Source organism: Streptomyces sp. 1331.2 (assembly GCF_900199205.1).
Taxonomy (GTDB): Bacteria; Actinomycetota; Actinomycetes; order Streptomycetales; family Streptomycetaceae; genus Kitasatospora.
Genome location: NZ_OBMJ01000001.1, coordinates 1084466 through 1857500, shown reverse-complemented (window position 1 = coordinate 1857500; position 773035 = coordinate 1084466). Strand labels below are relative to the sequence as shown.

Genomic DNA, 773035 nt, shown 5'->3' with positions numbered 1-773035 from the left:
ACATCTCAGTACCCGCAGGAAGAGAAAACAACCGTGATTCCGGGAGTAGTGGCGAGCGAAACTGGATGAGGCTAAACCGTTTTGGTGTGAGACCCGGCAGGGGTTGCCATTGCGGGGTTGTGGGAATGAGCTTCAGTCGTCTGCCGGCGGCTGGGCGAGTCAGAAACCGTATGGGTAGTCGAAGGACATGCGAAAGGTCCGGCGTAGAGGGTAAGACCCCCGTAGACGAAATCTGTACGGCTTGCTTGCTCATCTCCCAAGTAGCACGGGGCCCGAGAAATCCCGTGTGAATCTGGCGGGACCACCCGCTAAGCCTAAATATTCCCTGGTGACCGATAGCGGATAGTACCGTGAGGGAATGGTGAAAAGTACCGCGGGAGCGGAGTGAAATAGTACCTGAAACCGTGTGCCTACAAGCCGTGGGAGCGTCGTTCATCAGCTTGCTGGTGGGCCGTGACTGCGTGCCTTTTGAAGAATGAGCCTGCGAGTTTGCGGTGTGTAGCGAGGTTAACCCGTGTGGGGTAGCCGTAGCGAAAGCGAGTCCGAATAGGGCGTTTGAGTTGCATGCCCAAGACCCGAAGCGGAGTGATCTAGCCATGGGCAGGTTGAAGCGCGGGTAAGACCGTGTGGAGGACCGAACCCACCAGGGTTGAAAACCTGGGGGATGACCTGTGGTTAGGGGTGAAAGGCCAATCAAACTCCGTGATAGCTGGTTCTCCCCGAAATGCATTTAGGTGCAGCGTCACGTGTTTCTTGCCGGAGGTAGAGCACTGGATAGGCGATGGGCCTTACCGGGTTACTGACCTTAGCCAAACTCCGAATGCCGGTAAGTGAGAGCGTGGCAGTGAGACTGTGGGGGATAAGCTCCATGGTCGAGAGGGAAACAGCCCAGAACACCGACTAAGGTCCCTAAGCGTGTGCTAAGTGGGAAAGGATGTGGAGTCGCAGAGACAACCAGGAGGTTGGCTTAGAAGCAGCCACCCTTGAAAGAGTGCGTAATAGCTCACTGGTCAAGTGATTCCGCGCCGACAATGTAGCGGGGCTCAAGCACATCACCGAAGTCGTGTCATTGCAGCATTGAGGGCCAACGCCTGCTGTGATGGGTAGGGGAGCGTCGTGTGCCGGGTGAAGCGGCGGTGGAAACCAGTCGTGGACGGTATACGAGTGAGAATGCAGGCATGAGTAGCGATACAAGAGTGGGAAACTCTTGCGCCGATTGACCAAGGGTTCCTGGGTCAAGCTGATCTGCCCAGGGTAAGTCGGGACCTAAGGCGAGGCCGACAGGCGTAGTCGATGGACAACGGGTTGATATTCCCGTACCCGCTTTGAAGCGCCAACGCTGAACCTCTTGATGCTAAGCCCGTGAAGCCGGCCCGGAGTCTTCGGACAATGGGACGTGGTGGAGCCGGTGACCCAACGGGGTAGTAGGTGAGCGATGGGGTGACGCAGGAAGGTAGTCCAGCCCGGGCGGTGGTTGTCCCGGGGTAAGGGTGTAGGACGAACGGTAGGCAAATCCGCCGTTCACATAGTCTGAGACCTGATGCCGAGCCGATTGTGGTGAAGTGGATGATCCTATGCTGTCGAGAAAAGCCTCTAGCGAGTTTCATGGCGGCCCGTACCCCAAACCGACTCAGGTGGTCAGGTAGAGAATACCGAGGCGTTCGGGTGAACTATGGTTAAGGAACTCGGCAAAATGCCCCCGTAACTTCGGGAGAAGGGGGGCCATTCCTGGTGACGGGCCTTGCGCCTTGAGCTGGGGGTGGCCGCAGAGACCAGCGAGAAGCGACTGTTTACTAAAAACACAGGTCCGTGCGAAGCCGTAAGGCGATGTATACGGACTGACGCCTGCCCGGTGCTGGAACGTTAAGGGGACCGGTTAGCTTGGATTCGTCCAGGCGAAGCTGAGAACTTAAGCGCCAGTAAACGGCGGTGGTAACTATAACCATCCTAAGGTAGCGAAATTCCTTGTCGGGTAAGTTCCGACCTGCACGAATGGCGTAACGACTTCTCGACTGTCTCAACCATAGGCCCGGTGAAATTGCATTACGAGTAAAGATGCTCGTTTCGCGCAGCAGGACGGAAAGACCCCGGGACCTTTACTATAGCTTGATATTGGTGTTCGGTTCGGCTTGTGTAGGATAGGTGGGAGACTTTGAAGCGGCAACGCCAGTTGTTGTGGAGTCGTCGTTGAAATACCACTCTGGTCGTGCTGGATGTCTAACCTGGGTCCGTGATCCGGATCAGGGACAGTGTCTGGTGGGTAGTTTAACTGGGGCGGTTGCCTCCTAAAGGGTAACGGAGGCGCCCAAAGGTTCCCTCAGCCTGGTTGGCAATCAGGTGTTGAGTGTAAGTGCACAAGGGAGCTTGACTGTGAGACTGACGGGTCGAGCAGGTACGAAAGTAGGGACTAGTGATCCGGCGGTGGCTTGTGGAAGCGCCGTCGCTCAACGGATAAAAGGTACCCCGGGGATAACAGGCTGATCTTCCCCAAGAGTCCATATCGACGGGATGGTTTGGCACCTCGATGTCGGCTCGTCGCATCCTGGGGCTGGAGTAGGTCCCAAGGGTTGGGCTGTTCGCCCATTAAAGCGGTACGCGAGCTGGGTTTAGAACGTCGTGAGACAGTTCGGTCCCTATCCGCTGTGCGCGTAGGAGTGTTGAGAAGGGCTGTCCCTAGTACGAGAGGACCGGGACGGACGAACCTCTGGTGTGCCAGTTGTCCTGCCAAGGGCATGGCTGGTTGGCTACGTTCGGGAGGGATAACCGCTGAAAGCATCTAAGCGGGAAGCCTGCTTCGAGATGAGCACTCCCACCTCCTTGAGAGGGTAAGGCTCCCAGTAGACGACTGGGTTGATAGGCCGGATATGGAAGCCCTGTGAGGGGTGGAGTTGACCGGTACTAATAGGCCGAGGGCTTGTCCTCAGACGCTCGCGTTCACTGTGTGGTTCCCGGGTAGCGAACAGCTATCGCCGGCGAACACAAGAAACACTTATCAACTGAAAAGTGTGTTTCGCTGAATACCCGATAGGGTTTCGGTGGTCATAGCGTGAGGGAAACGCCCGGTTACATTCCGAACCCGGAAGCTAAGCCTCACAGCGCCGATGGTACTGCAGGGGGGACCCTGTGGGAGAGTAGGACGCCGCCGAACAATTATTCAAGGCCGCGGCCCCAGCGACTCGCTGGGGCCGCGGCCTTTTTGTGTTTTGCGAACGTGAAGAAGTCCGACATGACGGGACTTCCGCCCAGACGCGGAGGGTCCCGGCATGCCGGACAATGGAGAAGGTGCGCGGGCCAGGAGGCCGGCGCCGAAACCGCGTGACGGCAACGGAGTTGCACGCACGGCCCGCGCGGTGGAGCTGAAGCAGCAGAAGGAGTCACCACGATGTCGAACCAGCCCCAGGACCGTCCCGAGCGTCGATCGGACGACGGCCGAGGCTACGAGCCCCGGTCCCGTGGGGGCTGGTCCAACGACCGTGGCGGCAACCGCCGCGACGACCGCCCCTCCGGCGGCTTCCGCCGTGACGACCGCGATGACCGTCCGCGTCGTGATGACCGTCCGTCGGGTGGCTACGGCCGTGACCGTGACGACCGTGGCGGCGACCGCGGTGGCTTCCGCCGTGACGACCGTCCGGCCGGCGGCGGCTACCGCCGTGATGACCGCCCCTCGGGTGGCTTCAACCGTGACCGTGACGACCGTGGCGGCGACCGCGGCGGCTTCCGTCGCGATGACCGTCCGGCCGGCGGCGGCTACCGCCGTGATGACCGCCCCTCCGGTGGCTTCCGCCGCGACGACCGCGATGACCGTCCGCGTCGTGACGACCGTCCGTCGGGTGGCTACGGCCGTGACCGTGACGACCGTGGCGGCGACCGCGGCGGCTTCCGCCGTGACGACCGTCCGGCCGGCGGCGGCTACCGCCGTGATGACCGCCCCTCGGGTGGCTTCAACCGTGACCGTGACGACCGCGGTGGTTTCCGCCGCGATGACCGCCCCTCCGGCGGTGGGTTCCGTCGTGACGACCGTCCGTCGGGTGGCTTCAACCGTGACCGCGACGACCGTGGCGGCGACCGCGGCGGCTTCCGTCGTGACGACCGTCCGGCCGGTGGCGGTTTCCGTCGCGATGACCGTCCGGCCGGCGGTGGGTTCCGTCGTGACGACCGCCCCTCCGGTGGCTTCCGTCGTGACGACCGTGACGACCGTCCGCGTCGTGACGACCGTCCGTCGGGTGGCTACGGCCGTGACCGCGACGACCGTGGCGGCGACCGCGGCGGCTTCCGCCGTGACGACCGTCCGGCCGGCGGCGGCTACCGCCGCGATGACCGCCCGGCCGGTGGCGGCTTCCGTCGCGATGACCGCCCGGCCGGCGGTGGGTTCCGTCGTGACGACCGCCCCTCCGGTGGCTTCCGTCGTGACGACCGTGACGACCGTCCGCGTCGTGACGACCGTCCGTCGGGTGGCTACGGCCGTGACCGCGACGACCGTCCGCGTCGTGACGACCGTCCGTCGGGTGGCTACGGCCGTGACCGCGACGACCGTGGCGGCGACCGCGGCGGCTTCCGCCGTGACGACCGCCCCTCCGGTGGCTTCAACCGCGACCGCGGTGACCGTGGCGGCGACCGCGGTGGCTTCCGTCGGGACGACCGTGGTGGAGACCGTGGCGGCTTCCGCCGTGACGACCGCCGTGACGACCGCGGCCGTCGGGACTACGACGACCGCCGGGGCAACTACGAGCCCGTCAAGCGTCTGCCGATCCCGGAGGACGTCACCGGCTTCGAGCTGGACGCGGACGTGCGCCAGGAGCTCAAGAGCCTGCCCAAGACTCTCGCGGACGACGTCGCCCGCAACCTGGTGATGGTGGCCCGCCTGCTCGACAGCGAGCCGGAGGAGGCCTATCAGTACTCGCGTGTCGCCCTCCGTCTGGCCTCCCGCGTGCCCGCCGTCCGCGAGGCGGCCGGTTTCGCCTCGTACATGACCCAGCGGTTCTCCGAGGCGCTGACCGAGTTCCGCGCCGCCCGTCGGATGACCGGCCGGGCGGACCTGTGGCCGGTGATGGCCGACTGCGAGCGCGGTCTGGGCCGTCCGGAGCGGGCCCTGGCGATGGCCGGTGAGCCCGAGGTGAAGCAGCTGGACAAGGCCGGTCAGGTCGAGATGCGCCTGGTGGCGGCCGGTGCCCGCACCGACATGGAGCAGTTCGACGCCGCCGTGGTGACGCTGCAGAGCCCGGAGCTGGCCTCCAGCGCCGTGCACCCGTGGACCGCGCGTCTGCGGTACGCCTACGCCGAGGCGCTGATCGCGGCCGGCCGCGGCGACGAGGCCCGTGACTGGTTCGCGAAGGCGGCGGAGGCCGACACCGACGGCTCCACCAACGCCTCTGAGCGGCTCGCCGAGATCGACGGCGTGGAGTTCACCGACGCGCTCGACCCCGAGGCGGCCGACGAGGACGCCGACCAGTCCGAGGCGGCCAAGAAGCGCAGCGGGGACGTCGCCGACGACCGCGTGATCTTCGAGGACGAGGAGGACGTCGAGGAGTTCTACGACGAGGACGACCTCGAAATCGACGAGGACTTCGACGGCGTGGTGCCCGAGCGTGCCAAGGACGCCCAGGACTCGAAGGGTGCCGACGACGCCGAGGCCGGCGACGCCAAGAGCTGAGCGCCCGCAACAACGCCGTGAGGCCCTGCCGTTCCCCGGGAGATCCGGGAACGGCAGGGCCTCACGGCGTCCGGGCCGACGGGGGCGTCAGCCCAGCGCGAGGTTGCGCAGCACCAGCCCGGTGGCCGGCTTCGGCCCGAAGGAGGTGGACTTGCGCGGCATGGTGACGCCCTGTTCGGCCAGTCGTCGTACCACGCTCTCCCGGACCGGGTGCAGCAGGACGGCGGTGCCGCCGGAGCGGGCGGCCTCCCGTTCGGCGGCCGCGGCGGTGTGCAGGTAGCCGATGTCGTCCGGGCCGTCGGGGACGCGCCAGGTGTGGTCGAGCAGGGTGGCGTGCAGGACGGTGGCGTCCAGGTGGCGCCACTCCTCGGGCCGGTCGTGTGGCACGGTCGCGTCCAGCAGGGCCTCCTCGGGCTCGCCGAGCAGCCAGAAGACGCCGTCGCCGCCGGTCAGGACGAAGCCGTTGCCGCCCTGCCGCTTCTGCTCGGCGAGGGCCTGGAGGGCGGCGGGCAGCGGGCCGGGGACCTCCTTGACCTTCCAGTGGTCGCCCAGCTTCTCCAGCGCCTCGGCCACCGGCAGCCGGTAGAGCACCCGGTGGATGGCGCGGACCCGCAGCGGGTAGCGGGCGGTGTCCACCAGGAGCACCATGCCGCGGTCCCACGGGCTGCGCGGCAGGTGGCGGTGTTCGCGCTGGAGGCGCAGGTACATCTCCCAGCGGTGGTGGCCGTCGGCGATCAGGGCCCGGCAGGTGGCGAGGTCACGGCCGATCTCGGCGATGTCGGCCGGGTCTGCGACGGCCCACAGGCGGTGGTGGGTGCCGTCGGTGGTCGCCGTGGAGACCAGCGGCTCGCCCTCGACCGTCCGCTCGATCACGCCGGAGGCACCGCCGTTGCCGCGGTAGGTGAGCAGCAGCGGTTCGAGGTTGGCCCGGGTGGTGCGCATCAGGCCCACGCGGTCGGCGACCGGCCGCGGCATCACGTCCTCGTGCGGGAGGACGACGCCGACCTCGGGGCCGCTCACCGCGAGGGCGCCGATCAGGCCGCGCTGGAGGAGTTCGGGGGAGTCGGCGGTGGCGGGCACCCGTTGCTCGTAGACGTAGATCGCGGGATCCGGGTCCGCGGCGAGGATGCCCTCGCGCTGCCAGGCGGCCAACAGGCGGGCGGCGTGCCGGTACCGGGTGTCCCGGTCGGGGCGGTCACCGGCGTCCTCGGGCTCGGGCCTGGGCAGGATCAGCCGGACCACGTTGTGCGGGTCGGCGGTCTCCAGGTCGAGCCTGCGGCCCGGGTCGACGACGTCGTACGGCGGTGACATCACCGCGGCCAGGGCGCCGACCCGGTCGGGGACGTAGCGCAGGCCGCGGAAGGGGGACAGGGACAGGCCGGCGGTGGCGACGTGCCCGGGATCACCGGGGCCGCCCTCGGGAGTCTCGACTCCGTCTTCTGCACTGGGTGTGCTCATTCTGGGCATCGTAACCGGGTACGCGTTGTTCAGAGATCGGAATACCCGTGCCGACTCGTGGGGCGGGTGCGCTACCGAGGGCGAGGTACGGCATGGACGACGGGCAGGAACGGGTGGACGGCGGCGCACCGGCCGAGTCGGGTGGCGCGGCCGGTGCCACCGGCACGGACGGCCTGGCCGGCGGTGCCCCGGCCGGCGGGATCCCGCCGCAGAGCCGGTCCGGGGAGCCCGCCGGGGACGTGTACGACTGGTTCCGCCGGGGCGCGCAGCTCCTGGCGCAGGGGCACCCGGCGGCCGCCGAGCAGCTGCTGTCCCGGGCGGTGGCGGCCGAGCCGCACTCGCGCAGCATCCGGGAGGCGCTGGCCCGGGCGCAGTTCGACGCGGGTTCGTACGCGGCGGCGCTGGAGAACTTCCGGGCCGTGGCGCTGGCCGACCCGGCGGACGACTACGCTCAGTTCGGGTGGGGGGTCGCGGCGGCCCGGCTGGGCGACTTCGAGACCTCCGCCGAGCACCTGTCACTGGCCGTGGCGATGCGGCCGGAGACCGACCACTACCGGGCGGCGCTGCGGCAGACCCGGGCGACGCTGGCGGCCCGTGCCGGGGCGTACGGCCCGCTGCTGCCCGGGGCACCCGGGTACCTGGCGCCCCCGCCCGGTGCCGCGGACCCCGCTGGATCCGCGGACCCGACGGGGGGAGAGCCGGACGGCGCCGAGGGCGACGCCTGACCGGCGGCCCGGTGAGCCGGTGCGGACCGGTGAACGACCTGACGGACGACATACTGAATGACGACGCAGTGAATGAGGTAGCGCAGCCATGACCGAGACGGCCACCCCCGTGCGACGGACCACCCCGGGCGGCAGCGAGCGGCCGCTGACCGAGGCGTACGACACGGCGCTGCTGGACCTGGACGGCGTGGTCTACGCCGGGGCGCAGGCGATCGAGCACGCGGTGGCCTCGCTGGACGCCGCCCGGACGGCCGGGATGCGGCTCGCGTACGTGACCAACAACGCCTCCCGCCCGCCGCGCGTGGTGGCCGAGCACCTGACCGAGCTGGGCGTTCCGGCCGAGCCCACCGACGTGATCAACTCGGCCCAGGCGGCCGCCCGGGTGGTCGCCGAGAAGGTGCCGCCCGGCGCGAAGGTGCTGGTGGTGGGCGGTCTCGGGCTGGAGGAGGCGCTGGCCGAGCAGGGGTTGGTCGCGGTCCGCTCGCTGGCCGACCAGCCGCTCGCGGTGGTCCAGGGCTTCGATCCCTCGGTGGGCTGGACGGACCTGGCGGAGGCCTCGTACGCGGTGCAGAGCGGGCTGCCCTGGGTGGCGTCCAACCTGGACCTGACGGTGCCGCGGGCGCGGGGCATCGCGCCGGGCAACGGCACGCTGGTCGCGGCGGTGCGGGCAGCGACCGGGGTGGAGCCGGAGGTGGCGGGCAAGCCGCTGCCGCCGATGCACCGGGAGACCGTGCTGCGCACCGGCGCGAAGCGGCCGCTGGTGGTCGGGGACCGGCTGGACACCGACATCGAGGGCGCGTTCAACGGCGGGGTGGACAGTCTGCTGGTCTTCACCGGGGTGACCACCCCGGAGCTGCTGCTGGCGGCCCCGGCCGAGCACCGGCCGACCTACCTGGCGGCCGACCTGCGCGGACTGCTCGTCCCGCACGCGGCGGTGACGGTCGAGGGCGACGGCTTCGGGTGCGGCGGCTGGGCCGCCCGGGTCGAGGGCGGCGCGCTGCACGTGACCGGGGCCGGGGACAGCTGGGACGGTCTGCGGGCGCTGTGCGCGGCGGCGTGGACGGCGCTGGACACGGACGGCGCGCCGGTGGAGGGGCGGAAGGCGCTGGCCGAGCTGGGCTTCTGACGGATCTCCGACCGGGGTCTTCGAGGGCCCGGATCTTCGAGGCCCCGGGGCCTTCGGGCAGGGCCGACGGCCGGGTTCAGAGCAGGGCGCGCAGCCGCAGCAGGTCGCGGAAGCCCGCCTCCAGCCGGACCCGGCCGCTCGCCCAGGCGGACGCGAAGTTCAGCCGGCCGCCGACCAGGGCGACCAGGTCGTCGCTGCTCATGGTGAGCCGGATCTCGGCCTTGCCTGCGGGCGCTCCCGGTGTGACGACCACGTCCTGGATCCGGCCGTCCCGCAGCTGCCCGGTGAAGGTCAGGTCGAGGTCGGTGATCCGGCAGCTGACCGAGCGGTCGAGGGCTGCGGCCTTGTGGACGTCACCGGTGGACTTCGCCATGTTCCGGCTGAGCTGCTCCAGCGCCTCGCGGCACTCCTCGGCGTTCGCCATGGGCGGTGGCTCCATCCCCTGGTCGCTACGGTGCTGACTGCGGGCCCACGGTACCTCAGCGGGGTTTTGGCGGTAGCGTCGTCCGTGGGGTGCCCGGAACGGCCCGGGTGCCGAGGGCGACGCAGGGACGCGCGCAGGCGATTGGGAGGCACCCGGATGCTGCCGAGGACGGTTCGGGGAGTGGTGGAGACCGCCGCCGGGGTGGTCGAGGAGGTCGGCAAGCGGGTCGTCGGGACGGCGGCCGTGATCCTGGAGAAGGCCGGGGTCGACGTCGCCGACGTCGAGCGCCGGTTGGGCGGGCAGTTCCCGCCGTCGGCGAAGACGCTGCAGACCCTGGCCGAGGAGGCGTTCACCGCCGGGCGGGCCGGGGTGGACCTGGCGGTCGGGGTGGCGCGCAACGAGGCGGAGAAGGTCTTCGAGAAGGTCGGCGACCAGGTCACCAAGGTCGGGGTGGTGCTGGCGTACCTGGAGAGCAAGCTGAGCGAGGTCGAGGAGGAGGCTCCGGCGGCGGAGCCCGGGACGGGTGCGTACGGGGCGGAGGAGCCGGTGCCGGCGCCGCGGGCGGACGACCTGTTCGGGCGCGGGTGGGAGTTCGAGGAGGAACGTTCGGCGGGCCGCTCGGTGGGGGAGCCGATAGTCGCCGAGCGGGTGGAGGTGGACGAGCCGGTCGAGGTCGATCCACCGGTGCCGCCGGCCACCCCGGCCGCCCCGGCCGTGCCCGCTGTGCCGCGGAAGGCGCCCGCGCGCCGGACCGCGGCGGAGAAGGGAGCGGGGAAGGAGGCCGGGAAGGAGAACGCGGCGGCCGGGAAGCCGGTCGCGAAGAAGGCCCCGGCCAGGAAGGCCACCGCCGAGAAGGCCCCGGCCGAGAAGACCGCCGGGAAGACCGCTGCGAAGGCGGCCGCCGGCAAGGCGGCCGCCAGGAAGACGACGACCGTCAAGAAGAGCGCCACCGCCAAGCAGGCCGCCGCACAGCCCAAGGCGGCCACGCAGCCCAAGGCCGCCGCGAAGCGGACGGCGACCAAGCGGACCACCGTCCGCAAGGCCACCAGCACGAAGAAGCCCGATGCCCGAGACGAGTGAGACGAGCGAACCGACCGGTGGTCCGTCCGACGCGGGCGCACCGGCCGGGCAGGTGGAGCCGTTGGGCGTCGAGCTGGCCCCGACCGGCCACCCCGCCGTGGACGCCGGGCTGGCCCGGCTGGAGGCCCTGGACGGGGTCCCGGCCGAGGCACACGTCGCGGTGTACGAAGATGTTCACCAGCGGTTGGCCGACACACTGGCCGCGCTCGACCAGGAATGACCCGTAGGACCGGTAGGAGCTGAAACACCAGTGGCAGTGGCACGACGCCGACTCGACGCGGAGCTGGTCCGCCGCAAGCTGGCCCGGTCGCGTGAGCACGCGTCCGAGCTGATCGCGGCCGGCCGGGTGACCGTCGGCGGCACCACCGCGACCAAGCCGGCCACTCAGGTGGAGACCTCGGCGGCGGTCGTGGTGGCCAAGGACGACAACGACCCCGACTACGTCTCGCGCGGCGGCCACAAGCTGGCCGGGGCCTTCGCGGCGTTCGTGCCGCAGGGCCTGGTGGTCGAGGGCCGTCGGGCGCTTGACGCGGGCGCGTCCACCGGCGGCTTCACCGACGTGCTGCTGCGGGCCGGGGCGGCCGGCGTGCTGGCGGTGGACGTCGGCTACGGGCAGCTCGCCTGGTCGCTGCAGAGCGACGAGCGGGTCACCGTGATGGACCGCACCAATGTGCGCGAGCTGACCCTGGAGCTGATCGGTGGCACCCCGGTGGACCTGGTGGTGGGCGACCTGTCGTTCATCTCGCTGGGCCTGGTGCTGCCGGCGCTCGCGTCCTGCGCGGCCGAGGACGCGGACCTGGTGCTGATGGTCAAGCCGCAGTTCGAGATCGGCAAGGAGCGTCTGGGCAGCGGCGGGGTGGTGCGCAGCCCGCAGCTGCGCGCCGAGATGGTGCGCCAGGTCGCCGGGCAGGCGTGGGAGCTCGGGCTGGGCGTGCGGGCCGTGACCGCGAGCCCCCTGCCGGGGCCGTCCGGCAATGTGGAGTACTTCCTCTGGCTGCGCCGGGACGCCCCGCAGCTGGACCCCGCGGAGGCGGACCGGGCCGTGGCGGAGGGGCCCCGATAGGGTGCTCTGCGGACGTCCGGCCCGTCATGCTGTATGGCGGCCGCACCGGGGCCGAGGGCGACCCGGCCGGCGTTAGGGAGAGGGCAGCGGCATGAGCGATGAAGCACGTACGGTCTTCCTGATCGCGCACACCGGCCGGGAGGCGGCGCTGCGCAGCGTCGAGAGCCTGGTGCACGGGCTGCTGAAGGCAGGGCTCCGGATCCGGCTGCTGGAGGCCGAGGCGGTCGACCTGGACCTGCCGGACGGCGTCGAGAAGGTGGCCGAGGGCCTCGGGGCGGCGGACGGCTGTGAGCTGATCCTGGTGGCCGGCGGGGACGGGACGCTGTTGCGCGGCGCGGAGCTGGCCCGTTCGCACGGGCTGCCGATGCTCGGGATCAACCTGGGCCGGGTGGGCTTCCTCGCGGAGGCCGAGCGGGACGACCTGGCGGTGGTGGTCGAGCGGGTGGTCGACGCCGACTACGAGGTCGAGGAACGGATGACCCTCGACGTCATCGTCCGCACCAACGGCGACGTGGTGCACCAGGACTGGGCGTTGAACGAGGCGTCGATCGAGAAGGCGTCCCGGGAGCGGATGCTGGAGGTGGTCACCGAGGTGGACGGCCGCCCGGTCTCCAACTTCGGCTGCGACGGCGTGGTGTGTGCGACGCCGACCGGTTCCACCGCGTACGCGTTCTCCGGTGGCGGCCCGGTGGTGTGGCCGGAGGTCGAGGCGCTGCTGATGGTGCCGATCTCGGCGCACGCGCTGTTCGCCCGCCCGCTGGTGACCTCGCCGGAGTCGGTGCTGGCCGTCGAGGTGCAGCCGAAGACCCCGCACGGGGTGCTCTGGTGCGACGGGCGGCGCTCGGTCGAACTGCCCGCCGGGGCCCGGGTGGAGGTGCGCCGGGGGCAGACGCCGGTGCGGCTGGCCAGACTGCACCGGGCGCCGTTCACCGACCGGCTGGTGGCCAAGTTCGCGCTGCCGGTGACGGGTTGGCGCGGCCGGGCCGACCACCACTAGGACGAGCGCCAGGGGTTGGACGCCAGGACCGGCTCGGGGCAAGGTGATTGGCGGTCCGTCAGACCGCCAGCGGCTGGGCTTCCTCGGCCGGGCCGAGCCGGGAGCCGGCCGCCGCGCGGGCGGCCAGCCCGGCGAGGCGTTCGACGGCGGCGGGGACGGTCGCGGCGGGCACCGTGAGCGGGATCCGGATGTGGTGCTCGAAGGCGCCGTCCGAGCCGAAGCGGTTGCCCGAGGCGATCCGCACCCCGTCGCGTTCCCCGGCCAGGGCCAGCGCGGCGCCGGACACCCCGGCGGTGGAGACCCAGAGCGCGAGCCCGCCGGGGGGCAGGTGGAAGCCCCAGTCGGGCAGGTGCGCGGGCAGCGCGGTGGCGAAGGCGTGCGCGGTGGCCCGCAGCCGGGCCAGCTGGTGGGCCCGTACGGCGGGCAGCGGCTCGCCGAGCAGTTCGGCGGCGATCAGCTGGTCCAGCACCGGGGTGCCGACGTCGCTGTAGACCCGCTCGCTCGCCAGCCGGCGCACCAGCGCGGGCGCGGCCCGGACCCAGCCGATCCGCAGACCGCCCCAGAGCAGCTTGCCGGCCGAGCCCACGGTGACCACCTGGGCGGACCGGTCCAGCGCCGCCACCGGGCGCGGCAGCGGCGTGGACTCGGCCACGCCCCAGCCGAGTTCGGCGGTGGTCTCGTCCACCAGGACGACCGTCCCGGCGGCCCGGGCGGCGGCCAGCAGCTCGCGGCGCTGCTCCTCGTCGATCAGCGTGCCGGTCGGGTTGTGGAAGTCCGGGATGACGTAGGCGAGCTTGGGTGCGGCGCCGCGCAGCACCCCCTGCCACTCCTCCTCGTCCCAGCGGGGGCCGGCGGCCCAGGCGTACGGCACCGGGACCAGGCGGGCGCCGGTGAGCCGCAGGGCCTGCAGGGTGTGCGCGTAGCTGGGCGCCTCGACGGCGACCCGGTCGCCGCGGCCGACCAGCGCCCGCTGGACCAGGTGCAGGGCGCCCATCGCGCCGGTGGTGACCAGAACCTGGTCGGGGGTGGTGGGCAGGCCGCGCTCGGTGTAGCGGCGGGCGACGGCCTCGCGCAACACCGGGACGCCGGTGGGGTAGTGGCCGTGCCCGGAGGCGTAGTAGGGCAGCTGCTCGACGGCCCGGGCGGCGGCGGCGCCGAGCCAGGGCTGCGGGGCGGGCAGGGCGGCGACGCCGAGGTCCAGGGTGCGGTCCTGCTCGTCCGGCGGGACGGGGTGCAGGGCGTCGCCGGGCGGCGGGGCGCCCTCGGGCAGGGCGGTCCAGCTGCCCGCGCCGCGCCGGCTGTGCAGGTAGCCCTCGTCGCGCAGCGTCTCGTAGGCGGTGGCGACGGTGGTGCGGCTCAGTTCCAGGGCGGAGGCCAGCTCGCGTTCGGCGGGCAGGCGGGCGCCGACCGGCAGCCGGCCCTCGGTGACCAGCAGACGGATGCGGGCGGCGAGGGAGCGGTAGGCGGGGCGGCGGGTGGCGGCCGACTCGGGGAGCCGGGCGGTGGCGAGCAGCCGGGCCAGTGCGGGCGGGGTGACGGTGGTGTGCCAGTCGGCCATGGCGATCAGTCCACTTGCTCGAGATTGGCCCTGGAGCGGGCCGTTTTGGCCCGGCCATCATGGCAGGGCGGCCGTACCGTCCGCCACCACCGGGCCGCCCGGAGGTGCAGCACCATCGCAGGAGCACCGTTGGCCACCACGACCACACCCGAACCAGCCACCACGTCCAAGCCCGTACCGGCCGCGGCGCCCGTACCGGCCGGCATGACCGCGCCCGTACCGGCCACCGCGGAGAGCACCCTCGTGGCCCGCGTCCTCGGCGACACCGGTGCCCTCGGCCGCCGGATCCCGCAGCTGTTCGCCGGCCTGGCGCTGTACGGCGCGAGCATGGCGCTGATGCTCCGCTCCGGCCTCGGCCTGGACCCGTGGGACGTGCTGCACCAGGGCCTGCAACGCAGCATCGGCCTCTCGGTCGGCACCTGGGTGACCATCTGCGGAGCCCTGGTCCTGCTGCTGTGGATACCGCTGCGCCAGCGCCCGGGCCTGGGCACCGTCGCCAACGTGCTGGTGATCGGCGCGGCGATGGACCTCACCCTGCGGTTCGTCGGCGACCTGCCCGGTCTGCCGGTCCGGATCGCCGGGGCGGTTGCCGCGATCACGCTCAACGGTCTGGCCACCGGCCTCTACATCGGCGCGCGCCTGGGTCCCGGGCCGCGGGACGGCCTGATGACCGGACTGCACCGGCGCACCGGCCGCTCGCTGCGGCTGATCCGCACCGGTATCGAACTGGCCGTACTCGCCGTCGGCCTGTTGCTCGGCGGCACCGCCGGGATCGGCACCGTCGCGTACGCGCTGGCCATCGGCCCGCTGGTGCAGTTCTTCCTGCCCTGGTGCACCGTGCCGGTGCCCTCGCGAAACGCCCGGAAGGAGTGAGTTTCGGGGCGCGGAATTGCCGCGCGCCGTTGCCGCTCGTCGCGCGCCGGGGGCGGAACCTCGTAAGGTCGTCTCCGTGTTGGACGAGATGCGGATACGGGATCTTGGGGTCATCGACGACGCGGTGGTCGAACTCGCCCCCGGCTTCACCGCCGTGACCGGTGAGACCGGGGCCGGCAAGACCATGGTCGTCACCAGCCTCGGCCTGCTGCTCGGCGGGCGCGCCGACCCGGGCCTGGTGCGCAACGGCACCGGACGCGCCGTCGTCGAGGGCCGGCTGGAACTGCCCGCCGACTCCCCGGCGGCGGCCCGCGCCGTCGAGGCCGGGGCCGAACTGGACGACGGGGCCCTGCTGATCAGCCGGACCGTCTCCGCCGAGGGCCGCTCCCGCGCGCACGTCGGCGGGCGGGCCGTCCCGGTCGGGCTGCTCGCCGAGCTCGGCGAGGACCTGATCGCCGTGCACGGCCAGACCGACCAGCAGCGCCTGCTGCGCCCGGCCCGCCAGCGCGGCGCGCTGGACCGGTACGCGGGCGAGGCGGTGGCCGAGCCGCTGGCCCGCTACCGCGAGACCTACCGCGCCCTGCGCGAGGTCTCCGCGACGCTGGAGGAGCTGACCACCCGGGCCCGCGAACGCGCCCAGGAGGCCGACCTGCTGCGCTTCGGCCTGGACGAGATCACCGCCGCCGAGCCGGTGGCAGGCGAGGACACCGAACTCGCCGCCGAGGCCGAACGGCTCGGCCACGCCGACGCGCTCTCCTCCGCCGCGACCCTCGCCCACGCCGCCCTGGCCGGCGACCCGGCCGACCCGGAGGCCCTGGACGCGGGCACCCTGCTCGCGCAGTCCCGCCGGGCCCTGGACGCCGTACGCCACCACGACGAGCGGCTGGCCGCGCTCGCCGACCGCCTCAACGAGGTCGGCTACCTGCTCGCCGACGTGGCCGGCGACCTGGCCGGCTACGCCGACGACCTGGACGCCGACCCGGTGCGCCTGGCCGCCGTCGAGGACCGCCGGGCCGTCCTGGCCCAGCTGCTGCGCAAGTACGGCGGCGAGGAGAACACCCTCGCCGAGGTGATCGCCTGGGCCGAGGCCGGGGCCGTACGGCTCGCCGAACTCGACGGCGACGACGACCGGATCGACCAACTGGGCGCCCGGGAGACCGAGCTGCGCACCGAACTGGCCGAACTGGCGGCCGAGGTGTCGCAGGCCCGGCAGGCCGCGGCCGGCCGCTTCGCCGAGGCCGTCTCCGCCGAACTCGCCGAACTCGCCATGCCGCACGCCCGGGTGACCTTCTCGATCAGTCAACTCGACGACCTGTCCGGGATCGAGATCGACGGCCGTACCGTCGCCTACGGCCCGCACGGCGTGGACGAGGTCGAGGTGCTGCTCGCCCCGCACCCGGGCGCCCAGCCCCGCCCGATCGCCAAGGGCGCCTCCGGCGGTGAGCTGTCCCGGGTGATGCTCGCCGTCGAGGTGGTCTTCGCGGGCGCCGACCCCGTCCCGACCTACCTCTTCGACGAGGTGGACGCCGGCGTCGGCGGCAAGGCCGCGGTCGAGATCGGCCGCCGGCTGGCCAAACTGGCCGAGTCCGCCCAGGTCGTGGTGGTCACCCACCTCCCGCAGGTCGCCGCGTTCGCGGACCGGCACCTGGTGGTGGAGAAGACCAACGACGGCACCGTGACCCGCAGCGGCGTCAAGGTGCTGAACGACGAGGAGCGGGTCCGCGAACTCTCCCGGATGCTGGCCGGCCTGGAGGACTCGGAGCTGGGCCGCGCCCACGCCGAGGAGCTGCTGGCCGCCGCCCGCGCCCCGCGCCGCCGGTAGCCGCCGTCGGCGGCCCCCGCGGGCAGGTCGGCGACGCGCCCCGGTGCCGCCGACTGTCCAAGAGGGCCGCCGACCTGGCATGGTGGCGGCTGGACACTGGCTTCCCAGCCCCGAGCGCCGCCCGGCGGGCAATCCTCGCGAAGCGGCGCGCGAACCTGATCGAGTCGGATGCGAGACGACGTGGACCATTCCGCCGCCCGTGCCACCGCGGCCGCCCCGGAACCGGGGCAGCTGCACGTGGTACTCGTCCTGGCCGCCAGCACCGGCGGCATCGGTGCGCACGTGCGCTCCCTGGCCCACGGCCTGGTCGCGCACGGGGTGACCGTCACGGTCTGCGCACCGGCCGGCACGGACGCGCTGTTCGGCTTCTCCCGGACGGGCGCCCGGTTCCACACCGTCGACATCACCCCCACCGCGGGCGCCCGCAGCGACGCCACCGCGATCGGCGAGCTGCGCAGGGCCTTCACCGGCGCCGACGTGGTGCACGCCCACGGGCTGCGCGCCGGACTGCTCTCCGATCTCGCGCTGCGCACCGCCGGCCGTTTCCCGGGCCTGCGCCCGGAGACGCCGCTGGTGGTCACCTCGCACCACGCGCTGCTGGCCACGGGCATGGAGCGCCGATTGCAGCGGCTGATGGAACGCCGGGTGGCCCGCGCCGCCGACCTCGTCCTCGGCGCCTCCTCCGACCTGGTCGCCCGGGCCCGCGAACTGGGCGCCACCGACGCCCGGCTCGGCCCGGTGGCCGCCCCGCCGATGCCCGAGGGCCGGCTCGGCCGGGCCGAGGCGCGCGCCGCGCTGCTCGGCGACGGCGACGGCCCGGACCGCCCGCTGGTGCTGGCGATCGGCCGGCTCGTCCCGCAGAAGGCCTTCGGACTGCTGCTGGACGCCGCCCGGGAACTGTCCGCCCTGGACCCGGAGCCGTTGGTGCTGCTCGCCGGGGACGGCCCGGAGGCGGGCCCGCTGCGCGAGCGGGCGGCCGCCGAGAAGCTGCCGGTGCGGCTGCTCGGCTACCGCACCGACGTGCCCGACCTGCTGGCTGCCGCCGACGTGGTGGTGGTCTCCAGCCGCTGGGAGGCCCGCTCGCTGGTGGTGCAGGAGGCGATGCGGGCCGGCGTGCCGGTCGTCGCCACCGCCGTCGGCGGCATCCCCGAACTGGTCGGTGACGCCGCCGTGCTGGTGCCCGCCGGTGACCCGGCCGCGATCGGCGAGGCGGTGCGTGCCCTGCTGGCCGACCCGGCCCGGCGCGAGCAGCTGGTGGCGGCCGGCCGGCAGCAGGCCGAGACCTGGCCGGACGAGGCCGCCACCGTCGCCCAGGTGCTCAGCACCTACGACGAACTGGTCCAGCGCGCCTGAAGCACGTCCTCGCCGCGGCTCAGACGGTGGCCTGCTCGGCCCGGTCGGCGGCCAGGCCGTCCGGCTGGGCGGACAGGTAGGCGGCGCCGCAGGCGGTCAGCCGCAGGGCGGTGTCGATGAGCGGGACGTGGCTGAAGGCCTGCGGGAAGTTGCCGACCTGGCGCTTGAGCCGCGGGTCCCACTCCTCGGCGAGCAGGCCCAGGTCGTTGCGAAGCGCGAGCAGCCGGTCGAACAGCTCGCGGGCCTCCTGGACCCGGCCGATCATGGCGAGGTCGTCGGCCAGCCAGAACGAGCAGGCCAGGAAGGCGCCCTCGTGGCCGGAGAGGCCGTCCACGTTGTTGCCCGACTCGTCGTGGGTCGGGTAGCGGAGCACGAAGCCGTCCTCGGTGGACAGTTCGCGCTGGATCGCCTCGATGGTGCCGATCACCCGCTTGTCGTCCGGCGGCAGGAAGCCGACCTGGGGGATGAGCAGCAGCGAGGCGTCCAGCTCCCGGCCGCCGTAGTACTGGGTGAAGGTGTTGCGCTCCGGGTCGTAGCCCTTCTCGCAGACGTCCCGGTGGATGGTCTCGCGCAGCTCGCGCCAGCGCTCCAGGTGGCCGTCGGCGGGGGCGTCCTCGGGGGTCTGCTCCAGCAGCTTGATGGTGCGGTCGACGGCGACCCAGGCCATCACCTTCGAGTGGACGAAGTGCCGGCGCGGGCCGCGGACCTCCCAGATGCCCTCGTCCGGCTCCTGCCAGTGGTCCTCCAGGTAGTCGATCAGGCGCAGCTGCAGGTGGTGGGCGTGGTCGTTGCGGACCAGGCCCGTCATGTGGGCCAGGTGCAGGGCCTCGACGACCTCGCCGTAGACGTCGAGCTGGAGCTGCCCGGCGGCGCCGTTGCCGACCCGGACGGGCTGGGAGCCCTCGTAGCCGGGCAGCCAGTCCAGCGAGGACTCGGTGAGCTCGCGCTCGCCCGCGATGCCGTACATGATCTGCAGGTTCTCCGGGTCGCCCGCCACGGCCCGCAGCAGCCATTCGCGCCAGGCGCGGGCCTCGTCGCGGTAGCCGGTGCGCAGCAGGGAGGAGAGGGTGATCGCGGCGTCGCGCAGCCAGGTGTAGCGGTAGTCCCAGTTGCGCTCGCCGCCGATGTCCTCGGGCAGCGAGGTGGTGGGGGCGGCGACGATGCCGCCGGTGGGGGCGTAGGTGAGGCCCTTGAGGGTGATCAGGGAGCGGACCACGGCCTCGCGGTAGGGGCCCTGGTAGGTGCACTGGTCGGCCCACTCGTGCCAGAAGTCGGCGGTGGCGTCCAGCATCTCCTCGGCGTCCGGGGCGGTGGGCGGGTCCAGGTGGGAGGCCTGCCAGGTGAGGGCGAAGGCGATCCGCTCGCCGGCGGTCACGGTGAAGTCGGCGTAGGTGGTGAGGTTGCGGCCGTAGGTGTCGGCCTCGCCGTCCAGCCAGACCGAGTCGGGCCCGGCCATGGCGACGGTGCGGTGGCCGCCGTCAGCCTGCTCGACGCGGTGCACCCAGGGCACGATGCGGCCGTACGAGAAGCGCATCCGCACCGCCGAGCGCATCCGGACGCTGCCGGCCACGCCCTCGACGATCCGGATCACCTGGGGGACGGCATCCTTGCCGGCCAGCGGGCGCGGCGGCATGAAGTCGATCACCCGCACGGTGCCGCCCTGGGTGTCCCACTCCTGCTCCAGGATCAGCGAGTCGCCCCGGTAGCGGCGGCGGTCGGCGGGCACGGCGGGGGCGGCGGCGGTGGGCGGGGGAACGCGCAGGTCGGCGGTGTCGGCGATGCGTACCCGGCCCGCGGTGGTGGGGGCCGTGGCGGCGGCGGGGACGGGCACGGGCATGGGGACCGAGGACACGACGGCTTCGGCCGGGCCGATCCGCCAGAAGCCGTGTTCATCGGTGCCGAGCAGGCCGGCGAACACGGCCGGCGAGTCGAAGCGGGGGAGGCAGAGCCAGTCCACCGCCCCGTCCCTGCTGACCAGGGCAGCGGTCTGCATGTCCCCGATGAGTGCGTAGTCCTCGATACGGCCGGCCACGTGGATCTCCAGTTCGCAATGTGGTCAGGGCATCGGCGAGCGGAGGGAGCGAGCGGTCTGCGGGGCCGGGGGTCCACCCCGGGACGTCCGGACTGCCGGGGGTGGTGGCAGGCCTTGCTGGAGTGTCCGCGCGGGGCTCGGTCGAGCCCCTGGAGTGGGTGGGGAGGAGCTGCAATACGGGGAGGTCCGGTCGCGCATCGGGGACCGGGAGTGTCCTGACCCTCCCACGCCCTCCGCGTGCTCGTGCTGTCGGCGATGCGTCCGTGCAGCTTACGACGGACGAAAGGGGCGAAGCACGCGGGCGAGGCCCGGTGTGGCGCCGCAATTCGGCGGAAATGCCGTGCATCGCGGGCGTGTGGCGAAGGATGGTCCGGAAGGATCACCTCCGGGTGGCCTGCCAGGAGGATCCGGCATGGCCCGGCCGGACGCCCCGGCCTGGCCCGGTCCGGTGGGTCGTGCGACCGGTGTGACTCATGCGGCGGATGATGCGCGGGTGGTGCGCCCGGCGCGCGCCCCCGGTGCGGCGCGCGCGGCCCGAACGGCGACCCGGTCGGGTCACTGTTACCCTGGTATCCCGTGGACCGGCGGGATCAAACGCCCCGGACCAGCCGAACCGACGACCCTTCGAGCGCCGCGCACCCCGCCGGCCTCCCGTCGCCCGGCGAGCCGAGAGCTTCCCGCCCACGTCACCTTCGACACACGACCCACGGGAGCCCCCTCTTGGCACAGCCCCATTCCGGCAAGGCAGCGAACGGCCGCGCCGTGACGACCAAGCACCTCTTCGTCACCGGGGGTGTCGCCTCTTCGCTCGGCAAGGGGCTCACCGCCTCCAGCCTCGGCGCCCTGCTCAAGGCCCGCGGCCTGCGTGTGACGATGCAGAAGCTCGACCCGTACCTCAACGTGGACCCGGGCACCATGAACCCGTTCCAGCACGGTGAGGTCTTCGTCACCGACGACGGGGCCGAGACCGACCTGGACATCGGCCACTACGAGCGGTTCCTGGACACCAACCTGCACGGCTCGGCGAACGTCACCACCGGCCAGGTGTACTCGACCGTCATCGCCAAGGAGCGCCGCGGCGAGTACCTGGGCGACACCGTCCAGGTCATCCCGCACATCACCAACGAGATCAAGTCCCGGATCCGCCGGATGGCGACCGAGGACGTCGACGTGGTGATCACCGAGGTCGGCGGCACCGTCGGAGACATCGAGTCGCTGCCGTTCCTGGAGGCCGTCCGCCAGGTCCGCCACGAGGTCGGTCGGGACAACGTGTTCTTCGTGCACGTCTCCCTGCTGCCGTACATCGGCCCCTCCGGCGAGCTGAAGACCAAGCCCACCCAGCACTCCGTCGCCGCGCTGCGCAACATCGGCATCCAGCCGGACGCCATCGTGCTGCGTGCCGACCGCGAGGTCCCGCAGGCGATCAAGCGCAAGATCTCGCTGATGTGCGACGTGGACGAGGAGGCCGTGGTCGCGGCCATCGACGCCAAGTCGATCTACGACATCCCCAAGGTGCTGCACGGCGAGGGCCTGGACGCCTACGTGGTGCGCCGCCTGGACCTGCCGTTCCGCGACGTGGACTGGACCACCTGGGACGACCTGCTGCGCCGCGTCCACGAGCCGCAGCACATCGTCAAGGTCGCCCTGGTCGGCAAGTACATCGACCTGCCGGACGCCTACCTGTCGGTGACCGAGGCGCTGCGTGCCGGCGGCTTCGCCAACAACGCCCGGGTCGAGATCAAGTGGGTCACCTCGGACGAGTGCGAGACGCCCGAGGGCGCCCGCGAGCAGCTCGGCGACGTGGACGCGATCTGCATCCCCGGCGGCTTCGGCGACCGCGGCGTCAACGGCAAGGTCGGCGCCATCACCTACGCCCGTGAGAACAAGGTCCCGCTGCTGGGCCTGTGCCTGGGCCTGCAGTGCGTGGTCATCGAGGCCGCCCGCAACCTGGCCGGCCTGCCCGAGGCCAACTCCACCGAGTTCGACGCCGCCGCCAAGCACCCGGTCGTCTCCACCATGGCCGAGCAGCTGGCCATCGTCGACGGCAAGGGCGACCTGGGCGGCACCATGCGCCTGGGCCTGTACCCGGCCAAGCTCGCCGAGGGCTCGATCGTCCGCGAGGTCTACGGCGGCGAGCCGTACGTCGAGGAGCGCCACCGCCACCGCTACGAGGTCAACAACGCCTACCGCGCGGACCTGGAGAAGACCGGCCTGACCTTCTCCGGCCTCTCGCCCAAGGGCGACCTGGTCGAGTACGTCGAGTACCCGCGCGAGGTGCACCCCTACCTGGTGGCCACCCAGGCCCACCCGGAGCTGAAGTCCCGCCCGACCCGCCCGCACCCGCTGTTCGCGGGACTGGTCAAGGCTGCCATCGAGATCAAGACCGCTGCCTCCGAGTAGGTCTTCCCCTCCTCGGCCTCGGTCGTTCACCGGACGGCGGCCCCGCGATTCCCGCGGGGCCGCCGTTCGGCGTTAGATTGTGTCGTACTGACGAAAAGGGGAGAGCGATGGACGAGCAGAGCGACCGGGTGATCACCGACGTGGCCGAGGAATGGGAGGTCCGGGCCGGTCGGACGCCGTTCCAGGGCAAGGTCACCGGCGTGCGCAGCGAAGAGGTCCGGATGCCCGACGGCAGCTGGGCCCGCCGTGACTACCAGACCCACCCCGGCTCGGTCTCGGTGCTCGCCCTCGACGACCGCCGGCGGGTCCTGGTCCTGCGCCAGTACCGCCACCCGGTGCGCCAGCGGCTCTGGGAGCTGCCAGCCGGCCTGCTCGACGTCCCCGGCGAGAACCCGTGGCACGCCGCCCAGCGCGAGCTGTACGAGGAGGCGCACTGCAAGGCCGACACCTGGCGGATCCTGGCCGACTACTACACCTCCCCGGGCGGCACCGACGAGGCGCTGCGGATGTTCCTGGCCACCGACCTGTCGGCGGCCGAGGGAGAGCGCTACGCGGCCGAGGGCGAGGAACAGGAGATCGAGGTCGCCTGGGTGCCGGTGCCGGAGCTGATCCGGCTCATCCAGGGCGGCCACCTGCACAACCCGACCCTGATCACCGGCACCCTCGCCGTGCACGCCGCGCTCACCGGGCCGGACGGGCTGGACGCGCTGCGCCCGGCGGACTCGCCCTGGCCGGCCCGGCCCTTCGAGGCCTGAGCGGTCGGTCCGCCCGGCCGGACCGGCTGGCCCGGTTTCCCCGGGTTCGTCCGGACGGGGGCGGTGCTCCGGGGTGCCGACGGCCGTACCGGTTGATTCGACCGAGTGATTCGCCGGTTCGTACGACCGGATGTCACCTCGGCCGAGCCGGACGGTCGAACTACGCTTCGCAGACAGGGCGCCCGTCCCGGGCCGCCTCCGCTGGGCACCGGACCTCCGAGCACCGTCCGAGCACCGGACGTCGAGTCCGGATGCCGAGCGTCGGATGCCGAGCGGGATGACGTCGGGAGTGGCACGGGTGGCGAGGAAGACGGCGACGATGGACCCCGGCCCCGGCGCGCCCGCCGGGGCCGTCCCGGGCCTGGACCGGCTGCCGGCCGGGCCCGCACTGTTCGTCGGGCGGCGCGCCGAACTGGCCGCGCTGCGGGCGGCCGCCGCCCGCCCGGCCAGCGGCCGCTGCCCGGTCCTGGTCCTGGCCGGGCGCCCCGGCTCCGGGCGGACCGCGCTGGCCGCGCGCTTCGCCCGCACCGTCGCCGCCGACTACCCGGACGGCGTGCTGTTCGCCCGGATGTCCGCCGCCGACGGCGGCCGGGTGCCGCCCGCACGGGCCGCCCGGCTGCTGCTGGAACAGCTCGACCCCGAGTCCCCCGTGCCGCTGCCCGGAACGGCCGGGGACGGGCGCGACGAGCCGGGCTGCGTCGCGCTGCGCGAGGCGCTGGCGGGGCTGCGGGTGCTGCTCGTCCTGGACGACGTACGGGACGCCGGGCAGGTGTGGCCGCTGCTCGCCGACGAACCCGGCTGCCTGGTGCTCGCCACCACGGCCGGGCCGCTCACCGGGATCGAGGACATCGACCCGGTGATCCTCGGCGGGCTGGACCGGACGGCCTCCGGCGAGCTGCTGGCCGACCTGGTCGGCGGCACCCGGATCTCCTGCGACCCGGTCGGCGCGGCCGACCTGGCCGAGGCCTGCGCCGCCCGGCCGGCCACGCTGCGGCTGATGGCGGGGTGGCTGCGCGGGAGCCCGAAGAGCGCGGTGACCGACGCGGCGCGGGAGCTGAACCTGGTGGTGGGGGAGGAGACGGCGGCTGCGGCGGGGGCCAAGGACGGTTCGAGGAAGGCGGGGGGGACGGCGGCTGGGAAGACGGCCGGGGGCGCCGCCGGGAACGCGGCCGGGGCGGTGGCCGGGAACGCGGCCGGGAAGGCGCTCGGGAAAGCGGAGGCGACGGCGAAGCCGTCGAGGGTCGCGCAGAAGTCCGTGCCCGAGAGCGGGCCCAAGGACGCGCCTCGGAGCACCGCCAAGAAGAAGGGGGAGAAGGCGGCCGCCCCCGGCGCCGAGTCGGCGGGCGACCCGGCGGCCTGGGTCAAGCCCGGCCCGGAGCCGGCCGAGCCGGTGCCCGTCCCCGACAACGACCCGTTGCTCGGTGCGTTCGCCCTGCTCTACCGCGCACTGCCGGCCGCCCAGGCACGGATGCTGCGCACCCTCACCCTGGCCCCGGCCCAGACGGCCGACCCGCGCACCGCCTCCGCCCTGGTCGGCTGTCCGGTGCCGGAGGCGGCCGCCACCCTGGCGGCGCTCGCCGAGCGGGAGCTGCTGGGCGAGGAGGCACCCGCCGCCGACGGCACCCCGCGCTACCGGGTGCCCGGGCGGCTCTACCCCCGGCTGGTCAGGCTGCGGCAGCAGGAGGACCGGCCCGCCGAGACCGAGCTCGCCAGGGCCCGGCTGCTGGAACGGCTGGTCCGGCTCACCGAGTCAGCCCGGGCGCTGCTCGAACCGGCCGACGGCGCCGGCTCGGGTGCAGGAGCCGGTGCGGCCCCTGAGCCGCTGCCGGCCGCGCTGCGGCTGCGCTCGGCGGCGCACGCCCGGGAGTGGCTGCTCGGGGAGCGGGAGCTGCTGCTCGGCGCGGTGGCCGACGCGATCGGTCAGGGCGACCTGGACGGCTCGGCCGGGAGGTTGGTCACCGCGCTGCTGCGCGCGCTGCCGCTGACCGGCGCCGCGGCACCCACCGACCTCTACCGGCTGCACGAGCTGGTGCTGACCGTCGCCGAGCGCAACCGCCGGCCCCGCCGGGCCTCCGCCGCCCTGCTCAACCTGGGCGACCTGCAGGTCTCCGCGGGCCGCTGGGAGCAGGCTGCCGCGCACTACCGGGCCGCCCTGGAGCACGCCCGGACCGCCGACGACGAACCGCTCTGCGCGCGCGCCCTGGAGGGCGCGGCCGGCTGCCACCGGGCGCTCGGCGACGCGGTGCGCGCCGCCGACTGGTACGGGCGGGCGCTCGGCCTGCGGCAGTCGCTCGGGGACCACGCGGCCGAGGCCCGGCTGCTCGCCCGGGTGGCCGAGGCGCACACCGCGCAGCGCCGCTTCGACGAGGCCGACCGCGAGTACCGGGCGGCGCTGGCGGTCCTGCGCAGGCTCGGCGACGAGCGCGGCCTGGAGGCGGTCGGGGCGGCCCTTGCGGACCTGCGGGAACGCGTCGACGCCGGGTGGTGACGGGCAGGTTCGGAGGTATTGTCGAAGATGCCTGGTTCCGACGTCTTTGGCGGGTAAGTCGCAGGGGAAGCCTACGAACCTGCCAATGTGTGCGGGAAAATTATTCACTTTGGAAGGCTGACACGCCGACTGGGCTTCATTACACTCGGACCTAGTCGCGCAGCGATCCCCGCCCCGGGCTGCCCGGAGGCTTCCCCACGTGCGCGTCGCCCACCGGTCTTCTCCGGTCGGGACCCCCATGGCAAGAGGACGTGTTCAGTCGTGAAGGTCGGCATCCCCCGCGAGGTCAAGAACCACGAGTACCGCGTGGCCATCACGCCCGCCGGCGTGCATGAGCTGGTCCGCAACGGACACGAGGTCTACATCGAGGACAACGCCGGTCTCGGCTCCTCGATCCCCAACGAGGAGTACGTGGCCGCCGGCGCCACCATCCTCCCCACCGCCGACGAGGTGTGGGCCACTGCCGACCTGCTGCTGAAGGTCAAGGAGCCCATCGCCTCCGAGTACCACCGGCTGCGCAAGGGCCAGACCGTCTTCACGTACCTGCACCTGGCGGCCGACCGGGCCGGCACCGACGCGCTGGTCGCCTCGGGCACCACCGCCATCGCGTACGAGACCGTCCAGCTGGGCAACGGCGCGCTGCCGCTGCTCGCCCCGATGTCCGAGGTCGCGGGCCGCCTGGCCCCGCAGGTCGGCTCGTACCACCTGATGCGTCCGGCCGGCGGCCGCGGCGTGCTGCCCGGCGGCGTGCCCGGCACCCACCCGGCCAAGGCCGTCGTCATCGGCGGTGGCGTCTCCGGCTGGCACGCGGCCACCATCGCCATCGGCATGGGCTACGACGTGACCCTGCTGGACCGCGACATCAACAAGCTGCGCGAGGCCGACCGCATCTTCGGCACGAAGATCAAGGCCATCATGTCCAACTCCTTCGAGCTGGAGAAGGCCGTCCTCGACGCCGACCTGGTCATCGGCGCCGTGCTGATCCCGGGCGCCAAGGCCCCGAAGCTCGTCACCAACGAGCTGGTCTCCCGCATGAAGCCGGGCTCCGTGCTCGTCGACATCGCCATCGACCAGGGCGGCTGCTTCGAGGACTCGCGCCCGACCACGCACGACGAGCCGACCTTCCAGGTCCACAACTCGGTCTTCTACTGCGTGGCCAACATGCCGGGCGCCGTCCCGAACACCTCCACCTACGCGCTGACCAACGCCACGCTGCCGTACGTCATCGAGCTGGCGAACCGCGGTTGGAAGGAGGCGCTGCGCCGCGACCCGGCGCTCGCCAAGGGCCTGAACGTGCACGAGGGCCAGATCACCTTCCCGGCCGTGGCCGAGGCCTTCGGTCTGGAGTCGGTCTCGCTGGAGAGCGTGCTCGCCTGAACCCCCTGACCGCACGGCGGTCGTTCGCCCCCGACCCGATGACTTCGGGTCGGGGGCTTCGCCGTGCCCGTGAACGGCGGGCGGACCGGGTAGGTCGCTCTGTCGTCAATTTCGGTCGGTCATGTCACCCGCCCGCAGAAACGTCGGGGTAGATGACCCACTCATCCCTTGACAGCAGCCCGCCCGATAGTCGACACATCCTGCCCACTACCGTGGATTGTGTTGCTGCGAACGCCTTGAACGGCCTAGAGTCGCAAACCGTCGGCATGCTGCCACGCTGACGAATCGACATAGAGTCCTGGATGCCCAAGGAGGTAAGACGACTTGTGAATGAGTCGACAATTGCTCCCGGGGGTGGTCAGCCAGGACTGGCGCAGTACACCGCCGCCCAGCCGAGTGAGGAGCCCGGGGCCCGGCAGCCCTCCGTGGGCTCGGCCGAGGTCGGCTCGGTCGCACTCCGCACTTTCGAAGCACGCCAGAACACAGCGCAGGTGACCACGGTGACCGATCACGACGCCGACTTGGCGGCCTACGGCCTGGCCTACGGCGAGTTCGCCTACGGCGCCTACGACGACCCGGACGCCGAGTACGAGCCGGACCCGGAGTACGCCGCCACGCTGGCCCCCGACGCCGCGCGCCAGCGCCGCGAGCGGGTCGGCCCGACCGGCCGTCCGCTGCCGTACTTCCCGATCCCCGCGCCGGTCGCCGAGCACGGCCCCGCCCAGATCATCGCCATGTGCAACCAGAAGGGCGGCGTCGGCAAGACCACGTCGACCATCAACCTGGGCGCGGCGCTGGCCGAGTACGGCCGCCGGGTGCTGCTCGTCGACTTCGACCCGCAGGGCGCGCTCTCGGTCGGCCTCGGGGTCAACCCGATGGAGCTCGACGTCACCGTCTACAACCTGCTCATGGAGCGGGGCCTGACGGCCGATGAGGTGCTGCTCAAGACGGCCGTGCCGGGCATGGACCTGCTGCCGTCCAACATCGACCTCTCCGCCGCCGAGGTGCAGCTGGTCAGCGAGGTGGCGCGGGAGTCCGCGCTGGCGCGCGCCCTGAAGCCGCTGCTGCCCGACTACGACTACGTCATCATCGACTGCCAGCCCTCGCTGGGCCTGCTGACGGTCAATGCGCTGACGGCCGCTCACAGCGTGATCGTGCCGCTGGAGTGCGAGTTCTTCGCGCTGCGCGGTGTCGCGCTGCTGACCGAGACCATCGAGAAGGTGTGCGAGCGGCTCAACCCCGAGCTGCGCCTGGACGGCATCCTCGCGACCATGTACGACTCGCGCACCGTGCACAGCCGTGAGGTGCTGGCGCGGGTCGTCGAGGCGTTCGGCGAGCACGTCTTCCACACCGTCATCGGGCGGACCGTGCGCTTCCCGGAGACCACCGTCGCCGGCGAGCCCATCACCACGTACGCGACCAACTCGGTCGGTGCCGCCGCCTACCGTCAGCTCGCCAGGGAGGTGCTCGACCGGTGCCGCCCCGCCGAGTGAGTCTCCCGGGTGCCGACGAGCTGTTCCGGACCACCGGCGGGATGGCGCTGTCGCCGTCCCTCGCGCCGCGTCCGGCTGCCGAGGCATCCAGACCGGAGACCGCGCGGACCGTCAACGGCCAGGACGGTGCCGAGGGCGCCGACTCCGCCCAGGGCGCCCAGGACGACCGGCAGCTGACGCCGGAGCAGTCGATGACCGGCACCGTTCCGGCGCCGGCGCAGCCGGCCGCCCAGCGGCCCGGTGGGGTTGCGGGGGGCACGGGGGTTCCGGGCGTCGCGGGTGGTGCGGGTGTCGCCGGCGTCGCAGGCGGCCGGGGCGCGGCCGCTCCGGCGGGCCGTACGCACGCGGGTGCCGTCGAGGAGCAGACCGCTGCCGCCGGGCGCGCCCGGCCGCGTGGGCGCGCGCCGCGCAGGCCCAGCGGGCGCGAGCGGCACGACGAGAAGATCACCGTGTACGTGTCCGCCGAGGAGCTCATGGACCTGGAGCACACCCGGCTGGTGCTGCGCGGCGAGCACGGCCTGGCCGTGGACCGCGGGCGGATCGTCCGGGAGGCCATCGCGGTCGTCCTGGCGGACCTGGAGCAGCGCGGCGAGGCGTCCATCCTGGTTCGGCGCCTGCGCGGGCGGTAGGGCGGCGGCGCGGCGGTAGGGCGGTCTACCAGTAGCCGGTGGCCGGTAGTTCGGTAGCCGGTGGCTGTGGGGCCTCGGTCATGAGTCGGGCTCATGGGGCTGTCTGCCTCGGGGGCACCGAGGGTCATGAGCCGGGCTCATGGGCGGCGGCGTGGCGCGAGGGCCGTTGTCGGCTGTTGCGGGGCCGTGGGGCGATCGGGGGGCGTCCGGGCCGGTGGCCCGGGCCTGAGGCTCGTGACGGTGCCCTGGAGGGCCGTCTCCGCAGGGCGCCGGGCCGTCCGAGGGGCCCGGTGACGCGGCGTGTCGGTGGCCCCGGGGCGTGGCGGGGTGCGGGGACGGGTGAAGATGGACCGTCATGCCGAGCACCGCAGAACCAGCCGCCACCGCCGAGAGCGCGACCGAAGCCGAGTCGCGGGGCGGCTTCCGGGTGCGGCTGGACAACTTCGAAGGCCCCTTCGACCTGCTGCTCAGCCTGATCGCCAAGCACAAGATGGACGTCACCGAGGTGGCGCTGGCCACCGTCACGGACGAGTTCATGGCGCACATCCGGGCGATGGGCCCGGACTGGGACCTGGACGCGACGACCGAGTTCCTGGTGGTGGCCGCCACCCTGCTCGACCTCAAGGCCGCCCGGCTGCTGCCCGCGGCGGAGGTCGAGGACCAGGAGGACCTGGCCCTGCTGGAGGCCCGTGACCTGCTGTTCGCCCGGCTGCTGCAGTACCGGGCGTACAAGCGGGCGGCCGCGCTGTTCGGCGAGCGCTGGGCCGCCGAGCTGCTGCGCCGGCCCCGGACCGTCGGGCTGGAGCCCCGGCACGCGGAGCTGCTGCCGGAGGTGGTCATCACCATCGGTCCGCAGCGGCTGGCCGAGCTGGCGGCCAAGGCGATGGAGCCCAAGCCGAAGCCCGTCGTGTACGTGGACCACATCCACACGCCGCCGGTCAGCGTGCGCGAGCAGGCCGAGCTGGTGGTCGGGCTGCTCACCGAGCTGGGCGAGGCGTCGTTCCGGCAGCTGGTCGAGGACGCGCCGGACTCCCTGGTCGTGGTCGCCCGCTTCCTGGCGCTGCTGGAGCTGTACCGGGAGCGGGTGCTCGCCTTCGAGCAGCCGGAGGCGCTCGGCGAGCTCCGGGTGCGCTGGGTGGCCGAGGAGGGCCGGGGCGTGATCGAGGTGACGGACGAGTTCGACCGGCCGGCGGGAGAGGGCCCGGGAGCGGCCTCGGGCGGCAACGGCTCGGGCGAGGGCTCGGGCGAGGTGGAGGAGGGCGAGCGGCGATGAGCGGCGGGAACGAGGGCGGGCGGCCGGTGCGGCGTCCGCTGGGGCTGCCCGGGCAGCCGCGGGCCGAGGAGTGGCTGGAGCCGGCCTTCGCGCTGTTGCCGGACCCGGCGGAGCCGGTGGGGTCGGTGGTGTCAGCGGAGCCGGTGGGGTCGGCGGAGCTGGTGGAGCCGGTGGGCTTGGCGGGCCCGGACGCGCGGGTGGTGCACCAGAAGTCGGCTCCGTCGACTTCCGGCGCCGAGGGGCCGGCCGATCCCGGGCTGCGGGCCGAGCTGGAGGCGGTCCTGATGGTCGTGGACGAGCCGGTGGCGGCGGAGCGGCTGGCCGGCGTGCTGGAGCGGCCCCGGGCCGAGGTGGCCGCGGCGCTGCGCGAGCTGTCCGCCGAGTACACCGCCCAGGGCCGCGGCTTCGACCTGCGGCTGGTGGCCGGCGGCTGGCGGTTCTACAGCCGGGAGACCTGTGCCGGAGCCGTCGACCGCTTCCTCCTGGACGGCCAGCAGGCCCGGCTCACCCAGGCCGCGCTGGAGACTCTGGCGGTGGTCGCCTACCGGCAGCCGGTGTCCAGATCGCGGGTTTCCGCCGTCCGCGGTGTGAACTGTGACGGCGTGATGCGTACCCTGGTACAGCGAGGACTGGTGGAAGAGGCCGGATCCGAGCCCGAAACAGGTGCGATCCTGTATCGGACGACGAACTACTTCCTGGAACGGATGGGGCTCCGCGGCCTGGACGAGCTGCCGGAGCTTGCTCCCTTCCTGCCCGAGGTCGACGACGTGGAAGCGGAGTCCCTGGAGGGCACGATGATCGCGGAGGCGGTCGCCGCCGCTGCCGTGCAGGCCGCGGACGGCAGTGGCGAGGCCGGTCGGGCCGGGCCCGATCGGTAGGGGGCGGTGAGGTCGGCCGAAACGACCGCACATCCCAGACGGAACGACGTACGGACACTTTGATGCGTAGCAGTGGCAACGGCAGGAACAGCAGCGGCGGCGGTAGCGGTCGCGGCGGACAGGGCGGGGGCCGGGGCGGCGGCTCCTACGGCGGCGGCAGCGGTGGCGGCCGCGGCGGCTCGGGCGGCGCGCGCGGGGGTTCGTACGGCGGTGGCTCCTACGGGGGCGGCGGCCGTGGCGGCTCGGGTTCGGGCTCGCGCGGCGGCTCCGGTTCGTACGGGCGGGACAGCCGCCGGGACGACCGGCGCGACGACCGCAGGGACGACCGGCGCTACCCGGACCGCCCGCTGCGGCCCGAGGAGCGCAAGTACGACCGCCCCGAGTACGGCGGCGGCCCCAACGCCACCCCCGCCCGCGGCGGCTTCGCCGGCCGGCGCCCCGGCCCGGCCCCGCGTCCGCGCCGTGAGGGCCAGCCGGCGCCCGGCGACCCGCGCCGCCAGCCGCAGCGCTCGCGCGAGCTGCAGGCCAAGATCGAGGACGCCGTCCTCGCCCGGCACGACAAGCCGGCCGTCAAGCTGCCCAAGACCTTCGGCGAGCCCGAGGGCGAGCGCCTGCAGAAGGTGCTGGCCCGGGCCGGCATCGGCAGCCGCCGCGCCTGCGAGGAGCTGATCGAGCAGGGCCGGGTCGAGGTCAACGGCAAGCTCGTCACCGAGCAGGGCAAGCGGGTCGACCCGCAGAACGACGAGATCAAGGTGGACGGCCTGACCGTCGCCACCCAGTCCTACCTGTTCTTCGCGCTGAACAAGCCGGCCGGCGTGGTCTCCACCATGGAGGACCCGGACGGGCGCCAGTGCCTGGGCGACTACGTGACCAACCGGGAGACCCGGCTGTTCCACGTCGGCCGCCTGGACACCGAGACCGAGGGCATCATCCTGCTCACCAACCACGGCGAGCTGGCCCACCGCCTCACCCACCCGCGCTACGGCGTGACCAAGACCTACCTGGCCGCCATCCAGGGCCCGATCCCGCGCGACCTGGGCAAGCAGCTCGCCCAGGGCGTGGAGCTGGAGGACGGCTACGCCCGCGCCGACAGCTTCAAGGTGATCTCCAACGTCGGCAAGAACTACCTGGTCGAGGTGACCCTGCACGAGGGTCGCAAGCACATCGTCCGCCGGATGCTGGCCGAGGTCGGCTTCCCGGTCGAGAAGCTGGTGCGCACCCACTTCGGCCCGATCGCCCTGGGCGACCAGAAGTCGGGCTGGCTGCGCCGCCTGACCAACCCGGAGGTCGGCCAGCTGATGCGCGAGGTCGGCCTGTAGGCCGCAGTTCGCCCGTGGTCCCGAAGGGCCCCTGGTCGCCGTGGTGCGGCCGGGGGCCCTTCGGGGTCGTGCGGGGACGCCGGCGGCTCTCCGGACGCTCTGCGGGTCTCTGGGATCTCTGGGGGCCTCTGGGGCCTCTGGGGTCTCTGTGGGGCGGCTGGGGCGTGCGGGGCGTGTGAGCCGGGACGCAACCGCTGGTCACGGCCTTGTCAGCGTCATGATCCGTGGCAGAGGATGGCCACCGGGTCACCACCCCGTCGTATGGCGGGACTGCGCCAGCACGGGCGCCGGTGGGGGCGGATCAGGGGCGAACAGGGGGAGAGGGCGTCGTGTCCGATGCACCACTGGGGCGGGCCGGCGGACAGGCCCTCGGCGCGCTGGGGCTGGCCGAGCCGGACGGGCAGGTGTACGCGGCGCTGGTGGCCAACCCGCAGTCGACCGCGGAGGAGCTGGCGGAGGGCTGCGGCCTGACGCTCCAGCAGAGCGTGCGCGCGCTGGAGCGGCTGTCACAGCACGGCATGGCCACCCGGGCGCCGGTGGACCGGCAGCGGTTCCTGCCGGTCGCCCCGGACGTCGCGATAGGCACCCTGATCGGCCACCGGGAGTCCGAACTGCGGCACGCCCGGGCCGAGATGCACCGGCTGATGGACGCCTTCCGGGAGGCCTCGCGCTACACCGACCCGGCGCACTCGGTGGAGGTGCTGACCGGCGGCGAGGCGATCGCCCAGCGGCTGGAGCACATCACCGAGACCAGCCAGTACCAGGTACGCGGCTTCGACCGCCCGCCGTACATCCAGGACCCGGTGGCTCCGATGCCGCTGCAGCGGCACCGGCTGCGCGAGGGCGTGAAGTTCCGGACGATCTACGACCGGGAGGCGGTGGCCTGGCCCGGGCGGCTGGAGAGGAACATCCTGGTCGGTGTCGCCGACGGCGAGGAGGCGCGAGTCCGGCCCACGCTGCCGATGAAGATGATCATCTCGGACGACCGGATGGCGATCATCCCGATCAGCGTCGGCGACAGCGTCCTGGACGCCGCGTACGTCATCCACCCCTCGGCGCTGCTCCAGGCGCTGGACACGCTGTTCGAGGCGGAGTGGGAGCGCGCGGTCCAACTGCAGGCCGCGATCGGCACCGGGGACGCGTCGCTGGAGCCCGAAGCCGACCACCGCAAGCTGCTGGGGCTGCTCGCCGCCGGGCTCACCGACGAGTCGATCGCCCGCTCGCTCGGCTGGAGCGCCCGGACCACCCAGCGGCGGCTGCAGAGCCTGATGCGGTCGCTGGGCGCCACCACCCGCTTCCAGGCCGGCATGGCGGCCCGGGAGCGGGGGTGGCTGTGAGACGGGTGCGGTCGTGAGCCGGGCTCCGTGGGGAGCCGGGGGCGTGGGGCTCGGCCGTCGCGGCGTTCAGCTCCAGGGGGTGAGAGAGGCCCAGCGGCCGTCGGGGCCGCGTTCGACCTTCTCCAGGCCGACCACGGCGGAGCGGTTCAGCCGCCCGTAGATGTGCGGGAACAGCACGTCGGGGGTGGCCCCGGGCGGCGGGGCGCCGTGCGGGGCCTCCCACTTGACCATCGGCTCCACCAGCGACTCCTCGATCAGCAGCACCATCAGCGGGTCGGGGGTGTCGGCGAAGAAGGCGTTGGCCACCGCGAGCGCCGTCTGCTCGTCCGCCGAGCAGTGGATGAACCCGTCGGTGAGCAGCGAGGCGGTGGCGTACGGGCGGCCGGGGTCGGCCAGCCAGTCGTCCAGGGGGGCGAGGTGGAGGATCATGGTTCCTTTTCTACCCGTTGTCTCCGGGTTGGTCCTGAGCGGTCGTCATCGGTGGGGCGATCGTCATCGGTGGGGCAGTGGGTCCTCGGTGGGCACGGGATCAGAGCCCGGCCACCTTGGCGGAGGCGGAGATCTCGTACACCAGTGTGAGGGTGCGGCGGGCGCCCGGGCCGAGCGGGACGTCCCAGCGGACGATGCCCTCGGTGTCGAAGGAGTCCGGCGCCGGGGAGCACTCCTCCTTGCGCAGTCGCACCTCGACCGCCGACACCTCGGAGACCGGCACCCGCTCGCGCACCGTGACGATCCGCTCGTCGTGCTCCTCCGGGCCGGAGAAGCGGGACAGGTGCAGCCGTACCGTCCGCGTGGTGGTCTGGCGGCCGGTGAGCCCGGCGGTGGCCTGGCGTTCCTCGGTCTCGCGGACCACCCGGTAGCCGTCCGAGCTACCGAAGGACAGTTCGGCGTCGGCGCCTGCGGCGGTGAAGCGCAGCTCGCCCCGGCCGGTGAAGCCGCTGTCGCGGACCAGCTCGACCGGGCCGGCCAGCAGCGGGTGCCCGGCCGCGTTGCGGAACCGGACCACCTGGGTGACCAGCGCGGACAGCTCCGGGGCGCAGGCGTACTCGCTGCTCGCCGGGCCGGTGAAGGCGCCCAGCGGCACCCGGTGCGCCCGGCCGTCGGAGGGCACGTTCGCCGGCGCGGGGGCGGGCAGCACCCGGACCTCGCCGCCGTCGTCCACCCCGGGCACCTCGGCGGACGGGCCGAGGCTGCTGATCGCCTCCTCGCGCAGCTCGACCTCGACCGTGCGGCGCTCCTCCTCGGTGCGTTCGCGCAGCGTCAGGACGTCCTCGACGACGGCCGGCGGGTCGGTGGCGAGGGCGGAGCGGGCGGTGGAGAAGGTGAGCCGGACGTTCGGCCAGTCCTCGCCGGTGCGCTGCCAGACCACCGCCTCCGACTCCAGCCGCAGGGCGCCGCCGTCCAGCGTCGCGCGGTAGGACGGGCGCCAGAGCGCGCAGGGCACCAGGTGGGAGACGGTCAGTGCGGCCGGGCCGGGCTGCGCCGCCTCGACGGTGAGCTCCAGGTGGGCGGTCAGCTCGGCCGGGTCCTCCTCGGCCTCGTCCAGGGCGATCAGGGCCTGTGAGCGCTCCTGCTCCAGGCGGCGCAGCCGGGAGTGGGTGGCGCGCAGCTCCTCGGCGTAGCGCTCGCGTTCGGCGTCCACCCGGCCCAGCTCGCGGGCCCAGCGGGTGCGTTCGAGCTCGCCGACGCCCGCGCCCTCGCCGATCTCGCGCAGCAGGTCGGCGGAGAGCTGGGCGAGCAGGGCCAGCCGGGCCTCCAGCCGGGCGCGGGCCTGGTCGGCCAGGCGGCTCTCGGCGTCCAGCCGGTGCAGCCGGTGGCGCAGCTCGGAGTCGTCCGGGCCGGGCGGCTGCGGGGCGCGCGGGGCCCAGCTGCGGACCAGCCGGGCGTCCAGGACGCGTACGCCCGCGGTTGCCGACTCGGCGCGCAGGGTGCGGTCGACGGCGAGGGCAGTGAGCGGGCCGAGGCGCAGCCGCTGGACGCCTGCAGCGAGGTCGACCGTCGTCGCGCGCTCGACCTGGCTGCGGTCCTCCAGGCAGGTGACGGCGGTGACGGGGAGGGGGTGGGGCGTTCCGCGGGTGGGGGTGGCGCCCGGGTCGTGGTAGGTCGGGTGGGCGCCGGGCTTGTCTGCGGTCGTGGGTCCGGTCATGGTCAGTTCCTCCGGTTTCCGCCGACGATGGCCTTTCCGGCCGGGATCTTGATCAGGTAGCCGCCGTCCAGCTCGGTGCGGCCGCCCGGCGGCAGGTCCACCCGCCAGAGCCGGGTGCCGGTCGGGCACTCCGGCGTGGGGACGGCCGGCGCGTGCCAGTCGGCCCGCTCCTCGATCCGGATCTCGGCGTCGGAGGTGACCGGCACGCGCTCGCGGACCTCCACGGTGACGGGGCGGCCGAGCCGGTTCGCCAGTTCGACGTGCACCCGGTGGTCGAGCACGGTGCTGTTGCCCTTCAGCATGCCGGTGGTGGACTCGCGCAGCTCGGTGCGGCGCGCCACCTCGATGCTCTCCGTGACGCCGATGCCCAGGCGCCGGGTGCCGCCGGGCGCCAGGGTGGGCAGGGCGGCGGTGAGCAGGAACTCGTCGTCCACGGTGACCTCGACCGGGCCGGCCAGGACGGCGCGGTCGGTGCGGTTGGCGAGCACCAGGGTCGCGTACACCTTCTCCTCGACGGCCGGGACGGTGACGTACTCGGGGAGGACGGCGAGTGGGATCTCGTCCACCGTCACGGTGTGCCAGGTGCCGTCGGACGGGATGTCGGCGGGGGCGACGGCGTCGAAGCGGTGGTCGAAGGAGCCGGCCGACTCGCGGGGCGGGACGGCGTGGCGGGGGAGCGGGAGGCGGCGAACCTGCTCGCCCGGGTTGCCGCCGGGGAGGACCCGGTCCAACTCCTCGCGTTCGAGGCGTTCGGGACGGGGGTGCAGGGTGCCGCGCCGGGCGGGCGGTTCGTCGGGGCCGGCCAGGACGAGGTCGGGGTAGTCGAGCAGGGTGGCGTCCGGGGCGAGGCCGGGGGGCGGGGGCGGGGCGGGGAGGGCTGCGTGGCCCGGGTGGCCTGCCTGACCTGCCTGGCCTGCCTGGCCTGCGTAGCTCGCGGTGCGGCGGGCGCGGAGGCCGCCGGGGGCCTGGGGGAGTGGGGCGGCAGGGGCGGTGGGGGCGGTGGCGGCGAAGGTGGTGGGGGGCGGGCCGCCGTAGCCGGCGAAGCCGCCCGGGGCGGGTGGGGGCGCCGCCGCGGACGGTGGCTCGTCGACGTTCAGGGTGCCGCCGCCGTACGGGCCGGAGGGGCCGGGTGGCGGGCTCTCCTGCGCGCTGAAGAACTCGGGGCGCGGGCCGGTCGGGCGGGCGCCGGCGCGGTGGGCGGCTCGGGGCGCGATGCCGGCCGACACCGGGACCGGGTGGCGCCCCTCGCCGTGCGGGGCCGGGCGGTCGGCGGCGGCCGACTCGTAGCCGGTGAAGAGGTCGGAGAGGCCGGCCGGGGGTTCGCGCCAGCCGGAGGGCGGCGGGGCGGGCTGGCTGCGGCCGATCCGCAGCGAGGCGAGCCGGGGCAGGTCGGTGCGGCGGTCGAGGTCGGCGGTGGAGAGGGCGAGACGCACACCCGTCCAGTCCTCGCCGGTCCGCTGGACGACACCGGCGCGCAGGACCAGCCGGCCGGTGTCGGAGCCGCTGCGGTGGGAGAGGCGGTAGGAGGGCACCCAGCGGGCGGCGGGGACGCCGTACTCCAGTTCCAGTTCCAGCTCCAGTTCTGGGGCCGTGTCGGAGTCGAGGGTGGTGGGTCCGAGGTCGGGGGTGGTCAGGGTGAGCAGGGCGGTGGCGGAGGTCGCGATCGGTTCGGCCCGGTCGGCGGTGGATGCCCGATCGAGCCGGTCGGCGGCCAAGTCGCGCTCGTGGTCGGCGAGTTCGACCTCGCGGTTGAGCTCTTCGGCGCGCTCCTGGAGGGCGGCCAGCCGCTCGTCGACGAAGTCGGCGAGCTCCAGCCAGGCGTCGGCGGGCGTACGGCGCAGCGGTTCGTCGCGCCGGCGCTGCGGTGGTACGGCGCGCAGGGCGGCGGTGTCGGCGATCGCGGCGAGGACCAGTCGGCGGCGCTCGGTGAGTGCGCTGAGTCGTTCGGTGGCCTCGTCCAACGCCCTTTGCAGGTCCGGGAGTTCGTCCGGGGTGCGGAGTTCCGCCCGCGGCTCCAGCCGGGCCTCGGTGACGGCCGTGCCGGCCGGTCCGGCGATCACCCGGGCGCGCAGCGAGCGGCCGTCCAGGGTGGTGGGCAGGCCGGTGAGGCGCAGCCGTCCGCCGGGCGGGACCGGGACGGTGGCCCGGCGGCGGCACAGCGCACCCTCCGCGTACACCAGGACGGAGTCCAGGACCGACGGGTGGGCCGGTACGGTCGGCGCTTCCGCCGGCGGTTCCGTCGGCGACTCGGTCGGCGCTCCCGTTGGCGGTTCGGTCGGCGACTCGGTCGGCGCTCCCGTTGGCGGTTCTGTTCGTCCGGTGCGGCCGCTGTGCTGGTCGTCCATGCGCAACCCCTTCGTTCGCGTGTTGCCTGCCGCCTGCCGCTTCTTGTGGCGTGCGGATTGCCCGTGGGCGTGTGGGTCGGTCTGTTCGTGTGTCCGGGTGCCGGCGGGGCCGCTCGTCGGGTGTCGGGTGGCGGGTGTTCGAGCGGTCGCCTGGTCCGTTCGTGCCTGCCTGGGCGGCCAGTCTGCCCGGGTTCGGTGCGGGCGTCGTCGGATTTCCCGGGTACGGCGTGTGCACTGTGTGGGACGGGGGCCGGGCCGCTCCGGTTGCCGGTGCCGGGTGCTGCCGGGCGGTGCCGCCGTGGTTGCCGGGCGGTAAGTGGGGACTTCGGCGCAGTGGATGAGGGAGGATGGGGCCCGGGTGCTCCCGGACGGTCCCGGCACCTGTCGAGAATCGTGATGAGGAGAGCGACCCGCCATGCGCACTGCCGTCGTCGTCGGCACCGGACTGATCGGCACCTCCGCCGCGCTCGCGCTGACCGCTCGTGGGCTGACCGTCCATCTGGAGGACGCCGACCCGGACGCCGCCCGCACCGCCGAGTCGCTCGGCGCGGGCACCACCGAGCCCGCCGACGGCCCGGTGGACCTCGCGATCATCGCCGTCCCGCCCGCTCTGGTCGGCAAGGTGCTCGCCGACTGCCAGCGCCGCAACCTGGCGCACTGGTACACCGACGTCGCCAGCGTCAAGGCCGGCCCCGGCAGCGAGATCGCCGCGCTCGGCTGCGACACCGTCCACTACATCGGCAGCCACCCGATGGCCGGCCGCGAGCGCTCCGGCCCGCTGGCCGCCCGCGCCGACATCTTCGAAGGCCGCCCCTGGGTGCTCACCCCGACCGCCGACACCGACACCGAGACGCTCAACGCGGCTCTGGAGCTGGTCGCGCTCTGCGGCGCGATGCCGATCGTCATGGACGCCGCCGAGCACGACCGGGCCGTCGCCCTGGTCTCGCACGCCCCGCAGCTGGTCTCCTCGCTCGTCGCGGCCCGGCTGGAGAATGCCGACGACACCGCCATAAGGCTCTCCGGCCAGGGCGTGCGCGACGTCACCAGGATCGCCGCCTCCAACCCCGGCATGTGGGTCGACATCCTCTCCGCCAACGCGGGCGCGGTCGCCGACGTCCTGGAGGCCGTCGCCTCCGACCTCGGCGAGACCGTCACCGCGCTGCGCGCCATGGAGGCCACCGAGGAGGACGAGCGCCGGTCGGGTGCGGCCGGGATCACGGCGGTCATGCGGCGCGGCAACGCCGGCCAGGCCCGGATCCCCGGCAAGCACGGTGCGCCACCCACCCGGTACGAGACGGTCGCGGTCGTCCTCGGCGACCAGCCGGGCGAGCTGGGCCGGCTCTTCGGGGAGGTCGGCGACGCCGGGGTCAACATCGAGGACGTCGTCATCGAGCACTCGACCGGGCAGCAGGTCGGCTTCGTCCAGCTGTCGGTGGCGCCGGTGGCGGTCAAGCGGCTGGTGAAGGCGCTGCGGGCGAGCGGGTGGAACGTGCGGGACTGAGGTCGGGGGCGGGCGGCTGACGTTGCGGGCCGGTCGGCTGAGGTCGCGGGGTGGGGAGCGTGGTGGGTGTGATCGTCGAATTGCCGCTGGGGGAGACCCGGCACGGGTTCGCCGGGATGCCGGTGGACCTGGGGAACGAGCGGTTCCTGCGGGCCGTCCTCGGGCGGGACCTCCGGATCCACCACCGCAGCGTCGCGGCGATGTACGAGCGGCCCCGGCCGGAGCCTGCGAATCAGGGGTTCGGGGAGCCGGGGTTCGTCCAGCCGGAGCCGACGTTCAGCCTGTTGCTGCGTGCGGCCCATGCCGCCTTCGCCGAGCACCTGCCGCTCAGCCTGTCGCCAGACGTGCTCTGGTACGCGGTGGTGCACGAGGTCGCGGTGCACGTACGGATGTACCCGCCGCGGTACCGGGCGCTGTTCGGTGCCGCCGACGGCCGTAAGGCCACGATCGTCGTACAGGACGACAGTCTGCTCGGGCCCGGTCCGGACTGGTCGCACTCGATCCGATTGGTGCGGGAGCCGCTCGCGGCCGAGGTGGGAGAGGAGCTGGTGGACCTCTTCCGGCCGGCCTTCTCGACCACGACGCCGGAGGACGCGGCCTCGGCCCTGGTGGCGCTGATGGACGTGGTCAGCCCGTACTACGACTTCCGTTGGGAGACCCGCTGCGGGATCCCGCGGATCCGGCTGGAGGGTACGGCCGAGGACTGGGCGCGGCTGGCGGCGGGGATCGGCGCGCTGGCGGAGCGCTTCGACTGGCTGGCGCCGTGGTTCGCGGAGCTGCGGCCGGTGGTGGAGGAGATCGCGGCGATGGCGGCCGGGGAGCCGGTGGACGAGGAGTTCTGGCGCTCCTTTTTCAAGTGGCGCTCGATGTCCGGCGGCCCCCGGGTGACCGGCTGGCTCACCGCCTTCCTCGCCCACACCCAGACCCCGGACGGGCCCCGGCTGCGCCGCTCCTTCGGCTGGCGGGAGGCGGCGAACAGCGATTACCACCGGGAGGCGTTCGAGGTGAACGACTTCCCGTCGCACGTCTCGCGGGTGCCGTTCGTGTGGGAGGTCTTCGGCCGGGAGCTGCCGATGACCTTCGTCGGTGGGGTGCTCGGGATCGAGTGGGACGGGGAGTACCTGCGGCCGCGGTTGGGGAACGCGGTGGTGGAGGGGGCAGGCGAGGTTGCGGGGTAGCCGGAGGCGGCGGGATTCGGGGCGGGATTCGGGGCGGGACAGGCGGCGGAGCGTGTGATGTCGGCGGTCCATTAACCTTGAGGGAGACAATCCCCGGCCGTCCGCCCACGCAGGCTTCGGCTCCCATGCTCAGAGAGAGGTTCGCCCCCGTGGACACTGCCGACCGAGCGCACGCCCCGGTCGTCGTCGCCATCGACGGACCCTCCGGCTCCGGCAAGTCGACCGTCTCGCGGGCGGTCGCCGCCCGGCTGGGCCTGAGCTTCTTGGACACCGGTGCGATGTACCGGGCGATGACCTGGTGGATGCTGGCCAACGAGGTCGACGTGAACGACACGGAGGCGGTGGCCGTCGCGTGCGGCAAGCCGGTGATCGTGTCGGGCACGGACGCCGACGGCCCCACCATCACGGTGGACGGCCAGGACGTCTCCGGCCCGATCCGCGGCCCCGAGGTGACGGCGCAGGTCAGCGCCGTCGCAGCGGTGCCGGCGGTGAGGTCCCGGCTGGTGGAGCTGCAGCGCGGCTGCGCCGAGGTCGCCGAGCGCGGCATCGTCGCCGAGGGCCGGGACATGGGCACCGTGGTGTTCCCGGACGCCACCGTCAAGGTCTTCCTGACCGCCTCCGAGGAGGCCAGGGCCGCGCGCCGGGCGGCCGAGCTGCGGGCCAAGGGGGTGGACGAGGCGACCATCACCGCGATGGCCGCCGACCTCGCCCGCCGGGACGCCGCGGACTCCTCCCGGAAGACGGCCCCGCTGACCCAGGCCGCGGACGCGGATCTGGTGGACACCAGCGACCTCACCCTGGACCAGGTGATCGACCGGATCGCCGTCCTGGTGGAGGAGCGGGCCGGGCTGTCCTCGGTCTGACCCGGCCTGGGCCGATCCGACCTGGGCCGACGGTCTGGTCTGGTCCGGCCTGGTCTGGTCCGATCAGGTTGGACCGGGCCGACGGTCTGATCATCGAATGAGCCGTGGTGCCGCCGAGGCACTGCGGAGAACACTCGCGCTGCCCCGAGCGGGGCAGGTACGCACGGCACGCCCCTGGGAAGGGCCGGGCCGGGAAACGGAACAGACGAACATGACCGCAGAGCACTCCGCCACCGACCTCGGTGGACTGGACGCCGCCGACTACGCCGAGTTCATGGCCCTCGCCGCCGAGGAGGGCTTCGACGTCGACGGCGTCGACGGCCTGGACGGCGCCGAGCACGTCCGACTGCCGGTGCTGGCCGTGGTCGGCCGCCCGAACGTCGGCAAGTCGACCCTGGTGAATCGCATCATCGGCCGCCGTGAGGCCGTCGTCGAGGACAAGCCGGGCGTCACCCGCGACCGGGTCACCTACGAGGCCAGCTGGAACGGCCGTCGCTTCAAGGTGGTCGACACCGGCGGCTGGGAGATCGACGTCCTCGGCATCGACGCCATGGTGGCCGCCCAGGCCGAGCTGGGCATCGAGCAGGCCGACGCGGTGCTGTTCGTCGTGGACGCCACCGTCGGCGCCACCGACACCGACGAAGCCCTGATCAAGATCATCCGGCGGGCGGGCAAGCCGACCGTCCTGTGCGCCAACAAGGTGGACGGCCAGTCCACCGAGGCCGAGGCCGCCTACCTGTGGTCGCTGGGCCTCGGCGAGCCGTACCCCGTCTCCGCCCTCCATGGCCGCGGCTCCGGCGACCTGCTGGACGCCGTCATGGACGCCCTGCCCGAGGCCCCGCCGCAGACCTTCGGCGACGCCGCCCCCGGCGGCCCGCGCCGCGTCGCGCTGATCGGCCGGCCGAACGTCGGCAAGTCCAGCCTGCTGAACAAGGTCGCCGGCGAGGAGCGCGTCGTCGTCAACGAGCTGGCCGGCACCACCCGCGACCCGGTCGACGAGATGATCGAACTCGGCGGCAAGACCTGGAAGTTCGTGGACACCGCCGGTATTCGCCGCCGGGTCCACCTGACCGCCGGCGCCGACTTCTACGCCTCGCTGCGCACCTCCTCCGCGCTGGAGAAGGCCGAGGTCGCCGTCGTCCTGATCGACGCCAGCGAAACCCTCGCCGAGCAGGACACCCGGATCATCTCGATGGCCGTCGAGGCCGGGCGTGCCGTCGTCATCGCCTACAACAAGTGGGACCAGCTGGACGAGGAGCGCCGCTACTACCTGGAGCGCGAGATCGAGCGCGACCTCGTCCAGGTGCAGTGGGCCCCGCGCGTCAACGTCTCGGCCAAGACCGGCCGGCACATGGAGAAGCTCGTTCCGGCGATCGAGACCGCGCTGGAGGGCTGGGAGACCCGCATCCCGACTGCGCGACTGAACGCCTTCCTCGGCGAGCTGGTGGCCGCCCACCCGCACCCGATCCGGGGCGGCAAGCAGCCCCGCATCCTGTTCGGCACCCAGGCGGGCACGCGTCCGCCGCGGTTCGTGCTGTTCGCCTCGGGCTTCCTGGAGGCCGGTTACCGGCGCTTCATCGAGCGTCGGCTGCGCGAGGAGTTCGGGTTCGTGGGGACGCCGATCTCGATCTCGGTGCGGGTTCGGGAGAAGCGGAAGAAGAAGTAGCAGTCGGGAGTCGGAAGTCGTAGGTAGGTGGAGTGGAGCGGCTGGCGTAGCCGCTGCTCTGGCTGCTGGACGACTGGACGACTGGACGACTGGACGATTGAGCGGCTGAGCGGCTGAGCGGCTGAGCGACTGAACGGCCTGAGGGCCCCGTCACGGTGGTGGCGGGGCCCTCAGGCGTTTCCGTGCGGTGGACGGACCACGGTGGTGGGCGCCGGTGAACGTCAGTGGTGGTCGCCGTTGCGACCTGGGGGGAGGGAGAGCATCTGGCGGTGGCGGCCACCGGTGGCCGGAGCGGTGGCGAGCCCGGTGGCCGTACCCATCACCGGGGAGGGGCGGGTGGCGCGGGCGGTGCGGGAGCGGGGACGGGCAGGGTCATGGAGTGCGGGGGCGGGCCGAGGTAGCCGGCGGCGACCCAGCCCTGGCCGTTTGCGAACTGGGGTGCGGAATTGGCGTGTTGGGGGTGGGCGGGGGAGTGCGCGCTGGCGGAGGCGAGGGTGGGGGACGGACCGGGGGCCGGGGTGGTGTGGCCCGGGCCGTCGCTGGTGGGGGCGGTGGGGACGTGGTGGTGGCCGGTGTGGGTGGCGTGGCTCGAATGGCCGGTGTGCGCGGAGTGGGCTCCGGGGTGGTGGCTGCCGTGGTGGCCGGTCTGGTGACCGGAGAGCGAGCCTGAACCGTGCAGGTGGGGTGACACGAACTGGGGGAGGCCCGGCATCTGGCCCGCGAGGGTGTGGAAGGCCTGGTGCTGCGGCGGGTGGGAGTGCGGCTGCTGGTGCTGGGGCGGGCGTTGCTCGCCGAGCAGCGGGTAACTCTCGCGGACCGCGAAGCCGGTGAACATGAGGTCCTCTTCACCCGAGCGATCGCCGGGCAGGGCACGGAACAGCCGTCGGTACTCGGAGTACAGCTCGTCGTAGATCGGCGTGGTGGAGTGCGGGTGCTCGGCGTCGTACGACGGACGCATGCCGGGGATCGAGCGGGAGGCGGTGGTGGACCGGCTGGGGGACGCGGAGACGTCGTAGCTGTACACGTAGGGGCCAACGAGCGAGAGGGGCGGGGGATGCGGGGCGTGGGGGCGGCGCTCACGTGGGGTGTCATGCGAGGTGCTCATGTGCGGCGGCCGATGAGAGTTGCTCATGGGCGGGGCCATGAGCAACTCTCACGTGTGTTGCCCATGAGACTTGCTCATGGATGGCGCTCATGAGACTTGCTCATGGACGGAGTGCATGAGAGGTGCTCATGCCCGCTGCCCATGAGCTGCGCTCATGCCTCGTGCTGCTCATGAGGGCCGTTGATTGTCGCGGTGGTCATGAGGCGGGGTCATGAGCTGTGGCCGCGCCGGAGGCGGCCCGGAGTGGAGCGGGCGGCCGCCGTCCGGCGCGTCGGGGTGGGGCGGTCGATCAGGTGCCGGCGAGCGGGAGGGAGGCGGCGACCACCTGGCCCAGCGCCACGGCCCGCTCCAGGGCCTGGCGCAGCAGGTCCTCGCGGGGCTGGCGGCCGACCATGCCGGCCGGGACGGCGTACATGGTCACCTCGGAGAGCTGGCTCGCCGCCATTCGCCAGGCGTCGGTGACCTGGAGCGGCTGGTGCGCCTGCCACCAGCCGGTGCTGCCGCCGGCCGCTGCCGGCTGGAGGATCGCGTGCAGCTTGCCCATCGCGACCAGGACCGACCAGCCGGGCAGCTGTTCCGGGGTCTCGTCCAGGTCGGTGACGGCCTGGAAGCCGGCGTCCTGGAGGAGGTCCAGGAACTCGTCCTCGCCCGAGGTGCTGCCGGGCCGGCCGACCGGGCCGGTGGGTTCGACCACCAGCGAGGCGTGTCCGACCTTGCCGTGCAGGATGAGGCCGCAGGTGATGCCGAGGATGGCGGCCTGGCCGGGGGCGGTGGGCTGGCTCACGCCGCCGGCGGGGGCGCCCGGCGTCGGGGCGATCGGCGCGGGCGCGGGCGCGGCGGGTACGGCGAGGTCCGGGGCGCCGGTCTGGGACTGGCTGATGCTGCGGACGGCCCCGGCCAGTTGCTCTTCGGAGACCGGCACCACCTGGGAGGGGATGCAGCGGGCGTGCGCGAAGGCGAGCACGGCGGTCTCGTCACCGACGAACAGCACGGTGCTGGTCGGCTCCACGTGCGTGTCGCCGGGGGTCCGGCAGGAGGTGCACTCGTAGCTGTCAGGGGCGCGGTCGCCGCCCAGGAGGCGGTCGGCCTCGTCGTCGCCGATCTCGGACCGGACCTCGTCGCTGACGTCGAGCATGCGCGGCACAGGGTCTCCTCGGATGGATGCGATTGGGGCTTCGGGGGCGGACACGGGAGGTCGGCATGACCAACGGGCCCTTGTGTCAGGCGTCACGGGTGCCGGTCGAGGGTGACGGGAATTGCTCCGGATCCGATCGCACCACGTGTTCTCGTGGTCGCAATCTGTCGATGTCGGTGACGGGACTGCCGGAATGAAACCGTGAGGTGGGTCACGCGGCAGCGGTGTTTGATCTAGGAATCAATGGCTAAATCCGACATTTCGGACAGGATTGTGTGGGTCTTACCGCCGGTAACCCTTGGCTGAGCTGGGCGGACCACCGGAGTTTTGGTTTCCCCGCCGACCGGCTCGTAGCTTCTTGGTCGGCGCAACGAGCGCCACCCGGGCTCACCCCCGACGCACAGCCCCCCGGTCCGCCGGGTGCGGCAGGTGCCCGCCGACGCGATCGCTCGAACAGGTCGCCGGCGAGCGGCTGGGTGGCCGGGGCGGCAGCGGCACGTCCGACACGTGCACGGCCGTCCGACGGACGCGGCAAGCGAACGCGGCCCTCTCCAGGGTCTGGTTCCGCATGCCCGCCCGGGGCTGTCGAGAGGAACCTCATGACCTTCCGTAACGAGAACGCCGCTGCCACCACCTCCACCGCCACCAAGCGCAACCGCGTCCGGATGGCTGTCGTGGCGGGCGCCGCTGTCGCGGCCCTGCCGGTGGCCGGCCTCGTCACGGCCACCTCGGCCTCCGCCGCCTCCGTCTCCACCTGGGACGCTGTCGCCCAGTGCGAGAGCGGTGGCAACTGGGCCATCAACACCGGCAACGGCTTCTACGGCGGTCTGCAGTTCACCTCCAGCACCTGGGCCGCCTACGGTGGCACCGCCTACGCCTCGCAGGCCAACCTGGCCACCAAGGCGCAGCAGATCGCCGTCGCCGAGAAGGTCCTCGCCTCGCAGGGCCCGGGCGCCTGGCCCGTGTGCTCCGTCAAGGCCGGCCTGACCAAGGGCGGCGCCCCGGCCGCCGTCGACACCTCGGCCGCCACCAAGCCGGCCGCCCCGGTTGCCAAGCCCGCCGCCCCGGCCGCCAAGCCGGCCCAGGCCCCGAAGGCCGACGCCGCGCCGAAGGCTGCCGCTGCTCCCAAGGCTGCCGCCGCGCCGAAGAACGACGCTGCGCCGAAGGCCGACAAGGGCGTGAACGCCTGGACCGGCTCGAACGACGCCAAGCCGGCCAAGGGCGGCAACTACACCGTCAAGTCCGGTGACACCCTGAGCTCCATCGCTGCCGCGCAGGGCCTGGACTGGCACGACCTGTACAAGAACAACACCAAGGTCGTCGGCGGCAACCCGGACCTGATCTTCCCGGGTCAGGTCCTGAGCATCTGAGGCTCCGAGCCTTCCTGAACCACTGTCAGCCGGGCGTTCGGTCCGGCCGACAGCGGCTCCGGCTTCCGGCCGCTTCTCCACCCGCGCGGGTCCTCCGCCGAGTGGGGGAGCGGCCGTCGGCGTTTCGCGGTGTTCCACGGCGTGTCTGGGCAGGTGGGGGCGAGTGGGTGCGCGGCGTGCCTAGGGTCGGCTGCCATGCCGCAGTCGTGTGATGAACGCATTGGTCGGGCCGTGGTGCGGGCGGGTTCCGCGGTGGCGCTGGTGCTCGCCGCCGCCGCAGGAGGCGTACGGGCCGGCGCGGCCTTTCCGGTCGCGGCCCGGGTGGTCGCGGACCTGGTGTGGGACGCGCTCGCCGACTGCGAGAGCGGCGGCGACTGGCAGGCGGACACCGGCAACGGCTACTACGGCGGGCTGCAGATCCGGCCGTCCACCTGGGAGGAGTCCGGCGGCCTGCGCTTCGCCGACCGCCCGGACCATGCAGGCCGGCGGGAGCAGACCACCGTCGGCGAGGAGATCGTGCGGCGCCAGGGGTGGGAGGCGTGGCCGTCCTGCGCTCGGGAGTTGGGCCTGATCGGAGGCGGCGCGGGGGCCGGTGGGCGGTGGGCCGGGCAGGAGCGGGGCTGGTAGGGCTCGGGGGCGGCGTCGGGTGAGCACCGGCTCTACTTCGGGCAGGAGCTCGGGCAGGGGCTCGGGCGGGGGTGGTGAGGGAGGATGGTGGGGTGGTCCAGGGAGAGCTGTTCGGTGATCTGCCCGGGGACTCGGGCTCCGCGGGTTCCGTGGGTTCCTCGGGCTCTTCCGGTCCCTCAGGGGCCTCCGGGGTGCGCGGGCGGTCGGAGCCCGCCCCCGGTGCCGTCCTGCTCCCCGGCTGGCTGGGCCTCGACGCGCAGCTGCGCCTGATCGCGTCCTGCCGCGAGTGGTCCCGCCCGCCGGCCGGCCTGCACGCGGTGCGGATGCCCACCGGCGGGATGATGTCCGTACGCATGGTGAGCCTCGGGTGGCACTGGTACCCGTACGGGTACCGGCGGGTCGCCGAGGACGGCGCGCCGGTCAAGCCGTTCCCGCCCGAACTGGGCCGCCTCGCCCGGCAGGCCGTCACCGGGGCGTACGGGGCCGCGCTCCCGGAGATCGAGGGCGCCGCGTCGTACGAGCCGGACGTCGCGATCGTCAACCACTACCCGCACGGCGCGAAGATGGGCCTCCACCAGGACCGCGACGAGCGGACGGACGCGCCGGTGGTGTCGCTCTCGCTCGGCGACCGCTGCGTCTTCCGGCTCGGGAACACCGAGACCAGGACCCGGCCATGGACGGACCTGGAACTGTCCAGCGGGGACCTGCTGGTGTTCGGCGGCCAAGCCCGCTTCGCGTACCACGGGGTGGTGCGCACGCTGCCGGGGACGGCGGATCCGGAGCTGGGGCTGGTCGGGCGGCTCAACATCACGGTGCGCCAGTCGGGACTGGTGGCGTAGCCGCGGCCGGTCGGCGACTCGATCGGCTCGACCACTCGGCGACCCGGTGGCTCGGACACTCGACGACTCGACCACTCGTTCGAGTGAACTGGAGGTGTGGGCCCGGTGAGCGGGAATGACCCGGGTCGCCGGAGAATTCGAGTGAGCTGGAGAATTCGATCGGAGTCCGCGCCCCGGAGGCCGGAATCCGGAGAGGAAGCGTGCTCATGGGTACCCCCGTCGACGACCTCGTCGATCTGCTCGACCTGGAGCAGATCGAACTGAACATCTTCCGCGGGCGCAGCCCCGAGGAGGCGCTACAGCGGACGTTCGGCGGCCAGGTCGCCGGGCAGGCGCTGGTCGCGGCGGGCCGCACCGTGGACGACGCGCGCCCCGTCCACTCGCTGCACGCCTACTTCCTGCGCCCGGGAGTGCCCGGCGTGCCGATCGTCTACCAGGTCGACCGGCTCCGCGACGGCCGTTCGTTCACCACCCGCCGGGTCCTCGCCATCCAGGGTGGCCGGTCGATCTTCGCCCTGACCGCCGACTTCCACAGACCCGAGGAGGGCGGCATCGAGCACCAGTACCCGATGCCGACGGTCGCCGCCCCCGAGGACCTGCCCAGTGCACTGGAGGAGGTCGGCTCCCGGCTCGGCGAACTGCCCCCGTTCATCTCCCGCCGCCAGCCCTTCGACGTCCGCTACGTCGACCGGCTGCGCTGGACCAAGGAGGAGCTGACCGACGTCGAGGCACGCAGCGGGGTCTGGCTGCGCACCAACGGCCCGCTGCCGGACGACCCGCTGATCCACGTCTGCGCCCTCACCTACGCCAGCGACATGACGCTGCTGGACGCCGTCCGCGCCCCCGTCGAGCCGCTGTGGGGCGAGCGGCACTTCGACATGGCCTCGCTCGACCACGCGATGTGGTTCCACCAGCCGTTCCGGACCGACGACTGGTTGCTCTACCAGCAGGAATCCCCGATCGCGCACGGCGGGCGAGGCCTGGCACGCGGACAGATCTTCGACCGGCACGGGCAACTGGTGGTCTCCGTGGTCCAGGAGGGGCTGTTCCGGCCGCTGAAGCGCCGGGACGGGTAGGCACAGATGCCCTGCGGCCTTGTGCGCGGCCCGGTGCGCGGTGTCGTGTTGTCCTGGACGTCGATTGCGTGTGTGGCAGGGTGCGTTGCCGGGCGTGGCCGGTTGTGGCCGCGTGTTGAGCGCCGTGTCGGTGCGTTGCCGCGGTGTTGCAGTTTCGGCGGCTTCGGGCCGGCGGGAATGATCCGTCCGAGCGGGCGGTGTTGTGGATGACCGAGACGGGCGGCCCGAACGGCGGGCCGTCCGCGGACCGACCGGGAGGGTGGACCGATGACCGCGACGGCCGCGGAGGACTGGAAGCACTGGAGCGACGGGCGGGCAGCGGCCGTGAGCGCGCCGCACGGCCAGCTCGCGCTCACCGGTACGCACTGGCTGGAGCCCGAGCCCACCGAGATCCCCGGCCTGCCCGGGCGCTGGTGGGCCGACGCCGAGGGCATCCGGGTACGGGCAGCGGCCGGCGACGGCATCACGGTCGCCGGAGCGGACGGGCCGGTGGACGGTGAGGTGCTGCTCCGCCCGGACAGCGACCCGGCCGCCGACACCGCGACCCTGGGCGACCTGCTGCTCGTCCCGATCGAGCGCGAGGGCGAACTCGCCCTGCGGGTTTTCGACCCGGCCGCCCCCCGGCGATCCGCCTTCGCGGGGATCTCCGCCCACCCCTACGCGCCGGAGTGGGCCGTACCCGCCGTCTTCACCCCGTTCGAGGACGAGACGCAGTCGGTCGTCGTCCCCAACGCCGACGGCAAGGAGCGCCCGCTGGCCGTCAGCGGGCAGATCGCCTTCACCGTGGCCGGCGAGCACCGCACGCTGACCGTCAGCCGGTCGGGTAAGGGACTCAGCGGCGTGATCGCGGACGCGAGCAGCGGCAGCGACACCTACCGCTTCCGGTTCATCACCCTCCCGGAGCCTGACGCCGAGGGCCGTACCGTCCTCGACCTCAACCGGGCCTACCTGCCGCCGTGCGCCTTCTCGGACCATTTCATCTGCCCGTTCCCGCCGCCGGGCAACCGGCTGGACTTCGTGGTGGAGGCGGGGGAGAAGCAGGTCCTGAGCCGGTAGCGGTCCGCCCTGGTCCGGGGGCGGTGCGGGCCCGGCCGGGGGCGGGGCGGAGCATGGGGAACTATGTCGAACGATCAACATTCCGCTTCCACCGCGTCGGCCGCCTCCTCAGGTGCCGGTGTTGGTACCGGCACCGGCAGCGTCGGCGATGCGGGTCCGGCACCAGGTGCCGGACCCGCATCAGTGCCGGTGGACGATGTGGCGGTGCCCGAGGCCGAGGCGAGCGCCGCCGCGGCCACCGCCGCCCTGCCCGCGGACCCGGTGGCCGCCCCCGGGCCGTGGTACCGGCGTGCCTTCGCCGACCTCAGCCCGCTGCGCGACCACCCCGACTACCGCCGGGTCTGGCTCGGCCAGGCCATCTCCTCCATCGGGCAGCAGATGACGGCCGTCGCCGTCTCCGTCCAGGTCTACGACCTGACCGGCTCCGCCTTCGCGACCGGCCTGGTCGGCATCTTCTCGCTCGTCCCACTGGTCGCCTTCGGCCTTTACGGCGGCGCGATCGCCGACACCGTCGACCGGCGCCGACTGGGCCTGATCGGCTCGGGCGGCCTGGCCGCCGTCTCGGCCGTCCTGGCGGCACAGGCACTGGCCGGCCTCGGCATGGTCGCCATCCTCTACGCCGCCGTCGCCGTCCAGGCCGGCTTCTTCGCGGTCAGCTCGCCCGCCCGATCCGCGATGATCCCCCGGCTGGTGCCCACCCGCCAGCTCCCGGCCGCCAACGCCCTGAACACCGTCAGCATGAACCTCGGCCTCACCGTCGGCCCCATGCTCGGCGGCGTCCTCATCGGCGCGTACGGCTCCCAGGCCGCCTACCTCGTCGACACCGTCGCCTTCACCGGCACCCTCTACGCGATGTGGCGCCTGCCGGCCATGCGCCCGCTCGGCGAACGCAAGGGCCGCGCCTCCGTCCTCGACGGCCTCCGCTTCCTGCGCGAGCAGCCCAACCTGCGCACCAGCTTCCTCGCCGACCTGGCCGCGATGGTCTTCGGCATGCCCCGCGCCCTCTTCCCCGCCATCGCGGTCACCTTCTACGGCGGCGACGCCGGCACCGTCGGCCTGCTGGTCTCCGCCCCGGCCGTCGGCGCCCTGACCGGCGCGCTCTTCTCCGGCTGGGTCGGCCGCGTCCACCGCCAGGGCGTCGCCATCCTCACCGCCGTCGCGGCCTGGGGCCTGGCCATCGCGGCCTTCGGCGCCCTCCACAACCTCTGGCTCGGCCTCCTGCTGCTCGCGGTCGCAGGCTGCGCCGACACCATCAGCATGATCTTCCGCAACACGATGATGCAGGTCGCGGCTCCCGACGAGATGCGCGGCCGCCTCCAGGGCATCTTCATCGTCGTGGTCGCCGGCGGCCCCCGCCTCGGCGACTTCGAATCCGGCACCGTCGCCGCCCTCACCAACCCCGCCACCTCCGTGATCATCGGCGGCCTCGCCTGCGTCGCCGCCGTCCTCCTCCTCGCTGCCCGCCGCCCCGCCTTCCTCACCTACGACGCCCGCCACCCGACCCCCTGACCCTCACCCCCAAACCTGGCAGCGAGCACCCCCCGACGTGCTGTATTGTTTTCCACGTCGCCGGGACAACCGGAGACAAGGTCGAGAAGCCCACAGCAGAGCCCCCCAGGCCCTGACTGCAGGCACCGAGACCACGGGACGTGGCGCAGCTTGGTAGCGCACTTGACTGGGGGTCAAGGGGTCGCAGGTTCAAATCCTGTCGTCCCGACCGGCGTTTTCGCAGGTCGGAGGCCGTTTTCGCAGTGATGCGAAAACGGCCTTGATGCGTTTTCGGGGCCGTGTGAGTGCATGGTGATATCGGGGATCTGGGATGGATCTTCTCGCCCTTCGGGCGTAGGCATCAACTTGCCTTCTGTGTCGGGTTCTTGTCCGTGGCGCGTTGTCTGGGGATCCGAGATGCGTGAGTCCCTGGTGTTCTCGGGTGGGGGAGCCGGATGGGGGTGGGCGCCGGCTGGTCGGCGGTGGTGAGGGCGCGATCGATGGTGTCGACGGCGTCGCGGGCGGCCTGGGTGGTGAGGTGGCCGTAGATGTTCGCGGTGACGGACAGGGTGGCGTGCCGCAGGGTCTTGGAGACGACGGTGAGGGGGACGCCGGCGGTGATCGAGATGGTGGCGGCGAGGTGGCGTAGATCGTGGATGGTGGTGCGGGGGACGCCGAACTCGCGGCAGAGCTGGTGGAAGTGGTTGAGGACGTATTCCGGGTGGAGGGGCCGTCCGTCGGGGCGGTGGAAGACGAAGCCGCCGTGGATCGACCGAGTGGGTGAGGGGTTCTTGTCCTCGGCGCGGTGGCGCAGGGCGACGGCGACACGCGGGGAGAGGGCGACCCATCCCTTGCTGCTGCGGGTCTTCGGTGAAGTGATGATCAGGCGGTTGTTGTCGACGGCGGAGAGCGTGTACCGGATGTAGAGGACGCGTTCGGGTAGGTGCACGTCGTTCCAGTGCAGGGCGAGGGCTTCGCCCTTGCGGATGCCGGTGCCGATGAGGACTTCGATGAGGTCGGCGAAGGCCGGATCGGCGGCCCGGCAGGAGTGCAGGAAGCGGATGGCGTCCTGGACGGTCCAGATCTGCCGTTCTGCTGCGGCGGGTCTCGGGATGACGGTCGGGCGTGCCGGGTTGTAGGGGAGCCGATGGTGGCGGACGGCGTCGCCGAGGGCGCTGGAAAGTGTCGCGAGGCAGCGGTGGACGGTCACCTGGCCGCGGCCGGCGTCGAGTTGGGCGTGGACGAAGGCGGCGATGTGGGAGTGGCCGAGATCGTCGAGCCTGACCTGGCCGAAGGCGGGGATCAGATCGTTGGTGACGTAGTCGCGGTAGCGAACGTAGGTGGTGGGCTTGAGGGTGAGCTTCTTGTCCGTGAGCCAGGCGGTGAGGTAGTCGGCGATGGTCTGGTTGGGGTCGGCGTTGAAGCCGCCGGCGTGCCCTTCGATCATCCGGCGAAGGGCGGTCCGGGCGGCCTCGGGGGTGGGGTAGCCGCCGCGGCGGACGATGTTGCGGTGCCGGTCGGGGGAGGGGAGGTCGAGGGAGAAGGTCCAGGTGCCGTGATCGGGGTCGGTGGCGAGCTTGGGGCAGCTGGCTCCGAGCTGCTTGCCGTTGTGGTCGCGGCAGCCGCACCGGCGGAAGACGTGCCCGGTGTGGGCTGCGGAACGCATGGTGATCGCCCCCAAAGGAGGTCGTGCAACTTTGCCATGCTCATGCTCTCGCGCTGCGGACCGAAGGTCGAGCGATGTCGCACTCACCCCGCTCTCACCAGGGAACGCAAAGGAGGTCTGACCTGCGGCGATCCCTTGTCGTGGCGACAAGTGCTCGGGAGGCGCAGGTGAGGTGATCCCGCGGGTGGGTGTTGCGCTTGCCGTGACCTTGACCCGGCTTGGAGGGCGTTGACACGGAGCGAAGTCGGATCGTTGCGCTTCGGGAACCCGCGACCAGCGATCACGCCCCGAGAGCGTTCACCGGCAAAGCCGCTGCTCAGCAGCTGTGCATCTCAAAGGCACCCTTCAGGCAGCCGGAGCAGGTCGACGCCGCCCGGCTCGGACAGCCCCTGTCAGCCGGACGACGGTGCCTTCCCGATGGTCAGCTGCCCGTTCATCAGATAGAGGCTTAACGGCAGTCCGCTGTCAAGCACGGCGAGAACGTCGACCTGGTGCTGGACCTGGATGTATCCCGCCCAGAGCTGCCCGACGAAGACGCTGAGCGTCGGCGAGTTGGGGCTCGGCCGCACCAGAGTGGCTTCGCCCGCTGCTGGTTCCTGCCACGGGTCGAGGGCCACCTCCACAAGGGGGGTGCGGTCGGCCATGAGTTCGCCGATCAGGTCCCGTGGCTGGCGGACGTACTCCAGCAGTTCGTCGATCTCCCGCGCCGTGGGCCCAAAGAGCGAGATCCAGCCTTCCATCTGCCAGGCGGTCACCCACTCCTTCATGTCTGCGGATGGGATCCGTTGCTCGGCCGCCACGGATCCCATGGCATGGGCGAGACGGCGCGAGGTTATGCCGGAGGTGAGTAGTTTCAGGGCTTGCGCCGTGTCGACGCCGTGCCGCAGGTACCAGCTGGTCTCGGGGTGGAGGCGAGTGTTGGAGCCGGCGTCGCCGAGCCGCGTGTTGACCAGGTGGACCAGCGCCCCGAGCGTCCAGGACAGGGCGTGCTCGAAGGTGCCGCTGATGTTGTCGACGGTCTGCTCCAGTGCCCACACTCGGTCCACGGCCGGCAGCCAGCGCTGCGCGAGGCGGGGGATGGGCATGCCGGAGATCCAGTCGGTGATCGCTTGGCTGACTGGCACCTGTAGGGGTTTGCCCCGGTGCTCCTGGTCGGTGAACTTCCAGTTTCCCTCGACCTCGGGCAGACGGAGCAGCATGTCGAGCACGTTGTGTTGGGTGAGGAAGTCGAGTGTGCGGCGAAGCGACCACTCCTCCACGGCCAGCGGCCACCCTTCGAAGTCGCCTTCCCACTGTGCCTCGTCGCGGTGTGCCGTCAGGGCGCGGACCTCGCCGGCGAGCCAGCGGGCGACCTCGTCGAGATTGCGGGCGCTGAACAGGCTGGTACCGGTGGTGGCCCAGCGCCTGCGGGTCGTCGGGCTGGTCACGGCGTGCACTGCAGCGACCTTCTCGGCCAGTGACAGCCACCTCGCGCGCTCCTGCGGGTCCTCCACCAGCTGGAGCGCGGGCAGGTTCTCGACGGCTTTGAGCGGGGTGCTGTTCAAGGCGGGCATCGAGCCGAGAGCGTCCACGGTGAACCACACATAGGCGACGAAGTCCGCGACCAGCGTGCCCGCGAGCATGAGCACCTCGTCGGCATCGTCCCGGACCCTGTTCTCGGCCTCAGCAAGTTGCTCCAGGACCTCGGCGTCCAGCAGGGCCGAGGTGACGCGCAGCTGGTCGTCGCCCGGGGCGAGCCGATCGAAGTCGGCATTGGCGGGTGTGACCGGCCGGGTAAGCAGGATCCATCCCTCGCTCTCACGCCCGGCGCGCCCGGCCCGGCCGACCGCGTTGAGCAACTCCGCATCGCTCATCTGCCGTTGCCGTTCGTAGCTGAGAAAGTCCCCGCTGATCGAGTGATGGACAATGACCGTGCGCACAGGCAGGTTGACGCCGTCGGTCAACGTGCTAGTGCTGGCGATCGCCAGGAGCTGCCCGGCCCGCAACGCGTCCTCGACCGCCTCCAGGACATCGTCCGGCAGCGCACCGTGATGGTAGGCGACGCCCTTGCGGGCGCACGACACCAGCGGGTGTTCCGACCCCAGAGTTTCGGATAGGTACGTGACCAGGGACTCGGCCTCGGCCCGCTCCTCCAGGTGCTCGGCTATCGCGCGCGCGGTGTTGCGGGCCTCCTTCTTCGTGGCGACGACCACGAGGACGCTGCCCTTGGTCGTCAGGTAGGCAGCGCCCGCCGCGAACAGCCGGTAGCTCGCGGTACCGCCTGCGAGCAGGGTCTCACGGCTCCAGTCCCCGGGATACGTCTCGGCGTACGACCGCCGCCCGAGCTCCCGGGTGAGCAACACCGTCGGCTTGGACGCCGTAGTGGGGCGCAGTGCCATCCGCAAGGCCATCGGCACCACAGCCTTGACGCGCCCTCGCGCCTTCTTGGTGGGCTTGCGCGCAGTCCGCTCCACCCGATCTCGCATGTAGTGCGGGGACAGCAGCCCGTGCAGACGCCGTGGCCCACGCCAGGTGTCGCTGAAGTACACCTCCTCGGGCGGACGGGACGGGTCCAACCAGGATGCCAACGACGCCCGGTTCCCCACCGCCGCGGACAGCAGCACCAGCCGCGGTGCACCCGGGTGAACCTGGCAGAACGCCAGCAGCCCCTCCAACACGAAGCCCCGCTGAGCCCGCGCCATGTGATGGGCCTCGTCCACCACGATCAGCCCGACGCCGTCGAGCGACTCCACCGGATCGTGGCGCAACATGTGCAGCAGCCGCTCCGGGGTGAGGATCTCCACGTCGTCGTTGAGATTGCCCAGCCCCCGTTCGCCGATGGGGAAGTCCGGCAGCTCGGCGGCCAGCCGCCGACCCAGCAGCCGCAACCGCCCACGCAGCGCCTGCCGCATCTCCCGCCCGAGACTGCGCATCGGTGACACGTACAGCACCCGCCCAGAGGCCTGCGCCAGATGCGCGCAAATCACCAGTTGCGCCATGAGCGTCTTGCCCGCGCTCGTGGGCACGCTGATCAGGCTGCGCGGGGTCGCGGGGTCGACCGGGTTCCCCCGTTCGAGTTCGAGCAGCTTGCGCTGCGGCGGCCACAGCGTGAGCACCGGCGGGCTGGAGAGCGCGAACGTGCGTGCCACGGCTGGCGGGGTCCCCGGTGGCAGCAGGTTGTAGAGGCTGCTGGCGGACAGGTCTTCACTCAACTCCAGCAGATGCGAGGCCACCCAACGCGCCAGCAAATCGCCCGAACCCACCTGCTGACCCACGACGCGACCGAGGAGTTGCACGGCGCTGTCCAGGTCCTCTGGGCCGCCGAAGGCGAGGTGCTGGTGGAGGTGGTGGACCGCGTTGACGACGGCCTCGGCCGGCCCGTACATGGTGCCAGCCAGGGTGTCCGGCCGATCGAAGCGGCGGCCGAGAAGCGTGCGGAGCTGAGCTAGCTGGCGGCGCCAGGCTCGCAGCGCCGTGGTGAGTGCCGGACGGTCCATGCCAAGGAAGGCCACGCCCGCTTCGAGAGCGAGGGTTTCGACGTGGTCGGGGAGCTCCACATCGGTTCTTACGAGCCGTTCGACGGCGCGGTAGACGGCGGTGGCGTTGGGGTCCTGCTCGCATCGCCGGTAGCCGGCCTGCGCGGCGAAGGCCATCTTCAGACGCTCGGTGTCATCGTGCGCGCCAGCGAGGGCGAGGTCCAGGACGTGCGCACTGACGGCGAACGCGTGACGGACTTGGGCTGGGTTGTAGTCCGCCGCGCCGGGGCTGACCGCGGCCAGGCCGTGGAGGAGCCACGCAGTGTTCAGGACGTCCTCCGGAACACCGGAGTCGGCCCGCAACGCGTCTATTTCCAGCTGCGTCAGGAGGTTGAGAAGCTCTGCCGGGGTGGGGAGGATCGCACCGCTGTGATCACCAAGGGCATGGGTGAGGACCTGCAGGTCTAGAGTGCGCTCCACACATAGCTCCTCACGTCCTTGGCGAACTCACCGAGTTCATCAATGCCGATGATCAGCCCTGCCAACGCGCCGTCATGCGTGTGTGAAGTGAAGTGCGTGTGAGACAGGTGGAACGCCTGCTGCGGAACTGCGGTCTCGTCGAGCGCCACGCTCACCCCCGCGTTGCTGGAAGGAGCCGCCTGCACCCACTGTCGCACGAGGGTGCTGACGAACGCGTGCGAGTCCTTGGAAAGGTGCTTGTCGGCGAACGACATCATCGCCAGGTACTCGGCTCCGCTCGTGCCGAGCTGACGCCACGCGTTCCGGATCGTTGCCCCCACATCGCTCGATTTCGCAGGGTCGGCCGTGAACTTCTTCATCTCCCACAGCCTGAAGGAGAATTCGCCCTCCGTACCTGTCAGACGGTGGACGACTATCCCATCACCACCGCTGTCCGTAACCGTGCCACTTGGCGAGTTGATGATCTCGATCGTCCGGTCGGCCTCTGGAGGTAGTTCGCGCGTTGTCAGGTACCACAGCCACTCGCCGACGTACCCGATGAGAGCGTTGGTCGCCTCCTCGCCCGCTGCCTTGAACACCGGTATGGCGAAGGCGAGCACCTCCGCGCGGTCATCGCCGGCCAGCTTCGTCCCCGAGAGCACAGCATTGCGCCACAGGCCGTAGGCCGCCGGCTGATTCCCAGTGCGATCCTTCATGACCGAATCGGCCACGATCCAGGCTGCCGCAGCCCGTGCCGCCTCGCTCAGGTCGTTGAAGACCACCAGCTCCCACGGACAAACCTGCCCGATACCCTTGCGCGAGCGGTCGAACAACGCAGTCAGCCGCCCACCAACAGCATCAGCCCGCCGCTGTGCGTCGTGGGCCGGTATAGAGGCCACTCCAACTCCTCACGCGTCTAGGAAGCACATCCGTTGTGCGATCAGGACTCGGCGGCGGTCCCACCGTGGAAGCGGGCGGTCTTCTCATCGACGACGCGGAGCTGACCGGTTCGCTGCTCAACCGTTTCTCTCGAGGCTCCGTCGGCGTAGAGCTCAGTGGGGTTGGGGGCCGGTCGTGGGGATGCAGGAAGCAGACATGGCGGCCGCCTTCCCAGATCCGGCGCTTGGTGAGCGGGAACGGCGCGGCGAGGTCGCGCTCGTTGCCGCCGCCGTCCCAGTTGTCGGGGAGCGCAAGTGCGGCATCGGGAAGGACGAACCGGACATCGATCCGCTTCCCGTCGTGGGTGGGTGCGCCGCAGCAGACGCAGGCGACGGGGGAGTGGTTCGTGCTCACGCGGGCAGAGTACGGCGGCGGTTGCTCAGGTCGGCGCGCGGGGTAGCGGTCCGGGCGGCTGAGCGCGGGGTCATGGGTGGGGCACATAGCGGGCGTTGGGTCCCGGCCAGCTTGCGTCCATGAAGTCGGGGCGATCGATGCGGTGGAAGCACCGAACCAGGAACTCGGTGAACGTCCCAGCGGTCTCGAACCACTCGCCCTCGTCGCTGCTGATGATGATCCGCCACTCGGCGGGATCGTTATCGACCGCGCGGAAGAAATACCGGCTGCCGTGCTCATCGCTTCCCCACAGCAGCAGAACGCCCGATTGGACGTCCGACTCGTCGACCTCCCACCAGCCCTCGGCGATCTCGCCGTACCAGGCCGGACGCTCAGGTGGCGGTCCCCAGCAGCGCTCCAGCTCGGCCGGCGTGGTTTCCATCGGCCGGTCGATCGTCAGATAACCGTCCACCGAGCCAGGGCCGTACAGATCGAGGAACGCCTTGAAGTCGGTCGGCAGCCGGAAACCGAGGTACCGCTCACTTGCATCCCAGATCACGGGCCTGGCCCAACCCCAGGACTCCGGTTCCCCAAGGTGCGCGCGTAGTTGCTCGAGCGCGGTCTGGCTCTCCGGATGGGGGCAGAAGATTGCTGCGGTCAGCACTGCCACAGGAACACGGCCTGTGTGCAGGGCTCGCACGCGAAGGCGTAGGCCTCACCACGACCTCCGAAGTTCATCGCGGTGGCGTGGTCCCGTCCTTCCTCGAGCTGAACGACGAGCCTCATCTCCCGTGTGCAGGTCGGGCAGGCCGGGGTCTCGTCGTTCTGCAGCCACGCGGGCTGCCCGCCGAGCTGACCGAGGGCGTCAAGAGGAGTTCGGCCCGGCTGCCTCGCCCACTCCGTGTAGGCCTGGCCGTAATCGGCCGTGGTGGACGCAGTCTCGTACGCGACGGCGCTCACCGCGCCGAGCAGAACCGGCTCCTGGTCGTCGTCCTCGTCCAGCACGGGCACCGGGATCGGCTGGAGTGCGGCCGTAGGGAACAGCAGTGCGCGGTTGCCGCCCGCCTGCGGGTCCCACTCCTCGCACATGCCCGGGTCGTTCTGGCACATGAACAGGGCGAGCACGTCCCGCCCCTCGACGGCGCCCTGGCCGGCGTGGCGGCCGAGATCGTCGAGGAGCACCTGCGCCAGGAACTGCATCGGCCCGTCGCACGTGGAGCACTGAGGCCACGAAGTCCCGGCTGGGGCCAGCGGCACCCCGCCGGTGCGGGTGACAAATGCGGTGGGCTCGGTGGTGCCCGCGTACGTCATCAGGGTCGTCGTCACAGCCGGCGACTCTACGACAAGCCGCTGACACCTCGGCCTACCGCGGCCCGTGGTCACGACTCCGCCCAGACCCGGCCTGGACGAAGTGGATCGGGCACGTCAGTTGGCAGGGGCACCCGATCATCGCGGCTACGTCTTTCGGCGAACGGAACGCCACACGTGCTGCGCCCAGGGCAGGCATCCGGCTCTTACACGGGGAGCCTACGGAGGTGTCCGTGCCAGCTGACATGGGGGTGAGGGGCCGGGCCACTGAGCCTGGGCGCCCGTACCGGCTGTCGGGGGTGGCTGGGACGATCAAGCCATGGGAAACCTCTACGACTACTATGCGGCCGCCGACGACGCACAGGCCTTGGGCATCTTCGAGGACGGCCGGGTCGACGACCGGTTCGGCACGGTCGGCCTCAAGGGCGTTGACCCCTACGCCCTCCTCGGTGTGGTCGAGGCGGCCCTGAGGGGAGTTCCCGAGGAGCAGGTGGAAGCCGACCCGCGCTTCTGCGAGCTGCTGAGCGATCCGCAGCACGAGGGCCACTGGCTCGTGTCGATTACCGACAGCCTTCGTGACGCGCTCGCGATGGCCGGCAGCGGCCGACTGGAGGAGGCCGCGTCCGGGTGGACGCTCACCGAGGACGGCGCGGGACAGGACGCGGAGCTGATAGCCGACTTCCTGGAGCGGCTGGCCGGCCTCGCCCGTGACGCCGGTCGGTGCGGCCTGTACTGCGGTGTCGCCCTGTAGACGTGCCGAAGTCGGGCTGCTCGGCTGGCGCCCTCGACTGCCGGGATGCCCAGCGTTCGGCTTCCGTCACCAACGTTCGTCCCGTTGTCAGCCCGATCCGCCACACTGCTGCCCGTGATCACTCCTGGTGAGCCGCCTGCCGGCATCGAATCGGTCCCGCACCCCAAGGCCGTCCTGCTCGACACGCCCTGGGCGGAGCTCAGCCACGCGTACGGATCGGCCGAGGACACACCCACCCCGCTGGTCGGCCTGCTGGACGACGACCCCGAGGTCCAGGCCCATGCCCTGGGCCACCTGCAGATGTCGGTCCTCCACCAAGGCTCGCTCTACAGCAGCACCGCGCCGGTCGCACTGTTCGTGGCCGGCATCCTGGACCATCCGCGCACCTCGGCCGCGCACGAGAGCGAGTACCCGTGGGACGACCGGGCCCGCCCACTTCGCGCCGCGCTACTGGAGTGGCTGGGCGAGATCGCCGAGTCGGTCGGCTACTACGACGACCGCGAGCAGGATCCCGAGTACGACGACCCGGCCGACATCGCTGCCTGCCGCGCCGCCCGTCCCGCGATCCACCAGGCGGTGGCTCCCTACCTGAGCGATCCCGACCCTGTGGTTCGCGAGGCCGCTGTCGGCGCTGCCGGCCACCTTCTCAAGGCCCCCGAACTCCGGGACCGGATACCCGACGCAGCCGCTCGGCTGCGCATCACCCTGACCGCAAGCGGGAACCGGCGCGAGCGCGCCGTGGCCGTTCTGACCCTCGTAGCCTGGGCGCAGGACACCAGCGACCTGCTCACCGACCAGGATCCGGCAATCCGTGCCTGCGCCGCCCTCGCCCCACTCCCCTCCGCCGACCCGCGCCCCACCGCCATCCTTCTGGAGGCACTGTCGGACCCGCACACCGCCGACCACTGGTTCGACGCTGAACCCCTGCCCCAACTCGACGGATGGTTCCGCTTCACCCTCCTCCACGCCCTGCTCGCCCGCACCACCACCCTGGAAGAAGTCCTTGATGCCTCCTTGGCCTTGATGCCCATGGCCAACGACTTCACCGTCGAACGCGACTGGGGACCGCTCCTTCTGCGCGCCTTCCCCGACGGCAACGCCGACGAGGTGGCCCTCACCGACGCTCAGTACCGACTCCTCAGCGCCATCGCGGCCAAGGACGACTGCTGGGGCAACATCGGTAACAAAATCACATGGCTGCGCCGAGCTGGACTACCGACAGAACGAGAGTACTTCCGCGCGCTCCTGACAAACCGCGACCGGGCCCCCGACTTCTGACGGCTCGCGGAGAGCTCGGATCCTCGCGGCCCCTGCTGCCTGTCGGAGGCCTCGGCCGAGTTCCGGAACCCTCACAAGGCTCATCCGATGCCGGGCGCGACCGGGTGCTCAGCTTGGAAGGCCAGCCTGCGTTCGGCATCCTGCGCGATGTGGTCGAGAACATCGTCGAGTGCTGCGAACGCTTCCCACAGCTGCTGGCGGCCGGCTTCGGCAAGGCGCTCGATCAACAGTTGTTCGAGATCAGTGACGCGCTTGCCCTTCCAGACCTTGTCGGCGAGGCTCACCAGCAGGTCGTCGGTGCTGATGCCGGGGGCGTTCCACGATGCGTGGCTGCGGGCGAAGCGGGCGAGATCCTCGGTGACTCCCCGGGCGATCAGCAGGTCGCGCCCGGCCATCTCGTGCGCGGAACCGGGCCGGGAGAGCTCCTCGGGGTGCAGGATCTTCCCGATGTCGTGGGTGGCGGCGCCGAAGAGGACGGCATGCCGGTCGAAGTCCAGCTGCGGGTAGTGCCGTTCGACCCAGACGACCAGTTGGTGGGCGACATCGTGGACGGCCCGGAGATGGGCCGCGAGCCTGGGCGGGGCCTGCAACTCTTCGAGGAGGACGGCGACCTGGCACGGGAGCGGTCGCAGTACGGGATCGCCGGGCAGGGTGAGCGCTCGCTGCAGAGCATTGAGGGTCATCCGGGACACGGTAGACCTCACATGTCGGACCCTGCTGCAAGGGTGGATGGTCATGGACATCGACGGGTTCTGGAATGTGATCGGGGTAGCGCGGTCCCAAAGCAGCGGTCCGCATGGTAAGTCGTTCGCCGAGGCGTTGGTCGACCAGCTGGCGGGGCTCTCGCAGGAGGAGATCCTCGGCTATCAGGAGCGATTCGACGAGGTGCACGGCGCCGTGTACCGCTGGGACTTGTGGGCTGCCGCCTATCTCATCGGGGGAGGCTGCTCGGATGACAGCTTCATGGACTTCCGGGCTGGCCTGGTTGCCCTCGGGCGGGACTGGTACGAGCTGGTAGCCGCTCGCCCGGACGCTCTGGCGGATTACCCCGCAGTGATCGAGGCCGCGGCCCGGGGTGACGACTACGTGATCTTCGCCGAGGACGTGAACTACGCGGCCGGCTACGCGTTCGAGCGCCTGACGGGTGACGCCGATGCCTTCCACGGGGCGTGGAAGCGCCATCGGGCAGGGCAGGATCTGGATGCGGAGCTGGGGTGCGACATGGGTGAGGACTTCGACTTCGACGACGCTGACGAGATGCACCGTCGCCTTCCCCGCCTTGCTGCCCTCTACCTCGGCGCAGCCGCCGGCTGAGATGTGTAAGTGCCTCGAAGGGCGTCGCCACCCGGGTGGGGTCGCTATCCCGGTTGGTTGCCGACGTCCCTTGTGCGGCGGTCTGGCGGGCGACCGTGCGGGTTGTCACTGGGGTCCGCTTGGATGGTCGGCATGACCGTCAACGATGTCGCCCGTTCTCTGCCCGATCCCGATGTCTTGCGGGACCACTGCCGGGCTTTGGCGATGCTGGATGCGATCCTCAGTCCCGATTGGTCCTCGCGCTACTACTCCTTCGATGCGCGGTGGTCGCCGACGGAGGAGATGGCGTCGATGCGCAACGGTTCGGGGGACGAGCACTCGATCGTCTTCGCTCCGGCCGGTGTGTACGTTCGGGGCTTTGACCACGAGTCGCCGATGAGCCCCTACGTCGAGGACGGAGTGTGGCCGGGCGTGGTGGACTCTGTTCCCGAAGAGTTCCGGTCGTGCGTGGAGGATCCTGCGTTCAGCGACGACGGCGTTACGACGGTGACGGCCTGCCTGTGGCGCAGGACGACTGACGAGAGTTGGCAGACGGGGGAGATTGATTTTCCGGAGGGACACGTCGACCCCGACGGGGCCGACTGGTTGTTCGACCTCCTCGTCGACCGATCTCCGGAGGCGTACGTGAGCTTCGCCGTCGACTACTACGAGGTACCAGTCGACCTGGATTCCGTCAGGCACGTCTGTGCACTGCGGCCACTCACCGATGACGTGGTCCGTGCCCTCAATACCGAGCTGACTCTCGCGGACCTTGCTGAGGACATCGCCGGGATCGGCTACCCCGCGACGTAGGGAAATTGGTGGGACGAGTAATCCGCCGCGGAGTGGCGCGCGCCGAGATGTCTGCCGTCCCGCGCGTGACTGGGAGCACCGCGGGGTGCACGTCGTGGCCGTCGGCTTCCGATATCCCGGAGTCGCTACGCGATGCCGGGCGCGAAGTTGCCCTGCTGCCGCGAAAGCGTGGTGTTCGTAGGGGTGAGTGAGTTCTGGAATGCGACCGTGAGGCAAGTCACTCTCGAAGCCCCGGTCATTGGGCGCCTCTCACGCGGCTCTCACGGACTGGGTGTCATGAAGTGTCATCAGGCATCATGCGGCCTGGATGTGGCAGGCCCTGACCTGCGGTTTCTGGACTGAGCGGACTGTCCGCCCTGGGGGTCAAGGGGTCGCAGGTTCAAATCCTGTCGTCCCGACCGGCGTTTTCGCAGGTCGGAGGCCGTTTTCGCAGAGATGCGGAGGCGGCCTTTTTGTCGTTCCGTCAGACTGTGGTCGCATTGTGGTCGCAGGTCTCTCTGGAGCAGCGCGAGCAGCGGTCTAAGCGGCGGCTGCCGCAGGGAGTTTGACGTTTCTCGGCTGCTTTGGGAGCTGCGTCGGGTGGTCGCGGTGTGGTCGCAGCCAGCGGGGCCAGCGGCTGTGGGCGGCGTTCTTGTCTGCTGCGGCGAGGATGGCGGCGATGGTGTCGACGGCGTCGTGGGCTGCCTGTCGGGTGAGGTGGTCGTAGATGTTGGCGGTGGTGGAGAGCGTGCCGTGCCGCAGGGTCTTGGAGACCGTGACGAGGGGGACGCCGGCGGTGATGGGGAGCGTGGCGGCGAGGTGGCGCAGGTCGTGGACGCGGATGGTGGGGACGCCGGCTTGGGCCGACAGTTGACGGAGCCGGTCCAGGATGCGTTGCGGGCGCAGTGGTTGGCCGTCCAGCTTGCAGAAGACCAGGGCGCCGGGCGGGATGGGGCCTTGGGTGGCGGCGCGGTGCCGGAGCGCGGTGCCGACCCGCGGCGAGATGGCGACCCAGTTCTTGCTGCTGCTGGTTTTCGGTGCGGTGAGGACGGTACGGGCGTTGTCGATGGCGGAGAGCGTGTAGCGGACATAGAGGACGTGCTGGTCGAGGTGGACGTCGTCCCAGTGCAGGCCGAGGACTTCGCCCCTGCGCATGCCGGTGCCGATGAGGACTTCGAACAGGTCGGCCAGGAACGGGTCGGCCTGGTGGCAGTAGCGCAGGAACCGGGCGGCTTCGTCCGCGGTCCAGATGCGCCGCTCGGGTGACGCTGGCCGGGGCAGGACGCTCGGGCGGGCGGGGTTGTGGGGGAGGCGGTCTTGTCGGACGGCGTCGCCGAGGGCACTGGAGAGGGTGGCGAGGCAGCGGTACAGGGTCACCCGGCCGCGGCCGTGGGCGATCTGGGCATGGGCGAAGTCGGCGACGTGCCAGTGACTGAGCTCGTCGAGCCTGATGCGGCCGAGGTTCGGGATGAGGTCGTTGGTGACGTAGTCCCGGTAGCGGACCAGGGTGGTGGGCTTGACGGTGAGGGCCTTGGTCTGGAGCCAGGCCGTGAGGTAGTCGGCGACGGTCTGGTTGGGGTCGGCGCTGAACCCGCCGTCCTGGCCCTCGAGCACCCGCCGGAGGGCGGTGCGGGCGGTCTCCTCGGTAGGGAAGCCGCCGCGACGGAGAGTGTGGCGGTTTCCGTTGGCGGGGAGGTCGACGGCGAAGGTCCAGGTGCCGTGGTCGGTGTCGGCGGCGAGGCGGGGGCAGCGGGTGCCGAGTTGCTTGAGCTGTGGGTCGCGGCAGCCGCATCGGCGGTAGACGCGGCCGTTGCGGGCTGAGGAGCGCATGGTGATCGCATCCTGAGGTTGGAGGGTTCTCCTGATCCGTTCAGTCTGCTCTCACCTGCGACCACGAGCGGTGCTAAAGGCAGTCTGACCTGCGCGAACCCCTTCGTGGCGACAAGGGCTTCGGTGGCCGATAGACGATCCTGCTGGGGGGATGCGGGAAGGCGACTGTGGTTCAGTTCGACCGCCGCTACGTCCAGGCGCCGGCCAGTTTTCGCCGGCAAGGCCGGCAGCAGCGGCCTCGGCCGCCGTTGGGTGGGCACGAGTGGTTGTTGTGCCGCTGCGGCGCAGTTGACTCGGGCAATGAAGTCTTCGCGCTGTCTGTGTGGGCGTGAGTCGAGCCCGGGTGGCGCCAACCGAACGCGGGGCTACGGTGTTTGTAGGGCCTGTCGGTGTGTTGAGCCGTCCTGAGCCGGGCTGACGTCTACCGAGCGACTCGTGTTCTGGGAGATGCCATGCAGAAACCTGTCTTTCTCATCTGTTTCGTCGATGAGCCGTTACCGTCCGACTTGGAGCGATTCCAGCTTGAGGGGTCTGTACCGGGTCCTGGGGAGCACCCGCTCTGGATGTCCTATGGCCCGCCTGCTGAGCTAGGGCGCTTGCTGTTCGACGCGCTGCTCAGTGAAAGAGTGCGAAGCGCCGCTTTTCTGCCGGGCATTCCGCCGGAGGATCTTCGTTGGCTTGCCACCGAGTGGTGGGGCGCGCTTGTCATACATCTCGACCTTGTGGATCTCCTTGGCAGCATGATCGGGATCGGGTGGCATCAGACGGACACTAATGAGAATTTGAGAATCGCTGTTCTGCGGCCACAGCGGGAGCGCCCGGAGGGCGAGCAGCACAAACCGCCGGTTCGCGTCCTAGCGGGCACGGCAAGCGCGTATCTGGAGGAGCTCTTTAGCGACTTACCTGCTGTAATGCATGTGCGGCTGAGCGAGGTTGGGCAGGACCTGAGTTCCTGGTTCGGTGACCTTGCTGACCCCGATGTTGGCGGGGCAATAGCCCTGCTGACCCTCTCGGGCGCATGCCAGGGCTCGGACGACCTCGTGCTGAGGAATCCTGCGGCCTTGGGCCTGGTCTGTGAGTATCCGGAAGATTCGCTTGCCGCTTATCGACGGGACGCCAGCCTGCATGTGTCGGGAGTCGCTACGACCTTGCGGGAAGCCCACGATCACGTGGCCGAACTCAGAGCTTCGGCCGACGACTGGGCTCACGAGTTGCGGGGGCTCTCTGGAGCAGACTGCGCCGCCAACTACGTAGCCCTTCTTGAACTTACCGCGCGGCGCGATCCCGAGATCGTAATTGGTGAAGGGACTGTGCTGGAGCAGACAGCGATCACCGGGGCTCAAACCTTGAGCGTGGCCCGAACCCGCTCGGTGACCGTCAACGCCGACGACATCATTCCCGTTGCCCTGCCAGCATGGTGCCTGAACGCCACCCTGAGAGCACCCGGCGGTGAGCCGGTAAGGCCAACGCCGCTGCGCTTTTCTGCAGGTAGTTCTCAGTCGGAGGTATGGGAAACCATCTCAGATCTTCTCGAGCGGAGTCAGGCATGAGGGACCAGCATTTTATCCCACGGTCTTTGCGAGACGAGATCCGCCGACATGTCGTGGGATATCAGGTGAGTCGCCTGGCGCATCTGGCTAAGGAAAGTATGGACGAAGACGGTAAGGCTCCGTTGGCTATCAAGTACACCTCGGCCATGTATGCGAGAGGCTACCGCAACGGAATGGGGCGCCTTCAGATCTCAGCAACCCCCGGGTTCACGTGGGGTGATGCAACCTACGTTACTCCGCTGGCCTTCCCCATTTCATCGGCCATCTTCGGCCGAGTGGGCGTGGTGGCGGGATTCGATCCAGAGTACTGGCTGGTCTATGACGCGACCGAGCGGCTCCCGCAAGAGCTGTACATGGCGTGGGTTGGATTTCAGCCCCGCCGAAATCAGCTATTACTCACTTGCCACTCGCAGTTGGCTAACCAATTCATGCGGAACCTCTTCAGAACTGCGTTCCAAATTGACTGCGTACTGTTCCGGCCGGATCAGCGAAATCGATGGTATTCGGGTCCGAACGACGTGTGGATGGCTGTGTCAGACTGGGACGGCAACCGTGAGCTCGTAAAGGAGGGAGGCAGCTCCTGTTTTTCCCATGAGCGTATCGCGGTGATCGTGGAAGAGGAATTTAAGGAAGTCCACCATGATCTCAGGCGTAATGCGCTGATTGGGCCCATTTCTCGTAGGGAGCCTGATCGGGATCTGATGCTAAAGATCCGCGGGGCTTACGCTCGAGGCGAATATGTTCATCTGTATGCGTGAGGAAGCTCTCCATGAAGGCGTTCCTGGGCCTGAGTGCCGACTTCATTGATCGCATGGCGAATCCCGTATATGGGGCGGGCGTTAATCAGGCGTACGCCTCCCGGTTCGCTGATCTCCTTCGACGTGACGAGAGACTGCCCGCTCAGCTCTCGGCTGATGATCTGTCCGAAGTTGACACAGATCTGCTCTCCATGCAGTCCTGGATCTGGTACCTCAAATGGCTGACAAAGCAACAGGAATTACCTCGGGATGAATTTCTTGACGCCCTCTATGAAGACGCCGGCGATTCCCTACTCCGCCTCATCATATTCGAATCGGTGATGACCAACCCAGTGGTGGTGCGCCGCTACAGCAACATCCATGAGCAGTGGGCAGTGCCTTTGGAAGAACTCCCGCCCTGCTGGCCGCGCAACCTTGTCCTTCATCTGGTTTCGGCAGAGCCAGCGGGGGCGCGCGACATCGAAAGCAGGCCGACCGAACAACTGCCGGAAGTTCTGGAGTTGGCATTCTCCCTGCTCCAGGTGGGCAACGCCGCCGCTCTGGCGATGCTGCGCGGGCTTCTGGCGTATCAGTGGCCAATGCGGGGCGAATTGATCAGCCTTGTCGACACAGCGCTCTTGCAGTCCTCAGGCTTGGAAGCCTCAGAGTTGGATCAATGGAGGCGTCGGCTGGGACTCCTGTGAGCAGGGCCCGCGACCTGCGCGTATTCGTGGATGAGGCCTCCGAGGCGGATACGCCTGGATGACACGCGATGGAGCATCGACGGCGGGCGGTTCGGCGCGCCGACACCGTCGGGGCATCGCTGTCCAAGTGATCGGTGGGCCGATATTGGCGCACCCTGGGTGGCCCACTTGGCGGTGACGATCCCGGTGGCATAGGCGATGTGCACCCGTCTGGTGCCGTGCTCGATGAGGCGATCGCCCCGCACCCGGGTCTCACCGAGGACCAGCTGCTTGCCATGATCAGCCGTCATGGTCCCCGCGTGGCCGCGAAGGCCGCCACGAACCCTGGCGCGCCTGCGATGGTCCTGGAGCACCTGACCCGTCAGCCCGCATCCGCGCGCAAGGCCCTCCGCGAGATCGCCCGCCACCTGAACGCCTCGCTCCCGACGCTTCTCGCCTGTCTGGCGGACCCTCAGGCCTGCCCCGTCGTAGCCACGCGTCCGGAGCTTCCTCGCGCCGTCCTCGTCGACCTGCTGGCCGACCAGGACTGGCAGGTCGCGGCGGCGGCCGCCGCCAACCTTTCCCTCCCCACTGACGCGATGAGTGCGCTCCTGCCGTGAGTCGCGGACTGCTCGTGCTCGTCGGGCTGTCGGCGGCGGCCTGTTCAATGTCCGCCATGAACGTTCACGAGCTGGTGTCCGCGTTGGCCGATCCCGATGTCCTGCGTGCCCGCTGTCGGGCGCTGACGCTTCTCGACGTCGTGCTCGACGGCTTCGCTCCGAAGCACGGCTACTTCCCGGGCTGGCGTGAGGGCGTGGACCTGGCCACGATGGAGAGTGGTTCCGGTGATCTGTACGGGATCGTCTTCGATCCGGCCGGGGTCTTTCTCTACGGCTTCGACCATGAATGCGACGCCACGCCGTGGAGGGAGTGGCCCAGGGCGCACTGGCCTGGGCTGCTGGAGGGCCTGCCCGCCGCGCTGGCGCGCTACCCGGCTGATCCGGAGCTGCAGTTCGAGGGCTTCTTCGACGTGACGGTGTGTGCCTGGCGCGAGACGGGCGCGACCTCGTGGCAGTGCGGTCCTGTGGTGTTCGGGCTGGGGGAGTCCGATGGAGCTGGTTGGCTCTTCGGGGTGCTGACCGACGGCAGTGCCGAGGCCGTCTGCAGTGACGCGGAGGACTACTACGAACGGCCCGTCGACCGGCAGGCTGTCGCTGCGCTCCTGGCGGGCGCCCCGCTGGACCCTCGGACGGTCGGTGCGCTCAATCCGGCGGCGGACTTCGAGGCGATGGCCGAGCGTGCTCGCCTACTCGGCTACGCGGTGGCGGACGCCTGAACGGGCGGACGGCTGTGCCTCCTCTTGTCGGTGCTCGTGAGTAGGGTGCGTCCCCAACGTGGCTTCACTGTAAGGAGGATCTTTGGGAGCCAAGACTGGTCTGCTTGTGTACGCCGACGGGGACGTGCCTTGTCGCCTGGGGGAGGTGGGTGAGGCGGACCTGGGGCGGACGACCGCCATGATGCGGTGCCTGTACCCGGGCTGGGTGATCGAAGCGGCTGCCGGCTCGAACCTGTGGGACGGGGTCTACCCTCCGGACGGTCGGGCCTACGCGGGGAGCTGGCCAGGGGTGGAGTTGGTCTGCGATCGACGTGTGATGGTCGATCTGCCGTCTCAACTGCCGGATGAGCTGGTGGCGGCAAGCGCGGGCCGGCGGATGGTGCTGCACGCCATGCACAGCGTGGTTGACTGGCTGGCCTTCGGTGTGTGGGAGGACGGGCGCCTCATCCGCTCGCTGAGTCTGTCCCCGGACAGCGGGATCGTCGAGAACATCGGCGAGCCGCTGCCCTTCGAGGTGCCCTACTGGGCTGGGGAGCGCCGTGCGGAGGTCATCCCTTGGCCGGACGAGGATGACGAGCCGTACGCGCTACCGTTTCACCCGCTGGAGATGGGCGAGGACGCACTGCGTGCGCTCTGCGGGTTCATCGTGGAAGGCCGCCCGGATCCCGGTGACGTGGATGCGGACGCCATCGGGCTTCACGGTTTCCTCGTGCGGGATCCAGATGCTCCGGATCCCGCAGTGAAGGAGGCCGCGCTCAGGGCCGCGGCAGCCATGGGGCCGCCGCGTACCTATGTGCTGGGCCCTGACGGCACGTTGATCAAGCGGGATGCTCTCTGACCCATGGCTCCACCGTGACCGTGGCACCGGCTGCGCGCAGATCCTCGGCATGCCGTCGCGCGGCCTTCTCCTCTATCCCTTCGAAGAGCAGGACCGGGGGTGTGTCGGTCACGGTCTGCTTCGCGTGCCACAGGCCGCCGCCTGTCACTGTGCGGAACGTCTTCGCGACCTCCAACGGGCTGGGGCCGGCGCCGAGGAGCACCACGTTGTGGGGGATGTCGTCGCAGACGAGCGTGAAGTAGGCGGTCATGTGTGCCGCTCCTCGGGCTGGTAGCGGCGCACGCAGCGGAAGTCCGTCACCGCCTCGCCTCCGCGTGAGGCTGCGGTCGGAACTCGTGGACCACCTCGATGCGGCCGACGATGTGCCGGTTGAACCCCTCCAGCTCTTCCGCCGGTACCCACAGCTCGAGGATCGTGCGTCCGCCAGCCTGCTGGACCGGGTAGCGGGCGGCAAAGTTGGCGTCGATCTCGAACCTGGTGACGTAACCGACGCCGGAGGCGGGCATGTTCCAGTCCCGGGCGATGCGAATCGCGTAGTCCTCGTTCAGCACCGGGTAGAAGATCGGCTGCTCGGGCAGGCGAGGCGGCCAGGCCCGCCAGCCCGATGCCTCGACCAGGGCCAGCTCCTGCGGGCCGGTCGGACGCCAGAGCGTCAGGGTCTTCGCCCGGGACATTGCGTGCTCTCCTTGATCCTCTGGGTGGGCGCTCACCGTAACCGCGTCGGCGGCCCGGCGGCGAATGGTTTCGGTTCCCGCGATTGGACACTCGCGCGCAGTGGGCAGCTCACTTTCGATATTCGCTCGCACTGCCTGCCGGAAGCCTCCTACGATCGGTGCATCACCAAGCGTTGAGCGCTGGGACGCAAGCGGGGCTGTAACCCCTGCTCCCTTAGGGATAGCGAGGTTCGATTCCTCGGCAACGCACTGGTCCGTAGCTCAGTTGGAAGAGCAGCCGTCTCCAAAGCGGCGTGCCGCAGGTTCGAGTCCTGCCGGACCAGCAAAGAACTAACCGTTTTCGCAGAACTCCCGAAATGGGCGACCAGCACAATCCGGCAGGCAAGAGAATTAGAAGCTGTGGCCGTGTTCACCTGGGCGAGCAAGGCTACAATGAGGTTGTGAGGAACGTCACAGCTGAGATCGTCATCGCGAACCGCTTCTCACGCGCTTCTCACGGATTGGGCGTCATGAGGCGACATCAGGTGTCATGCGGGGTGGACGAGATAGGCCCTGACCTGCGCGATTCGGACTGGTGAACATCAGTCAGACATCCGTTCGACCGCTGGGGGTCAAGGGGTCGCAGGTTCAAATCCTGTCGTCCCGACTTGCATCACTGCAGGTCGTAGGCCGTTTCCGCTTCTGGCGGGAGCGGCCTTTTTGATGTTCCGTCGGCTGGTGGTCGCAGTGTGGTCGCATCCGCCTGGCGGTGGTTGGGCGTTGTTCTGGTAACTCGGTTCTCCTTCCGACCTCTTGATGAGGGTGAGCTGGTTGCGGAGCTGCGGATTGTGGTCGCTGGGTGGTCGCGGTCTGGGTATGCGGGTTTCCGGGGTGCCGGTTCTGTCGATGGCGGTGAGGGTCTTGTCGATGGTGTCTACGGCGTCGCGGGCGGCCCGGGCGGTGAGATGGCTGTAGATGTTCGCGGTCGTCGACAGGGTCGAGTGCCGCAGGGTCTTGGAGAGCACGGTCAGAGGGACGCCGGCGGTGATGGAGATGGTGGCGGCGAGGTGGCGTAGGTCGAGGTGGCGTAGGTCACGGACGGTGGTGCGGGAGACGTCGGCAGCGCGGCTGAGGTCGTGGAAGTGGTTGAGGACGTATTCGGGGTGGAGCGACCGGCCGTCGGGGCGGTGAAAGACGAGACCACCGCCGGGGGCTCCGGCGGGTGCGGGGGCTCGGTCGTCTGCGCGGTTGCGGAGGGCAGTGGCGACGCGTGGCGAGATGGCGACCCAGTTCTTGCTGGTGCGGGTCTTGGGTGGGGTGAGGACGAGGCGGTTGTTGTCGACGGCGGCGAGTGAGTAGCGGACGAACAGGACGCCGTGGTTGAGGTGGACGTCGTTCCAGTGGAGCGCGAGGGCTTCGCCTTTGCGCATGCCGGTGCCGATGAGGAACTCGACGAGGTCGGCGAAGGGCGGGTCGACGGCGTGGCAGTAGCGGAGGAAGTGACGGCTTCGTTCGTCGTCCAGATGTGGCGTTCGGCGGCGGCTGGGCGGGGGATGACGGCTGGCCGGGCGGGGTTGGTGGCCAGGCGGTGGTGTCGGACGGCGTCTCCGAGCGCGCTGGAGAGGGTGGCGAGGATCTGGTGGGCGGTGACGTGGCCTCGTCCGCGGGCGAGTTGGGTGTGGACGAGGCCGACGATGTGGGGGTAGCTGAGGTCGTCGAGCCTGATATCGCCGGGGGAGGGGATGAGGTCGTTGGCGACGTAAGCGCGGTAGCGGGCCATGGTGGTCGGTTTGAGGACCAGAGCCTTGGCCCTGAGCCAGGCGGTGAGGTAGTCGGCGACAGTCGGGTTGGGGTCCGCGGTGAAGCCGCCGTTGTGGCCTTTGAGCCAGTCGGCGCAGGGCGGCTCGGGCTGATTCCTCGGTGGGGTATCCGCCGCGGCGTACGGTGTGGCGGCCGGGGGTGGGTGCGGGCAGGTCGACGGCGAGGGTCCAGGTGCCGTGCCCGGGGTCCGAGACGAGAGCCGGGCAGCGGGCTCCGAGCTGGTGGTGGTGAGGGTCGCGGCAGCCGCAACGGCGGTGGACACGTCCAAGACCGACGACGGGGCGCATCGTGATCGCTTCCAAAGATCAGGCAGGGATCTGTGCATCCATTGTCGGTCGCTCTTTGTCGAACCCTGCGACCACAGTGCGACCACCTTGCCGTCATTTGGGGCCCTGAGCTGGGGCGATCCCTTAATGCGGCGACAAGTGCGATGACCGTGCCTGTTTGGCGATCCGGTCGAGATCCTCCTGATCACCGACACCGGGCGCGCCTTCCACGAATAGATCGAGGTGCGCACCCACACTCGAACGGCCCGTCCTGGACGCCCTCCGCGACGACCTCGAATGGACTGCGCGGGCCTGGGTGTCCTCGTCGGGGCCCGCAACCAGGCCGACCGCAGCGGCGGGTGCCTGGTCTTCGCGGGGCCGGTCGGTTCGTGGCCAGGCTGCTGAAACTCACCGGCCTCGACCGGCGCCTGACCGTCGAGCCCTGACCGGGCCACCGACGGCGTTCGCGCCCACCCACGGGACGGAGGGAGACACACGGTGACTCTTCGATGGGAGGCGTTCCCGGACCAGGTCCAGGAACGCGGCGAATACGACGCACCCCAGGAGGCGGAGCGGGCGGCCCGCGTCGTCTTGGCCCTGCTCGGCGCCCACCTGGTCGGCGACGTACGCGCCGAACTGGCCGCGCGCCTGCCCGAGACCCTCGCTCTGATCCTGCTCAACCCCCTGCAGGCCGCCGAATCGCTCAGCCCCGAACGGTTCGTGCGCGCCACCGCGGCCTGGATAGGAGGCGCCACCGAGGTCACCGCCCTGTGGGACATCGGAGCCGTCCTCAGTACCGCAGCCGATGCCGCCGGCGACGACCTCATGAATCAGGTACTGCTCCAACTGCCGCCCGGCTACGACCTCCTGTTCGGCCGCCCCGCCCCCGGCCAACGCCCCTGACCCGACCGCTCCGGGCCGCCGCGCTGCCCGCGGCGGCCCGCCCGGAAGGCCATCGCCATGACCCGGCACCGCCGCCCGATCCAGCAAGTCCGCACCCTCGGCCGCTACCCCAGCGAGGAGGAAGCCGAACGCGTCCTGGATGCGGTCCTCGCCGTGCTCGGCTCCCAGCTCACCGGCGACGAACGCTGCGACCTCGCCACAGCACTGCCAGGCCAGGCCCGCGCCACCTTCGCCTTCCAGATCCCGCTGCCCGAACCCGTCGCAGCTCCCTTCGTCGAAGCCGTCGCCCGCACCCTGAACACCAGCCTCACCGCAGCCCGGTGGAACGCCTCCTCCGTCCTGGCAGCCCTGGCGGACCTCGCAGGCGAACGGCTCACCGACCGCCTCCTCGCCCACCTGCCCCGCGGCTACGCGCTCCTGTTCGGCCGCGCCGACCTCACCACCGCCGCGTAGCGGCAGCGCAATGTCAGCTCGCCCAGCGGGCGACGCCGCCACACGCCGACGGCGGGGTTGTCCCGTCCACTTCCGGCCTGCGCCTTCCCACTACGCGGCACTGAGCGTCCTCGAATGGAAGGGGTGCTTGCGTTGGCCTCGGCGCTCAGACCGAGGCACGCTGAAACTTGCAAGGCCCCACGACACGGGCCAGGTGAGCCTGCCGGTCCGGGTAGGCCCGCGCCCGGGGACCGGGCCGCGCGAAGGGAGCCATGATGATCCAGATAGGGGACATCCGCGAGTGGCGTACCCACGACGTCGTCGATGCCGACGGGAGCAAGATCGGGACGCTGGAGGCGATCTACGTGGACACCAGCACGGATGAGCCGGCCATGGCGACCGTCCAGATCGGCATGCCCACCCAGCACCGGCTGGTCTTCGTCCCCTTGAACGACGCGAGCGTCGGACCGGGCTATCTCAAGGTTGCCTACGACAAGGCGCTCGTGAGGGACTGCCCTGCCATCGGCATGGATGACATCCTGCCTGCTGAGGACGAGGACGCCGTCTTCCAGCACTACGGCCTGGCCTACCAGAAGGGTGCCGGCGGCGAGCGGCAGCTCGCCCGCCGCTGAGCGCCCATACGCGGCCGAGGAGGCTCGTCATGGTCCTGATCCTGGCTCTGGTTATCGTCGCGATCGTGCTGGGCATCATCGGCGCCGTCGCTCACGGATGGGTTTTCCTCCTCGTCATCGCGATCATTCTCTTCGTCGCCGACATGGCCTACGCCGGCATCCGCTGGTCCCGGCGCTCAGGCCGACACCCGACGCGCTGAACCACCACCTGCCCGGCCGCGGTGCGGCGGAAGACCGCAACCGCTGTCACCCACATGTGCGGGCATGCCGCGTGGATGCAGCCCCGGCTGCCGCCGCCACCGCGTCCCGGCCTTCCTCCGTCTCGTTGGACGAGAATGCGGATGCCGCAGTTGCCCGTCGCACCTCGGACGCCATCACCCGACCTCCTTCACCACCCCGATCGTGGCGGCCCCTGACCCGATCCAGCCCTTCCTCGCTCTCCTGCCCCGCCCTCTTCCGGCGGCGAGGAGGAGCGGGAGTCAGTGACGGGGTCTGTCGTGATGGTGTGGGGTGTCGGGCGGTGGTTTGCGGGTGTCGCGGGGTTCGGGGTGGGGCTCTTCCTCGGGTGGGTGACCGGCTGCGATGCCTCGTCCGCGTTCCAGCTCGAAGTTGAACTCCAGGCCCAGCAGGATCGCGACGTTGGAGACCCACAGCCAGAGGAGGAAGAGGATCACGGCTCCGATGCTGCCGTAGGTGCTGTTGAGGCTGCTGAAGTTGGCGACGTAGAGGGCGAACGCGCCGGAGGCGATGATCCACAAGGCTACGGCGACCAGGCTTCCGGGCAGGATCCAGCGCAGCTTCGGTCGTTTGGCGTTGGGCGCGGCCCAGTAGAGCAGGGTGACCATCGCAGTGACGATGATGACGAGGATCGGCCATTTGGCGATGCCCCAGACCTGTACGGCGTTTTCGCTGACTCCGAGGAGCTTCCCTGTCTTGGTGGCCAGGGTGCCGGTGAAGACGACACCGGTAGCGGTGAGGGCGAGGAGCACGACGAGGACGATGGTCAGGGCGAGTCGTGTGGGCAGGGTCTTCCAGAGTGGGCGGCCTTCGTCGATGCCGTAGACGTGGTTGGCGGCGCGCATGAAGGCCGCGGTGTAGCCGGAGGCGGACCACAGGGCGAGGATGATTCCGATGGCCAGTGCGATGCCTGCCTTGCCCTGGGCGTTCTGGAGTTGCTGCACGACGGTGGTGAGGATCTGGCGGGCGGACCCGGGGCCGAGGTCACGAATGTGGTCGAGCAGCGGCTTGGTGGCGGAGCTGCCGATCAGCCCCAGGATCGACACCAGCGCGAGCAGGGCGGGGAAGATCGCCAGCAGGCCGTGGTAGGTGAGCGCGGCTGCGGCGTCGCTGAGGCTGTCGGCCTTGAACTGCTTGGTGGTGCGTTTCAGGACTCCCCACCACGACCTTTTGGGCAGGTCGGTCGGGCTCTCGGCAGGGCTGGCGCCACGGGTGGCGGGCCTGGTCTCGTCAGCTGTGCTTGTGTGCCGGTGTTCGTTCTCGTGTCGTGACATGGGTGCCAACCCGGCGTGCGGAGTGCCTGTGTTCGGGGCGGGGCCTCAGTCCTTCACCACCTGGTAGATGCCGTAGATGACCCCGGGCACGTGGCCGCACAGCTGGAGGAGGAAGGCCCAGAGCACCTTGATACTCGGCCCGTCCTTGATCAGCACTGCCAGGAACGGCAGGACCAGGCACAACAGCACCAGAAGGACCTTGACCATGATCATTCCTCGTTTCGAGGTGCGATGGCCGGCGGCGCGGTAGCCGCTTCTTCATCGTCTCACCGTCGGCCGCCCGGCGGGGAGGCGCCGAGCCGGAACGGCGGGTACGTGTGGGTGGACAACCCAGGGTGTCCGCGCGCATGGGCCCTACCCCGGTCGATCCTGCCGTCCCTGTTCGCGCTGGTATCCCGGGCGGCGCGGTTCGACTGTGGGTCTGCAGCAAAAATTTCCGGAGCGCGCCATGATCATCATCATCGGGCTCATCATCCTGGTCGCCGCGGTAGTCGTCGGCGTGGCGGGCATTCTCACCAACACTGGCAGCGGACACGCGCTCACAGGCGGGTTCGAGGTGTTCGGCTCCACGTCACCGGCTCCACCGGCACGCTGTTTATCGTCGGGGCCCTGGCCACGCGACACACCCCCGCGCGGAGACCGCCGCCGGCAGGGAGCGCGACGACCTGATCGGCCAACGCGACACCGCCCGCGTGGAGACCGCCGCACAGCGGAACGACTCACCTCCAGACGACCCGCATCCCAGCCCCGGCGACGGTCATCGGAGCTGGACGCACCCGTTCGGGCACCGAGCCGCCCATCGGTAGATCGCCGCCACCACATGCGCAGACCACTGACGGGCCACCGCCCCGAAGCGCCCGCCACCCTCGAAGGGCAGCCCCGATGAGTATCGCCAAGAAGATCGCGCACCAGGCCGAAGCGGTCAAAGGCGGCGCCAAGAAGACCGTCGGCCGCGTCACCGGGAACCGGCGCCTGCAGGCCGAAGGCCGCGGTGACCAGGTCAAGGGCAACACCAAGCAGGCCGGAGCGAAGATCAAGGACGCCTTCAAGCACTGATCACCGCGCCCCGCAGGCCCGCCGTGGCGCGCGGGGCACGGCGCTGCCCCGACTCCACTCCGGCTGCGCCATTTGCTCGGCGACGGCATCGACCGTGGTAGTCAGCATCCATGCCGATGCAGTCTCCCGATGCCGAAGGCCGTCCGTCCCTGTTCGGGCGGCTGCGCCGGATAGTCCGCCGTTCGCCGGCCGGACGCGGATGGAGGCAGGGCAGCACTCTCGAACTGTGGCAGCGGTCGCTCGGCTTCGCGGCGCTCGGGTTCCTTACGCTCGTGCCGCTGCTGATCGTCATTTCAGCGGCCGATCCGGCGCACGGACAGGGCTTCGCACAATGGCTGGGCGAAGGACTCGGAGTGTCGGCGCCCTCAAGGAAGAAGGTCGAGCAGCTGATCGCCCTGCCCGGCCAGACACTGCGGACCACGACGGCGTTCAGCCTCGCCGCCCTCGCCGTCTTCGGCCTCTCTTTCGGGGCGGCGGTGCAGACCACCTACGAGAAGGTCTGGGGCCTACCACCGGCCCGCTGGTGGGCCAGGTGGCGGCACCTCGTGTGGCTCGCCGCCCTCATCGGGCTCCTCCTCCTGTCCGCCACCACAACCCTGTGGCGGCAGACCCCGGCCGGCGGCCTCGCCGCAGTGCTGAGCGCCACCCTGTTCCTCTGGTGGTCACAGCGGTTGCTGCTCGGCGGACGGGTCCGATGGAGCGCCCTGCTGCCCGGCGCCGTGGCCACGACCGTCGGGCTGCTCGGCCTGAGACTCTTCTCCCGGCTCGTCTTCTCGCCGCTGATCGCCACCAACACCCTCGCCTACGGACCGATCGGCACCGTCTTGGTCATCCAGTCCTGGCTCGTCGGCGTCGGCGCCGTCGTGTACGGCGGCGCACTGACCGGCCGGCTGCTCCACGAAGAACTCCCGCGCGTGGCACGTGCGCTGAAACGGCGAAGGTGAGATCCGAAAATCCCACTTCGAACTTCACCTCGGTGAGGTAGGGCTTCTGCTGTTGCTACCTGAAACCGTGTCACGGGTTGTCACACGCCCAGCCTCACTTGCTCGCGCGGCAAGGATCCCGCCGGCCACGGCTGGGTTCCAGGAACAGACATGCCGGCAGCTGTTCGGTTCACAAGATCAACCAGAGGCCTTCCCGCGAGGAAGTCCATCAGCAGGTGAGTCGAGACGACCTGAGCAGGCTCGTTCACCACCTGCTTGCACTCTGGGGGGGTGGACATCAGGAGCGACGAAAGCATGCACGACCGGCGCCGACCACCGGCCCCAGCCGGACCCGCCAGCGGCGGTATCGACGGTATGCCCGGACGGACAGGGCTCCAGTCGTGACAACTGTCCAACAGGGCAGCGGTTCCAGTCGCGTTCGTCCATTGGCCGCCCCGTGCGGCAGGCTGCCGCTGCGGCCCGGCTTCTCGAGCGGCACCGCACACTCATGTCGATGGGGCGGCGCACCGATCGTGGGCGTGCGCATCGCCGGGGGTTGGCCTACTTCGTCCGGGGTGGGAGGCGGAGGGTGAAGCGGGCGCCGCCGCGCGGGTTGGTGCCGACGTCGAGGGTGCCGCTGTGGGCGTGGGCGACCCAGGAGGCGATGGACAGCCCGAGGCCGGTGGAGCCGGAGCCGCTGTGGAAGCGCTGGAAGAGGGAGTCGGCGAGAGCCGGGGGGATGCCGGGTCCGGCGTCGTCGATGGTCACCGTTCCGTCGGCGGCCACGGTGACGTCGACTTCTGCGGGCAGGCCCGGGGCATGGCCGTGGAGGAGCGCGTTGCCGAGCAGGTTGGCCACCGCCCGCCGGAGCAGGTCGGGATCGGCGACCACGACGACCGGTTCGGTGTGGACGCTCACGTGGTGCTCGCCGGTTTCGACGTCGTCGACGACCACCTCGACGAGCTGGTCCAGGCGTAGCGGCTGGCTGGCCAGGGTGCCGACACCGGCCATCAGCCGGGCCCGGGTGAGCAGGCCGTCGATCAGGTCGCCCATCCGGGACGCCAGGCGCACGGTCCGTTCGAGCGCGGCGGTGCGGTGCTCGTCGTCGCGCAGCGCGGTCTCCGCGAGGCCGCGTAGCGATGCGGTGGGTGTGCGCAGGTCGTGGGCGGCGTCGGCGAGGAACTCCTCCTGTTGTTGCAGCGCTGTCAGCGCCGGCCGGATCGCCCGCCCGGAGAGCAGGTGCCCGGCCACGGCGGACAGGGCAACCAGGACCGCACAGCCGGCCACCAGGAGCAGAGCCAGTTTGCGGTGCGCGGCCCGGTCACCGGTGGTGTCGTCGGCTGCGACCACCGCGCCGGCCGTCGACTGGCCGTTGGCTCCCGCGTAGGGCTCGGCGAGTAGCCGGATCCGGTGGCCGTTGTCGCTGCGTGCGTCGACCACGACGGCCGATCCCTCCCGCATCGCTTCCGCGGCCACCGCTTCCAGGTCCTCGGTGTGGGCTCGGATGCAGGGCTTGCGCGGGGTGTATGAGACGGTGGGCTGGTCGGCCGTGCCGGTCACCACGGTCACCGGCGGGCAGTCGGTCTCCGTCCCGTCCTGCAGGTACTGCGTGTCGAGCCGGCCGTTGTCGTCGAAGCTCAGGAGCAGGGTCGCCTGGCGGGTCTGCAGGGTGAGCGCGTCGTCGAGCCGGTCGCTCCAGGAGTTGTCGTCGGTGTGGATGGCGAACGCCGCCAGGCCGATCAGTCCGATCGCGCTGGTGAGAGAGAACAGTGCGGTGAGTCGCCGGCGCAGCCGCCGGATCCGGGCCGCTGCCGTCATCCTCGGCCGCCGACGCCGCTGCCGGGCGGCGCCAGTCGGTAGCCCACCCCGCGGACCGTGTGGATCAGCGGCGGGTCGCCGAGCTTGCGGCGCAGCTGGGAGACCAGCACCTCGACGACGTTGGAGTTCGGCTCGGTCATCTCGTCCCAGCATTTCTCGATCAGGTCGGCGCGGGGTACGGCCTGGTCCGCCCGGGCCGCGAGCAACTCCAGTACGGCGAACTCCTTGCGGGTCAGCATCAACAGCACGCCGTCCCGGTGCACCTGGCGGCGGGCGGTGTCGATCTCCAGGTCGGCGAACCGCTGCACCGGGGGCCGGACGGTGGCCGCCCGTCGGCACAGGCTGTGCACCCGGGCCGCCAGCTCGGGCACCGCGAACGGTTTGACCAGGTAGTCGTCGCCGCCGACGGCGAACCCCTCGACCCGGTCGGCGACCGTGTCCCGGGCGGTGAGGAACAGCACCGGGACGGTCCGCCCGGCTCGGCGCAGCTCGCGCACGTACTCGACGGCGTCCCCGGAGGGCAGCATCCGGTCGAACACCGCGCAGTCGTATTCGGTGACGAACAACGCCTCGTCGGCGGCCGGCAGATCGGCCACCTCGTCGACGGCCAGCCCCTCGCTGCGCAGTGCTGCGGACACGGCAAACCGCAGGTCATCGTCGTCTTCGGCCACCAGTACTCGCACGGCGGTCAGGATAGCCCGATGTGCGGCCCGGGCCGCCCTCATCAAATCCTCAGCTTCGCCCGGCAATCATCTGTGAGGTCACAGCGGAGCGAACCGGCAGGAGCCGAGTAGCGCGGCCGTTCGCCCGGGAGATACGTGGGCGGACCGGCACGCGGCGCCGTGAGACACCCCCGGGCGCGATCCCCCACGCGCCCGGGGACCGCCAGCGGCCCGGCGGATGGAGCCCTCGGCCCAGCCGCCCCGGGCCGCCGAGGTGGTGCCGGTGCCGCTGACCACTGCGGGCGTCGTGCGCAACAACCCTGCCAAGTCCCTCTGGAGTACCCCCATGAAGCACCCGACGAGCAAGCGTGCCGGCCTGATCCTGGCCTTGGCCGCACTCGGCGTCACGGCACTTGCCGGATGCATCCCGGCGTCCGGGGACACGGCTGCGGAGGGCGCCGACACGGCGCCGACCGATTCCGCGCAGCAGAGCGCTTTGCAGACCTTCTACCGGCAGAAGCCGACCTGGACCACGTGCGGCGAGCTGCAGTGCGCCACGTTGACCGTCCCGGTGGACTACGCGCACCCGGAGACCGGCCAGACCTTCACCCTGCCGCTGGCCAGGTCCGTCACGGCGGATCCCGCCCAGCGCATGGGCTCCCTGGTCTTCAACCCCGGCGGACCGGGCGAATCCGGGGTCGAGCAACTGAAGTCCGGCGGCCTCTCCTCCTTCAGCGAACGGGCGCGCGCCCGCTTCGACATCGTCAGCTTCGACCCGCGGGGCGTGGCCGGCAGCAAGCCGGCCATCGACTGCGGCTCCTCCGACTCCTCCGACCAGGACCAGCCCGAATCCGACTCCGCCTCGACGAGTGCGTATCCGAAGACCGCCGCCGAACGCAGCGCCGCGCTCGCGGACGCCGAGAAGCAGGTTGCCTTCTGCAAGGCCCGCAGCGGAGCCATCCTGCCGCACGTCGGGACGCTGGACGCGGCCCGCGACATGGACGTGCTGCGCGCGGCTCTCGGCGACGAGAAGCTCAGCTACCTCGGCTGGTCCTACGGCACCTACCTCGGCACCGTCTACGGCGAACTGTTCCCGCACCGGGTCCGCGCGCTCGTCCTCGACGGCGCCGTCGACCCCTCGCTCGACTGGTCCGAGGCCGCCCTCCAGCAGGGCAAAGCCTTCCGGAAGTCGGTGGACGACTACGCTCGGCAGTGCGCCACCGTGGTCCACGACGCCTGCCCCGCCACCACCCCGGACGGAATCCACAAGGTGATCACCGACCTGCACCGGCGGACGGCCAAGCACCCGCTGCGGATCAGGGGCACCACCGAGCGGCTCGACCAGAACATGCTGCTCGCCGCCCTCACCAAGTCGATGTACTCACCCGAGTCCCAGTGGCAGGACCTGTCCGAGGCGCTGCGCGCCGCGCGGGGCGGCGACGGGACGAAACTCGCCGAGATCGCCAGCCCCGGTATATCCGGCCAGCCCGCCCAGGCCGGCAGCTCCGACCCGGGCAGCTCCGGCGAGCAGGCCCCCGACAACTCCTCCGTCGCCATCACCGCCGTCAACTGCCTCGACCAGCCACACTCGAGGGACGCGCAGCCCTACTGGGAGCTGCTGGAGCGCGCCAACCAGGAGGCCGGAGTCTTCGGCACCTCCGCCGTGCTCGCCGAACTCACCTGCAAGGGCTGGCCCGCCGGACACCAGCAGCCGCACCGCGTGAACGCCAAGGGCCTGCCCCCGGCCCTGGTCGTCGGCACCACCGGCGACCCGGCCACGCCCTACCAGTGGTCGCAGGGTCTCGCCGACCAACTGCCCGGCGGCATGCTGCTCACCTTCAAGGGGACCGGCCACACCGCCTACGGCCGCAGCAACGCCTGCGTCAACGACGCCGTGGACGCCTACCTCATCGACCTCAAGCCGGTCCCGAGCGGCAAGGCCTGCTGAACGGCCGGCACTCCCGTCGCGCCACCCTCGCCCCCGCTCACGGCTCGCACCACTGGAGACCTTCCACATGCCCATCGACATGTCCCTGGACTCCTTGCCCGCGTCAACGCTTTACCAGCCCCTGCAGCCCGACGATCCGGCCGAAGTAGGCGGCTACCGGTTGCACGCCCGGCTCGGGGCAGGCGGCATGGGGCGGGTCTACCTGTCCTACACCCCCGGTGGCCGGCCCGTGGCCCTCAAGACGGTCCGGCCGGAGTTCGCGCAGGACACGGAGTTCCGGGGGCGCTTCGCACAGGAGGTCACCAACGCCCGGCGGATCCATGGGCTGTACACCGCCCAGGTGATCGACTCCGGCGCGGACGACGACGTGCCGTGGCTGGCCACCGCGTACGTTCCGGGCCCGTCGCTGCAACAGGTGGTCCGGGAACACGGCGCGCTACCGGTGCGCACGGTCCTGCTGCTGATGGGCGGGATCGCGGAGGCGCTGCAGGCGATCCACGGCGCCGGAGTCGTGCACCGGGATCTCAAGCCCGCCAACGTGCTGCTCGCGGCCGACGGTCCGCGCGTGATCGACTTCGGCATCGCCCGCGCGGCCGACGCCGTCGCGCTGACCGGCACCGGTTTCCGGATCGGTTCGCCCGCCTTCATGGCGCCCGAGCAGGCCCTGGGCAGGCCGGTCACGTCCGCGACGGACGTCTTCGCGCTGGGTTCTCTGGCGGCGTACACCGCCGGCGGCACCCAGCCGTTCGGCGAGGGACCGGAGACCACGGTGCTGTACCGGGTGGTGAACGAGCAGCCGGATCTCGGCCGTGTCCCGGGCGACCTGCGCGCGCTGCTGCTGCGCTGCCTGGCCAAGCAGCCCGAGGACCGGCCGACCCCCGCAGAGATCATCGAGGCCGCCCGCAACCACCCCGCTGCGGGCGGCGGGCTGCGCTTCGCCGACGACTGGCTGCCCACTCAGGTCAGCACCGACATCACCCGCCGCTCCGACCTGCCGCAGGACTTGGCCGCCGCGTTCTCCCCCGACGTCGTCGCCGCCCAGGCCCCGCCCGGCTCCTACGGCGCTGCGCAGCCCCTGCCCGAGGTGCCGACCGCTCTGCTTCCGCCCCCACTGCCGACCGTCGCCGCTCCCGCGATACCCGCGGTGGGCAAGCCCTACCGCAAGGGCGCGACCTGGAAGACGGTACTGCTGCTGTCGGCGTTGGTGGTGGCTCTCGGTGGCACGGTCGGCGGCGTGCTCCTGTCCCACAAGCTCGACCGGATCCTCGCAGCCACGGGATTGGCCGGCGACAGCCCGACGGCCGGTGACACCGGCCCGGACACGCCGGCACCGGCGGCCGACGGCCCGGGGCCGACCGACCCGGCGAGCCCGGCCACGTACACCGCGGCGTACACCGATGCAATCCTGACCGCACCCGACGACTCCTACGACTTCGACATCGAGACCGGCAAGTTGATCCCCGCGCAGTCCACCGAGTGGTCCGTAGGGCACAACGCCAACGAGTTCCTGATCCCGACGGGAAGCGACGCCGCCATCACCCCCAGCGGGCGGCCAACCCCGGGCGATTGCTCGACGGCCATCGACCGGCAGCCGGCGACGGCCCTCGACTTCAGTGACCTGCCGGCCGGCCGAGCCTTCTGCGTGCGATCGAGAAGCACTCACGCCATCGCGATCGTGCGGGTCATCTCCGTGACCGGCAACGGCCCGGTGAAGGTCTCGATGGACCACTACCGCAGCGACAGCTGACCTCCGCTCCCCATCCGGCGGCCGTCGCTGGAGCATGAGCGCCGCGAACGCGGGCGGGCGTGTGCGGTGAGGAGGCTCCCGTCCTGAGACGGCTCCGGTCATCGGTTGCTCGGCCGCCGAGGAGCCGGGCTTCATCCGGGCACGCGGCGGCGTATTCCGGGGTGATGTCCGCGCACCTATCCGCCGGATCAGGGGTGCCGCCGGGTGCGGGAGCCGACGGCGGGAAGTCAGGGTCGGGGCCGGCGGCGAACGGCCTGGTGTCGTCCGCTGCCGACCGTTGTCATCCGTCTGCCCGCGGGTCTGCGGTCGGCGCGCCCGCGGCTGTCAGGAGGTCGGTGCCGGTACGTGTGTTGGCCGGGTCGGACGCCGCTGTCATCAGCCACTCGGCGGCGGAGGCCTCGGCCTCCGGGGGAATCACCAGGAGCTCCAGGCGTAGAGGGGTGAAGGAGCACACGATCACCTCGTCCGCGTCCTGCTCCTGTTCGAACCACCCGACGTGGATGACATGGCCTGCGACCGGGACGCGCCGGGGGATGGCCGGCCAGTGCGTCGGATTCACGGTGACACGGGTGACCTTCCCCCACGTGGGGTCCAGTGCCGTCGCCAGTGGGGGAAGTTCGCGCAGGAGGTCGTGCGAGCGCGGCCACCAGGCCCCGTCCAGCCGGCCGCGCGTGGCGCCCTCGGGTGTCAGTGAGAGGCGGACCGCCGGCTCCGGCCCCGGTGGCTGGGCGGCGGCGGGATCGGAGGTCGCGGTCATGTCGAAACACCTGCCCTGGGCTCGTCCTTGGACGGCCTCGTGCTGCCGCCGGGGCACGGCAGTAGCTCGCAGGCCGTGGACGGTGCTCTCTTCCACCGTACTCCGGCCACAGCCCCGGCATCCGGGGTGAGCAGGGGCGGTCGGTGGGTTGCCGTTGGTCGACCTGCGTCTTCGTGAAGGCCGGCTCGGAGGCCGGGGGAAGTCGCCGGAAACGTCCGAACAACGCCTGTACGCATGGGCGCAGAGTGTGCGCACCGTGGTGCCGGGTAGGGCTGCGGCCGGTCACTGCCGAGGGGGCGCCCGCCGTTCTGGCGTGGCGAGGAGGCCGGCGTCGGCCCATCGCAGAGCCCGGTCCAGCAGATGACCCAGGAGCCGCTCACCGAAGCCCTGCATTTCGACCGGTCCACCGCAGTCGTGCGGTTCTTCCGTGCGAACTCCGCCACGAACCACGGTTTTCCCGCAGCAGTACTCTCCGTCGGCCGGCTTCCTCGCCCGGCCTCCACGTGGATCGGCGCAGGACTCCCCGGCACTTCCCCTGTCCCGGCATGGCGCCGGCCCTCACCTGCGACACCTCGGCCAGGATGGATCCTGTGACCGTGGGGTGAGCCACAGGAAATATCTCGGGTAGATATTCTGGTCAAACGTCACGCAGGGGAATTTTCAGATACTGACTCATGTGCGCGGCGGACTCGAAGTCTCACATTAAGGAGTATCCTGGAAAATACCGGAAGAAGTTACCGGTAGGACGATCGCGAGGAGGCGAATATGCTGATCACTGAGGCAGGATCCCCGGCTCTGCGACCCGTGATCGAAAAAATGTCCGCCTTTTCGGTGGGAAAGATCACAGGGTGAATGGGGGTCAGGGGGGGTGCAGATTCAGATCCTGTTGCCCCGGTCGGCGCTACGTTCATGCAGGCCGGAAAGCCGTTCCCCGCAGGAATGCGGGGAACGGCCTTTTCTGGGGCGGGCCGTGTGCCGTGGTTCGGCGGAGGACGGGTTGTGAAGTCTCCCCTTGAGGTTGGACACGTGGAGACTGGGCGATGCAAGCCCGGAGGAAGCAGCACCAGGTGGGAATCAAGAGCAACATGGCCAAGCGGTACACGGCGGAGTTCAAGCGGGACGCGGTCGCGCTCGTCCGGTCCTCGCCACACCGGAACGTCACCGAGATCGCCCGGGAACTGGGGGGTCAGTCCGGAGGGGCTGCGGGGCTGGGTCAAGCAGGACAGGACCGACCGGGGCGCGGGCCGGCCGGGCGAGCTGACGAGATTGTCCGGAACGGCGTCGTGGCAGCGCGCTCTTGCTCCTGCTCACGCCGGTGTCTGCGGATCAGTCCCATGCCCCGCGTGTTCGCACCGACTGCCACCCGAACCGGCCAGTGGACCGGGCCGGAAAACGGCCTCGATCCGCGCGACCCCAACGCGGGAAAGTGCTGCGCGACGGCGCCCGCGACCGCCACGCGCAACCGCCTGAGGCCCTGCGCCAGGCCTCCTGCGGCGAGGCCGTCGGGAGGCGGCTGCGCCGGGCGAGATCGAACAGCGCAGGTCTGATGGCCGGGTCGTTACCGACGCACCCCTACTGATGTGGGACTGATCTCCGTAGCATCTCGCCATGGAGCTCGAATTCCGGCACCTCCGGATCATCTGCAGCATCGCGGACAGTGGCAGTTTGACGCGGGCCGCCGCGTCGTTGCGGCTGACCCAGCCCGGTCTCAGTGCCCAGTTGACGCGGATCGAGCGGGCGCTCGGCGGTGAGCTGTTCAGCCGCGCGCAGTCGGGTGTCGTCCCGACCGCCTTCGGGGAGGTGGTGCTGAGCCGGGCACGGGCGCTGCTGCCGACCATTGACGAACTGTTGGAGGCCTCCGCTCTCGCCGCGCGGAGGAGCTGTTCGCCGCACCGTTTCCGGCTCGGTTCCGTCAACGCTCCCCTGCTCGGCGGGTTGATCACGGCGATCAGGTCGCACCATCCGGAGGCCGAGATCAGTTCGCGGGGCCACGGATGCCCCGTCCCGCTCGTCGAGGACATCGCGGGCGGCCGTCTTGAGGCGGCCGTGGTGGGCGACAGCCCCGGTTATGAGCTCGTGCTCCCCCCTGGAGTCACCGTCGAGCCGATCGCCACCGAGCCGCTCTTCGTGGCACTGCCGGCAGCCCATCCGCTGGCGGCGCTGGAGGAGGTCGCGCTGGAGGATCTGGAGGAAGAGGACTGGGCCGCTCCTCGGCCGGACAACGACCGGATCCGTGAGTACTGGTCCAGGACCCTGCTCGTCCTGGGGCATCGCATACGCGTCGTCCACGAGGCGGAGGGCCGACTCCTCCTGGACATCGTTCGCCACGGCCACGCGGTGAGCTTCTGCCAGGCCACCTTCGAGGAGGTCCCGGGCATCGCCGTACGTCCGATCGCCGGGAATCCGCTCTGGTACCGGCATCTGCTCGCCTGGTACGAGGAGGGGCCGTTGGAAACGTTGGGCCCCTCCCTCGTGCAGGACGTCATCGAGGCGTACCGGACGGCGTGCGCCCGCAGCACGGTCTACCAGGGCTGGCTCGAAAGGCACGACGGCGCAGTGCCGCCGCAGCGCACTGCGGTGGGCGTGTTGAGCAGTGGCGTGCCTCGCTCTGGGTGAGGCGCCCGGTGGTGTGACACGATCCGCGCGGTGGAGCCTGCGGCGGTGCGATGCGGTCGGCGCCTGTCGCACCGGCCGCACCGCCCGTTGGTCGGAGGCGTTCCGGTGCTACGGGGTCACCACTTGTACGTCCAGAGGGTGTCGGTGGACGCGTCGGAGGCGTTCACGTAGATCCGGATGCGGGCGGTGTCGTCCTGGAACCACTGGCCGGGTTGCCAGGTCTGCATGTCCAGCGTGGCGCAGTTCCCGGTGGGTGGGACGGCTTTGGGGTTGGTGACCACCTGGATCGGCCCGTTGCCGGTGGTGATGGAGGTGTCGACCTTGTAGATGACGACGCCGGTGGCGCAGGCGCTGGAGTCGTTGTAGGCGGCCTTGCGGGACTCGGCGACGTAGGCGGTGGTGGCGCTGGTCTTGATCACCGCCAGCCGGTAGCCGCTGCCCCCGTACTCCAGCCCGGTCAGGGTGGTGGTGTACGTGTTCGCCGTGTCCAGGCAGGACACCTGGCTGTCGGTGATCCACCCGAACTTCCACGCCTCCCAGCCGAAGTTCAGCGGGGCCGGTCCGGAGATCTTGCCCATGAGGTCCCAGCCGCCGACGTACTGGTTCAGTTCCCCGCTGAAGGCGTACAGGTCGGGCAGGCCGAAGGTGTGGCTGGTCTCGTGGTCGGCGACCTTGTATCCCCAGGACCACATGTCCTGGCCGAAGGTCACCGCCCAGTGGATCAGTACCCAACTGCTCGTCGGCGGGTTCCAGACCCAGGTCGGGGAGGCGGGGTCCTGGATGAAGGTCGGGGAGTGGCCGATCGCGGTCGCGGTGGTGGTGGGCACGACGTAGAACATGTCGTACTGGGAGAGGTCGACGCCGGCGTTGGCCGCGGCGGTGAGCGCGTCCTTCACGTAGACCTGGTGCGTGGACCAGGAGAAGCCGCGTTCCCAGTTGTAGTCCGTGGAGTTCTTCGGCATGTGGACCCAGTTGGCGTACGGGACCTGGATGTCCAGCGTGGTCTGGCCGTAGGAGGCGTTCCGCATCCAGTCGTTGGCGCCCTTGAGCGTGTCATAGTACGACGTGAGGGGCAGGGCGGTGCCGGCGGCGTCGGGGAAGTCGACGTAGATCAGGCCGATGCGCTTGATGCCGATCGGGTTCTGGAACCGGGTGTAGTCGGTCTGCTGGCCCTCGTCGGTGTACCCAGTCGTCCCCTGTAGCGCGCAGGCGGAGGTGCTGCCGTTGTACGCGTGGGCGGGGTGCGCGGGGACGACGACCAGGGCCAGCAGGGCGGCCAGGACGAGGATGAGCGCTGCCGACAGGGGGCGCCGGGGTCTGACTGAGGGGTCCATGGGGGCCTCCGAAGGGATCGATCCGGTGACGAGCCCTGCTGGCTGTGCCCTGGCGGGTAGTCAGCCGGGTGTCCTGTGCGCTCCCGGGTACGGTCGGCTACTGCCGCCGTGCGGGAAGCGTGCAGGCTATCGTCCGGATCGATCATTGCCTTCGGTAGCTCCCAGCCCTCCATCACGTTGCGTTATGGAATCGGAGACCTCCCTTCCGAAGCCCTCTGGGCGTGATCACCTGGGTGCTCCGCCGGGCGGCATCGTGACGGTTCGCTCGGCGGTGAAGAACTGCAGCGCGGCGGTGCCCTGTTCGCGGGGCCGTGGATGGCCGCCTTGGCGCCGCCGAACGGCAGGTGGAAGTCGACACCGGTGGAGGGCGCGTTGACCCGGATCATGCCTGCGTCCGGGCGGTCGACTGCGGTCAGCGCCAGGTCCAGGTCCTGGGTGTGCACGGAGGTGGCGAGGCTCTGGGGACTGGAGTTGGCCCTTGTGATCGCCTGGTCCAGGTCCGCCGCGGGCAGCAGGACGGCCAGTGGGCCGAAGAACTCCTCGGTCAGCAACGGGTGCTCCTCCGGGACGCCGGTCAGCAGGGTCGGCTCCAGGAACCATCCCGGCGCGTCGATCCGCTGTCCGCCGGTCACCGTCTCGGCCCCGGCGGCGCGGGCCGAGTCGACCGCGTGGGTGAGCCGGGAGAGCGCGGACTCGTTGATCACCGGGGCGAGTTCGACGTCTGCCAGGGCCTTGGCGATCGCGGCGCGCAGCGGCCGGTACGCGTCACCGACGGCGATCACCCTGCTGGTAGCGGTGCACTTCTGCCCGGCGTATCCGGCGATCGCGGCGGCCAGGTGGGCGGCGGCCTGCTCGATGTCGGCGTCGGGCAGCACCGGCGCGGCGTTCGCGCCGCCCAGTTCTGCCTGTACCGGTACTCCGCGGGCAGTCGTGGTGGCGACGACGGCCCGGCCCACGGCGGTCGAGCCGGTCGCCAGGTCCCCGCTGACGGCCGCCTTGTAGAGCGCCACCGTGGCGTCGGGCAGGGCGTTGGGGTAGCCGGCGATCCAGCCGACGGCGCCGGCCAGGGCCAGCTCCAGCAGCACGTCGTCGGAGCCGATCAGCAGGTCCAACGCGGGGGCGAGTTCGGCGAGTTGGTAGGCGCGGCGGACATCGCCGGTGAACTCCTTGACCGCGACGATCGAGCCCTCTGCGTGCAGCTGGGCGAGCAGCGTGGGGACCAGGTCGACCTTGGTGTCGACGGGGTTGTTGTAGGCCATGCCGTCGTGCAGCCAGGCGGTCCAGCCGGTGCCGGGGCAGTGGGCGGCGCCCATGAGTTCCGCGAAGGCGCGGCGGCGGGCGCGGTGGCGGCGAGCGGCAGCCGGCGCCGGGCGTGCGGCCACTGCGTACGCGGCCAGTTCGCCCTCGGCGATCGCCAGGTCGGCGCCGCCGATGCCGCAGGTCTCGCCAGCCGCGTACGGGCCCGGCAGGCTGGTGCGCTGCCGGTCGTCCACGGCCAGGGCCCGCACGCCATCCGCGGTGATTGGCGAGCAGAGGTAGTCGCTCGCCTCGATGACCGAGGGCACGTCGGCTCCGGCCGCTGCCAGGGTGGCCACGACGGCGAGCAGCAGCGGCCCGCTGCCGGCGACGACGATCCGTCGGCCGGGCAGCGCGAGGCCGCCCTTGAGCATGGCCTGGGCGCCTCCTGCGGTGACCGCGCCGGGCAGGGGAACGATGCCCGGCGGGCCGGGACCGGCTCCCGGCCAGGTGTCAATCCTGGCCGGGAGTGTTCGCGCCGGTCGGAGCGAAGCTGCTGTGGGGGTCTCCCTGCAGCGTCACGGCGCGAGCTGAGGGGCGGTCACCGCCGACTCTACTGCTTGGTGACCTGGATGGTGTCGGAGAGCGGACCCTTGCGCAGCACGTCGATCTTCACCCCGGTGGCGGGGTCGGTGAAGGACTGGCCGGGCTGGTAGGCGGCCATGTCGAGAGCGGTGCAGCCGCTCGGCGGGGTCGCGCCCGGGTTGCCGTTGACCACCTGGACGGGCCCGTATCCCGTCTGGGTGGAGGTGTCGACCTTGTAGATCAGCACGCCGGTGGAGCAGGCTTTGGCGTCCCCGGCGACGGCTCGGCGGGATTCCGCGACGTACGCCGTGGCCTCACCGGTGCGGACCATGGCGATCTTGGTTCCGCCGGGGCGTTCGACGGCCTTCAGGTGGACGGTGCGACTGCCGGAGGCGGGCAGGCAGGCGACCTGGCCGTCGTCGATCCAGCCGAACTTCCAGCGCTCCCAGCCGGTGTGCTGCGGCGCCGGGCCGGCGATGTTACCCATGAGGTCCCAGCCGCCGACGTAGGGGTGGACGTCGGTGCCGGTGAAGGCGTAGAGGTCGGGCAGTCCGAAGGTGTGGGAGGTCTCGTGGTCGGCGACCTTGTATCCCCAGTGGTACATGTCCTGGCCGAAGGTGATCGCCCACTTGATCCGGGTGCCGTCGGCGGTGATGCCGGCGGTGGTCGGGTCGTAGAGGTAGGTGGGCGAGAAGGTGATCGCGGAGGCGGACTTGGTGGGGACGATGTACAGCATGTCGTACTTGGAGAAGTCCACGTACGGATCGGCGGCCTGGACGGCCTGCTTCACGTACAGCTCCTGCTCGTCGAACGTGATGCCGCGCTGGAATCCATAGGAGGCGGAGGTCTGCGGCATGGTGATCCACCGCTTCAGCGGATCGATGTCGAGGCGGAGCTTGCCGTAGGAGTCCTGCTTCATCCACTCCTGCGCGGGGGCGAGTTCGCGGTAGTAGTCGTCGACGGATCCGGCGGCCGGTGCGTCGGAGAAGTCGACGAACAGCATCAGCACGTGCTTGGTGCCCAGGGGCTGCTGGAACTGCGTGTGGTCGGTGTTGTGGCCTTCGTCGGTCCAGCCGGTCTTCCCAGGCAGGGCGCAGCCGGAGGCGGGCGCGACGGTGGTGGCCCGGGCGGTATCCGCAAGGGCCGGGGTGGTGGCGACCAGGGGGAGGGTCGCGGCAAGTACGGCGGCGAGGGACTCGAGTCTCATCTCTTCGTTCCTTTCCCACCGCGGGGGCGGGGTGGTGGGGGATCAGATGCGCGCGGCGGCAAGGTCCATCAGGCGGGCGAGGACGCGGTCGCCGGAGGCGGTGACCCCGTCGTGCTCCCACTCGTTGGTGACCCAGGTGCGCAGGGAGCCGACCGTGCGGGCGGTGCGCAGGGACAGGCCGGCGTCCACGTACATGTCGTCGTGGTAGATGGCGGCGGCGATCGGGACCCGGTTCGCGGCGAGTCGGACCGGGTCGTACAGGGCGGGCCAGTCGGTGCGTTCGGCGAGCAGGTGGACGGCCTCGGCGAACGGGCGCAGCCCGGTGATCTCCTCGAACGTCCAGGGGTGGAACATCTCGCCGGTGAACAGCAGGGGGTCGGCGTCCTCGGCGAACTCGGGACGGGTGGCCATCGCCCGGGCGGCGGCCCAGCCGGTGGCGGCTCCGGGGCGGCCGTAGATCGACTCCTGGAGGGCGGCGAAGAGCGGGTTGTCGGTGAAGGCGGTCAGGTTCATCACCTGGTGCAGGAAGGTGGCCGAGGGCTCGCCGTCGAGGTCGAGTGCCTCGTCGAGCAGCCAGTGCAGGCGCTCGAAGCCGTCTCCCATGCCGAGCATCAGGCCGAGGGTGCGCAGCCGTCGTACCGTGAGCCGGTCGCCGTCGGGCAGGTGGACCGGGCTCCGGTCGAGGAGATCGGCCAGCCTGCACACGAGTTGGCGGTCGCCGGGGTAGCGGGCGTAGTACGCGGTCGTCTTCTCCCGGACCCGGGGGTACGTGGCCGCGTAGACGTCGTCGGCGGTGGTGTCGAGGCCGGGCAGGCCGCCGGTGATGTAGCAGGCGCGCAGGCCTTCGGGGGCGAAGGAGAGGTAGCTAAGGGTGACGAAGCCGCCATAGCTCTGTCCGAGGGTCTCCCATGGCTCGTCGCCGCATAGTTGGCGGCGGATCAGTTCGGCGTCGGCGACGATCGAGTCGGCGCGGAAACGGGCGAGGTGGTCGGCCAGCGCGCCGGCCGAGGGGAACCGGGCGGCGGTCCTGGCGGTCAGCGGTGTGGAGCGGCCGGTGCCACGTTGGTCCAGCAGCAGCACCCGGTGGCTCCTGAGCGCGTGGCCGAGCCAGCCGGAGGTGGCGTTCAGCGGGCGGGGGGACTTCCCGCCCGGGCCGCCTTGGAGGTAGAGCAGCCAGGGCAGCCGGTCGTCGGCCCGCGCCGGATCGACGACCTCCCGGGCGAACACCTCGGTGGTTCCCCGCGCGGGGTCGGTGTGGTCGAGCGGCACGTCGAAGGCGTGGTCGGTGATGGCGAGCCCGGACAGCCGGTACTGGGCGCGGATCACGGCGTCCTCTCGGGGTAGTGGCAGGCGACTTGCTGTCCGAGGGCGATCGTCCGCAGCTCGGGGCGTTCGGCGGCGCAGAGTTCACCGGCCTTGGGGCAGCGGGTGCGGAAGCGGCAGCCGCTGGGCGGGTCGAGCGGGCTGGGCAGGTCGCCGTGGAGCACGATCCGCTCCCGCCCGCGTTCGGCGTCCGGGTCGGGCAGGGGCACGGCGGACAGCAGGGCGTGGGTGTACGGGTGCGCGGGGTGGGCGAACAGGGTGTCGCGGTCGGCGGTTTCGACGACCGATCCGAGGTACATCACGGCGATCCGGGTGCTGATCTGGCGCACGGCGCCGAGGTCGTGCGCGATGAACAGGTAACTCAGCCCGTACTCGTCCTGCAGGTCCTTGAGCAGGTTGAGGATCTGCGCCTGGACCGAGACGTCGAGGGCCGAGACCGGTTCGTCGCACACCACCAGCTTCGGGCGCAGGGCCAACGCCCGTGCGATGCCGATGCGTTGGGCCTGTCCGCCGGAGAACTCGTGGGGGTTCCGGTCTGCGTGTTCCGGTCGCAGCCCGACCCGGGTCAGCAACTCCTCGACCGGTTCGCCGGGTTCGAGGCCCTGGTAGCGGGAGGGTGCGGTGAGGATCTGGCGGACGCTCTGGCGGGGGTTGAGCGAGGAGAAGGGATCCTGGAAGACCATCTGCAGCTCGCGGCGGAGCGGGCGCAGGGCCGTCTCGTCCAACCCGGCCAGGTCTTGCCCGGCGAAGTGGATACTGCCCGAGGTGGGCCGTTCCAGGCGGGTGATCAGTTTGGCGACGGTGGACTTGCCGCATCCGGATTCGCCGACCAGGCCGAGGGTCTCGCCGGGCCCGACGGTCAGGGAGACTCCGTCGACGGCTGCGACGTGGCCGGCCAGCCGCCGCGTCAGACCGTGGCGGACCGGGAAGCGCTTGACGAGGTTCCGCGTTTCGAGCAGAACGGTGCGACCGCCTCCTTCCGCTGCCCGCCGGTCCGCCTCACTCACCGTGCTCCTCCTGATGGCTCGCTCGCTCATGTGGTGGCTCCCAGGGTGGGCAGCCGGTCCGGCAGGGGTCCGTCGATGCGCGGGACGCAGGCGAGCAGGCCGCGGGTGTACGGCTCCCGCGGCCGCTGGAAGACGTCGCGCACCGGGCCGCGTTCGACGGCGCGGCCCTGGTGCATCACCACGACTTGGTCGGCCAGCCCGGCGACCACGCCCATGTCGTGGGTGATGAGCATGATGGCCGTGCCGGCCTCCTCCCGTAGCTCGCGCAGCAGTTGGAGGATCTGCGCCTGCACGGTGACGTCGAGCGCGGTGGTCGGCTCGTCGGCGATCAGCAGGTCGGGTTCCAGGCACAGCGCCATCGCGATCATCACGCGCTGGCGCATTCCGCCGGAGAACTCGTGCGGGTACGAGCGGGCCCGTCGTTCCGGCTCGGGGATGCCGACCCGGTCCAGCATGCGCACCGCGACCCGGTGCGCCGCTCTGCGTCCGGCGCGGTGGTGCGCCCGGTAGGCCTCGGCGATCTGGAAGGCCACCGAGTAGTACGGGTTGAGGCAGGACAGCGGGTCCTGGAAGACCATCGCGATCCGGTTGCCTCGCAGTCGGCGCAGCGAGCGCTGGTCGAGTGCGGTCAGCTCCCGACCGTCGAAGTGGATCTCGCCGCTGACTCGGGCGTCACGCAGCAGGCCGAGGACGGCCAGGCTGGTGACCGACTTGCCGCTGCCGGACTCGCCGACCACGCCGAGCACCTGCCCCGCGTCCAGGTCGAGGTCGAGACCGTCCACGGCGCGGACTCCGGAGCGGAACTCCACGGCCAGGTCACGTACTGTCAGCAGGGTCATCCGAGGGCCCTCACTCTCGGGTCGAGCACCGCGTACACCAGGTCCACCAGCAGGTTGGCGAGCACCACGAAGGAGGCCGCGAACAGGGTCACCCCGAGGATCACCGGCTGGTCGGCGGAGGCGATCGCATCGGCCGCCAGCTTGCCGACGCCGGGCAGGCCGAACACCGACTCGGTGATCAGCGCGCCGCCGAGCAGCGCGCCCAGGTCCATGCCGAAGATGGTCACGACCGGCATCAGGGCGGGCCGCAGCGCGTGCCGCCGTACCACGGTGACTTCGGCCAGACCCTTGGCGCGGGCGGTGCGCACGTAGTTCTGGCCGAGGCTCTCCAGCATCTCGCTGCGGGTGACCCTGGCGTAGATCCCGGCGTACAGCATGGCGAGGGTGATCCAGGGCATCACCATCGACCGCGTCCAGCCGACCGGGTCGGCGGTGAACGGCACGACCTGCGGGTACGGCAGCAGTTCGAGCCGCAGCACCAGCAGGTACTGCAGCACCAGGGCGGTGAGGTAGATCGGCAGCGACACCCCGCCGAGGGCGGCCGTCATCGCGGCCCGGTCCCACAGGCTGCCGCGGCGCAGGGCCGAGACCACCCCGGCGCCGACGCCGACGGTGAGCCACAGCACGGCGGCACCGATGGCGATCGAGAAGCTGACGGGCAGCCTGCTGGTGAGCAGCTGCCACACCGGCTGGTCGGTCTGGAAGCTGAAGCCCAGGCACGGGAAGGGGCAGTTGACGGCCTGCGCGCCGCTGCCGTACGTCCGGCCGGAGACGATGCCGGCCAGGTAGTCGCCGAACTGGGTGAGCGGCGAGTGGTTCAGCCCGAGGGTGGTGCGGATCTCGGCGATCCGCTCGGGGCTGCACGCCTTGCCGCAGGCGCCCTGCGCCGGGTCGGCGGGCATCAGGTAGAAGACGGCGAAGGTGGCGGCGCAGATCACCAGCAGGATGGCCGCCGTGACGGCCAGTCTGCGCAGGAGGTAGAGGATCATCGTCGCTGGCTCCGGGGGTCGAGCGCGTCACGGACGGCGTCGCCGAGCACGTTGAAGGCGAGCACGGTGACGAACAGGAAGACGCCGGGGATCAGGAAGTAGGCAGGGTCGGCGGCGTACCAGGGCACCGCGGTGGCGATCATCTGGCCCCAGGAGGCGGTGGGGGCCTGGACGCCAACGCCGAGGAAGGACAGGCCGGCCTCGGTGGCGATGTAGCCGGGGATCGACATGGTCGCCACCACCAGCACCGGTCCGGTCAGGTTGGGCAGCACCTCGCGCAGCAGCAGCGCCCGGCGGGAGGCGCCGAGCACCCGGGCGGCCGCGACGAACTCGCCCCGCGCGAGCACCATCGCCTGCCCGCGCACGATCCGGCCGACGTACGGCCAGCCGAAGAAGCCGAGGACCACGACCAGCAGCAACCGGCGGTCCGTGCCCGGCGCCGCCGAGATCAGCGCGATCATGAAGATCAGGCTGGGGAAGGACAGCAGCAGGTCCATGGTGCGTCCGATCGCGGTGTCGACCCACCCGCCGAAGAACCCGGCGACCAGGCCCAGCGCCGTGCCCACCACCACCGAGAACACGGTGGCGAGCACGGCGATCAGCAGGGACACCTGTGCGCCGTACACCACCCGGGCGAGCACGTCCCGGCCGTTGACGGGCTCCACGCCCAGCCAGTGCCGGGCGCTGATCCCGCCCGCCGCGCCCCGCGGCAGGCCGCCGAGCGCCGGGTCCACCGCGTCGCCGTGGAAGGCCGTCGGCGAGCTCCCGGCGATCCAGGTGATCAATGGCGCGGCGAGCGCGACCAGGACCAGCCCGGCCACCACGGCCAGCGCCAGGACCGCCGAGCGCTGGGCCAACAGCCTTCGGATGACGGTCACTTGCGCAACCCCAGGGAGACCAGGTCGAGCCTGCCGACATAGGCGACCTGCCCGTACGCTCCGGTGACGTTCGGACCGACGAGGATCGGCGCCTTGTCCCACAGGAACGGCACCACCGGGGCGTCCCGCATGATCTGCTCGGCCAGCTGGCCGTACGCCGCCTGGGCCGCGGCCGGGTCGCCCATGGCGGCGATCGTGTCGATCTGCGCGTCGACGGTCGGGGAGTCGTACTGCGCGTAGTTGTTGTTGCCCTGGGCGGTGATCAGGCGGCCGTCGAACACGATCGGCAGGTACGTCGAGGCGCCGGGCCAGTCCGGGGACCAGCCGGCGATCACCAGGTCGTGCTCCTGGGAGGTGTTGCCGACGGTGCTGTAGAAGGCGGAGGAGCTGATCTCGTTGATCTTCACGGTGATGCCGGCCCGGCCGAGCGAGGCCTGGACCGCCTCGGCCTGTGCCTTGCCGGTGGCCGTGGCGGGGGCGTCGAGGGTCAGGGTGAGGTCGGAGGCGTGGCCCGCATCGGCGAGCAGCGCCTTGGCCTTGTCCGGATCACCCTTGCCGTCCTTGCTCGGGTAGGGGTCCTCGGCCGGGTAGCCGAGGGACGGTGGCAGTAGGCTGGTCGCCAGGTCGCCGGCGATCGGGCCGCCGCGGGTGGTGCGCAGGGCGTCCTTGTCCAGCGCGTAGGCGACGGCCTGGCGCACCCGGACGTCGTCGAGCGGCTTGTGCCTGGTGTTGATGCTCAGGTAGCGGGTGTTGATCGAGTCGCCGGTGACCAGCCGGCTCTTCAGCCGCGGGTCGTTCAGCACCCGCCCGACCGAGGCCGGGCCGATCGGCTCCATCGCGACCGCGTTCGCGTCCTCCCCCTGGCCGGCGATCAGCCGCTGGTCGACCACGGCGGCGTCCAGGCCCAGGTCGATGACGACCTTGTCGGGCATGGCTTTGCGGACGGTGTCGGCGGCCGGGTCCCAGTCGGTGTTGCGGACCAGGGTGAGCTGCTTCTTGGGGTCGAAGCCGTCGATCTTGTACGGGCCGGAGGAGAACGGGCGGGAGTCGTAGTTGACGCCGGTGTCCTTGTCCTGCGGTACCGGGGCGAACATCGGCAGCGACGCCGCCGAGCCGAAGTCGGCCACCGGCTGCTTGAGATGGAAGACGACGGTGTTGTCGTCGGGGGTCTCGATCGAGGCGAGCCCGGCGGGATCCTTGTACGGCCCCTTGTAGCTGTCGCCACCCACCAGCCACATCCGGGCGTACGGGGGGCCTTCGGGCAGCTCGGCGGCGAAGGTCCGCTCCACGCCGTACTTGACGTCCGCGCTGGTGATCGGCCGGCCGTCCTCGAACTTCACACCGGGCTTGAGCGTGAAGGTCCAGGTCCTGGCACCGTCGCTGGGGCGCCCGGTGTCGGTGGCCAGGTCGGGCACGATCTTCCCGCCCGCCTGCCCCGGCGCGGCGGCGAAGGTGGTCAGCGTCCGGTAGATCAGCCGGCTCACGTCCTGCGAGGACGTGACGTAGTTACGTGCCGGGTCGAGATGCTCCAGGTCGAGGGTGGACAGCACGTGAAGCGTGCCGCCCTTCACCGGGGCCGCACTCGGTCCGCCGGCGACGCCGCTGTCGGATCCCGTGCACCCGGCAACCGACAGCAGCCCCAGGGCCGCACCGAGGGCCAGCCCGACTCTTCGCTGTCTCACGTCTTCTCCTTGCACGATGTGACATTTCATGCGTGGGAGAAGAGTGACCGACCGGGGGACGTCCCAGAAGATCCCAGTGCACCATCACATCGTGTTATGGCCTTCGCACGGGACCTCGCCGTAGATGTCGTAGACGTGCCCGGGGTCGAACTGTCGCTGCCGAGGCCTGAGTTATCGGGCGGGAGGGTTCGGTGCGTTGACGGCGTACCAGGCGTGGCGGTGGTAGTTGGTGGTGATGCGGTTTCCAAGAGCCGGCTCACCGAGACCGCCCGCAAGCTGAGCTTCCTCGGACACGTGCGTTCAGCGGGTGTCCGAGTAGTCGGGGCGGGGGCGGGGTCGGGACGGCGGGGCGCCTCATAACACGTCGTTATGGGGAAATGGATGCTGGCGGAGCCACCCGCCTGCTCAGCATCCTGTCCTGGAGGCCGCCACCCACCCATGGAAGTGATGATGATGCGTGCGAGGAAATGGGCCACCGTCTGCGCAGGATTCGTGACGTTCGCGGCGTCGATACTCGCCGGCACCACGGCCAAGGCCTCCGTGAGCCCCGGAGGTGGGGCGGACAAGGCAGGTGGCACTGCGGGATCGGTTCACAACCAAGGCCGGGTGAATCTCTATACCCCGGCCTCGAACCAGATCGTCGGGCTGTCGACCAGCTTCGTGGTCCCGCCGATGCCGTCCAAGGTCGGCACCACCTTCCTCTGGCCCGGACTCGAGCCCGTCGACAACGGGGTGAACTTCGAGCCGATTGGCAAGGGGGTGCTGCAGCCGGTCCTGACCTGGGGGCCGAGTTGCGCGCCTGCGGCGGGCAAGCCTGCTGAAGCGTACTCCTCGTGGTGGATCTCCGGACAGTATGTCAACACGCTGGGGAGCCAGCCCGGGGACCAGGGATGCTTCTCGGGAGCGGCAATGCTGGTGAAGCCCGGTGACAAGTTGGAGGTCGACCTGAAACTGGAGTCGGCCAGTGGCCAGTGGGTCCAGACCATCGGCGACAAGGGGAAGCGAGTCTCCTTCAGCTTCGACCTCCAGGGCCAGGCCCAGGACCGCGTGATGTTCTACATCGAGAACTACGACGGCGCTCCGTACGCCGGTCCGCTCTCCTTCTCGCACACGACGGTCACTTTCGCGAAGGCGGACAGCAGCACCTGCCTCAGTTGGGCTGCGGTGCCCGGCGTGCGGTCAGCCAAGCACGGCCGCAAATGCGTCATCAACACCGCGACCGTCGCCCTCTGACCGGTTTGCTCGCCAGGCGGCCATCCCCGAAATCGGCCACCCGCGCTCATGGCCTCGTCAGAGTTGCTCACCTTGGTTCCCCGCCTGTGGGCGGCTGGAGCCACGCAGCCTGGGCTCGGCCGACCCGCATGTCTGGGTGATCGCCGGCGGCCATACCGTCTCGATGGCTTCGGGCAGGCCCGTCAGGCCGTCGCAGACGACCATGCACACGTCCTGGACGCCGCCTGGACGCCCCGGTTCTTGATCTCTGTCAGCACCTGGAGCCAGTACTTGACGCCCTCGCCGCCGTCGCCGGCCCACAGGCCGAGGATGATGGTGGAGATGGTGTCTTGGACACGCTCGCGCCGTAGACCTCCGCCAGGTGGGCGGAGATGTCGCCGTGCGTCAGGCCGGGCGCGGACAGCGACAGCACCATCTCTCGTCCACGCCGGTCAGGCGGCGCTGCCGCTTCTTGACGATCTGCGGCTCGAAGCTGCCCTCCCGGTCGCGAGGCACCTCGATCTCGACCGGGCCGACCTCGGTCAGGACGGTCTTCGGCCGTACTCCGTTGCGCGAGTTCCCGCTGCCCGCCCCGGCCGGGTCGTGCTTCTCGTATCCGAGGTGGTCGGTGATCTCGCCCTCCAGGGCGGACTCCAGCACGCGCCTGGTCAGCTGCTGCGGCAGCCCGCCCTCACCGGTCAGCTGCAGGCCACCCGCCCGGGCCCGGTCGACCAGCTGGGCGATCAACTGGTCGTCCAACAGGTCCGCCGGCGGCTCGACCGGCCGGACCTCTTCAACCGCCTCAACGGAGACAGTCACGTCGCTCATCAGGTGCTACTTCCATGATCGGGAGTTGCACCGTTCAAAGTGCAGACCCTGTCTGGCCGGTATCGCCGACTCCTGTCTACGAGCGAAACGCTAGACCCGCCCACAAGGAATGTCTACTCCGGCGAGCATAGATTTTGCGGCGTCCGGGTGTGAGGTAATCTGTCGCTGCGCGGCGGCGGCAACCCCCCCGGGCCGCCGCCGCGCGCGCCAGAATCGCGACCCTGCCCGACCAGGCGTTCAGGTCGACCCTGAACCTGGCGTGGCGGCCGCTGCGAATGCGCGGTGCTGCCCGTTGGGCGAGCTTCCGCACGGTACCGGTGACGGCCATTGCCCGGTCCGGGTCAAGCCGCGGTGGTGAGGTCGGCGCGGCCGAACAGCGGCGCGTAGCCGTGGGGAAGGTCGGCGAGGAGACGGTCGTGAGCTGGTCGCCTGCCAGGGCGGCGAGGGCGCAGGAGACGTCCCCGCGGGCGCCGTGAGGCTGGTGTTCAGGGCTCGGGCGACGGCTTCGACGACCCGCATGCGCGCCGACCTGTCACTGGACGCGCTGGAGACGGCGTTGTGGCGGCGGAAGATATTCATCGACATCGTCGGACTGGCCGGCGTACTGGTCGTGCTCCGCCGTCCGGTTCCGGCACCCGCGCGGGCCATCGCGGCCAGGGCCGCCTCCAGGCTCGCCTGCGGGGGGACGGCGAGCAGGCTGAAGTGATCGCGGTCGCCCCGCGTGACGATCACGGTGTCGTCGCCGACCCGGATACCGGTCGATGTGCACCGACCGGCCGTCGACGACCAGGCGGGCCGGGACGTCGTCCCAGGCTTCCGCGTCCAGGCCGACGCTCGCCGCGGGCCGGAGTGTTCAGTCAACGCCCTTACCAAACCGGGGAGTTCGGCGCCGACGTCCCGTGACCGCGGCCACCATGCGCCGTCGAGCACACCCTCGCGCGACTGTGTGGTCTCCAGACGCAGCAGGACGGTCCCCGGCTTCGCGGCCTGCCGGAACCGGTCCGGCAGAAGTCCCGGGAACACGGCACCGGTTTCGTCCGACATGGCGCGCCATCTGTCCGTGGACGCACGCCGGCCCCGCCGAGCGAGGGCCGACCAAGGGGAACGGCGGCCGGGCCGTCCCATATCCCCACGGTACCCCGCCCGTACCCCGCCGACCCGGCCGGTGGGGACAGCCCGTGCGGGGTGCCGGTCTCTCAACGCCATTCGATCGCGAACAGGGCGGCATCGTCGCTCGTGCGACCCGCTGCTCGATGAGCGGTCCCGGAGACGTGAGCCCATATCCACGGCGAGGAGCGGACCCCCGGCGTCTAGGAAGCAGGCTCGCCCCAGTTGACGCGTTCTACGGCATGAGGCGGGAACGACACCCGAGATCCGTCCGCCTGAGTGACGTGCACCCATCCGCGCTCGTCGATGCGAACTATGCCCTTGACCGACTCGCCCAGCGCGACGCCGGGGCTGACATATCCCGCCTCGTGGGCCAGATGCACCGTCCCGGGGTTCGCTTCGAGGCTTGCCATGACCCGATTGTCCAGGTCCGATCCCGGGTCCGCCACCGGAGCCCTGTCGTGCCGTGCACCCGTCCGACCCTCGCGGCCCGCCCCCAGGGGGCCCGGTGCCCACCCCCGTGCCCTGGTCAGGCCGGGCCGCCGTCCGGTGCGCCCGACCGCATCCGAGCGGAGCGCTGCGGATGCGTCGGTGCCGGTGCGGGCATTGGCCGGGGCGGGCGCCGAGGTCGTCAGCCACTCGGCGGCGGCCGAGGCCTCGGCCTCGGGGGAATTACCAGGAGCTCCAGGCGGAGCGGGACGAAGGAGCACACCATCACCTCGTCCGCGTCCTGCTCCTGCTCGAACCATCCGACGTGGATGACGTGGCCTTCGACGGGACCCGCCGGGGGATGACCAGCCGATGTGTCGGATTCACGGTGACAGGTGTGATCTTCCCCCATGTGGGGCCAGTGCTGCCGCCAGCGGGGGGAGTTCGTGCAGGAGGTCGTGCGAGCGGGGCCGCCGGGCGCCGTCCAGTTGTCCCGGGGTGGCTCCTTCCGGTGTCAGTGCGAGGCGCACCGGCGGTTCCGGCCCCGGTGGCTGGGCAGTCCTTCCACCGTCGGCTCCCTGCCTTGCCTCAAGATGGACCGGCGAACGTCTCACCAGCACTTCCCCTGTCCCGGCATGGCGCCGGCCCTGGCCCGCGGCACTTCAGCCAGGCAGGATCTTGCCGCTGTCGGGTGCGGCCCAAGGTATTTATCGGATGACGGTCAAACATGAGCGTGCGGTAATTTTTGAAAAAGAATTCATGTGCAAGAGGTGCTCGGATTCCAGCAGTGCGGAGTATTCTGGAAAGTGCCGGGAGAAGTAACCGGTGGGACGATCGCGAGGAGGCGAATATGTGGATCAATGAGGCAGGATTCCTGGATCCGCGACTCGTGATCTCGCGAGTGTCTGCCCTTTCGGTGGGAAGATCGTAGGGTTGCGGGGGCGTGGATTCAGATCCTGTTGTCCCGGTCGGTGTTACGTTTGCGCAGGCCGGAAAGGTCACCTCCGCAGCAATGCGGGGGCGGCCTTTTTTGTGGGGCGGTCGAGCGTAATGGTCTGCGTGGGAGGCCGGTGGCTCCCGTCACTATGTCTGTCGGTGGACGATGCAGAATTCCTTGATCTGGAGCCGACCGTCGCGGCCGCGCTGTTCCGAAGAGCGACATCGGGGGCTCTGGAGCGGAGGAAGTCTCATTGTCCTGGGTGAGCGGATCACTTTCGATCTCCCGCTCGCGTGCTGGCTCTCACGCGCTTCTCACGGATTGGGTGTCATGGGGTGGCATCAGGCGTCATGGAGGTTGGACGTGAAGGGCCCTGACACACTTCATTCCGTCGATCAAGTGCGCGCCGACAGACCCGCTTCTGAAGTCAGGCAACCAGCCGCCCACCTCGCCTGGCACCGGGCTCGATAGCTGGTCGCCGCCCACGACGACTTCCCCGGTGGGCGGCGGATTCTGCGGCGCTAGTGCAGGCCCGCGGGGGTGCTGGGGCTTCGGAACAGGTGTCGGTGGTGGCCTCGGCGGTGCCGGCGGGAATGTCGGCACGGGCGGCAAATCCACCGGGCTGTTCCGCCGCTCCGGCGGGCCGTCAACCGCCCGTGGTCGAATGACAGCCCCGCATCGGGACCTCGGCCTGGTTGCTTCAGCTCGCCCGTAGCGACCAGGCCTCGTCTTGCAAGCAGGACGAAGTCACTTTCGACAGAGCGGTACTCCCGGTTGCCACTCGGACCGAAGGGGCCGATCTGCGTATCCGTCTCAGGTTTCAGAGGCTCACTTCGGACGGGCGGTGAGTAGCCACTGAGGCGGTAGAAGGTCCTTGGCGTCGTCGAGCACGAAGCCGTAAGTGTCGAGGAGCTTCTCCCACTCGGGCAGCGTGTGTACGCGCCCTCCGCAGTTCACCATGACCTCGATGTCGACGAAGCGTCCCCAGTCGTACTCGTTGCCCGGGGTGATCACGGACTCGATGAGGAAGAGCCGGGCGTCCTTCCGGTCGCCGATGGCTGCGCGGATGCTCAGCAGGGTCTCGGCGGCCACCGTTTCGTCGAAGCAGTGCAGGGTGTTCTTGATCAGGTAGGCGTCCGCCTGGGTCGGGATGTCCCGAGGTAGTGCTCCGGCGAAGAGCTCGACCCGCTGGGACAGCTGGCCCTGCGTCAGGCCGGGATGGGCCTCTTCCAGCACCTTCGGGCGGTCCATGAGGACGCCCTTCAGCGACGGGTGGGCGTCGAGGATCGCTCGGAGGAGGGTGCCGTTGCCGCCGCCGAGGTCTGCCACGGTGTCGAACTGGGCGAAGTCGACGGCCTTGAGCAGAGCTAGCCCCACCCCCGCGGTGAGCGGCGCCCAGGCCCCCTGGTAGATGGTGCCCAGCTCGGGTGATCGGTCGAGGTAGTCGAAGAACGCCGTACCGTTGGCGGTCTGGAAGCTGGGCCGGCCCGTCTTGAGCACGTCCAGGATGCCGGCGAACGATCGGGTGGTGGGCTCCGATCCGAGCAGCAGGGTGAGGTCGCGCAGGCTGAGGTCGACGCCGCTGCTCAGGTGGTGTGCCATGGGGGTGAGGGTGAAGCAGCCGTCCTCCGTTTCCGCGAAGACGCCGACGCCGGCTGCGGCGCGCAGGCAACGCCGGAGCGGATCCGTCAGGACGCCGCAATCCTGCGCGAGGTCCTCGACCGTGCGGGGGCCGGCCTGGAGTAGGTCTGCCACTCCGAGATGGGTCAGGGCGAGCAGTGGCTGGGTGATCCACTTGGCTGCGATGAGTTGCATCAGGCGTAGATGCGGGGGCATCCAGGCGGGGAAGAGCAGGTCGGCCGGGGTAGCCGGGTTGGTGTCCTGGTGTGCGGGCACAGTGACTCCCTGAGTACGTCGGGCTGTCGTTACGCGTTGCATGGTGGGCTTGCATCGATGGCTGGTTCCCGGGCGGCTTGGTGCTCGGCTGCGCGGGGTGTACGGGCGAGTGCGGCCTCGGGGCGCGGTCAGCGGGAGAGCACGACCGGGAGCCGGCTCATGCCTCGCATCACCATGTTGTGCCGCCAGGGGAGTTCCTCGTACGGGCCGTCCAACTGCACGTCCGGGAAGCGGGAGAAGAGTGAGAGTACGGCGATCTTCGCTTCCATCCGCCCGAGGGCGTGACCCAGGCAGTGGTGCGCGCCGTGGCCGAAGGACAGGTGCCCGGTGGAGGTGCGGCCGAGGTCAAGCCGGTCCGGGTGGTCGAACTGTCGCGGGTCGCGGTTCGCCGCGCCGAAGAGTACGAGCACGGGATCTCCGGCCGGGATGAGGACGCCTGCAACCTCGATCGGTTCGGTGGGGAAGCGCCAGGTGGCGGACTTGACCGAGCCTTCGAACCGCAGTAGTTCCTCGAGCGCGCCGTCGATCAGCTCAGGGTCCTGCCGCAGCCGGGCCAGCTCGGTGGGGTGCTGCAGGAGGGTGGCGATCGCGTTGGCGATGAAGTAGCCGGTGCTCTCGTGGCCGGCGAAGAAGAGCTGGAAGAGCAGGGAGTTGAGCTCGTCGGTCGAGATCTCCATGCGCCTCTCCGCGGCGAGCAGCAGCGCCATGAGCCCATCGGGGGAGACAGCCTGCGGATCGGCCATGAGGTCGCCGAGGTACGCCGCGAGCGACTGGATGACGTGGAGGAAGACGCCGTCGTGCTCCGCGTCGCCGCGCAGGACCTGCAGCCCGAGATCGCGGAACAGGACGGCCCCGTCGGTGGGAAGGCCGATGAGCTCGACCAGGACCAGGATCGTCAGCGGGAGAGCGAAGTCGGTGAGGAGGTCGGCGCGCTCACGGTCGGCGAGATCGTTGAGTAGCGCGTCGGTGATCTCCTGGACGCGGGTCTCCAGCGATCGCAGCCGACGAACCGTCAGAGCGGCCGACATGACCTTGCGCATGCGAGTGTGGTCCGGCGGGTCGGTCGCCAGCAGATGGCGGCCGTACAGCGACTGCTTCTCCTCCGTGGCCAGGGACAGCAGCACCCCGCGGACTTCCGAGGTGGTGGAGGCTGGTTCGATGCTCAGCCTGCGGTCGATCAGGAGTGCGCGAGCCTCCTCGTAGCCGCAGACTGCCCAGGCCAAAAGGCCAGGAGCGACCTCCAGTTGGTGGATCGGCCCGGCCTCGATCAGGCGGCGGTACGCGACGTACGGCGCTGCGGCGAACTCCCTCCGGAACGGTTGCGGTAGCACAGGGACGGGCGAGGCCATCTGAGTCTCCTTCGTCTGGGAGCACGGGGGAACCGGACGGTTCGAGTGCGGTGAGCTGCAGGCGCATGCCGATCAAGGGCCGGAAGTCCCGAGCTGGGCGATCCGGGCCGGCACGCAGGCCCGACCGCGCGATGCCACAGATATTCGTCTATCACGACCAGTCGAGCGCAGGTCGGCGTAAGCATTCGAATGATCTTCGATTCGCATATGTTGTTCATGGCCCGTTGACCACAACCTGCGTTCGTTAGAGAGTCATTCCGGGCGGTCCGCGAAGGACTGATCGCCCAGGAACACGGCTCGCCGAATCAGGGATTCCGTTTACGGGTGCATCCCGTGGTAGCCGTTTCCTCAGGACAGGCCGTCAGGCCGATGTTTCCGCCACAAGGAGGTGAAACAAATGGAGCTTCGTTCTCAGGCCAGGGTCGAGCACCGCAACGCCACGGCGCAGGTCACCCTCACTGGTGGGCGTGACGAGGAGATCGTGATTCCGGGCACCTGCTGCTGCTCGGCCGCGATCGTCCGCGAGAGCTGAGCCGGCCCAGCCGGGTGAGGTAAGCCGAGCAGGCCAGGGCCCGGCCTGCTCGGCCTTGCCCGAATCCTCCAATCAGCCCGGCCTGACGTCAGCTGCACCCGGCCGGGTAACTGAAAAGGTGATCCCGATTGTCTGATACTTCTCCGGGCACCGCCTCCGGGGTGCGCGATTCCCTGATAACGACGGAAACCCGCGAGGTCAGCCCCGGCGTCCGTTCTGTCGGACTGCGAACGCACCCGCTTCGCTTCGACAACCTGTCGAGTGCGAATGTGCTCCCGCGTACCGCCGAGGAATTCCTCATAGCCAGCAGGAATGTTCGGCACGACCGGGAAACGCAGCTCTCCGTCGCCCACTATTTCTCCGATCCCGTCACCATCGCACTGGCCCAGGCCTCCAAGAAACCTGGGGATGGCTCGGAACGCATCGCCCTGCCCGAAGCACAGCCACCGGCGGCGGACCTGGCGGACGCGATCGCAACCAGGCGCAGCGCCCGGCAGTTCGCGAGGGGACCGCTCTCACTGGAACAGGTCGCGACCCTGCTGCGCTACGGCAACTCCGAGACAGCGGAGGTCCTCGCACCGCTCGACGGCGGCGGCGAGGCAGTGCTGCGTCTACGGACCGCTCCGAGCGCCGGCGGCCTGTATCCGGTGGAACTGTGGGTCGCGGCCCTGGATGTCACCGGTCTTGCGCGCGGTGTCTACCGCTATCTTCCCCACGAGGACGCACTGGAGTTGTGGGCCGGCGCGGACACCCTGCAGCCGCTGCTCGACTCGTGCGTCGACCTGGGCCCCGGCGGGCTGACTGCCTCCGGCTCGGCGGTTCTTCTCTTCGTGGGGAGCCCCTGGCGCTCGATGCGGAAGTACGGTCCGCGCGGCATGCGCTTCCTGCTGCACGAGACCGGGGCGATCTCCCAGAACGTTCACCTCACGGCCACCGCGCTCGAAGTCGGCAGCCTGGACTACTCCGGCTACTTCGACGACGAGACCCACCGGGCACTGGGCGTCGACGGCGTGTTCCGAGCCGTCGTCCACCTCGTGCTCCTCGGCGCCGTCGCCCAGTAGCCCCTGACCGTAGACCTGTTCACCCACCATGGAGTCCCGATGCCCGAAGCGGAGGCGCGTCTCAAGCGCGCGATGACAGTGATCGGCCACAGCCCTGATGTCGTGGAGCTGCGGGTCGGAGTATGGAACCCGAAGTCGTTCACGATCACGGACGAGTCCGGCAAAGGAAAGCTGTTCGGCCTCGTCGCCGGCCTCGACGGCACCACCAGCCACCGCGATCTCGCCCGCGCCCACGGGGTCTCACGGTCCACCGTCGAGGCCGTCGTCGATCACCTGCGCACGCTCGACGCCATCGAGTGGGGCTCCACGAACGCGCTCGACGCCTACCTCGATCACGTCAACGCCCTCCGGGTCGACGACGGGGCCCGCCAGCAGACCGACCGCGCCGTGCTGATCGGCGACCCCGTGCTCACCGACGGGATCGCCGGGCTGCTCGGGGACGCCCAGGTCGCCAAGATCGAACGGATCGGACCCGAGGACGCCCTGGCCCGCGACCTCGCCGCCACGGACCCGGCGATGCTGCACGACGGCCTGCGCCTGGCCGAACTGGCCGAGCGGTTCGCGCAGTTGCGTGGCGCCTACGTTGTATGGGCGCAGCAGACGGTCAACCCCGTCCAGTCCCAGGTGTTCAACCGGATCGCTCTGGAACTCGGCGTGCCGTGGACGCACGCGGCCATCGACGGCCCGTTCCTCTTCGTCGGCCCGACGATCGTGCCGGAGAGCTCCCCCTGCTACGAGTGCTTCGAGACCCGGGTCACCATGAACCTGCGGGAGAGCGCGAGCTACCTGAAGTACAAGACCGCGCTGGCCGAGGGACAGGTGGTCCCGGGCACGCCGCCGATGCTCGCCGCTTTGCGGACGACGCTCGCCGGGCACACCGCGCTGGAGGCGGTCAACTTCCTCAAGACCGGCAGCACCTTCACGATCGGCAAGACCCTGGGGATCTACCTGCCCACCATGGAGATCGCCCACCACGAGTTCCTCCGGCTGCCAGGCTGCCGGGCGTGCGGCTCCCTGCGCGGGCGCGACGACTCCAGTCTGTACTTCGACGCCAGGGCGTGGATCAATGAGTGAGGCAACCACCCTGGCACCGCGTGTCTTCCGCGACGAGGACGAGCGGGCGTGGTCCCTACAGGCCCGGATGCACAACCGGCTGTGTGGCCTGATCACCTCCATGGGCGGCTTCAACCGTCACCTGCGCGCCCCACGACTGTTCGTGGAGGGCGCCGAGTTGACCGGTGTACACCTGTGGCAGGACCGGTCCGCCCCCAAGCCCGGCTCGTACCACATCGGCGGGTACGGATTCGTCCCCTTCGAAAGCCGCATCCGGGTGCTCGGCGAGACCCTCGAACGCTACGCCGGCCATGCGGTGGTCGCCGAGGGCCGCCTGCCCGTCACCATCGCCAGCCACACCGAGATGGTCCGGCGAGGCGAGCCGGTGCTGGAGGCCGAGGCGTTCGCGTTCTTCGAGCGCACGCAGCTGTCCAGGAAGGACTTCCTCTACCAGGCCTTCGACCCGGCGGCCCCGATGGGCTGGATCCGCGTACCGTCGCTGACCGACGACACCGAGGCCATGGTACCGGCCCAGCAGTTCCTGCTCGGCTACCTCCCCGCCGCCGAGGAGCCCTGGCTGGTGTCCGCGGTCACCACCGGCACGGCCGCGCACACCTCTCCCACAGCCGCGCTCAGCGGGGCGCTGCACGAACTCGTCCAGATCGACACGGCCGTCGGGCACTGGCACGGGACGATGACGAGCGTGCTTATCGAACCGGACCACCGGCTCGGAGCTCTTCAGGCCTTCATCAACCGGCACTACCAAGGCACGGTCGCCCCCGAGTTCCACTACCTGCCGAACCCTGATCTTCCCGGTTTCACGGTGGCCTGCCTGCTGCGCTCGCGGGCAGGTGTGGTCCCGGCGGTGAGCGTCGGCCTGGGCAGCGGCAGCAGCCTCCAGAGGGCCGTCTACCGCTCGCTCCTGGAGACCGTGGGCGTCCAGGCGCTGGCGAACTGGTCCTTCTTCCAAGCGCAGTTGGATGCTGCCGACGGCAAGCTGGCGGCCGGTGAAGAGCGACTGGACACCATGTTCGACCTGGAGTCCAACGTCGGCTACTACGCGAGCCCCGAAGGGGCACAGAAGGTGGAGGAGCGGTTCGCCCGCAGCGTTCGCCTGCCCGCGAACGACCTTCCGGCGGACGACGCACGGTCCTCTCGCGAGATCGTGCGGGAGGTCGTGGACGCCTTCCGCCGCACCGGCAAGCGGCTGTACTGGAACGACCTGACCTCACCGGACATCCGCGACCTGGGCTTCACCGTGATGCGGGTATGGTCCCCGGACACCTTGAGCCTGCCGCTGCCCAGCGCGCCTCCCGCCGCGCATCGCCGGTTCGCGGGCTATGGCGGCTTCGTCAATCCGCTTCCGCACCCGTACCCGTGACATGCGCGCCTACCTCCTCGCCGTCCTGGTGCTGTGGGGACTCGCGCCGATGGTCCTGGCTTCCCACGTCCACGGCCGGTGGATCGAGACCAGGTCCCGCAACCTGCCGACGCTCCCCGTCTACTTCGTCCTGATGACCGGGCTTACCGGGCTTGCCCTCGCGGTGCTCGGGCCGGGCATGCTCTGGGAAGGCCGATGGCCCTGCCTGGCCGCTGCCGCGCCGGGCGGAATCGTGCTCGCCGAGATCACCTGGCGAGCCGACCGGTACCTGGTCAGGAAGCTCGGCAGGCGGCCGGGACGGCCGGCGCCGAACACCGCCCGGGTCGTGCGGCACACGCGCCCGGTGGGGATCGCGGCCCGAGGGGCGCGCCCGGCGACGGCTGCGCAGCGGTCAATGCCCGCGAACCGGTGGGGCACGACGGAACGGCAGCGTGAGATCCACGTCGGCCTGCCTTGGCTCGTGGCCGGTGCTGTGCTGGAAGAGGCCTGGTACCGCGGGGCGCTCGGGCACCTCGCACTGTCCGGGATCCCGCTCCCGGTCGGGGTGCTGCTGTTCGTCGGCGCGACGGCCGCGTTCGCTCTCTCGCACCTGCCGTTCGGCTGGCGGCAGGCCGCAGCCAAGCTTCCTCTGTCTGTACTCGCCCTCGCGGCAACGCTGACCACCGGAACCGTGCTCACCGCCGTCATCGGCCACACGCTGTTCAACATCCGCGTCTGGCGCCTGTACCAGCGCACCACGGCCGCCCGCGCGAAGGCGGCCACCGGATGAGCACGCTGCTGGAACCGCTGCTGCGCGGTGCCGTCGCACTCGCCGTCCTCGGCGTGGGAGGTCGCTACGGCGTCCGGGCGCTGAACGTACGGCTGGTTGCGGTGGTCGGCGGTGAGGTCATTTCGCAGGTGGCGACCTGGTGCGTGGTCCTTGGGCTCCTTCTGCCGCTGTGGTGGCCGGCCAGGACAGGGATCGGCTCCGGCGCGAGCACCATCGTGCTCGTGCCCTTGGGCGCGGCCGTCGGCGCAGGGGAGCTGGCAGTCGCGGGGCTGCTGTCGACCATGGTGGCGAGCGCCGTGCGCCGCGAATCGGTGGGAAGCCACAACTGGATGGCGGTGCTGCACAGCACAGCTGTCCGGCCCTACCGCCGACTGGCACAGAGACTGCCCTGGCCGGCAGCGGCCGGAGTGTTTCTGCTGGTCGGGCTCGCCCAGGAACTACTCCTGCGGGGAGCCGTCTTCGGTTTGGCCAGGGGCGGCGGCGCCGGTCTGGCGGTCGCGCTGTCGGCGTGCTGCTCGCTGCTTGCCGCTGTACTGCCCGTGCGCGACAGGGACGGACGGTACCTCGCCGGCGTCGTGGGCGTGGTAACCGGCGTGGTCCATGGCCTCCTCTATGCACACACGCACAGTCTGATCCCCCTCGCCGTGGCACAGGGCACTTTCCTCGCCCTGGCTGTCCTGTAACTACCCAACCTCGTACACCTGTTGAGGAGGAACATCATGAAGTACGGGATATCTCTCCTGCCCGACTGCCGGCCGCATCTTCGCTCCGCGGCCCAGTACTACGCCGACGTGCTGCGAGCGTCTCGGCTGGCTGACCAGCTCGGCTTCGAGTACGTGAAGATGACCGAGCACTATCTCAAGGACTACGGCGGCTACTGTCCGAGCCCGCTCGCGTTCCTGACTGCGGTCGCGGCCCAGACCAGCAGGATCAGGCTGATGACCGGCGGCATCCAGGCCTCGTTCCACCACCCCATCCAGCTCGCGGCGGACACCTCCCAGCTGGATGCGATCAGCGGCGGCCGTTTGGACGTGGGCTTCGCGAGGGCCTGGCTGCCGTACGAGTTCGAAGCATTCGGCATCGACCTGGACGAAAGCCGCGCGAGGTTCACCGAGACGATCGAGGCCGTGGTGCGGCTGTGGACCGAGGACAAGACCTCCGAGGACACGCCGTTCTTCCGCTACACGGATGCCACCTCCCTGCCGCCGGTGACCCAGACACCGCACCCGCCCGTGTGGGTGGCGGCTGTCCGGTCCAGGGAGAGCTTCGCCTGGATCGGCGAGAAGGGCTTCTCACTGCTGATCGCCTCCCCGCCCCGAGAGGAGGAACTCCCGCGTATGCGGGAGATGGTGGAGGTCTACCGCGAGACCTTCGAGGAGGAGCACGGCGCATCGGGGCGCAAACCGCGGGTCGCCCTCAGCGTCCCGCTCCACGTGGCGGAGACGGACGACGAGGCGTACACGGCCGGGGCGCCGTTCCTGCGGGAGTACCTGCAGGTCTGGGGAGAGGCGGCCGACTCCTGGGCCGGCGTCACCTCCTCCGCCTACCCGGGCTACTCCGCGGCCGGGAAGACCTTTCTGAACACGTCGGAGGCCGACCTGCGCTCCACGGCGACCGGCGTGCTCGGATCCCCGGGCACCGTCGTCGAGAAGATCCATGCACTGCGCGATGCCCTGTCGCTGGACACGATGCTCTGGCAGATCGACTTCGGCGGGCAGAACGCGGAGTCCATGGAGCGCAACCTTCGGCTCTTCGCGCAGGAGGTCTGGCCCAAGGTCCGCTGACCCACGGCAACCTGCGATGACGACCGCTGCGGTCGGGAGTGAGCCCAACAGCCTCCCGGCTGCAGCTCCGTTGTGTCCCTGCCCATTGGCTGGCTAACAAGGTTAGTTAGGTGGCCTGATGATAGGCTCCGAGGGCGCGAATGGAGGACGGGGTGGCGACAGGGTCAGAGGCCCGGAAGCGGGAATCGCCGCGACGGCGGAAGGAATCGCCGCGCGCCGATCGGGCTCCGGTGACCCTGGACCGGGTCGCCGAGGCAGCCTTCCGGCTCATCGAACGGGACGGGCTGGAAGCCCTCACCATGCGGAAGGTTGCCGACGAGCTCGGCATCCAGGCCGCCTCCCTCTACTGGCACGTCCAGGACAAGCACGACCTCGTCGACCTGCTCGCCGACGCCCTCTTCGCAGACTTCGACCTGGAGGCACTGCCAGACGCGGAGTCCGGCGACTGGAAGGCCAACCTGACAGAGTTCGGCCACGCGTTCCGCCGATACCTGCTGAGCAGACGGGATGCCGCGCAGATCCTCGTCAACCGCTTCGTGCTCGGGCCTCACATGCTCAGTAACCTGGAGCGGCTGCTCGGCTGGCTGCGAGGCTCCGACCTCGGCGACCGGGAAAGCTCGTACGCGCTGATCACGTGCCTGGTCTACATCCACGGCTTCGTGCTGTGGGAGACCACGCCCATGTCCGGCGCGGTCGCCCGCGGTGAGGCCCCTAGGGAGTATCTCGACGAAGTGCGGGAGGAACTGGAGGAGTTGTCGCCGGAGGAGTTCCCCCACACCGTCGCGCTCGCGGAACAGCTCACCGGGCCGAGCAACGACGCCCGCTTCGAGTTCGGCCTGTCGTGCCTGCTGGACGGTCTCGCTGCGCAGGCGGCAGGCGGGGCCGGCGCATGAGGACCAGCTGAGTCCTCATGCGCCGACCCCGCCGGGCTCAACGATGGCGATCAGTCGGCACGAAGGACAGGATCTTGTAGCCGGCCAGGTACCGGGGGACGGTCTCGACCACCGTGACGCGCGGACCCCACACCCGATGCCGGAACGGGCGAGCGGGCACCGGGCGAATCAGAGGACGAGTCGACAGTTGCGTCCACAGCCTGTGCACGCGCGGGTCGAGGGCGACGTTCCGCACCAACGCCTTCGGCCACTCAGCGTCTGGGTACACCTCGCAGGCCGTCCTCAGATCGTTCAACAGCGGAGTGGCCCACGCCTCGTCCCAGTCGCCGAGCAGGGTGTCACGAAGCCGGGGCGCCAGGAGCACCTGCCGCAGGAGATTCTCCCGGCCGTGTCGGTCCGGAGCGGCCGCGTGAAAGATGCTCTGGTAGGCGCCGTTGGCGGACACGACCTGCCAGGCCTGGTCGATGATCACCGCAGGGCAGGCTTGCATCGACAGCAGGTCCGCCCAGGTGGACTGCTCGTCGAGGGTCGCGCCGTCCAGCGGCGGCGGATCGTGGCGGACGGTGAGCATGTACAGCCTCCAACGCTCGTCAGGGCTCAGCTCCAGCAGACGTGCGAGCTCGTCGAGCACCGCGGCGCTCGGGTTGCGGATACGGCCTTGCTCAAGGTTCCAGTAGCCACGCGGGGACAGATGCAGTTGCTTGGCGACGTCCTCCTGGGAGACGCCGGCGCGCTCGCGACATCGGTGGAGAAAAACTTGCAGCTCGCCGCGCGTCTTGATCGCCGACTGCACCGCCATGATCGTCACCCTCTCTGCTCGGTGAGTGGATTCGACCGGGGAAGTCGAAGAGCTGGGTAAGTTGCTTATGGCCAGGCACGGTTGCGCCAGGACCGGGCGAGGCTGGGTTGGGCTCGCCGGTGGGAGCGCTCCTGATGGGCGGGTGCCAGGGTGTTGCGGGATCTGGGGCCTTGCCTGTTCCGGCCTGCGTCAGCTTGCTCGCCGCCCCCCGGCGCATGCCGAACGCTGCCCGGCCTCTAGCTTCGACGGCCGGCATCTCCACCCTTGTCGAAGATCATTTCTGTCTTATCTCAACCACAGTGGAGTTGCTTGCGGGGAGTCTATTCTTGGAGTGGACATGATTCAACTGTCGTGCAGGGCTGGGGCTTGAGGTAGATTGACGGTAGTCGAGACCAGGCCGTTGCCGCGAGGGGGCCGCTGTGACCGAGCCGGTGGGCCGTAGCCTGGCGGACAAGCTGAACCACTTGTTCGCGACCGTCAAGCCCCGTGGGGGCCAGGAGTACAGCAACGAGTACGTCGCCGGCGCCATCGGCAAGGCCGGCGTCGCGATCTCGCAGAGCTACATCTGGCAGCTGCGCAAGAACAAGAAGACGAATCCGACTCTCCGGCACCTTCAGGCACTAGCAGACTTCTTCGGGGTGCCCGCGGCGTACTTCTTCGACGACGAGGTGACAGACCGGGTCGAGGGCCAGCTGAGCCTCCTGCGAGCGGAGCAGGAGCGCCTCGACAAGGCGGTCGGCAGCGGCGACGTGAAGGTCATGGCTATGCGCGCGGGCGAGCTGTCGCCGGAGCGACGCAAGCAGGTGATGGATCTCCTCGACGTGGTCTACCAGTTGGAGCAGGCGGAACGACGGGGCTTGTGACTGGTCGACATCGTCGACGCCGCTGACGTCCGGAGGGGAACCGGCTGCCGCGGGACAAACTGATATCGAATCTGATCGGGGTGGGCAGATTGAAGGAACGGGAGCTGCGGCGTCGCTGTAGGCGCGAGCTGCGGGCACTGGGTATCCAGCCACCGTTACAGGTGGACGTCCTGTGCCAGCTCCTCGGGGAACGCCGCGGGCGTCCCATCCGGCTCGTGCCCTACTCGCTGCCAGTGCCCGGGCCCTTCGGTGTTTGGCTGGCTACCACCTCGGCCGACTACATCCTGTATCAGCAGGAGACCAGCAAGATCCACCAGGACCACATCATCCTGCACGAGGTCGGACACATTCTGGCGGATCATCAGAGCGATGAAGCAGATGACGAGTTCTGGCGGCAGATGACGCCGGATCTCTCGCTCGAAGCCGTCAAACGGGCACTTCGGCGGACCTCCTACGACCAGGACCACGAACGTGAGGCCGAACTGGTCGCCACGATCATCCTGGAATGGGCCTCCGTGCTCGATCGCGTGACGCCGCGCAGGTCGAACAACCCCTCGGTCCAGCTGGTGCAGACCGCCCTGGGTGATCGGCAGGGATGGCTGTGACGGTCCCTCTCGGCGTGGTTCTCGTGATCGCCGTGGCCTGGAAGCTGTACCAGCTCATCAAAGCTCCTCACGATCGCCCGCTTCGGGCAGTCACCCTGTGTCTCGTATGTGCGGGCATGGCCTTCCCGTTCGGCCAAGCAGCCGGCAGGCGGGTAGTCGACAGCGCCGCAGGTCCCGGCACGGCCCTACTTCTGCAGAATGTGCTGCTGCTCGGGGCCGTCTACTGGCTGATGTGCTTCTACCTCCACTCGGCCTCGGATCAGCACCAGGGGCGAGTGCGCGCCAGATGGGAAGCTGTCCCACTGGTCGTCGCCGTCGCCGTCATCTCGATCGCGGCGGTTGCCACTCCGCGAAGCGTCGAAGACCGCATGTATGAGACCGCAGACATGCGGGTGACGCCCGTGGCGGTCTTCTACGTGGTCGCCGGGCTGTACCTGGCCTACGCACTCGCCTCGGCACTGCCCTGGACCTGGCGCTATGCCCGGATGTCCACCCGGCAACTGGCCACCGGGCTATGGCTGGCAGCAGCGGGTATGGCGGGCATGGTAGCCGCCGACGTGATCCGCCTGGTGCTCGTCGTCTTCCGATGGCGAGGCAACCCGGTCCCACCGGTGCTTACCTTCAGCGCGGGCTTGCTCCTCGCGATCGCCATTCCACTGTTCGTGATCGGCATCACCTACCCCGGTCTCGTCACCCGGATCGCTGCACTGCGCATCTGGCGGAATCACCGTCGCGTGTACTGGCGGCTTCATCCGCTCTGGACAGCACTGCACGAGGTGTACCCCGAAGACGCCCTGCACCGCGTACCCGTCGGCCTCTGGAGCGACAGACTCTCGCTTCGAGGCGTCCACCGCCGCTACTACCGACGCGTCATCGAATGTCGTGACGGGCTCGTCCGAATCAGCCCGTACGTCGCACAGCTCGGCGTCCACGACGACAAGACCGGGACGTCTTCGCCGGCGCTACTGGCTGAGCATCTGCGGACCGCGCTCCGGACCTACGCGGCTGGCCGCCCGACGCCTTCGACTGCGGTTCCCATGGCGATGCCGCACACCGATGACCTGGATGCTGACGTGCAACAACTCGTAGTACTCGCAGACGCGTTAAGGCAGGAATAGCGCGTCATTCCTGAGGCCGTGTGAGCCTCAATCCTGCGTCGACGGCGCGGGCGACTCCCCATACCTATTGGATCAAGGAAAACGAACGATGGAGCTGCTGATCTCAGCGGGACGGGTCCTCACGGGTCCCGGTGGCGAACTCGTGGACGACGGGGCGGTACTGGTCGGCAATGGTGCAATCGTCGCGGTCGGGACCCGAGACGAGGTGGAGAGGCTTGCTCCGGACGGCGTGCGGAGGGTTTCCTTCCCCGAGGGCACTGTGCTCCCCGGATTGATTGACTGCCACGTGCATCTCGCCTTCGACGCCTCGCCGGATCCGGTAACTGCCGTGCGCGACGCGGATGACGCGAGCCTCCTTCTCGGTATGGCTGGCCGGGCACAGCAACTCCTGGCCACTGGGGTGACCACGGTGCGGGATCTGGGAGACCGGGGCGCGCTTTCCGTGCGGCTACGCGACGCGATCGCTGCGGGCGTACTGCGCGGTCCGCGGATCATGGCCGCGACGGCGCCGCTCACCTCACCCGGAGGGCATTGCTGGTTCCTGGGCGGCGAGGTATCCGGTGAGGAAGCCATCCGGGAGCAGGTGCGGCGCAACGTGGAGAGCGGCGCCGACGTGATCAAGGTCATGGCCACAGGCGGTGGAATCACCCCGGGCGGACCTGCGACTTGGCAATCCCAGTTCACGACCGAGGAGCTGCAGCTGGTCGTGACCGAAGCCGGGCGGGCGGGCCTGCCTGTAGCGGCCCACGCCCACGGCGCGGATGGCATCGCCAGCGCCGTGGCCGCTGGAGTGAACACGATCGAGCACTGTACCTGGATGGTCGAGGGGGGCTTCGAGATGCGGGACGAGGTAGTCACCGACCTCGCCGCCAAGGAGATCCACGTTTGCCCGGCAGCCAGCCCGAACTGGCGGGGTTTCGCCGAGCGGTTCGGGAGGGAACGGGCCGAGGAGGTCTTCGCGCGGGTGCGCTGGATGGCCGAGCGGGGAGTCCGCCTGGTGGCGGGAACGGATGCCGGCGTGCCGAACGCGGTCTTCGACGGGTTCGTGAGCAGCCTCGAGTTCTACGAGTATCTGGGCTTCCCCCGGGACCGCGTCATCGATATGGCCACCATCGACGCTGCCCGCGCCCTCGGTATCGACACCGAAACTGGACAGCTTGCCGCCGGCTACCGTGCCGACCTGCTCGTCGTCGACGGCGACCCGCTCCGAGACCTGAACGCCCTGCGTGCCATCCGCCTCGTGCTGGCAGGAGGGCGCCCATGCGGCAACGGCAAAGGTGAGAGTTGGTGATCGCGTCGGCTCTGATCCTCATGTGACGGCCTGACCGGGATCCACGTGCGCCCGGGTCAGTCAGCGAGTTCTGCTGACTGACCCGGGCGCACACGTATGTCGGGGGGCGGTGAGGAGCGGCGGGCGGAGCCATGCGTGAGCATCGAGCCGTGAACACCCTACCTAACGTTGATAGATAACCCTAACGGCGTTAGGGTGTGAGGTGTCGAAGTCGCCACAACCCTTGGGAGAGGCCATGGTTGAGCTTGGCAAGGGGGAAGTGCCGGCACGAGCCGTGCACACTAAACCTGCCGGATCGCGCAGCTGGATCGCGCTCGCCGTCGTGCTGACGGCCGCGTTCATGCAGCTGATCGATGTCAGCATCGTGAACGTTGCCGTTGCCGCGATCCAGAACGGGCTGGGGGCGAGCTACTCCCAGATCCAGTGGGTGCTGGCTGGGTACACACTGGCGTTCGCGGTCCTGCTGATGGCCGGAGGGCGACTGGGAGACCGTGCCGGGCGAAAGCGGATCTTCCTGGTCGGAATGATCGCCTTCACCGCCGCCTCGTTGTTGTGCGGAGCCGCCGGCAGCGCGGAACTGCTGGTGGTCGCCAGGCTCCTTCAAGGGCTCGCCGCCGCATTGATGTACCCACAGGTCTATTCCGTCATCCAGGCGACCGTCCCGCCGGAGCGACGAGGTGTCGTGCTCGGCATCCTCGGGGGCATCATCGGCCTCGCTGCGATCACTGGCCCGCTGGTCGGCGGCCTGCTCATCCAGGCCGACTTGTTCGGCTGGGGCTGGCGGCCCATCTTCCTGGTCAACGTACCGGTTGGCATCCTGGCAGTGCTGCTCGCTCTCCGCTACCTTCCGGAGTCCCGTGTGGAGAACCCTGGTGCCGTCGATCTGCCGGGAGTCCTCCTGGTCACCGCAAGCCTCGCGCTGATCGTCTATCCGCTCGTTCAGGGGCGTGAACTCGACTGGCCGAAATGGCTGTTCGCCCTGATGGGCGCCGGTGTCGCTCTGTTACTACTCTTCGCGGTCTACGAGCAGTATCGCGCACGGTCAGGCAGCAGTCCGCTCGTCCGGATGAGCCTGTTCCGCAACCGCAGCTTCACCGGCGGACTGGTCGTGGTCATCCTCTTCTACGGCGCCTTCCTGCCCTTCTTCCTGGTGTTCAGCCTCTACGTCCAGGCGGGTCTCGGCTACACGGCTCTTCAGGCGGGCGTGGCTCTGGTCCCCTACGCGCTGGGCTCGGCGATCGGATCCGGGACCTCGATCGCGCTGGCCCCTCGGCTCGGTCGTCCGATCCTGCACCTGGGGTTGGCTCTCCTCATCCTCGGCACCGGCGCGACCATCTGGGTCGTGCACCGCTGGGGCACCGACCTCCACACTCTCCAACTGCTGCCCTCCCTCGTCCTCTCGGGTATCGGCTTCGGGCTGACCGTCACCCCGCTGGTCACCCTCGTCCTGGCCAAGGTGCCACTTGATCAGGCCGGCGCAGCCTCCGGCGCACTTACCACCGCGCAGCAGATCGGCAGTGCTGTCGGCATCGCGGTCCTGGGCACATTCTTCTTCGGATTGCTCGGCAGCCATGCGGACTCCGTCACCGAAGCTCAAGTCCCGAAACTCAAACGGGAGCTGGTCGTACTTAAGCTGGACGAGTCGGTGGCTGACCGGATGATCCAGCAATACCGCGCCTGCTTCCACGACCGGGCCAACGAGAAGGACCCCGCCGCCGTCCCGGCCAGCTGCCAGGCCGAGAGCAATCCGCCGGGCGGAAGCAGTCAGATCCAGCTCGCCGCGAAGGTGGCAGACGTCCTCCAGGCCGAGGCGACCCGCGACCTACGCACCGACTTTGCCGAGGCGGCAGAGCGAACCCTCTTCCTGCAAGTCGGCCTGTTCGTCGCCTGCTTCCTGCTGGTGTTCGCCCTTCCCCGGGTCCGCGGCCAGGAGCTGAGCGAATTCGAGGAGCGAAGCCGCGACACGGTGATCATCGGGTGATCTCCTGGCCTGGCGCTTGCGGACCGAAGCGCCGCGATCACCGCAACATGCCGCCATACCAGCCCTGACGAAGAAAGAGGAGAGATCGCGCGCAGGTTCAAGAGCGCAGCCTCACTGGTCTTGCTGGTCGCCTTGTCCGCGACCGCCGTCGGATGCGGGGAGCCCGACCACGCCGTTCTCGGCTCCACCCCGAGAACGATCTGTGCCGACCGGCCAGGTGGCGCCGCCTGTCGGCCGGGCCGCCAGATCGGCCGACACCCCGTTCCCGGAGCACCACTGGCCCGCGCGTTTCACTTCGAGGTGCGTCCGGATCACGACCAGAAAAGCAGAAGTGCCTTCTGAGCTGGGACGATGAGGCCTGTCCAAGGTCTCCGTCGTACCAGCGGGAAGGCACTTTCCGCGTGCACACCACCCGGTCTCGCCCCGACCCCGTGCCCGTCAGCGCTGACGGGCACGGGGGCGTTACCCGCGCTGGTTCGCGCCTGCCGGCGGATCTGGCCGATGCCACCACACGGACCAGCGGCTTCTCCGAGGCACTGCGGCGGCTGCGTCCGGTGTCGTCTTCCGAGCCGGCCGCGTTCTAGGAGTGATGGCTCCGTCGGGCCCGGGAGGGGGCGGCGCCGTGTTCCTCCTGCGGCGCGGGCCACTGGGGCCGGGGCGGCGACTGCCGTGCGTGCGGGGGGTCCGTGCGGTGCCGGTCGGTGGGTCGGGTGGTCGTGCGTCCGGGGCGCAGGGGCCACCACAGGCTGCGGCCGAGGATCGCGGCCAGGGCGGGCACCAGCACGATGGACAGCAGGAACGCGGAGAGCAGGATGCCGAGCGCGGTGGCGAAGCCGATCTGCTGGGTGGAGGGTTGCGGGGTCACCGCGAGGCTGGCGAAGGAGCCGGCCAGGACGAGGCCCGCCGTCGCGATGGCCGGCGCGGTGTGCCGCAGGGCGCGCGCGACTGCTGCCCGGGGCGGCCCGGGATGTTCCATCTCCTCCCGGATCCGGTCGCTGATCAGGATGTTGTAGTCGGTGCCGAGCGCGACCACGAACAGGAACAGGACCAGGGGCAGCGTGAAGTTGACGCCCGGCTTGTCCATGGCGTGCTGGAACAGCAGGGCGGCCGCGCCGAGGGTGGCCGCGAAGCCGAGGCCGACGGAGAGCATCAGGACCACTGGTGCCAGCAGGCTGCGCAGCAGCAGGAGGAGGATCACCCCGATCAGTGCCGCCGCGACCGGGAAGACCAGCCGAAGGTCGCGCCCGACGGCGGTGGAGACGTCGGCGAAGACGGCCGGGGTGCCGCCGACGTGCGCGGCCAGGTCGGCGGGGGTGCTCTGGGCGACGGCTTCGCGGATCGGGCCGGAGACCAGGTCGCGGGCCCGCTGGGACTGCGGGTCCTCGGTGAGGAACAGGTCGATCCGTGCGGCCTGCCGGTTCTCGCTCAGGACCGGCTTGGCCACCTGGCCGACGCCGGCGACCCGGGTGAGGCGCTGGGCCAGGCCGTCCAGTGCGCCGGCGGAGAGGGGGCCGGCGTTCTTGGTTTCGACGTAGACGCTGGTCGGGTCCGCCACGCCGGCGGGCAGGGCATGGGCGATTTCGAGGGCGGTGGTCTGGGACGCGGTGCGTGGGCCGCCGCCCACGCCGTAGTCCATCCTGATCCCGGCCAGCCCGCCGGCCAGGGCGCCCAGGAGGGCGAGCGAGGCGAGGACCACGGTCAGCGGGCGGCGGGCCAGCAGGCCGGCGAATCGGGCTGCGGTGCCGGCGCGGGGTTCGGCGTCGAGGGCACGTGAGGGCCAGAAGAGTTTGCGTCCGCAGGCCGCGAGCACGGCGGGCATCAGGGTGAGACTGGCCAGCAGCATGACCAGGACCGAGACCGCGACGGCCGGGCCGAGCACCCGGAACTGGCCGAAGCCGGCGATCCCGAGGGTGGCGAAGGCGGCGACGATGGTCAGTGCGGCCGAGGTGACCGCGGTGCCGACCTTCTGACTGACCTCGGCGGCGGTGGTGCGGTGGTGGCGATCGGGTCGGGCCCGCAACTGCTCGCGGAAGCGGAACATCAGGAACAGGAAGTAGTCGATGCCGATGCCCAGGAGTACCACGCCGATGAGGCTCGGTACGGAGGGGTCGAGCTTGATGCCGGTGAGCAGCGCGGTGCCCACGACCGCGCCGCCGGCCACGCCGCTGATGAGGGCCACCGAGACCAGCGGCAGCAGGGCGGCGAGGACGCTGCGGAACACCAGGACATGGAGCAGCACGATCAGGGCGACGGCGCAGGCGGAGGCGATGGTTGCGAGGGTCTTCCCGTCGTCGGCGGAGTCGACCTGGTCGGCGAGTGCGCCGGTGAAGCCGGTTCGCAGGCCCTGGGCGGCGAACTCCGCCCGGGCGTTGTCCCGGAACGCCCGGAAGGTGTTCTCCAGGCCCGGGTCGGCGGGGTTTCCGGTGAGGTTGGCGGAGAGCAGCTCGAAGGTCCCGTCAGGTGCCGCCATGGCCGGGCTGACCTGGGGGATCTGCGAGTAGTCCCGCTGAAGGAGCGCCTCGTCCTTGGGCTTGGGCATGGCGACCCTGAGGCTGCTCAGCCGCTTCGCCCCGGCGTCGATCTGCTCCCGGTCGGTGGGAGTCAGTGCCCGGCCGTCGGTCCGTGCGACCAGGACGGTCACCGGGTTGGCATCGGGCTTCGCCCCGAACCGGTCGTGGGCGATCGCCATGGCGGCGGCCGAGTCGTAGCTCTTGGGTAGGAAGTCGGCCGTCTGCGTCTGGGTCACCCGGTAGATCAAGGTCTGGCTCAGGATGGTCAGGAGCATTCCCAGGACCGCCCACGCGGCGATCACCTTCCACGGATTCCTGGTGGAGAATCCGGTCAGGGCACGGATCACGCTGTCCTCCGGTTGTGGTGCTGTAACCGGGAGTTCCGGCACGTCTCCAGGCCATCACGGGGTACCGGGCCTTCTCGTCCGAGCGGGGGAGGAGAACGCCGTCGGGACCAGGGCCCGGCACACGGTCCTGACCAGGACCAGGGGCCTGGTCAGGGATCGGTCCGGGGTGCCTGCCCGGGGCCGGGAGCCGCTGCGAGGATGGACCGCGGAGGCTCCCCCGGGCGGGGGCCGCAGGCCGTTGCCGGAACGGCACCCGACTCCGAGATGCGGCCGCGGTGAACCGGCGAAGGCCAGTGCCGACCGGCCACGGAAAGGACCAGCACCAGCATGTCGACGCCCCACCGGCCCGTGCCGCCGCCGAGAGCCGACGGCCTGCCCTGGACGGCCAGTGACGCGCTGGTGGCCGTCGGGGCGGCCGTCCTGGACCTCCTCGGCTATTCGATCGGCAGTCCGGACGGAAGCCAGCCGATCGCCCTGACCGCGCTGGTCATGCTCGTACTGGCGGCCATGCCGCTGCTCGCCAGGCGCCGCTACCCGCTGGCGTCACTGGCCGGTGTGCTGGTCCTCGGCCTGGCACTGAACCTGCGCGTGCCGGTGCCGAACCACTTCAACGCCACCCTGTGCGTCGCGCTGTTCGCTGTGGCCCGCTCCAGCGGCATCGCGGTGGCGGCGCCGGCCGCCCTGGTGGCGGCCGGCGTGCCACTGCTGGGCCGGGGGCATCCGCTGCCCCCTCCGGCGGCGGACGTGGCGGCCAACGTGCTCGCTGCGGCGCTGGTCATCGTCGCGGCCGAGGTTCTGAGGCGTTGGCAGCACGAGATGGAGGTCAGGCGCAGTCTGCTGGCCGACCGCGCGGTGGCGCAGGAACGGCGCCGCATCGCACGGGAGTTGCATGACATCGTGGCCCACCACATCACCACCATGCAGCTGATGGCCGGTGGTGCCCGAGCGAACCTCGGGGGTGACACCGAGGTGGTGCGCGACGCCCTGGTCACGCTGGAGGGCTCCGGGCGGATGGCGCTGCGCGAGATGCGCCAGCTGCTCGACGTACTCCGGGCCGGCGACGTGCCGGAGGAGGCGGCAGGGGCCGGGGCGCCGTCCGCGCCGCAGCCCGGCGTCGGGGACCTCGCAGGGCTCGTCGAGGAGTCCCGCAGGGCCGGTCTGCCCACGGAGTTCGCCGTCCTGGGGCAGGAGCGTCCACTGCCGCCGAGCACCAGCCTGGCGGTGTTCCGGATCGTCCAGGAGTCCCTCACCAACACCCGCAAGCACGCCGGCGGTCGGGCCCGGGCGCGGGTTCACCTGACCTACCACCCGGACCGGGTCACCGTCGAGGTGTCCGACAACGGCTCCGCCGCGCCGACCGATGCCCGGGTGGGCACCCTGACGGGGACGGGCGGTGCGGCCGGACCGCGGGCGGGCCGCACCGGGTACGGTCTGATCGGCATGCGCGAACGCGTCGCGCTGCAGGGCGGCAGCATGGTGGCCGGCGGCGTCGACGGTGGTGGCTTCCGGGTGGTGGCCGGCCTGCCGACGGCGCCGCCCGACGGAGAGGACCGGCTCGGATGACGGGAACCCCGGAGCGGATCAGGGTGCTGATCGCGGACGACCAGCCGCTGGTGCGGCGGGGCCTGGCCCTGATCCTGGCACCGGACCCGGCGTTCGAGGTGGTGGCGGAGGCGGACGACGGGCAGCAAGCGGTCGACCTCGCGCACCGGCACCGGCCGCACGTCGTGGTGATGGACATCCGGATGCCGGTCCTCGATGGCGTCCAGGCGACCGAGCGGATCACGCGGGAGCTGCCCGCATGCCGGGTCCTGGCGCTGAGCACCTTCGACATGGACGAGTACGTGGTGGCCGCCCTGCGCGCCGGCGCCTCCGGGTTCCTCCCCAAGGACGTCTCCCCGGAGGAGCTCTCGGCGGCCGTGCGCACCGTACACACCGGGGAGGCGGCGGTGGCGCCGCGCCTGCTCACCCGGCTGATCTCCACCTACGTCACCACGCCCCACCGGCCGCAGTCGCCGCCGTCGGTGCCGGTGTCCGATCCGGGTGAACTGACGCCCCGCGAGATCGAGGTGTGGCACCTGCTGGCCACCGGCCTCGACAACGCCGAGATCGCGTCGGCGATGGGCATCAGCGTCTCCACGGTCAAGAACTACATCACCAGCATCTTCGCCAAGCTGAGCGTCCGCGACCGGGCTCAGGCGGTGATCGCGGCGTACGAGTCGGGCCTGGTGGAGGCCCGGTCCACGAACCCGGCGGGCTGAAGCGGGATCGAAGTGGGCTGGGGGTGGGGGGAGTTGAGCCGGGCCTGGCCAGCGACCCCCACCGGGCTCGTGTCCTGGTGGGGTCGATGGTCGAGCCCGGTCGGTTGTCCGCCGTGGGCGGGTCAGCGGCAGAGGGCCGCGTCCAGGGCGTCCGCCATGTGCTGCGCGGCGGCCTCGTCCGGGATGGTGGTGACTGTGATGGTGGCGGCGCGGCCGTCCTCGGTGACCCCGCCGCGGGAGCGGTAGCCCGGGGTGGTCCCGCCGTGGCCCCAGAGGAGGCCGCCACAGGAGAGCGGCTTGCTCTGCAGACCCAGCCCGTAGCGGACCCCCGGGCCCAGGAGCTCGGCGGGGACGGTGGTGCGCATCTCGGCGAGCTGCGCCGCGGGCAGGAGCCGGCCGCCGACGAGCGCGGTGAAGAACGAGTTGAGGTCGGTGTTGGTGGAGACGACCGCCCCCGACGCCCAGGCCATCGAGGAGTCCATCTCGGTGTAGTCGATCGGGGGTGCGTCCGGCGCGCTGCGGTAATAGCCGTGCGGGTGGGCCTCGTGGATGGTCGTGTCCCCCGGGGTGGGGAAGTAGGTGTGGCGCAGGCCGATCCGGTCGATGACGCGCTTGGTGATCTCCTCGCTGACGGGCCGCCCGGTGACCTTCTGGATGAGGAGTCCGGCGACGATGTAGTTGGTGTTGCTGTACGCCCAGCTGGTGCCCGGGGGGAAGACGGCCTTCTGGGCGAGGGCGCCGTCGAGGAGGTCGCGGGGCTCGAAGTAGCGGTGCTGGATCGTGGTGAAGTCCGAGAGCGCGGGGGCGCTCATGTAGTCGGGCAGGCCGCTGGTGTGCTGGAGCAGCTGACGGACGGTGATGTGGCGTCCGTCGATGCCGTCGCCGCGCAGCAGGCCGGGGAGGTAGGTGTCGACGGGCGCGTCAAGGCCGATCTTTCCTTCGGCGACGAGCTGGAGGACGACGACGGCGGTGAAGGTCTTGGTGTTGCTGCCGATCCGGATCTGCCCGTCGACGGGGACCTTGGCCCCGGTGGCGAGGTCGCCGACGCCGGCGGTGTAGGTGCGGGTGCGGCCGTCGCGGCCCTTGACGGAGGCCAGCGCGGCGGGCAGGTCGTCGTCCTTCACCAGCGCGTTCAGGCTCGACTGGACGCTGTCCGGCCTGCCGCCCGCGAACGCCGCAGTCGGTGCCAGCGCCCCGGCCGTCATGACCCCGGCGGCCACGGCGGTCACGACCGCCACCGCCCGGTGTCGGCTGCCCCGGCGGGAGAGCGGGAAGCGGCTGTGAGGTGCATGCTCGAACACGAAAGGACCCCTCCGATGAATGGCGCCGGTGATCCCGGCCTTGATCAAGAGGACCATTCGGAGGCAGGGGAGTTCGTCCGCACCCAGGACGAAACCGCGCCCGGGAGTGGACTCCGGGAGTCGCCCCCGGCCAGGACCGTACTCCTGGCCGCCGGTGCTGATCGGCCCGCTTGGGGAGGCGCGGGATTCGGGGACTCACCGGGGACCAGGCGTCGTTCATCGCCGCCCCTGAGATGCGGACACTCGCCGCGGTCGCCGGGTCGCGGTTCCGGGCGGGGGTGTGGCCCGCGCCGGGGACGGCGACCGGACCGACGCGGCCGGGCCGGGCAGTCACGGGCGGGGGGGGGGAATGCGATCGCGGGAAATCAGGACCTGCCGGTGTGCAGGGTGCCGTGATCGGGGCAGACGCGCGCCATGGTGAAAATCGGATACACGATGATGACCGAGCAACGGGGCCCGCGCGATCTGGTCGCGGACGTCGTACGTGCCGAAGGCGCCGGTTTCGACTTCTCGGTGATCTCCGACCACTCCTTCCCCTGGCTGGACGAACAGGGCCACGCCCCGTACGCGTGGGCGGTGCTCGGCGCCGCCGCGCAGGCCACCTCCCGCATCCCACTCATGACCTACGTCACCTGCCCCACCTTCCGCTACCACCCCGTCGTGGTGGCGCAGAAGGCCGCCACGCTCCAGCTCCTGTCCGAGGGCCGTTTCCGGCTCGGCGTGGGCAGCGGCGAGAACCTCAACGAGCACGTGGTCGGCCAGGGCTGGCCGGCGGTGGCGGTGCGCCAGGAGATGCTCGACGAGGCCGTGCAGATCATCCGGGCGCTGTTCGCCGGCGAGTACGTCACATGGCACGGCCACCACTTCGACGTCGAGGGCGCCCGGCTGTGGGACCTTCCCGACCGGCCGCCACCGATCGGAATCGCCGTCTCGGGGCCGCGCTCCTGCGAACTGGCGGGTCGCTCGGCCGACCTGGTGATCGCCGTGGAGCCCGACCCGGCGCTGGTCGCCGGCTTCGCGGAGCACGGCGGGGCCGGGAAACCGGCTGTGGGCCAGCTGCCGGTGTGCTGGGACCCGGACCGGGACACCGCCGTACGGCGGGCCCACGAGCAGTTCCGCTGGTTCGGCGGCGGCTGGAAGGTCAACGCCGAACTTCCCGGGACCGCGGGCTTCGCCGCCGCGAGCCGCTTCGTCCGCCCGGACGACGTCGCCGAGGCCATCCCCTGTGGCGACCGGGTCGAGGACTTCGTCGAAGCGGTACGGCCGTTCTCCGACGCAGGATTCGGCGAGGTCGCTCTCGTCCAGGTCGGCGGCGACAGCCAGCCCGCGTTCCTCGACTGGGCCGGCAGCACCCTGCTGCCGGCGCTGCGTGCGGCATTCCGGGCCTGAGGGGGCCTGACGGGGCCTGACGGGGCCTGACGGCACCGCCACGGCCCGGCCTGTCACGGCCGCGCGGGGGAGCCGGTCGCTGGGCCACCACCCGGAAGCGAGGCGCTTTCACCCGACTGTCAGGCATCCCGCAAGCGGGGCGGCTGCCCGGGTTCCCGCCCGGCGGCGGGTGACGGCAACTCGCCGTAGGTTGCGGACATGACCAGTGACGAGACGACGATCCCCGCCGTCACCGCCTTCATCGCCTTCATCGCCCTGCCCTACGGCGAGGAACTCCTGCGCTGCGCCCGCGCCCGGACCGGCCACCACCAGAACCGCATGTAACCGGGAGAGGATCCGTTGACGACGAACAATGGCGCACCGGGCCGGGACGAGACACCCCAGGAACGGGCCGACCGCCTGTGGACCGACATGCTCCAGGAAGTGCGCGTGTGCCAGACCGGTGCACAGATCCTCTTCGGCTTCCTCATCGGCGTCGTCTTCACCCCCCGCTTCGCCGCCCTGCCCGACTTCGACAAGAACCTCTACACCGCCACCGTGATCCTGGGCGCCGTTGCCACCGGCGCCCTCATCGCACCCGTGGCCTTCCACCGCCTCCTCGCCGGCCACGACATGAAGCCCGAACTCATCCACGTCGCCGGCCGCCTCATCGCCACCGGACTCGTCACCCTCGCCCTGACCATCGCCGCCGCCCTGCTGCTCCTGCTGCGCACGGCGACCGGCAACCCGGCCGCCGCATGGATCATCAGCGCCACCGTCCTGCTGTGGTTCACCACGACCTGGCTCGTCCTGCCCCACGTCGTACTACGTCGAACGGCGGCACGCCAGGCGACCAAGGGTGACAGCGGCGAGGAGGGCGGTAACGGCCGGTCCTCATGATGCATGCCCCCGGGCCGACAGGCCCACGCTGACGGGGGCGGCGGTCATTGTGGTCACCGCCGTAAGGCCCGCTCCGAGCTGCCGTGGGGTCGCGGGCCCGGTCGACCAGGCCGACGCCGGGGGCGAGCAGCTTGCCGGCCGTCGGGGAGTCGGGCGCGGCGGGGTGCGGGCGGGTCGGCGCGGGGCGGCGGAGCCTGCGGCGCGCATGGGATGACGAAACACGGGCAAACGCCTCGGCGTAGCGCCCCACCCGGTCCCTGCCGGGCACCTCCCGGGGCGCCGGACTGTGTCGGAAATCTGCGAACGGGCCGCGTCCTGGGGTCGAGGCAGACTACGCGGCCCACAGCAGAGGCGGCACACCACAGAGGAGGAAACATGCCTGCGGGTTCGAGCAAGAAGCGTGAACGGCAGTACGAACACATCAAGGACAGCGCGCTGGAGCGCGGAGAGAGCCAGAAGCGGGCGAAGGAGATCGCTGCCCGGACCGTGAACAAGGAACGGGCCCGGCACGGTGAGTCGAAGACCGCCAGCCGCTCGTCCATTCACGACATGTCCTCCTCCCGGCGAGGCGGGCAGCGCTCGCACTCCGGCTCCCAGGGACCGACGAAGGAGCAGCTGTACAACGAGGCCAAGCAGCGGAACATCCACGGCCGCTCGAAGATGAACAAGAAGGAACTCGCCAACGCCCTCGGCCACTGACCGAGTGCGGCGACGGCGTCCGGTGTGCGCCGACCGTCAGGACGAGGGACGCAGACGGGCCTGCAGGAGGCCCAGTGCCTCGGCGACGCACTCCTGCTGAATGGCGAACCGGTCACCGTGCAGGTTCGGCGAGATGACGCGCGTGCCGTCAGCGTCGGCAAGCGCGATGAACACGGTGCCGACCGGCCTGCCGTCCTGCGACTGCGGGCCGGCCACTCCGGTGGTCGAAAGGGCGTACGTGCTGCCCATCAGTCGCCGCACACCGTCCGCCATCTGCCGGGCCACCTCGGCATCGACCGCACCGCGCCGCTCCAGCAAGGCACGCTCGACACCCAGAACACCGTGTTTGACCTCGTCGGTGTAGGCCGTGACAGAGCCGACGAACACCTCGCTCGCCCCGGGCGGCTCGGTGAGCACGAGCGCCAGGAGGCCACCCGTCAGGGACTCCGCCACGGCCACGGTGCTCCCGGCCGCTCGAAGCGCCGCGGTCAGCTCGCGCGCCATCCGGTCCTGGCCCGCCTCGCCCACGGGCGCGGAGCTGTTCACCGGGAGGTGCCCGAGCCGGCGCCAGGCCGCTCCGTACCGGGCCGGTGGGCACCGACGGCGGCGCTGACCGCCCCGGTCGGGTGGTCGTTCAGGTAGACGGGCAACGGCTTGGCCAACGGCTGGGGGGACATCGCCATTCCTCCGGATCAAGGGTGGTAGCGCAGGACCGGCCGTGCGTGGGGCGCAGCGGCTCCGAGCCTGTCCCGACCCGAAACAGTCCGGCCGTTTCATCGTGCCGCGATCCGCACTCAAGCGCGCACGGAACGGAGCAGGACGGGCTTTCGGAAAGCTGCAGCACGGCATTCCCGGAGATCACCGGAGCCGTTGAGGGCGGCGTGGGACACACCGGAGAGCAGGGCGCGGACTGCGTCCTCGACCATCTCCGGGCCGTGGGGGCCGGTCCGGTCGCGCTGGACCGGCCCCCGGGTGTGGAGCGAGGCGCGGTTCAGCCGGTGACGGCCGGCTCGGGAACCGTGGCTGCCCTGGCGGTGAGGGCGAGGCCGTAGCGGCGCAGCAGGAGGACGGCGGTGGTGGCGAGTCCGATGAGCAGGCCGAGCCACAGGCCGCGGGTTTCGCCGCCGAGGGGGTAGGCGAGGAGCCAGGCGGCGGGCAGGCCGACGAGCCAGTAGCCGATGAGGGTGATGCGGAAGCCGCTCTTGGTGTCGTCGAGGCCGCGGAGCAGGCCGACGCCGATGTTCTGGGCGCAGTCGAAGAACTGGAGCACGGCGACGACGGCGAGGAGGCCGGTGGCGATGTGCAGGCCCTGCTGGTCGGTGGCTGTGTCGGGGTCGAAGTAGGGCCGCAGGACGAGGTCGGGGACGGCGAGGTAGGCGATGCCGACGAGGGCGGTGACGACGGCACCGCAGGCGAGGGCGGTGTTCTTGATCCGGCGGGCGGCGGTGTACTCGCCGAGGGCGAGTTCGCGGCTGACGTTGATGGAGGCGGCGTGGGAGAGGCCGACGGCGACCTGGAAGACGATGTAGATCAGCTGGTTGACGGCGGTGTGGGCGGCGAGGGCGGCGGCGCCGAAGCTGCCGGCGAGCAGGGCGGTGACGGAGAAGAAGCCGGCCTCGGAACCGTAGGTGGCGGCGATCGGGGTGCCGAGGCCGAGCAGGCGGCGCACGGTGGGGGCATCGGCGCGCCAGAAGTCCAGGCTGAGCAGGGGTGCCAGCTGGGGGTCGCGGCGGGCGGAGGCGTAGAGGGCGAGGAAGGAGAGCAGGTAGACGCTGCTGGTGGCCACCCCGATGCCGGTGAGGCCGAGCTTGGGCAGGCCCCAGGTGCCGTGGATGAAGACCCAGTTGAGTGCGGCGTTGATCGCGACGGAGGCGATGGTGATCCGCAGCAGGGCCTGCGGTCGGCGCATGCCGACGGTGAACTGGCGGATCGCCTGGAACCAGAGGCAGGGCAGCAGTCCCGGCGCCAGGGCGGCGAGCATGCCCTGGGCACGGTGGGCGACGTCCGCGTCCTGGCCGAGGAAGGTGGCGGCCTGCCCGATGAGGACCATGAGGACGGCTCCCACGAGGCCGGCGAGGGTGGCGACGGCCATGGCCGCCCTCACCAGGGCGCGTACTTCCTCGCTGTCGCCGGTCTCGGTGTCCTTGTCGGGGTGCTCGGCCTGTTCGGCTCGGGCGGCGGCGGCCGCGACCTGGTTGCCGACGGAGGTGACGAGGCCGACGCCCATGGTGCGCAGCTGGTTGAAGACGACCAGGGCGAGGCCGCCGGCGGCGAGGGCCTCGGTGCCGAGGGCGCCCATCATGACGGTGTCGGTGGTGGTGAGGGCGACCTGGGCGAGCTGGGTCAGGGCGAGCGGGACGGCGAGGACGGCGAGGGCGCGGCCGTCGCGGGCGAGGGTGGTCAACTGCTGCATGGTGAGGCTCAGTTCCTGCGGAGTTTGGTCAGCGTCTCGTCGATCCCGGCTTCGACCGTCGGGTCGAGGAGGTCGCGGGCGGTCATCCAGTCGTCGTTGAAGACGGTGTCCATGTACTTCTCGCCCCCGTCATTGATGAAGGCGACCACAACGGTGTCGGGAGCGAGCCGGGGCAGCCGGTCCAGTGCCTCGTACACGACGCCGCCCGCGGAGCCGCCGATCAGCAGACCGGTGCGGCGGGCGACGGCGCGGGCGGTGGCGAAGGCCTCGACGTCGCCGACCTTCACCCCCTCGTCGATGAGGTCGTAGTCGACGAGCAGGCCGATGGTGGCGCCTTCGGGGTGCCGGTGCCGGACTGGTAGTAGTCGTGGGCGGGCGGGCCGAAGGCGATGGAGCCCTTGGGCTCGACGCCGACGACGGTCACGTCCGGGACGCTCTTCTTCAACTCCCTGGCGGTGCCGCACAGTCCGCCGCCGGTGCCGACGGCGCCGATCAGCACGTCGACCCGGTTGTCGAGGGCCTGGGCGATCTCGCGGCCGACGGCGTGGTAGCCGACGGCGTTGCTGGGGTTGTTGTGCTGCTCGGTGAAGAAGGTGTTGTCCTTGCCGCGGGCCATGTCCTCGGCGAGTTCCTCGCGGGCGGCGGTGTGGAGTTCCTCGCCGTCGGTGTCGGCGTCGACGTAGACGAGTTCGGTGCCCATGGCCCTCATGCCGCGCAGTTTGTCGGCGGCGGCGTGGTTGTCGACGACGGCGGTGAAGCGGTAGCCGCGCTCGGCGGCGACGACGGCCAGGCCGAGGCCGGTGTTGCCGGAGGTGGACTCGATGATGTGGCCGCCCTCGCGCAGTTCGCCGCGTTCCTCGGCGTCGAGGACCATCTGGCGGGCCATGCGGATCTTCGCGCTGCCGGTGGGGTTGAACATCTCCAGTTTCAGCAGCAGGCGGGCGCCGTTGTCGGCTCGGGCGAGTTCGAACAGCGGGGTGTAGCCGATGAGGTCGGAGATCCGGCTGACCACCGGGGGGCGGGTCAGGGCGTCGGTCATGGCGTGTGGCTCCGTGGGGGTGGGGCAGTGCGGACGGGGCGGTCGGTCAGGGCAGGGTCAGCGGTCGAGGCGCCAGCGGGGTCGGCTGCTCTCGTGGGGGTGGTCGATGACGATCTTCGGCGGCAACGGCAGCTCGTGGAAGGGGGATTCGTTGGAATCCATCTGGTAGCCCGCGGTGTTGGGGTAGACGAGGAGGTCACCGACCGCCGGCCGGGCCGGGAAGGGGACCTTGCGCCAGGTCAGCAGGTCGGAGTCCAGGCAGCTCGCGCCGCCGACGCAGGCCTCGTACGGGCCGTCCTCGCGGTCGCCCCGGGTCAGCAGGACGGGTTCGGGCAGGTACTCGCTGTTGAACCACTGCTCGGACAGGCTGAGGCTGGTGCCGTCGACGGTGACGATGCCGTACCCGGTGCGGTCCTTGACGCCCTGGATGCGGAAGACCGAGGATCCCGCCCGGTCCAGCAGCGCGCGGCCGGGCTCCAGCAGCAGCATCACCCCGGCCTGGCGCAGGCGCTCTGCCAGGCTCGCCCCCGATCCGTCCGGACGGGCGGCGAGGATCGCGCGCAGCGCGTCGGCGCCTGCGACGGGGGAGTGGTAGGGGTAGAAGTCGCTTGCGGCGAAGGACTTGTGGCCGTGGTAGTGCGCTGCGTCGTTCTCGGCGAGGAAGGTGTCCCAGGCGTCGGCCGGGACGTAGTCGACGGGGAAGCCGCCGCCGATGCTGATCCGGTCCGCCTGCAGGCCCAGCGTCCGGGCCTTGAGGCAGAGTTCGACGAGGTCGCCGGCGAGGTCGGCGCGTTCCTGGATCTCGTAGCCGGAGAGGTGGAAGCTGAACCCCTCCATCCGGACGGCGTCGCCGGCTTCGGCGCACCGCCCCAGCGCCTCGTGCAGCTGGGCGTCGTCGAGTCCGAAGCGGCTGCGGCGCTGGGAGGGCGGGTGGCGGCGCAGCAGTACTCGGGCGGGACGGTGGTCCGCGCGGGCGAGGAGGCGCTCCAGTTCGTCGAGGGCGTCGACGGCGATCAGCGCGCCCTGCCGCACGGCCACGTCCAGCAGCTGCCCGGACTTGGCGGGGCCGGTGACGACGAGGTCCTCGCCGCGTACGCCGTGTCCCAGGGCCTCGCGCAGCTCGCCGAGCGAGGCGACGTCGACTCCGGCGCCCGCGGCGGCGCAGCGGTCGATGAGGACCGAGGCCTTGTTGGCCTTCTTGGCGTAGTAGACGCGGCCTTCGACGGCGGCCTCGGCGAGGGCGGCGCGGAAGTCGGCCAGGTTGGCGTCGAAGCGTTCGGGCAGCAGGTAGTGGAAGGGGCCGCCGAGGCCGTGGGCGAGTTCGTGGAGCAGGCCGCTGGTGTGCAGGCGCTCGGCGAGCGGGTCGGGGTGGGCGGGCAGGGTCAGCGCCACAGGGCCACCTCGGTGCCGAGGTTCTGGTCGGTGGCGAGCTGGGCGAAGCGGTGGCCCAGTGCGATGTCGGTGACGACGAGTCCGCTGTTGTAGGCGAAGATCCGCTGCTCGGGGGCGGTGCGGGCCTTGGAGACGCCGGAGATGACGACGGGCAGCTCCAGGTCGACGGCCGGGAGGTTGCCGTCCGCGTCGGCCATGTCGGTGCCGGTGACCCGCATCTGGGCCTCGCTGGTGGCGATCACCCGGTCCGCGCGGTGGAGCGTGGAGGGGGCGAGGCCGTGGCCGACGAGTATCGACACCGCGCCGGGCCTCAGCCAGTCGGCCTCGACGGCGGCCGGGGTGTGGGCGCCGGCGGTGGCGACGATGACGTCGGCGTCGCGGGCGGCGGCCCTGAGGTCGGTGACCAGCTCGATCTCGCGGTCGGGGAAGTGGCGGGCGAGTTCGGCGCGGACGGCGGCGATGCCGTCGGGGTGGGTGCCGGACAGCAGCAGGCGTTCCAGCTTCGGCAGGGTGGTGAGCAGGAACGGCAGGGCGAGGCGGCCCTGGGTGCCGGTGCCGATGACCAGCGCGGTCGAGGCCTCGGGGGTGGCGCACTCGCGGGCCAGCAGCGCGGAGACGGCCGGGGTGCGCAGGGAGCCGATGCGGGAGCAGTCCATCATCGCCACGGGCAGGCCGGTGACGTCGTCGTAGATGGTCAGCGTCGTGTAGTAGTGCTGGTTCTCGCGGCTCTCGTGCAGGCCGTGCTTGTACGAGGTCTTGATCGCGACGACGTTGCGCACGCCGTCGCGCCCGAGCATGGCGTAGGAGACGGAGTGGCCGTCGGCGGGCTTGACGGTGAGCTTGCGGGGGTTGTCGGACTGGCCGGCGGCCAGGGTGCGGTAGGCCTGTTCGACGGTGTCGACGACGTCGGCGAGGGTGATGTCCAGGCCGGCGAGGTCGCTGGTGGACAGTACGCGCAGGGTGGTGTCGTCCCGGTCCATGAGGGGGCCCTTTCGAGGTGGTGAGGCGGCGTCGGTGGCGGTGGTTCAGGCGGCCCAGGCGGTGAGGGCGGCCTGGCCGTAGCCGTGTTCGTCGTGCTCGGCGAGCGGGCGGGTGGGGCGGTCCTCGACGCGCACCGAGGCGCGCTTGAGCCAGCGGTCGGTGCCGTCGTAGCGGGCCTGGAAGGGGACGCGTCCGTGGACGACGATGTCGTTGTCGACGACGAGGACGTCACCCGGCTCCAGGCTCACCGCGACCGAGACGCGGGCCAGCTCCTCGCCGAGGCGCCCGTAGGCCTCGCGCCACGCCTGGTCGGTTCCCTCCAGCGGGGTGTAGGCCGGGTCGTAGCGCATGGTCAGGCCCTCGGGCGAGTCGAAGAGGGTGGGGACCGGCGCGGGCCGGCCGCCGAACTTCCGGGCCTGCTCGTAGGCGTCGTCGGGCAGGATCGGTGCGACGGGCCGCTTCAGCTGCTCCAGGTCGGCCTGCGCGAGCTCGGTCAGCCGCACGCTGGCGGCGGTGGTGGCGATGTTGTCGTGGTTGCGCATGCAGCACAGCAGCAGCAGGTGCGCGCGGCCCGGGTGGAAGGCGTCCTCGGTGTGCGGGGTGAGCAGAACCGAGCTGGACGCGCCGGTCTGCTCGCTCTCGTGGCCGGGGGAGGGAACGATGTTGTGCACGAACCGGCCGTCCTGCTGGCCGTCCCAGGCGATCGGTGTGCCCATCAGCGTGGAAACCAGCAGGAGTGCGACGTCCCACACCGCACCGGCGTCGGCGACGGTCGACCAGTGACCGGGAGTGGGGCCGAGCTCGGCGTCGTCGATGTCCAGACCGCGGAGCACGAACAGGCCGTCGGCGGTGTCGACGGGGCGCAGCTGACGGCGCAGCGGCTCGCTGAACCGGGCACACACGACGGGCAGGTCGGCCAGCAGGGCGGGGCTGGTCGCGGAACCGTGGAAGGCCAGCAGCTTGGCGGCGGTGGTGGTGAGTTCCTCCGCGGCGGCGGTGTCGAGGCGGCGTACCGGGGCAGGGCAGGTGGGCACGGTGGGGCCTTCCGGGGACAGGAGGGGAGAAGAGGGGCCGCGGGCACGTGGCATCACCGCGCCGGTGCGGGACGGCGGCGGGAGCTTCGCGTGGGGCGTGGTCCGGGGCGGCTCGAACGGCCGGACGACAGGAAAGGTAACAACGACTCCGAACTAAGGCAAGCCTTACCTGACTGGATGTCTCCGTTTGCGTGGCCGGTTCCCGGTGGCGGCGCATGTGCCGCGCAGGGCCAACCTGCCTGTCCAGGAGGAACTTTGTGGAATGAGGGGCGCATGGCCGGGAGGGTGGTGCGCCCCGTCCGGCGGCTTGCGCCCTGACTGAAACTTAGGATAGGTAAACCTAAGCACATCGAGTATGACCCGAAACGAGGATCGAACGTGGGCGTCACCAGACGACAGCTGCTGTGGGCCGGTGCCGGCATCGGGGCGGTCGGCGCACTCGCTGCCTGCGGCAGCGGCACGGGAGGATCCAAGGACACCGCCCCCTCCGGCGGGGACTCCCAACAGCCCCGCACCGGAGGCACGTTGAAGGTCGGCGCGCTCGGCAAGGCCTCCGCCGTCACCCGTGACCCGCACGGCACCCAGGCCAACGAGAGCGACTACCTCATCATCAGCCTGCTCTACGACACGCTCGCGATACCCGGGGCCACGGCCAACACCGCACCCCGCCTCGCCGCCTCCTGGAAGCCCTCGGACGACCTCAAGACCTGGCGCTTCACCCTCGCCGACGGCGCCACCTTCCACGACGGCACCCCCGTCACCGCCGACGACGTCGTCTGGTCGCTCAAGCGCCTGCGCAACACCCCGGCCGGCAAGAGCCGCCTGCCCGGCATCCAGCCCGAGGGCATCACGGCCGAGGACGCCAGGACCGTCGTCCTGGTCTCCGACTACGCCAACGCAGACCTGCCGCTGCTCACCCGCCTGACCACCTTCGTCCTCAAGAAGGACACCAAGGACGACGCGATCGCCGGCGCCCCCGGCACCGGCCCCTTCAAGCTCGACTGGTACCGCGACGGCAACGCCCGCCTGGTGCGCAACGACAACTGGTACGGCGGCAAGGTCCTCCTCGACGCCGTCGAGGTCCGGCTGTTCGAGAGCCCCCAGGCCATGGCCAACGCCCTGCTCGCCGGGCAGATCGACCTCGCCTCCAACGTCGGCGCCGTCGCCGCCCGCACCGCCGAGGCCCGCAAGGACGTCCGGATCGTGCGCCGCCCCAACGACATGGCGATGCCCATCGTCATGCGCACCGCCGACGGCCCGTTCGCCGACGCGCGGGTGCGCGAGGCCCTCAAGCTCGCCGTCGACCGCGACGCCATGGTCAAGCAGGTCCTCTCCGGCTACGGCAGCATCGCCAACGACATCCTCGGCACCGGCGACCCGGCCTTCGCCAAGGACATCCCCCAGCGCACCCGCGACCTCGCCAAGGCCAAGCAGCTGCTCGCCGACGCCGGCTTCGACACCTCCAAGACCTACGACCTGATCACCACCGAGGACATCGCAGGCCTCGCGGAGTCCGCGACCCTGTTCGCCACCCAGGCCCGCGAGGCCGGGGTGAAGATCAACGTGGTGAAGCAGGACTCCAAGGTGTTCTGGGACGCCACCTGGCTCAAGGGCACCCTCTACACCACCTACTGGGGCACCAACGACTCGGTGGTCTTCTTCGCCTCCAAGACGATGCTCTCCGACGCCGGGCAGAACGAGTCCGGCTGGAACGAGCCCACCTTCGACGAGACCTACCGCAAGGCCATGGGCGCCGCCGACGCCACCGAGCGCGGCAAGCTGCTCCACCAGCTCCAGGAGACCGAGTTCGCCAAGTCCGGCTACCTGCTGTGGGGCATGGCCGACGGCATCGACCTCGCCGGCGCTGCCGTGCGCGACCTGCCCAAGCTCCCCGGCTACGGCCGCGTCCAGCTCGAAAAGACCTGGCTGGCGCGTTGACCACCCGTCACCCCGCGGGTGCGCCGACGTTCCGAAGCCTTCCGGCCCGCATCCTCCCCGGTGCGGGCCGGGTCGCCCGGCAGGCCGCACGGCGCCTGGTGCTGCTCGTCGTCCTGCTCGCCGCCGTCTTCGTCGCTGTCGAACTGCTGCCGGGCGACGCCGCCGGTGCGACCTCCGACCGGGGCGTCACCGCAGCCGACCTCGCCGCCCGCCGCACCGCCATGGGCCTGGACCGCCCGGTCGCCGAACGCTTCCGGGACTGGATGACCGGCCTGCCCACCGGCGACCTCGGCACCACCGCCCGCGGCCGACACGTCACCGACGTCCTGGCCGGCCCCTTCCCCAACACCCTCCTGCTCGGCGGCCTCGCCCTCGCCGTCAGCACGGCCGGCGCCCTCGCCCTCGGCGGCTGGGCCACCCTGCGCCCGGGCGGACGCACCGACCGCGCCGTCGACGCCCTCTCCACCGCCGCGTACGCCCTGCCGGAGTTCGTCGTCTCCGTGGCCCTGCTCCTGCTGCTGTCCCAGTGGACCGGCTGGCTGCCCGCCGTCACCCTCACCGGCCCGGACGGCAGACCCGAGTCCTGGACGATGATCGTCCTGCCGCTGCTCTCCCTGACCGTCCCCCAGATCGGCTGGAACACCCGCATCGTGCGCGGCGCCCTCGCCGACCAGGCCGCCCTGCCCCACGTCCAGGCCGCCATCCTCGACGGCCTGCCCCGCCGACGCATCCTCAGCCACCACATGCTCCCCGGCGCCCTGCCCGCCATCGCCGTCGGCATCGCCACCTCCGCCGGCATGCTGCTGGGCGGAACCGTCGTCGTCGAGACCCTCTTCAACTATCCCGGCATCGGCGCCGTCCTCGCCGGAGCCATCACCGACCGCGACACCCCCCTCGTCGCCGGAGTCGTGGCAGTGGCCGGCGCCTCCATCAGCCTGCTCCTGCTCCTCGCCGACACCGTCCGCACCACCGCCCTCGGAGACGAGCGCCGATGACCGCCCCGACCACGAACGTGCCCACCACCCGCCGAACCCGGCGTGTGCTCCTGCGTGCCGTTCCGGCCCTCCTGCTCGTCCTCCTCGCCCTCACCGGGCCGCTCCTGGCCCCGCACCCGATCGACGCGCCGGTCACCTTCCCCTACGCCGAAGCCGGAGCCGGCGCACCGCTGGGCGGAGACCAGCTCGGCCGCGACGTCCTCAGCCGCCTCCTGAGTGGCGGCGCACCCCTGATCGCCACCGCCCTGGTCATCGCCCTCGTCGTCACCGCGGCCGCCACCGCCATCGGCATCATCGCCGCACTGCGCCCGGTGCTCGGCCGGTGGATCGAACGCGCCGCCGACCTGACGATCCTGCTGCCCTCCGTCCTCGCCATCATGCTCATCGCCCTGGCCTGGCCCGCCGGAGGACGCCTGGCCGTCGCAGCCGCCGCCACCCTCCTCGGCATCCCGTACGCGGTCCGGATCGTCGCCGCCGCGGCCGCCCCCATCGCCACCACCGGCTACATCGAAGCCGCAGCGGCAGGCGGCGAGAAACTGTGGCACCTGACCGTGCGCGAGGTCCTTCCCAACCTGCGCTCCACCGTCCTCGCCCTGTTCGGCCTGCGCTTCGTCGAAGGCATCTACATCGTCTCCGTCGCCGCATTCCTCCAGCTCGGACCCCAACCCCCCGAAGCCGACTGGGCACTGATGATCCGCGAGAACGCCGCCGGCATCACCCTCAACCCCTGGGCCGTCGGCGCCCCCTGCCTGGCCATCGGCCTGCTCGCCATCAGCGTCAACCTCGCCGCCGAAGCCCTCGCCCCCGCCCGGCCCACCCCGGAGACCCCGCTGTGAGCACCCCCGCCCCCGCCGCCCACGCCACCGCACTGTCCATCGCCCTGCACGGCGCGCAGCTGCTCACCGACGCCACCCTCACCCTCACCCCGGGCCGCATCACCGCCATCACCGGACCCTCCGGCGCCGGCAAGACCACCCTTCTGCGCGCCCTCACCGGCGCCCTCCCACCCGGCGCGCACGTCACCGCCGGACACCTCACCGTCCTCGGCCACGACATCCTCACCCTCCCGCCCGAGGAACTGCGCCGCCTGCGCCGCCACCAGCTCGCCTACGTCGGCCAGGACCCCGGCTCCGGACTCAACCCCCGCATGCGCGTCGACCGCCTCGTCACCGAGACCGCCGCCGACCGCCGCAGCACCTCCGTCCCGGAGCTGCTGCGCACCGTCCACCTCCCGCTCGGCGAAGGCCTCGAACGCCGCCGCCCGGCAGCCCTGTCCGGCGGACAGCAACGGCGCGTCGCCCTCGCCCGCGCCCTCGCCCGCCGCCCGGCGATCCTCCTGCTCGACGAACCCACCGCCGGCCTCGACCCCGCTCTGCGCGACGACATCGCGGAGCTCCTGCGCGACATCGCGGCCTCCGACGACATCGCCATCGCCCTCACCAGCCACGACCCCGACTTCGTCGCCCGCTGCGCCGACCACGTCCTCGCGCTGTGGCCGGCCCGCCCCACCACCGCCCCGGCCGTCTCTCCGGCCCCGGCCGAGCGCCGTCACACCCCGGCCCCCGGGACCGAGCCCATCGTCGAGGTGACGGCACTGCGCGCCACCGTCGGCACGGGCCGCGAGCGCCACCACGTCCTGACCGCCTTCGACCTCAACCTGCCGCCCGGCACCCTCACCGGCATCACCGGCCCGTCCGGCTGCGGCAAGACCACCCTGCTACGCACCCTTGCCGGCCTTCACCGGCCCGACGCCGGCAGCATCACCCTCGCCGGCGAAGCCCTGGCACCCTCCTACCGGCGCCGTACCCGCGACCAGCGCCGCCGCATCCAACTCGTCCCCCAGAACCCGCTCGGCGCCCTCAACCCCGCCCACACCGTCGGGGTCACCCTCACCCGCCCGCTGAAGCTCCATTTCGCCCTGGCCGCCGACCGCTGCGCCGAGCGCGTCGCCGACCTGCTGACCTCCGTGGGCCTCACCCCCGACCACGCCGCCCGCCACCCCCACGAACTCTCCGGCGGACAGCGCCAGCGCGTCTCCATCGCCCGAGCCCTGGCCGCCGAACCCGACGTCCTGCTCTGCGACGAGATCACCTCCGCCCTCGACGCCGACACCGCCGACGGCATCATGGAACTCCTGCGCGACCTACGGGACACCCGGGGCCTGGCCGTCGTCCTCGTCAGTCACGACCTGCCCCTGGTGTCCGCCCACGCCGACACCGTCCTGCCACTCGGGCGTCCCGAGGTGGCGTCGCCCATCGGCCACCACCCGGCGCCGAGCCCGGTCCCGAACTGACACGCGCCCGCCGTGCACGTCGGCGGCGGACCGCCGGCGCGCAGGCCGGCTCGGCGGGGACTGCCCAGCTCGGCAACCTGCCTCAAGGAGCCCCGAACCCGTCAGCCGCTGGTCGGCCGCTCGCGCGCTGCCGCGTCGAAGGCCGCCAGTGCCGCCCGCAGCATCGGCAGCTCGCCGCTCCGGGCCGGGTCCAGGCCGGTGAGCGCGGTGGCCTTGCGCAGCCGGTAGTCCACGGTGTTCGGGTGCACCCGCAGCCGGGTGGCCGCCTGGCGCCGGTCGAACCCGGCGGCCTGGAACGCGCGTAACGTCTCCAGCAGCTCCGGGCGCCCGGCCAGTGGCGCGAGCAGCGCGGCCAACCCGTCCCGGGCCGGGCCCGGGCGGCTCAACTGGTACTCCAGCAGCACGTCGTCCAGCCGGTACAGGCCCGTACCGAGCCCGGCCGCCTGCGCCACCTGGCGCACCTCCCCGACCAGCCGGGCCGCCTCGGCCACCCCGTCCGGCGCGGCGGCGGCCGCGGCCACCAGCAGTTCGGCGCCGCAGATCCGGCCGAGCTGCTCGACCAGGGCGCCCAGCCGGACCCAGTCGGCGTCGCCGAGCCCGGCCACCGGCGTCTCCTGCGGGAGCAGCGCCAGGCCGCCCTCCTCGGACAGCGCGGTCAGCGGCACCCCGCGGCTCTGCCGCTCCAGCTCGTGCCGCAGCCGGCGGACCTTGCGGCGCGCCGCGACCGAGCGGTTGACGCCGGGCAGCAGCTCGTCGGGGTGCGGTCCGGCCGCGATGCTCAGCACCAGGTAACTGGGCGGCAGCGGCAGGCCGGCCCGGTCGGCCGCGGCCTGCGGGCTGCCGCCCTCCAGCAGCCGGGAGAGCAGCGCCTGCCGGGCCACCTGCTCCTCGCCGAGCGCGGCCTGCCGCTCGCGCACGTAGCCGGTGGCCACCGCACAGCTGACCAGCCGTAGGTAGCCGAGCAACCGGTGCTGGGCGCGCAGCACGTCCGGCAGGTCGCCGGGTTCGGCGGTGGCCAGGATCCGGGTGGCGCACTCCTCGGCGCCCAGGTGGTAGGCGCCGACCACGGCCTCCAGCGGGATCCCCTCGTCCGCCCGCTGGGCCGAGGACTCGCTGATCTTCTCCAGCAGTTCCCGGCCCGGCAGTTCGCCGGTGCGCAGGACCTCGACGAAGTGCCGGATCCCGTGCTCGGTGGCCCGGGTGATCTCGCCGCGCACCTGCTCGGGCGGCATGGCGGCGTACGCCGGCAGCTGGTCCAGCAGCCTGGTCAGCACCGCGGGCACCAGGAGCGGCAGGTCGGTCAGCAGTCGCTGATGCAGCGGCTGCCCGCCGCACCGCGGCGCCGAGTCGCCGGTCGCGGCTCCGCGGGAGCCGACCGCGTCCCCGAGGGAGCCGGCCAGGGGCGTGGGGGAGCCGGTCGCGGTCTGGGGTGCGATCACAATCCACCTCGCGAAAGTTTGTGAGCGATGCCCAGGAGCGGACCGGCGGCCGGACGGCCATCATTGTCATCCGAAGTTACCCACCAGTTGACAACGGGATCGTCCTCACGACACCCGGCAGCGGGCCCGCGCCTGACGCCCGCTCAGCCGCCCCACCCGGCGGACCCACCTGTGAATCGGGGAGACATGTCCACAACCGCCGCTCGACTCCTGGCCACCGCCCTCGCCGCGGCGGTGGCCGTCACCGCCGCCCCGGTGGCCGGCGCGGTCGCGAGCACGCCGAGCGCCACCGACCGGTTCTACGTCTACGACGGCAGCGCGCCGCTCGCCTCGCTGTCGCCCGGCACCGTGCTGAAGACCCGCCAACTGCCCTACCACCTGGTCGGCATCCCGACCCCGGTGACCGCGATCCAGCTGCTCTACCGCAGCACCGACGCCCAGGGCCGACCGTCCGCCAACGTGACCACCGTGCTCCGGGCACCGGGCGGCGACGGCCGCAGGGCGGTCTCCTACCAGTCGTTCTACGACTCGCTCAACCCCGCCGACGGGCCGTCCCGGGCGATCGCCGGCGATGTCACGCTGGGCGGGGTGATCGCCAACTCCGAGGCGATGTTCGTGGTGCCGTTGCTGCTCCAGGGCTACGACGTGGTGGTTCCGGACACCGAGGGCCAGTCGGCCGACTTCGGGGCCGGCCCCGAGTACGGCACCAACACGCTGGACTCGATCCGGGCCGCGACCAACTCCGCCGCCACCGGCCTGGGCGCCGACACCGAGTTCGGGCTGATGGGCTACTCCGGCGGCGCCGTCGCCACCAGCTGGGCCGCCGCGCTGGCCCCGAGCTACGCCCCCGAGGTGAACCGGCACCTGGTCGGCTTCGCCGAAGGCGGCCTGCTGGTCGATCCGGCCCACAACCTCAAGTACGTCGACGGCGCGCTGGTGTGGAACGGCCTGATCCCGTTGGCGTTGATCGGCGTTTCCCGCTCCTACGGCCTGGACCTGACGCCCTACCTGAGCGACTACGGCCTGCAGGTCCACCAGAAGCTGCAGAACGGCTCGATCGTCAACGCGCTCGGCCAGTACCCCGGGCTGACCTGGGCGAAGATGGCCAAGCCGGAGTACGCCGACCCCGACTCGGTGCCGCCGTTCGTGGCCGCCGTGAATCGCGTCAACCTGGGCAGCGCCGGCACGCCGACCGTGCCCGGCTACATCGCGCAGGGCGGTGGCGGCTTCTGGGAGGGGACCTTCAACAACCCGGCCGGCATCGGCACCGGCGACGGGGTGATGGTCGCGGGCGACGTGCGGGCGCTGGCTCGGCAGTACTGCGACAGCGGCAACGGCGCGATCAAGTACGACCAGTTCGACCTGCTCAGCCACGTCGGCGTGCCGGCGCCCTGGGCGCCGCTGGCACTGGGCTGGCTGAACGACCGGTTCGCGGGCCGGCCGGCACCCTCGGACTGCGGCTCGATCCCGGGGGGCAACTCGCTGGCGCCGGAGGCGGTGCGGTCCTGACGGGCCGCCTGCGGCAGCCCCGGCACGCGCCGAGCGTGTCGGGGCCCGCCGCGCTGCCGGCCGACGGACGCGTTGCCTCAGGGGCGACCGGTGCCGTGCGTTCAGTCCTGAAGGACCGAGCGCCGGTCGAGGACGCGTAGGGCGGTGTCTCCCCAGCTGAGGTTCTCGCGTTCGAAGGCCATGCCGCGCAGGAGCGTGAGGTAGGGGCCGATGCGTTCGGCGTGGGCGAGGTACTGCTCCTCGGTGCGGCCGTCGAGCAGTTTCACCTGGAGGCGTTCGTAGCGGGCGAGCTTGGCGCGGGCCCATTCCATGCGTTCGGCGACGGCGGCGCGGACGGCAGCGGCGTCGCCGGCGTCGACGCTCTGGACCTTGACCAAGAGCTCGTCGCGGATGGTGCTCGGCTTGCTCGGGAGTTCCTCGGTGTAGGCGCGGACGGCGGTGCGGCCGGCCTCCGTGAGGGAGAAGAGGCGTTTGTTGGGGCGCTTCTCCTGGTGGATGACCCGGGCGGCGATCAGGCCGTCGGCCTCCATGCGCTCCAGTTCGCGGTAGAGCTGCTGGGGGGTGGCCATCCAGAAGTTGGCCACGGAGGCGTCGAAGCCCTTGGCGAGGTCGTAGCCGGACGCCTCGCCCTCCAGGAGGGCTGCCATCAGTGCGTTCCGCAGAGCCATGCGGGCAACGTAGCACCCCCACTGTCTAGTCAACAATGCGAGTATTCGGGGGTTGTGGACACCCCGCCGCCGCCTGCTCCATACTCACGGATGCATCTATTCAACTATGTGGGTATGGAGCGAGTCGATGCATCCCTTCCGCAAGGCCGTCGAGGACCGCGACGAGCAGGCCATCGCCGATCTGCTCGCCGAGAACGTCGTGTTCACCAGCCCCGTCGCGTTCAAGCCCTACCCGGGCAAGGCGATCACCGCGGCGATCCTGCGCGGCGTGCTGCGTGTCTTCGAGGACTTCGCCTACGTACGGGAGATCGCGAACCCCGACGGACGCGACCACGCCTTCGTCTTCACCGCGACCGTCGGTGGCCGGCAGGTCCAGGGCTGCGACTTCCTGCACTTCGACGAGGACGGGAAGATCGACGACTTCACCGTCATGGTGCGGCCCCTGTCGGCGGCCCAGGCGCTGGCCGAGGCGATGGGCGCCCAGTTCGACCGCATCGCCGCCGAAGCGGCGGCTGAGACGGCAGGGACGGCTGAGACCGACGTGATCGACGTGATCAACGGCCGCTAGGCCTGTCCGGCAGGATCCGCCGGAAGGGCCGTAGGCGTGAGCGGCCCTGGGGCCCGCCGGGTTGGCGGGCCCCAGGGGTGTCATGCGGCGGCTGCCGGGGCCACGGCCGCCTTCGGCTCGTGCTCCCGGTGCAGGCCCCGGCGGTCGTAGAAGCGGGTCATGCCGAATCCGAGCGCCAGCGCCCCGGCCAGACCGGCCGCCATCATGGCCCAGCCCCGGGCGAGACCGGCCTGCGCCTGGGCGTCGTAGTAGAGGATGGCGCGCACGCCCGCGGTGATCTGCCGCAGCGGTTCGAACTCCGCCAGGAACCGGAAGAAGCCGGGCAGCGCCTCGACGGGCGTGGACGCCCCCGCGGTGGGCACCGCCATCGCGATGAACACCAGCGTCACCAGCAGCATCCCGGGCGTCCCGAACGCCGAGAGCAGCGCGAGCGCGCCGAGCCCGACCGTGGCCACCGTGCCCACCGAGTACAGCCACAGCAGCGGCAGGTGCGGGGCATCCATCCCCAGCGGACCGGCCGCGACCGCCAGCACCAGCGTGGCCATCACCACCGACAGGCCCGCGATCAGCGCGCTGCCCACCGTGAGGGTCTGCACCCGCGACGCCCGCAGCAGCGGACGGCGTCGGCGCCAGGGCCCGATGTCGCTGTGCGCGTACCCGAGGGCCACGTCCACCTGGCTGTTCACCACGTTGGCGCCCAGCATGCCGCACACCACCAGCACCAGTGCGTAGTAGAAGGCGCTCAGCCCCATGCCGCTGTGCGACCCGAGCGGATGCCCGTCCTGGACCTGCACCGCCACCGGATCCGCCAGCAGCAGCCGCTCGGCCGCGCCCGACTGCCCGCCTTGCGCCTGGGCTCGTTGGGAGAGCTTGGTGCCGAGGGCGAGGGAGAAGGAGTGGGCGGCCTGCTGGGTGATCCGACTCGCCATGCCGGAGCCCATGCTGCTCGCCGACGGGTTGGTCAGCACCGTCAGCGCCGGGCGGGTCGGCGGGCCGGCCGCCGCGGGCCCGCCCAGCGCGGCGATCGAGGCGGAGAAGCCCTCAGGAATGACGAGCGCGCCGTACAGCCGCCCCGACCCCAGACGCTGCTCGGCCTCCTTCTGGTCCAGGACCTGCCAGGACACCTCGCGGTGGGCCTCCTTGGTGATCGCCGTGACGGCCTGCTCGCCGAAGGCGAGCCGCTTCCCGTCCACCGTGATGCCTCGGTCGGCGTTGACCAGGCCGACCGGAAGGCCGCGTACCGACCCCGACGGGTTGATGTTCGCGCCCAGGTAGAAGAGGGAGAAGAGCAGCGCGACCGCGCCGAGGATGACGCCGGTGCCGGCCCACAGGGGCCTGGTGCGCAGCACCGCGAACGGATGGGTGGGGGACATGGACGACCTTCCGCAGTGCCTGCCGAGTTGCCTGCCGAGTACATTACTCAACTAATTTACTACCTGCGGATCGGAGCATGCCATGGCGGGGGCCACAGCGGACTTCTCGGCGGAGCCGACGGAGGAGGGTGGATGGCGTCGAAGGCGCCGGCTCCCCAGTCGGCCCTCGCGGCTCGGGCGACGGTCGTGGCCCGCCGACGGGGTCGGGCGGAAATTCCCGAAACCGCCCGCAGGGCGGCGCAGTTGCTTTGGCGTGCAACTGTTTGACCCCTTCGAACGGCGGCTCCTAGGGTGAAGTCCGTGGAGAGAGCGGGGGCTCTCGGCAGGTGCCGTGCCTCGAAGACGGCCGTTTCGTTCGTGTGACAAGCGGCCGGCCCCCATGCCCTCCTGAACGGACGTTGCGAGTCGAGCAGCAGGGGGAATTGTGCCGAGTACGCCTGTCAATGATCCGTCCGCCGTCATCACCGTGCCCGCCGGGGCGAATGCACTGCCCGAACAGGCGGCGCGAAAACCGTCCAGCGGGGAAATCGAGAGCATGCTGCTGGAGGCCCGCCGACTGGTCGAATTCGCCGTCGACCGGCACCGCAGCGAGGGCAGGCTGCTGACCGCGCTGGGGCCGGAGGAGGGCAGCGAGACCACCGAGCAGCTGGTGGGGTCGGCCGCCCGTTCCCTGGCCGTGGTGCTCTCGGGGCACCACGACGAGGAGATCACCCGGCTGGTGTCCTGCCTGGGCCGGGCCGCGGCGCGCGGGGTGGACGTCCGGCTGCTCGCCGGGGTCGGCCTGCTGGAGAACCGGCTGCTGCTGGAACGGCTGGAGAAGTACGCGGCCGGCGTCGAAGTCCGGCTGGTGGGAGCGGTGTTGCAGGACATGGTGCTCGCCGACGGCCTGGTGAGTGTGGTCTGGTCCCGGGCGGCCGGGCCGTCCCGGGAGGCCATCCTGATGCGGGCCCCGGCCGTGCTGCGCAACCTGCGCACCCTATTCCTGGCCTCCTGGAACGGCAGCGCCCCGCTGGCCGACCACCGGCGGCTGAGCGAGCGGACCCGCAGCGCCCTGGCCCGGCGGATCCTGCTGGCGCTCAGCTCCGGACGCACCGACGAGGTCGCCGCCCGGGACCTCGGCATGTCCGTGCGCACCTACCGGCGCAACGTCGCCGAGATCACCCGCGAACTCGGCGCCAACTCGCGGTTCCAGGCCGGCGCCCGCGCGGTGGAACTCGGCCTGCTGCCGCCGGTGACGAGTGACCACCCCACCCGGGCCGCCGGATGAATGGCAGCTTGCTGTAGCGCTCCTTGCCGCGGAAAGTCCGGGGACGGTACGAATTCCGGGAACCCCGCAATCCGTACCCGCCCGCTCCCTGCGAGGAATGACGTCCGGTGAACAGCGTGATGATTGAAGCAATGGACATCAGCCGGTCCTTCGGCAGCACGCAGGCACTCGGCGGAGTCAGTTTCGCGATACCGAAAGGGGAGGTGCTCTGCCTGCTCGGGCACAACGGGGCGGGCAAGAGCACACTCGTCAGCATTCTGGCCACCGCGCTGCCGCCGACTTCGGGCACGGCCAGGGTCGCCGGGTACGACGTGGTGCGGGAGGCCCGCGAGGTGCGCCGCCGGATCGGACTGACCGGCCAGTTCGCCGCCGTGGACGAGAGCCTGTCCGGCCGGGAGAACCTGGTCCTGGTCGCCAGGCTGCTCGGAGCGAGCCGGGCCCAGGCCCGCGGCCGGGCGGACGAACTGCTGCAGGCCTTCGACCTCACCGGCGCGGCCGAAAGGACGGCGGGCACCTACTCGGGCGGGATGCGCCGGCGCCTCGACCTGGCCAGCAGCTTCGTCGGCAGCCCGCAGGTGCTCTTCCTGGACGAACCCACCACCGGGCTCGACCCGGTCAGCCGCAGCGGCCTCTGGGAGCTGGTCCGTTCCTGCGTGGCCCAGGGCACCACCGTGCTGCTGACCACCCAGTACCTGGAGGAGGCCGAACAGCTGGCCGACCGGGTCATCGTCCTCGGCCGCGGCCGGACCATCGCCGACGGCACACCGGCCCGGCTCAAGGCCAGGCTGGGTGGCAGCACCGTGCGCGCACAGCTCGCCGAACCGGCCCGGCTGCCCGCCGCGCTCGACGCCCTGCGCCGGGCCGGCCTGGACGCCGGACCGGGCGAGCCGGACGGCAGCGTCGCCGTCCCCGTCCGCGAGTCCGCCGCCCTGGCCGCGGTCGTCCGGGCCCTGGACGAGGCCGGCCTGGGCATCACCGGGATCTCGCTGACCGAGCCGAGCCTCGACGACGTCTACCTGGCCCTCGCCGAGAGCGCCGGGCCGCTGCCCGGGAGCCCCGCGGCACCGCCCGCGCACGCCGTGCCCCGGCCCGGTGTCTCGGTGCCCTCCTGACGGCCGGCCTCGGCCGCAGCCCGCACCGACCGGGAGAGCGCACCCGTGAACCTGTGGATCCTCTACCGGATCTCGCACCCAACCCCTGTCCCCGTCGGCCTGCCCCCGGATTCCGGACCGGGCACGCCGGTCCCCACCGAATCCCTGGGAGCTCCGCATGACGGCGACCACCGCGCCGTACCGCTCGATCACCGAGGCGCAGATGATCCCGCGCCTCGTCCGGCTCGGCCCCAACCTCTACGGCGCCGTCTACACCCTGATGAAGCTGCTGCCGGCCCACTACATCCTCCGGCAGGCCGACCGGCGCGGTGCACTCGGCGACCGCACCACCGTCGTCGAGACCACCTCGGGCACCTTCGGCCTCGCCCTGGCCATGCAGTGCGCCCTGATGGAGCGCCCGCTGATCCTGGTCAGCGACCCGGCGATCGACCCCAACCTGTACCGCAGGCTCACCGACCTCGGCGCCCGGGTCGAGATCTGCCGGGAGCCCGCGCCGGTCGGCGGCTACCAGGAGGCCCGGCTGCGCCGCCTGGCCGAGATCCGCGCCGAACTGCCCGACACCTTCTGCCCCGAGCAGTACGGCAACCCCGACAACCCCCGCTCGTACGGGGTGGTGGCCGACCTGCTGCACCGCACCCTCGGGGACGTCGACTGCCTCGTCGGACCGGTCGGCTCCGGCGGTTCGATGTGCGGCACCGCCCGCGGCCTGCGTGAGCACACCCCGCACACCCTGGCGATCGGCGTCGACAGCCACCGCAGCGTGCTCTTCGGCCAGTCCGACGGGCCGCGCGGACTGCGCGGACTCGGCAACAGCCTGTGGCCCGCCAACCTCGACCACCGCGTCTTCGACGAGGTCCACTGGTGCGACGCGGCCGAGGCCTACGCCCAGACCCGGGCCCTGCACGCCCGCCACGCCCTCTTCCAGGGCCCGACCAGCGGCGCCGCCCACCTGGTCGCCCAGTGGTGGGCCGACCGCCACCCGGACCGGCTGTGCGTCGTGATGCTGCCCGACGAGGGCTACCGCTACCAGGCCACCGTCTACGACGACAGCTGGCTCGCCGACAACGGCCTGCTCCTGGACGCCCTGCCCGCCGAGCCGGTCACCGTCGCCTCGCCCGCCGAGGCCGGGCCGGGCTGGAGCCGCTTCGACTGGGCCCGCCGGCCCTACGACGAGGTGCCCGGCACCGTCCCGCGCACCGGCCGGCCGCTGCCCGAGCAGGCCCTGTCGTGACCGCCACCGGACGCCTCACCCGCACCCTCGGCGCGCGGACCCGACGGGTGGTCTACGGCGAGTCCGGCCCCGAGGACATCCGCCAGGAGCTCGGCGCCACCACCACCGTGGACCTGGCGCACGTGGTGATGCTCACCGAGAGCGGACTGCTGCCGCGCGAGGCGGCCGCCGCCCTGCTGCGCCGGATCACCGCCCTGCGCGCCGACGGCTTCCGCGAGCTGTACGAGCGGCCGGCCCCGCGCGGCCTCTACCTGATGTACGAGGGCCACCTGGTGGCCGAGCTCGGCCCGGAGGTGGGCGGCAAGCTGCACACCGGCCGCTCCCGCAACGACCTCAAGGCCACCGTCACGGCGCTCCGGCTGCGCGCCGAACTGGCCGACCTGCTCGGCGAGTTGCTGCGCCTCCAGGCGGTGCTGCTGGCCCGGGCCCGGGCCCACCGCGGCGTGGTCATGCCGGTCTACACCCACTTCCAGCCCGCGATGCCGGTCAGCTACGGCTACTACCTGGCCGGGATCGCCACCGCGCTCGACCGCGACGCCGAGGCCCTGCACCAGGCGCTCGACCAGCTCGACCGGTGCCCGCTGGGCGCCGGGGCGGTGGCCGGCACCGACCTGCCCATCGACCCGGCCCGCACCGCCGAACTGCTGGGGTTCCGGGACGGCCCGCTGCACGCCACCGACGCCGTCGCCGCCCGCGACACGATGCTGCGCGCGGTGGCGGTGGCCGCCTCGGCCGCCCTGACGCTCAGCCGGCTGGCCACCGACCTCCAGCTGTGGAGCACCCAGGAGTTCGGCTTCGTCGAGTTCCCCGAGCGGCTGGTCGGCGGCAGTTCCGCGATGCCGCAGAAGCGCAACGCCTTCCTGCTGGAGCACGTCAAGGCCAAGGCCGCGGTGGCGGTCGGGGCCTGGACGGCGGCGGCCTCCGCGACGAAGTCGACGCCCTTCACCAACTCCATCGAGGTCGGCACCGAGGCGGTGGCCGCCGGCTGGCCCGGGCTCGCCGCCGTACGGGACTCGGTGCTGCTCGGCCAGGCCCTGGTCGGCGGCGCCCGGCCCGCCCTGGAGCGGATGGAACAGCGGGCCCGGGAGGGCTTCGTCACCGCGACCGTGATCGCCAACCGGCTGGTGGCCCGCGGCGTGCCCTTCCGCACCGCGCACCACGTCGTGGGCGAGGCCGTGCGGGAGGCCGTCGAGGCCGGCGCCACCGAGCTGGCCGCGATCCGGCTGCCCGACGGCACGGACGCCGACGGTGCGGCCGTCGACCTGGGCGCCGAACTCCCCACGCTGCGCGAGGTGGTGGACGACCACGACCGCGGCGGCGGCCCGGGCGAGTGCGACCGGACGGTGCGGGTGCTGCGGGACCGGCTGGCCGGGCACTGCGACCGGCTCGCCGCCCACCGCGCCCGCACCGACCGGGGGCGGCAGCGGCTGGCGGAGGCCGTGGCCGAGCTGACCGGGGCACCGGCCGGCGCAGGAGGACACGCAGACGGACACGGAACGGAGAGTGCGCCGTGAGCGCGACCGGACGAGAGCACCATGACGTGGACGAACTGATGCCCGCCGGACCGTGGTTGGCGTTCCTGGAGAGCAACACCACCGGCACCGGACGGGAGTTCTGCACGGCCGCCCGGGCCCGGGGACTGCGGCCGGTCCTGCTGACCCGGGATCCCGGCCGCTACCCCTACGCGGCCGAGGACCGGATCGCCACCCGTCTGCTGGACACCGGCGACCCGGACGCCGTCCTCGCCTGCTGCGCCGAACTCGCCGAGGACAGCGCCGGGTTGGCCGGGATCGCGTCCAGCTCCGAGTACTTCGTCGCGGCCGCCGCGCGCACCGCCGGGAAGCTCGGCCTGCCCGCCGCCGACGGGGACGCCGTCGACCGCTGCCGCGACAAGGAGCAGCAGCGCGGCGCCCTCGCGGCGGCCGGCGTGCCGGTGCCCGCCTTCGCGCGCGCGACCGACGCCCCCGCGGCGGTCCGGGCGGCCGACGCGATCGGCTACCCCGTCGTCCTCAAGCCGGTCAGCGGCTCCGGCTCGATCGGCGTGCGGCTCTGCCGGGACGGCGCCGAGGTGCTGGCCTGGGCCGCGGAGCTGCTGGGCCGGACCACCGACGAGCGCGGCACCCCGGCCGTGAGCCGGATCCTCGTGGAGGCGGCCGTCCGCGGCCCCGAGTTCTCCGTCGAGACCTTCGACCGCACCGTGGTGGCCGTCGTGGCCAAACACACCGGCGCCGAGCCGTACTTCGTGGAGACCGGGCACGACGTGCCCGCGCCGGTGCCCGCCGAGAGCGCCGACGCGCTCGCCGGCACCGCCCTGCGGGCCCTTTCCGCGCTCGGCCTCGGCTGGGGCGCGGCCCACACCGAACTGCGGCTGACCGACGCCGGGCCGGTGGTGATCGAGGTCAACCCGCGCCTCGCCGGCGGGATGATCCCGGTCGCCGTCCGGGCCGCGCTCGGCACCGACCTGATGGACGCGGTGATCGCCCGGGCGGCCGGGCTGCCGGCCGGGCCGTCCGGTGGCCTGCCCGGCGCTCCGTCCGGCCCGGGCGGCGGCGGGCATGCGGCGATCCGCTTCCTGCCCGCCGAGCGCGAGGGCGTCGTCACCCGGATCGCCGGCCTCCCGGACGCCCAGGCGGCGCCCGGCGTGGTGGCCGTGACGGCCGGGACCGCCGAGGGCCGGACGGTACGGATCACGCACTCGTTCCAGGACCGGCTGGCCTGCGTGGTCGCCGCCGGCCCGGACACGCACCAGGCAGCACAGCGCGCGGCGGCCGCCGCGCGGCTGATCAGGATCGAGCTGGCGGAGCCCGCAGCGCCGGGAGAAGGAGTCGGGGCCCGATGACAGAGCACGCGGACGACCAGGCGTTCACCAGGATCCCCCGGTGGACCGCGCCGACCGCCGGGGAGGAGGGCCACGCGGTCCACGACACCCGGCTCGCCGATGACCTCACCCGGAAGCTGGAACACCGGGCCGTCGAGCTGGGGGCCGCGCTGCCGGCCCTGCTGACCGCCGCGCACGCCCGGGTGCTCGCGACCGTGGCGGCCGAGCGGGCGCTGCTCGTCGGGTACCTGCCGCCGGCCGGTGCCGGTGCCGACACTGGTGCCGGTGCCATTGCCGACGCCGGTGCTGTCCGGCCGCTGCGCCTGACCGTCGAGAACTCCACCTGGGCGGAGCTGGTCGCCGGGACGGCCGCCGCCGTTGCCGCCACCGCGGACGCCGCCTCCGCCGCCGCCGGGGGAGAGCCGGGGCTGGTCCTGGACTTCTCGGGCCTGACCGCCCGGGCACCGCACGCCCGGGCACCGCACGCCGAGCCCGCCGACGGCGCCGCGCTGCGGCTGGCCTGGCACCGCGACGGCAGCGGCCTCACCCTGCGCCTGCGGTACGACCGCGCCTGCTACGACGCGGGCTATGCCCAGCGCCTGGCCGGCTACCACCTGGCGGCGCTCGGCCACCTGGCCGACGGCCCCGGCGAGCGGCACGACCGGCAGAGCCTGCTGTCGGACCGGGAGGTCGAGAAGCAGCTCTACGGCCTGGCCGGGCCGCGCGCCGAGCTGCCCGACCGTACCTTCGTGGACCTCTTCGAGGAGCGGGCGCGGGCCGTGCCGGACGCCGTCGCGGCCGAACACGCGGGGGTGCGCTGGACCTACCGGGAGCTGGGCGAACGGGCCGACCGCGTCGCGCACGCCCTGGTCGCGGCCGGCGCCGCCGCCGAGGACGTGGTCGCCGTCGTGATGGACCGCACCCTGGACTGGATCGCCGCCGCCCTGGGCGTGTTCAAGGCCGGCGGTGTCTACCTGCCCGTCCGCCCCGACTTCCCGGTGGACCGGGTGGCGACCCAGTTCGAGCGCAGCGCCTGCCGGTTCGTGCTGACCGGGCCGGGCAGCGAGACCCTGGTCGAGGAGGCGTCCGCGGTCGTGCCGCAGCCGCCCGCCGCCCTGTCGGTGGCGGAGATCCGGACCCGGCCCGACCTCCCGGCCGGCCCGACCGGGGTGACGGTGACGCCCGGTCAGGCGGCGTACATCTACTTCACCTCCGGCTCCACGGGCGCGCCCAAGGGCGCGGTGTGCGAGCACGCGGGGATGCTCAACCACCTCCTCATGAAGATCGAGGACATGGAGCTGGCCGGCGGGGCCGACGAGGTCGTCACCCAGACCGCCTCCCAGTGCTTCGACATCTCGCTGTGGCAGTTCGCCGCCCCGCTGCTGGTCGGCGGCACCGTGCGGATCGTGGACACCGACACCCAGCTCGACGTCACGGGCTTCCTGGACGAGATCGCCGACGGCCGGGTCACGGTGATCCAGGTCGTCCCCTCCTACCTGGAGGTGCTGCTCACCCACCTGGCCCAGCACCCGCGCCCGCTCGGCCGGCTGCGCACGGTCTCGGTCACCGGGGAGGCGCTCAAGTACGAGCTCGTCCAGCGCTGGTTCGCCGCCTACCCGGGGATCGCCCTGGTCAACGCCTACGGCGCCACCGAGGTGTCCGACGACACCATGCACGAGGTGCTGCGCGGCCTGCCCGACCGGGACTTCGTGACGGTCGGCCGCTCGCTGCGCAACGTCAACACCTACGTGCTCGACGAGAACCTGGCGCTGGTGCCGCTCGGCTCGCCCGGCGAGATCGCCTTCTCCGGGGTGTGCGTCGGCCGCGGCTACATCAACGACGAGGAGCGGACCCGGCAGGCCTTCGTCCCCGACCCGTTCCGGCCCAACACCCGGATGTACCGCACCGGTGACTTCGGCCGCTGGCTGCCCGAGGGCCGGATCGAGTTCCTGGGCCGGCGGGACGAGCAGGTCAAGATCCGTGGCTTCCGGATCGAGATCGGCGAGATCGAGAACAAGCTGCTGGCGATGCCCGGCGTGCGGGAGGCCGCGGTCGTCATCGACGGCGGCGCCGGGGACCTGCGCAACCTCGTCGCGTTCTTCGCGGGCGAGGAGGACCTGCCGGCCGAGCGCGTCCGCGACTTCCTGGCCACCCTGCTGCCCGACTACATGGTGCCCACCTACTTCCACCAGGTGGAGCGGCTGCCGCTCACCGAGAACGGCAAGGTCGACAAGAAGGGCCTGGTCCGGATCGCCGGGACTCTGGGCCACGGCGGCGCCCCCTACGCGGCCCCCCGCACCCCCTCCGAACAGCGGCTGGCCATGCTGTGGGCCGAGGTGCTGGGCGTACCGCTGGAGCGGATCGGACGGGCTGACAGCTTCTTCGAGCTCGGCGGCACCTCGCTGGCCGCCGTACGGCTGCTGGTCCACCTGGACCGGGCGCTGTCCCTGAAGGACCTCGTCGGCCGGCCGGTACTGGCCGACCTGGCCGCCGCCCTGGACGCCCGGGACCGCGGCGACACCGCCCCGGCGGCCACCGGCCTGCTGCAGCCGCTCTCCGCGGCCCGCGCCCCGCACCACACCCTGGTCTGCTTCCCCTACGCGGGCGGCAACGCCGTCAACTTCCGTTCGCTGGCCGCCGAGTTGGAGCGGGACGGCTTCGCGGTGGAGGCGGTGGAGCTGCCCGGGCACGACTTCCCCGGTACGGCCGGTGAGACCGGCGAGGGAGGTGGGGCCGAGGCGATGCCGGACGTCCCGGAGCTCGCCCGGCGGGTCCGGGACGAGATCATCGGGCGGATCACCACGCCGGTGCTGATCTGGGGCCACTGCGCGGGCGCTGCGGCGGCCCTGGAGACGGCCCGGCTGCTGGAGGAGGCCGGTCGCCCGGTCGAGCGCGTCTTCGTCGGTGCCCTGCTGCTGGCCGACACCGGGGCGCTGCGCGCCGAGATGGCCGAGGTCTCCGCCGCCGACAACCAGGCCCTGCTCGCCCAACTGCGCGCCGACAACGCCTACGTGGAGCTGGATGCGCTCAAGCCGGAGCGCGCCGACGTGGTGGGCCGGGCCTACCGGCACGACGTGCTGACCGCCAACCGCCAGTTGATCCGCCTCCGGGAGGACGGCGAGCGGTACCGGCTGGACGCGCCGGTGGACGTCGTGGTCGCCCGGGACGACGCCTCCACGGCCGGTTTCGAGGCCGGCCACGGCGACTGGAAGGCGGTCTCGGACCGCGTCACGCTGCGCGAACTCGCCCAGGGCGGGCACTACTTCATCAGCACCCGGCCGGGCGAGACCGCCGACGTGGTGCGCGGCGGCTGCCGGCCGCCCGAGCAGTGGGACGAGGAGGATGCCGGATGACGACCGAGACCATCACCCCGGGGCCGGCGCGGACGGGGGCGGACTCCGGGGCCGGCGCCGGGGTGCCCGCCGGGGTGAGGCCGGGGGTGAGTACGGGGGTGAGCACCGCCTTCGGCACCTTCGGCGAACTGCTCCAGGGCGTCCTGCCCGAGGAGGACGGGGACTTCCTGGTCACCCTGCCGGTCGCCCGCTGGGCGATGGCCAGGTTCGAGCCCGACCCGGACTCCGACCTGCTGCGGGTCTGGCCGCCGCACAAGAAGAAGGCGCTCCGGCTCACCTCGATGATCATGGGGGACGCCGGCCGGCCGACCGGCGGCCTGCTGAAGATCCACAGCACCCTGCCCGAGGGCAAGGGACTGGCCAGCTCCTCGGCGGACCTGGTGGCCACCGCCCGGGCCGTGGCCAACGCCCTGGACGAACCCATGCCGCCGCGCCGCATCGAGTCCTACCTCGCCCGGATCGAACCGACCGACGGCGTGCTCTACCCCTCGATCGTGGCCTTCCACCACCGCACCGTGCGGCTGCGGGCTCGGCTGGGGTCGCTGCCGTCGATGGCGGTGGTCAGCGGCGACGAGGGCGGCGCGGTGGACACCGTCTCCTTCAACGCGATCCCCAAGCCGTTCACGGCGGCCGACAAGCGGGAGTACGTGCGGCTGCTGGACCGGATCACCGGTGCCGTCGCCCGCCGGGACCTCGCCGAGGTCGGGCGGGTCGCGACCGCCAGCGCCCGGATGAACCAGGTGCTGCGCCACAAGTGGTCGCTGGAGGGGATGATCGGCATCTGCCGCGAGGTGGGCGGGCTGGGCGTGGTGGTCGGCCACAGCGGCACCACGCTGGGCATCCTGCTCGACACCGCCTCCCCGGACTGCCCGGCGCAGCTCGCCGCGGCCGCCCAGGCCTGCCAGGACCTGGTCGGCAACGTCACGGTGTACCGCACGCTGAGCTTCGACTGACCGTCCGTCCGACCGCCCTTCCCCCGACGACCGAGCGGGGCCGCACCCGGAACACCAGGGTGCGGCCCCGCTCGGTCGTACGGACCACCGGTGGTTCAGCCGCCGGCGCGGGGGCGGAACGGCTCGCCCAGCCCGACGACGATCTCCCGCTCGCCCCGGTAGGGCTCGCGGCTGTGCGCGGTACGGACGTTGTCGACCACCAGCAGGTCGCCGCGCTGCCAGGGCTCGCGCACCGTGTGGCGCTCGTAGACCTCGTTGACCGCGTCCACCGTGACGCGGTCCAGGGGGGTGCCGTCGCCGTGGAAGGTGTTGAACGGCAGCCCCTCGGGCCCGAACTCGGCGGTCAGGAACTCCCGGACCTCGGGGGCCATCGTCCACTCGTTGAGGAAGGCGATCTGGTTGAACCAGCAGCGCTCGCCGGTGTCCGGGTGGGCCACCACGGCGGGCCGGGTCTGGGTGGTGCGCAGGGCGCCGTCGGGGCCCCAGTCCGTGTCGATGCCGTGGGTCGCGCAGTAGCGCTCGACCTCGGCGCGCTCGGCGCTGCCGAAGGCGTCCTGCCAGCCGATGCCGACGAACGGGTTGTAGTGGCGGGTCAGCCGCCAGCCGTCCCGCTCGAAGCGCTCGACCAGCGCGGCCGGCAGGTCCTCCAGGACCCGGCGGGCGTCGGCGAGCGCCGTCACCCCGCCGCTCGTCGGTGGGGTGACGCAGGCGAAGGCGAGCAGCCGCGGGGCCACGGCCGCGTAACTCAGCTCGTGGTGCATGCACATGGGCTGGTCCGCCGGCCAGTGCGAGGAGGAGTACACGCCGGGCGCCGGGTACGGGTCGCGCGGGGCGAACCCCTCGCGCTCGGTCAGGCCCTCGCCGAGCACCTCGGACACGACGGCGGCGGCCCCGTCCCGGCCGCCCGGGTCCAGCCCCCGGACCAGGACGGCCCCGTGCCGGGCCGCCAGTTCGCGGATCTCCGCACGGTGCCGGGCCGTCCAGACCGCGGCGTCGGTGCCGGGGTCGGGTGCCGCGTCCAGGCGGACCAGGGGGTGTGCGCGCAGTTCGGTCATCGTCGCTCCGTTTCGTAGGGCGGTGGCGGGGTCAGGCGGTAGCGGGGTGGGGTCAGGCCACCGGGCGGCGGAACGCCCGGACGGCGGCGGCCGAGGCGACCAGGGCGACGAGCGCGCTGGTGCCCAGGGCGGCCCACACCCGGGTGCCCAGCGGCAGGTCGAGGGCGAGCGCCCGGGCCGCGTCCATCGCGTACGACAGCGGGTTGAGCCGGGCCAGCAGCTGGAGCCAGCCCGGCAGCCGGTCCGCCGGCACGAACGCGCTCGACGCGAACATCAGCGGGAAGGTCACCAGGTAGCCGGCGCTCTGCATGGCCTCCGCGTTGCGCAGCCACGCGGCCAGGGCGAGGAAGATCCAGGTCATCGCCCACACCACCGTGCAGGTCAGCAGCAGCGCGGCCAGCAGCCCGAGCGGGCCGCCGGCCGGATCGGCGTCCAGCACCACCACGGCCACCACCAGCAGGATCACCAACTGGACGGCGGTGCGCAGCAGATCGGCCAGGCTGCGGGCGATCAGCAGCAGCGGCGCGCGGATCGGCAGCGTCCGCAGCCGGGCCACCGCGCCGTTGTCCATGTCCCGCACCAGCCCGATGCCCGAGGCCACCGCCGGGCCGATCCCGGTGGTCACCAGGAGCGCCGGGAGCAGGTAGTCGAGGTAGCCGACCCCCGAGGGCAGGTGCCCGCGGTCGACGATGCTGCCGAAGACCTGGCTGAGCAGCAGCAGCATGAACACCGGCTGGAGCATGCTGAGGACCATCGCCCTGCGGTGCGCCAGATGCGCCCGCACCGAGCGGCCGGTGAGGATCAGCAGTTGCGCGGGTGCGCTGCTGCCCTGCCAGAGCGCGTCGGCGGGGCGGTCCGGCAGCGGGGTGGTGGCGGTCACCGGGGGCCTCCTGGGTCGTAGGTCCGCTGGACCTGGGTCAGTGCGGTCAGCAGGTCGGCGGAGGTCAGCTTGCGGGCGGCGGCCACGGCCGAACCGGTCAGCGGCAGCCGCCCGGTGTCCGACCAGCGCAGCCGGCCGTCCGTGTCGATGAAGCTCCGGGCCCGTCCCGCGTTGTCGGGGTGCAGGCAGAACGGGATGTCGAGCAGGCCGCGCCGGAAGGCCAGCAGCAGCGCCTCGCCGACGTCCTCGTGCAGCGCCAGCACGGTGTGCACCAGCAGCCGGGCCTCCTCGTACACCTCGGAGCGCGGCTCGGTACCGGGCGGCTCCGGCCGCCGGACGGTGCCGCGCGCCGCCCGGGCGGCGGTCTCCAGCGCCTCCACGTTGTCGGCGATGGTGGGGATGCGGTGCGCCTCGGCCGCGGTCTTGACGATCAGTCGGGCCGCACCCGACTCGACCGACAGCCGCGCCGCCGCCTCCAGCAGCCGCAGCGCGCCGGCCCGGGAGCCCGGGTACACGCCCATGTAGGCGTAGACCACCAGGTGCCGGTCGATGCCCGGCAGCAGTTCGTCCGCGAGCGCGCGCAGGGCCGCCACCGCCTCCCGGTCCTGCTCCGCACTGGTCTGCTGGGCGTAGCTCAGGGAGACGCTGCGCAGGCCGTGCCGGGCGAAGAACACGCCCTCCAGGACACTGAGGGCCACCAGCATCGACGGCGGGCACAACTGCCCGAGCATGCAGCCGCCGAAGCTCTCCAGGTGCGGCACCCGCCCGCCGCCCTGCGCCCGGGCCAGCATCCGGCAGGCCGTCCGCCAGCTGGCCACCGCCTCGCTCAGCGGCGTACGGCTGTACGGCAGGCAGTAGGAGACCGGGCCGCCCTCGGTGGCGTCGAGCCCCACGGACAGCAGCGCGGCCACGATGTGCTCGGGCTGCGCCGAACCGTGCCGCACCTGCACGGGGAAGGAGTCTGCGTGGACGCCGTCCAGCACGGTGCGCGTCACGGCGGGGGAGTGGGTGCAGATCGGGTAGCCGTTCAGCCGGACGCCCTCGGCGACGGCCCGGGCGGCCGCCGCCAGGTCGTTGACCCGGGTGTAGCTGTCCAGGGTCAGGGTGCCGACGGTGACGGCCTCGGCCGCCCGGGTCCGCTCCAGGCCCTCGCGCATCAGCCGCGGGTCGCTGAAGCCCATCCGGGGCTGCACCACGAGCGCGCCGCGGGCGTGGGCCCGGGCGACGAAGCCGCCGAAGCCGCCGGTGCTGGTGGTGCCGGGGGCGCCGACGGCTTCGGCGGAGCCGCGGGAGCCGCCGGAGCTCTCGGAGCTGTCGGAGCTGTCAGAGGACGCCGGTGTCACGAGACAGCCCGGTACACCGACCGGGCGGCCAGGGAACGGAACGCGGGCAGCTCCCCGTCGTCGAAGACCCGGTCGTAGCCGGCCGCCGTCAGCCGGCGGATCATGCCGACGTTGCGCAGGCCGTCGGTGCCGAGCTTGCCGCCGATGACCACGGTGGCGGAGGCCAGCTCGGGCCGCGCCCGCAGCTCGCGGATCAGCCTCAGACCGTCGTTGAAGCCGTGGCCGTTGACGCTGCTGACCACCACCAGCCTGGGCCGCAGCTCCAGGCAGGACCGCACCACCAGCTCGTCGGGCGCGCACGGGCCGAGGTTCGCCACGGTGTGGCCGACCTCCTCCAGCACGAGCTGGAGGTAGACGAGATTCCAGGTGTGGGCGTCGGACGAGGTGCCGGTCAACAGCACGGAAGGGGAGACGGAAGGCGAGTCGGTTCCAGGTGAGGAATTCATGGGTCCAGGTGTCGAATTCATGGCAGATCCGGTCTCGGGAGAACCGGCGCATTCCGGCGCCAGGACCGGAACGCCGATCACTCGGCGGATGGGGAGGAGTCCGAAGCCAGCGGAAGGAAAACGGCCGCGCGGGCGGCCGCGCGCTGACGGTGCCTCGACCCTACTGCGCGCCGGTCCCACCGGACCGGTCCCCAACTGGCCGGTACCGGAGGGCAGAAGGCCCCGGAACGGCCCGCGGTGCAGGAAACCGGGCCGCCGCCGGGCACCGGTGCGCCGCGTCCTTGCAGTTTGCTGTCATTCGCCTTCCGCGGCCCGCCGGAGCGTCGTTAGAAAGAATCCCGCGGTGCCGACCGGCGCGGCGGGAATTCCCAGGAGCGAAGGCGAAGGGCAGGGCAACCAGATGGCGGAAATCGTCACCGCCCCCAGTGTCACCGCAGTTCTCGTCCGGCATGCGGAGAACATTCCGGAGAAGGACGCGCTGACCTTCGTCACCGATCCGCTCCGGGCGGACGGGGCGAGCCGGCTGACGTACGCCGAACTGGACCGGCAGGCCCGGGGGATCGCCCGGCGGCTGCACACCGCCGGCATCGGCGCGGGCGACCGGGCCGTCCTGCTGTACCCCGCCGGGCCGGCCTTCCTGACCGCCTTCCTCGGCTGCCTGTACGCCGGCGCCGTCGCCGTCCCCTCCTCCCTGCCGGGCCGCTACCGCCACGAGCGGCGCCGGGTCGTGCGGATCGCCGCCGACGCCGGGGCCGTCGCGGTCCTCACCGACACCGCGACCCGCGGCGACGTCGAGACCTGGACCACCGAGGAGGGGCTCGACCACCTCCCCGTGCTGGTCACAGACGACGGCACCGGACCGGGCCCGCAGGGCTGGACGATGCCGCTCACCACCCACGACACCGTCGCCGTGCTCCAGTACACCTCCGGGTCCACCGGCGACCCCAAGGGCGTCGTCATCACCCACGGCAACCTGCTGCAGAACAGCTCCACCCTCATCGACCGCCTCGGGCTCGACGAGCACACCCCGCTCGGCGGCTGGATCCCGCACTTCCACGACATGGGGCTGATGGGCATCATCCTGCCGCCGCTGATGAGCGGCGCCGGGACCGTCCTGATGAGCCCGGCCACCTTCCTCAAGCGCCCGCACCTGTGGCTGCACATGATCGACCGCTTCGGCATCCACACCTCCGCCGCCCCCGACTTCGCGTACGAGCTGTGCACCCGGCGGATCACCGACGAGCAGGCCGAGGGACTGGACCTGTCCCGCTGGAAGCACGCCGTCGACGGCTCCGAGCCGGTCCGCGCCGCCGTCCTCGACCGCTTCCGGCAGCGCTTCGCGCCGTACGGGCTGCACGCCGCCACCCTGAGCCCCTGCTACGGCATGGCCGAGGCCACCCTCTTCGTCTCCGGCGCGCTCGACGGCCCGCCCACCGCGCTCGACATCGACCCCGAACTCCTCGAACAGCACGAGTTCCGGCCGGTGGCCGGCGACCGGCCCGGACGCGCCGTCGTCAGCTGTGGGCCCGTCACCGGCGCCGAGATCCGCATCGTCGACCCCCGCACTCACCGCGTCCTGCCCGACGGCGGCGTCGGCGAGATCTGGCTCCGCGGCCCCGTCATCGGCCACGGCTACTGGAACCGCGAGGCCACCAACGAGGCCGAGTTCCGCGCCACGACCGCCGACGGCGACACCGGCTACCTGCGCACCGGCGACCTCGGCACCCTGTACGAGGGCGAGCTGTACGTCACCGGCCGGCTCAAGGACGTGCTCAACCTGCGCGGCCGCAACCTCTACCCCCAGGACATCGAGCACGAACTCCGCCTGCAGCAGCCCGAACTGGGCAGCCTCGTCGGCGCCTGCTTCGCCGTCCCCGGCGACGGCCCGCAGCCCGAGGACGTGCTCGTCGTCACCCACGAGGTGCGCGGCATCAAGGAGGAGGAACGACTGCGCCGGCTCGCCGCCGACATGCGGCTCACCGTCGCCCGCGAGTTCGGCGCCCCCGTCGGCGCCGTCCTCCTGCTGCGCCCCGGCGGGGTCCGGCGCACCACCAGCGGCAAGATCCAGCGCTCGGCGATGCGCGAACTGTTCCGCTCCGGTGCGCTCGACCCCACCTACGCGGACTACCAGGAGGGGCTGCTGCGCCCGGCCGCTCCGGCCGCCGGTGTCCCCGCCGGCACCGATGTCCCGACCGCAACCGGGGCGCCGACCGCAACCGGGACGGTGGGCGCATGACCGCCGCGGCGCCCCCCGCCCGGAACACCCAAGCGGCCGACCCGGTGGAGCGGTTCACCCGGCGGCTGCGCGAACTCGGCGGCCCCGGACAGCCCTTCGACCAGGTCGGGCTGGCCGCCCTGGACCGGGCCGACGAGTTCCCCGCCGACGCCTGCCGGGCCCTCGACGCGACCGGCCTGCCCCGCTACTACGTGCCCGCCGAACACGGCGGCGCACTCGACGACTTCACCGTCGTCCTGCGGCTGCTGCGCGCCGTCGCACGGATCGACCTCACCGTCGCCGCCGCCCACGGCAAGACGTACCTGGGCGCCGTGCCCACCTGGATCGTCGACGCCGCCGAACCCGCCCGGTGGCTCGGCCGGCGGATCGCCGCCGCCGAGGTCGTCTCCTGCGCGCTCACCGAACGCCACCACGGCAGCGACCTGCTCGCCGGCGAGGTCGTCGCTCGCCCCGCGCCCGACGGCGGCTGGCTGCTCGACGGCGAGAAGTGGCTGATCAACAACGTCACCCGGGCCGGTCTGGTGACCGTCCTCGCCCGCACCGACGACGCGGGCGGCCCGCGCGGCTTCAGCCTCTTCCTGGTCGACAAGGCCCGGCTGGCACCCGGCGCGCACACCGCCCTGCCCAAGGTGCCCACCTACGGCATCCGGGGCGCCGACATCAGCGGAATCGCCTTCCACCAGGCCTGGCTGCCCGCCGACGCCCTGATCGGAGCGACCGGCCAGGGCGTCGAGATCATCGTCAAGGCCTTGCACATCACCCGGACCTGCTGCGCCGCCATGTCGCTCGGCGTGGGGGACCACGTCCTGCGGCTGGCCGCGGACTTCGCCGCCGCACACCGCGCCGGCGGGGCACCGGTCGGACCCGGGGCGCAGGGCACGGCGCTCGCGGCCGGCGGGGGCGGCGCACCGCTCGTGGCCGACGGGCAGGGCACGGCGCTCGCGCAGCTGCCGCACGTCCGGCGCGAACTGGGCGAGGCCGCCGCCGGGCTGCTGCTCGCCGAGGCCACCGGCCTGGTCGCGGTGCGCTCCCTGCACGCCCTCACCGGCGAGATGAGCGTCATCTCGGCCGTCGCCAAGGCCTACGTCCCGGCGCAGGTCGACGCCGTGATCGCCCGGCTGCTGCACCTCCTCGGCCCGCACGGGCTGCTCGGCCCCGGAGACCCGCACGGCCTGTTCGCCAAGGCCGAGCGGGACCACCGCATCATCGGGATCTTCGACGGCAGCAGCCTGGTCAACCGCAACGCGCTGATCGAGCAGTTCCCGCGGATCGCCCGCGGCTACCGCAAGGGCCGCCTCGACGCGGACGGCCTGGCCGAGGCGGCCGACCTGTACATCCCGCCGCGGCCGTTCCGGCCGGCCTCGCTCGGCCTGCTCTCCACCGGCGGCTGCTCCGTCTCGGCCGGGCTGCCGGGGGCCGTCGCCGAGCTGCGCGAGCGGGCCGAGGCGGCCGAGCGGGCCGACGGCGGCAACTCGGCTTCGCTGCGCCCGCTGCTCTCGCTCGGCGAGCGGCTGCTGGACGCCACCGAACGCCTCCACGAGGCCATGGCGGCCGTCCGGTTCACCCCCCGGGCCGTACCGGCGGAGGCGTTCGACCTCGCCGAGCGGTACGAACTGTGCTTCGCCGCGGCCGCCGCCCTGCACCTCTGGCTGCGCGGGACCTCCTCCGGTGCCGGCCCGGTGCCGGACGGATGGCTGCGCGGCTGCCTCGTCAAGGCGCTCACCGACCTCGGTGAGCCCGTCACGGAGGCGGAGTGTGAGGTGCTGGACGAGCTCGCCGACCACCTGTCGGCCTGCCCGCCCGGCACCTTCCTCTCCCTGCTGGACCAGCTCGACCCCCGGAAGGCGGAGGCCTCGTGAACACCGGTACCGCAACCCTCGCGAACGCCCTGGAACAGCGCCTGGGCGACCCCTTCGACTCCGCCAACCCGTACGGCTTCGCCGCCCTCCTCGCCGCCGCGGAGGCAGGCCGCACCCCGGACGGGGAGGCCTGGCACGTCCCCGCGGGTGACCCGGAGCCGGTGCTGCACGCCCTGCGGGCCGTCCACCGCCGCTCGCCGGCCTCAGGCCCGGCGCCGGTTCCGACTTCGGCCGCCTTCGCCGTCGGCGCCTGCGTCGGCGCGCTCGACTCCGCCCTCCGGATCACCCTGCGCCACCTGCGGGCCCGCCGCCTCTACGGCGCCGCGGCGATCGACCTGCCCGCCCTGCGGGTGCTGCTCTCCGGCGCCTTCGCCGACCTCCTGCTCTGCGACACGCTGGCCACGCTCGCCGTGCGCGGGACGGACGCCCTGCCCGCACGGCCCGGAGCCGCCGGACAGGCCCTGGCGGCGCTCGGCCCGCGCGCCCTCCAGGGGGCGCTGGACCGCCTCTCGGTGGTGATGGGGTCGCGCTTCTACATCCGGGTGGGCGAGCACGCGGCGTTCCAGCGGCTGCTGGGCGAGACCCAGCGCGCCCTGTTCGCGGCGGCGGACCGGACGGCGACACCGGAGCCCGACCACGCCCCGGCAGCGCTCTCCGACCTGCTCTCCGACCTGCTCGCCACCCCCGCCGTCGCGGCCCTCTGCGACCCGCAGCTGCTCGCCGCGGCCCCCGGATGCGGGCTGACCGGCCGCGCCCGCCGGGCCCCGCAGCCGGCCGGACCGGTCCACGAGCGGCTGTACGGGGACCTCCTCGACCGCTACGAGAGCGGGCGCTCCTTCGACCTGACCCGGCGCGCCCTGCCCGACCGGCCCTTACCGCCACCACCACCCATGCCACAGGAGAACCGCACATGACCGACATCGGCACCGACACCGGTACCCACACCGTCGAGAGCCTGCGCAGCTGGCTGGTCGACTGCGTCGCCGCCCATCTGGAGCGGCCCGCCGACACCGTCGACCCCGCCGCGAAGCTCTCCGACTACGGCCTCGACTCGCTCTACGTCCTCTCCGTCGCCGCCGAGTTGGAGGACCACCTCGACATCTCCCTCGACCCGACCGTCATGTGGGACAACCCCACCATCGACGCCCTCAGCGCGGCCCTGATCCGGGAACTCGCCCAGCAGGACTGACACTTCGCCCCGCAGGCTCCCGCTTCGCCCACCCGTCCCGCGCCGCAGTCCGCCACCCCGCAGATCCGAGAGGACCGCTCGTCCATGTCCGACGACGCCCGTACGCTCCGTCGACCCGTCAGCGCCGCCCAACTGGGCATCTGGGTCGCCCAGCAACTGCAGCCGGACAGCCCCCTCTACAACTGCGGTGGTTACTACGAGATCGACGGCCCCGTCGACCTCGACGTGCTCGCGGAGGCGGTGCGCCGCGGCGTCGAGGAGACCGAGGCGCTGCGTTCGCACTTCGTCGAGGACACCGGCGCGGGCGACGCGCGCGCAGACGGGCGGGGCGACGGGCTCGGAGACGGCGGGACGCGGCTCTGGCAGGTGGTCACGCCGGCCGAGGAGCGGCCGCTGCGCGTGGTCGACCTGCGGGACGCCCCGGACCCGGAGGCTGAGGCGCAGCGGTGGATGGCCAAGGACATGGCCCGGACCTTCGACCTCGGCCGCGGCCCGCTCAGCGCCCAGACCCTGATCCGACTCGCCGACGACCGCTCGTTCTACGTGCACCGCTACCACCACGCGGTGCTCGACGGCTTCGGCCACTCCGTCTACACGGCCCGGGTCGCGGCCCTCTACACCGCCCTCGCAGCCGGGCAGGAGCCCTCGGCGTCCCCCTTCGCGACGCTGGACCGGGTGGTCGCCGACGAGGCCTCGTACCCTGACTCGCGCCGGCGGCGCCAGGACCGCGCGTACTGGCTGGACCTCTTCACCGACCTGCCGGACCCGATCAGCCTCGCCGACCGCTCGGCCGCGAGCACCCACAGCAGCCTGCGCCTGGTCCGTACCCTGCCGTCCGAGCTGGCGGCCCGACTCGCCTCCCTCGCCGCGCAGTCGGGCGTGCCGTGGCCCGCGCTCGCGATCGCCGCCACCGCGGCCTGCTACCACCGCATGACCGGCCGGACCGACTTCACCTTCGCGCTCCCCCTGGCGGGCCGCACCGGCCGTACCGGGCTGACCACGCCGAGCGCGATGGTCAACGTCCTGCCCATCCGGGTGACGCCCGATCCGGACCGCAGCTTCGCCGAGCTGGCCGCCGACGTCGCCCGCTCGCTGGCGGACGTGCTCCGCCACCAGCGGTTCCGCGGCGAGGACCTGGTCCGGGAACTGGGCCTGTCGGGCGGCCGCCAGGCCCGGCTCGGGCCGACGGTGAACGTGATGGCCTTCGCCGGCGAACCGGTCTTCGGGGACAGCCCCGCCACGGTCCACCCGCTCTCCACCGGGCCGGTGAACGACCTGAAGGTCAACTTCTACGGCAGCGCCACCTCGCGCGGGGGGATCCGCCTGGAGCTCGACGCGGACCCGGCCCTGTACCGCGAGGACGAGCTGACCGCCCACCAGGACCGGCTGGTCCGGGTGTTGGAGCAGATCGCCGACGACCCGGCGGCGCCCGTGGGTGGGGTGGATGTGTTTGTTGCGGGTGAGCGTGAGCGGGTGTTGGTGGGGTGGAACGGTGCGTCGCGTGAGGTGCGTGGGGTGTCGTTGCCGGTGTTGTTTGCGGAGCAGGTGGAGCGGACGCCGGATGCGGTGGCGGTGGTGGCGGATGCCCGGTCGTTGACGTATCGGGAGTTGGATGCGTGGTCGAACCGGGTGGCTCGGTGGCTGATCGCGCGGGGGTGGGCGCGGAGTCGTTCGTGGGGGTGGTGTTGCCGCGGTCGGTGGAGTTGGTGGTGGCGTTGCTGGGGGTGGTGAAGGCCGGTGGTGCGTATGTGCCGGTGGATGCGGGGGTGCCGGCGGAGCGGGTGGCGCAGGTTTTGGGTGATGCGCGTCCGGTGTTGGTGATCGATGACCTGGCGGTTCTGGCTGGTGTGTCCGGTTTTTCGGATGGGCCGGTGTCGGATGGGGATCGTCGGGTGGGGTTGTCGTTGTCGCATCCGGTGTATGTGATTTTCACGTCGGGTTCGACGGGGCGGCCGAAGGGTGTGGTGGTTGAGCATCGTTCGGTGGGTGCGTATTTGGTGCGTGCTCGTGAGGTGTATGGGGATGCGGCGGGGTTGTCGTTGTTGCATTCGTCGGTGGCGTTTGATCTGTCGGTGACGGGTTTGTATGCGCCGTTGGTGAGTGGTGGGTGTGTGGTGCTGGCGGAGTTGGATGAGCGGGCGGGGGTGTGGGGTCGTCCGTCGTTCATGAAGGTGACGCCGTCGCATTTGGGGTTGTTGGAGGTGTTGCCGGCGGGGGTGTCGGCGTCGGGGATGTTGGTCACGGGTGGTGAGGCGTTGGTGGGTGAGGCGCTGGATTCGTGGCGGGGGTTGCATCCGGGTGTGGTGGTGGTGAATGCGTATGGGCCGACGGAGGCGACGGTCAATTGCACGGATTTCCGGATCGAGCCGGGGCAGGTCGTCGGTTCGGGTCCGGTGCCGATTGGGCGGCCGTTCTGGAATACGCGGGCGTATGTGCTGGATGGGGATTTGCGTCTGGTGCCGCCGGGGGTTGCGGGTGAGTTGTATGTCGCGGGTGTGGTGCTGGCGCGTGGTTATTGGGGTCGGCCGGATCTGACGGCGGAGCGTTTTGTCGCGGATCCGTTCGGTGGTCCGGGTGCGCGGATGTATCGCACGGGTGATGTGGCGCGGTGGAATGCGGATGGTCAGCTGGTGTATGTGGGCCGGGTTGACGATCAGGTGAAGGTTCGGGGTTTCCGGATCGAGTTGGGTGAGGTGCAGGCCGCGGTCGTCGCCCACGAGGGTGTGGCGCGGGCTGCGGTGGTGGTGCGGGAGGACGAGCCGGGTGACAAGCGTCTGGTGGCGTATGTCGTGGCGTCCGGTTCGGTGGAGGGTCTGCGGGAGTTCGTGGCGGGCCGGTTGCCGGAGTACATGGTGCCGTCGGCGTTCGTGGAGCTGGACGTGCTGCCGCTGACGGTGAACGGCAAGCTGGACCGCCGTGCGCTGCCGGCCCCGCAGTACGTGGTGGAGGCGGTGGGCCGGATGCCGCGGTCCCCGCGTGAGGAGGTGCTGTGCGGTCTGTTCGCGCAGACTCTGGGGGTGGAGTCGGTCTCGATCGATGACGACTTCTTCCGTCTCGGCGGGCACTCCCTCCTCGCCACCCGTCTGGTCAGCCGCATCCGCAGCGTCCTGGACGTGGAACTGCCGATCCGTCAACTCTTCGACACCCCAAGCATTGCCGCGCTGACCGATGCCCTGGACGCCGCCGAGGGCGTCACCCGGGGTGCCGTCGTCGCGGTCGTCCCGCGCCCGGAGCGGGTCCCGCTCTCCTACGCCCAGCAGCGGCTCCGCTTCCTCCAGCTGCTGGACGGCGGCAGCACCGCGTACAACGCGCCCGGCGCTTTGCGCCTGCGCGGTCCGCTGGACCGGGAGGCGCTGCGGCTGGCCCTGGCCGACGTCGTCGCCCGCCACGAGAGCCTGCGCACCGTCTTCGGTGAGGACGAGGAGGGGTTCACCCAGCGGATCCTGGCGCCGTACGAGGCGCCCGTGGGGATCGACGTCCGGGAGACGGACGAGGCCCGGCTGCCGGCCGAACTCGCCGCCGGGGCGGGCCACCTCTTCGACCTGTCCACCGAACTCCCGCTGCGCGCCGCCCTGTTCGCCCTCGCCGAGGACGAGCACGTGCTGCTGCTGCTCCTGCACCACATCGCGGGTGACGGCTGGTCCCTGCGCCCGCTGGCGCGGGACCTGTCGCTGGCCTACGCGGCCCGCACCGGGGGAGGGGAGCCGGCCTGGCCGGCCCTGCCCGTGCAGTACGCCGACTACACCCTGTGGCAGCGCGAGACGCTGGGCTCGGAGGACGACCCCGAGAGCGAGATCGCTCGCCAACTCGCCTACTGGCAGCAGGCCTTGGACGGCCTCCCGGAGGAACTGGCGCTGCCGGTGGACCGGCCGCGGACGCCGGACCTCGCGAGCCACGGCGACCGGGTGACTTTCCAGGTGCCCGCCGCTCTCCACCAGGACCTGCACGCGCTGAGCCGGCGTACGCGGGCCAGCCTGTTCATGGTGCTGCAGGCGGCGCTGGCCGCGCTGCTGACCCGGCTCGGCGCGGGCGAGGACGTCCCGCTGGGCACGCCGATCGCCGGGCGGACCGACTCCGCACTGGAGGAGCTGGTCGGCTTCTTCGCCAACACCCTCGTGCTGCGGACCGACACCTCCGGCGATCCGGCCTTCACCGAGCTCGTCGCCCGCGTCCGGGAGGCCGACCTCGGTGCGTACGCCCACCAGGACCTGCCGTTCGAGCGGCTGGTGGAGGCCCTGAACCCGGAGCGTTCGCTGGTCCGCCACCCGCTCTTCCAGGTCTGCCTGACCCTGCACAACGCCGACCCGCGGGCCACCGTGGCCGAGGTCGCCCGGCTGCCGTGGCTCGCCGTGGAGCTGGAGCGGCTGCCGATCGAGGACACCAAGTTCGACCTCAACTTCGAGCTGACCGAGAGCTTCGACGCCCAGGGCCGCCCTGCGGGCATCGTGGCCGACCTGGAGTTCAACACCGGCCTCTTCGCCACGGAGACGGCCCGCTCGATCGGTGCGCGGCTCCTGCGGCTGCTCGCCGCGGTGGCCGCCGAGCCGGGCAGCCCGCTGTCCGCCGTCGAGCTCCTCGACGCGGACGAGCGTGCCGCCGTCCTGGAGCGGTGGAGCGACACCGCGCGCCCCGGGGTGTCCGAGGCGCTGTCCCGGGCCGGGCTCCCGGCTGCCCTGAGCCCGACCCGCGCGTGGGTGCTCGACGCGGCCCTGCAGCCGGTGCCGCCCGGCGTCCCCGGCCGGCTGTACGCGGCGGGCGGCACGGTGGTCGGCGCCGCGGGCGACACGGCGGTGGTCGACGTTGCGGAGGGCGCTGCGGACGGCGTCGACCCGGACCGGCTGCTGCCCTCCCCGCTGCCCGGCGCGTCCTGGCTGTACTGCCTCGACCGCACCGCCCGCTGGGGCCGCGACGGCGAACTGCGGCTGGACGAGCGTCCCGAGCAGCCCGAGCACCCCGAGCATGCCGCCCCCGGCCCGGCCGCCGCCGTGCTGCCCGCCCGCGCCCGGGGCCCGCGCAGCCCGCTGGAGCAGATCCTGTGCACCCTGTTCGTCGAGGTGCTGGGCGTGCCCTCCGTCGGCATCGACGACGACTTCTTCGACCGCAGCGGCCATTCGCTGTCGGCCGTCCGCCTGCTCAGCCGGGTCCGGTCCGTCCTGGGCGCGGAGGTCTCGATCCGCACGTTCTTCGAGAACCCCACCGTCGCCGGGCTGGCCGAGGCGTGCGGCCGCGCCGCCGGTGCCCGTCGGCCGCTGCTGCCCGTCGAGCGCCCGCGCGTGCTCCCGCTGTCCTACGCCCAGCAGCGGCTCTGGTTCCTGCACACCCTGGAGGGCCCCGACGCGACCTACAACATCCCGGTCACCCTGCGGCTGACCGGCGACCTGGACCTCGCCGCGCTGCGTGAGGCCCTGGCCGACGTGGTGGTGCGGCACGAGAGCCTGCGGACGGTGTTCGCGGACGACCCGGCCGGCGCCCGGCAGGTCGTCCTGCCGGCCGCAGACGCGCGCCCGGTGCTCACCGAGGAGCGGGTCGGCGCCGAGGAGTTGGCCGCGCGGGTGCGCGCCGCCGCCTCGCACCCCTTCGACCTGGGCGCCGAACTCCCGATCAGGGCCTGGCTGTTCGGCACGGATGCCGGGGAGCGGGTACTGACCCTGGTGGTCCACCACATCGCGGGCGACGGCTGGTCCATGGGACCGCTGGCGCGGGACCTGTCGCTGGCCTACACGGCCCGCGCCCGGGGTGCGGAACCGGGCTGGGCGGCGCTGCCCGTGCAGTACGCCGACTACACCCTGTGGCAGCGGGAGACGCTGGGCTCGGAGGACGACCCGGACAGCGAGATCTCCCGCCAACTCGCCTACTGGCAGCAGACCCTGGCCGGTCTGCCCGAGCAGCTGGAGCTGCCCGCCGACCGGCCCCGCCCGCCGAGCCAGTCCCACCGCGGGGGCCGGGTCGCCTTCGAGGTGCCCGCCGCCCTGCACACGGCCCTGGCGGACCTCGCCCGGGAGACCCGCACCAGCCTGTTCATGGTGCTGCAGGCGGCGCTGGCCACGCTGCTGACCCGGCTCGGCGCCGGTGCGGACGTCCCGATCGGCACGCCGATCGCCGGCCGGACCGACACGGCGGTGGAGGAGCTGGTCGGCTTCTTCGTCAACACCCTCGTCCTGCGCACCGACACCTCCGGCGACCCGTCCTTCACCGAGCTCGTCGCCCGCGTCCGGGAGACCAACCTCGGCGCGTACGCCCACCAGGACCTGCCGTTCGAGCGGCTGGTCGAGGTGCTCAGCCCCGTCCGGTCGCTGGCCCGCCACCCGCTCTTCCAGGTGCTGCTCGGCCTCGACAACAACCAGGAGGCCATCGAGGTCCTGCGGCTGCCGGGCCTGACCGTCGACGTGGCCGCCCCGGAGACCGGGCGCGCCAAGTTCGACCTGGCCTTCTTCCTGGACGAGACCCACGGCCCCGACGGCGAACCGACCGGCCTGCACGGCGCGGTCGAGTACAACGCCGACATCTTCGACCGGCAGACGGCCGGCGGCTTCGCCGAGCGGCTGCTGCGGCTGATCGGCTCGGTCGCCGCCGATCCGCACCGCCCGATCGGGCAGCTCGACCTGCTGACGCCCGACGAGGCCCGGCAGCTCGCGCAGGGGAACCGCACCGCGCACGAGGTGGCGCCGGCGTTCGTCCCCGAGCTGGTCGAACGCCAGGCGGCCGAGGTGCCCGACGCCACGGCCGTCATCTCCGAGCGGACCACCCTCTCCTACCGGGAGCTCAACGCCCGCGCCAACCGGCTGGCCCGCCACCTCGCGGCCCGCGGTGTGGGCGGCGAGTCCGTGGTGGCCGTCGCGCTGCCCCGGTCCGCCGAGATGATCGTCGCACTGCTGGCCGTCCTCAAGACCGGCGCCGCCTACTTCACCGTCGACACCAAGGCCCCCGAGCAACGGCTGCGCGCCGTCCTCGCCGACTGCGGCCCCGCCGCGGTCGTCACCGACACCGCCCACCGGCCGCTGCTGGGCGAGCCGCGGGAACGGGACGTCGTCCTGGACGACCCGGCCGTCGCCCGTTCCCTCGCCGCCCTCGCGGACACCGACCTGACCGACGCCGAGCGCGTCCGGCCGCTCGACCCCCGCCACCCGGCGTACGTCGTCTACACCTCGGGCTCCACCGGCACCCCCAAGGGGGTCGTCATGCCGATGGGCTCCCTGATGAACCTCCTCGCCTGGCACACCGGCACCTACTGCGGGGGCGTCGGCACCCGCACCGCCCAGTTCCTCGCCGTCTCCTTCGACTTCGCCGTCCAGGAGATCCTGCAGGCGCTCGTCGTCGGCAAGACCCTCGTCCTGCCCGAGGAGGACGTCCGCCTCGACGGCCGCGAACTGGCGGCCTGGATCGCCCGCTACGGCATCAACGAACTCTTCGCCCCCACCCTCGTCATCGACTCCCTGCTCGCCGCCGCCGCGGACCTCGGCGAACCGCTGGACTCGCTCACCGACCTCTTCCAGGGCGGCGAGCAGTTCCGGCTCGGCAGCGACCTGCGGGCGTTCTGCGCGGGCGGCCGGCGGCGCATGGCGCACAACATCTACGGCCCCGCCGAGGTCGCCGCCATCACCTCGGCGACGCTGCCCGAGGACACCGACGAGTGGCCCGCCTCGGCCTCCATCGGCGAACCCATCTGGAACGCCGCGGTGTTCGTCCTGGACGAGCGGCTGCGGCCGGTCGCCCCGGGCGTGCGCGGCGAACTGTACGTCGGCGGCTCCCAGATGGCCCGCGGCTACCTCGGCCGGCCCGACCGCACCGCCGAACGCTTCGTCGCCTCCCCGTTCGGCCCGCCCGGCTCCCGGATGTACCGCACCGGGGACTTGGTGCGCCGCAACGCCGGCGGCGAACTGGAGTTCCTCGGCCGCTCCGACCACCAGATCAAGATCGGCGGCTTCCGGGTGGAGCCCGGCGAGGTCGAGGCCGTCCTCGCCGAGCACCCGGCCGTCGACACCGCCGCGGTCCTCGCCCGCGAGGACACCCCCGGGATCCTCCGGCTGGCCGCCTACGTGGTGCCCGAGCGCCCCGGCCGGGCCGAGGGCGCGGACGAGGGCGGGGACGAGGGCGGGGACGAGGGCGCGCACGGCGGGCAGGACCAGGAGCAGCACGAGGACCGGGACCGCGAGCTCGCCCGCACGCTGCGCGCCCACATCGCCCGGCAGCTGCCGCACTACATGGTCCCCGCCACCGTCACCGTCCTCGCCGAACTGCCGCTGACCGCCAACGGCAAACTGGACCGGGCCGCCCTGCCCGCCCCCGAGGCGCCCGCCGAAGGGACCGGCCAACAGCCGCGCACCGGACGGGAGAAGGCCCTGTGCGCCCTGTTCGCCGAGGTCCTGGGCGTCCGCGAGGTCGGCATCGACGACGGGTTCTTCGACCTCGGCGGCGACAGCATCATGTCGATCCAGCTGGTCGGCCGCGCCCGCCGGGCCGGACTCGCCCTGTCCGTCCGGGACATCTTCGAGCACCGCACCGTCGCCGCCCTCGCCACCGTCGTCACGGAGACCGCGGGCCCGGCGGCCGAGGAGCCCGGCGCCGGCCTCGGCGAGGTGCCGCTCACCCCGATCAAGCACTGGCTGCTGGCCCGCAGCGACGACCTGGACGGCTACACCATGTCCGCCGTCCTCCAGGCCCCCGCCCGGCTCGACCCCGGCCACCTGACCCGCGCCGTCCAGGCCCTCCTGGACCACCACGACGCGCTGCGGGCCCGGCTCTCCCCGGCCCCCGACCGGCGCCTGGTGATCCCGGCCCCCGGCGCCGTCGACGCCGCCACCGCCGTCCACCGGGCCGACGCCACCGGACTCGACGGCCCGGACCTGATCCGGCTCGTCCACGCCGAGGGCGAAGCCGCCCGCGACCGGCTCGACCTGGCCGCCGGCCGCCTCGTCCAGGTGGTCTGGGTCGACCGCGGCCCCACCACCCCGGGGTTGCTGCTCCTCGTCATCCACCACCTCGTGGTCGACGGCGTCTCCTGGCGGATCCTGCTGCCCGACCTCGCCGAGGCCCACCAGGCCGTCGCCGCCGGCCGGGAACCGGAACTCCAGGCCGTCGGCACCTCCCTGCGCCGCTGGGCCCAGCGCCTGACCGAGGAGGCCGCGACGCCCGCCCGGATGGCCGACGCCGCCTGGTGGCAGGACGTGCTGCGCACCCCCGACCCGCTGCTGGGCCGCCGCGCCCTGGACCCGGCCCGGGACACCCAGGCCACCGCCGGCCGGATCGAGACGGTGCTGCCCCCCGAGGTGACCGAAGCCGTCCTGACCAAGGTCCCGGCCGCGTTCAACGCCGAGGCCAACGACGTCCTGCTGACCGCCTTCACCCTGGCCTGGGCGCGCTGGCGGGGCAGCACCGGACTCCTCCTCGACCTGGAGGGCCACGGCCGCGAGGAACACCTGGTGGACGGCGCCGAACTGTCGCGAACCGTCGGCTGGTTCACCAACCTGTACCCCGTCCGCCTGCACACCGGGCGCGCCGACCTCACCGAGGCGCTCGCCGGCGGCCCGGCCGCGGGAACCGCCCTCAAGGCCGTCAAGGAACAGCTCAGGGCCGTCCCGGACAAGGGCATGGGGTACGGACTCGTCCGCCGGCTCAACCCCGCCACCGCGCCCGGCTTCGACGGACTGCCCGACCCCCAGGTCGCCTTCAACTACCTCGGCCGGTTCACCACCGGCGGTGCCGGACCGGTCGCCGACTGGACCCCGCTGAGCGGCATCGACGCCGTCCCCGGCGACCCCGCGCACCTGCCCCTCGCCCACCCCCTCGAACTCAACGCGCGCACCGAGGACGGCCCCGACGGACCACGCCTGGTCGCCTTCTGGACCTGGGCCGGGGACGTCCTGGACGAGACCGAGGTCCAGCAGCTGGCCGGGCTCTGGTTCCAGGCGCTCGAAGCCCTCGTCACCCACGCGCACGACCCCCTCGCCGGCGGACTCACCCCCTCCGACGTCTCCCTCTCCTCCATCACCCAGGACGAGATCGAGGCCTTCGAGGACGAGCTGGACGACCTGTACGGCGACGAGCTGTACGGCGACGACCTGTACGGCGACGACCTGTACGGCGACGACGAATTCGGCGACGACGAGGACGGCGACCACGGGTCCGCCGCCTCCGACGACGCAACCGCTGCTGAAGACGATGAAGAAGAGGCCACCAAGTGAGTCGTAACCCGCGGAAGATCGAGGACATCCTGTCGCTGGCCCCCCTCCAGGAGGGCCTGCTCTTCCACAGCGTCTACGACGAGGAAGGCCTCGACCCCTACGTCGTCCAGATCTCCTTCGACATCGAAGGCGCCCTCGACCCGACCGCCCTGCGCGCCGCCGCCGAGAAACTGCTCGCCCGCCACGCCAACCTGCGGGTCGCGTTCCGCCAGCGCAAGAACGGCGACTGGGCCCAGCTCGTCATGCGCGAGGTCCGCCTGCCCTGGACCGAGACCGACCTGACCGGCCTGCCCGAGGACCAGCGGTCCGCGGCCGCCGACGCGGCGGTCACCGCCGACCGCACCGCCCGCTTCGACGTCGCCCGGCCCCCGCTGCTGCGCTTCACCCTGCTGCGCCTCGGCCCCGCACGGCACCGCCTGGTGCTGACCAACCACCACCTCCTGATGGACGGCTGGTCCCTGCCCGTCCTCATGGGCGAGCTGTTCACCCTCTACGACACCGGCGGCGACACCACCGCGCTGCCGCCCGTCCGCCCCTACCGCGACTACCTCGGCTGGCTGGAGCGCCAGGACGCGGACGCCGCCCGCGCCGCCTGGCGCGAGGCCTACGCGGACCTCGCCGAACCCACCCAGGTCGCGCCCGGCGCGGGCCGGGCAGCCGTCGCCGGCGCCGAGGTGCAGGCCGTCCTCGACCGCACGGACACCGCCGCGCTGGGCGAGCTCGCCCGCAGCCGCGGCCTCACCCTCAACACCGTCGTCCAGGCCGCCTGGGCGATCGCCCTCGGCGTGCACACCGGCCGCGACGACATCGTCTTCGGCACCACCGTCTCGGGCCGCCCCGCGGAGCTCGACGGCGTCGAGCGGATGGTCGGCCTCTTCATCAACACCCTGCCCACCAGGGTCCGGATCCGCCCCGCCGAACCCCTCGCCGCCCTCCTCGCCCGCGTCCAGGACGAGCAGGCCCGGCTCACCCCGCACCAGCACCTCGGACTCGCCGAGGTCCAGCGGGCCGTCGGCCACGGCGAACTCTTCGACACCTCCATGGTGTTCCAGAACTACCCGGTCAGCCGCACCGGCACCGCCGGCACCGGCATCGGCGCCGCCATCAGCCTCGCCCCCGGCAAGAACCGCGAAGCCACCCACTACCCGCTGCTGCTGATCGCCTCCGCGCGCGACACCCTGCGGCTGCGCCTCAACTACCGGCCCGACGTCTTCGACGCCCCCACCGCCCAGCGCGTGCTCGACCGCTTCGTCCGGGTCCTGCACGGCCTGATCGCCGACCCCGACCAGGCCGTCGGCCGGCTGGCACTGCTCGGCGACGACGAGCGCGACGAGGCCCTGCTGCGCTGGAACGACACCGCGCACGACGTCCCCGAGGACACCACGGTCCTCGACCTGTTCCGGGCCCAGGCCGCACGCACCCCGCACGCCCCCGCCGTCAGCGGCCCCGACGGCACCCTCGACTACGCCGAACTCGACGCCCGCTCCAGCCGCCTGGCCCACCTGCTCGTCGCCCGCGGCGCCGCCCCCGAGCGCTTCGTCGCCATCGCCCTGCCCCGCACCGCCGGCATGGTCGTCGCCCTCCTCGCCGTCCTCAAGACCGGCGCCGCCTACCTGCCCGTCGACCCCGACTACCCGGCCGACCGCATCGCGTTCATGCTGGACGACACCCGGCCCGCCCTGCTCCTCACCACCGGCGACCTGGCCGCCGCCCTGCCCGACAGCGACACCCCGCGCCTGCTGCTCGACGACCCGGCGCTGGCCGCCGAGCTCGACGCCCACCCCGCCACCGCGCCCACCGACGCCGAGCGGCACGGCGCCCTGCTGCCCGCGCACCCGGCGTACGTCATCTACACCTCGGGCTCCACCGGCCGCCCCAAGGGCGTCGTGATCGAACACCGCTCCCTCGGCGCCTACCTGCAGTGGGCCCGCGAGGCCTACCCGGCGATGACCGGCACCTCGCTGCTGCACTCCCCGATCTCCTTCGACCTCACCGTCACCGCCCTCTACACCACCCTCGTCTCCGGCGGCCTGGTCCGCGTCGCCGACCTGGACGAGAGCGCCGCCGACGGCCCCGCCCCCACCTTCCTCAAGGGCACCCCCAGCGTCCTCGCCCTCCTGGAAGCCCTGCCCGCCGACGCCTCCCCGAGCCGGCTCGTCATGCTCGGCGGCGAACTCCTCCTCGGCGAGGTCATCGACCGCTGGCGGGCCCGCCGCCCCGACGCCGACGTGCTCAACGTCTACGGCGCCACCGAGGCCACCGTGAACAGCGTCCAGTACCGCATCCCCGCCGGCAGCCCCTCGCCGACCGGACCGGTACCCGTCGGCCGCCCCTTCTGGAACACCCGGGTCTACGTCCTCGACAGCGCGCTGCGCCCCGTCCCCGCCGGCGTCCCCGGCGAGGCCTACATCGCCGGAACCGGACTCGCCCGCGGCTACTGGCACCGGGCCGGCCTCACCTCCGAACGCTTCGTCGCCGACCCGTACGGTCCGCCCGGCTCCCGGATGTACCGCACTGGGGACGTCCTGCGCTGGAACCACGACGGGCAGCTGGAGTTCGTCGGCCGCGGCGACGGGCAGGTCAAGCTCCGCGGCTACCGCATCGAACTCGGCGAGATCGAGGCGGTGCTGGCCGCACACGAACACGTCACCCAGGCCGCCGTCCTGCTCCGCGAGGACCAGCCCGGTGACAAGCGCCTGGTCGCCTACGCCGCCACCGGCGGCCGCCCCGTCACCCCCGAGGACCTGCGGGCGCTGGCCGCGGGCCGGCTGCCGGAGTACATGGTCCCGTCGGCGTTCGTCGTGCTGGACGCGTTCCCGCTGACGCCGAACGGCAAGCTGGACCGGCGTGCCCTGCCGGCACCGGAGTACGGGGCGGGCTCGACCGGCCGGGCTCCGCGCTCGCCGCGCGAGGAGATCCTGTGCGGGCTGTTCGCCGAGACCCTGGGCGTGGAGTCGGTCTCCATCGACGACGACTTCTTCCAGCTCGGCGGCCACTCCCTGCTCGCCACCCGCCTGGTCAGCCGCGTCCGGTCCGTCCTCGGCGCCGAGCTGGCCATCCGCCAGCTCTTCGACACCCCCACCGTGGCCGGCCTCTCCGGCGCCCTCGACACCGGCAACGGCAGCGCCCGCGCGGCCCTCACGGCCGCCGTGCCGCGCCCCGAGCGGATCCCGCTCTCCTACGCCCAGCAGCGGCTCTGGTTCCTCAACCGCTTCGAGGGCCCCAGCGCGGCCTACAACTCGCCGGTCGCGCTGCGGCTCACCGGCACCCTCGACCGGGCAGCCCTCGGCCTGGCCCTCGGCGACGTGGTGGGCCGCCACGAGTCGCTGCGCACCGTCCTCGCGGAGGACGCCGAGGGCCCGTACCAGGTCGTCCTCGACGCCGACGCCGACGCCGACGGCGACCGCACCGAGCACCGCACGGTGGACCTCACGGTCGTACGGACCGACGAGGCCGGGCTGGACGAGGCCCTGCTGACTGCGGCCCGGCACACCTTCGACCTGACCAAGGACACCCCCCTGCGGGTCTGGCTCTTCGAGCTCGGCGAGCAGGACCACGTCCTCCTGCTGCTCACCCACCACGTTGCCACCGACGCCTGGTCCCGCGCGCCGCTGGCCCGCGACCTCACCAGCGCCTACGCGGCGCGCGCCGCGGGCGGGGCCCCGGCGTGGCAGGCGCTGCCGGTGCAGTACGCCGACTACAGCCTCTGGCAGCGCGAACTGCTCGGCTCGGGCGACGGGGAGGGGGACGGCGACGGGCCGATCGATCGTCAACTCGACTATTGGACGCGCACGTTGGCCGACCTCCCGGAGGAGCTGGCGCTGCCGTACGACCGGCCGCGGCCGGCGGTCGCCTCCTACCAGGGCGACACCGTCACCTTCGAACTCACGCCGGAGCTCCACCGGAGCCTGGTCCGGGTGGCGCGCGAGCAGCGGGCGAGTCTGTTCATGGTGCTGCAGGCGGGGTTGGCGGCGCTGTTGAGCCGGCTGGGGGCGGGGGACGACATCCCGCTCGGTACCCCGATTGCGGGCCGTACCGATGACGCGCTGGACGACCTGGTCGGCTTCTTCGTGAACACGCTGGTGCTGCGGACGGATGTGTCGGGTGACCCGACCTTCGCGGAGTTGATCGAGCGTGTCCGGGCCCGGGACCTGGAGGCGTACGCGCACCAGGACCTGCCGTTCGAGCGGCTGGTGGAGGCGGTGAACCCGGAGCGCTCGCTCTCCCGGCACCCGCTCTTCCAGACCATGCTCAACCTCAACAACGCGGGCCCGGTGGAGGCGCTGGACGAGATCGCCGAGCTTCCCGGCCTGACGGTCAGCCACAAGTCCCTGGAGACCAACCGGGTCAAGTTCGACCTCGGCTTCTCCTTCGCCGAGTCGCACGGCACCACCGGCACACCGGGCGGCCTGCGCGGCGCACTCCAGTTCAGCACGGATGTGTTCGACCGGGGGACGGCGGAGGCGCTGGTGGAGCGTTTCGTCGGGGTTCTGTCGGCGTTGGCTGCTGATCCGCAGGGTCGGGTCGGTGGGGTGGATGTGTTTGTTGTGGGTGAGCGTGAGCGGGTGTTGGTGGGGTGGAACGGTGCGTCGCGTGAGGTGCGTGGGGTGTCGTTGCCGGTGTTGTTTGCGGAGCAGGTGGAGCGGACGCCGGATGCGGTGGCGGTGGTGGCGGGTGCCCGGTCGTTGACGTATCGGGAGTTGGATGCGTGGTCGAACCGGGTGGCTCGGTGGCTGATCGCGCGGGGGGTGGGCGCGGAGTCGTTCGTGGGGGTGGTGTTGCCGCGGTCGGTGGAGTTGGTGGTGGCGCTGCTGGGGGTGGTGAAGGCCGGTGGTGCGTATGTGCCGGTGGATGCGGGGGTGCCGGCGGAGCGGGTGGCGCAGGTTTTGGGTGATGCGCGTCCGGTGCTGGTGATCGATGACCTGGCGGTTCTGGCTGGTGTGTCCGGTTTTTCGGATGGGCCGGTGTCGGATGGGGATCGTCGGGTGGGGTTGTCGTTGTCGCATCCGGTGTACGTGATTTTCACGTCGGGTTCGACGGGGCGTCCGAAGGGTGTGGTGGTTGAGCATCGTTCGGTGGGTGCGTATTTGGTGCGTGCTCGTGAGGTGTATGGGGATGCGGCGGGGTTGTCGTTGTTGCATTCGTCGGTGGCGTTTGATCTGTCGGTGACGGGTTTGTATGCGCCGTTGGTGAGTGGTGGGTGTGTGGTGCTGGCGGAGTTGGATGAGCGGGCGGGGGTGTGGGGTCGTCCGTCGTTCATGAAGGTGACGCCGTCGCATTTGGGGTTGTTGGAGGTGTTGCCGGCGGGGGTGTCGGCGTCGGGGATGTTGGTCACGGGTGGTGAGGCGTTGGTGGGTGAGGCGCTGGATTCGTGGCGGGGGTTGCATCCGGGTGTGGTGGTGGTGAATGCGTATGGGCCGACGGAGGCGACGGTCAATTGCACGGATTTCCGGATCGAGCCGGGGCAGATCGTCGGTTCGGGTCCGGTGCCGATTGGGCGGCCGTTCTGGAATACGCGGGCGTATGTGCTGGATGGGGATTTGCGTCTGGTGCCGCCGGGGGTTGCGGGTGAGTTGTATGTCGCGGGTGTGGTGCTGGCGCGTGGTTATTGGGGTCGGCCGGATCTGACGGCGGAGCGTTTTGTCGCGGATCCGTTCGGTGGTCCGGGTGCGCGGATGTATCGCACGGGTGATGTGGCGCGGTGGAATGCGGATGGTCAGCTGGTGTATGTGGGCCGGGTTGACGATCAGGTGAAGGTTCGGGGTTTCCGGATCGAGTTGGGTGAGGTGCAGGCCGCGGTCGTCGCGCACGAGGGTGTGGCGCGGGCTGCGGTGGTGGTGCGGGAGGACGAGCCGGGTGACAAGCGTCTGGTGGCGTATGTCGTGGCGTCCGGTTCGGTGGAGGGTCTGCGGGAGTTCGTGGCGGGCCGGTTGCCGGAGTACATGGTGCCGTCGGCGTTCGTGGAGCTGGACGTGCTGCCGCTGACGGTGAACGGCAAGCTGGACCGCCGTGCGCTGCCGGCCCCGCAGTACGTGGTGGAGGCGGTGGGCCGGATGCCGCGGTCCCCGCGTGAGGAGGTGCTGTGCGGTCTGTTCGCGCAGACTCTGGGGGTGGAGTCCGTCTCGATCGACGACGACTTCTTCCGTCTCGGCGGGCACTCCCTCCTCGCCACCCGCCTGGTCAGCCGCATCCGCAGCGTCCTGGACGTGGAACTGCCGATCCGTCAACTCTTCGAGACGCGAACTGTCGTAGGCCTCTCGGGAGCCATCGACCGGGCGGACAACAGCGTGCGTCCGGCCCTCACCGCCGTCATGCCGCGCCCGGAGCGGATTCCGCTCTCCTACGCCCAGCAGCGGCTCTGGTTCCTCCACCAGTTCGAGGGCCCCAACGCCACCTACAACGCCCCGGTGGCGCTGCGGCTGCACGGTCCGCTGGACCGAGAAGCCCTGCGGCTGGCCCTGGCCGACGTCGTCGCCCGCCACGAGAGCCTGCGCACCGTCTTCGCCGAGGACGCCAAAGGGGCCGGCCAGCTCGTCCTTCCGTTCGAGGAAGTCCACCTGCCCCTGGACATCGTGGAGACGGACGAGGCACAGCTGGCGGATCGGCTGGCCGAGGCGGCAGCCCGCCCCTTCGACCTGGCTCGGGAGATCCCGTTCCGGGCGACGCTCCTCGCCCTCTCGGTCGAGGACCACGTCCTGCTCGTCCTGACCCACCACATCGTGAGTGATGCGTGGTCGCGTGGTCCGCTGGCGCGGGACCTGACGGCGGCGTACGCGGCGCGTGTCGCGGGCGAGGCCCCGGCGTGGCAGGCGTTGCCCGTGCAGTACGCCGACTTCAGCCTGTGGCAGCGCGAGACGCTGGGTGCGGAGGACGACCCCGAGAGCGAGATATCCCGCCAACTCGCCTACTGGAAGCATGCGTTGGCCGGGCTTCCGGACCAGCTGGAGCTGCCCTTCGACCGGCCGCGGCCGGCCGTGGCGTCCTACCGGGGTGAGCGGATCCCGTTCGAGGTGCCGGGTGCCCTGTACGAGCGGGTGGTCGCGCTGGCGCGGCACACCCAGTCGAGCCCGTTCATGGTGCTCCAGGCCGCGCTGGCCGCGCTGCTGACCCGGCTCGGCGCGGGCGAGGACATCGCGATCGGCACGCCGATCGCCGGCCGGACCGACGACGCGCTCGACCAGCTCATCGGCGTGTTCATCAACACCCTCGTCCTCCGCACGGACACCTCGGGCAACCCCTCGTTCGGCGAGCTGGTCGACCGGGTCCGCGAGACCAGCCTCCGCGCCTACGCGCACCAGGACCTGCCGTTCGAGCGGCTGGTGGAGGCGGTGAATCCGGAGCGCTCACTCGCCCGGCACCCGCTGTTCCAGGTGCTGCTGACCTTCAACAACACCGACTACCAGGGCGCCCTGGACTCCCTCGACGGCCTGCCCGGGCTCACGGTCGCCCGGCAGTCGGTCGACACCTCGGCCGCCAAGTTCGACCTGGCCTTCGGCTTCAGCGAGCAGTACGACGGACAGGGCCGGGTGAACGGGCTCGCCGGCGTGCTGGAGTACAGCACCGACCTGTTCGAGCACGTGACGGCACGCACCCTCATCGACCGGCTCCTCCGCCTGGCGGCCGCCGCGGTGGCCGAGCCGTCGGCACCCATCGGCTCCATCGATCTCCTGGGCGAGGTCGAGGCGGGTCTGGTGGTGGAGGGGTGGAACGAGACGGCGTGTGTGGTGCCGGGTCGTTCGGTGGTGGAGTTGTTCGCGGAGCGGGTGGCGGCGTCGCCGGGTGCGGTGGCGGTGGTGGCCGGTGAAGTGTCGTTGTCGTATGCGGAGTTGGATGCGCGTGCGGAGCGGTTGGCCGGGTTGCTGGTGTCGCGTGGTGCGGGGCCGGAGCGGTTCGTGGCGGTGGCGTTGCCGAGGTCGGTGGATCTGGTGGTGGCGCTGTTGGCGGTGTGGAAGGCGGGGGCGGCGTATCTGCCGTTGGACACGGAGTACCCGGTGGAGCGGCTGGCGTTCATGCTGGCGGACGCGGATCCGGTGTTGGTGCTGACCACGAGCGAACTGCTGGGCGAGCTCCCCGAGTTGTCGGTGGAGTGCGTGCTCCTGGACGCTCCCATGGGCTCTGCTCCGAGGCCCGAACCGATGGTTCCGGCACCATCGTCCGGGTCGGCGTATGTGATCTATACGTCGGGTTCGACGGGGCGGCCGAAGGGTGTGGTGGTTCCGCAGGGGTCGTTGGTGAACTTCTTGTTGGCGATGCGGGATCGGTTGGGTCTGGGGGTGGGGGATCGGCTGTTGGCGGTGACGACGGTCGGTTTCGACATCGCGGGCCTGGAGTTGTTCGTGCCGTTGCTGAGTGGTGCTGCGGTGGTGGTGGCTGCTCGGGATGTGGTGCGGGATCCGGTGGCGTTGTGTGCGCTGGCGGGGTCCTCGGGTGTGTCGGTGATGCAGGCGACGCCGAGTCTGTGGCGGGCGGTGCTGGCGCAGGACGCTTCGGTGGTGGAGCGCCTGCGGGTGCTGGTCGGCGGTGAGGCCCTGCCGTCGGACCTGGCAACCGAGTTGGCGGGTCGTGCGGTGTCGGTGACGAACATGTACGGCCCGACCGAGACGACGGTGTGGTCGACTGCATGGGACGTACCCGAGTCGGTGGCGGTGTCGCCGAGGATCGGTCGTCCGATCGCGAACACCCGGGTGTACGTGCTGGATTCGGGTCTGCGTCCGGTGCCGGCGGGTGTGCCGGGCGAGTTGTACATCGCCGGGGACGGGGTGGTGCGCGGCTACTGGCGCCGTCCGGAGCTGACGGCCGGGCGCTTCGTCGCGGACCCGTTCGGTGTGCCCGGTGCGCGGATGTACCGCACGGGTGACCTGGCGCGGTGGACGCGGGATGGGGAGCTGGAGTACCTGTCGCGGGTCGACGACCAGGTGAAGCTGCGCGGTTTCCGTATCGAACTGGGTGAGATCGAGGCCGTGCTGGCCGCTCACCCGGGCGTGGCCCAGGCGGCGGTGCTGGTGCGCGAGGACCGCCCCGGTGACAGGCGCCTGGTCGCCTACGTCGTGGCGTCGAATCCGGTGGCCGCCGACCTGCGGGCGCTGGCCGCGGGCCGGCTGCCGGAGTACATGGTGCCGTCGGCGTTCGTCGTGCTGGACGCGTTCCCGTTGACGCCGAACGGCAAGCTGGACCGGCGTGCTCTGCCCGCTCCGCAGTACGCGGCGGAGTCGGTGGGCCGGGCGCCGCGATCGCCGCGCGAGGAGATCCTGTGCGGGCTGTTCGCCGAGACCCTGGGCGTGGAGTCGGTCTCCATCGACGACGACTTCTTCCAGCTCGGCGGGCACTCCCTGCTCGCCACCCGTCTGGTCAGCCGCATCCGCACGGTGCTGGACGTGGAACTCGCCGTCCGACAGGTCTTCGAGGCCCCCACTATCGCCCGCCTGGCCGTCGCGCTGGACGCGGGGGCCGCCGGACGCCTCCCGCTCCGTGCCGTCGAGCGGCGACCGGAGCGCCTGCCGCTCTCGCTCGCCCAGCAGCGGCTCTGGTTCCTGCACCAGTTCGAGGGCCCGAGCGCGACCTACAACGTCCCCGTGGCGCTGCGGCTTTCCGGCTCCCTGGACGTGGAGGCGCTTCGCCGGGCGCTGGCCGATGTCGTGGCCCGCCACGAGAGCCTGCGGACCGTCTTCGCCGAGGACGGCGAGGAGGGCGGCCCGTACCAGGTCGTTCTCGATGCCGAGCGTGCCGCCGAGATCGGGTTCCAGGTGGTCGGCGTCGGCGCCGACGACTTGGACGAGGAGCTGAAGCGCGCGACCAGGACGCCGTTCGACCTGACCAGTGATCTGCCGCTGAGGGCTTGGCTGTTCGAGCTCGGCGAGCAGGAACACGTCCTGCTGGCGGTCGTCCATCACATCGCGGGCGACGCCTGGTCGATGGGCCCGCTGGCCCGTGACCTGGCAGCCGCCTACACGGCGCGAGTCGCGGGGGAGGCGCCGGCCTGGCAGGCGCTGCCGGTGCAGTACGCGGACTACGGCCTCTGGCAGCGCGAGCTGCTGGGGTCGGAGGACGACCAGGACAGCGAGGTTTCGCGCCAACTCGCCTACTGGAAGCGGGCGTTGGCCGACCTTCCGGAGGAGCTGGCGCTGCCCTTCGACCGGCCGCGGCCGGCCACCGCCTCCTACCGGGGCGACCGGGTGACCTTCGCCTTCCCCGACGGCCTGCACGAGGACCTGGTCCGGGTGGCGCGCGAGCAGCGGGCGAGTCTGTTCATGGTGCTGCAGGCGGGGTTGGCGGCGCTGTTGAGCCGGCTGGGGGCGGGGGACGACATCCCGCTGGGCACGCCGATCGCCGGTCGGACGGATGACGCGCTGGACGACCTGGTCGGCTTCTTCGTGAACACGCTGGTGCTGCGGACGGATGTGTCGGGTGACCCGACCTTCGCGGAGTTGATCGAGCGTGTCCGGGCCCGGGACCTGGAGGCGTACGCGCACCAGGACCTGCCGTTCGAGCGGTTGGTGGAGGCGGTGAACCCGGAGCGCTCGCTCGCCCGGCACCCGCTCTTCCAGACCATGCTGGTCCTCAACAACACCGACCAGGGCGCCGCGTCCGCGGTCGCCTCCCTGCCCGGTCTGACCGTGACAGGCCACCCGCTGGACGGCGGGTCCGCCAAGTTCGACCTCTCCTTCCGCCTGTCGGAGGGCGGAGGTGCCCTGGACTTCAGCACGGATGTGTTCGACCGGGGGACGGCGGAGGCGCTGGTGGAGCGTTTCGTCGGGGTTCTGTCGGCGTTGGCTGCTGATCCGCAGGGTCGGGTCGGTGGGGTGGATGTGTTTGTTGTGGGTGAGCGTGAGCGGGTGTTGGTGGGGTGGAACGGTGCGTCGCGTGAGGTGCGTGGGGTGTCGTTGCCGGTGTTGTTTGCGGAGCAGGTGGAGCGGACGCCGGATGCGGTGGCGGTGGTGGCGGATGCCCGGTCGTTGACGTATCGGGAGTTGGATGCGTGGTCGAACCGGGTGGCTCGGTGGCTGATCGCGCGGGGGGTGGGCGCGGAGTCGTTCGTGGGGGTGGTGTTGCCGCGGTCAGTGGAGTTGGTGGTGGCGTTGCTGGGGGTGGTGAAGGCCGGTGGTGCGTATGTGCCGGTGGATGCGGGGGCGCCGGCGGAGCGGGTGGCGCAGGTTTTGGGTGATGCGCGTCCGGTGTTGGTGATCGATGACCCGGCGGTTCTGGCTGGTGTGTCCGGTTTTTCGGATGGGCCGGTGTCGGATGGGGATCGTCGGGTGGGGTTGTCGTTGTCGCATCCGGTGTATGTGATTTTCACGTCGGGTTCGACGGGGCGGCCGAAGGGTGTGGTGGTTGAGCATCGTTCGGTGGGTGCGTATTTGGTGCGTGCTCGTGAGGTGTATGGGGATGCGGCGGGGTTGTCGTTGTTGCATTCGTCGGTGGCGTTTGATCTGTCGGTGACGGGTTTGTATGCGCCGTTGGTGAGTGGTGGGTGTGTGGTGCTGGCGGAGTTGGATGAGCGGGCGGGGGTGTGGGGTCGTCCGTCGTTCATGAAGGTGACGCCGTCGCATTTGGGGTTGTTGGAGGTGTTGCCGGCGGGGGTGTCGGCGTCGGGGATGTTGGTCACGGGTGGTGAGGCGTTGGTGGGTGAGGCGCTGGATTCGTGGCGGGGGTTGCATCCGGGTGTGGTGGTGGTGAATGCGTATGGGCCGACGGAGGCGACGGTCAATTGCACGGATTTCCGGATCGAGCCGGGGCAGATCGTCGGTTCGGGTCCGGTGCCGATTGGGCGGCCGTTCTGGAATACGCGGGCGTATGTGCTGGATGGGGATTTGCGTCTGGTGCCGCCGGGGGTTGCGGGTGAGTTGTATGTCGCGGGTGTGGTGCTGGCGCGTGGTTATTGGGGTCGGCCGGATCTGACGGCGGAGCGTTTTGTCGCGGATCCGTTCGGTGGTCCGGGTGCGCGGATGTATCGCACGGGTGATGTGGCGCGGTGGAATGCGGATGGTCAGCTGGTGTATGTGGGCCGGGTTGACGATCAGGTGAAGGTTCGGGGTTTCCGGATCGAGTTGGGTGAGGTGCAGGCCGCGGTCGTCGCGCACGAGGGTGTGGCGCGGGCTGCGGTGGTGGTGCGGGAGGACGAGCCGGGTGACAAGCGTCTGGTGGCGTATGTCGTGGCGTCCGGTTCGGTGGAGGGTCTGCGGGAGTTCGTGGCGGGCCGGTTGCCGGAGTACATGGTGCCGTCGGCGTTCGTGGAGCTGGACGTGCTGCCGCTGACGGTGAACGGCAAGCTGGACCGCCGTGCGCTGCCGGCCCCGGACTACGGCCTGCAGCACGCTACCGGCCGTTCGGCGCGTTCCCCGCGTGAGGAGGTGCTGTGCGGTCTGTTCGCGCAGACTCTGGGGGTGGAGTCCGTCTCGATCGACGACGACTTCTTCCGTCTCGGCGGGCACTCCCTCCTCGCCACCCGCCTGGTCAGCCGCATCCGCAGCGTCCTGGACGTGGAACTGCCGATCCGTCAACTCTTCGAGACGCGAACTGTCGTAGGCCTCTCGGGAGCCATCGACCGGGCGGACAACAGCGTGCGTCCGGCCCTCACCGCCGTCATGCCGCGCCCGGAGCGGATTCCGCTCTCCTACGCCCAGCAGCGGCTCTGGTTCCTCCACCAGTTCGAGGGCCCCAACGCCACCTACAACATCCCGGTGGCGCTGCGGCTGCACGGTCCGCTGGACCGAGAAGCCCTGCGGCTGGCCCTGGCCGACGTCGTCGCCCGCCACGAGAGCCTGCGCACCGTCTTCGCCGAGGACGCCGAAGGCGCCAGCCAGGTCGTCCGAGCCGTGGACGAGGCCCGGCCGGAGCTGCCCGTCGTGACGGTGACCCCGGAGGAGGTCGGACTGCGACTGCACGAAGCCGCCCGCCAGGGCTTCGACCTGTCGGTCGCGTCGGGTCAACTTCCCCTGCGTGCCACACTGTTCGCCGTCTCGACGGACGAGCACGTGCTACTGCTCCTCCTGCACCACATCGTGAGTGATGCGTGGTCGCGTGGTCCGCTGGCGCGGGACCTGACGGCGGCGTACGCGGCGCGTGTCGCGGGCGAGGCCCCGGCGTGGCAGGCGTTGCCCGTGCAGTACGCCGACTTCAGCCTGTGGCAGCGCGAGACGCTGGGTGCGGAGGACGACCCCGAGAGCGAGATATCCCGCCAACTCGCCTACTGGAAGCATGCGTTGGCCGGGCTTCCGGACCAGCTGGAGCTGCCCTTCGACCGGCCGCGGCCGGCCGTGGCGTCCTACCGGGGTGAGCGGATCCCGTTCGAGGTGCCGGGTGCCCTGTACGAGCGGGTGGTCGCGCTGGCGCGGCACACCCAGTCGAGCCCGTTCATGGTGCTCCAGGCCGCGCTGGCCGCGCTGCTGACCCGGCTCGGCGCGGGCGAGGACATCGCGATCGGCACGCCGATCGCCGGCCGGACCGACGACGCGCTCGACCAGCTCATCGGCGTGTTCATCAACACCCTCGTCCTCCGCACGGACACCTCGGGCCGGCCGTCCGCCCGCACGCTCATCGAGCGCGTCCGTACCCGGGACCTGGAGGCCTACGCGCACCAGGACCTGCCGTTCGAGCGGCTGGTGGAGGCGGTGAATCCGGAGCGCTCGCTCGCCCGGCACCCGCTGTTCCAGGTGCTGCTGGCGTTCAACAACACCGACGAGGCCGCGATCGACCGGAGTGCCCAGCAGCTGCCGGGGCTCACCGTCTCCCGGGCCGTCGCCGAGACGGGCGTAGGCAAGTTCGACCTGTCCTTCGCCTTTGCGGAGCAGTCCGGGGCGGACGGTGCGCTGAACGGCGTGCTGGAGTACAGCACGGACCTCTTCGACCGGACCACCGTCGAGGCCCTTGGCGCGCGTTACCTGCGACTGCTGCAGGGCATGGTGGACGCCCCGGACCTTCCGCTCGACCGGATCGACCTGTTGGGCGAGGTCGAGGCGGGTCTGGTGGTGGAGGGGTGGAACGAGACGGCGTGTGTGGTGCCGGGTCGTTCGGTGGTGGAGTTGTTCGCGGAGCGGGTGGCGGCGTCGCCGGGTGCGGTGGCGGTGGTGGCCGGTGAAGTGTCGTTGTCGTATGCGGAGTTGGATGCGCGTGCGGAGCGGTTGGCCGGGTTGCTGGTGTCGCGTGGTGCGGGGCCGGAGCGGTTCGTGGCGGTGGCGTTGCCGAGGTCGGTGGATCTGGTGGTGGCGCTGTTGGCGGTGTGGAAGGCGGGGGCGGCGTATCTGCCGTTGGACACGGAGTACCCGGTGGAGCGGCTGGCGTTCATGCTGGCGGACGCGGATCCGGTGTTGGTGCTGACCACGAGCGAACTGCTGGGCGAGCTCCCCGAGTTGTCGGTGGAGTGCGTGCTCCTGGACGCTCCCATGGGCTCTGCTCCGAGGCCCGAACCGATGGTTCCGGCACCATCGTCCGGGTCGGCGTATGTGATCTATACGTCGGGTTCGACGGGGCGGCCGAAGGGTGTGGTGGTTCCGCAGGGGTCGTTGGTGAACTTCTTGTTGGCGATGCGGGATCGGTTGGGTCTGGGGGTGGGGGATCGGCTGTTGGCGGTGACGACGGTCGGTTTCGACATCGCGGGCCTGGAGTTGTTCGTGCCGTTGCTGAGTGGTGCTGCGGTGGTGGTGGCTGCTCGGGATGTGGTGCGGGATCCGGTGGCGTTGTGTGCGCTGGCGGGGTCCTCGGGTGTGTCGGTGATGCAGGCGACGCCGAGTCTGTGGCGGGCGGTGCTGGCGCAGGACGCTTCGGTGGTGGAGCGCCTGCGGGTGCTGGTCGGCGGTGAGGCCCTGCCGTCGGACCTGGCAACCGAGTTGGCGGGTCGTGCGGTGTCGGTGACGAACATGTACGGCCCGACCGAGACGACGGTGTGGTCGACTGCATGGGACGTACCCGAGTCGGTGGCGGTGTCGCCGAGGATCGGTCGTCCGATCGCGAACACCCGGGTGTACGTGCTGGATTCGGGTCTGCGTCCGGTGCCGGCGGGTGTGCCGGGCGAGTTGTACATCGCCGGGGACGGGGTGGTGCGCGGCTACTGGCGCCGTCCGGAGCTGACGGCCGGGCGCTTCGTCGCGGACCCGTTCGGTGTGCCCGGTGCGCGGATGTACCGCACGGGTGACCTGGCGCGGTGGACGCGGGATGGGGAGCTGGAGTACCTGTCGCGGGTCGACGACCAGGTGAAGCTGCGCGGTTTCCGTATCGAACTGGGTGAGATCGAGGCCGTGCTGGCCGCTCACCCGGGCGTGGCCCAGGCGGCGGTGCTGGTGCGCGAGGACCGCCCCGGTGACAGGCGCCTGGTCGCCTACGTCGTGGCGTCGAATCCGGTGGCCGCCGACCTGCGGGCGCTGGCCGCGGGCCGGCTGCCGGAGTACATGGTGCCGTCGGCGTTCGTCGTGCTGGACGCGTTCCCGTTGACGCCGAACGGCAAGCTGGACCGGCGTGCTCTGCCCGCTCCGCAGTACGCGGCGGAGTCGGTGGGCCGGGCGCCGCGATCGCCGCGCGAGGAGATCCTGTGCGGGCTGTTCGCCGAGACCCTGGGCGTGGAGTCGGTCTCCATCGACGACGACTTCTTCCAGCTCGGCGGGCACTCCCTGCTCGCCACCCGTCTGGTCAGCCGCATCCGCACGGTGCTGGACGTGGAACTCGCCGTCCGACAGGTCTTCGAGGCCTCGACGGTCGCCGAGCTCGCCACCGCACTGGACGCGGGGGCCGGTTCGCGCAGCCGGGTGGTCCGCGCGGTCAGGCCGGCCCGGGTGCCGCTGTCGCACGCCCAGCAGCGTCTCTGGTTCCTCCAGCACCTGGAGGGCCCCAGCGAGGCCTACAACATGCCGGTCTCGCTGAACCTGACCGGCCCGGTGGACGTGGAGGCGCTTCGCCGGGCGCTGGCCGATGTCGTGGCCCGCCACGAGAGCCTGCGGACGGTCTTCGCCGAGGACGCCGACGGTGTCGCCTACCAGGTGGTGCTGGCGCCGGAGCAGGCGCCGGTCCCGTTGGCCGTCGAGCAGCTGGACGACGATGACGACGCGGTCGTGGACCGGCTGATGCGGCGCGCGGCCGGGTACGTCTTCGACCTGGCCCGGGAGGTCCCGCTGCGGGCCGCGCTGTTCAGGCTCCCGCCGGAGCCGGGCGGCGAGGGCCGGGAGCGCAGCACGCTCCTGCTGCTGACCCACCACATCGCGGGCGACGCCTGGTCGCGCGGTGTCCTGGTCCGCGATCTGACGGCCGCCTACACGGCGCAGGCCGTGGCGGGTGCCTCCCCCGCGTGGGCGGCGCTGCCGGTGCAGTACGCGGACTACGGCCTCTGGCAGCGCGAGCTGTTGGGGTCGGAGGACGACCAGGACAGCGAGGTTTCGCGCCAACTCGCCTACTGGAAGCGGGCGTTGGCCGACCTTCCGGAGGAGCTGGCGCTGCCCTTCGATCGGCCGCGGCCGGCCACCGCCTCCTACCGGGGCGACCGGGTGACCTTCGCCTTCCCCGACGGCCTGCACGAGCGCCTGGTCCGGGTGGCGCGCGAGCAGCGGGCGAGTCTGTTCATGGTGCTGCAGGCGGCGCTGGCCGCGCTGCTGACCCGGCTCGGAGCGGGCGAGGACATCCCGCTCGGTACCCCGATTGCGGGCCGTACCGACGATGCCCTGGACGACCTGGTCGGCTTCTTCGTCAACACCCTCGTCCTGCGCACCGACACCTCCGGCGACCCGACCTTCGCCGAGCTGATCGAGCGTGTCCGGGCCCGGGACCTGGAGGCGTACGCGCACCAGGACCTGCCGTTCGAGCGCCTGGTGGAGGCGGTGAACCCGGAGCGCTCGCTCGCCCGGCACCCGCTCTTCCAGACGGCGCTCAGCTTCGACAGCGGCGCCCGGGAGACCGCTTCCCGCGGTGCCGCCCCCGGCGCTCCCGCCGGCCTCACCGTGACCGGCCGCCCGCTCGGCGCGCCCTCCGCGAAGTTCGACCTCTCCTTCGAACTCGCCGAGCACACCAGCGACACCGACCACCGCACCCCGCTCCTCACCGGCGCGCTGGACTTCAGCACCGAGCTGTTCGACCACGCCACCGCCCGGAGCATCGCCGACCGCTTCGTCCGCGTCCTGGCGGCCCTGGCCGACGACCCGGACGCCCGGATCGGCGCGGTGGAGGTCCTGGACGCCGACGAGCGGCGCCGGATCCTGGTGGAGTGGAACGACACGGCCGTCGAGCACCGCGACCGGACGCCGGTGCACGTGCTCTTCGAGGAGCACGCGGCGGCCCGCCCCGAGGCGGTGGCCCTCGCGGGCGCCGACGGGCCGGTCACCTACCGGGAGCTGAACGAGCGGGCCAACCGGCTCGCCCACCACCTGATCGGCCTCGGCGTGGGCGCCGAGAGCCGGGTCGCCGTCCTCCAGGAGCGTTCGGCGGAGCTGGTGGTCTCGACGCTCGCCGTGCTGAAGGCCGGCGGCGCGTACGTGCCGATCGACCCGCACCAGCCTGCGGTCCGTTCGGAGTTCATCCTGCGGGACACCGCGGCGGTGGTCCTGCTGACCGACCGGGCCCCGGAGGCCGTCGGCTTCGCCGTGGACGTCCCGGTGCTGCGGGTGGGGCCGCAGGGCGCGCTCGACCTGGCGGCCGAGCCGGCCACCGATCCGGGGGTGGCCACGGACGCCGGGCAACTGGTCTACGTCATGTACACGTCGGGCTCGACCGGCACCCCGAAGGGCGTCGGCAACACCCACCACAACGTGGTGCACCTGGCGGCGGACCGGTACTGGCGCGGCGGCCACCACGAGCGGGTGCTGATGCACTCCCCGTACGCCTTCGACGCCTCCACCTTCGAGATCTGGACCCCGCTGCTGACCGGCGGCACCGTCGTGGTGGCCCCCGCCGGGCGGCTCGACGCCGGTGACCTCGCGACCGCGATCGCCGAGGGCGGGGTGACCGGACTGTTCGTCAGCGCCGGCCTGTTCCGGGTGCTCGCGGAGGAGCGGCCCGAGTGCTTCCGGGGCGTGCGGGAGATCTGGGCCGGTGGTGACGTGGTCTCCCCGGGCGCCGTGCGGCGGGTGCTGGAGGCCTGCCCCGGCACCGTGGTGGCCAACGAGTACGGGCCGACCGAGACGACGGTGTTCTCCACGGTCAACCCGCTGCGGACGCCGCAGGAGGTGCCGGAGGCGGTCGTCCCGATCGGCCGGCCGCTGTGGAACACCCGGGTGTACGTCCTGGACGCGCGGCTGCGGCCGGTGCCACCGGGCGTCGCGGGCGAGCTGTACATCGGCGGTGCCGGTGTCGCCCGCGGCTACCTGGGCCGGGCCGGGCTCACTGCCCAGCGGTTCGTCGCCGACCCGTTCACCGGCGGCGGCGAGGCCGGCGGCGGGGCCGGCGGCGAGCGGATGTACCGCACCGGCGACGTGGTGCGCCGACTCGGCGACGGGCGGCTGGAGTTCCTCGGCCGCGTCGACGACCAGGTGAAGCTGCGCGGCTTCCGGATCGAGCCCGGCGAGGTCGAGGCGGTGCTCGCCGCCCCCGACGAGGTCGCCCAGGCGGCCGTGGTGCTGCGCGAGGACCGGCCCGGCGACAAGCGCCTGGTGGCGTACGTCGTCCCGGCCGCCGGGGCGCCGGTCGACGCCGCCGCCGTGCGCGCCCGCGCCGCCGCCGCTCTGCCGGACTACATGGTGCCCTCGGCCGTGGTCGTGCTGGACACCCTGCCGCTCACCCTGAACGGCAAGCTCGACCGGCGGGCCCTGCCCGCGCCCGCGTACGGGACCGACCGGGACGGCAGCGGCGGGCGCGGGCCGCGCACCGAGCGCGAGAAGGCGCTGTGCGCCCTGTTCGCCGAGGTGCTGGGCCTGGACGGGCCCGGGACCGGGGCAGGGGTCGGGGCCGGGACCGGAGCCGGGGTCGGTATCGACGACAGCTTCTTCGACCTCGGCGGCGACAGCATCATGTCGATCCAGCTGGTCAGCCGGGCCCGCCGGGCCGGACTCGAACTGTCGGTGCGCGACGTCTTCGAGCAGCGGACGGTGGCCGCCCTGGCCGAGGTCGTCCGGGAGACCGGCGGCACGCCCGCCGAGGAGCCGGGCGCCGGCGTCGGCGAGGTGCCGCTCACGCCGATCATGCACTGGTTCCTCGAACGCGGCGGCCCCGCCGACCAGTACAACCAGTCCCGACTGGTGCAGGTCCCGGCCTCGCTGAGCCCGGAGCACCTGGCGGCGGCCGTCGGGGCCCTGATCGACCACCACGACGCCCTGCGGGCCCGGCTCTCCCCGGCGCCCGGGCGGCGGCTGGAGATCCGCGCACCGGGTGCCGTGGACTCGGCCGCGCTGGTCCGCCACGTCGACGCGACCGGGCTGGACGAGCAGGCGCAGCGGGACCTGGTGGCCCGCGAGACGCGGGCCGCCCGCGAACGGCTCGACCTGGCCTCCGGGAGCGTCGTCCAGGCCGTCCGGTTCGACCGCGGCCGCGAACTGCCCGGGCTCCTGCTGCTGATCGTCCACCACCTGGTCGTCGACGGGGTGTCCTGGCGGATCCTGGTGCCCGACCTGGCGGAGGCGTACCGCGCCGTGAGCGCCGGGCACCGGCCGCAGCTGCAGGCCGTCGGCACCTCGCTGCGGCGCTGGTCGCAGCGGCTTTCCGAGGAGGCGGCGAAGCCCGCCCGGGCGGCGGAGGCCGGCTGGTGGCAGCAGGTGCTGCGGCCCGGTGACCCGCGGATCGGCCGGCGGGCCCTGGACCCGGAGCGGGACACCTACGCGACGGCGGAGCACCTGACGGTGACCCTGCCGACGGAGGTGACCGAGCGGGTGCTGACCCGGGTGCCCGCGGTGTTCAAGGCGGAGGTCAACGACGTGCTGCTGGCCGCGTTCGCGCTGGCCTGGGCGCGCTGGCGGGGCAGCCCGGCGGACGCCGCCCTGATCGACCTGGAGGGCCACGGCCGCGAGGAGGAGGTCGTCGGCGGGGCGGACCTGTCCCGCACGGTGGGCTGGTTCACCAGCCTGTACCCGGTCCGGCTGGACCCGGCCGCCGCCGACCTGGCCGAGGCCTTCGCGGGCGGCCCCGCCGCCGGCACCGCGCTCAAGCGGATCAAGGAGCAGCTGCGGGCGGTGCCGGACAAGGGCATGGGCTACGGCCTGGTGCGCCACCTCAACCCCGCGACGGCCCCCGGCTTCGCCGACCTACCCCGCCCGCAGGTGGCCTTCAACTACCTGGGCCGCTTCACCACCGCGGGCCCGCAGGACGCGGGCACCGCCGCCGTCCCCGACTGGACGGTGCTGTCCACCGCAGCCGGCGCCGGCGGCACCGACCCGAGGGTGCCGCTCGCGCACCCGCTGGAGCTCAACGCCCGCACCAACGACGGGCCGGCCGGCCCCGAGCTGGCGGCCACCTGGACCTGGGCGCGGGACATCCTCGGCCGCACCGACGTCCAGGAGCTGGCCGACCTGTGGTTCCAGGCCCTGCGGGCGCTGACCGAGCACGCTGAACGTCCCGACGCGGGCGGGCTGACCGTCTCGGACGTCTCGCTGAGCCTGCTGAGCCAGGACGAGATCGAATCGCTGGAAGACGAGTGGAGGACCTGGTAATGGCGACGCAGTCCGGACTGCAGGACATCCTGCCGCTGGCCCCGCTCCAGGAAGGGCTGCTGTTCCACAGCGTGTACGACGAGGCGGCACCGGACGTGTACCTCGTGCAGCAGGCCATCGACCTGGAGGGCGCACTCGACACCGAGGCCCTGCGGGCGGCCTGCCGGACCCTGCTGCGGCGGCACGCCAACCTGCGCGCGGCCTTCCGGTACACGGGCGTGCAGCGCCCGGTGCAGCTCATCCCGCACGAGGTGCGGCTGCCCTGGGAGGAGCTGGACCTGACCGGGCTCCCGGAGGTGGAGCGCACGGCCGCCGCGGACCGCGCGGTGGAGGAGGACCGGCTGCGCCGGTTCGACCTGGGCCGCCCGCCGCTGATGCGGTTCACCCTGATGCGGCTGGGCGAGCGGCGGCACCGCTTCGTGCTGACCAACCACCACATCCTGCTGGACGGCTGGTCGCGGCCGATGCTGGTGCGCGAACTCCTCGCCCTGTACGCGGCCGCCGGCGACGACCGCGCCCTGCCCGGGGTCCGGCCGTTCCGCGACTACCTGCAGTGGCTCGCGGGCCAGGACAAGGCGTCGGCGCTCGCCGCCTGGCGCACGGCCCTGGCCGGGCTCGACGGCCCCACACTGGTCGCCCCGCAGGCGGGGGAGCGCGCCCCGGTCGTCCCGGGCCGGCTGGAGACCGAGCTGGACCGCGACACGTACGAGGCGCTGACCGCCCTCGCCCGGGAGCGGGACCTGACCCTCAACTCGCTGGTCCAGGGCGCCTGGGCGGTGGTCCTGGGCGGGCTGACCGGCCGGGACGACGTGGTCTTCGGCAGCACCGTCTCCGGCCGGCCGCCGGAGGTCCCCGGGATCGAGACCATGGTGGGGCTGTTCATCAACACCCTGCCGGTGCGCGTCGTCCTGCGGCCCGAGGAGTCCCTGCCGGACACCGTCCGCCGGGTTCAGGAGGAGCAGGCCCGGCTCCAGCCCTACCAGCACACCGGCCTGGCCGAGGTGCAGCGGCTGGCCGGGGCCGGCGAACTCTTCGACACCACCATGGTGTTCGAGAACTACCCGGTGGACATCGGCGCCGAGAACGACCGGCCCGGCGGCATCCGCGGGGTGACCGTCACCGCCAGCCGCAACCGCGACGCCACCCACTACCCGCTCGCCCTGGTCGCGGTCGGCCGCGGCGGACTGCGGCTGCGCCTGGACCACCAGCCGGACCTGGTCCCCGCCGGGACGGCCCGCGCCGTCATGGACCGGCTGGTCCGGGTGCTGCGGTCGGTCGCCGCCGAGCCCGCCCGGCCGCTGGCCCGGCTGGACCTGCTCCCCGAAAGCGAGCGCCGGGCCGTCCTGGACCTCGGCCGCGGCGCGGACACCCCGGTGCCCGCGGGCGGCCTGCCCGAGGCGTTCCGTGCCCAGGCCCGGCGCACCCCGGACGCGATCGCCGTACGGTGCGGGAGCACCGCGTACGACTACGCCGCGCTGGACGCCCGCTCGGACGCGCTGGCGCTGCGCCTGGCCGGGCTCGGAGTGACGGCCGAGTCGCCGGTGGCGCTGCTCATGGACCGCTCGGCGGAGCTGGTGGTGGCGGTGCTCGCCGTCCTCAAGGCGGGCGGCGCCTACGTCCCGCTGCGCCAGGGCGACCCGGTGGACCGGCTGCGCCGGGTCGCCGCGCTGGCCGGGACCGCCCTGGTGCTCACCGACCGGGGCCACGCCGGCCGCGCCGCGCAGCTCGACGCCGGCCCGGTGGTCACCGTGGAGGAGGACGGCGGGCCGTCCGCCGCCCCGGCCACGCTGGCTGCCCCGGCCGCTGCGGCGGAGCTGCCGCGGCACATCGCCGGGGACCGCCTCGCCTACCTGATGCACACCTCCGGCTCGACCGGCACGCCCAAGGGCGTCGCCGTCACCCACCGCGACGTGCTCGAACTGGCCCACGACCGGTCCTTCGCGGGCGGCGCCCACCGGCGGGTCCTGGTCCACTCGCCGCACGCCTTCGACGCCTCCACCTACGAGCTGTGGGTGCCGCTGCTGTCCGGCGGCACCGCCGTCGTCGCCCCGCCCGGGGACCTCGACACCGAGGTGCTCGGCAAGCTCGTCGCCGAGCACGAGCTGACCGGGCTCTGGCTGACCTCCGGCCTCTTCCAACTCGTCGCCGACGAGGCCCCCGAGGCCCTGGCCGGCGTGCGGGAGGTCTGGACCGGCGGCGACGTGGTGCCCGCCGCGTCGGTGCGCCGGGTGATGGCGGCCTGCCCCGGCACGGCCGTGGTCGACGGCTACGGCCCCACCGAGACCACCACCTTCGCGGTCCGGCACCGGCTGCCCGCCGACGGCCCCGTCCCGGCCGCCGTCCCCATCGGCACCCCGCTGGACAACACCCGGCTGCTGGTCCTGGACGCCGGGCTGCGGCCGGTGCCCCGCGGCATGGCGGGCGAACTGCACATCGCCGGGGCCGGCCTGGCCCGCGGCTACTGGCGCCGCCCCGGGCTCACCGCGGAACGCTTCGTCGCCGACCCGTACGGCCCGGCCGGCTCCCGGATGTACCGCACCGGCGACCTCGTCCGGTGGACGCCCGAGGGCACCCTGGACTACCTCGGGCGCGCCGACGAACAGGTCAAACTGCGCGGCTTCCGCATCGAACTCGGCGAGATCGAGGCCGTCCTGGGCCGCCACCCGGACGTCGCCCAGGCCGTCGTCACCCTCCAGGAGCCCAACCCCGGCGAGCCCAGCCCCGGCGACAAGCGGCTGGTCGCCTGCGTCGTCGCCGAACGCGACGCCGAACCCACCCCGGCCGCGCTGCGCGCCCACGTCGCCGCCGAACTGCCCGACTACATGGTGCCCGGGGCGTTCCTGCTCCTCGACGCGCTGCCGCTGACCGGCAACGGCAAGGTCGACCGGCGGGCGCTGCCGACCGCGGAGGCGGCCCCCGCCGCCGCGGCGCAGCGGCGGGCGCCCCGCACCCCGCAGGAGTCCATCCTGTGCGGCCTGTTCGCCGAACTCCTCGGCGTGCCGCAGGTCGGCATCGACGATGACTTCTTCGAGCTGGGCGGCCACTCGCTGCTCGCCACCCGGCTGGTCGGCCGGGTCCGCTCCGTGCTCGGTGCCGAACTCGCCGTCCGCGGACTCTTCGAGCACCCCACCCCCGCCGCGCTCGCCCGGGCGCTGTCCGCGGCCGGCGCCGCCCGGCCGGCCCTGGAGCGGGCCCGGCCCCGGCCGGAGCGCGTCCCGGCCTCGTTCGCCCAGCGCCGGCTCTGGTTCCTGCACCGCTTCGAAGGGCCCGGCGCCACCTACAACATCCCCTTCGCGCTGCGGCTCACCGGGAGCCTGGACCGGGAGGCCCTGCGGGCCGCCCTCGCCGACGTCGCCGAGCGGCACGAGTCGCTGCGCACCGTCTTCGCGGAGGACGCCGAGGGGCCGTACCAGATCGTCCGGCACGGTGCGGACGCCCGCCCCGAGCTCACCTTCGTCCCCGCCGTGGCAGCCGACCGGCTGGCGGCGGAGCTCGCCGCGGCCGCCGGGCACGGCTTCGAGCTGGACCGTGAACTCCCGCTGCGGGCCTGGCTGTTCGACACCGGATCGGCCGACCGGGAGGAGCACGTGCTGCTGCTGGTGGTGCACCACATCGCGGGTGACGGCTGGTCCGTCCCGCTGCTCGCCCGCGACCTGGTCACCGCCTACACGGCCCGCCTCGGCGCCGCCGCCCCCGCCTGGCGGCCGCTGCCCGTCCAGTACGCCGACTACAGCCTCTGGCAGCGCGCCGTGCTCGGCTCCGAGGACGCCGAGGACAGCCCGGCCGCACGCCAACTCGCCTACTGGAAGCAGACCCTGGCCGGCCTGCCGGAGGAACTGGCGCTGCCCGCCGACCGGCCCAGGCCCGCCGTCGGCAGCCACCGCGGGGACCGCGTCCTCTACCAGGTCCCGGAGGCGCTGTACGCACGGATCCGCGGCCTCGCCAGGTCCGCCCAGGCCAGCCCGTTCATGGTGCTGCAGGCCGCCGTCGCCGCCCTGCTGACCCGGCTCGGCGCGGGCGAGGACATCCCGCTCGGCACCCCGATCGCCGGCCGTACCGACGACGCCCTGGACGACCTGGTCGGGTTCTTCGTCAACACCCTCGTGCTGCGCACCGACACCTCCGGCGACCCGACCTTCAAGGAGCTGGTCGCCCGGGTCCGCGAGAGCGACCTGGCGGCCTACGCCCACCAGGACCTGCCCTTCGAACGGCTGGTGGAGGCGGTCAACCCCAAGCGGGTGCAGTCCCGCCACCCGCTGTTCCAGACCATGCTCACCTTCAACAACACCGACCAGCGGAGTGCGGCGGCCGACGGCGGCCTGCGGCTGCCCGGTCTCACCGCCGAACCGCTGCCCGCCGCCACCGGCTCGGCCAAGTTCGACCTGCTGCTCTCCTTCGCCGAACGGCACGGCCCCGACGGCACCCCCGACGGCCTCGGCGCCGGCCTGGAGTTCAGCACCGACCTGTTCGACCCCGGTACGGCCCGCGCCCTGGTCGACCGGCTGCTGCGCCTCCTCGACCAGGTGACCGCCGACCCGCAGCGCCGCCTGGGCGAACTGAGCCTGCTCGACGGCCCCGAACGGGACCGGCTGCTGGCGGCGGGCCGCGGCCCCGACCGCCCCCGCGCCCGGGACCTCGGGCCCGCCGCCCGCTTCGAGGCCGCCGCCGCCCGCAGCCCGCTCGCCACGGCGGTGGAGGCCCCCGAGGGCGCCGTCGGCTACCGGGAGCTCAACGCGCGGGCCAACCGCCTCGCCCGGCTGCTCCGGGAGCGCGGCGCGGGCCCCGAGGGCCTGGTCGCGGTGGTGATGCACCGGTCCGTCGACCTGGTCACCGCCCTGCTCGCGGTCCTCAAGACCGGTGCCGGCTACCTGCCGGTGGACCCGGCCTACCCGGCCGACCGGATCGCCCACATGCTGGACGACGCCCGGCCGGTCTGCGTCCTGACCACGGCCGAGCCGGTCGGCATTCTCCCGGACCGGGCCGCGGCGGCGGCGCTGCGGGTCGACTCCCCGGACGTCCTCGCCGCCCTCGCCGCCCACCCCGACACCGACCTCACCGCGGCCGAGCGCCCCACCCCGTACCGCGGCGCCCACCCCGCCTACGTCATCCACACCTCGGGATCGACCGGCCGCCCCAAGGGGGTGGTGATGCCGGCCGACGCCCTGCTCAACCTGCTGGACTGGCACGACCGGGAGCTGCCGGGCGGCCCCGGCACCCGGGTCGCCCAGTTCACCGCCGTCAGCTTCGACGTGTCCGTGCAGGAGATGCTCTCCGCGCTGCTCGCCGGCAAGACCCTGGTGGTCTGCCCGGAGGACGTCCGGCGCGACCCGGCCCGGCTGGCCCGCTGGCTCCAGGACCGGCAGGTCCACGAGCTGTACGCGCCCAACCCGGTGCTGGACGCGGTGTGCGAGGCGGCCGTAGCCCAGCGGCTCGCGCTGCCGGAGCTCACCGACCTCGTCCAGGCCGGCGAGGCCCTGACCCCGCACGGCTCCATCCGGGCGTTCTGCGCGGCCCGCCCCGGCCGGCGCCTGCACAACCACTACGGCCCCGCCGAGACGCACGTCGTCACGGCCGTCCGGCTCCCCGCGGACCCGGCCGACTGGGCGCCTACCGCGCCCATCGGACGGCCCGTCGACAACACAGCGGTCCGGCTGCTCGACGGCCGGCTGCGCCCCGTGCCGCCCGGCGTCCCCGGGGAGCTCTACATCGCCGGAGCCGCCCTGGCCCGCGGCTACCTGCACCGCCCCGACCGCACCGCCGAGCGGTTCGTCGCCGACCCCTGGGGCCCGGCCGGCACCCGGCTGTACCGCACCGGCGACCTGGCCCGGTGGACGGCGGACGGGCAGCTCCTCTACCTGGGGCGCGCCGACACCCAGGTCAAGGTCCGCGGCTTCCGGATCGAACCGGGCGAGATCGAGGCCGCCCTGGTCGCCGCCCCCGGCGTGGCGCAGGCGGCCGTGGTGGTCCGGGAGGACCGGCCCGGGGACCGGCGCCTGGCCGGGTACGTGGTGGCCCAGGACGGCGCCCGGCCGCTCCCGGGCGAGCTGCGGGCGCACCTGGCCCGCCGGCTGCCCGAGCACATGGTCCCGGCCACCTTCACCGTCCTGGCGGCGCTGCCGCTGACCCCCAACGGCAAGCTCGACCGGGCCGCGCTCCCGGCCCCCGACCGCGGCAACGAGGAGCGCTCGCGCCCGCCGGCCACCCCCGGGGAGCTCGCGCTCTGCGCCCTGTTCGCCGAGGTCCTGGGGCTGGCGGAGGTGGGCGCCGAGGACGACTTCTTCGAGCTCGGCGGCCACTCCTTCCTCGCCGCCCGGCTGGTCGGCCGGATCCGCGCGGAGCTCGCGGCGGACCTGCCGGTCCGTACCGTCTTCGACACCCCGACCCCGGCGGGCCTGGCCCGGGCCCTCGACGGGGAGGCGGCCCCGGGGGAGGAGGCGGCCGGGGCCGGCCGGGCCACCCGGCGCCTGCTGCCGCTGCGCGCCCGTGGCACGGCCGCGCCGGTGTTCTTCCTGCACCCGGGCGGCGGCTTCAGCTGGTGCTACGCGGGCCTGGTCCGCCACCTCGGCCCCGACGTGCCGGTCCACGGCATCCAGGCCGCCGGGCTCGACGGCAGGGGCGTCCTGCCCGACTCGGTCGAGGAGATGACGGAGGACCACCTCGCGCTGGTCCGCTCCGTCCAGCCGACCGGGCCGTACCGGCTGGCGGGCTGGTCCTTCGGCGGCCTGACCGCCTTCGCGCTGGCCACCCGGCTGCAGCAGGAGGGCGAGCAGGTCTCGCTGCTGGCGCTGCTCGACGCCTACCCGCCGGCCGCGGACGCCGTCACCGCGGAGCCGGTGCCGCACGAGGTCGTCGCGCACAACCTGCGGGCCATGGGATTCACCTTCGACGAGGCGGAGCTCATAGCAGACGAGAAGGCGGTCCTGCTGCGTTTCCGTGAGTTCCTGCAGACCGGGAACCAGAACCTCCGGCACCTGGAGGCCCAGGACATCCTGGCGCTGAAGGACGTGTACGTGAACAACGTCCGGCTCATGCGGCGTTTCCGGCCCGGATTCTTCGACGGTGACCTGCTTTTCGTCTCCGCCGAGGAGAAGTCGGAAGCCGACCGCTCGGGCCGTCTGGATGTCAGCTTGTGGCAACCGCTGGTGGGTGGTTCGGTCGAGGTCTGCCCGATAGAGTCGACGCACGGAAATCTGCTGGCGGACGACCGCCATACGGCCCGCATCGGGCAATTCCTCGCGGAGCGGCTGTGACCTGCGAGTGGAAACCGTCGGAAGAAAAAGAATTCTCCGGAATCTTCGGAAAAGGAGCGATCGCATGAGCAGCAACCCCTTCGAGGACCCCGAGGGCAGCTACCTCGTGCTCGTCAACGACGAGGGCCAGCACTCCCTGTGGCCGGCGTACATCGACGTGCCCGAGGGGTGGCGCACCGCCCTGGAGGCGACCGCTCGCGACGCGGCCCTCGACTACATCAACACCCACTGGACGGACATGCGCCCCGCCAGTCTCGTACGGGAGATGGAAGGCGCCGACGCCTCCTGAAACTCCCCGTGTGGCCCGCCCGCGAGCGCTTCCCGGCGCCCGGGGGCGGGCCACCCGGCTTTTCTGCGGAAAGTACGCCGTCGCCCGGCCAGGGCGGCGCCAGACCACACCGAAGGGGGAATCCCGGATGCCGGTCGTCCCGGTCAACGGAATACGCCTGCACTACGAGGACACCGGCGCGGGTGAGCCGGTCGTGCTGATCCAGGGGACGGGGGGCGGGGCCACCGTGTGGCAGCTGCACCAGGTGCCCGCGCTCACCGCCGCCGGATTCCGCGTGATCACCTTCGACAACCGGGGCATTCCGCCGTCCTCGGAATGCCCCGAGGGCTTCAGCATCCGGGACCTGGTGGGCGATGTCGCCGGCCTCGTCGAACGGCTCGACCTGGGCCCGGTCCGGGTGGTCGGCACCTCGCTGGGCGCCTTCGTCGCCCAGGAGCTCGCCCTGGCCCGGCCCGACCTGGTGCGCCGGGTCGTGCTGATGGCCACCCGCGGCCGCACCGACACCCTGCGGGCGGCCCTCAACCGGGCCGAGATCGAGCTGCACGACGCCGGGGTGTTGCTGCCGCCGCGCTACGCCGCCGTCCTGCGCGCGCTGAGGTCGCTGTCGCCGCGCACCCTGGACGACGACGCCGCGCTGGCCGACTGGCTGGACCTGTTCGAGCTGGCCCCGGCGGGCGGCCCCGGCCTGCGTGCCCAGATGGAGCTGAGCATGCTGGACGACCGTCTGGAGGCCTACCGGGGCATCCGGGTGCCCTGCCAGGTGATCGCCTTCGCGGACGACGTGGTCACCCCGCCGCACCTGGGCCGGGAGGTCGCGAACGCCGTGCCGGGGGCGGTGTTCGACCTGGTCGAGTGCTGCGGCCACTACGGCTACCTGGAGGACCCGGACACCGTGAACAAGCTCCTGGTGGAGTTCCTGAGCGCGGCGACCGACTGAGCACGACCACCGGCCGAGCACGACCACCACCCGGCCGCAGCGACCGCCCGGGCGCACGCACGCCTCCGGCCGGCCCGGGGGAAACCGGAGCCGGCCGGAGGCGCGTGCGCCGTGCCTGCACACGGGAGGGGGGAGAGGTGCCCGACGGGGGCCCGGGCGCCTCTCCCCCCTCGTTCGGGGGACCTGCCCTACGGCTGGTAGGAGTCAGGTCGGCCGTCGTGGCCCTGGGGCCGCGGCGGGGGCCAGGCCTGCGTCAGGTGGGGCGCCCGGCCGTCGCCGGTCGTCCCGTACGCCTGCTCGGCGGGGTGGTAGGCCGGGGCGCCGTAGCCGTTCGAGGCGGTGGCGCTGCGGTCCGGCACGGCGTAGGGGACGTACTGCTCGGCGAACGGCGGCTCCTCCACCAGCACCGGCTCCCGGTGGCCCTGGCCGGCGCCCGCGCGCTGTCCGCGGAGGCCGCCGGGCAGGCCGCCCGGCCACCAGTTCCACTTCCCGAGGGCCGCCATCAGGGCCGGCAGGACGAAGATCCGGATGACCACGGCGTCCAGCAGGATCGCCGCCGCCAGGCCCACGCCCAGCTGCTTGAACTCGACCATGCTCAGCGTGCCGAAGATCGCGAACACCCCGACCATGACGACCGCCGCGCTGGTGACGACCCCGGCGGAGCGGGAGATGCCGTCGCGGACGGCCTCCTTGACGCTCGCGCCGGTGAGGGCGGCCTCGCGGATCCGGCTCACCACGAACACGTGGTAGTCCATCGAGAGGCCGAACAGCACCACGAAGAGGAACAGCGGCAGCCAGGAGACCACGGCGCCGGTGCTGTGGAAGTCCAGCAGCTTCTCGGCCCAGGTGTGCTGGAAGACCGCGACGAGCACCCCGAAGGCGGCGCCGGCCGACAGCAGGTTCAGCAGGATCGCGGAGAGCGCCACGGCCAGCGAGCGGAAGATGAAGGCCATGGTGGCGAAGGTCAGCAGCAGGATGAAGCCCACCACCCACGGCATCCGGTCCTTCAGATGGCCGGTGAAGTCGATGCCCTGCGCCACCTTGCCGCCGACGCCGCTCTCGACACCGGGGACGCCCTGGACGGCCTCGGGCACCCAGGCCCGCAGCAGTTCGAGGGACTGCCGGGCGCCGTCGCTCTTGGGCGAGTGCGGCGTGCCGACCTGCACGACGTGGACGGTGCGGTCCTGCGACTCGCGGATCTCGGGCGTCCGGTCGTGGGCGAAGACGGCGTCGGCGGAGGTGCGGGTGAGCAGGGTGGTGAGGGCGCCCTTGACCTTGTCGGCCTGGTCGGCGGGGGCGCGGACGGCCACCTGGTGCACGGTGCCCTTGCTCGGGAAGGCCGCGGTCAGCCGGTCCATCGCCTGGACGACGGGGATGTCGCGGGACAGGTCGTCGGAGCCGGGCTGCTTCAGGCTCATGTCGAGGGCGGGCACGGCGAGCGCGAGCAGCGCGCCGACGGAGACCACGAGGGTGAGCACGGGCTGGACCAGGGCCGGCTTCAGCAGCGCCCGCCACAGCTTGGACTCGCCGGAGCGCATGGTCAGCCGCCACAGGAAGGGGACCTTGGGCCGGTCCACCCAGCGGCCGAGCTTGGCGAGCAGCGCGGGCAGCACGGTCAGCGAGGCCAGCACGGCGACGGCCACGACGATGATGGAGCCGGTGGCCAGCGAGGCGAAGGTGGCCTCCTGGGCCAGGTAGAGGCCCGCCATCGACACGATCACGGTGGCGCCGGACACCAGGACGGTGTGCCCCGAGGTCTCCGCGGCGATCTCGATGGCGTCGATCCGGGAGGCGCCCTTCTGGCGTTCCTCGCGTTCCCGCTTGAGGTAGAAGAGCGAGTAGTCCACGCCGACGGCCATGCCCATGAGCAGGATGACGTTGCTCACCGCGCTGGTCTCCGGCAGCACGTGCGAGGCCAGCGCCGACAGGCCGGTCGCGGCGCCGACGCAGGAGATGGCGAGGACCACCGGCACCCCGGCGGCGATGATCGCGCCGAAGACGACCAGCAGGATCAGCATGGTCAGCGGAAGGCTGATGAACTCGGCCTTCTGGAAGTCCTTGCCCAGGGTCTCGGTGAGCCCCTTGGCGGTCGAGCCGGTGCCGACCTGGTCGATCCGCAGGCCCTGGTGGGCGTCCTGGGTCGCCGCGCTCGCGTCGAGCAGCGGCTGGATGCGCCGGTCGGCGTTCTCGGTGTCGCCCTTCATGGTCACCGGGAGCAGCAGGGCCTTGCCGTCGGGGGAGGGGACGGCCTGGCCGACGCTCTCCACCTCCGGCAGCGCCTTCATCCGGCCGGCGAGCTCCTGGGCCGCCTGCTGGGCGGCCTTGAGGTCCAGCGCCCCGCCGGCCTGGGCCGTGATCAGGACGTTCTCCTCGGGCTTCTCGGTGAAGTGGCCGGAGGCGACGATCCGGCCCGAGCGGCCGGACTCACCGACCCCGGACTCCGAGTCGCTGATCTTGTTGCTCCCGGCCGCCCCGCCCAGGAAGAGGCAGGCCACGACGAAGACCACCCACAGTCCGATGGCGGACCACGGATGCGTGGCACTCCATCGCGCGACCCTTACCGTTGCCGGCTTCTTTCGCACGTTCTGCTTCCTTCCATTGCTGCGGAAACCGCGCGGGCGGCTGCCGTCGTGGCGATGGGGAAAACGTTAGTGACGGGCGCCGGGCCGGGACACGAGGTAAACCGCCCTGGTATCCCCGGGTTTCCGCAGTCCGCGGCCTGGGGGTTCCCGTAACGCGGGCCGTGCGGTTTCCCGTAAGGCTCCCGGCCGGAATCTTGACCCGACGAATTCCGGCGGCTAGCTTCATTTTCCGGTTCGCCCTTTCGGATCGCACGGCTCGGCAAGCCCGTCGACAGGAAGATGTCATTCGTGGCATTAGGCAAGGGGAAATAATGGAAACTGTGGTCCTCACCCGGCAGCATATTGCCAAGATCGTCAAGGAAAAGGGTTTCGACCATTTCATGGACCGGATGATCGCCCGGCTGGGCGACGTGTTCCGGGACGGCGGGCGCGGCGGTGTGACCCCGGCACGGGAAGGATTCCTGCGCGGCCCGGGGGACACCGCCATCCTCGAATGGATGCCGCACCATCGGCCCGGCGACTCGATCACCATCAAGACCGTGGGCTACACGCCGTCCAATCCGCAGGAGCACCGGCTGCCCACGATCATCGGGTCCATGACCCGGTACGACGACGTGACGGGCCGTCTGCTGGCGGTCTGCGACGGGATCCTGCCCACCGCGATCCGGACCGGCGCCGCCTCGGCGATCGCCAGCCGGCTGCTGGCCCGCCCGGACAGCCGGGTGCTCGGCCTGGTCGGGGCCGGCGCGCAGGCCGTCGCCCAGGCCCACGCCCTCAGCCGGGCCTTCCCGCTGGAGCGGATCCTCGTCCACGACGTCGAGCCGGGCCACGCGCGGTCCTTCGCCGAACGGGTGGAGTTCCTCGGGCTGGACGTCCGGGTGGCGACGGTCGCCGAGATCGAGGCCGCGGCCGACATCATCTGCACCGTCACCTCGGTGGCGGTCGGCGCCGGCCCGGTGCTGCTCGGCGAGCACCTTCGCCCGCACGTGCACATCAACGCCATCGGGGCGGACCTGATCGGCAAGTTCGAGGTGCCCCGGCACGTGCTGGAGTCCGCCTTCGTCACGGCCGACCACCGCGGCCAGGCCCTGCGCGAGGGCGAGTCCCAGCAGCTGGCGGAGAGCGACCTCGGGCCCGACCTGATGGAGCTGTGCGCGGACCCGGCCCTCGCGGCGGCGCACCGGGACGGCCTGACCGTCTTCGACTCCACCGGCTTCGCGCTGGAGGACCACGTGGCCTTCGACGTCCTGCTGGAGCTCGCCGCCGAGGCCGGGATGGGCGACCACGTCCAGATCGAGCACCTGCCCGAGGACGCGCTCAACCCCTACGCCTTCGCGTAGGGCCGGTCCCAGGGCCCGTCCCGGCGGCGCGCCCCGCTCCCGTGCCTTGCGCCTCCGGCACGGGAGCGGGGGCTCAGCCCTCCGGGCTCAGGATTCGAGGTAGCGCAGCACCGCGAGGATGCGCCGGCTGTAGCCGGTGGTGTGGCTCAGCTCCAGCTTGTCGAAGACCGTGTTCAGGTTCTTCTCCACCGAGCTCAGCGAGATGTGCAGCTTCTGCGCGATGGCCGTGTTGGTGTGCCCCTGGGCCAGTGCCTCCAGCACCGTGCGCTCGCGCGGGGTGAGCCGGGCCAGCGGATCGCCGTGCGTGGTGCGGATGACCAGCTGGCGGATGACCTCCGGGTCGATCGCCGCCCCGCCCGCGTGGATGCGCTCCAGCGCGTCCAGGAACTCCTCGACCTGGGCCACCCGGTCCTTGAGCAGGTAGCCGACCCGCTCCGCGTTGGACGCCAGCAGCTTCGCCGCGTAGTTGCGCTCGATGTGCTGCGAGAGCACCAGCACGCTGACCTCCGGCCAGCGCTCGCGGATCTCCACAGCCGCCCGCAGCCCCTCGTCGGTGTGCGTCGGGGGCATCCGGATGTCGACCACGACGACGTCCGGCTTGCGCGCCTCCACCTCCTGGAGGAGCGTCACCGCGTCGCCGAGCGCCGCCAGGACCTCGTGGCCCTCCTCGACGAGCAGCCGGACCAGGCCCTCCCGCAGCAGGGTCGAGTCCTCGGCGAGGATTACGCGCATGGGATCTCCGCAGTGATGGTGGTCGGTCCCCCTGGGGGGCTGTCGACGTGCAGGACGCCGTCCAGCGCGGCCACCCGGCTGAGCAGCCCGGTCAGGCCGCTGCCGGCCGGGTCCGCGCAGCCGGTGCCGTTGTCCTCGACCCGGACGGTGAGCAGGGCGCCGTCGAGCGTCACCCGCACCGAGATGGCCGAAGCCGAGGAGTGCTTGGCGGCGTTGGTCACGGACTCGGACACCACGAAGTAGGCGGCCGTCTCCACGGGTTTGGGCAGCGCCGCGCCGACCTCGAACCGCGTCCGCAGCGGGATGCTGCACCGCTCGGCCACCCCGCCCAGCGCCTCTTCCAGGCCGAGGCTGTCCAGCGCCGAGGGGTAGACCCGCCAGGCCACCTCGCGCAGCTCGGTCAGCACGCCCTGGGACTCCTCGTGGGCCTGCAGCAGCAGTGCGCTCGCCTGTTCGGGGTTGCGCCCCCGGCGGGCCCGACCCAGCAGCATCCCCAGGGCCACCAGGCGCTGTTGGACGCCGTCGTGCAGGTCGCGCTCGATCCGCCGGCGCTCGGCGTCCACGGCCTGGACCACCGCGGCCCGGCTGGTGGCGAGTTCGTCGATCCGGCGCTGCAGCAGCTCCCGCTCGGAGGGGCCGAAGCACTCTCGGGCGATCCGGGTGTCCAGCGCCGCCAGCGAGTACAGGCCCTGCAGGTCGAGGAAGAGCAGGACGCCGCCCAGCAGTGCCTGGGTGAGGAGTTGGTCCCAGTCGAGGGTTCCCCGGGTCGCCCCGTTGACCATCAGCCCGGCCAGCATGGCGCCGAAGCCCAGCAGTCCGATCACGACGGCGCAGAGCAGACCGGTGTAGCAGCGCACCGCCAGGTAGCGCAGGAGTTTCTGGTCGGACGCCTTGTAGTGCTCGGGGAAGCGGTCGCCGAAGAAGACCGAACGCCGGTTGCGCTCCAGGGCCGTCAGCCGGCGCGCCCCGGCCACCAGGACCTCCAGCGCGCTCGGCCGGCTGCGCGGCCAGAGCAGGAAGGGACCGAAGGCGGCGCCGACGACGAGGAAGTACAGCGCGCCGACCAGGGCGGTCAGACAGCCGATCAGCACTCCCAGGCTGCGCCGCGGCCAGGAGGGGGGCGCCGTGGCGGCCTCGTCCTCAGCGGTGCCCTGGCCACCCGGGAACCCCGTCGGGTGGTGGGATGCGGCGCCCGCTGAATCTCCTCGCACGAGCCCCGAGCCTAGTGCGGCCGCGCAGCCCGGGCAAGATCGCCAGGACTGCGCGGCGGCCCGGGCCGTACGGTCGGGAAGAGCGGTTCCGGTCATGAACTGCGCCGCTGCTGCGCCTGGTTGCGGTTGCGCACCCGCACGGCCGGGCAGCCGGGGCCGCCCAGGGGGTCGACGAGGTCGGCGGCCCGGCCCGCGACGCCGTCCGCGGGTTCCTGGGGCAGCGCCGGGAGCATGAGGTGCACGGTGGTCTCCAAGCCTGCGGGGTCGGTCGGCCGGGGCGGGCGCCCCGATGCCCTTCCACGCTAGGAAGCGCTGCTCGGCGGCGGTATGAGGATTGCCGCCCGGTGCAGTGGTGTTCTCCGCAGTGCCGCTCCTGCGGAAACCCGCAGGGTCCGCGCAATGCCCGGCAAACGCCGGTGACCCTTTCCTGCCAACCCGCCGGGATTTCCTTTTCCGGGTTGTCGGACCGGGGCTACGTTGGGATCCGTTCGAGCGAATCGCCCGAACGAATCCCCACTCACAACCGGAGGTAGCCATGGAGAAGGAAATCGAGGCCGGCCTGGTCTACGAGGCCCCGGAGCTCTCGGAGCTCGGCGACTACGACGAGCTGACCCGTGGTGTCGGCTTCCCGCTGGCGGACTTCTTCATCCACTTCGACTAAGTCGAATCCGCGCCGACCGCGTCGAATCCGCTTCGACCGCGTCGGAACGGCCGGTCGCTGACCGGATGAACTGAACGACGTCAGGCGGCGGCGGAATGCGGGGGAATCACCCCCCGCATTCCGCCCTGCCGCTGCCCGCGGAATTGCGGAATCGCGGAATCGCGGAGGAACCGTGCTGGAGGAACCATGCTAGAGAACCCGGATCCCCCTGGTCCCTGGTTCGTCGCCCTGCCCGACTGCCCGTCCGCGGTCCGGGTGGCCCGGCGACTGGGCGACCACGTCGGATTCACCCTGACCCACGCCTCGGGGCGCCCCTGGGTGGTCGGACAGTCCCCGGACGGGAGCACCGGCATCGCCACCGCCGTCCACGCCCGGCACGGCACCACGGCGCTGCTGGTCACCGGCACCCACGCGCTGACCGGCAGTCAACTCGAAGACCGGGCGCGCCGGGTGCGGCACCACGCCGATCTGGACGGGTTCGCCGACTCCCTCGCCGGCAGCGCCCACCTGGTCGCGAGCATCGACGGCGCGGTCCGCGTCCAGGGCACCGCCTCGGGCGTGCGCCGGGTCTTCACCGCCACCGTCGACGGCTGCACCATCGCCTCCGACCGCGCCGACCTGCTCGCCACCCTGGCCGACGCCCCCCTGGACCCGGTCCGCCTCACCGCACGGCTGCTGGCCATGACCCCGTCCTCCCTCACCGAACCGCTCTGGTCCGGCGTCGACCTGGTGCCCGCGGACAGCTGCCTGCTGATCGGCGCGGACGGCCGCTCCCGGATCCGGCCGTGGTGGCAGCCGCCGCCGCAGGAGCTGGACCGCGCCCAGGGCGCGCCCGCCCTGCGACGGGCCCTCGCCGAGGCGGTCGCGGTGCGGGTCAGGGACCGCGCCGTGGTCGGCTCCGACCTCTCGGGCGGCCTGGACTCCACCCCACTCAGCTTCCTGGCCGCCGAGGCCACCGGCCGCGCCCGCGGCGGCCTGGTCACCGTGCGGATCGGCGTGGCCGACCCCACCCACGACGACCACGTCTGGGCGAGCAAGGCGCAGGACCTGCTGGACGGCGACCACATCACGCACACCGTCTTCCGGCCCGGCGAACTCCCTGACATGTTCGAGGACGTGGCCCGCCCCATCACCGGTCTGGATGAGCCCACCCGCTGGATCCGCCCGGTGGCCAGGCTCAAGGAGACCGCCCGCCGGCTGGCCGCCGCCGGCGCCTACGTGCACCTCACCGGACACGGCGGCGACGAAGTCCTCGCGGTCAAGCCCAGCTACCTGCACGACCTGACGCGCCGGCGCCCCGGGCTGGCCCGCGAACACCTCGCCGGCATGCGCGCCATGCGCCGCTGGTCCGCCTCCGCAACCCTGCGGGCCCTGGCCGACCGGCGTCCGTACGGCGTCTGGCTGGCCGCCGAGGCCGAGGACCTGACCAAGCCGTTCCCGCCGGCCAACCAGCCGCTGTTCGGCTGGGAGTACCCGCTGCGGCTGCCGCCGTGGGTCACCGCCGACGCCGCGTCCGGCCTCATCGACGAGCTGCGCCGGCGCGCCGGCGCAGCGCAGCCCTACGCCCCGACCCGCGCCGCGCACACCACCATCGACCTGGCCCGCCAGCTCGGTGCGGCGGTGCGGCTCGCGGAGACCGTCACCGGCGCCGAGGGCGCGGTCCTCCAGGCCCCCTACCTGGACGACCGGGTGCTGGAGGCCTGCCTGGCGGTCCGCCCCGAGGAGCGCAGCTCCCCGTGGACGTACAAGCCGCTCATGGTCGAGGCGATGCGGGGCACGATGCCCGAGGGGTCGCTGAACCGGGCCACCAAGGGCGAGTTCTCCGACGACTTCTTCCGCGGCCAGCAGCGCCACCGCGGCCAGCTCGCCGAGCTGTTCGAGCAGCCGCTGCTGGCCGGGCTGGGCCTGGTCGACGGCCCGACGCTGCGCCACATGGCGCTGTCCGCCTACCCGCCCGGCCTGCCCTGGGGCGCCCTCGACTCCACCATGGCCGTCGAGAACTGGCTGCGCGCCCGCGCCCGGTGGGGCCTGGCGCCCGCCGATGCGCCCGCCGACGCGCCCGCGACCGAACCGGCCGGTGCGAACCACGCGCCCGGCCACCAGCCCAGCCACCAGCCCGGCCACGAGCCGAACCACGGGAAGGACCGCCGTGCCCCTCAACCTCGCTGACGGTGTGTCGATCGCCGAGACCGACGACGGCGCGGTGCTGCTCGACGAGAGGTCGGGCCGCTACTGGCGGCTCAACGGCTCGGGCGCCCGCGTCCTCCAGGGCCTGCTCGCCGGCCGGGGCGCCCGGGAGGCAGCGGTCGAGGCGGCGGCCGGTGCCCGGGTGGCGCCCGAGCAGGCCGAGCAGGACGCCGCCGCCCTGCTCGCCAAGCTGCGCACGGCCGGGCTGGTGACGCCGTGAGTTCGCCCGTCGCCATCACCCACCGTCCCCGGCTGGCCGCGCACCGGCGGGTGCTGCCGTGGCTGGCCACGGCGGCGGCCCGGGTCCTGATGCACCAGCCGCCGGCCCGGATCCGTACGGTCCTGGAGTTCCTGCGCCGGGGCGCCCGGCCGTCCACCGCCGAGGAGGCGAGCCGCAGCCGCAGCGCGGTCGTCGCGGTGAGCGTCAGCTGCGCCGGCGAGGGCTGCGTCCAGCGCTCCCTGGCCACCGCGCTGCTCTGCCGGGTGCACGGCCACTGGCCCACCTGGTGCTCGGGCGTGCGGGTGGTCCCCTTCCTGGCGCACGCCTGGGTGGAGGTCGACGGCGAGCCGGTCGACGAGCCGTACCCGCGCGGCTACCACACCACCCTGATCCGGGTGCCCCCGCAGGAGCGGTCCGGGAAGCGGCCGGGAAGGCGGCCTGCCGCGCGGTCGGGAGCGCGGCGATGAGCGAGGCGACGAGCGCGCTCCCGAGGGCGGCGGAGACGACGGAACTGACCGGCTTCGGCCTCGGGCTGCGGATCGACGGCTTCGCGCCCGGCGACCACGGCCCGCAGGAGCTGCGCGCCCTGCTCTGGGAGTACGGCGTGCTGCACCTGACCGGCTTCCCGCGCGACCCGGCGGAGTTCACCGGGCTGGCGCGCTGGTTCGGCGAGCCCGAGACGGTCTTCCCCGCCGAGCACCGGGCGCCCGGGCACCCCGAGGTGCGCCTGCAGACGAACGTCCGCGGGCTCGGCGCCAACGCGGGCGGGCAGTACTGGCACGCCGACGGCTCCTTCGCGCCCGATCGCTCCCTGGTCACCCTGCTCACCTGCGACGAGGCCCCGCAGGAGGAGGGCGAGACGCTCTTCGCCGATCTGCGCGCCGGGCTCGCCGCCCTGCCCGAGGAGGTCCGGGCGGAGGTGTCCGGCCTGAACGGCAGCTTCCCGTGCCGGCAGATCGCCGAGCAGGACATGCGGCGGGCGACGGCGATGCGGACCGTCGTGCTGTCCGAGGAGGAGCGGCAGCGCAAGCTCGCCGAGCTGACCGACTTCGTCCGGCCCCTGGTGGCGCCGCACCACGCCACACGGCGCCCGGCCCTCGTCCTCAACGAGCACTGGCTGCGCGACATCCCGGGCCGCCCGGCGGCCGACAGCCGGCAGCTGCTCGCCCTGCTCTACGACACGGTGACGCGGCCGGCGAACGTCTATCGGCACCGCTGGACGGTCGGGGACGTCCTGGTCTGGGACAACGCCTCGGTGCTGCACAAGGCCGTCCCGGCCGCACCCGGCCACCGCAAGGTCACCCGGCGGATCACCAGCGTCGTGCCGGCCGCCCGCGCCTGAACTGCCCAGCCGGGCAGGGTGGATGTGAGATCTTCATGCGCACGCCGTGAGCGCGGACATGTCCGTGGTGATCCGGCCGCGCCATAATTTCTTCACACAGACATCTGTTCCGGCCGGGAAGGCCCCATTGAGCGACACGAGTGAGCATCAGGTGGTGCACCTCTGGTCGCTGGACGAGGACGTGGTCGTCGTCCCGGGCGACGGCGCGACGGAGACCGTGCTCAGCGGCCGGTGGGGCGTCCAGCGGCTCCCGGTGGACGGCCACGGCCTGGTGCGCGAGGCGCTGCGCCGGATGGAACTCGGGCCGGTGAACCTGACCAACGTGGACCGCGTGCCCGGTACGGGCGGCCGCGTCCCGACCGACCTGGTCCTGCTGCCGGCCCTGCGGCAGGTGGCCCACCTGGTGGTGCGCACCCTGGCGATGGACGACCTGGTGGGCCCGCTGCTGTCGGTCTACCCGTTGACCCGGAACGCGGCCTTCACGCTGGCCGGGCGTCCGGTGCGGCGGCTGCGGCTGGTGGTCGGCGCGACCCTGGTGGTCCGGACCGAGGGCGTGGTGCTGGAGACCCCGGCCAGCCCGTACCGGGTGGTGGTGCACCGTCCCGAGGCGTTCTGGGTCATCGGCATGCTGGTCCGCCCGTGCCTGCCGGAGGACGCGGTGGCCGCGCTCCCGCTGCCGCCCGGCGTCACCCGGGGGGTCATCGGCTACCTCCGGGCGGCCGGGATGGCCGTTCCGGCCGACCCGGTCCGCCCGGGCGCTGCCCGCTGACGGCGGATCAGGACAGCCGTCACAGCAGCCAGCCCGCCTCGCGGGCGGCGCGGATCGCGTCCACCCGGTTGCGCGCGTTGAGCTTGGAGACGATCGTCGTCAGGTAGTTGCGCACGGTGCCGGGGGAGAGCCGCAGCAACGTGGCGATCTCCGCCGGGTCGTGGCCCTCGGAGGCGAGCCGGAGGACCTCGGTCTCGCGTTCGGTGAGCGGGGTCTCCTCGCTGTTCCAGGTGTCCAGCGCGAGCTGGGGGTCGATCACCCGCTGTCCGGCCGCCACCCGGCGGATCGCGCTGGCCAGTTCGCCGGGCGGCGCGTCCTTGAGCAGGTATCCGGAGACCTGGGCCATCAGGGCCCGCCGCAGGGTGCCGGGCCGTCCCAGGTTGGTCAGGATCAGCGCACGGCACTCGGGCAGCCGCTCGCGCAGGCGGGCGGCCGCCGTCAGCCCGTCGACGCCCGGCAGGTCGATGTCGATCACGGCGACGTCCGGCCGGTGCTCCAGCGCCGCGTGCACGATCTCGTCGCCGCGGGCGACCTCGCAGACGACGCTGAGGTCGTCCTCCAGGTCCAGCAGTGCCACCAGGGCACCGCGCACCATGTGCATGTCCTCGGCCAGCAGAATGCGGATGTCCATGTCGAAGCTCCTCTGAGGCCGGGTGGGCCTGCGGTGGGGGACGGGAGGATGCGGACGGCGGGAGCGCCGGACGGACCCGGAGGTGGGGTCCGGGGCGGGTGGGGCCGGTGGTCAGGCCGCCGGGCCGCTGTGCGGCAGCACGGACGGTTGCCCGGGCTCCCAGGTGTCCGGGCCCTCGGTGGCCTCCCGCTGCTCGGGGGCGACGGAGACCGGGGCCTCCGCGGTCAGCTGAAACGTTCCGTCGGACAGATGGGCGACGGTCAGCCAGCCGGAGACGGAGTGCACGCGCATCCTGAGGTTCTCCAGGCCTGCGCCGCTGTGCTGCGAGGCGTCCCGGTAGCCCGGGTCCACCCCGTCGTTGGTCACCGTCAGCCGCACCCGGTCACCGCTCTGGACGGCCTCGATGGAACAGCGGCCGGCCCGTGAGTGCCGCAGCAGATTGGTGACCGCCTCGCGCAGGACGGCCGCGAGGACGGTGTTGACCTGCGGGCCCAGCTCGCCGAGCCGCACGGTGGTGGTCAGCTCCACGTCGGTGGCCTCCAGTACGCCCGCGACCGAGGAGAGTTCGCTCTCCAGGGACATCTCGCGCAGGCCGCGGGAGACCCGGCGGACGTCGGCCAGGGACTGGCGGGAGAGGGCCAGGACGTCCTCGACCTCCGTCTTGGCGCGCTGCGGCTGGATCAGGACGAGGCGGTGGATCAGCTCGCTCTTCAGGGTGATCGCGGACAGGCTGTAGCCGAGCAGGTCGTGCAGGTTGCGCGAGATGCGCAGCCGCTCCTGGATCACGGCGAGCCGCGCCAGCTCGTTCTGCGTCTCGTGCAACTGCCGTACCAGCGCGGTGAGTCTGGACAGTCCGTAGACGACGAGGCCGGTCAGCAGCGTCGACTGGGAGAGGTAGAGGCTGTCCAGCAGCGAGCGGTCGTCGAGCGCGGGGGGCACCAGCATGCTGAGTCCGACCGCGCCGTACAGCGGCCAGCCGAGCCGGGGCGGCAGGAGCAGCAGCAGCGAGCCCGCCAGGAACCCCGCCATGGCGCCCCACTGGGCGTCGAAGAGCGGCACCGGCAGGTAGGTGAGCAGCGCCTGGACGCCGAGGGTCGCCCACTTCCGCGCGGCGGGTGCCTGTTCGGCGCCCGGACGGGAGTGCTTCAGCTGGAGGAGGAAGATGGCGATCAGGAGGATCAGGCAGATCGCCATGTGCGCGGGTGACAGGTCGGTGCCCGCGATGTTGAGGGCCGTGATGCCGAGGTAACTCAGGAGCGCCGAGGTCAGGATGAGCAGCGCGAAGCGCGGGGCGAGTGGTGTGCGGTAGCCCCTCTCCGTTCCCTGTCCTCCGCCGCCGTCCGGTCGACTGGAGTCGTCGTGGCTGAGTTCATCGGGAACTTGCATCGTCTCCGCGGCCTTCTCTGCTCGCATCCCCCTGCGCGCACTTGTGTCGATCATATCTTGGCGTACGGAGGAAAGTTGAATGTCCGTCACACTCGACCGCCCTGCCTGGTACGCCGACCGCCGGTGGCCGGGGGAACCGGTGGCCGGGGCGGGGAGGCGCAGGCCGCGCCTCCCCGCCCCGTTCCTGACTGGGGCCTGCCCCTAGACGAACAGCGGTACGGGGTTGAGTTGTTCCCGTGGGAGCGGTGAGTTCCGCAGCCCCAGCGCCACCGGGACGTCGAAGAGCCGGCCCGGCGCGAACCGGGCCCAGAACTGCCGCATCCCGGGAACGATCACCTTCACGACCGGGATCCCGAGGTCCGCCCTCGTCTGGTCGAGCACCAGGAGCTCCATGCCGCGCTCCCGCACCAGCCCGGTGATCGCGGTGACGTCGTCCAGGAGGTCCCCGGTCGGCGTGTACGCCCAGTCGCCGGGGCACCGGGGAGCCGCCGCCGGGTCGGGCGTCAGGTAGGCGCAGCGGGCGAGCGTGGCGGTGCGCCACCACTCCAGCGCCTCCGGGTCGTCGACCCGGTACCCGGTGCCGCCGGCCGTCACCGCGCCGACCGCCGGCAGGAGTTGGCCCAGCTCGGTCAGCGCGCGGCGCAGCGCCAGCCGGGGGTCGAAGTGGGCGCCGAACCCGAAGACCACGTCCTCGGCGGGCTTGTCGGTGCGGCGCGACAGCGCCGCCATGACCGGGATCCCGAAGTCGGAGGTGAGGTCGAGCACCCAGAGCGAGCGGTTCAACCCGCGGTAGCCGTCGAGCAGTTCCGGCAGGTAGTCGGCGTCGAAGGCGGTGAGGTCCACTCCGGGCCGGCGGCTGCGGTTGTACCACCACAGCGCGACGGCGTCCCGCTCCACCAGCTCCAGGAAGCCCTGGACGAGCGCGTCCTCGGGCGAGCTGCCGGCCGCGTTGCCGTTGGAGTCCGCCCACAGGCCGTCGGGCGCGGCCTCCGCGGCGAAGTACAGCATCGACGTCGGCAGCAGCCGGTGCACACCCCCGGTCAGCGACCAGACCGGCGTCCAGTCGGTGGGCCGGTCCGGGTCTAAGGGCGGCGGCACGTACTGGAAGCGCGAACCCCGCGCGTTCCACCGCTCCCGCTCGCGGAACTGCTCCTCGCCGTACAGCTGGACGGCGTTGGGGTGCAGGGCGGCCGGCGCGAGGCCGCGCAGCGAGCCGCGGACCACCGGCTCGTCACCGTGCCGGGTGCCGCTGTACCGCTCCACGGCCTCGCACAGGGCGCTCACCCGAGCCTCGGTCTCGGTCAGGCCCTTGCCGCCGCTCAGGCTGCGCAGCCCGGCCCGCAGCCCGGCGAGCGAACGGCCGGGCATGGCGAGGTTGGGCCCGGACAGGAAGGCCTGGAGGAAGTCCGGGCTGCCGGGGGCCCGCCGGAGCTCCTTGACCACCCCGGTGACCGGATCCACCAGGTCGCGGTGGCGCTCCAGCATCTGCTCGGGCGTCAGGGCGCGGTGGCCGTTGCCGGTGCCGGCGGCCTTGGGCCGCGAGACCGGCCGGAAGGGCGCCCGGACCCGCCGGGCCACCAGGCCGCCGTCCCCGCAGGACGGGCACTGCGGGATCCGGGGGACCGGATGGGCGCCGGTGGCCATCGTGACGGTGTCCAGGGTGCGCACGGTGGACTGCTCCGGGCCGCGCAGCCCGCCCAGCCACTTCGCGGCCTCCAGCGCCGCCAGGTTCAGGGCGAGCCGGCGGACCACGGGCAGGGTCGCGGGCGGCAGGGGCACGGGGTCGGGCCGGCCGAGAGCGTGCCGGAGCACCTCCTCCGAGGTGCGGTGGCCGCGCAGCCGGGACGCCAGGCAGTGCCAGCAGGGGCCGTCGTCCGGGCGGAACACCGGGCCGAACCACGGGTTCGACCAGCCCAGCCGGACCGGGAGCCAGGGCGTCCCCTCCCGGCGGTGCGCGGCGTCGACGTCCGCGAGCCGGGGGGAGAGGTAGTCGTCGCAGAGCACCACGGACAGGTCCGCGGGGGCGCCCGGGTCCGTCACCGGGTGCAGGCCGGCGCCGGCCAGCGCCGTGCGGGCCTCGTCGGGGTCCGTGTCGTTCAGGGCGAGGACGCGTACCCGGGCCCGGGCGAGGGCGGCCGGCACCTGGCCGCCGTCGAGGCCCAGCAGGTCCCAGAACGCTTCGGCGGCCGGGCCCTCGGTGTCCTTCCCGGTGCGGTGCCGCGTCCGGTCCTCGGGCCGCTGCGGTGTCCGGCGGGCGGATCGGCAGGCGGGGCGCACCCGCAGCAGGCCCGCCGAGTCGAGCGCCCGCAGGGAGCAGAGGGCGTCCTCGGCGGCGAGCGCCGGTGCCGCCTCCCGCAGGACGGCGTCGGTGGTGCGGGTGCCGTCCAGGAGGGGCGCCAGCACCTCGGCGGGTACTCCGCGCAGTGTGGTCAGCCCGCGTTGGGAGACCAGGTACACCGCCTGCCCGGGCACGGTTTCGGGCCGGAGATGGCTCTTGAAGCCTACCCGGCCGGTGTCGTCGGTCGTCGTTGTCGGTTCGTTCCCCCGTGTGATGGTCATGCGCCGAGCTGACCCCCGGTGGTCGACGTGGGCGCGGGCTGGGCCGACATGACGCAGACGGTGAACAGGGCCACGCCCTGCGGCGCGACGGTGTCGAGGTCCTCGATCACCAGGTCGGTGGCGGCGGTGCCGAGGGCGGCGTTGCCGGTGACGGTGCGGATGGTCGGAAGGGTGTTCATTGCTGCCGGTTCTCCTTCTGTTTCTGACGAAACGTTTCGGCCCGCGGTGGGGTTCGCGCCAAGATTCTGCGAAAACGGTAAAGGAAAGGGAAAGTGTTGCCATCACTTCCGGAGTGTGAAGACGTCATGCCGCCGGGCTCGTGACGTCACGCCACCGAGCTGGTGAACGGCACGACCCGGCGCGACTGCCGCCCGAGCAGGGCCATGCCCAGCGGGGTCACCGTGTGCAGGGCGCTGCTGCCCACCCGCCGGGTGCTGATCAGCCCGGTCTCCCGCAGGACCGCGGCATGCCGGCTCGCGACCCCCGGCGTCACCCCCAGCCGGGCCGCGAGCTGGGAGTTGGTGGAGGTGTCGGTCAGCACCCGCAGGGCCGCGGCCCTGGTCTGCCCGACGAGGGCGCTCAGCGCCTGGGACTCGCCCTCCGCACCGCCGTGGCCGTCCGCGACCGGGGCGTCGTCCCAGCCGGCGACCAGCTCGGGCGCGGCCGAGAAGACCAGCACGGTCTGGCCGCTGTCCCGTTCCCGGGTCACCACCCGCCCGGTCTCGCCGGGCAGGAACACCGAGGGCTTGAGCACCAGGCCCCGCCCGTCGAGGGCGACGTCCAGGTCGGGTCCGTCGTCCACCTCCAGGACCGGCGCCTTCCAGGAGATCCGCGGGTGCAGCGTCGACAGCAGCTGCTCCACCCCGCCGGCGGCCGCGATCCTGCCGTGCGCGTCGCAGACCGCCTCCAGCCGTTGGAGCATCCGCCCCCAGTACGGGGCCACCCCGGCGCGCCACATGTCGAGCGCCAGCCGGGTGTCCTCCTCGCCGGCGCCCGGTGCCCGCTGCGCCGCCTCCTCGTGCGCCGGCCGTTCGAGCAGCCGCAGCGGCACGTTCTCGGCGCCCCGGGTGAGCGGCACCGGCAGCGCCGCCCGGGTGCTGCCCCGCAGGGCGTTGCGGACGGCGACGGACCACCGTACGTTCACGTCGGCGGGCCAGGGCCGGGTCAGCAGCCGCAGCGCGAAGACGCCCTCCAGCAGGGGCCCCAGGCTGCTCTGCAGCCGGACGCGCGCCAGATCGGTACCCGTGAAGTGAACCCGCTGCATCGATGCCGCCCCCGAACGTCGGTGTCATGACACTTCGACAGTGGGCTCGCGGCGCCCGCGGGAACAGTGCCTGGCTCCCGTGGGCCGTGTGCGTGCGTCATGCGGCGGACCGTGAGAATCTCAGGGATCGGCGGCGGGCGGTCGGCGGGGGCGGTCCGCGGGGGTGGTCGGAGGCCGCGCCCCGTGGTTACGGAAAACCGCAGCGGGACTGGGCGGTTGACCGCATGGTGGCGGCCGAGCGGGTACTCCTAGCCTGGACGGCATGATCGCAACGTTGGCTTCCGTGTCGCTCGCCTCCCCCTCCGCCGAGCCCGTGGGCGGCATCGCCGGATGGGCCGTCGACGTCATGTCCACCCTCGGTGCCGTGGGCTCGGGCCTGACCAACCTGGTGGACACCGTTCTGCCGTTCATCCCCAGCGAGATCATCCTCCCCGTCGCCGGGTTCGCGGCCGGACAGGGCAAGCTGAGCCTGCCGGCCGTCATCCTCTGGACCACCATCGGGTCCATCGTCGGCTCCTGGATCGTGTACGCGGTGGGCGCCCTGCTGGGGCGCGAGCGGACCCGGGCGCTGGCCGCCCGGATCCCGCTGCTCAGCGCGCACGAGATCGACAAGGCCGACGCGTGGTTCGAACGGCACGGCCGCAAGGCCGTGTTCATCGCCCGCATGGTGCCGGTGGTGCGCAGCCTCATCTCGGTTCCGGCCGGGATCCAGCGGATGCCGCTGCTGCCCTTCACCGTCATGACCGCCGCCGGCAGTCTGATCTGGAACACCCTGTTCGTGCTGCTGGGGTACTGGCTGGGCGACAACTGGCAGCTGGTGGAGGAGTACGGCGGCTGGGTGTCGAAGGGCGTCGTGGTGGTGGGCGTCCTGGTGGTCGGCCGCTGGTTCCTGGTGCGGATGCGCCGTCGGCCGAGCGCCCGGCACCGCGGGTGACACCGCAGGCGGCGTCGACCGGTGGTTCGGCGTCACATGATCGAGGGGCGGTCCTCCGGGGCCGCCCCTCGGGCGTGTCCGGCGTTGCCGGGGTGGGACCTATCATGGCGTAGGTGAAGTTCCTGATGGTGCCCGGTGGTTGGTGCGGCGGGTGGGCGTTCGACCCGGTGGCGGCCGAGCTGCGCCGGGGCGGTCACCAGGTCGAGGCGGTGACACTGGCGGGGCTGGAGCCGGACGGCCCGGACGATCGGGACCGGCCGCCGAACCTCGACACCCACATCGACCAGGTGGCCGAGCTCGTCGAGGGGAGCGGGGGCGGGCCGCTGGCGCTGTGCGGGCACAGCTACGGCGGGATGGTGATCGCCGGTGCCGCGGACCGGGTCGGTGACCGGCTCGACCAGCTCGTCTTCATCGATGCCTACGTCCCGGCGGACGGGGACTCCTGCTGGTCGCTGACCAGCGACCACTTCCGGGGGTTGTTCACCTGCGGCTCCCGTGCCGACGGCCGGTGGGTGGCCGTGCCCGAGCGGTTCGACCCCCGGGCGCGGCCGCATCCGTTGCCGAGCCTCCTCCAGTCGGTCAGGCTGGGGGGCGGCTCCGGGCACGGGTACGGCCGTACCTTCGTCAGCGGTGGCGCATGGCCGGCCAGCCCGTTCGGGCCGCTGACGGAGCGGTTGCGCGAGGACCCGGCCTGGCGGGTGCACGAGCTTCCGGTCGGTCACGACATCGCCCGCCGCGACCCGTCCGGTCTGGCGGCCGTGCTCGACGCGCTGGCCCCGGACACCGGCTGACGGGTCGCTGGTGTCCAGGGGGCGATCGGGGCGGTGCAGGGGAGTGCTACGCGCGGCAGGGGAGGACGATGTCGAGGATCTCCCGGACGCGGTCGGTGAGGTCCTGGCGGTTGTGCTCGACCCAGGAGATGTGCTGGCTGCCGAAGAACGCGGCGACGACGACGCGGGCGATGGTGGCGGCGTCGGCGGTGGGCTGCCAGGCGTTCTCGTGCTGGGCGCGGGCCAGGAGTTCGGTGATGAGCTGGGTGAACCCGCTGAACGGCGTCGGCATGTCGGCGTTGACCAGGTTCCGCTCGATCTGCAGCCGGGCACCGGCCTGCGCCACCGGGTTGTCCCGCAGGAAGACGGCGGTCTGAAGGAGGAACTCGGCGACCGCGTCCAGCGGCGGGAGCTGCTTGTCCATCACCGCCTCGGCGACGGCGGGCAGCTGGGTGTAGAACTCCTCGGTCACCGCGACGGCCACCGCCTCCTTGTTCTTGAAGTGGAAGTAGACGGCGCCCTTGGTCACCTCCGCCCGGTCGGCGATGTCCTGGAGCGTGACAGCGGGGAAGCCCTTGTCGGCGAAGGCCCTGGCAGCGGCGTCCAGCAGCTGCCTGCGGGTCTGGCCGGCGCGTTCCTGCTTGAGTTCCCGCAGGGCGGTCTTGGTCCCGACGGCTGTCCACAGATCGCTGTTGCGGCTGTTCATGGTCCCTCTCCCGTGCTGGTCTCTGCTGCGAGGCCGAGCCTTGCTTGATACCTCTGCGAAGGTATATTTTTGTTCGCACCCGATTTTAATACGCCGGGGGGCCGCGGGCCAGCCGCCCGGGCGGTTCGACGTGAGAACGCCGTCTCCGGCCGCCCTGAGCGCGGGGTGCCGACGCCACCGAACGAGGGCTGAGCCCGTCCGTGGCGGTCAAGTGGACCCCCGGTGCGTGCGTCGATCGGCCGGTACCCGGCCGACGGGCTCCGCCCGGCCAGGAATGTCCCGGCATTGCACCGCTCCCGGTTTCCCGGGCCTTCCGCCGGCCGCGACCGATTTTATTCCCGTCGGTATATTCGGCGCTCCCGCCGGCCTTTGTTCGCGCGCTTGTCCACGCCCTCGTGTGCACCCGCTGTGTGCGTGCCGTGCAACCGGGGATTTCCCCGGTTGCACACCGTGCAGTCGATGCCGGAACAGGCTTGAAAAAAAATACCTTGGCAAAGGTATCCTTACGTTCGGGTCGATCGGAGCCGCACTGCTGGGCTCCGTGGCCTCCGGCCGTGATCGGCGTGCGCGGTTGGCGGTGGGGCGGCGCCCCACCGCCAGGGCGCGCACATCCGTTCGCGGTACGGGAAGGAGCGCGCGGCAAACCCCGGGAAAGCAGTCGAATTTGCTGGTCCTTGACAGGCCGACAAATTCCTTGGTTTCCTCGGGAAAGCGACAACGGAAACACCGAAAGAATTGCCGCGGAAAGCGCGGGAAAGAATTCGACGAACAATCATCCCCACAACCCAAAGGTGCGAAAAATGAAGTCCGCTTGGATCGATCTCCGTGGTTTCGCCGGTGAGCTCGCGTCTGCCGTCATCGAGGAGAGTGCTCACCTCGGTGTCGAGGCGGTCGTCTTCGACGACCCGGATCTGGCGGGGAAGGTCCCGCCGAACCTGACGAAGGTGGCGGTGGTCAATGGTGAGACGCCGACCACGCTGATCGACCGGTTGGTCGAGGTGGTGGATCTGCTGGTGGCGGATCACTCGATCGCGGAGAAGTTCGAGGGTCTGCGTCCGGGGCTGCGCACGGGTGTGCTGGTGCGGGTGCTGGATGAGCAGACGCTGGATGTCGCGTGCAAGGTGGCGAACCGGGCGGAGGTGACGCTGGTGGAGTTCCGGCAGGACCCGAGCAAGATTCCGCTGGAGATCCTGCTGGCGGCGGCGGACCAGGCCAAGGGTTCGATCGTGACGGTGGTCGAGGACATCGAGGACGCGAAGATCACCATCGGGGTGCTGGAGCGTGGTTCGGACGGTGTGCTGTTCACGCCGAAGCGGGTGGGTGAGGTGACCGAGCTGGTCGAGGCGACTCATGGTCAGGTGGCGTCGCTGGACCTGGAGCCGCTGGAGATCGTCCAGTTGCAGCACCTGGGTCTGGGGGACCGGGTGTGTGTGGACACCTGCTCGCACCTGCGTCCGAACGAGGGGATCCTGCTGGGTTCGTACTCCAGTGGTCTGATGCTGGTCTCCAGTGAGACGCACCCGCTGCCGTACATGCCGACGCGTCCGTTCCGGGTGAACGCGGCTGCGCTGTCGACGTACACGCTGACGCCGGGCAACCGGACGCAGTACCTGTCGGAGCTGCACTGCGGTTCGGAGATCCTGGCGGTCAGCACGGACGGCAGTGTGCGCACGGTGATCGTGGGGCGGATCAAGATGGAGTCGCGTCCGATGCTGCGGATCGAGGCGCGGACCGCGAGCGGTCAGCTGGTGGACATGGTCGGTCAGGACGACTGGCACGTGCGGGCGCTGGGCCCGGGCGGCAGCGTCCACAACTTCACCGAGCTGCGCAAGGGCGACGTCATCCTGGGCCACACCATGACCGACCAGCGCCACGTCGGCTACGCGATCCGCGAGTTCCTCCACGAGCAGTAAGCGCGTCCGACCCGCGCCGCTCACGCGGTCAACCGGGGAAACGGCCGGTCAGCGCGGCGCCCGACCAACGTCCTCCACGTCCCTAGGATCCGAAGGAAGAGAGTGCGTGAGATGGCGCTCATAGTGCAGAAGTACGGCGGAACCTCGGTCGCCACACCGGAGAAGATCATCGAAGCGGCCCGGCAGGCCCGGGCCGCCCGCGAGGACGGGCACCAGGTCGTCGTGGTGGTGTCCGCCATGGGCGGCGCCACCGACGGCCTGCTGCGCCTGGCCTCCGCGGTGTCCGACCACCCCGAACCGCGCGAGCTCGACGGCCTGCTCTCCACGGGCGAGGCCGCCTCCTCCGCGCTGCTGGCGCTGGCGCTCAACCAGCAGGGCGTCAGCAGCCGGTCGTTCAGCGGCGCGGAGGCCGGCATCCGCACCGACCACCGCCACGGCCGGGCCGCGATCGTCAAGGTGGACCCGCGCCGGCTGCGGGAGGAACTCGGCAGAGGAACGGTCCCCGTCGTCGCCGGCTTCCAGGGCGAATCGGTCCTCACCGGGGCCTGCACCACCCTGGGCCGCGGCGGCTCGGACACCACCGGTGTCGCCCTGGCCGCCGCGCTCGACGCGGACCACTGCGAGATCGTCACCGACGTCGCCGGCGTCTACACCGCCGACCCCCGGTCGGTCGTCGGCGCCCGGCGCCACGCCGGCCTCTCCTACGAGGAGATGGCCGAACTCGCGGTCAGCGGCGCCAAGGTGCTCGCCGCCGACTCCGTGGACTACGCCCGCACCCACGGCGTCGAGTTGAAGGTCCGCGCCAACAACAGCGCGACCGGCCCGAAGACCTGGGTCGGCCACGGCCGCAGCGCCGGCGGCCCGACGCCCGGGGACTCCTGGACGGCCAACGGCCAGAGCTGTCCGATCGCCGGCGTCGCCGGGCGCTCCGGCCTGGTCCGCTGCGTCCTGCGGCGGATCGGCCCGGACCACGTCCTGCGGCTGCTCCGGGAGTTGGCCGAACGCGAGACCGAGGTCGAACTGCGCCGCTACGGCAACTACGGCACCGAGGACCTCGGCGACATCGCGCTCACCCTCCCCGAGGAGAGCGCGGAGGAGCTGCGGGAACTGCTGGCCGACTCCGACCGCGGGATCCGCCTCGACGAGGCGCACTGGACCTCGAACCTGTCCAGGCTCTCCGTCGTCGGCCTCGGCATCGGCCGCCGGCCGTACGCGCCGCTGCGCCTGCTCGAAGCCCTGCGCTCGGTCGACGCCGCGCGTACCGACGTCCACGTCACCTCCAACCGGATCAGCGTGCTGACCGGGCGGAGCGACCTCGCCGAGGCGACCCAGATCGTCCACGACACCTTCGTGACCGATCCGGAGGTGCACCGGATCGAGGCGACGGACTCGGACGACGCCGACCCGACCTGGTCGCTGACCGCCGAACGCGGCCGTCTCGACGTCGCGGTGCCCGCCCTGGCCGCCGCCGAGTAGACCCGGGTACCCAGGCCACCCGCCACCGGCCACCCCCATCCCACGAGGGAGAACACCGATGTCCGCCATCCGACTCGACCCCGGCCGCCGGGGCGGGCCGACCATGCCCCGGCCCGCCGAGCGGCCGCGTTCGGAGCGTCCCCGATGACCACGACACCCACCACGACACCCACCACGACAGAGACCGCGACAGGGGTCACGACCCCGACCTTCGACCCCACCTCCGACCGTCAACTGGCCGACCCCTACCCGACGTACGCGCAGATGCGGGCGCAGTGCCCGGTGCTCCACGACCGCGACCGGGACATCTTCGTCGTCTCCCGGCACGAGGACGTGGTGCGCGTCGTCCACGACGCCGAGACCTTCTCCTCCGAGAGCGCCGTACGGGTCACCTCGGCGCCCGAGGCCGACGAGGTCAAGCAGGTGATGGCCGAGGGCTGGTCCCTCACGCCGAACCTGACCGAGAGCGACGGCGAGGAACACACCCGGCTGCGGGTGGCTGTCAACCGGGTCTTCACTCCCCGGCGGGTCGCCGAACTGGAGCCCTTCACCCGGGACACAGCCGAGGAGCTGATCGCCCGCTTCGCCGCAGCCGGCACGACCGACATCATCGAGAGCTACGCGTGGCCCCTGCCGCTGATCGTCATGGCGCAGATCCTCGGCATCCCCGCCGAGGACGTGCCGCGACTGCGCCGGTGGAGCCACAACTGGCTGCGGCTGTCGGTCGGGACGGGCCCGGTCGACGAGCGGGTCGAATGGGCCCGCGACGTCGTCGAGATGCAGCACTACGTGATGGCGCTGCTCCAGGAGCCGGACCGGGTCACCGAGGGCGGGCTCATCTCCTCCCTGGCGGCCGACCCGGGCGAGCGCGCGCTCGACACCGTGGAACTGATGCGCATCGTGATGAACCTGATCATCGCGGGGCACGTCACCGTCACCCGTGCCATCGGCAACGGCCTGGTCACCCTGCTGGAGCACCCGCAGCAGCTCGCGGCCCTGCGCTCCGGCGAGGCGAGCGTGGAGGCGATGGTCGAGGAGACCCTGCGCTACGAGTCCCCCGTCCAGGGCCTGTTCCGGACCGTGACCAAGGAGACCGAACTGGCCGGCCGGCACCTCCTGCCGGGGGACCGGGTGATGGTCCACTGGGGCTCCGCCAACCGGGACGGGTCCGTCTTCGAGGACCCGGACGAGTTCGTGCTGCGCAGCAGGCCCGGCCGGCACCAGATGGCCTTCGGCCGCGGTGTGCACGCCTGCCTGGGCGCCGCGCTGGCCCGCCTCCAACTGCGCACCGCCATCCCGCTGCTGTTCGACCGGCTCCCCGGGCTGCGGCTGGGGCCCGCCGACTCGCGCACCCGCGAACGGCTGGTCATCGCGCGCGGATTCGAGGAGCTCCGACTCGACTGGGACGTCCCGCGATGAGCTACGACGTGATCGTGATCGGCGGCGGGTCGGCGGGGTGCGTCCTCGCCGCCCGGCTGAGCGCCGACCCGCGACTGTCGGTCCTCCTGCTGGAGGCCGGGCCCGACTTCGCCACCCTGGAGGAACTGCCCCCGGAGGTCGCCGACGCGACCTACGCGCCGTTCACCCACGACTGGGGCTACCACTCCGTCGCGGACGCCTTCGGCAACGAAGTGCCCGTCCCCCGGGGCCGCATCATCGGCGGCTCCTCCGCGGTCAACGTCTGCGTCGCGATGCGGGCCCGGCCCTCCGACCACGAGGCGTGGGCCGAGCAGGCCGGCCCCGCCTGGGGCTACGAGCAGATGCTGCCGCTCTACCGGGAGATGGAGCACTACCCGTACGGCGAGGAGAAGTACCACGGCCTGGACGGCCCCTACCGGATGACCATGCCGGTGGCGGAGGACCTGGGGCCGCACGCGGCCGCCGTGCGACGGGCGAGCGCCGACCTCGGGCACCCGCTGGTCGACGACTTCAACGCGCCGGGCGCACCGGGCTTCGCGTACACCCCGCTCAGCGCGGCCGACGGCGTCCGGCTGAGCACCGCGATCGGCTACCTCAACCCGGTCCGCCACCGGCCCAACCTGGAGGTGCGCGGCGAGACGCTGGTCGACCGGGTGCTGTTCGACGGCACCCGGGCGAGGGGAGTACGGCTCGCCGACGGGGAGGAGATCCCGGCCCGGCACGTCGTGCTCAGCGCCGGCGCCTACAACTCGCCCGCCATCGCGCTGCGTTCGGGCATCGGCGCCCGGGCCGACCTGGCCGAGCTCGGCATCGATGTGGTGGCCGACCTGCCGGGCGTGGGGCGCAACCTCACCGAACACCCCGCCTACTGGAACATCCACGTCGCCAAGCCGCCGCAGGAGCAGGCCACGTCGATGTTCGGCAGCGTGCTGAGCGTCGCGGTGGGGGAGGACGAGCCCGACTACGACGTCCAGGTCCTGCCGTCGGCGGCGGTGCCGACCGCCGGACTGCCCCCCGCGTTCGTCCGACCGGTCGAGAACCACCCGACCGGCTGGGACATGGTCTTCTTCGTCTCCTGCCTCCAGCCCCGCTCGCGGGGCAGCGTACGGCTCGCCTCGCGCGACCCCGAGGACGCGCCGGTCATCGACCTCGGCCTGTACCAGGACGCCGACGACGCCGAACTGGTCGCGGGCGGTGTCCGGCTGGCCCGCCGGCTCGCCCGGACCGCGCCGCTCGCCGACCTGCTGGTGGAGGAGCGCGTCCCCGGACCGGAGGTCGGCGACGAGGAGCTGGCGGAGGCGATCCGCCGGGCCCCGGCGCACTACAACCACGGCAGCTGCACCATGCGGATGGGCCGCGCCGACGACCCGGACGCCGTGGTCGACCCCGACGGCGCCGTCCACGGCGTCCAGGGGCTGACCGTCGCGGACGCCTCGGTGTTCCCGGTGATGCCCCGGGTGGCCACCAACGTCCCGGCCATCGTGGTCGCCGAACGGATCGCCGCCGTCCTGCGCGAACGACTCGCCGCGCACGACTGAGCTTCAGCAACCTTCAGCACCTTCAGCAACCTTCAGCAACCGGAGAAGCGCCGGCCTGCCCGGCGATGAGAATTCAGGAGGATCCCGTGTCCACGACCGAGGAAACCGTCGACGTCCTGCACACCAGGTGGTCGTCGAAGGACGACGCGTACCGGTTCACCGTCGAGAACCCGGCGACCGGCAAGCCCCTGGTGGTCATCCAGGGCGCCGGCCCGGACGAGGTGGACCAGGCGGTGGAGGCCGCCCACGCCGGGCACTTCGCCTGGAAGGCCCGCACCCCGCGCGAGCGCGGCAAGTACCTGTGGAAGGTCGCCCAGGTCATCCGGGAGCACGCCGACGAGATCGCGGCGCTGGAGTCCAGCGACAACGGCAAGCCGGTGACCCAGGCCCGCCAGTTCGACCTGGAGGGCGCCGCCACCGTCTTCGAACTGTTCGCCAGCCTCTGCGAGGTGATGCCCGGCCAGGTCCGCGACTCGGGCAGCATGCTGGACGTCACGGTGCGCGAGCCGTTCGGCGTCATCGGCGCCATCGTGCCGTTCAACTGGCCGCCGCTGCACACCGCAGGCAAGATCGCCCCCGCGCTCGCCGCCGGCAACGCCGTGGTCATCAAGCCGCCGGAGCAGGCCCCGCTGTCGGTGCTGCGGACGGTCGAGCTGATCCAGTCCGTGCTCCCGGACGACGTGGTGCACGCCGTCACCGGCCCCGGCACCGTCGGCGCCCGCCTGGCCGGGCACAAGCTGGTCGGCAAGGTCTCCTTCACCGGCGCGCCCACCACCGGCCAGGCGATCATCCGCACCGCCTCGGCGAACCTGACCCCGACCCTGCTGGAGCTCGGCGGCAAGAACGCCCTGGTGATCTTCGAGGACGCCGACCTGGACTCGGCGCTGCGCTGGGCCGTCGAAGGCGGCTACTTCAACCAGGGCGAGGCCTGCACCGCCTCCTCGCGCGTCCTGGTCCACGCCGACCTCCACGACGAGGTGGCCCGCCGCCTCGCCGCCGCCGTCTCCCGGCTGAAGGTCGGCAACGGCGCCGACGCCGGCACCCACGTCGGTCCGCTGGTGACCGAGGCGCAGCGCCGCCGGGTCCTGGACTACCTGGAGATCGGCGTCGCCGAGGGCGCCACCATCGCGGCGCAGGCGCCGCTGCCCACCGACCCGGAGCTGGCCGATGGCTACTACGTCCCGCCGACGCTGTTCACCGGCGTCACCCCGGACATGCGCATCGCCAAGGAGGAGATCTTCGGCCCCGTCGTGTGCCTGATCCCGTTCCGCGACGAGGACGAGGCCGTCCGGATCGCCAACGGCACCGACTTCGGCCTGGTGGCCGGCGTGTTCACCCGCGACTCCGAGCGCGCCCTGCGGTTCAGCCGGGAGCTGCGCGCGGGCGTCGTCTTCGTCAACCACTACAACCGCTCGTTCACCGGGTCCCCGTTCGGCGGTGTGGGCGCCAGCGGCTACGGCCGGGAACACGCCCTGGAGACCCTGCAGGAGTACAGCTTCAGCCGTACCCTGCGCCTGACCTCCGGTCGCGGCGAGGTCCCGCGGTGGGCCCCGTCGCTGGAGGTCGTCGACGCGGAGTGATCCGGCGTCGTCGTCGAAGTGATCACCCTCCCGGCCCGTGCCGGGAGGGTTCGTCGATACACGAGGTGGAGCGAGATGAGTACGACGATGCGCGCCGCGGTCTGCGTCGCGGCGGGCGGCCCCGAGGTCCTGGAGATCCAGGAGCTGCCCGTCCCGCAGGTCCGTGACGGCTGGAGCCTGGTACGCGTGGAGGGTGCGGGCCTGAACCGTTCGGAGCTGAGGACCCGCCAGGGGCACTCCCCGAACGTCGTCTTCCCCCGGGTGCTCGGCATCGAGTGCGTGGGGACCGTGGCCGTCTCCACCGACCCCGGGCTGCCGGCCGGGCGCACCGTCGCGGCGGTGATGGGGGAGATGGGCCGGGAGTTCGACGGCGGCTACGCGCAGTACGCGCTGCTGCCGAACGCACTGCTGATGCCGGTCACCACCACCCTGCCCTGGGAGGTCCTGGCCGCCCTGCCCGAGACCTACCTGACCGCGCGCGGCGCCCTGGACGCCCTGGGCCTGGACGACCAGGGCCTGGTGCCGGGCGGCGGGGGACGGCTGCTGATCCGCGGCGGCACCTCCTCGGTCGGGATGGCGGCGGCCCAGATCGCCGCCGCCCACGGCGTCGAGGTCGCGGCCACCACCCGCAACAAGGACAAGGCCGCGGCGCTGACCGCGGCCGGCGTCGACCACGTCCTGCTGGACGAGGGCGGGTCACTGGCGGCCGGCGTGCACGCGCTGTGGCCCGACGGCCCCGACCACGTCCTGGAGCTCGTGGGGACCAGCACCGTCCTGGACTCGCTGCGCCTGGTGCGCCGCGGCGGGACGGTCTGCGTGGCGGGCTCGCTCAGCGGCTGGCTGATCCCCGACTTCGAACCCATCGCCATGATCCCGACCGGGACCAGGCTCACCGCCTTCCACAGCGACACCCTCAAGGGCAGCAGCGGCCGGGGCCTGCTGCAGAAGATCATCGACGAGGTCGAGGCGGGCGCCTACCGGCCCAACCTCGACGCCGTCTTCGCCCTGGACGACATCGTGGCCGCCCACCGCCGCATGGAGGCGGACGGCGCCACCGGAAAGACGGTCGTCCTGCCCTGGGCCGAGCCCAGCGGCCCACGGACCGACCGATGACGCACCACCACCGCACGACCAGAGAATCCACTGACTATCCGGACCAGGAGCGCTGACATGGGGACCGAGTACATCGAGACCGCCGTCGTCGGAGGGGGCCAGCAGGGGTGTTCAGTCGCGGGCTCGCTCGCCCGGCTCGGCTACCACGCGGTGGTGTTCGAGCGGGGAGAGATCGGCCAGACCTGGGCCCGCGAACGCTGGGAGAGCCTGACCGTCAACACACCCAACCGGACCGTCACCTTCCCCGGCATGCCCTACGACGGGGACGACCCCGAGGGGTACATGCCGGCCCGCGAGGTGGCCCAGCGACTGCGGCGCTACGTGGCCGAGACGGGCGTCGAGGTGCGCGAGCACACCGCCGTCCGCTCGGTCGAGGCGCCCGTCGAGGACCCGGTCCACCCGGACGCGCGGTTCCGGCTCCACCTGGAGAACGGCGACACCGTCGAGGCCCGCAACGTGGTCGCCGCCCTGGGCGGCTACTCCTCGCCGCGCCTGCCGGAGCTGACCGCCCGGATCGACCCGTCGGTCACGCAGCTGCACACCCGCTACTACCGCAACCCGCAGTCGCTGCCGCCGGGCGCGGTGCTCGTCGTGGGCTCCGGGAACAGCGGCCAGCAGATCGCCGAGGACCTGCGCGACGCCGGCCGGGAGGTCTACCTCGCGGTCGGAAAGCACAAGACCTCGCCGCGCCGCTACCGGGGCGCCCAGGTCCTGGACTGGCTGCAACTGCTGCCCCTGGAGGGCAACCTGGAGTCCGCCTCCGGCGGCCGCGGCGACTCGCCCGTCCTGCCCGGCGTCTCCGTGCTCAGCGGCAAGGGCGGCGGCCAGGAGCTCAGCCTGGCCGTCCTGGTAGGGAAGGGCGTGCACCTCGTCGGCACCGTCCGCGGCGCGCAGGGCACCACCCTGCAGCTGGAGGACAACGTCCGTGCCATCGCGCAGGCCGCGGCCCGTGCGGAGGACGACCTCCTCCGGGCCATCGACACGGCGATCGAGAAGTACGGCCTGGTCGTCCCCGAGCGCACCCCCGTCCCCGCCTTCGACCCCTCGCTGTTCGCGGACTACGGGGACGAGCTGGACCTGACCGCCAACAACATCACCGCGATCATCTGGGCCACCGGGTTCGTGCCCGACTACGCGATCCTGCCGCCGACGGCACTGGAGGACAACGGCATGCCGGTGCACCGCGCCGGCACCGGCGCCCTGCCGGGCCTGTACTACGCGGGGCTGCCGGAGGGCGGATCCGTGATGCCGCTGCTGATCGCCTCCACCCGGGACCAGGCCGAGCGGGTCGCCCGGGGCGTCCACCTGGACAACACCCTGCGCCACCGCTCGCCGGCGGCGCTCGGTCCGCTCTGGACGTGACGCACCGACCCCCAACGGGTATGCAGGGCCCGGGTCTTGGACCCGGGCCCTGCGTGTTGTCCGGGCCGGGACCCTCGGCAGCTCCCCGCGGTGGCCGGTCCGGCCGGCTCGGACGGCTTGGACGGGCCGGCCGGTTCGCTCCCAGGGATCGGGGAGCAGGGTTCGGTCCCACGGACGGTTCGGTCCCACGGACGGTGAAGCGGGAGCACGCGCAGGGGCCCGCTGCCGTCGGCAGCGGGCCCCTGCGAGAACCGCGGTCGGCCGTCAGGCCGGGCGGGGGATGACCTCCAGGCTCTCGGGGCCGTTGATGATGAGGGACTTCAGACGGGCGGGCTGCTCCCCGGGGTGGGCGAGGGCGAGCTCGGGCAGCCGGCGGAACAGGGTGGTCAGGGCGACTTCCGCCTCCAGGCGGGCGAGGTGCGCGCCGAGGCAGAAGTGCGGCCCGTGGCCGAACGCGAGGTGTTCCTTGCTGCTGCGGGTGGGGTCGAAGCTCTCCGGGCACTGCGGGTGGAGCTCCGGGTCGCGGCCGGCGGCGGCGAAGCCGAGGCTGATCGCGTCGCCCTTGCGGATGAGGACGCCCTCGCCGAGGTCGATGTCCTCCAGGGCGACGCGCATGGGGATGTGCATCACCGGCCCTTCGATGCGCAGCGTCTCCTCGACGACGTCCTGCCAGCTGATGGCCCCCTCGCGGACCCGGGTGAGGTTCTCGGGGTGGTTGAGCAGGGCCTGGACGGCGCTGCTGATGAGGTTGACGGTGGTCTCGTAGCCCGCGCCGATCATCAGGAAGAGGGTGCCGAGCAGGACGGCGTCCGACATCGGCTCCTCGTCGGCCTCGGTCGGCAGGAGCAGGTCGCTGGTCAGGTCGGCGGCCGGGTTCTCCCGCTTGTACTGCAGCAACTCGCCCAGCCGTGCGTACAGTTCGTTGTGCGCGGCCAGTGCGGCATCCGGTTCGAGCGAGGAGTCCAGGACCGCGTCGATCCCGGTGCTGATCCTGCGGCGCAGGTGGTCGGGCACGCCGAACAGGTCGCAGATGACGGTGATGGTCAGCGGCAGCGCCAGGGCCTGGCGCACGTCGGCGACGGCGCCGGGCGGCAGCGCGGCGAGCGCGTCGACCAGCTGGTCCGCGGTGGCCTGGATCTGCGGACGCATCCGTTCGACCTGGCGCGGGGTGAACGAGGGGGCGACCCGGCGCCGGGAGGTGCGGTGCTCCTCGCCGTAGAAGTTGAAGAAGCTCTGCTGCAGGGCGATGGGTGCCAGCGGCCAGCCCTCGGGCATGTCGGCCAGGCCGGCCCAGTGCCGGCGGATGTCGCGCGAGACGCGCGGGTCGTTGGTCAGGGCCTGGATGACGCTGTGCCGGGTGACCGCCCAGGCGAGGACGGGCCCCGGCAGCTCCACCAGCACCGCCGGCGCCTCGCGCAGCGCGGCGGCCTCGGCGTGCATCGCACGGCCGGTGGGATCGAGGACGGGACACCTGAGAACGGACGGGGATGACATGCGGTACTCCCTCTCTGGACGTGGCGCGGAAGAATTTCCCGTGGCGGGGCCGGGTCAGATCCCGGCGGTGGCGATCTCGGGGGACGCGGCGGTGGCCGGCGTCTCGACGGCGGGCCGGGCGACCGTGCGCTCGGAGTACTCCCGCAGGAAGGCCGAGGCGACCAGGCCGATCACGCCCGCGGCCGCCATGTAGACGGCGATCGGCTTCCAGCTGTGGTAGCTGCTCAGCAGCGAGGTCGCGACGATGGGGCTGACGGCGCCACCGAGCAGTCCGCCCACGTTGTAGCTGATGGACATGCCGGAGTACCGCACCACCGTGGGGAACAGCTGCGGCAGGAACGCCGCCTGGGCGCCGTAGTTGGCGGCGAAGCCGGTGAACAGCAGCACGAAGCCGAGGGCCATCAGCGGGAAGGACCCGGTGTCGAGCAGCGGGAACCAGGCGAACGGGGCCACCGTCATCACGACGATGCCGCCGACGAAGACCGCCTTGCGGCTGTGGCGGTCGCCCAGCCAGCCGAAGAACGGCATGGCGACGATCAGGAACACGCAGGACACGACGAGCAGTTCCAGCATGACGTCGTGGCTCACGTGGACGGTCGCACCGTACTTGAGCGAGAACACCGACCCGAGGTAGAACACCAGGAACAGCGGGATCGTCGACAGCGACGCGCACAGCGTGATCAGGCCGTAGCGGGACAGGACTTCGAGCGCGGGCCTGGTCCTGACCGCACCCTCGGCCTTCGACTGCTGGAATTCGGGGTCTCCGCGATCCGCAGCCGGACCTGGAGCGCCACGGCCACGAGCACGGCGCTGAGGAGGAACGGCAGCCGCCAGCCCCAGGCCAGCACCTGCCGGTCCGGGAGCAGGGTGACGAGCAGGAGCACGCCGTTGGCCAGCAGCAGGCCCCAGGCGTTGCCGGTGCCGACGATGCCGGTGAGCAGGCCCCGTCGGTTCGGCTGCGCGCTCTCCAACGCCATCAGGAAGCCGCCGCTGGACTCCCCGCCGACCGAGAAGCCCTGGACGAACCGCAGGACCGTCAGCAGGACCGGGGCGGCGACGCCGATCGTCCCGTAGGTGGGGAGCAGGCCGATCAGGACGGTTGCGCCGCCCATCAGGACGAGCGTGGTGACCAGGGTGGCCTTGCGGCCGATCCGGTCCCCGAAGTGTCCGAAGACGACGGCGCCGAGCGGCCTGCCCACGAAGGCGACCGCGAAGGTCGACAGCGACAGCAGGGTGCCGGTCATGGGGTCGAACGAGGGGAAGAAGAGCTTGTTGAAGTAGAGCGAGGAGAACGAACCGTAGATGAGGAACTCGTAGAACTCGATGCTGTTCCCGATGAGGCTGCTCACTACGGCTCTTCTGCGCTGCCCCCTGCTCATGGTGACGGCGTTCATTTTCGCCTCCGATCCGATGGGTCGACTGTGGGGGTGGTGCCGGTTCTGCCGGTGGTGCCGGCGGGGGCCCGAGGACGGGCGAGCGGGCCGTGCGGCCGGCGTTTCCGCCGGCGGCAGAGCCCGCTCGCCGATCCGGTGCAGTGCGCGTGGTCCGCTAACTCTGGAAGTCCTCCTCCCACCACTCCTGGGCCGACCGCGAACTCCGCTCCTGCTCCCGTCGGCGCAGCTCGGCGCGCTGGGTCTTGTTGGAGACGGTGGTCTTGGGCAGCTCGGTGAACTCGATGCGGCGTATGCGCTTGTACGGCGCGAGGTGTTCGCGGGCGTGCGCGAGGAGGAGCTGGGCGGTCTCGGCCTCCGGCAGGTAGCCGGCGGCGAGCGCCACGTACGCCTTGGGCACGGCCAGTCGCAGCGGTTCGGGGGAGGGCACCACGGCGGCGTCCAGGACGGCCGGGTGCTGCATCAGTACGCTCTCCAGTTCGAACGGGGAGATCCGGTAGTCGGACGCCTTGAAGACGTCGTCGCCACGCCCCACGTAGGTGTAGCGGCCCTCGACGTCCCGGGAGGCGATGTCGCCGGTGTGGTAGTAGCCGTCGCGCATGCTGCGGGCGGTCGCCTCGGCGTTGCCCAGGTAGGCGGTCATCAGACCGAGCGGCTGGTCGGCCAGGCGCAGGCAGACCTCGCCCTCCGCGGGGGAGCCCTCGACGGGGGTGCCGGTGCGCGGGTCCAGCAGCGTCACCTCGTAGCCGGGCAGCGCCCAGCCCAGTGTCCCGTCGGCGTTGTCCGGCTGCCCCGGCGGGTTCCCGATCGAGGCGGTGGTCTCGGTCTGCCCGTAGCCGTCCCGGACCGTGACCCCCCACGCCTCGCGGATCCGGCGCACCACCTCCGAGTTCAGCGGTTCACCGGCGGCCACCGCCTCGCGCAGCGCCATCGGCAGCCGGGTGAGGTCCTCGCGGATCAGGCTGCGCCAGACGGTCGGCGGCGCACAGAAGGAGGTCACCGCACAGCGCGACATCATCTCCAGCAGCGGACGCGCGGTGAACCTCGGCTGATTGACGATCATGACCGTCGCCTCGGCGTTCCAGGGCGAGAACAGGTTGCTCCACGCCCACTTGCCCCAGCCGGGCGAGGAGATGTTCAGGTGCACGTCGCCGGGGCGCAGGCCGAGCCAGTACATGGTCGACAGGTGGCCGACCGGGTAGCTCACGCTGGTGTGCCCGACCATCTTGGGCAGCGAGGTCGTGCCCGAGGTGAAGTAGATGAGCGACAGGTCCTCGGGCCCGGTCCGCTCGACCTCCAGCAGCGGCTCGGCGGCGTAGGCCTGCCCGTAGTCCTGCCAGCCCGCAACCGGCGCGCCGACGGCGATGCGCGTCCAGTCGCCGGGCAGCTCCGCCAGCTTGGGGGTGAGGCCGGACTCGGCGACGACGTGCTTCACCTCGCCGCGTTCCAGCCGGTCGGCCAGGTCGGCGGGGGTGAGCTGGACGGCGGTCGGGATCACCGTGCAGCCCAGCCGGAACGCGGCCAGCACGGACTCCCAGAGCTCCACCCGGTTGGGGAGCATCAGCATGATGCGGTCCCCGCGCCGGACGCCGGCCGACCGCAGCCATCCGGCGACCCGCCGTGAGCGCTCGGCCAGTTCGGCGAAGCTCAGTGCGGTGTCGGCGAGGAGCGCACCCTCCTTGTCCAGGTCGACCACGCGCAGCGCGGTGGCGTCGTTGCCCTCGGCGATGGCGTCGAACCAGTCGGCGACCCAGTTGAAGGTCTCCCCGATCCGTGGCCTCGGAAATGCCCGGGCCCGCGGCAGGTCCCCGTAGGAGGCCAGCAGGTGGTTGCGGGCGCGCCGGAACTCCTCGGTCGCTGTACCCATGGTGATTACCTCCCGTTGAAGGTCGCGCGGCCGGGCCCGTCGGCGGCGAAGCGCCGCATGCCGGTCAACCGGTCCTCGGTGGCGAACAGTGCGGCGAACACGGACCGTTCGATGGCCAGCCCGGCGCCCAGGTCGGTCGCCAGGCCTCCGTCGACGGCGGTCTTGGCGGCGTGCAGGGCGAGCGCGGGGCCGGTCTCGAAGCGCCGCGCCCACTGCAGCGCGGCCTCCAGCACCCGGTCGGTCTCGGTGACCTGGTCCACCAGGCCGATCTCCAGGGCCTCCTGCGCTCCGACCTGCCGGCCGGTGAAGATCAGCTCCTTGGCCCTGGACGGGCCGATCAGCCGGGGCAGCCGCTGGGTGCCGCCGGCTCCCGGGATGACGCCGAGCAGGATCTCGGGGAGCCCGATGCGGGCCTCGGTGCCGCAGATGCGGGCGTCGGCGGTCAGGGCCAGCTCGCAACCACCGCCCAGGGCAGGGCCGTTGATGGCGGCGACCACCGGCTTGGGGATGTTCGCCACCGCGTCGAAGGCGGCCTGCAGCACGGCGGCGTGCCCGACCATCTCGGCGTGCGTCATGGTGGCCATTTCCTTGATGTCGGCCCCCGCCGAGAAGGCCTTGGGGCCGCCGTACACGACCACCGCGCGCACCCGCGGGTCGGCCGCGGCCTGCTCGGCGGCCAGGCGCAGCGCGGACTGTCCCGCACGGTCGAGCACGTTGAGCGGCGGGCGCTCCAGGCGCAGGACGCCGACCGCTCCGTCGATGTCCAGCCGGGCGGTGGGGTGTCCCACCGCGGGGGCGGTCGTCACGACCACAGCAGACCTCCGTTGACTTCCAGGATGTGGCCGTTGACATAGGTGGACTCGGGGCCGGCCAGGAAGACCGCCGCGTCGGCGGCCTCGTCGGCGCCGCCGGCCCGGCCGAGCGACAGCCTGGTCTTGTAGTGCTCCCAGACCCGCTCGTTGGCGGTGAGCTCCTGGCCCATCCCCTCGTCGAGGATGCCCGGGGCCAGGGAGTTGACCAGGATGCCGCGGCGGGCCAGCTCGATCGCGCTGACCTTGGTGAACATCTCCACCGCAGCCTTGGTGGCGCAGTACCCGGCGGCGCCGATGGCGACCCGGGTCGCCATGCTGGAGGAGACGTTGATGATCCGGGGGGTGGTGCTGCGCTCCAGGTAGGGGACGGCGGCCCGGGTGCAGAGGAAGACCCCGGTCAGGTTGGTGGACACCATGTCCTGCCAGTCGTCGACCGCCAGCCGGTCCACCTTTCCGTCCCGGCTCACCCCGGCGTTGGCCACCAGGATGTCGATGCCCCCGAAGCGTTCGGCGGCCTCGGTCATCAGCGCGGCGACCGAGGCCTCGCTGGTGACGTCGGTCTCGACGTAGGCGCCGCGGCCGGGGGCGAGGTCGAAGACCTCCTTGATGTCATAGGGGTTGCGGGCGGCGCAGACCACCTGCGCGCCCTCCAGCAGGTAGCGTTCCGCGATCGCCCGGCCGAGCCCCCGGGTGCCTCCGGTGATCACGGCGGTCTTTCCGCTGAGCCTCATCATGATCCTCCCTGCCTGGAGTGGGACGTAGCGTGCGCGGCTGAGCAGCCGGCCGTACCGATCACGTCGAAGAGCGAGCCGCAGCCGCGGCAGTCGTAGGGCACCTTGCAGACCGAGCCGCCGAAGCGGCCGGCCCGCTGGACGTCCTCGCCGCCGCAGTACGGGCACCGGGGAGCGGCGCCGGCCACGCGGTAGCCGGCCATCCGCAGCACGTTCCGCCCGGCCGGGGTCACCGCGGACGGCTCCCAGGCGCCGCGCTCCCACACGATCTCGACCTCGCTGCCCGGAGCCGCCTCGTCGAGCGCGGTGCGCACGCGTCGGGCGATCTCGCCGAGACCGGGGCAGCCCAGCCGGGTGGGGGCCAGGTTGACCTGGATCCGGTCCTCGGTCAGCGACACCGAGCGCAGCACGCCGAGTTGACGCAAAGTCACGTCGATCTCCGGGTCGAAGACCCCGCCGACCACGTCGGCGAGCCGGTCGGCGAGCTCGTCGGTGCGCTGGTCGGTGCGCTGGCCGGGGAGTTGGTCGGTGCTCAACTGAACACCCCCGCCGCGTAGGTGTCGCGGACCACGCGGCCGCGGGCGAGGGAGTCGGCCAGTTCGCTGCCGCCCAGCCCGGCGGTCCGCGGCTGCGGGCGGGCCGGCAGGCGCGACCCGGGGCCGCCGCCGACCAGCGCGACCAGACGCTCGTGCAGGGCCGCGGCCGGAGCCGGACCGCCGGGCAGCGCGCCCGTCCCGATCCCCTGCGGAAGGCCGCCGAACACGTCGCCGGCGAGCTCGGTCACCTCGGCGTAGGCCAGGGTGAACTCCGCCTCGGTCTCGGGCCAGGCGGTCAGCGCCTGCGCCCACCGCCGCCAGTGGTCCAGGTGGACCAGCTGCTCCTCGCGGACGGCGGCGATCGCCGACAGCAGCGCCGGGTCGGTGCCGACCTCCGCGGTCTGCTCGGCGAGCACGGTGACGGCCGCGGCGACGACCAGGCCGCAGGCCACGGTGGACGGCCAGTCGGTGAGCCGCTCGATGGCGCGCGACACCTGCCACTGCGCCTGCTCGCGGTCGAAGAACCAGGCGTCGATGGCGAGTTGGTCGAAGCCGTGCAGGGTCAGGATGGTCCCGGCGTGCGCCAGCGCCTCCTGTCCGATCGAGCCGACCGCCAGCGCCTCCTCCACGTCGATGTAGTCGCAGATGCGGGCGCCGAGCCGGTTGCCGAGGACGAACAGGTCGTCGGCGAGCGCCAGCCACAGGTCGCCGAGCCCGGCCTCGCCGGCCCCGCCCACCGCGTCGCGGTGGTCGTACGGCGCGCCGTCGCGGACCTGCGAGGCGGTGGCGGCGATCTCCGCGGCGGTCTCCGCGGCGGCGGCGCGGTCGCGCCGGCGGGCGGTGGGGAAGCCGGGCTGGCGGTGCGGCATCCGGGTCTTGGCGGCGAGGAGGTTCCGGTCCTCCGGGCTGGGGACGATCATGTCGGCGCGGCGGACGACCCAGAGCGTGACCAGGTCGTCGCGGCGCCCGTAGGTCTCCTTGGCCAGGTGCCAGGCGGTGTCCCGGCGCGGCGAGACGATCGAGCCCACGTGGTTGAGGGGCGTGCTGGAGCCGTGCTGCGCGAACACCTCGTAGATGTCGCCGTCGTTCCGGGTGTGCGGCATCACGCCACCCCCAGCATGGCGCGCCGGTACTTGGCGTTGCGGTCGAGGGCGTTGCGCACCCAGTCCAGTCGCCGCTGCGAGGACGGCCCGCCGTTCGCGATCAGCTTCTTCACATCGGCCCAGTCGGGCATCGCGTACTCCCACTCGCCTGAGGGCGCCTGACGGACCAACGCCGGGTCCACGTGCACGCCGAGCTTCCGGAAGACCGGAATGATTTTGTTGAGCCACTTCTGGCGCACCGCGTCGTTGCTGTCCGGCTTCATGCCGACCTGCCACATGCGGTTGGTGTGCAGGGTGTCGGTGTCCGGCGGCCCGAGGTAGATGAGGATCCTGGTCAGCCACACCTCGAACGCGTCCTGCACCCGTTGGCGCTGCTCGGCGGAACCGTGCGTCATGACCTCGTGGGTCAGGTCCAGGGCGTGCTGGTAGTGGAAGGACTCCTCGCGCTCGACCTTGCGCAGCGCCCGGGCGTACGGCAGGTAGACGCCCTTCGCCAGGGACTGGAACTGGCAGATCGCGGCCGAGTTGGTCAACAGCAGCCCGGTGCCGAGCTCCTCCCAGGTCTGGAAGGAGAAGTGGAAGATGTTGTGCAGTTTGGTACGGCCCTCCAGGTAGTCGAGGAAGATCTGCTCGCGCGGCACGCCCAGGTCCTCGGCGACCCGGGCGACCGCGTGGCCGTGGCCGACCTCGTCCTGGATCTTGGCCATGAGCATCTGCCGCCTGGTGTGGCCGGGCGCGCGGTCCAGCCACTCGACGTACTGCAGCACGCCCACCAGCTCGTTGAGCGCCTGGACGCTGGCGAACCGCCTGGCGCCCTCCCGCACGTCGTCGGGCATCGGATCCCACAGCTCGTAGCCGCGGTGCCCCGCCGCATTCGCTGTCTGCATGTCTGTCTCCTTCCGTAGCTCTTGCGCGGTTCTTCGGCTGTCGTCGGGCCGGCTCAGTACCAGCGGACGACGGCGGCCCCCGCGGTCATGCCGCCGCCCACGCCGGCCAGCAGCAGGCGCTCGCCCCGCCGGAAGGGCCGGCGCTCGTTCTCCGCGCGCAGGGTGAGCGGGATGGAGGCCGCGGCGGTGTTGCCGAAGTGCGGTGCGGTGAGGGGAACCCGGGCGGGGTCGAGGCCGAGTTCGTCGCAGCAGGCTTCCACCAGCCGGGTGTTGGCCTGGTGCAGGATGAAGCGGTCCACCTCGTCCTGCCGGACCCCGGCCTGGTCGAGGGCCTCGCCGATCACCTTGGGGAGGACGCCGAGCGCGTAGTCGCGCACCTCGCGGCCGCGCATCCGGAACAGGTGCCCGCCGGCCTCCCGGGCCTCGGCGTCCAGCGGGGCGCGGGTGCCGCCCGCGGGCACCTCGACCAGGTCGCGGTGCTCGCCGTGGGCGACCAGCCGCCAGCTCAGGATGCCGTAGCCCTCGGGCACCGGGCCGACCAGCACCGCCCCGGCGCCGTCGCCGAACAGGCTGACGGTGCGCCGGTCGTCGCGGTTCATCAACGAGGAGTAGATGTCCGAGCCGACCACCAGGGCGTGGTCGCCGCCCAGCCCGGCCGGGCGCGCCGACAGCATCGAGTCGGCGACCGCCAGACCGTAGAGGAAGCCGGAGCACACCGCGTTGACGTCGAAGGCCGGGACGTCGGACAGCCCGAGCTTGTTCTGCAGGACCGCGCCGGTGGAGGGCTGCGGCTGGTCGGGGGTCGAGGTGGCCACGATGATCAGCCCGAGCCGGTCCTGCGCGTCGGGCAGGGCGGCCAGTGCCTCGCGGGCGGCGGGCAGGGCGAGGTCGGAGGTGGTGGTGCCGGGCTCCCGGTAACGGCGTTCCAGGATGCCGGTCCGCTCCACGATCCAGCTCTCGTCCACGCCGGTCCACTCGGCGACCTGTGCGTTGTCGATGACCAGCGGCGGCACGTGGCCGCCCAGGCCGAGGATTCCCATGCCCATCAGACACTCGCCTCCGGCACCTGCACGACGGCGCAGGTCCAGGTCCAGGCCGCCCCGCCGTTGACGACCAGCGCGAAGTCGCCCGGCTGGAGCAGGGCGTGGTCGCGCAGGTCGACCAGGTTGGCGAGGAAGTCCCCGCACCCCAGGTGGCCGGTGGCCGTGCCGAAACGCAGCGCCTCGGCCTTCAGCACGTCGGCCACGATCGGCGCGTAGATGGAGTCCAGCAGGCTCACGCCGAGCCGCGGCAGGGCGATGTACTTGATCCGGGGGTCGTCGAGCTCCAGCCCCGCCTCGTGCACGCTGTCCACGATCACCTTGCGGATCAGCCGGGCGGCGATCTCGCTGAACCGCTCCTTGCCGTGCACCGCCACGTAGGACTTCTTGGGGCGCTTCAGGTCGATGTACTCGTTGTGCGTCAGGGGCGCGGGGCTGAAGTCGTCGCCGTGCCGCAGCAGCAGCTCCAGCTCGGAGGCGGTCTCGGTGGCCATGGACACGAGCGCGTAGTCGTCGGATCCCGAGTCGTCGCCGCGGTGCACCAGCATCGCGGTCCCCGCGTCACCGAACCCCAGGCCGTAGTCGCAGACCCAGCGGCGGAAGCCGGGCGGCTCGAAGCGGTCGCCGGTGGTGATGAGTGCGGCCTCCAGCCCGGGGTCGGTGGCCAGGTGACGCGCGACCAGCTGGAGGGAGAGCGCACCACCGTTGCAGCCCTGGTACACGCCGTACGACAGGGCCTCGGGCGTGCCCAGCTCGTGCGCCAGGTAGTGCGGCGGCGACCACATGTCGTGCCCCTGGTGGTAGATCCAGGAGTGCAGGATCAGGCCCACCTTGGTGGGGCTCCACCCCGCCCGGTCGATCGCGTCGCGGGCGGCCGTCAGCGCCATCTCGGGACCGGACCACCGGGTGGAGACCGGCAGGTGGGGGACGCCGATCTTGGCCGCGTCCGAGGTGCTCAGCTTGCCCGCGGCGATGGCGTCCTCGACGGTCTCGTGGTCCGGTGGGAACCACGACGTCACGGTCTTGATCCGCAGGTCGTTTCCGAATTTCATCGGGCTCCTTCGAAAGCTCGGGATTCGTGGGGAGTGCGGCTCTCCGTCAGGCGAGCGGGTGTCGGCCGAGGGCCGGCGGTCGGTCCGACCGGCACGGCGTCCGACGGTTCGTCCGCCTGACACCGCGTCTGACCGGTGGTTCGTCTGACCGGCACTGCGTCTGACCGTGGTTCGGTACGGCCGGTGGTTCGGTACGGCCGGTGGTTCGGTACGGCCGGCGGTGCGGTTTCGGCCGGGAGGAACGGGCACGCCGCATCTGGCGTGGCGGTACGCGGTCGTCCACCATCGGGGAGCTGACACCGGCGCTCTGCGCCGCGGGCGGCATCCCGGCTGCCGTCCAAGTGGGGGACATCCCCACTTGGACGGCGGGAGCCATTCCCGACCGACAACAAATACCTTACAGAAGGTATGTTCTTTGGGCCATGGTGATTCGCGTCGCAACTGCGGCGGGCCGGCCCGGCGGCGGGCCGGGTGCGAAGGCAGAAGCTCCGCCGCAGGTCGGTGCCGTGCGGGCGGAGCAGTGGGGACATGGGTCGGCGCCCCGGTCGCCGAGCTGGCGACCGGGGCGCCGAGGAGCGCCGGCGGCGGGGCCTCCGACCGTCGGGTCGTCGGCCGCGCCCGCCCGGGGGTGGCGCTCCTGATGGTGCGTCAGCCTGCGTGTGAGGCTGCCTCGGTGAGGTCTGTCGCCACCTCCTCGGTGGCGGTGGTGGCGGTGGTGGCGGGTGCCGGGGTCGGCTTGGGCTGCTTCTTCAGTGCCAGCCCGATGAAGGCGCCGCCGAGCGTCCCGACGGCGGCGACCCAGCCCGCCGTCTGCAGCCCGCCGACCAGCGCGGTGGTGTCCGGGGCGGACCCGGCACGGGAGTTGGCCACCGCGACCAGGGCGGCGAGGCCGAGGGCGCCGCCGATCTGACGGCAGGTGGAGGCGAGGGCCGAGGCGACACCCTGCTGGGCGGGCTCGGCGCCCGAGGAGGCGATGGCGACGAAGAGCGACGGGAAGGCGAAGCCGCCACCCGCACCCCAGATCACCACGCCCGGCAGCACCGCCCAGTAGGAGCCGTGCGCGGACATGCCGGCGATGATCGCGGCCAGCCCGACGGCGGTTCCGACCGAGCCCCAGAAGAGCGTGGTGCGGACGCCGAGCCAGCCCAGCACGCGGGCGTTGAGCTTCATCGCCACCAGCATGCAGGCGACGGTCGGCGGCAGGAAGGCCAGACCCGCGGTCAGCGGGCCGTAGTTGAGCACGTTCTGCAGGTAGGTGGTGAGCAGGTAGTAGGTGCCGCCCGAGGAGGCCTGGAAGACGATCAGCGCCAGCATGGCGACGATGAGGCCCCGCAGGCGGAACAGCTTCAGCGGCACCAGCGGGTCGCTGGAGCTGTTCTCGATCAGGACGAAGACCGCCAGCAGCACCGCGCCGACCGCAAGGGCGCCGGCGCCCTCGATCGAGCCCCAGCCCTTGTCCGGGCCGCTGACCAGGCCGAACACCAGCAGCGTCGAGCCGATGGTGGCGACCACGGCCCCGAGCGCGTCGAAGCTGCGGCCGTTGCCCAGCGGACGGTCGGCGGGCAGGACCCGGGTGGCGGCGAAGGCGGTGCCCAGCGCGAGCGGGACGTTCACGAAGAAGACCCAGCTCCAGCCGAAGGCGCTGGTCAGCACCCCGCCGAGGAGCGAGCCCGCGGCCAGGCCGGCGCTGCCCATGGCACCCCACACGGAGGTGGCGCGGTTGCGCTCCGGGCCCGCGGCGAAGGTGGTGAAGACGAGCATCAGGGTCGCCGGGGTGAGCAGCGCGCCGCCCACGCCCTGGGCCGCGCGGGCGGCCACCAGCAGCACGGCGTTCTGCGCGAGTCCGCCGGCGAGCGAGGAGAGGGCGTAGATCACCAGGCCGGTGACCAGCATGCGGCGCGGGCCGATCCGGTCGACGGCGCGGCCGCCGAACAGCAGCAGGCCACCGAGCGCGACCGCGTAGGCGCTCACGACCCACTGCAACGACTGGGCGGAGAAGCCGAGTTCGCGACCGATGTCGGGCAGCGCCACGTAGACGATGTTGTAGTCGATGGTGACGATGAACTGGGTGAACGCCAGCAGGGCGAGGATGTACCCGGCCCGCCGTGGCGATCGGGTTTCTGAAGTAGCCATGACGAGGTTTCTTCCTTCGGGACGGGCTGGGGTGGCGCCCGCACGGACGGGCACCGTAGGGACGAGAATAATCCCTTCGCAAAGGTATGTAAATCCGCGACGGGGGAGCCGGGCCATCCGCCGTGGCGTCAGTTGCCTGCGGTGGCCCGGCGTTTGGGCGAGGCGGGTGCGGCCGGTGCGGGCGTGACCGGCGCCGGCGTGACCGGTGCGGGCGTGACCGGTGCGGGCTACTCGCGGCCGTGCGAGGTGAAGCGCATGTCCGCGTACCGGGTGCCGGAGACCAGGGCGGCGATCGGTTCGAGCGCGGCGAGTTCGGCGGCGGTCAGGATGAGGCCCGCGGCGGCGATGTTCTCGGCCAGGCGGGTGCGGCGGCGGGTGCCGGGGATCGGGACCACGGTGAGGCCGTGCACCGCGGCGCGCTGGTGCACCCAGGCGAGGGCGACCTGGGCCGTGCTGACGCCGTGTTCGGCCGCGATCTTCCGGACCGGCTCGACCAGGGCCGCGTTGGCGGCGGCGCTGGCGCCGGTGAACCGGGGCATCGAACGCCGGTTGTCGTCCGCCGCCAGCTGGCCGGCGTCGGCGAAGGCCCCCGCGAGGAAGCCCCGGCCGAGTGGCGAGTACGGGACGAAGGCGACCCCCAACTCGGCGGCGGCCGGGACGACCTGGCGCTCGACGTCGCGGGAGAACAGCGACCACTCGGACTGCACCGCGGCGATCGGGTGCACCGCGTGCGCCTCGCGCAGCTCCGGCCCGGTCACCTCGGACAGCCCGAGGTGGCGCACCTTGCCGGCCGCGACCAGCTCGGCCATCGCACCGACCGACTCCGCCAGCGGCACGGCCGGGTCGCGGCGGTGCATGTAGTAGAGGTCGATCGTGTCCACACCGAGGCGGCGCAGCGAGGCGTCCACCGCGGCGCGGATGTAGCCGGGGCGGTTGTCGACGCCCCGGTGGGCCGGGTCGTCCGCCCGGCGTTCGATGCCGAACTTCGTGGCGAGGAAGACCCGTTCGCGGTGGGCGCGGACGAACGGGCCGAGCAGCTCCTCGTTGGCGCCGAAGCCGTAGACGTCGGCGGTGTCGAAGAGCGTGACGCCGGCGTCGAGCGCCGCGTCGAGTGTCGCCAGGGCCTCGGCCTGGTCGGTCGGCCCGTAGAACTCGGACATGCCCATGCAGCCGAGGCCCTGGACGCCCACCGCGGGGCCGTCGGTGCCGAGCGGGGCGGTGGGGAGAGTCATGCGGTTGTGTCCTTTCGTGACACTGACACGGGTGTGACGGCGGGCTCGGTGGAGGTGGTGGAGGGCCTGGTCAGATCAGCTGCAGGTGCTGCAGGTCGGTCAGGTACTTCTCGATCAGCGGCCGGGACAGTCCGGGGATGTCGCCCTGGGCTCCGATGCCGGCGCCGCGCACCGCCCGGCGGAACCGTTCGGCGGGGACGGCCGAGCCGGCCACCGGGGTCGCCGGTGCGCGGTACGCGTGCAGCAGGGGCAGCAGGGAGTGCTGGCGCTGCCGCTCCGGGAGCCCCCGCAGGGCGGTCGCGAAGCGCTCGTGCCACTCGCCGTGGTCCGCGATCCGGTGGATCGGCGTGCCGGCGGCGATCAGCCAGTCGACCACGGTGTCCAGCGAGACGCCGTCGTCGTGCGGGTTGACCGCGTTGTACGTGCGGTGGCCCGCCTCGCCGCCGCCCAGGGCGGTCACCGCGGCGGCGACGAAGTCGGCCGGCAGCCCGTCGTAGTGGGCGCGCACCGGCTGCTCCGGGTCGGTGGCCCGGTAGAAGGACTGCGGGGCGATCCCGGTGGCGATCAGGCTGAGCACCAGGCGGGTGAAGGTGTCCGTGACGTTGACCTGCCCGGTGTAGCGGCCGTGGGCGAGGATCATGTCCGAGCGGAAGACGGTCACCGGCAGCCCGCACAGGTCGTGGGCCTCCCGCAGCAGCACCTCGCCGGCCCACTTGCTGGTGGCGTAGCCGTTGGCGTGGCTCCCGTCGATCGGCCGCTCCGGGTCGGTGGCGCGGATGTCGCCGTCCTCGTCCAGGGCGCCGTGCGCGGCGACGGCCACCGAGGAGAGGTAGGAGACCGGCTTGAGCCGGGTGGTGAGGGCGAGGCGGACGAGCTCGGCGGTGCCGGCGACGTTGGGGCCGAACAGCTCCCGGTACGGCAGCACGTGGTTGACCAGCGCGGCGGGGTGCACGATCAGGTCGACGGTGGCGGTCAGGCGCTCCCAGTCCGCACCGGCCAGGCCCAGGTCGGCCGTGCCGATGTCGCCGGCCAGCACCTGCAGGGTGCCGTCGGCGGTCAACTCGGCGAAGCGGCGCTTGAGTTCGCTGTCCCCGCTGTCCATGGCCCGGTCCAGGCGCTGCCGGGCGTCGGTGTCGTCGGTGCCGCGGACCAGGCAGATCAGGGTGCCGCCGGCGGGGGCGAGGCGCTCCAGCCACTCCAGGCAGAGGAAGCGGCCGAGGTAGCCGTTGGCGCCGGTCAGCAGCACGGTGGCGGGCGCGCCGGTCGGCCGCGGGAGGGAGGGGGCCGCGGCCAGGGTGGCCGGGTCGATGAACCTGTCCAGGGTGAGGTCGGCGGCCCGGACGGTGGCCGGGTGGTCGCCGTGCACGTCGGCGAAGGCGGGGCGCCGGGCCGGCCGGGGGCTGTCGCCCGGTCCGGCGGCCGCTCCGGCGGCCTGGTCGCGGGCCTGCTCGATGTGGTCGGCGATCCGGCGCAGGCTGTTGGCCGGGCCGATCAGCGTTCCGACCGGGACCTCGACGTCGAGGACTTCCCGCAGCAGGCCGGAGAGCGACAGCGCGGAGAGCGAGTCGCCGCCGAGGTCGGTGAACCGGGTCGTCGGGTCCAGCTCGCGCTCGCCGGTGCCCAGCAGCGCCTGGACGGCGCGGGCGACGGTCTCCAGCACCGGGCGGCCGGTGTCCTGCCGCAGCTCGTGCAGCTCGTTGGCCCGGCTCTCGGCCAGTTCGGCGTAGCGCTGCTCCAGCCGCGGGCCGTAGTGCGCCTTCAGCCGGGGCCGAAGGTGCTTGGTCGAGTCGGACAGCAGGCCGTTGTCCTGGCTGAACGGCTCGGTCTCGATCAGCAGGTCGCGGGGGACCTCGTACGGCTGGAGTCCGGCGTCCCGGGCGATGCGCTGCAGGGACGCGCTGATCGCCGCCTTCAACGTGCCCTCGTCCGGGGTCTGTTCGAGCGCTTCGGGAGTCGGCACCACCACGGCGAGCAGGAACGCCTGGGAGCTGTTCCCGTACACGAAGACCTGGTGCACCAGCGAGCTGGCGACGTAGGCGGCCTCCAGCTTGGCCAGCGCCACGAACTCGCCCTGGGAGAGCTTGAGCACGTTGTTGCGCCGGTCGACGTAGACCAGCCGGTCCGGTTCGAGCTCGGCCATGATGTCGCCGGTGCGGTAGTACCCGTCCTCGTCGAAGACCTCCGCGGTGACCTCCGGGCGGCGGTAGTAACCCGAGGTGAGCAGCCGGGACTTGAGCAGCAGTTCGCCGCGGGGGTGCGGGGAGTCGGTGGTGAAGTAGCCGAGCTCGGGGACGTCCACGAGCTTGTAGTCGAGCACCAGCGCCCGCTGGACGCGCTGGTCGAGCATGACCAGGCCGGTCTCGGTGGTGCCGTAGCTGTTGAGGAAGGGGATCTCCAGGCAGGCCTCCAGGAAGTCGACCAGCTCGCGGGCGAGCGGGGCCGAACCGCACGGGGCCAGGACCAGCCGGCCGCCGAACACCTCCTCGCGGAAGTGCGCCAGCAGCCCGGCGTGCTCCGCCTCCGGCAACTCGCCGTGCGGGGCGAGCTGTTCGAGTCGGCTCTGGTAGCTCTGGAAGACCATCTCGCAGACCCGCGGCACCAGGGCGAGCTCGGTGGGCCGGATCAGCGCCAGGTCCTCCAGGAAGGTGGAGAGGTCGCTGGTGGCCATGAAGTAGGCGATGCCGCCCTGGGCGAGGGTCTTGGCGACCAGCCGGCGCGCCACGAGGTGGCTCTGCGGCAGGAAGTTGGCGGTGATCGTGGGGTACTGGTGCTCGGACTCCCAGCGCGGGCGCCACATCAGGGACACCGTCGACTCGCTGAACATCACGCCCTTGGGGCTGCCGGTGCTGCCCGAGGTGTAGATCAGCGATGACAGCGCCCCCGCCGCCCCGGTGCCGTCCGCCGTTCCCTCCGCCGTGCCGTCCTCGGCAGGCAGGGCCGGCGGGTCGGGCAGCTCGCGGCCGCGCCCGATCACCTCGGACAGCAGCTCCAGGGTCAGCGGCGAGCCGGCCGCGGCCAGCCGCCGGGACGCGGCCGCCACGGCCTCGCGGTGCTCGTCGAGCTCGGGGTGGTGGTCGAAGACGATCAGCCGGCGCACCGGGCTGTCCGCGTCCAGGGCGTCCAGGACCGGACCCAGCCGGGCCACGCTGGTGGCGAAGACGCGCGGCGCGGCCTCCGCCACCAGGTGGGCGATGTGCTCCACGGAGGCGTTGTTGTGCAGCGGCACCGCGACCGCACCGACCTGGCTGCAGGCCAGGTCCACCGCGGTGTAGTCGGCGCCGGCGAAGCCCAGGGTGGCGACGAAGTCCCCGGCGCGCAGCGGGTGCTCGGGGTGGTGGTACCAGTCGGCGGCGATCGCCCGCAGCCGCTGCCACAGCTCGCCGTACGTGACGGTGTCGAAGCGGGGGAGCAGCCGCAGCTCGGTGCGCCCGTCCACCGTGACGAACTCCCGGGCGCGCTCGCCGAGGGCCGGCCGGTCCGCGTACCCCGCGAGCGTCCGGCGGACGATCTCGGCCAGCCGCAGCCCGTCCTCGGCGGTGGCGTCGTGGACCTCCCGCAGCGGCAGGTGGCCGGCGAGTTCCGGCTCGGCCGCGACCAGACCGGCGATCCGCGCTTTCCGGTTGGCCTCCAGCTCGGCGCGCGTGGAAACGACTCGCGCATTGTTCTTCATGACTACACCTTTCCGGCCGTGCCTGCCCGACCGTTCACCCGCCCGCGGGGAGCCGGGGCGGAACGCCGTACGTAACCAAGTCGGTCCGACCGGCGCGCCGAGGCGGTGCGCCGATCGCCGTGTGCGAGTCGTCGAGAAAACCGGGGCTCGGCCGCCGGCCACAGAATTCGCTCTTTTCCGGTGCGGGAATCCGGAGGGGAAATCCCGATCGGGCCGCGGTGTCCCGGCGGAATGCGCGGGGACAGCAGGCGGCCGGAGCGCGGCCAGCGTAGCGCCCGGTTCGAGCGGCGGGCCAGCCTTCTGCAGGCGGGCCCTCCTCCTGCCCGGCTCGCCGCCCGAGCCCCTGCCGGCCCGCCGCCCGAGCCCCTGTCCGGCTGGCCGTCCGGAGCGGGTGTGCAACCGGGGAAGAGGTCCAGTTGCCCACCCCGCATGCCATCTGACCTGGGAAAACAAGAATATACCTTGTTAAAGGTATTTTTTGCTGGCACTGTCGATGACGTCGGCGGAGCGCCCCACGCCTCCGCCGGACGGACAACAGGACACCAGGACGTGGCAACCGAGGACGCGACCGAGGGGGCGGAATGACAGACGTCGAGGCGATCCACACCCGCACACGGAACCAGGACTCCGGCCCCCCGGGGCTCGACCTCGCCGGCACCCACCAGGCGGACATCGACGTCGGCGCGGAGGTCCGCTGGATCCCCATCGCCGACCTGGTCCTCTCCGACTCGCCCCGCACGGCGGGGGAGGACAGCGAACACGCCCGAACCCTGGCGGAGCTGGGGTCCGGAGCCGAACTGCCGCCCATCATCGTCCAACGCGGCACCAACCGGGTCGTGGACGGACGGCACCGGGTCCGCGCCGCCCAGCTCAGGGGCGAGCGGGAGATCCGGGCCTGCTTCTTCGACGGCGACGACCCCGGGGCGTTCGTCCTGGCCGTGCGCCTGAACGTCCGGCACGGCCTGCCGCTGTCGCTGGCCGACCGCAAGGCGGCCGTGCGGCGCATCCTGGCCGAGCACGACACCTGGTCGAACCGGGCCATCGCCGCGATCGCCGGGCTGTCGCCCAAGACGGTCGCCGCGGTGCGCGCGGAGGCCGGGCAGCCCGCCGGGCAGGCCAGGGTCGGCCGGGACGGCAGGGTGCGGCCGGTGGATGCCGCGGCCGGGCGCGAACGCGTCCGGGAGATCCTGGCCAGGGAGCCGAACTCGTCCCTGCGCGCGGTCAGCGCGGTCGCCGGAGTCTCCGTCGGCACGGTGCGCAGCGTGCGCGACCAACTGCGCCACCAGCTGCGCGAGCGGGGTGCGCCACCCGCCCCCGCCCTGCGGGCCACGGTTCCGGCGCGCTACCCCGAGGCGCCGCCGAGCGTCCCGGTCATGCGGGCCACCGTCCCGCTGCGCAGCGCCGAGATGATGCTCAACTCGCTGCGCACCGATCCCTCGCTGCGGTTCAACCAGTCCGGCCGGCTGCTGCTGAGCATCCTGGCGGTCGCCGCGATGGACCCGGACGCCTGCGAGCGGCTGATCGCGGACCTGCCCGACCACTGCCTGCACTTCGTATCCGAACTGGCAATGGTGAGCATGCAGGGCTGGCAGGAACTCGCCGTGCAGCTGGAAAGGCGGCGGTCCGCTCCCTTGACTTCTGCGTCGGTCTCGGACGTTTATTGATGTCCGGGGCGCCGGACAATCCGGCGCCGAAGCAACGGAAAACCAATTCGACGGAGTTCTCGAAACGGCGGCCTTGACATTACCGGCCGATTTTTGATCCCGTCGGGGACAACAGAAGTCGAGAGCCACGAACGATCTCCGGAAGACGGGAAAGGGGCAGGAAAATGACCGAGTCATACGGCTGGACGGGAAAGCGCCGTCGGATGCAGCGGATCATCAATCCGACGTCCGGCACGACGTTCCTCGTGCCGCTCGACCACTCGCTGGCGGACGGCCCGGTGGCCACCACGACCGGATTCACCCGGCTGGTCACGGCGATGTCCGCCAACAACGTGGACGGGATCGTCGTCCACAAGGGCCGGGTCCGCTTCCTGCCGGCCGAGCTGCTCAGGGACCTGGCGCTGATCGTCCACCTGAACGGCAGCACCCGGCACGCCGCCGACGTCGACGCGAAGATCATGGTCGGCGCGGTGGAGGAGGCCGTCGCCCTGGGCGCGGACGGCGTGAGCGTGCACATCAACCTCGGCTCGAACACCGAGGCGGCGCAGCTCACCGACCTCGGCACCGTCGCCGACCACTGTGCCCGCTGGGGCGTCCCGCTGCTCGCGATGATCTACCCCCGCGGGCCGCGCATCTCCGACCCCGCCGACCCGGTGCTGCTCGCCCACGCGGCGAACGTCGCGGCCGACCTGGGCGTCGACATCGTCAAACTGCCGTACACCGGCTCGCCGTTGACGATGGCCCAGGTCGTCCAGGCCAGCCCGATCCCGGTCGTGACCGCCGGCGGCGGCGTGATCGGGGACACCGACAAGTTCCTCGGCCTGATCGAGAGCACCATGGAGTCCGGCGTCACCGGCGTCGCCGTCGGACGCAACGTCTTCCAGGCGGCGGACCCGGGCCGACTGGCCCGCTCCATCGCCGAGCGCGTGCACGCCGGCCTCCGGCTGCCCGAGGCCCTGGTGCCCGACCTGACCAGCTCGGCCGTGACCGCCGCCTGACGGCCGGCCGCGCCCACCGATCCACCGCACGCCCGCACTGCACGCCGCACCACCGCACCTCGTGCACCGCACGCTGAACCACCGCACATCGCACGCTGAACCACCGCACATCGCACGCACGCTGACAGCCGATCACACAGCAACGGAAGAGGAATGACGATGAAGTCCGCTTGGATCGATCTCCGTGGTTTCGCCGGTGAGCTCGCGTCTGCCGTCATCGAGGAGAGTGCTCACCTCGGTGTCGAGGCGGTCGTCTTCGACGACCCGGATCTGGCGGGGAAGGTCCCGCCGAACCTGACGAAGGTGGCGGTGGTCAATGGTGAGACGCCGACCACGCTGATCGACCGGTTGGTCGAGGTGGTGGATCTGCTGGTGGCGGATCACTCGATCGCGGAGAAGTTCGAGGGTCTGCGTCCGGGGCTGCGCACGGGTGTGCTGGTGCGGGTGCTGGACGAGCAGACGCTGGATGTCGCGTGCAAGGTGGCGAACCGGGCGGAGGTGACGCTGGTGGAGTTCCGGCAGGACCCGAGCAAGATTCCGCTGGAGATCCTGCTGGCGGCGGCGGACCAGGCCAAGGGTTCGATCGTGACGGTGGTCGAGGACATCGAGGACGCGAAGATCACCATCGGGGTGCTGGAGCGTGGTTCGGACGGTGTGCTGTTCACGCCGAAGCGGGTGGGTGAGGTGACCGAGCTGGTCGAGGCGACTCATGGTCAGGTGGCGTCGCTGGACCTGGAGCCGCTGGAGATCGTCCAGTTGCAGCACCTGGGTCTGGGGGACCGGGTGTGCGTGGACACCTGCTCGCACCTGCGTCCGAACGAGGGCATCCTGCTGGGTTCGTACTCCAGTGGTCTGATGCTGGTCTCCAGTGAGACGCACCCGCTGCCGTACATGCCGACGCGTCCGTTCCGGGTGAACGCGGCTGCGCTGTCGACGTACACGCTGACGCCGGGCAACCGGACGCAGTACCTGTCGGAGCTGCACTGCGGTTCGGAGATCCTGGCGGTCAGCACGGACGGCAGTGTGCGCACGGTGATCGTGGGGCGGATCAAGATGGAGTCGCGTCCGATGCTGCGGATCGAGGCGCGGACCGCGAGCGGTCAGCTGGTGGACATGGTCGGTCAGGACGACTGGCACGTGCGGGCGCTGGGCCCGGGCGGCAGCGTCCACAACTTCACCGAGCTGCGCAAGGGCGACGTCATCCTGGGCCACACCATGACCGACCAGCGCCACGTCGGCTACGCGATCCGCGAGTTCCTCCACGAGCAGTGACGGGGCCGGGGCCTGTCCTCAAACCCGCGTCGCCCCACAGGCGGAGGTTTGAGGACAGGCCCCGGTACCGCCGGCGCCCCCAGAGCCACCCGGCCGCCCCACGCCCCGGTGGGGCGGCCGGGTCTCCCACCGCACCGAGGAGCGACGGCAGGAGCGGAACCCGCTGCACGGCACGGCAGCGGACCGCACACGCAAGAAGGAGCAGGCCCGGGATGCCCGGGTCTGCTCCGTGCTGTCCGGTGGGTCGAACGGCAGGTCGGACAGTGGACCAGACAGCGGATCAGTCGGCGGGGGAGTGGCCGGGCAGGACGGCGTCGACGATCTCGCCGACGCGCTCCTTGAGGTCCTGGCGGTCGCTCTGCACCCAGGAGATGTGCTGGGCACCGAAGAAGGCGGAGATCAGGATGCGGGCGTAGCCCTCGGGCGAGAGCCCGGGCCGCAGCTCGCCGGCCTCGTCGGCCTGGGTGAGCAGGCCGGTGAGCAGGGCCTCGAAGTCGGCGTACGGCGTCGGCAGGGTGGTGCCGATGTAGGCGCGCTCGATCTGCAGCCGCGCGCCGGCCTGGATCACCCGGTCGTCCCGGAAGGCGTCGGCCGTCCGTTGCAGGGCCTCCACGACCGTCCTGAGCGGCGGGAGGCCGAGCTTGAGCGCCGGTTCGAAGATCAGCGGCAGCCGGCGGTAGAACTCCTGCACCACGGCCTCCGCCAGGGCCTCCTTGTTGGCGAAGTGGAAGTAGACGGCCCCCTTGGTCAGGCCGGCGTGTTCCGCGACGTCGAGGATCGTCACGCCAGGGAAGCCCTTCGCGGCGAAGACCGCGGCGGCGGACTCCAGCACGGCCTGCTGGGTCTGGAGGGCCCGTTCCTGCTTGAGTCGTGCTCCCTTGGCGTTCGTCACCGCGTGGTGCCGGTTTCTGCTTTCCTGATGTGTGGCCACTTGTGGACATCTCCTTGCGCGTGCGGCCGAGCCTCGACCTGTGCCGGGCCACCGCGTGGCCCATAGGCGTTGAGAATACCTTCCCGAAGGTTTATTCTACTCGGCAAGCAAGACACCGCGCCGCAGCGGTTGCGGCGTGTGCTAGCTGACCCCCGGGGGAAGTTATGCGAGCAAGTCACGATCCGCTAGCCGGTGAGACCGACGCTTCCGCAGTCACCCTCTCCGATGATCCCGGCCAACGGCTCAGTTACCAGCAGACGGTCCCGCGCCATCTGGTCCACCGCGCGGCAGTCTCCGAGGTCTTCCTCACCGACGCCCGGCCCTCGGGCGACGACCGCTTCCTGGTCGCCGCCCAGTGGCCCCGGGACCACGCCCTCTACTACCCGGACGGCGAGGGCCACGCCGATCCACTGCTCTTCGCCGAGACCATCCGCCAGGCCATGGTCTACCTGACGCACGCCTACTACGGCGTGCCGTTCACGCACTGCTTCGTCGGCAGCGACTTCGACTTCGAGATCACCGATCCCGAACTGCTCCGGGTCGGTGCCACGCCGCTCCAGCCGGTGCTGCACGCGCGCTGGACCGATCTGGGCAGCCAGCCCCCGCACCGGACCTCGCTGCGGGTGGACGTGGAGCTGTCGATCGGCGGGCGGCCCTGCGGGCGCGGTTCGATCTCCGTCATCGCGCTGGACCCCAAGCGCTACCGGGTGCTGCGGCACCGCGGGGCGGGCGCCGCGGTCGAGGCCGGGGCCGAGGACGGGGCGCGGCCGGCGAGCCGGCTGCCCGCCGCGCGCGTGGGCCGGCTGCGGGGCCGGGACTGCGTGCTGGAGCGGACCGAGAGCGGGGCCTGGCAGATGCGCGCGGCACTGGACCACGCCGTGCTGTTCGACCACCCGACCGACCACATTCCGCTGATGGTGCTGCTGGAGGGCTTCCGCCAGCTCGGTCACGTGCTGATGCGCGAGCCCGCCTCGGTGGGCCGGCCGGAGGGGCCGCTGCCCGTCCTGACGGGCGTTCAGGTCTCCTGTGTGGCCTTCGCCGAGCTGTACGCCCCGGTCGAGTTCCAGGTCCAGGACGGCTTCGGCCGCCCCGGGGAGCTGCGGGTGGACGCCGTCCAGGCCGGCCGCCGGGTGGCGACCGCCACGATGACCTGGGCCCTCCCGGGGACCGCGGACCAGCGGGTGGAGCCGCGGGTGGACGATCTCGTGGCGGAGCAGCGGGTGCTGGTGCCCGAGGCGGTCGCGGTCTGAGGGAGTGTCTTGTGGATCTCGTCGGACCCGGCAAGGATCCGTACGACACCCCCTGAGCGTCCGGGGCGCCCCGGCCGACGCGGTCACCGCGCCGGGCCGGGGGTCCCGGTCACCACTCGGTGCCGGACAGGACGGGGATCAGCTGCCGGATGTCGTCCACCCGGCGGACCAGGTGCGCCGCATCGGGCCAGCAGGAGTTCACCCAGGCGCCCAGCAGCACCACCACCGCGAGATCCGCCGCGGGTTCGGGCTGGTCGGCGTGGACCGCGAGCTGTTTCGCGATCCCGCGGATGTTCTCCAGCACCTGGGGGGCCTCGCCGCTGTTCCAGCCCTCCTCCAGCACCAGCCGGAGGCCGGCCCGCACCCGGGCGTCGGCCTCGATCTGCTCGGCCACCGCGGTGACCAGCCGACTCAGCCGCACCGGGGTGCCGTCGGCGGCCTGCGTGGCCGTCGTCAGCACCTCGGCGAGCACCTCTTCGAGGTGTGCCACCAGGGCGTCGGCGAGCGCCTGTTTGGACTGGAAGTGCCCGTAGAGGGCGCCCTTCGTCAGGCCCGTCCGATCCGCCACCCGCTGCAGGTTGGCCAACGCGAACCCTCGCTGCAGGAATTCTGACGCGGCAGCGTCAACGATCAGGTCGTGCGTGCGCAGTGCGCGAGCCTGGCGGACCACTCTTTACCTCCGAACCGAGGAATCACGGTACAAAGATACCTGCATGAAGGAATTTTTACACCCGTTCCGACGCTTCCTCCAGTCGCCGGCCGGGTTGTCGACCGAGAGAGGCACACGACCATGAGCGCTACCGACGTTCTGGCGCCCGCACCGGCTCCGGCGCCGCCGGCCGGGCCACCGCCCGTCCCCCTGGCCCGGGTCACCGCCCTCGCCGCCGCCGAGGCCGGCACGGCGGACGAGACCGGCCGGCTCTCCTCCGCCCTGACCGATGCCCTGACCGGCGCCGGCTTCCCACGGCACTTCGTCCCCCGGCGCTGGGGCGGAACGGCAGGCGGCTACCGGGAAGCCGTCGACCGTACGGCCGCACTCGGTGCCGCCTGCGCCTCCACTGCCTGGTGCGCCGGCCTGTACGCGGCCCACGGCCGCTTCGCCGCCCAGCTGCCCGAGCCGGGGCAGCGCGACCTCTGGGGAGCCGGTCCCGACGTCCGGATAGCCGCCGGCCTCACCCCGCCCGCGGGCACCGCCGCCCCCGTCGACGGCGGCTGGCGGCTGGACGGCGAGTGGTCCTGCGTCAGCGGCGGCGAACACGCCGACTGGGTGCTGCTCGCCGCCGTCGAACAGGTCCCCGACCCCGCGGGCCGCCCCGGCGAGGCCGGCCGCGGCACCCCGCCCGTCGCCCGGGTCTGCGCGCTCCCCGTGCAGGACGTCACCGTCCTCGACACCTGGGACTCCACCGGGCTGCGCGGAACCGGCAGCAACTCCGTGGTGGTGAACGGGGCTTGGGTGCCCGCCCGGCGCACCGTCCCGCTCGCCGAGCTGCTCGCCGGCCGGCCCGGAGAGGGACGCGCCCACTGTCACACCCTCCCGGCCATGCTCGGCGGCCCGCCGCTGCTCGCCACGGCCGCCCTCGGCGCCGCCCGGCACGCCCTCGCGGCCTGGACCGACTGGGCCACCGGACCGGCCCCGCACACCGCACCGCTGGAGACCGACGCCGCCGCCCGGTACGCACTGGCCCGCTCCGCCGCCGAGACCAACGCGGCCGGCCTGCTGCTGGACGCCGCCGCCGACCGCGCCGACCGCACCGATCCCACCGACGCCCCGGCCCTCGCGCAGGCCGTCGCCGCCAACCGCCGCGACACCGCGGTGGCCGTCGAGCTGCTGGTCACCGCCGTCGAGCGACTGTTCCGCACCGGCGGAATCCACTCCCGCGAGCGCGGCGGCGAACTCCAGCGCTGTTGGCGGGACGTGCACACCGTCGCCGCGCACGGCGCGCTGCGCCTCGAACCGGCGGCGGACGCCTACGCCGCCGCGGTGGCCGGGCGATGACGCCGCCCCGCCGCGGGCCGGACGGCGCCGGCTACCTGGTCTTCGCCGACGTGGACGAGACGGTGATCCGCTGCCGGAGCCCGCTGGAATTCCTCGACCACTACTTCGCGGAACGCCACGGACCGGAGGGCCGGCGCCACGCGGCCGCCGTCCGCGCCGACCTGGACGCCACCGTCGCGGCCGGCCGCCCACGGGAGGAGGCCAACCGCCGCTACTACGCGGCCTGGCGCGGGGAACGCCTCGCGGACGTCCAGGACTCCGCGCACGACTGGTACCTGCGGCGCCGCGAGAAGCACGGCTTCTTCATCGGCGAGACGGTCGCCGCGCTGCACCGCCACCGCGCGGCCTCGGCCGAACTGGCCCTGGTCTCCGGCTCGTTCGCGGCGCTGCTGCACCCGCTCGCCGAGGAACTCGGCGCGACCCACGTGCTGGCCGCCGAGCCCGCGGTCGAGCGCGGGGTGCTGACCGGCGAGCTCGTCGGACCGCCGATGATCGGCGAGGGCAAGCGCCAGGCCGTCCGCGCCCTGCTCGCCGACCGTCCCGCCATCGACCCGGGCGACTGCCACGCCTACGGCGACCACGTCTCCGACCTGCCGATGCTCCAGGAGGTCGGCCACCCCACGATCGTGGGCGGCTCGCCCGAACTGCTGGCGCTGCTGCCGCGGGCGAACCGCCTCGGGGTGTGGGTCGGCGTGTGACCGGACCGGGCACCGAGCGCCGCGGGTCTGCAGGGGGGCGGCAGACCCGCGGCGCTCGTTCGGAGGTGGTTCAGCGGTTTCGCAGTCCAGTGGTACGGCGGCTCAGCGGGCGCCGGCCGGCACCTGCTGCGCCCCCGGGAGCGGCGCGGGCTCGTCGCCCGGGCCGGTCCGCAGCGCCCAGCGCGTGGTCGGCACCGCCGAGAGGCCCGCGGCGAGGATCAGCACGCCGAGCAGGATCCACCCGGCGAAACCGAGGCCGAGGCAGAGCAGCGTCGCCAGGGACTGCGAGACCACCCGCCCGATCCCCGATCCCATCGAGAAGACGCCCTGGTAGCGCCCCTGCGACTCGGCCGGGGCCAGCGCGAAGCTCAGCTCGAAGCTCGCCGCGGAGTACCAGATCTCACCGAAGGTGTAGACCACCATGGCGAGCACCAGGACCGCCGAGGCCAGCCACCCGGGCAGGGCCGCCATGGCGCCCATCAGCGCGAAACCGGCCAGCACCGCGAAGCCGGAGCGCGCCATGAACCGGGCCGCGGCCGCGGGGGAGTCGATCCCCCGGGACATCCGCACCTGGAGCAGCACCACCAGGACCGTGCTGAGCGGCACGATCACCCCCACGATCGCGTGCGGGGCGCGGGTGTGCAGGAAGATCCACAGCGGCAGCACCAGCGGCAGGACCGGGAACTGCTGCATCATCACCGCGTTGAGCCCGACCAGGCACAGGTACGGCCGGCTCACGCCCGCCCGCCGCTGCCCGTCCGCGCCACCGGGCGGGACGGGCGGCACGTGCGGCAGGCGGCTGACCATCGCCGCGCAGACGGCGAAGGTGACGGCGTTGCCGAGGATCAGCAGCTCGTAGCCGGTCCGGGTGCCGGAGCCGATGGCCAGCGCCGCCAGCGGCCCGCCCAGCGCGACGCCGAGGTTGCTGCCCGAACGCAGGCAGGAACGCAGGTGCGTCGGCCGTTCACCGCCGACCGCCCGGACCAGCGGGCCGCGCGCGGCCGCACTGGCCGTCGCCGCCAGCGAGATGCAGGAGCAGAGCAGGACGAAGGTGGTGAAGGAGCGGGCGAGGACCAGGGCCGCCATCGCCAGTGCCTCCGCGCCCAGCATCACCAGGTACACCCGGCGCGGGCCGCTGCGGTCCGCGAGCCGGCCGACCGGCACGCCGGCCAGCAGGCCGATCAGCCCGGAGACGGTCAGGCCCAGACCGACCTGGGTCTGCGACATCCCGACGACCCGGACGAAGAACAGCGCGCTGCTGGTCAGATACATGCCGGTGCCGACGGTGTTGACCACCGTCGCCCAGAACAGCGTCCGGCCCGGGCCGCGGTCCGGCAGCATCGAGAACCCGGACAGCGCCCGGCGCACGGCGGTGGTCACGACGGCCGACACGGCTCGGCCTCGGTCGTCACCGACCGGGCGAACCAGTCGCTCAGGGCCAGCATCCGGGCCTGCACCTGCTCCTCGGTGTCCCCGACCACGAGCGCCGAGCCCGCCTTGAGGTTCGAGGCCGCGCTGATGTCCGGCACGGTGGCGCCCTTGGTGAGGCTCACGATCGCCTCGACGCAGCCCGGCTGCGCGAGGACCGCCGCCACGTCGGGCACCTCGACCACGCGGCCGGCCGGAGCGGAGAACTGCATCCAGCCGCAGACCTCCGGACGGTCCGCGGGCACCGGAGCCATCGGCAGGCCGAGGGCCGCGCGGGCCCACTCGCCCGGCAGGTCCACCCCGAAGCGGTACCGGATCGACTCCCGGATCATGGCGCCGCCCACCCGGCCGGCGCACTCGCTGAACGTCAACGCGCCGTCCCGCTCGAACATCTCCAGGTGGAAGATCCCCTCGCGGTGCCCGAGGGCGTCCAGCGACTCCTGGAGCAGCGCCTCGGTGGCCGCGTACAGCCCGGGATGCCCGGCCGGCTCCAGCACGACGGAGCCCACCGGCACCCCGGCCTTGATGTCGATGACGTTGGTCAGGTACCGGGAGACCGCGAACCACTGCACCCGGCCGGCCCGGACCACCCCGTCGACGTGGAGCTCGGTGCCCGCCACGAAGTCCTCCACGAGCCAGGGGCCGCGCGGCGGTTCGGGGGCCTCCGCCAGCAGGCGGGCCAGCGACTGCGGGTCGGCCAGCACGTGGGTGTCCCGGGAGCCGCCGCCGGCCAGCGGCTTGACGACCACCGGGCGGTCCCAGCCGTCCACCGTCAGGTCGGTGAGCAGGTCGACCACCCGGCACGCCGTGACCGGCACCCCGGCGGCGCGCACCAGCTGCTTCTGGACGAACTTGTCCCGTACGGCGATCGCGGTCGGCACGTCCAGGCTCGCGCAGCCGCCGACCGCGGCCAGCACGGCGGCCGTCACCACGGAGAGTTCGCGCATCGAGCAGACGTGCGAGAACGCCGACAGGGTGAGCCCGTGCCGGGCGAGACCGGAGACCACCTCCTCGGAACTGCGGGTGTCCGGCACGGTGAGGAACCGGACGGCGTCACTGGGCTCCAGCGCCCGCGCCTTGTGCAGGTCCCGGGGGTCGAGGACGTTCACCACGTGGGCCCCGAGCTCGGTGAGCGCCGTCAGGGCCGGCTCGTACCAGCCCAGGAGCAGGACCTCGGCAGATGACTGTTCCAACTGTGCGCTCCTTGAAGCTCTTCCGCGGTGCGGTGTGCCCGGGGTCGTCGGGGCGGACGGGGCGTCGGGTGGGGGTGGGTGGGCCGGGCCCGGGGACTCCGGCCGGTCAGTCGTCGAGTAGGACGGTGTCGGCGATGTCGGGGGCGAGGGAGGCCCGGCCGGGGGAGACGGTCACACCGGCCTGCGGCGGGTAGTCCGCCGCGCAGCGGGAGGCCAGGCCGGTCGCGGCGGACTCGGCGGCCTCGACCCGGTCTCTGGCGATGAACAGGACGACGACGGCGGTGCGCCCACGCGCTTGCACGTAGACGTGTTCGAGGGAGTCCTCGACCGTCGAACGCTCTCGGATGCGGAGGTCCAGTTCCCGCGGGTCGAAGGTCGATCCCCGCGCGGTGAACCGGACGTGCACCAAGTACACGACGAGCTCGCGGTGGTCCGGCCGTCGCTCAGTCGCCCCAGGTGTTGTTCGGGGCCATCACGACGGCCTCGGTGGCGATGCCGATGCCGGAAACCTGGGCGCCGGAGGCCTGGGCGGTGGAGGCGGCGGGCGCCGGGGACTGCTCGGGAACGGCCGAGCCGGCGGAGACGACGATCACGGCGCCGACGGTCAGCGCGAGGGCCCAGCCGCCGAGGGAACGGGCGGAAGCGGAAATACGGGACATGCTATTCCTCCGTGGTGTTCTCAGAACGGGAAATTCGGGAAATGGTGATGAATGCCGTCGGCGCTGTTCCCCCGTTCGGATCCCAGCTTTGCCCGGTCACCGGCCCGCTGTCTGCCCCCGGAGCTGACAGCGTGTTGCGTTTGCAGCATCAGGACAGGGCTTGTTGCGGTTTCACTGCGTTCTGTTACGGTGGCCGCGATTGTGGAGGCGGAACGTACGCCTGAACGGGGGCACGAGATGGAATTCAGCCTGTTCGGTCTGAAGGAGGACGAGGAGCTCGTCTACCGGGAGATGCTGGCGGAACCGGGGGTCCGGAAGCAGCAGATCTCCGAACGCCTGGGCTGGCCGGTCGACCGGGTCGTCGCGGCCCTGGACGACCTGGCGCGGCGGTCGCTGGTACGCCCCTCCGTGGAACAGTCCGGTGAGCTGCGCATGGTCAAGCCGGAGGTCGGCCTGCGCCAGCTGCTGCTCCAGCAGGAGAACGAACTGCTGGAACTGCAGAAGCAGTTGGTCGCCTCGCGGCTCGCGGTGACCCGGCTGATCGACGACGCGACCCGCAGCGCGCCCGACGTGGACGGCGGCGCGGTCAGGGTGATGGGCGCCGACCAGATCCTCGCGCACATCGAGGAGCAGGCGATGAGCTGCGAGAGCGAGATCGCCGTCTTCGCACCGGGCGGCGCACAGAAGCCCGAGCAGCTCGACGCCGCCCGCCCGCTGGACCGGCTGGCGCTGGAGCGCGGCGTCCGGGTCCGGTACGTCTACCTCGACAGCGTCCGCAACGACCCCGCCACCGTCTCGTACGCGCGCTGGCTCGACGAGCACGGCGGCGAGGTGCGCACCGTCGCCTGCCTGCCGCCGCGGATGATCGTCTACGACCGCACGGTGGCGCTCGTCCCGGTGGACCCGACCCGGGGCACCAGCGGGGTCCTGGTGCTCACCGGCGCCGGCGTGGTGGAGGCCCTGGCCAACCTGTTCGAACGGGTCTGGTCCGAGGCCACGCCGTTCGTCTCCGGGCGCGCGTCGGCCCGGAACGACTCGGGGCAGCCCGAGTTGGGGCCGCAGCACCAGGCGGTGGTCCAGCTGATGATGGAGGGCTTCACCGACGAGGTGGTGGCCCGCAAGATCGGCGTCTCGGTGCGCACCTGCCGTCGGATCACCGCGGAAATCATGCAGCAGTTGGGCGCGCGCAGCCGTTTCGAAGCGGGCGCCCGGGCCATGGCCTGCGGTTGGCTGGTGGCGAACTGAGAGCAGCTGATCGTCGTCAATGTGCTTGAATAGAAGCATTCTTGATGGATCGTCAGGTGAACGGTGAATCGGCGATCGGGGGAATTCCCGGTCGCCGATTCGCCATTGTGCTGGAATGCGACTGGAATGCTGTCGCTACGCGCACGGAGCTTCGTCGGCCTACTTCCGGCCGCTCGGATCCGTGAGGATCCATCGGGCCCGGGCGAGGCTCGCGGCCCGCATGCGGGGGGCGGCGTCGGAGACCGCCAGGCCCCACGCGCCCACGGCGAGGGTGCGGGCCGTGACGAGCAGGTCCAGCAGCGGATCCCGGGGGTCGGCTCCGTAGGCGCGGACGGCGGCGTCGGCCCAGTCGACGCCGTAGCCGCGTTCGCCGGTGCCGAGCGCGCGGGCCCGGGCGGCGAGGCAGGCGAGGTCCCAGAGCGGAGGCCCGGAGGCCGCGTCCTCGAAGTCCGTCCAGACCAGCCCGCGCGGGGTCGCCATGACATTGGCCGCGTGGGCGTCGCCGTGCAGCGGCTGGGCCTCGGGGGCGGCGTCGGCGATGGCCGCGCGGACCTCGTCGTAGCGGTCGGACAGCCGCCGGAGCTCGTCGGCCGTCAGCCCGCACTCGGCCGTCAGCCCGCGGAGCCAGTCGCGCCCCTCCTCGACCAGGCCGAGCGCCGGCAGCGGGATCGGCAGGTCGCGGAGGTTGGCGTGCAGCCTGCGCAGGGAGCGGCCCAGCTCCTCGGGGTCGAGGGCGGCCGCCGGGTCCGGATGCTCCAGGGCCGCGAAGGTGAGGACCAGCCCGTCCCGGTGGTGCGGCCCGGGCGGCAGCGGGGGCGGGCAGGGGCGCGTCGCATCGCGGCCGTCCAGGTGCGCCAGCACGGCGACGTCGCGGGCCAGCCACTCCCCGGTGCCGTCGCGCAGGCCGGCCATCAGTCCGGCGATCCGGGCGACGACGGGCAGCGGGTCGAGCCGGACGAGGACGTTGCTGGCGTCGCGCAGCACGACGGGCCGCGTGACGGCGAGGCCGTACTCGGCCGCGACGGCCACCGCGGCGCGGGCGGCCCGGTCCGTCTGGTTCTCGGTCACCGGTTGATCCTCTCGTTCGGGCGCGCGGCCCCTCGGGCTCGGGGGCGTTGCGGTCCGGGGCCGTCGTGGTCCGGAGCCGTTGCGGTGCCGGGGCCGGGGCGGTGTGCGCCCCGGCCCCCGCCCCTCGTCACGGCAGCCGGTAGCCCAGGTCGGGTTCGAGCACGCCGGTGTCCATCTGGGCGCGCTGCAGCCGGCCCGAGTGGTCCCAGTTCATCGACTGCCAGCGGGTGAACTGGTCCAGCACCCAGACGCCGGACTGACGCGAACCGTTGCCGGAGCGGCCGTTGCCGCCGAAGGGCAGGTGCGCCTCGGCCCCGGAGGTGGAGTTGTTGATGCTGATCATGCCCGCTCGCACGCCGCGCCGGAAGGCGAAGGCCGCCTGCGGGTCACGGGTGTAGATGGCGGCGGACAGGCCGTAGCCCGGCGCGTTGGCCAGCTCGATCGCCTGGTCGAGGCTCCGGTAGGAGGCGACACCGACCAGCGGGCCGAAGGTCTCCTCCTGGAAGAGCCGGTCCTCAGGGCGCACGCCGTCCACCACGGTCGGGTGGTAGTACAGACCCGCCTCCGGGTCGCCGACGAAGCCCGCGCGCGGCCGGTCACCGGTGATCCGCCCGTGCGCGGTGGAGCCGTGCACCCCGTGGTGCGGGGCGATCCAGCCCAGGCACTCCTCGAAGCGCTCGGCGAAGTGCTCGGCCAGCAGCGGACCGTAGAGCACCGGCCCGGTCGGGTCGCCGATCACGGCCTCCTCGACCGCCCGGACGAACTTCGCCAGGAAGGCGTCGTGCACGGACTCGTGCACCAGGACGGTGCCGAGCGAGGTGCACCGCTGGCCCGCCGTGCCGAAGCCGGAGAACAGCGCGCCGTGCACGGCCAGGTCGAGGTCGGCGTCCGCGGTCACCACCATCGGGTTCTTGCCGCCGAGTTCGAGGCACGGGGTCTGCAGGTGGCGGCCGGCGAGCTCGCCGATGCGCCGGCCCACCTCGGTCGAACCGGTGAAGCCGATCTTGTCGACGCAGCCCTCGGCGAGCGCGGACTCCAGGCCGGCGAAGGTCTGCGCGCCGTCCGCGTGCACGATGTCGAGCACCCCGGTGGGCAGGCCGGCGTGCGCGAACAGCTCGTACAGCGCCTGGGCGGAGGCGGCCGCGTACTCGGCCGGCTTCCACACCACGCTGTTGCCGCACAGCAGCGCCGGCACCAGGTACCAGGAGGGGACGGCCACCGGGAAGTTCCCCGCCGTGATCACCGCCACGACGCCGACCGGCTCGCGGAAGGTGAACAGCTGCTTGTCGGGCATCTCGCTGGGGACGGTCTGGCCGTAGAGCCGGCGGCCCTCGCCCGTGAAGAAGTCGCAGGTGTCGATGATCTCCTGGACCTCGCCCAGCGCCTCCGGGTACGGCTTGCCGATCTCCCGGGTGACCAGCGCGGCCAGCCGCTCCTTGTTCGCCTCGACCAGCCGGCCCGCGGCGGCGATCACCCGCCCGCGCACCGGCGCGGGGGTGTCCGCCCAGGCGCCCTGCGCCCGCCGGGCGGCCCGGCAGGCCGCGAGGAACCCCGCGCTGTCGGCGAGCCGGACCTCGGCCACCACCTCGTCGCGGCGCGCCGGGTTGGTGGAGGTGTACGTCCGCAGCCGGTGGTCCTCGGGCAGTGGCCCGCCGTCGACCACGGAGGCGATCAGCCGGGTGCTCATACGGCCGCCACCTCCTTCGCCATGCCGGAGAGGGTGCGCTCGATCGCGGACAGTGCGACGTCGATCTCGTCCACCGAAACGGTCAGCGCGGGGCGGACCCGGACGGTCGCCTCGCCGCCGGCCAGCAGCAGCACCTTCTCCTCCACCCGCAGCCGGTGCAGCAGCTCGTCGCGGGTGGCCGAGTCGGGCAGGTCGAAGGCGCACATGAGGCCGCGGCCACGGGCGTTGGACACCAGCAGGGGGTGGCGGCGGGCGAGCTTGCGCAGGCCGTCGAGGAAGTAGCCGCCCATCACGGCCGCGCGCGGGATCAGCCGGTCGCGCTCGATGACCTCCAGCATCCGCCGCGAGCGCACCATGTCCACCAGGCCTCCGCCCCAGGTGGAGTTGATCCGGCTGCTGACGGTGAAGACGTTGTCCGGCACCTCGTCCACCCGGCGCCCGGCCATGATCCCGCCGACCTGCACCTTCTTGGAGAAGGCGACGATGTCGGGCTCCAGGCCGAGCTGCTGGTAGGCCCAGGCTCCGCCGGTCAGGCCCACGCCGGTCTGCACCTCGTCCAGCACGAACAGCGCGTCGTGCTCGCGGCACAACTGCTGCATGGCGCGCAGGAACTGCGGGCGCAGGTGGTTGTCGCCTCCCTCGCCCTGGATCGGCTCGGCGATGAAGCAGGCGATGTCGTGCGGGTGCGCCTCGAACGCGGCGGCGGCCTGCGCCAGCGCGTGCGCCTCGGCCCGCTCCACCTCGGCCAGGTGGTCCTCCAGCGGGAAGCGGATCGCGGGCACGTCGATGCGCGGCCAGTCGAAGGCCGGGTAGCGGTCCGTCTTCGCCGGGTCGGTGTTGGTCAGCGACATGGTGTAACCGCTGCGGCCGTGGAAGGCGCGGGTCAGGTGCAGCACCTTGCGGCCCAGGTCGCGGGAGCGGCCCCGGGCCTCGTTGTGCCGGCTCTTCCAGTCGAACGCGCACTTGAGCGCGTTCTCCACGGCCAGGGCGCCGCCCTCCACGAAGAAGAGGTGCGGCAGTTCCGGGTCGCCCAGCACCCGGGCGAAGGTCTCCACGAACTGCGCCAGGTGCATGGTGTAGAGGTCGGAGTTGGCCGGCTTGTTGGCGCCGACCGCGGCCAGCACCCGCATGAACTCCTCGTCCTCCACCACGTCCGGCGGGTTGATGCCCAGCGGGCTGGAGGCGAAGAAGGTGTACATGTCCAGGTACGCCTCGTTCGTCACCGCGTCGACCAGCCAACAGCCGCGGCTGCGTTCGAGGTCGAGCACGAACGGGTAGCCGTCGACGAGCAGGTGGCGGGCGAGTCGCGGGTGGACCTCGGCCGGGGCGATGTCCTGGGCGGGCGGCAGGCCCGCGGTCAGCGGTGAGTGCAGCATGGGCGCTCCTTGGGTTCGGGCCCGGAAACGATGCCTGACCGGTGCTCAGATGGGGCGGACGAAGTCCACGCGCCCGCTGGGAATACGGGCCGACCGGCGTCGGACAAGGGAAATGGCAACGCTGTCTCTTAGGCATCGAGGACGCTATTCATCGAATGCGTCGGCTGTCAAGGGAAATCGACTCGGGGTGCGGGAGAGGACTCGGCGCGGGCCGCCCGCGGCGGGTTCCGAGGCCGGCGAAAGACCGGCGAAAGCCCGCTGCAAGGCCGGCGCGAACCTGGTCGGTTCGATGAAAGCCCAGGTCAGAGCTGGTCTCGGGGATGGCCGCATGCTGCAAAGGCCGGGTGGTGCCAACGGAAGATGTGGCGTCCGCGCCGCCCGGGGTGCCACAGTGGCGATACGCGGAAGCCGCTGCGGAATTCGCCGGCGGAAATACCCCGACGGATACCGCACCCGTTTTCCCGTGAGGTATCCCGAGGTATCCAGACGTATCTCGACGTATCTCCACGGCGGCCGCCGCACCATTCCCGGCCCGCCGGAATTCCCCCGATGCCGCCGCCCGGTCGGCGCGTCGCTCTGCATGATGTGGAGGTGCCTGAATGGCCCTGCTTGTTGCCGACCCGGAGCGGACCGCGCGGCAGTTGACCGACGACCTGCGGGACGACCCCGTCGCCCTGCCGGGCGCGGCGGTCGGCCTGCGGCCGGCGCTCCTGGACGCCGCGGTGCACGACCGGCTCGCCGAGGACGCCGTGCGCTTCGTCCGCCTGGTCCAGCACGCGGCTCGGAGCCGGGCCGCCGACGCCACCCGGCTCGCCGCGGCGCTCGGCCTCGGCCCGCAGGAGTACCGCCCCTTCGGCGACCCGGCCCTCGAAGCCGCCTCGGCCGGACTCTTCGCCCGGCCCGACGCGCTGCTCAGCGGCGGCCGCGCGCAGTTCCTGGAGTGCAACTTCGGCGGCGCGCTCGGCGGCGTGATGAAGAGCCACCTGCTGCTGCGCAGCTACGCGAAGCTCTACCCCGGGCTGCTCGGGCCCGCCGGCGCCGCCTCGGCCGTGGACCCGCTCGCCGCCAAGGCGGAGGTCTACCGCGAGGTCTGCGCCCGGCTCGGCGTGCCGCCGAAGGTCGGCATCCTGGGCACCGCCCGGGAGGAGAACATCGCCGGCGCACGCTACTTCGGCATCGAGGTCGACCACCTGCGCTCGATCGGGTTCGACGCGGCGTTCGTCGAACCCGAGGACCTGGACGGCGGCCGGGAGGCCGAACACCCCGTCCTGTCCTGCCACTTCATCCCGTCCGAATGGCGCCGCATGGGCGTGCCGCTGGAGCCGGTCGAGCGGGCCGCCCAGGCCGGGGTCGCGCTGCTGCCGTCCCCCGCCTCCGCGCTGCTGTCCGACAAGACCCTGCTGGCCTGGCTCTCCGACGGCTCGGTGCCGCTCGAAGCCGCGGACCGCGCGTTCCTCGACGAGGTGCTGCCGTGGACCCGCCAGGTCCTCGCCGGGACCACCGACTTCGAGGGCAGCCGGGTCGACCTCCTCGACCTGGCGGTACGGCGCCGCGAAACGCTCGTCCTCAAGCCGGCCCGCGGCTTCGCCGGCCAGGGCGTCCACCTCGGCGCCCGCAGCGCGCCGGAGCAGTGGCGCCGGGCGCTCGACCGGGCGGTCGCCGAGGGCGGCTGGATCCTGCAGCGCGCCACCGACGCCGACCCGATCCCCATGGACTTCCACGATCCGGCCACCGGATCGATGGTCAGCACCGACAGCAACGCGGTCGTCAGCCCGTTCGTGATGGGCGACCGCCCCGCGGGCTGCATGGTCCGCCACGCCCCCGGCCGCACGGCCGGCGTGGTCAACCGCTCCGCCGGAGCCGCGACCAACGTCGCGGTCCGCCTCCCCGACTCCTCGCAGGACTGACCGCCCGCGCCCCACCGCGAGCACTCCGTCCCCGTCCCACCCCCGTCACAGCCACCCCCCATCACCACCGCAGGAGAGTCCCGCCATGCCCATCGCCAAGTTCGCCGGCCTGGAGTCGCGCACCCCGCGCGGCGCCGCCGACCCGGAGCTGGTGCGCCGTACCACCTACAACGAGGAGCAGCTGCCGCTCGTCCTCGAATCCGAGTCCGACGTGGACCTGCCCGCCTGGATCGCGGCGCACCGCGAGGAACTGCGCGCCGACCTGCACCGCCACGGCGCCCTGCTCTTCCGCTCGGCGCAGCGGCCGGACTTCGACGCCGTGGTGCAGGCCTTCAGCGGCGAACTCGTCGAGTACCAGGGCGGCGCCGCGATCCGCAGCCGGGTCGGCCAGAACACCTACACCGCCAGCGAGTACCCGGAAGAGCTCGACATCCGGCTGCACAGCGAGTTCTGCTACTCCAACGACTGGCCGATGCTGCTGTTCTTCCAGTGCGACATCGAGCCGCAGGACCGCGGCCAGACGCCGATCGCCGACAACCGGAAGATCCTCGCCGCCATCCCCGAGCACATCCGCGAGCAGTTCGCCGAGCGCGGCCTGACCTACACCCGCGGCTACGGCTACAACCGCACCTGGCAGCGCTCCTACGAGACCGAGAGCCGCGAGGAGGTCGAGGCCGTCTGCGCCCGCGAGGGACGCACCGTCGAGTGGATCGGCGACGACCGGCTGCGCACCTCGGAGCGCCGCGCCGCGGTCGCCGAGCACCCGGTCACCGGCGAGCAGGTGTGGTTCAACTACGCCCACGGCTTCCACATCTCCCGGATGGACAGCGGGATCCGCGACGCCCTGTCCACCTCGCCGGAGGACACCGACGAGCAGCTGTGGCCCAACAACGTGTACTGGGGCGACGGTTCGGAGATCGACGCGGAGACGATCACCGTCGTCAACGACATCGTCGAGCAGCACGCGGTGCAGTTCGACTGGCGCGAGGGCGACGTGCTCGTCGTCGACAACATGCTCGCCGCGCACGGCCGCCGCCCGTTCAGCGGCCCGCGCCGCATCCTGCTGAAGATCGCCGAGTCCTACCTCGCCACCCAGGGGGTCCAGGCATGACCACCACCGTCCAGGACACCGCCCTCGCCCCCGCCGAGGCCCGGGTGACCGAACTCGGCCCGATCCAGCGCACGCTGCTCGGCACCGGCGACCGCCGGCTCTCGCTCACCGTCCGGATCCCCTCGGCCCAGGCCGGCCAGGTCCGCACCGCCCTCTCGGCCGCGCTCGCCACGGCCCCGGTGCTCGGCGCCGAGCTGGTCGAGGTACCCGGCCTGCGCATCCCCAGCCAGCGCCCGGCGACCGGCGCGGACTGGACCGGGGGCGAGCTGGCCCTCGGCACCTTCCGCGCCCGCGTCACCGACAGCTGGGACGGCCCCGAACTCACCCTCTCCTGCGACGCCATGTTCGCGGACACCACCTCCGTCAGCCTGCTGCTGGCCGAGGTGGCGCAGCGCCTGGGCACCGCCGGCGCCCCGTCCGCCGACGCCCCCGACTACCTGGCGATCGCGCCCGGCCACCTGGCCATGCTGCGCGAGGGCGAACTCGCCGAGGAGGAGCGGTTCTGGGCGGGCCGCCGCCCCCGCACCGAGGGAGCGGCGAAGCAGCTGGCCGACGCCGTACCCGGCCGCACCGACGCCCCCGAGGCCGAGCCCGTCGCCCTCGGACGCCCGCTGACCGGCCCCACGCTCGCCCGGCTGAACGCCCTCGCCGCCGAGACGGCCACCACCCCGGCCGACGTCGCCCGCACCGCGCTGGCCGCCGTGCTGCACCGCATCGGCCTGCCCGCCGGCAGCCTCGGCTGGACCGGCGACGCACGCCAGGCCATCGGACTGCCCACCGTCCCCGGCCCGTTCACCCAGGTCGTGCCCTGCGCGACGGCCCCGGACCCGACCCAGGGCGGCCCGGCCGCGGTGCGCGCCCAGCGCGCCGAGGACGAGCAGGCCCTGGCGATGCTCGGCGGCCCGACCCACGGCACGGCCGACCCGACCCCCGAGCTGGTCTTCGACTCCCACGGCCTGCCGCAGCTGCCGGCCGGCTGGTGCCTGGAATCCTGGTCCTTCCCGCTCGCCGGCCGCGCCGTCTTCTCGCTGCGCGTCCAGGGGGACGCGGCCTCGCTGCACGTCGAGAGCGCCGGCCCGGAGCAGCAGGACCGCCTCGCCGCGGTCCTCGCGATGTGGAGCGCCCTGCTCACCGACCTGGTCCACCGGACCGACGCCCCGCTCGCCGCACTGCGGCTGCTCCCGGAGCAGGACGCGGCCGAGCTCGCCGAGCGCCTGCAGGCCGGCCTGGCCGCCCCGGCCGCCGACGGCCTGGTCGCCCGCTTCCGCGCGCACGCCGCCGCCAAGCCCGGGGCACCCGCCTGCCGACAGGGCGACCGGGTGTGGACGTACGCCGAACTCGACGCCCGGGCCGCCGCGATCGCGGGCCGACTGGACGGCCTGCCGGTGGGCGGCGTCGTCGCCGTCCTCGCCGATCTGGACGCCGACCTGCTCGCCGCACTGCTGGCCGTCAACGCGCTCGGCGGGGCCTTCCTGCCGCTCTCGCCGCAGGAGCCCGCCGCGCGGATCGCGGACGCCCTCACGCGCTCCGGGGCGCACACCGTCGTGGTCGGCGCCGGCGCCGAGCCCGCGCTGCTCCCGGCGGACTGCCGGGCGCTGGTGCTGAGCGAACTGCCGGGCGAGCCGGCGGACTCCGTGACGGCCGGCGCGACGGGCGACGTGACCACCGGGGCGACGGCCGGCCTGGCCGAGCCCGTCGCCACCGGGCCCGACGCCCTCGCCTACCTCCTGCGCACCTCCGGCTCCACCGGTGTGCCGAAGCTGGTCGGCGTGCGCCGGAGCAGCCTGGAGAACTACCTGCGCTGGGCGGACGAGGACCTGCGCGTCGCCGCCACCCCGCTGCCGGTCGTCTCCAGCCCGCTGTTCGACGCCTCGTTCAAGCAGACCCTCGGCGTGCTGTACGCCGGCGGCTGCGTCCGGCTGCCGGCCGCGGACCGCCTGGACCTCGCCGCGGTGCGCGCCGAACTGGCCGCCTCGGCCGAGCCGGTCACCCTCAACTGCGTGCCCAGCTACCTCTCCGCGCTGCTCGCCGAAGAGGAGAGCGCCGGCCCGGACACCCGGATGAACCTCGCCCGGGTGCTGCTCGGCGGCGAGCCGCTGGACACCGACCTGCTCCGGCGGATCTGGACCCGGCACCCGCAGGCCGAGGTGTGGAACCTCTACGGCCCCACCGAGGCCACCGCCACCGCCACCGCGGGCCGGATGACCCCGGGCGGCGGCGTGCACGTCGGCACCGGCGTCGCCGGTGCCGGGCTCGCCGTGGTCGACGAGCAGGGCATGCCGGTGCCCGACGGCGTCCTGGGCGAGGTCGTGGTGACCGGTCCCGGCCTGGCCGTCGGCTACCTCTCCGGCCACCAGGGCGACTCGCCGTTCCGGACGCTGGAGATCGCCGGCCGCCGCGTCGACTGCTACCACACCGGCGACCTCGGCGTGCTCGGAGCGGACGGCACGCTGCGGCTCTTCGGCCGCGGCGACAGCCAGATCAAGCTCAACGGCTGGCGGATCGACCTGCACGAGATCGAGCACGCCGCCCGGCGCGGCGACGGGGTGCGCGACGCCGTGGTGGTCCTGGACCGGCGGGCCGAACGGCCCTGCCTGCGGGCCTTCGTCACCGGCACCGCCGACGCGGACCAGGTGCGCGCGGAGATCGCCGCGATCCTGCCGCAGCCGATGGTGCCCGACTCCGTCACCGTCCTGGAGCGCTTCGACCTCACCGCCACCGGCAAGGTCGACCGTACGGCGCTGCTCGCCCGGGCCGTGACCGCGGCCGAGGCCGACCCGAAGGACTACGACGCCGAGCAGCTGGTCGTGGCCACGGCCTGGCGCGAGGTGATCGGCGGCGGCTGGCCGCGCCCGGACGACGAGTTCTTCGCCTGCGGCGGCCACTCGCTGCTGCTGGCCCGGCTGGTCAACCTGCTGCGCGCCCAGGGGTACGAGCAGCTGTCGCTGCGTCAGGTGGTGCGCCGGCCCACCGTGCAGTCGATCGCGGGCTACCTGCGCCCGCAGTCGCACGGCGCCTGATCAAGGCCGTCCGATCCGGGCCGCCTGATCCGGGCCGCCTGATCAAGGCCGCCTGATCAAGGCCGTCCGACCAAGGCCGCCGGGCAGTTGGCCCGGCGGCCTTCCGGCACCCCGGGGGCGCGCCCCGCGCCCCCGGGCCCCCGACCACGAGAGGAACACCGTGATACGCGGCAATCTGCTCAGCCTGCGTGCCGCGGGCCCCAGCGGCGACTCGATCGCCTTCGTCCACCCGGCCGGCGGCAGCGCCGGAGGCTTCCGCAGGCTGTTGCCGCACCTGCCCCCCGGCCCGGGCGTCCTCGCCTTCGAGGCCGATGCGGACGCCCCCGCCGACCGCTGCTCGATCGGCGCCATCGCCGCCGACTACCTCGAAGAACTGGCACCGCAGGCCGACCTGCGCCGGACGGTGCTGGTCGGCTGGTCGCTCGGCGGCGCGGTCGCGGTGGAGATGGCCCGGCTCTCCGAGCAGGCCGGCGCCGCGCCGCGCGCCGTGCTGCTGCTCGACAGCGCGACCCCGGCCGTCCTCGGCGTCCGCCCGCGCCGGCCGGCCGCGGAGATCGCCGCACTGTTCGGCGTCGCGGAACCCGACCTGCCCGCCGACGCCGACGACGCGCAGATCCTCGCGGCCGTCGCCCGGGCCCTGGAGGAGCGCTCCCCGGGAGCCGGGTTCACCCCCGCCGACCTGGAGCCGTACGCGGCCACCTACCGCTGGCACCTGCGCGCCGCCCGCGCCGAGTTCACCGTACGGCCCTGCGCCGCGCCCGTCGTCCTGGTCCGCGCGCTGGACGAGAGCGGCTGGGGCGACGCACCGCAGGACCTCGGCTGGTCCGCGGTGTTCGGGCGTGCCGTCCCGCAGCGCTGGACCCCGGGCACCCACCACACCCTGCTCGACCCCGCGCACGTGGCCGCCGCCGCGGCGCTGATCGAGGACTGCATACCGACCGAGCGGGTCGGCGGCTGAGCCCGACCGCCCGACCATTCCCGCCCCGACTCGGCAGAACCCCAGGAGCCACCCCATCATGTCGCTGACCCCGCCGGACCACCGACCGGACCACGAACCCTACGACGGGCCCGACCACGGGCCCTACCAGGACTCGGACATCGCCGTGGTCGGCATGGCCGGCCGATTCCCCGGCTCGGCCGACCTCGCCGAGTTCTGGCGGCACTGCCTCGACGGCGAGGACCGGGTGACCCGCTGGGAGCCGGGCGCCGGGTCCGGCGGTGCGTCCGGCGGTGCGTCCGGCGCGCGGGTGCCGGCCGGTGGGCTGCTGGCGGACCCGGACCGGTTCGACGCCCCCTTCTTCGGACTCACCCCGCACGAGGCGGAGTTGCTCGACCCGCAGCACCGCGTCTTCCTGGAGGTGGCCTGGCACGCCTTCGAGGACGCCGCCGTCGTCCCGGGCGAGGCCGAGCGGACCGTCTCGGTGTACGCGGCGGCCGCGCCGAGCCGCTACCGGATCTCCGGCCCGGTGGACGGGCTGGACGAGAACGAGCGCTACCGGCGCATGATCGCCAACAGCCCCGACTTCCTGGCCACCCGCGTCGCCTACCTGCTCGACCTGCGCGGCGAGGCGGTCAACGTGCAGACGGCCTGCTCCTCCTCGCTGGTCGCCGTGCACCTGGCGGTGCAGAGCCTGCGCGGCGGCCTGACCGACGTGGCCCTGGCCGGCGGCGTCTCGCTCGACCCGGACCAGGACCTCGGCTACGTGTACCAGGAGGGCATGATCGCCTCCCCGGACGGGCGCTGCCGCCCCTTCGGCGCCGCCGCCAACGGCACCGTGCCCGCCAACGGCGCCGGCGCCGTGGTGCTGCAGCGGCTCGGCGACGCGCTGGCGCAGGGCCGCACCGTGCACGCCGTGATCCGCGCCACCGCGACCAACAACGACGGCCGCGCCAAGAGCAGCTTCATGGCCCCCAACGTCCAGGGACAGGCCGAGCTGATCGCCACCGCGCTCGCCCTGGCCGACGTCCCCGCCGAGACCATCGGGTACTTCGAGGCGCACGGCACCGGCACCCGCCTGGGCGACCCGATCGAGATCGAGGCGGTGCGCCAGGCGTACGAGCTGTTCACCGAGCGGACCGGCTTCTGCGCCCTGGGCTCGCTCAAGGCCAACTTCGGGCACCTCGACCGCGCCGCCGGCGTCGCCGGGCTGATCAAGGCGGTGTGCGCGGTCCGCGAAGGGCTGCTGCCGCCGCTGGCCGGCCACGAAGCCCTCAACCCCGACCTGGACCTGGCCGCCACGCCGTTCCGGATTCCGCAGGCCGCCGAGCGGTGGACCGAGCCGGTGCGCCGCGCCGCGGTCAGCTCCTTCGGCGTCGGTGGCACCAACGCCCATGCCATCGTCGAGAGTTACGCGGCCGAACCGGCCCGCCCGGCGGCCGACCGACCGCTCGCCCTGCCGCTCTGCGCCCCCGACCGGGCCGGGCTCGAACGCCACGCCCGGGCGCTCGCCGACAGCCCCGACCTCGCCGCGGCCGCCCTCGCCGACACCGTGCACACCCTGGCCCGGGGCCGCTTCGCCCACACCGGCGCGCGGACGGTGCTCGTCGCGGCCGACGCCGAGCAGGCCCGCAAGTCGCTGCGCGCGCTGCCGGCGGTCGCGGACCGGCTGTCCGCCGACCGGTACGGCGGTGACGCCCCGGTGGTGTTCAGCTTCCCCGGGCAGGCGGGCCGGGCCGGCGGGCACGCCGCCGACCTCTACCGGGCCCACCCCGTCTTCCGCGCCGAGATCGACCGGTGCGCCGAGGCCCTGGACCTGACCGGGCCGGACCTGCTGGAGCAGCTGCTCGGCCGCGGCAACGGCTACGGCAACGGTGATGGCGAGGGGCCGGCGACCGCGGGCAACCCGTACCAGCCGGCGCTGGTGGCCGTGGAGATCGCCTACGCCCGGCTGCTCGAACACCTCGGCGTGCACGCCGACACGTACCTCGGCAGCAGCCTCGGCGAGTACGCCGCCGCCCACCTGTCCGGAGTCTTCGAGCGCGCCGCGGTGATGCGGCTGCTGCACACCAGGGACACCCTGATGCGCGGCTGCGAGCCGGGCGCGATGCTCACCGCCAACTGCGCACCGCGGGACGTGGCCGAACTGCTGGGCGAGCGCCTGGCCTTGGCCGGACACAACGCGACCGACCGGCTGGTGCTCTCCGGCGGCGTCGCGGAAGTGGAGGCCGCACAGCGGGAGTTGACCGCCCGCGGGATCAACTGCCGGATCCTGCCCGGTGCGATCGCCTTCCACTCGCCGCTGATGGACCCGATCCTGGACGCCTACCGGCAGGCCGTCGCCGCCGCCGACCCGCGACCGGCCCGCGCCGCAATGCCCTCCACCCTGACCGGAACCTGGGCCGAACCGGAGGAGTGGGCGGCCCCCGACTACTGGGTGCGCCACCTGCGCGAGCCGATCCGGTTCGCCTCCGCCGCCGGGTGCCTGCTGGAGGCCGACCGGCTGCGCTTCTGCGAACTCGGCCCCGGCACCGCACTCACGGCACTCGTCTCCCGTGCCGCCGCGGAGGGCACCGGCCGCACGGCCGAGCTCGCGGTCGCTGTCTCGGCCGGCGCCGCCGACGGCTTCGAAGCGCTGGCCACCGCGCTCGGCCGGCTCTGGGCGCTCGGCACCCCGGTCGACTGGGACGCGCTGAACCAGACCGCCGACCGTGCCTTCGTCCGCCTCCCCGGCTACCCCTTCGCCGCACACCGCTACTGGCGGCACGAGCGCACCACCGCCACCGCCCCCGCCGCCGAAGGGCTGCGCGGCGCCGAGGAGTTGAGCCTGCCGGTCGCGCGGATCTCCCCGCGCGGCGCCCTCACCCCGCCGGCCGAGGCACTGCGCGTCGCGCTCCTCGTACCGGCGGCTGCCGCCGGCTCGCCGTCCTCCTCACTGGTTGCCGAACTGGCGGCCCGGATCGAGCGGGCCGGCCACCAGGTCGAGCTGCTGGCGCCCGGAGACTCCCCGCGCTCCCCGGCCCAGCACGTCGTCGACCTCACCCTCGCGGTGGCCGCCACCGGCGTACCCGCCGACCCCGCCGAGCCTGCCGAGCCCGCCGGGCCTGCCGAGCCTGCCGGGCCCGAGGCGCTGGCCGCCTGGCTCGAACGAGGCCTGCTCGCCCCGGCCCGCGCCCTCGCCGCCCACGGCGCCACCGTGCGCTCGGTGCACCTCGTCACCCGGGGCCTGCTCCCGGTCACCGCCGGCGAGCAGCCGGACGCCTCGGCCGCGGCCGTCCTCGGCCTGATCCGCTGCGCCCCGCACGAGCTGCCCGGCGTCTCCGCGCACCTGGTGGACCTGGACCCGGCCCCGGACGCCCGCACCGAAGCGGCCGACGACCTCGACGCGCTCGTGACCGAGATCCTCGCCCCGAGCCCGGAGGACGTCGCCCTGCGCGCCGGCCACCGCTACACCGTGCGCTACGAGCCCGCCCCGGCCGACCGGCCCACGCCGGTCCGGCGCGGCGGCGTCTACCTGCTGCTCGGCGGCAACGGCCGGATCGGCGCCGCCGCCGCCCGGGCGCTGAGCGAGGAGGCCCCCTGCACGCTGGTGCTCGCCGGCCGTACGGTGGGCCGCCCGGCCGCCCCCGAACACGCGGCGATCCTTGCCCAGGTGACCGAACTCGGCTCCACCGTCGAGGAGTTGGTCCTGGACGTCACCGACGCCACCGCCGTCCGGGCCGCCGTCGCCGAGCTCGTCGCGCGGCACGGACGCCTGGACGGGGTGCTGCACCTCGCCGGGCACACCGACACCAGCGAGTTCCGCGAACTGACCGACACCAGCGCGGAGAACGCGCTCGCCATCACCGCCGCCAAGGTCCGCGGCGCGGCGATCCTCGCCGAGGCGCTGCACGGCACGGACTGCGACTTCGTCCTGCTGTACTCCTCGATCTCCACCGTGCTCGGCGGATTCCGGTTCGGCGCGTACGCGGCGGGCAACGCCTACCTGGACGCCCTGGCGGCCCGCCCGCGGCCCGCGGACGGCCCGGTGTGGCGCAGCGTGCGCTGGGACGGCTGGAGCGCCGACGGCACGCCGGGGCCCGACGCGCTGGGCACCGACGCGGGTGTCCGGCTGCTGCGCCGGGCGCTGCGCTCCGACGCCCCGGTGCTGGTGGCCGCCGCCGGAGACCTCGCGGCGCGCCGCCGCCGGGTCGCCGCCGGGCTGGCCGAGGTGGCCGGTGCGGCCGGGACGGGCGCCGCCCTCGACGGCGGATCCGTGCTCGCCGCGGTGGCCGCCACCGTCGCCGAGGTCACCGGTCAGGCCTGCGCCGACCCGGAGCAGAGCCTCGCCGGCCTCGGCGTCGACTCGCTGCAGATGATGCAGATCGCCGCCCGGCTGCGCACCGCCCTGGGCACCGCGGCGTCGCTGGCCGAGATGCTGCGCGCGAGCACGCTCGGCGCGCTCGCCGAGCTCTGCGCCGACGGCACCGCCACCGGCCCGTCCGGCCCGTCCGCCACCGGCCCCGCGACCCCCGCCTTCGAGCCCTCGGACGCGCTCTCCACCATGCAGCAACGCCTCTGGTACCTCTGGCAGTTCGACCCGGACTCGAACCACTACAACGTCCCGTTCGGCTGGCGGCTGCCGCAGCTGGACGAGGCCGGTGCCCGCGCCGCCGTGGCGGCCCTCCTGCAGCGGCACACCGAACTGCGCACCCGGTACCTGCCCGGGCCGGACGGCGCACCGCTGCGCGTCACGGCCCCGGTGGACGCGGTCCCCGTCGACACGGTCGACCTGGGGGCCGACGGGGGCGCGTCCGCGGGCGCGGACGAGGCGGAGCTGGAAGCCGCCTTCCAGCGCGCGGCGCTGCCGTTCGTCCGCCGGCCCTTCGACCTCGAACAGCACGCCGTCCGGGTCCTGATCGCCACCGAGCCCGCAGCCGTACGCGTCCTGCTGGTCTGCCACCACGTCACCATGGACGCCTGGTCGGTGGACATCCTCCGGCGCGACCTCCTCGCCCTGGCCGACGGCACGGCGCCGGAACGACTCGCCCTCCCGCCGGCGGACTACAGCGACTTCGTCGGCTGGGAGCGTTCCCTCGCCGCCGAGGTGCGCGAACGCGACCTCGCCTACTGGCAGGAGGTCATCCGCGGACTCGACCCGTCCGCCCCCGTCGCCGACAGCGCGGCCGAGGGCGTGCCCGGCGAGGCCGCCGCGCTGCGCCGACTGCTGCCCACCGAGCTGACCCGGCAGCTGCGCCGGGTCGCGAGCGAACAGGGCACCACGCTGTACGCGCTGGCGCTCACCGCCGCCTCGGTGGCCCTGGCGGAGTGGTCGGGCCGCGCGGAGGTGGTCGTCGGATCGAACCTCGCCAACCGCGCGCTGCCCGCCTTCGAGTCGGTCGTCGGCATGTTCGTCGACCCGGTGGTGCTGCGGCTGCGCCCGCACGCCGCGGGCGGACGGCTGCGCGACGCCGTCGGCCATGTGCGCGAGGTCTTCCTCGGCGCCCTGGAGCACGCCTCGACCCCGTACCAGGACGTGGTGAACCGCTCCGGGCTCGGCGGCCAGGAGCAGCGCAACCCGCTCTTCTCCGTCGTCGTCACGATGTTCGACGGCGAGCAGCACCCGGCCGGCCCGGACGAGGTGACGTCGCTGCGGCTGCCGCCGCCCGGCGCGGTCAAGTTCGACCTGTGCATCGAGTTCCTGCCCCACCCGGACGGGCTGACCATCCACCTCCTCTACGCGCCCGACCGCTACCTGCGCGCCACCGTCGAACGCTTCACCACGCGGCTGGCCGAGCTGCTGACCGCGCTCGCCGAGGGCCGGGACGACGAACTGCTGCCCGCGCCGCAGACCGCGCCGGTCGCGGACGGCAACCGCTTCGCCCGCCGCTTCGCCCTGGCCGCCGCTCCTGCTGCTGCCCCCGCGGCCCCCGCGACTGCCCCGGCCCCCGCGACCGTCCCCGACCTCGCGACCGCCCCCGCGACCGTCCCCGCCCAGACCTCTTCCGTCTCGTGAGGCACGCCATGACCACCACACCCGACACACTGGCCGCCGTCCTCGCCGCGCGAGCCGCCGAGGCCCCCGACCACCCGGCGCTCACCGACCGGTCGCGCCGGTGGACCTGGGCCGAACTCGACCACCGGGCCCGGCAACTGGCCCGGGCCCTGCGGGAGGCCGGAGTCCGGCCGCGCGACCGCGTCGCCGTGGTCGGCGGCCGGAGCGCCGAGACCGTGCTCGGGCTCCTCGGCATCCTGTACGCGGGCGCCGCCTACTGCGTCGTCGACACCGCGTTCCCGGCCGGGCGCCGCGCCGCAGTGCTCGCCCGACTGCAGCCCGCCGCCGTCGTGGAGGCCGCCCCGGGCGAAACCCCCGGCGGCCTCGACTGCCCGCTCGTCCCGCTCGACGCGCACACCGTGCTGTCCGACGCCCCGGCCGTGGACGGGCCCGCCGAGGTGGATCCGCAGGACCTCGCCTACGTGCTCTTCACCTCCGGCTCCACCGGCACCCCCAAGGGCGTGCAGATCGAGCAGCACTCGGTGCTCAACATGGTGCGTGCCGTCAACGAGTTGGCGCCGTGCCTGAACCGGCCGGTCGGGACCATGGTCGGCAGCCCCGGATTCGACGTCACGGTCTGGGAGGTGTTCAACACCCTCGTCAACGGCGGCACCGTCCACGTCCCCGACGACGAGGTGGTGCGCGACCCGGAACGGCTCTGGGACGAGCTCTGCGAGCGCCGGGTCAACCACGCCTACCTCCCCGCCGGGATGCTGGCGGAGCTGGTCGACATCGCCGAGCAGCGGGCCGCGGGTGGCGAGCGGGTCTCCGGCGGTGACCAGGCCTCCGGCGGTGACCAGGGCGCCCGGGCCTGCGTGCTGGACCGCGTGCTGGTCGGCGTCGAACCGCTGCCCCAGCAGCTGCTCGGCCGACTGGTGGCGGCCGTACCGGGCCTGCGCCTGATCAACGGCTACGGCCCCACCGAGTCCACCGTCGTCGGCGCGATGCACCTGTTCGACCGGGTCGAGGACCCCTGGCGCCGCACGCCCATCGGCCGCGCGGTCGCCGGCATGGCCGTCCACCTGCTCGACGACGAGCTGCGCCCGGTGCCCGCCGGCGAGGTCGGCCAGATCGTCCTCACCGGCGCGGGCCTGGCCCGCGGCTACCTCGACGCGCCGGAGCTCACCGCGGCGGCCTTCGTCCACCTGCGGGACTCCGGCGAACGCGCCTACCTGACCGGCGACTACGGCAGGCTGCTGCCCGACGGGGCCCTGGAGTTCGCCGGCCGCCGCGACAGCCAGCTCAAGATCGACGGGGTCCGGGTCGAACTCGGCGAGACCGAGGCCGTGCTCGGCGCGCACCCCGCGGTGCGCCGCGCCCTGGCGATCGTCACCCCCACCCCCGTCGGCCCACGGCTCGCCGCCGCGATGGAGGTCGAGGATCCCGAAGCCCCCGGCCTCGCCGAGGAGTTGGGCTCCTGGGCCGCCGACCGGCTGCCCGCCGCCGCCCGCCCCACCCGGATCATCCTGACCGCGGCCTTCCCGCTCACCGCGAACGGCAAGGTCGACACCGCAGCCCTGCTCGCCGACCGCTCCCGGCCCACCGCGCTCGGCCCGGCCACCGCCGCCGAGGGCGAGCGCGAGCAGCTGGTCCTCGACGTCTGGCGGGAGGTCCTGGACGCCCCCTGGCTGGGCGTGACGGACCCGTTCCCGGCCGTCGGCGGCGGCTCGCTGGCGGCCATGCACATCGCCTCCCGGCTGCGCCGGCACGGCCTGACCGTCGGCGCGACCGACACCCTGACCGCCGGGACGGTGCGCGAGCTCGCCCGGAGGACCGCCACCGAGCAGCCCACCGACGAGCCCGAGGCACCCAGCAGGGCGACGCAGCCCGGTGCCCGCCTGGGCCGCAAGCCGGCCGCCCGCAGCCAGGAAGGGCTCTGGGCCTGGCGCGAACTGCACCCGGAGAGCTCCGACACCACCGTCGTGCACGCCGTCCGGCTCGACGGTGCGTACGACCGGGACCGCCTGCGGCGCGCCGTGGCCCGGGTCGCCGCCCGGCACGAGGCACTGCGCACCGTCTTCGCCGCCGGCGGGGACGGCCGGCCCGTCCAGCTCGTCCAGCCCGCCCCCGGCGCGGACTCTGCCCCGTCCGGCGCGGACCAGGTCCCGTTCGGCGTCCACGCGGCGGCCGACCGGGACGCGGTGCAGGCCCGGATCGACCACTGGCTGCGCCACCGCTTCGACGTCTCCCGAGCCTGCTGGCACGCCGAGCTGGTCACCGCGCCCGGCACCGCGGCACTCGTCCTGGCCGCCGACCACCTGGTGTTCGACGGCTGGTCGGCGGAGCTCTTCGAGGCCCACCTCGCCGAGGCCTACCAGGACCCCGACGCGGAACCCGCCCTCGCCCCCGGCGCCCACCCCGCCGATGCCGCCGAGGCGCAGCGGCGCCTGCTCGCCGGGCCGCAGGGCACGACGCTGCGTCAGTACTGGTCCCAGGCACTGGACGGCTTCACCGACACGATGCTGCTGCCGGAGCCCTTCACCGCGGGGCCCGCGCCGGCCCGCCGCACCAGCGTGCTGGAGCAGCGCCTGGACGCCACCGCCACCGCCGCGCTGGGCCGGCTCGCGGCCGGGGCGGGCACCACCCGCTTCACCGCCGTCACCGCCGCCTTCAAGGCCTACCTCCACCTGCGCGGCCTGGGCCCGGACAACACCGTGAGCATCGCGGCCTCCACCCGGGACACCTTCGACGCGCACAGCGCCATCGGCTACTTCGTCAACCTCGTGCCGCTGCGCGACCGCGTCCGCGAGGACCAGTCGTTCCCCGCGTACCTGCGCGAGCTGGCCGCCCTGGCCGGCCGGGCGCTCGACCACGCGGCGCTGCCGTTCGAGGAGATCATCCAGTCCCTCGACTTCACCGGCGGCACCCCCGGACCGGCACGCCTCGTCGTCGCGCAGCACGTCGCGCCCGCCGGCCCGCGCACCGCCGCCGGGCTCACCTTCGGCCGCTGGCCGTCGATCCCGAGCAACGCCGTGTACGACCTCGCGCTGTTCGTCGAGGACGGTCACGTGGCCGAGGGTTTCGGGGACGAGGACGAGCGGATCCGGCTGCGCTGGCTGTGCGACCCGGCGCAGTTCCTCGACGGCACCCGCGAACGGCTCGCCGACGGCTTCGCGGCCTTCCTCGCGGCGCTCGCCGAGCACCCCGAACTGCCGCTCGGCGAACTGCCCGCGATGGGCGCCGCCGAGCAGCTGACCGTCCTCGGCGGGCCGGGCCGGCCCCTGCCGCCGCCGGCCCCGCGGGAGACCCTGACCGCCCTGGTCGACGGCCACGCGGCCCGCGACCCGCAGGCCACCGCCGTCATCGACGGGGACCGCCGGCTCGGCTACGCGGAGCTGGTGCGCCGGGCCGAGGCCATCGCGGCCGGACTCGGCGCCGACGCGGACCAGCAGCACCCGGTCGTGGTGGTGCTGGAGAAGTCGGCGGACCTCGTCGCGGGCCTGCTGGCCGTGCTCAAGGCGGGCTCCTGCTATCTCCCGCTGGCCCCCGAGCACGCCGCCACCCGGCTGGCCGACCTCGCCGGCCGCTCCGGCGCCCGGGTCGTGCTGACCCGCGAGGGCTTGCTCGACCCCGCCGAACTGCCGGAGGGGATGTCGCTCGTCCTGGTCGACCGCGTCGCCGACAGCGCCGCCGATGCCGACAGCGCCGCCGGTGCCGCCCGGGTCGCCGACAGCCCCGCGCACGACGCGCTGGCCTACGTGATGCCGACCTCCGGCTCCACCGGCGTCCCCAAGCTCGTCGGCATCCCGCACCACGCCGTCGTGCGGCTCGTCCGCGAGAGCAGCACGCTGCCGCTGGGCCCGCAGGACCGCACCCTGCTGGTGGCCAACTCGTCCTTCGACGCGGCCACCCTCGAAGTCTGGGGCGCACTGGCCAACGGCGGCACGGTCGTGGTGCCGACGGCGCGCGAGCTCAAGGACCCGCTGCTGCTGTGCCGGGCCATCGAGCGCCACCGGATCACCGCGGGCTTCTTCACCGTCACCCTGTTCGCGCGGATGGTGGAGGCCGCACCGCAGGCCCTGGCCGGGATGCGCCACCTGCTGGTCGGCGGCGAGGCGGTTCCGCCCGAGCTGTTCGCCGAGGCCGCCCGCTCGGTGCCGCGCTCCGTCCTGATGAACGGTTACGGCCCCACCGAGAACACCACGTTCTCCTGCTGCCACCGGCTGGACCGGGACCCCGCCGCCGGTCGCTCGGTGCCGATCGGCCGCGCGATCCACGGGTCCACGGCGCACGTCATGGACGAACGGCTCCGGCCGCTGCCGGTCGGGGCCGTCGGCGAGATCGTGGTCGGCGGCCCGGGCCTGGCCGTCGGCTACCTCAACGACCCGGAGCTGACCGCGCAGCGGTTCCCCGCCCACCCCTGGGCGCCCGGTGAGCGGGTCTACCGCACCGGCGACTACGGCCGGGTGCTGCCGGACGGCGCCCTGGAGTACCTGGGCCGCCGGGACAAGCAGCTGAAGATCCGCGGTTTCCGGATCGAGGCCGGCGAGGTCGAGACCGCCCTCGCCGCCCACCCCGCCGTGCGCCACGCCGTCGCCTTCGCCGTGGACTCGCCCACCGGCCGCCAACTCGCGGCCGCCGTCGAGACCGTGGCCGACTCCGCCGTGACGCCCGAGGACCTGCGCGACTGGCTCGGCGGCCGGCTGCCCGGGTACCTGGTGCCCGCCCGGGTGGGCGTCCACCGGGACCTGCCGCTCACCGTCAACGGCAAGGTCGACACCGGCGCACTGGCCCGGCAGCTGCAGGGCGCGGGCCCGACGGGAGCGGGCGGCCGGCGCCCCGCCGAGCGGGCCGGGACGCCCGTCGAGGCGGTGGTCCTCGACGTCCTCGGCGACGTCCTGGCGGCGCAACTCGGCCCCGACGACAACGTGTTCCACCACGGCGCCGACTCCATGGCCGTCCTGGCCCTGTGTGCCCGCCTCGCCAAGCGCCTGGACCGGCCGGTGCCGTCGCACGTCGTCTTCGAGTACCCCACCGCCCGTTCCCTGGCCGCCCGCCTCACCCCGCCGGCCGAGACCCCGAAGGCCTCGCCCGGCTCGCGGACTCCTCAGCCCGAGGACCCACAACGCCGCGCCCTGCTCCGACGGGTGGCCGCCGCCCGGGCGGTGCGAACGCCACGCTGAGCCCCGCGCCCCGGCGCCGCCCCCCGGTGGTGGGGGCCGGCGCCGGGGGTGGGTGGGTCAGGCGAGGGTGGAGACGGCGGTCTTGACCTTGTCGGCGATGGTGGCGGGGAGGGGGACGTAGCCCTTCTCGCCGATGGCCTGCTGGGCGGGGTCGCCGATGGTGTAGGTGAGGAAGGACTTGAGGGTGTCGAGGGTCTCGGCCTTGTTGCCCTTGTCGCAGACGACCTCGTAGGTGACGAGGACGATCGGGTAGGCGTTGTCGGCCTTGGTGCCGTAGTCGAGGGAGAGGGCGAGGTCGCCCTCGGTGCCGACGACGGTGGAGGTGGCGAAGGTGTTGGCGGCGTTGGCGGCGGTGGCCTCGACCGGCTTGGCGGCGCCGGTGCTGATGGCGGCGCTCCTGAGGTTGTTGATCTGGGCGTAGGACAGCTCGGCGTAGCCGATGGAGTTCTTGACCTGCTTGATCTGGGCGGAGAGGCCGGCGCTGCCGTTGGCGGACTGGCCGCCCTTGCCCTTCCACGCCTTGTCCGGGGCCGCGCTCCAGGCGCCGCCGGAGGTCTTGGCGAAGTAGGAGGTCAGGTTGAAGGTGGTGCCGGAGTCGTCCGAGCGGTGGAAGGACTGGATCTCGGCGTCCGGCAGCTTGGCGCCCGGGTTGAGGGCGGCGATGGCCGGGTCGTTCCACTTGGTGATCTGCGAGTCGAAGATCTTGGCGGCGGTCGGGCCGTCCAGGACCAGGTTGTCGACGTTGTCCACGTTGTAGACCAGCGAGACGAGGCCGCCGACCATCGGCAGGTCGATGGCCTTGCCGCCGGAGCAGACCGCCTTGGAGGCTTCGACGTCGGCGGCCTTGAGCACGTAGTCGGTGCCCGCGAAGGCGACCTTGCCCTGGGTGAACTGCTGGACGCCCGCGCCGGAGCCGCCGCCGCTGTAGTTGATCGTGGTGCCGGAGCAGGCGGCGGAGTAGGCCGTCTTCCACTGGTCCATCGCGTTGCCCTGCGCCGTGGAGCCCGCGCCGAGGAGGGTGCCGCCCTTGCCGCAGGCGACCGCGCCGCCGCCGCTCGCGGAACCGCTCGCCGCGGTGTTCCCCGTCTTGTTGTCGTCGCTTCCGCACGCGGTGAGCGACAGGGCGCCGGCCAGCGCCACCGCGCTCAGGGCGAGGGTGGTGGACCGGCGGTTGCGCTGGAGCATCTGTGGGTTCCCTCTCGTCGACACGGTCCCGGTGACCTTCGGCGGAAAGAACGTAGACGTCCCGAATGAACACGGTTCCGGACGACAGGTGAACCCGTGGTGAACCACAGGCGTGCGGTGCGGAAATCATCGGCTTCGCCCTTATGACAACAGCATTGACGTGTGACGGCGGCGCCGGTTTCATGGCTCGCACTTCCGCACGCGCCTCCCCCCTCCGGCGCGCGCGTTCCCCCCACACGTGCACCCCACGAACCACGTGCACCCCCACGACCAAGGCGGTGATCCGTTGGCATCGACGGTGAAGGACCCGGGCAGCGCTCCGAGAACGGACGCGAGCGCCCCCCACGTCGTGATGCGGCAATCCCTCGGCCTGCTGGACGGCGCGGTGATCGCCGCCTCCAGCACGGCCGCCACCAGCAGCATCGGCATCGGCCTGGGCCTGATGGCCGGAGTGGTCGGCCTCCACCTCCCGGCGATCATGCTGCTGGCCTTCCTGCCCGTGCTCGCCATCGCGGGCGGGTACGGACGGCTGAACACCGTGGAACCGGACGCCGGCAGCAGCTATCGGTGGGTCGGACGCACCCTCAGCCCCTGGCTCGGCTTCCTCACCGGCTGGGTCAACACCGTGGGGACCGTCGTCTTCATGGCCTACACCACGACCGTCACCGGCTCCTCGGTCATCCAACTGCTCGACCAGGCCCACCTGCGCAGCATCGCCGGCCTGCGACTGGACGCCGACTCGACCGTCCAGTGCACCCTGCTCGGCCTGGTGGTCCTGATCGGCGCCGCACTGATCGCGGTACGCGGCCTGGACCTGGCGGCCCGACTGCAGAAGGCCCTGCTGGTGTTCGAGTACGCCGTGCTGCTCGGCTTCTGCGGATACGGGCTGTCCGCGGGCGACCAGCCGTTCTCGCTCCAGTGGTACAACCCCTTCGACATCCCCTCCTTCGACGCCGTCGCCCAGGGCATGGTGCTGGCGGTGTTCTGCTACTGGGGCTTCGAGTCGGTGTTCAGCGTCGGCGAGGAGGTCCGCGACCCACGCGACGCCTCCCGCGGCGGCATGCTCGCCCTCGTGGTGATGCTGCTGCTCTTCCTGCTCGCCGGCACCGCCTTCCAACGCGTACTGCCGATGGGCGAGTTGGCCGACAACGGCGCCCACGGGCTGACCTACTTCGGTACCACGCTCGCCCACCAGCCGCTCGCCGCACTGCCGTTGATCGCCCTGATGTTCTCCGCAGTCGCCTCGCTGCAGTCCTCGGTGATCCCCACCGCCCGCGGACTGTACGCGATGGGACGCGACCAGGCACTCGGCCCGGTCTGGACCCGACTGCACCCCCGGCACGCCACCCCCGCCGTCGGCACGCTGCTGATCACCGGCGTCGCCGTCCTGCTCGCCCTCGCCTCGCTGGCCATCCCGACCGTCAACGACCTGATCTCGGCCGCCGTCAACGCGATCGGCATCATCGTCGCCCTCTACTACGCGCTGACCGCCGTCGCGGCCGCCGTCCGCTTCCGCGGCCTGCTGCGCACCCACCCGGCGCAGGGCCTGCGCGCGGTGGTCGGCCCGCTGCTGGGCGCGGCGGCGCTGCTCGTCGTCGGCGGCTACCTGGCCTGGAGCTTCTACGACTCCACCGACCACTTCGAACTCGCCGCCGACAACGGGTGGTTCGAGCTCACCGTGGTGGTGCTGATGGTCGTCACCGGACTCCCGGCGGCGGCCTGGGCCCGCTGGCGGCGCCGCTCGCCGTACTTCCTGGAACGGGCCAGGCCCGTCCCGGAACGGCCCAGGCCCGCCACGGAGCAGGCGGGCTGAGGACGCCCCCCATGCCCAACCCCATTGTGGGACAAGAGATTCACCGGACCCAGGAACGGAGCACCACCCCATGACCGAGGCCGATCTGGTATTCACCGGCGGACCCGTGCACACCGGCGACGCCGCCCGCACGCGGGCGACCTCGCTGGCGGTGATCGGCGAACGGATCGCCGCCGTCGGGCACGACGAGGTCCGGGAGTTGATCGGGCCGCGGACCGAGGTCGTGGACCTCACCGGCAAACTGCTGCTGCCCGGCTTCCAGGACGCGCACATCCACGCGGTGTTCGGCGGCACCGAGTTGGCCGTCTGCGACCTCACCGGCACGGTCGGCGTCGCCGACTACCTGGAACGGATCCGGGCGTACGCCGAGGCCGACCCCGGGCGGGAGTGGATCACCGGCAGCGGATGGTCGATGGAGAGCTTCGGCGGCGGCCTGCCGACCCGCCAGCTGCTCGACTCCGTCGTCCCCGACCGGCCGGTGTACCTCACCAACCGGGACCACCACGGCGCCTGGGCCAACACCCGGGCGCTGGAACTCGCCGGCCTCACCCGGGACACCCCCGACCCGGCCGACGGGCGGATCGAGCGCGAGCCCGACGGCACCCCCAGCGGCATGCTCCAGGAGGGCGCCACCGCGCTCGTCGCCCGGCTGCTGCCGCCGTCCACTGCCGCCGACCGGCTGGAGGGGCTGCTGCGCGCCCAGCGGCTGCTGCACTCGCTCGGCATCACCGGCTGGCAGGACGCCCTGCTCGGCGAGTTCAACGGCCAGCCCGACCCGTCCGACGCCTACCTGGCCGCGGCGCGCTCCGGCGCACTGACCGCCCGGGTGACCGGCGCGCTCTGGTGGCAGCGCGACCGCGGCGCCGAACAGATCCCCGAACTCGTCCGGCGGCGCGCGGAGTCGAGCCACGGACGGTTCCGGGCCGGCTCGGTGAAGATCATGCAGGACGGCATCGCGGAGAACTTCACCGCCGCGATGACCAGCCCCTACCTGGACGGGTGCGGCTGCGCCACCGCCAACTCCGGCCTCAGCTTCGTCGATCCGGCCGCGCTGCGCGGCTACGTCACCGAACTGGACGCGCTCGACTTCCAGGTGCACTTCCACGCGCTCGGCGACCGCGCCGTCCGCGAGGCGCTGGACGCCGTCGAGGCCGCCCGCACCGCCAACGGCCGGCGCGGCGCCCGGCACCACCTCGCCCACCTCCAGGTCGTCCACCCGGACGACCTCGCCCGCTTCGCGCAGCTGGGGGCGATCGCCAACATCCAGCCGCTGTGGGCCGCCCACGAACCGCAGATGGACGAACTGACGATCCCCTTCCTCGGGCCCGAACGCGCCGCCTGGCAGTACCCGTTCGGCGCCCTGCAGCGCGCGGGCGCCACCCTGGCGGCGGGCAGCGACTGGCCGGTGAGCAGCCCGGACCCGCTCGCGGGCCTGCACGTGGCGGTCAACCGGATGGAGCCGGGGGCCACCGACGGCCGGGTCTTCCTGCCCGAGCAGCGGCTCGACCTGGGCTCGGCGATCGCCGCGTACACGGCCGGGTCCGCATACGTCAACGGGCACGACGACGCGGGGGTGCTGGCGGCCGGGCGGCTCGCGGACCTGGTCGTGCTCGACCGGGACATCCTCACCGGGCCGGCGGAGGAGATCGCCGAGGCGCGGGTGCTGCGGACCTACGTGGGCGGGGAGTCGGTGCACGCGGCGGACTGAGCGGGGCGGGTCTCCCGAGCCGGGGTCTCCGGGTTCCCGGGACGGGCCTCCGGTTTCCCGGGACGGGCCTCCGGGCGGGGCCCTCGGGCCGGGACGGCCGCCGGTGGTGCGCGCACGGGGGCGCACCACCGGCGGCCGCGTGCGTCCGCGAGTCGGCCGCCCGGCCCGCGTGCCGCCAGTCGTCCCGGCCGACGTGCCGTCAGCCGTCCGGTCCGGTGTCCGCCGACCGGAGCCGGGCCGCGGCGGCGTCGAGGAGCAGGTCCAGCGCGTACGGGTAGCCGCTGCGGCGCATGTCCGAGGTGAGCAGGTGGGCGGTGGCGGCGATGTGCGGGTGGGCCGCGGCGTCGAGGCGGGCGTAGGAGGCCTGCCAGACCTGGAGGTCCGCAGCCGCGGCGGGCGCGGGCAGGGCGAGGGCGGCGGCGTCCAGGGCGGCGAAGGCGAGGCTCTGGTCGACGAAGGCGTGGTAGACGCGGACGGCCTCCGCGTCCGGGAAGCCGGCGGTGCGCAGGGTGCCGAGGATGGCCTCGACGGCGGCGATCTCGTGGGTACGGCCGGTGGTGCGGTGGGCGGCGAGCAGCGCGGCCTGCGGGTGGGCCTGGTAACTGGCGTGGATGCGCAGGCCGATGGCGCGCAGGTCGGCCCTCCAGTCCCCGGTGGGCTGCCAGCCGTGCTGGGCGCGGCCGATGAGCTCGTCGGCGATCGCGAGCAGCAGGTCGTCGGTGCTGTGGAAGTAGCGGTAGACCGCGCTCGGGTCGGCGCCCAGTGCCGCGCCCAGCCGCCGTACGGTGAGCGCCTCGGCGCCGTGCTGTCCGATCAGCCGGATCGCGGTGTCGACGATCAGCCCGGCCGAGAGGACGACGCCCTGCTTGGTGGGGCGCCGCCGCCTGCGCTGCGGTTCCGGGACTACGCGATCGCTCATCCCGGCAGGCTATGTCAACCACGTTGACGTGGAGAAGACCCCGGACGGGCACCGGACTCGCCGGCCGTGCGCACCGCCCGGGGCGCTCAACCGTCGACGGGGGACGGGGCCCAGGCCTTGCCGTTGTAGAAGTAGCCGGGCGCGCCCCGCAGGCCCACGGTGCGGAAGGGGCGGCCGTTGTCGTCCACGCGCAGCGTGCCGTGGCTGAGGCCGCTGTTCCACTTCAGTTCGAGGTACCAGGTGACGTCCTGGGAGAGCGTGGTGGCGTCCACGTCGATCACCTGCGGGTCGGTGTCCGAGACCCGGTAGGGGAAGTCGGTGACCGGGGTCTTCTTCGTACCCTCCCGGCCCGCGACGGGGACGGCGTGCGGTGAGGGCGAGTCGAGGTCCACCGCGAAGGACGCCGGGACGAGGGCCCCGCCGCAGCCCGCGCCGGGCGTGTAGGCGTTCCACTTCGGCGCGGGCTGGGTGCTGACGATGTGCACGTACACGTCGTTCAGCACGACCGGGGTCGGGTTCTTGCCCAGGGCGGTCAGCTCAAGGCGCAGGTGCCCGGCCGGTACGGCGTGCTGCCCGGCCGCCCAGCTCCCGGTGCGGGCGGCGGAGTCCGGGGGCGGGGCCACCTGGGAGGGGGTGCGGGAGGAGAGGAACCACTGGCCGCAGGGGCTGCCCCAGTTGTCGGCGAGGACGTTGACGTGGAACGGGGCGGTGTTCTCCTCGGGCGATGGGGAGGAGGTGGGAGAGGCGGCGGCGGGGGATCCGGCGGTCGGACTGCCGGTGGCGTCCGGGGGAGCGGCCGCGGGCGCCGTGGCGGGCGTCGTGGCGGCGGGCCCGCTGACCGGGGTGGGGGCCGCTGCGGCCGTCGGGGAGGTGGTCGTGTCCGTCGCGCCGCCGCCCTCGCGCAGCACGAAGACCGAGACCAGCGCGGCCAGGGCGGCGACGGCCACGGCGCTCAGCAGCACGCGGGTGCGGGTACGGCGGCGCGGCTCGACGGACGGGTCCACGGGGCGCACGGGTTCCACCTCCTCTGCGGGTGCGTTTGCGGGTGCGTTGGTGTTTGCGGGCACGGGCACGGGTGCGCTTGCGGGCTGTGGCGCGGGCGCGGGCTCCGGCTTGGCGGTGGCAGCCTGGGCCGTTGCCGTACCGGCCGCACCCGCCTCCCGCCGCCGGGCCGCATCGGCCAGGATCCAGCGCCGGTGCAGCTCGACCAGTTCCTCGTCGCGTGCCCCGCAGGCCCGGGCCAGGCGCTCCACGGGCGCGTACTCCGCCGGAACGGCAGCGCCGTTGCAGTAGCGGTGCAGCGTGGAGGTGCTGACGTGCAGCCGGGTCGCCAGCGCGCCGTAGCTGCGGCCGGAGCGCTCCTTCAACTCCCGCAGCATCGCCGCGAACTCGTCGGTCTCCACACCCATGCGCCGTCCACCCCTCGCCCCGGACCGGCCCCGGATCTGCTCGAAGCCGCAGCTCACGGTACCGGCTCTACGCCGGAGCGCTCGGGGGAGGGGCAGCACGGCGGCCCCGCGACCGACCGCCCCGCTCAGGACTGCCGGTCCGCGGTGGCCGCCGAGGCGGCCGCATCCGCCACGCTGTCGCGGTACAGGCCCAGCTTCGGCCTGAGCACCTTCGCGCCCTGCCCGAGCGGGAAGTTCAGCGTCTCGGCGACGGGCATGTGGTCCCCGTCGGCCAGGACGTTCACCTCGTCGACACCGGACACGGTGCCGGAGCCCGCCCCACCCGGGTTGAGGTCGAGCACCGCGTACGCCGTCCGGCCGGGCGCCACCGGGTACGCCGGGGCACCGCCCAGCCCGCTGGGCACCAGCGGCCTGACGTCCTTGCCGCGGTCGGCCGAGTGCGAGTCACCGAGGCTCAGCAGCGGGTAGTAGCCCAGACCGCAGGCCGTCGTCCCCTGGTTGCGGACCTCGATCACCCGCTGGCTCGGCGCCCCGGCCCGGCTGGTCACCCGGACCGACAGCTTCTTCGACTCGCAGGGGTGGGAGTACGCGTAGCTGTCACCGCCGCCCCCGCCCGGGGCAGCGGGCGCAGCAGGCGACTCGGCGCGCCCCGGAGCGCCGTTGGCGGCAGGCGTGGCCGAAGCCCCTGACACCGGTGCAGCCGAAGTACCGGCCAGCGGCGCGGCCACCGTCCCGGCCGTCGGAGCCGAGCCGGCCGGGGCCGCCTGGGTGGGCTTCGCCGACTGCTGCGCACCGCCCGAACCGCCACCGGACTGGCAGGCGGTCAGGCTGAGCGCGGCCCCGAGGGCGAGGGCAGCCGGGACGAACAGAACACGACGAACGGACATGGAGGTTCCCCCGTGACAGTGGTGGATGAACGAGCAGACCGGGCGGCCGGGCCAACGCCACCGGCCGCCGACCACCACAGTGGCCCCCCGCCCGTCCCACCCGCCAGACCTCCCCACCCAACCGGGACACTGGAACGGTCTCACCCCCTCTGACCTGCCCTTTCTCCCTCACCTGGAACGCCCCACCGGAACGCCTCGGCGCCACCGGAACGCCCGGCAGCATCGCCTTCCCCCGACCGGGGGGGTGGGCCCAGACCCACCCCGCACCGGAGGACAGGGCCTGTTGCCGCTGCGCGGGCTGCTCGGACCGCCCCTCGGTCTCCTCCCGGCGTCCGCCGGCCTCGCCCTCGCCCGCGACGTCCTCGCGATGATGGCCGGGGGCCGCTCCAACGCCGCGATCGCCCAACGCCTCCACTTCAGCGAGGGCGCGGTCAGCAATCACACCTCCACCATCTTCGCCAAGCTCGGCCTCGGCGCCTCCGACGACGACAACCGCCGCGTCCTGGCCGTACTCGCCTACCCGGACGGAACCCGCCCGGCGTAGGAACCGGGGGAACCGGAAGTGGGTGGGACCGACGTCCGGTGCGGGCACGCAGGTCGTCGGTCGGCGCCCTTCCCGCGGTGCGATCTGCTGCCCTACGACCCGTCCTCACTGCCGTCCTCGCTGCCGCCGCCGCGGATGACCTGGGCGCGGCGGAACAGCTCGTCCGTCTCGGCGGCGAGCACCCCGCCCAGCAGCAGGCCCGGGTGGTAGAAGGATCCGGTGGCCTTGGCCACGGCGGTGGCGGACAGGTCGATCTGGTCCAGGCCGGTGCGGCGCAGCCCCTCGATCGAGGTCGCCCAGACGACCTGGCCGATGCCGGCCCAGGCGCAGGCGCTCATGCACATGGGGCAGGGTTCGGGGTGGTGTACAGGGCGGTGTCGGCCCATGCGGGACCGCCGTAGGGCTGTCCGTAGTCGTCGATGGCGACCATTTCGCCGTGCTGGGTCGGGCTGTCCGCGGAGGCGGTGCCCCGGGCGACCACCCGGCCGGAGCGGACGATCACCGCGCCGAAGGGGTAGCGCTCGTTGCGGCGCCCCTCCTCGATCGCCGCCGCCATGTGGTGCTCGTGGCTCCGCGGCGCGGCGGCAGTCACGGCGACGGCCGCCGCCGGTGCCGCGTACGGCGCGAGCCCCACCGCGCCGACCGAGCCCATGAAGTGACGCCTGCTCAACACCGCGGTGTGCTCCGTCCGGTCGGTGTACGGGGGTTCCGCAGCATTGTCCGCGGCCACGTCCCTCCAGGCCGGCGTTCCTGCCCGTTCGCGTGGTGGTGGCCGAACAGGCCCGCTTGGCGGTCCCGGTCGTTGGGGCGACGGCCGCCCGGGTGACGCGGGGTTTGTCCCTCCGGCTGCCACGGAACGACTTCCCGCCGTACCTGACGCGGCACCAGGTTGTGCCCGAACCCGAGGGGTGGCATGGCGACCGCAGGCTCCCAGGAGGCTCCCCGGCAGGCCCGGGCGCTCTCGCTCGCCCGGCGTCCGAAGCTGTGGCTCTTCCCCACCGTCCTGTGCGGCCTGCTGGCCGTCGTCCTCTCACTGCTCTACATGGGCGGCATCGTCAATCCGACCGGCCATCTGCACCGGCTGCCGATCGCCCTGGTGAACGCGGACCGGGGCGCACCGCCGCCCGGCCAGCCGGAGAACTTCGGCACCCGGCTGACCAAGGCGATCGTGGCCGGCACCCCCGGCCGCACCGTCGACTGGCGGCAGGTGGACCAGGCCGGGCTCCGCGAACAGCTCGCCGCCGGTAAGGTCTACGGCGCGCTGGTCGTCCCCGAGGACTTCACCGCCGCCGTCACCGCGCTGGTCACCGGCGGGGCCACCGAACGGCCGACCCTGACCGTACTGACCAACCCCGGCCTGGGCAGCCTCGGCTCCTCGTTGGCCTCCCAGATCGCCCAGAACGCCGCCCACCAGGGCTCCCAGGCGGCAGGCCGTGAGCTGCTGGCCGCCCTGCCGGCCACCCCCGCCCCGGGCTCGGCCACTCCCGCGGGCCCGGACACCGGAGCCACCGCCCGACTGCTGCTCGCCGACCCGTTCGCCGTCGCCACCCAGGTCGGCCACCCGATCGGCAGTCACAGCGGGCTCGGCCTGAGCGCCTTCTACTTCACCCTGCTCGCCGTCCTGACCGGCTTCATCGGCGGCAACATGATCCACAGCGGTGTCGACACCGCCCTCGGCTACAGCGACAGCGAGATCGGCCCCTGGCACACCCGCCGCCCGACCGTCCCGATCGACCGCACCCAGACCCTGCTGCTCAAGATGGTCATGACGGCCGGGATCATGCTGCTCACCACCTCCCTGGTGATGCTCTGCACGGTCGGCATCCTCGGCATGGACGCCCCGCACCTGGCGATGCTCTGGCTCTTCGCCTACTGCGCCAGCCTCGCCGTCGGCCTCGGGGTGCAGGCGATCAACGCCGCGTTCGGCGGGATCGGGCAGCTGGTGTCGATGTTCGTCTTCATCGCGCTGGCCCTGCCCTCCTCCGGCGCGACCGTCCCGCTGCAGGCGGTGCCCGGCTTCTACCGCTTCCTGAGCGTCTTCGAGCCGATGCGCCAGCTCAGCGACGGCATCCGGGCCATCCTGTTCTTCGACGCCCGGGGGAACGCCGGGCTGGCCCGCGGCTGGATCATGATCGCCATCGGCGTGGTGCTGGCCCTGGCGTTCGGCTTCGGGATGACCCGCTACTACGACCGCAAGGGCCTGCACCGCTGGACGCCCCAGCCGAGCGACTGAGCGGTCGGAGGGCCGCATGAGGTCCGCTCATGCCTTCGCGCATGAGCGGACCTCATGCCGTGGTGGCCATGAACAACTCTCATGCCGCCTTGCGTATGAACAACTCTCATGCGGAGGTCATGAACAACTCTCATGCCGTGGCCATGAACGACGCTCATGCCGTGCTGCGTGAGCCGAGCTCATGCCCCTCATGACTTCGTCACGGTCACCTTGAGGTGCTTCATGATCGGCTGGTCGCTCTGGGTGCTGTAGTCGCCGATCGCGCACAGCACGTTCATCTCCGGCATGTACCCGGCCGCGCGGGATGTCGTACGGGACGGCCAGGTAGCCGGTCACCGAGCGGGTGCTGCCGTCCCGGGCGGTGCTGGTGACGTCCACCCGGTCGAACTCGTCGATGCCGCGCTCACGCATGTCGTCCTTGTTCAGGAAGACCAGCGTGCGCAGGTTCTTCACGCCCCGGTAGCGGTCGTTGTCCGAGTAGATGGTGGTGTTCCACTGGTCGTGCGAGCGCATGGTGCCCAGCGCCAGGGTGCCGGGCTCGGGGACGACGTCGGGCAGCGGGGCGGTGGAGAACTCGGCCTTCCCGGAGGGGGTCAGGAAGACCAGCTCGCGGGCCGGCTGCTTGATCCGGAACCCCAGCGGCAGCCGCACCCGGCGGTTGAAGTCCTCGAAGCCGTCCAGCACCCGTGCCATGGTGTCGCGGATCCGGTCGTAGTCCTCGATGTACCACTCCCACGGGGTGGGGCTGTCCGGCAGCGCCGCGCGGGCCATCCCGGCGATGATCGCGGGCTCGGAGAGCAGGTGCGATGAGGCCGGTTTCTTCATGCCGACCGAGAGATGAACCATGCTCATGGAGTCCTCGACCGAGGTGGACTGCACCCCTCCGCGCTGGTGGTCCTTCTCGGTGCGGCCCAGGCACGGCAGGATCAGCGCGCTGCGGCCGTGCACCAGGTGGCTGCGGTTCAGCTTGGTGCTCACCTGGACGGTCAGCTCGCACCGGCCGAGTGCCTCGTAGGTGTAGGGCGTGTCCGGTGCGGCGAGCGCGAAGTTGCCGCCCATGCCGACGAAGACCCTGACCGCGCCGCGCCGCATCGCCTCGATGGTGGCGACGGTGTCCAGGCCGTGCTCGCGCGGCGGCTCGATCCCGCACACCTCGGCGAGCCGGTCCAGGAACTCCCCGTCCGGCCGGTGGTCGATGCCGCAGGTGCGGTTGCCCTGGACGTTGCTGTGCCCGCGCACGGGGGACGGCCCGGCGCCCTCGCGGCCCAGGTTGCCGCGCAGCAGCAGGAGGTTGACGATCTCCCGGACGGTGTCCACACCGTGCTCGTGCTGGGTGATGCCCAGGCACCAGCTGAAGATCGAACGGTCGGCGTCGCGGTAGATCCGCGCGGCCTTGAGGACGTCCGCCCGGCCCAGCCCGCTCTGGCGCTCGATCTCCTCCCAGGGCGTGGCCGCGCAGACCTCCCGGTAGGCCTCGAAACCGGTGGTGTGGCGGTCGATGAACAGCTGGTCCAGCGCCTTGTCGTCGGTCGCGGACTGCTCCAGGACGGCCTTCGCCATGCCGCGCAGCAGCGCCATGTCGCCGCCGATGCGCGGCTGCAGGTTCAGCGTGCCGGTGCGGGTGGACTTGTTCAGCGCCATGTCCGTGAAGTCGTGCGGGATGATCGTCCGCCTTGCCGCCGCCTCGACCAGCGGATTGACGTGCACGATCTGCGCGCCGCGCTTGAACGCCTCGGCGAGCGCGGTCAGCATCCGGGGCGCGTTGGAGGCCACGTTGACGCCCAGGATGAACAGCGCGTCGGTGACCTCCCAGTCCTTGAGGTCGACCGTCCCCTTCCCCGTGCCGAGCGCGGCCTGCAGGGCCCGCCCGCTGGCCTCGTGGCACATGTTGGAGCAGTCCGGCAGGTTGTTGGTGCCCAGCTCGCGGGCCATCAGCTGGTACAGGAAGGTCGCCTCGTTGCCGAGCCGGCCGGAGGTGTAGAACGCCGCCTGGTTCGGGTCGTCCAGTCCGCGCAGGGCCCGGCCGACCAGGTCGAAGGCCTCCTTCCAGCCGATCGGCACGTAGTGGTCGGTGGCGGAGTCGTACACCATCGGCTCGGTGAGCCGGCCCTGGTCCTCCAGGGCGAAGTCGCTCCACCCGGACAGCTCGGTCACCGAGTGCGCGGCGAAGAACTCGCGGCCGACCCGCCTGCGGGTCATCTCCCAGGTGACGTGCTTGATGCCGTTCTCGCAGATGTCCAGGTGCAGGCCCTTGGTGTCGTCGGGCCAGGCGCAGCCGGGGCAGTCGAAGCCCCCGTTCTCGTGGTTCATCCGCATCACCGCGCGCGGCCCGTCCACGTACGCGCCCTCGCGCACCATGAAGCGGGTCACGCTCTTGGCCGCGCCCCAGCCCGCGGCCGGGTGGTGGTACGGCTCGAACTGCGGAGCCCCGTCGGGGGAGGGGCCCACCTCGGGCTCGGGCCGCTCCTGGGCTGGGGTGGTCCCGGCGTGGGCGGGTGTGGTCCCAGCGCTGGTCCCGGCGTCATCTGAGGTGGTCACGGCACATCGCCTTCCGTCGCGGGGGTCGGGATTCGGCGGACACCCGGCGCTCGGGTCGAGGCTATGGCGGGCGCCCACCGCCCGCGACCCGGGCCGAGCGGGCCAGGGCAGGCCGCCCGGCCCGGCGGCACTCCGGTCAGGGCAGGCTGCCCAGGACGGCGGCGATCTCGGTGCGCCGGGCGACCTCCAGCAGCGCCCGCGCCATCACCGAGCCCGGCTCCCGGGCGGCGATCACCAGCCCGATCGGTGCACTGTGCACCGGCTCCACCAGCGGGACGGCCTGCATCCCGGGCGGCACGCCGAACACGTGCAGCCAGGCGTACGGCACCACGCTCGCCCAGTGCCCGGTGCGCACGTGGGCGAAGAGCGAGGCCACCGAGTCCGTCTCGACCCGCGGCGTCGGCGCCAGCCCGAGGCCCGCGAACACCTCGTCCAGCACCCGTCGGCCCTGCATGCCCGGGTGCAGCAGGCACAGCGGCAGCCGGGAGGCCTCCTCCCAGGTCGCCCGGGAGTGGCGGGCCGGTCCGTCGGCCGGGCTGGTCAGCAGGACGTACCGCTCCTCGTAGAGGGGGAGCGTGCGCAGGTCGTCGGCGCCGGGCCCGGGCAGGTAGGTGATGCCCGCGTCGATCTCGAAGTTCCGTACCTGGCGCAGCAGTTCCTCGGAGCGCAGATCGGTGGACAGCTCCACGGTGGCCAGCGGATGGGCGGCGCAGAGCGGCCCGGTGAGCAGCGAGACGGCGCCCGAGGCGGTCGGCACCGAGCCGATCCGCAGCCGTCCGCTCAGACCGGTGCGCAGGGCGTCCACCTCGTCCCGCAGGGCGTCCCGGTCCGCCAGGATCCGCTGCGCCCACCGAACGATCCGCTCGCCCTCGGGAGTCAGCCCCTCGAATGCTCGCCCGCGACGCACCAGCAGCACCTTCAGCTCGTCCTCCAGCTTGCGGACGGCCTCGGACAGGGCGGGCTGGGAGACGTGGCAGGCCTGGGCGGCCCGGGCGAAGTGCCGCTCCCGGGCGAGGGCGACGAGGTATTCGAGCTGGCGGAAGAGCATCTACTCGGCCTTGAGGGCGGCGGCCCCGTGGCCGGTGGCCGGCTCCGTGTCGATGCGGCCCTCGGTGCGGTCGGTGTCGATGCGGCCCTCGGTGCGGTCGGTGTCGATGCGGCCGGTGTCGATGCGGTCCGTGCGGGTGTAGACGTTCATCGATTCGCCGCGCAGGAAGCCGACCAGGGTCAGGCCGCTCTCCTCGGCGAGGTCCACGGCCAGCGAGGAGGGCGCGGAGACCGCGGCGAGCATCGGGATGCCCGCCATCACGGCCTTCTGCACCAGCTCGAAGGAGGCCCGGCCGCTGACCATCAGCACCGTGCCGCGGGCCGGCAGCAGGCCCTCCCGCAGGGCGTGGCCGACCACCTTGTCCACGGCGTTGTGCCGACCGACGTCCTCGCGCAGGCAGAGCAGCCGCCCCTCCGCGTCGAACAGGCCCGCCGCGTGCAGACCGCCGGTGCTCTCGAAGACCTTCTGGGCGGCGCGCAGCCGGTCGGGCAGGGCGGACAGCAGCGCGGGGGTGACGCGCAGCCCGTCCTCGGAGACGCTCCAGGGCGCGGTGGTGCGCACCGCGTCCAGGCTGGCCTTGCCGCACAGGCCGCAGGAGGAGGTGGTGTAGAAGTTGCGCTCCAGCGAGGCGTCGGGGGCGGGCACACCGGGGGCGAGCACGACGTCGACGATGTTGTAGGTGTTGCCGCCGTCGGCGGTGGCGCCCGCGCAGTAGCGGATCCCGGCGACCTGGTCGGCGGCCTGCAGGGCGCCCTCGCTGACCAGGAAACCGGCCGCCAGGTCGAAGTCGTTGCCCGGGGTGCGCATGGTCACCGTCAGTGGGCGCCCGCCGACCCGGATCTCCATCGGCTCCTCGGCCGCCAGGGTGTCGGGGCGGTGCGAGGGCGTGCCCTGGCGCAGGCGCAGCACCCTGCGCGGAACGGTCACTCGGCCCATCGTCGTCGGCTCCTCGGTGGTGGTGTCGGTCTCGGTCTCGGTCCGGACTGTACGGACTGTACGGACGAACCCTCGCTTGGATCGTCGTTCGGATCCTCACCCGAATCCTCGCTCGTCCCCGACCCCGTCCCCGACCCCGACCCCGTCCCCGACCGCGCCGGGTCCGCCAGCGCGGGCAGGTGGCTGCGGCTGTGCGCACCGGTGACGGCCAGGCAGAGCACGCCCACGACGGCCATGCCCACCAGCAGGGCCGGGTAGGAGGCGTGGCCGGCCGTCCCGGCGAGCAGCAGCGGGGTGAGGAAGCCGCTGGAGATGGTGCTCTGGTAGAGCGAGGCGGAGGTCGGGCCGCGGCTCCGCGTCGCCAGTCGTTCCACCTCGTGCAGTCCCGCGCCGAGCGTCAGCCCGTACCCGGTGCCGAGGACGACGGCAGCCACGAGCACCAGCCCCACCGAGTCGCGCTCGGCGGCGAGGGCGCCGATCAGCAGCCCGGCGATCACGGTGGCCATGGCGGTGAGGGTGGCCCGGGCGCTGCCGTGGTCGTCCAGACGGGCCGCGAAGGGCTGGGCGAGCACGCCCATGGTGAGCGTCAGCGCCGCCACCAGGCCGCCGAACAGCGGCGCGTAGCCGGGCACGCGGTCGGCGACGAGCGGGGGCAGCACGACGTACGCCACGGTGGCGGCGCCGAGGACGGCGGGGCTGGCAGGGAGCACGACGTAGCGGAACCGGGGGTTGCTGGACGGCCGCACGGTGCTCCGCCACGGTGGCCGCACCGGCGTGGGCCCCGGCAACGCCATCGACCCAGCCGCCGTTACGGGCTGTCGCCGGCAGCGTTGCCGTTTCGGGGAGCCGGCGGGTGGCGCGCAGCACCAGCAGGCAGCCCAGGGTGTGGGCGAGCGCGGGCAGCACCGTCGGGCCGGGCAGCCACTCGGCGAGCACCCCGGTGGCCAGCGCGCCCGCCGCGAAACCGGCTCCGGTGGCGTACATCGCACGGCGCGCCGAGGTCTCGGGCGGGACGGACGGCCCGGACAGCTCCCGCAGCCAGGTCGTCCCGGCCAGGAAGACCAGCCCGGCCGCGAAGCCGGTGACGGGCCGGGCGGCGTACACGGCGGGCTCGTCCGCGACGGCCAGTACGGCGCTGGCGACGGCGGACAGCACCAGTGCGCCGCGCACCACCCGTCGGCGGCCGTACCGGTCGGCGGCGGGGCGACCCAGCAGCAGACCGGGCACCAGCCCGACCAGGTAGACCGAGAACATCGCGGCCAGCGACAGCGCCGACCAGTCGGTGCGCGCCCGGTAGACGGTGGCCAGGGCGGTGAACTGGTTCGCTCCCCAGGCGGCCACGGCCACGGCTGCCGCCGCCGGGAGCCAGCGGCGGGAGGCGCGGGAGGCGACCGGCGTCGGAGCCGGGGCCGGGGGCAGGTGCGTGCTCATGCTCTGCGCTGCCCCATTTCCGGATCTCGGATTTCCTGGATTCCTTTTGTCCAGTGTGTTGTCGGCGGTCGAGAACCGTCAAAGCGGAAATTCCGCTGAGCTGATAGGCGGCGCTTATCGAGGGATTTTCCTTCGCGCCTGCCAAGGGCGTGCCGCATTTCCCCGACCGGGCGGGCGACCGGGAATTCCCCACATGGCCGCCCGCCCCGTCGGAGGCCGTCACACCGCCGGAGGCCGCTACTCCCCGCCCCCGCGGCCCACCGCCACCACGACCGCGCTGGCCGCTCCGCCCGGCGTCTCGTAGTTCACCGTGTCCCCGGCGTGGCGGCCCAGCAGTGCCTTCCCGAGCGGGCTGTCGGCCGTCACCAGGGTCAGCTCCCGCTCCTCGGCGAGCTCGGAGACCTCGACGGTCTCCTCCTCCCCGTCCGCGAACCGCACGGTGACGGTGGACCCCACCCCCACCACCTCGGTGGACGGCGCACCGGCGACCGACGCCTCCCGCAGCCGTCCCTCCAACTCGGCGATCCGCCGGTCCAGCCGCGTCACCTCCGACGCCCGCTGCAACTCGTCCGCCGCATCCGCCCGGTCCCCCACGGGCTCCACCCCACGCAGCGTCGCGGCCACCTGCTCCCGCTCGGCCCGTAGCTGTGCCAACTCCTCCTGCACCGCGTGCAGGCCCTCAACACTGATGGGTTCGGGACCACCGGTCATTGCTGCTCCCGGGTCTCTCGCGGAACGGATCTCTCACGGAACGGATCTCTCACGGAAACGGGTCTCTCCCGGAACGGACCTGTCGTGGAACGGATCTGTCGCGGAACGCTCGAATTACCGGCCGCCTCCCATTACCCCACCCCACCCGGCCCCGGGCAACTCCGTGCCGCGGTACCGCGGTCCAACTCCGGCTCCGCCTCCGCCGGTTCGATCCCCTCGACCTCGTTCGGCCGTCGTAGGAGGTCCCGCCGTGTATCCGTGACGAGGGCCGCCCGCGCGGGGTCCCGGAGCAGGCCCCGAGGGTGGCGGTGATCACCTTCCGGGGTGGGGCGGCGGAGGAAACCGCAGGTGGGCGGGGTGGCGCAGGCGCGGGAAGGCGGGACCGGCCGCTGGGCCACGAGCGGGCGAAGCTACCATGTGCGCAACACCCTCAGCTCGAAAGATGGACTTGTGACTGTCAACGACGACGTGTTCACGGACTGGAAGAACCGCGAGGAGATCGCGGAGTCGATGATCCCGATCATCGGGCGGCTGCACCGGGAGCGGGACGTCACCGTTCTGTGCCACAGCCGTTCCCTGGTGAACAAGTCGGTGGTCAGCATCCTCAAGACGCACCGTTTCGCCCGGCAGATAGCGGGCGAGGAGCTCTCGGTCACCGAGACGATGCCGTTCCTGAGCGCGCTGACCGCCCTGGACCTCGGCCCCTCGCAGATCGACCTCGGCATGCTCGCCGCGACGTACAAGGCGGACGACCGCGGTCTGTCGGTGGAGGAGTTCACCGCCCAGGCCGTCGCGGGCGCCACCGGCGAGAACAAGCTGGAGCGCCGGTCCGCCCAGGACGTCGTGCTGTACGGGTTCGGTCGCATCGGCCGACTGGTCGCGCGGCTGCTGATCGAGAAGGCCTCGGGCAACGGCCTGCGGCTGAAGGCCATCGTCGTGCGCAACAGCGGCGGCGACGACCTGGTCAAGCGGGCCTCGCTGCTGCGCCGTGACTCCATCCACGGCCAGTTCCAGGGCACGATCACCGTCGACGAGGCGAACAACAAGATCATCGCCAACGGCAACGAGATCACGGTGATCTACTCCGACGACCCGACCAAGGTCGACTACACGGAGTACGGGATCCGGGATGCGATCCTGATCGACAACACCGGCCGGTGGCGTGACCGTGAGGGCCTGTCGAAGCACCTGCAGCCCGGCATCGCCAAGGTCGTGCTGACCGCCCCGGGCAAGGGCGACGTCCCGAACATCGTGCACGGCGTCAACCACGACACCATCAAGCCGGACGAGCAGATCCTGTCCTGCGCTTCCTGCACCACCAACGCCATCGTCCCGCCGCTGAAGGCGATGGAGGACGAGTACGGCGTGCTGCGCGGGCACGTGGAGACCGTCCACTCGTTCACCAACGACCAGAACCTGCTGGACAACTACCACAAGGCCGACCGTCGCGGCCGCTCGGCACCGCTGAACATGGTGATCACCGAGACCGGTGCCGCCTCGGCCGTCGCCAAGGCCCTGCCGGACCTCGACGCGAAGATCACCGGCAGCTCGATCCGCGTGCCGGTGCCGGACGTCTCCATTGCGATCCTCAACCTCCAGCTGAAGCGGGAGACCAACCGCGAGGACGTCCTGGAGTACCTGCGCAACGTCTCGCTGACCTCGCCGCTGAAGCGCCAGATCGACTTCATCGACTCGCCCGACGCCGTCTCCAGCGACTTCATCGGCTCGCGCCACGCCTCGATCGTGGACGCCGGCGCGACCAAGGTCGAGGGCGACAACGCGATCCTCTACCTGTGGTACGACAACGAGTTCGGCTACTCGTGCCAGGTCGTCCGGGTCGTGCAGTACATCTCGGGCGTCGAGTACCCGACGTACCCGGTTCCGGCGGTCTGACCGGACTGCGGTAGTTCGTCGGTGGGGCGGTGACCGGTCGGTCACCGCCCCGTCGGCGTTCCCGGGGCCGGTACCGGGCGGCCGGGACGCTGCCGGACGGGCGTCCGGGGCCCGGCGGTGGGCGGGGGCGGAGCTGCGGCTATGTTGAGGGATCACTGACAGCCGGAGGGAGCGGGGCGATGGGGATGGGTGGTCGGCGGATGGCCGCCGCAGTGGCGACCGGGGTACTGGTGGCGGTGCTGGCCGGGTGCTCGTCCGGGGGGTCGAAGGACGTCAAGGGGGCGGCGCCGGGGGTGCCGAGCGCGGCCGGGGCGAGTACGGCCGGGGCTGCCGGCACGGCTGCGGCGACCGCGCCCGCCGCCGTTGGGACCGCGTCGGCGCCGGCCGGTGCCGCCTCCGGGGCTGCCCCGGCGCCCGCGGGTGGGACCGCGCCGGCCGCCGCGGAGACGCCCGGGGCGGACCTGGAGGGCGTGCTGCTGGACGACAAGGTGGTCGGGCAGGTGCTGCCGGACGCCAAGGTGATGGCCGGGTGGGAGGAGGAGAAGCGCAAGGTCGACACCGCCGACCACACCGTCACCTGCACCGCCGCCGTGCCCTGCACGGGCAAACCGCTCAGCGGGTCGGTCCGGTTCTCCTCGGGCGACGTGGTCACCCGCTTCATCGTCGAGACCCTGCCCAGCCGGGACGCGGCCAAGAACCGGCTGAAGGAGTCGTACGCCTCGTACGCCGCCGGGCCGTTCAGGAAGCTCGACGCCCCGGCACTGGGCAGCGAGAGCCAGGCGTTCCAGGGGCCGCTGGCCGAGGGCGAAGGCGTCGGCATCGTCGTGCGCTCGGGCACCGTGGTGGCGAGCGTGACCACCGAGGGCGGCCCGGTGGACGTGGCCGCGACGCGGCGGTTCGCGGTGATGCTGGTCAAGCGGATCGAACAGGCGCAGGCGGGCAAGACGCCGGACGCCGGGCTCGGCCTGGCCTGACGGGCGGAGGCGGTCGGGGTCTTCTCCTCCGGTGCGCTCCCCGCGGTGGGAGGGCGCTGGGCTGGGGAAACGGTTGCCGAATGGCGCGGCAGCTCCGACGGCAGCCACACCATCCGCACCCTGCCCGCCGCGGCCAAGCCGGAGCCGGGCACCACCGTGACCCTGGCCCCGCGCCCAAGCCGGCGGGGCCCCGGGGGTGCGCCCCCGGGGCCCGCGTACCCGTGGGTTCCGTCGTGCGGTTCCGGTGTACGGGTTTTCGCTGCGCGATCTCGTCGCGCGGCTCGGTCAGCAGGGCCCGTCGTCGGCCCAGACGCCCCACTGGCCACTGGCGGTCGGCACCTCGTTGAGCGTCCACCACTTGGCGTGGTAGTTGTGCCCGTTGTACGAGACCTTGGCGCCCGCGGTGTACGTGGTGCTCGCGCTCCAGGGCGGTGCGGTGCAGGTGCCGGGGGTGGTCGGCGGGGTGGTCGGGGGAGTCGTGGGCGGGGTGGTGGGCGGCGTGGTGGGCGGGGTCGCGCCGGCGAACTTCACCGTGTACTTGGTGAAGTCCCAGTCGTTCTGCGCCACGCTGGAGCAGGAGCCGGACAGCCCCGGGTCCACCGGGCCCGGGCACTGCCGGTCCCGGTTGACCGACCAGTAGGTGTACCGGGCCAGGCCGTGGGCGGTGGCGAAGTCCAGTACGGTCTGGAAGTCGGCCTGGCGGAAGTACTCGGCGGCGTCGGTGCGGCCGTTCATCATCGACACGCCCTCGTGGGCGTACGCGGTGGCCTCGTTCCAGCCGAAGGTGCTCTGCAGGATCTGGTTGAACTTCACCAGTGCGTCGGTCTGCGCCGCCGCGCCGTTGAAGCCGCCGTCGAACGGCATGATCGAGTAGTTGTTCGGCGTGAAGCCCTGCGACTTGGCCTCGTTGAGCATCTGGGTCCCGAACCAGCCGGTGCCCGCGTTGGTGCCGGCGGTGGTGATCGAGACGTACAGGCCGGGGTTGTTCTGCTGGAGGATCCGCGCGGCGCCGATCTCGTTGTGGATGGCCGCCGTGTTCTCGTACTCCGGTTCCTCCAGGTCGAAGTCGATCGCCTTGAGCTGGTACTTGGTGATCACCTTCTGGTACCCGGCGGCGGTTGCCTCGGGCGTGCCGCAGACCTGGCCCAGCTTGGTGCCGCCGTACCCGCCGACCGACACCGAGACGTCGCCGCCCTTGCCGCGGACGGTCTGGATGACGTTCGGCATGGTGGTGTCGGTGTCGATCGAGGAGGTGCCGCCCCAGGCGGGGGAACAACTGTTGCCCTGGGCAAGGATGAACGCCAGCTGGAAGGCCTTCTGGCCGGTGGCGTCCATGACGGCGGCGGCGTCCGGCGGGCTGTTGTCCTCGGGCATCAGGTACGGCGCCGAGGCGTACCAGTTGCTGCCGAGGCCGGCGGCGGCGGTGACGGCGGTGGTGTCCGCGGAGGCGGAGCCGGTGCCGGCCAGTGCGGCGAAGCCTCCGGCGACCAGGCCGAGCACGCCGGCCACGGCGAGGGCGGCCCGGCGGGGGCGACGTCGGTGTTCCGGCAGGGTCTGCGGGCTGACGGGGTGTGGGGGATGAGCGCGTTCCATCGGAAGCCTTCCAGGAAACGGCGGTGGGGGAGGTGCCCGTACGCGCGCCGGAGGTGGGGGTGGCGCGGCGGCGGGCCGAACGACCCAGGGACGTCCGGTGGTTGCCGTGGGCTCCCACTGGTATAGACCTGTCCCGGAGGGCGGGTCAAGACCCGGCGGGAGGGAGGAGTGGTGAACGCTGCGTGGTGACTCCCGTGTGGTGGCTCCGTGTTGGTGAACCCGGCGAATCCCGCCGGCACGACCCGGGCTTCGGCGCTGCGTCGGTGTCGTCGGTGCCCTCCGCCTCCTCGTGGTCCGGTCAGGGGAGTCCACGGACCGGGGGAGCCGGGACGGGCCCGGCGGCCTTGAGGGTGCGCAGGACAGGGGCGGTCTCCAGGGCGGCGATCTCCGGGACCGCGCCGAGCCGCTGTGTCAGGTACCGGTGGAGGTCGGCCGGGTCGGTGCACAGGGCGAAGGCGGCGAGGTTGCTGGGGCCGGTGGTGGCGGCGACGAAAGCGAGTTCGCGGTGGGTGGCGAGGACGCGGCCGACCCGGTCGAGATGGGCGGGGGCGACGCTCAGCCAGAGCAGCGCCTGCATGCCCGCGCCCAGCAGCCTGGCGTCGAGTTCGATGTCGAGGAACACCGTTCCGTCCGAGCGGAGTTCGGCGAGCCGGCGGGCCACGGTGGCCGGGGTGCGGCCGGTCGCGGCGGCCAGATCGCCGAGGGGTGTACGGCCGTCCCGGTGGAGTGCGCCGAGCAGGGCGTGGTCGGCTTCGTCCAGGCCGCCGGACGGTGAGGTCACGGCAGCCGGGTGGAGCAGGGCCTGCTGTTCGTCGGTGAGCGCCTCGGTGCTGACCGGCCAGGCGGACGGGCCGCCCCGGTAGGTGTGCAACAGGCAGTGTGCGGAGACGGCGGTGACGGCCGCGCTGCGGGGGATGTCGCGCAGCAGCAGGGTGTGACCGGCGGCGCCGGGGCCGGTGTCCACGATGGCGGTGATCTCGGTGCCGCCGGAGGCGAGCTTCACCCAGGCGGTGTCGGGGCGTCGGACCAGCGCCTGGGCGAGGTTCAGGGCGGTGTGCGGGCCTGCGGTGAGGCGCAGCAGCCACTGGGTGCGCCCGGCCCGGTGCGGATCGGCCAGCCCGACCACCCGCAGCCCGGCCTCGGCCCGTAGCCGCCGGTAGCGGCGCGCGACGGTCTGCGGGGAGACGTCGAGGACGGCGGCGATACGGCTGAACGGGGCGCGCCCGTCCACCCGTAGGGCGTGGACGAGCGCGCGGTCGAGTTCATCGAGCACGGGTGGGCTCCCGTCGGTCGGACACACCGTCCGATTCTGCCGTGCGCGCGGCGGGGGGAGCCTGGTCGCTGGGGTGGGAGTCGGGATCGGAACCGGCGTGGGCGTCGCTGCAGCCATCGGCGCGGGCATCGGCGCGGGCGTCATGAGTGGTGCTCATGACGCGTGCGGCCACGGCGACGGCGGCCAGCACACCGAGCGCCATCCAGCAGGCGTGCTGGGCCCCGGCGGCCTGCGGGGCGGACAGGTAGATCCGGCCGAGCACCGCGACGCCCAGCGTGGAGCCCAGCTGCTGCACGGCGTTGAGCAGGCCGGCCGCCGAACCGGTCTCCTGCGGTCGCAGCGGCCGCAGGGCGGTGGTGAAGAAAGCGGGGGTGAACAGCCCCTGCCCGAGTCCGACCACCGCGAGCGCGTACGGCAGCAACTCCGGCCGTTCGCCGGTGCGGTAGGCAGCGACGGCGGCGACCATCCCCGCCGCCATGACGGCGATCCCGGCGGGCATCACCCGCGCTCCGTACCGCCGGACCAGCGACGTGCCCGCCCACACTGAGCCCACCGCGAGCCCGGCCGGCATCGGCAGCAGCGTCAGCCCGGAGGCCAGGGCGTCGGCACCGCTGCCGAGTTGGAGCTGAAGCACGACGACCAGGCTGAGCCCGGTCGTCGCCGCGAAGGCGAGCGCCAGGGCGGTCAGCGCGGCCGGGAACCGTGCGGTGGTGAACAGGCTCGGCTCGACCAGCGTGTCGGCGCCGCGCCGGGCCCCGCGGCGCTGGTGGACGGCGAAGCCCACCGCGACGGCCGCCCCCAGGACCGCTCCGGCGGCCGTCCAGCCGGGCGGTGTGCTTCCGGCGGCCAGGAGCGGCAGCACAACCAGCCCGGTGGTCAGCGCCGCGAGCGCGCTGCCGACCGGGTCGAGACCGGGGCGGCGCGGGGCGCGGTCCTCGGTCAGCTGCGGGGCGAGGGCGAGAACTGCCAGCGCGAGCGGAAGGTTGACCAGGAAGACTGAGCGCCAGGAAGAGCCGAACAGGTCGGCGTGGGTGAGCACCCCGCCGAGTACCGGCCCGGAGACCGCCGCAAGGCCCATCACCGGCCCGATCGTGCCGAGTGCGCGAGCCGTCTCCGGGCCGCGGAACATGGTCTTGATCAGGCCGATGGTCTGCGGCACGATCACGGCCGCCGCCGCGCCCTGGACGGCCCGGAACACGAGCAGCGTGCCGAGGGTGGGCGCGCAGGCACAGGCCAGCGAGGCGAGCAGGAAGCCCACGACGCCGACCCGGAACACCCGGCGCCGTCCGGCCCGGTCGCCGAGCCGACCGCCCGTGAGCAGCAGGACGGCGAACGGCAGCGTGTACGCGGTGGTGAGCCAGGGCACGGCGGCGGCCGGGCCGCCCAGGTCGGCGCGCATGCGCGGCGCGGCGACCTGGACGATCGTCGCGTCCAGCAGGTTCATCGCCTCGGCGGTGAGCAGCGCGCAGAGCGCCCACCAGCGGCGGGGGTGCGGGCGTGCGGGCGCCTGGTGCGTAGACGCCTGCTGTTCGGATACCTGCTGTTCGGATACCTGCTGTTCGGATACCTGCTGTTCGGATACCTGCTGTGCGGACTCCTGCTGTTCGGGCGTCGGGTGTGCGGACATCGGGGACTCCCTCGGGTGTACGGCTGGAATGCCGTCACCCTGCGCCCGTACGCCCGCGCCGACCAGTCACGGCCGCCCGGGGCGGTGGGAAATTCCACCGACCCGGCCTTTGGCGCCGAAAAACTCCACTCAGCCAGGTGCCACCACCACTGCCGTTGCCGTCGCCGCCATCGTCAGCGCCCCCGCCCTGGCCTTGGCCCCGGCTTTGGCCTTGGCCTTCGTCATCGCCCCCACGCCGGCCAGCAGACCGCTGGCCGCCGGCGACCACGGCCGGCTGGCCGGCCCGGTCAGCGTCAGCGTCCGGTGGACGGCGGGGCGGATCGGGACGAGGACGCAGTCGGCCGGAAGCATGGTCACCGCCAGCGCGGGAATCACCGAGATCCCGACACCCGCGTTCACCATGCCGATCAGGGTGTTGAGGTCGCGGATGCGGTGCCGGGGCGCGAAGCGGGCGCCGGCCCGCCGGTAGGCCTCGCGGATGTGGCGCTCGCATCCGCCCTCGGAGAGCAGGAAGTCGTCGTCCTCCAACTCGGCGACGTGGATGCTCTCCTGGCCGGCGAGCGGGTGGTCGCGGCGCAGCAGCGCGTGCATCGAGTCGGCGCCGAGCGCGACAGCCCCGGGCTGCAGGGGCCCGGTGTCCACCAGGACGGCGGCGTCCACCGTGCCGGCTTCCAGCCAGGCGGCCAACTCGGCATCCTCGCCCTCGAAGACCCGGACGGTGACCTCCGGGTACGAGGCCTTCCAGTCCCGCAGCAGCCCGGGCAACAGCGACTGGCAGACGGTGGTCGGCGCGGCCAGCCGTACGGTGCCGGTCAGGCCGCCGGTGTGCTGGGTGGCGATGGTGCGCACCGCGGCGGCGGAGGCGACGGCCGTCCGGGCGTGCGGCAGGACCTGCTCGCCCAGCGGAGTGGGCCGGCACGGGGTGCCGCGCATCAGGACGGGTGCGCCGAGGGCCCGCTCCAGCGCGCCGACGGCGTGTGAGACCGCGGACTGGCTGATACCCAGCTCGTCGGCGGCCGCGCCGAAGCTGCCGGTGTCGGAGACCGCGACCAGTGCCCTGAGCTGGGCCAGGTTGACGTCCGCGCTCACCGGACGCGCTCGGTCATGGGACCTCGGGTCATGAGACTTCCTCATCCAGGCCGGAGTGCCACTTGTTGGACTCATGGTCGGGCGGCACAGCATCCTCTGTCCAGGTGCAGGGAACAGCGGAGGAATGCGGGGGTGTTTGCGGTGCGGCGCTGGTTGCCGGGTTTTGTGGCACTGTCGGCGATTTGGGGTGCGAGCTTCGCGCTGATCAAGGTGGCGGTCGACGCGGGGGTGCCCCCGGTCTTCGTGGCGCTGTGGCGCTGCCTGCTGGGCGCGCTCACGCTGGGCGCCGTCCTGCTGCTGCGCGGCGAGCGGATTCCCCGCGATCGTGCGCTGTGGGGGCACTCGGCGGTGGTCGCGGTGCTGCTCAACACCGTGCCGTTCATTCTGTTCCCGTTCGGTGAAACCAGGGTCAGCTCGGTGCTCGCCGGGGTGATGAACGCGACCACGCCGCTGTTCACCATGCTGTTCGCGGTGCTCACCGTCCCGGAGGAGCGCCGCCCGGGCGCCCGCCGACTCACCGGCCTCGCCCTCGGCTTCGTCGGCGTGCTCACCGTGCTCGGGGTCTGGCACGGCATCGGCTCCGGCGAGGCCGTCGGGGGCCTCGCCTGCCTGGCCGCCGCCTGCTGCTACGGGGCGGGCTTCGCCTACCTGCGGCGCTTCCTGTCCGGGCGGCCGGAGTCGGTCACTACCCTGTCCGCGCTCCAGGTCGGCTGCGCCGCCGCCGAGTTGGCCGTCATCGCACCGCTCGCCGCGGGGGCCCCGCACTGGCCCGGGGCCGGCCCGGCCGTCGCCCTGCTGGGGTTCGGCATGGTCGGCACCGGCCTGGCGTACCTGCTGAACCTCGGCCTGGTCCGGACCGCGGGCACGACTGTGGCCTCGGCCGTCACCTACGTGATGCCGCTCTGGTCCACCGCGATCGGCGCGCTGTTCCTCGCGGAACCGGTCGGCTGGAACGCCCTGGCCGGCGGCGCGCTGGTGGTCGCGGCCGTCGTCCTGGCCCGCCCCCGCCCCGGCCCGCGGCCGACCCGGCGGACCAGGCCCCGAAGGCGCGCCAGGCCGTCGGTTAGGGCGCGCGCCGCCCCGACGACGGCACGTACGAAGATGCCACGCATGGGGATCTCCCTCCCCGAACGGACCCTCCCGGACAAGCCGGTGGGAACCAGGCTGATCGGACAGCCGAATTCGTACCCGATCTTACGTTCGGTGTCCACTGAATTACGGAATGTCTCAGGGTCCCGCTATGGTGGCCGCGTGGTGAGGACGTGGGACGGGGCGGTGGAGCGGGCGCAGGACCGGTTGGCGGCCGGCCCGCGGCTGAGGTCGGCCGCCGAGGGAGAAGAACAGCGGTTCGCACTCTGGGACTTGGTGTCCCTGGTGGAGGGCGAGCTGGGCGAGCTGGTGGCCCCGGACGCGCTGGCGCCGCGGGCCGAGCGCGACTGGCGCGCACGACTGGGGGAGAGCGGCCGGGAGTGGCCCGGCGGGGAGCTGTACCGCCGCCGCTACTGGATCCTGGACGAGGGCGGGACCGTCGCGGGCACGGTCGCGGTGGACAACTGGACCAAGGGCCCGGGCCAACTCGCCGTCTCCTCCCTCTACCTGAGCCCGGCCGCGCGCGGGCGCGGGCTGGCCGCGGCCGCACTGGACGCGGTGTACCGGGCGGCCACCGCCGAGGGCCTGCCCGGGTTCCGGTTGGAGGCGCACTGGACCTGGCGACCGGCCGTCCGCTACTACCTGCGCCGCGGCCTGTGGGTGATCGGCTGGAAGCGCTCCCTCTCGCTTGCGCGGATGCCCCAACTCCCCGCCTACCGGGTGCGCGAGGAGGACGGCCGGCTGCTCCTGTTGGTCGCCGACCGGTCGCGCGGCTGGGTGCCGATACTGGCTGCCGGCCGCGAGGGCCGCTGGCTGCGGCTGGACGAGACCGCCGACTACCGGGGCGCCGACGGCTGGGTGCACGAGTACGCGCGCTCCACGCTGGCCCTGCACCTGGCCCTGGCGGGCTTCCCCCTGGTGCGCGGCCCGCAGTGGTGGGCCGAGGCGTGGCGCTGGGCGGACGCGGGCGAACCGGAGGGACTGGCGCACCGGATCGAGGAGTTCGAGCGGGCCGCCCGGGCGACGGGCCGCGGCACGGCCACCGCGCACCCCCAGGTGCCCGCCCCCCACGCGCCCGCGGCACAGGCCCCGGCGCCGACCGCGCTGCCCTCTCCGCAGCTGGCAGACTCGGGGGATGGCTGAGATCGAGATCGACGGTGCCCCGGCCGACCCGGCGCGGCTGGCCGCGCTGGGGCTGCTCAACTACGGGCACTTCACCACCCTGCGCGCCGAGGCGGGCCGGGTCCGCGGCCTGACCCTGCACCTGGACCGGCTGGTCCGGGACTGCCGGACGCTGTTCGCCGCCGAGCTCGACCAGGCCGCCGTGCGGGAGCGGATCCGTGCGGTGCTGCCCGCCGACGGCGCGCCGGTGACCGTCCGGGTCACCGTGTACGACCCGGCACTCGGCCTGGAACGCCCAGCCGCCCCGGCCGCGCCCGCCCTGCTGGTCACCACCCGCCCGGCCGCGGCCGCCGAGCCCGCCCCGCTGCGAGTCCGCAGCGTCGCGTACCGGCGGGAGCTGCCGCAGGTGAAGCACGTCGGCCTGTTCGGCCTGGTCCACCACCGCCGACAGGCCCAACTCGCGGGCTGGGACGACGTGCTGCTGGTGGACGAGGACGGCCGGGTGACCGAGGGCGCGACCTGGAACGTCGGCTTCCTGGACGAGGACGGGCTGGTCTGGCCGCAGGGCCCGAGCCTGCCCGGCGTCACCGAGGCCCTGCTGTCCGGGGCTTACCAGGGACCGCAGTCCCGCGAGCCGCTGCCCGTCGCCGAGCTCGGCCGCTTCACCGCCGCGTTCGCGGTGAACGCGGGCATCGGCCTGCGGCCGCTCGCGGCCGTCGACGGCACCGCCCTCGACCCCGCCCACCCGCGGCTCGCCGAACTGTGCGCGGCCTACCTCGGGATCGCCGCCGAGCCGCTGTAGGGACAACCTCCGTAGGCACGACGCCGTAGGCACGACCGCTGCGGGGACGACCACCGCCGTGGGGATAACCCCACCACCGGTCCGCCGGTGACCTCCATGGTTCGCCGCGCCCGGACTTCCTAGCGTGGAGCACGTTGACGACGAGCGACACGGAACCGAAGGAAGGCCCCTCCATGGCACGCCGCCACCTCCGCCGCAGGACCGACGAGCACGGCACCGATCCGACCGGCCCCGGCGGCGGGTACGCCACAGACGCGTACGGCGCCGACCCGTACGCCGCACCGCAGGCGGCCCCCGCGATCGAACTGCGCGGCGTGCGCCGCAGCTACGGGCACGGCGAGGGCGCGGTACAGGCGCTGAGCGGGATCGGCCTGGCGCTCGCCCGCGGCAGCTTCACCGCCGTGATGGGCCCGTCCGGCTCCGGCAAGTCCACCTTCCTGCAGTGCGCGGCGGGCCTGGACCGTCCGGACGCGGGCGAGATCCGGCTCGGCGGCGAGGAGATCACCGCGCTGAACGAGAACCGCCTCACCAAGCTGCGCCGCAGCCGCATCGGCTTCGTCTTCCAGTCCTTCAACCTGCTGCCCTCGCTGAGCGTCGAACAGAACGTGCTGCTCCCGCAGCGGCTCGCCGGCGAGCGCCAGGACCGCGCCCGGGCCCGGGACCTGCTGGAGCGGGTCGGCCTCGACCGGCACGCCCGGCGGCGGCCCGGCCAGCTCTCCGGCGGACAGCAGCAGCGCGTCGCGATCGCCCGCGCGCTGATCACCCGCCCGGACGTGGTGTTCGCCGACGAGCCGACCGGCGCCCTGGACACCAGTACCGCGCACGAGGTGCTGGGCCTGCTGCGGCAGGCCGTGGACTCCCTGGGCGCGACCGTCGTGATGGTGACCCACGACCCGGTGGCCGCCTCCTTCGCCGACCGGGTGCTGTTCCTGGCCGGCGGCGCGATCGTGGACGACCTGCCGCACCCCGGCCCGCAGGCCGTCGCGGACCGGATGGTCGCGCTCACCGCCCGCCCGGTGGGGGCCGCGGCATGACGAACGGACTCGCGCGCGCCTCGGTGCGCTTCCGGCCCGCCTCCTTCGCGGGCACCCTGGTCGCCCTGCTGCTCGGCGCGGCCGTCGTGGTGGCCTGCGGAGTGCTGCTGCAGACCGGTCTCACCGCGGGCCTCAAGCCCGACCGCTACGCCTCCGCCCCCGTCGTGGTCGCGGCCGAGCAGGCGGTGAAGATCGAGACGAAGGTCGGCGAGGACACCGAGACCCGGGAGCAGGCCACCCCGGAGCGGGCCCGGACGGACGCCGCCCTGGTCGGCCGGCTGAGCGCCCTGCCGGGGGTCGCCGCCGCCCGGCCGGACACCGCCTTCCCATTGCCCGCCTCCGCCTCGGCCCCGGCGCTGACCGGCCGGGGCTACGCCGCACTCGGCATCGCCGGACCGGGCGATCACCTGGTCGAGGGCCGCGCACCCGGCGCGAACGAGGTGGTGCTTGACGCCGACACCGCGCGCACCGCCCGCCTCGCGCCCGGCGCGAACCTCACGCTCACCGCGCCCGGCGGCACTGCGAGCTACCGGATCTCCGGCCTCGCCGCCGCCCAGCCGGCCGGCCCGACCGCCTGGTTCGCCGACGCCACCGCCGACCGCCTCTCCGGCCACCCCGGCCGGATCGACGCCATCGCCGTCCAACCCCGCGCGGGCGTGACCACCACCGCGCTCGCCGCGCAGGTCCGCCAAGCTGTCGGCGGCGACGCCAGGACCTTCACCGGCGACGGCCGCGGCACCGTCGAACACCCCGCCCTCGGCGAGGCGCGGACCACGCTGATGGGCATCGGCGGCAGCTTCGGCGGCTACGCCGTGATGACCGCGATCTTCGTGGTGATGAGCACCGTCGCCCTCGCCACCGGCCAGCGCGCCCGCGAGTTCGCCCTGCTGCGTGCCGTCGGCGCCACCCCGCGCCAGATCCGGCGCACCATCGCCGCCGAGGCGATGCTGGTCGCACCCGTCGCCGCGGCACTCGGCATCCTGCCCGGACTCGCCCTCGCCCGCTGGTGGTTCGACCAGCTGGTCGCGCGCGGCGCCGTCCCCGCGGGCATCCACCTCGACATCGGCCCGCTGCCGCCGCTCGCCGCCGTCCTCACCTGCACCCTCGCCGCGCTGACCGCCGGCTTCCTCGCCTCCCGCCGGCCGTCCAAGCTGCGCGCCGGCCAGGCGCTCGGCGAAGCCGCCGTCGAGGCGCCCCGGCCGGGCAAGGTACGCACCGTCCTCGGGCTCGTCTTCGCCGGTGGCGGCATCGCGATCGCCGGTGTCGCCGCCGCCCTCGACGGCGACAAGGCCGCGCAGACCGCCCTCGGCGTGGTCATGTGCCTCATGCTGGCCGTTGCTCTGCTCGGCCCCTGGGTGGCACGGATCGCCACCGCCGTGCTCGGCGCACCCCTCCGGGCCGCCGGCGCGCCCGGCTCGCTCGCCGCCGACAACACCCGCGCCAACGCCCGCCGTCTGGCCTCCGCGATCACCCCGATCGTCCTGGTCACCGCCTTCTGCGGCACCCTGCTGATCCTCCAGAGCACCCTGCGCCACACCGCCGGCGAGAACGTCCGGGCCGCTGTCACCGCCGACCACGTGATCGGCGCCACCGGCCCCGGCCTGCCCGCCGGCACTGCCGAACGAGCCGCGAAGGTGCCCGGCGTGGACACCGCCATCGGCGTGCTGCGCACCGGCCTCGTCTACCGCAGCGGCGGCGAACTGGGCTCCGCCCCCGCCCTCGGCATCGACGGGGACCCGGCCCGGCTGCCCGCGGTACTCGACCTGGACGTACGCGACGGAGCCCTCGCGGACCTCGGCCGCGCCCCCGACACCATCGCGCTCAGCACCGGACTGGCCGACACCCTGGACGCGAAGGTCGGCGAGCGGGTCGCGCTGCGGCTCGGCGACGGCACCGCCGTCCGGCCCATCGTGGTCGCCGTGTACGGCCGCGGGCTCGGCGTCGGCCAGGCGCTGCTGCCCCGGGCCGCCGTGACCGGGCACGTCACCACCGGGTACGACAGCCAGGTGCTGGTCGCCGACACGCCGGGCGCCGACCGGGCGGCGGTGGCCGCCGGGCTGGGCGCGCTGGGCGGGGCGAACGTGACCGACCGGGCCGGGTTCGCCGCCCAGTCCGACAAGGCCATGGAGCTCAGCGGCTGGGCCAATTCGGTGATGGCCGGTGTGCTCGGCGGGTTCGCCGCCGTCAGCGCCGCCAACACTCTGGTGATGACGGTGCTGGACCGCCGCCGCGAGGTCGCACTGCTGAGACTGGCCGGCACCACCCGGCGCCAGGTGCGCGGCATGATGCGCTGGGAGGCGCTGCTGGTGGCCGCGACCGGGCTGGCGCTGGGCGCGGTGATCGCCTGGATCACCCTGGTGCCGGTCGCCCGGGGCGTCGCCAACGCCTCGCCGTACGTTCCGCCGACGCTCGCCCTGCCGCTGGCCGCCGGAGCCGTGCTGCTCTGCGTCGGCTCCACCGGACTGCCCGTCCGCGCGCTGCTGCGGACCCGACCGGTGGCACTGGGAGCGGCCCGGCAGTAGCGGGGGGCGATGAGAGAAGGCTGATGAGAGAAGACCGATGAGAGAAGGCTGATGAGAGGAGGTCATGGGGCGGCCCGGTGAGAGGAACTCATGGGGTCGCCTCAATGGGTTAACCGCATGGTCCAAATGCCTTGATCTGAGCTGATCGTGATGTCCGATCAGCTACGCTCTCGCCCGCTCCGCCCCCGTTCCGCCCCCGACCCGCCCGCCCGAAGCAGAGAGTAGGCCCGACATGAGCAGCCCCCCTGCCGCCCCCGCGCCCCGCTGGCCGCTGATCCTGCTGCGGACCACCGCCACCGCGCTGGCCGTGCTGGCCCTGCTCCAGGTCATGCTCGCCGGCAGCTTCCTCAACGGCACCTACGACTCCCTGAAGGACCACGAGGACACCGCGATGCTGCTGGCCACCGTCGTGGTGGTCCAGCTGGCGGCGGCCGTCGTGGTCCGGTGGCCCGGCCGGGGGCCGCTCTGGCCGCTGTGGACCACCGGGCTGCTCACCGCCGCGGTCATCGGCCAGATCGCCGCCGGCTACGCCCGGTCGCTCGGCGTGCACGTCACCCTCGGCGTGCTCCTGGTCAGCGGCCTCCTGTTCGGCCTGGTCGGCGCCTGGCGCCTGCCGCTGCCCGCCCGCTCGGAGCAGTACGAGGCGGGTCCGGACGGCAGCGGGCGCCTCCCGCGCCCCGGCGCGCCGCTGGAGGTGTCCAAGTGAACCGACGCCGGTTCCTGGGCATCGGCGTCTCCGCGCTCGGCGCGGGCGCGCTGGCCGCCGTCGCCGCCCCCTCGGCGGCCCGGCTGTTCGCCGCGGGCCAACCCGGTCGGCTGCTGACCAGCGAACTCGACCTGCCCGAGGCCTTCCGGATCCCGCTGCCGGTGCCACCCGTGCTGCAGCCCGTGCGGACCGACGGGACCACCGACTACTACGAGATCACCCAGCAGGTCGCCGAGCTGGAGATCCTGCCCGGGGTGAAGACCCAGGCGTGGACGTACGGCGGCAGCTTCCCCGGGCCGACCGTGGTCACCCGTGCCGGGCGGACGGCCGTGGTCAAGCACCGCAACGAGCTGCCGGTGCCGTCCGTGACCCATCTGCACGGCGGGCACACCCCGGCGGACAGCGACGGCTACCCGGTCGACCTGCTGCTGCCGGTGGGATCGGCGACGGACGCCGACCAGCGGACGGCCGGCACGGCAGGCATGAGCGGCATGCCAGGCACGCCCGGCGCGACTGGTACGCACGGAACACCCGGTACGCACGAGATGCATGGGATGCCGGGGATGCGCGCCGCGGCGGGCCGCAACGTCGTCGGCGAGCGCAGCTACACCTATCCGGGCAAGCAGCGCGCCGCCACCCTCTGGTACCACGACCACCGGATGGGCTTCACCGGCCCCGGCGTCTGGCGCGGCCTGGCCGGCTTCCACCTCGTCCACGACGACGCGGAGGACGCCTTGCCCCTGCCGCGCGGCGAGCGCGACCTGCCGCTGATGATCGCCGACCGCTCCTTCGCCGCCGACGGCTCCTTCCGGTACCCCGCCGTCGACCCGTCGCTCGCCGACCCCGGCGTCACCGGCCCCTACGCCAACGGCGTGCTCGGCGACGTCCTCCTGGTCAACGGAGCGCCCTGGCCCCGGCTGGACGTCGACCGCGCCCGCTACCGGCTGCGCCTGCTCAACGCCTCCAACGCCCGCCCTTACCGGCTCGAACTCGACCCGCAGCCCGCCGGCGGCGGCGCCCTGGTCCAGATCGGCTCCGACGGCGGCCTGCTCGCCGCCCCGGTCGCCCACGACGGCATCCAGATCGCCCCCGCCGAACGCTTCGACGTCGTGGTCGACTTCTCCCGCTACGAGCCCGGCACCCAGGTGCGCCTGGTCAACCGCCTCGGCAGCGACCGGACGGCGGAGGTGATGCGCTTCGACGTCTCCTCGAAGCCGGTGAAGGACGACGCGATGGTGCCCGACAAGCTCGTCGCCGTCGAGGCCTTGGACCCCGCCGCCGCCGTCACCACCCGCGACTTCGCCTTCCGCCGCAGCCGCGGCGACGGCTGGACGGTCAACGGCGACCCGTACCAGCCCGGCCGCAGCATCGCGGCACCCGCCCTCGGGACGGTCGAACGCTGGCGCTTCTCGTCCGACCTGCACCACCCCGTGCACGTCCACCTGGACCATTTCCAGGTCATCGGCCGCAACGGGGGCGACCCGGGACCGTTCGACGCGGGCTGGAAGGACACCGTGGACCTGCGCCCGGCCGAGGCGGTGGAGGTGCTGGTGCGTTTCACCGACTACGCGGGGACGTACATGCTGCACTGCCACAACCTGGAGCACGAGGACATGGCGATGATGGCGGACTTCACCGTGCGGTGACCCCGGGCGGTTCGTCCGAACGGCCGAGTGCCGGAGGGCGTGCGCTGCGCCCTCCGGCACTCGTGTCCTAGCGTCGCGGGGAGGGTACCCGTCGCCTCCTGGCGGCGCGGGGAGGGGTGCCCGAGGGACGGAGCTGCCGCATGACCACCCCCGCCGAACGCCGCCGGCGCGGCCGAGCCGCCCGGGACCGCGTGTCCCGCTCCGCCCACGGCCGGTGGATCCCCGCCGCCGACCGGCCCGACCCGATCGGCGTGCTGCAACGGCAGGCCGAGGACCGGGTGGCCCGGCTGCTGCCGATCCGCTACGGACGGATGGCCGACAGCCCGTTCGCCTACCTGCGCGGCGCCGCCGCGGTGATGGCCGCCGACCTCGGCGCCGTCCCCGGCACCGGCCTCACCGTCCAACTCTGCGGCGACGCGCACCTGGTGAACTTCGGCGTGTACGCCTCCCCGGAACGCGCCCTGCTCTTCGACGTCAACGACTTCGACGAGACCTTCCCCGGCCCCTTCGAGTGGGACGTCAAGCGCCTCGCCGCCAGCGTCGCCGTCGCCGCCCGCGACAACGGCCAGGACGAGCAGCGCGTGCGCCGCGCCGCCCGGGCGGCCGCCGAGGGGTACGCCGTCGCGATGCGCCGACTGGCGGGCATGGGCGAACTCGACGTCTGGTACACCCGGGTGGACACCGCGGACCTGCTGCCGATGCTGCGCAAACCCCGCCGGCGCAAGCGCGCCGAGACCAACCTCGCGCACGCCCGGCGCCGCACCAGCCTGCAGGCCTTCGACAAACTCACCGAGGAACGGGACGGGCAGCGGCGAATCATCAGTGCGCCGCCGCTCGTCGAGCCGTTGAAGCGGTCCGAACTGGGCGGCATCGGCAAGGTGTTCAGCGACTACCGGGCCACCCTGGCCGAGGACCGCCGGGTGCTGCTCGACCGCTACCGGTTCGTGGACGCCGCGACCAAGGTGGTCGGCGTCGGCAGCGTCGGCACCCGCTGCTACATCGTCCTGCTGGAGGGCCGTGATCCCGGCGACCCGCTGTTCCTGCAGCTCAAGGAGGCCGGACGGTCGGTACTGGAGGATCACCTGCCGGCCGCCCGGGTGGACGCCGAGGTCGCCCCCCACCACGGCGGCCGCCGGGTCGTCACCGGCCAGCACCTGATGCAGGCCGCCAGCGACATCTTCCTCGGCTGGACCACCGGCCCGACCGGGCGCCACTTCTACGGACGCCAACTGCGGGACATGAAGGGCTCGGTGGAGATCGGCGACCTGAAACCTGCCGGCCTGCGCGCCTACGCCGACCTGTGCGGCCGCACCCTCGCCCGGGCCCACGCCCGCACCGGTGACCGCCTCGCCATCGCGGGCTACCTCGGCGGCGCGGACACCTTCGCCGAGGCGATCGCGGACTTCGCGGTGCGGTACGCGGACCGGACGGTGGCGGACCACGCGGAGCTGGTGGCGGCGATCGCGGCCGGCCGGGTGCCGGCGACCCGCGGTGTGTGAGGCGGTGGTGTGTGAGGTGGGGCCGGGAGCCGGACCGGGCGCCGGGAAACGGGCGGGCCGGGGCCGGGGCGGTCAGGTCGAGCCGAGGTTCGTGACGGCGGCGAGGCGGTCCAACTGCTCCAGCTGGTCCGGCGGTTCGAGCGCGCCGAGGCGGGCGACGAGGTGGTGGGCACCGGCGGCCGTGTAGCGGGCGAGCGTGGCGGCGACCTCCTGCGGTGTGCCGAGCGCGAAGGCCTGGATCCGCTCCGTCTCGGCAAGCGGCAGACCGTAGTTGGCGCGGGTGTAGGCGTCCATGACGCGGCGGGCGGACCGGGCGCTGCGGTCGATCCGGACGTTGACGAACAGGGCCGGGGTGACGGACTCAGGCGCACGGCTGGCCTGCCGTGCCGCTGCGCGCACGGCGGCGAGCCCGGTGGTGTAGTCGGCGGGGTCGGGCGGGTAGGGCATCCAGCCGTCGTAGTGGCGGCCGGTGCGGGCGAGGGCCGCCGGGGTCGCGCCGCCGAGCCAGACCGGTGGGCCTTCGGTGCGGAACGGCCTGGTCGCGGGCGGGAGTTCGGTGAAGGAGTGGAACGCTCCGCGGAACTCCGTCGCCCCGGCCCAGAGAGCCCGCCACAGGGCGACCGTTTCGTCAAGCCGGGCGAAGCGGCGCTCCCACGGGACCTGGGAGAGTTCGTGCAGCGGCCGGCCGAAGCGTCCCGGGAAGCCGGCGCCGACTGCGACCGTCAGCCGCCCGCCCGAGAGCTGGTCCACCGAGGCCAGCGTCTGCGCGGTCTGCACCGGGCGGCGCAGGACCGGCAACAGGGCGCCGGTGCCCAGCCGGATGCGCTCGGTCACCGGGGCGACGGCAGCCAGCATGGTGAGCGGTTCGATCCTCGGGGTGAGCAGGGAGTCGTTGACGAAGAGGGAACAGAAGCCCGACTGCTCGGCCCGGCGGGCGAATTCGATCAGGCTGCGGGGGCCTGCTGCCGCCCACTGGGCCTGGCCGGTGGGAAGGTAAACACCGATGTCCATGGCGTCGATGCTGGTCGCCGGGATGCATGGGCTCAATTCCCCCGGGGGAATGGCGCACTGCGGCCCGCCCGGTGTTGGCTGGTGGCGTGGACTTCCCCCGAGCGCTGCGTGAGCGCCGTTCCAGCCGCCGGCTCAGCCAACTCGACCTCGCCCTCCGTGCGGGCACGACGCAGCGGCACGTGAGCTTCATCGAGTCCGGCCGCTCCGCACCGGGCCGAGGAATGGTCGTCCGGCTCGCCGAGTCGCTGGGCCTGCCGCTGCGGGAACGCAACGAGCTTCTGCTGGCCGCCGGTTACGCACCCGCCTACCCGGAGACGCCGCTGGACGGGCCGGAGCTGGCACCGGTGCGGGAGGCGATCGACCACCTGCTGGCCGGCCACCACCCCTACCCGGCACTGGTGGTGGACCGCCGGGGCGACGTGGTGGCCGCCAACACGGCCCTTGCGGTGATCACCGAAGGTGTCGACCCGCGCCTCGTCGGCCCCGGGACCAACGCCTACCGGCTGGCGCTGCACCCGGACGGCCTGGCCCCGCGCATCCTCAACTTCGCCGCCTGGGCCCGGCACATCGTCGAACGCACCCGCCATCTCGGCGAACTGCACGAGGAGTTGTCCTCGTACGTGCCAGAAGTCGAGGTGACGGAGCAGCACTTGGGATTCGCCGTCCCGCTGGAGCTGCGCAGCTCGCTCGGTGAGCTGCGCTTGATGACGACTGTCACTTCCTTCGCCACCGCGGTGGACGTCACGCTCGCCGAGCTGAAGCTGGAGGCCTTCCTTCCGGCGGATGCGGCGACCGCGCGGGCGCTGCGGCGAGCTGCCGGTCAGAGCCCGGGGAACTGGTAGTCGGCGGTGGCCCGACCGGAGCAGGTGCACGCCGTCCTCGGCCCACAGCCCTTCGATCGCCTGCCGGCGGGAGCCGGGGAATGGCTCGGTGGGAACGGTGAGCAGGAACGGGCGGGGTGGGACGGCCTGGCGGCGAGCGGAGGAGCGCCGGGTCAGGGGCGGGGCCGGAAGCCGTCCAGCACCAGCCGGAAGAGATGGTCGCGCCGCTCGGTGAGGGTGGGCGCCTGGTCGGTGATCCAGCTCAGCGCGTTGGCGAGGGCGAAGACGTCGAGAGGGGTGACGTCCGGGCGGATCAGGCCGTCCCGCTGGGCGGCGGCGAGCAGGCGTCCGCCGGCCTGGCGCATCCGCAGGCAGCCCGCGTACAGGGCGGACTCCGGGTCTTCGAGGGTGGCCATCAAGGTGGCGGGCAGGCCCTGGTAGGCGCCGGCATCGAGGGTGAACTCGTAGAGCCAGTCGGTCAGGGCGCGTTCGGCCGGCTCGGTGGCGGCGAGGGTGTCGGCGCGGGCGGCGAGGTGGTCGAAGCGGCGGCCGAGCAGGGCCTCCAGCAGGTCCTCCCGGGTGGGGAAGTGCCGGTAGAGCGTGCCGAGGCCGACCCCGGCGCGGCGGGCGACGTCCCGCAGTGAGGCCTGGGTGCCCTGCTCGGCGACCAGGGCGGCCGCCTCGGCCAGGATGCGGTCGCGGTTGCGCTGGGCATCGGCGCGGGGGGTGCGGGGATCGGCGGGAGTGCTCGGCTCAAGGGGCATGGGGTTCCTCGCGGTTGACAATCGGAGCAGTGCTCCGGTTAATCTCTTCCGGAGCACTGCTCCGGATTCTAGCCGGGCAGTCCGACCTGCGTTGGGGAGAAGCATGGGTACGGAAGCGACGATGAACGCCGTCCGGCTGCACGCCTTCGGCGGGCCCGAGGTGCTGGTGTACGAGGAGGCGCCGCGGCCGGAGCCGGGGCCCGGCGAGGTGCTGGTCCGGGTCCACGCCGTCGGCCTCAACCCGCTCGACTGGTACGCGCGGCGCGGCTTCGTCGACTTCCCGCCCGAGGTGCGGCCCGACTGGCGACCGCCGCTGATCCTCGGCACCGACGTCTCCGGGGTGGTCGCGAAGGTCGGCGGCCCGGACACCGGGTGGAGCGTCGGTGACGAGGTCTTCGCGCTCGCCAACTTCCCGGGCCGCCCGGTCGGTTACGCCGAGTACGCCGTCGTGCCGGTCGCCGACCTGGCCCGCAAGCCGGCCGCGCTCGGGCACGTCGAGGCCGCCGCCGTCCCGATGGCCGGGCTCACCGCGTTCCAGTTCCTGCACAAGCGCCTCGGTTACGACGGGGGCGGGCCGGCCGTGGTCGTCGGCGCGGCCGGCGGGGTCGGGCACTTCGCGCTCCAGCTCCTGCGCCTGGCCGGGGCGGAGGAACTGATCGCGGTCGCCTCGGGACGCCACGAGGAGTTCCTGCGCGGCCTCGGCGCCGACCGCTTCGTGGACTACACCCGCACCCCGGTCGCCGAGGTCGTCGAGGGCGCCGACCTGCTGGTCGACACCGTCGGCGGCCCCGAAGCCCACCGCCTGCTGCCCGCCCTGCGGCGCGGCGGCCGGCTGGTCTCCTGCTTCCTCGGCGACTACCGGCCCGAGCGGGCGGCCGAGCTCGGGGTGGAACTCCAGCAGGGCCGCTGGCAGGTCCGCTCCAGCGGCGCCGACCTCGCCGAACTGGCCGCCCTGCTGGCGGACGGCCGGATCCGGGTGGCGCTGGACAGTGTGTACCCGCTGCGCGAGGCCGCGGCCGCCCACCGCAGGGCAGCGCAGGGGCACATCCAGGGCAAGATCGTGCTCAGCGTGGTCGAGTAGCGGGAGCTGATCGGTCCGCGGCCCTCCGTCCGCTGGTTGCCGTCCGTGGTCCGGTGGTCGGCGGCAGACGGCGCGGACGGTGCTGGTAACGGCATGAGCGAGGCTCAAGAGGGTGGCCCATGAGCGTCGCTCATGACCGCGAACGATGAGCGTCGCTCATGACCGCGAACGATGAGCGTCGCTCATGACCGCGAACGATGAGCGTTGCTCATGGGCGCCGACATGAGCGTCGCTCATGGGCCGGCGGCCTCCCCCAGGAACCGGGTTATTCCACTTGCCCCGGCCGGCCGGTGTGACGTTGGCTTGGCTGCGTGAACGAACTGCGCACCGAACGCCTTCTGATCCGCCGCTGGCGGGAGTCCGATCTCGCCCCGTGGGCCGCGATGAACGCCGACCCGGAGGTCCGCGAGCACCTCGGCGACCTGCTCACCCGCGAACGGAGCGACGCCTCGGTGGCGCGCTTCGAGGCGGCGACAGAGCAGCGCGGGTACGGCTGGCTGGCCGTCGAGGTGCGGGAGAGCGGCGAGTTCATCGGCTTCGTGGGCCTGGACGACATCGAGGAGACGGACCCGGTGGACGGGGTCGAGATCGGCTGGCGGCTGGCCCGCTCCGCCTGGGGCCACGGCTACGCCACGGAGGCGGCCCGCGCCGTCCTCGCGCACGGCTTCGACACCCTCGGCCTCCCCGAGATCCTGGCCATCACCACGGCCGCCAACCTGCGCTCCCAGTCGGTGATGCGCCGCCTCGGCATGACCCACGACCCCGCCGAGGACTTCGACGACCCCGCCGCCCCCGAGGGGCCGCTGCGCCACAACGTGGTCTTCCGGGTGCGGCGGGAGGATCACCTGTCGTAGGGCAGCCCGTCGGTGCCGGACGCGCGGCCCGAGCCGCACCGGAACCGAACTGCCGGATCGGCCGGGGTGATTGTCAGTGGTGGGTGCAAGGGTGGCCCCATGCTGGCGATCACGGTGCAGACGAACGACGGACAGCGGTGCTTCCGGCCGAGTGCGGACGAGTTGGCGGGGCTGGTCCGGCGCATCGGTGCGGAGGACGACCGCTTCCTCGTCGTGGAGCGGATACCGGACTTGCCGGACGTGTACATCCAGGTGTGGCACGCCGCCGGCGGGGACTACACGCTGGAGCACCGCGACGGCTCCGCCGAGCGGCACTTCGAGGTGCGGCTGGACGGACCGGGGCAGGTGGCTCAGGTGATGACGGCGTGGGCGCGAGGTGCCGCGGGCTGGGGTGACGGTCTGGGCTGGGCGTCGCTCGACATGGGCCCGGCCCCGGAGCCCGTACCGCCGCTGGAGCTGGCGGCGGGCGCGCGGCGGGAGCTGGAGGACCGGCTGCGGCTGAGCCTGGCCTGTGGCTACACCGACCGGGCCCGGCTCGCGGAGGAGGCCGAGGAGTTCCTGGTTTCGGACGGCCGCCGGCCGGTCTCGCGCGCCCAGGCGGAGCAACTCGCCGACCGGCTCTGGCTGGAGCGCGTCGGCGAGCAGACCGGCTGGATCGGCGAGACCGACCCGGAGCGCCTGGCCCGCGCCTTCGCCGCCCTGGAGGCGGGCGGCATCACGGCCCGGGAGGACTTCACCTGCTGCCGCTCCTGCGGTGAGGCCGAGATCGGCGCCGCCGGCGCCGCGGACGCCCGCGGCTTCGTCTACTTCCATTCCCAGTGCACCGAATCCGCGGCCGCGGGCCGGGGCCTCTCCCTCCTCTACGGTGGCTTCGACGGCTCCCCGTCGACCACCACCGCCATCGGCCACGAGGTGGTCGCCGCCCTCGCTGCCGTCGGCCTGCCCGCGGTCTGGGACGGCGACGCCTCGCACGCGATCGAGATACGTCCGCTGCTCTGGCGCCGCCGGCTGGGCGGGTGAGCGGCGTTCTGCAGCGGGGGCAGGTGCCGCGCAGTAGCGTGCGGGAGCTCCGCCGAGCCCGGCAGGTCGAGGCCGCCTACCTGGTCCGGGCAGCAGCCGACCCACCACGGACTGCCGGCCAGGCGGGCACCGGCCAGGAGGGCATGGGACGAGCGACGGCGTGCTGCCGGTGATCCCGACCGACTCCTGTCGGCGGGGATGCGTGGCGCTCATCGGGTGGTGGTGGCGATGAGTGCCGTGAGCACGGTGGCCGCGTGGATCGTGGACGCGGTGACCGGTGCCGCGGGCGGGAGCGGCCGGGCCGCGGCACCGGTGTGTCAGGGCACCAGGAGGTGCAGGGCTGCTCTCTCCACTGCCACCTCCACCGGCAGCCGGGTGATGAACTCGCCGTCGGCGTAGGCGGTGATGCCCGGGGACTCGATGCGCAGGGACTGGGTGCGCAGCGTGGTGACCTCGGGGCGGGTGGTGTGGGTGCCCTTGAGGAGGGTGGGGAAGAAGCGGGCGATGCGCAGCCGGGGCATGGCGTCGACGAGGGTGACGTCGAGCAGGCCGTCGTCCGGGAGGGCGTCGGGGCACATGAGCATGCCGCCGCCGTAGCTGCTGGTGTTGCCGACGGCGGCGAGGGTGAGGTCGCGTTCGATGACGGTGCCGTCGGCGAGGGTGATCCGGAACGGCAGGGGGCGCAGGTTGGCGAACTCGATGAGGATGGCGAGGTTGTAGCGCATCCGGCCGCGCGGCCAGCGCAGGCGGTTGGTGCGGTCGCTGACCAGGGAGTCGAAGCCGGTGGCGAGGATGGATCCGTACCGGCGGACGGTGCCGTCGGGGCCGGTGACCCGGCCGAGGTCGACGGCCCGTACCCGTCCGGCGGCGATGACGTCGGCGGCGGCCTCGGGGTCGCCGAGCGGGAGGCCGTACGCGCGGGCGTGGTCGTTGCCGGTGCCGGCCGGTATCACGCCGAGCGGGACGGGGGTGCCGGCGAGGGCCTGCAGGGCGAGGTTGATCATGCCGTCGCCGCCGACCACGGCCACCGCGTCGACGCCGTCCGCGGCCGCTTCGCGGGCGAGACGGACGGCGTCCTCGGCGGAGCGTCCGGCGTGCGGTTCGGCCTCGATTCCGAGGGAGCGCAGGCGGGCGACGGCCCGCCCGGCGGCGGGGCCGGCGTGACCGGCGCCCGCCGCCGGGTTGCTGAGGACGGCGACCCGGCGGACGCTTCTCCGGCCGGTCGGGCCAGAAGGGCCAGCCGGCCCAGAAGGGCCGGTCGGACCGGTCGGGCCGTTCGCCCCATGAGCTTCGCTCATGGGATCAGCTTGCCGGGGTTGAGGATGCCCGCAGGGTCGAGCTCGGCCTTGACGGCACGCAGGATGCGGACGCCGAGGTCGCCGACCTCGTCGGTCATCCAGGGGCGGTGGTCGGCGCCGACGGCGTGGTGGTGGGTGATGGTGCCGCCCGCGCCGAGGATGGCGTCCCCTGCGGCGCGCTTGGCCGCGTCCCAGCGGGTGAGCGGGTCCTCGCCGAGCGCGGCGACGACGGTGAAGTAGAGCGAGGCGCCGGTCGGGTAGACGTGCGAGATGTGGCAGAGCACGAGCGCACCGGGCAGGGCGGCGGTGAGCGCCTCGGTGACGGCGGCCCGCAAAGCGGGCAGCCGGCTCCAGCTCGCCGCCGTCTCCAGGGTCTCGCACAGCGCACCGGCGTTGAGCAGCGAGTCGCGCAGGTAGGGGGCGTTGAACCGGCCGTGTTCCCAGGCCCGGGCGGGGCCCTCGCCGAGCGAGGTGGCGCCGGCGGCGAGCAGGGCTTCACGGGTGGCGCGGTGCCGGGCGGCGGCCTGGTCGGCGCTGCCCTCGAAGACGGTGACGGCCAGGCAGCCGCTGACCGCCGGGGCGCCGCCGATCTGCTCGGTCATGGCGAGGTTGACCATGGTCTCGGCCTCGTCGGAGAGCCGGATCACGGTCGGGCCGGTGCCCTGCTGCTCGACGGCGCGCAGCGCCGCCGTCCCGGTGGCGAAGTCGGGGAAGCTCCACGCCTCGTACACCTTGACGGCGGGCAGCGGGTGAACGCGCAGCCGGACGGCGGTGATCACGCCGAGGGTGCCCTCGGAGCCGAGGAAGAGCTGGCGCAGGTCGGGGCCGGCGGCGGAGGCGGGGGCACGGCCGAGGTCGAGTACCCCGACGGGGGTGACGACTCGCAGGCCGCGCACCATCTCGTCGAAGCGCCCGTACCCGGCGGAGTCCTGGCCGGAGGAGCGGGTGGCCGCGAAGCCGCCGATGGTGGCGTAGCGGAAGCTCTGCGGGTAGTGGCCGAGTTCCCAGCCGCGTTCGGCGAGCAGTTCCTCGGCGGCCGGGCCGGTGAGGCCGGCTCCGAGGACGGCCTCGCCGGAGGTCTCGTCCAGGTCGAGCAGCCCGTCGAGGCGGCGCAGGTCGAGCGAGACGACGGCTTCGAGCCCGCCGCGCTCGGGGTCGAGGCCGCCGACGACGCTGGTGCCGCCGCCGAACGGGACGACGGCGATGCGGTGTTCGGCGCACACGGCGAGGACGGCGGCGACCTCCTGCTCGTTGCCGGGCAGCACGACCGCGTCGGGCGCGTCCTGCGGCTCGCGGCTGCGGCGGCGCAACAGGTCGGGGGTGGACTTGCCGCCGGCGCGCGGGAGGCGGTCGGCGTCGGCGGTGCTGACGTGGGCCTCGCCGACGGCGGCGGCGAGCGCCTTGAGGCCCGCGGCGGGGAGCCGGGAGGGGCGCAGGACGACCTCGTCGGCGCTCGGCCCGGGGGAGGCGTCGCCGGTGACGCCGAGGGCGGCGGCGAGCAGTCCCTTGATGTCGGCGGACAGCTCCTTGGCGAGGGCCGGGTCGCCCCAGGCGTCCCACTTCATCGGGGGGAGCGGAAGGGCCGCGCCGGCCGGTCCCGCTTGCGTCTCAGGTGCCATGCGTTACAGTTTCACACATCATGTCAAGTAGTAACGCCGCCGAGTCGGCGACCCCAGCCGAGCAGCCCGGCAGCGTCGGAGCCGCGCGGCCCGCGAAGCCCGGGGCCCGCAGCACCGACGACGCGATCCTGGACGCCGCCGCCGACCTGATCGTCCATCTCGGTGTGCGCCGCACCCAGTTGGCCGAGATCGCGCGCCGCGCCGGGGTCAGCCGGCCGACCGTCTACCGGCGCTGGCCGGACGTCCGGGCGGTGATCGGCGCGCTGCTCACCCGGGAGATCCTGGCCACGCTGGAGGGCACCGCGCTGGACGTCGAGGACCGAACGACCCTCGTGGAGCGGGTCGTCGAGGTCGCCGTCCGGCTGCGCGACCACCCGGTACTCGGCGCGCTGCTCCGCTCCGACGACTCCGACCTCCTGCTGGAGTACGTGGTCGAACGGCTCGGCGCCAGCCAGCGCGGCCTGCTGGAGGCGCTGCGCAGCGGAATCGAACAGGGCCAGGCGCACGGCTCGATCCGCGCCGGGGAACCGCTCGAACTGGCCGCCATGGTCCTGCTGATCGCCCAGTCCACCGTCCAGTCGCACCGCATGGTCGCCTCCCTGCTGCCCGAGGCGGCCTGGCGGCGCGAACTGGCCAGAGCGCTGAACGGATACCTCGCACCATGACGACGCCCGCCGTCGGTCCCTTCGCGGGAACGAGCCGACTCAACGCCGCACGCCGCACACTGGAACTCCAGGCGCTCGGCGACGACCCGCACGTCGACCTGCTGGTCATCGGCGGCGGCGTCACCGGCGCCGGGGCGGCCCTGGACGCCGCCTCGCGCGGCCTGCGCACGGTGCTCGTCGAGTCCCGCGACCTGGCCTTCGGCACCAGCCGCTGGAGTTCCAAGCTGGTGCACGGCGGCCTGCGCTACCTGGCCTCCGGCCGGATCAAGGTGGCCCGGGAGAGTGCGGTCGAACGCGGCGTGCTGATGACCCGCACCGCCCCGCACCTGATCCGCGCGCTGCCCCAACTGGTGCCGCTGCTCCCGGACCTGCTGCGCCCCGGGCAGGGCACGCTGATCCGCGCGGGCTTCCATGCCGGGGACGCGCTGCGGGTCAGCGCCGGCACGCCCGGCACGCTGCTGCCCCGGGTGCGCCGGATCGACGCCGCCCGCACCCGGCGACTGGTGCCGGGCGTGAGGACCGCCGGCCTGCGCGGCGCACTCGTCGCGCACGACGGTCAACTCGTGGACGACGCACGGCTGGTGGTCGCCCTCGCCCGCACCGCCGCGCAGTACGGCGCAAGCGTGCTGACCAGGGTGCGCGCCGAGTCCGTCACCGGCACCTCCGCCCGGCTGGTCGACACGCTGACCGGGCAGGAACTGACCGTACGGGCGGGCGCGGTGGTCAATGCCACGGGCGTCTGGGCGGGCGAGGTGGACACCTCGATCACGCTGCGCCCCAGCCGTGGCACCCATGTCCTGGTGGACGCCGGGGCGTTGGGGAATCCGACCGCCGCCCTCACCGTGCCGGTGCCCGGCTCGACCAGCCGCTTCGTCTTCGCCCTGCCGCAGCAGCTCGGCCGGGTCGCGATCGGCCTGACCGACGAGGACGCCCCGGGCCCGATCCCGGACGAGCCGCAGCCCACCGAAGCCGAACTGGCCTTCCTCCTCGACACCGTCAACACCGCCCTCGCCACCGCGCTGACCAGGGTGGACGTACGCGGCGCCTACGCCGGGCTGCGCCCGCTGATCGACACCGGCGGCGGCAGCACGGCCGACATCTCGCGCGAGCACGCGGTGCTGGAATCCCCGTCCGGGGTGGTCACCGTGGTCGGCGGCAAGCTCACCACCTACCGCCGGATGGCAGAGGACGCGGTGGATGCCGCCGTCCGGCTGCGCGGCCTGCCCGCCCGGACGTGCTGGACGGCCCGACTGCCGCTGGTCGGCGCCCCGGGGCACCGGGACAGCCGCCCCCTGCCCGGCGAGAGGGTGCCCTCCTCGCTGCTCGCCCGGCACGGCGGCGCCGCCCACGAGGTGCTGGCCGCAGGGGAGTTGACGCCGGTGGCCGAGGGCCTGGACGTGACGCGCGCCGAGATCGCGTACGCCCTCACCCACGAGGGTGCGCTGGACGCCGCCGACGTGCTGGACCGCCGCACCCGGATCGGGCTGGTCGCCGAGGATGCGGAGCGGGCCCGGAAGGCGGTCGAGGAGATCCTGACGGAGTGTCAGGAGAGCTGATCCGCCCAGGGGAAGGGCGTCAGATCCGGCTCGACCCAGGCCGTCCGGGCCTGCTCGCTTGCGAGCGTGGCGGGCCGGTAGTGGCGGGCGAGCAGTTCCTTGTCGAGCAGGTCGGGGTGGCGGTCGGCGAATCCGTCGAACTCGTTGAACCCGTCGATCTCTTCGATCTCTTCGATCTCCGCGAAGTCCGGTGCGGCGTCGGCGTGGTGGGCGGCCAGGTGGTGGGCGACCAGTTCGACCCAGGCGCGGGTCATGGTGACGTGGAACTTCTGCGGCGCTCCGGCCTTGGCGGCGGTGCGCCGGATCCCGTCGGTGATCAGGCCGAGGGCGGCGTCCACGCCGTGCCGGCGGACCGCGAGCCAGGTGAGGCGGACGTGCTGGCGGTGGCCGAAACGCTCGGCGCCGGTCATCGCCTCGCCCAGCAGCAGCCCGAAGGCATCCGGGGCCTCCTGGGTCTCCTGGGCGTCCGGGGCGTCCGGGGTGTCCGGGGTGTCGGCGGGAGCCGGAGCGTCGGCGGGATCGGGGGAGGTGGAAGGGGGTGTCGGGGAGGTCATGCGGAGGCCTTCGTCAGGGCCCGGAGTGCGGCGTGGAAGCCGTCCACCTGGGCGGGCGAGAGGTCGCCGAGCGCGCGGCGTTCGAGGTCGGTCACGGTTCGCCGGATGGTGTCGGCCGCGAGCCGGCCGGTGGGGGTGAGTTCGATCAGTACCGAGCGGCGGTCCCCGGCGCGGGTGCCGCGGGTGATGTGGCCGCGCCGCTCCAGCCGGTCCAGGATGCCGGTCAGGGTGGTCGGCCGGGTGCCCACGGCGGCGCCGAGCTCGGAGACCGTCCGGCCCCGCCCGTCCGCGAGGTTGGCGAGCGCGTTGATCTCGGAGGCGGTCAGGTTGAGGTCGACCAGTTCGGCGGCGAGCAGCTGCAGCGTGGCGTGCGTCGCGCGCTGCAGGGCCAGCAGGGCGGACTGCTCGGGGGAGGTCGCGGTGGTTGCGTTCTCGGACGTCACGTTTTCGGATAGTACGGTTTCGTAGTATTCGTTCGCAAACGGCCGAGGCGGGGTGGGATGGGGTGGGGTGGGGCCCGGGCCTCAGCGCGCCGTTCGCTCCGGCATGGCGTGCTCGGCGCCCGCCAGCTCCAGGACGCAGGAGAGCGGGTGCTCGGCCGTGCCGGTGCGCTCCAGGGTGACCGCGAGCGGCCGGGGCGGTTCCTCGGCGAGCTGAGCGGCGAGCGTCAGAGGGTAGCCGCCGTGCCCGTGGACGCGGTGGAAGGCGAGTTCCTTGCCGTCCACCAGCAGTTCGGTCTCGGTGATCCAGCCGGAGCGGACATTGACAGTCACCGAGTGCCCGCCCTGGTCGACGTGGAAGCTGTACCGCTGGCGCATGGGAACCTCCCGCGAGGCGCCGCACCCGGGGGACCGGGATTCGGGGGATCGACGCCAGTCTAGGTCGGGCGCACCGCCGGGGCGCCCCGGCCGGGGCGACGGGCGCGAGGTCGGTTGCAGCGCCGGCCCGGGTACGGCCGTACGGATCGGTGCGAGCGGTTCCGGCCGGGAACCCCGAAAAGCCCCGGAGAAGCCCCGGAGAATCCCCGGAGGCGACACCGGGGAGAATTCCTGGGTGGAGCCCGCCTGCAGGCGGATTCTCGTGATCTCTACAGTGTTGTAGATTCGTCCGCAGGGAGAGATCGAGGAGGGCATTGTGGGAGTTTCGCTGGCCAAGGGCGGCAACGTCTCGCTGAGCAAGGAGGCGCCCGGTCTGAGCGCCGTGATCGTGGGTCTCGGCTGGGACGTGCGCACCACCACCGGGGCCGACTACGACCTGGACGCCAGTGCGCTGCTCTGCAACGCGCTCGGCAAGGTGGTCTCGGACCAGCACTTCGTCTTCTTCAACAACCTTCGCAGCCCCGAGGGTTCGGTCGAGCACAGCGGCGACAACCTGACCGGTGGCGGCGACGGCGACGACGAGCAGATCAAGGTCGACCTGGAGCGGGTGCCGGCCGACGTGGCCAAGGTCGTCTTCCCGGTGTCGATCTACGACGCCGACGCCCGGCTGCAGAACTTCGGCCAGGTCCGCAACGCGTTCATCCGGATCGTCAACCAGGCCAACGGCCAGGAGATAGCGCGCTACGACCTGTCCGAGGACGCCTCGACCGAGACCGCGATGGTCTTCGGTGAGCTGTACCGCAACGGCGCCGAGTGGAAGTTCCGTGCCATCGGCCAGGGTTACGCCTCGGGCCTGCGCGGCATCGCCACCGACTACGGCGTCAACGTCTGATCCTCGCAACGGATTCGACCGGATCCGGCCGGGCCCCGCACGGGGCTCGGCCGCATCCCGGTGGTGCCCCGCCGGGCTCCGGCGGGGTTCCGGCGGTCATGGCCATGGTCATGGTCGCGGAGACGGGGACGGGGACGGGGACGGCTCGGTCCGGCCGAGCGCGTGGCCGCCGAACCCCCCGCTGCCGGTGACCTGGTGCTGCCACCAGGCGACCATGGCCGACTCGCCCATTGCGGACCAGTCCGGCGCATCGGTGACCTGGGCCCGGCCGAGCTTCCGCCCGAGGTCCACCAACTCCCGCCCGGCCGCGCTGCGTTCGCGGTCGTAGGCGGCCAGCAGCGCCGACCAGGAGCCGGCTGCCCGGCCCGCATTCCCCGCGTTCACCGCATTCCCCGCGTTCACCGCCTGCCCCGCCTGCTCGAAGGCGTGCGCGTCCTGGAGAGCCTTCACCGCACCGCTGGTGTTGTGCGGACGTACGACGGTGGCCGCGTCCCCGCCGATGAGCAGTCGCCCGGCGGTGCGGTGCGGCGTCGCCAGGTCGTAGACCGGCTGCAGGAAGGTCCGTTCGCGCGGGGTCAGTGTGACCACTCCGGCCCAGTACGGTGGCAGGTGCCGTTCGGCGAGCTGCCGCAGCCCGTCCAGCCGTGCGTCGGTGAGGGTGCCGGCCGGGATGCTGGTCGGGCCGTCCAGGCGCAGCCAGGCCGGGGTGGGCGCGTAGAAGACCCAGTTCACCTGAGTGCTGCCGGGAGCGAGTCCGGGGATGCGGTAGATCACGACCTGCCCGCCGCGGTAACAGACGGTGATGCACTCCTCCTCCGGCCAGGCTCCGGCGCCGCCGGGCAGTTGGGCCAGTAGCGCGGTGTCGTAACTTCCGCGCCAGCACACGTATCCGGCGAACTCGGGTGCGGCCTGCGGGCAGACGGCGTCGCGCACCACCGAGCGGTAGCCGTCCGCGCCGATCACCAGGTCGTACGGGTGCCGGCCGCCGTCGGCCTCCTCGACCCAGGCGCCCTCCTCGTCGCCGCCGACCGCGGTGACGGTGGTGCCCAGCCGGTACTCGACCTGTTCGGGGGTGTGCTCGCGCAGCGCCTGCCAGAGCACGGCCCAGTGGTGGGAGTGGAACGGGAAGGGCTGGTCCCAGAGCAGCCGCCCACGCCCGTCGGGGCCGTCGCCCTCGCCGGCCGGCCCCCGGGTGACCCAGCGGCGGACGGTCAGGCGGTGGCGGCGGGTGTCCGTGGCGAGGTGCCCGGCACGGACCAGTTCGTCGAAGCGGTCGTTGTGGGTGCAGATCCCCACGCCGCGGTCCTCCAGCCGGCCGGGGCTGCGCTCCAGCACCACGACCCGTTCCGCGCCCAGCCGGGCGGCGGCCCCGGCGAACGCGCTCCCGGCGATGCTGCCCCCGACCACGGCCACCGAACCACCGCGCACGGCCGCCCCCTCTCTCGGGCCTGTGACTTCCCGAGCCTGTGTTCCCAAGCCAGTGATGTCCGAGCCTGTGATGTCCGAGCGTGCGACGTTCGAGCGTGCGACGTTCGAGCGTGCGACGTCCGGGACACGACGATACGCGGCCGCCGTGGCGCGCGGGCCGGGTTCGGCCGAGTCGCGCTCCGCGGGCTTTATGCAACTAGTTGCATGCCGCTCCGCCCGTCCCCTACCCTGCGGTAACCACGACACCCAGCCCGCGCCCCAGGAGACGTCGATGAGCGCCCACCCCGGCAGCAGCCGCTACCCGCACCTGCTCAGCCCGCTCGACCTCGGCTTCACCACCCTGCCCAACCGCGTGATCATGGGCTCGATGCACGTCGGCCTGGAGGAGGCCCCCGGCGGGTACGAGCGGATGGCCGCCTTCTACGCCGAGCGCGCCCGCGGCGGCGTCGGCCTGATCGTCACCGGCGGCATCGCCCCCAACGAGGCCGGGCGCCCCTGGGAGGGTGGCGCGATGCTGACCACCGAGGAGGAGGCCGACCGGCACCGCGTGGTCACCGACGCCGTACACGCCGCCGGCGGGAAGATCGCCCTGCAGATCCTGCACTTCGGCCGCTACGCCTACCACCGGGACCTGGTCGCCCCCAGCGCCGTCCAGGCCCCGATCAGCCCCTTCGTGCCCAACGAGCTCACCGCCGAGCAGGTCGAGCAGACCATCGAGGACTTCGCCCGCTGCGCCGAACTCGCCCGCCGCGCCGGGTACGACGGCGTCGAGATCATGGGCTCCGAGGGCTACCTGCTCAACGAGTTCATCGTCGCCGCGACCAACCACCGCGAGGACGAGTGGGGCGGCCCCTACGAGCGGCGGATGCGCTTCCCGGTGGAGATCGTCCGGCGGGTCCGCGAGCGGGTCGGCGAGGACTTCATCATCGTCTACCGCCTCTCCATGCTCGACCTGGTGCCCGGCGGCTCCACCCTGGACGAGGTGGTCCTGCTCGCCCAGGCCGTCGAGGCCGCCGGCGCGACCATCATCAACAGCGGCATCGGCTGGCACGAGGCCCGCATCCCCACCATCGCCACCTCGGTCCCGCGCGGCGCCTTCGCCTGGGTGACCAAGAACGTCATGGGCAAGGTCGGCATCCCGCTGGTCACCACCAACCGCATCAACACCCCCGAAATCGCCGAGCAGTTGCTCGCCGACGGGAACGCCGACCTGGTCTCCATGGCCCGCCCGCTGCTCGCCGACGCCGACTTCGTCGCCAAGGCGCGCGACGACCGCGCCGACGCCATCAACACCTGCATCGGCTGCAACCAGGCCTGCCTGGACCACACCTTCAACCTCCAGATCACCTCCTGCCTGGTCAACCCGCGCGCCTGCCACGAGACCGAACTCGTCCTCGCCCCCACCAAGGTGCGCAAGCGCCTCGGCGTCGTCGGGGCCGGACCGGCCGGCCTCGCCTTCGCCGTCTCCGCCGCCGAGTGCGGACACGAGGTCACGCTGTACGACGCCGCCGAGGCCGTCGGCGGGCAGCTGAACATCGCCCGGCGCATCCCCGGCAAGGAGGAGTTCGACGAGACGCTGCGCTACTACCGCACCCGGCTCGCCGAGTTGGGCGTCACGCTGCGCCTCGGGACCACCGCCACCGCCGAGCAACTGGCCGCGGAAGGCTACGACGACATCGTCCTCGCCACCGGCGTCACCCCGCGAACCCCCGCCGACATCCCCGGAATCGACCACCCCAGCGTGCTCGGCTACCTCGACGTGCTGCGCGACGGCGCGCCCGTCGGCGAGCGGGTCGCCATCCTCGGCGCGGGCGGCATCGGCTTCGACGTGGCCGAGTTCCTCACCGACGAGGGCGACCAGGCGAGCCTCAACCCGCCGGTGTTCCAGGCCAGGTGGGGCATCGACCCGGAGTACCGCGAGCGCGGCGGCCTGCGCGCCCCCGAGCGCCCGAAGCCCCCGCGCAGCGTCCACCTGCTGCAGCGCAAGACCACCAAGGTCGGCGCCGGGCTCGGCAAGACCACCGGGTGGATCCACCGCACCGAACTCAAGCACCGCGGCGTGGTGATGGTCCCCGGCGTGACGTACGACCGCATCGACGACGCCGGCCTGCACATCACCGTGGACGGCGAGCGCCAACTGCTGCCCGTCGACACCGTGGTGCTCTGCACCGGGCAGGAGCCGCGCCGCGACCTGTACGAGGCGCTGCGCGAGCGCGGGCTGGCCGTGCACCTCATCGGCGGCGCCGACGTGGCCGCCGAACTGGACGCCAAGCGGGCCATCAAGCAGGGCACCGAACTGGCCGCCGCCCTCTGACGGCGGTCCCGGTGGCCGTACACCCCTAGGATCGTCGCCATGTCGCTGCCGCACGCCATCCTCACCGCCCTGCTGGAGAAGCCGTCCTCGGGGCTGGAGCTGACCAGGCGGTTCGACAAGTCGATCGGTTTCTTCTGGCCCGCCACCCACCAGCAGATCTACCGCGAGCTGGGCCGGCTGGAGGCCTCCGGACACATCCGGGCCCTCCAGCCGGACGGGCCGGTGCGCGGGCAGAAGAAGGAGTACGAGGTCCTGCCGGAGGGCCGCGCCGAACTGGCCCGGTGGACGGCCGACGGTGACGCGCCGCGGGCCGTCCGGGAACCGCTGCTGCTGCGGCTGCGGGCGGCCGCGGTGGTCGGCACGGACGGCCTGGCGGCCGAGCTGGAGCGCCACCTGGAGCTTCACCGTGAGCAGCTGGCCGACTACCTGGAGATCGAGCGGCGGGACTTCCCGGCGGAGAAGGCGGACGGGGAGAACCGGCTCCAGCACGCCGTGTTGCGGGCCGGGATCGGGTTGGAGGCCTTCTGGGTGGAATGGCTCACGGAGACGCTCGATGCGCTGCCGTCCGATGAGCGGCGCTCATCGCGACCGGGATGAGGCTCGCTCATCGAGTGCTTCGGCATGAGACCTGCTCATGTGTGCTCGGGGCTGCGGCATGAGGTTCGCTCATGGGGTTTCGCCATGAGGTTCGCTCATGTGCGCCGTCATGAGTTCCGCTCATGCGCACCCTGATGAGTTCTGCTCATCGGCCACCGTCATGAGCTCCGCTCACGTGCGCCACACGGGCCGTGACCTGCGTCGATGCCTGCCCGCCGCGCCCCGGTCGGTACCCGGTGGGACACTGGTTGCCTGTCCCTGCCCGAACTCTCGACCGGGGGCTCGTATGTCTCTCCCGAGGCCTCTCCACGCTGTCACCGCCGCGGCCGTCGTCGTGGCGGTCGCCCTGGGCCCGGCGCACCTGGCGTCGGCCGCGCCGGCCCAGCAGCTTCCCTCGGCCGACCAGCTGAAGTCGGCGCTGCTCACCGCGGCCGACCTCGGCCCGGGTTTCACCGAGGCGCCCGCCACCGAGAGCCCCAGTCCGGGTGAGAACCCGAGCCCGGTCAGCGGCTGCGACACGCTCAGCGCCCTGATCAACATGCACGTCGGCCAGACCGGCCCGGCGAACCCGCGTGCCGAGACCGAGCTCGACGGCCCGGACGGCAACCCGATGGTGACCGAGGCGCTTGCCGCCGAGGCGCCCGACCAGCTCGCCACCGACTTCAACACGGTGGCGGATGCGTTCCGGACCTGCCACACCATCACCTTCAACGCGGGCATCGAGGACACGGTGACCTTCACCGTCACCCCCGTCACCCTCGGCGACCGCCAGGACGCCCCCGCCGTCCGTCTCGACGGCACCCTGGCCGGCGTCCAACTCAACGCGTTCATCGGCATCGAGCGCTTCGGTACGGTCGCCATGGCCTTCGGCTACTTCCAGCGCGAGGGCGCCTCCTCCCAGACTGCGTCGATGCAGTACCGCACCGCCGTCGCCAAGGTCGAACGCACCCTCGGCACGACCGCGGGCAGTACCACCCCGCCCACTGCCGTCGCCACCCAGGGCATGAAGGTCTGAGGGCCGATCACCCCGCTGCACTCCCCGGACGCGTCCTCGAAGTTCGGTGGGATGATCGGCTCGTCCACGGCCCGACCGACGTGACGGTGGATGTGACCGGTATGCCAGGGCCGTTCCGGCGAGGCCGGGTGGAGAGCGCGTCGCCGGGCTCAGTCCCGGGCCGTGCCGAAGGGGTTGTCGATCACGTAGTGCCAGTGGCCGTCCGGGTCGCGGCGGGCGACGTCGGTGGGCGGGCGGGACGTAGGTCACCAAACGGGAAGCGACGTGCGCGCCGGGGACCGTTGCCGGGACGCCGAGTTGGTGCCGGACGAGCGCGGCCGTACGGCGCGACCGGAGGCGGACTGCCCGGTGGAGGTGGCACTGGCGGCGGTGGCGGGCCGCTGGACGACGCTGGTGCTGCGGGAGCTGATGCACGGCCCCGCCGCGTACGGGGACTTGCGCGAGCGGCTGCCGGAGATCAGCTCGAAGGTGCTCGCGGAGCGTCTGCAAGCCTTGGCCGAAAGGGAGTTGGTGTCCCGGGAACGGCTGGCGGGCTTCCCGGCGCGAACGCGGTACCGGCTGACGCCGGCCGGGGAGGCGCTTCGCCCGCTGCTGGTGGAGCTGTACCGCACGGGGGAGCGGCTGACGGGCCGGCGGTGAGCCGAGGGCGCTGAGCGAAGGTGCGGCCGCACCCCCGTCGCGGCCGCCCCAGTACTCACCACATCACCGGCTCGCCACATCTCTATATCGCCGGCGAACCGGCGCACCGGCTCAGCCGTGGAAGGCGACCTCCGGGAAGGCCTGCGACGGCCCGTCGAGCAGATGGCGGCCGCGGTGGCGTAGGTGGAGGTCGAAGAAGGCGAGCGGGTAGGCCTGTTGGATGCGGATGCCGCGGTCGGGGTCGAGCGTCCCGACCATCTGCCGGACCTGCTGGACGGGAAGGCCGAGCAGTTTCGCCGCCTGCGGGACCAGCGTCATGTTGTCGCCGTACGAGGAGTGGACGGCCCCGGTGGCCTGGATGTCGAGCCGCCAGCCGCGCAGGTGGGTCCAGAAGGTCTGGGCGGCGGGGTTGACGGCCCGGGCGAAGTCGGCGGTCATCATCATGAACGGCCGGTCGAGGTCGGCGCTGGGGGCCGGGTTCGACATCATCGGCCCGTCGACGGCGAGCCCGGCGCGGATGCGCGGGTCGGCGCCCATGGCGAGGGTGGTGGCGGTGCCGCCCTTGGACCAGCCGAACATGCCGACGGTGTCCGGGTCGAGGGCGCCGAGCAGGCCGGCCGGGAGGACGCGCCCGTCCACGTCGGGGTTGCGGCCCGCGGCGAGGCCTTCGACGCAGTCGAGGACGAAGCGGGCGTCGGCGGCGTGGTCCCTCGGGTAGATCGGGATGCTGTCGGACGGGGTGGAGACGGTGCCGTCCGGGAACTCGGTGAACGCGTCGTAGGTGTGATCGACGGTGAGGACGGCGTAACCGTGGCTGGCGAGTTCCTGGACGATGACCGTGTGGTCGGCTCGGTGGGAGCCCGCGCCGTGGGAGAAGACGACGACGGGCAGTCGGTGGCCGCTCCGGTGGACGGGCGCGCCCTGGTGGCCGGAGGTGAGCGGGGCGAGGGAGGGGTCGAGGGCGAAGCCGACGTCGGTGAGGAAGGCACGCAGGGCGCCGTCGGTCATCCAGGGGGCGAGCGGGTACGCCGCGGCGTCGGCGCTGCGGGCCGGGTACCAGACGGTGGCCATCAGCTCGCGGAAGCGGCCGGGCCCGGCGGCCGGGTCGGGGCGGGAGGTGTCGCGCAGGTGGAGGGGCACCATGCCGACGGGGCACGGGCCGGTGGGTGCGGGGAGGGTGAGCCGGGCGGAGGGGGCCGTACCGGTGGCGGAACCGGGGGAGGGGGCCGAGGCGGCCCGGGCGGTGTCGGTGAGGCCGAGCGGCACGGCGGCGCCGACCGCCAGTGCGGCGGCCCCGCTGCGCAGCATGCGTCGGCGCGTCAGTCCGGTACGGCTTGCGAACGGCGTGGTGTCCATGCGCGGAACGCTGTCACGCGCGGCGGCCGACCGACATCAGCCCGCCGACGGAACCTCCGTCACCTCGTAGTGGCCCGGAGGTTTACGTCCCCGGGCTGATGCGCCCGACACCCGGGCCGTCCCGGTCAGACGACGTTCTTGTCGATCAGCATCTGGAGCACGTTGACGTGGAAGTCCGGGAAGTCCATCGGCACGATGCCGAACCGGGCACGCTGCTGGGTGCGGGCGTTCAGGTACGGGTAGACGGTGTGGTCCATGAGGTCCTGCGAGCTGAGCTTGGGCCAGTAACCTCCGGCGTAGCTGAGGAAGTTGACGAACATCCTCGGGGAGTTCGGGGTGAGGAAGGCCTTGTCGAACTGGGCGACGATGTACTGGCCCTTCGCGCCCAAGGGGTCGAGGCCGCCGATCTCCCACACGTCCTGGGTGTCGACGTAGTCGTTCCGGCCGCTGGACCAGTCGATCAGGCCCCACGGGTTGGTGAAATCGGCGAGCAGGACGACCTTGCCGCGGGCGGTGGCGAGGGTGGGCCAGCCGTAGAAGTGGAAGAGACCGCGGTAGCCGAGGCCGTCGAGGTAGTGGTCGACCCGCCGCAGGAACTCGTCGTCGCCGAGGGCCTGGCCGCCGGCCCGTTCGTTCCTGAGCCGCATCACGACGGTCTCGCCGGGGTGCGCCTGCAGGAATGACCTGCACTGGTCCAGCACGTCCTGGAGGCGGATGTGCTGGTAGTTGTCGGAGTGGTAGATCCCGAGTTCGTCGGGTGCGCCCTGCAGGCCGTTGCAGCGGATGTCGAGGAAGCGCACGCCCTCCTGCAACTGTTGCGGGAGGCCCCAGTTCTGGGTGTGCGACCACTCGGTGCCGTACGCGGGGTTCTCGCAGCACGAGTCGTGGGTGCCGGGGATGGTGAGGTCGAGCAGGGAGAGGCTGCCGTTCAGGTGGCTCATCCAGGTGTCGGTCGGCAGGCCGCGCGGGGTGGTCCGTACGGCACCCCAGGCGGTGGACGGCAGGACGAGGCCACCGACGACGGCCGAACCGCCAGCTCCGGCGGCCCACTTGAGAAGATCACGACGTGTGATGCCCATGGTGTGGCTCCTTAGGCCTACCGAAGGCCTGCCGAAGGGCGGTCGACGGCGGTCGATCGGCGGTCGATCGGCGGGGACGTGTGCGCTGTCTCTGGTCCTACCCCGTCGCGCGGTCGGCGAACAGCTGTTCCATGGGGCGGCAGGTCGTCCGCGACCCTCATGAGCAACTCTCATGAGCGGAACGGGAAGTCGGCCGGGCCGACTTCCCGTTCCGGGCTCGGCTGCCGGGGCCGGGCCGTCCTTCGCCGGTCAGCGGGTCTCGATGACGACCTTCTCGATGACCACGTCCTTCACCGGACGGTCGGTGCGGGGGTCGGTCTCCGTGGCGGCGATCGCGTCGACGACGTTCTCGCCGGCCTCGTCGGCGACCTCGCCGAAGATGGTGTGCTTGCCCGTGAGCCAGGTGGTCGGTCCGACGGTGATGAAGAACTGGGAGCCGTTGGTGCCCGGACCGGAGTTCGCCATCGCCAACAGGTACGGCCTGGTGAACGCCAGGTCCGGGTGGAGCTCGTCGGCGAACTCGTAGCCGGGCCCGCCGGTGCCGTTGCCCAGGGGGTCACCGCCCTGGATCATGAAGCCGTCGATGACCCGGTGGAAGACCGTGCCGTCGTACAGCGGGTCCGAGCTCGGCTGCCCGGTGTTCGGGTCGATCCACTGCCGTTCGCCCCTGGCGAGTTCGACGAAGTTCCGGACGGTCTTGGGGGCGTGGTTCGGCAGCAGCCGGATCACGATGTCGCCCTGGTCGGTCTTCAGCGTCGCGTACAGCTCTTGTGCCATCGCTAGTCCTTCGGTGTGTCCTACTGGCGCGGCCAGTCTTCCGACCGGAGCGGACCGACTAGGGACGACAGCGTGGCATCTCACCCGCACGAGTGAAGCGACAGCGGAGCGGGAATCAGGGGTACCGGTCGACGCCGCCTGGGACGCCTCGCCGGGCCTGCTCGACAAGGTCCGCCCGGCCTTTCCCGAGCTGCCGCCGGCCGGCGGGGCCCTGGCCCTGCGGATCTGGGGCCACCTGCACGGCCTGGTGGCCCTGGAGGTCTACGGTCACCTGCGAGCCCAGGTCCTCGCCCCCGACAAGCTCTTCCGGGCCGAACTCGCCCACCTGCTCCGCTCCCTGGGCCTGGCCGTCGACTGACGCCCTTCCGTCAGCCCGGGCGGCCGACCCGGCGGCCGGTCCAACGGTCGGCAAGGTGTGCCGCCGTGCCGGTCGTCACTCATTCGGGTGGGGTGTGAGGGGGCGTCAGTTTAATCGTGCGTGCCCGGAACATGATGCGCCTGGGCGGCGCCTTCAAGGGCGCTTCCGGCTGTCATGGAAAGGGCGGTTCGTATGACTACTTCTGGTGGAGAGCCCATCCCGTCGATCACCGACGCGACACTCGACGACATCGCCACCAACGGCATCTGGGCGGGGGCCGGTCTCAATCCGAGCCCGGCGGTCATCGCCGTCGCCCGGGCTCTGCTCGCGGCTCTGGAGGGTGCCGAGGGCATCGCGCTCCCGCCGGAGTTGGCGGAGACGGTGGCCGACGTCCGCCGGCGGGCCGTCGCCGGCGTCTCGCGCATCGAGGCCTCGGGCGGTGTCCAGCTGTCGGCGTTCTCGATCAGGCTGAGTGGCAGCGAGCCGCGTCCGGTCGTGATCGTCCCGGCCGGGTGGAACCCGTACGGCTGGCTGCCGTTCATGTACTCCTACCTCTCGCTCGCGCTGCGGGGCTACCACGTGCTGGCGTACACGCCCCGGGGGCTCGGCCTTCCGGGGTGGGTGTCCACCTCCGAGGGCTTCGTCGACGTCGCCGGGCCGAAGGACCGGGCGGACGGGTCCGTGGTGATCGACCACGCACAGGAGCACTTCTCCCCGAGCCGGATCGGTTTCCTCGGCGAGTCCTACGGATCCGGCATCAGCCAGCTGGTCGCGGCGCACGACCGGTACGACGAACCGCGGGGGCGGGTCGACGCCGTGGTCGCGCTGAGCACCTGGGGCAACCTGGCCACCGCCCTGTACGACAACGGCACCCGGCACCTCGCGGCCGTACAGGCGCTGATCGAGTTCACTGGCGGCCCGCTGGAGGAGAAGTTCGACCCGGAGACCCAGCGGATCCTCCGCAACTTCCTCAGCGGCGAGGGCCTGGACGAGGTCGTGGCCTGGGGTGCCGAGCGCTCCCCGGAGTCGTACCTGGACCGCACCAACGCCCGGGGCATCCCGACCTTCGTCTCGAACACCTGGCACGAGAGCCTGTTCCCGGCCGGGCAGACGATCGACACGTTCGTCCGTCTCACCGTGCCGAAGCACCTGAACATGTGGATCGGCGACCACGGCGCGCCCGAGGGTCCGGGCCTGGCCGGTCTGGTGGGCGGGGTGCCGTTCCCGGGGCTACGGGAGCCCATGCGGGAGGCCTACGAGTGGCTGGACCACCACCTGCTCCGCGCCGGCAGCGAGGTGCCCGACTGGCCGCAGGTGAACAACCAGATCATGTTCACCTACCGGACCGAGCCGGTCATCGGCGGTGGCCGGCGGATCACCGTCCCGGCGCGCCGCGAGCCGTACCCGACGTGGTCTGGGGAGCCCGCCGACATCGAGACCTGGTACCCCACCGGGACGGGTGGCACCGGTGACGGCGCGCTGGCCGAGAAGCCGGCCAGCGGCTGGACCCGGGACTTCACGGCCGGGGACCTGACCTCCGCCACCGCCATGGACGCCGTGATGGCGACCGGGCAGAAGGAGTGGTTCGGCAGTCCCAAGGCCTATGCGGTGGGCGGGTTCGAGCGGGAGCGGCTGCTGGTCTGGTCCACGGATCCGCTGTCCGGCCCTGAGGGTGTGGCCCGCCGGATCCGCGGCGCCGCGACGGTGCGGCTTACGGTGCGCAACACGGCCGGGGCCGCCACCCTGGTGGCGTACCTGTTCGACGTCGCCCCGGACGGCACCGCGCGGATCATCACGCACGAGCCGTTCACCGACCCGGACCTGCCCGCCGCGACGGACCGCACCGTCAGCTGGAAGCTCCAGCCCGCCGCGTACGACCTGCCGGAGGGCCACCGCCTCGCGCTGGTGGTCAACAGTCGCGACAAGCTGTACGCGTTCACCGGCAGCGAAGGCAGCACGACGGCCGTCAGCTCCCCGACCGGGAGCGAGGCGCGCCTGGAGCTGCCGCTCGGCTGACGCCCGGCCCGGCCGGGCCGACTACTCCTGGCCCGGCCGGGCCGACTCCTGGCCCCAGGCCGGTTCTGTCCGATCGCCGGTTCTGCCCGACGGCCCGTCGCGAGCTTGCGGCGGGCCGTCGGCGTATCCGGGGTCGTGGTCGCTGACCTGGGCGATTCCCCACAACGCGGCCCACACACGTTTTTAATACACCTGTTCGCTTCCACGTGGCCTACACCACAGTAGCTTCGCCGTGAACGGAGGTACGATCACGCTCGCACCTCCGATCGGAGGGGTACCTACATGCAGGAGCACAGAGGGGGAAGCTCAGCCATGTCCACGATCCTCGACGGTACTCTCACGTACTCGAACACCGTCCCGCGTGCCACCGTCCACCGGGCCGCCATCTGCGAGGTCTTCCTCACCGATTCCGTCCGGGTCGCCGAGGGCGAGTACCTCATCGCCGCGCAGCTCCCGCGCGTCCACAGCTACTACAGCGACAACGTCACCGCGCCCGCCGCCTATGACCCGCTGCTGCTGGTCGAGGTGTTCCGCCAGGCCTCCATCTACGCCGCGCACACCTTCCTGGGCGCGCCGCTGGACAACAAGTTCATCTTCGTCAGCGGGGAACTGAACATCACCGACCCGGAGGCGCTGCGGATCGGGGCGCGCCCCGGCCAGGCCGTGATCCGGGCCCACCAGGCCGACCTCAAGCACCGCGACGGCGTCGTCACCGGCAGCACCCTCGACCTGGTCCTTTCGGTGGACGGCAGCGAGGCCGCCACCATGCGCACCGTGTGCCAGTGGATGCCGGGCGCGGCCTGGGACCGGATGCGCGACAAGGGCCGTGCCGTCCTCGCGCTGACGCCGGCCCGGCCGCACCACACCGGCCGCCGGGTGCCGGCGATCTCGGTCGGCCGCGCCTCCGGGCAGAACGTCGTGCTGGCCGGGGTCGAGGTGGGCGACCACGAGCTGCGCACCCAGGTCGTCGTCGACCAGGGCAACCCGGCGCTCTTCGACCACCCGCTGGACCACGTTCCGGGCGCGCTGATCTTCGAAGGGTTCCGGCAGTCCGCGATGTACGCGGCGCAGGAGCTGTTCGGGCTCTCGCCGCGCAGCCTGCTCCTCGCCCGGGTGGAGACGGACTTCACCCGCTTCGGCGAGTTCGAGCTGCCGACCGACTGCGTCGTGCGGGTGGTGGAGCCGCCGGCGGCGGAGACCGTCGCGTTCGAGATCGCCATGGTGCAGGAGGACGAGCAGATCGCCCGGGCCCGGGTGCACCTCACCCGCACCAGCCCGATCACCGGCGCGCTGGAGAATCGTTTCTCCTATGCCGCGGCCAGCGTCTGAGCGCCGCCGCCGAGCGCCGACACCGCGCGCCAGCACTGCGCGCCAGCACCGAGCACCGAGCACCGCAAGGAGACGCTGCAATGTCCAAGCCCATGATCTGGTTCGACTTCGGCGGAGTGCTCTCGCCGCCGCTGGACGACCTCTTCGACTCGTACCACGCCCGCACCGGCATCACCCCGCGCCAGCTGAAGACCGCCCTCGGCACCGTCGCCGGCGAGCTGGGCGTCGAACCGCTCGCGCCCATCGAACTCGCCATGCTCACCGAGGCCGAGTGGGGCGAGGCCATGGTCCGTGTCCTGCAGGACGGGAACCCCGGCATCGACCTGACCCGCGCCCGCTTCGAACGCTTCGGCGAGCAGTGGTTCGAGGGGGTCAACGCCAACCCGGTGATGGCCGCGACCGTCCGGCACGCCAAGGAGAACGGCTTCCGGGTCGGCATCCTCAGCAACAACGTCGCGGAGTGGGAGCCGTACTGGCAGGCCATCGTGGCGCCGGCCGGCGAGGTCGACTGCGTGGTCGACTCCTGCAAGGTCGGGTTCCGCAAGCCCGACCCGGAGATCTTCCGGCTCGCCGAGCAGGAGGCGGGGGTCACGGCGGAGGAGTGCGTGCTGATCGACGACCTCCCCGAGAACTGCGTTGCCGCCCGGCGCTGCGGCTGGCGCGCGGTGCACTTCCGCAACAGCGCCCAGGCCGTACGGGAACTGACCGGCCTGATCGGGCTGCCCGCGCTCACCTGACGCCCTGACCTCACGGGCCGGCGCTCCCCTGTTCCCGCGCCCCCTTGCTCCCGCACCCCCTCGCCTCACACGTCCAACCGGAGAACGCATGACCACCGTTGTCCCGTCCGCAACCGTCACCGTCACGGACGTCCCGCACCTGGACCCCGTCCCGGCCTTCATCCCGCTGGCCGAGCCCGGCCCGAACGGCGTGCCGCTGATCGAGCTGCCCAGCGGCCACCCCGCCGTTCACCTCACCCGGTACGCCGACGTCCACAAGCTGCTCACCGACCCGGCCTCCGGGCGCACCGAGACCAACGTCGAGGGCGGGCCCAGCTTCCTGCCCACGGTGATGCCGAAGGAGCTGCTGCTCAACCTGGACGCCCCGCACCACGCCAGAGTGCGCGGGTTCGTCGCCGCCGACTACAGCGCGAACGGTGTGGAGCGGCTGCGACCGGTGCTCGACCGGGTCATCGAGGAGGGGATCGCGCGGCTGCGCGCCGCCGATTCGCCGGACCTGTTCCGCGACCTGGTCGACCGGGTGCCGATCACCGTCAACTGCCACTTCCTCGGTGTGCCGCTCGACGACGTCGAGTACTTCCGGCCGTCCGCGCGGGTGGTCCAGATCGCCTCGCACGAGAACGTGCCCGACCTGGTCCAGCACTTCTACCGGGTCTACGGCTACGTGCAGGACCTGGTCACCGGTGTGCGGCCGGTGCTGCCCGGCGGGCTGATCGAGCAGTTCCGGGACAACCGGGACAAGGTCGAACCCGCGCTGGACGATGCCGAGTTGACCGGCCTGTTCTTCGGCTCGCTGCTCGGTGCCGACCAGAACATCGTGTCCGTGCTCACCAAGTCGCTCTACGCCCTGCTGGCTGCCCCGGCGCTGTGGCGCCGGCTCGCCGAGGAGCCGGAGATCGCGCCGCAGCTGGCCGAGGAGCTGATCCGGCTGATCCCGCTCGGCACCATCTCCGCCTTCCCGCGGATCGCCGGCCGGGACTTGGAGACCAGCGTCGGCCTGGTGCCCGAGGGCACCGTCGTGTACCCGGACGCCTTCGCCGCCAACCGCGACCCGGAGGTCTTCCCGGACCCGCTGGTCATCGACCCCGACCGTCAGCCGGCCAAGCGGCACCTGCAGTTCGGGTACGGCATGCACCACTGCATGGGTGCGGCGCTGGCGCGGATGGAGATCGTTTCCGTCCTGACCCGTCTGGCACAGGAGTTCCCGACGCTGGAGCTGGCCGTCGAGCCCGCCGACGTGCCGTGGGACATCGGCACGGTCCTGCGGCGGCCGACTGCGCTGCCGGTGCGGTGGTAGCGGCCGCGTAGGCCGGACGCGTTGGTCGAACGCGCAGGTCGGATGCGTAGGTCGGACGCGTGAGTCGGACGTGTAGGACCGGGGCGTAGGCGGAAGGGCGGGTACGGGATGCCGTACCCGCCCTTTCGGGTTCTGCCGGTCCGGGCCTACCGGGCCTGTCCGGCCTGCCGGTCGGGGTCGCCGCTGGGCTACGGTTCGCCGAACCATTCGCGCAGCGTGCCGGCCAGTGGGCCGCCGTCGGAGGCCCAGGCGACGTAGCCGTCCGGGCGTACCAGGACGGCGTCCCACGGGAGTTGGCGGTCGCTCTCGGCCCGGACCACGCGCAGCAGGTGCGACCAGCTCTCGGCCTGCTTGCGGTGCGCCTGCTCGTCGGCACCGAGCAGGAGCAGCACCGGGCGGCCGTCCAGCAGCAGGCGTATGACGTCGGTCGGGCCGTCCGCCGTGGTGAGGGGGAGGTTGGGCAGGAAGTGCCCCTCCCAGGGGGAGCCGTCCGAGGTGCGGGCGGGGTAGACGGTGTCCTGGGCGCTGATCATGTTGCCCAGGTGGGCGTTGGCGCCCTCGACGCCGAGCAACTCGGAGACCAGGTCGCGCAGCGGGTCCAGGCCCGGATCGGGCCGCATCAGGGCGAGTTGGGCGCGGGTGTTGTCGACCACCCGGCGGGCGACCGGGCGGCGCTCGGCGGCGTAGGTGTCCAGCAGGTCCTTGCCCGCGGTGCCGGCCAGGGTGTGGGCGAGCTTCCAGCTGAGGTTGAGCGCGTCCTGCAGGCCGAGGTTGAGGCCCTGGCCGCCGACCGGGAAGTGCACGTGGGCGGCGTCGCCGGCCAGGAAGACCCGGCCCTTGCGGTAGTCGCACACCACGCGCGAGAAGTCGTTGAACTTGGAGAAGAACACCGGGTCGGTCATCGGCACCGGGTGGCCGAGGATGCGTTCGGCCTCGGAGCGGAGTTCGGCGAGGGTGAGCGGCGCGTGCCGGTCGGGGTGCGGGCCGCGGAAGTCGATGGTGAAGAAGCGGCTGTGCCCGTACGGGTTGACGCCCGCGATCGTCCAGCCGTGCGGGGTGCGGTTCCAGCCGGAGGGCACTCGGTAGGGGTCGGTCAGCCGGACCAGGCCGAGCAGGGCGGAGACGGTCGCGGGGTGGGTCTCGGAAGCGAAGCCGAGCAGGTCGCGCACCGAGCTGCGGGCGCCGTCCGCACCGACGACGTATTCGGCCGTGAACTGCCGTACGCCGTCCGGGCCCTGGGCAGTGACCTGGACGTCGTCGGGGCCGTGGACGAGGTCGGTGACGGTGTGGCCGCGCAGGACCGTGACGCCGCGGGTGCGGGCCCGGGCCTCGAAGTCCCGTTCCAGGTCGGCCTGGGAGCGGCCGTAGATGGGGGCGGGCTCGGTGCCGGGGGCGGTGATGACCAAGCCCGGCAGGCCGGCGAAGTGGAAGGCGTCGACGTTCCGGCGGGAGAGGCCGTCGCCGGCGGCCGGCTGGGCGCGCAGGTGGCCGCGGCGGGCCAGGCCCTGGACGGTACGGGCGTGCAGGGTGCCGGCCTTGGGCTGGTCGACGGTCTCCGGATTGGTCTCCAGGACGACGGTGGAGACGCCGTGGTGGCCCAGCTCGGCGGCGACGAGCATGCCCACCGGGCCGCCCCCGACGACGACGACTTGGGCACGGGTGGTGACGGCGGGGTCCATTGGTGCGGAGTCCTTTCGGAGTGGATTGCGCGGGGCGATGAGGAACGCTCATGGGCGATCGGCATGAGTGGAGCTCATGGGCGGGGCGGGAGCGTATGAGTGGCGTTCATGAGCCGGCCCCATGAGAGGAGTTCATGAGCTCTGTCCATGAGCCGCACTCATGGGCCCGGCCTCATGAGTGGAGCTCATGGGCGCAGTGCATGAGCACCGCTCATGGAATGGGTGCGGGCCCGGCGCCGCTCGGGGGTGTCGGCGCCGGGCCCGGTCTCGGGGTGGTGCGGGTGAGGTCGTGGTGCGGGAGGGCGGCCCGGGGGTAGCCGCCCTCCCGCGTTTCGGAACGGCCCTGCGGCCGTTGGCTCTTACGGGAGGGCGGGGCGGCGGATCAGGCCTGGGCCTTCTGGCCGCCGCCGCGCAGCAGGGTCGCGATCACGACGATCAGCACGACGCCGACGGCCGCGAGGCCCCACAAGACGGAGTGGAAGGCGGAGTCGTAGGCGTTGGCGAGGAAGTCCACGAAGCCCTTGTGGTCGGTGGCGCCGGACAGGTCGGCCGCCCCGGAGAGGTCGCCGCCGGCCGCCTGGTCGGCGACCTTGTCGGCCTGCGAGGCGCCCTCGTGGGCGCCGATGCCGTCGGTGATCCGGGTGCCGAGCACGGTGGCCAGCGCGGAGCCGTACACCGCGACGGCGACGGCCTCGCTGCCCAGCCGCAGCGTGTTGAGGAAGCCGGCCGCCATGCCCGCCTTGGCCGGGTCGACCAGTTCCAGGGCCTGGCCGTCGACCAGGCCGGCCGACAGGCCCATGCCGGCGCCGGTGATCAGCATCGGGGCGGCGAGCGCCAGGACGGTGACGGAGGGGGAGAGCAGGGTGAGGGCGATGTCGCCGACGACCAGGCAGACCAGGCTGACGTAGATCAGGGTGAGCGCGGAGACGCCGCGGGTGACCAGCTTGGCGGCGAGCATCGGGAAGACCAGCACCGGCGCGGTGAGCAGCAGCATCAGCACGCCGGCGGCGCCGGTGTCGCGGCCGGTGACGGCGGTGAGGTAACTCGGCAGGTAGGTGAGCATGGTGACGAAGCCGAAGGAGGCGGCGACCGGCACCAGGCAGAGCCCGACGAAGCGGCGGTTGCGCAGCACGCTGAGGTCGAGCATGGGGTGGGCGCTGCGGTTCTCGACGGCGGCGAAGACGGCCAGCACGACGACCGCGCCGACGAACAGGCCGATCACCCCGATGCTGCCCCAACCCCACTGGGAGCCCTGCACGATGGCGGTGGTGAGCAGCACCATGGCGACGACGAACAGTGCGCTGCCGGGAACGTCGATGCGTCCGCCGCTGCCCGCGTCGGAGGGCATCGCGCGGGAGATCGCGGGGATCGCGAGCAGCACGACGGCGAGGGCGACGGCGTGCACCGCGAACACCCAGCGCCAGCCGAGGCCCTGGACCAGCACGCCGGCCAGGGACGGGCCGATGGCGACGCCGATGCCGGCGATGGTGCCGAACATCGCGAAGGCCTTGGCGCGGGCCGGGCCGTCGAAGACGGTGGAGACGATGGCGGCTCCGCAGGAGAAGATCGCGGCGCCGCCGATGCCGGTGAGGGCGCGGGCGGCGTCCAGCCAGATGACGTCGGTGGCGACGGAGCTGGCGAGCGAGGCGACGGCGTAGACGGCGACGCCGGCCGCGAAGGCCTTGACCCGGCCGATGACATCGGCGATCGAGCCCCAGACCAGGGTGAAGCAGGCGAAGGCCACGTTGAAGGCGTTCACCACCCACTGGAGCGGGGCGAGGTCGGCGTGGGTGCTGGTGCCGATGTCGGGGAGGGCGACCGCCGTGCCGGAGATGGACATGGGCACGACGAACACCGCGAGGAGGACCGCGGCCAGGGTCAGCGTACGGCCGGGCGGCTGCTGCCCTTCCGTCGCCACCGGTGGCGTGGCAGACGACGTGGTCTGCGTACTCATGGGGCACAACTCCAGGCTCGGCCCGGCCGCGGAGCGACCAGGTAAGGAATTTTTCGAACCTTACGGTGCCATGCGGCGAGGTACGATGCAACCCATACCTGAAGATGCCTGATGAAGCCTGAGGAAGGAGGATCCGATGCCCGACCCGGAAGGCCACCCCTCGATCGAGGAGATGGACCTGCGGACGGTCCTGAACGCACTCGCCGATCCGCTGCGCTACGGGGTGATCTCGGCCCTGCTGCGCGAGGCCGAGGGGGCGGCACGCACCTGCGCCTCCTTCAACCTGCCGGTCTCAAAGTCCACGATCACCCACCACTTCCGGGTCCTGCGCGAAGCGGGCCTGGTCCGCCAGGTGGACCGCGGCAACAGCCGCGCGGCCACCCTCCGTCGCGAGGACCTCGACAAGCGCTTCCCGGGCCTGCTGGACCTGGTCCGCGCCAACCCCTGAACTCCCCTGCCCGGAGAGGTGGTTCGGCGAGGGGTGGGTTGCGACTCCTGGCCGCCCCTCGCCGCCCCTCGCGCCCCTCGCCGCCCCGGACCCGCCGCCCCCGCCGCCCCGCGCCGCCCGCCACCCCCGCGGCTCACGCCGGTTCGTAGGTGGTGCTGCGTACCAGGGCGAGGGCGCGGGTGGAGTCCATGGGGTGGGCGAAGAGGTAGCCCTGGCCGAGCGGGCAGCCCATGGCGGCCAGCAGGTCGCGCTGTTCCGGGTGTTCGATGCCCTCGGCGATGACCTGGACGCCGAGCGTGTCGGCGATCCGCGAGATGCCCTCGACCAGGGCGTACTGCTGGGCGGAATGGCCGAGGCCGTCGATGAAGGACTTGTCGATCTTCAGCAGGGAGATCGGGAACTCCCGCAGGTAGGAGAGCGAGGAGTAGCCGGTGCCGAAGTCGTCGATGGCGATGGCGACTCCGAGGTCGGAGAGGGTGGCCATGTCGGCGTGGATGCGGTCGTCGCGGCGCATCAGCACGGACTCGGTGAGCTCCAGGACGAGGGTGTGCGGGTCGATGCCCGAGGTGGCGAGTGACTGGCGGACGACGTCCACGAAGCCGGCGTCGCGGAACTGCCGGGCGGAGACGTTGACGTTGACCCGCAGCGGGGGCCGCCCGGTCGCGGCGCGGACGGTGGAACTGGCCGCCTGCCAGGCGGCGGCCTCCTGGGCGGCGCGCTCCAGGACCCACGCGCCGAGCGGGACGATCTGGCCGCTCTCCTCGGCGAGGGCGATGAACTCGTCGGGCAGCACCATGCCGCGCCGGTCGTGCGGCCAGCGGACCAGGGCCTCGAAGGCGACCAGGTCGCCGGTGCGCAGGTCGACGATCGGCTGGTAGTACAGCTGGAACGCCGATTCCGCGATCGCCGAGTCGAGGTGCTCGTTCAGCTCGTGCCGTTCCACCAGCCCGGCCTGCAGGGCCGGCCGGTAGTGGCACCACTGGCGGCGGCCGGCCGCCTTCGCCGAGTAGAGCGCGAGGTCGGCGTGGGTGAGCAGTTCGGTCGCGTCCACGCTGTCCTCGGTGGTCGCCACCCCGATACTGGCACTCACCCGCACCGCACCCGCCTTGAGCTTGAACGGCTCGGTGAAGACCTCCAGCACGCCGGCCGCGATGGTGTCCACGTCCGCCGGCCGGGTCGCGTCCTCGACCAGCACCGCGAACTCGTCGCCGCCGAGCCGGGCCGCGGTGTCCGAGGAACGCAGCGCGGTGGAGATCCGCAGCGAGACCGCGACCAGAAGTTCGTCGCCGACCGCGTGGCCCTGGGTGTCGTTGACCACCTTGAAGTCGTCCAGGTCGATGAAGAGCACCCCGGTGACGGACCCGCTGCGCTCACCGCGGGAGAGCGCGTGCCCGACGCGGTCCTGGAACAGCACCCGGTTGGCCAGGCCGGTCAGCGAGTCGTGGAAGGCCCGGTGGGTCAGCTCGCGCTCCATCTGGCGCTGCTCGGTGACGTCGCGCAGGGTGAGCACCAGAGCACCGACGGTCGGGTCGGCCCGCAGGTCGTTGAAGCGGACCTCCGCCTCGATCGGGGTGCGGTCGTGGCGCAGCAACCGCCAGTGCTCGCGGGGGTGCTCGCGCGCGTGCTCGCCGCGCGGCGGGTCGCTCGCGCCGCGCATCCGGGCCAGCGCCTTGCCCACCTCCCGGCTGTCCTCCGGCGGGACCAGGTCGGTGACCAGGGTGCCCGCCAGGCGGGGGCGGCCCAGCACCGACTCGGCGGACGGCGAGGCGTAGCGCACACCGTCGTCCGCGTCGAGGATCAGGATGACGTCGCTGGCGTTCTGCACCAGGGTGCGGAAGTACAGCTCGCTGTTGCGGCGGGTCACCTCCTGGCTCAGCACCACCCGCTCGACGGCGAGGGCCGCCTGCGCGGCCAGGATCTCCAGCGAGCTCCACAGACTGGCCAGTTCCTGCTCGGTGCCGGTGACGATGAGCGCGCCGATCAGCGGGTCGCCGGACGGCCGTTCGGCGAGGGTGAGCGGGCAGATCAGGGCGTACGGCATGCCGTCCAGGTGCCCGGTCAGCTCGCGGGTGGGCAGGTCGACGGCCTCGACGGGCAGCAGCCGGGTCTCGCGGTAGGCGGCGAGGGCGAGCACCTGGTCGGAGTCGGAGGCGGTCCCCACCCGGTGCTGCGCCGCGCCGCGCTCAGCGTGCCGCACGTGCAGCACGCCCGCCTCGGCGACGGCGAGCAGGGCGACGTGCCCGGGCTCGGCGGGCATCAGGGTGGAGGCGGCCGACTGCACGGCGTCCGCGACCTCCTCCACGGTGACGGCCGCGGTCAGCCGGGCGCCGGCCTCGCGCAGCGCCCGTTCGCGGGCGATGGCCTGCCTGCGGGCGGAGACCACCACCGCCAGGCGGGCGAGCACGAGTAGGTACAGGAGCGCGGAGAACGCGCCGATCACGCCCGCGTTGCTGGTGTTGCCGGCCAGGGACTCGATGATCAGGATCGCCGGGGCGATCAGCGAGGCGAGGGTGAGCAGGACGAGCCGGGCGGCGCCGAGATCCGGCTGCTGGGTGGGGACGGGCCTGGTCAGCTCGACCATCGACGGGTGCAGCGCGGCCGCGCCCCAGGCCGTGTAGAAGGCCGCCCAGCCGAGCTCGACGGGCGTGCCGATGCGCCAGGTGCCGTGCAGCTGGATCAGCGCGTACAGCACGTCGGAGACCAGCAGGCCGACGGTGCCGACGGCGAGCAGCTGCAGCGAGCGGGAGTTGCCGCCGCGCGGGGTCAGCAGGCGCAACAGCAGGGCGAGCACGACGACGTCGCCGAGCGGGTAGGCGATCGAGACGGCCTTCTGGAACCAGGTGAGGTCCGGGTTCTGGGCGTACGGGAGGATCAGGTAGATCCAGGCGAGCAGGGCCAGGCCGATGGTGGGGATCAGCGCGTCGAGCAGCCCGGCGCGGTCCTGACGGGCCGTGCGCCAGCGGATGAAGCCGAGCACGCCGGCTGCGTACAGCACGTACTCGGCGAGGTAGAAGGCGTCCGCGACGGAGGGGAACGGGTTGGCCTCGTGCAGGATGTCCAGTTGGACGGCCTGCACCACCTCGCCCGCGGTGAAGCTCAGGTTGGCGAGCGCCAGGACGTACCAGAAGCGTGCGTGCGCGGGGCGGTTGAGGCGGACGCCGAGCACGATGGCGGCCACGCCGCCGAGCCCGATGCCCGTCCACCAGACGATCCGCTGGCCCGGATTGGCGTAGTAGATGCCGGTGAACACCACCATCCAGAGCAGGTAACAGGCCATCAGGCGTTGTCGCCGGCGTGTCAACGAGCTACCTCCTCCACGACATCACCCCGCCGGTCGGGCGGGGGATTCGGGTGAGGGCGGGGGCCGGGCCGGCTGCGGGGGGTTCGGTGGGCCAGGCTATCCGATTCTCCTGGCTCCTGGCGCCTCCGGGCCTTCCCGGCGGGGGCTGCGCGTGTCCGCGCGAGGACCCGGCGGGTGTCGGCGCCCGGTGCCGGGTGTGTGTCCTTGCCCGGTGTCGGGTGCATGCGTCTTCGCGCGGGTGTGCGGCGTCCGGTCGTTGTGCGACCGGACGTTCTCGATGTGTCGTGAGTGCGTATAGTCGGAAATGTCGCACTCCCAAGCATTCTGCCGCCACAGCACGAGGTCAAGCCGGTGGATGACGCAGCAGACAGCGCACGGGGCGTACGAACGGATGCGAGGTCCGGGCGTCACGCCGTGGTGCGCAACGACAACGGTCAGTACGCGCTCTGGCCCGGGGACTTGACCGTCCCCGCCGGGTGGCACCCGGTCCACGGGCCGGCCGGGCGGGACGAGTGCCGGGCCTGGGTGGAACGGGAATGGCGGCCCGCGGGGCTGGGATTCACCGGTCCCGGGGACGGCCCGGGAGAACCCGGGGGCGGTCCGGGGGCAGGCGCGGGTGAAGGTGCGGGCGCGGGTGAAGGCGCGGGGGGCGCGGGTCGCGAAGCGCCGGCGGCCGGATTCGCGGACACCGTGCACGGGTTGTTCCGCACGCGGGCGGCGCACGACCCGGATGCGCTCGCCGTCATCGCCGAGGACGCCACCCTGAGTTACCGCGAACTCGACCTGCTCAGTGACCGGTTGGCCGCCGAGCTGCGGGCGCGCGGCACCGGGCCGGAGCGGGTGGTGCCGGTCTGTCTGGAACGCGGGGCGGACCTGGTCGTCGCCTGGCTGGGCGTGCTCAAGGCGGGCGGCGCCTTCCTGCCGCTGGACCCGGCGCACCCGCAGCGGCGGTTGGCCCGGCTGGTCGAGGACTGCGGGGCGCGGGTGGTGGTCACCGACGGTCACGAGTTTCCCGAGGTGGCGGGGGTGGCGGCGGTACGGGCGGACGGCACCGGTACGGGTACGGGTGCCGGTGTCGGTAGGGGTGCGGGTGCGGGTGCGGAGGCCGGGGTCGAGGAGGTCCGGTCCGACGACGGCGCCGTCCCGGACGACCTCGCGTACCTGATCTACACCTCCGGCACGACCGGCCGACCCAAGGGCGTCCCGGTCACCCACCGTGCGCTGGTGTTCACCCTCGACCGGATCGTCCGCGCGTACCGGCTGGCGCCCGGCGAACGCGTCCTGCAACTGGCCGCGCTGGGCTCGGACACCGCGCTGGAACAGGTCTTCGGAGCCCTGCTCGCCGGCGCCACGGTCGTCCTGGGCGGCGGCGGGACCGGCGGCGGGACGTGGGCACCCACCGAACTGGTGGGCCGGCTGCCCGGGCTCGGCCTCGCCGTCGCCGACTTCACCCCTGCCTACGGGCACCATGTGCTCGACCTGCTCCCGCCCGGCGGGCCCGGCCCGGACGGGCTGCGGCTCGTGGTGGTCGGCGGGGACGTCGTGCACGCCGACGACTGCCGCACCTGCCTGGACCGGCTGCCCGGCGCGCGGCTGCTCAACGCGTACGGGGTCACGGAGGCGGCCGTCACGTCCACGCTCTGCGAGGTCACGGCGGAGCTGCTGGGGGACGGGAGCTCGGGCGGAGGCTCAGGCGCGGCCGGGAGCGCAGGCGGGAGTGGGGGCGCGGGCGGGGGGCCGGCCGCCCCCGTGCCGATCGGACGACCGCTGCCGGGGGTGCGGGTGCACGTGCTGGACGCGCGGCTGCGGCCGGTCCGCCCCGGGGAGAAGGGGCAGATCCACCTCGGCGGGCCCGGCCTCGCCCGGGGCTACTGGCGCAGCCCCGGCCTGACTGCAGAATCCTTTCTGCCCGACCCGTACGCGCCGCTGCCCGGTGAGCGAATGTACTGCACCGGCGACGCCGGACGCTGGCGGCAGGACGGACAACTGGAGATCCTCGGCCGCTTCGACGACCAGGTGAAAGTCCGGGGCCACCGGGTCGACCCGGCCGAGATCGAGGCGGTGCTGGCCGCCCACCCGGACGTCCGGCAGGCACGGGTCGCGGCCGACGGGACGGCCGCGGACGGCAGCCGGGCGCTCACCGCCTACTACACGCTGGCCGACGGGGCGGGCGGCAGCGCCGAGGGGATCCGGGCGTTCCTGGCCGAGCGGTTGCCGGAGTACCTGGTGCCCGCCGAGTTCGTTCCGCTGGAGGCGATGCCGCTCACGGCGGCGGGGAAGATCGACCGGCGCCGACTGCCGCACGCCCCGGTACGGACGGCGCCCCGGGCGGCGGGACCGGGCGGGACAGGCGCAGGGAGCGGCGCCGGGGGAGCACGGGACGCGGTCGAGGAGGCGGTCGGGCAGCTGTGGGCGGAACTGTTCGGCGTCGAGACCGTCGGACCGGACGACGACTTCTTCGCGCTCGGCGGCACCTCGCTGCTGGCGATGGAGATGCTGGCCCGCGCCCGGATCATGTTCGGCATCGACGTCGGCCGGGTCCGCACGCTCACCCGCTCACTGCTGCGGGAGTCCGTGCTGCGGGCCTTCGCGGGGGCGCTGCAGGAGGCCCGTACCGACGGCGGGGCCGGTGCGGGGCCGGGCGGCGGGGCTGCCGCCGGTACGGGGCCGGGTGTTGCCGCAGGCGTCGGGGCCGGCATCGAGGCAGGCGTCGGCGTGGGCGTCGGCACCGGCGGTGCGGAAGCGGCCGTCGACTGGTTCGCGGAGGCCCGGCTCACCGAACCCGTCGGGCAGTCCTGGAGCCCCGCACCCTCCCGGGCCGAACCCGCCGAGATCCTGCTCACCGGCGCCACCGGCTTCTGCGGCGCGCACCTGCTGCACGCGCTGCTCGCCACCACCCGGGCCCGGATCCACTGCCTGGTCCGGGCGCCCGATGAGGAGCACGCGCTGGAACGGCTGCGGGCCACCCAGCAGCGCTTCCTGCGGCACGACCTCGCCGACCGCCGGGTCGTCCCGCTGGTGGGCGACCTCACCCGGGCCCGGATCGGGCTGGCGGAGCGGCAGTTCGACTGGCTGGCCGGCCACCTGGACGCGGTCTACCACCTCGGCGGGCAGGTCAACTTCCTCTACCCGTACCACCAGTTGCGCGACGCCAACGTGGGCGGCACCCGGGAGATCGTCCGGCTCGCCGGACACAGCCGGGGCATACCCGTGCACTACCTCTCCACCCTCGCCGTGCTGGCCGGCTTCGGGGCGGCGGGCGTCGACAAGGTCACCGAGCGGACCCCGCTCGCCCATCCCGACCGGATCGGCGTCGGCTACGTCGAGAGCAAGTGGGTGGCCGAGCAACTGCTGCACAACGCGGCCGCCGCCGGACTGCCGGTCACGGTGCTGCGCACCAACGACGTCACCGGGGACCTGGCGAGCGGTGTGATGAACACCGGCACCGAGCTGTGCGCGCTGATCAAGTACCTGGCGGACAGCGGCACCTGCCCCGACGTTCGGCTGCTGCTCGACTTCGTCCCGGCCGACCGCTTCACCGGCGCCATCGCCCACATCGCCGCGCACGCACCCGCCGACGGCGAGGTCTACCACCTCACCTCCCCGCGGCCGGGCGTCCTCGCAGACCTGGCGGACCGGCTGCGGGCGCGCGGCCACCGGATCGTCCAGCTCCCGTACGGGGAGTGGGTGCAGCGGCTGGTCCGCTTCGCCGCAGGGAACCCGACGCACCCGATCGCGCCGTTCGTCCCGCTGTTCGTGGACCGCGCGCCGGGGTCGGAACTGTCGATCAGCGAGATGTACTTCCGGCCGACGTTCCCGCTGTTCGACCGGGCCAACGCGGACGCGGCGCTGGCCGGGAGCGGGATCGAACTGCCGCCGGTGGACGCGGGGCTGATCGACCACTATCTGGCGGGGCTGGAAGGGGAAGGGTTCTTGGGGGTGGCGCGATGAACATCACTCATGGGGGGCGACATGAGCGGGCGTCATGAGTGGACCTCATGGGGCGGCGCCATGAGCAAGTCTCATGAGGGGGAGCGATGAGCAAGTCTCATGGGCCGGTGCGATGAACAGGTCTCATGCGGGCAGTGCGATGAGCAGCGCTCATGGGGTGGCGGCATGAGCGGGGCTCATGACGCGGTCGGGGTCTTCGACGCGCTGGACGTCCGGCACGGCCTCGCGGACGGGCCGGTGGCCTTCGGCGGCAGGCTCGGGTCGCAGGAACTGCTGGCGGCGTACCGGTGCGGGCTGTTCCCGCTGCCGGCGGGGGACGTGTACGCGAGCGCGTACAGCGAGGCGCTGTACGGGGACGCCGTCGAGGCGGGCGAGGTGGCCCTGCTGCCGGGCGGGGACGATCCGTACGCGCTGGCGTGGTGGTCGCCCGATCCCCGACCGGTGATCGCGCCCGACGGTGTACGGCTCGGGAGCCGGCTCGCCCGGCGGCTGCGCAACCGCTCGGAGTGGTGGACGACCGCGGACCGGGCCTTCGGGCGGGTGTTGGCCGAGTGCGCCGAGCGGCGCCGGCCCGTCTGGCTCACCGAGGAGTTGTCGACGGCGCTGGAGCACCTGCACGTACTCGGGGCGGCGCACAGCGTGGAGGTGTGGGAGGGGGAGGAGCTGGTCGGCGGGGTGTTCGGGGTCGCGGTCGGGTCGGTGCTGAGCCTCGACTCGATGTTCCACCGCCGCCCGGACGCCGCCCGGGTCGCCGTCGCCGACCTCGGTGCCCGGTTCGCCGCGGCGGGCGGGCGGCTGCTCGACGCGCAGTGGGACGGGCCGCACGTGCGCAGTCTCGGGGCCGAGCCGATGGCGCGCTCCCGGTACCTCGCGGAGCTCTCCGCCGCCACCGGGACGGGCCCGCTGTCGCTGGAGCGGCTGCCGGCGTCGCGGCTCGGCTGACCGGCGGCTGGGCCGACCGGCGGTCGAACCCCGCGATGGGCCGACCGGCGGTCGAACCCCGCGATGGGCTGACCGGCGGTCGAACCCCACGTCAGGCGCCCGTTTGGCCTGTCTTCGACAAACTAATTCCTCGTCAGTAACATGACGCCGCGTGTTCAAGCGTTCGATAGGCAGGGCCGCCGGCCCCGCCGCTCTCACCCTCATCCTCGCCGGGGCCGCCGCGTGCGGGCCGACCAGCCCCGGTACCACCCAGAACGGCGCCGTCCCGGCGGCCGCCACCGTCGCCGACGCGAGCGCGACGGCGGCCGGGGGCAGCCCGGCCGCCGCCGTACCCGCCGCCGGCACCCCGCGCGCCAAGGCGGCCTCGCCCGCCACCGGCCGTCCGACCGCCGGTGCGGCGCCCGTCACCGCGGCGCCCGCCGGAGACCAGCAGGCCGCGATCGGCAGCCCCGGCAAGGACGGCAGCGCCGTCACGGCGGCGACGAAGGGCCTGCAACTGACCGCCTACGACCCGGCGGGCGGCACAGCAGTCCTGACGGCGGCCGGCCCCCCGGCAGCTTCCCCGAGCTCGGCGCCGAGCAGCGCACCGAGCGCCGCCGCCCCGAGCACGCCCGCCCCGAGCACGCCCGCCCCGGCCGCTGGCGCCCCGGCCGCCGCTGCCGCCGTCCAGCCCGGCCAGCTGATCGCCAGCCCGCCCACCGCCGCCGCGCCGCAGGGCGCGCTGGTGGCGGTCACCGGCGTCCGCCCCGGCGCGGGCAACACCGTCAACCTGACCACCCGTCCGGCCACCCTCGCCGAACTCCTCGGCGGCACCGAGGCCGACGGCAGCGTGCCCGTCGATCCGCACGGCATCACCGTGACACCGCTGGTCAAAGACCTCAAGGCGAGCGTCGGCGTGGACGGCAACGGCGTGAAGGGCGACGCCTCCGGCACCCTGGAGGTCAACCTCAAGGCCCCGGTCCCGCTGCCCGAGGGCGCCAGCTTGGACGCCTCCGGCGCGCTCCAGCTGCACCCGGCCGTCCACTTCGCCTACCACGGCGCCACCGTGGGCAGCCCGCGCACCGCGTCCATCGGTTTCGACCTGGGTGCCCACGCCCAGTGGAAGGTCACCGGCGACGTGGCCCGCAACACCGGTGCGGCCCCCATCCGGGTGCCCTTCGCCAAGCTGCAGGCCAGCCCGGTGCTGACCGTCGCCGGCCTGCCGGTGGTCGTCAACCTCGGCCTGACCTGCTACCTGGAGGTCAGCGCCGACGGCCAGGTCCACCTGGAGGCAGAGCAGGACGCCGCCGGCACCTGGGCCGTGCGTGCCGACTACACCGGCGGCAAGGGCTGGACGCCGGTCACCAACGCCGAGACCAAGATCAGCCCGGTCCACGTGCGGCTGAACGGCAAGGCGGGCGTGCGGGCCGCGCTCGGCGCCGAGATCAACCTCGGCCTGTACGACACCGTCGGCGTGGAGACCACCGTCGCCCCCTACCTGAAGGCCCAGGTCGAGGGCTCGCTGGTCGCCGACTCCTCCGGCAACCCGCCGGAGGCGCAGGGAAGTTGGTCGCTGCTCGGCGGCGTCGACCTGAACGGTTCGCTGCTCGCGCACCTGAAGGTCTTCGGCACCCCGATCATCGAGGGCAAGCTCCCGCTGCCGCCGTTCCACCGCGAGTGGCCGCTGCTGGGAGGCTCGGCCGCGCTGCCGTCCCCGCGCCCGAGCAAGAGCTGACGCACCGCCGCCGAGGCCCCTTGACCGGTCCTCCGGTCAAGGGGCCTCGTCGTATCGCCGAGGCCGTCGGGCCGGGCGGCGCGGGCGGGCAGCCGGACGGGCGGGTGCGGTCGGCGGGTGCGGCGCGGGCCCGAACGGTGATGGTGCTGACAGGATGGCCGCATGGAACGTGTGCTTGGAATCGGCGGGTACTTCCTGCGTGCTGCCGACCCGGCGGCCCTGAGTGCCTGGTACCGCGACCGTCTGGGCTTGGACGCCGACGAGTACGGGCTGTGGCGGCAGGCGTCCGGGCCGACGGTGTTCGCGGCCTTCGAGGCCGGGACGGACTACTTCGGATCCCGCACCCAGCAGACCATGCTCAACTTCCGCGTCCGTGACCTGGACGCGATGCTCGCCCAACTGCGGGCCGGGGGCGCGGAGGTGGCCGAGGAGACGCAGGACATGGAGGGTGTCGGCCGGTTCGGCTGGGTCACCGATCCCGAGGGCAACCGGATCGAACTGTGGCAGCCCGTCTGAGCGGGTCGACACCGCGGCCGGACGTCCACCGGGGACGACGGCGACCCGTGTGATCACGTGGTCGGGAGCGGTCGAGCCTGCCTCCTCCTTCTCCTCCTCCGCGCGGCCGAGCACGACGGTCCGCGCGGCGGGCGCGTTGATCGATTGTCTGCCGGTGGTTGGTCGACTGGGGCCACTGACCAGTTCGGACCGAAGGAGGACCATCGTGATCAAGCGTGTCGTCGTGGGTGTCGCAGCAGCGGCCGTGATGTGGGGCATCGGCGCGGGCTCGGCTTCCGCGGCCACCGGCGCAGGCGGGGGCGGGTCCACGGACGCCTGGATCTGCCACGCCTGCCATGAGGAACTGCTGGTGACCGCTGCGGCGCCGGCGACTCCGGCCGCCTGGACCGGCCACGAGGAGCACCGCGTCCTGGCGGTCGGCGGTGAGGTCGCCATGGACAGCTGGCTCGACAAGCCGCGGCCGGGCGTGCTCTGACTTTTCGGGAGCGCCCGTCGGCAACGGGTTCGGAGTGGGACGTCGGATCGGCCGACTTCCCGCTCCGTTCGCGTGGTCACGGGCAGGCGGGGTCGAACCCGCCGCCCGGTCAGCCTTCGTGTCGTTCGCCGCGACCGTCCCGCGCCGGCCGTGCCTTCCCCTACTCTTCCTCCATGCTCTCTGTGGTGGTGGCCCCTTGGGCGGGCGAGGCGGAGCCGGTGTTCGTCCATAACCCGGACGAACTGCACGACGCCGCAAGCACGATGAAGATCGCGGTACTCGCCGCGCTGACCCGCAGCGGTGCGAACCTCGATGCCGAGGTTCCGGTGGTGAACCGCTTCGAGTCGGTCGTGGGCGGGGACTTCGGCAACGATCCGGACTGGGACAGCGATCCGCTCCCCTGGGAGCTGCTGGGCACCCACGTCCCCCTCCGCCTGCTCGCCGAGCGGATGATCACCCATTCCTCCAACCTCGCCACCAACCTCTGCCTGGCCCGTACCACCCCGCGGGCCGTCGCGGACGTGTGGCGTGACGCCGGGGCCACCCGCAGCGCCAGCCCGCGCGGGATCGAGGACTACGCGGCGCGCGAGGCCGGCATCCACAACCTGGTCACCGCCCGCGACCTGGTCCGCCTCCTGCACTCGCTCGCGGGCGAACCGGAGTTGCTGGACCTCCTGGAGCGCAACGACTTCCGAGTGGACCTCGCGGCCGGCCTCCCTCCGTCCACCCGGATCGCCTTCAAGAACGGTTGGGTTCCGGGTGCCCGCCACAGCGTGGGCCTCATCCAGCCGCTGGACTGCCCGCCCTACCTGCTCGCCGTCTGCTACACCGGCCCGCTCGCCACCGGCGCCGACCGCAACGACCCCGCGGGCCGCCTGCTGGCCCGGATCTCGGCGGCGGTCTGGGCCCGGCGCCGGGACATCGGCAGGGCGTTCGACGGCGACATCGGCGGCGAGTTCAACGGCGAGTTCAAGGGCGAGTTCAAGGGCGAGTTCAAAAGCAAGTTCGAAGGCGACTTCAACGGCCGAGGGCCGTCAGCCCTTCGAGCGCCGTTTCGTTCAGCAGGTTGATCCGTACGAACCCCTCGTGCCCGGTGAGTTCGAAGTGCCGCTGGTCGAGCGCGAGCAGCCGGTCGGCGGGAGCGGCCACCCGCGCGAAGAGGAAGTACCCGGTCTCCACCGGAGCGGATGCCCGTAGCGCACCGCTGTGGAACAGCCGTCGGTGGTTGGCGCGGATGTGCTCGACCAGGCGCCGGTTGCATTCGCCGTCGAGCATCAGGTCGGCCTCCCGGTGGGCGAACAGGCGGTCGGCCACGGTGACGTCCCCGTGCAGGTTGAGGTGCAGTTCGGCGAGCGGTTCGCGCAGCCGCTCGGGGGCCGGCAAGTGGGCGCAGCGGTAGCCGTGGACGGACAGGTACGTGGTGGGGCTCACCAGGCGCAGCGTGCAGCGCCGCGATCTTGGCCCGCAGCGCGCGGTCCTCGTCGATCGCCGAGTAGCGGGTGACGTCGCCGAGCAGGTACGGCGGGGTGTCCGCGAGCGGGGCCCAAGTAGTCGGCGACGTAAGGGTGTCCGCCGTTGTCGTCGGAGACGAGAAGCCGCCCGCCCGGGGTGCTGCCGTTCGCGTTCCACGGACTCGTGCAGGTCGAGCATGCGGAACAGGGAGGACACCGTACCGCCAGGGCGTCGGGCGGTCGGGACGGCCGCCGGCCTGCCCCGCGGTCGCATCCGGACACAAGGCCGGTCTCCGTGTGCATGACGATCAGTCAGAAGTGGTATGGGTGTGGAGCGTTCCGCTCATGCTGTCGGGGGAGAATCATGGGGATGGGCTGAAGTGTCGTCGCGCCTGCGGAGGTTCGCCAGACTGGTCACGGGGCTCGCCGTCCTGTCGGCGTACGTCGCGTTGCACCTGCTGATCAGCGTGGGTCTGGGCGAGGGAGCCGGCCCGAGCGCGGTCGCGGCGCTGTGGTTCGGCGTGGCCGCCCTGGTGCTGCTCGGCCCGGCCCTGTGGCTGCGCCGGCGCCGGCTGTCCGGGGTCGCGGAGTTGGTGCGGATCGTCAGTGGGTACGCGCCGCCGCGGAAGCCGTGGCAGCGGGCGCTCCTGTTGGCCAACAGCCTCGGCCTGGTGCTGTTCGGGGGCGGGACCTTCGCCGTCGACGGCTCGGAGAGGCAGGGGCACAAGATGCCCATGGAGGCGCAGTCCCTGCTGCTCTTCGGCGGCCTGGCCGCCATGGCGGCCGGCCTGCTCATCCTGCGCCGCACCCGTCCGTACGCGGCCCGCCCGGCGGCCCGCGCCCTGCGGCTGGACGGCCGGAAACCCGTTCTCTACCTGCGCAGTTTCGGCGACGACGAGACCGCCGCCGAGGTCGACGACGCCGCGGAGATCAATCTGCACACGCGGGAGGAACAACTCGCCGCCGGGCTGGGCGTCGTCGGCCCCGTGATCGCGGTGGGACGGCCGGGGGAGTTCCTTCCGCACCTGGGAGCGTCCCGCTTCTACCTGCCGCCGGACGACTGGAAGCCCACCGTCCTGCGGCTGATGGAGCTGTCCCAGCTGATCGTCCTGCGCCTGGGGCAGGGCGACGGGTTGTGGTGGGAGGTCGAGCAGGTGCGCACCACCCAACCGGCCGCGAAGCTGGTGCTGTTGGCCCCGGGCGGCCCCTCCGACCTGGTGGCCAGGCTGAACGAACACCTGCCCAGCCCGGTGCCGCCGGACGAGCTGGGCACGAGCGAGCACTGGATCTCCGCCGTCATCGTCTTCGACGACCTCTGGACTCCCCGGGTGTTTCCGGTGGGCCGCAGGCGCAGGGGGCTGTGGAGCCGGCTGCGGCGAGCCCTGACGATGGAGAATTCCACGGCCGACATGGCGCTGGCCATGAAGACCGCGCTCGCCTCCGTGGGTCGCCGCCGACGGGGGATGATCTGGCGGTCCCGGGGAGCGACGTACCTGGCCGTGTACGCGGGTGCCGGGCTTGCGTCGGCGGTGGCCCTGGCGGGCTGGCTCGGTTACCGGGCAGTGCAGTTGACCGGACTCTGGTGAACACGAACCCTGGGGGAGACATGGACGATCCGCACGGAGGCAGCACGTCCGAGGGCGGCAAGTTCGACGGCAGCAGGTTCCGGGACAGCAGGTTCGAGGGCAGCAGGTTCGAGGGCAGCAGGTTCGAGGGCACGCGTACGGCCGGGACCGGAGCGCGGCAGCACAGGGCCCTCTCAGGGCTGGGGGTGGCCGCGTCGATCCTGATCGTGCTGGTGCTGGTGTACGACGTCCTGCACGCGGTGTCCGACTGGCAGGTCTACAACGCGGTCGAGGACGTACTCGCGGGAACGGCGACGGACTCGCAGATCCAGGCGGCCGACGACTTCGGGCGCTACTTCGACGGGCTGCAGGAACTGGTGTTCCTCATACCGGCCGGCGTGGTGTTCCTGGTCTGGCTGTGGCGGGCGAGGGCCAACGCGGAGTCGCTGGGCGGTCCGGGCAGCCAGCGCCGGGCACGGGGCTGGGCGGTCTTCTCCTGGATCACCCCGGTGGCGAACCTGTGGATCCCCTACCAGGTCGTGACGGACATCTGGAAGGCCGGCACGCCCCGGCGGCCCGTGCCCGGTCCGCTGCTCGCCGTCTGGTGGGGGGCGTGGGTGATCGGGGGCTATGTCGGCCGGGCCTACACCTACGAGGTCACGCGGGACACGTTCTCGGAGGACGACCTGCGTCGCGCCGTGTACCTGGGCACCGTCTTCGTCGTGCTCAACGTGCTGGCCGGTGTGCTCATCGTCTACGCCATCCGTCAGATCAGCGTCTGGCAGACCCAGCGGAGCGCCGAAGCGCTCCGCTGAGCCCGCCGACCGCCGAGGCCGTCGGGCCGGCTGCCGTGATGGTCGGTCCGATCGCGGTGACGGTCGGACCGGCCGCCGTGACGGCTGGTCCGGCGATCAGTACGGCTGGACGAGGACGTGCGCCGCGCCCGGGATGCCGACCTTGAGGAGTTCGTCCTCCTCCGGGGTGGTCGGGGTGCCGGTCTCCTGCTTGAGGACCGCGCGGGACAGGGCCTGGACCCACAGGGCGCGCGGGCGGCGCCTGGCCTCCCAGGCGGCCAGTGCGGCGGGGACGGTGTCGGCGGCGTCCAGGCTCTGCGCGAGGACGAGCGCGTCCTCGACGGCCATCGCGGCGCCCTGGGCCAGGTGCGGGGTGGAGGCGTGCGCGGCGTCGCCTGCCAGCACGATCCGGCCGACGTGCCAGGGCCCCTCGACGGTCACCTGGGAGATCCGGGTGTGGACCACGGCCGCCGGGTCGGTGACCTGGGCGAGCGCTGCGGCGATCGGGCCGCCGAAGCCGGCCAGGCGCTCACGGAGCTGCTCGTGGGCGCGCTCGGGGTCCGGGTGGAAGCCCTCGGGCTCGGCGAACACCGTGCCCAGGTACATCAGGTCCGCGCTGATCGGGGTCAGCAGCGCCTTCGCCTTCAGGTTGCCGGCGGACATCACCACGCCCCGTACCTCGGGCGAACGCGGCAGCGTCACGCGCCAGTTGGCGAAGCCGGTGTACTCGGGCGCGTACATCCCGCCGTACAGGTGCTTGCGCAGCGGCGAGCCGATGCCGTCGAAGCCGACGACCAGGTCGTAGCGGGCGGCGTGGCCGTCGCTGAGCGTGACGTCGACGCCCGCGCCGTCGTCCGTCACCGACGCGATGGTGGTGCCGAAGCGAACCGTGGCGCCCGCCTTGACGGCCGCGTCGGCGAGGACGCGGGCCAGGGCGGGGCGCGGGATGCCGTTGGCGGAGGGGGCGTCGCCCATCCGGGGCTGCGGGATCTCGGCGAGCGTGGCGCCGGCCGGGTCGCAGATGGTCAGCACGTTCCACTCGAAGCCGACGGCCAGGCAGTCCTCCAGGACGCCGATCTCGCGCATCACGTGCAGGGCGTTGGACGGCTGGACGATGCCGACGCCGAGCGCCTCCAGCTGCTCGCGCAGCTCGGCGACGTCGACGTGGTGGCCGCGCCGGGCGAGGGCGGTGGCGAGGGTGAGGCCGCCTATGCCGCCGCCGTGGACGAGGACGCGCAGGGGTGTGGTCATGGTGGTGCTCCCAGGGAAGTGCGGTTCAGCCGGGGACGGGTGAGGCTGGGAAGGTGGGTGCAAGCCGGGTGCAAGCCGGGGAGGCAGGCCCGGCCGGAGTCGGGGTCAACCGACGGGGGCGGTGGCGGCGAGGTCCATCAGGTGGTCGACCAGGGCGAGCAGCAGGTCCCGGCCGAAGGCGCGTTCGCGCACGTCGCCGAGGAGCATCGGGACCTGCGGGTCGAGGTCGAGCGCGGCCCGGATCTCGTCGGGGGTGCGGGTGTTGGTGTTGTGGAAGCAGTTGATCGCCACCACGAAGGGGATGCCCCGGCTCTCGAAGAAGTCGATCGAGGCGAAGCTGGTGTCCAGTCGGCGGGTGTCGGCGATGACGATGCCGCCGAGGGCGCCGTTGACCAGGTCGTTCCACATGAACCAGAAACGTTCCTGCCCGGGCGTGCCGAACAGGTAGACGACCAGCTCCGGGTTGACGGTGATCCGGCCGAAGTCGAGGGCGACGGTGGTGGTGTCCTTCTGGTCGACGCCGGACAGGTCGTCGACGCCGATGCTGGCCCGGGTCAGGTACTCCTCGGTGCGCAGCGGGGTGACCTCGCTGACCGAGCCGACCAGGGTGGTCTTGCCGACGCCGAAGCCGCCCGCGATGAGGATCTTGACGGCGGCAGGGGCAGCCGGGGCTGCCGCGGTGGTCCCGGCAGCTCGGCCGGCCGGGCCGGTCAGGCCGGTCGGGTGGGCGGCGGCGGTGGTGGAGGGGTGGGTGGCGGTGGGGTCGCCGATGGCGGAGTGGGGTGTTGCCATGTCAGAGTCTCCGGAGTCCTTCGCGTACGGCCGTGAGCAGGCCGAGGTCCACGCCCCCGGCGGCCCGGGCCACCGAGAGCGGGGCCCGGGCGCGCAGCAGGCCCTGGGCGACCAGGTCGCCCAGCAGGATCTTGGTGACCGAGACCGGGAGGTCCAGGCCGGCCGACACCTCGGCGACGGCCGCCGGGCGGCGGCAGCGTTCGAGGATCAGGCGGTGCTCGGGCTGCAGGCCGCGGGCACCGGCGCGGCTGCCCCGCGCCAGGGCCGCCTCGGCCTCCGCCTCGACCGTGGTGAGCACGGTGATGAGGGTGAGGTCGTCCCGCTCGGGTGCCGTCCGGCCACGGGTGATGGTGTACGGGCGGACCATGACGCCCGTCTCGTCCTCCGCCTCTGCGTCCTCGATCTCGCTCCAGTGCGGCGCCAGGCCGGGCCGGCGGTCGTCGGCGCGGTTGTCAGGGAGGCCGTCTGAGAGGCCGTCCGAGCCGCCGGTGCCGGGATCCGGGCCGGGGCCCCAGGAGGCGTCGTTCCCGTACGGGCCCACCCGGGTCAGCCCCGGTTCCGGGCGGCGAAGACGTCGAAGGAGGCGGGGGCGTTCGGCGTGTCCTCGCCGCGGGCCGGGGTGGTGAGCTTCTGGCCGACCTGCTGCACCAGGGTGTGCATCGCGACTGACATCACCTCGGCGTCCACCTCCTGGGAGGCGACCACGGCCAGGTGGGTGCCCTGGGCGGCGGCGATGACGAACAGCCAGCACTCGGCCAGCTCGACGATCACCTGGTGCACCGGCCCGCCGTCGAAGAGCTGCCCGACCCCGCGGGCCAGGCTCTGCTGGCCGGTGGCCACGGCGGCCAGGCGCTCGGCGTCGGCCCGCTCGATGGTGCGGGAGTGGCTGACCACGAGACCGTCGTCGGAGAGCAGGACGGCGTTCCTGGTCCCGGTCACCGAGTCGACGAGTCCGTCCAGCAGCCAGTCCAGGTCCTGGTGGGTGGCGATCGTGCGATTGATCACTGGTCATCCGTTCGTGTGGTTCGGGGGTCCGCGGCGGGCAGGGCCCAGGGGGAGGGGCCGGGCGCCGGAGTCGGGGGACCGGCGGGCGTGGGGGGAGCCGGTCGGGTCAGGGCCTGGGGCAGCCGGTGTTCACCGCTGTCCTGGGACCGGGCGGCCCGGGACTGACGCTGGAAGGCGCCGATCGCCGCGCCGGAACGCCGCACCGGGTGCTCGGGGCGCTGGAACGGGCCCGCGGGCGGCGCGGCCTCGGCCGTCTCGGCCGGACGCTCCACCCACCGCGGGGCGGCCGGAGGCACCCGCAGCTCGGCGGCCAGGCTGGCCTGCCGCACGCGCTGCGGAAGCGGCGGCTGCCCGCCCTCGGCCGGGCTGTACGGGACCGAGGTCGGGTAGTCGCGCCTGCCGCGCCGCTCGGCCAGCCGGTAGTGGTCGGCCGGGCGGTACTGCTCGTCGGCGTACGGGGCCTCGGCCTCGGTGACCCGGGCGTAGGCGATGTCCGGGTAGGCCGGGGTGTCGTGCGCGGTCGCCGGGTCGGCGGGGGAGCTGTGCTCGATCGGCTGCTCGGACCGGAGGGGCTGCTCCGGCTGGAACGGCTGGAACGGCTGGAACGGCTGGAACGGCTGGAGCGGCTGGTCGGGCTGGAGCGGCTGGTCGGGCTGGAGCGGGTGATCGGGGTGGAGCGGGTGATCGGGGTGATCTGAGCGCTCGGGCTGCTCGGGCTGGTACGGCGCCGGAGCCGAGGCCTCCGCCGGCGTCGGCAGGGACACCGGGGCCGCGGGCGTAGGCGACGGCGCGGGCAGCGGCACCGGTGCCGCCTGCGGCACGAAGTCGCCCCGTCCGAAGGACTCCACCGGCGCGACCGGCGGCCCGGCCACCACCGGGGCGGGCACCTCGTCGGAGGCCGAGCGCAGCGCCCGGCGCGAGCGGCGCACCAGCGGGATCGGCTCGGCGGCCGCGGCGGGGGCCCCGTCCGGCAGCCCGGTGTCGCCCTCGATGACCAGCTCGTCCGGGACGAGCACGACCACCCGGGTGCCGCCGAAGGCGGACGGGCGGAACTCGATCTTCAGTCCGTGCAGCGAGGCCAGGCGCGAGACCACGTGGAAGCCGAGCCGGATGTCGTCGGCCCGGGCCAGCACGTCGGTGCGCGGCGGGCGGCTCATCAACTCGTTCGCCGCGTCGTACTGTTCCGGGTCCATGCCCAGGCCGCGGTCCTCGATCTCGATCGCGAGCCCGCGGCCGACCATGGCGGCCCGCACCTCGACCGGCGTGGGCGGCTTGGAGAAGGTGGTGGCGTTCTCCATTAGTTCGGCGATCACGTGGGCGACCGGGCCGACGGCCCGCTCGGACAGCCACGGGTGGCCCTCGACGTCGATCACGATCCGTCGGTAGTCCTGCACCTCGCCCTGCGCGGAGCGCAGCACGTCCAGCAGTGGGACGGGCTTGCGCCAGCGCCGCTGCGGCTGGCCGCCGGCCATGATGACCAGGTTCTCCTCGTAGCGGCGCAGTCGGGCGGTGAGGTGGTCGAGGTCGAACAGGCCCTCCAGGACCTCCGGGTCCTCGTGCCTGCGCTCCAGCTCGTCCAGCTTGCGCAGCTGGCGGCCGATCAGCAGCTGGGTGCGGCGGGCGATGCGCTGCAGCAGGCGCTCGAAGCCGCGGTGCTGCTCGGCCTGGCGGACGGCGGCCTGCAGGGCGGAGGCGCGGGCCAGGTTGAGCGCCTGACCGAGGCGGGCCAGCTCGTCGGTGCTGCCGCTTCCGGTGACGGTGCCGGCGCCGGTGTTGTTGCCGTCGCCGGTGCTGCTTTCGGTCGCGGTGTCGGTGTCGGTGCCGGTGTCGGTGCCGACACCGTTCGGGCCGGCGGTGATGGTGCGGGTCTCGGCCTCGACGTCCACCTGTTCGCCGCGCCCGAGGCGCTCGACCACCTCGGGCAGGGTGCGCTGCATCTCCTCGGCCTGGGTGTGCAGTTCCCCGATGCGGCGGCGCAGCGAGCGACTGAGCCGCCAGGAGGCGACGACCACCGCGACGACCGTGATCAGGCCGATGACGGTGGTCAGCACCACCCTGGTCAGCAGGTTCAGGATGGTGCCCTTGCCGACCTCGACGATGCCGCTGGTGCGGGTCTCGATCGCCTTGACCAGCTGAGGGTTGAGCTGGTCGAGGGCCTGGCGCCACTGGTCCTGGACGGCCGGGAGCCGGACGGTGCCGTTGGCCTCGGCGGCGGTGGGCTTGGTCAGCTGCTGCTCGACGGCGGCCTTGGCCTGCCAGGCCGGGCTGTTCATCAGGTCGTGCCAGGCGGCGGCCTCGCCGTCCGGGACGTACGGGACGACCTGGACGGTGAGCAGGTGGTCCTGGGCGCCGATGGTCTGCTGGACGGCCTGGTAGTCGGCGGTGCTCAGCCGGCCGGAGGGCCAGCCTCGGGCCAGCAGGGCGTCCTCGCGCGCCAGCATCTCCTTCGCCCAGAAGGCGTTCACCAGGGTCTTGGAGATCCAGGTGACCTCGCCGGTGTCCACGTGGCTGAGTGCGGTGAACAGCCGCAGGTCGACCGCGATCAGGTCGGTGTAGTACGTGAAGACGGTCTGCTGGTCGACCGATCCGCGGTCCACGGCGGCGCGCTGTTCGGCGAGTCTGCCCATGGCCTGGCGGGCCTCGGTGACCGCTGTGCGCACCTCCTCGGGCGCGCTGTCGGCCGTCTCGCCGGACAGCGTCTGGAACTGGCGCACCGCGTCGTCGGTCGCCTGGCGTTGGCGGCGCAGCTGGTCGGTGTTGGCGCCGGGACGGGCGAGGGCTTCGGCGCTGAGCCGGCGCTCCTCCTGGAGGTTGTAGTAGACGATGTTGGACGGCTGGCCGGCCTTCTGGGCCAGCAGGCCCTGGGCCGCCTGCCGTTGGAAGTCGAAGACCGTCTCGCCGCTGGTGACCGCCCAGAGGAGGACGAGGGCGATGCTGGGGACGACGGCCAGGACGAGCAGTGCCGTCCGCAGGGACAGGCGTGACCGCCTGCGGGGGCCCTTCGGCGTCGGGGGCCGCCGATTTGCACGCGCGCGCAGAGCAGTCTCCTTGGGGCTGGCGGCCGGCCGGTGAGGGGCGGGGCCGTCCGGGCACGGGCTTTTGACGAAGCGATACTAGTCATACCGTGTGATTGGAGTGAAAGCCCGTTCGCTGCCTGGGCGGTGCTTGTGCACACCTTGGACACAACGTCATGCAGTCGTTGACCGTCCGTATGCGGAGCAGACTGTTCCGGGCTCGCCCGACACAGTGTCAACGTGTCGCGCGGCCGCCGGATGGCCACCGTGTGAAAACTGTGTGACGCCGTATCGGGGGGTCGACCGGTCGGTCGATCCATCGGACTCAACGGGCCGGACGTGGCTCCGCGTTCAGGTGCCGGCCCCGAGTGCCGGCCCCGAGTGCCGGTCGGTTCGTTGCCGGTCCGGTCCACTGTCGGTCCGGTCCGTTGCCGGTCAGTCCGCCAGGAGGTGGGAGCGGGTGGCCTCCAGCTCCGCGGCCAGGATCCGGCCGGCCGCCTCCGGGTCGCCGTCGTGCACGGCGCGCACGAGGTCGGCGTGCGAGGCGTAGCCCTGGTGCGGGTCCTCGGATCGGATGCCGAACAGGCCGACCAGCAGCACCAGTTGTTCCCGCAGCACCGGGGCGAACTGGGCGAACAGGTCGTCCAGGACGGGGTTGTGGGCGGCGGCCACCAGGGCGGTGTGCAGGGCGATGTCGGCGTCGACGAAGGCGGTGTCGTCGGCCCCGCCCGCCGCGCGGCGGGCCGCGAGGGCGGCGTCCAGGGCGGTCAGGTCCGCCTCCGTGCGGCGGGTGGCGGCGAGCCGGGCGGCCTGCACCTCGACCATCGTCCGCACCTCGTAGACGTGCGCCAGTTCGGCGCGGCGCAGCCGGGCGGGCCAGTCCTCGGCGGGACGGTCGGCGGTGACGAACACCCCGGAGCCCTGGCGGCTGCGCACCATCCCGGCTGCGGCGAGCGTGCGCAGCGCCTCCCGGACGGTCGAGCGGCCGACGCCCAGCTCCTTTGCCAGCGCCACCTCGCCGGGCAGCTTCCCGCCGACCGGCCACTGGCCGGCCCGGATCCGCTCCTCGATCCGCGCGGCGGCCTGTTCGGCGAGGGGGGAGGGGCGGAGCGGGGTCATCGAGTTCACCTGTCAGGTTGTCTGAGGACTTCGGTCATGGTTACTCTACCCGGCATGCAGCCGTGGATCCTCCCCGTGGGGGGCCTTCTTCTTGGTGGCCGCAGCGGGGCGTGACCGGACCGGCACCCCGCTGCGGGGCGCCGTCCTGCCGGTCACCGGTACAGCCGATGAGGAAGTCTCATGCGATCCCCCGTATCCTCCCCCGACCTGCACGCCTCTGCTCCGCACGCTCCGGGTCCGTACGCCCCGGCTCTCCGGCCCGCACTGCGTGCCCCGGCCGGGCCGGTTCCGGCCGGTGCGCCCGGCTGGAATCCGCAGCGCGGCGGCGCGATGCCCTCCTACCGCTACCGCCCCGCCCACGAGCGGGTCCACGTCCCCGCCCTGATGCGGCGCTGGCCCGGCCGGCGGATCGAGCAGGCGCCGCTGTGGGTGCCCGTCGACCTGCGCGACGGCAACCAGGCACTCGCCGAACCGATGGACCCGGCACGCAAGCAGCGGATGTTCGACCTCTTCCTCGCCATGGGGTTCAAGGAGATCGAGGTCGGCTACCCCTCCGCCAGCCGGACGGACTTCGACTTCGTCCGCCAACTGGCCACCACCCCCGGCGCGGTGCCCGAGGACGTCACCGTCGTCGTCTTCACCGCCGCCCGGGCCGACCTCATCGAGCGCACCTTCGAGGCTGTCGCCGGCCTGCCCCGGGTGGTCGTCCACCTCTACACCGCGACCGCGCCGCTGTGGCGGGAGGTCGTCCTGGGCAAGGAACGGGCGGAGCTGCGCACGCTGATCACCGGGGCCGCGACGCTCATGGCCCGGCTCGGGGACGGACGGGACGGGCTGCGGTTCCAGTTCTCGCCCGAGGTGTTCAACCTGACCGAGCCCGACTACGTGCTGGAGGTCTGCAACGGGCTGACCCGGCTGTGGGACGCCTGCCCGGACCGCCCGGTGATCCACAACCTGCCGGCGACCGTCGAGATCGCCACGCCGAACGTCTACGCCGACCAGATCGAGTACACCGACCGCCACCTGGAGCGGCGGGACTCGGTGATCCTCTCCGTCCACCCGCACAACGACCGGGGCACCGGCGTCGCCTGCGCCGAACTGGCCGTCCTGGCCGGCGCGCAGCGGGTCGAGGGCTGCCTGTTCGGCAACGGCGAACGCACCGGGAACGTCGACCTGGTGACCCTCGCCCTCAACCTGCACACCCAGGGCGTCGACCCGATGCTCGACCTGTCCGACATCGACGGGATCCGGCGCACCGTCGAGCACTGCAACCGGCTGCCGGTCCACGCCCGGCACCCGTACGCCGGGGACCTGGTGCACACCGCCTTCTCGGGCACCCACCAGGACGCCATCCGCAAGGGGTTCGCCCGGCACGCCGAGACCGCGGCCGCGCTGGGCCTCCCCGAGCGGGACGCACCCTGGTCGGTGCCGTACCTGCCGGTCGACCCGGCCGACCTCGGGCGGGACTACGAGGCGGTGATCCGGGTCAACAGCCAGTCCGGCAAGGGCGGGATCGCCTACCTGCTGCAGACCGAGGAAGGACTGGAACTGCCCCGGCGGCTGCAGATCGACTTCGCGCGGGTCGTGCAGGCGGCGGCGGACGACAGCGGCAAGGAGGTGACGGGTGAGGAACTGTACGGGCTCTTCCGGGCGGAGTACCTCGATGAGACTTCCTCATGGGCCTGGCGGGTGGGTGACGACTGGGCCGAGGTCGACGGACGGCGCGGCACCGGCGCCGGGCCGCTGGACGCGGTGGCCGACGCCGTCGGGGTGGAGATCCTCGGCTTCAGCGAGCACGCGGTGGGCTCCGGACCGGACGCGGTCGCGTACGTGGAGGCGAGGGTCGGAGGCGAGGTCGTCTGGGGCGTCGGGCGGGACGCCTCCGTCCTGACGGCGGGCGTACGGGCGGTGCTCAGCGCCGCCGGCCGGGCGCGCGGGCGGCATGAGCGGCGCTCATGGGCGGAAGGCATGATGGGCCGATGACCTCCTCTTCTCTCCCCGCCCGAAGCGTGGCGGTCGCCGAGGCGCTGACGGCGGCCGGCATCCCCGGTGAGATCGTCGTCCTGCCCGACTCCGCCCGTACGGCGGCCGAGGCCGCAGCCGCCCTTGGCTGCGCGGTCGGCGCGATCGCCAACAGCCTGGTGTTCCGGTGCGATGGCGAGCCGCTGCTGGTGATGACCAGCGGTGCCCACCGGGTCGACACCGACTACCTGGCCCGGCAGTTGGGAACGGGCGCGATCACCCGGGCGAGCGCCGACCAGGTCCGCGAAGCCACCGGTCAGGCCATCGGCGGCGTCGCGCCCACCGGCCACCCGGCGCCCCTGCGCACGGTGGTCGACACCGCGCTGCAGCAGTACGAGGTGCTGTGGGCCGCCGCCGGACACCCGCACACCGTCGTCCCGATGTCCTACGAGGAACTGCTGCGGGTCACCGCGGGCACCCCGTCCGCCGTGACGGCGGACTGAACCGGATCCCCGCTCGGGGGCCGGCTCGGTCCGGTCGCCGACGGTGACCGCGCGGCTCAGTGCCCGAGCGCGGTGACGGTCTCCCGGGTGAGTTCCCGTGCCCGGGTGATCGTTGCCGTCAGCGCCTCCTCCGTGCCGCCCGGGGCGGCCAGCAGGCTGCGCACGCGCGGGCCGAAGTCGGCGGGTGCGTGCGGGAGTTGTTCGGCGACGGCGAGTGCGCCCTTCTCGTTGAGGCACCAGCGGCGGTCGTGGGCGTACAGCGCCTGCACCAGGACGCCGACGGCGCGGGACAGGCAGAGCGAGACGTGGAGGGTGTCCGCCCGGGCGGCGCTCTTCGCGGCGATGTCCAGGAGGAAGCCCGCCTCCCAGGCGGCCGCCGTCAGTGCCTCGCGGAGCGGTTCGGGGTACCGGATGGTCTGCCGCTTCAGCTGCGTCAACTCCCCGGCGGGGTCGGCCAGTACCTGTCCGAGGGCGATCTCGCCCGGGTAGCAGGGCGACCAGAAGCCGAGCGGATGCCCCGGCTGAATCCCCACCTCGTACCGGCCCGCGCGGCAGTCCGCCCAGACCCGTTCGACCCGGTCGAGGTCCCGCAGGATCCAGTCCACCGCGACGCCGTCGACCTGCAGCCAGGCGCCGCCGTTCACCCACGGTCCCCAGTCGCCCGGCCCGGCCACCTCGACCCCCGGGCCGGCCAACTCCCGCAGTGCGTCGAGGTCGAGGGTGCCCCGGTAGTAGACGCCGAGGTCCCAGTCCGAGCCGGGCAGGTGCTCGCCGCGCGCCCGGCTGCCCCCGAGCATCACGCCCACCACGCCCGGCACCCTTGCCAGTTGCCCGGCCATGTCCTCGATGATCGCTCGCATGCCGCGAGTCTGGCAGAGCGGAGGAGGACGGAAGCGAAAGAAAGGTCGGGAGGGGACGAGCGGGCCGAGGAGGCGTCCTGACTCCTCTCCACCCTCAACTTATAGCGCACGGGGGGCCTTGCGGCAAGGCCCCGGCCATGCCGCAGAATCACCAACTCAAGGACGGGACCTGCAGGAACGGGAGAATCACGGCGTGCGAGTGGTGTTGTCGACGTATGGGTCGCGCGGGGACGTCGAGCCGCTGGCCGGGCTGGCGCTGCGGCTGCGGGAGTCGGGCGCGGAGGTGAAGGTCTGCGCGCCGCCGGACGAGGAGTTCGCGGCGCGGCTGGCCGAGGTCGGGGTGGGGATGGTGCCGGTCGGGCAGTCGGTGCGCGCGCTGGTGACCGGCCGGATCAAGGGGACGGCGGACTTCCCCCAGCGGGCGGCCGCACTGGTCGAGCAGTTCTACGAGGCGGTGCTCGCGGTGGCGGAGCCGGACGGCGTGGTCGCGGCGACCGGCCTGTTCCCGGCCGTGGCGGGCGCGCAGGCGGCGGCCGAGAAACTGGGCGCCCGCTTCGCGTACATCGCACTGCAGCCGACCATGCTGCCGTCCCCGCACCACCGGCCGTTCGAGTACCCGTGGCAGCCGTACCCGGCGGAGGTGACCGACAACCGGGAGCTGTGGGAGCTCAACATCGGGACCATGAACGCCCTGTTCGGCGCGCCGGTCAACACCCACCGCACGGCGGTCGGGCTGCCGGCGGTCGACAACGTCCGCGACCACGTCCTCACCGACCGTCCGTGGCTGGCCACCGACCCGACGCTCGACCCGTGGCTGCCGACCGCCGACCGCGAGGTGGTGCAGACCGGCGCGTGGATCCTGCCGGACGAACGCCCCCTGCCGGCCAACCTGGAGGCCTTCCTGACGGCCGGTGAGGCGCCGGTCTACGTCGGCTTCGGCAGCATGCCGCTGGGCGACGCGGCGGGCGCCGCCCGGGTCGCCGTCGAGGCGGTCCGCGCCCAGGGCCGCCGGGTGCTGCTCGGGCGCGGCTGGGCCGAGCTGGCCGGGGCCGACGGGGCCTGCGGGGCCGACGGGGCGTCCGGAGGCGCTACCGACTGCTTCGCCGTCGGCGAGGTCAACCAGCAGGCGCTGTTCCGCCGGGTCGCCGCCGTCGTCCACCACGGCGGTGCGGGCACCACCACCACGGCCACACGGGCCGGTGTGCCCCAGGTGCTGGTGCCGCAGATCGTGGACCAGCCGTACTGGGCGGCACGGGTGGCCGACCTGGGCATCGGCGTCGCCCACGACGGCCCCACCCCGACGGTCGAGTCCCTCACCGCCGCCCTCCGGCAGGCCCTCGCCCCCGAGACCGCCGAGCGGGCCGCCGCCGTCGCGGGCGAGGTCCGCACGGACGGCACGGCGGTCGCGGCTGCCCTGGTGCTGGAGGCCGCGACGGTGCCGGCGGTGGGCTGAGGCTCACCCCGGCGTCGGTTGCGGCCACGGCGGGGGAGTGGGAAGTCGGTGCCACCGACTTCCCACTCCCTCCCGCCCGCCGCCGGGGCACGTGCTCAGGAGGCAGGCTCCGTCAGGTACGTGGCGCCCGCGTCCGGGAGTTCGGTGCCGTTGGTGTCGAAGAACTGCCAGGACGTCGCCCGCATCGTCCCCGGGCGGGGGATCACCAGGTGGCGCGTCGGGGAGTCCCCGACGGTGACGGGCCGGGGCTCGGTGGTGGTGCCGTTCGCCCAGGTCACCACCACTCGGCCGACCGCGGGGCCGATCGTCAGGTGCACCACGTCCAGCGGGGCCACGGTGTCGCCCTTGCCCCGGTGGCCCTCCAGACCGCCGCCGAACAGGTCCGCGTCCCGCGGGTCGAGCTTGCCCGGGGACGGGGTGATGCCCTGCGCATCGTGGCCGAGCCGGACGCCGTCCAGGGTGAAGTAGGTGTTGGTGACATCGGAGTTCGGGTCGTAGTAGTGCAGGACGAAGTCCTCCGTCGGCTTGGTGACGGCCGGGTCGTAGGGGGCGCGCTCCTGCCACACCGCCAGTGCCTGCTCGTACGCCCGCTCCTTCGGCGCCACCGGCCAGAGCGCCTGCCAGAGCTCCCACGTCCTGCCGTTGACGACGCCCTGCCCCAGCCGCACCCGGAACGGGGTGAACGGGTCGCGCACACCGGGGGTGGCGGAGGCGGCGGCCGGGGCGGCCGCGGGGGCGACGGCCGCGCTCCCGGTGCCGGCCGGGGAGAGCCGGTGGGCGGCCGCCGGGTCCGGGCGCAGCTCCGCCAGTGCCCCGCCCGTCAGCGCCACCACCGAGGCCAGCGCCACCGCGCCGACCACCGTACGGCGGCGGTGCCGCAGCCGGCGCCCGCCCGCCAGGATGTCGGCCACCGGCGCCGGGCCCACCGCCGCGCCGGCCGCCGCATCGGCCAGGCCGAGCCCGACCCACAGGTCCGCGTCGTCGCTCAGGTTCGTGCTCGCGCCCGCCCTCGTACCGTTCGCGTCCGGGTTCACGCCACTCCTCCGATGTGTTCCGTACCGATGTGTTCCGTGCCGACCTGTTCCGCACCGATGCGGTCGGCGCGGAGGCGTTCCGTGTCCGTGAGGGCCACCAGCTCCGTGACCTGCCGCAACCGCGCGATGCCCTTCGCCGAGTGGCTGCGCACCGCGCCCACCGAGCAGCCCATGGCCGTTGCCGTCTGGCTGTCGCTCAGGTCCTCCCAGTGCCGCAGCACCACCGCCTCGCGCTGGCGCGGCGGCAGGGTGGCCAGCGCGGCCAGCAGCGCCCCGCGCTGGTCGGAGCGGGCGAACCCGTCCTCCCACCCCGCCGCCTCCGGCACCGCCTCGACCAGCAGCTCCGGCAGCCGGCGCCGCCAACGGCGGGCGTGCTGGTTGACCAGGATCCGCCGCACGTAGGCGTACGGATCGTCTGCCCGCCGCACCTTCGACCAGGCCGCGCAGGCCTTCTCCGCCGCCGACTGCACGAGGTCCTCCGCCGCGTACTGCTCGCCGGCCAGCAGGTACGCCGTCCGCACCAGGCGCGGCCAGACCCCGACGATGAACGCCTGGAACTCCTCGTCCCGCCCGCTCTTCGCTTCTCCCATGAGCACCTCCTCACCCACCCAGAGCCCGCCCGGGACCGGAAGCGCTTACTCCGCCCCGAGCCCGATCCGTTCACCCGGTGCTACGGGCGGAGCGGACAGGGAGGATCGCCGAGGCGGTGATCAGGGGGCGAGGGGTAATCGGGTGGGGGAGCGGTGATGGGATGAGTACGATCCCCCGGATGATCCTTTCTCATGACGTATCAGGCAGCGGACCCGCCGTCGTGCTGCTGCACTCCGCGGTGTGCGACCGGCGGATGTGGGACGCGCAGTGGCAGCAGCTGGTGGACGCCGGGTACCGGGTGGTCCGGTGTGACTTCCGGGGGTTCGGCGACTCGCCGCTCGCGGACGCCCCGTACAGCGACGCCGGGGACGTGCTGGCGCTGCTCGACCACCTGGGCATCGAGTCCGCGGCGCTGGTCGGCTCCTCCCACGGCGGGCGGATCGCGCTGACGGTGGCCGCGCTGCGGCCCGGGGCCGTCACCGCGCTGGCCCTGCTCTGTCCGGGCATCCCCGGGCACCGGCCCAGTGAGTCGCTGCGCGCGTTCGGGGCGCGCGAGGACGCGCTGATCGAGGCCGGCGACATCGACGCGGCCGTGGAACTGAACGTCGAGACCTGGCTGGGGCCGGAGGCCGACGAGGAGACCCGGGCGAGCGTCCGGACGATGCAGCGGCACGCCTTCGACGTGCAGATGGAGGCGACGGTCGGCCCGAACCGGGAGGACGTCGACCTCTCCCTGATCACGGCCCCCACCCTGGCCGTGGGCGGCGCGCACGATGTGCCGGACTTCCGCGGGATCGCCGCCGAGCTCCCCACCCGCCTCCCGAACGCCCGGCACCTCGAACTGCCCTGGGCCGGCCACCTGCCGAACCTGGAGCGGCCGGAGGAGACCACCGCGCTGGTGCTGGAGTTCCTGAAGGAGGCCGCGCCGGTCGGTTAGTCGGCCGGCGGGTCGGCGGTCGTCCGGGCACGTTGCGGGGAGTGGGAAGTCGGATCGGCCGACTTCCCACTCCCTGCACATTTCCGCCACATGTGTCCCCTGTTTCACGTCCTCCCCGTCGCCGGCCTGTCCGAATTGCCGGGCGACGGCGACTTTGCGATGAAATCATTGGCATGAGCACATTCTGTGCGTCGTCATGCATCAGTAAAACTTCGCAAAGAATTTCTCCCTTCAACGAACTCGATGCGCCTCTGATTCAACAGAATGTTGCAGCTCAGGGCCATGATGGTGACTCTTCGTCGATTTGGTGTGACTCGGTGTTCCCGTTCACCTCCGCAATTCGCAGGAGTACGGTTCCGGAGGAATCGCCCGGGGCTGCTTCCCAGTACCCGGCCGTACCGGAAATTGGTGCGAAGCATGGGTCAGGAAAACGGTGGGGAGAACGGCGCGGCAGCCGGTCGTCCGATATCCGTGAAGTTGGTCGTCGCAGTCCTGCGCAGCGTCGCACAGGTCGATTTCATGCCCTCCGCCGCGTGCGGACTCCTCTTCGTGGCCGCACTGTTCGCCGGAGGCCTGCAGTACGGCCTCTACGGTCTGCTCGGCAGCGCCGTCTCCACCGCCGTCGCGTACGGGCTGGGGCTCCACCGGGGCGCGGTCGAGGCCGGCCTGCACGGGTACAACGGGTGCCTGGTGGCGCTCGGTTGCGCGGTGTTCCTCGGCGCCGGACAGCCGGCCACGGTCGCGGTGGCGGTCCTCGGGGCCGCCGTCGCCGTGGTGGTGACGGCGGGGCTCGGGGCGGTGCTGCAGAAGTGGCGGCTGCCGACCCTGACCGCGCCGTTCTGCCTGGTCGCGACGGCCGTCACGGTCGCCGCCCCCGGCTTCCGGAGGCTGTGGCACAGCGCGGGGCAGCCCGCCGCCCTGCCCCTACCGGCCGTCGGGGAGAGTGCGCCGAGCTGGGAACAGCTCTGGCACGGCTTCTTCGCGAACATCGGTCAGATCTTCTTCCTGCCCCAGTGGTACGTGGGCCTGCTGTTCCTGGCCGGCCTGTTCGTGGCGAGCCGCCTCGCGGGCCTGGTGGCCGGGGCGGGCAGTGCCACCGGACTGCTCACCGCCTGGACGTTCGGCGCGCCCGTGGAGGCGGTGGAGCAGGGGCTGCTCGGCTACAGCGGGGTGCTGGTGGCCCTCGCGCTGTGCGGGGTGTTCGTCGTCCCCAGCATCTGGAGCGCGGCCTACGCGGTGCTCGGCGCGGCCGCTGCCACCGTGCTGACCCCGGCGCTCACGGCGATCTCCGCGCCCTTCGGCGGCCACGCCTTCACCTGGCCGTTCGTGCTGACCACGATGCTGTTCCTGGCGGCGGTACCGGCCGTTCCCCGCCTGCGCCGGATCTGATTGTCCGTCCAACTCTCTTGCATTTCATTGGATTCCTCGGAAAGGAAGAGTGATTCCCGTGAATCTCTCGCCGCGCGAGATGGACAAGCTGTACATCTACGTCGTGGCCGATCTGGCCCGCAAACGCCGCGACCGGGGCGTCAAGCTGAACTACAGCGAGGCCTGCGCACTGATCAGCGAGGCGATCATGGAGGGCGCCCGGGACGGTCGCACCGTCGCCGAGTGCATGGAGATCGGCAAGCAGGTCGTCGGAAGCGCGGACGTCATGCCGGGCGTGCGCGACATGCTGCCGCTGCTCCAGGTCGAGGCCGCGTTCCTGGACGGCACCAAGCTGGTCTCCTGTCACGACCCGGTGGGTGCCTGAGCCATGGCACGACCTCAGGGCGTCGCCGCCACCGGTACCGGCATCACCACCGTGGTGCTGGCCGGCGGGCACGAGAGCGACGGCGCACGGGACTTGGCCGCGCTGGTCGCGGCCGACCCGACGGCCACCGCGACGGCCGAGGGCACCACGGCCGCCGGTCTGGTCGTGCACGCAGCCGCCCCGGCGGGCCGGCAACTCACCGACGCCGTGCGATCCGCGCTGGCCGTGGGCGAGGGCCCGGTGTGCGTCGTCCCCATGACGCTCGGCCGCGACCCCAAGCTGGTGGCCGAAACCGCCCGGGCACTGCGCTGGCTGGCTGCCGGGGACGGCCGCGGCCGCCTCGCCCTGACCGCGCCCTTCGGCGCCGCCGAACACCTCATCGGCTGGCTGCGGGCCGCCGCTGCCACCGCCCCTGACGGCGCGGTGCTGGTCACCGCACCGGCGGCCGGCCCCTTCGAGGACGCCGAGCTGTTCCGGATCGCCCGGCTGGTCCGCCAGTACGGGCGGCACCGCTGGGTGGAGGTGGCCTTCGAGGGCGGCGACCCCGACCCGGCCGAGGGCGCCGAACGCTGCCGCCTGCTCGGTGCGCAGCAGGTGACGGCCGTCCCGGCCTCCTTCGGCCCGGCGCTGCGCGGCGCACCGACCGGCGTACGGGACGGCGGTCCGCTGCTGCGGCCGTCCGCGATCGCCGGGGTGGTCGCGGCCCGGGTGGCGGCGGCGCTGCACCTGCTGGGGCACGGGGAGGACGGCATCACGGCCGGCCTCGACGCCGAGCACGGGCACGGCTACGCCCACAGCCACGGACCGGGCGGAGACCACCACCCGCACCCGCACCCGCAGCCGTCCTTGCACCAACACCAGCACCCCCACCCCCACGCACACACCCCCCACTGAACCGGCAGAGAGGAAGGCCAGCCATGTCTGGTGGCGCCGCATACCTGTACGGCGACGACCCGGTGGAGATCAACGCCGGCCGCGCCAAGGCCACCGTCACGGTCAGCAACACCGGCGACCGGGCGATCCAGGTCGGTTCCCACTACCACTTCTTCGAGGCCAACCGCGCCCTCGACTTCGACCGCAACGCCGCCTTCGGCAAGCACCTGGACATTCCGGCCGGCACCGCAGTGCGCTTCGAGCCCGGCGACACCAAGGACGTCACGCTCGCCGAGTTCGGCGGCCACCGCCGCCTGGTCGGCTTCAGCAACCTGGTGGACGGCGGCACCACCGCGCCCGCCACCCGCGCCCGGGCCATCGACCGGGCCATCGCCCGCGGCTTCAAGGGCACCAACCTCGACCACAAGGAAGACCGGCCCCGGGACTTCCACACGGAGACCCGCCCGGAAGGCGAGCGCTGATGGCCATCCTCTCCCGCAAGCAGTACACCGACCTGTTCGGCCCGACCGTCGGCGACCGCTTCCACCTCGCCGACACCAACCTCGTGGTCGAGGTCGAACAGGACTTCAACCAGGGCCACTACGGCGACGAGGCCGTCTACGGCGGTGGAAAGGGCATCCGCGACGGCATGGCCCAGGACCCGGCCGCCACCTCCGTGCAGGGCGCGCTCGACCTGGTCATCACCAACGTGGTCGTCCTGGACCCGGTGCTCGGCGTCGTCAAGGGCGACATCGGCGTCAAGGACGGCTTCATCACCGCCGTCGGCAAGGCCGGCAACCCGCACACCCAGAGCGGTGTGCACCCGAAGCTGGTGATCGGCCCCGGTACCGAGGCGATCTCCGGCGAGCACCTGATCGCCACCGCCGGCGGCATCGACACCCACATCCACTTCATCTCCCCGCAGCAGGTGCAGGAGGCGCTCAGCAACGGCATCACCACCCTGATCGGCGGCGGCACCGGCCCCTCCGACGGCACCAACGGCACCACCTGCACCCCCGGCCCGTGGAACATCCACCGGATGTACCAGGCGGTCGAGGACCTGCCCGTCAACGTCGGCCTGCTCGGCAAGGGCAACGGCGCGCTGCCCGGCGCACTGCGCGAGCAGGTCGAGGCGGGCGTGTGCGGCCTCAAGGTGCACGAGGACTGGGGCAGCACCCCGGCCGCGATCGACAGCGCGCTGGGCGTCGCCGACGAGTACGACGTCCAGGTGGCCATCCACACGGACACCCTCAACGAGTCCGGCTACTTCGAGGACACCCTGTCCGCGATCGACGGCCGCACCATCCACACCTTCCACACCGAGGGCGCGGGCGGCGGCCACGCCCCCGACATCATGCGGATCGCCGGCGAGCCCAACGTCCTGCCCTCCTCCACCAATCCGACGCTGCCCTACACCGTCAACTCGGTGGACGAACTGCTCGACATGGTGATGGTCTGCCACCACCTCAGCCACGACATCCCCGAGGACGTCTCCTTCGCCGACTCCCGGGTGCGCGCCGAGACCATCGCCGCCGAGACCGTGCTGCACGACGAGGGCGTCATCTCGATCTTCTCCTCCGACTCGCAGGCGATGGGCCGGATCGGGGAGACCTTCACCCTCGCCTTCCAGACCGCCCACCACTGCAAGGACCGGCGCGGCAAGCTGGCCGGGGACAGCGAACGGCACGACAACGTCCGGGTGCTGCGCTACCTCGCCAAACTCACCATCAACCCGGCCGTCGCCTCCGGCACCGCCGACCACATCGGCTCGCTGGAACCCGGCAAGCTCGCCGACATCGTGCTCTGGCCGATCAACTCCTTCGCCGCCAAGCCCAAGATGGTGATCAAGGGCGGGGTGATCAACTGGGCGCTGATGGGCGACCCGAACGCCTCGCTGCCCACCCCGCAACCGGTCTACTACCGCCCGATGTTCGGCGCGTACGGCCGGGCCCGGCAGGCGACCCGGGTCTCCTTCATGTCCCAGGCCGCGGTGGACCTCGGAGTCCCGGCCCAACTGGGCCTGGAAAGCCGGGTGTTGCCGGTGCGACGGTGCCGCTCGGTCGGCAAGCAGCACATGGTGCGCAACGACGCGCTGCCGAAGATCGCGGTCGACCCGGAGACCTACAAGGTCACCCTGGACGGCGAGCCCGCCACCATCGAGCCGGCCCGCGAACTGCCGCTCAACCACCTGTTCTACCTCGCGTGACCGGCACCGGCACCGGCACCGCCGCTGACGCAGGCGTGGGCACCGACGACGGGTTGGACGCGCTGCTGGTCTGCCTCCAACTGAGCGACTCCGCCTTCCCCAGCGGCTTCTACACCCTCTCGCACGGCCTGGAGGGCTACGCCCAGGCCAAGGCCGTCACCCCCGACACCATGCCCGCACTGCTCACCGACCTGCTGCGGCACGGCGTCGGACCGTCCGACGCCACCGCGCTCGTCCTCGCCCACCGGGCCGCCACGGCGGGCGACTGGGAGCTGCTGGCCGAGACCGACCGGCGGCTGCACGCCACCCGGCTCAACCGCGAGCTGCGACTGGCCGCCACCAGGACCGGACGCCAACTCCTGGACATCGCAAGGGAGTCGGTGGGCGGCGAGGCCCTGGAGCAGTACGCGGCGCTGGTCGCGGACAAGCGCGCCCCCGGCTGCCAGGCGGTGGCCGCCGGGGTGGCCTACGCCTCGGCCGCCGTGCCCGTCGAACAGGCCGTCACCGGCGACCTGTTCGCGTTCTGCACGAGCTTCGTCGGTGCCGCCCTGCGCCTGCGGCTCACCGACCACCGCCGGGCACAGGTGGTGCTGCGGGCGGCCGCCCCAGTGATCCGGGAGGTCGTCGCGGCCGCTCTGGTACGGGACTTGGCGGATCTCGGCGGCTGCGTGCCGGTCGCCGACGCGATGTCCGGACGACACGAGCGGGCCGAGGCCCGGCTGTTCGCGAGCTGACCACGCCCGCGAGTCGACCACACCCACGAGCTGAACACACCCATGAGCTGAACACACCCACGAGCTGACCACACCCACGAGCTGACCAGACCCACGAGTGAACGAGACCAGTGGAGGAGACCCCATGACCGAGAACGTGCTCCGGGTGGGCATCGGCGGGCCGGTGGGATCCGGCAAGACGGCGCTGATCGAGGCGCTCGTCCCGGTACTGATCGCGCGCGGCCACCGCCCGCGGTCATCACCAACGACATCTACACCCAGGAGGACGCCGAGCACGTGCGCCGCACCCTCGCCGGGGTGCTGGATCCGGAACGGGTGGTCGGCGTGGAGACCGGCGCCTGTCCGCACACCGCCGTCCGCGACGACCCGACGATGAACCTCGCGGCCGGCGCCGAGATGCTGGAGCGCTTCCCGGACGTCGACACCCTGCTGTTCGAGTCCGGCGGCGACAACCTCACGCTGACCTTCAGCCCGGTGCTGGTGGACCTGTTCCTGTTCGTCCTCGACACCGCCGAGGGCGAGAAGATGCCCCGCAAGCGCGGCCCGGGCATCACCGAGTCGGACCTGCTGGTCATCAACAAGATCGACATCGCCCAGTACGTCCGCGCCGACCTCGGCATCATGGAGTCCGACGCCCACCGGGTGCGCGAGGGCGGGCCGGTGGTGCTCACCAACTGCCTGACGGGGGAAGGGCTGGAGGAGATCGCCGCCTTCCTGGAGACCTTCCGCAAGGTTCCGGCGTGACGGCCGCCTCCGAGGTCGTGACGGCCGCCCCCGAAACGGAGGAGGCCGTCCGGGCCGTCGCACCGGAGGCGGTGCCCCGGCTCGACCCGCGGCACTACGAACCGGCCCGCGTCCCGTACGAGGTCCGCCGGCACGCCGGGACGCCCGACACCCTCGCGGTCGGGCGCCCCGGCAAGGTCGGGCTGCTGGAACTGGCCTTCGACAAGGTCGGCAGGCGCACCGAACTCACCGGCCACTACCAGAAGTCGCCGCTGCAGATCATGCGCCCGCTGTACTTCGACCCGGCCCGCCCCGACCTCGCCGTCACCTTCCTGCTGTCCACCGGCGGCGGCATCCTGCAGGCCGACCGGCTGCGGACGGACGTGCGCTGCGGCGCCGACACGGCGGTCCACCTCACCACCCAGGCGGCCACCAAGGTCTACCGGATGGAGTTCGACTACGCGACACAGCTCCTCCACCTGGACGCCGGCCCCGGCGCCTACGTCGAGTACCTGCCCGAGCCGGTGATCCCCTTCGTGGACTCCCGGTTCTACCAGCGCACCGTCCTGACCGTCGACCCGGGCGCGACGGTCCTGCTCGGCGAGACCGTCCTGGCCGGCCGCCTCGCCCGCGGCGAGCGCAACGCCTACCGGGTGTTCGCCTCGGACCTCGAAGTGCGGCGCCCGGACGGCGAGTTGGTGGCGGTCGACACCGTACGGCTGGAGCCCCCCGGCCCCGGTGGGGGAGTGGGCGGCGCCGGGGTCACCGGCCCGGCCGTCCTCGCCGGACACGACGTGATGTCCAGCCTGTACGTCCTCAGCCCGCTCGCCCCGGCCGCCCGGATCGCCGACGCCCTGCACGACGCCCTGGCCGACCGCGGCCTGCTCCACGGCGTCAGCGTGCTCCCGCAGGACAGTGGCGCCTGGCTGCGCCTGCTCGGCTCCGACACCCGCGCCTGCGCGGCCGCCCTCCGCGCGGCCTGGGACGCGGTACGACGGCTGCTGATCGGCGCCCCGGCACCGGACCTGCGCAAGACCTGAGGCCCGCCGGCGCTACGCCGGGCGGCTGTCCGTGATGTCTGCGCACCTCAGGGGCGCGGCTGGTGCGGCGGGTCCTCCGAGTCTGCCCACCCACGGAGCCGGGCTGGCGTCCACCGCCCACCGCTTCCTACGCATCGGGGTCAGGCCGGGCGTTCGACGAACTTCCGTTGCCAGGGCGTCTCGACGGCGTGCCGGCTGTAGTGCTCCCGCACGTAGGCGACCGCCTCGGTGGCCGGGACGCCGTCCAGGACGGCGATGCAGGCGAGGGCGGTGCCCGTGCGGCCGCGGCCGCCGGCGCAGGCGAGTTCGACGCGTTCGGTCGCGCAGCGCCGCCAGGCCTCGCGGAAGGCGTCGGCGGCGTCCGCGCGGTCGGCGGGCAGCCGGAAGTCAGGCCAGCGCACCCAGCGGTGTTCCCAGTCGAGGCCCTTGGGCGGTCGGCCCAGCAGGTAGAGGCCGAAGTCGGGCCGGGGGCCGGCGGGCAGCGGGCGGGTGAGGCCGCGTCCGCGCAGCAGGCGGCCGGAGGGCAGCCGCAGGATGCCGGGGGCGGTGGGATCCCAGGTGCCCGGTCGGTCGGTGGTGGCGGCGGCTCCGGGGGGTTCGGCCATGTCGCCTGTCTCCAGGGGAGTTGTGGAGGGGGTGGGTGGTGCGGCGGCGGCCGGCGAGGGGCCGCGGGCTCAGGACGCCACGTGTTCAAGGACGCCACGTGTTCAGGACGCCACGTGCAGCCCCACCGTGCCGGCGGGCATCCCCGCGCGGTGTGCCAGGGCCGCCGCCTCGCCGCGCGAGGCCACGCCCAGCTTGGCCAGGATGTTGGCGACGTGGAACTTCACCGTCGACTCGCTGATGTGCAGCGCCGCCGCGATGTCACGGTTGCGGCGGCCCTGGGCGAGCTGGTCGAGGACTTCCGACTCCCGCGGTTGGAGGCCGTCCAGCGGGTCGGTGGCGAGGGCGGGCTCGGGCAGGGCGAGCGGCAGGTCGACCGTCACCGTGGTGCCCCAGCCGGGGACGGCCTCGACGGTGCAGCGGCCGCCGAGGGCGGTGATCCGGTCCGCGGTGCGGTGGACGGCGAGGGCGTCGACGGCCAGCACGCCCAGGCCGTCACCGCGGACCACCGCCCGCAGCGCGTCCTCCGGGGTGAACCGCCAACTCACGTGCAGGCGGGTCGGCTTCTCCTGCTCCAGCATCAGCAGCACGGCCACCCGGACGGCATCGCGGGCGGTGTGCGCGGCATCGGCCGGGACGGAGCGGGCGGACTCGGCGGGCGGCGCCGCGTCCAGCCGGACCCGGGTGTGCCGCAGCAGCGGGCGCAACTCCCGTACGAGCCGGGCGAACGCGGCGTCGGCGGGCTCCTCGCTGAGCGTACGGTCCAGCTCGGCGCCCTGGCGCAGGTCGAGCAGGGCCGTGACGGCCAGCTCGGTGGCGCTGCGGCGCGCGGCGGCGTCGTCCAGGTCGGCCGAGCGCAGCGGCGCCAGGATCGCGCTGAGCGCGGCGCTGTGCGTGCCGGTGAACTCGGCGATCGCCCGGGCGCGGGCGTTGGCGGAGGCGCGGGAGGCCGCCGCGTGCTTGGGCGCGGCGTCGGTGGCGCGGTGGTCGGAGTGGGCGATGACCAGCTCCCAGAGCTGCTGCAGCACGGCGAGCGCCCCCGGCGCCACGGAGGCGGCGTCCGCCCGGACGAGGACGAGGACGGCGCCGTTGGCGAGGCTGTGCGGTGTGGTGGTGTCGATCGGTGCGTCGGTGGCGGCCGGTGCGGCGCCTCCCGATGGGGCCGAGACGACCACCACCGGCCGGGTGCGGCCGGCGAGGTCGGCCTCGCCCTGCCAGGGGCGGCCGGTCGCGGTGGTCGCGGTGGCGTGCGCGGCCAGCCGGGACAGCTCCAGGCCGCTGATGCCGTCGACCAGCTCGGGCAGGCCGTGGGAGTGCGTGGGGGAGAAGGTGCAGACGCCGCTGAGCTGCGCGATCGCCACGTGCGGCACGAGGGTGGCGAGCGTGCGGGAGAGCCGCGGCAGGAGGTCCGGCCGCGGCGTGCGCAGCACCTCCACGGCCAGCGCCAGGGCGTCCTCGGGGCGGGCCCAGGCCTGCCGCCACCGCTCGTCCGCGCTGTCTGCGTCCCTCGTTCCGATCACGCCGCCCCCACCCTCCGCACCCTCCGCACCGTCCGCACCGTCCGCACTGTCCGCCCCGTCCATGCGTCGAGTCTAGTCGGGGCGTGGACGGCCCGGCCTGGCTGTTAGGACAGGTCGAACCGTCCGAAAGGACAGGCGCCCGGGTCATGGCCCCCGAGCCAGGATGGAACCCGTCGGAGGTACCAACTCCACCCAACCCCAAGGAGATTCCATGACCAAGGCGATCGCCTTCAACGAGTACGGCGACCTGGACGTGCTGCGCCCGGCCGACATCGAGCTGCCCGCCCCCGGTCCCGGCCAGGTGCGGGTGGCGGTCCGTGCGGTGGGCGTGAACCCGCTCGACCACAAGGTGCGCAGCGGGGCCATGGTCGACATCTTCCCGGTGACCTTCCCGGCCGTGCCCGGCTACGAGCTGTCCGGCGTGGTGGAGGCCGTCGGCCAGGGCGTCAGCGGTTTCGCGCCCGGCGACGAGGTGTTCGGCGCCGTGATGGGCGGCGCGTACGCCGAGCAGGCGCTGGTGCCCGCCGAACAGCTGGGCCGCAAGCCCGCCTCGCTCGGCTGGGAGGAGGCCGCGGCGATCCCGGTGGCGGCCGAGACCTCCGAGCGGGCCCTCGACGTCCTGGGCGTACAGCCCGGTGAGACCCTGCTGGTGCACGGCGCGGCGGGCGGGGTCGGCACCGTGCTGCTGCAGTTCGCCCGGGCGCGCGGGATCACCGTGATCGGCACCGCGAGCGAGGCCAACCACGACCACCTGCGCGCGCTCGGCGCGATCCCGGTGACGTACGGCGACGGCCTGGCCGAGCGGGTGCGCGCGGTCGCCCCGGGCGGGGTTGACCGGGTGCTGGACGCGGTCGGGCAGGGCGGCGTGCTGCCGCTGTCCGTCGAGCTGGCGGGCAGCGCCGACCGGGTTCTGACCATCGCCGACTTCGTGGGCGCGGAGCAGCACGGCATCCGCTTCACCGGCGGCACCGAGACCGTGCTGTACCACCAGCGCGCCTACGCCACCGCGCTCGCCCTGCACGAGGCCGGCACCCTGCGGCTGCCGCTGCACCGGGTGCTGCCGCTGGCGGAGGCGGCCGAGGCGCAGCGGATCAGCGAGGGCGGGCACCTGCGCGGCAAGGTGGTGCTCACCGTCTGACGGCATGGCCGGCCCGGGCCGGCCTGCCTCTCGGCGCCCGGCCCTGCGGCCGCCGGGGTACTGGCCACGGCGGCCACCGGGCGGTGGCGGGGCGCGGCCGCACTCCCGCTCGTACGGGCCAACGAGGTTGGCCCGTACGGCCGTTGCCCCTCCTGACCGGCCCTTCCTCCGGGTGCGTCCCGTCCCGCCGACGCGCCGACGGCAGGATGTCGGCGGAACACCGATCTCCGCCCGACCCGGTCGGTAGAGTCGCGCCCATGGTGACGACGAATGCGGCGGGAAGCCCGGCGACCGGTCGGCTGGCAGGGCGTTCCTGTGTGGTGACGGGCGCAGCCAGCGGCATCGGACGGGCCGTCGCCGAGCGCTTCGTCCGCGAGGGCGCGTCGGTGGTGGCCACCGACATCGACGCCGAGGGGCTGAGTCGCCTCGCCGACCGCTTCCCCGGCGCCGTCAGCACGGTGGTCGGCGACGTGGCCGACGACGCGGACGCCCGCCGGATGATCGATGCCGCCGCCGAACGGCACGGACGGCTGGACGTCCTGGTGGCCAACGCCGGGGTGCTCCCGCTGATGGAGGTCACCGAGGCCACGGCCGAGGACTGGGACCACGTGATGGCCGTGGACGGCCGCGGCATGTTCCTCACCTGCAAGTACGCGATCCAGGCGATGGTCGCCCAGGAACGGCCCGGCGGCTCGATCGTCTGCCTCTCCTCCATCTCCGGCGAGGCCGGCCAGCGCGGCCAAGCCGTCTACGGGCCCGCCAAGTTCGTCGCCTCCGGCCTCACCAAGCACCTCGCGGTGGAGTGGGCCGGGCGCGGCATCCGGGTCAACGCCGTCGCCCCCGGCACCATCACCACCGAGCGCGTCGCCCGCCTGAGCGACGAACCCGGCGGCCCCGAATACCTCGCGGCGATCGAGAAGCTCCACCCGATGGGCCGCCTCGGCGCCCCCGCCGAGGTCGCCGCCGCCGTCCTCTTCCTCGCCTCCGACGACGCCTCCTTCATCACCGGCGCCGTCCTGCCGGTCGACGGCGGCTACTTGGCGCAGTAGGCGGCAACAGCGGGCGGCAGACGGCAGTAGCGGGCAGGGGCGCACGGAAATCCGGGTGACTCGGGGAAGCGGGCATTCCTACACTCACTCCCCATGGCCGCCGACCCGCACCTGCTGAACGTGATCGACGTCGAAGCGACCTGCTGGCAGGGGCAGCCACCGCCCGGGCAGGTCAGCGAGATCATCGAGATCGGACTCACCGTCGTCGACCTGCGCGCGGGTGAACGCCTCGCCAAGCACCGGCTGTTGGTGCGCCCGGCCCGCTCGCAGGTGAGCCCCTTCTGCACGGAGCTGGCCGGGCTGACCCAGGCCGAGGTGGACGGCGGTCTCTCCTTCCGCGAAGCCTGCCGGCAACTGGCGGCCCGGCACCGGGCGGGCTCGATCGCGTGGGCCAGTTGGGGCGACTACGACCGCAACCAGTTCACCCGCCAGTGCCGCCACACGAACACCGCGTACCCCTTCGGCGACCGCCACACCAACGCGAAGGTCGCCTTCACGGCCTCCTACGGCTTGCGCCGACGCCCCGGAATGGCCGAGGCGCTGACCGTCGCCGGCCTCCCCCTGGAAGGCCGCCACCATCGGGGCGACGACGACTCCTGGAACATCGCCGCCCTGGTCCTGGACCTGGCTGCGCGCGGGCACTGGCCGGCCGGCCAGTACTGAAGGCCCGACCTGCGGAATCACCGTGCAGACCCCGCGTCAGGGCCGATCGTCCGACACTTCTCGGGCGGAGAGCAGTTCGAGCAGAAAGGACACCCCGTCCGGCCCGAGACCGGCCGTGACCGTCCGCCGGGTGAGGGCGAGTGCGGCGTCCAGGACAGAGGTGTCCAGGCCACGGGCCGGGCGGCCCGGCGGTCTTCGACACCGCCCTGCTCGACCTGTTTTGGACCACCGTGCACGGCTGGGGTCCACGCCCTGGCACGCGCCCCCGCCGAGGGCATCAGCGGCGCCGAACTCGGCTAGTACGCCGAGCGGTTGCCACGCCTGTTGCCCCCCCGGTGATCGAGGACTTCGCCGGCCGCGCGGACGACCGCCACCACCGGGCGACCGCAGCAGCGGGTCCGCGCCGGCATCGCGTACGGTGCCCAGGGCCCGGAGCGTCCCGGCGTGCGGGGCGAAGGCCTCGGGATCGCCGCTGACCAGGACGGTGCCCTCGGGTCGACCGATGGTCGGGGTGGGGGTGAGGATCGCGGCGTCGAGGAGGCGGACGGCCCCGGGCTTCGGGGGCGGCGGCGTTCGCCCGCGCGTCGTCCGGTGCGATCGAGGCGGCGTTGACGACGGTGCGGCCGGGCAGGCCGGGCCAGAGGGCGACCAGCGCGACCCGGGCGGCGGCCTGCCCCCGGGGCAGCGCCGGCCCGGCCCGACCTGCCCGGAACTGCTCGCGGGCCTGGCCGTGGAGCGTGCCCGGACCACCCGGCGGATCGACGAACTCGCCGCCGCCCGGGACTTGGTGGACGCCGTCATGGACGCGGAGGCTCCGAGCGAGGTGATCCGCGCCGGCCGGCCGGGGGAGCGGTCTGCTGGCCGGTCTCGCGGCTGGTCTCGCGGCCGGTCGTCGGGTGCGCCGGAGCCGGTCGGACGGATAACGGGTGGCGCGCGCTCCCGGGCCGTGCTGGAGTGAGCGGATGGATCATGACGACGTGCTCGCCCTGTTCGACGACCGGATCCGGCGCAACGCGGCGCCGGGCGACCCCGGCGTCCGCGTCGAGCGGGACGGTGCGGTGGTGCGGCAGGTGGGTGGAGAGGACTCCTGGAACGGCGTGGTGTGGTCCGGCCTGGACGAGGCCGGGGCCGACGCGGCGATCGCGGCGCAGGTGCGGCACTTCGCGGCGCTGGGCCTGGAGTTCGAGTGGAAGGCGTACTCCCACGACCGCCCCGCCGACCTCGGGGAGCGGCTGCTGGCGGCCGGCTTCACGGCCGAGCCCGCCGAGGCGCTGATGATCGCCCGGATCGAGGACCTGCCCACCGACGTGGTCCTGCCCGAGGGCGTCCGACTGCAGCCGGTGACCGACGAGGCCGGTGTGGACCTGCTGATGGAAGCCCACGAACAGGCCTTCGGCCGGGAACTGCCGCGCCTGCGCGAGCGGATCCTCGACCACCTCCGGCACGGCACCGACACGGTCAGCATGGTCGTCGCGATGGCCGGTGACCGCCCGATCTCCGGGGCCCGGATGGAACTGAACCCGGGCACCGGATTCGCCGGCCTCTGGGGCGGCGGCACCGCACCCGACTGGCGCGGCCGGGGTATCTACCGGGCCCTCGTCGCCCACCGGGCGCGCCTCGCCGCCGACCTCGGCTACCAGTACCTGCAGGTCGACGCGAGCGACCAGAGCCGCCCCATCCTCCAGCGCCTCGGCTTCGCCTGGGTGAGCACCACGACGCCCTACCTGCGCGGCCCGGCCTGACACCCGGGGGCTGCCCTCCGCCCTCGGCCCTTTCCCGCTCTGCCCCTCTGCCCCCTGCCGATCGGCAGGGGGCAGAGAGGCGTTGCCGCTCAGGTTGTGCCGTTCGGTACATGTGCGGGGAGGGGTGCCAGGGTCAGGGTTGAGGCACAGCGAACGGGGGTCGTCCGGGCCCCCGGGAAGGGAGCCGCACCATGATCCGCCCCCGTCACCCGGCGCTGCGGCCAAGGCCGGGCTGAACAAGAGCATCCTGGACGCGGGTTGGGGGTGTTTCCTGGGCATCCTCGCGAACAAGGCTGAAAGCGCCGGTCGCATCGTGATCCCCGTGGACGCCCGCAACAGTTCCCGCACCTGCCCCCCGCTCAGCGTGCGGGCACATCAGCGCGGACAACCGCCCCAACCGAGCAACCTTCCAATGCGTCAAGTGCGGGCACACCGACAACGCCGACCGCGTGGGCGCACTGAACGTCGCGATCAGGGCCGGGCTGGTCCTTCCCGCCGTGGCCTGGCCACCGACAGGAGAAGCCCCCCGGATTCATCCGGGGGGAGGAGTCACCGTAACGATCGAAACGGAAGGAAAAGGTCAACTGGAAGCAATGGGACGGTAGTCGGGCGGGGGCCGAGAGCCTTCTCGCCTCCCGGGTCACGTCGGCGCGGTCGGCCGGATGGTCATCTCCCCGGGCTCCCCCGAGAAGACCACCTCGCCCCGGTGCAGCACGTGCACCACCGCCGCCCCGGCGAGGGTGGGGGGCAGGGACTGCGCCGAGATCACGACCGTACGGCCGCCGGTGGCGCCGGCCAGCAGGTGGGCGTGCAGCCGGGCGGCGACGGCGGGGGCCAGGCCGCGTTCGGGCTCGTCGAGCAGGAGGAGGGTGGGCTCGGCCACCAAGGCCCGCCCGACGGCGACCAGTTGCTGCTGGCCGCCGGAGAGGGTGCCCGCCCGGCGATTCAGCAGCGCGGTCAACTCGGGGAAAATTTCGAGTACTTCGTCCCGTCCCGGGCCGCCCAGGCCCAGGTTCTCGGCGACGGTCAGCGACCCGAACACCCCGCGCTCGGCAGGCACCAGCGCCAGCCCGCGCCGTACCCGCTGGTGCACCGACAGCCCGCCGATGTCCCGGCCCCGCCAGGTCGCCCGGCCGCCCGACAGCGGGACGACCCCGGCGAGGGCGTGCAGCGCGCTCGTCCGCCCGGCGCCGTTGCGGCCGAGCAGGACCGTGACGGCGGCGGAGGGGAACGCCAGGTCGACCCCGTGCAGCGCTTCCAACGGGCCGTACCGGACCCGGGCGGCACGCAGCGCGGCCTCGACGGGCATCAGGCCACCCCTCCCCAGGCCCGGGAGACACGGGGGTCGGCGAGAACGTCGGCGGTCGGACCGGCCGCGACCATCCGGCCCTCGGCCATCGCGTACACGGAGTCGGCGAGTTCGGCGACCAGCTCGGCGTCGTGCTCGACCAGCAGCAAGGCCATGCCGCGCTCGGCGAGCCCCCGCAGCACCGACACCAGCCGGGCCGTCTGCGCGGCGTCGAGCCCTGCCGCCGGCTCGTCCAGCAGCAGCACCCGGGGCCCGCCCGCCAACGCCCGCGCCAGCTCCACCAACCGCAGAACGCCGGTGGGCTGCGCCCCGGCAGGCTCGGCGGCGACCTCCTGCAGCCCGAACAACCGCAGCGCCCGGGTGGTCCGCTCGGCCGCTGCCCGAGAGTCGGCCCGTCCGGGCCGGACGGCCCGCCTGTTCTGCTGCTCGGCACCCACCCGGACGTTGTCGGCCACCGTGAGGGTCGGGAAGACGGCGATCTGCTGGAACGTCCGCGCCAAACCGAGCCGCACCCGCCGATGCGCGGAGAGCCGGGTGACATCCCGCCCGCCGAGCAGCACCCGCCCCGCATCGGGCCGGGCAGTGCCGGCCAGGCAGTCGAACAACGTGCTCTTGCCTGCCCCGTTGGGCCCGATCAACGCGGTGATCCGCCCCGGCAACGCCACCAGATCCACCCCGCCCACCGCCTCGATCCCCCCGTACCGCCGAACGACCCCCCGAGCGGTCAGCCGCGCAGCGCCATGAGCGTCGCTCATGGCCGCCCGCCTTCCGCCTCGCCCGCCGCCCGGCACACCGGCGCGAGTCCGACGGCAGGCGGGAGGAGCCAGGAGGCGTGATGAACCTTCCTCATGGCCGCCCGCCCCACGCCGAGATCACTTCTCACCCCGGACCCCGACGAGCCGATCGGTGCCGCTGGCACTCCCGATGACATGCGCGGTGCTCATGGCTCTCCCTTCGGTGCCGTCCGGCCGGTCGCCGGCCCCGGGAGCACCCGGTCGCGGAAGGGGCCGCTCGGTTGGGTGATGAGTGCCGCTCATCGCGATTCCGCTTCCTGATGGTCCGCGTGTAGTTGGGCTCGCTGCGCTGCGGTGGGATCCACTCGGATGGGTCATGAGCGGTGCTCATGGTTGCGCCTGCCGGGACGTGATGGTCTCGCGGACGCGGCGGCCTGTCGGAGTGAGGTGGGCAGGGGGTAGGGCGGCGGGTGGGTGGCGTTGGGGGAGGCGGAGGGCGGCGAAGCCGCCGGGGAGGCGGCCGATGGCGGCGGCGAGGACGCCGACGGCGACGGCGGAGACGCCGGCGACGCTGCCGGCGTCGAGGCCGATGAGGAGGGCGGCGGCCAGGACGGCGGCGAGGGCGTTGTCGGCTCCGGCGACGACGACGGCCGCGAACCAGAGCAAGCCGCGTACCGGGTCGAAGGCGGCAGGGTCGAAGGCGCGTCCGGCGAGGCCCATCAGGCCGCCGCCGAGTGCGGCGAGGGCCGCGCCCGTGACGAAGGCGAGGAGTTTCAGGCCGGGGACGTCCACGCCGGCCGCGACCGCGCCGGGTTCGTGGTCCCGCATGGCGGTCAGTGCCCGGCCGAGGCGGCCCCGGTGCAGGCGCCGGACGGCGAGCAGGCCGACGCCGAGGAGGAGGAGTTCGGCGAGGTAGAAGGCGCGGTCGCCGGCCAGGAACGACGGACGGTCGAGGACGAGCCCGGTGGTGGCGTACGGCTGCTGGAAGACGAAGCGGCTCATCGCCGTTCCGACCGCGAAGGTGACCAGGGCGAGGGCGAGCCCGCGTCGGCGGATCGCGGGCCAACCGGTGAGCAGTCCGAGCGGGGCGGTGACGAGGACGGCGATCAGCAGCGCGGGTACGGCGGGCAGTGGCGGGATGCCGGGGATGCGGCCGGACATCAGGAGCGCGGTCCCGAGTGCGCCGAGTCCCGCGTACCCGGCCTGGCCGAGCGAGATCTGCCCGCCGTAGCCGGTGACCACGACGATGGACAGCAGCACGAGCGCGAGCGCCGGGACGAGCAGGGCACTGCGCAGGTCGTTGCCCTGGAAGCCGAGCGGCAGCAGGAGCAGTACCAGGCAGACGGCCCCCGCCAGGCGTCCGCGCCCGGCTCCCGTACCCTGCCCGGCTCTCGTACCGTGCCCGGCTCCCGTACCGTGCCCGCCACGGTTGCCGACCCGGCCCGTGCGGACGGGCAGCGGGGCGGTCTCGTCCCGCTCGCCGGTGATGCGCGGCCCGGCGAGGAGCGCGGTGGCGAGCAGGGCGACCACGAACAGGTTGGACTGCACGGCCTCGACCAGTGGCAGCAGTTGCCCGGACGGGCGCAGCCGGGTGAGCTCCGCCTGGGCGATGCCGAGGCCGAGCCCGGTGGCGATGGCAACCGGGATGCTGCGCAGCCGGGCGGCGACCGCGACGGCCATCGTCTCCATCACCAGGAGCGGAAGTCCGTACGGGTCGAGCAGCAGGTACGGGGCGAGGGCGATGCCGACGAGTCCGGCGGTGAAAGTGCCGAAAGCCCAGCCGATGGCGGAGACCCGGTCGGCGTCGACGCCGGCGAGGACAGCGAGGCGGCGGTCGTCGACGACGGCCCGCAGCCGGAGGCCGAAGCGGGTCCACCGGGTGACGACGAGGACGGTGACGCCGAGGACGAGGATCGCGGCGAGCTGGGCGACGGTGTCGGGGCGCAGGCTGTGTCCGCCGGGCAGCCGGATCGGGGCGCCGCCGAGCGGGGAGGGGGCGCCGGCCAGTGGCGCCGCGCCCCAGAGCAGGACGACGACGCCGATGAGCAGGACGAACACGCCGAGCCCGGCGACCGTGGTCTCGGCCGGTCCGGCGCCGCGCCGCTGCAGTGGCCGGTAGACGAGGACGTCGAGCAGTGCGCCGAGGGCGGGGGCGACGACGAGCAGGCAGCAGGCGACGGCGGGCCAGACCGGCCAGTGCCGCACCACGACGAGGTCGCGCAGCAGGTAGGCGACGGCCATGGCCTGGGCGCCTTGGGCGATGTTGAGCACCCCGGTGGCGCGGTGGCAGACGACCAGGCCGATGCCGCTGAGCGCGGCGGCGCTGCCGACGGTGAGTCCGGCGAGGGCGAGGTCGACGGTGAGGCCGAGCGAGCCGGGGGCGCCGGGGGAGCCCGAGGAGCCGAGGGAGGCTGCGGTGAGGAGGAGGGAGTTCATGGCTGCTCAGCCGCTCGGCGGGGCGGGTTCGCCCGGACGGGTGGCGGGGTCGGGACCGGCGTCGGCGGCGTCGGCGGCGTCGGCGGCGGGTGGGGAGCAGAGCGGGCAGGGCGTCAGGCCCCGGGTGCGGACGGCGTCCGAGTTGACCGGTTCGGCCCGAGCCTTGCCGATGACCAGCGGGCAGTCCGGTCGGTGGTAGCGGAGGCCCCCGGGGACGGCCAGCCACAGTCTGGCGCCCAGACCGGGCGGGCCGGGTGAATCGGGAGGATCAGGCCCGAGGCCGGCGCCGGTGTCCGGCCCAGGGCCCGGGTCCGTATCCGGTTCGACCAGCAGGTCGTACAGGCGCTCCACCCGGCGGTCGGTCAGGTCCTCGTGCTCCGGCGGAGAGGGCGGTCGCAGGGCGAACAGGACGGTTCCGGACACGATCAGCGCCGCGCCCGGGATGGTGGACGACGCCAGGTACGGGATCTGCTGCTCGACGAAGCGCTCTCCGGAGACCCCGTACCAGCCGAGCACGCACAGCACGGCCCCGGCCGCCAGGAGGAGCCAGCCCGCCCACTCCCGCGCACCCCGAAACGGGCCGCCCCGGGCGAACCGGCCCCGGAACGCGCCGCCCCGGAAGGAGGAACCCTTCGGGGCGTTACGGGTGATTTCTCCGCCGGATTGCGATTCGTCCATGGATCCGCCTTCATGGTGTCACTTGTGACGTTTCCAGGATCAGCCTGGAACAGCATCCGGGACACCGAGCGACCGGCCCGGGCGGCGCAGTCGAGAGGGAACACCATGCACGTGACGCGAAGCGGCACCCGCACGGGCGGCGGCCGGGCCCTGCGGACGGCGAGTGCGCTGCTCGTCCTGACGCTGGCGGGCACGGTGGCCGCGTGCAGCAGCAGCAAGTCCGGCTCCTCGGCCTCCTCCCCGGCGAGCGCGAGCGCCAGCGCCACCCCGAGCGCCGGCGCCACCCCGACCGGCACCGCCCCCGCCGACCCGGCCGCCGCGAAGGCGGAGATCACCACCAACTGGGAGAAGTTCTTCGACCCCAACACCCCCATCCCGGACAAGGCGAAGCTGCTCCAGGGCGGCGACATGCTGCTCCCGGTGCTGCAGGGCTTCTCGCAGGACCCGCGGGTCGGCCAGGTGCAGGCGAAGGTGAGTGACGTCGCGTTCACCGACGCCTCCGACGCGGCCGTCACCTACTCGCTCTCCCTCCAGGGCACCGTGGTCGAGCCGAGCGCGTCCGGCCAGGCCGTCCTGGAGAACGGCACCTGGAAGGTGTCCCGTTCGACCCTGTGCGGCCTGCTGACCCAGGCCGGCGGCGCCAGCGGCACCCCGATCCCCGGCTGCAGCTGACCGGTGCGGCCGATGGCCCCACCGCGGCACCGGGCCGCCGACGCGTTCGCGCGCCGGCGGCCCGGTCGCGTCCCGGCGGCGGCCCTGGCCCTGCTGCTGACCTCCCTGCCGGTCCTCGCGGCGCTCTCGCTCTCCGGCTGCGGCACTCGCCTGCCCGGGGCCGCCTTCTCCGCCCGCTCGTCCCCGCCCGCCGCCCCGACCGGCAGTGCCGGCCCCGGTGCCACCGGCAGCGGGACCACCAACCCCGCCTCCGACACCGGCGTCACCGCCACCGAGATCCGGATCGGCGTCGTCACCTCCCTCACCAGCCCGGTCGGCAGCGAGGTGTTCAGCGGCCCGCGGTACGGGGCCCAGGCGTTCTTCCAGGCCCTCAACGACCGCGGCGGCCTGCACGGTCGCACCGTCCGCCTGGTGACCTGCGACGACGGCGGCAGCGGTGTCGGCAACCAGGACTGCGTGCACCGCCTGGTCGACCAGGCGCACGTCTTCGCCTTCGTCAGCGGCAGCGTCCTGGACTACGCGGGCGCCTCGTACGTGAGCGGCAAGGCGGTGCCGGACATCGGCGGCCAGCCGATCGGCACGGCGTACGACCGGTGGCCGCACCTGTACGGGATCTACGGCAGCGCTGCGCCGCGCGACGGGCGGGCGGTCGGCTGGAACGGGACGCTCTACCAGAGCACCGAGGTGTTCCGTTTCTTCAAGCAGCACCTGGGCGCGGGCAGCGCCGCCGTGGTGGCGTACAACCAGGCCGACTCGGCCCGCTACGCCGGTCAGCTGAAGGCCGGACTGGAGGCCGAGGGCTACCGGGTGCTGCTCCAGACGGTGGACTTCGCGCTGCCGAACTTCCAGGCCGTGGCCGCGGCCGTGCACGCCGACGGCTCGCAGCTGCTGTTCGACGCCATGGACACCCGGGGCAACGCGGCGCTGTGCCGGGCGCTGGACGAGGCCGGGGTGACGGTGGCGGCGAAGGTCACCAACGTGCAGAACTGGTCGGAGTCGGTGCGCACCGACTACGCCTCCTCGCCGAACTGCCGCAACGCGCTCTGGGCGACCTCGTCGAGCCTGAACTACGAGGACCAGCAGTACCCGGCGGTGCGCGACTTCCGGACCGCGATGGCCCGCTACTACCCGGACCGGGCCGGGCAGTTGTCCGCCTGGGAGCTGGAGGGCTGGGCGGGGGCGCAGTGGCTGGCGGACGCGCTGGACTCCTGCGGCGCCGCGCCGACCCGGTCCTGCGTCGAGGCCTTCATGAACCGTGCCGAGCCCTACGACGCGCACGGGCTGATCCTGCCCGCCTCCTTCGTCCCGCAGCCGCCGCCCGCCGGCCCGACCCGCGCCTGCCTGAACGCCGCCCGCTGGCAGGACTCGGCCCCGGGTGCCCAGGGCGGGCAGGGTGGCTGGGTCACGCAGGTGCCCTCGATGGCGGCGAACTGCTTCGACGTGCCGCAGCTGCCGTACAAGCCGTAGGGCGCCGGCGAGCACCGGTTCAGGAACGGGGGCTCCCGGACGGTCCGTCGTCCGGGAGCCGTTCGACCACGACCATGGCCGCGTCGTCGTCCAGCCGGCCGCCGACGTGGGCGAGCAGGTCGCGGCGGAGACGGTGGAGCAGGGCGGTGGGGCGGTCGGCGCGCCAGGCGGTGACGCGTTCGATGAGCGGGTAGAAGCGCCGCTGGGCGTCCCGGGCCTCGATCACGCCGTCGGTGTAGATGAGCAGCCGGTCGCCGGGGCGGAACGGGAAGGTCTCCACCTCGTACCGCACCGGGGCGAGCTCGCCGAGCCCCAGCGGTGGGGCGGGCCGGTGGGCGGCGAGGGTGCTGACGCCCTCGGGGCGCAGCAGCAGCGGGGGCGGGTGGCCGCAGTCGATCAGGCGGACCGGCGAGCCGTCGTCGGGGATGTCGAGCAGGACGGCGGTGATGAAGGACTCGCCGGCCTCACCGCTCTCGTCGGGGAAGTCTCCGGCGGGTGGGCGGGGCCGGGCACGCCGCGGCTGCCCGGCCGGCCGGGAAAGCCTTGCCTGCCGGGCCTCTCGTGCCTGTCGGGCCTCTCGTGCCTGCCGTGCCTGCCGGGACTGTTCGGCGAGCTGGGCGAGGTCCCAGCTGACGCTGCCGTCCAGGTAGGCGGCCAGGTCGGGCAGCTCGGCGTGCAGGTGGGCGGCGGCGCGGAAGGCGCCGAGCAGCAGGGCGGCGTCTCCGAGCGAGGACAGGCCCTTGCCGCGCACGTCGCCGACCAGCAGCCGGGTACCGGTGGCGGTGCGGGCGGCCGCGTACAGGTCGCCGCCGACCTGCGCCTCGGCCTCGGCGGCCAGGTAGACGGAGGCCAGGTGCAGCGGCCCGATCAGCTCCGGCAGCGGGCGCAGCAGGACCCGCTGGGCGGCCTCGGACACCGACCGGACCCGGGCCAGTTCGCGTTCGTGCCGCTGGCGCAGCACCCGCAGGCCGACGATCAGTGCGGAGACGGCGAGCTGCGCGCCGAGCTGGGTCTGGTGGTTGGCGGTGGTGAGGCCGTCCCGGGTGAGGCCGATGACGGTCAGCGCGGCGAGCGCGAGCAGGGCGACCCCGGCGGTGGCCCGCGGGCCGGCGAAGGAGGCGGTCAGGGCGGGGGCGACGATCAGCAGCGGACCGAGGTGGATGTCCGGCGGGGACAGGATGTCGACGACGGTGATCGCCGCGATCAGCGCGAGCGTGAGCACCATCAGCACCCGGCGGTCGGGACGCCGGGCGCGGCGGGGGCCGGGGGAGTGCGGCGCGTGTTGCGGGCGCGGCGCACGGGGACGCTGCCGGAGGGGCACCTCTCCTCTGTACACCGTGGGGGCGCCGGGGCGCACCCCGAGGACTCGGCGGGCGGCCCCGGTTCGGTGTTCCGCCCGTTCGGCGCTTCTCCCGTTCGGCCGTCCTCGCCGGTTCGGCCGTCTCGCGGTTCAGCCTTCTTCGCCGTAGCGGGCCAGGTAGGCGGCGAAGCGGGCGACGTCCTCGTCGGACCAGTCGGTGAAGCGCTCGGTGAAGGCCAGCCGGCGCTGCTCGTTGGCGTCCCGCAGCAGGGCCAGTCCGGCCTCGGTGGCGCGCAGGATCTGGCCGCGCTGGTCGTCCGGGTCGGCCTCGCGGGCCAGCAGGCCGAGCTTTTCCAGGGCGGTGACCTGGCGGCTGACGGTGGACTTGTCGAGCATGAAGTGCGCGGCCACGTCGGCGGCCCGGCAGCCGCCGCGCTCGGTGAGCAGGTCGAGGATGCTGTAGGTGACCAGGGACAGGTCGGGGTGCAGCTGGGAGGCCTTGTGCCGGGCTCGGCGGGCGAAGGCGGTCAGTTCGCGCTGGATGGTGTCGATGGACGACTGGCGGCCGGGCACGGCGTTCCTATCTCTCCGAGATTTGTTGCACTATACAACGGATTTGCCGGGGCGGGTCGCGCGGCGCTCCGGCGCCGGTCCGGCCCCCGGAGCCTGCGCGGACCGGGCGGCCTGCCAGGCGCGGGCGGCGGCGATCCGGCGGGTCGCACTCGGGTGAGTGGCGAACAGTAGCTCAAGCACCCTCGGCGGGTCGACATCGGAGACGTTCGCCAGTGCCAGTCTGCGCTGCATCGCCACGAACTGCTCGACGTCCCCGGTCAGTTCGAGTGCGTGCCGGTCCGCCCTGGCCTCGATCCGGCGGCTCACCGCGCACTGCGCCGGCCCCGACAGCGCGCCCAGCAGCGCGCCGAGCGCCGCCAGCAGCGGCAGCGCCCGGGGATCCGCCGCGTCCGTCGCCCCGGCGGCGTCCAGCAGCGGCCGCCAGGCGGCCAGCAGCCCGAGCACGGCCACCGCCACGGCCGCCCCGACCGCGCCCAGCGCGGTGCCGACCGGCACGTCCCGGTGCTTGACGTGGCCCAGCTCGTGCGCGACCACCAGCTCCACCTCGCGCGGCTCGGCGGTGGTCAGCAGCGTGTCGTACGCGACGATCCGGCGCGTCGCGCCCAGCCCGGAGACGTACGCGTTGAGCGCGGTGGTGCGGCGCGAGGCGTCCGCCACCAGGACCTCCCGCACCCGGACGCCGTCCCGCTCGGCCAGCGCCAGCAGCGCGCTGCGCAGCTCGCCCGGCGGCATCGGGGCGAAGCGGTTGAACACCGGCTCGACCAGCAGGGGGTAGAGGAAGGAGAGGGCGGCCGTCAGCAGAGCCGCCGCACCCGACGCCGGCAGCCACCAGCGCTGCGGCGACCAGGCGGTCAGCGCGAACAGCCCAAGGACGAGCGGCAGCACCAGGCCCAGGGTCAGCACGAGGCCGCGCAGCGCGTCCAGCGCCCAGCCGGCCCACCCCTGGGTCACCAGCCCGTACCGGGCTCGGACGGCCCGCACCCGGGCGCCGAACGGCAACTGCAGCGCCTGCCCGAGAACCAGCAGGGCCGCCGCGCCGGCCAGGACGGTGGCGGTCCGGGAGCCGCCGAACCAGCGGCCGGTGGCGGTGACCAGCGCGGCGCCGACGGGGGTGAAACCGAGCAGTACGGTCAGCGCCAGGCCCGCCAGCCGGGCGCCCAGCACCCACGGCAGCTGCTCCCGGCGCAGCGCCCGGCCCCGGGCGCGCTCGGCGGCGGTGAAACCGGGGGCGGCGTCCGGGGTCGGGGCGGCATCCGAGTCAGGCCCGACGTCGGGGACGGGGCCGGGGTCCTGGGCGGGCTGGGGGCCGGGGGTGGTGTCCATGGGCGGGATGCGGCTCCTCCGGTCGGGACGGCGTCGCGGTTCAGCATGGCGTACCCGGCCGGGCGCTGCTCACTCGTCCGTACGGTCGGTGGCGTCGTGCATGCCGGCGCGCAGCAGCTGGTGGCCGAGGTCCACCAGGGCGCGGCCGACCGCGAACTCGTCGCCGACCTGCGGGGCCGGGGTGTCGCGGGGGTTGCGGCGGGAGCGGGCGTCGCTGTGCAGCACGGTGCCGTCGGCGTCCAGGACGGCGTGCACCCGGGTGGTGTCCCGGTCCTCGACCACGTGCAGGCTGAGCTGCCAGTCCTTGGTGCGGACCACCGGTTCGGCCGCGCCGGCTGCCCCGGCCGCCTTCGCAGCCTCGTCCGCCGCAGCCGTGGCCGGCGAAGCCGTGGGCCGGTGCGGTGCGGTGGCCGTCCCGTCGGAGCGGACGATCACCACCGGGCAACTCCCGTGCACCGCGCAGCGGGCGCTGACCGAGCCCAGCAGCGTCCGGGCGAAGGTGCCCCGGCCGCGGCTGCCCAGCACCAGCAGGTCCGCGTCCTCGGCGGCCTCCAGCAGCACGTCGGCGGCGTGGCCGAGCACCAGGCTCTCCCGGACCTCCACCGGGCGCTCCGGGCCCAGGACCTCGTTGATCTCGGCGCTCAGCGTGCGGCGGGCGGTCTGCTCGAAGCCGTCGTCCACCATCGGCGCGAACCAGCCGTACAGCGACGGGTACTCCCAGGCCGCCACCGCGTGCACCGCCGCCCCGGTCAGGACGGCCTGTCCGACCGCCCAGCGCAGGGCGGCCTTCGAGGGCGCGGAGCCGTCGATGCCGACCACGATCCGGCGCTCCGGGCCGGGGGAGCGCCGGGCGCCCTCCGGGCTGCCGGCCGGTTCGGCGGTCGGAATGCCACCCGGGGCGTCTGCCGACCCGCTGGCCGCGTTCGACCCGCTGCCCGCATTGCTGCTGCCCATCACGTCACACCTCCGGACCCCGGCACGGGACGGGTTCCCCACGGGTTCCCCGTACCACCACGCTGCGCGCGCTCCCGGCCGCCGCGCCAGGGACACGGCGGCCGGGTCGGGCGGGGAGATTGGGACGGGTGGGCCAGGGGAGGGGCCGCCGGTGCCGTTCCGTGTCCGGAATGTTGCGGGTCCGGGCCCGAAGTGTGGTGATCCGGTGGCGTAGGCTGACCGTTCTTGCACTGTCCTCGGGGGAACCACTCATGCGCCGTGCCGCGGCCACCGTCGCCCTGCTCGTCGGACTGACCGCCGTCACCGCCTGCGGCCCCGACGACCCCGATCCGGCCCCGGCCGGCGCCGCGCCCGCCCCGATCCCGGCGCCGACCTCCGCCGCCGCCACCCCGGGCACCCCCTCCACCGGCACGGCCCCGAGCAAGAAGGCCGCTCCCCGGCCCGACGGCACCGTCACCGTCGCCTTCGCCGGTGACGTCCACTTCGAGGGCCGCACCGAGGCCCGGCTGGCCGTCCAGTCGCCCGAGCCGGCCCTCGGCCCGATCTCCGCCACCCTCGCCGACGCCGACCTCTCCGTCCTCAACCTGGAGACCGCGATCACCGGGCGCGGCGCCCCCGAGCCCAAGCTGTACACCTTCCGCACCGCGCCCAAGGCGCTCTCGGTGCTCAAGGAGTCGGGCGTCGACGTCGTCTCGATGGCCAACAACCACGCGGTCGACTTCGGCGCCGACGGCCTCACCGACACCCTCGCCGCCAAGGACTCCTCGCCGATCCCGGTCGTCGGCGTCGGGCGCAACGCCAAGGAGGCGTACGCCCCGTACGTCACCACCGTGCGCGGGGTGAAGGTCGCCGTGGTCGCCGCCAGCCAGGTCGAGGACCTCACCAACCAGAAGTGGCGGGCGGGCGCGAACAAGCCGGGCATCGCCTCGGCGCTGGACGTCCCGGCGCTGGTCAAGGCGGTGGAGACGGCGAAGCAGCAGGCCCCGGTCGTCCTCGTCTACCTGCACTGGGGCGAGGAGGGCAAGGCCTGCCCGACCGCCGCACAGACCACCATCGCCAAGAAGCTCGCCACCGCCGGCGCGACCGCCGTGGTCGGCACGCACGCGCACACCATGGTCGGCTCGGGCATGCTCGGCAACACCTACGTCGGCTACGGCTTCGGCAACTTCCTCTGGTACGGCACCTCCGACTACCCGAACTCCAACGACACCGGCGTCACCACCCTCACCCTCACCGCCGACGGCAAGGTCACCGGCGAGGCCTTCGCCCCGGCCGCCATCGACGACAAGGGCATCCCGGAGCCCGTCACCGGCGCCACCGCCGAGGCCGCCCTCAAGCGCCGCGACGGCCTGCGCGGCTGCGCAGGCCTCTCCCCGGCACCGAAGGCCCCCGCCGCCACGCCGTGACCCTGCCGTCCCGTGACCCAGCCTCACGGTTGGGCAGTTGGGCGCTCGGCCGGGCGGACAGCCGGCGGCCTCGACCGACGCTGTCCCCGCTGCGGCTCGGGGCGACTGTCGGTGAGACCTGCCATGCTGTGCGTGACCTGAAGGGGGCGGTGGTACATGGGCGGGACCGATACAGCGCGCGGCATGGGGTTCCAGACGGCGTGCGCCCTGTTGCAGTTGATCCGCGTTCCGGAGCAGTACCCGGAGGCCGACACCTTCCGGGTGGAAGGGGCGGACGAGGCGATCGACTTCGAGGTCCGTGACGCCGAGGGCCGGCCGCTGTTGCTCGCCCAGGCCAAGACGCGGGTCGAGCCGGGCACGTGGTCGGGCGGGGAACTGCTCAGGCTCGCCCGCCGGTGGGGAGCGGCGGACCCCGACGGGTCGGCGGTGCTGCGGTTCCTCTCGGACGCGCCGGTGCACTCCTCCGGGAAGGCCCTGCGGGAGGTCGCGGAACGGGCCCGCGCCGTACCGGATCCGGCGCGGTGGCTGGCGGAGTGCCGGGGTCTGGTGCCGTCCTCGGTCACCCTCGTGCCCGAGGACCACGCGCTGCTCCGACGGCTGGAGATCCTGACCCGGACCGGCCCGTGGGAGCAGATCCTCGACCAGGCGCGGCTGGAACTGCTGCGGCTGTCCGCCGTCCCGCTGGCGGCGGCCGAGGTCGACAGCACCGTCGAGGCTCTGTTCGTGAAGCTGTTCCAGTACTCCGGGGACCACCGCCTCGACCGGCGCACGATCCGGCTGGACGAGCTTCCCTGGCTCGTCCGGGGGCGCCGGGCCGCGCCCCGAGCCGGGGCCGGCGGGCCGGCGGCTGGGGGACGCGCGCTGTTCCGTGACGTCCCCTCGGCCGCGGGCGTGCGCGGCCGTGAACGGGAACTCGCCGCGTTGGAAGGGAAGTTCGGGTCGTCCGGGTCGTCCGGGGTGTCCGGGGAACTCGGGCCGTTCGGGCAGGACCCCGACGACGGAGCGGTTCGGGTCGTGATGTCCGGGCTCGGCGGCATCGGCAAGTCGAGCATCGCGCGGCTGTACGCCCACCGCTCCCGGGGCGCCTACGAGTTCGTCTGGTGGATCCCCTCCGACACCCGGGAGGACGTCCTCGCCGCCTACCGCCGCCTGCTCGCCGAGGACGAGCAGGAGACCGGCTCGGCCGACGAGACGGAGATCGTCGCCCGGATCGGCCTACGACTGGCGCACCTGCGCTCCAGGGTCCTGCTCGTCTACGACAACGTCGCCGGTCGGGAGCAGTTGAACGGCCTGCTGCCGGACTGCGACGGCGCGCACGTGCTGATCACCACCCGGGACTCGGCCTGGGCGGCCGCCGAGGGCGGGCTGGTGGTGGAGCGGATGACCGCCGCCGAGGCCGCGGCCTGGGCCGGGGAGCGGCTGCAGGCGGCGACCGGAACCGAGGTCGCCGCGCTGGTCGACGCGGTGGAGGGCATCCCGCTCGCGATCGCCCAGGCCACCGGCTACATCGCGGCGACCCAGTGCCCGGTCGACGTCTACCTCGCGGAACTCGCCCGGTTCAGGGCCCGGTTGCTCGACGAACCGGGTTTCGTCCCGCTGGACTACCGCCACGGTGTGACGCTGACGGCGGCCGTCGCCCTGAGCGTACGGAAGGTGCTCGCCCAGGCACTGAGTTCGCCCGAGGCGTCGGGGCGCCACCTCGCGGGCGAGGTGCTGGCCCGCTGTGCACTGCTCGCTCCGGACTTCATCCCGCTCCACCTCGCGACCCTGGACCTGCCGGGCGGATCGGCCGTCTACGGCGCGGTGGCCGAGCTGCGCAGGTTCTCGCTGGTGGACCCTCGGGACGGCGTGCTGGCGATCCACCGCATCGTCCAGGAGATCGTCCGGGCCCTGCTGGACGGCGAGGCGGTGGACATGATGCTGCACCGGTTCCAGCGGAAGCTGGTGACGGGGCTGCGGGACTGCCAGAAGCACGAGTCGTGGTCCGAGGCCGCCAAGCTGATCGAGCACGCCGTCCACGTGGCGCGCCAGGTGCGGAGCAGCGGCTTCGCGGACAGCGACACCGTCGCGGTGCTCAGCAATGTCGCAGGGGCGATCATGAACGTGCACGGCGACCTGGTGCGCAGCGAGGGGCTGCAGCGCGAGGCGCTGGAGGTGATCGAGCAGGCGGACGAGGGCGTGGTGGACGACCCCGTCTACCGGCGGGCCGCGACGACCGCCGCCCTGGCCCAGTGCTTCCTGAACCAGACCCGGTTCGAGGAGGCCGCCGACGCGGCGCGGACCGGCTGGCAGTTGCTGGAGGGCGTGGGCACGCTCGATGCGGACGGCGTGGAGCACCTGCTGCTGGCGTACGCGGCCGACATGCGCGCAGCCGTGGCGCTGGACCGCTTCTCCGGCGTCGCCCTGGCCAACGTTCGGATCGAGGACGCGCTGAGGCGGCTGGACGTGTCGGCGGAGGCGGTCCTGCGGGTCCGGTTGGAACAGGCGCAGGTGCTGATCTGGATCCAGAACTGGGAGGACGCGGCCCTGGTCATCGAGCGGGCCAAGGAGGACGCTCCGCGGGAGGCTGTGGCGAGCGTGCAGTTGCAGTTCCTGGAGGCCATCGTCCGTGCATCCACGGGCCGGCTGGAGGAAGCGCTCGCCGTGACCGCCAGGATCCCGGAGCCGGCCGAACGGGTGGCGGTCACCGTCCTGCGCCACCACACCGACCAGATGGTCGAGTCGGCCCACGCCCTGATGGTCGGGAGTCAGGCCAGGCACGACGCGGGGCAGCCGGTCGAGGCGTGGATCCTGCAGGCGGCGGAGTCGGTGATCGACCGGGCCGAGGCCCTGCTGAAGGCGCACACCGACGCCGGGCCCGATGCACTGGCGCCCATCGTCCACCGGCGAGCGATCCTCGCCCTGACCCGGCACCTGGTGGGGCACGCGGAGGGCCCGGCGGAGTGCGGGGTCCTGATGCGGGAGAGCCTGGAGCTGTTCGAGGCCGCCGGCCAGGGAAATGTGCCGCTGGCGCTCACCGCACGCCGCTACCTGGAGATCGAGGCGCAGGGCTTCGTGGACGATCCCGGCGAGGACGGCGCTTGCGGCGGGCCGCGGCTCGTCCCGCCGCCCCCGTCGGGCGTCGGCGGGCCGCACCGGATGTCCGACTTCGCGTGGCGCGACGCCGTGGCGCTCGCCCGGGTGGCGCCGGAGGACGCACACCGGCTCTACGGCCTGCTCGGGGCCACCGCCTACCACCTGGGCGGGCAGGAGGCACCCTCGTCCCTCTTCCTCGCCTCGGCGTTCGCTGCGGCGCTGCGCTCCCTGGGGGAGAAGAGCCGGCTGGTGCCCGTGACGGTGCGCGTGCTGCGGGCCGACGGCGAGGCGCTGGACCTGCCCGAGTGGCAGCTGCCGCCGGTGGCCACCGGGGACGGAGAGCTAGTCGGCCAGGTGGCCGTCTGGTGCGAGGGGTTCGGGCGGTTGGTGGATCCGGGGCTGTTGCTCGGTCAGAGCTGGTTCGGCCCGGGTGCGGTGGAGCGAGCGGTCTTCGAGGCGCCCGCCGTGTTTCCTGCTCCCGCACTGGATTCGCTGCTCGGCTTCAGCCCGGCGTCACGCCGTGAGGGACATCTGCTGGCGTACGAGCTCCATCTGGGGTGGGACGCGTTGCTCGCCGCCGCGACCGAACGCCTCGACCAGGCAGCGGTCGACGCGTTCGCACAGGTGCTGGTCGCTTCGGCGGAGTTGCTTGCCGATGGCGGCTCGTCCAGCTGAGGTGCGTCCGCCGGTCTGAAGCACCGAAGTGAGGACGAGTCCGCGGCCGCCCATCCCGTTCACGGGGTGGGCGGCTGTTGCGTTTTCGGGGGCGAGTCGGCTTCGCACGAGCTCTCGGCGTGGACGAACAATTGTGTTAGGTTAGGCTAGCCTAATCTTGCTGGTCGGAGAGGATGTCCTGTGCAGCAGCAGTCCGAATTCGCCGGTGCCGTCGCGATGGTGACCGGTGCCGGGCAGGGCATCGGTGCCGCCGTGGTCCGGGCGCTGGTGGCGGAGGGGGCCGTCGTCGCGGCGGTGGACCGCAAGGCCGAGGCGCTGGAGGCGCTGGCGGCGGAGGTGCCGGGCGTCAAGCCGTACGTGCTGGATGTCGCCGATGCGCAAGCAGTCGACACGACAGTCGAGTTGATCGAACGCCAACTCGGCCACATCGCCACGCTCGTGAACGTCGCAGGAATCCTGCGCACGGCCCCGGTCGTCGAACTCACCGACGGAGACTGGGCGGACACCTTCGCCGTCAACACCACCGGCGTCTTCCACACCGGCCGCGCCGTCGGACGGCGGATGGCGGACCGGGGGCGCGGGGCCATCGTCACCGTTGGCTCCAATGCGGCCGGGGTGCCGCGGGCCGGGATGGCCGCCTATGCGGCGTCCAAGGCGGCGGCCACCATGTTCACCCGCTGTCTGGGCCTGGAACTCGCCCGGTCCGGCGTGCGGTGCAACGTGGTGTCGCCCGGGTCGACCGACACCGAGATGCAGCGAGCGCTGTGGGGCGAGGACGCCGAGGCGTCCGAACGGAGGGTGATCGAGGGCGACTTGGCGGCCTGGCGGGTCGGCATCCCGCTCGGGCGGATCGCCGCCCCCGCCGACATCGCGGATGCGGTGGTGTTCCTGGCCTCCGACCGGGCGCGGCACATCACCATGCACGACCTGTACGTCGACGGCGGCGCGACCTTGCGTGCCTGAGCCGTCCCCCTACGTCGGCTTCCTGAGCCGTCCTCCTACGTCGGCTTCCTGCGTCGGCCTGCTGTCCGCGACGCCTGCATCCCGCGCCTCCGTCAGCTCCCCGGCTCCCCCGTAGACCCGTCCCAGACTGGAGAATCCACCGTGACCACGGTGCACCATGCCCCGGCGGCCCTCGCCGCCGACGGACCCGACCAAGCCGTCATCGGCGCGGCCAGCGGACTGCTCGGCCAGTACCGGTCCGCCCCCGGCGAGGCCTTCCTCGCCTCGCCGACCCGGACCCTGCTCACCTCCGGCGTGCACGCCCGGGTGCCGCAGGACGCGCGGCCGCTGCCCGTGCGGGTCGCCGAGACGCTGGCTGCGGCGGGCCGCTCCGGGATCGAACGGCCGCTGGTGGTGGGAGCGGTGGCCTTCGACCGGGAGAGCCGGGTCGAACTCGCCGTGCCCGAGCGGGTGCGTTCCGCCGGGGCGCTGCGCGACGATCCGTTGATCGCGCTGCCCGCGCCGTCGGCCGAGCAGGTCGACTGGCGGATCCGCCCGGTGCCGGAGCCGCAGGTCTACGGTGCGGGCGTCGCAGCGGCCGTGGAGCGGCTGCGCGGCGGGGAGTTGAGCAAGGTGGTACTAGCCCGGACGCTGGAGCTGAGCGCCGCCGAACCGTTCGACCTGCCGGCCATCCTGCAGCGGCTGGCCCGCCGGGATCCGGGCGGCTACACCTTCGCCGTTCCGGCCGGCGGCGGCCGGACGCTGGTCGGCGCCAGCCCCGAACTCCTGGTCTCCCGGCGGGGGACGGCCGTGTTGGCCAACCCGCTGGCCGGCTCGGTGCCGCGCAGCGCGGACCTCGGCGAGGACGTCCGGCGGGCCGCCGCGCTGCTGGAGTCCCCCAAGGACCTGCACGAGCACGCCGTCGTGGTGGACGCGATCCGCGAGGCGCTGGCCCCGTACTGCCGCACCCTGGAGGTGCCCGAACGGCCCACCCTGGTACGGACGGCCGCGATGTGGCACCTGGCCACCACGGTCAGCGGCGAACTGGCCGATCCGTCGCTCTCCGCCCTGGAACTGGCCTGCGCGCTGCACCCGACCCCGGCGGTCTGCGGCACGCCGACCGACGTCGCGCGCGAGGTGATCGGCGAGGTCGAGCCCTTCGACCGCGGCCTGTACACCGGCATGGTCGGCTGGGGCGACGCGGCCGGCGACGGCGAGTGGGTGGTCACCATCCGCTGCGCGGAGGCGGACGAGCGGACCCTGCGGGTGTACGCCGGCGCGGGGGTGGTGGACCGTTCCGACCCGGCGGCCGAACTCGCCGAGACCAGCGCCAAGTTCCGCACCTTCCTGGACGCCGCGGGGGTGTCCAGGTGACGACGGCGACCAAGGCGACGATGACGAAGGCGACGATGACGGAGGCGACGGTGACGGACGGATTCACCCCGTACCCCGCCGAATTCGCCGAGCGCTACCGGGCCGCCGGGTACTGGCGCGGCGAGACCTTCGGGCGGATGCTGCGCGAGCGCGCCGCCGCGCACGGCGAGCGGATCGCCGTCGTCGACCCGGGCGGCCACTCGGTGGCGGCGGGGGAGCGGCGCTGGACGTACGCCGAACTCGACCGCAGGGCCGACCGGATGGCTGCCGGGCTGCGTGCCCGGGGGATCCGCGCCGGAGACCGTGTCGTGGTCCAACTGCCCAACGCCGCCGAGTTCTTCGAGGTGGTCTTCGCGCTGTTCCGGATCGGCGCGCTGCCGGTCTTCGCGCTGCCCGCGCACCGGTACACCGAGATCGGGTACTTCTGCTCCTTCACGGGCGCGGCGGCGTACGTCGTGCCGGCCGTCGAAGGCGGCTTCGACTACCGCGAACTCGCTGCCCGGGTGCGGGCGGAGAGCCCCGGTCTGCGACTGGTCCTGGTGGCCGGGGAGGACCCGGGGGAACACGTACGGCTGGCGGACGTGCCCTGCGACGGGCCGGGGCCGGAGGCTCAAACCGATCCGGAGCCGGAGGCTGAGACCGATCCGGAGCCGGGGGACGTCGCGTTCCTGCAGCTGTCCGGCGGCAGCACCGGTGTGCCGAAGCTGATCCCGCGCACCCACGACGACTACATCTACTCGCTGCGCGGATCCGTCGAGCTGTGCGGGTTGGACGCGGACAGCGTGTACCTGTGCGTGCTGCCCGTAGCCCACAACTTCCCGCTCAGCTCCCCGGGTTCACTCGGCACCCTGTACGCCGGTGGCCGGGTGGTGCTCTGCCCGCAGCCCAGCCCGGAGACGGCCTTCCCGCTGATCGAGCGCGAGGGCGTGACCATCACCGGCCTGGTGCCGCCGCTGGCGCTGCTCTGGCTGGACGCCGCCGAGCGCGGGGTCCGGGGGTACGAGAGCCTGGAGGTGCTGCTGGTCGGTGGCGCCAAGTTCAGTACGGAGGCGGCCCGCAGGGTGCGTCCGGTGCTGGGCTGCACCCTGCAGCAGGTGTTCGGGATGGCCGAGGGGCTGGTCAACTACACCCGGCTGGACGACCCGGAGGAGCTGATCACCACCACCCAGGGCCGGCCGATCTCCCCGGACGACGAGGTCCGGGTGGTCGACGACCAGGACCGGGACCTGCCCGACGGCGCGACCGGCCACCTGCTGACCCGCGGCCCGTACACCATCCGCGGCTACTGGAACGCACCCGAGCACAACGCGAACTCCTTCACCGCGGACGGCTTCTACCGCACCGGGGATCTCGTCCGGCGCACCCCGACCGGCCACCTGGTGGTCGAGGGCCGGGCCAAGGACCAGATCAACCGGGGCGGCGAGAAGGTCGCCGCCGAGGAGATCGAGAACCACCTGCTCGCGCACCCCGCGGTGCACGACGCGGCGGTGGTGTCGATGCCCGACCCGTACCTCGGCGAACGCACCTGCGCGTACGTCGTGCTCCGCCCCGAGCACCGCGAACAGCCGCCGAAGAGCGTCGAGTTGAAGCGCTTCGTGCGCGGACGCGGGCTGGCCGACTACAAGGTGCCGGACCGGGTCGAGTTCGTCGACGCCTTCCCGGCCACCGGCATCGGGAAGGTCAGCAAGAAGGACCTGCGCGCGGCCGTCGCGGCCTCGCTGAACGTCGGTTGATTCCCGGCTGGTTGTCATCCAGCAGCCGTCCAGTCGCTGTCCAGTTGCCGTCTAGTCACTAAGGAACGACCACCGTGGGCCTGCCCCGCATCCCCTCCTACCCCATGCCCGCCGTCGACGAGCTGCCCGCCAACCGGGTCGCCTGGACGGTGGATCCGGCACGCGCCGTCCTGCTCGTGCACGACCTGCAGAACCACTTCCTGGACGCCTTCGACACCGAGGCCGCTCCGGTTCCCGAACTCCTCGGCAACGTCGCGGCGTTGACGAAGTCCGCCGGTGCCCACGGCATCCCGGTCGTCTACTCGGCGCAGCCGGGCGGCCAGAGCCCGGCCGAGCGCGGACTGCAGCAGGACTTCTGGGGGCCGGGCATCCCGGACGACCCCCATGCCACCGCGATCGCCGACGCCGTCGCCCCGGCGCCGGGCGACACCGTGCTCACCAAGTGGAAGTACAGCGCCTTCGTGCGCACCGAGTTGGAGCAGCTGCTGCGCGAGCAGGGCCGGGACCAGCTGGTGATCACCGGCGTGTACGCCCACATCGGGGTGCAGGCCACCGCCTGCGACGCCTGGATGCGGGACGTCCAGGCCTTCGTGGTGGCCGACGCGGTCGCCGACTTCGGCCCGGCGGAGCACCGGAGCGCACTGGCCTGGGTGGCCGGGCGCTGCGGGGTGGTCGGGATGACGGAGGCCGTGCTCGGGATGCTCGACGGGGCCGGCAGGGCAGACGGGGCCGACCGGGCCGACCGGGCCGACAATGCGGACGAGGTGGACGGGAAGTGACGGGCGTGGGCTTCACGGTGGAGCGGATCCGGGCCGAGGTCGCCGACCTGCTCGGCGAGGACCCGGCGGACATCCCGCTGGACGAGAACCTGGTCGACTGGGGGCTGGACTCCATCCGGCTGATGTCGCTCGCCGAGCGGTGGCGGGCGGAGGGCGCCGAGGTGGCGTTCGTGCAGCTCGCGGAGCGCCCGGCGATCGAGGCCTGGGCCGAGTTGTTGGGTGCGGCCTGATGGAGGCGGTCGTACGGGAGGCCGTGCGGGGCTCGGCGTGGGACTCGGCGTGGGACGCGGTGCGGGCGGAGGCGCTGAACGCGGGGCCTGCGCTGCCCCGCCGCTGCGTGACGTATCCGGCGACGACCGTGGTGGGGCCGGTCGAGGCGCAGGCGGCGCGGACGCCGGACGCGCCGGCAGTGGTGCTCGCGGGCGGGGAGACCGTCAGCTACCGGGAACTCAACGCCTCGGCCAACCGGCTGGCGCGTGCGCTGGCCGCCCGTGGGGCCCGCCCCGGCGCGGTGGTGGGCCTCGCGGCCGCCGGTCGTCCGGCCGGGCTGCTGACGGCGCTGCTGGCGGTGGTGAAGTCGGGCGCGGCGTACCTGCCGTTGGACCCGGCGGACACCCCCGGGCGACGGGAGCGGCTGCTCGCGGAGAACGCGCCGGTGTGCGTGCTGGGCGAGGGGGTGGCGGGGGCGCTCTCCGGGCTGGAGACGGGCGGCGAACTGCCCACCGACCCGCCACGGGCGCTCACCCCGCAGCACCTGCTGAGCGTCGGGTACGGCCCGGGCGGGCGCCCGACGGCCGTCCGGCTCACCCATGCCGAGGCGGACCGCCGGGTGCGCGAACTCCAGGCGGCCCACCCGTTGGGTCCGGGCGACCGGGTCCTGCAACTGGGGCTGCCGCTCTGGGAGTTCCTCTGGCCGTTGCGGACGGGCGCCGCGGTGGTGCTCGCCGACCCGCAGCGGGAGGGGGAGGCCGGTGCGCTGGTGCGGGAGCTGGGCGTGACGGCGGTGCGGGTGGCGCCGGCGGACGGTCTGCCTGGGACGACCTTCAGCTGACGGATGTCAGCTGTTACCCGCCGCCAGGTCCGCCGCCGTCCACGCCATCGCCACCGCGCCGTCCAGCACCGCCCGTTCCGCCTCCGGGCCCAGCGCCGCCTCGGCGAAGGCCGCCTCGTGCGGGGCGCAGGCGCCGCCGGTGATGTCCAGGACCGGATGGATCGAGGGCACCGCGTGCGACACGTTCCCCATGTCCGTACAGGCGAACGGCCCGCTCTCCACTGGTTCCGGCCGGCCGAGCGCCGCCGCGTTGGCCCGCCACAGGGCCAGCAGTGCGGGGTCGGAGCGCATGTCCAGGTAGTCCGGCTCGGGCCGGGACAGCTCGACCTCGCACCCGGTGGCGAGCGCCCCGGCGCGGAAGCAGTCCTCGACCCGTGCGCGCAGTTCCGAGAGGTCCTCGGCCGCCGAGGCCCGGATCTCGTACTCGGCGCTCGCGCTGTCCGGGATCAGGTTCGGCGCCGTCCCGGCCCCGGTCGTGATGCCGTGCACCCGCCACTGCGGCGGGAGTTGCTGGCGCAGCAGGCCGATTGCGACCTGGGCGACGGTGAGCGCGTCGGCGGCGTTGCGGCCGTCGTGCGGATTGAGGCTCGGGTGGGCGGCGCGCCCGGTGTAGCGGACGGACAGCGTGCCCAGCGCGAAGGAGCGGAAGTCGGCGACCTCGACCGGGCAGGGGTGGACCATCATTGCCGCGGCCGCCCCGTCGAAGGCCCCCGCCTCCAGCAGCAGCGCCTTGCCCGCCCCGCGTTCCTCGGCCGGTGCGCCGATCACCCTTACGGTGAGCCCGAGTCGGTCGGCGTACGGGGCGAGCCCGACTGCTGCGCCGAGCCCGGCGGCGGCGATCAGGTTGTGCCCGCAGGCGTGTCCGAGGCCGGGCAGGGCGTCGTACTCGCAGACGAGTGCGACGGTAGTCGGCCCGCTGCCGAGGGTCGCGCTGAACGCGGTGGCCAGGCCGTGGGCGGGTGCGGTGACGGAGTAGCCGTGGTCGAGCAGCAGTTCTGCGCACCAGGCGGCCGCGCGGTGCTCCTCGAAGGCGGTCTCGGGGTGGGCGTGGATGCGGCGGCTGAGCGCGAGCAGCTCCGCCCGGTGGGCGTGCACGCGGTCGTGGACGGCCTGCTTGGTCGCGGACGGGGCATCGGCGGACGGGACATTGGTCGGGGTCAGGGTCGGGGTCGAGGTCGAGGTCGCGGACAGGGGCATGGGTGCGCCTCCGGGGCGTCGGGGTCGGCGTCAGGGCCCGCTCCGTCCGGGGCCGTTGACCAGATCATCATGAAGTTAGATTAGGCTAACCTAAGTAAGACATTCCGGATCCCTGAGGAGCTTTCCGAACCATGCCCCCCGCCGAGATCCAGACTGGCGACACCCACACCGCCGCCACCCGGACCGTCGACACCAAGGCCGTCGACACCCAGGCCGTCGGCACCCAGGTCGCCGGGACCCGGGCCGTCGACGTTCCGATGCTCGCCGCCCAGGCCGCCATCTGGTACGCCCAGGCGCTCGACCCCGCCAGCCCGGTCTACAACACCGGCGACGCCGTCGAGATCAGCGGTCCGCTCGACGAGGACCGGTTCGAGCGGGCACTGCGGCAGGCGGTGGAGGAGGCGGAGGTGCTGAGCGCCGTCGTCGTCACCGACCCCGACGGCACACCCCGTCAGCGGCTGACCCCGGGCCGCCCGTGGCCGCTGCACCGACTCGACCTGCGAGCCGAAGCCGCCCCCGCGGAGGCCGCCCCCGTCGAGGAGTCCCCCGCGACCGGCCCGGAGGCCGCCGCCGAGGCCTGGATGCGCGCCGACCTCGCCCGCCCCGTCGACCTCGCCGAGGGCCCGCTGTTCACCCACGCGCTCATCCGGCTCGCCGACGACCGGCGGCTCTGGTACCGGCGGATCCACCATCTCGCCGTCGACGCCTACGCCTTGACCCTCCTCGGTGAGCGGGTCGCCGAGCTCTACCGCGCGTACACCACCGGTACCGAGCCCGCCCCGACCCCGTTCGCGCGCCTCGCCGACGCCGTCGCCGAGGAGGCCGCGTACCTCGATGGCGAGGACTACCCGGCCGACCGCGCCCACTGGTCCGCCCGGATGGCCGACACCGACACCGAAGCCGGCGCCGAGGCCCCCGCCACCCTCCCGGGCACGCCCGCCGGAGACGGCGGTACGGCCCCGCTGCGCCTGACCGCCGACCTCCCCGCCGGCACCCGGGACCGCCTGGAGCGCGCCGCCGCCGACGCCCGCGCCACCTGGGCCGAACTGCTCCTCGCCGCCACCGCCGGTTACCTGCACCGCCTGTCCGGCAGCCAGGACGTCATCCTCGGCCTGCCGCTGGCCAACCGCCGCGGGCCGGCCGCCCTGCGCACCCCCGTCGCCACCGCCAACGTGCTCCCGCTGCGCCTGGCCGTCCGCCCCGCCGACAGCGCCGAGGCCCTGCTGCGCCAGGTGGTCCGCGAGCTGCGCGCCGTCCGCCGCCACCAGCGCTACCCGCTGGAGGACCTGCGCCGGGACCTCGGCCGCACCGGCGACCGGCGCGCCCTGTTCGGCCCGATGGTCAACATCAAGGCCTTCGAAGGCGACCTCGACCTGGCCGGACTGCCCGGAACCGTCCGTAACCTCGCCGCCGGCCCGGTGGACGACCTCGCCCTGAACGTCTCGCCCGGCCCGGACGGTGCCCTGCGCCTGGTGATCGACGCCGACCCGGCCCGCCACGGCGCCGCCTCCCTGGCCGCCCACCGCGACGGCCTGCTGCGCTACCTCGACGCCCTCGCCGAGCTGCTGCGCACCGCCCCGCAGACCCCGATCGCCCGGATCGACCTGCTCGACGCGGACGGTCTGCGCCGGGCCACCGCCGGCCGCACCGAACCCCCGGTCGAGCGCACCGTGCCCGAGCTGTTCGCCGCCCAGGCCGCCCGCACCCCGGACGCCGTCGCCGTCCGCTGCGGCGCGACCGCCCTGACGTACGCGCACCTCGATGCCGCCGCCGACCGGCTCGCCCACCGCCTGGCCGACCTCGGCGTCCGGGACGGTGCCCCCGTCGCGATCGCCCTGCCGCGCGGCGCGGACACGCTCGTCGCGATGCTCGCCGTCCTCAAGTCCGGTGGCGCCTGCGTCTCCCTGGACCTCACCCACCCCCGGCAGCGCCTGGCCGCCGTCCTGGCCGACGCCCGCCCGGTCTGCGCGATCGGCACCGCCGAGGCCCTGGCCGAGCTCGGCCTGCCCGCCGGCCTGCCCACCGTGCAGCCGCACGGGTCCGACGGCGCTCACGACGGCGCTCACGACGGCGCTCACGACGGCGCTCACGACGACGACCAGGACGGTACTCGCCACGGCGACCAGAGCGGCCGGCCCGTACGCGCCCTGCCCGCGCCACAACTCCACCACGCCGCCTACGTGTTGCACACCTCCGGGTCCACCGGACGCCCCAAGGGCGTGGTGGTCACCCACGCCTCGCTCGCCAACCTGCACGCCGGCCTCGCCGAGGACCACATCACCCCCGCCGTACGCCGCACCGGCCGCGAGCGCCTGCGCGTCGCCCACAGCGCCTCGTTCGCCTTCGACGCCTCCTGGGATCCGGTGCTCTGGATGGTCCACGGCCACGAGCTCCACCTGCTGGACGACGCCACCTACCGCGACCCGGCCGCCCTGGCCGCCCACCTCGACCGCGAGCGCATCGACTACCTCGACGTCACCCCCTCCTACCTCGAAGTCCTCATCGCCGAAGGGATCCTGGACGAGGGCCGGCACCGCCCCTCCGTGCTCGTGGTCGGCGGCGAGGCCACCCCGCCCGCCCTCTGGCAGCGCCTGACCGCCGTCCCCGGCCTGCACCCGGTCGACCTGTACGGCCCGACCGAGACCACTGTGGACGCCTATGCCCGGACCCCCGGCCCGGACGGCGCCCCGGTCGGCCGGGTGGTGCGCGGCTCGCGCGCCTACGTCCTGGACGGTTCGCTGCGCCCCGTCCCCGACGGCGTCACCGGCGAACTGTACGTCGCCGGCGCCTGCCTGGCCCGCGGCTACCTCGGCCGCCCCGACCTCACCGCCGAACGCTTCCTCGCCGACCCCTTCGGCCCGCCCGGCAGCCGGATGTACCGCACCGGAGACCTCGCCCGCCGCTGCCCATGGGGGTCCCCCCGGCCGGAGGCTGGGGGAGGCACCCTGGAGTTTGTCGGCCGGGCCGACGACCAGGTGAAGATCCGCGGCTTCCGGGTCGAGCCCGGCGAGATCGCCGCCGTCCTCACCGAACTGCCCGGCGTCGCCCAGGCCGTGGTGATCGCCCGCTCCGGGCCGCAGGGCAAGCGCCTGCTCGGCTACGCCGTCCCCGCGCCCGGCGCCGCCCCGGACCCGGCCGGGCTGCGTGCCGCGCTCGCCGCCCGGCTGCCCGCGCACATGGTCCCGGCGGCCGTGCTGCTGCTGGACGAACTGCCGCGCACCGCCCACGACAAGCTCGACCACCGCGCCCTGCCCGAGCCCGCCGTGGAGGTCGCGGGCGCCACGGCGGCCACGCCCCAGGAGGAGCTGGTCTGCGGGCTGTTCGCCGACGTCCTCGACCTGCCGCAGGCACCCGGCCGGGACGCCTCCTTCTTCGACCTCGGCGGGCACTCGCTGCTCGCCGGGCGCCTCGCCGCCCGGCTGCGCGAGACCTTCGCCGTGCCGGCCGGGTTCGCCGACGTGTTCCGGCACCCGACCCCGGCCGGGCTCGCCACCCTGCTCGACGGGCGGCGCGACCCCGACCAGGCCCACACCGGGCACGCCCACGCCGGCCAGGCCCACGCCGGGCAGATCGACGCCGGGCGGATCGACAGGGGCCGGGCCGACGCCCCGGAACCGTGCCCCGCCCCGGTCCCCGTGCCGCGCACCGAGCGGATGCCGCTGTCGCCCGCCCAGCGGGGCCTCTGGTTCCTGCACCGGCTCGAAGGCCCCAGCCCCACCTACAACATCCCGCTCGCGCTCACCCTCACCGGCCCGCTCGACCGGAACGCGCTCACCCTCGCCCTCGGCGACCTCGTCGCCCGGCACGAGGTCCTGCGCACCGTCTACGGCGAGGAGGCGGACGGCACCCCGTACCAGCGGATCCTGCCCACCGGTCCCGCCACCGCCGTCATCGAACTTCGCGACAGCCAGGAGGACTTGGCCGACGCCGTCCGGTACGCCTTCGACCTGACCGCGGAACCGCCGCTGCGGGCCACCCTGTTCACGAGCGGGCCCGAGCAGCACACCCTGCTCCTCCTGTTGCACCACATCGCCGGAGACGGCGCCTCCACCACCCCGCTGGTCCGCGACCTGGCCGCCGCCTACACCGCCCGGATCGCCGGACAGGCCCCCGAACTCCCGCCGCTCACCGTCCAGTTCGCCGACCACGCCGCCTGGCAGCAGCAGCGCCTCGGCACCGCCGACGCGCCCAGCCCGCTCGCCGTCCGGCAGACGGAGTACTGGCGCAGCACGCTGGCCGCTCTGCCCGACCAGCTGGAACTGCCCACCGACCGCCCCCGCCCGGCCGTTGCGAGCCACCTGGGCGCCACCGTGCCCTTCACCCTCGACGCCGATGCGCACGCCGCCCTCGCCGCCGTCGCCCGGGCCGCCGGCGGCACCGTCTTCATGGCCGTCCAGGCCGGTCTCGCCGCCCTGCTCACCCGGCACGGCTGCGGTACCGACATCCCGATCGGCACCCCGGTGGCCGGGCGCGAGGAAGAACAGACCGCCGCACTGGTGGGCTACTTCGTCAACTCCGTGGTCCTGCGCACCGACACGTCCGACGACCCGAGCTTCCGCGACCTGCTCGCCCGGGTCCGTACCACCGTCCTCGGCGCCCACGAGCACGCCGACCTGCCCTTCGACCGCCTGGTCGAGGAGCTCAACCCGGCACGCTCGCTCGCCCGGCACCCGCTGTTCCAGGTGATGCTCGCCTGGCAGAGCCGCCCGGACGAGCGGATCGCGCTCGGCGGCGGCGTCACCGCCGAGATCACCGCCGTCCCCAGCGGCACCGCCAAGTTCGACCTCACCCTCAACGCGGGCGAACGGCCCGACGGCGGCATCGGCGGCTTCCTGGAATACCGCACCGACCTCTTCGACGCCACCACCGTGGCCGCGCTCGGCGAACGCCTGGCCCGACTGCTCACCGCCGCCGCGAGCGCCCCCGACACGCCGATCGGCCTGCTCCCGCTGATCGGCGAGGAGGAGCGGCTGCGCGCCCTGGTCGAGTGGAACGGCGCCCCCGCCCCGGCTGCCTCAGCCCCGGCCGTCTCCACCCCCGCGCCACCCTGCCCGAACTGTTCGAGGCCGCCGCCGCGGCCAACCCCCGTGCCATCGCCGTCAGTTACCAGGGAAGCCGGCTCGACTACACCGAACTCGGAGCCCGCGCCGACCGGCTGGCCCGCCTGCTGGCCGCCGAGGGCATCGGCCCCGGCACCATCGTCGCCCTCGCGCTGCCGCGCTCGCTCGAACTCGTCGTCGCGCTCCTGGCAGTGGCCAAGTCCGGCGCCGCCTACCTGCCGCTCGACCCCGACTACCCGGCCGACCGCCTCGCCTACATGCTGGCCGACGCCGACCCGGCCGCCCTGCTCACCGACCGCGCCGCCGCGCCCCGGCTGCCCGCCCACTCGGTGCGCCGGATCCTCGTCGACGGGCCGGAGTCCGAGCAGTACCCGGCCGTCCCGCTGGCCCAGCACGAGCGCACCCGCCCGCTGTGCGCCGAGGACACCGCGTACGTCATCTACACCTCCGGCTCCACCGGCCGCCCCAAGGGCGTGCCCGTCACCCACCGCAACGTGGTCCGGCTGTTCTCCGCCACCGACCACTGGTTCGGCTTCGGCGCCGAGGACGTCTGGACGCTGTTCCACTCCTACGCCTTCGACTTCTCCGTCTGGGAGCTGTGGGGCGCCCTGCTGCACGGCGGCCGGCTGGTCGTCGTCCCGCACCTGGTCAGCCGCGACCCGGCCGCCTTCCTCGACCTGCTCGCCCGCGAACGCGTCACCGTGCTCAACCAGACGCCGTCCGCGTTCTACCAGCTCAGCGCTGCCGACCGGGAGCACCCCGGCAGCGAACTGGCCCTGCGCTACGTGGTGTTCGGCGGCGAGGCACTGGAGCTCGGCCGGCTCGACGACTGGTACTCCCGGCACGCCGAGGACGCGCCGACCCTGGTCAACATGTACGGCATCACCGAGACCACCGTGCACGTCTCGTACATCGCCCTCGACCGGGCGAGCGCCGCCGCCGGAAGCAGCAGCACCATCGGCGTCAACATCCCCGACCTGCGGGTCTACGTGCTCGACCGCTACCTGCGGCCCGTCCCGCCCGGCGTCACCGGCGAGATGTACGTCGCCGGGGCAGGCCTGGCCCGCGGCTATCTCGGCCGCCCCGACCTGACCGCCACCCGCTTCGTCGCCGACCCGTACGCCGAACTGTTCGGCGAGCGCGGCACCCGGATGTACCGCTCCGGCGACCTCGCCCGCCGCCGCGCCGACGGCGTCCTGGAGTACTTCGGCCGCGCCGACCAGCAGGTCAAGCTGCGCGGTTTCCGCATCGAACTCGGCGAGATCGAAGCCGTGTTGGCGGCTCACCCGGACGTCGCCGACGCCGCCGTCGTCGTGCGCGAGGACGTGCCGGGGGACCAGCGGCTGGTCGCCTACGCGGTGCCCGGCAGCGCGGCGGCCGACGGCGAGGCGCCCGGCAGCGCGGTGGCCGACGGCCTGTCGCCCGAGACCCTGCGCAGCCACGCCGCCGCCGAACTGCCCGTCCACATGGTGCCGTCCGCCGTCGTGCTGCTGGACCGCCTCCCGCTGACCGCCAACGGCAAGCTCGACCGCCGCGCCCTCCCCGCCCCCGAGGCGCCCGCCGCGGGCGCCGGGCGACCGCCGCGCACCCCGCGCGAGCAGCAGCTGTGTGAACTGTTCGCCGAGGTGCTGGGCGTGGCCGCGGTCGGGGTCGAGGACGACTTCTTCGCCCTCGGCGGGCACTCGCTGCTGATCGTGCGCCTGGCCGGGCGGATCCGCGAGGTGCTCGGACTGGAGGTCGGCATCGGCACGCTGTTCCAGGCGCCCACGGCGGCCGCCCTCGACTCCGCGCTCACCACGGGGTCACAGGACGCCGACGCCTTGGACGTGCTGCTCCCGCTGCGGCCCGTCGCCCCCGGCCGAGGGCCCCGGCAGCGCCCGCTGTTCGCCGTCCACCCGGCCGGCGGCCTCAGTTGGTGCTACACCGGCCTGATCCGCCACCTGCCCGGCGAGGTCCCGATCTACGGCCTCCAGGCCCAGGGCGTCGGCGCCGCCACCGCCGCCGAACCGCTGCCCGCCACGATGGAGGAGCTGGCCGCGCACTATGCCGACCGGCTGCGCGAGGTCCAGCCCGAGGGCCCGTACCGGCTGCTCGGCTGGTCCACCGGCGGGATCATCGCGCACGCGGTCGCCGTTCGGCTCCAGGAGCTCGACCAGGACGTCGAGTTGCTCGCCATCCTGGACGCCTACCCCGCCGAGGGCTTCCGCGAACTGCCCGTCCCCGACCAGGCCGAGGCGCTGGAGGCGCTGCTCACCATGGGCGGCTTCGGCCCCGCCGACCTCGACGGACGGCCGCTCGAACTCGACTCCGTCATCGCGGTGTTGCGCCGCGAGGGCAGCCCGCTCGCCGGCCTCGACGACGCCACCGTGGCGGCGCTCAACCGGATCTACCTCAACACCAACCACCTGGTGCGCGGCTACGACCACCGCCGCTTCGACGGCGACGTGCTGTTCTTCCGCGCCACCGTCGACACCATCGACGACACCCTGGTGCCCGAGCTCTGGACCCCGTACGTGTCCGGCCGGATCACCAACACCGACGTGGCCTGCTCGCACAAGGACATGACCCTGCCCGACCCGATCGCGCACATCGCGAGCGTGATCGCCGACCACCTGGAGACCGCCTCCGATGAGTGACGCCCCTGCCAACCCCTTCGACGCCGACGGCGAGTTCCTCGCACTCGTCAACCCCGAGGGACAGCACTCCCTCTGGCCCGCCTTCGCCGCCGTCCCGGCCGGCTGGAACGTCGCCCACGGCCCGGGTGAGCGAGCGGCCGTCCTGGCGTGGATCACCGCGCACTGGACCGCCCTGTGACCCCTCCCGAGGCCCCGGCGGAGCAGGCCCCCGCCGCGCAGGCCCCGGCGCGCCCCCTGCTCGCCGGGCGCGCCGCGGTGATCGCCGTCCACACGGCCGCGATGTGCATGAACGGCCTGGACTCGACCATCGTCAACCCCGCGCTGTTCAGGATCGCCGAGGACTTCGGTCGGCCCGTCTCGGCCGCCAACGCCGTGGAGACCGCCTTCCTGGTCGGCCTCGCCCTCGGCCTGCCGGTGGCGGGCTGGCTCGGCGACCGGTACGGCGTGAAGCGGGTCTTCCTCGGCGCGCTGGGCGCCTTCACCCTCGCCTCCGCCCTGTGCGCCGCCGCCCCCGCCCTCGCCCCGCTGGCCGCCGCGCGCGCCGTGCAGGGGGTGGCGGGCGGACTGCTCACCCCGGTCGGGATGACGCTGCTGTTCCGGGCCTTCGCCCCGCACGAGCGGGCGGGCCTGGGCCGGATCCTGATCGTCCCGACCGCGCTGATGCCCGCCCTCGGCCCGCCGCTCGGCGGGTTCCTCACCGAACACCTGTCCTGGCACTGGCTGTTCCTGGTCAACGTGCCGATCGGGGTGGCCGCCGTCGCCCTCGGGCTCTTCGGCCTGCGCGGTGCGCAGGAGCCCCCGGCAGGCCGCTTCGACACCACCGGCTTCCTGCTCGCCACCCCGGGCCTCGGCCTGCTGACCTACGCCCTCGGCTTCGGCCCGGCCCACGGCTGGACCTCCCCGGGCGTGGTCCTCGGCGGGCTGCTCGGCCTGGCCCTGCTGGGCGCCGCCGTCCGGCACCAACTGCTGGCCGCCGGACCGCTGGTGGACCTTCGACTGCTCGCCGACCGGACCTTCGGCGCGGCGAGCCGGCTGGCGCTGCTCACCTCGGCCGGGCTGATGGGCGCCCTGTTCGCCCTCCCGCTGCTCTACCAGGCGGCGCTCGGCGCCTCCGCGCTGGACGCCGGGCTGAGCGTCTTCCCCGAGGCGATCGGCCTGATGGCCGCCTCACAGGTGGTGGACCGCCTGCTGCCCCGGCTCGGCCCGCGCCGTCTCGCGCTGCCGGGGCTGCTGCTGGCGGCCCTCGTCCTCGCCGCCCTGGGCTTCGCCGAGAACCCGTGGGCGGTAAGGGTGTTGATGTTCGCCGTCGGCCTGATCCTGGGCACCGCCGTCCTCACCGTCCAGATCGCCGGCTTCTCCGACGTCCCCGGCCCCGCCATGGGCCGCGCGATGGGTCTGTTCACCATCCTGCGCACCCTCGGCGGCGCCCTCGGCATCGCCGCCACCGCCGCCCTCATCGGCGCCCTCCCCGCCGACTCGGGCACCACCCCGTACCGCCTCGCCCTCCTCCTCACCTCCGCCCTGGTCGCCTCCGGCGCCCTCCTAGCCCTCCGCCTCCCGGCCGAGGCCCCGGGCCCGCCCCCGGAGGACTGACGCCGGGGCCGCTCGCGGACCCGACGGCTCCGGCTGCCGTACGGTGGTCGGAGCACTGGAGGAGTCCACACGAACCCTGAGCGCTACCGCCTGCTCGAAGAGGCGCTGATCGCGATCGAGATCGTCTCGCCGTCCAACCCCGAGAACGACTGGACCGGCAAGGTCCGCGACTACCCGCGCATGGGCTTCCCGCTCTACCTGATCGTGGACCCGCGGCAGAAGACCGTGACGTTGTTCTCCGAGCCGAACCGCGACCGTTATCACACCCGGACGGAGCGGGAGTTCGGCGAGTCCATCCGCATTCCCGCTCCGTTCGGTTTCGAGCTGGACCTGTCCCGGCTCGTCCCCCACCGGGACTGACCGCCGGCCCGACCGCTCCGCCGCCCAGCCTGCCTCCTAGCGGGCGGCAGGCCGGGCCGGTTTGACTTCGGTCTATTCCGGTCGTTCGGGTGAGTGGTCCGATCCGAGCAGATGGGCCAGGCCGTCGGCCAGGCCGCCGCGCCAACAGGCGTAGTCGTGGCCGCCGTTGAACTCGCGGTAGGCGAGGTCGTAGCCGCGGGCCGTGAGCACGTCGCGCAGGTGGCGGTTCTGGGTGAGCAGCATCCACTCCTGCAGGCCGACCTCGACGTAGAAGCGGGCGGCCCGTCGTTCCCCGGTCGCGAACTGCCGGGTCAGCCATTCGCTGCCGGCGTCGGCCTCGGTGCCGTCCGGCCACCAGAAGGAGCCGGACTGGGAGAGGGCGTTGCCGAAGCGCTCGGGCCGGTGGAAGGCGGCGTAGGCGGCGGTCAGTCCGCCCGCGCTCTGGCCGGCGATCACGGTGTCGGCCGGGTCGGTGGTGGCGCCGAACTCCGTTGCGGCCCACGGGAGGAGGCGGTCGGCGAGCAGGTCGACGAAGGCCGGGTTGCAGCTGAGGTCGTCCGGCCGGCCGGGGCCCATGGTGTGCACGAGCAGAGTGACGGTGGGCGGGATCGCGCCGTCGGCCGTCAGGTTGTCGAGGGTGTCGTCGACGGACAGCACCTCGGCCCACATCTCGCCGTCGAGCAGTACGGCCACCGAGTGCGGGCCGCCGCGGTGTCCCGCAGGGAGGTGGACGTCGACCCGCCGCCCGGCGACGGTGTGCGACTGTGTCCGGCCGCGCGGCACGTCCTCGCGCCGCCGGACGTACGGCTGTGCGGGCGCCTCGGGCAGGCTGAGCACCGAGGAGGGGTGACGGCCGTCGCGGGCGGGCAGCCGGGGCTCGCGGTCGTACGGGTCGGGGCGGGCGTGGTCGAGGACGCGCAGCCAGTCGGGGCGGGTGGTGCCGGGAGCCTGGCCGCGGAACGGGTACAGCTGGTAGGAGGCGCGGTGGTCGGCGCGCAGCCGGTAGGTGATCGACCAGGCCCCGTCGGATTGGCGGGCCATCAGGTGTGGTGTGAGGTCCCCGACGTGGCGGTCCTTGTCGGTCACGGTGTGCAGCAGGGCGAGGACTCCGTCGCAGTCCTCGCCGTGGTGGGTGAAGGTGACCAGGCGGTAGGCGGGGTCGTCGGGATCGGTCGTGACGCGGGGAGGGGTTTCCACAGTGATGGCTCCAAGTGACTTAAGCAGTGCTGCTCTTGCGGCTGAGCAGCACCCAGAGCAGGAAGGGCCCGCCGAGCACGGTGGTGACGATGCCGACGGGGATCTCCACCCCGCCGATCAGTACCCGGCCGAGGGTGTCCGCGAGGACGACGAGCAGGGCGCCGGTCAGGGCCGAGCCGAGGACCGGCACCCGGGCGGGCCCGGCCAGTCGTGCGGCGATCACGGGCGCGGCGAGCGCCACGAAGCCGACCGGCCCGCAGACGCCGACCGCCAGTCCGGCGAGGGCGACCGCCAGCAGCAGGCAGGCGAGCCGGACCCGGCCGGGGTCGACGCCCAGTGCGGCGGCGACGTTGTCGTCGAAGCGCAGCACGGCCAGCCGCCTGGCCGCCACCAGGGCGATCGGCACCAGCACGGCCAGCCCGATCAGGACGGGCGTGGCGATGGCGTAGTCCCGTCCGTTGAGGCTGCCGGAGGTCCAGACGTACAGCGACCCGGCCGAGTTGAGCGAGCGGCGGGCCAGCGCGACCTGGATCACCGCGGAGGCGAGCGCGGACATCGCGAGGCCGACGACCAGCACCCGGTAACCGCGCGCGCCGAGCCCGCCGGAGACGAGGGTGACGACGAGGACGGCGGCGAGCGCGCCGAGCGGCCCGGCCCACCAGGCGCCGAAGGTTCCGGAGGCGGTGGCGGAGATCAGGACGGCGGCGGTGGCGCCGTCGTTGACGCCGAGCAGTTCGGGGGTGGCGAGACGGTTGCGGGCGAGGGTCTGGGTGAGGCAGCCGGCCAGGCCGAGTGCGGCGCCGGCGGCGAGTCCGGCGACGATCCGGCCGAGCCGGAACTTCTGCACCAGCAGCACGTCGAGGCGGTCGCCGTAGCCGAACACGGCCTGGAAGGTGCGGCCCAGGCCGAGTTCGCTCTGCCCGGCGTGCGCGGAGACCACGACGGCGGCGAGCAGTGCGGCGCCCAGGCCGAGCGAGGCGAGCAGGGCCCGGCGGGGGAGCAGTAGCGACCAGGCGCCGTTTCGCAGTACCACGTCCGGTTTCGGGGAGGGTGGTTCGACCCGTCGTGCGGGCGGTGCGGCCTCGGCCGGGTCGGCGATGGCGAGGGCGGCGGAGCGCCGGGAGCGGACGATCGCGATCAGTGCGGGGGCGCCGACCAGGGCGACGATCACCGAGACGGGCGCCTCGAAGGGGCGGGCCACCACCCGGGCCAGTACGTCGGCGCCGGTGAGGACGGCGGCGCCGAACAGCCCGGCGAGCAGGGTGAGTCGGCCGACCGTGGGACCGGCGACGGCCCGGGCGAGGAAGCCCGCGAGCAGGCCGAGGAAGGAGATCGGCCCGGCGAGGGCGACCGCGGAGGCGGTGAGCAGGGTGACGGCGACGGCGACCGTCGCCCGGGTGGCGCCGGGCCGGTGGCCGAGGCCGCGGGCGAGGTCGTCGCCGAGTGCGAGGGCGGTGAGCGGCCGGGTGGTGAGCAGGGCGAGCAGGAAGCCGGCGCCGAGGGCGGGGGCGAGTTGGCGCAGCGTCGTCCAGCCCTCCGCTCCGGCGAGCGAGCCGAGCACCCAGACGCGGTACCGGTCGTACGTCTCCGGGGAGTTGACGATCAGGATGCCGGTGAGTCCGCCGAAGGTCGCACCGACCGCGGAGCCGCCGAGGACCAGGCGCATCGGCGAGCCGCCGCCCCGGCTGCCCGCGATCAGCAGCACCAGGGTGCTGGCGAGGACGGCTCCGCCGAAGGCGAAGGCGAGGTAGCCGTAGGAGGTCTGCACGCCGAGTACGGCGATGCCGAGCACGACGCCGAGCGAGGCGCCGGCGTTGACGCCGAGCAGTCCGGTCTCGGCGAGCGGGTTGCGGGTGACGGACTGCAACTGCGCGCCGGCCACGCCGAGTGCGGCGCCGACCAGCAGGGCGGTGAGGGTGCGGGGCAGCCGCAGGTCGCCGACGACGAGGGCGAGGCGGCCGTCGGCGCGGGCGCCGCCGCGGTCGAGCAGGTAGTCCAGGACCCGTCCGGGGCCGACCTCGCCGGCGCCGACCGACAGCGAGAGCGCGGTGAGGGCGAGCAGCAGCGCCACCGTCCCGACGGCGACCGGCCAGGTACGGCGTCGGGCCTCCTTCCCCGTGGCCTCCGTTCCCGTGGTCTCCGTTCCCGGGCCCTCCTTCCCCGGCGGCGGGGTGTCCGGCGCGGTGGCAGGGGACGCTTCGTGGACGCCCGCTTGCGACAATGTCATAAGGTAAGGCTAACCTAATGGTCGTTCCGTCCTGTCCGGCACCTGCCCGGAACCGCAGCTGCCCGGCTGCCCGGACACTGCTCAACTCCCGTACCACCGCCGCCCGGAGGCACCCATGCCGTTCGCCCGTCGCCCGCTCAGCCCCGTTCGCCGCCGTGCGGCCCAGGTGGTGGCCGTCACCGGGGCGGCCGCGCTCCTGCTCGCCGGCTGCGGCTCCTCGGGCTCCTCCTCGGGCTCCTCCTCGTCCGGCTCCGGCGCCCCGGCGGCGGACGCGGCGGGCGGAGGCAAGCGGACCGTCAAGGACGCCACCGGCAAGGCCGTCGAGGTCCCCGTCGAGCCCAAGCGGATCGTCACCCTCACCCAGGAGGACCTGGACGCGGTGCTCGCCCTCGGCGCCAAGCCGGTCGGCATCACCAACGGCCAGGGGCTCAACGAGCCGCCCGCGTACCTCAAGGACAAGGTCCAGGGCGTGCCGGTGGTCGGCAACCTGCTGCAGCCCGTGATGGACAAGGTGATCGCCGCCAAGCCCGACCTCATCCTGGCCGGCGACATGCAGGACGAGCAGATGCTCAAGCAGCTGCGCGAGATCACCCCCGCCACCCTGGTCACCATGGCGCCCACCGACGACTGGAAGCTCGCCTTCCGCGGCATCGGAAACGCCGTCAACAAGCTCGACCGGGCCAATGAGGTCATCGGCGACTACGAGGCCAAGGCCGCCAAGGCCGGCGGCGAACTCGGCAGGAACAAGGGCGCCGCCGTCTCCATCGTCCGCTGGAACCCGACCGGGCCGAGCTGGATGGAGAAGAAGCAGTTCGCCTCCGGCGTGGCCCTCGACATGGGCCTCACCCGCCCGGCCGCGCAGGACAAGGACGGCAACGCGCACAGCCCGGCGCTCAGCCTGGAGAAGCTCGCCGAGATCGACGGCGACTGGCTGTTCCTGTCCACCCTCACGGACGACGGCAAGGCCGCCCTCAAGGACGTCCAGTCCAAGCCCGCCTACCAGGAGCTGAACGCGGTCAAGAACAACCGCACCGTCACGGTGGACGGTTCGGTCTGGTCGACCCGGGGCGGCCCGCTCGCGGCCGACGCCGTCATCGGCGACATCGGCAAGGCGCTCGGCGGCAGCTGAGCACGCGTCGGACCCGGACGTGTCGTCTTGGTCGTGTCTGTCGTCTCGGTCGTGTCTGTCGTGTCCAGGGAGCTGGGAGTCCGAACTGCCATGGAGTTGACGATCGAGGGGCTCACCGCCGGCTACGGCCCCGGGCGCCCGGTGCTCGGCGGGGTGGACCTCACCGTCCCGGCCGGGCAGGTGGTGGCGGTGGTCGGACCGAACGGCTGCGGCAAGTCCACCCTGCTGCGGGCCGTCGCCCGGCTGCACCGGCCGGACGGCGGCCGGGTCCTGGTCGGCGGCGAGGACGTCTGGAGGCTGCGCCCGCGCCAGGCCGCGCACCGGATCGCCCTGCTCCCGCAGAGCCCGCAGGCACCGGAGGCGGTCACCGTCGCCGGGCTGGTCCGCTACGGCCGCCACCCGCACCAGGGCCTGTTCCGCCAGTGGTCGCCGGACGACGAACGGATCACCGCCGAGGCCCTGCGCGCCACCGGCGTCGCGGAACTGGCCGACCGCCGGCTCGACCGGCTCTCCGGCGGGCAGCGCCAGCGCTGTTGGCTCGCCATGGTGCTCGCCCAGGACACCCCGGTCGTCCTGCTCGACGAGCCGACCAGCGCGCTCGACCTCGGGCACGCGGTGGAGGTGCTGGAGCTCGTGCGCCAGGTCGCGGCGGGCGGGCGGACGGTGGTCATGGTCCTGCACGACCTCGCGGCGGCCGCCCGGTACGCGGACCTGCTGGTCGCCCTGCGCGACGGCGCGGTGGTCGCCTGCGGGCCGCCGCGCGAGGTGGTGGACGCGCCGCTGGTGCGGGCGCTGTACGACATCGACAGCCATGTGCTCACGGCGCCGGGTGACGGCGCACCGGTCATCGTGCCCCGGGCGCCGCTCGGCTGACACCCGCGGGCCCGCCTCGCGGCCGCTCCTCCCGCTGCCCCACCGGGCGGCGCTGCCCTCGTACGGGCGGCGCCGCCTATCCGGCTTCCCGCCGCCTTTCCGGCTTCCCGCCGTCGTGCCGCGTCGCCACCCCCACCTGCTCGGTCACCCGTTCGAGCGGTTTCAAATCTCCGCGCCGCCATCCACCTCCACCCCGCCCGTCGCGTTGTCAGTGGGCCTCGCTACGTTCCTCGCATCGCTGGTCAGCACGGCGATCCGACAGGTGTTCCCAGGTGGGAGGAGTACGGCCGTGGCATGGGTGGAGACGGGCGCGGGAGGGTACCGCGTCGCGCTCGACGGGGAGGGCAAGGTGGTCTGCCGGAACGCGGCGGGCCGCGCGCTCAAGTCCCTGCCGTCGAAGCTCGGTGACGACCCGGTGGTCACCCAGCTCAAGCAGCTCGCCGAGTGGCTGGCCGCGCACGAACGGAGCTGCCGGGACGACGTCGAGCGCTGGATGGTGCGCTCGCTGCCGGTGCCCGCCGCGGTGCTCACCGCCGTCTGGCCGGACGAGGCCTGGCAGGCCGTGCTGCGCGATCTGGTGGTCACCGGTGCGGACGGCTCGGTCGCCGGCTTCCTGCGCGGCGCGGACGCCGAGCGCGGCCTCGGCCTGGTCGACCTCGACGGCGACACCGTCCGCCTCACCGACGGCGAGGTCCTGATACCCCATCCCGTCCTGCTCCAGGACCTCGACGAGCTGCGCGAGTTCGCCGTCGAGCTCGGCGTCTCCCAGCGCGTCCAGCAGCTCTACCGCGAGGTCTGGCACCGGCCGGAGGAGCTGCCGGGCGGCACCGAGGTCACCACGTACGCCGGCGGCCGCTACCGCGAGCTGCGCGAGCTGGTCGGGCGCTGCGCCCGGCTCGGCTGCCGGGTCCGCGGCGGCTCCGCCGTCCAGTCGATCACCGAGGGCGGGCGCACCGTCGAGGCCCGGGTCTGGGTCGGCGACTACTACGAGTACGACGAGTGCGAGACCGGCGCGCTCAGCTGGGCGGGCCCCGACGGCCGGGCCCTGCCGCTCACCGAGGTCGGACCGGTCGCCTGGTCCGAGGGCATGCGGATGGCCGCCGCCCTGTACGCCGGCCGCACGCTCGAAGGGGAGGACACCGCATGACCGCCACCGCCACCGCCACCGCCGCCACCACCACCGCCACGGCCGCCGGGCCGTGCACCACCGGCCCGTGCACCGCTTCCGCCTCGCCCGAGGCCCTGCTCGACGCCGGCGCCGTGCTTCCGGCCGGCACCCTGCCCGAGGCCGGCCGGCCCGACAGCGCCGCCGACGTGCTCACCGCCCGCGGCTACACCCACCCCGCGCTCGACGGCCGCCGGATCGTCCGGCTGGTCCCCGGCGCGCTCGGCCGCGCCGAGGACCTCGCCGTCGAGTTCCTCGGCCTGACGCCCGACGGCGAGCCCGCCGAGGTCGGCCAGGTCCGCCAGGAGGCGCTGGGCTTCCCCGCCTGGGCCCTGGTCCACGACCCGGCCAACGGCCACCACGCGCTCGCCCTGGTCAAGGAGATGGAGCGGCTGGCCCGCCAGGCCGCCGCCAAGCCCGGCGCCGCCAAGGACGGCTTCGACGCGCTCGCCGCCCGGCTCGGCCGCGCCGTCCCGCACTTCCTGCCCACCTTCTGCGAGGAGGTCGGCCGGATCTTCCTCGGCCACGGCAACCAGACCTACGCCGCCTCGTGGTTCGGCAAGGCCCGCGAGGCCGAACGCACCCACGGCCTGACGGTGGACGAGGAGCGGCTGCGCGCCGTCTTCCTGGAGTTCGCCCTGGCCGGCGCGCTCACCGTCAAGTCCCTGCGCCAGTACGTCAAGGAGCTCGCCCAGCGGCTCGACCCGCTGACCGCCTGGCAGCGCTTCCGCCAGCTGTGCACCGAGCGCTCCGCGGCCGGCATGGCCCCGTACGCCGGGGTCGCCGAGGACGCCCGCGCGCTGATCCGGGCCGCCGGGCTGGACCGCGCCCAGCAGGAACGGTCCCTGCTCGCCGAGCTGCTGGACGCCCCGGCGGTCAACCGGGCACCCGCCGCCTTCTGGAAGTCCTGGCACGGCCCGCTGATCGAGCTCGGCAAGGCCGACGCCGCGGTCAGGGCCCGCCTGCTGGAGCTGCTGCCCGACCCGGCCGCCTCCGGCTCCGGCTCCGCCGCGCACGACACCGCCTGGCTGGAGGTCCTGGCCGCGACCGGCGCCGAGGCACTGCTCACCGGCCCCCGCCCCGAGGGCGCCGAGCCCGCCGCGGCCTGGCTCCAGCGCTGGTGCCACCACCTCGGCCGCGGCTGGCGCACCCGGCCCAGCTGCCCGGCCACCCTCGCCCTGGCCGCCCGGATGGTCGAGCGGCTGCGGGCCGACGCCGTCCCGGTGGACCTCTTCACCGGCATCCGCGCCAGCCACACCCGACTCGACCTGCTGAACCTCCTGCTGGCCGCGGGCGTCCCCGTGGCCGATCCGCCGACCGGCCTCGGCTTCGATCTGCGCGACTGGGTCCAGCAGGCCGGCCCCGACGCCGCCGCACTCGCGGCCGTCGCCGCCGACGCCCGCTACCGGCCGCTGCTGCGCCGCGCCGCCCCGCCCGCCTGGGAGACGGCCGTCACGGGCAGGGCAGCCGTCCTGCCGCTGCTGAACGAGCTGTTCGCGGAGTGGGCCGAGGACCGCGCCGACGAGCTGACCGCCGCCCGCGGCCTGGCCGGCGCCGCCGACCTGGCACGCTCGCTGAACCAGTACCGCACCGCGATCCGCACGGTCGCCCCGGCCGCCGCCGAGAAGATCGCCGCACTCGACGTCACCGGCCTGCTCGCCCGGGCCCTCGGCGCCGGCATCCTGGACGAACTCGGCTGGCCCGCTCTGGAGGCCGCGCTCGCCTCCCTCGCCGACCCACCCGCCGCCGACGCCCCGCCGGTCACCGCCCCCGGCCTGCGCACCCGCGGCCTCAGCGGCCTGCTCGTCGAGGACGCCTGGCCGAACCTGATCCTCGCCCGCCTCGACCGGGCCCTCGTGGTCGGCCCGGAGGGCATCCTGCTGGAGCACACCCTGCGGATGCCCCCGCCGAAGGAGAAGTGGAACCGGTTCCGGCTGCGCTTCGTCGACGGCGAACTGCTGGTGGTCTGGTGGGAGGACGGCAAGCAGCGGGCCTACTGGTCCGGCCGGCCGGAGGAGACCTTCGAGCCGGAAGGCAGCACCATCGCCGGCTACCACTACGGCGAGCGGTACCCGGAGGGCCCGTCAATCCCACTGCCCGGCGGTGGCCGCACCACCGGCGAGCGCCCGCTGCACCCCGGCGACACCCGGATGCCCCACGAGCACCCCGTCCTCGGCGACGGCACCGGCCACTGGACGCTGCGGCACGGCTCGGACGGCCCCGCCCTGCGCGAACTCGACCCGCTCACCGGCACCCTGGGCCGCACCGCCGAGCCGCCCCTGATCGCCGCCACCGCCTCCGCCGGCCGCCTCCTCGAAGGCAGCACCCGGCTGCTGCCACTGCAGCCCGGCCTGGAACACACCCCGCTCGGCACCGACGGCACCGTCCTCGGCAGCTGGGTCCGCACCGAGCCCGGCCGCGCCCTCACCACCTTCACCGCCGACGGGCAGCGCATCGTCCTGCCCATGCCCGGCTCCCGGCCGGACACCGTCCCGGTCGGCCGGCTCGGCCTGCCCGGCGGGGCGAGCCCGATCGTCAGCCGCTCCGGCGAGCCGCTCTTCTCCCTCAACCTGCCCGACCTCGCCGACCGTTCGGACCGCACCGCCGACCTGCGCGGCTGCACCCCGGGCGACCTCTCCGCCGCCGGCACCACCCTCGTCCCGCCGTACGAGCACTGGCACGCCCTGCGGCCCCGCGACGAGGCCGGCTCCCGGGTGTTGCGCGCCGTGACCACCGAGCAGGCCGCCCGGCTGATCGACCTCGCCTGGCCCACCGACACCCAGCCCGTCCAGGAGGCCGAGCAGCGCTGGCTGACCGTCCAGGGCGTGCGCCGCCCGCTCGCGCAGCGCGGCGAGGCCCGCAACACCCTGCCCGTCGAGGCGGTCGGCGCCGCCCTGCCCGGCATCGAACACCCACTGCTGCTCGCCGGCGTCGCCGGGATGGCCCGGGCCGCCGCCGACCTGCTCGACCGCATCGCCCGCTTCCTCCCGCAGCCGGAGGCCGAACGCCCCGGCCCGGCAGAGGCCGCCGAGTGGCGGCCCGACCACGGCAGGGACGACGAACTGCGCGACGCCGTCGGCGCCGTCCTGCCCGAAGTCGGCGGCTTCGGCAACCACTGGGGCAGCTCCGACTGCTGCCGGGTGCTCAACAACCTGCGCACCGTCAGCGCCGTGCTCGCCGCCCCGCCCGCCGCGAGCGCAGCAGGCTGGAGCACCCCGGCGAAGGTCACCCTGCGCGGCGGCGACGCCAGCCACGGCTGGCTGCACCTGCTCGGCCGGGTCGACGCCCTCGCCCACGCCGTGGCCTCCCCGCTCACCCAGCCGGCCCACCGCTCCTCGCTGGTGCTGCTGCTCGGCGAGCTCACCAGGGGCCCGCTCGCCGACCGCGGGGCCACCCTGCGGGAGATCGTCCTCAGCGAGCCCGCCGACAACGTCACGACCGGCGGCAGCGCCACGACCGCCGGCAGCGCCACGAGCAGCACCCGTCCGGCCGATCACCGCCAGGGCGAGGTGCTGCGCCACGGCGCCCGCACCGTCGTCATCCTCGGCCACCGGCGCCAGTTCTACGACGGCACGGTGCACTGGCTCGCCGTCGACCACGACCCGAGCGGCGAGTTCGGCCCCGTCGCACACTTCACCACCGTCGAGGAGCGCGGTACCGAGGAGCGGGTCTCCGCCGCCTGGGTCGCCAAGTTCTGGCGGGTCGCCGCCCTGCGCGGCAGCGTCCCGTGGGACCGGACCCGGGCCGCCGCCTTCTCCGCACTCACCGGCATCGGCACCACCCGCGCCACCCTGCTGCTCAGCCCGCCCTCCGGCCTGCTGCGCTGGGGCAACGCCGAGCTGCCCGAGGAGTACGGCTTCAAGCCCGCCGAGGTCAGGGCCGCCCAGGCGTGGCTGCGCGCACACGACCACGCCGGCATCGCCGAGGTCTGGGGCGCCCTGCTGACCGCCGACCCGAAAACGCTGTGGACCGAGGGCCCCGACCTCGCCGCCGGGGCCGAGGCCTGGATCCGGCGCTTCGGACGCCTCGTCACCCTCCCCGAGGAGGCCCAGGCCACCGTCCAGGGCGTCGCCATCACCACCATCGAAGCGGTGCTCAACCCCGCCCACACCCCGTGGCTGACCCGCACCACCACCTTCCGGCTCAGCAGCGAGGGCCTGCCCGCGCCCCGGCTCGTCCCCGAGGACCCGAGCGCGGTGCCCGGCTCCGGAGCACTGGACAAGACCCTCGACGCCCTGCGCTGGCTCGCCTACCACCTGCCCGCCGACAGCCCGCTGCGCCCGCTGCTGCCCCGGGCCGCCACCGCGCTGCGCGAGCGCCTGGCCGACCCGGAGCTGCTGCTCGACGTCGACCTCCTGCGCACCACCAAGGGCGCCCCGCTCTCCGCCGTACTGCGCACCCACTTCGGTCTGCCCGCCGAGGGCGGAGCCGACCCGGACGGCCTGGTCCGCTGCGGCCCGGCACTCGTCCTCACCCCGGAGCACGAGCAGTACGAGCGGGTCTGGCTGCGCCCGGCCGCCCTCACCGGCCCGGACGACCCGCTGCTCGAACTGCTCGACGGGCTCTCCGACAGCTACTGGTTCACCGTGGAACGCGGGGCCATCGCATCCGTCCTGCGCGGCGAACCGGAGCGGCTGGCCGCCCCCGCCGCGGTGGAGACGGCCGACGGCGAAGGACCGGCCTGGCTGCAGAACCCGCAGCTGTCCGCCCCCGGGCTGGTCGCCGAGGTCTCCCGCACCCACGGACTGGGCGAGGACGCCGCCGCCCTCTACCTCCAGCTGCTCGCCCTGCCCGACCCCACCGACCGCAACGCCGCCCGCTGGACGGGCTGGAAGCCCGCCCGGCTGAAGCGGGCCCGCGCCGAACTCGCCGCCACCGCCCTGGTGCTGGAGGCCAAGCGGTCCCGGGCCGGCCGCGGCCTCTTCCTGCCCGGCGGCTGGCAGGAGGCCAAGGCCCCCGCCCTCCCGGCCGAGACCTGGAAGGCCGCCCTGTACGAACGGTCCACCCACCGCCCCGTGCTGGCGCCCCTGCCCGTCCCCGAGCTGTTCGCCCGGGCCTGGCAGCGCACCGTCGACGGCGACGCCCCCAGATACGAAGAGCTCCAGACCGGCAAGCGCAGGAAGGCCCGCCGATGACCGCCACCAAGACCACCACCGCAGGCACCACCGCCGCCGGCACCGTCCCCGTCCCCGTGGACCGGCAGACCGTCCCGCCCGAGGAGAAGTACGCCGCCGAACTGGAGTTCCTGGCCGCGCACGACAGCGGCCCCCGCCCGCCCGGCTGGCGCCTCACCCCGCGCGCCGTCGTCACCTTCGTGATGGGCAGCGACGGCGAGAAGCTCAAGGCCGGGCGCAAGAGCCTGGCCATCGAGCCCAAGTTCGTCGGCGAGCGGGCGCTGGTGGAGCGCTGCGTCGTCACCCTCGCCGGGGAGCGCGGCCTGCTGCTCGTCGGCGAGCCCGGCACCGCCAAGTCCATGCTCTCCGAACTGCTCGCCGCCGCCGTCTGCGGCACCAGCGCGCTCACCGTCCAGGGCACCGCCGGCACCACCGAGGAACAGCTCAAGTACGGGTGGAACTACGCCCTGCTGCTCGCCAAGGGGCCCAGCCGCGACGCCCTCGTCCCCTCCCCGGTGCTCACCGCGATGACCACCGGCGCGGTCGCCCGGGTCGAGGAGGTCACCCGCTGCCTGCCCGAGGTGCAGGACGCCCTGGTCTCCCTGCTCTCCGAACGGCGCATCGCCGTCCCCGAGTTGGCGGGCGGCCCGGACGGACAGCTGCACGCCGCCGCCGGCTTCACCCTGATCGCCACCGCCAACCTGAGGGACAAGGGCGTCAGCGAGATGTCCGCGGCCCTCAAGCGGCGGTTCAACTTCGAGACCGTCGGCCCGATCGGCAGCCTCGCCGCCGAGGTCGAGCTGGTCCGGCGCCAGTCCACCGTGTCCGTCGCCCGGGCCGGCGCCGCCTACGCGGTGGACGACGCCGTCCTGGAGGCCCTGGTCACCGCCTTCCGCGACCTGCGCACCGGCCGCTCCACCGAGGGCTGGGACGTCGAGCGCCCGTCCACCGTGATGAGCACCGCCGAGGCCGTCTCCGTCGCCACCGCGCTCGGCGTCACCGCCGCCTACCTGCCCGACGGCGGCGACCTGCTCGGCCGCCTCCCCGGCCAACTCCTCGGCGTGGTCCGCAAGGACGACCCGGCCGACGCCGCCCGGCTGCTCGGCTACTGGGACGGCCCGGTCCGCCGCCGCGCCGAACAGGGCGCCGCCACCTGGCGCACCCTGTGGGACCTCCGTTCGGCGCTGGAGGGCTGAGCCGATGAGCAGCGCGGTGACTCCCCTCCCGGACGACGCGGACCGGACGGTACGGGCCGAGGCCGAACGACTGGCCGCCTCCGGCACCGACCGCCCCGGGCCCTACCTGATCGGCGTGCGCCACCACGCGCCGTCCCTGAGCGCGGTCGTCCCCGCGCTGCTCGACGCCGCCCGGCCGGAGGCGGTGCTGGTCGAACTGCCGGCCGAGTTCCAGTCCTGGCTCGGCCTTCTCGCGGACGAGGCCACCGAAGCCCCGGTCGCCCTAGCCGCCGCCCCGGCCGGTCCCGAGGAGGCTGGCCGGGCCGACGGGAGGGGCGGGCCCGACGGGAGGGGCGGGCTCGCCTTCTACCCCTTCGCCGACTTCTCCCCGGAACTCGCCGCCCTGCGCTGGGCCCGGCGCAACGGTGTGGAGGCCATCGCCTGCGACCTCCCGCTCGCCCACCGCACCACCCGGGCCGGGGCGGCGGCCAACGCGGCCAACGCGGCCAAGACGGCCAGGGCGTCCGGGACGCCCGGCGTCGCCGACGCGCTGCGCCACCGCCTCACCGGCCGCGACTCCGACGAGGACCTGTGGGACCGGCTGGTCGAGACCGCCGCCCCCGGCTCCACCCCCGAAGCCGTCCGGCGCGCCGCCCTGCTCGTCGGCTGGGCACTGCGCCACGACGCCGAGGACGGCCCCGGCGTCGACCCGTACGACCTGCGCCGGGAGGCCTGGATGCGCGCCCGCATCCGGGCCGCCTCGGCCGGCGGGCGCCGGATCGCCGCCGTGGTCGGCGCCTTCCACGCCCCCGCCCTGCTGGACGGCCCGCTCGCCACCGAGGAACCGCCGCACCCGGGCGACCCCGGCCACGTCCTCTCCCTGATCCCCTACACCTACCCGCTGCTCGACGCCCGCTCCGGCTACCCGGCGGGCATCCGCGACCCGGAGTGGCAGCACACCGTCCTCGACGCCGGCGGCGACCCCGATCGCCTCGCCCAGGCCCTCACCACCACCGCCGTCCGGATCTGCGCCGCCCTGCGCACCCAGGACCACCCCAGCGGTCCCGCAGACGCCCGTGAGATCGTCCGCCTGGCCGGCGACCTCGCCCGGCTGCGCGGTCACGCCGCCCCCGGCCGCGGCGAACTGATCGAGGCGGTGCAGACCGTCCTCGCCCAGGGCGAACCGCTCGGCCGCGGCCGGGCCGTCGCCCGCGCCCTCGAACAGGTCCTGATCGGCACCCGCACCGGCCGCCCCACTCCCGCCGCCCCGCGCAGCGGACTCGCCCCGGCCGTAGAAACCCTGCTCGCCGACCTCGGCCTGCCCGGCCCCACCGACCCAGGCCCCCGCGACCTGCGCCTCGACCCGCTGCGCAGCCCGCTCGACAGCCGCCGCGAGATCCTGCTCCACCGCCTCGCCGCCTGCGAGGTCCCCTACGCCGACCCCGTCGCCACCACCGGCGCCGGCGGCACCGAAACCCTCGGCACCCGCTGGCGCCTCGAATGGACCCCCGCCACCGCCGCCATGCTCACCGTCGCCGGCACCCGCGGCGTCACCCCCGCCCAGGCCGCCGAAGGCGCCCTGCGCGCCCGCCTCACCGACCACCCCACCCCGCGCGAAACCATCGACGGCCTCACCGCCGCCGCCTCCTGCGCCCTCCCGAACCTCACCGACACCCGCCTCACCCAACTCACCACCACCCTCCCCACCTCGGCCACCCTCCCCGAACTCCTCGAAGCCCTCGCCCTCCTGGACCGCCTCACCGCAGGCCACTTCCCCGGCTACACCCCGAAGGGGGAGGGCGAGAGCCCCGGCCGTGAACCGCTGCCAACCTGGTCCGGCGCCGGGGCAATCGCGGCACCCTCCGCAGCGGCCCCGCTCCCCGGTGGAGGCGGGCGCTCGGCCGCCTCGGCCGCGACAGCTGCACAGGGCGTTCCCGGCAGCCCCACACGTTCCCAGGCTGTCGGCCCGGTCGGCGCCGCGCCGTCCGCCGGCCCGGCCGCCGCCGAGGCCGCAGGACCGTCGCCGACCACGGCGGCGGATCCCGCGAGTCCCGCCGCCCCGACCGGTCGGTCGGTCGCGGCCGGGGAGGTTCTGACGGTTGCTGCGGTGCGGCAGTTGGAGGGGCTGGGCGGGTCGGATGATCCGCAGGACGCGCGGGCGTTGGTGGAGTTGGTGCGGCGGGCGGATCGGCTGGGCGGGGTGCGGTTGGCGTACGTCCTGGCCGAACTCGCCGAGCGGGGAAGCCCGTTGGTGCGGGGTGCGGCCGGGGCGGTGCGGGTGCTGCTCGGGCAGGAGCCGGCCGGGGCGTTGGGCGGTCGGGCGGCCTCGTGGGTGGACGGCGCGACCGGTCCGGAGGCGCGGCATGCGCTCGGCCGGGTACTGGTCGGGCTGCTGACGGCGGCGGAAGGGCTGTTCGACTCCGCGCCGGAGGCGCTGGAACCGGTGCTGGAGCGGGTCACCTCGCTGCCGGACGGCGCGTTCCTGGACCGGCTGCCCGCGCTGCGCGGCGGCTTCGACACGCTCAGCCCGGCCGCCCGCGACCGGTTGCTGGCACTGGTCGAGGAGCGCCTGGGCGCCCGGCTCACCGCGCTGCCCGAGGAGGTCGGCCCGGCCGTGATCGCCGGCTGGGTCCGGGCGGACCTCGCCGCCCGCGCGGCGCTGGCCCGTCGCGGCCTGCTGCCCCCGGTGCCCCCGGTGTCCCCGCCCGCCGAGCCGACCCCGTCCGCCGAGCCGACCCCGGCTCCCGAGGTCGCAGGCCCGGCGGCGGGCCACGCCCTCGCGCCCGCCGAACGCTGGCGGCTGCTCCTCGGTCGCCCCGGCAGCTGCGGCCTGAGCGGCCGAGGCGCCCGACTCGCCACCGCCCTGGACGAGTTGTACGGCAGCGGCCACGGCGAGGGCTCCGGCCCGGGCCTGGGGAGCCGGGGCGGCCGCGAGGCGCCGTATCCGGGTGTGCGCGAATGGGCGGAGGAGCTGGAGTCGCTGTTCGGGCCGGGGCTCCGGGAGGAGGTGCTGGCCGCCGCCGTCGCGCAGGGCCGTGCCGACGTCCTGGAGGCGATCGACCCGTCCGCCGTCCGACCGTCCGTCGACCTGTTGCGCGCCGTACTGGAGCACGCGGGCGGCCTGCCCGAGGCCCGGGTGGCCCGGCTGCGCCCGCTGGTGCGCCGCCTGGTGGAGGAGTTGACCCGCGCCCTGTCGTCCAGGCTGCGCCCGGCGCTGACCGGGATCACCGTGCCCCGCCCGTCCCGCCGCCCGGGCGGCCGGCTGGACCTGGACCGGACGATCCGGGCCAACCTCGCGACCGCCCGTCCCTCGCCGGAGGGCGGCACCCTGATCGTGCCCGAGCGCCCGGTGTTCCGGACCAGGGCGCAGCAGGCCAACGACTGGCGGCTGATCCTGGTCGTGGACGTGTCCGGGTCGATGGAGGCCTCGACGATCTGGGCGGCGCTGACGGCCTCGATCCTGGCCGGGGTGCCCTCGCTGAGCACCCACTTCCTCGCGTTCTCCACCGAGGTCGTCGACCTGACGGAGCGGGTGGAGGATCCGCTGAGCCTGCTGCTGGAGGTCCGGATCGGCGGCGGTACCAGCATCGCGACCGGGCTGCGCTACGCCCGGGAGCTGGTGACGGTGCCCTCCCGCACGCTGGTCGTGGTGGTCAGCGACTTCGAGGAGGGCGGGCCGGTGGCCGGGTTGCTGGCCCAGACCCGGGCGCTGGTGGACTCCGGTGTGCACGTGCTGGGCTGCGCGGCGCTGGACGACACCGGGACGGCCCGCTATTCGAAGGCGGTCGCGAGCCGACTGGTCGCGGCCGGCATGCCCGTGGCGGCGTTGAGCCCGCTGGAACTGGCCCGCTGGGTGGGGGAGAAGGTGCGATGAGCATGACCGCGCGGACGAACGACTGGCCGGCTGTCCGGCCCGAGGTGGTGGCCGAGGTGGTGGCCGGGCTGAGCGCCCGGCTGCAGAAGCGGCTGGACGGTGCGGCGGCGAAGCTGGCGGAGCGTCCGGTGTCGCGCGACGGTGACCAGTGGCGGGTGGAGGTGGACGAGGAGACGGTGCTCGTCCTGCGCGCCCCGGGTGGGACGGTCGCCGACCCGGTGGACGTCCGTTGCGGGTGTCTGCTCGCCCCGGCCTGCGTGCACCGGGCCGCGGCCGTCACCCTCTGCCCGCTCGCCGAGGCGGCGGATCCGCCGGAGGCTCCCGAACCTCCCGCAGCCTCCGAATCCGGCGCAGCCCCGGGAGCTCCCGAAACCTCGGAAGCGTCGGCGCCTGCCCCCGCCACGCCCGCCCCCGCCACGCCCGCCGCTGCCGGGCTCACCGCCGCCGAGCTCGCCGCAGCCCGGCACCTGCACCGGGCTGCGGCCACCGTGCTGGCCGCCGGGGTGGGCGGCGCGGGCGCCGTCGTCCAGGCCGAACTCCTGCGTGCCGCCCACCGGGCGCGGCTCGCGGGTCTGCACCGGCCGGCCGCGGCGGCCGTCGCCGTGGTGGCGCGGGTACGGGCAGGGCGGTCCGGTGCCCCCGACCACCGCTTGGCGGACCTGGTGGCCGGTCTGCGCGAACTGCTCGGCCTCACCACCGCACTCACCGCCGCCGGAACCGCCACCGCCGCCGGCACCGCCACCGTCACCGGCACCGCTGCCGTCACCGGTACCGAAACAACCACCACCACCGGCCCGGTCGCGGAGCTGCGCGGCACCGCGCGCCAGACCTACCGGGAGGAGGGCGGCCTGCGGCTCTACGGGCTGTTCGCCGAGCCGGTGCTGACGGCCACCCACGCGGGCGCGGTCAGCTGGGCGGTGGACGCCGACGGGCGGCTCAGCACCATCGCCGAGGTGCTGCCGCACGAGGACGCGGCGGCGGCCGCGCCGCAGGCGGTCGGCGCGGGCAACCGGACGGTCCGGCTGGGCGACACCGCGCTCAGCCACCGCGAGTTCAGCCGCGCCGGGCTGGCCGTCCAGGGCGCGACCAGGTCCGCCGCCGGCCGGCTGGGCGCCGGTGCGGCCGTCCGGGCGGTCCGTGCGTCGGGTACGGCGTGGGCGGCGGAGCCGGCGGCCCGGCTCTGGTCCGTACCGGCGTCCGTCCAGGTGGCGCGGGCGCTCGCGGCGCAGGACGTGCCGTACGAGAGTCGGCCGGCGGGCAGCGACCTGCTGTTCCTGGACGTCACGCTGCTGGGTCCGGCGCCGAGCGGCCCGGGCGGGGTGCCGCAGTTGCTGGCGCGGTGCCGGGACGGCGGCCCGGTGCTCGCCCTGCGCGCGGCGCACGAACACCCCGGGCTGCCGTTCCGGGCGAACCTCGCGCTGCTCGCCACCGCGCCCGGCCTGAAGCTGCGGGTGATCGGCCGGCTGGAGCGCGTGGACCGTCCGGAGCTGCGACTGCTCGCCCTCGGCACGCCCCCGGACGACTCCGAGCCGCTTGCCCTCCCGGCCGACCGGGCGGGCCGGGTCAACCTCGGTCTCGAACGCCTCCAGACCGCCGACCTGCCGGTCCCCGACACAGCCCCTGACACAGCCCCCGCCCCGGCGCCAGCCCCCGACTCCGCCCCGGACACGGCCCCGGTCCCCGGCAGTGCGGAGCTCCCCGCGCCGTACGGCCCGCCCGTGCACGTGCTGGGCCGCCGGGTGGAGCAGACGGTCACCACCGGTCGGCACGCCCTCGCCCCGGGCGGGGCCACGGCGGCGGCCGACCGCGGCCTGCTGCGCGCCGCGGGGCTGGCCACCGCCGCCGAACTGCTGGACGGCTTGCGGGCTGCCGCGGCGGACCAGCGGCGTGACGTGTTCGGCCGCATCGTCGCGGATGACCACGAGGCCTTCGCCACCGCCTGGTTGGCGGCCGCCTGGTACACCGAGGAGCTGGCCACGGCGTTGTGCGCGGCGGCCTGGGCCGGGGAGGGGTGAGCCACGGGTCCGAAGTAGTTGCAGCGTCCGGTAATCCGCGCGGCTGGCATACTTGGGGCGGAGATCCCGATCATGCAGTGCAGCGGAAGGGAAGGCGCGCCATGGGAATTCGCGACGACGCGGCCGAGGTCCGGGCCCGCGGCTGGCGCACGCTCGCCGCGCTGCACGGGATGATCGACACCGCGCTGGAGAAGGCGCTCCAGGCCGATCACAAGCTCTCGGTGGTCGAGTACACGGTGCTGGACGCGCTCTCGCGCCAGGACGGCTGGCACATGCGGATGCAGCAGCTGGCCCGTGCGGCGGCGCTGAGCAGCAGCGCGACCACCCGGCTGGTGAGCCGTCTGGAGGATCGGGGCCTGCTCTGCCGCTACCTCTGCGCGGACGACCGGCGCGGCATCTACACCGAGTTGACCGAGGAGGGCCGTGCTCTGCTGGCGGCCGTCCGCCCGGTGCACGACACCACCCTGGAGTCGATCCTGGCGCAGGCCACCGAGGTCCCCGAACTGGCCCCGCTGGTCGGCTCGCTCGCGGTGCTCGACCCGGCCCAGGCCTGAGCCCGGAGCATCGGGACCTCAGCGCGGCGCCCTCAGCGCAGGCCGGCGCTGAGGGCGTCCCGGTGCACCCGGTCGAGCAGGGCGAGCAGCAACTCCTTGCTGGAGGCCCGGTCGCGGACGTCGCAGAGCACGACCGGGACCTCAGGGCCGAGGTCGAGGGCGTGCCGGACCTCCTCCGGGGTGGCCTCGCGGCGACCGTGGAAGCAGTTGACGCCGATGGCGAACGGGATACCGCGCTGCTCGAAGAAGTCCACGGCGGCGAAGCTGGATTCCAGCCGTCGGGTGTCGGCGAGGACGATCGCCCCGAGGGCGCCGAGCGCGAGGTCGTCCCACATGAACCAGAACCGGAACTGCCCCGGCGTGCCGAAGAGGTAGAGCACCAGGTCCTCGCGGACGGTGATCCGCCCGAAGTCCATGGCGACCGTGGTGGTGGACTTGTCCTGGACGCCGTCGAGGCTGTCCACCCCGATGCTGGCGCGGGTCATCCGCTCCTCGGTCTGCAGCGGTTCGATCTCGCTGACCGAGCCGACCATGGTGGTCTTCCCGACGCCGAAGCCGCCGGCGACGAGGATCTTGACCGCGCCGGGCACCAGGCTCTGGGTCGTCAATTCGGGTCTCCTGGAAGGGGATCGGGGAGAGCGGGGAGAGCAGGGAGAGCGGGGGAGAACAAGGGCGAGCGGGGAGAACGCGGGTTACGGACGCGCGGCCCGCCGGTCAGAGCCGTCGGACGCCCTCGATCACGGCCTGGATCAGCGAGATGTCCGGCGCCTCGGCGAGCTGGACGGGGGCGCGGGTGAGGATCAGCCGGGCCTCGGCCAGGTCGTCCAGCAGCACCTTGACCACGCTGACCGGCAGGTCGAGCGTGGCCGCGATCTCGGCCACGGCCAGCGGGCGTTCGCGGCACAGGTCGATGATCGCGGCCGGTTCGGGCGTGAGCCGGGTGGTGTCGGTGCGCGGGTCGGCGGTGACCACCAGGGTGATCAGCGCGAACCCGTCACGGACCGGGCCGGTGCGCCCGTTGGTGATCGCGTAGGGGCGGACCAGGTGGCCGGCGTCCTTGTCGTAGAACCAGCCCTCGTCGGCGTCGGCGGTGGTCACGCACCGCCACCCGCGCCGGCCTGGCCGGCGTCGCTGCGCGGCGCCGCGGTGAGGTACTGGCCGACCTGCTTGACCAGCATGTTGATCTCGTAGGCCATCAGGCCGGCGTCCACCTGCTCGCTGGTGAGGACGGCGAGCCGGGCGCCCTGTCCGGCGGTGGTGACGAAGAGGAACAGCTGGTCCATCTCGACCACGGTCTGCCGGACCCGTCCCCCGTTGAAGCGGTGCCCGACGCCCCGGGCCAGGCTCTGCAGGCCGGAGGCGACGGCGGACAGGTGCTCGGCGTCGGCGCGGTCGAGGCCCTGGTCCATGCCGACCAGCAGGCCGTCCTCGGACAGGACGATGGCGTGCTGGGTCTCGGGTACCCGCGCCACGAGCTGGTCCAGCAGCCAGTTGAGGTCGCGCTGGGCTTCGGTGTGCTGCGTCATCACTGCTGTTCCTTGGCTTCCTGAGCGGCGGAGGCTTCCTGAGCGGCGGAAGGTGCGGCCGGGGTGTTCGGGGCGGCGGGCGAGGCGGTACTGCCCGGTTCGGTGCCGGCCGCGCGGGCGGTCCGGGTGCCGCGCTGGATGGCGGCCATGGTGGCGCGGGAGCGCTGCGGCGAGGGGTCGTCGGCGTCGCTGTCGGTGTCGGCGCCGCCGTAGCGGGGCGCGGCGGGGGCGGCCGGTCCGGCAGGTGCGGTCGGCGTCGCGGCGGGGTGGCCGACGGACGGCAGCAGCATGGCGCCGGGCGCGTGGGCCTCGCGAAGTTGTTCGGCGAGGCTGGCGTTGCGGACCCGCTGCGGCAGGATCCGCGGGGTGCGCAGTTCGCCGTCCGGGCCGTGCGCCACGCGGTCCTCCTGCGGGCGTTCGTGGGTGGGCGCGGAGCGGTCGGCGGGGACTCCGTCGAAGGGCACCGCGGCCGGCTCGGCCGCCGGACCGCTGACGGGACCGCTGCCCGGACCACTGCACGCAGCGCCGAGCGGGCCGCCCTCCGGCAGGCCGCCGTCCACCGGACCGTCCGGTGACGCGTCGCCCGGGAGGTCGTACGGGCGCGGCAGGCTGGGCCGGGGGACGACCACGGCACCGGGCAGTCCGGGGATCTGGGCGCCGACCGGCAGGCCGCCGTTGACGGGCGTGACCGCCCCGCCCTCCGGCAGGCCGCCGTCCACCGGAGCACCGTCCACCGGAGCACCGCCCACCGGAGCGCCACCGCTCAGACCACCGCCGACCGGAGCGCCACCGTCCTCCAGCAGCCCGCCGTCCGGCAGCAGCCCCTCCGCGGCAGCGCCCTCACCCGGCGGCGTCTGCGGAGCGGCAGACCCGGCCGGGCCGGTGCCCAGCAGCCCGCCGAGCACCCCGGACAGCGCCCCCGACAGCGCCCCCGACAGCGCCCCGTCCACGTCCCCGATCACGTCCCCGAGGCCCCCGACCTCCGGCGCCCCGCCGCCCCCCGGCGTCCGGGCCCCGGGCGCCGGGGTCCGGGTGACCCGGGCGCCGGACGGCAGTCCGGGCACCGCGGCCGGCTGTTCGGGCTGCTCCAGCAGCACCGAGGGCACCAGCACCACGGCCCGGGTGCCGCCGTACGGCGAGGGCCGCAGGGTGACCTGGATGTCGTGCCGGGCGGCCAGTCGCGCGACGACGAACAGGCCGAGCCGCAGGTCGTCGCCGAGCGCGGAGACGTCCAGCTCGGGCGGGTTGGCCAGGTACTCGTTGAGCCGCTCGTACTCCTCCCCGGTCATGCCGAGGCCGCGGTCCTCGACCTCGACCGCCAGGCCCTTGGGCACCTCCTGCGCGGAGACCTGCACCTGGGTGTACGGCGGGGAGAAGGTGGTGCCGTTCTCGATCAGTTCCGCGATCAGGTGGATCACGTCGGCGACGGCCTGCCCGCTGAGCGAGGCCCGGGGCACGCCCTGGACGACGACGCGGGCGTAGTTCTCGGTCTCGGAGACGGCGCTGCGCAGCACGTTGACCATGGGTACGGCGTTGCGCCAGCGGCGGGCGGGCAGCGCGCCGCCGAGGATGACCAGGTTCTCGGCGTTGCGCCGCATCCGGGTGGCCAGGTGGTCGACCGCGAACAGCTCGCGCAGCAGCTCGGGTTCCTCGTGCTCGCGCTCCAGTGCGTCCAGCATGCTGATCTGTCGGTGGATCAGGATCTGGGTGCGGCGGGCGATGTTGAGGAAGACCTTCTTCGTCCCCTCGCGGCCCTGGGCCTGGTGGACGATGGCGGCGACGGCGGCCTGGCGGACGGCGGCGAGGCCGTCGGCGGTCTGCTGGACCTCGTCGCCGACTCGGCGGGAGGGCGCCCAGGCGGGCGGGGTGGGCACCGGTTCTCCGGCGCGCAGCCGCCCGACGACGTCGGGGATCTCCTGCTGGGCGAGCGAGAGGATGTCGGCGCGCAGTCCGGACAGCCGGCCGGAGAGCGCCCGGGCGGCGCGGATGCCGCGGATCAGGCTGACCAGCAGGACGACGGCGACGACCACGGTGCCGGCCGCCAGCGCGGTGCGCTGTCCGGCGTCGCGCAGCAGGTAGGCGGCGTAGCCCCAGGCGGCGGCGAGGCCCAGGCTGGGGACCAGGACGAGGGCGAGCAGCGAGCTGCGGAGGGAGCCGGACCGGCCGGCGCGGTGGCCCGTGCGGGGGGCCGATATGCCTGGCATCTGATTCCTTGGTGCAGGGCCGAGTTGCAGGCCGGGTCACGGGTCCGAACGGCGGTCGGCCCGTGTGGCCCGGGCGGGTTTCGGGGTGCCGAGGCCGGGTTCGCCGGACATGGTGACGCGGTGTCACCGCCCGGGCGAGTACAGCCATGGCCGCCGACGGCAGGAAACCTATCAGTCCCAGGTGCCCTTATCGCAACATCAACTGACGATATGTAAAAGGCTGATGACCGCGGGTGGCTCGCCCGGCCGGGGCGTTCGTGGACACATCGCAGCAGCTCAGAACCTCCGCCACCAAGGGCGGACGGCCCCCCGGGAGGCGGGGTGCGCCTCCCGGAGAGCCGTCAGGAACAGGTCAAAAACGGTCGCCCGATCATCTGCTGAAGATTCGCCGGATCGACCAGAGGGTCGGATCAGCAGGACCAGCAGGACCAGCAGGACCAGCAGGACCAGCGGGACCAGCAGGACCAGCAGGAACGCAGGAACAGCGGGGCCGGCAGATCCGCCCGCTCAACTCGCCAGCGGTATCCGGACCACCCGCGCGCCCGCGTCCTCCCGGCCCCGGGCCTCCCGCTGGTTGAGCTCGGTCCACGCCCAGCTCGCCAGGTCGGACAGTTCGGCCGACCACTGCTTGCCGTAGGTCCCCGAGGCGACTTGGCCGAGCCGCAGCCGCTGCACGTCCGAGGTGCCGGCCGGGGCGTAGAGATGGGTGGCGTCGCGCAGGTAGCGGATGATGTTGAACTCCTCCTGCGTGCCGCGGGCGGCCAGGATCTCCATCGCGGTGCGCGCCGAGTCCATCGCGTACTCGGTGTTGACGAGCTTGGCGTTCATCAGCTCGGCGTCGCAGGGCTTGCCGTTGTCGAGCAGGTGCGACGCGTGGTACGCGGCGAGCTTGGCGATCATCAGCTTGGACTGCATCTCGCCCAGCTTCAGTGCCACGCTGTTGAGTTGGTTGAGCGGCTCGCCGTACAGCACCCGCTCCTCGGCGTACCGCACGACGTCCTCGACGATCGCGACGTGGATGCCGAGCGCGACGGCGCCCAGGTTGAGCCGGCCGTACAGGGTGGAGGAGGAGTAGGCGACGTCGAGCCCCTGCCCCTCCTCGGCCAGCCGGTTGCGGGCCGGGATGCGGCAGTCCTCGAAGACCAACTCGCCGAAGCTGAAGCCGTGCAGGCCGCCCTGGTTGCCGAGTTCACCGGCCCGGAAGCCGGGGCGGTCGCTCTCCACCAGGAAGGCGGACAGGCCCCGGCTGCCCTTGCCGGTGCGGAGGACCACGCCGTGGACGTCGCCGATGTGGGAGTTGCCGACGAACCACTTGCGTCCGTTCAGCACGTACTCGTCGCCCTCGCGGCGGGCGGTGCCGGTCATGCCGAGCACGTGGCCGCCCGACTCGGGCTCGGTGACGGCGATGGTCGGCAGGGACTCGCCGGAGGCGAACTTCGGCAGCCACTTGCGGCGTTGGGCGTCCGAGCCGAAGTGGATGACCTTGGCGACGCCGAGCTGCGAGGCCTGGGCCACGGCGCCCATCGCGCCGCTGACCCGGGCCAGTTCCTCCACGATGATGGTCTTGCCGAGATGACCCAGCCCCAGGCCGCCGAACTCCTTGGGGATGGTCACGCCGATCCATCCCCGCCGGGCGATCTCCCGCGAGAGTTCGAACTCGACCTTCCGGTCGGCCTCCATGCGGGCCACCTGAGGACGCACTTCCTTCTCCGCGAACTCACGGACCTCCGCCCGGAGGCTCTCGTGCCGCTCGTCGGTGAAGTAGTCCATCGCCATTGCTGGGGTCCTCTCGTTGCCGTGGTGTCGTGCCTCCGTTCGTGCCGTCGATGCCGCTCCGGCCGCCCTCCGAGGGGACTGGGTGGATTGTGGGGGTCGGCGGCCGATCGCTCCCGTGCAACCGGTGCATGCGGACTCTGGAACGGCCCCTCCCGGGGAGGGCAATACCGTCCGTGTCTTCGGCAGGGCTCATTGTCATATGGGGACACCCGTTCCATGTCGGTTGATCTTGGATTGGCGGGATTCGGAGCCCCCGTTCCGCCCACGGGTTTCACCCGCAGGCCGGGTGGGAAACGATCTTCGCCCACATCGCGACCCCGTGAGCGGCCGTTCACATGCTGCTTTGACTGTTCATCAGCAGGTTCAGTGGCCGGTACCGGTAGCACCGAACAGCCCGGATGTCTGATTACATGTGCGCCATGACTGATGTGATGAGCACTCAAGGCCAGTTCCCGGGTGCCGCCGGGGAGTCCGAGCGGACTCGCAGGCTGCGCAGCCTGGGTCTCAACGAACCGTCCGCGGACGAGGCCTTCGACCGCTTCGCGCACCTGGCAGCCAGCATCACCCGCGCTCCCATCGCGATGGTCAACTTCATCAACGACGAGCGCCAGATGTTCCGGGGGCTCTACATTCCGCCAAACTCGAACGAAGCTGCGGCCGAAGAAGGCGCCTCCTGGGCAGACCGGGGCATCGCCTTCGACCTCCCCTCCCGGCAGATGCCGCTCAGCCACGGCTTCTGCCCGCACGTCGTCGCCCAGCGCTCGCCCCTCGCCCTGGACGACATCCTCGCCTACCCCCGCTTCGCCGGTAACCCGGTCGTGGACGAACTCGGAGTCCGGGCCTACCTCGGCGCCCCCCTCGTCGACGACACCAACACCGTCATCGGCACCGTCTGCGTCCTCGACCGGGAACCCCGGCAGTGGGGACGCGAGCGGCTGCGCGACATCCAGCACCTCGCCGAGGCGCTGCTCTCCGAGATCCGGCTGCGCGACAACCTGCTCGCCCAGCAGCAGGAGATGTTCGCCGCCTTCGACGGCTCCCCGTTCCCCATCATGCTGACCGACGGCCCCGGCCAGGAGATCCGCTACGCCAACGCCCAGCACGCCGAGACCTTCGGCGCCCCGGTCGCGTACGGCACGATCGGCACCGCCTACCCGCAGCTCGGCGCGGCCGGCCTCCAGCAGGCCGTCTCCGAGGCGTACCACACCGGCCGCGCCACCGTCCTCAACGACGTCCGGGTGCAGAGCGCCCGCCCCGAGGCCCAGCGCATCCAGCAGATCTTCAGCTTCACCTGCACCCCGCTGCGGACCGCGCGCACCGGCCAGGTCAACGGTGTCCTCACCGTCGGCATGGACGTCACCGCCCAGTCCCGCACGGAGGAGGAGCTCGGCACGCTGGCCGCCCTGCTGGTGGACCGGCTGCAGCAGAACGGCACCGCGACCGCGGCCGGCCGCCCGGGCGCCGCCGGCGGGTCCGGACTCGTCCTGCCGAGCTGAACCGCCGACCCGCCGCCCGCGCGCGGCACCGCGGCCACGGCCGCCGGCACCACCACTCCTACCGTCCGCCACCGTGGCGGGGCGCCTCTCACCCCCGAGGAGAGGCTCCCCGCCACGCTGCCGTCCGGGGCCAGGTGGCCCGGGGCCGCATTCCGACGGCGGCCCGACAGCACGGGCGGGCGTCCCGGGCGGCCGCTGCGGCCCTACGGCGCAGCGCAGTTCGGCCAGGCCGAGCGGGTGAACCGTCCGCCGACCGCGCCCCGGCCGGGCCCGCCCGCGCAGCCGCGATGGTAGGCATGGGCCGCATGGACTGGTTCGCCGCCCCCGACTACTGGCTGAGCCGGCTGCTCGTCCAACGCCTGCTCGCCGTCATCTACCTGATCGGATTCCTCGACGCGGCCGCGCAGTTCCGCGCGCTCATCGGCGCGGACGGCATGCTGCCGGTGCCCCGCTTCACCGCCCGCGTCACCTTCCGCCAGGCACCCGGCCTCTTCCACCTCCACTACAGCGACCGCTTCTTCGCCGCCGTCGCCTGGAGCGGCGCCGCCCTCGCCGCCGCCGTCGCGGCCGGGCTCGGCGACGCCGTCCCGCTCTGGACGTCGATCCTGCTCTGGGCGGTGCTCTGGGTGCTCTACCTCTCCATCGTCAACGTCGGGCAGACCTGGTACTCCTTCGGGTGGGAGTCCCTGCTGCTCGAAGCGGGCTCCCTCGCCGCCTTCCTGGGCACCGCCGACACCGCCCCGCCCACCCTGGTGCTGTGGCTGATGCGCTGGCTCGTCTTCCGCGTCGAATTCGGCGCCGGACTGATCAAGCTGCGCGGCGACAGCTGCTGGCGCGACCTGACCTGCCTGCGCTACCACCACGAGACCCAGCCGATGCCCGGCCCGCTCAGCTGGTTCTTCCACCACCTGCCCGACCGACTGCACCGGGTCGAGGTCGCGGCCAACCACGTCGTCCAACTCGTCGTACCGGTCTGCCTGCTGCTCCCGCAGCCGATCGCGAGCTACGCCGCCTGCGCCGTCATCGCCACCCAGCTGTGGCTGATCGCCTCCGGCAACTTCGCCTGGCTCAACTGGCTCACGATCGCCCTCGCGCTCGCCGCCGTCCAGCCGTCCCGCCTCGCCCTGCCCGTCCACGCCCGCGACTACCCCGGCACCCCGCTCTGGTACGAGACGCTGGTGATCGCGCTGACCGCAGCCGTCGCCGTGCTCAGCTACTGGCCGGTACGGAACATGATCTCCCGCCAGCAGGCCATGAACCGCTCCTTCAACCGGCTCCACCTCGTCAACACCTACGGCGCCTTCGGCAGCATCAACCGCCTCCGCCAGGAGGTCGTGGTCGAAGGCACCGACGAGGCGGTCCTCACCCCGCAGACGGTGTGGCGCGAGTACGGCTTCAAGGGCAAACCCGGCGACGTGCGCCGTCTCCCGCGCCAGTACGCCCCCTACCACCTGCGGTTGGACTGGCTGATGTGGTTCGCCGGCATCTCGCCCGGCTACGCCCGCGCCTGGTTCCTGCCCTTCGTCGCCCGCCTGCTCGCCGGCGACCGGGCCACCCTGCGCCTGCTGCGCCACAACCCCTTCCCGGACGCCCCGCCGACCCACGTCCGGGCGACCCTCTACCTCTACCGGTTCACCGATTGGCGCGAACTGCGGGAAACCGGCGCGTGGTGGCACCGCACGGCGCTGAACGAGTACCTCGCGCCGGTCGACCTCCACACCCTCGGTCGGGCCGGGCACCGCCCGCCGCTCGGCCGACCGCGCCGCGGCGCCCGCGAGGTCCCCCTGGAACGGCTGCGGCGCCCCGGCCGCCGCCCCGGCCCGACCGGGGGAACAGCGCCCGACCACCCGGCCGGACCAGCACCGGACCACCCGGCCGGACCTCCCGAGTAGCGGCCAGGCGGGCGGTATGGGATACGACACCGGCCCGTCGGGACGGTGGGTGCGTGCAAGGCTCGAACGGGCACCCGTATTCTGGGCCTCCACAACCGGCAGCCCGACCGCGCGCCCCTCGCCCCGCCCCCGGGGCACCCCGCGCAACCGGTCCGCCGCCCCCTCGTCGCCAGCCCCGCCGCCGTCGCCCAGAACCGGACCTCACATGACAGTGCTTCACTCGCGCAACGCCGACGCAGCCGACCCGGTGGACGTCGCCGACGCCGCAGACGCCGCAGACGTCAAGGACCCCCAGGACGCCGCCGCGGAGCCCGACCTCCGCGAGGACCTCGGCCGCTACGCCGAACTCGGGGCCTTCACCCTCAGCGCCGACACCCACGCCTGGTACGCGGCCGTCGACACCGTCGCCACCCCCGAGGACGCCCGCGCCGCCTCCACCGCGCTCGCCGAACTGCGCGGCCGCGACCTCCAGCAGACCTGGGAGGCCGTCACCGCCCTGGCCGCCGAGGTCAAGCTGGACGAGCCGGACACCGTCGCCAAGGCCGCGCTCCTGGTCGAGATGCTCCACCGGGTGCACCGCACCTCCGCGACCCTCACCACCGCCGCCTACGACGCCGACCTCGGCGCCCTCGCCGCCGCCACCGCCGACAGCACCTGGCGCCGCGAGAACGGCGTCAAGCTCTCCTGGCTGCGCGGCCGGTCACTGCGCAAGCAGGCCACCGCCCTCGCCACCGACCGCCGCATCCGCCGCGAGGACCTGCACGAGGCCCTCACCTCCGCCGAGATCGAGCGCCGCGCCTGGGCCGCCCTCGCCCCGGCCGGCACCCTCCCGACCGTGCCCGCCGACGGAGCCCTGGTCGAGCACACCGCCCAGGCCTTCGAGGCGATCAACACCGGCCTGCGCGAGCTCGCCCGCCTGCTGCCCGCCCACGACCTGGACGGGCTGCCCTTCACCGAGCTGATCGACCTGGTCGAGCGGCTCGCCTCCGACGAGGGCACCCTCTACCGCCTGCCCACCATCCGCAGCCTGCGCGCCGACCTGGAGGAGGCCGGCCTCGGCGAACTGCTCACCGAACTCGCCGCCGCCAAGGCCGACCGCCGCGCCGCCGAGGCCGCGTACACGGCCCGCCAGGCACTGGCGGGCGGGCAGCGGGACGGGCTGGCGGCCGACGCCGTCGTCGCGGAGGCCGTCGCCGAGGAGGCGGCGGTCGACGTGGCGCCGGACGGCGAGGTGCTGGTCGACGAGGTGGCCGTCACCGATGAGCCGGTCGGCGAAGCGTCGGTCGAGGACGTGACCGGTGAGCAGCCGGCTGCGGAGGAGGCGGGCGCGGAGGAGCTGGGCTCCGAGGCTTCGGCCGCTGAGGCGGAGGCTGCGGCCCGTCAGGCGCTGGCCGGTGGGCAGCGGGACGGGCTCGTGGAGGAGGTCCCGCTCTCGGTGACGGCTCCGGTCGAGGAGGCCGCCGAGGAAGCCGCCGAGGAGAGCGACGAGGCGGAGGCCGCCGTCGAGGTCGAGGCCGTCGACGTCGAGCCGGCCGCGGTGGAGGAGGAACTGACGGAGGAGGACGCGCCGGCCGCGGTCGTCTCCCTCCCGGCGCCCTCCCCGGCCGCCGACGACCTGGTCGCCGCCGCGACCGCCGCCCTGGCCGAGGCCGCAGCGGCGGACGAGGTCGAGGCAGAGGTGGCCGAAGCGGCCGTCGAGGTCGAGGAGCCCGCTGCCGAGGTTGACGCCGAGGTGGCGGAGGAGCCCGTCGTCGAGGTGGACGAGGTTGTCGCCGAGGAGGTGGCAGCTGAGCCCGAGCCCATCGAGGCGGCCGTCGAGGCCGAGCCGGTGACCGAGGTCGATGCCGACGCCGAGCCCGTCGCCGAGATCGAGCCCGTCGCCGAGGTCGAGCCCGTCGCCGAGGTCGAGGCCGTTGTCGACGCGGTAGTGGAGGAGGCGGCGGTCGAGGTCGAGGAGCCGGCCGCCGAGGCCGAGCCGGTGACCGTTGTCGAGCCCGAGCCCGCCGTCGAGGGGGCTCCCGAGCCCGAGGCCGGCACCCGTCCCGCGAAGCCGGACTTCACGCCCGGCCGTCCCGTCACCGCCTACTCGGCCGACGAACTGCTCGCCGTCGTGCGGTGGGTGGACGGCGACGGTGTCGAGCGCTCGGAGGAGGAGCTGCTGCGGGCGGCCATGAAGGAGCTGGGCTTCGCCCGCCTCGGCCCGCGCATCAAGGAGGCGCTGGGCACCGCCGTCACCGCCGCGCGCGGCTGACGGGGGACGCCCGCCGGACGAACGGGGCCCGGGACGCGATCGCGTCCCGGGCCCCGTTCGTCCGCAGGACACGCGGCCTCGGGTCAGCCCGCCTTGTTCCAGGGCTGGCTGGACATCAGCGCCTTGACGTTGGCGACGTACCCCGGGTTGGGGATGGAGAGGCTGCCGACGACCTCGCTGGTGGTCGGGTCGGTGACGGCGTTGTAGTGCACGTTGCCCGCGCCCGCGTTGTACGCCGAGACGACCAGGTCGAGCAGCGGCGTCTTGCCGGTGGCCGGGTCGGGGGAGAGGTCGTACTTCCCGCCGAAGGAGGAGTCGCCGTAGTAGGCGACGAGCCAGTCGAGCAGCTGGCTGCCGAGCTGGACGTTCCCGGCGAGCGTGTTGGCGTCCGAGGTGGTGCCGAACTTGCCGTTCATCCAGCTGATGGTGTTCGGCATGACCTGCATGGTGCCGATCCCGCCGTCGCAGGCGAGGATGCCGGACTGCCAGCCGCTCTCCTGCCAGGCGATCGCCTTGACCAGGTTGACGGGCAGCGGCGGGAGCTGGTCCGTTCCGCCGCTGCTCAGCTTGAGCGTCCGGGACTGGCCCGCGGCCGCGGCGAGGGCCGCGCCGACGGCCTCCTTGGGGTCGTCAGGGCGGGGCTTGCTGGGCGTGCAGCCGCTCTGCAGCGGCGGCACGTGCGGGGTCGGCGGCGCGGGCGGCGGCGGAGGTGCGACTGGGCCGGGCTTGGCGCTCGGCACCGGGGCCACGACGACGGGCTTGGCGACCGGCGGCTGGGTGGTCAGCCCGGCGGGCAGGGTGCCACCGGCCTTGGCGGCGGCGCCCGGCGGGGTGCTCGGCGCGGCCTTGGCCGACTTGCCCGCGCCGGCGCTCGGGCTCTGCGAGGCGGCGGGGCCGCTGCTCGCGCTCGCCGAGGCGGACGGGCTCGGAGCGGCGCTCGCGGACGGGCTCGCGCTTGGCGTCTCGGTCGGTGCGGCGCTCGCGGCCGCCGGGGTGCCGCCCGCTGCCGCGTCCTGGTGCTTGTCGGCGTGCTCGGTGCCGCAGCCCGCCAGGACGGCGGCCGACACGGCGGCGGCGGACACCAGGACCAGTGTCCGCCGGGTGGTGCTCAGTCTCATCTGTGGTCCCCCCGCTTGTCACCGGCGTTCCCGGTGAGAAGCGGTCATCCTACGAGGTGCCGATCCGACCCTGTCCGAACGGGTGGCCGATCGCCCGGCGCAGGACGGCGGGGGCGGTGACGAGTGACGGTCCGTACCAGGTCAGGTGCCGTCCGCTGACCAGGGCGACCGGGATGCCCGGGAACGCCTCGGGGCCGTCCTCGACGGTGAAGCGGTACGGCTCGTCCGGCAGTACGACCAACTCGGGCCGGACCGCCAGCAGTTCGGGCAGTGGCACAGCGGGGTAGCGCTCGGGGTGATCGGCATGGACGAGCCGCAGGCCCAGGCGGCGCAGCAGGTCCCCGGCGAAGGTATCGCGGCCGAGGACCATCCACGGGCGGCGCCAGATCGGCACGATCGTGCGTGGGCCCGCCTTCGGATTCCCGTCCTCCGCCCGGCCGGTCGGGGCCCAGGCCGCTTCCGCCTCGTCCAGCCAGGCGGGGCGCGGGAGCCGGCAGGCGACGGTCAGCAGCCGGTCCAGTGAGCGGAAGGCGTCGTCCAGGGTGCGGATGTCGGTGACCCACACCGGGACGCCGGCCGCCCGCAGCGCGTCGAGGTCGGGGCGCCGGTTCTCCTCGTCGTTGGCGAGGACGAGGTCCGGTTCGAGCGCGAGGACCCGCCGGACGTCGGGGTTCTTGGTGCCGCCGATCCGGGTGACGGCCAGGTCGGCGGGGTGGCTGCACCAGTCGGTGGCGCCGACCAGCAGGCCGGGTGCGGTTGCGGCGACCGCCTCGGTCAGGGAGGGCACCAGCGAGACCACCCGGCGGGGCGGACGCGGCCCGAGCCGGACGGGCAGGTCGAGGTCGTCGCGCAGGACGACATCGTCGCGTGGGGCGGGCTCGTCGAGCGGGGCGGGCTCGTCGAGCGGGGCGGGCTCGTCGAGCGGAGTGGTGGCGTCGCGCGGGGCGGTGGGGTCGGCCATCCGGCCACCTTACGGCGGGGCCGCGAGGCAGGGGCTGACGGTCGTCCGGAAACCCGCCCCCCGGGTTCGCGAATCCGCGGGAACCCGCCGCCCGGACCGTCCGACTACCTGGTCCGGGTCCGCAGTACGGACCCCGAGCACGATCACCGACCAGGAGAGTTGTCATGCGCCCTCGCGTTGTCTGCGGAATCGCGGCCGCCGTCGCCCTGTTCGCCACGGCCTGCGGAAGCGGTGGCGGGGGTGGGCAGGCCGCCACCGGCACCGCCAAGGCCGCCCCGGCCGGCGCCTACCCGGTCACGGTCGCCGACTGCACGGGCAAGGAGACCACCATCGCCAAGGCCCCCACGAAGATCGTCACCAGCAACGCGTCGAGCCTGGAGATGCTGCTGCGGCTCGGCGCCGGCGACCGGGTGATCGGCACCGGCTTCCCGCCCGGCAAGGGCACCCTGCCCGCCGACCTCGCCGAACAGGGCGGCAGGGTAACGGTGTTGGGCGAGAAGGTCATCCCCAAGGAGAAGCTGCTCGGCTCCGGCGCCGACCTCTACATCGACACCTTCAGCGCGATGCCGATGATGGGCGGCGGCGCCACCGGGCCGAGCGAGGAGGAGTTCTCTGCGGCCGGCATCCAGCACGTCTTCCTGCTCTCCACCGCCTGCTCCGGAACCCCGAAGGCGGCCAAGGCGCCGCGTACCGACCTCGCGGAGGTCGAGAACGACATCCGCCGCCTCGGAGCCGTCACCGGCACCGCCGCCCGGGCGGAGGAGCTGATCGCCGGGATGGAGAAGCAGGTCGGTGACGTCCGCACCGCGCTCGCCGGCGTCCCGGAGGGGCAGCGGCCCGGCTACTTCGTCTTCGACTTCGACGCCGGCACCAAGCAGCCGACGGCGGTCTGCGGCCGGCAGGTCGCCAACGCCGTCATCACTCTGGCCGGTGCCCGCAACGTGTTCGCCGACTGCGACGCCGACTTCAAGCCCGGTTCCTGGGAGGACGTCGTCGCCAAGAACCCGGACTGGATCCAGCTCGCCGTCCGCAACCGGGGCAGCGAGGAGGCCACCCGCAAGGCCTTCGACGACGCCGAGGCGTTCCTGAAGAGCTTCCCCGCGACCCAGGGCCTGAAGGCCGTCCAGGAGGGCCACTTCGTCCGGCTCGGCTCCGAGGTGACCACCATTGCGGGCGTGCGCAACGCCGACGCCGTCCGGCAGATCGCCGCGACCGTCCACCCCGACCTCGTCAAGAACGGGCAGTAGCAGGTGACCTCGGCCGTCCCCGCCGAAGCCGAACCGCACGGCGAATCCCGCGGCGAACCGCACGGGCAGCCGCGCGGCGAACCGCACAGGGAACCGTACGGTGAATCCCGCGGCGAACCGCACGGCACTCCGCGCCCGGCCCGCACCCTGCGGGCCGGGCCGCTGGCCGCCGTGCTCGCCGCGGCCCTGGTGCTCGCGCTGACCGCAGCCGTCTCCTTCGGCTCGGTGGACATCCCGCCCGGCGAGGTCTGGTCGGTGGTCGTCCACCACCTCACCGGCCGGGCCCCCGAACCCGGCACCCGCGACCTCATCGTCTGGCAACTGCGCGTCCCCCGCGCCCTGCTGGCGGCGGTGGTGGGAGCCGGGCTCGGCCTGGTCGGCACCGCGGTCCAGGCCCTGGTGCGCAACCCGCTCGCCGACCCGTACCTGCTCGGCATCTCCTCCGGGGCCTCCCTCGGGGCCGTCGCCACCATCGTCCTCGGCACCAGCCTCGGGCTCCAGCTCTCCTTCGGCAGCGCGCTCGGCCTCACCGTCTCCCTGGCGGCGTTCGCCGGCGCGCTCGGCGCGTTCTCGCTGGTCTGGCTGATGGCCCGGCGCGGCGGTGGCTTCTCCCCGCTGCGCCTGGTCCTCGCGGGCATCGGCATCGCCCAGTTCCTCGGCGGCGTCACCAGCTACCTCGTCCTGCAGACCAGCGACGAGCAGCAGACCCGGGGCGTGCTGTTCTGGCTCATGGGCAGTCTCGGCGGCGCCGTCTGGGCCCAACTCGCCATTCCCGCCGCGTCCGTGGCACTGGCCATGGCCCTGCTGCAATCCCGCGCCCGGGGCCTCAACGCGATGCTGATGGGCGACGAGACGGCCGCCGGGCTCGGCGTGGACGTCGCCCGGCTGCGCCGCGAGGTCTTCGTCGTCACCAGCGTGCTCACCGGGGTGCTGGTCGCCGTCTCCGGCGCGATCGGCTTCGTCGGGCTGATGGTGCCGCACGTCTGCCGGCTGCTCGTCGGCGGCGACCACCGCCGCCTGCTGCCGCTGTCCGCGCTCACCGGGGCCCTGCTGCTGGTCGTCGTCGACACCGTGGCCCGCACGGCCCTGGACGGCCAGGAACTGCCGATCGGCGTGGTCACCGCCGTCCTCGGCGCCCCCACCCTGCTCTACCTGCTGGACCGACGACTGGAGCGCAATTGAGGATCGCCGTCGAGGACCTGAGCGTCGCCCTGGCCGGGCGCACCGTGGTGGCCGGCGTCCACCTGGTCGCCGAGGAGGGGGAGATCGCCGGACTGGTCGGGCCCAACGGTAGCGGCAAGTCCAGCCTGCTGCGGACCGTCTACCGGCACCTGCGGCCGAGCGCCGGCCGGGTGCTGCTGGCCGGGCGCGACCTCGCGGAGCTGCGGCCCGCACAGTCCGCCCGGCACATCGGTGCCCTGCCCCAGGAACGCGGCGGGGACTTCGAGTTGAGCGTCCGGGAGGTGGTCGCGATGGGACGCACCCCGTACAAGCGGGCCTTCGCCGCCGACGACGCCGAGGACCACCGGATCACCGCCGAGGCACTGACCCGGGTCGGCATGGCGCACGCCGCCGACCGTCGGTTCGCCCAACTGTCCGGCGGCGAACGGCAACGGGTGCTGCTGGCCCGCGCGCTCGCACAGCAGCCGGACGTCCTGGTGCTGGACGAACCGACCAACCACCTGGACGTCCGGCACCAGGTCGAACTCCTCGCCCTGCTCCGGGAACAGCGCCGCACCACCCTGGTCGCCCTGCACGACCTCAACGCCGCCGCCTCGGTCTGCGACCGGCTGCACGTGCTGCACCGCGGCGCCCTGGTGGCCTCCGGGGCGCCGCGGGAGGTGCTCACCGCGGAACTGCTGGCGGAGGTCTTCGGCGTACGGGCGGCGGTGGTCGAACACCCGCTCACCGGCGACCCGTTGATCGCCTTCGACCACCGCAGCCCGGCCGCCGCACCGACCGGACGCCCGGCCGGCGCGGTGGCCGACACCGCGGGGCGGTAGGCGCCGCTCAGCGGCCTTCGGTCGGGATCTCGGTGTGGTCCTCCGTGTGGCCATCGGTGTGGCCCTCGTAGCGGCTCTCGTAGTGGCCCTCGTAGTGGCTCGGCCGGCCGTCGCGCAGCACCAGCCGGCCGCGTTGCTGCGCCTCCTCGCTGCGCAGCAACTCCCAATTTCCGTCCGGGCGGTGGAGCACCGAGGAGTGCCAGGGCGTGGTCCAGACGTCGGCCGCCTCCAGCAGCCGGATGCCGAACTTGGACACCCCGGCGGGCTGCGGGTGGATGGAGAGGCGTACCGCCCGCGGGTGCTGCTCGGCGATCAACTCACCCCAGGCGCGGCTGCGCTGGATCACGCCGTACGCGCGTCGGCGGCACTCCCGCTGCAGGGCGGAGCGGGTGCCGGGGAAGTCGACGGTGTCCTCGGTGAGGAACCGGGTGATCCCGCGGTACAGCCGCAGGGTCTCCTCCTCGGTCAGCACCTGCTCGCGCAACTCCTCGACGGTGGGGGCGTACTGCTGGTGCACCCGGGCGCGCTTCTCGTCGTACGGGAGGTCGCCGAGGACGGCCCGCAGGTCGAAGGTGGCGAGGTGGCCGAGGCCCTCGCGGGCGATCATCGCGGTCAACTCGTCGGAGTAGGCGTCGATGTGGTCGTCCGGGACGTTGATCAGGTCGCCGAAGATGTGCCCGTCGGAGCAGATCAGGATCTGTGCCCCGGGCTCGTGGAGGTGGCCTATCTCGGCGCAGAGCCGGTCGAGGAAGGTGAGCGAGAGCCGTTCGCCCTCGTCGGGCAGGTGGCCGAGCACCTTCGCCGGGTTGGGCGACTTGCACGGGAAGCCGGGCAGGGTGAACACGATCGGTTCACCGGCGGCGATGAAGTCCGCCAACTGGGCGAGCTGGAGCGGGAAGTGTTCCGGCCGCACGTCGAACTCCGGGTCGGAGGCGCGACGGTGCGGCAGCAGCAGACCGAGGATGCGGGCGGCTAGCCGCTCGGCCGTGGTGCGGTCGGAGGCCGGGGTGGTGGCGGCGTGGGCCGGAGTGGTGGCGGCGCCGACGGGCGGCATGGTGGGTCCTCCACGGAAGGTGGTGTCGTACGGGCATACGGCGGCGGGCGTGCGGGTCGGCAGTGAGCGTGCGGGCCGGCGGCCGGCGGGCAGGCGCAACCGGGCTGCCTCCCGGACCGGGGGCAGCACCGCGGGTGCTTCAGGGGTGGGGGCCGGGCGGGGCCTGGCGGGGGCTCAGCGGCGCCGGTCGTAGGCGACGGGCAGCCGGTTGACCCCGCGGGCCAGGACGGCGGGCACCCAGGCGAGGTCCGCCAGGCCGTCCCCGGGGGCCTCGGCCGGGCGCAGGCCGGGCAGGCGGGTGAGCAGCGTGGCGATGGCGACCTGGAGTTCTGCCCGGGCCAGCGCGGCGCCGGGGCAGTAGTGGATGCCGTGGCCGAAGGCGAGGTGGGCGTTCGGGGAGCGGTCGAGGTCGAGGCGGTCGGCCTCGGGGAACTGCTCCTCGTCGCGGTTGGCGGCGCAGAGCGAGACGATCACCGAGTCCCCGGCCGGGACGGTGGTGCCGAACAGGTCGCTGTCCTCGGCGAAGAACCGCCAGGTGGTGAGCTCGAACGCGGCGTCGTGGCGCAGCAGTTCCTCCACCGCCCGGGCGAGCAGGCCGGGCTCGTCGATCCCGTCGCGCAGCCGCTTGAGCTGCTCGGGGTGGCGCAGCAGGGTGATCAGCATGGTGGTGATCTGGTTGGTGACCGGCTCCTGCCCGGCGACCAGCAGCTGGAACACCATCGAGTCGAGCTCCGCGCGGCTCAACTCGCCCGCGTCGTGGGCGGCGACGAGTCGGCCGAGCAGGTCCTCGGACTCCGACCAGCCGGGAGTCCGGCAGTCGGTGCGCTTGCGGGCGACGACGTCGGCGATGTACGTCTGCAGGCCGCGCAGCCGCGCCTCGTACGCCGGACGGCCCGGGTCGTTCGGGCCGACGGGCTGGACCACCTTGCCCCAGTCGCGGTCGAACCGGCCTGCCAACTCGGGTGGCAGGCCGATGACTTCGGCCAGCACGCGGAAGGGGTAGTGGGCGGCGAAGCCGGCCACCAGGTCGGCGCCGCCGGTCTCGGGCAGCTCGTCCACCAGGGCGTCGGCGAGCTCTCTCAGCCGGGGGCGCAGCGACTCCACCCGGCGCGGGGCGAAAGCGTCCAGGACGAGGCGGCGCATCGAGGTGTGCTTGGGCGGGTCCTGGTGCAGCAGGTGGACCTGCAGCTGCGAGTGCTGCGGTTCGGGCATGATCGACGCGAGCCGGCGCCAATTGTCGTTGCCCAGAGCGTGGTTCTTGCCGAGCCGCGGGTCGTTGAGGGACGCGTGAGCGGCCCGGTAGCCGGTGACCAGCCAGGCGTGGATGCCGCTCGGGAACTCCACCCGGTGCACCGGCCCGGCCTCGCGCATCCGCCGGTACAGCGGGTACGGGTCGCTCTTGTACGCCGGACCGTACAGCGGGACGGGGGAGGGGAGCCGGTCGTACCCGTACGGGCAGCGCGGGGTGTCGGCGCCGGTGGCGGCCGGGTCGGGCAGGGTGTCGGTCATCTGGGCTGGTCCTCCGGTGCGGGTGCGGGCCGGCGTACGGGCGTGCGTGGGTGCGTGGGTGCGGGTGTGGCGCAGCGGGTGCGGGCGGGTCAGGGCCGGGGGCGGCGGTACAGGGCGAGCAGGGCGACGGCGGTCGCCGCGACCAGGGCGGCCAGGGCGATCCCGGCCCTGGTCCCGGTGGTGGCACGGTCGCCGGCCAGCGCGGCGGCGGTGGCCAGGGCCGGGCCGAGGGCGAAACCGAGGCTGCGGGCGAGCTGGACGGCGGAGCCGGCGGTGGCCAGCTTCCCGGGTGGGGAGGCGGTCATCACCAGGGCCTGGGTCGGGCCGCCGTTGAGGCCCATCCCGGCACCGGCGAGGGCGAGCCGGGCGGCGATGTCCACGGGGGACCAGCCGGTGTCCAGCGGGACGAGCAGCGCCAGGCCGAGGGTGGTGACGGCGGCTCCGGTGAGTGCGGTCGGACGGGCGCCCCAGCGGTCGGCCAGCCGCCCGCCGACCCGTCCGGCCAGCACCATGCCGAGCGGGAACGCCAGCATGGTCAGCGCGGTGGCCGTGGCGCTCTCGCCCCGGGGGCCGCGCAGGTGTTGGACGAGCAGGTACTGGCAGGCCGAGAACCCGGCGGCGAGCGCCAGCACCGCGGCGTTGACCCCGGCGGTACCGGCCGCCCGCAGCACCTCGGCCACCGGCAGGCCGCCCGGGCGACGCAGCCACAGCAGCACCAGCGGGGCAGCGGGCAGCGCCAGCAGGAGCCACTGCGGCGCGCCGGGGGCCAGGGTGAGCCCCAGAAGGACGGCGGCCACGGCGCCGCCGATCAGGGCGGCGTCGCCGAGCGAACCCCGCTCGGGCGGGCGCAGCCCGCCGCGACGCGGGGCGTGCCGCCGCACGATCAGCACGGCGGCCAGGCAGACCGGCAGCTTGACCAGGAAGATCGCCCGCCAGCCGAGGTGGTCGAGCAGCAGGCCGCCGACGACCGGGCCGGTCACGGCGCCGAGCGGGCCGAGGGTAGCCGGCACGCTCATCGCCCGCCCGCGCAGCTCGGGCCGTACGGACGTCGCGGCGAGCACCGGCATCAGGACGAAGAGCACGGCACCGAAGGCGCCCTGCAGCAGCCGGGCCGCGATCAGCCAGCCGGCCCAGGGGGCGACGGCCGCCAGTACGCTGCAGCCGGCGAAGCAGCCGACCGCGAGCAGCAGGGCGGACCTGGTGCCGACCTGGTCCAGCCACCGCCCGGCGGGCAGGAGGAGGGCCACGAGCGGGAGTTGGTAGCCGAGGACGGCCCACTGGGCGACCCCGGCGGAGACGTGCAGTCCGCGCGCGATGTCGGTGAGCGCGAGGTTGACCACGTTCATGTCGAGCATCGCGACGAACGAGAGCAGGCCCGCTGCCACGACCAGGCTCCAGCGGTCGACCACCGCGGTCTGACGGTCCGTCAGTGCCGTGTCGGTCATGGGCTGTTGCGCTGTCATGGAGTCCCTCCGTTTCGGTGCCGCCGTGCCGGACACCGCCTCGGCGGCGGCGTCCGGTACAGCAGTCGGAAGCGCGCGGGCTCCGGTTCCGAACACGTGGGGGAATTTTTCGGTGGTGGCGGCAGCCGACGGGCGGTGGGTGGCGTGACGGCCGACAGGTGACAGATGACAGCTGACAGATAACAGCTGACAGATAACAGATTTCGAAATCTGTTATCTGTCAGCTGTTTTTTGTTCGCCCGACCCGCCCCGCCTGCTCAGCAGGCGGTCGCGAGTTCCCCGGCGTCCGCCGCCCGCAGCCGCGCTATCAGCTCCTCCCGGGCCCGGGCGACCCGGGAGCGGACGGTGCCGACCGGGCAGCCGGCGACCTGGGCCGCCTCGGCGTAGCTCAGGCCGACCACCTGGGTGAGCACGAACGCCTCCCGGCGCTGGGCGGGCACCCGGTCGAGCAGGTCGTCGAGCGCGACCCCGTCCTCGAACCCGGCCTCCGGTGCGCCGCCCTGCCGCTCCGCCGCCTCCTGCCAGTCCGGCAGTGCCGCGCAGCGCGGCCGGGCGGCGGCCATCCGGTAACGGTCGATCACCGTGCGCCGGGCGATCGACAGCAGCCAGGTGCGGGCCGAGGAGCGCCCGGCGAACGCGGGCAGACCGCGCAGCGCGCGCAGGAAGGTCTCCTGCGCCAGGTCGTCGGCGGACTGCACGTCGGTCAGGTGAGCGACGAAGCGCCAGACGTCCCGCTGGGTGGCACGGACGAAGGCCTCGACGTCGGCCGCGCGGCCGGAGCGGGCGGTCAGTGCGAGCGCGGTGAGCTGTTCGTCATCCACGGCGTCCTCCGACCCGGCCGGTCACGCCGCGGGCGCTGTGCGAGACGATGGTCACATGAGATGTGCGCAGTTCCGGACCGCTCTGTCCGCCCGGCTCGACGGCGAACCGAGCGGTCTGCCGGACACCCGGCTGGACAAGCACGTGGCGCGCTGCACCGGCTGCCGGGAGTGGCTGGCCCGGGCGGAGCAGCTGGGCGGCCACGTACGGGCGGCCGCCGCCGACGGGCCCTCGGCCGAGTGGTCGGCCAGGCTGTCGGCCCGGCTGTCGGCCGAGCTCGCGACCGGGCAGGAGGGCGGCCCGCAGGCCGGGCAGCGGTAGGACGGTGGCGCCGGGCCGAGCCGGTGCGCCGTCGTAGTCAGGCATGGAAAGGTCCCGAGGGGAAGGCGGGGGACGGCGCCCGCGCAGGGCGGCGCCGTCGGCGTCCGTGGGCGGCCGCGCGGCTCGTCGCACCTCCCGGTCAAGCGGGAAGGCACGAGGGCGGACGCGGGCCCGCGCCCTGGCGGCACGCCGGCGGAAGGGCACGGCCGTACGGCAGGGCGACCTGCCCGTCGCGGGGTTCCGGCGGCCGGTGGCGGCCGGGGGAGCGGAGCGGCGGGCGCGTCAGCAGGCGAGGGCGAAGGCCGGCGGCCCGCGCCGGACCACGGCATGCGTGAGCAGCACCGACCGGGGCGGGCAGGCCGGGTCGTCGGTGGGCCGGGGCGGGGTCGGGGCCCGGTAGCCGAAGGGGCGTGCGAAGAGCGCCAGAAGCGGGAGCAGCAGCGCCCCCGTCACGACGGAGCCGAGGGCGCCGAGCAGTTCGAAGAGCCGGACCAGTGCCGCGTCGCCGCGCCACAGCAGCAGGGCGCAAGCCAGCGCGGCCAGCACGTGGGCGGCGGCCATCCCCGGCGACATGCCGTGCGACATGCCGTGAGTCATGCCCTGAGCCATGCCGTGCGACATCCCTTGGGACGTGCCGCCGGTCATGCCGGGCATCCCCGCCATCCCGGACAGGCCACCGTTCATGGCCATCGCGTCGGCCGACGGCCCCATGGTCGCGGTGCCGTGGTGCATCCCGGTCATCGGGTGCAGGCCGCCGGTGGCCGGTGGGGCGTCCGGGTCGATGCCCGCCATCCGGGCCAGTTCGACCGGCGAGAGTCCGCCGGGCGCGCGGTCCGGGTTGCAGAGCAGCAGGGCCGTCCAGTCCGTGGTGGCGAGCCGGCCGAGGCCGCCGCCTCCGCGGGCGAGCGCCCCGGCCTGTTCGAACAGCAGGTGCAGTGCGGTCTGCGCCGCGACCATCCAGGCGCTGATCGCGCCGAGCCCGCGCCGCTTCCCGGCGAGCAGCCAGGTCAGCCCGAGGACCGCCCCGAACGCGCCGGTCAGCACTGTCGGCGAGACCCCGGGCCCGGCCATGGCGACGTGCGCCGTGGCGGCCATCGCCACGCACAACGCGGCGAAGACCACGGCGCGCAGCTGGCGGATCCGGTCGGTCATCACGATGGCACTCATCGTCGCACCCGGCCCGCCCGGCCCGTACCGCACCCTCCGGTATTGGCCGGTTCCGCCCCGTGAGACCATGCCCGGCCGTTCGCCCGGAGGTCGGGTCGACGGCCGCCTTCCCGCACTCCAGTCCGAACGTCTGCTCGTACGACCATCGATGCAGCTTGACAAGTGGTCACCGCCTGATCACTAAATGTGCGCAGGCCGGCACGTGCGGTTTGCCCGTTCGTTCCGTACATGTCGGAACGATGCCGTCCAGTAGCAGGGAGGTCCGACCTTGGAGACGCCGACGGACGCCACGCAGGGCCCCGCCGACCAAGTCGCCCGCGCGGACCAGGCCGACCTCGCCGACCTCGCCGACCTCGCCGACCCCGGCTTCTGGCGGCTGCCCGCCCCCGCCCGCGCCGCCGCCTTCGCCGAGCTGCGCCGCCGCCCCGGCCCGGTGTTCTTCGGCGACCGCGCCACCGGAAGGGGCTTCCACGCCCTGGTCCGCCACGCCCACGTGGCCGAGGCCAGCCGCACCCCCGCCGTCTTCCTCAGCGGCCCAGGCGTCACCACCCCCGCCCCGGCCCGCTGGGTCCGGCTGCTCTTCGGCGACTCGATGGTGAACCTGGACGACCCCCGCCACGCCCAGCTGCGCCGGATCGTCTCCCGGGCCTTCACCCCGCGGCTGCTCGGCCGGGTCGAGGAGGACGTCCGCCGGATCAGCACCGCCCTCGTCGACCGGGTCGAGCGGGAGCGGCCGGAGGACTTCGTGGCCGCCGTCGCCGCCGAACTCCCGTTCCAGGTGATCTGCACCATGATGGGCATCCCCGAGCAGCCGCGCCGCGCCATCCTCGACCTGGTCAACCGCACCTCCGCGGACATCGGCGTGGCGCGCTCGCTGCGCGACCGGCTCCGGTCGCCCGGCCGCGGGCTGCGGGCGCTCGCCCGGATGCAGGGCATCGTGGCCGGGATCGGCCGGGAACGCCGCCGCCGGCCGGCGGAGGACCTGATCTCCGCGCTGGTCACCGCCGACGTCGACGGCCGCCGGCTCACCGGCCGCGAACTCGGCGCCTTCTTCACCCTCCTGCTGGTCGCCGGGGTCGAGACCACCCGCAACGCACTCGCCCACGGCCTGCACCTGCTGACCGTCCACCCCGAACAGCGCGCCCTGCTCCTCTCCGACCCGGACGGCCGGCTCGGCGGCGCGGTCGACGAGATCGTCCGCCATGCCACGCCGATCATCCAGTTCCACCGGACCCTGGCCGTCGACCACGAGCTCGGCGGCCCCGGCGGCCCGCTGCTGCGCGCGGGGGAGAAGGTCGCGCTGTTCTACGGGTCGGCCAACCGCGACGAGGCCGTCTTCCCCGACCCGGACGCCTTCGACATCACCCGCACCCCCAACCCGCACCTCGGCTACGGCGGCGGAGGCCCGCACTACTGCCTCGGCGCGCACCTGGCCCGACAGGAGATGACGGCGCTGTTCCGTGAACTGTTCACCCGCCTGCCCGAGGCGCGTTCGGTCGGCGAGCCGGAGCTCGTCCCGTCCAGCTTCGACCACCGGGTCCGTTCGCTGCGCTTCACCTTCTGAGCCCCCGCGGTCTCGCACCGTACCCGGCGAACCGACAGCTCCCGATCGCCAGCTCCCGATCGCCAGCCCCCGAATCGGACTTCAGCTGCCGCGTCGTCAGGACCGGCCACCTCCACGCCGCCCTGCCCGTGTTGCGTCTCCCCGGTGCTGGTGGCGGGCGTCACGGCGAGCGCGTGAGAAGGGGAGCACAATGCCGGTCATGACCGATCGTCCGCTGCCCGAAGGCTCCGTCCGTCCCGCGAGCGCCGGGGGTGAATCCGCCGGAGGTGAACCCGCAGGTGGCGGGCCCGCCGGAGGTGCGCCTGCCGGAGGTGCCACCGCCGACCGCGCCACCGTCGACCGTGCGACCGCCGATGCCTGGGCGGCCCTCGGCGGACCGCCCGACCTGCTGGAGCGGGTGAGCTTCCACGGCCCGCAGGACGTCCTGCCCTCCGGCCTGCCGGTGCGGCGTCTCGCCCGGGCCACCGTGGCCGCCTGCTCGCTCGCCGCCGCCGAACTGGCCGCCCTGCGCAGCGGTGGCCCCGTACCCGCCGTCCGGGTGGACGAGGGTGCGGTCGCCACCGCCTTCGTCAGCGAGCGACACCTGACGGTCGACGGCCGTACGCCCGTCAACTTCGCCCCGCACTCCGGCTTCTGGCGCACCGCCGACGGCTGGGTGCGCACCCACGCCAACTACCCGCACCACCGCGCCCGGCTGCTCGCCGCCCTCGACCTCGCCGCCGACGCCGGGCCCGAGCAACTCGCCGAGATGCTCCGCACGCTGCCGGCCGAGCAGGTCCAGGAGCGCGCGTACGCGGCGGGGGCGCTCGCGGTGGCTGTCGCGCCGGTGAGTACGGCCATGCACCCCCTGGTGGAGAAGTGGGAGGTCGACGTCGTCGGCGGCGAGGCCGAAGGCGCCGCTGCCGCCGGGGCCCGTCCGCTCGGTGCGGCCCCGGTGGACCGGCCCGCCGCGGGGGTCCGGGTCCTCGACCTCACCCGGGTCATCGCCGGCCCCGTTGCCACCCGCACCCTCGCGCTGCTCGGCGCCGACGTCCTGCGCATCGACTCGCCCCGACTGCCCGAGGCCGAGGACGCCCACGCCGACACCGGCTTCGGCAAGCGCTCCACCCGCCTCGACCTCGCCGAGCCCGCCGAACGCGCCGTCTTCGAGGAACTGCTGGCCACCGCCGACGTCGTCGTCAGCGGCTACCGCCCCGGTGCCCTCGACGCCCACGGCCTCGCCCCCGACGCGCTGTTCGCCCGCCGCCCCGACCTGGTCGTGGCCCAGATCTGCGCCTGGGGCTGGCGGGGCCCGTGGGCCTGGCGACGCGGCTTCGACAGCCTGGTGCAGGCCGGCGTCGGCATCGCCGGCCACGAGGCCGGCCCCGACGGCCGACCCGGCGTCCTGCCCGCCCAGGCCCTCGACCACGGCACCGGATACCTCATCGCCGCCGCCGTCCTGCGCGCCCTCACCGACCAGCGCACCCGCCGCCCCGGCGGCCGCCACCTGCGCTTCGCCCTCGCCGGCACGGCTTCCTGGCTGCTGCACGGCATCGAACCGGAGAAGCCGGCCCAGGCCTCGCCCGAGCCCCACGCCCCCGAGGTGCACGCCCCCGAGGCGCACGCCGCCGAGGCCTACGACCCGTCCCGGTGGCTCGTCGAGACGGACTCCGCGTACGGGCGACTGCGCCACGCCCTGCCGCCGATCGGGTACGAGGGCGCGCCCACCGACTGGTCGCGCCCGCCCGGGCGGTGGGGGACGGACGCGCCGGTCTGGCTCTGACCCCGGCGCCACCCGACCGGCGTTGTCGGTGGGGTCCGGCATCATCGGGGCCATGACCACCGCACACGCCACCGACTACACCTGGTTCGAACAGCGCTACCCCGTCCTGGGCGAGGCGTACTGCCTCACCCAGGTCCGGGGGATCTCCGCCGAGGAGCTGCTGCGGCGCTTCGACGCCCTGCCCGGCCGCGAGGTCACCGGGCTGGGCGCCGTGGTCCAGGCCTGGGAGACCTTCGACGACGGTGAGGACGAGGAGGCCGAGGCCCTGCTCGGCGAGGACGACGACCGGCTGCTCGTCGCCGTCACCGAACTGGACGGCTGGGCACTCGCGGTCGAGGCCTTCGGCTACCTCGGGAGCCTGTACGAGCTGATCCCCGGCCTCGCCGACGGCACCCGGCTGGTCTCGCACTACCGGGGCGCCATGGGCGAGGACCACTTCAACTGGTGGGAGCACAGCGACTGCCGGCTCCAGTTCGAGCCGCTCTTCGCCGACCAGCGGCACGGCTCGGACGCCGACGCCCCGGGCACCGTCGAGCTGCTGACGGCCTGCGGCTTCCACCTCGACGGGGAGCGGTACGAGCTGCACACCGAGGCCGCGTTCGCGCTGGCCGAGCGGCTGACCGGGGTCCGGCTCACCCCGGAAGGGCTGGAGGCCGCCACCTTCCGGCTCGGTTACGCGCCGCGGCCGTGATGCCGGCGCCGGCATCACGGCCGCGGCGTCCGCGATCCGCTGGTCAGGTCCCCGAGGGGATCTGCTTGGCGCGACTTCGTACCTGGACCGCCGTCACGATCTCGATCAGGCCCAGGATCACCAGCCAGCAGCCGGCCAGAACGGCCAGCGCGGCGATCGACTCGACCGGCCAGACCAGGAGCAGCACGCCGGCCAGCGTGTTGGCCACGCCCGCGAAGGCCTGCCAGCCGCGGGCCGGCATCAGGGGGTCGGAGATCGCGGCGGCGAGCTGGGTGATGCCGCGGAAGAGCCAGCCGATGCCGATCCAGAGTGCGAGCAGCACCAGCGACCGCACCGCGCTGCGGAAGCAGAGCAGCCCCAGCAGCACGCAGAGCGCCCCGCTGATGAAGGCCATCACCCGTAGTGCGGTGGTGACGTGGGTGCCGAAGGCGGCGACCAGCTGCACGATGCCGATCACCAGCAGGTAGAGGCCGAAGAGCACGCCCACCACCAGCAGCGTCTCCTCCGGCCAGGCGAAGACCACGATCCCGAGGGCGAGCGAGGCGAGTCCGGCGACCAGCAGGACCTGCCAGGCGGCCTTGGCGAGCATGCCGAGCGGTCCCTGGATCGGGGAACCGTCGGGGGTGACGATCGGAGGAACCACGATGGCATACTCCTCGGGCTGAATTCGACGGGGAGGGAGACGGAGAGGGAGAGGGGACGGAGCGCAGGGAACGACGGGCAGGGAACGAACCCCAGCCTCTTCGCACCGCCGCCGGACCGCGTGCCGGATACCGCCGTTCGAGGGATTCGCCGCAGTCGCCGGAACGACATCCTCCGGACACTCGCCGTCGATATCATCCGGCGGTATGACTTCTGAAGGGTGGGGGACCCCTCCGGTCGAGCCGATCTGCCAGCACTACATCGTCTGCGGGGGCAACGCGCTGGCGCACCGGCTGATCCTGGAACTCGTGGAGCACTACGAGGTCCCGGTCGTCGTCCTGGTCGCCGACCGGACCCGCGACCACGCGCCGCAGATCGAGCAACTCGCCGGAGTCGCGGCCGTTGTGGAGTACACCAGCATCACCGACGAGGCCCTGCGCGCGGTGTCCATCGGCACCGCCCGCGGCCTGGCCCTGGTCGAGGGAAGCGACCAGGAGAACATCCACGCCGCGCTCAGCGCGCAGAATCACAACCCCGACATCCGCATCGTGTTCCGGATGTTCAACCAGCGGCTCGGCGAGAACATCGAACGGCTGCTCAAGAACGGCGCCGCACTCTCCGGCTCCGCCACCGCCGCCCCGGCCTTCGCGGCCGCCGCGCTCGGACGCCCCAACTCGGTCGAGGTCGACGGGCGTTACCTGCACATCGCCTTCGACGACGCGATCACCTCCGACCGACTCTGCGTGGTCGCCGACCAGATCGACCGGCAGGACCTCAGCAAGATCCGGCTGCTGCCCGAGCAGCAGGGCGACTCGGCCGAATTCGTTCGGCTCGCCCGCGAGTTCGGCGACGACGGACCGATCCGGCCCGGAGGCTTACGGCGCGAACCCGAACCCGAACCCGAAGCCTCGATGGACGCTGGCACCGAAGCTGGCACCGAAGCCGCCGCCGACCCCGACACGGCCGACCCCGTAACGGAACGGGAACCGGGCGGCACCGCCGCGCTGCAGGTGCTGCGGATCGAGCCACGGGAACCGATCGGCTGGCGGCGGCGGTTGCGTTGGCGGCTGCTCGACACCATGCGCTTCTTCACCAGCGCCCGGATGCGGATGGTGCTGCTCACCGCCCTCGCGGCCGTGCTGATGGCGTTCGGCGTGCTCTGGTACCTCAACCGGGACTTCGGCTGGACCGTCTACATCTCGCTGCTCGACCTGGCCGGGGCCGCCCAGCCGGACCAGCCCTCCGACATCGCCGCCGGTACGGGCACCGGCGGCCTCTGGCAGCGGGTCGCCCAGGTGGTGATCACCATCTGCGGGATCACCTTCGCGCCGGTGGCCACCGCCATCGCGGTCGAGGTGCTGGGCTCGGGGCGGCGCGGGCAACCGCGCAACCCCGGGGCGGGTACCCGGGACCACGTGATCGTCGTCGGACTCGGCAACGTCGGCACCCGGGTCGCCACCCAACTGCACGATCTGGGCGTGCCGGTGGTGTGCATGGAGCGGGACCCGCAGGCGCGCGGCATCGCCGCCGTCCGGGCGCTCGGGATCCCGGTGGTGATGGGCGACGGCCCGTTCGAGCAGCAGCTGCGCCGGGCCAGGCTGAAGCACAGCCGGGCACTGGTCGCGGTGAGCGGCGACGATGCCACCAACCTGGAGGCCGCGCTGGAGGCACGGCACGGCAATCCCGAAGTCCGGGTGGTGGTGCGGCTGTTCGACGACAACTTCGCCGGGCACTTCTACAAGACGCTGGACAACGCGGCCTCGCGGTCGGTCTCCTACCTGGCCGCGCCCGCCTTCGCGGCAGCGCTGATGGGGCGGGAGGTGCGCGGGACGCTGTCGGTGTTCCGGCACGTGCTGTTGATCGCCGAGTTGACGGTGGAGGACGGCAGCGGGCTGATCGGCCTGAACCGGCACGACCTGGAGGACCCCGGCGGCGTCCGGGTGATCGCCGTCCGCCTCGCCCGCAGCGCGCAGGTGCAGTGGAACTTCCCCGACCGCACCCGGCAGCTCGCCCCGGGCGACCGGATCGTGGTGGCCGCCACCCGCAGCGGGCTCGCCCGGCTGAACACGGCGGCGGTGGAGGAGTGAGCCGGCGGGGCGGGTGACGACCGACAGCTGACAGATTTCAGATGATGAAATCTGTCAGCTGTCATCTGTTATCTGTCATCTGTCAGCGGTTGGTGAAGGACGGCGGGCGCTTCTCGGCGAAGGCGGCCATGCCCTCCTTCTGGTCCGCCGTGGCGAAGGTCGCGTGGAAGAGTCGGCGCTCGAAGCGGACGCCCTCCGCCAGGGTGGTCTCGAAGGACCGGTTGACGCTCTCCTTGAGCGTGATCGCCGCCGGGGTGGACATCGCGGCGACGGTCTCGGCGGTGGCCAGCGCCTCCGCGAGCAGCTGGTCGGCGGGGACGATCCGGGAGACCAGGCCCGCTCGCTCGGCCTCCTCGGCCCCCATCATCCGACCGGTCAGGCACAGCTCCATCGCCTTCGCCTTGCCGACCGCCCGGGTCAGCCGCTGCGAGCCGCCGATGCCGGGGATGACGCCGAGCTTGATCTCCGGCTGGCCGAACTTCGCGGTGTCCGCCGCCAGCAGGATGTCGCACATCATTGCCAGCTCGCAGCCGCCGCCCAGGGCGAAGCCGGCGACGGCCGCCACCACCGGCTTGCGCAGCGCGCCGAACCGGTCCCACGGGCCCAGCCAGTCGTCCAGGTAGACGTCCGGGAAGCGGTTGCCCTGCATCTCCTTGATGTCGGCGCCGGCCGCGAAGGCCTTCTCCGAGCCGGTGATCACCAGACAGCCGATCTCCGGGTCCCGGTCGAAGGCGGTCGCGGCCGCGACCACCTCGTTCATCAGCTGGGTGTTCAGCGCGTTGAGCGCCTTGGGCCGGTTGAGCGTGATCAGCCCCACCCGGCCCTTGCGCTCGACCAGGATCGTCTCGTAGGTCTCGGTCTCGGTCATCGCCGTCGACTCCCATTCCGCTGCTCGGCGCCGCGCGGGCGCGCCCTGACCACCCAACGATCTACGACGTGCCCCGCCTCGCGCCAGTCTTGACATGCGAGACGCCGGTCACGAGCCGTCGACCCGAGCCGTCGACCCGGGATATCGACCCGGGACGTCGTCAGGCCAGGCCCAGCTCTTCGCCCTCGCGCGGCGCGAGGAAGCGGGCGACGTCGGCCTCCGTCACCTCGGCGAGGGTGGCGGGCTCCCAGTGGGGGTTGCGGTCCTTGTCGATCACCTGGGCGCGAATGCCCTCGACCAGGTCATGGCCGTCCAGCGCCGCGCAGGAGATGCGGTACTCCTGGTCGAGCACGGCCTCCAGGGAGGGCAGCGTACGGGCCCGGCGCAGCGCGGCCAGGGTGGCCTTGACGGCGGTGGGGGAGTTGCCGAGGACCAGCTCGGCCGCCTCCTTCGCCTCCGGGACACCGGAGTTCAGCAGGTGCTCGACGATCTCCTCGACCGTGTCGGCCGCGTAGCAGGCGTCGATCCAGGCGCGCTGCCCGGCCAGGACGGCGGGCGGCGCGGGCTCGGCGTGCGCGGCGACGACGGCATCGACGGCATCGACGGCGGTGACCGGCGTGGCGGCCGTGGGCAGGAGGTCGGTGGCGGCGGCGCGGGTGAGGGCGTCGAGCAACTCCGGTATCCGCGCGGAGGGCACGTAGTGGTCCGCGAACCCGCACAGCAGCGCGTCGCCCGGGCCCATCGAGGCGGAAGTGAGACCGAGGTGGAGGCCCAACTCGCCCGGGGTGTGGGCGAGCAGGCGGCTGCCGCCGACGTCCGGGACGAGGCCGATCCGGGTCTCCGGCATCGCGACGGTGGAGCGCTCGGTGACGATCCGGACCGCGCCGTGGGCGGAGAGGCCCACGCCACCGCCCATCGTGATGCCGTCCATCACCGCGACGTACGGCTTCGGGTAGCGGGCGATCAGCGCGTTCAGCAGGTACTCGTCACGGAAGAACGCCCGGGTGCCGGCCCCGCCCGCCTTCGCGTCGTCGTGCATCGCGCGGATGTCGGCGCCCGCGCACAGGCCGCGCTCGCCCGCGCCGGTCAGGACGACGACGCGCACCCGGTCGTCGGTGGACCAGGCGTCCAGGGTCGCGCGCAGGGCGGTGATCATGCCGTGGGTCAGCGAGTTGAGCGCCCGCGGGCGGTTCAGCACGAGCCGTCCGACGCTGCCGTCCAGGAACGCCTGGACCTCCGCCACCTCTGCGTTCATCGGGCCCGCTCCCGTTCCTCGGTGATGTCGACTCCGGCCGTGCACGTCCGTGTCCACCGTACCGGGGGCGGTGCGCAGTTGTGATCACCGGGCCGGGCTCCGGGGAAAGGAGGGGTGACGCCCCTTTGTCGAGCCGGTCCGGCTCAGGGCCAGGCGCGCAGGGCGAGTTCGGCGGTGCGGGCCAGGTCGTCGGCGGTGGCGCCGTCCCGGGCCTGCTGCGACATGCCCTGGATGACGGTGGCGAGGAAGCCGGCCAGTGCCTTCGGGTCCGCCTCGGGCGGCAGTTCGCCCTCCTCCACGGCCCGGCGCAGCCACGCTTCGAAGCCCCGCTGGTTCTCGTTGCGCAATTCGCGCAGCCGGGCCTGAATGCCGGCGTCCTGTGCGGAGACGTTGGTGGCGGCGGAGATCACCAGGCAGCCGGCCGGGTGGGACGGGTCGGGGTAGATGGCGGCGGCCTCGCGCAGGATGCGGGCGAAGGCTCCGTACGCGGTGGGCTCCTCCGCCAGCGCGACCGCCGCGAACGCGCCGACGGGCGAGCTGCCGTATGCGCGGACGACCTCCTCGAACAGCGAGCGCTTGTCGCCGAACGCCGCGTACAGGCTGCCCGGGCGCATGCCCGTGGCGGCCGTCAGGTCGGTGACGGAGGTGGCCTCGTAGCCGCGCTCCCAGAACAGCCGGGTGGCTGCGGCCAGGGCCTCGGCACGGTCGAAGGTCGGCGGGCGGCCGCGCCTGGGGCGGGCCGGGGTGGCGGGGCCTGTTCCGTGGGCGGGGCCCGGGTCGGGGGCGGCCGTCGCGCCGTCGGTCGCCTGTGCTCCTGCCGTTGCCTCGGTCATGCGTTGAATTTTAGAGCACTCACTCAAGAAGTGTGTGCTAGGTTATTTCTTGAGCGATTGCTCAATAATTATCGGGATGCAACGCCGATTGCGACAGGAGGAGGATCTGTCGTGGGCGCGTACGGACTTCGGGACAGGACGGCGCTGGTCACGGGCGGTAGTAGGGGGATCGGCCGGGCGATTGCCCGCCGGCTCGGACGGGACGGCGCCACCGTGGCGGTCGGCTACGCCCGCGACGCGGCGGCGGCCGAGGAGGTGGTGGCGGGCATCCGCGCCGACGGCGGCCGGGCGTTCGCGGTGCGGGCCGAGCTCGGCCGGCACGGCGACGCGGCCGCACTGTGGGACGCCTTCGACGCCGGGATCGGGGCGCACGCCCCGGGCGGCGGGGTGGACATCATCGTCAACAACGCCGGGATCGGCCGAAGCGCGGACCTCGGCGCGCTGACCGAGGAGCAGTTCGACGAGCTGTTCGCCGTCAACGTCCGTGCACCGTTCTTCGTGGTGCGGCACGGGCTGGAGCGGCTGCGGGACGGCGGCCGGATCGTCAACATCTCCAGTGGTGCCGCACGGCTGGCGATGCCGGAGATCATCGCCTACGGCGCGACCAAGGGGGCGCTGGACACCTTCACCCTCAACCTCGCCAAGCAGCTCGGGCCACGCGGGATCACCGTGAACTCGGTCGCCCCCGGCATCGTGGACACCGACGTCAACGCGGGCTGGCTGCGCGGAAATGCGGAGGCGGAGGCCTACGCGGCCTCGGTCGCCGCGCTCGGCCGGGTCGGGCAGCCGGAGGACATCGCGGACATCGTCGCCTTCCTCGCCTCCGACGACGCGCGCTGGGTGACCGGACGGGTCATCGACGCCACCGGCGGCGCGGGGCTGTAGGCGCGCGGGGCGCGGGCGCGGGGCGAGGGGCGCGGGCGGGAAAACAGATGACAGCCGACAGATGATGAAATCTGTCGGCTGTCATCTGTCTTCTGTTATCTGTTCTCCGTCAGCCGTCAGCCGTCAGCCGTCAGCCGTCCGCCGCTACCCGCGCACCCGTCCGGTCACCTCGCCGAAGCCGACCACGGCCCCGTCCGGGCCGGGCGCGGTGGCGGTGATGGCGACCTCGTCGCCGTCCTCCAGGAAGGTCCGGGTCGTCCCGTCCGCGAGCTTCAGCGGCTCCTCGCCGTTCCAGGTCAGCTCGATCAGCGCGCCCCGGGTGTCCGGCTCCGGCCCGCTGACCGTCCCCGAGGCGAACAGGTCGCCGGTGCGCAGCGAGGCGCCGTTGACGGTCATGTGGGTCAGCTGCTGCTGCGCAGTCCAGTACATGGTGGCGAACGGCGGGCGGGACACCAGGTGTCCGTTCAGCCGGACCTCCATGGCCAGGTCCAGGCCCCACGGCTCGCCGCCCCGGTCGTCCAGGTACGGCAGTGGCTCGACGTCGCGCTCCGGCGGGGTGACCCGGGCGTGCTGCAGGGCGTCCAGCGGGACGATCCACGGCGAGATCGAGGTGGCGAAGGACTTGCCGAGGAACGGGCCCAGCGGCACGTACTCCCAGGCCTGGATGTCGCGCGCCGACCAGTCGTTGAGCAGGCAGACGCCGAACACGTGCTCGCGGAAGTCGTCCAGCACGACCGGCTTGCCCAGCTCGGACGGCGTGCCGACGACGAAGCCGACCTCGGCCTCGATGTCCAGCCGCCGGGACGGCCCGAAGCCCGGTGCCGGGTCGGTGGGCGCCTTGCGCTGCCCGTACGGCCGCACCACCGGCGTGCCGGAGACCACGACCGTCCCCGCCCGCCCGTGGTAACCGATCGGCAGGTGCTTCCAGTTGGGCGTGAGCGGCTCCGAGCCCGGGCGGAAGATCCGGCCCAGGTTGGTCGCGTGGTGCTCGGAGGCGTAGAAGTCGACGTAGTCGGCGACCTCGAAGGGGAGGTGCAGCTCGACCTCGTCCACCGGCAGCAGCGCCGGCGACAGCGCCTCGCGGAAGGACTCGTCCGTGAGCCAGGTCGTCAGGTCCGCCCGCACCCGCGTCCAGACCGGACGCCCCGCCGCCATCAGCGGGTTGAGCGAGTCCGCGTCCAGCAGCGTGGACGGCGCGCCGGCCGCGCGGGCGGCCGCCCCGGCGTCCAGGACGAAGTCCCCGACGCGCACGCCGATCCGGCGCCGCCCGGGCTGGTCGGCGGCGGTGAAGACGCCGTACGGCAGGTTGTGCACGCCGAACGGCGAGTCCTGGGCGCTGGCGAGCCAGCTGCGGGGGCTTCCGGCGGTGGTCAACGGTCCTCCTGGGGCAGTGGACTGGGCGACGACAGCAGGCCGAGCGCGGCCAGGTCGCCCAGGGGTTCGGCGATGCTGCAGGTGCCGAACGCGGTGAACGAGTTGCGGATCACCGTAACCTGACGATCCGTCAGTGCACGTACCGCCTTGGCCAGTACCTCGCCGTCGCGCTCCGCGAGCACCGCCGCGGCCGCGGCCGCGTCGGTCTCCTGCGCGGCCAACAGGACGTTCAGGAAGCCGTGGTGCTCGAAGCCGGTCTCCCGGTCGGTGTGCCGGACGGCGTTGTGCAGCCCGGCCGTGCACTTGTACGGCAGTCCGCGCCGCGCGCAGCCGGTGAGGAAGGCGGCCAGCTCCTGCTCGTCCGGGAACGCCTCGGCGATCAGCCCGCCGGTGCGGAACTTCGCCCGGTACGCGCTGTCCACCAGGACGTCCAGGACGGCGTCCAGCCCGTCCCCGCGCAGGAGTTCGCGCGGCAGTTCGACGGCGGCCGGGACGTCCGGCGGGAGCAGGCGGTCCAGCTCGGCGACCGCCTCGGCGGCGTCCCGGGTGGCCAGCTCGACGCCGGCCAGCTCGAACGGCGCGGCGGCGGCGAGCGCCGGGGCGAGCTCGGTACTGCCCCCCGGCAGTACGAGCCCGACCCTGAACCGCGCGCCGCCCGTCACCGGACCGCCCGTCACCGGACCGCCCGCTGCAGCCGCGCCGCCCGCGGCCGCCGCGGCCAACTCGCCCAGCCGACCCGGCCCGCAGAGGAACGGCCCGACCGCCTCGGCGTACCAGGCCGCACGGTGGGCGCGGTGCGCGGGCACCGCCTCGGCGACCGGCAGGTTCCCCGGCGGGAACACCGCCGCATCGTCGAAGAGCCCGCGGAACAGCTCCGGGATCGCCCCGGCGTCCGGGACCAGGCCCCCGGCAGCGGGGATCGCATCCCCGGTGGGCAGCGTGCTCATCGCCCGGGCCCCCGACCGGCCCAGGTCCAGGCGTAGTTGCCGTCCTCGCTGGCCCGGCCGCCCTCGCCGAGTTCCAGCGGGCGGAAGGTGTCCACCATGACGGCGAGTTCGTCGAAGAACTCCACGCCGATGCTGCGCTCGTACGCGCCCGGCTGCGGCCCGTGGGTGTGACCGCCGGGGTGCAGCGAGATCGAGCCCTGGCCGATGCCCGAGCCCTTGCGGGCCGCGTAGTCGCCGCCGCAGTAGAACATGACCTCGTCGCTGTCCACGTTGGCGTGGTAGTACGGCACCGGGATCGACAGCGGGTGGTAGTCCACCTTGCGCGGGACGAAGTTGCAGATCACGAAGTTCTGGCCCTCGAACACCTGGTGGGCCGGCGGCGGCTGGTGGATCCGCCCGGTGATCGGCTCGTAGTCCCGGATGTTGAAGGCGTACGGGTACAGGCAGCCGTCCCAGCCGACCACGTCGAAGGGGTGGTGCGGCACGGTGTAGCGGGTGCCCGAAATCCCCTGCGGGCCACGGTGCTTGACCAGCACGTCGACGTCGCCGGGAGCGTCCTCGACCAGCAGCGGGCCGACCGGTCCGCGGAAGTCCCGCTCGCAGTACGGCGCGTGCTCCAGCAGCTGGCCGTACTTGGACAGGAAGCGCTTGACCGGGGTGATGTGGCTGTTCGCCTCGATGCAGTACGCGCGCAGCGGCTCGTCGCCGGCCGGCACCCAGCGGTGGGTGGTGGCGCGCGGGATGAGCACGTAGTCGCCCTGGCCGACCTCGATCGAGCCGAACACCGTCTCGACCGTGCCGGAGCCGGACTCCACGTACACGCACTCGTCGCCGAGCCCGTTGCGGTACAGCTCGCTCGGGGCCCCGGCGGCGACGTACGAGATCCGCACGTCGCCGTTGCCGAGGACCAGCCGGCGGCTGCTCACGACGTCGGCGGACTTCCACTCCTGGCCCGCGAACAGCTCGTGCAGCTTGAGGTGGCGGGGGAGGAGCGGGTGGTTGGGCACGGTGGACTGGTCCGGCAGCTCCCAGGGCACCGCGTTGACCACGGCCGAGGGGATGCCCCGGTGGTAGAGCAGCGAGGAGTCCGAGGAGAACCCCTCCTCGCCCATCAACTCCTCGTAGTACAGCCCGCCTTCGGGGGTGCGGTGCTGGGTGTGCCGCTTGGGCGGGATGCTGCCCAGCTGCCGGTAGTACGCCATCTCCGTGGTCCTCCTCGACCGTCCGTCAGAGCTCTCCGACGATCACGACACTCACAGGTTGCCGCGTCGGTCCTGCTCGCGCTCGATCGACTCGAAGAGCGCCTTGAAGTTGCCCTTGCCGAAGCCGAGCGAACCGTGCCGCTCGATGAACTCGTAGAAGACGGTCGGACGGTCGCCGATCGGCTTGGTGAAGATCTGCAGCAGGTAGCCGTCCTCGTCGCGGTCGACCAGGATGCCGCGCTTCTTCAGCTCCTCGATCGGAACGCGGACCTTGCCGATCCGCTCGCGCAGCTCCGGGTCGTCGTAGTACGCGTCCGGGGTGTTGAGGAACTCCACGCCGCGCGCCCGGAGCACGTCCACGGTGGTGAGGATGTCGTTGGTGGCGAGCGCCATGTGCTGGCAGCCGGGGCCGGTGTAGAACTCCAGGTACTCGTCGATCTGGGACTTCTTCTTGGCGACGGCCGGCTCGTTGAGCGGGAACTTCACCCGGTGGTTGCCGCTGGCGACGACCTTGGACATCAGCGCGGAGTACTCGGTGGCGATGTCGTCGCCCACGAACTCGGCCATGTTCACGAAGCCCATGACGCGGTTGTAGAACGCCACCCACTCGTCCATGCGGCCCAGCTCGACGTTGCCGACGGCGTGGTCGAGGGCCTGGAACAGGCGCTTGGGCGAGCCCGCCGGGTGGGTCACCTTACTCTCCGCGACGACGTAACCCGGCAGGTAGGGGCCGTGGTAACGGGAGCGGTCGATCAGGGTGTGACGGGTCTCGCCGTAGGTGGCGATGGCCGCGCGGCGCACCGTGCCGTTCTCGTCCGAGACGTCGTTCGGCTCCTCCAGGACGGTGGCGCCGGAGGCACGGGCGTGCTCGATGCACTTGTCGACGTCCGGGACCTCCAGGGCGAGGTCCACGACGCCGTCGCCGTGGCGGCGGTGGTGGTCCAGCAGCGGGCTGCCCGGCTGGACCCCGCCCTTGATCACGAAGCGGCAGGAGCCGGAGCGCAGCACGTACGCCTTGCGGTCGCGGCGGCCGGTCTCCGGGCCGGAGTAGGCGACCAGCTCCATGCCGAACACGACCTGGTAGAACTGGGCCGTCTGGGTGGCGTTGCCGACCACGAAGACGACCGCGTCCTGGGCCGTGACCGGGAACGGGTCGGCGGCGGCGTCGTGCTCGACCAGGCCGACGAGGCGGCGCAGCTGGTCGGCGTCAAGACCGGCCTCGCGCTCCTCGGGGGTCAACTCAAGGGCGTGGGACTGCGTGGTCATCGCTCGTTCCTCCACTTCGGGCCTCGGCTATGAGGCTCCCGCTGGATCGCGACCGCACCGCGGATGGGTGGGCGGTGCGGTTGCGGAGAGCTTGCTCCTGTCGGGATGGTTGGGCAACAGGTCGGTTTTTCACTGCTCAATGTGTACAAGCTGGCCAGGAATTACTGCGTTGCGCTGCGCAAATTGCGCTGCCTATCGGGGGTGACGCACGAAGTCTGCGCAATCGGCGTCGACGGGTCGTCCACGGATCGGTCCATGGATCGGTCACGGGTCGACGGTCGCGGACCCGGGCTCGGGGAGGTGGCGCAGGAACCAGTCCCGGGCCAGCTCAGCGACCTCGTCGAGGGCTCCGGGTTCCTCGAACAGGTGGGTCGCGCGCGGCACCACCGCCAGTTCCCGCTCGCAGCGGAGCCGGCGTGCGGCCCGCCGGTTGAGGTCCAGGACGGTGACGTCCAGGGCGCCGACGACGAGCAGCGTCGGGGCGCTCACCCGGCTCAGCTCCTCGGCCCCGGCGAGGTCGGGGCGGCCGCCCCGGGAGACCACGGCGCGCACGGCCGGGCCCAGCTCGGCGGCGGTGTGCAGCGCGGCGGCGGCGCCGGTGCTGGCGCCGAACAAGCCGAGCGGCAGGCCGCGGGTCTCGGTCACGGCCGCGGCGGCGGATTCGGGTGCGGCCTCGGGTTTGCTGCCCGTGTTCAGCTGTCGGGCGACGGCGGTCAGCCGAGAGCCCAGCAGCGCCACGTCGAACACGTTGCGCCGGTCCGCCTCCTCGGCCTCGGTGAGCAGGTCGAACAGCAGTGTGGCGAGCCGGGCACGGTTCAGCCGGTCGGCGACGTACCGGTTGCGCGGGCTGTGCCGGCTGCTGCCGCTGCCGTGCGCGAAGACCACGATGCCGAGCGCGCCGGCCGGTACGGTCAGCCGGCCCGCGAGCCGGACCCCGGCGGCGGGCAGCACCAGCTCCCGGTCCACCCCCGCGGCCGTCCCGGACGTCGCCCTCGCCGCCGCTGGAGCCGCTGCCGCACTGTCGTGGGCCTCGGCGAGCAGCCGCAGCACCTCCTCGTCCTCGGTCTGCGAGAAGTCGGCGTAGAACTCCCCGATCGCGAAGAACGGGGACGGCGTGCTCACGCAGACCAGCTCGTCGGCGACCTCGTCGAGGCGGTCGATCCAGTCCCGGGGTGCCACCGGCACGGCCAGCACCACCCGGGCCGCACCACGCTCCCGGACGATCCGGCACGCCGCCCGGGCGGTGGAACCGGTGGCGATGCCGTCGTCCACCACGACCACGACCCGGCCGCGCACGTCCGTCGACGGGCGGTCGCCCCGGTAGCGACGGGCACGGCGCTCCAGTTCGACGCGCTCGCGCCGCTCCACCTCGGCCAGCTGGTCGTCGGTGACCGAGGCGAGCCGGATGACCTGCTCGTTCAGCACCCGGACGCCGCCCTCGCCGATCGCGCCCATGCCCAGCTCGGGCTGGTAGGGCACGCCGAGCTTGCGGATGACGCAGATGTCCAGCGGAGCGCCGAGCGCCGCCGCCACCTCGGCGGCCACCGGCACGCCACCCCTCGGCAGCGCCACCACCACGGTGTCGGGGCCGCTCAGGTGCCCGAGCCGGGCGGCCAGCCTGCGGCCCGCGTCGGTGCGGTCGGCGAAGGGGGTGAAGTGTGTTCCGGTGACGTGCATGACACGGCCTCCGGTTCCACCGTACGTCCGTACGTCCTTGTGCGCGGGGCCGTCCGACGGGATCGAGAGTGGGATCGCGGCCGGGATCACGAGTGGGATCGCACGTGGGATCGGGCGTGGGATCGGGCCGGGACCGACCGGGATCCGACCCGGGATGCGAGTGGGCTGCGGACGGGATCCGGACGGGATCCGGACGGGACGGAACCCCCGTGTGGACGGGACAACGGGCGGCGCACGGTGGGTCACAGAGGCGGACCGCAGGGCCCGCCGGAGACCGGAAGGAGCGCCGAAATGCCGGGCACCGTCATCACCGACCTGCGCCGACGAGGCGCCGTCGACCCCGGCCGCCTGCTCGCGGGCCCGCTGCGCGGCGTCGGCCTGCAGCGGCTCGAACCGGGCCACCGCACCGAGGTGGCCGCCGACGGCGTCGAGCACGCGCTCTACGTCACCGCTGGCTCCGGGCTCGCCGAACCGCCGGAGAACGCGGTACGGCCGGACGCCGCCGCGAACGACGACCAGCCGTACGACCCCGAGCCGCAGGACTCCGGCATCCCCCTCGTGGAGGCCACTGCCGTCGTCCTCCCGCTCGGGAGCCGGACCGTCCTCACCGCCGGCACCGCCGGGATGGAGTACTTCCACGCCGTCCTGACCGTCCCCGCCGGCCGCCCCATCCCGCCGAGCGGAGATGAACCCGCATGATCGTCACCACCGACACCGGCGCTGCCATGGTCGTCCTCGGCCCGAACGGCGAACGCGTCCGGATCCGCTCGCTGGCGCGGCGCTCGATGCTCACCAGCGACTGCGAGGCCTTCGACCACCTGCGGCTGAGCCCCGGCGCCCATCACGTGCTGACCGGCCGGCCCGACGCCGAGACCGTCCTGCACGTGCTGCGCGGCGCCGCTGTCGTCGGACAACTCTCCGACGAGGCCGACTACTTGGCCTCCGAGGGTGACCTGTTGCTGGCCCGCCGCGGCCGGACGCTGCGCCTCGAAGCCGGGCCGCTCGGTGCCGAACTGCTCTGCCTCACCCTCGCCGTCCCCCGGCACAACGCCGGTACCCGGGCCGCCCTGGCCAGGCGCCGCGCCGCCCGCCGCGACCGGCCCTGAACCCCACCCGTCGCGGATCGCCCGTCCCCCGTCCCAGGAGACCAGAAGTGATCGTCGTCCCCCTCGCCGTCCCCCGCACCTCGCCCGTCCTCCGGCGGCTGATCGACCCGGAGCAGCGGCCGTCCGTCCGCGCCGGGCTCACCGTCGAGACCCTGCCGCCCGGTGTCCGTCTCGACCAACTCCCGTACGGGTCGGCCGAGTCGGTGACCGTGGTGCTCTCCGGCCGACTGTCCGCAGCCGGCCGGATCCTCTCCCCGGGCGAGGCGCTGCACCACCGGCCCGGCAGCACCTGCCGGCTCACCGCCGTCCGGGGCGCACCGACCACGGTGCTCACCGTCCGGCCCACCCCGTCCCGCGCCGGCATCCCGGCCCAGCGCTCGGGCCCCGGCCCCGCCCGGGCCTGGCGCCAGGTCGAGGTGGCCACCGTGGACCTCGAACCGGGCGGCCTCTGCGGGCCGTTCGAGGAGCGGGCGGCCGACGTCTTCCTGCTGGTCCTCTCCGGGCCCGGCGTCTTCCTCGGCGAGCTCGGCGAAGTGCCGCTCTACCCGGGCGACTTGGTCTACGCCAGGGCCAAGGAGCGGTACGGCCTGCGGGCCGGATCGCACAGGCCGGTCACCGCCGTGCTGGGCCGCATCCACGCGCCGGGCGCCGAACCGGGACCGGAATGGGACGTCAAGCCCATGCGCTCGGGGCGTGTCCGTCCGCAGAGTTGAGAGTGACCGATCGACCACGACCGGTCGCCCGGAAGAAACAGGAGTACCTCCTCATGGCAACCAACACCACGACCACGGCGATCTGCGCGGCCGGCGTGCTGGGGGGCCTGATCGCGGCGGCGATGGCGCTGCGCAACGCCTGTTCCGCCTCCGCTTCGGAGTCCCGTGGCCGCCTCGCCCCGTCCCCGGTGGTGACACCGGACGGTGGTGGCGGCGTCGGCTGCAAGCTCGGCAACTGCGGAGTGCCGCCCACCCCTCCGGGGCCGGCCGCCTGATCACAGCTGACAGGTAACAGATGACAGGGAACAGATGACAGATTTCAAACTCTGTCATCTGTTCCCTGTTCCCTGTTCCCTGCTCCCCGTCATCCGTCCGCCTCCCCCACCGGGTCAGCTCACCGGTCGGCCGTAGCCGATCGCGGCAGGATCGCCAGCACCTGAGTGCCCCCGTTCGTCGGCAGTGCGCGAACGGTGCAGTGCCCGCCGATCTCCGCCGCGCGGTCCGCCATCGACCGCAGCCCCACTCCGCCGCCCGGCTGCTCGCCGATGTCCTCCCGGTACCCCACCCCGTCGTCCTGCACGGTCAGCATCAGGGCCTCCTCGTCCACCCGCAGCGCCACCCGCGCCGTCCGGGCCCGGGCATGCCGGAGCACGTTGTTGAGCGCCTCCGCCGCGATGCGGTAGGCCGCGACCTCCACCGCCGCGGGCAGCTCCGGCAGCGGGTCCGGCGACAGCTCCGCCGTCACGGTCAGCCCGGCGCCGCTGAAGGCGTCCGTCAGCTGCCGGACGGCCCGGGTCAGCCCGAACTCGCCGAGCGGCGCCGGCCCGAGCCGGTCGGTGATCCGGCGGACCTCCTTGATCGTCATCCCCAACCCGTCCGAGACCCCGCTCAGGGTGTCCGCGAGCCCGTCGTCCGCCGACGTCGCGGCGTTGTCCACCCGCAGCCGAAGGCCGGCCAGCGCCGGTCCGAGCCCGTCGTGGATGTCCCGCCGCAGCCACCGCCGTTCCTCCTCCCGCGCCGCGACGATCTGCTCCCGGCTGGCCTGCAGGTCCTCCTGGAGCCGCAGCGAGGCGACCGCCGGGGAGGCCTGGTCGGCGAGCGAGCGCAGGATGTCGATGTCACTGGCCTCCAACCGCGTCTCGCCCGCCCGCAGTCCGACGGTCAACTCGCCGATCGGCAGCCCGTTGTGGACCAGTGCGAAGTCCTGGCTGCGCCCGTCCAGCCGTCCGGCGGTGGCCAGCGTCCGGCGCCCGGCCCGGGTGGTGACGGCGAGGGTGACCCCGGGCAGCCGCAACTCCTCGGCGACCGTCGCGCACAGCGTCTCCGGCAGCCGCGCCGGGTCGACGACCTGCCGCACCCGGCCCGCGAGCGTGCGCAGCACCTGGTACGGCTGCGCGCGCTCGCCGTAGTACAGCCGGTCCACCAGGGCGACGACCCGCCTGGCCGCCCGCGGCAGGGCCGCGCCGAGTGCGTACACCAGGGCGATCAGCAGTAGCGCCGCCCCGCCGCGCCCCGGCAGGAGCCAGCCGGAGAGCAGCGCGGCGGCCACCAGGAACAGTCCGGTGACCCCGGTGCCCAGCAGCAGCCCGATCAGCACGCTGCGGGCCGCCCGGTCGAGCCGCCAGCCGTGGTCCCGGACGACCAGGTACGCCACCGCGACCGCCCACACCAGCCCCGCGGCGGCGAACAGCGAGTAGCTGAGCCAGTAGTGCTCGGTGAAGTTCCGTGAGTACAGGTCCTGCATGCCGGCCCAGAACAGGTAGGCGCCGAGCATCGCCGCCACCCGCAGGCGGTGTCGAAGGACCTCGCGCCCGTCGCCCGCCCGGCGTGGACGCAGCAGGCGGGCCAGGAGGACGGCGCTCACGATCCCGACCAGGAATTCGCTGACCAGCAGGTCGTGGCCGCCCAGGGCGTCGGTGGCGGTGGCGAAGATGTGCGCCGGCGGGTTGCCGGCCAACGGGTTGGGTCGGCCGAACTGCCGGGGGCGGTCGAGCCGTTGGGCCATCTCCGGGACCACGAACAGCGCGACGGCGCCGATGTACCACCACCAGCGCCGGGTCGTCAGCCGCCCGTCCGGCAGCCAGAGTGGGAGTACGTAGAAGATCGTCACGTTCACCGAGTTGCAGAGCGCGGCGAAGGCGGCCACGGCGCCGACGATGCCCGGGTCGGTGACCTCGACCGAGACGGGCGCCGCGGCCGCGTCCGGCAGGATCTCGGTCAACGCGTAGACCAGCAGCACCCAGCCGAGCGGGCTGCCGGGGCGGTGGGCGTGCAGAATCATGCCCGCCCCCGCGGTCGGGAGGGCGTAGATCAGGTTGCCGAGTTCGTCGCGGGGCTGGTGCACGCCCGGATCGCCGAGATGGACGAGCACGTAGCAGATCCACAGCGTCGAGGCGACGACGCAGACCGCCGTGGCGATCGCGGCGGCGGTCAGCTGTCGCTCGGCCGGCGTGCGGCGCCGGGCGGAGGTCACCGTGGTCATTGGCACCACCTCGCAGACGGGCTGGGCCGGTGGGGTCGACTCCGGTGGTGCGAACCCCCCCGGCGGTACGGACCTGCGGCCGGCGGGACGGTCGACGGCGTGAACCGAGCCGGGTTCCAGTCTCGACGGCCCGGTGTCCCGGGTGCCTGAGGCAGCGGTCTCGGATCCGGCCCCGGGCCCGGCCCCGGAACCCGCCCCGATGTCCTGCCCGGGTGTCCTGCCCCGCCCGCCACGCGGACGACTTCCGAGCATGTCACGGAAAGTAGCCAGTTCGCCGCTGGTAGTGTCGGCCGGGTGGATGAAACGCAGCCTGTGGAACCCCCGGACCCGGGCGGCACACCGCCCGTCCGTGTACTGATCGTCGACGATCACCCCCTCTTCAGGGAGGGGCTCAAGGCGGCCCTGGAGAGCGCCGAGGGCGTCCTCGTGGTCGCTGAGGCCGAGCGGGTCGCCGATGTGCCGGAGTCGGTCGCCCGGCACCGCCCCAACGTGGTGATCATGGACCTCTCGCTGCCGGACGGCTCCGGGCTGGAAGCCGTCCGCCGGCTCGCGACCCAGGAGGCGCCGCCGCCGGTGCTGATGCTGACCATGTCCGACGACGACGGCAACCTGCTCGCCGCCCTCCAGGCGGGCGCGCGCGGCTACCTGGTCAAGGGTGCCGGGCGGGAGGAGGTGCTGCACGCCGTGCGCACGGTCGCAGCCGGCGGCGCGGTGTTCGGCGGCGAGGTGGCCGGACGGATCGCCGCCCTGCTCGCCGGGGCCAGGATGCGCGAGGCGGGGCAGCTGTTCCCGGACCTCACCGCCCGCGAGGCCGAGGTGCTGGACCTGGTCGCGCGCGGGCTGGACAACCGGCGGGTCGCCCGGGAGCTGGTGGTCGCGGAGAAGACCGTCCGCAACCACATCACCCACATCTTCGAGAAGCTGCACGTCGCCACCCGCGCCGAGGCGGTCGCCCGGGCCCGCGACATGGGCCTCGGCGACAGCTGAGCCGCCCGCTGGGGCGACAGCTGGGGCGACAGCTGAGCCGTCCGCTGAGCCGTCCGCTGAGTCGACGACTGAGCCCGCACGCATGCCGCGACGTGCACACGTGAAACCGGGGGTGCCGGTCCGCCGACCGGCACCCCCGGGGTCCATCCGGTACCGCTGCCGCCGTTACGGCTGCATCTCGTACGCGCCCGACAGCGCCTCGACCCGGCCCCACACCCGTTCGGCGCGCGCCGCGTCCGACACCGGGCGGCGCACGTTCGCCAGCGCCCAGGCGGCCTGCTCCTCGGTGGTGGAGGCCTTGCCGTGCAGCTCGGTGGCGTGCGCGGAGAAGTCGCGGACCAGCGCGTCGAAGACCTGGTCCAGCACGTCGCGGCCCTCGTCGGAGGCATCCAGGCCGGTCAACTCGGCCTGCTCCAGCACCAGCTGGCCGTAGACGATCAGCGCGAACAGCTGGCCGATCTCCAGCAGGAAGTCCAGGTCCGCCTGCTGCTCCTTGCTCGGCGCGTGGCTGAGCAGCAACTCGCAGAAGCTGTCGGCCTGTTCGCGGAAGCGGGCGACGTTGGGCAGCTGCGCCTGGCGGTCGTAGGCGGTGCGCCAGTCGTGGAAGCGGATCGCACCGAGGCCGCGGGCCGGGCCCTGGCGGAACAGGAAGGCGTCGTCGGCGGCGTCCAGCCGGCTCGGCACCGGGGCGTAATCGGCCGGGGCGAACAGGTAGTTGCCCATGAACTTGAGGATCAGCGCCAGGTTGACGTGGACGGTGCCCTCCAGCTTCGGCAGGCCGCGGATGTCCTTCGCCGCCTTGTCGAAGTAGGTGTCCGCCTCGAAGCCCTTGGCCGCGATGACGTCCCACATCAGGTCGATGACCTTCTCGCCCTCGGTGGTGACCTTCATCTTGGTCATCGGGTTGAACAGCAGGTAGCGGCGGTCCTCGGGGGAGGCGGTGCGGAAGTAGTCCACGGCCCGGGCGCTGAACAGCTTCATCGCCACCAGGCGGACGTACGCGTCGGTCAACTCCCGCTTGACGTGCGGGAAGTCGGTGACCTTACGGCCGTACAGCACCCGGTTGTGGGCGTGCGTGACGGCCTCGTACATCGCGTGCTCGCAGATGCCGACCGAGGCGGTGCAGAGGTTGAACTTGCCGACGTTGACGGTGTTCAGGGCGGCGTCGAAGGCGGCCTGCCCGGTGTGCAGCACGTCCTCGGCGCGCACCGGGTAGTCCTCCAGGCGGAACTCGCTGACGTACATCTGGGCGTTCACCACGTTCTTGACCAGGTGGTACGCCTCGTGGCGGCTGTCGGCGGCGAAGAAGACGTAGCCCTCGGGGCCCTCGACGTCCGAGCGGCGGCCGAACACCGAGACCAGGCTGGCCACGTTGCCGTTGCCGATGTAGTACTTGGAGCCGGTCGCGGTGAAGCCGCCCTCGCCGTCCGGGGTGAGGATCATGTCGGTGGAGTAGATGTCGGCGCCGTGGGTGCGCTCGGAGAGGCCGAAGGCCATGACGTGGCCCTCCGCGAGCAGCTTGGCGGCGCGGGCCCGGGCGGCCTCGTTCTCGCTCTGCCAGACCGGGCCGAGGCCCAGGATGGTGACCTGCCAGGTGTACCAGTAGCCGAGGCCGTAGAAGCCGAGGATCTCGTTCAGCTCGGCGATCCGTGCGGTGTCCCAGCGCTTGTCGGGGTCGGCCGCCGAGGGGGTCAGGAACTCCGCGAACAGGCCTTCCTTCGCGGCGAATTCGAGGAAGTCGGCGTACCAGCTGCGGTCGATGTAGGTGTCGATCAGCGCCTTCTTGCCGCGGGACTCGAACCAGTCCACGGTCGCGCGCAGCAGCCGGCGGGTCGGCTCGTCGAACTGTGCGGGGTCGTAGGTGCGCGGGTTGAAGAGCATCGAGGGCTCCCGGGAGTCGAGGGGTTCGGGGAGGGACAGGCTGCGAGCAGTGGACCGGCCGCCGAGCGGTGGACGGGCCGCCGAGCGGTGGGCCGGCCGGCTGTTGGGACGGTCTGTCGTCAGGACGGTCGGCCGTCGCCGGCGAGCCGGCGCAGGGTGGCGAGCACGTCGTCGAGCCAGGCGAGCGTCATCCGCTCGTACTCGATGCCGCCGCGCAGCACCACGTGCTGCAGCTCCTGGCCGGCGTCGAGCGCGGTGAGGTCGGGGAAGTCCCGTTGCTCGCCGTGCAGGTAGCGGGCGAGCAGGGCGGCGTGGCTGTCGCGGTGCCGCTCGACCTCGGAGATCAGTGCGGCCGGGTCGTCGAAGGCGGCGGCCCGGATCTTGACCGCGAGTTCGTGCCGGACGGTCTCCGGTTCGACCGGTTCGCGCAGCCAGTCGGCCAGCGCGGCCCGGCCGGGCCCGGCCGCCGAGTACACCTTCTTGTCCGGACGCCCGTCCTGGGCGACCTCCTCCGCGGCGACCCAGCCGTCCGCCTCCATGCGCCGCAGCACCCGGTAGATCTGCTGGTGAGTGGCGGTCCAGAAGCGGCCGATGGAGCGGTCGAAGCGCCGGGCCAGTTCGTAGCCGGAGCCGGGCCGTTCCAGCAGCGAGACGAGGATCGCGTGCTCCAGTGCCATGCCCCGCATCCTGCTATGCAACGAGTTGCATAGGCAATGCCACCCCGCGGTGTTGAGACGCAGGTCACCGACGTGATCGGATGGTTATCGATCATTCTGGACTATCAGGTGCAAAACGTTAGATAAGGGACAGAATGGGTACGAGGCCAAGCGCCTTTGTGGGGCAAGCCCTTCACGGGTGCCCATGAGGGGCGAGCGCCTCCCACGTTCCGGACCACAGGAGGTGGTATCGGTGGCAACCCATATCCCGACGGGCATGGAGCACCATCCGGACATCGTCGAACTACGCGAACACTACGAGCGGGTCACCTCGACCCCCCGAGCCCAGGGCATCGAAGCCCTGGCCGTACTGGCCGGCCTCTTCCTGGCGGCATCGCCATGGATCGTCGGCTTCACTGCGTTCAGCACCCTGACCGTGACCTGCCTGATCGTGGGTCTGGCCTACACCCTGCTGATGGCCGGCTACGGCACGGCCTATGAGCGCACCCACGCGAGGGCCTGGGCAGCCACCGCGCTCGGAGCCTGGACGATCATCTCTCCCTGGGCCGTCTCCGGTTCCGTCGCGCACGGTAAGAACATCGTGACCTGCATCATCGTCGGTGCCGTGATGTTCCTGCTCGGCCTCGCGGCGATCTCGATGGCCACCATGACGTCGAATGGAGCGGCAATGCGGCGCGGCCGGGCCGGCCGAGCCAGGGGCTGATCTTCCCCGCAGCCCGTGTCCGGGGCACGGAGGGCGCAATCCGCCCACCGCGCCCCGGCGCACGTCCCAGTCGCATGTCCCAGTCCGACGACCACCCCGCGGCTACGGGCGGGTCATCCGCAGCACGTCCAGCGCCTCGTCCAACTGCGCCTCGGTGAGCCGGCCCTGCTCGACGTACCCGCGCTCCAGCACCACCTGACGGATCGTCTTGCGCTCGGCCAGCGACTGCTTGGCGACCTTCGCGGCCTCCTCGTACCCGATGTAGCGGTTCAGCGGGGTCACCACCGACGGCGAGGACTCCGCGTACTCCCGGGCCCGTTCGACGTTGGCGGTGATGCCGTCCACCGTCCGGTCGGCCAGCAACCGGGCGCTGTTGGCGAGCAGCCGCACCGACTCCAGCACGTTGCGGGCGATCACCGGGAGCATCACGTTCAGCTCGAAGTTGCCGCTCGCCCCGGCCAGCGTCACCGTCGCGTCGTTGCCGACCACCTGGGCCGCGACCATCAGCACCACCTCGGGCAGCACCGGGTTCACCTTGCCCGGCATGATCGACGAACCCGGCTGCAGGTCCGGCAGGTTGATCTCGCCGAGCCCGGTGCGCGGACCGGAGCCCATCCACCGCAGATCGTTCGCGATCTTCGTGAACCCGACGGCCACCGTCCGCAGTTGGCCGCTCAGCTCGACCAGGGCATCCCGCGCGCCCTGCGCCTCGAAGTGGTCCCGGGCCTCGGTCAGCGGCAGGCCGGTCGTCCGGGCCACCTCCGCGATGACCGCCGCCGGGAAGCCCGGCGGGGTGTTGATGCCGGTGCCCACCGCCGTACCGCCGAGCGGGAGTTCGGCGACCCGGGGGAGCGTGGCCAGCAGCCGCTCCCGGCCGTGCCGCACCTGCGCCGCGTAGCCGCCGAACTCCTGGCCGAGTGTGACGGGCGTGGCGTCCATCAGGTGCGTACGGCCCGACTTGACCACCTCGGCGAACTCGGCGGCCTTGCGCTCCAATGCCTCCGCCAGGTGCTCCAGCGCCGGGATCAGGTCGTGGGTGACGGCCGCGGTGGCGGCGATGTGGATCGAGGACGGGAAGACGTCGTTGGACGACTGGCTGGCGTTGACGTGGTCGTTCGGGTGTACGGCGCGCCCCAGCCGCTCCCCGGCCAGGGTCGCGATCACCTCGTTGGTGTTCATGTTGGAGGAGGTGCCCGAGCCGGTCTGGAACACGTCCACCGGGAACTGGTCGTCCCAGCGCCCCTCCGCGACCTCCTCGGCCGCCGAGGCGATCGCCTCCGCCGTCTCCTCGTCCAGCACCCCGAGGCGGGCGTTCACCTGCGCCGCGGCCGCCTTCACCCGGGCCAGCGCGGCGATGTGCGCGCGCTCCAGCCGCTGGCCGGACACCGGGAAGTTCTCCACCGCCCGCTGCGTCTGCGCCTGCCACTTCGCGGCGGCCGGTACCCGGACCTCGCCCATCGAGTCGTGCTCGATCCGGTACTCCTGCGGCTGTTCCTGCTCGTCACCCATCGCGCGCTGCACCTCCTGTACGGGCCCGACCGGCCCGGAACGGATCTCCGATCACGACAGCGGCGCGCGGGCCCCGGGTATTTCCGCCCGGGCCGACGCACCGACCAGGGCCAGGGCCAGGGCGCCGGTGGCGGCAGAGGGGAGGCGCGAACGGGGGCGCGAACCGGGGCGTGAACGGGTCGAAATCGCGCCGTGATCACTCGAAGGAGTGAGGCGGCGGGTGGACGGCTCCAAACCGCCGTACGTGCTTCGTACGCTCCTTCCCGGGCCGGGCGGACACCGGCCGGACCCGGAGTGCCGCAGCCGGAGTGCCGCAGGTCGGCCCCGGCGCGGCCCGGAGCGACCAGGGATGACCAGGGCGAGGGGCAGACGGACGGATGACCACAGGACACGGTGTGACCGGTACGGCCGACGGAGCCGGCACGGCGGGCGGAGCCGGCGACGCACCGCACCGGGGGAGCGGGCTCACCCGGCGGCAACTGCTCGGCGCCTCGGCCGCCCTCGGCAGCGCGGCCTGGGTGCTGCGCGGCACCGTCGGCCCGGACAGCGCCGAGGCCGCCGCCCCCGCGCCGCCCGCCCTGCCCGCCGGCACCGAGCTCTACCAGCGGGTCTTCCAGAACTGGTCCGGCGAGATCCGCACCGACCAGCTGTGGACCTGCGCGCCCCGCACCCCCGAGGAGGTCCCGGCCCTCGCCGACTGGGCGCACGCCAACGGCTGGCGCCTGCGCGCCACCGGCTACCGGCACACCTGGGCACCGCTCACCGTCGCCGACCGCACCCCGGAGAGCGCCCGCGTCCTGCTCGTGGACACCAGCCGCCACCTCACCGCCATCACCGCCGACTCGCCCACCACCGTCCGGGCACAGACCGGCGCCACCATGGAGGCCCTGCTCGCGCACCTGGCCGACCGGGGCCTCGGCCTGACCGCCTGCCCGGCCCCCGGCGAGCTCACCGTCGGCGGCGTGCTCGCCATCGGCGGCCACGGCACCGCCGTCCCCGCCGCGGGAGAGGTACGGCCGGACGGACACGGGTACGGCTCGGTCAGCAACCAGGTCGTCCGGCTCACCGCCGTCGTCCTCGACCCCGCCACCGGCCGCTACGCGCTGCGCACCTTCGACCGCGCCGAGGCCGACAGCGCCGCCTTCCTGGTGCACCTGGGCCGGGCCTTCCTCACCGAGGTCGTCCTGCGGGCGGGCGCCGACCGCCCGCTGCGCTGCGTCAGCCGACTCGACATCCCGGCCGCCGAGCTGTTCGCCCGCCCGGGGTCCGGTTCGGCGGCAGGGACGGCTACGGACACAGGAACGGGCGGCGGGCTGCTCGGCGGAGTGCTCGGCGGGCTGCTGGGCGGTGACAGTGGCGGTGGCGGCGGTGCTCCGCGGACCTTCGCCGACTTCGTGGAGCGGGACGGCCGGGTCGAGGCGATCTGGTTCGCCTACACCGACCACCCCTGGCTCAAGACCTGGAGCGTCACCCCGACCAAGCCGCTCGGCTCCCTCACCGTCGACCAGCCCTACAACTACCCCTTCTCGGACAACGTTCCGGAGCCGGTGGCCCGGCTCGCCGGCGAAATCGTCGCCGGCGCCTGGGGATCGGCCCCGCTGTTCGGCCAACTCCAGTACCTGGTCGCGAAGGTGGGGCTCACCGGAGACATCACGGACGTCCTGCTCTCCGGCGGGCTGCTCCGCAATCTGCTCAGCGGCGAGGTGCTCACCCACCTTCTCGCGGGCGGCCTGCACTCCGACCTCTGGGGCCCCTCCCGCACCCTGCTCCAGTACGTCCGCCCGACCACCCTGCGGGTCACCGCCAACGGCTACGCGATCCTCGCCCGGCGCGCCGACCTGCAGTGGGTGGTCAGCGAATTCGCCGCCCACTACCAGGAGTTGCTCGCCGCCTACCAGGCCCGGGGCGAGTTCCCGGTGAACGGGGCGGTGGAGATCCGGGTCACCGGCCTGGACGACCCGGCCCACTCCGGAGTCGCCGGCGCCCGCCCCCCGCTGCTGTCCGCGCTGCGGCCGCGCGCCGACCGTCCGGAGTGGGACACGGCGGTCTGGCTCGACGTCCTCTCCTTCCCCGGCACCCCCGGGTTGGAACGGTTCGCCCGGGACCTCGAACAATGGCTGCTGCGCACCTTCGACGGCACCCGGGCGGGCCTGCGCGTCGAGTGGTCCAAGGGCTGGGCCTACACCACCGACGCGGCCTGGGCCGACCCGGACCTGCTCGGCCGGGTCATCCCGGAGAGCCTGCGGGCCGGCGGCGGGCCCGGCTGGGACGAGGCGGTCGCCGTCCTGGACCGGTACGACCCGCACCGGGTGTTCGGAAACCCCTTCCTGGACGGCCTGTTGAGGTAGCCGCCGGGGCGGCACCGTTCCCGAACTGATGAGTCGTCAGATGTGTTCCATGACGATCACCGCCAGGGTGTCCGGGGCGAGCGCGCGGAACACGTGGGGGGCGTCGCCCGGGTAGCTCACGTAGTCGCCCGGGCCCAGCTCGACCGGCGCTTCCGTCGGCCCGGCCAGCGCGCGCCCGGCGCCGATCATCACGTGCTCGACGGTGCCGGGCATGTGCGGGTCGGAGGCCCTGGTCTCGCCCGGCTGCGCCTCGATCCGGTAGATGTCGCGCCGGGCGTTGGGCGGGCAGGAGGAGAGCACGGTGGCGGCGTAGTCGGCGCGCTCGGAATGGGTCACCGGGCCCTCGCCGGCCCGGATCACCTTGACCGCCGGACGCGGCGGGTCGACCAGCCGGCTGAACGGCACGTTCAGTGCCACCCCGAGCGCCCAGAGCGTCTCCACGCTGGGATTGCCCGCGCCCGACTCCAGTTGGGAGAGCGTGGACTTGGCGATGCCGGCCCGCCGGGCCAGCTCGGCCATCGACAGCCCGCCGCGCTCGCGCTCACGCCGGATGGAGGCGGCGATCTGGCCGATCAGCTCGGCTCCGGAGCCGCCGGCGGCCGCGGCCGGGGTGGTCTGGTCATTCATGCTCGCCACTCACGCTTTCCTCTGGCTTCTTCTTCGGCTTCCTCGCCGCGCCGGCCCGTCTGCGGGTCTGCCCGTCTGCCCGTCTGCCCGTCTGCCCGTCTGCCCGTCGGCCCGTTCGTCCGTCCGTCCGTGGGCCTCCCGGCTCCTCGCTCCGGCGTCGGGCGGTCGGTGCCGTTCATGCTGCCACGGTTGCCCCGGCCTGCGGGGTGTCCGCGGGTGGTCGCTGTTCGGTCTGTCGGTCTTCTCGTTCGCCTTGACGAACTTGCGGGTTCGGGTTCACTCTGATGGACATGCGTTCGCTACTCCGAACACTGGAGCGCGCCACCCTGCGCGACATCGCTCTGGTCTGCCTGGCCGACGCCCTCGTCGGCGCCTCCTTCGGCGCGATCAGCGCCTCCGGCGGTCTGCCCCTGTGGGTGCCGATCGCGCTCTCCGTCCTCGTCTTCGCCGGCGGCTCCCAGTTCGCGGCGGTCGGCGTGGTGCTCTCCGGCGGCGGGGTCCTCGCGGCCGTCGTCACCGGGCTGGTGCTCAACGCCCGCCTGCTGCCCTTCGGCTTCACCGTCGCCGACGTCCTCGAAGGCCCCTGGTGGCGACGGCTGTTCGGCGCCCAGCTGATCACCGACGAGACCGCCGCGTTCGCCCTCCAACAGGAGGAGCCGCGGCGGCGCAGGGCGGCGTTCTGGCTCTGCGGGATCGCGCTGTACGCGGTCTGGAACGTCTCGGTGCTGCTCGGCGCCGTCGCGGGCGGGCTGATCGGCGACACGGACGCGCTCGGCCTGGACGCGGCCTTCCCCGCAGTGCTGCTCGCCCTCGTGCTGCCCTCGCTCGCGGACCGGCGCACTCGTACGGCGGCGCTGGTGGGCGCCGTGGTGGCGGTGGCGGTCACGCCGTACGTGCCGGCCGGGCTGCCCGTGCTGCTCGCCCTGGTCGGGCTGCTGTTCGCGGGGTGGCGACCGGGGGCGGCGGAACGGGTGGAATCGCTGGAGCCGGTACGGGCCGAGGAGAAGGAGGCGGTCCGATGATGCCGCTGTATGCCGTGCTGCTGTTGGCGGTCGGGACGTACGCCTTCCGGATCGCCGGACCGCTGTTCGGCGCCCGGCTCGCCCTGTCGGAGCGGCTGCGGCACCTGCTCGCGGTCGCGGCGACGGTGCTGCTGGTCGCCCTGGTGGCGACCGGAGCGCTGACCCAGGGACACGGATTCGCGGGATGGGCCCGTCCGGCGGGCGTGCTGATCGCCGGGGTGCTCGCGCTCCGTCGGGCACCGTTCCCGGCGGTGGTCGCCGCAGGCGCGGCGACGACGGCGGTACTGCGGCTGTGCGGGGTGGGGTGAACGACTGACAGATAACAGCTGACAGATGACAGATTTCGAAATCTGTCATCTGTCAGCTGTTATCTGTCAGCCGCGGGTCCAGCCCCCGGCCACGTCAGCCGCCCATGTCACTTTCCTCACTCGCTCGTGCCCACCCACCGCCCGGCCCGGTGCGGAATACTCGCCGGTACTCCGCCGAGACCGGTATCCCGCCGAGACCACAAGGAGCTTCGATGACGAAGCCGCCCCGGATCGACCCGTCCGACCTGCTCGCAGTCGGCGACCTCCTCACCGACGAGGAGCGGCTGATCCGCGACACCGTCCGCCGGTTCACCGAGGAGCGGATCCGCCCGCACATCGGCGAGTGGTTCGAGCGCGGGGTGTTCCCGGCCCGCGAACTCGCCCCGGAACTCGGCGCCCTCGGCGTGCTCGGCATGCACCTCGACGGCTACGGCTGCGCGGGCGCCGACGCGGTGGCGTACGGGGTGGCCTGCATGGAGCTGGAGGCGGCGGACTCCGGGCTGCGCAGCTTCGTCTCCGTCCAGGGCTCGCTCGCCATGCGCTCGATCCACGCCTTCGGCTCCGAGGAGCAGAAGCAGCGCTGGCTGCCCGGCATGGCCGCCGGCGAGCTGATCGGCTGCTTCGGCCTCACCGAGCCGGACTTCGGCTCGGACCCGGCCAACATGCGCACCCGTGCGGTCCGCAAGGGAGGCAAGGGCGACCGGGGTGGCGACTGGGTGCTGTCCGGCAGCAAGATGTGGATCACCAACGGCAGCATCGCCGACGTCGCGGTCGTCTGGGCGCAGACCGAGGAGGGCGTGCGCGGCTTCCTGGTCGAGGCCGGCACGCGCGGCCTGACCGCGACCGACGTGCGCGGCAAGCTGTCCCTGCGGGCCTCCGTCACCAGCGAGCTGGCCTTCGACGAGGTGGTCCTGCCCGCCGACGCCGTGCTCCCCGGGGTGGTCGGCCTGCGCGGCCCGCTCTCCTCCCTCAACGAGGCCCGCTACGGCATCCTCTGGGGCACCGTCGGCGCCGCCCGTGACTGCTACACCGCCGCCCTGGACTACGCCAAGAGCCGGATCCAGTTCGACCGCCCGATCGCCGGCTTCCAGCTGACCCAGCAGAAGCTGGTCGAGATGATGCTGGAGGTCGAGAAGGCCTACCTGGTGGCGCTGCGGATCGGGCGGCTCAAGGAGCAGGGCGCGGCCCGTCCGCCGCACATCAGCTTCGGCAAGCTCAACAACGTCCGCACCGCGCTGGAGATCGCCCGCAGCGCCCGGACCGTCCTCGGGGCCAACGGCATCACCACCGAGTACCCGGTGCTGCGGCACGCCAACAACCTGGAGTCGGTGCTCACCTACGAGGGCACCAGCGAGATCCACACCCTGGTCCTCGGCGAGGCCATCACCGGCGAGTCCGCGTACCGCTGACGGGACGTCCCACCCCCTGGTGGCCGACGGAAATCCGGTGGCCGGGCCGGTCGTGGCCCGGCTACCGTCCCGGCCATGACCAGCCCGCCCGTCCGCACGCCCCCGACCACCACCCTCTGGCGCCCCACCGGCCCCGAGGAGCTGGCCCTGGTCGAGGCCGCCGACTGGCGTGCCTGGCCGCCCCGCCTGCCCGACCAGCCGATCTTCTACCCCGTCCTCAACGAGGACTACGCGGTCCGGATCGCCCGGGACTGGAACGTGCCCGCCTCCGGCGTCGGCTACGTCACGCGGTTCGAGGTCGAGACCGACTTCCTCGCCCGCTACCCGGTACGGCAGGCCGGCGGCCGGACGATCCTCGAACTCTGGGTGCCCGCCGAGGAGCTGGACGAGTTCAACCGGCACATCGTCGGCCGCATCGAGGTCGTCCGCGAGTTCCGCCCCTGACCCGGCCGCGAGTTCCGGCCCTGACCCGGTCGTGCCCCGACCCGCGCCTGACCCGGCCCCGACCCGCGCCTGACCCGGCCGGAACCCGTCCGTTCGGGTCGACGGAGCATCCGCCCGACACCCGCCGGACACCCGGCGTTCGGTGGCGCGACGCCGGACGGTACGGCGGCCGGTGAAGCATGACGCGGTCGGCGGTGCCCGCGGAGGGTGCGCGCCGATCGTGCGCACGACCGAAAGGAACCACCGCCATGTCCGCTGCCCAGTGGCCCCGCCCCCGCGTGCTCGTCGTCGGGATCGACGGCGTCCGCCACGACTACCTGGCGCAGGTGCCGATGCCGCGCCTGCAGGAGGTCGCCGAGGCCGGGTTCCTGGTGCCGGTCACCGTGGCGGACACCACGCCGACCATGTCCGGGCCGTGCTGGGCCACCATCGTGACCGGGGTCGAGCCCGCCAAGCACGGTGTGTGGGGCAACCACCTGGGCGGCAACCGGCTCGACGTGTTCCCCGACTTCGCCACCCGGCTCAACCGCGGCGACCGCCGCCGCACCTTCGTCGCGGCCGGCTGGGACCCGCTGATGATCAACGAGTCCGGCGGTCCGCTCTTCCGTGCCCCCGGCCGGCTCTCCTACATCGCCCCGGCCGAGGACACCCCCGAGGCCTGGGAGGCCGTGGACGAGGAAGTCACCCGCGAGGCCGTCCACGTCCTCGGCACCGCCGACCCGGAGGCCTCCTTCGTCTACCTCGGCGCCGTCGACGAGACCGCCCACTTCCTCGGCTGCGGCGACGAGTACCGCGCCGCCATGCGCACCGCCGACGAACGCCTGGGCCGCCTCCTGGACGCCGTCCGCGGCCGGGCCGGGTACGCCGAGGAGCAGTGGACCGTCATCGTCGTCACCGACCACGGCCACGTCGACGCGGGCGGCCACGGCGGCCGTACGGTCGAGGAGCGGACGGCCTGGGTCGCCTGCGCCGGCCACGACATCCCGGCCGGGCCGCCCACCGGCGAGATCCGCCACCCGGACGTCGCCGCCCAGGTGTACGCCTCCCTGCTGCGCCCGATCGACCCGCACTGGACCCTCGACGGCCGCCCCTTCCCGGTCGCCCGCCCGGTGCCCGTGACGGTCTGACCCGTCCCCCGGTCAGCCCGGATACGGGAACGGGTGCGCCGGATGCCGAGGGCCGCCCTGTCCCGGGTGCAGCAGGCCGGGCTGCGGGGGAGCCGGGCTTGAGCGAGGCTCGATCGGGACTCGATCGGGGCTCGACCGGAGTCCGTCAGGGCTCGGGCCGCGATGTCAGGGGTCTCTGCCGAAGGACATACGCCTGAAGGTGGAGACGGTACCCCGTGGGTCGGAGACGGGATCGCGACCTGGTGGTGACGCTCCGCCGGGTCGGCACGGGCCACGATTGGTTGCACCGGACGGCGTACCGCGTCATCCGCCACCACCGGCCGGGCGCACCGGCCACGGACAGGGAGAGGGAAGCCGGGCATGAAGGGCATCGTGAGCAAGGTCGCGCTGGGAGTCGCAGGCACCGGCATGGCCGTCGCCGTGGCAGCCGTGGCAATCGGCCCGCGGGTGTCCGACTGGTACAGCGGGCGCCACCAGGAGCAGGCCGCGTACGAGACCGGCACCCAGGCCAAGGCCGACCGCCGCTCGATGCCGGCCTGGCTCCCCGACAACGCCTCCGGCGTGAAGTACCTGATGTCCACCACGGGCGACGACCGCCTGCTGCGCGCCACCCTCCCGGAAGGGCGGCTGCCCGTCGGCTGCACCGCCGGGCTGCCGGGCAGGACCGCGCACCCGGTGCCGGAGTCGCTCAAGGCCGGGTGGTTCCCGGAGAACGTCGTGGCCAAGGCCAGCGGCACCTGCGGCCACTACAACGTGGCGCTGACCGGCAACCAGCTCTACGCCTGGCAGGACGGCGCGGCGGTGCAGGCGGCGCTGCGCGCCGGGAACGTCGCCAAGCACTGAGCGCGTGCCGGTGCCGGGGCCCGGCCGTTCCGACTGCGGAGCGGCCGGGCCTTCGCCGTACCAGGTCCTGGGACGGACCCCCGCTGTCGGAACCAGGCCCGGCTGCGATAGGACGGAGCGCGAACGAAGCCCTCGTCACCCCGTCCCGTTAGGAGCGCCATGCCCGGCCCGACCGTCGGCCCCACCGACGACACGCCGACCGCTGCCGCCGACACAGCCACCGCCGACACAGCCACCGCTGACACAGCCACCGCCGACAGAGCCGTCGCCGACAGAGCCACCGCCGGGCGAACCGGCACCGGCCTGGCCACGATCGCCGTTCTCGGCGGCCTCACCGCGCTCGGCCCGCTCACCACCGACCTTTACCTGCCGGGCCTGCCCGCGATCGCGGACGACCTGGTCGCCGAACCGGCCGCCGTCCAGCTCACCCTCACCTTCTCGATGTTCGGCGTCGCGGCCGGACAGCTCCTCTTCGGACCGCTCAGCGACCGGTTCGGGCGACGCCCGCCGCTGCTCGTCGGGCTCGTCGCCTACACCCTGTCCAGCGTGGTGTGCGTGCTCGCGCCCAACCTGTCGGTGCTGATCGCCGCCCGTTTCGTGCAGGGCGCGGCGGGCTCCGCCGGGCTGGTGATCGGTCGCGCCGTCGCCCGCGACCGCTTCCAGGGCGTCGCCCTGCTGCGCTTCCTGGCCTCGATCGCGCTGATCTCCGGTCTGGCGCCGATCCTCGCCCCGATCATCGGCGCGCAGCTGCTGCGGGTCACCTCCTGGCGCGGCACCTTCGGTGCGCTGACGGCGCTCGGACTGCTGCTCGCCCTCGCCGCGTTCGGCGTGCTGCGCGAGACGCTGCCGCCGGAGACCCGGGACGGCGGCGGGCTGGGGGCGACCCTGCGGACGATGGGACGGTTGCTGCGCAACCTGCCGTTCCTCGGGCTGGCGCTGACCAGTTCCCTCGCGTTCGGGGCGCTGTTCGGCTACATCAGCGGGTCGTCGACGGTGCTCCAGCACGTGTACCAGGTCTCGCCGCAGACCTACAGCCTGCTGTTCGGGCTGAACTCGGTGGCGATCGTGGTGATGACGCAGGTGAACGGGCGGCTGCTGGCACCGCGATTCACGCCGCGGGCGCTGATGCTGGGCGCGCTCGCGGTGGCGGTCGCCTCGGGGGCGGCGCTGGTGCTGCTGACGACGGTGTGGGACCTGGGGCTGGCCGGATTCTGCTCACCGCTGTTCGTGATGATGGGCAGTCTGGGAGTGCTCCTGCCGAACACGGCCGCGCAGGCCCTCGGCCTGGTCGAGCCTCAGGTGGCGGGCACGGCCTCGGCTCTGCTCGGGACGGGCAACTTCCTGGTCGGAGCGGTGGTGGCACCGCTGAGCAGCCTCGGCGGGCAGCCGTCCGCGGTGCTGCTGGCGCTGGTGGTCCTGGTCAGCGGGATGCTGGCGACGGTGGCGTACCTGACGCTCTGCCGGCCGGGGCGGATGGCGGCAGCCCGCTGACGGTGGGCGGTGCGCGGGCAGGTGACAGCCGGCAGAGAACAGATAACAGGTAACAGAAAACAGATGACAGCTGACAGATGTTGAAATCTGTCAGCTGTCATCTGTCATTCGTCACCTGTTACCTGCTACCCCTCGCCCGCGCTCACGCGATCGAGAAGTCGTCCCCGTACACGTTGCCCTGGCCGTACCAGCCGTGCAGGTACACGGTGACGGTGCCCGAGGCGCCGGTGGTGAAGGGGACGGACAGCTTCGTCCAGCCGGCGGAGTTGGCCCAGGTGCTGGCGGTGGCGCCGCCGCTGACGCCGACGTACGCATAGTTGCCCTGCACCCAACCGCTCAGCGTGTAGCTGGTGTTGGGCTTCAGCGTGACGCTCTGCGAGCACTCGCCGGTCTGGCTCGCGGTGGCCGCGGCCTGCAGCGCGTGGGAGCCGGAGTGGACCGGGGTGGAGACCACGGCGCCGCCGCTCTGGCAGGTCCACGGGGCCAGACTGCCGGTCTCCAGGCCCCCGTTGACCAGTCCGGTCGTCGGTCCCGTCCCGGTGACGGTCAGTGTGTAGACGCCGGTGTGAGTGCCGGAGGCCGCCGTGCCGGTCACCGTGATCGGGTAACTCCCGGGGGCCGCCGTGGCGGTGGTGGTGATGTTGAGCGTGGCACTGCTGCCGGCGTTGACGCTGCCGGGGGTGACGGTGGCGGTGACGCCGGCCGGGGCGCCACTGACGGTGAGGTTGACGCTCTGCGCCGAACCCGCCGTCACCGCCGTCGCGATGGTCGCCGAGGTGGACGAACCGGCGTTGACCGTACCGGAGTTCGGGCTGGCGGTCACCGAGAAGTCGTTGCCCACCGTCGAGCCGCTGGTGAACGGCGCGAAGACGTGGGTGAAGTCCCAGGCGTTCTGGTTGATCCCGGAGCAGGCGTCGTCCCCGCCCTTGCCCGGGCAGCCGCCGTTGTCGCGCTGAAGCGCCCAGAAGGACAGCGTGTTGATGCCCTTGGACACCGCCCAGTTGTACACGGTGGTGGCGTTGGCCAGGGTGAAGGTCTCGGCCGCGCCGTAGTCGTCGATGCCGAGCATCTCGGTGATCCCGATCGAGCCCCACAGCTGGGCGGGGGTCTTGGACGGGTAGAGCTTGGCGAGCTGGTTGTAGAGGCCCTGCGCGGAGGTCTGGGTGTCGGCCGCCATGTCGTGGGTGGCGCCGTCGTAGTAGTCGAAGGTCATCATGTTGACGACGTCGATCCGCGCGTTGTTGCTGACCGCGTTCCTCAGCACCGCGAGGCCGTTGTCGGCCAGGCCGCTGGTGGTGGTCGGCAGCGTGTAGGAGAACTGGATGCTCCGCCCCTTGGTGGCGGCCCAGTCCTGCACGAGCTTGATCGCCTTGTTGCGGCGGTCGATCCCGGCGGTGTTGGTCAGCGAGTTGTCCTCGATGTCGAGGTCGATCCGGCTGATGTCGTAGGTGGTGATGACGTTCTCGAAGGCGGCCGCGATCTGGTTGACGTCGGTGCAGCTGTCGGCGAGCTCGGTGCCGGTGTTGTCGGCGGTGTAGCCGCCGAAGGAGGGGATCACGTCCCCGCCGTTGGCGCGGATGGTGGCGATGTCCGCGCCGAAGGTCGAGGAGGCGACCGGCATGGAGGAGTCGCCGTTCCAGTACGGGGTGCACGAGCCCTTGGTGGCGGCCTGCAGGAACGCCATGGTCAGGTGCTTGGCGCCGGACTGCGCGGCCAGGGTGGCCGGGCTCTGGCCGGTCCAGGCCTCGAAGTAGGGGGCGAACACCCGGCTGGGGAGCGGGGTGGCGGCCTGGGCGGAGCCCGTCCCGGCGGCGAGCAGGCCGGTCGAGGCGGCCAGCGTGGCGCAGGCCGTGAGGACGGCCTGGATGGTTCTGCGAAGACGCATGGATTCTCCAACAGACGTGGTGGGGCAGGACGTTGGGGAGGTGCGAACGGACCGGGCGCGGCAGAGCTCGGGGCGTGGGGGCGTGCGGGGTGCGGGCATGCGGGTGTGGCGAGTGGGGGCGTGCGGGTGTGCGGAACCCCGCCGGCTCGCGTGGACGCGGGCGGCGGCAGGACGGCGGTGCGAGAGCGTGCGCCGTACGGAGCGGGGGTGGAGCGGAACAGGCAGGGCAGGGCAGTGCCTCAGCCGCCGGTGGTCACACCCCCACAGTGCATCCCGGTCGGATCGACATGCCTATATTTGGACTAGACCACTGGCCTGTCAAGGGACCTGATGGTTCGTCATCGGACCGCCCGGACGCCCGAAGAGGGGCGAGCCGGGTTGCCGGTTGGGAGGGGGAGGGTGCCCGGCAAGAAGAAGACCGTGACCGCACACCCGCTGGGCGGGGTGCGGCCACGGCTGCCCGGCGCTCAGGACACCGGACGTTCGAGGTGGTGCGGGTCGGATCAGCGCGAGGCCGGGCAGAGCGTGGACCGCAGCGCGTCGTTGATCTTGGTGGCGGTGTCCGGTCCGAAGCCCTGCGGGTGGTCGGGCGAGGTGAAGCGCTGGTTGGCCAGCTCGACCAGCTTCCCCTTGTCCTTGGGGAACTGGTAGAGCGACTGGCACTGGTTGCGCGCCCGGTCCACGGCCTGCTCGGGCTTGCCGCCGACGATCGCCGGGTCGATCGCGTCCAGTGCGGCGACCAGCTTGGCGGTGAGGTCGGAGTCCGGCTTGGCGGGCAGCCCGGCGTCGGCGGGCGGCGCGGGCTTGGCCGGCGCGGGGGCTCCCGGGGTCGTGCCGGCGGGCGCGGGAGCGTCGGTGGCGCCGTCGGTCGTGGGGGCGGCCGTGCCGGGCGTGGGGGCCGACGCAGTCGAGGCGGCGTCGGAGGGGGCAGCGGTGGAGACGGCGGTGGCGGTGGGGGAGCCGGCCGCGGAGGTGGCCTTGCCCGAGCTCGATCCGGAGCTGGAGCAGGCAGCGAGGCTCACCGCGGCGAGTGCCGTGAGGGTGGCGGCGAGGAGTCGAGTGCGCATGGCGCCCACACTGTCATGTTCGCGGCGCAGAAGGGAAGGTCCCTCGGGAGGCCCGACCAGCCCCGCCCGACCGGCCCACCCGGCCCCGCCTGGGCGGGCCCCAGGGAGGGCCGGTCCGACGAACGGCGGCCCGGGGGAACCATCTCCTCCGAGCCGCCGTGAGCCCTACGTCATCCGCCCTCCGACCGTCCGGCCGTCAGCCCAGACCGTTGGACTTCAGCCAGTCCTTGGCCACCGCCGACGGGTCCTCCTTGTCCACCGCGACGCGCTTCATCAGGGCCGTCAGGCCCGCGGTGTCGAGCTTGGCCGACACCGCGTTGAGCGCCGCCGTCGCCGTGGCGTCCACGCCGGCCTTGTTGACCAGCGGGGTGACGTTCTGCGCGCCGAAGACGTTCTTCGGGTCGCTCAGCGGGACGAGCTTGTACTGGACGATCTTGGGGTCGGTGGTGAACACGTTGCCGACCTGGATGCTGCCGTCCTTGAGCGCGTTCGCGGTGGTGTCGGCGGTGGGCTTCCACTCCTTGAAGGTCAGCCCGTAGACGTCCTTGAGCTGCTGCTCGCGCCGGGACTTGAACTCCGGCGGGCCGCCGATGGTGAACTCGCCGGCCTTGGCGGCCAGGTCGGAGACGCTCTTGAGGTTGTACTTGTCGGCGGTCTCCTGGGTGACGCTGAGCGAGTCCTTGTCCTCGGCGGGGGAGGAGTCGAGGATCCCCAGCGCGGCGGGCAGCGTCTTGGCGAGCGCCGCGTTCACGTCCTGCGTGGTGACGGCGGTGGCCTTGGGGTCCAGGTAGGCGAGCAGCGCGCCGTTGTACTCGGGCAGGACGGTCAGGTTGCCGCTCTGCAGCTGCCCGTAGAGCACCTCGCGGCTGCCGATGTTGAACTTCTCCTCGACCTTGACGCCCTTGGCCTTGAGGGCCTGCGAGTAGATCGAGCCGAGCAGCACGTTCTCCGGGAAGTTCGCGGAGCCGATGACCACCGTCGAGCCGGAGCCGCCGCCCGAGCCGCCCGAGCCGCCTGCGCCGGCGGAACCGCTGGAGGAGGCAGAGGCACTGGAGCCCCCGCCGAGCGGGTCGCCGCCGGAGGAGCCGCAGGCGGTGGCGCCGAGGGCGAGCACGGCGAGCGTGCCGAGGACGACCGCGCGCCGGCTTCGCTTCATTGTCGACATGGTGAGATGTGTCCTTCCGGAGAGGATGGGAGAGGGGGTTCAGCGGGCCCGGCGCTGGGCGCGCATCCCGGGCGGGAGCGCGAACCGGGCGAGCAGGGCGAAGAACAACTGGGCGGCGACGGCGAGCAGCACCACCAGCAGCGCACCACCCACCGTCACGGCGTACTTGCGGGTCGCCAGCCCGTCGATGACGTAGCGGCCGAGCCCGCCCAGGCCGACGTAGGCGGCCACCGTGGCGGTCGCGATGACCTGGACGGTCGCGGTGCGGAAGCCCGCCAGCAGGGTCGGCGCGGCGGAGGGCAGGCAGACCTGCCGCAGCACCTGCGGGTGGGTCAGCCCGATGCCGCGCGCGGCGTCCCGGACGTCCGGGTCGGTGCCGCGCACCCCCTCGACGGCGGCCACCAGCAGCGGCGGCGCGGCGAGCGCCACCAGCGGGACCAGGACGGCGGTGTCGCCGACCCCGGCGAGCAGTACCGCCAGCGTCACCAGGCCGAGGGTGGGCAGGGCGCGGGCGGCGCCGGCGAGCGCGGTCACCACGGTGACGCCGCGCCCGGTGTAGCCGATCAGCAGCCCGAGCGGGACGGCGAGCAGCGCCGCGAACAGCAGCGCCTCGCCGGAGAGCAGCAGGTGCTCGGCGACCCGGTGCACGATCGAGTCCGGGCCGCTGCGGTGGTCCGGGGCGGTGAAGAAGTCGCTCAGCCAGTCCAGCCAGTTCACGAGCCCGCCCCCTTCTCGCGGACGGCCCAGGGTGCGAGCAGCCGCCGGGCGGCCACCAGCACCAGGTCCACGGCCAGCGCGAGGACGGCGATCAGCACGATGCCGGCCACGATCGGGGTCGGGAAGGTGCGCTGGAAGCCGTCGATGAACAGGTAGCCGAGCCCGCCGCGCCCCACCAGCGCGCCGACGCTGGCCAGCGAGATGCTGGACACCGCGGCGACCCTCAGGCCGGCGATCAGGTACGGGACGGCGGCGGGCAGTTCGACCGAGGTCAGCCGGTGCCAGGGCCCGTACCCCATCGCCGTGGCGGCCTGCCGGACGGCCTCCGGGACGGCGCGCAGCCCGTCCACGGTGGTCGGCAGCAGGACGGCGAGGGCGTAGAAGGTGAGCGGGATCATGACGGTCGCCTGGGTGGCGAGCCCGGTGTACGGGATGAGCACCACGAACACGGCCAGCGAGGGCAGCGCGTAGACGATGTTGAAGACGGCGGACAGCGGCTGGTAGAGCCGGGGGAAACGGGCGCAGGCCAGACCGAGCGGGATCGCCAGCAGCAGTCCGATGAGCACGGGGACGAGGGCGATCACGGCGTGGTCGGCGAGCAGGTGGCCGAGGTAGCCGAGGTGGTCGCCGATCCAGTACCAGCGGACGATCGGTTCATCGTCCACCGTCGGCTCCGTCCGCGTCCGCGCCCGCGTCGGCGCCGGCGGCTCCGTCGGCCACGGGCCGGAGCGCGGCCAGGACGGCCTCGCGGCTCGCGGTGCCGGTGGCCCGGCCCTCGGCGTCCAGGGCGACCGCGACCCCGGCGGCGGAGAGGACGGCGGCGTCCAGTGCGGTGCGCAGGGTGTCGGTGTCCGGCCGGAAGGCGGGGGCGGCGTGCAGCTCGGCGGTGACGGCGTCGCGGTCGATCCAGCCGATCGGTCGGCGCTCGTCGTCCAGGGCCAACTCCCATCCCCCGTAAGCGAGTCCGTCGCTCATCGGGCGCAGCGCGACGGCCCGTGCGGGGCGCAGGCCGAGGCCGCGCAGGCCCCGGTCGCGGCCGAGGAAGGCGGCGACGCCGTCGTCGGCGGGGGTGGTGAGCAGCGTGTGCGGGTCGGCCAGTTGGGCGATCCGGCCGTGCTCGCGCAGCACCACCACCTGGTCGCCGAGCCGGACGGCCTCCTCGATGTCGTGGGTGACGAACAGCACCGTCTTGTGCAACTCGGACTGCAGCCGCAGCAGCTCCTCCTGGAGCCCGGCGCGCACCACCGGGTCGACGGCGCTGAACGGCTCGTCCATCAGCAGCACCGGCGGGTCGGCGGCCAGGGCGCGGGCCACGCCGACGCGCTGCTGCTGGCCGCCGGACAGCTGGAACGGGTACCGCTTGGCGGTCTCGGGCGCGAGCCCGACCAGTTCGAGCAGTTCGGCGGCCCGGGCGCGGGCCTTCTTGCGGTCCCAGCCGAGCAGGTACGGGACGGTGGCGATGTTGTCGATCACCTTGCGGTGCGGGAAGAGTCCGGCCTGCTGGATCACGTACCCGATGCCGCGCCGCAGTTTGGCGGGCTCCAGCTTCGCGACGTCCGTGCCGTCCAGCAGCACTCGGCCCGAGGTGGGTTCGACCATCCGGTTGACCATGCGCAGCAGGGTGGTCTTGCCGCAGCCGGACGGTCCGACCAGGACGGTTATCCGGCCGGTCGGGACCTCAAGGTCCAGGCCCTCGACGGCGACGGTCCCGTCGGGGTGGCGCTTTCCGGCGCCCTCGAATCTGATCACGGGGTGTTTCCTCGTCAGGGCGCCCCGGGGAGGCGGCGCCTGTGTCGGTCGTTCGGTCGGGTCGTTCGTTGGCGGCGGTTTCACGCGCCCGGGCGTACTTCCGCCCGCGTGGCTGCCCAGTTTTGGACCGGCGGAAACTCTGATCAGACTATGACCTGCATCATCTCCTGTCCCTGATTTACCGTCCGGCACGCGGCGCAGCCGGGCACCGCCGGTGCTCAGCCGCCCTGACGGGTCGGCAGCCCGGCTGCCGCCCAGCCGACGAACCCGCCGTCCAGGTCGGTCGCCCGGTGCAGGCCCAGCTCCCGGAGCGAGGCGGCGGCCAGACTGGAGGCGTAGCCCTCGGAGCAGACCACGATCACCTCGATGTCGTGGCCCGAGGCCTCGGGGATCCGGTGGCTGCCCGTCGGGTCGAGCCGCCATTCCAGCACGTTGCGCTCGATGATCAGCGTGCCCGGGATCTCTCCCTCGGCCGCCCGCTGCGCCGCCGGGCGGATGTCCACCAGCAGCGCGCCGTCCAGCTGGGCCTGGTACGCCTCCCGGGCGTCTGGACGGTGCACGCCCTCGCGGGCCCGCTCCACCAACTCTTCGATCGTCGTCACCACTGCTCCGGTCCTTCCTCCGAGGTGCGGACGAGCCCTCCGGCCCGTAGGTCGTAATGCGCCATCGAGTCCAGCGGCGGCGAGTAGGCGTGCAGGGTGACGGCGGGGCCGGAAGCGGTGTTCCGCACGTCGTGCACGTACTCGGGGCCGAAGGCCCGGGCGGTGCCGGCCTGGAGCCGGCGGATCAGCAGGCCCTGCTCGGGGCCGCCGAGGGACAGCTCCTCCAGCTCGCCGAGGGCGACGGCGAACGCGCCGCGCGAGCCGCCGTGGTCGTGGAAGCCGGTGGACTGGCCGGGCAGCCAGCTGATCAGCCACACCTCGTGGTCGTCCGCGGCCACCAGCCGCCGGTACCAGCGGTCCTCGGTGGAGAGGCGGACGTGGTGGATCCACCGGTCGGGCTGCTCGGCCAGCTCGCGGACGATGCTCCGCAGGGTGCTGGGGGTGAGCGGGGCGGCGGGGGCGGGAGGGGCGGCCGTCGGGGTGTCGGTGACGAAGTCCAGGCTCGTGTTCAGGCTCATCAGGGCGTCCTCGGATGCGGCGGGAACGTCGGCAGGGGTGCCCGGTTCCGGCGGCGGGTGGACGGGCGTGGGCCGACGGGGGCGGCCCGGCCCGTACGGGTGTGCCGGGACTGGGGCGGGAGGAGGTCAGGACTGCGGGTGCGCGGCGCGGGCCCTGGCAGGCGTCACAGGGCGGGAGCGGCGGGGGAGAGCAGGGTCAACAGGCACAGATGGAACTCGCCTGGCGTCGCAGATCGACGTGCAGGCGGCAGACCAGAGTGGTGCCGGAGTCCATGGCCGGATCCTTCCCGAGCGAACCGGACGAAGTCAAGCCGGTTCGGACGAAGTCAGCCGGGTCGGCAGTCCGGCGGGTGAGTAAGGAGGGCACTTACGGGGTAGATGAGCCTTTCATCGCACCCCGGACCGTCCGCGTGTCCGCCCGAGAAGATCGCCTCAGACCCGTTTCCGCCAACGTATTGTCAGGCCACCGAGGCCCGGCCTACGGTCTACAGATCGCTTTCTACGCACGTAGACCCCAGCGGATCCCCGAGCGGATCCGCGGGTGAGACCCGCCCCGTCAACCCATGGACCGCGGGCCCGACCGCACGGCCGGGCCGCGGAGTTGCGGAGGTACCCATGTCACAGATCGTCCGTGCCGCGCTCGTCCAGACCCGCTGGACCGGCGACCAGGAGAGCATGATCGCGCTCCACGAGCGCCACGCCCGCGAGGCCGCCGCCCAGGGCGCGAAGATCATCGGCTTCCAGGAGGTCTTCAACGCCCCGTACTTCTGTCAGGTCCAGGAGCCCGAGCACTACCGCTGGGCCGAGGCCGTTCCCGACGGCCCGACCGTGCGCCGGATGCAGGAACTCGCCCGCGAGCTCGGGATGGTCGTCGTCGTCCCGGTCTACGAGGAGGAGCAGACCGGCGTCTACTACAACACCGCCGCCGTCATCGACGCCGACGGCAGCTACCTCGGGAAGTACCGCAAGCACCACATCCCGCAGGTCAAGGGCTTCTGGGAGAAGTACTACTTCAAGCCCGGCAACCTCGGCTGGCCCGTCTTCGACACCGCCGTCGGCAAGGTCGGCGTCTACATCTGCTACGACCGCCACTTCCCCGAGGGCTGGCGCGCCCTGGGCCTGGCCGGCGCGCAGATCGTCTACAACCCCTCCGCCACCAGCCGCGGCCTGTCCGCCTACCTCTGGCAGCTCGAACAGCCCGCCGCCGCCGTCGCCAACGAGTACTTCGTCGCCGCCATCAACCGGGTCGGCACCGAGGAGTACGGCGACAACGACTTCTACGGCACCTCCTACTTCGTGGACCCGCGCGGCCAGTTCGTCGGCGACGTCGCCTCCGACAAGGAGGAGGAACTCGTCGTCCGGGACCTCGACCTCGGCCTGATCGAACAGGTCCGCCAACAGTGGGCGTTCTACCGCGACCGCCGGCCCGACGCCTACGGACCGCTCGCCGAGGCCTGAGGAGCAGCGCGATGACCACCCGCGACCCCCAGCAGCGCACGATCGTCCGCGGCGGCCTCGTCATCACGGCCACCGAGGAACTCCACGCCGACGTCCTGATCGAGGGCGAGCGCATCGCCGCCCTCGCCGCCACCGGCAGCTCCGCCGCCCAGGCCTGGACCGCCGACACCGTCATCGACGCCACCGGCCACTACGTCATCCCGGGAGGCGTCGACGCCCACACCCACATGGAGCTGCCGTTCGGCGGCACCGCCGCCTCCGACACCTTCGAGACCGGCACCCGGGCCGCCGCCTGGGGCGGCACCACCACCATCGTCGATTTCGCCGTCCAGCCCGTCGGCGGCTCGCTGCGCGAGGGCCTGGACACCTGGCACGCCAAGGCGGACGGCAACTGCGCCGTGGACTACGCCTTCCACACGATCGTCTCCGACGTCAACGACGGCGTCCTCAAGGAGATGGACGCGCTCGTCGACTCCGGCGAGTCCACCTCCTTCAAGCTCTTCATGGCCTACCCCGGCGTCTTCTACAGCGACGACGGCCGCATCCTGCGCGCCATGCAGCGCGGCGCCGCCAACGGCGGGCTGATCATGATGCACGCCGAGAACGGCATCGCCATCGACGTCCTGGTCGAACAGGCCCTCGCCGCCGGGAAGACCGCCCCCCGCTACCACGGCGAGGTCCGCCGCGAACTGCTGGAGGCCGAGGCCACCCACCGGGCGATCAAGCTCGCCCAGGTGGCGGGCAGCCCGCTCTACGTCGTGCACGTCTCCGCCGCCGCCGCCCTCGCCGAACTCGCCCAGGCCCGCGACTCCGGGCTCAACGTCTTCGGCGAGACCTGCCCGCAGTACCTCTTCCTCTCCACCGACAACCTCGCCGAGGAGGGCGCCGACGGCTTCGAGGGCGCCAAGTACGTGTGCAGCACGCCGCTGCGGCCGCGCGAGCACCAGGAGGCGCTCTGGCGCGGGCTGCGCACCAACGACCTCCAGGTGGTCTCCACCGACCACTGCCCGTTCTGCTTCGCCGGGCAGAAGGAGCTCGGGCGCGGCGACTTCTCCAAGATCCCCAACGGCCTTCCGGGCGTGGAGAACCGGATGGACCTGCTCCACCAAGCCGTGGTGGACGGGCACATCAGCCGGCGCCGCTGGGTCGAGATCGCCTGCACCACGCCCGCCCGGATGTTCGGCCTGCACCCGCGCAAGGGCACCATCGCCCCGGGCGCCGACGCCGACCTCGTCGTCTACGACCCCGCCACGGTCCAGACCGTCTCCGCCGCCACCCACCACATGAACGTGGACTACTCCGCCTACGAGGGCCGCCGACTCACCGGCCGGGCCCGGACGGTGCTCTCCCGCGGCACCGTGGTGCTCGACGACGGCACCTGGCACGGCCGGGCCGGTCACGGCACCTTCCTGCGCCGCGACACCTGCCAGTACCTGACCTGACGCCCTCGCCCTGTCGTCTCCGCCGTTCCTTTCCGCCGTTCCTCTCCGTCTTCCCTCTCTCCCGGAGCCACCCATGGACATCGGCCTCGTCCTGCAGACCGACCCGCCCGCCCGCCTGCTCATCGACCGGATGATCCGCGCCGAGCGGGCCGGGTTCAGCCACGGCTGGACCTTCGACTCCTGCGTCCTGTGGCAGGAGCCCTTCGTCATCTACAGCCGGATCCTCGCCGAGACCGAGCGCCTGACCGTCGGCCCGATGGTCACCAACCCCTCCACCCGCACCTGGGAGGTCACCGCCTCCCTGTTCGCCACCCTCAACGACATGTACGGCAACCGCACGGTCTGCGGGATCGGCCGGGGCGACTCCGCGATGCGGGTCGCCGGACGCCACCCCGCGACCCTCGCCCGGCTCTCCCAGGCGATGCACGCCATCAAGGAGTTGGCGGAGGGCCGCACCGTCGAGGTGGACGGCACCGAGATGCACCTGCCCTGGGTCGGACCGGGCGCGTCCCTGCCGATCTGGATGGGGGCGTACGGCCCGAAGGCCCTCGCCCTGACCGGGCGCCAAGCAGACGGCTTCATCCTGCAGTTGGCCGACCCGTACCTCACCGAGTTCATGGTCAAGGCGGTGCGGGCCGCCGCGGTCGAGGCCGGCCGCGACCCGGACTCGGTCACCGTCTGCGTGGCCGCCCCCGCCTACGTGACCGCCGACGACTCGCCCGCCGCGCTCGCCCACGCCCGGGAGCAGTGCCGCTGGTTCGGCGGGATGGTCGGCAACCACGTCGCCGACCTGGTCGACCACTACGGCGAGCACTCCGATCTGGTGCCGGAGGCGCTCACCGACTACATCAAGGGCCGCCAGGGCTACGACTACAGCCACCACGGCCGGGCCGGGAACCCGGACACGACCTTCGTGCCGGACGAGATCGTGGACCGCTTCTGTCTGATCGGCCCGGCCGAGGTGCAGCGCGCCCGGCTGGCGGAACTGCGCTCGCTCGGCGTCGACCAGTTCGCCGTCTATGCCATGCACGACGCGATCGAGACCACCATCGACGCCTACGGAACGGACGTCATCCCCCACCTGTGATCCCCGGCGACGTCGGACGGTGGACGTCCGACGTCAGCTGTCCGGGGATCCTGAGGTGATCCCAGTTGCAGCAGACGGGAGTTGCCCATGCCCGACACCGTGACCAGCGGCGGCAGACAGCGGCAGCACCCCGACGGCCGGGTCGAACTCGACCCGGCCGCCGGGGAGTTGCCTCCCAACGGCTTCACCAGCGACGACCTGCTCCCGGTCCCGGTGGCACGACGCACCTGGACCACGTACAACTTCCTCGCACTCTGGGTCGGCATGGCCCACAACATCCCTTCCTGGACACTGGCTTCGGGCCTGGTCGCGATCGGCATGGACTGGAAACAGGCGGTGCTGACCATCGCGCTCGCCAACCTCGTCGTGCTGGTGCCGATGCTGCTCACCGGGCACGCCGGCACCAAGTACGGAATCCCGTTCCCGGTGTTCGCCCGCGCCGCCTTCGGGCTGCGCGGCGCCAACCTGCCCGCCCTGATCCGGGCGGCGGTCGCCTGCGCCTGGTTCGGCATCCAGACCTGGATCGGCGGCGAGGGAATCTTCCTGCTCGCGGGCAAGCTGTTCGGCCAGTCCTGGCTCACGGCAGGGGAGTTGGGCGGCTACCCGTGGACCCAGTGGCTCTCGTTCCTGCTGTTCTGGCTGCTGGAGATGGCCATCATCGCCCGCGGGATGGAGGCGCTGCGGCGCTTCGAGAACTGGGCCGCGCCCTTCGTCATCGTCGGTGCGCTCGCCCTGCTGGTCTGGATCACCGTCAAGGCGGGCGGACTGGGCCCGCTGCTCGACCAGCCGTCCACGCTGGGGTGGGGCAGCGGGTTCTGGAAGGTCTTCTTCCCCTCGCTGATGGGCATGATCGGCTTCTGGTCCACCCTGTCGCTCAACATCCCGGACTTCACCCGCTTCGGCGGCAGCCAGCGGGCCCAGATCCGGGGCCAGGCGCTCGGCCTGCCGACGACGATGACGCTCTTCGCCCTGCTGTCCGTGCTGGTCACCTCCGGCTCCCAGGCGGTGTACGGCGAACCGGTGTGGGACCCGATCCGGCTCGCCGCGAAGATGGAGAGTCCGGTCGGCATCCTGTTCGCGCTGCTGACCGTCCTGGTCGCGACGCTGTCGGTGAACATCGCCGCCAACGTCGTCTCGCCCGCCTACGACCTGGCCAACCTGCTGCCCCGGTTCGTCAACTTCCGTACCGGGGCGCTGATCACTGGTGTGGTCGGGATCGCCATCTTCCCGTGGCGGCTGATCGCCGACCCGCACGTCTACATCTTCACCTGGCTGGGCGTGGTCGGTGGCCTGCTCGGCACCGTCGCCGGGGTCCTGATCGCCGACTACTGGCTGCTGCGGGGCACCCGCCTCCAGCTGGCCGAGCTCTACCGCCCGGGCGGGGCGTACTGGTACACCGGCGGGTGGAACTGGCGGGCGGTCGTGGCACTGCTGGTGGGCGGCCTGCTCGCGGTGGGCGGCTCGTACTCCACCGTCGACGCCCAGGGCGCCAAGCAGGGCCCGTTCCCGGTGGACGGCCTGATCCCGCTGCTGAAGCCGCTGGCCGACTACGGCTGGGCGGTCGGCCTCGCGGCGGCCTCGCTGGTGTACGTGGGGCTGGGGCGGCGGGGGCCGGGGGAGCGGGCCGCGGATGACAGATGACAGCTAACGGATAACAGATGACAGCTGACAGATGTTGAAATCTGTCAGCTGTCATCTGTTACCGGTCGGCTGTCGCCCGTTCGACGGCAGCGAGCACCTTGGTGGTGCCGTCCTCGCCGGCGAGGGTGGCGGCGACGGCTTGGGCGCGGGCCCGGTGGTGGGGGGTGTCCACGGCGTGGCGGATCGCGGTGGCGAGACGGGCGGAGGTGAGAGCGCGGAGGGGGACGGGGTCGGGGGAGACACCGAGGGCGGCCAGCCGGGCGGACCAGAAGGGACCGTCCAGTTGGGCGGGCACGGGGACGGTGGGAACCCCGGCACGGAGGGCGGCGGCGGTGGTGCCCGCGCCCGCGTGGTGGACCACGGCGGCGGTACGCGGGAACAGCCAGTCGTGCGGGGTGTCGCCGATCGTCAGGACGGTCTCCGAGTCCTCGGCGGCCAGCCCGCTCCAGCCCGACTGCAGGAGGACGCGCACCCCGGCGGCCCGGGCGGCCGCGAGCACGGTGGCAGTGAGCCGCTCGGGATCGGGGACGACGAGGCTGCCGAAGCCGACGAAGACCGGTGGCGCTCCGGCGGCGAGGAAGTCGAGCAGCCGGGCCGGAGGCTGCCAGTGCGGCTGCGCCGGCGGCCACCAGTAGCCCGCCACGTCCAGCCGGGGATGCCAGTCGGCCGGCCGGGGCACGACCGTCGGAGAGAAGCCGTGCAGGACGGGGTGGTCGCGACGGGCCCCGGCGATGCCTCGCGGTGGCAGGCCGAGCCGGCGGCGCAGTGCGCGCACGGCGGGCGCGAACAGCTGGTCGGTCGCGGCCTGGACGGCGTGCCCGGCGAGCAGGTTGCCGGGTCGGGAGAGCGAGCGGGTGCCCGTGACGGCGGGTGCGAACTCCCGCGTGGGGGCGAGTGGTTGGAGGAACAGTCCGACGGTGGGCAGGCCGGCCGCCTCGGCGGCGACCTGGCCGAGTGCGCTGGTGGTACTGGTGGTCAGCAGCAGGTCGGTACCGAGGGCGACGGCCTCGACGATGCCGTCGCCGAGAGCGGGCATGAACTTTCGGCCAAGGCGCAGGAGTTGGAGGACCACACCCGGGCCGCTGCCGGCCCGCAGCAGTCGTCGCCCCTGCGCGGAGGCGAGTTCGGCGCGCGGGTCGACCGGCAGCGGGCGGAACTCCAGCCCGGACGCCCGGACGTACTCCGCGAAGGTCGCGTGCGTGGCGACGGCCACCTGATGGCCGGCCGCCCGGAGGCGGACCCCGAGCCCGGTGAAGGGGGCCACATCGCCCCTGGACCCGGCGGTGGCGATCAGGATGCGCATGCCCGCAGTATTCCGGCGCGGAAGGCCGCCGGGAAGGACGCCACGCGCGGTGGGGAGGGGAGGGCGGCGCCTGGAACCGGGCGGCGGGCGGCGGCGTCCTTCCGGGCAGAGCCGACGGGACGGGGCCGTCGCGCCTTGGACGGGAGGAAAGACGGATGGGCATCGTTGCGTGGATCGTGCTGGGCCTGCTGGCGGGAGCGCTGGCCAAGCTGCTGCTGCCGGGGAAGGACCCGGGGGGCCTGATCGTGACCACCCTGATCGGCATCGCCGGCTCCTTCGTCGGCGGGTGGATCGCGTCGCACTTCATGCACCGGTCGGTCACGGCGCACTTCTTCGACGCGGCGACCTGGGTGTCGGCGATCGGCGGCTCCCTGGTGCTGCTGATCGTCTACCGACTGCTGTTCGGCAACTCGCGCCGCTGACGGGCGGGTTCGGCTACCGGCCACGGCCGGCGGCTCCGGGGTGGTGGCCCGGGGTGGTGGCCCGGGGTGGCGGCGCCGGTGGCCGGTTCGCGCCGGTCGTTCCGGGCACCGGAAACCATCCGGCGCCCTCCCGCGTCCTTCGGACCGGGCCCGGTGTGTCTCGACGGGGCCGTCACGTCGAGGACGCGAGGGGCGACGGATGAGCTGGATGGCGTGGATCGTACTGGGCCTGGTGTCGGGGACCCTGGCCAGGATGGCGCTGCCGGGCAAGGGTGATCGCGGCCTGATCGGCACGACCCTGATCGGCATCGCCGGCTCCTACGTCGGCACCTGGATCGTCTCGCACTGGATGCACCAGTCGGTCAGGGTGAGCTTCCTCGACCTGACGACCTGGGTCTCCGCGATCGGCGGCGCCGTGGTGCTGCTGTTCCTCTACGGAGTGCTCCACCGCATCGTCCGGCGCTGACCGTCCCCGCCCCAGCCCGGCAACCCCTCCCGGGCCACCAGCCAGGCGGGCGGGACCCCGGCGAGCCCGGTGCGGGCGGCCACCACCCCCGCGGCGATGGCGCAGGTGGTGTCCATGTCGCCCCAGCCCTCCAGGGTGTGCCAGACGGCCCCGGGCAGCGAGTCCAGGTGCCCGGAGGCGGACCAGAGGGCGAACGGGACGGTGTCCGGGGCGGAGATCAGCACCCCGGAGCCGAGCACGGTGGCGGCCTGGCGGACGCTGGTGTGCTCGGGCAGCCGGGCGGCTATCCGCAGGCCGGAGCGGACGTCGCTCACCGGCCGCCGCCCGGCGACCTCGGTCAGCAACTCGGCCCGGCCCGGGGCGGTTTCACCGCGGCTCCGGACGGCGAGCGCGGCCGCAAGGGCGACCGCCAGCGCGCCGATGACCGCCTCCGGGTGGAAGTGCGTGGTGAGCGCCGGGAGTTCGGCGGGTCAGCCCGAGTGACGGTCCGTCACTTCGCTGTCGTCACTTCGCCTTCAGGCCGCCGAGGACGAGCTTCCAGACGGCCTCGAAGCGGTCGTCGGCGCCCGGGACGGACCAGGTGGAGGCGTAGGCCGGGTCGTGGAACGGGGCGGTGGCGTCGAAGACGGCGCGGGCGGTGCTGAGGATGTGGGCGAGCTTGAACTCCTTCTCGTCCACGCCGTCGTGGATGATCTGTGCGATCTGGTCGACCAGCGTGTCGATGTGCGCCTCGACGGTGGCGCTGTTCTCCTCGACCAGCACCATGTAGGTGGCGAACAGCTCCGGGTCGTCGAGCGCCTTCTTCCGCTTGGCCGCGAACAGCGTGCCGAGCCAGCGGTGCAGCCGCTCGGCGGAGTGGCCGCCCTCGATGGTGATGGCCGCGAGCTCGTGGTGCGCCTGGTCGAGCCAGCGCTGGGTGACCGCCTCGCGCAGCGCGGCCTTGCTCGGGAAGTGGCGGTAGACGCTGCTGTGGCTGACGCCGAGGATGCGGGCGACGTCCACGACGGTGGCCTTGGCCGGGCCGAACCGCCGGAGGACGTCCTCCGCCGCGATGAGGACCTGCTCGGCGGTGAGTGTGGTGTCCGTGGTCACGGGGTGGTCCGTCCTTAGGGTCGTTCGATCGGGTGGTGCTGTGCTCCGGCGGGGCGGGCCGGAGCAGCGGGCCGGGCTGCTCAGCGCTCGCTGTCCAGATGGGCCATCTGGGCGGCAGCGTACCGGTCGCCTGCGGCGGCGCCGGCGGGGACGGCCGCCTCGATGGCGGCGAGGTCCGCCGCGGTCAGCGTGACGTCCAGGGCGCCGAGGGCCTCGGTCAGGCGCTCCCGGCGGCGGGCGCCGACCAGCGGCACGACGTCCTGCCCGCGCGAGGCCACCCAGGCGATGGCGACCTGGGCGACGGTCGCCTCCTTGGCGGCGGCGATCGTGCGCAGCGCCTCGACCAGTGCGAGGTTGTGGGTCAGGTTCTCGCCCTGGAAGCGTGGGCTGTGGCTGCGGAAGTCGGTGCCGGTGAGCGCGCGTTCCTGGTTCCAGTGGCCGCTGAGCAGGCCGCGGGAGAGCACGCCGTACGCGGTGATGCCGATGCCGAGTTCGCGGGCGGTGGGGAGGACGGCAGCCTCGATCGAGCGGCTGAGCAGCGAGTACTCGATCTGCAGGTCGCTGATCGGGTGGACTGCGGCGGCGCGGCGCAGGGTGTCGGCGCCGACCTCGGAGAGGCCGATGTGGCGGACGTAGCCGGCCTTCACCAGGTCGGCGATGGCGCCGACGGTCTCCTCGATCGGGACGTTCGGGTCGAGGCGGGCCGGGCGGTAGACGTCGATGTGGTCGGTGCGCAGGCGGCGCAAGGTGTAGCTGAGCGCCGTCTTGGTGGCGGCGGGGCTCGCGTCGTAGCCGAGCCACTGGCCGTCCGGGCTGCGCTGGGCGCCGAACTTCACGCTGATCTGCACGCTCTCGCGGTCGCGCCCGCGCAGTGCCTCGTGGATGAGCAGTTCGTTGTGGCCCATGCCGTAGAAGTCGCCGGTGTCGAGCAGGGTGATGCCCGCGTCGAGGGCGGCGTGGATGGTGGCGATGCTCTCGGCCTCGTCGGCCGGGCCGTACAGGTCGGACATGCCCATGCAGCCGAGGCCGAGGGCCGAGGTGACGGGGCCGGCGGCGCCGAGGCGGCGCTGGGTGGGGCGGGTGGTCGAGGACACGGTGACTCCAGGGACCGGGGGCGGGCGCGACGCCGGGGTGACGGCGGGGCGTGGGCAGGGTGGCCCGGGTGTCACTATGACACGACGGCGAACAGATTTCAAAATCTGTTCGCTGTCGTCTGTTATCTGAAAGTTGAAATCTGTCGATTGTCATCTGTTCGGCCCGGTAGCCCGTCGGGGCGCTGGTGGGAGCGGAGGAGGTACGCGCGGGCGGGCGGAAGGTTGCGCCACACCGTGCGCTCGCCGAGCCCGTACGCCGCCTCGAACTGCCGCAGCAGCCGGACCACCGCCCGGTGCCGGGCACCGCGGCGGGGCCCCGAGACGAGGGTGCGGGCCGTCGTCGTCCCCAGGTAGCCGAAGTACGTCAGCTCGCCGCCGGGGGCCAGCAGCCGCAGGTAGAGATCGAGGATGTCGCGGACCTGCTCGGGCGTGAAGTTGGTGAACGGCAGCCCGGACACGATCACGTCGTACCGCTCCCAGGACTCGCCGGACTGCTCGGGCCGGCCGGACTGCTCGGCCTCGCCGGATCGCCTGGACTGCTCGGGCAGCTGCTCGACCCGGCAGGCCGACAGCCGCAGCCCGACGCCCGGGTGGCGCGCGGCCAGCACCGGGTCGTCCCGCAGCCGTTCGGCGAACCGCGGGTTCGCCTCGACGACGTGCAGGCGGTCGCCCGGGCGCAGCATCCGGGCGAGCCGGCGGGTCACCACACCGGTGCCGGCGCCGACCTCCAGCACCGAGATCGGACGGTTCGGGCGGCTGGTGACCGGCACCACGAGGGCGTTCACCAGATCGGCGCCGCTCGGGGCCAGCGCGCCGGTGTCACGGAAGGTGCGCAGGGCCTCGGCGAGGAACAGCAGGTGGTCCCTGCCGTCGCCGTAGGGTGAACTGCGCTGCGGGACAAGGTAGTCGGCGAGGTGTCGGAGCTGTTCGTTCGTCATGCCGTCGACGCTAGGCAACGCGGGTGCGCCGGGAATCGGCCGGTCAGCGGCGCCGGCCCCCGACGAAAGTCGAGGGTGCCGGAACCCGGAAGACAGAGGCGCCCCGGAGCCGGCCGCCCCTAGGGCCTGTCCGGCGGATCTTGCCGGGCGCACGACGCCGGATCATCCCGCCTGGACGCACGCCCGAATCGTCCAAGTACACCCAGTACGAGGGCGATTCGGGCGCACGCCCAGACGGGCGCCCGCCGCCGCGCGCTGATCCGACAAGATCCGCCGGACAGGCCCTAGCATCGAGCCCGATGGACCGAACGACGGTCCGAACGACGGGCGGAGCGAGGAGGGAGGAGTTCCATGCGCAGGATGCCGCTCGGGTGGTACGGCCCTGAACACCGGCCGTGGACCGACACCTTGCTGCTGCTGGGCGTGCTCGGCCTCACCGCCGAGGAGGCCCTGGCCCAGTGGCTGCACTCCGACGGGCCGCTGCGCGTGCCGCGAACGGTGGTGGCCGCGCTCGCCTCGCTCTCGCTGCTGTTCGCACGCCGCTACCCCGTCGCCTCCGCCGTACTGCCGGTGCTCACCGGCGGGCTGCTCAACCGGGCCTTCCCCGGCCTGTTCAGCGTTTTCCACCTCGCCCATCTCGGCCGCCCCGGCCCGGCGGTCGTGGGCGGCGCGATCATCGCGGTGGGCAGCGCGACCGGCGCCGAGTCGCTGGTCGGCTGGGCCGGTACCACCGGATCCCAACTCCTCGTCCAGGCCGCCACCCTGTCCTTCGGCCTGTGGCTGCACGGCAGACGCGCCCTGATCCGCACCCTCCATCAACAGGTCGACGCGCTGCGCCGCGAGCGCGAGCTGCGCGCCGACCAGGCCAGGGCCGCCGAACGCGGCCGGATCGCACGGGAGATGCACGACGTGCTGGCCCACCGGCTCAGCCTGCTGGTGCTGCACGCCGGGGTCCTGCGCGACCAGGCCCGGGCCGGCACCCTCGCCGCCGACCAGGACCGGCTCACCCACCGCCTCGAACTGCTGCGCACCACCGCCGCCCGCTCGCTCGACGACCTGCGCGACGTCCTGGGAGCGCTGCGCGCCGACCCGCCGACGCATGACGCCCGAGCCACCGGGGCTGAGCCCGAGGTGTCCGGCGGGCCCGCTCCGGTCCCGGCGCCCGCCCTGCGCGACCTCACCGAACTCGTCGACGAGGCCACCCAGGCCGGCCAGCAGGTCGAACTGGCCCTTTCCGGGGACTCGGAGACCGTCCCGACCACCCACCGCCTGGCCGTGCACCGCCTGGTCCAGGAAGCGTTGACCAACGCCCGCAAGTACGCTCCCGCCGCGCCCGTCATCGTCCGGGTCGGCTACGGGGCACCGACGACCACCGTCGAGGTGCGCAACGGCCCGGGCGCGGCTCTTCCCGAGGAGCCGGTCGGCGGCAGCGGATACGGCCTGGTGGGGCTGAGCGAGCGGGTCGCGGCGCTCGGCGGTCACCTCGACGCCGGCCCGGACGGCAGCGGTGGCTTCCGGCTCTCCGCTCGCTTACCCGCGTCGGAGCGCCTGCCGCGGCCGGTACCGGAGCCGGTGGCGGCTCCGACTCCGACTCCGGCTACGGCTGCGGTGCCTGGGCCCAGGCCTGGTACCGGTGGACCGCCCCCACGACCGCAGGGGCCGGAGCGACCGAGCCGGCCGCCACAGCAGCCGAAGGACGTCCCATGATCCGAACGATGGTGGTCGACGACGACGCACTGGTCCGCCTCGGCCTGGTCGACCTGCTCGCCCAGGACCCGGCGCTCACCGTGGTCGCGGAAGCGGCGGACGGCCTCCAGGCCGTCGAACTCGCCGGAAGCCGGCGGATCGACGTCGCGCTGATGGACATCAGGATGCCCCGGCTCGACGGCATCGCCGCGACCCGGCGCCTGCGCGAACTGCCGGACGCCCCGAGGGTCATCGCGCTCACCACCTTCGACCTGGACGAGTACGTGTACCAGGCGCTCGCCGCCGGGGCCGACGGCTTCCTGCTCAAGGACACCCCACCCGCCGAGATCGCCAGGGCCGTGCACGTCGTCGCCGGCGGGCAGGGGATGCTGCACCCGGCGGCGGCGCGACGCCTGATCGACCGGTACCACCGGGTCGGCGCGCCGAGGTCGGTCGCCGCCCGCGGCCGGGTCGCCGGGCTCACCCCGCGCGAGACCGACGTACTGCGCGAACTCGCCGACGGGCTCTCCAACGCGGAGATCGCGGGCGTGCTGGGGATGCGGGAGAGTACGGTCAAGGCGCACGTCAGCCGGATCCTGACCGGGCTCGGCGTCGGCAACCGGGTCCAGGCCGCGTTGCTGGCGCGCGATGCGGGATTGGTCGGAGACGGCGCCTGAGCGCCGTGCTTGCGTCCGACGGTGCACGGCGGGGCTCGTCGGGGCATCCCACCGGCCCGTGTTCACGCGGGTGTTCCCCGGAGGTTCCCCCGGAGTCAGGCCGGTCCGATGGCCGGGCTTTCCTGAGCCGTCGCGTGCTCCCGGTTCGTACCGCATGCTGAGCCGATGTCACCCATCCGGCGTGGAATTGCCGTGCCTTGGCGGTTTGCGCTGCCGAACTCCGGCGGCGGGTCCATGGTGGAGATGGGCGCGATCCGGCGACCGCGCCCGCGCGCCGATCCAGGCCCGCGTGCCGTGCGCCCGTCGCCGTTCCCCGACGGGTGTCCGAGGTCGGGCTCGTACCGGCACGTTGGGAGCAGGGCCACCTCGCAGGAAACCGAACGGTTCTTCTAGGCTCACATCTCGGCTTCCCTGCGGTGGTTCGGCCACGCGCCCACCGCAAGGAGGCCGCCGTCCACGGGGCTCCGGGCGGACCGGGGCCACCGGATCGAGCGAGGAGGACGCAATGCCAAGCACGCCGCCCAGCCGTTCCACCACACTTGGGCCAGACGGGCCGCAGGGGCGGACCGCAGGTCATCCCGGCCGACCGGTGCGATCCGGCCGGGCCTGGCACCCGGGCGGGATCGGTCGGCCGGTCCGGCCGCTGAATACCGGCGGCGGCCGCGGAGGCGAGCGTTGAGTCCCCAGATCGTCGGGTCGCCCGCGGCACCGGGTGCCGCCGCAGAACCCGACCGAGCCCAGGCCTCCGTCCCCGCCGCCGCTGATGGGGAGGCCCTTGCCGCGGCTGCCACCGAGGCGAACGCTGTCGCCGGGAACTCCGCGATGGCGAACGGTCCCGCCCTGAAGTCGCCCGCTGTGAAGGCACCTGCTGTGCAACCGGCGACCGTGAAGACACCTGCTGTGCAACCGGCGACAATGACGTCGCCCGCGGTGCAACCGGCGACCGTGCAGACACCCGCGGCGAGAGTGACGGTCGCCCCCGGCGCGAGCGTTCCGGTCACGAACCTTCCGGTCACCGCGGCGCTGCCCGGTCTGCCGCAGGCGCTCAGCGCCCGCGCCCGTACCCTCGCCGGGGCCGTCCGGCGCCGCTGCGCCGACCTGGCCCGGATCGAGTCGCCCAGCGGCGACGCCCCCCGACTCGACGCCCTCGCCGAGGAGTTGGCCGCCGGCTTCCGCGCCACCGGTGCCACCGCCCGTCGCGAACCCGGCCCGGCGGGGGACCACCTCGTCCTGGAGTGGGAGGGGAGGGACGAGTCCCTGCCGCACCTGCTGATCGTCGGCCACCACGACACCGTCTGGCCGGTCGGAACCCTGGCGGACTGGCCGGTCGCCGAGCAGGACGGCCGGCTCACCGGCCCCGGCGTGGTCGACATGAAGGGCGGACTCGCCATCCTGGAAGGCGCATTGGCGCTGCTCGCCGATCTGGGGGAGCGGCCGCACCGGAGCGTGCGGCTGGTCGTGGTTTCCGACGAGGAGGTCGGCAGCCCGGACGGCCGGCGCCTGGTCGAACGCCAACTGCGCGGCGCGGTGGCCGTACTGGGCCTCGAACCGCCGCACCCCGACGGCCGGTTGAAGACCGCGCGGCGCGGCAGCACCAGGGTCCGGCTCACCGTGACCGGGCGCGAGGCGCACGCGGGCAACGACGCCCACGACGGGGTGTCGGCGGTCGACGAGCTGGTGGACCAGCTGGTCCTCGTCCGCGGCCTGGCCGGCCAGCCCGGTACCGAGCTCAACGCCGGTCGGATCAGCGGGGGTTCGCGGGCCAACGTGGTCGCGGGCCGGGCCGAGGCCGAGCTCGGGCTGCGGTTCGCCACCGCCGAGGCGCAGCGCCGTACGCTCGACCACCTCGCCCGGCTCACCGCGCTGCGTCCGGGTGCCCGGGTGCGGACGGAGGTGCTGTCCAGCCGCCCGGCATGGCCCGAGCGGACCGGCAATCCGCTGCTGCGGCACGTGCGTTCGCTCGCCGCGGTGCTCGGGCAGCAGTTGGACGGCGCCCCGGCGGGTGGGGCGGGGGACACCAATCTGCCGGGCTCCCGTGGGCTTCCGACCCTGGACGGCTTCGGCGCAGTCGGTGCCGGCGCCCACGCCCGGCACGAGTACGTCCGGCTGGACCAGATCGGCCCCCGGGTCGCCCTGCTGGCCGCGCTCCTCGCCGTCCCGCTGCCACGACTGCGTGACCGTGCAGAGGGGTGAGTGCACGACGGGCAAGCGGTCGACCGGCAGCGAACAGGTGACAGCGAACGAATAACGGCGAACAGGTAGCAGCGAACAGGTAACAGATGACAGATAACAGCTGACAGATTTCGAAATCTGTCAGCTGTTATCTGTTACCCGCCTCCGCGCCTTGCCATCCCTCCGCCCCGCCGCGCAGAATGGTACCGACCGAACGGTCAGTCGGTTGAAGGATCGGCCGGGCCGGACACGGCAGTGACAGTGGCAGCGGCAACGGCAACGGCAGTGACACGAGAGGTGGCCGTGGTGACAGCAGAGGTGGCCGAGGCGGTCCCCGCGCAGACGCCGGAGGACCGGTTCGAGGCGGTAGTCGCCGCCGAGCAGCGGATCGAGCCCAGGGACTGGATGCCCGACGCCTACCGGGCCACCCTGATCCGCCAGATCGCCCAGCACGCCCACTCCGAGATCATCGGCATGCAGCCCGAGGGCAACTGGCTCACCCGGGCCCCGTCCCTGCGCCGCAAGGCCATCCTGCTCGCCAAGGCCCAGGACGAGGCCGGCCACGGCCTCTACCTCTACGCCGCCGCCGAGACCCTGGGCATCGACCGCGCCGAGCTCACCGAGAAGCTGATCTCCGGCCGCCAGAAGTACTCCTCGATCTTCAACTACCCGACCCTCACCTTCGCCGACGTCGGCGTGATCGGCTGGCTGGTGGACGGCGCGGCGATCTGCAACCAGGTCCCGCTCTGCCGCTGCAGCTACGGCCCGTACGCCCGGGCGATGGTGCGGATCTGCAAGGAGGAGTCCTTCCACCAGCGCCAGGGCTACGAGCTCCTGATGACGCTGATGCGCGGCACCGAGGCCCAGCGCCGGATGGTCCAGGACGCCGTGGACCGCTGGTGGTGGCCGTCGCTGATGATGTTCGGCCCCTCGGACGCCGACTCGCCGAACTCCGCCCGGTCGATGGCCTGGCGGATCAAGCGGCACAGCAACGACGAGCTGCGCCGGCGCTTCGTCGACATGACCGTCCCGCAGGCCGAGCACCTGGGCGTCACGCTCCCCGACCCCGAGCTGCGCTGGAACGAGGAGCGCGGCGGCTGGGACTTCGGCGAGCCGGACTGGTCCGAGCTGAACCGGGTCATCCGCGGCCAGGGCCCCTGCAACGCCCAGCGGATCGAACGCCGCCGCGCCGCCCACGAGGACGGCGCCTGGGTCCGCGAGGCGGCCGTCGCCTACGCGGCCAAGCGCGCCGCCGAGCAGCAGGCCGCCGCTGCCGGGCAGGACATCGCCGCTGCCGGGCAGGACGCGGACGCCGTCGAGCAGCACGTCACCGAACAGGAGAACGGAAAGTGACCGAGTCCAAGGCCGGATGGCCGCTGTACGAGGTGTTCGTGCGTCCCCGGCGCGGGCTGAACCACGTCCACGTCGGCTCGCTGCACGCGGCCGACGACCGGATGGCCCTGCTCGCCGCGCGTGACCTGTACACCCGCCGCAACGAGGGCGTCAGCCTCTGGGTGGTCCGCTCGGACGCGATCACCGCCTCCACCCCGGACGAGCGCGACCCCTTCTTCGAGCCCAGCGGCGACAAGGTCTACCGCCACCCGACCTTCTACGACATCCCCGAGGATGTCCCGCACATCTGACGGGGGAACCGCCATGCAGGACCAGGACCACAGCGCCACCACCGCCGGCGCCCACCACGCGGAACACGCCCACCACGCGGAGCACACGGACCACGACGACCACGTCTACCTCAGCCTCGCCGAGGCCACCCCCGGCCCCGAGGGCGAGGGCCGCTGGGCGTACGGGACGGGCTTCGCCGACCCGCTGCTCGGCGTGGACACCACCCTGCCCGCCGGCCTGGACGGCGCCGACCTCGCCGCCTACTGCCTGATGCTGGGCGACGATGCCCTGGTCCTCGCCCAGCGGCTGATCGAGTGGTGCACCCGGGCCCCGGAGCTGGAGGAGGAGGTCGCGCTGGCCAACCTCGGCCTCGACCTGCTCGGCCAGTCCCGCCTGCTGCTCACCCGGGCCGGCCAGGCGGACGGCTCCGGCCGTACCGAGGACGACCTGGCGTACTGGCGTGAGGACCACGAGTTCCGCAACGTCCGGTTGGTGGAGACGCCGAACGGCGACTTCGCCCACACGGTCGCCCGGCTGCTGCTGTTCGCCACCGCGCGCGGAGCCCTGTACGAGGCGCTGAGCGCGCACCCCGACCCGGTGCTGGCGGCGGTCGCCGCCCGTGGCGTCAAGGAGCTGGCGTACCACCGCGAGTACGCCACCGCCTGGACGCTGCGCCTCGGCGACGGCACGCCGTACTCCGCCGAGCGGATGCAGGCCGGCCTGGACGCCGTCTGGCCGCTGCTGGAGGAACTGTTCACGGCGCACCCGGTGGAGCTGCGGGTCGGTGTCGACCCGGCGACCCTGCGCGAACCGGTGCTGAAGGTGCTCTCCGCCGTCCTCGCCGAGGCCGGGCTGGCCGTGCCGGACGTTCCGCCGCTGGCCACCGTCCTCGGCCGGGCCGGTCGGGACGGCGTGCACACCGAGGCCCTGGGCCTGCTGCTCGCCGAACTCCAGGTGGTGGCCCGGGCGCACCCGGGGGCGACGTGGTGACGGGCGAGGCGGTGGCGAGCGGCGTGGTGACGGGCGGCGCGGCGGCGGAGCCGGTGGGCCCGACGACCCGCGACCTGGCCTGGGCGGTCGCCGCGGCCGTCCCGGACCCGGAACTGCCCATGCTCACCCTGGCCGACCTGGGCGTGCTGGCCGGGATCGACGTGGACGGCGCCGGCGGGGCGGTCACCGCCTGGCTGACCCCGACCTACTCGGGGTGCCCGGCCGTCGCCGAGATGGCCGCCGACGTGGACCGCCGGCTGCGGGCGGCCGGGTACCCGCAGGTCCGGGTACGGCTGCGGCTGGACCCGCCGTGGTCCACCGACCTGATCACCGAGGCGGGCCGCCGCAAGCTCGCCGAGGCCGGCATCGCCCCGCCGCGCCCGACCTCCGCCGTCGGGTCGACCGGGCCCGTCCCGCTCACCCTCGGCCCGACCCGCGCCGAGCCCGGTGCCGAGCGCGCGTCCAGTACCGGGGCCGCGTCCCGCCCCGGAGCAGCGACCCCCGTGCCCTGCCCGCAGTGCGGTGCCACGGAGACGGAGGAGCTGTCCCGCTTCGGTTCCACCGCCTGCAAGGCGCTCTGGCGATGCCGCGCCTGCCGGGAGCCCTTCGAACGCGTCAAGGAGATCTGAATGCCCGCCGCTTCCGCCGCCGACACCCAGGGCACCGGCATCCGCCCCGCCCGCCGCCCCACCTTCCACCGGCTGCGGATCGACCGGGTGGAGCGGCTCTGCGAGGACGCCGTGGCGGTGACCTTCGCGGTTCCGGACGGGCTGGCGGAGGAGTACGCCTTCCGCCCCGGGCAGACCCTGACGCTGCGCAAGCTGGTGGACGGCGCCGACGAGCGCCGCTCGTACTCGATCTGCGCCCCCGTCGGCGGTCCGCTGCGGATCGCCGTCCGGGAGGTGCCCGGCGGGCTGTTCTCGCGTTGGCTGGTGCGCGAGGCGCGGCCCGGCGAGGAGGTGGAGGTCCTGACGCCCTCGGGCCTGTTCACCCCCGAACTCGGCGTCCCGGCCGACCACGTGCTGCTCGCGGCCGGCTCCGGCATCACCCCGATGCTGTCGATCGCCGGCTCCGTGCTGGCCGCCGACCGCCGCTCCACCGTCACCCTGCTCTACGGCAACCGCCGCAGCGACACCGTGATGTTCGCCGACGAGCTGGCGGACCTGAAGGACCGCTACCTCGGCCGCTTCCAGCTGGTCCACGTGCTCTCCCGGGAGACCAGGGACGCCGAACTGCTCAGCGGCCGCCTGGACCCGGACCGGGTGCGGGCGCTGCTGGCGGCGCTGGTGGACGTCGGGAGCGTCGGGCACTGGTGGCTGTGCGGCCCGTTCGGCATGGTCGCCGGGGCGAAGGAACTGCTCGCCGAGCTGGACGTCCCGGCCGAGCGCGTGCACCAGGAGCTGTTCCACGCCGAGGACGAGCCGCTCCCGGAGCGCGACGAGGACTGGGACGGGACGGACCGCGACGGCGCGTCGGACGGCGCGCACAGCGAGGTCACCGTCGTCCTCGACGGCCGCGGCAGCACCCTCTCCCTCCCGTGCGACCGCTCGATCCTGGACGGCGCCCAGCGCTCCCGCCCCGACCTGCCGTTCGCCTGCAAGGGCGGGGTCTGCGGCACCTGCCGCGCGCTCGTCACGGAGGGCGAGGTGGAGATGCGCCGCAACTTCGCGCTGGAGGAGAAGGAGCTGGCGGCCGGCTACGTCCTCACCTGCCAGGCCCGCCCGCTCACCGACCGGGTGACCGTCGACTACGACCGCTGAGCCACCTCACTGCTGAGCCGCCGCGGCGTCACGGCAGCGCAGGGACGGGTGCCGGCGCCGGGGCTCCGAGGAGTTCGACCAGGTCGTTGACGGCCGCGCGCCCGGCCCGGTTGGCGCCGACGGTGCTGGCGGACGGGCCGTAGCCGACCAGGTGGACGCGCGGATCGGCGCTGGCCCGGGTGCCGGTGAGCGCGATGCCGCCGCCCGGGGAACGCAGGCCGAGCGGGGCGAGGTGGCCGACCTCGGGCCGGAATCCGGTGGCCCAGACGATCGCGTCCACCGCCATCTCCTCCTCGCCCCAGGCGACTCCGTGCTCGGTGAGGCGGTCGAACATCGGCCGGCGGTGCAGCGCGCCCAACTCCTCGGCGCGCCGGTAGGCGACGGACGGGCCGAGCCCGGTCACGCTCACCACGCTGCGCACCGGCAGGCCCTGCCGGACCCGCTCCTCGACTTTGGCGACCACCGCGCGCCCGTACTCGGGGGTGAACGGCCCGTCGTGGTAGACGGGTTCGGAGCGGGTGACCCAGACCGTCCGGCCGACCGCCGCCACCTCCGACAGCACCTGGATCGCCGAGGCGCCGCCGCCCACCACCAGGACGCGCCGGCCGGCGAACTCCTCGGGGCCGCGGTAGTCGGCGTAGTGCAGCTGCCGGCCGGCGAAGTGGCCCGGGTAGTGCGGGAGGAAGGGGCGGGTCCAGGTGCCGGTGGCGTTGATCAGCGCGCGGGTGGACCAGGTGCCGCGGTCGGTCTCGACCAGCAGCCGGGAGCCCGGGCGCTCCGACTCGGCGCGTACGGCGCGCACGACGACGGGGCGTACGACCGGGAGCGCGTGCCGGGCCTCGTACGCCGCGAAGTACCCCGGCACCACCTCGCGGGCTGGGGCCTCGGGGTCGGGCGGCGGGAGTTCGGCGTCCGGGAGGTCGTGGAAGCCGTGCACGGTGGCCATCCGCAGCGACGGCGAGCGGTGTGCCCAGGCGCCGCCCGGTCCGGGAGCGGCGTCGAGCACGACGAAGCCGCCGTCGGCGTCCGACCGGTGGGGGGCGAAGCCGCGGCGGCGCAGGTGGTAGGCGGCGGACAGGCCCGCCTGCCCGGCGCCCACCACCAGGACGTCCACGCGCTGCGGCACGCTGTTCGTTGCACCGTAAACAGTCACGCAGGTGAAACATCGGGGGTCCGGTGACTGTTCCCGCGCAGGGCCGGGCCGGCGGTGCGGGGCGTCAGGCGATCGGGGAGATCACCGCGGCGGTGCCGTAGGCGCAGACCTCGGTGCCGACGTCCGCCGCTTCCGTGACGTCGAAGCGCATCATCAGGACGGCGTTGCCGCCGCGCGCCTTGGTCTGCTCGACCAGCCGCTGCATCGCCTCGTTGCGGCTCTCGACCAGGGTCTTCGTCAGACCGCGCAGCTCGCCGCCGATCAGCGACTTCAGGCCGGCGCCGATCTGGCTGCCGAGGTGGCGGCTGCGGACGGTCAGTCCGAACACCTCGCCGATCACGTGGTCGACCCGGAAACCGGGGATGTCATTGGTGGTCACGACCAGGACGTCGGCGTTCGGGCCCTGCCCGCCGCCGTACTCATTGATGTCAGCCATGCGGCTCATCCTGCCAACGTCCTGCGTCCGAGTGACCGAGGCGGGGCCGGGCGATGGCCGAGAAGGCGCCCGGAAGCTGGTCCGGACCGGTGATCGGGCGGCGGAAAGGCCGTACCGTAGCCCCATGGGCGAGCGAAGCGATCATCCACAGGGGCCGGGCGCGGCGGAGGACTCCGGTGCGCAGGAGATCGAGGCGACGGTGGTGCTGGGCCTGCGGATCACCGACTGGCCGGCCCTGCGCGCGGCCGCGATCAGGGCCGTAGAGGAACTGGACTTCGAGGGCATCGACCCGGCGGGCCAGCGTCGCGAACTGCTGCGCGAGGTCGCCGAGGACGCCAACGCGGCGCTCGGCGCGCTGCTGCACCCGGACCGGCTGGTGGCCGCGATCCCCGGCGTCGAGGCGATCGGCGGCACCCTGGAGATCAGCGTCACCGAGGACTTCACCCCGGACTTCGCCGACCTGTTCCCGCTGGAGGCCGAGGACGAGGACGGCGGTGCGGGCGCGGACTGGACGCTCACCCCGCGCACCGCCTGCCTCCTCCACGCCCAGCTGCTCGGCCTCGCCGACGCCGCCTACGACGACCTCGACGAGCACGGGGACGATCCGGTCGTCGACGGCGAGGACACGGACTGGACGGTCTTCGCCCGGCTGCCCCAGCGCACCTGGCGGTTGCACCGGGGCTGGCGCCGCACCATGGCCCGGGCCTTCGACGACCTGGCCGACGACCTCGCGCTCGGCGAGTGGCCGCTGCCGCGCTGCCTGGCCGAGGAGATCGCGCTGCGGATGGCACTGGTGGACGCCCGGGTGCTGCTCGGCGCGCAGCCCGAGTCGGTCGCGGACATGATGGGCGACCTCCCGGCCGACCTCTACGACTACGACTGGGACGGCTGCCACGACGAGCTGTTCGGCGTGTACGGGCCGGACGAGGGCGATCCGGAACTGGCCGCGGAGCAGCGGACGGAGATGCTGCTGGCGGCCACCCACCCAGAGGGCTGGTTCCTGATGTACGAGGACGCGGAGGAGCGGGACCCGAAGCGCGGCTACCGGCGCTGACCGGGCGTCGGGACGCTGGTGGCTGGTGCGCTGGGCTGGTGCGCCGGGGCTGGGACGGACGGGCCCCGGCAGTGGCTGGCGGGGCGGGGCTGGCATGCTGGACGGGTGACTTCTCCGTTCGATGACCAGGCTTCCGTCTCCCCGGCTTCCGTCTCCCCGGCTTCCGTTCCCTCGCTCGCGGGTACTCCCGGCGCTGACGCCGGTGCCGCTTCCGGCGCCGTGGTCTCCCCGGCCGCCGAGGAGCGTGACGCGCTGCCGCAGTACGTGCTGCCGCTGGTCGTGCGGGTGGAGCGGGCCACCCCGCCCGGGCGGACGGACGCGCTGGAGACCTCGGCGCGGGCGGTACTGACCCTGCTCGCCGACCCGCGGGTGACCGAGGCGGACGGCGAGTGGGCGGAGCGGATCGCGGCCTGGGAGGACGCCCGGATCCGCAAGGTGGTCCGCCGGGCCCGGGGCGGGGAGTGGCGCCGGGCGGGCGAGCTGCCGGGGGTCACGGTGCAGGGGCAGGAAGCGGAGGTGCGCGTGTTCCCGCCGGTTCCGCTGGACGGCTGGCCGAAGGAGCTCGCCAAGCTGCAGGTCTCCGGGACGGATCTGGAGGAGACCGTCGAGGTCGGCGCGCCCGAGCCGGGAGTGCCGGTGCTGTGGCTCAACCCGGAGCTGGAGATGAGCGCGGGCAAGACGATGGCGCAGACCGGGCACGCCGCCCAGCTGGCGTGGTGGCGGCTGGAGGAGGCGGCGCGCAAGGAGTGGGCCGAGTCCGGCTTCGCGCTGGCCGTGCGGACGGCCTCGCCGGAGGCGTGGGAGGAGCTCGTCCGCAGCGGGCTGCCGGTGGTCCGGGACGCGGGCTTCACCGAGATCGCGCCGGGCAGCTGCACCGTGATCGCGGAGCACCCGGCGCTGCGGTGACCCGGCGGGCGGCCGACGGGTAACAGATGACAGCCGACAGATAACAGATTTCGAAATCTGTTATCTGTCGACTGTCATCTGTCAGCCGTCGGTTGTCACTCGTTCCTCGTCATCGGCTAGGCGCCGGGAACCTCGTACCGCCGTATCGCCCGCAGGCCCCCGCAGACCGCGAGTGCCGTCCAGGCCGCCATGATCAGCAGCCCGGTCCAGTGCCCGTAGTGGACGCCCGGTTCGGGCTGGGTGCGCATCGCGTACAGTCCGGCCCGGTCGGGCAGGAACTGGCCGGCGTCGCGGACGCCGGGGATGGCGGCCAGCAAGGTGGTGCCGAGGAAGACCATCGGGGGCAGCAGGCCGAGCGCGGCAGTGAAGTTGCCCAGCACCGCGGTCAGTCCGAGGCAGAGCAGCACCAGCATCGGGTGGTACAGCACGCCGGCCAGGAAGCTGTGGGTCAGGCCCGGGGTGGACAGGTCGAGGCCGACGGTGGCGTCGACGGCCAGGAACGATCCCGCCGTGGAGGCCAGTCCGAGCAGCAGGCCCAGCCCGGCGCCGAGCGCGAGCTTGGCGCCGTACAGCCGGCCGCGGTGCGGGACGGCGGTGAGTGAGCCGCCGATCATGCGGGTGTTGAACTCCTGCCCGATGAGCAGGATTCCGATGCAGGCCACCGCGACGTGGCCGAAGTTGAGCCCGTAGAAGATCCCGCCGGCCGGGTCCTCGCCGGGGGTGTGGTCCTTCGCCCCGTAGGCGACGTTGACGGCCGCCGTGACGCCGACGGTCAGGGCCAGGGCGACCAGCGGGGCCGCCCACTGCGAGGGCAGGGTGGTGAACTTGATCCGCTCCGCACGCAGGGCGGCAGCCGTCCCGCTCATCGTCTCTCCCATCTCTCGTTCCTGCGTGGTCACTTGGTGCGCCGGACGGCGCGCAGGCCGCCGTAGGCCGCCAGGGCCGTCCAGAGCGCCATGATGAGCAGCCCGGTCCAGTGGCCGTAGTCGACCTGGGGGTCGTCGGCGTAGCGCAGTGCGTACTGGCCGGCCCGGTCGGGCAGGAACTGGACCAGCCGGCGGACCCCGGGTACGCCGCTGAGCAGCGGCGAGAGCAGGAACACCGTCGGGACCAGCAGCCCCATGGCGGCGGTGAGGTTGCCCAGCAGGGCGGTCGCCCCGAGGCAGAGCACCACCAGCAGCACCTGGTAGAGCACGCCGGCGATGACGCTGCGCGCCAGGGCCGGTCCGTCCCACGCGCCGGGGACGGTGGCCGCGTACCCGGCGAGGCCGCCCGCCGTGCCGAGGGCACCGACCGGCAGTGCGACCAGCGCGCCGGTCGCCAACTTGGCGCCGTAGAGCCGGCCGCGGCGCGGAACGGCGGTGAGCGACACGTCGATCATGCGGGTGTTGAACTCCTGGCCGATCAGCAGGATGCCGAAGCACACCAGCGCCGCCTGGCCGAAGTTGAGCCCGTAGAAGATGCCGACGCTGGGGTCGTCGGTGAGGTTGTGGTCGGCGCCGTGGAGGATCGCGCCGGTGAGGGTGGTGACCCCGGCGGTGAGCAGGAGTGCGAGCAGCGGGGTGATCCAGAGCGAGCGCAGGGTGGTGAGCTTGATCCGTTCGGCGCGAAGGGCGTTGACGGTGAGGGAGCGGGCGGTGGGAGCCTGGTGAGCCGGGGTAGGAGCAGGGGTCGGGATGGTGGCGGCCGGGGTGCTCATGCGGCGGCCTCCGCCCGGTACTCGACGCTGCCGGCGGTCATCCGCATGAACGCGTCCTCCAGTGAGTCCTGTCGTACGGCGATCTCGTACAGCACCACGCCGTTGGCGGCGGCGAGTGCGGCGATCCGCTCGGGCTCGGCACCGCTCACCTCCCAGGCGCCGCCGTCGACTCGGGTGGCATCGAGGCCGTGCCCGGTGCCGCCGAGCAGGGCGGCGAGTTTGGTCGGGTCGACGGCCCGGACGCGGACCCGGGTGCGGCCGTGGCGGTCGATGAACTCGGAGGTGGCGGCGTCGGCGAGCAGCCGGCCGCGTCCGATCACCACCAAGTGGTCGGCGGTGAGGGACATTTCGGTCATCAGGTGGGAGGAGACCAGCACCGCCCGTCCCTCGGCCGCGAGTTCGCGCAGCAGGGTGCGGATCCAGCGGATGCCCTCCGGGTCCAGGCCGTTCACCGGCTCGTCCAGCATCAGGACCGGCGGGTCTCCGAGCAGCGCGGCGGCCACCCCGAGGCGCTGGCGCATGCCGAGCGAGAAGGTGCGGATCCGGCGTCCGGCCGCCTCGCTCAGGCCGACCTGGGCGAGCACCTCGTCCACCCGGCGCTTCGACAGCCCGTTGCTCGCGGCGAGCCAGCGCAGATGGCCGTGCGCGGTGCGCCCACCGTGCAGGGCCTGGGCATCCAGCAGCGCGCCCACCTGCCGCAGCGGGTCGGCGAGTTCGGTGTACGGGCGGCCGCCGACCAGGGCGCGTCCGGCGGTCGGGCGGTCGAGGCCGAGGACCAGGCGCATGGTGGTGCTCTTGCCGGCGCCGTTCGGGCCGAGGAAGCCGGTCACCACGCCGGGTCGGACCTCGAAGGAGAGGTCGTCGACGGCACGCCGGTCGTCGTACTCCTTGGTCAGGCCCTGGATCTCGATCACGGCCGTGCTCCCTTCGGATCGTTCGGTGGTGCGCTGCTGCCGGCAGTTCCGGCCGGTGGTCACATTCGACCGCAGCGGGCCCACCGGCGGATCCCGCAGGGGAGTGGAGCCGCCTCCCTCTCGGGAGGGAGCGTGACCGCACCCGGGACGGGAGCCGGGAACCGCCGACGAACTGGCAGGATGGCGCGGTGCCCAAGATCGCCGTGCCCAAGATCGCCGTGCCCAGGATCGCCGTGCCCAGGATCCTCGCGCCGCTGCTGGCCGGAGCCACCTACGCGCGTCTGCTGCACCTCTTGGTCGGATGGATCTTCATGGGCGTCGTCCTGCTGGTCTATCCCGGGACGTACGGGCTGACGCTCACCCGGATCGTGGCGGAGTGCGTCGCCGTGGACTCCGTCCTGCTGATGCTCGCCGCGCTCATCCCGGCGACCCGGCGGGCGGAGGGGATCCAGGCCCGGCTGCTGCTGGTGCCCGACCGCGAGCAGGACATCGCCGCCGACTCCTCCCGCGGCTGGGCCGACCGGTGGCGCACCGCGCTCTGGCTGATCGGCCGGGTCGCGCTCGGGTCGGCCGTCGGGATGGCGACCGTGCTCGGCGTCAACGCCGGCGGCGGCCTGCTGGCGGGGCCCCGCGGGCAGCACTACCTCCTGCTCCTGCCGGTGGCACTGTTCGGCTACGGCTGGCTGGTGGTGGCCGCCGGACGCCTCCAACTCGCCATGGCCGTACGGCTGCTGAGCCCGTCCCCGGCGGAGCGGCTGGCGGAGGCGGAGTTGCGGGCCGAACGGCTGCTGGAGCGCAACCGGTTGGCCCGTGAGCTGCACGATTCCATCGGCCATGCACTGACAGTGACGGTCATTCAGGCCGGTGCGGCCCGCGAGGTCGGCGACCAGGCCTTCGTCGCCAAGGCGCTCGAAGTCATCGAGGAGACCGGGCGCCAGGCCATGGACGACCTCGAACGCACCCTCGTCCTGCTGCGCGAGACCCCCGCCGGGGCGAACGCCGTGGCCACCGAACAGCCCGGAATCGACCAGCTGCCCGCGCTGTTCGACACCGCCCGCGCGGCCGGCAGCCCGGTCGAGGCGCGGATCGAGGCGTCCGCCGACGTGCTGCCTGGAGTGCTCTCCCGCGAGTCGTACCGGATCGTCCAGGAGGGGGTCACCAACGCGCTCAAGTACGCACCCGGCGAGCCCGTCGGTGTCCGGATCGCCGTACGGGCGGGGCAGTTGGAGCTGCGCTGCGCCAACCGGCTGCCGGGCGGCGGGAACCGGCCCCCGGCGGGCGGGACGTGGCCGGGCGCGGGCGGGGTGCGCAAGGGCGGCAAGGGCCTGCGCGGCATCCGTGAGCGCGCCACGCTGCTCGGCGGAGAGGCGACGGCGGGGGCGGCGGAGGACGGGAGCGGGGAGTGGGTGCTGAACGTGCGGCTGCCCCTACGCTTGGGCTCGTGACGAACGATCTTGTGGTGGACGGTCCGACCGGGAGCGCAGCGGGCATGGCGGGCACGGGCATGACGGACATCCTGCTCGCCGACGACGAGGAGCTGGTCCGGTTCGGCCTGCGCGCCGTCCTTCAGGCGCAGGGGGACCTGCGGGTGGTCGGCGAGGCGGCCGACGGCGCGGAGGCGGTCGCCCGGGCGCGCGAACTGCGGCCGCACGTCGTGCTGATGGACGTCCGGATGCCGGTGATGGACGGCCTGGCGGCCACCCGCGAGCTGCTGCGTCCCGGCGCCCCCGGGGAGCGTCCGCCGCGGATCCTGGTCGTGACCACCTTCGAGAACGACGACTACGTCTACCAGGCGCTGCGCGCGGGCGCCGACGGCTTCCTGCTCAAGCGGTCCCGCCCGGCCGAGATCGCCCAGGCGGTACGGCTGGTGGCGGCGGGGGAGTCGCTGTTGTTCCCGGCCGCGATCCGCCGCCTGGCCGCCGGGCACGGCAACCCGACCGCCCGCGCCGCCATGGAACGGGCGGCACTGACCGAACGCGAGGCGGAGGTGCTGCGGCTGATCGCGCGCGGCCTCAGCAACGGAGAGATCGCCGAACGGCTGTTCCTCGGCGTGCAGACGGTGAAGACGCACGTCAGCAGCGTGCTGGCGAAGCTGGGTGCGCGGGACCGTACCCAGGCGGTGATCGCCGCGTACGAATCGGGGTTCGTCGAGCCGTCGGAGTAGGACCCGGTCAGGGGCCGTGCGCCGGGGAGCCGGGCGGGCGGGTGCTCGGTCGGTTGCGAGAGCGGACGGGCGGGTGGGCCGGACGGGGCTCAGGCCGGGTAGGCGTGGGTCTGGGTGGCCTTGACCGAGGCCCAGACCGCCGCTCCGGGCGCCAGCCCCAGCTCCGCGACCGCCGCCGGGGTGAGGTCGGCGGCCATCGGCAGCTCGCCGGACAGGTCGGCGCGGATCCGGTCGCCGTGCAGGTCCAGGCCGGTGACCTCGGCCTTCCACAGGTTGCGCGCGCTGGACTGCGGGCGTTCGCGGTAGAGGGTCACGGCGGAGGGCGGGAAGGCGACGAACGCCGGCCCGTCCAACTCCTCGGCGGTGGCCAGGACGGTGCCGTCCGGGAGCGTGACCTGCGTGCCCTCGGCCCGGCCCTGGTACAGGTTCAGCCCGACCAGGCGGGCGATGTAGTCGGTGCGCGGCCGCCGGGCGACCTCCGCCGGGCTGCCGGACTGCACCTCGATCCCGTGCTCGATCACCACCAGCCGGTCGGCCAGCACCATCGCGTCCAGCGGGTCGTGCGTCACCAGTACCGCCACCGCCTCGAACTCGGCCAGGTGGCGCCGTAGTTGGGCCCGCACGTCGAGGCGGGTGCGGGCGTCCAGGGCGGCCAGCGGCTCGTCCAGCAGGAGGAGTCGGGGGCGCACGGCGAGCGCCCGGGCCAGTGCCACCCGCTGGGCCTGACCGCCGGAGAGCCGGCCGGGGCGGGCCGAGGCGTGGTCGGCCAGGCCCATCCGCTCCAGCCAGCCGGCCGCCTCGGCCCGGGCGGCGCGCTTGGGGCGGCCCTGGCAGCGCGGGCCGAAGGCCACGTTGTCGAGCGTGCTGAGGTGCGGGAACAGCAGGTAGTCCTGGAACACCACGCCGACCGGCCGCTCCTCGGCGGGGGTGTGCACGCGCTGCTCCGGGTCCTCCAGGAGGTGGCCGTCCAGGCGTAGGTGGCCGCCGGTGAGCGGCAGCAGCCCGGCGAGGGCGCGCAGGGCGGTGGATTTGCCGGCGCCGTTGGGGCCGAGCAACGCGACCACCTCGCCGGGGGCGGCGGTGAGGGCGAGGTCGAGGGTGAATGCGGGGCGTTCGACTCGCAGTCGGGCGTCGAGTGCCTGGCCGGTGGTGTTCTCGGTGCTCATCGGGTCGTCGTCCAGGTGTCCGAGGGGGTGCCGGGGGCGGGCGGGAGCGCGAGTGCGGTCACCGACGAGGGTGCGGTCACCGACGAGGGTGGGGCCACCGACGAAGGTGCGGTCGTACACGCGGGTGCGGTCGTACACGTGGGCGTGGTCACGGTCGCGGCGGTCACGGGGTGGACAGCCAGCGGTCGCGCAGGCCGACCAGTACGGCGACGGAGACCACCAGCAGCACCAGCGACAGCGCGATCGCCGCCTCCGGGTCGGACTCCATGGCCAGGTAGACGGCCAGCGGCATGGTCTGGGTGCGGCCGGGGAAGTTGCCCGCGAAGGTGATCGTGGCGCCGAACTCGCCGAGCGCCCGGGCCCAGGCGAGGACGGCTCCGGCGGCGATCCCCGGGGCGATCATCGGCAGGGTGACCCGCCGGAACGCGGTCAGTCGGGAGGCGCCCAGGGTCGCGGCCGCCTCCTCGAAGCGGGGGTCGGCGGCCCGCAGCGCGCCCTCGACGCTGATCACCAGGAACGGCATCGCCACGAAGGCCTCGGCGATCACCACGCCCGTGGTGGTGAACGGCAGGGTGATGCCGAAGGCCGAGTCCAGCCAGGACCCGACGATGCCGCGCCGCCCGAGCACCAGCAGCAGCGCCACACCGCCGACCACCGGCGGCAGCACCAGCGGCAGGGTGACCAGCGCCCGGATCACCCGCCGGCCCGGCAGTTCGGTCCGGGCGAGCAGCCAGGCCAGCGGGACGCCGAGGAGCAGTGACACGACGGTGGCCGCCGTCGCACTGATCAGCGACAGGCGCAGCGCGTCCCAGACAGCGGGGCTGGTGAGCTGTTCGGACAGGGCGCTCCAGGGCGCCCGGATCAGCAGGCCGACCAGCGGCAGGATCAGGAACGCCAGCCCGAGCAGCGCCGGGAGCAGCAGGGTGACCGGGATGCGGTGTGCCCGTGGGCGGGGCCGGCGGCGCGGCAGGACCTTCGTGAGTCCCGCCGCCCCGCCGGTCGGCCCGTCGGTGGTCCCGGCGGCTGTACCGTCGACCGGCCCGTCGACCGGCCCGTGGGCAGCCCCGTCGGCCGGGTGGTCGGGATCGGAGCCGGTGGTGCGGTCGCTCACGGCGCCTGGAAGCCCGCTGCGGTCAGCGCCTGCTTGGCCTCGGGCGACTGGACGTACGCGACGAAGGCGGCGGCGCCCTCCTTGTTCGGTGCCTTGGCGAGCGCGGCGATCGGGTAGTCGTTCACGGCCTTGGCCGCCTCGGGGAAGTCCACACCGTCGATCTTCGCAGCATCGGCCTGCACATCGGTCTTGTACACCAGCGAGGCGTCGACCTCGCCGAGTTCGACCTTGGTGAGCGCACCCTTGACGTCCTGCTCCAGGGTGACCGGGGTGAGGTCGAGGCCGGCGGCCTTGAGCGCGGTCTGGGCGGCGGCGCCGCACGGCACCTCCTTCGCGCACAGCGCGACCTTCACGCCGGAGGCGGTGAGGTCCTTGAGGCCTGCGATGTGCTTGGGGTTGCCCTTGGGGACGGCGATGGCGAGCGTGTTCCTGACGAAGGTCGTCGGCTGGCCGCTCGCGCCGCCCGCGTCGGTGACGGTCTTCATGGTGGCCGGGCTGGCGGCGGCGAACACGTCCGCCGGGGCACCGGAGTTGATGCTGGTCGCAAGGCTGGAGCTGCCACCGAAGTTGAAGGTGACCTTGGTGCCCGGGTTGGCGGCCTCGAACTTCTTGCCGAGCTCGGTGAAGGTCTCCTTGAGCGAGGCGGCGGCGAAGACGGTGATGGCGCCGCTGGCCTTCGGAACGCCGCTGCCGCCGTCGGCGGGGGCCGAGGCGTTCGCGGAGCCGTTCGCGGAGGCGGGTGCGTTGGAGGCGGCGGAACCGGACTTTCCGCCGTCGCTGCCGCAGGCGGTGACCCCGAGGCTGAGGGCGAGGGCCGCAGCGGCAGCGACGGCGAGTCTGCGGGTGGTGCCGGTCGTACGGGAGCTCATCGGTGCTTCCCCTCCAGGGTGCGCGCCGGAAGGGGCGCGGGGGTGGCCGCAGGTGCGGGCATTACGGCGATCATAGTGCCGCAAATGCGAGCGATAAATCCTCTGTCGCTTCGCACAGGCGGGGGTTGTCACGGGCCTCGGACCTGCTGTGGGATGGCTCAAACGGGGCGGGGGTGTGGGTACCGGGCGGATGCGGGACGGGCGCGCGGGGAGGCGTGCCAGTGCATGGCGGGGCGCAGATGCGCGGTAGGGGCGTGCAGAAAATGCTTCGCGCCGGGGGCGGTCGAGCGGTCAGAGTGGGGCCGGTCCGTACATCCGGCCTGGCCGCGGCAGGTGCGCCGGCCCGGCCGAGCCAAGGGGAGGAGTCCGTCCATGTCCACGCTGCGCGTCACCGCCGAGAAGCTGACCGTCCTGGAGCACCCGAACGCCGATGCTCTGGAGCTCGCCCAGGTCGGACTCTACCGGGCGGTGGTCGCCAAGGGCGTGTACCGGACCGGAGAGCACGCGATCTACATCCCCGAACAGTCCGTCCTCCCCGAGGAGTTGATCGAGGAGCTGGGCCTGACCGGCAAGCTGGCCGGATCCCTGGCGAACCGGGTGAAGGCGGTACGGCTGCGCGGCGAGCTGTCCCAGGGCATCGTCTGCCGGCCCGCCGCGCTCGCCGGCACCGACCTGGCCGTCGCGGCCGAGCGCGGCGAGGACTTCGCCGAGCTGCTCGGGGTGGTCAAGTGGCAGCCGCCGGTGCCGACCTCGATGAGCGGCGTCGCCGTCAGCGCCCCGGAGCTGCTGCCCTGGGTCGACATCGAGAACCTCAAGCGCTACCCCGACGTCTTCGAGCCGGGCGAGCCCGTCGTGCTGACCGAGAAGCTGCACGGCAGTTGTTGCCTGATGACGTACACCGCCGCCACCGGCGAGGTGCAGGTGTCGTCCAAGGGGATCGGCGCGCAGGGGCTGGCGCTGGTCGAGGACGAACGCAACCTCTACTGGCGCGCGGTGCGTGCGTACGACATCCCGGCGGTGGCGGCCCGGCTGGCGCAGCGCCTCGGCGCCGAGCGGGTCGGCATCTTCGGCGAGGTCTTCGGCGAGGGCGTGCAGGACCTCGGCTACGGCGCCTCCGCGCGCACCGAGCGGCCCGGCTACGCGGCCTTCGACGTGTCGGCCGTCGTGGACGGGCGGCTGAGCTGGCTGCCCGCGGCCGAACTGCTGGACGGCGAGCTGCCGTTGGTGCCCGAGCTGTGGCGCGGGCCGTTCGACCCGGAGGCCGTGCTGGGGCACGCCCAGGGCAAGGAGACCCTGTCCGGGCGCGAACTCCACCTGCGCGAAGGCGTGGTGGTGCGGCCGGTGACCGAGCGCTGGAGCCCGGTGCTCGGCGGGCGGGCGATCGCCAAGGTGGTCAGCGACGCCTACCTGACCCGCAAGGGCGGCACCGAGTACGAGTAGGCCGGGCGCCGCGCGCCGCCGTGCGAGGGGGACACACTTCTTCCGGCAATGACTACCCGTCAGTAGAGTCGGCGGTGTGCATCCCCTGCCGAAGGAGTCGTCCATGGCCACCGAGACCGCCGTACCCGGACCGGCCGGCAATCCGCTGGTCGGATCGCTGTTCGACCTCACTCGCCGTCCGCTGCGCACCTACCTCGCGGCCCGGCGCGACCACGGTGACGTCGTGCGGTTCCAGGCCGGTCCGCCCGGACTGCGGGCCGACTTCTACGCGGTGTTCTCCCCGGAGGGCGTCCAGCAGGTGTTGGGCGGCGAGGCGGCCAACTTCCGCAAGGAGAACGCCTTCTACGACGAGCTGCGGACCAGCGTCGGCAACGGGCTGCTGACCAGCCAGGACGGCGACTACCAGCGCCAACGCCGGCTGGTCCAGCCGCTGTTCACCCGCCGCCGGGTGGACGGCTACGCGGAGGCCATCGCCCGGGAGGTGCAGTCGCTCGCCGAGCGCTGGCGGGCGACGCCGGGCGGGGTGGTGGACGCGGCGGAGGAGACGTCGCGGTTCGCGCTGCGGACGGTCGCACGGATCCTCTTCGGCGCGGACGTGGAGGAGGCGGTGGAGGTGGTGAACGACAGCTTCCCCGCGCTCGGCGAGTACATCAAGGAGCGCGGCTTCTCCCCGGTCCGCATCCCGCGCACCTGGCCGACGCCGGGCAACCGGCGCGGCCTGGCGGCGCAGCGGGCACTGTACGAGGTCTGCGACCGGATCATCGCCGAGCGCGCCGCGCGCGGGGGCGGCGACGAGGACGCGGACGACCTGCTCACCCTGCTCGGGCGGGCGCGCGGGGAGGACGGCGAGCGGCTGGATCCGGCCGAACTCCGGGACCAGGTCCTGGTGTTCCTGCTCGCCGGGCACGAGACCACGGCGACCTCGCTGGCCTTCGCGCTGCACCTGCTGGCCAAGCACCCCGGACACCGCAAGCTCGCCCGGGAGGAGGCGCGCTCCGTCCTGGCCGGGCGGGCGCCGACGGCGGCGGACCTGGAGGCGCTTCCGTACCTCACCCGGGTGCTGAAGGAGGCGATGCGGCTCTATCCGGCGGCGTCGCTGGTCGGCCGGCGAGCGGTCGCCGAGACGGTCATCGACGGGTACGTCATCCCGGCGGGCGCGCAGGTCGTGGTGGCGCCGCTGGTCACCCACCGGCACCCCGAGCACTGGGCGGACCCGGAGCGCTTCGACCCGGACCGCTTCCTGCCGGAGGAGGAGAAGGCCCGGCACCGCTACGCCTGGTTCCCCTTCGGGGGCGGGCCGCGGGCGTGCATCGGGCAGCACTTCTCGATGCTGGAGGCGGTGCTGACCCTGGGGGTGCTGCTGCGGGACTTCGACCTGGAAGCGGTGGACGGTCGGGTGGCGCTCGCCCAGGGGATCACGCTGCGGGCGGCGAGCCCGATGCGGATCCGGGTGACGCCTGACGCGGAGGGCGTGTAACCCGTCTGTGACGGCGGAGGTACCCGGCCTGTGACGCCGGACGCGGCCGGTCTGTGACGCCGTCCGGGCACAGGACCGGGTCATTCGAACACATCGCCCCGCTACCGTGGGCAGCTTTTCAGATCTTCGGGTGGTGGTTTCCGGCCCCTCGATAGCGTCCCACGCACCCCAGGCCGGAAGCGCACATGCGGCTGGCCGATGACCGAGCGGCCGCACGGAGTCCGCCCGGCCCGGGGAGCCCGGGCGCACCGCGTACCGCCCCGGGCCCGACAGGTCGACCGGAGGTCCCATGGGCACCCTCAACCAGTTCGGCCTCGGCCGGCTGGCCGCGGCCCTGCTGATGGTGCCGGTCGTCTCGGTCATCGCCCTGTGGGGGTTCGCCACCGTCACCACCGCCCAGGGCGTCTGGGGCCTGCTGCGCCAACGAGACGCCCAGCGCACCCTGCTCACCCCTGTGGCCGAAACGGTCGCCGGGCTGCAGACGGAGCGCACCGCCGTCGGTCGGCTGCTGGCCGCCCCGCCGACCGCCCCCGCCGCCGCCCGGGAGAGCGCCCTGCGCGAGGCCGTCGCCGCCACCGACCGGGCCCTCACCCCGCTGTTCCCCGACCCCCGGCACCCCGACCGGGGTGACAGCCGCGCCGACGCCCAGGGCCTCGGCGGCGACGCGGCCACCCGCCTGGACGCCCTCGGCACCGCCCTCGCCGCCCTGCCCGGGCTGCGCGACCGTGTCCTCGCCAGGAGCGTCGGCTGGCCCGAGGCCTACGCCGTCTACGGCGAGGCGGTGGACCGGGCCATCGCCGCGGCCGGCGCCGTCACCTCGCTGCAGGACCCCGGCGCGACCACCGACGCCCGGGTACTGCCCGAACTGGCCCGCTCCCGCGAGCTGTTGGCCCGCGAGGACGCCCTGCTGCGCGCCGCCCAGCTCTCCGGGGCGCTCGGCGACGAGCAGTTGCGCGAGTTCTCCGGCGCGGCCTTCGCCCGGCGCGCGTTCGAGCGGGGCGCCGCCGCCGACCTGCGCCCCGCGAACCGGGCGGCGTTGCTCGCTGTCAGCGACGGCCAGGACCATCGCGAGCTGGAGCGGTACGAGGAGGAGGTCCGCACGGCCCCCGACGGACGGGCCGCCGTCGCAGCCGTCCCGTCGGACCGGTGGGCGGTGGTCGCCGAGAAGGTCGCGAACGGCCTGCGCGCCGTCGAGGACCGGGCCGGGCGGCTCGCCGCCGATCGACAGCACCCTTACGCCCTGGGGCTGTTCACCCCGGCCGGGGTGGCCGTGCTGCTCGGCCTGCTCGGTGTGGCGGCCTCGCTGGTGATCTCGGTGCGGATCGGGCGCGGACTGGTCGCCGAGCCGATCGGCCTGCACGACTCGGCACTTGAGCCGACCGGACGACAACTCCCGGACGCCATGCGGAAGGTGCGTGCGGGTGCGGAGGTGGACATCGAGGCCGAGGTGCCACGGCCGGTGGACGGCGCCGACGAGATCGGCCAGGTCCACCGGGCCCCGGGTACCGTCCAGCGGGCGGCCGTCACGGCGGCGGTCGAACGGGCCGAGGTGCTGTCCGGGGTCTCCGGGGTGTTCGTCAACCTCGCGCGCCGCAGCCAGGTGCTGGTGCACCGCCAACTCACCCTGCTGGACGCGATGGAGCGCCGAACCGAGGACCCGTCCGAGCTGGCCGACCTGTTCCGGCTCGACCACCTCACCACCCGGATGCGCCGGCACGCCGAGGGCCTGATCATCCTCTCCGGCGCCGCCCCCGGCCGGGCCTGGCGCAGGCCCGTTCCGCTGCTGGACGTGGTGCGCTCGGCCGTCTCGGAGGTCGAGGAGTACACCCGGGTCGAGGTGCACCCGCTGCCGCGTACCTCCGTCGCCGGGCACGCCGTCGCGGACCTCGCCCACCTGCTGGCCGAACTGGTCGAGAACGCCACCGGCTTCTCCCCGCCGCACACCCGGGTGCACGTCCGGGGCGAACGCGTCGGCAGCGGCTACGTGTTGGAGATCGAGGACCGCGGCCTCGGCATGGGCCCGGAGGCGCTGGCCGCCGCCAACCACCGGATCTCCGACGCCGAGCAGACCGACCTCCTCGACAGCGACCGGCTCGGCCTGTTCGTGGTCAGCAGGCTCGCCCGGCGGCAGGACGTCCGGGTCTCGCTGGTGACCTCCGCGTACGGCGGCACCACCGCCGTGGTCCTGCTGCCAACCTCGCTGCTGGCCGACGGGGTGGCCGGGGAGGAACCGCAACGGTTCGACCCTGTACCGGAGCTGGACGTCGAACCTCCCGAGCCCGTCGGTGTCGTGAACCCGGTGGCCGTGCCGGGCGGCGGGGAGGGCGATGGATCTCCGGCGGCGGGTGGGCCGCCGCCGGATGGCGGGGCGCTGCTGCCGTTCGATGCTCGGGGGAGCGATCCCGGGCCGGCGCGCGGCACCCCGCTTCGGGCCTGCGCTGCCCGAGCGGACGGCCCGGCTGCGGACGGGGGCTCGGGTGCCGCCTCCCGCCCGCAGTTCGGGCCGCCGCAGCCGCGCCACCGCCCGTCCTCGCCCCGACCTGAAGGAGAGCATTCGTGATCGGCACCACCCGCCGTGCGGGGAGGCCGAACTGGCTGGTCGGAGAACGCCTGAGCACCCCACTCCATGCGAGGGACGGCTGGTGAGTCGGGTGACCCGCCCATTCGACAGCCGATCCCCGGCGGAACGCCCACCCTGGGAACGGCACCCGGAAGACCCGCGAGCCCCGTTCGAGGGGCACCCCCGCAACCCGCTCGCCGCCGCCCAGTGGGCGCGCTGGTACGACGACGAGGCCGGCCCGCTGGTCCGTCCGTACACCATGACCCGGGGGCGCACCGGCGTCGGGGAGCGGTACGACCTGATCGCCGTGGCCGTCTGCGACCTGCCCGATCCGGCACTCGACCCGGATGTGTCCGAGCCGCCGGTCGGCCCGGAACAGGCCCGCATCCTCACGCTGTGCCGGGGCAACCCGCTGTCCGTGGCCGAGCTCGCCGCCGACCTCGACCTGCCGGTGGGCGTCGTACGGGTGCTGCTCGGCGACCTGCTGGCGGCCGGGCTCATCCGGGTCAGCCGTCCCGTCCCGCCCGCCCTGCTCCCCGACGAGCGCATCCTCCGGGAGGTCATCCATCTCCGGAGGGCGAGGGACGACAGCTGACAGCGGACAGATAACAGGTAACAGATGACAGCTAACAGATGATGAAATCTGTCTGCTGTCATCTGAACTCCGTCATCTGTTATCCGTCCGCTGTCGCTGTCCGTCGCCATGAGCGGCGAGAGCAGCCGCAGGTGAAGACCCGCCCCCCAGGGTCCGTGACGAATTGTTCACGAATGACTGCGCATGGTGAGGCTGCGAACTATGATGTGACCCATGTCACAACGCTTCCGATCGGGCTGCGGCCGGCCCTGATCGGGCGTTCGGGGTGCCGATTCCCGGGGAGAGCGGCATGGCGGATTGCGGTGGTCGGTGCGCGACCGGCAGTGGGCCGGGAAAGGGCTTCGCCCCGCGCGGGCACGGCGGTCAATCCGCCGAATTCAACCGGGTGTTCACGGAGCTGCTGCCCAGGCTGCAGCAGGCGGCCGCCTCGCTGACCGGAAACCGGCTCGCCGCCGGGGACATCGTCCACGACGCCTACCTGCGGATCGCCCGCCGCCCGGAGCGCTTCCTCGGCCATCCGCAGCCGTACGCCTACGCGTTCACCACGATGGTGAACATCCTGCGCGACCAGTGGCGCCGGGAGCGGCGCAGGATCCCGGTGCCCGAGCTGCCGGAGGCCGCGGCCGGGCTCGGCCGGGACCGGATGGTGCCCGACCCGCGGGCAGGCGGGATGGCCGAGTTGCAGGCGCGCTGGGAGGTGGTCCGGCTGCTGGGCTTCCTGACCGTCAAGCAGGCCCGCGCGGTGGCGCTGGTGGATCTGGACGGCTACAGCGTCGACGAGGCCGCCGAACTGCTCGGGCTGCACCGCAGCACCCTGGCCGTCACCCGGCGCCGCGCCCACGGGCGGCTGCGCGCCGTCCTCGAACACGAGCGTCAGCACGAGCACGAGCACGGGCGTCAGCACGAGCGCGGGCGGGGCCGGGACCGGGGGTGGCACCCGAGCAGTGGCGCCGGCAGGCGGCCCGACGCACCGAACTGATGGCAAGTCAGCTGATGCGCCGCCCCGGCCCTTACTCTGCGAATCGTGATCACGTACGAGGACCGCCGCCTGCGCGCCCTGGCCGAGGACGGCCGCTGGCACGAGCTGCTCGCCGCCTACCGGCAGGGCCGGGCGGCCGCCGTGGCCGAGGCCGGGGAGGAGACCGCGGCGGCCCTGACCGCGCCGCTCGGTCACCTGATCGCCTACGCGGCGCCGCCCGAGCTGGCCGTCCGGCTCTTCGACCGGGACGGCGGCGAGGGGACGGTCGCGGGGGTGGCCGACCATGACGCCGGTCCGCTCTGGGAGGTCCTGGCGACCCGGCACTCCTGGCTGCGACTGGCCCCGCTGCTCGGCCCCGCCCCGGTGCGCCGACTGGTCGCGCACACCCGGGTGCTGCTCGGCGAGGACCTCTCGTACGGTGCCGAGCCCGACCCCGAGGGCGTGCCGCTGCGGCTGGAGCCGTGGGAGGCGGCGGGCTGGGAGGAGGCGGCGCGGGTGCGCGAGTACCTGCCCGGCGGGGGTGCGCGCAGCGCGCTGCTGACCCTGCCGGCCAACCGGGAGGGCCTGGGCGAGGTGGAGCTGCCGGCGCCGGCGGCGCGGACGGACGGGCGGCCCGACGGGGCGCGGGTCGCCCGGGCGCTGGATCATCTGAGCGCGCTCGCGCCCTGGGCGCAGGTGGTCTGCGTCCGCGGCCAGGCCCCGCTGGCGGCTGCCCTGCTGGCGCGGGGCCGACGGGTGGTCGGCGGGTATCTGCCGTTCGCGCTCGCCTACCCGGCGCTGGTGCGCGCCGCCGCCGTTGGCCGTACGCACGGCTGCGCGCACGGGCGTCTGCGGCTGTGGCGGGCACTGGCCGCGATGGCCGGGGCGGACGGATCGGACGGGCTGAACGGGCCGCAGGGCTTGGACCGGGGTGAGGTGAACGCGCTGGTGGAGCGGATGCGCTGCTTCACCTGGCAGGAGCCGGCCGCCGGGCTGCACCATCTGCACCTCGCGCTGGAGGATCCGGCCAGCGGGGTGGCCTGGGCGGTCAGCGGCTCCCAGGAGCTGTGACGGCCCGAGCCGTGGGTTGTCGGAGTTGCGGCGGCCGACGTCGCGCTGGGCCGGGGAGCCGGGGAGCCGGGGAGCCGGGAGGCGGGGAGGCGGGGAGGCGGGGAGTCGGGGAACGGAAGGACCCCCGACCCGGCGCCGCTTCCGGGGATGGTGCGTGGCGCCGGGGCGGGGGAGTCTCGGGGCTTGAACTCGTACCGTCGCTCAGGCGGCGGCCGCGGCTCCCCGGGTCGGGACGGCCTCGGGCGCGGCTTCGGGTGCGGCCTCGGGTGAGCCCTCGCCCGTACCGTCGCCCGTGCCCTCGGGCGTCGGGCCGCCGGCTCCGTGGCCGTCGACCAGGGTCAGTTCGTCGAACGGCACCTCGCCGGCCAGGACCCGGCGGGCGCGCTCGGCGTCGAGTTCGCCGGTCCAGTGCCCGATCAGGACGGTCGCGACGGCGTTGCCCGCGAAGTTGGTGAGCGCCCGGGCCTCGGACATGAAGCGGTCGATGCCGACGATCAGGCCGACGCCGTCCACCAGCGCGGGCTTGTGCGACTGCAGCCCGCCCGCGAGGGTGGCCAGGCCGGCGCCGGTGACCCCGGCCGCGCCCTTGCTCGCGATCACCATGAACACCAGCAGCGAGAACTGCTCGCCGATCGACATCGGCTTGTCCATCGCCTCGGAGATGAAGATCGAGGCCATGGTGAGGTAGATCGCGGTGCCGTCCAGGTTGAAGCTGTAGCCGGTCGGCACGGTGATGCCGACGACGGGTCGGCTGACGCCCAGGTGCTCCATCTTGGCGATCAGGCGGGGCAGCGCGCTCTCGGAGGAGGAGGTGGACAGGATCAGCAGGAACTCGCGGCCGAGGTACTTCAGCAGCGCGAACACGTTGACCCCGGCGACCAGGCGCAGCAGCGTGCCCAGCACCACGACGACGAACAGCGCGCAGGTCAGGTAGAAGCCGATCATGATGACCGCGAGGCTCTTCAGTGCCGCGGTGCCGGTGGCCCCGACCACGGCCGCCATCGCCCCGAAGGCGCCGATCGGCGCGACCCACATGATCATCGCCATGACCCGGAAGACCAGCCGCTGCACGTGCTCGATCCCGCGCAGCACCGGGGCGCCGACCGGGCCCATCGCCTGCAGGGCGAAGCCGGTGAGCAGGGCGACCAGCAGGGTCTGCAGCACCTTGCCCTGGGTGAGGGCGGAGAACATGGTGTCCGGGATCATCCCGAGCAGGAAGTCGGTGGTGGACTGGGCGCCGCCGGCGGCCGCCTGGGCGTGGCCGGACTTGGCGAGCGCGGCGGTCAGGTGCAGGCCGCCGCCGGGCTCCAGCAGGTTGCCGACGACCAGGCCGATGGCCAGCGCGACGGTCGACATGGCGAGGAAGTAGCCGATGGCGAGGCCGCCGACCTTGCCGACCTTCGCCGCCTTGGTCACCGAGCCGATGCCCAGCACGATGGTGCAGAAGATCACCGGGCTGATCATCATCTTGATCAGGTTGACGAACCCGGTGCCGACCGGCTTGAGCTCCACGGCGAAGCCGGGAGCGGCCAGCCCGACCACCACGCCCGCGAGCACCGCGGCGATCACGGCGAGGTAGAGGTAGTGGGTCCGGTCCTTGCGTCTGGGTCCCCCCGCCGTTGCGGCTCCAGCGATCGACATCTGCGGCTCCTTCGCCCTGCAGTCCTGGCGGCCCCGGGTGGTGGGCCGCTCCGAACTATGGGCCCGGGCGTGACGGAGGTCACGTTTGCGTTCATAGAGTTCACGATCGGCGCACCGGGGTCGCCCGGGCGGACCGTGGTGCACACTGGCTGGCATGTCCGAGCGCACCGCCCCCACCCGCTCGCGCCGCCGGTGGCCTCCCCTGCCGCACCGCCTGGTCCGCAGCCTCGCCGGGCAGCTGTTCGTCGTCCAGGTGGTGATCGTCGCCGCGGTCGTCGCGGGCGGCGCGGTGCTCGCCTACCTCTTCACCGCCGGCCGCGCCGAGGACGCCGCCCGGCGCGAGGTCACCGCGGTCGCCCACGCCGTCGCGCAGTCGCCGTCCGTCCGGGCCGCGGTCACCGGACCGGACCCGACCGCGGTGCTCCAGCCGTACGTCGAGCAGGTGCGGACGGACACCGGGGTCTCCTTCATCACCGTCATGGACACCGACGGCGTGCGCTGGACGCACCCGCTGCCCGAGCAGATCGGCAAACGCTACCTCGGGCACATCGACTGGGCGCTCGCCGGGCAGACCCGCAGCGAGACGTACACCGGCACGCTCGGGCCGTCCGTGCGGGTGGTCACGCCGGTGTGGGACGACCGGCACCGGGTGGTCGCGCTGGTCAGCGCGGGCATCACGGTCCAGTCGATCTCCGCGCAGCTGAGCGGGCCGCTGCTGGCCCTGGTCGGGGTGGCGGTGGCCGCGCTCGCGCTCGGAGGTGCCGGTACCTACCTCGCCAACTCCCGTCTGCGGCGGCACACTCACGGCATGGGGCCGGACGAGCTCAGCCACCTCTACGAGTACCACCAGGCCACGCTGCACTCGGTGCGCGAGGGGCTGGTCCTGCTCGACCGCTCGTACCGGGTGGTGCTGTGCAACGACGCCGCCCGCGAACTGCTCGGCCTGGACGGGGAGGTGGACGGTCGGCCGGTGGCGGACCTCGGTCTGCCGGAGGCGCTGGTGGCGGCCGTACTGGGCCGGGAGGCCGTCCGGGACGAGGTGCACCTGACCGACGAGCGGGTCGTGGTGCTCAACACCTCCACCATCGGCACCGGGCTCGGCCGGGTCGTCACCCTCCGGGACCACACCGAACTGCAGGCGCTCAGCGGCGAGTTGGACTCCGTACGCGGCTTCACCGATGCGCTCGGCGCACAGGCGCACGAGGCCGCCAACCGGCTGCACGCGGTCGTCTCGCTGATCGAACTCGGCCGCCACGAACAGGCGGTGGAGCTCGCCACCGCCGAACTCGAACTCGCCCAGCAGCTCACCGACCGGGTGGTCGCGGCGGTCGGCGAGCCGGTGCTGGCCGCACTGCTGCTCGGCAAGGCCGCCCAAGCCGCCGAGCGGGGCGTCGAGTTGAGCCTCACCGAGGACAGTCGGATCGACGACGGGGTGCTGCCGCCCGGGCTCTCCGCGCGGGACCTGATCACCGTGCTCGGCAACCTGATCGACAACGCCGTGGACGCCGCCATCGCCGGGGCCGCCCAGAGCCCCGTCCCGCCGGAGGTCACCGTCACGGCGCGGATCGACGGAGATGGCGGTGCTGCGCGTGGCGGCGCTGCGGGCGGCGGCGGGGACTGTCTGCTGCTGCGGGTCGCCGACACCGGCGCCGGCATCGACCCGGCCGCCGTCGAGGACGTGTTCCGCCGCGGCTGGAGCACCAAGCAGGACGGTCGCGGGCACGGCCTCGGGCTGGCACTGGTCGCCCAGGCCGCCCGGCGCAACGGCGGCACCGTCGAGGTCGGGCGGGAGCGCGGGGCGGTGCTCACGGTCCGGCTGCCACTGGCCGGACGGGAGCCGGGCGGGCGGGGCGGCTCGGGCGACGCGGGCAGCTGCAGCTCGGGCGGGCGAGAGTCGGGGGAGCCGGGCGGGCGCGCGCGGGAAGGGGCCCTGGCGTGACCCCGCGCGAGGGCGCCGGGGCGGCCGGGATCTCCGTCCTGGTCGTCGAGGACGACCCGGTCGCGGCCGCCGCCCACACGCTGTACGTGGAACGCGAACCCGGCTTCCACGCCGCCGGGACGGTCCACAGCTGCGCCGACGCCCTCCGCTTCCTGGACCGCGCCCGCGCCGCCGGGACACCGGTCGACCTCACCCTGCTCGACCTCTACCTCCCGGACGGCCACGGCCTGCAGCTGTGCCGCACGCTGCGCGCCGCCGGCCACAGCACCGACGTCATCGCGGTGACCTCGGCCCGCGACCTCGCGATGGTGCGGCAGGCGGTTTCGGCGGGCGTCGTGCAGTACCTGCTGAAACCGTTCAGCGCCGCCGCCCTGCACGACCGCCTGGAGCGCTACGCCCGCTACCGCGACAGCCTCGGGCGGACCGGCGAGGCGACCGGCCAGGACGAGGTCGACCAGGCGTTCGCCCTGCTCCGCACGCCCGAACGCAGCACTCTGCCCAAGGGACTGAGTGCACACACCCTGGACACCGTCGCCTCGGTGCTCCGGGAGGCCGCGACCGGACTCTCGGCGGCCGCCGCGGGCGCCGCCGCCGGGGTCTCGCGGATCACCGCGCGGCGCTACCTGGAGCACCTGGTGGACACCGGGCGGGCGGTGCGGGAGCCGCAGTACGGGAGTGTCGGGCGGCCGGAGCTCTGCTACCGGTGGAAGGCGACTCCCTGACCGAGGGCTGCGTGTGGCTCCGGGCGGTACGGCCGGCTCGGGGTGGTGGGGGCGTGACCTTTCGGTGCGGCGGTCGTTGGAGGGGCCGGGGGAGGTTCACCCGCTCGGGTGGTTCTACGGGCCCCGCGGGCATCCCGCCAGGTCAAGGGCAGTAAAGTTAGGCTTACCTAACTTCTTCTGGGGGTTTGTCGTGTCGCTCGCTGCCGTACCCGCCCAGGCCGCCTCCGGAGCCCCGGCTCCGGCCCCCGTTGCCGGTGAGGCCATCCTGCGTCGTCAGCGCGTCCGCGAGTCCGCCGCCAGAACGTACGCCCGCTCCTTCCCGATCGTCCCGGTCCGGGCCAACGGCATGACCGTCGAGGGCGCCGACGGCCGGCGCTACCTCGACTGTCTCTCCGGCGCCGGCACCCTCGCCCTCGGCCACAACCACCCGGTGGTGCTGGAGGCCATCCGCCGCACCCTGGACAGCGGCGCCCCGCTGCACCTGCTCGACCTCGCCACCGCCGAGAAGGACGACTTCACCAGCGCACTGTTCGAGAGCCTGCCCGCCGAGTTCGCCGCCCGCGCCCGGGTGCACTTCTGCGGACCGGCCGGCACCGACGCCGTCGAGGCCGCACTCAAGCTGATGCAGACCGCCACCGGCCGTTCCGGCGCACTCGCCTTCACCGGCGGGTACCACGGCATGACAGCCGGAGCCCTCGCGCTCACCGGCAACGTCGCCGTCAAGGAACCGCTGCCCGGCGGCGGAGAGGTCGTCCGGCTGCCCTACCCGTACGGCTACCGCTGCCCGTTCGGCGTCGGCGGCGAGGTCGGCACCGAACTCGCCGCGACCTACGTCGAGCGGCTGCTGGACGACCCGTCGGGCGGCGTGGTGCCGCCCGCCGCGATGGTCCTGGAAGCCGTCCAGGGCGAGGGCGGCGTGGTCCCCGCCCCCGACGGCTGGCTGCGCGAGATGCGCCGGATCACCGCCGAACGCGGCATCCCGCTGATCGTGGACGAGGTGCAGACCGGCGTCGGCCGCACCGGAGCGATGTGGGCGGTCGAGCACAGCGGCATCGTCCCGGACGCGATGGTGCTCTCCAAGGCCATCGGCGGCAGCCTGCCGCTCGCGGTCGTCGTCTACCGCGAGGACTACGACGGCTGGCGGCCCGGCGCCCACACCGGCACCTTCCGCGGCAACACCCTCGCCATGGCCGCAGGGGCCGCCACGCTCCGTCACGTCGCCGCGAACGGGCTCGCCGAACGCGCGGCCGTGGTCGGCGAGCGGATGGCGGCCCGGCTGCGCGAACTCGCCGGCGAGCTGCCGGTGATCGGCGACGTGCGCGGTCGGGGCCTGATGCTCGGCGTCGAACTGGTCGACCCGACGGCCGAACCCGACTCCTGCGGCGCCCGCCCGGCGGATCCCGCCCTCGCCGTACGGGTCCGGGAGGCGTGCCTGGAACGCGGGCTGATCGTCGAACTCGGCGGACGCCACGACGCCGTCCTGCGCCTGCTCCCGCCGCTCACCATCACGGACGAGCAGGCGGCGGCAGTGTTGGAGCGACTGGCGGAGGCGATCGCGGCGGCGGACCGGGCGGCTGTCGGGCCGGCTGCCGGCGCTCCTGCCGGTGCTCCTGCGGTCCTCGGTGCGGCGAGGGGGGAGCGGTGAGCGGGACCGGACCCGGGCCGATCGGGTTGCCCGGGGGCGAGGTCCCCGCGGACGCCCTGGCCGGAGGCGCGGGCGGGCCCGGCGCGCTCGGGCCGCTGCTGGCCACCGTCCTGGACGCCCTCGACGCGGGCACCGCCATGCGCTCCGGACCGCTGCCGGCGGGCAGCCCGGCCGAGATCACCGCCCTGGTCGGTGACGCCCTGGCCACCGCCGACGGGCGCAGCGCACTCGCCCGTCTCACCGAACTCCTCGCCTACGGAGCCGCCGACCCCGCCGACCCGGCCTGCGCCGCACACCTGCACTGCCCGCCGCTCGCCGTCGCCGCCGCGGCCGACCTCGCCGTCAGCGCCCTCAACCCCTCGCAGGACTCCTGGGACCAGGCCCCCGCGGCCACGGCACTGGAAACCGCGCTGCTCGCCGAACTCGCCGAGCTGGTCGGCTACGACCCGCGGCGCTCCGCCGGAGTCCTCACCTCCGGCGGCACCGAGTCCAACCTGATGGGGCTCATGCTGGCGCGCGACCAGAAGCTCGACGGCATCGTGGAGTTGGACGGGATCCCGGCCGGCGTCCGCCCCTGCATCATCGCCTCCGAGGCCGCGCACTTCTCCGTCCAGCGCGCGGCCGCGCTGCTCGGACTCGGCGAACGGGCCGTTGTCTCCGTCCCGGTCGACCGACAACTCCGGATGCGGGAAAGCGACTTGGAGCGGGCGCTGGCCGAAGCCAGCTGGGCCGGCCGGCACCCGATCGCCGTGGTCGCCACCGCCGGCACCACCGACACCGGGGCGATCGACCCGCTGCCCACCGCCGCCGACCTCGCCGGGCGGTACGGCGCCTGGCTGCACGTGGACGCCGCGTACGGCGGCGGAGCCCTGCTCTCCGACCGGCTCGCCCCGCTGCTCGACGGCATCGCCCGCGCCGACTCGGTCTCCCTCGACTGGCACAAACTCGGCTGGCAACCGGCCGCCGCCGGAGTCTTCCTGGTCCGCCGCGCCGAAACGTACGTCTCGCTCGCCCGCCGCGCCGAATACCTGAATCCGGTCGACGACGAGCAGGCCGGCTACCCCAGCCTGCTCGGCCGCTCCCTGCGCACCACCCGCCGCGCCGACGCCTTCAAGCTCGCCGTCACCCTGCGCACCCTCGGGCGCGACGGCCTCGGCCGCCTCGTCGACGCCTGCCACGACCTCGCCCACGCCGCCGCCGACGCCGTCCGCGCCGACCCCTCGCTCGAACTCCACGACGACCCTGTCCTCACCACCGTCCTCTTCCGCTACCGCCCGCCGGGCGTCACGGACGAGGCGGCGCTGGACGAGGTGAACGGCCGGCTGCGGCGGTTGCTGCTGCGGAGCGGCCGGGCGGTGGTGGGGCGGACGGAGCTTCCCGGGGACGGGCCGGGGCGGGTGCGGTTGAAGCTCACGCTGCTCAATCCGCACACGACGGCGGGGGAGGTCGGCGCGCTGTTGCGCGAGGTGGTCGGCGCGGGCCGCAAGGTGGCGGGGGAACGGGCGGGGTAACGGGCGGGCGGGTAGCCGGCGGGCCGGACGCGGGTCAGGGAGGTTCCTCCACCTCCAAATCAGAAGCCTTTTCCCTTGACGCTGTTGGAGAAAGACACACTGGCGTGGGAGGCTGTCCTACGGATATCCGATCGCGCCCCGACAATGTCCGTGGACATAGCTTCGCAAGGGTGTACAGGCCGTTTCCGGCCGCCCGGTGATCACATTTCGCCAACCCCCGGTCAGGGCTTGCGGAGATCCCGAAGAGCGGCGGTAACTTCATGTGGCCGCAGCCCCACCATGTGCACACGGCACCCGCGGTGGGCGGCCTGACCAGGCACGCGTTGCCCAGGCGTGGAGATCACTCCCTTGCATCCGGGTGAACTCCGCCTGCTTGCCGTGCATTTCTGTGAATCCCGGTAAATCCACGTGAACACGTCCTGCGACCATGTTGCGAAGCGGACGCAAGGCATGCGCCAAACTGTCCCGGACGACGGGCCGATAACCACCCCGATGGGCCTGTACGAGGCCCTCCCGTACTCCCGCCGATGCCGGGAGATCTGGCAGCGGGGCGAGCACCTGCTCATCGGCGTCAGTCCGGGGAACAGCTATTTCAGTCACCGTCGGATAGCCGAACTCGTCGGGTGGGGGCTGGAGTTCTTCGAGCGCATCGACATCGTGTACGCGGACCTCCTGATCGCGACCCAGTTCGAGGCCTTCGGCTACGCCCCCGAGCACGCGCAGCGGCGGGCCGCCAAGGAGGTCAGGGCCACCGCCCGCCGGATCGAGCGGGGCGTGGCGGAGTACGGACACCGGAACTCCGTACGGGTGCACGCCCTGTCCGAGTTCACCGCCACCGACGCCTACCGGCGGCTGCACCGCCAGGCCGTCGACGGCCTGCGGGTCGACCCGGTGTACCGGACCGCCGCGGAGAGCATGGCGCGCGGATTCCTGGCGGCCCGGCTGGGCGAAGGGCTGGCGCCGACGGAGCTCCAACTCGCCGCCGGACTGCGCTACATCACGGCCGAGCTGCCGTTCTTCCTGGACACGCCAGCGCTGCTCGGCGTGCCGTCCTCGGTCAGCTGCTACCACCTGCAACTTCCCCTCACCCCGGTCCTGTTCGGGCGGGACGAGGGGGTGCGGGCGGCGGCCCGCCAGGCCTATGCGGTGGTCCGGCCGGCCGAGGTGTCCTCGGTCCCGGCCGCGGCCGCCGTCGTGGCCGGGGCCGCCCGGACCGCATAGCCGACTCCTGTGCCCACCCGGCTCTCCGCTCCCCTTTCCCCTCGCCCTTCCCTCGCCCTTCCACTCACCGGTTCACCGCAGCTTCGATCAAGGAGCCAGGCATGACGGACTACATGACGGACAAGCTCACGACCGACTTGACCTTCCCGTTCTCCAGGCGGGGCGACGTGCTCCCCGAGGAGGCCGACCGACTGCGCGAGCAGCAACCGATCGCACCGGTCCGCACCATGACCGGCGACCCCGCCTGGCTGGTGAGCAGCTACGAGCTCGCCAAACAGGTACTGGAGGACGAGCGGTTCAGCCTCAAGGACACCGCCAACCCCGGCGTCCCGCGCCAGTACGCGCTGACCATCCCGCCGGAGGTGGTCAACAACATGGGCAACATCAACAGCGCCGGGCTGCGCAACGCCGTGATGAAGACGCTCTCACCGCGCGCCGACAAGGAGCTCGACGGCTGGCTGCAGGCCGAAGCCCACCGCCTGATCGACGCGTTGGAAGCGCAGGGCGCGCCCGGCGAACTGCGCGGCGGCTTCACCGAGCCGTACTCGGCCGCGTTGCACTGCCGACTGCTCGGCATCCCGTCCGACGACTGGCGGCGGCTGATGTCCGGCATCGACGTGGCCTTCCTGACCAGCCCGGTGCCCTTCGAGGGGGCGACGCCCAACTGGTACAAGGACCTCGGCTACATGCTCGGGAAGCTCAACGCCGATCCGGAGCCGGCGGACGGGCTGTTCGGGCGGTTCGCGGAACTGCGCCGATCGCCCGACGTCTCGGACCGGGTGAGCGACGAACTGCTCGCCACCGTCGCCCTGTCGTTGTTCGGCGCTGGCGCGGTGTCCACCTCGGCGTTCCTGCTGTGCGCCGTCATCTACCTGTGCGAGCAGCCGGAACTCGCCGAGCGCTTGCGGCAGGAGCCCAAGCTGGTCGGCCGTGCGGTGGACGAGGTGCTGCGGGTCAACCTGTCGATCGGCGACGCGCTGCCGCGGCTGGCGCTCGCGGACGTCCGGGTCGGTGATGTCCTGGTCAAGAAGGGCGAGTTGGTGCTCGTCCTGGTCGAGGGTGCCAACTACGACCCGGCGGTCTTCCCGGACCCGAAGCGGATCGACTTCGACCGGCCGGAGAACCCGCATCTCGCCTTCGGCGCCGGCCGCCACTTCTGCCCGGCCTCGGCGCTCGGCCGTACGCATGCCGAGATCGCCGTCACCGCGCTGGTCGAACGGCTCCCGGAGCTGCGGCTCGCCGTGCCCGTCGAGCAGTTGGCCTGGCGGCCGGGGTTCATCAAGCGCCTGCCGGAGCGGCTGCCGGTGGTGTGGTGACGCGAGGCCTGCGGTGGCCGCCCGGGGTCAGGTGCCGAGGAGGATGTCGCGGGTGAGTTCCCAGGTGTGCGGGTCGGCGGCGACCAGGAGGCCGTCCTCGCAGCCGGGGGCCTCGGGGCGGTAGGGGGCGCCGTCCATGCGGGCGGCGACACCGCCGGCCTCGGTGAGCAGCAGGGAGCCGGGGGCGTGGTCCCAGGGGAGGGTGCGCCAGTAGAAGATGAAGTCGAACCGGCCCTCGGTCACATCGGGGTACTCGATCCCGGCGGCGCTGCGGCCGGGGGAGATCTCGCCGAAGGCCGAGCAGTTGGCTTCCAGGAGTCGGCGCTGGTCCGGGTCGAGGAAACGGCTCTTCAGGACACCGGTCAGCTTGGCGGGGTCGGCCGGTGCCGGCGGGCGGGTCAGGCGCTCGCCGTCGCGCCAGGCGCCGGCGCCCAGTTCGGCGCGGTAGGCGGTGCCGGTGGCGGGCTGCCGGATCCAGGAGGCGACGGTTCGGCCGGAGCGGACAAGGGAGCACATCACGGCGTAGTCGGGGCGGCCGGCGACGAAGTTGGAGGTGCCGTCCACCGGGTCGACCAGCCAGACGGCGGGCTCGTCGTGCAGGGCCTGGGCGAGCGACGGGTCGGCGGCTACCGCCTCCTCGCCGACCACGGGGACGGGGAGCAGCTCGCGCAGGCGGCGTGCGATGATCGCCTCGGCCTCGCGGTCGGCGATCGTCACGACCTCGCCGGGTGCCTTCTCCATCACCTCGCCGGCGGCCAGCGCACGGAAGCGCGGCTCCACCGCCTCGGCCGACGCCTCGGCGAGTATCTCCGCCACCTTGTCCATCAGCACGTTCGCGCTCCCTTCGCTGCCTCCACTGTCGCACGAGTGTGCGGGGGCGGCTGCGGCGGACGGGGGCGGCGAACAGCTGACAGCTGACAGATGTCAGCCGACAGATAACAGATGTTGAAAGCTGTCAGCTGTCAGCTGTCAGCTGTTGTCCGTTGGCTGTCGGCTGTTCGCCGTCACGCGCCCAAGTAGTGGAACGCCGGGCGTGGGTGCGTCCGGGAACCCGAATGGAGCAGGCCGGGCCCGGTGGCTCCTGGGCGGCGGCGCCGCTCGGGTGCGGAAACCGCGAACCCCGGCAGAATCGGTGGGTGGGGGAGGCCCCGGCTGCGCCGCAGGCGCCCACGTGAGAGGACCGTGCCATGCCCGACTTCCGCCCGAAGGACGACCACCTGATCGTCAAGCCGATCGGCGGGGCGGCCCCGCAGGACCCGGACCGGTGGAAGGGCGAGGTGGTGGCGGTGGGGCCCGGCCGGACCCTGGGGAGCGGCAAGCCGCACCCGGTGGACGTCAAGGTCGGCGAGCGGATCCTCTTCAACCTGCGCGCCGGGTCGCCGTTCGAGGCGGACGGGGAGCAGTACGTCGAGCTCCCCGAGGACGAGGTCCTCGCACTCTCCGCGGAGTAGCGAAGGCCCCGAAGTCCCCGAAGTCCCCGAAGGCCCCAGGCATCGACACCCCTTGGAGACTCCCGCCATGACCGAACAGCCCACGACCGAACAGGCCACGACCGAACAGGCACAGGCCCGGATCGGGGTCACCGGCCTGGCCGTGATGGGCCGCAACCTGGCCAGGAACTTCGCCCGCCACGGGCACCGCGTGGCCGTGCACAACCGCACGTGGGCGCGGACCGCGGCGCTGTTGGAGGAGTTCGGACACGAGGGTGACTTCGTGGCCGCCGAGACCACGGAGGCGTTCGTCGCGGCCCTGCAGCGTCCCCGGCTGATCGTGATCATGGTCAAGGCCGGAGCGCCGACCGACGCGGTCATCGACGAGCTGGTGCCGCTGCTCGACGCGGGCGATGTGGTGGTGGACGGAGGAAACGCGCACTTCCCCGACACCAGGAGGCGCGAGGCCGCCCTGCGGGAACGCGGGCTGCACTTCGTGGGCAGCGGGATCTCCGGCGGTGAGCAGGGCGCACTGGAGGGCCCGAGCATCATGCCCGGCGGCACGCCGGAGGCCTACCGCCTCCTGGGGCCGCTGCTGGAGGACATCGCGGCCAAGGTCGACGGCCGGCCCTGCTGCACCCACGTGGGCCCGGATGGCGCCGGCCACTTCGTCAAGATGGTCCACAACGGGATCGAGTACGCCGACATGCAGCTCATCGCCGAGGCGTACGACCTGCTGCGGCACGGCGGCGGGCTGCAGCCCGCCGCGATCGCCGAGGTCTTCCGGGAGTGGAACGGCGGACGACTGGAGTCCTACCTCATCGAGATCACCGCCGAGATCCTCGCCCACACCGACGCGGCGACCGGCAAGCCCTTCGTCGACATCGTGCTGGACCAGGCCGAGCAGAAGGGCACCGGCCGCTGGACGGTCCAGAGCGCGCTGGACCTCGGCGTGCCCGTGAGCGGGATCGCCGAGGCGGTCTTCGCCCGCGCCCTGTCCGGCAGCGTGCCGCTGCGGCGGGCCGGCCGGGACCTGCCCGGCCCCACCGAGACCTGGTTGGACAGCGCGGCGGCGGACCGGTTCGCGGCGGACGTCGAACAGGCCCTGTACGCCTCCAAGATGGTGGCCTACGCGCAGGGCTTCAACCAGATCCAGGCCGGCAGCGCGGAGTACTCCTGGGACATCGACCCCGGTGCGATGGCCACGATCTGGCGCGGTGGCTGCATCATCAGGGCCCGCTTCCTGGACCGGATCAGGGCAGCGTACGAGGCGGACCGGGAGCGCCCCACGCTGCTGACCGACGCGCACTTCCAGGAGGCGCTCGGCTCCGCGCAGTCGGCCTGGCGGCGGGTCGTCTCGGCTGCGGTCCAACTGGGGGTGCCCGCCCCCGGCTTCGCCACCGCGCTCGCCTACTACGACGGCCTGCGGGCGGGGCGCCTGCCGGCCGCGCTGGTCCAGGGCCAGCGGGACTTCTTCGGCGCACACACGTACCACCGCGTCGACCGGGACGGGACCTTCCACACCCGCTGGGAGGTCGCGGACCGTCCGGAGGAGCAGCGCTGAGAAACCCGGCTGCCTCGTCCGCGGCCCAGGCCCGTCCGCGGTCCAGCCTCGTCCGCGCTCCCGTCCCGTCCGCGCTCCCGTCCCGTCCGCGCTCCCGGCCGGGACGTGGCCCGGTTCCTTCGACGGACCCGCTCCCGTTGCCGCCCGACCGGCTGCCGAGGAGACTGAACACCGTGACCGACGTGCGCGAGAAACTCGACTACCAGACCTTCGGCCGGGCGGTGCGCGAACTCGCGCAGACGATCGCCGACAGCGGGTACGAACCCGACATCATCCTGAGCATTGCCCGCGGCGGCGTGTTCGTGGCGGGCGGCCTGGCGTACGCGCTGGACTGCAAGAACGTCCACCTGGTGAACGTCGAGTTCTACACGGGCGTGGGCACCACCCTGGAAATGCCCGTCATGCTGGCGCCCGTCCCCCAGGCCGTCGACTTCACCAGCAAGAAGGTCCTGATCGCCGACGACGTCGCCGACACGGGCAAGACCCTGAAGCTGGTGCATGACTTCTGCCTCGACCACGTCGCCGAGGTGCGGTCCGCCGTCATCTACGAGAAGTCGCACTCCCTCGTCCGGTGCGAGTACGTGTGGAAGAGGACGGACGACTGGATCGAGTTCCCGTGGTCGACGGACGGACCGGTCGTCAGGCGCGCCGGCCAGGTGCTCGACGCCTGATCGCACCCGGGCCTGGGGTCTGATGGCCCGTCAAGTGATCTTCGCCACTGACCCGCCGGTGCGGCTGGGCGAGAATGCCGCGCATGACGTTATGGCCCCTTGATGCCCTGGCCGGACTGGTGACGCTGGCCCTGGAGGGCGGGGCGGTCTTCCTGTACGGCCTCGTGTCCGGCCTGAAGCACTGGGCGGGCTGGAGGACGGAGGACGCGGACCGGTTGGCCAAAGCCTTGATGGTCGCAGTCCCCGCCGGGCTCGGTGCGGGGTTCCGATGGGCCGGCCTGCCGGTCTCCGCCTGGATCCAGTTCGCCGCGGCCGGCGCCGTCGTCCTCGTGCTCCTGGCGGACCTGCTGGCCGGCCCCCTGGCCGCGGCGTGGCGCCGCCGTCGCCCGTCCCGACCCCGGGCCCGGACGGGCCGCGGAGCCGACAGGCCACCGACGCCCCCACCGGGGGCGGTCGCCGCCGACTCCGTGACGTGGTTCTCCCAGGGGCGGACCCATGTCCGCAGCCGGGCTCCGATCCAGTGGGCGTCGGCGCTGCGCGAGGCGGCGGAGGGGGCACCGTTCGCGGAGCTGATCGTCGAGGTCGGCACCGAGTTCCACCCCGTGCTGGCGGAAGCCGTGGTCGACAGCGGTTTCGGTCCCTCCTCGGAGTGGCCGCCGGACACGAGCGCGGCCGTCGAGGTCGCCGACGGTCTCGTCCGGTCTCTGCGGTTCTCCGACGGCCGCGGGGGCTGGGAACCGCACTGGCGGGCGGAGGTGACGCCCGACTGGCTGGCCGCGGCCGAGGCTCGCAGCGCCGTCGTGGTCGTCCTCGTGCCGCCGGGCACCTGGCCGCCCGGCCTGGCGCAGCTGGAGCCCGGGGTGCGCCGCGAGGAATTCGCCAGGGGGCTCGCCGAGGCGAGGTCCGGGGGCAGGGTGCTGCACGGGATGGCGTCGCTGTCGGTCGGCCGGTTCGTTCCGCCCGGTTCCGCCCCTCCCGTTACCCGGTGAAGATGCCGAGCGCGTTGGGGACCGGTCGTTCCCGGCCGTGGTCGAGGTGGTTGCGCACGGTGAGACCACCTGTGGCGGAATCGCGGGCGACGAGTGTGGCGGAGGCGCCGCCGTCCAGGTAGACCCCGTCCGGGCAGCCGAGATCGGCCACCGCGCGGGCGAGTTCGGTCAGGGTCAGGCCGGTGGAGCTGCCCTCGCGTCCGTCCGTGGACAACAGCGTCAGCACCCGGCCGCCGGCCGCGAGACCGACCGCGCTGCGCGGCTCGGCGACTGTCCCGTCCAATCCGGGGAGCGCGTGCCCGCCCCGCAGGAGGGAGTGGGCACCGAGCGCGAAGACGAAGGGCACCGGCTCGCCCGACACGAGGCCGTAGTCCACCGCGACCGGCGCACCCGGAGGCAGTGCCGCCAAGGCGCGGGCGCCGGCCTCACGGCCGAGCAGCACGGTGCTTCCTGTGGGAATCGGACCGGTGCCCGGGGTCGCGGCGACCGCCACCACCCGGCCCTGGCGCACCGTCACCTCCCGGGTATCCGAGGTGCACGGCGCCTGCCGGGACTCGTCGGTCCCGCAGGCGGCGCGGGCCCGGGAGACCTCTCCCCAGTCGGAGGTGAACACGCCGATCGAACCGACCGGGAGCGCGTACTGGTTCAGCCCGCCCAGCGTCCGGACGCCGTCCACGGTCCGCAGGTGGCCCCGCAGCGACAGGCGCCCGATGCGCGCCACCCCGTCCACGCCGACCCCGAGCACGTCCTCGACCGTGCCGCCAGGCGGCGGCCGCCAGCCGAACCGCTGCGCCTCCGGGACCGCGGCCTTCAACGCCCGGCCGCGGTACACGGCGGGCCCGGAGGTCGCCCCGGTGGCCTCGACGCCCGGGTGCTGATCTTCGCTGATGTCGAAGAAGTCCCCGTTCACCGCGGCCACCGCCCCGCGTGCGCCGGCCAGCTGGGTCAGCGGCGTCCGGGCGGCCACCGCGCCGGGGAAGAGCAGGTCCGCCCGCACGCCCGGCCTGCGCAGGTCGGCGCGGACGGCGTACACCCGCGCGCTGCCGTGCGCGGTGCGCACCGTCAGCTCCCGGTACGCCACCCCGGGCGCGAGCACCTCCCAGCCCCCGGCCGCCTCGGCAGCATCGAGCCTGGCAGTCCGGGCAGCCTCGGCCCCGGCGGGCGGGACGACCGGACCGGCCGGGGCCACGGCCAACACCAGGGCAGCCACACAGCGCAGGGAACTTCGCACGCCCGCCATGCTGACGGTCGACAGGGCGGTCCGGCCGTACCGGCGTCGGCGCGTCGCGCGTCGGCCCATCTCGTTCTCGGTCCGGCCGTGCGGTCCTCGGTTCGGCCCGGTTCGGCCAGGTTCGGCCCGGACCCGACCCCGGCCCCACCGACGGTCCGGTCGTCCGCCCGGCACCGTTGTCCCGGGCTCTTCCCGGTCGCGTCACCGTTCTGTCACGCCCGACCGCCCGGGGAACCGGCGGCGGAACGGCGGTGTGTATCGGGCAGGTGCCGGCGCCGGGTCGGCACCACTCCATCCTCCGAGGGGGCGTCATGCAGGACACGCGGTACGGAACGAAGGCCCGAAGAGCCGCGGTCGCGGTGGTCTCGGCCGCTACGGTCGCGCTGCTCGCCACGGCGTGCGGCCCCGGGAACGACGAGCCGTCGGGGGCCGGGGCGAGCGCGGCACCGACGGTGGCGGCCACCGCCTCGGCCGCGCCGAGCGCCAAGTCACCGGCCCCCACCGAGGCCGGCACCCCGTCCACGGGAGCGGCCACCGTCGCCGCGCCGTCCGGTGGACCGACGAGCAGCGGTACGGCGGTGCCGACCTGCGCGCCCACCGCGCTGAAGGTGGACGCCCACCAGGCCAAGGTGCGCCCCGAGGGCACGGGCCTGGGAGCGGCGATCGTCGCGTTCACCAACGCCTCCACCCGCCCGTGCACGCTCCAGGGCTTCCCGACGGTGGCCGGAGCGGCCAACGGCTCCCCGGACCGCAACGCGCCGCTCGCCGTGACCCACACCGGCTCCGCCGCCCCGGTCCACCTCGCCCCGGGCGGGAAGGCCTGGGTGAAGCTGACCTTCGTCCAGGTCCAGGGCGAGGCCGACGGCTACTGCGTCTCCGGGGCCACCCCGGTCGCCTACCCCACCCTCGTCCTGGGCCTGCCGGGCGGCGCGGGAGCCCACCAAGTGGCCTTGGACGACGGCCTGTTCGCCGAGTGCGACAACAAGGTGACCACCACCGCGCTGCTGGCCACCAGCCCGTCCTGACGGAGCAGCATGCCGAGGACGGCCGGCTGCTGTGCGACCGGGAGATCCAGGAGGTCGTTGTCAGTGGTGTCGGCTATGGTCGCCGACATGATCGATTCCACGATGCACATCCGTGTGGCCCGTCCCTCGCGCGACCTCGCGGCGGCCGAGCGCTTCTACGTCGGCGGCCTCGGCCTCGATGTGCTGTGGCGCACCACCGAGCGGGTGTCCGGTGAGCACGACCTGCTGATGGTCGGCCCGCCCGGCGGTGCCTGGCACTTCGAGCTGACCCACGACCCGGAGCATCCGACGGAGCCCACGCCGACGGTGGAGGACCTGTTCGTCGTCTACCTCGGTGCGCCGGTCGACGAGGCCCTGACCGCCCGGCTGGAGGCGGCCGGAGGCACCCGGGTCACCTCGCACAACCCGTACTGGGACAAGTTCGGCGTGACGATAGCCGACCCGGACGGCTACCGGCTGGTGCTCTGCTCCCGCAGCTGGGGCAACTGACCCGGCGCCGCCACTGACCCGCGCCGCCACCGGCGGGCCTCGCTGCGTGCCGCGCACCGCTATGCGCCGGGTACCGCTACGCCCCGGGCACTGCTCCTGGGGCGCCGTCCTCCTGCGGCCGCTCGGGCGCGCCCGGGCCGGGCCCGGCGCGCAGCACCGCCACGCCCCGCTCCAGGTCCACGCCGAAGTGCGGCGGCGATCCGGCCTGCGCGTCGTCGCGCAGCGCCAGTTGCTCCTTCTTCTGCTCGACCTGTATCCGCTTGCCCGGGCTGAACAGTGCGTGCAGCTCCTCCAGCCCGCCGACGCCCGTCGCCACCCCGGGCCCGCGGGGCCGCGGACGCGCAGAGGCCTCGTCCCGGATCTGCCACGCGGCCAGCACGACCAGCCCCAGTACCGCCGCCACCGCCGCCAGCACACCCACGATCAACGCCATGCCCGCTCAACGCCGCACCGTGGTGGGGGCGTTCCTGGAACGGCGGCACGCACCCACCGGATACCCTGCGGCGAGAACGGAAGGAGCACCCTCACCATGACCGTGCGCGGAACCCTCGTGGACATCCCGACGGCGGACGGAACCGCCGACGCCTACCTCGCCCACCCCGACGACGGCCGCGCCCACCCGGCCATCCTCCTCTACATGGACGCCTTCGGGCTCCGGCCGCACCTGCAGCGGACGGCCGACCGGCTCGCCGGAGCCGGGTACACCGTGCTCGTCCCCAACGCCTACTACCGCAACGGCCGCGCCCCGCTGGTCGAACTGCCGGAGCTCATCGACGTGGAGAGCGACGACGCGCTGTTCGAGCAGATCGGCCCGCTGCTCGCCACCCTCACCCCGGAGACGACCGCCCGCGACGCGGACGCCTACCTGCGCTGGCTCGCCGAGTCCTCGCTGGTCCAGGACGGGCCGGTCGCACTCACCGGCTACTGCCGCGGAGCGCTCCTCGCCCTGCGCACGGCCGTCAGCCACCCGGACCGGATAGCCCTCGCGGCCGGCTTCCACGGCGGCAACCTCGCCACCGAGCGCCCGGACAGCCCGCACCTGGGTGCCGACCGGATCACCGCCGAGCTGTACTTCGGCCACGCCGACCAGGACGAGGCGCTGCCGCCCGAGCAGATCGACCGGCTCGCCACGGCCCTCACCGCCGCCGGGGTCCGGTTCCGGGCGGAGGTCTACGCCGGTGCGCCGCACGGCTACACCCAGGCCGACACCACCCGTTACGACGCGGCCGCCGACGCGCGGCACTGGGAGACGCTGCTCGGCCTGCTGAAGCGCGTCCTGCCGGCCTGAGCTCGCGCCCGAGCCCGCTGCCCGCCGGTACGGCCGGCCGCCCTGCCGTTCGCCCCTACGGCCGCCGGCTCGCCTGACATAGTGAGGGCGACGGGTGAACCAGACGACTGAACCGGGGGGTTGGGCGTGCACGGCGGAAAGGACACGCGGGGAGAGCAGGACGGGACGGGCCTGCGGGGCGTCCAGGAGGCCATCGCGTCGGCCTTCGCCGAGAACGCCCCGGGCGGGGTAAGGGTGCGGCCGAGTGAACTCGACTGCGGCGGGCGGGCGTTGCGCTGGGTGGAGGCGGGCGAGGGCGGTGTGACACCCGTGGTCCTGATCGCGGGCTGCGGCACCTCCTCGCTCACCTGGCTGCCCGTCCTGCCAGAACTGTCCCGACACGGGCGGGTGGTGGCGTACGACCGGGCCGGGCTCGGTGCCAGCGAGCCGGAGCGCACCGCAGTCGGCCGCGCGACCGGCCCCAGCCTGGACGGAGGGATCGAGGACCTGGCCGCCCTCGTCCGGCACCTGGGCGCCGGTCCGGCGATCCTGGTCGGGCACAGCTGGGGCGGCCAGCTGGCCCAACTCCTCGCCCGGCAGCGGCCGGAGCTGGTGGCCGGGCTGGTGCTGGTGGATCCGGCGCACGAGGATTTTCAGCCACGGTCCATCCGGCTCGCCGAAGCCGCGCTGCTCCGGTTGTGGTTGCTCCGGTCCGCCCCGGCGGCCACCGCGCCCGGGCCGGCGGATCCGCTCGCCCGGGCCGAGGCGGCCGTGGTCGGGCACTCCCACCAGCGGCGGACCGTCCTCGCGGAGAACCGGCTGACGAACGTCACCACCGCCGAGATCCGGCGCCGCCGCTCCGCCACGCCGCTGCCGGATGTGCCGGTGGCCGTCCTGAGTGCGACCGAAGGGCTGCCCCGGGCGATGCGCTCCCGTTGGACCGCCCTGCAGTCGCAGGTCGCCTCCGGCGCCCCCAGGGGGACGCACGGCACGGTGCGCGAGGCCGGCCACGCCATCCACGCCGACCAGCCCGGGGCGGTCGTCGCGGCGGTCCTGGAGGTGTCCGACCGCGCCGGATACTTCCGGAAGGTCTGAAGGCCGGACGGTCGCCCGGTCGGTCACCCGGTCGGCCGGGCGGTCCGGCGTCCGGCTCTGCGTTCGGTCAGTCCCTGGCACTCGTGCTCAATTCCTTTCCGTATCCGGTCTGCTGAGGCCGCGGCACGCTCTGGCACACTGTGTGCCGACGACCCGTCGGGGCGGGACATGACACACAGGGGGACTGGGGCATGAGCGGGGCGGGCACCGTGCTCGGCGGACGGTACAGGCTGGTCGGGAAGATCGGCGGAGGCGCGATGGGCTCGGTCTGGCGGGCCGAGGACACCGTCCTGGCGCGGCAGGTCGCGGTCAAGATCCTGCGCTCGGAGCTGTTCGAGGACGAGACCGCCACCCAGCGCTTCCGCCGCGAGGCCCAGCTGGTCGCCGCGGTCGACCACCCCGGCATCGTGGACGTCCACGACTACGGCGAGAGCGGCGAGGACGGCGACGAGCGCTGCGCCTACATCGTCATGGAGCTGATCGCGGGCAGTCCGTTGGACCGGGTGCTCGCGAACTCGGGCCCGATGACCGTCGGGCGTGCCCTCGAACTGGTCGCCGGCGCCCTGGACGCGCTGCACGCCGCGCACCAGCAGGACATCGTGCACCGGGACATCAAGCCGTCCAACCTGATGGTGCGCACCGACGGCCGGGTGGCCATCACGGACTTCGGCATCGCCCGGGCGCTCGCCAGCACCAAGCTCACCGCGCCGTTCGCGATCATCGGCACGGCGCTCTACATGTCCCCGGAACAGGCCGAGGGGGCCGCCCTCGGCCCCGCCACCGACCTGTACTCGATCGGCGTGGTCTGCTACGAACTGCTGGTCGGCGAGCCGCCGTACTCCGGTGAGGGGCCGCTGCAGATCGCGCTCAAGCACGTCAACCAGCCGGTGCCGGAACTTCCGGAGACCTTCCCGGCGGCGGTCCGGGCGCTGGTCGCGAAGGCGCTGGCCAAGAAGCCCGAGGAGCGCTTCGCGGACGCGGCCGAGATGGCGGCGGCGGCCCGCGCGGCGGCTGGGGGCGCGGGTGCCGAAGCGGAGGCCGGCAAGGCCGGGGTCGGCGGGGCCGGGGCCGGAAAGGCCGGGGTCGGTGAGGCCGGGGACGGTAAGGCCAACGCCGGCGGGGCCAGGGAGCACGCAGACGGTGGGGAGAAGGCCGCCGCCGACAGCCGGACGATCCGGCTCCGGCCCGACGCTGCATCCGCCGGGCGAGCCGGGGGAGGGGACGCCAAGGGCGGGGGCGCAGGTGCTGCAGGGGCCGCCGGGCCCAAGGCGGAAGCGGGAGCGGCAGGGACAGCGGCGAAGAAGGAGGCCGGGCAGGCCGGTGCCGTGGTCGTTCCCGCTGCGGGCGGCGACCCCGCGCCGGACGAGGTCGCGAAGGTGCTGCCGCAGGCGCAGACCGAGCCGGGCCGGGCCCGGCACCGGCGCGCCCTGCTGGTGCCGGTGATCATCCCGGTCATCATCTCGGTCGGCACGGCCACTGCCCTGCTGGTCGACCGCAGTCCGGGCGGCTCGGACGCGGCCGTGCCGCCCGCCGCCCAGCCGACCGTGGTGGTGACCGTGCCGGCGAACCCCGGTACCGGTTCCCCGCTGCCCGCGGCCACCACCGCGCCCCCTGCCCCGGTGCCGACCGACACCCCGGCGGCCACCCCGAATCCCGACCAGCCGGCGCCCGGGGTCCCGAACCAGCAGGTCCCCGTCCCGGCCCAGGGCCAGGCCCCGGTCCAGGGCGGAAGCGGCGGCGCCTCCGGCGGGAACCGGAGCGGTGGTGCGGGCACAGGCAGCGCCTCCGGCGGTGGGGCGGCCGCCGGCGGGTCGACGGGCGGTCAGGCGAACCAGCCCGGAGGCGGGGCGGGCGGCAACCCGCCCGCCCCGCCCGCCAACCAGAATCCGCAGCCCCCGGCCCAGAACACGGCTGGCGGCACCACCCCGGCCCCGCAGAGCCCGCCCCGCCCCGCGTCCTGCGGCGGCAGCAGCTGGACCACCATCGTCACCGCGAAGGAGCGCCGCCCGCTCGGGCTGCGCAACGACACCCTGAGCGGCGACAACCCGGTCGTGGTCGGGGGCGCCTCGCAGTACGGGTGGGTGCGTTCCACCGACCCCGGTACGTGGATCCACTTCAACGCCTGCAACAACGGCGGACCGGCGCTCGTCCAGACCATGGACGGGAAGGTCGAGGCCAGCAGCGGCTTCAGCTACCTCACCAGTTGGACCGTCCGCAACGGCTCCAGCCCGGGCTCGTACACGCTGGGCGACTACATGAACTCGATCTGCCTGACCAACAACGGCCCGGGCAACGCGGTCACCATGGTCGCCTGCACCCCCGGCAACGAGGACCAGGAGTGGCGGTTCCAGTAGTGGCGGTTTCCGTAGTGGCGGTTCCAGCAGCGGCGGGCCGAGGCCTGGTAGCAGACGTCCGGCGGGTGAGCAAGGGTGCCGGGTGGCGGACCCTCGCCACCCCGGCGTCAAGGGACTGTGTGGAAACTTCTACACAGATGTAAAAGTCGACTGCCGGTGGATCGTGCCGCCCGCCGAACCCGCGTTCGGCGGGCGGACGGCTGTCGATGCAGGCGGTCGGACATGGATCGGGCGGGAACGATCTGCGGAATGCGGTGAATCGCCCCGATTCCGGCACTGCTTGACCGCCCTTTACCTGATGGCGGGACCTGGCCAACTCCTGAGGCAGACCTGTCATTTCATCTGCTGGATTGTCATGCTTCTGTTCACCCCCAGCGGTTGCCCCCACCCCCACCCCTTGGTGGCGAGCCGCTCGACTGTACGGGGTTCCAGCACGTCAGCGCCCGTCCCGCCCCACAGGTGCCGACCCGGCCCCCGGGACGCGGCGTGACCGCGCCCAGACGCGGTTTCCCGGAAGGACTCGTCCGTGAAGCGAAAGCTCGCAGCTGTCGCCGTACTCTCGGCCACCGCCCTGCTGACCGGTGTGACCCAGGTGAGCACCGCCGCCCAGGCCGCCCCCATCCCGTCGCTGCAGGCCCAGGCCGCCCAGCAGCACGCCACCGTGCTCGCCCTGGCCGACGGCCAGGCCGGCCCGCTCGCCAAGGCGCTCGGCCTCGGGGACAAGGAGCAACTCGTCGCCAAGGACGCCGTGGTGGACCAGGACGGCACCCGCCACCTGCGCTTCGAGCGCACCTACGCGGGCCTGCCGGTGATCGGCGGCGACCTGATCGTCCACCAGAAGGCCGACGGCGCGGTGAAGTCGGTCTCCAAGGCCGTCTCCGCGCGGATCGACCTGCCGAGCCTGACCCCGAAGGTCCCGGCCGACCAGGCCGCCGCGCAGGCCGCCGGCGCGGTCAAGGCCACCGTCGGCGTGACCGTCGACGCCGACGAGTCGCCGCTGACCGAGGTCCACCAGACCGGCACGGCCGAACTGGTGGTCTGGGCCACCGACGGCGCCCCGCGCCTGGCCTACCGCACCACCGTCGAAGGCGTGCGCGCCGACGGCACCCCGAGCAGCCAGGTCCTGCTCACCGACGCCGCGAGCGGCCGGGTGCTCTCCACCCACGAGAAGGTGCAGACCGCGGCCGGCACCGGCAACGGCGTCTTCGTCGGCCAGGTCCCGCTGACCACCACGCAGAGCGGCACGCGGTACCAGCTCAAGGACGCCTCCCGTGGCGGCCAGTCCACCACCGACATGAAGAACGGGACCTCCGGCAGCGGCTCGCTGTTCGCCAACACCAGCAACCGGTTCGGCGACGGCACCGCGGCCAACCGCGAATCCGCCGCCGTGGACGCCCAGTTCGGCGCCGCCACCACCTGGGACTTCTACAAGAACTCCTTCGGCCGCAACGGCATCCGCAACGACGGTGTCGGCGCCCTCAGCCGGGTCCACTACGGCTCCAACTACGTGAACGCGTTCTGGAGCGACGACTGCTTCTGCATGTCCTACGGCGACGGCAGCGGCAACGCCGCCCCGCTCACCGAAATCGACGTGGCCGGCCACGAGATGACCCACGGCGTCACCGCCGCCACCGCCAACCTGAACTACTCGGGCGAGTCCGGCGGCCTCAACGAGGCCACCTCGGACATCATGGGCACGATGGTCGAGTGGTACGCCAACCTGCCCTCCAACCCGCCGAACTACTGGATCGGCGAGCTGATCAACCTGCGCGGCGACGGCAGCCCGCTGCGCTACATGGACCAGCCCAGCAAGGACGGCCAGTCCGCCGACTACTGGGACGCCAACGTCGGCAACCTGGACGTCCACTACTCGTCCGGGGTGGCCAACCACTTCTTCTACCTGCTCGCCGAAGGCAGTGACGCGAAGACCATCAACGGGTTCAGCTACAACAGCCCGACGTACGACGGCTCGACCCTCGCCGGCATCGGCCGGGACAAGGCCGCGCAGATCTGGTACAAGGCGCTGACCACCTACTTCACCTCCACCACCGACTACGCGGGCGCCCGTGCGGCCACCCTCAGCGCGGCGGCGGACCTGTACGGCTCGGACAGCGCGGAGTACAACGCGGTCGCTGCCACCTGGACGGCCGTCAACGTCAACTGAGCCCCGGGCCCTGCCGGTTCGTGGGTGCCGGCCGGAAGGGCCGTGAGCGGCGGGGGTGACGGTAGGCGGACCACCGTCACCCCCGCCGTTCTTCCCTTTTCCGGGATCTGACGTTTCGTCAGATCCCCCTTTTCTTCTCGTGCGTCTCCTGGGCGGCCAGGACGGCGTCGCCGTGGACGGCGGACCAGGCGCCGAGCGCGCGGATCGGACCGATCAGGGCGGCACCCGCCCCGGTGAGGGCGTAGTCGACCCGCGGCGGCGCCTCCGCGTAACGGCGGTGCTCCACCAGGCCGTTGTACTCCAGCCGACGCAGCGACTCGTTGAGCACCTTCGGGCTGATCCCGCCGATCCGGTCCAGCAGCGCCCGCGGGCGCAGCGGCCCCAGCTCGCCGAGGACGTAGACCACCACGCTGTCCCAACGGTTGGCGATCACCTCGAAGGCCAGCCTGGCGCGGCAGTCCGCGGCGAAGACGGCGCCGCCCAGGTCGCCGTACTCCTCGGCTCCGCGTTCCTCGGCGCGGGCCTCGGCGTCGTATCCCCCGTCTCCCTCGTCGCTCTCGCGCGTGCGGCTCGCGATGTCCATGCGGCCATCCTGCCCGATCCGATGCGTACCGGACGGTGTGCATCGACCCGCCTAGCGTGCCGGTCACAGCAGATGTGACGGCGAGGAGTGGACATGCGGATCGGCATTCTCGGAACGGGCGCGATGGCGGCGGCTCTCGGCGGGGCCTGGGTGCGGGCGGGGCACGAGGTGGTGGTGGGCGGGCGCGACCCGCGGGCGGCCGGGCAACTCGCCGCTGTACTGGGCGCGTCGGGCGGCGGTGATCTCGCGACGGCGGCGAGATTCGGGGAGGCCGTGCTGGTCGCGGTACCGGCCGAGGCGGCGGTGCCGGTGGCCGCGCCGCTGGCGGCCGACCTGGCCGGGCGGGCCCTCCTGGACTGCACCGTGCCCATGGCCCCCGGCGCGGACGGGCCCCGGCTGACCACGGCCGGCGCCACCGACTCCGTCGCCGCGCGGCTCGCCGTGGCGGCTCCGACGGCCCGTGTGGCCAAGGTGTTCGGGATCTGCCACGAGAGCATCTGGACCATGCCGCGGCCGGCCTTCGAGAGCGGCGCACCGCTCGGCGTCCCGTACTGCGCGGACGACCCGGCGGCCGCTGCGCTGGTCGCCGACCTGATCGCGTCCATGGCCTGCACACCAGTGCACTGCGGCGGCCTCGACCGGGCCGGACTGCTGGAGGCGACGGCCGTCTTCGCCGTCGGCGTCTGGTGGTCCGGCGGCGAGGCGCGCCACGTCCTTCCGTCGCCGGCCCTGGCGCCGGGAGCGACGGACGACGATGACAGGTAACAGGTAACAGGTAACAGATTACAGATTACAGACGACAGCTGACAGATGATGAAATCTGTCAGCTGTTATCCGTCGTCTGTGATCTGTCGCCTGTCATCTGTCATCTGTCATCGGTCGTCGCCAGGTCCTTCCGGATCTCATCCAGAATCAGACCGGCCCCGGTGTAGCCGATGCCGAGCATCCACAGGTTGTCGTCCACCCGGAACACCCGCCCGTTGCGGACAGCGTCCAGGTCCTTCCACAGGGCGCCTTCGGTGATCTTCCCCTGGTCGGACTTGGCGGCGTCCCCGTACAGCGAGTAGAAGATGACGTCGGCCGCCGCCTGGTCGACCTGCTCCGGGCTGATCTCGATCGAGAATCCGGGCTTGTCCTGGTTGGCGGGCCGGCCGAGCCCGAGGTCCTTGAACAGTGAGCCGACGAAGGTGTCGTTGAGGTAGAGCCGGGTCGGCGCGCCCGCCAGGAAGCGGGCCATCTCGACCCGGGTGGCGGCGGCCTTGGCGGGCCCGCCGAGCGCGGTGACCAGCTCGCGCAGCTTCGTCCGGTACGCCGCGTCCGCCGCCTCGGCCTCCGCCTGGCGGCCGAGCGCCTCGGCGTGCAGCCGGACGTTCTCCTTCCAGGTCGGCCCGGTGGTCTTGGAGAGCACGGTCGGCGCGATCTTGGACAGCTCCTCGTACCGCTTGTCGTCGCGGACCTGGTTGCTGAGGATCAGGTCCGGCCGCAGCGCCGCGATCGCCTCCAGGCTGGGCTGGCCGATCGCGCCGACGGCCTTCGTCCCGGCCAGTCGAGCGGCGGGGAGGTAGCCGGGGAGGGGCGCGCCCGCGCTGACGGTGGTGGCGCCGACCGGGGCGAGGCCGAGGGTGATCACCGAGTCCAGCGCGTCGGTGTCCAGCACCACCACCCGGGCCGCCCGGGCCGGTACGGCGCTCTCGCCGCGCGCGTGCCGGACCGTTCGGGCGCCGCTGCCGCCGCTGCCGCCGCCGTTGGCGCCTCCCGGCGAACCGGCGCTCGGCGCACGGGAGTCGGTCCCGCAGGCTGCGAGCGCGAGGCCCGGGGCGAGCCCGGCGGCGAGGCCGAGTGCGGTGCGGCCGAGTACGGTGCGGCGGCTGAGGGAGCTGGGCATGGCGGCACCTCCGTCGTACGGGCAAGGCGCGGGGATCCCTGCCCGCTCGGCCGTCCGGCTACGCCTCGGAGCTGTCGTCCTCCGGCTGTGCCTCCGAGCCGTTCTCCCGTCGCTGGCGCAGCAGTTGGTCGTACTCGGCGTGCACCCGACGGTCCATCGCGAGGGCGAACTGGGCGTCGGCGACGGTCCTGGCCAGCGGCCGTACCCGCATGATGCGTTCGGTGAGCCGGGCCGCCTCGCCGGGCGGCAGCGGGGTGTCGGCGGCCAGGGCGCTGAGCAGGTGCTCGCTGACCACGTCGATGAAGATCTCGGCGATGGCGTCCACGTGTTCCCGGGTGCGCCGGCTGGCGTCCAGCACCGCCGACAGCGGAACGCCTTCCGCCACCAGCTCGGTGGTGGCGTCCATCAGCCGGCGGCTGACGTGGGTGATGCCGCCCTCCTCGACGGTGATGTAGCCCTGGGCGATCGACTCGGCGGTGTTCTCCTCGGTGAGCTGGTCCCCGAAGGCGGTCTTCAGTTCCTCCCAGTCCAGCCGCACCGGGGTCTCGTCCGACCAGGGTGCGACGATCGCCGCCTCCAGCCCGATCAGCTCGGCGACGTCCCGCCCGCTCTCGCCGGCGCCGATCAGCTCGGCGATGCCGCCCAGGGTGTGGCCGCGGTCCAGCAGCTCGCCGATCATCCGCAGCCGGGCCAGGTGCTCCTCGCTGTACCAGGCGATCCGGCCCTCCTTGCGGGGCGGTTGGAGCAGTTTGCGCTCGCGGTAGAAGCGCAGGGTGCGGGTGGTGATGCCGGCCGCTTCGGCCAGTTCCTCCACCCGGTACTCGCGTTTTCTGTCGTCCGCAGCAGCTCTGACCTTGTCCACGGCGATCAGCATAGGTCCGAGGGCTCGGAACGCTCCCGGAACCGGAGCGGTCGCGCTTCTTCCCTCCGGTGGCGGCAAGGGCTACCCTGCCAACCATGCCAGTGATTACTGGCGCGATTGGCAGGGTTCCGGGGCGAGGCCCCGGAGAGCGCGACGATCACCGCCCCACCCTCAGGAGGAGGCCGCATGGCATCCAGCAGCAAGCGCCCCCGCTCCGGCGTGTCCGGCACGTCCGGCGCCTCCGCGGACACCGGCTCGTCCCCCGAAGCTCGGGAGCCGGAGGAGTCCGTGCCGCATGTCCGGGTCGCGGTGATCGGCTCCGGCTTCGGCGGACTCGGCGCCGCGGTCCGGCTGCGTCGCGCCGGCATCACCGACTTCGTGGTCCTGGAGCGGGCGGACTCCGTCGGTGGCACCTGGCGCGACAACAGCTACCCCGGCTGCGCCTGCGACGTGCCCTCGCACCTCTACTCCTTCTCCTTCGCGCCCAACCCGGACTGGCCGCGCAGCTTCTCCGGCCAGCCGGACATCCGCGCCTACCTGGAGGAGGTCGCCACGGTCTTCGGCATTCGCCCCCACCTGCGATTCAACACCGAGGTGCTGGAGGCGCGTTGGGAGAGCGAGGCGACCCGCTGGCGGATCACCACCTCGGCCGGCCAGTGGACGGCCGACGCCGTCGTCGCCGCTGCCGGACCGCTCGCCGACCCGCAGATCCCCGAACTCCCGGGGCTGAGCGCCTTCCCCGGCAAGGTGTTCCACTCCTCCCGCTGGGACCACGAGTTCGACCTGGCCGGCAAGCGCGTCGCCATGGTCGGCACCGGAGCCTCCGCCGCCCAGATCATCCCGTCGATCCAACCCGAGGTCGGCAAGCTGACCGTCTTCCAGCGCACCCCGGCCTGGGTCCTGCCGCGCCGGGACCGCGAGATCAGCCCGCTGGAGAAGTGGCTGCACGGCCGGCTGCCGGTCACTGCGAAGATCCGCCGCGGCACCCTCTTCGCGCTCCGCGAGCTCCAGGTGGACGCCTTCGTCCGGCGCCCCGGACTGCTGCGCGTCGTCCAGCAACTCGCCGAACGCCACATCGCCCAGAGTGTCCAGGACCCGGCGCTGCGCGCCAAGCTCACCCCGGACTACCGGATCGGTTGCAAGCGCATCCTGCTCAGCAACACCTACTACCCGGCGCTCGCCGCGGCCAACACCGAGGTCGTCTCCTCCGGTCTGCGCGAACTGCGCGGCTCCACACTGGTCGCGGCCGACGGCAGCGAGCACGAGGTGGACGCCATCGTCTTCGGCACCGGCTTCCACGTCACCGACATGCCCATCGGCGCCCGGGTGTTCGGCGCGGACGGCACCACGCTGGCCGAGGAGTGGAAGGGCGGAATGGAGGCGCTGCGCGGCTCGACCGTACGCGGCTTCCCGAACCTGTTCTTCGTCATCGGCCCCAACACCGGCCTCGGCAACAGCTCGATGATCCTCATGATCGAGTCCCAACTGAACTACCTGATCGACGCGTTGACCACGCTCGCCTCGGTCGGCGCCACCGCCATGCAGCCGACCGCGCGCGCCCAGCGGCAGTGGAACCTCGAACTGCAGCACCGGATGGACCGCACCGTCTGGACCACCGGCGGCTGCCGCAGCTGGTACCTCGACCCGAGCGGCAAGAACACCGTGCTCTGGCCCGGCTCCACCACCGCGTTCCGCCGCGCCACTCGCAAGGTGGACCTCGCCGAGTACGAGCTGATCATGCGCACGTCCCCGACCGCTGCCCCGACCACCGCCCGGACCGTCCAGGAGGTCACCGCATGAGTGCCGTCCAGCTGCCCGCCGAGTACGAACCACCCACGCCCGTGGAGGAGTTGAGCGCCCGGTCGGCGGACGGCAGCCGGCTGCACGTCGAGGTGCACGGCCGACCCGGCGCGCCGACCGTGGTGCTGGCGCACGGCTGGACCTGCTCGACCGCCTTCTGGGCCCCGGTGATCCGCGAACTCGCCGACCGATACCGGGTGGTGGCGTACGACCAGCGCGGGCACGGGCACAGCGAGATCCCGCCGAGCCGGGCCCGCTACTCGACCCGGGCGCTCGCCGAGGACCTGTCCGCGGTTCTCGCCCGGACCGTTCCGGCGGGGGAGCGAGCCGTACTCGCGGGGCACAGCATGGGCGGGATGACCATCATGGCCGCCGGCAGCCGCCCCGAGGTGGCCGAGCGCACCGCCGCCGCCGTCCTGATCTCCACCGGGCCGGGCGAGTTGGTGGCCGAGCTCACCGTCCTGCCGCCGACCGTGCGCTCCCCGAAGCTGCGCCGCTTCCTGCACCGGCAGCTGCTGCGCTCCCGGCTGCCGCTCGGACCGGTCTCGCCGGTCAGCCGGGCCGCACTCAAGTACGCCACCATGGGGCCGAGTTCGCCCGCCGGCCAGGTCGAGGCGACCGCCCGCATCGTGCACGCCTGCCCGACCGCCGTCCGAGCCAACTGGGCCGCGGTGCTCGACCGGCTGGACGTCCATGCCGGACTCGGCCGGCTCGCCGCGCCCACCTCGGTCGTGGTCGGCACCGACGACCGGCTGACCCCGCCGGTGCACGCGCACCGGATCGTCGCCGAACTCAAGGACCCGCAGGGTCTGTTGCTGCTGCCAGGGGTCGGGCACATGTCGCCGCTGGAGCGGCCGGCGGAGGTGGCCGGCGAGATCCACCGGATGGCCGCCGAGCACCTGGTCGGTGCGCCCGCCGTGACCGTGGCAGTCCCCGTCGTTCCCGCTCCCGCCGTTCCCGCTCCCGCCGTTCCCGCTCCCACCGTTCCCGCTCCTGCGTCCGCCGATTCCGCTGACCCCACCGATGAGAGGACTGCCGTCGCATGAAGGCCGTACCGCCGTTGTCCGCGCAGGTCGTCGTCGTCACCGGAGCCGCCCGCGGGGTCGGTGCGTCGTTGGCCCGCAAGCTCGCCCGGCGCGGGGCCGAGGTCGCGCTGCTGGGGCTGGAGCCGGAGGAGCTGAAGGCCGTCGCCGCCCAGTGCGGCCCGACCGCGACCAGCTGGGAGGTGGACGTCACCGACCTCGACGCGCTGGAGGACACCGCCCGCCGGATCAAGGAGCACTACGGGCGGATCGACACCGTGGTCGCCAACGCCGGCATCGCCATCGGCGGACCGCTGGCGGACAGCGACCACCGGGCCTTCAGCCGGGTCATCGAGGTCAACCTGCTCGGCAGCGTCGCCACCGCGCGGGCCTTCCTCCCGGCGCTCACCGAGAGCCGGGGCTACCTGCTGCAGATCGCCTCGCTCGCCGCGCTGACGCCCGCGCCGCTGATGAGCGCGTACTGCGCCAGCAAGTCCGGGGTGGAGGCCTTCGCCCACTCGATCCGCGCCGAGGTCGCCTACCAGGGCGTCAAGGTCGGTGTCGGGTACCTGAGTTGGACCGACACCGACATGGTGCGCGGCGCCGACGAGGACGCCGTGCTGAAGCAGATGCGCGCCCGGCTGCCGTGGCCGGCGAACAAGACGTACCCGCTGGAACCCGCGGTGGACCGGATCGTCGCCGGGATCGCCCGCCGGTCGGCTCATGTGTACGCCCAGGCCTGGCTGCGCGGCATGCAACCGGCCCGCTGGCTGCTGCCGAGCCTGATCGCCGTGGTCGGCTCCCGCGACGTCGCCCGGCTCGCGCCCCAGCTCGCCGCCACCGCCGCGAGCCGCCTCCGCGCGATCGGCGCCGGGGGAGCCGCGGACACCGCGACCCGGGGGAGCCGCAACGGCTCGGGCGGCTGACACCCGGCAGGGGACAGCCGGCGGCCGACAACTGACAGCCGACAACTGACAGACGACAGATAACAGCTGACAGATAACAGATTTCGAAATCTGTCATCTGTCAGCTGTCGTCCGTTCCCCGTCCCCCCTCCACGATCCGTGCCAGCGTTTCCAGCGCCCGCGCCAGCACCGGCAGCGGGGGCGAGGCGAGTCCGACCCGGACGGCGGTCGGTGAGCTCCGCGGATCCACGGCGAACGCCGTCGCGGGCGTGATCGAGATCCCGGCGCGCGCCGCCGCCGCGACGAAGGTCTCCGCCCGCCAGTCGCCCGGCAGCTCCCACCACAGGTAGTACGAGTACGGGTCCGCCCGCAGCCGCTGCCCTGTCAGCACCTCGCGCGCCAGCAGCTGCCGGGCCGCCGCGTCGGCCCGCTTCGCCGCCTCCACCGCGGCCAGCGTGCCGTCCCCGATCCAGCGCACCGCCGCCTCCAGCGCGAATCCGCTCGGCGTCCACCCGCCCGAGCGCAGCGCGCCCGCCACCCGCTCGCGCAGCGCGCCCGGGACGACCGCGAACCCGGTGGTCAGGCCCGGGGCGAGCCGCTTGGAGAGACTGTCCACGAGCACCGTCCGCTCCGGTGCCAGCGCGGCCAGCGGCGCGAGTCCGGGCCGCAGGAAGGACCAGATGGCGTCCTCGACCGCCGGCAGGTCGAGCCGCCGCAGCTCCTCCGCGAGCGCTGCCGCCCGCTCGGGCGGCAGGCTCCCACCGAGCGGGTTCTGCAGCCGGGGCTGCACGTACACGGCGCGCAGCGGCGTCGCCCGGTGGGCGGACGTGACGGCCCCGGGTACCAGCCCGTGCTCGTCCATCGCCAGCGGTACCAGCCCGATGCCCAGCCGTTCCGCCGCCGCCTTGACCACCGGGTAGGTGAGCGCCTCGACTCCGAGCCGGTTCCCCGGCGGCACCAGGGCGGAGAGCGCCCCGACGATGGCCTGCCGCCCGTTGCCCGCGAACAGCAGGTCCGCGGGGTCGACCTCCCAGGAACCGGTCGAGGGCAGCCCGGCGAACGCCCGCCGCGCCGCCCCCGTCCCGGCCGCGCCGACCGGCCGCAGCGCGTCCCCGAGCGCGTCCGCGCGCAGCAGCGGCGTCAGTCCGCCCGCGAGCAGTTCGGCCTGCCCGGGGACGGCGGGGTAGTTGAGCTCCAGGTCCACGGGTGCGGCGCCCGGCTCGGCGAGCGCGACCCGCCCGCCGTCCGCCCCGCGCCCGGCCCGGACGAAGGTCCCGCGGCCGACCTCCCCGACGGTCAGTCCGCGCCGGGCCAGCTCCCGGTAGACGCGTCCCGCCGTCGAGCCGGCGATGCCGTGGCTGCGGGCGAACGCGCGCTGGGTGGGCAGTTGTTGGCCTGGCCGCAGCCGCCCGTCGGCGATGTCGGCGGCGATCCTGTCGGCAATCAGGCGGTAGTCGTCCATCGGTGGCAGGCCTCCTGTGGACCTCGGCGTAGACCCAGCGCCTCGGCGTAGGCCCTGGTGCCTCGGCGTAGGCCCGGGCGCAGACCCTGGCGCGTCGGACCCGGTGGCTACATTGCACCGAGTGCAAAGTCATCATTGCATCGAGCTGGTCCTCGGTCCTAGCCTCCCAGCATGGACACGTTGACATCGGCCGTGAGCGGCCACGCCGTGCTCGGGATCGCCGCCGTGGCGCTGGGCATGGTGCTCTCGCCGGGGCCCAACATGATCTACCTGGTCTCGCGCTCGATCGCGCAGGGCCGTCGGGCCGGGCTGATCTCGCTGGCCGGGGTGGCGACCGGTTTCCTGGTCTACCTCGTCGCGGTGACGGCGGGGGTGGCCGCGGTGTTCTCGGTGGTGCCCGCCCTCTACACCGCGATCAAGCTGGCCGGCGCCGGCTACCTGCTCTGGCTGGCCTGGAAGGCCGTCAAGCCGGGTGGCACGGCGGTCTTCGCGCCGCAGGAGCTGCCGCCGGACCCGCCGCGCCGACTGTTCGCGATGGGTTTCCTGACCTGCCTGCTCAACCCCAAGATCGCCATCATGTACGTCTCGCTGCTGCCGCAGTTCGTGGCGCCGGAGCGCGGTCACGTCGCCCTGCAGAGCCTGGTGCTGGGCCTGACCCAGATCGCGATCGCCGTCACCGTCAACGGACTGATCGCGGTCAGCGCGGGCAGCATCGCCGCCTTCCTCAACCGCCGCCCCGGCTGGCTGAGGATCCAGCGGTACGCGATGGGCACCGTCCTCGCCGGCCTCGCCGTGCACATCGCCGCCGACCGCGCCAAGGCGGTGGCGGTATAGACGGCATGGACGGCATGGCGCGCAAACTCGCCCGGAGCAGCTCGTACCCCGCCTGGATGAGCCGCCCGCCCAGCGCCGGCGCCGTGTTCGCCAGGACCGCGATGGCGGCCGAGTGCTCCGAGGCGAACCCGGCGAAGGGGGAGTACGACCGGATGTCTGCGTCCGCAGCCCGCTGAGCTGGGGTGTTGCACTGGGTGTGGGCTCGGATGCGGCGAGTCGGTACGGTCGGGGCATGACCACAGCCTTGATCACCGGCGCGACCGCCGGCATCGGAGCCGCCTTCGCCCGCCGGCTCGCCCGCAGCGGCTACCAGCTCGTCCTGGTGGCGCGGGACACCGAGCGCCTGGAGCGCGCGGCCGCGGACCTGCAGGGGAAGTACGGAGTCGAGACGGAGGTGCTGACCGCCGACCTCGCGACCGACGAGGGCATCGGCGCCGTCGAGGCCCGCCTGGCCGACTCGGCCCGCCCCGTGGACCTCCTCGTGAACAACGCCGGCTTCGGCAACAAGGGCCAGTTCGGGACCGTCCCGCTCCAGGACGAGCTGGACATGCTGAAGGTGCACATCGAGGCGATCCTGCGGCTGACCACGGCCGCGCTGCCGGGGATGCGCGAGCGCCGCCGGGGTGCGATCGTCAACGTCGCCTCGGTGGCGGCCTTCCTGCCGCGCGGCACGTACGGGGCGAGCAAGGCCTGGGTGGTCAGCTTCACCCAGGGCGTGCTGCGCGACCTGGGTGGTACGGGCGTGCGGATGATGGCGCTGTGCCCGGGCTTCACCCGGACCGAGTTCCACCAGCGGGCGGGCATGGGCACCGGCAACATCCCGTCCTGGTCCTGGCTCTCGGCCGAGCGGGTGGTGGACGAGGCGATGCGCGACCTGGCCCGCGGCCGGTCGTTGTCCGTGCCGGGCAAGCGCTACAAGGCCGCGGTGGCCATCGCCCGGGTGCTGCCGCCGGGCAGGCTCGGGGGCCTGTCCTCCAAGGCGGCGCGCACGTACCGGACCGACTGACCCCGAGGTGGCCGGGCGGGCGGGCGCAAGGGAATAGAGGGAATCTCACTATTAGCTTGTCTAACTATGAGCTATCCTCGCCATGTCGACCCCCGCCCGACCGTCCCACCCAGGGAGGCCCGTCCTTGAGGCCAGCCGCCATCGACTGGACCCCGCCCGATCGCGCCGAGGGCGAGCCCCGCCCGCCGGCCCAGTGGCGGCGGATCCTCACGCTCTTCCGCCCGTACCGCGGCCGGCTCGCCACCGTCGGACTGCTGGTCGCCGCCTCCGCCGTGGTCTCGGTGGTCTCGCCGTTCCTGCTGAAGGCCGTGCTGGACACCGCCATCCCGCAGGGCCGCACCGGGCTGCTCAGCCTGCTCGCGCTCGGGATGATCCTCACCGCCGTGGTGAACAGCGTCTTCAACGTGCTGCAGACGCTGATCTCCACCACTGTCGGCCAGCGCGTGATGCACGACCTGCGCACCGCCGTCTACGGCCACCTGCAACGCCAGTCGCTGGCCTTCTTCACCCGCACCCGCACCGGCGAGGTGCAGTCCCGGATCGCCAATGACATCGGCGGCATGCAGTCCACGGTGACCTCCACCGCGACCAGCCTGGTCTCCAACCTCACCGCGGTCGTCGCCTCCGTGGTCGCCATGGTCGCCCTCGACTGGCGGCTCACCGTCGTCTCGCTCGTCCTGCTCCCGCTGTTCGTCTGGATCAGCCGCCGGGTCGGCCAGGAGCGCAAGAAGATCACCACCCAGCGGCAGAAGCAGCTGGCCGCGATGAGCTCGGCGGTCCAGGAGTCGCTCTCGGTCAGCGGCATCCTGCTCGGCCGCACGATGGGCCGCTCCGACTCGCTCGCCCGCGAGTTCACCGGCCAGTCCGACCAGCTCGCCGACCTGGAGGTCCGGGCCAGCATGGCCGGACGCTGGCGGATGAACACCATCCAGATCGTGATGGCCGCGATGCCCGCGCTGATCTACTGGGCGGCCGGACTGACCTCCGCCGCCGGCGCGCCGATCGTCTCGGTCGGCACCCTGGTCGCCTTCGTCACCCTCCAGCAGGGCCTCTTCCGCCCGACCGTGAGCCTGCTCTCCACCGGCGTGGACGTCCAGACCTCGCTCGCGCTCTTCCAGCGCATCTTCGAGTACCTCGACCTGCCGGTGGAGATCGCCGAGCCGGCGCAGCCGGTCACCCTCACCGACATCCGAGGCGAAGTCCGCTTCGAGCAGGTCGACTTCCGTTACGACCCCGCGCAGGAACGCCCGACCCTCTCCGGCGTCGACCTCAAGGTCCGGGCCGGCACCTCACTGGCCGTGGTCGGCGAGACCGGCTCGGGCAAGACCACCCTCAGCTACCTCGTCCCGCGGCTGTACGACGTCACCGGAGGCCGGGTCACCCTGGACGGCGTGGACGTCCGCGACCTCTCCTTCGACACCCTGGCCCGCGCGGTCGGCGTGGTCTCCCAGGAGACCTACCTCTTCCACGCCTCCGTCGCCGAGAACCTGCGCTTCGCCAAACCCGGCGCCACCGACGCCGAACTGGTCGAAGCCGCCCGGGCCGCCCAGGTCCACGACACCATCGCCGCCCTGCCGGACGGCTACGACACCCTGGTCGGCGAGCGCGGCTACCGCTTCTCCGGCGGCGAGAAGCAGCGCCTGGCACTCGCCCGGACGATCCTGCGCAACCCGCCGGTGCTGATCCTCGACGAGGCCACCAGCGCACTGGACAACCGCACCGAACGCGCCGTCCAGCAGGCCGTGGACACCCTGGCCGCCGGCCGCACCACCATCACCATCGCGCACCGGCTCTCCACCGTCCGGGCCGCCGACCAGATCGCCGTCCTGGACCACGGCGAGGTGGTCGAACTCGGCACCCACGAGGAGCTGGTGGAGCTGGACGGCCGGTACGCGGCCCTGCTGCGCCGGGAGGCACCGGCGGCGGCCGTCCTGTCGGACACCGCCCTCGGTCACGCGTGAACCGGTCCTCGCGGACCGCTGCGGCGACCGGCCGTCAGGCCGCCTTCGGCACCTCGTTGTAGCTCTCCGCGACCTCCTGGCCGGAGAGCCGCTGGATCGCCGCCATCACCTCGTCGGTCACCTGCCGACGCGCCTTCAGCGAGCGGGCCTGCCCGTGCAGCTCGTCGAAGTGCAGCGGCTCGCCGAAGCGGACCGTCACCTTCTTGAGCCGCGGCACCCGCTTGCCCACCGGCAGGATCTGCTCCGGCCCCTCCAGCGCCACCGGCACCACCGGCACGCCCGCGGTCAGCGCGAGCCAGGCGACGCCCGTCTTGCCCCGGTAGAGCCGGCCGTCCAGCGAGCGGGTGCCCTCGGGGTAGATGCCGAAGGCCTTGCCGGCCTCCAGGATCTCCAGCGCCGACTCCAGCGAGGCCTGGGCGGAGCGGTAGGTGCCGCGCTCGACCGGCACCGCGCCGATCGCCTCGAAGAAGCCCTTGGAGAGGCGGCCCTTGAAGCCGGTGCCGGTGAAGTACTCGGCCTTGGCGAGGAAGTGGACCCGGCGCGGGGCGGTCAGCGGGATCACCACGCTGTCGATGAACGACAGGTGGTTGCTGGCCAGGATCACCCCGCCCTTGCGCGGCACGTTCTCGATGCCCTCGATGGCCGGGCGCCAGATTCCCCGTGAAACCGGTTTCAGCACCAGCCTGGTGACGAGGTCGAGCACGTTTCCCTCCCTGGACGAACGACCGCCCGGGAGGTGCCCGGGCCCGCAATCAGATCCGCAGACTACGGCACCCGTCCCGGAGCCTCCACTCCCGGCGACCGTGGCGAACACCACGGCCGGGTAGGGTACGGCCGTCCGAAACCGAGCACGACCCCAGCAGTACCCAGGAGGGCACGATGGAGACCACCGAGGCGATCAAGGCCTTTTTCGACCGCTTCGACCAGGACGGCGACGGCAAGATCACTGCGGCCGAGTACGCGCTCGCCGCGAACGAGATGGGCGACCACGACGTCACCATCTCGATGGCCGAGGCGCTGATCCACACCATGGACACCGACCACGACGGCGTCCTGACCTTCGAGGAGTTCCTGGCCGCCCGCCGCCGCTGAGCCCGCGCCGACGGGGCCGGTGCCGTACCGGCGGCACCGGCCCCAACCGGCTTCCGTGCAGGCCCTACCGCTTGCCGTCCACCGGGAACACCCGGCGCACCACCCGCTCCGCCGCCCCGCCGTCGTCCCAGACGCAGAACTTCGCCCGGAACCGCGCCCGCGCCTCCGGAGCCGGATCGCCCGCCAGCAGCGCCCGCGCCAGCTCCTCCGCGGTCTGCGTGACCGCGCCCGGCGGCTCCGCGAACAGGTCGAAGTAGACGCCGCGCTCGCGCTGGTACTCCTCCCAGTCCGGCGCGAAGACCACCACCGGCCGGTCCAGCACCGCGTAGTCGAACATCATCGACGAGTAGTCCGTCACCAGCACGTCCGCCGCGAGGTACAGGTCCTCGACGGTCGGGTGCGCCGAGACGTCCACGATCCGCGCCGCCTCCCCGTCGGCCGTCAGGTCGCCCGGCCCCCCGGTGTGGAAGTAGTGCGTGCGCACCAGCAGCGTGAAGCCCGGGCCCAGCCGCCGGGCCAGCTCGGCCACGTCCAGCAGCGGCACGTAACCGCCCTTGCCGCCGCGGTGGGTCGGCGCGTACAGCACGGCCGTGGTGCCCGGCCGCAGGTCGAACCGCTCGCGCATCGCGCGCACCTGGTCCGGGGTGGCGTCCGCGAGCCGGTCGTTGCGCGGGTAGCCGGTGTCCAGCATCTCGTACCGGCCGGGGAAGGCGCGGGCGAAGTGCTCACTGGTGTGCGGGTTGGGGGAGACCAGGAAGTCCCAGCGGTCGATGGCCTCCTGGAGCAGGTCGAAGTCCATCCCCTCCGCCGCCGCGGGGCGGTCGCGCAGGTCCATGCCCATGGCCTTGAGGGGGGTACCGTGCTGGGTCTGGACGTGCACCGAGCCGGGCCGCTTGGCCATCGTACGCGGGAAGTTGACGTTGTTGACGAAGTACTTGGCGGTCGCCATCGCCTTGAGGTACGCCGGGGTGTTGACGATCACGTACGGCACCCCGGCCGGCAGCGTGGCGGCCTGCCGGCGGTTCTCCACCACCCACACGCCCCGTACCTGCGGCGCGAGTTCCTTCGCCTTCTCGTAGATCGCCGCCGGACTGCAGGCGTAACCCCGGTGCCAGTACGCGGCGTAGACCGCCAGGTGCTCGTCCAACGGCAGCCGGCGGAAGGCGTTGTACGCGGTGAACCGGGCGCCGCTGCGCATCCCCTTCTTCACCGCGGGCGCCACCGCCCGTGCCCCGCGCTTGAGTTCGCGCGGCAGCCGGCCGGTCCGGCGCAGCTCGGCGTAGGCGATCCGGGCGCCGCGCGCGGCCAGCCGGTACTGCACGCCGCGCAGCCCGCCGGGGAAGCGGTAGCCGGCCGGGCGGTGGCGGTCGAAGTGCCGGGCGATGCGCTGGAAGAAGTCCTTGCGCAGGTCGGTCGGGACCAGGCCGGGGGTGTCGTAGACGTTGAGCGCCTGGCGCACCGTCCGGTCGAAGACCAGGGTGCGCAGCGACTCCGGGACGGGCCGGCCGGGGCGGTCCTGGCGGTCCAGGAAGGCGAAGATCGCGTCGTACTGGGCGAACACGTCCGCGTGCTTGGGCGAGGCGGTGGCGGTGATCGCGCCGTCCCGGCCGCGCCGGTAGAAGTAGCAGGGGCGATCGAGGTAGCGCAGCCGCCCGGCGGCCAGCAGCGCGGGGTAGGTGACCGAGATGTCCTCGTAGTAGCCGCGGCCGAAGGAGACGCCCAGGCCGTCCAGGAACTCGCGGCGGAAGACCTTGTTCCACACCGACATCACGGTCTGGAACAGCGCCGGGTGTTCGGCCAGGGTGCAGCCCTCGACCAGCGGGGAGCCGACCAGCACGTGCCGCCAGGGGTTGGGCTCGGTCTCGCCGTCCGGGTAGACGTGGGTGAAGTCGGTGATCAGCACGTCGGCCGGGGCCTCCCGGCGGCGCTCCTGCTCCAGCTCGTCCAGGAGCACGCCGACGGTCCGCTCGGGCACCCAGTCGTCGCTGTCCACGAACCAGACGTACTCGCCGCGCGCCTGCGGCAGGGCGGCGGTGCGGGCGCCGCCGAGGCCCTGGTTCTCGGTGAGGTGCATCACCCGCAGCCGGGGGTCGCGGGCCGCGTAGGCGTCCAGGATCGCGCCCGAGCCGTCGGGGGAGAGGTCGTCGACCGCGATCACCTCGAAGCGGGACTCCTGGGCGGGGGAGTCACCGAGGATGGAGTCGAGGCAGCGCGGCAGGTACCGCTCCACGCCGTGGACCGGGAGCACGATGCTGAGGAGGAGGGACACGCTGGCCGAGTGTACCGACCGACCCGGCGCGACCTGCGCGGACGTCGGGCCGGGAGGCGATGGGGGCTCTGCGGCGGCTCTGCGGCGGCTTTGCAGCGGCGTCCGGGGGCCCTGCAGGGGATCGGTGGGGGGCTGCGCGTGTGCAGGGAGCCTCGCAGGGGGGTGCGGTGATGCGGGGTGGTGGACCCGGGACCGCCGGTGCCGGGCCCCTTGCGGGGTGGCACCGGCAGTCAGGTGGCGGCCCGGCCGACCCTCTACGGCCGGCCGCCGTTCCGGGCACCCTGCGAGCCTGGCCACCGCAGCGTCGAGGCGGCCGGGCAGTGGCTCGCGGGAGCCGGAGTTCTTCATCACTCGAACACGTACCTGGTGCGGTGCGGGCACCTGGCGTGTGCATCAGATACTGCTTGGAGCTTTCGCGGGAGTCAATCCCTCGAATGTGTTCACTTCATGAAGCCTGGCGTCTCGGTCGGGCGAAGCTCTCGAAGATCACTTTGTCGATCTGGCGGCTGTCCCCTTTATAGGGAGCCCGCTGCGCCGGGTGCTCGTGCGGCGCGTCCGTAGCGCAGGGTGTCCGCCTGTGTACGCGGGCGCGCGGGCGCTCCGCCGGGTGCGGGTCGGGTGCGGACCGGGTGTGGGGTCGGGGTCCGGGCCGGGCGTGGGGTCGGGGTCCGGGCCGGGTGCCGCCGTGGCGCCCCCGTGCGCCGGGCGCGTGTCACGCACCCGGGCGCCGGGCCCGCACCTCCTGGCCCTGCTGACGGATGGCCGGTCGTGCACCATCATTGATGCCTAGTCGTGACCGGCCCGGTAGCCCCTGGTGCATCGTCAGTTGACGCCGCACGGTACGGTGGCACAACACCAGGACGGTTGCGCGAAGGCCGTCTGTCACGGATAGTCTTCGCCTCACGGCCCTGGCGCCTCGTAGGGGTGGGAAAACTGATGGAACACATGCAAGTGCGGACTCGGCCCCGTGTGCCGGCGATCCAGTGCGGTATCGGTACGACCGGCCGCCGGATCGAGCGACACCTGGCCGTGCTCGGCGCGCCCGCACTCCCGGCGGTGGACACCGCCGAGGCGCTCGGGCTGATAAGGGAGTTGACGCCGCGCGGCGCCGAAGCCCCGGCGACTCGTCGCCGCCATACCAGGATCTCGCTGCTGACGCCGCTGCGTCGGCTGCGTCGGAGCCTCTTCGGCGGGCGCGGCTAGGGGCTTCGCCCCAGTCGCCGTCCCGGCCGGAACCAGACCCGGCGGACCCATCCGGTCCGCCGGGTCATCGGTGTCTCCGGCGGCCGGTCGCGTCGCTGGTCCCGTCACTGGTCCCGGGGTGCGCCGGCCCGCCCGCCGCGTGCTCTGAACCTTGCACCCTATGCCAGTTCACCTCCCCGGCGAGCCGAGTCGGCGAGGCAGTACGCCCGGCCCCCTGACCTGCGCCAGGATGGCGCCATGGCGGACAACAACCACTCCATGTCGACCGGTCTGTTCCAGACCACCACCCTCGAAATCACCACGGGCAGCCGCGAGGTCGCGCTCGACATCACCGACCGCTGCGCCGCGTTCCTCGACGAGCGTGCCGCCGGGCGCGACGGCCTGCTCAACGTCTTCGTCCCGCACGCCACCGCCGGGATCGCCGTCCTGGAGACCGGGTCCGGCAGCGACGACGACTTCCTCGCCACCCTGCGCGAACTGCTCCCGGCCGACGACCGCTGGCGCCATCGGCACGGCAGCCCCGGCCACGGCCGGGACCACGTGGTGCCCGGACTGGTCGCCCCGCACGCGACCCTGCCGGTGATCGGCGGCCAACTGGCCCTCGGCGTCTGGCAGTCCGTGGTGCTGGTCGACACCAACGGCGACAACCCGCGCCGTACCGTCCGGCTCTCGTTCCTCGGCTGATTCCCGTGACTCCGGGCTCCCGGCTACCGGTCGCCGACGTGGGCGGCCACGGTCGTGAGGTAGCGCTCGATCGCCAGGTGCTGGCAGAGCAGCGCGACCGGACGCCCCAGGCGGGCGTACCAGGCGGACAGCCGGGAGAACGCGGTGACCTCGAACCACACCTCGCCGTCGGCGCCCATCGACACCAGGAACGCCTCCTCGCCGCACTCCGGGTGCCCGGGGAGCGTCCCGTATGCGAATCCGATCCGGTCCGGCTCGTCCACCGTCCACACCACCCGGCAGGGGATCACCAGCCGGGGCCACCGGCTCGCCGGCAGGCTCAGCCGCAGCAGCACCGTGTCCCCGTCCCGGGCCGGACCGCCCGGGTACACCGCGAAGCCGGTGCCCAACTGAGTGCCCCAGCCGAGCACGTACCGCCCTGCCCGCTCCAGCACCTCGGGGCCGTGCCCGAGGTGCACCCGCCGTCGCAGGTGCGCGTAGCCGTCCGGCAGCCGCCCGCCCCGGGTGGCCCCGACCTCGGCGTACGAGGGGGTGGTGGCGCGGGCGGCGAGCAGGCGCTGGTGGAGATGCGTGGGCATGCCGGTCACGGTAGCTCCGGCGGGCGGGCGCCAGCGAACAGGGTTCAGCGGTCAGCGAACAGATTTCAGATGACAGCTTTCAGCGAACGTTTTCTGAAATCTGTTCGCTGAAAGTTGTTCGCTGAACCTTGTCACCTTCGTCCGCGCCGGTCAGTCGTCCAGCGAGATCGCGTTCTTGGCCCGCTCCACCGACTCCTCGGCGGCCGGCCCGCCGGGATTCTCGGTCGCCAGGGCCTGGTTGAGTTCGACGAACGGGCGCAGCCGCTGCTCGTACGCGGCGAAGGCGGCCCGGTGGTCGCCGTCGGAGCGGGTGCGGGCCTCGGCGAGCGCGTCGGCGAGGACGTGAGCGCCGACCAGGGCGAGGCTGGTGCCCTGGCCCGACAGCGGGGAGGCGCAGTAGCCCGCGTCCCCGAGTAGGACGACCCGGCCGCGCGACCAGCGGTCCATCCGGATCTGCGTCATCGAGTCGCAGTAGAGGTCGGGTGCCTCGGCCAGGGCCTTCAGCAGCCTCGGGGTCTCCCAGCGCAGCGCCGCCATCCGCTCGGCGACGAGCGCCTTCTGCGACTCCGGAGCGCGCCGCTCCTCCGGCAGCGGCTCGCCGGCGAAGCCGAAGGCGATCCGCAGCTCGGAGTTGTCCCGCACCGGGTAGACGCCGTAGCCGGCCTCGCCGTCGCGCAGCCACAGCTGCCAGTCCTCCAGGCCCAGGAAGTTGTCCGCGCTGAAGATGGCCAGATGCGTGCCGAGGTGGCGGGCGAAGCGCTCCTCGGGTCCGAAGGCCAGTCGGCGGACGGCCGAGTGCAGGCCGTCGGCGCCCACCACCAGGTCGTACCGGCGTGGTCCGGCGTGTGCGAAGGAGACCCGGACGCCGTCCTCGTCCTGGTCGAGCGCGGTCACGGCGTCCCCGAACACGAAGCGGGTGCCCGCGTCCTCCGTCGCCCGTTCGTGCAAGATCCGGACGAGGTCGTCGCGCAGCAGCTCGATGTCGTCGCTGTCGAGCCGTCCGCTGCTGATCGTGCTCTCGGTGGAGCGGTACACCTCCCGGCCCTCACCGTCCAGAACGGTCATGCCCCGCATCCGGGTGCGGTGGGCACGGGCTCGCTCCAGCACGCCCAGCCGCTCGACCACCTCCAGGGCGACGCCCCGGATGTCCACGGCCTGTCCGCCGCCGCGCAGCCCGGGGGCGCGCTCCACCACCGTGGGGGCGAAGCCCCGGCGGCTCAGCAGGGCGGCGAGCGCAGTACCGGCGATACCGCCGCCGGAGATGAGCACGGTCTTCATGAGGTCGCTCCTCGCTGTCCGTCCGCGCGCGGTGTCGCGCGTCGGCTCGTACGCTGTACGCGGGTCGAATGTACGGCGTACGCATTGGCCCACCAACTGCCGTTTTTGCCACTACTGACCTAGTTCAGAGGATGGTTTTGGCTCGGCGCTGCTGGTAGCGTCTGAGCTAGTACAGTCCTGGCCGCCGCGGAAAGAGATCCGCGTCACATGAGGGAGCCGGCCGCATGACCGCGAGGCCCGAGTCCGTCCCGCCGTACCGGCGCATCGCCGACGAGATCGCCGGGCGGATCGCCGACGGCACGCTCGCGCCGGGCGCGCAAGTGCCCTCGACCCGGCGGATCGCCCGGGAGTGGAACATCGCACTGGCCACGGCCGCCAAGGTGCTCACCACGCTGCGGCTGGAGGGACTGGTCGAGACCCGGCCCCGGATCGGCACGGTGGTGGCTGCCCCCGCCGCCGCTCCGGCCACCACCACCCCGGCTACTGCTGTGGCACCCACCGTTGCGGTGTCGCCGGCCGCGGGACGGTCCGTCGAGCTCACCGCGGAGCGGATCGTCCGGGCCGCCACGGAGATCGCCGACCACGAGGGGCTCGCCGCGCTCTCCATGCGCAGCGTCGCGGCCCGGCTCGGCGTCGCCGCGATGTCCCCCTACCGGTACGTCCCGAGCAAGGACGACCTGGTGCTGCTGATGGCGGACGCGGCGTTCGGCGAGGAGTCGTACCCGGCCGAACCGCCGGGGGAGTGGCGGGCACGTCTGGAGCTCGGTGCGCACACGCTGTGGCGGATCTACCGGCGCCATCCATGGCTCGCCCAGGTCGGCGCGCTCACTCGCCCGCTGATACTGCCCGCCCTGCTGGACCACGCCGAGTGGGCGCTCGCCGCGCTCGACGGGCACGGCCTGGACGCCGAGACCATGCTCGACCTGCACGTCCTGCTCTACAGCTACGTCCAGGGGATCGCCGTCCACCTGGAGCGGGAGGCCCAGGCCGAGGCGACCACCGGTCTCACCGAGGACCAGTGGATGGACCGTCAGGGTCCGGCCCTGACGGCGATCGTCACCGGTGAGCGCCATCCCGTGTTCGCGCGGACGACCGGCAGCCTCGGGGACGGCTACGACCTCGATCTGGACGCGCTGTTCGCCTTCGGACTGAAGCCGCTGCTGGACGGCGTCGCCGCCATGATCGAGTCGGCCGGGAGCGAGAGCGGGAGCGGGAGCGGGCACGAAACCCGGAACGGACGCGCAAGCGGGAACGGACGCGGGGCCGACGCCGGGGCGGCCTTGCGACCGGGCGGGGCGGCGGAGTAGGAAGGCGGCATGAGCGACAGCGTGACGAACGAGCCCGCGGCGGTCTGCGAGCTCACCCCCGACGGCGGCAACACCGAGGCCGCGCTGCTGCACGACCCGACGGCGTCCGGGCCGCGCGCCGACTGCGTGCTGTGCGGCGAGCCGACCGAACTGCCCGCCGACCAGCCGGGCAGCACGCTCTGCCCGGTGTGCGCCTGGCAGCAGGCGCAGCGGATCGCCTGCTCGGGCTGACCCCGCGCCCCCGCGCCCTTCCGGGGAGCTCCGCGTGGCAGTGCCCCCGGCCGGCTACGCGTCCTCGCGTTCGGCCAGCGCCAGGGTCGAGCCGCGCCGGCCCTTGCGGACCAGCAGCTGCGCCGGGATACGGGTGCGCAGGTCGGCGACATGGCTGACGATGCCGACCGCGCGCTCCCGCTCGCGCAGGCCGTCGAGGACGTCCATCACCTCCTCCAGGGACTGCTCGTCCAGGGTGCCGAAGCCCTCGTCGATGAACAGGGTGTCGAGCGGCATACCGCCGGCCTCGTCGGTGACCACGTCGGCCAGGCCGAGGGCGAGGGAGAGCGAGGCGAAGAAGCTCTCGCCGCCGGACAGCGTCGCGGTGTCCCGCTCGGTGCCCGTCCAGGCGTCCACCACCCGCAGGGCCAGGCCCGAGCGCCTGTTGCCGGTGCCCCGGTCGTCGCTGTGCACCAGGGTGTAGCGGCCGCCGGACATCCGGACCAGCCGGTCGCTGGCCGCCGCCGCGACCTGCTCCAGCCGAGCCGCCAGGACGTACGACTCCAGGCGCATCCGCAGCCGGTTCTCGGTGGAGGTGCCGGCGGCCAGGGCGGCGAGCCGGTTGATCCGGCCGTACCGGTCCAGCGCCGGGGCCAGCTCGGCGGCGAGCCCGGCGAGCTGCCGGCCGATCGCGGCCAGGGCTCCGCACCGCTCGTCGGCCGCGGCCCGGACGGCGTGCGCCCGCCCGAGCCGATCGGTGGCCTCGCGGAGCGCGGCCGCGGCGGCGGACAGGTCGACCGGCGGACGGGCCGCGGCCCCGGCCAGCTCCGGCAGTGCCAGCTCGCTGCGGACGGCGGCGGTCTCCGCGCGGTGCCGCTCCAGCCGGGCCTCCAACCGCTCGCGCTCCTCGCGCGGCAGCAGGACGGCCAGTGCCGCCGCGGCGTCCGGGAAGCCCGCCGCGGCGGCGGCCTTGCCCAGTTCGTCCTCGGCCTCGTCGAGCCTGGCCGCCGCCTCCGCGCGGGCCCGGGCGGCTCCGACCGCAGCGGCTACGTCCTCGGTGAGCCGGGTCAGGGCCGCGGCCCGGTCGGCGACCGAGGCCGCCTCTCCCCGGGCGGCCGCCACCCGGGCGGTCAGCGCCTCCCGCTCGGCGTCGAGCGCCTGCAGCCGGTCGGTGAGGACGGCGGCGCGTTCCCTGGCCTCGTGCAGTTCGTCGCCGCGGCGGGTGCGCTCCCGCGACAGCCGGGCGATCTCCTGCTCGACGCGACCCAGTGCCTCCGCGGTGTGCCGGGCGTCCCGGTGCTCGCGTTCCAGCCCGGCGAGGGCCCGGGCCAGCACGTCCACCGGGTCGGGACCGGCCGCTGCGGCCGCGGCCGCCTCGCGCACCCGCAGGGCGGTCAGTGCCTGGTCGGCTTCCGCCCAGGCCTGCTCGGCGGCGGCCTGGGCCCGCCGGGCCCGCTCCTCGTCCTCGGCGCCGACCCGGCTGCCGGGCGCCGCCTGCGCGGGCGCCGGGTGCTCGGGCGAGCCGCAGACCCGGCAGGGCCGGCCCGCGCGCAGCTGCTCGGCCAGCTCGGCGGCCATGCCCGCCAGCCGCCGGTCCCGCAGGTCCAGACCGTGCTCGCGGGCGTCCAGGGCAGCGGCGCGCAGCTGCGCGACCCGTGGTTCGGCCGCCGAGATCCCGGCGCGCAGGCCGTCGCGCTCCCGGGCTGCGTCCAGACGGGTGGCAGCCTCGGCCCGCTGCCCGTCCAGCTGCTCGACCTTCGTGGTCGCCGCCCGGGCCTCGGAGTGTCGCTCCTCCAGGCGGGCCAGCTCGCCCTCGAACTCGGCCAGCCAGTCCTCGGCGTCCTCGGCCAGCTCCTCGGCGGCACGCCGGTCCGCCGTCAGGGAGCGCTGCTCGCGGACGAGTTCGGCGCAGCGCCGCTCCTCCGCCCGGGCCGCCTCCAGGCGCACCACCTCGGCGCGCAGCCGCAGTTCGGCCTCGGCCAGCCCGGCGGCGTCGGCCCCGTCGAGCCCTCGGACCTCCGCGCCACGCGCGCCGGCCAGCGTCTCGCGGCGGCGGCGCTCCGCCTCCCGGGCACGCCGGAAGGCCTCGGCCGCGCTCTCCCGCAGCCGCAGCGCGGACTCCACCCCGACCGCGTCCTGTGCGGCCGCCAGCCGGCGCCGGTCCTCGGCCGCCGCGGGCTCGAACCCGGCCAGCCGCTCGGCCCGGGCCAGCGCCTCCCGGTGCCGGCGCTGCCGCCCGGCCAGCTCCTCGGCTGCCTCGCGCCGCTGCTGGGCCGTGCGCTGCGCGGCCTCGGCGCCCGCGAGCGCAGCCTCGGCGACGGCGAGCTGTTCGGCCGCGCCGCTGCGCAGCACCGCGGCCCAGCCGAGCACGTCGGCCGTCAGCCCGGCGTCGGCATCCTCGGCCGGCACCCAGTCCTCGGCGGGCTCGGCCCCGGGACCGGCCGCCTGCTCGGCCCTGCCGACGAGGTCACGCAGCCGGCGCCGGCCGGCCTGGACCGTCGCCTCCTGGGCGCGCCGCTGCTCGGCGAGCCAGTCCTCGACGTGCCGATAACGCTCGGTGTCGAACAGCCGGCGCAGCAGCTTGCCGCGCTCCTCCGAGTCGGCCTTGAGGAAGCGGGCGAAGTCGCCCTGCGGCAGCAGCACCACCTGGCAGAACTGCTCCCGGTTCATGCCGATCAGCCGGTGGATCTCCTCCCCGGCCTCCTGGTGGGACTTGCTGAGCCCCCGCCAGCCCGGCGAGCCGTCGCCGGTGTCCTCGACCCACTCGCGCAGCAGGGTCTGCGCCCGTTCGACTGTGGTGCCCGCGCCGACCTTCTTCGGGCGCCGCTGCTCCGGCAGGCGGGTGATCTGGAGGCGCCGCCCGCCGAGGGTCAGCTCCAGCCGCACCTCGGTCAGTCGCTTCGGGTCGGCGTGGTCGCTGCGCAGCCGGGTGGCCCGGCGGGTGCCGGGCGGCTCGCCGTAGAGGGCGAAGCAGACCGCGTCCAGCACGCTGCTCTTGCCCGCGCCCGTCGCCCCGCGCAGCAGGAACAGTCCGCCGGCGGCGAGCGCGTCGAAGTCCACCGTCTCGGAGCCGGCGAACGGGCCGAAGGCGGTGACGGTGAGCCGGTGCAGCCTCATCGGGGCAGGTCCGCCTTCCGGTCGGTGCTCTCCCGGACCTGCTCGAAGCCGTCGCGCAGCCAGCCGAGCTCGTCCGGCTCCGGCTCGGCGCCGGGGCGGACGTGCCGCAGGAAGCCCTCGGCGATCTCCAGGTCGGCCCGGCCGCTCACCCGCGCCGCGTACGAGCGGGAGGGCTCGGCCTCGCTCTCCGCCGGGTCGAACAGCAGCTGGAGGGTGTGCGGGAAGCGGCGGCGCAGCTTCTCCATCGGCTCGCTCGGCCGGGCCGCGTCGGTGAGCGTGGCCTGCACCCAGGACTGCTCGTGCTCGGCGTACTTCTCCTCGGTGAGCAGGGCTTCGAGGGTGTCGCGCAGGGTGGCGAGGCGGCGCGGCTCGGGGCAGGGGACGCGCTCGGCGGCCACCGAGCCGTCGGCCGCGAGGTCGACCAGCCACATGCTCTTGCGCTGCTTCGCCTCGGAGAAGGAGTAGGCGAGCGGGGAGCCGCTGTAGCGCAGGTGCGGGGCGAGCGTCTGGCAGCCGTGCAGGTGGCCGAGCGCGGCGTAGTGCACCCCGTCGAACACCGAGGCGGGCACCGAGGCGACGCCGCCGACCGCGATGTCGCGCTCGCTGTCGCTCGGCGCGCCGCCGGTGACGAAGGCGTGCGCCAGCACCACCGCGCGGGTGCCGGCCGGGCGCGCCGCGAGGTCGGCCCGCACCTCGTCCATCGCCGCCCCGAGCACCGCCGCGTGCCCGCCCCTGGCCAGCCCGAACCGCTCGCGCACCAGCGTCGGCTCCAGGTACGGCAGCCCGTACACCGCCACCGGCCCGTGCTCGTCCGCCAGCAGCACCGGCTCGGCACACCGGCCCGGATCCGTCCGCAGGTGGATCCCGGCCCGCCCGATCAGCCCCGCCCCGACGCCCAGCCGGCGGGCCGAGTCGTGGTTGCCGCTGATGAACACCGTCGGCACGCCGAGGTCGGCCAGCCGGTGCAGCACGTCGTCGAACATCGCGACCGCCTCCAGCCCCGGCAGGGCGCGGTCGTACACGTCCCCGGCGACCAGCACGGCGTCCACGCCCTCGGACCGGACCACGTCCACCAGGTGGTCCAGGAAGGCGCGCTGGGCGTCGTGCAGGCTCTCCCGGTGGAACGAGCGCCCGAGATGCCAGTCGGAGGTATGCAGCAGTCGCATGGTCACCGACCCTAACCCGCACCACTGACAATCCCGCCCGGATCGGCTGAGGCATCCGTCCCACCGGCCCCGGGGGTCGCTCGGCGCACCGACGGGGGCCGTCGGCGGCCGTCAGGGGCCGTCGGGAGCTCCGGGCTCCCCGCCGGCTGCCCGGTGTTCGATTACTGGGGGTGGATTGTCAGTGGCTCTGTGTATGTTCCTCGACGTCGGCGGCACCGTCCTTCGGTGCGGTCGGCGTCCCGGTGCCGTCCGGTGCCGGGTGCCGGGTCCCGGGGGTCGGATCCCGGGCGAGTGAGGAGCAGGAGGAGCCATGGCTGCGGTGCGGAGGTTGGTGCGCGAGGTGGTGGCGGCTGCGGGGAGGCGTCGGCGGGTGCTGGCGTTGTCCGGGCGGAGGCCGGGGGCGGGTGCCGGCGGGGCGCCGGCCGCTGGGCCCGGTGGGGCGCCGCCGCCCGGGGGAGACCGGCCGCCGGGCGGGCGGGCGGGAGCGGGTGGGGCGCGGTCGCGGCGCGGCGGGCGAGCCCGGGGAGCGCCGCCGCCGCAGCCGGTCGCGGTGGCGCTGGCCGTCGGGGCCGGGGACTTCGCCGACTTGGCGCGGTACGGGCTGTTCGGCGAGCTCGGCCACCGGGACTACCTGCGGCGCACGGAGGAGCAGCTGACGGCCCTGTACCGGCAGGGGCTGGAAGTGCACCTGAGGGTCCTGGAGGCGCACGACTTCGAGGACTACTGCGAGGCGCTCGGCCTCGACCCGCGGGCGCCCGCCGCCCGGGTCGCCTACGCGGGCGATCCCGAGCTGGCCGGGGAGCCGTTCGTCTACGCCGGGGAGCGGCTGGCCGAGCTGGCGCCGGTGCTGCTGGACGACCACCGGGCCCGGGTGCGGATGTCCGTGGCCTGCGCGGCCCTGCTGGACGCCGTCGGCGACGACCCGGCCGGGCAGCGCCGGATGGCGGCGGTGATGCGGTACGTGACGTCGGTGTACCTGGCGCTGGTCGACGGCGCGGGGGAGGGCTGCCACCTGCTGACGCTGCGCTGCCACGGCCCCGAGGACGGTGAGGAGCTGACCTCGGCGGTGGACGTCTGCGTGGAGGGCGGTCAGCTCTACCCTGCGGGCCGGGACACCGAGGCGTTCTGCGTCACGCTGGCGGCGGGTGTGGCCTGCGGCGGTGCGGGGGCGCTGCTGCTGCACGGTGATCCGTCGGCGGACGGTCAGGGGAGCCCGGGTCAGGGCGGCCCGGGCGGTGGGAGTTCCACGGGCGATGCGGCGGAGCCCAAGGCCGACGGCGCCCGTGCGCGGCCGCCCGTGCGCGGCTGGGCGCTGGCCGACGGGCGGCTGCGGCCGATGACGGCGCACGAGGTGTTCGACGTGCTGGCCGACGACGCCGCGAGCGGGCTGCCGTTCCCGCCCGGGGTGGATCCGCGGCCGGGGTTCCCGTTGCCCGGGTTCCCGGGCCCCCGGGACGGGGGTGGGCCGCTGGGGTGAGCAGGGCGTCGGCCGCCTCGGCATCCGTCCCCGCATGAGGCTCCGCATCCGCCAAGCGGCGCTGGGGACTGTTCATCGACCGCCTGTTCGGGGAAGATTCGGAGAAGATCAACAGCCAGGAGCGCGGTACCCCACGCCGTCGCTCCGGCCGCTCCGCTCCGTACCGCGCCCCGCAGGTCCTCTCCGCGCACCGCCGGTCCGGCGAGCCCGACAGCGAGAGGGGGGACGCATGAGCGAGCGGAGCGAGCTCGGCGCCGGAGGGCGCGTGCCGGCGGGCGCCCCGGCCGGTGACCCGTCCGACGCCCCCGCCGAGCGCTGCGAGGCCGGAGCATGAGCCCGATCGAGTACAGCGCGGAGATCGCCGAACTGCTCGGGAAGGTGCGGCGGCGCCCGACGGCGGGCTGGCCGTGGCGGCCGGGCGAGCCGGTGCCGGACGGGCTGCCGGTCAAGCAGTCCTGGGGGTGGCTGTTCGCCCCGGACGGGCGGGTGCTGACCCTGGTCAACCCCAGGGACGGAATCTGCTCGCTGCCCGGCGGCTCGTTGGAACCGGAGGACGCCGGGGATCCGGCGGCCGCCCTGGCCCGGGAGGCAGCCGAGGAGGCGCAGGCGGTGATCGGCCGGCCGTACTACCTCGGTTACCTCTACGACCGGGTCGGTTCGGCGAACGGCGGGCACGAGTGCGCTCGGGTCCGGATGGCGGCCGCGCTGCGGGCGGTCGGCCCCAGCGTGACCGACCCGGCCTCGGGCCGGCACTACCGGCGGCTGCTGGTTGCGCCGGGCCTCGCCGTCGAACTGCTCGGCTGGGGCGGCCCCGGGCTGCGGCAGGCACGGACGGCGGTGGCCACCGCCGTGCGCTGGCTCGGCGTGCCTGCTGCCGCGAACGAGACGATCGAGGAGCTCCCGGTCGAGGGTTGCGTGATCTCCCCGGGCACCGTGTACCCCGGATCGGGCAGCAGCCAGCCGTTCTGACGGCGGCTCACACCCGAGCCTCCCCGCGCAGGTCGGTGCTCGTGCGCCCGCCACGGTCCCCGGGCGCTCGCCGTGGCCCCTGCGTGCCCTGCGCGGTCCCCGGGCGTCCCTCCTCGCGCCCGGGCTTACTCCGTCGACGCGCGCGTCGCAACCGGCCCGACGGTGGTCGGAGCTTGACTCCAGGGTGAAGTAGCCCTGAACGCAGGAAAGTTGCCGGTCTACGCGCGCAGTACTACGCGCGTCAAAACACACCTGTGCTGACCAGTACGAACTCACCGACTGTCGGCCGCCGTTCACCTCTGAGCTATCAGACGGTCCGTCAATATCTTTGGCATGAGCGCTTCCGGACGGCCCTACCGCCTGGTATCACTTCTGTGACCCCCCGCCAGCCCCACCTGGAGGTGTGATGATCCGCCCTGCCCGTGCCCTGTCCATCGCCGCGATTGCGGCAGGTCTGACCATGACGACGCTCTTCGCCGCCTCGTCCGCCAACGCCGCCGGTGTCAACTACGTGGCCCTCGGGGACTCGTACTCCTCCGGTGTCGGCGCCGGCAGCTACCTGAGCGACGGCAGCAACTGCAAGCGCAGCACCAACGCGTACCCGTACCTGTGGAAGAACGCGCACGCGCCGTCCACCTTCAAGTTCGTCGCCTGTACGGGTGCCAGAACGGGTGACGTCCTCAACAGCCAGATCTCCGCCCTGGACTCCAGCACCACGCTGGTCAGCATCACGGTCGGCGGCAACGACGCCGGCTTCGCCAGCACCATGCAGACCTGCGTCCTGAGCTCCGACGACGACTGCATCAGCGCCGTCAACACCGCGAAGGACTACGCGCTCAACACGCTGCCCGGCCAGCTGGACAACGTGTACTCGGCCATCAAGGCCAAGGCCCCGAACGCCCACGTCGTGGTGATGGGCTACCCGCGGATCTACAAGATCGGCGGCGACTGCATCTTCGGCATCGGCGACACCAAGCGCACCGCCATCAACGGTGCCGCCGACACCCTGGACGGCGTCCTCGCCAAGCGCGCCGCCAACGCGGGCTTCGCCTTCGGCGACGTCCGCAGCATCTTCACCGGCCACGAGATCTGCGGCAACCTGACCACCTGGCTCAACAGCACCACCCTGCCGGTCGACGAGAGCTACCACCCGAAGGCCGCCGGCCAGTCCGGTGGCTACCTCCCGGTCTTCTCGCAGTCGTGACGACGTGCTGCCGTGACGACGTGCTGCCGTAACGGCGTAACGCCGTGAGGACGTAACGCTGTGACGACAACGCCGCCGCCCCTTCCGGAGCCACCGGGAGGGGACGGCGGCAACGCCGTTTCAGCTGCCGTTCGCGGAAGGTCCGGGCCCGGCCGGCGGGAACGGGATGCCGGCCAGCACCGGCAGCAGTTCCGCCTCCTCGTGGTCCAGGTGCGCCTCCAGCTCCGCCGACATCCGGTCCAGCTCGCCGCGGAGCCGTTCCGGTTCGGTGACCGCGATTCCGGCCAGCAGCTCCACCAGCCGCTCCTTGATCAGCCCGATGGCCCGGTGCTGCTCGTCGAGCCGCGCCAGCACGTCGGCCAGCTCCGGGTGGCTGCGCGCGAGGGCGGGGAAGATCGCGGCGTCCTCGCCGTTGTGGTGGTGCGTCAGCCCGTCGCAGAACGCCAGGCAGTGCTGCCGCAGCTGCAGCCCGAGCCCGGCCGGTAGGCCGGGAACGTGGGCGTGCGCCTCCTCCCGTACGTGGCGCAGCTGGGCGCGCAGCCAGGTGTGCGCCTCCAGCACCTTGTCGGCGAGGGTGCGTACCACGGGCGCCGGCCCGTCGGCAGGCGGCTCGGGACGTTCCAGGACGACGACCGGCAACTCGCGCTCGGTCCGCGCCTGGTAGTCGCCGTACCCCGGCGCCGCCCGGACGACGGCGGCGAGCAGTCGCTCCCGGCGGGCGCCTTCGGCAGGGACGGCGATCACGTCGTAGGCCTCGGTGCCGAGTTCGACCCGGGCCACCGGGTGGGCCAGCAGATTGCGGTACCACTGCGGGTGCTCCGGCGCCCCGGCGGCCGAGGCGACGACCAGGAGCAGGCCCTCCGCCCGGACGTACCCGAGCGGCACGGTGTGCGGCCGCCCGGACCGGGCCCCGGTGGTGGTCAGCAACAGCAGGTCGCCGCCCTCGAACGGGCCGCCGACCCGCCCGCCGTTGGCGCGGAACTCCTTGATGACATTCAGGTTGAAGGACATGGGCATGTGTGTGTGGTGGATCTCCAAGAGGTGGGGGAGTCGCGGCCACACGCGGTGACGCTCAGGGGGTGGCGCATCGCGCGCACGGACAGCCCGGGGGCACCGCGGTGACCGCCTGGCGTCAGATCAGGGCAGCGGAGAGAGTCCTCATCGCGCATCGTCCCTTCGGAAAGGTGCTCGCTCGGCTGTCGGCCGGCCCACTGCTCTGTGGCCGACGCCGCGCTGCACGCGCCCATTAGAGCGATGTCCCGGGTGCGCTGTCAACGAGAGTGCGACGACGCGCCGCCGCTCCCCCGGGAGGCGGCGGCGCGTCGGGTCGGTGACGGCCGGGGGACCGGCGCGTCAGGTCAGTGCAGGTAGTCGGCCAGACCGGTCGGCTTGAGGCCGGCGGCGTCGGCGGCGGCCAGGGCGCGCTGGAGGTCGGTGGCCAGGGTGTCGGTCCAGTGCATCAGGACGACGTCGCCGGGCTGCAGCGGGCCCGGGTGCCAGATGTTGGAGGCGCCCCCGCTGAAGTCCGCGTCGGCGGTGATCACGGTGCGGATGCCGCAGTTGGCGGCGGCCTGCAGGGTGTCGGCGTTCCAGGTGAAGAAGGGCGGACGGAAGACCACCGGCGCGGTGCCGAAGATGCGGGTCAGCGCGTCGCGGGCGTCGCAGATCTCGACCTGCTGCTGGTCCGCCGGGAGCTTGCTGAGGTCGGAGTGGGAGACGCTGTGGTCCTGGATCGAGGAGCCGGGTACGGCGGTGACCCGCTGGAAGAACGCCGGGTCGGCGGCGGCCGGCATCGGCAGCGGGAAGGCGGTGATCGGCAGGCGGTGGTCGGCGATGAACCGCTCCGCCTCGGGGGTGCGCTGCCAGCCGTCGTCCACGGTGAAGAAGACGACCTTGTCGGTGGTCGGCACGGAGCCCGCCGCCGCGGCCGGGGCCGGTGCGGGGCCGTCCACCCGGACGTCGTCCACCGAGAACGGGCCCTGCTGGTACCAGCCGTGCACGTACAGCCGGATGCTGTGCGCGTTCGGGCCGGTGGTGAAGCGGGTGGTCAGCCGCTGCCAGCCGCCCTGGGTGCTCTCCGTCCAGTCGGGCGCGACGTCCCGGCCGGTGCCGGTGGCGCCCAGGTAGACGAAGTTGCCGCGCACCCAGGCGGAGGCGGTGTAGGTGGTGTCGGGCTGGACCGAGACGGTCTGCGTGCACTCGCCGGTGGAGTCGGCGTCCGCCGGGGTGACGGTCAGCGCGGAGGCGCCGGAGTGCGGGGCGGTGGTGGTGACGGCGGCCTCGGCCGGACCGCCGGTGCAGCTCCAGCCGGGGATGCTGCCCCAGTCCGCGAGGTTCGGCGCGGGCACCTCGAAGCCGGGGTTGGTCGCCAGGTTGACGGTCGGGGCGGGCGGGGAGCCCGGGCTCGCAGGGGTGTCGGCGGAGGCCGCCGGCACGGCGAGGGCGGTGAACAGCGCGACGGAGGCGGCCAGTGCCGACAGGCGGGTGGAGCCGTGGGTGGGCGGGCGCGTGGACATGGGCACGTGAGGACTCCAGGGTGTGGGGGAGGCGCCCCGTGGGGAGGGCGTGACGGAATCCGGGCGGGAGCGGAAAGGGACGGTGGGTGCGCCGCGCTCGGACCGAAGAGAAACAATGGACTGGACCAATCCACCCGTCAAGGGAACGGCCGGTGAACCGCTACGGCCATTGCGCCTGCGCCACAAGGGACAAGACGGACCGTCAAAGCCCGTATCGGACAAAGCGATCGGGAGACGGGTGGCGGACGTCAGTTCAGGTAGAGCTCCTCGATGTCCTCCGCGTAGTACTCCGCGGCCGCCTCCCTGCGCAGCTTGAGCGAGGGCGTGAGCAGGCCCTGCTCCTGGCTGAACTCCCGTGGCAGCAGCCGGAACGCGCGGATCGACTCGGCTCGGGAGACCGCCGTGTTCGCGGCCGCCACCGCGCGCTGGATCTCGACGTGCAGCTCCTCGTCGGCGAGCACCGCCCACGGGTCCAGCTGCTCCCGTCCGCGGGTCTTCAGCCAGTGCGCCAGCGCCGCCGGGTCGAGCGTGATCAGGGCGGCGACGTACGGGCGGTCGTCGCCCACCACCAGGCACTGGGAGACCAGCGGGTGCGCCTCGACCCGCTCCTCCAGCGCCGCCGGGGCGAGGTTCTTGCCGCTGCTGGTGACGATCAGGTCCTTCTTGCGGCCGGTGATGGTCAGGTAGCCGTCCTCGTCCAGCCGCCCCAGGTCGCCGGTCGCGAACCAGCCGTCGACCATCGACTCGGCGGTGCACCGCGGGTGGTTGAGGTAGCCGTCGAAGACCGAGGCGCCGCGCACCCACACCTCGCCGTCGTCGGCGATCGCCACCGAGGCGCCCGGCACCGGCTGCCCGACCGTGCCGAGCTTCTGCCGTCCGGCCGGGTTGGCGGTGATCGCGGCGGTGGTCTCGGTCAGCCCGTACCCCTCGTACAGCTGGAGGCCGGCGCCGCTGAAGAACAGGCCCAACTCGCGCCGCAGGGTGGAGCCGCCGGACATCACGCTGCGCACCCGGCCGCCCAGCACCGCGCGCAGCCTCGGGTAGACGGTTCGTTCGTACGCCAGGTGGCGCAGCCGTAACGCGGCGCCCGGCCCGGGGCCGCGCCCGAAGGCCTTCTGCTCCCGTGCAGTGGCCCAGTCCACGGCCACCTGCCGGGCCTGTTCGAAGAGTTCTCCCCGCCCGGCGTCCTCGGCGGCCCGCCTGGCCTGCTGGAAGATCTTCTCGAAGACGTAGGGGACGGCGTGCAGGAAGGTCGGTCGGAAGCTCTCCAGCGCGGGCAGCAGGACGGCGGTGGAGACGTCGGGGACGTGGCCGATCCGGAAGCCGCCGCGGATCGCCGCGATCTGCACGGCCCGCCCGTACACGTGGGCGAGCGGCAGGAACAGCAGGGTGGCGGGCCGGCCGCCGCCGGTGTCGCGCAGGACGTCGCCCCAGCCGGCGAGCAGGGCGTCGGCCTCGGCGGCCAGGTTGGCGTGGGTGATCAGGCAGCCCTTGGGGCGGCCGGTGGTGCCGGAGGTGTAGACGACGGTGGCGATGTTCCGGGCGGCCACGCCGAGGCGTTGGCGGTGCACCAGCGAGTCGGGCACGCCCCGGCCGTCCTCGGTGATCGCGGCGACGCAGTCGCGGTCCAGCTGCCAGATGCCGGTGAGGTCGGGCAGCGCGTCGCAGACCGCGCCGACCGTCATCGCGGCGTCCTCGTCCTCGACCAGGCAGGCCACCGCCTGGGTCTCGGCGAGGATCCAGCGCACCTGCTCGGGGGCGGCCGTCGGGTAGACCGGGACGGTGATCGCGCCGATCGACCAGAGCGCGTAGTCGAAGAGCGTCCACTCGTAGCGGGTGCGGGACATCAGGGCGACCCGGTCGCCGTAGCGGACGCCGTGGGTGAGCAGGCCCTTGGCCAGGGCGAGCACCTCGTCCCGGAACTCCAGGGCGGTGACGTCCTGCCACGGTCCGTCCGCCGTCCGCCGCCGGGACAGCTGGACCAGGCCGGGGGTCCGGTCGGCGGTGTCGTAGAGGGAGTCGGCGAGTCCTCCGGCGGCCTCGGGGGCGGCCGCGGCGGGGCTGGTGAACTCGCGCACAGTCCTCCCCAGTTCGGCGCCGGTTGTCCGGGTGGAGCGAAACTATCGGATCGCTCCGTCACTGCCCAGGGTTGTGGCGGTGACGCGACGAGATCGGCACCGGCCCGCACCGATGGTGTCGCGGCCGGTGCGGCGGTCGATGTGGCGGTGGGCGTGGTGGTCGGCGTGCCGGCCGGTGTCGCGCTCGACGTGGCGGTCGGTGCGGCGGTCGGTTCGGCGCTCGGTGTCGAGGTCGGTTCCTGACGTGTGCGGGCCAAGGCAGCGAAGCGGACTGGTTCGACCCTCGAACGAGTGGTCAGGGCGTAGTAGAGTCGCGCAGACCCGTGGCCGGGAGCCCCCTCCGTACCCTCCTCACCGTCCCCCACCGCCCCACGCCGCCGTCCCACCGCTCCCACGGCTCCCGCCGTCGCGCCCACCCTCCCCGTCCGCGCCTGGCACTTCCCGACCGAGGACTCCATGCGTCTGCGCAGCAGCTCGATCCGCGCGAAGATCATCGCGCTGCTCCTGGTGCCCATCGTGGCGCTCACCGCCCTGTGGGTGTACGCGACGATCGCCACCACCGGGGACGCCTGGAACCAGCTGGCGATCAGCCGTACGTACAAGGAGTTCTCCGGTCCGGTCGACCAGTACGCCGGCGACCTGCAGAACGAGCGCCGCGCCGCCGTCCAGCGGCTGGCCGACCCGCGCTCGCCCGTCGCCCGGGACGCCTACGAGCACGCCAAGGCCCTCACGGACCGCAGCCTCGCCGTCTTGCGGCAGAAGAAGGACACCTCCGGCAGCAAGCTCTCCGCCCCGCAGCGAGGCCGCTTCGTGCAGATCCTCGCCGCCGCTGACCAGATCGGCCCGCTCCGCGCCCAGGTCGGCCGCGCCGCGCTGAACTGGGAGTTCGCCCTGGACCAGTACAGCGACCTGGTCAAGCCGGTGTTCGGCTTCCGCTCCGCCTACGTCGCCCGGCAGACCGGCCAACTCCCGCGCCAGGGCACCATCCTGATCGAGCTGGTGCGCGCCCGCGAGTACCTGTCGCAGGAGGACGCGGCCATGGAGGGCCTGCGCACCGGCGTCGCCAAGCCCACCGCCGAGCAGTACCAGGTCGCACTGGACGCCCTGCACAACCAGCAGGCGCTGTTCACCGTCTACGTCGCCGAACTGGAACCCGCCGACCAGTCCGACTACATCTCCCTGCGCGGCGGCGAGGCCTGGGGCGCGCTGGCCCGCGCCGAGGCCGACTTCGTCGGCGCCGGTGGCCCCGACCGGGTCGTCCAGGCCCTCAACAGCGACTCCTGGCGGGTGACCGCCGACCGGGCGCTCGGCGACCTCACCTCGATCGACAACCGGATCGCCGCCGGCCTGGACGAGAGCGCCCGCTCCACCGCGATCGCGATGCTCTGGCGCGGCGGCATCGCCGGGGCGGTCGGCCTGATCGCGGTCGTGCTGTCGGTGATGATCTCCTTCCGGATCGGCCGGGGACTGGCCCGCGAGCTGATCGGCCTGCGCAACGCCGCCAACGAACTGGCAAGCACCCGACTGCCCTCCGTCATGCTGCGGCTGCGCCGCGGCGAACCGGTGGACGTGGCCGCCGAGGCGCCCGAACTGCACTTCGGGGACGCCGAGATCGGCCAGGTCGGCCAGGCCTTCAACGCGGTGCAGCGGGCTGCCGTCGAAGCCGCCGTCGAGCAGGCCGACCTGCGCCGCGGCGTCTCGGCCGTCTTCGTCAACCTGGCCCGGCGCAGCCAGGTGCTGCTGCACCGGCAGCTCACCCTGCTCGACACAATGGAGCGCCGCACCGAGGACCCGGCGGAGCTGGCGGACCTCTTCAAGGTCGACCACCTCACCACCCGCATGCGCCGACACGCCGAGGGCCTGATCATCCTGGCCGGCGGCTCGCCCGGGCGAGCCTGGCGCAAGCCGGTCCGGATGGTGGACGTGGTCCGGGCCGCCGTCGGCGAGGTCGAGGACTACGCCCGGGTGACCGTCCGGCCGTTCCCCGGCACCGGCCTGCTCGGCAGCGCCGTCGCGGACGTCACCCACCTGGTCGCCGAACTGGTCGAGAACGCCGCGGTGTTCTCCCCCCCGACCACCCAAGTCACCGTCCAGGGCGAGGTGGTGGCGCACGGATTCGCGCTGGAGATCGACGACCGGGGGCTCGGACTGAGCGAGCAACTGCTCGCCGAGATCAACGAACGCCTCGCCGTGGAACAGGAGTTCGACCTCGCCGACACCGACCGGCTGGGCCTGTTCGTGGTCAGCCGGCTGGCCCGGCGGCACGGCATCCGGGTGCACCTGCGGCCCTCCCCGTACGGCGGCACGACGGCGGTGGTGCTGATTCCGCGCGAGCTGCTCGCCGAGGCGCCGGACGGGCTGCCGGAGCCGGCCGCGGCCGGGCGGCGGCCGGCGGGCGGCGGGCGGCGCGGGCAGCGGGACCTGGTCGCGGTGCCGGGTTCGCCGGCGGGGGGTGCGTCCGGGGGGTCCGGCGCGTCGGTCGGAGCGTCGGCTGCTGCGGTGTCCGACGGCGCTGCGGGCGGCGTCGGCGCTGCGGGCGGCCCGGGCGACACCGGCGGGCGGCACCGGGATCGGGATCGGGATCGGGGGACGGGTGGGCCCCGGCCCTCCGCGCCGGAACCGGGTCGTACGGCGGGCGGTCTGCCGCGTCGGGCCTCGCGGGCCAAGGGTGGGCCGGTCCTGGTCCCCGTGCCCGGGACGGAGGCCGAGGAGGCGCCGGGGACGGGTCGGCACCGGCGGGAGGACGTGGTGCTGGCTGCCGCCGCCGAGGCCGTCGCGGCCGCCGAGACCGCGGCCGAAGCGGTGACCGGCGTCGGCTCCGGGGGCGCGCCCGTGGACGCCGCACCCCGGACGGCGGGCGGCCTGCCGCGGAGGGTCCGGCAGGCGAACCTGGCACCGCAGCTCAGGGAGCAGCTCACCGAGCAGCTGAAGGAACGATTCCGTGACGAGGGCGGGCCGGAGGACCGGACCGGGGAGGGCACCGCCGGGGACGCACGGGCGGCTCGTGACGCCCGGCAGGCCCGGGAGGCCCGCGAGGTCCGGGAGCGCTCGCCCGAGGAGGCCCGGGCCACCTTCGCGTCGTTCCAGCGCGGCTTCACCCGAGGGCGCGGCGCCACCGCCCCGGCGGACCGCACTGCCCCGGAGGACCCGACCGTCCAGGGGAGCGCCCAGCGACCCGGCCGGCCCAGCGCCGTACCCGCCTGGCAGCCGCCCGAGCAGTCCCGTCGGGCGATCAGCCCGGCGCCCTCCCCGGCGGCGCTGCCCGCGCCCTCGGACACCGGGCGGGCGCCGCTCGCCCGGCGGCTGCCTCCCGGACAACCGGTCCGCCGGAACTCGGACCCCGGATCATCCGTATCACCCGTGTCACCCGCCGTGCCGGTACCGCCCGTACGACCGGAAGCATCGGCTCAACCCGCGTCACCCGCGAAACCCGCATCACCTGTCTCATCTGCACGACCCGCACCACCCGCTCCAGCGGAAGGAACTGATTCATGACCACTTCGACGCAGCCGTCCGGAGACCTCAACTGGCTCCTGGACGACCTGGTGGGGCGCGTCGCAGCCCTGCGGCACGCGGTGATCCTCTCCAGCGACGGGTTGGCCACCGGTGCCTCCCGCGACCTCGACCGCGAGGACGCCGAGCACCTGGCCGCCGTCGCGGCCGGGTTCCACAGCCTGGCCAAGGGAGCCGGCGGGCACTTCAAGGTCGGCGGCGTCCGGCAGACCATGGTCGAACTGGACGAGGCGTTCCTGTTCATCACGGCCGCCGGCGACGGCAGCTGCCTCGCGGTGCTGAGCGACGCCGAGGCCGACATCGGCCAGATCGCCTACGAGATGGCCCTGCTGGTCAAGCGGGTCGGCGAGCACCTGGCCGCCGAGCCGCGCACCGAAACCGCCCCGCCGGTGAGATGAGCGGGCCGATGGCGGATCCGAAGGCGGACGTGCCGGACGGCCCGGAGGTGCCGGTGGGCACGGCCGGGCCGTCCGGTGCGGCGTCCTCACCGGACCGGGACGCTTCGCCGGACGGAGGCGCACCGTCAGACGGGGGCGCGACGGCGGCCCCGGGGTCTTCGGCCGGCCCGGGCGCGTCCCAGGATGCGGACACCACGGCGGACGCGGAACGGGAGGCCCCGGACGGGCCGGGGCCGGAGGTCGACATGTTCCGGCCGCGCACCCCGGTCGACGACCGCTGGTTCGACGACGAGGCCGGCCCGGTGGTGCGGCTCTACTCGATGACCCGCGGCCGCACCCGGCCGGTGGAGGAGGGGCTGTTCGACCTGATCTCGCTGGTCACCGCCGTCGAGCCCGGGCCGGGCTCGGGGGCCGTGCCCGCGCACGCCCTCGACCCGGAACACCAGATGCTGCTGGCCCTGTGCCGGCGCGAACCGCTCTCCGTCGCCGAACTCGGCTCCTACACCGACCTGCCGGTCAGCGTGGTGCGGGTGCTGCTCGGCGACCTCCACGACGCCGACCTGATCAGCGTCACCCGACCCGTTCCGCTCGCCGAGCTGCCGGACGAGCGCCTGCTGCGAGACGTGATCAATGGACTCCGTGCGCTCTGACCACCACCCCCGCCAGGACGGTGCCGCCACCCGCCCGGTGAACGCCAACGCCCCGCAGTGGCGCGGCGGTCCGGCCGTCGCGGTGAAGATCCTGGTCGCGGGAGGCTTCGGGGCCGGCAAGACCACCCTGGTCGGCTCGGTCAGCGAGATCCGGCCGCTGCGCACCGAGGAGGAGCTCAGCGAGCTGGGCCGTCCGGTGGACGACACCTCGGGCGTGGAGGCGAAGCGCACCACCACCGTGGCGATGGACTTCGGCCGGATCGACCTGCGACCCGGCCTCGCGCTGTACCTGTTCGGCACGCCCGGGCAGGACCGGTTCTGGTTCGTCTGGGACGAGTTGGCGCGCGGCGCGCTCGGCGCGTTGGTGCTCGCCGACACCCGGCGGCTGGCCGACTGCTTCCCGTCGGTCGACTTCTTCGAACAGCGCGGGATCCCGTTCGTGGTCGCGGTGAACTGCTTCGACGGCACCGACCGGTTCTCGCCGGAGGAGGTCCGCGACGCTCTCGACCTCGACCCCGGCATCCCGGTGCTGCTCTGCGACGCGCGGCTGCGGGAGGACGGGAAGGACCTGCTCGTCGCGCTGGTCGAGCACGCCGCGGCCCGCCGCCGGCACGCCTTCGCCGGGGCCTGACCGCACCCCGACGCCGCGGGTCCGTCTCATTCCGTCGTCCGCATTTCGGACGGTCGGCGCACGGAAGGTTGCCTAGACAGCCCCGGCCGTGGAAGGCTCTGTGGACGAGGGCCGCCCGGCCATGTCGTCGGGAACGCCGGACACACCCGTTCACACGGGCGTTGCGACCGGCGGACGGTCCTCGGCGATCCGGCGAAGCACCGTCGGCGCGTACCGGCAACGGTGCGTCGTCGCAGGCGGAAGTCGAACAGAGAAGTCTCACGCAGAACGAGGGGGAGGGCAGCAGGATGACCGTCGGCCAGCGACGCATCGCCACCGCCGTGTCCGGACCCCTCGTGCCCGGTCGCGCCACCCCGGGCCCTGCCGCCGCGGTGCTCACCGTCCGCCGCTACATCGACCACGCGCTGATCTGTAGCGCGTGTTGTCGCTGACCGGCCTGCCCCGTCCCGGTACGTCCCCGGCGCCTCCGGCCCACCCGGCCGTCGCCTGACGCACCGTCACCCGTCGACCAGGCCGTAGCGGACACCGCCGTCCGGCGTGCCCGCGGCCGACCAACCGGACCCGCCCAGCGGAGAGACCACCAGTGAACATCGTCTGCCTCGAACCTGCCCCCGGCGTCGCCGGCCGGACCCGAACGACCGGTCCGGCCCCCGCGATGTGCGCGGGTGGTGGACGGACCGGACGGTGGAACGGGCGCGCGAGCCGTGCCGTGGACAGCCGACGGGGTCGCCCCGACCTCGAACCGTTCTGGCCGTCCCGACAGCCGCACCTGTTCGATCAGACGTGTCCGGGCTCGCCCAGCGCGTCCCGGCTCTCCGCCCGCTGACCCGGTTAGGTCCGGCCCAGCCCAGGCAGTACGCCCGGTCGACGCGCAGACGACTCCACCCCGTCCGTCACGCGCGAAATGAGCGGCACACCATGTCTTCTTCTTCCACGGCCACCCTGCCCCTGCCCACCGCGACCCCGCACCTGCGCGCGGTCCGCTCGGTTCCCTCCGTATCCTCCGTCCCCTCCGTCTCGCCCCGCCCCGCCGGTCCCGCCACCGTCCCGGGTGCGCCCGGCCCGGTCGGGATCGCGGGACCGTCCGTCCCCCCGGCGTCGGTGGCCGAGCGATGGCCCGGGGCGCCGGCCCGTCCGTCCCACGGCGGTCCGGCCCGTCCGCTGGCCGCCCCGACGGGCGTCCTCCCGCAGGCGGGTGCGGCCGCCCAGCAGGCGCCGCAGGCGCTGCTCGCCGCGCTGCCGGAGGGGGCGACCGTCGTCGCCGCCCTGCCGCAGGGCGTGCTCCCGCAGGGGCTGCTCGCCCAGTACGGCATGCAGGTCGCCGGTGCGGCCGGCAGCCCGATGGTCGGGTACCTGGTGCTGGTGCCCGCCGAGACCGCAGCGGCGACGGGGGCCCAGGGCCTGCCCGGCGTGCCCGTCGCGTCCACCGCCTCGGCGGCGCCCGGAGCCTCCGGGGTGGTCGGGGTTGCCGGTGCCTCCGGGCTCGGTGGCCCCGTCGCCCAGGCTTCGGCTGGTGTCCGCCCGGTCCGTCCGGCCGGGCGGGGCATCAGCGTCGACACCGAGCGGCGCAACGCGTACGTCGACGGGCGGCTGCTCGACCTCACCTACCTGGAGTTCGAGCTGCTGGCCCATCTCACCGAGCACCCGCAGCGGGTGCACACCCGGGACCACCTGGTCTCCGCGGTCTGGGGCTACGGCCACGTCGGGGACGGGCGGACGGTCGACGTGCACGTCGCCCGACTGCGCCGCAAGCTCGGACCGGCCTACCGGGACACGATCGTGACGGTCCGTCGGGTCGGCTACAAGTACACCCCGGCGTCCGTCTGACGGCACCGGCCGAGCGCCGGTCGGTCGGCCGGTTCGCCGGTGGCGGCTGACAGAGAACAGCCGACAGAGAACAGCTGACAGATGACAACCGACAGATAACAGCCGACAGATAACAGATTTCGAAATCTGTTTTCTGTCGGCTGTTATCTGTCAGCTGCCGGTCGTCGCCTGTCCGTTCGGGCCGTCCAGGCCGTCCGGCCCGCTCAGCGGCTCAGCAGGTCGATCTCCGCCAGCTCCTCGGCCGTCAAGGGTCCACCGGCCAGCGCGTCGAGGTTCTGGTCCAGCTGGGCCACGCTGCTCGCGCCGATGATCACCGAGACCACCCGCGGGTCGCGCAGCACCCAGCTCAGCGCCAGCTGCGCCAGCGTCTGCCCGCGTCCCTCGGCGATCTTGTTCAGTGCGCGCAGCTGCTCCAGCTTCGGTCCGGTCAGCGCCTCCTCCTTGAGGAACTTCCCGACCGACATCCGCGACCCCGCCGGCACCTCGCCCGAGAGGTAGCGGTCCGTCAACAGCCCCTGGGCGAGCGGGGAGTAGGCGATCAGGCTGGTCTGGGTGTCGCCCACCGCGTCCAGCACACCGCCCTCCTCCACGGACCGGTTGAGGATCGAGTACGCCGACTGGTTCATCAGCACCGGCGTCCCCAGCTCCCGCAGGATGGCCACCGCCTCCCGGTGTTGCTCCGCCGGGTAGTTGGAGATGGCGGCGTACAGCGCCCTGCCCGAGCGCACCGCACTGTCCAGCGCCCCCATCGTCTCCTCGATCGGGGTGTCCGCGTCGTAGCGGTGCGAGTAGAAGACGTCGACGTAGTCCAGCCCCATCCGGCTCAGCGACTGGTCGAGGCTGGCCAGCAGGTACTTGCGGCTGCCGCCGTTGCCGTACGGGCCGGGCCACATGTCCCAGCCGGCCTTGGTCGCGATGAACAGCTCGTCCCGGTACGGCCGGAAGTCCTGGGCGAACAGGTAGCCGAAGTTGCGCTCGGCACTGCCGTACGGCGGACCGTAGTTGTTCGCCAGGTCGAAGTGGGTGACGCCCCGGTCGAAGGCCCGGCGCAGCACCGCCCGCTGCACCTCCAGCGGCTGGGCGTCACCGAAGTTGTGCCAGAGCCCGAGCGAGACGGCGGGCAGCTGGACGCCACTGCGGCCGGCCTTCCGGTAGGTCATCGAGGCATAGCGGTCATCCGCGGCGAGGTAGCTCATGCCGGACATCCTGCCAGCCGGCGCCGGCGGATCAAGGCCTTGCCCGCAACTGACCGGTGCCCACCTCTCCCCGGCGCGGCCCGTCCTGCTGAGCGTCATCGCCGTTCTCCCGCCGGTCCGCTCGCCCGAGCGCCGCCCGCCCGCGCAATGCGCCGTGCACCCCCTGTGCGGCGCGCACCCCCCTACGCCGCGTGACGCCGGCAACCGTCCGTGACGTGACGCGCGCCACCGATCGCGCCGGAATGGCGCTCGGTGGCGCGGGGGATGACGAACCGTCGAGGGGCCGTGGCCGCCGGGGGGCGGCGCACGGCCCTCAATCGTCCGGCCCGGAATGCGGAAAACCACTAGCCCTCTGTACCTACTGGTATGTACAGTGATCCGCATGAGCACTCAGGACCGCCTCATCGAGAGCACCCAGGCCCTGCTCTGGGAGCGCGGCTACGTCGGCACCAGCCCCAAGGCCATCCAGCAGCGCTCCGGCGTCGGCCAGGGCAGCATGTACCACCACTTCACCGGCAAGCCCGAGCTCGCCGCCGCCGCCCTGCGCCGCAGCGCCGAGGAGATGCGGGGCATCGCCGAGGCCGACCTCGCGGCCCCCGGCACCGCCTACGACCGCATCGCCGCGTACCTGCAGCGCGATCGCGACGTCCTGCGCGGCTGCCGGATCGGACGGATGGCCCAGGACCCGGACGTGGTCGTCGACCCGCAGCTGCGCGCTCCCGTCGAGGAGACCTTCGACTGGCTGCGCGGCCGGATCGCCGGCCTGGTCGCCGAGGGGCAGGCCGACGGTGAGTTCGCCCCCGGCCTCGACCCGGCCGACACCGCCGCGGCCGTGGTCGCCGTCGTCCAGGGCGGCTACGTCCTGGCTCGGGCCGCGGACAGCACCGAGCCGTTCGACCGGGCCGTCCGCGGCGCCCTCGGCCTGCTCGCCGCGCACCGCATGGCCTGATCCGCACCACCGGCCCCACCACCAGCCCCGCAGCCACCCCACCCGACCCGAGGAGCCCCGTCGTGCACGCCATGCAGTACGAGATCACCCTCCCCGCCGACTACGACATGGGCACCATCCGCAAACGCGTCGCCGACAAGTGCCATCTACTGGATGCTCACCCCGGCCTCGGCCTCAAGGCGTACCTGCTCCGTGAGCGCGGCCTGGAGGGCTCGCCGGTCAACCAGTACGCGCCGTTCTACCTCTGGCGCACCGCCGAGGGCATGAACAGCTTCCTCTGGGGCTCGGGCTTCCGCGGTCTGAGCGCCGACTTCGGCCGCCCCGTCGTCCACCACTGGCTCGGCACGGGACTGACGAGCGGCGCGGGCAGCGCGGGCGGGGCGGAAGCCCCGACCCCGGCCACCGCCACCCGCGAGACCGTACGGCTGCCGGAATCCACCGACCCGGCCGAGGCCGTCGAGCGGGCGCTGGCCGAACTCCCCGCGCACCCGGCCCTGCACACCGCAGCCGTCGCCGTGGACCCGAGCCGCTGGGAACTGCTCCGCTTCGCCCTCTGGCACGGTCCGGCACCCGAGGACGTGCCCGGCGCCCGCTACCAGGTGCTGCACCTGTCCCGCCCCGAACTCGACCGGCTGCCGTCCGGCCGCCACTGGTGAAAGGCTTCTCCATCCCGATGACTGCGACTCCGACCACCGCAACCCCGATGACTGCGGCCCCGTCGGCTCCGGCCGCGCCCGCGGCCGCCCAGCCGATCCCCGCCCAGCCGATCCCCGCCCAGCTGGTGCCCGCCGACCTCGCCCCGGCCACGCTCGACCGCGAAGCCGGCTACGCCCTGCTCGCCGACCTCGCCGGCCCGGTCGCCGCCACCACCCTCGGCGGCCTGGACGCCCTCGCCCCCGGCTTCCCCGACTGGATCGTCACCAGCCTCTTCGGCGGCACCTACCAGCGCCCCGGCCTCGCCCTGCGCGACCGCCAGGTCGCGAACCTGGCCGCCCTCGCCGCCCTCGGCGGCGTGGAGCCCCAGCTCGCCGACCACGTCCGCAACAGCCTGCGGATCGGCATGACGAAGGAGGAGATCACCGAGGTCCTCGTCCACCTCGCCCCCTACGTCGGCGTCCCCAAGACCCTGGCCGGCCTGCGTGTCGCGGCCGCGACCTTCGCCGAGGCATCCGAAGCGCCTGCCGCTCGGGAAACCGCCGAGGAGCAGGCGTGACCCGCACCGTCCGCACCGTCCTCGGCGACCTCGACCCCGCCGACCTCGGTGTCACCGACTCCCACGACCACCTCTTCATCCGCAGCCCGCTGCTGCCCGGCCAGGAGCTGGACGACCCGGCCGCCGCCGAGGACGTCCTGCGCGCCTACGCCGCCGCCGGCGGCCGTTCGTTCGTCCAGTGGACCCCGTACGGCATGGGCCGCGGCGCGGACTCCCTCGCCGCGCTCTCCCGCACGACCGGCGTCCGGATCGTTGCCGCGACCGGCGCGCACCAGGCGGTGCACTACGGGTCGGGCGCCGAATCCGCCTCCGACGGGCTCGCCGAACGCTTCGTCACCGAACTCACCGCCGGTCTGCCGGGCGCAGCCGAGGGAACCCGCGCCGGGCTGATCAAGGTCGCCGACGACCCGGGCCCCACCACCGAGCACACCCGCCGGACGATGGCCGCGGCCGCCGAAGCGCACCACGCCACGGGCTCCCCGATCGCCGTCCACCTCGAACCCGACGGCGATCCGCACGAAGTCCTCTTCCGCCTGGTCACCCGCCACGGCGTCCGACCGGACCGGATCATCCTGGGCCACCTCACCCGCTTCCCCGACCGCGCCGTGTACCGCAGTCTTGCGGCCGAGGGCGTCCACCTCGCCCTGGACAGCCCCTCCCGGGCCGGCCACCCCGCCGACCTCCAGGCCTTCGACGTGATCGCCGACCTGGTCGAGGCGGGCCACGCCACCCAACTGCTGCTCGGCGCCGACACCACCACCCGGACCGCCCGGCGGGCCGGCGGCCCGACCCGACTGCTCACCGACCTGGCCCCGCGCCTGGCCCGCACCTTCGGCCCCCAGCTGCCCGAACTGCTCCTCACCACCAACCCGGCCGCCGCGTTCGCCGCCGACTGGCGCACGCCCTGACCGCACCGAGCCCGCTGCCGCACCGAGCCCGCTGCCACGCCGAGCCCGCTGCCACGCCGAGCCCGCCCCCGTACCAAGCCAGCCGCCGCACTCCTGTGGCCGACTCCTCCAGCCCGGGTTTGAATCCGAGTAGCCCTCCCACCGGATGAGGAGCATCCCCAGAGAGGCGGACCCGACGATGCCCGCACCACCGACCGCCTGGACCGCCTCGTGGCTCGCGCCCGCCCGGCTCGCCGTCGCGGCCTTCGTCGCCGTCGCCCTCTGCTTCTCCGGCTACCGCGCGGCGAACGACCCCACCGGGGTGGTGAACTTCTTCAGCTACTTCACCAACCTCGCCGCCATCGCCGCCGTCGCCGTCCTGGGCTACGGCGGCTTGGCGGGCCTGACCGGCCGCCGCCCGGTGCCGGATACGGTGCGCGGGGCCGTGGTGCTCTACGTGGCGATCACCGGGCTCGTCTACGGGACGGCGCTGGCGGCGTACCCGGAGCAACTGGTGATCCCGTGGGTGGACGACGTGGTGAACCGGGTGCTGCCGCTCCTCGTGCTCGCCGACTGGCTGCTCGACCCGCCCGCCCGGCGCCTCCGCCCGGTCACGGTGCTCGGCTGGCTGGCGTTCCCGCTGCTCTACCTGACGTACGCACTGCTGCGCGGCCGGGCCGCCGACTGGTACCCGTACCCGTTCCTCGACCCGAACCTGCACGGCGGCTACCGCCGGGTGGCCGGTGCCTGCGTCCTGACGGCGGCGGGCTTCCTGCTGGTCGGATCCGCCGTGGCCGCGGTGGGCAACGCCCTCGCCGCCCGGCGCGACGCCCGGTCCGGAGCGGTCCCGAGCGGCCGCCACGCCCGCCCGGGGACGGCTGACACCTGACGGCCGACCGTGCGCTGGCCGAGAACGAGGGCGGGGCCTCACGGGGAGGGCAGGCGGGTCACATGTGGGTGCCGCCGTCGATGCGGAGCTCGGTGCCGGTGACGAAGGCGCCGTCGTCGGAGGCGAGCATGGCGATCACGCCGGCGACGGTCTCCGGGCCCGCGAAGCCCTGGCCGAGGGCGGGGGAGAGCTTGGCGAGCAGGCTGAAGTCGGCGTCGGCGGGCAGGCCGGGGTTGTTGGTCATGCCGCTGTCGATGCTGCCCGGCGCGACGCAGACCGCGCGCAGGCCCTGCTTCGAGTACTCCGAGGCGATGGCGTGGGTGAAGGACTGGATGCCGCCCTTGGTCGCGGCGTACGCGGCCATGTAGGGGTGGGCGAAGCTCGCGGAGGTGGAGCTGAAGTTGACGACCACGCCCTTGCCGCCGGCGAGCAGCGCGGGGAGCGCCTCGCGGGTCATCAGGAAGGTGCCGGTCAGGTTCACCGCGAGGAGCTTGTTCCAGAACTCCAGGGTGGTCTCGTGGGTGTGCGAGGAACGGAGGATGCCGGCTGCGTTGACCAGGACGTCCAGGCCGCCGAGCCCGGCAACTGCCTCGGCCACGCCCGCGACGACGGCGGCCTCGTCGGCGATGTCCAGGACCTGGAGGGTCAGGCGGTCCGCGGTGCCGTCGGCGGTCGCGCGGTCCAGGGTCCTCTTCAGGCCGTCCTCGTTGACGTCGACGGCGACGACCTTTCCGCCCTCGGCGAGGATCCGGTGCACGGTTGCCTGGCCGATGCCCGAGCCGCCGCCGGTGATCAGGACGTTCCGTCCGCTGAAGCGCTCCATGGTGGTACTCCGTTCGTTCGTGGCCTCTCGACCTCACGAGGCACGGTACGCCCAAGTGGCACGGTGTGCCAACAAGTCGTTGTGTGCCACACGGGCACGAAGCGCCACTGTGGCACCCGTGCGCGTAGGCTGACTCCCGTGACCGGACGCCCGACCCTGAACCAGCGCCGCCGTGACGCCACCCGGCTGGAGATCGCCCGTACCGCCGCCGCGCTCTTCGCCGAGCAGGGCGCGGAGGCGACCACCGCCGAGGAGATCGCCCTGGCCGCGGGCATCTCGCTGCGCACCTTCTACCGGTACTTCTCCGTCAAGGAGGACGCCGTCGCGCCGCTGCTCGCGGCGGGCGGGCGCCAGTGGGTCGACCGGCTCGCCGAGGGCTCGGCCGACCTGCCGCTGCGCGAGGCGCTGGAGAGCGCCGCGGCCGCCTCGCTGACGCCGGCCGACGAGGCGGGCGCCGAGATGATGCTGTGGACCCGCAGCCTGCTGCGCGACCCGCGCCTGGAAGGCGCCTGGCAGCGCGTCCATGCCGACTCGGAGGTGCGGCTGCGCGCCGTCCTCGCCGAGCGCTGTCCCGAGGGGACCGACCCGCTGGAGATCCGGCTGGCCGCCGCGGCCGCCACCGCCGCGATCCGGGTCGCCCTGGAGCAGTGGGCCTTCTCCGACGCCCCCGCCGCCGGCTCCGGCTCCCCGCAGGAGCTCGGCGCGCGCTGCATGCGCGAGCTCACGGCGGGGCTGCGGCTCTGGGAGCGGCTGGCCTGACTGAGCCCGGCCGGGCGGACGGATGGATGGGGCGCGGGGTTCCTCCCGGCTGGCGCTAGGGTTGGTCCTCGCGCCCCGGCGGGGGAACCGGGGTGACCTCCTCGGATGTCCCAGCGGTGGGGACTGGAGTTCGAGGCGTGGGAGCAAGCAGGACATGGGTCTGACGAGCCACAAGGTGTTGGCGCTGACCGTATTGATCGCCGTCGTGATGACGGTCGGCACGGTCTGGCTGTGGCCGAGACTCGCCCGGAAGAGCTGGCAGGCGGTGCTCGGCCGGATCGGTGCGCTGCTCGCCACCCAGCTGGCGGTGCTCGCCGCGCTCGGCCTCGTCGCGAACAACTACTTCGCCTTCTACAGCAGTTGGGGCGACCTGCTGGGCACCGGTGACACCGGCCCGGTGGTGATCCACAACAAGGCGGACGCCTCCGGCCGCCTGCTGGTGGAGACGATCGGCCACGCCTCGGTCAAGGGTGGCGGCGCGATGGGCCGCGAGCCGGGCCAGTCCGGTGAGATCCGCAAGGTCCGGATCGACGGCGCGGTCAGCCGGCTGTCCACCGAGGGCTACGTCTACCTGCCCCCGCAGTACTTCCAGCCGGAGTACGCACAGAAGCAGTTCCCGGCCGTGATCGTGAGCACCGGATTCCCAGGAATCGCCGAGAACCTGATCACCCGCTTCAACTACCCCGGCGCGGCGCTCAAGCTGCTGCAGGAGGGCCGGATGCAGCCGACCGTCATGGTCCTGGTGCGTCCCTCGCCCGCCCTGCCGCAGGACACCGAGTGCGAGGACATCCCCAACGGCCCGCAGTCGGACACGTACTTCACCAAGGACGTGCCCTCGGCGATCCAGGCCAGCTTCCGGGTCTCGTCCGATCCGCAGGCCTGGGCCTTCATGGGCAACTCGACGGGCGGCTACTGCGCGCTCAAGCTGGCCATGCGCCACCCGGACGTCTTCCCGACCGCCGTCGCCCTCTCCGCCTACTACGACGCCGCCGACGACCCGACCACCGGCGACCTGTTCGGCGGCAGCAAGCAGCGCCGCGACGAGGCCAACCTGATGTGGCGGCTGAAGAACCTGCCGCAGCCGAAGGTGTCCGTGCTGCTGGCCGGCACGAAGAAGGGCGACGGCAGCTACCGCCAGGAGACCGAGGCCTTCGTCGACGCGGTGCAGAGCCCGATGAAGGTCTCGTACAGCATGCTGGAGAACGGCGGCCACAACTTCGAGACGTGGAGCGCGCTGCTGCCGTCCTCGCTGGAGTGGCTCTCCCAGCACCTCAAGGTGCCGAACCAGACCGTCTGAGCGTCCTCGGGCCGTTTCAGGCTCAGGCCACCTGCTCCAGCGTCCCGGCGTGCAGCTCGCCGACCCGGCCGCCCTCGCCCTCGAAGGTCCAGAAGGCGCGCACCGTCAGCTTGTCGAGGTCCATCACATGGCTGACGGTGATCCCGCTCTGCTCCGTCCAGCTGACGAAGTAGACCTTCGGCGCGACCTCGGCGACGTGCAGCCGTACGTCCTCCCACTGGCCCGCGGACTCGCCGAGGCCCTCCCAGCGCAGCCGGGTGCCGTCGGCCGAGTAGGTGTTGCGGAAGGCCGCGCCGTTGTCGGCCCGGAAGAGGTAGGTGCGGCCGGCGAAGGCGGGCAGGGACGCGGTCATGGTGGGGCGGCTCCTCGTTTCCGGGTTCGGTGCTCTTGTGCACTGCGGAAGATCTCCGGCCTCCAATTTATCCGACCGGGTGCACTCGGTCAGATCTTTGCCACGGTACGGTCCGCCACCGCCGCGTCCGGCCGACACCCCCGGCGGCCTCGACGAGACCACCGGCGCCGCGCCCCGGCCGCGGGACTTGATCAACTCGCCCGCCACACAGTGTCGTTGATCGACACCACTGTGAGCTGCACGACAACCGGCCCGAGGGAGTTGTCCGTTCACGTACGGCCTGCCTAGCCTGCAACGGTCGTCCGCCCACGCGGACCCCGCCGCCGGGACGCCGAGTCCTGTCCACCCGCCGGCGGGTCACCGAGCACCGGAGCGGACAGGAGCGGGGGAACCAAGGTCGGCGCCCGGTCCGTGCGTTCCTCGTACGGCCGTGGCTAGGGGTGAAGCCGCTCCACAGACGGCCGGGCCAACTGCAGCCCGAACCCGACAGCTAACCTCGCAGGCGTCGCAGAGGTCACCCCATGCCCCAGCCTGCCGCTGCCCGGCGTCGTGCGCCGCGCCACGCCCGCCCCTCCCACCGCGGCCGCAACGCCGCCCTCGCCGCGACCGGCGCGCTCGCCATCGGTGGCTCCGGCCTGTTCGGACTGCCGTCCGTCACCGGCGCCCAGGCGGCCACCGCGCCGACCGTCACCCAGGACCGCCTCGGCCCCGCCACCATGGTCGCGGGCCAGGCCACCACCGCCTCGCTCGGTCTGCACTCCTCGGCGTGCTTCACCGCGAAGACCGTGGGCGTGGGTGTGCGCGACGCGCGCGGCACCAACCTGGACTTCCCCGGCAACGCCTCCAACGTGCAGATCTGCCCGAGCGGGGTGAACTTCACCAGCGGTGCGCGCACCCTGCCCGCCGGGACGTACAGCCAGTTCGGCTTCTGGCAGGACCTCGGCGGCGCCTGGCACAACCTGCCGGCGCAGCAGCTGGTGGTCTCGGCCTCCGGGACGGCCACGCCGACCCCGTCCCCGACGGCCACGCCGACCAGCACGCCGACCGCCACCCCCAGCGCCACGTCGACCCCGAGCGCGACGCCGACCCCGAGCGCGACGCCGACCCCGAGCGCCACGGCTGCCCCGACCACCCCGGCGCCGTCCTCCCCGGTCGCCGGCAAGTCGCTGACCTGGTCCGACGAGTTCACCAGCCCGATCAGCTGGGGCCAGCGCTGGGTCGGCGACAAGAGCACCGCGTACAAGTACGGCAACCACAACCCGGACGACAACAAGCTGGACTGGCTGAACAAGAACAACGTCAGCGTCGCCAACGGGGTCGCCACCTTCACCGCCACCTCCGGCGGCCCGGCCCTGGAGAACGGCAAGCAGTCCTGGAACACCGGATTCCTGACCACCGAGGGCTCCAGCGAGGGCTTCCAGGTCAAGACCGGCGACTACGCCGAGACCCGGGTCAAGCTGCCCGCCGGCAGCGGCGCCTGGCCGGCCCTGTGGACCTGGAAGAACGGCAACGGGGAGATCGACTCCTTCGAGTACCACCCCGACAACCCGAACCTGCTGGAGCTGACCAACCACGTCAACCCCGGCAACCCGAAGTACTACACCGACGCGAGCGCCATCGCGAAGGACCAGTGGGTGACCATCGGTACCTACTACGGCGCCACCTCGGTGGACTGGTACGTCAACGGCGTCAAGGTCTTCTCGGACGGCAAGGGCGTCGGCGCCACCTGGTCGGCGTACCTGATCCTCAACCTCTCGGTGTGCGCGGGGCAGTACCACCCGGCTCCGCAGGGGACCGCCCCGATCACCATGGCCGCCGACTACGTCCGCGTCTACCGCTGACCGAACGCGGTCCGGCAAGCCCCCGGGCCCTCGTGGCCCGGGGCCCAGCCGCTCTCAGGAACCGGCAGTCGGCTCGACGACCCTGACGTCGAACGGCTGCCGGTTGTTGCTCTCGTCCCGGTCGTCCGCGCTGTGCACCGCGACCGAGCCGCCGGGGAGGGGGCCGAGCTGCAGGTCGGGGGAGAGCCGGAGCGGGACGAGGGCGGTCGCGCTCTCCAGCGGCGGCAGCCCGGCCCCGAACGCGCAGCGCACCTGCCGGCCGCGCGCCACGACCTGGCAGTCCTGGGGGAAGTACGGGCCCTCGGCGGAGACGCCCTTCGGCAGGGTGACCACGACCGTGAACGGGGAGGCGGTGGTGTCCGGGCCCCGGTTGGCGACGAAGGCGTGGACAGTGGTGGAGCCGCCGGGCGGCGCCGGGTCCGGGTCCAGCCGGACCACTTCCAGGTCGGAGCGGGACGGCGCGGCGACCACGACGGGCAGGGTGGACGCCCCGGCCACCGCGGGCGGCGTGGACGTCTCGGCCGGTGCCGGCAGGGTGGAGGCCTGGGGTGCGCCCGGTGCGACGACCTCCACGGCCGGCCGCGGCTCGGGCCGCCGCAGCGCCCAGGACGGGCCGGTGGCCAGCACCGCCACCGCACAGCCCGCGGCCACCACCGCGACCCACCCGGCGCCGCCGAACCTCCCGGCCCCCGAACCGCTCCCGTTTCCCGTATCGCCCCCCGCGCCGATCCCGGCGGTGCCGTGCACTCCCCGGTGCTCCATGCCGTCCACCCTGCCCTCGCGTTCCGGCGGCCCGCGCCGTTGCGGGCCGCGTCCGCACCAGGGTGGCGGAGCCGCCGTCGCGGCCGGGGTGCAACCCGCCCGCCGTCCGCTCGAACGGAGGACGCCGGGCGAGTCCCGGCCCCGCCCGCCGACGCGGCGGGTTGACGGAGCGTCAGGGGGCGAGGACCTGCCCCAGCCGGGCGGCGATCTGGTGCATCACCGGCACCAGCGAGGCGGCCCCGGCCTGCTCCTCCAGGGCCCGGATGCGGGCCTCCGGTCCGGAGACCGAGAGCGCGGTGGGCGTCGGCGCGCCCGGGACGGCCAGCGCGATGCAGCGGACGCCGATCTCCTGCTCCTGGTCGTCGACCACGTAGCCGCGCTCGCGCGCCTCGGCGAGCTGGTCCAGCAGCTCCTGCGGGTCGGTGACCGTGTACTCGGTGTGCGCGGGGAGCGGGTTGGGGCCGAGGATCGCGCGGGCCTCTTCCGCGGGGAGCTGGGCGAGCAGGGCCTTGCCGACGCCGGTGCAGTGCGGCTGGACCCGCCGTCCGACCTCGGTGAACATCCGCATCGAGCGCCGCGACTGAACCTGCCCGACGTACACCACCTCGCCGCCCTCCAGGACCGCCAGGTTGGCGGTCTCGCCGGTGGCCTCCATGAGTTCGGCCAGGTAGGGGCGGGCCCAGCTGCCGAGCAGCCGGCCGGCGGTCTCGCCGAGACGGATCAGCCGGGGGCCGAGGGTGTAGCGGCGTGCGGTGTCCTGGCGGACATAGCCCTGCTGGACGAGGGTACGAACCAGGCGGTGGATGGTCGGCATGGGGAGGCCGGAACTACCGGAGAGTTCGCTGAGGGTGGCCACGCCGCCGGAATCGGCCAGCGCCTCCAGGAGTTGGAAGGCGCGCTCGACGGACTGCACGCCGCCGCTCGCGCGGTCGGCGCCTGTCGTCGATGCTGTGTCGGGGGTCGCAACCACCGGCGTTCCCTTCGCTGTCGGGGAGGAGTAGAGTCCCGGCGACCTCTTCAACAAACCGTTGAAATTCTGTATCGCGGAAACTAGTCTCCACTTTACAGAATCGAACTCGCCGACAGGCGGGTAACGATCGAGGAAGTTCCCGAGGAAGTTCCCACCGGAGCTCCCTCCGCCAGGCTCAACCGCTTAGGAGTGTCCTGCCCATGGCTACCGATCAGGGACCCTCCCCCAGCCTCCGGCCGGGGGTACCCCCAACCGCCTCCACCGCCGCTCCGGTCGTCACTGTCGCCGGTCCTCGCGTCCACCGGGCGGAGGAGGTGCTCACTCCGGAGGCGATCGCCTTCGTCGTCGGCCTCCATCGCGCCTTCGAAGGCCGTCGGCAGGAGCTCCTGGCCCGGAGGAAGGCCCGCCGTGCCGAGATCGCGGCGACCGGCACGCTGGACTTCCTCCCCGAGACCGCGGACGTCCGCGCCGGGGACTGGAAGGTCGCCGAAGCCCCCCGCGCCCTCCAGGACCGCCGGGTCGAGATCACCGGCCCCACCGACCGCAAGATGGTCATCAACGCCCTCAACTCCGGGGCGAAGGTCTGGCTCGCCGACTTCGAGGACGCCACCTCCCCGACCTGGGAGAACGTGGTCAGCGGCCAGATCAACCTGATCGACGCCTTCGAGGGCCGGATCGACTTCACCACCGCCGCCGGCAAGGCGTACACCCTCAAGCCCGCCGCCGAACTCGCCACCGTCGTGGTCCGCCCGCGCGGCTGGCACCTGGACGAGAGCCACCTGCTGGTCGACGGCAACCCGGTGGCCGGCGCCTTCCTCGACTTCGGCCTCTACTTCTTCCACAACGCCGCCCGGCTGCTCGCCAGGGGTGCCGAGGACCCCAACTCCGGGCCGTACTTCTACTTGCCGAAGACCGAGAGCCACCTGGAGGCCCGGCTCTGGAACGACGTGTTCACCCACGCCCAGGCCGCACTCGGCATCCCGTACGGCACCATCCGCGCCACCGTCCTGATCGAGACCATCACCGCCGCCTTCGAGATGGACGAGATCCTCCACGAGCTGCGCGACCACGCGGCCGGCCTCAACGCCGGACGCTGGGACTACCTGTTCTCGATCGTCAAGAACTTCCGCGACGCCGGCGAGCACTACATCCTGCCGGACCGCAACAGCGTGACCATGGCCTCGCCGTTCATGGCCGCCTACACCCGCCTGCTGGTGCAGACCTGCCACAAGCGCGGCGCCCACGCCATCGGCGGGATGGCCGCTTTCATCCCCAGCCGCAAGGACCCCGAGGTCAACGCGGCCGCGCTGGAGAAGGTCAAGGCCGACAAGGACCGCGAGGCCGGCAACGGCTTCGACGGCTCCTGGGTCGCCCACCCGGACCTGGTTCCGGTCGCCCGGGCCTCCTTCGACGCCGTCCTCGGCGAGCGGCCCCACCAGAAGGACAACCCCGGCCCGACCGAGCCGGTCACCGCCGCCCAACTGCTCGACATCGCCGGCGCCGGCGGCACCTGCACGCGCGCGGGGCTGCACAACGCCGTCCAGGTCGGCCTGCGCTACATCGAGGCCTGGCTGCGCGGGCTCGGTGCGGTCGCCATCTTCAACATGATGGAGGACGCCGCCACCGCCGAGATCTCCCGCTCGCAGATCTGGCAGTGGATCCACAACGGGGTCGTGCTGTCCGACACCGGCGAGAAGGCCACCGCCGAGCTGGTCCGCACCCTGGTCGCCGCGGAGCTGGCCGACCTCCTCGCCGAGCTGGGCGAGGAGACCTACCGCGCCGGCCGCTGGCGCGAGGCCGCCCGCCTCTTCGAACAGGTCGCCCTGGCCGAGGAGTTCGCGGACTTCCTGACCCTCCCCGCGCTTCCCCTGTTGGGCTGAGCCCAATCTATCCGCCGGCGCCACCGCTGCCGCCTGCCAGGACGTAGCACTCCGGCGGTCCGTTACTCCGTTCCGTACGGCGACGAATCCACCTGTCCTCTCGTCGCCGTGCGGAACGGTCTTTTCCCCCCGAGGAGTTCACCCCGTGCCCCGCATCTTCTTCAACGGCCAGGCGATGGTCGGCGGTCCCTTCCACGCCAAGGTCGCCGACGCACTGATCGGCCCCGCCAGGACCGCCCCCGGCTACCGCTTCTTCTCCATCGACCACAGCGGCGGCACGGATGTCTGCCCCGGGCTGCTGCCCGACCCGACCGTCGACACCGCCATCGAGGGCGAGCTGTACGACATCAGCCTGGAGCGGTTGCGGGACGACGTCCTGCCCGGCGAGCCGCGCGAGCTGGAGCTGGGCGTGATCACGCTGGAGGACGGCTCCGCGTGCTTCTCCATGCTGCTCGCCCGGGGCGAGGCCGAGCGCGGGGTGCACCGCGAGATCACCCACCACGGCGGCTGGCGCGCCTACCTGGCGACGCTCGGGCGGACGGCCTGACAGTGGTCAACAGCTGACGGCCGACGGCCGACGGCTGACGGCCGACAACCGACAGCGAACAGATGACAGATGACAACTTTCATCATCTGTTATCCGTTCGCTGTTGTCTGTTATCTGTCACCTGTCATCCGTCACCCGCCGACCCGGAACGCGCTGCGGCCCCGAACCCTCGCCGTGGGTTCGGGGCCGCAGTCCGTGAGCCCTTCCGGGCCCGCGGAGTCCGGGTGCGCACCGTCCCTGGGCGCTCCCGGAGTCCGGAGGGGTCGTCAGACCGGTCGGGCCGCCAGTTCGCGGGCGGCGCGGGCGCAGTCGCGCGCGATCCGGTCCTCGTTGACCGTGGTGAGCTGACCCTTCTCGACCACCGCGTTGCCGTTGACGAACAGCACCGACAGCGGCGGCAGCGCGCCGAAGGTGAGCGCGGCGACCGGGTCGGCGATCGAGGAGTGCAGGACCCCGTCGATCTTCCACAGCGCCAGGTCGGCGAGCTTGCCGACCTCGATCGAACCGATCTCGTTCTGCCGGCCGAGCACCCGGGCGCCGCCCATGGTGCCCAGGCGCAGCGCCTGGCGCCCGGTCAGGGCGGTGGGGGAGCCGTGCAGCCTGTTGATCAGCAGGGCGTTGCGCAGCTCGGTGCCGAGTTCGCCGGACTCGTTGGAGGCGGTGCCGTCCACGCCGAGGCCGACCGGGACGCCGGCCCGGAGCATGTCGGGCACCCGGGCGATGCCGGCGGCCAGGCGGGCGTTGGAGGACGGGCAGTGGGCGACGCCGGTGCCGGTCTCGGCGAACTTGGCGATGTCGGAGTCGTTCATGTGGACGCAGTGCGCCATCCAGACGTCCTCGCCGAGCCAGCCCACCGACTCGAAGTAGTCGGTCGGGCCCATGCCGAACAGCTCCTTGCAGAACTGCTCCTCCTCGGCCGTCTCCGAGCCGTGGGTGTGCAGCCGTACGCCCTTGCGGCGGGCGAGTTCGGCGGACTGGCGGAGCAGGTCGGTGGAGACGGAGAACGGCGAGCAGGGCGCGATGGCGACGTGCAGCATCGAGCCGAAGGAGGAGTCGTGGTACGTGTCCACGGCGGCCTCGGAGGCGGCCAGGATGTCGTCCAGCTCCTCGACCGCGTGGTCCGGGGGCAGGCCGCCGTCCTTCTTGCTGCGGTCCATCGAGCCGCGCAGCGCGGTGAAGCGCAGGCCGAGCTCCTGGACGGCCTCGATGGAGGCGCCGAGGACGTCGCCGCCGTCCTTGGGGAAGACGTAGTGGTGGTCCGAGGCGGTGGTGCAGCCGGACTTGAGGAGGGCGGCGGCGGAGCCCTGGCTGGCGGCGTGGACGAGCCTCTCGTCGATCCGGGCCCAGGTCGGGTAGAGGGCGACGAGCCAGTCGAACAGGATGTTGTCCTGGGCGAGGCCGCGGGTGATCCACTGGTAGAAGTGGTGGTGGGTGTTGACCAGTCCGGGGGTGATCAGGTGGCCCTCGCCGTTGATCCGGCGCACCACGTTGTCCAGCCAGGCCGGGGCGGGGCCGTCGCCGACCGATTCGATCGTGTTGCCGAGGATGACGACGTGGCCGCGGGCGTACTCGGTGTCGTCGGCGTCGACGGTGGCGATCGCGACGTTCTCGATCACGATCCGCTGGTCTGCGGGCGGGGGCTGGACTGCCATGGTGTCACTCCTATGGGGGAGGGCCGGGAGGGGCGCGCGTCGGGCGGTGTGCGGGCGGCGCGCCCCTCCGGACCGGTCAGGACGGTGTCGCCGTCGGCACCGTCGCGCCGGAGCCCTGGCCGGATCTGGACCGGCGGGTGGTTCCGACGTGGTGGAAGAGCAGGTTGAGCAGGACGGCCATCACGCAGCCGGCCGAGATCCCCGAGTGCATCAGGGTCCGGACGGCCTCCGGGAAGGGGTCGTAGAAGGTCGGCGCGGCGATCGGGATGATGCCGACGCCGAGCGAGACCGACACCAGGATGGTGTGGGAGCTGGACTCCATGCCGGCCTCCGCGAGGGTGCGGATGCCGCTCGCCGCGACCGTGCCGAAGAGCACGATCCCGGCGCCGCCGAGGACGGGTTGCGGCACCAGGGAGACGACCGAGCCCAGCACGGGGAACAGCCCCAGCAGGACCAGGATGCCTCCGCCGGCCGCGACCACGAACCGGCTGCGGATCTTCGTCAGCGCCACCAGCCCGATGTTCTGGGCGAAGGCGCTGGCGGCGAAGCCGTTGAAGACCGGGCTGATCGCGGTGGCCAGGCCGTCGGCGCGCAGGCCGGCGGCGAGGGTGGGCTCGTCGGCCTCGCGGTCGACGATCTTGCCGAGCGCGAGCATGTCGGCGGTGGACTCGGTCATCGAGACCACCATGACGATGCAGAGCGAGACGATCGCGGCCGCGTCGAACATCGGCGCGCCGAAGTGGAACGGGGAGGGGAGCGCGAAGACCTTCGCGTCCCGGACCGCGCCGAAGTCGGCCAGCCCCAGCGGGAGGGCGATCAGGGTGCCGAGCGCCAGGCCGACGAGCAGGGACAGCTGCTGCCAGAAGCCGCGCAGCAGCCGGTTGCAGAGCACCACCGCGACGAGGGTGATCGCGGCGAGGCCGATGGCCCGCATGGAGCCGTACCCGGGGGCGCTCGGCGAGCCGCCGCGCGCCCAGTTGACCGCCACCGGGAGCAGGGACACCCCGATGAGGGTGATCACGGTGCCCTGGACGACCGGGGGGAAGAACCGGATGAGCTTGCAGAAGTACGGCGCCGCGAGGAAGCACAGGAGCCCCGCGACGATCACCGCTCCGAAGATCACCGGGAGGGCGTCCTTCGGTCCGTGCTCCTTGGCGATGGCGATCATGGGCGCGACCCCCGCGAAGGAGACGCCGTTCACGAACGGCAGTCGCGCGCCGATCTTCCAGACGCCGAGGGTCTGGAGGAGGGTGGCCAGTCCGGCGGTGAACAGGCTGGCCGAGATGAGGAGGGCGAGTTCGGCGGGCGAGAGCCCGACTCCGGCGCCGACGATGAGCGGGGGTGCGACGACTCCCGCGTACATCGCGGCGACGTGCTGGAGTCCGGTGGAGACCAGCTTCACCGGGGGCAGCAACTCGTCCACGGGGTGGATCCCCGGCCCGGACTCCTTGCCGGGGAGGCTGGTGGACGTGTCCGGGCCAGGGGGTCTTGCAGGGGTGGAACCGCCGTCTGTACTGCTGGTGTTGCTGGGTGCCATGTCGAGCCCCTCTTGTGCCCGTGGCTCCCGGCGCGCCCGCGGCGCTGGAGACCCCCGAGGACGGGACGGCGGAGCAAGGATCCCTCGGGGTGCTTCTCCAGTGCCCCGGGCCGGCCGCCGCGAGGCAGGCACGAACTCCGGTGGGTGGGGGTGGAGAAACGGATGGTGCGGGTGGCGAAACAGGTGGCGCACGTGGTGCGGGTCCTGCGGGTGGACCGGCCCGCCCGGACTCGACCGGCCCGTGCGGGCCGGAGGGTGCGGCGATTCCGGGCGGAGTCCACGGTCGCGGGGGAGGTCAGGCGACCGGGATGACCGGTACGACGCCCTCGCGGTGCACGGTGCCCTCGATCAGGCCGTACATGCGGTCCGCGGCGTAGTAGACCTCGTTGTCGTTCTTGAGACCGAAGGGCTCCAGGTCGACCAGGAAGTGGTGCTTGTTGGGCAGTTCGAGGCGGACCTCGTCCACCTCGGCGCGGTTGTTGAGGACCCGGGTGCCCATTGCGTGCAGGGTCTGCTGCAGCGAGTAGGAGTAGGTCTCGGCGAAGGCCTCCAGCAGGTGGCGCTTGACGTGGGCGTAGGAGCGGTTCCAGTTGGGCTGGGCCTCGCCGTCCCGGCCGCTGTAGCCGTACTTCCACCGGGCGGTCACCTGGGTGGCGAGGATGCGGTCGTACGCCTCCTGCAGGGTGGTGTACTTGTCCTTGATGTAGCCCCAGAACTCCGAGTTGGTGGAGTTCATCACGATGAGGTCCTTCAGGCCGGAGATGACCTGGACGGTCTCACCGTCGTAGACGACCTCGGTGGTGCGGGTCTCCTGGCCGTTGCGGACGAAGGAGTGGCCGACCTCCTCCGAGCCGATGAAGCGGGCCGAGTTGTCCGGCGTCTTGATCCGGTCCCAGGCGTACTCCTCGATCCGGATCCTGGCGCTGTGCACGACGCCGCGCTCGGTGTCGTCGACGAAGTGGCGGGCCAGGACGATGCCGAAGGCCTCGGCCGACTCGATGCCGTACTCCTTGGCGAAGGCGTAGACGGTGTTCTTGGTGGTGTCGGTGGGGAGGCAGTTGGCGTTGGACCCGGTGAGGTGGACGTCCTCGAACTCACCCTGGAGGGAGACCGAGACGTTCAGGTCCTTGATCTCGTGCCGGGTGGAGTCGCGGTAGATCCGGACGATGCGGTTCTCCGCCTTGCCGTACTGGTTCTGACCGAGCACGTGGGCCATGACGTGGCTCCTAGAGCTTCCAGGTCGGTCTACTAGCTTCCGCGGTAGACCGAGTATCCGAACGGGTTGAGCAGCAACGGCACGTGGTAGTGGTGCTGTTCGGGCGCGACCGTGAAGACGATCGAGACCTCGGGGAAGAACGGCGGCTCGGAGGACTTGAGCGCGTAGTACGCGCCGGTGTCGAAGAGCAGCCGGACGACCGAGCCCGCCTCCACGGCCGGCAGGTCCTTGACCCGGCCGTCGGAGTCCGTGGCGGAGGTGCCGAGCACCTGCCAGCCACCCTCGGTGTGCAGTGCGAGCTCGACGGGGACGCCTTCGGCCGGCCGGCCGAGGCTGGTGTCGAGCACGTGGGTGGAGATGCCAGTCATGGGCGAGGTGACCTTACTGATGGCAGAGTTGATGGTGCGTCAGATGCGTGCGCCGGATGCGTGCGCCAGATGCACCGGAACGGTGCACCCGCCGAACACCCCTGACTGTACGTCAGGAGCCGCCGATCAGACGGTCGAGGCGGATGTCGTTGATCTTGCGCAGCTCCTCGCGGACGATCTCCGCCTCGGTGGCGGCGTCGTTGGGGTGGCGCTCGCGCAGGGCGGTGAGCATGCCGACGGCGGTGCGGCCGGTGGCGCAGATCAGGAACACGTGGCCGAACTTCGCTTCGTAGGCGGCGTTGGCCTGGTGCAGTTCGTCGAGGACCGCTTGGTCCACGCCCTGGATCCCGGCCTGCTCGCGCTCGGAGGTGGCGTCGCCCGCCTTGGGCTTGCCGATCCGGGCGTGGCCGGCCATCGCGTCGCGCAGGTCGTCGGCCGTGAGCGAGGCCATGGCCGCCGCGTTGGCGGCGAGCAGGCTCTCGCGGTCGGACCAGGGCCGGGCCTTCGCGACGGCGGCGGCCCAGCGGGGGCTGGAGCATACCTCCAGCAGGATCTCCTGCAGCTCCGCGGCGTCGGCCGCGGCCAGGGCGTCAAGGGTGTGGGGGTGGTTGGTCACGAGTGGACCTCCTGAAGAGTGGTGCCACCCGGAAAAGCTAGATCGACCCCACCCGGCCGTCAACACTTTGTTGAACGGTTGGTGGTTACGTTTTGAACCGGCCCGCGATGCCGGGGCCTTTCGTGTGCGATTCGCCAAGTGTGCCCCGCCGCGGGCCGATCCAGACTGGCCGTACCGACGGGGTCACCCGTCCGGAAGCCCCCGGTCGGGGCTCCCGCCTGCGGGAACGGTGCCGCCCGGGGCGGTTCTCAGGAGGACTTCGAGCCGTCCTGGCGGTTCAGGTAGTTGTACACCGTGAACCGGCTGACGCCCAGGGCCGAGGCGACCGTCTCGACGCCGTGGCGGACGGTGAAGGCGCCGCGCTCCTCCAGGAGGGCGACGACCCGCTGCTTCTCCAGCCGGTCGAGCTCGGCCAGCGGGCGGCCGTCGAACTGGCGGGCCATCTCGGCCAGCAGCCGGTCCAGCGCACTGTTCAGGTGCGGCAGTCGGACGGCCAGGGCCGGGGTGCCCTCCCACTCCAGGACGACGTCCTCGGCCTTCGCCTCGTCCAGCGGGACGGGCGTCGCGCCGACCGCGTCCAGCAGCGGCTTCATCGCCGCGGCGAGCGGGTGCTCCACGTGCTCGGTCACGGCGTACCGACCTCCTCGTCCAGGACGCTGACCTGGACCGAGATCCGGGTCGCGCCGGCGTCCAGGGTCTCCCGGAGCAGTCTGGTCACCGCGGCGAGGACCTGGTCGGCCTCGCCCTCGGCGCCGGTCCCGAAGGGGCCGACCGACACGGCCAGGCCGGCCTCGTCGACGGCCTTGCGGGCCGCCGCGGCGTGCTCCGGGAACGTGTCCAGTTCGAACGGTTCTGTCGTGAACTCCACCATCAATCGCACGAGCTCACTGTAGCGAGCGGGGGTGCGGGCAGGCAGGGGCTGGGTGATCGAACAGCCGGAACGGGGGAGGTGGCGGCCTGCCGAGGTGTCTTCAACAAAATGTTGCGACTCCCTTGACACTCGCTTCGCCGTCCGGAGATGCTTCCACCACACAGAATCCCTCTTCCGGATCGTGGAAGTTGCGGATGACGGAAGAGAGATGAGAGGTGATTGACGTGACGGCCGCTGCCAAGCACCACTTCACGGTCAACCTGTCGATCCTGTTCGGCGAGCTGCCCCTGCTGGAGCGCCCTGCCGCGGCCGCCGCGGCCGGCTTCACCGCAGCCGAGCTGTGGTGGCCCTTCGGCGAGGAGCACGCCCCCTCGCAGGCCGATCAGGACGCGCTCCGCAAGGCGTTCACCGACGCCGGAGTGCGGCTCACCGGTCTCAACTACCTGGACGACCTGAGCAAGGGCGCCCGCGGCACCGTCTCGGTGCCGTCCGAGCGGGAGCGCTTCCGGGCCAACGTCCCGGTCGCCGCGCAGCTCGCCGGCTCGCTCGGCGCCAAGGCGCTCAACGCGCTGTACGGCAACCGGGTCGAGGGCGTCGAGGCGGCCGAGCAGGACGCGCTCGCGCTGGAGAACCTCGTGCTCGCCGCGAAGGCCGCGCACGAGATCGGCGCGATCCTGCTGATCGAGGCCCTGAACGGGGCGGAGTCCCCGGACTACCCGCTGGTCACGGCCGCTGCTGCGGTCGAGGTGGTCGACAAGGTCAACGCCGCCACCGGGCTGGGCAACGCCCGGTTCCTGTGCGACCTGTACCACCTGGCCAAGAACGGCGAGGACCTGGCCCAGGTCATCGACACCTACGCCGACCGCATCGGCCACGTGCAGATCGCCGACAACCCGGGCCGCAACGAGCCCGGCACCGGCGGCCTCGACTTCGAGGACCTGTTCGCCCGGCTCACCGCCGCCGGCTACACCGGCCCGATCGGCCTGGAGTACCGCCCCTCCACCGGCGTCAGCGCCGACAGCTTCGGGTGGCTGCCGCGCGAGCTGCGCGCCGCCGAGTAGTCGACCGAGCGCCCCGAGTACCCGGAGCGCCCGGAGCCTCCCCACCCCACGAACCACGTAAGGAACGACGCGATGAGCCGCAAGATCGCCTTCATCGGCCTCGGCATCATGGGCAGCCCGATGGCCGCCAACCTGGTCAAGGCCGGCCACCACGTCACCGGCTTCAACCTCACCCAGCCGCAGATCGACGCCCTGGTCGCGGCCGGCGGCCACGGTGCCACCAGCATCGCGGACGCGGTGAAGGACGCCGAGGTCGTCATCACCATGGTCCCGGCCGACCCGCACGTCGAGCAGGTCATCCTGGGCGAGGGCGGCGTGCTGGAGAACGTCCGGCCCGGCACGCTGGTGATCGACATGTCCTCGATCACCCCGCAGACCTCGATCAAGGTCGAGGCGGCCGCCAAGGAGAAGGGCGTCCGCACCCTGGACGCCCCGGTGTCCGGCGGCGAGGCCGGCGCCATCGAGGCCGTCCTGTCGATCATGGTCGGCGGCGCCGCCGAGGACTTCGCCGAGGCCAAGCCGCTGTTCGACGTGCTGGGCACCACGGTCGTCCACGTCGGCCCGTCCGGCGCCGGCCAGACCGTCAAGGCCGCCAACCAGCTGATCGTCGCCGTCAACATCCAGGTGCTCGCCGAGGCCGTGGTGTTCCTGGAGAACGCCGGCGTCGACCTGCAGGCCGCGCTGGACGTGCTCGGCGGCGGCCTGGCCGGCTCGACCGTGCTCAACCGCAAGAAGGCGAACATGCTCGACCGCGAGTTCGCCCCCGGCTTCCGGATCGACCTGCACCACAAGGACATGGGCATCGTCACCGACGCCGCCCGCGCCGTGGGCGCCGCGCTGCCGGTCGGCGCCGTGGTGGCCCAGCTGGTCGCCTCCGCCCGCGCCAACGGCGACGGCTCGCTCGACCACTCGGCGCTGCTGCGCGGCGTCGAGCGGCTCTCCGGCCGCGAGGTCAAGTAACACCCCCCGGCAACATCCGCGGGGGCTCCGCACCGGAGCCCCCGCCCCCAAGCTCCCCTGGCGGCGTGTACCCATCCGGTCGTGCCCGCGCCGCCAGGGGGTCGTACCCGACCGGCGCGCGGGCCGGGGCTCATCCGCCCGCCCGCCGGTCGATCCAGCCGGTGATGCGTACACCCTCCCTGGGGGCACTTCGGTCGTGCCTGACGCGTCGCCAGGCCCCCTCCCCGCCGAGGGGAGCCCCTCGTACGTCGGAAGCGGGACGAGGGGAACGGCGGGGAGGGGGCGCACCCCCGAATCCCCGGGGCCGAGCGGGTCGCACCGCCGGACCCCCTGGGCCCATGCTGGACGCACGTCGCAGTACCACCGCCAGACCCGTACGGAAGCGAGGACGCACCATGCCCCCCATCCCCCACCAGGGCCATGTGGTCGTCGCCCCCGACAAGTTCAAGGGCACCCTGGAAGGTGCCGAGGTGGCAGCCCGGATCGCCGCCGGCATCCGGCGCGCGGCCCCCGGCACCGAGGTGCGCGAACTGCCCGTCGCCGACGGCGGCGAGGGCACCCTGGCCGCCGCGCTCGCGGCCGGCTTCGACCGGGTCGCGGCCAAGGTGGCTGGTCCCACCGGTCTGCCGGTGGCCGCGGCGCTCGCCGTGCGGGGCGACACCGCCGTGGTCGAGCTGGCGCAGGCCTCCGGGTTGGCCCGGCTGCCCGGCGGCCGGACCGCCCCGCTCGCGGCCGGGTCCTACGGGGTCGGCCAGCTGATCGCCCGGGCAGTCGCGCTCGGCGCCAAGCGGATCGTGCTCGGCCTCGGCGGCAGCGCCTGTACGGACGGCGGCGCGGGCATGGTACAGGCGCTCGGAGTGCGCCTGCGCGACGCCGACGGCGCCGACCTCCCGCCCGGCGGGGCCGCGTTGCGCCGGCTCGCGGAGATCGACCCGGGCCCGCTGGCCGACGCGCTGGGCGGGGTGGAGATCGTGGTCGCCTGCGACGTGGACAACCCGCTGCTCGGGCCGCGCGGCGCCACCGCCGTGTACGGCCCGCAGAAGGGCGCCGACGGCGACGACCTGGTGGTCCTGGAGGAAGGGCTGACCCGCTTCGCCGACCTGGTCGCCGAGGCCACCGGGCGGGACGTGCGGGAGGCCCCCGGCGCCGGGGCCGCGGGCGGGGTGGGCTTCGCCGCCCTCGCCCTGCTCGGCGCCACCATGCGACCCGGCATCGAGCTGCTGCTCGATCTGCTGGGCTTCGACGGGGCCGTGCGTGGGGCACGCCTCGTCGTGACCGGCGAGGGCTGCCTGGACGCACAGACGCTCCACGGCAAGGCCCCCGCCGGAGTTGCCGCGGCGGCCGCCCGGGCGGGGGTTCGGGTGGCCGCCGTGGCAGGCCGGTTGGAGCTCTCCGAGCCCGAGTGGCGGGCCGCCGGCTTCGCCGCGGCGGTCGCGCTGACCGACCTGGCCGAGCAGCCGGGGGACAGCATGACCAGGGCCGCCGAGCTGGCCGAGCTCGCGGGGGAGAAGCTGGCCGGCGAGCTGCTGGCGCGTTGAACCGGGCTGTCCTCGCGCCGAACCGACTCGCCGGCGCGACGAACCCTCGTACGTTCCTCCATTGACGTTTTGTTGAAGGCAGGCCTAGGCTCCCCGCAATCCCCCGCCTCCGCCTGTCCGGCACCACCCTTCGGCACCATCCCCGGTGCACACCCGAACCGCCCTCGATCCACTCTCGAAGCACCCTCGAACCAGCCCCGACTCCCAGGTTCCGGAGGTCCCCCATGCCTTTCAGCCAGCCGACGGTGATCCGCTCCCGGCGGGTGGTCCTGTCCGACGGCGAGCGCCCCGCGGACGTGCTGATCCGGGACGGGAAGATCGTGCAGGTCGTCGCGCACGGCTCGCTCACGGTCGGCGACCGCGAACTCGCCGACCTCGGCGACACCGCGCTGCTGCCCGGCCTGGTCGACACCCACGTGCACGTCAACGAGCCCGGCCGCACCGAGTGGGAGGGCTTCGCCACCGCCACCCGGGCCGCCGCGGCCGGCGGCGTCACCACCGTCATCGACATGCCGCTCAACTCGATCCCGCCCACCACCACGGTGGAGGGACTGCTGGCCAAGCGGAAGACCGCCGAAGGCCAGGCCTGGGTCGACCTCGGCTTCTGGGGCGGCGCCGTCCCCGGCAACGTTGCGGACCTCGAACCGCTGCACCGCGAGGGCGTGTTCGGCTTCAAGAGCTTCCTCGCCCCCTCCGGTGTCGACGAGTTCCCGCACGTCGAGGCCGCCGACCTGGAAGCCGCACTGGCCGAACAGGCCCGGCTCGGAGCACTGGCGATCATCCACGCCGAGGACCCGGCCGTCCTCGCTGCCGCCCCGCAGCAACCAGGCGTCCACTACCGGGACTTCCTGGCCTCCCGGCCCGCCGACGCGGAGACCGCGGCCGTCGCCCACCTGCTGGACACGGCCCGGCGCACCGGCGCCCGGGTCCACATCCTGCACGTCTCCTCCGCCGCCGTCCTGCCGCTGCTGCGCCAGGCCCGCGCGGACGGCGTCCGGGTCACGGCCGAGACCTGCCCGCACTACCTGACTCTCGCGGCCGAACAGGTGCCCGACGGCGACACCGCCTTCAAGTGCTGCCCGCCGATCCGCGACGAGTCCAACCGGGACGCGCTCTGGGAGGCCCTGGCGAACGGCGAGTTCATCGCCGTCGTCTCCGACCACTCGCCGTCCACCCCCGACCTCAAGCTGCTGCCCGAGTACGGCGGCAACGGCGACTTCGCGGCCGCCTGGGGCGGCATCGCCTCACTGCAGCTCGGCCTGCCGGCGGTCTGGACCGAGGCCCGCCGCCGCGGCCACACCCTGGCCGACCTGGTGCGCTGGATGTCCTCCGGCCCGGCCGAACTGGCCGGCCTCACCGGCCTCAAGGGCGCCATCGCCCCGGGCCACGACGCCGACCTGGTCGCCTTCGATCCCGACGGCGAATTCTCCGTCCACGCGGGGGAGTTGCACCACCGCAACCCGGTGACCCCGTACGCGGGACGGAGGTTGACCGGCACCGTGCGCACCACCTGGCTGCGCGGCCGCGCGGTGGACACCGACGCCGAGCCCTTCGGCCGCCAGCTCACCCGGCCGGCCGACTCGCCTTCCGGCTCCGCTTCCTGAGCCGGTTCCGCTTCCTGAGCCGGCTCCGTTTCCTGAGCCGACACGACTGACCGAGCCGACACGACTGACCGAGCCGACGCGGCTTTCCGAGCCGTCACCGCGTCCCGAGTCGACACCGCTTCCCGAACCGCCACCGTCTTCCGAGGAGAGTCAGTGACCACTGCCGACACCCCGAGCGCTCCCTTCACCGAGCTGGTCAACCTGGCCTCCCGACCGCTCGGCGCGGGCGTCGTCGCGACCAACGAGGACACCTTCGCGGACGCCGAGAACCTGCTGGTCGCCAAGGCGGCCGAGTTCCGCCCGCACACCTTCGGCCACAAGGGCCAGATCATGGACGGCTGGGAGTCCAAGCGCCGCCGCGGCGTCTCCGCCGAGCAGCCGCACCCCACCGACCAGGACCACGACTGGGCGATCGTCCGGCTCGGCGCCGCCGGCCTGATCCGCGGCGTGATCGTGGACACCGCCCACTTCACCGGGAACTACCCGGAGTCCGCCTCCGTCGAGGCCGCGTCCGTACCCGGCCACCCCTCGCCCGAGGAACTGCAGGCCGCCGAGTGGACCACGATCGTGCCGCGCACCCCGCTGCGGGGCGACACCGCCCACGAGTTCGCCGTCGAGGACACCACCCGCTACACCCACGTCCGGCTGAACATCTTCCCGGACGGCGGCGTCGCCCGGCTGCGCGTGCACGGCGAGGTGCTGCCCGACCCGCGCGAACTGGACGGCCTCACCTTCGACCTGGCCGCCCAGGAGTACGGCGGTGTGGCCGAGGCGGCGTCCGACCGCTACTTCTCCTCCCCGCACAACCTGAACGCTCCCGGTCGCGCCTCCGTCATGGGCGAGGGCTGGGAGACCCGGCGTCGGCGCGACAAGGCCAACGACTGGGTGCAGATCGCCCTGGCCGGGGGCGGTGAGGCCCTGGCCGTCGAGGTGGACACCACCCACTTCGTCGCCAATGCCCCCGGCTGGGCCGACCTGATCGGCTTCGACGCCTCGACCGGGGCCGACCCGGCCGACGGCGAGTGGTTCGAGATCCTGCCCCGCACCCGCCTGCAGCCCGACACCCGGCACCGCTTCCGGCTCGCTGCCGGCCGCCCGGTGACCCACGTACGGATCAACGTCTACCCGGACGGCGGGCTCGCCCGCCTCCGGATCACCGGCCGCCTCACCGAGGCCGGCCGGGCGGCCCTCGCGCTGCGCTGGTTCAACGCCGTCCCGGCCGCCGAGGCCGCCGCGGCCCTCACCGGGGCCGGGCTGACCGCCGACGAGGCCGCAGGGCTGACCGCCGCCCGCCCGCTCGCCGACCCGGTCGCGGCCGCCGCCGCCGTCGCGGAGCTCCGGCCGGCCGACGGCCCCGACGGCGAGCACTCCTCCCGCCGCCGCTCGGCGGTCTGGCGCCTGCTCGGCGTCTAACCCGTCCTGCCCCGGTGGCCGCCCGCCCCGGCAGCCGGGTCCGTGCGGGCGGCCGGGCCCGCCCGCCCGGCCCCACCGGGCCCCGCCCACCGCACCCTCCACGCACCGCCCTTATCGACACCTGAAGGACCCTCCATGTCCAAGATCCTGACCACGGAGTCCGGCGCCCCGATCGCCGACAACCAGAACTCGGCCTCGGTCGGCGAGTACGGCCCGCTGCTGATCCAGGACCAGCAGCTGCTGGAGAAGCTGGCCCGGTTCAACCGCGAGCGCATCCCGGAGCGCGTCGTGCACGCCCGCGGCTCCGGCGCGTACGGCTACTTCGAGGTCACCGACGAGGTGTCGCAGTACACCCGGGCGGCCTTCCTGTCCGAGGTCGGCAAGCGCACCGAGGTCTTCCTGCGCTTCTCCACCGTGGCCGGCAACCTGGGCTCCAACGACGCGGTGCGCGACCCGCGCGGCTTCGCGCTGAAGTTCTACACCGAAGAGGGCAACTACGACCTCGTCGGCAACAACACCCCGGTGTTCTTCATCAAGGACCCGATCAAGTTCCCCGACTTCATCCACTCGCAGAAGCGCGACCCGTACACCGGCGTGCAGGAGGCGGACAACGTCTGGGACTTCTGGGCCCACTCGCCCGCCTCCACCCACCAGATCACCTGGCTGTTCGGCGACCGCGGCATCCCCGCCTCGTACCGCCACATGAACGGCTACGGCTCACACACCTACCAGTGGGTCAGCGCCAACGGCGACGCCTACTGGGTGAAGTACCACTTCAAGACCAACCAGGGCATCCGCAGCCTGGACGGCGACCAGGCCGCCGAGGTGGTCGGCGCCGACGCCGACTCGCACCAGCGTGACCTCCACCAGGCCATCGAGCGCGGGGTGTTCCCCTCCTGGACCCTCTACGTCCAGCTGATGCCGGTCGCCGAGGCCGCGGACTACCGCTTCAACCCCTTCGACCTCACCAAGGTGTGGCCGCACGCCGACTACCCGCTGGTCAAGGTCGGCCGCCTGGTGCTCAACCGGAACCCGGAGAACGTCTTCGCCGAGGTCGAGCAGTCCGCGTTCTCGCCGAACAACTTCGTGCCCGGCATCGGCCCCTCCCCGGACAAGATGCTCCAGGGCAGGCTCTTCGCCTACGCGGACGCCCAGCGCTACCGCCTCGGCGTCAACCACACCCAGCTGCCGGTGAACGCCCCGCGCGCCACCGAGGCCGCCAACTACGGCCGGGACGGCCTGATGGCCGCCAACGCCGCCGGCCGCGCCAAGAACTACGAGCCCAACTCGTACGACGGCCCGGCCCAGACCGACAACGCTCTCGCCGCGCCCGTCAAGGTGCAGGGGCACACCGGCACCTACACCACGCCGGCCCACACCAAGGACGACGACTTCTTCCAGGCCGGCGAGCTCTACCGGCTGATGTCGGCCGGGGAGAAGACCCGCCTGATCGACAACATCGCGGGCTTCCTGGCCCAGGTGACGCGCGACGACATCGTGGAGAAGAACCTCGCCCACTTCCACGCCGCGGACGAGGAGTACGGCGCCCGTCTGGCGGCGGCCGTCGCCAAGCTGCGCGCGGTCGACGAGGGCTGACCGGGCGTCACCGGATCCGACCCTCCATCGGTACCACCACCCACCACGGCCGCCGGGCCCGCACCCGGTGACCGTACGGCCGGCCTCTCCCCCCAGGGCAGTGGGGGAGGGGCCGGTCGTTCTTCTCCCGCCGTGATTTCCTGCCGTGATTTCCTGCCGGGTCCTCCCGCCGGGTCCTCCCGCCGTTCCTCCGCAGGTCGACCGGAGGTTGCTCCACGGAATGTTCACGGATATGTACGGACAGCAGTCACCGTCGCCGCCGGGTCGATAGGCTGGTCCGTGCCCGCGGTCGCTCCGTGGGGGGACATCGGAAGGGGACGACATGTCGACACCAGCCCCGGGTCGTCACGCCGCGCTTGACCAGGGCCAGACCGGCCCGATCACCTCCCTGCAGCACGCCCTCAGACTGCTGGAGGCGGTCGACCGCCACCCCGACGGCGCCACCCTGGTGGGCCTCGCGCGGGAGACCTCCCTCGGGCTGCCGACCGTGCGGCGGCTCGCGGAGGTCCTGGAGATCGAAGGCTACCTCCAGTGCCAGGACGGCGGTTGGGTCCTCGGCGGCACCTTCGCTCTGCTCGGCCAGCACAACCGGGAGCTGCTGGTGAAGGCCCGGCTCGACCGCAAACTCGCCGAACTCCGGGACGAGTTGGGCGCCGCGGTCTACTTCACCCGGTACCACGACGGCGAGTTGTCGGTGGAGGCCGTCTCGGCGGCCGACTACGCGCCGGCCGTCCAGGAGTGGGTCGACTTCCGGGCCACCGCGCACGCCAGCGCGATCGGCAAGTGCCTGCTCGGCCAGCTGGACGCGGACGCCCGGCGTGACCACCTCTCCCGGCACCCGGTCGCCCGGCTCACCTCCCGCACCGTCACCGACGCCGACCAGCTGATGCACCGGTTGGAGCGGCAGCCGGCCACGGTGCCGGTGCTGGACATCCAGGAGTACGCGCTGGGCACGGTGTGCGCGGCGGTGCCGATCACGGCGGGCAGCACGGTGGGCTGCCTGGCGACCTCGATGCCGGTGGGCAACATCCACAAGCTGAAGGCCGCGGCCGAGCTGCTGGCGGCCCGGGCGGCGCCGCTGATGCTGGCGATGGCGGTCTGAGCCGTCCGCCCGAGGGGCCCCGCCGGACGTGAGGCGTCCGGCGGGGCCCGCGTGTTTCCGCGGCCCTCTCCCGGTGCGTCTCCCGGCGGGCGTCACTTATTAGACTCGATGTCGATAAGAGTCGCCGAAACCCTTGTCCCCGCCGCTACCCGCGAGTACGTTTCCCTGAGCCGAGCCGCCGCCCCCAGGTCAGGAGGCCTGCCATGCCCCGCCCCACCCCCGTCCCCGCGCTCGCCGCCCCCGCCGCGCGCGTGCACGACAGCCTCGTCCTGGAGCCCCGGGACGTCCGCTTCGACTGGGCCCAGCTGCCGCTGCACTGGGTGCCGGACGAGCCGATGGCCACCCACATCCTCAACGTGCTGCACCTCCTCCTCCCCGAGGGCGAGCGCTGGTTCGTCAAGGTATTCAAGGAGGCCGTGCCGCTCATCCGGGACGAGCAACTGCGCGACGAGGTCCTCGGGTTCATCGGCCAGGAGGCCATCCACGCCGAGGCGCACCAGGAGGTCCTGGACCACCTGCTCGGCCAGGGGCTCGACCCGCGGCCGTACGTGCGCCAGGTCGCCTGGGTCTTCCAGCGGGTGCTCGGGGACCGGCCCGGGCTGACCCCCGCGAAGCGGCGCGAGGCCCTGATCGAGCGGGTCGCGGCCATCGCGGCGATCGAGCACTTCACCGCCTTCCTCGGCAACTGGGCCCTCAACTCCCCGGGGCTGGACCGTGCCCAGGCCGACCCGACGATGCTCGACCTGCTGCGCTGGCACGGCGCCGAAGAAGTCGAGCACCGCAGCGTCGCCTTCGACCTGCTGGTCCACCTCGACCCGGGGTACGCCCGCCGGGTGCGGACCATGGCCATGGCCGGCCCGTTGCTGGTCCACCTCTGGGTGCGCGGCGTGCGCTTCCTGCTGGCCGCCGACCCGACCCTCCGCGGGCGGCTGCGCCCGAGCTGGCGCGAGGCGTACCGGATCACCCGGCGCGGTCTGCTGCCCTCCCCGGTCAAGTCGCTCCGCTCCGGCCTGCGCTACCTGCGCCCCGGCTACCACCCCACCCAGGAGGGCTCCTCCAGCCAGGCGCTCGGCTACCTCGCCTCCTCGCCCGCCGCTCGTGCGGCCGCCGGGCGCTGACAGGTTTCAGCCGACAGCTTTCAGCCGACAGCTTTCAGATGACAGCTTTCAGCGAACAGATGACGTCATCTGTCAGCTGTCATCTGTTACTCGTCGTCTGTTCGCCCGCCCCCTCCCACCCAAGGACCCCGCCCGGATGGACCTGCTCACCCCGCCCCCCGACCTCTACGGCCGCCCGCGCGCGGACCGCTTCCTGCGCCGCCTCACCGCGCTGCAGGACCGCTACGTCCAGGCCCTCGGCGGCCCGCTGCTGCGCCGCAACCCCCGCCGCCCGCTCAGCCGCCCCCTCCCGCCGCTGCAGCTGGTCGTCACCGCGCGCCGCGAACTCGCCGCCGACGTCGTCGAGTTGCAACTCGCCGACCCGTCCGGCGGCCCGCTGCCGGCCTGGCAGCCCGGCGCCCACCTGCGCCTCGCCCTGCCCTCCGGCCGGGAACGCCACTACTCCCTCACCGGCGACCCGGCCGACCGCGCCGGCTACCGCATCGCCGTCCGGCGGCTGCCCGAGGGCGGCGGCGGGTCCGTCGAGATCCACGACACCCTGCACCCCGGCGTCCGCCTCACCGCCCGCCGCCCGCGCAACGGCTTCGCCTTCTGCGCCGAGCCCGCCGTCCTCCTGCTGGCCGGCGGCATCGGCATCACTCCGCTGCTCCCGATGGCCCGCGAGGCACAACGGCACGGCCTGGACTGGCGCCTGGTGCACGTCGGCCGCAGCGCCGACACCCTCCCGTACGCGGACGAGCTGCGCGCGCTTGACCCGCACCGCGTGGTGCTGCGCACCGACGACGAGCACGGCGGCGTCCCCGCCGGCGCCGAACTGCTCGCCCACGCCCCGCGCGGCGCCGCCGTCTACTGCTGCGGCCCCGCCCCCATGCTCGCCGCCGTGCAGCGGGCCCTGGACGGATCCCCGGCCGCCGCCCTGCACTTCGAGCGCTTCGGCGCCGCCCCGATCACCGACGGCGAGCCCTTCACCGTCCGCCTCGGCACCGACGGCCCCACCCTGGACGTGCCCGCCGACCGCTCCGCCCTGGACGTGCTGCGCGAGGCGCGCCCCGATCTCCCGTACTCCTGCCACCAGGGCTTCTGCGGCACCTGCGAGGTCCGTGTGCTGGCCGGCTCGCCCGACCACCGGGACCGCCGGCTCACCTCCGAGCAGCGCGCCGCCGGCTCCCTGCTGCCCTGTGTCTCCCGTGCCGCCGAGGGCGAGACCCTCGTACTCGACCTCTAGACCCCGACGTCTGGACCCGACGTCTGGACCCGACGTCTGGACCAGACGTCTGGACCAGACGTCTGGACCTCGACCTCTGGAAGGAGCCCTCCATGCCCCGGACGGCGACAGCGACCCCCGCCTTCCGCTACACCGAGCGCGACCTCGTCCGCTTCCGCGAGACCCAGCAACTCGCGTACCACTGCGCCGAACAGGTCGCCGCCTGGATCGAGCCCGGCGTCACCGAGCGGCAGACCACCGCCGAGCTGCGCCGCCGCTTGGTCGCCGCCGGGGTGCAGGACTTCTTCCACGTCCCCTTCGCCTGGTTCGGCGACCGGACGGCCTTCCGGCACTTCCACACCCCGCTGCAGTTCTTCGCCGGCAACCGCCGCCTGGAGGAGGGCATGCCGTACGTGCTGGACTGCGCGCCCGTCGTGGACGGCTACACCGCCGACATCGGCTACGGCGGCAAGGTCGGCGAGAACCGGGTCTGGGACCGCCTCGCCGCCGACCTCCGGGTCTACCGCGAGCTAATCCTCGCCGAGGTGCGCGCCCGCAAGCCGCTGAACGAGGTGTACGCGGCCGTGGATGCGCAGCTCGCCGCGCACGGCTACGACAATCGCCACCAGGTCTACCCGGGCCGGGTGATCGGCCACCAGGTCACCCGCACCGTCACCCGCGGACCGGCCGGGGTCAACGTCTTCGGCTTCGGCGTGCGCACCCTGCAGACCCTCGGCCGCGAGCTCGTCTCCGAGCGCCTGCACGGCCGTTCACCGCTCTGGGCGGACGGCCGGTCGTCCCGTCACGCGCCCACCCCGGGCCTGTGGGCGGTCGAGCCGCACATCGGCTTCCGGGGGGTGGGCATCAAGTTCGAGGAACTGCTGGTGGTGACCGAGGACGGCGCCTACTGGCTCGACGACGACCTGCCGCACGTCCGCCGCTGGACCGCGACCGCGACCGCGACCACCGAGCAGGCAACCACCCCGCCCACCGCCGATCCCACCGCCGAGCCCACGGCCGAACCCGCCGCCGAGCCGACCGCCCAGGAGGCCACCCGATGACGACCCCGCCCCGCCGCCGGACCGTCCACTCCGGCGGCCTGCCGCTCGCCGTCTTCGAGCAGGGCGACCCGGCCGCCCCCACCGTCCTGCTCGTCCACGGCTACCCCGACACCCACGCCGTCTGGGACGACATCGCTGCTGACCTCGCCCGCGACCACCACGTGGTCCGCTACGACGTGCGCGGCGCCGGCGAGTCCGGCGTCCCCGCCGACCGCGACGGCTACCGGCTGGAGCGGTTGGCCGAGGACCTGCTGGCCGTCGCCGACGCGGTCAGCCCGGACCGCCCGGTCCACCTGGTCGCCCACGACTGGGGCTCGATCCAGTCCTGGGAGGCCGTCACCACCCCCGGCGCCGAGCAGCGGATCGCCTCGTACACCACGATGTCCGGTCCCAGCCTGGACCACATGGGGTTCTGGCTGCGTCACCGGCTGCGCCGCCCCACCCCGCGCCACCTCGGGCAGCTGCTCCACCAGGGCCTGCACTCCTGGTACATCACCGCCTTCCACCTGCCCTACCTCGCCCCCGGCGTCTGGCGCCTGGGCCTCGCCCGGGCCTGGCCGCGGGTGCTGCGCGACCTGGAGCACGTCACCCCGCGTGCCGACCACCCGCAGCGCAGCCTGCGCCGCGACGCGGTCCGCGGCATCGAGCTGTACCGGGCCAACTTCCGCCCCATCATGGGCAGTCCGCGGGCGCGGACGACGCAGGTGCCGGTCCAGCTGATCACCCTCACCCGGGACCGCTACGTCGGCAGCTACCTCTCCGAGGGCCTGGAGCGCTGGGTGCCCGAGCTGACCCGCAGGACGCTGCACGCCGGCCACTGGTCGGCGCTGCTGGAGAAGGGGGCCACCGTGGCCCGCATGGTCCGCGAGTTCACCGCCCGCAACGAACCCGCCCGCAACGAACCCGGGCGCGCGGGCGCCACCGAAGGCGCAGCCGACGCCGTCCGCCCCGCCCTGGACGACGGCCGACTGGTGGTCGTCACCGGCGGCGGCAGCGGCATCGGCCGGGCCACCGCGCTCGCCTTCGCCGAGGAGGGCGCCCGGGTGGTGGTCTGCGACCTCGACCTCGCGGCCGCCGAGCGCACCGCCGAACTCGCCTCGCTGATCGGCCCGCAGGCGCACGCCTACCGGGTGGACGTCTCCGACGGCGCCGCGATGGACGCGTTCGCGCAGACCGTCGCCGCCGAGCACGGGGTGCCCGACGTGCTGGTCAACAACGCGGGCATCGGCCACTCCGGGACGTTCCTGCAGACCACCGAGAAGGAGTGGCAGCGCGTCCTGGACGTCAACCTCTGGGGCGTGATCCACGGTTGCCGCGCCTTCGGCGCGCTGATGGCCGACCGCGGTGAGGGCGGCCACATCGTCAACGTCTCCTCCGCCGCCGCCTACCTGCCCTCCAAGGCGCTCACCGCCTACGCCACCAGCAAGGCGGCGGTGTTCATGCTCTCCGACTGCCTGCGCGCCGAGTTCGTCGGCCATGGCATCGGCGTCTCCACCATCTGCCCCGGCATCGTCAACACCAACATCACCCGCACCTCGACCTTCTCCGCCACCACCGCCGACGAGCAGGCCGCCAAGCAGGCCCGCGCCGCCAAGCTCTACGCCCGCCGCGGCTTCCCCCCGGAGAAGGTCGCCGCCGCGATCGTCTCCGCCGTCCGCACCGGCAAGCCCGTCGTCCCGGTCACTCCCGAGGCCAAGGCCGCCCGCTTCCTCTCCCGCCTCAGCCCCGCCCTGTTGCGCCTCGCCGCCCGCCTCAACGTCACCTGACCCGGCGCGGCAACCCGGCGCGGCAACCTGACGCGGAAAGCCGGTGCGGCTGTCGGCGGGCAGCAGGAAGCCCCGGGCGGCCCGTGCAGGCCGCCCGGGGCCACCGAAGCCGGCGCCGAGCGATCAGCTCGCGTGAACGTGAACCGTCGCTACCGGCTGAGCCGGGACAGCCCTTCGCGCAGGTCGTCGGCGTTCATGCAGATGTGAAGCTGGACATCGGCGTCGAGCTGGAGCCAGAACGGCTCGCAGGTGGCCACCACCGCGGCCTCGTCCGGGACGTCGACGACGAAGAGCATGGCCCGGCGGCCGTCGCGGGCGAAGAAGTACGCCGCCTCCGGCTTGAGCCGGCCCATGATCTGCTCGACGACCGGGCCGACCGAGCCGTCGGCGATGAGCTTGTTGGAGGCTTCGGTGCCGAGGGTGACTTCCAGCAGGGCGCGCATGGTCCCCGCTCCTTTCCCGGGCTCGGGGCGAGTCCGCAACTCCAGCGTCCCGCCGCCCCGGTGGCCACGCAACGTCACCCGATGGCGACCCTGTGGTCACGCAGCGTGCGGTGAACGGCGTGCGGCGGGCTCCTCCGAAACGGCGGCCACGTCGGAAGCGGAGACGTCGGCGGCGGAGAGGTCGGCGCCGGAGACCTCGGCCACCGTCCCGTCGTGGTGGATCGGCCCGTCCCCGGCGCTCAGCGGCAGGCAGCTGCCGCCGCGCCGGTGGGCGATGATCTCGGCGGCGACCGAGACGGCCGTCTCCTCGGGGGTGCGGGAGCCCAGGTCGAGACCGATGGGGGAGCGCAGCCGGGCCAGTTCGGTCTCGGTGAGTCCGGCCTCGCGCAGCTTGGTGTGGCGGTCCCGGTGGGTGCGGCGCGAGCCCATGGCGCCGACGTAGTCGACCGGCAGCCGCAGGGCGCGTTCCAGCAGCGGGATGTCGAACTTGGCGTCGTGGGTGAGCACGCAGAGCACGGTGCGTCCGTCGATCCGGTCGAGCTGGGAGTCCAGGTAGCGGTGCGGCCAGTCGACCACGACCTCGTCGGCCTCGGGGAAGCGGCGGGTGGTGGCGAAGACGGGCCGGGCGTCGCAGACGGTCACGTGGTAGCCGAGGAACTTGCCGATCCGCACCACCGCGGCGGCGAAGTCGATCGCCCCGAAGACGAGCATCCGCGGCGCGGGCACGTAGGACTCGACGAAGCAGGTGACGGTGCCCCGCTCGTGTTCGTCGCACGGGCGTCCGTCCAGCCCGAGGATGATCCGGCCGGTGCGCCCGGTCTCCAGCATCGCCCGGGCCTGAGCGACGACGGCCCGCTCCAGGCCGCCGACCACGGACGGGCTGGGCGAGAGCGCCCCGGTGTGTCCGTCGGCGGTGACGGACAGGGTAGCCCCGAGCAGTCCGGCGGGCCCGGCGATCACCCGCGCGAGCGCGACCGGTGTGCCGGCGGCGATGTGGGCGATCCCGGCGTCCAGCCCGGTGTCGGCCCCGGGCACGACCGGCTGGACGAAGACGTCCAGGATCCCGCCGCAGGTCAGCCCGACCGCGAAGGCGTCCTCGTCGCTGAACCCGAAGCGTTCCAGCACCGGCTCGCCGCTCTCGATGGCGGCCTGGCACAGCTCGTACACCGCGCCCTCGACGCACCCGCCGGAGACGCTGCCGACGGCCTCCCCGTCCGTGTCCACGGCCAGGGCCGCCCCGGGGTCGCGCGGAGCGCTGCCGGAGACGCCGACCACGGTGGCCACGGCGAAGGAACGCCCGGCCGCGTGCCAGGCCTGCAGCTGCTCGGCGATGTCCTGCATGGCGGTGGCTCCTTACACGGTTCGACAGTAGCGGGGACGCCGCCGTACGGGAAACGGTCCCGTACGGCGGCGGTGGTGCTAGGGCGGTGCCGGGTGGTGCTGGGCGGTGCCGGGTGGTTCTCAGGTGGTGCTCAGCCGGTACCCGGCCCGGTCGGTGGCCGAAGGGCGGGGCCCGGAGGGACGCTCAGTGCACGCCGAGCCAGGACTTGATCGGCGTGAGCGCGAAGTACAGCACGAACACCCCGGTGAGGATCCACATCAGGACCCCGGGCTCGCGCCAGCGCCCGACGCCGGCCTTGATGACCGTGTACGAGATCACGCCGGCCGCGACGCCCGCGGTGATGCTGTAGGTGAACGGCATCAGGGCGCAGGTGAGGAAGGCCGGGATGGCCACCTCGCGGTCGGACCAGTCGATGTGCCGGGCCTGGCTCATCATCATCGAGCCGATGACGACCAGGGCGGCGGAGGCCACCTCGACCGGGACGATGCCGGCGATCGGCGAGAAGAACAGCATCAGGGCGAAGAGTCCGCCGGTGACGGTGGAGGCGAGGCCGGTGCGGGCGCCGTCGCCGACGCCGGTCGCGGACTCGACGAAGACGGTCTGCCCGGAGGCGCCGGCCAGGCCGCCGATCGCGCCGCCGGCGCCGTCGATGAACAGCGCCTTGGACAGTCCGGGCATCCGGCCCTGCTTGTCGGCCAGTCCGGCCTCGGTGCCGACGCCGATGATGGTGGCCATCGCGTCGAAGAAGCCGGCCAGGACGAGGGTGAACACCGCGACCGAGGCGCTGATGGCGCCCATGCCCCGGCCGCCGAAGGCGCCGAACAGGTCGACGTGACCGAACAGGCTGAAGTCGGGTGCGGAGACCGGGCTGCCGGGCCACACCGGGATGGAGTTCTTCCAGGCTGCGGCGGGTACGTGGGCCACCTGGTTGACGATCACCGCGAGCACGGTGCCGCCGGCGATGCCGATCAGGATGGCGCCGCGGACGCCGCGGGCCATCAGCACGAAGATCGCCAGCAGGGTGACGCAGAAGATCAGGACCGGCCAGCCGGCCAGGGCGCCGGCGGGGCCGAGCGACAGCGGGGTGGGGCCGCCGGTGTGCATGAAGCCGGCCTTGTAGAGGCCGATCACGGTGACGAACAGGCCGATGCCGATGGTGATGGCGTGCTTGAGCGGCAGCGGGATGCCGTTCATGATCTTCTCGCGCAGCCCGGAGACGACCAGCAGCACGATCAGCAGGCCGTAGATCACGCACAGGCCCATCGCCTGGGCCCAGGTGGTGTGCGGGACGACGAGCGCGGAGACGGCGCCGGAGACCGAGAGGCCGGCGGCGAGGGCGAGCGGCACGTTGCCGACCACGCCCATCAGGATGGTGGTGACGGCCGCCGCCAGCGCGGTGGCGGTGGTCAGTGCGGCGTGGTCCAGCTTGACGCCGGTGACGTCCGCGCCGCTCAGGATGAGCGGGTTGAGCAGGATGATGTACGCCATCGCCATGAACGTGGTGAGTCCACCGCGCAGTTCGTTGGCGAGCGTCGATCCCCGGGCCGAGATCTTGAAGTAGGCGTCCAGCGCGCTCTTCGGGTGGGGGTCCGTGGACGTCGGGTGGGGGACGTCCGCGGCGGGTCTGTCTTCGGTGGTGCCGGGCTCCGTGGGGATCCTGGGCATGTCCACTCCCAAGTGTCAAAGGGGGTTGGGGTGGGCGAGCCGACCTGACTACCGGCGCATGAGCGGCATAGGGGGACGTATCGACTCACTGTGGGGGCACTCGAACAAGGGCAGTGCCGGCGGTGCTCTGAGGGTGGTGCGCACCGCTGCTGACCCCGGCGTGGGCAGGGCAGCGGACGTGTGGGGGTGCGGGGGAGCGCCCCCGGGGCGGCGGGGAAGACGGTCACCGCCCCGGGGAAGCCTGAACTGCCGGGCTCAGCCGGGCTGTTCGGTGGTCAGGTGCTCCGGCCGGACGGGGATCCGGTTGAGCGCGAGACCGGTGGCGTTGCGGATGGCGGCCACGATGGACGGCGTCGCCGAGACGGTCGGCGCCTCGCCGACCCCGCGCAGCCCGTACGGCGCGTGGGGGTCGGGCAGTTCGAGGACCTCCACCGGGATCGGCGGGGTGTCCAGGATGGTGGGGATCAGGTAGTCGGTGAAGGAGGCGTTGCGGACCTTGCCGTCCCGCACGATGATCTCCTCCATGACCGCGAGGCCGAGCGCCTGGGTGCAGCCGCCCTGGATCTGGCCGACCACGGAGAGCGGGTTGAGCGCCTTGCCGACGTCCTGGACGGCGGTGAGCTCGACCACCTTGACCAGGCCCAGCTCCACGTCCACGTCCACCACGGCGCGGTTGGCGCAGAAGGTGTACTGGACGTGGCCGAAGCCCTGGCCGGTCTCCTTGTCGAAGGCCTGGGTGGGCCGGTGGTGGTGCTCGCGGGTGAGGTCGATGGCCTCGTCGCCGAGCAGGTCCACCATGGGGACGAGCACGCCGGCGCTCTCCGAGACGACCTTGCCGCCGGCCAGCGTGATGTCCTTGTGGGTCCAGCCGTAGCGCCGGCGACCCTTCTCGATCAGCTCCCGCTTGACGGCCTCGGCGGCCAGCTTCACCGCGCCGCCGGTCATGTACGTCTGGCGCGAGGCCGAGGTCGAACCGGCCGATCCCACCTCGGTGTTGGCCGGGTGGATGGTGACCTGTTCGACGCCCAGCTCGGTGCGGGCGATCTGGGCGTGCACGGTGACGCCGCCCTGGCCGACCTCGGCCATCGCGGTGTGCACCATGGCGACCGGCTCGCCGCCGATCACCTCCAGCCGCACCCGTGCGGTGGAGTAGTCGTCGAAGCCCTCGGAGAAGCCGACGTTCTTGATGCCGACCGAGTAGCCGACGCCGCGTACGATCCCCTCGCCGTGCGAGGTGTTGGACAGCGCGCCGGGCAGCTGGCGCACGTCCAGGTGCTCGGTGTCCAGCGGCGGCGGCAGCGGCATGTCCTTGGCTCGCTGCAGCAGTTCGGCCACCGGCGCGGGCGAGTCGATCTGCTGGCCGGTGGGCATGAAGTCGCCCTCGGACATCGCGTTGAGCTGCCGCAACTCGACCGGGTCCATGCCGAGTTCGGCGGCCAGCTTGTCCATCTGCGACTCGTAGCCGAACGCGGCCTGCACCGCGCCGAAGCCGCGCATCGCCCCGCAGGACGGGTTGTTGCTGTACAGCGCGATGGCGTGCATCTTCACGTTCGGGATCACGTACGGGCCGTGCCCGAGCGAGGCAGCGTTGCCGACCACGGCCGGTGAGGCGGAGGCGTAGGCGCCGCCGTCCAGCACGATCCGGCAGTCGGCGAAGACCAGCTTGCCGTCGCGGGTGGCGCCGTGCTCGTAGTGCATCCGCGCCGGGTGGCGGTGCACGTGGCCGTAGAAGGACTCGTCCCGGGAGTAGACGATCTTGACCGGCTTGCCGGTGTGCTGGGCCAGCAGGCAGGCGTGGATCTGCATGGAGATGTCCTCGCGGCCGCCGAAGGCGCCGCCGACGCCGGCCAGGGTGAGCCGGACCTTCTCCTCGGGCAGGTCGAGCACCGGGGCCATCTGCTCGCGGTCCACGTGCAGCCACTGGGTGGCGATGTAGAGGTCGATGCCGCCGTCCTCGGCGGGCACGGCCAGGCCGGACTCGGGGCCGAGGAAGGCCTGGTCCTGCATGCCGACCTCGTAGTCGCCGCTGACGATGACGTCCGCCAGCGCCCGCACCTCGTCGGTCACGCCGAGGCCGGAGACCAGCTTCTGCTCGTGGCAGATGTTCCCGTACGCGTGCGACTTGTACTCGTGCGGCTCGTGGACGTAGCCGTGGGTCTCCGGGTCGAGGCACTGCTCCTCGGTGACGATCGGGGTGAGCACCTCGTACTCGACCTTGATCTTCTTCACCGCACGGCGGGCCGTCTCGGGGTGGTCGGCGGCGACCAGCGCGATCGCCTCGCCGTGGTACCGGATCTTGTCGATGGCCAGGGCCGGCTGGTCCTGGATCTCCAGGCCGTAGTACTTCGAGCCGGGGATGTCCTCGTGGGTCAGCACCGCGTAGACGCCGGGCACCTTGAGCGCCTCGGAGATGTCCACCGAGAGGATGTTCGCCCGGGGGTGCGGCGAGCGCAGCGCCATACCCCACAGCATGTCCTCGTGCCACAGGTCCGAGGAGTACGCGAACTCGCCCTTGACCTTCAGGTTGCCGTCCGGGCGCAGCGGCGAGCCGCCGATGCCGTCCTTGGACGCCTGGTTGATGTTCTGCAGGTTCTTCTGGCCCTGGATCGTGCGGGTGCTCATGCCGAACCCTTTCCGGCGCACTTGCGGGCCGAGGCGAGCCGCACCGCGTCCATGATCTTCTCGTAACCGGTGCAGCGGCACAGGTTGCCGGACAGCGCCTCGCGGATGTCGTTGTCGCTGGGCTGGGCGTCCTGCTCCAGCAGGGCGTCGGTCTGCACCAGCAGGCCGGGGGTGCAGAAGCCGCACTGCACGGCGCCGGCGTCGACGAACGCCTGCTGGACCAGGCCCAGCTCGCCGTCCTCCCCGGCCAGGCCCTCGACCGTACGGACCTCGCGGTCCTGCACCTGGCCGGCCGCGACCAGGCAGGAGCAGACCGGGACGCCGTCCAGGTAGACCGTGCAGGAACCGCATTCGCCCTGCTCACAGGCGTTCTTCGAACCCGGCAGGCCGACCCGCTCGCGCAGCACGTAGAGCAGGCTCTCGCCCTCCCACACGTCGTCGGCCTCGACCGGCTTGCCGTTGGCGGTGAAAGTGACCCTCATGCCGCGCTCCTGATCTGCTTGCTGTAGTCGTTCCAACACCAGGTGAGGGTGCGGCGGGCCATCACGGCCAGGGAGTGGCGGCGGTAGTCCGCCGTGCCCCGGACGTCGTCGATCGGCGAGGCCGCGGCCTTCACCAGCTCGCCGAAGCGCTGGACCACCTCGGCGCCCAGCAGCTCGCCGGACTCCCAGAGCCCGCGCTCGGCGAGCACGCCCTGCAGGTACTCCTCGGCCTCGACGGCGCGGCGCGGCGTGGGGGCAGCCGAACCGATCCCGGTGCCGACGGTTCCGTTCTTCGGGTGGAGGGCGAAGCCGAACGCGCAGACCGCGATCACCATCGCGTTGCGGGTGCCGATCTTCGAGAACTGCTGAGGGCCGTCCGCCACCGGGATGTGCACCGCCCGGATCAGCTCGTCGGCCTCCAGGCTGTTGCGCTTCACCCCGACGTAGAACTCGTCGATCGGGATCATCCGGGTGCCGCGCACCGAAGCCGCCTCCACGAACACGTCCCGCCCGGCCGCCAGCAGCGCGGGGTGCGCGTCACCGGCCGGGGAGGCCCCGCCGAGGTTGCCGCCGACGCCGCCGCGGTTGCGGATCTGCGGCGAGCCGACGGTGTGCGCCGCCAGGGCGAGGCCGGGCAGCGGCCCGGACAGCTCGTCGATGATCCGGCTGTACGGGACCGAGGCGCCGAGCTTGACGACGCTGCCGTCGTTGGACCATTCGGTGAGCTCGGTGATGCGGTTCAGGTCGAGAATCGCGGATGGCCGGTGCACGTCGAAGTTCATCTCGACCATGACGTCCGTACCGCCAGAGATGGGCAGCGCGGTCGGGTACTCAGCCTTCGCCGCGAGTGCCTCGTCCCACGTGGCGGGCCGAAGGAACTCCATGCGGGTGTCTCCTCAAGTCGTCGCCCGCCGGGTGTCCGGCGGCGTGTCGCCCAGTGAACTCCTGTGACGCGGCCCACTGGCAGTCACCGATGGCATGAAGCCCCGGCTGTGGTCCCGCCCGGCATCCTGTACGTTCCTCTAAGGAACAGAATGTCGCAGTCCAGTCGTTCGCAGGGCGCCACCTACGACCGTAATCCGGCCGTGACGGACGGGCTACGGGCCCGTGATCCGGCCGCCCGCTGGTACGTAACGCCGAGCACTGATGTTCGGGCACACTGTGTCCCCCGGACCGAAGGCCCGGACCCCCGTTCCCCCTCCTCTTTCCCCGATCCAGCCCCCCGTAAGGAGTCTGCGGATGCGCGTCCGTGACCTGCTCGCCCCCGGCGCCCCGCGACTGCGCCTGCTCGCGGCCGAGGAAGAGCTGGACCGGCAGGTCAGCGGCGTGATGACCACGGACCTGCAGGACCCCGGCCGGTACCTGCACGGCGGCGAGCTGGTGCTCACCGGCATGCTGTGGCGCACCGTCCCGGCCGACTCCGAACGCTTCGTGCGGACCCTCGCGGCCGGCGGCGCCGTCGCCCTGGCAGCCGGCGAGGCCGAGGTCGGCCCGGTGCCCGAGGACCTGGTCGAGGCCTGTCGCCGGCACCGGATGCCGCTGCTGGCCGTGCCCGACGACATCGCCTTCGGCACCGTCACCGAGTTCATCGGCCGCCAGGTCTCCGCCGACCGCGCCGCCGACCTCGCCGCCCTGGTCGACCGGCACCGCCTGCTGGTCTCCGCCGCCGGCGGCGGCGGGCTGGACGCGGTGCTGGACCTGCTCGGCGGCGACCTCGACCTGGACTGCTGGGTGCTCGCCCCCACCGGCACGGTGATCGCCGGCCCCGCCGACCGGCTCTCCGCCGCCGACCGCGACCAGCTGGTCCGCGCCCACCTCGCCGCTCAGCGCCAGCGCCGCCGCCCCCCGCACCGGGCCCGCCTGGCGGCCGGCTCCTACTCGCTGCTGCCCGCGGCCGCCTCCGCCGAGCACGAGATGCCGCTGGCCGACTGGATGCTCGCGATCGCCGGCGACATCACCGAGTGGACCACCAAGCGCCAGCAGCTCGCCGAGAACCTGGCCCGCCTGGTCGCCGCCGAGCGCCACCGCCGCGACGAGGGCCGCCGGCTGCGCCGCCGCCTCGCCGACGAGGTGCTCGCCCTGCTGCGCCGCGACGCCGACCCGGCCGAGATCAGCCGCACCCTGTACGCCTCCTCGGCGATGGCCGCCCGCTACGAGAACGCCGAGGCCAAGTCCCAGGCGGAGGAGGGGTCCTGGCTGGTGCTCAGCGCCGAGGGCACCGGTCTGCCGGAGGGCACCGTCCGGGCCGTCCTGGAGGAGGCGCTCGGCGTCGGCACCGACCGGGCCCTGGTCGCCGGGACGGGCACCGGCGCCGTCGTGGTGCTGCCCGCCCCGGACAACCCGGTGCCCGCCGACGCCCTGCGCGACCTGCTCGCCCCGCTGGAGGCCGGGCTCGGCTCCGAGGGCCGGATCACCCTCGGCGTCTCCGCCCCCGCCTCCGAGGCGGGCGGCCTGCGCGGCGCCCTGGAGGAGGCCCGGCACGCCCGCCGGATCGCCGGCTCCCGGGTCGGCCGGGTCTGCGTCGCCGGCCCCGAGGAGCTCGCCTCGCACGTGCTGCTGCTGGCCGCCGTCCCGGACGAGGTCCGCCGGGCCTTCCGCAGCCGGCTGCTGGACAAGGTGATCGCGTACGACATCGAGCACCAGGCGGACCTGGTCCGCACCCTGGAGGCCTTCCTGCGCTCGGACGGCTCCTGGACCCGCTGCGCCGCGCAGCTGCACGTCCACGTCAACACCCTGCGGTACCGGATCGGCCGGATCGAGGAGCTGACCGGGCGGGACCTGTCCCGGCTGGAGGACCGGGTGGACTTCTACCTGGCGCTGGAACTGGCCTGACGAGCGGTACGACGGACGGCTGGGCCGGTCGGTCACGACGGACGGTCACGACGGCCGGTCGGTCACGAGGGTCGGCCGGTCATGACGGTCGGTCACGAGGGGCGGTACGACGACGGGGGCCCGCCGCGATGGTGTTCGCGGCGGGCCCCCGTCGTGCTGCGGCGGTGCGCTACTGCGCTACTGCGCTACTGCGCGGGGATGGTCGTCACTGCGCAGGGATGATCGAGGTCAGCCAGGTGAAGGCACCCGGCACCATCTTCTTCCACATCTCGGTGGTGTGCGGGCCGGTGCCCTCCTCCACCTGGACGGTGGTCGGGGCCTTGGCCGCGGTGCGGATCGCCTCGCCGTCCTCCAAGCCGTCGCCCTTGGCGCCGCTGATGAGCAGGGCGACCTTCGGCGGCTGCTGGGCGGCCTTGAGGATGTTGACCGGGTTGTTGGCCTCGCGCAGCTTCGGGTCCTTGCCGACCAGCGAGTCCTTCTCGGTCGCCGGGTCGTTGTAGCCGGACATCGCGATGGCGGCCCGGTAGCGGTTCGGGTGGGCCAGCGACAGCTTGGCCGCGCAGTGCGCACCGGCCGAGTAGCCGGCGATCGCCCAGCGGTCCGAGGACGGGTCGGCGCGGAAGTTGTCCAGCACCATCTGCGGGACGTCCCGGGTGATCCAGGCGTCGGCGTTGATCTTGCCGGGGACGTCGGTGCAGCCCGCGTCCTGGCTGCTGCCCAGCAGCAGGGTGCGCGGCGAGACCAGGATGAACGGGGCGACCTTGCCCTGCTGCATCAGCGGCTTGAGCTGCTCGGAGACCTTGAGCGTGCCGTACCAGGTGGAGGAGGAGCCCGGGAAGCCCGGGATCAGCTCGACCACGGGGAACTTCTTGTCCTTGTACGCCGGGTCGTTGTACTGCGGCGGCAGCCAGACCAGCACCTCGCCGTCGACGCCGGACACCTGGCCCTTGAGCTCGGTCTTCTGCACGTCGTTGGGGACCGCCGGGTCGTTCACGCCGCCGAAGCTCTGCTTGACCTTCGGGAGCTCCTTGGCCGCCTCGCCGCCCGCTCCCGCCCCGCCGGGCGCGTCCGCCGGCGGCACCGGCGGCACCGCGCGGACGTGGTTGCCGGTGCCGAGCAGGTCGTCCCAGTTGCCGTAGATCAGGTTGGCGTTGTTGACCATCACGAAGACCATCAGGACGGCCGTGACCTGGCAGAACATGATCATGACGATCCGGGTGAGGGTCTTCACCGGCTGCGGGCCGCCGACCTTCCCCCAGAACAGCAACGCCACTGTGATGGACACCGGCACAAGGATGACGGTGAGGAGGAAGAATGGCGTACCTGTCAGTTCCATCGAGTTCTTCTCGTATCCGGGTCGCTGGCCGCCCGGGCCCCAGTCGCCCGAACGCACGTCAATGGCATCAGACGGCCGGTGACGGATGATCGGTTGCCGTCCGATTCTGAGCGGAACCTGAGAGGAACATCACGTCTCCGTGATGAACCCCTTTCGGATCGGCGCCTAGTCTGTCACCCGGACGGAGGTCGTCCGGACCAGATGTTCAGCGAACTTCCAGGAAAGGTCCCCCGCGGCACCTTACCTCCCGCGTCGCTCGCACCGCTGGGCGAGGCGGTGCGAGCCCGCGCGACCGGGCCAGGGAGACTATGGGGATGAGCATCACCCGCTTTCGCCCGTCCCGCCGCTTCTGGCCCGTGTGCGCCGTCCTGGCACTCGCGGTCACCGCGGCCGGTTGCAGCAGTACCGGAGGCAGACGCGCCGAGGAGGCCCGCGCCAAGGCCGCGGCCGCCGGCGGCAGCGCCGTCACCACCCCGCGTTGGAAGGTCGCCATGGTGACCCACGCCGGAGCCGGCGACGCCTTCTGGGACACTGTGCGCAAGGGCGCCGAGCAGGCCGCCGCCAAGGACAACATCACCTTCCTGTACTCCAACGACGCGCAGACCCAGAACCAGGTCCAGCTCGTCCAGGCCGCCATCGACCAGAAGGTCGACGGCCTGCTGGTCACCCTCGCCAAGGGCGACGCGATGGCCGACGTCCTCGCCAAGGCCAAGGCCGCCGGCATCCCCGTGATCACCATCAACTCCGGCCAGGAGTACTCGCAGAAGTTCGGTGCGCTCACCCACATCGGCCAGGACGAGTCCACCGCCGGCCAGGCCGCCGGCACCGAACTCTCCTCCCGCGGGCGCAAGAACGTGCTCTGCGTCATCCACGAGCAGGGCAACGTCGGCCAGGAACAGCGCTGCTCCGGCGCCCAGGCCAAGGCCGGCGGGGCGTTCCAGGTGCTCTACGTCAACGGCGTCGACATGCCCGACGCCCGCGCCGCGATCTCCGCCAAGCTCCAGGCCGACCCGGCCATCGACACCGTGCTCACCCTCTCCGGCCCGATGGCCGCCACCGGACTCCAGGCGATCCAGGACGCCCACCGCACCGTCGAACTGGACACCTTCGACCTGGGCCGGCAGGTGGTGTCCGGGCTCAAGTCCGGCAGCGTCGGCTTCGCCGTCGACCAGCAGCCCTACCTCCAGGGCTACGAGGGCGTCGACCTGCTCTGGCTCTACCGGTCCAACCTGGACATGCTCGGCGGCGGCAAGCCCGTCGAGACCGGCCCGCAGATCCTGACCAAGGACAACGCCGACGCGCTCGCCGAGTACGTCGCGAGGGGGACCAGGTGAGCACCACCGACCTCCTCGCCCAGGACGGGCTCGGCCAGGACCGCCCGGCGGCCGTGCGGCGGCTCCTCGCCCGCCCCGAACTGGGCTCGTTGATCGCCGCCGTCGCGGTGTTCGCGGTCTTCGCCGTCGCCGCCGAGCCGTTCCTGCGGCCCTCCTCGCTGGGCACCGTGCTCTACGCGGCGTCCACCATCGGGATCATGGCGGTGCCGGTGGCGCTGCTGATGATCGGCGGCGAGTTCGACCTCTCGGCCGGCGTGCTGGTCACCACCGCCGCGCTGACCTCCTCGATGGTCTCGTACCAGTTCACCGCGGTGACCTGGGTCGGCGTGCTGGTCTCGCTCGCGACCACGCTGGCGATCGGCTGGTTCAACGGCTTCATGCTCGGCCGCACCAAGCTGCCCAGCTTCATCGTCACGCTCGGCACCTTCCTGATGCTGACCGGCGCCAACCTGGGCGTCACCAAGGCGATCTCCGGGACGGTCTCCACCAAGTCGATCTCCGACATGGAGGGCTTCGCCGCCTGCCGCTGGCTGTTCGCCTCCGAGGTCTCCGTCGGCGGACTGACCATCAAGGCCACCGTCTGGTGGTGGCTCGGCCTGCTGGCGGTCGGCAGCTGGGTGCTGCTGCGCACGACCTTCGGCAACTGGGTCTTCGCCGTCGGCGGCGACGCGGACGCGGCCCGCGCGGTCGGCGTGCCGGTCGCCCGGACGAAGACCCTGCTCTACCTGGGCGTCGGCTTCGGTGCCTGGGTGCTCGGCCAGCACCTGCTGTTCTCCTTCGACACCGTGCAGTCCGGCGAGGGCGTCGGCAACGAGCTGATCTACATCGTCGCGGCCGTCATCGGCGGCTGCCTGATCACCGGCGGCTACGGCTCGGTGGTCGGCTCCGCGCTCGGCGCGCTGATCTTCGGCATGGCCAGCAAGGGGATCATCTACGCCCAGTGGAACCCGGACTGGTTCAAGTTCTTCCTCGGCGCGATGCTGCTGCTGGCCGCGCTGCTGAACGCCTACGTCAAGCGCCGGGCCGAGCGGGGGCCGCGATGAGTGAGGCCATGGGTACCGAGCCGATGGGCACCGAGCCGATGAGTACCGAGCCGATGGGTACCGAACTGCTGTCCCTCGACGGTGTCGGCAAGAGCTACGGCACCGTCCGGGCTCTCCAGGACGTCTCGCTGACCCTGCGGGCCGGCGAGATCAGCTGCGTGCTCGGCGACAACGGGGCCGGCAAGTCCACCCTGATCAAGATCATCGCGGGGCTGCACCGGCACGACGAGGGCCGCTTCACCGTCGGCGGCGAGGAGGTCCGCTTCGACTCTCCGCGCCAGGCCCTGGACCGCGGCATCGCCACCGTCTACCAGGACCTCGCCGTCGTCCCGCTGATGCCGGTCTGGCGCAACTTCTTCCTCGGCTCCGAGAAGGGCAGGCGCCGCTGGGGCGGACTGCGCCTGGACGCCGACGGCATGCGCGCCACCACCCGCGACGCACTCGCGAGGATGGGCATCGACCTGCACGACGTCGACCGCCCGATCGGCACCCTCTCCGGCGGCCAGCGCCAGTGCGTGGCGATCGCCCGCGCGGTGCACTTCGGAGCCAAGGCGCTGATCCTGGACGAGCCCACCGCCGCGCTCGGCGTCAAGCAGTCCGGGGTGGTGCTCAAGTACGTCACCGCCGCCCGCGACGCCGGGCTCGGCGTGGTGCTGATCACCCACAACCCGCACCACGCGTACCTCGTCGGCGACCACTTCACCCTGCTCAAGCGGGGGCGGATGGCGGGCAGCCACCCCCGCGCCGAGATCGGTCTGGAACAGCTCACCACCGAGATGGCCGGCGGCTCCGACCTCGCCGAGCTCTCCCACGAGCTGGCCCGACCCTCCGTTCCCGACTCCGTCACCGACTCCGATCCCGACTCCCGTGAGGAGCGTCCGCAGCCGTGACCAGCCCTCAAGGCAGCACCCGGCCGCCCGTCCTGCCCACCCTGCTCGGCCTCGGCCCGCGCGCCGAGCGCCGCCGCCGCGCCCTGCCCGCGGGGATACTGCGGCTGCCCACCATCGGCGTCGACATCGGCGGGACCAAGGTCGTCGCCGGCGTGGTGGACGGCGAGGGCAAGGTGCTGGAGAAGCTGCGCACCGACACCCCGGACAAGAGCAAGAGCCCCAAGGTGGTCGAGGACGTCATCGTCGAGCTGGTGCTGCAGCTCGCCGACCGGCACGACGTCCACGCCGTCGGCATCGGCGCGGCGGGCTGGGTCGACGCCGAGCGCTCCCGGGTGCTCTTCGCCCCGCACCTCAACTGGCGCAACGAGCCGCTCCAGCAGGCGCTCAGCGAGCGGCTGCGGTTCCCGGTGATCGTGGAGAACGACGCCAACGCGGCCGCCTGGGCCGAGTGGCGCTTCGGCGCCGGGCGCGGCGAGGACCACATGGTGATGCTCACCCTGGGCACCGGCATCGGCGGCGCGGTGGTCCGCGACGGGTACGTCGACCGCGGCAAGTACGGCCTGGCGGGCGAGTTCGGGCACATGCAGGTGCTGCCCGGCGGCCACCGCTGCCCGTGCGGCAACCGTGGCTGCTGGGAGCAGTACTCCTCGGGCAACGCGCTGGTGCGCGACGCCCGTGAGCTGGTCGCCGAGGAGTCCCCGGTGGTGCAGCCGCTGCTCGCCCGGGCGGGCGGCACGGTCGAGGGCATCACAGGCCCGCTGGTCACCGAGGCCGCGCGGGAGGGCGACCCGGTCGCCGTCGAGCTGCTCTATGAGGTCGGCACCTGGCTCGGCGTCGGCATCGCCAACCTGGCCGCCGGGCTCGATCCGGGCCGCTTCGTCATCGGGGGCGGCGTCTCCGAGGCCGGCGACCTGCTGCTCGGCCCGGCCCGGGACACCTTCCGCCGCACCCTCACCGGCCGCGGCTTCCGCCCCGAGGCCGCCATCGTGCACGCTGCCCTCGGCAACGAGGCCGGCCTGGTCGGCGCCGCCGACCTCGCCCGCCAGGTGGCCCGGCGCTTCCGCACCATCAAGCGGCGGCGGGTGGAGCGCAGCGCGCTGTAGGGGCGGCGTGCCGTTCGGGGGCGCGGCGGACGGCTGGCAGCCGACGGCTGACAGCTGACAACTTTCAGCGAACAGATTTCAGCCGACAGCTTTCAGCGAACAGATTTCGTTTTCTGTTCGTTGAAAGCTGTCGGCTGTCCGCTCCTCCCGCCCTGCTCGCCTTCGCCCCGTCAACTACCCGTTGGTAGCCGTGTGGAGTGGTTGTCGGATCATCACTCCTGTGGAACAACTGAGTTGACGTCGACTCAGGAGGAACGGATGAGGGCGCTGACCCGCCTGGCACCACCACTGCTGCTCACCACCGCGCTGGTCTGGTCCACCGCGCTGCCCGCCGGGGCCGCGGCCCCGCCGCCCAAGGTGCCCGAGGCGGTGGGCTGGGGCGGCGCGGTGGCCACCGTCGACGCCGACGCCACCGCCGCCGGGATCGAGGTCCTGCGCAAGGGCGGCAACGCGGTGGACGCGGCGGTCGCCGCCGCGGCGGCCCTCGGGGTCACCGAGCCCTACTCCTCCGGCATCGGCGGCGGCGGGTACTTCGTCTACTACGACCACGCCACCGGCCGGGTGCACACCATCGACGGCCGCGAGACGGCCGGCCGCAGCGCCGACAGCGGCCTGTTCCTGGAGGGCGGCAAGCCACTGGCCTTCGCCGACGCCGTCACCAGCGGCCTGTCCGTCGGCGTCCCCGGCACTCCGGCCACCTGGGACGCCGCGCTGCGCCAGTGGGGCACCCGCTCGCTCGCCCAGACCCTCGAACCCGCCGAGCGGATCGCCGACCACGGCTTCGTCGTGGACGCGACCTTCCGCGGCCAGACCGCCGACAACCAGGCCAGGTTCAAGGACTTCCCGGCCACCGCCGAGCTCTACCTGCCCGATGGCAAGCCCCCCGAGGTCGGCACCGTCCTGCGCAACCCCGACCTCGCCGCCACCTACCGGCTGCTCGCCAAGGACGGCGTCAAGGCTTTCTACCAGGGGCAGTTGGCCCAGGACCTGGTCAACACCGTGCAGCACCCGCCGGTCGACCCGGCCTCCGGCCGCAACGCCCGCCCCGGCCGGATCGACACCGCCGACCTCGCCGCCTACCGGGTCCGCGACCAGGCGCCCACCCACGTCTCCCACGGCGCCTACGACGTCTACTCGATGGCCCCCTCCAGCTCCGGCGGCACCACCGTCGGCGAGGCGCTCAACATCCTGGAGGACGGCGGCGACGTCTCGACGTACAGCGGCACGCAGTACTACCACCACTTCCTGGAGGCCTCCCGGATCGCCTTCGCCGACCGCAACCGCTGGGTCGGCGACCCGGCGGCCGTCGACGTCCCCACCCGGCAGCTGCTCTCCGAGCGCTACGCCGCCTCCCGGGCCTGCCTGATCAGCCCCGACCACGCCCTCACCAGCCCGCTCGCCCCCGGCGACCCGCGCCACCCGGCCGACTGCGCCGACACCGGCCAGGCCGTCGCCGAGCCCTACGAGGGCCCCAACACCACCCACCTGACGGTCGCCGACCGCTGGGGCAACATCGTCTCGTACACGCTCACCATCGAGCAGACCGGCGGCAGCGGCATCACCGTCCCCGGCCGCGGCTTCCTGCTCAACAACGAGCTGACCGACTTCGACTTCACCCGGCTCGCCCCCGGCGTCCCCGACCCCAACCTGCCCGGCCCGGGCAAGCGGCCGCGCTCCTCGATGTCCCCGACCGTGGTGCTGCGCGACGGCGAGCCGTTCCTGGCCACCGGCAGCCCGGGCGGCGCGACCATCGTCACCACCACCCTGCAGGTGCTGCTGGGGCGGCTCGACCGCGGTCTGAGCCTGGAGCAGGCGATCGCGGCGCCGCGCGCCAGCCAGCGCAACACCGCCGCGACCCAGGCCGAGCCCGCGTTCCTGGCCCTGCCCGAGCGGGCCGGGCTGGAGGCGCTCGGGCACGCGTTCGGCCCGGTGGCCGAGATCGGTGCCGCCACGGGCGTCGAGCGGCTGCCGGACGGGCGCTGGGTGGCCGCCGCCGAACCGGTGCGGCGCGGCGGCGGCGCGGCCGCGGTGGTCCGGCCCGCGCGCTGACCCCTGGCGGTCGGCGGTCGGCGGTCGGGGCCGTCCGGACTGTCAGTGCCGGGCGGTATGTTCGGGGTGGGCCTTCTCCGCGAGGGGCGGCCCACCCCGTCCGTACCGAACCACCGGGAAGGCCGCCCGCCGTGACCGTCCGCATCGCCACCTGGAACATCAACTCCGTCACCGCGCGGCTGCCCAAGCTCCTGGAGTGGCTGGAGAGCGCCAAGCCCGACGTGCTCTGCCTCCAGGAGCTCAAGTGCGCGGCCGACGCATTCCCGTACGACGAGGTCCGCGAGCTCGGCTACGAGACGGCCGCGCACGGCACCGGCCGCTGGAACGGCGTCGCCATCGTCTCCCGGCTCGGCCTGGAGGACGTCGTGCGCGGTCTGCCCGACCAGCCCGGCTACCTCGCCGACGGCGCCCTGCTGCCCGACGTCGAGCCGCGGGCCATCGCCGCCACCTGCGGCCCGGTCCGGGTCTGGTCGGTCTACGTGCCCAACGGGCGCGAGGTCGGCCACGCGCACTACCAGTACAAGCTGGAGTGGCTGGAGGCGCTGCGCAAGGCCTCCGTCGAGGACGCGGCCGGCCCCCGCCCGTTCGCCGTCCTCGGGGACTTCAACATCGCCCCGGCCGACGAGGACGTCTTCGACGTCGCCGCCTTCGAGGGCCTGACGCACGTCACCCCGGTCGAGCGCGCGGCGCTGGAGGCCCTGGGCGGGATCGGCCTGCACGACGTGATGCCGCGTCCGCTCAAGTACGACCGCCCCTACACCTACTGGGACTACCGCCAGCTGGCCTTCCCCAAGAACCGGGGCATGCGGATCGACCTCACCTTCGGAAACAAGGCCTTCGCCGATGCCGTCACAGACAGTTACGTCGACCGCGAGGCCCGCAAGGGCAAGGGCACCTCGGACCACGCGCCGGTCGTGGTGGACCTCGACCTGTGAGGTCTGTGAGGCCAGTGAGGCCAGTGAGGTCGTGGGGCCCGTCAGGACGAGCGCCGCACGTCACGCCGGGTAGCGGGCCGTAACTCGAACGGTCCTGAGCGCTGGCTGAGCACGGGGCGCGTACCTACCGTCGGTGAGTGACCGGGTGCAGTTGATCGACCACGTGGACACGGACGTCCCCGGCTGCGCCCGAGAATTCCGGAGGTTCCGGCATGCGCCCCATGCGTACGGCCGCCGCCGCCCTGATCGGCGCGACGGCGCTGACCGGTCTGACGGCCCCCCTCGCGTCCGCCAGGGACGGTTCGGCCTCGGTCAGCCCGTCCCAGGCCGCACCGGGCCAGACCGTGACGGTCACGGTCTCCTGCGAGAAGTCCGACAAGCCCGAGGCGAAGACCATCACCGCCCACTCCGCCGCCTTCGAGGGCGGCCCGGCGACCCTCACCCTGGGCTCCGACGGCAAGCACACCGGGTCCGCCCGGCTGGCCTCCCAGCACAGCGGGGACAGCAAGGTCGACGGCACCTGCCCCGACGGCGGCGCCTTCTCCACCAGCGTGACGGTCACCACCATCACGGCCACCACCCCGGACAAGGGCCCCGACAAGGGCCTCGACAAGGGCCTCGGCGACTGGGGCCAGGCGGCGGGGGAGTGGGCCGGTTCGCTCGGGCAGTCCGGTGCCGGCAGCCAGCAGGTCGCCCCGCACGGCGCGGTGAAGACGGGCCTCGGCGGCTCGGTCGTGGCGGACCCGGCGGAGCTGGCCGGCGGCCTCGCGCTGGTCGCCGGCGGTGTCGGCGGCTTCTGGCTGCTGCGGAGGCGTGGTGCCTGACGGCCCTCGCCCCTGCCCCAGCCCTGTGCCGCGCCACCACCCCTGACGGGACCGGTGGCGCGGCGGCATGTCAGAGCGTCCGGGGTTCCAGGCGGCCCTGCGGGCGCTCGTTCCGCGTGAACTCGTCCCGCGAGAGCCCGTCCTCGTGCGCGAGGATGCCGCTGGTCAACAGGTACTGGGCCAGCACGTAGGTCGCCATGATCCAGAACTGATGACCCGGCAGTTCCCGCCACTTCGCCAGCTTGGTGGCGATCAGCGTGTCGGAGAGCAGGAACAGTGCCCCGCCCAGCCCGGTCCGCCAGCCCAGCCCGGCCGAGGTGACGGCCGTCGAGGTGAGCAGCAGGCTGTAGCCGGCCACCGGGACCTGCAGGTCCCCGAGGTCCGGCCAGAGCCGGCCGACCAGGCCCACCCAGGCCGTCGCGTACGCGGCCGCGACCACCAGGGCCCGGCGGCGGTCGGTGAGCGCGCCGCGCTGGACGAACATCGTCACGTAGCAGACGTGCGCCGCCGCGAAGGAGCCCATGCCCGCGAGGAACGCGGGGTCGTTCTTCAGCTGGAGCAGTACGTCCCCGCCCGCGCTCAGCAGCAGCGCCGGCGCCAGCAGCTTCGGTGCCTCCCGCTCGGCGGTCCTGGCCGCCGCCACGCTGTGCGCGGCCAGCAGCGGCATCAGGGCCGGCTTGGTGGCGTTCTGCAGCACCGATGCGCCGGACAGGATCGAACCCAGGTGGGCCGCCGAGGTGGCCGCGAAGCCGCCCAGCAGGCCGGTGGCCGAACGCAGGCGCGCGCCGAGGACGGCGCGGGTGGTCGTACGGATGCTCATGCTGGCGCGTTCCTCCGACGGTCGGGCGGTAGGGGGATCCGCACCGACCTTAAGGGAGGCGGCCGCGCGGCGGAAGGACAGGTTACCGGTGCGTAACCCCGGTGGCGTCCGGCGGATGACGCGGCGGTGGGCGTACGGCCTGCAGCGGGCGGTCGAGGGCGGGGGGTCGGCGGAGCTGGTGCGGAGCGGAGGGCGATCGGCCGGTTCGAGGGCTCTTGCGGAGACTTTCCCGGGACCCCGGTTGCTGCCACCGGGTGACCCGGGCACCGTCTAGTCTGGACCCCGACATGGATCAGCAGGACTACGCGGTCGGCGCCACCCGGGTGGCCGTCGGCAGGCCGGACGGACGCGCAGGCGGGGCAGGGCGGGGAGCCGCCCACCCCTTCCTTGCCGTACGCGAAGCCGTGGGCGCAGCCGCTGCTGACGACCCGCAGGCCGCCGCCCCCGGCGGCGTCCCCGGCGCTGCCGCTGCCCTGTCTCCCGACCCTGGACTGCTGCGGCTGGCCCAGTGGTTCGCCGCCGCCACCCCCGGCACCGCCCACGACCTCTGCGCCGCCTCCTTCGGCCTCTACCCCGCCCGCCACTTCGGCGCCCCCGCCGTGCCCGCCGACCCCGACGTCAGCTGGTGGCACGGCCCCACCGCCCACGCGGCCGCCTCCCCGCGCTCCCTCGCGGCCCGCACCGAGGGCGGCCTGCGCCGGGCCCGCCGTGACGCCGCCGCACTGCCCGTCGTCCGGTCAGGGGCCAAGCCCGGCAGGCCCGGTCGGCACCGCAAGCCCGAGATCAACGGCGTGCTGCCGGAGACCATGGGGGGACCGGAGGCGCCGGAGACGCCGGCAGCCCCGAGGGTCGCCAGCCCGTCGGCGGCCCCGGTCGCGCAGGATCGTTCCGGCGAAGAACTCCCCGCCGCCGAACGCCGGATCGCCGCCCGGCTGCTGCTCGCCCACCCGCTGGTCACCGCCTCCGGCCCGCACGCCGACGGCTTCCCGCTGATCCGCCGTCACCGCGACTGGCTCGCCGAACGCTTCGACACCCTGCTCGGCTACCGCCTCGACGTGGGGCCCTGGCACGCCCGGCTCTGCAAGGCCGGCCTCGGCCCCGGCGCCGCCCGCCGGCTCGAACACCCCGCCACCGGAGCCCCCTTCACCCCCGGCGGCTACGCCCGACTCGCCCTCGCCCTGGCGTTCCTGGTCGACGCCCCGGAGCAACTCGGCTACCGGCAGCTGCTCGACGCGATGCGCGCCGCCGCCCCCGAGCCGGCTGCTTCCGTCGATCCTGCCGATTCCGCCGATTCCGCCGATCTCGACATGGCGCTCGCCGCGCTGGCCGGGTGGCAGGTACTCGGTGACCTGCCGTCCGACGCCGACGACGACACCTTCGTCCTGACCGTGGACCGCGAACTCGCCCGTGCCGTGCCGGTCGGCCCGCCCGCCCTCGCTGCCGACGCCGCCGACCTCATCCGCCTCGCCGCCGAGGCCGAGCCCGCCACCGCCGTACGCCGCCTGCTCGCCGAGACGCCCGCCGTCCTCGCTGCCGACCTCCCCGAGGAGCGCCGCGCCTGGCTGTACGAGCACCGGCTCAGCGGCCCGGCCGCGCTCGCCGAATTCCTCGGCCTGGAGGCCGAGCTGCGGGCGGAGGGCGTCGCCCTGCTCGACCCCGCCGCCGAACTCACCGACCTCGCCCTCCCCGGCGTCGGCACCCTCGCCCAGGCCGGCCTGCTGCTGGTCGAGCGCCTGGTCGAGGAGGTCCGCCCGCTGCCCGGGGAGAGCAGCGAGGGCGACGTCCCGATCCCGGACGCGCTGATAGACGGCGTCCTCGGCGACATCGCCGACGAGTACGGCCTCCCGGCCCGCTACCTCTCCGACCGCACCGCCCTGCGCCGTGACGCCCTGGACTTCCTCCTCCGGCTCGGGCTGATCACCCCCACCCCCCAGCCCAAGCGCCCGCCGACCTGGCACCTCCGCCCCCACGCCGCCCGCTTCGCCCCGACCCCGGACCTTCAACCCGTCCCCGGCACCGGCCGTCACTCCCGCCGCGAGCCCCTGCTCCCGCCCCCGCCCTCCCCGCGCACCGAACTGCGGGCGTAGCGGGGCGCCCGCCGAAGCAGAAGCAGACGCAGAAGCAAAAGCAGAAGCACCGCTCCCCTCGGGTGGGGTGGCGGTGCCGGGACGGCGAGGTGTGCGGTTACTTGCTGGCGGTGGTACTGGCGTGGGGGCCGTGTCGGACGGTTTCCACGGTGGCGCCGACGCCCAGGGTGCCGAGGGCGATGGAGGCGAGGACGGCGGTGCAGGCGAGCAGGCGGCGGTGCCGCTGGGGGAGCGGGAAGCGCGGTTCCTGGTAGGGCGCCTGAGGGCTGGCGTTCATGCCAGGGAGGTTTCCAGGGCGGCGTGAACGGTCGGTACGCGCGGGTGAAGTCCGGACGGGGGTTGGGCGTCGGTTGGGCCGCGTACGCCCCACCCGTGGTGAGCGGGGCGTATGTGCTGGTCGGCGTCGACCGTCCGGATCGCCGACGGCGACCCGGACTGCGTCCCGCAGGCCGTGCTGCGGGTGGAACCTGGAGGGGCCGGCGGCCGGATCCGTCCCGTCAGGCCGCCTGTTCCACTGCCGCTGCCGCGGCTGCTGTCACCGCCGGGGTGCGTGCGGTGGAGAGGTAGCGGGAGAGCGCCTGGCGGCTGCGGGTGAGGTCGTCGATCCGGGCGTCCAGGTCGGCGAGTTCGCCGCGCAGGGTGGCGAGCAGGTTCGGGCAGGCCTCCAGGACCGGGACGGGGCCGGTGGCGCAGGGCAGCAGTTCGGCGATCACCCGGGTGGTCAGGCCGGCCGCGAGCAGACTGCGGATCTGCCACACCCGTACGGTGTCCTGCTCGCCGTACTCGCGGTAGCCGGCCGTCGTCCGGGCGGGCCGGAGCAGTCCCTGCTCCTCGTAGTAGCGGAGCAGGCGGGTGGACACCCCGGTCACGCGGGCGAGTTCTCCGATGCGCATGATCGGGCGAACGTCCCCGCGGGCCGGGGTGTTCCCGTACAGGTCAGCCCCGGTCGGAGCCCTTGACGAACTCCAGGACCACGTCGCGCAGTTGGGGCAGCACCTCGACCATCGGCAGGTGCCCGCTGGGGAGTTCGACGAGGCGGGCGCCGGGGATGCCCTCGGCCAGCAGGCGGTGCTGGGACGGCGGGACGAGCATGTCCTCGGTCGTGCTGACGACCAGGGTCGGTACGGCTATCGCGGCCAGCTCCGCGCGCACGTCGACCGTGCCGGCGAGCCGGAACTGCTGCGGGAAGCCGGACGGCAGCGGGGACTTGAGCGCCTCCCGCAGCCCCGCGAGCTGGTCGGCGGGCAGGGCGTCCACCCACGTCCCGCCGAACACGACGGTGAGCATCAGTCGGACGAGGTCGTCGGGCCGCTCCTCCAGGTCGACGATCAGGTCGGAGAGCATCCGTGTCCGCGCCGAGCCGCCGGCCACGCCCGCGAGCAGCAGCAGCGAGCGGACCCGCCCGGGGTGGCGGGTGGCGATCCGGACGGCGACGGCGGCGCCGAGCGAGTAGCCGGCCAGGTCGAAGGTCTCCAGGCCCTCCTCGTCGGCGGTGGCGACGAGCCGGTCGGCGAGCTCGTCCAGGGTGCGCTCGCCGGGCTCGTACGGGCTGTTGCCGGAGCCGGGGTAGTCGGGGGCGACGACGGTGCGGTGGGCGGCGAGCTCGGGCAGCAGCGGGCCCCAGTTGTCCCGGGCGCTGCCGCCGGCGCCGTGCGCGAGCAGCAGGCCGGGGCCGGAGCCCTGCACGATCCGGGCGAGCGGCGCGGGCTGGGCGAGCGGCGCGGGCCGGGCCGATGTGGCGGACCGGGCGAGGGGCGTCGAGGTGGACGGCATGGTGGTGCTCCTTCGTGGGCGTTCGTGGGCGGTGGTTCCTCCGACAGCGAGGACGGTAGGTGCTCACACCGGTGAGAAGGTCAAGAGAGAGGTTCGGTACGGAACGGCCGAAACGATTCGGCGATGGGCCCGGAGGCGGGCCTGCGGCGGGAGGCCGTGGTCACGCAGCGCGTCGGAGCGCCTACGCTGGGACGACGGAGGGGCGTTCGGACAACGGACGGACGCCCTTCGCCGCCGGGGCGCTCACCGTGCCCGCGTCGGCCGCGCCGGTGTCGCCCCGGGCCGGCGGCCGTCGAGGAGGTGCCAAGGCCCATGTCCGGAAGGCTTCCGTCTGCCGACGTCCCGTGCGGGATCGTCAAACCCCTGCCCGCCGAGTGGTTCGTCCCGCACGGCACCAATGCCGAGATGCGCTGGGAGGCCCTGCGCGACGCCGACGGTTCGGCGGCTGTCGGCCGGCACGTTCCGGTGGAACGGTTCTTCGTGCGCAACCACACCGGCACCCCGCTGATCGACCCGGACACCTGGCGGCTGAGGCTGTTCGGCAGCGGCCTGCGCGACGCGCCGACGGCCGAGCGGCCGGTGGAGTTCGATCTGGCCGGCCTCCGGGCGCTGCCCGCGACCCGGATCAGCGCCGTGATCGAGTGCGCGGGCAACGGCCGCGACTACTTCCGCCGTCAGCAGGGCCAGTGCGTCCCGGGCACGCCGTGGACGCTCGGCGCGATCGGCTCGGCGCTCTGGCGGGGCGTCCGGCTCGCCGAGGTGCTGCGGGCGGCCGGGCTGACCGGCGACGCGGTCGACGTGCTGCCGGTCGGCCTGGACGCGGACTACGTGCTGGACGGCGTCAACCACGGCCCGGTGCGCCGACCGCTGCCGCTCGCCAAGGCACTGGACGACGCGCTGCTCGCGTACGAGATGAACGAGGAGCCGCTGACCCCCGACCACGGCGCGCCGCTGCGGCTGGTGGTGCCCGGCTGGGTGGGCATCGCCTCGATCAAGTGGGTCGGTGCCATCGAGGTGGCCGACCACCCGCTCCACTCACCCTGGAACACCGACTTCTACCGGATGTTCGGCCCGGACCACCCGCCCGGCGGCGGTGCTCCGCTCACCACCCAGGTGGTCCGCAGCGCCTTCGAACTGGCGCCGGGCGCGGTGCTGGCGGCCGGGCGCGCCCACCGGTTGTACGGACGCTCGTGGTCCGGCACGGCGGCGGTGCGCCGGGTCGAGGTGAGCACCGACGGCGGCCGGACCTGGCGGCGCGCCGCGCTGCAGGGCGGGGCGCAGGCCGACGACTGGGCGTGTTGGAGCGTCGACTGGCGCCCCGAGCGGCCCGGCAGGTACGAGCTGCGCGCCCGGGCGACCGACCGCCGGGGCAACACCCAGCCCGAGCGGGAGCCGTTCAACCGGGAGGGCTACCTGTTCGGCGCGGTGGTGGCCCACCCGGTGACGGTGGTCTGAGACCGCCCGGTGACGGTGGTCTGAGACCGCCCGGCGGCGGTGGTCCGATCCGACTCGGGTGACGGGTGGTCCGAGCCGGGTCGGTGACGCCGGTTTCGAGCCTGCCCGGGGTCAGCCGGTGGACTGGACCTCGTACGGGGCGGGGTACCGCGTCTCGTACGGGGTCAGCACCAGCCGCACCACGTCCTCCAGGCGCCGCCGGGCGTCTCCGAGCGTGGTGCGGCCGGTCACCCAGGCGGTCAGCTCGCCCTGCCAGGCGTGGGCGACGATGTGCCGCACCAGGTCGCTCGCGGCGGCCGGCACCTCGGCCGTCACCGCCTGCAGGGCGGTACTGTCGGCCCGGGCCATGCCCTGTAGCGCCTCGCTGGCGAAGGGGTCGGTGGAGGCGGCCACGGCCACCCGCAGCCGGGCGAGTTCGGGCTGCCGTTGGTAGGCCCGCATCCCGCCCCGGACGAACCGGACCGCCCGGTCGGTGGCCCCCGCACCGCCCCTGGGCCCGCGCAACTCGGCCACCAGGTCGGCCAGCAGCAGGCGGTGCCACTCGGCGATCGCCGCCGCCAGGAGGTGGTCCTTGGAGGAGAAGTAGCGGTACGCCGTCCCCAGGGCGACTCCGGACCGCTCGCAAACCTGCTTCATCTGCAGCCGCTCGACGCCGATCTCGTTCACCAGGGCGAGCGCGGCCGCGATCAGGGATTCGCGGCGTTCGAGCTGACGCGGAGACATCGCCTCCACCGGCCGTGGTGACAGGTCAACCTTGGTCACCCGCACCATGATACGGGGCGGGGCCGCTCAGGAGTATGACGCCGACCGGCCCCCTTCCGTTCGCCGGGAGGTCACCGGTCCTCCCGGCGGGGTGCCGGGGCGGGCCGGGCGGCGGTCGGATACCGGTCGGGTGCCGGTCGGGCGTCGGGTCGGGTGCTACGGCTGGCGGCGGATCAGGGCCTCCTGGACGGCGGAGGCGACCAGGAGGCCGTCCCGGTCGTAGAACTCGCCGAGCGCCAGGCCCCGGCCGTCCGAGGCGGACGGGCTGCGCTGGGCGAACAGCAGCCACTCGTCGGCCCGGAACGGGCGGTGGAACCACATCGCGTGGTCCAGCGAGGCCATCAGCAGGGTCGGCGGCTCGGTGCGCTGGAAGAAGTTCTGCTGCTCGTCCAGCCCGGCGGTGGCGGCCAGGGTGAGGTCGGAGAGGTAGGCGAGCGCGCCGGCGTGCAGCAGCGGGTCGCCGTCCGGCAGCCGGGAGGCGGTGCGCATCCAGACGAACTGCTGGAGCAGCCCGGGCGCGGCCGGCGGCACGCCCGGGGCACCCGGAGGGACGAAGCGGACGTCGAGGTCCTGGAAGCCGCCGGTCGCCGCGACCATCCTGCGGACCTCGGCGGGCGCGTGGGCGACGGCGTCCGGCAGGGACTCCGGGTCGGGCAGCGGCGGCATCCCGCGGCGGCGGTCGGCGGCCGGCTCGGGGTGCTTGAAGGAGGCGGTCAGCGAGAAGATCTCGTTCCGATCCTGGACGGCCGTCACCCGGCGGGTGGTGTAGGAGACGCCCTCGCGCACCCGCTCGACCAGGTAGTCGATCGGCCGGGCCGGGGTGCCCGGGAGCAGGAAGTAGCCGTGCATCGAGTGCACCGGGCGCCGGTCCTCGACGGTGCGCCCGGCGGCGACGAGGGCCTGCGCGGCGACGTGGCCGCCGAAGGTGCGCATCGGGGCGCCGGCGTGGCAGAAGCCCCGGAACGTGTTCTCGTCCAGCTGCTCCAGCGCCAGCAGATCGGCGAACGGGGCGGTCGGCCGGGCGGTCGGCTGGGCGGCCCGGACGTGCGGTTCGGTCAGGTCGGTCACGGGGCAATAGTGGCAGAAGCCAACCGTGTCGTGGTGTGACGTGGGTAACGCCCAGGGGGCGGGGCGGGCTGTGTGCGGCCCCTGGTCGCTCTGTCGGCGATCTGTAGAACACGTTTCAGTCCAGTAGCGGCCCGATGGACTGTCAGACCCCTCACCTAGCGTGCTCGGCATGACGCAATCCGCACACGCGTACGCCTATCTGCGCCCGTCGGCCGTCCTGGACGGCGCCGACGGCCGGCGCCTCGACCTGGCCACCTCCGGGGGCGCCACCCCGCTCGGCGCCGTCGCCAACCCGCGCTTCTTCGCGGGCTTCCTGGCCGATCCGGCGCCGGCCGCCGCCGCGCTGCTGGCCGTCGCGGACGTCGCCGCCGCGCGCTACTTCCAGCCGAGGCTGCGCGCCTCGCTCGACCCGGTGGTCACCGCGAACGGGGACCGGCTGCGCTTCGAGTCCTTCTCCGGCTGCTGCGGCGTCTACGCCCGGCTGGACGTGCTGGGCGCCGGGCTCGACGGCGACGAGATCGGCCACGGCACCACCAACGTGGACGTCAACAACCCCCTGCGCGAGGCGCTGACCAGGATCGGCCCGACCGACCCGCTGCACCTCGCGGTCGGGCCGGACGCGCTGGAGGTCACCACCTTCGACGGCCCGCTGGTGGAGAAGAAGGTCCCGCTGCCGGAGCGCTGGCTGCGCGGCTTCGCCGAGACCCAGGTCGTGGCGGCCGGCTTCGAGCTGCGCGCCGAGCTGCCCGCCGCCGAGGCGGTCCGCTTCCTGCGGTCGCTGCCGCGCGGCGGGCGCGGCAGCGCCGGCTGGGTCGTTCCGGCCGGGCGGACGCTGCGGCCGACCACCCGTCCGGTGCCCGGCGCGGTCTGCCTGCCCGGGCCGGAGCGGCTGGCCGCCCTGCAGCGGGTGCTGCGGCACGCGCTCGCCCTGCGGGCGTACGGGCCGCTGTCCGCCGGGGAGCCGACCGCCTCCGCCTGGGAGGCGGTGCTGCCGGGGATGCGACTCACCCTCACCCTGTCGCCCGACGCCTCCCGGGGCTTCTCCGGCGAGGGCGGGGTGCTCGACGCGCTCGCCACCGGCACGGCCGAGCAGGACGCCGAGCTGGTGTCGGTGCTGCTCGCCTGGGAGCCGCGGATCGAGGTCGGGGACCTCGCCGAGCAGTCCGGCCTGAGCCCCGAGCGGGTCCGCGCCGCGCTGACCCGGCTCGGCACCGCCGGGCAGATCGGCTACGACACCGCCGAGGCCGCGTACTTCCACCGTCAGCTGCCGTACGACGCCGGGCGGGCCGAGGCGGCCAACCCGCGGCTGCGGGCGGCCCGGACGCTGGTCGAGGCGGGCGCGGTGCGGCTGGAGGAGGGCGGTGCGACGGCCGTCGTCACGGTGGACGACCACATCCAGCGGGTGCGCACGGACGCCGCGGGGCGGATGAGCTGCACCTGCCTGTGGTGGGCCAAGTACCGCGGCGGGCGCGGGCCGTGCAAGCACGCGCTGGCGGTCGGGATGGTGCGGGAGTCGGGGCGGGGCGGGGCGAAGGCGGTTCGGGGATGAGCGGGGGCGTGGTGGACACGGCGGCGACGGAGGCGGCGGAGGCGGTGGCGGGGGTGGTCGCGGCGGGGGCGCGGGAGGCCGCAGGGGTCGAGGCGCTGCTGGCGGCCGTCCGGGAGGGCCGGGTGCCGCAGATACCGGCGCTGGTGGCCGACTTGGACCACGGGCAGCGGCGGGCCTGCCTGCCCGCGCTCAAGGCGCTGCGCAAGGAGCTGCGCGAGGACTGGTCGAAGGAGGGCATCGCGGCCCGGGGTGCGCTGCTGCTCGCGGGGGCCGGCTGTCACGCGGGCCCGGCCGGCGCCGCCACCTGGCTCGGTGGCCGGGACTTCGCCGTCCGCGACTGGGCGCAGCAGCCCGCGCTGGCCCGGCTCGTCGAGGCGCAGCCGGTGGAGTGGCAGGTCGAGGTGGCCACCCGGCTCGCCGCCCGGCCTGCACCGCGCTGGGGGTGGTCGTACTACCCGATGATCGAGGCCGTGGTGCGGCGCACCGGCTGCGAGGTGCCGCAGACCGAGGCCTTCGTCCGCGGGTGGATGGACCGGCTGCGCAGCGGCGGAGGCCCCCAGCCGACCCTCCTGGACCAGCTGCGGGCCGACTCGTTCACCCCGGTGCTGCTGCCCCGGGTGTTCGAACTCGCCGACATCGGTGGGCTGTTGACCTGGCGGTTCGGCCCCCGCCCCGGGGACGCCTGGCCGGAGGCCGTCGCCGGGCTGGCCGCGGCCGGGGTGGTGGACCGGGCGACGGTGACCGACTGCTGCCTGGCCCGGCTGCTGCGCGGCGGCAAGCCCGCCGACCAGCGGGCCTTCCTGGAGGTGCTGCGGGCGCTCGCCCCGACGCCCGAGGAGTACGCGGCCCGCGCGCGGGACGTGGTGGCGCTGCTGGACGGCCTGTCGGTGATCGCCGGGCACGCCCAGGGGGTGCTCGCGGAGCTGGACGAGGCCGGGCTGGTCGAACCCGAGCTGCTGGCCGAGGCCTCGGCGGTGGTGCTGTTCCGCGCCGAGAAGAAGCTGGTGCGCGCCCAACTGGGCTGGCTGGAGCGGGCCGCCCGGCGCGCGCCCGAGCGCTCCGGGCCGGTGGTGCTCGCGGCGGCCCAGGCCTTCGGGTCCGCGGACCCGGGCGTCCAGGAGCGGGCGCTCAACGTGGTGGCCCGTCACCTGAAGGCGGCGGGGGAGGCGGTGCTGCCCGGGCTGCGGTTGGCGGCCGAGGCGCTGAACCCGGTTCACCACCGCCGGGCCGGGGAGCTGTTCGGCGCGCCGGTCGGTGGTGGGGACGACGACGGTCCGGACACCGGGTGGGACGACACCCTGCCGCCCGCCCCCGCGCCGCGCCCGCTGGGTGCCCCGATCGCCTCGGCGGCCGAACTGGCGATGGAGCTGTCCGCCCTGCTCGCCGTCGAGGAGCCGGAGGTCGCCGTCTTCGAACGGGTGCTGGACGGCCTGGTCCGGCAGGCCCACCTGGACCGCGCGGCGCTGGTCGAGGCGCTGCAGCCGGTCCGCCGGGTGCACCCGTGGAACGGCGTCGGCCGCTGGCACGACTGCGAGCCCCGGGACATCCTCTACGTCGTCGCGGCCGTGGCGGGCGAGACTCCGCCGCAGCAGCTCTGGGGCTCCCTCGGGAACAAGGGTCACTCCCGGCTGCGCGGCGGCGACAACACCGTCCACGGCACCGTCCTCGCCGCCCGGATGGAGGAGGCCGCCTGGCAGGTGACCGCCGACCGGCCGCCCTACCTGCTGGCCACGCCGACCGACAGCAGCGGCGCGCTGGACGCGGGTGTGCTGGTCGAACGCCTCGCCGGGTACGAGAAGGCGGGTGTGACGCCGGGCAGGGCCGACCTCTGCGCGGCCCTGCTGCGGGTCGGCCCGGGTGCGGGTGCGGGTGCGGGTGCGAGGGCGGGTGCGAGGGCGGGCGCGAGTGCCGGGGCCTTGCGGGACAGCGAGACGTTGCGGGCCGCCGAGGCGCTGGGATCGCCGGCTGGCCGGTGGGTCGCGCACTGGCTGCGCACCGGAGGCCTGTCCGGCCAGCCGTCCGAGCGGGTGCTGTTCGCGCCCGGCCGGGGCTCGCGGCACGGTCACCACTACGGGAAGCGGTGGTGGGAGGACGTCCGGCGGGTCGCCGTCGCCCAGCCGGGCATCGGCGCAGGGCCCGAGGGCCCGGACGGCGAACGGCTCGGGCCCGAGTTCCGGGCGCTACTGGAGGGCACCGAGCCGAGCATGGCCCGGGTCCGGAAGGTGGGCGCCTGGCCGTGGTGGCCCTCCGTGCACTGGGCCGCGATGCTGCCCTGGCACCGGGAGGAGCTGGCCGCCCGCTGGCTCGACCACGTCGCGGCCGGCGCCGACCGGGACGAGCGCGGCGTCGGGCGGATGCTGCCCGTCCTCGCCGAGGCCGGCGGCCCGGCCGGGCTCGCGGTGCACCTGGTGGTGGCGTACGGCCTCGGCGCCCGGCACACCGAGGACCGTACGGCGGCCGTGGACGCCCTGCTGGTGCTCGCCGCGCGCGGCGACCTGGACGGCGGACTGCTCGGCCGCGAGCTGGGCGAGCTGGCGGCCTGCGGCACGGTCAAGCCCACCCGGCTGGCGTCGGCGCTCACGCCGGCGGCGGGGACGGGTGCATACGCCACGGTGTGGTCGGTCCTCGGGGCGGCGCTGCCCGGCCTGCTGGGCGCGGCCGAGCAGCCCGTACGAGGGCTCGGTGACCTGCTCGCCCTCGCCGCCGACTGCGCCCGGCGCAGCGGCGCCCGCGGCCCGGTGGCCGAGGTGACGGCGACGGCGGCGAGGGGCGGGTCGAGCCGAGTGGTCAAGGAGGCCCGGGCGCTGCGGGACGTCCTCGCGGGCTGAGCGGCGCGGCGGGGGGTCGGCGCCTTCGCCGGCGCTGCCGGTCGGGTGAACGGAGTTCAGCGAACAACTTTCAGCGGACAACTTTCAGCGAACAGATTTCAACGAACAGACTTTGAAATCTGTTCGTTGAACTCTGTCATCTGTTCGCGCACCTCGGCCTCCGAAGCCCCCGCCTCGGCCGCCGTTTCCGCCGCCCGCTCGTCGGCGGGCGGCTCGATGCCGTGCGGATTGCCGGCGACGGCACGCCACCAGAGGCGGAGGGCGGGCGGGTCGGCGGGCTCGAAGGGCTTGCCGGGGCGCGGGACCGCGAGGCGGGCGCCGAGCGCGTGGGCGGCGGCGACCACCCGCTCGGCGGGCTCCTCCCAGGGGTGCAGTGCGAGGTTGAAGGTGCACCAGTGGATCGGCAGCAGCAGCTCCCCGCCCAGGTCCAGGTGTGCCCGGACCCCCTCCTCGGGCGTCATGTGCACCTCGGGCCAGAAGTCGCTGTACGCGCCGACCTGCACCATCGTCGCGTCGAACGGGCCCAGCCGGCGGCCGATCTCGGCGAAGCCGGGGAAGTAGCCGGTGTCCCCGCTGTGGAAGATCCGGTGCCCGCCGCCGGCGACCACCCAGGACGCCCACAGGAACAGCGTGCTGGTGCGCGGGCCGCGGCTGCAGTAGTGGCGGGCCGGGGTGGCGGTCAGGGTCAGCCCGGCGACCTCGGCCGACTCCCACCAGTCCAGCTCGACGATCTGCTCGGCCGGTGCGCCCCAGTGCTCCAGGTGCGCCCCGACCCCGAGCGGGACGGCGAACACCGCGCCCGTCCCGATCAGCGCCCGGACGGTGTCCATGTCGAGGTGGTCGTAGTGGTCGTGGGAGATCACCACGACGTCCACCGGCCCGAGTTCGGACAGCGGCAGCGGCACCGGGTGCAGCCGCTTGGGCCCGGTCCAGCCGAACGGGGAGCAGCGGTCGCCCCAGACCGGGTCGAGCAGGACGCGCCGTCCGCCGATCTCGGCGAGCACGGTGGCGTGGCCCAGCCAGGTCAGCCGCAGCCCGGAGTCCGGCGGAGTGGCCAGGTCGACCGGGAGCAGCCGGTGCACCGGTACGGCGGCGGCCGGGACCCGTCGGGTCTTGTCGCCGGTCAGCTGGGCGCGGGTGATCTCCAGCGGGCTGCGCTCGTACACCAGGCGGCGGGTCGGGACCGGGTTGCGGAAGGCGCCGTCGGCGAAGTGCGGGGAGCGGCGGATCCGGGCCAGCCGCTCGCCCCGGGGCTCGGCGCCGAAGGCATCGGTCCGGACCCGGTGCCAGGCGGCCCGGGACAGCCCGGCCAGCCCGGGGACGGCGCGGTCGGCGGCGAGGCCGGCGGATGGCGGGGCGAACTGCGAAGACAGACCGGCGAGGCGGGAGAACCACGGGACGGGGCGGGGCACGGCTCCTCCAAGGACGGTCACGGCTACCGGGCGTGCCGGGGCGCGTACCGCAGTGGCGGTTGGGGCCATTGCGATACGACAACCATCTCGTCGGAGGTTACTCGCCGTGGGCCGTCCGGACCTGGTGGAGAGCCCGCTGCGGTCCGATCGGCGTACCCGACCGAACCGCAGCGGCCGGACCCCGTCAGGCGTAGAAGCGGGTGATCGTCTCCGCGACGCAGTGCGGTTTGGCGCTCTGCTCGCTCGTGATGGTGAACCGCACCACGGCCTGGACGCCACCCGGCACCTCGGTGGCCGAGACCAGCTCGGCGGTGGCCCGGATCGCCGTGCCCACCGGCACCGGGGCCGGGAAGCGCACCTTCTCGGAGCCGTAGTTCAGCGCCATCCGCACGCCCTCGACGGCGTAGCACTCCTTCGCCAGCACCGGGATCATCGACTGGGTCAGGTAGCCGTGCGCGATGGTCGAGCCGAACTGGCTCTCCTTCGCCCGCTCCGGGTCCACGTGGATCCACTGGTGGTCGCCGGTCGCCTCGGCGAACAGGTCGATCTGCCGCTGCTCGATGGTGTGCCACTCGCTGGTGCCCAGCTCGGTGCCGACGGCGGAGGTCAGTTCGGCGAGGGAGGCGAAGGTCGTCACGGTGCGCTCCTGGAGGGGGGACGGGCCCGGGGAGGGGCCAGGACGCCGGAAGCGTATGCCTACCCACCGGTATCTGTCAGGAGCCCGAATCCGTCCGGGGCCCGAATCCGTCCGGGGCCCGAATCCCGTCCGGAGCCCGAATCCCGTCCGGAGCCCGAGGACCGTCGGCCGTACGGCCGCCGTACCCGGGGTCCGGACCTCAGGGCCGCAGCGCGGCGCGGCCCGGGGAGCCGTGCCCGGTCGGGAAGAGCCGACGCCCGCTCACCAGCTCCGGCACCAGCGCCACGAACAGCGGCTCCGGGTCGCCCACCCACGGCCGCAGGCCGGAGCGCAGCACCCGCCGTACCTGTTCGGGGTCGCGCACCAGGTCGGCCCGCCCGTGCACCAGCACGCTCCAGCCGGTGCGGGTGACCGGGTCCAGCAGGTCGGCCTGGAAGGCGACCACCGTGCCGTCAAGCCCGCGCGCGGTGGCACTTCCCCGGCGCACGGCGAGCACCAACCGCCCGTCCAGGACCTCGAAGGAGACCGGCAGGACGGCCGGCAGTGCGTGTTCGGTGTACACGACGCGCCCGACGGGCACGGTGCTGAGCAGCCGTAGGCATTCGGCTTCGCTCAGGGTCTCCACACGGTCCTCAGGCTCCATGCGTCCGATCGTCCTCCGGTCGGCGCTCGCGTCGATAGGGCCCATGGTCCCTGCGCGGGCGGGTCGGGAGCCCCGTCGGCGGCCGTCCGGGGCGGTAGCCTGCCCGGCGGCGGACGGTGACGCGAACGGCGGCCCGCCCGTGCGCCGCGCGGCGGGCGACCACAGCGGAGGCGGCGGCCCCGGGTGCCGGGGCCGGCCGGGAGGGGGACGGATGGCGGGCGGGGTCGATCTGGTGGTGATCGGGGCGGACGGCGGGCCGGACCGGGCCTTCGGCGGGTCGGCGCTCGCGCCGGACGGCGCCCGGCTGCTCGCCGAGGTGTTGCCCGGGATGTGCTTCGACACCGGCGCGGCCGGCTGCCGGGTCACCACGGCGGCGCCGGACGCGGACGCCAACGTGCTGCTCACCGCCGTCCGGGACGCGGCCCAGCACCCGGGCCGCTGGCTGGTGGTGTGCCTGGTCGGCCAGTTGGTGGCCGATCCGCGCGGGCGCCGGCTCGCCCTGGTCACCGGCGGCAGCACCGCCGACAACGCCTACCGCCGGGGTCTGGCCTGGGACTGGGTGGTCAGCGCGATGGTGCACGGGGACCAGGAGGAGGCGCTGCTGCTGGTCGACGCGGTGGCCGACCGGGACACCTGGGCCGCCCTGGAGCGCGGCGGCGGCGAGGACGGCGCGGGCGAACTGCTGAGCTACTCGCGCGTCCCGCTGTGGGGCCGGATCGGCCGCTACGCCCCGGGTAGACGCGGCCGGGACGCCGTACTGCCGGGCGGCGAGGGCTCGTTCAGCCGGGCTCTGACCACCGTCCTGCGCCAGGGCGTCCCGGGTGCCCCCGCGGCCGTCGCCCCGCTGGACCTCCAGCCCGCCGTGGCGGCGCTGACGGACGGTGGTGAGCCGGCCGGTAGTTCGGGTGCGCCGGGCGCGCGCCTGCTCGTTCCGCCGCACGGCGGGCGCCTGTTGATGCGCAATCGGGCCGCGGTTCGGGGCGCATTGGCCGGATTGTCGCTTTCCGAAGAACTGTTGGCCGTTCTGTGGCGGGAAAGTGCCCCGACGGAACCGCCTTCCGCGTAAGGTCAGGGGGCCTGAGGTGTTGCCGTGATGGGGTGGGTTGGCGAAGAATCGATCCCCAGCGGAAACACCGGCGGGACAGCGGAATTCTTCTGGCGGCCGTGGATCACTGATCTGGTCGGTCGCGACGAGGTGGGGCGATGCGGCAGCGCGGAAATGTGTTGCGCCCTGGGGCGGTCGGGGTCGGCGGGGCGGTTCTGGTGTTGCTGCTCGGCGCTTGTGCGAGCAGTGGTGCCGGCGGTTCCGTCGATCACCTCGGGACGACTGCGCCCCCTGTTGCGGGAGTGAACCCGCTAACTCCTTCGAGTGGTTCGGTAAACGCCACGATCGCGCCGACCGACGGTCCCGAAGGGGCCCTGGGGCGGGTCGCGTTGAAGGCGTATCAGGACTGGTGGCAGATCCAGGCCGAGGTTTTCGGGCGACCGGATTCGGACGGCTACACACTGGAGCAGTACTCCTCCGGGCGGGCCCTGTCCGACACCCTCGTCGGCCTCCGCCAACTACGCGACGCCAAAGTGGTGATGACCGGGACGCCGCGCAATTCGCCGGTGGTCAAGGCCATCGACCTGAAAGCCGATCCGCAAACCGCGGTGATCGAGGACTGCGTCGACCTGACCGACTGGCATCGCGTCGATGCCGTCACCGGGGCTGCGAAGGATCCGGTCCAACGCCTGAACCGGTACGTCGCGACCGCGTCCCTGCGCATGTTCCAAGAACATTGGCTGATCTACGAGTTCACACGGGAGGTGGACCGGACATGCTGAACGCGCGGAAACCGGCCCGGCGATTCGCGGCCGTGGCGTCGATGTCGGCGGGGCTGCTGCTGTCCTCGGCCGTGACTGCGACGGCGGACGAACCGCCGAACGGCGGGGCCGAGCAGTGTTTCCCGAACGTGATCTGCGCGGGCGCCAATTCCGGCGGAAAGACCCCCGCGCCCGGATCCACGAAGCCGGGCACCGGCGGTGGCGGCAGTACGGACAACGGCCCGCAGCTGTGCAGCTACCACGACGTCCCCTGGGCTTGCCACGACCCGCAGTTGGGCTGGTTCAACAGCGACCAGGGCTGCTACTTCCGCGGGCTGGACAACCCGCCTGCGGCGGGCGACCCGTCCTGGGGCGGGCACGATCCGAAGGACGGCTCGCTCTACTCGAAGGTCTGCCCGCAGACCGGCGGCGGCCAGGACGGCGCCGAGGTCGTCTTCGTGCCCAACTCCCAGGCCGGGCCGAAGCCGGACGCCGAGGCCATGGCCATCGAGTCCGCCCGAGAGAGGGTCGTCTTCGGCAAGCCGGTGGGCAAGGTCGCGCCCGGCGGCACGGCGGTGGTCAACTCGCCGGTCTGGCTCTGGGCCGAGAACGCCGCGACGCCCGCGCCGGGGACGGCGGCGGTGCAGGGCGTCTCGGTCACTGTCACCCCCAGGCTGGTGCGGGCGGACTGGAGCTTCGGTGACGGGGTGTCGACCACGTGCGCGACGGCCGGGACGCCGTACGACCCCAAGTACGAGGGCGCCGAATCCCCGGACTGCGGCTACCTGTTCAAGGCCAGCTCCGGCAAGCAGAAGGACGGCGTCTTCGCCGCGACGGTGACGATGAACTGGGAGGCCACCGTCGTCGTCACCGGAGGGTCCAACCCGCGGACCTTCAAGATCCAGGGCATCAAGCAGACCAGCCCGGTCTTCCGGCTCAAGGTCGCCGAGATGCAGGTGCTCAACTGACGTGCCGCTGCCGGTCGCTGACGGCCGCTGCCGGTCGTTGACGAGGACCGGTGAGCGGCATGAACGACTGACGAGCGACCGACGAGCGCCCGACGAGCGATCGACGAGTGACCGACGAGCCAGAGACGAACGAGGGAAGGGCGGAACCCGGTGGAGAACCGTACATTCGCGACGCCGGGATCCGGCACACCCGCGGGCGCCGGGGCGTCCGTTGCGCTCCCGGAGCAGCCGGAGCAGGGCGGCGGCCCGGGCAAGGGCCGGGGGCGGGCCGCGCCGCACGCCCCCGGGCGGGCCATGCGAGCGCGGCGGCGCCGCCCGGCCGTGCTGGCGATGGCGGTCGCGCTGATCGCGGCCGGCGGGCTGGGCGGGGCCGTCCTCTACAACAGCACCGGCCAGCGGGTCGCGGTGCTGGCGCTCGCCCGGGACGTGCCGTGGGGGCAGGTGATCACCGAGGACGACCTGGTGGTGGCCCGGATCGCGAGCGACCCGGCGCTGCACCCGCTGTCCGCTGACGAACGGGGGAAGGCGGTCGGCCTGCGCGCCGCCACCGACCTCAAGCGCGGCGCGCTGCTCACCGGCGCCGACCTGGCCCAGGGCCTCACCGCGCAGCCCGGGCAGATCGTGGTCGGCGTGTCCGCCAAGCGCAGCCAGCTGCCCGCCAGCCGGCTGCAGCCCGGGGTGCAGCTGGTCGTGGTCTACACGCCCGACAACGGCCGGGCCGACTCGCTGCCCGCGACGGTCATCACCGTCGGCCGGGTGGACACCGACGGCAGCCAGGTGATCGACGTCGCGGTCGGCACCGCGGACGGTCCCCGGCTGGCGCAGTGGGTGGCGAGCGGGCGGATCCAGGTACTGCTGGCGCCGCGCGGCACCTCGGCCGGCGCAGCCGGGGGCGGCGCCGCGCCGAACCCCGCGCCGAGCGGCACGCCCGCCGCGGGGGCGCCTTCCGCGGGCATCCCCGCCGGAGGCGCCGGGACACCCGGGACGCCGGGAGCCCCGGCCGCGACGGGGGGCGCCTGATGGCGGTGATCGCGGTGGTCGGCGGTCCGGGCGCGCCCGGCGCGACCACGACCGCGCTGGCGCTGCTGCTGGCCTGGCCGCTCCAGCCCGGCCGGCGGATCCTGCTGGTCGAGGCGGACCCGGACGGCGGCGCGGTGCTCGCGGGCGCCCTGGAGGGCCGGGTCGAGGCGGTGTACGGGCTGCGCAACCTGGCCGTCGCGGACCGCCGGGGGTTGCTCGCCCAGACCATCTGGGAGCAGCTGATCGACCTCTCACCCGACGGCGAGGCCGAACGCCTGCTGCTGCCCGGGCTGACCGACCCCACCCAGGCCCCCGGCCTCGCCTACACCTGGGAACCGCTCGCCGAACTGCTGCACGGCATCGAACAGCAGGGCTACGACGTCATCGTGGACCTCGGCCGCTCCGGCGCCACCGGCGCCAGCGCGGTGCTGGCCCGCCGGGCGGACGTGGTGGTGGCCACCGTCCGCACGACGCTGCGCGGGCTGAGCGCGATCCGGCCCCGGCTCTCCGCCCTCGCCGAGGACCTGGCCTCCGGCGGCACCGGCGCGGACGCGCTCGGGCTGCTGCTGGTCGCCGAAGGGCCGTACCCGCGGGCGGAGGTGGCTCGCGAGCTCGGGTTGCCGGTGCTCGGGGTGCTGCCGTACGCCGTCCGGACGGCGAAGGTGCTCTCCGACGGCGGGGACACCACCGACCGGCGGTTCATCCGCTCCGAGCTGATGCGCACGGCGCGGTCCGCGGCGGACGAGGTGCAGCTGCTGGTCCGCCGCCGGCGGCAGCGGCTCGCGCCGAACGCCGAACCGGCCGCCACCCCGGCCCAGTTGGCGGCGCCCGCCCCGGTTGCGGCCCCGGGTCCGGTGCCGATGCCGGTGCAGCCGACGCCGACGTCCGCGCCGGCCGCGTACGGCCAGACGGCGTACGGCCAGCCGTCGTACGCCCAGACCTCGTACGCCCAGCCGTCGTACACCCAGGCTCCCCAGGACCAGGCCGCCCAGGGGCAGCCCCCGTACGGCCAAGCTCCGTACGGGAAGGGTGGGTACGCGCAGGCGCCGTACGGCCCGGTGGACGCCGAACCGCCGTCGTACACCCCGCCGCAGCCGGTCCCGCCGGTGATCGTCACCGGCCCGGTGGCGCCGCTGGCCGGGCTGGCGCCGCAGCCGGCCGCGCCGGCGCCCTTCCCGGCGCACGTGCAGTCGCCGCAGCAGGCCCACCGGGGCGACCAGGGGGACCGGGAGGACCGGGTCGACCCGGATGACCAGTACCCGCTCCAACAACCGACGGTGACGGACGGTCAGGTGCAGCTGAACGGGCAGTACCCGCACAACCCCGGGGAGGTGCTCCGTGCGCGGTAGCCCCCTGCACCAGCGCCCGGCGGCCGACCCGGCCGCCCTGCCCTGGGTCACACCCACGACCGGGCCGGTCCCGCCGACCGGGCCGGTGCCGATCCCCGCCACCGGCCCGGTCGCGCCGCAGCCCGCCCCGGCCGCCGCCGCAGGCCCGGCGACGCCCACCGCCGTACCCTCCCAGCTGCCCTCGCTGGACGTGCGCGGTGCCGCCACCCGGCCGGCCGTCGACCCTCAGGTCGCCCGCGAGCTCAAGCGCCAGGTCGCGGCCGAACTGCACCAGCAGATCACCCGGTTGACGACCGCCTCCGGCTCTGAGCCGGACCGCGCCACCCGCCGCCAGCGCGGCCGGGCGCTGATCGAGGAGGCCGTCGCCCGCTGGTCCGACGCCTACGCGCAGACCCACGGCATTCCGCCCACCCGGGAGCAGGACCGCGCCCTCGCCGAGGCCGTCTTCGACCTGCTGTTCCGGGCCGGCCGGCTCCAGCCCTACCTGGACGACCCGGAGATCGAGAACATCCTGATCAACGGTTGCGACGACGTCTGGGTCTCCAAGGTCCACCAACCGCTGCGCCAGGTACCGCCGGTGGCCGACAGCGACGCCGAACTGGTCGAGCTGCTACAGGACTTGGCCCGACAGCACGGTGGCGGCGAGCGCAGCCTGTCCACCGCCAGCCCGACGCTCGCGCTGCGGCTGGAGGGCGGCATGCGCCTGCAGGCGCTCACCGAGGTCACACCCCGCCCGTACGTGGCGATCCGCCGCCACCGGGTGGCCTCCGCGACGCTGCCCGAGATGGTCGAACTCGGCACCCTGGACGGCACCTTGGCCGCCTTCCTGGCCGCCGCGATCCGGGCCAGGAAGAACGTGATGATCACCGGCACCCAGGGCGTCGGCAAGACCAGCCTGCTGCGCGCGATGGCCGCCGAGATCCCGCCGGACGAGCGGATCGGCACCCTGGAGTCCGAGTTCGAGCTCTGGCTGCACACCCTCGGCCACCTGCGCCAGGTCGTCCCGATGGAGGCCCGCGAGGGCAACGGCGAGCGCGTCGAGGGCCGCCTGGCAGGGGAGTTGACGATCGGCGACCTCATCCCGGCCGCGCTGCGGATGACGCTGTCCCGGATCATCGTCGGGGAGGTCCGCTCCGGCGAGGTCGTCCCGATGCTGCGGGTGATGACCAACGGCGAGGGCGGCTCGATGTGCACCCTGCACGCCCGCGGCCCGCACATGGTGGTCGACCGCATCGCCGAACTCTGCCTGGAGTACGGCTCGCACATGACCGACTCGCTCGCCTACCGGCTCACCGCCAACGCCCTGGACCTCATCGTGCACGTCACCATGGTCGACGAGACCGCCGTCGGCGGCCGCCGGCACCGCTTCGTCTCCCACGTCCTGGAGGTCACCGGCCTCGGCGAGAGCGGCCGGCCCGCCCTGAACACCGTCTTCGGCCCCCGGCCGGACCTCGGCGAGCCGCGGGCCGTCCCGCACACCCCGCCGCAGTGCCTGGACGACCTGCGCCGGGCCGGCTTCGACGCCGGCCTGCTGGACTCCCGGTACGGGAGTTGGGCCACCCCGCTGCAGCTGAGGATCGGCGGTGGCGCGCGGTGATGCTGCTGTTCGCCCTGTGCGGGCTGGCGGTCGCGGGCGGCCTGGTCGCCCTGGCGGCCTGGTTCCGCGGCAGCGACCCCGCCGACGAGGACGCCCAGGCGCGGCCCAACCCGCTGGCCGGGCGCGCCCACGTGTTCTGGTACGGCGCCCCCGGTTCGGCCGCGCCGCGGATGGTGCGGCTGCGCCGCGTCCAGCTGCCGCTCGCGCTCGCCGGCGCGCCGCTGGCCTGGCTGTTCACCGGCATCCCGCTGACGGCGTTGCTGGTCCCGCTGGCCGTCTTCGGCCTGCCCTGGCTCTTCGACACCACCCGCCCGGACACCCACCGGATCGAGCGGCTCGAAGCGCTGTCCGAATGGACCCAGCGCATCGCCGACGTGCTGCTGCTCGGCGTCGGCCTCAACCAGGCCATCGTCACCAGCCGCCGCACCGCGCCCGCCGCCCTGGAGGACGAGATCGGCGAACTGGCCGCCCGGCTGCAGGCCCGCTGGCGGCCCGAGGAGGCCCTGCACGCCTTCGCCGACAGCCTCGCCGACGCCACCGCCGACAAGGTGCTCGCCGCGCTCGTGCTGCGGTCCGGGGACAGTGGCCCCGGCCTGGCCCGCACGCTCTCCGACATGGCCGACTCGGTGCGCGAGGAGGTCCGCCAGCGCCGCGCCATCGAGGCCGACCGGGCCAAGCACCGGACCACCATCCGCTGGCTGGTCGGCATCATCGTGCTGGTCGTCACCGTCGGCTCCTTCAACACCGAGTACACCCGCCCGTACGGGACCTTCCTCGGCCAGCTGGTCCTCGCCGTGGTCGCCGCCCTGTTCGTGGCGATCATCGCCTGGATGCGGGCGCTGGCCTCCCATCCGCCGGTGCCGCGGCTGCTGACGCCGGACCGGCGCAGCCGGCGCGGCCGGCGGGCGGGCGCCCGGGCGCCTCAGCCGGAGCGGGCCGAGCAGCTCGGGGAGGTCCGGTGATCTCGCCCTGGTCCGTGCTGGCCGGCGCCGCCGCGGCCGGCGGCATCGCCCTGCTGATCGCCGAACTGCGGCCCGCGCCGCCCGACCTGCGCCAGGCGCTGGACCGGCTGCACGCCGTCCCCGCCGACCGCGAGCAGGACCCGGACGAGCGGCCGCGCTGGTACGACCGGGTCGGCGAGCGCTCGGTCCACCTGCGCGGGGTCTCCGTCCCGCGCCGCGAACTCGCCCTGATCGGCCGCACCCCGGCCCGGTTCATGGTGCACAAGCTGCTGTTCGCCGCGCTCGGCCTGGTGCTGCCCGCCTACCTGGGCGCGATGGCCGTGCTGATGGACACCGGCCTGCCCTTCGCCCTGCCGCTGGTCGCCGGGCCGCTGCTGGCCGGACTGCTCTGGTTCGTCCCGGACGCCATCGTGCGCGGCGAGGCCAAGGAGGCGCGCACCGAGTACCTGCACGGCATCGCCGCCTACCTGGAACTCGTCGCGCTGGAGCGGGCCGCCGACTGCGGTCCCGCCGAGGCGCTGCGCCGGGCCGCCTCGGTCGGCCGGGGCACGGTCTTCCGGCGGATCCGCGACGCACTGGAGCGCGCGGCCACCGACCGGCTCCCGCCGTGGGCCGGACTCGACTCGCTGGCCGAGGAGTTGGGCCTCAGTCCGCTGCAGGACGTGGCGGACATCATGCGGCTGTCCGGCACCGACGGCGCCGCCGTGTACGACACCCTGCGGGCCCGCGCCAAGGGTCTGCGCGGCGAACTGCTCGCCGAGGACCTGGCCCGCGCCAACGCCGACAGCGAGCGGATGGTCGCGCCGGGGGCCGCCCTGACCCTGCTGATGACCGTCCTGATCGTCTTCCCCGCGCTCCACCAGATGCTCAACTGACCGACGTGCCGGAGCAGCTGACACCGACACCACCCGGTGGCACCGACACCACGCGGCTGACACCACACCACACCGCCACACCCCGGGAGACCCCGATGACCGTACGACTCGCCCACCTGGCCGGAAGGGTGCTGCGACCCGTCCTGCTGCCGGTGCAGTTCGCGCTGCTGCTGTTCACGCTGCGGCTCGGCCGGCTCCGAGCCGCCCGCGCGCGCGGCGACCGCGGCGCGATCAGCATCGAACTCGCCCTCGCCATCATCGCGTTGGTCTTCGTCGCGGGCGCCGTCGCGACCGCGCTGTACCTGCTCAAGGACAAGGTCGTCCAGAAGGTGGAGCAGGACCCGAACATGCCCGGTGGCGCTGGCGGCGCGGGCGGCGCCACCAAGTGATGCGCCCGCCTCTCCGCCGCGGGGGCGACCGGGGGTCGATGAGCGTCAGCCTCGCCATCGTCTTCCCGGTCGTCCTGCTGCTCCTGCTGCTCGTCGTCCAGGCCGCGCTGTGGTGGTACGACCGGCAGGTCGCGCTCACCGCCGCCCGCGAGGGCGTGGACGCCGGGCGGGTGCAGGGCAACGCGACGGACGAGGGGAAGAACGCGGCGGCCGAGCGGCAGGCCCGGGACTTCCTCGACCGGCAGGGCGTGCGCTCGTACGAGGTGCGGACGTCCGGCAGCACGGCCGACACCATCCGGGTCACCGTGCAGCTGACGCCACCGCTGCTGATACCCGGGCTGTCGGCGCCCGCCATCACCCAGTTCGCGGAGGCGCCGCGCGAGCGCTTCGTCCCGCCGGCGGTGAAGCCGTGAGGCGGGGAACGCCCGGGGCCGGGCCGCGGTGGTGGCGCTCGCGCAGACGGGACCGCGGCGGGATCGCGATCGAGGCGGCGATCGTCGTGCCGGGCGTGGTCGGCCTGGTGCTGCTGGCCGTCGCCGCCGGACGGGTGCAGACCACGGCCGGCACCGTCGAGGCCGCCGCCCGCGCCGGGGCCCGTACGGCCACGCTGCAGCGCGACCCGGAGGCGATGGCGAAGCCGGCCAGGGACTCCGCCCTGGAGACGCTGCGCCAGCAGGGCGTCTCCTGCCGCGACGGGGACGTCCGGGTCGAGAAGGGGAAGCTCGACCTGCCGGGCGGGCCGGTCACGACCGTCACGGTCACCGTGGTCTGCGACGTCGAACTGTCCGACCTGCTCGGCGGGCCGTCCGGGGTGCCCGTGACGAAGCACCTCGTCGGCGAGTTCCGCTCGGTGGTGGACCGTTACCGGGGCACCTGAGGGCGCGTGCCTCCGCCGCCGGGACGCCGGGGGATTGGAGGCGGCCCGCGCGGGGGAGACGCAAGCGGAGAGCGCCCGGGGGATGACACAGCGGTATCGAGCGGCGCCCGGTGGGGGCCGGTGGGGAGGACGGCGTGCGGATCGGGGGGAGAGGATGCGGGTGCTGAGCCGGCTGCGGCGACGGACGGCGGGTCGGCCCGACCGGGGCGCGGTCGCCCTCTTCGTGGCGATCTGCGCAGCCTACGTCGTGCTCGTCATCGCCCTGGTGGTCGACGCGGGCGGCCGACTGCGGGTCGCCGAGCGCACCGACGCCTACGCCCTGGAGGCCGCGCGGGTCGGCGGGCAACAGCTCGACCAGGCCGAGCTGTTGAAGGGCAAGGGGTTCAAGGCCCAGCAGAAGTACGCCCAGGACGCCGCCGACGCCTACCTCGGCCTGTACGGCCTGAAATCCGAGCACGTCGATTTCTCCGAGGACGGCAAGGTCGTCATCGTCACCGTGCAGGCCGACTACCGGCCGGTCCTGCTGGGCGCCCTCGGGGAACGGAAGGTAACGGGCAAGGGCAGTGCGACCCTCGTCCACGGAGTCGAGAAAGCGGAGACCGACTGATGGCCGCGCCACGTGCCAAGGACCAGGCCCGAACCGCCCAGGCCCGCACGGGCCGGGCCGGAGCCGCGCATCGGGGCGGCGGCGCCGCGCGCCGGCCCGCCGCCCCGGCGCCCCGACCGCCGCGCGGACGCGGCCGCGGCGGCGCCCTGATCACCGCGCTCGGCGCGCTGGTCACCCTGCTCGTGCTGCTGCTCGGCGTCCCCGCGCTGCTGCTCTACGGCACCCAGGCGGTCGCCGGCATGGGCGACGTGGCGCCGGGCGGCATCGGGGAGGCGCTCACCAGCCCGGACGACGGGCGGCTGTTCCTGTGGGCGCTGGTGGTGGTGGGCTGGCTCGCCTGGGCCTGCTTCGCGCTCTCCGTCCTGCTGGAGATCCCCGCCCAGCTGCGCGGCCGGGTCGCCCGCCGGATCCCGGCCTTCGGCTGGAGCCAGCGGCTCGCGGCCGGACTGGTCGGCTCGGTGCTCGCGCTGCTGCCGGTCGCCGGATCGGCCTTCGCGGCCGTCCCTGAACTCGCCCACACCCCGGCCGAACAGGCGCAGTTGACCCCGGGCGCGCAGCGCGCCGCCCTGCCCGCCGCGCAGTCCGCGCCCGCCCTGACCCCGGCCGCCGAGCAGCAGCCGACGTACACGGTGCGGGACAGCCGGCCCGCCGACAGCCTGTGGTCCATCGCCGAGCGCCAACTGGGCTCGGGCGAACGGTGGATGGAGATCGCCAGGCTCAACGACGGGCGGGTGATGGACGATTCGGGCATCCGCTTCGACGCCGAGCGGCCGATCCAGCCCGGGTGGGAACTGCTGATGCCGGCGGACGCCAAGCCGGACGAGGCGAAGGGCCCGTCGGCCGCTCCGGCTCCGGTGCCCTCGGGGGATGCGGCCCAGGGCACTGCGCAGGGCGCACCACAGCAGGGCGCACCGCAGCAGGGCACTGCGTCGCAGGGGAACCCCCCGCAGGGGACGTCACCGCAGGCCGGGACCGAGCCGGGCGGTACGGGCGGGCAGCGGACCGTCACCGTACGGGCCGGGGACAGCCTTTCGGGCATCGCCCAGCGGGAGTTGGGGGACGGCGAGGAGTGGCCGAAGCTGTTCGACGCCAACAAGGGGGTGCAGGCACCGGACGGCGAGCGGCTGACCGACCCGGACGTGGTGGTGCCGGGGATGGTGCTCACGGTGCCGGGGGCGGCTGCCGCTCCTGCGCCCGCGCCCGCGCCCGCTCCTGCGCCTGCCCCCGAGCCCGCGCCTGCTCCCGAGCCCGCGCCTGCTCCCGAGCCCGCGCCTGCTCCCGAGCCCGCGCCTGCTCCCGAGCCCGCGCCGGCTCCGGCTCCGGCTCCGGCCCCCGAGCCTGCCCCGGCCACCCAGGCGCCGACGCACGCGCCGACGCAGGCGCCCGCCCCCGCCGCGCACGCCGACCCGGCCCCCAGCGACGACTACACCGTCGCCCTCGCGGCCTCCACCGTCGGCGTCCTGCTCGCCGCCATCATGGTCGGCACCGTCGCCCACAAGCGCGGCACCCAGCAGCGCGCCCGCCGCCCCCGGCACCGCATCGCGATGCCCACCGCCGAGGCCGCCGCCTTCGAGAACGAGCTGCTGGCCCGGCAGGACCAGGCCGGGCTGGAGCTGCTGGACCGCGCCCTGCGCACCCTGGCCCGCAACACCGTGCGCGGCAGCAAGCGCCTGCCCGCCATCGTCGCCGCCCGGATCACCCCCGGCCACACCGTCGAGCTGCACCTGTCCGGCCCGGCCACCCCGATCGCGCCGTTCCGCGCAGCGCACGCCGCCAACGTCTGGTGGTGCAGCGCCGACTCCGGCGACCTGCTCAGCGCCGCCCAGGCCCGCAAGACCGCCGCGCCGTACCCCGCGCTGGTCACCCTCGGCACCTCGCCCGACGGCTCGGTGGTCCTCGCCGACCTAGAGGCCGTCCGGCTGCTCCACCTCTCCGGCCACCCCGACGACGCCCGGGACGTGCTGCGCACCCTCGCCGTCGAGCTCGCCCACAGCCCGCTCGCCGACCGGCTCCACCTGCACCTGGTCGACCTCGCCGAGGAGGTGCCGATCAGCGGCCCGGCCGCCGAACGCGTCCACCGGCACGCCACCCTGGAGGCCGCACTCGCCGCCCTGGGCCCGCGCACGGCCAAGGCCCGCGCCACCCTGGTCGCCGCCGAGGCCAGCAGCCCGCGCGACGCCCGCAGCCGGGGCCAGGCCGACGAGTCGTGGATCCCGGAGATCGTGCTCTGCGCCCAGCAGCCCGGCGGCGACGTCCCTGCCGAACTCGGCCGGCTGCTCGACGCCCGCCCGCGCACCTGCGTCGCCGTCATCACCCGCGCCCCCGAGCGCGGCACCGGCCCGGTCGCCCGCTGGACCCTGCCGACCAGCGGCCAGGCCGCCATCCCGGGCCTGCACCTCACCGTCGAGCTGCAGCGCCTCAGCGGGCCGCAGTACGACCAGGTCGCCGAACTGCTCCGAGCCGCCGACGACACCACCCAGCACCCGGCTCCGGCCTGGACCCTGGACGGGCCGGAGGACACCGACACCACCGAACTCCCGCTCGCCGTACCGGTGCTGGCCGGTGTCGGCGCCGCGGGCGGTGCGGGTCCCGCTGGTGGTGCGGGTGGTTCGGGAGAGGCGGGGGCGGACACCGCCGCCGGTCCCCGGCTGCTGGCCCGGGTCATCGGCACCGGCGCCAGCCCGTTCGCCGGCACCGACCCGGTGACGCCCGCCCCGGCTCCGGTGCCGGTGCCGGCTCCGGCCCCCGTCCCCGCCGGTCCGGCACGGTTCGCCGTCAACGGGCAGGGGCGGCAGGCCACCGGCGACGAGACCACCCGGGACCTGCGTCGGCCTGGCGGGCAGGAGGAGACCGGTGAGGGTACGGGCGGTGCCGCGGCCGATGACGCTGCCGAGGCCGGGACGGTGGACGCCCCGGCGGAGGCCACGGCGACCGTCGTCCTCGCCGTTCAGCCGGTGGTACCGCGGCCGGCGGCGCCGGGGCCGGCCGAGGAGCCGGCTCCGACGGGCGCCTCCGCTCCCGAGAGCGGCGCCGACGCCGCCGCCGGAGCTGCCGAAGCCGAGGCCGCGGAGACCGCGGAGGCCGGGGAAGCCGCGGAGACCGCGGAGGCCGGGGAAGCCGGGGAAGCCGAAGCGGCCGTCACCCCGGAGCCCGTCGTGACGGCGGGCCCCGCGGCCCTGGACCCCGGTCCCGCCGCGGTGGCCCCGGTCGCCCGGACGGCCCGGACCGCAACCGGTCGCAGCGACAGCGACGACCTGCTCGCCATCCTCCGGTCCCCGGAGGCGCACGCCCCGCGCAACGCACCCCGGATCCGGCTGCTCGGCCCAGTGGACGTCGCCGGCGTCCTCGGCACCGCCGAACCCGGCGCGCTGCCCCGGCTCACCGAACTCGCCGTCTACCTCGCGCTGCGCCCCGGCGCCGACCACCGCGCCCTCGACCAGGACCTGCACCCGGGCGCCGCGCACCTCGACCCGCACCCCACCACGGCCGACGCCAAGAGCCCGCTGCCGGCCAAACTCGCCGACCTGGCCGCCTGGTTCGGCACCTCGCCCGAGGGTCACGTCTTCCTGCCCACCGAGGGCACCGACGGCTACTCCTTCGCCCCGGCGGTGACCTGCGACTGGGACGAGTTCCGCAGCCTCTACCGGCGCGGCATGCGCAGCACCAGTGCCACCGCGGACGCCGCCCTCGCCCACGCCCTGGCCCTGGTCCGCGGCGCCCCGTTCGCCGAGGCACCGCCCGCGTCCTACGGCTGGGCGGAGGCCGAACGTCAGGACATGATCGCGGCGATCGTCGACACCGCGCACGAACTGGCCGCCCGCCGCCTGCAGTACGGCGACCACCGCAGCGCCGAGGCCGCCGTCTTCCGCGGCCTCGCCGTCGCCCCGGACGTCGAACTCCTGCACCGGGACCTGTTCTACGCCTACGCCTCGGCCGGCGCCCGGGACCAGCTCCTGCGCGCCGTCAACCGCCTGGACGCGCTCAGCCGCCGTACGGGACGCGACCTCGACTCCGACACGGTCGCCCTGCTCAGGGACCTGCTCGCCGGTTCCTGAGGACGCCGCCGCACAGGGCGGGACCGGCCTCGGCCGGGTGGCACCGCCGGATGCCACCCGGCCGAGGCGCAGCGCCGTACGGATTCCGGAGGGTGAGGAGCACCGTGCTCGCGAGTCTGATCGCCGTCCTCGGCACGCTGTTGGGGTCTCTCAGCACCCACCTCTTCCAGCAGCGGGCCGCTGCGCGCGGCGAGGCGAGGGCGCGCGAGGAACTGCTGCGCCAGGAACTCCTGGCCGCGTACGGCGGGTTCGCCGCGGCGGTGACCGAGCTCAAGCGAGCGCTGGTCACCGTGTGGCTGCGTCGGTCGGACCCGGTCGCACTCGGTCCGGCGCTCGCCGAGGCCGACCGGTTGGGCGCCGTCGCCGAGACGGCGCGCTTCCGGCTGCGGTTGGTGTCCGGCCGGCCCGAGACGCTGGCGGACGCCGCGTTCGCCCGCGCCGGGGCCGTGCGCGGCGCGTCCGACGAGGACGAACTCGCCGCAAGGGAAGTGGAGTTCGAGGCGGCCGTTGGTGCATTCATCACGGCCGCCGCCGAACACCTCGCTGCCGTACCGGAGTCGGCGCCGCGGCCGGTCGTGCGGTTCAGGCTCGGACGGCGCGCAGCCAGGCCTCCAGGGCGGTGAAGTCCGCCTCGGTGAAGCCGCGTTGCGGGTCGACCCGGTGGAGGAGGGCGGGGGCGGGGGAGTGGGCTGCGACCCATCGGCGATCCGCCTCGGTGATCTCGTCGTCCACCCAGGCGAACGGCCGCCCGGCGGCCCGGGCGACCAGTGTGCGGGTCTTCCAGTGCAGGCCGTGCAGGCCGTGCGGTCCGGCGTCCGCGTAGCCCGTCTCGTCACCCGTCTCCTCCACCGGCCAGGCCACGACCGGAAGTTGCGGCAGGCCGAGCCACGGCGCGAGGCAGGCGTTGGCGTCCTCCAGCCAGGTGGTGGCCCAGACGAGTTCACAGGGCAGGCGCAGCAGTCGCGGTCCGAAGGCCGGGTCGGCGCGGCTGACCAGCGGGTCGCCACCGGTTCCGGTGTCGGCGAACGGGCTGCGGAAGGTGGGATAGCCGCCGGGGGGAGGGCCGCCGAAGGGGATCAGCGGGCCGTCCACGTCGAGGAACAGCAACGGGCGGCCGGGAGCGGTCATGACCGCACGATAGCGGGCACCGCGGGCGGTGTGGTGCGTCGATCGGAGACCCGGCCTGGATAGGGTGCGCCGGGATCTCGTAGGGTGGCCGCGCACGGAGTGTGGTGGCAGGTGCCACACGGGCAAGGGCATCAGACGCCGCGGGAGCGGCGGGGCGGGGCGGTGACCAGGAGATGGCGGAGACGACAGCGGTTTCCGGAGGTCCCGACCCGACAGCGGACTCGGGCCCCTGGGACGCCGTACCGCCGGCCCCGCGCCACCCCTCCGAGGAGCACCCGCCCGGTCCCGCCGCGCTCTACGAGCCGCCTCCGGTACCCGCGGCGCCCCCGGCCGCGCCGCTGTCCGCGCCGCAGCCCGTCCAGGCGCCCACGCCGCCGCCCGCACCCCCGGCCGCGCCGCCCGTCCCGCCCACCGGATGGACCCTCACCGGCCTGCCCGCCGTCGGTGCGGCGACTCCGCCGCCGTTCCCGGCCGTGAGCGGGACGGCGGGTGGCATGCCGGGAGGTGCGCCGGGCGCGACCGCCGCCGGTCCCGGCGGGCTCGGCACCGCGCCGCGCGGACGGATCCTGGTGATCGAGGGCGGGTACGGCAACTCCGGCCGCCGCACCTGGGGCCGGGGCGGCCCGACCCAGGCGCCGGTGCTCTCGGCGATGCTCGCCGCCGTCTCGCCGCAGGTGCTGCTCGCCGCCGACGCGGTGGACGCCGTGCACCTCCCCGGCGCCGGCGACCCGCACACCGTCCTCGCCCACCTGCGGGCCGCCTCCCGCCACCCCGGGCCGCTGCTGGTGCACGTCGGCGGCCACGTGGTCGCCGACAAGCGCGGCGGACAGCTCCAGCTGACCCTGCGCGACGCCAAGCAGGACGGACTGCCCTGGCAGGCCATCGCCGCCGAACTGAGCCACCGGCCGGCCGAGTGGCAGACCCTCGTCATCGCCGACCTGAGCGCCGACCAGAACGCCTGGCCGTACCTCCAGGGAACCGTTTCGCCGCTCAGCGAGGGCATCCCGCTGTGGGCGGTCGTCAGCCCGGACCCGGAGCAGATCGGCACCTTCACCCGGGCCCTGATCGAGGCGCTGCACGGCGGCCGCCCCGGCGCGGGCGAGGTGCTCGCGCCCGAGCACCTGCGGCAGCAGGTGTACTCGGTGCTGCGCCCGGACGTGGTCATCCTGGCCACGCACGCCCCGGACCGCCCGTTCTTTCGCAACACCGCGCGACGCGGCGACGCCCTGGCGGTCGAGCTGCCGCCGGTGGCCGACGCCGTGCCGGTGACGGACCCGGCGCCGGCGGAGCTGCCGCCGCCTCCGGCCGCCCTCCTGCCGCGCCCGACGGAGCCGCAGGACGACCTTGCCGCGCCACCGGTGACGGCCTCTCCCGCCCTGGCCGCCCCGGCCGCCCCGACGGCCGTCGGCGGTCAGGTGAGCCTGGTCAAGCCGGGCGTGCCGCCCACCCCGCCCCGTCCGGGCCGCCCGGTCAGCCTGCTGAAGGCGGGCGAGCCCGTCCCGGCACCGGGCGTGACCCTGCACAAGGCCGCCCCGGCCGACGCCACCCCCGAGGACGCCGTACGCGAGGACGCCGTACGCGAGGACGCCGTACGCGAGGACGCGGGATCCCCGGTGGGTGTCACGCTCCGCAAGCCCGCCCGTACGGCGGCCCCGGACGTCGTCGCCGAGGCCGAACTCCCCCAGGTGGAGGAGGCGGTGACGGAGCCCGTCGCGGACGCCGCGGCCGAGGAGGGGGTGACCGAGGTCGAAGCGGTGGCGGAGGCCGCCGAGGAGCCCCGGGACGCCGTCCCGGCCGAGGTCGCACCGGCGGAGGCGGCCCCCGCCGAGAGCGCGCCGCAGGACGAGGTGCCCGCCGACGCGGCCCCCGTCGATCCGGTCCCCGCCGTTGTGCCTGCCGAAGCCCCGGTGGCCGGCCCGCCCCGCGCGGACTACCGCGAGGTCATCGGACGGATCGTCCGCAGCGCCGACGCCGGTGAGCACGCCGTCGCCACCGACCTGGCGTTCGCCCTCGAACTGGAGGCGATCGCCGAACACGGCGCCGTCTCCGAACCGGTCCTCCAGGTACGGCAGGTCCGCGCGCACGTGTGCCGACTCGCAGGTCGGGCGGCCGAGGCCGCGGACATCTACCGCGAGGTGGCCCTGTCGCTGCTCCGCTCGCAGGGCCCGGAGCACCCGGAGACGCAGCAGGCGGCCACCAATGCCGAGGCCTGCTGGCGTTCGATCACCGACCGCGCGGAGGCGATCCGGATCGCTCCGGAGATCATCGAGCTGCGCGCCTACCTCCCGGGCCCCGAGGGCCGCAAGCTCCGCGCCGCCGAGCGCTACCTCGCCCAGCTGGCCGCCGCCGAATGACGGCGGGGCAGGCGGCCGCGGACAGGGTGACGGCTGACGGCTGACGGATCACGAGTGACAAGTAACAGGTAACAGAAAACAGCGGACAGATAACAGATTTCGAAATCTGTTATCTGTCCGCTGTCATTTGTCAGCCGTCCGCCGTCGGCTGTCCAGCCGTCAGTCGATCAGCGACCGACGATCACCGACCGGCGATCGCGTGCACGAACTTGGCCGCGTCGATGGTGCCCAGGCCGCTGGCCAGGTCGTAGCCCTCGGTGGCGTTGTAGCCGGTGACGCCGTTCCAGCCGTTGTCACCCTCCTTGACGTCCACGATGCCGCTCCACTGGCTCGGGAGCAGGTTGAGGCCGTACAGGCGCCAGTTGAGCTGGCCGAGGCGGTAGCCGGCGAGCTGGTCGGCGAGGGCGACGACACCCGAGAAGATCGGGGTGGCCTCGCTGGTGCCGCCGGTGAGGTGCCAGCCGACCGCGGTCGGGTCGTAGGACTCGTAGGTCCAGGCGGCGCCGTCCACGGCCGCGCTCATGCTGATGTCCGGCGTGCCGCGGTGGTTGCCGGTGACGTTGGCGACGCCGGCCTGGTACCACGGGCGCTCGAAGACGCCGGAGACGCCACCGCCGCCGGCGCCGGACTTGTCGTGCCACACCTTGTCGGCCGCGGTGCGGTTGCCGTTGTCGTCCAGGGTGAGCTGGGTGCCGCCGATGGAGGTGACCAGCGGGTCCGAGGACGGCCAGGAGTTGACCTTGTACGGGTACAGGTCGGAGCCGTTGGCCTGCGCGTCGGTGGCACCGTTGTCGCCGGAGGCGCCGAGCACGGTCACGTTGTGGTCGGCGGCGGCCTTGAAGGCGTAGCGCAGGTCGGTCAGCGACTTGAAGTCGCCCTTGTCGTAACCCGGGAAGGTGTTCTCGGTGGCGCCGAAGCTCTGCGAGATGACGTCGCCGCGGCCCTTCTTGATGAGGTCCTTCTCGGCGTCCATCATCTCGGGCAGGCCGGTGGTGCCCTCGGTCTCGGCGACGCCGGTCTCGACCAGGATGATGTGCGCGTCGGGGGCGACCGCGTGGGCGTACTCGACGTCCAGGGTGGTCTCGCCGGCCCAGCCGGTGTGGTCGGGGTTCTTCGGGTCGAAGACGGGGACGTTGCCCCACTTGACCACCTCGACGTTGGTGTCGGGGATGCCCCACTGCTTGTCGAAGACCTCCAGGTCGTGCTGGATGGTCGGCGAGCCGAAGGAGTCGACGATGACGATCGTGCGGCCCTTGCCGGTGACGCCCTCCTGGTACAGCGGGTTCAGGTTGTAGGCGGCGCGGTACTGCAGCGGCGAGTAGCAGTGGATGCCGATCTGGCTGACGCACTGGGTGGTGCTCAGCGGGGCGACGCGCGCCTGGGCGTTGTGGTGCCCGAAGGAGGCGGGGCGGACGTGGACGCCCGCGAGGTCGTGCGAGGGGGCGGCGGTCGCGGTGCCGACGGCCGGAACGGCGACGGTGCCGGCCGTGAGGGCGGTGGCCCCGACGGCGAGCAGTGCCAGGGCGCGACGGAGGGAAGCGGGGCTGCCCATGGGACTCCTTGAGGGGGACGCAGGGCCCGACCTTGGTCAGGTCGGGTCGGTCCGGCCATCCCATCGACTGCAACATGATCATGCCATAGTCATTTGGTGGGGTAGTCCGATCGGCGCCATGGTCATGATCGGCCACGCGAAAAGGTAAAGGCCGTCCCAGGGGAAGGTAACCCCGCATCTGGGACGGCCCACTGACTGGGCGTCAGAAGTGGCCTGTAGCGTTCACAGTTTTCACCGTGTTGGCCAACTTTACCAAGTTCACCGGCTTCGGGTAAGCCGTCGTCAGGCACCGATCACCGGGCGCCGCCGTTGACGTACAGCGTCTGCCCGCTGACGTACGAGGCGTCCTCGCTCGCCAGGAAGGCGACCACCGACGCGACCTCCTCCGGCTGCCCGACCCGGCGCAGCGGCGTCCGGGCGGAGACCTCGGCCTGGTGGTCCTCCGCCGTGCTGCCGACCCGCTCGGCGGTGGCGGCGGTCATCGCGGTGGCGATGTACCCGGGCGCGACGGCGTTGACGTTGATGTTGAACGGCCCGAGCTCGATCGCCAGGGTGGCGGTGAGGCCCTGGATGCCGGCCTTGGCGGCCGCGTAGTTGGCCTGGCCCCGGTTGCCGAGGGCCGAGCGCGAGCTGAGCGAGACGATCTTCCCGAACTTCTGCGCCACCATGTACTTCTGCGCGACGTGACTGCAGTTGTACGCGCTGGTCAGGTTGACCGTCAGCACCGCGTCCCAGTCGGACTTGGGCATCTTGAAGAACAGGTTGTCCCGGGTGATCCCGGCGTTGTTCACCAGGATGTGCACCCCGCCGAGGTCGGCGGCGATCTGCGCGAACACCGCCTCGACGGCGTCGTAGTCGGCCACGTCGCAGCCGTACGCCCGGGCGGTGCCGCCCTTGGCGGTGATCTCGGCGACCGTGCCGGCCGCCCGCTCGGCGCTGAGGTCGACCACGGCGACCGCCGCGCCCTCCTCGGCCAGCCGGCGGGCGGTGGCCGCCCCGATGCCCTGTGCCGCGCCGGTCACCACGGCGACCTTCCCGGTGAAACGGGCCATCTCTTCTCCTCCGGTCACTTCTGTTCCTGGAATCCTGGAAACACTTGCTCAGACGTTCTCGACCAGCACCGCCGTACCCTGCCCCACGCCCACGCACATGGTGGCCAGGCCGCGCCGGGCGCCGGTGCGGCGCATCCGGTGCAGCAGGGTGGTGAGGATGCGGGCGCCGGAGCCGCCCAGCGGGTGGCCGAGGGCGATCGCCCCGCCGCTGGGGTTGACCAGTTCATCGGCCTGCTCCGGGTCGAACCCGATGCCGTCGGCGGAGGCCAGCGCCTGGGCGGCGAAGGCCTCGTTCAGCTCGGCGGTGTCCAGGTCGGCGAGCGACCAGCCGGCCCGTCCGAGCACCTTCGCCGTCGCCGGTACCGGACCGATCCCCATGACGTCCGGGTGCACCCCGGCCGAGGCGCCGGCCACGTAGCGGCCGAGCGGCTGGAGCCCGAGGTCGCGCAGCGCCTCCTCGCTGACCAGGACCAGCCCCGCCGCGCCGTCGTTCATCGGCGAGGCGTTCCCGGCGGTGACGGTGCCCCCGGCGCGGAAGACCGGCTTGAGCCCGGAGAGCTTGGCCAGGCTGGTGTCCTCGCGGATGCCCTCGTCCTGGTCGACCGTCACCCCGTCGGGCCGCTCGACCGGGATCAGCTCGGCGTCGAAGTGCCCGTCCTTGCGGGCGGCCGCGGCCCGCTGGTGGCTGCGCAGCGCGAAGGCGTCCTGGCGCTCCCGGCCGATGCCGTACCGGGTGGCCACCTCCTCGGCGGTCTCGCCCATGCTGAGCACGCCGTGCAGTTCGGCCATCCGCGGGTTGGTGAGTCGCCAGCCGAGCCTGGTGTCGTAGGTCTCCATCCGGTGCGGCAACGCCTCGTCGGGGCGGGGCAGGACGAAGGGGGCGCGGGTCATCGACTCGCAGCCGCCGGCCAGCACCACGTCGGCCTCGCCGGAGCCGATGGCCCGGGCGGCGAGGGTGACGGCCTCCAGGCCGGAGGCGCAGAGCCGGTTGACGGTGGCTCCGGGGACGGTCTCCGGCAGGCCGGCCAGCAGGACGGCCATCCGGGCGGCGTTGCGGTTGTCCTCGCCGGCCTGGTTGGCGGCGCCCCAGTAGACGTCGTCGATCCGGGCCGGGTCGAGGGCGGGCAGATCGGCGAGCAGGGCGCGCAGCACGGTGGCCGAGAGGTCGTCCGGGCGGACCGTGGCGAGCGCTCCGCGCAGTCGGCCGATGGGTGTGCGGCGGGCTGCGGCGAAGTAGACGGGACGCACGTCGTCGGGCTCCTTGTCAGGTGGGGCGGAGGCGGATCAGAAGGCGTTGACGCCGGTGAGGGCGCGTCCGATGAGCAGTTCGTGGATCTGGCTGGTGCCCTCGTAGAGGGTCATCACGCGGGCGTCGCGCAGGTACTTGCCGACGGGGTACTCGTCGATGAACCCGTACCCGCCGAACACCTGCAGCGCGTTGTTGGCGGCCCGGACGGCGGCCTCGCTCGCGTGGAGCTTGGCGACGGAGGACTCGGTGGCGAACGGCAGGCCGCGTTCGATGTGGTCGGCGACCTTCCAGGTGAGCAGCCGGGCCGCCTCGACGTCCACGGCGATGCCGGCCAGCAGCTGCTGGACGAGCTGGTGGGAGGCGATCGGCCGGCCGAACTGCTCGCGTTCGCCCGCGTAGCGGACCGCGGCCTCCAGGCAGGCGCGGGCGATGCCGACGCAGCCGGCCGCGACCGACATCCGGCCCTTGGCCAGCGCGGCCATCGCCACCGTGAACCCCTTGCCGACCGCGCCGAGCCGGGCGCTGTCCGGCACCCGGACGCCGTCGAAGGAGAGTTCGGCGGTGGCCTGGCCGCGCAGGCCGAGCTTGCCGTGGATCTCGGTGCGGGTGAAGCCGGGCAGGTCGGTGTTGACCAGGAAGGCGGTGATGCCCCGGTGGCCCTGCTGGTCGGGCTCGCTGCCGCCGGTGCGGGCGAAGACCAGCGCGACGTCGGCCCAGGTGCCGTTGGTGATGAACATCTTGGCGCCGCTGATCAGCCAGTCCTCGCCGTCGCGCACCGCGCGGGTGGTGAGGTTGGCCGCGTCCGAGCCGGTGCCGGGCTCGGTGAGGGCGAAGCAGCCGAGCGCCTGGCCCGAGGTGAGCCGGGGCAGCCAGTGCTGCTTCTGCTCCTCGGTGCCGAAGCTGTTGATCGACTTGCCGACCAGGCCGAGCGAGACCGAGACGATCCCGCGCACCGCCGAGTCGCCGCGCCCCAGCTCCTCCAGCACCAGGCAGTAGGCGAGGTGGTCGCCGCCGCTGCCGCCGTACTCCTCGGGGATGGTCAGGCCGAGGAAGCCGACCTCCGCCAGCTTGCCGATGATCGCGCGGTCGACGGACTCGACGCGGTCCCACTCGGCGGCGTACGGCACGATCTCGCGGTCGGTGAAGGAGGCGGCGAGGTCCCGGACGGCGCTCTGCTCCTCGGACAGCTCCAGATTCACGGCTACTCCACACCAATAAACTAGCGCTGCAAGTTTTATGGTGGGACTGTAGCCCCGACCGGCCCGGGCTGGGAAGAGGCGCCTGACAGAATCGGTCCTCCGTCACCCGACCGGAACCCGCGGGGTCGGAACCCACCCGACCGGAACCCACCCGACCGGAACCCACTCAACCGGAACCCACCCGACCGGAGGAAAACGCTGCGATGGCCCGTCCACGCACCCCGCTGCTCAGCCGCGAGCGTATCGTCGCCGCCGCGCTGCGGCTGATCGACGACGAGGGGCTGGACGCCCTCTCCACCCGCCGCCTCGCCGGCGAGCTGTCGGTCAGCGGGCCCTCGCTCTACAACCACTTCGCAACGAAGGACGAACTGCTGGACGCGGTGGTGGACAGCGTCATCGGCGAAGTCGACTTGTCGATGTTCGGCGCTCCGGCGGGCGGGACGGTCCCCTGGCCGCAGGCGCTGCGGGACTGGGCCCGCTCCTACCGCGCCGCGCTGGCCGCCCACCCCAACATCGTCCCGGTGCTCGCCCAGGGCCCGGGGCGGCGGCCGAACGCGCTGCGCCTGGCCGACGCGGTCTTCGGGCACCTGGTCGAGGCCGGGTGGCCGCGCGGGCAGGCGACCCGGATCGGCGCGCTGATGCGCTACTTCGTCACCGGCTCCGCGCTGGCCTCCTTCGCGGCCGGCTTCCCGGCGGACGCCGAGGTCTACGACGCGGCCGACTACCCGCACCTCGGCGAGGCGCACCGGCTGGCCGGGCACCGCGGGGCGGTCGACGAGGGCGCCTTCGAGACCGGCCTGGAGGCGCTGCTCGACGGACTCGTCCTGCGCTTCGAGCGGCTCGCCCCGCGTCCGTAGCCGTAGCCGTGACCCCGGCCCTCGGGCGGGCTACCAGGGCTCGCGCGGGACGAAGGCCGGCCGCAGCGCCGGGTCCACCGGGTCGTAGTACCGGTGGTAGACCGGCGTCAGCCCGCCCGAGACCGGGGGCACGATCCAGCTCCAGTCCGCCGGGGTCGGCCGGCCGAGCCGCCGCTCCTGGGCGACGTGCTTGAGGAAGCGTTCCGACTCGGTGTGGTGGTCGGCGATCGTCACCCCGGCTTCCTGGTAGGAGTGCAGCACCGCGATGTTGAGCTCGATCAGCGCGCGGTCGCGCCAGAGCGTGCGGTCGCTGGAGGTGTCCAGGCCCAGCCGTTCGGCGACGGCGCCGAGCATGTCGTACCGGTCGGCGTCGGCAAGGTTGCGGGCGCCGATCTCGGTGCCCATGTACCAGCCGTTGAACGGCGCGGTCGGGTAGCGGACGCCGCCGATCTCCAGCGTCATGTCGCTGATCGCGGGCACCGCGTACCAGCGCAGGCCGAGCTCGGCGAACCAGCCGTGCTCGGGGTGGCTCAGCGGCACCTCCAGCGTGGTGTCGTCCGGCAGCTCGTACCAGGACGGGCGCTCGCCCGGGCGCTCCTGGACGAGCAGCGGCAGCACCTCGAAGCGGTCCTCGGCGCACTTCCAGCCGAGGTCGCGGGCCCGGGCGTCGAGCGTGGCGCCGGCCGGGTCGCCGACGGTGCGGCCCTCGGTGCCGTCCTTGGTGCCGTCCTCCGTGCGGTGTCCGGCGTAGCGGACCAGCTGCTGGTTGAGGATGCGTGCGGCCGGGCGGCCCGGACGGTCGGGGGCGAACACCGAGACCACCGGGCGGATCCGTCCGCCGTTGCCCGCCAGCCGCAGGTGCTCGAAGCACTCGGCGGCGATGTCGTCGGCGGAGGAGAGGTGGCGTAGGTCGCGGACCACCAGGCTGCGCCAGTACAGCCGGCCGATGCAGCGGGCGGCGTTGCGCCAGGCGAGTTTGGCGCCGTAGGCGAGTTCGGCGGGGGTGTGCCGGTAGCTGCCGGTGCGGTGGATCTCGTCGAGGACGGCGCGCAGTCGCGCCTGCGGGTCCCCGGCGGCGGGCTGCTCGTGGTGGAACTGCCGGATGAAGTCGGCGGCCTGCTCCGGGTCGGTGAACGGCGGCGGTCCGGCCGCCGGCTCGGACGTCGGTACGGCCGCCGGCTCGGGCTCCCGCTCAGGCGTCGTCGGTTCGGCCGTCGCCGTCGGGTGCGGGTGCGTCGCCGGGGCGTGCGCGTGGGCGTACGGGCAGCCGCCGGTCGGGGCGGCGGCCGCGGTTCTGCCGGTACGGGTACGGGTGCGGGTGCGAAGCCGGTCGAAGATCAAGGACACATCCCTCCTGTCGCACAGGAGTACCGGAGGTGCGCGGTCCACCGCAGGGAGTGAACGATTCGGCCCCCGCACCCGCGCCGATGGCGCTAGGGTGCGGGGGCCGAAGGTCGGACCGTCAGAGGATCAGGGCGTCAGACCGTCAGACCGTCAGACTGTCCGATCAACCGACGATGGGTGGCTGTCAGCCCATGTCCTCCAGGCGGATGCCCTTGGTCTCCTTCAGGTACTTGGCCACGAAGAGGGCCGACAGCGCCGCGAAGGCGGCGTAGATCAGGTAGGTCGCCGACAGGTTCCACCGGGACATGGACGGGAACGAGACGGTGATCACCCAGTTGGCGATCCACTGGGCGGAGGCGGCGACGGAGAGCGCGGCGGCGCGGATCCGGTTCGGGAACATCTCGCCGAGCATCACCCAGACGACCACGCCCCAGGACATCGCGAAGAACAGCACGAAGGCGTTGGCGGCGATCAGGGCGACGGTGCCCTGCAGGTCGGGCAGGGTGAGGTTGTCGCCGCTGCCGGTGGCCGAGGAGAACGCCCAGCCGGCCGCGCCGAGGGCGACCGCCATGCCGACCGAGCCGATCAGGGCGAGCGGCTTGCGGCCGATCCGGTCGACCAGCACGATCGCCACCACGGTGCCGAGGATGTTGATGACCGAGCCGATGAAGCTGATCAGCAGCGAGTTGCTCTGGTCGATGCCGACCGACTGCCACAGGATCGACGAGTAGTAGAAGATCACGTTGATGCCGACCAGCTGCTGGAAGACCGACAGGCCGATGCCGACCCAGACGATCGGCAGCAGGCCGAAGCGGCCGCCGAGCAGGTCGCGGAAGCGCGGGCGGTGGTCGGAGGCGATCAGCGTCTGGACCTCGGCGATCCGGGCGTCGGTGTCCACGCCCTCGCCCTCGACCTCGGTGAGCACCTTGCGGGCGTCGTCCAGGCGGCCGGCCTGGATCAGGTAGCGCGGGGACTCGGGGATGACCGAGGAGAGCACGAAGTAGACCGCGGCCGGCACGACGCAGATGCCGAGCATCCACTGCCAGGCCTCCAGGCCGAGCAGGTGGCCGCGGGTGTCGTCACCGGCGGCCTGCGCCAGCAGCCAGTTGATCAGCTGGGATATCGCGATGCCGAGCACGATCGCGGCCTGCTGGAAGGAGGCCAGCCGGCCCCGGTACTTGGTCGGCGCGACCTCGGCGATGTAGGTCGGGGCGATCACCGAGGCGATGCCGATGGCCGCGCCGCCGAGGACGCGCCACAGGGCGAGGTCCCAGGCGGAGAAGGGCAGCATCGAGCCGACGGCGCTGACCGCGAACAGCAGTGCGCCCGCCTTCATGACCTTGATGCGGCCGTAGCGGTCGGCGAACCGGCCGGCCAGCGCCGCGCCGATCGCCGAGCCCAGCAGGGCCGAGGAGACGATCAGGCCGGTCACGCCGTCGCCGACGCCGAACTTCTCCTGGATGCCTGAGACGGCTCCGTTGATCACGGAGCTGTCGTAGCCGAACAGGAACCCGCCGAGGGCCGCTGCGGCGGTGATGAAGACGACGAAGCCGAGGCGGCCGGGCGCGGGGGCCTCGACCGCCCCGGAGGGCTTCTGGGTGACGCTCACGATCTGACTCCTGGTACTCAACGCTGAGCTCGGTAGCCGAGATCGTAACCCCTATTCGTTTAACTCTTGTACACCAGGTGGCTCAATCTTCGCCCCGAGAATTCGTAAGGTGAACAAGCAAATTGGGCTCGGTCCGGGCTTGCGCAGCCCGGGCCGAGCTCGGACGGGGTGCCCCTCGGACGGGGTTCCCTCGCGCGGGGTGCCGCTCAGGCGGGGTCCCGCTCAGGCCGGGGTGGAGAGCGAGAGCCCGAAGCGGCCCTCGGGGTCCGTCCACCAGTGGTCCAGCCGCAGACCGGCCGCCGACAGCTCCCCGGCCACCCGCTCGCGGCGGAACTTGGCCGAAACCTCGGTGCGCAGCTCCTCGCCCCGGGCGAAGTGCACCGGCAGGTCCAGGGCCGGGATCTTCACGGTCTGCGAGCGCAGCGAGCGCAGCCGCATCTCGATCCACTCCTGCTCGGCGTCCCAGAGCGCGACGTGCTCGAAGGCCTCCGGGTCGAAGTCGGCGCCCAGTTCCCGGTTGAGCACGTTGAGCACGTTCCGGTTGAACTCGGCGGTCACCCCGGCGCTGTCGTCGTAGGCGGCGACCAGTACCGCCGGGTCCTTGACCAGGTCGGTGCCGAGCAGCAGGAAGTCGCCCGGGTCCAGGGCGTCGCGCAGGCCGCGCAGGAAGGCCGCACGCTCCGCGGGCAGCAGGTTGCCGAGGGTGCCGCCGAGGAAGGCGACCAGCCGCGGGCCGCCCTCCGGGGGCAGGCCGAGCCCGGCGGTGAAGTCGGCCAGCACGCCGTGCACGGCCAGTCCGGGGTACTCGGCGGCGAGCGCGGTGCCGGCCGCGGTCAGCGCGCTCTCGCTGACGTCCACCGGGACGTACGTCTCCAGGGTGCCGAGCCCGCGCAGGGCGTCCAGCAGCAGCCGGGTCTTCTCGGAGGAGCCGGAGCCCAGCTCGACCAGGGTGTGGGCCCCGGTGGCGGCGGCGATCTCGCCGGCCCGGGCGGCCAGGATGGCCCGCTCGGCGCGGGTCGGGTAGTACTCGGGCAGCCGGGTGATCTCCTCGAACAGCTCGCTGCCCCGCGCGTCGTAGAACCACTTCGGCGGCAGCCACTTGGGCTCGGAGGTCAGTCCGTGCCGTACGTCGTGGTGCAGTGCGGTGCTGAAGTGGTCGGCGGGCAGCAGTCGGGCGAGATCGAAGGTGTCCATGACAGGGTGGTTCCTCTGTTCAGAAGATGAAGGGAGAGTGGAGGGTCAGCCGTGGCTCGGCAGCTGCCGGACGGTGACGCCGTCGCCGTCGACCAGCAGCAGCGAGCCGTCCGGGACGGGTGTCCAGCCCGGCTCCTCGTCGTACGGCTCGGAGGCCACCACCGTGCCGAGACCCGGCAGGGTGCGGTGGTGCAGGGTGTCGCCCCAGGTGGTCGCGGCGATCGCGGTGCCGTCGGTGAGCAGCAGGTTCATCCGTGCGGTGGTGTGCGCGGCGACGTCCGCGACGGTGTCCGCCAGGGCCTCGCCGAGCCCGGCTCCGGCCCGCAGCCGGTGCAGCGTGAGCGCCCACAGCAGGGCCGAGTCGGTGCGCGCCTCCAGCTCCAGCAGCTCCGCCGGGGGAAGGAGGGCGGCCAGCGCGTCCAGCTTGCCCGGCCAGCCGGCCACCGCGCCGTTGTGGCTGAACAGCCAGCGCTCGGCGGTGAACGGCGAGGCCGCGTGCTCGCCCGCCGCGCAGCCCTCGGTGGCGGAGCGGACGGCGGCCACCAGCGCCCGGGTGCGGACCACGCGGGCGAGGTCGGCGAAGGTGCCGTCCGCCCAGATCGGCCCGGTGCGGCGGTAGCGGGCGGGCACCTCGTCGCCGTCCGCGTACCAGCCGAGGCCGAAGCCGTCCACGTTGACCGTGCCGTACCGTTGCGTCCGGGGCGCCCAGGACTGCCGGTACAGCGCGTACGGCGGGTGCACCAGCAGCTCCTGCGGCACCACCGGCTCGCCCAAGTAGGCGATGTGACGGCACATCAGTCACGCTCCAGGTCGCGGGCGGTACGGAAGCCGGCGAAGATCTGCCGCCGGATCGGGTAGTCCCAGTTGCGGAAGGTGCCCCGGCAGGCGACCGGTGCCACCGCGAAGCAGCCGCCGCGCAGCACCTTGTACTCGGGGCCGAAGAAGACCTCCGAGTACTCCTGGTACGGCCACGCCCGGAAGCCCGGGTAGGAGCGGAAGTCGCTCGCCGTCCACTCCCACACGTCGCCGATCAACTGCCGTACGCCGTAAGGGGACTGGCCCTGCGGGTAGCTGCCCGCCGCGGCCGGGCGCAGATGGCGCTGGCCGAGGTTGGCGTGCTCGGGGCCGGGAGCGCCGTCGCCCCAGGGGTAGCGGCGGGAGCGGCCGGTGGCCGGGTCGTGCCGGGCCGCCTTCTCCCACTCCGCCTCGGTCGGCAGCCGGCGCCCGGCCCACCGGGCGTACGCGTCCGCCTCGTACCAACTGACGTGCAGGACCGGCTCGTTCGGCGGGACCGGCTCGACCGTGCCGAAGCGCCGGCGCAGCCACTGGCCGTCCTCGAACCGCCAGAACAGCGGGGCGGTCAGGTCGGCGCGCCGCCGGTGCTCCCAGCCCTGCGGGGTCCACCAGCGCGGGTCGTCGTAGCCGCCGTCCGCGATGAAGCGCTGGTAGGCGGCGTTGGTGACGGGCGTGGTGTCCAGCAGGAAGGCCGGCAGGTCGACGACGTGGGCCGGGCGCTCGTTGTCCAGCGCCCACGGCTCGGTGTCCGTGCCCATGGTGAACGGCCCGGCCGGGACGAGGACTTCGGCGGGCAGGGCGGCCGCGTCGGCGGGCGCGGGCGGCGGTGGGGGAGCGGCCAGGGCCGGCTCGCCCTTGCGGAGCTGATGAGTGATCAGCATCGTCTCGTCGTGCTGCTGTTCGTGCTGGGCGATCATCCCGAACGCGAACCCGGCCTCCAGCAGCGGCGCCCCCTCCAGCGGGCTGGCGGCGAGCAGGTCCAGCACCCGGCCGCGCACGTCGTGGGCGTAGGCGCGGGCCTCGGCGGGCGGCAGCAGCGGCAGGCTGGGGCGCTCGGCCCGGGGGTGCTGGAAGGCGTCGTACAGCGGGTCGATCTCCGGATGCATCGGGTCGCGGCCGCCGACGTTGCGCAGCAGCCAGAGCTCCTCCTGGTTGCCGATGTGCGCGAGGTCCCAGACCAGCGGGGACATCAGCGGGGAATGCTGGGCGGTGAGGTCGCCGTCCCCGACGCAGTCGGTCAGCGCCGCGGTCCGGGCCCGGGCGGCCAGCAGCTCGGCGGCGATGGTCTCGCGCAGGTCCTCGATGCCGCGTGCTGCCTCGATGCCGCGCGGGGTTCGGGTGCGGTGCGCCGCCCCGGCGCCGTGCGGGGCCTCGGCCGCGGCGGCGGGGGCTGCGGTCGGGCCGTTCGGTCGGACGTCGGTCATGGTGCGGCCTCCTCCGGGGGAGTGCGTCGGGTGCCGGCGCGCAGGGCGTCCAGCTGGTCGTCGGCCGGGCAGCGGCCGCGCGCGGGGTAGCGCTCGGCGAACTCGGCGACGGCGGTGCGCAGCCGCCCGGCGCCGGGCAGACGGCCCAGCGCGGCGTCGGCGGCGGCGAAGCATCTCAGGGCGGCGCGGCGCAGCTCGGGGTCGCCGACGGCCAGGGTGGCGGCGCGGCGCCAGGCCTCGCTGCGCGGTGCCCGCGGGCCGTCCCGCCCCGCCGACCGGTCCAGGGCGTCCAGCGGCTCCAGCGCGGCCAGTGCGGCGTCGGCGGCCACCGGGTCGTCCAGCAGCGCGGTGACGAGCGCGGCGACCACCATCCAGCCGTCCCCCGGCTGGGCGTCGATCATCCGCAGCTCCAGGTGGCCGCGCGGGCGCACCGGGGGGAAGAGCGTGGTGCGGTGGTAGTCCAAGTCGTCCAGCGTGGGCGGGCGTTCGCCCGCGCCGCGGATCCACTGGCGGAAGGTCAGCCCGGGCGGGGCCGTCCACGGCAGCCCGTCCGGCCTGCGTACGCACAGGACTTCGGCGTCCAGCACGTACTGCGCCCAGGCCTCGCGCGGGTCTCCGTGGTCCGGCTCGGGGGCCAGCGTGCGGGTCGGGTCCATCCGGGACCAGACGGTCTGCCGGGTCGACCGGTGGCCGGTCGGTCTGCCGTCCAGGAGCGGGGAGTTGGCGAAGGCGGCGACCAGCACCGGGCCCAGCCGGTGGACCAGTTGCCAGCGGCGCTCGACCGCGTGCGGGCCGTTCGCGTCGCCGGCGTCCAGGCACACCTGCACCGACGCGGTACCGGTCATCATGATCCGGCCCCAGGGCCCCGCGGAGTCGAAGAAGCGCTCCATCGCGAGGTAGCGGGGGTGGTCCAGCACCATCCGTCGGGGGCGGGCCAGCGGGTCCGTCCCGGTGCCGGTGAGTCGCAGGCCCTGCGCCGCGAAGGCGGCCCGAAGGGCGGTCAGATCGCGTCGGGTGTCGTCGACGCAGGCCAGGAGGCCGGAGGCGGGCGGGGAGCTGAGCTCGACCTGTCCGCCGGGTTCGAGCGTGAGCCGCGAACCGGAGGGGAGGGAGTCGCCGTCGGCGCCGCCGAGGGGCAGCGACTCCAGTGCGGCGTGGATCAGTTCCGGCCGTACGGGCCGGGTGGGACATCGATCGTCGTGGACGAACCACTCGACCTCGACACCCACCAGTCGAGGCGGTCCGATCTTGAAGCAGACGCCCGACACGTGGCTGCGCGCCCCCGATTCGGTCAACGGGGTCACCCCCGACGGGGGTGGTGGCGTGCTCTGACGGTCGGGCGGAGTGGTGCTGGATGTCGGTATCACCGGACTCACCATCCTCGGGATCACGATTGCGGCCCGGTCTACTTTGCCCAGTCTGCTACGGAGCATGCGGGGGCGCTCCGCAAAAATCGTGTGAACGTTCGTTTCTGCAGGTCAGGGGCATGACGAACGGGTGAATTCGAGGATCTGCGACGGCTCGTGCGCGGGCGCACACGCAGCGTGCCGGGCATGTGCCGGGCAGGTGCCGGGCCTGGCAGATGCCCGCGTCACGGGAGGTCGGGCCGTCCCGGCCGGTCCGGTCGTTCCAGCCGCCCCGGCTGCTCCCGTCGCTGCAGCCGCTCCAGGACGGTGGCCAGCACCGAGCCCGGCAGCGCGTAGTTCAATCGCAGCGAACCGCGGCCGCCGGGGCCGAACTCGGTGCCGTCGGAGGCCTCCAGGCCGCAGCGCTCCAGCAGCGCCCGCCGGGCGTCCTGCGGCGGCAGGCCGAGGGCGGCGGCGTCCAGCCAGAGCAGGTAGGAGGCCTGCGGGGCGGACCGGACGGCGGGGCCGAGCCGGTCGGCGAGCCGGGTACGGGCGGCGGCGAGGTGCGCGAGCAGCGCGTCCAGCCACGGGCCGCCTTCGCGCAGCGCCGCCTGCTGCACGGTCTGCTCCAGCAGGCCGCCCTCCCAGAGGCCGTAGCCGGCCAGGGCGTCGGTGAACCGGGCGCGCAGGGCGGAATCGGGGACGAGGGCGAAACTGCTGGGGATCCCGGAGCAGTTGAAGGTCTTGCCGACGGAGTTGAGGGTGACCACGAGGTGGCGTAGCGCCGGACCGACGGTGGTCACGGCGACGGGGTGCAGGTGGCCGGGGTGGGTGAGGTCGCCGTGCACCTCGTCCGAGACCAGCAGTGCGCCGGCCTCCGCCGCCCGCTCGGCCAGGGCGCGCAGCCCGTCGGCGGGCCAGACCCGGGCGGAGGGGTTGTGCGGGCTGCTGAGCAGCACGGCGGAGGTGGGGCCGGGCAGCGGGCCGACCGGGAGCCGGTAGCCGTCCGGGCCGACGGGCAGCGGCAGTTCGCGGTACTCCAGGCGGGCGGCGCGACAGAGCTGGGCGAAGCCGCCCCACTCGGGGGTCGGGAACAGGACGGGCGCGGGTGATCGGGCGGCTCCCGGGCGGGTGGAATCCGGGTGGGCGGCTCGTTCGCGGACGGTCTCCAGCAGGATGCGCAGGGCGGTGCGCGGGCCGCAGGGCAGCAGCAGGACCCAGTCCGGATCCACTTCGACGCCGTGCCGGGCGCGGTACCAGTCGGCCACCAGCGAGCGGCCGGCCGGGTCGCACACCGTGTAGCCGTACGCGCGGTGGTCGGCGCGTTGCCGCAGGGCGCGGGCGATGGCGGGCGGGCCGGGGAGGTCCATGTCGGCGAGGCCCATCGGGATCACTCCGGGGGCGTCCGCGCGGGCCCACTTGCTGCTGCCGGTGCCGGCACGGTCGAAGGGGGACTCGAAGTCGGGAGCGGGGCCCGGGTCGGGGTTCAGGCTCGGGCGAACAGATGACAGATTTCGAAATCTGTCATCTGTTCGCTGAAAGTTGTCATCTGTCATCTGTCACCTCCGCTGGCTCCGGTCACTCCGGCCGCCAGGTAGGCGGCCAGCCCGCGCCGCCCCCGGAGCATCATCACCGCATGGTTGGCCCGGAACACCGGGTGCAGCGGTAGCGCGAGCCGGCGCAGCAGCGGTTTGCCGGGCCGGGTGTCCTCCTCGAACAGCACCCGGCAGCCCACGCCACCTGCGCCGCCCGCGCCGCTCGCACGGCCCGTACCGCCCTCACCGTCCGGACCGCCCGGCCCGTTCGGCGTCACCGTGAACCGCGACCACCCGTTGAGGTCGCCCCGCATGGCCGCCTCCAGCACCCCGGCCGCCGGGTCGCGCCGGCGCACCTCCAGGCTGATCACCAGCCGGTACGGCAGCAGTGCGCGCACGACCACGTCCCCGGTCTCCTCGCCGGTCGGCCGGACCTCGCTGATCTCCGGCCACCACAGCGGATAGCTCCGCACGTCCTCCAGTGCCGCGTACACGGCGGAGGTCGGTGCCGCGAGCCGCCACGAGCCCCGGAAGCGGTAGTGGTTGGGGTCCACGGGCCCACCCTAGCCGGGCCGGGGCGGCGCGAGGGCCGAACGTCGTTGGGCCGTTGCGGAGTTGGCGAGGAACGGCCACCGGGCGTGGAGGTGAACGTTCCGGAAACCGCCGCCCGGCGGAAACGGGGCACTCCGCTTGCAGCCGTTCGGGGTGCGGAGGAGGATCTTCCGTGCTTGTAGTCTCATCTGTCACGGCAGCATCCCCAGGGTGCAGCGCCCCCGGAACCGGAGTGAAGGAGTCACAGGCATGCGGCGACCGAGCTGGGTACCGGAGGGAACGGACCTGGACAAACCGAACGCCGCGCGGGTCTACGACTACTACCTCGGGGGATCGCACAACTTCGAGGTCGACCGGGAGATGGCGCGCAAGGCGATCGGACTGTGGCCGGAGCTTCCGCAGATCATGCGCTCCAACCGCGCCTTCCTGCGCCGCGCCGTGACGTACCTCGCCGAGCGGGGCGTGACCCGCTTCCTGGACATCGGCTCCGGCATCCCGACCTTCGGCGCCGTGCACGAGATCGCCCGGACGATCCGCCCCGAGTCGAAGGTCGTCTACGTGGACCGCGACCCGGTCGCCGTCGCGCACAGCCGCCTGCTACTGGAGGGCGACCCGGCCAGCGCCGTCGTCCAGGCCGACCTGCGCGACCTCGACGACCTGCTGGCCCACCCCGAGGTCGTCGAACTGGTCGCGGCGGGCGAGCCGGTGGCCGTGCTGCTGGTGGCCGTCGCCCACTTCGTCAGCGACGACGAGGACCCGTGGAAGCTGATCGGCGTGCTCCGCGACGCGCTCCCGCCCGGCAGCGCGCTGGTGCTCTCGCACGCCTCGCTGGAAGGCCGCCCGGACCAGGCGGAGGACCACCAGAAGCTCTACCGGATGACACCGACCCCGCTGACCATGCGCACCCGCGAGCAGATCACCGCGATGTTCGCCGGCTTCGAGCTGGTCGAGCCCGGCGTGGTCTACCTCCCGCAGTGGCGCCCGGACCAGCCCCACACGGTAGGTGAGCACCCCGAGCGGATGGCAGGGGTGGCGGGCGTCGGGATCCGCTCTTGAGCGGTTGCCACGGACGAGGCACCGACGGCCGCCCGCCCCGGGCGGCGGCCGCCGGAGACACGGCGCTGGGCACCGTCGCAGGCGCGGCGAGCGCCAGCCCCGCCGTGGACGGCAGAGCGCACGGCAGCGCAATCGGCAGCGCGGGCGCCAGCGCGGACGGCAGACCCGGGACGGGCCGATGAGCACCACCCCCGAGCGCGGCACCACTCCCGAGGGCAGCGGCGCCGAGCGGTTCCACGAGGACTGGGCCCGGCTGCTCTCGGCCGACCACGGCATCGCCGTCCACCCCGACCTGCTGAACCGGCTGGTCGCGCGCACCGCCGCCCTGTTGCGTCGCGCCCAGGAGGAGCACCCGTTCGAGCCGCGCCTGGCCACGCAGGCCGGCGCCGAACTGGTCGACGCGCACTTCACCGACCCGGTGCTGCTGGCCAGGGCCGTCGAACTGCTCCAGGCGCAGCCCCTCGCCGACGACCGGGGCCCCGCCCTGACCGGTGCCTTCGCGGCCGGCTGGGCCGCCGCCCTGCGCGAGCGCACGCTGCGCGAACAGGAGGCGATCCGCACCGCCGCCGACGCCGCCCGCAAGGAGGCCGAACGGGCGCTGCGCGCCTCCGAGGCCCGGTTCCGCGCACTGTTCGAGAGCGCCGCGATCGGCATCGGCATCGGTGACACCGACGGCAACATCATGGCCGTCAACAAGGCCCTGCAGGAGCTGTTCGGCGCGGGCCCGGCGGACATGATCGGCCGCCGGGTCGGCGACCTCGTGCACCCCGAGGACGCCCCGGGCGTGTGGGAGGCGTACGAGGAGCTGATCAGCGGAAAGCGCGAGTACTTCCAGCTCGACAAGCCGTACTACCGCCAGGACGGCGAGGTGATCTGGACCCACCTGACCGTCTCGCTGATCCGTGACGACGACGGCTCCCCGCAGTACCAGGTCGCGATGCTGGAGGACGTCACCGACCGCTACCGGCTCCAGGAGCGGCTGCGCCACCAGGCCACCCACGACCCGCTGACCGGCCTGCCCAACCGCGCGGCCTTCTTCGAACGGCTGGAGAAGCTGTTCGAGGAACCGGAGCCGGGCGACCGCTTCGGCCTCTGCTACGTCGACCTCGACGGCTTCAAGGTGGTCAACGACAGCCTCGGCCACGACATGGGCGACCAGCTGCTGGCCGCCGTCGCCGCCCGGCTCAAGGCCGCCCTCACCCCGCTCGGCCACCTGGTGGCCCGGCTCGGCGGCGACGAGTTCGTCGTCCTGCTGGAGAGGTGCCGGGGCGAGCAGGAGGCGGTGGCCGCCGCGAAGACGGTGCTCAAGGCGCTCGCCGGGCCGGTGCTGATCGGCGACCACAAGCTCGCCGTCGGTGCCAGCGTCGGCGTGCTGGAGCGGAGGGTGTCCACCACCACCCCGGGCGCCGCCGTCCGGGCCGCCGACCTCACGCTGTACCGCGCCAAGGAGGCCGGCCGCGGCCGCTGGACGCTGTTCGACCCCAAGGAGAACGCCCGAGCGGTCAGCCGCTACGCGGTGTCGGTGCGGATGCCCGCCGCCCTCGACCGCGGCGAGTTCTTCATCGACTACCAGCCGCTCTACCGCCTCGCGGACGGCCGGCTGGCCGCCGTGGAGGCGCTGGTGCGCTGGCGCCACCCGCAGCTCGGCGTGCTCGGCCCCGACGAGTTCGTCACCACCGCCGAGGAGACCGGCCTGATCATGCCGCTCGGCCGCTGGGTGCTGGAGCAGGCCTGCGGCCAGGCCGCCGACTGGATCAAACGGTTCGGCGACGCCGCGCCGCAGCTCAACGTCAACCTCGCGGTCCGCCAGGCCCGCAGCGCCGCGCTCGTCACCGACCTCGGCCGGATCCTGGACGGCACCGGCCTGGACCCGGCCCGGCTGCAACTGGAGATCACCGAGTCGACCGTGGTCGGGCCCGAGGACGAGGCGCTGCGCACCCTGCACGGACTGGTCGACCTCGGGGTGTCGCTGGCCGTGGACGACTTCGGCACCGGCTGGTCCAACCTCGCCTACCTGCGCGACCTGCCCGTCTCCGGGCTGAAGATCGCCGGGTCCTTCGTCGGCGACCTGCACGAACCGGGCAAGGACGAGTCCACCGGGTGGCGGATCGTCAGCGGCCTGGTGTCGATGGCGCACACGCTCGGACTGACCGTCACCGCCGAGGGCGTGGAGACGCTCCGGGACGCCGAGCGGCTGCGGACCATGGGCTGCGACTGGGCGCAGGGCTGGCACTTCGGCCGCCCGGTGCGGCCGGCCGAGATCGCCCGGCGGATCGTGGAGGAGCCGAAGGGGCGGCCGGTCCGGGAGGGCTGAGGGCCGGCTGTGCCGACCGGCGTTCGGCTGTAGTCCGGCTCCGGATCGGGGTCCGGATCCGGATCGGGGTCCGGATCCGGGTCCGGTCGCGCTTGCGTACCGGTCCTGCGGCAGGTCGGTCCTGATCCGGAAAAGCGCCCGACGCCCGGGCCCGGCATGCGGGATGATGGCGCGTCAAAATCACCACCCGGCACCGGCGCGCCCATGGTCACGGCCCCGCGCCGGTCCGGGCTGCGGGGGAGGGGAGCGCCGCATGGGCACGACGGAGGACGCGGACCCGGCCGACGGCGATCGGTACGGGCCGAGGCCCCGGTCGGGCGCCGGCGGCGGCCCGGGGGCGTACGGGGAGTCCGAGGAGCAGCCGCGGAGCAGGGTGGAGCGATGGTCGCGGGGGCGGTGGCGCGATTCCGAGGGTGCACCGGGCCGCCCGTCCAGGCTCGGTTCCGTCCCGCCGACCCGGGTGGACCCGGAGGCCGCGACGCGCCGGGTGCCGGCGGCTGCACCCCGCTTCGACCCGGAGGCCGCGACCCGGCGGGTCACCGGAGGCGAGCCGCGCTTCGACCCGCAGGCACCGACCAAGGTGCGCGAGGGCGGCCGGGGGCGCTTCGACCCGGACGCGGTGACCGAGGTCGTACGGCCCCGGCCCGGCACCGGGCCGACCCCGTCCTGGCAGGACGGCATCGGGCCGGGGCCGGCCTCCGGCGGCGGGCCCGGCCCGTACGGAGGGTCCGACCCCGGCCTCGGTGTCAGCACCGGCTTCGGGTTCGGTTCTGCTACCGGTCCCACGACCGGCTCCGCTAGCGGTCCCACGACCGGCTCCGCTAGCGGCCCCACGACCGGTTCCGCTGGCGGTTCCGGTTCAGGCGAGGCCTCGGAGGCCTTCCCGAGCGCCCTGCGGGACCGTTTCGTTCCGCTGGGCAGGGCCGGCGCGGGCTCGGAGGGCACCGTCTGGTACGTCCGGCGCACCGACGGCGGCGGCGACGCGGCCGTCAAGGTCGCCGCCAGCGGTCAGCCGATGGACCACGAGCTGCTCGCCCACCTGCGCAACGACGGCTTCCGGCGGCACGTCCCGCACCTGATCGACTTCGGGCGGGTCCGCCACCACGGCGCGCTGGTCGACTGGGTGGCCATGGAGTACCTGCCGGTCACCCTCGCCGCGCACGTCGCCGAGCTGTGGCGCGAGGGCGGGCACACCGACCGGCGGGCCACCGAGCAGATCGTCTACGAGCTGGTCGCCCTGCTCGACTTCTGGCAGCAGCGGATCAAGCGCAACCCGCTGGACTTCAAGCCCGCCAACATCCTGGTGCGCCCCGGCGCGCGCTCCGGCCGAGGGTCCGGGGAGTTCGTGATCGCCGACTTCGGCGGGGTCGACCGGCTCACCGACAGCCGCCGGTTCACCTCCGCGATGATGGTGACCGTTGCCTACATGGCCCCCGAACAGCTGGCCGGCAAGAACCACCAGGCCGGGCCCTGGTGGGGCCTCGGCAACGTGCTCTACGAACTCTTCGTCGGCCGTCCGCGGTTCGTCGGCGCGGACGGTGAGCGCGCCGCCGACCAGGAGCTGGAACTGGAACTGGTGATGGGCGAGGAGGTGGACCTCGCCGCCGTCCGCGACCCGCGCCAACTGCTGCTCCTCCAGGGACTGTTCACCAAGAAGCCGGAGGACCGCTGGACCGCCCCGCAGGTCCGCAGCTGGCTGGCCGGCGGCACCCCCGAGGTGATCCGCCGCCGGCCCCAGGCGCAGGCCCGGGCCCACCGGCCGGTCACCTTCCTCGGCAACCCCTTCACCGATCCGGTGCGGCTCGCCGAGGCGCTGCTCAGGAACTCCGGCGCCGCCGCACGGTGGCTCTCCACCGGGGGTGCGGAGCGGCTGCGGGACTGGCTGCGCGACGAGGTCGAGGACACCGTCTTCGACCTGCACCACCTCACCGACGTCGCCCGGGCGCCCGGCTCCCGGCGCGAGTCCGTGGCGGCCGTCGCCGTGCTCGCCCTCGGCGCGGCCTTCGCGCCGTCCGCCACCCCGCACTACCGCGACCGCCCGATCGACACCGCAGGACTGGAACGCGTCGTCACCGAGCCGGACGGCGCCGAGCTCATCGACGAACTGGTCCGGTACGGCGCGCCGGTCGTCGCCGCGCGCTACGACTGCTTCCACCCCGAGTGTGCCGGCGAGCACTGCTCCCGGCTGCTCGCGCTGGCCGAACTGCCGCAGGTGCTGGCCGAGGTGAACCGCCTGGCCCGCACCGTCGGCGGCGGACGGCGCGGCGGCGACGGGCTCAGCCCGCAGGAGCGGGAGGAGGCGCACCGGCAGGCGGTCTGGCTGAGTATCCGCCCCGAGGAGCGCGAACGGCTGCTGGGCCGGCTCTCGCCGCTGCCCGTCGCACTGCACCGACTGCCGCTGCCCGGACGGGTGTCGGAGCTGGCGGCCCTCGTCGCGGCAGTGCTGGTGGACGGTGCGCTGACGGTGACTGCCGGCGTCCGTACGGCCGTTCGCGAGCTGGCCCGGAAGCCGGCGCCCGACCCGGCGGCGGCCACTCCCCGGGAGGTGGTTCGGCGCCGTTGGTCGGCGCTGCGGCGCCAGGCGGTGGTGGCCGACCCGGCGCAGCCGGGCGGGCGGGCGGCGCTGGTCGCGGTCGAAGTGCTGCGGCGACGCGGCCGGGGGCGCCCCGAGCGGCCCGAAGCGGAGCCCGGGGTGCGGCGGGAGGGGCCGTTGACCAGGCTGTGGCGCAACCGGCGCCGGCGGCCGCCGGTGGACTGGCGGGCCCGGCTGCAGGCCTGGTGGCCGCAGGCCCGGGCCGGGCTGCCGCGCCGGGCCGGGGCCGTCCTGCTGCTGCTCCTCGGCTTCGGACTGCTGCTCTGGGCGGGGGCGGTGCTCCGCTACCCGGTCGAGGCGGGCGAGAAGCTGGACATCGCGCCCGGCGGCGCCTTCGGCGGGCCGCTGCGGACGGCCGGGGACCAGGCGGCGAGAGAGGCGGTCGGCCGGCTCGGCGCGGCCTTCGTCGCGGCCGCTGTGCTCGCCTTCTTCCCCGCCCGGGTCGGCGTCGGCACGGCGCTGCTGACCGGCGCCGGGGCGTTCGCGATCGGCTTCCTGCGGCTCGGGCCACCGATGACGGCGGTGGAGGCGCCGCAGCCGGTGGCCGACCGGGTGGTCATGTTCGAGGGCGGGATGGGGAGTTGGGCCGGGATCGCGGCGGTGGTGGCGATCGTGGTGTCGCTCTGGCTGATCGAACGGGCGTCCAACCGGCTGCTGAAGCCCGCCCAGGACGCCCGACGGCGGGCCCGGGAGGCCTCCCGTGCGGGGGCCGCTCGTGCGGGGGCCGCTCGTGCGGGTTCGACCCGTACGGGTGTGGGCGGCGCGCGGACGGGTGCCGCGGCCGGTCAGTGGCGGGGCGGTAACCCGGGTGTGCGCGAGCGGCTGTGGTTCGCGCTCGGGACCACGGCCGTGCTGGTCCTGCTGTTGTGGGCGGCGGTCGAGGTACGGCTCGCCGTCACCGGGGTGCATCCGACGCCGGCCTCGTGGGGGACCGGCCAGGCGGGTGCGGCCTACCAGGCCGGGTTCGTCGTCCTGCTGGCGGTGGTGTCATTGGTGAGCACCCTCGGGACCCGGCTCACCGCCCGGGCCCTGTTCGCGGTGTGGATCCCGGCCACCCTGTTCCTGGGCGCCTGGCCCGGACCGCTGGGCCCGGTCGAGGCGCTGCGGATCCCGGTGTTCGAGGGGCTGTTCGGCGCCCTCGCGGGGCTGTGGGGACACGGCGCCTTCTGGGCCGCGCTGCTGGTGGCGCTGCCGCTGGCGGCGTACGGGGTGCTGCGGACGGTCCGGGGGCGGCCGGGGGAGAGGTGACGTTCGGGGGCTGACGGGTAACAGATGACAACTGACAGCTGACAGATTTCGAAATCTGTCAGCTGTCATCTGTTGGTTGTCAGCCGTCAGCCGTCAGCCGTCGGCCGTCAGCTGTCACAGGCCGCCCGCGGCCCACCACCTGCCGCCCGCTCAGCCGACCAGTCGGGACAGCTCGATCGAGTGCCCCGTCCGCTCCACCTTCGCCCGCAGGTACCGGACGTTGCTCGCCGACAGGTGCACGCCCGTCGGCACCCGGTGACGCACGGTGATCCCGAGCTCGGCCAGCTGCATCGCCTTGTCCGGGTTGTTGCTCAGCAGGTCGATGTCCGTGGCGCCGAGTGCGGTGAGCATCTGGGCGGCGGCCGTGTAGTCCCGGCCGTCCTCGGGCAGGCCGAGCGCGGTGTTGGCGTCGTACGTGTCCAACCCGGAATCCTGCAGGGCGTACGCATCGAGCTTGTTGTACAGCCCGATGCCCCGGCCTTCCTGGCGCAGGTAGAGCAGGTATCCGCCGGCCTCGCCGATCCGTTCGACCGACTCGCGCAGCTGGGGCCCGCAGTCGCAGCGGTCCGAGCCGAAGACGTCCCCGGTCAGGCACTCGGAGTGCAGCCGCACCAGCGGGGTCCCGCCCTCCGGGACCGTGCCGAGGGCGAGCGCCAGGTGCTCGGCGCCGTCGGTGAGGTCGTGGAAGGTGAAGACCTCCGCCTCGACTCGGAAGCCGTCGGGGAAGGTCAGCGGGATGCGCACGTGCGAGCGCACCGTGGCGGAGCCGGGCAGCGGCATGGAACGGGCCTCCGTCGATCAGGGGTGGACCGGGCTGGATCGGATGTCGACCGTACTCGGTAGTTCCAATTTGAACAACTGGTTACCGACGGTGTCGCGCCCGATCACGGACCGCAGAACACCCCTCCCGCCTCGTCTGTTCCCGTCCGGCTCCCAGCATGTGGAACGGCCCGGGGTGGCGCTGTGGACACTGCGAGACTTCACCCGTTTCCTGGGCACGGGAACACCCGAGCATGACCACCGACGACCATGGAAGGGTCCTGATCAGATGCCCATGAGCCGCGAAACGTCCACGCCCGCCACCCGCGTCACGCCCGCCACCCGCGTCACGCCCGCCACCACCGACGCCGAGCCCGCCGCCGGCCGCGCCTCCTCCTTCGACGCCGAGCAGCGCGTGATCGAGTCGCTGTACGCGGACGTGGTCCGACGCAACCGGGGCGAAGCGGAGTTCCACCAGGCGGTCCACGAGGTGCTGGAGACGCTGGCCCCGGTGCTCGCCCGCCGCCCCGAGTTCGTCGACGCCCGGATCATCGAGCGGATCTGCGAGCCGGAGCGGCAGTTGATGTTCCGGGTGCCGTGGACGGACGACTCCGGCGCCATCCACGTCAACCGCGGTTTCCGGGTGGAGTTCAGCAGCGCACTCGGCCCGTACAAGGGTGGCCTGCGCTTCCACCCCTCGGTGAACCTCGGCATCGTCAAGTTCCTCGGCTTCGAACAGATCTTCAAGAACGCGCTCACCGGCCTGGCGATCGGCGGCGGCAAGGGCGGCTCCGACTTCGACCCCAAGGGCCGTTCGGACGCCGAGATCATGCGGTTCTGCCAGTCCTTCATGACCGAGCTCTACCGCCACCTCGGCGAACACACCGACGTGCCGGCCGGGGACATCGGCGTCGGCGGCCGGGAGATCGGCTACCTCTTCGGCCAGTACAAGCGGATCACCAACCGCTACGAGTCCGGTGTGCTCACCGGCAAGGGCCTCGGCTGGGGCGGCGCGCAGGCCAGGACCGAGGCCACCGGCTACGGCTGCGTGCTGTTCACCGCCGAGATGCTGCACAGCCGCGGCGAGAGCCTGGACGGGCGCCGGGTGGTCGTCTCCGGCTCCGGCAACGTCGCCCTCTACGCGATCGAGAAGGCGCAGCAGCTCGGCGCCACGGTGCTGACCTGCTCCGACTCCTCCGGCTACGTGGTGGACGAGAAGGGCATCGACCTCGACCTGCTCAAGGAGGTCAAGGAGGTCCGGCGCGGCCGGGTCGCCGACTACGCCGAACTGCGCGGCAGCCACGTCCGCTTCGTCGAGGGTCCGGGCGTGTGGAGCGTGCCCTGCGAGGTCGCGCTGCCGTGTGCCACCCAGAACGAGCTCACCGAGGCCGACGCGCTCGCCCTGGTGCGGGGCGGCGTGCTCGCGGTCGCCGAGGGCGCCAACATGCCCACGACCCCGGAGGCGGTGCGGGTGTTCCAGGAGGCCGGAGTGGCCTTCGGGCCGGGCAAGGCGGCGAATGCGGGCGGCGTCGCGACCAGCGCGCTGGAGATGCAGCAGAACGCCTCGCGCGACTCCTGGACCTTCGAGCGCACCGAGGAGCGGCTGGCCGGGATCATGAAGCACATCCACGACTCCTGCTTCACCACCGCCGAGCGCTATGGCCACCCCGGCGACTACGTGGTGGGCGCCAACATCGCGGGCTTCGAGCTGGTCGCGGACGCGATGCTGGCCCAGGGCCTGGTCTGATCCGACCGGTGGCCCGCCGGCTGCCCGCTGACCGGCCGCCTCGTCGGTGCCCACTCCGATCGCCACCCGACCGGAGTGGGCACCGATTGTCGGGTGCGGCAGGGTGGGTCCTTCCTACGGTGATGATCAGCAAGGGAAGGATGGGGGCGGAGTGCTGGAGCACCTGAACCGGGCGATGGAGCGCATCGAACGGGACCTGGACGGCGAGGTCGACGTGAGCGAGCTGGCGCGGATAGCGATGACGTCCGAGTACCACTTCCGGCGGTTGTTCTCGCTGCTCGCCGGGATGCCGTTCTCGGAGTACGTCCGGCGCCGGCGACTGACCGTCGCCGGGGCCGAAGTCCTGGACGGCGAGCGGACGTTGCTCGACATCGCGGTCCGGTACGGGTACACGTCGGGGGAGGCGTTCGCCCGGGCGTTCCGGGCGATGCACGGGGTCGGGCCGGGAGAGGCCCGGCGTGACGGTGCGGTGCTCACCTCCCAGCCCCGGATGTCCTTCCGACTCGTCGTGGAAGGAAGCAGCAGCATGGAATACCGAATCATCGAGAAGCCGGAGTTCCGGATCGTCGGCAGGAAGGCCCGGGTGCCGCTGGTCTACCTGGGGATCAACCCGCACATCGCCGAGTTCATCAGGGGGCTCGGCAAGGACACCGTCGAGCGGATCACGGCCCTCACCGGACCGGACCCGGTCGGCATCGTGTCGGTGACCGACGACTTCTCGCCCAACCGGGAGGAGGGGTCCGAACTCGACTACTGGCACGCGGTGGTGGCGCGCGCGGACGCCGTCGTCCCGGATGACCTGGATGTCCTCGACGTCCCGGCCGGCACCTGGGCGGTGTTCACCAACACCGGACCGTTCCCGCAGGCGCTGCAGGAGATGTGGGGGGACGTGGCCGCGCAGTGGTTCCCGTCCAACCCGTACGAGGCCCGGCCGGGCCCGGAGATCCTGAAGACCCGCTTCGTCCCGGGGGCGGCCGACGCCGAGGCGGAACTCTGGATCCCGGTGGCCCGGGCTCTGCGGAGCTAACGCGTGGCGACGAACAACTGACGGCCGACAGATTTCAGCCGACAGATAACAGATTTCAACATCTGTCATCTGTCGGCTGTCATCTGTCTGCCGTCGTTCGTTCCCTCACGTTCCCGCCCGTTCGGCCCACCAGCGCCCGCCCCCTCGCCGCTTCGCCCCGCATGCTGGGGCGGGGGAGTGGGCGGGGGCCGCAGACCGCTACCCGAGGAGTGGGATCACCGATGGTCAAGGCGTTCGGCTTCACCGACTACGGCGGGCCGGAGACTCAGGAGTTCCTGGACCGCCCGCCGCAGGACCCCGGCCCCGGCCGGTTGGCGATCGCGGTGCGGGCAGCCGGAGTGAATCCGGCGGACTGGAAGATCCGCCAGGGCTACTTCGGTCGCGAGCAACAACTGCCCGCCGTACTCGGCCTGGAGGCCTCGGGCGTGGTGCTGAGGGTCGGCCCCGAGGTCACCGGGTTCGCCCCGGGAGACGAGGTGTTCGGCAGCACCGACGGTGGAGGATTCGCCGAACAGGCACTGCTGCGTGCCGAGTTGAGCGCCATCAAGCCCGGCGCGGTCGGCTTCGACCAGGCTGCCACGCTGCCCGTTTCGGCCGCCACCGCCGACGACGCCGTACGCGGACTCGGTCTCGGCGTCGGCCGGACGCTGCTGATCCTCGGCGTCTCCGGCGGCGTCGGCACCATCGCCGCCCAACTCGCCCGCGCCAGGGGCCTGGTCGTGATCGGCACCGCCGGCGACGCCAACCGCGCGTACGTGGAGTCCCTGGGCGCGGTGCACGTGCGCTACGGCGAGGGTGTCGCCGAGCGGATCGCGGCGGCCGCACCCGACGGCGTCGACGGCGTCCTCGACCTGGTCGGCGGCGACGCCCTGCGGGCCGTGGCCGGAGTGATCACCGACCGTACCGTGCTGGTCAGCACCGTGGACCCGGTCACCGTCGCCGAGCTCGGCGGCAGTTTCCTCACGCGCTCGACCACCTCCGGGACGCTCGCCGCCCTGGCCGCGATGGTCGACTCCGGCGAGTTGGACCCGCACGTCACCCACCGCTTTCCGCTCACCGCCGCCGCCGAGGCGCTGGCGCTGGTCGAATCCGGGCACGCCCGCGGAAAGGTCATCATCGAAGCCGGGGAGCAGAAACCGTGAAGCAGACCTCCGTGACCACCGACGCCCCCTGCTGGGTGGAGCTGGGCACCGACGACCCGCCCGCCGCCAGGGCCTTCTACGGCGAGCTGTTCGGCTGGCGCGAGGACGACGGCGCACGCCCCGCGGACGGCGGCTACACCCAGATGCTGGTCGGCGACGCCCCGGCCGCCGCGATCACCCCGCGCTACGCGCCGCAGCAGCCGACGGCCTGGACGATCTGCTTCGCGGTCGCCGACGCCGAGGCCACCGCGGCGAGGATCAAGGACGCCGGCGGCACGCTCATCAAGGAGCCCACCGACGTGCTCGACCACGGCCGCTTCGCGGTGGCCGCCGACCGCTCCCGCGCGGTCTTCATCCTCTGGCAGGCCGGTGCCTTTCAGGGCGCCGGGGTGTTCAACGAGCCCGGCTCGCTCGGCTGGGTGGAACTGCTCACCCGCGACCCGGCCGGTGCGACCGCCTTCTACCCGGCGGTCTTCGGCTGGTCCGTCGCGCCGTCCGAGCACTACACCCAGTGGGGCCTGGCCGGCCGGGACTTCGGCGGGATGCTGGTGATGGGCGAGAACTTCCCGCCCGAGGTGCCGCCGCACTGGCTGCCGTACTTCGCGGTCGCCGACGCGGACAACACCGTCAACCGGGCGGTCGCCCTCGGCGCGGACGTGCTGATGCCTCCGTACTCCATGCAGGGCGGCCGGCGGATCGCCGTCCTGCGCGACCCCCAGGGCGCCGCGTTCGGAATCTACAGCTCCGGCGCGGACGTCTCAGCCGACATCTGAGCCGACGCCCGACCCGAGGCCTGGGCCGAGGCCTGACCCGCCGCCCGACCCGCCGCCCGACCCGAGCGCCGTCGCGACACCCCCGCCGCCACCGCCGCCCCGGCCGTGACCAGCAGCGCCCCGACCGGCACCACGTCGCCGATCCGGTCGTACCAGGTCAGCGTTCCGGGGGCGGTGAGCGGCAGGCGGACGGTCAGAGCGCCGGTGCGGTCGGTGCCCAGCCGGCCGAGTTCCCGGCCCTGGGCGTCGAAGGCCGCGGAGACCCCGGTCAGCGAGGCCTGCACGGCCGGCCGCCCGGTCTCGGCGGCCCGGATCGCCGCCAGCGAGACGTGCTGCTCGGGCGCCCAGGTGTGCTGGAAGGTCGAGGTCGAGGACTGGTAGACCAGCACCCGGGCGCCGTCCCGGGCGGCGGTGCGGGCCATGTCGGGGAAGGCCGACTCGAAGCAGATCAGCGCCCCGACGGGCAGCGGCGCACCCGTCCGGTCGGTGGCCGGGAGCAGGTGGAACCCGGTGCCGGGGGCCCGGTTCTCGCCCGCCGCCCGGCTGACCCCGGCGATCCAGCCGAGCACCGGCCGCAGCGGGATGTACTCGCCGAACGGCACCAGCCGGATCTTGCGGTAGCGGTCCACCACGCCCGCCGGGGAGACCAGCACCGCGTCCTTGGAGATCCGTCCGTCCGCCTTGCGCGCGTCCTCCCCGGCGACGACCTGGGCGCCGGTGGTCGCGGCGAGGCCGCGCAGGACGTCCAGTGCGGCCGGATCGTGGTCCAGGTCGGCGGTGGTGCTGCTCTCGCCCCACACGACCAGGTCCACCGGCTGCCCGGCCAGTCCGGCGGTGGCCCGCGCACTCGCCTCGAACCTGGCCTGCGGGTCCGCCACGATGCCGGGCTGGACCAGCGCCACCGTCACCGCCCCGGCTCCGGCCGGCGCCTCGCGCAGCGAGAACAGCAGCGGACCGGAGGCCAGCACCAGCACCGCCACCGCCGCGGCGACGGCCCGCGGTCGCCGGTGCGCCGCGGTCAGCGCGATCAGCACCCCGGTGTTCACCGCCGCCACCGCCGCGCTGACCAGCCAGATCCCGCCCGCCGCGGCCAGCCCGAGGATCGCCGGGTGCTGCCACTGGGTGGCCCCGAGCAGTGCCCACGGCCCGCCGAGCGCGTGCCAGGAGCGCGCGTACTCGGCGCAGACCCAGACCGCCGGGACGACCAGCAGTGCGAGCAGGGCCCGACGGGTGGTCAGCGGCGGGTGCAGCAGCCGGTGCACGGTGTACCCGACGGCGCCCTGCAGCGCCCCGAACAGCACCGCGATGACCGGCAGCCCCGGTCCGACGGACGGGACCAGCCAGTACATCGCGGTCAGGATGAACCCCGCCCCGAACCACCACCCGCGCACCGCCGCCTCCCGCCCCGACGGCGCCCGCTGCATCAGCAGCAGTCCGGGGACGAGCGCGATCCACGCCAGCCAGGCCTGCCCGGGCGCGGGGAACGCGAGCACCGGCACCGCCCCGGCCGCCAGCGCGGCGAACCGGGCGCGGTACCGGTGGGGCGCTGGTTGGGGATCCGGCTGGAGCCCTGGCTGGGGATCCGGCTGGGGCGCCGGCTGGGGTGCTGGCTCTCCGACCTCCTCGGCGGGCTCGGTGGCGGGGGTGCTCAGGACGGGGCCGGTGGGAACGGAGCGACGCGGCATGCCCCGTATTGTCCGCTTGGACGGCGTACGCCACCAGTGTTCCTGTCACCCGAATGGACGACAGGAACACCGGCGTCCCCCTTCACGTCAAGCGGGGGAAGCCTCCCTCAGCCCTCCCCGCCCTCCAGGTCCCCCTCCGTCTCCAGGAACGCGGCCTGCAGCTGCGCGATCAGCTCCGGGTCCGGCTGCTCCCACAGCCCGCGGCTCGCCGCCTCCAGCAGACGCTCGCTGATCCCGTGCAGCGCCCACGGGTTGGCGCCGGCAAGGAACTCCCGGTTGACCGGGTCGAGCACGTACTCCTGGGTCAGCTTCTCGTACATCCAGTCCGCGACCACGCCGGTCGTGGCGTCGTAGCCGAACAGGTAGTCGACCGTCGCGGCCATCTCGAAGGCGCCCTTGTAGCCGTGCCGGCGCATCGCCTCGATCCACCGCGGGTTGACCACGCGGGCGCGGAAGACGCGGGCGGCCTCCTCGGTCAGCGTGCGGGTGCGGACCGTCTCGGGGCGGGTCGAGTCACCGATGTAGGCGGTCGGCGCCTTGCCGGTGAGGGCGCGGACGGTGGCCACCATGCCGCCGTGGTACTGGAAGTAGTCGTCCGAGTCGGCGATGTCGTGCTCGCGGGTGTCGGTGTTCTTCGCGGCGACGGTGATCCGCTTGTACGCGGTCTCCATCTCCTCGCGGGCCGGCCGCCCGTCCAGCCCGCGACCGTACGCGTAGCCGCCCCAGACCGTGTACACCTCGGCCAGGTCGGCGTCGGTGCGCCAGTCCCGGCTGTCGATCAGCTGGAGCAGGCCCGCTCCGTACGTGCCCGGGCGGGAGCCGAAGACGCGGACGGTGGCCTTGCGCTCGTCGCCGTGCACGGCGAGGTCGGCCTGGACGTGGGCCCGCACGAAGTTGTCTGCTTCGGCCTCCTCCTGCGCGGCGGCCAGGCGCACCGCGTCGTCCAGCAGGGCGACGACGTGCGGGAAGGCGTCCCGGAAGAAGCCGGAGATGCGCAGCGTGACGTCGATGCGCGGGCGGCCCAGCTCCGCCGGCGGGATCGGCTCCAGGCCGGTGACCCGGCGGGAGGCGTCGTCCCAGACCGGGCGGACGCCGAGCAGGGCGAAGGCCTCGGCGATGTCGTCGCCGGCGGTGCGCATCGCGCTGGTGCCCCAGAGCGAGAGCCCGACCGAGGGCGGGTAGGCGCCGTCGTTGTCGGCGGTGTAGCGCTCGATCAGCGAGGCGGCGAGCGCCTGGCCGGTCTCCCAGGCGAGCTTGCTGGGGACGGCCTTCGGGTCGACGGAGTAGAAGTTGCGGCCGGTCGGCAGCACGTTGACCAGCCCGCGCAGCGGCGAGCCGGAGGGGCCGGCCGGGACGAAACCGCCCTGCAGCGCGTGCAGCACGGCGTCCAGCTCGTCGGTGGTGGCGGCCAGGCGCGGCACCACCTGGGTGGCGGCGAAGACCAGTACCTCGCGGACGGCCTGCTGGACGCTCTCCGGCAGCTCGGCGGTGACCTTCTCGACCGCCTCGGGCGCCCAGTCCTCCGCCTCCATGGCCTCGACCAGGGCGCGGGCCTTGGCCTCGGCGGCGTCGGTGGCGCCGAGGGTCAGTGCCGCCTCGTCCAGGCCGAGCGCCTCGCGCAGGCCGGGCAGCGCGCTGACGCCGCCCCAGATCTGCCGGGCGCGCAGGATGGCGAGCACGATGTTGACCCGGTCGGTGCCGGCCGGAGCCTGGCCCAGGACGTGCAGGCCGTCGCGGATCTGGGCGTCCTTGACCTCGCAGAGCCAGCCGTCGACGTGCAGCAGGAAGTCGTCGAAGCCGTCGTCCTCGGGGCGCTCGTCCAGACCGAGGTCGTGGTCGAGCTTGGCGGCCTGGATCAGCGTCCAGATCTGGGCGCGGATGGCGGGCAGCTTGGCCGGGTCCATCGCGGCGATGTTGGAGTGCTCGTCCAGCAGCTGCTCCAGGCGGGCGATGTCGCCGTAGGAGTCGGCGCGGGCCATCGGCGGGACGAGGTGGTCGACCAGGGTGGCGTGGGCGCGGCGCTTGGCCTGGGTGCCCTCGCCCGGGTCGTTGACCAGGAAGGGGTAGACGAGCGGGAGGTTGCCGAGGACGGCGTCCGGGCCGCACTCGGCGGACAGTGCGGCGGTCTTGCCGGGCAGCCACTCCAGGTTGCCGTGCTTGCCGAGGTGGATGACGGCGTGGGCGCCGAAGCCGCCGTCCTCCTGCGCGGCCTCGATCCAGCGGTAGGCGGCCAGGTAGTGGTGGCTCGGCGGCAGGTCCGGGTCGTGGTAGATGGCGACCGGGTTCTCGCCGAAGCCGCGCGGCGGCTGGATGAGGACGAGCAGGTTCCCGGAGCGGATCGCGGCCAGCACGATGTCGCCGTCCGGGTTCTGCGAGCGGTCGACGTACAGCTCGCCGGGGGCCGGGCCCCAGTGCTCCTCGACCTGCTCGCGCAGGGCCTGCGGAAGGGTGGCGTACCAGCGGCGGTAGTCGGCCGCGGGGATGCGCACCGGGTTGCGGGCCAGCTGGTCCTCGGTGAGCCAGTCCTGGTCGTAGCCGCCGGCGGCGATCAGGGCGTGGATGATCGCATCGCCCTCGTGGCCTTCGTGGCCCTCGTCCTCGGCGCCGTCGAAGCCGGGCAGGTTGTCGCCCAGGTCCATGCCCTCCGCGCGCAGCCGCTCCAGCAGCCGCACCGCGCTGGCCGGAGTGTCCAGGCCGACGGCGTTGCCGACCCGGGCGTGCTTCGTCGGGTAGGCGGACAGCACCAGCGCGAGACGGCGCTCGGCGGCCGGGACGTACCGCAGCCGGGCATGGCTGACGGCGGTGCCGGCCACGCGGGCGGCGCGCTCCGGGTCGGCGGCGTAGACGGTGAGGCCGTCCTCGTCCAGCTCCTTGAAGGAGAACGGGACGGTGATCAGCCGGCCGTCGAACTCCGGCACGGCGACCTGGGTGGCGGTGTCCAGCGGGGACAGGCCGTCGTCGCTGCTCTCCCACTGGGCGCGCGACCAGGTCAGGCAGAGCGCCTGCAGGATCGGGCGGTCCAGCGCGGCGAGCGCTCCCGCGTCCCAGGCCTCCTCGTCGCCGCCCGCCTGGGCGTCGGCCGGGCGGGTGCCGCCGGCGGCGAGGACCGTGGTGACGATCGCGTCGGCCTCGCCGAGTGCGGCCAGCAGCTCGGGCTCGGCGCCGCGCAGCGAGGCGCAGTAGTAGGCCCTGGCCCGGGCGCCCTGGTCCTCGATGGCCCGGCAGAGCGTCTCGACGAAGGCGGTGTTGCCGCTCATGTGGTGGGCGCGGTAGTAGAGCACCGCGACCGTCGGGCCGTCGGACGTACGGGCCTCGCGCTCCAGCGGGCCCCAGGCCGGGGCGGAGGCGGGCGGGGCGAAGCCGTGGCCGGTGAGCAGCACGGTGTCGGAGAGGAAGGCGCCGAGCTCGGCCAGGTTGGCGGCACCGCCGTGGGCGAGGTAGGCGTGCGCCTCGGCGGCGATGCCGGCCGGGACGGTGGACAGCTCCATCAGCTGGGCGTCGGGGGCCTGTTCACCGGTCAGCACCACCACCGGGCGGGGGCCGGCCAGCAGCGCGTCCAGGCCCTCCTGCCAGGCGCGGCGGCCGCCGAGCAGGCGGACCACGACGAGCTCGGTGCCCTCCAGCAGTGCGGGCAGGTCCTCGGGGGTGAGCCGGGCCGGGTTGCCGAGCCGGTAGCGCACGGGGCCCTCGGAGGCGCGGGCGCTCAGCAGGTCGGTGTCGGACGTCGACAGCAGCAGGATCATGCGAAGGCCCTCCCGGCCTCGTGGGTGGCCAGGATGGCCGCAGTGATGGCCGTGGACGCGTTCGCGGGCATGCGACAGCGCTGGTGCATTTCTGCCTTCCTCGGGGTCCGCGCCCCGGGCCGGTGGAGGACGGCAGGAGTTCCTGGCTCCCGCGGCCGACCGGCTTCCCGGTGAACCGCGGTCACAGTGGCGGGACCGCACCGGGCTTGCACCGGTTTCCTCCCCTGCGCCGTCGCTGGCGTGCGGGCGGTCCGCGGACCGCCCGCCCTGCATCGTACGGGGTACGGCTGACCTGGGGGAGAGTGAGCTTTCGGCCGCGGGCCCCGGCGGGCTCCGGTGAGCCCTGGCGGCTGCGGCTTGTGCGTCGGCGTGCACGCCGGCTTGTGCGTCGGCGTGTGCCTCGGTGCTCGCGTCGGTGCTTGCTCCGGTTTGCGCGTCGGTGCGCGTCGGTGCGTGTCCGGGTGCGCCGGAGTGTGATGCAGCGGACGGAGGCAACCGATCGGATCATCTGTATGCTCGCCGCCATGCCACCGACACCCGACGCCACCGCGCCGGGCGCCGTCGTGCCCGACCGGGAGGTGCCCGACCGGGGGCGCGCGGACGCCTGCCCCGGCGCGCTGCGTCTGCACCCGGCCGACGACGGCGCCCTGGCCCGGATCCGCCTGCCCGGCGGCCTGCTGACGGACCGTCAGGCGCTCGCGCTGGCCGAGGCCGCCGAAGCCCTCGGGGACGGCCGGTTGGAGACCACCTCGCGCGGCAACGTCCAACTGCGGGGCCTGGACTCGCAGTGCGCGGCGGACCTCGCCGAGCGACTGCGCGGCGTCGGACTGCTGCCCTCGGACACCCACGAGCGGGTCCGCAACATCGTCGCCTCGCCACTGGCGGGGCTGGACGCCGTCCCCGCCTCCTCTTCCGCCGATGTCCAGGCCTGGGTACGGGACCTGGACGCGCGGCTGTGCGCGAGCGACTGGGCGCCCGGACTCTCCGGCAAGTTCCTGTTCGCGCTGGACGACGGACGCGGCGACGTCGCCGCGCTCGACGCCGATGTGACATTGATCGCAGGTTCGGACGGGCCCGCCCTGCTGCGCCTCGGGCGCTCCACCCACGGGCACCCCGTCGAGGCCGGACAGGAGGTGACGGCCGTACTGGACGCGGCCCGTCGCTTCCTGGCGGCGCTGCGGACCACCGGCCGCCAGGCCTGGCACCTGCGCGAGGTCCCCGACCTGCTGCCGGCCGGCCCGGTGCCGCTGCCCGCCCCCGCCGGTACGGCGCCGGAAGTGGGCGCGCTGCCCGGCGGGCTCTCGGTGGGCCTGCGCTTCGGGCGGGCGAGCGCCGCGCAGTGGCGGGCGCTGATCGCCGCCTCCGCCGGGGAGCTGCGGCTGACGCCCTGGCGCGGCGCGGTCCTGCCAGGGGCGCCGGCCGACCGGCTTCCCGCGCTCGCCGAGGCCGGGTTCCGCACCGAGCCGGGCACGCCCTGGGAGCGGGCCACCGCCTGCACCGGGCTGCCGGGCTGCGCCAAGTCGCAGGCCGACGTCCGCCCGGACGCGGCCCGGGCGTTGGACGCCGGCCACGGGTCCGTCGGCGGCGGGCTTCCCGCCATGCTGCCCGTCCACTGGTCGGGCTGTGAACGGCGCTGCGGCCACCCGGCCGGGCGGTGGGTGGACGTGCTCGCCACGGGGCACGGCTACCGGGTGACGGTGAACGGACCGGCACCTGTCCCTTCCGTGGACGTGACGAACGAGGAGATGGCCCAGGCGGTCGCCGAGGCCAGGAGGACGACGAAGTGATCGAGTACGAGAAGGACGGCGCGTCCATCTACCGCCAGTCCTTTGCCACCATCCGTGCGGAGGCCGATCTGGCCGCCCTCCCGGCGGACGTCTCCCAGGTCGCGGTGCGGATGATCCACGCCTGCGGGATGGTCGACCTGGTCGAGGACCTGGTGTACTCGCCCGGCGTGGTCGCCTCCGCACGCGCTGCGCTGCGCGCCGGTGCGCCGATCCTCTGTGACGTCAACATGGTCGCGAGCGGGGTGACCCGCAAGCGGCTGCCCGCCGACAACGAGGTGGTCTGCACCCTCACCGACCCGTCGGTGCCCGAACTTGCCCGCGCGATGGGCAACACCCGCAGTGCCGCAGCCATGGAGCTGTGGCTGCCCAAGCTGGAGGGCGCGGTGGTCGCCGTCGGCAACGCGCCGACCTCGCTGTTCCGGCTGCTGGAAATGATCGAGGCGGGCGCGCCGCGCCCGGCCGCGGTGATCGGCGTCCCGGTCGGCTTCATCGGCGCCGCCGAGTCCAAGCAGGCCCTGGCCGAGCACCCGTCCGGCCTGGAGCACCTGGTGGTGCGCGGTCGGCGTGGCGGCAGCGCGATCGCCGCCGCCGCCATCAATGCGATTGCGAGCGAAGAAGAGTGACGGAACGTCAGAGCCCCTCGACCTCGACCTCGACCGGACGGCTGTACGGCGTCGGGCTCGGCCCGGGGGACCCGTCGCTGGTGACCGTCCGCGCCGCCGAACTCATCGGCAAGGCCGACGTGGTGGCGTACCACAGCGCTCGGCACGGCCGGTCCATCGCACGCTCGATCGCCGAGCGGTACCTGACGGGTGGTCAGATCGAGGAGAAGCTGGTCTACCCGCTCACCGTCGAGACCACCGACCACCCGGGCGGGTACCGGGGCGCGTTGGACGAGTTCTACGAGGAGGCCGCCGCCCGGCTGGCCGCCCACCTGGACGCCGGCCGCGACGTCGTGGTCCTCGCCGAGGGGGACCCGCTCTTCTACGGCTCGTACCAGCACATGCACAAGCGGCTCGCGCACCGCTACCCGACCGAGGTGGTGCCCGGCGTGACCTCGGTCAGCGCGGCGGCGGCCCGCCTCGGACAGCCGCTGACCGAGGCGGAGGAGACGCTCACCGTCATCCCGGGCACCCTGCCCGAGGAGGAGCTGACGGCGCGGATCGCGGCCGCCGACTCCGCGGTGATCATGAAGCTCGGGCGCACCTTCCCGGTCGTCCGCCGGGCCCTGGAGCGGGCCGGGCGGCTGGACGACGCCCAGTACGTGGAGCGGGCCTTCATGGCGGGCGAGCGCATCGCGCCACTCGCGGAGGTCGACGGCGAGACGGTGCCGTACTTCTCGGTCGCGGTGCTGCCGAGCAAGGTCGCGCCGCTGGAGCCCGAGGTCCGGCTGTCGGAGGGCACCGGCAGCGTGACCGTGGTCGGCACCGGGCCGGCCGGGCCGCTCTGGCTCACCCCCGAGGCGCGCGGCGCGCTGGCCGAGGCCACCGACCTGGTCGGCTACACCACCTACCTGGCCCGGGTGCCCGAGCGCCCGGGGCAGCAGCGGCACGGCTCGGACAACAAGGTGGAGTCGGAGCGCGCCGAGTACGCGCTGGACCTCGCGCGGCGCGGGCACCGGGTCGCGGTGGTCTCCTCCGGCGACCCGGGCGTCTTCGCGATGGCCACCGCCGTGCTGGAGGTCGCCTGCGAGGAGGCCTACCGGGACGTCCCGGTGCGGATCCTCCCGGGGATGACCGCCGCCCACGCGGCTGCCTCCCGGGCCGGCGCCCCGCTCGGGCACGACTATGCGACGGTGTCGCTTTCCGACCGGCTCAAGCCCTGGGACGTGGTGGCCAAGAGGCTGCGCGCCGCCGCCGAGGCGGACCTGGTGCTCGCGCTGTACAACCCGGGCTCACAGTCCCGGACCACCCAGGTCGGCCTCGCCCGGGACCTGCTGCTGGAGTACCGGGCGCCGGAGACCCCGGTGGTGATGGCGCGGGACGTCGGCGGGCCGACCGAGCGGATCCGGATCGTCAGGCTCGGCGAACTGGACCCGGCGCTGGTCGACATGCGGACGATCCTGCTGATCGGCTCCTCGCAGACCCAGGCGGTCGAGCGGGGCGGCGGCGTGGAGGTCGTCTGGACGCCCCGGCGGTACCCGGAGGCGTGACGGCGGACGGCTGACGTCGGACGGATGACAGATGACAGCTGACAGATAACGAAATCTGTCAGCTGTCATCTGTCTTTTGTCATCTGTTCGCCGTCAGCCTCAGCCCTCAGCCCTCAGCCCTCAGCCCGTCACCGGGTCGGCTTGGCGATGACCAGCTCCGTGTTGTGGTCCTCGCCCGCGCCGAGCAGCGCCGTGACCCGCCCGTTCGGGTCGTTGTACGACAGCTCGCGGTAGAGCGCCGCGAGGTTGGCGTCCGAGGTGCCGCCGAAGTCCGTCTCGTACGGCGCGGAGGACTCGATCAGCGTGGTGAACAGCGAGAGCGTGCCGTCCCCGTTGTCCACGACCTCGATGATCCGGCCGTGCTGCGGGTAGTCGATGTGCGAGGCGGTGTTGATCTCCCAGAACGCCCGCTCCGGCACCGCGTGGCCGTGCGGCGTGATCTTGTTCATGTGGGTGTGCCCGTTCACCCAGGCGACCACGTTCGGGTAGCGCTGCAGCAGCGCCACCAGCTCGTTGCCGTCGTGCCGCCGCTCGAAGATGTTGCGCGGGTCCGGCAGCAGGTTGCCCATGGAGCTGCTGGTGTGGTGGCTGAAGAGCAGGATCACGTCGTCCGTGCTCCCGCCCGTGACCTTGCGCCCGTCGGCGTCGTACCAGTGGCCGCTGTGCGCCTGCAACTGCTTCTCCAGCCAGCGCAGTTGGGCGGTGCCCAGCGAACCGTCCGCGAACCCGGCCTGGTTGGTGGTGTCCAGGCTGATGCCGACCACCTTCTCCGAGATGCGGAAGGTGTAGTAGAGCTTGCCGCTGCTCGCCATGTCCGAGGTGAAGCCGTGCCCGTACGGGCCCGCGCCGGTGACCGCCGGGTCCAGGTGGGCCTTGGCGAACTCCTTGAGCGTGAACGGCTTGCGGCGCTCGTCCGGGGTGATCCGGCGCACCGCCTCGCCGTCGGCGAGCAGCTTCGCGAGCAGCAGCACGGCGCCCGCCGGGTCGCGGCGCAGCGAGTCCATCAGCTGGGCGGCCGTGGCGTCGTCGCAGCCCTCCAGCTTGTACTGGCCGGTGTAGAGGTCGTTGAGCAGTCCGAGGTCGGGCAGCGAGCCCTCGATGCTGTCGTCGTGGTTGCCGACCGTCGTGTACCACGGCGTGCGCAGGCCCGGCGCGTCGAAGGGGCGGCCCGAGGCGGACAGGAAGCCGGATATCTGCGGGAATCCCTTGGTCTTGTAGCCGTCGCCGTAGGCGAGCTCGGGGTTCCAGTAGGCCGAGTTGCCGGAGTTCTGCACACCTTCGTAGCGGTTCGGGTCGCCGGTGTTCTGGGCGAGCCGGCCACCGCCCATGACCTTGAGGTACCAGTCGAGTTCGGCGAGCTCGTGGTTGTCGGTGTTGTCACCGGTGGCCATCACCATGCTGAACGGCATTCCGGTGTAGGGGCCGCCGGCGAGCGAGTTGACCCGCTCGACGAGCGCCGACACACCGCGGGCGTTCAGGGACTCCTGCGGCCGGTAGGCGCTGCCGTTGAACCGGGCCAGGTACTCGAAGCGCACCGGGGACTCGGTGTCCACCAGGTGCAGGTCGCTGAACTGGACGAAGCTGGCCAGCCCGGTGCGGCGGTCGTCTCTGCCGGTGCCCGGCGCGGCCAGGTCGCCGCGCACCACCAGCGGCCAGCCCGGGCCGGCGGTCAGCCGCTTGTAGGTGCCGGCGCCGACCGGCGTGGCCACCTGCTCCAGCGTGGTGCCGGCGACCGTGACGGCCCGCGCGGCCGTGGCCGCCAGCGCCTGGTCACGCGTCGCGGCCGAGGCGAACGACGCGCCGCCCAGCGACAAGGCCGACCATGCGGCGGCCACCGACGTACCCGTGAGGAACGTGCGCCGACTCATCCCTGCCACAAAAACCCCCACATACTGATGGCCCGGCCGGAGGACCCGGTTGCCGGACCATGCGTCACGAACCCGTTAGGTAACGGAGCGACAGATTACTCGTTGGTAGCCCGAGCGGGCGAGGCCCGTGCGAAGAACAGTTCGAGAACGCCGGGCGGCTCCCGGCACCACCGTGCTGTCCTGCGGGGCCCGGTCGCGGGGTGCCGGGGCGGATGGGGGAGAATCGGCAGGCCCGGCCGAGGCGGCCGGGACGAATGTGGACGGACGTGGTCGGGAGCGAGGCGCAGATGGCCGCAGCGGCAGCCGGGGCGGGAGGCCGGGCCGGTCAGCTGAAGAGCAGCGGCCTGCGGCACGGTTGGACGACGGGCGCCTGCGCCACTGCCGCCACCAAGGCCGCGTACACCGCGCTGCTCACCGGCGAGTTCCCCGACCCCGTGGTGATCACCCTGCCCAAGGGCCAGCAGCCCGCCTTCGCCCTCGCGGCGGAGGAGCTCGACGCGGGCGTGCGCGCCATGGCCGCAGTGGTCAAGGACGCCGGTGACGACCCCGACGTCACCCACGGCGCGCTGATCCGCTCGACGGTGCGGGCCGGTGAGCCCGGCGCCGGGGTGGTGTTCCGGGCCGGCCCCGGCGTGGGGACGGTCACCAAGGCGGGCCTGCCGCTGCCTGTCGGCGAGCCCGCGATCAACCCGGTGCCCCGGCAGATGATCCGGGACGCGGTCGCCGAGGTGGCCGACGAGCACGGCGCCAGCGGGGACGTGGTGGTCGAGATCTCCGTCGACCACGGCGAGGAGATCGCCCGCTCGACGTGGAACCCGCGGCTCGGCATCCTCGGCGGCCTCTCCATCCTCGGAACCACCGGGATCGTCGTCCCCTACTCCTGCTCGGCCTGGATCGACTCGATCCGCCGCGGCGTGGACGTGGCCCGGGCGGCGGGGCGTACGCACGTGGCCGGCTGTACCGGTTCCACCTCGGAGAAGGTCGCGGTCGCGGTGCACGGGCTGCCCGAGGATGCGCTGCTCGACATGGGCGACTTCGCCGGCGCCGTGCTCAAGTACCTCAAGCGCCATCCGGTGCCCCGGCTGACCATCGCGGGCGGCTTCGCCAAGCTGTCCAAGCTCGCCGCCGGCCACCTCGACCTGCACTCGGCGCGCTCCCAGGTGGACAAGGGCTACCTGGCCGGGCTGGCCCGGCAGGGCGGGGCGGACGAGTCGCTGGTCGCGGCGGTGGCGGCGGCCAACACCGGGCTGGAGGCGGTGCAGTTGTGCCGTGCGGCCGGGGTGCCGCTCGGGGACCTGGTCGCCCAGGCGGCCCGGGCGACGGCGCTGGGGGTGCTGCTGGGCTCGCCGGTGGCCGTGGACGTCATCTGCATCGACCGTGCGGGCACCATCGTCGGCCGCGCGGAGCCGCTGGGGCCATGACAGCATCACCCCGTGATGTGAAGATCTGACGTCCATACGGGGTGAGAAACGGACAAAAGGCGTGCCGTGCTGTCCCTTGATTCTGTCGCCATCTCAACCATGAGATATGGTCTGGCGGGTGACAGGCGACTACCTCACCCGTATCGGCACCCTCATCCGTACCGCGCGCCAGCACCGCGGCTGGTCCCAGGCGCAGCTCGGAGAGGCCCTCGGCACCAGCCAGAGCGCGGTCAACCGCATCGAACAGGGCAAGCAGAACGTCAGCCTTGAGATGATCGCCCGCATCGGCGAAGCCCTCGACAGCGAGATCGTCTCCCTCGGCTACTCCGGCCCGATGCACCTGCGGGTCGCCGGCGGCACCCGCCTCTCCGGTGCCATCGACGTCCGCAGCAGCAAGAACGCCTGCGTGGCCATCCTCTGCGCCTCGCTGCTGACCACCGGTCGGACCACGATCCGCAGCGTCGCGCGGATCGAGGAGGTCTACCGCATCCTCGAAGTGCTGACCAGCATCGGCGTCAAGAGCCGCTGGATCAACGAGGGCCGCGACCTTGAACTCACCCCGCCCGCCGAGCTGGACCTCGCGGCGATGGACGTCGAGGCGGCCCGCCGCACCCGCAGCGTGCTGATGTTCCTCGGCCCGCTGATGCACCGCGCCCAGCAGTTCGCCATCCCCTACGCGGGCGGCTGCGACCTCGGCACCCGCACCGTCCAGCCGCACCTCACGGCCCTGCGCCGGTTCGGCCTGGAGGTCGCCACCACCGGCGGTGCCTACCACGCCTCGGTCGAGCCGGGCACCCCCCTGGACCGCCCGATCGTGCTGACCGAGCGCGGGGACACCGTCACCGAGAACGCCCTGCTGGCCGCCGCGCGGCACGACGGCGTGAGCGTCATCCGCAACGCCTCGCCCAACTACATGGTCCAGGACCTCTGCTTCTTCCTGGAGGAGCTGGGCGTCCGGATCGAGGGCATCGGCACCACCACCCTCACCGTGCACGGCGTCCCGGAGATCACCTGCGACGTCGACTACACCCCGGCCGAGGACCCGGTGGAGGCCATGAGCCTGCTCGCCGCCGCCGTCGTCACCTCCTCCGAGCTGACCATCCGCCGGGTGCCGATCGAGTTCCTGGAGATCGAGCTCGCGGTGCTGGAGGGCATGGGCCTCGACTACGACCGCACCCCGGAGTACCCGGCCCACAACGGCCACACGCGCCTGGTCGACCTCACCGTGCGCCCCTCCAAGCTGACCGCGCCGATCGACACCATCCACCCGATGCCGTTCCCCGGCATCAACATCGACAACGTGCCGTTCTTCGCCGCCATCGCCGCGGCCGCCCACGGCACCACGATGATCCACGACTGGGTGTACGACAACCGCGCGATCTACCTCACCGAGCTGACCCGCCTCGGCGCCGACGTCAAGCTCCTCGACCCGCACCGCGTCCTGGTCCAGGGCCCCACCCGCTGGCGCGCCGCCGAGATGATGTGCCCGCCGGCCCTGCGCCCCGCCGTGGTCATCCTCCTCGCCATGCTCGCCGCCCAGGGCACCTCTGTCCTGCGCAATGTCTACGTCATCAACCGCGGCTACGAGGACCTCGCCGAGCGCCTCAACTCCATCGGCGCCCGGATCGAGACCTTCCGCGACATCTGACGGATCGTCACCCCACTGACCGGGCTTACCCGTTGAGCCCGGTCAGCAGGATCGCCACGTACAACCCGGTGTTCACGTACTCCGCGAACACCGGGTTGTTCCGTGCGGTGCTCCCGCTCGGTCGACTCGGCCGGCGCTACTCGCCGGTGGGCGCACTCGGCCCGGGTTCAGCCCAGCTGTTCCAGCCAGTGCACCGCGCCCGCCACGTCCGGTACGACCGGCAGGCCGTCCGGCACCGGGGGGCGCTCCACGATGACCACGGGCAGCTGCAGCCCGCGGGCGGCGGCGAGTTTGGGTGCCGTCGCGGCGCCGCCGCTGTCCTTGGTGACCAGGATGTCGATGTCGTGCGCGCGCAGCAGCGCCTCCTCGCCGTGGATCGTGAACGGGCCGCGGTCCAGCAGGAGTTCGAAGGAGGGCGGCAGCGGCGGCTCGGGCGGGTCGACCGAGCGGGCGAGGAAGTGGGCCCCGACGACGTGGGCGAAGGCGGCGATGCCCTGTCGTCCGATGGTGAGGAACACCCGCTCACCGCGGCACGGCAGCAGGTCGGCCGCTGCGGCGAGCGAGGGGACGGGGAGCCAGCGGTCCCCGTCGACGGGTGTGAAGCCGGGGCGGCGCAGCGCCAGCAGCGGGACGCCGGTGGCGGCGGCCGCGAGTGCGGCGTTCTGCGAGATGCCGGCGGCGAACGGGTGGGTGGCATCGATGACGGCGTCCACCCGTTGCTCGCGCAGCCAGTGCGCCAGCCCGTCCGGGCCGCCGAAGCCGCCGATCCTCACCTCCCCGGCGGGCAGCCGGGGTTGGGCGGTGCGGCCGGCCAGCGAGCTGGTGACCCGCAGGGACGGGCGGCCGTCGACGGCGGCGGCCAGGGCCCGTCCCTCCGTCGTCCCGCCGAGGATGAGCAGGTGCCGCATCACGCCCCGCAGGGCTCGTGCGGGCGCTCGCGGTCCGCCGAGTAGAGGTGGCTGTCGCGGAACTGTTCGGCGGCCAGGGTGCGGCCGACGATGATGACGGCGGTGCGGACCACGCCTGCCGCCTTGACCTGCTCGGCGATGTCGCCGACGGTGCCGCGCAGCACCAGTTCGTCGGGCCGGCTGGCCATCGCGACGACGGCGGCAGGGCAGTCGGCGCCGTAGTGGGGGAGGAGCTGCTCGACCACGTCGTCCACGTACCCGGCGGCCAGGTGCAGCACGAGGAGGGCGCCGCTGCGGCCGAGGGTGGCGAGGTCCTCGCCCTCGGGCATGGGGGTGGCGCGCTTGGCGATCCGGGTGAGGATGACGGTCTGGCCGACGGTCGGCACGGTCAACTCCCGCTTCAGCGCGGCCGCGGCGGCGGCGAAGGCGGGCACGCCGGGGACCACCTCGTACGGGATGCCGGCCGCGTCCAGGCGCCGCATCTGCTCGGCGACGGCGGAGAAGACGGACGGGTCGCCGGAGTGCAGCCGGGCCACGTCCTGTCCGGCCTCGTGGGCGCGGACCAGCTCGGCGACGATCTGGTCCAGGTTGAGCTGCGCGGTGTCGACCAGCCGGGCGCCGGGCGGGCACTCGTCCAGCAGTTCGCGCGGGACGAGGCTGCCGGCGAAGAGGCAGACCTCGGCCCGGGCCAGGACGCGCTGGCCGCGCAGGGTGATCAGGTCGGCGGCGCCCGGGCCGGCGCCGATGAAGTAGACGGTCACGAGGCGTTCTCCTGGGGGGTTTCGGTCCCGCCGGTATCAGTCCTGGCGGTATCGGTCCTGCCGGTTTCGGGCTTGACGGCGGACCACTGGGTGACCGGCATGGCCTGGCGCCACCCGGTGAAGCCGCCCACCGGGACGGCGTGGGCGACCGCGAGCTTGACGAGTTCGCCGCTGTGGCGCCGGTACCACTCGGTGAGCAGCGCCTCGGACTCCAGGGTCACGGTGTTGGCGACGATCCGGCCGCCGGGGCGCAGCGCGGCCCAGCAACTGTCCAGCAGGCCGGGCGCGGTGAGGCCGCCGCCGATGAACACGGCGTCAGGGGCGGGGAGTTCGGCGAGCGCAGCCGGGGCCGGGCCGGTAACCACGCGCAGCCGGGGCACGCCGAGGGTGGCGGCGTTGCGGGCGATCCGCCCGGCCCGGACCGGGTCGCGCTCGACGGTGACGGCCTGGCAGTCGCGGTGGGCGCGCAGCCACTCGATGGCAATCGAGCCGGAGCCGCCGCCGATGTCCCAGAGCAGTTCGCCGGGGGAGGGGGCGAGGGCGGCGAGGGTGGCGGCGCGGACGTGGCGCTTGGTGAGCTGGCCGTCGCTCTCGTACGCGGCGTCGGGCAGGCCGGGGACGAGGGAGGTGCGGGGGCCGTCACCGAGGTCGACGGCGATGACGTTCAGCGGGTCGCCGGGCGGGTGCGGCCAGCCGTCGGCGGGGCCGTGCAGCTGCCGCTCGCTCTCGTGGCCGAGCTTTTCGAGCACGCGCAGCCGGGCGGTGCCGTAGCCGCGGGCGGTGAGCAGTGCGGCGACGGCGGCCGGGGTGGCGGCGTCGGCGCTGAGCACCAGCAGGCGGCGGCCGGGGTGGAGGGCGAGGGAGAGGGTGTCCAGCGGACGGCCGACCAGGCTGACCACCTCGGTCGCCTCCAGCGGCCAGCCGATCCGGGCGCAGGCGTAGGAGACGGCGGAGGGGTGCGGCAGGACGCGCAGCCGCTCGGCACCGACGGTCTCGGCGAGCGTGCGGCCGATGCCGTAGAACATCGGGTCGCCGCTGGCCAGGACGGCGACGCGGCGGTCGGCATGGGCGGCGAGCAGTCCGGGGACGGCCGGGCGCAGCGGGGAGGGCCAGGGCACGCGCCGGGCGGTGACCTCGTCCTGGGGGAGCAGGTCCAGTTGGCGGGGGCCGCCGACGACCACCTCGGCGTCCCGCAGGGCCGCTCGGGAGGTGGCGGCGAGGCCGGGCCAGCCGTCGGCCCCGATCCCGACGACGGCGATCGGGGATGGCAGCTCGGGCACCGGGTGGCTCCTCGTCGTTCGGCCGGCCAAGGGACGGAAAATCCCACTGGCCGGGCAGCCTACCTGGCGGTTTGGGGCGGCTCCGGGGGAGGTGACGGGTGACGGCGTTCAGCTGACAGATTTCAGATTTTGAAAGTTGTCATCTGAAGGCTGTCATCTGAAATCTGTCGTCTGAAAGTCGTCGGCTGAAAGTTGTCCGCTCAAAGTTGTCCGCTGAACTCCGAACGCCGTCACCGCTCCGCCCAGTCCCCCGACTCGATCAGCGCCGGCCGCTCGCGCAACCGGGCCGCGGCGGCCGGCCCGGCGAGGTAGACCCACGCGTCCCGAGCCTCGCCCGCCGCCGTCCGCACCGACATCCGGCGCCGCACGTACAGCCCGGTCCCGTCCGCCCGGCACTCCTCCAGCGCGTCCAGGGCCTCCAGCGCTCCGGCGTACGCGCCCGGGCGGACGGTGATCAGCTCACCCACGATCCGGCGCCCGGGCGCCGCGTCCGGCACGGCGTACGGGAAGCCGGGCCCCGCGTGCAGTGCGGCGCCGTCCAGCACCGCAGGCCGGATGTCGGCGCAGCGCCCGGCCAGGTGGGCGGCGTGGTTGCGGCCGCCACTGCGCAGGGTGCCGTAGACGAAGAACGGCAGGGCATCCTCGGGTGCGGACACGGGTTCGACCTCCTCGCTCGGGAGCGCCCACGGTACGTCCCGCGGTCCGGTTCCTGATACGGAGTGGCGCACCGGGCCACCGATGCGATGTCATGTCGGTGTTCGGCCAGCACCGTCCAAGGGGGACACACATGACACCGCCCGCCTCCTCCCAACCGGCCCCCACCCCCGGTTCCGCCTCCGCTCAAGACTCCACCCCAGGGTCCACCCCGGCCACCCCCGCTCAAGGCTCCACCCCGGCAGCCCCCGCCACCCGCCTCGTCGGCGCGGTCTGGCTGGCCCTCGCGGTGGTCTACGTCGTCTGGGGCTCGACCTACCTGGCGATCCGGATCGCCCTGGAGACGATGCCCTCCTTCCTCTCCGCCGCGGTCCGCTTCCTCACCGCGGGCCTCCTGCTGGTCGGCTACCTGCTGGTGCGCCAGGGCCCGGCCGGCCTGAAGGTCAGCCTGCGCCAACTGGCCTCCGCCGTCCTGGTCGGCGTGCTGCTGCTGACTGGCGGCAACGGGCTGGTGGTCCTGGGCGAGACCTCCGTCCCCTCCGGCCTGGCCGCCCTGCTGGTGGCCGCCGTCCCGCTCTGGATGGTGGTGCTCACGGCCTTCGGCGGTGAGCGCCCGAAGCCGGCCGAGCTGGCCGGGGTGCTGCTCGGGCTGGTCGGCCTCGGTGTGCTGTCGGCCCCGGCGATCGGCGGGACCGTCGAACCGCTCGGCGTGATCGCGATCATCTGCGCCACGCTGCTCTGGGCGGCCGGCTCGTTCGCGAGCAAGCGGGTCCCGATGCCGGGCAACGTGCTCGCCGCGAGCGCCTACCAGATGCTGGCCGGCGGCCTCTGCGATCTGCTGGTCGGACTGGTGCGCGGTGAGCAGCACGGCCTGGACCTCGGGGCCGTCTCCGGCCGGTCCTGGCTGGCGCTGGCCTACCTGGTGCTGTTCGGTTCGCTGCTCGCCTTCACCGCGTACGCCTGGCTGCTGCGCGCCGCCCCGCTGACGCTGGTCGGCACGTACGCGTACGTGAACCCGGTGGTCGCGGTGCTGCTCGGCTGGCTGATCCTGGCCGAGCCGTTGACCGGTCCGACTCTGACCGGTGGGGCGATCGTGGTGGCGGGTGTCTGCCTGGTGGTGAGCGTCAGCCGGAGTCCGGGACGTCCGGGCCGCCCGGGGCGTGCTCCGCGGGCGGATCGCCCGGCGAGCCCGGTGAGTCAGGCGAGCCCGGAGCGTCCGGCGAGTCCGGAGCGGCCCGAGAAGACGACGTCCTCGCGCACCTGAGCGAGCGTCCCGAAGGCCCCGCCGGCCGCCCCGCCCCGCCCCCCGCCCGCGGCCACCGCCTCCGCCGGCCGCCCCCGCCCCCACCAACCGCAGCCCCGGGACGGCTCAGAACGCGTGCGGGGGCTTGCCCGTCCACCAGTTGCCCGGGGCCTCCGGGTCGCGGCTGGTCCAGTACTCGATGATCGCTTCGGTGAACTCGGCCGCGGACAGGACGCCGTCCCCGTCGGTGTCCAGGTGGCGGAAGGCCTCGTCGGCGTCGTCGCGGCAGAGGCCGGCGAAGTGGCCGCGCTGGAAGACGAAGAACTCCCCGGCGTCCACCGTTCCGCTTCGGTCGGCGTCGGCGACGGCGAGGAAGGCCGCGGCGAGCGAGCCGAGGATGTCCCGCGCGGCCTCGGGGTCGTCAGCGAGCAAGCCGGTCGAGGCGGCGAACTGCTCGCGGGTGATCACCTCGGTGTCGGCGGGCAGCCCGGCGAGGTGGAGATCGTGCCAGATCGTCAGGTAGGCGCGGACGATGACGGCCTCCGCCTCCGAGCCTTCCTGGTGGCCGAGCGAGCGGGCCACCGAGTGGCCCATCAGGACGTGGTCCCGCTCGGTGAGCAGCCCGTCGCCGTCGGCGTCGAGGTGATCAAAACCGTGGTTGATCTTTGCGATGAGCAGGTCGTCCGACAATGTGGCCCCTCGGCTGGCGATTCCTGGTTCTCCTACGTCTACGTCACATCGCTTGCACGCTAACGCCTTGAGCCACGCCCGCGCAGCCGAACACCTCTCCATTCGGTCCTGGTGGGGCTTCGATCATGGTCCCCGCATCGCCGTCCTCAGTGCACCGCCGCCAGCAGCTCCCGGGTGTACTCGGTGTGCGGCGCATCGAACAGCCGGTCCCGGTCGGTGGACTCCACCAGACGGCCCCGGTGCATCACCGCCACCCGGTCGCAGAAGTGCCGCACCACCGCGAGGTCGTGCGAGACGAACAGGAAAGCCACGCCGAGGCGTTCGCGCAGTTCCATCAGCAGGTTGAGCACCTGCGCCTGCACCGACACGTCGAGCGCCGAGACCGGCTCGTCCGCGATGATCAGGCGCGGCTGCGGGGCCAGCGCGCGGGCGATGCCGATCCGTTGGCGCTGTCCGCCGGAGAACTCGTGCGGGTAGCGGTCCAGGTGGTCGCCGCTCAGCCCGACCTGCTCCAGCAACTCGGCCGAGCGCTCCCGCCGTTCGGCCGGGGTGAGCGGGGTGTGCAGGCGCAGCGGGGTGTCGAGGGTCCGGCCGACGGTACGGCGTGGGTTGAGCGAGGCGTACGGGTCCTGGAAGACCAGCTGGATCTCGCGGCTGAGCCGGCGCCGCAGCTCCCGGTCCGGCCGGGTGGCGTCCTGGCCGTCGTACGACACCCGTCCACCGGTGGGCCGTTGCAGCCCGGCCAGGACCCGTGAGGTGGTGGACTTGCCCGAGCCGGACTCGCCGACCAGGCCGACCGTCTCGCCGGGGGCGATCCGCAGGCCCACGCCCTCGACCGCCCGCACCGGCTCGGTGCGCAGGCCGGGGATGCGCCGCCGGCCGGGGAAGTGCACGGTGAGGTCGTCCACCTCGACCAGCCATCGATCCGTGCGCTCGACGGCCCTCGGCCGGAACACCCGTGACGGTGACGGCTCATCGACTGTGGCCAGTGCAGTACCCGGTACGGAGTCCAGGCGGAGCGCCGCCCCCACCAGTGCCCGGGTGTACGGCTCGCGCGGTGCGGCCAGCAGTTCGGCGGTCGGTGCGGTTTCGACCTCGACGCCGCCGCGCAGCACCAGCGTGCGGTCCGTGGTGCCCGCGACCACACCCAGGTCGTGGCTGACCAGCAGGACCGCCGTCCCCTGCTCGCGTTGCAACTCGCCCAGCAGATCCAGTACGTGCCGCTGGACTCGGGCGTCCAGGGCGGTGGTCGGCTCGTCCGCGATCAGCAGCTGCGGGTCGTTCATCAGTGCCATCGCGATCATCACCCGCTGACGCATCCCGCCGGAGAACTGGTGCGGGTAGTCGCGCACCCGGGCCGGCGGGATACCGACCCGGTCGAGCATCTCGGTCGCCCGCCGACGGGCTTCGGCACGGCCCGCCCCCGGGTGGTGCAGCCGGTACATCTCGGCGAGTTGGGCGCCGACACCGTGGAAGGGGCTGAGTGAGGTGAGCGCGTCCTGGAAGACCAGCGCGGCCGTTCCGCCCCGGACGTCACGCAGCGCGGAGTCGTCCGCGCCCACCAACTCCCGCCCGCCCAAGCGGATCGAGCCGGTGACGGTGGTGGTGCGCGGGTCGTGCAGGCCGAGGGCGGCGAGGCCGACGGTCGACTTGCCGGAGCCCGACTCGCCGACCAGGCCCAGGACTTCACCCGCAGCGAGGTCGAAGGAGAGCCCCCGAACGGCGGTCACGGGCGCGCCACCGCGCGGATCGGCGAAGGTGACGGTCAGGTCGCGAACACTCAGCACCGGCTCGGCACCCCCGGCGACAGCACCCGGAGCGTCGCCCGGAACCGAACCCGCAGCAGCACCCGTACCAGCAGCACCCGTACCGGCAGCACCCGCACCCACCGCAGCCCCCGAAACCGAACCCGCAACCACACCCGAAACAGCGGACTTCATCACAGCACCCCCTCAGCTCAGCCGGACACGCGGATCGAGCCAGGCCACCGCGAGGTCGGCCAGCGCGACGAACAGCACCACGAAGCAGGCGGCCAGCAGCACCGCACCGACCACGGCGGGCAGGTCCTGCCCGGCGACGGCCTGCGCGGTGAACCGCCCGACGCCGTTCAGCCCGAACACCGTCTCGGTGATCACCGCCCCGCCGAGCAGCGCCCCGGCTTCCAGCCCGAGCAGCTGCACCAGCGGCCCGGCGGCGCCGCGCGAGGTGTACTTGAGGTGCGCGCGCAACCGTCCGAGGCCCTTGGCGCGAGCCGTACGGACGTACTCCTCGTTCATCGTCTCCAGCAGCTGGGAGCGCGAAAGCCGCGCGAACACCGCCGAGTTGACGAAGCCGAGGACGAGCCAGGGGAGCAGCATCCCGCCCGCCCAGGCGGCGGGGCCCTCGGCCGGAGGGGTGTACGAGGGAAGCGGCAGCAGGCCGGTGGAGTAGACCAGGACCCACTGCGCGATGTACCCGAGGAAGTAGATCTGCACGCTGGCGCCGACCAGGGTGAAGCCGGACAGCAGCCGGTCCGTGCGCCGCCCGTGCCGCAGCGCGGAGACGAACCCGGTGCCGAGCCCGAGCACCAGCAGGACGGCCAGCGCCCCGGCGGTCAGCGAGAAGGTGACCGGGAGGTGTTCGGCGAGGGCTTCGGTGACGGGCTGGTGCAGCCGGTAGGAGTAGCCGAGGCAGGGCGCGGCGCAGTCGATGGCCGAGCCGTCGACGTCGTTGATGTCCCGCCCGGCGACGACTCCGACCAGGTAGTCGGTGTACTGGGCGACGAGCGGTTGGTCCAGGCCCATGCTCCGGCGAACCGCCGCGATCTGCCCGGCGTCGCAGCGCGGGCCGCAGGCGTCGCGGGCCGGGTCGGCGGGCGCGGCGTAGAAGAGGGCGAAGGCGGCGGCGGAGACCGCGACCAGGACGGCGAGGGCTTGAACGGTCCGTCGCAGGACGAAGGAGAGCATGGCCGATCCGGGGGTCGACGTGGCGGGGAGGCGGTGAGGCAGGGCGGTAGGGCGGCGGGGAGGCAGGGACGCAACGAGTACGTCAGTACGTCACGCCTTCAGGTACAGCCACGCCAGCGAGACCGTCCCGTAGATCGGGTGGATGAACGCCCCGCCGACGTTGCTGCCGCGTAGCTGGTTGACGGTCGGGTAGGCGAGCGGCAGGACCGGCACGTCCTTCATCACCGTCTGCTCCAGCGCGTACAGCTCCTTGGCCTTGGCGCGCGGCTCGCCGATCTGGTTGATCCGGTCGATCTCCTTGTCCACCTCCGGGTTGCGGTAGCGCGCGGAGTTGGTGTCGCTGCCGGAGCGGCCGTCGAAGGAGAACGGGACGAGCGTGGACGGGGTCGGCCAGTCGACGGAGGAGGTCTCCTCGAACAGGTCGTACGGGGAGTCGGCGCGGTGCACCTCGTCCAGGAAGGCCTTGGGGTCGACCGGCTTGGGCACGAGGGTGATCCCGGCCTTGGCGTAGCCGTCCACCAGCACCTGCGCGACGCGCTGCCCGTTCGGCGTGTTCTTGTACGCGTAGGTGAGGCCGGCCGGCGCCTGCTTGGCCTTGGCGAGTTCGGCCTTGGCGGCTTCCGGGTCGCCTTCGGGCTTGGCCGGATGGAGGTCGTACTTCTGCCAGTCGATCAGCGCGGGGGAGCTGAGCGTGGTGGCCGGCTCGCCGGTCCGGGCGCCGCCCTGGACCTGGCGGGCCTGCCGGCGCGGGTAGGCCAGGTGCAGGGCCTTGCGGACCTCGACGTCCGGCACCCGCTCGTTGTTGATCACCAGCTGGGTGACGAAGGCGCCCTGCCGGCCGGAGACGACCAGTTCATTGGCCTTCGGGTCGGTGTCGGCCGTCTGGAAGAGCTCGGGGGAGAGGGTGTCGGAGGCGGTGGTGGCGTTGGCGCCGCCGTCCCGCCCGGAGAGGATCTCCTGGTTGAGGTTGAGCGCCTCCTTGCCGTACGTGAAGACGAACTTCTCCGGGTACTGGTTGCGGATCGGGTCGGTCTCGGGCTTCCACGCCGGGTTGCGTTCCAGCACCATGCGGGTGTTCTGGACGTGCTCGACGATCCGGTAGGGGCCGGTCGCGAACGGCTGGCGGTCGTAGTCCGCCCCGGTGTCCTTGTCCCGGCGCACGGGCGAGGAGGAGGACTGCGCGGCCATGTACGGGACGTCGGCCTGCGGCTGCGGGAAGTGGAAGACGAGGGTGCGCTCGTCCGGCGTCTCGATGGCGGCCAGGTCGCCGTCCTGCGGGCCGGTGTACTGGGCGCGCGCCGCCTCGTAGGAGGCCTCGCCGGTGAGCCACTGCGGCCAGTAGGGCGGGCCGACCTCGTAGCCCTTGCCGAAGGTGCGCTCGATGCCGTACTTGACGTCCTGCGAGGTGATCGGCTTGCCGTCCTCCCAGGCGACGCCCTGCTTGAGTCGGTACGTCCAGGTGCGCCCGCCGTCGGCCGGGGTGCCGGTGTCGGTGGCCAGGTCGCCGACCAGCTTGGCCTTGCCGTCCACGACCTGGTACTGGGTCAGCTGGCGGCCCCAGAGCAGCGAGGCGTTGTAGGTGGCGCCCGCGTAGACCTTCTGCGGGTCGAGGTGGCGGAACTCGACGCTGTTGTACACGTTCACGGTGCCGCCCGCACGGGCGCCCGGGACGGCCGGGGCGGGGCCGGCGCTCTCCTGCTCGGTGCCGAGCACGGCGGTCAGCGGGGAGGTGTCCTTGGCGGGGGCTCCGGCGCCGGCGGAGCCGGTGCTGCCCGCGCCCGCCGAGCAGGAGGTCGCCAGCAGGGCGGTGGCGATGACGGCGAGGGACGGTCTGGTCCAGCGCATGGCGAATCTCTCCTTGCCCCGGCGGATCGCGCCGGGAAGGGCTCGGGTGTCGGTACGACGTAGGAAGTGAGAAGTGAAGAAGTGGGAAGAGGCGGCTCAGCGGGCGCCGGAGCGCGGGTCCAGCGCATCCCGGACGGCGTCGCCGAGCAGGTTGAAGGCGATGACGAAGACCAGCAGCGCCACCCCGGGGAAGACCAGGTACGTCGGGTCGGCCCGGAAGACCTCCGAGCCGCGGGAGATCATCCGCCCCCAGTCCGGGACCGGCTCGGTGATGCCGACGCCGAGGAAGGACAGCGCGGCCTCGGAGGCGACGAAGGTCGGCACCGCCATGGTGGCGTGCACCAGTAGTTGCGAGCGGACGTTGGGTAGCAGTTCGTGGACGACGACGTGGAAGCGGCTCGCGCCCTGGGCCCGGGCGGACTGCACGAAATCCCTTTCCCGGAGCGAGCGGACAGCGGCCCGCAGGGAAAGCGCGAGCGGAATCCAGCCGAACGCGGAGAAAACCAGGATCAGCACCAGGAACTGCATCCACTCCGGTTCTGCGGCCCCCTGGTCGACCAGCCGGGACTGGATGACCGGGCTGAGGGCGAGCAGCAGGAGCAGGGTCGGAAAGGCCAGCAACACATTGGCGAGGAATCCGAACAGCCGGTCCGCGATTCCGCCGAGATAGCCGACCGCGACGCCGGCCAGCACGCCCAGCGCGGTGGTCACGGCTGCCGCCGCCAAGGCGATCAGCAGCGAGGTGCGGACGCCGTACAGCAGCTGGGTGAGGACGTCCCGGCCGAGACCGGGCTCCAGGCCGAACCAGAAGTCGCCGGAGATCCCGCCGTTCGGCAGCATCGGCAGGCCGCCGTCGCTGAGCAGGCCGGGAGTGTTCTGGCCGTAGTGCTCGGCCGGGTTCTTCCCGTACAGCGCGGCGATCAGCGGGGCCGCCGCGGCGAGCAGCAGGAACAGCAGCACGACGGCCAGGGCGGTGGCGCCGACCCGGTCCTTCAGGATCCGGCGGAGCACGCTCGGTGCCGAGGGGGCCGCGGGGGTCGCAGGAGTCGCGGGCCCGCCCGCGGGGACTGGGACTGTGTCGACCACTGCCATGAGGCGTAACCCCCGAATTTCTCCGCCGCCCCATGGGTGAGGGTGCGCTGGTGTGCATTTCCGGTACGGCCGCCGGGGGTTTCCCGTGGGCCGTTCGAGCGACATCAGATCGGATGCGTCCGAGGTTCCGCAAATCACCTCCGGAGGTGTTCTGGGGAATTCCTGCCGGACTGTTTCGGGAAATGTGGCGGCTTCATTTCGCCGCAACACCGGCGTTGCAAAAGAACGGACAAACCTCACCAAACCGGTCGGGCTGTTCCGCATTCTGAGACCTCCGCCACAGTCCGTCCGGTGTTGATACGATTCCGGCGGGCTGCGACTGGCGCGTAGGGATGGAATCAACCATCGGGAAGCAGCCTCGTGAAACCTCACGTGCAGTTGCCGAGCGCCTGGGCCCCCGCATCCCCACCAGGAGACCGCCATGGCCCAGCAGCCCCACACCGCCGCGACCCCCGCCGCCGACACCGCCTTCCGCAGCGCCCTCGACGTGGTCGCCGGCGTCGAGCCCCGGATCGCCGCCGCCATCGGCCGGGAACTGGCCGACCAGCGCGCCTCGCTCAAGCTGATCGCCAGCGAGAACTACGCCTCCCCGGCCGTCCTGCTCGCCATGGGCAACTGGCTCAGCGACAAGTACGCCGAGGGCACTGCCGGCCGCCGCTTCTACGCCGGCTGCCGCAACGTCGACACCGTCGAGACCATCGCCGCCGAGCACGCCCGCGAGCTGTTCGGCGCCGACCACGCCTACGTCCAGCCGCACTCCGGCATCGACGCCAACCTCACCGCCTTCTGGGCCGTCCTCTCCCAGCGGGTCGAGAGCCCGGCCCTGGAGCGGGCCCAGGTCCGCAACGTCAACGACCTCACCGAGGAGGACTGGGCGCAGCTGCGCCACGAGCTCGGCAACCAGCGCATGCTCGGCATGTCCCTGGACACCGGCGGCCACCTCACCCACGGCTTCCGCCCCAACATCTCGGGCAAGATGTTCGAGCAGCGCAGCTACGGCACCGACCCGGTCACCGGCCTGATCGACTACGACGCGCTGCGCGAGACCGCCCGCGAGTTCCGCCCGCTGATCATCGTGGCGGGCTACTCCGCCTACCCGCGGCTGGTGAACTTCCGGAAGATGCGCGAGATCGCGGACGAGGTCGGCGCCACCCTCATGGTCGACATGGCGCACTTCGCCGGCCTGGTCGCGGGCAAGGTGCTGACCGGCGACCACGACCCCGTCCCGCACGCCCACATCGTCACCACGACCACCCACAAGTCCCTGCGCGGCCCGCGCGGCGGCATGGTGCTGTGCACCTCCGAGCTGGCCGAACACGTCGACCGCGGCTGCCCGCTGGTGCTCGGCGGCCCGCTCTCGCACGTCATGGCCGCCAAGGCGGTCGCCCTCGCCGAGGCCCGCCGCCCCGAGTTCCAGGCCTACGCCCGCGCCGTGGTCACCAACGCCCAGGCGCTCGCCGAGGGCCTGCTGCGCCGCGGCGGCACGCTGGTCACCGGCGGCACCGACAACCACCTCGTCCTCGCCGACGTCTCCGGCTACGGCCTGACCGGCCGCCAGGCCGAGGCGGCGCTGCTCGACTCGGGCATCGTCACCAACCGCAACTCCGTGCCGCAGGACCCGAACGGCGCCTGGTACACCTCCGGCATCCGCATCGGCACCCCGGCGCTCACCACCCGCGGCCTCGGCGTCGCCGAGATGGACGAGATCGCCGAGCTGATCGACACCGTGCTGCGCGCCGCCACCCCCGCCACCACGGCCGCCGGCGCCCCGTCCAAGGCCAACCACACCCTCGACGCCGCCCTGCGCGACGCCGTCGCCAAGCGCGCCGCGGACCTCCTCGCCCCGTACCCGCTCTACCCGGGCGTCGACCTCGTCTGACGGCCCGGCGAGCAGCACCCGGCGAGCGCCACCGAGCCGCCCCGGGACGTCGGGCCGGTCCCCGACGTCCCGGGGCCACTCGACCAGCGTCAGTACTGCAGCGACTTGTACTGCAGGAACTCCTCCAGCCCGTGCCGCCCCAGCTCGCGGCCGAGGCCGGAGTGCTTGTAACCGCCGAACGGCGCGAGCGGGTTGAAGCGCCCGCCGTTGAGGTCGACCTGGCCGGTGTCCAGACGGCGGGCGAAGGCGGCGGCGGTGTCGGTGTCGCGGGCCCAGACGCCGCCGCCCAGGCCATACGGCGTGCCGTTGGCGAGTTCGACGGCGTGGTCCTCGTCCCGGTAGGCGAGGATCACCAGGACGGGGCCGAAGACCTCCTCCTGGGCGACCGCCATCTCCGGTGTGACGTCGGCGAGTACGGTCGGACGGACGTAGTAGCCGGTGGGCAGGCCGGCGACGGGCTCGGACCCGCCGACGACCAGCCGGGCGCCCTCGGCCAGCGCGCCGTCGATGTAGCCGCGCACCCGGGCCAGCTGCTTGGCGTTGACCACCGGGCCGATCCGGGTCTGCGGGTCGGTCGGGTCGCCCGGGGCGTACTGGGCGGCGGCCTTGGCGGCCCGCTCGACGGCCTCCTCGTACTGGTCCTGGTGCACCAGCAGCCGGGTCCAGGCGCTGCAGGTCTGGCCGGAGTTGGCGAACACGTTGGCCACGTTCGCCTTGACCGCGCGGGTGATGTCGGCGCCCGGCAGCACCACGTTGGCCGACTTGCCGCCCAGTTCCAGGGCGACGCGCTTCAGGCCCCGGCCGGCCGTCTCGGCGACCTGCCGGCCGACGGCGGTGGAGCCGGTGAACGAGACCACGTCCACCTCCGGGTGCGCCGCGAGCACCGCACCCGCCACCGCGCCGGTGCCGGTGACCAGGTTGAACACCCCTGCCGGGAAGCCGGCTTCGTGCACCAGGCGGGCGAACAGCCGGGCCACCAGCGGGGTGTCCTCGGCCGGCTTGAGCACCACCGGGCAGCCGGCCGCCAGCGCCGGGACGACCTTGGCCACGATCTGGTGCAGCGGGTAGTTCCACGGGGTGATCGCCGCGACCACCCCGGCCGGCTCGGCGTGCACCACCGAGTTGCCGATCCGCTCCTCGAAGGGGTGCTCGGCGAGCAGGGTCAGGTAGGAGGTCGCCACGGTCAGCGGCAGCCCGGCGTGCACGGCCGCGGTGAAGCCGACCGGGGCGCCCAGTTCGGCGACCACGGTCTCGGTGATCTCGTTCTGCGCGGCGGCAATGCCGTCCCGCAGCCGGGTCAGCAGCGCCAGCCGCTCCTCGCGGCTGGTCGCGCCCCAACTCCGGGCCGCCCGGCGGGCCGCCGCCACCGCCGCGTCCACGTCGGCCGTCCCGCCGGCCGCCACGGTGGCGAGCACCTGCTCGGTCGCCGGGTTCAGTACGGTTATCGACCCTTGGTCCCCGGAGGGCCGCCAGGCGCCGTCGATGTACTGGTCGCCGTACTCCGCGTACTGCTGCACCTGTGGTCCTCTCATCCGCTCGGCCGTCCGACCGCCGGCGCTCGTCGAGGGTCAGTCAAAGCGGCCCGGGCGGGCGGGCGCAAGAGCCGGTTCGGCGCCGACGGACCTGCCGGTCACCCCGGGGCGAACCGCGCGGTGTACGCATCGAACGGCTCAATGCCCACCTCGGCGCGCCGCTCGTCCAGGCGCGACGGGTCCTCGCACGGCCACGGCACCGGCCGTCCGTCCGCAACCGCGCCGATCTGGGTGCCGTAGCGCTGCTCGCGGCCCTCGTTGACGGCCAGCCGGTCCTCCAGGAAGGCCAGGTCGCGCGCGCTCGCTTCGCCCCGTCGGACCGCCTCGCCCATCAGCGCCACTGCCCGCCGCTGGACGTCGAGTTGCCGGTCCGCGTGCTGGGCGACCAGCCAGGCCGCCCGGGCGGCCTCGGGGCCGACGGTCCGCTCGGTCGGCCAGCCGTGCTCGGCGGTGATCGCCAGGAGCCGGTCCCCGTGCCGGGCGGTGAGCCGCCGCCAGAGCGCCTGCTCGGCCAGGTCCGCACTGTTCGCGTACCGGGCGGCCGCCGCGTCCTCGGCCATCATCGCCACCAACTCCCGGGCCGGCACCGGATCCTGCTCGTCCCGCCGGTCGTCCCGTCGCTCGTCCCGCTGTGCTTCCGTCACGCCGACGATGCTCCTCATCGCACCGGCCCTCCCGTCGAGGACCGCCCGCGACCACGCTAGGCGCAGAATCCGAGACGAAGATCATCCTCGAAGCGGGTGACCGGGCGACCCCGGCCGGGACACAATGGATCAACGCCAGGAATCCGCCGAGCCGATCTCCCGGCAGTCCGGCGGTCCGATCTTCCGGCAGTCCGGTCTTCCGGCGGCTCGGTGTCCCCGGTGGCGATTCCGGAAACTCCCCACCCCCAGACCTCCACACGACGGTGGATGCCCAGGTAGATTGCAGGGAACTCAGCGGCGGGGGGTCTACTGCTGACAATGCTCCGACGTGCCGCGCACGGTCGGGGACCGGTGCGTTCCGCGCCCGGCGCGGAGTGCCGCCCCCGCTGAGATCCGCTTCGAGAACCAGCGGACCCACCCGTGTCCCGAAGGAGCTGTCATGACCGACGCCGCGTTGCCGGGCGAGCCCCAGCACCCTGCCGAGCCGGCGAGCCTGGACGACGTCCAGGGGTGGTTCTGGGACCACGACCGGCATTCCTTCGACTGGTTCCTCGGGCGGCAGGAGAAGACCGGTGTCACCGGCGACCTCCTGGAGATGGGCGCCTACCTCGGCCGCAGCGCGATCGTCATCGGTGAGCACCTCCAGCCCGGCGAAACCTTCACCGTCTGCGACCTCTTCGACTC

The 773035-nt window shown here is 73.2% G+C and carries 602 protein-coding genes, 2 tRNA genes, 2 rRNA genes, 15 pseudogenes and 3 riboswitches (2 of these 624 cut by a window edge); of the genes and pseudogenes, 356 read left to right on the top strand and 265 right to left on the bottom strand.

The window, feature by feature from the left end:
• The 4 genes and pseudogenes from CRP52_RS07705 to CRP52_RS07690 form a co-directional block, all read left to right on the top strand.
• Window positions 1–2922 (top strand): 23S ribosomal RNA (locus tag CRP52_RS07705); it begins 199 nt to the left of the window's first position.
• 109 nt (window positions 2923–3031) lie between these two features.
• Window positions 3032–3148: ribosomal RNA gene (gene rrf, locus CRP52_RS07700) — 5S ribosomal RNA — on the top strand.
• A 516-nt stretch (window positions 3149–3664) separates the two neighbouring features.
• Window positions 3665–4357 (top strand): annotated as a pseudogene (locus tag CRP52_RS41035) (hypothetical protein); the annotation flags it as partial.
• Window positions 4358–4741: 384 nt separating this feature from the next.
• Window positions 4742–5650 (top strand): tetratricopeptide repeat protein, encoded by a 909-nt coding sequence (locus CRP52_RS07690; RefSeq protein WP_183107267.1) that lies wholly within the window; start codon window positions 4742–4744, stop codon window positions 5648–5650.
• A gap of 87 nt (window positions 5651–5737) precedes the next feature.
• Here the strand turns inward: CRP52_RS07690 and CRP52_RS07685 are convergent, their stop codons facing one another.
• Window positions 5738–7108 carry a DUF1015 family protein gene (locus tag CRP52_RS07685; protein WP_097235713.1) on the bottom strand — a complete coding sequence of 457 codons (1371 nt, stop codon included), beginning with the start codon at window positions 7106–7108 and terminating at the stop codon, window positions 5738–5740.
• A 92-nt stretch (window positions 7109–7200) separates the two neighbouring features.
• Here CRP52_RS07685 and CRP52_RS07680 point away from each other — a divergent pair, with 92 nt between their 5' ends.
• Both CRP52_RS07680 and CRP52_RS07675 read left to right on the top strand, forming a co-directional pair.
• Window positions 7201–7833 carry a tetratricopeptide repeat protein gene (locus CRP52_RS07680; RefSeq protein ID WP_097235712.1) on the top strand — a complete coding sequence of 211 codons (633 nt, stop codon included), beginning with the start codon at window positions 7201–7203 and terminating at the stop codon, window positions 7831–7833.
• 88 nt (window positions 7834–7921) lie between these two features.
• Window positions 7922–8959: an HAD-IIA family hydrolase gene (locus CRP52_RS07675; protein WP_097235711.1), complete on the top strand. Its 1038-nt coding sequence runs from the start codon at window positions 7922–7924 to the stop codon at window positions 8957–8959.
• A gap of 76 nt (window positions 8960–9035) precedes the next feature.
• On the opposite strand, the gene CRP52_RS07670 is transcribed toward CRP52_RS07675, so the two are convergent.
• Window positions 9036–9383 (bottom strand): SCP2 sterol-binding domain-containing protein, encoded by a 348-nt coding sequence (locus CRP52_RS07670; RefSeq protein WP_097235710.1) that lies wholly within the window; start codon window positions 9381–9383, stop codon window positions 9036–9038.
• Between the two features lie 180 nt (window positions 9384–9563).
• Between CRP52_RS07670 and CRP52_RS37590 the strand changes: the two genes are divergently transcribed.
• The 4 genes from CRP52_RS37590 (at window position 9564) to CRP52_RS07650 (ending at window position 12523) form a co-directional block, all read left to right on the top strand.
• Window positions 9564–10463 carry a hypothetical protein gene (locus CRP52_RS37590; protein ID WP_143685683.1) on the top strand — a complete coding sequence of 300 codons (900 nt, stop codon included), beginning with the start codon at window positions 9564–9566 and terminating at the stop codon, window positions 10461–10463.
• Window positions 10447–10683: a hypothetical protein gene (locus CRP52_RS07660; protein WP_097235709.1), complete on the top strand. Its 237-nt coding sequence runs from the start codon at window positions 10447–10449 to the stop codon at window positions 10681–10683. The genes CRP52_RS37590 and CRP52_RS07660 overlap by 17 nt, the downstream gene beginning before the upstream one ends.
• A gap of 36 nt (window positions 10684–10719) precedes the next feature.
• Window positions 10720–11526 (top strand): TlyA family RNA methyltransferase, encoded by an 807-nt coding sequence (locus tag CRP52_RS07655; protein WP_097235708.1) that lies wholly within the window; start codon window positions 10720–10722, stop codon window positions 11524–11526.
• A 91-nt stretch (window positions 11527–11617) separates the two neighbouring features.
• Complete coding sequence (locus CRP52_RS07650; protein WP_097235707.1) at window positions 11618–12523, top strand: NAD kinase; 906 nt, start codon at window positions 11618–11620, stop codon at window positions 12521–12523.
• A gap of 58 nt (window positions 12524–12581) precedes the next feature.
• On the opposite strand, the gene yczR is transcribed toward CRP52_RS07650, so the two are convergent.
• Window positions 12582–14081 (bottom strand): MocR-like transcription factor YczR, encoded by a 1500-nt coding sequence (yczR, locus tag CRP52_RS07645; protein ID WP_097235706.1) that lies wholly within the window; start codon window positions 14079–14081, stop codon window positions 12582–12584.
• Between the two features lie 129 nt (window positions 14082–14210).
• Here yczR and yczE point away from each other — a divergent pair, with 129 nt between their 5' ends.
• From yczE to CRP52_RS07630, 3 genes are all read left to right on the top strand, one after another.
• Window positions 14211–14954, top strand: coding sequence for a membrane protein YczE (gene yczE, locus CRP52_RS07640; RefSeq protein ID WP_373560468.1), 744 nt, complete (start codon window positions 14211–14213; stop codon window positions 14952–14954).
• Window positions 14955–15042: 88 nt separating this feature from the next.
• Window positions 15043–16776, top strand: coding sequence for a DNA repair protein RecN (gene recN / locus CRP52_RS07635; RefSeq protein WP_097239914.1), 1734 nt, complete (start codon window positions 15043–15045; stop codon window positions 16774–16776).
• Between the two features lie 168 nt (window positions 16777–16944).
• On the top strand, window positions 16945–18129 hold the full coding sequence (locus CRP52_RS07630) for a glycosyltransferase family 4 protein (protein ID WP_179852718.1): 1185 nt from the start codon (window positions 16945–16947) through the stop codon (window positions 18127–18129).
• Window positions 18130–18148: 19 nt separating this feature from the next.
• Here the strand turns inward: CRP52_RS07630 and CRP52_RS07625 are convergent, their stop codons facing one another.
• Entirely contained in the window at window positions 18149–20161 is a 2013-nt protein-coding gene (locus CRP52_RS07625) for a glycoside hydrolase family 15 protein (RefSeq protein WP_101948160.1), read from the bottom strand.
• 720 nt (window positions 20162–20881) lie between these two features.
• Between CRP52_RS07625 and CRP52_RS07620 the strand changes: the two genes are divergently transcribed.
• The 10 genes from CRP52_RS07620 (at window position 20882) to CRP52_RS07575 (ending at window position 34110) form a co-directional block, all read left to right on the top strand.
• Window positions 20882–22561 carry a CTP synthase gene (locus CRP52_RS07620; RefSeq protein WP_257032350.1) on the top strand — a complete coding sequence of 560 codons (1680 nt, stop codon included), beginning with the start codon at window positions 20882–20884 and terminating at the stop codon, window positions 22559–22561.
• 107 nt (window positions 22562–22668) lie between these two features.
• Window positions 22669–23316, top strand: a complete 648-nt coding sequence (locus CRP52_RS07615; RefSeq protein ID WP_097235704.1) for an NUDIX domain-containing protein — start codon at window positions 22669–22671, stop codon at window positions 23314–23316.
• Window positions 23317–23614: 298 nt separating this feature from the next.
• Entirely contained in the window at window positions 23615–25804 is a 2190-nt protein-coding gene (locus CRP52_RS07610; protein WP_179852717.1) for a tetratricopeptide repeat protein, read from the top strand.
• Window positions 25805–26065: 261 nt separating this feature from the next.
• The gene (ald, locus tag CRP52_RS07605) at window positions 26066–27181 is read left to right on the top strand and encodes an alanine dehydrogenase (protein ID WP_097235702.1); all 1116 of its coding nucleotides are present in this window, start codon (window positions 26066–26068) and stop codon (window positions 27179–27181) included.
• A gap of 425 nt (window positions 27182–27606) precedes the next feature.
• The gene (locus CRP52_RS07600) at window positions 27607–28674 is read left to right on the top strand and encodes a ParA family protein (protein WP_030245868.1); all 1068 of its coding nucleotides are present in this window, start codon (window positions 27607–27609) and stop codon (window positions 28672–28674) included.
• Complete coding sequence (locus tag CRP52_RS07595; protein WP_097235700.1) at window positions 28671–29303, top strand: hypothetical protein; 633 nt, start codon at window positions 28671–28673, stop codon at window positions 29301–29303. Before CRP52_RS07600 ends, CRP52_RS07595 begins: the two co-directional genes overlap by 4 nt.
• A gap of 355 nt (window positions 29304–29658) precedes the next feature.
• Window positions 29659–30576 (top strand): segregation and condensation protein A, encoded by a 918-nt coding sequence (locus CRP52_RS07590; RefSeq protein WP_097235699.1) that lies wholly within the window; start codon window positions 29659–29661, stop codon window positions 30574–30576.
• A gap of 284 nt (window positions 30577–30860) precedes the next feature.
• Complete coding sequence (scpB, locus tag CRP52_RS07585; RefSeq protein ID WP_257033022.1) at window positions 30861–31454, top strand: SMC-Scp complex subunit ScpB; 594 nt, start codon at window positions 30861–30863, stop codon at window positions 31452–31454.
• A gap of 62 nt (window positions 31455–31516) precedes the next feature.
• Window positions 31517–32773 carry a pseudouridine synthase gene (locus CRP52_RS07580; RefSeq protein ID WP_097235698.1) on the top strand — a complete coding sequence of 419 codons (1257 nt, stop codon included), beginning with the start codon at window positions 31517–31519 and terminating at the stop codon, window positions 32771–32773.
• A 329-nt stretch (window positions 32774–33102) separates the two neighbouring features.
• Window positions 33103–34110 carry a helix-turn-helix domain-containing protein gene (locus CRP52_RS07575; RefSeq protein ID WP_179852716.1) on the top strand — a complete coding sequence of 336 codons (1008 nt, stop codon included), beginning with the start codon at window positions 33103–33105 and terminating at the stop codon, window positions 34108–34110.
• Between the two features lie 66 nt (window positions 34111–34176).
• Here CRP52_RS07575 and CRP52_RS07570 read toward each other — a convergent pair whose 3' ends face one another.
• The 3 genes from CRP52_RS07570 to CRP52_RS07560 form a co-directional block, all read right to left on the bottom strand.
• Window positions 34177–34539 (bottom strand): DUF952 domain-containing protein, encoded by a 363-nt coding sequence (locus CRP52_RS07570; protein ID WP_097235696.1) that lies wholly within the window; start codon window positions 34537–34539, stop codon window positions 34177–34179.
• A gap of 100 nt (window positions 34540–34639) precedes the next feature.
• Window positions 34640–36256 (bottom strand): mucoidy inhibitor MuiA family protein, encoded by a 1617-nt coding sequence (locus tag CRP52_RS07565; RefSeq protein WP_097235695.1) that lies wholly within the window; start codon window positions 36254–36256, stop codon window positions 34640–34642.
• A gap of 2 nt (window positions 36257–36258) precedes the next feature.
• On the bottom strand, window positions 36259–38601 hold the full coding sequence (locus CRP52_RS07560) for a DUF4139 domain-containing protein (RefSeq protein WP_097235694.1): 2343 nt from the start codon (window positions 38599–38601) through the stop codon (window positions 36259–36261).
• A 415-nt stretch (window positions 38602–39016) separates the two neighbouring features.
• On the opposite strand from CRP52_RS07560, the gene CRP52_RS07555 reads away from it, so the two are divergent.
• The 4 genes from CRP52_RS07555 to der all read left to right on the top strand — a co-directional run bounded on the left by CRP52_RS07555 (window position 39017) and on the right by der (window position 43809).
• Entirely contained in the window at window positions 39017–40102 is a 1086-nt protein-coding gene (locus CRP52_RS07555) for a prephenate dehydrogenase (RefSeq protein ID WP_097235693.1), read from the top strand.
• 68 nt (window positions 40103–40170) lie between these two features.
• A complete protein-coding gene (locus tag CRP52_RS07550; RefSeq protein ID WP_257032348.1) occupies window positions 40171–41280 on the top strand; it encodes a DUF4419 domain-containing protein in 1110 nt (369 codons plus the stop codon).
• A 149-nt stretch (window positions 41281–41429) separates the two neighbouring features.
• Window positions 41430–42143, top strand: coding sequence for a (d)CMP kinase (cmk, locus tag CRP52_RS07545; RefSeq protein ID WP_097235692.1), 714 nt, complete (start codon window positions 41430–41432; stop codon window positions 42141–42143).
• A 211-nt stretch (window positions 42144–42354) separates the two neighbouring features.
• Complete coding sequence (der, locus tag CRP52_RS07540) at window positions 42355–43809, top strand: ribosome biogenesis GTPase Der (RefSeq protein WP_097235691.1); 1455 nt, start codon at window positions 42355–42357, stop codon at window positions 43807–43809.
• 319 nt (window positions 43810–44128) lie between these two features.
• Here the strand turns inward: der and CRP52_RS36900 are convergent, their stop codons facing one another.
• Window positions 44129–44941, bottom strand: a complete 813-nt coding sequence (locus CRP52_RS36900) for a hypothetical protein (RefSeq protein WP_179852621.1) — start codon at window positions 44939–44941, stop codon at window positions 44129–44131.
• Window positions 44942–45203: 262 nt separating this feature from the next.
• Window positions 45204–46058: a hypothetical protein gene (locus tag CRP52_RS07530; protein WP_097235690.1), complete on the bottom strand. Its 855-nt coding sequence runs from the start codon at window positions 46056–46058 to the stop codon at window positions 45204–45206.
• Between the two features lie 590 nt (window positions 46059–46648).
• Between CRP52_RS07530 and CRP52_RS07525 the strand changes: the two genes are divergently transcribed.
• The 7 genes from CRP52_RS07525 (at window position 46649) to CRP52_RS07495 (ending at window position 52734) form a co-directional block, all read left to right on the top strand.
• A complete protein-coding gene (locus CRP52_RS07525; RefSeq protein ID WP_097235689.1) occupies window positions 46649–47419 on the top strand; it encodes a LysM peptidoglycan-binding domain-containing protein in 771 nt (256 codons plus the stop codon).
• A gap of 231 nt (window positions 47420–47650) precedes the next feature.
• Window positions 47651–48046 carry a transglycosylase family protein gene (locus tag CRP52_RS40385; protein ID WP_306458844.1) on the top strand — a complete coding sequence of 132 codons (396 nt, stop codon included), beginning with the start codon at window positions 47651–47653 and terminating at the stop codon, window positions 48044–48046.
• Window positions 48047–48237: 191 nt separating this feature from the next.
• Entirely contained in the window at window positions 48238–48885 is a 648-nt protein-coding gene (locus CRP52_RS07515; RefSeq protein WP_097239909.1) for an alpha-ketoglutarate-dependent dioxygenase AlkB family protein, read from the top strand.
• 206 nt (window positions 48886–49091) lie between these two features.
• A complete protein-coding gene (locus CRP52_RS07510; protein WP_097235687.1) occupies window positions 49092–49961 on the top strand; it encodes an acyl-CoA thioesterase in 870 nt (289 codons plus the stop codon).
• Between the two features lie 267 nt (window positions 49962–50228).
• Entirely contained in the window at window positions 50229–51017 is a 789-nt protein-coding gene (locus CRP52_RS07505; protein WP_097235686.1) for a DUF1684 domain-containing protein, read from the top strand.
• A 204-nt stretch (window positions 51018–51221) separates the two neighbouring features.
• On the top strand, window positions 51222–52526 hold the full coding sequence (locus CRP52_RS07500) for an MFS transporter (RefSeq protein WP_373560467.1): 1305 nt from the start codon (window positions 51222–51224) through the stop codon (window positions 52524–52526).
• A 134-nt stretch (window positions 52527–52660) separates the two neighbouring features.
• Window positions 52661–52734 (top strand) — tRNA-Pro (locus tag CRP52_RS07495).
• A 132-nt stretch (window positions 52735–52866) separates the two neighbouring features.
• Here the strand turns inward: CRP52_RS07495 and CRP52_RS07490 are convergent.
• The 5 genes from CRP52_RS07490 to CRP52_RS07470 all read right to left on the bottom strand — a co-directional run bounded on the left by CRP52_RS07490 (window position 52867) and on the right by CRP52_RS07470 (window position 60683).
• Window positions 52867–54171 (bottom strand): tyrosine-type recombinase/integrase, encoded by a 1305-nt coding sequence (locus CRP52_RS07490; protein WP_257032347.1) that lies wholly within the window; start codon window positions 54169–54171, stop codon window positions 52867–52869.
• A 392-nt stretch (window positions 54172–54563) separates the two neighbouring features.
• On the bottom strand, window positions 54564–58106 hold the full coding sequence (locus tag CRP52_RS07485; RefSeq protein ID WP_097235684.1) for a DEAD/DEAH box helicase: 3543 nt from the start codon (window positions 58104–58106) through the stop codon (window positions 54564–54566).
• Entirely contained in the window at window positions 58091–58984 is an 894-nt protein-coding gene (locus CRP52_RS07480) for a hypothetical protein (RefSeq protein ID WP_257032346.1), read from the bottom strand. The genes CRP52_RS07485 and CRP52_RS07480 overlap by 16 nt, the downstream gene beginning before the upstream one ends.
• Before the next feature lie 464 nt (window positions 58985–59448).
• On the bottom strand, window positions 59449–60021 hold the full coding sequence (locus CRP52_RS07475) for an SMI1/KNR4 family protein (RefSeq protein ID WP_143685679.1): 573 nt from the start codon (window positions 60019–60021) through the stop codon (window positions 59449–59451).
• Window positions 60015–60683, bottom strand: a complete 669-nt coding sequence (locus tag CRP52_RS07470) for a YwqG family protein (protein WP_257032345.1) — start codon at window positions 60681–60683, stop codon at window positions 60015–60017. The genes CRP52_RS07475 and CRP52_RS07470 overlap by 7 nt, the downstream gene beginning before the upstream one ends.
• A gap of 301 nt (window positions 60684–60984) precedes the next feature.
• On the opposite strand from CRP52_RS07470, the gene CRP52_RS07465 reads away from it, so the two are divergent.
• Both CRP52_RS07465 and CRP52_RS07460 read left to right on the top strand, forming a co-directional pair.
• Window positions 60985–61416, top strand: coding sequence for a hypothetical protein (locus tag CRP52_RS07465; RefSeq protein ID WP_097235682.1), 432 nt, complete (start codon window positions 60985–60987; stop codon window positions 61414–61416).
• A 114-nt stretch (window positions 61417–61530) separates the two neighbouring features.
• Complete coding sequence (locus tag CRP52_RS07460; protein WP_257032344.1) at window positions 61531–62694, top strand: HEAT repeat domain-containing protein; 1164 nt, start codon at window positions 61531–61533, stop codon at window positions 62692–62694.
• An 80-nt stretch (window positions 62695–62774) separates the two neighbouring features.
• Here the strand turns inward: CRP52_RS07460 and CRP52_RS07455 are convergent, their stop codons facing one another.
• Entirely contained in the window at window positions 62775–63377 is a 603-nt protein-coding gene (locus CRP52_RS07455) for an HD domain-containing protein (protein WP_097235681.1), read from the bottom strand.
• Between the two features lie 52 nt (window positions 63378–63429).
• On the opposite strand from CRP52_RS07455, the gene CRP52_RS07450 reads away from it, so the two are divergent.
• Window positions 63430–64008 (top strand): DUF4240 domain-containing protein, encoded by a 579-nt coding sequence (locus tag CRP52_RS07450; protein WP_097239904.1) that lies wholly within the window; start codon window positions 63430–63432, stop codon window positions 64006–64008.
• Window positions 64009–64140: 132 nt separating this feature from the next.
• Window positions 64141–64800 (top strand): hypothetical protein, encoded by a 660-nt coding sequence (locus tag CRP52_RS07445; protein ID WP_097239903.1) that lies wholly within the window; start codon window positions 64141–64143, stop codon window positions 64798–64800.
• A 519-nt stretch (window positions 64801–65319) separates the two neighbouring features.
• Here the strand turns inward: CRP52_RS07445 and CRP52_RS07440 are convergent.
• Window positions 65320–66609 carry a tyrosine-type recombinase/integrase gene (locus tag CRP52_RS07440; protein ID WP_097235680.1) on the bottom strand — a complete coding sequence of 430 codons (1290 nt, stop codon included), beginning with the start codon at window positions 66607–66609 and terminating at the stop codon, window positions 65320–65322.
• A 452-nt stretch (window positions 66610–67061) separates the two neighbouring features.
• On the opposite strand from CRP52_RS07440, the gene CRP52_RS07435 reads away from it, so the two are divergent.
• From CRP52_RS07435 to CRP52_RS07415, 6 genes are all read left to right on the top strand, one after another.
• Window positions 67062–68159, top strand: a complete 1098-nt coding sequence (locus CRP52_RS07435) for a hypothetical protein (protein WP_097235679.1) — start codon at window positions 67062–67064, stop codon at window positions 68157–68159.
• Window positions 68156–68917: a hypothetical protein gene (locus CRP52_RS37585; RefSeq protein WP_143685677.1), complete on the top strand. Its 762-nt coding sequence runs from the start codon at window positions 68156–68158 to the stop codon at window positions 68915–68917. The genes CRP52_RS07435 and CRP52_RS37585 overlap by 4 nt, the downstream gene beginning before the upstream one ends.
• Window positions 68918–68928: 11 nt before the next feature.
• Complete coding sequence (locus CRP52_RS07430; protein WP_097235678.1) at window positions 68929–69600, top strand: hypothetical protein; 672 nt, start codon at window positions 68929–68931, stop codon at window positions 69598–69600.
• A 218-nt stretch (window positions 69601–69818) separates the two neighbouring features.
• Window positions 69819–70199: a hypothetical protein gene (locus tag CRP52_RS07425; protein ID WP_097235677.1), complete on the top strand. Its 381-nt coding sequence runs from the start codon at window positions 69819–69821 to the stop codon at window positions 70197–70199.
• Between the two features lie 56 nt (window positions 70200–70255).
• Window positions 70256–70915: a hypothetical protein gene (locus CRP52_RS07420; protein ID WP_179852714.1), complete on the top strand. Its 660-nt coding sequence runs from the start codon at window positions 70256–70258 to the stop codon at window positions 70913–70915.
• Between the two features lie 106 nt (window positions 70916–71021).
• Complete coding sequence (locus CRP52_RS07415) at window positions 71022–71753, top strand: DUF6928 family protein (protein ID WP_441349061.1); 732 nt, start codon at window positions 71022–71024, stop codon at window positions 71751–71753.
• On the opposite strand, the gene CRP52_RS07410 is transcribed toward CRP52_RS07415, so the two are convergent.
• Window positions 71734–72003, bottom strand: a complete 270-nt coding sequence (locus tag CRP52_RS07410; protein ID WP_097235675.1) for a ribosomal protein L7/L12 — start codon at window positions 72001–72003, stop codon at window positions 71734–71736. The genes CRP52_RS07415 and CRP52_RS07410 overlap by 20 nt on opposite strands.
• Before the next feature lie 46 nt (window positions 72004–72049).
• The gene (locus CRP52_RS07405; protein WP_097235674.1) at window positions 72050–72427 is read right to left on the bottom strand and encodes a hypothetical protein; all 378 of its coding nucleotides are present in this window, start codon (window positions 72425–72427) and stop codon (window positions 72050–72052) included.
• A 250-nt stretch (window positions 72428–72677) separates the two neighbouring features.
• Between CRP52_RS07405 and CRP52_RS07400 the strand changes: the two genes are divergently transcribed.
• Window positions 72678–72750: transfer RNA gene (locus tag CRP52_RS07400), tRNA-Trp, on the top strand.
• 288 nt (window positions 72751–73038) lie between these two features.
• Here CRP52_RS07400 and CRP52_RS39315 read toward each other — a convergent pair.
• Complete coding sequence (locus tag CRP52_RS39315) at window positions 73039–73836, bottom strand: site-specific integrase (RefSeq protein WP_257032342.1); 798 nt, start codon at window positions 73834–73836, stop codon at window positions 73039–73041.
• A 1155-nt stretch (window positions 73837–74991) separates the two neighbouring features.
• Here CRP52_RS39315 and CRP52_RS07390 point away from each other — a divergent pair.
• From CRP52_RS07390 to CRP52_RS38095, 4 genes are all read left to right on the top strand, one after another.
• Window positions 74992–75396: a DUF2267 domain-containing protein gene (locus CRP52_RS07390; protein WP_097235672.1), complete on the top strand. Its 405-nt coding sequence runs from the start codon at window positions 74992–74994 to the stop codon at window positions 75394–75396.
• A 57-nt stretch (window positions 75397–75453) separates the two neighbouring features.
• Window positions 75454–75849 (top strand): DUF2267 domain-containing protein, encoded by a 396-nt coding sequence (locus CRP52_RS07385; protein WP_097235671.1) that lies wholly within the window; start codon window positions 75454–75456, stop codon window positions 75847–75849.
• A gap of 254 nt (window positions 75850–76103) precedes the next feature.
• Window positions 76104–76460: a PRC-barrel domain-containing protein gene (locus tag CRP52_RS07380; RefSeq protein WP_097239901.1), complete on the top strand. Its 357-nt coding sequence runs from the start codon at window positions 76104–76106 to the stop codon at window positions 76458–76460.
• Window positions 76461–76489: 29 nt separating this feature from the next.
• Entirely contained in the window at window positions 76490–76660 is a 171-nt protein-coding gene (locus CRP52_RS38095; protein WP_179852712.1) for a hypothetical protein, read from the top strand.
• Between the two features lie 279 nt (window positions 76661–76939).
• On the opposite strand, the gene CRP52_RS07375 is transcribed toward CRP52_RS38095, so the two are convergent.
• Window positions 76940–77971 (bottom strand): YihY/virulence factor BrkB family protein, encoded by a 1032-nt coding sequence (locus CRP52_RS07375; RefSeq protein WP_097235670.1) that lies wholly within the window; start codon window positions 77969–77971, stop codon window positions 76940–76942.
• A 45-nt stretch (window positions 77972–78016) separates the two neighbouring features.
• The gene (locus tag CRP52_RS07370) at window positions 78017–78178 is read right to left on the bottom strand and encodes a YqaE/Pmp3 family membrane protein (protein WP_179852711.1); all 162 of its coding nucleotides are present in this window, start codon (window positions 78176–78178) and stop codon (window positions 78017–78019) included.
• Between the two features lie 675 nt (window positions 78179–78853).
• Here CRP52_RS07370 and CRP52_RS07365 point away from each other — a divergent pair.
• Window positions 78854–79027, top strand: a complete 174-nt coding sequence (locus CRP52_RS07365; protein ID WP_097235668.1) for a CsbD family protein — start codon at window positions 78854–78856, stop codon at window positions 79025–79027.
• 110 nt (window positions 79028–79137) lie between these two features.
• Window positions 79138–79971, top strand: a complete 834-nt coding sequence (locus tag CRP52_RS07360; protein WP_097235667.1) for a YhjD/YihY/BrkB family envelope integrity protein — start codon at window positions 79138–79140, stop codon at window positions 79969–79971.
• 540 nt (window positions 79972–80511) lie between these two features.
• Here the strand turns inward: CRP52_RS07360 and CRP52_RS07355 are convergent.
• On the bottom strand, window positions 80512–81768 hold the full coding sequence (locus CRP52_RS07355; protein ID WP_097235666.1) for a sensor histidine kinase: 1257 nt from the start codon (window positions 81766–81768) through the stop codon (window positions 80512–80514).
• The gene (locus CRP52_RS07350) at window positions 81765–82451 is read right to left on the bottom strand and encodes a response regulator transcription factor (RefSeq protein WP_257032341.1); all 687 of its coding nucleotides are present in this window, start codon (window positions 82449–82451) and stop codon (window positions 81765–81767) included. Before CRP52_RS07350 ends, CRP52_RS07355 begins: the two co-directional genes overlap by 4 nt.
• A 325-nt stretch (window positions 82452–82776) precedes the next feature.
• Between CRP52_RS07350 and CRP52_RS07345 the strand changes: the two genes are divergently transcribed.
• Both CRP52_RS07345 and CRP52_RS07340 read left to right on the top strand, forming a co-directional pair.
• Complete coding sequence (locus CRP52_RS07345) at window positions 82777–84378, top strand: alpha/beta hydrolase (protein ID WP_097239900.1); 1602 nt, start codon at window positions 82777–82779, stop codon at window positions 84376–84378.
• Between the two features lie 67 nt (window positions 84379–84445).
• Window positions 84446–86125: a serine/threonine-protein kinase gene (locus CRP52_RS07340; RefSeq protein ID WP_257032340.1), complete on the top strand. Its 1680-nt coding sequence runs from the start codon at window positions 84446–84448 to the stop codon at window positions 86123–86125.
• Between the two features lie 280 nt (window positions 86126–86405).
• Here the strand turns inward: CRP52_RS07340 and CRP52_RS07335 are convergent, their stop codons facing one another.
• Window positions 86406–86882 (bottom strand): DUF5994 family protein, encoded by a 477-nt coding sequence (locus tag CRP52_RS07335; protein ID WP_097235664.1) that lies wholly within the window; start codon window positions 86880–86882, stop codon window positions 86406–86408.
• 1608 nt (window positions 86883–88490) lie between these two features.
• Between CRP52_RS07335 and CRP52_RS07330 the strand changes: the two genes are divergently transcribed.
• Window positions 88491–89498: a LysR family transcriptional regulator gene (locus CRP52_RS07330; RefSeq protein ID WP_097235663.1), complete on the top strand. Its 1008-nt coding sequence runs from the start codon at window positions 88491–88493 to the stop codon at window positions 89496–89498.
• Between the two features lie 116 nt (window positions 89499–89614).
• Here CRP52_RS07330 and CRP52_RS07325 read toward each other — a convergent pair whose 3' ends face one another.
• The 10 genes and pseudogenes from CRP52_RS07325 to CRP52_RS07285 all read right to left on the bottom strand — a co-directional run bounded on the left by CRP52_RS07325 (window position 89615) and on the right by CRP52_RS07285 (window position 100578).
• Complete coding sequence (locus CRP52_RS07325) at window positions 89615–90832, bottom strand: M6 family metalloprotease domain-containing protein (RefSeq protein ID WP_097235662.1); 1218 nt, start codon at window positions 90830–90832, stop codon at window positions 89615–89617.
• Between the two features lie 182 nt (window positions 90833–91014).
• Entirely contained in the window at window positions 91015–91788 is a 774-nt protein-coding gene (locus CRP52_RS39310) for an aldehyde dehydrogenase family protein (RefSeq protein WP_306458909.1), read from the bottom strand.
• A gap of 12 nt (window positions 91789–91800) precedes the next feature.
• Window positions 91801–92091: pseudogene (locus CRP52_RS39305) on the bottom strand (dihydrodipicolinate synthase family protein); the annotation flags it as partial.
• A gap of 590 nt (window positions 92092–92681) precedes the next feature.
• Window positions 92682–93860, bottom strand: a complete 1179-nt coding sequence (locus CRP52_RS07315) for a M6 family metalloprotease domain-containing protein (RefSeq protein WP_097235661.1) — start codon at window positions 93858–93860, stop codon at window positions 92682–92684.
• A 42-nt stretch (window positions 93861–93902) separates the two neighbouring features.
• Window positions 93903–95186, bottom strand: a complete 1284-nt coding sequence (locus CRP52_RS07310) for an alpha/beta hydrolase (protein WP_257032339.1) — start codon at window positions 95184–95186, stop codon at window positions 93903–93905.
• Complete coding sequence (locus CRP52_RS07305) at window positions 95183–96190, bottom strand: ABC transporter ATP-binding protein (RefSeq protein WP_257032338.1); 1008 nt, start codon at window positions 96188–96190, stop codon at window positions 95183–95185. The genes CRP52_RS07310 and CRP52_RS07305 overlap by 4 nt, the downstream gene beginning before the upstream one ends.
• Window positions 96191–96216: 26 nt before the next feature.
• Window positions 96217–97029: an ABC transporter ATP-binding protein gene (locus CRP52_RS07300; protein WP_097235659.1), complete on the bottom strand. Its 813-nt coding sequence runs from the start codon at window positions 97027–97029 to the stop codon at window positions 96217–96219.
• The gene (locus tag CRP52_RS07295) at window positions 97026–98018 is read right to left on the bottom strand and encodes an ABC transporter permease (protein WP_097235658.1); all 993 of its coding nucleotides are present in this window, start codon (window positions 98016–98018) and stop codon (window positions 97026–97028) included. The genes CRP52_RS07300 and CRP52_RS07295 overlap by 4 nt, the downstream gene beginning before the upstream one ends.
• The gene (locus CRP52_RS07290) at window positions 98015–98896 is read right to left on the bottom strand and encodes an ABC transporter permease (protein WP_097235657.1); all 882 of its coding nucleotides are present in this window, start codon (window positions 98894–98896) and stop codon (window positions 98015–98017) included. The genes CRP52_RS07295 and CRP52_RS07290 overlap by 4 nt, the downstream gene beginning before the upstream one ends.
• Window positions 98893–100578 carry an ABC transporter substrate-binding protein gene (locus tag CRP52_RS07285; RefSeq protein WP_257032337.1) on the bottom strand — a complete coding sequence of 562 codons (1686 nt, stop codon included), beginning with the start codon at window positions 100576–100578 and terminating at the stop codon, window positions 98893–98895. Before CRP52_RS07285 ends, CRP52_RS07290 begins: the two co-directional genes overlap by 4 nt.
• Before the next feature lie 438 nt (window positions 100579–101016).
• Here CRP52_RS07285 and CRP52_RS07280 point away from each other — a divergent pair, with 438 nt between their 5' ends.
• The gene (locus CRP52_RS07280; RefSeq protein WP_097235655.1) at window positions 101017–101811 is read left to right on the top strand and encodes a hypothetical protein; all 795 of its coding nucleotides are present in this window, start codon (window positions 101017–101019) and stop codon (window positions 101809–101811) included.
• A gap of 126 nt (window positions 101812–101937) precedes the next feature.
• Here the strand turns inward: CRP52_RS07280 and CRP52_RS07275 are convergent.
• The 6 genes and pseudogenes from CRP52_RS07275 to CRP52_RS07260 form a co-directional block, all read right to left on the bottom strand.
• A pseudogene (locus tag CRP52_RS07275) lies at window positions 101938–102609 on the bottom strand (transposase); the annotation flags it as partial.
• 246 nt (window positions 102610–102855) lie between these two features.
• Window positions 102856–103662 (bottom strand): DUF5994 family protein, encoded by an 807-nt coding sequence (locus tag CRP52_RS39300; RefSeq protein WP_257032336.1) that lies wholly within the window; start codon window positions 103660–103662, stop codon window positions 102856–102858.
• 266 nt (window positions 103663–103928) lie between these two features.
• On the bottom strand, window positions 103929–104138 hold the full coding sequence (locus CRP52_RS37580; RefSeq protein WP_143685673.1) for a hypothetical protein: 210 nt from the start codon (window positions 104136–104138) through the stop codon (window positions 103929–103931).
• 399 nt (window positions 104139–104537) lie between these two features.
• On the bottom strand, window positions 104538–104684 hold the full coding sequence (locus tag CRP52_RS40770; protein WP_373560466.1) for a DUF5994 family protein: 147 nt from the start codon (window positions 104682–104684) through the stop codon (window positions 104538–104540).
• A 1235-nt stretch (window positions 104685–105919) separates the two neighbouring features.
• On the bottom strand, window positions 105920–106987 hold the full coding sequence (locus CRP52_RS07265; protein ID WP_179852709.1) for a methyltransferase: 1068 nt from the start codon (window positions 106985–106987) through the stop codon (window positions 105920–105922).
• Window positions 106988–107115: 128 nt separating this feature from the next.
• Window positions 107116–108336, bottom strand: a complete 1221-nt coding sequence (locus tag CRP52_RS07260) for a cytochrome P450 family protein (RefSeq protein WP_097235653.1) — start codon at window positions 108334–108336, stop codon at window positions 107116–107118.
• A gap of 397 nt (window positions 108337–108733) precedes the next feature.
• On the opposite strand from CRP52_RS07260, the gene CRP52_RS39295 reads away from it, so the two are divergent.
• The 8 genes from CRP52_RS39295 to CRP52_RS07225 all read left to right on the top strand — a co-directional run bounded on the left by CRP52_RS39295 (window position 108734) and on the right by CRP52_RS07225 (window position 115809).
• Complete coding sequence (locus CRP52_RS39295; protein ID WP_257032335.1) at window positions 108734–108868, top strand: hypothetical protein; 135 nt, start codon at window positions 108734–108736, stop codon at window positions 108866–108868.
• 161 nt (window positions 108869–109029) lie between these two features.
• A complete protein-coding gene (locus CRP52_RS07255; protein ID WP_179852708.1) occupies window positions 109030–109929 on the top strand; it encodes a SagB/ThcOx family dehydrogenase in 900 nt (299 codons plus the stop codon).
• A gap of 39 nt (window positions 109930–109968) precedes the next feature.
• Window positions 109969–111003, top strand: coding sequence for a TOMM precursor leader peptide-binding protein (locus tag CRP52_RS07250; RefSeq protein WP_097235651.1), 1035 nt, complete (start codon window positions 109969–109971; stop codon window positions 111001–111003).
• Window positions 110996–112363 (top strand): YcaO-like family protein, encoded by a 1368-nt coding sequence (locus CRP52_RS07245; RefSeq protein WP_097235650.1) that lies wholly within the window; start codon window positions 110996–110998, stop codon window positions 112361–112363. Before CRP52_RS07250 ends, CRP52_RS07245 begins: the two co-directional genes overlap by 8 nt.
• 1 nt (window position 112364) lies before the next feature.
• The gene (locus CRP52_RS07240; RefSeq protein ID WP_179852707.1) at window positions 112365–113132 is read left to right on the top strand and encodes a CPBP family intramembrane glutamic endopeptidase; all 768 of its coding nucleotides are present in this window, start codon (window positions 112365–112367) and stop codon (window positions 113130–113132) included.
• Window positions 113129–113815, top strand: coding sequence for a CPBP family glutamic-type intramembrane protease (locus CRP52_RS07235; protein WP_097235648.1), 687 nt, complete (start codon window positions 113129–113131; stop codon window positions 113813–113815). The genes CRP52_RS07240 and CRP52_RS07235 overlap by 4 nt, the downstream gene beginning before the upstream one ends.
• A 36-nt stretch (window positions 113816–113851) precedes the next feature.
• Window positions 113852–114916, top strand: coding sequence for an LLM class flavin-dependent oxidoreductase (locus tag CRP52_RS07230; RefSeq protein ID WP_097235647.1), 1065 nt, complete (start codon window positions 113852–113854; stop codon window positions 114914–114916).
• A gap of 230 nt (window positions 114917–115146) precedes the next feature.
• Window positions 115147–115809 (top strand): TetR/AcrR family transcriptional regulator, encoded by a 663-nt coding sequence (locus tag CRP52_RS07225; protein WP_179852706.1) that lies wholly within the window; start codon window positions 115147–115149, stop codon window positions 115807–115809.
• 37 nt (window positions 115810–115846) lie between these two features.
• Here CRP52_RS07225 and CRP52_RS07220 read toward each other — a convergent pair whose 3' ends face one another.
• A complete protein-coding gene (locus tag CRP52_RS07220) occupies window positions 115847–116608 on the bottom strand; it encodes a helix-turn-helix transcriptional regulator (protein WP_257033021.1) in 762 nt (253 codons plus the stop codon).
• A 419-nt stretch (window positions 116609–117027) separates the two neighbouring features.
• On the opposite strand from CRP52_RS07220, the gene CRP52_RS07215 reads away from it, so the two are divergent.
• From CRP52_RS07215 to CRP52_RS07195, 5 genes are all read left to right on the top strand, one after another.
• Window positions 117028–117471, top strand: a complete 444-nt coding sequence (locus tag CRP52_RS07215) for a helix-turn-helix domain-containing protein (RefSeq protein WP_097235644.1) — start codon at window positions 117028–117030, stop codon at window positions 117469–117471.
• Window positions 117472–117686: 215 nt separating this feature from the next.
• Window positions 117687–118076: a hypothetical protein gene (locus tag CRP52_RS07210; RefSeq protein ID WP_257032334.1), complete on the top strand. Its 390-nt coding sequence runs from the start codon at window positions 117687–117689 to the stop codon at window positions 118074–118076.
• A 14-nt stretch (window positions 118077–118090) separates the two neighbouring features.
• Window positions 118091–119194, top strand: coding sequence for an MAB_1171c family putative transporter (locus tag CRP52_RS07205; RefSeq protein ID WP_143685672.1), 1104 nt, complete (start codon window positions 118091–118093; stop codon window positions 119192–119194).
• Between the two features lie 88 nt (window positions 119195–119282).
• The gene (locus tag CRP52_RS07200) at window positions 119283–120485 is read left to right on the top strand and encodes an amidohydrolase family protein (protein WP_097235642.1); all 1203 of its coding nucleotides are present in this window, start codon (window positions 119283–119285) and stop codon (window positions 120483–120485) included.
• Between the two features lie 235 nt (window positions 120486–120720).
• Window positions 120721–122466: an MFS transporter gene (locus CRP52_RS07195; protein ID WP_097235641.1), complete on the top strand. Its 1746-nt coding sequence runs from the start codon at window positions 120721–120723 to the stop codon at window positions 122464–122466.
• A gap of 580 nt (window positions 122467–123046) precedes the next feature.
• Here CRP52_RS07195 and CRP52_RS07190 read toward each other — a convergent pair.
• A complete protein-coding gene (locus tag CRP52_RS07190; protein ID WP_097235640.1) occupies window positions 123047–125323 on the bottom strand; it encodes an MMPL family transporter in 2277 nt (758 codons plus the stop codon).
• 327 nt (window positions 125324–125650) lie between these two features.
• Here CRP52_RS07190 and CRP52_RS07185 point away from each other — a divergent pair, with 327 nt between their 5' ends.
• Window positions 125651–126886 carry a sensor histidine kinase gene (locus CRP52_RS07185; protein WP_097235639.1) on the top strand — a complete coding sequence of 412 codons (1236 nt, stop codon included), beginning with the start codon at window positions 125651–125653 and terminating at the stop codon, window positions 126884–126886.
• Window positions 126883–127584, top strand: coding sequence for a response regulator transcription factor (locus CRP52_RS07180; protein ID WP_097235638.1), 702 nt, complete (start codon window positions 126883–126885; stop codon window positions 127582–127584). Before CRP52_RS07185 ends, CRP52_RS07180 begins: the two co-directional genes overlap by 4 nt.
• 122 nt (window positions 127585–127706) lie before the next feature.
• Here the strand turns inward: CRP52_RS07180 and CRP52_RS07175 are convergent, their stop codons facing one another.
• Window positions 127707–128885: a serine hydrolase domain-containing protein gene (locus CRP52_RS07175; protein WP_373560465.1), complete on the bottom strand. Its 1179-nt coding sequence runs from the start codon at window positions 128883–128885 to the stop codon at window positions 127707–127709.
• Window positions 128886–129299: 414 nt separating this feature from the next.
• Here CRP52_RS07175 and CRP52_RS07170 point away from each other — a divergent pair, with 414 nt between their 5' ends.
• From CRP52_RS07170 to CRP52_RS07165, 3 genes are all read left to right on the top strand, one after another.
• A complete protein-coding gene (locus tag CRP52_RS07170) occupies window positions 129300–130274 on the top strand; it encodes an LLM class F420-dependent oxidoreductase (protein WP_097235636.1) in 975 nt (324 codons plus the stop codon).
• A gap of 198 nt (window positions 130275–130472) precedes the next feature.
• Window positions 130473–130598 carry a hypothetical protein gene (locus CRP52_RS39290; RefSeq protein ID WP_257032333.1) on the top strand — a complete coding sequence of 42 codons (126 nt, stop codon included), beginning with the start codon at window positions 130473–130475 and terminating at the stop codon, window positions 130596–130598.
• A gap of 15 nt (window positions 130599–130613) precedes the next feature.
• Entirely contained in the window at window positions 130614–131153 is a 540-nt protein-coding gene (locus CRP52_RS07165) for a DUF6328 family protein (protein ID WP_097235635.1), read from the top strand.
• A gap of 73 nt (window positions 131154–131226) precedes the next feature.
• Here the strand turns inward: CRP52_RS07165 and CRP52_RS39285 are convergent.
• Window positions 131227–131352: pseudogene (locus tag CRP52_RS39285) on the bottom strand (hemerythrin domain-containing protein); the annotation flags it as partial.
• Between the two features lie 176 nt (window positions 131353–131528).
• On the opposite strand from CRP52_RS39285, the gene CRP52_RS07155 reads away from it, so the two are divergent.
• The gene (locus CRP52_RS07155) at window positions 131529–131852 is read left to right on the top strand and encodes a plasmid stabilization protein (protein WP_097235634.1); all 324 of its coding nucleotides are present in this window, start codon (window positions 131529–131531) and stop codon (window positions 131850–131852) included.
• Window positions 131853–131888: 36 nt separating this feature from the next.
• On the opposite strand, the gene CRP52_RS07150 is transcribed toward CRP52_RS07155, so the two are convergent.
• The 7 genes and pseudogenes from CRP52_RS07150 to CRP52_RS07125 form a co-directional block, all read right to left on the bottom strand.
• Window positions 131889–132356, bottom strand: a complete 468-nt coding sequence (locus CRP52_RS07150; protein ID WP_097239896.1) for a CinA family protein — start codon at window positions 132354–132356, stop codon at window positions 131889–131891.
• Between the two features lie 38 nt (window positions 132357–132394).
• The gene (locus tag CRP52_RS39280) at window positions 132395–132529 is read right to left on the bottom strand and encodes a hypothetical protein (protein WP_257032332.1); all 135 of its coding nucleotides are present in this window, start codon (window positions 132527–132529) and stop codon (window positions 132395–132397) included.
• Between the two features lie 314 nt (window positions 132530–132843).
• On the bottom strand, window positions 132844–134265 hold the full coding sequence (locus CRP52_RS07145) for an MATE family efflux transporter (protein WP_097235633.1): 1422 nt from the start codon (window positions 134263–134265) through the stop codon (window positions 132844–132846).
• Window positions 134266–134273: 8 nt separating this feature from the next.
• Window positions 134274–135304, bottom strand: a pseudogene (locus CRP52_RS07140) (cysteine synthase family protein).
• Window positions 135305–135361: 57 nt separating this feature from the next.
• Window positions 135362–136696 (bottom strand): amino acid decarboxylase, encoded by a 1335-nt coding sequence (locus tag CRP52_RS07135; protein ID WP_097235632.1) that lies wholly within the window; start codon window positions 136694–136696, stop codon window positions 135362–135364.
• Window positions 136687–137676 carry an ornithine cyclodeaminase gene (locus CRP52_RS07130; protein WP_097235631.1) on the bottom strand — a complete coding sequence of 330 codons (990 nt, stop codon included), beginning with the start codon at window positions 137674–137676 and terminating at the stop codon, window positions 136687–136689. The genes CRP52_RS07135 and CRP52_RS07130 overlap by 10 nt, the downstream gene beginning before the upstream one ends.
• Before the next feature lie 45 nt (window positions 137677–137721).
• Entirely contained in the window at window positions 137722–138711 is a 990-nt protein-coding gene (locus CRP52_RS07125; protein ID WP_097235630.1) for a TauD/TfdA family dioxygenase, read from the bottom strand.
• Between the two features lie 378 nt (window positions 138712–139089).
• Here CRP52_RS07125 and CRP52_RS07120 point away from each other — a divergent pair, with 378 nt between their 5' ends.
• From CRP52_RS07120 to CRP52_RS07105, 4 genes are read left to right on the top strand one after another with little or no spacing between them, the layout of a single operon-like run.
• Window positions 139090–140649, top strand: a complete 1560-nt coding sequence (locus CRP52_RS07120) for an ABC transporter substrate-binding protein (RefSeq protein WP_097235629.1) — start codon at window positions 139090–139092, stop codon at window positions 140647–140649.
• On the top strand, window positions 140646–141644 hold the full coding sequence (locus CRP52_RS07115; protein ID WP_373560464.1) for an ABC transporter permease: 999 nt from the start codon (window positions 140646–140648) through the stop codon (window positions 141642–141644). Before CRP52_RS07120 ends, CRP52_RS07115 begins: the two co-directional genes overlap by 4 nt.
• The gene (locus CRP52_RS07110) at window positions 141641–142480 is read left to right on the top strand and encodes an ABC transporter permease subunit (RefSeq protein WP_097235628.1); all 840 of its coding nucleotides are present in this window, start codon (window positions 141641–141643) and stop codon (window positions 142478–142480) included. The genes CRP52_RS07115 and CRP52_RS07110 overlap by 4 nt, the downstream gene beginning before the upstream one ends.
• Window positions 142477–143937, top strand: a complete 1461-nt coding sequence (locus CRP52_RS07105) for an ABC transporter ATP-binding protein (RefSeq protein WP_097235627.1) — start codon at window positions 142477–142479, stop codon at window positions 143935–143937. Before CRP52_RS07110 ends, CRP52_RS07105 begins: the two co-directional genes overlap by 4 nt.
• Before the next feature lie 101 nt (window positions 143938–144038).
• Here CRP52_RS07105 and CRP52_RS07100 read toward each other — a convergent pair whose 3' ends face one another.
• Entirely contained in the window at window positions 144039–145376 is a 1338-nt protein-coding gene (locus CRP52_RS07100) for a PucR family transcriptional regulator (protein ID WP_257032331.1), read from the bottom strand.
• A 186-nt stretch (window positions 145377–145562) separates the two neighbouring features.
• Between CRP52_RS07100 and CRP52_RS07095 the strand changes: the two genes are divergently transcribed.
• Complete coding sequence (locus CRP52_RS07095) at window positions 145563–146885, top strand: lipase family protein (RefSeq protein WP_097235625.1); 1323 nt, start codon at window positions 145563–145565, stop codon at window positions 146883–146885.
• 101 nt (window positions 146886–146986) lie between these two features.
• Here the strand turns inward: CRP52_RS07095 and CRP52_RS07090 are convergent, their stop codons facing one another.
• On the bottom strand, window positions 146987–147553 hold the full coding sequence (locus tag CRP52_RS07090) for a PadR family transcriptional regulator (RefSeq protein WP_097235624.1): 567 nt from the start codon (window positions 147551–147553) through the stop codon (window positions 146987–146989).
• A gap of 127 nt (window positions 147554–147680) precedes the next feature.
• Here CRP52_RS07090 and CRP52_RS07085 point away from each other — a divergent pair, with 127 nt between their 5' ends.
• Window positions 147681–148121, top strand: a complete 441-nt coding sequence (locus CRP52_RS07085) for a nuclear transport factor 2 family protein (RefSeq protein ID WP_097235623.1) — start codon at window positions 147681–147683, stop codon at window positions 148119–148121.
• Between the two features lie 80 nt (window positions 148122–148201).
• Here the strand turns inward: CRP52_RS07085 and CRP52_RS07080 are convergent, their stop codons facing one another.
• Complete coding sequence (locus CRP52_RS07080; RefSeq protein ID WP_097235622.1) at window positions 148202–149494, bottom strand: YhgE/Pip domain-containing protein; 1293 nt, start codon at window positions 149492–149494, stop codon at window positions 148202–148204.
• 535 nt (window positions 149495–150029) lie between these two features.
• Here CRP52_RS07080 and CRP52_RS07075 point away from each other — a divergent pair.
• The 7 genes from CRP52_RS07075 (at window position 150030) to CRP52_RS07045 (ending at window position 160228) form a co-directional block, all read left to right on the top strand.
• On the top strand, window positions 150030–150761 hold the full coding sequence (locus CRP52_RS07075; RefSeq protein WP_097235621.1) for a LuxR family transcriptional regulator: 732 nt from the start codon (window positions 150030–150032) through the stop codon (window positions 150759–150761).
• Between the two features lie 131 nt (window positions 150762–150892).
• The gene (locus CRP52_RS07070) at window positions 150893–151873 is read left to right on the top strand and encodes an ATP-binding cassette domain-containing protein (RefSeq protein WP_257032330.1); all 981 of its coding nucleotides are present in this window, start codon (window positions 150893–150895) and stop codon (window positions 151871–151873) included.
• 157 nt (window positions 151874–152030) lie between these two features.
• Window positions 152031–153104 carry a cysteine synthase family protein gene (locus tag CRP52_RS07065; protein ID WP_097235620.1) on the top strand — a complete coding sequence of 358 codons (1074 nt, stop codon included), beginning with the start codon at window positions 152031–152033 and terminating at the stop codon, window positions 153102–153104.
• Complete coding sequence (gene argH / locus CRP52_RS07060; RefSeq protein WP_097235619.1) at window positions 153101–154618, top strand: argininosuccinate lyase; 1518 nt, start codon at window positions 153101–153103, stop codon at window positions 154616–154618. The genes CRP52_RS07065 and argH overlap by 4 nt, the downstream gene beginning before the upstream one ends.
• Window positions 154615–155943 carry an ATP-grasp domain-containing protein gene (locus CRP52_RS07055; protein ID WP_143685670.1) on the top strand — a complete coding sequence of 443 codons (1329 nt, stop codon included), beginning with the start codon at window positions 154615–154617 and terminating at the stop codon, window positions 155941–155943. Before argH ends, CRP52_RS07055 begins: the two co-directional genes overlap by 4 nt.
• Window positions 155940–159275 carry a non-ribosomal peptide synthetase family protein gene (locus CRP52_RS07050; protein ID WP_097235617.1) on the top strand — a complete coding sequence of 1112 codons (3336 nt, stop codon included), beginning with the start codon at window positions 155940–155942 and terminating at the stop codon, window positions 159273–159275. The genes CRP52_RS07055 and CRP52_RS07050 overlap by 4 nt, the downstream gene beginning before the upstream one ends.
• A complete protein-coding gene (locus CRP52_RS07045) occupies window positions 159272–160228 on the top strand; it encodes a GHMP family kinase ATP-binding protein (protein WP_097235616.1) in 957 nt (318 codons plus the stop codon). The genes CRP52_RS07050 and CRP52_RS07045 overlap by 4 nt, the downstream gene beginning before the upstream one ends.
• Before the next feature lie 95 nt (window positions 160229–160323).
• Here the strand turns inward: CRP52_RS07045 and CRP52_RS07040 are convergent, their stop codons facing one another.
• The 4 genes from CRP52_RS07040 to CRP52_RS07025 are packed head-to-tail and all read right to left on the bottom strand — an operon-like array spanning window position 160324 to window position 163952.
• Window positions 160324–161283, bottom strand: coding sequence for a TauD/TfdA family dioxygenase (locus CRP52_RS07040; protein WP_097235615.1), 960 nt, complete (start codon window positions 161281–161283; stop codon window positions 160324–160326).
• A gap of 52 nt (window positions 161284–161335) precedes the next feature.
• Window positions 161336–162163 (bottom strand): ABC transporter permease, encoded by an 828-nt coding sequence (locus tag CRP52_RS07035; RefSeq protein WP_218893077.1) that lies wholly within the window; start codon window positions 162161–162163, stop codon window positions 161336–161338.
• Window positions 162160–163506: a methylaspartate mutase gene (locus tag CRP52_RS07030; protein ID WP_101948156.1), complete on the bottom strand. Its 1347-nt coding sequence runs from the start codon at window positions 163504–163506 to the stop codon at window positions 162160–162162. The genes CRP52_RS07035 and CRP52_RS07030 overlap by 4 nt, the downstream gene beginning before the upstream one ends.
• Window positions 163503–163952, bottom strand: a complete 450-nt coding sequence (locus CRP52_RS07025) for a cobalamin B12-binding domain-containing protein (RefSeq protein WP_179852705.1) — start codon at window positions 163950–163952, stop codon at window positions 163503–163505. Before CRP52_RS07025 ends, CRP52_RS07030 begins: the two co-directional genes overlap by 4 nt.
• Before the next feature lie 400 nt (window positions 163953–164352).
• Here CRP52_RS07025 and CRP52_RS07020 point away from each other — a divergent pair, with 400 nt between their 5' ends.
• The 11 genes and pseudogenes from CRP52_RS07020 (at window position 164353) to CRP52_RS06975 (ending at window position 208442) form a co-directional block, all read left to right on the top strand.
• Window positions 164353–166188 carry a fatty acyl-AMP ligase gene (locus CRP52_RS07020; protein ID WP_097235613.1) on the top strand — a complete coding sequence of 612 codons (1836 nt, stop codon included), beginning with the start codon at window positions 164353–164355 and terminating at the stop codon, window positions 166186–166188.
• Window positions 166185–168047, top strand: coding sequence for an acyl-CoA dehydrogenase family protein (locus CRP52_RS07015; protein ID WP_097235612.1), 1863 nt, complete (start codon window positions 166185–166187; stop codon window positions 168045–168047). Before CRP52_RS07020 ends, CRP52_RS07015 begins: the two co-directional genes overlap by 4 nt.
• Window positions 168044–168961, top strand: coding sequence for a hypothetical protein (locus tag CRP52_RS07010; protein ID WP_097235611.1), 918 nt, complete (start codon window positions 168044–168046; stop codon window positions 168959–168961). The genes CRP52_RS07015 and CRP52_RS07010 overlap by 4 nt, the downstream gene beginning before the upstream one ends.
• Window positions 168958–169236, top strand: a complete 279-nt coding sequence (locus tag CRP52_RS07005; protein WP_097235610.1) for an acyl carrier protein — start codon at window positions 168958–168960, stop codon at window positions 169234–169236. The genes CRP52_RS07010 and CRP52_RS07005 overlap by 4 nt, the downstream gene beginning before the upstream one ends.
• Window positions 169237–169320: 84 nt before the next feature.
• Window positions 169321–171695: pseudogene (locus CRP52_RS07000) on the top strand (condensation domain-containing protein); the annotation flags it as partial.
• Window positions 171696–171869: 174 nt separating this feature from the next.
• A pseudogene (locus tag CRP52_RS06995) lies at window positions 171870–177500 on the top strand (amino acid adenylation domain-containing protein); the annotation flags it as partial.
• A complete protein-coding gene (locus CRP52_RS41030; protein ID WP_441349060.1) occupies window positions 177477–179417 on the top strand; it encodes a condensation domain-containing protein in 1941 nt (646 codons plus the stop codon). The pseudogene CRP52_RS06995 and the gene CRP52_RS41030, both read left to right, overlap by 24 nt.
• Window positions 179414–199966, top strand: coding sequence for a non-ribosomal peptide synthetase (locus tag CRP52_RS06990; protein WP_097235607.1), 20553 nt, complete (start codon window positions 179414–179416; stop codon window positions 199964–199966). The genes CRP52_RS41030 and CRP52_RS06990 overlap by 4 nt, the downstream gene beginning before the upstream one ends.
• Window positions 199966–207216, top strand: a complete 7251-nt coding sequence (locus CRP52_RS06985) for an amino acid adenylation domain-containing protein (RefSeq protein WP_097235606.1) — start codon at window positions 199966–199968, stop codon at window positions 207214–207216. The genes CRP52_RS06990 and CRP52_RS06985 overlap by 1 nt, the downstream gene beginning before the upstream one ends.
• Window positions 207217–207280: 64 nt before the next feature.
• The gene (locus CRP52_RS06980; RefSeq protein WP_097235605.1) at window positions 207281–207505 is read left to right on the top strand and encodes an MbtH family protein; all 225 of its coding nucleotides are present in this window, start codon (window positions 207281–207283) and stop codon (window positions 207503–207505) included.
• Between the two features lie 127 nt (window positions 207506–207632).
• A complete protein-coding gene (locus tag CRP52_RS06975) occupies window positions 207633–208442 on the top strand; it encodes an alpha/beta fold hydrolase (protein WP_097235604.1) in 810 nt (269 codons plus the stop codon).
• A 188-nt stretch (window positions 208443–208630) separates the two neighbouring features.
• On the opposite strand, the gene CRP52_RS06970 is transcribed toward CRP52_RS06975, so the two are convergent.
• Window positions 208631–210949, bottom strand: a complete 2319-nt coding sequence (locus CRP52_RS06970; protein ID WP_257032329.1) for an MMPL family transporter — start codon at window positions 210947–210949, stop codon at window positions 208631–208633.
• Window positions 210950–211335: 386 nt separating this feature from the next.
• On the opposite strand from CRP52_RS06970, the gene CRP52_RS06965 reads away from it, so the two are divergent.
• Window positions 211336–212364: an ornithine cyclodeaminase family protein gene (locus CRP52_RS06965; RefSeq protein WP_097235602.1), complete on the top strand. Its 1029-nt coding sequence runs from the start codon at window positions 211336–211338 to the stop codon at window positions 212362–212364.
• 87 nt (window positions 212365–212451) lie between these two features.
• On the opposite strand, the gene CRP52_RS06960 is transcribed toward CRP52_RS06965, so the two are convergent.
• From CRP52_RS06960 to CRP52_RS39275, 3 genes are all read right to left on the bottom strand, one after another.
• Complete coding sequence (locus tag CRP52_RS06960) at window positions 212452–213096, bottom strand: response regulator transcription factor (RefSeq protein WP_179852703.1); 645 nt, start codon at window positions 213094–213096, stop codon at window positions 212452–212454.
• Complete coding sequence (locus CRP52_RS06955) at window positions 213087–214307, bottom strand: sensor histidine kinase (protein WP_306458843.1); 1221 nt, start codon at window positions 214305–214307, stop codon at window positions 213087–213089. The genes CRP52_RS06960 and CRP52_RS06955 overlap by 10 nt, the downstream gene beginning before the upstream one ends.
• Before the next feature lie 92 nt (window positions 214308–214399).
• Window positions 214400–214561 (bottom strand): hypothetical protein, encoded by a 162-nt coding sequence (locus CRP52_RS39275; RefSeq protein WP_257032328.1) that lies wholly within the window; start codon window positions 214559–214561, stop codon window positions 214400–214402.
• A gap of 281 nt (window positions 214562–214842) precedes the next feature.
• Between CRP52_RS39275 and CRP52_RS37370 the strand changes: the two genes are divergently transcribed.
• The 6 genes from CRP52_RS37370 to CRP52_RS06930 all read left to right on the top strand — a co-directional run bounded on the left by CRP52_RS37370 (window position 214843) and on the right by CRP52_RS06930 (window position 219486).
• Window positions 214843–214968: a lasso RiPP family leader peptide-containing protein gene (locus tag CRP52_RS37370; protein WP_107474887.1), complete on the top strand. Its 126-nt coding sequence runs from the start codon at window positions 214843–214845 to the stop codon at window positions 214966–214968.
• Between the two features lie 186 nt (window positions 214969–215154).
• Window positions 215155–217137: an asparagine synthase-related protein gene (locus tag CRP52_RS39270; protein WP_097235600.1), complete on the top strand. Its 1983-nt coding sequence runs from the start codon at window positions 215155–215157 to the stop codon at window positions 217135–217137.
• A complete protein-coding gene (locus tag CRP52_RS06945; protein WP_257032327.1) occupies window positions 217118–217375 on the top strand; it encodes a lasso peptide biosynthesis PqqD family chaperone in 258 nt (85 codons plus the stop codon). The genes CRP52_RS39270 and CRP52_RS06945 overlap by 20 nt, the downstream gene beginning before the upstream one ends.
• Window positions 217372–217842 (top strand): lasso peptide biosynthesis B2 protein, encoded by a 471-nt coding sequence (locus CRP52_RS06940; protein WP_097235598.1) that lies wholly within the window; start codon window positions 217372–217374, stop codon window positions 217840–217842. The genes CRP52_RS06945 and CRP52_RS06940 overlap by 4 nt, the downstream gene beginning before the upstream one ends.
• Window positions 217839–218717 (top strand): TauD/TfdA dioxygenase family protein, encoded by an 879-nt coding sequence (locus CRP52_RS06935; protein WP_097235597.1) that lies wholly within the window; start codon window positions 217839–217841, stop codon window positions 218715–218717. Before CRP52_RS06940 ends, CRP52_RS06935 begins: the two co-directional genes overlap by 4 nt.
• Before the next feature lie 127 nt (window positions 218718–218844).
• Window positions 218845–219486, top strand: coding sequence for an NADH oxidase (locus tag CRP52_RS06930; RefSeq protein WP_143685668.1), 642 nt, complete (start codon window positions 218845–218847; stop codon window positions 219484–219486).
• A gap of 19 nt (window positions 219487–219505) precedes the next feature.
• Here CRP52_RS06930 and CRP52_RS06925 read toward each other — a convergent pair whose 3' ends face one another.
• The 5 genes from CRP52_RS06925 to CRP52_RS06905 all read right to left on the bottom strand — a co-directional run bounded on the left by CRP52_RS06925 (window position 219506) and on the right by CRP52_RS06905 (window position 225326).
• Window positions 219506–220117 carry a response regulator transcription factor gene (locus CRP52_RS06925; protein ID WP_097235595.1) on the bottom strand — a complete coding sequence of 204 codons (612 nt, stop codon included), beginning with the start codon at window positions 220115–220117 and terminating at the stop codon, window positions 219506–219508.
• Between the two features lie 111 nt (window positions 220118–220228).
• A complete protein-coding gene (locus CRP52_RS06920) occupies window positions 220229–221503 on the bottom strand; it encodes a sensor histidine kinase (RefSeq protein ID WP_097235594.1) in 1275 nt (424 codons plus the stop codon).
• Between the two features lie 201 nt (window positions 221504–221704).
• Window positions 221705–224062 (bottom strand): TOMM precursor leader peptide-binding protein, encoded by a 2358-nt coding sequence (locus CRP52_RS06915; RefSeq protein ID WP_097235593.1) that lies wholly within the window; start codon window positions 224060–224062, stop codon window positions 221705–221707.
• The gene (locus CRP52_RS06910) at window positions 224059–224241 is read right to left on the bottom strand and encodes a hypothetical protein (RefSeq protein WP_097235592.1); all 183 of its coding nucleotides are present in this window, start codon (window positions 224239–224241) and stop codon (window positions 224059–224061) included. The genes CRP52_RS06915 and CRP52_RS06910 overlap by 4 nt, the downstream gene beginning before the upstream one ends.
• A gap of 146 nt (window positions 224242–224387) precedes the next feature.
• The gene (locus CRP52_RS06905) at window positions 224388–225326 is read right to left on the bottom strand and encodes an ArsR/SmtB family transcription factor (RefSeq protein WP_097235591.1); all 939 of its coding nucleotides are present in this window, start codon (window positions 225324–225326) and stop codon (window positions 224388–224390) included.
• Window positions 225327–225588: 262 nt separating this feature from the next.
• Between CRP52_RS06905 and CRP52_RS06900 the strand changes: the two genes are divergently transcribed.
• Together CRP52_RS06900 and CRP52_RS06895 are read left to right on the top strand one after the other, a co-directional pair.
• Complete coding sequence (locus CRP52_RS06900) at window positions 225589–226260, top strand: DedA family protein (protein WP_097235590.1); 672 nt, start codon at window positions 225589–225591, stop codon at window positions 226258–226260.
• Between the two features lie 113 nt (window positions 226261–226373).
• Window positions 226374–227051 carry an alpha/beta fold hydrolase gene (locus tag CRP52_RS06895; RefSeq protein WP_257032326.1) on the top strand — a complete coding sequence of 226 codons (678 nt, stop codon included), beginning with the start codon at window positions 226374–226376 and terminating at the stop codon, window positions 227049–227051.
• Between the two features lie 46 nt (window positions 227052–227097).
• Here CRP52_RS06895 and CRP52_RS06890 read toward each other — a convergent pair whose 3' ends face one another.
• The gene (locus CRP52_RS06890; RefSeq protein WP_097235589.1) at window positions 227098–227736 is read right to left on the bottom strand and encodes a ScbR family autoregulator-binding transcription factor; all 639 of its coding nucleotides are present in this window, start codon (window positions 227734–227736) and stop codon (window positions 227098–227100) included.
• 674 nt (window positions 227737–228410) lie between these two features.
• Between CRP52_RS06890 and CRP52_RS06885 the strand changes: the two genes are divergently transcribed.
• From CRP52_RS06885 to CRP52_RS06855, 7 genes are all read left to right on the top strand, one after another.
• Window positions 228411–229649 carry a 3-dehydroquinate synthase II family protein gene (locus CRP52_RS06885; protein ID WP_218893076.1) on the top strand — a complete coding sequence of 413 codons (1239 nt, stop codon included), beginning with the start codon at window positions 228411–228413 and terminating at the stop codon, window positions 229647–229649.
• A 111-nt stretch (window positions 229650–229760) separates the two neighbouring features.
• The gene (locus CRP52_RS06880) at window positions 229761–231125 is read left to right on the top strand and encodes an aspartate kinase (protein WP_097235588.1); all 1365 of its coding nucleotides are present in this window, start codon (window positions 229761–229763) and stop codon (window positions 231123–231125) included.
• Window positions 231126–231269: 144 nt separating this feature from the next.
• Window positions 231270–232544: a cytochrome P450 gene (locus CRP52_RS06875; protein WP_097235587.1), complete on the top strand. Its 1275-nt coding sequence runs from the start codon at window positions 231270–231272 to the stop codon at window positions 232542–232544.
• Window positions 232541–234082, top strand: coding sequence for a GMC family oxidoreductase (locus tag CRP52_RS06870; RefSeq protein WP_097235586.1), 1542 nt, complete (start codon window positions 232541–232543; stop codon window positions 234080–234082). Before CRP52_RS06875 ends, CRP52_RS06870 begins: the two co-directional genes overlap by 4 nt.
• A gap of 86 nt (window positions 234083–234168) precedes the next feature.
• Window positions 234169–235662: an aldehyde dehydrogenase family protein gene (locus CRP52_RS06865; RefSeq protein WP_257032325.1), complete on the top strand. Its 1494-nt coding sequence runs from the start codon at window positions 234169–234171 to the stop codon at window positions 235660–235662.
• Window positions 235663–235737: 75 nt separating this feature from the next.
• Entirely contained in the window at window positions 235738–236775 is a 1038-nt protein-coding gene (locus tag CRP52_RS06860) for a zinc-binding dehydrogenase (RefSeq protein WP_097235584.1), read from the top strand.
• A gap of 57 nt (window positions 236776–236832) precedes the next feature.
• Window positions 236833–238137 (top strand): flavin-containing monooxygenase, encoded by a 1305-nt coding sequence (locus CRP52_RS06855; protein WP_097235583.1) that lies wholly within the window; start codon window positions 236833–236835, stop codon window positions 238135–238137.
• A gap of 264 nt (window positions 238138–238401) precedes the next feature.
• On the opposite strand, the gene CRP52_RS06850 is transcribed toward CRP52_RS06855, so the two are convergent.
• From CRP52_RS06850 to car, 14 genes are all read right to left on the bottom strand, one after another.
• Window positions 238402–239577: a cytochrome P450 family protein gene (locus CRP52_RS06850; protein WP_257032324.1), complete on the bottom strand. Its 1176-nt coding sequence runs from the start codon at window positions 239575–239577 to the stop codon at window positions 238402–238404.
• Between the two features lie 108 nt (window positions 239578–239685).
• Window positions 239686–240270 (bottom strand): MFS transporter, encoded by a 585-nt coding sequence (locus CRP52_RS06845; RefSeq protein ID WP_179852702.1) that lies wholly within the window; start codon window positions 240268–240270, stop codon window positions 239686–239688.
• Between the two features lie 41 nt (window positions 240271–240311).
• Window positions 240312–240980: an MFS transporter gene (locus tag CRP52_RS06840; protein WP_179852701.1), complete on the bottom strand. Its 669-nt coding sequence runs from the start codon at window positions 240978–240980 to the stop codon at window positions 240312–240314.
• A gap of 199 nt (window positions 240981–241179) precedes the next feature.
• Window positions 241180–242895: an AMP-binding protein gene (locus CRP52_RS06835; protein ID WP_097239890.1), complete on the bottom strand. Its 1716-nt coding sequence runs from the start codon at window positions 242893–242895 to the stop codon at window positions 241180–241182.
• Entirely contained in the window at window positions 242895–243695 is an 801-nt protein-coding gene (locus tag CRP52_RS06830; protein WP_257032323.1) for an enoyl-CoA hydratase/isomerase family protein, read from the bottom strand. The genes CRP52_RS06835 and CRP52_RS06830 overlap by 1 nt, the downstream gene beginning before the upstream one ends.
• Window positions 243692–244435: an SDR family NAD(P)-dependent oxidoreductase gene (locus tag CRP52_RS06825; protein ID WP_257032322.1), complete on the bottom strand. Its 744-nt coding sequence runs from the start codon at window positions 244433–244435 to the stop codon at window positions 243692–243694. The genes CRP52_RS06830 and CRP52_RS06825 overlap by 4 nt, the downstream gene beginning before the upstream one ends.
• Complete coding sequence (locus CRP52_RS36890) at window positions 244432–244968, bottom strand: PaaD-like zinc ribbon domain-containing protein (protein ID WP_101948155.1); 537 nt, start codon at window positions 244966–244968, stop codon at window positions 244432–244434. The genes CRP52_RS06825 and CRP52_RS36890 overlap by 4 nt, the downstream gene beginning before the upstream one ends.
• Window positions 244965–246071, bottom strand: a complete 1107-nt coding sequence (locus CRP52_RS06815) for a Phenylacetic acid catabolic protein (protein ID WP_097235578.1) — start codon at window positions 246069–246071, stop codon at window positions 244965–244967. Before CRP52_RS06815 ends, CRP52_RS36890 begins: the two co-directional genes overlap by 4 nt.
• On the bottom strand, window positions 246071–246958 hold the full coding sequence (locus CRP52_RS06810) for a Phenylacetic acid catabolic protein (RefSeq protein ID WP_097235577.1): 888 nt from the start codon (window positions 246956–246958) through the stop codon (window positions 246071–246073). The genes CRP52_RS06815 and CRP52_RS06810 overlap by 1 nt, the downstream gene beginning before the upstream one ends.
• 53 nt (window positions 246959–247011) lie before the next feature.
• Window positions 247012–248004, bottom strand: a complete 993-nt coding sequence (locus CRP52_RS06805) for a 3-oxoacyl-ACP synthase III family protein (protein WP_097235576.1) — start codon at window positions 248002–248004, stop codon at window positions 247012–247014.
• Window positions 248004–249050, bottom strand: coding sequence for a ketoacyl-ACP synthase III family protein (locus CRP52_RS06800; RefSeq protein WP_097235575.1), 1047 nt, complete (start codon window positions 249048–249050; stop codon window positions 248004–248006). Before CRP52_RS06800 ends, CRP52_RS06805 begins: the two co-directional genes overlap by 1 nt.
• 648 nt (window positions 249051–249698) lie before the next feature.
• Window positions 249699–251183 (bottom strand): MFS transporter, encoded by a 1485-nt coding sequence (locus CRP52_RS06795; protein WP_097235574.1) that lies wholly within the window; start codon window positions 251181–251183, stop codon window positions 249699–249701.
• A gap of 227 nt (window positions 251184–251410) precedes the next feature.
• Window positions 251411–252415 carry an aldo/keto reductase gene (locus tag CRP52_RS06790; RefSeq protein ID WP_097235573.1) on the bottom strand — a complete coding sequence of 335 codons (1005 nt, stop codon included), beginning with the start codon at window positions 252413–252415 and terminating at the stop codon, window positions 251411–251413.
• Between the two features lie 70 nt (window positions 252416–252485).
• A complete protein-coding gene (gene car / locus CRP52_RS06785; RefSeq protein WP_097235572.1) occupies window positions 252486–256085 on the bottom strand; it encodes a carboxylic acid reductase in 3600 nt (1199 codons plus the stop codon).
• A gap of 581 nt (window positions 256086–256666) precedes the next feature.
• Here car and CRP52_RS06780 point away from each other — a divergent pair.
• From CRP52_RS06780 to CRP52_RS06770, 3 genes are all read left to right on the top strand, one after another.
• Window positions 256667–257749, top strand: coding sequence for a ParB/RepB/Spo0J family partition protein (locus tag CRP52_RS06780; protein WP_257032321.1), 1083 nt, complete (start codon window positions 256667–256669; stop codon window positions 257747–257749).
• A gap of 164 nt (window positions 257750–257913) precedes the next feature.
• A complete protein-coding gene (locus CRP52_RS06775) occupies window positions 257914–258747 on the top strand; it encodes a 2-amino-3,7-dideoxy-D-threo-hept-6-ulosonate synthase (RefSeq protein ID WP_097235571.1) in 834 nt (277 codons plus the stop codon).
• 159 nt (window positions 258748–258906) lie between these two features.
• Window positions 258907–260019 carry a 3-dehydroquinate synthase II family protein gene (locus CRP52_RS06770; protein WP_097235570.1) on the top strand — a complete coding sequence of 371 codons (1113 nt, stop codon included), beginning with the start codon at window positions 258907–258909 and terminating at the stop codon, window positions 260017–260019.
• A 280-nt stretch (window positions 260020–260299) separates the two neighbouring features.
• Here the strand turns inward: CRP52_RS06770 and CRP52_RS06765 are convergent, their stop codons facing one another.
• Window positions 260300–260950 carry a ScbR family autoregulator-binding transcription factor gene (locus CRP52_RS06765; RefSeq protein WP_257032320.1) on the bottom strand — a complete coding sequence of 217 codons (651 nt, stop codon included), beginning with the start codon at window positions 260948–260950 and terminating at the stop codon, window positions 260300–260302.
• 164 nt (window positions 260951–261114) lie between these two features.
• On the opposite strand from CRP52_RS06765, the gene CRP52_RS06760 reads away from it, so the two are divergent.
• Window positions 261115–262200: a ScbA/BarX family gamma-butyrolactone biosynthesis protein gene (locus CRP52_RS06760; RefSeq protein ID WP_097235568.1), complete on the top strand. Its 1086-nt coding sequence runs from the start codon at window positions 261115–261117 to the stop codon at window positions 262198–262200.
• A gap of 109 nt (window positions 262201–262309) precedes the next feature.
• Here the strand turns inward: CRP52_RS06760 and CRP52_RS06755 are convergent, their stop codons facing one another.
• Window positions 262310–262870 (bottom strand): TetR/AcrR family transcriptional regulator, encoded by a 561-nt coding sequence (locus tag CRP52_RS06755; RefSeq protein ID WP_097235567.1) that lies wholly within the window; start codon window positions 262868–262870, stop codon window positions 262310–262312.
• 120 nt (window positions 262871–262990) lie between these two features.
• On the opposite strand from CRP52_RS06755, the gene CRP52_RS06750 reads away from it, so the two are divergent.
• Entirely contained in the window at window positions 262991–264196 is a 1206-nt protein-coding gene (locus tag CRP52_RS06750; protein WP_097235566.1) for an acyl-CoA dehydrogenase family protein, read from the top strand.
• Window positions 264193–264894: an HAD family hydrolase gene (locus tag CRP52_RS06745; RefSeq protein ID WP_097235565.1), complete on the top strand. Its 702-nt coding sequence runs from the start codon at window positions 264193–264195 to the stop codon at window positions 264892–264894. Before CRP52_RS06750 ends, CRP52_RS06745 begins: the two co-directional genes overlap by 4 nt.
• A gap of 102 nt (window positions 264895–264996) precedes the next feature.
• On the opposite strand, the gene CRP52_RS06740 is transcribed toward CRP52_RS06745, so the two are convergent.
• The 4 genes from CRP52_RS06740 to CRP52_RS06725 form a co-directional block, all read right to left on the bottom strand.
• Complete coding sequence (locus CRP52_RS06740) at window positions 264997–266286, bottom strand: MFS transporter (protein WP_097235564.1); 1290 nt, start codon at window positions 266284–266286, stop codon at window positions 264997–264999.
• The gene (locus CRP52_RS06735) at window positions 266271–267515 is read right to left on the bottom strand and encodes a hypothetical protein (protein WP_097235563.1); all 1245 of its coding nucleotides are present in this window, start codon (window positions 267513–267515) and stop codon (window positions 266271–266273) included. The genes CRP52_RS06740 and CRP52_RS06735 overlap by 16 nt, the downstream gene beginning before the upstream one ends.
• A gap of 106 nt (window positions 267516–267621) precedes the next feature.
• Window positions 267622–267930 (bottom strand): hypothetical protein, encoded by a 309-nt coding sequence (locus tag CRP52_RS06730; protein WP_097235562.1) that lies wholly within the window; start codon window positions 267928–267930, stop codon window positions 267622–267624.
• Between the two features lie 28 nt (window positions 267931–267958).
• A complete protein-coding gene (locus CRP52_RS06725) occupies window positions 267959–268174 on the bottom strand; it encodes a hypothetical protein (protein WP_097235561.1) in 216 nt (71 codons plus the stop codon).
• A 237-nt stretch (window positions 268175–268411) separates the two neighbouring features.
• Here CRP52_RS06725 and CRP52_RS06720 point away from each other — a divergent pair, with 237 nt between their 5' ends.
• The gene (locus tag CRP52_RS06720) at window positions 268412–269419 is read left to right on the top strand and encodes a hypothetical protein (RefSeq protein ID WP_097235560.1); all 1008 of its coding nucleotides are present in this window, start codon (window positions 268412–268414) and stop codon (window positions 269417–269419) included.
• 159 nt (window positions 269420–269578) lie between these two features.
• Here the strand turns inward: CRP52_RS06720 and CRP52_RS06715 are convergent, their stop codons facing one another.
• The 3 genes from CRP52_RS06715 to lat form a co-directional block, all read right to left on the bottom strand.
• Window positions 269579–270487: a phosphotransferase gene (locus CRP52_RS06715; protein ID WP_097235559.1), complete on the bottom strand. Its 909-nt coding sequence runs from the start codon at window positions 270485–270487 to the stop codon at window positions 269579–269581.
• 127 nt (window positions 270488–270614) lie between these two features.
• Window positions 270615–272174, bottom strand: coding sequence for an aldehyde dehydrogenase family protein (locus CRP52_RS06710; protein ID WP_097235558.1), 1560 nt, complete (start codon window positions 272172–272174; stop codon window positions 270615–270617).
• On the bottom strand, window positions 272171–273550 hold the full coding sequence (lat, locus tag CRP52_RS06705) for an L-lysine 6-transaminase (protein WP_097235557.1): 1380 nt from the start codon (window positions 273548–273550) through the stop codon (window positions 272171–272173). The genes CRP52_RS06710 and lat overlap by 4 nt, the downstream gene beginning before the upstream one ends.
• A gap of 599 nt (window positions 273551–274149) precedes the next feature.
• Between lat and CRP52_RS06700 the strand changes: the two genes are divergently transcribed.
• The 6 genes from CRP52_RS06700 to CRP52_RS06675 all read left to right on the top strand — a co-directional run bounded on the left by CRP52_RS06700 (window position 274150) and on the right by CRP52_RS06675 (window position 291682).
• On the top strand, window positions 274150–275457 hold the full coding sequence (locus CRP52_RS06700; RefSeq protein WP_097235556.1) for a hypothetical protein: 1308 nt from the start codon (window positions 274150–274152) through the stop codon (window positions 275455–275457).
• A gap of 85 nt (window positions 275458–275542) precedes the next feature.
• Complete coding sequence (locus CRP52_RS06695) at window positions 275543–276568, top strand: TauD/TfdA family dioxygenase (RefSeq protein ID WP_097235555.1); 1026 nt, start codon at window positions 275543–275545, stop codon at window positions 276566–276568.
• Window positions 276565–279588 carry an AMP-binding protein gene (locus CRP52_RS06690; RefSeq protein WP_097235554.1) on the top strand — a complete coding sequence of 1008 codons (3024 nt, stop codon included), beginning with the start codon at window positions 276565–276567 and terminating at the stop codon, window positions 279586–279588. The genes CRP52_RS06695 and CRP52_RS06690 overlap by 4 nt, the downstream gene beginning before the upstream one ends.
• Window positions 279589–279748: 160 nt before the next feature.
• A complete protein-coding gene (locus CRP52_RS06685; protein WP_179852700.1) occupies window positions 279749–280546 on the top strand; it encodes an alpha/beta fold hydrolase in 798 nt (265 codons plus the stop codon).
• A gap of 58 nt (window positions 280547–280604) precedes the next feature.
• On the top strand, window positions 280605–286520 hold the full coding sequence (locus CRP52_RS06680; RefSeq protein WP_097235552.1) for a type I polyketide synthase: 5916 nt from the start codon (window positions 280605–280607) through the stop codon (window positions 286518–286520).
• 8 nt (window positions 286521–286528) lie between these two features.
• Window positions 286529–291682, top strand: a complete 5154-nt coding sequence (locus CRP52_RS06675) for a non-ribosomal peptide synthetase (protein WP_097235551.1) — start codon at window positions 286529–286531, stop codon at window positions 291680–291682.
• Between the two features lie 57 nt (window positions 291683–291739).
• Here CRP52_RS06675 and pstS read toward each other — a convergent pair whose 3' ends face one another.
• Window positions 291740–292867, bottom strand: coding sequence for a phosphate ABC transporter substrate-binding protein PstS (gene pstS / locus CRP52_RS06670; protein ID WP_097235550.1), 1128 nt, complete (start codon window positions 292865–292867; stop codon window positions 291740–291742).
• 352 nt (window positions 292868–293219) lie between these two features.
• Here pstS and CRP52_RS06665 point away from each other — a divergent pair, with 352 nt between their 5' ends.
• Both CRP52_RS06665 and CRP52_RS06660 read left to right on the top strand, forming a co-directional pair.
• The gene (locus CRP52_RS06665; protein ID WP_097235549.1) at window positions 293220–294680 is read left to right on the top strand and encodes an APC family permease; all 1461 of its coding nucleotides are present in this window, start codon (window positions 293220–293222) and stop codon (window positions 294678–294680) included.
• Window positions 294681–294750: 70 nt separating this feature from the next.
• Window positions 294751–296388, top strand: a complete 1638-nt coding sequence (locus CRP52_RS06660; protein WP_097235548.1) for an amidohydrolase — start codon at window positions 294751–294753, stop codon at window positions 296386–296388.
• 199 nt (window positions 296389–296587) lie between these two features.
• On the opposite strand, the gene CRP52_RS06655 is transcribed toward CRP52_RS06660, so the two are convergent.
• The 3 genes from CRP52_RS06655 to CRP52_RS06645 all read right to left on the bottom strand — a co-directional run bounded on the left by CRP52_RS06655 (window position 296588) and on the right by CRP52_RS06645 (window position 299603).
• Window positions 296588–297307 (bottom strand): TetR/AcrR family transcriptional regulator, encoded by a 720-nt coding sequence (locus CRP52_RS06655; RefSeq protein WP_097235547.1) that lies wholly within the window; start codon window positions 297305–297307, stop codon window positions 296588–296590.
• A gap of 86 nt (window positions 297308–297393) precedes the next feature.
• Window positions 297394–298716, bottom strand: coding sequence for a helix-turn-helix domain-containing protein (locus tag CRP52_RS06650; protein WP_097235546.1), 1323 nt, complete (start codon window positions 298714–298716; stop codon window positions 297394–297396).
• A gap of 125 nt (window positions 298717–298841) precedes the next feature.
• On the bottom strand, window positions 298842–299603 hold the full coding sequence (locus CRP52_RS06645) for a DUF4232 domain-containing protein (protein WP_097235545.1): 762 nt from the start codon (window positions 299601–299603) through the stop codon (window positions 298842–298844).
• 349 nt (window positions 299604–299952) lie between these two features.
• Here CRP52_RS06645 and CRP52_RS39265 point away from each other — a divergent pair.
• Window positions 299953–300147, top strand: a pseudogene (locus CRP52_RS39265) (response regulator transcription factor); the annotation flags it as partial.
• 92 nt (window positions 300148–300239) lie between these two features.
• Here CRP52_RS39265 and CRP52_RS06635 read toward each other — a convergent pair.
• Both CRP52_RS06635 and CRP52_RS06630 read right to left on the bottom strand, forming a co-directional pair.
• On the bottom strand, window positions 300240–300485 hold the full coding sequence (locus CRP52_RS06635; RefSeq protein WP_097235543.1) for a hypothetical protein: 246 nt from the start codon (window positions 300483–300485) through the stop codon (window positions 300240–300242).
• Complete coding sequence (locus CRP52_RS06630; RefSeq protein ID WP_143685665.1) at window positions 300482–300817, bottom strand: hypothetical protein; 336 nt, start codon at window positions 300815–300817, stop codon at window positions 300482–300484. Before CRP52_RS06630 ends, CRP52_RS06635 begins: the two co-directional genes overlap by 4 nt.
• Before the next feature lie 243 nt (window positions 300818–301060).
• On the opposite strand from CRP52_RS06630, the gene CRP52_RS06625 reads away from it, so the two are divergent.
• Window positions 301061–302380 (top strand): YhgE/Pip domain-containing protein, encoded by a 1320-nt coding sequence (locus CRP52_RS06625; protein WP_097235541.1) that lies wholly within the window; start codon window positions 301061–301063, stop codon window positions 302378–302380.
• A 188-nt stretch (window positions 302381–302568) separates the two neighbouring features.
• Here the strand turns inward: CRP52_RS06625 and CRP52_RS06620 are convergent.
• The 6 genes and pseudogenes from CRP52_RS06620 to CRP52_RS06600 form a co-directional block, all read right to left on the bottom strand.
• Window positions 302569–304738, bottom strand: a pseudogene (locus CRP52_RS06620) (FdhF/YdeP family oxidoreductase).
• 316 nt (window positions 304739–305054) lie between these two features.
• A complete protein-coding gene (locus CRP52_RS06615) occupies window positions 305055–305966 on the bottom strand; it encodes a LysR family transcriptional regulator (RefSeq protein WP_097235540.1) in 912 nt (303 codons plus the stop codon).
• The gene (gene fdhD / locus CRP52_RS06610) at window positions 305967–306902 is read right to left on the bottom strand and encodes a formate dehydrogenase accessory sulfurtransferase FdhD (RefSeq protein WP_097235539.1); all 936 of its coding nucleotides are present in this window, start codon (window positions 306900–306902) and stop codon (window positions 305967–305969) included.
• Complete coding sequence (locus CRP52_RS39260; protein ID WP_257032319.1) at window positions 306890–307648, bottom strand: MFS transporter; 759 nt, start codon at window positions 307646–307648, stop codon at window positions 306890–306892. The genes fdhD and CRP52_RS39260 overlap by 13 nt, the downstream gene beginning before the upstream one ends.
• Window positions 307649–307775: 127 nt before the next feature.
• Window positions 307776–308333, bottom strand: a pseudogene (locus CRP52_RS39255) (MFS transporter); the annotation flags it as partial.
• Between the two features lie 237 nt (window positions 308334–308570).
• The gene (locus CRP52_RS06600; protein ID WP_097235538.1) at window positions 308571–309044 is read right to left on the bottom strand and encodes a GreA/GreB family elongation factor; all 474 of its coding nucleotides are present in this window, start codon (window positions 309042–309044) and stop codon (window positions 308571–308573) included.
• A 450-nt stretch (window positions 309045–309494) separates the two neighbouring features.
• Between CRP52_RS06600 and CRP52_RS06595 the strand changes: the two genes are divergently transcribed.
• Window positions 309495–310937, top strand: coding sequence for a glyceraldehyde-3-phosphate dehydrogenase (locus CRP52_RS06595; protein ID WP_097235537.1), 1443 nt, complete (start codon window positions 309495–309497; stop codon window positions 310935–310937).
• A 200-nt stretch (window positions 310938–311137) separates the two neighbouring features.
• On the top strand, window positions 311138–311911 hold the full coding sequence (locus tag CRP52_RS06590; RefSeq protein ID WP_097235536.1) for a hypothetical protein: 774 nt from the start codon (window positions 311138–311140) through the stop codon (window positions 311909–311911).
• Between the two features lie 285 nt (window positions 311912–312196).
• Here CRP52_RS06590 and CRP52_RS06585 read toward each other — a convergent pair whose 3' ends face one another.
• The 4 genes from CRP52_RS06585 to CRP52_RS06570 form a co-directional block, all read right to left on the bottom strand.
• A complete protein-coding gene (locus CRP52_RS06585) occupies window positions 312197–313504 on the bottom strand; it encodes a carbohydrate-binding protein (protein WP_097235535.1) in 1308 nt (435 codons plus the stop codon).
• Between the two features lie 298 nt (window positions 313505–313802).
• Window positions 313803–314777, bottom strand: coding sequence for an Lrp/AsnC family transcriptional regulator (locus tag CRP52_RS06580; RefSeq protein WP_179852620.1), 975 nt, complete (start codon window positions 314775–314777; stop codon window positions 313803–313805).
• A complete protein-coding gene (locus CRP52_RS06575; RefSeq protein ID WP_097235534.1) occupies window positions 314767–316404 on the bottom strand; it encodes an MFS transporter in 1638 nt (545 codons plus the stop codon). The genes CRP52_RS06580 and CRP52_RS06575 overlap by 11 nt, the downstream gene beginning before the upstream one ends.
• Window positions 316405–316533: 129 nt before the next feature.
• Complete coding sequence (locus tag CRP52_RS06570) at window positions 316534–317493, bottom strand: LysR family transcriptional regulator (RefSeq protein WP_218893074.1); 960 nt, start codon at window positions 317491–317493, stop codon at window positions 316534–316536.
• Window positions 317494–317625: 132 nt separating this feature from the next.
• Here CRP52_RS06570 and CRP52_RS06565 point away from each other — a divergent pair, with 132 nt between their 5' ends.
• The 7 genes from CRP52_RS06565 (at window position 317626) to CRP52_RS06535 (ending at window position 327913) form a co-directional block, all read left to right on the top strand.
• On the top strand, window positions 317626–319725 hold the full coding sequence (locus tag CRP52_RS06565; protein ID WP_218893073.1) for a DMT family transporter: 2100 nt from the start codon (window positions 317626–317628) through the stop codon (window positions 319723–319725).
• Entirely contained in the window at window positions 319718–320506 is a 789-nt protein-coding gene (locus CRP52_RS06560; RefSeq protein WP_097235532.1) for an aminotransferase class IV, read from the top strand. Before CRP52_RS06565 ends, CRP52_RS06560 begins: the two co-directional genes overlap by 8 nt.
• A gap of 173 nt (window positions 320507–320679) precedes the next feature.
• Window positions 320680–321540 (top strand): ABC transporter ATP-binding protein, encoded by an 861-nt coding sequence (locus CRP52_RS06555; RefSeq protein WP_097235531.1) that lies wholly within the window; start codon window positions 320680–320682, stop codon window positions 321538–321540.
• Entirely contained in the window at window positions 321537–324062 is a 2526-nt protein-coding gene (locus CRP52_RS06550; RefSeq protein ID WP_097235530.1) for an FtsX-like permease family protein, read from the top strand. Before CRP52_RS06555 ends, CRP52_RS06550 begins: the two co-directional genes overlap by 4 nt.
• Before the next feature lie 232 nt (window positions 324063–324294).
• On the top strand, window positions 324295–324768 hold the full coding sequence (locus tag CRP52_RS06545; RefSeq protein WP_097235529.1) for a hypothetical protein: 474 nt from the start codon (window positions 324295–324297) through the stop codon (window positions 324766–324768).
• Window positions 324765–326414, top strand: a complete 1650-nt coding sequence (locus CRP52_RS06540) for a multicopper oxidase family protein (RefSeq protein ID WP_097235528.1) — start codon at window positions 324765–324767, stop codon at window positions 326412–326414. Before CRP52_RS06545 ends, CRP52_RS06540 begins: the two co-directional genes overlap by 4 nt.
• 140 nt (window positions 326415–326554) lie before the next feature.
• Window positions 326555–327913, top strand: a complete 1359-nt coding sequence (locus CRP52_RS06535) for a DUF2252 domain-containing protein (protein WP_097235527.1) — start codon at window positions 326555–326557, stop codon at window positions 327911–327913.
• A 72-nt stretch (window positions 327914–327985) separates the two neighbouring features.
• Here CRP52_RS06535 and CRP52_RS06530 read toward each other — a convergent pair whose 3' ends face one another.
• Complete coding sequence (locus tag CRP52_RS06530; protein WP_097235526.1) at window positions 327986–328924, bottom strand: LLM class flavin-dependent oxidoreductase; 939 nt, start codon at window positions 328922–328924, stop codon at window positions 327986–327988.
• A gap of 86 nt (window positions 328925–329010) precedes the next feature.
• Between CRP52_RS06530 and CRP52_RS06525 the strand changes: the two genes are divergently transcribed.
• Complete coding sequence (locus CRP52_RS06525; protein ID WP_097235525.1) at window positions 329011–329766, top strand: helix-turn-helix domain-containing protein; 756 nt, start codon at window positions 329011–329013, stop codon at window positions 329764–329766.
• 152 nt (window positions 329767–329918) lie between these two features.
• On the opposite strand, the gene CRP52_RS06520 is transcribed toward CRP52_RS06525, so the two are convergent.
• Complete coding sequence (locus CRP52_RS06520) at window positions 329919–330509, bottom strand: TetR/AcrR family transcriptional regulator (protein WP_097235524.1); 591 nt, start codon at window positions 330507–330509, stop codon at window positions 329919–329921.
• 103 nt (window positions 330510–330612) lie between these two features.
• Here CRP52_RS06520 and CRP52_RS06515 point away from each other — a divergent pair, with 103 nt between their 5' ends.
• The 3 genes from CRP52_RS06515 to CRP52_RS06505 all read left to right on the top strand — a co-directional run bounded on the left by CRP52_RS06515 (window position 330613) and on the right by CRP52_RS06505 (window position 333464).
• Window positions 330613–331590 (top strand): NADP-dependent oxidoreductase, encoded by a 978-nt coding sequence (locus CRP52_RS06515; RefSeq protein WP_257032318.1) that lies wholly within the window; start codon window positions 330613–330615, stop codon window positions 331588–331590.
• Between the two features lie 311 nt (window positions 331591–331901).
• The gene (locus tag CRP52_RS06510) at window positions 331902–332444 is read left to right on the top strand and encodes a GNAT family N-acetyltransferase (RefSeq protein WP_097235522.1); all 543 of its coding nucleotides are present in this window, start codon (window positions 331902–331904) and stop codon (window positions 332442–332444) included.
• Between the two features lie 99 nt (window positions 332445–332543).
• On the top strand, window positions 332544–333464 hold the full coding sequence (locus tag CRP52_RS06505; protein ID WP_097235521.1) for a DUF6891 domain-containing protein: 921 nt from the start codon (window positions 332544–332546) through the stop codon (window positions 333462–333464).
• A 317-nt stretch (window positions 333465–333781) separates the two neighbouring features.
• Here the strand turns inward: CRP52_RS06505 and CRP52_RS06500 are convergent, their stop codons facing one another.
• The gene (locus CRP52_RS06500; protein ID WP_097235520.1) at window positions 333782–334762 is read right to left on the bottom strand and encodes a diacylglycerol kinase; all 981 of its coding nucleotides are present in this window, start codon (window positions 334760–334762) and stop codon (window positions 333782–333784) included.
• Window positions 334759–336327: an FAD-binding oxidoreductase gene (locus tag CRP52_RS06495; RefSeq protein ID WP_097235519.1), complete on the bottom strand. Its 1569-nt coding sequence runs from the start codon at window positions 336325–336327 to the stop codon at window positions 334759–334761. The genes CRP52_RS06500 and CRP52_RS06495 overlap by 4 nt, the downstream gene beginning before the upstream one ends.
• 74 nt (window positions 336328–336401) lie before the next feature.
• On the opposite strand from CRP52_RS06495, the gene CRP52_RS06490 reads away from it, so the two are divergent.
• Both CRP52_RS06490 and CRP52_RS06485 read left to right on the top strand, forming a co-directional pair.
• Window positions 336402–337046, top strand: a complete 645-nt coding sequence (locus CRP52_RS06490; protein ID WP_097235518.1) for a TetR/AcrR family transcriptional regulator — start codon at window positions 336402–336404, stop codon at window positions 337044–337046.
• On the top strand, window positions 337043–338602 hold the full coding sequence (locus CRP52_RS06485; protein ID WP_097235517.1) for a glycerol-3-phosphate dehydrogenase/oxidase: 1560 nt from the start codon (window positions 337043–337045) through the stop codon (window positions 338600–338602). The genes CRP52_RS06490 and CRP52_RS06485 overlap by 4 nt, the downstream gene beginning before the upstream one ends.
• Here CRP52_RS06485 and CRP52_RS06480 read toward each other — a convergent pair.
• From CRP52_RS06480 to CRP52_RS06470, 3 genes are all read right to left on the bottom strand, one after another.
• Window positions 338590–339156 carry a hypothetical protein gene (locus CRP52_RS06480; RefSeq protein ID WP_218893072.1) on the bottom strand — a complete coding sequence of 189 codons (567 nt, stop codon included), beginning with the start codon at window positions 339154–339156 and terminating at the stop codon, window positions 338590–338592. The genes CRP52_RS06485 and CRP52_RS06480 overlap by 13 nt on opposite strands.
• Entirely contained in the window at window positions 339153–339599 is a 447-nt protein-coding gene (locus CRP52_RS06475) for a MarR family winged helix-turn-helix transcriptional regulator (protein ID WP_218893071.1), read from the bottom strand. The genes CRP52_RS06480 and CRP52_RS06475 overlap by 4 nt, the downstream gene beginning before the upstream one ends.
• An 81-nt stretch (window positions 339600–339680) precedes the next feature.
• Window positions 339681–339974 carry a hypothetical protein gene (locus CRP52_RS06470; RefSeq protein ID WP_097235516.1) on the bottom strand — a complete coding sequence of 98 codons (294 nt, stop codon included), beginning with the start codon at window positions 339972–339974 and terminating at the stop codon, window positions 339681–339683.
• Window positions 339975–340290: 316 nt separating this feature from the next.
• Here CRP52_RS06470 and CRP52_RS06465 point away from each other — a divergent pair, with 316 nt between their 5' ends.
• A complete protein-coding gene (locus tag CRP52_RS06465; RefSeq protein ID WP_097235515.1) occupies window positions 340291–340866 on the top strand; it encodes a TerD family protein in 576 nt (191 codons plus the stop codon).
• Window positions 340867–340974: 108 nt separating this feature from the next.
• Here the strand turns inward: CRP52_RS06465 and CRP52_RS06460 are convergent, their stop codons facing one another.
• Complete coding sequence (locus tag CRP52_RS06460; protein ID WP_097235514.1) at window positions 340975–342294, bottom strand: FAD binding domain-containing protein; 1320 nt, start codon at window positions 342292–342294, stop codon at window positions 340975–340977.
• Between the two features lie 271 nt (window positions 342295–342565).
• Between CRP52_RS06460 and CRP52_RS06455 the strand changes: the two genes are divergently transcribed.
• The 4 genes from CRP52_RS06455 (at window position 342566) to CRP52_RS06440 (ending at window position 346859) form a co-directional block, all read left to right on the top strand.
• On the top strand, window positions 342566–344608 hold the full coding sequence (locus tag CRP52_RS06455; protein WP_097235513.1) for an NADPH-dependent 2,4-dienoyl-CoA reductase: 2043 nt from the start codon (window positions 342566–342568) through the stop codon (window positions 344606–344608).
• A gap of 39 nt (window positions 344609–344647) precedes the next feature.
• Window positions 344648–345205 (top strand): PadR family transcriptional regulator, encoded by a 558-nt coding sequence (locus CRP52_RS06450; protein WP_097235512.1) that lies wholly within the window; start codon window positions 344648–344650, stop codon window positions 345203–345205.
• A 286-nt stretch (window positions 345206–345491) separates the two neighbouring features.
• Complete coding sequence (locus tag CRP52_RS06445; protein WP_143685662.1) at window positions 345492–346220, top strand: hypothetical protein; 729 nt, start codon at window positions 345492–345494, stop codon at window positions 346218–346220.
• Between the two features lie 264 nt (window positions 346221–346484).
• Entirely contained in the window at window positions 346485–346859 is a 375-nt protein-coding gene (locus CRP52_RS06440; protein ID WP_257032317.1) for a winged helix-turn-helix transcriptional regulator, read from the top strand.
• Between the two features lie 111 nt (window positions 346860–346970).
• Here the strand turns inward: CRP52_RS06440 and CRP52_RS06435 are convergent, their stop codons facing one another.
• From CRP52_RS06435 to CRP52_RS06425, 3 genes are all read right to left on the bottom strand, one after another.
• Entirely contained in the window at window positions 346971–348215 is a 1245-nt protein-coding gene (locus CRP52_RS06435; protein WP_097235510.1) for an alpha/beta hydrolase family protein, read from the bottom strand.
• Between the two features lie 125 nt (window positions 348216–348340).
• On the bottom strand, window positions 348341–349294 hold the full coding sequence (locus tag CRP52_RS38875; RefSeq protein ID WP_218893070.1) for a phosphatidylinositol-specific phospholipase C: 954 nt from the start codon (window positions 349292–349294) through the stop codon (window positions 348341–348343).
• Window positions 349295–349543: 249 nt separating this feature from the next.
• Window positions 349544–350071, bottom strand: coding sequence for a peptidylprolyl isomerase (locus CRP52_RS06425; protein ID WP_097235508.1), 528 nt, complete (start codon window positions 350069–350071; stop codon window positions 349544–349546).
• Between the two features lie 13 nt (window positions 350072–350084).
• On the opposite strand from CRP52_RS06425, the gene CRP52_RS38080 reads away from it, so the two are divergent.
• The 5 genes from CRP52_RS38080 to CRP52_RS06400 all read left to right on the top strand — a co-directional run bounded on the left by CRP52_RS38080 (window position 350085) and on the right by CRP52_RS06400 (window position 355808).
• Window positions 350085–350429, top strand: a complete 345-nt coding sequence (locus CRP52_RS38080; RefSeq protein WP_257032316.1) for a WHG domain-containing protein — start codon at window positions 350085–350087, stop codon at window positions 350427–350429.
• Window positions 350430–350621: 192 nt separating this feature from the next.
• Window positions 350622–352445, top strand: coding sequence for a CocE/NonD family hydrolase (locus tag CRP52_RS06415; protein WP_097235507.1), 1824 nt, complete (start codon window positions 350622–350624; stop codon window positions 352443–352445).
• 312 nt (window positions 352446–352757) lie between these two features.
• Window positions 352758–353774 (top strand): ScbA/BarX family gamma-butyrolactone biosynthesis protein, encoded by a 1017-nt coding sequence (locus CRP52_RS06410; protein ID WP_097235506.1) that lies wholly within the window; start codon window positions 352758–352760, stop codon window positions 353772–353774.
• Between the two features lie 80 nt (window positions 353775–353854).
• Window positions 353855–354511 carry an HAD family hydrolase gene (locus CRP52_RS06405; RefSeq protein ID WP_097235505.1) on the top strand — a complete coding sequence of 219 codons (657 nt, stop codon included), beginning with the start codon at window positions 353855–353857 and terminating at the stop codon, window positions 354509–354511.
• Between the two features lie 88 nt (window positions 354512–354599).
• Window positions 354600–355808, top strand: a complete 1209-nt coding sequence (locus CRP52_RS06400; protein ID WP_097235504.1) for a cytochrome P450 — start codon at window positions 354600–354602, stop codon at window positions 355806–355808.
• Window positions 355809–355996: 188 nt separating this feature from the next.
• On the opposite strand, the gene CRP52_RS06395 is transcribed toward CRP52_RS06400, so the two are convergent.
• Window positions 355997–357487, bottom strand: a complete 1491-nt coding sequence (locus tag CRP52_RS06395) for an FAD-dependent monooxygenase (RefSeq protein WP_097235503.1) — start codon at window positions 357485–357487, stop codon at window positions 355997–355999.
• A gap of 382 nt (window positions 357488–357869) precedes the next feature.
• Window positions 357870–359441 carry an MFS transporter gene (locus CRP52_RS06390; protein WP_097235502.1) on the bottom strand — a complete coding sequence of 524 codons (1572 nt, stop codon included), beginning with the start codon at window positions 359439–359441 and terminating at the stop codon, window positions 357870–357872.
• Between the two features lie 136 nt (window positions 359442–359577).
• Between CRP52_RS06390 and CRP52_RS06385 the strand changes: the two genes are divergently transcribed.
• Complete coding sequence (locus CRP52_RS06385; protein ID WP_097235501.1) at window positions 359578–359889, top strand: ArsR/SmtB family transcription factor; 312 nt, start codon at window positions 359578–359580, stop codon at window positions 359887–359889.
• A 133-nt stretch (window positions 359890–360022) separates the two neighbouring features.
• On the opposite strand, the gene CRP52_RS39250 is transcribed toward CRP52_RS06385, so the two are convergent.
• Window positions 360023–363190, bottom strand: a complete 3168-nt coding sequence (locus CRP52_RS39250; protein ID WP_143685661.1) for a putative bifunctional diguanylate cyclase/phosphodiesterase — start codon at window positions 363188–363190, stop codon at window positions 360023–360025.
• A gap of 288 nt (window positions 363191–363478) precedes the next feature.
• Between CRP52_RS39250 and CRP52_RS40765 the strand changes: the two are divergent.
• The 7 genes and pseudogenes from CRP52_RS40765 to CRP52_RS06350 form a co-directional block, all read left to right on the top strand.
• Window positions 363479–363709 (top strand): annotated as a pseudogene (locus CRP52_RS40765) (MbtH family NRPS accessory protein); the annotation flags it as partial.
• 180 nt (window positions 363710–363889) lie between these two features.
• Window positions 363890–367141: a non-ribosomal peptide synthetase gene (locus CRP52_RS06375; RefSeq protein WP_257033016.1), complete on the top strand. Its 3252-nt coding sequence runs from the start codon at window positions 363890–363892 to the stop codon at window positions 367139–367141.
• A 165-nt stretch (window positions 367142–367306) separates the two neighbouring features.
• Window positions 367307–368083 carry a leucyl/phenylalanyl-tRNA--protein transferase gene (locus CRP52_RS06370; protein ID WP_179852697.1) on the top strand — a complete coding sequence of 259 codons (777 nt, stop codon included), beginning with the start codon at window positions 367307–367309 and terminating at the stop codon, window positions 368081–368083.
• A gap of 151 nt (window positions 368084–368234) precedes the next feature.
• Complete coding sequence (locus CRP52_RS06365) at window positions 368235–369797, top strand: hypothetical protein (RefSeq protein WP_097235497.1); 1563 nt, start codon at window positions 368235–368237, stop codon at window positions 369795–369797.
• A gap of 162 nt (window positions 369798–369959) precedes the next feature.
• Window positions 369960–370313 (top strand): VOC family protein, encoded by a 354-nt coding sequence (locus CRP52_RS06360; protein WP_097235496.1) that lies wholly within the window; start codon window positions 369960–369962, stop codon window positions 370311–370313.
• 205 nt (window positions 370314–370518) lie between these two features.
• Window positions 370519–370788, top strand: coding sequence for a hypothetical protein (locus CRP52_RS06355; RefSeq protein WP_097235495.1), 270 nt, complete (start codon window positions 370519–370521; stop codon window positions 370786–370788).
• A gap of 173 nt (window positions 370789–370961) precedes the next feature.
• Entirely contained in the window at window positions 370962–371858 is an 897-nt protein-coding gene (locus CRP52_RS06350) for a serine hydrolase (protein ID WP_097235494.1), read from the top strand.
• Here the strand turns inward: CRP52_RS06350 and CRP52_RS06345 are convergent.
• Window positions 371806–372219, bottom strand: coding sequence for a hypothetical protein (locus CRP52_RS06345; RefSeq protein WP_097235493.1), 414 nt, complete (start codon window positions 372217–372219; stop codon window positions 371806–371808). The genes CRP52_RS06350 and CRP52_RS06345 overlap by 53 nt on opposite strands.
• Window positions 372220–372619: 400 nt before the next feature.
• Here CRP52_RS06345 and CRP52_RS06340 point away from each other — a divergent pair, with 400 nt between their 5' ends.
• Entirely contained in the window at window positions 372620–373825 is a 1206-nt protein-coding gene (locus CRP52_RS06340) for a transferase (RefSeq protein WP_097235492.1), read from the top strand.
• A 20-nt stretch (window positions 373826–373845) separates the two neighbouring features.
• Window positions 373846–374619 (top strand): DUF4328 domain-containing protein, encoded by a 774-nt coding sequence (locus CRP52_RS06335; RefSeq protein WP_097235491.1) that lies wholly within the window; start codon window positions 373846–373848, stop codon window positions 374617–374619.
• Window positions 374620–374715: 96 nt separating this feature from the next.
• Here CRP52_RS06335 and CRP52_RS06330 read toward each other — a convergent pair whose 3' ends face one another.
• The 6 genes from CRP52_RS06330 to CRP52_RS06305 all read right to left on the bottom strand — a co-directional run bounded on the left by CRP52_RS06330 (window position 374716) and on the right by CRP52_RS06305 (window position 381779).
• Window positions 374716–375849 carry an FAD-dependent monooxygenase gene (locus tag CRP52_RS06330; protein ID WP_097235490.1) on the bottom strand — a complete coding sequence of 378 codons (1134 nt, stop codon included), beginning with the start codon at window positions 375847–375849 and terminating at the stop codon, window positions 374716–374718.
• A 105-nt stretch (window positions 375850–375954) separates the two neighbouring features.
• The gene (locus CRP52_RS06325) at window positions 375955–376641 is read right to left on the bottom strand and encodes a GTP-binding protein (RefSeq protein ID WP_097235489.1); all 687 of its coding nucleotides are present in this window, start codon (window positions 376639–376641) and stop codon (window positions 375955–375957) included.
• A 1-nt stretch (window position 376642) separates the two neighbouring features.
• A complete protein-coding gene (locus tag CRP52_RS06320) occupies window positions 376643–377182 on the bottom strand; it encodes a DUF742 domain-containing protein (RefSeq protein WP_373560462.1) in 540 nt (179 codons plus the stop codon).
• A gap of 5 nt (window positions 377183–377187) precedes the next feature.
• A complete protein-coding gene (locus CRP52_RS06315) occupies window positions 377188–377643 on the bottom strand; it encodes a roadblock/LC7 domain-containing protein (protein ID WP_097239880.1) in 456 nt (151 codons plus the stop codon).
• Window positions 377643–380471 (bottom strand): sensor histidine kinase, encoded by a 2829-nt coding sequence (locus CRP52_RS06310; protein ID WP_441349059.1) that lies wholly within the window; start codon window positions 380469–380471, stop codon window positions 377643–377645. Before CRP52_RS06310 ends, CRP52_RS06315 begins: the two co-directional genes overlap by 1 nt.
• 624 nt (window positions 380472–381095) lie before the next feature.
• A complete protein-coding gene (locus CRP52_RS06305; RefSeq protein WP_097235487.1) occupies window positions 381096–381779 on the bottom strand; it encodes a FadR/GntR family transcriptional regulator in 684 nt (227 codons plus the stop codon).
• Between the two features lie 180 nt (window positions 381780–381959).
• Between CRP52_RS06305 and CRP52_RS06300 the strand changes: the two genes are divergently transcribed.
• Window positions 381960–383762 (top strand): 2-isopropylmalate synthase, encoded by a 1803-nt coding sequence (locus CRP52_RS06300; protein WP_097235486.1) that lies wholly within the window; start codon window positions 381960–381962, stop codon window positions 383760–383762.
• Window positions 383759–384244 carry a YbaK/EbsC family protein gene (locus tag CRP52_RS06295; protein WP_097235485.1) on the top strand — a complete coding sequence of 162 codons (486 nt, stop codon included), beginning with the start codon at window positions 383759–383761 and terminating at the stop codon, window positions 384242–384244. Before CRP52_RS06300 ends, CRP52_RS06295 begins: the two co-directional genes overlap by 4 nt.
• 56 nt (window positions 384245–384300) lie before the next feature.
• Here CRP52_RS06295 and CRP52_RS06290 read toward each other — a convergent pair whose 3' ends face one another.
• The gene (locus CRP52_RS06290; protein WP_097235484.1) at window positions 384301–385104 is read right to left on the bottom strand and encodes a nucleotidyltransferase domain-containing protein; all 804 of its coding nucleotides are present in this window, start codon (window positions 385102–385104) and stop codon (window positions 384301–384303) included.
• A 193-nt stretch (window positions 385105–385297) separates the two neighbouring features.
• Between CRP52_RS06290 and CRP52_RS06285 the strand changes: the two genes are divergently transcribed.
• Entirely contained in the window at window positions 385298–386557 is a 1260-nt protein-coding gene (locus CRP52_RS06285; RefSeq protein ID WP_097235483.1) for a glycosyltransferase, read from the top strand.
• A 95-nt stretch (window positions 386558–386652) separates the two neighbouring features.
• Here the strand turns inward: CRP52_RS06285 and CRP52_RS06280 are convergent, their stop codons facing one another.
• Both CRP52_RS06280 and CRP52_RS06275 read right to left on the bottom strand, forming a co-directional pair.
• The gene (locus tag CRP52_RS06280) at window positions 386653–387591 is read right to left on the bottom strand and encodes a hypothetical protein (protein ID WP_097235482.1); all 939 of its coding nucleotides are present in this window, start codon (window positions 387589–387591) and stop codon (window positions 386653–386655) included.
• Complete coding sequence (locus CRP52_RS06275; RefSeq protein ID WP_097235481.1) at window positions 387588–388181, bottom strand: SigE family RNA polymerase sigma factor; 594 nt, start codon at window positions 388179–388181, stop codon at window positions 387588–387590. Before CRP52_RS06275 ends, CRP52_RS06280 begins: the two co-directional genes overlap by 4 nt.
• Window positions 388182–388360: 179 nt before the next feature.
• Between CRP52_RS06275 and CRP52_RS06270 the strand changes: the two genes are divergently transcribed.
• The 9 genes and pseudogenes from CRP52_RS06270 to CRP52_RS06230 all read left to right on the top strand — a co-directional run bounded on the left by CRP52_RS06270 (window position 388361) and on the right by CRP52_RS06230 (window position 396448).
• On the top strand, window positions 388361–389119 hold the full coding sequence (locus tag CRP52_RS06270) for an alpha/beta fold hydrolase (RefSeq protein ID WP_097235480.1): 759 nt from the start codon (window positions 388361–388363) through the stop codon (window positions 389117–389119).
• Window positions 389120–389536: 417 nt separating this feature from the next.
• Complete coding sequence (locus CRP52_RS06265; protein WP_097235479.1) at window positions 389537–390508, top strand: urea transporter; 972 nt, start codon at window positions 389537–389539, stop codon at window positions 390506–390508.
• 58 nt (window positions 390509–390566) lie between these two features.
• The gene (locus CRP52_RS06260; RefSeq protein WP_097235478.1) at window positions 390567–390872 is read left to right on the top strand and encodes an urease subunit gamma; all 306 of its coding nucleotides are present in this window, start codon (window positions 390567–390569) and stop codon (window positions 390870–390872) included.
• Window positions 390873–390875: 3 nt separating this feature from the next.
• Window positions 390876–391766 (top strand): sirohydrochlorin chelatase, encoded by an 891-nt coding sequence (locus CRP52_RS06255; protein ID WP_097235477.1) that lies wholly within the window; start codon window positions 390876–390878, stop codon window positions 391764–391766.
• A 23-nt stretch (window positions 391767–391789) separates the two neighbouring features.
• Entirely contained in the window at window positions 391790–392227 is a 438-nt protein-coding gene (locus CRP52_RS06250; RefSeq protein WP_097235476.1) for an urease subunit beta, read from the top strand.
• Complete coding sequence (gene ureC / locus CRP52_RS06245; RefSeq protein ID WP_097235475.1) at window positions 392227–393951, top strand: urease subunit alpha; 1725 nt, start codon at window positions 392227–392229, stop codon at window positions 393949–393951. The genes CRP52_RS06250 and ureC overlap by 1 nt, the downstream gene beginning before the upstream one ends.
• On the top strand, window positions 393948–394685 hold the full coding sequence (locus CRP52_RS06240) for an urease accessory protein UreF (protein ID WP_097235474.1): 738 nt from the start codon (window positions 393948–393950) through the stop codon (window positions 394683–394685). The genes ureC and CRP52_RS06240 overlap by 4 nt, the downstream gene beginning before the upstream one ends.
• 124 nt (window positions 394686–394809) lie before the next feature.
• A pseudogene (gene ureG / locus CRP52_RS06235) lies at window positions 394810–395429 on the top strand (urease accessory protein UreG).
• A 71-nt stretch (window positions 395430–395500) separates the two neighbouring features.
• Complete coding sequence (locus CRP52_RS06230; protein WP_097239879.1) at window positions 395501–396448, top strand: urease accessory protein UreD; 948 nt, start codon at window positions 395501–395503, stop codon at window positions 396446–396448.
• Between the two features lie 140 nt (window positions 396449–396588).
• On the opposite strand, the gene CRP52_RS06225 is transcribed toward CRP52_RS06230, so the two are convergent.
• Both CRP52_RS06225 and CRP52_RS40380 read right to left on the bottom strand, forming a co-directional pair.
• Complete coding sequence (locus tag CRP52_RS06225) at window positions 396589–397053, bottom strand: protein-tyrosine phosphatase family protein (protein ID WP_097235473.1); 465 nt, start codon at window positions 397051–397053, stop codon at window positions 396589–396591.
• Window positions 397054–397155: 102 nt separating this feature from the next.
• Window positions 397156–398634 carry a helix-turn-helix transcriptional regulator gene (locus tag CRP52_RS40380; RefSeq protein WP_097235472.1) on the bottom strand — a complete coding sequence of 493 codons (1479 nt, stop codon included), beginning with the start codon at window positions 398632–398634 and terminating at the stop codon, window positions 397156–397158.
• Between the two features lie 148 nt (window positions 398635–398782).
• Between CRP52_RS40380 and CRP52_RS06215 the strand changes: the two genes are divergently transcribed.
• The 5 genes and pseudogenes from CRP52_RS06215 to CRP52_RS06190 all read left to right on the top strand — a co-directional run.
• Complete coding sequence (locus CRP52_RS06215; protein WP_097235471.1) at window positions 398783–399709, top strand: NADP-dependent oxidoreductase; 927 nt, start codon at window positions 398783–398785, stop codon at window positions 399707–399709.
• Window positions 399710–399966: 257 nt separating this feature from the next.
• Window positions 399967–400758, top strand: coding sequence for an SDR family NAD(P)-dependent oxidoreductase (locus CRP52_RS06210; protein WP_097235470.1), 792 nt, complete (start codon window positions 399967–399969; stop codon window positions 400756–400758).
• A gap of 93 nt (window positions 400759–400851) precedes the next feature.
• Window positions 400852–401421, top strand: coding sequence for a 3'-5' exonuclease (locus tag CRP52_RS06205; RefSeq protein WP_097235469.1), 570 nt, complete (start codon window positions 400852–400854; stop codon window positions 401419–401421).
• Between the two features lie 962 nt (window positions 401422–402383).
• Window positions 402384–403163, top strand: a complete 780-nt coding sequence (locus CRP52_RS06195; protein ID WP_097235467.1) for a GNAT family N-acetyltransferase — start codon at window positions 402384–402386, stop codon at window positions 403161–403163.
• A gap of 211 nt (window positions 403164–403374) precedes the next feature.
• A pseudogene (locus CRP52_RS06190) lies at window positions 403375–403666 on the top strand (zinc ribbon domain-containing protein); the annotation flags it as partial.
• A gap of 137 nt (window positions 403667–403803) precedes the next feature.
• On the opposite strand, the gene CRP52_RS06185 reads toward CRP52_RS06190, so the two are convergent.
• From CRP52_RS06185 to CRP52_RS06175, 4 genes are all read right to left on the bottom strand, one after another.
• On the bottom strand, window positions 403804–404472 hold the full coding sequence (locus CRP52_RS06185) for an ABC transporter ATP-binding protein (protein ID WP_097235466.1): 669 nt from the start codon (window positions 404470–404472) through the stop codon (window positions 403804–403806).
• Window positions 404472–405227, bottom strand: coding sequence for an ABC transporter ATP-binding protein (locus CRP52_RS41025; protein ID WP_179852696.1), 756 nt, complete (start codon window positions 405225–405227; stop codon window positions 404472–404474). Before CRP52_RS41025 ends, CRP52_RS06185 begins: the two co-directional genes overlap by 1 nt.
• 366 nt (window positions 405228–405593) lie before the next feature.
• Window positions 405594–407642 carry a branched-chain amino acid ABC transporter permease gene (locus CRP52_RS41020; RefSeq protein WP_179852695.1) on the bottom strand — a complete coding sequence of 683 codons (2049 nt, stop codon included), beginning with the start codon at window positions 407640–407642 and terminating at the stop codon, window positions 405594–405596.
• Between the two features lie 6 nt (window positions 407643–407648).
• Window positions 407649–408320: a hypothetical protein gene (locus CRP52_RS06175; RefSeq protein WP_306458842.1), complete on the bottom strand. Its 672-nt coding sequence runs from the start codon at window positions 408318–408320 to the stop codon at window positions 407649–407651.
• A 105-nt stretch (window positions 408321–408425) separates the two neighbouring features.
• Between CRP52_RS06175 and CRP52_RS06170 the strand changes: the two genes are divergently transcribed.
• The gene (locus CRP52_RS06170; protein ID WP_097235465.1) at window positions 408426–408992 is read left to right on the top strand and encodes a hypothetical protein; all 567 of its coding nucleotides are present in this window, start codon (window positions 408426–408428) and stop codon (window positions 408990–408992) included.
• A 12-nt stretch (window positions 408993–409004) separates the two neighbouring features.
• Entirely contained in the window at window positions 409005–410459 is a 1455-nt protein-coding gene (locus CRP52_RS06165) for an ABC transporter substrate-binding protein (RefSeq protein WP_097235464.1), read from the top strand.
• Between the two features lie 19 nt (window positions 410460–410478).
• On the opposite strand, the gene CRP52_RS06160 is transcribed toward CRP52_RS06165, so the two are convergent.
• The 4 genes from CRP52_RS06160 to CRP52_RS40375 all read right to left on the bottom strand — a co-directional run bounded on the left by CRP52_RS06160 (window position 410479) and on the right by CRP52_RS40375 (window position 414609).
• On the bottom strand, window positions 410479–411684 hold the full coding sequence (locus CRP52_RS06160) for a PP2C family protein-serine/threonine phosphatase (protein ID WP_097239877.1): 1206 nt from the start codon (window positions 411682–411684) through the stop codon (window positions 410479–410481).
• A 225-nt stretch (window positions 411685–411909) separates the two neighbouring features.
• A complete protein-coding gene (locus tag CRP52_RS06155; protein ID WP_097235463.1) occupies window positions 411910–412332 on the bottom strand; it encodes a MarR family winged helix-turn-helix transcriptional regulator in 423 nt (140 codons plus the stop codon).
• 30 nt (window positions 412333–412362) lie between these two features.
• Window positions 412363–413655, bottom strand: coding sequence for a M48 family metalloprotease (locus tag CRP52_RS06150; RefSeq protein ID WP_097235462.1), 1293 nt, complete (start codon window positions 413653–413655; stop codon window positions 412363–412365).
• Window positions 413656–413724: 69 nt separating this feature from the next.
• Window positions 413725–414609 (bottom strand): universal stress protein, encoded by an 885-nt coding sequence (locus CRP52_RS40375; protein ID WP_179852694.1) that lies wholly within the window; start codon window positions 414607–414609, stop codon window positions 413725–413727.
• 251 nt (window positions 414610–414860) lie between these two features.
• On the opposite strand from CRP52_RS40375, the gene CRP52_RS06140 reads away from it, so the two are divergent.
• From CRP52_RS06140 to CRP52_RS06105, 8 genes are all read left to right on the top strand, one after another.
• Entirely contained in the window at window positions 414861–416015 is a 1155-nt protein-coding gene (locus CRP52_RS06140; RefSeq protein ID WP_097235461.1) for a CapA family protein, read from the top strand.
• A gap of 183 nt (window positions 416016–416198) precedes the next feature.
• A complete protein-coding gene (locus CRP52_RS06135; RefSeq protein WP_257032314.1) occupies window positions 416199–419765 on the top strand; it encodes an NB-ARC domain-containing protein in 3567 nt (1188 codons plus the stop codon).
• A gap of 180 nt (window positions 419766–419945) precedes the next feature.
• A complete protein-coding gene (locus CRP52_RS06130; protein ID WP_259470810.1) occupies window positions 419946–420728 on the top strand; it encodes a 2,3-dihydro-2,3-dihydroxybenzoate dehydrogenase in 783 nt (260 codons plus the stop codon).
• Between the two features lie 150 nt (window positions 420729–420878).
• Window positions 420879–422081: an isochorismate synthase DhbC gene (gene dhbC / locus CRP52_RS06125; protein WP_097239875.1), complete on the top strand. Its 1203-nt coding sequence runs from the start codon at window positions 420879–420881 to the stop codon at window positions 422079–422081.
• Window positions 422082–422116: 35 nt separating this feature from the next.
• Window positions 422117–423814: a (2,3-dihydroxybenzoyl)adenylate synthase gene (locus CRP52_RS06120; protein WP_097235459.1), complete on the top strand. Its 1698-nt coding sequence runs from the start codon at window positions 422117–422119 to the stop codon at window positions 423812–423814.
• A gap of 74 nt (window positions 423815–423888) precedes the next feature.
• Window positions 423889–424593, top strand: coding sequence for an isochorismatase family protein (locus CRP52_RS06115; RefSeq protein WP_097235458.1), 705 nt, complete (start codon window positions 423889–423891; stop codon window positions 424591–424593).
• Window positions 424590–424823: a phosphopantetheine-binding protein gene (locus tag CRP52_RS06110; protein ID WP_097235457.1), complete on the top strand. Its 234-nt coding sequence runs from the start codon at window positions 424590–424592 to the stop codon at window positions 424821–424823. The genes CRP52_RS06115 and CRP52_RS06110 overlap by 4 nt, the downstream gene beginning before the upstream one ends.
• Entirely contained in the window at window positions 424823–425644 is an 822-nt protein-coding gene (locus CRP52_RS06105; protein WP_097235456.1) for an AMP-binding protein, read from the top strand. The genes CRP52_RS06110 and CRP52_RS06105 overlap by 1 nt, the downstream gene beginning before the upstream one ends.
• 6 nt (window positions 425645–425650) lie before the next feature.
• Here CRP52_RS06105 and CRP52_RS06100 read toward each other — a convergent pair whose 3' ends face one another.
• Window positions 425651–426841: an amidohydrolase gene (locus tag CRP52_RS06100; protein ID WP_097235455.1), complete on the bottom strand. Its 1191-nt coding sequence runs from the start codon at window positions 426839–426841 to the stop codon at window positions 425651–425653.
• Window positions 426842–426994: 153 nt separating this feature from the next.
• Between CRP52_RS06100 and CRP52_RS40760 the strand changes: the two are divergent.
• The 4 genes and pseudogenes from CRP52_RS40760 to CRP52_RS06080 all read left to right on the top strand — a co-directional run bounded on the left by CRP52_RS40760 (window position 426995) and on the right by CRP52_RS06080 (window position 436490).
• Window positions 426995–434537 (top strand): annotated as a pseudogene (locus CRP52_RS40760) (amino acid adenylation domain-containing protein).
• The gene (locus CRP52_RS06090) at window positions 434530–434715 is read left to right on the top strand and encodes an MbtH family protein (RefSeq protein WP_097235454.1); all 186 of its coding nucleotides are present in this window, start codon (window positions 434530–434532) and stop codon (window positions 434713–434715) included. The pseudogene CRP52_RS40760 and the gene CRP52_RS06090 overlap by 8 nt, the downstream one beginning before the upstream one ends.
• A gap of 56 nt (window positions 434716–434771) precedes the next feature.
• Window positions 434772–436130 carry a DHA2 family efflux MFS transporter permease subunit gene (locus CRP52_RS06085; protein ID WP_257033012.1) on the top strand — a complete coding sequence of 453 codons (1359 nt, stop codon included), beginning with the start codon at window positions 434772–434774 and terminating at the stop codon, window positions 436128–436130.
• A 33-nt stretch (window positions 436131–436163) separates the two neighbouring features.
• Window positions 436164–436490 (top strand): Uma2 family endonuclease, encoded by a 327-nt coding sequence (locus CRP52_RS06080; RefSeq protein WP_097235453.1) that lies wholly within the window; start codon window positions 436164–436166, stop codon window positions 436488–436490.
• Window positions 436491–436562: 72 nt separating this feature from the next.
• Here CRP52_RS06080 and fes read toward each other — a convergent pair whose 3' ends face one another.
• Both fes and fhuB read right to left on the bottom strand, forming a co-directional pair.
• Window positions 436563–437687, bottom strand: a complete 1125-nt coding sequence (fes, locus tag CRP52_RS06075; protein ID WP_373560461.1) for an enterochelin esterase — start codon at window positions 437685–437687, stop codon at window positions 436563–436565.
• Between the two features lie 19 nt (window positions 437688–437706).
• Window positions 437707–439914: a Fe(3+)-hydroxamate ABC transporter permease FhuB gene (fhuB, locus tag CRP52_RS06070; protein ID WP_097235451.1), complete on the bottom strand. Its 2208-nt coding sequence runs from the start codon at window positions 439912–439914 to the stop codon at window positions 437707–437709.
• 115 nt (window positions 439915–440029) lie between these two features.
• On the opposite strand from fhuB, the gene CRP52_RS06065 reads away from it, so the two are divergent.
• The 8 genes from CRP52_RS06065 to CRP52_RS06030 all read left to right on the top strand — a co-directional run bounded on the left by CRP52_RS06065 (window position 440030) and on the right by CRP52_RS06030 (window position 455813).
• On the top strand, window positions 440030–441043 hold the full coding sequence (locus CRP52_RS06065; RefSeq protein ID WP_097235450.1) for an ABC transporter substrate-binding protein: 1014 nt from the start codon (window positions 440030–440032) through the stop codon (window positions 441041–441043).
• Window positions 441044–441133: 90 nt separating this feature from the next.
• Window positions 441134–441916 (top strand): ABC transporter ATP-binding protein, encoded by a 783-nt coding sequence (locus CRP52_RS06060; protein ID WP_097235449.1) that lies wholly within the window; start codon window positions 441134–441136, stop codon window positions 441914–441916.
• A gap of 289 nt (window positions 441917–442205) precedes the next feature.
• Window positions 442206–443063, top strand: a complete 858-nt coding sequence (locus CRP52_RS06055; protein ID WP_373560460.1) for a DUF4132 domain-containing protein — start codon at window positions 442206–442208, stop codon at window positions 443061–443063.
• Window positions 443060–448216, top strand: a complete 5157-nt coding sequence (locus CRP52_RS06050; protein ID WP_097235447.1) for a hypothetical protein — start codon at window positions 443060–443062, stop codon at window positions 448214–448216. Before CRP52_RS06055 ends, CRP52_RS06050 begins: the two co-directional genes overlap by 4 nt.
• Window positions 448213–449391 carry an ATP-binding protein gene (locus CRP52_RS06045; RefSeq protein WP_097235446.1) on the top strand — a complete coding sequence of 393 codons (1179 nt, stop codon included), beginning with the start codon at window positions 448213–448215 and terminating at the stop codon, window positions 449389–449391. The genes CRP52_RS06050 and CRP52_RS06045 overlap by 4 nt, the downstream gene beginning before the upstream one ends.
• Before the next feature lie 4 nt (window positions 449392–449395).
• Window positions 449396–453244 (top strand): vWA domain-containing protein, encoded by a 3849-nt coding sequence (locus CRP52_RS06040; RefSeq protein ID WP_097235445.1) that lies wholly within the window; start codon window positions 449396–449398, stop codon window positions 453242–453244.
• A gap of 2 nt (window positions 453245–453246) precedes the next feature.
• Window positions 453247–455259 (top strand): hypothetical protein, encoded by a 2013-nt coding sequence (locus tag CRP52_RS06035; RefSeq protein WP_097235444.1) that lies wholly within the window; start codon window positions 453247–453249, stop codon window positions 455257–455259.
• A gap of 101 nt (window positions 455260–455360) precedes the next feature.
• Window positions 455361–455813, top strand: coding sequence for a MarR family winged helix-turn-helix transcriptional regulator (locus CRP52_RS06030; protein ID WP_097235443.1), 453 nt, complete (start codon window positions 455361–455363; stop codon window positions 455811–455813).
• 32 nt (window positions 455814–455845) lie between these two features.
• On the opposite strand, the gene CRP52_RS06025 is transcribed toward CRP52_RS06030, so the two are convergent.
• From CRP52_RS06025 to CRP52_RS06005, 5 genes are all read right to left on the bottom strand, one after another.
• Window positions 455846–456421, bottom strand: a complete 576-nt coding sequence (locus CRP52_RS06025; protein ID WP_257032312.1) for a GTP-binding protein — start codon at window positions 456419–456421, stop codon at window positions 455846–455848.
• Between the two features lie 106 nt (window positions 456422–456527).
• On the bottom strand, window positions 456528–456911 hold the full coding sequence (locus CRP52_RS06020) for a DUF742 domain-containing protein (RefSeq protein WP_097235442.1): 384 nt from the start codon (window positions 456909–456911) through the stop codon (window positions 456528–456530).
• On the bottom strand, window positions 456908–457339 hold the full coding sequence (locus tag CRP52_RS06015) for a roadblock/LC7 domain-containing protein (protein ID WP_097235441.1): 432 nt from the start codon (window positions 457337–457339) through the stop codon (window positions 456908–456910). Before CRP52_RS06015 ends, CRP52_RS06020 begins: the two co-directional genes overlap by 4 nt.
• Entirely contained in the window at window positions 457339–459543 is a 2205-nt protein-coding gene (locus tag CRP52_RS40370) for a sensor histidine kinase (RefSeq protein ID WP_097235440.1), read from the bottom strand. The genes CRP52_RS06015 and CRP52_RS40370 overlap by 1 nt, the downstream gene beginning before the upstream one ends.
• A 507-nt stretch (window positions 459544–460050) precedes the next feature.
• Entirely contained in the window at window positions 460051–461319 is a 1269-nt protein-coding gene (locus tag CRP52_RS06005) for an acyl-CoA dehydrogenase family protein (RefSeq protein WP_373560459.1), read from the bottom strand.
• A 419-nt stretch (window positions 461320–461738) separates the two neighbouring features.
• Between CRP52_RS06005 and CRP52_RS06000 the strand changes: the two genes are divergently transcribed.
• The 3 genes from CRP52_RS06000 to CRP52_RS05990 all read left to right on the top strand — a co-directional run bounded on the left by CRP52_RS06000 (window position 461739) and on the right by CRP52_RS05990 (window position 466958).
• Window positions 461739–462815 (top strand): GAF domain-containing protein, encoded by a 1077-nt coding sequence (locus tag CRP52_RS06000; protein WP_121178555.1) that lies wholly within the window; start codon window positions 461739–461741, stop codon window positions 462813–462815.
• A gap of 305 nt (window positions 462816–463120) precedes the next feature.
• Entirely contained in the window at window positions 463121–464707 is a 1587-nt protein-coding gene (locus tag CRP52_RS05995) for a lipase maturation factor family protein (RefSeq protein WP_097239871.1), read from the top strand.
• A gap of 205 nt (window positions 464708–464912) precedes the next feature.
• Entirely contained in the window at window positions 464913–466958 is a 2046-nt protein-coding gene (locus CRP52_RS05990; RefSeq protein WP_143685658.1) for a hypothetical protein, read from the top strand.
• An 83-nt stretch (window positions 466959–467041) separates the two neighbouring features.
• Here CRP52_RS05990 and CRP52_RS05985 read toward each other — a convergent pair whose 3' ends face one another.
• Complete coding sequence (locus CRP52_RS05985) at window positions 467042–468076, bottom strand: lytic transglycosylase domain-containing protein (protein ID WP_097235437.1); 1035 nt, start codon at window positions 468074–468076, stop codon at window positions 467042–467044.
• A 49-nt stretch (window positions 468077–468125) separates the two neighbouring features.
• A complete protein-coding gene (locus CRP52_RS05980) occupies window positions 468126–469037 on the bottom strand; it encodes a helical backbone metal receptor (RefSeq protein WP_218893069.1) in 912 nt (303 codons plus the stop codon).
• A 164-nt stretch (window positions 469038–469201) separates the two neighbouring features.
• On the opposite strand from CRP52_RS05980, the gene CRP52_RS05975 reads away from it, so the two are divergent.
• The 3 genes from CRP52_RS05975 (at window position 469202) to CRP52_RS05965 (ending at window position 472287) form a co-directional block, all read left to right on the top strand.
• Window positions 469202–470284, top strand: coding sequence for an ABC transporter substrate-binding protein (locus tag CRP52_RS05975; protein WP_097235436.1), 1083 nt, complete (start codon window positions 469202–469204; stop codon window positions 470282–470284).
• A gap of 147 nt (window positions 470285–470431) precedes the next feature.
• A complete protein-coding gene (locus tag CRP52_RS05970) occupies window positions 470432–471466 on the top strand; it encodes a FecCD family ABC transporter permease (protein ID WP_097239869.1) in 1035 nt (344 codons plus the stop codon).
• Window positions 471463–472287 (top strand): ABC transporter ATP-binding protein, encoded by an 825-nt coding sequence (locus CRP52_RS05965; RefSeq protein WP_097235435.1) that lies wholly within the window; start codon window positions 471463–471465, stop codon window positions 472285–472287. The genes CRP52_RS05970 and CRP52_RS05965 overlap by 4 nt, the downstream gene beginning before the upstream one ends.
• A 7-nt stretch (window positions 472288–472294) precedes the next feature.
• Here CRP52_RS05965 and CRP52_RS05960 read toward each other — a convergent pair whose 3' ends face one another.
• The 4 genes from CRP52_RS05960 to CRP52_RS05945 form a co-directional block, all read right to left on the bottom strand.
• Window positions 472295–473341, bottom strand: coding sequence for an L-tyrosine/L-tryptophan isonitrile synthase family protein (locus CRP52_RS05960; RefSeq protein ID WP_097235434.1), 1047 nt, complete (start codon window positions 473339–473341; stop codon window positions 472295–472297).
• Between the two features lie 174 nt (window positions 473342–473515).
• Window positions 473516–474850 carry a cytochrome P450 family protein gene (locus CRP52_RS05955; protein ID WP_097235433.1) on the bottom strand — a complete coding sequence of 445 codons (1335 nt, stop codon included), beginning with the start codon at window positions 474848–474850 and terminating at the stop codon, window positions 473516–473518.
• An 89-nt stretch (window positions 474851–474939) separates the two neighbouring features.
• Complete coding sequence (locus CRP52_RS05950) at window positions 474940–476313, bottom strand: MFS transporter (RefSeq protein ID WP_097235432.1); 1374 nt, start codon at window positions 476311–476313, stop codon at window positions 474940–474942.
• Window positions 476314–476570: 257 nt separating this feature from the next.
• On the bottom strand, window positions 476571–477134 hold the full coding sequence (locus tag CRP52_RS05945; RefSeq protein WP_097235431.1) for a sigma-70 family RNA polymerase sigma factor: 564 nt from the start codon (window positions 477132–477134) through the stop codon (window positions 476571–476573).
• Between the two features lie 55 nt (window positions 477135–477189).
• Between CRP52_RS05945 and CRP52_RS05940 the strand changes: the two genes are divergently transcribed.
• A complete protein-coding gene (locus CRP52_RS05940; RefSeq protein ID WP_097235430.1) occupies window positions 477190–477453 on the top strand; it encodes a zf-HC2 domain-containing protein in 264 nt (87 codons plus the stop codon).
• A gap of 282 nt (window positions 477454–477735) precedes the next feature.
• Here the strand turns inward: CRP52_RS05940 and CRP52_RS05935 are convergent, their stop codons facing one another.
• Complete coding sequence (locus CRP52_RS05935; RefSeq protein WP_143685656.1) at window positions 477736–478620, bottom strand: hypothetical protein; 885 nt, start codon at window positions 478618–478620, stop codon at window positions 477736–477738.
• A gap of 268 nt (window positions 478621–478888) precedes the next feature.
• Between CRP52_RS05935 and CRP52_RS05930 the strand changes: the two genes are divergently transcribed.
• From CRP52_RS05930 to CRP52_RS05920, 3 genes are all read left to right on the top strand, one after another.
• On the top strand, window positions 478889–480184 hold the full coding sequence (locus tag CRP52_RS05930) for a cytochrome P450 (protein WP_097235428.1): 1296 nt from the start codon (window positions 478889–478891) through the stop codon (window positions 480182–480184).
• A gap of 199 nt (window positions 480185–480383) precedes the next feature.
• A complete protein-coding gene (locus CRP52_RS05925) occupies window positions 480384–481946 on the top strand; it encodes a CoA transferase (RefSeq protein WP_097239868.1) in 1563 nt (520 codons plus the stop codon).
• Between the two features lie 52 nt (window positions 481947–481998).
• Window positions 481999–482637 (top strand): DUF6461 domain-containing protein, encoded by a 639-nt coding sequence (locus CRP52_RS05920; protein ID WP_121178566.1) that lies wholly within the window; start codon window positions 481999–482001, stop codon window positions 482635–482637.
• Between the two features lie 43 nt (window positions 482638–482680).
• Here the strand turns inward: CRP52_RS05920 and CRP52_RS05915 are convergent, their stop codons facing one another.
• On the bottom strand, window positions 482681–483280 hold the full coding sequence (locus CRP52_RS05915) for an HdeD family acid-resistance protein (RefSeq protein ID WP_306458841.1): 600 nt from the start codon (window positions 483278–483280) through the stop codon (window positions 482681–482683).
• A gap of 205 nt (window positions 483281–483485) precedes the next feature.
• Between CRP52_RS05915 and CRP52_RS05910 the strand changes: the two genes are divergently transcribed.
• A complete protein-coding gene (locus CRP52_RS05910) occupies window positions 483486–485366 on the top strand; it encodes an NAD-binding protein (RefSeq protein WP_097235426.1) in 1881 nt (626 codons plus the stop codon).
• Window positions 485367–485448: 82 nt separating this feature from the next.
• On the opposite strand, the gene CRP52_RS05905 is transcribed toward CRP52_RS05910, so the two are convergent.
• The 3 genes from CRP52_RS05905 to CRP52_RS05895 form a co-directional block, all read right to left on the bottom strand.
• On the bottom strand, window positions 485449–486234 hold the full coding sequence (locus CRP52_RS05905) for an enoyl-CoA hydratase (protein WP_097235425.1): 786 nt from the start codon (window positions 486232–486234) through the stop codon (window positions 485449–485451).
• Window positions 486235–486394: 160 nt separating this feature from the next.
• Window positions 486395–487489 (bottom strand): enoyl-CoA hydratase/isomerase family protein, encoded by a 1095-nt coding sequence (locus CRP52_RS05900; protein ID WP_097235424.1) that lies wholly within the window; start codon window positions 487487–487489, stop codon window positions 486395–486397.
• A 143-nt stretch (window positions 487490–487632) separates the two neighbouring features.
• Window positions 487633–488322 carry a TetR/AcrR family transcriptional regulator gene (locus CRP52_RS05895; protein ID WP_097235423.1) on the bottom strand — a complete coding sequence of 230 codons (690 nt, stop codon included), beginning with the start codon at window positions 488320–488322 and terminating at the stop codon, window positions 487633–487635.
• A gap of 111 nt (window positions 488323–488433) precedes the next feature.
• On the opposite strand from CRP52_RS05895, the gene CRP52_RS05890 reads away from it, so the two are divergent.
• Window positions 488434–489207, top strand: coding sequence for an SDR family oxidoreductase (locus CRP52_RS05890; protein WP_097235422.1), 774 nt, complete (start codon window positions 488434–488436; stop codon window positions 489205–489207).
• A gap of 144 nt (window positions 489208–489351) precedes the next feature.
• Here CRP52_RS05890 and fahA read toward each other — a convergent pair whose 3' ends face one another.
• The 5 genes from fahA to CRP52_RS05865 form a co-directional block, all read right to left on the bottom strand.
• The gene (gene fahA / locus CRP52_RS05885; protein WP_097235421.1) at window positions 489352–490581 is read right to left on the bottom strand and encodes a fumarylacetoacetase; all 1230 of its coding nucleotides are present in this window, start codon (window positions 490579–490581) and stop codon (window positions 489352–489354) included.
• Window positions 490578–491528 carry a hypothetical protein gene (locus CRP52_RS05880; RefSeq protein WP_218893068.1) on the bottom strand — a complete coding sequence of 317 codons (951 nt, stop codon included), beginning with the start codon at window positions 491526–491528 and terminating at the stop codon, window positions 490578–490580. Before CRP52_RS05880 ends, fahA begins: the two co-directional genes overlap by 4 nt.
• The gene (locus tag CRP52_RS05875; RefSeq protein ID WP_097235420.1) at window positions 491525–492730 is read right to left on the bottom strand and encodes a homogentisate 1,2-dioxygenase; all 1206 of its coding nucleotides are present in this window, start codon (window positions 492728–492730) and stop codon (window positions 491525–491527) included. Before CRP52_RS05875 ends, CRP52_RS05880 begins: the two co-directional genes overlap by 4 nt.
• A 51-nt stretch (window positions 492731–492781) precedes the next feature.
• Window positions 492782–493996, bottom strand: a complete 1215-nt coding sequence (gene hppD, locus CRP52_RS05870; protein WP_097235419.1) for a 4-hydroxyphenylpyruvate dioxygenase — start codon at window positions 493994–493996, stop codon at window positions 492782–492784.
• Window positions 493997–494260: 264 nt separating this feature from the next.
• Complete coding sequence (locus tag CRP52_RS05865; RefSeq protein WP_097235418.1) at window positions 494261–495673, bottom strand: phosphoribosyltransferase family protein; 1413 nt, start codon at window positions 495671–495673, stop codon at window positions 494261–494263.
• 291 nt (window positions 495674–495964) lie between these two features.
• Between CRP52_RS05865 and CRP52_RS05860 the strand changes: the two genes are divergently transcribed.
• The 4 genes from CRP52_RS05860 to CRP52_RS05845 are packed head-to-tail and all read left to right on the top strand — an operon-like array spanning window position 495965 to window position 497767.
• The gene (locus CRP52_RS05860; RefSeq protein ID WP_097235417.1) at window positions 495965–496372 is read left to right on the top strand and encodes a hypothetical protein; all 408 of its coding nucleotides are present in this window, start codon (window positions 495965–495967) and stop codon (window positions 496370–496372) included.
• Window positions 496369–496779 (top strand): hypothetical protein, encoded by a 411-nt coding sequence (locus CRP52_RS05855; RefSeq protein ID WP_097235416.1) that lies wholly within the window; start codon window positions 496369–496371, stop codon window positions 496777–496779. The genes CRP52_RS05860 and CRP52_RS05855 overlap by 4 nt, the downstream gene beginning before the upstream one ends.
• A 47-nt stretch (window positions 496780–496826) precedes the next feature.
• Complete coding sequence (locus tag CRP52_RS05850) at window positions 496827–497492, top strand: cupin domain-containing protein (RefSeq protein WP_097235415.1); 666 nt, start codon at window positions 496827–496829, stop codon at window positions 497490–497492.
• Window positions 497493–497545: 53 nt separating this feature from the next.
• Window positions 497546–497767 carry a hypothetical protein gene (locus CRP52_RS05845; protein ID WP_097235414.1) on the top strand — a complete coding sequence of 74 codons (222 nt, stop codon included), beginning with the start codon at window positions 497546–497548 and terminating at the stop codon, window positions 497765–497767.
• A 119-nt stretch (window positions 497768–497886) separates the two neighbouring features.
• On the opposite strand, the gene CRP52_RS05840 is transcribed toward CRP52_RS05845, so the two are convergent.
• Window positions 497887–499974: a sensor histidine kinase gene (locus tag CRP52_RS05840; RefSeq protein WP_101948151.1), complete on the bottom strand. Its 2088-nt coding sequence runs from the start codon at window positions 499972–499974 to the stop codon at window positions 497887–497889.
• A gap of 294 nt (window positions 499975–500268) precedes the next feature.
• On the opposite strand from CRP52_RS05840, the gene CRP52_RS05835 reads away from it, so the two are divergent.
• Window positions 500269–500961, top strand: coding sequence for a response regulator (locus CRP52_RS05835; protein ID WP_257032311.1), 693 nt, complete (start codon window positions 500269–500271; stop codon window positions 500959–500961).
• A 165-nt stretch (window positions 500962–501126) separates the two neighbouring features.
• On the opposite strand, the gene CRP52_RS05830 is transcribed toward CRP52_RS05835, so the two are convergent.
• Both CRP52_RS05830 and CRP52_RS05825 read right to left on the bottom strand, forming a co-directional pair.
• Window positions 501127–502842, bottom strand: coding sequence for an acyl-CoA dehydrogenase family protein (locus CRP52_RS05830; RefSeq protein ID WP_097235411.1), 1716 nt, complete (start codon window positions 502840–502842; stop codon window positions 501127–501129).
• Between the two features lie 119 nt (window positions 502843–502961).
• Window positions 502962–503519, bottom strand: coding sequence for a PadR family transcriptional regulator (locus CRP52_RS05825; protein WP_097235410.1), 558 nt, complete (start codon window positions 503517–503519; stop codon window positions 502962–502964).
• A gap of 232 nt (window positions 503520–503751) precedes the next feature.
• On the opposite strand from CRP52_RS05825, the gene CRP52_RS05820 reads away from it, so the two are divergent.
• Entirely contained in the window at window positions 503752–504222 is a 471-nt protein-coding gene (locus tag CRP52_RS05820; protein WP_257032310.1) for an SPW repeat protein, read from the top strand.
• A 102-nt stretch (window positions 504223–504324) separates the two neighbouring features.
• Here CRP52_RS05820 and CRP52_RS05815 read toward each other — a convergent pair whose 3' ends face one another.
• Window positions 504325–505731: a class II fumarate hydratase gene (locus CRP52_RS05815; protein WP_097235409.1), complete on the bottom strand. Its 1407-nt coding sequence runs from the start codon at window positions 505729–505731 to the stop codon at window positions 504325–504327.
• Between the two features lie 377 nt (window positions 505732–506108).
• Between CRP52_RS05815 and CRP52_RS05810 the strand changes: the two genes are divergently transcribed.
• Window positions 506109–508079, top strand: a complete 1971-nt coding sequence (locus CRP52_RS05810) for a cholesterol oxidase substrate-binding domain-containing protein (RefSeq protein WP_097235408.1) — start codon at window positions 506109–506111, stop codon at window positions 508077–508079.
• A gap of 36 nt (window positions 508080–508115) precedes the next feature.
• Here the strand turns inward: CRP52_RS05810 and CRP52_RS05805 are convergent, their stop codons facing one another.
• Window positions 508116–508706, bottom strand: a complete 591-nt coding sequence (locus CRP52_RS05805; RefSeq protein ID WP_097235407.1) for a helix-turn-helix domain-containing protein — start codon at window positions 508704–508706, stop codon at window positions 508116–508118.
• Between the two features lie 290 nt (window positions 508707–508996).
• Between CRP52_RS05805 and CRP52_RS05800 the strand changes: the two genes are divergently transcribed.
• The 7 genes from CRP52_RS05800 to CRP52_RS05770 all read left to right on the top strand — a co-directional run bounded on the left by CRP52_RS05800 (window position 508997) and on the right by CRP52_RS05770 (window position 515350).
• Window positions 508997–509728 (top strand): AzlC family ABC transporter permease, encoded by a 732-nt coding sequence (locus CRP52_RS05800; RefSeq protein WP_097239865.1) that lies wholly within the window; start codon window positions 508997–508999, stop codon window positions 509726–509728.
• A complete protein-coding gene (locus tag CRP52_RS05795; protein WP_097235406.1) occupies window positions 509725–510036 on the top strand; it encodes an AzlD domain-containing protein in 312 nt (103 codons plus the stop codon). The genes CRP52_RS05800 and CRP52_RS05795 overlap by 4 nt, the downstream gene beginning before the upstream one ends.
• 212 nt (window positions 510037–510248) lie before the next feature.
• A complete protein-coding gene (locus tag CRP52_RS05790; protein WP_097235405.1) occupies window positions 510249–511445 on the top strand; it encodes an acyl-CoA dehydrogenase family protein in 1197 nt (398 codons plus the stop codon).
• A 75-nt stretch (window positions 511446–511520) separates the two neighbouring features.
• Window positions 511521–511889 (top strand): hypothetical protein, encoded by a 369-nt coding sequence (locus CRP52_RS05785; protein ID WP_097235404.1) that lies wholly within the window; start codon window positions 511521–511523, stop codon window positions 511887–511889.
• A 248-nt stretch (window positions 511890–512137) separates the two neighbouring features.
• Window positions 512138–513016 (top strand): alkaline phosphatase family protein, encoded by an 879-nt coding sequence (locus CRP52_RS05780; RefSeq protein ID WP_097235403.1) that lies wholly within the window; start codon window positions 512138–512140, stop codon window positions 513014–513016.
• Window positions 513017–513376: 360 nt separating this feature from the next.
• Window positions 513377–513859 carry a hypothetical protein gene (locus CRP52_RS05775; protein ID WP_097235402.1) on the top strand — a complete coding sequence of 161 codons (483 nt, stop codon included), beginning with the start codon at window positions 513377–513379 and terminating at the stop codon, window positions 513857–513859.
• A 159-nt stretch (window positions 513860–514018) separates the two neighbouring features.
• Window positions 514019–515350 carry a multidrug effflux MFS transporter gene (locus CRP52_RS05770; RefSeq protein ID WP_097235401.1) on the top strand — a complete coding sequence of 444 codons (1332 nt, stop codon included), beginning with the start codon at window positions 514019–514021 and terminating at the stop codon, window positions 515348–515350.
• Window positions 515351–515492: 142 nt separating this feature from the next.
• On the opposite strand, the gene CRP52_RS05765 is transcribed toward CRP52_RS05770, so the two are convergent.
• From CRP52_RS05765 to CRP52_RS40755, 9 genes are all read right to left on the bottom strand, one after another.
• The gene (locus CRP52_RS05765) at window positions 515493–517235 is read right to left on the bottom strand and encodes a glycosyl hydrolase family 18 protein (RefSeq protein WP_097235400.1); all 1743 of its coding nucleotides are present in this window, start codon (window positions 517233–517235) and stop codon (window positions 515493–515495) included.
• Between the two features lie 503 nt (window positions 517236–517738).
• Window positions 517739–518302: a hypothetical protein gene (locus CRP52_RS05760; protein ID WP_097235399.1), complete on the bottom strand. Its 564-nt coding sequence runs from the start codon at window positions 518300–518302 to the stop codon at window positions 517739–517741.
• Window positions 518303–518498: 196 nt separating this feature from the next.
• Window positions 518499–519458: an ABC transporter substrate-binding protein gene (locus CRP52_RS05755; protein ID WP_097235398.1), complete on the bottom strand. Its 960-nt coding sequence runs from the start codon at window positions 519456–519458 to the stop codon at window positions 518499–518501.
• Between the two features lie 48 nt (window positions 519459–519506).
• A complete protein-coding gene (locus tag CRP52_RS05750; protein WP_101948149.1) occupies window positions 519507–520184 on the bottom strand; it encodes an ABC transporter permease in 678 nt (225 codons plus the stop codon).
• Window positions 520181–520849 (bottom strand): ABC transporter permease, encoded by a 669-nt coding sequence (locus CRP52_RS05745; protein ID WP_097235397.1) that lies wholly within the window; start codon window positions 520847–520849, stop codon window positions 520181–520183. Before CRP52_RS05745 ends, CRP52_RS05750 begins: the two co-directional genes overlap by 4 nt.
• Window positions 520839–521933, bottom strand: coding sequence for an ABC transporter ATP-binding protein (locus CRP52_RS05740; protein WP_097235396.1), 1095 nt, complete (start codon window positions 521931–521933; stop codon window positions 520839–520841). Before CRP52_RS05740 ends, CRP52_RS05745 begins: the two co-directional genes overlap by 11 nt.
• 218 nt (window positions 521934–522151) lie before the next feature.
• Window positions 522152–522538, bottom strand: a complete 387-nt coding sequence (locus tag CRP52_RS05735) for a rhodanese-like domain-containing protein (RefSeq protein ID WP_097235395.1) — start codon at window positions 522536–522538, stop codon at window positions 522152–522154.
• A complete protein-coding gene (locus CRP52_RS05730; protein WP_097235394.1) occupies window positions 522532–523053 on the bottom strand; it encodes a cysteine dioxygenase in 522 nt (173 codons plus the stop codon). Before CRP52_RS05730 ends, CRP52_RS05735 begins: the two co-directional genes overlap by 7 nt.
• Before the next feature lie 196 nt (window positions 523054–523249).
• Window positions 523250–523327, bottom strand: coding sequence for a putative leader peptide (locus CRP52_RS40755; protein ID WP_101948289.1), 78 nt, complete (start codon window positions 523325–523327; stop codon window positions 523250–523252).
• A 341-nt stretch (window positions 523328–523668) separates the two neighbouring features.
• On the opposite strand from CRP52_RS40755, the gene CRP52_RS05725 reads away from it, so the two are divergent.
• The 4 genes from CRP52_RS05725 (at window position 523669) to CRP52_RS05710 (ending at window position 528681) form a co-directional block, all read left to right on the top strand.
• A complete protein-coding gene (locus tag CRP52_RS05725; protein ID WP_097235393.1) occupies window positions 523669–524511 on the top strand; it encodes a nitrilase-related carbon-nitrogen hydrolase in 843 nt (280 codons plus the stop codon).
• Between the two features lie 11 nt (window positions 524512–524522).
• Entirely contained in the window at window positions 524523–525953 is a 1431-nt protein-coding gene (gene hydA, locus CRP52_RS05720; RefSeq protein WP_097235392.1) for a dihydropyrimidinase, read from the top strand.
• A 73-nt stretch (window positions 525954–526026) separates the two neighbouring features.
• Complete coding sequence (locus CRP52_RS05715; RefSeq protein WP_097235391.1) at window positions 526027–527040, top strand: TIGR03842 family LLM class F420-dependent oxidoreductase; 1014 nt, start codon at window positions 526027–526029, stop codon at window positions 527038–527040.
• A gap of 87 nt (window positions 527041–527127) precedes the next feature.
• The gene (locus CRP52_RS05710; RefSeq protein ID WP_097235390.1) at window positions 527128–528681 is read left to right on the top strand and encodes an NCS1 family nucleobase:cation symporter-1; all 1554 of its coding nucleotides are present in this window, start codon (window positions 527128–527130) and stop codon (window positions 528679–528681) included.
• A 58-nt stretch (window positions 528682–528739) separates the two neighbouring features.
• Here CRP52_RS05710 and CRP52_RS05705 read toward each other — a convergent pair whose 3' ends face one another.
• Complete coding sequence (locus tag CRP52_RS05705; RefSeq protein ID WP_097235389.1) at window positions 528740–529984, bottom strand: glycosyltransferase; 1245 nt, start codon at window positions 529982–529984, stop codon at window positions 528740–528742.
• A 155-nt stretch (window positions 529985–530139) separates the two neighbouring features.
• Between CRP52_RS05705 and CRP52_RS05700 the strand changes: the two genes are divergently transcribed.
• Together CRP52_RS05700 and CRP52_RS05695 are read left to right on the top strand one after the other, a co-directional pair.
• Window positions 530140–530406 carry a GlsB/YeaQ/YmgE family stress response membrane protein gene (locus CRP52_RS05700; RefSeq protein WP_097235388.1) on the top strand — a complete coding sequence of 89 codons (267 nt, stop codon included), beginning with the start codon at window positions 530140–530142 and terminating at the stop codon, window positions 530404–530406.
• A gap of 208 nt (window positions 530407–530614) precedes the next feature.
• Window positions 530615–530872, top strand: coding sequence for a GlsB/YeaQ/YmgE family stress response membrane protein (locus tag CRP52_RS05695; protein WP_306458840.1), 258 nt, complete (start codon window positions 530615–530617; stop codon window positions 530870–530872).
• On the opposite strand, the pseudogene CRP52_RS05690 reads toward CRP52_RS05695, so the two are convergent.
• From CRP52_RS05690 to CRP52_RS05675, 4 genes and pseudogenes are all read right to left on the bottom strand, one after another.
• Window positions 530839–531327, bottom strand: a pseudogene (locus CRP52_RS05690) (ADP-ribosylglycohydrolase family protein); the annotation flags it as partial. The gene CRP52_RS05695 and the pseudogene CRP52_RS05690 overlap by 34 nt on opposite strands.
• A 49-nt stretch (window positions 531328–531376) precedes the next feature.
• Entirely contained in the window at window positions 531377–531964 is a 588-nt protein-coding gene (locus CRP52_RS05685) for a TetR family transcriptional regulator (RefSeq protein ID WP_097235385.1), read from the bottom strand.
• An 80-nt stretch (window positions 531965–532044) separates the two neighbouring features.
• Window positions 532045–533058, bottom strand: coding sequence for an aldo/keto reductase (locus CRP52_RS05680; protein WP_257032309.1), 1014 nt, complete (start codon window positions 533056–533058; stop codon window positions 532045–532047).
• Between the two features lie 122 nt (window positions 533059–533180).
• A complete protein-coding gene (locus CRP52_RS05675) occupies window positions 533181–533996 on the bottom strand; it encodes a class I SAM-dependent methyltransferase (protein ID WP_107474886.1) in 816 nt (271 codons plus the stop codon).
• 351 nt (window positions 533997–534347) lie between these two features.
• On the opposite strand from CRP52_RS05675, the gene CRP52_RS05670 reads away from it, so the two are divergent.
• The 8 genes from CRP52_RS05670 (at window position 534348) to paaE (ending at window position 542904) form a co-directional block, all read left to right on the top strand.
• Window positions 534348–535703: a sensor histidine kinase gene (locus tag CRP52_RS05670; RefSeq protein ID WP_257032308.1), complete on the top strand. Its 1356-nt coding sequence runs from the start codon at window positions 534348–534350 to the stop codon at window positions 535701–535703.
• Complete coding sequence (locus CRP52_RS05665) at window positions 535700–536359, top strand: response regulator (protein ID WP_097235383.1); 660 nt, start codon at window positions 535700–535702, stop codon at window positions 536357–536359. The genes CRP52_RS05670 and CRP52_RS05665 overlap by 4 nt, the downstream gene beginning before the upstream one ends.
• A gap of 945 nt (window positions 536360–537304) precedes the next feature.
• Complete coding sequence (locus CRP52_RS05660) at window positions 537305–538552, top strand: M20 family metallopeptidase (RefSeq protein ID WP_218893067.1); 1248 nt, start codon at window positions 537305–537307, stop codon at window positions 538550–538552.
• A gap of 282 nt (window positions 538553–538834) precedes the next feature.
• A complete protein-coding gene (paaA, locus tag CRP52_RS05655) occupies window positions 538835–539884 on the top strand; it encodes a 1,2-phenylacetyl-CoA epoxidase subunit PaaA (protein WP_373560458.1) in 1050 nt (349 codons plus the stop codon).
• Entirely contained in the window at window positions 539881–540174 is a 294-nt protein-coding gene (gene paaB, locus CRP52_RS05650; protein ID WP_030056311.1) for a 1,2-phenylacetyl-CoA epoxidase subunit PaaB, read from the top strand. The genes paaA and paaB overlap by 4 nt, the downstream gene beginning before the upstream one ends.
• A 13-nt stretch (window positions 540175–540187) precedes the next feature.
• A complete protein-coding gene (gene paaC, locus CRP52_RS05645) occupies window positions 540188–541144 on the top strand; it encodes a 1,2-phenylacetyl-CoA epoxidase subunit PaaC (RefSeq protein ID WP_097235380.1) in 957 nt (318 codons plus the stop codon).
• A gap of 119 nt (window positions 541145–541263) precedes the next feature.
• Window positions 541264–541773: a 1,2-phenylacetyl-CoA epoxidase subunit PaaD gene (paaD, locus tag CRP52_RS05640; RefSeq protein ID WP_097239861.1), complete on the top strand. Its 510-nt coding sequence runs from the start codon at window positions 541264–541266 to the stop codon at window positions 541771–541773.
• A complete protein-coding gene (gene paaE, locus CRP52_RS05635; protein WP_097235379.1) occupies window positions 541774–542904 on the top strand; it encodes a 1,2-phenylacetyl-CoA epoxidase subunit PaaE in 1131 nt (376 codons plus the stop codon).
• Between the two features lie 28 nt (window positions 542905–542932).
• Here the strand turns inward: paaE and CRP52_RS05630 are convergent, their stop codons facing one another.
• Complete coding sequence (locus CRP52_RS05630; protein ID WP_179852693.1) at window positions 542933–544030, bottom strand: NAD(P)-binding domain-containing protein; 1098 nt, start codon at window positions 544028–544030, stop codon at window positions 542933–542935.
• A 91-nt stretch (window positions 544031–544121) separates the two neighbouring features.
• Window positions 544122–544493, bottom strand: a complete 372-nt coding sequence (locus tag CRP52_RS05625; protein ID WP_097235377.1) for a YbjQ family protein — start codon at window positions 544491–544493, stop codon at window positions 544122–544124.
• A 124-nt stretch (window positions 544494–544617) separates the two neighbouring features.
• Between CRP52_RS05625 and CRP52_RS05620 the strand changes: the two genes are divergently transcribed.
• Both CRP52_RS05620 and CRP52_RS05615 read left to right on the top strand, forming a co-directional pair.
• The gene (locus CRP52_RS05620; RefSeq protein ID WP_097235376.1) at window positions 544618–545547 is read left to right on the top strand and encodes a hypothetical protein; all 930 of its coding nucleotides are present in this window, start codon (window positions 544618–544620) and stop codon (window positions 545545–545547) included.
• 219 nt (window positions 545548–545766) lie between these two features.
• Complete coding sequence (locus CRP52_RS05615; RefSeq protein WP_097235375.1) at window positions 545767–546453, top strand: aminoacyl-tRNA hydrolase; 687 nt, start codon at window positions 545767–545769, stop codon at window positions 546451–546453.
• Window positions 546454–546569: 116 nt separating this feature from the next.
• Here the strand turns inward: CRP52_RS05615 and CRP52_RS05610 are convergent, their stop codons facing one another.
• The 3 genes from CRP52_RS05610 to CRP52_RS05600 are packed head-to-tail and all read right to left on the bottom strand — an operon-like array spanning window position 546570 to window position 549066.
• Window positions 546570–547331 carry an ABC transporter permease gene (locus tag CRP52_RS05610; protein ID WP_097235374.1) on the bottom strand — a complete coding sequence of 254 codons (762 nt, stop codon included), beginning with the start codon at window positions 547329–547331 and terminating at the stop codon, window positions 546570–546572.
• 17 nt (window positions 547332–547348) lie between these two features.
• Window positions 547349–548152 (bottom strand): ABC transporter permease, encoded by an 804-nt coding sequence (locus tag CRP52_RS05605; RefSeq protein ID WP_097235373.1) that lies wholly within the window; start codon window positions 548150–548152, stop codon window positions 547349–547351.
• Window positions 548149–549066 carry an ABC transporter ATP-binding protein gene (locus CRP52_RS05600; protein ID WP_097239860.1) on the bottom strand — a complete coding sequence of 306 codons (918 nt, stop codon included), beginning with the start codon at window positions 549064–549066 and terminating at the stop codon, window positions 548149–548151. The genes CRP52_RS05605 and CRP52_RS05600 overlap by 4 nt, the downstream gene beginning before the upstream one ends.
• Before the next feature lie 188 nt (window positions 549067–549254).
• On the opposite strand from CRP52_RS05600, the gene CRP52_RS05595 reads away from it, so the two are divergent.
• Both CRP52_RS05595 and CRP52_RS05590 read left to right on the top strand, forming a co-directional pair.
• Window positions 549255–550511, top strand: coding sequence for a sensor histidine kinase (locus tag CRP52_RS05595; protein WP_257032307.1), 1257 nt, complete (start codon window positions 549255–549257; stop codon window positions 550509–550511).
• A gap of 59 nt (window positions 550512–550570) precedes the next feature.
• A complete protein-coding gene (locus CRP52_RS05590) occupies window positions 550571–551230 on the top strand; it encodes a response regulator transcription factor (protein WP_097239858.1) in 660 nt (219 codons plus the stop codon).
• A gap of 89 nt (window positions 551231–551319) precedes the next feature.
• Here the strand turns inward: CRP52_RS05590 and CRP52_RS05585 are convergent, their stop codons facing one another.
• The 3 genes from CRP52_RS05585 to modA form a co-directional block, all read right to left on the bottom strand.
• Window positions 551320–552396, bottom strand: coding sequence for an ABC transporter ATP-binding protein (locus CRP52_RS05585; protein ID WP_097239857.1), 1077 nt, complete (start codon window positions 552394–552396; stop codon window positions 551320–551322).
• Between the two features lie 163 nt (window positions 552397–552559).
• Window positions 552560–553366 (bottom strand): ABC transporter permease, encoded by an 807-nt coding sequence (locus CRP52_RS05580; protein WP_097239856.1) that lies wholly within the window; start codon window positions 553364–553366, stop codon window positions 552560–552562.
• Window positions 553367–553503: 137 nt separating this feature from the next.
• The gene (gene modA / locus CRP52_RS05575) at window positions 553504–554376 is read right to left on the bottom strand and encodes a molybdate ABC transporter substrate-binding protein (protein WP_097235372.1); all 873 of its coding nucleotides are present in this window, start codon (window positions 554374–554376) and stop codon (window positions 553504–553506) included.
• Window positions 554377–554748: 372 nt separating this feature from the next.
• Here modA and CRP52_RS05570 point away from each other — a divergent pair, with 372 nt between their 5' ends.
• The 6 genes from CRP52_RS05570 to CRP52_RS05545 all read left to right on the top strand — a co-directional run bounded on the left by CRP52_RS05570 (window position 554749) and on the right by CRP52_RS05545 (window position 562477).
• The gene (locus CRP52_RS05570; protein WP_097235371.1) at window positions 554749–555816 is read left to right on the top strand and encodes an RNA ligase (ATP); all 1068 of its coding nucleotides are present in this window, start codon (window positions 554749–554751) and stop codon (window positions 555814–555816) included.
• 103 nt (window positions 555817–555919) lie between these two features.
• Window positions 555920–557293, top strand: a complete 1374-nt coding sequence (locus tag CRP52_RS05565; protein ID WP_097235370.1) for a cytochrome P450 — start codon at window positions 555920–555922, stop codon at window positions 557291–557293.
• Between the two features lie 289 nt (window positions 557294–557582).
• Entirely contained in the window at window positions 557583–559853 is a 2271-nt protein-coding gene (locus CRP52_RS39205) for a sensor histidine kinase (RefSeq protein WP_097235369.1), read from the top strand.
• Between the two features lie 91 nt (window positions 559854–559944).
• Window positions 559945–560448, top strand: a complete 504-nt coding sequence (locus CRP52_RS39200; RefSeq protein WP_373560457.1) for a DUF742 domain-containing protein — start codon at window positions 559945–559947, stop codon at window positions 560446–560448.
• Window positions 560449–560833: 385 nt separating this feature from the next.
• Complete coding sequence (locus tag CRP52_RS05550) at window positions 560834–561427, top strand: RNA polymerase sigma factor (RefSeq protein WP_257032306.1); 594 nt, start codon at window positions 560834–560836, stop codon at window positions 561425–561427.
• Window positions 561428–561472: 45 nt separating this feature from the next.
• Window positions 561473–562477: a hypothetical protein gene (locus CRP52_RS05545; RefSeq protein WP_097235366.1), complete on the top strand. Its 1005-nt coding sequence runs from the start codon at window positions 561473–561475 to the stop codon at window positions 562475–562477.
• Window positions 562478–562678: 201 nt separating this feature from the next.
• On the opposite strand, the gene CRP52_RS05540 is transcribed toward CRP52_RS05545, so the two are convergent.
• The gene (locus tag CRP52_RS05540) at window positions 562679–564118 is read right to left on the bottom strand and encodes a cation:dicarboxylate symporter family transporter (protein WP_097235365.1); all 1440 of its coding nucleotides are present in this window, start codon (window positions 564116–564118) and stop codon (window positions 562679–562681) included.
• Between the two features lie 154 nt (window positions 564119–564272).
• On the opposite strand from CRP52_RS05540, the gene CRP52_RS05535 reads away from it, so the two are divergent.
• From CRP52_RS05535 to CRP52_RS05510, 6 genes are all read left to right on the top strand, one after another.
• A complete protein-coding gene (locus CRP52_RS05535; RefSeq protein WP_097235364.1) occupies window positions 564273–566057 on the top strand; it encodes a sensor histidine kinase in 1785 nt (594 codons plus the stop codon).
• On the top strand, window positions 566054–566779 hold the full coding sequence (locus CRP52_RS05530; RefSeq protein WP_097235363.1) for a response regulator: 726 nt from the start codon (window positions 566054–566056) through the stop codon (window positions 566777–566779). Before CRP52_RS05535 ends, CRP52_RS05530 begins: the two co-directional genes overlap by 4 nt.
• 190 nt (window positions 566780–566969) lie before the next feature.
• Entirely contained in the window at window positions 566970–568424 is a 1455-nt protein-coding gene (locus tag CRP52_RS05525; RefSeq protein ID WP_097235362.1) for a diaminobutyrate--2-oxoglutarate transaminase, read from the top strand.
• The gene (locus tag CRP52_RS05520) at window positions 568421–569935 is read left to right on the top strand and encodes a pyridoxal phosphate-dependent decarboxylase family protein (protein ID WP_257032305.1); all 1515 of its coding nucleotides are present in this window, start codon (window positions 568421–568423) and stop codon (window positions 569933–569935) included. Before CRP52_RS05525 ends, CRP52_RS05520 begins: the two co-directional genes overlap by 4 nt.
• Before the next feature lie 450 nt (window positions 569936–570385).
• Window positions 570386–571156, top strand: a complete 771-nt coding sequence (locus CRP52_RS05515; RefSeq protein ID WP_257032304.1) for a tRNA-dependent cyclodipeptide synthase — start codon at window positions 570386–570388, stop codon at window positions 571154–571156.
• A gap of 101 nt (window positions 571157–571257) precedes the next feature.
• On the top strand, window positions 571258–572472 hold the full coding sequence (locus CRP52_RS05510; RefSeq protein WP_257032303.1) for a cytochrome P450: 1215 nt from the start codon (window positions 571258–571260) through the stop codon (window positions 572470–572472).
• A gap of 27 nt (window positions 572473–572499) precedes the next feature.
• Here CRP52_RS05510 and CRP52_RS05505 read toward each other — a convergent pair whose 3' ends face one another.
• A complete protein-coding gene (locus CRP52_RS05505) occupies window positions 572500–573297 on the bottom strand; it encodes an inositol monophosphatase family protein (RefSeq protein ID WP_097239853.1) in 798 nt (265 codons plus the stop codon).
• Between the two features lie 362 nt (window positions 573298–573659).
• On the opposite strand from CRP52_RS05505, the gene CRP52_RS05500 reads away from it, so the two are divergent.
• From CRP52_RS05500 to CRP52_RS05485, 4 genes are all read left to right on the top strand, one after another.
• Window positions 573660–573923: a co-chaperone GroES gene (locus CRP52_RS05500; RefSeq protein ID WP_097235360.1), complete on the top strand. Its 264-nt coding sequence runs from the start codon at window positions 573660–573662 to the stop codon at window positions 573921–573923.
• A gap of 67 nt (window positions 573924–573990) precedes the next feature.
• Complete coding sequence (gene gndA, locus CRP52_RS05495; RefSeq protein WP_097235359.1) at window positions 573991–575466, top strand: NADP-dependent phosphogluconate dehydrogenase; 1476 nt, start codon at window positions 573991–573993, stop codon at window positions 575464–575466.
• A gap of 173 nt (window positions 575467–575639) precedes the next feature.
• On the top strand, window positions 575640–576137 hold the full coding sequence (locus CRP52_RS05490) for a phosphoribosyltransferase (protein WP_097235358.1): 498 nt from the start codon (window positions 575640–575642) through the stop codon (window positions 576135–576137).
• A gap of 83 nt (window positions 576138–576220) precedes the next feature.
• The gene (locus CRP52_RS05485; protein WP_097235357.1) at window positions 576221–577126 is read left to right on the top strand and encodes a hypothetical protein; all 906 of its coding nucleotides are present in this window, start codon (window positions 576221–576223) and stop codon (window positions 577124–577126) included.
• On the opposite strand, the gene CRP52_RS05480 is transcribed toward CRP52_RS05485, so the two are convergent.
• Window positions 577116–578366, bottom strand: coding sequence for a phosphodiester glycosidase family protein (locus tag CRP52_RS05480; protein ID WP_097239852.1), 1251 nt, complete (start codon window positions 578364–578366; stop codon window positions 577116–577118). The genes CRP52_RS05485 and CRP52_RS05480 overlap by 11 nt on opposite strands.
• Window positions 578367–578668: 302 nt before the next feature.
• Between CRP52_RS05480 and CRP52_RS05475 the strand changes: the two genes are divergently transcribed.
• The gene (locus tag CRP52_RS05475; RefSeq protein ID WP_097235356.1) at window positions 578669–579382 is read left to right on the top strand and encodes a DUF4232 domain-containing protein; all 714 of its coding nucleotides are present in this window, start codon (window positions 578669–578671) and stop codon (window positions 579380–579382) included.
• Window positions 579383–579469: 87 nt separating this feature from the next.
• Complete coding sequence (locus CRP52_RS05470; protein WP_097239851.1) at window positions 579470–579871, top strand: VOC family protein; 402 nt, start codon at window positions 579470–579472, stop codon at window positions 579869–579871.
• Window positions 579872–579947: 76 nt separating this feature from the next.
• Here CRP52_RS05470 and CRP52_RS05465 read toward each other — a convergent pair whose 3' ends face one another.
• Window positions 579948–580304 carry a DUF6191 domain-containing protein gene (locus CRP52_RS05465; RefSeq protein WP_097235355.1) on the bottom strand — a complete coding sequence of 119 codons (357 nt, stop codon included), beginning with the start codon at window positions 580302–580304 and terminating at the stop codon, window positions 579948–579950.
• A 96-nt stretch (window positions 580305–580400) separates the two neighbouring features.
• On the opposite strand from CRP52_RS05465, the gene CRP52_RS05460 reads away from it, so the two are divergent.
• From CRP52_RS05460 to CRP52_RS05445, 4 genes are all read left to right on the top strand, one after another.
• Window positions 580401–581159 (top strand): dienelactone hydrolase family protein, encoded by a 759-nt coding sequence (locus CRP52_RS05460; RefSeq protein WP_097235354.1) that lies wholly within the window; start codon window positions 580401–580403, stop codon window positions 581157–581159.
• A 126-nt stretch (window positions 581160–581285) separates the two neighbouring features.
• Window positions 581286–582233, top strand: a complete 948-nt coding sequence (locus CRP52_RS05455; protein ID WP_179852692.1) for an alpha/beta fold hydrolase — start codon at window positions 581286–581288, stop codon at window positions 582231–582233.
• Between the two features lie 191 nt (window positions 582234–582424).
• Window positions 582425–584587 carry a serine/threonine-protein kinase gene (locus CRP52_RS05450; RefSeq protein WP_097235352.1) on the top strand — a complete coding sequence of 721 codons (2163 nt, stop codon included), beginning with the start codon at window positions 582425–582427 and terminating at the stop codon, window positions 584585–584587.
• A gap of 526 nt (window positions 584588–585113) precedes the next feature.
• On the top strand, window positions 585114–586751 hold the full coding sequence (locus CRP52_RS05445; RefSeq protein ID WP_097235351.1) for a M4 family metallopeptidase: 1638 nt from the start codon (window positions 585114–585116) through the stop codon (window positions 586749–586751).
• A gap of 118 nt (window positions 586752–586869) precedes the next feature.
• Here CRP52_RS05445 and CRP52_RS05440 read toward each other — a convergent pair whose 3' ends face one another.
• Complete coding sequence (locus tag CRP52_RS05440) at window positions 586870–587334, bottom strand: winged helix-turn-helix transcriptional regulator (protein ID WP_097235350.1); 465 nt, start codon at window positions 587332–587334, stop codon at window positions 586870–586872.
• A 93-nt stretch (window positions 587335–587427) separates the two neighbouring features.
• Between CRP52_RS05440 and CRP52_RS05435 the strand changes: the two genes are divergently transcribed.
• Window positions 587428–588099: an NADPH-dependent F420 reductase gene (locus CRP52_RS05435; protein ID WP_097235349.1), complete on the top strand. Its 672-nt coding sequence runs from the start codon at window positions 587428–587430 to the stop codon at window positions 588097–588099.
• Window positions 588100–588199: 100 nt separating this feature from the next.
• On the opposite strand, the gene CRP52_RS05430 is transcribed toward CRP52_RS05435, so the two are convergent.
• Both CRP52_RS05430 and CRP52_RS05425 read right to left on the bottom strand, forming a co-directional pair.
• Window positions 588200–589219 carry an ABC transporter substrate-binding protein gene (locus tag CRP52_RS05430; RefSeq protein ID WP_097235348.1) on the bottom strand — a complete coding sequence of 340 codons (1020 nt, stop codon included), beginning with the start codon at window positions 589217–589219 and terminating at the stop codon, window positions 588200–588202.
• Between the two features lie 58 nt (window positions 589220–589277).
• Window positions 589278–590081: a MerR family transcriptional regulator gene (locus CRP52_RS05425; RefSeq protein WP_257032301.1), complete on the bottom strand. Its 804-nt coding sequence runs from the start codon at window positions 590079–590081 to the stop codon at window positions 589278–589280.
• A 186-nt stretch (window positions 590082–590267) separates the two neighbouring features.
• On the opposite strand from CRP52_RS05425, the gene CRP52_RS05420 reads away from it, so the two are divergent.
• Genes CRP52_RS05420 through CRP52_RS05410 form a run of 3 tightly spaced genes read left to right on the top strand, consistent with a single transcriptional unit; the run spans window position 590268 to window position 593829 of the window.
• Window positions 590268–591881 (top strand): flavin-containing monooxygenase, encoded by a 1614-nt coding sequence (locus CRP52_RS05420; protein ID WP_097235346.1) that lies wholly within the window; start codon window positions 590268–590270, stop codon window positions 591879–591881.
• The gene (locus tag CRP52_RS05415; protein ID WP_097235345.1) at window positions 591878–592927 is read left to right on the top strand and encodes an alpha/beta fold hydrolase; all 1050 of its coding nucleotides are present in this window, start codon (window positions 591878–591880) and stop codon (window positions 592925–592927) included. Before CRP52_RS05420 ends, CRP52_RS05415 begins: the two co-directional genes overlap by 4 nt.
• The gene (locus CRP52_RS05410; RefSeq protein ID WP_097235344.1) at window positions 592924–593829 is read left to right on the top strand and encodes an SDR family oxidoreductase; all 906 of its coding nucleotides are present in this window, start codon (window positions 592924–592926) and stop codon (window positions 593827–593829) included. Before CRP52_RS05415 ends, CRP52_RS05410 begins: the two co-directional genes overlap by 4 nt.
• 100 nt (window positions 593830–593929) lie before the next feature.
• Here CRP52_RS05410 and CRP52_RS05405 read toward each other — a convergent pair whose 3' ends face one another.
• On the bottom strand, window positions 593930–595270 hold the full coding sequence (locus CRP52_RS05405) for an aminotransferase-like domain-containing protein (protein ID WP_097235343.1): 1341 nt from the start codon (window positions 595268–595270) through the stop codon (window positions 593930–593932).
• 171 nt (window positions 595271–595441) lie between these two features.
• On the opposite strand from CRP52_RS05405, the gene CRP52_RS05400 reads away from it, so the two are divergent.
• From CRP52_RS05400 to CRP52_RS05390, 4 genes are all read left to right on the top strand, one after another.
• Entirely contained in the window at window positions 595442–596104 is a 663-nt protein-coding gene (locus tag CRP52_RS05400) for a LysE family translocator (RefSeq protein ID WP_097235342.1), read from the top strand.
• A gap of 5 nt (window positions 596105–596109) precedes the next feature.
• The gene (locus CRP52_RS38055; RefSeq protein WP_179852691.1) at window positions 596110–596280 is read left to right on the top strand and encodes a hypothetical protein; all 171 of its coding nucleotides are present in this window, start codon (window positions 596110–596112) and stop codon (window positions 596278–596280) included.
• A gap of 56 nt (window positions 596281–596336) precedes the next feature.
• The gene (locus tag CRP52_RS05395) at window positions 596337–597110 is read left to right on the top strand and encodes an SDR family NAD(P)-dependent oxidoreductase (protein ID WP_097235341.1); all 774 of its coding nucleotides are present in this window, start codon (window positions 596337–596339) and stop codon (window positions 597108–597110) included.
• A gap of 125 nt (window positions 597111–597235) precedes the next feature.
• Window positions 597236–599071, top strand: coding sequence for an ABC transporter ATP-binding protein (locus tag CRP52_RS05390; protein ID WP_097235340.1), 1836 nt, complete (start codon window positions 597236–597238; stop codon window positions 599069–599071).
• Window positions 599072–599105: 34 nt separating this feature from the next.
• Here the strand turns inward: CRP52_RS05390 and CRP52_RS05385 are convergent, their stop codons facing one another.
• Entirely contained in the window at window positions 599106–599774 is a 669-nt protein-coding gene (locus CRP52_RS05385; protein ID WP_097235339.1) for a lysophospholipid acyltransferase family protein, read from the bottom strand.
• A gap of 176 nt (window positions 599775–599950) precedes the next feature.
• Between CRP52_RS05385 and CRP52_RS05380 the strand changes: the two genes are divergently transcribed.
• Window positions 599951–600163 (top strand): EF-hand domain-containing protein, encoded by a 213-nt coding sequence (locus CRP52_RS05380; protein ID WP_097235338.1) that lies wholly within the window; start codon window positions 599951–599953, stop codon window positions 600161–600163.
• Window positions 600164–600227: 64 nt separating this feature from the next.
• Here CRP52_RS05380 and CRP52_RS05375 read toward each other — a convergent pair whose 3' ends face one another.
• Window positions 600228–602432 carry a bifunctional glycosyltransferase/CDP-glycerol:glycerophosphate glycerophosphotransferase gene (locus CRP52_RS05375; protein WP_097235337.1) on the bottom strand — a complete coding sequence of 735 codons (2205 nt, stop codon included), beginning with the start codon at window positions 602430–602432 and terminating at the stop codon, window positions 600228–600230.
• Between the two features lie 936 nt (window positions 602433–603368).
• Between CRP52_RS05375 and CRP52_RS05370 the strand changes: the two genes are divergently transcribed.
• Together CRP52_RS05370 and CRP52_RS05365 are read left to right on the top strand one after the other, a co-directional pair.
• Window positions 603369–603635 (top strand): hypothetical protein, encoded by a 267-nt coding sequence (locus CRP52_RS05370; RefSeq protein WP_097235336.1) that lies wholly within the window; start codon window positions 603369–603371, stop codon window positions 603633–603635.
• A gap of 237 nt (window positions 603636–603872) precedes the next feature.
• The gene (locus tag CRP52_RS05365) at window positions 603873–604319 is read left to right on the top strand and encodes a YjbQ family protein (protein WP_257032300.1); all 447 of its coding nucleotides are present in this window, start codon (window positions 603873–603875) and stop codon (window positions 604317–604319) included.
• A 23-nt stretch (window positions 604320–604342) separates the two neighbouring features.
• Here the strand turns inward: CRP52_RS05365 and CRP52_RS05360 are convergent, their stop codons facing one another.
• Both CRP52_RS05360 and CRP52_RS05355 read right to left on the bottom strand, forming a co-directional pair.
• Complete coding sequence (locus tag CRP52_RS05360; RefSeq protein WP_097239849.1) at window positions 604343–604897, bottom strand: DUF1990 family protein; 555 nt, start codon at window positions 604895–604897, stop codon at window positions 604343–604345.
• Window positions 604898–605047: 150 nt separating this feature from the next.
• Window positions 605048–606175: an FAD-dependent monooxygenase gene (locus CRP52_RS05355; protein WP_097235335.1), complete on the bottom strand. Its 1128-nt coding sequence runs from the start codon at window positions 606173–606175 to the stop codon at window positions 605048–605050.
• 224 nt (window positions 606176–606399) lie between these two features.
• On the opposite strand from CRP52_RS05355, the gene CRP52_RS05350 reads away from it, so the two are divergent.
• Window positions 606400–607482 (top strand): TetR/AcrR family transcriptional regulator C-terminal domain-containing protein, encoded by a 1083-nt coding sequence (locus tag CRP52_RS05350; protein ID WP_097235334.1) that lies wholly within the window; start codon window positions 606400–606402, stop codon window positions 607480–607482.
• Between the two features lie 9 nt (window positions 607483–607491).
• Window positions 607492–607713, top strand: a complete 222-nt coding sequence (locus tag CRP52_RS05345) for a hypothetical protein (protein ID WP_097235333.1) — start codon at window positions 607492–607494, stop codon at window positions 607711–607713.
• A gap of 54 nt (window positions 607714–607767) precedes the next feature.
• Here the strand turns inward: CRP52_RS05345 and CRP52_RS05340 are convergent, their stop codons facing one another.
• Window positions 607768–610809, bottom strand: coding sequence for an AAA family ATPase (locus tag CRP52_RS05340; RefSeq protein WP_097235332.1), 3042 nt, complete (start codon window positions 610807–610809; stop codon window positions 607768–607770).
• Complete coding sequence (locus tag CRP52_RS05335; protein ID WP_097235331.1) at window positions 610806–611975, bottom strand: exonuclease SbcCD subunit D; 1170 nt, start codon at window positions 611973–611975, stop codon at window positions 610806–610808. Before CRP52_RS05335 ends, CRP52_RS05340 begins: the two co-directional genes overlap by 4 nt.
• 550 nt (window positions 611976–612525) lie before the next feature.
• On the opposite strand from CRP52_RS05335, the gene CRP52_RS05330 reads away from it, so the two are divergent.
• From CRP52_RS05330 to CRP52_RS05320, 3 genes are all read left to right on the top strand, one after another.
• Window positions 612526–613452, top strand: coding sequence for a hypothetical protein (locus CRP52_RS05330; protein WP_097235330.1), 927 nt, complete (start codon window positions 612526–612528; stop codon window positions 613450–613452).
• Between the two features lie 330 nt (window positions 613453–613782).
• Window positions 613783–614421 carry a hypothetical protein gene (locus tag CRP52_RS05325; protein WP_179852690.1) on the top strand — a complete coding sequence of 213 codons (639 nt, stop codon included), beginning with the start codon at window positions 613783–613785 and terminating at the stop codon, window positions 614419–614421.
• Between the two features lie 406 nt (window positions 614422–614827).
• A complete protein-coding gene (locus CRP52_RS05320) occupies window positions 614828–615625 on the top strand; it encodes an SGNH/GDSL hydrolase family protein (RefSeq protein WP_097235329.1) in 798 nt (265 codons plus the stop codon).
• Between the two features lie 120 nt (window positions 615626–615745).
• Here the strand turns inward: CRP52_RS05320 and CRP52_RS05315 are convergent, their stop codons facing one another.
• The 3 genes from CRP52_RS05315 to CRP52_RS05305 all read right to left on the bottom strand — a co-directional run bounded on the left by CRP52_RS05315 (window position 615746) and on the right by CRP52_RS05305 (window position 620219).
• Complete coding sequence (locus CRP52_RS05315; protein ID WP_097235328.1) at window positions 615746–616642, bottom strand: nitroreductase/quinone reductase family protein; 897 nt, start codon at window positions 616640–616642, stop codon at window positions 615746–615748.
• A 341-nt stretch (window positions 616643–616983) separates the two neighbouring features.
• Window positions 616984–618141, bottom strand: a complete 1158-nt coding sequence (locus CRP52_RS05310; RefSeq protein WP_097235327.1) for a polysaccharide deacetylase family protein — start codon at window positions 618139–618141, stop codon at window positions 616984–616986.
• A gap of 248 nt (window positions 618142–618389) precedes the next feature.
• Window positions 618390–620219: an AMP-dependent synthetase/ligase gene (locus tag CRP52_RS05305; protein WP_097235326.1), complete on the bottom strand. Its 1830-nt coding sequence runs from the start codon at window positions 620217–620219 to the stop codon at window positions 618390–618392.
• A gap of 456 nt (window positions 620220–620675) precedes the next feature.
• Between CRP52_RS05305 and CRP52_RS05300 the strand changes: the two genes are divergently transcribed.
• The 5 genes from CRP52_RS05300 to CRP52_RS05280 all read left to right on the top strand — a co-directional run bounded on the left by CRP52_RS05300 (window position 620676) and on the right by CRP52_RS05280 (window position 627238).
• A complete protein-coding gene (locus tag CRP52_RS05300) occupies window positions 620676–623714 on the top strand; it encodes a sensor histidine kinase (RefSeq protein ID WP_097235325.1) in 3039 nt (1012 codons plus the stop codon).
• Window positions 623711–624130, top strand: coding sequence for a roadblock/LC7 domain-containing protein (locus CRP52_RS05295; RefSeq protein ID WP_097235324.1), 420 nt, complete (start codon window positions 623711–623713; stop codon window positions 624128–624130). Before CRP52_RS05300 ends, CRP52_RS05295 begins: the two co-directional genes overlap by 4 nt.
• Window positions 624131–624375: 245 nt before the next feature.
• The gene (locus CRP52_RS05290) at window positions 624376–624780 is read left to right on the top strand and encodes a DUF742 domain-containing protein (protein ID WP_097239848.1); all 405 of its coding nucleotides are present in this window, start codon (window positions 624376–624378) and stop codon (window positions 624778–624780) included.
• Window positions 624761–625411, top strand: a complete 651-nt coding sequence (locus CRP52_RS05285; protein ID WP_097235323.1) for a GTP-binding protein — start codon at window positions 624761–624763, stop codon at window positions 625409–625411. Before CRP52_RS05290 ends, CRP52_RS05285 begins: the two co-directional genes overlap by 20 nt.
• Before the next feature lie 1161 nt (window positions 625412–626572).
• Window positions 626573–627238, top strand: coding sequence for a winged helix-turn-helix domain-containing protein (locus CRP52_RS05280; RefSeq protein ID WP_097239847.1), 666 nt, complete (start codon window positions 626573–626575; stop codon window positions 627236–627238).
• A 203-nt stretch (window positions 627239–627441) separates the two neighbouring features.
• Here CRP52_RS05280 and CRP52_RS05275 read toward each other — a convergent pair whose 3' ends face one another.
• The gene (locus CRP52_RS05275) at window positions 627442–628434 is read right to left on the bottom strand and encodes an aldo/keto reductase (protein ID WP_097235322.1); all 993 of its coding nucleotides are present in this window, start codon (window positions 628432–628434) and stop codon (window positions 627442–627444) included.
• Window positions 628435–628816: 382 nt separating this feature from the next.
• On the opposite strand from CRP52_RS05275, the gene CRP52_RS05270 reads away from it, so the two are divergent.
• From CRP52_RS05270 to CRP52_RS05250, 5 genes are all read left to right on the top strand, one after another.
• A complete protein-coding gene (locus tag CRP52_RS05270; protein ID WP_097239846.1) occupies window positions 628817–629383 on the top strand; it encodes a TetR/AcrR family transcriptional regulator in 567 nt (188 codons plus the stop codon).
• A gap of 62 nt (window positions 629384–629445) precedes the next feature.
• Window positions 629446–630039 carry a DUF4865 family protein gene (locus CRP52_RS05265; RefSeq protein ID WP_097235321.1) on the top strand — a complete coding sequence of 198 codons (594 nt, stop codon included), beginning with the start codon at window positions 629446–629448 and terminating at the stop codon, window positions 630037–630039.
• A gap of 47 nt (window positions 630040–630086) precedes the next feature.
• Complete coding sequence (locus CRP52_RS05260; RefSeq protein WP_097235320.1) at window positions 630087–630596, top strand: carboxymuconolactone decarboxylase family protein; 510 nt, start codon at window positions 630087–630089, stop codon at window positions 630594–630596.
• Window positions 630593–631504 carry a phosphotriesterase family protein gene (locus CRP52_RS05255; protein WP_097235319.1) on the top strand — a complete coding sequence of 304 codons (912 nt, stop codon included), beginning with the start codon at window positions 630593–630595 and terminating at the stop codon, window positions 631502–631504. The genes CRP52_RS05260 and CRP52_RS05255 overlap by 4 nt, the downstream gene beginning before the upstream one ends.
• Window positions 631505–631682: 178 nt before the next feature.
• Window positions 631683–632372, top strand: a complete 690-nt coding sequence (locus CRP52_RS05250) for a Pr6Pr family membrane protein (protein ID WP_097235318.1) — start codon at window positions 631683–631685, stop codon at window positions 632370–632372.
• Between the two features lie 58 nt (window positions 632373–632430).
• Here the strand turns inward: CRP52_RS05250 and CRP52_RS05245 are convergent, their stop codons facing one another.
• Window positions 632431–633195 carry an SDR family NAD(P)-dependent oxidoreductase gene (locus CRP52_RS05245; protein ID WP_097235317.1) on the bottom strand — a complete coding sequence of 255 codons (765 nt, stop codon included), beginning with the start codon at window positions 633193–633195 and terminating at the stop codon, window positions 632431–632433.
• A 138-nt stretch (window positions 633196–633333) separates the two neighbouring features.
• Between CRP52_RS05245 and CRP52_RS05240 the strand changes: the two genes are divergently transcribed.
• Complete coding sequence (locus CRP52_RS05240) at window positions 633334–633954, top strand: TetR/AcrR family transcriptional regulator (protein ID WP_257032299.1); 621 nt, start codon at window positions 633334–633336, stop codon at window positions 633952–633954.
• 154 nt (window positions 633955–634108) lie between these two features.
• Complete coding sequence (locus tag CRP52_RS05235; RefSeq protein WP_097235316.1) at window positions 634109–635251, top strand: alpha/beta hydrolase; 1143 nt, start codon at window positions 634109–634111, stop codon at window positions 635249–635251.
• Between the two features lie 22 nt (window positions 635252–635273).
• On the opposite strand, the gene CRP52_RS05230 is transcribed toward CRP52_RS05235, so the two are convergent.
• Window positions 635274–635603, bottom strand: coding sequence for a MoaF-related domain-containing protein (locus CRP52_RS05230; protein ID WP_097235315.1), 330 nt, complete (start codon window positions 635601–635603; stop codon window positions 635274–635276).
• A gap of 355 nt (window positions 635604–635958) precedes the next feature.
• Window positions 635959–636123, top strand: a riboswitch (cyclic di-AMP (ydaO/yuaA leader).
• A gap of 1 nt (window position 636124) precedes the next feature.
• On the opposite strand from CRP52_RS05230, the gene CRP52_RS05225 reads away from it, so the two are divergent.
• Window positions 636125–637444, top strand: coding sequence for a glycoside hydrolase family 16 protein (locus CRP52_RS05225; protein WP_097235314.1), 1320 nt, complete (start codon window positions 636125–636127; stop codon window positions 637442–637444).
• A gap of 54 nt (window positions 637445–637498) precedes the next feature.
• On the opposite strand, the gene CRP52_RS05220 is transcribed toward CRP52_RS05225, so the two are convergent.
• Together CRP52_RS05220 and CRP52_RS05215 are read right to left on the bottom strand one after the other, a co-directional pair.
• The gene (locus CRP52_RS05220; protein WP_143685652.1) at window positions 637499–638206 is read right to left on the bottom strand and encodes a hypothetical protein; all 708 of its coding nucleotides are present in this window, start codon (window positions 638204–638206) and stop codon (window positions 637499–637501) included.
• Between the two features lie 172 nt (window positions 638207–638378).
• Entirely contained in the window at window positions 638379–639176 is a 798-nt protein-coding gene (locus CRP52_RS05215) for an IclR family transcriptional regulator (RefSeq protein WP_097235312.1), read from the bottom strand.
• 200 nt (window positions 639177–639376) lie between these two features.
• Between CRP52_RS05215 and aceB the strand changes: the two genes are divergently transcribed.
• Together aceB and CRP52_RS05205 are read left to right on the top strand one after the other, a co-directional pair.
• The gene (aceB, locus tag CRP52_RS05210) at window positions 639377–641056 is read left to right on the top strand and encodes a malate synthase A (RefSeq protein WP_097235311.1); all 1680 of its coding nucleotides are present in this window, start codon (window positions 639377–639379) and stop codon (window positions 641054–641056) included.
• 145 nt (window positions 641057–641201) lie between these two features.
• Window positions 641202–641603, top strand: coding sequence for an allophanate hydrolase-related protein (locus CRP52_RS05205; RefSeq protein ID WP_097235310.1), 402 nt, complete (start codon window positions 641202–641204; stop codon window positions 641601–641603).
• 266 nt (window positions 641604–641869) lie between these two features.
• Here the strand turns inward: CRP52_RS05205 and CRP52_RS05200 are convergent, their stop codons facing one another.
• The 7 genes from CRP52_RS05200 to CRP52_RS05170 all read right to left on the bottom strand — a co-directional run bounded on the left by CRP52_RS05200 (window position 641870) and on the right by CRP52_RS05170 (window position 647863).
• On the bottom strand, window positions 641870–643255 hold the full coding sequence (locus CRP52_RS05200) for an 8-oxoguanine deaminase (RefSeq protein ID WP_097235309.1): 1386 nt from the start codon (window positions 643253–643255) through the stop codon (window positions 641870–641872).
• A gap of 76 nt (window positions 643256–643331) precedes the next feature.
• The gene (locus tag CRP52_RS05195; RefSeq protein ID WP_097235308.1) at window positions 643332–644792 is read right to left on the bottom strand and encodes a nucleobase:cation symporter-2 family protein; all 1461 of its coding nucleotides are present in this window, start codon (window positions 644790–644792) and stop codon (window positions 643332–643334) included.
• 295 nt (window positions 644793–645087) lie between these two features.
• The gene (pucL, locus tag CRP52_RS05190) at window positions 645088–646008 is read right to left on the bottom strand and encodes a factor-independent urate hydroxylase (protein WP_097235307.1); all 921 of its coding nucleotides are present in this window, start codon (window positions 646006–646008) and stop codon (window positions 645088–645090) included.
• A 32-nt stretch (window positions 646009–646040) separates the two neighbouring features.
• Window positions 646041–646376 (bottom strand): hydroxyisourate hydrolase, encoded by a 336-nt coding sequence (gene uraH, locus CRP52_RS05185; protein WP_097235306.1) that lies wholly within the window; start codon window positions 646374–646376, stop codon window positions 646041–646043.
• A 112-nt stretch (window positions 646377–646488) separates the two neighbouring features.
• Window positions 646489–646992, bottom strand: a complete 504-nt coding sequence (uraD, locus tag CRP52_RS05180; protein WP_097235305.1) for a 2-oxo-4-hydroxy-4-carboxy-5-ureidoimidazoline decarboxylase — start codon at window positions 646990–646992, stop codon at window positions 646489–646491.
• 248 nt (window positions 646993–647240) lie between these two features.
• The gene (locus tag CRP52_RS05175; protein ID WP_097235304.1) at window positions 647241–647621 is read right to left on the bottom strand and encodes a helix-turn-helix domain-containing protein; all 381 of its coding nucleotides are present in this window, start codon (window positions 647619–647621) and stop codon (window positions 647241–647243) included.
• Entirely contained in the window at window positions 647618–647863 is a 246-nt protein-coding gene (locus CRP52_RS05170) for a thiamine-binding protein (protein WP_097235303.1), read from the bottom strand. The genes CRP52_RS05175 and CRP52_RS05170 overlap by 4 nt, the downstream gene beginning before the upstream one ends.
• Window positions 647864–648078: 215 nt before the next feature.
• On the opposite strand from CRP52_RS05170, the gene CRP52_RS05165 reads away from it, so the two are divergent.
• From CRP52_RS05165 to CRP52_RS05115, 11 genes are all read left to right on the top strand, one after another.
• A complete protein-coding gene (locus tag CRP52_RS05165) occupies window positions 648079–648924 on the top strand; it encodes a TIM barrel protein (RefSeq protein WP_097235302.1) in 846 nt (281 codons plus the stop codon).
• Window positions 648925–648996: 72 nt separating this feature from the next.
• Window positions 648997–649884 carry a 2-hydroxy-3-oxopropionate reductase gene (locus CRP52_RS05160; protein ID WP_097235301.1) on the top strand — a complete coding sequence of 296 codons (888 nt, stop codon included), beginning with the start codon at window positions 648997–648999 and terminating at the stop codon, window positions 649882–649884.
• 395 nt (window positions 649885–650279) lie between these two features.
• Window positions 650280–651422 (top strand): glycerate kinase, encoded by a 1143-nt coding sequence (locus CRP52_RS05155; protein WP_257032297.1) that lies wholly within the window; start codon window positions 650280–650282, stop codon window positions 651420–651422.
• A 224-nt stretch (window positions 651423–651646) separates the two neighbouring features.
• Window positions 651647–653026, top strand: a complete 1380-nt coding sequence (allB, locus tag CRP52_RS05150; protein WP_097235299.1) for an allantoinase AllB — start codon at window positions 651647–651649, stop codon at window positions 653024–653026.
• 153 nt (window positions 653027–653179) lie between these two features.
• Window positions 653180–654439, top strand: coding sequence for an allantoicase (gene alc, locus CRP52_RS05145; RefSeq protein WP_097235298.1), 1260 nt, complete (start codon window positions 653180–653182; stop codon window positions 654437–654439).
• Window positions 654440–654574: 135 nt separating this feature from the next.
• Entirely contained in the window at window positions 654575–656035 is a 1461-nt protein-coding gene (locus CRP52_RS05140) for a catalase (RefSeq protein WP_097235297.1), read from the top strand.
• Between the two features lie 322 nt (window positions 656036–656357).
• Window positions 656358–657137 (top strand): IclR family transcriptional regulator, encoded by a 780-nt coding sequence (locus CRP52_RS05135; RefSeq protein ID WP_097235296.1) that lies wholly within the window; start codon window positions 656358–656360, stop codon window positions 657135–657137.
• Window positions 657138–657340: 203 nt separating this feature from the next.
• Window positions 657341–658255 (top strand): metal-dependent hydrolase, encoded by a 915-nt coding sequence (locus tag CRP52_RS05130; protein ID WP_097235295.1) that lies wholly within the window; start codon window positions 657341–657343, stop codon window positions 658253–658255.
• A 136-nt stretch (window positions 658256–658391) separates the two neighbouring features.
• Complete coding sequence (locus CRP52_RS05125; RefSeq protein ID WP_097235294.1) at window positions 658392–659480, top strand: PDR/VanB family oxidoreductase; 1089 nt, start codon at window positions 658392–658394, stop codon at window positions 659478–659480.
• A 92-nt stretch (window positions 659481–659572) separates the two neighbouring features.
• Window positions 659573–660520 (top strand): M24 family metallopeptidase, encoded by a 948-nt coding sequence (locus tag CRP52_RS05120; RefSeq protein WP_257032296.1) that lies wholly within the window; start codon window positions 659573–659575, stop codon window positions 660518–660520.
• Window positions 660517–662286, top strand: coding sequence for an SDR family oxidoreductase (locus CRP52_RS05115; protein ID WP_097235293.1), 1770 nt, complete (start codon window positions 660517–660519; stop codon window positions 662284–662286). Before CRP52_RS05120 ends, CRP52_RS05115 begins: the two co-directional genes overlap by 4 nt.
• A 149-nt stretch (window positions 662287–662435) precedes the next feature.
• Here CRP52_RS05115 and CRP52_RS05110 read toward each other — a convergent pair whose 3' ends face one another.
• The 6 genes from CRP52_RS05110 to CRP52_RS05085 form a co-directional block, all read right to left on the bottom strand.
• Window positions 662436–662729 carry a hypothetical protein gene (locus tag CRP52_RS05110; RefSeq protein WP_097235292.1) on the bottom strand — a complete coding sequence of 98 codons (294 nt, stop codon included), beginning with the start codon at window positions 662727–662729 and terminating at the stop codon, window positions 662436–662438.
• A 96-nt stretch (window positions 662730–662825) separates the two neighbouring features.
• Entirely contained in the window at window positions 662826–664070 is a 1245-nt protein-coding gene (locus CRP52_RS05105; RefSeq protein ID WP_097235291.1) for an XdhC family protein, read from the bottom strand.
• A 184-nt stretch (window positions 664071–664254) separates the two neighbouring features.
• On the bottom strand, window positions 664255–665736 hold the full coding sequence (locus CRP52_RS05100) for an NCS2 family permease (RefSeq protein WP_097235290.1): 1482 nt from the start codon (window positions 665734–665736) through the stop codon (window positions 664255–664257).
• A 255-nt stretch (window positions 665737–665991) separates the two neighbouring features.
• Complete coding sequence (pucD, locus tag CRP52_RS05095) at window positions 665992–668358, bottom strand: xanthine dehydrogenase subunit D (protein WP_097235289.1); 2367 nt, start codon at window positions 668356–668358, stop codon at window positions 665992–665994.
• The gene (locus CRP52_RS05090; protein ID WP_097235288.1) at window positions 668355–668840 is read right to left on the bottom strand and encodes a (2Fe-2S)-binding protein; all 486 of its coding nucleotides are present in this window, start codon (window positions 668838–668840) and stop codon (window positions 668355–668357) included. Before CRP52_RS05090 ends, pucD begins: the two co-directional genes overlap by 4 nt.
• A complete protein-coding gene (locus tag CRP52_RS05085) occupies window positions 668837–669724 on the bottom strand; it encodes an FAD binding domain-containing protein (protein WP_097235287.1) in 888 nt (295 codons plus the stop codon). The genes CRP52_RS05090 and CRP52_RS05085 overlap by 4 nt, the downstream gene beginning before the upstream one ends.
• Before the next feature lie 355 nt (window positions 669725–670079).
• On the opposite strand from CRP52_RS05085, the gene CRP52_RS05080 reads away from it, so the two are divergent.
• Complete coding sequence (locus tag CRP52_RS05080; RefSeq protein ID WP_097235286.1) at window positions 670080–671672, top strand: PucR family transcriptional regulator; 1593 nt, start codon at window positions 670080–670082, stop codon at window positions 671670–671672.
• Between the two features lie 205 nt (window positions 671673–671877).
• Here CRP52_RS05080 and CRP52_RS05075 read toward each other — a convergent pair whose 3' ends face one another.
• A complete protein-coding gene (locus CRP52_RS05075) occupies window positions 671878–672957 on the bottom strand; it encodes an alpha/beta hydrolase (RefSeq protein WP_257032294.1) in 1080 nt (359 codons plus the stop codon).
• 371 nt (window positions 672958–673328) lie between these two features.
• Between CRP52_RS05075 and CRP52_RS05070 the strand changes: the two genes are divergently transcribed.
• From CRP52_RS05070 to CRP52_RS05040, 7 genes are all read left to right on the top strand, one after another.
• Window positions 673329–674342, top strand: coding sequence for a substrate-binding domain-containing protein (locus tag CRP52_RS05070; protein ID WP_373560545.1), 1014 nt, complete (start codon window positions 673329–673331; stop codon window positions 674340–674342).
• Complete coding sequence (locus tag CRP52_RS05065) at window positions 674339–675385, top strand: ABC transporter permease (RefSeq protein WP_097235283.1); 1047 nt, start codon at window positions 674339–674341, stop codon at window positions 675383–675385. The genes CRP52_RS05070 and CRP52_RS05065 overlap by 4 nt, the downstream gene beginning before the upstream one ends.
• A gap of 8 nt (window positions 675386–675393) precedes the next feature.
• On the top strand, window positions 675394–676275 hold the full coding sequence (locus tag CRP52_RS05060) for an ATP-binding cassette domain-containing protein (RefSeq protein WP_373560456.1): 882 nt from the start codon (window positions 675394–675396) through the stop codon (window positions 676273–676275).
• Window positions 676272–677378, top strand: a complete 1107-nt coding sequence (locus CRP52_RS05055) for an ROK family glucokinase (RefSeq protein WP_097235282.1) — start codon at window positions 676272–676274, stop codon at window positions 677376–677378. Before CRP52_RS05060 ends, CRP52_RS05055 begins: the two co-directional genes overlap by 4 nt.
• Before the next feature lie 258 nt (window positions 677379–677636).
• Entirely contained in the window at window positions 677637–679427 is a 1791-nt protein-coding gene (gene ggt, locus CRP52_RS05050) for a gamma-glutamyltransferase (RefSeq protein ID WP_097235281.1), read from the top strand.
• 131 nt (window positions 679428–679558) lie between these two features.
• Complete coding sequence (locus CRP52_RS05045; RefSeq protein WP_097235280.1) at window positions 679559–680362, top strand: exodeoxyribonuclease III; 804 nt, start codon at window positions 679559–679561, stop codon at window positions 680360–680362.
• Window positions 680363–680574: 212 nt separating this feature from the next.
• A complete protein-coding gene (locus CRP52_RS05040; protein WP_097235279.1) occupies window positions 680575–681186 on the top strand; it encodes a hypothetical protein in 612 nt (203 codons plus the stop codon).
• Between the two features lie 70 nt (window positions 681187–681256).
• Here the strand turns inward: CRP52_RS05040 and CRP52_RS05035 are convergent, their stop codons facing one another.
• A complete protein-coding gene (locus CRP52_RS05035; RefSeq protein ID WP_097235278.1) occupies window positions 681257–682006 on the bottom strand; it encodes a lysoplasmalogenase in 750 nt (249 codons plus the stop codon).
• Between the two features lie 287 nt (window positions 682007–682293).
• On the opposite strand from CRP52_RS05035, the gene CRP52_RS05030 reads away from it, so the two are divergent.
• Entirely contained in the window at window positions 682294–684093 is a 1800-nt protein-coding gene (locus CRP52_RS05030) for a DUF2398 family protein (RefSeq protein WP_097235277.1), read from the top strand.
• A 97-nt stretch (window positions 684094–684190) separates the two neighbouring features.
• Here the strand turns inward: CRP52_RS05030 and CRP52_RS05025 are convergent, their stop codons facing one another.
• The 3 genes from CRP52_RS05025 to CRP52_RS05015 all read right to left on the bottom strand — a co-directional run bounded on the left by CRP52_RS05025 (window position 684191) and on the right by CRP52_RS05015 (window position 685866).
• Window positions 684191–684370: a hypothetical protein gene (locus CRP52_RS05025; RefSeq protein WP_097235276.1), complete on the bottom strand. Its 180-nt coding sequence runs from the start codon at window positions 684368–684370 to the stop codon at window positions 684191–684193.
• A gap of 220 nt (window positions 684371–684590) precedes the next feature.
• The gene (locus CRP52_RS05020; RefSeq protein ID WP_097235275.1) at window positions 684591–684986 is read right to left on the bottom strand and encodes a MerR family transcriptional regulator; all 396 of its coding nucleotides are present in this window, start codon (window positions 684984–684986) and stop codon (window positions 684591–684593) included.
• A gap of 43 nt (window positions 684987–685029) precedes the next feature.
• Complete coding sequence (locus tag CRP52_RS05015) at window positions 685030–685866, bottom strand: alpha/beta fold hydrolase (protein WP_097235274.1); 837 nt, start codon at window positions 685864–685866, stop codon at window positions 685030–685032.
• Between the two features lie 312 nt (window positions 685867–686178).
• Between CRP52_RS05015 and CRP52_RS05010 the strand changes: the two genes are divergently transcribed.
• Window positions 686179–687321, top strand: coding sequence for a sulfite oxidase (locus CRP52_RS05010; RefSeq protein WP_097235273.1), 1143 nt, complete (start codon window positions 686179–686181; stop codon window positions 687319–687321).
• Between the two features lie 111 nt (window positions 687322–687432).
• Here CRP52_RS05010 and CRP52_RS05005 read toward each other — a convergent pair whose 3' ends face one another.
• Both CRP52_RS05005 and CRP52_RS05000 read right to left on the bottom strand, forming a co-directional pair.
• Window positions 687433–688083 (bottom strand): TetR/AcrR family transcriptional regulator, encoded by a 651-nt coding sequence (locus CRP52_RS05005; RefSeq protein WP_218893065.1) that lies wholly within the window; start codon window positions 688081–688083, stop codon window positions 687433–687435.
• A gap of 156 nt (window positions 688084–688239) precedes the next feature.
• Window positions 688240–689151 carry an acyl-CoA thioesterase gene (locus CRP52_RS05000; protein WP_306458839.1) on the bottom strand — a complete coding sequence of 304 codons (912 nt, stop codon included), beginning with the start codon at window positions 689149–689151 and terminating at the stop codon, window positions 688240–688242.
• Window positions 689152–689320: 169 nt separating this feature from the next.
• Here CRP52_RS05000 and CRP52_RS04995 point away from each other — a divergent pair, with 169 nt between their 5' ends.
• Together CRP52_RS04995 and CRP52_RS04990 are read left to right on the top strand one after the other, a co-directional pair.
• Window positions 689321–690700 (top strand): SWIM zinc finger family protein, encoded by a 1380-nt coding sequence (locus tag CRP52_RS04995; protein WP_097239842.1) that lies wholly within the window; start codon window positions 689321–689323, stop codon window positions 690698–690700.
• A complete protein-coding gene (locus tag CRP52_RS04990; protein ID WP_179852689.1) occupies window positions 690697–693528 on the top strand; it encodes a DUF6493 family protein in 2832 nt (943 codons plus the stop codon). Before CRP52_RS04995 ends, CRP52_RS04990 begins: the two co-directional genes overlap by 4 nt.
• Before the next feature lie 98 nt (window positions 693529–693626).
• Here CRP52_RS04990 and CRP52_RS04985 read toward each other — a convergent pair whose 3' ends face one another.
• From CRP52_RS04985 to CRP52_RS04975, 3 genes are all read right to left on the bottom strand, one after another.
• Window positions 693627–694841: an MBL fold metallo-hydrolase gene (locus CRP52_RS04985; RefSeq protein WP_257033001.1), complete on the bottom strand. Its 1215-nt coding sequence runs from the start codon at window positions 694839–694841 to the stop codon at window positions 693627–693629.
• A 283-nt stretch (window positions 694842–695124) separates the two neighbouring features.
• Window positions 695125–695577, bottom strand: a complete 453-nt coding sequence (locus CRP52_RS04980; RefSeq protein WP_097235269.1) for a MaoC family dehydratase — start codon at window positions 695575–695577, stop codon at window positions 695125–695127.
• A gap of 199 nt (window positions 695578–695776) precedes the next feature.
• A complete protein-coding gene (locus CRP52_RS04975; RefSeq protein ID WP_097235268.1) occupies window positions 695777–696220 on the bottom strand; it encodes a pyridoxamine 5'-phosphate oxidase family protein in 444 nt (147 codons plus the stop codon).
• A gap of 211 nt (window positions 696221–696431) precedes the next feature.
• Here CRP52_RS04975 and CRP52_RS04970 point away from each other — a divergent pair, with 211 nt between their 5' ends.
• From CRP52_RS04970 to CRP52_RS38045, 14 genes are all read left to right on the top strand, one after another.
• A complete protein-coding gene (locus CRP52_RS04970) occupies window positions 696432–697286 on the top strand; it encodes a hypothetical protein (protein WP_097235267.1) in 855 nt (284 codons plus the stop codon).
• Window positions 697287–697423: 137 nt separating this feature from the next.
• On the top strand, window positions 697424–698047 hold the full coding sequence (locus tag CRP52_RS37560; RefSeq protein WP_143685648.1) for a hypothetical protein: 624 nt from the start codon (window positions 697424–697426) through the stop codon (window positions 698045–698047).
• Complete coding sequence (locus CRP52_RS04960; protein ID WP_097235265.1) at window positions 698041–698994, top strand: hypothetical protein; 954 nt, start codon at window positions 698041–698043, stop codon at window positions 698992–698994. The genes CRP52_RS37560 and CRP52_RS04960 overlap by 7 nt, the downstream gene beginning before the upstream one ends.
• A 150-nt stretch (window positions 698995–699144) precedes the next feature.
• Window positions 699145–700014 (top strand): SAF domain-containing protein, encoded by an 870-nt coding sequence (locus CRP52_RS04955; protein ID WP_257032293.1) that lies wholly within the window; start codon window positions 699145–699147, stop codon window positions 700012–700014.
• Window positions 700014–701363 (top strand): hypothetical protein, encoded by a 1350-nt coding sequence (locus CRP52_RS40365; protein ID WP_179852688.1) that lies wholly within the window; start codon window positions 700014–700016, stop codon window positions 701361–701363. The genes CRP52_RS04955 and CRP52_RS40365 overlap by 1 nt, the downstream gene beginning before the upstream one ends.
• On the top strand, window positions 701353–702960 hold the full coding sequence (locus CRP52_RS04945) for a CpaF family protein (RefSeq protein WP_257032292.1): 1608 nt from the start codon (window positions 701353–701355) through the stop codon (window positions 702958–702960). The genes CRP52_RS40365 and CRP52_RS04945 overlap by 11 nt, the downstream gene beginning before the upstream one ends.
• Window positions 702960–703922, top strand: coding sequence for a type II secretion system F family protein (locus tag CRP52_RS04940; RefSeq protein ID WP_097235264.1), 963 nt, complete (start codon window positions 702960–702962; stop codon window positions 703920–703922). Before CRP52_RS04945 ends, CRP52_RS04940 begins: the two co-directional genes overlap by 1 nt.
• Window positions 703919–704797 carry a hypothetical protein gene (locus CRP52_RS04935; RefSeq protein WP_097235263.1) on the top strand — a complete coding sequence of 293 codons (879 nt, stop codon included), beginning with the start codon at window positions 703919–703921 and terminating at the stop codon, window positions 704795–704797. The genes CRP52_RS04940 and CRP52_RS04935 overlap by 4 nt, the downstream gene beginning before the upstream one ends.
• Window positions 704798–704892: 95 nt before the next feature.
• Window positions 704893–705186, top strand: a complete 294-nt coding sequence (locus CRP52_RS04930; protein WP_097235262.1) for a hypothetical protein — start codon at window positions 704893–704895, stop codon at window positions 705184–705186.
• A gap of 38 nt (window positions 705187–705224) precedes the next feature.
• Window positions 705225–705599 (top strand): TadE/TadG family type IV pilus assembly protein, encoded by a 375-nt coding sequence (locus tag CRP52_RS04925; RefSeq protein WP_257032291.1) that lies wholly within the window; start codon window positions 705225–705227, stop codon window positions 705597–705599.
• Complete coding sequence (locus CRP52_RS04920) at window positions 705596–706063, top strand: TadE/TadG family type IV pilus assembly protein (protein ID WP_143685646.1); 468 nt, start codon at window positions 705596–705598, stop codon at window positions 706061–706063. The genes CRP52_RS04925 and CRP52_RS04920 overlap by 4 nt, the downstream gene beginning before the upstream one ends.
• A gap of 154 nt (window positions 706064–706217) precedes the next feature.
• The gene (locus tag CRP52_RS04915; RefSeq protein ID WP_097235259.1) at window positions 706218–706670 is read left to right on the top strand and encodes a hypothetical protein; all 453 of its coding nucleotides are present in this window, start codon (window positions 706218–706220) and stop codon (window positions 706668–706670) included.
• Complete coding sequence (locus CRP52_RS40360; protein WP_097235258.1) at window positions 706670–710725, top strand: LysM peptidoglycan-binding domain-containing protein; 4056 nt, start codon at window positions 706670–706672, stop codon at window positions 710723–710725. Before CRP52_RS04915 ends, CRP52_RS40360 begins: the two co-directional genes overlap by 1 nt.
• A 104-nt stretch (window positions 710726–710829) precedes the next feature.
• Window positions 710830–711348: a hypothetical protein gene (locus tag CRP52_RS38045; RefSeq protein ID WP_097235257.1), complete on the top strand. Its 519-nt coding sequence runs from the start codon at window positions 710830–710832 to the stop codon at window positions 711346–711348.
• On the opposite strand, the gene CRP52_RS04900 is transcribed toward CRP52_RS38045, so the two are convergent.
• Window positions 711308–711853: an HAD domain-containing protein gene (locus CRP52_RS04900; protein ID WP_097235256.1), complete on the bottom strand. Its 546-nt coding sequence runs from the start codon at window positions 711851–711853 to the stop codon at window positions 711308–711310. The genes CRP52_RS38045 and CRP52_RS04900 overlap by 41 nt on opposite strands.
• Before the next feature lie 173 nt (window positions 711854–712026).
• Between CRP52_RS04900 and CRP52_RS04895 the strand changes: the two genes are divergently transcribed.
• A complete protein-coding gene (locus tag CRP52_RS04895) occupies window positions 712027–714207 on the top strand; it encodes a hypothetical protein (RefSeq protein ID WP_097235255.1) in 2181 nt (726 codons plus the stop codon).
• Between the two features lie 181 nt (window positions 714208–714388).
• Here CRP52_RS04895 and CRP52_RS04890 read toward each other — a convergent pair whose 3' ends face one another.
• The 4 genes from CRP52_RS04890 to CRP52_RS04875 all read right to left on the bottom strand — a co-directional run bounded on the left by CRP52_RS04890 (window position 714389) and on the right by CRP52_RS04875 (window position 719259).
• On the bottom strand, window positions 714389–715759 hold the full coding sequence (locus CRP52_RS04890; RefSeq protein WP_097235254.1) for a S53 family peptidase: 1371 nt from the start codon (window positions 715757–715759) through the stop codon (window positions 714389–714391).
• A 293-nt stretch (window positions 715760–716052) separates the two neighbouring features.
• Window positions 716053–716811: a 3-oxoacyl-ACP reductase FabG gene (gene fabG, locus CRP52_RS04885; RefSeq protein WP_097235253.1), complete on the bottom strand. Its 759-nt coding sequence runs from the start codon at window positions 716809–716811 to the stop codon at window positions 716053–716055.
• Between the two features lie 48 nt (window positions 716812–716859).
• A complete protein-coding gene (locus tag CRP52_RS04880; RefSeq protein WP_097235252.1) occupies window positions 716860–718059 on the bottom strand; it encodes a thiolase family protein in 1200 nt (399 codons plus the stop codon).
• Between the two features lie 36 nt (window positions 718060–718095).
• Complete coding sequence (locus CRP52_RS04875) at window positions 718096–719259, bottom strand: acyl-CoA dehydrogenase family protein (RefSeq protein ID WP_097235251.1); 1164 nt, start codon at window positions 719257–719259, stop codon at window positions 718096–718098.
• 203 nt (window positions 719260–719462) lie between these two features.
• On the opposite strand from CRP52_RS04875, the gene CRP52_RS04870 reads away from it, so the two are divergent.
• Entirely contained in the window at window positions 719463–720116 is a 654-nt protein-coding gene (locus CRP52_RS04870) for a TetR/AcrR family transcriptional regulator (RefSeq protein WP_097235250.1), read from the top strand.
• 30 nt (window positions 720117–720146) lie between these two features.
• On the opposite strand, the gene CRP52_RS04865 is transcribed toward CRP52_RS04870, so the two are convergent.
• From CRP52_RS04865 to CRP52_RS04830, 8 genes are all read right to left on the bottom strand, one after another.
• Complete coding sequence (locus tag CRP52_RS04865) at window positions 720147–721463, bottom strand: nitric oxide synthase oxygenase (RefSeq protein ID WP_306458838.1); 1317 nt, start codon at window positions 721461–721463, stop codon at window positions 720147–720149.
• Between the two features lie 181 nt (window positions 721464–721644).
• Window positions 721645–723072 (bottom strand): sugar porter family MFS transporter, encoded by a 1428-nt coding sequence (locus CRP52_RS04860; RefSeq protein WP_097239838.1) that lies wholly within the window; start codon window positions 723070–723072, stop codon window positions 721645–721647.
• A 219-nt stretch (window positions 723073–723291) separates the two neighbouring features.
• The gene (egtD, locus tag CRP52_RS04855) at window positions 723292–724263 is read right to left on the bottom strand and encodes an L-histidine N(alpha)-methyltransferase (protein ID WP_097235249.1); all 972 of its coding nucleotides are present in this window, start codon (window positions 724261–724263) and stop codon (window positions 723292–723294) included.
• A 45-nt stretch (window positions 724264–724308) separates the two neighbouring features.
• A complete protein-coding gene (egtC, locus tag CRP52_RS04850) occupies window positions 724309–725058 on the bottom strand; it encodes an ergothioneine biosynthesis protein EgtC (RefSeq protein WP_097235248.1) in 750 nt (249 codons plus the stop codon).
• Window positions 725058–726482 (bottom strand): ergothioneine biosynthesis protein EgtB, encoded by a 1425-nt coding sequence (gene egtB / locus CRP52_RS04845; RefSeq protein ID WP_097235247.1) that lies wholly within the window; start codon window positions 726480–726482, stop codon window positions 725058–725060. Before egtB ends, egtC begins: the two co-directional genes overlap by 1 nt.
• Window positions 726479–727786 carry an ergothioneine biosynthesis glutamate--cysteine ligase EgtA gene (egtA, locus tag CRP52_RS04840; RefSeq protein WP_306458837.1) on the bottom strand — a complete coding sequence of 436 codons (1308 nt, stop codon included), beginning with the start codon at window positions 727784–727786 and terminating at the stop codon, window positions 726479–726481. The genes egtB and egtA overlap by 4 nt, the downstream gene beginning before the upstream one ends.
• Before the next feature lie 287 nt (window positions 727787–728073).
• A complete protein-coding gene (locus CRP52_RS04835) occupies window positions 728074–729213 on the bottom strand; it encodes an aminotransferase class I/II-fold pyridoxal phosphate-dependent enzyme (RefSeq protein ID WP_179852686.1) in 1140 nt (379 codons plus the stop codon).
• 167 nt (window positions 729214–729380) lie between these two features.
• Complete coding sequence (locus CRP52_RS04830; protein WP_097235244.1) at window positions 729381–729917, bottom strand: SRPBCC family protein; 537 nt, start codon at window positions 729915–729917, stop codon at window positions 729381–729383.
• Window positions 729918–730164: 247 nt separating this feature from the next.
• Between CRP52_RS04830 and CRP52_RS04825 the strand changes: the two genes are divergently transcribed.
• From CRP52_RS04825 to CRP52_RS04815, 3 genes are all read left to right on the top strand, one after another.
• Window positions 730165–730971 (top strand): SAM-dependent methyltransferase, encoded by an 807-nt coding sequence (locus CRP52_RS04825; RefSeq protein ID WP_097235243.1) that lies wholly within the window; start codon window positions 730165–730167, stop codon window positions 730969–730971.
• 178 nt (window positions 730972–731149) lie between these two features.
• A complete protein-coding gene (locus CRP52_RS04820; RefSeq protein ID WP_097235242.1) occupies window positions 731150–733285 on the top strand; it encodes a putative bifunctional diguanylate cyclase/phosphodiesterase in 2136 nt (711 codons plus the stop codon).
• Window positions 733286–733538: 253 nt separating this feature from the next.
• The gene (locus CRP52_RS04815) at window positions 733539–737126 is read left to right on the top strand and encodes a protein kinase domain-containing protein (protein WP_179852685.1); all 3588 of its coding nucleotides are present in this window, start codon (window positions 733539–733541) and stop codon (window positions 737124–737126) included.
• A gap of 150 nt (window positions 737127–737276) precedes the next feature.
• Here CRP52_RS04815 and CRP52_RS04810 read toward each other — a convergent pair whose 3' ends face one another.
• Window positions 737277–737906: a GTP cyclohydrolase II gene (locus CRP52_RS04810; protein ID WP_097235240.1), complete on the bottom strand. Its 630-nt coding sequence runs from the start codon at window positions 737904–737906 to the stop codon at window positions 737277–737279.
• Between the two features lie 274 nt (window positions 737907–738180).
• Between CRP52_RS04810 and gdhA the strand changes: the two genes are divergently transcribed.
• The 4 genes from gdhA (at window position 738181) to CRP52_RS04790 (ending at window position 742574) form a co-directional block, all read left to right on the top strand.
• The gene (gene gdhA, locus CRP52_RS04805; protein WP_097235239.1) at window positions 738181–739632 is read left to right on the top strand and encodes an NADP-specific glutamate dehydrogenase; all 1452 of its coding nucleotides are present in this window, start codon (window positions 738181–738183) and stop codon (window positions 739630–739632) included.
• 151 nt (window positions 739633–739783) lie between these two features.
• Window positions 739784–740659: an AraC family transcriptional regulator gene (locus CRP52_RS04800; RefSeq protein ID WP_097235238.1), complete on the top strand. Its 876-nt coding sequence runs from the start codon at window positions 739784–739786 to the stop codon at window positions 740657–740659.
• A gap of 221 nt (window positions 740660–740880) precedes the next feature.
• The gene (locus tag CRP52_RS04795; RefSeq protein WP_097235237.1) at window positions 740881–741801 is read left to right on the top strand and encodes an NADP-dependent oxidoreductase; all 921 of its coding nucleotides are present in this window, start codon (window positions 740881–740883) and stop codon (window positions 741799–741801) included.
• Complete coding sequence (locus CRP52_RS04790) at window positions 741798–742574, top strand: VOC family protein (protein WP_097235236.1); 777 nt, start codon at window positions 741798–741800, stop codon at window positions 742572–742574. Before CRP52_RS04795 ends, CRP52_RS04790 begins: the two co-directional genes overlap by 4 nt.
• Here the strand turns inward: CRP52_RS04790 and lnt are convergent.
• Both lnt and cobN read right to left on the bottom strand, forming a co-directional pair.
• Window positions 742538–744259, bottom strand: coding sequence for an apolipoprotein N-acyltransferase (gene lnt, locus CRP52_RS04785; protein ID WP_097235235.1), 1722 nt, complete (start codon window positions 744257–744259; stop codon window positions 742538–742540). The two genes, CRP52_RS04790 and lnt, sit on opposite strands and share 37 nt — an antisense overlap.
• Before the next feature lie 107 nt (window positions 744260–744366).
• Window positions 744367–748002, bottom strand: a complete 3636-nt coding sequence (gene cobN, locus CRP52_RS04780; RefSeq protein WP_097235234.1) for a cobaltochelatase subunit CobN — start codon at window positions 748000–748002, stop codon at window positions 744367–744369.
• A gap of 136 nt (window positions 748003–748138) precedes the next feature.
• Window positions 748139–748224: riboswitch (cobalamin riboswitch) on the bottom strand.
• Window positions 748225–748526: 302 nt separating this feature from the next.
• Here cobN and CRP52_RS04775 point away from each other — a divergent pair.
• From CRP52_RS04775 to CRP52_RS04765, 3 genes are read left to right on the top strand one after another with little or no spacing between them, the layout of a single operon-like run.
• Window positions 748527–749789, top strand: coding sequence for a hypothetical protein (locus CRP52_RS04775; protein ID WP_257032288.1), 1263 nt, complete (start codon window positions 748527–748529; stop codon window positions 749787–749789).
• Window positions 749786–750412, top strand: a complete 627-nt coding sequence (locus tag CRP52_RS04770) for a precorrin-8X methylmutase (protein ID WP_097235233.1) — start codon at window positions 749786–749788, stop codon at window positions 750410–750412. The genes CRP52_RS04775 and CRP52_RS04770 overlap by 4 nt, the downstream gene beginning before the upstream one ends.
• Entirely contained in the window at window positions 750409–751941 is a 1533-nt protein-coding gene (locus CRP52_RS04765) for a precorrin-2 C(20)-methyltransferase (RefSeq protein WP_097235232.1), read from the top strand. The genes CRP52_RS04770 and CRP52_RS04765 overlap by 4 nt, the downstream gene beginning before the upstream one ends.
• A 128-nt stretch (window positions 751942–752069) precedes the next feature.
• Here the strand turns inward: CRP52_RS04765 and CRP52_RS04760 are convergent, their stop codons facing one another.
• Window positions 752070–753809: a TIGR03767 family metallophosphoesterase gene (locus CRP52_RS04760; RefSeq protein ID WP_097235231.1), complete on the bottom strand. Its 1740-nt coding sequence runs from the start codon at window positions 753807–753809 to the stop codon at window positions 752070–752072.
• Between the two features lie 287 nt (window positions 753810–754096).
• Between CRP52_RS04760 and CRP52_RS04755 the strand changes: the two genes are divergently transcribed.
• Both CRP52_RS04755 and CRP52_RS04750 read left to right on the top strand, forming a co-directional pair.
• The gene (locus CRP52_RS04755) at window positions 754097–755230 is read left to right on the top strand and encodes a cobalt-precorrin-5B (C(1))-methyltransferase (protein ID WP_097239836.1); all 1134 of its coding nucleotides are present in this window, start codon (window positions 754097–754099) and stop codon (window positions 755228–755230) included.
• Window positions 755231–755348: 118 nt separating this feature from the next.
• On the top strand, window positions 755349–756878 hold the full coding sequence (locus CRP52_RS04750; RefSeq protein ID WP_097239835.1) for a UDP-N-acetylglucosamine 1-carboxyvinyltransferase: 1530 nt from the start codon (window positions 755349–755351) through the stop codon (window positions 756876–756878).
• A gap of 167 nt (window positions 756879–757045) precedes the next feature.
• Here the strand turns inward: CRP52_RS04750 and CRP52_RS04745 are convergent, their stop codons facing one another.
• The 4 genes from CRP52_RS04745 to CRP52_RS04730 all read right to left on the bottom strand — a co-directional run bounded on the left by CRP52_RS04745 (window position 757046) and on the right by CRP52_RS04730 (window position 760483).
• The gene (locus CRP52_RS04745) at window positions 757046–757786 is read right to left on the bottom strand and encodes a cobalt-precorrin-6A reductase (RefSeq protein WP_097235230.1); all 741 of its coding nucleotides are present in this window, start codon (window positions 757784–757786) and stop codon (window positions 757046–757048) included.
• Window positions 757786–758547: a precorrin-4 C(11)-methyltransferase gene (gene cobM, locus CRP52_RS04740; RefSeq protein WP_097235229.1), complete on the bottom strand. Its 762-nt coding sequence runs from the start codon at window positions 758545–758547 to the stop codon at window positions 757786–757788. The genes CRP52_RS04745 and cobM overlap by 1 nt, the downstream gene beginning before the upstream one ends.
• Window positions 758544–759827: a precorrin-6y C5,15-methyltransferase (decarboxylating) subunit CbiE gene (cbiE, locus tag CRP52_RS04735; protein WP_179852683.1), complete on the bottom strand. Its 1284-nt coding sequence runs from the start codon at window positions 759825–759827 to the stop codon at window positions 758544–758546. The genes cobM and cbiE overlap by 4 nt, the downstream gene beginning before the upstream one ends.
• Window positions 759828–760057: 230 nt before the next feature.
• Complete coding sequence (locus CRP52_RS04730; RefSeq protein WP_097235227.1) at window positions 760058–760483, bottom strand: gamma-glutamylcyclotransferase family protein; 426 nt, start codon at window positions 760481–760483, stop codon at window positions 760058–760060.
• Between the two features lie 131 nt (window positions 760484–760614).
• Between CRP52_RS04730 and CRP52_RS04725 the strand changes: the two genes are divergently transcribed.
• A complete protein-coding gene (locus CRP52_RS04725; RefSeq protein WP_097235226.1) occupies window positions 760615–761745 on the top strand; it encodes an EamA family transporter in 1131 nt (376 codons plus the stop codon).
• Between the two features lie 105 nt (window positions 761746–761850).
• Here CRP52_RS04725 and CRP52_RS04720 read toward each other — a convergent pair whose 3' ends face one another.
• The 5 genes from CRP52_RS04720 to CRP52_RS04700 all read right to left on the bottom strand — a co-directional run bounded on the left by CRP52_RS04720 (window position 761851) and on the right by CRP52_RS04700 (window position 768215).
• Entirely contained in the window at window positions 761851–762414 is a 564-nt protein-coding gene (locus CRP52_RS04720) for an EF-hand domain-containing protein (RefSeq protein WP_097235225.1), read from the bottom strand.
• A 146-nt stretch (window positions 762415–762560) separates the two neighbouring features.
• The gene (locus CRP52_RS04715) at window positions 762561–764201 is read right to left on the bottom strand and encodes a dipeptide ABC transporter ATP-binding protein (protein ID WP_257032287.1); all 1641 of its coding nucleotides are present in this window, start codon (window positions 764199–764201) and stop codon (window positions 762561–762563) included.
• Window positions 764202–764366: 165 nt separating this feature from the next.
• Complete coding sequence (locus CRP52_RS04710) at window positions 764367–765359, bottom strand: ABC transporter permease (protein ID WP_097235223.1); 993 nt, start codon at window positions 765357–765359, stop codon at window positions 764367–764369.
• Window positions 765360–765449: 90 nt separating this feature from the next.
• On the bottom strand, window positions 765450–767204 hold the full coding sequence (locus tag CRP52_RS04705) for an ABC transporter substrate-binding protein (protein WP_097235222.1): 1755 nt from the start codon (window positions 767202–767204) through the stop codon (window positions 765450–765452).
• 96 nt (window positions 767205–767300) lie between these two features.
• On the bottom strand, window positions 767301–768215 hold the full coding sequence (locus CRP52_RS04700) for an ABC transporter permease (RefSeq protein WP_257032286.1): 915 nt from the start codon (window positions 768213–768215) through the stop codon (window positions 767301–767303).
• 386 nt (window positions 768216–768601) lie between these two features.
• A riboswitch (ZMP/ZTP riboswitch) is annotated at window positions 768602–768698 on the top strand.
• Between the two features lie 19 nt (window positions 768699–768717).
• On the opposite strand from CRP52_RS04700, the gene CRP52_RS04695 reads away from it, so the two are divergent.
• Complete coding sequence (locus tag CRP52_RS04695) at window positions 768718–770175, top strand: glycine hydroxymethyltransferase (protein ID WP_097235220.1); 1458 nt, start codon at window positions 768718–768720, stop codon at window positions 770173–770175.
• An 89-nt stretch (window positions 770176–770264) separates the two neighbouring features.
• On the opposite strand, the gene CRP52_RS04690 is transcribed toward CRP52_RS04695, so the two are convergent.
• Both CRP52_RS04690 and CRP52_RS04685 read right to left on the bottom strand, forming a co-directional pair.
• A complete protein-coding gene (locus CRP52_RS04690; protein WP_257032285.1) occupies window positions 770265–771692 on the bottom strand; it encodes an aldehyde dehydrogenase family protein in 1428 nt (475 codons plus the stop codon).
• A 113-nt stretch (window positions 771693–771805) separates the two neighbouring features.
• Window positions 771806–772270: a DUF6624 domain-containing protein gene (locus CRP52_RS04685; RefSeq protein WP_097239834.1), complete on the bottom strand. Its 465-nt coding sequence runs from the start codon at window positions 772268–772270 to the stop codon at window positions 771806–771808.
• 520 nt (window positions 772271–772790) lie between these two features.
• Here CRP52_RS04685 and CRP52_RS04680 point away from each other — a divergent pair.
• A protein-coding gene (locus tag CRP52_RS04680) for a class I SAM-dependent methyltransferase (RefSeq protein ID WP_097235218.1) crosses the window boundary here: on the top strand, window positions 772791–773035 show its 5' end (the start). The gene runs 724 nt beyond the window's last position; only the first 245 of its 969 coding nucleotides appear in the window; the start codon lies at window positions 772791–772793; the stop codon falls past the right edge of the window.

Excerpts from the sequence above, each read along its gene's own strand:
- CRP52_RS07685 (WP_097235713.1), bottom strand. The coding sequence starts at position 7,108 with ATGAGCACACCCAGTGCAGAAGACGGAGTCGAGACTCCCGAGGGCGGC.
- CRP52_RS07680 (WP_097235712.1), top strand. The coding sequence starts at position 7,201 with ATGGACGACGGGCAGGAACGGGTGGACGGCGGCGCACCGGCCGAGTCG.
- CRP52_RS07675 (WP_097235711.1), top strand. The coding sequence starts at position 7,922 with ATGACCGAGACGGCCACCCCCGTGCGACGGACCACCCCGGGCGGCAGC.
- CRP52_RS07670 (WP_097235710.1), bottom strand. The coding sequence starts at position 9,383 with ATGGCGAACGCCGAGGAGTGCCGCGAGGCGCTGGAGCAGCTCAGCCGG.
- CRP52_RS07660 (WP_097235709.1), top strand. The coding sequence starts at position 10,447 with ATGCCCGAGACGAGTGAGACGAGCGAACCGACCGGTGGTCCGTCCGAC.
- CRP52_RS07650 (WP_097235707.1), top strand. The coding sequence starts at position 11,618 with ATGAGCGATGAAGCACGTACGGTCTTCCTGATCGCGCACACCGGCCGG.
- yczR (WP_097235706.1), bottom strand. The coding sequence starts at position 14,081 with ATGGCCGACTGGCACACCACCGTCACCCCGCCCGCACTGGCCCGGCTG.
- recN (WP_097239914.1), top strand. The coding sequence starts at position 15,043 with ATGCGGATACGGGATCTTGGGGTCATCGACGACGCGGTGGTCGAACTC.
- CRP52_RS07630 (WP_179852718.1), top strand. The coding sequence starts at position 16,945 with ATGCGAGACGACGTGGACCATTCCGCCGCCCGTGCCACCGCGGCCGCC.
- CRP52_RS07615 (WP_097235704.1), top strand. The coding sequence starts at position 22,669 with ATGGACGAGCAGAGCGACCGGGTGATCACCGACGTGGCCGAGGAATGG.
- CRP52_RS07590 (WP_097235699.1), top strand. The coding sequence starts at position 29,659 with ATGCCGAGCACCGCAGAACCAGCCGCCACCGCCGAGAGCGCGACCGAA.
- scpB (WP_257033022.1), top strand. The coding sequence starts at position 30,861 with ATGGTCGTGGACGAGCCGGTGGCGGCGGAGCGGCTGGCCGGCGTGCTG.
- CRP52_RS07580 (WP_097235698.1), top strand. The coding sequence starts at position 31,517 with ATGCGTAGCAGTGGCAACGGCAGGAACAGCAGCGGCGGCGGTAGCGGT.
- CRP52_RS07570 (WP_097235696.1), bottom strand. The coding sequence starts at position 34,539 with ATGATCCTCCACCTCGCCCCCCTGGACGACTGGCTGGCCGACCCCGGC.
- CRP52_RS07565 (WP_097235695.1), bottom strand. The coding sequence starts at position 36,256 with ATGACCGGACCCACGACCGCAGACAAGCCCGGCGCCCACCCGACCTAC.
- CRP52_RS07560 (WP_097235694.1), bottom strand. The coding sequence starts at position 38,601 with ATGGACGACCAGCACAGCGGCCGCACCGGACGAACAGAACCGCCAACG.
- CRP52_RS07555 (WP_097235693.1), top strand. The coding sequence starts at position 39,017 with ATGCGCACTGCCGTCGTCGTCGGCACCGGACTGATCGGCACCTCCGCC.
- der (WP_097235691.1), top strand. The coding sequence starts at position 42,355 with ATGACCGCAGAGCACTCCGCCACCGACCTCGGTGGACTGGACGCCGCC.
- CRP52_RS36900 (WP_179852621.1), bottom strand. The coding sequence starts at position 44,941 with ATGAGCAACTCTCATCGGCCGCCGCACATGAGCACCTCGCATGACACC.
- CRP52_RS07525 (WP_097235689.1), top strand. The coding sequence starts at position 46,649 with ATGACCTTCCGTAACGAGAACGCCGCTGCCACCACCTCCACCGCCACC.
- CRP52_RS07510 (WP_097235687.1), top strand. The coding sequence starts at position 49,092 with ATGGGTACCCCCGTCGACGACCTCGTCGATCTGCTCGACCTGGAGCAG.
- CRP52_RS07505 (WP_097235686.1), top strand. The coding sequence starts at position 50,229 with ATGACCGCGACGGCCGCGGAGGACTGGAAGCACTGGAGCGACGGGCGG.
- CRP52_RS07490 (WP_257032347.1), bottom strand. The coding sequence starts at position 54,171 with ATGCGTTCCGCAGCCCACACCGGGCACGTCTTCCGCCGGTGCGGCTGC.
- CRP52_RS07465 (WP_097235682.1), top strand. The coding sequence starts at position 60,985 with ATGGGAAACCTCTACGACTACTATGCGGCCGCCGACGACGCACAGGCC.
- CRP52_RS07455 (WP_097235681.1), bottom strand. The coding sequence starts at position 63,377 with ATGACCCTCAATGCTCTGCAGCGAGCGCTCACCCTGCCCGGCGATCCC.
- CRP52_RS07450 (WP_097239904.1), top strand. The coding sequence starts at position 63,430 with ATGGACATCGACGGGTTCTGGAATGTGATCGGGGTAGCGCGGTCCCAA.
- CRP52_RS07445 (WP_097239903.1), top strand. The coding sequence starts at position 64,141 with ATGACCGTCAACGATGTCGCCCGTTCTCTGCCCGATCCCGATGTCTTG.
- CRP52_RS07440 (WP_097235680.1), bottom strand. The coding sequence starts at position 66,609 with ATGCGCTCCTCAGCCCGCAACGGCCGCGTCTACCGCCGATGCGGCTGC.
- CRP52_RS07435 (WP_097235679.1), top strand. The coding sequence starts at position 67,062 with ATGCAGAAACCTGTCTTTCTCATCTGTTTCGTCGATGAGCCGTTACCG.
- CRP52_RS37585 (WP_143685677.1), top strand. The coding sequence starts at position 68,156 with ATGAGGGACCAGCATTTTATCCCACGGTCTTTGCGAGACGAGATCCGC.
- CRP52_RS07430 (WP_097235678.1), top strand. The coding sequence starts at position 68,929 with ATGAAGGCGTTCCTGGGCCTGAGTGCCGACTTCATTGATCGCATGGCG.
- CRP52_RS07420 (WP_179852714.1), top strand. The coding sequence starts at position 70,256 with ATGAACGTTCACGAGCTGGTGTCCGCGTTGGCCGATCCCGATGTCCTG.
- CRP52_RS07410 (WP_097235675.1), bottom strand. The coding sequence starts at position 72,003 with ATGACCGCCTACTTCACGCTCGTCTGCGACGACATCCCCCACAACGTG.
- CRP52_RS07405 (WP_097235674.1), bottom strand. The coding sequence starts at position 72,427 with ATGTCCCGGGCGAAGACCCTGACGCTCTGGCGTCCGACCGGCCCGCAG.
- CRP52_RS39315 (WP_257032342.1), bottom strand. The coding sequence starts at position 73,836 with ATGCGCAAAGGCGAAGCCCTCGCGCTCCACTGGAACGACGTCCACCTC.
- CRP52_RS07385 (WP_097235671.1), top strand. The coding sequence starts at position 75,454 with ATGACCCGGCACCGCCGCCCGATCCAGCAAGTCCGCACCCTCGGCCGC.
- CRP52_RS07380 (WP_097239901.1), top strand. The coding sequence starts at position 76,104 with ATGATCCAGATAGGGGACATCCGCGAGTGGCGTACCCACGACGTCGTC.
- CRP52_RS38095 (WP_179852712.1), top strand. The coding sequence starts at position 76,490 with ATGGTCCTGATCCTGGCTCTGGTTATCGTCGCGATCGTGCTGGGCATC.
- CRP52_RS07375 (WP_097235670.1), bottom strand. The coding sequence starts at position 77,971 with ATGTCACGACACGAGAACGAACACCGGCACACAAGCACAGCTGACGAG.
- CRP52_RS07370 (WP_179852711.1), bottom strand. The coding sequence starts at position 78,178 with ATGGTCAAGGTCCTTCTGGTGCTGTTGTGCCTGGTCCTGCCGTTCCTG.
- CRP52_RS07365 (WP_097235668.1), top strand. The coding sequence starts at position 78,854 with ATGAGTATCGCCAAGAAGATCGCGCACCAGGCCGAAGCGGTCAAAGGC.
- CRP52_RS07360 (WP_097235667.1), top strand. The coding sequence starts at position 79,138 with ATGCCGATGCAGTCTCCCGATGCCGAAGGCCGTCCGTCCCTGTTCGGG.
- CRP52_RS07355 (WP_097235666.1), bottom strand. The coding sequence starts at position 81,768 with ATGACGGCAGCGGCCCGGATCCGGCGGCTGCGCCGGCGACTCACCGCA.
- CRP52_RS07345 (WP_097239900.1), top strand. The coding sequence starts at position 82,777 with ATGAAGCACCCGACGAGCAAGCGTGCCGGCCTGATCCTGGCCTTGGCC.
- CRP52_RS07340 (WP_257032340.1), top strand. The coding sequence starts at position 84,446 with ATGCCCATCGACATGTCCCTGGACTCCTTGCCCGCGTCAACGCTTTAC.
- CRP52_RS07335 (WP_097235664.1), bottom strand. The coding sequence starts at position 86,882 with ATGACCGCGACCTCCGATCCCGCCGCCGCCCAGCCACCGGGGCCGGAG.
- CRP52_RS07330 (WP_097235663.1), top strand. The coding sequence starts at position 88,491 with ATGGAGCTCGAATTCCGGCACCTCCGGATCATCTGCAGCATCGCGGAC.
- CRP52_RS07325 (WP_097235662.1), bottom strand. The coding sequence starts at position 90,832 with ATGGACCCCTCAGTCAGACCCCGGCGCCCCCTGTCGGCAGCGCTCATC.
- CRP52_RS07315 (WP_097235661.1), bottom strand. The coding sequence starts at position 93,860 with ATGAGACTCGAGTCCCTCGCCGCCGTACTTGCCGCGACCCTCCCCCTG.
- CRP52_RS07300 (WP_097235659.1), bottom strand. The coding sequence starts at position 97,029 with ATGACCCTGCTGACAGTACGTGACCTGGCCGTGGAGTTCCGCTCCGGA.
- CRP52_RS07295 (WP_097235658.1), bottom strand. The coding sequence starts at position 98,018 with ATGATCCTCTACCTCCTGCGCAGACTGGCCGTCACGGCGGCCATCCTG.
- CRP52_RS07280 (WP_097235655.1), top strand. The coding sequence starts at position 101,017 with ATGGAAGTGATGATGATGCGTGCGAGGAAATGGGCCACCGTCTGCGCA.
- CRP52_RS39300 (WP_257032336.1), bottom strand. The coding sequence starts at position 103,662 with ATGTCGGACGAAACCGGTGCCGTGTTCCCGGGACTTCTGCCGGACCGG.
- CRP52_RS37580 (WP_143685673.1), bottom strand. The coding sequence starts at position 104,138 with ATGGCAAGCCTCGAAGCGAACCCCGGGACGGTGCATCTGGCCCACGAG.
- CRP52_RS07260 (WP_097235653.1), bottom strand. The coding sequence starts at position 108,336 with ATGGCCTCGCCCGTCCCTGTGCTACCGCAACCGTTCCGGAGGGAGTTC.
- CRP52_RS39295 (WP_257032335.1), top strand. The coding sequence starts at position 108,734 with ATGGAGCTTCGTTCTCAGGCCAGGGTCGAGCACCGCAACGCCACGGCG.
- CRP52_RS07250 (WP_097235651.1), top strand. The coding sequence starts at position 109,969 with ATGCCCGAAGCGGAGGCGCGTCTCAAGCGCGCGATGACAGTGATCGGC.
- CRP52_RS07245 (WP_097235650.1), top strand. The coding sequence starts at position 110,996 with ATGAGTGAGGCAACCACCCTGGCACCGCGTGTCTTCCGCGACGAGGAC.
- CRP52_RS07240 (WP_179852707.1), top strand. The coding sequence starts at position 112,365 with ATGCGCGCCTACCTCCTCGCCGTCCTGGTGCTGTGGGGACTCGCGCCG.
- CRP52_RS07235 (WP_097235648.1), top strand. The coding sequence starts at position 113,129 with ATGAGCACGCTGCTGGAACCGCTGCTGCGCGGTGCCGTCGCACTCGCC.
- CRP52_RS07230 (WP_097235647.1), top strand. The coding sequence starts at position 113,852 with ATGAAGTACGGGATATCTCTCCTGCCCGACTGCCGGCCGCATCTTCGC.
- CRP52_RS07220 (WP_257033021.1), bottom strand. The coding sequence starts at position 116,608 with ATGGCGGTGCAGTCGGCGATCAAGACGCGCGGCGAGCTGCAAGTTTTT.
- CRP52_RS07200 (WP_097235642.1), top strand. The coding sequence starts at position 119,283 with ATGGAGCTGCTGATCTCAGCGGGACGGGTCCTCACGGGTCCCGGTGGC.
- CRP52_RS07195 (WP_097235641.1), top strand. The coding sequence starts at position 120,721 with ATGGTTGAGCTTGGCAAGGGGGAAGTGCCGGCACGAGCCGTGCACACT.
- CRP52_RS07185 (WP_097235639.1), top strand. The coding sequence starts at position 125,651 with ATGTCGACGCCCCACCGGCCCGTGCCGCCGCCGAGAGCCGACGGCCTG.
- CRP52_RS07180 (WP_097235638.1), top strand. The coding sequence starts at position 126,883 with ATGACGGGAACCCCGGAGCGGATCAGGGTGCTGATCGCGGACGACCAG.
- CRP52_RS07170 (WP_097235636.1), top strand. The coding sequence starts at position 129,300 with ATGGTGAAAATCGGATACACGATGATGACCGAGCAACGGGGCCCGCGC.
- CRP52_RS39290 (WP_257032333.1), top strand. The coding sequence starts at position 130,473 with ATGACCAGTGACGAGACGACGATCCCCGCCGTCACCGCCTTCATCGCC.
- CRP52_RS07155 (WP_097235634.1), top strand. The coding sequence starts at position 131,529 with ATGCCTGCGGGTTCGAGCAAGAAGCGTGAACGGCAGTACGAACACATC.
- CRP52_RS07150 (WP_097239896.1), bottom strand. The coding sequence starts at position 132,356 with ATGGCGCGCGAGCTGACCGCGGCGCTTCGAGCGGCCGGGAGCACCGTG.
- CRP52_RS39280 (WP_257032332.1), bottom strand. The coding sequence starts at position 132,529 with ATGTCCCCCCAGCCGTTGGCCAAGCCGTTGCCCGTCTACCTGAACGAC.
- CRP52_RS07145 (WP_097235633.1), bottom strand. The coding sequence starts at position 134,265 with ATGCAGCAGTTGACCACCCTCGCCCGCGACGGCCGCGCCCTCGCCGTC.
- CRP52_RS07130 (WP_097235631.1), bottom strand. The coding sequence starts at position 137,676 with ATGGACCGGGACGACACCACCCTGCGCGTACTGTCCACCAGCGACCTC.
- CRP52_RS07110 (WP_097235628.1), top strand. The coding sequence starts at position 141,641 with ATGACCGCCCCGACCACGAACGTGCCCACCACCCGCCGAACCCGGCGT.
- CRP52_RS07095 (WP_097235625.1), top strand. The coding sequence starts at position 145,563 with ATGTCCACAACCGCCGCTCGACTCCTGGCCACCGCCCTCGCCGCGGCG.
- CRP52_RS07090 (WP_097235624.1), bottom strand. The coding sequence starts at position 147,553 with ATGGCTCTGCGGAACGCACTGATGGCAGCCCTCCTGGAGGGCGAGGCG.
- CRP52_RS07085 (WP_097235623.1), top strand. The coding sequence starts at position 147,681 with ATGCATCCCTTCCGCAAGGCCGTCGAGGACCGCGACGAGCAGGCCATC.
- CRP52_RS07080 (WP_097235622.1), bottom strand. The coding sequence starts at position 149,494 with ATGTCCCCCACCCATCCGTTCGCGGTGCTGCGCACCAGGCCCCTGTGG.
- CRP52_RS07075 (WP_097235621.1), top strand. The coding sequence starts at position 150,030 with ATGCTGCTGGAGGCCCGCCGACTGGTCGAATTCGCCGTCGACCGGCAC.
- CRP52_RS07070 (WP_257032330.1), top strand. The coding sequence starts at position 150,893 with ATGGACATCAGCCGGTCCTTCGGCAGCACGCAGGCACTCGGCGGAGTC.
- CRP52_RS07065 (WP_097235620.1), top strand. The coding sequence starts at position 152,031 with ATGACGGCGACCACCGCGCCGTACCGCTCGATCACCGAGGCGCAGATG.
- CRP52_RS07050 (WP_097235617.1), top strand. The coding sequence starts at position 155,940 with ATGACAGAGCACGCGGACGACCAGGCGTTCACCAGGATCCCCCGGTGG.
- CRP52_RS07045 (WP_097235616.1), top strand. The coding sequence starts at position 159,272 with ATGACGACCGAGACCATCACCCCGGGGCCGGCGCGGACGGGGGCGGAC.
- CRP52_RS07040 (WP_097235615.1), bottom strand. The coding sequence starts at position 161,283 with ATGACCGAACTGCGCGCACACCCCCTGGTCCGCCTGGACGCGGCACCC.
- CRP52_RS07025 (WP_179852705.1), bottom strand. The coding sequence starts at position 163,952 with ATGAATTCCTCACCTGGAACCGACTCGCCTTCCGTCTCCCCTTCCGTG.
- CRP52_RS07020 (WP_097235613.1), top strand. The coding sequence starts at position 164,353 with ATGGCGGAAATCGTCACCGCCCCCAGTGTCACCGCAGTTCTCGTCCGG.
- CRP52_RS07015 (WP_097235612.1), top strand. The coding sequence starts at position 166,185 with ATGACCGCCGCGGCGCCCCCCGCCCGGAACACCCAAGCGGCCGACCCG.
- CRP52_RS07005 (WP_097235610.1), top strand. The coding sequence starts at position 168,958 with ATGACCGACATCGGCACCGACACCGGTACCCACACCGTCGAGAGCCTG.
- CRP52_RS06985 (WP_097235606.1), top strand. The coding sequence starts at position 199,966 with ATGGCGACGCAGTCCGGACTGCAGGACATCCTGCCGCTGGCCCCGCTC.
- CRP52_RS06980 (WP_097235605.1), top strand. The coding sequence starts at position 207,281 with ATGAGCAGCAACCCCTTCGAGGACCCCGAGGGCAGCTACCTCGTGCTC.
- CRP52_RS06975 (WP_097235604.1), top strand. The coding sequence starts at position 207,633 with ATGCCGGTCGTCCCGGTCAACGGAATACGCCTGCACTACGAGGACACC.
- CRP52_RS06965 (WP_097235602.1), top strand. The coding sequence starts at position 211,336 with ATGGAAACTGTGGTCCTCACCCGGCAGCATATTGCCAAGATCGTCAAG.
- CRP52_RS06960 (WP_179852703.1), bottom strand. The coding sequence starts at position 213,096 with ATGCGCGTAATCCTCGCCGAGGACTCGACCCTGCTGCGGGAGGGCCTG.
- CRP52_RS37370 (WP_107474887.1), top strand. The coding sequence starts at position 214,843 with ATGGAGAAGGAAATCGAGGCCGGCCTGGTCTACGAGGCCCCGGAGCTC.
- CRP52_RS39270 (WP_097235600.1), top strand. The coding sequence starts at position 215,155 with ATGCTAGAGAACCCGGATCCCCCTGGTCCCTGGTTCGTCGCCCTGCCC.
- CRP52_RS06935 (WP_097235597.1), top strand. The coding sequence starts at position 217,839 with ATGAGCGAGGCGACGAGCGCGCTCCCGAGGGCGGCGGAGACGACGGAA.
- CRP52_RS06925 (WP_097235595.1), bottom strand. The coding sequence starts at position 220,117 with ATGGACATCCGCATTCTGCTGGCCGAGGACATGCACATGGTGCGCGGT.
- CRP52_RS06920 (WP_097235594.1), bottom strand. The coding sequence starts at position 221,503 with ATGCAAGTTCCCGATGAACTCAGCCACGACGACTCCAGTCGACCGGAC.
- CRP52_RS06915 (WP_097235593.1), bottom strand. The coding sequence starts at position 224,062 with ATGACCATCACACGGGGGAACGAACCGACAACGACGACCGACGACACC.
- CRP52_RS06910 (WP_097235592.1), bottom strand. The coding sequence starts at position 224,241 with ATGAACACCCTTCCGACCATCCGCACCGTCACCGGCAACGCCGCCCTC.
- CRP52_RS06905 (WP_097235591.1), bottom strand. The coding sequence starts at position 225,326 with ATGCAGCGGGTTCACTTCACGGGTACCGATCTGGCGCGCGTCCGGCTG.
- CRP52_RS06900 (WP_097235590.1), top strand. The coding sequence starts at position 225,589 with ATGATCGCAACGTTGGCTTCCGTGTCGCTCGCCTCCCCCTCCGCCGAG.
- CRP52_RS06890 (WP_097235589.1), bottom strand. The coding sequence starts at position 227,736 with ATGAACAGCCGCAACAGCGATCTGTGGACAGCCGTCGGGACCAAGACC.
- CRP52_RS06880 (WP_097235588.1), top strand. The coding sequence starts at position 229,761 with ATGGCGCTCATAGTGCAGAAGTACGGCGGAACCTCGGTCGCCACACCG.
- CRP52_RS06875 (WP_097235587.1), top strand. The coding sequence starts at position 231,270 with ATGACCACGACACCCACCACGACACCCACCACGACAGAGACCGCGACA.
- CRP52_RS06870 (WP_097235586.1), top strand. The coding sequence starts at position 232,541 with ATGAGCTACGACGTGATCGTGATCGGCGGCGGGTCGGCGGGGTGCGTC.
- CRP52_RS06860 (WP_097235584.1), top strand. The coding sequence starts at position 235,738 with ATGAGTACGACGATGCGCGCCGCGGTCTGCGTCGCGGCGGGCGGCCCC.
- CRP52_RS06855 (WP_097235583.1), top strand. The coding sequence starts at position 236,833 with ATGGGGACCGAGTACATCGAGACCGCCGTCGTCGGAGGGGGCCAGCAG.
- CRP52_RS06850 (WP_257032324.1), bottom strand. The coding sequence starts at position 239,577 with ATGCACGCCGAGGCCGCCGCGCTGCGCGAGGCGCCGGCGGTGCTGGTG.
- CRP52_RS06825 (WP_257032322.1), bottom strand. The coding sequence starts at position 244,435 with ATGATGAGGCTCAGCGGAAAGACCGCCGTGATCACCGGAGGCACCCGG.
- CRP52_RS06815 (WP_097235578.1), bottom strand. The coding sequence starts at position 246,071 with ATGCCGCACACCCGGAACGACGGCGACATCTACGAGGTGTTCGCGCAG.
- CRP52_RS06810 (WP_097235577.1), bottom strand. The coding sequence starts at position 246,958 with ATGCAGACAGCGAATGCGGCGGGGCACCGCGGCTACGAGCTGTGGGAT.
- CRP52_RS06805 (WP_097235576.1), bottom strand. The coding sequence starts at position 248,004 with ATGGGCATGGGAATCCTCGGCCTGGGCGGCCACGTGCCGCCGCTGGTC.
- CRP52_RS06800 (WP_097235575.1), bottom strand. The coding sequence starts at position 249,050 with ATGAAATTCGGAAACGACCTGCGGATCAAGACCGTGACGTCGTGGTTC.
- CRP52_RS06795 (WP_097235574.1), bottom strand. The coding sequence starts at position 251,183 with ATGGCTACTTCAGAAACCCGATCGCCACGGCGGGCCGGGTACATCCTC.
- CRP52_RS06790 (WP_097235573.1), bottom strand. The coding sequence starts at position 252,415 with ATGACTCTCCCCACCGCCCCGCTCGGCACCGACGGCCCCGCGGTGGGC.
- car (WP_097235572.1), bottom strand. The coding sequence starts at position 256,085 with ATGAAGAACAATGCGCGAGTCGTTTCCACGCGCGCCGAGCTGGAGGCC.
- CRP52_RS06780 (WP_257032321.1), top strand. The coding sequence starts at position 256,667 with ATGACAGACGTCGAGGCGATCCACACCCGCACACGGAACCAGGACTCC.
- CRP52_RS06775 (WP_097235571.1), top strand. The coding sequence starts at position 257,914 with ATGACCGAGTCATACGGCTGGACGGGAAAGCGCCGTCGGATGCAGCGG.
- CRP52_RS06770 (WP_097235570.1), top strand. The coding sequence starts at position 258,907 with ATGAAGTCCGCTTGGATCGATCTCCGTGGTTTCGCCGGTGAGCTCGCG.
- CRP52_RS06760 (WP_097235568.1), top strand. The coding sequence starts at position 261,115 with ATGCGAGCAAGTCACGATCCGCTAGCCGGTGAGACCGACGCTTCCGCA.
- CRP52_RS06750 (WP_097235566.1), top strand. The coding sequence starts at position 262,991 with ATGAGCGCTACCGACGTTCTGGCGCCCGCACCGGCTCCGGCGCCGCCG.
- CRP52_RS06745 (WP_097235565.1), top strand. The coding sequence starts at position 264,193 with ATGACGCCGCCCCGCCGCGGGCCGGACGGCGCCGGCTACCTGGTCTTC.
- CRP52_RS06725 (WP_097235561.1), bottom strand. The coding sequence starts at position 268,174 with ATGTCCCGTATTTCCGCTTCCGCCCGTTCCCTCGGCGGCTGGGCCCTC.
- CRP52_RS06720 (WP_097235560.1), top strand. The coding sequence starts at position 268,412 with ATGGAATTCAGCCTGTTCGGTCTGAAGGAGGACGAGGAGCTCGTCTAC.
- CRP52_RS06710 (WP_097235558.1), bottom strand. The coding sequence starts at position 272,174 with ATGAGCACCCGGCTGATCGCCTCCGTGGTCGACGGCGGGCCACTGCCC.
- lat (WP_097235557.1), bottom strand. The coding sequence starts at position 273,550 with ATGCTGCACTCACCGCTGACCGCGGGCCTGCCGCCCGCCCAGGACATC.
- CRP52_RS06700 (WP_097235556.1), top strand. The coding sequence starts at position 274,150 with ATGGCCCTGCTTGTTGCCGACCCGGAGCGGACCGCGCGGCAGTTGACC.
- CRP52_RS06695 (WP_097235555.1), top strand. The coding sequence starts at position 275,543 with ATGCCCATCGCCAAGTTCGCCGGCCTGGAGTCGCGCACCCCGCGCGGC.
- CRP52_RS06690 (WP_097235554.1), top strand. The coding sequence starts at position 276,565 with ATGACCACCACCGTCCAGGACACCGCCCTCGCCCCCGCCGAGGCCCGG.
- CRP52_RS06680 (WP_097235552.1), top strand. The coding sequence starts at position 280,605 with ATGTCGCTGACCCCGCCGGACCACCGACCGGACCACGAACCCTACGAC.
- CRP52_RS06675 (WP_097235551.1), top strand. The coding sequence starts at position 286,529 with ATGACCACCACACCCGACACACTGGCCGCCGTCCTCGCCGCGCGAGCC.
- pstS (WP_097235550.1), bottom strand. The coding sequence starts at position 292,867 with ATGCTCCAGCGCAACCGCCGGTCCACCACCCTCGCCCTGAGCGCGGTG.
- CRP52_RS06665 (WP_097235549.1), top strand. The coding sequence starts at position 293,220 with ATGCGGCAATCCCTCGGCCTGCTGGACGGCGCGGTGATCGCCGCCTCC.
- CRP52_RS06660 (WP_097235548.1), top strand. The coding sequence starts at position 294,751 with ATGACCGAGGCCGATCTGGTATTCACCGGCGGACCCGTGCACACCGGC.
- CRP52_RS06655 (WP_097235547.1), bottom strand. The coding sequence starts at position 297,307 with ATGAGCGATCGCGTAGTCCCGGAACCGCAGCGCAGGCGGCGGCGCCCC.
- CRP52_RS06650 (WP_097235546.1), bottom strand. The coding sequence starts at position 298,716 with ATGGGTGTGGAGACCGACGAGTTCGCGGCGATGCTGCGGGAGTTGAAG.
- CRP52_RS06645 (WP_097235545.1), bottom strand. The coding sequence starts at position 299,603 with ATGTCCGTTCGTCGTGTTCTGTTCGTCCCGGCTGCCCTCGCCCTCGGG.
- CRP52_RS06635 (WP_097235543.1), bottom strand. The coding sequence starts at position 300,485 with ATGAGCGCCTGCGCCTGGGCCGGCATCGGCCAGGTCGTCTGGGCGACC.
- CRP52_RS06625 (WP_097235541.1), top strand. The coding sequence starts at position 301,061 with ATGGCGACCGCAGGCTCCCAGGAGGCTCCCCGGCAGGCCCGGGCGCTC.
- CRP52_RS06615 (WP_097235540.1), bottom strand. The coding sequence starts at position 305,966 with ATGCTCTTCCGCCAGCTCGAATACCTCGTCGCCCTCGCCCGGGAGCGG.
- fdhD (WP_097235539.1), bottom strand. The coding sequence starts at position 306,902 with ATGGGCCGAGTGACCGTTCCGCGCAGGGTGCTGCGCCTGCGCCAGGGC.
- CRP52_RS06600 (WP_097235538.1), bottom strand. The coding sequence starts at position 309,044 with ATGACCGGTGGTCCCGAACCCATCAGTGTTGAGGGCCTGCACGCGGTG.
- CRP52_RS06590 (WP_097235536.1), top strand. The coding sequence starts at position 311,138 with ATGGCCGCCGCAGTGGCGACCGGGGTACTGGTGGCGGTGCTGGCCGGG.
- CRP52_RS06585 (WP_097235535.1), bottom strand. The coding sequence starts at position 313,504 with ATGGAACGCGCTCATCCCCCACACCCCGTCAGCCCGCAGACCCTGCCG.
- CRP52_RS06575 (WP_097235534.1), bottom strand. The coding sequence starts at position 316,404 with ATGTCCGCACACCCGACGCCCGAACAGCAGGAGTCCGCACAGCAGGTA.
- CRP52_RS06560 (WP_097235532.1), top strand. The coding sequence starts at position 319,718 with ATGGCTGAGATCGAGATCGACGGTGCCCCGGCCGACCCGGCGCGGCTG.
- CRP52_RS06555 (WP_097235531.1), top strand. The coding sequence starts at position 320,680 with ATGGCACGCCGCCACCTCCGCCGCAGGACCGACGAGCACGGCACCGAT.
- CRP52_RS06550 (WP_097235530.1), top strand. The coding sequence starts at position 321,537 with ATGACGAACGGACTCGCGCGCGCCTCGGTGCGCTTCCGGCCCGCCTCC.
- CRP52_RS06545 (WP_097235529.1), top strand. The coding sequence starts at position 324,295 with ATGAGCAGCCCCCCTGCCGCCCCCGCGCCCCGCTGGCCGCTGATCCTG.
- CRP52_RS06535 (WP_097235527.1), top strand. The coding sequence starts at position 326,555 with ATGACCACCCCCGCCGAACGCCGCCGGCGCGGCCGAGCCGCCCGGGAC.
- CRP52_RS06530 (WP_097235526.1), bottom strand. The coding sequence starts at position 328,924 with ATGGACATCGGTGTTTACCTTCCCACCGGCCAGGCCCAGTGGGCGGCA.
- CRP52_RS06520 (WP_097235524.1), bottom strand. The coding sequence starts at position 330,509 with ATGCCCCTTGAGCCGAGCACTCCCGCCGATCCCCGCACCCCCCGCGCC.
- CRP52_RS06515 (WP_257032318.1), top strand. The coding sequence starts at position 330,613 with ATGGGTACGGAAGCGACGATGAACGCCGTCCGGCTGCACGCCTTCGGC.
- CRP52_RS06505 (WP_097235521.1), top strand. The coding sequence starts at position 332,544 with ATGCTGGCGATCACGGTGCAGACGAACGACGGACAGCGGTGCTTCCGG.
- CRP52_RS06500 (WP_097235520.1), bottom strand. The coding sequence starts at position 334,762 with ATGAGCGAAGCTCATGGGGCGAACGGCCCGACCGGTCCGACCGGCCCT.
- CRP52_RS06495 (WP_097235519.1), bottom strand. The coding sequence starts at position 336,327 with ATGAAGTGGGACGCCTGGGGCGACCCGGCCCTCGCCAAGGAGCTGTCC.
- CRP52_RS06490 (WP_097235518.1), top strand. The coding sequence starts at position 336,402 with ATGTCAAGTAGTAACGCCGCCGAGTCGGCGACCCCAGCCGAGCAGCCC.
- CRP52_RS06485 (WP_097235517.1), top strand. The coding sequence starts at position 337,043 with ATGACGACGCCCGCCGTCGGTCCCTTCGCGGGAACGAGCCGACTCAAC.
- CRP52_RS06480 (WP_218893072.1), bottom strand. The coding sequence starts at position 339,156 with ATGACCTCCCCGACACCCCCTTCCACCTCCCCCGATCCCGCCGACGCT.
- CRP52_RS06470 (WP_097235516.1), bottom strand. The coding sequence starts at position 339,974 with ATGCGCCAGCGGTACAGCTTCCACGTCGACCAGGGCGGGCACTCGGTG.
- CRP52_RS06455 (WP_097235513.1), top strand. The coding sequence starts at position 342,566 with ATGAGCGCCCACCCCGGCAGCAGCCGCTACCCGCACCTGCTCAGCCCG.
- CRP52_RS06450 (WP_097235512.1), top strand. The coding sequence starts at position 344,648 with ATGTCGCTGCCGCACGCCATCCTCACCGCCCTGCTGGAGAAGCCGTCC.
- CRP52_RS06445 (WP_143685662.1), top strand. The coding sequence starts at position 345,492 with ATGTCTCTCCCGAGGCCTCTCCACGCTGTCACCGCCGCGGCCGTCGTC.
- CRP52_RS06435 (WP_097235510.1), bottom strand. The coding sequence starts at position 348,215 with ATGGACACCACGCCGTTCGCAAGCCGTACCGGACTGACGCGCCGACGC.
- CRP52_RS38875 (WP_218893070.1), bottom strand. The coding sequence starts at position 349,294 with ATGGGCATCACACGTCGTGATCTTCTCAAGTGGGCCGCCGGAGCTGGC.
- CRP52_RS06425 (WP_097235508.1), bottom strand. The coding sequence starts at position 350,071 with ATGGCACAAGAGCTGTACGCGACGCTGAAGACCGACCAGGGCGACATC.
- CRP52_RS06415 (WP_097235507.1), top strand. The coding sequence starts at position 350,622 with ATGACTACTTCTGGTGGAGAGCCCATCCCGTCGATCACCGACGCGACA.
- CRP52_RS06410 (WP_097235506.1), top strand. The coding sequence starts at position 352,758 with ATGTCCACGATCCTCGACGGTACTCTCACGTACTCGAACACCGTCCCG.
- CRP52_RS06405 (WP_097235505.1), top strand. The coding sequence starts at position 353,855 with ATGTCCAAGCCCATGATCTGGTTCGACTTCGGCGGAGTGCTCTCGCCG.
- CRP52_RS06400 (WP_097235504.1), top strand. The coding sequence starts at position 354,600 with ATGACCACCGTTGTCCCGTCCGCAACCGTCACCGTCACGGACGTCCCG.
- CRP52_RS06395 (WP_097235503.1), bottom strand. The coding sequence starts at position 357,487 with ATGGACCCCGCCGTCACCACCCGTGCCCAAGTCGTCGTCGTCGGGGGC.
- CRP52_RS06390 (WP_097235502.1), bottom strand. The coding sequence starts at position 359,441 with ATGAGTACGCAGACCACGTCGTCTGCCACGCCACCGGTGGCGACGGAA.
- CRP52_RS06385 (WP_097235501.1), top strand. The coding sequence starts at position 359,578 with ATGCCCGACCCGGAAGGCCACCCCTCGATCGAGGAGATGGACCTGCGG.
- CRP52_RS06370 (WP_179852697.1), top strand. The coding sequence starts at position 367,307 with ATGAGCGGGGCTCATGACGCGGTCGGGGTCTTCGACGCGCTGGACGTC.
- CRP52_RS06360 (WP_097235496.1), top strand. The coding sequence starts at position 369,960 with ATGGAACGTGTGCTTGGAATCGGCGGGTACTTCCTGCGTGCTGCCGAC.
- CRP52_RS06350 (WP_097235494.1), top strand. The coding sequence starts at position 370,962 with ATGCTCTCTGTGGTGGTGGCCCCTTGGGCGGGCGAGGCGGAGCCGGTG.
- CRP52_RS06335 (WP_097235491.1), top strand. The coding sequence starts at position 373,846 with ATGGACGATCCGCACGGAGGCAGCACGTCCGAGGGCGGCAAGTTCGAC.
- CRP52_RS06330 (WP_097235490.1), bottom strand. The coding sequence starts at position 375,849 with ATGACCACACCCCTGCGCGTCCTCGTCCACGGCGGCGGCATAGGCGGC.
- CRP52_RS06325 (WP_097235489.1), bottom strand. The coding sequence starts at position 376,641 with ATGGCAACACCCCACTCCGCCATCGGCGACCCCACCGCCACCCACCCC.
- CRP52_RS06305 (WP_097235487.1), bottom strand. The coding sequence starts at position 381,779 with ATGACCCCGCTCCGCCCCTCCCCCCTCGCCGAACAGGCCGCCGCGCGG.
- CRP52_RS06300 (WP_097235486.1), top strand. The coding sequence starts at position 381,960 with ATGCGATCCCCCGTATCCTCCCCCGACCTGCACGCCTCTGCTCCGCAC.
- CRP52_RS06295 (WP_097235485.1), top strand. The coding sequence starts at position 383,759 with ATGACCTCCTCTTCTCTCCCCGCCCGAAGCGTGGCGGTCGCCGAGGCG.
- CRP52_RS06290 (WP_097235484.1), bottom strand. The coding sequence starts at position 385,104 with ATGCGAGCGATCATCGAGGACATGGCCGGGCAACTGGCAAGGGTGCCG.
- CRP52_RS06275 (WP_097235481.1), bottom strand. The coding sequence starts at position 388,181 with ATGGGAGAAGCGAAGAGCGGGCGGGACGAGGAGTTCCAGGCGTTCATC.
- CRP52_RS06270 (WP_097235480.1), top strand. The coding sequence starts at position 388,361 with ATGATCCTTTCTCATGACGTATCAGGCAGCGGACCCGCCGTCGTGCTG.
- CRP52_RS06265 (WP_097235479.1), top strand. The coding sequence starts at position 389,537 with ATGGGTCAGGAAAACGGTGGGGAGAACGGCGCGGCAGCCGGTCGTCCG.
- CRP52_RS06255 (WP_097235477.1), top strand. The coding sequence starts at position 390,876 with ATGGCACGACCTCAGGGCGTCGCCGCCACCGGTACCGGCATCACCACC.
- CRP52_RS06250 (WP_097235476.1), top strand. The coding sequence starts at position 391,790 with ATGTCTGGTGGCGCCGCATACCTGTACGGCGACGACCCGGTGGAGATC.
- ureC (WP_097235475.1), top strand. The coding sequence starts at position 392,227 with ATGGCCATCCTCTCCCGCAAGCAGTACACCGACCTGTTCGGCCCGACC.
- CRP52_RS06225 (WP_097235473.1), bottom strand. The coding sequence starts at position 397,053 with ATGGCCGAACCCCCCGGAGCCGCCGCCACCACCGACCGACCGGGCACC.
- CRP52_RS40380 (WP_097235472.1), bottom strand. The coding sequence starts at position 398,634 with ATGGACGGGGCGGACAGTGCGGACGGTGCGGACGGTGCGGAGGGTGCG.
- CRP52_RS06215 (WP_097235471.1), top strand. The coding sequence starts at position 398,783 with ATGACCAAGGCGATCGCCTTCAACGAGTACGGCGACCTGGACGTGCTG.
- CRP52_RS06210 (WP_097235470.1), top strand. The coding sequence starts at position 399,967 with ATGGTGACGACGAATGCGGCGGGAAGCCCGGCGACCGGTCGGCTGGCA.
- CRP52_RS06205 (WP_097235469.1), top strand. The coding sequence starts at position 400,852 with ATGGCCGCCGACCCGCACCTGCTGAACGTGATCGACGTCGAAGCGACC.
- CRP52_RS06195 (WP_097235467.1), top strand. The coding sequence starts at position 402,384 with ATGGATCATGACGACGTGCTCGCCCTGTTCGACGACCGGATCCGGCGC.
- CRP52_RS06185 (WP_097235466.1), bottom strand. The coding sequence starts at position 404,472 with ATGCCCGTCGAGGCCGCGCTGCGTGCCGCCCGGGTCCGGTACGGCCCG.
- CRP52_RS41025 (WP_179852696.1), bottom strand. The coding sequence starts at position 405,227 with ATGAGCGACGCTCATGGCGCTGCGCGGCTGACCGCTCGGGGGGTCGTT.
- CRP52_RS41020 (WP_179852695.1), bottom strand. The coding sequence starts at position 407,642 with ATGAACTCCCTCCTCCTCACCGCAGCCTCCCTCGGCTCCTCGGGCTCC.
- CRP52_RS06175 (WP_306458842.1), bottom strand. The coding sequence starts at position 408,320 with ATGGACGAATCGCAATCCGGCGGAGAAATCACCCGTAACGCCCCGAAG.
- CRP52_RS06170 (WP_097235465.1), top strand. The coding sequence starts at position 408,426 with ATGCACGTGACGCGAAGCGGCACCCGCACGGGCGGCGGCCGGGCCCTG.
- CRP52_RS06165 (WP_097235464.1), top strand. The coding sequence starts at position 409,005 with ATGGCCCCACCGCGGCACCGGGCCGCCGACGCGTTCGCGCGCCGGCGG.
- CRP52_RS06160 (WP_097239877.1), bottom strand. The coding sequence starts at position 411,684 with ATGGTGCTCACGCTCGCGCTGATCGCGGCGATCACCGTCGTCGACATC.
- CRP52_RS06150 (WP_097235462.1), bottom strand. The coding sequence starts at position 413,655 with ATGGACACCACCCCCGGCCCCCAGCCCGCCCAGGACCCCGGCCCCGTC.
- CRP52_RS40375 (WP_179852694.1), bottom strand. The coding sequence starts at position 414,609 with ATGGGCAGCAGCAATGCGGGCAGCGGGTCGAACGCGGCCAGCGGGTCG.
- CRP52_RS06140 (WP_097235461.1), top strand. The coding sequence starts at position 414,861 with ATGCGCCGTGCCGCGGCCACCGTCGCCCTGCTCGTCGGACTGACCGCC.
- CRP52_RS06135 (WP_257032314.1), top strand. The coding sequence starts at position 416,199 with ATGGGGTTCCAGACGGCGTGCGCCCTGTTGCAGTTGATCCGCGTTCCG.
- CRP52_RS06120 (WP_097235459.1), top strand. The coding sequence starts at position 422,117 with ATGACGGAGGCGACGGTGACGGACGGATTCACCCCGTACCCCGCCGAA.
- CRP52_RS06105 (WP_097235456.1), top strand. The coding sequence starts at position 424,823 with ATGGAGGCGGTCGTACGGGAGGCCGTGCGGGGCTCGGCGTGGGACTCG.
- CRP52_RS06100 (WP_097235455.1), bottom strand. The coding sequence starts at position 426,841 with ATGCCCCTGTCCGCGACCTCGACCTCGACCCCGACCCTGACCCCGACC.
- CRP52_RS06090 (WP_097235454.1), top strand. The coding sequence starts at position 434,530 with ATGAGTGACGCCCCTGCCAACCCCTTCGACGCCGACGGCGAGTTCCTC.
- fhuB (WP_097235451.1), bottom strand. The coding sequence starts at position 439,914 with ATGACATTGTCGCAAGCGGGCGTCCACGAAGCGTCCCCTGCCACCGCG.
- CRP52_RS06065 (WP_097235450.1), top strand. The coding sequence starts at position 440,030 with ATGCCGTTCGCCCGTCGCCCGCTCAGCCCCGTTCGCCGCCGTGCGGCC.
- CRP52_RS06060 (WP_097235449.1), top strand. The coding sequence starts at position 441,134 with ATGGAGTTGACGATCGAGGGGCTCACCGCCGGCTACGGCCCCGGGCGC.
- CRP52_RS06050 (WP_097235447.1), top strand. The coding sequence starts at position 443,060 with ATGACCGCCACCGCCACCGCCACCGCCGCCACCACCACCGCCACGGCC.
- CRP52_RS06045 (WP_097235446.1), top strand. The coding sequence starts at position 448,213 with ATGACCGCCACCAAGACCACCACCGCAGGCACCACCGCCGCCGGCACC.
- CRP52_RS06040 (WP_097235445.1), top strand. The coding sequence starts at position 449,396 with ATGAGCAGCGCGGTGACTCCCCTCCCGGACGACGCGGACCGGACGGTA.
- CRP52_RS06035 (WP_097235444.1), top strand. The coding sequence starts at position 453,247 with ATGACCGCGCGGACGAACGACTGGCCGGCTGTCCGGCCCGAGGTGGTG.
- CRP52_RS06030 (WP_097235443.1), top strand. The coding sequence starts at position 455,361 with ATGGGAATTCGCGACGACGCGGCCGAGGTCCGGGCCCGCGGCTGGCGC.
- CRP52_RS06015 (WP_097235441.1), bottom strand. The coding sequence starts at position 457,339 with ATGACGCAGCACACCGAAGCCCAGCGCGACCTCAACTGGCTGCTGGAC.
- CRP52_RS40370 (WP_097235440.1), bottom strand. The coding sequence starts at position 459,543 with ATGCCAGGCATATCGGCCCCCCGCACGGGCCACCGCGCCGGCCGGTCC.
- CRP52_RS06005 (WP_373560459.1), bottom strand. The coding sequence starts at position 461,319 with ATGGCGATGGACTACTTCACCGACGAGCGGCACGAGAGCCTCCGGGCG.
- CRP52_RS06000 (WP_121178555.1), top strand. The coding sequence starts at position 461,739 with ATGACTGATGTGATGAGCACTCAAGGCCAGTTCCCGGGTGCCGCCGGG.
- CRP52_RS05995 (WP_097239871.1), top strand. The coding sequence starts at position 463,121 with ATGGACTGGTTCGCCGCCCCCGACTACTGGCTGAGCCGGCTGCTCGTC.
- CRP52_RS05990 (WP_143685658.1), top strand. The coding sequence starts at position 464,913 with ATGACAGTGCTTCACTCGCGCAACGCCGACGCAGCCGACCCGGTGGAC.
- CRP52_RS05985 (WP_097235437.1), bottom strand. The coding sequence starts at position 468,076 with ATGAGACTGAGCACCACCCGGCGGACACTGGTCCTGGTGTCCGCCGCC.
- CRP52_RS05980 (WP_218893069.1), bottom strand. The coding sequence starts at position 469,037 with ATGGCCGACCCCACCGCCCCGCGCGACGCCACCACTCCGCTCGACGAG.
- CRP52_RS05975 (WP_097235436.1), top strand. The coding sequence starts at position 469,202 with ATGCGCCCTCGCGTTGTCTGCGGAATCGCGGCCGCCGTCGCCCTGTTC.
- CRP52_RS05960 (WP_097235434.1), bottom strand. The coding sequence starts at position 473,341 with ATGCCGCCCGTCGGCGCCGCCACCACTCCGGCCCACGCCGCCACCACC.
- CRP52_RS05955 (WP_097235433.1), bottom strand. The coding sequence starts at position 474,850 with ATGACCGACACCCTGCCCGACCCGGCCGCCACCGGCGCCGACACCCCG.
- CRP52_RS05950 (WP_097235432.1), bottom strand. The coding sequence starts at position 476,313 with ATGACAGCGCAACAGCCCATGACCGACACGGCACTGACGGACCGTCAG.
- CRP52_RS05940 (WP_097235430.1), top strand. The coding sequence starts at position 477,190 with ATGAGATGTGCGCAGTTCCGGACCGCTCTGTCCGCCCGGCTCGACGGC.
- CRP52_RS05935 (WP_143685656.1), bottom strand. The coding sequence starts at position 478,620 with ATGAGTGCCATCGTGATGACCGACCGGATCCGCCAGCTGCGCGCCGTG.
- CRP52_RS05925 (WP_097239868.1), top strand. The coding sequence starts at position 480,384 with ATGACCGATCGTCCGCTGCCCGAAGGCTCCGTCCGTCCCGCGAGCGCC.
- CRP52_RS05920 (WP_121178566.1), top strand. The coding sequence starts at position 481,999 with ATGACCACCGCACACGCCACCGACTACACCTGGTTCGAACAGCGCTAC.
- CRP52_RS05910 (WP_097235426.1), top strand. The coding sequence starts at position 483,486 with ATGACTTCTGAAGGGTGGGGGACCCCTCCGGTCGAGCCGATCTGCCAG.
- CRP52_RS05905 (WP_097235425.1), bottom strand. The coding sequence starts at position 486,234 with ATGACCGAGACCGAGACCTACGAGACGATCCTGGTCGAGCGCAAGGGC.
- CRP52_RS05900 (WP_097235424.1), bottom strand. The coding sequence starts at position 487,489 with ATGAACGCAGAGGTGGCGGAGGTCCAGGCGTTCCTGGACGGCAGCGTC.
- CRP52_RS05895 (WP_097235423.1), bottom strand. The coding sequence starts at position 488,322 with ATGACCGAGGCAACGGCAGGAGCACAGGCGACCGACGGCGCGACGGCC.
- CRP52_RS05880 (WP_218893068.1), bottom strand. The coding sequence starts at position 491,528 with ATGAGCACGCTGCCCACCGGGGATGCGATCCCCGCTGCCGGGGGCCTG.
- CRP52_RS05875 (WP_097235420.1), bottom strand. The coding sequence starts at position 492,730 with ATGGCGTACTACCGGCAGCTGGGCAGCATCCCGCCCAAGCGGCACACC.
- hppD (WP_097235419.1), bottom strand. The coding sequence starts at position 493,996 with ATGACCACGCAGTCCCACGCCCTTGAGTTGACCCCCGAGGAGCGCGAG.
- CRP52_RS05865 (WP_097235418.1), bottom strand. The coding sequence starts at position 495,673 with ATGCACGTCACCGGAACACACTTCACCCCCTTCGCCGACCGCACCGAC.
- CRP52_RS05860 (WP_097235417.1), top strand. The coding sequence starts at position 495,965 with ATGCCGGGCACCGTCATCACCGACCTGCGCCGACGAGGCGCCGTCGAC.
- CRP52_RS05855 (WP_097235416.1), top strand. The coding sequence starts at position 496,369 with ATGATCGTCACCACCGACACCGGCGCTGCCATGGTCGTCCTCGGCCCG.
- CRP52_RS05845 (WP_097235414.1), top strand. The coding sequence starts at position 497,546 with ATGGCAACCAACACCACGACCACGGCGATCTGCGCGGCCGGCGTGCTG.
- CRP52_RS05840 (WP_101948151.1), bottom strand. The coding sequence starts at position 499,974 with ATGACCACGGTGACCTCCGCCCGGCGCCGCACGCCGGCCGAGCGACAG.
- CRP52_RS05830 (WP_097235411.1), bottom strand. The coding sequence starts at position 502,842 with ATGCTCTTCAACCCGCGCACCTACGACCCCGCACAGTTCGACGAGCCG.
- CRP52_RS05825 (WP_097235410.1), bottom strand. The coding sequence starts at position 503,519 with ATGGCACTGGAGCACGCGATCCTCGTCTCGCTGCTGGAACGGCCCGGC.
- CRP52_RS05815 (WP_097235409.1), bottom strand. The coding sequence starts at position 505,731 with ATGGGTGACGAGCAGGAACAGCCGCAGGAGTACCGGATCGAGCACGAC.
- CRP52_RS05810 (WP_097235408.1), top strand. The coding sequence starts at position 506,109 with ATGACCACAGGACACGGTGTGACCGGTACGGCCGACGGAGCCGGCACG.
- CRP52_RS05805 (WP_097235407.1), bottom strand. The coding sequence starts at position 508,706 with ATGAATGACCAGACCACCCCGGCCGCGGCCGCCGGCGGCTCCGGAGCC.
- CRP52_RS05800 (WP_097239865.1), top strand. The coding sequence starts at position 508,997 with ATGCGTTCGCTACTCCGAACACTGGAGCGCGCCACCCTGCGCGACATC.
- CRP52_RS05795 (WP_097235406.1), top strand. The coding sequence starts at position 509,725 with ATGATGCCGCTGTATGCCGTGCTGCTGTTGGCGGTCGGGACGTACGCC.
- CRP52_RS05790 (WP_097235405.1), top strand. The coding sequence starts at position 510,249 with ATGACGAAGCCGCCCCGGATCGACCCGTCCGACCTGCTCGCAGTCGGC.
- CRP52_RS05785 (WP_097235404.1), top strand. The coding sequence starts at position 511,521 with ATGACCAGCCCGCCCGTCCGCACGCCCCCGACCACCACCCTCTGGCGC.
- CRP52_RS05780 (WP_097235403.1), top strand. The coding sequence starts at position 512,138 with ATGTCCGCTGCCCAGTGGCCCCGCCCCCGCGTGCTCGTCGTCGGGATC.
- CRP52_RS05775 (WP_097235402.1), top strand. The coding sequence starts at position 513,377 with ATGAAGGGCATCGTGAGCAAGGTCGCGCTGGGAGTCGCAGGCACCGGC.
- CRP52_RS05770 (WP_097235401.1), top strand. The coding sequence starts at position 514,019 with ATGCCCGGCCCGACCGTCGGCCCCACCGACGACACGCCGACCGCTGCC.
- CRP52_RS05765 (WP_097235400.1), bottom strand. The coding sequence starts at position 517,235 with ATGCGTCTTCGCAGAACCATCCAGGCCGTCCTCACGGCCTGCGCCACG.
- CRP52_RS05760 (WP_097235399.1), bottom strand. The coding sequence starts at position 518,302 with ATGCGCACTCGACTCCTCGCCGCCACCCTCACGGCACTCGCCGCGGTG.
- CRP52_RS05755 (WP_097235398.1), bottom strand. The coding sequence starts at position 519,458 with ATGAAGCGAAGCCGGCGCGCGGTCGTCCTCGGCACGCTCGCCGTGCTC.
- CRP52_RS05730 (WP_097235394.1), bottom strand. The coding sequence starts at position 523,053 with ATGAGCCTGAACACGAGCCTGGACTTCGTCACCGACACCCCGACGGCC.
- CRP52_RS40755 (WP_101948289.1), bottom strand. The coding sequence starts at position 523,327 with ATGGACTCCGGCACCACTCTGGTCTGCCGCCTGCACGTCGATCTGCGA.
- CRP52_RS05725 (WP_097235393.1), top strand. The coding sequence starts at position 523,669 with ATGTCACAGATCGTCCGTGCCGCGCTCGTCCAGACCCGCTGGACCGGC.
- hydA (WP_097235392.1), top strand. The coding sequence starts at position 524,523 with ATGACCACCCGCGACCCCCAGCAGCGCACGATCGTCCGCGGCGGCCTC.
- CRP52_RS05715 (WP_097235391.1), top strand. The coding sequence starts at position 526,027 with ATGGACATCGGCCTCGTCCTGCAGACCGACCCGCCCGCCCGCCTGCTC.
- CRP52_RS05710 (WP_097235390.1), top strand. The coding sequence starts at position 527,128 with ATGCCCGACACCGTGACCAGCGGCGGCAGACAGCGGCAGCACCCCGAC.
- CRP52_RS05705 (WP_097235389.1), bottom strand. The coding sequence starts at position 529,984 with ATGCGCATCCTGATCGCCACCGCCGGGTCCAGGGGCGATGTGGCCCCC.
- CRP52_RS05700 (WP_097235388.1), top strand. The coding sequence starts at position 530,140 with ATGGGCATCGTTGCGTGGATCGTGCTGGGCCTGCTGGCGGGAGCGCTG.
- CRP52_RS05695 (WP_306458840.1), top strand. The coding sequence starts at position 530,615 with ATGGCGTGGATCGTACTGGGCCTGGTGTCGGGGACCCTGGCCAGGATG.
- CRP52_RS05675 (WP_107474886.1), bottom strand. The coding sequence starts at position 533,996 with ATGACGAACGAACAGCTCCGACACCTCGCCGACTACCTTGTCCCGCAG.
- CRP52_RS05670 (WP_257032308.1), top strand. The coding sequence starts at position 534,348 with ATGCGCAGGATGCCGCTCGGGTGGTACGGCCCTGAACACCGGCCGTGG.
- CRP52_RS05665 (WP_097235383.1), top strand. The coding sequence starts at position 535,700 with ATGATCCGAACGATGGTGGTCGACGACGACGCACTGGTCCGCCTCGGC.
- paaC (WP_097235380.1), top strand. The coding sequence starts at position 540,188 with ATGCAGGACCAGGACCACAGCGCCACCACCGCCGGCGCCCACCACGCG.
- paaD (WP_097239861.1), top strand. The coding sequence starts at position 541,264 with ATGCTCACCCTGGCCGACCTGGGCGTGCTGGCCGGGATCGACGTGGAC.
- paaE (WP_097235379.1), top strand. The coding sequence starts at position 541,774 with ATGCCCGCCGCTTCCGCCGCCGACACCCAGGGCACCGGCATCCGCCCC.
- CRP52_RS05625 (WP_097235377.1), bottom strand. The coding sequence starts at position 544,493 with ATGGCTGACATCAATGAGTACGGCGGCGGGCAGGGCCCGAACGCCGAC.
- CRP52_RS05620 (WP_097235376.1), top strand. The coding sequence starts at position 544,618 with ATGGGCGAGCGAAGCGATCATCCACAGGGGCCGGGCGCGGCGGAGGAC.
- CRP52_RS05610 (WP_097235374.1), bottom strand. The coding sequence starts at position 547,331 with ATGGGAGAGACGATGAGCGGGACGGCTGCCGCCCTGCGTGCGGAGCGG.
- CRP52_RS05605 (WP_097235373.1), bottom strand. The coding sequence starts at position 548,152 with ATGAGCACCCCGGCCGCCACCATCCCGACCCCTGCTCCTACCCCGGCT.
- CRP52_RS05590 (WP_097239858.1), top strand. The coding sequence starts at position 550,571 with ATGACGGACATCCTGCTCGCCGACGACGAGGAGCTGGTCCGGTTCGGC.
- CRP52_RS05585 (WP_097239857.1), bottom strand. The coding sequence starts at position 552,396 with ATGAGCACCGAGAACACCACCGGCCAGGCACTCGACGCCCGACTGCGA.
- modA (WP_097235372.1), bottom strand. The coding sequence starts at position 554,376 with ATGAGCTCCCGTACGACCGGCACCACCCGCAGACTCGCCGTCGCTGCC.
- CRP52_RS05570 (WP_097235371.1), top strand. The coding sequence starts at position 554,749 with ATGTCCACGCTGCGCGTCACCGCCGAGAAGCTGACCGTCCTGGAGCAC.
- CRP52_RS05565 (WP_097235370.1), top strand. The coding sequence starts at position 555,920 with ATGGCCACCGAGACCGCCGTACCCGGACCGGCCGGCAATCCGCTGGTC.
- CRP52_RS39205 (WP_097235369.1), top strand. The coding sequence starts at position 557,583 with ATGGGCACCCTCAACCAGTTCGGCCTCGGCCGGCTGGCCGCGGCCCTG.
- CRP52_RS05540 (WP_097235365.1), bottom strand. The coding sequence starts at position 564,118 with ATGTCGATCGCTGGAGCCGCAACGGCGGGGGGACCCAGACGCAAGGAC.
- CRP52_RS05535 (WP_097235364.1), top strand. The coding sequence starts at position 564,273 with ATGTCCGAGCGCACCGCCCCCACCCGCTCGCGCCGCCGGTGGCCTCCC.
- CRP52_RS05515 (WP_257032304.1), top strand. The coding sequence starts at position 570,386 with ATGCGCCAAACTGTCCCGGACGACGGGCCGATAACCACCCCGATGGGC.
- CRP52_RS05510 (WP_257032303.1), top strand. The coding sequence starts at position 571,258 with ATGACGGACTACATGACGGACAAGCTCACGACCGACTTGACCTTCCCG.
- CRP52_RS05505 (WP_097239853.1), bottom strand. The coding sequence starts at position 573,297 with ATGGACAAGGTGGCGGAGATACTCGCCGAGGCGTCGGCCGAGGCGGTG.
- CRP52_RS05500 (WP_097235360.1), top strand. The coding sequence starts at position 573,660 with ATGCCCGACTTCCGCCCGAAGGACGACCACCTGATCGTCAAGCCGATC.
- gndA (WP_097235359.1), top strand. The coding sequence starts at position 573,991 with ATGACCGAACAGCCCACGACCGAACAGGCCACGACCGAACAGGCACAG.
- CRP52_RS05485 (WP_097235357.1), top strand. The coding sequence starts at position 576,221 with ATGACGTTATGGCCCCTTGATGCCCTGGCCGGACTGGTGACGCTGGCC.
- CRP52_RS05480 (WP_097239852.1), bottom strand. The coding sequence starts at position 578,366 with ATGGCGGGCGTGCGAAGTTCCCTGCGCTGTGTGGCTGCCCTGGTGTTG.
- CRP52_RS05475 (WP_097235356.1), top strand. The coding sequence starts at position 578,669 with ATGCAGGACACGCGGTACGGAACGAAGGCCCGAAGAGCCGCGGTCGCG.
- CRP52_RS05470 (WP_097239851.1), top strand. The coding sequence starts at position 579,470 with ATGATCGATTCCACGATGCACATCCGTGTGGCCCGTCCCTCGCGCGAC.
- CRP52_RS05465 (WP_097235355.1), bottom strand. The coding sequence starts at position 580,304 with ATGGCGTTGATCGTGGGTGTGCTGGCGGCGGTGGCGGCGGTACTGGGG.
- CRP52_RS05460 (WP_097235354.1), top strand. The coding sequence starts at position 580,401 with ATGACCGTGCGCGGAACCCTCGTGGACATCCCGACGGCGGACGGAACC.
- CRP52_RS05450 (WP_097235352.1), top strand. The coding sequence starts at position 582,425 with ATGAGCGGGGCGGGCACCGTGCTCGGCGGACGGTACAGGCTGGTCGGG.
- CRP52_RS05440 (WP_097235350.1), bottom strand. The coding sequence starts at position 587,334 with ATGGACATCGCGAGCCGCACGCGCGAGAGCGACGAGGGAGACGGGGGA.
- CRP52_RS05435 (WP_097235349.1), top strand. The coding sequence starts at position 587,428 with ATGCGGATCGGCATTCTCGGAACGGGCGCGATGGCGGCGGCTCTCGGC.
- CRP52_RS05430 (WP_097235348.1), bottom strand. The coding sequence starts at position 589,219 with ATGCCCAGCTCCCTCAGCCGCCGCACCGTACTCGGCCGCACCGCACTC.
- CRP52_RS05420 (WP_097235346.1), top strand. The coding sequence starts at position 590,268 with ATGGCATCCAGCAGCAAGCGCCCCCGCTCCGGCGTGTCCGGCACGTCC.
- CRP52_RS05415 (WP_097235345.1), top strand. The coding sequence starts at position 591,878 with ATGAGTGCCGTCCAGCTGCCCGCCGAGTACGAACCACCCACGCCCGTG.
- CRP52_RS05410 (WP_097235344.1), top strand. The coding sequence starts at position 592,924 with ATGAAGGCCGTACCGCCGTTGTCCGCGCAGGTCGTCGTCGTCACCGGA.
- CRP52_RS05405 (WP_097235343.1), bottom strand. The coding sequence starts at position 595,270 with ATGGACGACTACCGCCTGATTGCCGACAGGATCGCCGCCGACATCGCC.
- CRP52_RS05400 (WP_097235342.1), top strand. The coding sequence starts at position 595,442 with ATGGACACGTTGACATCGGCCGTGAGCGGCCACGCCGTGCTCGGGATC.
- CRP52_RS38055 (WP_179852691.1), top strand. The coding sequence starts at position 596,110 with ATGGACGGCATGGCGCGCAAACTCGCCCGGAGCAGCTCGTACCCCGCC.
- CRP52_RS05395 (WP_097235341.1), top strand. The coding sequence starts at position 596,337 with ATGACCACAGCCTTGATCACCGGCGCGACCGCCGGCATCGGAGCCGCC.
- CRP52_RS05380 (WP_097235338.1), top strand. The coding sequence starts at position 599,951 with ATGGAGACCACCGAGGCGATCAAGGCCTTTTTCGACCGCTTCGACCAG.
- CRP52_RS05370 (WP_097235336.1), top strand. The coding sequence starts at position 603,369 with ATGGAACACATGCAAGTGCGGACTCGGCCCCGTGTGCCGGCGATCCAG.
- CRP52_RS05365 (WP_257032300.1), top strand. The coding sequence starts at position 603,873 with ATGGCGGACAACAACCACTCCATGTCGACCGGTCTGTTCCAGACCACC.
- CRP52_RS05360 (WP_097239849.1), bottom strand. The coding sequence starts at position 604,897 with ATGCCCACGCATCTCCACCAGCGCCTGCTCGCCGCCCGCGCCACCACC.
- CRP52_RS05355 (WP_097235335.1), bottom strand. The coding sequence starts at position 606,175 with ATGAAGACCGTGCTCATCTCCGGCGGCGGTATCGCCGGTACTGCGCTC.
- CRP52_RS05350 (WP_097235334.1), top strand. The coding sequence starts at position 606,400 with ATGACCGCGAGGCCCGAGTCCGTCCCGCCGTACCGGCGCATCGCCGAC.
- CRP52_RS05345 (WP_097235333.1), top strand. The coding sequence starts at position 607,492 with ATGAGCGACAGCGTGACGAACGAGCCCGCGGCGGTCTGCGAGCTCACC.
- CRP52_RS05340 (WP_097235332.1), bottom strand. The coding sequence starts at position 610,809 with ATGAGGCTGCACCGGCTCACCGTCACCGCCTTCGGCCCGTTCGCCGGC.
- CRP52_RS05335 (WP_097235331.1), bottom strand. The coding sequence starts at position 611,975 with ATGCGACTGCTGCATACCTCCGACTGGCATCTCGGGCGCTCGTTCCAC.
- CRP52_RS05325 (WP_179852690.1), top strand. The coding sequence starts at position 613,783 with ATGAGCCCGATCGAGTACAGCGCGGAGATCGCCGAACTGCTCGGGAAG.
- CRP52_RS05320 (WP_097235329.1), top strand. The coding sequence starts at position 614,828 with ATGATCCGCCCTGCCCGTGCCCTGTCCATCGCCGCGATTGCGGCAGGT.
- CRP52_RS05315 (WP_097235328.1), bottom strand. The coding sequence starts at position 616,642 with ATGCCCATGTCCTTCAACCTGAATGTCATCAAGGAGTTCCGCGCCAAC.
- CRP52_RS05310 (WP_097235327.1), bottom strand. The coding sequence starts at position 618,141 with ATGTCCACGCGCCCGCCCACCCACGGCTCCACCCGCCTGTCGGCACTG.
- CRP52_RS05300 (WP_097235325.1), top strand. The coding sequence starts at position 620,676 with ATGCGTCTGCGCAGCAGCTCGATCCGCGCGAAGATCATCGCGCTGCTC.
- CRP52_RS05295 (WP_097235324.1), top strand. The coding sequence starts at position 623,711 with ATGACCACTTCGACGCAGCCGTCCGGAGACCTCAACTGGCTCCTGGAC.
- CRP52_RS05290 (WP_097239848.1), top strand. The coding sequence starts at position 624,376 with ATGTTCCGGCCGCGCACCCCGGTCGACGACCGCTGGTTCGACGACGAG.
- CRP52_RS05285 (WP_097235323.1), top strand. The coding sequence starts at position 624,761 with ATGGACTCCGTGCGCTCTGACCACCACCCCCGCCAGGACGGTGCCGCC.
- CRP52_RS05275 (WP_097235322.1), bottom strand. The coding sequence starts at position 628,434 with ATGAGCTACCTCGCCGCGGATGACCGCTATGCCTCGATGACCTACCGG.
- CRP52_RS05270 (WP_097239846.1), top strand. The coding sequence starts at position 628,817 with ATGAGCACTCAGGACCGCCTCATCGAGAGCACCCAGGCCCTGCTCTGG.
- CRP52_RS05260 (WP_097235320.1), top strand. The coding sequence starts at position 630,087 with ATGACTGCGGCCCCGTCGGCTCCGGCCGCGCCCGCGGCCGCCCAGCCG.
- CRP52_RS05250 (WP_097235318.1), top strand. The coding sequence starts at position 631,683 with ATGCCCGCACCACCGACCGCCTGGACCGCCTCGTGGCTCGCGCCCGCC.
- CRP52_RS05245 (WP_097235317.1), bottom strand. The coding sequence starts at position 633,195 with ATGGAGCGCTTCAGCGGACGGAACGTCCTGATCACCGGCGGCGGCTCG.
- CRP52_RS05235 (WP_097235316.1), top strand. The coding sequence starts at position 634,109 with ATGGGTCTGACGAGCCACAAGGTGTTGGCGCTGACCGTATTGATCGCC.
- CRP52_RS05230 (WP_097235315.1), bottom strand. The coding sequence starts at position 635,603 with ATGACCGCGTCCCTGCCCGCCTTCGCCGGCCGCACCTACCTCTTCCGG.
- CRP52_RS05225 (WP_097235314.1), top strand. The coding sequence starts at position 636,125 with ATGCCCCAGCCTGCCGCTGCCCGGCGTCGTGCGCCGCGCCACGCCCGC.
- CRP52_RS05220 (WP_143685652.1), bottom strand. The coding sequence starts at position 638,206 with ATGGAGCACCGGGGAGTGCACGGCACCGCCGGGATCGGCGCGGGGGGC.
- aceB (WP_097235311.1), top strand. The coding sequence starts at position 639,377 with ATGGCTACCGATCAGGGACCCTCCCCCAGCCTCCGGCCGGGGGTACCC.
- CRP52_RS05200 (WP_097235309.1), bottom strand. The coding sequence starts at position 643,255 with ATGGCAGTCCAGCCCCCGCCCGCAGACCAGCGGATCGTGATCGAGAAC.
- CRP52_RS05195 (WP_097235308.1), bottom strand. The coding sequence starts at position 644,792 with ATGGCACCCAGCAACACCAGCAGTACAGACGGCGGTTCCACCCCTGCA.
- pucL (WP_097235307.1), bottom strand. The coding sequence starts at position 646,008 with ATGGCCCACGTGCTCGGTCAGAACCAGTACGGCAAGGCGGAGAACCGC.
- uraH (WP_097235306.1), bottom strand. The coding sequence starts at position 646,376 with ATGACTGGCATCTCCACCCACGTGCTCGACACCAGCCTCGGCCGGCCG.
- CRP52_RS05170 (WP_097235303.1), bottom strand. The coding sequence starts at position 647,863 with ATGGTGGAGTTCACGACAGAACCGTTCGAACTGGACACGTTCCCGGAG.
- CRP52_RS05160 (WP_097235301.1), top strand. The coding sequence starts at position 648,997 with ATGAGCCGCAAGATCGCCTTCATCGGCCTCGGCATCATGGGCAGCCCG.
- CRP52_RS05155 (WP_257032297.1), top strand. The coding sequence starts at position 650,280 with ATGCCCCCCATCCCCCACCAGGGCCATGTGGTCGTCGCCCCCGACAAG.
- allB (WP_097235299.1), top strand. The coding sequence starts at position 651,647 with ATGCCTTTCAGCCAGCCGACGGTGATCCGCTCCCGGCGGGTGGTCCTG.
- CRP52_RS05140 (WP_097235297.1), top strand. The coding sequence starts at position 654,575 with ATGTCCAAGATCCTGACCACGGAGTCCGGCGCCCCGATCGCCGACAAC.
- CRP52_RS05135 (WP_097235296.1), top strand. The coding sequence starts at position 656,358 with ATGTCGACACCAGCCCCGGGTCGTCACGCCGCGCTTGACCAGGGCCAG.
- CRP52_RS05130 (WP_097235295.1), top strand. The coding sequence starts at position 657,341 with ATGCCCCGCCCCACCCCCGTCCCCGCGCTCGCCGCCCCCGCCGCGCGC.
- CRP52_RS05125 (WP_097235294.1), top strand. The coding sequence starts at position 658,392 with ATGGACCTGCTCACCCCGCCCCCCGACCTCTACGGCCGCCCGCGCGCG.
- CRP52_RS05120 (WP_257032296.1), top strand. The coding sequence starts at position 659,573 with ATGCCCCGGACGGCGACAGCGACCCCCGCCTTCCGCTACACCGAGCGC.
- CRP52_RS05115 (WP_097235293.1), top strand. The coding sequence starts at position 660,517 with ATGACGACCCCGCCCCGCCGCCGGACCGTCCACTCCGGCGGCCTGCCG.
- CRP52_RS05110 (WP_097235292.1), bottom strand. The coding sequence starts at position 662,729 with ATGCGCGCCCTGCTGGAAGTCACCCTCGGCACCGAAGCCTCCAACAAG.
- CRP52_RS05105 (WP_097235291.1), bottom strand. The coding sequence starts at position 664,070 with ATGCAGGACATCGCCGAGCAGCTGCAGGCCTGGCACGCGGCCGGGCGT.
- CRP52_RS05100 (WP_097235290.1), bottom strand. The coding sequence starts at position 665,736 with ATGCCCAGGATCCCCACGGAGCCCGGCACCACCGAAGACAGACCCGCC.
- pucD (WP_097235289.1), bottom strand. The coding sequence starts at position 668,358 with ATGAGCACCCGCACGATCCAGGGCCAGAAGAACCTGCAGAACATCAAC.
- CRP52_RS05090 (WP_097235288.1), bottom strand. The coding sequence starts at position 668,840 with ATGAGGGTCACTTTCACCGCCAACGGCAAGCCGGTCGAGGCCGACGAC.
- CRP52_RS05085 (WP_097235287.1), bottom strand. The coding sequence starts at position 669,724 with ATGGAGTTCCTTCGGCCCGCCACGTGGGACGAGGCACTCGCGGCGAAG.
- CRP52_RS05080 (WP_097235286.1), top strand. The coding sequence starts at position 670,080 with ATGCGCGTCCGTGACCTGCTCGCCCCCGGCGCCCCGCGACTGCGCCTG.
- CRP52_RS05060 (WP_373560456.1), top strand. The coding sequence starts at position 675,394 with ATGGGTACCGAGCCGATGGGCACCGAGCCGATGAGTACCGAGCCGATG.
- ggt (WP_097235281.1), top strand. The coding sequence starts at position 677,637 with ATGAGGGCGCTGACCCGCCTGGCACCACCACTGCTGCTCACCACCGCG.
- CRP52_RS05040 (WP_097235279.1), top strand. The coding sequence starts at position 680,575 with ATGCGCCCCATGCGTACGGCCGCCGCCGCCCTGATCGGCGCGACGGCG.
- CRP52_RS05035 (WP_097235278.1), bottom strand. The coding sequence starts at position 682,006 with ATGAGCATCCGTACGACCACCCGCGCCGTCCTCGGCGCGCGCCTGCGT.
- CRP52_RS05030 (WP_097235277.1), top strand. The coding sequence starts at position 682,294 with ATGGATCAGCAGGACTACGCGGTCGGCGCCACCCGGGTGGCCGTCGGC.
- CRP52_RS05025 (WP_097235276.1), bottom strand. The coding sequence starts at position 684,370 with ATGAACGCCAGCCCTCAGGCGCCCTACCAGGAACCGCGCTTCCCGCTC.
- CRP52_RS05020 (WP_097235275.1), bottom strand. The coding sequence starts at position 684,986 with ATGCGCATCGGAGAACTCGCCCGCGTGACCGGGGTGTCCACCCGCCTG.
- CRP52_RS05015 (WP_097235274.1), bottom strand. The coding sequence starts at position 685,866 with ATGCCGTCCACCTCGACGCCCCTCGCCCGGTCCGCCACATCGGCCCGG.
- CRP52_RS05010 (WP_097235273.1), top strand. The coding sequence starts at position 686,179 with ATGTCCGGAAGGCTTCCGTCTGCCGACGTCCCGTGCGGGATCGTCAAA.
- CRP52_RS04995 (WP_097239842.1), top strand. The coding sequence starts at position 689,321 with ATGACGCAATCCGCACACGCGTACGCCTATCTGCGCCCGTCGGCCGTC.
- CRP52_RS04990 (WP_179852689.1), top strand. The coding sequence starts at position 690,697 with ATGAGCGGGGGCGTGGTGGACACGGCGGCGACGGAGGCGGCGGAGGCG.
- CRP52_RS04975 (WP_097235268.1), bottom strand. The coding sequence starts at position 696,220 with ATGGAGCCTGAGGACCGTGTGGAGACCCTGAGCGAAGCCGAATGCCTA.
- CRP52_RS04970 (WP_097235267.1), top strand. The coding sequence starts at position 696,432 with ATGGCGGGCGGGGTCGATCTGGTGGTGATCGGGGCGGACGGCGGGCCG.
- CRP52_RS37560 (WP_143685648.1), top strand. The coding sequence starts at position 697,424 with ATGCGGCAGCGCGGAAATGTGTTGCGCCCTGGGGCGGTCGGGGTCGGC.
- CRP52_RS04960 (WP_097235265.1), top strand. The coding sequence starts at position 698,041 with ATGCTGAACGCGCGGAAACCGGCCCGGCGATTCGCGGCCGTGGCGTCG.
- CRP52_RS40365 (WP_179852688.1), top strand. The coding sequence starts at position 700,014 with ATGGCGGTGATCGCGGTGGTCGGCGGTCCGGGCGCGCCCGGCGCGACC.
- CRP52_RS04940 (WP_097235264.1), top strand. The coding sequence starts at position 702,960 with ATGCTGCTGTTCGCCCTGTGCGGGCTGGCGGTCGCGGGCGGCCTGGTC.
- CRP52_RS04930 (WP_097235262.1), top strand. The coding sequence starts at position 704,893 with ATGACCGTACGACTCGCCCACCTGGCCGGAAGGGTGCTGCGACCCGTC.
- CRP52_RS04925 (WP_257032291.1), top strand. The coding sequence starts at position 705,225 with ATGAGCGTCAGCCTCGCCATCGTCTTCCCGGTCGTCCTGCTGCTCCTG.
- CRP52_RS04915 (WP_097235259.1), top strand. The coding sequence starts at position 706,218 with ATGCGGGTGCTGAGCCGGCTGCGGCGACGGACGGCGGGTCGGCCCGAC.
- CRP52_RS40360 (WP_097235258.1), top strand. The coding sequence starts at position 706,670 with ATGGCCGCGCCACGTGCCAAGGACCAGGCCCGAACCGCCCAGGCCCGC.
- CRP52_RS04900 (WP_097235256.1), bottom strand. The coding sequence starts at position 711,853 with ATGACCGCTCCCGGCCGCCCGTTGCTGTTCCTCGACGTGGACGGCCCG.
- CRP52_RS04895 (WP_097235255.1), top strand. The coding sequence starts at position 712,027 with ATGGCGGAGACGACAGCGGTTTCCGGAGGTCCCGACCCGACAGCGGAC.
- CRP52_RS04890 (WP_097235254.1), bottom strand. The coding sequence starts at position 715,759 with ATGGGCAGCCCCGCTTCCCTCCGTCGCGCCCTGGCACTGCTCGCCGTC.
- fabG (WP_097235253.1), bottom strand. The coding sequence starts at position 716,811 with ATGGCCCGTTTCACCGGGAAGGTCGCCGTGGTGACCGGCGCGGCACAG.
- CRP52_RS04870 (WP_097235250.1), top strand. The coding sequence starts at position 719,463 with ATGGCCCGTCCACGCACCCCGCTGCTCAGCCGCGAGCGTATCGTCGCC.
- egtD (WP_097235249.1), bottom strand. The coding sequence starts at position 724,263 with ATGGACACCTTCGATCTCGCCCGACTGCTGCCCGCCGACCACTTCAGC.
- egtC (WP_097235248.1), bottom strand. The coding sequence starts at position 725,058 with ATGTGCCGTCACATCGCCTACTTGGGCGAGCCGGTGGTGCCGCAGGAG.
- egtB (WP_097235247.1), bottom strand. The coding sequence starts at position 726,482 with ATGACCGACGTCCGACCGAACGGCCCGACCGCAGCCCCCGCCGCCGCG.
- CRP52_RS04835 (WP_179852686.1), bottom strand. The coding sequence starts at position 729,213 with ATGGGCCTCGCCGACATGGACCTCCCCGGCCCGCCCGCCATCGCCCGC.
- CRP52_RS04825 (WP_097235243.1), top strand. The coding sequence starts at position 730,165 with ATGCGGCGACCGAGCTGGGTACCGGAGGGAACGGACCTGGACAAACCG.
- CRP52_RS04820 (WP_097235242.1), top strand. The coding sequence starts at position 731,150 with ATGAGCACCACCCCCGAGCGCGGCACCACTCCCGAGGGCAGCGGCGCC.
- CRP52_RS04815 (WP_179852685.1), top strand. The coding sequence starts at position 733,539 with ATGGGCACGACGGAGGACGCGGACCCGGCCGACGGCGATCGGTACGGG.
- CRP52_RS04810 (WP_097235240.1), bottom strand. The coding sequence starts at position 737,906 with ATGCCGCTGCCCGGCTCCGCCACGGTGCGCTCGCACGTGCGCATCCCG.
- gdhA (WP_097235239.1), top strand. The coding sequence starts at position 738,181 with ATGAGCCGCGAAACGTCCACGCCCGCCACCCGCGTCACGCCCGCCACC.
- CRP52_RS04795 (WP_097235237.1), top strand. The coding sequence starts at position 740,881 with ATGGTCAAGGCGTTCGGCTTCACCGACTACGGCGGGCCGGAGACTCAG.
- lnt (WP_097235235.1), bottom strand. The coding sequence starts at position 744,259 with ATGCCGCGTCGCTCCGTTCCCACCGGCCCCGTCCTGAGCACCCCCGCC.
- cobN (WP_097235234.1), bottom strand. The coding sequence starts at position 748,002 with ATGATCCTGCTGCTGTCGACGTCCGACACCGACCTGCTGAGCGCCCGC.
- CRP52_RS04775 (WP_257032288.1), top strand. The coding sequence starts at position 748,527 with ATGCCACCGACACCCGACGCCACCGCGCCGGGCGCCGTCGTGCCCGAC.
- CRP52_RS04760 (WP_097235231.1), bottom strand. The coding sequence starts at position 753,809 with ATGAGTCGGCGCACGTTCCTCACGGGTACGTCGGTGGCCGCCGCATGG.
- CRP52_RS04755 (WP_097239836.1), top strand. The coding sequence starts at position 754,097 with ATGGCCGCAGCGGCAGCCGGGGCGGGAGGCCGGGCCGGTCAGCTGAAG.
- CRP52_RS04745 (WP_097235230.1), bottom strand. The coding sequence starts at position 757,786 with ATGCGGCACCTGCTCATCCTCGGCGGGACGACGGAGGGACGGGCCCTG.
- CRP52_RS04725 (WP_097235226.1), top strand. The coding sequence starts at position 760,615 with ATGACACCGCCCGCCTCCTCCCAACCGGCCCCCACCCCCGGTTCCGCC.
- CRP52_RS04710 (WP_097235223.1), bottom strand. The coding sequence starts at position 765,359 with ATGCTCTCCTTCGTCCTGCGACGGACCGTTCAAGCCCTCGCCGTCCTG.
- CRP52_RS04705 (WP_097235222.1), bottom strand. The coding sequence starts at position 767,204 with ATGCGCTGGACCAGACCGTCCCTCGCCGTCATCGCCACCGCCCTGCTG.
- CRP52_RS04695 (WP_097235220.1), top strand. The coding sequence starts at position 768,718 with ATGGCCCAGCAGCCCCACACCGCCGCGACCCCCGCCGCCGACACCGCC.
- CRP52_RS04685 (WP_097239834.1), bottom strand. The coding sequence starts at position 772,270 with ATGATGGCCGAGGACGCGGCGGCCGCCCGGTACGCGAACAGTGCGGAC.